General features: G+C 61.8%; 823 protein-coding genes, 4 tRNA genes, 6 pseudogenes, 1 CRISPR repeat array and 2 riboswitches (2 of these 836 cut by a window edge). Of the genes and pseudogenes, 393 read left to right on the forward strand and 440 right to left on the reverse strand.

The features are described from left to right. The 3 genes from ACX0MV_RS00495 to ACX0MV_RS00505 form a co-directional block, all read left to right on the forward strand. Window positions 1-632: the 3' portion of a substrate-binding periplasmic protein gene (locus ACX0MV_RS00495; protein ID WP_458980528.1), read on the forward strand. Its footprint begins 124 nt before the window's first position; the window shows 632 of its 756 coding nt (coding positions 125-756); its start codon lies beyond the left edge, outside the window; it ends in the stop codon at window positions 630-632. Window positions 633-762: 130 nt separating this feature from the next. Beyond that, entirely contained in the window at window positions 763-1,767 is a 1,005-nt protein-coding gene (locus ACX0MV_RS00500; protein WP_458980529.1) for an asparaginase, read from the forward strand. A 129-nt stretch (window positions 1,768-1,896) separates the two neighbouring features. Continuing rightward, window positions 1,897-2,352: a GNAT family N-acetyltransferase gene (locus ACX0MV_RS00505; protein WP_458980530.1), complete on the forward strand. Its 456-nt coding sequence runs from the start codon at window positions 1,897-1,899 to the stop codon at window positions 2,350-2,352. 141 nt (window positions 2,353-2,493) lie between these two features. Here ACX0MV_RS00505 and ACX0MV_RS00510 read toward each other — a convergent pair whose 3' ends face one another. The 7 genes from ACX0MV_RS00510 to zur form a co-directional block, all read right to left on the reverse strand. Next, entirely contained in the window at window positions 2,494-3,264 is a 771-nt protein-coding gene (locus ACX0MV_RS00510; protein WP_458980531.1) for a MetQ/NlpA family ABC transporter substrate-binding protein, read from the reverse strand. An 83-nt stretch (window positions 3,265-3,347) separates the two neighbouring features. Beyond that, entirely contained in the window at window positions 3,348-4,013 is a 666-nt protein-coding gene (locus tag ACX0MV_RS00515; RefSeq protein WP_458980532.1) for a methionine ABC transporter permease, read from the reverse strand. Continuing rightward, on the reverse strand, window positions 4,013-5,020 hold the full coding sequence (locus tag ACX0MV_RS00520) for a methionine ABC transporter ATP-binding protein (protein ID WP_458980533.1): 1,008 nt from the start codon (window positions 5,018-5,020) through the stop codon (window positions 4,013-4,015). The genes ACX0MV_RS00515 and ACX0MV_RS00520 overlap by 1 nt, the downstream gene beginning before the upstream one ends. Window positions 5,021-5,171: 151 nt before the next feature. Beyond that, on the reverse strand, window positions 5,172-5,600 hold the full coding sequence (locus ACX0MV_RS00525; RefSeq protein ID WP_458980534.1) for a hypothetical protein: 429 nt from the start codon (window positions 5,598-5,600) through the stop codon (window positions 5,172-5,174). A 99-nt stretch (window positions 5,601-5,699) separates the two neighbouring features. Then, window positions 5,700-6,488, reverse strand: coding sequence for a zinc ABC transporter permease subunit ZnuB (znuB, locus tag ACX0MV_RS00530; RefSeq protein ID WP_458980535.1), 789 nt, complete (start codon window positions 6,486-6,488; stop codon window positions 5,700-5,702). Continuing rightward, the gene (gene znuC / locus ACX0MV_RS00535; RefSeq protein ID WP_458980536.1) at window positions 6,481-7,284 is read right to left on the reverse strand and encodes a zinc ABC transporter ATP-binding protein ZnuC; all 804 of its coding nucleotides are present in this window, start codon (window positions 7,282-7,284) and stop codon (window positions 6,481-6,483) included. The genes znuB and znuC overlap by 8 nt, the downstream gene beginning before the upstream one ends. Then, window positions 7,281-7,766, reverse strand: coding sequence for a zinc uptake transcriptional repressor Zur (gene zur, locus ACX0MV_RS00540; RefSeq protein ID WP_458980537.1), 486 nt, complete (start codon window positions 7,764-7,766; stop codon window positions 7,281-7,283). The genes znuC and zur overlap by 4 nt, the downstream gene beginning before the upstream one ends. 66 nt (window positions 7,767-7,832) lie before the next feature. On the opposite strand from zur, the gene znuA reads away from it, so the two are divergent. Continuing rightward, the gene (gene znuA, locus ACX0MV_RS00545; protein ID WP_458980538.1) at window positions 7,833-8,798 is read left to right on the forward strand and encodes a zinc ABC transporter substrate-binding protein ZnuA; all 966 of its coding nucleotides are present in this window, start codon (window positions 7,833-7,835) and stop codon (window positions 8,796-8,798) included. An 86-nt stretch (window positions 8,799-8,884) separates the two neighbouring features. Continuing rightward, a complete protein-coding gene (locus ACX0MV_RS00550; protein ID WP_458980539.1) occupies window positions 8,885-9,613 on the forward strand; it encodes a class I SAM-dependent methyltransferase in 729 nt (242 codons plus the stop codon). Here the strand turns inward: ACX0MV_RS00550 and ACX0MV_RS00555 are convergent. Together ACX0MV_RS00555 and ACX0MV_RS00560 are read right to left on the reverse strand one after the other, a co-directional pair. After that, complete coding sequence (locus ACX0MV_RS00555; protein ID WP_458980540.1) at window positions 9,610-10,560, reverse strand: homoserine kinase; 951 nt, start codon at window positions 10,558-10,560, stop codon at window positions 9,610-9,612. The genes ACX0MV_RS00550 and ACX0MV_RS00555 overlap by 4 nt on opposite strands. Window positions 10,561-10,639: 79 nt before the next feature. Beyond that, entirely contained in the window at window positions 10,640-10,924 is a 285-nt protein-coding gene (locus ACX0MV_RS00560; RefSeq protein WP_458980541.1) for a DUF2782 domain-containing protein, read from the reverse strand. Window positions 10,925-10,997: 73 nt separating this feature from the next. On the opposite strand from ACX0MV_RS00560, the gene polA reads away from it, so the two are divergent. Beyond that, entirely contained in the window at window positions 10,998-13,814 is a 2,817-nt protein-coding gene (polA, locus tag ACX0MV_RS00565; protein ID WP_458980542.1) for a DNA polymerase I, read from the forward strand. A 287-nt stretch (window positions 13,815-14,101) separates the two neighbouring features. Here the strand turns inward: polA and ACX0MV_RS00570 are convergent, their stop codons facing one another. The 5 genes from ACX0MV_RS00570 to ACX0MV_RS00590 are packed head-to-tail and all read right to left on the reverse strand — an operon-like array spanning window position 14,102 to window position 18,019. Beyond that, the gene (locus tag ACX0MV_RS00570; RefSeq protein WP_458980543.1) at window positions 14,102-14,734 is read right to left on the reverse strand and encodes an SCO family protein; all 633 of its coding nucleotides are present in this window, start codon (window positions 14,732-14,734) and stop codon (window positions 14,102-14,104) included. Window positions 14,735-14,745: 11 nt separating this feature from the next. Then, window positions 14,746-15,645 (reverse strand): heme o synthase, encoded by a 900-nt coding sequence (cyoE, locus tag ACX0MV_RS00575; protein WP_458980544.1) that lies wholly within the window; start codon window positions 15,643-15,645, stop codon window positions 14,746-14,748. Window positions 15,646-15,669: 24 nt separating this feature from the next. Next, entirely contained in the window at window positions 15,670-16,710 is a 1,041-nt protein-coding gene (locus ACX0MV_RS00580; protein ID WP_458980545.1) for a COX15/CtaA family protein, read from the reverse strand. A 21-nt stretch (window positions 16,711-16,731) separates the two neighbouring features. Next, window positions 16,732-17,316: a hypothetical protein gene (locus ACX0MV_RS00585; protein WP_458980546.1), complete on the reverse strand. Its 585-nt coding sequence runs from the start codon at window positions 17,314-17,316 to the stop codon at window positions 16,732-16,734. Beyond that, window positions 17,291-18,019: an SURF1 family protein gene (locus tag ACX0MV_RS00590; protein ID WP_458980547.1), complete on the reverse strand. Its 729-nt coding sequence runs from the start codon at window positions 18,017-18,019 to the stop codon at window positions 17,291-17,293. The genes ACX0MV_RS00585 and ACX0MV_RS00590 overlap by 26 nt, the downstream gene beginning before the upstream one ends. 75 nt (window positions 18,020-18,094) lie before the next feature. On the opposite strand from ACX0MV_RS00590, the gene ACX0MV_RS00595 reads away from it, so the two are divergent. Continuing rightward, on the forward strand, window positions 18,095-18,298 hold the full coding sequence (locus tag ACX0MV_RS00595; RefSeq protein ID WP_458980548.1) for a twin transmembrane helix small protein: 204 nt from the start codon (window positions 18,095-18,097) through the stop codon (window positions 18,296-18,298). 38 nt (window positions 18,299-18,336) lie between these two features. Here the strand turns inward: ACX0MV_RS00595 and ACX0MV_RS00600 are convergent, their stop codons facing one another. From ACX0MV_RS00600 to coxB, 4 genes are read right to left on the reverse strand one after another with little or no spacing between them, the layout of a single operon-like run. Continuing rightward, a complete protein-coding gene (locus ACX0MV_RS00600; RefSeq protein WP_458980549.1) occupies window positions 18,337-19,224 on the reverse strand; it encodes a cytochrome c oxidase subunit 3 in 888 nt (295 codons plus the stop codon). Between the two features lie 12 nt (window positions 19,225-19,236). Then, on the reverse strand, window positions 19,237-19,803 hold the full coding sequence (locus ACX0MV_RS00605) for a cytochrome c oxidase assembly protein (RefSeq protein WP_458980550.1): 567 nt from the start codon (window positions 19,801-19,803) through the stop codon (window positions 19,237-19,239). Next, window positions 19,796-21,424: a cytochrome c oxidase subunit I gene (gene ctaD, locus ACX0MV_RS00610; RefSeq protein WP_458980551.1), complete on the reverse strand. Its 1,629-nt coding sequence runs from the start codon at window positions 21,422-21,424 to the stop codon at window positions 19,796-19,798. Before ctaD ends, ACX0MV_RS00605 begins: the two co-directional genes overlap by 8 nt. Window positions 21,425-21,429: 5 nt before the next feature. Next, window positions 21,430-22,554, reverse strand: coding sequence for a cytochrome c oxidase subunit II (coxB, locus tag ACX0MV_RS00615; RefSeq protein ID WP_458980552.1), 1,125 nt, complete (start codon window positions 22,552-22,554; stop codon window positions 21,430-21,432). A gap of 397 nt (window positions 22,555-22,951) precedes the next feature. On the opposite strand from coxB, the gene ACX0MV_RS00620 reads away from it, so the two are divergent. Beyond that, window positions 22,952-23,608: a hypothetical protein gene (locus ACX0MV_RS00620; RefSeq protein ID WP_458980553.1), complete on the forward strand. Its 657-nt coding sequence runs from the start codon at window positions 22,952-22,954 to the stop codon at window positions 23,606-23,608. Window positions 23,609-23,644: 36 nt separating this feature from the next. Here ACX0MV_RS00620 and ACX0MV_RS00625 read toward each other — a convergent pair whose 3' ends face one another. From ACX0MV_RS00625 to prlC, 12 genes are all read right to left on the reverse strand, one after another. Continuing rightward, window positions 23,645-23,851, reverse strand: a complete 207-nt coding sequence (locus ACX0MV_RS00625; RefSeq protein WP_458981733.1) for a hypothetical protein — start codon at window positions 23,849-23,851, stop codon at window positions 23,645-23,647. 257 nt (window positions 23,852-24,108) lie between these two features. Next, the gene (locus ACX0MV_RS00630) at window positions 24,109-25,050 is read right to left on the reverse strand and encodes a carbohydrate kinase family protein (RefSeq protein WP_458980554.1); all 942 of its coding nucleotides are present in this window, start codon (window positions 25,048-25,050) and stop codon (window positions 24,109-24,111) included. A gap of 56 nt (window positions 25,051-25,106) precedes the next feature. Next, window positions 25,107-26,591 carry a xylulokinase gene (gene xylB / locus ACX0MV_RS00635; RefSeq protein WP_458980555.1) on the reverse strand — a complete coding sequence of 495 codons (1,485 nt, stop codon included), beginning with the start codon at window positions 26,589-26,591 and terminating at the stop codon, window positions 25,107-25,109. 3 nt (window positions 26,592-26,594) lie between these two features. Then, window positions 26,595-28,079, reverse strand: a complete 1,485-nt coding sequence (locus ACX0MV_RS00640; RefSeq protein ID WP_458980556.1) for a mannitol dehydrogenase family protein — start codon at window positions 28,077-28,079, stop codon at window positions 26,595-26,597. A 40-nt stretch (window positions 28,080-28,119) separates the two neighbouring features. Beyond that, window positions 28,120-29,223 (reverse strand): ABC transporter ATP-binding protein, encoded by a 1,104-nt coding sequence (locus tag ACX0MV_RS00645; RefSeq protein WP_458980557.1) that lies wholly within the window; start codon window positions 29,221-29,223, stop codon window positions 28,120-28,122. Window positions 29,224-29,238: 15 nt separating this feature from the next. After that, complete coding sequence (locus tag ACX0MV_RS00650; protein WP_458980558.1) at window positions 29,239-30,072, reverse strand: carbohydrate ABC transporter permease; 834 nt, start codon at window positions 30,070-30,072, stop codon at window positions 29,239-29,241. 4 nt (window positions 30,073-30,076) lie between these two features. After that, window positions 30,077-31,006 carry a carbohydrate ABC transporter permease gene (locus ACX0MV_RS00655; RefSeq protein WP_458980559.1) on the reverse strand — a complete coding sequence of 310 codons (930 nt, stop codon included), beginning with the start codon at window positions 31,004-31,006 and terminating at the stop codon, window positions 30,077-30,079. A gap of 49 nt (window positions 31,007-31,055) precedes the next feature. Then, window positions 31,056-32,366, reverse strand: a complete 1,311-nt coding sequence (locus tag ACX0MV_RS00660; RefSeq protein WP_458980560.1) for an ABC transporter substrate-binding protein — start codon at window positions 32,364-32,366, stop codon at window positions 31,056-31,058. 227 nt (window positions 32,367-32,593) lie between these two features. Continuing rightward, window positions 32,594-33,499, reverse strand: a complete 906-nt coding sequence (locus ACX0MV_RS00665; protein WP_458980561.1) for a helix-turn-helix domain-containing protein — start codon at window positions 33,497-33,499, stop codon at window positions 32,594-32,596. Between the two features lie 140 nt (window positions 33,500-33,639). Then, the gene (locus ACX0MV_RS00670) at window positions 33,640-34,698 is read right to left on the reverse strand and encodes a PA0069 family radical SAM protein (RefSeq protein WP_458980562.1); all 1,059 of its coding nucleotides are present in this window, start codon (window positions 34,696-34,698) and stop codon (window positions 33,640-33,642) included. 181 nt (window positions 34,699-34,879) lie between these two features. Then, window positions 34,880-35,167, reverse strand: a complete 288-nt coding sequence (locus ACX0MV_RS00675) for a YheV family putative zinc ribbon protein (RefSeq protein WP_458980563.1) — start codon at window positions 35,165-35,167, stop codon at window positions 34,880-34,882. After that, the gene (gene prlC / locus ACX0MV_RS00680; protein ID WP_458980564.1) at window positions 35,164-37,251 is read right to left on the reverse strand and encodes an oligopeptidase A; all 2,088 of its coding nucleotides are present in this window, start codon (window positions 37,249-37,251) and stop codon (window positions 35,164-35,166) included. Before prlC ends, ACX0MV_RS00675 begins: the two co-directional genes overlap by 4 nt. Before the next feature lie 129 nt (window positions 37,252-37,380). On the opposite strand from prlC, the gene ACX0MV_RS00685 reads away from it, so the two are divergent. Both ACX0MV_RS00685 and ACX0MV_RS00690 read left to right on the forward strand, forming a co-directional pair. Continuing rightward, a complete protein-coding gene (locus tag ACX0MV_RS00685; protein WP_458980565.1) occupies window positions 37,381-37,923 on the forward strand; it encodes a gamma carbonic anhydrase family protein in 543 nt (180 codons plus the stop codon). After that, window positions 37,923-38,351 (forward strand): hypothetical protein, encoded by a 429-nt coding sequence (locus ACX0MV_RS00690; protein ID WP_458980566.1) that lies wholly within the window; start codon window positions 37,923-37,925, stop codon window positions 38,349-38,351. Before ACX0MV_RS00685 ends, ACX0MV_RS00690 begins: the two co-directional genes overlap by 1 nt. Before the next feature lie 69 nt (window positions 38,352-38,420). After that, window positions 38,421-39,348: a CRISPR direct-repeat array (repeat unit 28 nt; unit sequence TTTCTGAGCTGCCTATTCGGCAGTGAAG). Between the two features lie 129 nt (window positions 39,349-39,477). On the opposite strand, the gene cas6f is transcribed toward ACX0MV_RS00690, so the two are convergent. From cas6f to csy1, 4 genes are read right to left on the reverse strand one after another with little or no spacing between them, the layout of a single operon-like run. Beyond that, window positions 39,478-40,041, reverse strand: a complete 564-nt coding sequence (cas6f, locus tag ACX0MV_RS00695) for a type I-F CRISPR-associated endoribonuclease Cas6/Csy4 (RefSeq protein ID WP_458980567.1) — start codon at window positions 40,039-40,041, stop codon at window positions 39,478-39,480. Between the two features lie 2 nt (window positions 40,042-40,043). Continuing rightward, on the reverse strand, window positions 40,044-41,063 hold the full coding sequence (gene csy3, locus ACX0MV_RS00700) for a type I-F CRISPR-associated protein Csy3 (protein ID WP_458980568.1): 1,020 nt from the start codon (window positions 41,061-41,063) through the stop codon (window positions 40,044-40,046). 5 nt (window positions 41,064-41,068) lie between these two features. Then, a complete protein-coding gene (csy2, locus tag ACX0MV_RS00705) occupies window positions 41,069-42,073 on the reverse strand; it encodes a type I-F CRISPR-associated protein Csy2 (RefSeq protein WP_458980569.1) in 1,005 nt (334 codons plus the stop codon). Continuing rightward, entirely contained in the window at window positions 42,066-43,427 is a 1,362-nt protein-coding gene (csy1, locus tag ACX0MV_RS00710) for a type I-F CRISPR-associated protein Csy1 (RefSeq protein ID WP_458980570.1), read from the reverse strand. Before csy1 ends, csy2 begins: the two co-directional genes overlap by 8 nt. A gap of 276 nt (window positions 43,428-43,703) precedes the next feature. Between csy1 and ACX0MV_RS00715 the strand changes: the two genes are divergently transcribed. After that, window positions 43,704-44,042, forward strand: coding sequence for a helix-turn-helix transcriptional regulator (locus tag ACX0MV_RS00715; RefSeq protein ID WP_458980571.1), 339 nt, complete (start codon window positions 43,704-43,706; stop codon window positions 44,040-44,042). Beyond that, a complete protein-coding gene (locus ACX0MV_RS00720; RefSeq protein WP_458980572.1) occupies window positions 44,042-45,307 on the forward strand; it encodes a type II toxin-antitoxin system HipA family toxin in 1,266 nt (421 codons plus the stop codon). Before ACX0MV_RS00715 ends, ACX0MV_RS00720 begins: the two co-directional genes overlap by 1 nt. A 220-nt stretch (window positions 45,308-45,527) precedes the next feature. On the opposite strand, the gene cas3f is transcribed toward ACX0MV_RS00720, so the two are convergent. Beyond that, entirely contained in the window at window positions 45,528-48,878 is a 3,351-nt protein-coding gene (gene cas3f, locus ACX0MV_RS00725; protein WP_458980573.1) for a type I-F CRISPR-associated helicase Cas3f, read from the reverse strand. Beyond that, window positions 48,875-49,840, reverse strand: coding sequence for a type I-F CRISPR-associated endonuclease Cas1f (gene cas1f, locus ACX0MV_RS00730; RefSeq protein ID WP_458980574.1), 966 nt, complete (start codon window positions 49,838-49,840; stop codon window positions 48,875-48,877). The genes cas3f and cas1f overlap by 4 nt, the downstream gene beginning before the upstream one ends. A gap of 225 nt (window positions 49,841-50,065) precedes the next feature. Between cas1f and ACX0MV_RS00735 the strand changes: the two genes are divergently transcribed. Continuing rightward, a complete protein-coding gene (locus ACX0MV_RS00735; RefSeq protein ID WP_458980575.1) occupies window positions 50,066-50,713 on the forward strand; it encodes an HAD family hydrolase in 648 nt (215 codons plus the stop codon). Window positions 50,714-50,761: 48 nt separating this feature from the next. On the opposite strand, the gene ACX0MV_RS00740 is transcribed toward ACX0MV_RS00735, so the two are convergent. Further along, on the reverse strand, window positions 50,762-50,992 hold the full coding sequence (locus ACX0MV_RS00740; RefSeq protein ID WP_458980576.1) for a DUF1161 domain-containing protein: 231 nt from the start codon (window positions 50,990-50,992) through the stop codon (window positions 50,762-50,764). A gap of 67 nt (window positions 50,993-51,059) precedes the next feature. Next, complete coding sequence (locus tag ACX0MV_RS00745; protein ID WP_458980577.1) at window positions 51,060-52,133, reverse strand: aminopeptidase; 1,074 nt, start codon at window positions 52,131-52,133, stop codon at window positions 51,060-51,062. A 266-nt stretch (window positions 52,134-52,399) separates the two neighbouring features. Here ACX0MV_RS00745 and ACX0MV_RS00750 point away from each other — a divergent pair, with 266 nt between their 5' ends. Further along, window positions 52,400-52,816: a PA0061/PA0062 family lipoprotein gene (locus ACX0MV_RS00750; protein WP_458980578.1), complete on the forward strand. Its 417-nt coding sequence runs from the start codon at window positions 52,400-52,402 to the stop codon at window positions 52,814-52,816. 178 nt (window positions 52,817-52,994) lie between these two features. On the opposite strand, the gene ACX0MV_RS00755 is transcribed toward ACX0MV_RS00750, so the two are convergent. The 5 genes from ACX0MV_RS00755 to ACX0MV_RS00775 all read right to left on the reverse strand — a co-directional run bounded on the left by ACX0MV_RS00755 (window position 52,995) and on the right by ACX0MV_RS00775 (window position 56,544). Then, window positions 52,995-53,420, reverse strand: coding sequence for an OsmC family protein (locus tag ACX0MV_RS00755; RefSeq protein ID WP_458980579.1), 426 nt, complete (start codon window positions 53,418-53,420; stop codon window positions 52,995-52,997). A gap of 71 nt (window positions 53,421-53,491) precedes the next feature. Further along, window positions 53,492-54,487: an LLM class flavin-dependent oxidoreductase gene (locus ACX0MV_RS00760; protein ID WP_458980580.1), complete on the reverse strand. Its 996-nt coding sequence runs from the start codon at window positions 54,485-54,487 to the stop codon at window positions 53,492-53,494. A 193-nt stretch (window positions 54,488-54,680) separates the two neighbouring features. Then, window positions 54,681-54,893: a dodecin gene (locus ACX0MV_RS00765; RefSeq protein ID WP_458980581.1), complete on the reverse strand. Its 213-nt coding sequence runs from the start codon at window positions 54,891-54,893 to the stop codon at window positions 54,681-54,683. A 182-nt stretch (window positions 54,894-55,075) separates the two neighbouring features. Further along, the gene (locus tag ACX0MV_RS00770; protein ID WP_458980582.1) at window positions 55,076-55,972 is read right to left on the reverse strand and encodes a LysR family transcriptional regulator; all 897 of its coding nucleotides are present in this window, start codon (window positions 55,970-55,972) and stop codon (window positions 55,076-55,078) included. A gap of 71 nt (window positions 55,973-56,043) precedes the next feature. Beyond that, window positions 56,044-56,544: a DUF3060 domain-containing protein gene (locus ACX0MV_RS00775; RefSeq protein WP_458980583.1), complete on the reverse strand. Its 501-nt coding sequence runs from the start codon at window positions 56,542-56,544 to the stop codon at window positions 56,044-56,046. A gap of 222 nt (window positions 56,545-56,766) precedes the next feature. Here ACX0MV_RS00775 and trpB point away from each other — a divergent pair, with 222 nt between their 5' ends. Further along, window positions 56,767-57,978, forward strand: coding sequence for a tryptophan synthase subunit beta (gene trpB / locus ACX0MV_RS00780; protein ID WP_458980584.1), 1,212 nt, complete (start codon window positions 56,767-56,769; stop codon window positions 57,976-57,978). Further along, entirely contained in the window at window positions 57,975-58,784 is an 810-nt protein-coding gene (gene trpA / locus ACX0MV_RS00785; protein WP_458980585.1) for a tryptophan synthase subunit alpha, read from the forward strand. Before trpB ends, trpA begins: the two co-directional genes overlap by 4 nt. Window positions 58,785-59,004: 220 nt before the next feature. Here the strand turns inward: trpA and pbpG are convergent, their stop codons facing one another. Next, the gene (gene pbpG / locus ACX0MV_RS00790) at window positions 59,005-59,943 is read right to left on the reverse strand and encodes a D-alanyl-D-alanine endopeptidase (RefSeq protein ID WP_458980586.1); all 939 of its coding nucleotides are present in this window, start codon (window positions 59,941-59,943) and stop codon (window positions 59,005-59,007) included. Window positions 59,944-60,022: 79 nt separating this feature from the next. On the opposite strand from pbpG, the gene ACX0MV_RS00795 reads away from it, so the two are divergent. Genes ACX0MV_RS00795 through ACX0MV_RS00805 form a run of 3 tightly spaced genes read left to right on the forward strand, consistent with a single transcriptional unit; the run spans window position 60,023 to window position 62,255 of the window. Next, window positions 60,023-60,490, forward strand: a complete 468-nt coding sequence (locus ACX0MV_RS00795; protein ID WP_458980587.1) for an ElaB/YgaM/YqjD family protein — start codon at window positions 60,023-60,025, stop codon at window positions 60,488-60,490. A gap of 20 nt (window positions 60,491-60,510) precedes the next feature. Further along, a complete protein-coding gene (locus ACX0MV_RS00800) occupies window positions 60,511-61,659 on the forward strand; it encodes a lactonase family protein (protein WP_458980588.1) in 1,149 nt (382 codons plus the stop codon). Further along, a complete protein-coding gene (locus ACX0MV_RS00805; protein WP_458980589.1) occupies window positions 61,656-62,255 on the forward strand; it encodes an NAD(P)H-binding protein in 600 nt (199 codons plus the stop codon). The genes ACX0MV_RS00800 and ACX0MV_RS00805 overlap by 4 nt, the downstream gene beginning before the upstream one ends. Here ACX0MV_RS00805 and ACX0MV_RS00810 read toward each other — a convergent pair. Then, on the reverse strand, window positions 62,239-63,156 hold the full coding sequence (locus ACX0MV_RS00810; protein WP_458980590.1) for a choline sulfate utilization transcriptional regulator: 918 nt from the start codon (window positions 63,154-63,156) through the stop codon (window positions 62,239-62,241). The two genes, ACX0MV_RS00805 and ACX0MV_RS00810, sit on opposite strands and share 17 nt — an antisense overlap. Window positions 63,157-63,268: 112 nt before the next feature. Here ACX0MV_RS00810 and betC point away from each other — a divergent pair, with 112 nt between their 5' ends. The 3 genes from betC to ACX0MV_RS00825 all read left to right on the forward strand — a co-directional run bounded on the left by betC (window position 63,269) and on the right by ACX0MV_RS00825 (window position 67,442). After that, a complete protein-coding gene (gene betC, locus ACX0MV_RS00815; RefSeq protein ID WP_458980591.1) occupies window positions 63,269-64,777 on the forward strand; it encodes a choline-sulfatase in 1,509 nt (502 codons plus the stop codon). Between the two features lie 53 nt (window positions 64,778-64,830). Beyond that, the gene (gene choX, locus ACX0MV_RS00820; RefSeq protein ID WP_458980592.1) at window positions 64,831-65,754 is read left to right on the forward strand and encodes a choline ABC transporter substrate-binding protein; all 924 of its coding nucleotides are present in this window, start codon (window positions 64,831-64,833) and stop codon (window positions 65,752-65,754) included. 119 nt (window positions 65,755-65,873) lie between these two features. Then, on the forward strand, window positions 65,874-67,442 hold the full coding sequence (locus tag ACX0MV_RS00825) for a SulP family inorganic anion transporter (protein ID WP_458980593.1): 1,569 nt from the start codon (window positions 65,874-65,876) through the stop codon (window positions 67,440-67,442). Between the two features lie 46 nt (window positions 67,443-67,488). Here the strand turns inward: ACX0MV_RS00825 and aroE are convergent, their stop codons facing one another. Together aroE and hemF are read right to left on the reverse strand one after the other, a co-directional pair. Beyond that, complete coding sequence (gene aroE / locus ACX0MV_RS00830) at window positions 67,489-68,346, reverse strand: shikimate dehydrogenase (protein WP_458980594.1); 858 nt, start codon at window positions 68,344-68,346, stop codon at window positions 67,489-67,491. Window positions 68,347-68,462: 116 nt separating this feature from the next. Continuing rightward, window positions 68,463-69,380: an oxygen-dependent coproporphyrinogen oxidase gene (gene hemF / locus ACX0MV_RS00835; RefSeq protein ID WP_458980595.1), complete on the reverse strand. Its 918-nt coding sequence runs from the start codon at window positions 69,378-69,380 to the stop codon at window positions 68,463-68,465. Between the two features lie 186 nt (window positions 69,381-69,566). Here hemF and ACX0MV_RS00840 point away from each other — a divergent pair, with 186 nt between their 5' ends. Continuing rightward, window positions 69,567-70,544 (forward strand): NADPH:quinone reductase, encoded by a 978-nt coding sequence (locus ACX0MV_RS00840; RefSeq protein WP_458980596.1) that lies wholly within the window; start codon window positions 69,567-69,569, stop codon window positions 70,542-70,544. A 71-nt stretch (window positions 70,545-70,615) separates the two neighbouring features. On the opposite strand, the gene tsaC is transcribed toward ACX0MV_RS00840, so the two are convergent. The 3 genes from tsaC to ACX0MV_RS00855 all read right to left on the reverse strand — a co-directional run bounded on the left by tsaC (window position 70,616) and on the right by ACX0MV_RS00855 (window position 73,475). After that, window positions 70,616-71,173 (reverse strand): L-threonylcarbamoyladenylate synthase type 1 TsaC, encoded by a 558-nt coding sequence (gene tsaC / locus ACX0MV_RS00845; RefSeq protein WP_458980597.1) that lies wholly within the window; start codon window positions 71,171-71,173, stop codon window positions 70,616-70,618. A 67-nt stretch (window positions 71,174-71,240) separates the two neighbouring features. After that, window positions 71,241-72,347 (reverse strand): DNA-processing protein DprA, encoded by a 1,107-nt coding sequence (gene dprA, locus ACX0MV_RS00850; protein ID WP_458980598.1) that lies wholly within the window; start codon window positions 72,345-72,347, stop codon window positions 71,241-71,243. Between the two features lie 87 nt (window positions 72,348-72,434). Then, the gene (locus ACX0MV_RS00855) at window positions 72,435-73,475 is read right to left on the reverse strand and encodes a LysM peptidoglycan-binding domain-containing protein (protein WP_458980599.1); all 1,041 of its coding nucleotides are present in this window, start codon (window positions 73,473-73,475) and stop codon (window positions 72,435-72,437) included. 151 nt (window positions 73,476-73,626) lie between these two features. Here ACX0MV_RS00855 and def point away from each other — a divergent pair, with 151 nt between their 5' ends. The 5 genes from def to ACX0MV_RS00880 all read left to right on the forward strand — a co-directional run bounded on the left by def (window position 73,627) and on the right by ACX0MV_RS00880 (window position 78,263). Beyond that, window positions 73,627-74,133 (forward strand): peptide deformylase, encoded by a 507-nt coding sequence (gene def / locus ACX0MV_RS00860; RefSeq protein WP_458980600.1) that lies wholly within the window; start codon window positions 73,627-73,629, stop codon window positions 74,131-74,133. Between the two features lie 92 nt (window positions 74,134-74,225). Beyond that, complete coding sequence (gene fmt / locus ACX0MV_RS00865) at window positions 74,226-75,179, forward strand: methionyl-tRNA formyltransferase (protein ID WP_458980601.1); 954 nt, start codon at window positions 74,226-74,228, stop codon at window positions 75,177-75,179. 10 nt (window positions 75,180-75,189) lie between these two features. Next, entirely contained in the window at window positions 75,190-76,494 is a 1,305-nt protein-coding gene (rsmB, locus tag ACX0MV_RS00870; protein ID WP_458980602.1) for a 16S rRNA (cytosine(967)-C(5))-methyltransferase RsmB, read from the forward strand. A gap of 72 nt (window positions 76,495-76,566) precedes the next feature. After that, window positions 76,567-77,940 carry a Trk system potassium transporter TrkA gene (gene trkA, locus ACX0MV_RS00875; RefSeq protein WP_458980603.1) on the forward strand — a complete coding sequence of 458 codons (1,374 nt, stop codon included), beginning with the start codon at window positions 76,567-76,569 and terminating at the stop codon, window positions 77,938-77,940. After that, window positions 77,940-78,263 carry a tetratricopeptide repeat protein gene (locus tag ACX0MV_RS00880; protein WP_458980604.1) on the forward strand — a complete coding sequence of 108 codons (324 nt, stop codon included), beginning with the start codon at window positions 77,940-77,942 and terminating at the stop codon, window positions 78,261-78,263. The genes trkA and ACX0MV_RS00880 overlap by 1 nt, the downstream gene beginning before the upstream one ends. Before the next feature lie 12 nt (window positions 78,264-78,275). On the opposite strand, the gene ACX0MV_RS00885 is transcribed toward ACX0MV_RS00880, so the two are convergent. The 3 genes from ACX0MV_RS00885 to ACX0MV_RS00895 form a co-directional block, all read right to left on the reverse strand. After that, entirely contained in the window at window positions 78,276-78,542 is a 267-nt protein-coding gene (locus ACX0MV_RS00885; protein WP_458980605.1) for a PilZ domain-containing protein, read from the reverse strand. A gap of 85 nt (window positions 78,543-78,627) precedes the next feature. Continuing rightward, window positions 78,628-79,515: a lysophospholipid acyltransferase gene (locus ACX0MV_RS00890; RefSeq protein ID WP_458980606.1), complete on the reverse strand. Its 888-nt coding sequence runs from the start codon at window positions 79,513-79,515 to the stop codon at window positions 78,628-78,630. 77 nt (window positions 79,516-79,592) lie between these two features. Further along, window positions 79,593-80,144 (reverse strand): DNA-3-methyladenine glycosylase I, encoded by a 552-nt coding sequence (locus ACX0MV_RS00895; RefSeq protein ID WP_458980607.1) that lies wholly within the window; start codon window positions 80,142-80,144, stop codon window positions 79,593-79,595. 81 nt (window positions 80,145-80,225) lie between these two features. Between ACX0MV_RS00895 and glyQ the strand changes: the two genes are divergently transcribed. The 10 genes from glyQ to ACX0MV_RS00945 all read left to right on the forward strand — a co-directional run bounded on the left by glyQ (window position 80,226) and on the right by ACX0MV_RS00945 (window position 90,626). Further along, on the forward strand, window positions 80,226-81,173 hold the full coding sequence (glyQ, locus tag ACX0MV_RS00900) for a glycine--tRNA ligase subunit alpha (RefSeq protein WP_458980608.1): 948 nt from the start codon (window positions 80,226-80,228) through the stop codon (window positions 81,171-81,173). Next, entirely contained in the window at window positions 81,170-83,224 is a 2,055-nt protein-coding gene (gene glyS, locus ACX0MV_RS00905) for a glycine--tRNA ligase subunit beta (protein ID WP_458980609.1), read from the forward strand. Before glyQ ends, glyS begins: the two co-directional genes overlap by 4 nt. Window positions 83,225-83,360: 136 nt before the next feature. After that, window positions 83,361-83,891, forward strand: coding sequence for a D-glycero-beta-D-manno-heptose 1,7-bisphosphate 7-phosphatase (gene gmhB / locus ACX0MV_RS00910; protein WP_458980610.1), 531 nt, complete (start codon window positions 83,361-83,363; stop codon window positions 83,889-83,891). Window positions 83,892-83,926: 35 nt separating this feature from the next. After that, window positions 83,927-84,700 carry a lysophospholipid acyltransferase family protein gene (locus ACX0MV_RS00915; RefSeq protein ID WP_458980611.1) on the forward strand — a complete coding sequence of 258 codons (774 nt, stop codon included), beginning with the start codon at window positions 83,927-83,929 and terminating at the stop codon, window positions 84,698-84,700. Window positions 84,701-84,866: 166 nt separating this feature from the next. Further along, a complete protein-coding gene (locus ACX0MV_RS00920) occupies window positions 84,867-85,490 on the forward strand; it encodes a CDP-alcohol phosphatidyltransferase family protein (protein ID WP_458980612.1) in 624 nt (207 codons plus the stop codon). A 10-nt stretch (window positions 85,491-85,500) separates the two neighbouring features. Further along, window positions 85,501-87,258: a bifunctional alpha/beta hydrolase/class I SAM-dependent methyltransferase gene (locus ACX0MV_RS00925; RefSeq protein WP_458980613.1), complete on the forward strand. Its 1,758-nt coding sequence runs from the start codon at window positions 85,501-85,503 to the stop codon at window positions 87,256-87,258. Next, on the forward strand, window positions 87,258-88,604 hold the full coding sequence (locus ACX0MV_RS00930; RefSeq protein WP_458980614.1) for a phosphatase PAP2/dual specificity phosphatase family protein: 1,347 nt from the start codon (window positions 87,258-87,260) through the stop codon (window positions 88,602-88,604). The genes ACX0MV_RS00925 and ACX0MV_RS00930 overlap by 1 nt, the downstream gene beginning before the upstream one ends. Next, on the forward strand, window positions 88,597-89,049 hold the full coding sequence (locus ACX0MV_RS00935; RefSeq protein ID WP_458980615.1) for a hypothetical protein: 453 nt from the start codon (window positions 88,597-88,599) through the stop codon (window positions 89,047-89,049). The genes ACX0MV_RS00930 and ACX0MV_RS00935 overlap by 8 nt, the downstream gene beginning before the upstream one ends. Before the next feature lie 10 nt (window positions 89,050-89,059). Beyond that, window positions 89,060-89,680 carry a lysophospholipid acyltransferase family protein gene (locus ACX0MV_RS00940; protein ID WP_458980616.1) on the forward strand — a complete coding sequence of 207 codons (621 nt, stop codon included), beginning with the start codon at window positions 89,060-89,062 and terminating at the stop codon, window positions 89,678-89,680. 1 nt (window position 89,681) lies between these two features. Continuing rightward, a complete protein-coding gene (locus tag ACX0MV_RS00945) occupies window positions 89,682-90,626 on the forward strand; it encodes a phosphatidate cytidylyltransferase (protein WP_458980617.1) in 945 nt (314 codons plus the stop codon). A gap of 69 nt (window positions 90,627-90,695) precedes the next feature. On the opposite strand, the gene gyrB is transcribed toward ACX0MV_RS00945, so the two are convergent. The 4 genes from gyrB to dnaA are packed head-to-tail and all read right to left on the reverse strand — an operon-like array spanning window position 90,696 to window position 96,827. Beyond that, on the reverse strand, window positions 90,696-93,113 hold the full coding sequence (gyrB, locus tag ACX0MV_RS00950) for a DNA topoisomerase (ATP-hydrolyzing) subunit B (RefSeq protein ID WP_458980618.1): 2,418 nt from the start codon (window positions 93,111-93,113) through the stop codon (window positions 90,696-90,698). Window positions 93,114-93,117: 4 nt separating this feature from the next. After that, complete coding sequence (gene recF, locus ACX0MV_RS00955) at window positions 93,118-94,221, reverse strand: DNA replication/repair protein RecF (protein ID WP_458980619.1); 1,104 nt, start codon at window positions 94,219-94,221, stop codon at window positions 93,118-93,120. Window positions 94,222-94,224: 3 nt separating this feature from the next. Continuing rightward, entirely contained in the window at window positions 94,225-95,328 is a 1,104-nt protein-coding gene (dnaN, locus tag ACX0MV_RS00960) for a DNA polymerase III subunit beta (RefSeq protein WP_458980620.1), read from the reverse strand. Window positions 95,329-95,360: 32 nt separating this feature from the next. Continuing rightward, a complete protein-coding gene (gene dnaA, locus ACX0MV_RS00965) occupies window positions 95,361-96,827 on the reverse strand; it encodes a chromosomal replication initiator protein DnaA (protein ID WP_458980621.1) in 1,467 nt (488 codons plus the stop codon). A gap of 522 nt (window positions 96,828-97,349) precedes the next feature. Between dnaA and rpmH the strand changes: the two genes are divergently transcribed. From rpmH to glmS, 23 genes are all read left to right on the forward strand, one after another. Next, entirely contained in the window at window positions 97,350-97,484 is a 135-nt protein-coding gene (rpmH, locus tag ACX0MV_RS00970; protein ID WP_002551315.1) for a 50S ribosomal protein L34, read from the forward strand. 14 nt (window positions 97,485-97,498) lie between these two features. Then, window positions 97,499-97,900 (forward strand): ribonuclease P protein component, encoded by a 402-nt coding sequence (gene rnpA, locus ACX0MV_RS00975; protein ID WP_458980622.1) that lies wholly within the window; start codon window positions 97,499-97,501, stop codon window positions 97,898-97,900. Next, entirely contained in the window at window positions 97,893-98,138 is a 246-nt protein-coding gene (gene yidD, locus ACX0MV_RS00980) for a membrane protein insertion efficiency factor YidD (protein WP_458980623.1), read from the forward strand. Before rnpA ends, yidD begins: the two co-directional genes overlap by 8 nt. A gap of 2 nt (window positions 98,139-98,140) precedes the next feature. Then, the gene (gene yidC / locus ACX0MV_RS00985; protein ID WP_458980624.1) at window positions 98,141-99,889 is read left to right on the forward strand and encodes a membrane protein insertase YidC; all 1,749 of its coding nucleotides are present in this window, start codon (window positions 98,141-98,143) and stop codon (window positions 99,887-99,889) included. Between the two features lie 72 nt (window positions 99,890-99,961). Continuing rightward, window positions 99,962-101,329, forward strand: coding sequence for a tRNA uridine-5-carboxymethylaminomethyl(34) synthesis GTPase MnmE (gene mnmE / locus ACX0MV_RS00990; protein ID WP_458980625.1), 1,368 nt, complete (start codon window positions 99,962-99,964; stop codon window positions 101,327-101,329). A gap of 17 nt (window positions 101,330-101,346) precedes the next feature. Further along, window positions 101,347-101,529 carry a lysozyme inhibitor LprI family protein gene (locus ACX0MV_RS00995; RefSeq protein WP_458980626.1) on the forward strand — a complete coding sequence of 61 codons (183 nt, stop codon included), beginning with the start codon at window positions 101,347-101,349 and terminating at the stop codon, window positions 101,527-101,529. A gap of 56 nt (window positions 101,530-101,585) precedes the next feature. Then, complete coding sequence (locus ACX0MV_RS01000; protein ID WP_458980627.1) at window positions 101,586-102,734, forward strand: lysozyme inhibitor LprI family protein; 1,149 nt, start codon at window positions 101,586-101,588, stop codon at window positions 102,732-102,734. Window positions 102,735-103,308: 574 nt separating this feature from the next. Next, complete coding sequence (mnmG, locus tag ACX0MV_RS01005) at window positions 103,309-105,201, forward strand: tRNA uridine-5-carboxymethylaminomethyl(34) synthesis enzyme MnmG (protein WP_458980628.1); 1,893 nt, start codon at window positions 103,309-103,311, stop codon at window positions 105,199-105,201. After that, a complete protein-coding gene (gene rsmG, locus ACX0MV_RS01010) occupies window positions 105,201-105,845 on the forward strand; it encodes a 16S rRNA (guanine(527)-N(7))-methyltransferase RsmG (RefSeq protein WP_458980629.1) in 645 nt (214 codons plus the stop codon). The genes mnmG and rsmG overlap by 1 nt, the downstream gene beginning before the upstream one ends. A gap of 13 nt (window positions 105,846-105,858) precedes the next feature. Next, the gene (locus ACX0MV_RS01015) at window positions 105,859-106,647 is read left to right on the forward strand and encodes a ParA family protein (RefSeq protein ID WP_458980630.1); all 789 of its coding nucleotides are present in this window, start codon (window positions 105,859-105,861) and stop codon (window positions 106,645-106,647) included. 10 nt (window positions 106,648-106,657) lie between these two features. Further along, complete coding sequence (locus ACX0MV_RS01020; RefSeq protein WP_458980631.1) at window positions 106,658-107,530, forward strand: ParB/RepB/Spo0J family partition protein; 873 nt, start codon at window positions 106,658-106,660, stop codon at window positions 107,528-107,530. 159 nt (window positions 107,531-107,689) lie between these two features. After that, a complete protein-coding gene (locus ACX0MV_RS01025; protein ID WP_458980632.1) occupies window positions 107,690-108,097 on the forward strand; it encodes a F0F1 ATP synthase subunit I in 408 nt (135 codons plus the stop codon). 14 nt (window positions 108,098-108,111) lie between these two features. After that, a complete protein-coding gene (atpB, locus tag ACX0MV_RS01030; RefSeq protein ID WP_458980633.1) occupies window positions 108,112-108,981 on the forward strand; it encodes a F0F1 ATP synthase subunit A in 870 nt (289 codons plus the stop codon). A 112-nt stretch (window positions 108,982-109,093) separates the two neighbouring features. Next, complete coding sequence (gene atpE / locus ACX0MV_RS01035) at window positions 109,094-109,351, forward strand: F0F1 ATP synthase subunit C (RefSeq protein WP_003097235.1); 258 nt, start codon at window positions 109,094-109,096, stop codon at window positions 109,349-109,351. Window positions 109,352-109,408: 57 nt separating this feature from the next. Beyond that, window positions 109,409-109,879, forward strand: coding sequence for a F0F1 ATP synthase subunit B (locus tag ACX0MV_RS01040; RefSeq protein WP_458980634.1), 471 nt, complete (start codon window positions 109,409-109,411; stop codon window positions 109,877-109,879). A 15-nt stretch (window positions 109,880-109,894) separates the two neighbouring features. After that, window positions 109,895-110,431, forward strand: a complete 537-nt coding sequence (locus ACX0MV_RS01045; protein ID WP_458980635.1) for a F0F1 ATP synthase subunit delta — start codon at window positions 109,895-109,897, stop codon at window positions 110,429-110,431. Window positions 110,432-110,452: 21 nt separating this feature from the next. Then, complete coding sequence (atpA, locus tag ACX0MV_RS01050; protein ID WP_458980636.1) at window positions 110,453-111,997, forward strand: F0F1 ATP synthase subunit alpha; 1,545 nt, start codon at window positions 110,453-110,455, stop codon at window positions 111,995-111,997. A gap of 50 nt (window positions 111,998-112,047) precedes the next feature. Continuing rightward, the gene (atpG, locus tag ACX0MV_RS01055; protein ID WP_458980637.1) at window positions 112,048-112,908 is read left to right on the forward strand and encodes a F0F1 ATP synthase subunit gamma; all 861 of its coding nucleotides are present in this window, start codon (window positions 112,048-112,050) and stop codon (window positions 112,906-112,908) included. A gap of 30 nt (window positions 112,909-112,938) precedes the next feature. After that, on the forward strand, window positions 112,939-114,315 hold the full coding sequence (atpD, locus tag ACX0MV_RS01060) for a F0F1 ATP synthase subunit beta (RefSeq protein ID WP_458980638.1): 1,377 nt from the start codon (window positions 112,939-112,941) through the stop codon (window positions 114,313-114,315). Between the two features lie 82 nt (window positions 114,316-114,397). After that, window positions 114,398-114,823 (forward strand): F0F1 ATP synthase subunit epsilon, encoded by a 426-nt coding sequence (locus ACX0MV_RS01065; protein WP_458980639.1) that lies wholly within the window; start codon window positions 114,398-114,400, stop codon window positions 114,821-114,823. A 130-nt stretch (window positions 114,824-114,953) separates the two neighbouring features. Next, window positions 114,954-116,312 (forward strand): bifunctional UDP-N-acetylglucosamine diphosphorylase/glucosamine-1-phosphate N-acetyltransferase GlmU, encoded by a 1,359-nt coding sequence (gene glmU, locus ACX0MV_RS01070; RefSeq protein ID WP_458980640.1) that lies wholly within the window; start codon window positions 114,954-114,956, stop codon window positions 116,310-116,312. Between the two features lie 155 nt (window positions 116,313-116,467). Beyond that, window positions 116,468-117,235 (forward strand): DeoR/GlpR family DNA-binding transcription regulator, encoded by a 768-nt coding sequence (locus ACX0MV_RS01075; protein ID WP_458980641.1) that lies wholly within the window; start codon window positions 116,468-116,470, stop codon window positions 117,233-117,235. A 10-nt stretch (window positions 117,236-117,245) separates the two neighbouring features. Next, complete coding sequence (gene glmS, locus ACX0MV_RS01080) at window positions 117,246-119,096, forward strand: glutamine--fructose-6-phosphate transaminase (isomerizing) (protein WP_458980642.1); 1,851 nt, start codon at window positions 117,246-117,248, stop codon at window positions 119,094-119,096. 178 nt (window positions 119,097-119,274) lie between these two features. On the opposite strand, the gene ACX0MV_RS01085 is transcribed toward glmS, so the two are convergent. The 4 genes from ACX0MV_RS01085 to ACX0MV_RS01100 form a co-directional block, all read right to left on the reverse strand. Beyond that, window positions 119,275-121,659, reverse strand: coding sequence for an arylsulfatase (locus ACX0MV_RS01085; protein WP_458980643.1), 2,385 nt, complete (start codon window positions 121,657-121,659; stop codon window positions 119,275-119,277). A gap of 11 nt (window positions 121,660-121,670) precedes the next feature. After that, complete coding sequence (locus ACX0MV_RS01090; RefSeq protein WP_458980644.1) at window positions 121,671-122,633, reverse strand: formylglycine-generating enzyme family protein; 963 nt, start codon at window positions 122,631-122,633, stop codon at window positions 121,671-121,673. 210 nt (window positions 122,634-122,843) lie between these two features. Then, a complete protein-coding gene (locus tag ACX0MV_RS01095; RefSeq protein WP_458980645.1) occupies window positions 122,844-123,503 on the reverse strand; it encodes a DUF3313 domain-containing protein in 660 nt (219 codons plus the stop codon). Between the two features lie 101 nt (window positions 123,504-123,604). Next, window positions 123,605-124,891 (reverse strand): OmpP1/FadL family transporter, encoded by a 1,287-nt coding sequence (locus ACX0MV_RS01100; protein ID WP_458980646.1) that lies wholly within the window; start codon window positions 124,889-124,891, stop codon window positions 123,605-123,607. A 421-nt stretch (window positions 124,892-125,312) separates the two neighbouring features. On the opposite strand from ACX0MV_RS01100, the gene ACX0MV_RS01105 reads away from it, so the two are divergent. The 8 genes from ACX0MV_RS01105 (at window position 125,313) to ACX0MV_RS01140 (ending at window position 136,870) form a co-directional block, all read left to right on the forward strand. Then, window positions 125,313-127,067 carry a sensor histidine kinase gene (locus ACX0MV_RS01105; RefSeq protein ID WP_458980647.1) on the forward strand — a complete coding sequence of 585 codons (1,755 nt, stop codon included), beginning with the start codon at window positions 125,313-125,315 and terminating at the stop codon, window positions 127,065-127,067. A gap of 138 nt (window positions 127,068-127,205) precedes the next feature. Continuing rightward, window positions 127,206-128,558: a sigma-54-dependent transcriptional regulator gene (locus tag ACX0MV_RS01110; protein WP_458980648.1), complete on the forward strand. Its 1,353-nt coding sequence runs from the start codon at window positions 127,206-127,208 to the stop codon at window positions 128,556-128,558. Window positions 128,559-128,946: 388 nt separating this feature from the next. After that, complete coding sequence (locus tag ACX0MV_RS01115) at window positions 128,947-129,900, forward strand: TAXI family TRAP transporter solute-binding subunit (protein WP_458980649.1); 954 nt, start codon at window positions 128,947-128,949, stop codon at window positions 129,898-129,900. 138 nt (window positions 129,901-130,038) lie between these two features. Further along, window positions 130,039-132,066 (forward strand): TRAP transporter permease, encoded by a 2,028-nt coding sequence (locus tag ACX0MV_RS01120; protein ID WP_458980650.1) that lies wholly within the window; start codon window positions 130,039-130,041, stop codon window positions 132,064-132,066. After that, window positions 132,063-132,485, forward strand: a complete 423-nt coding sequence (locus ACX0MV_RS01125) for a DUF1850 domain-containing protein (protein ID WP_458980651.1) — start codon at window positions 132,063-132,065, stop codon at window positions 132,483-132,485. Before ACX0MV_RS01120 ends, ACX0MV_RS01125 begins: the two co-directional genes overlap by 4 nt. 277 nt (window positions 132,486-132,762) lie before the next feature. Further along, entirely contained in the window at window positions 132,763-133,260 is a 498-nt protein-coding gene (locus ACX0MV_RS01130; RefSeq protein ID WP_458980652.1) for a GNAT family N-acetyltransferase, read from the forward strand. Window positions 133,261-133,471: 211 nt separating this feature from the next. Further along, on the forward strand, window positions 133,472-135,589 hold the full coding sequence (locus tag ACX0MV_RS01135; protein ID WP_458980653.1) for a TonB-dependent siderophore receptor: 2,118 nt from the start codon (window positions 133,472-133,474) through the stop codon (window positions 135,587-135,589). A 66-nt stretch (window positions 135,590-135,655) separates the two neighbouring features. Continuing rightward, the gene (locus ACX0MV_RS01140; RefSeq protein WP_458980654.1) at window positions 135,656-136,870 is read left to right on the forward strand and encodes a PepSY-associated TM helix domain-containing protein; all 1,215 of its coding nucleotides are present in this window, start codon (window positions 135,656-135,658) and stop codon (window positions 136,868-136,870) included. On the opposite strand, the gene ACX0MV_RS01145 is transcribed toward ACX0MV_RS01140, so the two are convergent. Then, window positions 136,867-137,598, reverse strand: coding sequence for a substrate-binding periplasmic protein (locus tag ACX0MV_RS01145; RefSeq protein ID WP_458980655.1), 732 nt, complete (start codon window positions 137,596-137,598; stop codon window positions 136,867-136,869). The genes ACX0MV_RS01140 and ACX0MV_RS01145 overlap by 4 nt on opposite strands. A gap of 221 nt (window positions 137,599-137,819) precedes the next feature. Here ACX0MV_RS01145 and ACX0MV_RS01150 point away from each other — a divergent pair, with 221 nt between their 5' ends. Both ACX0MV_RS01150 and ACX0MV_RS01155 read left to right on the forward strand, forming a co-directional pair. Then, window positions 137,820-138,392 carry a LemA family protein gene (locus tag ACX0MV_RS01150; RefSeq protein WP_458980656.1) on the forward strand — a complete coding sequence of 191 codons (573 nt, stop codon included), beginning with the start codon at window positions 137,820-137,822 and terminating at the stop codon, window positions 138,390-138,392. 1 nt (window position 138,393) lies between these two features. Further along, window positions 138,394-140,340, forward strand: a complete 1,947-nt coding sequence (locus ACX0MV_RS01155; RefSeq protein WP_458980657.1) for a DUF2207 domain-containing protein — start codon at window positions 138,394-138,396, stop codon at window positions 140,338-140,340. Window positions 140,341-140,387: 47 nt separating this feature from the next. On the opposite strand, the gene ACX0MV_RS01160 is transcribed toward ACX0MV_RS01155, so the two are convergent. Next, complete coding sequence (locus ACX0MV_RS01160; protein ID WP_458980658.1) at window positions 140,388-140,870, reverse strand: GNAT family N-acetyltransferase; 483 nt, start codon at window positions 140,868-140,870, stop codon at window positions 140,388-140,390. A gap of 418 nt (window positions 140,871-141,288) precedes the next feature. Here ACX0MV_RS01160 and zigA point away from each other — a divergent pair, with 418 nt between their 5' ends. Then, entirely contained in the window at window positions 141,289-142,497 is a 1,209-nt protein-coding gene (gene zigA / locus ACX0MV_RS01165; protein WP_458980659.1) for a zinc metallochaperone GTPase ZigA, read from the forward strand. Further along, window positions 142,497-143,141, forward strand: a complete 645-nt coding sequence (locus ACX0MV_RS01170; RefSeq protein WP_458980660.1) for a DUF1826 domain-containing protein — start codon at window positions 142,497-142,499, stop codon at window positions 143,139-143,141. Before zigA ends, ACX0MV_RS01170 begins: the two co-directional genes overlap by 1 nt. Window positions 143,142-143,165: 24 nt before the next feature. Here ACX0MV_RS01170 and ACX0MV_RS01175 read toward each other — a convergent pair whose 3' ends face one another. Next, the gene (locus ACX0MV_RS01175; RefSeq protein ID WP_458980661.1) at window positions 143,166-143,519 is read right to left on the reverse strand and encodes an NADH:ubiquinone oxidoreductase; all 354 of its coding nucleotides are present in this window, start codon (window positions 143,517-143,519) and stop codon (window positions 143,166-143,168) included. 156 nt (window positions 143,520-143,675) lie between these two features. Between ACX0MV_RS01175 and ACX0MV_RS01180 the strand changes: the two genes are divergently transcribed. Continuing rightward, on the forward strand, window positions 143,676-144,659 hold the full coding sequence (locus tag ACX0MV_RS01180) for a CobW family GTP-binding protein (protein WP_458980662.1): 984 nt from the start codon (window positions 143,676-143,678) through the stop codon (window positions 144,657-144,659). Here ACX0MV_RS01180 and ACX0MV_RS01185 read toward each other — a convergent pair. Continuing rightward, window positions 144,654-145,013 (reverse strand): hypothetical protein, encoded by a 360-nt coding sequence (locus ACX0MV_RS01185; RefSeq protein WP_458980663.1) that lies wholly within the window; start codon window positions 145,011-145,013, stop codon window positions 144,654-144,656. The genes ACX0MV_RS01180 and ACX0MV_RS01185 overlap by 6 nt on opposite strands. A gap of 272 nt (window positions 145,014-145,285) precedes the next feature. Between ACX0MV_RS01185 and ACX0MV_RS01190 the strand changes: the two genes are divergently transcribed. Next, window positions 145,286-146,164: an alpha/beta fold hydrolase gene (locus ACX0MV_RS01190; RefSeq protein WP_458980664.1), complete on the forward strand. Its 879-nt coding sequence runs from the start codon at window positions 145,286-145,288 to the stop codon at window positions 146,162-146,164. A gap of 3 nt (window positions 146,165-146,167) precedes the next feature. Beyond that, complete coding sequence (locus tag ACX0MV_RS01195) at window positions 146,168-146,542, forward strand: DUF7079 family protein (RefSeq protein WP_458980665.1); 375 nt, start codon at window positions 146,168-146,170, stop codon at window positions 146,540-146,542. On the opposite strand, the gene ACX0MV_RS01200 is transcribed toward ACX0MV_RS01195, so the two are convergent. Beyond that, window positions 146,539-146,934, reverse strand: a complete 396-nt coding sequence (locus tag ACX0MV_RS01200) for a DUF3301 domain-containing protein (RefSeq protein WP_458980666.1) — start codon at window positions 146,932-146,934, stop codon at window positions 146,539-146,541. The two genes, ACX0MV_RS01195 and ACX0MV_RS01200, sit on opposite strands and share 4 nt — an antisense overlap. Before the next feature lie 54 nt (window positions 146,935-146,988). After that, window positions 146,989-147,474, reverse strand: coding sequence for an acyl-CoA thioesterase (locus ACX0MV_RS01205; protein ID WP_458980667.1), 486 nt, complete (start codon window positions 147,472-147,474; stop codon window positions 146,989-146,991). Window positions 147,475-147,619: 145 nt separating this feature from the next. On the opposite strand from ACX0MV_RS01205, the gene ACX0MV_RS01210 reads away from it, so the two are divergent. Then, window positions 147,620-148,333, forward strand: coding sequence for a tetratricopeptide repeat protein (locus ACX0MV_RS01210; protein ID WP_458980668.1), 714 nt, complete (start codon window positions 147,620-147,622; stop codon window positions 148,331-148,333). 21 nt (window positions 148,334-148,354) lie between these two features. On the opposite strand, the gene ACX0MV_RS01215 is transcribed toward ACX0MV_RS01210, so the two are convergent. Beyond that, window positions 148,355-149,722, reverse strand: coding sequence for a glutamine synthetase family protein (locus tag ACX0MV_RS01215; protein WP_458980669.1), 1,368 nt, complete (start codon window positions 149,720-149,722; stop codon window positions 148,355-148,357). 157 nt (window positions 149,723-149,879) lie between these two features. Next, window positions 149,880-151,271, reverse strand: coding sequence for an aspartate aminotransferase family protein (locus ACX0MV_RS01220; protein WP_458980670.1), 1,392 nt, complete (start codon window positions 151,269-151,271; stop codon window positions 149,880-149,882). A gap of 225 nt (window positions 151,272-151,496) precedes the next feature. On the opposite strand from ACX0MV_RS01220, the gene ACX0MV_RS01225 reads away from it, so the two are divergent. After that, complete coding sequence (locus tag ACX0MV_RS01225; RefSeq protein WP_458980671.1) at window positions 151,497-152,153, forward strand: GntR family transcriptional regulator; 657 nt, start codon at window positions 151,497-151,499, stop codon at window positions 152,151-152,153. A 16-nt stretch (window positions 152,154-152,169) separates the two neighbouring features. Here the strand turns inward: ACX0MV_RS01225 and ACX0MV_RS01230 are convergent, their stop codons facing one another. Further along, a complete protein-coding gene (locus ACX0MV_RS01230) occupies window positions 152,170-152,580 on the reverse strand; it encodes an SMI1/KNR4 family protein (RefSeq protein ID WP_458980672.1) in 411 nt (136 codons plus the stop codon). 163 nt (window positions 152,581-152,743) lie between these two features. Then, window positions 152,744-153,574 (reverse strand): Tim44 domain-containing protein, encoded by an 831-nt coding sequence (locus ACX0MV_RS01235; protein WP_458980673.1) that lies wholly within the window; start codon window positions 153,572-153,574, stop codon window positions 152,744-152,746. A 163-nt stretch (window positions 153,575-153,737) separates the two neighbouring features. Between ACX0MV_RS01235 and ACX0MV_RS01240 the strand changes: the two genes are divergently transcribed. Further along, window positions 153,738-154,373, forward strand: a complete 636-nt coding sequence (locus ACX0MV_RS01240; protein WP_458980674.1) for an FMN-binding negative transcriptional regulator — start codon at window positions 153,738-153,740, stop codon at window positions 154,371-154,373. Between the two features lie 104 nt (window positions 154,374-154,477). Here the strand turns inward: ACX0MV_RS01240 and ACX0MV_RS01245 are convergent, their stop codons facing one another. Then, a complete protein-coding gene (locus ACX0MV_RS01245) occupies window positions 154,478-155,566 on the reverse strand; it encodes a TRAP transporter substrate-binding protein (protein WP_458980675.1) in 1,089 nt (362 codons plus the stop codon). Between the two features lie 227 nt (window positions 155,567-155,793). Continuing rightward, entirely contained in the window at window positions 155,794-157,989 is a 2,196-nt protein-coding gene (uvrD, locus tag ACX0MV_RS01250) for a DNA helicase II (RefSeq protein ID WP_458980676.1), read from the reverse strand. 217 nt (window positions 157,990-158,206) lie between these two features. Here uvrD and ACX0MV_RS01255 point away from each other — a divergent pair, with 217 nt between their 5' ends. The 4 genes from ACX0MV_RS01255 to ACX0MV_RS01270 all read left to right on the forward strand — a co-directional run bounded on the left by ACX0MV_RS01255 (window position 158,207) and on the right by ACX0MV_RS01270 (window position 164,010). Then, entirely contained in the window at window positions 158,207-161,092 is a 2,886-nt protein-coding gene (locus ACX0MV_RS01255) for an EAL domain-containing protein (protein ID WP_458980677.1), read from the forward strand. A 156-nt stretch (window positions 161,093-161,248) separates the two neighbouring features. Beyond that, on the forward strand, window positions 161,249-162,535 hold the full coding sequence (locus ACX0MV_RS01260) for an MFS transporter (protein WP_458980678.1): 1,287 nt from the start codon (window positions 161,249-161,251) through the stop codon (window positions 162,533-162,535). Between the two features lie 243 nt (window positions 162,536-162,778). Beyond that, window positions 162,779-163,645, forward strand: coding sequence for a transcriptional regulator HexR (hexR, locus tag ACX0MV_RS01265; RefSeq protein WP_458980679.1), 867 nt, complete (start codon window positions 162,779-162,781; stop codon window positions 163,643-163,645). A 137-nt stretch (window positions 163,646-163,782) separates the two neighbouring features. Further along, on the forward strand, window positions 163,783-164,010 hold the full coding sequence (locus tag ACX0MV_RS01270) for a PA3496 family putative envelope integrity protein (RefSeq protein WP_458980680.1): 228 nt from the start codon (window positions 163,783-163,785) through the stop codon (window positions 164,008-164,010). Window positions 164,011-164,063: 53 nt separating this feature from the next. Here ACX0MV_RS01270 and ACX0MV_RS01275 read toward each other — a convergent pair whose 3' ends face one another. Continuing rightward, a complete protein-coding gene (locus ACX0MV_RS01275; RefSeq protein WP_458980681.1) occupies window positions 164,064-166,154 on the reverse strand; it encodes a M14 family zinc carboxypeptidase in 2,091 nt (696 codons plus the stop codon). A gap of 418 nt (window positions 166,155-166,572) precedes the next feature. On the opposite strand from ACX0MV_RS01275, the gene ACX0MV_RS01280 reads away from it, so the two are divergent. After that, window positions 166,573-167,043 carry a hypothetical protein gene (locus ACX0MV_RS01280; RefSeq protein WP_458980682.1) on the forward strand — a complete coding sequence of 157 codons (471 nt, stop codon included), beginning with the start codon at window positions 166,573-166,575 and terminating at the stop codon, window positions 167,041-167,043. Here ACX0MV_RS01280 and ACX0MV_RS01285 read toward each other — a convergent pair. Continuing rightward, a complete protein-coding gene (locus ACX0MV_RS01285; RefSeq protein ID WP_458980683.1) occupies window positions 167,009-167,989 on the reverse strand; it encodes a LysR family transcriptional regulator in 981 nt (326 codons plus the stop codon). The two genes, ACX0MV_RS01280 and ACX0MV_RS01285, sit on opposite strands and share 35 nt — an antisense overlap. A 189-nt stretch (window positions 167,990-168,178) precedes the next feature. Between ACX0MV_RS01285 and ACX0MV_RS01290 the strand changes: the two genes are divergently transcribed. The 6 genes from ACX0MV_RS01290 (at window position 168,179) to ACX0MV_RS01315 (ending at window position 175,092) form a co-directional block, all read left to right on the forward strand. After that, window positions 168,179-169,594, forward strand: coding sequence for an acetyl-CoA carboxylase biotin carboxylase subunit (locus ACX0MV_RS01290; protein ID WP_458980684.1), 1,416 nt, complete (start codon window positions 168,179-168,181; stop codon window positions 169,592-169,594). Window positions 169,595-169,605: 11 nt separating this feature from the next. Further along, window positions 169,606-171,429 carry a sodium-extruding oxaloacetate decarboxylase subunit alpha gene (gene oadA, locus ACX0MV_RS01295; RefSeq protein ID WP_458980685.1) on the forward strand — a complete coding sequence of 608 codons (1,824 nt, stop codon included), beginning with the start codon at window positions 169,606-169,608 and terminating at the stop codon, window positions 171,427-171,429. A 148-nt stretch (window positions 171,430-171,577) separates the two neighbouring features. Next, window positions 171,578-172,519, forward strand: a complete 942-nt coding sequence (locus tag ACX0MV_RS01300; RefSeq protein WP_458980686.1) for a sodium-dependent bicarbonate transport family permease — start codon at window positions 171,578-171,580, stop codon at window positions 172,517-172,519. A gap of 1 nt (window position 172,520) precedes the next feature. Next, entirely contained in the window at window positions 172,521-172,823 is a 303-nt protein-coding gene (locus ACX0MV_RS01305; protein ID WP_458980687.1) for a DUF3240 family protein, read from the forward strand. Window positions 172,824-173,023: 200 nt separating this feature from the next. Next, the gene (gene glsB / locus ACX0MV_RS01310; RefSeq protein ID WP_458980688.1) at window positions 173,024-173,932 is read left to right on the forward strand and encodes a glutaminase B; all 909 of its coding nucleotides are present in this window, start codon (window positions 173,024-173,026) and stop codon (window positions 173,930-173,932) included. 146 nt (window positions 173,933-174,078) lie between these two features. Further along, window positions 174,079-175,092 carry a DUF5924 family protein gene (locus tag ACX0MV_RS01315; protein ID WP_458980689.1) on the forward strand — a complete coding sequence of 338 codons (1,014 nt, stop codon included), beginning with the start codon at window positions 174,079-174,081 and terminating at the stop codon, window positions 175,090-175,092. Window positions 175,093-175,199: 107 nt separating this feature from the next. Here ACX0MV_RS01315 and ACX0MV_RS01320 read toward each other — a convergent pair whose 3' ends face one another. The 4 genes from ACX0MV_RS01320 to ACX0MV_RS01335 form a co-directional block, all read right to left on the reverse strand. Next, window positions 175,200-176,429: a nucleoside recognition domain-containing protein gene (locus ACX0MV_RS01320; protein WP_458980690.1), complete on the reverse strand. Its 1,230-nt coding sequence runs from the start codon at window positions 176,427-176,429 to the stop codon at window positions 175,200-175,202. Window positions 176,430-176,543: 114 nt separating this feature from the next. Further along, window positions 176,544-177,005 (reverse strand): inhibitor of vertebrate lysozyme family protein, encoded by a 462-nt coding sequence (locus ACX0MV_RS01325; RefSeq protein ID WP_458980691.1) that lies wholly within the window; start codon window positions 177,003-177,005, stop codon window positions 176,544-176,546. Window positions 177,006-177,014: 9 nt separating this feature from the next. Beyond that, window positions 177,015-177,179 (reverse strand): DUF1328 domain-containing protein, encoded by a 165-nt coding sequence (locus ACX0MV_RS01330; RefSeq protein WP_458980692.1) that lies wholly within the window; start codon window positions 177,177-177,179, stop codon window positions 177,015-177,017. Between the two features lie 151 nt (window positions 177,180-177,330). Beyond that, window positions 177,331-177,765, reverse strand: coding sequence for a ferritin-like domain-containing protein (locus ACX0MV_RS01335; protein ID WP_458980693.1), 435 nt, complete (start codon window positions 177,763-177,765; stop codon window positions 177,331-177,333). Window positions 177,766-178,028: 263 nt separating this feature from the next. Here ACX0MV_RS01335 and algB point away from each other — a divergent pair, with 263 nt between their 5' ends. Next, window positions 178,029-179,375 (forward strand): sigma-54-dependent response regulator transcription factor AlgB, encoded by a 1,347-nt coding sequence (gene algB / locus ACX0MV_RS01340; protein WP_458980694.1) that lies wholly within the window; start codon window positions 178,029-178,031, stop codon window positions 179,373-179,375. Further along, window positions 179,372-181,156, forward strand: a complete 1,785-nt coding sequence (locus ACX0MV_RS01345) for a KinB sensor domain-containing domain (protein ID WP_458980695.1) — start codon at window positions 179,372-179,374, stop codon at window positions 181,154-181,156. Before algB ends, ACX0MV_RS01345 begins: the two co-directional genes overlap by 4 nt. A gap of 76 nt (window positions 181,157-181,232) precedes the next feature. Here the strand turns inward: ACX0MV_RS01345 and ACX0MV_RS01350 are convergent, their stop codons facing one another. From ACX0MV_RS01350 to ACX0MV_RS01380, 7 genes are all read right to left on the reverse strand, one after another. After that, a complete protein-coding gene (locus tag ACX0MV_RS01350) occupies window positions 181,233-181,418 on the reverse strand; it encodes a PA3371 family protein (RefSeq protein ID WP_458980696.1) in 186 nt (61 codons plus the stop codon). Window positions 181,419-181,512: 94 nt separating this feature from the next. Beyond that, window positions 181,513-181,767: a hypothetical protein gene (locus tag ACX0MV_RS01355; protein ID WP_458980697.1), complete on the reverse strand. Its 255-nt coding sequence runs from the start codon at window positions 181,765-181,767 to the stop codon at window positions 181,513-181,515. Between the two features lie 182 nt (window positions 181,768-181,949). Beyond that, window positions 181,950-182,333 carry a response regulator gene (locus ACX0MV_RS01360; RefSeq protein WP_458980698.1) on the reverse strand — a complete coding sequence of 128 codons (384 nt, stop codon included), beginning with the start codon at window positions 182,331-182,333 and terminating at the stop codon, window positions 181,950-181,952. A gap of 90 nt (window positions 182,334-182,423) precedes the next feature. Beyond that, window positions 182,424-183,623 (reverse strand): hybrid sensor histidine kinase/response regulator, encoded by a 1,200-nt coding sequence (locus ACX0MV_RS01365; protein ID WP_458980699.1) that lies wholly within the window; start codon window positions 183,621-183,623, stop codon window positions 182,424-182,426. Then, on the reverse strand, window positions 183,617-184,231 hold the full coding sequence (locus ACX0MV_RS01370) for a chemotaxis protein CheB (protein ID WP_458980700.1): 615 nt from the start codon (window positions 184,229-184,231) through the stop codon (window positions 183,617-183,619). The genes ACX0MV_RS01365 and ACX0MV_RS01370 overlap by 7 nt, the downstream gene beginning before the upstream one ends. Beyond that, on the reverse strand, window positions 184,228-185,049 hold the full coding sequence (locus tag ACX0MV_RS01375; RefSeq protein WP_458980701.1) for a CheR family methyltransferase: 822 nt from the start codon (window positions 185,047-185,049) through the stop codon (window positions 184,228-184,230). The genes ACX0MV_RS01370 and ACX0MV_RS01375 overlap by 4 nt, the downstream gene beginning before the upstream one ends. Next, a complete protein-coding gene (locus ACX0MV_RS01380) occupies window positions 185,049-188,540 on the reverse strand; it encodes a response regulator (RefSeq protein WP_458980702.1) in 3,492 nt (1,163 codons plus the stop codon). The genes ACX0MV_RS01375 and ACX0MV_RS01380 overlap by 1 nt, the downstream gene beginning before the upstream one ends. Window positions 188,541-188,821: 281 nt before the next feature. Here ACX0MV_RS01380 and ACX0MV_RS01385 point away from each other — a divergent pair, with 281 nt between their 5' ends. After that, a complete protein-coding gene (locus ACX0MV_RS01385) occupies window positions 188,822-189,226 on the forward strand; it encodes a response regulator (RefSeq protein WP_458980703.1) in 405 nt (134 codons plus the stop codon). A gap of 111 nt (window positions 189,227-189,337) precedes the next feature. Next, entirely contained in the window at window positions 189,338-189,742 is a 405-nt protein-coding gene (locus ACX0MV_RS01390; RefSeq protein ID WP_458980704.1) for a DUF1330 domain-containing protein, read from the forward strand. Here the strand turns inward: ACX0MV_RS01390 and ACX0MV_RS01395 are convergent. Continuing rightward, complete coding sequence (locus tag ACX0MV_RS01395) at window positions 189,729-190,517, reverse strand: N-acetylmuramoyl-L-alanine amidase (protein ID WP_458980705.1); 789 nt, start codon at window positions 190,515-190,517, stop codon at window positions 189,729-189,731. The genes ACX0MV_RS01390 and ACX0MV_RS01395 overlap by 14 nt on opposite strands. Beyond that, the gene (locus ACX0MV_RS01400) at window positions 190,514-191,107 is read right to left on the reverse strand and encodes a MarC family protein (protein ID WP_458980706.1); all 594 of its coding nucleotides are present in this window, start codon (window positions 191,105-191,107) and stop codon (window positions 190,514-190,516) included. Before ACX0MV_RS01400 ends, ACX0MV_RS01395 begins: the two co-directional genes overlap by 4 nt. A gap of 131 nt (window positions 191,108-191,238) precedes the next feature. Between ACX0MV_RS01400 and ACX0MV_RS01405 the strand changes: the two genes are divergently transcribed. Then, the gene (locus tag ACX0MV_RS01405) at window positions 191,239-192,660 is read left to right on the forward strand and encodes a DASH family cryptochrome (protein ID WP_458980707.1); all 1,422 of its coding nucleotides are present in this window, start codon (window positions 191,239-191,241) and stop codon (window positions 192,658-192,660) included. 10 nt (window positions 192,661-192,670) lie between these two features. On the opposite strand, the gene ACX0MV_RS01410 is transcribed toward ACX0MV_RS01405, so the two are convergent. From ACX0MV_RS01410 to ACX0MV_RS01430, 5 genes are all read right to left on the reverse strand, one after another. Further along, entirely contained in the window at window positions 192,671-194,575 is a 1,905-nt protein-coding gene (locus ACX0MV_RS01410; RefSeq protein WP_458980708.1) for a diguanylate cyclase, read from the reverse strand. Then, on the reverse strand, window positions 194,576-195,454 hold the full coding sequence (locus ACX0MV_RS01415; RefSeq protein ID WP_458980709.1) for an endonuclease/exonuclease/phosphatase family protein: 879 nt from the start codon (window positions 195,452-195,454) through the stop codon (window positions 194,576-194,578). 19 nt (window positions 195,455-195,473) lie between these two features. Next, window positions 195,474-196,103: a thiol:disulfide interchange protein DsbA/DsbL gene (locus ACX0MV_RS01420; RefSeq protein WP_458980710.1), complete on the reverse strand. Its 630-nt coding sequence runs from the start codon at window positions 196,101-196,103 to the stop codon at window positions 195,474-195,476. A 153-nt stretch (window positions 196,104-196,256) separates the two neighbouring features. Further along, entirely contained in the window at window positions 196,257-196,889 is a 633-nt protein-coding gene (locus tag ACX0MV_RS01425) for a c-type cytochrome (protein WP_458980711.1), read from the reverse strand. A gap of 45 nt (window positions 196,890-196,934) precedes the next feature. Beyond that, a complete protein-coding gene (locus ACX0MV_RS01430; protein WP_458980712.1) occupies window positions 196,935-197,225 on the reverse strand; it encodes a c-type cytochrome in 291 nt (96 codons plus the stop codon). Window positions 197,226-197,471: 246 nt separating this feature from the next. Between ACX0MV_RS01430 and yihA the strand changes: the two genes are divergently transcribed. From yihA to ACX0MV_RS01455, 5 genes are all read left to right on the forward strand, one after another. Further along, on the forward strand, window positions 197,472-198,110 hold the full coding sequence (gene yihA, locus ACX0MV_RS01435; RefSeq protein WP_458980713.1) for a ribosome biogenesis GTP-binding protein YihA/YsxC: 639 nt from the start codon (window positions 197,472-197,474) through the stop codon (window positions 198,108-198,110). A 280-nt stretch (window positions 198,111-198,390) separates the two neighbouring features. After that, entirely contained in the window at window positions 198,391-198,879 is a 489-nt protein-coding gene (purE, locus tag ACX0MV_RS01440; protein ID WP_458980714.1) for a 5-(carboxyamino)imidazole ribonucleotide mutase, read from the forward strand. Window positions 198,880-198,945: 66 nt separating this feature from the next. Next, a complete protein-coding gene (locus tag ACX0MV_RS01445) occupies window positions 198,946-200,031 on the forward strand; it encodes a 5-(carboxyamino)imidazole ribonucleotide synthase (RefSeq protein WP_458980715.1) in 1,086 nt (361 codons plus the stop codon). A 122-nt stretch (window positions 200,032-200,153) separates the two neighbouring features. Continuing rightward, window positions 200,154-200,402, forward strand: coding sequence for a GlsB/YeaQ/YmgE family stress response membrane protein (locus tag ACX0MV_RS01450; protein ID WP_458980716.1), 249 nt, complete (start codon window positions 200,154-200,156; stop codon window positions 200,400-200,402). Window positions 200,403-200,474: 72 nt separating this feature from the next. Next, window positions 200,475-201,008 (forward strand): DUF3299 domain-containing protein, encoded by a 534-nt coding sequence (locus ACX0MV_RS01455; RefSeq protein ID WP_458981734.1) that lies wholly within the window; start codon window positions 200,475-200,477, stop codon window positions 201,006-201,008. A gap of 287 nt (window positions 201,009-201,295) precedes the next feature. On the opposite strand, the gene ACX0MV_RS01460 is transcribed toward ACX0MV_RS01455, so the two are convergent. The 32 genes from ACX0MV_RS01460 to ACX0MV_RS01615 all read right to left on the reverse strand — a co-directional run bounded on the left by ACX0MV_RS01460 (window position 201,296) and on the right by ACX0MV_RS01615 (window position 239,281). Further along, on the reverse strand, window positions 201,296-202,336 hold the full coding sequence (locus tag ACX0MV_RS01460) for a tetratricopeptide repeat protein (RefSeq protein WP_458980717.1): 1,041 nt from the start codon (window positions 202,334-202,336) through the stop codon (window positions 201,296-201,298). Next, entirely contained in the window at window positions 202,326-205,346 is a 3,021-nt protein-coding gene (locus ACX0MV_RS01465) for a hypothetical protein (protein ID WP_458980718.1), read from the reverse strand. Before ACX0MV_RS01465 ends, ACX0MV_RS01460 begins: the two co-directional genes overlap by 11 nt. 38 nt (window positions 205,347-205,384) lie before the next feature. After that, entirely contained in the window at window positions 205,385-205,855 is a 471-nt protein-coding gene (locus ACX0MV_RS01470) for a hypothetical protein (RefSeq protein ID WP_458981735.1), read from the reverse strand. A gap of 17 nt (window positions 205,856-205,872) precedes the next feature. After that, a complete protein-coding gene (locus tag ACX0MV_RS01475; protein ID WP_458980719.1) occupies window positions 205,873-207,921 on the reverse strand; it encodes a type VI secretion system Vgr family protein in 2,049 nt (682 codons plus the stop codon). A gap of 44 nt (window positions 207,922-207,965) precedes the next feature. Then, on the reverse strand, window positions 207,966-208,958 hold the full coding sequence (locus tag ACX0MV_RS01480; protein ID WP_458980720.1) for a serine/threonine-protein kinase: 993 nt from the start codon (window positions 208,956-208,958) through the stop codon (window positions 207,966-207,968). A 10-nt stretch (window positions 208,959-208,968) separates the two neighbouring features. Beyond that, window positions 208,969-209,697 carry a PP2C family protein-serine/threonine phosphatase gene (locus tag ACX0MV_RS01485; protein WP_458980721.1) on the reverse strand — a complete coding sequence of 243 codons (729 nt, stop codon included), beginning with the start codon at window positions 209,695-209,697 and terminating at the stop codon, window positions 208,969-208,971. After that, on the reverse strand, window positions 209,697-213,236 hold the full coding sequence (gene tssM, locus ACX0MV_RS01490) for a type VI secretion system membrane subunit TssM (protein WP_458980722.1): 3,540 nt from the start codon (window positions 213,234-213,236) through the stop codon (window positions 209,697-209,699). Before tssM ends, ACX0MV_RS01485 begins: the two co-directional genes overlap by 1 nt. Then, the gene (gene icmH / locus ACX0MV_RS01495; protein ID WP_458980723.1) at window positions 213,233-214,114 is read right to left on the reverse strand and encodes a type IVB secretion system protein IcmH/DotU; all 882 of its coding nucleotides are present in this window, start codon (window positions 214,112-214,114) and stop codon (window positions 213,233-213,235) included. Before icmH ends, tssM begins: the two co-directional genes overlap by 4 nt. Before the next feature lie 2 nt (window positions 214,115-214,116). Beyond that, window positions 214,117-215,448 carry a type VI secretion system baseplate subunit TssK gene (tssK, locus tag ACX0MV_RS01500; protein ID WP_458980724.1) on the reverse strand — a complete coding sequence of 444 codons (1,332 nt, stop codon included), beginning with the start codon at window positions 215,446-215,448 and terminating at the stop codon, window positions 214,117-214,119. Between the two features lie 3 nt (window positions 215,449-215,451). Then, window positions 215,452-215,931, reverse strand: a complete 480-nt coding sequence (gene tssJ / locus ACX0MV_RS01505; protein ID WP_458980725.1) for a type VI secretion system lipoprotein TssJ — start codon at window positions 215,929-215,931, stop codon at window positions 215,452-215,454. A gap of 5 nt (window positions 215,932-215,936) precedes the next feature. Next, complete coding sequence (gene tagH, locus ACX0MV_RS01510; RefSeq protein WP_458980726.1) at window positions 215,937-217,133, reverse strand: type VI secretion system-associated FHA domain protein TagH; 1,197 nt, start codon at window positions 217,131-217,133, stop codon at window positions 215,937-215,939. A gap of 19 nt (window positions 217,134-217,152) precedes the next feature. Further along, window positions 217,153-217,287, reverse strand: a complete 135-nt coding sequence (locus ACX0MV_RS01515; RefSeq protein WP_458980727.1) for a type VI secretion protein — start codon at window positions 217,285-217,287, stop codon at window positions 217,153-217,155. A 49-nt stretch (window positions 217,288-217,336) separates the two neighbouring features. Further along, window positions 217,337-218,080, reverse strand: a complete 744-nt coding sequence (locus ACX0MV_RS01520) for a hypothetical protein (RefSeq protein ID WP_458980728.1) — start codon at window positions 218,078-218,080, stop codon at window positions 217,337-217,339. A 140-nt stretch (window positions 218,081-218,220) separates the two neighbouring features. Beyond that, window positions 218,221-218,922, reverse strand: coding sequence for a hypothetical protein (locus ACX0MV_RS01525; protein WP_458980729.1), 702 nt, complete (start codon window positions 218,920-218,922; stop codon window positions 218,221-218,223). After that, window positions 218,919-219,578: a Tox-REase-5 domain-containing protein gene (locus ACX0MV_RS01530; protein ID WP_458980730.1), complete on the reverse strand. Its 660-nt coding sequence runs from the start codon at window positions 219,576-219,578 to the stop codon at window positions 218,919-218,921. Before ACX0MV_RS01530 ends, ACX0MV_RS01525 begins: the two co-directional genes overlap by 4 nt. Continuing rightward, complete coding sequence (locus ACX0MV_RS01535) at window positions 219,579-219,917, reverse strand: hypothetical protein (RefSeq protein ID WP_458980731.1); 339 nt, start codon at window positions 219,915-219,917, stop codon at window positions 219,579-219,581. It abuts the gene before it with no gap. After that, window positions 219,910-220,404 (reverse strand): DUF4123 domain-containing protein, encoded by a 495-nt coding sequence (locus ACX0MV_RS01540; protein ID WP_458980732.1) that lies wholly within the window; start codon window positions 220,402-220,404, stop codon window positions 219,910-219,912. The genes ACX0MV_RS01535 and ACX0MV_RS01540 overlap by 8 nt, the downstream gene beginning before the upstream one ends. 5 nt (window positions 220,405-220,409) lie before the next feature. Further along, window positions 220,410-222,479 (reverse strand): type VI secretion system Vgr family protein, encoded by a 2,070-nt coding sequence (locus ACX0MV_RS01545; RefSeq protein ID WP_458980733.1) that lies wholly within the window; start codon window positions 222,477-222,479, stop codon window positions 220,410-220,412. A 17-nt stretch (window positions 222,480-222,496) separates the two neighbouring features. Then, window positions 222,497-224,017, reverse strand: coding sequence for a sigma-54-dependent Fis family transcriptional regulator (locus ACX0MV_RS01550; RefSeq protein WP_458981736.1), 1,521 nt, complete (start codon window positions 224,015-224,017; stop codon window positions 222,497-222,499). A gap of 1 nt (window position 224,018) precedes the next feature. Beyond that, window positions 224,019-226,622, reverse strand: coding sequence for a type VI secretion system ATPase TssH (gene tssH, locus ACX0MV_RS01555; RefSeq protein WP_458980734.1), 2,604 nt, complete (start codon window positions 226,620-226,622; stop codon window positions 224,019-224,021). A 6-nt stretch (window positions 226,623-226,628) separates the two neighbouring features. Then, window positions 226,629-227,636, reverse strand: coding sequence for a type VI secretion system baseplate subunit TssG (gene tssG, locus ACX0MV_RS01560; RefSeq protein WP_458980735.1), 1,008 nt, complete (start codon window positions 227,634-227,636; stop codon window positions 226,629-226,631). Continuing rightward, window positions 227,600-229,390, reverse strand: a complete 1,791-nt coding sequence (gene tssF, locus ACX0MV_RS01565) for a type VI secretion system baseplate subunit TssF (protein ID WP_458980736.1) — start codon at window positions 229,388-229,390, stop codon at window positions 227,600-227,602. Before tssF ends, tssG begins: the two co-directional genes overlap by 37 nt. A gap of 14 nt (window positions 229,391-229,404) precedes the next feature. Continuing rightward, entirely contained in the window at window positions 229,405-230,433 is a 1,029-nt protein-coding gene (locus ACX0MV_RS01570; protein WP_458980737.1) for a hypothetical protein, read from the reverse strand. Then, window positions 230,430-231,341 carry a hypothetical protein gene (locus tag ACX0MV_RS01575; RefSeq protein ID WP_458980738.1) on the reverse strand — a complete coding sequence of 304 codons (912 nt, stop codon included), beginning with the start codon at window positions 231,339-231,341 and terminating at the stop codon, window positions 230,430-230,432. Before ACX0MV_RS01575 ends, ACX0MV_RS01570 begins: the two co-directional genes overlap by 4 nt. Further along, window positions 231,334-231,852 (reverse strand): PAAR domain-containing protein, encoded by a 519-nt coding sequence (locus tag ACX0MV_RS01580; RefSeq protein WP_458980739.1) that lies wholly within the window; start codon window positions 231,850-231,852, stop codon window positions 231,334-231,336. Before ACX0MV_RS01580 ends, ACX0MV_RS01575 begins: the two co-directional genes overlap by 8 nt. 9 nt (window positions 231,853-231,861) lie before the next feature. Then, window positions 231,862-232,269, reverse strand: a complete 408-nt coding sequence (tssE, locus tag ACX0MV_RS01585; protein WP_458980740.1) for a type VI secretion system baseplate subunit TssE — start codon at window positions 232,267-232,269, stop codon at window positions 231,862-231,864. Window positions 232,270-232,277: 8 nt separating this feature from the next. Then, a complete protein-coding gene (gene tssC / locus ACX0MV_RS01590; protein ID WP_458980741.1) occupies window positions 232,278-233,753 on the reverse strand; it encodes a type VI secretion system contractile sheath large subunit in 1,476 nt (491 codons plus the stop codon). Window positions 233,754-233,777: 24 nt separating this feature from the next. Next, on the reverse strand, window positions 233,778-234,284 hold the full coding sequence (tssB, locus tag ACX0MV_RS01595; RefSeq protein WP_458980742.1) for a type VI secretion system contractile sheath small subunit: 507 nt from the start codon (window positions 234,282-234,284) through the stop codon (window positions 233,778-233,780). A gap of 33 nt (window positions 234,285-234,317) precedes the next feature. After that, window positions 234,318-235,880 (reverse strand): type VI secretion system protein TssA, encoded by a 1,563-nt coding sequence (tssA, locus tag ACX0MV_RS01600; RefSeq protein ID WP_458980743.1) that lies wholly within the window; start codon window positions 235,878-235,880, stop codon window positions 234,318-234,320. Window positions 235,881-236,350: 470 nt separating this feature from the next. Further along, on the reverse strand, window positions 236,351-237,250 hold the full coding sequence (locus ACX0MV_RS01605) for a D-hexose-6-phosphate mutarotase (protein ID WP_458980744.1): 900 nt from the start codon (window positions 237,248-237,250) through the stop codon (window positions 236,351-236,353). A gap of 116 nt (window positions 237,251-237,366) precedes the next feature. After that, a complete protein-coding gene (locus ACX0MV_RS01610) occupies window positions 237,367-238,743 on the reverse strand; it encodes a TRAP transporter large permease (RefSeq protein ID WP_458980745.1) in 1,377 nt (458 codons plus the stop codon). Then, complete coding sequence (locus ACX0MV_RS01615) at window positions 238,736-239,281, reverse strand: TRAP transporter small permease subunit (RefSeq protein ID WP_458980746.1); 546 nt, start codon at window positions 239,279-239,281, stop codon at window positions 238,736-238,738. Before ACX0MV_RS01615 ends, ACX0MV_RS01610 begins: the two co-directional genes overlap by 8 nt. A gap of 212 nt (window positions 239,282-239,493) precedes the next feature. Between ACX0MV_RS01615 and ACX0MV_RS01620 the strand changes: the two genes are divergently transcribed. Then, window positions 239,494-240,594 carry a TRAP transporter substrate-binding protein gene (locus ACX0MV_RS01620; protein ID WP_458980747.1) on the forward strand — a complete coding sequence of 367 codons (1,101 nt, stop codon included), beginning with the start codon at window positions 239,494-239,496 and terminating at the stop codon, window positions 240,592-240,594. A 56-nt stretch (window positions 240,595-240,650) separates the two neighbouring features. Here ACX0MV_RS01620 and ACX0MV_RS01625 read toward each other — a convergent pair whose 3' ends face one another. Continuing rightward, the gene (locus tag ACX0MV_RS01625; RefSeq protein WP_458980748.1) at window positions 240,651-241,052 is read right to left on the reverse strand and encodes an acyl-CoA thioesterase; all 402 of its coding nucleotides are present in this window, start codon (window positions 241,050-241,052) and stop codon (window positions 240,651-240,653) included. A 238-nt stretch (window positions 241,053-241,290) separates the two neighbouring features. On the opposite strand from ACX0MV_RS01625, the gene ACX0MV_RS01630 reads away from it, so the two are divergent. The 10 genes from ACX0MV_RS01630 (at window position 241,291) to ACX0MV_RS01675 (ending at window position 255,395) form a co-directional block, all read left to right on the forward strand. Next, entirely contained in the window at window positions 241,291-242,259 is a 969-nt protein-coding gene (locus ACX0MV_RS01630) for a PstS family phosphate ABC transporter substrate-binding protein (RefSeq protein ID WP_458980749.1), read from the forward strand. Window positions 242,260-242,436: 177 nt separating this feature from the next. Continuing rightward, a complete protein-coding gene (locus tag ACX0MV_RS01635) occupies window positions 242,437-244,722 on the forward strand; it encodes an ABC transporter permease subunit (protein WP_458980750.1) in 2,286 nt (761 codons plus the stop codon). Window positions 244,723-244,738: 16 nt separating this feature from the next. Then, the gene (gene pstA, locus ACX0MV_RS01640; RefSeq protein WP_458980751.1) at window positions 244,739-246,415 is read left to right on the forward strand and encodes a phosphate ABC transporter permease PstA; all 1,677 of its coding nucleotides are present in this window, start codon (window positions 244,739-244,741) and stop codon (window positions 246,413-246,415) included. A 67-nt stretch (window positions 246,416-246,482) separates the two neighbouring features. Further along, a complete protein-coding gene (gene pstB, locus ACX0MV_RS01645) occupies window positions 246,483-247,316 on the forward strand; it encodes a phosphate ABC transporter ATP-binding protein PstB (RefSeq protein WP_458980752.1) in 834 nt (277 codons plus the stop codon). 156 nt (window positions 247,317-247,472) lie between these two features. Beyond that, the gene (phoU, locus tag ACX0MV_RS01650) at window positions 247,473-248,210 is read left to right on the forward strand and encodes a phosphate signaling complex protein PhoU (protein ID WP_458980753.1); all 738 of its coding nucleotides are present in this window, start codon (window positions 247,473-247,475) and stop codon (window positions 248,208-248,210) included. 125 nt (window positions 248,211-248,335) lie between these two features. Further along, window positions 248,336-249,241, forward strand: a complete 906-nt coding sequence (locus ACX0MV_RS01655) for a response regulator (protein WP_458980754.1) — start codon at window positions 248,336-248,338, stop codon at window positions 249,239-249,241. 112 nt (window positions 249,242-249,353) lie between these two features. Then, window positions 249,354-250,250, forward strand: a complete 897-nt coding sequence (locus ACX0MV_RS01660) for a peptidoglycan DD-metalloendopeptidase family protein (protein WP_458980755.1) — start codon at window positions 249,354-249,356, stop codon at window positions 250,248-250,250. Between the two features lie 437 nt (window positions 250,251-250,687). Beyond that, window positions 250,688-252,082 (forward strand): methyl-accepting chemotaxis protein, encoded by a 1,395-nt coding sequence (locus ACX0MV_RS01665; RefSeq protein WP_458981737.1) that lies wholly within the window; start codon window positions 250,688-250,690, stop codon window positions 252,080-252,082. Window positions 252,083-252,537: 455 nt separating this feature from the next. Next, on the forward strand, window positions 252,538-253,902 hold the full coding sequence (locus tag ACX0MV_RS01670) for a glutamine synthetase family protein (protein ID WP_458980756.1): 1,365 nt from the start codon (window positions 252,538-252,540) through the stop codon (window positions 253,900-253,902). Between the two features lie 179 nt (window positions 253,903-254,081). Next, a complete protein-coding gene (locus ACX0MV_RS01675; RefSeq protein ID WP_458980757.1) occupies window positions 254,082-255,395 on the forward strand; it encodes an NAD(P)/FAD-dependent oxidoreductase in 1,314 nt (437 codons plus the stop codon). A 20-nt stretch (window positions 255,396-255,415) separates the two neighbouring features. On the opposite strand, the gene ACX0MV_RS01680 is transcribed toward ACX0MV_RS01675, so the two are convergent. Then, entirely contained in the window at window positions 255,416-257,458 is a 2,043-nt protein-coding gene (locus ACX0MV_RS01680) for a metallophosphoesterase family protein (RefSeq protein WP_458980758.1), read from the reverse strand. 142 nt (window positions 257,459-257,600) lie between these two features. Further along, complete coding sequence (locus tag ACX0MV_RS01685) at window positions 257,601-258,284, reverse strand: Crp/Fnr family transcriptional regulator (protein WP_458980759.1); 684 nt, start codon at window positions 258,282-258,284, stop codon at window positions 257,601-257,603. 89 nt (window positions 258,285-258,373) lie between these two features. Between ACX0MV_RS01685 and ACX0MV_RS01690 the strand changes: the two genes are divergently transcribed. Next, on the forward strand, window positions 258,374-258,898 hold the full coding sequence (locus tag ACX0MV_RS01690; RefSeq protein ID WP_458980760.1) for an Mpo1 family 2-hydroxy fatty acid dioxygenase: 525 nt from the start codon (window positions 258,374-258,376) through the stop codon (window positions 258,896-258,898). 34 nt (window positions 258,899-258,932) lie between these two features. Here the strand turns inward: ACX0MV_RS01690 and ACX0MV_RS01695 are convergent, their stop codons facing one another. Both ACX0MV_RS01695 and ACX0MV_RS01700 read right to left on the reverse strand, forming a co-directional pair. Next, entirely contained in the window at window positions 258,933-259,667 is a 735-nt protein-coding gene (locus ACX0MV_RS01695; protein ID WP_458980761.1) for a hypothetical protein, read from the reverse strand. Between the two features lie 124 nt (window positions 259,668-259,791). Beyond that, window positions 259,792-260,580 (reverse strand): MmyB family transcriptional regulator, encoded by a 789-nt coding sequence (locus ACX0MV_RS01700; protein ID WP_458980762.1) that lies wholly within the window; start codon window positions 260,578-260,580, stop codon window positions 259,792-259,794. A gap of 165 nt (window positions 260,581-260,745) precedes the next feature. Here ACX0MV_RS01700 and ACX0MV_RS01705 point away from each other — a divergent pair, with 165 nt between their 5' ends. Beyond that, entirely contained in the window at window positions 260,746-261,153 is a 408-nt protein-coding gene (locus ACX0MV_RS01705; protein WP_458980763.1) for a hypothetical protein, read from the forward strand. Between the two features lie 35 nt (window positions 261,154-261,188). Here ACX0MV_RS01705 and ACX0MV_RS01710 read toward each other — a convergent pair whose 3' ends face one another. The 5 genes from ACX0MV_RS01710 to oscA all read right to left on the reverse strand — a co-directional run bounded on the left by ACX0MV_RS01710 (window position 261,189) and on the right by oscA (window position 265,380). Then, on the reverse strand, window positions 261,189-262,178 hold the full coding sequence (locus ACX0MV_RS01710; protein ID WP_458980764.1) for a sulfate/molybdate ABC transporter ATP-binding protein: 990 nt from the start codon (window positions 262,176-262,178) through the stop codon (window positions 261,189-261,191). A 3-nt stretch (window positions 262,179-262,181) separates the two neighbouring features. After that, the gene (gene cysW, locus ACX0MV_RS01715; RefSeq protein WP_458980765.1) at window positions 262,182-263,054 is read right to left on the reverse strand and encodes a sulfate ABC transporter permease subunit CysW; all 873 of its coding nucleotides are present in this window, start codon (window positions 263,052-263,054) and stop codon (window positions 262,182-262,184) included. Between the two features lie 10 nt (window positions 263,055-263,064). Next, on the reverse strand, window positions 263,065-263,883 hold the full coding sequence (gene cysT, locus ACX0MV_RS01720; RefSeq protein WP_458980766.1) for a sulfate ABC transporter permease subunit CysT: 819 nt from the start codon (window positions 263,881-263,883) through the stop codon (window positions 263,065-263,067). 147 nt (window positions 263,884-264,030) lie between these two features. Further along, window positions 264,031-265,038: a sulfate ABC transporter substrate-binding protein gene (locus ACX0MV_RS01725; RefSeq protein ID WP_458980767.1), complete on the reverse strand. Its 1,008-nt coding sequence runs from the start codon at window positions 265,036-265,038 to the stop codon at window positions 264,031-264,033. Between the two features lie 162 nt (window positions 265,039-265,200). After that, a complete protein-coding gene (gene oscA, locus ACX0MV_RS01730) occupies window positions 265,201-265,380 on the reverse strand; it encodes a sulfur starvation response protein OscA (protein ID WP_458980768.1) in 180 nt (59 codons plus the stop codon). 230 nt (window positions 265,381-265,610) lie between these two features. Here oscA and ACX0MV_RS01735 point away from each other — a divergent pair, with 230 nt between their 5' ends. Next, complete coding sequence (locus ACX0MV_RS01735; protein ID WP_458980769.1) at window positions 265,611-266,192, forward strand: alpha/beta hydrolase; 582 nt, start codon at window positions 265,611-265,613, stop codon at window positions 266,190-266,192. A 6-nt stretch (window positions 266,193-266,198) separates the two neighbouring features. Here ACX0MV_RS01735 and ACX0MV_RS01740 read toward each other — a convergent pair whose 3' ends face one another. Continuing rightward, window positions 266,199-266,825 carry a class I SAM-dependent methyltransferase gene (locus ACX0MV_RS01740; RefSeq protein WP_458980770.1) on the reverse strand — a complete coding sequence of 209 codons (627 nt, stop codon included), beginning with the start codon at window positions 266,823-266,825 and terminating at the stop codon, window positions 266,199-266,201. A 124-nt stretch (window positions 266,826-266,949) separates the two neighbouring features. Here ACX0MV_RS01740 and chrA point away from each other — a divergent pair, with 124 nt between their 5' ends. Continuing rightward, on the forward strand, window positions 266,950-268,299 hold the full coding sequence (gene chrA / locus ACX0MV_RS01745; RefSeq protein ID WP_458980771.1) for a chromate efflux transporter: 1,350 nt from the start codon (window positions 266,950-266,952) through the stop codon (window positions 268,297-268,299). A gap of 122 nt (window positions 268,300-268,421) precedes the next feature. On the opposite strand, the gene ACX0MV_RS01750 is transcribed toward chrA, so the two are convergent. The 4 genes from ACX0MV_RS01750 to ACX0MV_RS01765 form a co-directional block, all read right to left on the reverse strand. After that, window positions 268,422-269,774 carry a glutamine synthetase family protein gene (locus tag ACX0MV_RS01750; RefSeq protein ID WP_458980772.1) on the reverse strand — a complete coding sequence of 451 codons (1,353 nt, stop codon included), beginning with the start codon at window positions 269,772-269,774 and terminating at the stop codon, window positions 268,422-268,424. A gap of 22 nt (window positions 269,775-269,796) precedes the next feature. Further along, window positions 269,797-270,354, reverse strand: coding sequence for a helix-turn-helix domain-containing protein (locus ACX0MV_RS01755; protein ID WP_458980773.1), 558 nt, complete (start codon window positions 270,352-270,354; stop codon window positions 269,797-269,799). Window positions 270,355-270,485: 131 nt separating this feature from the next. Then, window positions 270,486-271,775 (reverse strand): NAD(P)/FAD-dependent oxidoreductase, encoded by a 1,290-nt coding sequence (locus ACX0MV_RS01760; protein ID WP_458980774.1) that lies wholly within the window; start codon window positions 271,773-271,775, stop codon window positions 270,486-270,488. Window positions 271,776-271,908: 133 nt separating this feature from the next. After that, complete coding sequence (locus ACX0MV_RS01765) at window positions 271,909-272,421, reverse strand: fasciclin domain-containing protein (RefSeq protein WP_458980775.1); 513 nt, start codon at window positions 272,419-272,421, stop codon at window positions 271,909-271,911. Between the two features lie 334 nt (window positions 272,422-272,755). On the opposite strand from ACX0MV_RS01765, the gene desA reads away from it, so the two are divergent. After that, a complete protein-coding gene (gene desA, locus ACX0MV_RS01770; protein WP_458980776.1) occupies window positions 272,756-273,943 on the forward strand; it encodes a delta-9 fatty acid desaturase DesA in 1,188 nt (395 codons plus the stop codon). Between the two features lie 77 nt (window positions 273,944-274,020). Here desA and ACX0MV_RS01775 read toward each other — a convergent pair whose 3' ends face one another. Continuing rightward, the gene (locus ACX0MV_RS01775; RefSeq protein ID WP_458980777.1) at window positions 274,021-274,800 is read right to left on the reverse strand and encodes a catabolite repression control protein Crc; all 780 of its coding nucleotides are present in this window, start codon (window positions 274,798-274,800) and stop codon (window positions 274,021-274,023) included. A gap of 91 nt (window positions 274,801-274,891) precedes the next feature. Between ACX0MV_RS01775 and pyrE the strand changes: the two genes are divergently transcribed. Together pyrE and ACX0MV_RS01785 are read left to right on the forward strand one after the other, a co-directional pair. Further along, window positions 274,892-275,533: an orotate phosphoribosyltransferase gene (pyrE, locus tag ACX0MV_RS01780; protein WP_458980778.1), complete on the forward strand. Its 642-nt coding sequence runs from the start codon at window positions 274,892-274,894 to the stop codon at window positions 275,531-275,533. A gap of 24 nt (window positions 275,534-275,557) precedes the next feature. Then, the gene (locus ACX0MV_RS01785; RefSeq protein ID WP_458980779.1) at window positions 275,558-276,151 is read left to right on the forward strand and encodes a DUF4124 domain-containing protein; all 594 of its coding nucleotides are present in this window, start codon (window positions 275,558-275,560) and stop codon (window positions 276,149-276,151) included. Window positions 276,152-276,224: 73 nt separating this feature from the next. Here ACX0MV_RS01785 and argB read toward each other — a convergent pair whose 3' ends face one another. Genes argB through coaBC form a run of 4 tightly spaced genes read right to left on the reverse strand, consistent with a single transcriptional unit; the run spans window position 276,225 to window position 281,467 of the window. Beyond that, window positions 276,225-277,130, reverse strand: a complete 906-nt coding sequence (gene argB / locus ACX0MV_RS01790) for an acetylglutamate kinase (RefSeq protein ID WP_458980780.1) — start codon at window positions 277,128-277,130, stop codon at window positions 276,225-276,227. Window positions 277,131-277,153: 23 nt separating this feature from the next. After that, on the reverse strand, window positions 277,154-279,733 hold the full coding sequence (locus ACX0MV_RS01795) for a phosphomannomutase/phosphoglucomutase (RefSeq protein WP_458980781.1): 2,580 nt from the start codon (window positions 279,731-279,733) through the stop codon (window positions 277,154-277,156). A 39-nt stretch (window positions 279,734-279,772) separates the two neighbouring features. Then, window positions 279,773-280,228: a dUTP diphosphatase gene (gene dut / locus ACX0MV_RS01800; protein ID WP_458980782.1), complete on the reverse strand. Its 456-nt coding sequence runs from the start codon at window positions 280,226-280,228 to the stop codon at window positions 279,773-279,775. Window positions 280,229-280,258: 30 nt separating this feature from the next. Beyond that, window positions 280,259-281,467, reverse strand: a complete 1,209-nt coding sequence (gene coaBC / locus ACX0MV_RS01805; protein ID WP_458980783.1) for a bifunctional phosphopantothenoylcysteine decarboxylase/phosphopantothenate--cysteine ligase CoaBC — start codon at window positions 281,465-281,467, stop codon at window positions 280,259-280,261. A 222-nt stretch (window positions 281,468-281,689) separates the two neighbouring features. On the opposite strand from coaBC, the gene radC reads away from it, so the two are divergent. Continuing rightward, window positions 281,690-282,364: a RadC family protein gene (gene radC, locus ACX0MV_RS01810; RefSeq protein WP_458980784.1), complete on the forward strand. Its 675-nt coding sequence runs from the start codon at window positions 281,690-281,692 to the stop codon at window positions 282,362-282,364. Between the two features lie 19 nt (window positions 282,365-282,383). Here radC and ACX0MV_RS01815 read toward each other — a convergent pair whose 3' ends face one another. After that, window positions 282,384-283,973, reverse strand: a complete 1,590-nt coding sequence (locus tag ACX0MV_RS01815; RefSeq protein WP_458980785.1) for an ABC transporter substrate-binding protein — start codon at window positions 283,971-283,973, stop codon at window positions 282,384-282,386. A gap of 348 nt (window positions 283,974-284,321) precedes the next feature. Between ACX0MV_RS01815 and rpmB the strand changes: the two genes are divergently transcribed. Both rpmB and rpmG read left to right on the forward strand, forming a co-directional pair. Next, window positions 284,322-284,558 carry a 50S ribosomal protein L28 gene (rpmB, locus tag ACX0MV_RS01820; RefSeq protein ID WP_458980786.1) on the forward strand — a complete coding sequence of 79 codons (237 nt, stop codon included), beginning with the start codon at window positions 284,322-284,324 and terminating at the stop codon, window positions 284,556-284,558. 10 nt (window positions 284,559-284,568) lie between these two features. Then, complete coding sequence (gene rpmG, locus ACX0MV_RS01825; RefSeq protein ID WP_022960960.1) at window positions 284,569-284,724, forward strand: 50S ribosomal protein L33; 156 nt, start codon at window positions 284,569-284,571, stop codon at window positions 284,722-284,724. A 215-nt stretch (window positions 284,725-284,939) separates the two neighbouring features. Here the strand turns inward: rpmG and ACX0MV_RS01830 are convergent, their stop codons facing one another. Next, window positions 284,940-285,305 carry a cupin domain-containing protein gene (locus ACX0MV_RS01830; RefSeq protein WP_458980787.1) on the reverse strand — a complete coding sequence of 122 codons (366 nt, stop codon included), beginning with the start codon at window positions 285,303-285,305 and terminating at the stop codon, window positions 284,940-284,942. 294 nt (window positions 285,306-285,599) lie between these two features. On the opposite strand from ACX0MV_RS01830, the gene ACX0MV_RS01835 reads away from it, so the two are divergent. Together ACX0MV_RS01835 and ACX0MV_RS01840 are read left to right on the forward strand one after the other, a co-directional pair. Further along, a complete protein-coding gene (locus tag ACX0MV_RS01835; protein ID WP_458980788.1) occupies window positions 285,600-287,093 on the forward strand; it encodes an aldehyde dehydrogenase in 1,494 nt (497 codons plus the stop codon). Between the two features lie 156 nt (window positions 287,094-287,249). After that, window positions 287,250-288,398, forward strand: a complete 1,149-nt coding sequence (locus ACX0MV_RS01840) for an MFS transporter (protein ID WP_458980789.1) — start codon at window positions 287,250-287,252, stop codon at window positions 288,396-288,398. Between the two features lie 28 nt (window positions 288,399-288,426). On the opposite strand, the gene ACX0MV_RS01845 is transcribed toward ACX0MV_RS01840, so the two are convergent. Together ACX0MV_RS01845 and ACX0MV_RS01850 are read right to left on the reverse strand one after the other, a co-directional pair. Then, window positions 288,427-289,977: a phospholipase D family protein gene (locus ACX0MV_RS01845; protein ID WP_458980790.1), complete on the reverse strand. Its 1,551-nt coding sequence runs from the start codon at window positions 289,975-289,977 to the stop codon at window positions 288,427-288,429. Window positions 289,978-290,067: 90 nt separating this feature from the next. Continuing rightward, complete coding sequence (locus ACX0MV_RS01850; protein ID WP_458980791.1) at window positions 290,068-291,492, reverse strand: aminotransferase-like domain-containing protein; 1,425 nt, start codon at window positions 291,490-291,492, stop codon at window positions 290,068-290,070. Between the two features lie 181 nt (window positions 291,493-291,673). On the opposite strand from ACX0MV_RS01850, the gene ACX0MV_RS01855 reads away from it, so the two are divergent. Beyond that, window positions 291,674-291,907 (forward strand): DUF1127 domain-containing protein, encoded by a 234-nt coding sequence (locus ACX0MV_RS01855; RefSeq protein ID WP_458980792.1) that lies wholly within the window; start codon window positions 291,674-291,676, stop codon window positions 291,905-291,907. Between the two features lie 29 nt (window positions 291,908-291,936). Here the strand turns inward: ACX0MV_RS01855 and ACX0MV_RS01860 are convergent, their stop codons facing one another. After that, window positions 291,937-293,250, reverse strand: coding sequence for an NAD(P)/FAD-dependent oxidoreductase (locus ACX0MV_RS01860; RefSeq protein ID WP_458980793.1), 1,314 nt, complete (start codon window positions 293,248-293,250; stop codon window positions 291,937-291,939). A gap of 172 nt (window positions 293,251-293,422) precedes the next feature. Between ACX0MV_RS01860 and ACX0MV_RS01865 the strand changes: the two genes are divergently transcribed. From ACX0MV_RS01865 to ACX0MV_RS01875, 3 genes are all read left to right on the forward strand, one after another. After that, window positions 293,423-293,776, forward strand: a complete 354-nt coding sequence (locus ACX0MV_RS01865) for a YkgJ family cysteine cluster protein (RefSeq protein ID WP_458980794.1) — start codon at window positions 293,423-293,425, stop codon at window positions 293,774-293,776. Between the two features lie 136 nt (window positions 293,777-293,912). Beyond that, window positions 293,913-295,427: a threonine ammonia-lyase, biosynthetic gene (gene ilvA / locus ACX0MV_RS01870; protein ID WP_458980795.1), complete on the forward strand. Its 1,515-nt coding sequence runs from the start codon at window positions 293,913-293,915 to the stop codon at window positions 295,425-295,427. A 28-nt stretch (window positions 295,428-295,455) separates the two neighbouring features. Continuing rightward, the gene (locus ACX0MV_RS01875) at window positions 295,456-295,896 is read left to right on the forward strand and encodes a DUF2269 family protein (RefSeq protein ID WP_458980796.1); all 441 of its coding nucleotides are present in this window, start codon (window positions 295,456-295,458) and stop codon (window positions 295,894-295,896) included. A gap of 177 nt (window positions 295,897-296,073) precedes the next feature. On the opposite strand, the gene ACX0MV_RS01880 is transcribed toward ACX0MV_RS01875, so the two are convergent. Beyond that, entirely contained in the window at window positions 296,074-296,727 is a 654-nt protein-coding gene (locus ACX0MV_RS01880; protein WP_458980797.1) for a histidinol-phosphatase, read from the reverse strand. Window positions 296,728-296,885: 158 nt separating this feature from the next. On the opposite strand from ACX0MV_RS01880, the gene ACX0MV_RS01885 reads away from it, so the two are divergent. The 3 genes from ACX0MV_RS01885 to ACX0MV_RS01895 are packed head-to-tail and all read left to right on the forward strand — an operon-like array spanning window position 296,886 to window position 300,542. Next, on the forward strand, window positions 296,886-297,365 hold the full coding sequence (locus ACX0MV_RS01885; RefSeq protein WP_458980798.1) for an RNA pyrophosphohydrolase: 480 nt from the start codon (window positions 296,886-296,888) through the stop codon (window positions 297,363-297,365). A gap of 19 nt (window positions 297,366-297,384) precedes the next feature. Further along, window positions 297,385-299,664 (forward strand): phosphoenolpyruvate--protein phosphotransferase, encoded by a 2,280-nt coding sequence (gene ptsP / locus ACX0MV_RS01890; RefSeq protein WP_458980799.1) that lies wholly within the window; start codon window positions 297,385-297,387, stop codon window positions 299,662-299,664. A gap of 11 nt (window positions 299,665-299,675) precedes the next feature. After that, complete coding sequence (locus ACX0MV_RS01895; protein ID WP_458980800.1) at window positions 299,676-300,542, forward strand: DUF6929 family protein; 867 nt, start codon at window positions 299,676-299,678, stop codon at window positions 300,540-300,542. A gap of 41 nt (window positions 300,543-300,583) precedes the next feature. Here ACX0MV_RS01895 and ACX0MV_RS01900 read toward each other — a convergent pair whose 3' ends face one another. Beyond that, window positions 300,584-301,330, reverse strand: a complete 747-nt coding sequence (locus ACX0MV_RS01900) for an NRDE family protein (protein ID WP_458980801.1) — start codon at window positions 301,328-301,330, stop codon at window positions 300,584-300,586. A gap of 140 nt (window positions 301,331-301,470) precedes the next feature. Between ACX0MV_RS01900 and ACX0MV_RS01905 the strand changes: the two genes are divergently transcribed. The 3 genes from ACX0MV_RS01905 to ACX0MV_RS01915 are packed head-to-tail and all read left to right on the forward strand — an operon-like array spanning window position 301,471 to window position 303,857. Continuing rightward, a complete protein-coding gene (locus ACX0MV_RS01905) occupies window positions 301,471-302,253 on the forward strand; it encodes a sulfite exporter TauE/SafE family protein (protein WP_458980802.1) in 783 nt (260 codons plus the stop codon). A gap of 9 nt (window positions 302,254-302,262) precedes the next feature. Then, window positions 302,263-303,066 carry a prolipoprotein diacylglyceryl transferase gene (gene lgt, locus ACX0MV_RS01910; RefSeq protein WP_458980803.1) on the forward strand — a complete coding sequence of 268 codons (804 nt, stop codon included), beginning with the start codon at window positions 302,263-302,265 and terminating at the stop codon, window positions 303,064-303,066. Continuing rightward, entirely contained in the window at window positions 303,063-303,857 is a 795-nt protein-coding gene (locus tag ACX0MV_RS01915) for a thymidylate synthase (protein WP_458980804.1), read from the forward strand. Before lgt ends, ACX0MV_RS01915 begins: the two co-directional genes overlap by 4 nt. 194 nt (window positions 303,858-304,051) lie before the next feature. On the opposite strand, the gene ACX0MV_RS01920 is transcribed toward ACX0MV_RS01915, so the two are convergent. The 4 genes from ACX0MV_RS01920 to ACX0MV_RS01935 all read right to left on the reverse strand — a co-directional run bounded on the left by ACX0MV_RS01920 (window position 304,052) and on the right by ACX0MV_RS01935 (window position 309,386). Next, on the reverse strand, window positions 304,052-305,020 hold the full coding sequence (locus tag ACX0MV_RS01920) for a transporter substrate-binding domain-containing protein (protein WP_458980805.1): 969 nt from the start codon (window positions 305,018-305,020) through the stop codon (window positions 304,052-304,054). A 174-nt stretch (window positions 305,021-305,194) separates the two neighbouring features. Further along, the gene (locus tag ACX0MV_RS01925; RefSeq protein WP_458980806.1) at window positions 305,195-306,568 is read right to left on the reverse strand and encodes a GTPase/DUF3482 domain-containing protein; all 1,374 of its coding nucleotides are present in this window, start codon (window positions 306,566-306,568) and stop codon (window positions 305,195-305,197) included. Between the two features lie 108 nt (window positions 306,569-306,676). Beyond that, window positions 306,677-308,068 (reverse strand): DUF2868 domain-containing protein, encoded by a 1,392-nt coding sequence (locus ACX0MV_RS01930; protein WP_458980807.1) that lies wholly within the window; start codon window positions 308,066-308,068, stop codon window positions 306,677-306,679. A 163-nt stretch (window positions 308,069-308,231) separates the two neighbouring features. Continuing rightward, window positions 308,232-309,386, reverse strand: coding sequence for a glycerophosphodiester phosphodiesterase (locus tag ACX0MV_RS01935; RefSeq protein ID WP_458980808.1), 1,155 nt, complete (start codon window positions 309,384-309,386; stop codon window positions 308,232-308,234). 154 nt (window positions 309,387-309,540) lie between these two features. Between ACX0MV_RS01935 and ACX0MV_RS01940 the strand changes: the two genes are divergently transcribed. Beyond that, a complete protein-coding gene (locus ACX0MV_RS01940; RefSeq protein WP_458980809.1) occupies window positions 309,541-310,065 on the forward strand; it encodes a dihydrofolate reductase in 525 nt (174 codons plus the stop codon). An 8-nt stretch (window positions 310,066-310,073) separates the two neighbouring features. On the opposite strand, the gene ACX0MV_RS01945 is transcribed toward ACX0MV_RS01940, so the two are convergent. Together ACX0MV_RS01945 and ilvD are read right to left on the reverse strand one after the other, a co-directional pair. Next, on the reverse strand, window positions 310,074-310,532 hold the full coding sequence (locus ACX0MV_RS01945) for a metallophosphoesterase family protein (protein ID WP_458980810.1): 459 nt from the start codon (window positions 310,530-310,532) through the stop codon (window positions 310,074-310,076). Window positions 310,533-310,760: 228 nt separating this feature from the next. After that, on the reverse strand, window positions 310,761-312,608 hold the full coding sequence (ilvD, locus tag ACX0MV_RS01950) for a dihydroxy-acid dehydratase (protein WP_458980811.1): 1,848 nt from the start codon (window positions 312,606-312,608) through the stop codon (window positions 310,761-310,763). A 509-nt stretch (window positions 312,609-313,117) separates the two neighbouring features. On the opposite strand from ilvD, the gene ACX0MV_RS01955 reads away from it, so the two are divergent. Continuing rightward, window positions 313,118-313,963 (forward strand): poly(ethylene terephthalate) hydrolase family protein, encoded by an 846-nt coding sequence (locus ACX0MV_RS01955; protein WP_458980812.1) that lies wholly within the window; start codon window positions 313,118-313,120, stop codon window positions 313,961-313,963. Window positions 313,964-313,996: 33 nt separating this feature from the next. Here the strand turns inward: ACX0MV_RS01955 and ACX0MV_RS01960 are convergent, their stop codons facing one another. From ACX0MV_RS01960 to ACX0MV_RS01985, 6 genes are all read right to left on the reverse strand, one after another. Next, window positions 313,997-314,854 carry an ABC transporter permease gene (locus tag ACX0MV_RS01960; protein WP_458980813.1) on the reverse strand — a complete coding sequence of 286 codons (858 nt, stop codon included), beginning with the start codon at window positions 314,852-314,854 and terminating at the stop codon, window positions 313,997-313,999. Between the two features lie 2 nt (window positions 314,855-314,856). Continuing rightward, a complete protein-coding gene (locus tag ACX0MV_RS01965) occupies window positions 314,857-316,089 on the reverse strand; it encodes an ABC transporter permease (protein WP_458980814.1) in 1,233 nt (410 codons plus the stop codon). A 54-nt stretch (window positions 316,090-316,143) separates the two neighbouring features. After that, complete coding sequence (locus tag ACX0MV_RS01970; protein ID WP_458980815.1) at window positions 316,144-317,217, reverse strand: ABC transporter substrate-binding protein; 1,074 nt, start codon at window positions 317,215-317,217, stop codon at window positions 316,144-316,146. 73 nt (window positions 317,218-317,290) lie between these two features. After that, complete coding sequence (locus ACX0MV_RS01975) at window positions 317,291-318,406, reverse strand: ABC transporter ATP-binding protein (RefSeq protein WP_458980816.1); 1,116 nt, start codon at window positions 318,404-318,406, stop codon at window positions 317,291-317,293. A 273-nt stretch (window positions 318,407-318,679) separates the two neighbouring features. Beyond that, entirely contained in the window at window positions 318,680-319,876 is a 1,197-nt protein-coding gene (locus ACX0MV_RS01980; RefSeq protein WP_458980817.1) for a class I SAM-dependent rRNA methyltransferase, read from the reverse strand. A 97-nt stretch (window positions 319,877-319,973) separates the two neighbouring features. Then, window positions 319,974-320,513 (reverse strand): type 1 glutamine amidotransferase domain-containing protein, encoded by a 540-nt coding sequence (locus ACX0MV_RS01985; RefSeq protein ID WP_458980818.1) that lies wholly within the window; start codon window positions 320,511-320,513, stop codon window positions 319,974-319,976. Between the two features lie 145 nt (window positions 320,514-320,658). Between ACX0MV_RS01985 and ACX0MV_RS01990 the strand changes: the two genes are divergently transcribed. From ACX0MV_RS01990 to ACX0MV_RS02005, 4 genes are all read left to right on the forward strand, one after another. After that, window positions 320,659-321,525, forward strand: a complete 867-nt coding sequence (locus tag ACX0MV_RS01990; RefSeq protein ID WP_458980819.1) for an HDOD domain-containing protein — start codon at window positions 320,659-320,661, stop codon at window positions 321,523-321,525. Between the two features lie 84 nt (window positions 321,526-321,609). Then, window positions 321,610-322,422 carry a bifunctional DNA-formamidopyrimidine glycosylase/DNA-(apurinic or apyrimidinic site) lyase gene (gene mutM / locus ACX0MV_RS01995; RefSeq protein WP_458980820.1) on the forward strand — a complete coding sequence of 271 codons (813 nt, stop codon included), beginning with the start codon at window positions 321,610-321,612 and terminating at the stop codon, window positions 322,420-322,422. Window positions 322,423-322,456: 34 nt separating this feature from the next. Continuing rightward, window positions 322,457-323,035: a lysophospholipid acyltransferase family protein gene (locus tag ACX0MV_RS02000; RefSeq protein ID WP_458980821.1), complete on the forward strand. Its 579-nt coding sequence runs from the start codon at window positions 322,457-322,459 to the stop codon at window positions 323,033-323,035. Window positions 323,036-323,113: 78 nt separating this feature from the next. Beyond that, complete coding sequence (locus ACX0MV_RS02005) at window positions 323,114-323,452, forward strand: multidrug transporter (protein ID WP_458980822.1); 339 nt, start codon at window positions 323,114-323,116, stop codon at window positions 323,450-323,452. 58 nt (window positions 323,453-323,510) lie between these two features. On the opposite strand, the gene ggt is transcribed toward ACX0MV_RS02005, so the two are convergent. From ggt to ACX0MV_RS02040, 7 genes are all read right to left on the reverse strand, one after another. Beyond that, entirely contained in the window at window positions 323,511-325,238 is a 1,728-nt protein-coding gene (ggt, locus tag ACX0MV_RS02010) for a gamma-glutamyltransferase (protein WP_458980823.1), read from the reverse strand. A 3-nt stretch (window positions 325,239-325,241) separates the two neighbouring features. Beyond that, the gene (locus tag ACX0MV_RS02015; protein ID WP_458980824.1) at window positions 325,242-325,493 is read right to left on the reverse strand and encodes a YfhL family 4Fe-4S dicluster ferredoxin; all 252 of its coding nucleotides are present in this window, start codon (window positions 325,491-325,493) and stop codon (window positions 325,242-325,244) included. A 117-nt stretch (window positions 325,494-325,610) separates the two neighbouring features. Next, window positions 325,611-326,090, reverse strand: a complete 480-nt coding sequence (gene coaD / locus ACX0MV_RS02020; protein ID WP_458980825.1) for a pantetheine-phosphate adenylyltransferase — start codon at window positions 326,088-326,090, stop codon at window positions 325,611-325,613. Between the two features lie 75 nt (window positions 326,091-326,165). Further along, complete coding sequence (locus ACX0MV_RS02025; RefSeq protein ID WP_458980826.1) at window positions 326,166-326,546, reverse strand: phosphopantetheine adenylyltransferase; 381 nt, start codon at window positions 326,544-326,546, stop codon at window positions 326,166-326,168. A 21-nt stretch (window positions 326,547-326,567) separates the two neighbouring features. Further along, window positions 326,568-328,160: a GMC family oxidoreductase gene (locus tag ACX0MV_RS02030; protein ID WP_458980827.1), complete on the reverse strand. Its 1,593-nt coding sequence runs from the start codon at window positions 328,158-328,160 to the stop codon at window positions 326,568-326,570. 86 nt (window positions 328,161-328,246) lie between these two features. Next, window positions 328,247-328,792, reverse strand: coding sequence for a twin-arginine translocation pathway signal protein (locus ACX0MV_RS02035; protein WP_458980828.1), 546 nt, complete (start codon window positions 328,790-328,792; stop codon window positions 328,247-328,249). A gap of 78 nt (window positions 328,793-328,870) precedes the next feature. Next, window positions 328,871-330,313, reverse strand: coding sequence for a coniferyl aldehyde dehydrogenase (locus tag ACX0MV_RS02040; protein WP_458980829.1), 1,443 nt, complete (start codon window positions 330,311-330,313; stop codon window positions 328,871-328,873). Window positions 330,314-330,545: 232 nt separating this feature from the next. Here ACX0MV_RS02040 and ACX0MV_RS02045 point away from each other — a divergent pair, with 232 nt between their 5' ends. Next, a complete protein-coding gene (locus ACX0MV_RS02045) occupies window positions 330,546-331,202 on the forward strand; it encodes a TetR/AcrR family transcriptional regulator (RefSeq protein WP_458980830.1) in 657 nt (218 codons plus the stop codon). Window positions 331,203-331,309: 107 nt separating this feature from the next. Here the strand turns inward: ACX0MV_RS02045 and ACX0MV_RS02050 are convergent, their stop codons facing one another. The 4 genes from ACX0MV_RS02050 to ACX0MV_RS02065 all read right to left on the reverse strand — a co-directional run bounded on the left by ACX0MV_RS02050 (window position 331,310) and on the right by ACX0MV_RS02065 (window position 336,104). Continuing rightward, window positions 331,310-332,305: a hydrolase gene (locus ACX0MV_RS02050; protein ID WP_458980831.1), complete on the reverse strand. Its 996-nt coding sequence runs from the start codon at window positions 332,303-332,305 to the stop codon at window positions 331,310-331,312. A gap of 373 nt (window positions 332,306-332,678) precedes the next feature. Continuing rightward, window positions 332,679-333,272 carry a 16S rRNA (guanine(966)-N(2))-methyltransferase RsmD gene (gene rsmD / locus ACX0MV_RS02055; protein WP_458980832.1) on the reverse strand — a complete coding sequence of 198 codons (594 nt, stop codon included), beginning with the start codon at window positions 333,270-333,272 and terminating at the stop codon, window positions 332,679-332,681. Next, on the reverse strand, window positions 333,272-334,756 hold the full coding sequence (locus ACX0MV_RS02060) for a M16 family metallopeptidase (protein ID WP_458980833.1): 1,485 nt from the start codon (window positions 334,754-334,756) through the stop codon (window positions 333,272-333,274). Before ACX0MV_RS02060 ends, rsmD begins: the two co-directional genes overlap by 1 nt. After that, window positions 334,749-336,104: a M16 family metallopeptidase gene (locus ACX0MV_RS02065; protein WP_458980834.1), complete on the reverse strand. Its 1,356-nt coding sequence runs from the start codon at window positions 336,102-336,104 to the stop codon at window positions 334,749-334,751. Before ACX0MV_RS02065 ends, ACX0MV_RS02060 begins: the two co-directional genes overlap by 8 nt. 204 nt (window positions 336,105-336,308) lie before the next feature. Here ACX0MV_RS02065 and ftsY point away from each other — a divergent pair, with 204 nt between their 5' ends. From ftsY to ACX0MV_RS02090, 5 genes are all read left to right on the forward strand, one after another. Beyond that, entirely contained in the window at window positions 336,309-337,658 is a 1,350-nt protein-coding gene (ftsY, locus tag ACX0MV_RS02070; protein WP_458980835.1) for a signal recognition particle-docking protein FtsY, read from the forward strand. Further along, window positions 337,655-338,323: a cell division ATP-binding protein FtsE gene (ftsE, locus tag ACX0MV_RS02075; RefSeq protein ID WP_458980836.1), complete on the forward strand. Its 669-nt coding sequence runs from the start codon at window positions 337,655-337,657 to the stop codon at window positions 338,321-338,323. The genes ftsY and ftsE overlap by 4 nt, the downstream gene beginning before the upstream one ends. Then, window positions 338,323-339,339 (forward strand): permease-like cell division protein FtsX, encoded by a 1,017-nt coding sequence (gene ftsX / locus ACX0MV_RS02080; protein ID WP_458980837.1) that lies wholly within the window; start codon window positions 338,323-338,325, stop codon window positions 339,337-339,339. The genes ftsE and ftsX overlap by 1 nt, the downstream gene beginning before the upstream one ends. A gap of 111 nt (window positions 339,340-339,450) precedes the next feature. Next, window positions 339,451-340,305, forward strand: a complete 855-nt coding sequence (gene rpoH, locus ACX0MV_RS02085; RefSeq protein WP_458980838.1) for an RNA polymerase sigma factor RpoH — start codon at window positions 339,451-339,453, stop codon at window positions 340,303-340,305. Window positions 340,306-340,365: 60 nt separating this feature from the next. After that, the gene (locus tag ACX0MV_RS02090) at window positions 340,366-340,968 is read left to right on the forward strand and encodes a hypothetical protein (RefSeq protein ID WP_458980839.1); all 603 of its coding nucleotides are present in this window, start codon (window positions 340,366-340,368) and stop codon (window positions 340,966-340,968) included. A gap of 20 nt (window positions 340,969-340,988) precedes the next feature. Here ACX0MV_RS02090 and mtgA read toward each other — a convergent pair whose 3' ends face one another. Next, window positions 340,989-341,717 (reverse strand): monofunctional biosynthetic peptidoglycan transglycosylase, encoded by a 729-nt coding sequence (gene mtgA / locus ACX0MV_RS02095; protein WP_458980840.1) that lies wholly within the window; start codon window positions 341,715-341,717, stop codon window positions 340,989-340,991. A 66-nt stretch (window positions 341,718-341,783) separates the two neighbouring features. Here mtgA and ACX0MV_RS02100 point away from each other — a divergent pair, with 66 nt between their 5' ends. The 5 genes from ACX0MV_RS02100 (at window position 341,784) to ACX0MV_RS02120 (ending at window position 345,577) form a co-directional block, all read left to right on the forward strand. Further along, window positions 341,784-342,155, forward strand: a complete 372-nt coding sequence (locus ACX0MV_RS02100) for a DUF423 domain-containing protein (RefSeq protein ID WP_458980841.1) — start codon at window positions 341,784-341,786, stop codon at window positions 342,153-342,155. 99 nt (window positions 342,156-342,254) lie between these two features. Beyond that, on the forward strand, window positions 342,255-342,455 hold the full coding sequence (thiS, locus tag ACX0MV_RS02105) for a sulfur carrier protein ThiS (RefSeq protein WP_458980842.1): 201 nt from the start codon (window positions 342,255-342,257) through the stop codon (window positions 342,453-342,455). 44 nt (window positions 342,456-342,499) lie between these two features. Next, on the forward strand, window positions 342,500-343,294 hold the full coding sequence (locus tag ACX0MV_RS02110; protein ID WP_458980843.1) for a thiazole synthase: 795 nt from the start codon (window positions 342,500-342,502) through the stop codon (window positions 343,292-343,294). A 33-nt stretch (window positions 343,295-343,327) separates the two neighbouring features. Further along, window positions 343,328-344,047: a tRNA (guanosine(46)-N7)-methyltransferase TrmB gene (trmB, locus tag ACX0MV_RS02115; RefSeq protein WP_458980844.1), complete on the forward strand. Its 720-nt coding sequence runs from the start codon at window positions 343,328-343,330 to the stop codon at window positions 344,045-344,047. Between the two features lie 228 nt (window positions 344,048-344,275). Further along, window positions 344,276-345,577: a DUF1329 domain-containing protein gene (locus tag ACX0MV_RS02120; protein ID WP_458981738.1), complete on the forward strand. Its 1,302-nt coding sequence runs from the start codon at window positions 344,276-344,278 to the stop codon at window positions 345,575-345,577. Between the two features lie 291 nt (window positions 345,578-345,868). Here ACX0MV_RS02120 and ACX0MV_RS02125 read toward each other — a convergent pair whose 3' ends face one another. Continuing rightward, on the reverse strand, window positions 345,869-346,480 hold the full coding sequence (locus tag ACX0MV_RS02125; protein WP_458980845.1) for a HutD/Ves family protein: 612 nt from the start codon (window positions 346,478-346,480) through the stop codon (window positions 345,869-345,871). Window positions 346,481-346,738: 258 nt separating this feature from the next. Between ACX0MV_RS02125 and hutI the strand changes: the two genes are divergently transcribed. The 6 genes from hutI to hutC all read left to right on the forward strand — a co-directional run bounded on the left by hutI (window position 346,739) and on the right by hutC (window position 354,491). Further along, complete coding sequence (gene hutI, locus ACX0MV_RS02130) at window positions 346,739-347,974, forward strand: imidazolonepropionase (protein ID WP_458980846.1); 1,236 nt, start codon at window positions 346,739-346,741, stop codon at window positions 347,972-347,974. Beyond that, window positions 347,964-348,920 (forward strand): formimidoylglutamase, encoded by a 957-nt coding sequence (hutG, locus tag ACX0MV_RS02135; RefSeq protein ID WP_458980847.1) that lies wholly within the window; start codon window positions 347,964-347,966, stop codon window positions 348,918-348,920. Before hutI ends, hutG begins: the two co-directional genes overlap by 11 nt. Before the next feature lie 120 nt (window positions 348,921-349,040). Next, window positions 349,041-350,366 (forward strand): YjiH family protein, encoded by a 1,326-nt coding sequence (locus tag ACX0MV_RS02140; protein WP_458980848.1) that lies wholly within the window; start codon window positions 349,041-349,043, stop codon window positions 350,364-350,366. A 39-nt stretch (window positions 350,367-350,405) separates the two neighbouring features. Then, on the forward strand, window positions 350,406-352,088 hold the full coding sequence (gene hutU, locus ACX0MV_RS02145; RefSeq protein ID WP_458980849.1) for a urocanate hydratase: 1,683 nt from the start codon (window positions 350,406-350,408) through the stop codon (window positions 352,086-352,088). Beyond that, window positions 352,085-353,620 carry a histidine ammonia-lyase gene (gene hutH / locus ACX0MV_RS02150; protein WP_458980850.1) on the forward strand — a complete coding sequence of 512 codons (1,536 nt, stop codon included), beginning with the start codon at window positions 352,085-352,087 and terminating at the stop codon, window positions 353,618-353,620. The genes hutU and hutH overlap by 4 nt, the downstream gene beginning before the upstream one ends. 160 nt (window positions 353,621-353,780) lie before the next feature. Then, window positions 353,781-354,491: a histidine utilization transcriptional repressor HutC gene (hutC, locus tag ACX0MV_RS02155; RefSeq protein ID WP_458980851.1), complete on the forward strand. Its 711-nt coding sequence runs from the start codon at window positions 353,781-353,783 to the stop codon at window positions 354,489-354,491. An 87-nt stretch (window positions 354,492-354,578) separates the two neighbouring features. On the opposite strand, the gene ACX0MV_RS02160 is transcribed toward hutC, so the two are convergent. The 13 genes from ACX0MV_RS02160 to ACX0MV_RS02220 all read right to left on the reverse strand — a co-directional run bounded on the left by ACX0MV_RS02160 (window position 354,579) and on the right by ACX0MV_RS02220 (window position 365,435). Continuing rightward, a complete protein-coding gene (locus tag ACX0MV_RS02160; RefSeq protein WP_458980852.1) occupies window positions 354,579-354,932 on the reverse strand; it encodes a hypothetical protein in 354 nt (117 codons plus the stop codon). Window positions 354,933-355,117: 185 nt separating this feature from the next. Continuing rightward, entirely contained in the window at window positions 355,118-355,990 is an 873-nt protein-coding gene (sigJ, locus tag ACX0MV_RS02165) for an RNA polymerase sigma factor SigJ (protein WP_458980853.1), read from the reverse strand. A gap of 1 nt (window position 355,991) precedes the next feature. After that, window positions 355,992-356,423 carry a carboxymuconolactone decarboxylase family protein gene (locus ACX0MV_RS02170; RefSeq protein ID WP_458980854.1) on the reverse strand — a complete coding sequence of 144 codons (432 nt, stop codon included), beginning with the start codon at window positions 356,421-356,423 and terminating at the stop codon, window positions 355,992-355,994. An 89-nt stretch (window positions 356,424-356,512) separates the two neighbouring features. Next, entirely contained in the window at window positions 356,513-356,836 is a 324-nt protein-coding gene (locus ACX0MV_RS02175; RefSeq protein ID WP_458980855.1) for a DUF3392 domain-containing protein, read from the reverse strand. Between the two features lie 35 nt (window positions 356,837-356,871). After that, window positions 356,872-358,032, reverse strand: a complete 1,161-nt coding sequence (gene hemW / locus ACX0MV_RS02180) for a radical SAM family heme chaperone HemW (protein ID WP_458980856.1) — start codon at window positions 358,030-358,032, stop codon at window positions 356,872-356,874. After that, window positions 358,029-358,625 (reverse strand): RdgB/HAM1 family non-canonical purine NTP pyrophosphatase, encoded by a 597-nt coding sequence (gene rdgB / locus ACX0MV_RS02185; protein ID WP_458980857.1) that lies wholly within the window; start codon window positions 358,623-358,625, stop codon window positions 358,029-358,031. Before rdgB ends, hemW begins: the two co-directional genes overlap by 4 nt. Next, entirely contained in the window at window positions 358,622-359,041 is a 420-nt protein-coding gene (locus ACX0MV_RS02190) for a DUF4426 domain-containing protein (RefSeq protein WP_458980858.1), read from the reverse strand. The genes rdgB and ACX0MV_RS02190 overlap by 4 nt, the downstream gene beginning before the upstream one ends. A 30-nt stretch (window positions 359,042-359,071) precedes the next feature. Continuing rightward, window positions 359,072-359,683, reverse strand: coding sequence for a methionine biosynthesis protein MetW (gene metW, locus ACX0MV_RS02195; protein ID WP_458980859.1), 612 nt, complete (start codon window positions 359,681-359,683; stop codon window positions 359,072-359,074). A gap of 3 nt (window positions 359,684-359,686) precedes the next feature. Then, window positions 359,687-360,826, reverse strand: coding sequence for a homoserine O-succinyltransferase MetX (gene metX, locus ACX0MV_RS02200; RefSeq protein WP_458980860.1), 1,140 nt, complete (start codon window positions 360,824-360,826; stop codon window positions 359,687-359,689). 130 nt (window positions 360,827-360,956) lie between these two features. Further along, window positions 360,957-362,939: a dynamin family protein gene (locus ACX0MV_RS02205; RefSeq protein WP_458980861.1), complete on the reverse strand. Its 1,983-nt coding sequence runs from the start codon at window positions 362,937-362,939 to the stop codon at window positions 360,957-360,959. Between the two features lie 311 nt (window positions 362,940-363,250). Beyond that, entirely contained in the window at window positions 363,251-363,838 is a 588-nt protein-coding gene (locus tag ACX0MV_RS02210) for a YggT family protein (RefSeq protein WP_458980862.1), read from the reverse strand. A 22-nt stretch (window positions 363,839-363,860) separates the two neighbouring features. Continuing rightward, window positions 363,861-364,709 carry a pyrroline-5-carboxylate reductase gene (gene proC, locus ACX0MV_RS02215; RefSeq protein WP_458980863.1) on the reverse strand — a complete coding sequence of 283 codons (849 nt, stop codon included), beginning with the start codon at window positions 364,707-364,709 and terminating at the stop codon, window positions 363,861-363,863. Window positions 364,710-364,748: 39 nt separating this feature from the next. Beyond that, window positions 364,749-365,435: a YggS family pyridoxal phosphate-dependent enzyme gene (locus tag ACX0MV_RS02220; protein WP_458980864.1), complete on the reverse strand. Its 687-nt coding sequence runs from the start codon at window positions 365,433-365,435 to the stop codon at window positions 364,749-364,751. A gap of 71 nt (window positions 365,436-365,506) precedes the next feature. On the opposite strand from ACX0MV_RS02220, the gene pilT reads away from it, so the two are divergent. Beyond that, window positions 365,507-366,541, forward strand: a complete 1,035-nt coding sequence (gene pilT / locus ACX0MV_RS02225; protein WP_458980865.1) for a type IV pilus twitching motility protein PilT — start codon at window positions 365,507-365,509, stop codon at window positions 366,539-366,541. Between the two features lie 110 nt (window positions 366,542-366,651). Continuing rightward, entirely contained in the window at window positions 366,652-367,797 is a 1,146-nt protein-coding gene (locus tag ACX0MV_RS02230; protein WP_458980866.1) for a PilT/PilU family type 4a pilus ATPase, read from the forward strand. Here the strand turns inward: ACX0MV_RS02230 and ACX0MV_RS02235 are convergent. Together ACX0MV_RS02235 and ACX0MV_RS02240 are read right to left on the reverse strand one after the other, a co-directional pair. After that, window positions 367,763-368,653: a TIGR03915 family putative DNA repair protein gene (locus ACX0MV_RS02235; protein WP_458981739.1), complete on the reverse strand. Its 891-nt coding sequence runs from the start codon at window positions 368,651-368,653 to the stop codon at window positions 367,763-367,765. The genes ACX0MV_RS02230 and ACX0MV_RS02235 overlap by 35 nt on opposite strands. After that, entirely contained in the window at window positions 368,653-369,864 is a 1,212-nt protein-coding gene (locus tag ACX0MV_RS02240) for a putative DNA modification/repair radical SAM protein (protein WP_458980867.1), read from the reverse strand. The genes ACX0MV_RS02235 and ACX0MV_RS02240 overlap by 1 nt, the downstream gene beginning before the upstream one ends. Window positions 369,865-370,020: 156 nt before the next feature. On the opposite strand from ACX0MV_RS02240, the gene ACX0MV_RS02245 reads away from it, so the two are divergent. Continuing rightward, complete coding sequence (locus ACX0MV_RS02245; protein ID WP_458980868.1) at window positions 370,021-370,419, forward strand: NINE protein; 399 nt, start codon at window positions 370,021-370,023, stop codon at window positions 370,417-370,419. Window positions 370,420-370,490: 71 nt separating this feature from the next. Here ACX0MV_RS02245 and ACX0MV_RS02250 read toward each other — a convergent pair whose 3' ends face one another. From ACX0MV_RS02250 to gshB, 7 genes are all read right to left on the reverse strand, one after another. Beyond that, the gene (locus tag ACX0MV_RS02250) at window positions 370,491-371,762 is read right to left on the reverse strand and encodes a dihydroorotase (protein ID WP_458980869.1); all 1,272 of its coding nucleotides are present in this window, start codon (window positions 371,760-371,762) and stop codon (window positions 370,491-370,493) included. Next, window positions 371,762-372,766 (reverse strand): aspartate carbamoyltransferase catalytic subunit, encoded by a 1,005-nt coding sequence (locus ACX0MV_RS02255; protein WP_458980870.1) that lies wholly within the window; start codon window positions 372,764-372,766, stop codon window positions 371,762-371,764. The genes ACX0MV_RS02250 and ACX0MV_RS02255 overlap by 1 nt, the downstream gene beginning before the upstream one ends. 122 nt (window positions 372,767-372,888) lie before the next feature. After that, the gene (gene pyrR, locus ACX0MV_RS02260) at window positions 372,889-373,395 is read right to left on the reverse strand and encodes a bifunctional pyr operon transcriptional regulator/uracil phosphoribosyltransferase PyrR (RefSeq protein ID WP_458980871.1); all 507 of its coding nucleotides are present in this window, start codon (window positions 373,393-373,395) and stop codon (window positions 372,889-372,891) included. A gap of 43 nt (window positions 373,396-373,438) precedes the next feature. Further along, window positions 373,439-373,873, reverse strand: coding sequence for a Holliday junction resolvase RuvX (ruvX, locus tag ACX0MV_RS02265; RefSeq protein ID WP_458980872.1), 435 nt, complete (start codon window positions 373,871-373,873; stop codon window positions 373,439-373,441). Next, the gene (locus ACX0MV_RS02270; RefSeq protein ID WP_458980873.1) at window positions 373,873-374,442 is read right to left on the reverse strand and encodes a YqgE/AlgH family protein; all 570 of its coding nucleotides are present in this window, start codon (window positions 374,440-374,442) and stop codon (window positions 373,873-373,875) included. The genes ruvX and ACX0MV_RS02270 overlap by 1 nt, the downstream gene beginning before the upstream one ends. A 74-nt stretch (window positions 374,443-374,516) precedes the next feature. Beyond that, window positions 374,517-375,416 carry an energy transducer TonB gene (locus ACX0MV_RS02275; RefSeq protein ID WP_458980874.1) on the reverse strand — a complete coding sequence of 300 codons (900 nt, stop codon included), beginning with the start codon at window positions 375,414-375,416 and terminating at the stop codon, window positions 374,517-374,519. A gap of 55 nt (window positions 375,417-375,471) precedes the next feature. Continuing rightward, window positions 375,472-376,434 (reverse strand): glutathione synthase, encoded by a 963-nt coding sequence (gshB, locus tag ACX0MV_RS02280; RefSeq protein WP_458980875.1) that lies wholly within the window; start codon window positions 376,432-376,434, stop codon window positions 375,472-375,474. Window positions 376,435-376,673: 239 nt separating this feature from the next. On the opposite strand from gshB, the gene pilG reads away from it, so the two are divergent. From pilG to ACX0MV_RS02320, 8 genes are all read left to right on the forward strand, one after another. Further along, window positions 376,674-377,081 (forward strand): twitching motility response regulator PilG, encoded by a 408-nt coding sequence (pilG, locus tag ACX0MV_RS02285; RefSeq protein ID WP_108094981.1) that lies wholly within the window; start codon window positions 376,674-376,676, stop codon window positions 377,079-377,081. A 47-nt stretch (window positions 377,082-377,128) separates the two neighbouring features. Beyond that, complete coding sequence (gene pilH / locus ACX0MV_RS02290; RefSeq protein ID WP_428591784.1) at window positions 377,129-377,494, forward strand: twitching motility response regulator PilH; 366 nt, start codon at window positions 377,129-377,131, stop codon at window positions 377,492-377,494. A gap of 50 nt (window positions 377,495-377,544) precedes the next feature. Continuing rightward, entirely contained in the window at window positions 377,545-378,081 is a 537-nt protein-coding gene (locus ACX0MV_RS02295) for a chemotaxis protein CheW (RefSeq protein ID WP_458980876.1), read from the forward strand. 84 nt (window positions 378,082-378,165) lie between these two features. Next, a complete protein-coding gene (locus ACX0MV_RS02300) occupies window positions 378,166-380,214 on the forward strand; it encodes a methyl-accepting chemotaxis protein (RefSeq protein WP_458980877.1) in 2,049 nt (682 codons plus the stop codon). A 68-nt stretch (window positions 380,215-380,282) separates the two neighbouring features. Beyond that, the gene (locus ACX0MV_RS02305; RefSeq protein WP_458981740.1) at window positions 380,283-381,140 is read left to right on the forward strand and encodes a protein-glutamate O-methyltransferase; all 858 of its coding nucleotides are present in this window, start codon (window positions 380,283-380,285) and stop codon (window positions 381,138-381,140) included. Between the two features lie 33 nt (window positions 381,141-381,173). Then, window positions 381,174-388,457, forward strand: coding sequence for a hybrid sensor histidine kinase/response regulator (locus tag ACX0MV_RS02310; protein WP_458981741.1), 7,284 nt, complete (start codon window positions 381,174-381,176; stop codon window positions 388,455-388,457). Next, on the forward strand, window positions 388,454-389,473 hold the full coding sequence (locus ACX0MV_RS02315; protein ID WP_458980878.1) for a chemotaxis protein CheB: 1,020 nt from the start codon (window positions 388,454-388,456) through the stop codon (window positions 389,471-389,473). The genes ACX0MV_RS02310 and ACX0MV_RS02315 overlap by 4 nt, the downstream gene beginning before the upstream one ends. 31 nt (window positions 389,474-389,504) lie before the next feature. Continuing rightward, on the forward strand, window positions 389,505-389,978 hold the full coding sequence (locus tag ACX0MV_RS02320; protein WP_458980879.1) for a chemotaxis protein CheW: 474 nt from the start codon (window positions 389,505-389,507) through the stop codon (window positions 389,976-389,978). 71 nt (window positions 389,979-390,049) lie between these two features. On the opposite strand, the gene ACX0MV_RS02325 is transcribed toward ACX0MV_RS02320, so the two are convergent. Both ACX0MV_RS02325 and ACX0MV_RS02330 read right to left on the reverse strand, forming a co-directional pair. Further along, window positions 390,050-390,769, reverse strand: coding sequence for a 16S rRNA (uracil(1498)-N(3))-methyltransferase (locus ACX0MV_RS02325; RefSeq protein ID WP_458980880.1), 720 nt, complete (start codon window positions 390,767-390,769; stop codon window positions 390,050-390,052). Window positions 390,770-390,923: 154 nt separating this feature from the next. Continuing rightward, window positions 390,924-392,330, reverse strand: a complete 1,407-nt coding sequence (locus tag ACX0MV_RS02330) for an adenosylmethionine--8-amino-7-oxononanoate transaminase (RefSeq protein WP_458980881.1) — start codon at window positions 392,328-392,330, stop codon at window positions 390,924-390,926. 272 nt (window positions 392,331-392,602) lie between these two features. Here ACX0MV_RS02330 and ACX0MV_RS02335 point away from each other — a divergent pair, with 272 nt between their 5' ends. Continuing rightward, window positions 392,603-393,148: a cytochrome b gene (locus ACX0MV_RS02335; RefSeq protein ID WP_458980882.1), complete on the forward strand. Its 546-nt coding sequence runs from the start codon at window positions 392,603-392,605 to the stop codon at window positions 393,146-393,148. Window positions 393,149-393,204: 56 nt separating this feature from the next. Further along, on the forward strand, window positions 393,205-393,783 hold the full coding sequence (locus tag ACX0MV_RS02340; protein ID WP_458980883.1) for a YceI family protein: 579 nt from the start codon (window positions 393,205-393,207) through the stop codon (window positions 393,781-393,783). A 111-nt stretch (window positions 393,784-393,894) separates the two neighbouring features. Here the strand turns inward: ACX0MV_RS02340 and rhlE2 are convergent, their stop codons facing one another. The 4 genes from rhlE2 to ahcY all read right to left on the reverse strand — a co-directional run bounded on the left by rhlE2 (window position 393,895) and on the right by ahcY (window position 399,890). Continuing rightward, on the reverse strand, window positions 393,895-395,745 hold the full coding sequence (gene rhlE2 / locus ACX0MV_RS02345; protein ID WP_458980884.1) for an RNA helicase RhlE2: 1,851 nt from the start codon (window positions 395,743-395,745) through the stop codon (window positions 393,895-393,897). Between the two features lie 238 nt (window positions 395,746-395,983). Continuing rightward, on the reverse strand, window positions 395,984-397,357 hold the full coding sequence (gene ppnN / locus ACX0MV_RS02350) for a nucleotide 5'-monophosphate nucleosidase PpnN (RefSeq protein WP_458980885.1): 1,374 nt from the start codon (window positions 397,355-397,357) through the stop codon (window positions 395,984-395,986). 178 nt (window positions 397,358-397,535) lie between these two features. Further along, complete coding sequence (gene metF, locus ACX0MV_RS02355; protein ID WP_458980886.1) at window positions 397,536-398,381, reverse strand: methylenetetrahydrofolate reductase [NAD(P)H]; 846 nt, start codon at window positions 398,379-398,381, stop codon at window positions 397,536-397,538. Between the two features lie 99 nt (window positions 398,382-398,480). Continuing rightward, entirely contained in the window at window positions 398,481-399,890 is a 1,410-nt protein-coding gene (ahcY, locus tag ACX0MV_RS02360) for an adenosylhomocysteinase (RefSeq protein WP_458980887.1), read from the reverse strand. A gap of 23 nt (window positions 399,891-399,913) precedes the next feature. Beyond that, window positions 399,914-400,005: riboswitch (S-adenosyl-L-homocysteine riboswitch) on the reverse strand. A 149-nt stretch (window positions 400,006-400,154) separates the two neighbouring features. Between ahcY and ACX0MV_RS02365 the strand changes: the two genes are divergently transcribed. Both ACX0MV_RS02365 and ACX0MV_RS02370 read left to right on the forward strand, forming a co-directional pair. Continuing rightward, window positions 400,155-400,541 (forward strand): MAPEG family protein, encoded by a 387-nt coding sequence (locus tag ACX0MV_RS02365; RefSeq protein WP_458980888.1) that lies wholly within the window; start codon window positions 400,155-400,157, stop codon window positions 400,539-400,541. A gap of 76 nt (window positions 400,542-400,617) precedes the next feature. Continuing rightward, the gene (locus ACX0MV_RS02370) at window positions 400,618-401,070 is read left to right on the forward strand and encodes a c-type cytochrome (protein ID WP_458980889.1); all 453 of its coding nucleotides are present in this window, start codon (window positions 400,618-400,620) and stop codon (window positions 401,068-401,070) included. Window positions 401,071-401,074: 4 nt separating this feature from the next. Here ACX0MV_RS02370 and ligB read toward each other — a convergent pair whose 3' ends face one another. The 3 genes from ligB to ACX0MV_RS02385 form a co-directional block, all read right to left on the reverse strand. Then, window positions 401,075-402,757, reverse strand: a complete 1,683-nt coding sequence (gene ligB, locus ACX0MV_RS02375; RefSeq protein WP_458980890.1) for an NAD-dependent DNA ligase LigB — start codon at window positions 402,755-402,757, stop codon at window positions 401,075-401,077. A gap of 348 nt (window positions 402,758-403,105) precedes the next feature. Next, on the reverse strand, window positions 403,106-404,296 hold the full coding sequence (metK, locus tag ACX0MV_RS02380) for a methionine adenosyltransferase (protein ID WP_458980891.1): 1,191 nt from the start codon (window positions 404,294-404,296) through the stop codon (window positions 403,106-403,108). After that, window positions 404,293-405,339: an ArsR/SmtB family transcription factor gene (locus ACX0MV_RS02385; RefSeq protein ID WP_458980892.1), complete on the reverse strand. Its 1,047-nt coding sequence runs from the start codon at window positions 405,337-405,339 to the stop codon at window positions 404,293-404,295. The genes metK and ACX0MV_RS02385 overlap by 4 nt, the downstream gene beginning before the upstream one ends. A 209-nt stretch (window positions 405,340-405,548) precedes the next feature. On the opposite strand from ACX0MV_RS02385, the gene tkt reads away from it, so the two are divergent. From tkt to fba, 5 genes are all read left to right on the forward strand, one after another. Further along, complete coding sequence (gene tkt / locus ACX0MV_RS02390; protein ID WP_458980893.1) at window positions 405,549-407,546, forward strand: transketolase; 1,998 nt, start codon at window positions 405,549-405,551, stop codon at window positions 407,544-407,546. 116 nt (window positions 407,547-407,662) lie between these two features. Beyond that, window positions 407,663-408,730, forward strand: a complete 1,068-nt coding sequence (epd, locus tag ACX0MV_RS02395; RefSeq protein WP_458980894.1) for an erythrose-4-phosphate dehydrogenase — start codon at window positions 407,663-407,665, stop codon at window positions 408,728-408,730. Between the two features lie 4 nt (window positions 408,731-408,734). Then, window positions 408,735-409,895, forward strand: a complete 1,161-nt coding sequence (locus tag ACX0MV_RS02400) for a phosphoglycerate kinase (RefSeq protein WP_458980895.1) — start codon at window positions 408,735-408,737, stop codon at window positions 409,893-409,895. Window positions 409,896-410,190: 295 nt separating this feature from the next. Then, window positions 410,191-410,523, forward strand: coding sequence for an MliC family protein (locus ACX0MV_RS02405; RefSeq protein WP_458980896.1), 333 nt, complete (start codon window positions 410,191-410,193; stop codon window positions 410,521-410,523). A gap of 183 nt (window positions 410,524-410,706) precedes the next feature. Next, on the forward strand, window positions 410,707-411,771 hold the full coding sequence (fba, locus tag ACX0MV_RS02410; RefSeq protein WP_458980897.1) for a class II fructose-bisphosphate aldolase: 1,065 nt from the start codon (window positions 410,707-410,709) through the stop codon (window positions 411,769-411,771). Between the two features lie 97 nt (window positions 411,772-411,868). Here the strand turns inward: fba and ACX0MV_RS02415 are convergent, their stop codons facing one another. Further along, window positions 411,869-412,543 carry a polysaccharide lyase family 7 protein gene (locus tag ACX0MV_RS02415; protein ID WP_458980898.1) on the reverse strand — a complete coding sequence of 225 codons (675 nt, stop codon included), beginning with the start codon at window positions 412,541-412,543 and terminating at the stop codon, window positions 411,869-411,871. Window positions 412,544-413,207: 664 nt separating this feature from the next. On the opposite strand from ACX0MV_RS02415, the gene ACX0MV_RS02420 reads away from it, so the two are divergent. Genes ACX0MV_RS02420 through ACX0MV_RS02430 form a run of 3 tightly spaced genes read left to right on the forward strand, consistent with a single transcriptional unit; the run spans window position 413,208 to window position 415,358 of the window. Further along, window positions 413,208-413,663, forward strand: coding sequence for a hypothetical protein (locus tag ACX0MV_RS02420; protein WP_458980899.1), 456 nt, complete (start codon window positions 413,208-413,210; stop codon window positions 413,661-413,663). A gap of 36 nt (window positions 413,664-413,699) precedes the next feature. Beyond that, the gene (locus tag ACX0MV_RS02425) at window positions 413,700-414,803 is read left to right on the forward strand and encodes a PQQ-dependent sugar dehydrogenase (protein ID WP_458980900.1); all 1,104 of its coding nucleotides are present in this window, start codon (window positions 413,700-413,702) and stop codon (window positions 414,801-414,803) included. 48 nt (window positions 414,804-414,851) lie between these two features. Beyond that, window positions 414,852-415,358, forward strand: a complete 507-nt coding sequence (locus ACX0MV_RS02430; RefSeq protein ID WP_458980901.1) for a YgjP-like metallopeptidase domain-containing protein — start codon at window positions 414,852-414,854, stop codon at window positions 415,356-415,358. A 10-nt stretch (window positions 415,359-415,368) separates the two neighbouring features. Here ACX0MV_RS02430 and ACX0MV_RS02435 read toward each other — a convergent pair whose 3' ends face one another. Next, window positions 415,369-415,851: a GreA/GreB family elongation factor gene (locus ACX0MV_RS02435; RefSeq protein ID WP_458980902.1), complete on the reverse strand. Its 483-nt coding sequence runs from the start codon at window positions 415,849-415,851 to the stop codon at window positions 415,369-415,371. 125 nt (window positions 415,852-415,976) lie between these two features. Here ACX0MV_RS02435 and ACX0MV_RS02440 point away from each other — a divergent pair, with 125 nt between their 5' ends. Further along, complete coding sequence (locus tag ACX0MV_RS02440; RefSeq protein ID WP_458980903.1) at window positions 415,977-416,204, forward strand: hypothetical protein; 228 nt, start codon at window positions 415,977-415,979, stop codon at window positions 416,202-416,204. Here the strand turns inward: ACX0MV_RS02440 and ACX0MV_RS02445 are convergent. Then, window positions 416,201-416,380: a hypothetical protein gene (locus ACX0MV_RS02445; RefSeq protein WP_458980904.1), complete on the reverse strand. Its 180-nt coding sequence runs from the start codon at window positions 416,378-416,380 to the stop codon at window positions 416,201-416,203. The genes ACX0MV_RS02440 and ACX0MV_RS02445 overlap by 4 nt on opposite strands. Before the next feature lie 79 nt (window positions 416,381-416,459). Between ACX0MV_RS02445 and ACX0MV_RS02450 the strand changes: the two genes are divergently transcribed. The 3 genes from ACX0MV_RS02450 to secB are packed head-to-tail and all read left to right on the forward strand — an operon-like array spanning window position 416,460 to window position 417,653. Next, window positions 416,460-416,873 carry a rhodanese-like domain-containing protein gene (locus tag ACX0MV_RS02450; protein ID WP_458980905.1) on the forward strand — a complete coding sequence of 138 codons (414 nt, stop codon included), beginning with the start codon at window positions 416,460-416,462 and terminating at the stop codon, window positions 416,871-416,873. A 1-nt stretch (window position 416,874) separates the two neighbouring features. Beyond that, window positions 416,875-417,129 carry a glutaredoxin 3 gene (gene grxC, locus ACX0MV_RS02455; RefSeq protein ID WP_458980906.1) on the forward strand — a complete coding sequence of 85 codons (255 nt, stop codon included), beginning with the start codon at window positions 416,875-416,877 and terminating at the stop codon, window positions 417,127-417,129. Between the two features lie 38 nt (window positions 417,130-417,167). Continuing rightward, window positions 417,168-417,653: a protein-export chaperone SecB gene (gene secB / locus ACX0MV_RS02460; protein WP_458980907.1), complete on the forward strand. Its 486-nt coding sequence runs from the start codon at window positions 417,168-417,170 to the stop codon at window positions 417,651-417,653. Between the two features lie 71 nt (window positions 417,654-417,724). On the opposite strand, the gene trmL is transcribed toward secB, so the two are convergent. After that, window positions 417,725-418,186, reverse strand: coding sequence for a tRNA (uridine(34)/cytosine(34)/5-carboxymethylaminomethyluridine(34)-2'-O)-methyltransferase TrmL (trmL, locus tag ACX0MV_RS02465; RefSeq protein ID WP_458980908.1), 462 nt, complete (start codon window positions 418,184-418,186; stop codon window positions 417,725-417,727). 106 nt (window positions 418,187-418,292) lie between these two features. On the opposite strand from trmL, the gene ACX0MV_RS02470 reads away from it, so the two are divergent. The 17 genes from ACX0MV_RS02470 (at window position 418,293) to ACX0MV_RS02550 (ending at window position 435,111) form a co-directional block, all read left to right on the forward strand. After that, window positions 418,293-419,207: an MSHA biogenesis protein MshI gene (locus ACX0MV_RS02470; protein ID WP_458980909.1), complete on the forward strand. Its 915-nt coding sequence runs from the start codon at window positions 418,293-418,295 to the stop codon at window positions 419,205-419,207. Beyond that, on the forward strand, window positions 419,207-419,815 hold the full coding sequence (locus tag ACX0MV_RS02475; protein WP_458980910.1) for a PilN domain-containing protein: 609 nt from the start codon (window positions 419,207-419,209) through the stop codon (window positions 419,813-419,815). Before ACX0MV_RS02470 ends, ACX0MV_RS02475 begins: the two co-directional genes overlap by 1 nt. A gap of 39 nt (window positions 419,816-419,854) precedes the next feature. Then, window positions 419,855-420,481 carry a type II secretion system protein GspM gene (locus ACX0MV_RS02480; protein ID WP_458980911.1) on the forward strand — a complete coding sequence of 209 codons (627 nt, stop codon included), beginning with the start codon at window positions 419,855-419,857 and terminating at the stop codon, window positions 420,479-420,481. Continuing rightward, window positions 420,474-420,791 carry a Type II secretory pathway component gene (locus ACX0MV_RS02485; RefSeq protein ID WP_458980912.1) on the forward strand — a complete coding sequence of 106 codons (318 nt, stop codon included), beginning with the start codon at window positions 420,474-420,476 and terminating at the stop codon, window positions 420,789-420,791. Before ACX0MV_RS02480 ends, ACX0MV_RS02485 begins: the two co-directional genes overlap by 8 nt. Window positions 420,792-420,799: 8 nt before the next feature. Then, window positions 420,800-422,395, forward strand: coding sequence for a secretin N-terminal domain-containing protein (locus ACX0MV_RS02490; RefSeq protein ID WP_458980913.1), 1,596 nt, complete (start codon window positions 420,800-420,802; stop codon window positions 422,393-422,395). 3 nt (window positions 422,396-422,398) lie between these two features. After that, entirely contained in the window at window positions 422,399-423,331 is a 933-nt protein-coding gene (locus tag ACX0MV_RS02495; RefSeq protein WP_458980914.1) for an ExeA family protein, read from the forward strand. Beyond that, complete coding sequence (locus tag ACX0MV_RS02500; RefSeq protein WP_458980915.1) at window positions 423,328-424,689, forward strand: tetratricopeptide repeat protein; 1,362 nt, start codon at window positions 423,328-423,330, stop codon at window positions 424,687-424,689. Before ACX0MV_RS02495 ends, ACX0MV_RS02500 begins: the two co-directional genes overlap by 4 nt. Then, window positions 424,689-426,413: a GspE/PulE family protein gene (locus ACX0MV_RS02505; protein ID WP_458980916.1), complete on the forward strand. Its 1,725-nt coding sequence runs from the start codon at window positions 424,689-424,691 to the stop codon at window positions 426,411-426,413. The genes ACX0MV_RS02500 and ACX0MV_RS02505 overlap by 1 nt, the downstream gene beginning before the upstream one ends. Before the next feature lie 141 nt (window positions 426,414-426,554). After that, window positions 426,555-427,790: a type II secretion system F family protein gene (locus ACX0MV_RS02510; RefSeq protein ID WP_458980917.1), complete on the forward strand. Its 1,236-nt coding sequence runs from the start codon at window positions 426,555-426,557 to the stop codon at window positions 427,788-427,790. 68 nt (window positions 427,791-427,858) lie between these two features. After that, window positions 427,859-428,314: a hypothetical protein gene (locus ACX0MV_RS02515; protein ID WP_458980918.1), complete on the forward strand. Its 456-nt coding sequence runs from the start codon at window positions 427,859-427,861 to the stop codon at window positions 428,312-428,314. 9 nt (window positions 428,315-428,323) lie between these two features. Continuing rightward, complete coding sequence (locus ACX0MV_RS02520) at window positions 428,324-428,812, forward strand: prepilin-type N-terminal cleavage/methylation domain-containing protein (protein WP_458980919.1); 489 nt, start codon at window positions 428,324-428,326, stop codon at window positions 428,810-428,812. Window positions 428,813-428,832: 20 nt separating this feature from the next. Beyond that, the gene (locus ACX0MV_RS02525; RefSeq protein WP_458980920.1) at window positions 428,833-429,297 is read left to right on the forward strand and encodes a prepilin-type N-terminal cleavage/methylation domain-containing protein; all 465 of its coding nucleotides are present in this window, start codon (window positions 428,833-428,835) and stop codon (window positions 429,295-429,297) included. Beyond that, window positions 429,257-429,748 (forward strand): prepilin-type N-terminal cleavage/methylation domain-containing protein, encoded by a 492-nt coding sequence (locus ACX0MV_RS02530; protein ID WP_458980921.1) that lies wholly within the window; start codon window positions 429,257-429,259, stop codon window positions 429,746-429,748. Before ACX0MV_RS02525 ends, ACX0MV_RS02530 begins: the two co-directional genes overlap by 41 nt. Continuing rightward, window positions 429,745-430,245, forward strand: a complete 501-nt coding sequence (locus tag ACX0MV_RS02535; protein ID WP_458980922.1) for a type IV pilus modification PilV family protein — start codon at window positions 429,745-429,747, stop codon at window positions 430,243-430,245. The genes ACX0MV_RS02530 and ACX0MV_RS02535 overlap by 4 nt, the downstream gene beginning before the upstream one ends. Next, window positions 430,236-431,126, forward strand: coding sequence for a PulJ/GspJ family protein (locus ACX0MV_RS02540; protein ID WP_458980923.1), 891 nt, complete (start codon window positions 430,236-430,238; stop codon window positions 431,124-431,126). Before ACX0MV_RS02535 ends, ACX0MV_RS02540 begins: the two co-directional genes overlap by 10 nt. After that, complete coding sequence (locus ACX0MV_RS02545; RefSeq protein ID WP_458980924.1) at window positions 431,116-431,544, forward strand: hypothetical protein; 429 nt, start codon at window positions 431,116-431,118, stop codon at window positions 431,542-431,544. The genes ACX0MV_RS02540 and ACX0MV_RS02545 overlap by 11 nt, the downstream gene beginning before the upstream one ends. Before the next feature lie 90 nt (window positions 431,545-431,634). After that, complete coding sequence (locus ACX0MV_RS02550) at window positions 431,635-435,111, forward strand: DUF6701 domain-containing protein (protein ID WP_458980925.1); 3,477 nt, start codon at window positions 431,635-431,637, stop codon at window positions 435,109-435,111. A 496-nt stretch (window positions 435,112-435,607) separates the two neighbouring features. Here the strand turns inward: ACX0MV_RS02550 and ACX0MV_RS02555 are convergent, their stop codons facing one another. The 4 genes from ACX0MV_RS02555 to ACX0MV_RS02570 form a co-directional block, all read right to left on the reverse strand. Then, window positions 435,608-436,048: an acyl-CoA thioesterase gene (locus ACX0MV_RS02555; RefSeq protein ID WP_458980926.1), complete on the reverse strand. Its 441-nt coding sequence runs from the start codon at window positions 436,046-436,048 to the stop codon at window positions 435,608-435,610. Between the two features lie 191 nt (window positions 436,049-436,239). After that, a complete protein-coding gene (locus ACX0MV_RS02560; RefSeq protein WP_458980927.1) occupies window positions 436,240-437,403 on the reverse strand; it encodes an iron-containing alcohol dehydrogenase in 1,164 nt (387 codons plus the stop codon). A gap of 149 nt (window positions 437,404-437,552) precedes the next feature. Then, window positions 437,553-439,343 (reverse strand): acyl-CoA dehydrogenase C-terminal domain-containing protein, encoded by a 1,791-nt coding sequence (locus tag ACX0MV_RS02565; protein ID WP_458980928.1) that lies wholly within the window; start codon window positions 439,341-439,343, stop codon window positions 437,553-437,555. Continuing rightward, on the reverse strand, window positions 439,340-440,581 hold the full coding sequence (locus ACX0MV_RS02570) for a 3-hydroxyacyl-CoA dehydrogenase (RefSeq protein ID WP_458980929.1): 1,242 nt from the start codon (window positions 440,579-440,581) through the stop codon (window positions 439,340-439,342). Before ACX0MV_RS02570 ends, ACX0MV_RS02565 begins: the two co-directional genes overlap by 4 nt. Before the next feature lie 168 nt (window positions 440,582-440,749). Between ACX0MV_RS02570 and ACX0MV_RS02575 the strand changes: the two genes are divergently transcribed. After that, a complete protein-coding gene (locus ACX0MV_RS02575; RefSeq protein WP_458980930.1) occupies window positions 440,750-441,661 on the forward strand; it encodes a LysR family transcriptional regulator in 912 nt (303 codons plus the stop codon). Window positions 441,662-441,692: 31 nt separating this feature from the next. Here the strand turns inward: ACX0MV_RS02575 and ACX0MV_RS02580 are convergent, their stop codons facing one another. Beyond that, window positions 441,693-441,905 carry a hypothetical protein gene (locus ACX0MV_RS02580; RefSeq protein ID WP_458980931.1) on the reverse strand — a complete coding sequence of 71 codons (213 nt, stop codon included), beginning with the start codon at window positions 441,903-441,905 and terminating at the stop codon, window positions 441,693-441,695. Window positions 441,906-442,068: 163 nt separating this feature from the next. After that, a complete protein-coding gene (locus ACX0MV_RS02585; RefSeq protein ID WP_458980932.1) occupies window positions 442,069-443,568 on the reverse strand; it encodes a flavin-containing monooxygenase in 1,500 nt (499 codons plus the stop codon). Between the two features lie 161 nt (window positions 443,569-443,729). On the opposite strand from ACX0MV_RS02585, the gene ACX0MV_RS02590 reads away from it, so the two are divergent. The 7 genes from ACX0MV_RS02590 (at window position 443,730) to ACX0MV_RS02620 (ending at window position 449,232) form a co-directional block, all read left to right on the forward strand. After that, window positions 443,730-444,668 (forward strand): class I SAM-dependent methyltransferase, encoded by a 939-nt coding sequence (locus ACX0MV_RS02590; protein ID WP_458980933.1) that lies wholly within the window; start codon window positions 443,730-443,732, stop codon window positions 444,666-444,668. Window positions 444,669-444,785: 117 nt separating this feature from the next. After that, entirely contained in the window at window positions 444,786-445,313 is a 528-nt protein-coding gene (locus tag ACX0MV_RS02595) for a PAAR domain-containing protein (protein ID WP_458980934.1), read from the forward strand. 11 nt (window positions 445,314-445,324) lie between these two features. Next, on the forward strand, window positions 445,325-446,353 hold the full coding sequence (locus ACX0MV_RS02600; RefSeq protein WP_458980935.1) for a hypothetical protein: 1,029 nt from the start codon (window positions 445,325-445,327) through the stop codon (window positions 446,351-446,353). Beyond that, window positions 446,350-446,952, forward strand: coding sequence for a hypothetical protein (locus ACX0MV_RS02605; protein ID WP_458980936.1), 603 nt, complete (start codon window positions 446,350-446,352; stop codon window positions 446,950-446,952). Before ACX0MV_RS02600 ends, ACX0MV_RS02605 begins: the two co-directional genes overlap by 4 nt. 74 nt (window positions 446,953-447,026) lie before the next feature. Then, window positions 447,027-447,671 (forward strand): CHAP domain-containing protein, encoded by a 645-nt coding sequence (locus ACX0MV_RS02610; protein ID WP_458980937.1) that lies wholly within the window; start codon window positions 447,027-447,029, stop codon window positions 447,669-447,671. A 304-nt stretch (window positions 447,672-447,975) separates the two neighbouring features. Further along, window positions 447,976-448,446, forward strand: a complete 471-nt coding sequence (locus tag ACX0MV_RS02615) for a hypothetical protein (protein WP_458980938.1) — start codon at window positions 447,976-447,978, stop codon at window positions 448,444-448,446. Between the two features lie 129 nt (window positions 448,447-448,575). Continuing rightward, window positions 448,576-449,232: a DUF3313 domain-containing protein gene (locus ACX0MV_RS02620; protein WP_458980939.1), complete on the forward strand. Its 657-nt coding sequence runs from the start codon at window positions 448,576-448,578 to the stop codon at window positions 449,230-449,232. Window positions 449,233-449,287: 55 nt separating this feature from the next. Here ACX0MV_RS02620 and ACX0MV_RS02625 read toward each other — a convergent pair whose 3' ends face one another. Further along, window positions 449,288-449,629, reverse strand: coding sequence for a cupin domain-containing protein (locus ACX0MV_RS02625; protein WP_458980940.1), 342 nt, complete (start codon window positions 449,627-449,629; stop codon window positions 449,288-449,290). Between the two features lie 187 nt (window positions 449,630-449,816). On the opposite strand from ACX0MV_RS02625, the gene rloA3 reads away from it, so the two are divergent. After that, the gene (rloA3, locus tag ACX0MV_RS02630; RefSeq protein ID WP_458980941.1) at window positions 449,817-450,341 is read left to right on the forward strand and encodes a retropepsin-like aspartic peptidase RloA3; all 525 of its coding nucleotides are present in this window, start codon (window positions 449,817-449,819) and stop codon (window positions 450,339-450,341) included. A 10-nt stretch (window positions 450,342-450,351) separates the two neighbouring features. On the opposite strand, the gene ACX0MV_RS02635 is transcribed toward rloA3, so the two are convergent. From ACX0MV_RS02635 to ACX0MV_RS02650, 4 genes are all read right to left on the reverse strand, one after another. After that, window positions 450,352-451,611, reverse strand: coding sequence for a hypothetical protein (locus ACX0MV_RS02635; protein WP_458980942.1), 1,260 nt, complete (start codon window positions 451,609-451,611; stop codon window positions 450,352-450,354). A gap of 164 nt (window positions 451,612-451,775) precedes the next feature. Beyond that, window positions 451,776-452,195: an HPF/RaiA family ribosome-associated protein gene (locus tag ACX0MV_RS02640; RefSeq protein WP_458980943.1), complete on the reverse strand. Its 420-nt coding sequence runs from the start codon at window positions 452,193-452,195 to the stop codon at window positions 451,776-451,778. Window positions 452,196-452,413: 218 nt separating this feature from the next. Beyond that, on the reverse strand, window positions 452,414-454,336 hold the full coding sequence (locus ACX0MV_RS02645; protein WP_458980944.1) for a sodium:solute symporter family protein: 1,923 nt from the start codon (window positions 454,334-454,336) through the stop codon (window positions 452,414-452,416). Between the two features lie 191 nt (window positions 454,337-454,527). Further along, complete coding sequence (locus tag ACX0MV_RS02650) at window positions 454,528-456,459, reverse strand: RecQ family ATP-dependent DNA helicase (protein WP_458980945.1); 1,932 nt, start codon at window positions 456,457-456,459, stop codon at window positions 454,528-454,530. A gap of 250 nt (window positions 456,460-456,709) precedes the next feature. Between ACX0MV_RS02650 and ACX0MV_RS02655 the strand changes: the two genes are divergently transcribed. Then, the gene (locus tag ACX0MV_RS02655; RefSeq protein WP_458980946.1) at window positions 456,710-457,417 is read left to right on the forward strand and encodes a glutathione S-transferase N-terminal domain-containing protein; all 708 of its coding nucleotides are present in this window, start codon (window positions 456,710-456,712) and stop codon (window positions 457,415-457,417) included. Window positions 457,418-457,531: 114 nt separating this feature from the next. On the opposite strand, the gene ACX0MV_RS02660 is transcribed toward ACX0MV_RS02655, so the two are convergent. The 4 genes from ACX0MV_RS02660 to ACX0MV_RS02675 all read right to left on the reverse strand — a co-directional run bounded on the left by ACX0MV_RS02660 (window position 457,532) and on the right by ACX0MV_RS02675 (window position 462,135). Then, window positions 457,532-459,073 carry a phosphoenolpyruvate carboxykinase gene (locus tag ACX0MV_RS02660; RefSeq protein WP_458980947.1) on the reverse strand — a complete coding sequence of 514 codons (1,542 nt, stop codon included), beginning with the start codon at window positions 459,071-459,073 and terminating at the stop codon, window positions 457,532-457,534. A 158-nt stretch (window positions 459,074-459,231) separates the two neighbouring features. Continuing rightward, a complete protein-coding gene (hslO, locus tag ACX0MV_RS02665; RefSeq protein WP_458980948.1) occupies window positions 459,232-460,119 on the reverse strand; it encodes an Hsp33 family molecular chaperone HslO in 888 nt (295 codons plus the stop codon). Between the two features lie 176 nt (window positions 460,120-460,295). Further along, the gene (locus tag ACX0MV_RS02670) at window positions 460,296-460,736 is read right to left on the reverse strand and encodes a glycine zipper domain-containing protein (RefSeq protein ID WP_458980949.1); all 441 of its coding nucleotides are present in this window, start codon (window positions 460,734-460,736) and stop codon (window positions 460,296-460,298) included. 310 nt (window positions 460,737-461,046) lie between these two features. Continuing rightward, on the reverse strand, window positions 461,047-462,135 hold the full coding sequence (locus tag ACX0MV_RS02675) for a substrate-binding domain-containing protein (protein WP_458980950.1): 1,089 nt from the start codon (window positions 462,133-462,135) through the stop codon (window positions 461,047-461,049). 180 nt (window positions 462,136-462,315) lie between these two features. On the opposite strand from ACX0MV_RS02675, the gene ACX0MV_RS02680 reads away from it, so the two are divergent. From ACX0MV_RS02680 to fdhD, 5 genes are all read left to right on the forward strand, one after another. Next, a complete protein-coding gene (locus tag ACX0MV_RS02680) occupies window positions 462,316-462,810 on the forward strand; it encodes a formate dehydrogenase subunit gamma (protein ID WP_458980951.1) in 495 nt (164 codons plus the stop codon). Next, a complete protein-coding gene (locus tag ACX0MV_RS02685; protein WP_458980952.1) occupies window positions 462,807-464,378 on the forward strand; it encodes a formate dehydrogenase beta subunit in 1,572 nt (523 codons plus the stop codon). Before ACX0MV_RS02680 ends, ACX0MV_RS02685 begins: the two co-directional genes overlap by 4 nt. Window positions 464,379-464,393: 15 nt before the next feature. Continuing rightward, window positions 464,394-467,237 carry a formate dehydrogenase subunit alpha gene (gene fdhF, locus ACX0MV_RS02690; RefSeq protein ID WP_458980953.1) on the forward strand — a complete coding sequence of 948 codons (2,844 nt, stop codon included), beginning with the start codon at window positions 464,394-464,396 and terminating at the stop codon, window positions 467,235-467,237. A gap of 138 nt (window positions 467,238-467,375) precedes the next feature. Then, entirely contained in the window at window positions 467,376-467,627 is a 252-nt protein-coding gene (locus ACX0MV_RS02695) for a formate dehydrogenase subunit delta (protein ID WP_458980954.1), read from the forward strand. A gap of 157 nt (window positions 467,628-467,784) precedes the next feature. Then, window positions 467,785-468,606: a formate dehydrogenase accessory sulfurtransferase FdhD gene (fdhD, locus tag ACX0MV_RS02700; protein ID WP_458981742.1), complete on the forward strand. Its 822-nt coding sequence runs from the start codon at window positions 467,785-467,787 to the stop codon at window positions 468,604-468,606. A gap of 143 nt (window positions 468,607-468,749) precedes the next feature. On the opposite strand, the gene yrfG is transcribed toward fdhD, so the two are convergent. Then, window positions 468,750-469,412, reverse strand: coding sequence for a GMP/IMP nucleotidase (yrfG, locus tag ACX0MV_RS02705; RefSeq protein ID WP_458980955.1), 663 nt, complete (start codon window positions 469,410-469,412; stop codon window positions 468,750-468,752). Window positions 469,413-469,608: 196 nt separating this feature from the next. Between yrfG and nudE the strand changes: the two genes are divergently transcribed. Both nudE and cysQ read left to right on the forward strand, forming a co-directional pair. Further along, window positions 469,609-470,175 carry an ADP compounds hydrolase NudE gene (gene nudE / locus ACX0MV_RS02710; RefSeq protein WP_458980956.1) on the forward strand — a complete coding sequence of 189 codons (567 nt, stop codon included), beginning with the start codon at window positions 469,609-469,611 and terminating at the stop codon, window positions 470,173-470,175. Next, window positions 470,172-471,008 carry a 3'(2'),5'-bisphosphate nucleotidase CysQ gene (cysQ, locus tag ACX0MV_RS02715; RefSeq protein WP_458980957.1) on the forward strand — a complete coding sequence of 279 codons (837 nt, stop codon included), beginning with the start codon at window positions 470,172-470,174 and terminating at the stop codon, window positions 471,006-471,008. The genes nudE and cysQ overlap by 4 nt, the downstream gene beginning before the upstream one ends. 84 nt (window positions 471,009-471,092) lie before the next feature. Here cysQ and ntrC read toward each other — a convergent pair whose 3' ends face one another. From ntrC to glnA, 5 genes are all read right to left on the reverse strand, one after another. Beyond that, window positions 471,093-472,529: a nitrogen regulation protein NR(I) gene (gene ntrC, locus ACX0MV_RS02720; RefSeq protein ID WP_458980958.1), complete on the reverse strand. Its 1,437-nt coding sequence runs from the start codon at window positions 472,527-472,529 to the stop codon at window positions 471,093-471,095. Further along, window positions 472,526-473,611, reverse strand: coding sequence for a nitrogen regulation protein NR(II) (glnL, locus tag ACX0MV_RS02725; protein WP_458980959.1), 1,086 nt, complete (start codon window positions 473,609-473,611; stop codon window positions 472,526-472,528). Before glnL ends, ntrC begins: the two co-directional genes overlap by 4 nt. 206 nt (window positions 473,612-473,817) lie before the next feature. Further along, window positions 473,818-474,432: a DUF4124 domain-containing protein gene (locus ACX0MV_RS02730; protein WP_458980960.1), complete on the reverse strand. Its 615-nt coding sequence runs from the start codon at window positions 474,430-474,432 to the stop codon at window positions 473,818-473,820. A gap of 3 nt (window positions 474,433-474,435) precedes the next feature. Further along, window positions 474,436-474,996: a DUF4124 domain-containing protein gene (locus ACX0MV_RS02735; protein ID WP_458980961.1), complete on the reverse strand. Its 561-nt coding sequence runs from the start codon at window positions 474,994-474,996 to the stop codon at window positions 474,436-474,438. A gap of 370 nt (window positions 474,997-475,366) precedes the next feature. Further along, entirely contained in the window at window positions 475,367-476,773 is a 1,407-nt protein-coding gene (gene glnA / locus ACX0MV_RS02740; RefSeq protein WP_458980962.1) for a glutamate--ammonia ligase, read from the reverse strand. Between the two features lie 328 nt (window positions 476,774-477,101). On the opposite strand from glnA, the gene thiI reads away from it, so the two are divergent. The 4 genes from thiI to ACX0MV_RS02760 all read left to right on the forward strand — a co-directional run bounded on the left by thiI (window position 477,102) and on the right by ACX0MV_RS02760 (window position 485,772). Continuing rightward, window positions 477,102-478,556: a tRNA uracil 4-sulfurtransferase ThiI gene (gene thiI / locus ACX0MV_RS02745; protein ID WP_458980963.1), complete on the forward strand. Its 1,455-nt coding sequence runs from the start codon at window positions 477,102-477,104 to the stop codon at window positions 478,554-478,556. A 161-nt stretch (window positions 478,557-478,717) separates the two neighbouring features. After that, window positions 478,718-480,538 carry a translational GTPase TypA gene (gene typA, locus ACX0MV_RS02750; protein ID WP_458980964.1) on the forward strand — a complete coding sequence of 607 codons (1,821 nt, stop codon included), beginning with the start codon at window positions 478,718-478,720 and terminating at the stop codon, window positions 480,536-480,538. 279 nt (window positions 480,539-480,817) lie between these two features. Continuing rightward, window positions 480,818-484,405: a DUF2339 domain-containing protein gene (locus ACX0MV_RS02755; protein ID WP_458980965.1), complete on the forward strand. Its 3,588-nt coding sequence runs from the start codon at window positions 480,818-480,820 to the stop codon at window positions 484,403-484,405. Next, complete coding sequence (locus ACX0MV_RS02760) at window positions 484,402-485,772, forward strand: DUF3999 domain-containing protein (RefSeq protein WP_458980966.1); 1,371 nt, start codon at window positions 484,402-484,404, stop codon at window positions 485,770-485,772. The genes ACX0MV_RS02755 and ACX0MV_RS02760 overlap by 4 nt, the downstream gene beginning before the upstream one ends. A gap of 48 nt (window positions 485,773-485,820) precedes the next feature. Here ACX0MV_RS02760 and ACX0MV_RS02765 read toward each other — a convergent pair whose 3' ends face one another. Next, window positions 485,821-486,219 carry a YkgJ family cysteine cluster protein gene (locus ACX0MV_RS02765; RefSeq protein ID WP_458981743.1) on the reverse strand — a complete coding sequence of 133 codons (399 nt, stop codon included), beginning with the start codon at window positions 486,217-486,219 and terminating at the stop codon, window positions 485,821-485,823. Between the two features lie 241 nt (window positions 486,220-486,460). Between ACX0MV_RS02765 and ACX0MV_RS02770 the strand changes: the two genes are divergently transcribed. The 5 genes from ACX0MV_RS02770 to ACX0MV_RS02790 all read left to right on the forward strand — a co-directional run bounded on the left by ACX0MV_RS02770 (window position 486,461) and on the right by ACX0MV_RS02790 (window position 490,903). Further along, window positions 486,461-488,323 carry an autotransporter domain-containing protein gene (locus ACX0MV_RS02770; RefSeq protein WP_458980967.1) on the forward strand — a complete coding sequence of 621 codons (1,863 nt, stop codon included), beginning with the start codon at window positions 486,461-486,463 and terminating at the stop codon, window positions 488,321-488,323. A gap of 81 nt (window positions 488,324-488,404) precedes the next feature. Next, complete coding sequence (locus tag ACX0MV_RS02775; RefSeq protein WP_458980968.1) at window positions 488,405-489,412, forward strand: class 1 fructose-bisphosphatase; 1,008 nt, start codon at window positions 488,405-488,407, stop codon at window positions 489,410-489,412. A 5-nt stretch (window positions 489,413-489,417) separates the two neighbouring features. After that, window positions 489,418-490,014 carry a DUF924 family protein gene (locus ACX0MV_RS02780; RefSeq protein WP_458980969.1) on the forward strand — a complete coding sequence of 199 codons (597 nt, stop codon included), beginning with the start codon at window positions 489,418-489,420 and terminating at the stop codon, window positions 490,012-490,014. Window positions 490,015-490,076: 62 nt separating this feature from the next. Continuing rightward, the gene (locus tag ACX0MV_RS02785) at window positions 490,077-490,331 is read left to right on the forward strand and encodes a hypothetical protein (protein ID WP_458980970.1); all 255 of its coding nucleotides are present in this window, start codon (window positions 490,077-490,079) and stop codon (window positions 490,329-490,331) included. After that, entirely contained in the window at window positions 490,328-490,903 is a 576-nt protein-coding gene (locus ACX0MV_RS02790; protein ID WP_458980971.1) for a lipocalin family protein, read from the forward strand. The genes ACX0MV_RS02785 and ACX0MV_RS02790 overlap by 4 nt, the downstream gene beginning before the upstream one ends. On the opposite strand, the gene ACX0MV_RS02795 is transcribed toward ACX0MV_RS02790, so the two are convergent. After that, entirely contained in the window at window positions 490,900-491,343 is a 444-nt protein-coding gene (locus ACX0MV_RS02795; protein WP_458980972.1) for a DUF2141 domain-containing protein, read from the reverse strand. The two genes, ACX0MV_RS02790 and ACX0MV_RS02795, sit on opposite strands and share 4 nt — an antisense overlap. Window positions 491,344-491,377: 34 nt before the next feature. Between ACX0MV_RS02795 and ACX0MV_RS02800 the strand changes: the two genes are divergently transcribed. Genes ACX0MV_RS02800 through darH form a run of 4 tightly spaced genes read left to right on the forward strand, consistent with a single transcriptional unit; the run spans window position 491,378 to window position 494,867 of the window. Further along, the gene (locus ACX0MV_RS02800) at window positions 491,378-492,295 is read left to right on the forward strand and encodes a dialkylrecorsinol condensing enzyme (RefSeq protein ID WP_458980973.1); all 918 of its coding nucleotides are present in this window, start codon (window positions 491,378-491,380) and stop codon (window positions 492,293-492,295) included. Between the two features lie 19 nt (window positions 492,296-492,314). Then, window positions 492,315-493,472, forward strand: a complete 1,158-nt coding sequence (locus ACX0MV_RS02805; RefSeq protein ID WP_458980974.1) for a beta-ketoacyl-ACP synthase III — start codon at window positions 492,315-492,317, stop codon at window positions 493,470-493,472. Next, window positions 493,462-493,869, forward strand: a complete 408-nt coding sequence (locus tag ACX0MV_RS02810; RefSeq protein ID WP_458980975.1) for a DarG family dialkylresorcinol biosynthesis protein — start codon at window positions 493,462-493,464, stop codon at window positions 493,867-493,869. The genes ACX0MV_RS02805 and ACX0MV_RS02810 overlap by 11 nt, the downstream gene beginning before the upstream one ends. Further along, window positions 493,866-494,867, forward strand: coding sequence for a BtrH-related acyltransferase DarH (gene darH / locus ACX0MV_RS02815; RefSeq protein WP_458980976.1), 1,002 nt, complete (start codon window positions 493,866-493,868; stop codon window positions 494,865-494,867). Before ACX0MV_RS02810 ends, darH begins: the two co-directional genes overlap by 4 nt. 92 nt (window positions 494,868-494,959) lie before the next feature. On the opposite strand, the gene ACX0MV_RS02820 is transcribed toward darH, so the two are convergent. From ACX0MV_RS02820 to ACX0MV_RS02845, 6 genes are read right to left on the reverse strand one after another with little or no spacing between them, the layout of a single operon-like run. After that, a complete protein-coding gene (locus tag ACX0MV_RS02820) occupies window positions 494,960-495,517 on the reverse strand; it encodes a hypothetical protein (protein WP_458980977.1) in 558 nt (185 codons plus the stop codon). After that, window positions 495,514-496,629, reverse strand: coding sequence for a beta-ketoacyl synthase N-terminal-like domain-containing protein (locus tag ACX0MV_RS02825; RefSeq protein ID WP_458980978.1), 1,116 nt, complete (start codon window positions 496,627-496,629; stop codon window positions 495,514-495,516). The genes ACX0MV_RS02820 and ACX0MV_RS02825 overlap by 4 nt, the downstream gene beginning before the upstream one ends. Beyond that, on the reverse strand, window positions 496,626-496,892 hold the full coding sequence (locus ACX0MV_RS02830) for an acyl carrier protein (RefSeq protein ID WP_458980979.1): 267 nt from the start codon (window positions 496,890-496,892) through the stop codon (window positions 496,626-496,628). The genes ACX0MV_RS02825 and ACX0MV_RS02830 overlap by 4 nt, the downstream gene beginning before the upstream one ends. After that, window positions 496,874-498,061, reverse strand: a complete 1,188-nt coding sequence (locus ACX0MV_RS02835) for an ABC transporter permease (protein WP_458980980.1) — start codon at window positions 498,059-498,061, stop codon at window positions 496,874-496,876. Before ACX0MV_RS02835 ends, ACX0MV_RS02830 begins: the two co-directional genes overlap by 19 nt. Next, on the reverse strand, window positions 498,058-498,942 hold the full coding sequence (locus ACX0MV_RS02840; RefSeq protein WP_458980981.1) for an ABC transporter ATP-binding protein: 885 nt from the start codon (window positions 498,940-498,942) through the stop codon (window positions 498,058-498,060). The genes ACX0MV_RS02835 and ACX0MV_RS02840 overlap by 4 nt, the downstream gene beginning before the upstream one ends. After that, entirely contained in the window at window positions 498,935-499,342 is a 408-nt protein-coding gene (locus tag ACX0MV_RS02845; protein ID WP_458980982.1) for an ApeP family dehydratase, read from the reverse strand. Before ACX0MV_RS02845 ends, ACX0MV_RS02840 begins: the two co-directional genes overlap by 8 nt. Before the next feature lie 99 nt (window positions 499,343-499,441). On the opposite strand from ACX0MV_RS02845, the gene ACX0MV_RS02850 reads away from it, so the two are divergent. Beyond that, window positions 499,442-499,996: a methyltransferase family protein gene (locus ACX0MV_RS02850; RefSeq protein WP_458980983.1), complete on the forward strand. Its 555-nt coding sequence runs from the start codon at window positions 499,442-499,444 to the stop codon at window positions 499,994-499,996. A gap of 13 nt (window positions 499,997-500,009) precedes the next feature. Here ACX0MV_RS02850 and ACX0MV_RS02855 read toward each other — a convergent pair whose 3' ends face one another. After that, on the reverse strand, window positions 500,010-500,444 hold the full coding sequence (locus ACX0MV_RS02855; protein WP_458980984.1) for an outer membrane protein assembly factor BamD: 435 nt from the start codon (window positions 500,442-500,444) through the stop codon (window positions 500,010-500,012). Window positions 500,445-500,581: 137 nt separating this feature from the next. Here ACX0MV_RS02855 and pip point away from each other — a divergent pair, with 137 nt between their 5' ends. Together pip and dtd are read left to right on the forward strand one after the other, a co-directional pair. Then, a complete protein-coding gene (pip, locus tag ACX0MV_RS02860) occupies window positions 500,582-501,553 on the forward strand; it encodes a prolyl aminopeptidase (protein WP_458980985.1) in 972 nt (323 codons plus the stop codon). Beyond that, complete coding sequence (gene dtd, locus ACX0MV_RS02865) at window positions 501,550-501,987, forward strand: D-aminoacyl-tRNA deacylase (protein WP_458980986.1); 438 nt, start codon at window positions 501,550-501,552, stop codon at window positions 501,985-501,987. The genes pip and dtd overlap by 4 nt, the downstream gene beginning before the upstream one ends. Before the next feature lie 8 nt (window positions 501,988-501,995). Here the strand turns inward: dtd and ACX0MV_RS02870 are convergent, their stop codons facing one another. The 3 genes from ACX0MV_RS02870 to ACX0MV_RS02880 form a co-directional block, all read right to left on the reverse strand. Beyond that, window positions 501,996-502,418, reverse strand: coding sequence for a UPF0158 family protein (locus ACX0MV_RS02870; RefSeq protein WP_458980987.1), 423 nt, complete (start codon window positions 502,416-502,418; stop codon window positions 501,996-501,998). A 70-nt stretch (window positions 502,419-502,488) separates the two neighbouring features. After that, the gene (locus ACX0MV_RS02875; RefSeq protein ID WP_458980988.1) at window positions 502,489-503,082 is read right to left on the reverse strand and encodes a 2-hydroxychromene-2-carboxylate isomerase; all 594 of its coding nucleotides are present in this window, start codon (window positions 503,080-503,082) and stop codon (window positions 502,489-502,491) included. Between the two features lie 42 nt (window positions 503,083-503,124). Continuing rightward, the gene (locus ACX0MV_RS02880; protein WP_458980989.1) at window positions 503,125-503,853 is read right to left on the reverse strand and encodes an SDR family oxidoreductase; all 729 of its coding nucleotides are present in this window, start codon (window positions 503,851-503,853) and stop codon (window positions 503,125-503,127) included. Window positions 503,854-503,953: 100 nt separating this feature from the next. On the opposite strand from ACX0MV_RS02880, the gene ACX0MV_RS02885 reads away from it, so the two are divergent. Continuing rightward, window positions 503,954-504,448 carry a winged helix-turn-helix transcriptional regulator gene (locus ACX0MV_RS02885; RefSeq protein WP_458980990.1) on the forward strand — a complete coding sequence of 165 codons (495 nt, stop codon included), beginning with the start codon at window positions 503,954-503,956 and terminating at the stop codon, window positions 504,446-504,448. Between the two features lie 85 nt (window positions 504,449-504,533). Here the strand turns inward: ACX0MV_RS02885 and ACX0MV_RS02890 are convergent, their stop codons facing one another. From ACX0MV_RS02890 to ubiE, 9 genes are all read right to left on the reverse strand, one after another. Beyond that, window positions 504,534-505,241, reverse strand: coding sequence for a 16S rRNA (uracil(1498)-N(3))-methyltransferase (locus ACX0MV_RS02890; RefSeq protein WP_458980991.1), 708 nt, complete (start codon window positions 505,239-505,241; stop codon window positions 504,534-504,536). Further along, window positions 505,238-506,041 carry a twin-arginine translocase subunit TatC gene (gene tatC / locus ACX0MV_RS02895; RefSeq protein WP_458980992.1) on the reverse strand — a complete coding sequence of 268 codons (804 nt, stop codon included), beginning with the start codon at window positions 506,039-506,041 and terminating at the stop codon, window positions 505,238-505,240. Before tatC ends, ACX0MV_RS02890 begins: the two co-directional genes overlap by 4 nt. Beyond that, window positions 506,038-506,394 (reverse strand): Sec-independent protein translocase protein TatB, encoded by a 357-nt coding sequence (gene tatB / locus ACX0MV_RS02900; RefSeq protein WP_458980993.1) that lies wholly within the window; start codon window positions 506,392-506,394, stop codon window positions 506,038-506,040. Before tatB ends, tatC begins: the two co-directional genes overlap by 4 nt. Window positions 506,395-506,397: 3 nt before the next feature. Further along, entirely contained in the window at window positions 506,398-506,637 is a 240-nt protein-coding gene (gene tatA, locus ACX0MV_RS02905; RefSeq protein ID WP_458980994.1) for a twin-arginine translocase TatA/TatE family subunit, read from the reverse strand. Window positions 506,638-506,667: 30 nt separating this feature from the next. After that, window positions 506,668-507,000 (reverse strand): phosphoribosyl-ATP diphosphatase, encoded by a 333-nt coding sequence (locus tag ACX0MV_RS02910; protein WP_274087686.1) that lies wholly within the window; start codon window positions 506,998-507,000, stop codon window positions 506,668-506,670. Window positions 507,001-507,022: 22 nt separating this feature from the next. After that, window positions 507,023-507,424 (reverse strand): phosphoribosyl-AMP cyclohydrolase, encoded by a 402-nt coding sequence (hisI, locus tag ACX0MV_RS02915; protein WP_458980995.1) that lies wholly within the window; start codon window positions 507,422-507,424, stop codon window positions 507,023-507,025. Window positions 507,425-507,504: 80 nt separating this feature from the next. Further along, window positions 507,505-509,112 (reverse strand): ubiquinone biosynthesis regulatory protein kinase UbiB, encoded by a 1,608-nt coding sequence (gene ubiB, locus ACX0MV_RS02920; protein ID WP_458980996.1) that lies wholly within the window; start codon window positions 509,110-509,112, stop codon window positions 507,505-507,507. Continuing rightward, window positions 509,109-509,726, reverse strand: a complete 618-nt coding sequence (locus tag ACX0MV_RS02925; protein WP_458980997.1) for a ubiquinone biosynthesis accessory factor UbiJ — start codon at window positions 509,724-509,726, stop codon at window positions 509,109-509,111. Before ACX0MV_RS02925 ends, ubiB begins: the two co-directional genes overlap by 4 nt. Next, window positions 509,726-510,496 carry a bifunctional demethylmenaquinone methyltransferase/2-methoxy-6-polyprenyl-1,4-benzoquinol methylase UbiE gene (gene ubiE / locus ACX0MV_RS02930; protein WP_458980998.1) on the reverse strand — a complete coding sequence of 257 codons (771 nt, stop codon included), beginning with the start codon at window positions 510,494-510,496 and terminating at the stop codon, window positions 509,726-509,728. Before ubiE ends, ACX0MV_RS02925 begins: the two co-directional genes overlap by 1 nt. A 197-nt stretch (window positions 510,497-510,693) precedes the next feature. On the opposite strand from ubiE, the gene ACX0MV_RS02935 reads away from it, so the two are divergent. From ACX0MV_RS02935 to ACX0MV_RS02945, 3 genes and pseudogenes are all read left to right on the forward strand, one after another. Then, window positions 510,694-510,972, forward strand: a complete 279-nt coding sequence (locus ACX0MV_RS02935) for a polyhydroxyalkanoic acid system family protein (protein WP_458980999.1) — start codon at window positions 510,694-510,696, stop codon at window positions 510,970-510,972. A 142-nt stretch (window positions 510,973-511,114) separates the two neighbouring features. Continuing rightward, entirely contained in the window at window positions 511,115-511,555 is a 441-nt protein-coding gene (locus tag ACX0MV_RS02940; RefSeq protein ID WP_458981000.1) for a phasin family protein, read from the forward strand. A gap of 10 nt (window positions 511,556-511,565) precedes the next feature. Next, window positions 511,566-512,392 (forward strand): annotated as a pseudogene (locus ACX0MV_RS02945) (phasin family protein). 6 nt (window positions 512,393-512,398) lie between these two features. On the opposite strand, the gene ACX0MV_RS02950 reads toward ACX0MV_RS02945, so the two are convergent. The 10 genes from ACX0MV_RS02950 to ACX0MV_RS02995 all read right to left on the reverse strand — a co-directional run bounded on the left by ACX0MV_RS02950 (window position 512,399) and on the right by ACX0MV_RS02995 (window position 525,376). After that, window positions 512,399-513,013 (reverse strand): TetR/AcrR family transcriptional regulator, encoded by a 615-nt coding sequence (locus ACX0MV_RS02950; RefSeq protein WP_458981001.1) that lies wholly within the window; start codon window positions 513,011-513,013, stop codon window positions 512,399-512,401. Window positions 513,014-513,084: 71 nt separating this feature from the next. After that, a complete protein-coding gene (gene phaC, locus ACX0MV_RS02955; protein WP_458981002.1) occupies window positions 513,085-514,767 on the reverse strand; it encodes a class II poly(R)-hydroxyalkanoic acid synthase in 1,683 nt (560 codons plus the stop codon). A 185-nt stretch (window positions 514,768-514,952) separates the two neighbouring features. Further along, window positions 514,953-515,810 carry a poly(3-hydroxyalkanoate) depolymerase gene (gene phaZ, locus ACX0MV_RS02960; RefSeq protein ID WP_458981003.1) on the reverse strand — a complete coding sequence of 286 codons (858 nt, stop codon included), beginning with the start codon at window positions 515,808-515,810 and terminating at the stop codon, window positions 514,953-514,955. Between the two features lie 153 nt (window positions 515,811-515,963). Beyond that, window positions 515,964-517,643, reverse strand: coding sequence for a class II poly(R)-hydroxyalkanoic acid synthase (gene phaC / locus ACX0MV_RS02965; RefSeq protein ID WP_458981004.1), 1,680 nt, complete (start codon window positions 517,641-517,643; stop codon window positions 515,964-515,966). A 331-nt stretch (window positions 517,644-517,974) separates the two neighbouring features. Further along, complete coding sequence (locus tag ACX0MV_RS02970) at window positions 517,975-518,349, reverse strand: gamma-butyrobetaine hydroxylase family protein (protein ID WP_458981005.1); 375 nt, start codon at window positions 518,347-518,349, stop codon at window positions 517,975-517,977. Between the two features lie 71 nt (window positions 518,350-518,420). After that, window positions 518,421-519,761, reverse strand: a complete 1,341-nt coding sequence (gene hslU / locus ACX0MV_RS02975; RefSeq protein WP_458981006.1) for an ATP-dependent protease ATPase subunit HslU — start codon at window positions 519,759-519,761, stop codon at window positions 518,421-518,423. 154 nt (window positions 519,762-519,915) lie between these two features. Beyond that, window positions 519,916-520,455 carry an ATP-dependent protease subunit HslV gene (hslV, locus tag ACX0MV_RS02980; RefSeq protein ID WP_458981007.1) on the reverse strand — a complete coding sequence of 180 codons (540 nt, stop codon included), beginning with the start codon at window positions 520,453-520,455 and terminating at the stop codon, window positions 519,916-519,918. A 139-nt stretch (window positions 520,456-520,594) separates the two neighbouring features. Next, on the reverse strand, window positions 520,595-521,269 hold the full coding sequence (locus tag ACX0MV_RS02985; RefSeq protein ID WP_458981008.1) for an SPOR domain-containing protein: 675 nt from the start codon (window positions 521,267-521,269) through the stop codon (window positions 520,595-520,597). Next, complete coding sequence (argS, locus tag ACX0MV_RS02990; protein ID WP_458981009.1) at window positions 521,269-523,008, reverse strand: arginine--tRNA ligase; 1,740 nt, start codon at window positions 523,006-523,008, stop codon at window positions 521,269-521,271. The genes ACX0MV_RS02985 and argS overlap by 1 nt, the downstream gene beginning before the upstream one ends. Window positions 523,009-523,156: 148 nt before the next feature. Then, window positions 523,157-525,376, reverse strand: coding sequence for a primosomal protein N' (locus ACX0MV_RS02995; protein ID WP_458981010.1), 2,220 nt, complete (start codon window positions 525,374-525,376; stop codon window positions 523,157-523,159). Window positions 525,377-525,553: 177 nt separating this feature from the next. Between ACX0MV_RS02995 and rpmE the strand changes: the two genes are divergently transcribed. The 4 genes from rpmE (at window position 525,554) to ACX0MV_RS03015 (ending at window position 529,401) form a co-directional block, all read left to right on the forward strand. After that, window positions 525,554-525,769, forward strand: a complete 216-nt coding sequence (gene rpmE / locus ACX0MV_RS03000; RefSeq protein ID WP_458981011.1) for a 50S ribosomal protein L31 — start codon at window positions 525,554-525,556, stop codon at window positions 525,767-525,769. 26 nt (window positions 525,770-525,795) lie between these two features. Continuing rightward, window positions 525,796-526,596, forward strand: a complete 801-nt coding sequence (locus tag ACX0MV_RS03005; protein WP_458981744.1) for a thermonuclease family protein — start codon at window positions 525,796-525,798, stop codon at window positions 526,594-526,596. Beyond that, window positions 526,593-528,032: a M48 family metalloprotease gene (locus ACX0MV_RS03010; RefSeq protein ID WP_458981012.1), complete on the forward strand. Its 1,440-nt coding sequence runs from the start codon at window positions 526,593-526,595 to the stop codon at window positions 528,030-528,032. Before ACX0MV_RS03005 ends, ACX0MV_RS03010 begins: the two co-directional genes overlap by 4 nt. Window positions 528,033-528,132: 100 nt before the next feature. Continuing rightward, window positions 528,133-529,401, forward strand: a complete 1,269-nt coding sequence (locus ACX0MV_RS03015) for a malic enzyme-like NAD(P)-binding protein (protein WP_458981013.1) — start codon at window positions 528,133-528,135, stop codon at window positions 529,399-529,401. A gap of 55 nt (window positions 529,402-529,456) precedes the next feature. Here the strand turns inward: ACX0MV_RS03015 and ACX0MV_RS03020 are convergent, their stop codons facing one another. Beyond that, window positions 529,457-531,892 carry a penicillin-binding protein 1A gene (locus ACX0MV_RS03020; RefSeq protein ID WP_458981014.1) on the reverse strand — a complete coding sequence of 812 codons (2,436 nt, stop codon included), beginning with the start codon at window positions 531,890-531,892 and terminating at the stop codon, window positions 529,457-529,459. Between the two features lie 184 nt (window positions 531,893-532,076). On the opposite strand from ACX0MV_RS03020, the gene ACX0MV_RS03025 reads away from it, so the two are divergent. From ACX0MV_RS03025 to hemE, 11 genes are all read left to right on the forward strand, one after another. Next, entirely contained in the window at window positions 532,077-533,138 is a 1,062-nt protein-coding gene (locus ACX0MV_RS03025; protein WP_458981015.1) for a pilus assembly protein PilM, read from the forward strand. Beyond that, window positions 533,138-533,710, forward strand: coding sequence for a PilN domain-containing protein (locus ACX0MV_RS03030; protein ID WP_458981016.1), 573 nt, complete (start codon window positions 533,138-533,140; stop codon window positions 533,708-533,710). Before ACX0MV_RS03025 ends, ACX0MV_RS03030 begins: the two co-directional genes overlap by 1 nt. Then, window positions 533,707-534,327, forward strand: coding sequence for a type 4a pilus biogenesis protein PilO (gene pilO, locus ACX0MV_RS03035; RefSeq protein WP_458981017.1), 621 nt, complete (start codon window positions 533,707-533,709; stop codon window positions 534,325-534,327). The genes ACX0MV_RS03030 and pilO overlap by 4 nt, the downstream gene beginning before the upstream one ends. After that, window positions 534,327-534,851, forward strand: coding sequence for a type 4a pilus biogenesis lipoprotein PilP (gene pilP, locus ACX0MV_RS03040; protein ID WP_458981745.1), 525 nt, complete (start codon window positions 534,327-534,329; stop codon window positions 534,849-534,851). Before pilO ends, pilP begins: the two co-directional genes overlap by 1 nt. A 53-nt stretch (window positions 534,852-534,904) precedes the next feature. Then, window positions 534,905-537,007 carry a type IV pilus secretin PilQ gene (locus tag ACX0MV_RS03045; protein ID WP_458981746.1) on the forward strand — a complete coding sequence of 701 codons (2,103 nt, stop codon included), beginning with the start codon at window positions 534,905-534,907 and terminating at the stop codon, window positions 537,005-537,007. Between the two features lie 4 nt (window positions 537,008-537,011). Beyond that, window positions 537,012-537,530: a shikimate kinase AroK gene (gene aroK, locus ACX0MV_RS03050; RefSeq protein WP_458981018.1), complete on the forward strand. Its 519-nt coding sequence runs from the start codon at window positions 537,012-537,014 to the stop codon at window positions 537,528-537,530. A gap of 51 nt (window positions 537,531-537,581) precedes the next feature. Then, window positions 537,582-538,679, forward strand: coding sequence for a 3-dehydroquinate synthase (aroB, locus tag ACX0MV_RS03055; protein ID WP_458981019.1), 1,098 nt, complete (start codon window positions 537,582-537,584; stop codon window positions 538,677-538,679). A 16-nt stretch (window positions 538,680-538,695) separates the two neighbouring features. Continuing rightward, window positions 538,696-540,288 carry an AAA family ATPase gene (locus ACX0MV_RS03060; RefSeq protein WP_458981020.1) on the forward strand — a complete coding sequence of 531 codons (1,593 nt, stop codon included), beginning with the start codon at window positions 538,696-538,698 and terminating at the stop codon, window positions 540,286-540,288. Between the two features lie 244 nt (window positions 540,289-540,532). Beyond that, on the forward strand, window positions 540,533-544,981 hold the full coding sequence (gene gltB / locus ACX0MV_RS03065; RefSeq protein WP_458981021.1) for a glutamate synthase large subunit: 4,449 nt from the start codon (window positions 540,533-540,535) through the stop codon (window positions 544,979-544,981). 115 nt (window positions 544,982-545,096) lie between these two features. Further along, on the forward strand, window positions 545,097-546,515 hold the full coding sequence (locus ACX0MV_RS03070; protein WP_458981022.1) for an FAD-dependent oxidoreductase: 1,419 nt from the start codon (window positions 545,097-545,099) through the stop codon (window positions 546,513-546,515). Window positions 546,516-546,684: 169 nt separating this feature from the next. After that, window positions 546,685-547,755 carry a uroporphyrinogen decarboxylase gene (gene hemE / locus ACX0MV_RS03075; protein ID WP_458981023.1) on the forward strand — a complete coding sequence of 357 codons (1,071 nt, stop codon included), beginning with the start codon at window positions 546,685-546,687 and terminating at the stop codon, window positions 547,753-547,755. Window positions 547,756-547,777: 22 nt separating this feature from the next. On the opposite strand, the gene ACX0MV_RS03080 is transcribed toward hemE, so the two are convergent. From ACX0MV_RS03080 to ACX0MV_RS03185, 22 genes are all read right to left on the reverse strand, one after another. Beyond that, the gene (locus ACX0MV_RS03080; protein ID WP_458981024.1) at window positions 547,778-548,017 is read right to left on the reverse strand and encodes a hypothetical protein; all 240 of its coding nucleotides are present in this window, start codon (window positions 548,015-548,017) and stop codon (window positions 547,778-547,780) included. Window positions 548,018-548,161: 144 nt separating this feature from the next. Further along, window positions 548,162-548,605 (reverse strand): excinuclease, encoded by a 444-nt coding sequence (locus ACX0MV_RS03085; protein ID WP_458981025.1) that lies wholly within the window; start codon window positions 548,603-548,605, stop codon window positions 548,162-548,164. A gap of 89 nt (window positions 548,606-548,694) precedes the next feature. After that, window positions 548,695-549,933, reverse strand: coding sequence for a beta-ketoacyl-ACP synthase (locus ACX0MV_RS03090; protein ID WP_458981026.1), 1,239 nt, complete (start codon window positions 549,931-549,933; stop codon window positions 548,695-548,697). Further along, a complete protein-coding gene (gene fabG, locus ACX0MV_RS03095) occupies window positions 549,933-550,661 on the reverse strand; it encodes a 3-oxoacyl-ACP reductase FabG (protein WP_458981027.1) in 729 nt (242 codons plus the stop codon). The genes ACX0MV_RS03090 and fabG overlap by 1 nt, the downstream gene beginning before the upstream one ends. Then, window positions 550,654-551,121: a hotdog family protein gene (locus tag ACX0MV_RS03100; RefSeq protein ID WP_458981028.1), complete on the reverse strand. Its 468-nt coding sequence runs from the start codon at window positions 551,119-551,121 to the stop codon at window positions 550,654-550,656. Before ACX0MV_RS03100 ends, fabG begins: the two co-directional genes overlap by 8 nt. Continuing rightward, complete coding sequence (locus ACX0MV_RS03105) at window positions 551,118-552,317, reverse strand: beta-ketoacyl-[acyl-carrier-protein] synthase family protein (RefSeq protein ID WP_458981029.1); 1,200 nt, start codon at window positions 552,315-552,317, stop codon at window positions 551,118-551,120. The genes ACX0MV_RS03100 and ACX0MV_RS03105 overlap by 4 nt, the downstream gene beginning before the upstream one ends. Next, window positions 552,317-552,817 carry a DUF3261 domain-containing protein gene (locus ACX0MV_RS03110; protein WP_458981030.1) on the reverse strand — a complete coding sequence of 167 codons (501 nt, stop codon included), beginning with the start codon at window positions 552,815-552,817 and terminating at the stop codon, window positions 552,317-552,319. Before ACX0MV_RS03110 ends, ACX0MV_RS03105 begins: the two co-directional genes overlap by 1 nt. After that, a complete protein-coding gene (locus ACX0MV_RS03115) occupies window positions 552,814-553,554 on the reverse strand; it encodes a class I SAM-dependent methyltransferase (protein WP_458981031.1) in 741 nt (246 codons plus the stop codon). Before ACX0MV_RS03115 ends, ACX0MV_RS03110 begins: the two co-directional genes overlap by 4 nt. 8 nt (window positions 553,555-553,562) lie before the next feature. Next, window positions 553,563-554,810, reverse strand: coding sequence for an NAD(P)/FAD-dependent oxidoreductase (locus ACX0MV_RS03120; RefSeq protein WP_458981032.1), 1,248 nt, complete (start codon window positions 554,808-554,810; stop codon window positions 553,563-553,565). Beyond that, complete coding sequence (locus tag ACX0MV_RS03125) at window positions 554,797-555,954, reverse strand: sodium:proton antiporter (protein WP_458981033.1); 1,158 nt, start codon at window positions 555,952-555,954, stop codon at window positions 554,797-554,799. The genes ACX0MV_RS03120 and ACX0MV_RS03125 overlap by 14 nt, the downstream gene beginning before the upstream one ends. Then, window positions 555,951-558,293, reverse strand: a complete 2,343-nt coding sequence (locus ACX0MV_RS03130; protein WP_458981034.1) for an MMPL family transporter — start codon at window positions 558,291-558,293, stop codon at window positions 555,951-555,953. The genes ACX0MV_RS03125 and ACX0MV_RS03130 overlap by 4 nt, the downstream gene beginning before the upstream one ends. Then, a complete protein-coding gene (locus ACX0MV_RS03135; RefSeq protein ID WP_458981035.1) occupies window positions 558,283-558,966 on the reverse strand; it encodes an outer membrane lipoprotein carrier protein LolA in 684 nt (227 codons plus the stop codon). Before ACX0MV_RS03135 ends, ACX0MV_RS03130 begins: the two co-directional genes overlap by 11 nt. A 215-nt stretch (window positions 558,967-559,181) precedes the next feature. After that, window positions 559,182-559,607, reverse strand: coding sequence for an acyl-CoA thioesterase (locus ACX0MV_RS03140; RefSeq protein ID WP_458981036.1), 426 nt, complete (start codon window positions 559,605-559,607; stop codon window positions 559,182-559,184). A gap of 137 nt (window positions 559,608-559,744) precedes the next feature. Next, window positions 559,745-561,286 carry an HAL/PAL/TAL family ammonia-lyase gene (locus ACX0MV_RS03145; RefSeq protein WP_458981037.1) on the reverse strand — a complete coding sequence of 514 codons (1,542 nt, stop codon included), beginning with the start codon at window positions 561,284-561,286 and terminating at the stop codon, window positions 559,745-559,747. Continuing rightward, the gene (locus tag ACX0MV_RS03150) at window positions 561,267-562,205 is read right to left on the reverse strand and encodes a lysophospholipid acyltransferase family protein (RefSeq protein WP_458981038.1); all 939 of its coding nucleotides are present in this window, start codon (window positions 562,203-562,205) and stop codon (window positions 561,267-561,269) included. The genes ACX0MV_RS03145 and ACX0MV_RS03150 overlap by 20 nt, the downstream gene beginning before the upstream one ends. After that, window positions 562,202-562,936, reverse strand: a complete 735-nt coding sequence (locus ACX0MV_RS03155; RefSeq protein WP_458981039.1) for a glycosyltransferase family 2 protein — start codon at window positions 562,934-562,936, stop codon at window positions 562,202-562,204. The genes ACX0MV_RS03150 and ACX0MV_RS03155 overlap by 4 nt, the downstream gene beginning before the upstream one ends. A 93-nt stretch (window positions 562,937-563,029) precedes the next feature. After that, entirely contained in the window at window positions 563,030-564,727 is a 1,698-nt protein-coding gene (locus ACX0MV_RS03160) for an ApeI family dehydratase (RefSeq protein WP_458981040.1), read from the reverse strand. Then, on the reverse strand, window positions 564,714-565,277 hold the full coding sequence (locus ACX0MV_RS03165; protein ID WP_458981041.1) for a COG4648 family protein: 564 nt from the start codon (window positions 565,275-565,277) through the stop codon (window positions 564,714-564,716). Before ACX0MV_RS03165 ends, ACX0MV_RS03160 begins: the two co-directional genes overlap by 14 nt. A 10-nt stretch (window positions 565,278-565,287) precedes the next feature. Further along, window positions 565,288-565,545 carry an acyl carrier protein gene (locus ACX0MV_RS03170; protein ID WP_458981042.1) on the reverse strand — a complete coding sequence of 86 codons (258 nt, stop codon included), beginning with the start codon at window positions 565,543-565,545 and terminating at the stop codon, window positions 565,288-565,290. Between the two features lie 12 nt (window positions 565,546-565,557). Further along, window positions 565,558-565,818: a phosphopantetheine-binding protein gene (locus ACX0MV_RS03175; protein ID WP_458981043.1), complete on the reverse strand. Its 261-nt coding sequence runs from the start codon at window positions 565,816-565,818 to the stop codon at window positions 565,558-565,560. Further along, entirely contained in the window at window positions 565,793-566,605 is an 813-nt protein-coding gene (locus tag ACX0MV_RS03180) for a lysophospholipid acyltransferase family protein (protein ID WP_458981044.1), read from the reverse strand. The genes ACX0MV_RS03175 and ACX0MV_RS03180 overlap by 26 nt, the downstream gene beginning before the upstream one ends. Beyond that, a complete protein-coding gene (locus ACX0MV_RS03185; protein WP_458981045.1) occupies window positions 566,581-567,294 on the reverse strand; it encodes a beta-ketoacyl synthase chain length factor in 714 nt (237 codons plus the stop codon). Before ACX0MV_RS03185 ends, ACX0MV_RS03180 begins: the two co-directional genes overlap by 25 nt. A 237-nt stretch (window positions 567,295-567,531) precedes the next feature. Between ACX0MV_RS03185 and ACX0MV_RS03190 the strand changes: the two genes are divergently transcribed. After that, window positions 567,532-568,305, forward strand: coding sequence for a ParA family protein (locus ACX0MV_RS03190; RefSeq protein WP_458981046.1), 774 nt, complete (start codon window positions 567,532-567,534; stop codon window positions 568,303-568,305). A gap of 13 nt (window positions 568,306-568,318) precedes the next feature. Here ACX0MV_RS03190 and ACX0MV_RS03195 read toward each other — a convergent pair whose 3' ends face one another. The 5 genes from ACX0MV_RS03195 to ACX0MV_RS03215 all read right to left on the reverse strand — a co-directional run bounded on the left by ACX0MV_RS03195 (window position 568,319) and on the right by ACX0MV_RS03215 (window position 572,926). Next, a complete protein-coding gene (locus tag ACX0MV_RS03195; RefSeq protein ID WP_458981047.1) occupies window positions 568,319-569,101 on the reverse strand; it encodes a substrate-binding periplasmic protein in 783 nt (260 codons plus the stop codon). A gap of 93 nt (window positions 569,102-569,194) precedes the next feature. Next, window positions 569,195-569,995 (reverse strand): universal stress protein, encoded by an 801-nt coding sequence (locus tag ACX0MV_RS03200; RefSeq protein WP_458981048.1) that lies wholly within the window; start codon window positions 569,993-569,995, stop codon window positions 569,195-569,197. Window positions 569,996-570,033: 38 nt separating this feature from the next. Continuing rightward, complete coding sequence (locus ACX0MV_RS03205; protein ID WP_458981049.1) at window positions 570,034-570,525, reverse strand: YiiD C-terminal domain-containing protein; 492 nt, start codon at window positions 570,523-570,525, stop codon at window positions 570,034-570,036. Between the two features lie 96 nt (window positions 570,526-570,621). After that, window positions 570,622-571,056 carry a thioredoxin TrxC gene (trxC, locus tag ACX0MV_RS03210; protein WP_458981050.1) on the reverse strand — a complete coding sequence of 145 codons (435 nt, stop codon included), beginning with the start codon at window positions 571,054-571,056 and terminating at the stop codon, window positions 570,622-570,624. Window positions 571,057-571,129: 73 nt separating this feature from the next. After that, window positions 571,130-572,926: an SLC13 family permease gene (locus ACX0MV_RS03215; RefSeq protein WP_458981051.1), complete on the reverse strand. Its 1,797-nt coding sequence runs from the start codon at window positions 572,924-572,926 to the stop codon at window positions 571,130-571,132. Between the two features lie 231 nt (window positions 572,927-573,157). Between ACX0MV_RS03215 and ACX0MV_RS03220 the strand changes: the two genes are divergently transcribed. Beyond that, a complete protein-coding gene (locus ACX0MV_RS03220; protein WP_458981052.1) occupies window positions 573,158-573,856 on the forward strand; it encodes an aspartate/glutamate racemase family protein in 699 nt (232 codons plus the stop codon). Window positions 573,857-574,026: 170 nt separating this feature from the next. Here ACX0MV_RS03220 and selO read toward each other — a convergent pair whose 3' ends face one another. From selO to ACX0MV_RS03250, 6 genes are all read right to left on the reverse strand, one after another. Continuing rightward, on the reverse strand, window positions 574,027-575,487 hold the full coding sequence (gene selO / locus ACX0MV_RS03225; protein WP_458981053.1) for a protein adenylyltransferase SelO: 1,461 nt from the start codon (window positions 575,485-575,487) through the stop codon (window positions 574,027-574,029). Window positions 575,488-575,582: 95 nt separating this feature from the next. After that, entirely contained in the window at window positions 575,583-578,939 is a 3,357-nt protein-coding gene (mscK, locus tag ACX0MV_RS03230) for a mechanosensitive channel MscK (RefSeq protein ID WP_458981054.1), read from the reverse strand. Window positions 578,940-579,018: 79 nt separating this feature from the next. Then, a complete protein-coding gene (locus tag ACX0MV_RS03235; RefSeq protein ID WP_458981055.1) occupies window positions 579,019-580,764 on the reverse strand; it encodes a potassium/proton antiporter in 1,746 nt (581 codons plus the stop codon). Window positions 580,765-580,901: 137 nt separating this feature from the next. Then, window positions 580,902-582,719 carry an acyl-CoA dehydrogenase gene (locus ACX0MV_RS03240; protein ID WP_458981056.1) on the reverse strand — a complete coding sequence of 606 codons (1,818 nt, stop codon included), beginning with the start codon at window positions 582,717-582,719 and terminating at the stop codon, window positions 580,902-580,904. Window positions 582,720-583,009: 290 nt separating this feature from the next. After that, a complete protein-coding gene (locus ACX0MV_RS03245) occupies window positions 583,010-583,219 on the reverse strand; it encodes a 2-hydroxymuconate tautomerase family protein (RefSeq protein ID WP_172143456.1) in 210 nt (69 codons plus the stop codon). Window positions 583,220-583,223: 4 nt separating this feature from the next. Further along, window positions 583,224-584,411 carry a YbfB/YjiJ family MFS transporter gene (locus ACX0MV_RS03250; RefSeq protein WP_458981057.1) on the reverse strand — a complete coding sequence of 396 codons (1,188 nt, stop codon included), beginning with the start codon at window positions 584,409-584,411 and terminating at the stop codon, window positions 583,224-583,226. 105 nt (window positions 584,412-584,516) lie between these two features. On the opposite strand from ACX0MV_RS03250, the gene ACX0MV_RS03255 reads away from it, so the two are divergent. The 5 genes from ACX0MV_RS03255 to ACX0MV_RS03275 all read left to right on the forward strand — a co-directional run bounded on the left by ACX0MV_RS03255 (window position 584,517) and on the right by ACX0MV_RS03275 (window position 592,051). After that, window positions 584,517-585,365 carry a 23S rRNA (adenine(2030)-N(6))-methyltransferase RlmJ gene (locus ACX0MV_RS03255; protein WP_458981058.1) on the forward strand — a complete coding sequence of 283 codons (849 nt, stop codon included), beginning with the start codon at window positions 584,517-584,519 and terminating at the stop codon, window positions 585,363-585,365. 145 nt (window positions 585,366-585,510) lie between these two features. Beyond that, window positions 585,511-587,157, forward strand: coding sequence for a DUF6531 domain-containing protein (locus ACX0MV_RS03260; protein WP_458981059.1), 1,647 nt, complete (start codon window positions 585,511-585,513; stop codon window positions 587,155-587,157). Between the two features lie 18 nt (window positions 587,158-587,175). Next, a complete protein-coding gene (locus tag ACX0MV_RS03265) occupies window positions 587,176-588,774 on the forward strand; it encodes a DUF6531 domain-containing protein (protein ID WP_458981060.1) in 1,599 nt (532 codons plus the stop codon). Between the two features lie 12 nt (window positions 588,775-588,786). After that, window positions 588,787-591,651, forward strand: coding sequence for an HNH/endonuclease VII fold putative polymorphic toxin (locus ACX0MV_RS03270; protein WP_458981061.1), 2,865 nt, complete (start codon window positions 588,787-588,789; stop codon window positions 591,649-591,651). A 7-nt stretch (window positions 591,652-591,658) separates the two neighbouring features. After that, window positions 591,659-592,051, forward strand: a complete 393-nt coding sequence (locus ACX0MV_RS03275) for an Imm50 family immunity protein (RefSeq protein ID WP_458981062.1) — start codon at window positions 591,659-591,661, stop codon at window positions 592,049-592,051. Window positions 592,052-592,664: 613 nt separating this feature from the next. On the opposite strand, the gene ACX0MV_RS03280 is transcribed toward ACX0MV_RS03275, so the two are convergent. Next, window positions 592,665-594,095 (reverse strand): UvrD-helicase domain-containing protein, encoded by a 1,431-nt coding sequence (locus ACX0MV_RS03280; protein WP_458981063.1) that lies wholly within the window; start codon window positions 594,093-594,095, stop codon window positions 592,665-592,667. Further along, window positions 594,088-595,791, reverse strand: coding sequence for an ATP-dependent nuclease (locus ACX0MV_RS03285; protein WP_458981064.1), 1,704 nt, complete (start codon window positions 595,789-595,791; stop codon window positions 594,088-594,090). Before ACX0MV_RS03285 ends, ACX0MV_RS03280 begins: the two co-directional genes overlap by 8 nt. A 704-nt stretch (window positions 595,792-596,495) precedes the next feature. Here ACX0MV_RS03285 and ACX0MV_RS03290 point away from each other — a divergent pair. Next, on the forward strand, window positions 596,496-597,734 hold the full coding sequence (locus ACX0MV_RS03290) for a hypothetical protein (protein ID WP_458981065.1): 1,239 nt from the start codon (window positions 596,496-596,498) through the stop codon (window positions 597,732-597,734). Window positions 597,735-597,926: 192 nt separating this feature from the next. Here ACX0MV_RS03290 and ACX0MV_RS03295 read toward each other — a convergent pair whose 3' ends face one another. Beyond that, window positions 597,927-598,751, reverse strand: a complete 825-nt coding sequence (locus ACX0MV_RS03295) for a DUF6216 family protein (RefSeq protein WP_458981066.1) — start codon at window positions 598,749-598,751, stop codon at window positions 597,927-597,929. A gap of 272 nt (window positions 598,752-599,023) precedes the next feature. Between ACX0MV_RS03295 and ACX0MV_RS03300 the strand changes: the two genes are divergently transcribed. After that, entirely contained in the window at window positions 599,024-599,680 is a 657-nt protein-coding gene (locus tag ACX0MV_RS03300) for a hypothetical protein (RefSeq protein WP_458981067.1), read from the forward strand. Between the two features lie 120 nt (window positions 599,681-599,800). Further along, window positions 599,801-600,292: a hypothetical protein gene (locus ACX0MV_RS03305; protein ID WP_458981068.1), complete on the forward strand. Its 492-nt coding sequence runs from the start codon at window positions 599,801-599,803 to the stop codon at window positions 600,290-600,292. Window positions 600,293-600,370: 78 nt separating this feature from the next. On the opposite strand, the gene hxsA is transcribed toward ACX0MV_RS03305, so the two are convergent. The 4 genes from hxsA to hxsD are packed head-to-tail and all read right to left on the reverse strand — an operon-like array spanning window position 600,371 to window position 604,019. Beyond that, window positions 600,371-601,006 carry a His-Xaa-Ser repeat protein HxsA gene (gene hxsA, locus ACX0MV_RS03310; RefSeq protein ID WP_458981069.1) on the reverse strand — a complete coding sequence of 212 codons (636 nt, stop codon included), beginning with the start codon at window positions 601,004-601,006 and terminating at the stop codon, window positions 600,371-600,373. Continuing rightward, complete coding sequence (gene hxsC, locus ACX0MV_RS03315) at window positions 601,003-602,229, reverse strand: His-Xaa-Ser system radical SAM maturase HxsC (protein WP_458981070.1); 1,227 nt, start codon at window positions 602,227-602,229, stop codon at window positions 601,003-601,005. The genes hxsA and hxsC overlap by 4 nt, the downstream gene beginning before the upstream one ends. 3 nt (window positions 602,230-602,232) lie before the next feature. Further along, complete coding sequence (hxsB, locus tag ACX0MV_RS03320) at window positions 602,233-603,723, reverse strand: His-Xaa-Ser system radical SAM maturase HxsB (protein WP_458981071.1); 1,491 nt, start codon at window positions 603,721-603,723, stop codon at window positions 602,233-602,235. A 2-nt stretch (window positions 603,724-603,725) separates the two neighbouring features. Further along, window positions 603,726-604,019, reverse strand: coding sequence for a His-Xaa-Ser system protein HxsD (gene hxsD, locus ACX0MV_RS03325; protein WP_458981072.1), 294 nt, complete (start codon window positions 604,017-604,019; stop codon window positions 603,726-603,728). Between the two features lie 456 nt (window positions 604,020-604,475). Here hxsD and parS point away from each other — a divergent pair, with 456 nt between their 5' ends. Both parS and ACX0MV_RS03335 read left to right on the forward strand, forming a co-directional pair. Beyond that, on the forward strand, window positions 604,476-605,117 hold the full coding sequence (gene parS, locus ACX0MV_RS03330; protein ID WP_458981073.1) for a type II RES/Xre toxin-antitoxin system antitoxin: 642 nt from the start codon (window positions 604,476-604,478) through the stop codon (window positions 605,115-605,117). Then, complete coding sequence (locus ACX0MV_RS03335) at window positions 605,114-605,635, forward strand: RES family NAD+ phosphorylase (protein ID WP_458981074.1); 522 nt, start codon at window positions 605,114-605,116, stop codon at window positions 605,633-605,635. The genes parS and ACX0MV_RS03335 overlap by 4 nt, the downstream gene beginning before the upstream one ends. Window positions 605,636-605,866: 231 nt before the next feature. Here the strand turns inward: ACX0MV_RS03335 and ACX0MV_RS03340 are convergent, their stop codons facing one another. Beyond that, window positions 605,867-606,682 (reverse strand): hypothetical protein, encoded by an 816-nt coding sequence (locus ACX0MV_RS03340; protein ID WP_458981075.1) that lies wholly within the window; start codon window positions 606,680-606,682, stop codon window positions 605,867-605,869. 211 nt (window positions 606,683-606,893) lie between these two features. Between ACX0MV_RS03340 and ACX0MV_RS03345 the strand changes: the two genes are divergently transcribed. The 8 genes and pseudogenes from ACX0MV_RS03345 to ACX0MV_RS03380 all read left to right on the forward strand — a co-directional run bounded on the left by ACX0MV_RS03345 (window position 606,894) and on the right by ACX0MV_RS03380 (window position 614,396). Further along, complete coding sequence (locus ACX0MV_RS03345; RefSeq protein ID WP_458981076.1) at window positions 606,894-607,199, forward strand: hypothetical protein; 306 nt, start codon at window positions 606,894-606,896, stop codon at window positions 607,197-607,199. Between the two features lie 265 nt (window positions 607,200-607,464). Next, entirely contained in the window at window positions 607,465-609,009 is a 1,545-nt protein-coding gene (gene istA / locus ACX0MV_RS03350; protein WP_458981077.1) for an IS21 family transposase, read from the forward strand. Continuing rightward, window positions 609,002-609,751: an IS21-like element helper ATPase IstB gene (gene istB, locus ACX0MV_RS03355; protein WP_458981078.1), complete on the forward strand. Its 750-nt coding sequence runs from the start codon at window positions 609,002-609,004 to the stop codon at window positions 609,749-609,751. The genes istA and istB overlap by 8 nt, the downstream gene beginning before the upstream one ends. A gap of 2 nt (window positions 609,752-609,753) precedes the next feature. Further along, window positions 609,754-610,608, forward strand: a complete 855-nt coding sequence (locus ACX0MV_RS03360; RefSeq protein WP_458981079.1) for a hypothetical protein — start codon at window positions 609,754-609,756, stop codon at window positions 610,606-610,608. Further along, on the forward strand, window positions 610,598-611,554 hold the full coding sequence (locus ACX0MV_RS03365) for a tyrosine-type recombinase/integrase (RefSeq protein WP_458981080.1): 957 nt from the start codon (window positions 610,598-610,600) through the stop codon (window positions 611,552-611,554). The genes ACX0MV_RS03360 and ACX0MV_RS03365 overlap by 11 nt, the downstream gene beginning before the upstream one ends. A 202-nt stretch (window positions 611,555-611,756) precedes the next feature. After that, the gene (locus tag ACX0MV_RS03370; RefSeq protein WP_458981081.1) at window positions 611,757-613,289 is read left to right on the forward strand and encodes a Fic family protein; all 1,533 of its coding nucleotides are present in this window, start codon (window positions 611,757-611,759) and stop codon (window positions 613,287-613,289) included. A 59-nt stretch (window positions 613,290-613,348) separates the two neighbouring features. Further along, window positions 613,349-613,495 (forward strand): annotated as a pseudogene (locus ACX0MV_RS03375) (RHS repeat-associated core domain-containing protein); the annotation flags it as partial. Between the two features lie 439 nt (window positions 613,496-613,934). Then, window positions 613,935-614,396 (forward strand): hypothetical protein, encoded by a 462-nt coding sequence (locus tag ACX0MV_RS03380; protein ID WP_458981082.1) that lies wholly within the window; start codon window positions 613,935-613,937, stop codon window positions 614,394-614,396. A gap of 473 nt (window positions 614,397-614,869) precedes the next feature. Here ACX0MV_RS03380 and msrA read toward each other — a convergent pair whose 3' ends face one another. Further along, on the reverse strand, window positions 614,870-615,517 hold the full coding sequence (gene msrA, locus ACX0MV_RS03385; RefSeq protein ID WP_458981083.1) for a peptide-methionine (S)-S-oxide reductase MsrA: 648 nt from the start codon (window positions 615,515-615,517) through the stop codon (window positions 614,870-614,872). Window positions 615,518-615,570: 53 nt separating this feature from the next. Then, on the reverse strand, window positions 615,571-618,216 hold the full coding sequence (locus tag ACX0MV_RS03390) for a putative bifunctional diguanylate cyclase/phosphodiesterase (RefSeq protein ID WP_458981084.1): 2,646 nt from the start codon (window positions 618,214-618,216) through the stop codon (window positions 615,571-615,573). Between the two features lie 78 nt (window positions 618,217-618,294). Here ACX0MV_RS03390 and ACX0MV_RS03395 point away from each other — a divergent pair, with 78 nt between their 5' ends. After that, entirely contained in the window at window positions 618,295-618,825 is a 531-nt protein-coding gene (locus ACX0MV_RS03395) for a hypothetical protein (protein ID WP_458981085.1), read from the forward strand. Window positions 618,826-618,982: 157 nt separating this feature from the next. Here the strand turns inward: ACX0MV_RS03395 and aceF are convergent, their stop codons facing one another. Together aceF and aceE are read right to left on the reverse strand one after the other, a co-directional pair. After that, on the reverse strand, window positions 618,983-620,614 hold the full coding sequence (aceF, locus tag ACX0MV_RS03400) for a dihydrolipoyllysine-residue acetyltransferase (protein WP_458981086.1): 1,632 nt from the start codon (window positions 620,612-620,614) through the stop codon (window positions 618,983-618,985). A gap of 11 nt (window positions 620,615-620,625) precedes the next feature. After that, window positions 620,626-623,271 (reverse strand): pyruvate dehydrogenase (acetyl-transferring), homodimeric type, encoded by a 2,646-nt coding sequence (aceE, locus tag ACX0MV_RS03405; RefSeq protein ID WP_458981087.1) that lies wholly within the window; start codon window positions 623,269-623,271, stop codon window positions 620,626-620,628. Between the two features lie 267 nt (window positions 623,272-623,538). On the opposite strand from aceE, the gene glnE reads away from it, so the two are divergent. The 16 genes from glnE to ACX0MV_RS03485 all read left to right on the forward strand — a co-directional run bounded on the left by glnE (window position 623,539) and on the right by ACX0MV_RS03485 (window position 642,744). After that, complete coding sequence (gene glnE, locus ACX0MV_RS03410) at window positions 623,539-626,484, forward strand: bifunctional [glutamate--ammonia ligase]-adenylyl-L-tyrosine phosphorylase/[glutamate--ammonia-ligase] adenylyltransferase (RefSeq protein ID WP_458981088.1); 2,946 nt, start codon at window positions 623,539-623,541, stop codon at window positions 626,482-626,484. 71 nt (window positions 626,485-626,555) lie between these two features. Beyond that, on the forward strand, window positions 626,556-627,479 hold the full coding sequence (locus ACX0MV_RS03415) for a branched-chain amino acid transaminase (RefSeq protein ID WP_458981089.1): 924 nt from the start codon (window positions 626,556-626,558) through the stop codon (window positions 627,477-627,479). Between the two features lie 113 nt (window positions 627,480-627,592). Beyond that, the gene (waaF, locus tag ACX0MV_RS03420) at window positions 627,593-628,636 is read left to right on the forward strand and encodes a lipopolysaccharide heptosyltransferase II (protein ID WP_458981090.1); all 1,044 of its coding nucleotides are present in this window, start codon (window positions 627,593-627,595) and stop codon (window positions 628,634-628,636) included. After that, window positions 628,636-629,637 (forward strand): lipopolysaccharide heptosyltransferase I, encoded by a 1,002-nt coding sequence (gene waaC, locus ACX0MV_RS03425; protein ID WP_458981091.1) that lies wholly within the window; start codon window positions 628,636-628,638, stop codon window positions 629,635-629,637. The genes waaF and waaC overlap by 1 nt, the downstream gene beginning before the upstream one ends. A gap of 61 nt (window positions 629,638-629,698) precedes the next feature. Then, a complete protein-coding gene (locus ACX0MV_RS03430; protein ID WP_458981092.1) occupies window positions 629,699-630,823 on the forward strand; it encodes a glycosyltransferase family 4 protein in 1,125 nt (374 codons plus the stop codon). Window positions 630,824-630,893: 70 nt separating this feature from the next. Beyond that, window positions 630,894-631,700: a lipopolysaccharide core heptose(I) kinase RfaP gene (rfaP, locus tag ACX0MV_RS03435; RefSeq protein ID WP_458981093.1), complete on the forward strand. Its 807-nt coding sequence runs from the start codon at window positions 630,894-630,896 to the stop codon at window positions 631,698-631,700. 52 nt (window positions 631,701-631,752) lie between these two features. Next, a complete protein-coding gene (locus tag ACX0MV_RS03440) occupies window positions 631,753-632,709 on the forward strand; it encodes a glycosyltransferase family 9 protein (protein WP_458981094.1) in 957 nt (318 codons plus the stop codon). A 103-nt stretch (window positions 632,710-632,812) separates the two neighbouring features. Further along, window positions 632,813-633,547: a lipopolysaccharide kinase InaA family protein gene (locus ACX0MV_RS03445; protein ID WP_458981095.1), complete on the forward strand. Its 735-nt coding sequence runs from the start codon at window positions 632,813-632,815 to the stop codon at window positions 633,545-633,547. Continuing rightward, window positions 633,544-634,299: a lipopolysaccharide kinase InaA family protein gene (locus tag ACX0MV_RS03450; protein ID WP_458981096.1), complete on the forward strand. Its 756-nt coding sequence runs from the start codon at window positions 633,544-633,546 to the stop codon at window positions 634,297-634,299. The genes ACX0MV_RS03445 and ACX0MV_RS03450 overlap by 4 nt, the downstream gene beginning before the upstream one ends. Continuing rightward, complete coding sequence (locus ACX0MV_RS03455; RefSeq protein WP_458981097.1) at window positions 634,286-635,743, forward strand: lipopolysaccharide kinase InaA family protein; 1,458 nt, start codon at window positions 634,286-634,288, stop codon at window positions 635,741-635,743. Before ACX0MV_RS03450 ends, ACX0MV_RS03455 begins: the two co-directional genes overlap by 14 nt. 11 nt (window positions 635,744-635,754) lie before the next feature. Then, window positions 635,755-637,509 carry a carbamoyltransferase family protein gene (locus tag ACX0MV_RS03460; RefSeq protein WP_458981098.1) on the forward strand — a complete coding sequence of 585 codons (1,755 nt, stop codon included), beginning with the start codon at window positions 635,755-635,757 and terminating at the stop codon, window positions 637,507-637,509. Beyond that, a complete protein-coding gene (locus tag ACX0MV_RS03465; protein WP_458981099.1) occupies window positions 637,496-638,653 on the forward strand; it encodes a glycosyltransferase in 1,158 nt (385 codons plus the stop codon). Before ACX0MV_RS03460 ends, ACX0MV_RS03465 begins: the two co-directional genes overlap by 14 nt. Then, window positions 638,640-639,962 carry a capsule biosynthesis protein gene (locus ACX0MV_RS03470; RefSeq protein WP_458981100.1) on the forward strand — a complete coding sequence of 441 codons (1,323 nt, stop codon included), beginning with the start codon at window positions 638,640-638,642 and terminating at the stop codon, window positions 639,960-639,962. Before ACX0MV_RS03465 ends, ACX0MV_RS03470 begins: the two co-directional genes overlap by 14 nt. After that, window positions 639,959-640,705: a glycosyltransferase family 25 protein gene (locus ACX0MV_RS03475; protein WP_458981101.1), complete on the forward strand. Its 747-nt coding sequence runs from the start codon at window positions 639,959-639,961 to the stop codon at window positions 640,703-640,705. The genes ACX0MV_RS03470 and ACX0MV_RS03475 overlap by 4 nt, the downstream gene beginning before the upstream one ends. Continuing rightward, window positions 640,706-641,899 carry an O-antigen ligase family protein gene (locus ACX0MV_RS03480; RefSeq protein WP_458981102.1) on the forward strand — a complete coding sequence of 398 codons (1,194 nt, stop codon included), beginning with the start codon at window positions 640,706-640,708 and terminating at the stop codon, window positions 641,897-641,899. It abuts the gene before it with no gap. Then, entirely contained in the window at window positions 641,896-642,744 is an 849-nt protein-coding gene (locus ACX0MV_RS03485) for a lipopolysaccharide core biosynthesis protein (RefSeq protein ID WP_458981103.1), read from the forward strand. Before ACX0MV_RS03480 ends, ACX0MV_RS03485 begins: the two co-directional genes overlap by 4 nt. On the opposite strand, the gene ACX0MV_RS03490 is transcribed toward ACX0MV_RS03485, so the two are convergent. Further along, window positions 642,714-643,328, reverse strand: a complete 615-nt coding sequence (locus ACX0MV_RS03490; protein WP_458981104.1) for a BUD32 family EKC/KEOPS complex subunit — start codon at window positions 643,326-643,328, stop codon at window positions 642,714-642,716. The genes ACX0MV_RS03485 and ACX0MV_RS03490 overlap by 31 nt on opposite strands. A gap of 36 nt (window positions 643,329-643,364) precedes the next feature. Between ACX0MV_RS03490 and msbA the strand changes: the two genes are divergently transcribed. The 3 genes from msbA (at window position 643,365) to ACX0MV_RS03505 (ending at window position 648,940) form a co-directional block, all read left to right on the forward strand. Then, window positions 643,365-645,188, forward strand: a complete 1,824-nt coding sequence (msbA, locus tag ACX0MV_RS03495; protein ID WP_458981105.1) for a lipid A export permease/ATP-binding protein MsbA — start codon at window positions 643,365-643,367, stop codon at window positions 645,186-645,188. A gap of 93 nt (window positions 645,189-645,281) precedes the next feature. Beyond that, on the forward strand, window positions 645,282-646,712 hold the full coding sequence (hldE, locus tag ACX0MV_RS03500; RefSeq protein WP_458981106.1) for a bifunctional D-glycero-beta-D-manno-heptose-7-phosphate kinase/D-glycero-beta-D-manno-heptose 1-phosphate adenylyltransferase HldE: 1,431 nt from the start codon (window positions 645,282-645,284) through the stop codon (window positions 646,710-646,712). A 266-nt stretch (window positions 646,713-646,978) separates the two neighbouring features. Then, entirely contained in the window at window positions 646,979-648,940 is a 1,962-nt protein-coding gene (locus ACX0MV_RS03505; RefSeq protein ID WP_458981107.1) for an acyltransferase family protein, read from the forward strand. A 14-nt stretch (window positions 648,941-648,954) separates the two neighbouring features. On the opposite strand, the gene ACX0MV_RS03510 is transcribed toward ACX0MV_RS03505, so the two are convergent. The 4 genes from ACX0MV_RS03510 to ACX0MV_RS03525 all read right to left on the reverse strand — a co-directional run bounded on the left by ACX0MV_RS03510 (window position 648,955) and on the right by ACX0MV_RS03525 (window position 652,305). After that, window positions 648,955-649,854 carry a metal ABC transporter ATPase gene (locus ACX0MV_RS03510; RefSeq protein WP_458981108.1) on the reverse strand — a complete coding sequence of 300 codons (900 nt, stop codon included), beginning with the start codon at window positions 649,852-649,854 and terminating at the stop codon, window positions 648,955-648,957. A gap of 71 nt (window positions 649,855-649,925) precedes the next feature. Next, a complete protein-coding gene (locus ACX0MV_RS03515; protein WP_458981109.1) occupies window positions 649,926-650,735 on the reverse strand; it encodes an aldo/keto reductase in 810 nt (269 codons plus the stop codon). Then, entirely contained in the window at window positions 650,735-651,907 is a 1,173-nt protein-coding gene (locus ACX0MV_RS03520; RefSeq protein ID WP_458981110.1) for an NAD(P)/FAD-dependent oxidoreductase, read from the reverse strand. The genes ACX0MV_RS03515 and ACX0MV_RS03520 overlap by 1 nt, the downstream gene beginning before the upstream one ends. A 65-nt stretch (window positions 651,908-651,972) precedes the next feature. After that, window positions 651,973-652,305 (reverse strand): DMT family transporter, encoded by a 333-nt coding sequence (locus ACX0MV_RS03525; protein WP_458981111.1) that lies wholly within the window; start codon window positions 652,303-652,305, stop codon window positions 651,973-651,975. 86 nt (window positions 652,306-652,391) lie between these two features. On the opposite strand from ACX0MV_RS03525, the gene ACX0MV_RS03530 reads away from it, so the two are divergent. Beyond that, window positions 652,392-653,267: a LysR family transcriptional regulator gene (locus ACX0MV_RS03530; protein WP_458981112.1), complete on the forward strand. Its 876-nt coding sequence runs from the start codon at window positions 652,392-652,394 to the stop codon at window positions 653,265-653,267. 33 nt (window positions 653,268-653,300) lie between these two features. After that, on the forward strand, window positions 653,301-654,614 hold the full coding sequence (gene waaA, locus ACX0MV_RS03535) for a lipid IV(A) 3-deoxy-D-manno-octulosonic acid transferase (protein ID WP_458981113.1): 1,314 nt from the start codon (window positions 653,301-653,303) through the stop codon (window positions 654,612-654,614). Window positions 654,615-654,860: 246 nt separating this feature from the next. Here the strand turns inward: waaA and ACX0MV_RS03540 are convergent, their stop codons facing one another. After that, entirely contained in the window at window positions 654,861-656,303 is a 1,443-nt protein-coding gene (locus ACX0MV_RS03540) for a TolC family outer membrane protein (RefSeq protein WP_458981114.1), read from the reverse strand. 229 nt (window positions 656,304-656,532) lie between these two features. Next, a riboswitch (TPP riboswitch) is annotated at window positions 656,533-656,639 on the forward strand. Between the two features lie 94 nt (window positions 656,640-656,733). Between ACX0MV_RS03540 and thiC the strand changes: the two genes are divergently transcribed. The 10 genes from thiC to ACX0MV_RS03590 all read left to right on the forward strand — a co-directional run bounded on the left by thiC (window position 656,734) and on the right by ACX0MV_RS03590 (window position 668,186). Continuing rightward, the gene (gene thiC, locus ACX0MV_RS03545; RefSeq protein WP_458981115.1) at window positions 656,734-658,626 is read left to right on the forward strand and encodes a phosphomethylpyrimidine synthase ThiC; all 1,893 of its coding nucleotides are present in this window, start codon (window positions 656,734-656,736) and stop codon (window positions 658,624-658,626) included. 89 nt (window positions 658,627-658,715) lie between these two features. Next, window positions 658,716-659,315 carry an NUDIX domain-containing protein gene (locus ACX0MV_RS03550; RefSeq protein WP_458981116.1) on the forward strand — a complete coding sequence of 200 codons (600 nt, stop codon included), beginning with the start codon at window positions 658,716-658,718 and terminating at the stop codon, window positions 659,313-659,315. Continuing rightward, window positions 659,306-659,770, forward strand: a complete 465-nt coding sequence (locus tag ACX0MV_RS03555) for a DUF1249 domain-containing protein (protein ID WP_458981117.1) — start codon at window positions 659,306-659,308, stop codon at window positions 659,768-659,770. Before ACX0MV_RS03550 ends, ACX0MV_RS03555 begins: the two co-directional genes overlap by 10 nt. A gap of 132 nt (window positions 659,771-659,902) precedes the next feature. Continuing rightward, window positions 659,903-660,718 (forward strand): 3',5'-cyclic-AMP phosphodiesterase, encoded by an 816-nt coding sequence (gene cpdA, locus ACX0MV_RS03560; RefSeq protein ID WP_458981118.1) that lies wholly within the window; start codon window positions 659,903-659,905, stop codon window positions 660,716-660,718. A gap of 84 nt (window positions 660,719-660,802) precedes the next feature. After that, on the forward strand, window positions 660,803-661,411 hold the full coding sequence (locus tag ACX0MV_RS03565) for a YqiA/YcfP family alpha/beta fold hydrolase (RefSeq protein ID WP_458981119.1): 609 nt from the start codon (window positions 660,803-660,805) through the stop codon (window positions 661,409-661,411). A gap of 74 nt (window positions 661,412-661,485) precedes the next feature. After that, window positions 661,486-663,384: a DNA topoisomerase IV subunit B gene (gene parE / locus ACX0MV_RS03570; RefSeq protein ID WP_458981120.1), complete on the forward strand. Its 1,899-nt coding sequence runs from the start codon at window positions 661,486-661,488 to the stop codon at window positions 663,382-663,384. Next, complete coding sequence (locus tag ACX0MV_RS03575) at window positions 663,384-664,367, forward strand: esterase-like activity of phytase family protein (protein ID WP_458981121.1); 984 nt, start codon at window positions 663,384-663,386, stop codon at window positions 664,365-664,367. Before parE ends, ACX0MV_RS03575 begins: the two co-directional genes overlap by 1 nt. Next, complete coding sequence (locus ACX0MV_RS03580; protein ID WP_458981122.1) at window positions 664,364-664,888, forward strand: retropepsin-like aspartic protease family protein; 525 nt, start codon at window positions 664,364-664,366, stop codon at window positions 664,886-664,888. The genes ACX0MV_RS03575 and ACX0MV_RS03580 overlap by 4 nt, the downstream gene beginning before the upstream one ends. A 7-nt stretch (window positions 664,889-664,895) precedes the next feature. Continuing rightward, window positions 664,896-667,145: a DNA topoisomerase IV subunit A gene (gene parC / locus ACX0MV_RS03585; protein ID WP_458981123.1), complete on the forward strand. Its 2,250-nt coding sequence runs from the start codon at window positions 664,896-664,898 to the stop codon at window positions 667,143-667,145. Window positions 667,146-667,490: 345 nt separating this feature from the next. After that, window positions 667,491-668,186, forward strand: coding sequence for a PqiC family protein (locus ACX0MV_RS03590; protein ID WP_458981124.1), 696 nt, complete (start codon window positions 667,491-667,493; stop codon window positions 668,184-668,186). Between the two features lie 14 nt (window positions 668,187-668,200). On the opposite strand, the gene ACX0MV_RS03595 is transcribed toward ACX0MV_RS03590, so the two are convergent. Further along, on the reverse strand, window positions 668,201-669,757 hold the full coding sequence (locus ACX0MV_RS03595) for a histidine kinase (RefSeq protein WP_458981125.1): 1,557 nt from the start codon (window positions 669,755-669,757) through the stop codon (window positions 668,201-668,203). A 174-nt stretch (window positions 669,758-669,931) separates the two neighbouring features. Here ACX0MV_RS03595 and serB point away from each other — a divergent pair, with 174 nt between their 5' ends. After that, window positions 669,932-671,146: a phosphoserine phosphatase SerB gene (serB, locus tag ACX0MV_RS03600; RefSeq protein ID WP_458981126.1), complete on the forward strand. Its 1,215-nt coding sequence runs from the start codon at window positions 669,932-669,934 to the stop codon at window positions 671,144-671,146. Between the two features lie 59 nt (window positions 671,147-671,205). Here serB and ACX0MV_RS03605 read toward each other — a convergent pair whose 3' ends face one another. The 5 genes from ACX0MV_RS03605 to ACX0MV_RS03625 all read right to left on the reverse strand — a co-directional run bounded on the left by ACX0MV_RS03605 (window position 671,206) and on the right by ACX0MV_RS03625 (window position 678,652). Then, a complete protein-coding gene (locus ACX0MV_RS03605) occupies window positions 671,206-673,275 on the reverse strand; it encodes an EAL domain-containing protein (RefSeq protein WP_458981127.1) in 2,070 nt (689 codons plus the stop codon). 63 nt (window positions 673,276-673,338) lie between these two features. Beyond that, window positions 673,339-675,153 (reverse strand): molecular chaperone, encoded by a 1,815-nt coding sequence (locus ACX0MV_RS03610; RefSeq protein ID WP_458981128.1) that lies wholly within the window; start codon window positions 675,151-675,153, stop codon window positions 673,339-673,341. 216 nt (window positions 675,154-675,369) lie between these two features. After that, window positions 675,370-676,233, reverse strand: a complete 864-nt coding sequence (gene asd, locus ACX0MV_RS03615; RefSeq protein ID WP_458981129.1) for an archaetidylserine decarboxylase — start codon at window positions 676,231-676,233, stop codon at window positions 675,370-675,372. Between the two features lie 44 nt (window positions 676,234-676,277). After that, the gene (locus tag ACX0MV_RS03620; RefSeq protein WP_458981130.1) at window positions 676,278-677,093 is read right to left on the reverse strand and encodes a rhodanese-like domain-containing protein; all 816 of its coding nucleotides are present in this window, start codon (window positions 677,091-677,093) and stop codon (window positions 676,278-676,280) included. Window positions 677,094-677,140: 47 nt separating this feature from the next. Further along, window positions 677,141-678,652, reverse strand: a complete 1,512-nt coding sequence (locus tag ACX0MV_RS03625; protein WP_458981131.1) for an HDOD domain-containing protein — start codon at window positions 678,650-678,652, stop codon at window positions 677,141-677,143. A gap of 119 nt (window positions 678,653-678,771) precedes the next feature. On the opposite strand from ACX0MV_RS03625, the gene motA reads away from it, so the two are divergent. Beyond that, window positions 678,772-679,623: a flagellar motor stator protein MotA gene (motA, locus tag ACX0MV_RS03630; RefSeq protein WP_458981132.1), complete on the forward strand. Its 852-nt coding sequence runs from the start codon at window positions 678,772-678,774 to the stop codon at window positions 679,621-679,623. Between the two features lie 10 nt (window positions 679,624-679,633). Beyond that, on the forward strand, window positions 679,634-680,686 hold the full coding sequence (motB, locus tag ACX0MV_RS03635; protein ID WP_458981133.1) for a flagellar motor protein MotB: 1,053 nt from the start codon (window positions 679,634-679,636) through the stop codon (window positions 680,684-680,686). 76 nt (window positions 680,687-680,762) lie between these two features. Here the strand turns inward: motB and rsgA are convergent, their stop codons facing one another. Next, window positions 680,763-681,794 carry a small ribosomal subunit biogenesis GTPase RsgA gene (rsgA, locus tag ACX0MV_RS03640; protein WP_458981134.1) on the reverse strand — a complete coding sequence of 344 codons (1,032 nt, stop codon included), beginning with the start codon at window positions 681,792-681,794 and terminating at the stop codon, window positions 680,763-680,765. Between the two features lie 129 nt (window positions 681,795-681,923). Here rsgA and ACX0MV_RS03645 point away from each other — a divergent pair, with 129 nt between their 5' ends. Both ACX0MV_RS03645 and orn read left to right on the forward strand, forming a co-directional pair. After that, window positions 681,924-682,718 (forward strand): class I SAM-dependent methyltransferase, encoded by a 795-nt coding sequence (locus ACX0MV_RS03645; protein WP_458981135.1) that lies wholly within the window; start codon window positions 681,924-681,926, stop codon window positions 682,716-682,718. 44 nt (window positions 682,719-682,762) lie between these two features. Further along, window positions 682,763-683,305, forward strand: a complete 543-nt coding sequence (gene orn, locus ACX0MV_RS03650) for an oligoribonuclease (protein WP_458981136.1) — start codon at window positions 682,763-682,765, stop codon at window positions 683,303-683,305. Between the two features lie 153 nt (window positions 683,306-683,458). On the opposite strand, the gene queG is transcribed toward orn, so the two are convergent. After that, window positions 683,459-684,532 carry a tRNA epoxyqueuosine(34) reductase QueG gene (queG, locus tag ACX0MV_RS03655; protein WP_458981137.1) on the reverse strand — a complete coding sequence of 358 codons (1,074 nt, stop codon included), beginning with the start codon at window positions 684,530-684,532 and terminating at the stop codon, window positions 683,459-683,461. 59 nt (window positions 684,533-684,591) lie between these two features. Between queG and ACX0MV_RS03660 the strand changes: the two genes are divergently transcribed. The 13 genes and pseudogenes from ACX0MV_RS03660 (at window position 684,592) to ACX0MV_RS03720 (ending at window position 699,633) form a co-directional block, all read left to right on the forward strand. Beyond that, window positions 684,592-686,091: an NAD(P)H-hydrate dehydratase gene (locus ACX0MV_RS03660; protein ID WP_458981138.1), complete on the forward strand. Its 1,500-nt coding sequence runs from the start codon at window positions 684,592-684,594 to the stop codon at window positions 686,089-686,091. Then, complete coding sequence (gene tsaE, locus ACX0MV_RS03665; protein WP_458981139.1) at window positions 686,079-686,546, forward strand: tRNA (adenosine(37)-N6)-threonylcarbamoyltransferase complex ATPase subunit type 1 TsaE; 468 nt, start codon at window positions 686,079-686,081, stop codon at window positions 686,544-686,546. Before ACX0MV_RS03660 ends, tsaE begins: the two co-directional genes overlap by 13 nt. Window positions 686,547-686,566: 20 nt before the next feature. Then, complete coding sequence (locus tag ACX0MV_RS03670) at window positions 686,567-687,985, forward strand: N-acetylmuramoyl-L-alanine amidase (RefSeq protein WP_458981140.1); 1,419 nt, start codon at window positions 686,567-686,569, stop codon at window positions 687,983-687,985. After that, window positions 687,982-689,853 carry a DNA mismatch repair endonuclease MutL gene (gene mutL / locus ACX0MV_RS03675; protein WP_458981141.1) on the forward strand — a complete coding sequence of 624 codons (1,872 nt, stop codon included), beginning with the start codon at window positions 687,982-687,984 and terminating at the stop codon, window positions 689,851-689,853. The genes ACX0MV_RS03670 and mutL overlap by 4 nt, the downstream gene beginning before the upstream one ends. A 63-nt stretch (window positions 689,854-689,916) precedes the next feature. Next, entirely contained in the window at window positions 689,917-690,891 is a 975-nt protein-coding gene (gene miaA / locus ACX0MV_RS03680; protein WP_458981142.1) for a tRNA (adenosine(37)-N6)-dimethylallyltransferase MiaA, read from the forward strand. Window positions 690,892-690,991: 100 nt separating this feature from the next. Next, entirely contained in the window at window positions 690,992-691,252 is a 261-nt protein-coding gene (hfq, locus tag ACX0MV_RS03685; protein WP_137818587.1) for an RNA chaperone Hfq, read from the forward strand. A 13-nt stretch (window positions 691,253-691,265) separates the two neighbouring features. Continuing rightward, the gene (gene hflX / locus ACX0MV_RS03690) at window positions 691,266-692,567 is read left to right on the forward strand and encodes a ribosome rescue GTPase HflX (RefSeq protein WP_458981143.1); all 1,302 of its coding nucleotides are present in this window, start codon (window positions 691,266-691,268) and stop codon (window positions 692,565-692,567) included. A 97-nt stretch (window positions 692,568-692,664) separates the two neighbouring features. Then, window positions 692,665-693,825 carry an FtsH protease activity modulator HflK gene (gene hflK, locus ACX0MV_RS03695; RefSeq protein WP_458981144.1) on the forward strand — a complete coding sequence of 387 codons (1,161 nt, stop codon included), beginning with the start codon at window positions 692,665-692,667 and terminating at the stop codon, window positions 693,823-693,825. After that, window positions 693,825-694,694 carry a protease modulator HflC gene (gene hflC, locus ACX0MV_RS03700; RefSeq protein WP_458981145.1) on the forward strand — a complete coding sequence of 290 codons (870 nt, stop codon included), beginning with the start codon at window positions 693,825-693,827 and terminating at the stop codon, window positions 694,692-694,694. The genes hflK and hflC overlap by 1 nt, the downstream gene beginning before the upstream one ends. Before the next feature lie 312 nt (window positions 694,695-695,006). Continuing rightward, on the forward strand, window positions 695,007-696,194 hold the full coding sequence (locus ACX0MV_RS03705) for an ATP phosphoribosyltransferase regulatory subunit (protein WP_458981146.1): 1,188 nt from the start codon (window positions 695,007-695,009) through the stop codon (window positions 696,192-696,194). 64 nt (window positions 696,195-696,258) lie between these two features. Beyond that, window positions 696,259-697,554, forward strand: a complete 1,296-nt coding sequence (locus ACX0MV_RS03710) for an adenylosuccinate synthase (RefSeq protein ID WP_458981147.1) — start codon at window positions 696,259-696,261, stop codon at window positions 697,552-697,554. 960 nt (window positions 697,555-698,514) lie between these two features. Continuing rightward, a pseudogene (locus tag ACX0MV_RS03715) lies at window positions 698,515-698,775 on the forward strand (HAMP domain-containing protein); the annotation flags it as partial. Continuing rightward, a complete protein-coding gene (locus ACX0MV_RS03720; RefSeq protein WP_458981747.1) occupies window positions 698,749-699,633 on the forward strand; it encodes a methyl-accepting chemotaxis protein in 885 nt (294 codons plus the stop codon). The pseudogene ACX0MV_RS03715 and the gene ACX0MV_RS03720, both read left to right, overlap by 27 nt. A gap of 98 nt (window positions 699,634-699,731) precedes the next feature. Here ACX0MV_RS03720 and ACX0MV_RS03725 read toward each other — a convergent pair. After that, window positions 699,732-699,818, reverse strand: a tRNA-Leu gene (locus ACX0MV_RS03725). A 205-nt stretch (window positions 699,819-700,023) separates the two neighbouring features. Here ACX0MV_RS03725 and rnr point away from each other — a divergent pair. The 7 genes from rnr to dnaB all read left to right on the forward strand — a co-directional run bounded on the left by rnr (window position 700,024) and on the right by dnaB (window position 707,161). Continuing rightward, window positions 700,024-702,567 carry a ribonuclease R gene (rnr, locus tag ACX0MV_RS03730; RefSeq protein ID WP_458981148.1) on the forward strand — a complete coding sequence of 848 codons (2,544 nt, stop codon included), beginning with the start codon at window positions 700,024-700,026 and terminating at the stop codon, window positions 702,565-702,567. Continuing rightward, the gene (gene rlmB, locus ACX0MV_RS03735) at window positions 702,564-703,316 is read left to right on the forward strand and encodes a 23S rRNA (guanosine(2251)-2'-O)-methyltransferase RlmB (RefSeq protein WP_458981149.1); all 753 of its coding nucleotides are present in this window, start codon (window positions 702,564-702,566) and stop codon (window positions 703,314-703,316) included. The genes rnr and rlmB overlap by 4 nt, the downstream gene beginning before the upstream one ends. A 252-nt stretch (window positions 703,317-703,568) precedes the next feature. Next, complete coding sequence (gene rpsF / locus ACX0MV_RS03740; protein ID WP_458981150.1) at window positions 703,569-703,991, forward strand: 30S ribosomal protein S6; 423 nt, start codon at window positions 703,569-703,571, stop codon at window positions 703,989-703,991. Window positions 703,992-704,019: 28 nt separating this feature from the next. Next, a complete protein-coding gene (rpsR, locus tag ACX0MV_RS03745; RefSeq protein WP_003246847.1) occupies window positions 704,020-704,250 on the forward strand; it encodes a 30S ribosomal protein S18 in 231 nt (76 codons plus the stop codon). A gap of 36 nt (window positions 704,251-704,286) precedes the next feature. Beyond that, window positions 704,287-705,180, forward strand: a complete 894-nt coding sequence (locus tag ACX0MV_RS03750; RefSeq protein ID WP_458981151.1) for a YybS family protein — start codon at window positions 704,287-704,289, stop codon at window positions 705,178-705,180. 21 nt (window positions 705,181-705,201) lie between these two features. Further along, on the forward strand, window positions 705,202-705,648 hold the full coding sequence (gene rplI, locus ACX0MV_RS03755) for a 50S ribosomal protein L9 (RefSeq protein ID WP_458981152.1): 447 nt from the start codon (window positions 705,202-705,204) through the stop codon (window positions 705,646-705,648). 118 nt (window positions 705,649-705,766) lie between these two features. Continuing rightward, window positions 705,767-707,161, forward strand: coding sequence for a replicative DNA helicase (dnaB, locus tag ACX0MV_RS03760; RefSeq protein ID WP_458981153.1), 1,395 nt, complete (start codon window positions 705,767-705,769; stop codon window positions 707,159-707,161). A gap of 9 nt (window positions 707,162-707,170) precedes the next feature. Here the strand turns inward: dnaB and ACX0MV_RS03765 are convergent, their stop codons facing one another. Together ACX0MV_RS03765 and ACX0MV_RS03770 are read right to left on the reverse strand one after the other, a co-directional pair. Then, window positions 707,171-707,869 carry a helix-turn-helix transcriptional regulator gene (locus tag ACX0MV_RS03765; RefSeq protein ID WP_458981154.1) on the reverse strand — a complete coding sequence of 233 codons (699 nt, stop codon included), beginning with the start codon at window positions 707,867-707,869 and terminating at the stop codon, window positions 707,171-707,173. A gap of 113 nt (window positions 707,870-707,982) precedes the next feature. Beyond that, entirely contained in the window at window positions 707,983-708,348 is a 366-nt protein-coding gene (locus ACX0MV_RS03770) for a VOC family protein (RefSeq protein WP_458981155.1), read from the reverse strand. A 232-nt stretch (window positions 708,349-708,580) separates the two neighbouring features. Here ACX0MV_RS03770 and alr point away from each other — a divergent pair, with 232 nt between their 5' ends. After that, window positions 708,581-709,660: an alanine racemase gene (alr, locus tag ACX0MV_RS03775; RefSeq protein ID WP_458981156.1), complete on the forward strand. Its 1,080-nt coding sequence runs from the start codon at window positions 708,581-708,583 to the stop codon at window positions 709,658-709,660. Between the two features lie 3 nt (window positions 709,661-709,663). Here the strand turns inward: alr and ACX0MV_RS03780 are convergent, their stop codons facing one another. Further along, window positions 709,664-711,508 (reverse strand): diguanylate cyclase, encoded by a 1,845-nt coding sequence (locus ACX0MV_RS03780; protein ID WP_458981748.1) that lies wholly within the window; start codon window positions 711,506-711,508, stop codon window positions 709,664-709,666. 245 nt (window positions 711,509-711,753) lie between these two features. On the opposite strand from ACX0MV_RS03780, the gene ACX0MV_RS03785 reads away from it, so the two are divergent. Continuing rightward, complete coding sequence (locus ACX0MV_RS03785) at window positions 711,754-714,066, forward strand: YgiQ family radical SAM protein (protein WP_458981749.1); 2,313 nt, start codon at window positions 711,754-711,756, stop codon at window positions 714,064-714,066. Window positions 714,067-714,217: 151 nt separating this feature from the next. Here ACX0MV_RS03785 and ACX0MV_RS03790 read toward each other — a convergent pair whose 3' ends face one another. The 4 genes from ACX0MV_RS03790 to ACX0MV_RS03805 all read right to left on the reverse strand — a co-directional run bounded on the left by ACX0MV_RS03790 (window position 714,218) and on the right by ACX0MV_RS03805 (window position 718,009). Next, entirely contained in the window at window positions 714,218-715,483 is a 1,266-nt protein-coding gene (locus ACX0MV_RS03790) for an Hsp70 family protein (protein WP_458981157.1), read from the reverse strand. Between the two features lie 69 nt (window positions 715,484-715,552). Further along, a complete protein-coding gene (locus ACX0MV_RS03795; protein ID WP_458981158.1) occupies window positions 715,553-716,506 on the reverse strand; it encodes a lysylphosphatidylglycerol synthase transmembrane domain-containing protein in 954 nt (317 codons plus the stop codon). A gap of 275 nt (window positions 716,507-716,781) precedes the next feature. Beyond that, window positions 716,782-717,219: a YqaA family protein gene (locus ACX0MV_RS03800; protein ID WP_458981159.1), complete on the reverse strand. Its 438-nt coding sequence runs from the start codon at window positions 717,217-717,219 to the stop codon at window positions 716,782-716,784. Window positions 717,220-717,280: 61 nt separating this feature from the next. Further along, window positions 717,281-718,009: a VC0807 family protein gene (locus ACX0MV_RS03805; RefSeq protein WP_458981160.1), complete on the reverse strand. Its 729-nt coding sequence runs from the start codon at window positions 718,007-718,009 to the stop codon at window positions 717,281-717,283. 258 nt (window positions 718,010-718,267) lie between these two features. Between ACX0MV_RS03805 and ACX0MV_RS03810 the strand changes: the two genes are divergently transcribed. Both ACX0MV_RS03810 and ACX0MV_RS03815 read left to right on the forward strand, forming a co-directional pair. Continuing rightward, entirely contained in the window at window positions 718,268-719,266 is a 999-nt protein-coding gene (locus ACX0MV_RS03810) for a type II secretion system F family protein (protein WP_458981161.1), read from the forward strand. A 141-nt stretch (window positions 719,267-719,407) separates the two neighbouring features. Next, on the forward strand, window positions 719,408-720,271 hold the full coding sequence (locus tag ACX0MV_RS03815) for an isocitrate lyase/PEP mutase family protein (protein ID WP_458981750.1): 864 nt from the start codon (window positions 719,408-719,410) through the stop codon (window positions 720,269-720,271). 24 nt (window positions 720,272-720,295) lie between these two features. Here ACX0MV_RS03815 and ACX0MV_RS03820 read toward each other — a convergent pair whose 3' ends face one another. Next, the gene (locus ACX0MV_RS03820; RefSeq protein WP_458981162.1) at window positions 720,296-721,426 is read right to left on the reverse strand and encodes an ATP-binding protein; all 1,131 of its coding nucleotides are present in this window, start codon (window positions 721,424-721,426) and stop codon (window positions 720,296-720,298) included. Between the two features lie 312 nt (window positions 721,427-721,738). Between ACX0MV_RS03820 and ACX0MV_RS03825 the strand changes: the two genes are divergently transcribed. Next, the gene (locus tag ACX0MV_RS03825) at window positions 721,739-722,005 is read left to right on the forward strand and encodes a DksA/TraR family C4-type zinc finger protein (RefSeq protein WP_458981163.1); all 267 of its coding nucleotides are present in this window, start codon (window positions 721,739-721,741) and stop codon (window positions 722,003-722,005) included. An 80-nt stretch (window positions 722,006-722,085) separates the two neighbouring features. Next, complete coding sequence (locus tag ACX0MV_RS03830) at window positions 722,086-722,538, forward strand: hemerythrin domain-containing protein (protein ID WP_458981164.1); 453 nt, start codon at window positions 722,086-722,088, stop codon at window positions 722,536-722,538. 31 nt (window positions 722,539-722,569) lie between these two features. On the opposite strand, the gene ureC is transcribed toward ACX0MV_RS03830, so the two are convergent. The 26 genes and pseudogenes from ureC to ACX0MV_RS03960 form a co-directional block, all read right to left on the reverse strand. After that, complete coding sequence (gene ureC, locus ACX0MV_RS03835; RefSeq protein ID WP_458981165.1) at window positions 722,570-724,270, reverse strand: urease subunit alpha; 1,701 nt, start codon at window positions 724,268-724,270, stop codon at window positions 722,570-722,572. Window positions 724,271-724,359: 89 nt separating this feature from the next. Further along, the gene (locus tag ACX0MV_RS03840; protein WP_458981166.1) at window positions 724,360-724,665 is read right to left on the reverse strand and encodes an urease subunit beta; all 306 of its coding nucleotides are present in this window, start codon (window positions 724,663-724,665) and stop codon (window positions 724,360-724,362) included. Continuing rightward, window positions 724,662-725,192, reverse strand: coding sequence for a GNAT family N-acetyltransferase (locus ACX0MV_RS03845; protein WP_458981167.1), 531 nt, complete (start codon window positions 725,190-725,192; stop codon window positions 724,662-724,664). Before ACX0MV_RS03845 ends, ACX0MV_RS03840 begins: the two co-directional genes overlap by 4 nt. Further along, complete coding sequence (locus ACX0MV_RS03850; protein WP_458981168.1) at window positions 725,192-725,704, reverse strand: GNAT family N-acetyltransferase; 513 nt, start codon at window positions 725,702-725,704, stop codon at window positions 725,192-725,194. The genes ACX0MV_RS03845 and ACX0MV_RS03850 overlap by 1 nt, the downstream gene beginning before the upstream one ends. A gap of 212 nt (window positions 725,705-725,916) precedes the next feature. Continuing rightward, window positions 725,917-726,219, reverse strand: coding sequence for an urease subunit gamma (gene ureA / locus ACX0MV_RS03855; RefSeq protein ID WP_269379893.1), 303 nt, complete (start codon window positions 726,217-726,219; stop codon window positions 725,917-725,919). A gap of 151 nt (window positions 726,220-726,370) precedes the next feature. Then, a complete protein-coding gene (locus tag ACX0MV_RS03860) occupies window positions 726,371-727,204 on the reverse strand; it encodes an urease accessory protein UreD (RefSeq protein WP_458981169.1) in 834 nt (277 codons plus the stop codon). After that, window positions 727,201-727,617 carry a hypothetical protein gene (locus ACX0MV_RS03865; protein ID WP_458981170.1) on the reverse strand — a complete coding sequence of 139 codons (417 nt, stop codon included), beginning with the start codon at window positions 727,615-727,617 and terminating at the stop codon, window positions 727,201-727,203. The genes ACX0MV_RS03860 and ACX0MV_RS03865 overlap by 4 nt, the downstream gene beginning before the upstream one ends. 63 nt (window positions 727,618-727,680) lie before the next feature. Beyond that, entirely contained in the window at window positions 727,681-728,379 is a 699-nt protein-coding gene (gene urtE / locus ACX0MV_RS03870; protein WP_430698926.1) for an urea ABC transporter ATP-binding subunit UrtE, read from the reverse strand. 118 nt (window positions 728,380-728,497) lie between these two features. Beyond that, window positions 728,498-729,349 (reverse strand): urea ABC transporter ATP-binding protein UrtD, encoded by an 852-nt coding sequence (gene urtD, locus ACX0MV_RS03875; protein ID WP_458981171.1) that lies wholly within the window; start codon window positions 729,347-729,349, stop codon window positions 728,498-728,500. After that, on the reverse strand, window positions 729,349-730,440 hold the full coding sequence (gene urtC / locus ACX0MV_RS03880) for an urea ABC transporter permease subunit UrtC (RefSeq protein ID WP_458981172.1): 1,092 nt from the start codon (window positions 730,438-730,440) through the stop codon (window positions 729,349-729,351). Before urtC ends, urtD begins: the two co-directional genes overlap by 1 nt. A 264-nt stretch (window positions 730,441-730,704) precedes the next feature. Continuing rightward, a complete protein-coding gene (gene urtB / locus ACX0MV_RS03885) occupies window positions 730,705-732,276 on the reverse strand; it encodes an urea ABC transporter permease subunit UrtB (RefSeq protein WP_458981173.1) in 1,572 nt (523 codons plus the stop codon). A gap of 167 nt (window positions 732,277-732,443) precedes the next feature. Beyond that, on the reverse strand, window positions 732,444-733,712 hold the full coding sequence (gene urtA / locus ACX0MV_RS03890; protein ID WP_458981174.1) for an urea ABC transporter substrate-binding protein: 1,269 nt from the start codon (window positions 733,710-733,712) through the stop codon (window positions 732,444-732,446). Between the two features lie 208 nt (window positions 733,713-733,920). Further along, a complete protein-coding gene (locus ACX0MV_RS03895; protein ID WP_458981175.1) occupies window positions 733,921-734,517 on the reverse strand; it encodes a MarC family protein in 597 nt (198 codons plus the stop codon). A 78-nt stretch (window positions 734,518-734,595) separates the two neighbouring features. After that, window positions 734,596-737,391, reverse strand: coding sequence for a hybrid sensor histidine kinase/response regulator (locus ACX0MV_RS03900; protein WP_458981176.1), 2,796 nt, complete (start codon window positions 737,389-737,391; stop codon window positions 734,596-734,598). 113 nt (window positions 737,392-737,504) lie between these two features. After that, entirely contained in the window at window positions 737,505-738,797 is a 1,293-nt protein-coding gene (gene purD / locus ACX0MV_RS03905; protein WP_458981177.1) for a phosphoribosylamine--glycine ligase, read from the reverse strand. Window positions 738,798-738,911: 114 nt separating this feature from the next. Beyond that, window positions 738,912-740,531 (reverse strand): bifunctional phosphoribosylaminoimidazolecarboxamide formyltransferase/IMP cyclohydrolase, encoded by a 1,620-nt coding sequence (gene purH / locus ACX0MV_RS03910; RefSeq protein WP_458981178.1) that lies wholly within the window; start codon window positions 740,529-740,531, stop codon window positions 738,912-738,914. 74 nt (window positions 740,532-740,605) lie between these two features. Continuing rightward, window positions 740,606-740,926 (reverse strand): DNA-binding transcriptional regulator Fis, encoded by a 321-nt coding sequence (gene fis / locus ACX0MV_RS03915; protein WP_458981179.1) that lies wholly within the window; start codon window positions 740,924-740,926, stop codon window positions 740,606-740,608. After that, the gene (gene dusB / locus ACX0MV_RS03920; protein WP_458981180.1) at window positions 740,923-741,921 is read right to left on the reverse strand and encodes a tRNA dihydrouridine synthase DusB; all 999 of its coding nucleotides are present in this window, start codon (window positions 741,919-741,921) and stop codon (window positions 740,923-740,925) included. The genes fis and dusB overlap by 4 nt, the downstream gene beginning before the upstream one ends. Before the next feature lie 176 nt (window positions 741,922-742,097). Then, window positions 742,098-743,438, reverse strand: coding sequence for a DUF3426 domain-containing protein (locus ACX0MV_RS03925; RefSeq protein WP_458981181.1), 1,341 nt, complete (start codon window positions 743,436-743,438; stop codon window positions 742,098-742,100). Between the two features lie 73 nt (window positions 743,439-743,511). Next, complete coding sequence (prmA, locus tag ACX0MV_RS03930) at window positions 743,512-744,393, reverse strand: 50S ribosomal protein L11 methyltransferase (protein WP_458981182.1); 882 nt, start codon at window positions 744,391-744,393, stop codon at window positions 743,512-743,514. A gap of 331 nt (window positions 744,394-744,724) precedes the next feature. Beyond that, a complete protein-coding gene (accC, locus tag ACX0MV_RS03935) occupies window positions 744,725-746,074 on the reverse strand; it encodes an acetyl-CoA carboxylase biotin carboxylase subunit (RefSeq protein ID WP_458981183.1) in 1,350 nt (449 codons plus the stop codon). A gap of 17 nt (window positions 746,075-746,091) precedes the next feature. Next, entirely contained in the window at window positions 746,092-746,541 is a 450-nt protein-coding gene (gene accB / locus ACX0MV_RS03940) for an acetyl-CoA carboxylase biotin carboxyl carrier protein (RefSeq protein WP_458981184.1), read from the reverse strand. A gap of 22 nt (window positions 746,542-746,563) precedes the next feature. After that, window positions 746,564-747,007 carry a type II 3-dehydroquinate dehydratase gene (gene aroQ, locus ACX0MV_RS03945; protein WP_458981185.1) on the reverse strand — a complete coding sequence of 148 codons (444 nt, stop codon included), beginning with the start codon at window positions 747,005-747,007 and terminating at the stop codon, window positions 746,564-746,566. A gap of 121 nt (window positions 747,008-747,128) precedes the next feature. Next, complete coding sequence (locus ACX0MV_RS03950; RefSeq protein ID WP_458981186.1) at window positions 747,129-748,892, reverse strand: protein-disulfide reductase DsbD; 1,764 nt, start codon at window positions 748,890-748,892, stop codon at window positions 747,129-747,131. Between the two features lie 132 nt (window positions 748,893-749,024). Then, window positions 749,025-749,534 (reverse strand): annotated as a pseudogene (locus ACX0MV_RS03955) (methyl-accepting chemotaxis protein); the annotation flags it as partial. 1,583 nt (window positions 749,535-751,117) lie between these two features. Continuing rightward, window positions 751,118-752,737 (reverse strand): diguanylate cyclase, encoded by a 1,620-nt coding sequence (locus ACX0MV_RS03960; RefSeq protein WP_458981187.1) that lies wholly within the window; start codon window positions 752,735-752,737, stop codon window positions 751,118-751,120. 268 nt (window positions 752,738-753,005) lie between these two features. Between ACX0MV_RS03960 and ACX0MV_RS03965 the strand changes: the two genes are divergently transcribed. Continuing rightward, on the forward strand, window positions 753,006-754,064 hold the full coding sequence (locus tag ACX0MV_RS03965) for a DUF2333 family protein (RefSeq protein WP_458981188.1): 1,059 nt from the start codon (window positions 753,006-753,008) through the stop codon (window positions 754,062-754,064). Between the two features lie 3 nt (window positions 754,065-754,067). Beyond that, complete coding sequence (locus ACX0MV_RS03970) at window positions 754,068-754,604, forward strand: NUDIX hydrolase (RefSeq protein WP_458981189.1); 537 nt, start codon at window positions 754,068-754,070, stop codon at window positions 754,602-754,604. A gap of 53 nt (window positions 754,605-754,657) precedes the next feature. On the opposite strand, the gene ACX0MV_RS03975 is transcribed toward ACX0MV_RS03970, so the two are convergent. The 7 genes from ACX0MV_RS03975 to ACX0MV_RS04005 all read right to left on the reverse strand — a co-directional run bounded on the left by ACX0MV_RS03975 (window position 754,658) and on the right by ACX0MV_RS04005 (window position 763,133). After that, complete coding sequence (locus ACX0MV_RS03975; RefSeq protein WP_458981190.1) at window positions 754,658-757,942, reverse strand: acetyl-CoA carboxylase family protein; 3,285 nt, start codon at window positions 757,940-757,942, stop codon at window positions 754,658-754,660. Between the two features lie 157 nt (window positions 757,943-758,099). Continuing rightward, window positions 758,100-758,987, reverse strand: a complete 888-nt coding sequence (gene ispA / locus ACX0MV_RS03980; protein ID WP_458981191.1) for a (2E,6E)-farnesyl diphosphate synthase — start codon at window positions 758,985-758,987, stop codon at window positions 758,100-758,102. Beyond that, window positions 758,984-759,226 carry an exodeoxyribonuclease VII small subunit gene (locus ACX0MV_RS03985; protein WP_458981192.1) on the reverse strand — a complete coding sequence of 81 codons (243 nt, stop codon included), beginning with the start codon at window positions 759,224-759,226 and terminating at the stop codon, window positions 758,984-758,986. The genes ispA and ACX0MV_RS03985 overlap by 4 nt, the downstream gene beginning before the upstream one ends. Before the next feature lie 154 nt (window positions 759,227-759,380). Continuing rightward, the gene (locus tag ACX0MV_RS03990) at window positions 759,381-760,154 is read right to left on the reverse strand and encodes a sulfite exporter TauE/SafE family protein (RefSeq protein ID WP_458981193.1); all 774 of its coding nucleotides are present in this window, start codon (window positions 760,152-760,154) and stop codon (window positions 759,381-759,383) included. Between the two features lie 91 nt (window positions 760,155-760,245). Then, window positions 760,246-760,701 carry a DUF2214 family protein gene (locus ACX0MV_RS03995; RefSeq protein WP_458981194.1) on the reverse strand — a complete coding sequence of 152 codons (456 nt, stop codon included), beginning with the start codon at window positions 760,699-760,701 and terminating at the stop codon, window positions 760,246-760,248. A 46-nt stretch (window positions 760,702-760,747) separates the two neighbouring features. Next, window positions 760,748-761,776: a sensor domain-containing diguanylate cyclase gene (locus ACX0MV_RS04000; RefSeq protein WP_458981195.1), complete on the reverse strand. Its 1,029-nt coding sequence runs from the start codon at window positions 761,774-761,776 to the stop codon at window positions 760,748-760,750. After that, entirely contained in the window at window positions 761,769-763,133 is a 1,365-nt protein-coding gene (locus tag ACX0MV_RS04005) for an MATE family efflux transporter (protein ID WP_458981196.1), read from the reverse strand. The genes ACX0MV_RS04000 and ACX0MV_RS04005 overlap by 8 nt, the downstream gene beginning before the upstream one ends. Before the next feature lie 260 nt (window positions 763,134-763,393). On the opposite strand from ACX0MV_RS04005, the gene ACX0MV_RS04010 reads away from it, so the two are divergent. Continuing rightward, the gene (locus ACX0MV_RS04010) at window positions 763,394-768,295 is read left to right on the forward strand and encodes an alpha-2-macroglobulin family protein (RefSeq protein WP_458981197.1); all 4,902 of its coding nucleotides are present in this window, start codon (window positions 763,394-763,396) and stop codon (window positions 768,293-768,295) included. 196 nt (window positions 768,296-768,491) lie between these two features. Here the strand turns inward: ACX0MV_RS04010 and ACX0MV_RS04015 are convergent, their stop codons facing one another. Then, complete coding sequence (locus ACX0MV_RS04015) at window positions 768,492-768,785, reverse strand: hypothetical protein (protein ID WP_458981198.1); 294 nt, start codon at window positions 768,783-768,785, stop codon at window positions 768,492-768,494. A 198-nt stretch (window positions 768,786-768,983) separates the two neighbouring features. Here ACX0MV_RS04015 and pbpC point away from each other — a divergent pair, with 198 nt between their 5' ends. Then, on the forward strand, window positions 768,984-771,311 hold the full coding sequence (gene pbpC / locus ACX0MV_RS04020; RefSeq protein ID WP_458981751.1) for a peptidoglycan glycosyltransferase PbpC: 2,328 nt from the start codon (window positions 768,984-768,986) through the stop codon (window positions 771,309-771,311). 55 nt (window positions 771,312-771,366) lie between these two features. Here pbpC and ACX0MV_RS04025 read toward each other — a convergent pair whose 3' ends face one another. Then, entirely contained in the window at window positions 771,367-772,716 is a 1,350-nt protein-coding gene (locus ACX0MV_RS04025; protein ID WP_458981199.1) for a choice-of-anchor Q domain-containing protein, read from the reverse strand. 140 nt (window positions 772,717-772,856) lie between these two features. After that, entirely contained in the window at window positions 772,857-774,356 is a 1,500-nt protein-coding gene (locus ACX0MV_RS04030) for a M4 family metallopeptidase (RefSeq protein ID WP_458981200.1), read from the reverse strand. 376 nt (window positions 774,357-774,732) lie between these two features. Here ACX0MV_RS04030 and ACX0MV_RS04035 point away from each other — a divergent pair, with 376 nt between their 5' ends. From ACX0MV_RS04035 to ACX0MV_RS04050, 4 genes and pseudogenes are all read left to right on the forward strand, one after another. Then, entirely contained in the window at window positions 774,733-775,755 is a 1,023-nt protein-coding gene (locus tag ACX0MV_RS04035) for a substrate-binding domain-containing protein (protein WP_458981201.1), read from the forward strand. Window positions 775,756-775,891: 136 nt separating this feature from the next. Further along, on the forward strand, window positions 775,892-776,080 hold the full coding sequence (locus ACX0MV_RS04040; RefSeq protein ID WP_458981202.1) for a hypothetical protein: 189 nt from the start codon (window positions 775,892-775,894) through the stop codon (window positions 776,078-776,080). 110 nt (window positions 776,081-776,190) lie between these two features. Next, window positions 776,191-777,210: pseudogene (locus ACX0MV_RS04045) on the forward strand (HAMP domain-containing protein); the annotation flags it as partial. A gap of 138 nt (window positions 777,211-777,348) precedes the next feature. Continuing rightward, on the forward strand, window positions 777,349-778,077 hold the full coding sequence (locus ACX0MV_RS04050; protein WP_458981752.1) for a methyl-accepting chemotaxis protein: 729 nt from the start codon (window positions 777,349-777,351) through the stop codon (window positions 778,075-778,077). A 25-nt stretch (window positions 778,078-778,102) separates the two neighbouring features. Here ACX0MV_RS04050 and ACX0MV_RS04055 read toward each other — a convergent pair whose 3' ends face one another. The 3 genes from ACX0MV_RS04055 to ACX0MV_RS04065 form a co-directional block, all read right to left on the reverse strand. After that, the gene (locus tag ACX0MV_RS04055) at window positions 778,103-779,260 is read right to left on the reverse strand and encodes a GGDEF domain-containing protein (protein ID WP_458981203.1); all 1,158 of its coding nucleotides are present in this window, start codon (window positions 779,258-779,260) and stop codon (window positions 778,103-778,105) included. Window positions 779,261-779,372: 112 nt separating this feature from the next. Next, the gene (locus ACX0MV_RS04060) at window positions 779,373-780,224 is read right to left on the reverse strand and encodes a universal stress protein (RefSeq protein WP_458981204.1); all 852 of its coding nucleotides are present in this window, start codon (window positions 780,222-780,224) and stop codon (window positions 779,373-779,375) included. A gap of 13 nt (window positions 780,225-780,237) precedes the next feature. Continuing rightward, complete coding sequence (locus ACX0MV_RS04065) at window positions 780,238-781,725, reverse strand: SulP family inorganic anion transporter (RefSeq protein ID WP_458981205.1); 1,488 nt, start codon at window positions 781,723-781,725, stop codon at window positions 780,238-780,240. Window positions 781,726-782,146: 421 nt separating this feature from the next. Between ACX0MV_RS04065 and ACX0MV_RS04070 the strand changes: the two genes are divergently transcribed. Beyond that, entirely contained in the window at window positions 782,147-783,085 is a 939-nt protein-coding gene (locus ACX0MV_RS04070) for an SdiA-regulated domain-containing protein (RefSeq protein ID WP_458981206.1), read from the forward strand. A gap of 147 nt (window positions 783,086-783,232) precedes the next feature. Here ACX0MV_RS04070 and ACX0MV_RS04075 read toward each other — a convergent pair whose 3' ends face one another. The 8 genes from ACX0MV_RS04075 to ACX0MV_RS04110 form a co-directional block, all read right to left on the reverse strand. Continuing rightward, window positions 783,233-783,682 carry a DMT family transporter gene (locus tag ACX0MV_RS04075; protein WP_458981207.1) on the reverse strand — a complete coding sequence of 150 codons (450 nt, stop codon included), beginning with the start codon at window positions 783,680-783,682 and terminating at the stop codon, window positions 783,233-783,235. Window positions 783,683-783,878: 196 nt separating this feature from the next. After that, on the reverse strand, window positions 783,879-784,379 hold the full coding sequence (locus ACX0MV_RS04080; protein ID WP_458981208.1) for a GNAT family N-acetyltransferase: 501 nt from the start codon (window positions 784,377-784,379) through the stop codon (window positions 783,879-783,881). Between the two features lie 10 nt (window positions 784,380-784,389). Next, complete coding sequence (locus ACX0MV_RS04085) at window positions 784,390-784,950, reverse strand: DUF4136 domain-containing protein (protein ID WP_458981209.1); 561 nt, start codon at window positions 784,948-784,950, stop codon at window positions 784,390-784,392. 22 nt (window positions 784,951-784,972) lie between these two features. Beyond that, window positions 784,973-785,566 (reverse strand): DUF4136 domain-containing protein, encoded by a 594-nt coding sequence (locus ACX0MV_RS04090; RefSeq protein ID WP_458981210.1) that lies wholly within the window; start codon window positions 785,564-785,566, stop codon window positions 784,973-784,975. Between the two features lie 158 nt (window positions 785,567-785,724). Next, the gene (locus tag ACX0MV_RS04095) at window positions 785,725-786,474 is read right to left on the reverse strand and encodes a methyltransferase domain-containing protein (protein WP_458981211.1); all 750 of its coding nucleotides are present in this window, start codon (window positions 786,472-786,474) and stop codon (window positions 785,725-785,727) included. Beyond that, on the reverse strand, window positions 786,467-786,775 hold the full coding sequence (locus tag ACX0MV_RS04100; protein WP_458981212.1) for a nucleotide pyrophosphohydrolase: 309 nt from the start codon (window positions 786,773-786,775) through the stop codon (window positions 786,467-786,469). The genes ACX0MV_RS04095 and ACX0MV_RS04100 overlap by 8 nt, the downstream gene beginning before the upstream one ends. Window positions 786,776-786,883: 108 nt before the next feature. After that, window positions 786,884-787,936 carry a bifunctional DNA-binding transcriptional regulator/O6-methylguanine-DNA methyltransferase Ada gene (gene ada, locus ACX0MV_RS04105; protein ID WP_458981213.1) on the reverse strand — a complete coding sequence of 351 codons (1,053 nt, stop codon included), beginning with the start codon at window positions 787,934-787,936 and terminating at the stop codon, window positions 786,884-786,886. A 118-nt stretch (window positions 787,937-788,054) separates the two neighbouring features. Beyond that, window positions 788,055-788,528: a DUF2218 domain-containing protein gene (locus tag ACX0MV_RS04110; RefSeq protein ID WP_458981214.1), complete on the reverse strand. Its 474-nt coding sequence runs from the start codon at window positions 788,526-788,528 to the stop codon at window positions 788,055-788,057. 290 nt (window positions 788,529-788,818) lie between these two features. Between ACX0MV_RS04110 and ACX0MV_RS04115 the strand changes: the two genes are divergently transcribed. Beyond that, entirely contained in the window at window positions 788,819-789,706 is an 888-nt protein-coding gene (locus tag ACX0MV_RS04115) for a PA4780 family RIO1-like protein kinase (protein WP_458981215.1), read from the forward strand. A 208-nt stretch (window positions 789,707-789,914) separates the two neighbouring features. On the opposite strand, the gene ypfJ is transcribed toward ACX0MV_RS04115, so the two are convergent. Both ypfJ and ACX0MV_RS04125 read right to left on the reverse strand, forming a co-directional pair. Then, window positions 789,915-790,781 carry a KPN_02809 family neutral zinc metallopeptidase gene (gene ypfJ, locus ACX0MV_RS04120; RefSeq protein ID WP_458981216.1) on the reverse strand — a complete coding sequence of 289 codons (867 nt, stop codon included), beginning with the start codon at window positions 790,779-790,781 and terminating at the stop codon, window positions 789,915-789,917. 88 nt (window positions 790,782-790,869) lie between these two features. Beyond that, window positions 790,870-791,304: a DUF411 domain-containing protein gene (locus ACX0MV_RS04125; RefSeq protein WP_458981217.1), complete on the reverse strand. Its 435-nt coding sequence runs from the start codon at window positions 791,302-791,304 to the stop codon at window positions 790,870-790,872. 151 nt (window positions 791,305-791,455) lie between these two features. Here ACX0MV_RS04125 and ACX0MV_RS04130 point away from each other — a divergent pair, with 151 nt between their 5' ends. Next, entirely contained in the window at window positions 791,456-791,842 is a 387-nt protein-coding gene (locus ACX0MV_RS04130; RefSeq protein WP_458981218.1) for a DUF4345 domain-containing protein, read from the forward strand. On the opposite strand, the gene trmA is transcribed toward ACX0MV_RS04130, so the two are convergent. Next, the gene (trmA, locus tag ACX0MV_RS04135; RefSeq protein WP_458981219.1) at window positions 791,839-792,927 is read right to left on the reverse strand and encodes a tRNA (uridine(54)-C5)-methyltransferase TrmA; all 1,089 of its coding nucleotides are present in this window, start codon (window positions 792,925-792,927) and stop codon (window positions 791,839-791,841) included. The genes ACX0MV_RS04130 and trmA overlap by 4 nt on opposite strands. A gap of 81 nt (window positions 792,928-793,008) precedes the next feature. Then, entirely contained in the window at window positions 793,009-794,301 is a 1,293-nt protein-coding gene (locus ACX0MV_RS04140; protein WP_458981220.1) for an NCS2 family permease, read from the reverse strand. 203 nt (window positions 794,302-794,504) lie between these two features. On the opposite strand from ACX0MV_RS04140, the gene ACX0MV_RS04145 reads away from it, so the two are divergent. The 7 genes from ACX0MV_RS04145 to ACX0MV_RS04175 all read left to right on the forward strand — a co-directional run bounded on the left by ACX0MV_RS04145 (window position 794,505) and on the right by ACX0MV_RS04175 (window position 802,063). Then, window positions 794,505-795,056, forward strand: coding sequence for a DJ-1 family glyoxalase III (locus tag ACX0MV_RS04145; RefSeq protein ID WP_458981221.1), 552 nt, complete (start codon window positions 794,505-794,507; stop codon window positions 795,054-795,056). A 108-nt stretch (window positions 795,057-795,164) separates the two neighbouring features. Then, window positions 795,165-796,154 (forward strand): XdhC family protein, encoded by a 990-nt coding sequence (locus ACX0MV_RS04150; protein WP_458981222.1) that lies wholly within the window; start codon window positions 795,165-795,167, stop codon window positions 796,152-796,154. Then, a complete protein-coding gene (locus ACX0MV_RS04155; protein ID WP_458981223.1) occupies window positions 796,151-796,762 on the forward strand; it encodes a nucleotidyltransferase family protein in 612 nt (203 codons plus the stop codon). Before ACX0MV_RS04150 ends, ACX0MV_RS04155 begins: the two co-directional genes overlap by 4 nt. 98 nt (window positions 796,763-796,860) lie before the next feature. Then, a complete protein-coding gene (locus ACX0MV_RS04160) occupies window positions 796,861-797,373 on the forward strand; it encodes a (2Fe-2S)-binding protein (RefSeq protein WP_458981224.1) in 513 nt (170 codons plus the stop codon). After that, window positions 797,370-798,353: an FAD binding domain-containing protein gene (locus tag ACX0MV_RS04165; protein WP_458981225.1), complete on the forward strand. Its 984-nt coding sequence runs from the start codon at window positions 797,370-797,372 to the stop codon at window positions 798,351-798,353. Before ACX0MV_RS04160 ends, ACX0MV_RS04165 begins: the two co-directional genes overlap by 4 nt. After that, window positions 798,350-800,560: a xanthine dehydrogenase family protein molybdopterin-binding subunit gene (locus ACX0MV_RS04170; protein WP_458981226.1), complete on the forward strand. Its 2,211-nt coding sequence runs from the start codon at window positions 798,350-798,352 to the stop codon at window positions 800,558-800,560. Before ACX0MV_RS04165 ends, ACX0MV_RS04170 begins: the two co-directional genes overlap by 4 nt. Before the next feature lie 159 nt (window positions 800,561-800,719). Beyond that, window positions 800,720-802,063: a choice-of-anchor Q domain-containing protein gene (locus ACX0MV_RS04175; protein ID WP_458981227.1), complete on the forward strand. Its 1,344-nt coding sequence runs from the start codon at window positions 800,720-800,722 to the stop codon at window positions 802,061-802,063. Between the two features lie 50 nt (window positions 802,064-802,113). Here ACX0MV_RS04175 and ACX0MV_RS04180 read toward each other — a convergent pair whose 3' ends face one another. Beyond that, complete coding sequence (locus ACX0MV_RS04180) at window positions 802,114-803,349, reverse strand: MFS transporter (protein ID WP_458981228.1); 1,236 nt, start codon at window positions 803,347-803,349, stop codon at window positions 802,114-802,116. A 313-nt stretch (window positions 803,350-803,662) separates the two neighbouring features. Here ACX0MV_RS04180 and ACX0MV_RS04185 point away from each other — a divergent pair, with 313 nt between their 5' ends. The 3 genes from ACX0MV_RS04185 to ACX0MV_RS04195 all read left to right on the forward strand — a co-directional run bounded on the left by ACX0MV_RS04185 (window position 803,663) and on the right by ACX0MV_RS04195 (window position 806,520). Continuing rightward, window positions 803,663-805,102 (forward strand): cytochrome ubiquinol oxidase subunit I, encoded by a 1,440-nt coding sequence (locus ACX0MV_RS04185; protein ID WP_458981229.1) that lies wholly within the window; start codon window positions 803,663-803,665, stop codon window positions 805,100-805,102. Between the two features lie 2 nt (window positions 805,103-805,104). Continuing rightward, window positions 805,105-806,112: a cytochrome d ubiquinol oxidase subunit II gene (cydB, locus tag ACX0MV_RS04190; RefSeq protein WP_458981230.1), complete on the forward strand. Its 1,008-nt coding sequence runs from the start codon at window positions 805,105-805,107 to the stop codon at window positions 806,110-806,112. A 264-nt stretch (window positions 806,113-806,376) separates the two neighbouring features. After that, window positions 806,377-806,520: a DUF2474 domain-containing protein gene (locus ACX0MV_RS04195; RefSeq protein ID WP_458981231.1), complete on the forward strand. Its 144-nt coding sequence runs from the start codon at window positions 806,377-806,379 to the stop codon at window positions 806,518-806,520. A gap of 98 nt (window positions 806,521-806,618) precedes the next feature. Here the strand turns inward: ACX0MV_RS04195 and ACX0MV_RS04200 are convergent, their stop codons facing one another. Next, window positions 806,619-807,743 (reverse strand): methyltransferase, encoded by a 1,125-nt coding sequence (locus ACX0MV_RS04200; RefSeq protein WP_458981232.1) that lies wholly within the window; start codon window positions 807,741-807,743, stop codon window positions 806,619-806,621. Between the two features lie 29 nt (window positions 807,744-807,772). On the opposite strand from ACX0MV_RS04200, the gene ACX0MV_RS04205 reads away from it, so the two are divergent. The 4 genes from ACX0MV_RS04205 (at window position 807,773) to ACX0MV_RS04220 (ending at window position 811,823) form a co-directional block, all read left to right on the forward strand. After that, window positions 807,773-807,940, forward strand: a complete 168-nt coding sequence (locus ACX0MV_RS04205; RefSeq protein WP_458981233.1) for a hypothetical protein — start codon at window positions 807,773-807,775, stop codon at window positions 807,938-807,940. Window positions 807,941-808,100: 160 nt separating this feature from the next. Beyond that, on the forward strand, window positions 808,101-809,096 hold the full coding sequence (locus ACX0MV_RS04210) for a DctP family TRAP transporter solute-binding subunit (RefSeq protein WP_458981234.1): 996 nt from the start codon (window positions 808,101-808,103) through the stop codon (window positions 809,094-809,096). Window positions 809,097-809,179: 83 nt separating this feature from the next. After that, window positions 809,180-809,953 (forward strand): ferredoxin--NADP reductase, encoded by a 774-nt coding sequence (locus tag ACX0MV_RS04215; protein ID WP_458981235.1) that lies wholly within the window; start codon window positions 809,180-809,182, stop codon window positions 809,951-809,953. A 304-nt stretch (window positions 809,954-810,257) separates the two neighbouring features. After that, the gene (locus ACX0MV_RS04220) at window positions 810,258-811,823 is read left to right on the forward strand and encodes a TerC family protein (RefSeq protein ID WP_458981236.1); all 1,566 of its coding nucleotides are present in this window, start codon (window positions 810,258-810,260) and stop codon (window positions 811,821-811,823) included. A gap of 46 nt (window positions 811,824-811,869) precedes the next feature. Here ACX0MV_RS04220 and mscL read toward each other — a convergent pair whose 3' ends face one another. Both mscL and ACX0MV_RS04230 read right to left on the reverse strand, forming a co-directional pair. Further along, window positions 811,870-812,307: a large-conductance mechanosensitive channel protein MscL gene (gene mscL, locus ACX0MV_RS04225; protein ID WP_458981237.1), complete on the reverse strand. Its 438-nt coding sequence runs from the start codon at window positions 812,305-812,307 to the stop codon at window positions 811,870-811,872. 60 nt (window positions 812,308-812,367) lie between these two features. Further along, window positions 812,368-813,120: an EAL domain-containing protein gene (locus ACX0MV_RS04230; RefSeq protein ID WP_458981238.1), complete on the reverse strand. Its 753-nt coding sequence runs from the start codon at window positions 813,118-813,120 to the stop codon at window positions 812,368-812,370. A 188-nt stretch (window positions 813,121-813,308) separates the two neighbouring features. On the opposite strand from ACX0MV_RS04230, the gene radA reads away from it, so the two are divergent. Next, window positions 813,309-814,673 (forward strand): DNA repair protein RadA, encoded by a 1,365-nt coding sequence (gene radA, locus ACX0MV_RS04235; protein WP_458981239.1) that lies wholly within the window; start codon window positions 813,309-813,311, stop codon window positions 814,671-814,673. A 110-nt stretch (window positions 814,674-814,783) separates the two neighbouring features. Here the strand turns inward: radA and ACX0MV_RS04240 are convergent, their stop codons facing one another. The 5 genes from ACX0MV_RS04240 to ACX0MV_RS04260 all read right to left on the reverse strand — a co-directional run bounded on the left by ACX0MV_RS04240 (window position 814,784) and on the right by ACX0MV_RS04260 (window position 823,312). Next, window positions 814,784-815,152, reverse strand: coding sequence for a PilZ domain-containing protein (locus tag ACX0MV_RS04240; protein WP_458981240.1), 369 nt, complete (start codon window positions 815,150-815,152; stop codon window positions 814,784-814,786). A 130-nt stretch (window positions 815,153-815,282) separates the two neighbouring features. After that, window positions 815,283-815,915: a response regulator gene (locus ACX0MV_RS04245; RefSeq protein ID WP_458981241.1), complete on the reverse strand. Its 633-nt coding sequence runs from the start codon at window positions 815,913-815,915 to the stop codon at window positions 815,283-815,285. 36 nt (window positions 815,916-815,951) lie between these two features. Further along, the gene (locus ACX0MV_RS04250; RefSeq protein ID WP_458981242.1) at window positions 815,952-817,310 is read right to left on the reverse strand and encodes a cache domain-containing protein; all 1,359 of its coding nucleotides are present in this window, start codon (window positions 817,308-817,310) and stop codon (window positions 815,952-815,954) included. Between the two features lie 209 nt (window positions 817,311-817,519). Further along, entirely contained in the window at window positions 817,520-818,776 is a 1,257-nt protein-coding gene (gene glyA, locus ACX0MV_RS04255) for a serine hydroxymethyltransferase (protein WP_458981243.1), read from the reverse strand. A gap of 309 nt (window positions 818,777-819,085) precedes the next feature. Continuing rightward, on the reverse strand, window positions 819,086-823,312 hold the full coding sequence (locus ACX0MV_RS04260) for a sensor domain-containing protein (protein WP_458981753.1): 4,227 nt from the start codon (window positions 823,310-823,312) through the stop codon (window positions 819,086-819,088). A gap of 727 nt (window positions 823,313-824,039) precedes the next feature. Between ACX0MV_RS04260 and ACX0MV_RS04265 the strand changes: the two genes are divergently transcribed. The 3 genes from ACX0MV_RS04265 to ACX0MV_RS04275 are packed head-to-tail and all read left to right on the forward strand — an operon-like array spanning window position 824,040 to window position 830,617. Continuing rightward, entirely contained in the window at window positions 824,040-826,016 is a 1,977-nt protein-coding gene (locus ACX0MV_RS04265) for a type I restriction-modification system subunit M (protein ID WP_458981244.1), read from the forward strand. Beyond that, on the forward strand, window positions 826,013-827,419 hold the full coding sequence (locus ACX0MV_RS04270; protein ID WP_458981245.1) for a restriction endonuclease subunit S: 1,407 nt from the start codon (window positions 826,013-826,015) through the stop codon (window positions 827,417-827,419). The genes ACX0MV_RS04265 and ACX0MV_RS04270 overlap by 4 nt, the downstream gene beginning before the upstream one ends. Beyond that, window positions 827,420-830,617, forward strand: a complete 3,198-nt coding sequence (locus ACX0MV_RS04275; protein WP_458981246.1) for a type I restriction endonuclease subunit R — start codon at window positions 827,420-827,422, stop codon at window positions 830,615-830,617. Here ACX0MV_RS04275 and ACX0MV_RS04280 read toward each other — a convergent pair. Next, window positions 830,614-830,862, reverse strand: coding sequence for a helix-turn-helix domain-containing protein (locus ACX0MV_RS04280; protein WP_458981247.1), 249 nt, complete (start codon window positions 830,860-830,862; stop codon window positions 830,614-830,616). The two genes, ACX0MV_RS04275 and ACX0MV_RS04280, sit on opposite strands and share 4 nt — an antisense overlap. 103 nt (window positions 830,863-830,965) lie before the next feature. Here ACX0MV_RS04280 and ACX0MV_RS04285 point away from each other — a divergent pair, with 103 nt between their 5' ends. From ACX0MV_RS04285 to ACX0MV_RS04300, 4 genes are all read left to right on the forward strand, one after another. Beyond that, the gene (locus ACX0MV_RS04285) at window positions 830,966-831,556 is read left to right on the forward strand and encodes a hypothetical protein (RefSeq protein ID WP_458981248.1); all 591 of its coding nucleotides are present in this window, start codon (window positions 830,966-830,968) and stop codon (window positions 831,554-831,556) included. Continuing rightward, entirely contained in the window at window positions 831,553-832,953 is a 1,401-nt protein-coding gene (locus tag ACX0MV_RS04290) for a DEAD/DEAH box helicase (protein WP_458981249.1), read from the forward strand. The genes ACX0MV_RS04285 and ACX0MV_RS04290 overlap by 4 nt, the downstream gene beginning before the upstream one ends. Window positions 832,954-833,030: 77 nt before the next feature. Then, the gene (locus ACX0MV_RS04295) at window positions 833,031-833,333 is read left to right on the forward strand and encodes a hypothetical protein (protein WP_458981250.1); all 303 of its coding nucleotides are present in this window, start codon (window positions 833,031-833,033) and stop codon (window positions 833,331-833,333) included. Next, complete coding sequence (locus ACX0MV_RS04300) at window positions 833,333-833,572, forward strand: antitoxin Xre/MbcA/ParS toxin-binding domain-containing protein (protein WP_458981251.1); 240 nt, start codon at window positions 833,333-833,335, stop codon at window positions 833,570-833,572. Before ACX0MV_RS04295 ends, ACX0MV_RS04300 begins: the two co-directional genes overlap by 1 nt. 102 nt (window positions 833,573-833,674) lie before the next feature. Here the strand turns inward: ACX0MV_RS04300 and ACX0MV_RS04305 are convergent, their stop codons facing one another. Together ACX0MV_RS04305 and ACX0MV_RS04310 are read right to left on the reverse strand one after the other, a co-directional pair. Further along, the gene (locus ACX0MV_RS04305; protein ID WP_458981252.1) at window positions 833,675-834,535 is read right to left on the reverse strand and encodes an HNH endonuclease; all 861 of its coding nucleotides are present in this window, start codon (window positions 834,533-834,535) and stop codon (window positions 833,675-833,677) included. After that, complete coding sequence (locus ACX0MV_RS04310; RefSeq protein ID WP_458981253.1) at window positions 834,532-835,992, reverse strand: AAA family ATPase; 1,461 nt, start codon at window positions 835,990-835,992, stop codon at window positions 834,532-834,534. Before ACX0MV_RS04310 ends, ACX0MV_RS04305 begins: the two co-directional genes overlap by 4 nt. Window positions 835,993-836,387: 395 nt before the next feature. On the opposite strand from ACX0MV_RS04310, the pseudogene ACX0MV_RS04315 reads away from it, so the two are divergent. Next, a pseudogene (locus tag ACX0MV_RS04315) lies at window positions 836,388-836,687 on the forward strand (hypothetical protein); the annotation flags it as partial. A gap of 194 nt (window positions 836,688-836,881) precedes the next feature. Here ACX0MV_RS04315 and ACX0MV_RS04320 read toward each other — a convergent pair. From ACX0MV_RS04320 to ACX0MV_RS04370, 11 genes are all read right to left on the reverse strand, one after another. Then, window positions 836,882-837,736, reverse strand: a complete 855-nt coding sequence (locus tag ACX0MV_RS04320; RefSeq protein WP_458981254.1) for a collagen-like triple helix repeat-containing protein — start codon at window positions 837,734-837,736, stop codon at window positions 836,882-836,884. A gap of 59 nt (window positions 837,737-837,795) precedes the next feature. After that, window positions 837,796-838,761: an MvdC/MvdD family ATP grasp protein gene (locus ACX0MV_RS04325; RefSeq protein ID WP_458981255.1), complete on the reverse strand. Its 966-nt coding sequence runs from the start codon at window positions 838,759-838,761 to the stop codon at window positions 837,796-837,798. 572 nt (window positions 838,762-839,333) lie between these two features. Next, window positions 839,334-839,939: a hypothetical protein gene (locus ACX0MV_RS04330; RefSeq protein ID WP_458981256.1), complete on the reverse strand. Its 606-nt coding sequence runs from the start codon at window positions 839,937-839,939 to the stop codon at window positions 839,334-839,336. Window positions 839,940-840,217: 278 nt separating this feature from the next. After that, complete coding sequence (locus ACX0MV_RS04335; RefSeq protein WP_458981257.1) at window positions 840,218-841,147, reverse strand: NADP-dependent oxidoreductase; 930 nt, start codon at window positions 841,145-841,147, stop codon at window positions 840,218-840,220. Window positions 841,148-841,209: 62 nt separating this feature from the next. Next, the gene (locus tag ACX0MV_RS04340) at window positions 841,210-842,403 is read right to left on the reverse strand and encodes an alpha/beta hydrolase (RefSeq protein ID WP_458981754.1); all 1,194 of its coding nucleotides are present in this window, start codon (window positions 842,401-842,403) and stop codon (window positions 841,210-841,212) included. Window positions 842,404-842,492: 89 nt separating this feature from the next. Then, window positions 842,493-843,410 (reverse strand): SDR family NAD(P)-dependent oxidoreductase, encoded by a 918-nt coding sequence (locus tag ACX0MV_RS04345; RefSeq protein WP_458981258.1) that lies wholly within the window; start codon window positions 843,408-843,410, stop codon window positions 842,493-842,495. A 38-nt stretch (window positions 843,411-843,448) separates the two neighbouring features. Beyond that, window positions 843,449-844,258 (reverse strand): MipA/OmpV family protein, encoded by an 810-nt coding sequence (locus ACX0MV_RS04350; protein WP_458981259.1) that lies wholly within the window; start codon window positions 844,256-844,258, stop codon window positions 843,449-843,451. Window positions 844,259-844,262: 4 nt separating this feature from the next. Further along, complete coding sequence (locus tag ACX0MV_RS04355) at window positions 844,263-847,337, reverse strand: efflux RND transporter permease subunit (RefSeq protein ID WP_458981260.1); 3,075 nt, start codon at window positions 847,335-847,337, stop codon at window positions 844,263-844,265. Further along, window positions 847,334-848,449, reverse strand: coding sequence for an efflux RND transporter periplasmic adaptor subunit (locus ACX0MV_RS04360; protein ID WP_458981261.1), 1,116 nt, complete (start codon window positions 848,447-848,449; stop codon window positions 847,334-847,336). Before ACX0MV_RS04360 ends, ACX0MV_RS04355 begins: the two co-directional genes overlap by 4 nt. Beyond that, window positions 848,446-849,987 (reverse strand): efflux transporter outer membrane subunit, encoded by a 1,542-nt coding sequence (locus tag ACX0MV_RS04365; RefSeq protein ID WP_458981262.1) that lies wholly within the window; start codon window positions 849,985-849,987, stop codon window positions 848,446-848,448. The genes ACX0MV_RS04360 and ACX0MV_RS04365 overlap by 4 nt, the downstream gene beginning before the upstream one ends. A gap of 22 nt (window positions 849,988-850,009) precedes the next feature. Next, window positions 850,010-850,600: a TetR family transcriptional regulator gene (locus ACX0MV_RS04370; protein WP_458981263.1), complete on the reverse strand. Its 591-nt coding sequence runs from the start codon at window positions 850,598-850,600 to the stop codon at window positions 850,010-850,012. Between the two features lie 127 nt (window positions 850,601-850,727). On the opposite strand from ACX0MV_RS04370, the gene ACX0MV_RS04375 reads away from it, so the two are divergent. The 3 genes from ACX0MV_RS04375 to ACX0MV_RS04385 all read left to right on the forward strand — a co-directional run bounded on the left by ACX0MV_RS04375 (window position 850,728) and on the right by ACX0MV_RS04385 (window position 852,477). Next, on the forward strand, window positions 850,728-851,057 hold the full coding sequence (locus ACX0MV_RS04375; protein WP_458981264.1) for an ATP-binding protein: 330 nt from the start codon (window positions 850,728-850,730) through the stop codon (window positions 851,055-851,057). 134 nt (window positions 851,058-851,191) lie between these two features. Further along, window positions 851,192-852,166: an MBL fold metallo-hydrolase gene (locus ACX0MV_RS04380; RefSeq protein WP_458981265.1), complete on the forward strand. Its 975-nt coding sequence runs from the start codon at window positions 851,192-851,194 to the stop codon at window positions 852,164-852,166. Between the two features lie 74 nt (window positions 852,167-852,240). Continuing rightward, window positions 852,241-852,477: a hypothetical protein gene (locus tag ACX0MV_RS04385; protein ID WP_458981266.1), complete on the forward strand. Its 237-nt coding sequence runs from the start codon at window positions 852,241-852,243 to the stop codon at window positions 852,475-852,477. Window positions 852,478-852,651: 174 nt separating this feature from the next. On the opposite strand, the gene ACX0MV_RS04390 is transcribed toward ACX0MV_RS04385, so the two are convergent. The 7 genes from ACX0MV_RS04390 to ACX0MV_RS04420 form a co-directional block, all read right to left on the reverse strand. Then, window positions 852,652-853,089: a hypothetical protein gene (locus ACX0MV_RS04390; protein WP_458981267.1), complete on the reverse strand. Its 438-nt coding sequence runs from the start codon at window positions 853,087-853,089 to the stop codon at window positions 852,652-852,654. Window positions 853,090-853,099: 10 nt separating this feature from the next. Next, window positions 853,100-853,933 (reverse strand): enoyl-CoA hydratase-related protein, encoded by an 834-nt coding sequence (locus tag ACX0MV_RS04395; protein WP_458981268.1) that lies wholly within the window; start codon window positions 853,931-853,933, stop codon window positions 853,100-853,102. Between the two features lie 36 nt (window positions 853,934-853,969). Continuing rightward, window positions 853,970-854,704, reverse strand: a complete 735-nt coding sequence (locus tag ACX0MV_RS04400; RefSeq protein ID WP_458981269.1) for a nitroreductase family protein — start codon at window positions 854,702-854,704, stop codon at window positions 853,970-853,972. Further along, complete coding sequence (locus tag ACX0MV_RS04405; RefSeq protein WP_458981270.1) at window positions 854,701-855,615, reverse strand: alpha/beta hydrolase family protein; 915 nt, start codon at window positions 855,613-855,615, stop codon at window positions 854,701-854,703. The genes ACX0MV_RS04400 and ACX0MV_RS04405 overlap by 4 nt, the downstream gene beginning before the upstream one ends. Further along, entirely contained in the window at window positions 855,615-855,836 is a 222-nt protein-coding gene (locus ACX0MV_RS04410) for an AMP-binding enzyme (protein ID WP_458981271.1), read from the reverse strand. Before ACX0MV_RS04410 ends, ACX0MV_RS04405 begins: the two co-directional genes overlap by 1 nt. Next, window positions 855,788-857,296 carry an AMP-binding protein gene (locus ACX0MV_RS04415; protein WP_458981272.1) on the reverse strand — a complete coding sequence of 503 codons (1,509 nt, stop codon included), beginning with the start codon at window positions 857,294-857,296 and terminating at the stop codon, window positions 855,788-855,790. The genes ACX0MV_RS04410 and ACX0MV_RS04415 overlap by 49 nt, the downstream gene beginning before the upstream one ends. A gap of 90 nt (window positions 857,297-857,386) precedes the next feature. Further along, entirely contained in the window at window positions 857,387-858,184 is a 798-nt protein-coding gene (locus ACX0MV_RS04420; protein ID WP_458981273.1) for a crotonase/enoyl-CoA hydratase family protein, read from the reverse strand. Window positions 858,185-858,352: 168 nt separating this feature from the next. Here ACX0MV_RS04420 and ACX0MV_RS04425 point away from each other — a divergent pair, with 168 nt between their 5' ends. Then, a complete protein-coding gene (locus ACX0MV_RS04425; RefSeq protein WP_458981755.1) occupies window positions 858,353-858,916 on the forward strand; it encodes a TetR/AcrR family transcriptional regulator in 564 nt (187 codons plus the stop codon). On the opposite strand, the gene ACX0MV_RS04430 is transcribed toward ACX0MV_RS04425, so the two are convergent. Further along, on the reverse strand, window positions 858,913-859,524 hold the full coding sequence (locus ACX0MV_RS04430) for a TetR/AcrR family transcriptional regulator (protein WP_458981274.1): 612 nt from the start codon (window positions 859,522-859,524) through the stop codon (window positions 858,913-858,915). The genes ACX0MV_RS04425 and ACX0MV_RS04430 overlap by 4 nt on opposite strands. 227 nt (window positions 859,525-859,751) lie before the next feature. On the opposite strand from ACX0MV_RS04430, the gene ACX0MV_RS04435 reads away from it, so the two are divergent. The 3 genes from ACX0MV_RS04435 (at window position 859,752) to ACX0MV_RS04445 (ending at window position 861,338) form a co-directional block, all read left to right on the forward strand. Then, window positions 859,752-860,021: a cupin domain-containing protein gene (locus ACX0MV_RS04435; RefSeq protein WP_458981275.1), complete on the forward strand. Its 270-nt coding sequence runs from the start codon at window positions 859,752-859,754 to the stop codon at window positions 860,019-860,021. A gap of 61 nt (window positions 860,022-860,082) precedes the next feature. Continuing rightward, window positions 860,083-860,382: a TetR/AcrR family transcriptional regulator gene (locus ACX0MV_RS04440; protein WP_458981276.1), complete on the forward strand. Its 300-nt coding sequence runs from the start codon at window positions 860,083-860,085 to the stop codon at window positions 860,380-860,382. A 758-nt stretch (window positions 860,383-861,140) separates the two neighbouring features. Continuing rightward, window positions 861,141-861,338 carry an antitoxin Xre/MbcA/ParS toxin-binding domain-containing protein gene (locus ACX0MV_RS04445; RefSeq protein WP_458981756.1) on the forward strand — a complete coding sequence of 66 codons (198 nt, stop codon included), beginning with the start codon at window positions 861,141-861,143 and terminating at the stop codon, window positions 861,336-861,338. A gap of 179 nt (window positions 861,339-861,517) precedes the next feature. On the opposite strand, the gene umuC is transcribed toward ACX0MV_RS04445, so the two are convergent. Both umuC and ACX0MV_RS04455 read right to left on the reverse strand, forming a co-directional pair. Further along, entirely contained in the window at window positions 861,518-862,792 is a 1,275-nt protein-coding gene (umuC, locus tag ACX0MV_RS04450; RefSeq protein WP_458981757.1) for a translesion error-prone DNA polymerase V subunit UmuC, read from the reverse strand. Next, window positions 862,785-863,222 (reverse strand): LexA family protein, encoded by a 438-nt coding sequence (locus ACX0MV_RS04455; RefSeq protein WP_458981277.1) that lies wholly within the window; start codon window positions 863,220-863,222, stop codon window positions 862,785-862,787. Before ACX0MV_RS04455 ends, umuC begins: the two co-directional genes overlap by 8 nt. Before the next feature lie 85 nt (window positions 863,223-863,307). Between ACX0MV_RS04455 and ACX0MV_RS04460 the strand changes: the two genes are divergently transcribed. Continuing rightward, window positions 863,308-863,985 (forward strand): SOS response-associated peptidase, encoded by a 678-nt coding sequence (locus tag ACX0MV_RS04460; protein ID WP_458981278.1) that lies wholly within the window; start codon window positions 863,308-863,310, stop codon window positions 863,983-863,985. Between the two features lie 191 nt (window positions 863,986-864,176). Here the strand turns inward: ACX0MV_RS04460 and ACX0MV_RS04465 are convergent, their stop codons facing one another. From ACX0MV_RS04465 to ACX0MV_RS04480, 4 genes are read right to left on the reverse strand one after another with little or no spacing between them, the layout of a single operon-like run. Beyond that, complete coding sequence (locus ACX0MV_RS04465; protein ID WP_458981279.1) at window positions 864,177-864,575, reverse strand: hypothetical protein; 399 nt, start codon at window positions 864,573-864,575, stop codon at window positions 864,177-864,179. Between the two features lie 2 nt (window positions 864,576-864,577). Beyond that, a complete protein-coding gene (locus ACX0MV_RS04470; RefSeq protein WP_458981280.1) occupies window positions 864,578-866,803 on the reverse strand; it encodes a hypothetical protein in 2,226 nt (741 codons plus the stop codon). Continuing rightward, window positions 866,800-868,380 (reverse strand): site-specific integrase, encoded by a 1,581-nt coding sequence (locus ACX0MV_RS04475; protein WP_458981281.1) that lies wholly within the window; start codon window positions 868,378-868,380, stop codon window positions 866,800-866,802. Before ACX0MV_RS04475 ends, ACX0MV_RS04470 begins: the two co-directional genes overlap by 4 nt. Beyond that, complete coding sequence (locus ACX0MV_RS04480) at window positions 868,377-869,642, reverse strand: site-specific integrase (protein ID WP_458981282.1); 1,266 nt, start codon at window positions 869,640-869,642, stop codon at window positions 868,377-868,379. The genes ACX0MV_RS04475 and ACX0MV_RS04480 overlap by 4 nt, the downstream gene beginning before the upstream one ends. A gap of 147 nt (window positions 869,643-869,789) precedes the next feature. On the opposite strand from ACX0MV_RS04480, the gene ettA reads away from it, so the two are divergent. Beyond that, the gene (gene ettA, locus ACX0MV_RS04485; protein ID WP_458981283.1) at window positions 869,790-871,481 is read left to right on the forward strand and encodes an energy-dependent translational throttle protein EttA; all 1,692 of its coding nucleotides are present in this window, start codon (window positions 869,790-869,792) and stop codon (window positions 871,479-871,481) included. Window positions 871,482-871,542: 61 nt separating this feature from the next. Here the strand turns inward: ettA and cueR are convergent, their stop codons facing one another. Beyond that, complete coding sequence (gene cueR, locus ACX0MV_RS04490) at window positions 871,543-871,941, reverse strand: Cu(I)-responsive transcriptional regulator (protein WP_458981284.1); 399 nt, start codon at window positions 871,939-871,941, stop codon at window positions 871,543-871,545. A 216-nt stretch (window positions 871,942-872,157) separates the two neighbouring features. Further along, window positions 872,158-874,542, reverse strand: coding sequence for a heavy metal translocating P-type ATPase (locus ACX0MV_RS04495; RefSeq protein ID WP_458981285.1), 2,385 nt, complete (start codon window positions 874,540-874,542; stop codon window positions 872,158-872,160). 177 nt (window positions 874,543-874,719) lie between these two features. Between ACX0MV_RS04495 and ACX0MV_RS04500 the strand changes: the two genes are divergently transcribed. After that, a complete protein-coding gene (locus tag ACX0MV_RS04500) occupies window positions 874,720-874,932 on the forward strand; it encodes a heavy-metal-associated domain-containing protein (protein ID WP_458981286.1) in 213 nt (70 codons plus the stop codon). Here ACX0MV_RS04500 and ACX0MV_RS04505 read toward each other — a convergent pair. Continuing rightward, window positions 874,919-875,563, reverse strand: coding sequence for a TetR family transcriptional regulator (locus ACX0MV_RS04505; protein WP_458981287.1), 645 nt, complete (start codon window positions 875,561-875,563; stop codon window positions 874,919-874,921). The genes ACX0MV_RS04500 and ACX0MV_RS04505 overlap by 14 nt on opposite strands. Window positions 875,564-875,701: 138 nt before the next feature. Between ACX0MV_RS04505 and ACX0MV_RS04510 the strand changes: the two genes are divergently transcribed. The 3 genes from ACX0MV_RS04510 to ACX0MV_RS04520 all read left to right on the forward strand — a co-directional run bounded on the left by ACX0MV_RS04510 (window position 875,702) and on the right by ACX0MV_RS04520 (window position 881,309). After that, window positions 875,702-876,841, forward strand: a complete 1,140-nt coding sequence (locus ACX0MV_RS04510) for an efflux RND transporter periplasmic adaptor subunit (protein WP_458981288.1) — start codon at window positions 875,702-875,704, stop codon at window positions 876,839-876,841. 11 nt (window positions 876,842-876,852) lie between these two features. Further along, entirely contained in the window at window positions 876,853-879,981 is a 3,129-nt protein-coding gene (locus tag ACX0MV_RS04515; RefSeq protein ID WP_458981289.1) for an efflux RND transporter permease subunit, read from the forward strand. A 140-nt stretch (window positions 879,982-880,121) separates the two neighbouring features. After that, complete coding sequence (locus ACX0MV_RS04520) at window positions 880,122-881,309, forward strand: Bcr/CflA family multidrug efflux MFS transporter (RefSeq protein WP_458981290.1); 1,188 nt, start codon at window positions 880,122-880,124, stop codon at window positions 881,307-881,309. A 3-nt stretch (window positions 881,310-881,312) separates the two neighbouring features. Here the strand turns inward: ACX0MV_RS04520 and ACX0MV_RS04525 are convergent, their stop codons facing one another. The 3 genes from ACX0MV_RS04525 to ACX0MV_RS04535 all read right to left on the reverse strand — a co-directional run bounded on the left by ACX0MV_RS04525 (window position 881,313) and on the right by ACX0MV_RS04535 (window position 882,985). Next, window positions 881,313-881,492, reverse strand: coding sequence for a hypothetical protein (locus tag ACX0MV_RS04525; RefSeq protein ID WP_458981291.1), 180 nt, complete (start codon window positions 881,490-881,492; stop codon window positions 881,313-881,315). A 171-nt stretch (window positions 881,493-881,663) separates the two neighbouring features. Then, entirely contained in the window at window positions 881,664-882,680 is a 1,017-nt protein-coding gene (locus ACX0MV_RS04530) for a zinc-binding alcohol dehydrogenase family protein (RefSeq protein WP_458981292.1), read from the reverse strand. Between the two features lie 11 nt (window positions 882,681-882,691). Next, window positions 882,692-882,985: a putative quinol monooxygenase gene (locus ACX0MV_RS04535; RefSeq protein ID WP_458981293.1), complete on the reverse strand. Its 294-nt coding sequence runs from the start codon at window positions 882,983-882,985 to the stop codon at window positions 882,692-882,694. Between the two features lie 105 nt (window positions 882,986-883,090). Here ACX0MV_RS04535 and ACX0MV_RS04540 point away from each other — a divergent pair, with 105 nt between their 5' ends. The 4 genes from ACX0MV_RS04540 to ACX0MV_RS04555 all read left to right on the forward strand — a co-directional run bounded on the left by ACX0MV_RS04540 (window position 883,091) and on the right by ACX0MV_RS04555 (window position 886,585). Continuing rightward, complete coding sequence (locus ACX0MV_RS04540; protein ID WP_458981294.1) at window positions 883,091-884,008, forward strand: LysR family transcriptional regulator; 918 nt, start codon at window positions 883,091-883,093, stop codon at window positions 884,006-884,008. A gap of 82 nt (window positions 884,009-884,090) precedes the next feature. Continuing rightward, the gene (locus ACX0MV_RS04545; RefSeq protein WP_458981295.1) at window positions 884,091-884,477 is read left to right on the forward strand and encodes a DUF2946 domain-containing protein; all 387 of its coding nucleotides are present in this window, start codon (window positions 884,091-884,093) and stop codon (window positions 884,475-884,477) included. Window positions 884,478-884,691: 214 nt separating this feature from the next. Continuing rightward, the gene (locus ACX0MV_RS04550; protein ID WP_458981296.1) at window positions 884,692-886,074 is read left to right on the forward strand and encodes a PepSY-associated TM helix domain-containing protein; all 1,383 of its coding nucleotides are present in this window, start codon (window positions 884,692-884,694) and stop codon (window positions 886,072-886,074) included. Window positions 886,075-886,120: 46 nt separating this feature from the next. Then, window positions 886,121-886,585, forward strand: coding sequence for a copper chaperone PCu(A)C (locus tag ACX0MV_RS04555; RefSeq protein WP_458981297.1), 465 nt, complete (start codon window positions 886,121-886,123; stop codon window positions 886,583-886,585). Between the two features lie 72 nt (window positions 886,586-886,657). Here ACX0MV_RS04555 and ACX0MV_RS04560 read toward each other — a convergent pair whose 3' ends face one another. The 4 genes from ACX0MV_RS04560 to ACX0MV_RS04575 form a co-directional block, all read right to left on the reverse strand. Continuing rightward, complete coding sequence (locus ACX0MV_RS04560) at window positions 886,658-887,995, reverse strand: sigma-54-dependent transcriptional regulator (RefSeq protein ID WP_458981298.1); 1,338 nt, start codon at window positions 887,993-887,995, stop codon at window positions 886,658-886,660. A 2-nt stretch (window positions 887,996-887,997) separates the two neighbouring features. Next, on the reverse strand, window positions 887,998-889,590 hold the full coding sequence (locus tag ACX0MV_RS04565) for a sensor histidine kinase (protein ID WP_458981299.1): 1,593 nt from the start codon (window positions 889,588-889,590) through the stop codon (window positions 887,998-888,000). Then, complete coding sequence (locus ACX0MV_RS04570) at window positions 889,587-889,817, reverse strand: PP0621 family protein (protein ID WP_458981300.1); 231 nt, start codon at window positions 889,815-889,817, stop codon at window positions 889,587-889,589. The genes ACX0MV_RS04565 and ACX0MV_RS04570 overlap by 4 nt, the downstream gene beginning before the upstream one ends. Window positions 889,818-890,000: 183 nt before the next feature. After that, window positions 890,001-891,017: an outer membrane protein assembly factor BamD gene (locus ACX0MV_RS04575; protein ID WP_458981301.1), complete on the reverse strand. Its 1,017-nt coding sequence runs from the start codon at window positions 891,015-891,017 to the stop codon at window positions 890,001-890,003. Window positions 891,018-891,166: 149 nt separating this feature from the next. Here ACX0MV_RS04575 and rluD point away from each other — a divergent pair, with 149 nt between their 5' ends. The 3 genes from rluD (at window position 891,167) to clpB (ending at window position 895,692) form a co-directional block, all read left to right on the forward strand. Then, window positions 891,167-892,141: a 23S rRNA pseudouridine(1911/1915/1917) synthase RluD gene (rluD, locus tag ACX0MV_RS04580; RefSeq protein ID WP_458981302.1), complete on the forward strand. Its 975-nt coding sequence runs from the start codon at window positions 891,167-891,169 to the stop codon at window positions 892,139-892,141. Beyond that, on the forward strand, window positions 892,138-892,872 hold the full coding sequence (gene pgeF, locus ACX0MV_RS04585; RefSeq protein ID WP_458981303.1) for a peptidoglycan editing factor PgeF: 735 nt from the start codon (window positions 892,138-892,140) through the stop codon (window positions 892,870-892,872). Before rluD ends, pgeF begins: the two co-directional genes overlap by 4 nt. A gap of 255 nt (window positions 892,873-893,127) precedes the next feature. After that, window positions 893,128-895,692 (forward strand): ATP-dependent chaperone ClpB, encoded by a 2,565-nt coding sequence (clpB, locus tag ACX0MV_RS04590; protein WP_458981304.1) that lies wholly within the window; start codon window positions 893,128-893,130, stop codon window positions 895,690-895,692. Between the two features lie 64 nt (window positions 895,693-895,756). Here the strand turns inward: clpB and ACX0MV_RS04595 are convergent, their stop codons facing one another. Together ACX0MV_RS04595 and ACX0MV_RS04600 are read right to left on the reverse strand one after the other, a co-directional pair. After that, window positions 895,757-896,089, reverse strand: a complete 333-nt coding sequence (locus ACX0MV_RS04595; RefSeq protein WP_458981305.1) for a PilZ domain-containing protein — start codon at window positions 896,087-896,089, stop codon at window positions 895,757-895,759. Between the two features lie 9 nt (window positions 896,090-896,098). Further along, on the reverse strand, window positions 896,099-898,474 hold the full coding sequence (locus ACX0MV_RS04600) for a DUF1631 domain-containing protein (protein WP_458981306.1): 2,376 nt from the start codon (window positions 898,472-898,474) through the stop codon (window positions 896,099-896,101). A 213-nt stretch (window positions 898,475-898,687) separates the two neighbouring features. Here ACX0MV_RS04600 and ACX0MV_RS04605 point away from each other — a divergent pair. The 3 genes from ACX0MV_RS04605 to ACX0MV_RS04615 all read left to right on the forward strand — a co-directional run bounded on the left by ACX0MV_RS04605 (window position 898,688) and on the right by ACX0MV_RS04615 (window position 898,932). Beyond that, window positions 898,688-898,763: transfer RNA gene (locus ACX0MV_RS04605), tRNA-Asn, on the forward strand. Between the two features lie 10 nt (window positions 898,764-898,773). Continuing rightward, a tRNA-Pro gene (locus tag ACX0MV_RS04610) sits at window positions 898,774-898,850 on the forward strand. A gap of 6 nt (window positions 898,851-898,856) precedes the next feature. Beyond that, window positions 898,857-898,932, forward strand: a tRNA-Lys gene (locus ACX0MV_RS04615). Window positions 898,933-899,082: 150 nt separating this feature from the next. On the opposite strand, the gene ACX0MV_RS04620 is transcribed toward ACX0MV_RS04615, so the two are convergent. The 4 genes from ACX0MV_RS04620 to ACX0MV_RS04635 form a co-directional block, all read right to left on the reverse strand. Continuing rightward, entirely contained in the window at window positions 899,083-900,378 is a 1,296-nt protein-coding gene (locus ACX0MV_RS04620) for an NAD(P)/FAD-dependent oxidoreductase (protein ID WP_458981307.1), read from the reverse strand. Between the two features lie 63 nt (window positions 900,379-900,441). Continuing rightward, window positions 900,442-900,615 (reverse strand): DUF3094 family protein, encoded by a 174-nt coding sequence (locus ACX0MV_RS04625; RefSeq protein ID WP_458981308.1) that lies wholly within the window; start codon window positions 900,613-900,615, stop codon window positions 900,442-900,444. 78 nt (window positions 900,616-900,693) lie between these two features. Further along, complete coding sequence (locus ACX0MV_RS04630; RefSeq protein ID WP_458981758.1) at window positions 900,694-901,188, reverse strand: MOSC domain-containing protein; 495 nt, start codon at window positions 901,186-901,188, stop codon at window positions 900,694-900,696. Between the two features lie 38 nt (window positions 901,189-901,226). Next, entirely contained in the window at window positions 901,227-901,856 is a 630-nt protein-coding gene (locus ACX0MV_RS04635; protein ID WP_458981309.1) for a DUF1780 domain-containing protein, read from the reverse strand. Between the two features lie 161 nt (window positions 901,857-902,017). Here ACX0MV_RS04635 and ACX0MV_RS04640 point away from each other — a divergent pair, with 161 nt between their 5' ends. Beyond that, the gene (locus tag ACX0MV_RS04640) at window positions 902,018-902,707 is read left to right on the forward strand and encodes an energy-coupling factor ABC transporter permease (protein WP_458981310.1); all 690 of its coding nucleotides are present in this window, start codon (window positions 902,018-902,020) and stop codon (window positions 902,705-902,707) included. Window positions 902,708-902,730: 23 nt separating this feature from the next. Here the strand turns inward: ACX0MV_RS04640 and yacG are convergent, their stop codons facing one another. The 3 genes from yacG to ACX0MV_RS04655 form a co-directional block, all read right to left on the reverse strand. Then, complete coding sequence (gene yacG, locus ACX0MV_RS04645; RefSeq protein ID WP_458981311.1) at window positions 902,731-902,931, reverse strand: DNA gyrase inhibitor YacG; 201 nt, start codon at window positions 902,929-902,931, stop codon at window positions 902,731-902,733. Further along, a complete protein-coding gene (coaE, locus tag ACX0MV_RS04650; RefSeq protein WP_458981312.1) occupies window positions 902,928-903,539 on the reverse strand; it encodes a dephospho-CoA kinase in 612 nt (203 codons plus the stop codon). The genes yacG and coaE overlap by 4 nt, the downstream gene beginning before the upstream one ends. Window positions 903,540-903,693: 154 nt before the next feature. Then, window positions 903,694-904,031 carry the 3' portion of a prepilin peptidase gene (locus ACX0MV_RS04655; protein ID WP_458981313.1) on the reverse strand. Its footprint extends 532 nt past the window's final position, so only the last 338 of its 870 coding nucleotides appear in the window; its start codon lies off the right edge, out of view; it ends in the stop codon at window positions 903,694-903,696.

A 904,031-nucleotide genomic window follows, 5' to 3' on the forward strand; every position in this document is an offset into this window, starting at 1 on the left:
CGGAGAACAACAAGAACTTCGCCCGCGATGAAAACATCAAGGGCTTGAGCGCCGACATCGTGCGCGAGATGTTCAAACGCGCCGACATCGCCTACAGCATGACCCTCAAATTTCCCTGGGACCGCATCTACAAGCAGACCATGGAATCGCCGAACCACGGGCTGTTCTCCACGTCTTTGAGCGATGCGCGCAAGCCGCTGTTCAAATGGGTCGGCCCGATCAACCAGTATGAAAGCGTGCTGGTGACCGCCAGCACCGACGGGCCGCGCGTCGACAGCCTCGAACAGGCCAAGCAATACCGCATCGGCTCGTACCAGAGCAGCGCCGTCAGCCAGTACCTCGAACGTGCGGGCATCAAGCCGGTCAACGCGCTGCGCGACCAGGAAAACATCCGCAAACTGCAACGCGGCCAGATCGACTTCTGGGCCACCTCTGACCCGGTCTGGCGCTTCTATGCCAAGGAAGCGGGCGCGACCGGGCTCAGCAACGCCCTGAGCTTCCATACCTCCAAGCTGTACCTGGCATTGAACAAGGACACCCCGGACGAAGTGGTCGAGCGCCTGCAAAATGCCCTCGATTCGATGCGCAGCGAAGGCTACGGCACCTGCGAGAAAAATCCGGAGCTGTGCTGAGTCCAGCCTCGCCGCAACAGCGGGAACGCCGCCACAGCACACCGCCTGACGGCCGTCAGGCGGTTGCGGACTTCCGCCACCCTCAATCACTGCAGCCGCCCTGCGGCGGCTCCCGGTTCGAGAACAGCCGATGAACACCCCTGCTCAACGCCTGCTGGTGCTGTACACCGGCGGCACCATTGGCATGCAGGCGGCTGCCAACGGCCTGGCGCCCGCCTCCGGCTTCGAGGCGCGCCTGCGCAGCCAGCAAGCCCTGCAGACCGATCTGCACCTGCCTGAATGGATTTTCCGCGAACTGCTGCCGCCGATCGACAGCGCCAACATGAGCCAGGCCAACTGGCTGGCGATGGTCGCCGCGATTCGCCAAGGCGTCGAACAGGACGGCTGCGATGCGGTTCTCGTCCTGCATGGCACCGATACCCTCGCCTACAGCGCCGCCGCACTGAGCTTCCTGCTGCTCGGGCTGCCTGCCCCGGTGGTGCTGACCGGCTCAATGTTGCCCGCCGGCACCCCGAACAGCGACGCCTGGGACAACCTGTTCGGCGCCATGCAGGCGCTGCAGAAGGGCGTCGCGCCGGGCGTGCGGCTGTTCTTCAACGGTGCCTTGATGCATGGCGCGCGGGTCAGCAAGCTCGACAGCGCCAACTTCGACGCCTTCCGCGTACTGCCGCGGCAACGCCAGGGCGAGCGTGCACCAACCATTGCGCCTCACATCGATTACCGTCAGCCGCGGCAGCCGGTCAACCTGGCGATACTGCCGCTCTTCCCTGGTATTCAGGCTGCCCATGTACAGGCGCTGCTGGCGACCGGCGTGCAGGGGCTGCTGCTCGAGTGTTATGGCAGCGGCACCGGCCCGGCGGACGATGCCGCGCTGCTCGCCACGCTGAAAGCGGCGCATGCGCGCGGCGTGGTGATCGCGGCCATCAGCCAGTGCGTCCACGGTCATGTCGAGTTCGGCGTGTACAGCGCCGGCAGCCAGCTGGCCAGCACCGGCCTGCTATCGGCCGGCGGCATGACCCGCGAAGCGGCACTGGGCAAGCTGTTCGCCCTGCTCGGCGCGGGGCTCGATCAGGCCGAGGTCGAGCACTGGTTCACCCTCGACCTGTGCGGCGAGCGGGTCGACCAGGGCGCGTAGGGCGCAGCCATCGCTTCGCCTTGCAGGTGCCGGCGCATGCACCCGCAGGCGGTGGTCAGTTGGCCACCTCTTGCGGCGCGCCGCCAACCGTTTCAGGATGCACCCTTGCGCCTACAGGAGACTGCGCCAATGCCCGTCCGTATTGCCGTCGATATTCGCCCCGTCAGCGCCGCCGACCACGCGGCCTGGCTGCCCCTGTGGCAGGGCTATCAGCGCTTTTACATGACTGAGATCCCCATGGAAACCAGCGAAGTGGCCTGGCAGCGTTTTCTCGACCCGGCCGAACCGATGCACGCCGCGCTCGCCTGGGATGGCGACCAGGCCATCGGGCTGGTTCACTGGATCTACCACCGCTCGACCTGGACGGTAGGCGATTACTGCTATCTGCAGGATCTGTTCATCAACAAGGACGTGCGCAGCAGCGGCGTCGGCCGCCAGTTGATCGAATACGTCTACGCCCAGGCGCAACAGGCCAAGTGTTCGCGCACCTACTGGCTGACCCACGAGAGCAACAGCAAGGCCATGCTGCTGTACGAGCGAGTCGCCGAACGCTCGGGCTTCTTGCAGTATCGCAAGCTGTTCTGACGGCAGCATTCGCCGCCGCCCGGACACAAAAAAGCCCGCTGTCGCCAGCGGGCTTTTTTATGGTGCAGGAGAGCAAACCTGTTTGCGTTCTCGCGAGCTAGCCCAGACACCAGGCCTAGGCGGCCAGATGCAGGCAGGCGCTTAAAACGCCGGGACGACCGCGCCCTGATACTTCTCTTCGATGAATGCCTTTACTTCAGCGCTGTTCAGCGCTTTGGCGAGTTTCTGCATGGCATCGCTATCCTTGTTGTCCGGGCGCGCGACCAGAATGTTGACGTAAGGCGAGTCGCTGCCTTCGATGGCCAGTGCATCCTTGGTGGGGTTGAGCTTGGCTTCCAGGGCATAGTTGGTGTTGATCAGGGCCATGTCGACCTGGGTCAGCACGCGCGGCAGGGTGGCCGCTTCCAGCTCACGCAGCTTGATGTCTTTGTGGTTTTCGGCGATGTCCTTCGGCGTGGCGAGGATGTTGCTGGAATCCTTCAGGGTGATCAGGCCGGCCTTTTGCAGCAACAACAGCGCACGGCCGCCGTTGGTGGCGTCGTTGGGGATCACCACGTTAGCGCCCTGGGGCAAGTCGGCGATGGTTTTCACGGTGCTCGAATAAGCGCCAAGCGGCTCGACGTGTACGCCGGCAACGCTGATCAGTTCGGTGCCGCGGCTCTTGTTGAACTCATCGAGGTACGGCTGGTGCTGGAAGAAGTTGGCGTCCAGGCGCTTCTCCGCCACCTGTACGTTCGGCTGCACGTAATCGGTGAAGACCTTTACGTCCAGTTCCACGCCCTGCTTGGCCAGCGCCGGCTTCACGAACTCGAGGATCTCGGCGTGGGGCACAGCGGTGGCGGCGACGGTCAGGGTTTGCGCCTGGGCGGAAAACGCCGCCAGAGTAGCGAGTGCAGCAATCAGTTTTTTCATCGTATAGCTCCTTGTATAGCGAAATGGATACGGGTCGGTGCGAGCCATGTTCGGCGGATGCCAGAGCCAGGCTCGCGCAGTCGTTATTTGCGGGAAAAATGCACCACCAGCTTGTCGCCGACGGTTTGCAGAATCTGCACCAGCACCAGCAGCAGGATCACCGTGACCACCATGACGTCCGGCTGGTAACGCTGGTAGCCGTAGCGCACGGCCAGGTCACCGAGCCCGCCGCCGCCAATCAGGCCGGACATCGCGGTGTAGGACACCAGGGTAATGGCCGTGACGGTAATGGCCGCGACTATCCCTGGCAACGCCTCGGGCAACAACGCATTGACCACAATCTGCCGGGTGGTCGCACCCATCGCCTGGGTCGCCTCGATGATGCCGCGGTCGACCTCGCGCAGCGCGGTTTCCACCAACCGGGCGAAGAACGGCGTCGCACCGACCACCAGCGGCGGAATGGCACCCGCAACACCGAGCGAGGTGCCCGTGACGACGACCGTAAGGGGGATCATCACGATCAGCAGGATCACGAACGGCACCGAGCGCAGGATGTTCACCAGCAGCGATAGCACGCCATACAGGGCCTTCTGCTCGAACATCTGCCGCGGGCTGGTAAGGAACAGCAGCACGCCAAGCGGCAGACCGAGAATCACGGTGAACAGCAGCGAGCCGCCCAGCATGCTCAGGGTATCGAGGCTGGCCTGCCAGATTTCTGGCCAGTCCACATTCGGTAACAAGGCATCCATCAGCGCAGTACCTCCAGATGCACGTCGGCAGCCTCGAAGCGCGCCATGGCCGCCTCCAGGTCACCACCCGTCAGCGCCAGGGTCAACTGGCCGTAAGGCGTGTCCTTGATCCGGTCGATGCGTCCGGCCAGGATGCTGTAATCCACGCCGGTTTCCCGGGCGACCGTGCCCAGCAGCGGCGAGTAGGTCGCCTCGCCCTGGAAGGTCAGCCGCAGAATGCGCCCCTGAACATGGGCGAAGTCGTCGTGTTGCTCGTTCTCGTCGACGTGCTCGGCCTCCTGCACGAAGCGCTTGGTGGTGGCGTGCTGCGGGTGCAGAAACACCTCGGCCACCCGTCCCAGCTCCACGATCACCCCGGCATCCATGACGGCGACGCGGTCGCACACCCGGCGGATCACATCCATTTCATGGGTGATCAGCACGATGGTCAGGTTCAGTTCGCGGTTGATCTCGGCCAGCAGCTGCAGCACCGAAGCCGTGGTCTGCGGGTCGAGGGCGCTGGTGGCTTCATCGCAGAGCAGGATCTTCGGCTCGGTGGCCAGAGCACGGGCAATGCCGACGCGCTGCTTCTGGCCGCCGGAGAGCTGCGCCGGGTATTTATTGGCGTGATCGCTGAGGCCGACTCGCGCCAGCAACTCGGCGACCCGTGTGTCGATCGCGCTGCGCGACAGTTCGCCGGCGAGCTTCAATGGCAGGGCAACGTTGTCGGCGACGGTTTTCGACGACAGCAGGTTGAAGTGCTGGAAAATCATCCCGACCTGCTGACGAAAGCGGCGCAGGCCAGTGGCATCGAGGGCGGTGACATCCTCGCCGTCGATCTGGATGCGCCCGCCCGTAGGCTGTTCCAGGCGGTTGATCAGGCGCAGCAGGGTGCTTTTGCCGGCGCCGGAATGGCCGATGATGCCGAAGACTTCGCCTCGGGCGATCTGCAGATCGCTGGGCTGCAGCGCAGGAATATCCTGGCCACCGACGCGATACGCCTTGTGCACCTGATGAAAATTGATCACGCGTTTAAACCTTTTGGGTTTGTCGAGCCGCCGGGTAGGCGAAAAGCCCGCTAGTTTACCCGCCAGGCTTTAGGCCGCAAAAACCTTTGTAGTCCTATGCTTATAGCTGAAAGGCATGAAAAATCCGTCAGCGATCAGCGCATCTGGCCAGCTAGGGGTTGGAGCCGCCAGCGGCTTTGACCGGCGTTTCTGCTGCCTCGGCGTCGCGGGCGCGCTCGACGGCGCCATCCAGCCCGGTGGTCAGCGCGGGCGCCTGCGGCATCAGGCTGCGTGCATGGCTGAGGGATTTGGCGGCGCCATCGAGATCGCCGGCCTGCAGCGCCTTCTGCCCTTTCAGCAGGTACGCCTCGGCCAGTTGCCGCTGGTAGTTTTCCAGGCGAATGTCGCCGGCCGCACGGTGCTGCAAATCCCTCAATTGTGCTTCGGCCTCGTTCAGGTGACCCTCTTCGATGCTGACCTCGAGTTGGTGCAAAGCGGTGTTGATCGCCTCGGCGGCGGTCTGCTCCGGGGTGCTTTGGCAGGCGGTTAAAAGCAGCGAAATCGCGATTATCGACAGCCAACGTGGGACGAATGACTTCATTTCGGCGGATCTCGTGATAGGCAAACAGCCCGCGAGTCTACACCTGCGGCAGTGGCGCGACCAAGCGGCAGCCACGCATATAGGGGGCCGGCTCGCGGTTTAGCCGGTGCGCCGCGGCAGGCCGAAGCTGAGCAGGAACAGGCTGGCCGCAGTTACCACAATCGACGGCCCTGCCGGCGTGTCCTGGAACCAGGACAGACTCAGCCCGCCGCATACCGCGACGACGCCAAGCAGGCTTGCGCCCAGGGCCATCTGTTCGGGCGTGCGCGCATGGCGTTGCGCAGCGGCGGCGGGGATGATCAACAAGGAGGTGATCAACAGCACGCCGACGATCTTCATCGCCACCGCAATCACCACGGCGATCAGCAACATCAGGCTCAGGCGGATCGCCGCCACCGGCAGCCCTTCGACGCGCGCCAGCTCCTCGTGCACGGTAATCGCCAGCAACGGCCGCCAGAGCAGCGCCAGCAGCACCAGCACCAGCGCGCTGCCGCCGACGATCCAGGCCAGGTCGGTCGGGCCGACGGCGAGCAGGTCGCCGAACAGGTAACCCATCAGGTCGATGCGCACATCCTGCATAAAGCTCAGCACCACCAGGCCCAGGGACAGGGTGCTGTGGGCGAGGATCCCGAGCAGGGTATCCGAAGCCAGCGGCTGGCGGCTTTGCAGGGTTACCAGCAGCACCGCCAGCAGCACGCAGCCGACCGTCACCGCCAGGGTCGGACTGACGTCCAGCATCAGTCCCAGGGCAACCCCGAGCAGCGCCGCGTGAGAGAGGGTGTCGCCGAAATAGGCCATCCGCCGCCAGACCACGAAGGAACCCAGTGGCCCCGCGACCAACGCCAGGGCCAGGCCAGCAAGCAGCGCGTTGAAAAGAAAATCAGCCATGGTTGCAGCCATCTCCATGGACATGTGGGCGAACCGCGCCCTTTATACTCAGGCCGCCAGCCTCGTCGACCACTTCGCCATGCAGGTCATGCGCATGGTCGTGCCGGTGGTGGTAGATCGCCAGGCTACGGGCATCCTGGCCAAACAGTTCGACGAACGCCGGATCGCCACTGACCTGTTCCGGATGGCCGGAGCAGCAGACGTGCCGGTTCAGGCAGACCACCTGGTCGGTGGTGCTCATCACCAGGTGCAGGTCATGGGACACCATCAGCACGCCGCAGCCATGGCGGTCGCGCAACTGGGTGATCAGCCGATACAGCTCGGCCTGGCCGCTGACATCGACACCCTGGACCGGCTCATCCAGCACCAGCAACTCCGGCGCGCGCAGCAGCGCACGGGCCAGCAGCACACGCTGCAATTCGCCGCCGGAAATGCTTTGCAGGGGGCTGTCGATCACCTGTTCGGCACCGACCTCGGCCAGCGCCGTCATGACCTGGGTGCGCTGGACACCCGGCACCAGACGCAGGAAGCGCAGCACGCTCAGTGGCAGCGTGGCGTCCACATGCAGTTTTTGCGGCATGTAGCCGATACGCAGCCTGGGCTTGCGCCAGACGCTGCCGTTGTCCGGCTTGAGCAGGCCGAGCACGGTACGCACCAGGGTGGTCTTGCCGGCACCATTAGGGCCGATCAGGGTAACGATCTCGCCCGGTTTGACGCTCAGCTGCACGTCGTGCAGGACATTCTGCCCGGCGAAGGCCACGCCGACGCCGGCCAGACGGATCAGCGCATCGCTCATTCGCCCCCCCGGCAGCCCGAACACTGGCCGACCACTTCGACGGTCTGGCTTTCCACCACAAAACCGACGCCCGCTGCGCCGGCGACGATGGCGTCGCTGATTGCCGCTTGCTCCAGCTCGATGGCCGCGTGGCAGGTGCGGCAGATCAGAAACTGGCCCTGATGGGCGTGCTCGGGATGGCTGCAGCCGACGAACGCGTTAAGCGACGCGATCCGGTGCACCAGACCATTTTCCAGCAGGAAATCCAGCGCGCGGTACACCGTCGGCGGCGCGGCGCGGCGGCCGTCCTCTTCGCTCAGCACGGCGAGTATGTCGTAGGCACCCAAGGGCTTATGGCTGTGCCAGACCAGCTCCAGCACCCGCTTGCGCAAGGCGGTCAGGCGCAAACCGAGGCGCGCGCAGATGCTTTCGGCTTCCGCCAGTGCGTGGCTGACGCAGCGGGAATGGTCGTGTGGGCGTGAAGCCAGAGGTGGTTGAGTCATGGGCGACGACGCAGGCTGTGGGAGACGTTATTATATTACCGTTCCTTTTCCGTTTGAGTGCTGCCCGTGTCGCGACTTTTTTCTGCTGTTCGCCTGTTTATCCTTCTGCTGGCCTTCAACGCCGCCGCTCAGGCCGAGGTGCGCGTGCTGACCAGCATCAAACCGCTACAACTGATCGCCGCCGCAGTGCAGGACGGCGTGGGCCGTCCCGAGGTGCTGCTGCCGCCCGGCGCCTCGCCGCATCACTATGCCTTGCGCCCCTCCGATGTACGCAGCGTGCGCGATGCCGACCTGCTGTACTGGATCGGGCCTGATCTGGAGAGCTTCCTGCCGCGGGTGCTTGCCGGCCGCGACAAACCTAGCGTCGCGACCCAGACCCTGGCCGGGATGACCCTGCGCCACTTCGGCGACAGCCACGACGAAGCGCATCAGGAGCACGATGAGCACAACGCCGAGCATGAGCATCAGCCCGCAACAACTGCTGATGAGCATGACCACGCCCATCGCCCCGGCACGCTCGATGCCCACCTGTGGTTGCTGCCGGCCAACGCGCAGGTGATCGCCGAGAAGATGGCGGCCGACCTGGCCACCGCCGACCCGGCCAATGCGGCGCGGTACCAGGCCAATGTCGAGGCGTTCAACGCCCGTCTGCAGGCGCTCGACCAGCGCTTGCACAGTCGCCTGGGCAAACTCAAGAACGCGCCCTATTTCGTTTTCCACGAAGCCTACGACTATTTCGAAACCGCTTATGGTCTCAAGCACGCCGGGGTTTTCAGCGTCGCCAGCGAAGTGCAGCCCGGCGCACGGCACGTCGCTGCCATGCGTACGCGCCTGCAACAGGCCGGGCCGAGCTGCGTATTCAGCGAACCGCCGCTGCGCCCGCGCCTGGCGGAAACCCTCAGCACCGGCCTACCGGTGACGCTGGCCGAACTGGATGCCATGGGCGGCCAGCTGGCGGTGGACGCCAAGGGTTACGAAACCCTGTTGAGCACGCTGGCCGACAATCTGGCCGGCTGCCTGGAAGCGCTTTAAGGCCCCGCAGCCGCCTGTTTATCCGGCGGCCGGGCTGGCATATAGTCCTGACGATTCAACCCGCCGGTTCACCAGGGATAGGCCGCATGCTGACCATCGAACGGATTTACCCCAAGCAACTCGACCCTGACGACAGCGACGATCAGAACACCCTGCGCATCCATATGGAGCGCTATCGCTTTGCGGCGGCCTGTTTGAGCGGTGAGCGTGTGCTCGACATGGCGTGTGGCTGTGGTTATGGCACCGCACTGCTGGCGGAGCTGCACCCGGACAAGACGGTGATCGGGGTCGATATCGACCCGGCGGCCATTGCCTACGCCCAGGAGCATTACCGGCTGCCAAACCTCAGTTATCACTGCGCCGACGCCGAAAGCTTTGCCGCCGAACAGCGCTTCGACAACATCGTCAGCCTGGAAACCATCGAGCACCTGCCCAACCCGCAACAACTGATCGCCAACTATGCGAAGTTGCTGGCCGAGCATGGTCAGGTGATCGCCTCGGTGCCGATCACGCCGACCCTGGACGGCAATCCCCACCACCTGCACGACTTCAGCCAGGCCTCGTTCTTCGCCTTGTTCCGCGCCCACGGCCTGGGGCCGCAGCAGCGTTTCGAGCAGATTCAGTGGTGGCAGTTCAAGGGACTGTTTTCCAAGCGCCCGGTCAAGCAGCACCGCTCTGAAGGCGTCGGTAACGCGGTGTTGCAGTACTACCGCAAACGCCCGTTCTACCTGCTGCTACGGCTGCGATCGATGCTGCGGTACGGCTTCAGCAACCGCTACCTGACCTGTAACTTCCGCCCGCAGACTCCGGCCTAGAAGGCAAACGGCAGCGCCAGCCCGACCTGCTGGCGTTGGGCCAGACGCCGCTGGAACTCACCGGGATCGTGAATCAGCACCTCTTGACCGGCGAAGGACTGCGCGGCGATCAGGCGCGATAACCAGAACCGCACACAAGCGATCCGCAACATCGCCGGCCAGAGCTCGGCTTCGGCCGCGGTAAACGGCCGCAGACCGGCATAGGCTCCCAGCAATGCCTGGGCGCGCCTGTCATCCAGGCTGCCATCCTCCCGCGAGCACCAGTCGTTCAGGGCAATCGCCAGGTCATAGAGCATCGGTCCCGAGCAGGCGTTGTAAAAGTCGATCACCCCCGCCAGGTGGTTGCCATCGAACAGCACGTTGTCGCGGAACAGGTCGGCATGCAGGTTGGCCTGGGGCAGCGCCAGAATGCGCGGCTTGAGCGCCTCGATCTCGACTAGCGCGGCACCCAGCAGCTCTAGTTCTACAGCAGGTAGTTGCCGCGCAAGACTCGGGCCCTCACTGAGCATCCAGTCCAGGCCACGATCGCTTTTACGCGGCAGCGGCCGCTCGCGAGTTGCCAGGTGAATCCGTGCCAGCAACGCCCCGACCTCCTGACAATGATGCGGGTTGGCCTGGGCAACGTGCTTGCCAGCCAATCGCGGCTGCAGCAGCGCGGGCTTCTGCGCCAGGCTGCGCAGCGCGTCGCCGCTGTCGGTGCGCAGGGCATAGGGCACCGGCAGGCCGGCGTCGTGCAGCACATCGAGCAGCTCGATGAAAAATGGCAGATCGGCGCTCGGGCCGCGCTCGATCAGGGTCAGGACGAATTCGCCCCGCTCCAGGCTGACGAAGAAATTGCTGTTCTCGCTGCCCGCAGCGATGCCCTGGAAATCACGCAAACGCCCCAGACCGTAGGGCGCAAGAAAAGCCTCGAGCTGAGGACGCTCGAGGGGGGTAAACACCGACATAATTAGAGCCTGCTCATACTAGTGGCGAACTGCATTGCCGCGCCTGATGGCGCTAAAACAGGTCGGCAGGCCCGATGCCTTACCAACTGAAGATCTCCCAGGACGGGATCAACATGTCCGGCTCGTCCGAGCGCACGAAGTTGCCCTCCGAGCCATCGGCACGCACCAGGAAATAGGGTTTGCCGCTTTTCGGGACGACCTTGATCGCATAAAGGAACCCGTTGACCCGGTATTCCTGGATCGTACGGTCGCCATCCTGACGGATAGTGACGTCGGGCTCGGCGGACGGCGCATCATCGGCGTGCGCGACGAGCGAAGCGGTCGCCAACAGGCTGGCCAGCAACAAGCGATTGAGTGTGCGCATGATAACCTTGCCCCTTTATTGTCAATGGTCGGCCCAGTTTAACCCGGCCCCCAGGAAAAGGTTGATCCTGCGCATGTCAAACGCTCCTCTCGTTCTGGTCGACGGATCCTCATATCTGTACCGCGCCTTCCACGCCCTGCCGCCCCTGACCACCTCCAAGGGCTTGCCCACGGGCGCCGTGAAGGGCGTGTTGAACATGCTGAAAAGCCTGCGCAAGCAGTACCCGGACAGCCCCTTCGCGGTGGTATTCGACGCCAAGGGCGGTACTTTCCGCGATGCGCTCTACGCCGAATACAAGGCCAACCGCCCATCCATGCCCGACGAACTGCGCGTGCAGGTCGAACCGCTGCACGCCAGCGTCAAGGCGCTGGGTTTCCCGCTGTTGTGCGTCGACAACGTGGAAGCCGACGATGTGATCGGCACCCTCGCCCGGCAATGCGCGGCGCTCGGCCGTGACGTGGTGATTTCCACGGGCGACAAGGACATGGCTCAGCTGGTGTGCAAGCACGTTACCCTGGTCAACACCATGACCGGTAGCGTCTACGACATCGACGGCGTGAAAGCGAAATTCGGCGTCGGTCCCGAGCTGATCATCGACTACCTGGCACTGATGGGCGACAAGGTCGACAACATTCCCGGGGTACCGGGTGTGGGCGAAAAGACCGCGCAGGGCTTGCTGGTTGGCATCGGCGGCGGCCTCGACGTGCTCTACGCCAACCTGGACAAGGTGGCCGAATTGCCGATTCGTGGCGCCAAGAGCCTGCCGGCTAAGCTCGAAGAGCACCGGGCAATGGCGTATCTGTCTTATGAGCTGGCGACCATCAAGCTCGACGTGCCGCTGAATATCGAGATCGACTCGCTGCACCCCGGTGCGGTCGACGTACCGGCGCTGGCCGAACTGTATGGCGAACTGGAATTCAGAAGCTGGCTGGACGAACTGCAGCGCCAGCACAAAACCCTGCCAAGCAAGGCGCCCGCCCCGACGCCGGTACCGACAGATGATCTGTTCGCTCTAATGCCTAGCGCCAGCGCGGATGCCGCAACCGAAGCGCCAGCGAGCCCGCGCGAGCAGTTGGGCAACTACCAGACGGTGCTAGAGCAGGGCGATTTCGACACCTGGCTGGAGAAGCTGAAAAGCGCTGAGCTGATCGCCTTCGATACCGAAACCACTGGTCTCGATGCGCAGCGCGCGCAGTTGGTTGGCCTGTCGTTCTCGGTCAAGGCCGGTGAGGCCGCCTATATCCCGCTCGCCCACGCTTATATGGGTGTGCCGACCCAGCTTGATCGCGATCAGGTCCTGGCCGCGCTCAAGCCCATCCTCGAGGACCCGGGCAAGGCCAAGGTCGGCCAGCATGCCAAGTACGACATCAACATCCTCGCCAATGCCTCGACGCCCATCAGCGTCAAAGGCGTGGCCTTCGATACGATGCTCGAATCCTACGTGCTGGATGCCACCGCCACCCGCCACGACATGGACAGCCTGTCACTGAAATACCTCAGCCACAGCACCATCCGCTTCGAAGACATCGCCGGCAAAGGCGCCAAGCAGCTGACGTTCGATCAGATTCCGCTGGAGCAGGCCGCGCCCTACGCAGCGGAAGATGCCGACGTGACCTTGCGCCTGCATCAGACGCTGTGGGCCAAGCTGGAAGCCGAGCCGAGCCTGGCTTCGGTACTGCGCGACATCGAGATTCCGCTGGTTTCGGTGCTGGCCCGCATCGAGCGCCAGGGCGCGCTGGTCGATGCCAAGTTGCTTGGCGAACACAGCATTGAACTGGGCGACAAGTTGGTGGAGCTTGAGCGTCAGGCTTTCGACATCGCTGGCGAAGAATTCAACCTGGGTTCGCCCAAGCAACTCGGCGTGATCCTTTATGAAAAACTCGGGCTGCCGGTAATCAGCAAAACGGCCAAGGGCCAGGCTTCCACCGCCGAGGCGGTACTCGCCGAACTGGCCGAGCAGGATTTCGCGCTGCCGAAGGTGCTGATGCAGTACCGCTCCCTGAGCAAGCTCAAAAGTACCTACACCGACCGCCTGCCGGAACAGATCAACCCGCGCACCGGGCGCATCCATACCAGTTACCACCAGGCGGTCACCGCTACCGGGCGCCTCTCCTCAAGCGACCCAAACCTGCAGAACATTCCAATCCGCACGGCGGAAGGCCGGCGCATTCGCCAGGCGTTCGTCGCCCCCAAAGGCTACAAGCTGCTGGCAGCGGACTACTCGCAGATCGAACTGCGCATCATGGCCCACCTGGCCCAGGACGAAGGCTTGCTGGATGCTTTCCGTCACAACCGCGATGTGCACCGCGCCACCGCCGCCGAAGTCTTCGGCGTCACGCTCGATGAAGTCAGCAGCGACCAGCGTCGTAGCGCCAAGGCGATCAACTTCGGCTTGATCTACGGCATGAGCGCGTTCGGCCTGGCCAAACAGATCGGCGTCGACCGCAAACAGTCGCAGGCCTATATCGACCGCTACTTCGCGCGCTATCCAGGCGTGCTGGCCTACATGGAGCGCACCCGCGAGCAGGCCGCACAGCAGGGCTACGTCGAGACCCTGTTCGGTCGGCGCTTGTACTTGCCGGAAATCAACGCGCAGAACCAGGCCATGCGCAAGGGCGCCGAGCGCACGGCGATCAACGCGCCGATGCAGGGCACGGCCGCAGACATCATCAAGCGCGCCATGATCGCGGTCGACGCCTGGCTGAACGAGTCCGGTTTGGATGCCAAGGTGATTCTGCAGGTGCACGACGAACTGGTCCTTGAGGTACGCGAGGACCTGGTTGAACGGGTGCGCGAGCAGATCAAGGTACTGATGAGCAATGCAGCGAAGCTGGACGTGCCGCTGCTGGTGGAAGTAGGCGTAGGCGACAACTGGGACGAAGCTCATTGACCAGGTTGGCTTAGTCATTATCGGTATGAAAACGCGAATACTTATCGCTAAAGTATTCTAAGCCATCGCTGAACTTTGCTTTTGTCAGGGCAGTCAGAGACTGTGAATGGCCCAAAAGCCTTCAATGCTCCTTTGTTGTGTTAAGTGTTGGCAGATCATCTGAGCCCCGCCCTAGCGGTTCAGACCTTAAACCCCGAACTTCTCCCTCCCCATATGAAGTTCGGGGTTTTTTTTGCCTGTAGAAAAGTATTTTTTTGGCTAGAAAAACTGAGGGCGGCGCTTTATAGCTATTTTCCTTGAACCAGCCCCGGCAGTTGCGCGGCGAGCTTGCTGTTGTTCAGCGGGGCCCGAATGAAGCCGCGTTGGGTGCCGTCCGGGCCGATCAGCACCAGGTTGCCGCTGTGGTCGACGGTGTAATTCTCTTTGCTAGTGTCAGCTGGGATGTACGGGATGCTTACCGCGTTGGCGAGTTTCTGCAGGGCTGCCTCCTCACCGGTTAGCCCGATAAAACCCGCATCGAAGTAATCGAGGTATTTCTTCAGCTGCTCCGGCGTATCACGGTTGGGGTCTACGCTGACCAGCACGACACGCAGGCTGTCACGGGTTTCCGCTGGCAGCTGTCCCTGGAGTTGGCGCAGCTGCGCCAGGGTCGCCGGGCAGATATCGGGGCAAAAGGTGTAACCGAAGAACAACAGGCTCCACTTGCCCGTCAGCTCATTCACCGCAACTGCCTGGCCGTCCTGATTGGTCAAGCTCAAGGCGGGTAGGGTGCGACTCTGCGGCAGCAGGACGATACCGGCGTCCAACAGCACGGTAGGATCGCCCTGACCCTTGCTGTCGAGCACCTTATTGACGGTAAGGCCAAGCACTAACGCAACAACGGCAACTAGAACAAAAACGGTGGTATGGGTTCGGGTCATGGCACCAACGATTACAGGTTGAGCAGCAGGTAGTGGTCGACCAGCAGGGCGATAAACAACAGGAACAGGTACCAGATACTGTACTTGAAGGTGTTGATCGCGGCGTGCGGTTTGCTGTCACGGTACAGCACCCAGGCCCAATGCAAGAAGCGCGCGCCGAGACCGACAGCGCACACCAGATAGAGCAGGCCGCTCATATGGATGGCATAGGGCAGCAGCGTGACCGCGAACATCACCAGGGTGTAGAGCAGGATATGCACCTTGGTGTAATGCTCACCGTGGGTCACTGGCAGCATCGGAATATCGGCTTTGGCGTATTCCTCTTTGCGGTGAATGGCCAGCGCCCAGAAGTGCGGCGGCGTCCAGGCAAAGATGATCAGCACCAGCAACAGCGGCTCGGCACTGACGTGCCCGGTAACCGCCACCCAGCCCAGCAGCGGTGGCGCGGCGCCGGCCAGGCCGCCGATCACGATGTTCTGCGGCGTGGCGCGCTTGAGAAAGCCGGTGTAAAGCACGGCATAGCCGAGCAGCGAGGCGAGGGTCAGCCAGGCGGCCAGCTCGTTGGTGAAGGTCAGCAGCAATGTCATGCCGGTCACCGCCAGCAACAGGGCGAAACCCAGTGCGGCAGTGGGCGAAACCCGCCCCGAGGTGACCGGGCGCTTGAGGGTACGCGCCATGATCGAATCAATACGACGATCCACCACATGATTGACCGCCGCCGCCGCACCCGCGCACAGGCCGATTCCGAGATTGCCGAAAATCAGCACCTGCCAGGCCACCCCCGCGCGAGTCGCGAGAAACATGCCGACCAGCGAGGTGATCAGCATCAGCACCACCACTCGCGGCTTGGTTAGCTCCAGGTAGTCGCGCCAGCTGGCGTGGGCATTCTGTTCGCGCAATAGAGTAGCCATGAGGTCTCTCCGTGGTCGTTGTTGTTATTTGCTCGGCATCGCCGAAAGGCCGGCTTGCCTGTCGAACGCGTGTGCTGCCGAAACAGCGACGCGTCGCACCTGATAATTGACCAGCACCATTGCCAGCAGAAGCGCGGCGCCGCCCAGGTTATGCGCGACTGCCACCTGCAGCGGCAGATGAAAGATCACGTTGCTGACCCCCAGGCTGACCTGGGTCGCCAAAGCTAAGACCAGCAAGCCGGCCAAACGTGGCAGGCCATTGCGCTTCAGCCGCCAGGCCAGCAGCGCCAGTACCAGAGTGACCAGTACCGCACCGAGGCGATGGGTCATATGTATGGCGGTACGCGCATCGCTATCGAGCTGGCCGCCTAGGTAGTTAGGGCCGATGTGCTGGGTCAGATGGAAACCGTTGGCGAAGTCCATGGCGGGCCACCATTCGCCATGGCAGGTCGGCAGATCCACACAGGCAACTGCTGCGTAGTTGCTGCTGACCCAGCCACCGAGCGCGATCTGGCCGATTACCAGCAACAGGCCCGCTGCAGCCAGGCTGCGCAGCCCCGCGGATAGCCGAGGCATCACCGGCACGGCAGCGGACAGCCTGAGAACCAACAGAAACAGCAAGCTGAGTGTGGCGAAGCCGCCCAGCAGGTGAGCCGTGACGACCTGCGGCCAGAGCTTCAACGTCACGGTCCACATGCCAAAGGCTGCTTGCAGGGTGACCAGACCGAGCAGCAGCAAAGGCAGCTTCAGTGGCTGACCGGCGTCACCGCGCCGACGTAGCGCCTGCACCGCCAGACCGAGAATCACCAAGCCCAATGCGCCAGCAAAATAGCGATGAACCATCTCATACCAACCCTTGGCCACCTCCACCGGAGCCTCGGGAAAACGTGCTTCGGCCAGCGCCTGCTTGTGCTCGCTCATCGGCACGCCGATGAACCCGTAACAGCCCGGCCAGTCCGGGCAGCCCAGGCCGGCGTGCGTGAGCCGCGTATAGGCCCCGAGCATGACGACCACCACGGCGAGCAGGGTGGCGAACACCGCAAATCGATAACCGGGTTTGCTCATTTATGATCCTTAGCCGCGGCCTTAACCAATTTGCGAAATTTTCAGCAAATGCCGGAGGTCGTTGAGAATCGCCTTGCCCTTGCTGGTGGCGTCATAACGCAGCACCAGGTTGCCGCGCGGATCGACAATCCAAAACTGCGCGCCCTCGACGCTGCCGGCGGTTTTGCCATAGGCGGCCGGATCCAGCTGATAGCGCTCCAGCTGCGGGTATTCGCGACGCAGCTGGGCGTCATAGTCGGCCGAAAGCGGTTGGGTGATGGCCAACGCATGGGAAGCACGAGCGGTGTCGCGATTCAGACCGATATGAATCTGCCGCGCGAGAAACACCAATTCCTTGCAGGCCGAGTCGCACGCCTGTGGCGCCGTTACCAGCAGTTGCCAGCGCGGTTCGTCAGCGCCGACGACGCCGAGATCGGCGCGGGTTTGACCGGTGCCGATCAGCTCGCCATGGTAATTGCGGGTTTCCGGCACCCAGAAACGCCATTGGTACATGGCACTGGCGAGCACCATCGGGCCGATCACCACGGCAAGGATCAATAACAGTTGCAGTCGCCCGCGACGGCGTTGGCCGGGCGTTACTTCAGGCAGGGCGATGGCTGGGTTCATGGTGCGTCTCCCGCGCGTTGTGCAAACCAAGATAGATGAACAGACCAAGCAGGGCCGCCGCCAGGGCGAACCACTGCACGGCGTATCCGAGGTGTTTGTCCGGACTCATGGCGACCACCGGCCATTCGGCCTGGAAGGACGCGGGGCCGGGCTCCAGACGAACTTCATAACTCAAACCACCACGCCCCAATTGCTGCCAGAGCACATCGGGCTTCACCACGGTGAGCATGCGCGGCCAGCCTGTCGCGGGCTGACCCTGCAGCTGAAACGGCTCGCCCAACGGCACATAGACCGAGGCCTGCAGGTTCAATGAGGTGTCGGGGGTGGCGAACGTAGGCATTACACGGCGATCCGGCCAGGGTAGCCAGCCGCGATTGACCAGCAGCCAGAGCCCACTGCGCTGATCATAGAAAGGCTGCAATACCTCCACGCCGACCTTGCCGTCACGGGTGCGGTTATCCAGCAGGAAGCTGTGGTCCGCATCAAAGTAACCGTGCAGCTGCACACGCACATAAGCGGGGTCCGCATGCCGCTCCAACTCGGTCAGGCTGATCGGTGCTGCAGCTTGACGGGCCTGATGGGTCGCAAGCAGCTCGCGCTTTTCGTCCGCTCTTGCCAGTTGCCAAAACCCCAGCGCAACCAGGCCCGGAAGCAGCAGCAACACCAGCAGACTCGGCAACATTCCAGGCTTGAAGGCGCTCACTGCGCGCCCTCCGAAGCCCTGATAAAGCTGGCTATACTGCGATTGAAGCCCATTAACCTTCCCCCGGAGTCACGCATGCTGAAGGCCGCGATCGTCCTGTTACTACTGGCTACTCTGATCAGCCTGTTCAGCGGCTTGTTCTTCTTGGTCAAGGACGAAGGCCACACCTCACGCGTGGTCAACTCCCTGACCGTGCGGGTCGTGTTGACGGCCATGACCGTCGCCCTGATCGCCTGGGGCTTTTACAGCGGCCAACTGGTGTCGCACGTTACCTGGTAGTGGATCGTTGAACCGTCCCCACGGTTCAACGATTACCGTTAAAGCACGTAGACGAAAACGAACAAGCCTATCCACACCACGTCAACGAAGTGCCAATACCAGGCGGCGGCCTCAAAACCAAAGTGCTGATCGGCGGTGAAATGCCCGCGCATGATGCGCACCAGCATGACGGTTAGCATGATCGCGCCGAAGGTCACGTGCGCGCCGTGAAACCCAGTCAGCATAAAGAAGGTCGCGCCGTAGATACCGGAGCCCAGCGTCAGGCCCAGTTCGGTGTAGGCGTGGATGTACTCTTCGATTTGCAGCACCAGAAACGCCAGTCCGAGCAGCACCGTCAGCGCCAGCCAAATAGTTAATGGCTTGCGATGGTTCTTGCGCAGCGCATGGTGGGCAAATGTCAGGGTGAAGCTGGAGGTCACCAGCAGAATGGTATTGATCAGCGGCAGGCCCCACGGGCTGATGATGCCTTCAGGCGCCGGATAGAGTTTCGGATCTGGGGTGTTGAGCATCGGCCAGGTGTATTCGAAACCTGGCCAGAGCATGTTGCTGATGCCCTTGTCGCCTTCACCGCCCAGCCAGGGGCCGGACCAGTAGCGGATGTAAAACAGCACGCCGAAGAAGGCAGCGAAAAACATCACCTCGGAGAAAATGAACCAGCTCATGCCCCAGCGGAATGAGCGATCCATCTGCGGGCTGTACATGCCGGAACGGCTTTCCTTGATCACGTTGCCGAACCAGCCGAAGAACATGTAGACCAGAAACAAGGCGCCGACGACGAATATCAGCGGACCATTGGAGTCAGCCCGATCGGCTTTTATATCGTTGAACCAGGTGCCGACCCCGAAAACCGAGATCAGCATGCCGAGGGTGGCGATGATCGGCCACTTGCTTTGCGCTGGAACGTAATACTGCTCGTGACTCGACATTTATTATTCTCCTTATGGAGCGGCCCGGGTAAGGGTCGCCTGAGCAACAGGCGGTTTACTCGCAGTGATATCGAACAGGGTGTAGGCCAACGTCAGGTGGCGAACATCTGCCGGTAAGTCTCTATCAACAATAAAGCGCACCGGCATCTTGATTCGCTCGCCGGGCTGCAGCACTTGTTGGGTGAAGCAGAAACACTCGGTCTTGTGGAAGTAAGCAGCTGCCCGTGACGGCGATACGCTCGGCACGGCTTGGGCGGTCATTGGCTGATCGGTTGGGTTGTAGGCAACAAACACCATCTCGTTGCTTGCACCAGGGTGCACCTCCAGCTCGTCCGCCTGTGCGCGAAACTCCCAGACCATATCTGCCGCGTTGGTGGCGAGAAACTGCACGCGAACCTCGCGCTTCTCGTTCACCGTTTGCGAGCCCTCATACGCACTCGCCGTTTTACCGTTGATGCCGAACGCCTGGCACATCGCGTCGTAAAACGGCGGCAGTACGAATACACCGAAGCAGAACATCGCCACCGCCAGCGCCAGCAGGCGAACAACCAGGCGGCGGGTCAGACGCTCTTCAGTCATGGGCCGGACCTTTGCGGTGCGCGTGTTCGTCGCTCATGTCCGGCGGCGTACTGAAGGTGTGGTATGGCGCCGGCGAAGGCACCGTCCACTCCAACCCTTCGGCGCCGTCCCAAGGCTTAGCCGCGGCCGGCTTGCCGCCACGGATGCACTTGATGACGATGAACAGGAACAGCAACTGGGTCGCGCCGAACATGAACGCACCGACCGACGACACCATGTTGAAGTTGGCGAACATCATGTTGTAGTCGGGAATCCGCCGCGGCATGCCGGCGAGGCCGACGAAGTGCATCGGGAAGAACGCCAGGTTCATACCGATGAAGCTCATCCAGAAATGCAGCTTGCCGAGGGTTTCGTCGTACATGTGACCGGTCCACTTCGGCAGCCAGTAATAAGCCGAAGCGAAGATGCCGAAGATCGCACCGGGCACTAACACGTAGTGGAAGTGCGCCACCACGAAGTAGGTGTCGTGGTACTGGAAATCCGCCGGGGCGATGGCCAGCATCAGTCCGGAGAACCCGCCGATGGTGAACAGGATGACGAAGGCCACCGAGAACAGCATCGGCGTCTCGAAGGTCATCGAACCGCGCCACATGGTGCTGGCCCAATTAAACACCTTCACCCCGGTCGGCACGGCGATCAGCATGGTGGCGTACATGAAGAACAGCTCACCCGTGAGCGGTATTCCCACAGTGAACATGTGGTGCGCCCAGACGATGAACGACAGAAACGCGATCGCCGCCGTGGCGTAGACCATCGACGTGTAGCCGAACAGCGGCTTGCGCGCGAACGCCGGAATGATCGCGCTGACCGCGCCGAACGCGGGCAGAATCATGATGTACACCTCGGGGTGGCCGAAGAACCAGAACACGTGCTGGAACAGCACCGGGTCGCCACCGCCGGCGGCACTGAAGAAGCTGGTGCCGAAGTGGATGTCCATCAGCATCATGGTCACGCAACCCGCCAGCACCGGCATTACCGCGATCAAAAGGAACGCGGTAATCAGCCAGGTCCAGACGAACAGCGGCATCTTCATCAGGGTCATGCCGGGAGCGCGCAGGTTGAGAATGGTCGCGACCACGTTGATCGCCCCCATGATCGAACTGATGCCCATCAGGTGGATGGCGAAAATGAAGAAGGTCACGCTTTCCGGCGCGTAGGTCGTCGACAACGGCGCATAGAAGGTCCAGCCAAAATTCGGCCCACCGCCTTCCATGAACAGGGTACTGACCAACATGCCGAAGGCGGCCGGCAACAGCCAGAAGCTGAAGTTGTTCATCCGCGGCAGCGCCATGTCCGGCGCGCCGATCATCAGCGGGATCATCCAGTTGGCCAGGCCGACGAACGCCGGCATCACCGCGCCGAACACCATGATCAGGCCGTGCATGGTGGTCATCTGGTTGAAGAACTCCGGCTGCACAATCTGCAGGCCCGGCTGGAACAGCTCGGCGCGGATTACCATGGCCATGCTGCCGCCGAGCAAAAAGGCGGCGAAGCTGAACCACAGGTACATGGTGCCGATGTCTTTATGGTTGGTCGTCAGCACCCAACGCATCAGGCCTTTGGCCGGGCCGTGGTGATGGTCGTGTCCGGCATGACCATGCGTGTCGATCACTGCACTCATGTCCGTTACTCCTGAGCCTGTTTGAACGCGAGAACATCTTTCGGGGTGACCATGTCACCGAGATTGTTGCCCCATGCGTTGCGTTCATAGGTGACGATCGCGGCGATGTCGACTTCCGACAGTTGCTTGCCGAAAGCAGGCATGGAAGTGCCGGGTTTGCCGTTGACCACGATGTCGATATGACCCTGGGCCGGACCGGTGGCAACGTCGGAGCCTTTGAGTGCAGGGAACATCGGCGGCAGGCCTTCACCGGTCGGCTGATGGCAGGAAGCGCAGGCCGTGTTGTAGGCCTTTTCACCACGTGCCATCAGCTCTTCCATGGTCCACTCCTTGCTCGTCAGCTCCTTCTCGGCAGCCGCAGCCTGCTTGCGCTCGCCCAGCCAGGCGGCGTAATCCTCTTTGGATTTGGCTTCGACCACCACGGGCATGAAGCCGTGGTCCTTGCCGCACAGTTCAGTGCACTGGCCACGGTAGATGCCGGGCTCGTCGATGCGCGTCCAGGATTCGTTGACGAAACCTGGGATGGCGTCTTTCTTCACCGCCAGCGCGGGCACCCACCAGGAATGGATCACGTCCGCGGAGGTGATCAGGAAGCGCACCTTGGTGCCGACCGGCACAACCAGAGGCTCATCGACCTCGAGCAGGTAGTTTTCGCCTTTCTTGGCCTTGTTATTGATCTGATCTTTTGGCGTCGTCAGGTTGCTGAAGAACTCGACATCCTGACCCAGATATTTGTAATGCCACTTCCACTGATAGCCGGTCACCTGGATATCCAGTTCGGATTCCGAGCTGTCATAGATTTCGATCAGGGTCTTGGTGGCCGGGACCGCCATGCCCACCAGGATCACCAGCGGCACGACCGTCCAGAGAATCTCGACCGTGGTGCTTTCGTGGAAGTGGGCGGGCTCTTGCCCGGTAGAACGGCGGTGGACGAGCATCGACCAGAACATGGCGCCAAACACGACCACGCCTATCGCAACGCAGATCCAGAAGATCGTCATATGCAGGTCAAAAACTGAGCGGCTGACCTCGGTTACACCAGGCGCCATGTTGACCGTCCAGCTCGCGTGCGCCGAGCTGAATACCAACCACAGCAGGATGCCCATCCAAACTCGTGGATGTCGCGTCATTGCGGGTTCCCCTTATGATTCTTGTTATCCCGCCGGACATGCCTGCGGCTTAGGGATCGACTACCTAGACAGGTCATTGAAAAATCTACGTTTTCCATAGCCTGTAACAGCTGGCAACCGTCGAAACCTGTGCGTGCCGAAGCGCGTCCGGTGTTATCAGGTACTGCCTTTCGAGTTCGAGTATAGACCGGGAGTTTCACCTCGCAACGCGAAAGCCAAAATCAGTAATCCGGCGCAAGCCTCGCGCTAAAGCCCACGAAGGCCGGGAGCTGGAACACCTTCGAAGGCCCTTGATATAGCGCGTTCGCATAACTAAGTTTTCGCTATGACAATCAGGTCTTAACTCGGCGCCGTGGGCAGCTAAGGTTCTCGCCCATGTCCCTTATCTGGAGCAATCATGAACATCTCCGCCTTACGCGACCTTATTCAGCGCGCACAGGAGCACGAAGCCCACGGCGGCGAACTGGCTCGCCTGCTGGACGGCCAACTGAACCACCTTCACCCGTCGATTCACCTGTCGACCAGCAACGGCAGCGATGTGCTGAAACGCTTTGTGGTCGCTTACATCGAGCAGGTGCCGGAAGTGTTGGAAGCGGCCAATCAGGTGGCGCGCGAGGCGGGGATCGAGGCGCAGATCAAACCCGTGCTGAAGGTCGCCGAGCAGTTCTTCCTGCAGCCTCCGTCCCTGGTCGCCGGGCATGAGGGGCTCGACGGGTTGCTCGACGAGGCTTACCTGGCCCATCGCTTGGTCGAAGAGGTGAATGATCGCTACATCGCGCATCTTGGCCAGCCGCTGATTCCGCTGGACACCACGGTGGCCAACCTGATTGCCCATCAGCTGATTGGCGAACCCTTTGCTAACCAGCTGGATGAGGCGGTTCACCATGCGGTGGAGGGCATGCTCAGCGATGCCAGTTTCGATCAGAGCTCTGTTGTGGCCTATCGGGAACGCCTGAGCGATCCGCAGACCGAAAGCGCCTGGAAGCGTTGGCCCTGTCTGTCGCGCCGCCTGGGCGTGGAGTTGCAACTGGCTGAATCACGCGCCGCCAGCTAGGCGTGAAACCGGCCATCGTTATAAGCCTGACGATGGCTAGGCTTGCTCGGGATCATTCTTCTTCACACCACGGATATTCAACCCCGCCAGGCAGACCTGCAGCACGATCAGCGCCCAGGCTTCAGTGTGCCAACCCCAGATCGTCCACAGCAGGTTGCTCAGCAGAAAACACCAGAAACCGATGGTGCGCCGCCGTAAATTCAAGGACCCAATCAGCCAGGCGGCGACCACGGTCGCGAGCATCGCAGGCCATTGCAACAAATCGATAAAATCCACTGCAGACTCCAAAATACCTCGAGCACTGTTGGGTGGGCGCGATCGCGAATTAGTTCAGAGTGTTCGGCGCGCTTCGGGGAGCTGACCCTTCGCCAGCGCCACTGGGTCGCGGGCGAAACAGTGAAACATCCGCTGGCGCGCACGGCGCACCCTACGGTGTCCACCGCTCCGAAGGATGCCGAAGAGTGCGAAATAACGGCTCCTGAGAGTAGGGGACGGGGCGCTTAGACCGCGTCGAGTTCATGCCAGTGCGGCAGGTCGGGACCCACCCGCGAACAGGTCAGGGCGGCGGCCCGTACTGCCAGATCGAGCATGGCGTCGAGCTGTGCGCGACTGATCCCGGCCAGGCCCTGCGGGCTGTCCATGCCGTGGCGGGCGAGGTAGCTGAGCAGCGCGGCCTGAAAGGTGTCGCCAGCGCCGACGGTATCGCGGGTCTGCACAGCCTCGGCCGGCACCTGCCAATGGCCATGGGTGCGGCTGTGGACGCTGGCGCCCTGGCTGCCGTGGGTGAGGCATACCAGCTGGCAATGCTGACCCAGCCAGCGCTGGGCCACTGCCTGCGGGTCCTGGTCGGGGTAGAGCAGCGCCAGGTCTTCTTCGCTGACCTTGATCAGGTGCGCATGGGCGGCGAACGCCTCGACGCGCTGACGCCAGCGCGCAATATCCGGCTCAGGGTTGAGCCGGATATTGGGATCGAGGCTGATCAGTCGCCGTGCGCCTTCGCGGCGCAGCAGGTCCAGCAGGGTGTCGGCAATCGGCGTGACCACCAGGGAGTAGGAGCCGACATGAATGCCGCGCACCCGCTCGCTCAGTTGCGGCAGATGTTCGAGGCGTACCTGACGGTCGGCGCAGCCTTCACCGCGAAACGAATACTGCGGCGATCCCTGGGCATCGACACTGACCATGGCCAGCGTGGTCGGCGCATCGCTGGCGACCAGGTAATCGCCGCACACCCCTTCCTCGTTCAACACCTGCCGCAAGCGCGCGCCAAGCGGGTCGATGGATATACCGCCGAACAGGGCCGCCGCGCAGCCCAGGCGACACACGCCAATGGCCACGTTGAATGGCGAACCGCCGGCAATCGCCTTGAACGTTAATTCGCTCGTTCGCGCGTCGGACGCCAGGCTGAAGACATCGAACAGTGCTTCGCCGCATACCAGGTACATAGGTATCTCCATTTCCAGAGGCGCGCGTGCGCCAAGTTCGTCTGGCTTGCCGGGGTTTACTGCAACCGCATCACCTGCTCGCGGTAGCGCCGATAAACACTCTGGTATTCGGCGCTGCGCGGGTGGTCAGGCAAGGTTTCACTGCTGCTGTCGAGGCTGACGCAGCGCTGGCAGAGCTCTTCCAGGCTGGTTGCCTGGCCTTGTTGCCGCGCCAGGCACCAGGCCGCCTGAATTGCCGCGCCCAGTGCCGCCGCCTCGGTATGGGTCGGACAGATCAGCGGCGTGTCCATGATGTCGGCGACCATCTGCCGCCACAGCGGGCTCTGCGCCGCACCGCCGATCAAGCGAAGGTGCTGGCTGGCGTTGCCGCTGGCGCGCAGCAGATCGAGGCCATAACGCAAGCCGAACAGGCTGCCTTCTATTACCGCGCGGCACAGATTGGCGCGGGTCAGGTTGCCCGCAGTCATGCCCAGCAGGCTGGCCGTGGCGGTGGGCAGTGCCGGCACCCGCTCACCGTTGAAGAATGGCAGCAGCAACAGACCCTCGGCACCGACCGGGGCCTGGACGGCCAGTTCGGTGAACTGACGAATATCCAGCGCGAGCAACTGCCCAACGAGACCGCTGGCGTTGGTCAGGTTCATCGTGCAGATCAGCGACAGCCAGCCGCCCGACGAGGAACAGAAGGTCGCCACCTGCGGGTGCGGGCTGACCTGGGGTTGATCGCCGTAGGCATACAGGGTGCCGGAAGTGCCAAGGCTCATGGTCAGCGCGCCCGGCCGGACGTTGCCGGTACCGATGGCGCCGAGCATGTTGTCGCCACCTCCGCTGGCAATTAGCGCAGTCGGGCTGAGGCCCAGCCGTTCGGCCAGCGCCGGGCGAATGCGCCCGACACAGTCGTCGGCTGCGATCAGCTCGGGCAACGCCGCGACCAGCCGCCCCGAGGGATCGATGTGGTTCAGCAGCTCGCAGTCCCAGACGCGTCGGCGCACGTCGAAATAACCGGTACCTGATGCGTCGCCATATTCGCTGCAGCAACGGCCGCTGAGCCAGTAATTGAGGTAGTCGTGGGGCAACAGGATATGGGCGATTCGGGCGAACACATCAGGGTGCCGTTCGCGGGTCCAGAGCAGCTTGGAAACCGTATAGCCCGGTGCGATGGCTACGCCGAGACGCGCCAGCGAACCGGTCTCGCCACCGAGGTGATCGAGCAGGCGCTGGTTCTGCGGCGTCGATTCGGTGTCGCACCAGAGTTTGGCCGGACGCAGCACCTCGCCGTGCTCGTCGAGCAGCACCAGCCCATGTTGCTGGCCGGAAACGCCGATGCCGAGAATCTGCTGGCCGCTGATTCCAGCCGCGCTCAGGGCCTGCCGGATGGCCTGCTCGCAAGCGCTCAGCCAGTCGCTGGGCAGCTGTTCGCGGCAGCCGTTGGCGCCTTCGAGCAGCTCATGGCGGGCGCTGCCCTGGCCGAGTACCCGTCCGCTGTCAGCGTCGAGGATCAGCGCCTTGCTGCCCTGAGTGCCACAATCGATCCCGAGGTACATGGTTCAGTCACCCAAGAGGGTCTGCAGGGTGCGCGTCACGCCCAGCTTGCGCAGGCTGTCGTAGCACAGCTCGAAGGCAGAGACGAAGGCCGCCGACTGCGGGATGGCATTGCCGAAGATCACCTCGACGCCCAGCACCCGCTCACGCACCTTGTCGTCGTCAACCACCAGGGCCTGACAGAACTCGGCGCGCGGATCGGGAATCCGGTAGGTGCTGCCGGTCTCGTCGACGCCCTTCAGGTACAGCGCCCAGGCCGCGACCACCAGGGCCGCGCGTTCCAGCGGTCGGCCATCATCGATCAGCCGGTTTAGGGTCGGCACGATGAACTTGGGAAATTTCGACGAGCCATCCGAGCAAACGCGCTCGAGCTGGTCGGCGATGGCCTGATTGGAGAAGCGCTCGATCAGGGTGTCCTTGTAGCCTTCCAGATCGATGCCCGGCACCGCCGCCAGCTGCGGGGTCACGTCCAGGTCCATGAAGGCGCGCACGTAACGGCGCAGCAGCGGGTCGTTCAGGGTCTCGTGAACGTAACGATAGCCCTTGAGAAAGCCCAGGTAGGTCAACGCCAGATGGCTGCCGTTGAGCAGCTTGATCTTCATCTCCTCGTAGGGCGCGACGTCGTCGGTGAACTGCACGCCGACCTTTTCCCAGGCCGGTCGCCCGGCGACGAATCGGTCTTCCAGCACCCATTGCACGAACGGCTCACAGACCACCGGCCAGGCGTCGTCGATGCCATGTTCGGCGGCCAGCTGCTGGCGATGCGCGGCGCTGGTCATCGGCGTGATGCGATCAACCATGGCGTTGGGGAAACTGACGTGGCGATCGATCCACTCGGCCAGCCCCGCGTCGGCCAACCGAGCGAAGGCGAGCAGCGCCTTGCGCGTCACCGCGCCGTTGTGCGGCAGGTTATCGCAGGACATCAAGGTGAACGCCGGCGTACCGGCGGCGCGACGCCGGGCCAGCGCCGCACAGAGCAGGCCGAACACACTGCGCGGCGCCTCGGGATGGGCCAGGTCGTGCTGGATCTGCGGCAGATCGGCGCGAAACTCGCCCGTGCCGTCGTCAATGCAATAACCGCCTTCAGTGATGGTCAGCGAGACGATACGAATCGCCGGATCGGCCAGCTTGGCGATCACAGCCTCGGGCGAATCCTCGGCCAGCAACATGCCGCTGATCGCACCGACCACCCGCACCGGCAGGCCCGGCAGGCCCGGCCGGTCGCCCAGTTCAACCAGGGTGTAGAGGTAATCCTGGGCGGCCAGGGCGTCGCGCATGGCGCGGTCGCCCTCACGCAGACCGATCCCGCAGATGCTCCAGTCGAGCGCTTCGCCCTGGTTCATCAGGGCCTCGGTGTAGACCGCCTGATGGGCGCGGTGGAAGCCGCCGACGCCGATGTGGGCGATGCCCTGGCGGGTTGCCTCGGGGGAATAAGCAGGCAGCGCGATAGCGCCGCCCAGCAGCGGAAGGTGCTGGCGATTGAGTTTCATCGGGTAATCCTGGGTGATCGGTTAGCGCCTTGGCAGGCTGTCAGGCGGCCTGTTGCAAGGCTTTGCCCACGGCCAGGCCGTCGGCGTCAAACAGGTGGCAATGGTCGGGTTCGAAGGCCAGGTCGAGGCTGTCGCCATAACCCGGGGCAAAGTCGCCGCGCACTCGCACAGTGAGCATTTCCCCGGAAGCGCTGCGCACATGGCAGAAGGTGTCGCTGCCCAGACGTTCGCTGACATCGGCGCTGACCTGCATGCGGCCCTGGCCGGCCGGCACCACATTGAGGTGCTCGGGCCGCACGCCAAGGGTCACCGCGCTGCCGACCTGCAGATGCCCGGCGGTCTGCGCCAACGTCACCCGCGCACCGCTTTCCAGCTGTACCTCGCAGCCCGTCGCGTCACAGCGGCTGACCGCGCCGCGCAGGAAGCCCATCTTCGGCGTGCCGAGAAAGCCTGCAACAAACAGGTTGGCCGGGTGGTGATACAGCTCCAGCGGCGAGCCGACCTGCTCGACCCGCCCGCCGTTGAGTACCACCACCTTGTCGGCCAGGGTCATGGCTTCTACCTGATCGTGGGTGACGTAGATCATGGTTGCCTGCAGGTCCTTGTGCAGCCGCGCCAATTCCAGCCGGGTCTGCACGCGCAGTGCGGCGTCGAGGTTGGACAATGGCTCATCGAACAGGAAGATCTTCGGGTTGCGCACGATCGCCCGGCCGATCGCCACCCGCTGGCGCTGACCACCGGAGAGCTGCTTGGGCTTGCGCTCAAGCAGCGGCGCCAGCTCGAGAATGCGCGCGGCGTTCTGGACTTTTTCCTGCACTTCCTGCTTGCCGACGCCGGCCAGATCGAGGGCGAAGGACAGGTTCTTGCGCACGGTCATGTGCGGGTAGAGCGCGTAGGTCTGGAACACCATCGCCAGGTCGCGCTTGGCCGGCGCGGTGTCGGTGATGTTCTTGCCGTCCAGTTCGATGGTGCCGCTGCTGACTTCCTCGAGCCCGGCGATCAGCCGCAGCAGGGTCGACTTGCCGCAGCCGGACGGGCCGACGAACACGACGAATTCACGGTCGCGAATGTCCAGGTCGACACCCTTGATGATCGCGGTACCGTCGAAGCCTTTTTGCAGATTGCGGATCTTCAGATCAGCCATGAACCTATCCTCTTGTTATTTGACGGCGCCGAACGACAGGCCACGCACCAGCTGCTTCTGGCTGATCCAGCCGAAGATCAGGATGGGCGCGCAGGCAAGGGTGGAAACCGCGGAAAGCTTGGCCCAGAACAACCCTTCCGGGCTGGAGTAGGAGGCAACCAGGGCGGTCAGCGGGGCGGCGGCCGAGCTGGTCAGGTTGAGCGACCAGAACGCCTCGTTCCAGCACAGGATCAGCGACAGCAGCATGGTCGAGGCCAGCCCGCCGCGGGCGATCGGCAGCAGCACGCGGACGATTTCCTGCCAGGTGGTGGCGCCGTCCAGGCGCGCGGCTTCGAGGATGTCGACGGGGATGTCCTTGAAGTAGGTGTACACCATCCACACCACGATCGGCAGGTTGATCAGGGTGTAGATGACGATCAGGGTGATGCGCGAGTCGAGCAGGCCCATGCTCTTGGCGATCAAGTAGATCGGCATCAGCACGCCCACCGGCGGCAGCATCTTGGTCGAGAGCATCCACAGCAGCGTGCGCTTGGTGTGGCGGCTTTCGAAGAACGCCATGGAGTACGCCGCCGGCACCGCGATCAACATGCACAGCAAGGTCGCGGTAAAGGAGATCAGCACCGAATTCCAGGCGAAGCTGAAGTAATCGCTGCGCTCGTTGATGTGCAGGTAGTTCTCCAGCGTTGGCATGAAGATGAACTGCGGCGGCGTAGCAAAGGCGTCTATCTCGGTCTTCAGGCTGGTGAGGATCATCCACAGGATCGGGAAGAAGATCAGCGCGGCGATGGTCCAGGCCAGCACACCGACCACCAGGCTCTGCACGCGGCGGGATTGCTTGAGCGTCAGCATGGTCTCAGCCCTTGTCCGTGAGGTTCTTGCCGATCATGCGGATCAGCACGATGGCGGCGAGGTTGGCGATGACCACCGCGATCAGCCCGCCGGCCGACGCCATGCCGACGTCGAACTGCAGCAGCGCCTGGTTGTAGATCAGGTACGCCAGGTTGGTCGACTCGTAGCCAGGGCCACCGCTGGTGGTGGTGAAGATCTCGGCAAACACTGACAGCAGGAAGATCGTCTCGATCATCACCACCACCGCAATCGGCCGCGCCAGGTGCGGCAGGGTCAGGTGCCAGAAGATCGCCAGCGGGCCGGCGCCATCGAGGCGAGCCGCTTCCTTCTGCTCCTGGTCGAGCGACTGCATGGCGGTCATCAGAATCAGGATGGCGAATGGCAGCCACTGCCAGGACACGATCAGGATGATCGAGAACAACGGATGCTGTGCCAGCCAGTCCACCGGCTGGGCGCCGAAGAACTTCCACACTGCGGCGAGAATGCCGGAGACCGGGTGGAAGATCAGGTTCTTCCACAGCAGCGCGCTGACCGTCGGCATGATGAAGAACGGCGAGATCAGCAGCACCCGGACAATGCCACGACCCCAGAACTCGCAGGCTTCCAGCAGCGCGGAAATCAGCACGCCGAGCACCACACTGATCAGCAACACGCTGCCGACCAGCAGCAAGGTATTGGTCGCGCCGGGCATGAAGCCCGCGTCGCTGATGAAATACTCGAAATTCTCCAGGCCGACAAACTGGTTCTCGCCGGGGTACAGCAGGTTGTAGCGGATCAGCGAGAAGTAGATGGTCATGCCCAACGGCACGATCATCCACAGCAACAGCAGGCCAACCGAGGGGCTGACCAGAAACCAGCCCGGCTTGAACGAACGCCGCTTGGCGGGCAGCGCCTGGTCGAGCTCGGGTGACGTGGCGAGGGCCGAGGTGTTCATGGCGACTCCGTGTGATTCAGGGGCGGCACAGGCATGCCGGAGGCTGGCGCTACTTCGGATAGCCCGCGCGCTTCATTTCACGCGCAGTCGACTGCTGCGCCGCCGCCAAGGCCTGGTCGACCGTCATATGGCCGGTCAATGCGGCGGTGAACTGTTTGCCGACCTGGGTGCCAATCGCCTGGAACTCGGGAATGGTCACCAGCTGGATGCCGACATAGGGCACCGGCTTGGCCGACGGGCTGGCCGGATCAGCTGCCTTGAGCGACTCCAGGGTGACCTTGGCGAACGGTGCGGCGGCCATGTAGGCATCGCTGTAGGTCGAGGCGCGGGTGCCGGGCGGCACGTTGGCCACACCATCCTGCTCGGCAACCAGTGCGCCGTATTGCGCGGACGTGGCCCAGGCGCTGAAGCGCTTGGCGGCATCTTTGGCCTTGGAGCTGGTGGGAATCGCCAGCGCCCAGGAGTACAGCCAGGACGAACCCTTGTCAGTCACCTGGGTCGGCGCGAAAGTGAAGCCCACCGAGTCGGCGATCTTGCTCTGCGTGGTGTCGGTGACGAACGAACCGGCGACGCTGGCATCGACCCAGATCGCACACTTGCCACTGTTGAACAGCGCCAGGTTCTCGTTGAAGCCGTTGCTCGAGGCGCCGGGCGGGCCGTACTGCTTCATGGTATCGACGTAGAAGTTCAGCGCGTCGCGCCACTCCTTGCCATCGAATTCCGGCTGCCATTGTTCGTCGAACCAGCGCGCACCGTGGGCATTGGCGACCGTGGTGATCAGCGCCATGTTCTCGCCCCAGCCGGCCTTGCCGCGCAGGCAGATACCGTACTGCTCCTGCTCGGGCTTGTGCAGCTTGCCGGCGAACTCGCGAATCTGTGTCCAGGTCGGCCGCTCGGGCATGTCCAGGCCGGCCTGCTCGAACAGGTCGGTGCGGTAATAGGTAATCGACGCTTCGGCGTAGAACGGCAGGGCGTAGAGCGTGCCGTTGGCCGACAGGCCCTCGCGCACCGATGGGAAGACGTCATCGAGTGCATAGTCGGCGGGCAGTTCGGTCATCGGCTCCAGCCAGCCTTTGTCGCCCCACAGCGCGGCTTCATACATGCCGATGGTGAGTACGTCGAACTGGCCACCCTGGGTCGCGATGTCGGTGGTCAGGCGCTGGCGCAGGACATTCTCTTCGAGCACCACCCACTTCAACTGGATGTCCGGGTGCTGTGCCTCGAAGGTTTTCGACAGTCGCTGCATGCGGATCATGTCGCTGTTGTTGACCGTGGCGATGGTCAGGGTCTCGGCCGCCAGGGCAACGGGTGTGAGGGCGAGGCAGGAGGCGGCCAGCAAGACTTTTACGGAATTGTTCATGGTTTTCTGAACTCCTCTTCCGCGCCATGGCTGACGGAAGGTGATTATTGTTTTTGTAGTACTCGGGCCGGATTACACCCCCGTACGCCAGCACGAACAAATCCTCGGCTGCACAGCAACCGATACTTTTTTGCACTAAGGATTACACCTCGAAGTACCAGAGAATTGTCTGAAACCCCTTGAAAGTGGGCCTCAGGTCACAATGCGATAAGTAGAGGTAGGCAGATTCAGTACAGGTTCTGCTCGGTCAGGCGCTGCGCCACCAGCTTGCGATAGTCCGAGGGCGTCATGCCCTTGAACTGCTGAAAGCGCCGATTGAAGTTGGAAATGTTGCTGAAACCCGACTCGAAACAGACCTCGGTGACCGGTCTGCCGCTCTTGCTCAGCAGCTCGCAGGCCTTGCTCAAGCGCAGCCGATTGACGAACTCGACGAAGCCACGGCCGGTGGCCTGTTTGAAGAACCGCGAGAAATAGGTGGGCGTCATTCCGACATGTTCGGCCACCTCCTCCTGGCTCAGTTCGCCGGCGTAATGCTGGAAGATAAAATCCACCGCGCGGTTGATCCGCTCGACATGGTGCTCGTCGGCCAGCTCCGAGGAGGTCAGGCCGGAAAGCAGCTGGTAGTCCTCGGTCGCCGCCAGCAGCTCCAGCAGGATAAGAAAATGGCCGAGGCGGGTGACGCCCTGACTGGTGGCGATGCGCTGCATCAGCTCCTCGCTCTGGCGAATCACCTGGGGGTCGCGAAACTCGATGCCGAATGGTGCCCGTGCCAGCAGCGGCGCCAGGCCTTTCAGCTCGGTGAATACCGCGCTGGCGTTTTCCAGCATCTCGTCGGTGAAATTGACCAGCATGTCGCGGGTTTCCACCACCTCGCCTTCGTCGACCTGGCTGATCCAGTTGTGCGGCAGGCCGGGGCCGGTGAGGAACAGCGTACCGGGGGAGAAGTTGCCGATGTAATCACCGATAAACACCTTGCCCGAACTGGCGACGATCAGGTGCAGCTCGTATTCCTTGTGGAAATGCCAGCGCACCAGCGGGCTGGGAAAGCCATGCTGACGGTAGATCAGCGAATGGCCTTCGTGATCGTCCATCAGCTCATAGGAAGGATCGGGTACGCGGGCAGTACGAGGCATGGCGGTATCGTCGCTGACGGGTGGCGATGTTTTAACACATCGCCCCAGGCCACAGGCACCACCTCAGCGCCATGGGCAGCTGCGCAGTGTCGCCGAGGCAAACACGCCACGCAGGGCCAGCATTCTAACCCTCACCTTGCTCAGAGCAGGCTCAGCTGCGCTCCTGGCGGCGCGAACCGCGAGCAATCCAGGCCTTGCAGAGTGCGACCCTCAAGGCCGAGCTTGCGCCTGGCCAGGCGAAAGCGCTGCGCCAGCAGATCGGCGAACTGGCCTTCGCCGCGCATGCGGCTGCCAAAGCGGCTGTCGTAGTTCTTGCCGCCCCGAGACTGCCGAATCAGGCTCATCACGTGGGCGGCGCGTTCGGGGAAATGCGCCTGCAGCCACCCCTCGAACAACTCGGCGATTTCCAGCGGCAGGCGCAGCAGCACATAGCCGGCAGACCGCGCACCGGCATCGCGGGCGGCTTCCAGCATGTGTTCCAGTTCCATGTCGTTGATCATCGGAATTACCGGCGCGCACATCACGCTGACCGGCACACCCGCCTCGTGCAGCGTGCGCATCACTCGCAGGCGCGCGCTGGGCGAAGCTGCGCGGGGCTCCATGATGCGCTTCAGCTCGTCGTCCAGGGTGGTGAGGCTGATCGCCACGCTGACCAGTCGCTGCTCGGCCAGCTCGCCGAGCAGATCGAGGTCGCGCAGGATCAGCGAGCCCTTGGTGATGATGTGCACGGGGTGCTTGTAACGCAGCAGAATTTCCAGCGCCTGCCGGGTCAGCCGCTGCTCGCGTTCGATCGGTTGATAGGCATCGGTGTTGACGCCGAGCGCGATCGGCTGGGGCAGGTAACCGGGTTTCTGCAGCTCTTCTTCCAGGCGACTGGCGAGGTTGGTTTTGGCGATCAGCTTGGTTTCGAAGTCGATGCCCGGCGACAGGTCCCAGTACGCGTGGCTGGGACGGGCGAAGCAATAGATGCAGCCATGTTCGCAGCCGCGATAAGGATTTACCGAACGGTCGAAACCGACATCCGGCGACTGGTTGCGGGTGATCACCGTCTTAGCGGTTTCGCGGCGCACTTCGGTGGCGCGGGTCTGCGGCGTTTCATCCTGATACCAGCCGTCGTCCTCAGCCACCGCGCGGGTCGGCGCGAAGCGGTTGTGCGGATTGCTGGCGGTGCCGCGGCCGCGTGGAGGCAGGGTGGACATGGGAAACTCCGGGCTGAGCAGCCCCGACGAAAGACTGTATAAAAATACAGTTATCTCGTTTCATTACCAAGTGCCTGTCGTCGTCCTGGACAGTTCTGATCCAGCGGCACCTATTCGCTCGCCGGCTCAAGCCGGATCACGGCTCAGAACCGCTGCCACGTTGCGCCCTGCATTGGCAGGGTCAGTCGGTTGGCTTCTTCAGCTTGGGATTGGGGAAGAACTGCACTGCCTGCACGTTCGGATCGGCAACCTTGGGCTTCAGGGCGCTGACGTTGACCCGGGTTGGCAGCTCCCTGGGCACCGAGTTGCCGCGCTCGTCCAGGGTGTCGGCGTAGCCGCAGGCCACGCACTCGCGGTGCGGTACGCCGTCGACATTCCACATCTGGATCTTGTCCATCTCGCTGCACGCCGGGCACACGGCGCCGGCGATAAAGCGCTTGGGGCTGACACTCACAGGGGCATCGCTCATGCGGCCTCCTGGCTCAGGCCGAGGTGACGCAGCAGCGCGTCGATGCTCGGCTCGCGGCCGCGGAAGTCGACGAACAACACCATCGGCGCTTGGGAGCCGCCACGGGCGAGGATCGCTTCGCGGAAAGCACGGCCAGTTTCGCTGTTGAACACGCCTTCTTCCTCGAAGCGGGAGAAGGCGTCGGCAGACAGCACCTCGGCCCACTTGTAGCTGTAGTAACCGGCTGCATAACCGCCGGAGAAAATGTGCGCGAAGCTGTTGGGAAAGCGGTTGTAGGCGGGTGGACGCAGTACCGACACCTCGGCGCGGATGCCTTCCAGCACCTCAGCCACGCTGCGGCCGTCGCCGTGGGTGGCGTGCAATTCGAAATCGAACAGGGAAAATTCGATCTGGCGAACCATCATCAAGCCGGACTGGAAGTTCTTCGCTGCGAGCATTTTCTCCAGCAGGTGCTGGGGCAATGGCTCACCGGTTTCAAAGTGACCGGAGATCAGCGCCAGGCCTTCGGGCTCCCAGCACCAGTTCTCCATGAACTGGCTCGGCAGCTCGACCGCATCCCAGGCCACGCCGTTGATGCCGGAGGCGCCGGCGTGCTCGACGCGGGTCAACAGATGATGCAGGCCATGGCCGAATTCGTGGAACAGCGTGGTCACTTCATCGTGGGTGAGCAGCGCGGGCTTGCCGCCCACTGGCGGCGTGAAGTTGCACACCAGGTTGGCCACCGGGCTGATCAGTCGGCCATCGGCGGCGCGACGCTTGTCGCGGGCGCCATCCATCCAGGCGCCGCCACGCTTGTTGGCGCGGGCGTAGAGGTCGAAGAAGAAGCGGCCGACATGCTGGCCGTTTTCGCTGATCTCGAACAGCCTGACATCCGGGTGCCAGCTGTCGAAGCCGGACAGTTCCTTGATCTGGATGCCGTAGAGCTTCTCGACGATGGCGAACAGGCCACCGAGCACCTTGTCGATGGGGAAGTAGGCGCGGAGGATTTCCTGGGAAATGCTGTAGCGCTGCTCGCGCAGTTTTTCGCTGTAGTAGCCAACATCCCAGCTTTGCAGGTCACTGCAGCCTTGTTCGGCGGCAAAGGCTTGCAGCTCTTGCAGGTCCTGAGCGGCGAACGGCTTGCTGCGCTGGGCCAGGTCGCGGAGGAAATTCAGCACCTGATCGGTCGACTCGGCCATCTTGCTCGCCAGGCTCAGCTCGGCGTAATTACCGAAGCCCAGCAGCTGGGCCAACTCCTGGCGCAGGGCGAGGATTTCCCGCATCACCGGGCCGTTGTCGTGCTGGCCGGCATTCGGGCCTTGATCGGAGGCGCGGGTGCAATAGGCCGCGTACAGCTCCTCGCGCAGGGCGCGGTCGTCGGCGTAGGTCATCACCGCGAAGTAGCTGGGGAACTCCAGGGGGATCAGCCAGCCGTCCAGGCCTTTGGCCGCGGCGGCTTGTTGCATCTGCGCCTTGGCCGAATCGGTCAGGCCGGCGAGCGCCGCTTCGTCCGTGATGTGCTTGCTCCAGGCCTGGGTCGCATCGAGCAACTGGTTGGAGAAGGTGCTGGCCAGCTCCGAGAGTTTCATCTGCACCGCGCCGTAACGCTGCTGCTGGGCCGGCGGCAGATCAATGCCGGACAGGCGGAAATCGCGCAGGGCATGTTCGAGAATGGTCTTCTGCGCCACATCGAAGCCTGCCGCTTGCGGGCTGCTGGCGAGCGCCTCGTAGGCCTGGAACAGCGCCCGGTTCTGTCCCAATTCGGTGGAATACTCGGACAGTTTCGGCAGGCAGGCCTCGTAGGCCGCGCGCAACTCGGCGTTGTTGCACACCGCATTGAGGTGGCTGACCGGGCTCCAAGCGCGGCCGAGGCGGTCGTTCAGTTCGTCGAGCGCCAGCACCAGCCCTTGCCAATCGCGCGCCCCCGGCTGCTCGAGCAGCGCGGCGATGGCGGCGCGGTTGTCGGCCAGAATCGCATCCACCGCCGGCTCCACATGCTCCGGGCGAATGGCGGAATAGGGCGGAAGGTCGAAGGCTTGCAGCAGAGGATTGTTGGCAGTCACGGCGAGATACCTTAACGAATGGGTTTGCAGCTGTGACCCCATCGCCAGCGAAAGGCTCCCGGGGTCAGGCTTGAGTGGACACAGGCCGTTGGCAAAACAGCGCGCATGCCCTGAACATGGGTGCGATCTTAATTACAATCAAGGCCGGGCGCAGCTTAAGAGGTTTCTATCGTGGCGATTCGTACTTACCAACAGTTCACCCCGCTGCTCGGCGAGCGGGCATTCGTCGACCCCTCCGCCGTGGTGCTCGGCGATGTCGAGATCGGCGCGGACAGTTCGATCTGGCCGCTGGTGGTAATCCGCGGCGACATGCACAGCATTCGCATCGGCGCGCGCACCAGCGTGCAGGACGGCTGCGTACTGCACATCACCCACGCCGGCCCGTTCAACCCTGGCGGCTACCCGCTGAATATCGGCGACGATGTCACGGTCGCGCACAAGGTCACCCTGCACGGCTGCACCATCGGCAACCGGGTGCTGATTGGCATGGGCAGCATCGTCATGGACGGCGTGGTGATCGAGGATGACGTGGTGCTCGGTGCCGGCAGTCTGGTGCCGCCAGGCAAGCATCTGGCAAGCGGCTACCTGTATGTCGGCAGCCCGGCCAAACAGGTGCGTCCACTGACGGACAAGGAACTCAGTTACTTTCGCTACAGCGCCGACAACTACGTGCGCCTGAAGGACCAACACCTGATGGAAGGCTACGTCAGCTGATGCGGTGGATGACGACGGGGCTTGGCCTGGCGCTGCTGGCCGCTAGCGCCAGCGCACTGGCCGATCAGACCCGCTGCTTCGTCTCGGTAGGCGAAGCCAAGCCGATCCGCCTGAGCTTCACCGTATTTGATCAGGAGCAGGGCGAGTACGAAGCCGGCCGCGTGCGCTACGCCGGCCAGCCCCACAGCATCCCCATCGTGTTCAAACACAGCGAAGCTCCCGCCGCCGAGGAAAATCGCCCAGACGAGCTGATCAGCACCTGGCTGGAAATCCTCCCCGCCGAAGAGCGCATCAGCGGGCGCTATCAGATCTACCACCGGGGTTCGCAGATCACCGGCTTCAGCTACACCCACTACCGCAGCGTCAAACGGTTCGAATTCCAAGAGCACCCCGAAGCGCAGGATGAAAAAGGCGCATGTCGCTGGTGAGCGGTTGGCGCTGGCGTCCCTTTGTGATTTTAAACCGCCAAGCGGTAGCGCCGCCGATGTAGCTGGGACTTTCGGAGCTGCCTATTCGGCAGTGAAGCACGGCTTCAGTTCTTCGTATTGATTGGCCACTTTCTGAGCTGCCTATTCGGCAGTGAAGATCCTCTGCCGACTCCCAGGACATGACGTAAATTTCTGAGCTGCCTATTCGGCAGTGAAGGGTAATCACTGGGCTGAGCCCTGAGCCGATCGTTTCTGAGCTGCCTATTCGGCAGTGAAGCCAGCCCGCGCGCCCTTGATCGCTGAGAGTTCTTTCTGAGCTGCCTATTCGGCAGTGAAGGATATCTATCGCGTCGATGAATCGTTTGGTAATTTCTGAGCTGCCTATTCGGCAGTGAAGATGGTGTTGCCGCTGTCGCGTTTTCCGGACTCTTTCTGAGCTGCCTATTCGGCAGTGAAGCATTGCGCACCGCCTTCGGGCTTGCGGTAGCCTTTCTGAGCTGCCTATTCGGCAGTGAAGCAGGCCGCGCTTCTGGCCAACCATGTCTTCAATTTCTGAGCTGCCTATTCGGCAGTGAAGAGGGAAGGTGTGAACGGTGCCGGTCGCTTTCTTTTCTGAGCTGCCTATTCGGCAGTGAAGGTTCGAGGCGGAAGGTACCGCTTTTTTCGACTTTTCTGAGCTGCCTATTCGGCAGTGAAGGTGACTGGTACGGTCCACCAGCGCACGTTGCCTTTCTGAGCTGCCTATTCGGCAGTGAAGAAGATGATCAAGGCGAGCGGCCTGCGCGCACTTTTCTGAGCTGCCTATTCGGCAGTGAAGCGAGAACACCGCAACCAGCAACTTCTGGACTCTTTCTGAGCTGCCTATTCGGCAGTGAAGAACGCGCACAACTCAACGTCGTTCATGTTCACTTTCTGAGCTGCCTATTCGGCAGTGAAGTTGCCGTCGCGCTTGATCTTGGCAAACCAGATTTTCTGAGCTGCCTATTCGGCAGTGAAGTAGAGCAATAAAGCCGTAACGCCTACTCCCGCAAGCGTTACGGCCTTTTTACATGGATTTACCATGTTTTTTTGCTATTCGCTAACTCCTTGTTTTTAAAGCGCTTGGTCTGGCCCGTAAAAACAAGGGTCAAAACCAGGGCACGCTTGCTTCGCGGCTTAGGCCATAGGCATTGAAAGTTCCGGTTTGGGCGTTGTCCTGGATCGGGCCTTGGGCGATAAACAGGCGGAAGCGTTGGCCGCTGCTTTGGCTACGCAGGTCGATAAAGGGCAGGTCCGTGGTTTTGCCGGCGTGGTCGGGGATGCGTTGGCGGGCCTGTTCCTCGGTCAGGCCGTGGCGTTTGATGGCGCGGCGGCGCAGGCGTTCGGGGTTGCTGTCCACCTGTATGCGGCGCAGGCAGCGGTGTTGGGCGTTGGCCGGCACGGCGGCCAGCTCACCGAGTTGCACATGGTCGCGCATGCCACTTAACCAGTTGCGCGCCAGCAGTCGGTCCAGCGCTGCGGCGTTGCCGTGCAAGCGCAGGCGCTGGCCAAAGCCATGACCGGGGCGCGCGGTATCGGGAAAGCTGACGCCGATATCGTCGCAGCCCAGTTCGACCAAGCCGCGATGAAGTTTGGCAAACAGCGCGTTCATCAACTGCGTGGCCGGAAACTCTGGGTCGGGCAGCAGTTTCAGGTCGAGGTAGTGGTCCATGGCTAGCCCGCCTCACCAAACACGCCACCGCGAATCAGGGTGGCCATGACGAAGTGCTGGTCGCCTTCACTTGGCGCCCTGTCCTTGAGCAGCCAGTTATCCAGCAGGTTGTAGAAGTCCGCCTTGGCTTTGGGCTGGCGGTAGGCGCGGCCTTCGGTGGTGACCGAGCCGTAGGGTTCCACTGCGATGGGGCCGAGGTCGCCGGCGTCGGGGTACCAGGTGTCGACGGTGCGCAGGGCGTTGCCGAGTTTTTGCGAGTGGATGCCGGCGATGCCGTTGACGCTGTACAGGGTTTTGCTCTTGTCGCCCTTGCCACGGTCGAGGATCAGCTCCTGGGACGGGAACACTTCCTGGCCGGTGCCGATACGCACGTAAGCGGTAACGCCGAGCAGCACATGCCGATCACCGTCCAGGCCTTCGCTAATCAGCGCTGCCAGTTCGCCCAGGGCCGTGGCAGCCGGGCCAGTGACGTCGAAGTGGCGCAGGGACAGGCCCAGGGCGTCGAAGGTCCAGTGCTTGGCGGGCTTGCCGTCGACCAGATGGGCGATCTGCACTTCTACCTGTTCGGCACCGATGCGGTTGCGCCACAGGAAGCGCCCGTTGGCCAGGTTGTGTGCGTAGCGCCGCGCCAGTTCGCCGAAGCCGTGAGCGCCGACATAACCATGCACGGTGTCCAGCAGCTTCTGCCGGTAGGCGGCATCGTTGCAGGCCGAGGGCGTGCCGGCACCGCCGAGTACGCGCAGGGTGAAGCTGACGCGCAGGGTATCGGCGTCGTGCGGCAGGGCGGCGACGTCGACGGTCTGCAGGTTGGGGTTTTCGATGGCAGCGTCGAGCTTGGCCGGGTCTTGGTCTTTGGTTTTGAGGCGGTTGGAGATGGTGCCGCGCACGGATTTCTCCCGCACAGCCAGCGGCTGCCAGTTATCCCGCGTCTGCCAGTCACCCGAATGGAACAGCGCGTCGGAGGGATCGAGCTTGCGCTCGAAGGCCAGTACGGAAGCGGTTTTCAGCGGTGTGGTGGTCATGATGGTCACTCCTTGTCATCAACAGAAAGGCTACGGGCATAGTGGTTGTGGCAGCGGTACAGGCCGGCTTCGGGTTCGGCGCTGGCGCACCAGAGCAGGTCATCGACATCGCCCAACCGGTGCGGGTTGAGCCATTGGCCGATGGAGTAGAGGCTTTCAACGAAGCGCAGTGGGGTTTGCCCATCCCGCGCATTGGCAACGCTGCCGGCCGCCTGCAGTGGGCTTAGCGCGCCGTAACCCACCGGAATCGGCACCAGCCAGCCATTGGGCAGCACACGCTGGGCGCGCCACTCGACCTTGGCCGCCTGGGTGTCGCTGGCCGCGCGGGTTTCTGTGGCGCGGATATTCAGCCGGGAGAGGTCGAGCCAGGCGTCGAGCAGGTCGGCGTTGGGGTTCTCGGCACGCAGGTTATCCAGGTGCGTGCCGAGCAGGTCGTCACGGCTGACCAGGGCGAAGCCCGGCAACCAGCGGCGGCGCAAACGGCGGAATTGCTCGCTGCGCTCGTGGCCATTTGGCGACAGGCGTTCCAGCGCGGGCTGGCGCTGCGGGTCGAGGAACACGCTACCACCGGCGATGCGCATACCGCCCAGCAACTCGGCGACGTCGCGGGCGATCTGCTGACGCTGTTGCCTGTCGCCCTGCACCGGGTCGGGTTGCTCACCGTCGGCGTAACCGCAGACGGCGAAGACCAGGGTCAGCTCCAGATGGATGCGCCCTTCTTCGACAATGGCGGCGGTTTCGCCGCGCTCATTCACCGGGTTGCGGGTCAGGTGGAAGGCGCGCTGGTAACCGTCGGTGACTTGCGCCTCATGGCTGTGGCAGATCACCCCGACGCTGTCGAACTGCAGCGGGTAGCGGCCCGCCAGCTTGCGCTCGACGGCGTGCATCAGGCCGATAAACGCGCTGATGGCGGGGAAGCCCCAGGTCAGCGAGCTGGAGATGGCGTTGGCGTTCTGCACCCGCACATGGGGGACGATCAGCAGGCCGTTGGAGGCTGGCAGTTCACTCATGCTCGTCTCCCAGGTCGCGTTGCTCGCGCTCGAATTGTTTAAGCCAGGCCTGGTTCAGCCAGTTGAGATCGAGCCACAGGGCATTGCTGCCGAACTGCTGGGCCCAGTAGCTGTTTTCCACATCGCCGACCGAAAGCTTGCTGACCAGGCGGGTGTTGAGCCAGTTGGCGAACCGCTCGCGCAGTTCATCGACCCAGGCCATGCGCCGCCACTCGCTGGCGAACACCTCATCCTGCGCGGCGCGGCGAAAGTCCAGCCACAGTTGCTCGGCGCGGTTGAGGTTGCACTCAGGCTTGGCCGACCAGCCGGGCTCGAAAGCCCAGAGTTCGGCGGCGTACAGCAGCAGCTCGTTGATCAACTCGGTCAGCAGTTCATCGCGGCTGTTGCGGGTATGCACGTTCAGTGGCGGGCCGCTGAGGAGGAAGTCACGCAGCGTGCGCACCAGCTCGGCCACAGCCGGGCGTTGGCCAAAGGCCGGGAAGATCGAGCCGTCCTGGGTGCGGATCGGCAGGCGCACATCACGCTGCTGCCAGCTTGGCGGCAGGGAGGCGAGCAGGTAGTTGTCGCCACGCCGTTCGCTGTTGAGTTGGGAGATATTCTGCGGCTTGGTACCACCGAGCTTCTGCACCGCCAACTGCGGGTACTCACGGATGATGCCGGGGTGAAACTGCTTGTCGCGGCGCGCCTGCCGCGCTTCCTTGGCCGGCTCGCCGAAGCGATCCGCCTGGATGCCCTGGTAAACCCGGTGTGCCAACGAGCTGGCATACAGCGGCGCGAGCAGATGAAAGTGCGCGTCGTTGCGTGGATCGTCGCCAGCCAGCCAATAGAGCTGCTTGCCATGGGTATGAGACGCCAGGTCATCCCGCACGCGGGTGAGGCCGGTAAAGGCGGCTGTCAGGCTGCGGGCCTGCTCGGCATCATCGTGCAACGCCGCCAGGGCGTCGCCATCCTCGGCCAGTAGCAGGCTGAGCAATGGCTGGCCTTCATGCTCCAGCTTGAGCAACTTATACACATCCAGCGCGGCGGCATTACCCACCACATCGTCGGCAAAGTCGTCGCCCAGGCAATGGCTGCCGACCAACTGATACTGGGGCAGCGCGCTCGGCAAACAATAGAGATTGGTGCCCTTGGCATCCGGGTGAATCGCCTTGAGCGTATGGGTCACCGCCTGGATCTGCCCGGCACGCCGGGCGGCATCTTCCAGCCATACCGCCGGGGTGTATTGGGCCTGCAGGGTGGCGCGTTTGGGGTCATCGGCGGGCAAGCCTTCGAGCTTGGTGGCCAGGCGTTCGGCGATAAAACCTTGGATAAGACTGCGGATTTCGCTTTGTCGGTGTGGGGAGGGGTCGTTCATAGCAGCGTGTCCTTGTGCTGGGAGGCAACACGAAAAGTAGCATTGTTTTGCCACTAGTCTTGAGTGTCCGTCTAACTCAGACCGTTTGAACCTTTTATGCTGCATTAGCTTTTAAAGGCAGCATTTATACTGCACATAAATGCTTGTGAAGCTTATAAACTTCATTTACTAATGAAGCACATAAGTTTCGAGTAGATTTATTTGCAGCATGTAAGACTCTTTTTATCCGATAGAGCCTTATATGCTGCACATTAGATAGAGCGAGTGAGATAGCCCATGCGCAGCACAGTGCTGACCCAGATCAAACGCCGACGCCTGCTACTCGGCCTAAAAGGCACGGATATGCCGTTGCGGGTGGGGCTCAATCGCCAGCAGTACGGCAAGATCGAAAAAGACGGCAACCCGAGCCTGGCCACCCTGGATAAGATCGCCGAAGGCCTGGACGCAACGCTGATGCTGATCCCCAAGGAGCTGGCGCGTCAGGTCGAGCAACTGCTGGAGGCCGGCCCCGCCAAGGCGCAACAGAACCACATTATGGACCGCTCGCCGTCTATGCCTGGCGCGGGCGTCAAGGAAACCATCGAAGACCCTTGGCAAGACCTGGGTGACGACTGATGGCCGGCGAGCAGGTTTCGGCACTCAGGCTGACGCTGCATGGGCAGTTGGTGGGTTATGTGGCCGGCTATGCGCATAACCGCACGGTGTTGTCGCTGGCGCCGTCGTTTGTTGAGGATGCCAACCGCCCCGCGCTGACCCTGTCACTGGCCAACCCAGCCACCTTCGCGGCTCGTGCTGGCAAGATTTTCCCGGTGGCGACCAACATGCAGTTGCACCCACTGCTGAGCAACCTGCTGCCCGAAGGCGCCTTGCGCCAACTGCTGGCCCAGCGCTTGAAGGTCCATGAGCACAACGAGTTTCCGCTGTTGGTACACCTGGGCGGCGACCTGCCCGGTGCGCTAATCGCCGAACCGGTTGCTGCCGAGGCCATCCCGGATGCGGCCTTTGGTGACCGCGGACGGCTCGACCGGGTGGCGGTGGATGCCGTGGACCGGGTGGCGCATTTTTCCCTGGCCGGGGTGCAAATGAAGTTTTCCATGCACCAGCGCGATGGCCGTTACCAATTGGGGGATGCGGCGGCGCCCGGTGACTGGATTATCAAGACGCCGTCCACGGTGCATGCCCATGTACCGCTGAACGAGTACACCAGCATGCACCTGGCAGCGCTGGCCGGCGTGGATATCCCGGAGATCCGCCTGGTGGAGCTGGACAAGCTCGAACGCCTGCCAGAGATCAAGCTGCCTGACGAAGGCTATGCCTACGGCATCCGCCGTTTCGACCGGGCCGAAGGGCGGCGCGTGCATGCCGAGGACTTCGCCCAGGTGTTGTTCAGCTATGCCGCCGAGAAATACCAGAAGGCCAGTTACGAACAGATCGCCCGGCTGATCTACCAGAACACTTACAACGGCCAGCGCGATGTGGTGCAGATGGCCGTGCGCCTGTTGGTCAATATCCTGCTGGGCAACGGCGACGCGCATTTGAAGAACTGGAGCATTCTCTACCCCGATGGCGTAAACCCCGTGCTGGCGCCGGCCTATGACATCCTCTTCACCAAAGCCTATATCCCCGCTGAGCAGCACTACGCGCTGAATATGGCGCAGACCAAGCAGTGGTATGCGGTGTCGCTCGAACACTTCCGCCGCTGGGCCAACCGCGCGGATCTGCCGGAGTCGCCGATCCTCTACAACCTCAAGGCTGCCATCGGCAAAGCCCGCGAGCTATGGCCGGCCGCCTTGCGCGACAGCCCGATGCACGACGTGCACAAGGCCGCCCTGCGCGAGCATTGGCAGGCGCTGCATAAGGACTTTCGCATCGAGAGTTAGGCGGACGGGCTCCTGAAAGCCCTGTCCCATATTGTGTGTTGATGCTTTTCGTAGCTGCTGCATCTGCATCGGTAGCCTGGGTCGAGCGTAGCGACACCCGGGGTATTCTCTCCTGGGTATCGCTGCGCTCAACCCAGGCTACTTGCCCGCTACGTCATTGGATGTGCGTCGCCTAACCGCAACGCGTTCAACTGCGCCTCACCCCTATCTACTCGCTTGGCTATCTACGTTTGGCGAACCCCAGCGCGGGGTGAAAGCGCCAGCCGCGGTCGTTATCCGGCAGGCTAATGGTGCCGAAGCGTTTGGCGCAGGCCTCCAGGGGCATGTCCAGTTCCTGGGCCAGTTCATCGAGCGCGGTGAGGTAGTCGGTTGTGCCCCAGGGGCTGATGCGCGGGCCGGCTAGTTCGCTGTCGGCGATGCGCTGGTTTTTGCTTTTATCTATCTCCACATACACCACCTCGTAGCGGCGCTTGCCGGGGTCGATGCGGGTCAGTTGGTAGTCCTCGCCGTCTTCATCGGGTAGTAGCACCAACTCGACACGCGGCAGGGGATCCCAGCGGAACGGCTGTTGTTGCTGGGCGATGGCGGTGAGGTGCAGCAGCGGTTGGTGCCAGCCGTCATGGGCGTTGAGTTCGCGGTTCTGGCTGCTTTGTCGCCGCCGCTCGCGCTCTGACAGCATGGCCGGGTCTGGCTCGGCTTTATGCAGCATCCAGTCCTGCAGGCGCGCGTGTTCCAGGTCGACCAGGTTGCCGTTGTGGTTAAGCGGTGCCGGCCGTTCGAGGATGCGCGGACGGGCGTCGATGCGTTGGTACTGCTCGGCCTCCAGCAGCTTATCCAAACGATAGGAATTCAATAGCCAGGGGCGTTCGTTCTCGAAACCCGGTTTGCAGAACGCCGGTTGGTCGCGGTGTTCAGCGTGGCGCAGGTTGCTGTCGAAGACCTGCACATTGACCAATGCGCAGGGCTCGGGACGATGCCGCCGTACGCGGCCAGCGAGCTGGATCAGCGAACGCATGGACGAGGGCTCGACCACCGCCCAGTCGTAATCATGGTCGCGGCCGACTTCAGTGACCGGCGAGCCAAGCACGATAAACAGCTGCTCCGGCTCGTCGAAATCGGTCAGCCGTTGGCGAATATCCGGCAGCGCGAACACCGCATCGGGCTGCTCACGTTTGAGGGTGGCATCCAGCCGGCTCTCGATGGCCGAGCGCAGCAGCAGGGGAAATTGCGAGTGGTAGACGCACAGGTGAATCCGCATGCCTTCGGCCGCACCCAGGCGAAACAGCGCCAGGGCCACGTCGAACAGCGGTTCGATATTGGCCATGCGCACCAGGCCGAAGCTGACCCGCTTGCCGCTGTGCGGATCGAGCGTGGCGTGCTCACCATGCAGTTTTTGCGCGGCAGCGAGCACCTGCTCGGCGAAGGCCTGACGAATTTCCTCCGGGCGCTGGCTGGCAAAACGCAGCGGCAGCAATTGGCAGTGGCGCCGTGCCGCCTGTTCGCCGAGCCAGGCGTGGCGGCGCTGGGCAAAGTCGTGATGGGCCGCACTGAATGCCGCGCTATCGCTACAGTCCAGCCGCGTTTGCCGTTGTTCGTCGACCCAGGCGCAGGCGATATCCGGCAGCTCGCCAGGACGCTCGCCACGGTGCTGCTGGTATTCGATCCGCCCCGCGCGGTAGGCCTCGAACAGGCCATAGATCAGCGCCGGCGGCAGGGTGGCCGAAGACAGCAAGACGCGACTGCCAAGCAGCCCGGCCCAGTGCACCAGGCGCGCCAGGGCCGGCAGGTCGGCGATGTCGAAATCGTCCGGTTCGTCGAGCACCAGGTCGCTGCTCATCAGGCGCAGCATGGGGGCGATCTGCCGGCCGCCGCGCTGGCTTTCGGTGGCGGGGGTTAGGTGGTCGATGGTGCAGACCAGCAGCGGCGCGACTAGCAAGGCGCGCACCTGGGGTTCGTGGATCACCTTGTTGGGCAGCGGGTGGGCGTCTTCGTTGCCGTCGAAACGCACATGGCCGTCGTCGTCGAACAGCGCCTGGCTCGACGCCGAGCCGCTGCGCTCGGCTACGTCCGCTTGGTGCTCGAACAGCTCGCGGCTGGCGGTGCCACCCACGCGGATCGCCAGGTCGTCTTCGCCCAGGCGCAGGCGCTCGCGAAAGGCCTGCCCGGTTTGCAGGGTCAGGCTGCGCAAGCCAAGGGCGAAGGCGCAGCGCATGCCGCGCTCGGGGTCGTTCAGGGCATACATGATGCGCGCGTTAGCCAAGGTCTTGCCGCAGCCGGTGGAGGCCATATTGACGATAAAAGCACCGTGCCGAGCAGCCTGCTCGCGCATGCCGGCGGCCAGGTCGAAGGCTTTGTCCTGCCAGCGGAAACGCTCATCGCGGCTGCGCTTCTTCAAGCCTTTATGCCGCGCCAAACGCGGCAGGCTGCGCTCGAAATCCGCCAGGCGGTGGCAGATCAGCGCGGCATTGGCCTCAACGCCAAGCAAGTGCTCATCGAGGCCCTGGTTGGGCTTGCCGCTCTTGCGTTCGGTATTGGCCCACAGCGGATAGTCGGTTTCGCCCTGCACCCGGCCCGCGCCGGTGAGGCTGGAGTAGTAGTGGTCGGCGAGCATCAGGCTCAGGCGCGACAGGTGCATCAAGTAGGGGCTGCGCAACCAGTCGTGCGGGCCACGGCGCGGCAACAGGGCCAGCAGCCGCTCGGCCTGTTTGCTGGCGCGCTTGCACCAGCGTTCGGTAGTCACCGGCAGGCCGTGGGGGAACTGCCAGTAGGGCTCTATCAGCGCCTTGTCCTGGGTGCGGCAGTGCTCGTTCCAGGCGGCGTCGATATCGCCCGGTACGCTCTTGAGCATGCCGAACTGGAAGCTGCGGATTTTGCCGCCCAGGCTGCCGTCCTCACCGGGCATTTGCGGCAAACGGTGATGGGTGAGCACCAACCAGGACAGCGCGGCGGCCAATGGCGGCAGGCTTTTGAAGGGTTTGTCGCAGCCAGGGTCGAGGCCGTCGCGTTGCAGACGGCTAAGCCAACTGGCGTGGTCTTCGGCCGAGGGATTGGCCAGGCGCGCCAGCCAGGTCGGGTCCTCATCATTGCCGACAAAGGCCTGGAACAGCCGCAGCGAGGTCCACTCGTGGCGGTACAGGTTGCGCTCCATGGGCGCGCCGGGCTTTAGGCGGTTCTGAAACGCTAGGCTGGCCTTGCCCAGGTCGTGCAGCAGCGCCGCCAGGGTGCTGAGCAGGCAGATGTCCTCGGCGCTGTGCCAGTCGTTCTCGTCGCTCTTGCGCAGCACGTCGCGCTGGGTGCTGTTGGTCGGCACCGCGCCTTGCACGTTGAAGCGGCTGGCGTCGCCAACTATCCACAGCAGCTCGCTGTGGTCGCGCCCGCGAATCCAGTGGCAGGCCACGGCGGTGTTGCGCCGGGCGCTTTTCTTCAGCAGCTTGCGCAGGGTATCCAGGCCGGCCTGGGTGATCGGCGTTTGCCAGGTGCGCTCGCCGCGACGCTCGGCAAACTGGTCAAGGATGCGCCGGCTTTCCACCAGGGCGCGCTTGTCACACTGGGCGATCAACAGGATATTCATCGGCCGGTCTGCTCGGCCACGGCCTTGAGCGTGTCGATCATAAAGTCCAGCGACTCGCTGCGGATCAGGTTCTCGATGCAGGCCTGGCGGAACTCCTGTTCCTCATCGCCGCGCACAGCGCTGACAAAAGCCTGCGGCAGGATGGTGGCGTCCTTGACCAGGTCGGCGACATCGAACACCAGGCCGCCGCGCCGGGTCTTGCCGTGCAGCACCGCCAGGCCATGGGGAATGCCCAGCACCCAGGTGGCAGTGGCGCCCAAGCCGTAGGCCAGGTAGTTGCCGTGGTCAAGAAAGCGGTTGGCCGGATCACCGCCACTGCCGCCCTTGGCACGGGTGAAATCACCATAGCCCGAGGCGCGTGCGGCCAGGGCGAACAGGCGCTTGCTCAGCCGCGCTTCCTCGGTCAGCAGAAAGGTATTGTCCTGCGCCGCTTCAATGGCGAGCAGCGAGGCATCAAGGGCGCCCTCCAGCTCGGCGGTGTCGATATTAAAACCGGCATCGCGCAGTACGCGGCTCTGCCAGCCCTGGCGGATACGCTGCAACCGTGCGCACTGGAAGGCCTTGGCCGCCGCCAGGCGCAAGCTGTCGTCGAACCAGAAGCGCACCCATTGCTGCAGGTATTCGGTGGGCCGGTACTCGCTTTGCGGCGAGAACCAGGCGACCTCGATATCCACCTCGTTGGCGGAAAATAACGGCGTACCACCGCCCCCGCAGAATCCGACCAACACGCCGGCCTTGGCCAACTCGCGCATCGCCGCCTGGGTCACCGAGGTGCCGGTGCCAAGCAGTATCGTGGTGGTATTGGCGATGGGGATATTCCAGTACAGCGACTGCTTGCCAGCATCGGTCACGTACTCGACCCGCCCACCATTGACCAGCACGCGGCAGTGCTGCAGGTAATAAATATTGGCGCGCTTGGAATGCAGGATCGTCTTAAGATCGCTGGCGCTGAAATCGTCCATGAGGCCTCCCGCCGATAAGGTGCTGGCATTCTGGCGCATATCTGAAGATTTGAAACGCAGCCGCGCTCAGACGCTTCGATCCACAGTCCTGAATAGAAACCTTCTAAATATCCACTGCCTAAATAATCGCCATATCGTTATCGGCGAGCGGCCGCATCGCCTACTGCATGCAAACACCCAAGGCGTTATTCTGACGTCTCGATTTACCGCCAGGGCCGACCGCTCATGCACTACCAAAACATCCTGTTCGACCTCGACGGCACGCTGACCGACCCGCGTGAGGGCATCACGCGGTCGGTGCAGCATGCGCTGGCGCAACTGGATATCCATGAGCCTGATCTGGCCACGCTGGAGCATTTTATCGGGCCGCCGCTGCTGCAGTGCTTTATGCAGGCCTACCAGTTCGACGAGGCCACGGCCTGGCAGGCGGTGAATCACTACCGCGAGCGTTTTCGTGAGGTCGGGCTGTACGAGAATCAGGTGTTCGACGGGGTAGGCGAGCTTCTTGAGCTGCTGCTGCAGCAGAACCGCACGCTGTATATCGCCACCAGCAAGCCGACGGTGTTCGCCGCGGAAATTGCCCGACATTTCGATTTTGCCCGGCACTTTAAGGTGATCTACGGCAGTGAGCTGGACGGCACGCGCACCGACAAGGTCGAGTTGATTGGCCATCTGGTGCAGCAGGAGCAACTATCGCCCGAAGACACGCTGATGATCGGTGATCGCAAGCACGACGTGATCGGGGCGAAGCGTAACGGGCTGGATGCGGCAGCGGTGGGCTATGGCTTCGGCAGTCTGGCGGAGCTGCAGGCCGAGGCGCCAACCTATCACTTCAATAGCCTGGCCGACCTGCATCGGGCATTTGCTGGCTAAGCCGCAGGAGCGCCCAGGCTTGGAGCCTGAACGCCCCGCGGTGGTGGCCTAGTCATTGCGCTGGTAGATGATCTTCTTGGTGCCGCCATCGCAGCTGCCCACCACCATGTTGGGGTCCTGGGCTTCTTCATTGGGCACGATTTCCAGGGTGTAGCTGGCGACGCCGGCAGCCTGGATTTTCACTTCGATTTCCTGCTTCAACTCTTCGCACGGCTTGGGCGCCGCCAGGGCGGTGCTGCCGAGCAGGCCAAGCAATACGGCCAGGGTCCATTTGTTCATCGTGACGCTCCTGTTGTCGGGGGATTGCCAGCGTTGGACTGGTGTCGAGGCGGGCAAGTTCTGGACGTCACTCGCTATTCAACCGTTGCAAGGTTTGCTCCCGCTCGGCGGCAGGCAAGGCGCCCAGTGCTTCGACCTGGGCATAGAAGCGCGCCCAGTCCGCTCCGGCCTGACGAAACAGCACGGCGAAGGCCGGGACCCAGCGATCGTAGAGGCCGAACGGCAGCAGTTTGGCGTTGTTCAGAGGCGCTTCGATCCAGCCGTCATAACGCCCGACGCCACCCCATTCGCGGTCGCGCAACTGGCGGTATTCGGTACGCAATCGGTCGAACTCCGCCTGCTTGGCGACGCGCATCGACGCCGCGTCGCGCTCGCTGGCATACAGCTGCTGCAGCCGCGTGCGGCTCGCCAGCACCAGCGCGGTGAACTGCTGGCGCTGGCGGTCGCCCTCGGGATCGGCGGCAGGCTTGCCGTGGTGCAGCTGCCACTGGCGCAGGCCTTCGCGCTCGACGAAGGTCGCGAAGGATTCGTTGAAGGCGCTGTCGTCTTTCACATACAGCTGTTGGTGCGCCAGTTCGTGGAAGATCAGCGCGACCAGGCGCTCGTCGCTCCAGCGCAGCATGGTGTTGAGGATCGGATCGTCAAACCAGCCGAGGGTCGAATAGGCCTCGACGCCGCCCAGGTAGGTGTCCAGCCCCTGCTGTTTGAGCAGTGCCGCCGCGCCGCGCGCGCGAGTCTGGCTGTAGAAGCCGCGGTAGGCCACGCAGCCAGCGACGGGAAAGCAATGCAGCTCGGGCGTTACTGCAAACTCGGGCGTGGCGAACAGGTTCCACACCACGTAAGGCCGCTGGATATCGGCGTACAGGCGGTAACTGCCGTTGTCCGGCAGGCCCAGCTCGCCGCTGGCAAAGCTGCGCGCCCGCCGCGCCAGGGCCAGGCGCTCGCGCAAACGGACGTCGACGCTGGGGTCATCAAGCAGGCCGGCAATCGGCTGGCGAGCCTGCAACAGCTGCACATGACCCACAGCCAGATGCCCGTAGTAGTCCAGGGTGCCGCAGCCGCCAAGCAGCAACGCGGCGCACAGCGCAACCGCGCGGCGGCGCCAGCGGTCGACTGCGAGAGAGAACGAAGAAAAGGTCATGTCGCCACCTAGGGTCTGTTGCCGTTTCAGCACGACCGCGCCGGAGCCGCCTAGGTTGCGCGCAAAATCTCGCCAAGCGGTGTTGTGGGACTTGGCAAGGGAAAACGCGGACGGCTAGTCCATTGCCTGCGTCCCACACCTAGCTGGCGAGATTTTTCGCGGCAACGCGGCTTGTGCTGAAACGGCAACAGACCCTACCGCATTGCTGCTGCTTGCTCTAGCGGAACGGCGTAGGCTGAACACATCACGTTTACCTGGAGATCACCATGCGTTACTTCGCGTTGTTCATTGCCGGCCTGCTGCTTGCGGGCTGCGCTTCGCCTTTGCCGCCGCGCGACCCTGCGCTCGCCTGGGTCAACCTTCACAGCAGTGCGGGTGAGTTACTGATGGCCGAGCGGCTGGACGACAAACGTCTCGATGACGGCCGCTACTTCCAGCTGACGCCGGGTGCCCATGAACTGCTGGTGCGCTTTCAATTCGAGGTGGCAGGTGGTGGCGGTGACCTGATGGGCGAGCCCGTGCAGCGCACCTGCGAAATCCGTATCCGCCATGACGCGTTCCAGGCGGGGCGGGTGTATCGGCTGGAAGCCCGGTCGATGGTGATGAGCGCCCAGGCCTGGCTCTATGACGATCAGCGCAGGCTGCTGGCCCGAGGCAAGGTCATGCGCTGCGGCACGTTCTGACCAGTGCCGCCGCAGTGGTAGGGGCGCCGCGGTAATGGCGAAGCCACCGTCAACCTTATCGAGAGTAGCCTCAGCCTTGGCGTCGATGCATTTAGCAGTCACGTAGGGTGCGCCACGCGCACCGCAGCGCGGGTAGGGGGTGCGCACGGCGCACCCTACGAGGGAAGTCACTGCCGGTTCAGGCGTCGAGGGTCGCTTCCAGGGTGATTTCCGCGTTCAGTACCTTGGACACCGGGCAGCCATTCTTGGCGGTTTCCACCGCCTGCTCGAAGGCTGCGCGGTCCGCCCCCGGAATGCGCGCCTTGAGGGTCAGGTGCACTGCGGTAATGGCGAAGCCACCGTCGACCTTGTCGAGGGTGACCTCGGCCTTGGTTTCGATGCTTTCAGCGGTCATGCCGGCTTCGCCCAGCTCTTTCGACAATGCCATGGAAAAACAGCCGGCATGGGCCGCGCCGATCAGCTCTTCCGGGTTGGTGCCGGGCTGATCCTCGAAACGCGTATTGAAGCCATAGGGGTTGTTCGACAGGGCGCCGCTCTGGGTGGAGATGGTGCCTTTGCCGTCCTTGATGCCACCTTGCCAGTGGGCCGATGCGGTCTTTTTCATCTGTGTTCTTCCGTTCGTGAGGGGTACAGAGTTCAGAGGGACGCAGGCGGTACAAGTTCGGCAAATCGCTGCTAGCGCAGCTCAGCGAGAATCTCGAAGGCGTGCAGACGGTCGGCGAAGTCGTACATGTCACAGGTGAAGATCAGCTCGTCAGCGCCGGTCTGCTCCAACAGCACCTCGAGGCGCGCGCGGATTTTCTCTGGGCCACCGACCATCGCCATGCCGAAGAAGCCACCCACCGCCTCTTTCTCGTGGGGCAGCCACAGGCCTTGCATCGTCTCAACCGGCGGTTTCTGCACCAGGCTCTGGCCGCGGATCAACGCCAGAATGCGCTGATAAGCAGAAGTCGCCAGGTACTCGGCCTGCTCGTCGGTATCCGCCGCCAGCAGCGGCACACCGAGCATCACGTAAGGCCGGTCGAGCACCGCAGAAGGCTTGAAGTGATTGCGGTACACGCGGATGGCTTCGTGCATGTAGCGCGGCGCAAAATGTGACGCGAAGGCATATGGCAGTCCCTTTTCGCCGGCCAGCTGGGCGCTGAACAGACTGGAGCCGAGCAGCCAGATCGGCACTTCGGTGCCGCTGCCGGGCATGGCGATCACGCGCTGATCCGGGGTACGCGGGCCCAGGTAGCGCTGCAGCTCCTCGACATCGCGAGGGAAATCGTCGGCACTGCCGGACCGCTCGCGGCGCAGCGCGTGGGCGGTGAACTGGTCGGCGCCCGGTGCGCGGCCCAGGCCCAGGTCGATACGGCCGGGATACAGGGTGGCAAGCGTGCCGAACTGTTCGGCAATCACCAGCGGCGCATGATTGGGCAGCATCACCCCGCCGGAGCCGACGCGGATACGCGAAGTGCCCGCCGCCAGGTAGCCGAGCAGCACCGCCGTGGCGGAGCTGGCGATGCCATCCATGTTGTGGTGTTCCGCAACCCAGAAGCGGGTGAAGTCGAGCGCCTCGACATGCCGGGCCAGGGCCAGAGAATTGTGCAGCGCCTGTTCCGGGCCGCCATCATCACGGATCGGCGCCAGGTCCAGGGTGGAAATACGGATATCGTTCAACGCGCTCATAAGCCTGCCTACAGCGGATGACCCGAACTGCAACGCCATTGGCGTTCCGTTCGCGTCTTACCTGAGTGAAATAGTAGGGCTTACTCTAAGGGCTCGAAGCGCCCCCGGCCAGAGGGCACTTTCGAGTGGATAAGCCACCTTTCGGTAAGCATTGGCGCCGATCAGCCCACTGGCATAGAGCGCCGCCACGCCATCAGCTGTGGTCGATGCGGAAACCGACCTTGAGGATGACCTGATAGTGGCCGACCTTGCCGTCTTCGATATGGCCGCGGGTCTCGACGACCTCGAACCACTCCATCAGCTTGACGCTTTTCGAGGCCTCGGCCAGGGCATTGCTGATGGCGTCCTCGATGCTGGTGGGCGAGGAACCGACCAGATCGATCAATTTGTAGGTGTGATGCGACATAGCGTTCTCCACTTCGCGATAAGCCTCCGTGCGACAGGTGCGTCCCTGCCTAGTTGAGGCCGGACCAACGGCCTAAAAGTTCAGCCGCGATATACCCGCCCACGCGCAGGCGCCAGCAGTTACGGGTTCTGCAGCTTTTCGCTGGATTGGCGCTGATAAGTGAAGGGTGGGGTGCTGACGAGCTAGGCCGTCGGCGGCGCCAACGCCTGGCGCAACCACTGCGCGAGTTGCTCGGCGCGGCGGTCGGCGCGGCGTAAGGGCACCAGCAGAACCAGCCGCGCCGGTGTTTCAACAAAGCCCCAGGGCGCCAACAGCCGACCGCCGGCCAAATCGTCAGCGACCAGCTGCTGCGGTGCGATGGCGACGCCCAGGCCCGCCGCGGCAGCTTCCAGTAGGTAATAAAGGTGCTCGAAACCCTGGCCATACCCGAGGCGTTCCGGCGCCAGCTGGCGGGCCCTGGCCCAGCTTGGCCAGGCCTGTGGCCGCGAAGTGGTGTGCAGCAGCGGCTCGTCGAGCAAGGCCGCCTCAGGCGCCTGGCGCAGTGCGTCGAAGCCAGCGTAGCGAGGGCTCAGCACCGGGCCGATACACTCGTTGGCCAACTCATACACCTGCATGTCGCTCGGCCAGGGCGGCTGTGCGAACAGCAAGGTGGCATCCACTCCTGGCCGTCGCGGATCGAGTTCACCCTCACTGGCCGAAAGCTGTAGACGCAGCTCAGGCAACTCTCGGTTAAGGCGATCCAAACGCGGGATGAACCAGCGCGCCAACAAGCTGCCCGGGCAACCAAGTACGAATGGGGCGTCCGCCGTCTGCCGCTTGAGATCCGCGCAGGTATCGCTCAGACGCTCGAAGACCTCGGAGGCCGTGTCACGCAGGCGCATACCTGCATTGGTGAGCTTGACGCCACGGCCATCCTTGTCGAACAGACTGATACCCAGCTGTTCTTCCAGCACGCGAATCTGCCGGCTAATGGCGCCATGGGTCACGTGCAGCTCCTCGCCAGCACGACTGATACTTTGCCAGCGGGCCGCAGCCTCAAACGCACGCAAGGCATTCAGCGGAGGTAGATTTTGGCTCATGCGTATGGGAGTTTTCCTGACAGATCAGGCCACTCTAGCTGCTTTCCCGCTGGGCGGCCATTGCGAAGACACTACCGTCGTTCGATCTGGTGGTCGCTACCGCTCGTGGTGATCTGCGGCTCATCGCCGTGCCATTCCAGTTGATGGCCGCTACCGCTGATATCCACGTTCGCCGGGCCGTCGAAACCCAGCGTAAGGATGTTGTCTGCCCCATACACGGCTACCGGTGCAGCCCGCTCAGGCTCACCACGGAGGCTCGCTTCGACACGATGCCCGCCGCCACTTACATCCAGCTGATCAATCCGCTCTGCCTGCACCTGATTGGCGATCCCGGTGATCTCCACCCCTTTGGCATCGACCAGTACGATGACCTGCTCCGACCCGTGAACTTCGACCTGCCCGCATTCGCCACTCAAGCGGAACTGGTTGCCATTTCCGGTAATGCTCACGTCTTCACCCTTGCACGGGATATCGCGCGATACGCTGATCCCATCCAGCTCAAGCGCTTGCGCCTGAGACACGCCTGCCAGCAACGCCAGCGTTACTGCCGAGACCCTGATTCTGTGCTTCATGACCCGCTCTCCCTTGTCGGCCCAGCGCCGAGACAATTCGGACCCTCCAGGCTGAAACGAAGTTCTGCGCTGGACAACCGCGGCTGCCTGTAAAGCAACCTTTTACTGTGAGTTTTTCTAACAGTTCGTCGCGCGTTAATCGCTGGTTTCCAGAGCGGCCGGAGATACAATGACGCCATCGCTTACCACTCCCTCTGCTGAGGGAAACGCAGGAGCCATGCCATGACCTCTTTACGCACCGGACCCGACGCCAGTGGCCTGTTCGGCCATTTCGGCGGCCAATATGTCGCCGAAACCCTGATGCCGCTGATTCACGACCTGGCCGACGAATACGAAAAGGCCAAGGACGATCCCGAGTTCCAGAAGGAACTGGCGTACTTCCAGCGTGACTTCGTCGGCCGGCCGAGCCCGCTGTATTTCGCCGAACGCCTGACCGAGCACTGCGGCGGCGCGAAGATCTACTTCAAGCGCGAGGAGCTCAATCACACCGGCGCGCACAAGATCAACAACTGCATCGGCCAGGTGCTGCTGGCGCGGCGCATGGGCAAAAAACGCATCATCGCCGAGACCGGCGCCGGTATGCATGGCGTGGCCACCGCCACCGTGGCCGCGCGCTTCGGCATGGAATGCGTGATTTTCATGGGCACCACCGACATTGATCGGCAGCAGGCCAACGTGTTCCGCATGAAGCTGCTGGGCGCCAAGGTGATTCCGGTGATCGCCGGCACCGGCACGCTCAAGGACGCGATGAACGAAGCGCTGCGCGACTGGGTGACCAACGTGCATAACACTTTCTACATGATCGGCACTGTTGCTGGCCCGCACCCGTACCCGGCGATGGTCCGCGACTTCCAGGCGGTGATCGGCAAGGAAACCCGCGACCAGTTGCTCGCCCAGGAAGGCCGTCTGCCCGACAGCCTGGTGGCGTGCATCGGCGGCGGCTCCAACGCGATCGGCCTGTTCCACCCGTTCCTCGACGACCAGAGCGTGAAAATCGTCGGCGTCGAAGCAGCCGGCCATGGCATCGAATCCGGCAAGCACGCCGCCAGCCTGAACGGCGGCGTACCGGGCGTGCTGCACGGCAACCGCACCTTCCTGCTGCAGGACGACGATGGCCAGATTATCGACGCCCACTCGATTTCCGCCGGCCTCGACTACCCCGGCATCGGCCCGGAACACGCCTGGCTGCACGAGATCGGCCGGGTCGAATACACCTCGGTAACCGATGACGAAGCCCTCGCCGCGTTCCATAAGTGCTGTCGCCTGGAGGGCATCATTCCGGCCCTGGAGAGCGCCCATGCGCTGGCCGAAGTGTTCAAGCGTGCACCGACGCTGCCCAAGGACCACCTGATGGTCATCAACCTGTCCGGCCGCGGCGACAAGGACATGCAGACCGTTATGCACCACTACGACGAACAGGAAGAACACATATGAGCCGCCTGCAAACGCGTTTCGCCGCACTCAAGGAGCAGAACCGCGCCGCACTGGTGACCTTTGTCACCGCGGGCGACCCGAACTACGACGCCTCGCTGGCGATTCTCAAGGGCCTGCCTGCCGCCGGTGCCGACGTGATCGAGCTGGGCATGCCGTTCACCGACCCGATGGCCGACGGCCCGGCCATCCAGCTGGCGAACATCCGCGCGCTGGAAGGCGGCCAGGACCTGGCGAAAACCCTGCAGATGGTGCGCGAGTTCCGCGAGGGCGAGCAGGAAACCCCGCTGGTGCTGATGGGCTATTTCAACCCCATCCACAAATACGGCGTCGAACGCTTTATCGCCGAAGCCAATGCATCCGGCGTCGACGGCCTGATCGTCGTCGACCTGCCGCCGGAACATAACGTCGACCTGTGCGACCCGGCGCAGATCGCCGGCCTGGACTTCATCCGCCTGACCACTCCGACCACCGACGACAAGCGCCTGCCTAAGGTGCTCAACGGCAGCTCCGGCTTCGTTTACTACGTGTCGGTGGCGGGCGTGACCGGAGCGGGCTCGGCGACGCTGGAGCACGTCGAAGAAGCGGTCGCGCGCCTGCGTCGGCATACCGACCTGCCGCTGTGCATCGGCTTCGGCATCCGCACGCCGGATCAGGCGGCAGCCATCGCCCGCCTCGCTGATGGCGTGGTCGTGGGTTCGGCACTGATCGACCACATTGCCAACGCAGCCAATAGCGAGCAGGCCGTGGAGGACGTGCTCAGCCTATGCGCCGCCCTGGCCAAAGGCGTACGCAACGCCCGCAGCTGACTGCAACTGCCGCAACGAAACACTCACGACTGGGCGTTTTGCTGCAACGTAGCCTGGGTCGAGCGAAGCGACACCCAGGACACCTCTTCCTGGGTATCGCGATGCTCAACCCGGGCTACCGACTGGCCGAAGGCGCCCAGGGCTGCGCAGATACCCGACCACACGCACGTGGATATCGCCGCTTATCCCTTCCTACGAAGGTTGATCTGCCTTGCCGTGATTATTCGACGCCGCCCGCCACGGTGCCGTACTGCTGCGCGCGCTGCGCCATTTTCTGCTTGCGGTAGCTGATGGCCGCAGCCGGCACCGGGGTGATGGTGCCGGTTTCCAGCCAGCGCTTGAGGCGATTGGCGTCGGCCATGTGGGTGTATTTGCCGAAGGCGTCCAACACCACGAACGCCACCGGCTTGTTGGCCATATGCGTACGCATCACCAGGCAGTGGCCAGCGGCATTGGTGAAGCCGGTCTTGCTCACCTGAATCGCCCAGTTCGGCTTGCGCACCAGCGCGTTGGTGTTGCGAAACCCCAGGCTGTAGCTGGGCTTGCGGAAGGTCACGGTCTGTTCCGAGGTGGTACTCAGCTGGGTCAGCAGCGGGTATTGCTGAGTCGCCTTGAGCAGCAGCACCAGGTCGCGCGCCGTGGAAACGTTGTTCAGCGACAACCCGGTCGGCTCGACGAAGCGCGTGTTGCTCATCCCCAGGGTCCGGGCCTTGGCATTCATGGCCGCGATAAAGGCCGGGTAACCGCCAGGGTAATGATGCGCCAGGCTCGATGCCGCGCGGTTTTCCGAGGACATCAGGGCCAGCAACAGCATGTTGTAGCGGCTGATTTCACTGCCGATGCGTACGCGGGAATGAACCCCGCGCATTTCCCAGTTATCGCGGATGGTGATCGCCAGCATTTGCTCCAAAGGCAGTTTGGCGTCGAGAGTCACTAGGCCGGTCATCAGCTTGGTAACCGAAGCAATCGGCACCACCACATCGGGGTTGCTGGAATACAGCACCTGGTTGGTTTGCAGATCCACCAGCATGGCGCTGCCGGCGGCAAGCTCCTGCTGCAACGCCAATGGGGCGGCGGAGGCATTGGCGGCAACGAGGTTCGATGCAACTACAAGGCTGCCGCAGAGCAACAGGCTTACTATCGAATTGAGGACTTTCACGGCACGCTTCGCAGTAGGTGAACGGTAGGGAGGTTCGGGGCGCGGGAGTATACGGACTTGCTCGCTGCAGTTGCAGTCTATGCGCTTTACCAGGCATCGCGCGCTTGTCCGCCGGGCGGCGCAGCTGGAAACCGGTCATAGCCTGAGCGCGGTGGCAGACGCGCTCGGAAAAATCACCGGCACCTCTGGGGGCGCACCCGGTCAACTGCCTTACATTCCCAGTGAAGCCTTTGCCATGACCCGATTCCTTTCCAGCACCCCCAGCGCCGAAGACATCCAGCGCGAAATCCGCAGCATGGTCAGCACCTTCGAGCAGTTGCGCCGCGGCGCCTCCCGAGACTCCCGCGCCCAGCTCGATGTCCTGCGCCTGCGCGCCGAACGGCTGCTGCACCGCTCGCGCTGGGACGACACCTACAGCGCCGTGCTGCGCAAGAGCCGCGACAGTGGCCACAGCACTGGCGACTACGTGCGCGAACGGCCGGTGTCGACAGTCGCCCTGGGCATTGCCGGCGCGGCCTTGCTCGGCTGGCTGGTCAGCCGTCGCTGATGTTCAGGACGGCACTGACGATGGCTGGAATCGTACTGCTCGCACCGCTGTCTGCCGCCGCTGGCGGAGACGCAGTGGCAAGCCAGGCGTACCACGTGCTGGTGGGCAGCTATGGCGAGGGCATCTACTCGTTTCGCTTTGACGCGCAGAGCGGTCGTATCGAAGGTCCGTTGGCCGTCGAACAGGCGGCCAACCCGTCCTGGCTGACCCTGAGCGCCGACCGGCGCCACCTGTACGCGGTGAATGAACAAGGCCGCGATGAGCCCGCAGGCGTTGGCCAGGTCAGCGCCTATGCGCTTGAGCCGGCGAGCGCGGCGTTAAGCCGGCTCAATCAGGTCGCCAGTCTGGGCGATCACCCGACTCACTCCAGCCTCAGCGCGGATGGCCGCTTCCTTTTTGTCGCCAATTACTCGGTCGCCCCGCAGGGTTCGCTGGCGGTATTACCGGTGCTGGCGGACGGCACGCTCGGGCCGGTGGCACAGATCGAATTCAACGCCGTTGCCGCGCGCGACGGCGCCAACCCCAAGCGTCAGGCATCGAGCCATGTGCATTCGGCAGTGCCGAGCCCGGACGGGCGCTTTCTGTTCGCTGCTGACCTCGGTCACGACCGCGTGTATGCCTACCGCTACCAGCCGGAGCGAGCGCAGCGGCCGTTGCAGGCCGTGCAGCCGGCCTATGCCGAATTGCCGACGGGCAGTGGGCCGCGGCATCTGCTGTTTCGCCGCGATGGCCGCTTCGCTTACCTCACCCTGGAGCTGACCGGCCAGGTTGCGCTGCTGCGCCATCGCGACGGGGTGCTGGACGTGCAGCAGACCCTCGACCTGGCACCAGCCGGCTTCAAGGGCGAGCAGGGTGCGGGGGCGCTGCACCTGTCAGCGGACGAGCGTTTTCTCTATGTGCTCAACCGCGGCGACGACAACCACCTGAGCGTGTTCGCTGTCACCGCGGACGACGGCCACCTGCGTCAGATCCAGCGGGTGCCGAGCCAGGGTACCCAGTCACGCGAATTCGCCATTGCCCCCGACGGGCGCTTTCTGTTGATCGCCAACCAGGGCAGCGACGCGCTCGTCGTACTGCCGCGCGATCCGGCCAGCGGCCTTCTCGGCAAGCCTATCCAACAGGTGAACGTCGGCGCCCCGTCCGACCTGGTATTTGTCCCGAACCCATGAAGAATTTCGAAACCCCAGTGTTCAAGCTTGGTCTGTTCGGCGCCCGCAGCAGCCTGGGCAGCGCCTTGTTGTGCGAGCTGCTGAGCCGTCAGCATGAAGTGGTCGCACTGCTCGGCGAGCTGAATGCCCTGCAGTCGCGTCCGGGTCTGCGTACCAAGCTGTGCGACCTGTTCGATGCAGTCAGCGTCAGCGAAGCGGTGGCCGGCACCGATGCGGTGATCTGCCTGTATGACCACAGCCTGTTGCCAATAGGCGGTGAAGATCGCCCGGCGCAACAGGGCGGCAGCCTGGCCGATGCGGTGACCGCCTTGTGCCTGGGCATGCCGCGGGCCGGCGTACGGCGGCTGTTGCTGGTGGCCGATTTCGACCAGGCCGACCCGGACCAGTTGGCGCGCCAGCACCTGCTCGACAGCGAACTGGTCTGGACCCTGGTCGCCGCGCCGCAAGGCCTGCACGGCGACTGGCGGTTGGATGACTTTCTCGATCCGGATCACCAGGACGAGGAACGTCGACGCCTGCGCAGCATCGCCTCCGGGATTGCCGACGAAGCGCAGCTGGACAATCACCTGCGCGAAGAAATCAGGTTCCGTTGCTGAGCCGCAGTTCTGCCTGCAACCAGCTGACAAAGGTCTCCGTCAGCCGCTGCCGACGTTTGCGTTCGGGCAGCACCAGGTAATAGCCGTACTCGGATTGCGCAACTTCATCGCCGAGCCGGCACAACAGCTTCTGCGCGAGCAGCTCATCGACCAGATGGCGCCAGCCGATGGCCACGCCCTGGCCGGCAATCGCTGCCTGGATCAGCAGGGTGTAATTGTCGAAGCGCATGCTGCCGGGGCTGGGCGTCTCGGCGATGGCAAAGGCGTGAAACAGCCCGGCCCAATCGAACCAGCGATTGCGGTTCTCGGGGCGCAAGTGCAGCAGCGGCAATTCCACCAGCGCGTCCACTGTCACCGGCTGTGGGTGATTGGCGAGCAGCTGCGGGCTGCACACCGGAAACACTTCTTCGCGAAACAGCAGCTGCGCCTCGGCGTGCTTGAAGCGGCCATCGCCGAAGTTGATCGCCACGTCGATCTCCGCAGGCAGGGCGCCGTGGTCGCGCTCGCTGGTGATCAGGCTGACATCGACCTCCGGGTGCAGCTGGTGAAACCGCTGCAGGCGCGGCATCAGCCAGTACGCGGCAAAGGCGAAGTCGGTCGCCACCTGCAGCACCTCGTGCTGTTGCTGCGCGGCAACCGCAGCCAGGCCCGCATCCAGGCTTTGCAGACCATCCTGCACGTAGCGCAGCAGCAGGGTGCCGGCCTCGGTCAGTGCGATGCCGCGGTAGACGCGGTCGAACAGCCGTGTGGTCAGTTGCTGCTCGAGCCGTTTGATCTGCTGGCTGATTGCCGGTTGGGTGCTCCCCAGCTCGGCGGCCGCAGCGGTAAAACTCAGCTGCCGTGCTGCGGATTCGAACACCCGCAAGCTGTCCAGCGACAGCCCTTCGATGCTTCTAAACATAAGCTGTGCTTATCCAAGCTATGTAATGAGGCCGGGTTTACCCTAATTTCGTTTGACCGGATGATCATTGCCGCACTGTCGCATAAATCTTTTATATGGAATACCGCGACCCATGAAGCGCCCGAACATCCTTTTCATCATGGCCGACCAGATGGCCGCGCCCGTTCTGCCGATCCACGATGCGGCCTCGCCGATCAAGATGCCCCACCTCGCGCGCCTGGCCGAAGAGGCTGTGGTGTTCGACGCGGCCTACTGCAACAGCCCGCTGTGCGCGCCGTCGCGCTTCGTGCTGGTCAGCGGCCAGTTGCCGAGCAAGATCGGCGCTTATGACAACGCCGCCGACCTCGCGGCGGACGTGCCGACCTACGCCCACTACCTGCGCCGGCTCGGCTACCGCACCGCGCTGTCCGGCAAGATGCACTTCTGCGGCCCGGACCAGCTGCACGGCTACGAGGAGCGCCTGACCAGCGATATCTATCCGGCCGACTATGGCTGGGCGGTGAACTGGGATGCGCCGGACGTGCGCCTGAGCTGGTACCACAACATGTCTTCGGTGCTGCAGGCCGGGCCATGCGTGCGCAGCAACCAGCTGGATTTCGACGAGGAGGTGGTGTTCAAGGCCCAGCAATACCTCTTCGATCACGTGCGCAGCGGCAGCGATCAGCCGTTCTGCCTGACCGTGTCGATGACTCACCCGCACGATCCCTACACAATTCCCGAAGAGTTCTGGAACCTGTACCGCGACGAAGAAATCCCGCTGCCGAGCCTGGTGATCGACCAGGCTGAGCAGGACCCTCACTCGCAACGCATACTCAAAGTCATCGACCTGTGGGACAAGCCGCTGCCCGAGCAGAAAATCAAGGATGCGCGCCGCGCCTATTTCGGCGCCTGCAGCTATATCGACGCGAACATCGGCAAACTGCTGAAAACCCTGAAGGACTGCAACCTGGCCGACGACACCATCATCGTCTTCTCCGGCGACCACGGCGACATGCTCGGCGAACGCGGCCTCTGGTACAAAATGCACTGGTTCGAGATGTCCGCACGGGTGCCGCTGCTGGTGCACGCGCCCAGCCGGTTCGCCGCACGCCGGGTCAGCCAGTGCGTGTCGACCCTCGACCTGTTGCCGACGCTGGTCGAGCTGGTGGGCGGCGCGGTCGATGCCGACCTGGCGCTGGACGGCCGCTCGCTCGTGCCGCACCTCGAGGGTCGCCAGGGCCACGATGAAGTGCTCGGCGAATACATGGCCGAAGGCAGCAATAGCCCGCTGATGATGATTCGCCGCGGCGACTGGAAATTCATCTATTCGGAACAGGACCCGCTGATGCTGTTCAACCTGCGCGAGGACCCGCAGGAACGCGACAACCTCGCCGAGTCGAGCGCCCACAGCGCGGTGCTCGCTGATTTCCTCAACCAGGCGCAGGCACGCTGGGACATGCCGGCGATTCATCAGGCGACCCTGTCCAGCCAACGCCGCCGGCGCCTGGTGGCCGAGGCGCTAACCCACGGCAAATTGAAGAGCTGGGATCACCAACCCATGGTCGACGCCAGCCAGCAATACATGCGCAACCACATCGACCTCGACGATCTGGAACGCCGCGCCCGCTATCCACAGGTTTGATGCAGGCACGGCCTGCGACTTGCAGCACTCATCAGCGAAGGGGAGAAAAAGGCATGAAGACACTTGGCAGCGTAATCGCCGGCGGCCTGTTACTGGCCGCCACGTTCCACAGCCAGGCCGAGGACGCCAGTTGCGCGACGGTCAAGCTCGGCGACCCGGGCTGGAGTGATATCGCCGTGACCAATGGCATCGCCAGCCTGCTACTTGATAGCCTCGGCTACAAGGCGCAAACCCAGACCTTGGCCGTACCGATCATCTTCGCCGGGCTGCAAAAAGGCCAGGTGGATGTGTTCCTCGGCAACTGGATGCCTGCGCAGCAGAGCAACTACGACAAGTTCGTCGCCACTGGCGCAGTCGACAAGGTGGTGGAGAACCTTAGCGGCACCGAATACACCCTGGCCGTGCCGACCTACGCCTTCGACGCCGGAGTGAAAACCTTCGCCGACCTGGATCAGCATGCCGATGCGTTCGACCGGAAGATCTACGGCATCGCCTCCGGGGCGCCGGCCAACGAGTTCATCAAGCAGATGATTGCAGCCGACGAGTTCGGCCTGAAGGACTGGACGCTGGTCGAATCCAGCGAACAGGCGATGCTGGTACAGGTCGGTCGCGCGGTGAAACGCGAGCGCTTCGTTGCCTTTCTCGGCTGGACGCCGCACCCGATGAACGTGCAGTACGACATGCGCTACCTCAAAGGCGGCGAGAAGTACTTTGGCGAAAGTGGCAGCGTCAACACGCTCTTGCGCAAGGGCTACAGCACGCAGTGCCCGAACGTCGGCAAGCTGCTCAGCAACCTGACGTTCACCCAGGATATGGAGAACGCGATCATGGATCAGGTGCTGAGCAAGCAAGCCAGCAACGCCGATGCGATCAAGGCCTGGCTGAAAGCCAACCCGGAAGCCGTGGATGCATGGCTGGAGGGCGTCACCACCCGCGAGGGCGGCGACGGCCTGGCCGCGGTGAAGGCGCAGCTTTGAAATAAGCGCCGCGATTGCGTAGGGTGGCCGGGACAGTCGCAGTCCCGGCCGCCGCAGCGAACCGGTCCCGCCGTGGCCTGTCTGTGTTAGGTACAGCCTCTTCCAAAACGAGCGACACCATGCCGCTACCCAGCCGCCAGGCCCTCTTTCCCTTCCTCCGCTGGCTGCCCAACACCAGCCGCAAAAGCCTGGCGAATGACCTGCTGGTGGGGTTGAGCGGCGCCATCCTGGCCCTGCCACAATCCATCGCCTACGCCCTGATCGCCGGCCTGCCAGCCGAATACGGCCTGTTTGCGGCAATAGTGCCGGTGATCGTCGCCTGCCTGTGGGGCTCATCGTGGCACCTGATCTGCGGGCCGACGGCAGCGATCTCGATCGTGCTGTTCACCAGCGTCAGCGCCGTCGCCACGCCTGGCAGCGAGCAATTCATCGCCCTGGCGCTGCTGCTGACCTTTCTCGCCGGGTTGTTTCAATGGCTGCTGGGCTTGCTGCGATTCGGCGCCCTGGTGAACTTCGTCTCCCATTCGGTGGTGCTCGGCTTCACCCTTGGCGCCGCCGTGGTGATCGCCCTCGGCCAGTTGCCCAACCTGCTGGGCATCAGCGTTAGCAGCCAGCCCACGGCCCTGGCGACCATGGTCGGGATTGGCGCGCACCTGCTGGAAACCGATTGGCGCGCCCTGGCGCTGGCGATGTTCACCCTTGCCGTCAGCCTGCTGAGCAAACGCCTGTGGCCACGCTCGCCGGCGTTGCTGCTGGGCATCGTCGCCGGCAGCCTGGCGGTGATGGCGTTGCCGGAGCAGCTGTCCGGCATTGCGCTGGTCAGTGCATTCACCGGTCAGTTGCCGCCGTTCGAAATGCTGCACTTCGAGCTGTCGAGCGTGCTGCAGCTGCTGCCCGCGGCCGTCGCCTGCGGCATGCTCGGGCTGGTCACCAGCCTGTCGATTGCCCGCGCCCTGGCGAGCAAGTCCCAGCAGTTTCTCGATGCCAACCAGGAAGTGTGTGCTCAAGGCCTGTCGAACATCATCGGTCCCTGGTTCTCCGGCTCGCTGTCGGCGGGCTCCTTCACCCGGTCCGCGCTCAACCTGCAGGCAGGCGCCCATTCACCGTTGGCAGGGGTGGCATCGGCCCTGCTGGTGGCGCTGTTCGCCCTGCTCGGTGCCGGCCTGATTGCGCATATTCCGCTGCCGAGCATGGCGGCGAGCATCCTGCTGATCTGCTGGGGGCTGGTGGACCTGGCCGGCGCCCGCGCGCTGTTCCGGGTCAGCCGCTCGGAGTTTCTGGTGATGCTGCTGACCCTGCTCGCCACCCTGGTGCTGGAGCTGCAGACGGCGATCTACGCCGGGGTGCTGGCTTCACTGTTTTTCTACCTCAAGCGCACCTCGCAGCCGCGAGTGAAGTTCTGGCAGGAGGGCGAGGAGGAACTGCTGCGGGTCGAGGGCTCGATCTTTTTCGGCGCCTGCCATTATCTGCAACAGCTTATCCAGCGCAGCAGCGGCGCGCGGGTGATCATCGACGCCCACCACGTCAACTTCATCGATTACGCCGGGGTGGCAATGCTCCACCAGGAGGCGCGGCGCCTGGGCGCGCAGCAGCGCAGCCTGATCCTGCGCCGCGCCCGGCCCCAGGTGATCGAGGAAATCCAGAAGCTCGAAGGCGCCGAGCACTGCCCGGTGCAGTTCGAGGATTGAATCCGCCTAGGGTGCGCCAAGCGCACCAATGCGGTTTGCCATGGAATCAGTCGTTGGTGCGCGCGGCGCACCCTACCGGCTCACCTTGCTCGAGTTGCCGACGCAGTTCGGCCAGCACCGGTGCGCTGTCCGGACGCACGCCGCGCCAGACGAAGAACGCCTCGGCCGCCTGCTCGACCAGCATGCCGAGGCCATCCAGGGTGCGCGCCGCGCCTTGCGCCGCCGCCCAGCTATTGAAGGCGGTCGGCTCTTTGCCGTACATCATGTCGTAGCACAGCGTGTGGCCCGGCGCGATCAGCCCCGGTGCGATCGGCGGCAGTTCGCCGGCCAGGCTCGCCGAGGTGCCATTGACGATCAGGTCCACCGGCGCGTCCAGCCCGTCGAAACCGCGGCCGATTACCGGGCCCAGGTCAGCAAACTCGGCGGCCAGCATCTCGGCCTTGGCGGCGGTGCGGTTGGCGATTACCAGCGCCGCCGGCTGCTGCGCCAGCAACGGCTCGAGAACCCCGCGCACGGCGCCCCCGGCACCCAGCAGCAGAATGCGTTTGCCGCGCAATTCGCAGCCGGCGTTGAGCGTCAGGTCGCGCACCAACCCGGCGCCATCGGTGTTGTCGCCAAGCAGACTGCCATCGTCGAGTTTCTTCAGGGTGTTCACCGCGCCGGCGCGTTGCGCGCGTGCGGTGAGGCTGTCGGCCAGCTGAAAGGCCCGCTCCTTGAATGGCACGGTAACGTTGCCACCCTTGCCGTCGCGGAAAAACGCGCGGGCGAAGCCGAGGAAATCGTCCAGCGGCGCCAGCAGCGTTTCATAGCTCAACGCCTGGCCGGTCTGCGTGGCGAAAAGGCGATGAATAAGCGGCGATTTGCTGTGGCCGATGGGGTTACCGAAAACGCCGTAGCGGTCCATGGGATGTCCTTTCTGGTTACAGAGCCACCGCGCAGGCCGTCATTGGCAACTGTAGGGGGAGAAGCCTTCGGCAAGTCCGCCCTACGAGGCTATCGGCGTCGCGTCATGGCAAGAAACTAGGGTGCTGCAGGCAGCCAGTCGCGGTCGGTGAGGAAATACTCGGTCAGTCGCGCCTCTTCGCTACCTGGCTCGGGCTTCCAGTCGTAACCCCAGCGCACCTGCGGCGGCAGCGACATGAGGATCGACTCGGTACGCCCGCCCGACTGCAGGCCGAACAGCGTGCCGCGGTCGAACACCAGGTTGAACTCGACATAGCGGCCACGGCGGAACGCCTGGAACTCACGCTCGCGCTCGCCATACGGGGTCAGCTTGCGCCGCTGCACGATGGGCAGGTAGGCCTCCAGGTAAGCGTCGCCGATTGCGCGAATGAACGCGAAACTGGTGTCGAAATCCCACTGATTCAGGTCATCGAAAAACAGCCCGCCGATCCCCCGCGGCTCGTTGCGATGCTTGAGGTGAAAATAGCGATCACACCATTCCTTGTAGCGCGCGTAGACATCGGCCCCGAAGGGCGCGCAGGCATCACGGGCGACACGGTGCCAGTGCACGCAGTCTTCCTCGTTGCCGTAGTAGGGCGTCAGGTCGAAGCCGCCACCGAACCACCAGACCGGCTCCTCGCCTTCTTTCTCGGCACTGAAGAAACGCACGTTGGCGTGGGAGGTCGGTACATAGGGGTTTTCCGGGTGGATCACCAGGGACACGCCCAGCGCTTCGAAACCGCGACCCGCCAGTTCCGGCCGATGAGCACTGGCCGATGGCGGCAGGTTGTCGCCGAACACGTGGGAAAAATTCACCCCGCCTTTTTCGATCAGCGCGCCATTCTCGATCACCCGCGTACGACCACCGCCGCCTGCAGGGCGCTGCCAGGCGTCTTCGAAAAATTCAGCGCCAGCGTCCTCGGCTTGCAGGGCGGCGCAAATGCGGTCCTGCAGGTCGAGCAAATAATTTCTTACAACCTCGGTACGTTCACTCACGACGCCACCTTTATCAGCTGGAGAGCCACGCGGCCTAGGGCCAGCGGGCGAATCGCCGGCAAGCTTACCACCCGGACCTGCCATTTCGGCGGGGCATCCGGACGAAGAACGGTGCGACAGATGCGCGCGCGTGGATTAAAACGCATGATGACCAGCCTGATCGAATCTTCCTGAGAGGAGCCTGATATGGCCAAGCGCATTCAGTTCAGCCGCCACGGCGGGCCAGACGTTCTCGAGTTTCTCGACTATCAACCCGCGGCGCCTGGCGCCAAGGAAGTGCGGGTGCAGAACCAGGCGATCGGCCTGAACTTCATCGACACTTACTACCGCAGCGGCCTCTATCCGCCACCGGTGCTGCCGTCCGGGCTGGGCACCGAAGGCGCGGGCATCGTCGAGTCGGTCGGTTCGGCGGTCAGTGGCTTCCAGGTCGGCGACCGCGTTGCCTATGCCACCGGGCCGCTCGGTGCGTATGGAGAGCTGCACGTGTTGCCCGCCGAAAAGCTGGTCAAGCTGCCCGATGCCATCAGCTTCGAGCAGGCCGCCGCCGTCATGCTCAAGGGCCTGACCGTGCATTATCTGCTGCGCCAGACATTCCCCCTGCAGGGAGGTGAAACCATTCTGTTCCATGCTGCCGCCGGCGGTGTCGGCTCCTTCGCCTGTCAGTGGGCCAAGGCCCTCGGAGTGAAACTGATCGGCACGGTCAGCTCGGCAGAAAAGGCCGCCCGCGCCAGTGAGCTGGGCGCCTGGGCAACCATCGATTCGAGCCATGAAGACGTCGCCCAGCGGGTACTGGAGCTGACCGAGGGACGCAAGTGTCCGGTGGTGTATGACGGTGTCGGCAAGGACACCTGGGAAACTTCGCTGAACTGCGTGGCGCCGCGCGGCCTGCTGGTCAGCTTCGGCAACGCCTCGGGCGCGGTGAGCGGCGTCAACCTGGGCATCCTTGCGCAGAAGGGTTCGCTGTTTGTTACCCGACCGACGCTGGCCAGCTATGCCGACACCCCAGAACGCCTGCAAATGATGGCCGACGAGCTGTTCGACATGATCGAGAGCGGCAAGCTCACCGTGGAAATCAGCAACCGTTATGCGCTGAAGGATGCAGCCGCTGCGCAAACCGCGCTGAGCGCCCGGCAAACCACCGGCTCGACGATTCTGCTGCCGTAAACCCGTAGGGTGCGCCATGCGCACCTGCGTTTCATGCAGGGCGTTGCGGTGCGCGCGGCGCACCCTAACCTTCAAGATGGGCGAATCACGTCGCCGGTGACCAGGTCGCGAATCAGGCTGGGGTTCTTGCGCCCGCCCAGCGCGCCACCCAGGACCTTGTCCAGCTGCCGTGGAAAATACTGCTCAACCCGCAAGCGTGATCGGGCTGCCGGCCGGCCGGCCGGGTTGGCGGAGGTGGACACCAGCGGGCCGGTGAGGGCGCTGAGGGCGCACACCAGCGGATGATCGCTGACCCGCAAGGCGACGCTGTTGTGCGAGCCGGTGATCCAGTCGGGCAGCCGCTGCTGATGGGGCACCAGCCAGGTATTCGGTCCCGGCCAGCTGCCAGCCAGGCGCTCCTGCCAGACCTCGGGCAAATCTTCGAGCAGGAAATCGAATTGCTCGATGGCGCCTGCCACCAGAATCAGGCCTTTGTGGACGGGGCGGTTCTTCAGGGCCAACAGACGCTCCACCGCCAGTTCATCCCAGGGGTCGCAGCCCAAGCCCCATACAGCTTCGGTTGGATAGGCGATCACCCCACCGGCACGCACCACCTGCGCCGCCTGCCGTACCTGCCAACTGCTGACCATCTGCCTGCCCTCCCCAATCAAGACCGACGCGCAGTGTATCCAAGCGCGGGCTTGCTTGCAGCGCGGCTTAGTCCGCTCGCGCCAGCCAGCGTCCGGCTTCGCAGACAACCCGCCCTTCCAGCTCCAGGTCGGTCAGCGCCGCCAGCACCTGGGGCAAAGGCCAGCCGCTCGCCGCCGCCAGGGCTTCACTGTTGTGCGGCGCCGCGTGCAGCAGATCGAGCAAGGGATGGGCCGCATGCTGGGGCCCGACCGGCGCCTCAGGGGCTTGGGCTTGCCAGCCGCGCAGCCCTTCCAGAATGTGCTCGATGCTTTCGACCAGAATCGCGCCATCGCGGATCAACTGGTGGCAGCCCCGTGCACCCGGATGATGGATCGATCCGGGAATCGCATAAACCTCGCGACCCTGCTCGGCGGCCAGGCGCGCGGTGATCAGCGAGCCGCTGGACGGGCTGGCTTCGACCACCAGTACGCCCAGCGACAGGCCGCTGATGATCCGATTGCGCCGCGGAAAGTTGCTGGCCTGGGGCGGGCTGTCCAGCGGCAGCTCGGATACCAGCGCCCCGCCCTGGGCGACGATATCCGCCGCCAGCTGCTTGTGACGCGCCGGATACAGGCACTGCAGGCCGGTACCCAGTACCGCGATGGTCTTGCCCGCCACGTCCAGCGCGCCTTGGTGGGCGGCGCCGTCGATACCGAGCGCCAGGCCGCTGGTAATCACGAACCCGCCAGCGGCCAGGCTGCGGGCGAAGCTGTGGGCAGTATCCAGCCCTGGGCGCGACGCGCGACGACTGCCCACCATGGCCAACTGCGGCTGCTCCAGCAGACCCGGATCGCCTGCCACGAACAACAGCGGTGGCGCATCCGCCAGTTCGGCCAGCAGGGCCGGGTAGGTCGGGTCGTCCCACATCAACAGGTGATGGCGCGGCTCCCCCAGCCAGGCCAGTGCGGCACTCGCTCGTTCGCGGATTTCGGCGCTGCGACGCGGCTCGGCACATACCGCCGGCAGCCCAAGTGCACGCCAGGCGCTGGCCGGTGCGCTGAGCGCAGCCGAGGCCGTATCGAACGCGCTGAGCAGCTTGCGCAAACGCCGCGGGCCAAGCTCCGGCAAGCAGTGCAGGCGCAGGCGGGCTTCGATTTCAGCGGGGGAGACGGAATAGCTGGAAAGCTGCGACATGCTGATCATCCTTGATCGGTCGCGCCACGGGGACGCTATGTCGGAACGGCAGAAAAACAAAGCCCCGCGATTGCGGGGCTGTTTCTGTCAGGGGTTGCGTACCTTGTCCATCACCGCGAGCTGGCGGGTGGCGTTGAGGATCAGGCCATAGCTGAGCTTTTCATAGGTGCGGAACACCATCAGCAGACCGGCACGCTCGTCCGGGATCTTCACCGACTCGCCAGTGACGCGGTCACGTACGGTTTCGCCGGTCTTGTAGACCGCCAGCACGTTACCTTCAACCAGGCCGTCGCGGGCGCCCTTGTTAAGCGTGACCACGTCGAACTGACCGATCTGGGTGACCCCACGCGGAACGTCGAGGATCAGGCCGCGAATTTCTTCGGCTGGCTCGCTGGGCATAAAGGTCGAATTGATCGCGCGTTCTTCGGTGGGGAACAGGCGATCGCCAAGGCGAACTTCCTGGGTAGAGCGGCTCAGCATCATGGTGCCGATATCGCCTTCCTCGGCAATGATTTCACCGCCACCGATGTCATCGGCGTTGATGCCAAGGAACTCCTGGGTATCGGGATCGGTATAGGTCTTGCCCTGACGGAAGATTCCGTAAACCGGCGCGGCTTCATCGAAGGTGCCGCGGGCATAAATCCGATCGCCCGAACCGCTGATCACACGCTCAGCGTTGCCGGCGACGATATAAGGCGCGGCTTCGAACTGTTCAGGGGTGTCGACGATGCGGTTGCTCAGCAGAAAGCTGTTGATCGCCTCGAGCGGAATTGCCGGAATCGCTTCGGCCATCGGCGTGCTGCGTATGGTCGGCGACAGCTTGATGGTGCCGCGCGATGCGCCGCGGTTGAGCATCAGGCGTGGCTGACCATCAACGTAGACCAGGCTCAGCTGGTCGCCTGGGTAGATAAGATGCGGGTTTTCAACCTGGGGATTGGCGTGCCAGATTTCTGGCCACTTCCACGGCTCGCTGAGGAACTTGCCGGAGATATCCCACAGCGTGTCGCCTTTAACCACGGTATAACGGTCAGGGTGACCGTCCTTGAGCTGCACTTCTGCCTGGGCCATCCCGGTCTGGGCCAAGCCGCTTGCGGCAAGCAGCAGCAAGGCGAGTAGTGATTTCCTCATGCGGTGAATCCCTTTATTATGTGTCTTCGCGTGGAGCGCCCTAGCGCTGTGACAAACCCTGTAGTGCCGCGGCGTGAAGCCGTTTTTCAATGCTGCTCATCATCTTAGCAGCGGATTTTGACTTTATTCCACAAGTGCATCACAAACGCATATGGCGATCTTAAACATCCTTGAATTTCCCGACCCACGACTGCGCACCATCGCAAAGCCGGTGGATGTGGTCGATGACGCCTTGCGCCAGTTGATCGACGATATGTTCGAAACCATGTACGACGCGCCGGGGATAGGCCTGGCCGCCACCCAGGTCAACGTGCACAAGCGCCTGGTAGTGATGGATCTGTCGGAAGACCGCAGCGAGCCGCGGGTTTTCATCAATCCGGAATTCGAGTCGCTGACTGACGAAGTCGATCAGTATCAAGAGGGCTGTCTGTCGGTACCCGGCTTCTACGAGAACGTCGACCGCCCACAGAAGGTCCGCATCAAGGCACTTGATCGCGATGGCCAACCGTATGAGCTGATCGCCGAAGGCCTGCTTGCCGTTTGCATCCAGCACGAATGCGATCACCTCAACGGCAAGCTGTTCGTCGACTACCTGTCCACCCTCAAGCGCGACCGCATCAAGAAGAAGCTGGAAAAGCAACATCGCCAGCAGGCTTGAGCGCCTCATGTGCAAAGGCTTGCAGCCGGATACGTGAGAGCGCAGTGGTTCTCCGCTAGCCTGGCAGCAAGCCTTTTCTTTAGCGAGCCCCCATGACCGAAGCATTGCGTATCGTCTTTGCCGGCACCCCGGAATTTGCCGCCGAACATCTCAAAGCCCTGCTGGCTACGCCACACCGGATCGTTGCGGTGTACACCCAGCCGGATCGCCCGGCCGGACGTGGGCAGAAGCTTTCGCCGAGCCCGGTCAAGCAGCTCGCCGCCCAGCATGGCATCGCGGTCTACCAACCGCAGACGTTGCGTGACCCCGCCGCGCAGGCCGAACTGGCTGCGCTCGATGCTGACCTGATGGTCGTGGTGGCGTACGGCCTGATTCTGCCGCAAGTGGTGCTCGACATCCCACGCCTGGGCTGCATCAACAGCCATGCATCGCTGCTGCCGCGCTGGCGCGGTGCGGCGCCGATCCAGCGTGCCATCGAGGCAGGCGATACGGAATCCGGCGTTACCGTGATGCAAATGGAAGCCGGCCTCGACACCGGGCCCATGTTGCTCAAGGCGCGCACGCCGATCACACCCGACGACACAGGCGGCAGTCTGCACGACCGCCTCGCCAGGCTCGGGCCGCAGGCGGTGATCGACGCAATCGACGGCCTGGCTGCGGCCACGCTGATGGGCGAGGCCCAGGATGACAGCCTGGCGACTTATGCGCACAAGCTGAATAAAGAAGAAGCACGCATCGACTGGACCCGTCCCGCGGTTGAACTGGAGCGGTTGATTCGGGCGTTCAATCCCTGGCCGATCTGCCACAGCAGCTTAAACGAGGCGCCGCTGAAGGTACTGGCAGCGCTGCACGTCGACGGCCACGAAAACGGACCTGGCCAGGCGGGAGAAATCCTTGCGGCAAGCAAGGACGGACTTATCGTCGCCTGTGGCGAAGGCGCGCTGTGCTTGACGCGCCTGCAGCTGCCGGGCGGCAAGCCGCTGAATTTCGCCGATCTGTACAACAGCCGGCGCGAGCAGTTTGCCGTCGGCATGGTGCTGCTATGACGGTATCCGTATGAACCCGCGTCTCGCCGCGGCTCGCGCGCTGGCCGTCGTGCTCAACGGCAAGGCATCTCTGGGCAGCAGCTTGCCGCCGTTGCTTGACCGGGTCGAGCAACGCGACCGTGGCCTGGCCCAGGACCTGGCGTTTGGTACCGCACGCTGGCAACCGCGCCTGGCCCTGATTGCTGAAAAGCTGCTGCAAAAGCCCTTCAAGACCGCCGACCGCGACGTCGAAGCGCTGCTGCTGATTGGCCTTTATCAACTGTTCTACACGCGCATCCCGGCCCACGCGGCGATCGGTGAGACCGTCGCCTGTATCGACAAGTTGAAAAAACCGTCGCTCAAAGGCCTGCTCAATGCCGTGCTGCGCAATGCCCAGCGCGAGAGCGAGACCATCATCGCCAGCCTGGACCGCGATCCGGTGCTGCACAGCGCCCATCCTCGCTGGCTGCAAAAGGCGCTGAAAGCCCATTGGCCGGAACACTGGCAAGCCATCTGCGCCGCCAACAACGCCCATCCACCGCTGATTCTGCGCGTCAATCGGCTGCGCGGCAGCCGTGACGATTACCTGGCGGAATTGCGTCGAGTCGGCTTCGAGGCCGAGCCCTGCGCATACAGTGTGGACGGCATCCGCCTGCTCGAGGCCTGCGATGTCACCGGCTTGCCGGGATTTGCCGAAGGTCGCGTCAGCGTGCAGGACGAGGCCGCGCAACTGGCTGCCGGTATTCTCGACCTGGCGCCCGCTCAGCGGGTGCTCGACGCCTGCTGCGCCCCGGGCGGCAAGACCTGCCACCTGCTTGAGCGCGAACCTGGGCTGGCAGGTGTGATAGCCGTCGATCTGGAGGAAAAACGTCTGGTGCGCGTGCGCGAAAACCTCAAGCGCCTGGGGCTGTCAGCGGAACTGATCGCCGCCGATGCCCGCGACCTGACCGCGTGGTGGGACGGCGTGCCTTTCCAGCGCATCCTGCTCGACGCGCCCTGCTCGGCGACCGGGGTGATTCGTCGTCACCCGGACATCAAGCTGACCCGCCAGGCTGACGATATCGCTCCATTGGCTGCCTTGCAGGGCGAGCTGCTGGACGCACTCTGGCGCACCCTCGAAGTGGGCGGCATCCTGCTGTACGCGACCTGTTCGGTGTTGCCGGCAGAGAACAGCGACACCATCGCCGCGTTTCTTACCCGCACGACAGGCGCTCGGGAGCTCGATATTGCCGGCGAGTTCGGCCTCAAGCCCGCCCATGGCCGTCAACTGTTGCCGCAGATCGACGGCCACGATGGTTTCTACTATGCCAAGCTGATCAAGATCGCAGCGTGCTGATGCCGTAACTTCAGTACATTCCCACGGTCTACGGCGCTGAACGCGCAAGCTGTCCCCATTAGGAGCGAACACGTGAAGATCATCATTCTCGGCGCCGGTCAGGTTGGTGGCACCCTCGCCGAGCACCTGGCCAGCGAGGCCAACGACATCACCGTGGTGGACACCGATGCCGATCGCCTGCGCGACCTCGGTGACCGCCTGGATATCCGCACCGTGCAGGGCCGTGGCTCGTTCCCCACGGTGCTGCGCCAGGCCGGCGCCGACGATGCGGACATGCTGATTGCGGTGACCAACAGCGACGAAACCAACATGGTCGCCTGCCAGGTCGCCTACACGCTGTTCCATACCCCGACCAAGATCGCCCGGGTTCGCGAGCCGGCCTACCTGACCCGCGCCGGCCTGTTCGACAACGAGGCCATTCCGGTCGACGTGCTTATCAGCCCGGAGCAGGTGGTGACCAACTACATCAAGCGCCTGATCGAATACCCGGGCGCGCTGCAGGTCATCGACTTCGCCGAGGGCAAGGCCCAGCTGGTGGCGGTGCGCGCGTATTACGGCGGCCCTCTGGTGGGCCAGCAACTGCGCCAGCTACGCGAGCACATGCCTAATATCGACACCCGGGTAGCGGCGATCTTCCGCCGCAATCGACCGATCATTCCGCAGGGCGATACCGTGATCGAGGCGGATGACGAGGTGTTCTTCATCGCCGCCAAGGGCCATATCCGCGCGGTGATGAGCGAAATGCGCCGCCTGGAAGACAGCTACAAGCGCGTGGTGATCGCCGGCGGCGGGCATATCGGCGAGCGACTGGCTGAGGCGATCGAAAGCCGTTACCAGGTAAAGATCATCGAGATGAGCCCGGCGCGCTGCCGCTACCTCTCGGAAACCCTCGACAGCACCATCGTGCTGCACGGCAGCGCCTCGGACCGCGACCTGCTGGTGGAGGAGAACATCAGCGATGCGGATATATTCCTGGCGCTGACCAACGACGACGAAGCCAACATTATGTCCTCGCTGCTGGCCAAGCGTCTCGGCGCGCGCAAGGTGATGACCATCATCAACAACCCGGCCTATGTCGACCTGGTACAAGGCGGCGAGATCGATATCGCCATCAGCCCGCAGATGGCGACCATCGGCACCTTGCTGACCCACGTACGCCGCGGCGATATCGTCAGCGTGCACTCCCTGCGTCGCGGCGCCGCCGAAGCCATCGAAGCCATTGCCCACGGCGATGCCAAATCGAGCAAGGTGGTCGGCCGGGCGATCAAGGACATCGCCTTGCCGCCGGGCACCACCATCGGCGCGATCATCCGTGACGAAGAAGTGCTGATGGCACACGATGCCACGGTGATCGAATCCGGCGATCACGTGATTCTATTTCTGGTCGACAAGAAGCACATCCGCGACGCCGAGCGCCTGTTCCAAGTCGGCCTGACGTTCTTCTGATGAGCATCGACTCCCTGGAAAAAATGCTGGCCAAGGGTGTGGATAACGCCCTGCTGCGCTTCGGCCTCGGTAAGGGTTATCTCGATGCAGGCGAATTCGCCATGGCGGCGCAGCACTTGCAGCGCTGCGTGGCGTTCGACCCACGGTATTCGGCGGCCTGGAAGCTTCTTGGCCAGGCGCTATTCAAACAGGCGCTGACCGATGATGCGCGTCAGGCCTGGGTTACCGGCCTGCAGGCGGCGCAGGAAAAAGGCGACAAGCAAGCTGAGAAGGAAATCGGCGTTTTTCTGAAGCGTCTGGATAAGGCTGGGCAACAGCCGTAGCGCGACCTGCTGTCAGCTCTGCACAAAACGCAGGCCAACCCCCATCGGTTCGACCCGCACCACTTCCAGTTGCAGGATCGGCGCTTCCATCGGCAGGCCCTGCACCTGGCCGGCCAAGCGTTCACCCATGGTCAGCAGGTCCTGCCCCTGATCCATCAGCACGTACACGCCGCAATCGGAAATATCACGGGTGGTCACCATCAGCTCGCCATGCAGGGGATGTTCGAGACGCAGGCGAACCTTGAGGGGCGTTCGGGTGTTTTTTCGCTGGTTGCTCATGCTGCGTCCATCGAAGGGGATTGTTGCAGACTAGCCGACAGCAGCCGGGGCTCGCAACCAGACGGCAGTTGCCGCCCGCTGCGGCTCAATACCACTTGGCTTCGCCGGCGGGGCGCTTCTTGAAGCGCTTCATGCTCCACATGTATTGGCTCGGGTAGGCGCGCACATATTTTTCGATCACTGCGCTCATTGCCGCCACCGAGGTTTCCACCTCCTCGCTGTACATGGCCGCTGGCGCTGCTTCGAGGATCACCTTGAAGCCGGAGCCATCTTCCAGGCGCAGCGCATGCAGGAACACCCCACGCGCCTTGCCGCCCGCGAGCATGCCGGCGACGAATTTGCTGGTGAGCGCCTGGGTGCCGAGAAACGGCACGAACACCCCAGCGGAAAGACTCGGCTCCGGGTCCGCCGGGATGCCGACGGCCCCGCCTTTTCGCACTTCCTTGATGACGCTGAGAATGCCTTCGCGAGTGGAGGGCGCAACACGGTTACCGAGCTGCACCCGCTGCTTGCGCAACAGATCGTCCACCGCCTTCAACTTGGGTGGACGGAAAAAGATGATCGGTTTGCACTGCGCGCAGTAGAAGTGATTGAGCACTTCCCAGTTGCCCAGGTGGCTGGTGATGCCGACCACGCCTTTGCCGCTGGCCAGGGCCTCGTGCAATACCTCCAGGCCCTCGACCTCGCGCACCAGGTCAATGGATTTCTGCGCCGGCCAGATCCAGGCGCAGGCACTTTCGGTCAGGGTTTTGCCGATGCCCTGCAAGGATCGACCGAGCAGACGGTCGTGGGCCGCGGCATCGAGTTCGGGAAAGCACTTGCTCAGGTTAATGCTGGCAACGTCACGGGAGCGATTCGGCAGCTTCCACATCGACCAGCCGATGGCCGCGCCAACCGCCTGGACGGCGCGCCAGGGCAGCAGCGCGAACAATCGCAGAAAGCCAACCACCAAGGCACCCTTGAGCTTTTCCACAGGCAACTCCTGAAATGAACGGGCGGCCATTGTAGCCGCGCCAGCACCATCGAGGGCGCTGTTGCCGTGAAGTGCTGCTAACCGGCCAGCGCCGCGTAGCGATCACAGTCGGTGCTGTGGTCCATCACCATGCCGCTCGCCTGCATGAAGGCGTAGCAGATGGTCGGACCGACAAAGGTGAAACCGGCCTTCTTCAATGCCTTGCTCATGGCTTCGGCGGCAGCGGTCACCGAGACCATCTGGCTGCGTTCGCTGAAGTGGTTGACCAACTGCTTGCCGCCGACGAACGACCACAGCAGGCCCACCGGATCGTCGAGCTTGAGCCAGGCCTGGGCGTTCTGCCGGGCGGCCTTGAGCTTGAGGCGGTTGCGGATGATGCCGGGGTCCTGCATGCGCTGCTCGATTTCCTCGTCGCTCATCTGCGCCAGCCGTTCGGGATCAAAGCCAAACAGTACTTCGCGATAACGTTCGCGTTTTTTCAGCACGGTGATCCAGGACAGACCGGCCTGAAAACCTTCGAGCAACAAGAGTTCGAACAGGGCGCGCGGGTCACGCAACGGCACCCCCCATTCCTGATCGTGATACGCCTGATAGAGCGGGTCGTCGGTACACCAGAAGCAGCGCGGCATAGGGCTTTCCAGGGCGGTGGAGGCCGCGCGGATTGGGGTATACTCCCGCCCTTTCTGTCGCAGCCAACAGGTGAATTTTTCGTGAGCCAGACTACGCCTGCCGTGCGCACCTTCCAAGACTTGATCCTCGCCCTTCAGCAATACTGGGCCGAGCAAGGTTGTGTGGTGCTGCAGCCTTACGATATGGAAGTGGGTGCCGGCACCTTCCACACAGCCACCTTTCTGCGCGCCATCGGCCCGGAAACCTGGAACGCCGCCTACGTGCAGCCTTCGCGCCGTCCCGCCGATGGCCGTTACGGCGAGAACCCCAATCGCCTGCAGCACTACTACCAGTTCCAGGTGGTCTTGAAGCCGAACCCGGAGAACTTCCAGGAGCTGTACCTGGGCTCACTGAAAGCCATCGGCATCGACCCGCTGGTGCACGACATTCGCTTCGTCGAAGACAACTGGGAATCGCCTACCCTCGGCGCCTGGGGTCTGGGTTGGGAAATCTGGCTGAACGGCATGGAAGTCACCCAGTTCACCTATTTCCAGCAGGTCGGCGGCATCGAGTGCTACCCGGTTACCGGCGAGATCACCTACGGTCTCGAGCGCCTGGCCATGTACCTGCAGGGCGTCGATTCGGTGTACGACCTGGTGTGGACCGACGGCCAGTTCGGCACGGTCACCTATGGCGATGTGTTCCACCAGAACGAAGTGGAGCAGTCGACCTACAACTTCGAGCACGCCAACGTCGACAAGCTGTTCGAGCTGTTCGATTTCTACGAGAGCGAAGCCAACCGCCTGATCGAGCTGGAGCTGCCGCTGCCGACCTACGAGATGGTGCTCAAGGCCTCGCACACCTTCAACCTGCTGGATGCGCGCCGGGCCATCTCGGTGACCGCGCGCCAGCAATACATCCTGCGCGTGCGCGCCCTGGCCCGCGCCGTGGCGCAGAGCTACCTGCAAGCGCGGCGCAAACTCGGCTTCCCGCTCGCCGCCCCGGATCTGCGTGATGAAGTACTGGCCAAGCTGGAGGCAGCAGAATGAGTACCCGTGATTTTCTGGTAGAACTGGGCACCGAAGAGCTGCCGCCGAAATCCCTGAACACTCTCGGCGAGGCCTTTCTCGCCGGTATCGAAAAAGGCCTGAAAAGCGCCGGCCTGACCTATGGCCAGGTGCGTTACTACGCCGCGCCGCGCCGCCTCGCCGTGCTGGTCGAGCAGTTGCAGACGCAACAGGCCGATCGCACCCAGAACCTCGACGGCCCGCCCGTCCAGGCGGCGTTCGACAAGGACGGCAACCCGACTCAGGCAGCGCTGGGCTTCGCCAAGAAATGTGGCGTCGAGCTGAGCCAGATCGACCAGAGCGGCCCCAAGCTGAAATTCAGCCAGAGCATTCCCGGCCAGGCTGCCGCCGGCCTGTTGCCCGCCATCGTCGAGACCTCGCTGAACGAATTGCCGATTCCCAAGCGTATGCGCTGGGGCGCGCGCAAAACCGAATTCGTCCGCCCGAGCCAGTGGCTGGTGATGCTGTTCGGTGACGAGGTGATCGACTGCGAGATCCTCGCCCAGCAAGCCGGCCGGGTATCCCGCGGCCATCGCTTCCATGCCAACCATGAAGTGCGTATCAGCAGCCCGGCTGCCTATGCTGCAGACCTGCGCCGCGCCTATGTGATTGCCGACTTCGCCGAGCGCCGCCAACAGATCGCCGAGCGTATCGAACAGCTGGCCGCCGAGCAGCAGGGCACCGCCATCGTGCCACCCGCGTTGCTCGATGAAGTCAGCGCCCTGGTCGAGTGGCCGGTGCCGCTGGTCTGCTCGTTCGAAGAGCGCTTCCTCGAAGTGCCGCAGGAAGCGCTGATCACCACCATGCAGGACAACCAGAAGTACTTCTGCCTGCTGGATGGCAACGGCAAGCTGCTGCCGCGCTTTATCACCGTGGCCAACATCGAATCGAAAGACCCTGCGCAGATCATTTCCGGTAACGAGAAAGTCGTGCGTCCGCGCCTGACCGACGCCGAATTCTTCTTCAAGCAGGACAAAAAGCAGAAGCTGGAAAGCTTCAACCAGCGTCTGGCCAACGTGGTGTTCCAGGCCCAGCTCGGTTCGGTCTACGACAAGGCTCAGCGGGTTTCCGCCCTGGCCGCTTTTATCGCTGAACGCATCGGCGGCGACGCCACTCGCGCGGCGCGCGCCGGCCTGCTGTGCAAATGCGATCTGGCCAGCGAGATGGTCGGCGAATTCCCGGAAATGCAGGGCATTGCCGGCTATTACTACGCCAAGCATAACGGTGAAGCCGAAGACGTGGCCTTGGCGCTGAATGAGCAATACATGCCGCGCGGCGCTGGCGCTGAACTACCGAGCACTCTGACCGGAGCCGCTGTAGCCCTGGCCGATAAGCTGGATACCCTGGTTGGTATCTTCGGCATCGGCATGCTGCCCACTGGTTCCAAGGACCCTTATGCGTTGCGCCGCGCTGCCCTTGGCGTGCTACGCATCCTGATCGAGAAGCAGCTGGATCTGGATCTGGCCGATGCCATCGCCTTTGCCATCCAGCAGTTCGATAGCAAGGTCAAGGCCGAAGGTCTGGCTCCTCAGGTTCAGGACTTTATCTTCGACCGCTTGCGCGCCCGCTACGAAGACGAGGGCGTCGATATCGCCGTGTACCAGGCGGTGCGCGCGGTAAGCCCGACCTCGCCGCTGGATTTCGACCAGCGCGTGCAGGCCGTGCAGGCCTTCCGCAGCCTGCCCGAAGCCGCCGCGCTGGCGGCCGCCAACAAGCGCGTGTCGAACCTGCTGGGCAAGGCGGAAGGCCAGGTTGCAGCCAGCATCGAGGCCCATCACTTCGACAGTCCCAGCGAGTTCGCCCTCAACGCAGCGATCCAGCAGGCTGACCATGCGGTGCAACCGTTGGCCCAGGCGCGGCAGTACAACCTGGCGCTGGCACAGCTGGCGAGCCTGCGCGAGCCGGTGGACGCGTTCTTTGAAGCGGTGATGGTGAATGCCGAGGACCCGACCGTACGGGCCAACCGTTACGCGCTGCTGGCCAAGCTGCGCGGGCTGTTTCTCGGCGTGGCCGACATCTCGCTGCTGGGGTAAACCGGTGGACAAGCCTTCGGCATGTCCATCCTACGTCCCAAATCGATCATAGGATGGGTGGATACCCATCACCCTGTATACGATGGGTTACGCCGCCTTGCGGCTAACCCATCCTACGGAGCTTCAAGTCGCCTCTATGAAACTGCTGATTCTCGACCGCGACGGGGTGATCAATTACGACTCCGACGCCTACATCAAGAGCCTCGCCGAATGGATTCCGCTACCCGGTGCCATCGAGGCCATCGCCCACCTGTCCAAGGCCGGCTGGACCGTCGCCGTCGCCACCAACCAGTCCGGCCTGGCCCGCGGCTATTACGACTTGGCGGTGCTTGAGTCGATGCATGCACGGCTGCGCGAACTGGTCACGGAGCAGGGCGGCGAACTGGGCCTGATCGTCCATTGCCCCCACGGCCCGGACGACGGCTGCAACTGCCGCAAGCCCAAGACCGGCATGCTCGAGCAGATTGCCACTCATTACCGGGTGGCGTTGAAAGGCGTATGGTTCGTCGGCGACAGCAGCGGTGACCTGACGGCGGCGTGCGCCGTCGACTGTCAGCCGGTGTTGGTAAAGACCGGTAAGGGCGAGCTCACGCTGGCTAAAGGATTGCCAGCGGGCACCCTGGTATTCGATGATCTGGCGGCGGTTGCCGTACAGCTTCTCCACTGATAGAGCAGGCCCTGCCTGCGACGGTAAATGTTTCTATGTCGACAGTGCAGGCCCTCAGAATCGCTCTCTTCTATCTGCTGTTGGCGTCCACCGCTTTTATCTGGTGCACCCTCAGCGTCTTCGTCGCCCCCTTCCTGCCGTTCCGCGCGCGCTACCGTTTCGTCGTGCAGAACTGGTGCCGCTGCGCCACCTGGCTGGCCAAGGTGGTGGTTGGTATTCGCTACGAGATCAAGGGCCTGGAGAATATCCCCGAGCAACCGTGCGTGATTCTGGCCAAGCACCAGAGCACCTGGGAGACGTTCTTCCTCTGCGGCTACTTCGAACCGCTCAGCCAGGTGGTCAAGCGCGAGCTGCTGTATGTGCCGTTCTTCGGCTGGGCGATGGCCATGCTCAAACCCATCGCGATCGACCGCAGCAACCCCAAGGCAGCGCTCAAGCAGCTCGCCAAGCTGGGCCACGAACGCCTGGAGCAGGGCGCCTGGGTGCTGGTGTTCCCGGAGGGCACACGCATCCCGACCGGCCAGATCGGCAAGTTTTCCCGCGGCGGCGCTTCGCTGGCGGTGAATGCCAACCTGCCGGTGCTGCCCATCGCCCATGACGCCGGCAAGTTCTGGCCCAAGGAAGGCTGGGGCAAGACCCCAGGGGTGATTCAGGTGGTGATAGGCCCGGTCATGCATGCCGAGGGAACCGGGCCGCGTGCCATCGCCGAGCTGAATGACCGGGCATTCGCCTGGGTCAGCCAGACGCAGCGGGAAATCGGCGCGCTTGATCCGGTGGCGGCGCCGCTGGGAGTCAGCGAAGCGGTGTAGCCTCGCTCAACCGGCTATCGGCTGAACCATGGCACCTGGCTTCAAGGAACGACGACCGCCATGTCGATGCCTGAATGTGGCGGTTGCGCACAGTCTTCACGGCCTCTGAGCCGAGCAAAGGGGCTAAGCTGAGCGCACTCAACCGCAATGAAAGGGAATTCTGCCCATGCTGTCGATTTACCAGCTCAAGCCAGCGTTTCAGAACCTGTTGCGCCCTGGCGTGCAACGCCTTTACGAGAAAGGCGTAACGGCCAATCAGGTGACGCTGGTCGCGGCCGTTGTCTCGGTCGTGCTGGGTATCCTGCTGGCGGCATTTCATCCATACACCTGGCTGTTCGCGCTGATTCCGCTGTGGATGCTCCTGCGTATGGCGCTCAACGCCGTGGACGGCATGCTCGCCCGCGAATTCGGCCAGCAGTCCAAGCTTGGCGCCTACCTCAACGAATTGTCCGATCTGATTGCCGACAGCGCGCTCTACCTGCCATTCGCCCTGCTGGCGGGCGTCTCGCCATTGCTGGTGGTGCTGGTGGTGGTGTTCGCCCTGATCAGCGAGTACGCCGGCGCACTGGGACCGATGGTCGGTGCTTCACGCCGCTATGACGGGCCGATGGGCAAAAGCGACCGCGCCTTCGTCTTCGGCGTGCTCGGCGCCGGTGTAGCCTGCGACCTGCTACCCGCCGTATGGATTGACGGCGTGCTTGCGCTGGTGTTCGCGCTACTCCTCTACACCCTCTATAACCGCGTGCGCCACGGCCTGGCCGAAGCCGCACACTCTTCTGATTCGAAATAAGGACATCTCGATGCGCGAAGCCAACTCCCTCAGTTTCACCACCCATGACGGCGTCGAGCTGTTCTACCGCCACTGGCCTGCGCTATCGACGTCGCCCGCCACGCCACGCCGCGCCGTTGTGATGTTCCACCGCGGCCATGAGCACGGTGGACGCATGGCGCATCTGGTCGATGAACTCGACCTGGCGGATTTCGACTTCTTCGCCTGGGATGCGCGCGGTCACGGCCAGTCGCCCGGCGCCCGTGGCGACAGCCCGAGCTTTGCCACCAGCGTGCGTGATGTGCAGACCTTCATCGATCACATTGGCGTCGCCCACGGCTTGCCGGCCGAAGACCTCGCCGTGCTGGCGCAGAGCGTCGGAGCCGTGGTGGTCTCGGCCTGGGCGCATGACTACGCACCGAACATTCGCGTGCTGGTACTCGCCTCGCCCGCGTTCAAGGTCAAACTCTACGTACCTTTTGCTCGACCTGGGTTGAAGCTGATGCGCGCGCTGCGCGGCAATTTCTTCGTCAACAGCTACGTGAAGGCCAAGTACCTCAGCCACGATGCGCAACGTATCGCGTCTTTCGACAGCGACCCGCTGATCGCTCGGGCGATCTCGGTGAACATGCTGCTCGGTCTGTATGACGCCGCCGAGCGCGTGGTCGCTGATGCCCAGGCGATCCAGATCCCCACCCAGCTGCTGATCTCCGGTGCCGACTTTGTCGTGCATCGCAAACCCCAGGAGCAGTTCTTCGAGCGCCTCGGCAGCTTGCGCAAGGAGAAGCACATCCTGCCCGGTTTCTTCCATGACACCCTTGGCGAGCGCGACCGCGGCCATGCCCTCAGCCGGGCGAAACGCTTCATTCTGCGCTGCTTCGAGGAGCCGGTGCAGCGCCCATCGCTGCTTGATGCCGATCGCCTGGGAGTGACCTGCGCCGAGTCCGAGGAGCTGGCCGCGCCGCTGCCGCACAACTCGTTGCGCGACCTGTACTGGCGCATGACCCGCGCCAGCCTGGCGCTCGGCAGCGGGCTATCGGCGGGAGTCAAACTGGGCTTCGAGACCGGCTTCGACTCCGGCAGCACCCTCGATTACGTCTACCGCAACCAGCCCACCGGCAAAGGCGCGCTGGGCAAACTGATCGACCAAAACTACCTCAACTCCATCGGCTGGCGCGGCATCCGGCAGCGCAAGCTGCATGCCGAAGAACTGCTGCGCCTGGCCATGGGCAAGCTGCGCGAACAGGGCCGGGACGTGCGCATCGTCGATATCGCCGCCGGTCATGGTCGCTATATCCTCGAATCCCTCGAAGGCATGCAGCAGCAGCCCGATTCGATCCTGCTGCGCGACTACAGCGATATCAACGTGCGCGACGGCAGTGCGCTGATCGAGCAGAAAGGTCTGGGGGCGATTGCCCGCTTCGTCAAAGGCGATGCATTCGACCGTCTCGATCTGGCCGCCATCGACCCGAAGCCGACGCTGGCCGTCGTCTCGGGGTTGTATGAATTGTTCGGCAGCAACCAGATGGTCGGCGACTCCCTGGCCGGGCTCGCGGCTGCCGTGGAAGAGGGCGGTTACCTGATCTACACCGGGCAACCCTGGCACCCGCAGCTGGAACTGATCGCCCGCGCCCTGACCAGCCATCGCGACGGGCAGCCATGGGTCATGCGCCGTCGCAGCCAGGCGGAGATGGACCAACTGGTGGCTGCTGCGGGCTTTCGCAAGCTGACCCAGCGCATCGACGAGTGGGGTATTTTCAGCGTATCGCTGGCGCAGCGGGTGTCGTGATGAACGAAGTGCGCGAGCCGGGTTTATGGAAGCGCGGCGTGCTCTGGCTGCTGCTTCTGGCACCACTGTTTTTTGCCAGCTACAGCTTTGCCAACTGGCTGACCAGCCAGCGCGATGATGTCGGCAGCTTGGTGTTCGCCTGGGAAAGCCAGATGCCGCTGTGGCCCTGGACGATCGTGCCTTACTGGTCGATCGACCTGCTGTACGGCCTGTCGTTCCTGTTGCCGGCAACGCGCCGGGAAATGGACCGTCACGGCCTGCGGCTGCTCAGTGTGCAAGTGCTGTGCATCGCCTGCTTTCTGCTCTGGCCGCTGCGTTTCACCTTCGAGCGGCCGGAACTGGATGGCTTATTCGGCAGCATGTTCGACGTGCTGATGGGTTTCGACAAACCCTTCAATCAGGCGCCATCGCTGCACATCGCGCTGCTGGTGGTGCTGTGGACCTGCTTTGCCAGTCACGCCAGCGGGGTATGGCGCTGGCTGACCCATGGCTGGTTTTCGTTGATCGGGCTGTCGGTGCTGACGACCTGGCAGCACCATTTCATCGACGTGCCGACGGGCGTTCTAGCAGGCTGGCTGTGCGTCTGGCTGTGGCCGCACCAGGGCCGCAGCCCACTGCTGCACTGGCGCCTGGCGCGTGAGCCGAAGCGCTGGCGGCTGGCGTTTCGCTATGGCGCAGGGGCCTTGCTGCTGATGACGCTGGCAACCAACCTGGGCGGGACCTGGTTGTGGCTGGCCTGGCCGGCCTTGTCGTTATTGCTGGTGGCGTTGAACTATGCCCTGTTCGGTGCCGAAGGCTTTCAGAAACGCGCCGATGGCCGCCTCAGCAGTGCCGCCTGTTGGCTACTGGCACCTTACCTGGCAGGAGCCTGGATCAATTCCCGCCTGTGGACGCGCCGGCATCCGCACGCGGCCGAGATAGGCGAGGGCGTCTGGCTCGGACGCATCCCCAGCGCCACCCAGGCTGAGCAATTCAACGCCGTACTCGATCTCAGCGCCGAACTGCCACTGCGCACACAGCGCAAGGTGTACCGCGTGCTGCCGGTACTCGATCTCACCGTACCCGGCGCGGATACCCTCCTGGAAGCAGCGCGGGCCATCGAGCAACTGCGCCTGCAGGGCCCATTGCTGGTGTGTTGCGCCCTGGGTTACTCGCGAAGTGCCACCGCCGTAGCCGCATGGTTGCTGCACAGCGGTCGCTGCCAGGACGTTGTCTCCGCCATCGCCCGCATTCGTCTGGTGCGCCCGCAACTGGTAATGAGTGAGGCTCACCAGTACGCGCTCGAAGAAATGCTGCGGCTCAACCGTCACCGCGGCGACGGCGCATGGGTAGCCGCCCATGGCTGAGATGAAACTGCAGCTGGTGGCCAGTATGCTGCGTCGGGGCCGTTCGCTGGATTGGCTGTCCAGTGGGCTGACCCTGATTGCCATGCTGATCGGGCTCGCGCCATTGACTGGTCTGCCAGCGCATCCATTCAGCGCGGCATGCTGTGCATTACTTGTTGCCACGGGCGTCCTGGGAAAGTACTGGGCGCTGCGCGTTGCCCTGGATGCCGAGCTGTTTCAACACCTCGCCGACGCACCAGAGCAACTGCAAGACCGCGCTGCTGCGCTCGATCAGGCCCTGGTCCAGCTCGGCCTGCAACCTGCAGGGCAGCAAGGGCGGGCCTGGGATGAACGCTGCCGCGGCGCCTTGCGGCTGTTGCGTGCTCAGGCGCTCACCCTGACGTTTCAGCTGCTGGGCACGCTCGCGACCATCATCAGCCTACCTTGTCTCCCAATCACCGGATAAGGAACCGTCCATGCTCGCTTCCCTGACCGCTTTCGCCATCACCTCGGCTGCACGCCTGCTTACCGGGGCGCGTGCGCTTTGGCTCGGTTGCACTGCGCGGCCGGTACAGCGCCTCTACTACGCAAACCACAGCAGCCATGGCGACTTCGTCCTGCTCTGGGCTTCGTTGCCTGAAGAGCTGCGGCGGCGGACCCGCCCCGTGGCAGGCGCCGACTACTGGCAGCGCGACACACTGCGGCGCTACCTGATCAACGAAGTATTCAATGGCGTACTGGTTGACCGCGACCGCAGCATCCCGGACGCCAACCCGCTGCAACCGATGCTCGACGCCCTGGGCAATGGCGATTCGCTGATCCTGTTTCCCGAGGGCACGCGCAATCTGGAAGAAGGTCTGTTGCCATTCAAGAGTGGGCTGTTCCACCTCAGCAACGCGCGTCCCGACATCGAGCTGATTCCCGTATGGATCGCCAACCTCAATCGGGTGATGCCAAAGGGCAGGGCGCTACCGCTGCCATTGCTGTGCACCTTGAGTTTCGGTGCGCCTCTGGAAAAAATCGAAGGCGAAAGCAAGGACGCGTTCCTCGAACGTGCCCGCAATGCCCTGCTGGCCATTGCACCCGAGGAGGTTTGATATGGATAACAACACCTTATTGCTGTTTGCCGGTATCGGCGCGCTGCTGTTGCTCGCCTCGGCCATCGGCTATTTCCTCAAGCGCCGCAGTGGCGAAACCGCCAACCCGGTTATCGACAACCTGAACGCTCGCATCAACGCCTGGTGGGTGATGGTGCTGGTGATCGGTGCGGCCTTTCTGTTCGGCAATACCGGCGTCATCCTGCTGTTTTACTTCGTCTCGTTTTACGCCCTGCGCGAATTTATGACGCTGACACCCACACGACGCAGCGACTATCCGGCGCTGGTCGCCGCCTTCTATTTCGCCCTGCCGATGCAGTACTTGCTGATCGCCTTCGACTGGTACGGCCTGTTCGCCATCTTTATCCCCGTGTACCTGTTTCTCCTGCTGCCGATACTGGCGTCCCTGGGCGGCGACACCACACGCTTTCTCGAGCGCACGTCAAAGGTGCAGTGGGGCCTGATGATCGCGGTGTACTGCATCTCGGCGGTACCCGCGTTGTTGACCCTGGATATTCCCGGTTACGAGGGCCGCAATCTGCTGCTGATCGCCTGGCTGATTATCGTTGTGCAGCTGTCCGACGTACTGCAGTACGTCTGCGGCAAGCTGTTCGGCAAACACAAGATCGCCCCACGCCTGTCGCCGTCGAAGACCGTAGAAGGTTTTGTCGGTGGCGTGGCCTTGGCCTGCTTGGTGGGCGCCTCGCTGTGCTGGATCACACCGTTCAGCTTCTGGCAGGCCGCGCTGATGGCCCTGACGGTAAACCTGCTGGGTTTCGCCGGCGGCCTGGTGATGTCGGCGATCAAGCGCGACCGCGGCGTGAAAGACTGGGGGCACATGATCGAAGGCCACGGCGGCATGCTCGACCGGCTGGACTCGGTATGCTTCGCCGCACCGATCTTCTTCCACTTCGTGCGTTACTGGTGGGTGCCGCCCGTGGTTTAAGCCAATCCCTTAATAAAAAAGCCCCGGTAAACCGGGGCTTTTTTGTAGCTCTTTGAAATGTAAGGAAAATCAGAAGTCCAAGTTGGATACCGCCAATGCGTTGGCTTCGATGAAGTCGCGGCGTGGCTCCACTGCGTCGCCCATCAGAGTGTTGAAGATCTGGTCTGCGCCAATGGCATCTTCGATCGTCACCTTAAGCATGCGCCGTACTTCCGGATCCATGGTGGTTTCCCACAGCTGGTCAGGGTTCATTTCGCCAAGACCCTTGTAGCGCTGGATGCTGTGACGCTTGGTGCTCTCGGTCATCAGCCAGTTCAGCGCATCCTTGAACGTGGTAACGGGCTTCTTGCGCTCGCCACGCTGCACATAGGCGCCTTCCTCCAACAGACTGTTCAACTGGTCACCCAGGGTGGTAACCGTCTTGTAGTCGTTGCTGGCGAAGAAGTCGCGGTTGAAGATGATGTAGCTGGAAACCCCATGGGAAACCAGCTCGACCTGCGGCAACCAGAGATGACGTTCTGGGTCTTCGTGCAGACTGGTCTTGTACACCAGGCCAGACTTCTCCATTCCCTTGAGACGCCCATCAAGCAGGCCCAACCACTGCTGCATGGCGTCTTTATTCGCCAGCTGCTCTGCTTCGACACGCGGGATATAGACAAAATGCTCGGTCAGCTCGATCGGGTACAAACGCGACAACCGGTTCAGGGTCTTCATCACCAGGCGGTAGTCGTTGACCAAACGTTCCAGCGACTCACCGGACAACCCAGGTGCGCTTTCATTGACGTGCAGGCTGGCATCCTCCAGAGCCGACTGAGTCATGTACTCCTCCATGGCCTCATCGTCCTTGATGTACTGCTCCTGCTTGCCTTTCTTGACCTTGTACAGCGGCGGTTGAGCGATGTAGATGTAGCCGCGCTCGACCAGCTCCGGCAACTGGCGGAAGAAGAACGTCAGCAGCAGGGTGCGAATGTGCGAACCGTCGACGTCGGCGTCGGTCATGATGATGATGTTGTGGTAGCGCAGCTTGTCGATGTTGTACTCATCTCGGCCAATACCACAGCCCAGGGCGGTGATCAGGGTGCCGACCTCCTGGGAGGAAATCATTTTGTCGAAGCGGGCTTTCTCGACGTTGAGAATCTTGCCCTTGAGCGGCAGGATCGCCTGGGTCTTGCGGTTACGGCCCTGCTTGGCAGAACCGCCCGCGGAGTCCCCTTCCACTATGTAGAGTTCAGAAAGGGCAGGGTCTTTTTCCTGGCAGTCGGCCAGTTTGCCCGGTAACCCGGCGATATCCAGAGCGCCTTTACGGCGCGTCATTTCGCGGGCTTTACGCGCGGCTTCACGAGCACGCGCGGCGTCGATCATCTTGCCGACCACGGCCTTGGCTTCGCCTGGATTTTCCAGCAGGAAGTCGGAGAAGTGCTTGCCCATTTCCTGCTCGACCGCGGTCTTCACTTCGGAAGAAACCAGCTTGTCCTTGGTCTGCGAACTGAACTTCGGATCGGGCACTTTTACCGAGATGATCGCGGTCAGTCCTTCGCGGGCATCGTCACCGGTGGTGGCGATCTTGTGCTTCTTGGCCAGACCTTCCTGCTCGATGTAGGCGTTCAGGTTGCGCGTCAGGGCCGAGCGAAAGCCGGCAAGGTGGGTACCACCGTCGCGCTGAGGAATGTTGTTGGTGAAACACAGCAGGTTTTCGTTGAAGCTGTCGTTCCACTGCAGCGCGACTTCCACGCCGATACCGTCTTCACGTTGCACAGTGAAGTGAAACACCTGGTTAACTGCAGTCTTGTTGACGTTGAGGTATTCAACAAACGCGCGCAGCCCGCCCTCGTATTTGAACAACTCCTCTTTACCGCTGCGCTCGTCTTTGAGGACGATACCGACACCAGAGTTGAGGAATGACAACTCGCGCAATCGCTTGGCCAGAATGTCCCAGCTGAAGTGGATGTTGGCGAAGGTTTCCGCAGAGGGTTTGAAGTGGATCTGGGTGCCCGTGGTGTCGGAGTCGCCGACGATGCGCATTGGCTCCTGAGGTACGCCATGCACATAGGTCTGTTCCCAGATGTGACCACTGCGGCGGACCGTCAGCAACAGATGCTCGGAGAGGGCGTTAACTACCGATACACCTACGCCGTGCAGACCACCGGAAACCTTGTAGGAGTTATCGTCGAACTTACCGCCAGCATGCAGCACCGTCATGATGACTTCAGCAGCCGATACGCCTTCTTCCTTGTGGATGTCCACCGGGATACCACGACCGTTGTCGCGTACGCTGATCGACTCATCCGGGTGAATCGTGATGGTGATGTCGCTGCAATGACCGGCCAGAGCCTCGTCAATCGAGTTATCGACCACCTCGAATACCATGTGGTGCAGGCCACTGCCGTCATCGGTATCGCCGATGTACATGCCAGGCCGCTTGCGTACGGCATCCAGGCCTTTGAGGACCTTGATGTTGTTGGAGTCGTACGTTTGGTTGTCGCTCATGCATTCACTCCCGGTGGTCGTGGGTCTGGGTGATACAGCCATGTTCCACGTGGAACATGGCGACTGGCGTATCCGTGCGCCAGCCTTCCCTCAACAATTCATGGTCTACGCAGGTGATAAATACCTGGCACTGCAAATCTTCTAACAGTCGGCATAACGCTTTGCGGTGGGTTTCATCCAGTTCTGACGGCAAGTCATCCACCAGATAAATACACTGCCCGCGCTTAGCCTGATTCACCAAATGGCCCTGGGCAATTCGCAGGGCACATACCACCAGCTTCTGCTGGCCTCTGGATAAGATCTCAGCGGCATTGTGCGCGGCAAAACGCAATCGCAGATCTGCCCGCTGAGGACCGGACTGGGTATGGCCCATCTGCTGATCACGCGGCAACGAGGTGGCCAGCACATCCTGCAAATTTCGATCTTTATCCCAGCCGCGGTAGTAACTCAACGTCAGGCCTTCAAGCTCTAGCAACTCCGCCAGCGTTCGTTCGAATACTGGCTTTAGGGCCTGAATATAAGCGCGTCGGTAACTGTCTATCTCATCGCTTGCAAGGCACAGCTCACGGTCCCATGCCGCCTGCGAAGCGGCGTCAAGTGTACCATGCCGCAGCCACGAGTTTCGCTGACGCAGGGCCTTCTGCAGGCGCTGCCAGGCCGGCAGAAACCGAGGTTCCACGTGGAACACTCCCCAATCCAGAAACTGCCTGCGGATCTTTGGCGCACCTTCCAGTAGCCGGAAGCTGTCCGGGTTAATCAGCTGCAGCGGTAGGGTTTCGGCAAGCTGCGCAGCACTGCGAGCATTCTCGCCGTCGATGCGAATCTGAAATTCGCCTTGGCGATCTCGGGTTATGCCCAAGCTGCTGTGTCTCCCGTCAGCTAATTGGACCTGACCAAAAACCGTGCAAGCCAGTTGATCATGCTGAATGACCGGAACCAGACGGATGCTGCGAAACGAACGAGCCAACCCTAGTAAATGAATAGCTTCCAGCAGGCTGGTCTTGCCGCTGCCATTGTCGCCAGAAAGGATATTGATACGCGGAGAGGGGGAGAGGGTCACCGGGTGCAGGTTGCGCACCGCGGTGACTGTAACGCGGGTAAGGGACATTAGTTACAGACGCATCGGCATCACTACATAGGCGGAGTCGTCGTTGCCGGCCTCTTGTACCAGGGCACTGCTATTGGCATCCGATAGAATCAGACGAACCTGCTCGGTGGTCATCACACCCAGAACATCCAGCAGATAGCTCACGTTGAAGCCAATCTCCAACGAACTGCCGCTGTACTCGACAGCAATTTCTTCTTCAGCCTCTTCCTGCTCCGGGTTGTTCGCCTGAATCTTCAACAGCCCGGATTCAAGCTGCAGACGGATGCCGCGGTACTTCTCGTTGGAAAGAATCGCAGTGCGACTGAAGGCTTCACGCAGGCCCTGCCGATCAGCCATGACCAACTTGTCACCGCCGCGTGGCAACACACGTTCGTAGTCAGGGAACTTGCCGTCGACCAGCTTCGAGGTAAAGGTGAATTCGCCGGTGGTGGCGCGGATGTGATGCTGGCCAAGCACGATGCTGACACTGCCATCCTGTTCGGTGAGCAGGCGAGCCAGTTCAAGAATACCTTTACGGGGAACGATTACCTGGTGACGCTCAGTCTGTTCGACGGCTGCATCCATCGAGCACATCGCCAGGCGATGACCATCGGTAGCGACTGCACGCAGCAGGCCCGTCTGCACTTCAAGCAACATGCCGTTGAGGTAATAACGAACGTCCTGCTGTGCCATCGCGAAGCTGGTACGTTCGATCAGGCGACGCAGCTTGCTCTGCACCAGGCTGAAGGTAAGCGAACCCGGACCTTCTTCGACAGTCGGGAAATCATTGGCGGGCAGGGTGGAGAGGGTGAAGCGGCTGCGACCGGCTTTGACCACCAGCTTCTGCTCGTCGATACGAATATCGATCAGGGCATCGCCTGGCAGGCTCTTGCAAATATCCATCAGCTTGCGCGCCGGCACGGTGATCTCGCCTGGCTCAGCGGGCTCCTCCAGCATCACCCGACCAACCAGTTCGACTTCAAGATCGGTACCGGTTAGCGACAGCTGCTGGCCTTCAACAACCAACAATACGTTGGACAGCACCGGCAAGGTCTGGCGGCGTTCCACGACGCCGGCAACCAGTTGCAGGGGTTTCAACAGGGCTTCGCGTTGAATAGTGAAATGCATGGTCTAGTCCCTTGCCTAGTGGAATTGCGTAGTTAAGTGGTCAGCGTACGCAGAAGATTCTTGTAGTCCTCGCGAATGTCCGCGTCAGATTCCTTGAGTTCAGCGATCTTACGGCATGCATGCAATACCGTGGTGTGATCGCGGCCGCCGAAGGCATCACCAATCTCCGGAAGGCTGTGATTGGTCAGCTCTTTCGATAAGGCCATGGCTACTTGCCGTGGCCGCGCCACCGAACGCGAGCGACGCTTGGAAAGCAGATCGGAAATCTTGATCTTGTAGTACTCGGCGACGGTGCGCTGGATGTTGTCGATACTGACCAATTTATCCTGCAGCGCCAATAAGTCCTTCAGCGACTCGCGGATGAGTTCGATGGTGATGTCGCGGCCCATAAAATGCGAATGGGCAATCACCCTTTTCAGCGCACCTTCGAGCTCGCGGACGTTCGAGCGAATACGCTGAGCGATGAAGAAGGCAGCGTCATGTGGCAGATCGACTTTGGCCTGGTCTGCCTTCTTCATCAGGATCGCCACCCGCGTCTCCAGCTCCGGTGGCTCGACCGCGACCGTCAAACCCCAGCCGAAACGCGATTTCAGGCGCTCTTCAAGGCCTTCGATTTCTTTGGGATAGCGATCGCTGGTGAGGATCACTTGCTGACCGCCCTCAAGCAGGGCGTTGAAGGTGTGAAAGAATTCTTCCTGAGAGCGTTCTTTCTTGGCAAAGAACTGGATGTCATCAATCAACAGCGCATCCACCGAGCGATAGAACCGCTTGAACTCATTGATCGCATTCAACTGCAACGCCTTGACCATGTCAGCAACGAAGCGCTCCGAGTGCAGATAAACCACCTTGGCGTTTGGGTTCTTCTGCAACAGGTGATTGCCGACGGCATGCATCAGGTGCGTCTTACCCAAACCCACGCCACCATAAAGGAACAGAGGGTTATAACCATGCTTGGGGTTGTCGGCCACCTGCCAGGCAGCGGCACGGGCCAACTGGTTGGACTTACCTTCTACGAAATTATCGAAGGTAAAGGTGCGGTTTAGATAGCTGGTGTGCTTCAAGCCGCCTTCTACCTGAACCGAGCGCTCGGTACGGGCAGGAGCCTGCTGGCTAGCAGCGCCGGCCATGGGATCGAAGCTGGAGCGAGAGGGTTCGCTCTGGACCGTAGCCGTCTGCGGCTGGGGCATTGACGTTTCTGCCGCAATGCTTGGCAATGTCGCCGCAACGCTGGGAGCCGCACGTGGGGCAGCGCTGCGTTTGCTTCCTATTAATAAGCAGAGCGCCGGCACCAGGCCATTGGCGCGGTCGCTTAACAACTCCAGCAGGCGACTGAGGTACTTTTCATTCACCCAATCGAGCACAAACCGATTGGGTGCGTAGACACGAAGCTCGTCACCTTCGGCTTCAACCTGTAGAGGGCGAATCCAGGTATTGAATTGCTGGGTAGGCAGTTCGTCGCGCAAAAGCTCCACGCACTGCTGCCAAAGTTCCACGGACACAAATATCCCCTAAACAGGAAGTCGACGAGGCAAAAAATCAGCCGGTATTGTAGTCCTCCCCGACAGAGTTATCCACATGAAAACAGACCGCTTAGGCTGGAAAATCAAGTCTTTAGCCTGAATGTGCGCTCTCATAAACAGCTGTCATAAGCACTGTGGATAACCTACCCCAGGGGGTATGGATAAGCCGGTTGATAAACGCTGCTTAAGCTGACCTGTGAATAAGTGGACGTTCCATCCCCAGCTTATTCGCAACCAAGTCACACGCGCCGCACTTCTTTATAACAACCTTACGCACGCTTGAACCACTGATGACCAGTGGATCACAGTGGTTTATGCACAGGCCGTTATGGCGCTAAGAGTTACTAAAACCATAAAGTTCTTTAATACTTCTTTCTTTATATTCTTTATTCAGCAAACCCGTTGGTTGGAAATTGACCTCGCCCTCGGCTTTCTCTACAATCGCCGGTCTCTTAAAACGGGGGCCATTCCGGCCCGTAGTCGACCACCAGGTACCGCACCATGAAACGTACTTTCCAACCCAGCACTATCAAACGCGCTCGCACCCACGGTTTCCGTGCTCGTATGGCCACCAAGAACGGCCGTGCTGTCCTGTCGCGTCGCCGCGCCAAGGGCCGTAAGCGTCTCGCCGTTTAAAATTCGGCCTTGTGGTGAGTCGAGACTTCAGTCGGGAAAAGCGTCTGCTAACTCCCCGGCAATTCAAGGCAGTCTTCGACTCCCCCAGCGGCAAAGCTCCGGGCAAAAACGTCCTGCTGCTTGCGCGTGACAACGAGCTTGATCATCCCCGCTTGGGCTTGGTGATCGGTAAGAAGAGCGTAAAGCTTTCCGTTGAACGCAACCGCCTGAAACGCCAGATCCGCGAATCCTTCCGCCTCAACCAGGACAACCTGGTGGGGTGGGATATCGTGGTGGTCGCGCGTAAGGGCCTGGGCGATCTGGAAAATTCCGAACTGGCTCAACTGTTCGGCAAGCTCTGGAAACGTCTGGCTCGCAGCAAGCCGAGCCCGCAGCCGAACTCCCAGACTGGGATAAGCGACAGTCCCAATGCGTAAACTGGCCTTAGCCCCAATCCAGTTTTACCGTTACGCGATCAGCCCGCTGATGGCCAGCCATTGTCGTTTCTACCCCAGTTGTTCTTGCTACGCGCTTGAAGCCATCGAGCATCATGGCGTCATGCGTGGTGGTTGGCTGACTCTACGTCGGCTTGGCCGCTGTCATCCGTGGAATCCCGGTGGCTACGACCCGGTTCCCCCCGCGAAAACCTCCTGTTCCTCTTCGATGGCCGAATAATCATGGATATCCAACGCTCGATCCTGATCGTCGCCCTGGCAATCGTGTCCTATATGATGGTTCTTCAGTGGAACCAGGACTACGGCCAAGCTCCCCTGCCGGCTCAAACCGCTGCGGTCAGCAGCACTGTTCCGGGTTTGCCTGACACCACTGGTGCAGCCAACAACTCCAGCAGTGACGACATTCCGACTGCTTCGACCACCGTTGAAGCGAATGCGGTGCCGACCCCAGCAGCGGCAGTCAGCGATGAGCTGATCCGGGTCAAGACCGATGTGCTCGAATTGGCCATCGACCCGCGTGGTGGCGATGTGGTGCAACTCCACTTGCCGCAATATCCACGTCGCCAGGATCGCCCGGACGTTCCCTTCCAGCTGTTCGATAACGGCGGGGAGCGCACCTACCTGGCGCAGAGCGGTTTGATCGGCACGAACGCGCCCGATAAATCGAGCGGTCGTGCGCTGTGGAGCAGCGAGAAGCAGAGTTACCAACTGGCTGAAGGCCAGGACAGCCTGCAGGTCGATCTGACGTTGAGCGAAAACGGCGTCAATTACATCAAGCGCTTCAGCTTTACCCGCGGCTTGAATCCTGAATGTTCGGCTAAACAGCAGCAGCTGAAAAAGCCGGGGTGTGTCGACCCTGCCTCGTATCAGGTGGTCGTTTCCTACTTGATCGACAACCAGAGCCAGGCGGCCTGGAGCGGCAATATGTTCGCGCAGCTTAAGCGCGATGGCAGCGACGATCCGTCCTCCACCACGGCTACCGGCACTGCGACCTACCTCGGTGGCGCGCTCTGGACTGCCGAAGAGCCGTACAAGAAAGTGTCGATGAAAGACATCGACAAGCAGCCGTTCAAAGAAACCGTGGAAGGCGGTTGGGTTGCCTGGCTGCAGCATTACTTCGTTACCGCCTGGATTCCTGAAAAGGACACCGCCAACCAGATGCAGACCCGCAAGGACAGCCAGGGTAACTACATCGTCGGTTACACCGGCCCCGCGCTTCAGGTGCCTGCCGGCGAACAAGGCCAGACGAGCGCCACCCTTTATGCAGGCCCGAAGCTGCAAGGCCACCTCAAGACGCTCTCCCCTGGCCTCGAGCTGACTGTCGACTACGGCATTCTCTGGTTCCTCGCCCAACCGATTTTCTGGTTGCTGGAACATATCCACAGCCTGTTAGGTAACTGGGGTTGGTCGATCATCGTCTTGACCGTCATCATCAAACTGATCTTCTTTCCGCTGTCAGCCGCCAGTTACAAATCCATGGCACGGATGCGCGCGGTGGCACCGAAGCTGGCGCAGCTGAAGGAACAGTTCGGCGATGATCGCCAGAAGATGTCCCAGGCGATGATGGAGCTGTACAAGAAGGAAAAGATCAACCCGCTGGGTGGTTGCTTGCCGATTCTGGTGCAGATGCCGGTATTCCTCGCGCTCTACTGGGTGCTGCTGGAGTCGGTTGAAATGCGCCAGGCGCCGTGGTTGCTGTGGATTACCGACCTGTCGATCAAGGATCCGTTCTTCATCCTGCCGATCATCATGGGCGCCACCATGTTCATTCAGCAGCAGCTGAACCCGACACCGCCGGACCCGATGCAGGCCAAGGTGCTGAAAATGATGCCGATCATCTTCACCTTCTTCTTCCTCTGGTTCCCGGCCGGTCTGGTGCTGTACTGGGTGGTCAACAACGTCTTGTCGATCGCGCAGCAGTGGTACATTACCCGCAAGATCGAAGCAGCAACCAAGGCAGCTGAAGCCTAAGCTGCATCGCTTCCAGCCACACAAAACGCCCCTCTCATGGGGCGTTTTGCTATGCCTTATTCGGAGAGGTCCATGCCAACGACTCGTGAAACCATTGCCGCCGTCGCCACCGCTCCGGGTCGTGGTGGCGTCGGCATCGTGCGTGTTTCCGGTCCGCTGGCGGAAAAGCTCGCGCACGCCATCTGCCAGCGCGAACTCAAACCGCGCTACGCGCATTACGGTCCCTTCTTCGCCGACGCCGAGCAGGTGCTGGACGAAGGTCTGGCCCTGTACTTCCCTGGCCCCAATTCGTTTACCGGTGAAGATGTACTGGAGCTGCAAGGCCACGGCGGGCCTGTAGTGCTGGATCTGCTGCTGCGCCGTTGCCTGCAATTAGGCGCGCGCCTCGCTCATCCAGGGGAGTTCAGCGAGCGCGCTTTTCTCAACGACAAACTCGACCTGGCCCAAGCCGAGGCAATTGCCGACTTGATTGAAGCCAGCTCCGAGCAGGCGGCACGCAACGCCGTGCGCTCCCTGCAAGGTGAGTTTTCTCGGCGAGTCCACAGCCTGACCGAGAGTCTGATCAACCTGCGCATCTACGTTGAAGCGGCCATCGATTTTCCCGAAGAGGAAATCGACTTCCTCGCCGATGGCCACGTATTGAACCTGCTTGATGCCGTTCGTACGAATCTGGCCGAGGTGCTACGCGAGGCTGGTCAGGGGGCACTGCTGCGCGATGGCATGACGGTGGTGATCGCCGGCCGCCCCAACGCTGGCAAGTCCAGTCTACTGAATGCCCTTGCCGGACGCGAAGCCGCTATCGTCACCGAAATCGCCGGTACTACCCGCGACGTGCTGCGCGAACACATCCTGATCGATGGTATGCCGCTGCATGTGGTAGATACCGCCGGTTTGCGCGATACCGAAGACCAGGTCGAACGCATCGGCGTCGAACGTGCCCTGAAAGCAATCAACGAGGCAGACCGCATTCTGCTGGTGGTGGATGCAACGGCGGCTGAGGCCGACGACCCCTTCTCGCTTTGGCCGGAGTTTCTTGACCAGCGTCCCGACCCGGCCAGGGTTACCTTGATCCGTAACAAGGCCGATCTTTCCGGCGAAGCCACGCTGCTCGAAGTCAGCGACGATGGCCATGTCACCATCAGTCTCTCGGCCAAATCCACGGACGGTCTGGATCTGCTGCGCGAACATCTGAAAGCCTGCATGGGTTACGAGCAGACTTCCGAAAGCAGCTTCAGCGCCCGCAGACGCCACCTGGAAGCCTTACGGCAGGCTTCTACCCACCTGGACCATGGTCACGCTCAACTGACCCTGGCTGGAGCCGGCGAGCTACTGGCCGAAGACCTGCGTCAGGCGCAGCAAGCGCTTGGCGAGATCACCGGGGCATTCAGTTCCGATGACCTGCTGGGGCGGATATTTTCCAGCTTTTGTATTGGTAAGTAGCCACGGAGTGGCCTCTCATGAAATTCCAGTTGTTATTGTCCGGTAGCGCGCTACTGCTTCTGCACGGCACGCTGTTCGCCGCGGGCATGGATTGTAAGCGCGCCTCCACAACGAGCGAGCAAGCTATCTGCGCCAACCCTGACCTATACCGGCTCGACCAGCGCCTGGGAGAGCTCTATAGCAGTCTGGCGAAAGGTTAGCGCTTCCAGCATTACAACAGGCACAAAGAGCCTGGCTGAAACAGCGCGACCAATGCTTGGCTGCAGAGAAATGCCTGACACAAGAGTACGGCCAGCGCTTGGCCGCTTTGCAGGTGCAGTTGCGTGACCACCTTGCCTACCAGCCGGATGAGATTGATCGGCTGGCTCTGGAAGATCTGCGCCTGGCCGTCGAACAGGCAAGCCAGAGCAACACCGAGTTTCCTCTCGAGTCGGTATTGGAAAATCTGCTGATCAAGTCCGGGAGAATGCGCTTTCGCAACGTTGTCGACGATCAGCAACCCTCGCTCGAACCAGCTCGCTTCCCCAGGCAGCGTCCGGATGGTGTCAGCGCGGATGAATGGCAGGCCCTGCTTGCATCAGAGGTCGAAACTATCGGTGAGGACGGCAACAGCAGCTATACCCTGATCGACCTGAATAACGATGGTCTGCGCGACTTAATAGTCGACACCTACTACGGTGGCACCGGGTTGTTCTCTTATATCAATACGCTGCAACGCAATGGCGAGCGTTTCGTCAGTAGCCAGTCAGTTGGTCACAACCGTTCTGAGGATGACCCGCCCGGTTATCTCTATTCACTGAATGGACGTGGCGCCAATCAGGCAGATTACTGGGTAGAACTGCGCGGACGGCGCTATGCCGCTTACCGTGTGGGCTACTACGGTGTGGACCACCTCTATCTGTTGCCCCCACTGGCTCCGATTGGCCAGGTGCCCACCCTGACCCTGAATTATCGCTACCAATTGTCCATCCCCAGGATTCAGACAGATGATGCTGCAGCCACTCAAACCGAATTGAGCGAGGCGCATCGCGCGGCGCTGAATCAGGCTCTGAGCCTTGTTGATGCCGAACAGGCAAAGTATCCGGGCGACCTGAACGGCCCGCTCTGTCCGATCCCTGCGGGCACACAGGAAGATCGGCGTGACGACTATTACGGCTTTGGGCCTGGGCACTACACCTACGAAGTCGTCACCGATATGGCCGTCATCCTTGATGGTCACTGCCATGTAGCCAGGTTGGCGAACTGGTTTGGTAGCTATTCTGCCAAACAGGGATTGCACGCGCAGCTGTGGTTAAAGCGGCCTGGTTCGGATAACGAAGGTCAGGTTTACCAGGTGCACGGTCGGCGCCAGATCAAAAGCGCTGCTACCTCGGTAGGCCAAGTCGAGGGTGACAACGGCTTCTAACCCCCCGTTATCCCTGATGGACTACGGCGCATCGAACCTCGCGCCGCATTCACTGTTCCCTCCCTGCGCCTAACCCATCCTACGTCCTGAAACTCCTACTTATGTCGTCCAGGCAGGCATTCGCCTGGGAAATATGGGTGGCCAGGCACTTAATTATCCACCTAAGCCCTGTGGAAAACCCGACCTAAGCCCTGCCCATAACCCGGTGATAAAATGGAGGATAACCGCCCCTGTGGATAACCATCACTTTCATCCACAGCTTGCGTACGGCAACTGAACAGGCAGGCTTCAGGATCAACACACTCTTTTGAAACGCTACAGCCCTTACTATTATTGAGCTGTAGCCATCTATCCACAGAAAAGCGCTGCATAAGTAATAAACATAAAAACAAAGCCTCATATAAATTCATTCTTTTTATTCTTTATTTACCACCTGCCTTTTTCAGCTCCGGGCCGGTTGGCTATTTTTTGTGCAAAAGGCTTCTTTCACCCTGGCTAAATCCCTATACTTGCCGCCTTTCCAGCTTTTCAAAGCCAAAAGCCCTCCAAATTCTCAACAGGCACGAGGTGCGTGGTGGATTTCCCTTCCCGTTTTCAGGTGATCGTTATCGGCGGCGGCCATGCCGGCACCGAAGCCGCTTTGGCGGCTGCACGTATGGGCGTCAAAACCCTGCTGCTGACCCATAACGTGGAAACGCTCGGGCAGATGAGCTGCAATCCGGCCATCGGCGGGATCGGCAAGAGCCATCTGGTCAAGGAAATCGATGCCCTGGGCGGCGCCATGGCTGAAGCCACTGACCGTGGCGGCATCCAGTTCCGCGTGCTAAACAGCCGCAAAGGCCCTGCCGTACGCGCCACTCGCGCTCAGGCCGACCGGGTGCTGTACAAAGCAGCGATTCGCGAAACCCTGGAAAACCAGGCCAACCTGTGGATATTTCAACAAGCAGCCGATGATCTGATCGTCGAAAACGACGAAGTCAAAGGCGTTGTCACCCAGATGGGCCTGCGTTTCGTAGCGGATTCCGTGGTGTTGACCACGGGCACCTTCCTCGGTGGACTTATCCACATTGGTCTGCAGAACTATTCCGGCGGCCGTGCCGGCGATCCACCCTCGATTGCCCTGGCCCAGCGTCTACGCGAATTGCCATTGCGCGTCGGCCGTTTGAAAACCGGCACCCCGCCGCGTATCGATGGCCGCTCGGTGGATTTCTCGGTAATGACTGAGCAGCCAGGCGATACGCCGACGCCGCTCATGTCCTTCCTCGGTCGTGCCGAGCAGCAACCGCGGCAGATCAGTTGCTGGATCACCCACACCAATGCCCGTACCCACGAAATCATCGCCGCCAACCTCGACCGTTCGCCAATGTATTCCGGCGTTATCGAAGGTGTCGGACCGCGTTATTGCCCGTCGATCGAAGACAAGATTCACCGCTTCGCCGACAAGGACAGCCATCAGGTGTTTATCGAGCCCGAAGGGCTGAACACCCACGAGCTGTACCCCAATGGCATTTCCACCTCGCTGCCCTTCGATGTGCAGTTGCAACTGGTGCGCAGCATCCGCGGTATGGAAAACGCCCATATCGTGCGGCCCGGCTATGCCATCGAATACGACTACTTCGATCCACGCGATCTGAAATACAGCCTGGAAACCAAGGTGGTCGCCGGCCTGTTCTTTGCCGGGCAGATCAACGGCACCACCGGCTACGAAGAAGCCGGCGCCCAAGGTTTGCTCGCCGGCTGCAACGCCGCGCTGCGCGCTCAGGGCAAGAACAGTTGGTGCCCTCGCCGCGACGAGGCGTATATCGGCGTGCTGGTCGACGATCTGATCACCCTCGGCACCCAAGAGCCCTACCGCATGTTCACTTCGCGGGCCGAGTACCGCTTGATCCTGCGTGAAGACAACGCCGACCTGCGCCTGACTGAGAAAGGCCGCGAGCTGGGTCTGGTCGATGATGTGCGCTGGGCGGCGTTCGAAACCAAGCGCGAAGCCATCGCCCTGGAAGAACAGCGTCTGAAAAGCACCTGGGTGCGTCCCGGCACTACCCAAGGCGAGGCGATTGCCGAGCGTTTCGGCACACCGCTGACCCACGAATACAACCTGCTCAACCTGCTCTCGCGGCCTGAAATCGACTACGCCGGCCTAGTCGCCATCACCGGTGGCGGCGCCGAAGACCTGCAAGTCGCCGAGCAGGTCGAGATCAAGACCAAGTACGCCGGCTACATCGACCGTCAGCAGGACGAGATCGCCCGTCTGCGTGCCAGCGAGAACACCAAGCTGCCGATGGATATCGATTACGCGGCGATTTCCGGTCTGTCCAAGGAGATCCAGCACAAGCTCGGCAACAGCCGTCCGGAAACCCTGGGCCAGGCCTCGCGGATCCCCGGCGTGACCCCGGCAGCGATTTCTTTGCTGCTGATCCACCTGAAAAAACGCACTGCCGGCCAGCAGTTGGAGCACAGCGCCTGATGTCCGTTACCGCTCGGCATGCCGAAGAGTTGGCGCAAGGCGCCCTGGAGCTGGGCGTCGAGGTGTCGTCGCAACAGCAGGAGCAGTTACTCGCCTACCTCGCGTTGCTGATCAAGTGGAACAAGGCTTACAACCTCACGGCGGTGCGTGACCCGGACGAAATGGTCTCCCGTCACCTGCTCGATAGCCTGAGCGTGGTGCCGCATGTTCACGACGCCGGGGATAACTGGCTGGACGTTGGCAGCGGCGGCGGCATGCCGGGAATTCCCCTGGCCATTCTCTTTCCCGAGCGGCAATTCACCCTGCTTGATTCCAACGGCAAAAAAACCCGCTTCCTGACCCAGGTGAAGCTTGAGCTGAAACTGGCCAACCTGCAGGTTATCCACAATCGGGTCGAAGCGTTCATTCCCGAGCAGCCGTTCAGCGGCATCGTGTCCCGCGCCTTCAGTTCTCTGGAAGATTTCAGCAACTGGACGCGCCCCTTGGGTAGCGAACAGACGCAGTGGCTGGCGATGAAAGGCGTTCATCCTGATGACGAATTGCAGGCCCTGCCCGCGGACTTCCGTCTCACTGCCACCCATGTGCTCAAGGTTCCCGGTTGCCAAGGTCAGCGCCATCTGCTGATACTGCGCCGCTCGGTTTAGGGGGAACGGCAGCATGGCCAAGGTATTCGCAATCGCTAACCAGAAAGGCGGCGTGGGTAAGACCACCACCTGCATCAATCTGGCCGCCTCCCTGGTCGCGACCAAGCGGCGCGTGCTGTTGATCGACCTCGACCCGCAAGGCAATGCCACCATGGGCAGCGGCGTCGACAAGCACGGCCTCGAGCACTCTATCTACGACGTGCTGATTGGTGAGTGCAACCTGGTCGAAGCCATGCAGTTCTCCGAGCACGGCGGCTACCAGCTGCTGCCCGCCAACCGCGACCTGACCGCCGCGGAAGTCGCCCTGCTGGAAATGAAGATGAAGGAGAGTCGCCTGCGTTATGCATTGGCGCCAATCCGCGAGAATTACGACTACATCCTTATCGACTGTCCGCCAGCACTGTCCATGCTAACGGTCAACGCTCTGGTGGCCGCCGATGGCGTGATCATTCCGATGCAGTGCGAGTATTACGCCTTGGAGGGTTTGAGCGACCTGGTCAACAGCATCCAGCGGATCGCCCAGATGCTCAATCCGAGCCTGAAAATCGAAGGGTTGCTGCGCACCATGTACGACCCGCGCATCAGCCTGACCAACGACGTATCGGCGCAGCTCAAGCAGCACTTCCCCGATACGCTGTATCAGACTGTGATTCCGCGCAATGTGCGCTTGGCCGAAGCGCCTAGTTTTGGCATGCCGGCACTGGTCTATGACAAGCAATCACGTGGTGCCATTGCCTACCTGGCCTTGGCTGGCGAACTGGTGCGTCGTCAACGCGCCAGCGCCCACACCGTAACCGCATAAGGAATTTCGCATGGCCGCCAAGAAACGAGGGCTAGGACGAGGCTTGGATGCTCTGCTGGGAGGCATCACGGTCACCGCCTTGCAGCAGGAAGCTGCCGAGGCCGATAGCCGCGAACTGCAATACGTGCCGCTCGACCTGATTCAGCGGGGCAAATACCAACCGCGGCGGGACATGGATCCCACCGCTCTGGAAGAACTGGCGCAATCGATCAAGAACCATGGCGTGATGCAGCCCATCGTGGTGCGCCCGATCGCCGAAGGCCGTTTCGAAATCGTTGCGGGTGAGCGTCGTTGGCGTGCCAGTCAGCAGGCTGGTCTGGACAAGATTCCAGCGATGGTCCGCGAGTTGCCGGACGAAGCGGCCATCGCCATGGCGCTGATCGAAAATATCCAGCGCGAAGACCTCAATCCCATCGAAGAAGCGATGGCGTTGCAACGCTTGCAGCAGGAATTTCAGCTGACTCAGCAGCAGGTCGCCGACGCCGTGGGCAAGTCGCGGGTGACTATCAGCAATCTGCTGCGCCTGATTGCCCTGCCCGAGGAGATCAAAACGCTGCTGTCCCATGGCGACCTGGAGATGGGTCATGCCCGCGCTTTGCTCGGCTTGCAGCCCGAGCAGCAGGTTGAAGGGGCGCGACATGTTGTCGCACGCGGCCTGACTGTCCGGCAGACCGAAGCACTGGTTCGGCAGTGGCTGAATGGCAAACCCAAGGTCGAAGCCCCAGCCAAGGCCGATCCGGATATCAGTCGCCTGGAGCAGCGCCTCGCAGAGCGCCTGGGCTCGCCGGTGCAAATCAAGCATGGACAAAAAGGCAAGGGACAGCTGGTGATCCGCTACAACTCGCTTGATGAATTACAGGGCGTCCTGGCCCACATTCGCTGAAACAATTGCACATGTAGCGCGCAGTCGGAAATAACTACCTGGCAGTTGAATGGGGTGGGAACCGCCCCTATACTCTGCGCGCATTTCGTCGGCACAAAGTATGCCAAGTTATTGATTCAACAGGCGCCGACGCCAGTAGTTTGATACCAGGAAATGAAGATGGATGTTCGCACGCCAAACCGCCTGCCCTTCCATCGCTTACCGGTTTTCCCGGTGCTGGCAGTTCAGTTGGTCGTTGTTCTGCTGTTAGCCGGTGTTTTATGGCAATGGCGTGGTGACGTTGCTGGTTACTCTGGACTTTGCGGTGGCCTGATCGCCTGGCTACCGAATGTGTATTTTGCTCACAAAGCGTTCCGTTTCAGTGGAGCGCGAGCGGCTCAAGCCATAGTCCGGTCGTTCTATGCCGGTGAAGCGGGCAAACTGATTTTGACGGCAGTGCTGTTTGCGCTGACGTTCGCAGGTGTGAAGCCTTTGGATGCGTTGGCGGTATTCGGCGTGTTTTTCCTGACCCAACTGGTCAACTGGTTTTCTCCCCTGCTTATGAAAATAAGATTTTTAAGACCTTAGCGCTCGAGGGATATATGGCAGCTGCAGAAACCGCTTCGGGTTATATCCAGCATCACCTGACCAACCTGACTTACGGTCAGCACCCGGTCAACGGCTGGAGTTTTGCCCACAACGCCCAGGAAGCTCAGGAAATGGGTTTTTGGGCATTCCACGTCGACACCCTGGCTGTATCGGTGGTGCTTGGTCTGATCTTCATCCTGTTGTTCCGCGCTGCCGCCGCCAAGGCCACATCCGGGCAGCCGGGCAAGCTGCAGAACTTCGTTGAAGTCCTGGTCGAGTTCGTCGACGGCAGCGTGAAAGATACATTCCACGGTCGCAACGCGCTGATCGCCCCGCTGGGCCTGACGATTTTCGTCTGGGTGTTCCTGATGAACTTCATGGACTTGATCCCGGTTGACTGGCTGCCGATGCTGGCCGCGAAAATCTCCGGCGACCCGCACCTGTACTTCCGTGTCGTACCGACCACCGATCCAAATGCCACCCTGGGCCTAGCCCTGTCGGTGTTCGCTCTGATCCTCTACTACAGCATCAAGGTCAAAGGCATCGGCGGTTTCCTCGGCGAGCTGACCCTGCACCCGTTCGGCAGCAAGAACATCCTGGTTCAGGCACTGCTGATTCCGGTCAACTTCCTGCTCGAGTTCGTCACCCTGATCGCCAAGCCAATCTCCCTGGCGCTGCGTCTGTTCGGCAACCTGTATGCTGGCGAGCTGATCTTCATCCTCATCGCGATCATGTTCGGCGGCGGTTTGCTGCTCGGCGCGCTGGGTGTTGCCTTGCAGTGGGCGTGGGCGGTGTTCCACATCCTGATCATCGTGCTGCAAGCGTTCATCTTCATGATGTTGACCATCGTTTATCTGTCGATGGCCCACGAAGACACCCACTAAGGGCGCGTAGCGCTCGAGGTGGACGCCCGCAAGGGCAATCGAAGCAACGATTTTGCTTTACCGCTTTACCTTAGAAACCTTAACCAATACGACGTAAAAGTCGGGAGGAAAGATGGAAACTGTAGTTGGTCTGACCGCGATCGCTGTAGCACTGCTGATTGGCCTGGGTGCCCTGGGTACCGCCATTGGTTTCGGCCTGCTGGGCGGCAAGTTCCTGGAAGGCGCTGCGCGTCAACCGGAAATGGTTCCAATGCTGCAAGTTAAAATGTTCATCGTCGCCGGTCTGCTCGACGCCGTGACCATGATCGGTGTTGGTATCGCACTGTTCTTCACCTTCGCGAACCCCTTCGTTGGTCAAATTGCAGGCTAATCACTCGACTTATCGAGTGTATTGGTTTGACGGACAACGAACGAGCGAGGTGTTGGCGTGAACATTAATGCAACCCTGATTGGCCAATCCGTTGCCTTCTTCATCTTTGTGCTGTTCTGCATGAAGTACGTATGGCCTCCGGTCATTACGGCTTTGCAGGAACGTCAGAAGAAGATCGCAGATGGTTTGGACGCTGCCAGCCGTGCGGCTCGTGACCTGGAGTTGGCCCACGAGAAAGTGGGTCAGCAACTGCGCGACGCCAAAGGCCAAGCAGCTGAAATCATCGAGCAAGCCAAGAAGCGCGCGACCCAGATCGTCGACGAAGCCCGTGATCAGGCCCGTGTCGAAGCTGACCGTGTGAAGGCTCAGGCTCAGGCCGAGATCGCACAGGAACTGAATGGCATCAAAGACGCCCTGCGCGCCCAATTGGGTAGCCTGGCGGTCAGCGGTGCCGAGAAGATTCTGGGCGCTTCAATCGACCAAAACGCGCATGCGGAGCTGGTTTCCAAACTGGCAGCCGAAATTTAAGCGAGGGGCGCGATCATGGCAGAACTGACCACGCTGGCCCGACCTTACGCTAAGGCTGCCTTCGAGTACGCCCAGGCCCACCAGCAACTGGCCTCTTGGTCAGCCATGCTCGGCCTGGCCGCTGCGGTGTCGCAGGACGACACCATCCAGCGCGTGCTCAAGGCTCCGCGTTTGACGAGTACAGATAAGGCCACCACCTTTGTCGAGGTGTGTGGTGACAAGTTCGACGCCCAGGTACGCAATTTCATCCACATCATCGCGGAAAACGATCGCCTGGCCCTGTTGCCAGAGATCGTCGAGCTGTTCGAGCTGTACAAAGCCGAGCAGGAAAAATCCGTCGATGTGGATGTCACCAGTGCCTTCGCATTGAGCGATGAACAGCAAGACAAACTCGCCAAGGTTCTCAGTGCACGGCTCGGCCGAGAAGTGCGTCTGCACGCCGCGGAGGATGCCAGCCTTATAGGTGGTGTTCTGATCCGCGCCGGCGACCTGGTTATCGATGGCTCAGTTCGCGGCAAAATCGCGAAGCTGGCCGAAGCATTGAAATCTTGAGTTTGAAGGGGCAGCAGAGCTATGCAGCAACTCAATCCTTCCGAAATAAGTGAAATCATCAAGGGTCGCATCGACAAGCTCGATGTAGCCTCCCAAGCCCGTAACGAAGGCACGGTCGTCAGCGTTTCCGACGGTATTGTGCGTATTCACGGTCTCGCCGATGTGATGTACGGCGAAATGATCGAGTTCCCGGGCGCGGTCTACGGCATGGCGATGAACCTGGAGCGCGACTCCGTCGGCGCCGTGGTTCTCGGTGCCTATCAGTCTCTGGCTGAAGGCATGAGCGCCAAGTGCACCGGCCGCATTCTCGAAGTTCCGGTTGGCCCGGAACTGCTGGGTCGCGTAGTCGATGCACTGGGTAATCCGGTTGATGGCAAAGGCCCGCTGAACAACGTCGCCACCGACGCTGTTGAGAAGGTTGCGCCGGGCGTTATCTGGCGTAAGTCGGTAGACCAGCCTGTACAGACTGGCTACAAGGCCGTCGACGCCATGATCCCGGTTGGTCGTGGTCAGCGCGAGCTGATCATCGGTGACCGTCAGATCGGTAAAACCGCTCTGGCCATCGACGCCATCATCAACCAGAAGAACAGCGGCATTAAGTGCGTTTACGTAGCTATCGGTCAGAAGCAGTCGACCATCGCCAACGTGGTGCGCAAGCTGGAAGAAAACGGTGCCCTGGCTAACACCATCATTGTTGCCGCCAGTGCTTCTGAATCCGCTGCGCTGCAGTTCATTGCACCGTATGCCGGTTGCACCATGGGCGAATACTTCCGCGACCGCGGCGAAGACGCACTGATCGTTTATGACGATCTGTCCAAGCAAGCAGTGGCTTACCGCCAGATCTCCCTGCTGCTGCGCCGTCCGCCAGGCCGTGAAGCCTACCCAGGCGACGTGTTCTATCTCCACAGCCGTCTGCTGGAGCGCGCATCCCGCGTATCCGAAGAGTATGTCGAGAAGTTCACCAACGGCGCGGTGACTGGCAAAACCGGTTCCTTGACCGCTCTGCCGATCATCGAAACCCAGGCCGGTGACGTTTCCGCGTTCGTTCCGACCAACGTGATTTCGATTACTGACGGTCAGATCTTCCTGGAATCGGCCATGTTCAACTCCGGTATCCGTCCGGCAGTGAACGCCGGTGTGTCGGTATCCCGCGTAGGTGGCGCCGCTCAGACCAAGATCATCAAGAAGCTTTCCGGTGGTATCCGTACCGCTCTGGCTCAGTACCGTGAACTGGCGGCTTTCGCCCAGTTCGCTTCTGACCTGGACGAGGCGACCCGCAAGCAGCTTGAACACGGTCAGCGCGTTACCGAGCTGATGAAGCAGAAGCAATACGCGCCGATGTCCATCGCCGACATGTCGCTGTCCCTGTACTCGGCCGAACGTGGCTTCCTGCAGGACATCGCAATCGACAAAATCGGCAGCTTCGAACAAGCTCTGATTGCTTACTTCAACCGCGATCACGCCGATTTGATGGCGAAGATCAACGTGAAGGGTGACTTCAATGACGAAATCGACGCGGCCCTGAAAGCCGGTATCGAGAAGTTCAAGGCCACCCAAACCTGGTAAGCCGCAGCGGAGGCCTTGCGGCCTCCGCCTGCTAACCCGATAGGTGTCAAATGGCAGGCGCAAAAGAGATTCGCAGCAAGATTGCGAGCATCAAAAGCACGCAAAAGATCACCAGCGCCATGGAAAAGGTGGCTGTCAGCAAGATGCGCAAGGCTCAAATGCGCATGTCTGCTAGTCGTCCTTACGCGGATCGCATCCGCCAGGTAATTGGTCATCTGGCCAATGCCAACCCGGAATATCGTCACCCGTTCATGATCGAACGCGAAATCAAACGCGTTGGTTATGTAGTGGTAAGCAGTGACCGTGGTCTGTGTGGTGGATTGAACACCAACCTGTTCAAGGCGTTGATCAGGGACATGGCGCAAAATCGCGAGCAAGGCGTGGAGATCGATCTCTGCGTTGTTGGCAGCAAGGGTGCGGCGTTCTTCCGCAACTTTGGTGGCAACATCGTTGCTGCGATCAGCCACCTGGGCGAAGAGCCGTCGATCAATGATCTGATCGGTAGCGTCAAGGTCATGCTCGATGCATACCTCGAAGGTCGCATCGACCGTTTGTCCGTGGTCTCGAACAAGTTCATCAATACCATGACGCAACAGCCGACAGTGGAGCAGTTGATTCCGCTGGTGGCTGATCCGGATCAGGAGCTCAAGCACCACTGGGACTACCTCTACGAACCCGATGCCAAGGAGCTGCTGGACGGCTTGATGGTGCGTTACGTGGAGTCGCAGGTGTACCAGGCGGTGGTCGAGAACAACGCTGCCGAGCAAGCGGCGCGGATGATCGCGATGAAGAATGCTACCGATAACGCCGGTGATCTGATCAGTGATTTGCAACTGATCTATAACAAGGCGCGCCAGGCAGCGATCACTCAAGAGATTTCGGAAATCGTTGGCGGCGCTGCCGCGGTTTAAGAACGGTTCAAATATTCAGAGGAACCAAAGATGAGTAGCGGACGTATCGTTCAAATCATCGGCGCCGTGATCGACGTGGAATTCCCACGGGATCAGGTTCCGAGCATCTACGACGCTTTGAAAGTTCAAGGCGCCGAAACCACCCTGGAAGTTCAGCAGCAGCTGGGCGACGGCGTGGTGCGTACCATTGCGATGGGTTCGACCGAAGGCTTGAAGCGCGGTCTGGACGTCAACAACACTGGCGCAGCCATCTCCGTACCTGTCGGTAAAGCGACCCTGGGCCGGATCATGGACGTACTCGGTAACCCGATCGACGAAGCTGGTCCGATCGGCGAAGAAGAGCGTTGGGGCATTCACCGTCCTGCACCTTCCTTCGCTGAGCAAGCGGGCGGCAACGACCTGCTGGAAACCGGCATCAAGGTTATCGACCTGATCTGCCCGTTCGCCAAGGGCGGTAAAGTCGGTCTGTTCGGTGGTGCCGGTGTCGGCAAGACCGTAAACATGATGGAACTGATCCGTAACATCGCCATCGAGCACAGCGGTTACTCCGTGTTCGCCGGTGTGGGTGAGCGTACTCGTGAGGGTAACGACTTCTACCACGAGATGAAGGACTCCAACGTTCTCGACAAGGTAGCCCTGGTTTACGGTCAGATGAACGAGCCGCCAGGCAACCGTCTGCGCGTAGCACTGACCGGCCTGACCATGGCCGAGAAGTTCCGCGACGAAGGTAACGACGTTCTGCTGTTCGTCGACAACATCTACCGCTACACCCTGGCCGGTACCGAAGTATCCGCACTGCTGGGCCGTATGCCTTCCGCAGTGGGTTACCAGCCGACCCTGGCCGAAGAGATGGGCATCCTGCAGGAGCGCATCACGTCGACCAAGAACGGTTCGATCACCTCGATCCAGGCGGTATACGTACCTGCGGACGACTTGACCGACCCGAGCCCGGCGACCACCTTCGCCCACTTGGACGCTACCGTCGTACTGTCCCGTGACATCGCCTCCCTGGGTATCTACCCAGCGGTCGATCCACTCGACTCCACGTCGCGCCAGCTCGATCCTAACGTGATCGGCCAGGAGCACTACGACACCGCCCGTGGCGTTCAGTACGTGCTGCAGCGCTACAAAGAGCTGAAGGACATCATCGCGATTCTGGGTATGGATGAGCTGTCGGAAACCGACAAGCAGCTGGTATCCCGTGCTCGTAAGATTCAGCGCTTCCTGTCGCAGCCATTCTTCGTGGCCGAAGTCTTCACCGGTTCGCCGGGCAAGTACGTCTCCCTGAAGGACACCATCGCTGGTTTCAGCGGCATTCTGAAAGGTGAGTACGATCACCTGCCAGAGCAGGCGTTCTACATGGTCGGCGGCATCGAAGAAGCCATCGATAAAGCGAAGAAACTGTAACCACCGTGCGCCCGGCAACGGGCGCTTCCGGCCTGTTTAACCGCAACTGCGCGGTCGAGCGGGGCGATACATGAGGTTAGACATGGCTATGACAGTCCATTGCGACATCGTCAGCGCAGAAGGCGAGATCTTCTCCGGTCTGGTCGAGATGGTCATCGCGCACGGCAACCTGGGCGATATCGGTATCGCTCCAGGCCACGCGCCCTTGATCACCGACCTCAAGCCGGGCCCGATTCGTCTGGTCAAGCAGGGTGGCGAGGCCGAGGTGTTTTACATCTCCGGCGGCTTCCTTGAAGTTCAGCCGAATGTGGTGAAAGTGTTGGCCGATACCGTGCAGCGTGCTGCCGATATCGACGAAGCTGCTGCTCAGGAAGCCCTCCGGGCTGCCGAGAAGGCCCTGAATGAGAAAGGCGCGGAATTCGATTACGGCTCCGCAGCTGCTCATCTGGCCGAGGTCGCAGCCCAGCTGCGTACCGTTCAGCAAATGCGTAAGAAGTTCGGCGGTTAATTCCGACGCTTCATCGCAAACGAGTAAAAGGGTAGCCTTGGCTGCCCTTTTTCTTTGCCTGCTGTTTTTACCTTTTCAGTTGGCCGGGCTAGGGATTTAGCCCGCCTTCGTCTGCCTGGAATCCGCTCCCATGTCGCTCGATATCGTTATCCTCGCCGCTGGCCAAGGCACCCGCATGCGTTCCGCCTTGCCGAAAGTCCTGCACCCAGTTGCCGGAAAATCCATGCTTGGCCATGTGATCGATACCGCCCGCCTGCTGAAACCGCAAGGCATTCATGTGGTGATCGGCCATGGCGCGGAACGGGTTCGAGAGCAACTGGCGGCGGATGACCTGAATTTCGTGCTGCAGAGCGAACAACTAGGCACCGGCCATGCCGTGGCTCAAGCGCTGCCGGCGTTGAGCGCTGAGCGTGTGCTGATTCTTTACGGCGATGTGCCGTTGGTCGAAGTGGAAACCCTGCAGCGCCTGCTACAGCAGGTCAGCGAACAGCAAATCGGCTTGCTCACGGTCAATCTAAACGACCCAACTGGCTACGGCCGCATCGTGCGCGATGAGCAGGGTGTGGTGAAGGCCATCGTCGAGCACAAGGACGCCAGCGCCGAGCAGCGCCTGATCCGTGAAGGCAACACCGGCATTCTCGCCGTCCCAGGGAAAAAACTGGGCGACTGGCTCGGTCGTCTGTCCAACAGCAACGCCCAGGGTGAGTACTATCTGACTGACGTAATCGCCATGGCCGTAACCGATGGCCTGGTCGTCGCCACCGAACAGGCGGCTGACGAGATGGAAGTGCTGGGTGCCAACGATCGCATCCAGCTTTCGCAACTGGAGCGCCACTATCAGTACCGCGCCGCGCGTCGGTTGATGGTGCAGGGCGTGACCCTGATCGACCCGGCGCGTTTCGACCTGCGCGGCGAAGTCACGGTAGGCCGTGACGTGTTGATCGATATCAACGTGATCCTTGAAGGCCAGGTGGTGATCGAAGATGGCGTGCAGATTGGCCCCAATTGCGTGATCAAGAACAGCACCCTGCGCAAAGGTGCCATCGTTAAAGCCAACAGCCATCTGGAAGGCGTTGAAATGGGTGAGGGTGCCGATTGCGGTCCGTTCGCTCGTCTGCGTCCGGGTTCAGTGCTGGGTGCCCGCGCCCATGTAGGTAACTTCGTCGAGCTGAAGAACGCCAAGCTGGGCGAGGGCGCCAAGGCCGGGCACCTCTCTTACCTTGGCGATGCTGAAATCGGTGCGCGAACCAATATCGGCGCCGGCACCATCACCTGCAATTACGATGGCGCCAACAAGTTCAAGACCGTATTGGGTGAGGATGTATTTATCGGCTCCAACAGCGCTCTGGTCGCGCCAGTCACCTTGGGCGATGGTGCCACCACGGGCGCCGGTTCGGTGGTGACTACCGACGTACCGGCCAGGACGCTGGCTGTCGGCCGTGCCAAGCAACGCAATATCGAAGGCTGGAAGCGCCCGACCAAGAAATGATTCCGAGTAGGGCGGACATGGTGCAGCCTTGTCCGCCATCGCCGCGCGCTTGGTGGGCAAGCCGTCGGCATGTCCACCCTACGTCGATTGCCGCTTGACGAAAAAGCTTCGTTAGGTTTTGATTCGCGCCATTATCTTTCGAATCGAAACTTAGCATGTCGAAACGCAACACTCCGCAACGTCGCCACACCATTCTTGCCCTGCTCGCTGAGCAAGGCGAGGTGAGTGTGGACGAGTTGTCGAAGGCGTTCGCCACCTCCGAAGTGACCATTCGCAAAGACCTCGCCGCCCTGGAAAAAAGTGGCCTGCTGCTGCGCCGTTACGGCGGCGCGGTGCCCATGCCGCAAGAGCTGATCAGTGATATCCAGCCGATCTCCCAGTACAAGCAGGCCATCGCCCGTGCCGGTGTGGCGCGTATTCGTGAACACACGCGGATCATTATCGACAGCGGTACCACCACCGCAGCGATGATCCCGCAGCTCGGCCACAAGCCCGGCCTGGTGGTGATGACCAACTCACTTAACGTCGCCCGCGCCATCAGTGAGCTGGAGCACGAGCCGGTGTTGCTGATGACCGGCGGCACCTGGGACCCGCATTCGGAATCCTTCCAGGGTCAGGTCGCCGAACAGGTGCTGCGTTCCTACGATTTCGACCAGCTGTTTATTGGCGCCGATGGCATCGACCTGAGCCGTGGCACCACCACCTTCAATGAATTGCTCGGCCTGAGCCGGGTGATGGCTGATGTGGCCCGCGAAGTGGTGGTGATGGTCGAGAGCGATAAGGTCGGCCGCAAGATTCCCAACCTGGAGCTGCCCTGGAGCGGCATCCATACCCTGATAACCGACGAACGCCTCAGTCCAGAGGCGCGTGAACAATTGACCGTGCGTGGGATCAAGCTGATCTGCGCGGCTGTTGAAGCTTAAGGAGAAGACTATGTGTGGAATCGTTGGCGCAGTTGCCGAACGCAATATCACCGCCGTGCTGGTTGAAGGCCTCAAGCGCCTGGAATACCGCGGTTACGACAGCGCGGGTGTGGCCTTGCTGACAGATAAAGGCAACCTCGACCGTCGCCGCCGCGTCGGCAAGGTCAGCGAGCTGGAAAGCGCGCTAAGTGCCGAACCGCTGGCCGGCCGCCTGGGTATCGCTCACACCCGCTGGGCCACCCACGGCGCACCTAGCGAGCGCAATGCCCACCCGCATTTCTCCGGCAGTGAGCTGGCGGTGGTGCACAACGGCATTATCGAGAACCACGAAGAACTGCGCGCCCAGCTCAAGGGTCTGGGTTACGTATTCAGCTCCGACACCGACACCGAAGTGATCGTGCACCTGCTCGACCACAAGCTGAAGACTCAGCGGGACCTGACCGCAGCACTGAAAGAAGCAGTCAAGGAACTGCACGGTGCCTACGGCCTGGCGGTAATCAGCGCCAAGCAGCCGGATCGCCTGCTCGCCGCCCGCAGCGGCAGCCCGCTGGTGATCGGTCTGGGCCTGGGCGAGAACTTCCTCGCCTCCGACCAACTGGCGCTGCGTCAGGTCACCGACCGCTTTATGTACCTAGAAGAAGGCGATATCGCCGAGATCCAGCGCGAAAGCGTGCAGATCTGGAGCGTTGACGGCCAGCCAGTGACGCGCGAGAGCGTGCAGTATCACGAAGGTGCGGAGGCCGCGGACAAGGGCGAGTACCGCCACTTCATGCTCAAGGAAATCCATGAGCAGCCCAAGGTCGTGCAGCGCACTCTGGAAGGCCGTCTTGGCACTGACCACGTGCTGGTCCAGGCTTTCGGCCCGCAGGCTGCTGAGTTGTTCGCCAAGGTGCGCAATGTGCAGATCGTCGCCTGCGGCACTAGCTACCACGCCGGGATGGTTGCCCGTTACTGGCTGGAAGGCCTGGCCGGGATTCCTTGCCAGATCGAAGTGGCCAGCGAGTTTCGCTACCGCAAGGTGGTGGTGCAGCCGGATACCCTGTTTGTCAGCATCTCCCAGTCCGGCGAAACCGCCGATACCCTGGCCGCGCTGCGCAACGCCAAGGAACATGCGCCTGGCCAGGGCGGCTATCTGGCCAGCCTGGCCATCTGCAACGTTGGCATCAGCTCCCTGGTGCGCGAATCTGACTTGACCCTGCTGACCCAGGCCGGCCCGGAAATCGGCGTGGCGTCGACCAAGGCCTTCACCACGCAGCTGGTCGCACTGATGCTGTTGACCCTGTCCCTTGGCCAGGTGCGTGGCACCCTGGACAAAGGTCTGGAAGCCGAGCTGGTCGACGAGCTGCGCCGCCTGCCAACCCGTCTGGGTGAAGCCCTGGCCATGGACAGCGTGGTGGAGAAGGTCTCCGAACTGTTCGCCGAGAAGCACCACAGCCTGTTCCTCGGCCGTGGCGCGCAGTACCCGGTGGCGATGGAAGGCGCGCTCAAGCTCAAGGAAATTTCTTATATTCACGCCGAAGCCTACCCAGCAGGTGAGCTTAAGCACGGCCCGCTGGCGTTGGTGGACAGCGACATGCCGGTGGTCACCGTGGCGCCGAACAACGAGCTGCTGGAAAAGCTCAAGTCCAACCTGCAGGAAGTGCGCGCCCGTGGCGGCGAGCTGGTGGTGTTTGCCGACGAGCAGGCCGGCATGCGCAATGGCGAAGGCACCCACGTGGTGAATATGCCGCATATCCACGATGCCCTGGCGCCGATCCTCTACACCATCCCGTTGCAGCTGCTGTCCTACTACGTCGCCGTGCTCAAGGGCACCGACGTTGACCAGCCGCGCAACCTGGCCAAAAGCGTGACGGTGGAATAACCGCCGTAAAAAGGTGAACGGGGGGATGGCCCCTAAGCAATAGAGGCTGTTCGTAAGAATAAAGTCTGTTCGAACCAGTGGCCCGGACAGCCACAGAATGAATTCCGAAAGTGGTACGGCATTTTTATGGCCGCCGTACCATTTCGGGCTACTCGAATGGAGTCCGAGCCGCTCGACTTCACTTCATGTACGCGACTTTTAAGCTAGCGATCTCGCCGTTGAACTTGAAGGGTTTGCGATCGAAGTAGGCAAGTGACACCGGGGAATAGCTGTCCCGACCTACATCGAAGGCATCGTTGGCGGTAAAGGTCAGCGGTGCCGAACGCGGAACCTGCCCTTTGATGACTTCCTTGCCGTTTATGCGGACGGCGACGGAAAGCGGCCCCGCGCGTTTGTCGTCGAGCTTATGGGTTTCTACTTCAATCTTGACCTTGCCGGTGGGCAGGGGACTAGCAGATTCCAGCAGCGTCCTTTCGACCTCGAACAGGTTGTACTCGTAGGACAGCTTGCCCTGATCGACCCATAACGCGAGCCCGCCGGAGAAGGCACCCAAGGCATAAAGCACGCCCTGGGAGTCGGCGGTCAGTTCGGTCTCGATGGTGACCAGATTGCTCCGCGCCCCTACTTTGGGAGCGGTGAATTCCGGGACGCCGAACACTTCCTGCGCATAGTGGAATTCAGTCGCGGGATTGCGTGGCGCGTCCTCCGGATGGAACACCACGGACCATAGACCGCCGCCAACGGGGTACACCTTGTTGGCTTCGGCGTCGGCGGAAAAGGCCTTCTGCAGTTCCTCCACCTTCTGCGGATGGTCTTTTGCCACGTCCTTGGCCTGCGAGAAGTCCTTGCGCAGGTCGTGGAGCTCCCAGGTGTCCTGGTCCGGCGTCCATTTCAGGATGGCCGGGTCAACGCCCGGAACCCAGGGGGCACGAGGTCCGAACACCGAGGCAATCCAGTCGTCCTGGTAATAGCTACGGCTGCCCATCACCTCGAAGTACTGGCCTTTCTTCTGCCCCTTGGCATCGGGCGCGTTGAAAGAGTAAGCCATGCTGACGCCGTCGATCGGGTCCTGGCTGATGCCATCGACCAGCTTGGGCGGCTGGATATCCAGCACGTCATAGATGGTCGGGACGATATCGTTGACGTGATGAAACTGCGAGCGTGGCGTCTGGTCAGGTTTGATCTGCTTAGGCCAGGACACCACGAGCGGTGTGCGGGTACCGCCGAAGTGCGCAGCGACGAGTTTGGTGGAGCGATGGGGGGTGGAACCGGCCCAGGCCCAGCCGGCGTGGTACATGTTGTCGGCCTTGGGCGAGCCGAGTACGTCCATGCCACCAAGCTCGTTCATGGTGCGGATATGATCCTTGATCTCGGTCGCGATGCCGTTCTGTGCCAGCAGCTCGCTGATCGTGCCATTCTGGCCCTCGGCACTGGAGCCGTTGTCGCCCCACACATAGAAAATCAGCGTGTTGTCACGGATACCCAGTTCGTCGAGGGTTTCCAGCAAACGACCGGCCTGGACATCTGCGTGCTCGGTGTAGCCGGCAAACACTTCCATCAGGCGGCGCTGGAACGGTTTCTCGTCTTCCGGGATGTCTTTCCAGGCTGCCAGCGAGTCGGGGCGGGGTGTCAGCTCGGTATCCTGTGGGATCCAGCCGCGCTGTTTCTGCCGCGCATAGATTTCCTCGCGCATGGCATCCCAGCCCCCGTCGAAGCGGCCTTTGTACTTGTCGGCCCACTCCTTGAAGATGTGGTGGGGGCCATGGGAGGCACCGGGTGCCCAATAGACGAAGAACGGCCGATCCGGCGTCAGCGCACGTACCTGCTTGATCCAGGACACGGCCTTGTCGGTCATGTCCTCGGTGAAGTGGTAGCCCTCCTTGCCGTGGGAAGGGTCGACGCGCACCGTGTTCTCGACAACCGCGGGCTCCCATTGCGACGACTCGCCCGCGAGGAAGCCATAGAAGTAATCGAAGCCAACCCCCTCGCCAGCCGGCCAGTCGGTGTACGGGCCTACCGCGGTGGTCTCGTTGGCCGGGGTGTTGTGCCACTTGCCGAAGGCCGCTGTCGCGTAGCCGTAGTAGCCCAGCACCTTGGCCGCCGTGGCTGATGTGCGCGGAATACGCCCGGTATAGCCGTCCCAGTCATTGGCCAGTTCGGCGATCTGGCCATAACCCACGCGGTGATGATTGCGCCCGGTGAGCAGGGCCGCCCGGGTGGGCGAGCACATGGCCGCGTTATGGAAGCGGTTGTAGGAAACGCCTTCTTTGGCGAGACGATCCAGCGTGGGCGTTTGAATCACGCCGCCAAAGGTGTGGGGCAGGGCCGGGCCCACGTCGTCGAGCATGACGACGACGATGTTGGGCGCGTTCGCCGGTAGGTGCGCTTGCTTGGGCAGCGGACTGTAGGTCGAGGTGGCGATGGTCGGGCCAGCCTTGCTCCCCGAAGGGGTCGGGGGAAAGGGCAGCGATTCCTGGGCGTAGACAGGGGTGCCCAGTGCCACCGCGGTACTCACCGCCAAAGCCAACAGGCTGCGTTTATGGGAACGAACGGATTTTCTCATGACAGATCTCCTTACCTGCTGACACATCTGAAGCCGACATGACACGTAGAGGTGTCTATGGCTTCCGCATGCCGCGCTGCTGGGCGATAGCGACGGCAATAGTTAGGGGCACAAAGGTGCGAACCCCCCTTCAAAACCTTGCGGGGAATCCTGATTTCGGGCTGACAGGGATCGTAGCTTTCGCTTTCCTTGCCGCCGCGTGGATTCTTGGGAATACAGCAGGCCTTTAGCGCGTCGGCTTCGTGCTTGGGTGCATACCAATCCGACGTCCATTCCCACACATTGCCGATCATGTCGAAGAGGCCGTGGCCGTTGGCCGGGAAGGCCCGAACCGGCGAAGTGCGCAGATAGCCGTCATGCAGTTCGTTTACGGTAGGGAAGTTGCCCTGCCAGGTATTGGCCATATGCCGCCCTTGCTGGGTGAACTCGTGTCCCCAGGCGTATTCGGCCTGATCCAGACCGCCTCTGGCGGCCAGTTCCCACTCGGCTTCGGTGGGCAGATCCTTGCCCAGCCAGTGTGCGTAAGCCAGTGCATCGCGGTAGGCAACATGCACCACAGGGTGGTCCTCCAGCCCCTCTACACTGCTGCCGACGCCATAGGGTTGGTACCAGCAGGCTCCTTCCTGAAAGCTCCACCATTGCGTCCAGTCGCGTAGGTCGATCAATCCTGGGCGGGGCTGGAATACCAGGGATCCCGCATAGAGCATGTCTGGCTGGATGCCCGGATAATCTGCTGGGTCAGGGGGCAACTCGGCAAATGTCCGGTAGCCCGTCGCAGCGACGAACTTGGCAAACTCCGCGTTGGTCACCGGGGCCTCGTCGATCAAAAAGTCGTCGACGGCAACGCGATGTGCCGGTGCCTCCTCGGGGTAGTGATCGTTGGAGCCCATCCAGAAGCTTTGTCCGCGAACGAAAATCATGCCCTCGCGCGAGTGCGCGGGGTTGTCCATTTGTTGTGTGGTTTCTAGAACCATATTGTGTCCCTGACTTGCGGGGCGGAATGGCGCAGTGCCAGTTCTTGGTTGTCGCTAATGGAAATCGACTATGGAGCATTCCCCTGAGCGCCCAACCACGGCTGGCTGCCCATCTGGAGCACTGCGCCGGACAGCCTGTGGCCTCGAGGCGCTCCTTCAGCGGTTGGCGCCTCTTGCCCATCCAGGCCGCGTCACATGCCCCGCCTGGGGTTAATGGAAGTTCGCGACGTCGGTGGTGAGCTCATCGATGACCGATTGGAGGTCGGCAAAGGTTACGGCCTGCTTGTCGTTGCCCAGCGTCTTGCCGAATCCCTTGCGTACGACGCGCATCACCGGTTTGCCAGTGCCGGTGTCAATCAACTCGCCTTCCAGATACAGCTCGGAATTCTGATCGCGTTCGCCCGCGGCGGTCATGGCACCGGCTAGCACCAGCGCGACGGGAATGATCTCGTAAGGCTTGACCCCCTCGGTACTGGCGCTGACGCCGGTAATGGCCCCACGAAACTCGAGAGTTCTGGGACCGGAAGAAAACCCAACCAGCTGGAACCGATTGGAAAATGCCTGGCTCAGGCGCGTATTGGCGTACTTCAGGAGTTCATCGTAGGTCTGCTGGCTGATGCGGTCGGTGGTCTGCGGAGTGGGGTGAAAGCGGATCGGCTGGTAGATCAGCTTGTCGTAATTGGCGACGTTGAACCCGGGGGCTACCCAACGCAGGGCTTTCTGACCGCTTGCCGTTTCAACGGCGGTCAATCCCTCGTAGCTGGGCAGAAATCCCGAGTACTGCGCTTGGTTCACCGTCTTGCTGGTGCAGCCGGCCACTAGCAGCGCGGCGGCTACTGCACCGACGAGAGTCACAGTTTTCAACTTCATAGATCAATCTCCTTGCTGAGTACTATCAAGCGATGGCTGTAGGTACCACGGTGTTATCGAGGTTTTGCGTCAGCTGAAGTTGGGCGATCCATTCGAAAGCTTCAGAAGCGCCAGCTTGCACTGGCGCTGAGCGCCTGGATCCAGGCGTTGTCGAATTCTCCGGAAACCCGTTTGGGCGCGTTCGCGGGGAGCGGCTTCTCCTGATCGATCTGCATGTCTCCGAGCCAGACCAGTTCGTAGCTCAGGTTCAGGTCGACCTGGCTACCCAGGGCATAGGTCAAGCCCGTACCGAAGCGCCAGGTTTCCCCCATTGGTACAGTGAGGGTGCGGTCGTCGTCATTTACGGGCGAGCTGTCGTAGCCGACACCGAAGCTCCACATCCACCGTGGATCGAATCTGTACTGAGTGCCGATGGACAGGTGCCAGGTATCGCGGTAGTTCGATTGCAGGGTGGCGGAACGGGGGCTATTGCTGTCCAGATCGACCCCCACTTCACCAAACCTGGACCAGTCCTGCCAGTTGGCGCTGGCCAGCAACGCCCAGCTGTCGTCGAGCTGCTGATAGAGGCTGAGGGTCAGGGTTTGTGGCATGTGCATCTTGATGCTCGTGTCGGCGTCGAGCACGCCGCGCTCGCGTAGACGGTCGGTGACGAAGGGGCCAAGGCCTTCGATATCCAGGCGGTCTTCGAACGTGACGTCGATTTCGCTGGTATAGCTCAGGCCGAGGCGTGTTCCAGGGCGCGGGGCATAGATGACACCCAGATTGGCCCCGTAGCCCCAATCCTGATCTCGATACTTCACCTGGCCGTCCGGGCGGTCGAGCACCCCCAGCGGGTTGTTGTCCACCGCGATCTGGCTATCAAGCATCCCGTAGAACGCCCGCACACCGACACCGACGGCCCACTGCTCGTTGACGCGATAGGCCAGTGTCGGCAGCAGCGACATGCCGAGGATTTCCCCGTTCTGCATGAAGTAGCGGCCGCTCCAGTCGTTCTCATAGTTGAGGCTGAGGCCGAAGTCGCCGTAGCTGGCAAAACCGACCGACCAGCCATCACCCAACTCGTGGCTGACAAAGAAACTGCCGCCCGGCGACCACTCCATGGCATTGCCACTGTCGCCACCGGCGATAGTGGTGCCGTCGGTGGTTTTGAAATCCAGGTTACTGTGCAGCACCTGAAGGCCTGCGGTGACCTGAGTGCCGGGCAGCCAGGCGATACCGGCCACGTTACTGGCGAGGGTTGCGGGTCCTTGGGCGCGGGCTGCTGCTCCGGCATTTGCCAGGCCTACGTTGTCCGTGGCGATTTCGTAGAGCATCAGCCCGCCTGCCAGCGCTTCACCGGGCAGCGCCAGAAAGGCAGCTGAAAGAGCCGTATAAAAACGTGGATTCATCTCGCTATCCTTGGCCAGATTGGGGCTTTTGAACGCTAACCCGCCAGCCGCGGCAACCAACAGGAAGCCATGTCTCAGGCAAGCGCAAGACTGACTGGCGAGCAGCTACAGCGGGTTCCAGCCTACTGTAGCTGCCAAATATTCAGTTTGCATTTTTGGACAGGTGAGGTGCGTCACACGGGTTCGTAGGATTTCGCGCTTGCCGCATTGGCGGAGGGTGGCGTCCTCTTAAAATGCACTGATTGGCAGGGCTAAGTGCAGGGGCAAAGCCTCCGAACAGACTTCTATTGAGCATCACGGGAGGGTGCCGCAGGTGCCAGCGCGGGTCGGCCAGGTACATACAGCGTATCGGTGACGGGATAGGGTTGCGCCCCGGCGGGCTTTGCTACCATGTTCGGCATTGCCTTGAGCCGAGCCGTACATGCCTGCAGGTCTCCAGCGTTACCGCGTCGTTCTGATCGTGTTGCCGATTCTGCTTGGCCTGCTTGCGAGCATCTGGCTGGCCGGGCGCTATGCCGAGCGGCGCGCCTGGGAGGAACGCAGCGGCGAGGCGCGCGGACAGCTGCAGCTGTACGCCCAATCCATCCATACGCTGGTCGAACGCTTCCGCTCGGTGCCTGAGGTATTGGCGCTGGACAGCGACATCAAGGCGTTGCTGCGGGCGCCTGCCGATCGCCTGCTGCGCGAGAAGCTCAACCACCGGCTCGAACAGCTCAACGCGGCGGCGGGTTCGACCGTGCTCTATCTGCTCGACGATCAGGGCGACACCCTGGTGGCGAGCAACTGGCGGGACTGGAGCAGTTTCGTCGGCAACAATTATGCGTTCCGCCCCTATTTTCAGGATGCCGTGCGTCAGTCGTCCGGGCGTTATTTCGCTGTGGGCGTGACCACTGGCATCCCCGGTTATTTCCTTTCCCATGCGGTGCGCGACGAGGAGGGGCGGGTACTCGGCGTGCTGGTGGTCAAGCTCGAGCTGGAAGAGCTGCAACGGGAGTGGACTGATCAGGCCGGGGTGCTGCTGGTGGCCGACAGCTACTCGGTGGTGATCCTCAGCAATCGACCCGCCTGGCGTTTTCGCGCCCTTGACGACCTCGACGAGCAGGCCCGCTCCGAATTGGTGGAAGTGCGAAAATATGCGGAGCAGGCGCTGCAGCCGTTGCCGAGCACGCTGCTCCGACAGATCGACGAACGCACCCAGTGGCGTCGTGTAGACGGCCCGGATGGCAGCCGCGATTACCTCTGGCAACGGCTGGCACTGGGCAATGAAGGCTGGACCCTGCACCTGTTGCTCGAGCCGAAAACCCTGGTCAACAGTGTGCGCAGTTATCGCCTGGCCGCCGCCGGGGTATGGATGACCCTGGCCTTCCTGTTGCTGTTTCTTGCACAGCGGCGCAAGACCCAGCGCTTGCAGGCCGGTATTCGTGAACGCCTTGAGCGCGAGGTGGCGCTGCGCACCGCCGAGCTGCGCGAAGCCCAGGAGGGTCTGGTGCACGCGGCGAAAATGGCGGCCCTGGGGCAGATGTCGGCGGCCATGGCCCATGAGATCAATCAACCGCTCACGGCCATGCAGATGCAGTTGGGCAGCCTGCGTCTGTTGCTCGATAGCGGTCGCCAGGAAGATGTGCGCGAAGGCCTGCAACGTATCGATGGCCTGCTGCAGCGCATGGCGGGCCTCACCGGCCACCTGAAAACCTTTGCGCGCAAGAGCCCGGCGGGCCTCAGCGAGCGCCTGCGCCTGAGCGATGTGCTGGAGCAGGCACTGCAGTTGCTCGGCCCGCGGATTCGCAGCGAAGAGGTGGAGCTGCGCCGGCAAATCGACGCCGACGCGATGGTGCTCGGCGATGCCATCCGCCTCGAACAGGTGCTGCTGAATCTGTTGCACAACGCCCTGGATGCCATGGCTGACGCGCCGCCCCGGCGGTTACAGATTCGCATCCTCAGCGAGAACGGGCAGTGCATGCTGAGCGTCGCCGACAGTGGCGGCGGCATTGCCGAATCGGACCTTGGGCACGTCTTCGAGCCTTTTTTTACCACCAAACCGGTTGGCGCAGGGCTTGGCCTTGGCTTGGCGGTGTCCTACGGTATCGTCCGCGAACTGGGCGGTACCCTTGAAGCAGCCAATGGCGAGCAGGGCGCGGTGTTCACGCTGCGCCTGCCGGCAGCGCCGAATGCATAGCCATGTAGGGTGGATAACGCTGTTTTTATCCACCATCGGGTCAGCGTAGTTGGATGGATAAAGCGCCAGCTCCGCGCCCCGATCCACCCTACAAAAATGCCAAGGCATTACACTGCGGCTGATCGAGCAGGAGGTGATATGACGGGTCAAGTGATAGTGGTCGACGATGAGCAGGCGATCCGCGAGGCGGTCCAGCAATGGCTGGAATTGTCTGGCCTGCGGGTGCGCAGCTGTGCCAGTGCGGGCGAGGCGCTCGCGCTGATCGACCGTGATTTCAGCGGCGTGGTGATCAGCGATGTGCGCATGCCGGGCACCGATGGCCTGCAGTTGCTCGACAGCCTGCTGGAGCTGGACCGCGATCTTCCGGTGATTCTGGTCACCGGCCATGGCGACGTGCCGATGGCGGTGCAGGCGCTCAGCCGTGGCGCCTATGACTTCATCGAAAAACCCTTCACGCCGGAACGCCTGCTCGACAGCGTGCGACGCGGTTTGGACAAACGTCGGCTGGTCTGCGAGAACCGCCAGCTGCGGCAACAGTTCGCCCAGAAGGACCATATCGAGGCGCAGCTGCTGGGCGTCTCGCGGACGATGGAAAACCTGCGCCGGCAGATTCTCGAACTTGCCGGCACCTCGGTGAACATCCTGATACGCGGCGACACCGGCAGCGGCAAGGAACGCGTGGCCCGTTGTCTGCACGATTTCAGCAGCCGCGCCGGCAAGGCCTTCGTCGCGCTCAACTGCGCAGCCATTCCGGAAAACCTGTTCGAAAGCGAGCTGTTCGGTCATGAAAGTGGCGCCTTCACCGGGGCCCAGGGCAAGCGCATCGGGCGAATCGAACACGCCGACGGCGGCACCCTGTTTCTCGACGAGGTGGAAAGCCTGCCGCTGGCGCAGCAGGTCAAGCTGCTGCGCGTATTGCAGGAAAAGACCTTGGAGCGACTAGGCTCGAACCGCAGCATTCAGGTCGACCTGCGGGTGATCAGTGCGGTCAAACCGGACCTGCTCGATGAAGTGCGTGCGGGGCGCTTCCGCGAAGATCTTTACTACCGGCTGAACGTGGCGACCCTGCGCATTCCGCCGCTGCGCGAACGCCGCGAGGACATTCCACTGCTGTTCGAGCACTTTGCCAATCAGGCGGCGCAGCGTCACCAGCGTGAAACGCCTCCGCTGTTGCCGGCCGAGCTGGCGCGTCTGATAGGCCATGACTGGCCCGGCAATGTGCGCGAGCTGATCAACGCCGCCGAGCGCCATGCATTGGGCTTGAGCGGCCAGACCGAGAGCGCCGCGACGCTGAGCGAACAATCGCTCAGCGAGCAGATGGAAGCGTTCGAGGCCCAGTGCCTGCATCGCGCGTTGTTGCAATGCCAAGGCAATATCGCCGAGGTCATGGCACTGCTGCAGATACCGCGACGCACCTTGAACGAAAAGATGCAGCGCCACGGCTTGCAGCGCAGCAGTTACCGGCCTGCAGGCAGCAGCGACGACGACTGAAGCCGGGCAACCGGCGGATTTTCGCCTACGCCGATTTTTCGGCGGGCGGAATTCCGCTGCTTATCACCTGCATGGTGTCCCCCAACCTCTCTAGCGCGGCGTTTGGCTTCACTGGCACGGCATCTGCTATAGCTCTTTTCAGCCACGCGATATTTCTCGCGGGCCTCATAAGAAAGACAAGAGGTACGCCATGAACTGCCCCGCATCCATCGCGACTGCCAGTCGTCCAGCTGTCCATGCCACCTCTTGCGCGCCGGGCCTTGGCCAGACGCGGGCACCCGCCGCTTTCCGTACGCGCTGAACCCGACCCGCTGCCGCTTTAGTCGGCGCAGCGCGGCGACCGTGAAAACCTCTGCAATAAAGCCATAACAACGACGGAGATTTATCCATGCGAATGACTAAACGACTCAGCCTACTTGCCGCCGCTGCGGCCTTTACTGCCAGCACCGCGGCTATCGCCGCCCCGACCTTCATCAACATCCTCACCGGCGGCACCAGCGGCGTGTACTACCCAATTGGCGTCGCCCTGTCGCAGGCATACGGCAACGGCATCGAGGGCTCGAAGACGTCGGTGCAGGCAACCAAGGCCTCGGTGGAAAACCTCAACCTGCTGCAGGCTGGCCGTGGCGAACTGGCGTTCGCCCTTGGCGATTCGGTCGACGATGCGTGGAAGGGCGTAGAGGACGCAGGCTTCAAGGCGCCGCTGAGCAAGCTGCGCGCCATCGCCGCGACCTACCCCAACTACATCCAGATCGTCGCCAGCAAGGAGTCGGGGATCAAGACCCTGGCCGACCTCAAGGGCAAGCGCATCTCCGTTGGCGCACCGAAGTCTGGCACCGAGCTCAACGCTCGCGCCATCTTCAAGGCTGCCGGTCTGACCTACGAGGATATGGGCCGTGTCGAGTTCATGCCCTATGCGGAATCGGTCGAGCTGATCAAGAACCGTCAGCTGGATGCCACCCTGCAATCCTCCGGCCTGGGCATGGCGGCAATTCGCGACCTGGCATCGATGGTGCCAATCACCTTCGTGGCGATTCCCGCAGATGTGGTGGCCAAGATCGGCAGCAGCGCCTACCAGGCCAAGGTCATTCCGGCCGGCACCTATGACGGTCAGGACAGCGACGTTCCGACTGCCGCCATCACCAACATCCTGGTAAGCCATCAGGGCGTGTCTGACGAGGTGGCCTACCAGATGACCAAGCTGATGTTCGACAACCTGGCGCGCCTGGGCAATGCTCACTCCGCAGCCAAGGACATCACCCTGAAAACCGCCGCGGAAGGCCTGCCAATCCCGCTGCATCCAGGTGCGGAACGCTTCTACAAGGAAGCCGGCGTACTCTGAATAAACGGCGGGTTGGGCTTGGCTCAACCCGCTGCAAGGGATAGCAGAGGCGCTAGTAAAACCAGCGTGCAGTCGGTCTCGGCACGGCAGGTTTTGTTAGCGGTTCTCATCGCTCTACACGATTGAGGTATGATTTCCATGAGTGAACATCAAGGGCTGTCTGCCAGCCCCAGCGAATGGCCGCGGGCGTTGTTCTATGTCGCCCTGCTGTTTTCCGTGTACCAGATCGTCACTGCCGCATTCCACCCGGTTTCCAGCCAGGTGCTGCGCGCCGGACACGTCGGCTTCCTGCTGTTGATGGTATTTCTCTGCTACCCGGCCAAAGGTAATGGTCGTCCCTGGCAGCCGCTGGCGTGGTTGCTCGGTCTGGCCGGGATGGCCACCGCGTTCTATCAGTGGTATTTCGAGGCCGATCTGGTGCAGCGCTCAGGCGATCTGACCACCAGCGATCTGTTCATCGGCATCACCCTGACGCTGCTGATCTTCGAAGCGGCGCGGCGGGTAATGGGCATCGCCCTGCCATTTATCTGCGCGATCTTTCTCGCCTACGGCCTGTTCGGTCAGTACCTGCCGGGCGATCTCGCCCATCGCGGCTACGGCTTCGACCAGATCGTCAACCAGCTGTCATTCGGCACCGAAGGCTTCTACGGCACGCCGACCTATGTCTCGGCGACCTACATCTTCCTGTTCATCCTGTTCGGCGCGTTTCTCGAACAGGCCGGCATGATCAAACTCTTCACCGACTTCGCCATGGGCCTGTTCGGCCACAAGCTCGGTGGCCCGGCCAAGGTGTCGGTGGTGTCATCGGCTCTGATGGGCACGATCACCGGTTCGGGTGTAGCCAACGTGGTCACCACCGGACAGTTCACCATCCCGCTGATGAAGCGCTTCGGCTATCGCCCGGCGTTCGCCGGTGCGGTGGAAGCCACCGCCAGCATGGGCAGCCAGATCATGCCGCCGGTGATGGGTGCGGTCGCCTTCATCATGGCCGAGACCATCAATGTGCCCTACATCGAGGTGGCGAAGGCCGCGCTGATTCCGGCGCTGCTGTATTTCGGTTCGGTGTTCTGGATGGTTCATCTGGAGGCCAAGCGCCTCAATCTGCGCGGCTTGCCGAAGGAACAGTGCCCTAGCGCCTGGCAAGCGGTAAAGGAGCGCTGGTACCTGCTGATTCCGCTGCTGGTGCTGGTCTACCTGCTGTTCTCCGGGCGTACGCCGATGTTCTCCGGCACCGTCGGGTTGGCCCTGACGGCCATCGTCATCCTCGGCTCGGCGATCATCCTGCGGGTGTCGTCGACCAAGATGCGCATGGCGTTCTGGGTCGCCCTGGGGATTCTTTGCGCTGGCTTCTTCCAGCTCGGCATCGGCGTGGTCTTCGGCGTGATCGCTGCGCTGGTGGCGGCCTGCTGGTTCATCAAGGGCGGCCATGAAACCCTGCAAGCGTGCCTGCATGCGCTGGTCGAAGGGGCACGTCATGCCATTCCGGTGGGCATCGCCTGCGCCCTGGTCGGGGTGATCATTGGCGTGGTGTCGCTGACCGGGATCGCCACCACCTTTGCCGGATACATCCTCGCCATTGGGCAGAACAACCTGTTCCTGTCGCTGGTGCTGACGATGATCACCTGCCTGATTCTGGGCATGGGCATCCCGACCATTCCCAACTACATCATCACCAGCGCCATTGCAGCACCGGCACTGCTCGATCTCGGTGTGCCGCTGATTGTGTCGCACATGTTCGTTTTCTACTTCGGACTGATGGCTGACCTGACGCCGCCGGTGGCGCTGGCCTGCTTCGCGGCTGCGCCAATCGCCAAGGAAAACGGCTTCAAGATCAGCCTCTGGGCAGTGCGTATTGCCGCGGCAGGGTTTGTCGTGCCATTCATGGCCGTGTATGACCCCGCGCTGATGATGCAGGGCGATAGCTGGATGGCGACGCTCTACATGTTTGTTAAGGCCAGCCTGGCCATCGGCCTGTGGGGCGTCGCGGTGGTGGGCCACCTCAGCCTGCCGTTGGCCTGGTGGGAGCGCCTGCTTGCCTTTGGCGCTGGCGTGTCGCTGATTCTGGCACTGCCCATCAGTGACGAAATCGGCTTCGCCGTCGGCCTGTTGCTGATCGGTCAGCACATCTGGCGCGCCCGTCGCCGTCCGGCAGCGGCTGCCGCGTGATCGGCCTGTGCCTGGGTTTGGCTGGCGCGGTATGGGCAGAAGTGCCCACGCCCAGCTTCACCCTGGCCTGGACGCACACCATCGAGAAGATTCGCTGGGAGGAGGATTACCGCGTTACGCCTGAGGGATTGCTCCTCGGCGAGGCGCGGGTCAAGGGTTCCGGGGCCGGTATGGAGATTCCAGACGGCGCCGAACTGCGTGAGGGCAGCTGGCACTACCAGCGTCAGCTACCACCCTTGCAACCGCTGCGTGTGGGGCGAACCCCCGAAGCAGGGGATTACCAACTGTGTTTCAACCAGCGTTGCCACTTCATGAGTGAATGGCTCGGCCCGCCACAAGCGACCCAGCCGGCGTTGGAACTCTGGAGCTGTGAGCAAAGCTCCCCGGCCGCCTCGGCGGCAGGCCAGGACGACGGCTAAGGCTGCGTTCGCTCCCGGGCCACAAGCCTTGGTTGTTGTAGAGGAGAACCCCCATTTGGCCCAGCCGGTGGGGGTTTTGTTTTTTCTGGCTCTGCTCAGGTTCCCGCCCCGTAGGGTGCGCCGTGCGCACCAAGGCAGGCTGCGAAATCCTGTCCGCGCAGCGCACCCTACGGGGCACTTTGCGCTGGTGCAGAATCTTGCTTATGGCCCGGGGTTGGTTATCTTGGCTGGCCTGATAGGCCCGCCCCGATTTTCGTGATTACCGAGCAGGACGCCAATGAGTTACACCACCTATTACCTGGAAATGCAGCACCCCGAACAGATCCGCGCCAAGCCGTTGCCGGTGGATTTGAGCGTTGTCGGATGTGCGTACAAGCAGTTTCAACTCAATCGTTTTCTCTACCAGTTGGTTGGCGAGCCCTGGCAGTGGACCGACAAACTCAGCTGGACGGATGCGCAATGGCGCGAATTGATCGAGCAATCCAACCACCGCACCTGGGTGGCCTATCACCAGGGCGCCATCGCCGGGTATTACGAGCTGCTGCGGGATGCTGACGGTGCGGTGGAGATTCTTTATTTCGGCCTGGCCGAGGCTTTTTTCGGTCAGGGTTTCGGCGGTCCGCTGCTGACCCACGCGCTGCAGTCGGCCTGGAGCTGGCCTGGCACCACGCGGGTCTGGGTACACACCTGCAGCCTCGATCACCCCAGCGCACTGGCCAATTACCAGGCCCGCGGCCTGCGCATTTACCGTGAGGACGTGACGCCCGCAAGTTAGGCAAGGGTGCGTGAAAACGCAGTCTCGCGATTTAGATAAGAATTCTTATCATTTAGTTGACGCTCAGGGCGCTCTGCTGCGAAAATCTTGTCGATAATTATTAGCATTACGATCTGGCGATTAAACGCCGGACGTTGACGTGCTGGTGACCACTTCCTGCAACCAAGGACGACCCTGCAGGCATTCGATATTTCGCATTGGGGAGAGTCCTGTGTTTTCCAGAAAGACCCGTCTTGCCGTGGCCGTCGCCGCCGCCTGCAGTTTCAACCATGCCCTGGCAGCTGAAGACGCGGCGGTGCAGCTTGATGCCCAGACCGTGGTCGGCAGCGCCAATGCCGAGCAGCCCGACAGCTACAAGGCTGTACCAAGCAGCGCTGCCACCAAGCTGGAACTGACGCCACGACAGACGCCGCAGTCGATCTCCACCATTACCCGTGCTCAGATCGAAGACTTTCAGCTCAACAGCGTCAACGATGTGCTGAAATTTACCCCCGGTGTGACGGTTGAGGAGATTGAGACCGACCGTACGTACTTCACCTCGCGTGGCTTCGACATCACCAACTTCCAGTTCGATGGTGTTGGTATTCCGTTCTCTTCCGGCAACCAGGATGGCTCCATTGATCTTGCTCCGTTCGAGCGTATTGAAGTGCTACGAGGCGCCAACGGCCTTATGAGCGGCAGCGGCAACCCGTCTGCTACCGTCAACTTCGTGCGCAAGCGCCCGACTGTCGCGCCGCAGGCGCGCGTGGATTTGACCGCTGGCTCATGGGACGAGCGTCGCATCCAGACCGATGTCTCCGGCGCGCTAACTGACGAAGGAAACGTCCGCGGCCGGGCGGTCTACGCCAACGAAAACAAGAACTCCTACCTCGATCGCTACTCACGCGAGGTCAACGTGTTCTACGGTGTGCTCGAAGCCGATTTGAGCCCTGATACCCTGTTTTCGATCGGCTATAGCCTGGACAAAAACCACGCCGACAGCCCTTTGTGGGGCGCGCTGCCGCTGTTCGACTCCGCTGGCAACCCAACTCGCTTGTCGCGCTCGACCAGTACGGCTGCCGACTGGTCATGGTGGAACAATCAGGAGGAGCGCACGTTCGGCGAGCTGACTCACAGCTTCGCCAATGGCTGGCAAGCCAAAGGCAACGTCACCTACGTGAAGAAGAAGAGCAACTCGGAGCTGTTCTACGTTTTCGGTACTCCGGATGAGTCGACCGGGGAGGGGCTATCTGGCTATCCATCGGAATACTCGGCCGATATCCATCAATGGGTGGCTGATGTGTCGGTCGGTGGCCCTTTCAGCCTGGCAGGACGAGAGCACGAGCTGGTACTTGGTGCCAACTGGTACAAGTCCGAAGTGGAAGAGCTGTCGCGCTACATCCCCGGGTTCTCCGTCGCCGTACCCTCGGATGACATCTACAACGGGAATTTCCCCAAGCCGACCGGCTGGGGAAGTTTGGATGGCGGCGAGTATGAGGACAAGCAGAAGAGCTTCTACTCGGCCGCGCGTTTCAGCCTGACCGAGGAACTGTCCTTCATAGCGGGTGCCCGCTCGATTGAGCTGAAGAGCGACGGCTTCTCCTATGGTCAGGATCGCACGCGCAAGGACGAGTCCATCCTGCCCTACGCCGGCTTGGTCTATGACCTGACTGACCAATACTCGCTCTACGCCAGCTACACCGAGATATTCAATCCGCAGAAGGAAGAAGGGGCTGACCTCACGCGCCTCGACCCGATAGAGGGCGAAAACTACGAGGTGGGCGTGAAGGGAGAGCTGCTGGACGGCAAGCTGAACGTCTCGGCTGCGGTATTCAAGACCAAGCAGTCCAATGTCGCCGAGTCCCTCCGCTTCGATCCGGTCAGTGGCAAGCAACTCTACGAGGGTGCCGATTATCTGAGCGAAGGCTATGAACTGGAGGTGTCCGGTGAGGTACTGCCGGGTCTGCAAGTCATGGGCGGCTATACCTACGTCGACATTCAAAATTCGGATCACAGCCATGGCCGTACCTATGCGCCGAAGCATATGCTGCGTGCCTCCAGCAGCTACCGGATCCCGCAGCTTCCGCAGCTGAAGGTCGGCGCCAACCTCAGTTGGCAGGATGACGTCTATCGCGACGTGGCGTTACCCGATGGCAGTGCCGGACGGATCAAGCAGGATGCCTATGCCCTGGTCGGGCTGATGGCGGCTTATGACATCGATCCGAGTTGGACCGTTTCGGCCAACCTCAACAACCTGACCGATGAGAAGTACCTTTCCAGCCTGTATTGGGAGCAGGGCTTCTATGCCGCGCCGCGCAACGCCAGCATGACTGTCAGCTGGAAATACTAAAAAAGCTACCGTGCCGGCACCGAACAGGTCGCCGGCATGTTGCCAATTATTGTGACGAGAAAGCCCATGCGTTCCGCCTTTGTTGTGCTGCACCGCTGGTTTGGCCTGTTTATCGCGGTGTTCCTGTTCGTTTCCGGCCTAACAGGCGCCGTGATTTCCTGGGATCACGAGATCGACGAATGGCTTAACCCGCAGTTGTTCGAAGCGCGCAGCGAAGGGCCGGCACAAACGCCGCAGGCCTTGGCTGCGCAATTAGAAGCGCGTGACCCGCGCTTGCAGGTCGGCTTTATGCCGCTCTACACCGAGCCGGGCCATGCCTTTGGCGTCAGCGTCAATCCACGTGTCGATCCGGCCACCGGCAAGGCCTATGAACTGGACTTTAACCAGGTGGCCCTCGACCCTGTAACAGGCGAGGAGCAGGGCCGGCGGATGTGGGGCGAGGTGTCGCTGAGCCGCGAGAACCTGATGCCGTTCCTCTACAAGCTGCACTACAGCCTGCACATTCCCGACGGGTTTGGCATGCAGCTGGGCATTCTGCTGTTCGGCATCGTCGCGATTGTCTGGACCCTGGATGCTTTCATCGCGCTGTGGCTGTCGTTTCCCAGCTGGCGGGTCTGGCGTAAATCCTTTGCCTTTCGCTGGAAGCAGGGCGGCTACAAGCTGAACTTCGACCTGCATCGTTCCGGCGGCGTGTGGATCTGGGGCCTGCTGCTGATTCTGGCGGTCACGTCGGTGTCGATGAACCTCAACGTGCAGGTGACGCGGCCACTGGTTGAGCTGTTCTCGCCGCTAACCCCCAGCCCGTTCGCCAGCCGCACCCCGGTCAGCCTCGACGAGCAGAAGCAACCGGGCATCAGTCGCACTGAAGCACTCCAGCTGGCGCAGACCGAGGCTCGACGTCTGGGCCTGGAGAAGCCGGCCGGTGGCCTGTTCTACTCACCGGAGTTCGATGTGTACGGGGTGGGTTTCTACACCGCGGAGAACGATCACGGCGACGGTGGCCTGGGCAATCCGTGGCTGTATCTGGACGGCCAGAGCGGTGCCATTGCGGGCACGCAGATTCCAGGCAGTGGCAGTGCCGGGGATATCTTCATGCAGGCGCAGTTTCCCCTGCATTCAGGGCGAATTCTCGGTTTGCCCGGGCGTATTCTGGTGTCGTTACTCGGCCTGGCGGTGGCGATGCTGTCGCTGACGGGCGTGGTCATTTGGGCCAAGAAGCGTCGTTCGCGGGTACTGGCCACGCAACGTTCGCGCACCTTGGACGTGCAGGCGCTCGCCTAGTCCAGGGCGTACTTATCCTTGAGGCGGCGTACCAGCGTCGGGTTATCGCGTAAGAAGGCGTCGAACTCGGCGATTACCTCCGGGTGCTGCAGGCTGGAAAGGGCGTAATGGCCGTCAGCGTGCGGCAGGCTCGGGTCGAAGACCAGGGCGTCAGCGGGCAATTGCTCGGCCTGGAGCACGCTGCGCGCCACCAGTGGGTTGACGTAGATGGCATCCACCCGGCCGTTGATCGCCATCCGTAGCAACGGTGACACCTGATTGCTCAGGTTCACCGTCATCTGCCCACTTTCGATCTGCGGGATGTAAGGCCAGGGCGTGAAACCCCGCTGGGTACCGAGCACTCGGATTCGTTCTACCCCCTTGCCGAGATGTTCGGGACGCACCAATACGCCATCGATATAGGTGGCGGCTGCCTGGCTGTAGTAAATCCGGTAACCCCGTTTCTGGTCGCCATTCCATTGCGGGTCGTCGGGGAATTTGAAATCCACCTTGGCAGCGAGGAAATCCTTGAGCAGGCGCCGCACGGGCAACGGCACGTAGATGAACTGATGGCCTTCGTGGGCGGCGAACGCGTCCAGCAAGTCGCGACCATAACCCTGATATTCACCAGCCTCGATCATCGATATTGGCTTATACGGCTGCAATTCGACGCCGACCTTATAGGTCTGCGCGACTGCCGGGCCACTCAATAGGCCACAGATGATAATCAGCGAAAGCGCACCGTTCATTGCGAAGCCTCGGAAAGCGGGGCTGTAGAAGTTGGGTTTACCTTAGCGTGCGTACCTTTCCTCTCCAAGCCGACGAACGCGGCAATAGCCGAACGGTAGAGACCTCGCTGCAGCCGTAGCTCGCTAGCACTGTGCACCAACCGCTGGAAGCCTGGGTGCCGCTGCGCTAGGGTTAGCCACTTTTTTGCGCTGGCCGTCGGGCCTTTCAGGGAGCGTTGCGCATGGCTGGAGTCGAGGCGTGGATGTGGTGGGCGGGGGCGTTGGCGGTAGCCGTCGGCATTGCCGGCGTGTATTGCTATAACCGGCTGGTATTCAACCGCCACCGCGTCGCCGAAGCCTGGAGCGGCATCGACGTCCAGCTCAAGCGGCGCTCCAGTCTGGTTCCCAGCCTGGTCACGTGCGTAAAGCTGTATATGGCTCATGAGCGCGACACCCTGGAGTCGCTGGTGCAGCAGCGCGCCAATGTTGGCCACCATGAATCCGATCCGGTGAACGTGCGTGGCTTAGCTGAAGGCCAGCTGTCGAATGCGCTGCTGCGGGTTTTCGCCCTGGCGGAGAGCTACCCACAACTGAAGGCCGATGCCAATTTCCTGGCCCTGCAGAAAAGCCTCAGCGAACTCGAAGAACAGATCCAGATGGCGCGTCGTTACTATAACGGCGCGGTGCGCGAGCTCAACATCCAGGTTGAGTCGGTACCCAGCAACCTGGTGGCCCGTGCGTTCGGCTTTGCGCCCGCCGCCTACTTCGCCCTGGGCGACGCCCGTGAAGGGCAGTCACCGGCACTGGAGCTCTGAGATGGCCGGTTATCTGAAACGCGCGGCACTGCTGCTTGGATTGATGCTGGGCCCGGCGCTGCCGACGCTGGCGGATCAGCGCGAACGTATAGAGAGCTTTGCCGTCGAGCTGCAGGTCGAGGCCAACGGCGATCTGCTGGTGACCGAACGTATCGGTGTATGGGCCACGGGCGAGGCGATCCAGCGCGGGATTTTTCGCGACTTTCCGGTGCGCTCGATCAACGCGCTGCTGCTCAACCAGAAGGTTGGTTTCGAGCTGCTCGACGTTCGTCGCGACGGGCTGCCCGAAGCCCATTTCAGCGAACGGGTGAACGCCGTGCAGCGGATTTATGTTGGCGACTCGAACGTGCTGTTAGAGCCCGGTCGCTACCTGTACGAGCTGCGCTATCGCACGACCCGCCAGTTGCTACAGCGCGATGGCGAAGACGAGCTGTACTGGAATGTCACCGGCAATAACTGGCAGTTCCCAATTGAGCAGGCCAGCATTCGCGTCACCTTGCCCAAGGGCGCGGTCGCCCATGCGGTCGAAGGCTATACCGGTTGGCGCGGCGAGCAGGGCAAGGATTATCGGCTGGTTGAACAGCAGGGCGCGCAGCTGCAGCTGGCCACCACCCGTGAGTTGCAACCCGGCGAAGGCTTTACCGTCGCCATCGCCTGGCCGGCGGGCCTGGTGCCACAACCGGATCGACTGACCCGATTCAGCTGGTTGCTCGGTGACAACCCGGGCACAGCAATCGGCCTGGTCGTGTTGATCGGCGTTCTGCTGTTCTATCTATGGCATTGGCGGCGGGTCGGCCGCGACCCCCGCAAGGGCGTGATCATTCCGTTGTTCGAAGCGCCTTCGGGGCTGTCGCCGGCGGCGCTTGGCTATGTCTGGAATCGGGGTTGGCGCAACGGTTACGACGAGGTTCGCGCCCTGACAGTGGCCCTGACCAGCCTGGCGATAAAAGGCGCGATCCTGATGCAGGACGCGAAAAGCGGCAGTGGTTTCATCCTGCGTCTGGGAGCGGGCGGGCAGCCATTGTCCAGAGGCGAGCAGCTCGCGTTGCAGACGCTATTCAAGAATGGCAAAAAGCCGGAGTTGAGCGTAGGCGGGAGCTACCAGCCACGCCTGGCGACAGCGGTGTCGGCCTTGCGCGCGACGCTGGAGAAGGAGCAGCGTGACGCCTGTTTCAAATTCAACCGGGGCATCTGGTGGTGGGGCGTTGCAGTGATTGTCCTCGGCATCGTGGTAACCCAGATCGCCGGACTCGAAGGCAGCGATGAAATCGGCTTCGTCATATTCACGCTGGTGTTTACGTTCGCTTTTGGCGTTCCCGGGCTTATCACCCTGATCTTGGCAGTGCGCGGCCTGTTCTCGCGTGACGCTGCGAGCGATACCCGTTTTTATGCCATCTTCGGGGTGATTTTTGGCAGCGTGGGCCTTGCGTCGCTGGCGGCCATGCACACTGTTGTCGCCCCCTTCAACCTGGGCCTGGTGCTGGCCATGGTGGCGGTTTGCGTGGCGTTCCGCAGTTGGCTGGAGGCGCCGACGCTGCGCGGCCGCGCGTTGCTGGACCATATCGAAGGCTATCGCGACTACCTGGCCCTGGCCGAAAGCGACACCCTGGCGCGGGCAGGCAAGGCGCCCGCCATGAGCATCGCGTTGTATGAACAGCATCTGCCCTATGCCATGGCGCTGGGTGTCGAACAGCAGTGGAGCGAGCGGCTCGATCATGCTTTGGCGAGTGGCCTGATCGATACCCGACAGGCGTATCGACCGGACTGGTACAGCAATGCGCGGACCTTCAGCAGCCCGCAGGGCCTTTCCGAGCGCCTGACCAGCGGTTTGAGTACCGCAACGGCGAGCTCCGCATCGGCGCCCGCCAGCGCCTCGTCGTCCGGCGGCTCATCCGGGGGTGGCTCATCCGGCGGGGGAGGCGGTGGCGGCGGCGGTGGGGGTTGGTAGCATTTATTGCCGATGCGAGCCGTCTCGCATCGATTAAGTGCACAGCGTTATTGCAGCGTCTTGCTCATGGCAAATCGCTGCAAGGCCACCGCGCCGCGTAGCACCGTCTGCGCTTCCGTTACGGCGAACCCCTGCTGCGCAAAGAATGGCCGCGCCACCAGGCTGGCTTCGGTAAATATCGTGGCGTTGCCCGCGGTGGCTAGCTGCTGCTCGGCATCTTGATAGAGCGCCCTGGCGACGCCCCGGCGAGCATAGGCCGGTGAAGTGAACAGCAGGTCGATATGACCGTCCAGGCTGAAGCCGATAAACCCCGCGAGCTTGCCGTCGTCGTCGGCAAGCCGAACCTGCAGCGTTGCCAGACGCATTTGCCAGCCTTCCCGGTCGACCTCCTCTGGCGCCCAGGCCGCGCGCTGAGCAGCGTCGTAATGCGTCGCGGCCAGCATGTCGACCGCCTCGGTGAACAACTCGATGATCGCAGCGAGATCATTGGGCTGATAGTCGCGCAGAAAGAATTCAGCAGATGACGGCATAAGCGATCCTCGGGAAAAGCGTCGGCCATTTTCAGCGCTGACGCTTGGCGCCTCAAGCATAGGACTGCCGTTGCTGGAGATAGCACAAATACCTATGCGGTCACTGTAGGCTGCAATTGTCGAAACGGCAGTTCCACGTGAAACCCCTATAAATGCTGGCTTGCAGTGCATAACGAACTGAAGGCGAGCGCGCTGGTAGCCGAATGCTCAGATTTCGATGCAGTCGCTTTGCTCGTACCAGCGCCAAGTAAACGCATTTAATGTTATGTTATAACCTATTATTCGGCGGCAGACCCGTGAAACCGACAGTGTCTTGGCCAAGCGGAAGCACCTTCACCTGACCACCACCGAACAAAAAGTGCCAGGAACAACGCGAAAAACACCTGCGTCACGCCGAACCCTGATGGAGCCTGAAACCATGAACAATCGCCTTCCCGTAACCGTGCTCTCCGGCTTTCTCGGCGCCGGTAAAAGCACCTTGCTCAACCATGTACTGAAGAACCGCGACGGCCTGAAGGTCGCGGTGATCGTCAACGACATGAGCGAGATCAATATCGACGGCAGCGAGGTGCAGCGCGATGTCAGCCTCAATCGCGCCGAAGAGAAGCTGGTGGAGATGAGCAACGGCTGCATCTGCTGCACCCTGCGCGAAGACTTGTTGGAAGAAGTGGGCCGCCTGGCCCGCGATGGCCGCTTTGATTACCTGCTGATCGAGTCCACCGGTATCTCCGAGCCCTTGCCGGTGGCCGAATCCTTCACCTTCCGCGATGAGCAGGGCCAGAGCCTGGCCGACTTGGCGCGCCTCGATACCCTGGTAACGGTGGTCGATGGGGTCAACTTCCTGCGCGATTTCCACGAGGCCGACAGCCTGGCCAGCCGCGGCGAAACCCTCGGCGAAGAGGACGAGCGTTCGATCACCGATCTGCTGATCGAGCAGGTCGAGTTCGCCGACGTGATCCTGGTCAGCAAGATCGATTTGATCAGCAGCCATGAGCGCGAAGAACTGATTGCCATCCTGCGCGGGCTCAACACCCACGCCGAGATTCTGCCCATGGCCATGGGCGCAGTGCCGCTGAGCAAGATCCTCAACACCGGGCGTTTCGACTTCGAACGTGCCGCCCAGGCGCCCGGCTGGCTCAAGGAGCTGCGCGGAGAGCACCTGCCGGAAACCGAGGAGTACGGCATCGCCTCCACCGCTTACCGCGCCCGGCGGCCGTTCCATCCCGAGCGCTTTTTCACCTTCATCAACCGCGAATGGACCAATGGCCGCCTGCTGCGCTCCAAGGGTTTTTTCTGGCTGGCCAGCAAGTACCAGGAAGCGGGGAGCTGGTCCCAGGCTGGCGGTCTGATGCGCCACGGGTTTGCCGGACGCTGGTGGCGTTTCGTGCCGAAAAGCCAATGGCCGACGGACGACGAAGGCCTGCAGGCGATCATGAAAAACTGGGAAACGCAGACCGGCGACTGCCGCCAGGAGCTGGTGTTTATCGGCCAGAACATCGACTTCGCCCAGCTCTGCGCCGAATTGGACGCCTGTCTGCTCGACGATGCGGAAATGGCTCAGGGCGCCGACGCCTGGCTGACGCTGCCCGATCCATTCGGCCCCTGGGTCGAGGAGGAGGCCGCCTGATGCTCGCGCCGCGACTCAAGCAACCGCTGACCCAGGTGGCCAGCGATCAAGTGGATGTGTTCTGCGAGGTGCTCCAAGATCACATCAATCTGTCGCTCTGGCAACGCCAACTGCCGGCGCAAATCGCCGACTTCGCCACGTTGTTATTGGCCATGGGCCAACCCTTGGCAGAGACCCTGACCCTGGAATTGCCAAGCGCCGATCCCGAGCCCGAACTCGGCGAGCTGCTCGGCCATTACCGCGACCTGCCCGGCCACGGGGCTTTTATCGCCGATGTCGCCTGGCTGGTCGGCGCCTTTGCCTGCCTGGTCGACGCCCGGTGCATTGGCCTGCGCTTGCGCACATTGGACAAGGCGATGTGCCCGCGTTTTCATGTCGATCATGTGCCGCTGCGACTGATCACCACCTATGCCGGGGTCGGTAGCCAGTGGCTGGACGAGGGCGTTATGGCGCGTCAGCGCCTCGGCGACCCAACTGCGGAACCGCAGGATGCGGCGCTGATACAGTGCGCCGCGGTCGGCGATGTGCTGCTGGCCAAAGGCGAGAAATGGATAGGCAACGAGGGTGGTGGGTTGATTCACCGGTCGCCGCAGCCGCCGGAAGGGGAGCGGCGGTTGTTGTTGACGCTGGATTGGCTGGCCTGACGTGGGAGTCAGGGGTATTGGCGCTTAACGCGCCATCCACACCCCTTTGCTCTGCTGCTCGCAGAAGGGCTTGAGATAAGCGGCATCGGTGGCCACGCCGTAATAGTGCACGTCCTGCTTGTAGGGCGTGCCGCCGACGGTAGAGTTGCGGCATACGCCGAAGGCGCCGATCGGGCACTGCTCGACGAACTCGACGGCGACCTTCTGGCCCTTGAGTTGCGGCTGGCAAAAGCCGGTGCGAAACAGAGTGGGCGGGATGCTGCGGTTCTGCTGGCACACCTTGACGTCCAGACGCTCGGCCTGGCTGCGCACGATGCAGGCCTCGCCCCATGCCAGGCTGGACAGAATGGACAGGCCCAGCAGTACACATACGCGCATTGAATTGCCCCTGAATGACTGTGCGGCGACTCTACCACGGCGCTTTTAGCTCGTCTGCGCATCGGCGGTCGCCCGTTGCAGGCCATATAGCCTTCTTGCCCTCTGCAACGGCCGTATGCCTTTCCCTATCGCGTCCGGAACTGCACCATAAGGCCCATGCTGAAAAACATCCCGACCCATGTGATCGCCGGCCCGTTGGGTGCCGGCAAGACCAGCCTGATCCGCGCGTTGCTTGGCCAGCGTCCGGCCGACGAACGCTGGGCGCTGCTGATCAACGAATTCGGCCTGATCGGCCTGGATGCGGCGCTGCTTGGCAGCTCTGACGAAGGCGTCGTCATGAGCGAGGTGGCCGGCGGCTGTGTCTGCTGCGTCAACGGCGTGCCCTTTCAGGTTGGCTTGAGCCGGCTGCTGCGCAATGCCAAACCGGATCGCCTGCTGATCGAACCTTCCGGCCTCGGCCACCCGCTGCAGTTGTTGGAGCAGCTACGTGCCGCGCCCTGGGCCGGCGTGCTGGCCGTGCAGGCACCGGTGCTGGTGCTGGATGCCGCAGCCCTGGCCCATGGAGAACCCTTGCCCAGCAGCCAGCAGGCGACACTGAGCAGTGCCGGTTTGCTGGTGCTGAATAAGGCCGAAGGGCTCGATACCGCGGCGAAGGCGCGTGTCCAGACGCAATTGCCCGAGCGACCGCTGTTCTGGACCCGGCAGGGCGAGTTGCCGCTGACGCAGTTGCCAGGCTTCGCCGCCAAGGCCGATTTCAGCCCAGGCCCGCTCGAACTGCCCGCTACCGCGGCGCCGCTGGCGCAGATCTGGCGTAATCCGGCCGAGCCGATCTGCCAGTTCCAGGACCGCCCGGAAGGCTGGAGCATCGGCTGGCGCTGGCACCCCAGCCAGCGTTTCGAGCTGATGCGGGTGCAGCAGTGGTTGCACACGCTGCCCTGGCTGCGCGCCAAGCTGGTGCTGTACAGCAACGCCGGATGGCTGTCGGCGAACGCCGTTGCAGGTCCGTCCGCCGTCCTGCACTGGCAGAACAGCGAATGGCGCAAGGACTCGCGGCTGGAACTGATATTTCGCGAAGCGCAGGACGTCGCCGATCTGAGCCGCCGCTTCAGCGACTGCCGGCTGACTGATCCGGTGCTATAACGCCATGGCTTCGACCGCCAGGCCCGCCAGCAGGATTGCCACGCAAAGCATGCTGATGCGCAGCGCCCAGGGCGAGGTCAGGCAGTCCATCAGCTGATGGTGTGGCTGTGCGCGCAGCTCGCTGAAGGCATCGTCGAAGCGCGGGTCGATGCTATTTGCGAAGTGACGGCTGCGGTACAGCAGGCGCCGTGCGTCGACCATCTGGCTGTACAACGGCAACTGGATGGCGAACTGAACCTCGCCATCGACCCTCGGCCCGATCTCGCTGACCAGGCACTGGATGCCGTGGCCTTGCAGGCGTTCTTGCAGGTGGTGAAGAAATGCGGAATGGGGGGATTCGGTCAGAACGAACATCGCCAGTCATCCTTGAGGCGCGGTGTGGGAGTCGATATTGTGGCGCGCCCGGGGCTGACTGGCGAGTTTCGCCGCCGGCACGCCTAGCAGGCCGTTGAAAAACTACCTACGTTGGCAATACTGCGTTAAAAAACAGGCCGGGACTCGGCGTCTCGGAATGCTCATTTACAGCACGTAAACTCCGCTTCCTCGCCTGTTTTTGCCTTGTCTTGCCTGCCTCGCCTACGTTTTCAACAGCCTGCTAGCCAATCCTCCATCGCGCGTGTATTCCCATGCAGTTAAACCAATGGTGCCACTCCACTTCCGCCGGTTTTACCCTTCGCGGCTGGCATTCGCCGCCGTCGGGCAAACCGCTGTTGCATTTTCTGCACGGCAACGGTTATTGCGGCCGCGTCTACACCCCGATGCTGAAGCTGCTAGCCGAGGATTTCGACCTGTGGTTGTGCGATGCGCAGGGCCATGGCGACAGCGATCACGGCGGCCGCTTCCATGGCTGGAACCGCAGTGCGGAGCTGGCCCTGGAGGCCTTTGCTGCGGGTCGCGAGGCCTTTGCCGAAGCGCCGGTCTACGCCCTTGGCCATAGCTTCGGCGGAGTGCTGACCAGCCTGATGCTGGCACAGCAGCCGCACCTGTTTCGCCGCGCCGTGCTGCTCGACCCGGTGCTGTTCTCGCCGGCGATGATTGGCGTCATGGCGTTGTCCGATGTGGTCGGTCTGAGCAGTCGCAACAGCATGGCGAGCAAGGCTCGTAAACGCCGCCAGCACTGGCCGGATCGGGCGGCTGCCCACGCGGCGCTGCACGGGCGCGGAATGTTTCGCGGCTGGCAGGAGGATGCCTTCGACGCCTACATCACCCATGCCCTGAAGGACACCGAGGCAGGCGTCGAGCTCAAGTGCCGGCCGACCCGCGAGGCGGAGGTTTTCAGCTCTTTTCCCAAACGCCTGTGGCCCTCGCTGGCCAAGGTGACAACGCCGACCCAGGTGCTCTACGGCGAACGCAGTTATCCATTTGTAGCCAAGTCGGTAGCGCGCTGGTGCGCGAGCAATGCGCACGTCCAGGGCCAGGTAGTGCCCGGTGGGCACTGCTTTATGCAGGAACGCCCGGCGGACAGCGCGGCGCGGGTGACCGACTTCCTTCTGCAGCGCGGTTGAACGATGCCGACGACGCGCGAGGATATCTGGCTGGCGTTGTCCGAGCTGTGGCTCGACACCGAGCCGGACGCGGCAGGTCTGCGCCGGATCGCCGCGGTCCTCCGTGACAGCAGGCTCAGCGACGCTGAGCTAGAGGCGATCTTTTTCTACGAAGTGGCGCCAGTGGTCTGGCTCAATCACTGGGCGACGGCGGGCGTGTGGGCCGGCTTCGAGCCGCGCTGGCTGGTGGCCGGTTGCCGGCGCAATCAGCAGCGGGGGCGCGGGCATCGGTGGCTGTGCAGGTTGCTGCGGCGGCCGATGACTTACGCCTGCGCGGCGCAGTGGCGACAGATTGGTACCGAGCTTGAGCGCGCCGCCAGCTCGCGGGCGCCAGGCTAGTCGCCCGGAGGCTGACCTTCCGGCCGGCTGCGCCAACGCTCCAGTTCGATGATCTGCGCGCTTTCCTGAGCCGGCTCGCGGAACGGATGGGGCGCCAGTTCGATGCGGCCCGGATGGCGGCCGAACATGACGATGCTGCCGGTGTGACGCTGTTCGCCGGTCACGGTGAATTCGAAACTGTAGACCCGCGCCAGACGCTTGTTGCCGCGTGCGTCCGCCAGCAGGCCGATCTTGCGCAATGCGACGTTGCCATCGAGCAACTCGACGTCGAGTTTGGCGCAATGCTGTTTCACCACCAGCAAGGCGCGTTCGCGAATGCCGTGGCCGTGCCACAGCCACATCGCGGCGCAAGCGAACAGCATCACCAGCAGCACATCAAACAGGTCGATCATCGCAACTCCTGAATCGATTCAACGCCTGGCGTTGCCAGCGAGGCTGCCATGGGCCTACTCGCCAGCCTGACTCAGGGCTTCATAGCGCTGCTGCAGTTCGCGGCGAATCTCCCGGCGTTGCAGCGCTTGGCGCTGGCGCCGCTGCTCGTCCGGAGTGCTGGGTTGCAGGGCCGGAACAGGCGCTGGCTGGCCCTTTTCGTCGACCGCCACCATGGTGAAGAAGCAGCTGTTGGTATGCCGCACCGAGCGCTCGCGGATGTTCTCGGTCACCACTTTGATGCCGATTTCCATGGACGTGCGGCCGCAATAGTTGACGGAGGCGAGGAAGGTCACCAGCTCGCCGACGTAGATGGGCTTGAGAAACACCACCTGGTCCACCGACAGGGTCACCACGTAACTTCCGGCATAGCGGCTGGCGCAGGCATAGGCGACCTCGTCGAGGTACTTGAGCAGCGTGCCGCCGTGCACGTTGCCGGAGAAATTGGCCATGTCCGGGGTCATCAGGACGGTCATCGACAGTTGGGCGTTTCCGGGGACCATAGTGCACTCGAGGAGGTGGGTGAGTTGGCGTGGCCGAAGCCAGCAGGTCGGCGGCCCCATGATAGACGAAACCTCGATGCGATCCTGTTGCAGCATCACGGCGCGTGGTTAAGCTAACGCTCTTTCTCTTCGCCAGGTGCTCGCCATGTCCTTTCGTTTTGCCCTTCTCGCCTGTCTGCTGCTGGCTCCCGGCGCCTCGGTTCTTAGCGCCGATCAGCAGTGCGAGAGCGCCACCAGCTGCAATCAGGCGGGTACCGCAGCTTATAAGGCGGGACGCTACCCGCAGGCCATCGAGCTGTTCGAACGCCAGCTACGGCGCGCGGATGGTGCGGGTCTGGAGCTTGCCCTGAACAATCTGATACTGGCCAATCTCAAGGCAGGTGACAGCGGCATGGCCAGGGCATGGCTGAGCCTGGCGCTGAGTGAGTATATGAACGGAGCCGCGACGCGGCACCATCTGGCTAAGGTCGCCGAGGCAGTCGATTATCAGGCGCTCGGTGGCTCGCTCGAGGGTCGCTACCTGCGCTATGGCGGCCAGGCGGTGTGGAGCATGCTAGAGATTCGCAAGGCGGCCGATGGGGGTTTGCAGGCACAGTTTTCGCCACTGCGCGCTGGCGCTCAGATCGAGACGTACGGCCCGGCGGCGATCGGCGAGCTTGAAGGCCGCCTGCAAGGGCAGGGTGCGCACCGGGTGCTGCAGGATGCAGGCCTCGCCCCGCACTGCGCGGTCGAGCTGTTGCACGAAGGCCTCGATATCAGCGTCCTGGAAGTTATCGAGGCGGAATGCCAGGAGTACGGTGGGGCAGGTATCAGCGTCGCCGGGCGTTATTACAAAGTCAGCACCAGCGTTGAGCCCTGATGCAGACGATCGCGGCAGCAGTCAGGCGTGGGTCAGGTACCAGCGCCAGTCCTGCTCGCCGACTTCGCCCATGAACTGGCGGAACTCGTTCCATTTGATCGCCAGGAACACCTTGAGGAACTCCTCGCCCAGCGCCTCTTTGGCCCAGCTGGAGCTTTCCAGCGCGCGCAGGGCGGTCAGCCAATCGGTGGGCAAGGTTTCACGGGCTTGCTCGTAGCCGTTGCCGATGATTTCTTCGCCCGGATCGATCTGATTTTTGATCCCGTGATGGATGCCGGAGAGGATCGCCGCCGCCGCCAGGTACGGGTTGGCGTCAGCGCCGCAGATGCGGTGCTCGACATGCCGGCTGTTGGCCGGGCCGCCCGGTACGCGGAACGACACGGTGCGGTTGTTCACTCCCCAGCTCTTGGCCAGCGGCGCGTAGCTGTTGGCCTGGAAGCGGCGGAACGAGTTGGCGTTGGGGCAGAAGATTGCCAGGGCGTCGTTGAGTGTGGCCATCATCCCGCCGATGGCATGCTTGAGCAGCGGCGTGCCATAAGGGTCTTCGCTGGCCATCAGGTTGTTGCCGTCTTTATCCGCCAAACTTACGTGCATATGCAGGCCGCTGCCGGCCTGGTCGCCAAACGGCTTGGCCATAAAGCAGGCCTGCAGCCCGTGCTTGTTCGCCACGCCCTTGACCAGGCGCTTGTAGCGCACGCCTTCGTCGATGGCCTGCAGCGCGTCGAAGCGGTGCTCGAGGGTCAACTCGACCTGGCCCGGGGCGTACTCGGAAATCGCCGTGCGCACGGGTAGGCCCTGCACGTCGCAGGCGGCGTAGAGGTCGTCGAGGAACGGCTGCAGCTGCTCCAGCTCATACACGCCATACACCTGCGGCGCTTGCGGGCGCACGCCGTTCATCTGCAGCGCCGGTTGCGGGCGGCCATTGGCGTCGCGCTGTTTATCCAGCAGGTAGAACTCCAGCTCCACCGCCATCACCGGGTGGTAGCTGTCGGCCTTGAGCCGGTCGATGGCACGTACCAGTACATGCCGCGGATCGGCCGGCGCGGCCGGCATGCCCTGGATTGGGTGCATGCTTACCTGCAACTGGCCGGTCGGCGTGGAGCGCCAGGGTTGCAGGGTCAGGCTGCCGGGCAGCGGGTAGGTCCAGCAGTCGGCATCGGCCACTTCCCAGACCAGGCCGCTTTCTTCGACGTCTTCGCCCTGGATGGTCAGCGCCAGGATTGAGCTGGGCAGCGGCCGGCCGTTCTCGTAGATGGCCAGCAGCTCGTCGCGGTGCAGCAGCTTGCCGCGCGGGATGCCGTTGGCGTCGATCAGTATCAGCTCGATGCTGCGCACCTCCGGGTGGGCGGCGAGGAAGTCACGGGCTTCCTGGGGATTGGCGAATTTCATGGTGGTCTCTCACCTGATGGGCACGGTGTGCACCGGGGCGTAGGGTGGATGGCGCTTTATCCATCCACCGGGGATTGGTCTGTTGCCGGCGTGGCCTATTGGTGAATGAGAGGAGCGTCGGCTACGCGCCCCGATCCACCCTACGAAATAGCAGGCCTTATTCGCGGGCGCCGGGGATGGCCAGTAGCTCGGTGAGGGCCTGGTCGAGCATGCTGATCAGCTTGTCCACATCGTCCGCCGTGGTGCTCGGGCAGCACAGGGTCATGTTGTGGAACGGGGTAATCAGGATGCCGCGGTTGATCAGGTACAGGTGCAGGGCCATCTGCAGCTCGTCGTGGAACGCCGCCTCGGCCTCGGCGCCGGTTTTCGGCGAGACCGGGCAGAACTGGAATTCGCTGCGTGCGCCCAGCTCGGTCACCGACCATTTGAGATCGTGCTTGCCGATCAGGCTGCGGAAGCCATCAGCCAGGCGCTTGGCCAGCGGCAGCATGTGTGCGTAGGCGGCTTCGGTCATCACCTGTTCCAGGTTGGCCCGCATGCAGTGCATAGCCAGGGCGTTGGCCGACAGGGTGGTGCCCATGCCGCTGTGACCGTGGCCATGGCTGCCCTCACTGGCCTTCTTGCGTGAGGCGGTCATGGCCTCGGCCATCGCCGCGCTGCAACCGAAGATGCCGCACGGCACGCCGCCGGCAATCGGCTTGCCGACCACGAAGAAGTCCGGCTCGAGGTTCCACAACTGGGTGCAGCCACCCATATCGGTGGAGATGGTGTGGGTTTCGTCAATGATCAGCAGCGCGCCGTATTTGCGGGTCAGCTCGCGGCATTTCTGCATAAAGCCAGGCTCGGGCAGGACCATGCCGATATTGGTCATCGCCGGCTCGCACAGCAGGGCGCAAACGTCGCCCTGGGCCAGCGCAGCTTCCAGCGCGGCGACATCGTTGAACGGGATCGAGCGGCTGTACTGGGTCAGGTCGTAGGCCTGGCCGACCAGGCCGGAACGCGGCACGGTTTCGCCGTCGATGCAGCGCACCATCACGTCGTCGACGGTGCCGTGGTAGCAGCCGTCGAACACCAGCAGGGTCTTGCGTTCGGTAATCGCGCGGGCCCAGCGCAGCACATAGCGGTTCGAGTCCGTGGCGGTGGCGGTAACCTGCCAGAACGGCAGGCCGAAGCGCGCGGCCAGCAGCTCGCCGCAGACCACTGCGTCTTCGCCTGGCAGCATGGTGGTCAGGCCGTTGTTGCCCTGTTCGGCGATGGCCTTGGCGATCGGGTCCGGCGAGTGGCCGAACATGGTGCCGGTGTCGCCCAGGCAGAAGTCGATGTATTCGTGGCCGTCGACGTCATAGAAGCGCGCGCCCTTGGCCCGCTCGACGAACAGCGGCACCGGCGTCGACCAGTCGGCCATCCAGTGCATCGGCACGCCGCCGTACAGCGAATTGCGTGCACGTTCGGCCAGGGCGACGGACTTCGGGTTGCGCGCAATGAAGCGTTGCCGCTCCTGGGCGGTGAAAACAGCAATGGCCGAATTGGCAATACCGCTGGCAGTCATGAGTGCACACCTGATGATTTTGCCAAATCATGGTTTTGTGATCACAGATAAGTCAATAGCTATGCGTTAAAGCCAATAATCGGCATATCCCACAAAATTTGTGATCACGATTAATGCGACCATCCGATGCTTGCGGCGCAGCCTCAGTCTCTGCAGACTGCACCGCAGCACAGGTTCGTTCAGCGTGGCGTACCGACGACGTCGGCGAGGTAGGGTCAGGATCAGATGGCGGATAACCTGCAGGAACTGCTGTACCAGCGCCTTCGTGGCGACCTGCTTGCCGGTCGTTACCGGCCGGGCGAACGCCTGAAAATCCGTGACCTGGCAGCTGCCTGGGGCACCAGTTCGATGCCGGTACGGGGCGCCTTGCAACGCCTGGTTACCGAGGGCGCGCTGGAAGGTGAGCAGCAACGTTCGGTGCGAGTGCCGGCGATGACTCGCGAGCGTTTCCAGCATATTTTTCAGGTGCGCCTGAGTCTCGAGGGCCTGGCCGTCGAGCTGGCCGCGACCCGCATCAGCAGCGCTGAAATCGACCAGTTGCAAAGCTGTATCGAGCGCATGGAGCAGGCCCTGGAGTTACGCGACGTACAGGCGTACCTGATCGATAACAGCCTGTTCCACCTGACCCTTTATCGCGCATGCGCCAACCCTATTCTGCTGCGCATGATCGAGTCGCTCTGGTTGCAGGTGGGGCCGTTCTTCAATCGGCTGTTTACCGAAGCCGATTTGTCGCTGCGCTTGAACGACTTTCACGAAGACGCTTTCAAGGCGCTGCGTGCGGGCGACGGCAAGGCGGCGCGGGCGGCCATGGAGCAGGACCTGAGCTTCTTCGGCCAGTTCCTGCTCAACCTGCTGGACCTGGAGCAGGCGGCGTCGCGTTAGGCGCGATGCCCGGCGATCAGCTTTCCAGCCAGACGTCGCGGGCCCAATGCCACACCGAATCCCAGCTTTCGTCTTCGCTGAGTTCACAGGTGTCGCCGTCCCACAGCACCACTGTGCCGTCGAGCTCGACGCAGTAGTAATTGCCGTGGTCTTCGCAGATCGGCACCAGCTCGCGCGACACGCCGAGCGACCAGGCCACCGACGCGACTTCCGGCAGGTAGGTATGGGATTGCGGGTCGGTGACGGTGACCGGCTCCAGGCGCCCGTACACCACATCGCTGACCTTGAGCAGGAACTCGCGCAATTCGAACGGCAGGTTGATCAGAATCTGTTCCTCGATCTCTACCAGCAGCTCTTCTTCCGGCAGCTCCAGCGGCACCGGCACCGGCTCGTTCAGTTCACGCAGTTGTTCGATGACTTCTTCCACGGTGCGGCCTCCACGATCAATTCGGTACGACGGCCCTGCGCATATCCAGCAGAGCGTCGCCATGGGCTGCCTTTTACCCTTCTCGTGAAAGGCTCACAAGAGCAGCCGCGATAAAACAAAAAACCCGGACCAGGTCCGGGTTTTCGTTGAAGCCTTGCTGCTATCAGCCGTTCTGGCGGATACCGGCGACCAGCCAGGGCTGGTTGTCGCCGCTTGCACGCTCGAGGCGCCAGCTTTCGCTGAAGGATTCGCCCTGATCGAAGCGCGAGGTCTTGGCCAGGCCGGTGAAGGTTAGCGTCGCGACGGTCTTGTCGCTGAGGTCGTCGACGCCATCCAGCTGCACGTCCAGGTTATCGATGTAAGTGGACTGGAAGCCGTCGCCCAGATCAGCCCGCTCACGCTTGAGGAACTCGAGCAGTTGCGGGGTGACGAATTCGGCGATCTTGTCCATCTCGTCGGCGTCCCAGTGCTGCTGCAGGCTGAGGAAGTGTTCGCGGCCGGCGGCGACGAAGCTCTTCTCGTTGAACCAGGCCGGAGCGTTGATCACCGGCTTGATCGCGGCAGCGCTGCCGCCGAAGATGCCAGCACCCGCTGCGGGCATTTCACGCTGCATCGGCGCACCGTTGGCCGTTACCGGGCCAGCCTGCTTGCGGCGTGCGGCCAGGAAGCGGAACAGCAGGAACGCGATCAGACCGAAGATCAGCATGTCCATGATCTGCAAGCCTTCGAAGCCGTCACCCATGAACATCGAGGCAAGCAGGCCACCTGCGGCCAGGCCGGCTAACGGGCCCAACCAACGCGATGCACCACTGGCGGCGGCGGGCTGACGACCGGCGGCCGGGGTGGCCTGCTGCGACTGCGGCTGGGCCTGGCGCGACTGGTGGCTCGGTGCCGAGCCAAAGGATTTGCCACCACCGAAACGCTTGGCTTCGGCATCGAAACTGAAGGTCATGGCCAGGCACATGGCCATGGCGATACTGAGAAAACGCTGCATTGTCGGCTGTCTCTTAGTGGGTGGAACGACGCGTAGTGAATAGAACTATGCGCGGCATCTTGCCCGCCGTCGCGTATGAAGGCCAGCGACAGAGTGTTTCGGGCTTTTGCTTTTGCCGGCTCCTGTGCAGCATGCTGCATGCATCATCTGACCGGGGTGGGGCATGTACATTCCAAAAACTTTCGCCGAAGACGATCTCGGCGTATTGCACGGGCTGATCGAGCAGGTTGGTCTGGCGACAGTCGTCAGCCACGGCGAGCAGGGCTTGCAGGCGAGCCACCTGCCATTGCTGCTGGTGCGCGAAGAGGGCGAGTTCGGCACGCTTTACGGGCATTTCGCCCGCGCCAACCCGCAGTGGCGCGCGCTGGCGGCGGGCAATGAGGCGTTGTCGATTTTTCAGGGCGCCGACGGTTACGTCAGCCCAGGCTTCTACCCGAGCAAGGCGACGCATGGCAAGGTGGTGCCGACCTGGAATTATCAGTCGGTACACGTCTATGGCCAGGCCGAGGTGTTTGACGAGCCGCAGCGCCTGCTGGCATTGGTCAGCCGGCTGAGCGAGCAGCACGAGCGTGGTCGCGCCCAGCCCTGGGCGGTCGGCGATGCGCCTGCCGAGTACATCGACAGCATGCTGCGCGCGATCGTCGGGTTCGCCATTCCGATCAGCCGGATCGAGGGCAAACTCAAGCTCAGCCAGAACAAGGACGCCGCCGATTTCTCTGGCGTGCAGCAGGGGCTGGCGCAGTCCGAGCGCGCGGAGGAACGGCGGCTGGCCGAGGTGATGGCGAAGATTCGCCCTTGAATCGCTACGGGGCATATCGCAACCCGTGCAGCGGATAAAGCAACGGAACCCGTAGGTTCCGTTGCTTGGCGCAGTCGCTCACGTTTACGCACGTCAGCCAGCGCCTAGCGCCAGTTGTACAGCTCCTTTTCGGAAATCTGGTGCATCAGGCTGACTTGGGCCTGAAACGCCTGCATCGACGCCCAGATGCGCCCGTTCAGTTCGTTCTGCGCTGCCAGCTCGCCGAGCACCACCGAGGTTTCCCGCTGCATGGCGTCAAGCACTTCGTCGGGGAAGCGCTTGAGCAGCGTGCCCTGTTGCTTGAGTTGGTCCAGCGCCATGGCGTTGTGGTAGACGTAGTCGTCCATCATGTCCTGGCTGGCGGCGCGCGCCGCTTCGCTGAGGATCGCCTGCAGGTCGGCCGGCAGGCTGTCGAGGGCTTTCTGGTTGATCAGCAGTTCCAGCACCGCCTGAGGTTCCTGCCAGCCCGGGTAGTAGTAGAACTTGGCGGCCTTGTGCAGGCCGAAGGCCAGGTCGTTGTATGGGCTGACCCAGTCGGTGGCGTCGATGGCGTTGCTCTGCAGCGCGGTGAATACTTCGCCGCCGGGCAGGTTGACGGTGGTCGCGCCGAGGCGGCTGAGCGCTTCGCCGCCCAGGCCCGGCATGCGGATCTTCAGGCCTTTGAGGTCATCCAGCGAGTTGATTTCCTTGTTGTACCAGCCGCCCATCTGCATGCCGGTATTGCCGACCACCATCGGCTTCACGCCATGGGGCGCGTAGGCTTCGTCCCACAGGGCCTGACCGCCGCCCTTGCTCAGCCAGGCGTTCATTTCCGAGGTCGACAGGCCGAACGGCACGGCGGTGAAGAACTGCGCAGCGGGTACCTTGCCCTTCCAGTAATAAGCGGCGCCATGGCCCACTTCGGCGGTGCCGCGCGAGACCGCGTCGAAGACTTCCAGTGGCGGTACCAGTTCGCCGCCGGCATACACCTTGATGGTCAGGCGACCGTTGCTCATGGTCTTGACCCGCTCGGCCAGGCGTTCGGCGGCAGTGCCCAGGCCCGGATAATTCTTGGGCCAGGCAGTAACCATTTTCCAGTGGAAGCTCTGCGCAGGTGCAGCGGCTTGCTCGGTACTGGCTTTTTCATCCTTGCAGCCGGCCAGCCCAAGGGTGGCAAACAGGGCGGTAGCGAGCAGCATCTGGCGGCGAATCATGGAGGCTCCTTAATTATTCGAATATGAAGCGTAACGGCGTAGGGCGGGTGCAAGCCGCTACTCGGGAAAAGCGCCACAGCTTGCAGAGGCCGTACTAGGTAGGGTGCGCCGCGCGCACCAGCGGTAGCGCGGGTTCCTGGTGCGCACGGCGCACCCTACGAGTGTGACGTAAGCCCTCGCCGGTGCCTGAATGCAACACCTAACAAGAACATAGCGTTTAAGTAACGTTAAAGCGCTTCCAGCTTGGCATAGCCGAGCATCAGCCACTTGCTGCCTTCGTCCTCGAAATTCACTTGCACCCGCGCCTGGGCGCCGGAGCCCTCGAAATTGAGGATGGTGCCTTCGCCGAACAACGAGTGGCGGACGCGCTGGCCGAGGTTGAAGCCGGTGTCTGGCACGGCGCTGCCGGCGAACAGACTGCTGCCGCTCATCGAGCTGCTGGTGAACGGCCGGCTGACGCTGTTCGACAGGCGCACTTCCTGGAGTAGATGGGGTGGCACCTCGCGCACGAAACGCGACACCTTGTTGTAGGTCTCGTTGCCATACAGGCGGCGCGTTTCCGCGTAGCTGATCACCAGGTTATGCATGGCCCGGGTGATGCCGACGTAAGCCAGGCGGCGTTCCTCTTCCAGGCGGCCGGGTTCTTCCAGGCTCATCTTGTGGGGAAACAGGCCTTCTTCCATGCCCACTAGGAACACCCTCGGGAATTCCAGGCCCTTGGCGCTGTGCAGGGTCATCAGCTGGATGCTGTCTTCATTCTCGGCAGCCTGGGTGTCGCCGGCTTCCAGCGAAGCGTGGCCGAGGAACGCGGCCAGTGGCGTCTGCTCTTCGTCACCGTCCGCGCCTTCATAGGAGTCGAACGCGCGTGCGGCGGACACCAATTCCTCAAGGTTTTCCACCCGTGCCTGGGCTTTCTCGCCCTTCTCGTCACGGTGATAGGCGAGCAGGCCGGATTGTTCGATGACCAGCTGCGCCATGTTGTGCAGCTGCATGCCTTCGACCTTCAGGGCCAGCGTGTCGACCAGCTCGACGAAGGCATTCAGCGCACTGGCGGCACGCCCGCTGACGACCTTGGTGCCGACCGCTTCGTGCAGCGCCGCCCACATCGACAGATCGTTGGCCCGGGCGAACTGGCGCAGGGTTTCCACCGTCTTCTCGCCGATGCCGCGCGCCGGCACGTTGATCACCCGCTCCAGCGCCGCGTCGTTGCCGCGCTGGTGGATCAGGCGCAGGTAAGCCATGGCGTTCTTGATCTCGGCGCGCTCGAAGAAGCGCTGGCCGCCGTAAATCCGATAGGGAATCTTCTCGCGCAGCAGCGCTTCTTCCAGCACCCGTGACTGGGCGTTGGAGCGGTACAGAATGGCGATTTCGCTGCGCTTGAGGCCGTCCTTGCGCAGCGCGTCCTCGATGGTTTCCACCACGTAGCGGGCTTCGTCGTGCTCGTTGAAGGCGGCGTACAGGCTGATCAGCTCGCCATCGCCGACATCGGTGCGCAGTTCTTTGCCCAGGCGCCCCTGGTTGTTGGCGATCAGCGCGTTGGCGGCATTGAGGATGTTCGCGGTGGAGCGATAGTTCTGCTCCAGGCGGATGATCTCGGCATCGGCGAAATCGCTGTCGAACTGCTGGATGTTCTCGATCTTCGCGCCACGCCAGCCGTAGATCGACTGGTCGTCATCGCCCACCACCATGAGGCTTTCGCCGCCCTTGGCGAGGAAGCGCAGCCAGGCGTACTGCACGGCGTTGGTGTCCTGGAATTCGTCGACCAGGATATGCCGGAAGCGGCGCTGGTAGTGCTCCAGCAGGCCGGCATTGTTGCGCCACAGGTCAAGGGCGCGCAGCAGCAGCTCGGCGAAATCGATGACCCCGGCACGCGCACAGGCGGCCTCGTAGGCTTCGTAGATGCTGCGCATGGTCGCCAGGAACAGATCGCCGCTGGCCTGGATGCCGGCCGGGCGCACGCCTTCGTCCTTCTGACCATTGATGAACCACTGCGCCTGCTTGGCCGGCCAGCGCTGCTCATCCAGGCCCAGCTCGCGAATCACCCGCTTGACCAGGCGCTGCTGGTCGTCGGAGTCGAGAATCTGGAAGTTCTCGGCCAGGTTGGCCTCGCGCCAGTGCGCCCGCAGCAGGCGGTGGGCCAGCCCATGGAAGGTGCCCACCCACATGCCGGCCGGGCTTTGCCCGAGCACGTCTTCGATGCGGTGGCGCATCTCGGCGGCGGCCTTGTTGGTGAAGGTCACCGACAGGATGCTGTGGGGCGAGACGTCCAGGCGCTGGATCAGAAAGGCGATGCGGTGCACCAGCACGCGGGTCTTGCCGGAGCCGGCACCGGCCAGCACCAGTTGATGACCGGGCGGCGTGGTAACCGCGTGGTGCTGGGCTGGATTGAGAGAGGCGAGTCGCTGATCGAGGTCATTTTGCATCGCGGCATTCTAGGGGGAGGGGCCAGCGAGGGCAAACCATGGGCTCTGCGTCGGGCTTGCCGGACGACCGGCGGATCATGGCCCTGGGGGTAGCGTACAAGCCGCTGGGCGTTGTCATTCGTTCCGTGAATCCGCCTATAACTGGCTATGGCGGTACGTCTAGCTCGGGTATGCTCAGGTCACGCCTAGGCAAACCATTACAAGAAAACAAGCGCCTATGACCCTGACCCGTACCCTCGCTGCGCGCGCCACTCGTTCAGGCGACGCCCGACAGACCGCCCAGCAGTTCGCCGCCGACATTGCCGCCGAGCGCACGCGCCTGCTGTATCAAGGCTCGCGTCTTCCCACCTTGTTCATGCTGCTCAATGGCCTCGCCTGTGCGTACCTGCTGTGGCAGCCGCAGAGCAGCGTGTTGCTGTCCGGCTGGTTGCTGTGCCTGGTGGCGTTGGCGGTGTTGCGTTTGGTCCAGGTCGCCGCTTTCAACCGCGCCGGGCCGAGCCGGCAGGCTGACCGCCACTGGCGCCTGAGCTTTCTGGTTGGCGCCGCCGCATCCGGCCTGACTCTCGCATTCGCTGCCATCGCCCTGGTGCCGGAGGATGTGTTCTATCAGCAGGCGCTGGTCTATGGGCTGATTGCCGCGGCCATTCTCTCCGCCAGCGTGGCCTATGCGGTCAGTCTGACCGCCTTTCTGACCTTCGCCCTGCCGTGCCTGCTGCCGTCGGCGATCTATTTGCTGCTCAGCCATCACAGCCTGCAGCGCGGCTGGGGCTTGATCAGCGCGATCCTGCTGGTGGCGCTGATGGTGGTGGCCTGGCAGGTCAACCGGCTGGTGCAGCGCGGGCTGCTGCAGCGTTTCCAGAACCAGTCGCTGATCAGCAACCTGGAGCACGCCAAGCAGCACGCCGAAGCGCTCAATAGCGAGCTGGCCCATGAGGTCGAGCACCGGCGGCGCGCCGAGCGGGAATTGCGCGCCGCCCATGACGAGCTGGAAATGCGTGTGGCCGAACGCACCCTGGAGCTCGACGAGGCCACCCACGCGCTGAGCAAGAGTCAGACGCGCCTGAGCCTGGCCATCGAAGCCAGCGAGCTGGGCCTGTGGGACTGGAACCTGCAAAGCGACGAGGTGCACCACTCCCAGCTCAAGGAGATTTTCGGGGTGGAGCCGGAAGCCGTGCAGGCGATGCTGCGCGACCTCAAGCCGCGTCTGCACCCTGACGACCTGTCGGTGTTGCGCCGGGCGCTGATCGAACACATGAAGGGTCGCAGCGACGGCTATCAGGTCGAGTACCGGATCAAGCACGCCAGCGGCCACTGGGTATGGATCGAAGACCGCGGCCGGGCCGTGGAACGCGATGCCCAGGGGCGGGTAGTGCGCATGCTCGGCACCCGGCGCAACATCAGCGCGCGCAAGCAGCAGGAACAGCAGCAGCAACTGGCAGCCACGGTGTTCGAGGCCGCCAGCGAAGGCATTGTCATCCTTGACCCGGACTACCGGCTGCTGTCCGTCAATCAGGCGTTCAGCCAGGTCACCGGTTACCGCCAGGAGGAGGTGTTGGGCAAGAGCGTCCTCAGCCTGATTGGCAGCCGCGACACGCGCCGCCAGTACCACCTGATTCGCATGGAGCTGGAAAGCACAGGCAGCTGGCGCGGCGAGCTGATCGAAACGCGCAAGAACGGCGAGTTGTACCCGCAGTGGCTGCAACTCAACGTGGTGCGCGATTCGCGGGGCAATGTCAGCCATATCGTCGGCTTCTTCGCCGATCTGTCATCGCGGCGCGAAGCCGAAGAGCGCCTGCGCTATTTGTCGCACTACGACGAATTGACCGGGCTGGCCAACCGCACGCTGTTCAAGGAGCGGCTGCACGAGGCGAGCCAGCGCGCCCGGCAGAGTGGCCGCAGCATCGCCCTGCTGCACATCGACCTGGATCGCTTCAAGCTGCTCAACGACAGCCTGGGTCACGAGGTCGCCGACCAGCTGCTGCGGCAGATGAGCCGGCGCCTGACCCAGACGATATCCGAGGCCGACACCATCGCGCGGCTTTCCGGCGATGAGTTCGCCATCCTGCTCGACTCCTACGGCAGCCTCTCCAGCCTGGCGCGCATGGCCAGCCGTCTGCTGACCAAGCTGCGCATGCCGATGACCGTCGGCGGCCAGGAGCTGGTGGTCAGCGCCTCCCTGGGCATCAGCCTGCTGCCAGACAACGCGCGCGAAGTGTCTGCCCTGGTCAGCCAGGCCAACATGGCCATGCAGCATGCCAAGCACCTGGGCGGTAATACCTTCCAGTTCTTCACCGACAACCTGCAGGCCTGCACCCTGGAGCGGCTGCAGCTGGAAACCCAACTGCGCAAGGCCATCGAGAGCAATCAACTGGAAGTGTTCTATCAGCCAAAACTCAGCCTGGCCGACGACAGCCTGAACGGCGCCGAGGCGCTGGTGCGCTGGCGCCACCCCGAACTGGGCCTGGTGCCGCCGAACGACTTCATCGGCCTGGCCGAAGAAACCGGGCTGATCGCCGCGATTGGCGAAATCGTGCTGCGTCAGGCCTGCCAGCAGGCCTACGAATGGCAGCAGCAGGGCCTGGCGCACATCCGCGTGTCGGTGAACCTGTCGGTGCATCAGCTGCGTCAGGGCAATCTGGTCAGCCTGGTTCGTCAGGTGCTGCTGGAAACCCAGCTGGCGCCGCAATTCCTTGAGCTGGAGCTGACCGAAAGCCAGCTGCTGGACAACGTCGAGAACGTCATCAGCACCTTCCAGCAACTGCGCGACCTGGGCGTGCAGCTGGCGATCGACGACTTCGGCACCGGCTATTCCTCGCTCAGCTACCTCAAGCGTTTCCCGGTCGACTACGTGAAAATCGACCAGAGCTTTATCCGCGACCTGTCGATCAAGGGCGAGGATGCGGCGATCACCCGGGCGATCATCGCCATGGCCCATAGCCTGGAACTGAAAGTAGTGGCCGAAGGCGTGGAAACCCAGGAGCAGCTGGATTTTCTCAAGGCCCAGCATTGCGATGAAGTGCAGGGTTACCTGATCAGCCCGCCGGTGCCGGCGGCGGCGTTTGCCGTGCTGCTGCACGATCAGGCTGCGGCGGCGGGGCGCTAAGCCCAGCAACGCACAAGCTCCGCAAGAGGATAGTGCCGGCTTGCAGCGGCAGGTGCTGACGGCTCGGTCAGGGCCGGCGCGATCTTGTGGCAGATCCGATGCTTCCGTTATCGTCGCGCCGTCTTCCCTTGCCCCATCAATCGACAAGAGCCTCCCGTGCAGACTCCGCCTCTCGCATCCGTCCCTCGTCCGGCGCCGGCCACGCTGGTGCTGCTGGCATCGTTGTATTGCGCGCAGGGCCTGCCCTCGGGGCTGATCGCCCATTCGCTGCCGGTGCTGCTGCGCCAGCACGGGGTCGACCTGGCAATGATCGGTTTGCTGAAGCTGCTGGCATTGCCCTGGCTGCTCAAGGTGCTGTGGGCGCCCTGGGTGGACCGCCTGGCATCCCGGCGCATGGGCCACCATCGCGGCTGGATCGTGCCGCTGCAGGCCGGCATCACTGTGCTGGTCGCCGGGCTTGCGCTACTGGCGCCGGCAACCTTGTTCGGCAGCCAGTTGCCGGTGCTGCTGGGCATGCTTCTGTTGATCAACCTCGCGGCCGCGACCCAGGACGTCGCCACCGATGGGCTCACCGTGCGCCTGCTGCCGGAGCGCTGGCGCGGCCTGGGCAACAGCCTGCAGGTGGGCGGCTACAAGGTCGGCATGCTGGTCAGCGGCAGCGGGCTATTGCTGGTTATCGGCGCGGTCGGCTGGAGCCTTTCCATCGGCCTGCTGGTGCTGTTGTTGCTGCTGACGCTGATTCCGATCCTGCGTTTTCCCGAAGCGCAGCGTCTGCCTTATCAGCCGGCGCAGGGCGAGCCCGCTGGCCCCGGTTTGCTGCTGCGCCATTACCGTGGCCTGCTGACGCAACCCGGCATGCTGCTGTGGCTGGCGGTGGTGCTGAGCTTCAAGCTCGGCGATGCGCTGGGCTCGCCGATGATCAAGCCGATGCTGGTCGACCAGGGCTGGAGCCCGGCTGATCTGGGCCTGCTGACGTTGATCAGCACCTTCGCCGGGATTGCCGGAGCCTTGCTGGGCGGGCTGCTTTACGCGCGGCTTGGGGTGCTGCGTGCGTTACTGCTGTTCGGCGCGTTGCAGGCGCTGGGCATTGCCGCCATGGCATTGCTGGTCAATGCCGGCGCCAACCGCGAACTGGTTTACCTGCTCGCACTGTTCGAACAATTCGCCGATGGCATGTCCACGGTCGCGCTGTTCGCCGCGATGATGCGCCAGTGCCGGGCGGAGCATGAAGGCGCCGATTTCACCCTGCAGGCATCTGCTCAGCTGCTATTGGGCGGGCTGGTCGGCGCGCTGAGCGGCGTGCTGGCCAAAGCACTCGGCTATGCCGGGCTGTTTCTCGTCGCCGGCCTGCTCGGTGTGCTGGTGCTGGCCGTGGTAGTGCTGTACTTCCGCCACATGCCGGCCGGGCGCGTCACTCAAACCACGCCCGACCCTGCTGGTTGAGCAGACTTTGCGCCTGTTTCGGGCCATTGCTGCCGGCTGGGTAGGTGGGCGGCTTGCGTAATAATCCCGTCAGCCCTGGCGAACCGGAGAGCCGAACAATCGACTCCGACTCGGTTTAACCGTGCGGGAGCGGGGGGCATGTAGTATAACTACAAGGCCACTACACCCGGTGCGTACCGATCAAACCGAGTCTCAACCCGGATGCGGCGCCCGAATGAACCGCCACTGAAGCCGAGCCAGCCCGTGAACCTGTTGCAGCACATTGCCCAATCGCGTCATTTGTTACGCAAGTCGGAACTCAAGGTGGCCGAGCACGTGCTGCTCGATCCCGCGTCGGTGATGCACAGCTCCATGGCCGAGCTGGCGCACAACGTGGGTATCAGCGAACCGACCATCGTGCGTTTCTGCCGCGCCATTGGCTGCACCGGTTTCCAGGATTTGAAGCTCAAGCTGGCACAGAGCCTGGCCGCTGGCGCCAGCTTCGGCCAGTTCGCGATCCACGAGAACGACTCGGTCGCTGATTTCAGCCTGAAGATCTTCGACACCACCCTGCACACGCTGATTGAGGTCCGCGAACACCTCGACCCCCAGGCGTTGCAGCAGGCGATTGCCGCCTGTGCCCAGGCGCAGCGGGTGGAGTTCTATGGTTTCGGTGCATCTGGCGCGGTGGCGGCGGACGCCCAGCACAAGTTCTTCCGCTTGCTGCTGACAGCCGCGGCCTATTCCGACCCGCACATGCAGGCGATGTCGGCGGTCACCCTGAAACCCACCGATGTGGCGATCTGCATTTCCCAGTCCGGCCGCTCCAAGGATTTGCTGATCACTGCCAACCTGGTGCGCGAGACCGGTGCCACGCTGATCACCCTGTGCCCGAGCCAGACGCCGCTGGCGGACCTGGCCACCGTCAACCTGGCGATCGACGTGCAGGAAGACACCGAAATTTACACCCCGCTGACCTCGCGCATCGCCCACCTGGTGGTGATCGACGTGCTCGCCATGGGTGTGGCAATGGCGCGCGGGCCAAGCCTGGTCAACCACCTGAAAAGCGTCAAACGCAGCTTGCGTAGCCTGCGGCTGTCGCCCAAGTCGGTACGCGCCACGGAAGACTGACGCCGCCGCGCCGCAGCTATGGCGTTTTCGCCCAAGGCGACCGCTGCTGTCAGCATCTGTTCATCCCTTCGCCTTCAAAGCGTCATGCGCCTGGCCGACTCTGTGACTCCCGTTATTCAGCTTGGGAGTTACAGCCTATGTCTGGTTACTTGGATAAAGCGCCGTCCGCCGATCACAGCGACGCCAAAACCCGCCGCAAACTGCTTGATCAGCGCCGCATGGAATACCGCCGCGCCATCGAAAGCTACGCCGAGCAGCGGCAGCTGCAGCATGAACTGGTGGATTTTCCGGAGTTGATCGCGGCGAGCTATCTGCACGGTCTTCAGGCATTGCCAAGAAAAGGCTCCGCAGCCGCGGCACGCTGAATGCTGGGGTGGTAGGGGCCTGGAGCCGTTACCCGGCTCCAGGCCGCCGGGCCTTACTCGATATTGACGGTGTAATCCTCCACTTCACCGTAGTTGAAGGTGCCGCACGGCACGGGCGCGGTGTTGTAGCGCATGGCCACCCGCAGGCGGGTTTTCCCGCTAGCGGCCCCTGCAGGGATTACCAGGCTGCCAGTCACCACCGAGCTGAGCGCCCGCCCGGAGGTGAACAGCTCTTCACCCGCGTCCGTGAAGTCGCCGTCCTTGTTCAGGTCGACCCATACCTTCCAGTACTCGTTGTACGCGGAGCTGGCGAACTGCGGTGCAAGGCGCAGGCTGTTGCTGCCCCGCTGCAGATTGACCGCCTGGCCGATGCGCGCTTCAGTGAAGTCGCTGTAGGTGCTGGCACCTGAACTGCGGGTGAAGCTGCCGAAGCTGACCTGGCTGATCCACTCATCGTTGGCATTGCCGCTGGCCGCGCTGCAGTAGTTCGGCTGCGGTGTACCGGTGCCGATGACCAGAAACGAAGCCGACAGCGCGCCCCAGGTGCCAGACCCATCCCGCGCGCGGACATAGACGATATGTTTGCCAGGCTGCAGCCCACTGGTGGCAATGCTGCCGGTCAGACCTTCGGTCTTGCCGTTGAAGCCGCCGTCCAGTGGCTGCAAGGGAGTGCCCTGGGCCCCCGACTCCCAGGGGGCCTTGTCGATGTAGTACTCCGCGGCGGTGACGTTTTGCGTCGGCTCGGTGCCATTGCGGGTGCTGAAACGCAGGTCGCTCGCGGTGGCGCTCAGGGTCACCAGGGTGCCGGCCGGCACACCACTGGACGCATTGCCGCTCAGCGCAAGGTTGCTGATATCGGGGCCGCCGGGAGTGACGTAAGGCGTGCGGACAACCTTGGCGGCATAGATCAGAGCGGGCAGGTTCTTCGGTTTGATGGTGTTCTGGTAGACCGTACAGCTCTGGAAGAACTGCGTGCCCAGCTCGAAGGTGTAGGCGGCGACGCCCAGCTCGCCATAACTGACTCCGTCACTGGTGCCGTCGGTCGGGTAGAGGCCGATGGACTGCTGCGGCGAATAGCCATTGAACAGGGCGAACTTGCGCCCCAGCGTCTGCAGCGCGGTGCCATTGGGTGCCGGCTGGCTGGTATCGCCCCACGGCCACAGCACCAGTTCGCTGTAGCTGTGGATATCCATATGGATGCCGCTGGTGTCGCTCGGCGCTGCGTCATTCTTGCCCGGGCCGCGACGATCCGGCCAGAGGCTACGCACATAACTCTCCAGGGTCTGGATTTCCGGCTCGGACCCCGCACTGGGGCCGCGATAGGTGTCATTGCAGGCGCTGCCGCTGGAGCCCTGGCCGTTGGTGCTGTTCCAGCCGAAGGTGAAATTGCGGTTAAGGTCGGCACCGCGGTTGTTGCTATTGGCGCCGCAGTAGTTCTGGTTGGCATTCTTGCGCCAGGACAGGCCGGTCTCGGCTTTCTTGCGGCCGTCTGGGTTGGTCTGCAGCATCAGGTGGACCTCATGATGATCGAGAATCCAGGTGGCGTCGGCATCGCTGCCGTAGCCGTTGACCAGCCAGCGGGCAAAATCCAGCACCAGCGGCGCCGTGGTGTACTCGCGGGCATGGATGGCGCTGTTGATAAACAGCTTGGGCTTGTTGCCGGTGATCGCTTTGTTGGTCAACTTGAGCACGCCGATATCGTGCCCGCCCAGGCCATTAAGCTTTTCCCAGCTCTCGCCCACCAGCAGCCATTCGGCGATCCCGGGAAACTGAGTCGCCATGCCGCTGGCCACGCTGTAGGTGCTTTCCAGGGTTTCATAGCAGGCATAGCCGGGGATGCTGGCCAGGCTTGCATCATTCATCGCCGTGGCATTGTTAAGACTGCGTTGCTGCAGGCGGCTCTGGATCTTCGTGAGCACTTCATTGCGCTTGGCGATGAACTCATTGGCGGTTTCGAAGGTGAAGCCGAAAACCGCGAGTTTTTCCTGCTCTTCCTCGGTCAGCTCCATGATCAGGTAGCCCTGTTCATAGTGCGATTCAAGCAACTGACCGTGGAAACTGATAGCCGCCTTGCGAGCGATGTCTTCGTTGGGGAAAAACGCCTTGTACACCTGGTTGGCGGCTTTTTCCTGCTCCAGAAGCATAAAGTCTTCTTGAGCGTGCGCGTGTACCTGGACAGTGTGAAGCATGCAAAGCGCGGTGATGCTGGCACTGATGGCGAGGGTTAACTTCCGCTTTCTCATCTTGAGATTCCTATCCTTCACTGATTGTTTTATCCGCTCCCGGTAAGGAACGGAGCGTTTTTCACCCCCTTGTGGAGGGCGAGGGATGTTTGGCAGTGGAAGCTCTTGATGCCGAATGCGTAGGCGCTACTGCATGCCCGGTACCGCTTGGGCAGGCCGATCTGGTACAAGAGTACAAAGCAACGTAGAAGGCGATTTAAGGCCTGTCAATTTCCTCGTAGATGGCTATCTTTTTTCGTATTTTCACGACAATAGCCTGCGCGTTGGCCACTTAAGTGATGGCTACTGGCTACCTGTCAGATTGCTTGTGGAGGACGTTATGCGAGGAATGAACGGGTTGCGGATCGGCGCGTTGCTGCTGACGGTCGGCTTGGTAGCGGGCTGTGCGTCAGGTGCGGCCGAACCGCACAAAGATGCCGATGAGGCACGCGCGATGGCGAGCGAGTGGGCGCAGCTGCGGCAGGCCAAGGGGCATTTTACCGGCGGTGAGTGGCAGCAGGAGCTGGATGCCTGGCAGGGTCGCAAGCATCAGCTGATGCAGGGGCTAGGCAAAGAGCTGCTCGCTGCACACAGCGATACACCAGCGGTGCTGGCGCTGCTGGGCGAGCCTGATGGCAAGGTGACGGTCGATCAGGCCGACTACGCCGACTGGCAGCGCCGCACTGAATGGCAGGGCAGCCTAGGGCCACTGCTGTGGAGCTACCACTGGCGCGGCCAGCACGATCAGCTGCTGGTGGCGTTTACCGAGGGTCGGGTCAGTGCGGTGGGCTGGTTGTACGCCTGGGAGTAGCGTCGCCAACGGGTTCGGCAAAACGCTCGGCGAGGGTGTTGATCAGGCTGCGCTGATCGCGCACGAACGCAAAAAACGCCTGCGCCACCGGCGACAGGTATTTGCCCCGCGGATGCACCAGGCACCAGCTGCGCTGCAGCGGCAGCTCGGCCACCGGCAGTTCGCGCAGCGCGCCGCACGCCAGCTCGCGGCGCACCGCGTGGCGCGGCAACAGGGCCAGGCCAAGCCCGGCAATCACCCCTTCGCATTGGCCCTCCATCGAGCCGACTTCCAGGGTGTGGGCGAAATGCGCGCGCTTCTGGTGACAATATTCTTCGCAGGCCAGGCGGGTGCCCGATCCGCTTTCGCGCGTCAGCAGCGGCCATGGCGTCAGGTCTTGCAGGCTCAGGCTCGTCTGGCTGCACAGCGGGTGCTCGGGCGGCGCGACAGCGATGATCGGGTTGTTGAGAAACGGCAGAAATTCCAGATTCAGGTCCGCCGGCACCCGCGACATGATCAACAGGTCATCGCGGTTGGCGCTCAGGCGCTTGAGTGCCTGGGCGTGGTTTGTGACCACCAGCTGCAAGTTGACTTCCGGGTAATCGCGGCGAAACGCAGCGAATAGGTGGGGAACGAAGTACTTTGCGCTGGATTCCACGGCCAGGCTCAGCTGTCCCTGCAGGGACCCTTGAAGATCGGCCAGCTGCATGTCCAGGCTTTCCAGGCGGCCGAAGATGTCGGCGCTGGCGCGCTGCAAGGCCTCGGCGGCCTCGGTCAGGTAGAGCTTCTTGGCGACGTAATCGAACAACGGTTGACCCAGCAGCTCTTCCAGTTGGCGAATCTGCAGGCTGACCGCAGGCTGGGTCAGCGACATTTCCTCGGCGGCACGGCTGTAGGAGCGGTGATCGCACACCGAACGAAATACCTGGAGTTGACGAAACGTCATGCGCAACAATGATTTACGCACTGTGAGCACCTGTCGAATGGAGTAGCTGAAAAGCGACTATAAGTCTTTTCTAATAGCTAACCCAATAAATATTGATTTTGGTTAATCGCCAGGCAGGGTTAGCTTTGAATCCTGACCGCAACGCGATAGGCGGTCACTCGTCGACCGACTCTCCCGGTCGCCTGTTCACGTGATCGAGGACGCTGGCTCGTGATCAAGAAAATCCTGATAGCCAACCGCGGTGAAATTGCCGTTCGCATCGTGCGCGCTTGCGCCGAGATGGGCATTCGCTCGGTGGCCATCTATTCCGATGCCGACCGGCATGCGCTGCACGTCAAACGTGCCGACGAGGCCCATGGCATTGGCGCCGACCCGCTGGCCGGCTACCTGAACCCGCGCAAGCTGGTCAATCTTGCAGTGGAAACCGGCTGCGACGCCCTCCATCCCGGTTATGGCTTTCTTTCGGAAAACGCCGAGCTGGCAGAGATCTGTGCCGAGCGCGGGATCAAATTCATCGGCCCATCAGCTGAAGTGATTCGCCGCATGGGCGACAAGACCGAAGCGCGCCGCAGCATGATCAAGGCTGGCGTGCCGGTCACTCCAGGCACCGAAGGCAACGTGGCGGATATCGCCGAGGCCCTGACCGAAGGCGACCGCATCGGTTACCCGGTGATGCTCAAGGCCACCTCTGGCGGCGGCGGCCGCGGCATACGCCGCTGCAACAGCCGCGAGGAGCTCGAACAGGCGTTCCCCCGGGTGATCTCGGAAGCGACCAAGGCGTTCGGTTCGGCCGAAGTGTTCCTGGAAAAATGCATCGTCAATCCCAAGCACATCGAGGCGCAGATTCTCGGTGACAGCTTCGGTAACGTGGTGCACCTGTTCGAGCGCGACTGCTCGATCCAGCGGCGCAACCAGAAGCTCATTGAAATAGCCCCCAGCCCGCAGCTGACCCCCGAACAGCGTGCCTATATCGGCGACCTGGCGGTGCGCGCGGCCAAAGCGGTGGGCTACGAGAACGCCGGTACCGTGGAGTTTCTGCTCGCCGAGGGCGAGGTGTACTTCATGGAGATGAACACCCGGGTGCAGGTGGAACACACCATCACCGAAGAAATCACCGGCATCGACATCGTTCGCGAACAGATCCGCATCGCCTCGGGGTTGCCGCTGTCGATCCAGCAGACCGATATCCAGTACCGCGGCTTTGCCCTGCAGTTCCGCATCAACGCCGAGGACCCGAAGAACAACTTCCTGCCATCGTTCGGCAAGATCACTCGCTATTACGCCCCCGGCGGTCCCGGCGTGCGTACCGACACGGCGATCTACACCGGTTACACCATTCCGCCGTATTACGATTCCATGTGCCTGAAGCTGATCGTCTGGGCGCTGACCTGGGAAGAGGCGATGGACCGCGGTCTGCGTGCCCTCGACGACATGCGCGTGCAGGGGGTCAAGACCACCGCCGCCTATTACCAGGAAATCCTGCGCGACCCGGAGTTTCGCAGCGGCCAGTTCAACACCAGCTTCGTTGAAAGCCACCCTGAACTGACCCAGTACTCGATCAAGCGCAACCCATCGCACCTGGCGCTGGCCATCGCCACCGCAATCGCCGCCCACGCCGGCCTGTGAGGATTCGAACCATGTCCATGCCGCAAAAACCGAAAAAGATCACCGTCACCGACACCATCCTGCGCGACGCCCATCAGTCGCTGCTGGCCACGCGGATGCGCCTCGACGACATGCTGCCGATCTGCGACAAGCTCGACAAGGTGGGCTACTGGTCGCTGGAGGTCTGGGGTGGCGCGACGTTCGACGCCTGCGTGCGTTTCCTCAAGGAAGACCCCTGGACGCGCCTGCGCGAACTGCGCAAGGCGCTGCCGAATACCCGCCTGCAGATGCTTCTGCGCGGGCAGAACCTGCTCGGTTACCGGCATTACAGCGACGACGTGGTGCGCGCCTTCGTCGCCAAGGCGGCGGGCAACGGCATCGACGTGTTCCGCATCTTCGATGCGATGAACGACGTGCGTAACCTGCGGGTGGCCATCGAGGCGGTAAAAGCCTCCGGTAAACATGCCCAGGGCACCATCGCCTACACCACCAGCCCGGTGCATACGGTGGCGGCGTTCGTCACCCAGGCCAAGGCCATGCAGGCCATGGGCATCGACTCCATCGCGATCAAGGACATGGCCGGGCTGCTCACGCCCTACGCCACCTTCGAGCTGGTCAAGGCGCTGAAGAGCGAAATCGACCTGCCGGTGTTTATCCACAGCCACGACACCGCCGGCATGGGCTCGATGTGCCAGCTCAAGGCCATCGAAGCCGGCGCCGACCATATCGACACCGCCATCTCCAGCTTCGCCTGGGGCACCAGCCACCCAGGCACCGAGTCGATGGTCGCGGCACTCAAGGGCAGCGATTTCGACACCGGCCTCGACCTGGCGCTGCTCCAGGAGGTCGGCATGTACTTCCACGCGGTACGCAAGAAGTACCACCAGTTCGAGAGCGAATACACCGCGGTGGATACCCGCGTGCAGGTCAACCAGGTGCCGGGCGGGATGATGTCCAACCTGGCCAACCAGCTGAAGGAACAGGGCGCGCTGAACCGCATCAACGAGGTGTTTGCGGAGATTCCGCGGGTGCGTGAAGACCTCGGCTTCCCGCCGCTGGTGACGCCGACCTCGCAGATCGTCGGCACCCAGGCAGTGTTCAACGTACTTGCAGGCGAGCGCTACAAGACCATCACCAATGAAGTGAAGCTTTACCTGCAGGGCCGCTACGGCCTGGCCCCAGGCGCGATCAACGAACAGCTGCGCAAACAGGCGATCGGCAGCGAAGAAGTGATCGACGTGCGCCCGGCGGACCTGCTCAAGCCGGAGATGGCCAAGCTGCGCGAGGAAATCGGCGCCCTGGCCACGTCCGAAGAAGACGTGCTGACCTACGCCATGTTCCCGGACATCGGCCGCAAGTTCCTCGAGGAGCGCAAGGCCGGCACCCTGACCCCGGAAGTGCTGTTGCCGATTCCCGAAGCCGGTGGCGTGGCGCCGGTGGGCGGCGAGGGCGTGCCGACCGAGTTCGTCGTCGACGTGCATGGCGAAAGTTACCGTGTCGACATCACCGGTGTCGGCGTCAAAGGCGACGGCAAGCGGCATTTCTACCTGTCCATCGACGGCATGCCGGAAGAAGTGGTGTTCGAGGCGCTGAATGACTACGTCGGCGGTGGCAGCGGCAGCAAGCGCAAGTCGGCCAGCGCACCGGGCGATGTCAGCACCAGCATGCCGGGCAACATCGTCGATGTGCTGGTGAAGGAAGGCGATGTGGTGAAAGCCGGTCAGGCCGTGCTGATCACCGAAGCGATGAAGATGGAAACCGAAGTGCAGGCGCCGATTGCCGGCACCGTGAAGACGGTGCATGTGGCCAAGGGCGACCGGGTCAATCCGGGCGAAGTGCTGATCGAGATCGAGTAAAAGGCTGTCGCGGTTCAGCCGGTCAGGGCTGAGCCGCACCTGTTTCCCTCGGGGGGCCGCAAGGCCTCCTTTTTTTAGGCGGTGAAAATGCATCACCGCGCGCGGGTAGGCCGCGCAAAAATGCAGTAGAGCATGTGTGGGAGGCCCGATGGCGATTGATCCGGTAGTGCTGTTCTTTATCTTTGGCCTCTGTGCGGGCTTGCTGAAAAGCGAGCTCAAGCTGCCGCCGGCGCTTTATGAAACTCTGTCCATCGTGCTGCTGCTGGCCATTGGTCTGCACGGCGGCGTGGAGTTGGCCGAGCAGGCCAGTGCGCAATTGCTCGGCCAAGCGGGCCTGGTGCTGGCCCTGGGTGCCTTTCTGCCGCTGGTGGCTTTCGCCCTGCTGCGCGGCCTGCGCTTTGATCGGGTCAACGCGGCGGCGGTGGCGGCGCACTATGGGTCGGTAAGCGCCGGTACCTTCGCGGTGGTGGTCGCCTACATGCTGGCCAAGGACATCCCGTTCGAAAGTTACATGCCGCTGTTCGTCGCCATCCTTGAAATCCCGGCGATCCTGGTCGGCATCCTGCTGGCTAAGGGCGTTGCTCGGGGCACCGACTGGCGCGAGTTGGGCCGCGAGATATTCCTCGGCAAGAGCATCATGCTGCTGCTTGGCGGGCTGATCATCGGCGCGATTGCCGGCAAGGAAGGCATCAAGCCGCTGGAACCGCTGTACACCAGCATGTTCAAGCCAGTACTGGCGTTCTTTCTGCTGGAGATGGGCCTGATCGCATCCGGCCAGTTGGCTGCACTCAAGCAGTTCGGCTTGCGCCTGCTTGGTTTTGCCCTGGTGATGCCGCTGCTGGGCGCGTTGATCGGCGCGTTACTGGGGCGGCTGATGGGGCTGTCGCTGGGTGGCACGGCGATGCTGGCAACACTGGCAGCGAGCGCGTCCTACATCGCGGTACCCGCGGCGCTGCGCCTGGCGCTGCCGGAAGCCAATCCGTCGCTGTCGCTGACCGCCTCCTTGGGCATAACCTTCCCGTTCAATATCCTGGTCGGTATTCCGCTGTACCTGGCGCTGAGCGAACAACTGATTGCCTGGGGGCTTTGACATGAACGCACACACCCGCACGCTGTTGACCGTGATCTGCGAAGCTGCCCTGGAGAAGAAGCTGGTCGCTGACCTGCAGCAGCTCGGCGCGCCGGGATGGACCATTTCCGACGCCCGCGGCAGTGGCAGCCGGGGCGTACGCAGCGCCGGTTGGGACACCGAAGGCAATATCCGTGTGGAGATCATCTGCGCCCGCGATGTCGCCGAGCGCATCGCCGCGCACCTGCAGGCCAGGTACTACGCCAACTTCGCCATGGTCTGCTACCTGGCGCAGGTGGAAGTGCTGCGCGCGGAGAAGTTCTAACAGGCGTGTTGCTTAACGCCAGGGTTGTGTAGGGTGGATGACGTTTTATCCATCCACCATCGCGCTTGGTGGATGGATAAAACGTCATCCACCCTACTGGGCGCCAACAGAGATCAGGGCGGCGGTGTGATCCGCCGCGCCGCCTGGGCGTCTACCTGCCATTGCCCGGGGTGGCCCCGGGCCCTGCTGCGAGCCCGAGCATGCAAGCGCTGTTGAATGAAATTCTTGATGAAGTCCGCCCGCTGATCGGTCAGGGCAAGGTGGCCGATTACATTCCGGCGCTGGCCGGCGTGGCCCCCGAGCAACTGGGCATTGCCGTGTATGGCAACGATGGCGAGCTGGTATGCGCCGGTGACGCCCACACGGCGTTTTCCGTGCAGAGCATTTCCAAGGTGTTCAGCCTTGTGCAGGCGATCAACCATTCCGGCGAAGATATCTGGCAACGCCTCGGTCATGAGCCTTCCGGGCAGCCGTTCAATTCGCTGGTGCAGCTCGAGTTCGAGCGTGGGCGGCCGCGTAATCCATTTATCAATGCGGGTGCGCTGGTGATCTGCGATATCAACCAGTCGCGTTTCGCCGCGCCGGTGGTGTCGATGCGCGATTTCGTCCGGCGCCTGGCGGGCAACCCTGAGGTGCTGGTGGATAACCGGGTGTCCGACTCCGAATACCAGCACCGCGCGCGCAACGCGGCGGCGGCATACCTGATGCAGTCGTTCGGCAATTTTCATAACGATGTGGAAACGGTGCTGCGCAGCTACTTCAGCTATTGCGCGCTGCGCATGAGCTGCGTCGACCTGGCGCGGGCGTTCTGCTTTCTCGCCAACGACGGATTCTGCATGCACAGCGGCGAGCAGATTCTCAGCCCGCGTCAGACCAAGCAGATCAACGCGATCATGGCCACCAGCGGTCTTTATGACGAAGCCGGCAATTTCGCTTACCGGGTCGGGTTGCCGGGCAAATCCGGCGTCGGCGGCGGCATCGTTGCCGTGGTGCCCGGGCGGTTCAGCGTCTGCGTGTGGTCGCCGGAACTGAATGCCGCCGGCAATTCCCTGGCCGGCATGAAGGCTCTGGAGCTGCTCAGCCAGCGGATCGGCTGGTCGGTGTTCTGAGCTCGGCGTCTGCTCCAACTGATGTACCGCCGGCATCTGCGCCAGGACGCTCGCTGCTGAACGGGTTTTGCCCTGTCCACCCGACATAGCGCGCCAATAGTCCGTATGCTGCCGCACTTGCCCGCTCCTTTGCGTTCCAATACGCCATGATTGCCTGGAAACAACACCTGCATCGCCTGATCGCCCTGGGACAAGCCCATCCTGGGATCGTGGCTATTTTCGGCTTCGTTTCGGGGGTTGCCAGTTTTTTGCTGGTTGATCGGCAAGCCGAGCTGGCGCGCGTGCTGGGCCTGGTGATGCTGGTCAGCTGGTTGTGGCTGATCCTCGAGAACGTGCTGCGCGAGCAGATCGCGCGCTGGTTCGGCGTGCAATTGCCACCACCGCTCCTGCGGTACGCCACCCAGATGATTCACCAGGAAAGCCTGTTCTTCATCCTGCCGTTCTTTTTCATCACCACCACCTGGAACAGCGGGCAGCTGCTGTTCAGTGGTCTGCTGGCCGCAGCCGCACTGGTGTCGATCATCGACCCGCTCTACTACAAGTGGCTGGCGCCACGGCGCTGGCTGTTTCTCGCCTATCACACCCTGGCCTTGTTCGCGGTGCTGCTGACTGCGCTGCCGATCATCTTCAAGCTGACCACCCCGCAGAGCTATCAACTGGCACTGGCGGCCGCCGTGCTGCTGTCGTTCCCCAGCCTGATGAGCACCATCACCGTGCAGCGCTGGTGGCGCGGCTTGTTACTGGTCGGCCTTAGTGTGGTCATCGGCGCTGGCGGCTGGCTGGCGCGGGTCTGGGTGCCGCCGGCGACCTTGTGGCTGACCGAGGTCGCGGTCACCACCGAATTCGACGACTCTAACCGCGCTCCGGGGGAAAGCCTCAAGCAGTTGAGCCTTACGCAATTGCGCAACCAGGGGCTATATGCCTACACCGCGATCAATGCGCCGCGTGGCCTCAACGAGCGGATTTATCACGTCTGGCGGCATAACGGCGAAGAGGTCGAGCGAATTGCCCTGGATATCCATGGCGGGCGCAAGAAAGGCTACCGCGCCTGGACGCACAAGCAGAATTTCCCCGAGCAAGCGAGCGGTCGCTGGCAGATTCAGGTATTGACCGAAGCGGGGCAGATGATTGGCGTGCTGCGTTTCCAGGTGACCGAGTAGCCAGGGCCACGAGCGCGCTTGTAGGGTGGACATGGCGAAGCCTTGTCCACCGCTGGCGACATCAATGGCGGACAAGCCTTCGGGCGGCCTTGCGCAAGTACCGCTGTTTAGCCGAAGAACCAGTAGCACACCATGATCGCGGCGATCACGCCCGCCAGGTCGGCGAACAGCGCACAACCCACTGCATGGCGTGCGCGCTGGATGCCTACCGCGCCGAAGTACACCGCCAGCACATAGAAGGTGGTTTCCGTACTGCCCTGCACGGTCGCCGCGACCAGCGCGGGGAAGCTGTCCACACCAAACGTCTGCATGGTTTCGATCAGCATCGCCCGCGCCGCGCTGCCGGAGAACGGCTTGACCATGGCGGTGGGCAAAGCATCGATAAAGCGCGTATCCCACTCCAGCCAGGTCACCAGCGCCCGGATGCCGTCCAGGCCGAAGTCCAGTGCGCCCGATGCGCGCAGCACGCCAACCGCGCAGAGCATCGCGACCAGGTACGGCAGCAGGCTTTTGGCGACATCAAAACCTTCCCGTGCACCTTCGATGAAGTTCTCATAGACCGGCACCCGCCGCAGCGCACCTACCAGCAGAAACAGCAGGATCAAACCGAACAGCGTGAGGTTGCCGAGCAGTGAGGAAAGCGCGGCCAGCGCCGTGGACGACAGGCCGGCCAGCAGCGCCATGAATGCGCCCAGCAGCAACGCGCCAGGCAGCAGGTAGGCGAGCACCACCGGGTCCCACAGACGCAGGCGTTGCATCAGCGCCACCGAGAGCAGACCGGCCAGCGTCGATGCGCTGGTCGCCAGCAGAATGGGCAGGAATACCAGCGTCGGATCTTCCGCCCCCTGCTGCAGGCGATACATGAAGATCGACACCGGCAGCAGGGTTAGCGACGAGGCATTGAGGACCAGAAACAGGATCTGCGCATTGCTGGCCACCGTTGCGCTGGGGTTGAGTTCCTGCAGCGAGCGCATGGCCTTGAGGCCGATCGGCGTGGCCGCGTTGTCCAGGCCCAGGCCGTTGGCAGCGAAGTTGAGGGTGATGAAGCCGAGTGCGGGGTGGCCGCGCGGTACTTCTGGCATCAATCGCGCGAACAGCGGGCCGAGTGCACGCCCCAGCAGGTCGACCAGGCCCGCCTTTTCGGCGATGCGCAGAAAACCGAGCCACAACGTCAGGGTGCCGAATAGCACCACCATGACTTCAACCGACAGCTTGGCCATGGCAAACAGGCTTTCAACCATGGCGGCAAACACCGCCGGATCATCGCCAACCAGCCAGCGGGACAGGCCCGCAATTGCCGCGACAACGAAAAAGCTCAGCCATAAGCCGTTCAGCATCGGTCATCCCCCGGAAACGATGGCGGGATGATAACGCGCTCTAAACGGACTGTATTGAGGGTGCTGCGGTTGGGTGGCAGAAGATGCGGCATCGGCGCCGTGAGCGCCGAGCACCTAGTACCAGTTTGGATCGCGTTTCAACTGCTCTTCGAGCAAGCGTTTCTGCGCTGCATCCGGTTCGCCTAGCCAGCGGAACGTCGCATGCTTGCTGGGCGCCTTGTCCGTCGGCAACGCGTCCGGCACCTGCACGTAAAGCGCATAGGCCTTGGCTTTGTCCCAGGTAAAGGCGGCATACAGGCGTTGGTTGAAACAGTTCTCCGGCAGGCAAAGGGTGCCGACCAGGTAATTGTCTCCATCGTCTTCCAGCGCTTGCATTGGTTCGGCGTAGCCGCTGAGGTTGAGGATCCAGTCGGGTAAGCGGCTCTCATCTTCGATCAATGCCTGCCAGCTTTCACGGTATTCCTCGTGGCTACTGAGCAGCTCGTTGAGGCGCATCTGCGCATCGGTGTCTGCGGCTAAAGCCGCTTCGCCGCTACCCAGCAACAGGACAGCAGCGAGCGTGATGGCGTATTTCATCAGGACGGCCTACAGACGCGGACGGCGACCCATGATGAAGGACACGATAAACAGCACCAGGAAGACCACAAAGAGGATCTTGGCGATACCGGTAGCCGTACCAGCAATACCACCGAAACCCAGCACTGCGGCGATGACGGCGATGATCAGGAATGTAATAGCCCAACTTAACATGGCGTTTCTCCTTGCTTGGTTTGATGCGCATCAAGTTGCGCGGTCTTAAGGTCAGAGCAGCACGTTTGCAAAAAGGTTCGTAGCTTTTTGTCGCACTTCTCTAACGGTCCATCATTGAAACTGGCGCGCGACTTCCGTATCGCGCAAAAACCTACTGCATTGACTGCTTGAGACTACGCATGCGGTCATGGCAGCTGCGTACCTTGGGCATTTCCACCGCCAGCAAGGCGCGCACGTCTGGCTCGGCGTTCTCCAGCGCGTCCTCAAACGCATGCAAAATGCGATCTTCCGTGTCTTCCAGTTGCGCCACATAGGTGGCGCCTTCATCACTCGACAGGCTCGCGCGCGTATCGGCGTAGACCTGGCGCAGCTTGCCGATGAAGGTTCCGCCAGGGGCTGGCTGTTCCTGGTTGGCCGCCACTTTCATTGCCAGGGCGTGGATCATCTCCGTCTTGGCCTGGGACATTTCGCGGAATAGGGTCTTCAGCCGGACGTCCTTGACCTCGTCATGCGCATGTTCATAAAAGCGCTGACCATCACGGGTGATTTCGATCAGTTCGTTGAGCTGCGCGGTTTTGCTGGTCATAGTGATTCCTTTGACATCAGGTGCTGCTCGGGCAATCGAGAGACGGGCTCTCAAGGCTTCGACCGAAACCAGCCCTGGATGAGGGTGTTACTGCAGCTCCTGTGCCAGCTAATAAATTAATTTTTATTCATTTAAATCAAATGGTTAACTCTGTTTGTAAGAACTTATCCATGCAGGCTGCATGATCGTCGCGAACGAGTCATGCAACTTGCACGAGGTTTGCCGGACTAACCCGCATGCAATCAGTAATAGGAGCAATGGCCATGGAAGCATCAGCCTCGAAAAGCGGACGAATTCTGCTGGTCGACGACGAAGCGGCAATTCTGCGCACCTTCCGTTACTGCCTGGAAGATGAGGGGTACCAGGTCAGTACCGCTAACAATGCGAGCCAGGCCGAAGCGCTGCTGCAGCGCCAGGTATTTGATCTGTGTTTTCTCGACCTGCGCCTGGGCGAGGACAGCGGCCTCGATGTGCTGGCCCAGATGCGCCTGCAGGCACCCTGGATGCGCGTCGTCATCGTGACTGCACATTCCGCGGTGGATACCGCAGTGGACGCCATTCAACTCGGCGCGGCGGATTACCTGGTTAAGCCCTGTAGCCCCGACCAGCTGCGCCTGGCCGCTGCCAAGCAGCTGGAAGTCAGGCAACTGGCCGCGCGCCTGGAAGCGCTGGAAGGCGAGGTGCGCAACGTCAAGGATGCCCTCGACTCACACAGCCCGGCGATGATGGCGGTGCTGGAAACTGCCCGTCAGGTGGCGGTTACCGATGCCAACATCCTCATTCTCGGCGAGTCTGGCACCGGCAAGGGCGAGCTGGCGCGGGCGATTCACGGCTGGAGCCGGCGCGCAAAGAAATCCTGCGTCACCATCAACTGCCCGTCGCTGACCGCCGAGCTGATGGAAAGCGAACTGTTCGGGCATACCCGCGGCGCCTTCACCGGCGCCAGCGAAAGTACCCTCGGCCGGGTCAATCAGGCCGATGGCGGCACCCTGTTTCTCGACGAGATCGGCGACTTCCCGCTGGCCTTGCAGCCAAAGTTGCTGCGCTTCATCCAGGACAAGGAATACGAACGGGTCGGCGACCCGGTGACCCGGCATGCTGACGTGCGCATCCTGGCCGCGACCAACCTCAACCTCGACGACATGGTGCGCGAGGGCCGCTTCCGCGAGGACCTGCTCTATCGCCTGAACGTGATCACCCTCAACCTGCCGCCATTGCGCGAACGCCAGGACGACGTGATGGTGCTGGCGGAGGGCTTTCTCGCGCGCTTCGTCAAGGAATATGCGCGGCCAGCACGCGGCTTCACCGACGAGGCGCGCGCCGCGCTGCAGGACTATCGCTGGCCCGGCAATATCCGCGAGCTGCGCAACGTGATCGAGCGCGCCAGCATCATCTGCGCCCAGGAGAACGTCGACGTCAGCCACCTCGGTCTGGGCAATCAGCCGGTCAGCAGCGTGCCACGCGTCGGCGCCGATCTTAGCCTCGAAGCCCTGGAGAAAGCGCACATCAGCGCGGTGCTGGCCACCACCGATACGCTGGACCAGGCGGCGAAAACCCTGGGGATCGATGCTTCAACCCTCTACCGCAAACGCAAGCAGTACAACCTGTGAGGTTTGCGATGACGCTTCGCACGCGGCTGTTTCTCAGCTTCTCGGCGTTGATCACGGTCTCGCTGCTCGGCCTGCTGTTGGGGGTCATCAGCGTGATGCACATGGCCAGAAGCCAGGAGACCTTGATCCAGCGCAGTTTCACCACCATCGAAATCAGCCAGAAGCTGCGGCAGAACCTCGGCGATCAGCTGCTCATTCTGATCAGCGAGAAGCCCGATATCCGGGTGCTGGAAACCTCTAACAAGTTGTTCAAGATGCTGCTTGACCAGGGTTTGCAGATGCCGGACCGCGCGAGTCGGGAAGGCTTCGAGGGGATCGAACGCGCTTACCTGACGTTCCAGCGAACCATCGCCGAGCCGCCGGGCAAGCGCTGGGTGGTCGTCAGTGACAGTGATTTCACCAAGGACTTCGATGGCGTGCGCATGCAGCTAATCGCGGTGCAGCAGCAGGCGATTGATCGGGTCAGCCGCGCCGAACGGCAGATCCGCGAACGCGCTAAGCTGATCGCCGGCCTGCTGGGGCTGTTGTGCATCGCGGTGCTGGTGGTCGGCGGGCTGACCGCACAAAGCATTGCCCGGCGATTTGGCGCGCCCATGGAGGCGCTGGCAAAAGCCGCTGACAACATCGGCCAGGGCAACTTCGACGTCACCCTGCCGGTTTCTCCGGTTACCGAAATGACCTTGCTCAGCCGGCGCTTTGGCTTGATGGCCGAAGCCTTGCGCCATCACAAGGCGAGCAACATCGAGGAGCTGCTGGCCAGCGAAAGCCGCCTCCAGGCCGTACTCGACAGCATCGACGACGGCCTCGTCATCATCGATGCCAACGGCCGGATCGAGCACGCCAACCCGGTTGCGATCCGCCAGCTGTTCTGGCTCAGCGATCCCCATGGCAAAAGTCTTGGCGAGCTGCTCGCCCGGCCGGAACTGGACGATGCCACTCAGCGCGTCTTGAGCGGCCAATTGCTGGAACATGCGCCCCAAGACCTGCCGATCGAAACCTCGGGAGAGAAACGCCTGTTGGCCTGGGCGCTTACCCCCGTATGCCATACCAATGGCCATAGCGTTGGCGCGGTGATGGTATTGCGCGATGTCACCGAGCAGCGCGCGTTCGAGCGGGTACGCAGCGAGTTTGTATTGCGCGCCTCCCACGAATTGCGCACCCCGGTAACGGGGATGCACATGGCTTTCAGCCTGTTGCAGGAGCGGCTTAAATTCCCCGAAGGCACTCGCGAGGCAGACCTGATCGAAACGGTCAATGAGGAGATGCAGCGGCTGGTGCAACTGATCGCCGATCTGTTGAATTTCTCCCGTTATCAGAACGGCTTGCAGCGCCTCGAACTGGCGCCCTGCGACCTCAATGAGCTGATCGGCAAGACCCGCGATCGCTTCAGCGAACAGGCGGCGGTGAAAAGCATCAGCATTGATACCCAGGTGCAGGACAGCCTGCCAATGGTCCCGCTGGATCGCATGCAGATTGATCGGGTTCTGGATAATCTGCTGGCCAACGCGCTGCGCCACTGCGGGGAGGGTGGCGAGATACAGCTACAGGCCCGCCGACACGGCGAGAGGCTGATCATCAGCGTGCAGGATAACGGCGAGGGGATCGACTTCAGCCAGCAGGCACGGATCTTCGAACCCTTTGTGCAGATCGGCAAGAAAACCGGTGGCGCTGGCCTTGGTCTCGCGTTGTGCAAGGAGATCGTGCAACTGCACGGTGGTCGCCTGAACCTCTATTCGCGCCCTGGGCAGGGCTCGCAGTTCTATATGGCGCTGCCTATCTGATAGGTGATGGCTGGAGCAATACGTATGGCGTGTTGCGAGGAGTCTTGCACGCTGATTCATGGCGCGTGCTGACGACTCAACGCAAAACCGGATCGAACTTGAAGCGCCGCCCGAGCACCATGGCACCGATGAACAGGGTCAGAAATATCCCGAACGCCAGCTTGGCAATCGCCACCAAAGAAGCTTCGGGTAGCGGGGCGAACAGCACCACGGCGCCTGCAACGGCGGTCAGTATCAATAGACAGAACGCGCTCTTAGACATGATGATTTCCTGTTTCCTGCGCGCCGTTTCGACGCTGTCAAATTTGGGCCCGATCCCTGAGCCACACAATCATGAACCGTATTTCGATACCGATTTAGAACACCCAGCGCTGGGTCTGCACGGTGACATGCATGTTCTGTTGGGGCTCATTGCTGATGGTCACCCAATGGGCGGTCGGCTTGGCGGTCTGGGCGCGCATCACACGGTCAATTTCGCGGCGTTCGTCGATCTGCTGTTGCACCGCAATCGAATGGCGCTCTGACGACACATGGAATGCCGGGGAAGTGGTGGCATAGGTTCCGCTTGCGACGATCGCAGCGACACTTAGCAACTTCGATAGGGTTTTCATGTGGCGTCTCCATCGCAAATCAGAAAAATCTGAGTAAGCAATAGCAGACACCGTGCCAGCTTTTTTAAGCTGAAAAATCCTTAATTATCAATTAGTTATAAAAGCTTCACATAAGAATAAAATGCAAAATGCATGAGTGCATAACTGGCGCATTGCAAAATGCACGAAGTGGCACATGGCCTTTAGTGGCTAGGTAGCAGTGCGTCAATTCGCGCGCGCAGAACTGCCAAAGAGAAGGGTTTCGCCAGAATAGGCGCAACCAGGAGGGTGGAAGTTGCCGAATCAATGATCTCGGCTGGGTGACCACTCATGTAGATGATGCTCAGGTCCGGCCGCAGCTTCAGTGCCGGTTCGGCAATCATCACACCCGTCACCCCACCAGGCAGGCGATAGTCGGTGATCAACAGATCAAGCTTGGGCTGCCCCGCCAGAATGTTGAATGCCTCGGCAGCTGACTCGGCCTGCAGTACCTGAAAGCCTTCACCCTCAAGGTAATCCGCAAGGGTGGCTAGGAACGCCGTGTTGTCTTCTACGATCAATACGATTCTGCTGGGTTCGGCATTCATGGTGACATTCCGCAAAAACAGGGCTGAGAACAGCCCAGATCGCGCGATACAGATCGCGCTAGCATTTTCGACCGCGGCAACTGAGTAAGTTCAGCTGTTTTTTTCCATCGTTTGCGGCAAGCGAACATGGAAGCAAGAGCCCTCGCCCGGCACGCTGGAGACGCCGATCTGCCCCTGGTGAGCGTCGACGATCTGCTTGGTGATGAACAGGCCCAGGCCCAGGCCCTGTACCGAGTGCCCGCAATTGACCCGTTCGAACTGCTGGAAGATGCGCTGCTGATCGTCCGCTGAAATACCGATGCCTTGATCGCGCACCTCCAGCCGGGCGACGCCCTGATCGGCGTGCACGCGGATTTCTATCGGTTTTTTTGCGCCGTAGCGCAGGGCGTTGGTCAGCAGATTGGCGACCACCTGTTCGATTCGATACTCGTCCCAGACCCCCGGAACCGGCTGCGGCGCGATCAGCTCGACCTGGCTGCCGGCGGCGGCGATCTGTGCGCCGAGGTTCTCCAGTACCCGCGCCGCCAGGGCGGCCAGGTCGCATGGGACAGGCCGTATCGACAGTTTGCCGGTGCGAATGCGCGAGACGTCGAGCATGTCCTCAATCAGGCGAATCAGGCTATTGAGCTGGCGTTCGTCGCGATCGGTCATGGCGCGCAGCTTGTCCAGGGTAAACGCGTCGGCATTGCCCTTTGCCAGGTGCAGCTTGCGCAGCTGGGTCTCCAGAATCAGGCCGTTGAGCGGGGTACGCAACTCATGGGAGACGATCGACATGAAGTCATCGCGCATGCGCACGGCAAGGCGCAGCTCGTCCTGGGTGGTGCGCAGCTCGCCGAGCAGGGTTTCCTGTTCCTGGCGGCTTTTCTCCAACGCCTGGACCTGGTGCTTGATGGCCTGGCGTTGTTGGTACAGGTCGACAAACACCGTGACCTTGCTTTTCACCGCCTGGATATCGAGCGGCTTGTGCATGAAGTCTACGGCGCCACTTTCATAGCCCTTGAACGCGTAGTTCATTTCGCGCCCGGCAGCGCTGACGAAGACGATGGGGATGTGCTTGGTCTTTTCCGTGCCGCGCATCAGCTCGGCGAGTTCGAAGCCGTTCATGCCGGGCATCTGCACATCGAGAATGGCCAGGGCGAAATCGTGCTGCAACAGCAGGACCAGCGCCTCATCGGCGCTGGTCGCCTTGTAGATCAGACGATTTTCACCACGGATCAGGACGTCCAGAGCCAGGAGGTTTTCCGGCAGGTCGTCAACGATCAGCAGTTTCGCTTCAAGTGTGCTTAGCATGGGCGTCTGTTCAGCTCCGTGAGCAACGTTCGGATGGCAGGTAGTGCCAGCACCAGGTCTGGCTCGAATAACGCTAGCGCCGCTTCGGGCATGGTCGGCACCTGGGCGTCCGCGGGGTTCTGCACCACGGTCAGGCCACCACTGCGCTTGATACTGGCCAACCCGGCGGCGCCGTCATGGCTGGCGCCGGTCAGCAGCACGCCCACCAGCCCGGCGCCGAATACATCGGCGGCGGACTCGAACAGGATGTCGATCGAGGGCCGCGAGTAGTGCAACGGCTCTTCGCGGCTAAAAGAAAAACTGCGATCCCGCTCGACCGACAGGTGGTAGCCCGGCGCGGCGAAGTACAGGGTGCCGGCCTGCAGGAACTCGCGGTTGTCCGCCTCTTTGACGCGTAATGCGGTGCGCAGGCGGAACACCTCAGCCAGCTCGCTGTTGCGGTCTTCGGGTACGTGCAGCACCACCACGATCGGCAGGCCGTAGTTGGCCGGCAGCTCTGCCAGCAGCATGAGCAACGCATGCACGCCACCGGCGGACGCGCCTATCACCACAGCCTGGGCGGGCGCGCGGTGCAGGGTTGCGGGCAGTCGCGGGTCAGATCGGCTCATGTCTTGCGGAAGATCCGCTCCTGTTTGCTGAGCGCCTCGAAAGCGCTGCCGTAGTTGGAAAACTCCAGGCTTTCCTTGCTGCCCAGGCCGAGAAAGCCGCGGTGGCACAGCGATTCGTGGAACAGGCCGAGCGCGCGGTTCTGCAGGGCGTTATCGAAATAGATCAACACGTTGCGACAGGAGATCAGCTGGGTCTCGGAAAACACGCTGTCGGTGGCCAGGCTGTGGTCGGCAAAGGTCACATGGTCGCGCAGCGATTTATCGAACAGCGCACTGTCGTAGGCGGCGGTGTAGTAGTCGGATAACGCCGCCAGGCCGCCGGCGTTCTGGTAGTTGGCGGCGTAACCCTGCACCGTTTCCAGGTTGAAGATGCCGCGCTGGGCCTTTTCCAGGGAGCGCGGGTTGATGTCGGTCGCGTAGATGATTGAGCGATCCAGCAGGCCTTCTTCCTTCAGCAGAATGGCCAGTGAGTAGACTTCTTCGCCGGTACTGCAGCCGGCCACCCAGATCTTCACCGAGGGGTAGGTTTTCAGCAGCGGTACTACCTGCTGGCGCAGCGCCAGGAAGTACGGGGGGTCGCGAAACATCTCGCTGACCGGGATGGTCAGGTACTGCAGCAACTCCATGAACATGTCCGGGTCATGCAGGATTTTTTCCTGCAATGCGGAGATGGTCTTGCAGTTCAACTGGGTCAGCGCGTGGCGCACGCGGCGCTTGATAGATGCGCCGGAGTAGTTGCGAAAGTCGTAGTTGTACTTGAGGTAGATTGCCTCGATCAGCAAACGCAGTTCGATATCGATGTTGCGTTCGGGCGCCATCAGATCCGCTCCAGCTTGGGCATCCATACGCGTATCAGGGCAAACAGCCGGTCCAGGTCGATGGGCTTGGCCAGGTAATCATTGGCGCCTGCCTGCAGGCAGCGATCCTGGTCGTCCTTCATCGCCTTGGCGGTTACCGCGATGATCGGCAGCTTGCGCCACTGCGGATTCTTGCGGATCTGCTGAGTCGCTTCGTAGCCGTCCATCTCGGGCATCATCACATCCATCAGCACCAGGTCGATGTCACTGACCTGCTGCAGTTTGGCCAGCGCCTCGTGACCGTTGCGGGCGATCTCGATCACCGCACCCTTGAGCTCCAGCGCGCTGGTCAGGGCGAACAGGTTGCGCACGTCATCGTCCACCAGCAGGATGCGCCGGCCCTCGAACACCTTGTCGCGGTTGCGCGCGGTCTTGAGCATCCGCTGGCGGTCGCTGGAGAGCTGCGATTCAACCTTGTGCAGGAACAGCGTGACTTCGTCGAGCAGACGTTCCGGCGAACGCGCGCCCTTGATGATGATCGAGCGCGAGTACTTCATCAGCTCGGCTTCTTCGTCGCGCGACAGGTTGCGCCCGGTGTAGACGATCACCGGCGGGAACGCGCGGATGTTAGCGCCGGCCATGCGCTTGAGCAGCTCGTTGCCCTGCATATCGGGCAGCTTGAGGTCGATGATCATGCAGTCGAACACGGTGTCGCGCAGCAGCGCCAACGCCTGCTCGCCCAGCGCCACGGCGGTGATTTCGATATCGTCGTCGCCGATCAGGCGGGCGATGCTCTCGCGTTGCAGGTCGTCGTCCTCGACCAGCAGGATGTGCTTGACCCGCTGCGCCAGCTTGGCCTCGAGTTTGGCGAACACCTCCTTGAGCTGCTCGCGGCTGGCCGGTTTGACCGCATAGCCGATCGCGCCGAGTTGCAGCGCGGCCTCCATGCGGTCTTCGACGGAGATCACGTGCACCGGAATGTGCCGGGTTTTCGGATCGTCCTTCAGCCGTTGCAGGACCGTCAGGCCCGAGGCATCCGGTAAGCGCATGTCCAGCAACACCGCATCCGGCAGCAGCTCGGCAGCCAGTTGCAGGCCTTCGTCGGCACCATGGGCGACCAGGCAGTTGTAGCCAAGCTCATGGGCCAGGTCGTAGAGAATCTGTGCGAACTGAGGCTCATCCTCGACCACCAGGATGCGGCGGCCGGCGCCATCGGCCCGGTCGCGGTCGTCGGCAAATCGGGGAGTCGGCACCTGCGGCGGGGCTACCGCGGGTGCGGGCATTTGCGCCGCTGGCGGAATGAGCAGAGGCTGGTGCAGCGGCATCGTTGCGAGGGTGGGTAAATCGACCTGCGTTTCTTCATAGGTTTCCGGCAGCAGCAGGGTAAAGGTGCTGCCCTGGCCCGGTGCGCTGCTGACCGTGATGGCGCCGCCGAGCAGTGTAGCCAGGTCGCGCGAGATTGACAGGCCCAGGCCGGTGCCGCCATAGCGGCGGTTGGTGGTGCCGTCGGCCTGGCGGAACGCCTCGAAGATGGCGAGCTGCTGGTCCTCGCGAATGCCGATGCCGGTGTCCTTGACCGCGAAGGCGATGCCGGCGCCCGGCTGGCGCGAGACAGTCAACGTCACCGCGCCCTGTTCGGTGAACTTGAACGCGTTCGACAGCAGGTTCTTGAGGATCTGCTCGACGCGCTGCTGGTCGCTGAACAGCATGTCCGGCACGCCGGCCAGGGTTTCGATGGTCAGCGTCAGCTGCTTGTCCTGCGCCACCGGCTCGAATAGGTCACGCAGGCCATTAAGCACGCGCTCGACCGGCATCTGATGCGGGCGCACGTCGAGCTTGCCGGCTTCGACCTTGGAAATGTCGAGGATGTCGTTGATCAGATGGAGTAGATCGTTGCCTGCGGAGTAAATGGATTCGGCGAACTTCACCTGCTCTTCGCTGAGGTTGCCGTCGCTGTTGTCGGCCAGCAGTTTGGCCAGAATCAGCGAGCTGTTCAGCGGTGTGCGCAGCTCATGAGACATGTTGGCGAGGAACTCGGATTTGTACAGGCTGGCGCGTTGCAGCTCCTGGGCACGCTCTTCGAGCTGCGTCTGGACGCGGTTCAAGGCATTGTTCTTTTCGTCCAGCGCGTCGCGCTGCTCGGACAGCATCTGGGTCTGATCGGCAAGCTGTTCGTTGGTCTGCTCCAGCTCGGCCTGCTGGGTTTCCAGGTGCGCCTGGGATTCCCGGAGAATGTGCGACTGCTCTTCCAGCTCTTCGTTGGCGGTGCGCAGCTCTTCCTGTTGCACTTGCAGTTCTTCGTTGAGCTGCTGGGTTTCCGTGAGCACTTCCTGCAGGCGCTGGCGGTAGAACGCACCTTCCAGAGCAGTGCCGATGGTGTCGGCGATCAGCTCGAGAAACTCGCTATCACGCGCCTGCAGGGGCCGCAGGAACCCCAGCTCAAGCACGCCGTTAACCCGGTTGTAGACCCGTGTTGGCACCAGCAGGATATTCAGCTGGTCAGTGCTGCCGAGCCCCGAGCCAACCTTGAGGTAGTCGTGGGGCAGGTCATCCAGGCGGATCACCCGACCCTCGCTGGCGGCCTGGCCGACCAGGGAGTCATCGTCGGCGAACGGCTGCTCGGTCGCTTCATGGCTGAAGCCGTAGGCGGCGATGCGTGTCATGCCGCCCTGTTCGTCACGGGCATAGAGCGCACCCACGGTGACATTCAGGTACTGGGCAAGGTGGCGCAGTGCGTTGCGCCCGAGTACGCCCAGGGTCAGCTGGCCGAGTACCTGTTCGGCGAGCAGGCTCTGCCCGGTGCGTAGCCAGGCTTTCTGGGCGAGCAGCTCGGCGGCCTCTTCCTGGCGTTTCAATGCGTCCGCGTAGCCTTCGGCCAGGCGCATCAACTCGCGCCGGCCAATAAATGCGAGCAGGGCGCTAAGCAACAGGCTGAACAACAGGAAACCTGCCACGGTAAAGATCACCGTACGGTTGGCGTATTCGTTACGGGTCTGCCGCAGCTGCTGCTCCGAGCGGGTGAGGTCGTTGTATTCCTTGCGAATTTCATCGGACAAGCGTTTGCCCTGACCGCTGCGCACGGCACGCTGATAGTCGAGATTGCGCTGCCGCAGGTCGATCATGTTGGCGGCAAAGACATTCCATTGCCGTTGCAGGGCTTCGACCCGGCCCAGGCGCTCAAGCTGCTGCGGATTGTCGGCAACCAGTTCGCGCAGCCCGGCCAGCGCCGCTTCGATGCGTGGTTTGGCCAGCTCGTAGGGTGCAAGGAATTCGTCATCGCCAGTGATCAGAAAACCGCGCAGGCCGGTTTCCTGATCGACGCTCAGCCTGAGCGCCTCATTGGCGTTGCTGATGACCCGGTCGGTATGTTCGACCCACTTCAGTACGCTCAACAGATAAAAGATCAAACCGATGAAAAAAATCGCGCTGATCAAGCCGATCGCTAATGGCAACGCAACGTTGCGCCTGAGAATTCGACGAAAGCCGAGCTCGTCGATCAAGGAGCGGGTCATGGCAAATCCTGCATAAAAGTGGTTTCGGCAGCATGGGGCAATCCGGCACGTCGCGGTTGGCCTTTATCATCGGCCTGGGTTGGTGGACGTACAGAGAGGCGGCGAGCGCTGCCCGAACGGTTGTATGAACCCATACGAGTGAAAAAGTGTCCCATTTATATTGCCTGGAGAATGTGAGACCTTGGGCGCTTTTCTGGCGGCGACAGAGCCCTGTCTTTCGCATCGAGCGCGGCTCGCCACAGTCCTTCAATGTGGTTCAACCCCTTTCATGAGGTTACTGGATGCACGATCGGACTCAAGGTGCCAATCCTGGCGCTGTTCCTGGTAATGGCGGCAAAACCATCTTACTGGTCGAAGATGATGAAGTGGTGCGCATGCTGACCCTCGAAGTGTTGTCGGAACTCGATTATCAGGTTCTCGAAGCGGAGGATGCGCCGCAAGCCCTGGCCATTCTACGCAGCGACCAGCCACTGGATCTGCTGATGACCGATATCGGCCTGCCAAGCATGAGCGGCCGCGAGTTGATGGACATCGCGCGGCAGCTGCGTCCTCATCTGCTTGGCCTGTTCGCCAGTGGTTACGGCGAGGCTGCCGGCGGTTCGGGCATGGGTATCGCCACCATCACCAAGCCCTATTCCCTGGAACTGCTGAAAAATACCCTGCAGTCGCTGCTCGCCCAACGCTAAACCACTCATGCTATTCAGCTGCTTTATAAGGATTGGCCTGTTCCTCGCGGGTTCGTAGTCTGTAGCGCTCATCACCGTGCAGCCCGCCAGTGATAGCCGTCGAGGAACAGCATGACCCATCTCAATCCCACTGCCGAGCAGCTGTCCGCGTTCGCTGCGACGGTGCCCGACGATACCCCGATTCTGATGCTCAACCTGCTGCGTTTTCAGGCGCAAGCGGCGTACCCAGCGGGCAGCGATCAACCCGCCTGCAGCGGCCGAGAAGCCTATGCGCGGTACAGTCGCGTTGCCCTGGGCAAGGTACGTGGTGTGGGCGGCGAAGTGCAGGTCATGGCCACCGCGCATGTCGCGCTGATCGCACCATCGGAAGAGCGCTGGGACGACATGCTGCTGGTGCGTTACCCGAGCAAGGCGGCGTTTCTGGCCATGCTCGCCGACCCCGAATACCGCGCGGCGACTGTGCACCGGACTGCCGCATTGGCTGACTCGCGACTGATCGCCACTACTGCGCGTTAGCGGCCGGGTTGTTCAGTACCCAGAGCAGGGCCGCGGTTTCGGCATCCGGTTCGCCATCGTAGCGGGCCGGGCGGTACTTCATCTGAAACGCCGCCAGGACGTTGCGGGTCGCCAGGTCCAGCTCGCCATGCTCGGCCACCGAATAGCCCTGGCGCTGCAACTGATGCTGAAACCAGGCAACGGTTGGCGGGCTGGCGGCGAACACGGCCTGCTGCCTGGCCACCGCCTGCTTTTCCGGCCAGGGCACCAGCCCCTCATCCGCCAGACGCTGCCACGGGAACAGCGGCCCCGGGTCGACCTTGCGCTGGGGCGCGATGTCGCTGTGGCCAATGATGCTGCCCGGCCCCAGGCCATGACGCTGCATGATGTCCTTGAGCAGCGGAATCAGCGCGTCGATCTGTTCCGGCGAATAGGGCTGCCAGTAACGCCCGTTCGGACCATCGTAGAAGCCCTGGTTGACCAGTTCGATGCCGATGGAAGCGCTATTCAGCCAGGTGCGTCCTTGCCATTGGCTATCGCCCGCGTGCCAGGCGCGGCGATCCTCGTCGACCAGGCGGTAAATGGTCGCTGGTGCTTCGCCGATCAGGTAGTGGCTGCTGACTTCGCCCTGGGTCAACAGCGCCAGCGAGTGCGCCAGGTCGGTCGAGGTGTAGTGCAGGATGATGTATTGCACGCGACTGTCCTGCCCCACCGCGGTGTGGCGGCTGTCGATGCGTGGGCCGCTGGAACAGGCTGCTAGCACGGCTGTTAGCAGGATTAGAAGCAGGCGGTTCATGGGTTGATGTGCAGCACGCTTTGCAGGTTGTCCAGCAGCATGTCCACGCTCAGCATGATCAATAACATACCCATCAATCGCTCCACTGCAGTCAGCCCGCGCGGGCCGAGGAAACGCTGCAGGAATGAAGCCTGCAGCAGGATGAATGCGGTTGCCGCCCACGCCAGCAGGACCGCCAAATACAGCTCCCAAAGCGGGCCTTCATGGGTATTGCGCAGGGTCATCAGCACTGCCAGTGCGGAAGGCCCGGCCACGGCGGGCGTGGCCAGCGGTACCAGCATCGGTTCGCCGTCCGGCACATCGCCGAGCACGCCTTGCGGGCTGGGGAAGATCAGGCGCATGGCAATCACGAACAGGATGATACCGCCGGCTATCGCCGTTGCCTCGCGCGAAAGGCCAAGGGCGGCGAGCACCTTGTCACCAAAGGTTAGGAACAGCATCAGCAGGGCCAGCGCGAACAACAGCTCACGGCCGGCGACCCAGAGTCGGCGATTGGGCGCGACGTTTTTTAGCGCGGCAATAAATATCGCAATATTTCCGAACGGATCGGTCACCAGAAAGATCAAAGCGGCAATGCCAAAGATTTCCATGCAGCACTCCTGAGCAGATCCACAGTTTAGTGCCTGCGCCGGACTCGCGTCGTTCAGCCTGGGGCCGCGATACGCAATAGCCAGGCGGCAAGGGACTTGGTGGTGGCCATTGTTACATTCTGGAGGTTTAGATGCGCTCGCTTCTCTGGTTCAAGCAGGATCTGCGCCTGGACGATCACCCGGCGTTGTATGCGGGACTTTCCAGCCAACGCCTGTTACCGGTATTCGTGCTTGATCCCTCATTGCTGCAGCAGGGCGAGTTCGGCAGCCGTCGACTCGGCGTGCACCGCGCGCGCTTTCTGCTGGAAAGCCTCACGTCGCTGGACGCCGCGCTGCGTCAACGCGGCTCGCACCTGCTGGTGGTGCGAGGCGTCGCGGAGGAGGTGATTCCTCGGCTGGTCGCGCAGTTCGATCTGCAGCAGGTGCTGACCCTCGAAGAAATCGCGCCTGACGAGCGCGCGCAGGTCGCCCGCGTGCAGCGCCAGCTCAAGGGTGTGCCGCTGCAGCAGGCCGCGGGAAACAGCCTGTTGCGGGTGGGCGAGCTGCCCTGCGCGATCGAGGAGCTGCCGCTGGTGTACAGCCACTTCCGCACGATGGTCGAGGCGCGCATGCCGGTCTTTCAGCCGCGCCCAGCGCCCGAACAGCTGCCACCGCTGCCGGATGGTGCGCGGGCTTTGCTGCAGGCTATTCCGACGCTGTCCCAGCTAGGTCTGGGCGAGCCGCTCAGTGTGCCGGCCAGCGCCTTTCCTTTTTCCGGGGGTGAGGTGGCGGCGCAGTCGCGTTTGCGCGATTACCTGTGGAATACCCAGGGCGTGCGCAGCTACAAGGACACGCGCAATGGCCTGATCGGCAGCGAGTATTCGTCGAAATTTTCGCCCTGGCTGGCCAATGGCAGCCTGTCGCCTCGTCGGGTGGTTGCCGAATTGCGGCGTCATGAGTCGCGTTATGGCGCGAACGAGTCGACCAACTGGCTGTGGGTCGAAATGCTGTGGCGCGATTTCTTCCGTTGGAACCTGGTGCGCCATGGCAGTGCCATGTTCCGCTCCGGCGGGCTGAAAGGCGCCGAATCCGCTTCGACCCAGGTCGACCAGCGTTTCAGCGACTGGTGCGTGGGCTATACCGGCATGCCAATGGTGGACGCGAACATGCGCGAGCTGGCGGCTACCGGGTACATGTCGAACCGCGGGCGGCAGGTGGTCGCCAGTTACCTGATTCATGATCTGCAGCAGGACTGGCGGCGCGGCGCCGCATGGTTCGAAGAGCATCTGCTCGATTACGACCCCGCGAGCAACTGGGGTAACTGGGCGTACCTGGCGGGTGTGGGCAACGATCCACGGCGCAATCGCGTGTTCAACGCGCTGAGGCAAGCCCGTGCATACGACCCGCAGGCGGTTTACGTCAGCCTGTGGCTTCCGGAGCTGAATGCGATCGCGCCACACCTGCGCCATACGCCGTTTCTGCTGCCCGGCAGTGACCTGAGCCGCATGGGCTACCCGCAGCTGAACGCGGTTCCGGAAAGCTGGAAGCCCTACTTGCCGCAGGAAGCGGCATGAGCGGACGCCGCTAGCCGCATTCGATGCGGTTGCGGCCGGCGTGCTTGGCGCGGTACAGCGCCTTGTCGGCGCGCTCGAAGACCTGGTCGCTGCGCTCACCGGTTGCGAAGAGGCTGATACCGGCGGACAGGGTGATGGTCACGCGCTCGCCCTTGAAGTGAAACGGACAGGCTTCGATGCCACTGCGCAGGGTTTCCAGCAACTGCACGCCACCCTCGAGCGGCGTGCTGGGAATCAACAGAACGAACTCCTCGCCACCGAAGCGCGCCATGAAATCGGTTTTGCGCAGGCGTTTCTGCAATTCTTGAGCGATGATTTTCAACACCTTGTCGCCCGCCAGATGGCCATAGCCATCGTTGATCCGCTTGAAATGATCGATGTCCACCACCGCCAGCATCAGCTCGCCGCCGTAGCGCTGCCAGCGCGCCATCTCCAGCTCCAAGCGCTCGTTCCAGCCTGCCCGGTTGGGGAGCCCGGTCAGCGGGTCAAGCAACGACTTTTGCCGCTGCTCCTCCAGGTGGTCGCGAAAGCCCTTGGCTTCCTGTTCCATGCTTTCGACGCGGTCGACCAGCGTTTGCAGCCGCTCGGCCACCACGTGGTCACGCCCGTCGCGCTGTTGCTGGTACTGCGCCATGGTGCTCAACAACCCGTTCAGGCGGTTTTCTACCAGGCCTTTCAGACTGTTCAGGTCGGTGGCCTGTTGCACGCTGCTGCTCAGGCCATCGACCTGCTGGCGCAGCTCACTGTCGAGATCACGCGCTGCACTGACCGAATCGGTATAGCCCTCATGGGCGTCCTTCAAGTGTTCTTGAAAGGACGAAAGGCGCTGGTTGAGTTGCTGCAGGTAGCCCTCGAACTCGCGCTGGCCGACGTCGGCGATGGCCAGCAGCAAGACAGACAGATCATCCAGCACGGGCACCAGCTCATACAGGTTCAGTCCGCCCTGAATGCGCTCGCGCAGCTGCTCAGCCTGAGGCTGGTGGCGTTCGGGCACTGGCAGCTCGTCAAGCAAACCGAGCAGGCTCGCTTCAACATGATTGGCTATCGCGCTGTAGCCAGGCTCTGGCGCGGCAGGCAGGGCGTATTCGGGATCACCCAAGGTTTCTGCCAACGGCTGCACGGCAGGCGCTGGTTGTGCAGCCGCTGGCTGTGATTGCGTCGCGGCGGCCGGCGATGGCTCCAGGGGTGTGAGTTGTTCGCGGTCCGGCGCGATGTCGTGTACAGGCGGCGCCTGCTCAGATGGCGGCTGCTCAGGCGAAGCGACTGCAGGCATGGCGCTTTCGCTGGCTCGTGCAGCCGGCGCCTGGTTCTCGGCCGATTCAGAGGTAGCAACGGCTGGTTCATTGAAAGGCGCCGCTGGTTCTGCTGCTGGCGCGGCTACGCTGGCAGCCGTGTCGCCTTTGGCGAACAGGCGTTGCAACAGCCCCGGGCGAGCCACATGGTCCTGATCCAGCGCGGCTAGCGCCTGATTCTGCAGGTGGCTCAGCTCGGCCAGCAACGCCGGCAATTCGCTTAGCTGACCCGCGCGCGCGGACAGCTGTTTGGCATAGTGTTTGAGGGGCTTACGCACCTCGCTTGGCAATTCCAGTTTAAGCAGTGCGGCGGCGAGGGCTGCCAGGGAGGTAGACGCCTGCTCGACCCGTTGCTGGCGATGCAGCTCCGAGTCCAGCACGGATTTTTCCAGACGCGGGATCAGTGCCGAAAGCCCGGCATCGATGTCGTCGCGGCGAAGGATTTCCCGCAGGTCCTGCATGCAGCGGTCGACGGCCTTGTCCGCGCCTTCCGCAGCCAGGCTGCTGCGTACCAATCCTCGGCGGAGCAGGTCGAGACGGGCGTCCCAGCGTCGTTCAAGCTTTTCCTGCTGTTCCAAGTTGGCGAGATATTTATCTTTCCAACGCTGTACGTCGTCGTTCATCTAGCGCTTCCGCGGAGAGGGCGTATTCAGCATAGGCGGTTGCGGGCTGGTTGAGGCCTGGGGCAGGCGAATTTCCATCGCCACCGGCAGGTGATCGGAAATGGGGTGGGCCAGCACCGAGACCTTCTCCAGCTCAAGGCTGGGGCTCAGCAGGATGTGGTCGAGGCAGCGCTGTGGACGCCAGCTGGGAAAGGTTGCTTCGATCTGCGGCGCGAGCAGCCCAAGGTCTCGCAGCGGCGAATTGAGCAGCAGGTCGTTGGCATGGGTATTCATGTCACCCATCAGAATCTGATGCCGGTAACTGCCGATCAGCTCGCGAATATAGGCGAGTTGGCGGGTTCGGGTCCGGGCCCCCAGCGAAAGATGCATCATCACCACCACGATGGCGTCTACGCCTTCGCCGAGGCGCAATAGAATTGCCCCACGGCCCGGCGGGCCCGGCAACGGATGGTCCTCCAGCAGGGTGGGGCGGTAGCGGCTGAGCACGCCATTGCTGTGCTGCGCCAGGCGTCCAAGGTTGCGATTAAGTTGCTGGTACCAGAACGGGAAATCGCCGAGGCGGGCAAGGTGCTCGACCTGGTTGACGTAGCCGGAGCGCATGCTGCCGCCGTCCACTTCCTGCAGCGCGACCAAGTCGTAGTCGCCCAGCATGTCGCCGATACGCTGCAGATTGTTGGCGCGCCCGGCGTGGGGCAGCAAATGCTGCCAGCTACGGGTCAGGTAATGGTGATAACGCTGGGTGGTGATGCCGACTTGAATGTTGAAGCTGAGCAAGCGCAGGCGCTGGGCCTCTGGCCAATCCGTGGCGGTCGAACACCCGGCGTTGACCTGTGGATCGCACAGGCCGATACCTCGGGTGCTCCGCCAGCGACGTAACACGTCGTGCGCCCGCTGCGGCCTACTGCGCCGCGCGCTCTTTGGCGATCAGGTGGTCAGCCACTTGCAGCGTTTGCTGCGGGCCGCCGGAGCTACCGACGTCAAAGCGGTACTTGCCGTTGACGATCATCACCGGCACGCCACTGATCTGGTAGGCCATTGCCAGTTTCTTGGCTTTCTCGAGCTGGCTCTTCACACCGAAGGAGTTGTAAGTCTTGAGAAACGCCTCTTTATCGATACCTTCACCGGCAAGGAAATCGGCCATTTCTTCTGGCGTAGCCAGTTTCTTGTTCTGCTTGTGGATAGCATCGAAGATCGCGGCGTGCACCTTGTGCTCGGCCTTCATCGCTTCCAGCGTGATGAACATCTGACCATGAACATTCCACATGCCGCCAAACAGTGCGGGGATACGCACGAAATTGACATCATCGGGAAGCTGTTCAACCCATGGGTTGATGGTGGATTCGAACTGATAGCAGTGCCCACAGCCGTACCAGAACAACTCGACCACTTCGATCTTGCCGGGCTTGGCCACCGGAACCGGGTTGCTCAGTTCAACGTACTGTTTGCCGGCTTCGATCGATTCAGCCTGAACTGCGCCGCCAAACAGGCTGGTGGCGACAAGAGCGGCACTGAGAATCAGGTTACGCATGCTTTACTCCTAAGCGATTGGCGGTGCTTGTGGTGCACCGCATTCGACCTGCATGGGCAGGCCCGGTTCCTGGGCATTGTAGCGGGGCGGTAAATGGAAAAGGGTGGCCTTGGCCACCCTTTTTCGATCACATCGTTTCGCGCTGTTACGCGATCAATGCAGGCCTTGCACGTAGCTGGAAACTGCTTCGATGTCCTTGTTGCTCAGTTTGGCAGCGATGGCGCGCATGATCATGCTGTCGCCGTCATTGGTCCGGTTGCCTTCACGGAAGTCTGTGAGCTGCTTGGCGACGTAAGTCGCATGCTGGCCGCCCAGTTGGGGGAAGCCTGCGGCATCGAGACCGGCACCGTTCGGCGAATGGCAACCGGTGCAGGCAGGCATGCCTTCAGTCAGCTTGCCGCCGCGGAACAAGGCTTCGCCGCGCTCGACCAGTTTCGGGTCAGCAGCACCGACGCTCATTTCCTTACTGGCGAAGAACGCAGCCATGTCCGCCAGGTCCTGATCGCTCTGGTTATCCAGCAAACCCATCATTTCTATAACTTTGCGCCCGACGCCAGGAGGGGTGGCGGGGTTGTTGCCGAGTTTGATGTCCTGCAACTGCTTGAGCAGGTAACGCTCACCCTGGCCCGCCAGTTTGGGGAAGTTAGGTGCAGCGCTGTTGCCGTCGGCACCATGACAAGCGCCACAAACGGCAACCTTGCCTTCACCAGCGGCAGCATCGCCCGCGGCATGCGCCAGGCCGGAGAGGCCCAAGGTCAACAGCAGACTCACGAGTACTTTGTTCATCAGCTAATCCAACTACGGCTAAGAAAGAAATAGTGTGTGGCGGGCTTACTTGGTCATCAACTCAATGACGGCCTGATAGTCCTCGGCCGTGCAATCCATGCACAAGCCGCGCGGCGGCATTGCACCCAGACCATTGGTGACGCTCTGCACCAGCACATCCATGCCCTTGGCCAGACGTGGCTCCCAGGCGGCCTTGTCACCTTTTTGCGGTGCCATCGGCAATTGACCATTGTGGCAAGCAGCACATGCGCGCGCATAGACCGCTTCTGCATCTTGAGCAGCCTGGGCGTTGAAAGACAACATCAATACACCGGCAGCCAGTAACATTTTTCTCATCAGATCAGCCTCATCATGGAGGGGAACGTACTGCTTTCTAATGGGCAGAAGATCTAATCGTTCCCGTGAACACCTATCCAGCGAGTGGGACAAAGCGCACACAAAATCTGCGGCATTATATACTGGCGTCACTGAAACTGAAACGACGCCGCCAGCCACGCTGTTTCGACTCTGTCAGGCTGGCGCTTGTGTCGCAAGGGCAGCGCCGCTGCACTTCCTTTACGCCCGCCCTCACCGGATACCCCGATGCAAGTTAAGAAGCCCATTATCGGCCTGTGCCAACAAGCCACTTTCCTGATCAGTGCCGCCAAGGTTGATCAATGCCCGGACGACCAGGGCCACGAAGTAGCCTTCGCCGGACGTTCTAATGCCGGCAAGTCCAGCGCCCTGAATACCCTGACCCATGCCAGCCTGGCGCGTACTTCTAAGACGCCAGGACGCACCCAACTGCTCAACTTCTTTCGCCTGGACGACGAGCGTCGCCTGGTCGACCTGCCAGGTTACGGCTACGCCAAGGTACCGATTCCGCTGAAACTGCACTGGCAGAAGCACCTCGAGGCTTATCTAGGTAGCCGGGAAAGTTTGCGCGGGCTGATGCTGATGATGGATATCCGCCACCCGCTGACCGAATTCGACATCCTGATGCTGGATTGGTCCACCGCCAGCGAAATGCCGATGCATATCCTTTTGACCAAGTCCGACAAGCTGGCTTTTGGTGCTGCCAAAACCGCCCTGCTGAAGGTCGAGCAGGACATCCGCAATCGCTGGGGCGATCGGGTCAGCATCCAGCTGTTCTCCGCACCCAAGCGCCAAGGCATCGAGGAAGCGCAAGCGGTGCTGGCCGAATGGCTTGAGCTGAATGAGCCCTCCGAGGAAGAAGCCTAAATAGGCGTCCTCATAACTTTTTGAGAGCGGAGCTCAATTACCGTTGCGGCAATAGGTAGTAGCCGGCGTTTGGTCGCAGTTGATAGCTGTTGCCGCAGTCGGCCAGCTACCCTCGACAAACGGTTATGCCAGGTGCTCGCCAGCCGGGGCTTTGCGGTATACTGCGCGGCCTTTTGGCCGGCGACACCCGGCTGGACATCGCACACAAGCCACGCCGGTTCTCCCGCGTGGCTTGTTGGTTTTTGACGCGCCAGCAGGCGCACAAATGAGAGGCACGACGATGAGCGCACTGGTTGGCGTGATCATGGGCTCCAAGTCCGATTGGTCCACCCTTAGCCACACCGCCGAGATGCTGGGCAAGCTGGGCATTCCGTACGAAGTGAAGGTGGTTTCCGCCCACCGCACCCCGGACCTGCTGTTCCAGTACGCCGAACAGGCGGACGCGCGCGGTATCCAGGTGATCATCGCCGGCGCCGGCGGCGCGGCGCACCTGCCAGGCATGTGCGCGGCCAAGACCCACCTGCCGGTCCTTGGCGTGCCAGTGCAATCGGCAGTGCTGTCTGGTGTCGATTCGCTGCTGTCCATTGTGCAGATGCCTGCTGGCATTCCGGTCGCCACCCTCGCCATCGGCAAAGCCGGTGCGATCAACGCAGCCCTATTGGCGGCGAGCATTCTTGGCCATCAGCACCCGGACTATCACGTGGCGCTCAAGCAGTTTCGGCAAGAGCAGACCGATACGGTGCTGGATAACCCGGACCCGCGCGCCTGAGTTGATCGCCGCGAGCGGCTCACGCCGCTAACCCGAGCCCCTAGCGTTTCTGGAGCAGATACGAGCATGAAAATCGGTGTGATCGGTGGCGGCCAGCTGGGCCGCATGTTGGCCTTGGCGGGTACGCCGCTGGGAATGAATTTCGCTTTTCTCGACCCTGCGCCCGATGCCTGCGCGCAAGCGCTGGGCGAGCATATCCGTGCCGACTACGGCGACCAGGACCATCTGCGGCAGTTGGCCGATGAAGTCGATCTGGTGACCTTTGAATTCGAAAGCGTGCCGGCTGAAACCGTGGCCTTTCTCTCGCAGTTCGTGCCGGTATATCCCAGTGCCGACGCCTTGCGCATCGCTCGCGACCGCTGGTTCGAGAAGTCGATGTTCAAGGAACTGGGCATTCCTACTCCCGAATTTGCCGATATCCAGTCTCAGGCTGATCTGGATGCTGCCGCAGCATCGATTGGCCTGCCGGCCGTAATGAAAACCCGCACCTTGGGCTATGACGGCAAGGGCCAAAAAGTGCTGCGCAAGCCGGAGGATGTCATCGGTGCCTACGCCGAGCTGGGCAGCGTGCCCTGCATTCTCGAAGGATTCGTGCCTTTTACCGGTGAAGTCTCGCTGATCGCGGTACGCGCCCGTGACGGAGAAACACGCTTCTATCCGTTGGTCCACAACCGCCATGACAGCGGCATTCTCAGCTTGTCGATCGCCAGCAGCGAGCATCCGTTGCAGGGATTGGCCGAAGACTATGTCAACCGTGTCCTGCAGAAGCTCGACTATGTCGGCGTGCTCGCGTTCGAGTTCTTCGAAGTGGATGGTGGCCTCAAGGCCAATGAGATCGCACCGCGTGTACACAACTCCGGACATTGGACCATCGAAGGCGCCGAGTGCAGCCAGTTCGAAAATCATCTGCGCGCCGTTGCCGGTCTGCCCCTGGGCTCGACCGCCAAAGTGGGCGAGAGCGCGATGCTCAACTTCGTTGGCGAAGTACCGCCGGTGGACAAGGTCATCTCAATCGATGACTGCCACCTGCATCACTACGGCAAGGCCTTCAAGGTCGGTCGTAAAGTCGGCCACGCCACCCTGCGCTGTGACAGCCGCGCCACTCTGGACCGACAAATTGCGGCAGTCCAGGCCCTGATTGATCATGCCTAGCTAGGCCGCTGAACCAGCGCCGAGGCGATAAAAAGCGGAACCTCTGATCGCTAGCACCCGTCTGACTCCATAACGCCATGGCCCTCTGGGTCGTGGCGCATCCATGTATAGGGAGACAGACTATGGGCATTATCGGCACTATTTTTATTGGCCTGATCGTCGGGTTGATTGCGCGTTTCCTCAAGCCAGGCAACGACAGCATGGGATGGATCATGACCATCCTGCTCGGCATCGGCGGTGCACTCGCCGCTACTTATGGCGGGCAAGCGCTGGGTATTTACGATGCAGGTGAGGCAGCGGGCTTTATCGGGGCGGTTATTGGCGCGATCATCCTGCTGGTACTCTACGGCCTGGTCACCAAACGCAGCTGATCATGCGAACCTCCGGCGCTACAGCGCCTCTATGAGCCATCAGCTGCCCTTCATGTCTTGATCATGAGTCAGCTGATGCGCTACCTGTTTTTAATCCTATTGTTGATTGGCGGCATCGCCCGCGCCGAACTCCCTGAAACCGATTGGCTCGATCTGATGCCTGCCGAGGACCGCCAGGCTCTCGAAGCTATGCCCGAGATCAGCCATGACACGCCTGAAAAAGACAGCAGCTTTTACACCGATGGTTTGAAGCCGCAGTCTGCTGACTTGCCGGCAGTGATGTATTCCGCCAAAACCGTTGCTGAGTTTGACGGCAAGCTGATTCGCCTTGGCGGCTACCCCGTACCACTCGAAACGGACAGCGCTGGGCGAAGCACCCTGTTCTTTCTGGTCCCCTACCCAGGCGCCTGCATCCACGTCCCGCCACCACCACCCAACCAGCTGGTACTGGTGCGCTACCCCAAAGGTATTGAACTGGAAGACATCTACGCCCCGCTCTGGGTCAGCGGAACGTTGCGGGTGGAGCAGGTTAGCAATGAGCTGGCGGATGCAGCCTATGCGATGGATGCAGGGCAAGTGAGGGTAGTGGAGGAAAGCGATTTATAAAGGCCTGGCATCGATTGAATGTCAGTGTTTCTATCTGTGCGGGCAGAGGTAGCTTACGTCAGAGATAGCAGAGGGGTAAGGTTTGTTTTATGGAGTGAAGGTTTCCTTGGCCGAGAGGTTTCTTTGGCCCCATCTTTGTGCTGCACCCCACAATAGAGGATTGATGATCGGATTTAATAATAAAAAAGCCCTTTCTTATAAGAATTGGCAACGTTGGCTTAGGGCAAGTAAAAGAGAGTCATGTTTCACAGCGCATTACAGATGATGCTCATACAGACTTTGCTACGTTATTTTCTCGCTTGGACACGCTCCGGGATTCTCATTTCCTTTCCGGCTTTGATCATTTCTTCGTGGTACTGGCTGTAGGCTTTTTTAGCTGGTTCTTTCTTTCCCAGTCCCCAATATGCATCCGCTAGATTCAAATAGGCGACTACTCTGTCCGGGTGCTTCAGCGTAATGTGCTTCAGTAGCTCTGCGGCTTCTTGGTAATACCCCGCCTGCTCGAACAGGAAGCCAAGGTCGTTGGACCACCTGACTTTTGTTGGGAAATAGTATTTTTCAACGATGTATTTCCCAGGGTCGCATGCGTCATCGCCCTCTGCTGTCATGAAATAACTGGCAAGCGTCTTCAACTCTTCACGGTTGCCGGCTTTGTACGCCTGCAGTGCAGCGTTGAAATTGTCGGACTCGGTCTCCGGCATTAATTTCTCTAACGCGGCTCCTGAGGTTTGATGTTCAAAGCGCAGATCCTTCAGCTTGCCGAATGCACGGGTGCCGTCGAAGTCTGCTATCGAAGTGAAGGCAAGACCCTGCTTGTCGATTACGTACGTGCTGAGAAGCGACCGCTCGCACTCGGTGTTGTTTTCATTCAACAGCACCTGTGTCAGGTCGAAGGACTTTGCGGCGCTGTTGTATCTGAATTTCAGGTTGAAATTGTAAACGCCATTTCCGTCCTCTCTGGTGATGAGAACCAGATAGTCCCCCGCCTGGGTCGAGGGCGAGAGCAGGGTGTAGCGTTCACCTTGAAGATCGGTAACCGATGCTTTGCCCTGATGTTCGGCGATTAGTTCCGCCATGTAGCCGTCGTAACTATTGGGCGAATACACATTTTCGATGCGGGGTAGGGCGTTGTCCGTATCAACAACTTTAGTGCCTGCACGGTCGGTAATGAGTAGGCGCTGGGAGTGCGAGTCGTTACTGTCTACAAGGCGCAGTTCTTGTAGTGAGGACAGGTCCTCAGGTTGTACCGTCTCGGCGGTCGCAATAACGCTGGTCAGCATCAAGGTCGAGATGAGTAAAAAATGCAGAATGCTGAATTTATTGTGCATTTTTCAGTATTCCGTATATGAATTCAAAGTTCTCTTTCCGCTTATCGTAACTTTTGGTATGAAGATTCACGATCTTGGTTATTTGATCGGTATTAGTCGTGCTAGGGCCAGATTTCGCGTTCAATTTTTGCCACTCCCAGAATCCTAGGGCGGTCAGCAGGCCATATTTGGTTTCCAGTACTTGATCTGGATTGGCGACGATATTGATATTTTCGTTTGGTACCTTAGCTTTCAACAGAGTTTCGACCGCTTTGTAGTTTTCTTTCCACGTGAGCTGAATGAAGCCTTTACCTTTGTAGGACAGCCCTTCCGCACATCCCCCAGCGGTCAGTTGGAAGTTCTGCCCGGGTACGCTACAGCAGTAAATACGCTTGGCGATTTCGTCTTCCTGCGGCAGTTGGGAATAGGCATAGTCGTTTTTAACCGTATAAGCACTTTTTGAGCTGGCAGGAAGGCTGTTGTACTGCTGCTTCGATATTCGTTTATACCCCAACTCTTCAGCTTCCTGAGGGTAATGGCTGAAATACCTTGCGAATGTGCTGCGAAGCGCTGTCGTCGAGTACCACAGACTTTCTTCTTTACCCACCAGCGCGTCGCCTACTTCTGCTTTCACTTGCGCAAAGAACTGAGAAATTCGTTCCGGCGTATTGATTTCAAATGAACCCGCATATTTATTGAACAGTGTCCTGACTTCTTCTCGTGCGGCTTCTTGTGATGACGGGAATATCTTCTTCATGTTTTCCGCGCTGATCAGCTCGGAAGCCGGTGCAGCCGAAAGATTCTGCATGATTACCAGATTTATCGGCTGGAAGTGCCAAGCCTTGCCCGTCGCATCAAGCTTCAGACTGCCTGCCACATCGTTCCACCAACTCAACGCCTTGATACGACTCTTCTCTTCAACCCAATCCTGGTTGGGATCGTCGGGGCTGTGGCCCATCAGATCATCGAGTTCGTCCCAGCGCGAGGAATCCCAGAACCACTCACTGTCATGCTGTGTGACAAGCTGCGAGATGGGCTGAGCGTGCCATGGTTTTTCCAACGCGGCTTGGATCTCTTTTGAGGTCATCTTTCCGTCGCGGTTGCTGTCGATGATGTCGTAGAGCCGGGTGCGTACAGGACCTTTGTCGGACTGGTCTATCGCGCCCTGATAACTAGCCTTTTCATCGTCGGATAAGCGGCGGGTTGTGTTGAGGTAATAGGCCAACCCCGAGCGGGGCGTATCAGTATCTTCGACAAAATCGAAGCCTTCCCATTCCCATGGGCTGTGGCGGGTTGTAATAAGGTCCTGTTCTGCCAGCCAGCCGCTGATGGGCTGACCATCCATGCCGGCCAGAAGGTTGTCGAGTCGCCACCAATTGGTTTTGGGGGTGCAGCCGGTTGCCGTGTTGCTGGCTGCTACTTTGATCTTTGCCTCAGCTGGTAATGCATCTAGCAGGCTCTGAGGAAGGATCAGATCGACACCGATTTCAGCGCCTGCATCGCTCAGCTTCGGCGGATTGTCTCTCTTGATGTCTTCGCGGTGAGAAATCAGTTTGCTGGCCCCTGCATGGACCTTGAGTAGGGTCTTTTCTTCTTCTGACAGGTTCTGCGCCCACGTCCGGCTTTGGCCGATGAACGCAGGCACGTCATCACAACTGAAGACTTCAAAGTGCAGCAGTTCCTGAGGCGAACCGTCGCTCTGATTCTGGTACTTGCCCGCATGCCCAATCAGATCGCCTGCCTTGATTGGCAGTGGCGGGTCCAGCAGCACGATAGAGCCCATTGCTTTGGGTTGTGCCTTGGGCGTCAGGAAGGATGAAGAGACATAGCCTGGCAGCGTTCCATCCTCATTTGGCGTCAAGGCTGGCTCGGTGTTGCCGCTGATGACTTCCTCAAGCTTGAGGAATGCACCTTCACCCGAGGCGCGAATCTGGGCACCCTTGGTGAGTTTACCCACGATGGGTGCGTTGCTCCTGGCCGCGCCCCGAACGTTGAGTTCGTTGCTGCGGGTATTGACGGTGTACAGGCCGGAACCCCAGAACGCTGGGCGTTCCAGCTTTTCATTCTGGAGATAGTCTTTCCAGCACTTGAGGTGCATGTACAGGCTGTAGATCGTCAACGCCGGTGGTTGGGGTTTAGATGCGTCTTCGGTGGCGGGTGCCTTGGCCTGGAGCCTATGTCTAACCAGGACGAAGGCGGTGGAAAACGGTGCGCGTATCTGAAACGGCGGTGTGCCGTTGTAAGTGCTGACGGGGTATTCCTCGTCTACACGGTAAGCGACTACCTCGCCATGGGTCATGCAGTTGATACGGCTCTGGTCGAATGCATCGGATGTACCTTTGTCCAGATGAATGCCGCCATGCCACAAGCCATTTCCACCAATCGGGTAAAAACCGCCCCTGGCTTTGCTCAATGCGGTCAGGTGTTGCAGCGCATGGCCCGCCGTCGGTGAATAGGGGTAACACCAATCACCCTTGGCACTGCCTTTACTGCCCTCGGCAATGGCTGGCTTTGCCTCGTCCGGGTTCAGTGTGCCGTTTACCATATCCGCGATATAGCGTTTGAAGTCACCTTCCTCGAGTTCGGCGTGAACGTGGATGGCATAGCTCTGCGCACCTGCTCTGTCCGTTCCCGCCTGAAGGCCAATGTGCTGGCCGTAGGTGATGGCGTCCCCGTCGTTGACCTTGAAGGTGGGATGAAGGTGCAGAATCTGCCCGATCAGTTGGCCATTAGTTGGGGCGTCATAGATTTTCAGCGTGCCGTAGGAGCGGCTGGTCTTGGCATAGCCAGCAAGAGGACTTGGAACCGGGATGGATCGGTTGCTACCCTCGACGAGCAGCACGAAGTCCTTCTTGATAAGCGTGCGACCACCGATATGACGCACTTCTTCGAGCTGGTCATTGATGGTTTCGTAGTCCCGGTTCGGCTCACGACCCGAGGAGGGGTGGTGCTTGGCGAGATCCTCGTAACGGTTCACGTCCTCAAGACGGCTACCCACACTTTCAACGATTTTGAAGCGACGCCCTGTCATAACTTGTCCTATAAAAAAGTTGTAATCGTCTTTAACGGTCAGAGGCCGCAGGCCGCTCCGAAGGTCTTGTAGGTGGCCGTCTGATCGGCAGATTCGAAGGTAAGGTCAACGTGCCGGTCATCCGACTCGTTGTATTCGGACTGATTGAGCTGGCTGACGGTGGTAAGAGCGGCGCTCATATCCTCGAAGGCATAGGCGGTGAGTGTTTCATCGATCTCGCGCTGCTGCAGCTCATGGACAAATCCATCGATTTTGACGAACAGTACTTCATCGATCTCGACGGCGATTGGTTGAGCATCATCCAGGGCCTGGTACTGCTCATCGGCCGGAACCAGCGCGCAGCGGTAATTCTCGATACCGCCCCCCTCCTGGTATTGGGTGACGGCTTCCTGGTAGGTAATGGGTTCAAGTTCAAGGGCCGTACAACCAGCTAGGTAGCCACAGGACAGGATGAATACGATCATTTGGCCGGCGATATACCGGCGCCCAGGCGTTTTTGTTTTGGTCATGTCGTTCACTGTCTACCTCAGCCTGAAAAATTCATGGTTCTTTTTACTTTCTTTTGGGGGTTGAGCAGGCCGCCTACCAGCGCCTCATCCAACAAACTCCCCGCCTTATCGCTATCCGCCGCACCCGGCAATACTGGTGGCTTGATGCCGATTCCCGAGCCCTTACCCGGCGAGCCGCCAGCGTTGATATTGGCCAACGGGCCGAGAAGGGTGATGCCGCCGGGGTCGAGTTTGATAAAGCTGCCGCCGGCGCTGAGGGTCAATTCGACGCCGGCTTCGATGACCATCTTTTGCCCGGCTTTAAGGTGGATCTCGCGGCCGGCTTTAGTCAGCTGCGCAGTGCCGAGTTTGATGTGTTGGTTCTGCCCGACGGTGAGGTGGTCGTCGGGTTTGACTTCGACCTTGCGCTCGGTTTTGACCGTCAGGTTTTCTTCGGCTTTGAGCTCGGTAAAGTTGTTGGCCTCGACGGTGTCGTGGCGTTCATTGCCGACGCGGATCTTCTGGTCGTGCTCGATGTTTTCGTCCCAGTCGCGCTGGGCGTGCAGGTAGATCTGTTCGACGCCTTTCTTGTCTTCGATGCGCAGCTCGTTATAGCCGCCACCGCCCGGCGTGCTGAGGGTTTTGAATACGCTGCGGGTCTTGTTGGCGGGCAGGTCGTAAGGCACCACGTGTTCGGCGTGATACAGGCAGCCGGTGACCAGCGGTTGGTCGGGGTCGCCTTCGAGAAAGGTCACCAGCACTTCCATGCCGATGCGCGGAATGGCGATGCCACCGTAGTTGTCGCCGGCCCAGCTGTTGGACACGCGCAGCCAGCAACTGGTCTTGTCGTCGGCCTGGCCGTGACGATCCCAGAAGAACTGCACCTTGATCCGGCCGTATTCGTCGCAGTGAATTTCTTCACCGGCGGGGCCGGTGACCACGGCGGTCTGGCTGCCTAGAACACGAGGTTTCGAGTGCTTGAGCGCGGGGCGAAAGGGCACATCCCAGGGCGTAGCGGTAAAGTGGTTGCGGTAGCCCTGAGTGAAGCCATCGTTGGCCTCGGTGTGGCTAGTCACCGACTCTTCCAGCACTTGCGGCTGCTTACCTTCGTGAATCACCTCCAGCAGCAACCAGAGGTCGTTCCAATCCTGGCGCGGGTGGTCGGACAGCTCGAGAAAGTGGCCGCTGAGCAGCTTGGGTTGGTCGCCCATGCCTTCGGCCAGACGGTAGTCGGCACGGTGGCGTTCCAGGTTGCGCTGGCTCAGGTGCTTGCCGCGGCCGCGGTCTACGAATCGACCGGGGTAGTCGTAGTTTTCCAGGTCCGGCAACGGCTTGGCCTCGGCGTCGCGCTCAGCGTTGGCACCGGCTTCCAGCAGCAGGCGCGGCTGTTCGAAATCGTAATCGCGACGCGTGGTGCGGCTGGTGCGGGTTTCCAGGCGTACGGCAAAGCGTTTGATCACCGGCTCATCGGCGGTCATGCCGTTGTCCTGTAGGTACGCGGTCGGCTGGCCGAGCTTGCCGAAGGCGGTCTGGTCGTCGCCGAAGATCAGCACATGGCCCTGCTCGCTGTGCTGGAAGTGGTAGTGAATGCCTTCTTCCTCGCACAGGCGCTGGACGAAGTGCAGATCGCTCTCGTCGTACTGCACGCAGTAGTCGCGTTCGGGATAGACCGTCGGGCCGAGCTGGAACTGATAGGCGTTGCCCTGGATGCCGTGCTCTTCCAGCACCTGGGCGACGATCTGCGGCACCGTCAGGTGCTGGAAGATACGCTGATTGGTGCGGTGGGTGAGGTAGCTGAGCTGCGGCACCAGGCTCAGCGTATAGCGGGTCAGACGCTTGCCGGATTCGCCCTGGGCGACCTGATAGATGATCCCGTGAATACCCAGGCCGTCGGGGCTGAGGGCGAGAAAGGCCGGCTGGTGCAGCAGGCTTTGCAGGTCCAGATCCGGGCGCTCGCTGACCAGTTCGATCTCGAAGCGATAGGGCTGACTGATCGCCTCGCGGCCGCTGAACTCAAGCACCTGCAGGTCGTGCTCGAGGCCTTCGATGGTCAGGCTGAAGTGGGTTTCATTGGCCGGATTGAACATGTGCATTTCCTTGTAAAAAGATCATCCATTGATGCCGCTCATGCCTAGCGCCCTAGCCAGCGCTGCCAGCGGCTGGGTGGTGGCTGGCGTACTACCGCGAGCAATTCGGCAGCACTGATAGTGCGCTGCGCCTCATCGAATGCCAGGGCAGTGCGCAGTGCCGGCCAGCAATGCAGCGGCAACTGCTCGGGGCGTTGCAGCTGCTGGTCCAACTCCATGGCCTTGGCCTGTTTGGCGCTGAGCCGGCGAAACGGGTGACGCCCGCTGGCCAACTCGTAAAGCACACAGGCCACGGCGTAGATATCGGCTGCGGCCGTCAGCGGCGCACCGTCGAGCAGTTCCAGCGCAGCGTAACGCGGCGTCCAGGCGGTAAAGCGGTTGCGACACAGCCGCGGCAGGCCAGGCAGCAAACCCTCCACCGGCTGGCCAAGACCATAATCGAACAGGCGCAAACCGTCTTCGGCGAGCATCACATTGCTGGGTTTCAGGTCGCCGTGCAGCACGCCGAGGCTGTGCGAATAACTCAGTGCATCGAGCAGCGCGATAGCGATTTCCTGCAGCTCGCTCCAGGGCACGCCTTCAGGCCGCTCGCTGAGCAACTGATCGAGGGTCAGGCCCTTGAGCAGCTCCAGGGTGAGGAACGCGCGCTGGCTGGGCAGATCGACTTCGAAGCCGAACAGGCGCACCACGTGAGGATGGTTGAGTCGTGCGGTGAGGGCGAATTCGCTGTAGAGCAGCGCGTTGGCGTCCGGGTATTCGGCGAAGTCGTCGCTCAGGGTTTTCAGTGCCACATAGGGTTCGGGGTCGCCGAACTGTTCGCGCAGCAGGTCGCGCGCACGGTACACCGCCCCCATGCCGCCGACGCCCAGCAGCCGCTCGATCCGGTAGCGCCCGCCGAGCACTTCCGGCAGCTCGCTGACGACTGGCCGCGATGCCTTCTCCGGCGGTTTGGCGGCCGTGGCGGCCAGGGCGAAGTAGGTCAGGTTGCTGGCCTCTTCGGGTATCGGGACGGGCTCGTCGAGCAGTCGTTCGTTCATCCGTGGCTCCTCATCGGCGAATCACCACTGCGCTCAGGTTGTCTCTAGCCGGGCCGTCGAGGGCCTGCTGAAACAGCCGATCAAGCGCGAGCTGGGACGACGGCAGATTGAGTGCCGCGCCCAGGTCGTCGGCAGACAGACCCTGATAGAGGCCGTCGCTGCACAGCATGAAGACATCGCCGGGCAGAACGTCCAGTTCGAGAATTTCCAGCCGCAGTTCATCGCTCGCGCCAATGGCGCGGGTTAGCGCATTAGCCGCCGGATGACGCGCGGCTTCGGCCGGGCTGAGCTGCTGTTCGTCGATCAGTTGCTGCAGCAGCGAGTGATCGCGGCTGAGTTGATACAGACGGTTGCCGCGCCACAGGTAGCAACGGCTATCGCCTGCCCAGACGCAGGCCGCGCGGTCACCCTCGATCAGCAGAGCGACCACGGTGCTGCCGATCACCGGGTCCGGAAGCGCGGCGGTGACGGTCAGCTCCTGGCCAAGACGACGGTTGAGCCCATGCAGGCGCTTGCGCAGCTCATTCAGACGCTGCTGCATGTCGCCTTCGCAAGGCTCGGCCAGGTGTTCGACGATCAAGCGGCTGGCCAGCGCACCGTTCTGGTGGCCGCCCATGCCGTCGGCGACCACCCACAGGCCCTGCTCTGGCAAGGCCAGGAAAGCGTCCTCGTTGCGCGCCCGCACCTTGCCGGTGTCGGTGCGCGCGGCGCTACGCCACAGGCTGACGGCTTGCTGCATCAGAGCGTCGCCGGCAGTTTGAAGCTGCGCAGCAGGTCGACGTCGAACGGGTTCGGCGAGCGCTGGCTGTGCAGCAGGTAGTTGGCGCGCAGGCCACCCAGATCCGCCTTGAGCATCAGCACGTCGCGTCCGCTGTGGTAGTCGACGCTCATCAGGTCGAGCAGGCGAAACAGCGACCAGGGGCCGGTGTTCTTCTCGATGCCGACCTTACGCCCGCCCAGCTCTTCGACGACCAGGCTGGTACGCCCTTCGTTGTCCTCAGCCGGCCAGCTGAACGCAGTCTGCACGATCGGCCCATGGCGGTATTCCATCTGCTGCGCACCGAAGCGGAAGTCCGCCCGGCTGAGACTGGAGTCCAGCGAGTAGGGCTCGAGCTTGAACAGCACTTTCGGCTCGTTGGGGTTCTCGGCAAAGAAGCTGCGGCGGATGGTTTGCGCGTGGCTCATCTGCAACAGGAACTCGCGCGACAACGGCAGACCGCGGCCGTCGATACGGCGCAGTTGGTACTGGCCGGCGGTGCCGCTGACGAAGGGCTTGAGGTAGCCATCGAAGAACCGATCGGCAGTCCCCTGAGCCTTGAAGAACTCGCGGAAGTCGGCAATCGCCACGTCGCTTTCGCTGTGCGCGCTGAACGGATAACGCTGTTTCAAAGAGCCGTTGTAAGCGGCATACAGCTCGCTCTTATAGCGCTGGTTGAGGTAGTGATAGGCATCGTTGAGTACCAGCGTCCAGCTGTCTTCTGCGAGCAGGCCGAGCCAGTTGCCGACTGGTTGCGGCAGGCGCGCGGCGCTGCTGCGCACCTGGTTGATCGCGTCACGCTGACCGCCCATGCGCGCCTTGGCCAGTTCGAACGCGGCCTGCTCCGGCGCACTGGCGTTGGCCAGGCCTGCCAGTTGCAGTTGCAGGGCGTCCAGCGCCTGCAGCGTTACCGCCAGCTCCGGGCCGGCGCCGCCGTTTTCGTCGAGCAGGCGATGCAGCGACTCGAAGCGACGCTCCAGGGTTTTGCGCGCGGTGTCCGGCAGGTTCTTCACCAGTGCGGCCTGTGCCTGCTCGGCGGCCGCCGCGGCAAGTTTGGCGGCTTTGCCGACCTTGCCCTTGGCATCCTGCAGGCCTTCCGCTGCAGCGCCCGCGTCACCCGCAGCGTCGGCCATGCCGGCAAAGCGGGTGTTGTCGCGCACTTCCACCAGTAGTTGCAGCAGCGGCGAGTTGGCGGCAGTCAGGCCAGCCAGTTGCAGAGCACCCTGATTGGCATTGCCGATCGGTTCCAGCGACAGCTGGCCAACCGCCTCGCCCCAATAGTTGGCGTAATCGCGAAAGTACAGCTGCTCCATTTCCACCAGCAGGCGGCTGAGGTCGTTGCTGCTCAGCGTGTCACTGTCGCCGAGCACCCAGTTGTCGCGCAGGATGTCGCGCACCAGATCGGCACCCTGGGCGACGAACATTTTCTGGTAACCGACCTGGGTGTAGAAGCCCGGAATGGCGTAGTCGCTGCCGGCGAACAAGCCGGCTTGCGGTCCGAGTTTCTGGCTCAGACGGTACTCCGGCAGGCTCCGGGCCTGATCGCGCAGCATGCGGTACACCACGTTGGCCAGCGACTCGCTGCGCAGCACCTGGCGCGCCTGGGCGACCAGCGGGGCATTGAGCGAGTAAGGTGCAAACGACTCGGACAGCAGCCGTTCGAAGTGCGCGTTGAGGCCACGTTGACCGGCACTGTTGCCGGCGTAGCGCAGCGACCAGTCTGCCGCCAGCCACTCTTGCAGGAAGGCGTTGTCGCGGCGCTCTTCCAGGTTGAGCATCAGGTAGGCGCGCAGGCTGTTGAGCAGGCGCTCGCGGTCATTCAGGTTGGCGCGCACTTGCGCTTCCAGCTGACGGCCAACGCGCGACAGCAGCAGGTTTTCCAGCTCGCCACGGTAGGCGCGATGCAGAGTCGGGTCGACTTGCTCGCCCTGATACAGCCCGCCGCGTTGCAGGTAGGACACATCGTCCACCGGCGGGAATACCTGGGTTGCCGCGTAGCTGCTGTCCAGCGCCTTGAGCGCCTGCAGGGCATCGTCCTGGCTGCTGAGGCGGCCATGTTGCTGGGTAAGTTGCTGAGCGATCTCGCGCAGCTGTTCCAGACGTTCGTGGTTTCCAGAGAAGCCGTTGGCCCAGAGCACGCCGAACAGTGCGAGGCAGGCGAAAGCAGCGGCGTACATGGCGCGCTGGCCCCAGTCGATGCGGCGCACTTCCTTCTGGTCGAGTCCGGCGAGGTCCGCTTCCGGGAAGATCACTCGGCTCAGCAGGTGATTGATAAAGCGGGCGCGGCCGCTGCGGAAGGTGGGCAGGGCGCTACTCGCCAGACCGAGATTACGGCCGATGCTGCTGGTGCTCGGGTCGAGCTGGTCATTCAACTGTGGCGCGCTGGTCAGGTAGAAGCCGCGCAGCTGGCTGGCGCGCTGGTAGCGGTTGCCGCTGAACGCCAGTTCACTGAACAGGCACAGGCGCTCGCCGATCAGGCCAAGCTGATGCGGGAAGTCGAGAATCCGCCCGCGACGCTGGGTGTCACGCTCCTGGTGCATGCGCAGGATCACCTGGCTGTTGAGGCGACGCAGCAGCTCTTCGAACTCCTGACGTACCACCTGCACGTCGGTGGCGTCCTGGTCCTTGCGGAAGCTGGCGCCCAGCACCTGGTCGCTTTCCTCACGCGACAGCTGATCGAAGAATTCGTCGAAGCCCAACACCTTGTCGGCCTTGCTCAGCACCAGGTACACCGGCACATCGGCGCCCAGACGCTGATGAATTTCCTGCAGGCGCTGGCGGGTCTGGCGCGCCAGGTTTTCCAGCTCCAGTTCGCTGCCGCCAAGCAACTGCTCGACCGGAATATTCACCAGCACGCCGTTCAACGGACGCGCGCGGCGCTTGCGCAGCAGGCCGAGCAGGGTGTCCCAGGCGCGGCTGTCGATCTGCGGATCGGGCTGGGTCAGGTAGCGCCCGGCGGTGTCGATCAGCACCGCGTGGTCGGCGAAGTACCAATCGGCGTAGCGGGTGCCGGAAACGTCCTTGGTCAGGCGCTGCTGGTCACCGCGGTTGAGCGGGAAGTCCAGACCAGAGAAGTCCAGCAGGCTGGTCTTGCCGCTGCCCTGAGGGCCGAGCAGCAGGTACCAGGGCAGCTCGTTGCGCCATTTCTCGCTGCGGCCGCGGTACAGGCTGGACCGTTTGAGGGTGTGCAGCGCCTGCTTGAAACGCTGGCGCAGTTCCACCTGTTCTTCGGTAATCACGCCTTCGCGGCGAATCCGCTCCTGGGCGTCGGCGTCGTCTTCCTCGGCCTTCTTGCGCGCGGTTGCCTTCCAGCTGGCGAAGACCATGGCCAGGCCCCACACCAGAATGATGGCGCTGATGGTCAGCAGGCGGCTGGTGGCCGACTCCCAGAACTTGTAGTCGTTGACCGCCAACAGCGGGCCGACGAACCACACCAGCAGGGCGAGGGCCAGCACCAGGCACAGGCTCCAGACCCAGGTCTTGCAGAAAAACGCCGCTAAGGCACTGAAAAAGCTCTTCATTTCACGTCATCCATGCTGACACCCGCGGACGGGTCGAGTTGCTCATACGGCTGCAAAATGGTCTCGCGCTGTTCGCCGAGCACCCAGGCGAAGCCGCCATACATCGTGGCCAGGCAGGCCAGGGTAAACAGCGCCACCAGCCACCACGGCACGATGCGTACCAGGCGCCGGCGGGTGTCTTTCAGGCCCTGCCAGTGCGGCGAGATTTCCCGTGGCACATCGCCGCGCATCTGGCGGATCTGTCGGTACAGGCTGTCGCGGACCGCTTCCAGTTCGAGCATGCCGCGCGGCAGCACGCGGTACTTGCCCTCGAAACCGAGCGACAGGCACAGGTACATCAATTCCAGCATCGGCAGGTGCTTGACCGGGTTGCGCGACAGGCGCTCAAGCAGCTGGAAGAACTTCTCGCCACCGAAGGTTTCGTTGTGGAAGCTCGACAGTAGGCTCATCTGCGACCATTCGCTCTCGTTGCCCCAGGCCGTGGTGACCACCGCCTCATCGACCACGGTACAGAGCACATAACGTGCGGCCATCACCTGGCTGCTTTCGGCGCCTTCGTGCAGCGCGCGATGCTCGAACAGCTTGAGCGCGGCGGACAGACGCTGGTTCAGCGCGTGCATGTCTTCCGACTCGTAGCTGTGTTTCAGGCGCACCACTTCCGAGAGCAGCGACGACGCGGCGGCCACCAGCGGGTTGAGGCTGATATTGAAGGTTTCCGCCGGGCGCAGACGGGCGGCGTAGATCATCCGCTCTTCCAGTTGCTCGAATTTCGGCGGCGCGGCGAAGTCGGTCAGCGGGCTGTGCGCCGGGGCATCGCCCTTGCGGTTGAGGATGACGGTTTTGTCGTCCTGGCCGTATTCCATTTCCTTGGTCGTCATAGTCAGTTCCTGATCGCCCAGAATTTCAACTCAAGCCCGGAGAACTCGCCGGACACATGGAAGGCGAAGCCGCCGGAGCGTTCCAGCTGCGCCAGTTCCTCGGAGTTGAGCTCCAAGGCGAAGTAGGTTTTCCCTGAGTGGAAGGGGATCTGCCGCGGCGCCACGGGCAGCGGTTTGACCTTGATCCCTGGCAGGTGCAGGTTGACCAGCTGCCGGATGCGCTCCACCGGGCCGACCTTGAGGTGCGCCGGCAAGCGGTTGCGCAGCTCTTCGGAGTCGCACTGGGCACTGGCGGCGAGGACGAACGAAGAGGTGCCAAGCAGCTTGTGATCGTGCAGCGGCGACACTTGGATACCGTACTGGCGCTGTTGCAGCAGCAGCTCGATGGCGTGCTGTTCCAGCACCATCGACAGCACCTGGCGGATCGCGTCCATCAATTTGCGGAAGCTCAGGCCCTGGTCGCTGTGCAGGTAGCGGCCTTCCAGGCGCGGGCGCTTGATCTCGCTGGAGAAGGTCGCCAGTTCGCCGAGCAGGCCGAGCAGCTCGCGGTAGATCTGCTCCGGGTGCACCTGCTCGATACCCAGGTAATGACGCAGCACCGGCTCGAAGCGGTTGATCAGCTGCAGCATCATGAAGTCGCCGACTTCCGCACCGCCGACCTTGCCGGTGGCGCGAATGCGTTCGGCGAGGATGTCGCCACGGTGGGCGAGCATGCTGATCACTTCCTTGAGGCAGCTAAGCAGGTAGCCGGAGGCCTGGAAGTTGACGTAGGTCGGAATGAATTCCGGGTCGATGCTGATTACCCCGTCCGGGGTGGTATCGAGCACGTCGCACAGCTGCAATTTGACGTAGGCCTGATCACTCTGTTGCTCGCCAAGCAGCAGGCGGAAATCCGGTCGGCCGCAGCTGACCTGACTCGATGCGCTGTCACCCGCGTTGGAGTCGGCGACTTCTTCATCGAAGGCGGTGAAGCGTGCGAGCACGTCCTGCTGTTCCGGGCGGCGGCTTTCGATATGGTTGCCGGTGACCAGTGGCAGGGCCAGGTACACCGGGGTATTGCCGGTATTCGGCGGCACATCGAGGGCCAGCGGTTCGCGCTCGGCGCCGATGTCGAACAGGGTGCCGTCGGGCAGGATGCCACTGGCCTTGCTTACTACCAGCTTGCCCATGTTGAGAAACTGGCGGTCGATCTCCAGCTCGAAAAAGCCCCAGGCGTAGCTCTCGAGTTTCTGCGTGCGGGTTTTCAGCTGGTAGTCGTAGTAACGGTCGTTCTGCTGGAAGTGCTGCGGGCGCAGCAACATGCCTTCCTGCCAGACCACTTTATGCATGGCCATGGCTTATTCCTCTTCCTTGGTGTCGTCGACGGCTTTGATGCCCTGGGCATCCAGGCTCAAGGCGACTTCGTTATGTTCCAGCGCCTGCAACGGGATGACGAAGCGCCAGTTGCTTTCCGGCAGGTCGCGGTAGGCGGCGAGCACGCCGACGTAGCGGCTGCCGTCCTGCACCGACAGCTTCATCTCGCGGGTTTCGCCCGGCCGCAGCTCAAGCTCTTCAAGGGTGACCATGTCCGGCGACAGCGCTTCCTTCGGACGCTGATAGAGCGAGAAGAAGTCGGCGGTTTCGAACGCCACCGGGTGCTTCAGCTCGATCAGGCGCAGCACGATCGGCGAAGGCCGGCCGTTGAGGTCCGGGTTGAGCTGCTCGCTGCCGGTCAGGGTCAGGTCGAGCTTGGTCAGGTCGGAGTAGGGCGACAGCGCCGAGCAGCCGCCGAGGGCGAGCACGCTGAGCAAAGTGGCCATCAGGGTAAAACGGGACATGGCAATCATCCTTGAACGTCGGTATTGAGGGTGGCGATCAGGCGGACCTGCTCTTCATAGGTGTTGGCGAAGTCGCGGGCGAACAGGCGGTCGCTCCAGTCATCGTTCTGTTCCAGTGCGGCGTGCATGCGGCGATACGCGCGCCAGCGGCTGCCAGCAGTGGCAATCAGCGGCTTACGGCCTTCGCGCTCGAAGCGCAGGCTCAGTTGCTCGGGCGAGAGTTGCTCGAACATGCCCTTGACCGCTGCGCGGCTGGCGGCAAGCAGCGCCACCTGGTGCGCTTGCAGGTCGCGGAAGCTGCGGCTGATGGTCTGTTCGGCGCTCAACTGGCCGGGCTTGCCGCCGCGCAGCAGAACGGTCAGCGCCTCGCTGCTGTCGGCGGTGTGCTTGAGCGGGTTGTTGCCAGCGCTCTGCACCGTGGTCAGTGCCAGGCGCAGCTCGTTTTTCAGCTCGCTGCGGGTCCGCAGGGCCTGCTGCAGGCTGCCGACACTCTGCTTGAGCAGCTTGGCGGCATTCAGCGCCAGGGCTTCGCGGGCCTCGTCGTCGAGGTCATCAAGCTTGATGCCGAGGGCATCGCCGAATTTTTCCCAGAAGGTCGGCGGCAACCGCACCGGCTCCGGCGCGCGCTTGGGCTGCGGTTCCGGCGTCGGGGCAACCAGCGCAGGCACCAGCAGGTTTTCTTCGTCGATCTGCGCGTAATCACGCTGCTGCGCCTGCACAGTGTGCGGACGGATGATCGCCGTCAGGTCGTCGACTTCCGCGTACACGCGCTCCTGCTGATCAATCGCGTTGAGCGGGTCGAGGTCGAGAAACGCATCGTCCGGAATGATGCTGCCAGCCGGTTGCGAGCGGCCGATATCGCCCTCGAAAACCGCCGGGTCCTGAATCAGTCGCGCGCGAATCTCGAAGTCGCCCAGGCAGTACACGCTGCCATGCTCGATACGCTGCGCCTGGTGCTTGCGCAGGCTGGCGCCGCTGTCTTTGAGCTGAATGCCGTTGCTGCTGGTGTCGGTCAGGTAGAACGAGCCATCGCGATAGCTCACCTCGGCATGCCGGCTGGACAGCACGCGCTTGCGATCCGGAATCACCCAGTCGCATTCCTCCGCCCGACCAATAACGCCGCCGGCTTGCTTGAAGGTTTTGGTGGTCAATAGACCTGGCACGAACTGCTGTGCACTGACCACATCGAAGACCAGTTCCATGGTTGTTAACTCCTTGCGGTCAGTTGCCGCGTTGCACTGCTTGCGGTTCGCCCAGGGGGCGGTATTCGTCATCGTTGAACTTGTAGTTGCCGCTGCAGGCGGTGAGGCACAAAGCCAGGGCGAGCAGGGTGGTTGGCCAGAGGCGTTTCAGCATTGGATGCTCCTTGTATTTGTGAGGCAGAAAATGAGCAGTGGTTGGGTAATCAATTCAGAGCGCCGTATGCAGGCGGCAGCAGGTCGCGGTCTGCAAGGCTGACTTCGATGGCGTTGGCCGCCTGAATATGCGTGGGGTTGCGGACGTCGAAGGCCGCGTCGCACACGCTGACTATCAGCGTTCCGAGCTGTATCTCTGCGTGAGTCACCGGAAAGAGGCCGGCGTTAGCGGGGAGTGCGTCTTCTGCAATGATTTGCGGTAAGTACAGAATCCAGCCGGCCCCTAGGCGATCCTTGAAGACCTGATGCATGGCGAAATAGCGGGCAGGCCCAATGGAGGCCATGCTCACAGGCCAGGGCCATGTGCTGATCAGTTCACGCAGCAGTTCAATCAGCGGCTCAAGCCGGTCAAGGCTCGCTAGTGATTTGGTCTGCAAAGTCAGGGTGCAAGGTGAGCCGGGTAAGGTCGACAGGGTCAGGTCGAATGCAGCAGCGCCCTCTTTCTCCAATCCGTTCCAGACGCCCAGGCTGCGCCAGTTGCCTACCAGGGCATCGGGCGAGTCTTTTTCGGCCTGTAAAGCAGCATCTACAAGCGCTTGCGAGGCGCCGCTTGGCTCGAACGCTTGCAGGGCTATTGAGGCCTGCGGCGTATCCGCTGGTGGATGCCATTGATGTTCTGGCAATCCATAACGTTTCAGCAGTTGCGCCACCTGCCAAAGGGCATCTGCATGCACTTGGGCACTGGGCAATGGGGTGGTCAGGCGAAAGGCCAGCGATAAATTGATACTGCTCATGGCTGCAGGAAGGTCCGAATGATGAGGGCGGTAATCTGGACGCGACCCTTCATATAAAAAGGACAGCGGCAATAGTGGATTTGCTAGTGCGGTCATCTGTATCAATTTGCTGTCCTCCTTGATGTTTGCTTATTTCGAATTCAAAGTTCGGAATATCGCGGCAGTAGATCTTCATCAACTAGACGAATTTCAATGGATTTTGCCAGCTTGAGATGCTGCTCGTCGGTGTCATCAAAGTGTTTTGAGTGACTTATAAGAAGAGCGCCTGTAATCTCATCGTCCACGCTGATCGGAATAATTTCTGCAGCCTCGGGAATAAACTCTTCCTCGATATTCTTCGCCAGATAGAGCAACCAGCCCATAGGTAATCGATCAGTAAAGGTTTGCTGATCGCCGTAGGCGTCTGTACTTAAAGAAATAGCGGTTGGTTGCCATATCTCTACTGCATTCTGTATCAACTGTTTTGCTTCATGTTCTTTGTTAAGTTCACGAGTTGGTGGTAATTCAAGTGTGATAATGCAGCCACCATTGGTTTCCCTGTATAGATAACGCAGAGATGCGCCATGGTCTTCAGTAAGACCATTCCAAAACCCCAGCACACGCATAGATGACGCTGCATCTGGAGCATTCTGCAATTTAGAAAGTGCCTTAGGGTTGATGCCTTGTTCAAATAGCGGATAGAACAAAGCATCTGCAACGGTTGCACCTTTCAAGAACCACTGCCCAAGGTCGCTGGAGTATTGGTTTAAGGCAGGTAGAAACCGATGAAGCTCATCAAGCTGCTCTTCTAATACCAGCGCGCGGTTGGGCCGAAAATATATATTTAAAACGGGCAGCATCATGGGTGGAATACCGTTTGAATGGTCGGAAAAGCTTGTTGAAATATTTTTGAGAAATAACGGTAAGACTTTGGTTCCATAAAGAACCAACTCAGGCGTACTTGGGGGGTAGGGCTGGTTGCACTATATTGAGCCGCAGCCTGGCCAATCATGGCTTCAGCGCCACCCCAAAACGGTTTAGCTCGACCATAGTTATCAAAGAACTGGTCATATTTCGCCTTTGCTTCTTTGAGATGACACTGGCTTGAATCGAATCCATCGAATGTTACTTGGTACATCCACTCAGTTATCACACCTAGTCCAACTGGTAGGCCGCCAATACGATGCTGATATTCAATTGATATGTCTGACCATCCATTGGTAGAACGCTGTTGTGGCGAGCCGCAATCCGGAGGGCACTCTTTGCACGCCTGGCGGGTTGAGGTCTGGCTGGTCGTGGTAGCTACCGGTGTGCTTCGCGACTGTGCGGCCGCATCGCTGCGGCGTTTTACTTCTTCATTAACCACCACTCCGCCGCCAGCAGCGGCACCTGCGGTGGCAGCTCCCTGAGCGGTTTTGTTGGCAGCGGTGCGGGCAGCTGCACGCGTAGCGCCTTGAACGAGAACGCGTGCTGCGGCACCCAGCAACGGCGGCGCGAGTAGTACAAGTGGGCCAGGCATTTAGTGTGCTCCTGAGGCAAGTTGCGCCTGCATGGTGGCTAACAGATCGTTCAATCGTTGCTCTACGGGTTGTCCGGGCTTGCGCAGCCAGGCGTCAACCTGAGGGTCCAGATAGAAGTCCGGTGCTATGGCTTCGGTATAGAGAAACTGGGTCAGTGCGGCCTGATCGCTGAGCCCCAGTTCGCCCGCATGGTCGTTTGCGGCCTGTAAACGGGGCAGCAACGGCTCGTCTTTGAGCGAGGGAATGTCCTGAACAATGGCGTCGCGTACCTGAACCAGAAAGTCATTACCTTCCAGCTGTTCCAGGTGCCGTAATTGCTCTTCACGCAGCTTAAGCATGTTCACCTCCATGGCGCTTAAGTTGCCCATCTTCCAACCAGAACCAGACGTGGGCGGCATTGAAGAAACTATGACGCTGCTCCTCGTCCAGCACCTCTTGCAGCTTGCTGAGTACGCGAGGGTCGTAGAATCGCAGAAGGGCGCGCTGGCCGTCGGGTAGCTCGGTGTCGAGGCGCGCCTGCAGCAGTTGGGCAAGGATGTTTAATGGCTTTTCAGTGAGCAGCCAGACGACGGCCGGCCGTTGCTGACTCAGGTCTTCGAAAACACCAAGCCAGCCACGATCCTGCTCCAGATCAAACAGCCAGGGACCTGCATCTGCCAGCGCCTCTCCATCGGTATCACGTAACAGCGGCATATTCAGGCCACGCTGGCTATGCAACGGAAAGCCACGGTGTTGCTGGTATTGCAGGCCATCGACCAGCGCGTAAAGACGCAATTCTGGATGTGCGGTTTTGAGCTCATCGCAATGGCTCATAAGAGGAAACATCTTGCTCATCCTCGAATCACCAGTGAAGCGCCTGACTTGGCGGCCTTGACCAGGCAACTGAGGCAGATTCCCGATTCAAACGGCGGGTTGACCAACGCTTGCTGTAGCGTGGCACCCGCCTTATCCGCATCCGCCGCGCCCGGAATAGTGGGCGGCAGGATAGCGATGCCCGAGCCTTTACCCGGCGCACCACCCGAGTTGATCTTGATCGTCGCGCCGCTGAGGGTGATGCCGCCTGGGTCGAGTTTGAGGAAGCTGCCGCCGCCTACTGCGGTGAGTTCCATACCGGCGTCGATCACCACTTTGCTGCCGGCGTAGTAGTGAATTTCTTCGCCGGCTTCGACGAATTGGCCGACGCCGACTTTCACATGCTGTTTCTGGCCGACGGTGAGGTGGTCGTTGCTGCGGGTTTCCACTTTGCGGTCGGCGTGGGTGGTGCGGTGTTCTTCGGCGAGAAACTGGCTGTAGCTGTTGGCCTCGACGGTATCGTGGCGTTCGTTGCCGATGCGGATTTTCTGGTCGTGTTCGACGTTTTCGTCCCAGTCACGCTGGGCGTGCAGGTAGATCTGCTCTTCGCCTTTCTTGTCTTCGATGCGCAGTTCGTTATAACCGCCACCGCCTGGGCTGCTCAGCGTCTTGAACACTGAGCGGGTCTTGTTCGCCGGCAATTCGTAAGGCACCAGGTGTTCGGCGTGGTACAGGCAACTGGTAATCAGCGGCTGGTCGGGATCACCCTCAAGGAAGGTCACCAGCACTTCCATGCCGACGCGTGGAATGGCAATCGCGCCGTAACCGTCGCCGGCCCAGCTGGAGGCGACTCGCAGCCAGCAGCTGGTGGTGTCGTCGGCCTGGCCTTCACGGTCCCAGTGGAACTGCACCTTGACCCGGCCGTACTGGTCGCAATGGATTTCGTCACCCTGGGGGCCGGTGACCACGGCTGTCTGGCTGCCGAGTACCTTGGGTTTCGGGTGGTTCAGCGGTGGGCGATGCAGCACATCCCAGGGCGTGGCGTTGAAGCGGTTGCGGTAGCCTTGCAGTAGGCTGCCCCGCTGGAAGCCGTCGCTGATCAGGGTGTGACTGGTAACGGACTCTTCCAGCACTTGTGGCTGTTTACCTTCATGGCTGATTTCCGTCAGCAGCCAGAGCTGGTTCCAGTCTTCGCGCGGGTGCTCGCTGAGGTTGAGGAAATGGCCGCTGACCAGCAACGGCTGATCACTCTCGCCGCTGGCCAGTTCATAGTCGCTGCGGTGGCGTTCCAGGTTGCGTTTGGCCAGGTGCTTGCCGCGCTCACGCTCGACGAAGCTGCCGGGGTAGTCGTAGTCCTCGAGGTCGGGCTGGAACTCGCTGTTAAAGGCGGCTTCCATCAGCAGCTTGGGCTTTTCGAAGTTGTAGTCGCGGCGGGTGACGCGGTTGCTGCGGGTTTCCAGGCGCAGGGCGAAGCGCTTGATCACCGGGTCGTCGGCGACCAGGCCGCTGTCCTGCTGATAGGCGGTGGACGCCAGTTTCGGGAACACCGTCTGGTCATCGCCAAAGACCAGCACATGGCCTTGTTCGCTGTGCTGGAAGTGGTAGTGAATCCCTTCTTCCTCACACAGCCGCTGAATGAAATGCAGATCGGATTCGTCGTACTGCACGCAGTATTCGCGGTCCGGGTAGACACTCGGGCCGAACTGGAAGGCGTAGGCATTGCCCTGGATACCGTGCTCTTCGAGCACCTGGCGGATGATTTTTTCCACGCTCAGGTGCTGGAAGATCCGCTGATTGATGCGGTGTGCCAGATAGGCCAACTGCGGGCGCAGGGTCACGTGGTAGCGGGTCAGGCGCTGGCCTGATTCGCCCTGGGCGACGCGATAGATCAAGCCATGAATACCGCCACCGCCTGGCGCGAACGCCAGGAACGCCGGCTGATGCAGCAGGCTTTCCAAGTCGAGATCGGGGCGCTCGCTGACCAGCTCGACTTCGAATACGAAGGGCTGGTTGATCGCCTCGTGCCCGGTGAATTCGAGCACCTGCAGGTCGTGGCTGACGCCTTCGATGCTCAGGCTGAAGTGGGTCTGGTTGGCTGAGTTGAACATGCTCTTCTCCTTAAGCCTTACACGTCAGCCGGGCTGATATTCAGCCGCTGCATGCGGTACAGCAGGGTGCGACGCGGTAAGCCGAGTTCGCAGGCGGCGCTGGTCTGGTTGCCACGGTTCTTGCGCAGGCAGTCGAGCAGCAGGCTGCGTTCGACACGCTCCATGCGTTGGCGCAGGTTCATGCCGTTGTCGTCGGTGCTGGTGTCCTGACGCAGGGTGAAATGCTCGGGCAGCAACTCGCCGCCTTCGCACAGCAGCACCGCGCGTTCGACCACGCCCTTGAGTTCGCGCACGTTGCCGGGAAAGCTGTAGCCGGCCAGGTGGTCGAGGGTGCTGTCGGCCCAGCGGCAAGGGTCGCGTTGCAGAAAGGCGCTGGCCTTGTCGGCGAAGTGGCGGGCCAGGGTCAGGATGTCCTGATCGCGTTCGCGCAGGGCCGGCAGTTCGATGGGGAACTGCGCTAGACGGTAGAACAAGTCTTCGCGGAAACGGCCTTCTTCCACCAGGCTGCGCAGGTTGTGGTGCGTGGCGGCGATAATGCGCACGTCGACCTTGTGCGTTTCGGTATTGCCCAGCGGCCGCACTTCGCCTTCCTGCAGCACGCGCAGCAGTTTGGCTTGCAGGGTCAGCGGCATATCGCCGATTTCGTCGAGGAACAGCGTGCCGCCGTGGGCGGCATCGAACAGGCCCTGATGGTCGCGATCGGCACCGGTAAAGGCGCCTTTACGGTAGCCGAACAGTTCGCTTTCCAGCAGGTTCTCCGGCAGCGACGCGCAGTTTTGCACGACGAAGGCCTTGCTGCGCCGAGCACCGCAATCGTGAATCGCGCGGGCCACCAGTTCTTTGCCGGTACCGGTTTCGCCAGCCAGCAATACGCTGACCGGGTTATGCAGCACCTTGCCGATCAGTTGGTAGACGCTGCGCATTGGCGCGCTGTCGCCAATCAGGCCGTAGCCGCTGGCACAGGGGGTGATTGTGCTGATGGTTGGCGGGTCGATCCGTGGCGAGCGCAGCCGTTGCAGCAGGTGCAGCTGGGCGATGACGAAGCTGCCGAGATGGCCGAACGAGGCTGCGAAACCCTGTAGCTCGCGACGGGTTTGGCTGGCGATCAGCAGCAGGCCGTTGACGCGTTTGTGTTCGTCGAGCAGCGGCAGACACAGCAGGCTGCGCCACGCCCGACTGGTGTCTGGCAGAAAGCCGATCTGATGCAGGCTGCTGTCCAGCTCTTCGAGGCTGAGCACCTGGTTCTGGCACAGGCAGTACTGCAGCAGCTGCTCGCCGTCGTAATCACTAGGCAGGCTGGCGACCACACGCGGTTGCAACAGTCCGTCCTGCCATTCGGCATTGAGGGTCAGGCGCGTGTGGGAATCGTCGAGCAGGTAGAGCTGGCTCAACTCGCTGCCGGACAGCTGCGCGGCCGCTTCGACCAGGCCACCGAGCAGGGCGTCAGCATTGACCGCTCTGGCCAGTGTGGCGAAGCGTTGCAGCAGCGCCTCGGCATAGCGCAGCGGTTGTGGCACCTGGCTGAATAGCAGCGGCATGTTAAGCGAACTCACAGACCACCGCCCCTTCGCTGTCGAGCGTGGCGTGCACGCGCTGCAGGCTGTCGCCGCTGGCCATGGCATCGAGCAAGCGGTCGACCACCAGCGGTTGCAGGTGCTGGTCGATCAGGTGGTCGATCAGGCGTGCGCCGCTGTCGCTGTGGCTGCAACGCTCGGCGAGATTTTCCAGCAGCGCCGAGCAATGGCTGAACTGCAATTGGCGGCGTCGCAGGCGTTCGCCGAAGCGCGCGAGCTTGAGGCCGACCAGCTCGTTGAGCACCTCGCCATTGATCGGGTAGTACGGCACCACGCGCATGCGGCCGAGCAACGCCGGCTTGAAGTGCTGCGACAGGGTCGGGCGAATCGCCTGCTCCAGGGTTTCCGCATCCGGCCGTTGACCGCCCTGGCAAAGGCTGGCGATGCGCTCGCTGGCGAGGTTGCTGGTCATCAGGATCAAGCAGTTGCGGAAGTTGATCTCGCGGCCTTCGCCGTCGTTGGCCACGCCCTTGTCGAAGATCTGATAGAAGACGTTCATCACGTCCGGATCGGCTTTTTCCACTTCATCAAGCAGCACCACCGAATAGGGCTTCTGCCGCACGGCTTCGGTGAGCATGCCGCCTTCGCCATAGCCGACGTAGCCGGGCGGCGCGCCGATCAGCCGGGAAACGGTGTGCTTTTCCTGGAACTCGGACATGTTGATGGTGGTGAGGAAACGCTCGCCGCCGTACAGCAGGTCGGCCAGGGCCAGGGCGGTTTCGGTCTTGCCGACCCCGCTGGGGCCGACCAGCAGGAACACGCCGACCGGCGCATCGGCGCGGTTGAGGCCGGCGGCGGTGGCGCGCATCGAGCGGTCCAGCGCGGCAATGGCTTGTTCCTGGCCGCGAACGCGCTGGCGCAGGTCGCTGGCGAAGGTCAGCACCTTGCTGTTGTGTTCGCGGGCCAGCTGGCTCAGCGGCACGCCGGTCCAGTGGCTGATCACTTCAGCCACCAGGCGCGGGCAGACTTCGAAACTGACCAGGCGCTCAGTAGCCTGGGCGCTGGCCAGCTCGACCTGCAACTGGCGCAGTTGGTCTTCCAGTTGCGGCAGTTCGGCTTTTGCCTCGGCCGCATCATCGCCCTCGGCGCTACGTGCGCTGGCGCATTGTTTGCGCAGTTCGAGCAGACGGGTGGCCAGGTCGCGCTGCATGGCCCAGCGGGTTTCGATCTGCTCCAGCTCGGCGCGCGCTTCGCTCAGGCGCGCTTCGAGCGTCTGCAGCGCGTCGTTGTCGATAGTCAGCCCTGCTTCCAGGTCGCGATTCATGGCTTCGCCCTGACGCTCGCCTTCGGCGATTTCACCGCGCAAGCGCTCCAGCGCTTCAGGCGCGGCAGCCAGGCTGATGCGCACCCGGGCACAAGCGGTATCGAGTACATCGACGGCCTTGTCGGGCAATTGGCGGCCGGCTAGATAGCGCGCGGACAGCTCGGCGGCGGCGACCACAGCGTCGTCACGCAGGTAGATGCCGTGGCTTTTTTCATACACTGGTGCCAGGCCACGAAGGATGGTTACCGCTTCACCGACCGTGGGTTCGAGCAGTTGCACCGGTTGGAAGCGCCGGGCCAAGGCCGGGTCCTTCTCGAAGTACTTCTTGTATTCGCTCCAGGTGGTGGCGGCGATGGTGCGCAGTTCGCCACGCGCCAGGGCCGGCTTGAGCAGGTTGGCCGCGTCGCCGCTACCGGCCTGGCCACCAGCACCGATCAGGGTGTGCGCTTCATCGATAAACAGGATGATCGGCTTGGGCGAGCCCTTCACTTCATCGATCACGCCCTGCAAGCGCCGCTCGAATTCGCCTTTGACGCTCGCGCCGGCCTGCAGCAGGCCGAGATCCAGGCACAGCAATTCGACGCCCTTGAGCGCGTCCGGCACTTCGCCGGCGGCGATGCGCAGGGCCAGGCCTTCGACGATGGCAGTCTTGCCGACACCGGCTTCGCCAACCACGATCGGGTTGCTTTTACGCCGACGGGCGAGGATGTCGATCATCTGGCGAATCGCCGCGTCGCGGCACAGCACCGGGTCGAGCTTGCCGTCGCGCGCTTGCTGGGTAAAGTTGTGGGTAAAGCGCTTGAGGTTCGACTCAGCGCCCGCTGCGGCTTTGCCGGTGGCTTCCTGCGGCTGCTGGGCCATGGCGAATTCACGCAGGCGCTCGGCATTCAGCTTGGCCAACAATGGCTGATAGTGGCTGCCGGCATAGCGCATCGGATTACGCAGCAGGGCGAGGATCAGCGCAGCCTGGTCGACCTGGCTCTGGCCAAGTTCCAGATTGGCGACCAGTAGGGCGTCCTGTAGCCATTGCACCAGCTCGGTGGAGAACACCGGATTGCGCGATTCGTTATGCTCACCGCGCGGCTGCAGGGCTTGGGCCAGCTCGCCGGCGTCGACTTCGGCATCCTGCAGGGCGCGGCCGAGCAACCCTTCCGGGCGCTCGAGCAGACCGAGCAGCAGGTCTTCGACCAAAATCTTGCTGCCGCCACGGACCACGCAGCGCTCGGCTGCGTTTTCCAGATCGTTCTTAGTGGCGGCGTCGAGGGCCTGTACCAGTTGTTGCAGATCGACGTTGATCATGTTCATCAGTCCTTAATGAGTTTTGCTGCCGAGGGTGACCACGCCGTCGGCGTTGTCACGCCCCAGCCAGGTGGTCCAGCCCAGCAGGCATGGATTGTCGGCGCCGAGGCGCAGCTCGCGAATTTCGTCCTGGCGCAGTTCCAGGCGGATGTCGTAGTCCAGCGGGTCGCGCAGGGTGAAACGCACCAGCGCACAGAGCGGCTGGTAGCCACTGCCGATTGGCAGGAATTCATGGAAGCGATCCCAGTTCAGCTGCCGCACATGGATGCGGAACTTGCCGCCGCGGTCGCGCACGAACTCGCCGAGCACCAGGCTCTCGCCCAATTGGCTATTGGCCAGGCCCAGGCGGTTGCGTTGCTCGCCGAGGATTTCCACCTGACGTTCCAGGCATTGCTCGATAAACAGCTCGGCGTGCTTGAAGTAGTAGCGCAGCACCGACTCGATCAGCGCTGCCGAATGGGCGCGCAAACTGAGCAGGCCGAGGTACGGCAGCAGGCGTTTCCAGTTCAGTTCCTGGGCCTGGCGAATGGTTGCACCGCCCAGGCCGATCAGGGCGAACAACTGCTCGGAGAACGGGTCGGCTGCGCCGCTCTGGAAGCGCGCGTGGTAGCGGTACTTCTGCCAGGTCGGCAGCAACAGGCGTTGCAGGCGGTTGTTGAACAGGTCGAGAAAATCCCGGGTCGGGTTGCCGTCTTCGCTATCGCCCAACGCCTGCTCACCATAGAACGCCGGCAACGGTGAGCCGGCGCCGAACAGGCTGACCAGGTTGATGCGCAGGCGCGCGCGCATCTCGCCGTGCTCCTCGAAGAACTGCACGCGATCAATATCGCTGCCAGGAAAACCCATGCTTGGGTTGGCCTGCAGTTCCAGACGTTGATACAGCGTCTCCTCATCCAGTTCGGGATGGGCGTTCTGCAAGCGTTCCAACACCAGCTGCACACCCTGGAACAGGCTGTACTCGCGGATGCCCCGGCTCAGCCGGGTTAGAGCAGGGGCTGTTGCCCCATGCGCGGCGTCCATTGGTACACCTCTCCCTGTGTGCTCTGTACGCGCAGCTCGTGGTACGAGTTCAAGCTGGCATACAGGGCAAAAAATTCATTGAGTACCGAGGCGAAGAGGAACAGGTCGCCCTCGCCTACATAGCCCTCGGGGTTCATCGTCAACTGGGTACGCACCCCGCGCACGGGCAGGCCGCGATGCAGGCGGTCGACGTGCTGGTGGCTGATGCTTTTCAGGCCATCGAGCAGACGTTTGCTGACCTTCTCCGCGTGCTGGTCGTAGTAACGCGGCAGGTCGTAGGTTTCGAGGATCACCTTGAGCGCGTCGACGTTGGCCAGCGACAGGTAGTTCAGCGACATGTTGCTGATCAGCTTCCACAGAAAGTCGCGGTGCAGCGGCGGCGCATAGCTCGGCGTCACCGCGCTGATATTGCGGAAGGTAAGGAACTCGGGGGTGTCCTCGCTGGGCATGCAGATGTCGCCAAGGCCGAGCTGGCGCGGCAGGTTCTGGTTGGTGCAGGTCAGTTCGATGGACAGCGTCTCGTGCTGATCAAGGTTGCGCAGGCCGAAACTCAGGTAGGTCTCCAGGCCATCGCCGAGCAGCGAGGGTTGTTGGCGTACGCTGTAATGCGGTCGCGCCAGCGGCACGTCGAAGCTGGGGTCGTGCTCGAAGGATTCGAACGGTACGTACTCTTCGTAGCCCTTGCCGCCTGGCTTCCAGCCGGTGACCCGGTCCACCGAGAATACCCCGCAATGCTGCGAATCGAACTCGGCTGGCAGCAGCAGGTACTGGTCCTGCTTGCCGTCCAGGCGGATCGGGATCGCATCGTGTTCGAACAGATTGACCACCGGCGTGCAGTACAGGCGCACGTTGTCCAGCGTCGGGCGGATGCGCTGCACGCCGGCCTTCTGAATATCGAAGCGCAACTCGATGCCGCGAGCCTGTTTGAGCAGGTCCTGCGGCAGGCGCTTGAGTGCGTCCAGACCGGTAATGTCGACGAACAGGAATTTGTCCTGGAAGGCGAAGTATTCCTGCAGGTAGCGGTAGCCGCGGAAGGTATTCAGCGGGTAAGGAATTAACGCCTCGTCTTCGGCAAAACCCACCGGCTGAACGCTGCTTGCAGGCAGCTGCAATGTGGCGATGGGTTGGCCGTGGGTGTCGAGCAGCGGCTTGCCGGCCGCATCAAGCAATACCAGTTGAATGCCGCCGAGGTGGCGCAGCAGGCTCAGGTACATCAGCTGACTGATATAACGTTCGCCAGCCAAGTGCAGGCGCAGCTGCTTGAGGTCGAGGTCACCAAGATGACCATCGGCGCTCATTGCCAGGCGCAGGCTGAGCAGTGCGCCATCGCCTTTGACCGAGTAGTCCAGCGCATTCAATGCCAGCGGCATCACTTCGGTGGCGAACGCGGTGCGGAAGCGGCAGGTGACGCCCTGAATCGGTTTGGATTCCACCGGCGTATTGCGCGGCACCGGCAAGGCCGGGCCCGGTCGCTTGAGCGGGTCGAACTGCAACATGCTGAACGCTGGCAGCGGACGCATATAGTTCGGCCACAGCAGGTGCATCAGCGAATGGGTCAGCTCCGGCAGCTCGTCATCGAGCTTCTGCCGCAAGCGCCCAGTGAGAAAGGCGAAACCTTCCAGCAGCCGCTCGACATCCGGGTCGCGCCCGCTCTGCCCAAGAAACGGCGCCAACGCCGGGCTGCGCTCGGCAAAGCGCTTGCCGAGCTGGCGCAGGGCGGTGAGTTCGCTCTGGTAGTAGTGGTTAAAAGACATCTATCAATCCCTGATCAGTCGGTGCCAGTGGCTTGTCCAGCCAAACACTCTGCCCATTCATGGCTGGCCTTGTGGTCTCTTAGGTAAGCCGCCCTGATTTCAATTGGGGCGTAATCCCAAAAAGGGCTCCAGATAAACTCCCACCAATATTGGAGACTGCCTTGCTTAGCCATTGCAGCCTCAATAGGCTCCATCATTGGAAAGGCAAACCAAGGCGGTGGTGGCGCGTTGAAGAACGTATCCAATTCTTCAAGCAACGTCCTCGAGTTGGTGATCAATTCGATGATTAAACCGTTGAACTCTTGGCGTACAGAAAGTTGTAGGGTGCTGCCATCACCGCTTGAGTAGTTTGCCTCGATACCCTGCTTTATCGTTGCCTGAGCGAACATCTTTCTAACTAGTTCACAAAAGTCTTCAAACTCGCTGTCGGTAATCATCAAGGTTGCGTGGTAAGCAAATAGGCCTTGCTGGCCGAGGAAAATCTTTCGGGGATAGGAAGAGAAATTTTCTACGCCTTTGACTGAGTCCTTATGGCCCAATCTATTGGAGAACAACTTGGCATCCCTTGTCAGATGCACGATGGATTTTGGTGTTTCCGGCATAGGTTCATGCTCGGAATTAATTGTTCTGAAGAACATCTCGTAGATAACGAACGACACCGCTGCAAACACATAGCCACCTACAAATATGTAGGGTAAGAACGCGATCCATGACAAGGTCATAGCAATGCCAGACATATCGCCCATCACAACGTGAGCTAATCCATAGATCACCCATGGCACACCGTAGAATGGAATAAAAATAATGGGTGCCCACCAAATAAGACGCGCGATAGCCGTCTCTGATTTTTTTTTGATATACCTAGTTGCCCATATTGCAAAGGCTGGATAAGCGATGATGCCGAATGAAAGTCCATAAGTTAGGAGAATGTCATCAAGGCCTTGTGGGCCACGGAGCATAAACTCCAGTAATGGTAGCGACACAAGCAGGGCGGCAGGCGTCCAAATGGCAATCTGGAAAAACCTGTAAACAGTTAGGCTCATTGATTTGCTCTCGACTTATCAGGCATAGGCTCTTGCCATGGCCACATCCATCGCTCGGTACTAGGGTCGAGAGTTAGAAAAAATTCGTTCCACATAGTGATTGGATGGAATTCGAGCTTTTCTTTGTTTTGTTGTCTGCGCTTCAGTTCGTTTGCAATAAGACCGTTAAAGTTACCATTGTCGTCGAGGCCGACTCGTATGGCAGAAGCTATCATCGGATACTTTTTATCTCCCCATAGGGAGAATAAAGCCGCACCTTTGCGTACATGTATACCCAGAAAAATCGCAGTGCCTGCTGGGTCGACAATAAAAGCTTCACAATTCGGGAAGCCGTCACCACTCACGTAGGTGACAATATCCATATGTTTGGATACGCGATCAATAGTGATAACGAACTTGTAACTAACGTCTAGACTGGGGACAAATGTCACGCCTAGATTTTCCTTCAATTCAGCAGACGGAAAAAATGCATGGTTCTCACCTGCATATCCTCCGTCGATATGCAGTGTCGTAACTGGGCCGTCTTCCTTTCTTAAAACTGGCCAAGCACCGCCCTTGGGCTTTAGAACTCCATCATATCGAGTGTGATTGCCGCTAATTTTTCCGGAATCATTCGATTCGGTTCCTACGTCAAGTGCTTTACCGGAGAGAGCATCCACCTTGAAACGATGCCAGATTCGTGACGTGACCTCTGCCCCAACTTCTCCAGAGACACCACTTGCTCTCAGAGAAAAACCACGGGCATCACCTTCAAAATTTAAACCGCTCCAGCCAAAAGTCTTGCCTGGATGAAATGAACGAATGTTTAGCTCGTAACGAGCAAGCTTTGCCAGCTTCAGGTTGACGACTTGTCCAGTACGTTGGGTTGACGGTGTGGAGTTGGCACGTTTCAGGGCTGCATCAGGCATGAGCGACACCGTTTGGATGCAGCAATGTAATGATCAGCTCCTGACTCTGTTTGCCGGTATTGATGACAGTGGTTTTGCCTTCACTGTTCGTGATGCCTTCATGTACTTCGCCAGAAGCGGTCACTATGCGGTAGCCATAGTTGGCTATGGGGTTCCCGCTATCGTCCTGAATGACAAAGAACTCGTCGAAGAAGCCTGGAAGACCAAGAGGCTCAATAAATGGAGCAGGCGAGTGAGCGGTCCCAATCAACACCGTCCCTGACCCCGCGATCACCGGATTGCCATGACTACCCACGGTGCCGAGCACGGTCGCGGGCTTGCCGTTGATGAGCACGGTGGGAATCACCGCGCTTGCCAATGCACTGCCGCAGGCGGTTGGATCGCCCATGCGGGCGGCGGGCAGGTTGTCGAACAGCACGTCGGGCGAGCCTGCGGTGATCGGGTTGCTGCCGTGGCCGGGAATCGGGCAGGCGGTGGGGTCGCTGAGACGGGCGGCGGGTTTACCGGACATGGGCTCTCCTTAATTGACCTTGACCTGTCCGCTGCCGTCCAGGCGCGCGGAGAAACTGACTTGGCGTTTGAAACCTTCGACTTCCAGCAGGCCTTCGATGGCGAAGGACAGGCTAAGCGGGTCGTGGTGGCGAGGTAGGGAAATCACTCGCACCGCGCTTAAACGCGGTTCGTACGCTTCGATAAAGCGTTCGATAGCGATACGTGCCTGCTGCAGCGAATCGTGCAGCGACAGGCGCATATCGTTGAGATCGGGCAACCCGTAGTCGGGCAGCGTTTGCACGCTGCCCGCCCGGGTGCTGAGCATTTTGGCCAGGTGGGTCGCCACCGATGCCATCGCGGCGACCTCGCGGCTCCAGCCAGCGCGCTGGTTGGCTTCACCACTGAGGCGTTCGAATAGGCTTCCGTACCCGGCCATAAGGATGCTTACTCCTTGTCCAGCTTGCCGACGAGCGACAGGGTGAAATCGGCGCCCATGTACTTGAAGTGCGGGCGCACGTTGAGGCTGACGCGGTACCAGCCAGGCTCGCCTTCTACATCGCTGACGATGACTTGGGCGGCGCGCAACGGACGACGGCTACGGACTTCGGAGCTCGGGTTTTCCTGGTCGGCGACGAACTGACGGATCCACTTGTTGAGTTCCTGTTCGAGGTCGGTGCGCTCTTTCCACGCGCCGATCTGCTCGCGCTGCAGCACTTTCAGGTAGTGGGCCAGGCGGTTGACGATGAACAGGTACGGCAGCTGGGTGCCGAGCTTGTAGTTCAGTTCAGCCGTTTTGCCTTCTTCGCTGATGCCGAAGAACTTCGGCTTCTGCGCCGAGTTGGCGGAGAAGAACGCGGCGTTGTCGCTGCCTTTGCGCATGGTCAGGGCGATAAAGCCTTCTTCGGCCAGTTCGTATTCACGACGGTCGGAGACCAGCACTTCGGTCGGGATCTTGGTTTCGATCTCGCCCATGCTTTCGAAGTGGTGCAGCGGCAGGTCTTCCACCGCGCCGCCGCTCTGCGGGCCGATGATGTTCGGGCACCAGCGGAACTTGGCGAAGCTGTCGGTCAGCTTGGAGGCAAAGGTGTAGGCGGTGTTGCCCCACAGGTAATGCTCGTGGCTGTTGGCGACGTTCTCTTTGTAGACGAAGGTCTTGACCGGGTTGTCTTCCGGATCGTAGGGATTGCGCAGGAGGAAGCGCGGTACGGTCAGGCCGACATAACGGGCGTCTTCCTGCTCACGGAAGCTCTGCCATTTGGCGAACTGCGGGCCTTCGAAGTGATCCTTCAAATCCTTCAGATCCGGCAACCCGGTGAAGCTTTCCAGGCCGAAGAATTTCGGGCCGGCGGCAGCGATGAAAGGCGCGTGGGACATGGTGGCGACGCTGGCAACGTATTGCAGGGTCTTGATGTCCGGGGCGCTTGGGTCGAAGAAGTAGTTGGCGATCAGGGCGCCGACCGGCTGGCCACCGAACTGGCCGTATTCTGCGGTGTAGATGTGCTTGTACAGGCCGGACTGGGTGATTTCCGGGCTGTCTTCGAAGTCGTCGAGCAGATCCTGCTTGGAGGCGTTGATGATCTCTAGCTTGATGTTCTCGCGGAAGTTGGTGCGATCCACCAGCAACTTGAGGCCGCGCCAGGAGGATTCCAGGGCCTGGAATTCCGGGTTGTGGAGGATTTCGTCCATCTGCCGGCTGAGCTTGGCGTCGATCTCCGCGATCATGCGGTCGACCATGGCCTTTTTCACCGGCTCGTTTTCGTTCTGCGGCTTCAGCAACTCTTCGATGAAAGCCGATACGCCACGCTTGGCGATGTCATAGGCTTCGTCATCCGGAGTCAGTTTGGTCTCGGCAATGATGCGGTCGAGAATGCCGAGCTCGGCGGCGCTGCGACCGCTTTCTACTGCTGCACTAGTGCTCATGAATTAGCTTCCTTGTTAATTGAATCAGGAGTCCAGCTTGCCTTGGGCAGCCAGGCCGAGTTCGCCAAGTACGCGGTCGCGCGAGTCATCGTCGGCGAGTACGCTTTCGATCGCCTTGCGAAACGCCGGGGCGTTGCCAAGCGGGCCTTTCAGAGCAACCAGGGCGTCACGCAGCTCCATCAGTTTCTTCAATTCGGGCACTTGCTCGACCAGGTTGGCCGGGTTGAAGTCCTTCATCGAATTGATGCGCAGTTGTACGGCCAGGTCATCGTCGGTTGGCTCATCCTGCAGGCGGTTGGGTACGCCGAAGGTCAGGTTGAGTTCCTGCTTGGCCAGCACTTCGTCGAAGCTGTTTTTGTCGATGCTGATCGGCTTGCGGTCTTCGATCTTGCGATCGTCGGCGCGCTGGGTGAAGTCACCCAGAACCATCAGTTTCAGTGGCAGTTCGATCTCTTCCTGAGCACCGCCGGTGGCGGGTTTGAAAGTGACATTGATGCGTTCCTTGGGGGCTACCGAGCCTTCTTTGGCCATGGTCATTCTCCGTTACGGTTATGGCCCGAGGGCCTAGTCCAGTACCACTTCAAGATCGAGGTGGCACAACCTGCGGTAGATCTCTTCCTTGCTTTCACGTATTGCGTGGTTCTGCGGCAACAGCTCACAACAGCTGTGCAGCATGCGCAGTACGTCCAGGGCGAGATCGGGTTCCCAGTCGCCGAGGCCGGTGGCCTGTAGCGTCTGGTCGAGCGATTCGAGTTGGGTCTTGGCCAGTTCGTATTTCTTGGCGCTGAAGCACAGGCGCGCCAGGGTCAGCTGCCAGAAGAAGCGTTCGCGGCCGCCGCGGGCCTGGGCCAGGCCCAGTTTGAGGTGCTGCACGGCCGCCTTGAGCCCTTCCTTGCGCAGCCTCGGCAGGGTTTCCTGCAGCGCGACTTCCCAGGCAGGCTGGCTGCCTGCTTCAAGGGTGGCCGGGGCGCTTTCGCTGGCTGGCGCCTGCAGGTGCGGCATGACGTGGGAGCTGAGCCAGGCGCGGGTGTGTGCGTCGGCGAAGCCGCTGCCATCGTGAAAGCGCAACTCTTCGAGACCATTCATCCGTTGCAGGAACAGCGCCAGCTGGATTTCCACCTCGCGCATCGCCTGTTCGGCATCCAGCCCTTGCAGGCATTGCCAGACCAAGTGTTGGCCGTCGAGCCAGAACGGCGCGCGGGCGATGCTCGATTCGAGGTCGACCAGCAGGTCGGCGTACTGGCCCTGCTGGTAACGCTCCTGATAGCTGGCCAGCTTGTCGGCCGGCAGGCCACGCAGGGCGGTGATCTGCTCGGCGTTGCGTTCCGGCAGGCTGTCGATGGGTAGCCAGAGCAGGGTGCGGGCCAGGCGCAGGGCGCGCAGGTCGCTGGCCTTCTGCTTGAGCCAATAGGCACACAAAGGGCGGGCGTGATCCTGCAGGCTGCGCAGGCTTTTATGGGCGTCTTTCTCGTTTTCTACTGCCGCGCCGGGCGACAGCATCTGGCTGGCGACCTGTTTGACCTGGGCCAGGGCTGCGCCGACGCTGCCCGGCTCTGGCTGGCCCTGGCTGGAGCGACTGACCAGCTCATCCAGGCGGCGGCACAGTGGCAGCAACAGCGGTGCGTCTTCGCCCAGATGGGCAGACAGGCAGGCTTCCAATGCGCGCAGTTGCTCGGCCAGGGTGCGGAACAATGCTAGCTGTTCGCCGATCGGCACATGCTCGGCCAGGGCCTGTTCCAGACGCGGGATCAACCAGCTGATGGCTGCCGCGCGGGTGCGTGCTTTGCGCGGGTGCAGTTCGTTCCAGTGATTGAGGCAGAGGTAGTGCAGCAGGCTGAGGCCCGCTTGCAGGCCGGCGAAGGACTCGCGCTGGTAAAGACCCCAGATCAGCCAGGAGGCGACCCGCAGGTCCTTGGAATGGGCGCTGAGCAGCGTTTCGCTGCATTCGCGGACTTTCTGCCAGTCGATACCGCCGGTTTCGTGCAGGGCGGTGGCTTTGCTCAGTTCGGTTTCAAGCACCTCATATTCAGAGGAGTAGCGAACATCGCTGCCGGCAAAATTCCCTTCATTGATAGGAACTTTGGCCAACTCTAAATAGTGAGCAGTGAGTTTGTTTGAGTAGGTCATTCCATGACTCAATTTATGTATGCGTACAACTTCGCAGAAGTCAGCCTGCAGATCAGGCCTGGTACTTAAATCGATCAATGTGCGCAACTTGTTGCACACATCGATGTGCAACAAGTTGCGCAAAGTCCTTATGTGGTGGGCATCCTAGACCCATGAGTCAGGGTGGGCAACCTCGTAAAGTGTGAAATAGGTAACAGAGAAGAACATTAGGCGATTAATAATTGGCACGATAGTTCCCATTGGATATGCGAACTTCTGCACAAGTAACCGCTATTGCTTTGTTCGTAAGTAATAGGAATTCATATATGTAAGCCATGGCTTACTGGCAAATTAGTGGCAGGTCACACAAGTTGAATTATGGCGTCTTCTATGTGTGCGCCATGACCGGTTTTTCGCGGGTGAGATATGCAACGCGAGGCGCGGTTTATGGGCGGTGGCCCATAAACCAGCAATCAACGTGAAGAGATGCTCTAGACGGTCTGGGTGCCGATGCTGATGGCGAGGTCGTACTGTTCACTCGGCGCGAGGGTGACGATGTCGTCCATGACCGTCGCGTGCTCGATACAGAGCATGTCTTGCCAGGCGTCGTCAGCGAACTGCGACAGGCGCTGGGCCTTGTCGATCCAAGGATTCCATACGATGGCCGAATGCGAGCCGCTGCTACGCAGCACGATACGCCGTTGCCAGGCAGGGTCGAGAATGCTTACCTGGGCAGGTACGTCGAGGTAGATGCGGTCGGTTTCGCCGGCGAAGCCCAGGGCGTCTGGCTGCTGGCGCGGTTGCCAGTCTTCCAGAGTGTCGATGTAACGGCAGCCCTGCAGCTCCTCGACCACCACCTGACGAATATCGCTTACAGCGAAGTAGCTGTGCAGCGCCTGGCTGAACACCAGTGGGGTATCGTCGACGTTGCGAGTGCTGAGCGTGAGATGCAGCTGATCGTCCAGGCGTACGCTGAGCGTGAGCTCGGCCGCGTGGGGCCAACTGATGATCGGCCGCTCGCTGCTGTTGTAGGCGAAGCGGAGTTCGACGTATTCGCTCTGGTTGTCGATCCCAAGCAACTGCCAGTCCACACTCCGCACCGAACCATGGAACGGTGCATTGGCCGGCTGTTGATGCATCGATTGCACGGCAAGGGGATTGCGTTGCAGCTCACCAAACCAGGGCCAGCACACCGGAATGCCGCCCCTTACGCTTTGCCCATGTTGATAGGCGGCCTGTTCGCTCAGCCAGATCAGCGGCGGCTGTTCACCGCAGCGGTAACTGAGCACTTGGGCGCCTTGCTCGGTGATCAGCAGTTCTGCGTCACCTCGGCGGATATGCCAGCAGGTCAGGTCATCGCGCTGGATACGGTCAACAGTGGATACGGCCATCTGAATGCTCTCGCCAGAATTGAATAGGCTATTGGAGTGCGGCAGGGCGAACAGTTCCCTGGGCTGAATGCAAAACGCCCGTCAAAGTGACGGGCGTTTTGGCCAGGCGTTGAAGCCTACTTGCCGTACACCTGTTCCGGCAACCACGTGATGATGCCGGGGAACTGGTAGGCGATTACCAGCATAAGCAGCTGAATCAGAATAAACGGCACCACGCCCTTATAGATGGTGCTGGTGGGCACCGACTTGGGCGTGACCCCGCGTAGATAGAACAGCGCAAAGCCAAATGGCGGTGTCAGGAACGAGGTCTGCAGGTTCAGCGCGATCATCACCCCCAGCCATACCGGATCGAGACCCATGGCCAACAGCACGGGACCGACGATAGGCACTACAACGAAGGTGATCTCGATGAAGTCGAGGATAAACCCGAGCAGGAAGATCACCAGCATCACGACGAAGAAGGCGCCGAGCACGCCGCCGGGCAGCTGAGCGAAGACGTCTTCGATCATCGCTTCGCCGCCGAAGCCGCGGAACACCAGGGAAAACAGCGAGGCGCCGATCAGGATCAGGAATACCATCGCGCTGATTTCGGTGGTGCCGTAGGCCACTTCACGCAGTTGGCCGAAGTTCAGCTTGCCTTTGTAGGCGGCCAGCAGCATGGCCCCCAGCGCGCCGAGGGCCGCGGCTTCGGTTGGCGTGGCATAGCCGGCGAGAATGGAACCCAGTACCGCACCGATCAGCAGCAGTGGCGGAACCAGGGCATAGATCAGCTTGCCCCATTCGATTGGGCCGAGTTCTTCTTGCGGCAGCGCTGGCAATTTTTTCGGCTGCAATACCGCGACGGCGATGATGTAGAGGATATACAGGCCGACCAGCATCAACCCCGGAATCAGCGCACCGACGAACAGGTCGCCAACCGATACGGTCTTTGGCGAGAAGATGCCCATCTTCAATTGCGCCTGCTGATAGGCGCTGGACATCACGTCACCGAGAAGCACCAGCACGATCGAAGGCGGGATGATCTGGCCCAGCGTGCCGGTCGCCGCCAGGGTGCCGGTGGAGATCGCCGGATCGTAACCGCGGCGCAGCATGGTCGGCAGCGCCAGCAAGCCCATGGTGACCACAGTGGCGCCGACGATGCCGGTGCTGGCGGCGAGCAGTGCACCGACCACGCACACCGAGATGGCCAGGCCACCGCGCAGGGTGCCGAACAGCCGCGACATCGATTCGAGCAAGTCCTCGGCCACTCGCGACTTTTCCAGCATCACGCCCATAAAGACAAACAGCGGCACCGCGAGCATGGTCTGGTTGTTCATGATGCCGAACAGCCGGTTCGGCAGAGCGCTGAGGTAGCCGCCATCGAAGGTGCCGGTGAGGATGCCAATACCGGCAAACACCAGCGATACGCCGCCCAGGGTAAAGGCGACCGGGTAGCCGGCCATCAGGGCCGCGCAGATGCTGATAAACAGCAGAATCGCCATTAACTCAGCCATGCTTCACCTCCTGCTCGGGCAGGCGGCCGGCCAGTGAGTACGCCGCCTTGATCAGGTCGGAAATGCCTTGCATCACCAGGGTAATCACCAGCACCAGAATGATGCTTTTCTGCAGATAGACGAACTTCAAACCGCCCGACTCGCTTGAACCCTCCAGCGTGCTCCAGGAGTTGGCCACGTAGTCCCAGCTCGCCCAGCCCAGGTACAGGCATACCGGCAGGAGAAACAGCAGGCTGCCTAAGGCGTCAACCAGGGTCTGCCGGCGTGGGCTGAACTTCTGATAGAAGATGTCGACGCGGACGTGACCATTGCGCTGCAGGACCCAGGCGGCGGCGCCCATGAATACCAGCGCGTGGGCATAGAGAACGGCTTCCTGGAGGGCGGTGGCGCCAATGCCGAAGCCGTAGCGCAAGACCACCACGATGGCTGTGCCGAACACCAGAAACAGTGTAAGCCACGCACATAGCTGGCCGAAGCGCGCATTGAATGCGTCAATCAGCCGGGCGATGCCGAGCAGGGGAGGAGCGTGAGCGGTCATGGGCAAGGTCCTTATTATTATGAGCGAGACAGCGGCGGATTCTAGGCGGCGGCTTGAAAGGGTCGCAACCGGCAGTACTACGTAGACTACTTAAGTCTTAGGCACTGCGTAGTCGCTTCGCTTGAGGGATGGCGACGCCTATGTTAATCAGAGCTACCTGAATGCTGGCGATCCCGGCATCACGCTGTAACAACAACAATAAGGAGTCAACTATGAAACGTCGCCAAATCCTGGCTGCCGCGGGTGTCGGTCTGGCCGCAACCGCGCTGGCCGGTTGTAACAAGGAGTCGGCACCCGCTGCCAAGTCCGAAGAAGGCGCGAGCGAGCAGACGTTCAACTGGAAGATGGTCACCTCGTGGCCGAAGAACTTTCCAGGCGTCGGTGTAGGGGCCGAGCGCTTTGCCAAGCTGGTCGATGAGATGAGCAATGGCCGTCTGAAAATCAAGATCTATGCAGCTGGGGAGCTGGTACCGGCACTCGAGGTGTTCGACGCGGTCTCGCGCGGCACGGCTGAAATGGGCCATGGCGCGCCCTACTACTGGAAAGGCAAAGTGCCGGCCGCGCAGTTCTTCTGCGCGCTGCCATTCGGCCCGAATGCCCAGGAAATGAACGCCTGGTTGCACCGTGGCGGTGGCATGCAGCTGTGGGAAGAAGTCTACAAACCCTTCGGCGTACTGCCGATGGCCTGTGGTGCCACAGGCGTGCAGACGGCCGGCTGGTTCAACAAGGAAATCAACGGCGTCGCCGACTTCCAGGGTCTGAAGATGCGGACTCCAGGCCTGGGCGGCGAAGTGCTGACCAAGATGGGCGGCACCGTGGTCAACATGCCTGCTGGCGAGATATTCACCGCGTTGCAAACCGGTGCGATTGACGCCACCGAGTGGATCGGCCCGTACAACGATCAGGCCCTGGGTCTGCATAAAGCTGCCAAGTACTACTACACCCCTGGCTGGCAGGAGCCGAACGTCACCTTCGAACTGGACGTCAACATCAAGGCCTGGGAAACCCTGCCGGCCGACCTGCAGGCGATTGTTCGCGCCGCTGCCCGCGATGTGAACGGCGACATGCTCGACGACTACAACGCGCGCAACATGGAAGCCCTGGAACAACTGAAGGCAGAAGGTGTGGAAGTGCGCCGCCTGCCCGACGACGTACTGGCGAAGCTCAAAGAAGTGGCCGCCGAAGTGGTCGACGCCAGCGCGGCTGCCGATCCGGTGGCGAGCAAGGTATGGGAGCAGCAGAAAGCGTATCTGCAGCGCCTGTACGAATATGCCGAGCTGAACGAGAAGGATATCTACAACATCCGCGGCTGATAACCGCACACAAAAACGCCGGCTCATGGGCCGGCGTTTTGCTGTGTGTCTTTTGCCTAGCGGCGTGCAGGTACCGGCCGCGTGCGACCGCTGCCATCGATGGCGACGAACACGAAGACCGCCTCGGTGACCTTGCGCCATTCGCTGGACAGCGGATCGTCGCTCCACACTTCCACCAGCATCTGGATCGAGCTGCGACCCACTTCCAGTGCCTGGGTATAGAACGAAAGCTGGGCGCCGACCGATACCGGAACCAGGAACGCCATGCGGTCGATTGCCACCGTCGCCACCCGGCCACCGGCCACCTTGCTCGCCATGGCCGTGCCGGCCAGATCCATCTGTGACACCAGCCAGCCGCCATAGATATCGCCGAAACCATTGGTTTCGCGGGGAAGCGCGGTGATCTGCAAAGCCAGATCGCCTTGCGGGATGGGGTCGTCCTGTTCGAAGTCGTTCATTGGCTACAGCTCGCGGTGCGGTTGTTGTTGTAGGCGCGAAGCCCACAGGGCTGCGGGCGCTGCGAGTATAGCGACTGAACGGTCGCCGGGCGACCGTGGCGCGTTGCCACATCGGCAAAAAGGCAAGCGCATCGATCTTGTCGGCGGTCATCTTACTGTCACATTGTTTTCATACATTTCCTGCGCGGCCTGAACACTTGGCCCGTTCTATCCAACACTATTCTGCTAGGAGCAAGGCATGAAACTTAAGCGTTTGATGGCGGCCATGACTTTTGTCGCCGCTGGCGTCGCCACCGCCACTGCGGTTGCCGCTATCGACCCGGCTCTGCCGACCTATGAAAAGACCTCGGGCGTATCGGGCAACCTGTCCAGCGTCGGTTCCGATTCCCTGGCCAACTTGATGACCCTGTGGGCGGAAGAATTCAAGAAGAGCTACCCGAACGTCAACATCCAGATTCAGGCCGCTGGTTCCTCCACCGCGCCACCCGCGATGACTGAAGGCACTGCCAACATGGGCCCGATGAGCCGCGCCATGAAGGACAGCGAAATCCAGGAATTCGAACAGAAGTACGGCTACAAGCCGACTGCCGTTCCTGTCGCGATCGACGCCCTCGCGGTATTCGTGCACAAGGACAACCCGATCAAGAGCCTGTCGATCGAGCAGGTAGACGCTATCTTCTCCAGCACCCGTCTGTGCGGCGGCGCCACTGATATCAAAACCTGGGGCGACGTCGGCCTGACTGGCGAGTGGGCTGCCAAGCCGATTCAGCTGTTCGGTCGCAACTCGGTATCCGGCACCTACGGTTACTTCAAGGAAGAAGCGCTGTGCAAAGGCGACTTCAAGGCGAACGTAAACGAGCAGCCAGGTTCGGCATCGGTCGTACAGTCGATCTCCAGCACCCTGAACGCCATCGGTTATTCGGGCATCGGTTACAAGACTTCCAGCGTGAAGGCAGTACCGTTGTCGAAGAAAGGCGGCGAAGCCTTTGAAGCCAACGAAGAAAATGCCCTGGCTGGCAAGTTCCCGCTGGCTCGCTTCTTCTACGTCTACGTCAACAAGGCGCCGAACAAGCCGCTGAGCCCGCTGGATGCCGAGTTCATCAAGCTGGTGCTGTCCAAGCAGGGTCAGGAAGTCGTGGTCAAAGACGGCTACATCCCGCTGCCGAGCAAAGTGGTTGAAAAAACCATGAAGGAACTGGGTCTGTAAGACCGGTTTCACCGGCAGGGACGCCAAGTACTTCTGAGCCCGCCTCTTGATCGAGAGGCGGGCTTAATTTCGTCATAACGCTGTAACTTTTCTGTCACACAAGCTGATTACAGTACCCAGCCTGTGCCACGAACCAGAATACGGCGCGCTCATGGCCGCGCAGAGATGCTCCTACCTATGAACGACTTGGCTAGTGAATCCATGACCGCCTCCCCCAAATCCCTAGGGCTGGACTTCAACACCCCAGCTCTGCAACGCAAGCGGCGCACGCGCGCATTCAAAGACCGTCTGGCACGCTGGTGCGTGTCCATTGGCGGCATGGCCGTGCTGGGCGCCATCACCCTGATTTTCTTCTATCTGGCGTACATCGTGTTCCCGATGTTCCAGGGCGCTGACCTCGACGCCCGGGAGCCGGTGCAAACGGCCTGGCTGACGGACGCGGGCAAGCCCCTGCTGCTCGCGGTGGAAGAACAGAACCAGGTGGCGATGCGTCTCGACGCGCGTGGCCAGGTGCAGTTCTTCAATGCCGAAAGCATGGAAGCCATCAGCTCCGTAGCGCTGCCATTGCCTGCAGGTGCCCAGGTGGTATCGGTCGGGCAGGACCAGCCTGGCAGCAATCGCGTTGCCCTTGGCCTGTCCAACGGCCAGGTGCTGGTGTTCGAGCATGCCTACAAGGTCAGTTACCCGAACGATGTGAAGACCATCGTTCCGCGCGTCGACTACCCCTTTGGCGAAGCGCCGATCAACCTGGATGAGCAAGGTCGCCCGGTTGACCATGTTGGCGTCAGCCTGAACAGCGGAACCCTGATGCTGACCGCCTCCACCGGCACCGATCTGCATGTGCTGAGCCTGGGCCGCGACGAAAACATGATGACCGGCGAAGTCACCCTCAGCGAAGAGCGTATCGCGTTGCCGCAGATCGCCGAGCCGATCAAGGCCCTGATCATCGATCCGCGTCAGCAGTGGCTGTACGTGATCAACGGGCGCGCCACGGCGGATGTCTTCAGCCTGCGTACCAAAGAATTGAATGGTCGCTACAAACTGCTGAGCGATGGCGCGTTGGAAGTGACCAACGCCACCTCGTTGCTTGGTGGTATCTCGCTAATGATCGGCGACAGCAAAGGCGGCATCGCGCAGTGGTTCATGGTGCGCGACGAGGACGGCAAGCAGTACTTGAAGTCCATTCGCAGCTTCCAGATGGGTGACAGCGCCATCGTCCAGATCCTCCCGGAAGAGCGCCGCAAGGGCTTCATGGCGCTGGATGCCAGCGGCAGCCTGGGGGTTTTCCACAGCACCGCTCACCGTACCCTGCTGATCGAGCCTCTGGCCGAGGGTGCCGCGCTGGCCGGTTTGTCGCCGCGCGCCGACCGTATTCTGGTCGAGGCGCCGGGGCAGCTGCAGAGCATTGCAGTCGACAACCCGCACCCGGAAGTGTCTTGGAGTTCGCTGTGGGGCAAGGTCTGGTACGAGAACTACGACCAGCCCGACTACGTCTGGCAGTCGACCTCTGCCAGCACTGACAACGAACCCAAGCTGAGCCTCGCGCCGCTGGCATTCGGCACCCTCAAGGCAGCGTTCTACGCGATGCTGCTGGCTGCGCCGCTGGCTATCGCGGCCGCGATCTACACCGCCTACTTCATGGCCCCGGCCATGCGCGGCAAGATCAAGCCGGTGATCGAGCTGATGGAAGCGCTGCCGACGGTGATCCTCGGTTTCTTCGCCGGGCTGTTCCTCGCGCCCTATGTCGAGGGGCATCTACCGGGGATATTCAGCCTGCTGATATTTACCCCGATCGGGATTCTGCTCGCTGGCTTCGCCTGGAGCCGTCTGCCAGAGTCGATCCGCCTGATGGTGCCGGATGGCTGGGAAGCGGCGCTGCTGATCCCGGTGATCCTGCTGGTCGGCTTCATCTCCCTGAGCATGAGCGGGCACCTGGAAGTCTGGCTGTTTGACGGCAACATGCGTGCCTGGCTGAGCAACGACCTGGGCATCCCGTTCGACCAGCGCAACGCCCTGGTGGTTGGCCTGGCCATGGGCTTCGCGGTGATCCCGAACATCTACTCGATCGCCGAAGACGCTGTGTTCAGCGTGCCGAAAAGCCTCACTTTCGGCTCGCTCGCCCTGGGTGCGACGCCCTGGCAGACCCTGACTCGCGTCGTCATCCTCACCGCCAGCCCCGGCATCTTCTCGGCGGTGATGATCGGCATGGGCCGGGCAGTCGGCGAAACCATGATCGTGCTGATGGCCACCGGCAACACCGCGATCATGGACATGAACATCTTCGAAGGCCTGCGCACCCTGGCCGCCAACGTGGCGGTGGAAATGCCGGAGTCGGCGGTGGGCGGTACCCACTATCGGGTGCTGTTCCTGTCGGCCCTGGTGCTGCTGTCCTTCACCTTTGTCATGAACACGCTCGCGGAACTGGTGCGCCAGCGTCTGCGCGTCAAGTACGCGTCGCTCTAAGGACTGTGGAAGGTATATGTCCGTGAAGAAGAATTCCGTAAAAGCCTGGTTCAAAAGCGGGTCGCCGTGGATCTGGATGAATGCCGGCGCCGTGTCGATCGCCGTGATCATGACCCTCGGCCTGCTGGCCGTAATCGCCACCCGTGGCCTCGGTCACTTCTGGCCAGCCGACATCATTGAAGTCGATTACCAGGTGCCCGGTCAGGACGCTCGGGTGATCGCGGGTGAAATCACCCAGATCGAAGAAATTCCCCGCGCTCGTCTCGCGGCTTCCGGCTTGCCGGTGGCTGCCGAGGGCAGCGAGTTCATGACCCGTGAACTGATCAAGGTGGGCAACCGCGACCTGTATGGCGCGGACTTCACCTGGGTGGTCGGCGAGTGGCTGAGCAACCCGCGCACGCCGGAGACGCTCAGCGCGTTCGAGCGCCGCGAGTGGGGCAACCTCTATGGCTACCTGATCAACGTCAAGGAAAACGGCAAGCTGATCGCCGAAGGCGATGCCGCTTGGGATGCCCTGCAAGAGCGCCTGGCTCGGGTCGATGACTTGCATGCCCAGGTCGTACGCCTGGAGAAAAAAGACATCGGGCGGATCAACGCCGGCCTTGAGCGCATCCGTCTGCAAACCCGCAAGCTGGAGCTGGAAGGCAAGCTGGACGCGGAGGCGCAAGCCGACCTGCAAGCCGACCGCGCGCAGTGGGACGCCGAATACAAGGTGCTGGAAGCGCAGCTGGTCGAGCTGTACGGCGCCTTTAACCGCGACAGCGCGACGGTCAGAACCGCCGACGGCCGTGAAATCGAGCTGAGCCTCGGCAAGATCGTCCGGGCATTCCAGCCGAACGCCATGTCGACCCTGGGCAAACTGCAGTTCTACGGCGCCAAGCTGTGGGAGTTCGTCAGCGACGAGCCGCGTGAAGCCAACACCGAGGGTGGCATCTTCCCGGCGATTTTCGGCACCGTGATGATGACCCTGATCATGGCCGTGATCGTCACCCCGTTCGGCGTGGTCGCTGCGATCTACCTGCGTGAATACGCCAAGCAGGGCCCCCTGACGCGGATCATCCGCATCGCCGTGAACAACCTAGCCGGCGTTCCGGCGATCGTCTACGGCGTGTTCGGCCTGGGCTTCTTCGTCTATGTGCTGGGCGGTTCGATCGACCGGCTGTTCTTCCCCGAAGCCGCGCCGGCGCCGACCTTCGGGACGCCGGGCCTGCTGTGGGCCTCGCTGACCCTGGCCATTCTCGCCGTGCCGGTGGTGATCGTCGCCACCGAAGAAGGCCTGGCGCGTATCCCGCGGGCGCTGCGCGAAGGTTCGCTGGCCCTGGGCGCGACCAAGATCGAAACGCTCTGGCGCGTGGTGCTGCCAATGGCCAGCCCGGCCATGATGACCGGCCTGATTCTCGCCGTGGCCCGCGCCGCTGGTGAAGTGGCGCCGCTGATGCTGGTGGGCGTGGTCAAGCTGGCACCGAGCCTGCCAGTCGACGGCAACTACCCTTACCTGCACCTTGACCAGAAGATCATGCACCTGGGCTTCCACATCTACGACGTCGGCTTCCAGAGCCCCAACGTAGAAGCCGCGCGCCCGTTGGTGTACGCCACCGCATTGTTGCTGGTGCTGGTCATTGCGATTCTGAACCTCACGGCCGTGTACATGCGTAACCGGTTGCGCGAGAAGTACAAGGCGCTGGATCACTAATCCTGTACGCCGGCTGCCCTCTGGCGGCCGGCGCGATCAACGAATTGTTAGCGTAGGGGAGCATCCCATGCAGCACGAAACCCAGACTCACGGCATCGACATCTCCGCCCTCGGTCGCGACAAGCAGAGCCTCAACCTGGCCTCGGAAACCGTCGCCATCCAGGTGCCCGGCCTGAACCTGTTCTACGGCGACAAGCAGGCGCTGTACGACGTCAAACTGAACATCCCCAAGCAGCGCGTGACGGCCTTCATCGGCCCGTCCGGCTGTGGCAAGTCGACGCTGCTGCGCACCTTCAACCGGATGAACGATCTGGTCGACGGTTGCCGCGTGGAAGGCGAGATCAACCTCGACGGCCGCAACATCTACCGCAAGGGCGAAGACGTTGCCGAGCTGCGTCGGCGCGTCGGCATGGTATTCCAGAAGCCCAACCCGTTCCCAAAGAGCATCTACGAGAATGTGGTCTACGGCCTGCGCATCCAGGGCATCAACCAGAAGCGCGTGCTCGACGAGGCGGTGGAATGGGGCCTGAAAAGCGCGGCGCTGTGGGATGAGGTCAAGGACCGCCTGCACGAGTCCGCGCTCGGCCTGTCCGGTGGTCAGCAGCAGCGTCTGGTGATTGCTCGTACTGTGGCGGTGCAGCCTGAAGTACTGTTGCTCGACGAACCCTGCTCGGCCCTCGACCCGATTTCCACGCTGAAAGTCGAAGAGCTGATCTACGAACTGAAATCCAAGTACACCATCGTGATCGTCACCCACAATATGCAGCAGGCGGCGCGGGTGTCGGATTACACGGCGTTCATGTACATGGGCAAGCTGATCGAGTTCGGCGACACCGACACGCTCTTCACCAACCCAGCCATGAAGCAGACCGAAGACTACATCACCGGCCGCTATGGTTGATGGCCATGAGAGTGCGCCGGACTGCGTAACCTGCCGTACTACCTGTACTGCATGTGTTCCGCCTCCGTGGCCAGCACCTCTGCTTCATCTAACAACCAGTAGGGTGCGCCGTGCGCACCATGGCCACCCAAGCCGAGAGCTTTTGCGGAGCGAACAATGATCAACAAAGACAGCCTCACCCATCACATCTCTCAGCAGTTCAACGCCGAGCTGGAGGAAGTGCGCAGCCACCTCCTGGCGATGGGCGGCCTGGTCGAGAAACAGGTCAACGACGCGGTTATCGCGCTGATCGACGCCGACTCCGGGCTGGCCCAGCAGGTGCGCGAGATCGATGACCAGATCAACCAGATGGAGCGCAACATCGACGAGGAGTGCGTGCGCATTCTCGCCCGGCGTCAGCCGGCGGCGTCCGACCTGCGGCTGATCATCAGCATTTCCAAATCGGTGATCGACCTCGAGCGCATCGGCGACGAAGCGACCAAGATCGCCAAGCGCGCAATTCTGCTGTGCGAGGAAGGCGAGGCGCCGCGTGGTTATGTTGAAGTACGGCACATCGGCGACCAGGTGCGCCGGATGGTGCGCGATGCACTGGATGCGTTTGCCCGCTTCGATGCCGACCTGGCGCTGTCCGTCGCCCAGTACGACAAGACCGTCGACCGCGAATACAAGACCGCGCTGCGCGAGCTGGTCACCTTCATGATGGAAGACCCACGGTCCATTTCCCGCGTGCTCAACATCATCTGGGCGCTGCGTTCGCTGGAGCGCATCGGCGATCACGCGCGCAACATCGCCGAGCTGGTGATCTACCTCGTGCGCGGCACCGATGTGAAGCACATCGGCCTGACCCGCATGCGCGAGGAAGTGGAAGGTACCGGTAAGGACAGCATTGCCTGAGTCGCTGCCGGTCGCGCGGGCGACCGGTCCGATAAGTTGCGCCCGGCGGACATAAGGCAGCATTTCGGTTGGCCTTTGGCCAGCAGGCGAGACTATGCTTAAGGCCATTGAAACGGGAGTGGCCGATGAGCAAAGTCAGTGTGCTGGTAGTGGACGACGCAACCTTTATCCGTGACCTGGTGAAAAAGGGCTTGCGCGATCACTTCCCTGGCATCCAGATCGAGGAGGCCATCAACGGGCGCAAGGCGCAGCAGTTGCTTGGCCGCCAGACCATCGACCTGATTCTCTGTGACTGGGAAATGCCCGAGCTGTCCGGGCTCGAGCTGCTGAGCTGGTGCCGCGAGCAGGACGCGCTGAAAACCACGCCGTTCATCATGGTGACCAGCCGCGGCGACAAGGAGAACGTGGTACAGGCAATTCAGGCCGGCGTGTCCGACTTTATCGGCAAACCGTTTTCCAACGAGCAGCTGGTGACCAAGGTCAAGAAAGCCCTGCACCGCGCCGGCAAGCTGCAGGCCCTGATGTCCAGCGCCCCTCCGAAAATGCTCAATAGCGGCGGCTTCGCCAACGACTCGCTGTCGGCCCTGACCGGTGGCAAGGCGGAGGTCGCCAAGCCGAGCACGCCCGCTGCTGCCACCGCCGCCGCTGCGTTTGCGACCAAGCCGGCAGCGCCCAAAGCCGCTGCCGCGCCAAGCGGTCGCGGCCAGGGTCAATTGCGACTACCCAGCGGCAGCATGTCCTGCGTGATCAAGGCGATCAGCCTCAAGGAAGCCTTGCTGGTGGTGAAACGCGGCGAGCAGTTGCCTCAGGTGCTGGAAAGCGCGGTGCTTGATCTCGAGCAGGGCGAGGCGGCAGAAACCGCGCGACTGAATGGCTACCTGCATGCCGTAGCGGCGTTCGAGCCGAAGCCGGACAGCGAGTGGCTGCAATTGACGTTCAGGTTCGTCGACCGCGACCCGCAGAAACTCGACTACATCTCGCGCCTGATCGCTCGCGGCACCGCGCAAAAGCATTTCAGTCCGGGCGCCTGATCTGACCAGCGGCGCGAGCGAAGTCACACCTCGAGCGTGCGCGTCTCGCAGGTTGCCGACGACGCTGCTAGTCTTACCAACCCGGATCCAATAATCACTAATCCGAGTCGATATGCTAGGGCGTCTGCTGGTTCTCTGCGGTTTGCTCGCCATCACCCCTGGGGCGATGGCGCTCACCATCTACAAGTACACCGATGCCAATGGTGTGGTGACCTACACCGACCAGGCGGCACCGGGTGCACAGGTGTTCGTGTTTCGCGACCGCATGGTCGAGCGCCTGGACAATCAGGTGAAGCTTGAAACCAAGAAGCACGAAGCCGGCGAGACCCTGATGGTGCGCAATGATCTTTACGCTCCGGTGCAGATCGAGTTACGCCTGGACAAGGTCGTTAACGCCATCGGCGCGCCAGACAAACCCATTACCTGGGTTTTGCCGCCACGCAGCACCATCCGCCTGGCCACGCTCGCCCCGCGCGATGCAGGCAAGCCGCTCAGCTACACCCCCAGGCTGCGTTATGCCCTCGGCGATCCGCGCCTGGTGCCGACCCAGAACAAGTACCCCTTGCCCTGGCGTGGTGGTCCGTTCCGCCTGACCCAGGGCGCCAACGGCCAGTACAGCCACTTCACCCCCAAGGGCCGCTACGCCATGGACATTGCCATGCCGGAGGGCACGCCGATAGTCGCAGCCCGCAGCGGCGTGGTGGTGAAGACCGAGAACGGCCAGAGTGGCCGCGGCAACAACCCGTCCGGCAACTACGTGCGGATTCTCCACGACGACGGCACCATGGGCGTTTACCTGCACCTGATGAAGGGCTCGGTTACGGTCAGCGAAGGCCAGCGCGTCGACAGTGGCAACCTGATCGCCCGCTCCGGCAATACCGGCAACAGCACCGGCCCGCATCTGCACTTCGTGGTGCAGCGCAATGTCGGCCTGGCGCTTGAATCGATTCCGTTCGATTTCTCCCGCCCGGTCAACAGCCTGCCGAACTTCGCGGTGGGCGGCGAGTAGGCGAGCCTCTTAAAGCTTTACTTGCCATGGCCGACTTACTGGTTAGTCGTAGCAGTAAGACCAAGGTGCGATGGCCCTGGCTGCGCGGTGGTGGTGAAATCGCCTGGCACAGCCAAAGCAGCGGCGCTGCAGACAGGCAATAGTCCTGCGAGGGCGGCGTGCGGCGCCCATTAGATTCGGTGCGTTACACGTCAGGAGGCACCATCGCCATTTCAGCCAAAAGCGTCCATGCGGACCCAAGAATAAGAACCCTGAGGTCAGTCATGCGAGCTGCATTCGTGCGTTACCCGGTTGCCTGCCTGCTGCATGCCGCAGGGCTGGCCGCCTTGATGGTGGTTTACCAGCAGACCGAAATGCCGCTCTACCTGAGCGTCGCGTCCTTTCTGATCCTGGCGCTGTGGCCCTGGCTCGGGCCCTGGCAGCGGCGGGACGAGGATATGCCGAGCCAGGTGGATGCGCCCCACCGGTTCAACGAACTGAGCCAGAGCCTATCCGAACACACCTGCCATAACGCGCTCTCCGCCGCCCAAGTGGCCCACGCGGTCAAACAGTTGGCGGACAAGCTGCAGTCGCAGCTGGGCGCCATCGAGCAGATCAGCCAGAGCGCCGAGGCCATCACCCATACCGAGCAGGACAGCGCCCAGCGCGCACAACAGACCCTAAGCGCCGCGCAAACCGTGCGCCACAGCAGCGAGGAAGGCCAGCAGGCACTGCAGCAGGCCATCAGCCGCATGCAGCACCTGAGCGCGCAGACCGCTGCCAGCCGCGAGCTGATCGACGGGCTCGGCGCGCGCACCGAGCAGATCGAGCAGGTCACCCAGGTCATCCAGTCAATTGCCAGCCAGACCAATCTGCTCGCGCTCAATGCGGCGATCGAGGCGGCGCGCGCCGGGGAAATGGGCCGTGGCTTTGCCGTGGTCGCCGACGAAGTGCGCAACCTCGCCGGACGTACCGCCAGCGCCACTGGCGAAGTTGGCCAGATGGTCAGTGACATCCGCCAGCAGAGCATGGCGGTGGTCGCCCATATCCAGCAGCAGGCCAGCGAACTGGACCAGGCTGCGACCCAGGTCGAGCAGGCGGGCGAGTATCTTCAGAGCATTGCCCGCCTGGCCGTGGACGTCGACACCCAGGTGGAGCAGATCAGCGCCGGCACGGCGAGCAACCATGAGCGTTTGACCGGGCTGTCCCACGCGGTGGAACAACTGCGCGGCGATGTGCACGTCAGCGAAGGCCAGACCCGTCAGCTCGAACATGCTGCCGAACAACTGGTCGGGCAGGCGGAAACGGTCAGCGAGCAGCTCGCCGAAGTGGGTCTGGATGACTACCACCAGCGCGTCTACGACCTTGCCCGCGAGGGCGCTGCGGCCATCGCCGCGCAGTTCGAGGCGGATATCCAGGCCGGCCGGGTGAACGCAAGTGACCTGTTCGACCGCAACTACCAGCCCATCCCCAACAGCTTTCCGGCCAAGTACCGGACCCGTTTCGACAGCTACGCGGATCAGGTCCTGCCAGGCTTGCAGGAGCCGTTGCTGGCGCGCCACGAAGGGTTGGTCTTCGCGATCGCCAGCACCCCGGAAGGTTACGTGCCGACCCACAACAACGCCTTCAACCATCCCGCTACCGGCGACCGCGCCGTGGACACCCTGAAGAGCCGCGGCAAGCGCCTGTTCAACGACCGCACCGGAATCCGCTGCGGCAGCCATCAGAAACCCCTGCTGCTACAGACCTACATGCGCGACACCGGCGAACTGATGCACGACCTGTCGGTGCCGATCATGGTTCAGGGTCGCCACTGGGGCGGTCTGCGCCTAGGTTACAAGCCGGAGCCCTGATCCATAGCACCCATGTTTTGCCCTGGTTCGGTTTTTCCAGCCGAGTTCTCAAACGCTGCCGGGAGCGTGGGCGCATAGCCCGGCTTTCGAGTCGTGCCAGCCAATGTTTAGCGTTGCCGTAACCAAGCGTATGGAAACTCATATTTAAAGCATGTATTGCGCCGTGCGAGCCTGCTGGCATGCGCTTGCCTCTGTGGTTGTTTCCGGTCCTCGTATGTTCTCCGCGTTTGCGTGAGCAGCCTTGCCTGGGGGCTGATCGGGCCACTCTGTCGTTGCCGGAAATTCTCGCCTTCTGGGCGCTGTGGCATTGCCGCCACGCCCGCCCGCCGGATGCCTTGTTCGTTCCACACTAGGCAAACCGGCTGCCTTCTGCAGCCTACCGTTGAATGAACCCGCCGCCACGCCTGCCGTCGCGTGGCGAGGGTGTGCGCCTACTGGCGCTAACGAGAAGTCCAATGTCTTTCGCCCCCCTGCAACACGCCGAGGCCTTCCTCGCGCAACACCCCGATATCGAACTGTTCGAGCTGTTCATCCTCGACGCCAACGGCGTGCCGCGCGGCAAGCTGCTGCACCGCGACGAACTGCTCGCGGTGTACCAGAGCGGCCGGCCGCTGCCGAGCACCATTCTCGGCCTGAGCATCAATGGCGATGACGTGGAGAATTCCGGCCTGGTGTGGGAGGTCGGCGACATCGACTGTCGCGCTTATCCGCTGGTCGGCAGCCTGGTGCGCATGCCCTGGCGACAGATACCCACTGCCGCGGTGCAGGTCAGCATGCACCCCAGCGAAGGGCTGCCGGCCACCGTTGCCGACCCGCGGCAACTGCTGGTCAAGGTGATCAACGGGCTCAAGGCCGAGGGTTACCAGCCGGTCATGGCGTGCGAGCTGGAGTTCTACCTGCTCGATCAGCAGCGCGACAGCAACGGCCAGCCGCAGCCGGCGCTGGACCGCGACGGCGGCCGACCGCGCAGCACCCAGGTGTACGGTTTGCGCGAGCTGGAGCAGATTGAGCCTTTCCTCGCCGACCTCTACGCCGCGTGCAAGGAGCAGGGCGTTCCGGCGCGCACGGCGATTTCCGAATACGCGCCGGGGCAGGTGGAAATCACCCTCGAGCATGGCGACGCGCTCGCGGCCATGGACCAGGCGGTGCGCTACAAGCGCCTGGTCAAGGGTGTCGCGCACAAGCACGGGATGCAGGCCTGCTTCATGGCCAAGCCGTTCGATCACCTGGCCGGCACCGGCATGCACATGCATGTCAGCCTGGCGGATGAGCAGGGCGCCAACCTGTTCGCAAGCAGTGACCCGGCCGGCACGCCGCTGTTGCGCCAGGCCGTCGGCGGCATGCTGACGAGCCTGCTCGATTCGCTGTTGCTGTTCTGCCCCAACGCCAATTCCTACCGACGCTTCCAGGCCAACAGTTATGCACCCCTGGCACCGACCTGGGGCGTGGATAACCGCACCGTGTCGCTACGCGTGCCCGGCGGGCCAGCCCATACCCGGCATATCGAACATCGGATCTGCGGCGCCGACGCCAACCCTTACCTCGCGGCGGCGGCGATTCTGGCTGGTATCCATCGCGGCATTCGCGAGGCCATCGACCCTGGTGCGCCGATCGAGGGCAACGGCTATGCCCAGGCCACGCAGCTGCTGCCCACCGACTGGCTGACTTCGATCCAGGCCCTGGAGCGCTCCGTCTGGGCGCGCGAAGCCTTGAGTCAGGAATTTCTCAAGGTGTACCTGGCAATCAAGCGCGCCGAGTACCGCCAGTTCATGGCCGAAGTCGGCGAGCAGGACTGGCGCTGGTATTTGAGCAACGCTTGAGCACGCTTGGCGGCTCTCCACCTACACCGAACATCATCTTTATGGTGCGCGCAGCGCACCCTACGCGACCGGGCCCAATCGTAGGGTGCGCCATGCGCACCGATGGATCTGAGGTGCGCACAGCCTAGGCGGTCCCGCGCAATCTACGGCGGCGTGACCGCTGCAATGAGGATACGACCATGAACACCATTACCCAGGCCGTGCCGGCAGCCGCCGCGCGCTGCCCGTCCTACTACAGCGCCACCCTCAACGAGGAAACCGCCTACCCGACCCTGCAGGGCCGGGTCAGTGTCGATGTGGTGATCATCGGTGGCGGCTTTACCGGCGTGGCCTCCGCGGTCGAGCTGGCCGAGCGCGGCTTCAAGGTCGCCATTGTCGAGGCCAACAAGATCGGCTGGGGCGCGACCGGGCGCAACGGCGGCCAGGTCACCGGGAGCCTTTCAGGCGATGCGGCGATGACCAAGCAGATGCGCAACACCCTCGGCGAAGACGTCGATGACTTCATCTGGCACCTGCGCTGGCGCGGCCACGACATCATCAAGCGGCGGGTGGCCAAGTACGGCATCCAGTGCGACCTGAAACACGGTCACTTGCACGCCGCGATGAAGCCGGCGCATATGGATGAACTCAGCGCCGCCTACGCCGAAGCGGTGCAGCGTGGCATGGGCGACAGCGTGACCCTGCTCGACCGCGAAGGCGTGCGCAGCCACCTCGACAGCACCCTCTACCGCGGTGCGCTGAAAAACACCCGCAACATGCACCTGCACCCGCTGAATCTGTGCATTGGCGAAGCCAGGGCTGCCGCGAGCCTGGGTGCGCTGATTTTCGAGCAGTCGGCGGTGCTGGAGATCATCCACGGCGCCAACCCGGCGGTGGTGACAGCAGCAGGCCGGATCGACGCCAAGCAGGTGCTGCTGGCCGGCGACGTGTACCACACGCTTGAGCCGAAAAAGCTCAAGGGGCTGATCTTCCCGGCGATGGGCGGGATCGTCACCACGGCGCCGCTGGGTGAGCTGGCCGAACGGATCAACCCGCAGGACCTGGCGGTCTACGACTGCCGCTTTGTCCTTGACTACTACCGGCTGACCGCCGACAAGCGCTTGCTGTTCGGTGGCGGCTGCAACTATTCGGGACGCGACTCGCGCGACATCGCCGCCGAGCTGCGTCCTGCCATCGAACGCACCTTCCCGCAGCTCAAGGGCGTGGCGATCGATTTCCAGTGGAGCTGCGCAATGGGCATCGTGATCAACCGCATTCCCCAGCTCGGCAAGCTCTCGGACAACGTCTGGTATTGCCAGGGTTATTCCGGCCACGGCATCGCCACCAGCCATATCATGGGCGAGATCATGGCCAATGCGCTGAGCGGGACGCTGGAGCAGTTCGACACGTTCGCCGCCTGCAGGCATATCAAGGTGCCGCTGGGCGACGTGTTCGGCAACCCGATGCTGGCGGCGGGCATGTGGTACTACCAACTGCTGGAAAAGCTGCGCTGAGGCGTTTCGGCGCAGCGAGCTTATTTGGAGGCAGGCGTGCTGACCTCGCTGCGCTCGTCCTTCGTCACGCGGTGCGCATTGCGGTTCTCGCGGCGTGAACGTGCGGCCTCGTCGCGGTCGTCGACGAATGTGACGGGCGGCGAGCCGTCGGCATTGTGCTGGATGATTTCGCTGGGCTGGCCGCGCTCGTTGAAGAACACCTGGCCGACGCCGGCGCCGTTCCACATGCGCTCGCCGGCCTTGCTGCGATCCGGTATCAGCGGCACCACCTGCATGCGGCGGCGCTTGGTCAGCCAGTTGAGCGGCGACCAGGGTGCGTACAGCCAGCGGTTGAGGCGGTCGAACCAGTCGAGCAGGCGTTGCGGGAATTCGTTTTTCAGGCCGCTGCTGGTGATCTGCCAGATCTTCGGCCCGCTCTTGCGCTGGCGGATCAGCACCTCGTAGACAAACGAGTAATGCACGTCGCCAGAGAGGATCACGTAGTTACCCGGCGTGCGTGAATGGCGAAAGATGTTGAGGATCACCTGGGCGGCGCCGCGGTGGGCCATCCAGTTTTCCGCATCGACCATCAGCGGATGGCCTGCCCAGCTGAATATCTTCTGCACCGCTTCGATCAGTTTGACGCCGAAAATCGGCGCCGCCGAGACGATGATCGCCGACTTGTGATCGAGCAGGTGCTGCTGCAGCTCGCAGAGCGCTTCCCAGTCCATCAGGCCTGACGGGCGAATGCGCAAGCGCTCGTTGCGCCAGCGCCGCGTGCGGGTGTCGAGCACCACGAGAGCGGGGCTGGTCGGCAGCACGTAATCCCACGCATCGAAGCGTCGCAGCTCGTCGATCAGCCTGTCCTGGGCCGGGCTGTCCAGGTAATTGCACGCATCCCGTGCGGCGATCATCGCCTGCAGGCGGTCCAGCGAGGCGCCGAAGGCGTCGGGATTGTTGCCCCAGCCCTGACATACCAGGTAGGCGAGCACCGCATTGCCGATGATGCGCCTGGAGAACGGGTGGCCATAGGCGACATGCTCCCACTTGGCCGAGAGGTTCCAGTCATCGGTGACGTCGTGATCGTCGAAGATCATCAGGGTTTGCAGGTGCGCGAGTGCCCGGGCGACTTCGCCAAGCCCGGCGCGGAAATCCTCGATGCAGCGCCGCTCGCGCTGGTAGCGTTCGGCCTGCTCCGCGCCGAGCGCAGGCGTGCGGGCGTCAAGCAGGGTCCAGGGCGTCGGCGACCAGACCAGCAGGTACATCGCCATCACTTCGGCAAAGGTGACCAGGTGATTGTCGGCATTGCTGCTGGTGAAGATCGGCTTCTCGACGCCACCGAAAAACTTCTCGCGCAGGGTTTCGTTGCTGGCCAGGGCGGGCAGCAGCTCGGCGCGCCGGTAGTAGCTGGCAGGGTGGCTGTAGAGTTCGTCGCTGTTGGCGACGACCGCGCCTTCGAGGTGCTCGCCGAACAGGCCAAGCCGCGCGATCAACTGATGAATCGCACACAGCATCGGCCCGCTGACGTCATCGGCATAGACCTGATCACCGCTCATCAACAGCAGCGCCGGGCGTTCGCTCGGCTGCGGCGCGGCGGCGAGCAGGCGGTCGACGGCGCGCAGGCCGTCGGGCGCGGCATGGTGCGGTTTGCGGCAGGAGCCATGGAGGAGCTGGTCGATGCGTGTGCGCAGGACGAAATTCGGCTGCTGCGCGTCGCCGTACAGCAGGTGCGGCGCCCAGCTGGCGATGCCCTGCGCGGGTGACGCGCCGTTATCGATCAGCAGGTCGTAGTCGATCTGCTCGTCGCAGGGCAGCGGCGTGCTCAGCGGCAGGTCGATCAGGTGCAGGAAGGCATGTTCGCCGACCTGAAGGACCCGGCAGTGCGTTTCGTCCAGCGCATGGGCCTGGCTGAGCGCGGGTTGATCGGCGCGGGCATGACTCAGCTGCAGCGTCAGCGAGAGCGGCCGCGAACCGACCAGCCAGAGCACCAACCGATCCGGTTGCAGGCGCCGCAGCAGCGGGCCAGCCAGGACATCAGGCAGGGAACTGGGGGGATTGGAAACTGCGGGTTGGGCGGGCGGCATCAGCGCGTCGGGCTCTGGCTAGCGTGCGGTAAATATGGCGGCGGTTACTGGAAAGCAGACCCTGCTCCAGCGGCGTAGTTCGCCAGAATTGCACGGGCCTCGGGTGCAATGCCAAGGCGAGTTTGCAACAGATCTATTCAGCTCAGCGCGCGGCCAGGCGCAGGCGCGGCATGTCGAGAATTTCGATCACGCCGTAGGTCAGGCGCAGGATGCCTTGGGCCTGCAGGTCCTTGAGGATCTGGTTGGTGGTCTGCCGGGAAATCGCCAGCATCAGCGCCAGTTGTTCCTGCGCCAGGTGGATGACCTCGCGCGGCTCGCCTTCGCCGTAGTTTTCCGCGATCAGCAACAGGCGCCGGGCCAGGCGTGGCGGCGCGGGCAGCAGGCTGATCTCTTCCAGGGCGACGAACGCCAGGCGCAGTTTGTGGCTCATCAGCAGGGCGAAATCTCGCCAGTACTGGGGCTGGCGCTCGAGCAACGCGGCCAGGCGCGGTTGCCCGACCAGCAGCAGCGTCGTGTCGCCCTCGGCAAAGGCATCGTGGGTGCGCGGCTGACCATCGAACAGCGATATCTCGCCAAACCAGTACGGTGGTTCGACCAGGGTCAGCAGGGCTTCCTTGCCGTTCTCGCCGACCGCACCGACACGCATCGCGCCTTCCACCACAGCGTACAGCCCGCTGGGTTTGTCGCCGCGGCGAAACAGCCGCTGCCCGGCCTGCAGCCGTTGCACCTGGGCCGCCTCGAGCAACGCCTGTTGCAGTTCGCCGGGCAGGGCGGCGAACCACTGGCCTTCCAGCAGGCGCGCACGGTAGCGCTGGGTCTCGTTCATGCCGTTCTCCTGGTTTGTCGGCTAACTGACAGAGCGGGATCGGGTGCCCGGCGCATTATCCGGTCACAAGCCCGTTCGAGGACACGCCCATGAAAACCCTGGTCGATCACCTGGCGCAATACGCTGCCTACCACCGTGATCCGCGCAATATTCTCAGCCACTTCATCGGCATTCCGCTGATCGTCCTGGCGGTCGCCGTGCTGCTGTCGCGGCCCGCTATCGAGGCCTTCGGTCTGTGGCTGTCGCCTGCGACCCTGACGGCCCTGGCTGCGGGGGTGTTCTACCTGCGCCTGGACCTGCGCTTCGGCGTGCTGATGGGCCTGCTGCTGGCGCTGTGCCTGTGGGCCGGCGCGCTGCTGGCGATGCAGACCACCCTGCTGTGGCTGAGCAGCGGCGTTGCGCTGTTCGTGATCGGCTGGATCATTCAGTTTGTCGGTCACTATTACGAAGGGCGCAAGCCGGCATTCGTCGACGACCTCATGGGGTTGGTCATCGGTCCCTTGTTCGTCGCGGCGGAAGCCGCCTTTCTGCTGGGTCTGCGCAAGGACATCGAGCAGGCGGTGGTGCTGCGCGCCGGGCCGACGCGGCTGCGCCAGAACGACGCGACCGCCTGACCGTCGGCCCGCTGCGAGACGGGCCGGTGCGGTGTTACAACTTCATCCACTGCTCGGTGAACGAGCGCGTGTGCCGATGCACGGTGATTGGCGCGAATGGCCGACCCGAGGCGCTTTGCAGGGTGTTGCTCTGGCTGTTGAGATCGCTCAGTGCGGCCTTCAGGTATTCCCAGCGGGTCAGCAAGCTGCCCACTTTCGGGTTCGCCTTGCGGTCGACGGCGGCCAGCTCGCTGTCCACTGACGGAATCAGCTTGCGCTCGTCCTGGCCAAGGTAGGCATCCGGCAATTCCCGGGCGGTTTCGAAGTTGCCGAAATAAGAGCGGCTGAGGTACTGCACCGACAGGTACTCGAGCTTGGCGGCCAGTTCGCTGTCACCCTCCGGCGCCGCCTTGCGCGCCTCCTGCAACACCGCGAGCAGGGCCTTGCTCAGGTCTTCCGGGTAGCGCCAGGGCATGTCTTCTTCTTTCGGGCCAAAGGCCACCCCGCGGCGGATCTGCACCACCAGTTCAAGGTGGGCTTTGCGCAGCGCGTCGTTCTGCGGCGCGCTCTGCACGGCGGCGGCGAGCGCCTGTAGGTCGGTTTCCAGCGCATCCAGATGCTTCTTCTGGAAGCCTTCGCCCCTCAGCAGCATCAGGTCACTGGTGACCCGACTGGCATAGACTTGGATTTGCTCTTGCGGACTGACGGCGGCGAAGGCGATGGGTGAGAGGCTGGCAAGCAGCCCCATAGCCCAGATGAACAGACTACGAGTCATGGACTTGGAACGCATTCCGGGGTGCTCCTTATTGTTTTTTTGAGCAGTGCGGACAGATGTTGGCGTGACGTGACAGAGGTTACTGCAACGGCCCTGGCAAGAGATTACCCTAAAGAGTGATTTTGTAGGAAGTTCGCCGCTACGCTTTGCCCGCCAGCCGGCGCAAGTACTCAGCGGTGGCGGGGTCTGCGGGGAAGAAGGTCTCCAGCGCCAGCTCTGCCAGGGTGACGTCGTTGGGCGTGCCGAAAACCGTGGTCGTGCTGATCAGGCTGATCACCCCTTGATCGGTGTGAAACTGCAACGGCATCAGCACCGAATCGGCGGGCGGCTCAGCCACTTCTTCCGGTGCCGGATAACCCAGCAACTCCTCCAGCAAGACCTGCAACTGCGGGTCGCCACTCACTGCGATGTCGTTGCGCAGCCGCGCCAGCAGGTACGCGCGCCAGTGCGCCAGGTTGACGATGCGCGGCGCCAGGCCCTGCGGATGCAGGCTGATGCGCAGTACATTGAGCGGCGGGCCGAGTAGCTCGGGCGCGATGCCTTGCAGAAAGGGCGCGACCGCGGCGTTACCCGCAATCAGATTCCATTGCCGGTCGATGGCCAGGGCCGGGTTGGGCTCATGGGCGGTGAGCAGTTGGTCGATGGCGCTGCGCGCGGCCGCCAGGGCCGGGTCGGTCAGCGCGTGCTGGCTGAACAGCGGCGCGTAGCCCGCCGCCGTCAGCAGGCGGTTGCGGTCGCGTAGCGGGATATCCAGCTGTTCGGCCAGGCGCAGGAGCATGTCGCGGCTGGGCAGGGCGCGCCCGGTTTCCATGAAGCTCAGGTGGCGCGTCGAGATATCGGCCTCACAGGCGAGATCGAGCTGGCTGAGGCGGCGGCGCTGACGCCATTGGCGGAGCAGGGCGCCCACCGGTTGAGTCGTCGTATTCATGCTGGCGACGATAGCCCAAGGTCGGCCGCTCGACCATTACCTGGCAGGTAATCGACGCGCTGCAGGAAACCGCGAAATCTAGGGCCAGGCATCAATTCCGGTGTCGCTCGGGTTGGTCGCAACCGCTCAGCGGTTTCGCCCGGCCGGTTCTCAAGAGGATTCGCCATGAATACCCTGCACCCTTCTCTGCTTCTGCGCCGTGCACTGCTGGCTGACGGCCTGGTCGGCGTCTCCACCGGCGCGCTGCTGGTACTGGCCAGCGACTGGCTGAGCGGCCTGCTCGCGTTGCCGCGTGAGCTGCTGCTCGGCGCCGGCCTGACCCTGCTGCCGTTGGCGGCATTTCTGATCTGGCTGTCGCGCCGCGAGCCGATGCCGCGTGTTGCGGTATGGGCGGTACTGGCGATCAACGCACTCTGGGTGATCGACAGCGCGCTGCTGCTGGTCAGCGGCTGGCTGACGCCGAACCTGCTCGGCTACAGCTTCATCATCAGCCAGGCGGTGACGGTGGCGCTGTTCTTCGAGCTGGAGCTGATCGGTCTGAAGCGTTCGCAGCCAGCGCTGCTCGGCGCCTAGATGGCTGGTCCGCGACAGCCCGATCCTTTATACGGCTAGCCGTGCAGTGGCGGCTGGCCGGTCTTGGGTTTGAAGTACAGGGTTTCACCGCGCGCCAGGTTGGCCAGGCTGAAATGGTCCTTGGCCACTTCCGCTTCGATCGGCTCGCTCTGCCCGGCGACCTTGAGGGTCACGCGGGTGATCGCGCCCAGCGGGCGGATGTCGCGTACTTCACCGGCCTGGTGGTCTGCTTCGGCCTGACGCGAGAGGTGAATCTCGTGCGGGCGGAACAGCACGTGGGTGTCGTTGCCGACATACAGGCGGTTGGCATCACCGAGGAAGTGATAGACGAAATCACTGGCCGGCTTTTCATATACCTCACCCGGTGAGCCGATCTGCTCGACCACGCCTTTGTTCATCACCACGATGCGATCGGCAACTTCCATGGCCTCTTCCTGGTCGTGGGTAACGAATACCGAGGTCAGGTGCACTTCTTCGTGCAGACGCGCCAGCCAGCGACGCAGCTCCTTGCGCACCTTGGCATCCAGGGCGCCGAAGGGTTCGTCGAGCAACAGCACTTTCGGCTCAACCGCCAGGGCGCGGGCCAGGGCGATACGTTGACGCTGGCCACCGGAAAGCTGCTCGGGGTAACGATCCGCCAGCCAGTCGAGCTGCACCAGATCGAGTAGATCGTGGACCTTCTTCTTGATCACATTCTCGTTCGGCCGCTCGCCCTTAGGCTTCATGCGCAGACCGAAGGCGACGTTGTCGAACACCGTCATATGGCGGAACAGCGCGTAGTGCTGAAACACGAAGCCGACGTTACGGTCGCGCACATCGTGGTTGGAGACATCTTCGCCGTGGAACTCGATGCTGCCGCTGTCCGGGGTTTCCAGGCCGGCGATGATACGCAGCAAGGTGGTTTTGCCGCAGCCGGACGGGCCGAGCAAGGCCACCAACTCGCCGCTCTGGATATTCAGATTGATGTCGTTCAGCGCTTTGAACGCATTGAAATTCTTGCTGACGTTAGAGATTGCAATCGACATGACTTATTCCTCGCCAGCACTGGCTTTCAGGCGGTTGATACGCGACTCGCTCCACTGCTTGAGCAGCAGGATAAACACCGCCAGCAACAGCAGCAGGCTGGCGACGCTGAAGGCGGCGACGTGGTTGTATTCGTTGTAGAGAATCTCGACATGCAGCGGCAGCGTATTGGTGTAACCACGGATATGCCCGGAGACCACCGATACCGCGCCAAACTCGCCCATGGCCCGCGCAGTACACAGCACCACGCCGTAGATCAGACCCCATTTGATATTCGGCAGGGTCACGTGCCAGAACATCTGCCAGCCGTTGGCGCCGAGCAGGCGCGCGGCCTCCTCTTCCTGCGTGCCCTGCTCCTGCATCAGCGGGATCAGCTCACGGGCGACAAAGGGCACGGTGACAAACACCGTGGCCAGGACGATGCCCGGCAAGGCAAAGATGATCTGGATATCGTGCTCACGCAGCCACGGGCCGAAGAAGCCCTGGGCACCAAACAGCAGCACGTAGATCAGACCGGCGATCACCGGCGACACCGAGAATGGCAGGTCGATCAGGGTGACCAGAATGCTCTTGCCGCGAAACTCGTACTTGCTCACGCACCAGGCGGCGGCCACGCCAAACACCAGGTTGAGCGGCACCGAAATGCCTACGGCGAGCAAGGTCAGCTTTAAGGCACTGATAGCGTCGGGCTCGAAGATCGCGCCAAAAAAGGTGCCAAAGCCGTGCTTTAACGCCTCACTCAGTACGATAAACAGCGGCAACACGAGGAACAGCACAAACACCAGCCAGGCGCTGATGATCAGCAGCCTGCGACCGAGCACATTGCCGCGTCGTGCGGCGTTGGCCGAGGCTGACGCACTTAGGGTGATAGAAGACATGGCGACCTCCTCAGGACTTGGCGATCTGGCGCTGCAGCAAGTTGATCAGCAGCAGCAGAATGAAGGAGACCACCAGCATCAACACGCCAATCGCCGTGGCACCGGTGTAGTCGTACTGGTCGAGCTTGACCATGATCAGCAGCGGCAGGATCTCGGTCTTCATCGGCATATTGCCCGCGATAAAAATCACCGAACCGTACTCGCCAACGCCACGGGCAAACGCCAGGGAGAAGCCAGTCAGCCAGGCCGGCAGCAGCGCCGGCAGCAGCACATGACGAAACACCTGCAGTGGTTTGGCGCCGAGGCAAGCCGCAGCCTCTTCGACCTCACGGGGAATATCGGCCAGCACCGGCTGGATGGTGCGCACCACAAACGGCAGGGTGACAAAGGTCAGCGCCAGGGTGATGCCGATGGGCGTGTAGGCAATCTTGAAGCCCAAGTCGGTAGCAAACTTACCAACCAGGCCGCTCGGGGCATACAAGGCGGTCAGGGCGATACCGGCAACGGCGGTGGGCAAGGCAAAAGGCAGGTCGATCATCGCCTCTATCACCTTGCGGCCTGGGAAGCTGTATCGCACCAGTGCCCAAGCCAGCAATGTACCAATAATGCCGTTGATCACGGCGGCCGCGAAGGCAGTGGCAAAGCTCAGCTTAAGCGCTGCCAGCACCCGCGGTGCAGAAATGATGGCCCAGAACTCAGCCCAGGTGAGCTGAGCGGCGTGAACGAACATGGCACCCAGAGGAATCAGCACCAACAGGCTGAGGTACACCAGGGTGTAGCCCAACGTCAGCCCGAAGCCGGGTATGACCGGGGAAGTACAACGAGACATGGTTTGGCCTTGGCGGGTTATGTGGCGAACGAGTGGAGCGTTGCAAGCGAAGGTCAGGCTGTAGGGTGGAAGTCGCTTTTCACTTCCACCAGCGGTGCCTTCGCGGAAGTCGATGGTGGATCGATGAAGCGTGATCCACCCTACGACTCACTGCGCCTGATAGATCTGGTCGAACACCCCACCGTCGTTGAAGAACTTCGGCTGTGCGGTTTTCCAACCGTTGAAGTCCTTGTCGATGGTCACCAGCTTCAGTTCCGGGAACTGCTTGGCGAACTCACCGGCAATGGCCTGGTTACGCGGACGGTAGAAGTGCTTGGCGGCCAGACGCTGACCTTCATCGCTGTACAGGTAGTTGAGGTAGGCCTCAGCCACTGTGCGGGTGCCCTTCTTGTCGACATTTTCATCGACTACAGCCACCGGCGGCTCGGCCAGGATCGACAGCGACGGTGCGACGATTTTGAAGTTGTCGCCGCCCTCTTCTTTCAATGCCAGGAAGGCTTCGTTTTCCCAGGCCAGCAGCACGTCGCCGATCTGGTTGTTGACGAAGGTGATGGTTGAACCACGGGCACCGGTGTCGAGTACCGGCACGTTCTTATAGAGCTTCTCGACGAACTCTTGGGCTTTCTCTTCGCTGCCGTACTTCTGCTGGGCGTAGGCCCAGGCGGCGAGGAAGTTCCAGCGCGCACCGCCGGAGGTTTTCGGGTTCGGGGTGATCACTTCCACACCCGGCTTGACCAGATCATCCCAGTCCTTGATGCCTTCCGGATTGCCCTTGCGCACCAGAAACACGATGGTCGAGGTGTATGGCGTGCTCGATTGCGGCAGACGCTCCTGCCAGTTTTCCGGAATCAGCTTGCCGAGCTTGTACAACTCGTCGATATCACCGGCCAGGGCCAGGGTCACCACGTCGGCACGCAGACCATCGATCACCGCACGGGCCTGTTTGCCCGAGCCACCGTGGGATTGCTGGATGGTAATGGGCTCGTTGCCCTGGGCTTGCCAGTGCTTGTTAAAGGCAGCGTTGAATTCGCTGTACAGCTCACGCGTCGGGTCGTAGGACACGTTGAGCAGGGTTTCAGCGGCGGCCACCGGGCCTGCGGCCCCGGCAAGAGTCAGTGCGCTGAGGGCGGCAAAAGCAAAACGGCGAATGGACATGGTGCGGCTCCTACTGGGACAAATACGGGATTGGCGTTCAATGGGTCGACTGCTCTCGCGATCTGCCGTGGTTAAACGGCGCGGTACGCATGGGCTCGACTCTTTTCATTTCACGCCCTCCGGTGGTCCGGTCGGGCCTTGCTGCTTGTTAGGTAATTGGCTTTAGTCGGCTTTGTTGCTCTGGGTCTGCAAACGGAATTTCTCCTTGCGCTCGATCTGCACGATCTGGCCGTTGTGCACGGTGATTTCGACCGCGCCGAACTTCAGGCCATGCAACGCCGTTTGTATTTCTCGCAGGATGCTGGCGGCGTCCGGTTCCGGGTGCTGACTGGGTGTGGTCATCATTACGCTCCTTGAGTCCGATAGGTCGGCCTGGACTGGGGCCTTGCGACGAAGTGAAGCGATACTAGTTAGGCTTTTTTATTCTTAAAAATACTTTTTAATAAGATTAATATTCTTTTTGGGAATATATGAATTCTTGCTTAAAGGAATAAACAAGTAACTTTTTATTCTTTTTAATTTTATTTTGGGCCTCCCACACTGTGCACTCCTCAACCTAGCGAGGTGCTGAAATGCACAGCGAAGCGATCCGTTATCTGATCGTGCCGGGCTGGCAAGGCTCGGCCGACGAGCATTGGCAAAGCCACTGGCAACGCAGCCTGCCAAACGCAGAGCGAGTGGAGCAGGCCGATTGGCTGACGCCAAGGCGCGAAGATTGGGTCGATGAGCTGCAACGCAGCATTGCGGCCGATCTGCGACCGGTGATCCTGATCGCCCACAGCCTGGGCTGCATCACCGTGGCGCATTGGGCCACAGAGGCGCCGCTGGAGCTGGTGGCCCGGGTGCGCGGGGCATTGCTGGTAGCGCCGGCGGACGTGCAGCGAGCCAATTGCCCGGCAGCCTTGCAGAATTTCGCGCCCATCCCACGCGCTCCCTTGCCGTTTCCCAGCCAGCTGGTCGGCTCGGACAACGATGCGGCCGCCAGCGCCGCGCGTGCGCTCGAACTGGCCCGGGACTGGGGCAGCGAAGTGGCGATACTCGATGGCGTGGGGCATCTCAATGTGCAGTCAGGGCACAGCCGCTGGGAACAAGGGTTTGCCTACCTGTACCGCCTGCAAACCCGCATCGAGCAGCAACGGCAGCGGCGCGCCTGAATCCAGTTAGACCCGTCGCCACACGCTGGCCAGCCACGGCTGCTGTTCGCGCGGCAGCCCGGCTGGACGGTAGTAGTGCTCCAGTTCGCTGAAGCCTGCTGTGCTCAGCATTGTTTGCCAGTTCGCCCAGTCGTAGTAGGCACCGTAACGTTCGCCGTTCCAGCCTTCCTGGTTTTCCCCGCGCGGGTTGGAGCTGAACAGTACGCCCTGGGGTTTAAGGGCGGCATGCAACTGGCGCAGCACGCGTGGCAATTCCTGGCTGGGAATGTGGAACAGCACGGCGTTGGCGAATATCCCGTCGAAGCGCTGCTCCGGCAGGTCGAGGGCGAGAAAATCCTGGCGCCAGGCGTCGCAGCCGCTGTCGGTGCGGGCCATTTCGACGAAGCGCGGGCAGCCGTCCAGGCCGATGGGGTGATGGCCGAGCGCCTTGAAGGTGCGCAGGTCGCGGCCGGGGCCGCAGCCGAAATCGAGAATCTGATAGGGCGCATCGGCTTGGACATGGCGGAGCAAGGCGGCAATGTTCTGGCTGACGTCGTGGTCGCGGGTACCATCACGAAACTCGTCAGCGCAGCCCTGATAGTGGGCGAGTGTCAGCGCGCTGATATGGGCGAGGTCGTCGGAGCTGAGCGGCATCGAGGCTACCTTTGAATGGGCGGGCGGTACGTTGCATTTAACCCCATTGCACTGGCGCGCTGTTATCTGCAGCGTGCTGCAGGGCAGTTATAGTGGCGCGGTTTTTTATCTGGATGATTTGTTCATGGCATCGACTCCACCCGAGCAGGACACACCAAGGCCCGTCAGCCTCGCTGAAGCATTCTGGTTCTGGCTGAAGCTGGGTTTTATCAGTTTCGGTGGCCCGGCGGGGCAGATTTCGATCATGCATCAGGAGCTGGTGGAGAAGCGCCGCTGGCTATCTGAACGGCGTTTTCTGCACGCGCTGAACTACTGCATGTTGTTGCCGGGGCCGGAAGCGCAGCAGCTGGCCACCTACATCGGCTGGTTGATGCACCGCACCTGGGGCGGGGTGATCGCCGGTGCGCTGTTTGTGCTGCCGTCGCTGTTCATTCTGATCGGCCTGTCCTGGCTGTATATCGCCTTCGGCGACGTGCCGCTGGTTGCCGGGATCTTCTACGGGATCAAACCGGCCGTTGCGGCGATCGTGTTGCAGGCCGCCTACCGCATCGGCTCGCGGGCGCTGAAGAACCATTGGCTGTGGGCGATCGCGGGCGGCTCGTTCGTCGCCATCTTCGCCCTCGACGTGCCCTTTCCTTTTATCGTGCTGGGCGCGGCGTTGCTGGGGTACCTCGGCGGTCGGCTGCTGCCCGAACAGTTCAGCGTAGGTGGCGGCCACGCCGCATCTGCCACCTCCTTCGGCCCGGCATTGATCGACGATGACACGCCACCCGCCGCCCATACCCGTTTTCGTGCAACTCGCCTGGCGCTGCTGGTGCTGGTCGGTTCGCTGCTCTGGCTACTGCCGATGGGCCTGCTGACCTGGTTGTATGGCTGGGATGGCACCCTGACGCAGATGGCCTGGTTCTTTACCAAGGCGGCGCTGCTGACCTTCGGCGGCGCCTATGCGGTGCTGCCGTATGTCTACCAGGGTGCGATCGGCCATTACGGCTGGGTGACGCCGACGCAGATGATCGACGGCCTGGCCCTGGGTGAAACCACGCCGGGGCCGCTGATCATGGTGGTGGCGTTTGTGGCTTTTGTCGGGGCTTATCTGCAGCCGGTATTCGGCGGCGATTCGGGCTTTGTCAGTGGCGCGCTGGCGGCGGCATTGGTCACCTGGTTCACCTTTCTGCCGTCATTTATTTTCATCCTCGCCGGCGGGCCGCTGGTAGAGTCGACCCATGGTGAGCTGAAATTCACCGCACCGCTGACCGCCATCACGGCGGCAGTGGTAGGCGTGATTCTCAATCTGGCGCTGTTCTTCGCCTACCACGTGCTCTGGCCGCAAGGTTTTGCCGGCAGCTTCGACTGGCCGTCGGCGTTGATCGCCCTGGCGGCCACCGTAGCCTTGTTTGGCTTCAAGCGCGGGGTGATGGAAACCTTGGCCGGCTGCGCGCTGGTAGGGCTGCTGGTGCATCTGCTGCTGCGTTGAAGCATTAGGGTTCACAAAAATCAGACCCGTAGGGTGGTTAGGCGACGCACATAGAGCCGCTGCGCCTGAGTGTGCGGAGCATGGCGCCGCTAACCTACCCTACGAATTTGCACATTTACGGCTCACATAAACCAGCGATATTCCCGCGCACTGACTTCCTGCATAAACGCCAGGTGGTCCTGGCGTTTGTTCTCGCAGTAGACCATCACGAATTCGCTGCCCAGGCCCTGGTTGACCACCGGGTGGTCGCGCATGGCGCTGACCGCGCCGAGCATGTCCTGGGGGAAGTCGATGCCGCTCTGGCGGTCTTCGTTGAGCGGGGCAATCGGCTCCTGGCCGGCATCTAGGCCGTGTTCCATGCCCGTGAGGATCGCCGCCAGCACCAGATAGGGATTGGCGTCGGCGCCGGCCAGGCGGTGTTCGATGCGCAGGTTCTTGCCGTCCGATTCGGGTATGCGAATGCACGCGTCGCGGTCCTCATAACCCCAGCTGGCGCGGCTGGCAGCGTTGACCATGGCACCGTAGCGGCGGAAGGCGTTGTGGTTGGCGGCGAAGATCGGCATGCAGTGCGGCAGCAGTTCCAGGCAGCCGGCCACGGCGTGGCGCAGCGGGCGCTGCTGGTCGCCGTCGAGCAGGTTGTTACCGGCCGCGTCGTACAGGCTGACGTGCACATGCATGCCGCTACCCGGCGCGTGCAAATAAGGCTTGCTCATAAAGCTGGCGCGCTGGCCGTGCTTGAGCGCCACGCCACGGGTGCTGCGGCAGAATAAGGCGGCCCAGTCGGCGGCGCGCAGGCCGTCGTCGCAATGGCCGAAGTTGATCTCGAACTGGCCGGGGCCGAGTTCGGCGGTGATCACGTTGGCGTCCACGCCCTGCTCATTGGCGGCGTCGACGATCTCGTGCAGCACATCGGCAAAGCGCGACAGGCGTTCGATATGCATGTTTGGCTGATCGTCTTCATCGCCGCACAGCGGGTCGCGAGGGAACTGCGGCAGGCCGTCTTGCAGCTTGCGATCAAACAGATAGAACTCCAGCTCGAATGCCACCACCGGGCGGATACCGCGTGCGGCCAAGCGTTTGAGCACGCGGGCGAGCACCTCGCGCGGCTCGAACTCGATCGGTGCTTCGGTGCCGTCGGAGCTGATCAGCATCTGCCCCAGCGGCTGGCTTTCCCAGCGCACCGGCTTGAGCGTGCCGGGGATCAGCCGGCGCGGTGCGTCCGGATCGCCGTCGTTGAAGCAGTAGTCGCCAATCGGGTGCAGGCCGCCCTGCACGCCAAGCAGCACGCAGTTCTGCGGGATTTTCAGCGGGCTGCCAGCGGCGACCTTTTCCAGCATGTCGATGGGGTAGCGCTTGCCGTAGAAATGCCCGGGGATGTCCAGGCTGATCAGGTCGACATAGCGCACGTCGGGGTGAGCTGTGCGGAAGGCGCGGACTTCATCGAGCAGTTCGGGATAATTGTTGGTTGTGCTCATGGTGCGGGTCCTGCGAGCCGGGTTATCTGAATACCCAGAGCACGCGTGTGGGTTGGTCGGTCAGGTTGGCGTAACGGAACTGCGAATGCGGTGGCAGCTGGAAGCTGTCATTAGCGCCCAGGGTGACGGGCTCTGCGGCGTCATCTAGCCAGATGCTCAGCTCGCCTTCGAGGACAAAGCCGCCCTGTTCGGAGCTGTCGTTCAAGTGGCCATCGCCGCTGGTAGCACCCGGCGCCAGGTGGCTCTCCAGCATGGAAAAGCCGGCGGACATGCTCGGCGACACCAGCACATCGGTGATACCGCCCGCGTAATACAGCGTGCGCCGCTCGCCAGGGCGAGTGACCCAGGGCAGCTCGCGCGGTTTGCTCAAGCTGTAGAAATAGGTGGTCGGCACGCCAAGGGTTTCGCTGATGGCGGTGAGATCGGCCACGGTCGGCCGCGACAGGCCGCGCTCGACTTGGGAAAGAAAGCCCACCGAGCGGTCGATGCGCGTGGCCAGCTCGCCCAGGGTGAGGTTCTTGTGCTTGCGCAGGTCGCGGATCAGGATCGCCAGACCTTCGACTTCTTCCTGCATGTCCATCAGGTGTTCCTTGCGGTGGTTGGGCTCTTGTAGGGTGGATGACGCCTTTTTCATCCACCAGCTTTGGTGGTTGGCCACCCCGTGGAAAACGCTGCGCGGTTTTCCACCCTACGAGAGCATTTTGCCCCTCATCAAATCACGTCGCGCAGGCGATACCAGGCTTTGCCCACGGCTTCGATCGGCGCAGCCAGCAGGTCACCGCCGGGGAAGCGTGGGTTGCTCAGGCCCTGGTACAGCTCAAGCAGGTTGGCGTCGCCGAGGATCGCGTCGCTGACCGCGCGGGCGGCGGCCAGGGTCGGCAGGATGCCGTGGCCGGAGAAGCCCTGCAGCCAGTACTTCTGCCCGTTGCGGCCGACATCTGGGGTACGGTGCATGGTGCAGTCGATATGCCCGCCCCAGCCGTAGTCGATCTGCACGCCGCGCAGTTGCGGAAATACACGCTCCAGATAGGGCCGGGTAGCCGCCGGCACATCCTGAGGAATACCGCCGAGGTAGGTGCAGCCGCCGCCGAACAACAGACGGTTGTCCGGGGTGACGCGGAAGTAGTCGGGAACAAATTGGTTGTCGATGGCGCAGGTGCCGCGCGGGAATAGCGAGCGCGCCAGCTCCGGGTCCAGCGGCGCGGTGGCGACCTGATAGGAGCCGACCGGCAGCAGGCGTTTCGACAGTTGCAGGTCGAGCTTGTCGATATAGGCGTTGCAGGCCAGTACCAGCACGTCGCTGCGCACCTCGCCGTGCTCGGTGCGCGCTACATAACCGTCCGCTGTTTCTTGATAACTCAGCGCCTTGCTCTGCTCGAAGATTTGCCCGCCGGCTTTCTCGATGGCATCGGCCAGGCCCTGGGCCAGTTTCAGCGGGTTGAGGTGGGCGGCGCCGCTGTCATGCAGGGCGGACAGGTAGCGTGGGCTGGCGATCCACTGCGGCAGTTCGTCCTTGGGGATAAAGCTCAGCTGCGCGTAGCCGTACTTCTGCTCGGCTTCTTCCAGGCTTTCCTGCAACTGGCGCACGCGCCTCGGCAGCACGGCGGTGTAGATCGCGCCGGTGCGATAGTCGATATCGAAGTTGTGCCGCTCGGGCAGCTCGCGCATTTCCTCCGCGGCCCAGACCATGCTGTCCCACAGGCGACGGGCGCGTTCCAGGCCAAGGGCTTTCTCGAACGGCGACATATCGCAGGACCAGCCCGGCAGCGCCTGGCCACCATTACGCCCGGAGGCCGCCCAGGCCAGGCGGCTGGCCTCCAGCAGCACCACCTTCTTGCCCGTCAGCGCCAGGCGCAACGCGCTGTGCAGGCCGCTGAAACCACCGCCGATAATCAGCACATCACACTGCAGCGCCTCTTGCAGGCGGGCGCGTAGCGGGATGGTGGCGGGATAGGTAGCGGCGTAATACGTATTAATGTGCTGGGCGGATTGTTTGAACACGACGCGCCTCATGAAATTTATATTAAATAATTTCATGAAAATATACGCGCTATATTTCACAAGGCCAAGCGGCGCGAGTATCCGAAATAAAAATGCCCCGCAAGAGCGAGGCATTTTTCCGCGGTAGACGGGGTTACTTCGGCATGACGACGCTGTCGATCTCGTGGATCACGCCGTTGCTGGTTTCGATATCGGCGCTGATTACCGAGGCGCCGTCGACCGTTACGCCGCTGCTGGTCTCCAGCATTAGTTCACCACCTTGTACAGTTTTCAGGCTGGTTTTTCCGGCCAGGTCGGCGGCCATCAACTTGCCTGGCACCACGTGGTAGGTCAGCACGGAGGTGAGCTTTTCCTTGTCAGCAAGCAATGCGTCGAGGTCAGCTTTCGGCACTTTGGCGAAGGCTGCATCGTTGGGTGCGAATACCGTGAACGGGCCGTCGCCTTTCAGCGTTTCCGCCAGACCTGCAGCGGTTACCGCAGTAATCAGGGTTTCAAACTGACCTGCCGCGACGGCGGTATCGACGATGTCTTTTTTGCCGCCATGCATATCTGCGAAGGCGGGTGCTGCCACCAGGGCCAGCGTTGCGGCGAACAGGCCAGCGGTGCGACGCGTGCGATTAGAAACGGTACGGAGTTGAGCGAACATAAGATATCTCCTGATACAGGTTCGTTTGAATTGCACAATATTTGTATAGGAAATATTCGAGAAGTTCGACCTCTTACATCTCTTGTAACGCTTCATGCGGAGGCGATAGGGGGACCGTGAAGTCAGATGCTAAGTGGGTAGTGAGATCAGAGCGCGACTTCGGAAATACTCGACACCAAGCCAAGTGGTACTGCACGGCTGTCCGATGCGTCGCCGCAGATGACACAGCGGTATACAAAAGACCAACTGGTTTTCCCGCCTGGCTGGTGGATAATGCCCAGCGGTCTAAATTCGTTTGAAGGGACGCTTTCACCTACAAGAGGCACTCGATTTCATGTGGTACAACGGCTTTCTCGACCTGTCTGTCTGGCAACTGATAGCGGTCACTCTGGTCATGACGCATGTGACTATCGTCAGTGTGACCATCTACTTGCATCGCTACTCAGCCCACCGCGCACTGGAGTTGAATTCGGCGCTCAAGCATTTTTTCCGCTTCTGGTTGTGGCTGACCACCGGGCAGAACACCCGCGAGTGGACCGCCATTCACCGCAAGCACCACGCCAAGTGCGAAACCGTTGACGATCCGCACAGCCCCGTAATCAAAGGCCTTGGCACCGTGCTGCGCACAGGCGCCGAGTTGTATGCCGAAGAGGCAAAGAATCAGGACACCCTTCGTATCTACGGCAAGAACTGCCCGGACGACTGGATCGAGCGCACGGTGTATTCGCGCTTCCCCATGGGCGGTATCACGCTGATGGCGATCATCGATCTGGCGCTGTTCGGCGCAGCCGGCATTACCATCTGGGCCGTACAGATGATGTGGATTCCAGTCTGGGCTGCCGGCGTGATCAATGGCCTTGGTCATGCGGTGGGTTACCGCAATTTCGAGTGCCGTGACGCCGCCACCAATCTGGTGCCGTGGGGCATCCTGATCGGCGGTGAAGAGCTGCACAACAATCACCACACCTATCCCAACTCGGCCAAACTTTCGGTGCGCAAATGGGAGTTCGATATGGGCTGGTTCTGGATTCGGGCCTTCAGTCTGCTCGGATTGGCCAAGGTGCAGCGGGTGGCGCCGATTGCCCACCGCGTTGAAGGTAAGCGCAACCTCGACATGGACACCGCCATGGCGATTCTCAACAACCGGTTCCAGATTATGGCGCAATACCGCAAGCTGGTCATCGCGCCGCTGGTCAAGCAGGAACTAGCCAAGGCGGATGCGTCGATGCGTCATCAGTTTCACCGCGCCAAGCGCCTGCTGGCCCGTGAGCCGAGCCTGCTGGAGGACAAGCAGCAGCAGCGCATCGAGGCAATGCTGGAGCAAAGCCAGGCGCTCAAGGTGATCTACGAGAAGCGTCTCGCGCTGCAGCAGATCTGGGCGAAAACCAGTTCCAATGGCCACGACATGCTTGAAGCCATCAAGCAGTGGGTGCAAGAGGCCGAGGCCAGTGGCATTCAATCGCTGCGTGATTTCGCCGAGCAGCTGAAGACCTATTCGTTGCGCCCCGCCGTACCGGCCTGATCCCAGGCGCGAAAAAGCCGTGCTTCAGTTACCCGAATTCGGGGCTGAAACGCGGCTTTTTTATGCCCGCAAAATGGTCAGACGCTGAGAATCCAGTCGTAATCCACGATCAGCGGCGCATGCTGCGAGAAGCGTGGTTGCCGCGGCAGACGCGCACTGCGCACGCTGCGGCGCATGCCAGGCGTGAGCAATTGATAGTCGAAGCGGTACCCCAGGTTGAGCAACTCGGCCTGCTCGCTATCCGGCCACCAGCTGAACTGTTCGCCCTCGCGACTGACTTCGCGCAAGGCGTCGACATAGCCCATGGTGCCTATCACTTCATCCAGCCAGGCCCGCTCGGGCGCCAGAAAACCGGGGGACTGCTGACAGTCGCGCCAGTTCTTCACGTCCTGCTTCTGATGGGCAACGTAAAACGAGCCGCAATAGATGTATTCGCGCCGCTTGCGTCGCTGTTTGTCCAGATAGTGGGTGAAGTCGTCCATGAACTTGAATTTCTGATTCAAGCTCTCGTCACCGCTTTGCCCGGATGGCATGAGTAGCGTGGCAATACTTACCTTGTCGAAATCGGCCTGCAGATAGCGCCCATAGCGATCGGCCATTTCAAAGCCGAGTCCGCTGATTACCGCCTTGGGTTGCAGCCGCGAATAGAGCGCCACGCCACCTTGGCTTGGTACTTCAGCATCACAGGCATAGAGGAAATAGCCATCCAGTTGGAGGGCTTGGTCGTCCAGGTCAAAGGCGGAGGCGCGGGTATCTTGCAGGCAGATCACGTCGGCATTCTGTGCTTGCAGCCAGCTGAGTAAACCCCGCTCGACTGCAGCCTGAATACCATTCACGTTCACACTGATGATCCGCATAAATGGCCCCCAAAAACACGTGCGTGTATGATACCCGAGCTCGTCTACATTAGCTAAATTGCTAGCCAATCCGTGCCGTTCGGGGCTTTTCATGCAAGCGTATCAACGCGAATTCATCCGTTTTGCCATCGACCGCGGCGTGCTGCGTTTCGGTGAATTCACCCTCAAGTCCGGGCGCACCAGCCCCTATTTCTTCAATGCCGGTCTGTTCGACAGTGGCTTGGCCCTGGCCCAGCTCGGGCGCTTTTACGCGGCGGCGATCAGCGACAGCGGGATCGCCTTCGATGTGTTGTTCGGGCCTGCGTACAAAGGCATTCCACTGGCGGCCACCACTGCCGTGGCCCTCGCCGAGCATCACCAGCGTGATGTGCCCTGGTGCTTCAACCGCAAGGAAGCCAAGACCCACGGCGAGGGCGGTACCCTGGTCGGTGCTGCGCTCGCGGGCCGCGTATTGATCATCGACGACGTGATCACTGCTGGTACGGCAATTCGCGAAGTGATGCAGATCATCCAGGCCCAGGGTGCCCAGGCCGCTGGCGTGCTGATCGCGTTGAACCGCCAGGAGCGTGGCCAGGGCGAACTGTCGGCCATTCAGGAAGTTGAGCGGGATTTCGGCATGCCGGTGGTGAGCATCGTTTCGCTTGAGCAAGTGCTGGAATATCTGGCGGGTGATGCTGAACTCAAGCAGTATCTGCCAGCCGTTGAAGCCTATCGTGCTGAGTATGGAATCTAACCACCCGAGATAAGGTGTCGCTTGATGCGCAATCCGGTACTGATCCGTTGTTCGCTGTTGATCGGCCTGCTGTTGCCGGCATTTGCGGGCGCCACCGAGCTGTACCGCTATGTCGATGGCAATGGCGTCACCGTGCTCAGCCGCCAAGGCGTGCCGCCGGAGTCCATCGCCAGAGGGTACGAGGTGCTCAACGATCAGGGGCGGGTGATCCGGGTCATTCCTCCCGCGCCCAGCGCCGAGGAGGTGCAGCGCCTGCTCGCGGACAAAGCGCGCGCCCGTTCCGATGCGCAGTTGCTGCGTCTGTACACCGGGCCGGAAGATGTCGATCGCGCGCTTCAGCGCAAGATGAGCGAACTGGACGGCTTGATCGGCGTGGCGCGAGGCAATATGCAGTCGGCCCGCACCCAGCAGTCGAACCTGCAGAGCCAGGCGGCCGATCACGAGCGCGCCGGTCGTCCTGTGCCGGAGCCGCTGCTGGCGAAAATCGAAAGCCAAAAAGCCGAGCAGGTGCGTCTGCAGGCAGAGATCAATCGTTATCTGGAAGTACGCAAGCAGGCTGAGGCCAGCTATGCAGCCGATCGCGAGCGGATTGCCGAGTTGCTCGACAGGCAGCGCTAGCAACTGGTCCTATGCGTTGGTGAAATCGGGTAACGAGTGAGCCAGCCCGATTGCTCGGGCTGGTTCGCTACCGTCAGTGGCGTTTGCGGTTGCAGATCAGGGTGCCGACACCGCTGTCGGTGAAGATTTCCAGCAGCACTGCATTGGGTACGCGACCATCGATGATGTGCGCGCTGATCACGCCGCCTTGCACGGCTTCCAGGGCACAACGAATCTTCGGCAGCATGCCACCGTAGATGGTGCCATCGGCGATCAGGCCATCTACCTGCTCGGTGGTCAGGCCGGTCAACACCTCGCCCTGCTTGTCCATCAGGCCGGCGATATTGGTCAGCAGCATCAGCTTCTCGGCCTTCAAGGCCTCGGCTACCTTGCCTGCCACCAGGTCGGCGTTGATGTTGTACGACTCGCCTTCCGGACCCACGCCGATCGGTGCGATCACTGGAATGAAATCGCCCTTGACCAGCATGTTCAGCAGCTCGGTGTTGACCCCGGTGACTTCGCCAACATGGCCGATGTCGATGATCTCCGGTTGGGTCATTTCCGGCGTCTGCCGGGTAACCTTGAGCTTCCTCGCGCGAATCAGCTCGGCGTCCTTGCCGGTGAGGCCGATAGCGCTGCCGCCATGGCGGTTGATCAGGTTGACGATGTCCTTGTTGACCTGGCCGCCGAGCACCATCTCCACCACGTCCATGGTCTGCGCGTCGGTAACGCGCATGCCATCGATGAAGTGACTCTCGATTGACAGGCGCTTGAGCAGATCGCCGATCTGCGGGCCGCCGCCATGCACGACCACCGGGTTGATGCCGACCGCCTTCATCAGCACGATGTCGCGGGCAAAGCCGGTTTTCAGCTCGTCGCTTTCCATGGCGTTGCCGCCGTACTTGATCACCAGCGTCTTGCCGACAAAACGACGGATATATGGCAAGGCTTCGGACAGCACTTTAGCGACGTTGGTGGCGGCGTCACGTTCGAGGGTCATGCAAGGCTCCAGTTGTGTCTCAATCAAAAAGGCAGTTTGACGTCAGGCGCAATGCCATTCATCTGAACGCGGAAGACCTGCTTGATCCGCTCCAGTTCTTCTTCGCTTTCCGCCTCGAAACGCAGCACCAGCACAGGTGTGGTGTTGGAGGCGCGCACCAGGCCCCAGCCTTTCTGGTAATCGACGCGCACGCCGTCGAGGGTGGTGAGGTTGGCGTCGCCCCATTGGCCGTCGCGCTGCAGGCTTTCGATGATGGCGAACTTGCTCTGATCGGTAACCTGGATGTTGATTTCCGGGGTGGAGATGTCATTGGGGAAGGCGCTGAACACATGTTCGGCGTCGCGCTTGTCCTGGCTGAGGATCTCCAGCAGGCGGGCGGCGCTGTAGATGCCGTCGTCGAAACCGTACCAGCGCTCCTTGAAGAAGATGTGGCCGCTCATTTCGCCAGCGAGCAGGGCGCCGGTTTCCTTCATTTTCTTCTTGATCAGCGAGTGGCCGGTCTTCCACATCACCGGGCGACCGCCATAACCGCTGATCAGCGGGGTCAGGCGGCGGGTGCATTTGACGTCGAAGATGATATCGGCACCAGGATTGCGCGAGACCACGTCCTTGGCGAACAGCATCAGCAGGCGATCCGGGTAGACGATGGTGCCGGTGTTGGTCACCACGCCGACTCGGTCGCCGTCGCCGTCGAAGGCCAGACCCAGGTCGGCTTTTTCCTCTTTCACCTTGGCGATCAGGTCGACCAGGTTCTCGGGCTTGCCCGGATCCGGATGATGGTTGGGGAAATTGCCGTCCACGTCGCAGAACAGCGGGATCACGGTGCAGCCCAGCGCTTCAATCAGCTGTGGCGCGATCACGCCAGCTGCGCCGTTGCCGCAATCGACCACTACCTTGAGCGGCTTCGCCAGGGCGATGTCGTCGCGGATCTGCTTGAAGTAACGCTCCAGTACATCAACCTGCTCAACGTTGCCAACGCCACTGGCGAGGTCGTTGTTGTCGATGCGGGCGCGCAGGGCCTGGATCTGCTCGTTGGCCAGGGTGTCCCCGGCAATGACGATCTTGAAGCCGTTGTAGTCCGGCGGATTATGGCTGCCGGTGAGCATCACCGCAGACTTGCCGGCCAGGATATGACCTGCGTAGTACACGACCGGGGTCGGCACCATGCCGACGTCGCTGACGTTGCAGCCGCAATCAAGCAGGCCTTGAATCAATTGCTCGACCAGTTCCGGACCTGACAGCCGGCCGTCACGGCCGACCGCAATATTCGGTTCACCCTGTGCCAGGCTCTCCGAGCCAATCGCACGGCCGATCCAGTAAGCGGCTTCTGCGGTCAAGCTGCTGCCTACTACGCCGCGAATATCGTATGCGCGGAAGATATCGGCCGGTAATTTCGGCGCAATCTGCTGGGTATTCATAATGGTGGGCTGCTCCAGTCCCAGGAGATCCTGGTCTTCATCAAGAATGTCGATATCGAGAATATCGGTGTCCTGAAAAAGCGGGTCGACCAATACCGCCGGACTGCGGGGCTCGGAGGCGGCTTTGCCTGCTTTTTCACCAGGGCTTGCCGGCGGGGTCTCGGTCGCGCGGCGCGGCATGCGCGCCAGGGTTTGTCCAAGGCTATCGAGGGCTGGCAAGCTCAGGCTGAACGCTTTGACGGCTTTGCCCGCCGAGAGTTCTTTGGTCATCTGTGCCAATTGCAAAACATCGCCGCGCAGACGCCTTTGCAGGTTGCTGTGCACCAGATACATGCCGATCAGCGCGCCCATCAGGGCAATCAGCCCGGTGATGGCGAGCAGCACAGGCGAAAACACCGTATCGGTCAGCGCCGGCCCTGGGGTGAAGCTCAGTTGCCAGTTGGGGTTGCCGCTGCTCAGTGGCAGCGCTGCGCCGTCGGCCTGGCCGCGTTGCAGCAGGACCTGGGCCGCAGTGTTGCCGAACTGCTGGGTCAACTGCAGCTGGCCGACATCGGCGGGCAGCGGCGGCAGTGCGGCGACCAGCCGGTTCAGGTCGAAGGCCAGCAGCAGCGTGCCCTGCTGTGGTTGATCGTCTGCCATACGCAATGGCGCGGCGCTGTAGACCAGCCAGCGCTGGCCCACCTTGTAGGCTTCTACGGCGGCAGCTTGGCCGTCTTCGATCCGGCGCAGCATATCCAGCGCGGCAAAGTTCATCGGCGCCGTACGGCCCATGTCCTGCGCCGCTTTTCCGCGGGCGTTGAGGTGAGCGTCGACCACGCCGCCCCAGTAGCTCAGGCTGCGCTCGGCAGCGCGCACCTGGCCGAGGTCGCCGCTTTGCAGGGCGGCCAGCAGCTCAGGATTGCGCGCGGCACTTTGGGTGTCCGCAGCGAGCTGCTTCAACGCCTGTTGCAGGGCGGCTGCCTGGCTGTCGCCCCAGGCTTGAATGAGTTGCCGTTGCTGCAACTGGTGGGCGCTGTTGAGCATGCCGAACCACAGCAGCGCACCAGCCAGCAGCAGGCTGGCGACGGTTGCCAGCGCGCCGGGCACTATCGCGTCTATCGCCTGCCGCCGACTGTCCGGGGCGCTACCGTGCTTGCTGGCGAGCGTGGGCGCTGCGTCCTTGGCCGGGCGCTTGAAGAGTTTCATCGACGTCTCCTTGGCGGTTCATCCAAAAAATAGCGGTGCTCAGTGGCTACCGGAGTGGCCGAAACCGCCGCCGCCGCGTTGGGTTTCGTCGAATTGCTCGACCAGCTCGAAGTGCGCCTGGACCACCGGCACCAGCACCAATTGCGCGATGCGCTCGCCAATCGCCATGGTGAAGGCGCTCTGGCCACGGTTCCAGCACGACACCATCAGCTCGCCCTGGTAGTCCGAGTCAATCAGGCCCACCAGGTTGCCCAGCACGATACCGTGCTTATGGCCGAGCCCGGAGCGCGGCAGGATCATCGCCGCCAGGCCAGGATCACCGATGTAGATCGCCAGTCCGGTGGGAATCAGCACGGTTTGCCCGGGCTGCAGAATCAGTTCCTGCTTGAGCATGGCGCGCAGATCGAGCCCTGCGGAACCGGGGGTGGCGTAAGCCGGCAGGGGGAATTCACTACCCAGGCGCGGGTCGAGGATCTTGGCTTGTAAGGCGTGCATATCAGGCTCTGTAGTCGGTGAATAAACGCATCAGGCGTGGTGCAGGCGCTCGGCAATCAGGGCCACCAGCTGCCGTGCAATCTTGCTCTTGCTGGTCTGGGCGAAACTGCGCTGGCGCAACTCGCGGTCAAGGGTGGTGATCGCATTTTCCTCGCTGTTGAAGCCGATGTTCGGGTTGGCCACATCATTGGCGACGATCAGGTCGAGATTCTTGTCCTTGAGCTTGCGCGACGCGTACTCCAGCAGGTTCTCGGTTTCGGCGGCAAAGCCCACGCTGAACGGGCGGTCGGCGCGGCGCGCCAAGGTGGCGAGGATATCCGGGTTACGCACCATTTGCAGAAGCAAACCATCGCCACTGCTCGGGTCTTTTTTCAATTTGTGCTGGGCAACCACTTCCGGGCGGTAATCGGCGACCGCTGCGGCGGCGATGAGAATGTCGCAAGGCATCGCGGCTTCGCAAGCAACCAGCATGTCGCGGGCGCTGGTGACGTTGATTCGGCTGACCCGGTCCGGGGTTGGCAGGTTTACCGGACCACTGACCAAGGTAACCATGGCACCCGCTTCGACGGCCGCTTCAGCGAGGGCAAAGCCCATTTTCCCGGAGCTGTGATTGGTGATGTAGCGCACCGGGTCGATGTTTTCCTGGGTTGGCCCCGCGGTGATCAGCACGCGTTTGCCGGTCAGCAGCTGACGCTGGAAGCAATCGGCCGCGCATTGTGCGAGCTGTTCGGCCTCGAGCATCCGGCCCAGGCCGACATCACCGCAGGCCTGGCTGCCCGCGGCAGGGCCAAACAGGTGCAGGCCGCGTTCGCCGAGCAGCTTGGCATTCGCCTGGGTCGCAGGATCCCGCCACATTGCCTGATTCATCGCCGGGGCCAGGGCGACTGGCGCGTCTGTTGCCAGTACCAGGGTGGTCAGCAGGTCATCGGCCACGCCTTGGGCCAGGCGCGCCATCAGGTCCGCGGTCGCCGGTGCGATCAGTACCAGATCCGCCCAGCGTGCCAGCTCGATATGGCCCATCGCGGCTTCGGCGCCGGGATCGAGCAGGTCCAGATGGACCGGGTTGCCAGAGAGCGCCTGCAAGGTCAGCGGCGTGATGAACTCACGGCCACCCTTGGTCATCACCACATGGACCTCGGCGCCCTGATCGCGCAGGCGGCGGATCAGCTCGGCGCTTTTATATGCAGCAACTCCGCCGCCCACGCCCACAACAATGCGCTTTCGATACAGCCGCTGCATAAACCTGCCTTTATATGAGGTCTGGTCGAGCACTGCCTGTGCTGACCCCTGCCGATGCCAGACGAAATGGTGGTGTCACGACGGACGCGCCTCCCCAGGCCGGCCGCCGCGCAAAAGTTGGGCTACGATAGCACAGCGCCCGCAGCGTAGGAGTCGCCGCGACCCGTAGCTGTGGCGTTGTGCGTTGCACGGGCGCAACGCGAGGCAGCACAAGGAGGTGGTATGAGCATTCGTGATTGGCCTGCGGCGGAACGGCCGCGGGAAAAACTGCTGGCCCAGGGCGCCGCCGCACTGACTGATGCGGAGCTGCTGGCGATCTTTCTGCGTACGGGGGTTGCCGGGCAGAGCGCGGTGGACTTGGCTCGCCATCTGCTCGGCGATTTCGGCAGCCTGCGCGCGCTGTTGCAGGCAGATTTGCCTTCCTTCAGTCAGCGCCTGGGGCTGGGCCCGGCCAAGTTCGCCCAGTTGCAGGCGGTGCTGGAAATGGCTCGTCGTCATCTGGCCGAGCAGCTGCGTCGGGACTCCGCCCTGGAGAGTCCGCAAGCGGTCCGCGACTACCTGAAAGCGCTGCTGAGGCATGAGCCCCATGAGGTATTCGGCTGTTTATTTCTCGACGCCAAGCATCGAGTGCTGGCGTTCGAGGCGCTGTTTCACGGCTCAATCGACAGCGCCAGTGTCTACCCGCGGCAGGTGGTGAAGCGCGCCCTGGCGCACAACGCCGCCGCGCTGATTCTGACCCACAACCACCCTTCGGGCGTGGCGGAGCCGAGCCAGGCGGACCGGGTACTCACCCGGCGTCTGAAAGACGCCCTGGAGCTGGTCGACGTGCGGGTGCTCGATCACTTCATCGTTGGTGACGGCGAGCCGCTGTCGATGGCCGAGCACGGCTGGTTGTAGCGGTGCGCCAGGCTAAGCCCTAGTTCGTTACGCTCACCTTGGAAAAGTCCTGACGACCGAATGGGCTGGGCTGGTAGCCCTCCACTTCCTTGCGCATCAGGGCAAAGGCAGTCGGATGCGCCAGCGGTAGCCACAGGGCCTGCTCGTGGATGATGCGTTGCGCGTCCTGGTAGAGGCGTGTGCGTTCGGTCTGGTCGCTGGTACTTTTGCCAGCGCTGATCAGCTTATCCAGTTGCGGGTCGCAATAGCGCGCGAAGTTCAGGCCTGACTCCAGCGAGGCGCAGGCGAACTGAGGAGTCAGGAAGTTATCCGGATCGCCGTTATCGCCAGCCCAACCCATGAACAGCAGATCATGTTCGCCCGCTTTGGCGCGGCGGATCAGCTCGCCCCATTCGATTACGCGAATCTCGGCTTGGATGCCGACCTTGGCCAGGTCGGCCTGTAGCAGCTGAGCGCCGAGGCTCGGGTTGGGGTTGAGCAAACTGCCGGTCGGGCGCGTCCAGATGGTGGTCTTGAAGCCATCCGGCAAGCCAGCCTCGGTGAGCAATTCGCGCGCCTTGGCCGGATCGTACGGGTAGCCCGGCAGTTCGGCGGCGTAACTCCAGGTATTGGGCGGATAAGGGCCGGAGGCAGGCTGCGCGCTATTTTCGAAGACCGCCTGCAGGTAGCTGGCCTTGTCGAACGCCAGATTGATCGCCCGGCGAACCGCGGGGTTGTCCAGCGTCGCGTGCTGGCTGTTGATAGCCACGAAGGCGGTCATGAAGGCCGCGGTCTGTTCGCTCTTCAGCGTGCTGTCGCCACTGATCGATTGGACGTCCTGCGGCTTGGGCGACAGGGCGATATGGCACTCGCCGCGGCGCAGTTTCTGCAAGCGCACGTTGGCGTCCGGGGTAATGGCAAACACCAGCGCGTCTACTGCCGGCTTGCCTGCGAAATACTCGGGGTTGGCCGCATAGCGGATGGATGCATCTTTCTGGAATCGCTTGAAAATGAACGGGCCACTGCCGATGGGCTGGCTGTTGAGTTGCTCCGGCGTGCCCGCTGCAAGCAATTGCGTGGCGTACTCGGCGGAATAAATAGAAGCGAAGCCCATGCTCAGGGTTGCCAGAAAGGTCGCGTCGGCGCGTGTGAGGGTAAAGCGCAGCCGCTGATCGTCAATTTTTTCCACGCGCTTGATCAGTTCGGGCAACTGCATCGACTGGGCGTGGGGGTAGCCGCTGGACGCCATTTTGTGCCAGGGGTGAGCTGCGTCCAGCATGCGCTGGAAGCTGAACAATACGTCGTCCGCGTTAAGCGGTCGGCTTGGGGTGAAGTACTCCGTGCGATGAAACTGCACATTCGGCTGCAGGGTAAAGCTATAGCTCAAGCCATCCTCGGCGACCTGCCAGCTCTGGGCCAGGCTTGGCAGCAGCTTGCCGCTGGCCGCGTCGAACTCCACCAGGCGATTCATCAACACGTCGGCGGACGCGTTGGTGGTGGTCAGCGAGTTGTACTGCACCACGTCGAAGCCGTCAGGGCTGGCTTCGGTACAGACGCTGAGGGTAGTAGCCTGGACCGCGAGCGGGCTGAGCAGGCTGGCGATCAGTAACGTTCGAGTGGCTATCCGCATGGAAAACTCCTGGGTCGAGCGGGGCGCTTGCGAAGGCGCACCGATGAAAGGCATCACCCTAGACCATAAGCCCATGACAGAACAGCGCGTCGGGCGACGAGCGGTTAGCTGTCAGCGATGCCCGTGCCGGCGGTGCAGACGAGGATTGGCGGGACATGGGCGGTAAACGGCATGTACGGTTAACCTTGTTGCACTGGAGGCTTTCTGGTATAAAGCAGCGCTCTTTTGTAGGGGCCCGGTACTTGCGCCGGTAAGACCCTCGAGAAACGCGGCGTAAAGCGCCAATGACATTCAAGTTAAGCGGCCAACCCATGCCGGGTTGGGCATGTGGTTTTAGAGGGCTGAGGCATGTCGAGAGTCTGTCAAGTTACCGGTAAGGGTCCGGTAAGCGGGAACAATATTTCCCACGCGAACAACAAAACCCGTCGTCGTTTCCTGCCGAACCTGCAGCATCACCGCTTCTGGGTCGAGTCTGAGAAGCGTTTCGTGCGTCTGCGCGTTACTGCCAAAGGCATGCGTATCATCGACAAGCGTGGCATCGACGTGGTGCTGGCTGAAATCCGCAACCGCGGCGACAAGGTTTAAGGAGCAAATCATGCGCGAATTGATCCGTTTGATATCCAGTGCCGGTACTGGTCATTTCTACACTACCGACAAGAACAAGCGCACCACCCCGGACAAAATCGAAATCAAGAAATTCGATCCGGTTGTGCGTAAGCACGTGATGTACAAGGAAGGCAAGATCAAGTAATTGATCGCCCACCTTGCCGAAAAAGCCCGCCACATGGCGGGCTTTTTCTTGCCCGTCATTTAGTGGGTTGGTGGCGAGGGGCTTGCCAGCGCATTGGCAGGCTGCCTTGTTCGATGCGGCCAATCAATGAGGGCTTCGGCAGAGTGTTGCGTTCACGCCGAGTCAATCAGCCTCGGCGCATGACCCATCCAAACGAACACGGCGGCTATGAATTTTCAGGCGCTGGCCTGTTCGAACATCACATACACCTTGCGGCATGCTTCCAGCACTTCCCAGGTGCCGCTGAAACCCGCCGGGATGACAAAGCGATCACCGGCACGCAGGGTTCTGGCATTGCCTTCCTTATCGCGCAGCACCGAAACCCCCTGAAGAATCTCGCAGTACTCGTGCTCGGTGTAGTTCACCGTCCACAGGCCGGGGGCACCTTCCCAAATGCCGGCGTTGAACTGGCCACAGGGGCTACCGTAATGGTTGCGCACATTCTGCGCAGGGTCGCCTTTGAGCACCTTTTCCGGGGCCGGGCGGTAATGTTCCGGGGTGGTCGTTGCGTCAGCGAAATCCACGATCTGGTCGATGTTCATGGGTGAGTCCGGGCAAAAGAGGTGGAGGAGGGCCTGCGTGTTGTTTTTTCTGGCCGCTTCCGGTCGCTGGCGTGGCGACTCGGGAGTCGGTTAAAAACGGCGCTGACCAGGATTGGCGCAGTCTATGTTTAATAAAACGAACATGACAAGGCTGTTTAAGCGGGCTTTGTCAAAAATATTGAAAATGTGCGGGGCTCTGGTTTAGTGTTGCCGGCAGGATTTGGCCCTTCATTGGCCTTGCAGAATTATTGACAGTGCAGCCCGCTGCGCTTTTTAGCCATAGAGGATTGTTGAATGACTAGCCTGACGCGTGCCGACTGGGAACAGCGTGCGAAAACCCTGACGATCGAAACCCGCGCGTTCGTGCATGGCGAGTATTGCGCCGCGCAGTCCGGGGCGATATTCGAGTGCATCAGCCCGGTCGATGGGCGGCTGCTGGGTCGCGTGGCGTCCTGTGAAACAGTCGACGCCGAGCGCGCGGTACGCAGCGCGCGCAGCACCTTCGAATCCGGGGTCTGGTCGCGAATGGCGCCGGTCGAGCGCAAGGCCGTGATGATCCGATTCGCCGACCTGATCGAGCAGCATGGGGAAGAACTGGCGCTGCTGGAAACCCTCGACATGGGCAAGCCGATCGGTGATTCGCTGAGCGTCGACGTGCCGAGCGCAGCCCGGGCGATTCGCTGGAGCGGCGAGGCCATCGACAAGATCTATGACGAGGTGGCCGCCACCGCGCACAACGAACTGGGCCTGGTCACGCGTGAGCCAATCGGCGTGGTCGCGGCCATCGTGCCGTGGAACTTCCCGTTGCTGATGAGCTGCTGGAAGCTCGGCCCGGCCCTGTCCACTGGTAATTCGGTGATCCTCAAACCGTCCGAGAAGTCGCCGCTGACCGCCATTCGCCTGGCGCAGCTGGCCATCGATGCGGGCATTCCGGCGGGTGTGTTCAACGTGCTGCCGGGCTTCGGCCACACCGTCGGCAAGGCCCTGGCCCTGCACATGGATGTCGACACCCTGGTATTCACCGGTTCGACCAAGATTGCCAAGCAGCTGATGATCTATGCCGGTGAATCGAACATGAAACGCGTGTGGCTGGAGGCCGGCGGCAAGAGCCCGAATATCGTGTTCGCCGATGCGCCCGACCTGCAGGCTGCCGCCGAAGCCGCGGCCGGCGCCATTGCCTTCAACCAGGGCGAGGTCTGCACCGCCGGTTCGCGCCTGCTGGTGGAAAACTCGATCAAGGACACCTTCGTGCCCATGGTCGTCGAGGCGATCAAGGCCTGGAAACCAGGCAACCCGCTGGACCCGGCGACCAACGTGGGCGCGCTGGTCGATACCCAGCAGATGAACACGGTGCTGAGCTATATCCAGGCCGGTCATGACGACGGCGCCACGCTGGTGGCTGGCGGCAAGCGCATCATGGAAGAAACCGGCGGTGTCTACGTCGAACCGACCGTTTTCGACGGCGTGAGCAACGCGATGCGCATCGCCCGCGAGGAAATCTTCGGCCCGGTGCTGTCGGTGATCGGCTTCGATTCGCCGGAAGAAGCGGTGGCCATCGCCAACGACACGGTGTACGGCCTGGCGGCAGCAGTGTGGACCAGTAACCTGTCGAAGGCCCACCTGACTGCCAAGGCATTGCGTGCCGGTAGCGTGTGGGTCAACCAGTACGATGGCGGCGACATGACGGCGCCGTTTGGTGGGTTCAAGCAGTCCGGCAACGGTCGCGACAAATCCCTGCACGCGTTCGACAAGTACACCGAGCTGAAATCCACCTGGATCAAGCTGTAAGCGTTTCCAAAGGCGTGCGCCGGGCACTAGCCACGCGCGTCGAATTGTAAGGTCCGCCCTTCGGGGCCGGCTCTGACGAGCCACACCTGCGGCCGGGTTTCCCAGAAACCCGGCCGTTTTGTTTGTGGAGCGGCCACGAGAGCGAGGAGTGTGGCAATGCGCTGGGGTACCTATTTCGCGGTGTGTGCCGCGGTCATCAGCATCGGCCTGGCACTGGGTGTAACCATGCCGCTGGTGTCGCTGCGCCTCGAAGGTTGGGGATACAACGCCTTCGCCATCGGAGTGATGGCGGCAACGCCTGCGGTGGGTGTGCTGCTCGGTGCTTCCCTCGCCGGTCGGCTGGCGGGTTACCTCGGCACCACCCGGCTGATGCAGCTGTGCCTGCTGGCCGGCTCGCTGTCGGTGGCGATGCTGGCGCTGGTGCAGAACTACGGGGTGTGGCTGTTGCTGCGTCTGTTGATCGGCGTGGCCCTGACCATGGTGTTCATCCTCGGCGAGAGCTGGATCAACCAACTGGCCGTGGAGAAATGGCGGGGTCGTCTGGTGGCACTGTATGGCACCGGTTACGCGCTCAGCCAGCTGTGTGGTCCGTTGCTGCTGACCGCCCTCGGCACCACCACGGACCTGGCGTTCTGGACCGGCGTCGGCCTGCTGATCGGTGGTTCATTGTTGCTGTTGGGCCGCACGGGCGCGCCGGTGGTAAATGCTCACAACGCCTCCGGGCGCGGCTTGCTAGGATTCTGCCGCAAGCTGCCGGCCATTGCCTGGGCGGTCATGCTGTTCGCCGCGTTCGAGGCGATGATGCTGACGCTGTTGCCGATCTACGGCCTACGCCAGGGCTTCACCCAGGAGGTCGCGCTGTTCATGGTCAGCGTGGTGGTGGTGGGCGACGCGGCGTTGCAACTGCCGCTGGGCTTGCTGGCCGATCGGATGTCGCGGCGCACGCTGTTTCGCGGCTGCGGTGTAGTGCTACTGGTTTCCAGCCTGGCAATTCCGCTGACGTTGCACAGCGTGCTGATCTGGCCGGTGCTGGTGGCATTTGGCGCCAGTGCGGGCGGGCTGTTCACCTTGTCGTTGATCCTCATCGGCGAACGCTACCGTGACGATGAGTTGGTCAGCGCCAACGCCCACGTCGCCCAGCTGTGGGGCATCGGTTGCCTGGTCGGTCCGCTGGTCACTGGTGCCGGCAGCCAGTGGGTCAGCGGTCACGCACTGCCGCTGCTGATGGCCTTGGGAGCGGGCGCATTCATCTGGCTGGCCTGGCGCCGCGACGCCTTTGCCGAAATGGGCGTTGCGCCGTCCTGAGGCTGGCCCACGGTTTTGCTGCGCGGGCTCAGAGCATGCTTTCGAGGCCGATGGCACGGGCGAACCAGGCGTTGAGGTGGCGCCAGAACCCGCCAGGCTCCTGCCGCAGCCGGTACAGGTTGCCGTCGCTGTCGGCAGCCAGCCAGACCAGGGGCGCTCCGCTCTCGGGACTTTCCAGGCGCACTTCATAGCTGATCGTCGGCGCCATGCCTTCCAGCGTCAGATCACGCACCTGTTCGGCCAGCGCGCGGCTGTCGACCAGCACGCCGACCTCGGTATTCCAGAGCACCGAACGCGGGTCGAAATTCAGCGAGCCGATAAACACTTTTTGCCGATCAAGGATCGCCGTCTTGCTGTGCAGGCTGGATTCCGACGAGCCGCTGAGGTTGTACGTGCGCTCCTCATACGGCTGGCGGCGCAGTTCGTACAAGCGCACGCCGTGCTTCAGCAACGCGCGTCGGTAGGGTGCGTAGCCGCCGTGGACGGCGGGCACATCGGTGGCCTCGAGGGAGTTGGTCAGCAAGCTGATCGACACCCCGGCGTCGGCGCGACCGGTCAGGTAATCGAGACCTTCGTCGGCCGGGACGAAATAGGCGGAGACCAGCATCAGCTCGTCGTCGACCGCGGCCAGGGCTGGCGCCAATTGGGTGGTCAGGAGCAACTCGGGGTCCGGCAGGCCTTCGGCCAATACCTTGCTCGGTGCATCCCACAGTGCCTGGCTCGGCGCCCAGATCAGCTCGCCAAGCCAGCCCTGCAGACGCGGTGAGTGGGTGTAGCTCATCAGGGGCTCGAACCGCTGCGGGTCACTGCGGCGCGTGCGCTGCACATCCTCATGCAAGGCGCTGCGCCGTTGCCGCAGCTGCTCGGCGGTCGGCGTGCGCCAGGTGAATTGCTCGATCGGCTTGCTCAGCGCGCTGTTCCAGTACTGGTCGAAGCTGTGCGCCAGCTGTTCGGCGACCGGTCCGGCGCTGAGCAGGTCGATGTCGGTGAAATTCAGTTCCGGCTCGGCATCGAAATATTCGTCGCCCAGGTTGCGCCCGCCGACGATCGCCACGCTGCTATCGGCCAGCCATAGCTTGTTGTGCATGCGCCGATGCTGCTGCGAGAGGTTGAACAGCCGGCCCAGCGAGCGAGTCAGGCCAGTGCTGCGGCCCAGGTGCAACGGATTGAACACCCGCAGCTGGATCTGCGGGTGGGCGCCTAGCAGCGCCAACTGGTAATCGCGGCCGGCGCTGGTGGTGTCGTCCAGCAGGATGCGGACGCGCACGCCGCGGTCGGCCGCGCGCAGCAATTCGTCGACCAGGGCGCGGGTGGTGAACCCGTCCTGCACGATGTAGTACTGCAGGTCGAGGCTGTGCTCGGCGGCGCGGATTAACTCAGCGCGAGCGATAAAGGCTTCGTCGCTGGGAGACAGCAAGCGAAAACCCGAATGACCCGCGGGCCTGCTCTCGGCCTGGGCACGGACAGTCTGCGCGAGCGCCGAGTCACCCGGCGGCAGCGCCTGTGAGGGCGTGCGCGGGGCAACGCTGGCGCAACCCGCCAGGCAGAGTGATACCAGCAACAGTAGACAAGTGCGCACCTGGGGCTTCCATGGCAAGTGTTCTGTCTACCTTGGACGCCGCCGGTGCGGCAAAAATTCACCGCTTCGCTTGTTTCGCGGCTGCGCCGCTCAAGCCTGGTGCTCGGCCAGCAGGGCGCAGGTCGTCGCGCCCACTTTGCGCACCGCTTCTTCGATCTCGGCGCTGGGCTTGCCGGCGTAATTCATGCGCAGGCAATTGCGGTACTTGCCGGCGGCGGAAAAGATGCTGCCCGGCGCAACCTGGATCTTGTGCGGGTGCAGCAGGCGGTTCAATCGCTGGCTGTCGAAGCCGGGGTCCAGCTCGACCCAGAGCATGAAGCCGCCCTTGGGTTGGCTGACCCGTGTGCCCGGCGGGAAGTAGCGGCTGACCCAATCCACCATCTGCTCGAGGCTGCGGGCGTATTGATTGCGCATGCGCCGCAGGTGAGGCTCGTAATGCCCGGCGCCGATGAAGTCCGCCAGGGCCAGTTGCGGCAGTTGCGCGGTCATGCCGGTGCCGATGTATTTCATATGCAGCACCTGCTGCTGGTAGCGGCCCGGTGCGATCCAGCCAGTGCGCAAGCCCGGCGCCAGCGTCTTGGAAAACGAACTGCACAGCAGCACGCGGCCGTCTCCGTCGTAGGACTTGATCGAGCGCGGTCGCGGGTAGCTGTACGCCAGGTCGCCGTAGACATCGTCTTCGATAATCGCCATGTCGTAGCGCTGCGCCAGGGTCAGCAAGGCGCGCTTGTTGGCGTCCGGCATGATGTAGCCGAGCGGGTTGTTGCAACTCGGGGTGAGCTGGATGGCCTTGATCGGCCATTGTTCGAGCGCCAGCTCCAGCGCTTCGAGGCTGATGCCGGTCAGCGGGTCGGTGGGCAATTCCAGGGCTTTCATGCCGAAACCCTTGAGCGCCTGCATGACGCCGTGAAAGCTCGGCGAATCCACCGCCACGATGTCGCCCGGCTCGCAGATCGCACGAATGGCGACTGACAGGGCCTCGTGGCAACCGGTGGTGATGATGATGTCTTCGGCAGGAACCTGGCAGCCGGAATCGAGCATCAGCCTTGAGACTTGCTCGCGCAGACCCGGATCGCCCTGCAGGCTGCCGTAGCTCAGCTCCTTGACCTGCTGGCGCCGACCCATGCGCGACAGCGTTCGCAGCAGCGGCTTGAGCGTAGGGCTGCTGATGTCCGGCATGCCGCGGCCCAGCTGCATCACGTCGCCGCCGGGCGCCACGCTGATCAGCTCGAGCACTTGGTCCCACTGGGAAATCTCCACCGGCCGTTGCGCCATGCGGCTGACCATCGGCAGCGCCGGTCTTTCCCTGCCGAGCGGCACGAAGTAGCCGGACTTGGGGCGCGGCATGGCCAGGCCCTGATCCTCCAGATGACGGTAGGCCTGCTGCACCGTACTCAGGCTGACACCGTGCTCCAGGCTCAGGGTACGCACCGAAGGCAAACGGTCGCCAGGACGGTACAGGCCTTGTTCGATACGTGCGCCGAGCAGTTCGGCCAAATTTACATAGAGCGTCATGACAGTCGCCTTGGTTGAGCGCTTAGCTCAATCCGAGCAGTACAGATAGGCCAAATATCGGCAATTCAGTGGCTAGTTAATTAAATCTGTATGGATTTAATAAGATATTTTTGAATCTGTCATGCTTTTTGTCGGTCGCGCATCATGAACTCCCACACCACTTCCATCTGGGAGAGCGCACATGAACGGACTCAGCGATGTAAGGCTGACACTGTTGCAGGATGAACTGGACGAGAACGGGCAGTCGCGATTGACCCGCGCAGCCGTTCCAAGTAAAGGGCGCTGGGCGCAGTACTGGCGGCGGCTCAGCACGCGACGCGCCTTGCTCAACCTGAACGACGCGCAATTGAAGGACATCGGTTTGACCCGGGCGCAGGCACGTCGTGAAGCGCTACGGCCGTTCTGGACGCTTTGAACGGCGGCGGCTAAGGCATTGCTGCCGGACTAGACCAGTTCTTTCAGGCGATGCCAGAGCATGCCCAGGGCGAGCAGCGGCGAACGCAGCAGCCTGCCGCCCGGGAAGGTCATGTGCGGCACCTTGGCGAACAGGTCGAAAGCGCCACTGGCCTGGCCGGCAATGGCGTCGCCGAGCAGCTTGCCGGCCAGGTGGGTGGCGTTGACGCCATGGCCGGAATAGGCCTGGGCGTAGTAGACATTGGGTTGATCCTTGAGCCGGCCGATCTGCGGCAGGCGATTGGCGCCGATGCCGATCATGCCGCCCCACTGGAAGTCGATTTTCGCCTCCTGCAACTGCGGAAATACCGCGAGCATCTTTGGCCGCATGTAGGCGGCGATATCCGCCGGATCGCGGCCCGAATAATGGCAGGCGCCGCCGAACAGCAGACGCCGGTCGGCCGAGAGACGGTAGTAGTCGAGCGCCACGCGCTGATCGCAGAGCGCCATGTTCTGCGGAATCAGCGCCCTGGCCTGGGCCTCGGACAGCGGCTCGGTGGCGATCACATAACTGCCGGCGGGCAGCACCTTGCCACCCAGTGTTGGGTTCAGTTCGTTCAGGTAGGCATTGCAGCCCAGTACCAAGTGCGCCGCCCGGACCATGCCTTGGGTCGTGTGCACGCGGACCTCGCGGCCATAGTCGATGCGAACGGCTGGCGATTTTTCGAACAGCTGCACGCCCAGCATCTGCGCGGCGGCTGCTTCGCCGAGGGCAAGGTTGAGGGGGTGCAGATGGCCGGAGCCCATATCGATCAGGCCGCCGACATAGCGGTCCGAGCCGACCACCTGGTGCATCTGCTCAGGTTGCAGCAGACGCATTTCATGGCGGTAGCCGAGCTGCTTGAGTTCCGCCATGTCCTCGGCGAACCCTTCTAGATGGCCGGGCTTGTTCGCCAGGTCGCAGTAACCCCAGGTCAGGTCGCAGTCGATGCGAAAGTGCTCGACCCGCTGGCGCACGATATCCACCGCTTCCAGGCCCATCAGCTTCAGCTCGCGAACGCCCTGGGCGCCGATCACCGGCTCGAACTGTTCAACACCGTGACCAACCCCGCGAATCAGCTGTCCGCCGTTGCGTCCGCTGGCGCCCCAGCCCACCTTGCGTGCCTCCAGCAGTACGACCGAAAGGCCCTTCTGTGCCAGTTCGATGGCGGTGTTCAAACCGGAAAAACCCCCGCCAACGATGCACACGTCGGCGCGTACGTCGCCGGACAGACTGGGGAAAGCCAACTGCCGATTGATGCTGGCGGCGTAGTAGGAAGTGGCGTGTTCGGTGCTGTGAACGGGTTGGTGAACGCGGGCGTTCATGTGTGAAATCCTGATTATTGTGTTTGGAAAATTTTACGCAGAATAAGCGCGAGCCACTTCGCTCGCCAAGGGGGAAATGGCAAAAACCTTGGCATTCATCGCGGGAGCTTCCAACCGTCGCTATCGATCAGGCTCTCCGTTACCCTGCGCGACTCTTTTCGGGAGCCGTCCAATGAGCTGTAGCAGCCGTACCATCGATCATCTGCGCCGACAGATTCCGCGTTTCGACTGCGTACCGGGCTGTCACGATTGCTGCGGCCCGGTGACTGCCTCGTCAGAAGAAATGGCCCGGCTGCCGGTGAAAAGCGTTGCCGAGCATGACGCCGCACTCGCCGAATTCAATTGCGTGCACCTCGGGCCCAAGGGCTGCGAGGTGTACGACCAGCGTCCCCTGATCTGCCGCCTGTTCGGCACCACGCCGAGCTTGCCCTGCCCACGCGGCCGCGCCCCGGAACATCTGATCGAACCCCATGTGGAACACCAGGTGCACCGCTTGATCGCCAGCACCCGGCAAGTACTGGTGTAAACGGATAGGGGCGTTCAATTTGTGGTGTTCAGCGGTGCTCGATATAGCCGGGCAAATCCCCACGCCTGTTGTGGTCGTTCGGCGCGGGGCTGGGGTAGACTCGCGGACTCCCCGAAAAGCCGCCTGCGATCACGCCATGCTCGAACAGTACGTCAAGAAGATCCTCACCTCGCGCGTTTATGACGTGGCGGTGGAAACGCCGCTGCAAGCCGCCAACCAGCTTTCCGAGCGCCTGGGCAACCAGATTCTGCTCAAGCGCGAAGATTTGCAGCCGGTGTACTCGTTCAAGATTCGCGGGGCCTACAACAAGCTGGCGCAGCTTACCGCTGAAGAGCAGGCGCGCGGTGTGGTCACCGCGTCGGCCGGCAACCATGCCCAGGGCCTGGCGCTGGCGGCCAAGGTGCTGGGGGTCAAGGCCACCATCGTGATGCCCAAGACCACTCCGGAGATCAAGGTGCAGGGTGTGCGCTCGCGCGGCGGCAAGGTGGTGCTGCATGGCGACAGCTTCCCCGAGGCGCTGGCCTATTCGCTGAAGCTGGTCGACGAGAAGGGCTACATCTATATCCACCCGTACGATGACCCGCACACCATTGCCGGGCAGGGCACTGTCGCTATGGAAATCCTCCGTCAGCAGCCGGGCAAGCTTGATGCGATCTTCGTACCGGTTGGTGGCGGTGGGCTGATCGCCGGGATCGCCGCCTACGTGAAATACCTGCGTCCCGAGATCAGGGTCATCGGCGTCGAGCCCGAGGATTCCAATTGCCTGCAGGCGGCCATGGCCGCCGGTGAGCGCGTGGTGTTGAGCCAGGTCGGACTGTTTGCCGATGGCGTGGCGGTGGCGCAGATCGGCCAGCACACGTTCGAGGTGTGCAAAGATTATGTCGACGAGGTGATCACCGTCAGCACCGATGAGATCTGTGCGGCGATCAAGGACATCTACGACGACACCCGCTCGATCACTGAGCCAGCCGGCGCACTGAGCGTGGCCGGAATCAAGAAGTATGTGGAGCGCGAAGGCTGCAGCGGCCAGGTGCTGGTGGGCATCGATTCCGGTGCCAACGTCAACTTCGACCGCCTGCGCCATGTCGCCGAGCGGGCCGAGCTGGGCGAGAAGCGCGAAGCCATTATCGCCGTGACTATCCCCGAGCAGCCGGGCAGCTTCAAGGCCTTCTGCGAGGCCATCGGCAAGCGGCAGATCACCGAGTTCAATTACCGCTACCACGAAGACAAGGAAGCGCACATCTTCGTCGGCGTGCAGACCCACCCGGAAAATGACCCGCGTGCGGCGCTGGTGCAGGGCCTGCGGGAGCAGGGCTTCCCGGTGCTGGACCTGACCGACAACGAGCTGGCCAAGCTGCATATCCGCCATATGGTCGGCGGTCATGCGGCGGCGGTGCCGGATGAGTGCGTGTATCGCTTCGAATTTCCCGAGCGGCCTGGCGCGTTGTTCAACTTTCTGCAGAAGCTCGGCGGGCGCTGGAATATCTCGATGTTCCACTACCGCAACCACGGCGCCGCAGACGGGCGGGTGGTTGCAGGGCTCCAGGTGCCCCAGAACGAGCGTCATCTGATACCGGCCGCGCTGGCGGAAATCGGCTACCCCTACTGGGATGAAAGCGACAATCCCGCCTACCGACTTTTTCTTGGCTAACCCGGACCTCCGGCAGGACATACGCTGAATGGAACACTACGCGCTGTTGAAAATGGCTCACATGCTGCCCGGCATCCTCGTGCTGCTGGGGCTGTTGGCCCATATCTTCATGGTCTGGAAAGCCGCACGCGCCGGTGACAACGCCGTGTTGCAGCGCAAGCTCAGGCGCACGCGGCTGATCAGCTTGCCGGTGCTGGGACTGCTGGCGTTAAGCCTGCCGGTGAGCGGCTATTGGCTGGTCGATCTGGCGGGTTTCTCCCTGGGGCAGACGTGGTTGCTGGCAAGCAGCATCCTGTTCGGCGTGCTGATGCTGGTGGTTCTGCTGCTGGCCGGCCGTCTGGCTGCCTGGCAAGCACTCGGCAACAGCCCGGCACCCGCTCGTTTGCGGCGTTTCACCAGTGCCTACGCGGGGCTGATCCTGTTGCTGCTGCTGGTGATCATGGGCCTGATGGGTGCCAAGCCGGCTTAATTGCTTGGTGTGATGGGCCGCAGGAGTAGGGTGCGCCGTGCGCACCACGAGTTCTTGAGCGGCGCAGGTGCGCATGGCACACCCTACGGGGCATTCCCAGCGATCACTTTCAATGCTAGCGGGTATGCCAAATGAAAAACGCCGCCTGATTTGGCGGCGTTTTTCGTTGGAGCAGAATCAGCGCAGCGAGATCACTGGCCAGCCGCGTTGTTCCGCTTCGGCGCGCAGGGTCGGGTCAGGATCGACGGCGAATGGGCGGGTGACCTGTTCCAGCAGGGGCAGGTCATTGATCGAGTCGCTGTAGAAACAGCTGTTATCCAGGCTAAGGCCGGCCTCGCCCAGCCAGCGATTGAGGCGGGTGACCTTGCCTTCCTTGAAGCAGGGCACATCGGTGGTGCGCCCGGTGTAGCGGCCGTCGGCCATTTCGCATTCGGTCGCCAGCAGGGTGTCGACGCCCAGGCGCGCGGCGATCGGCGCTGTAACGAAGCGGTTGGTGGCGGTGATGATCAGCAGCGTGTCGCCAGCTTCGCGGTGTTCGGCCAGTAGCGCTTCACCCTTAGCGAGGATGATCGGCTCAATGCAGTCGCGCATGAATTCGCGGTGCCACTGGTCGAGTTGGGCCATTTCCGTGCGGCCGAGGATTTCCAAACTGAAATTCAGGTAATCGGTGATGTTCAGGCGACCCGCCAGGTAGTCCTGATAAAAGGCGTCGTTGCGCGCCTTGTAGGCAATCCCGTCGAGAATGCCACGCTTGCACAGGTAATCGCCCCAGGCGTGGTCGCTGTCGCCGCCGAGCAGGGTGTTGTCGAGATCGAATAAAGCCAAACGCACAGCACACCTCACAACCGTCGAAAGGCCAGCAGGATAGCGGCTTTTACAGGCCTTTCCTACGCGCTAGCACCGTCGACGGACCCGCGTACCGCGTGCGTTGCTGCTGCCGCGACCTTTGTGGAACAATGCCGAAACATGCGTTTACGAGGTTCTAGGCTGTGATCGACCCTGATGGTTTTCGTCCTAATGTCGGCATCATTCTGACCAACGAGGTCGGCCAAGTGCTGTGGGCGCGTCGGATCAACCAGGATGCCTGGCAATTTCCTCAAGGCGGGATCAACGACAATGAATCGCCGGAAGAGGCGCTCTACCGCGAGCTGACGGAAGAAGTGGGCCTGGAAGAGCAGGATGTGAAAATTCTCGCCTGCACCCGGGGCTGGTTGCGTTATCGTCTGCCCCAGCGGCTGGTCCGTACGCACAGCCAGCCGCTGTGCATCGGCCAGAAGCAGAAGTGGTTTCTGCTGCGGCTGACCGGCGCGGAAGACCGGGTGCGCATGGACCTGACCGGCAAACCGGAGTTCGATGGCTGGCGCTGGGTCAGTTACTGGTACCCGCTGGGCCAGGTGGTCACATTCAAGCGCGAAGTCTACCGTCGCGCCCTCAAGGAACTCGCTCCGCGCCTGTTAGCGCGGGACTGACACTGACTAGAGCCGAGCCATGCTCAATACGCTGCGCAAGATCGTCCAGGAAGTAAACGCCGCCAAGGACCTCAAGGCCGCGTTGGGCATCATCGTGCAGCGCGTTCGCGCCGCCATGGGCAGCCAGGTCTGCTCGGTTTACCTTCTCGATCCGGAAACCAATCGCTTCGTGCTAATGGCGACCGAAGGCCTCAACAAGAAGGCCATCGGCAAGGTCAGCATGGCGCCCAACGAGGGGTTGGTCGGTCTGGTCGGCACCCGTGAAGAGCCGCTCAATCTCGAGCACGCCTCCGAACACCCGCGTTACCGCTATTTCGCCGAGACTGGCGAGGAGCGCTATGCGTCCTTTCTCGGCTCGCCGATCATTCACCACCGCAAGGTGATGGGCGTGCTGGTCATTCAGCAGAAAGAGCGGCGCCAGTTCGACGAAGGCGAAGAGGCGTTCCTGGTCACCATGAGCGCACAGCTCGCCGGGGTGATCGCCCATGCCGAGGCGACCGGTTCGATCCGCGGCCTGGGCAAGCTTGGCAAAGGCATCCAGGAAGCCAAGTTCGTCGGCGTGCCCGGGTCGCCTGGTGCGGCCGTGGGCACCGCGGTGGTCGTGCTGCCACCCGCTGACCTGGAGGTCGTGCCGGACAAGGCGGTCAGCGACATCGACACCGAGTTGCAGTTGTTCAACTCCGCGCTTGAGGGCGTGCGTGCTGACATGCGTGCGCTGTCGGCGAAGATGGCCACCCAGTTGCGCCCGGAAGAACGCGCGTTGTTTGACGTCTATCTGATGATGCTGGAAGACGCCGCCCTCGGTAACGAAGTGGTCAAGGTCATCCGCACCGGGCAATGGGCTCAGGGCGCATTGCGTCAGGTGATCGGCGAGCACATCAACCGCTTCGAGCTGATGGACGATGCCTACCTGCGCGAGCGAGCATCCGACGTCAAGGACCTCGGCCGCCGTCTGCTCGCCTACCTGCAGCAGGCGCGTCAGCAGACCCTGGTCTACCCGGACAACTGCATCCTGGTCAGCGAAGAACTGTCGCCGGCGATGCTCGGCGAGGTGCCGGAAGGCAAGCTGGTCGGTCTGGTGTCGGTGCAGGGCTCGGGTAACTCCCATGTGGCGATCTTCGCGCGCGCCATGGGTATTCCGACGGTGATGGGTGCAGTCGATCTGCCGTATTCGAAGATCGACGGCATCCAGCTGATCGTTGACGGTTACCACGGCGAAGTCTTTACCAACCCCAGCGAGGTGCTGCGCAAGCAGTACGCCGATGTGGTCGAGGAAGAGCGCCAGCTCAATCAGGGCCTCGATGCACTGCGCGCGTTGCCGTGCGAAACCCTGGACGGCTACCGCATGCCGTTGTGGGTCAACACCGGTCTGCTCGCCGATGTGAAGCGCGCCCAGGAGCGCGGGGCGGAAGGTGTCGGGCTGTACCGCACCGAAGTGCCGTTCATGATCAAGGAGCGCTTCCCCAGCGAAAAGGAGCAACTGGCGATCTACCGCGAGCAGCTGATGGCGTTCCATCCGCTGCCGGTGACCATGCGCAGCCTCGACATCGGCGGCGACAAGGCGCTCAGTTACTTCCCGATCAAGGAAGAAAACCCCTTCCTCGGCTGGCGCGGCATCCGCGTCACCCTCGACCACCCGGAAATCTTCCTGGTGCAGACCCGCGCGATGCTCAAGGCCAGCGAAGGCCTGGATAACCTGCGCATCCTGCTGCCCATGATTTCGGGCATTCAGGAGCTTGAAGAGGCGCTGCACCTGATTCACCGTGCCTGGGGCGAGGTGCGTGACGAGGGCACCGATGTGCCCTTGCCGCCGGTCGGGGTGATGATCGAAATCCCTGCGGCGGTGTACCAGACCCGCGAACTGGCGCGTCAGGTTGACTTCCTCTCGGTTGGTTCCAACGACCTGACCCAGTACCTGCTGGCGGTTGACCGCAACAACCCGCGGGTTGCCGACCTTTACGACTTCTTCCACCCGGCGGTGCTGCAGGCGCTGTGCAAGGTGGTGGCGGATGCCCACGCCGAAGGCAAGCCGGTGAGCATCTGCGGCGAGATGGCTGGCGACCCTACGGCCGCCGTGCTGCTGATGGCCATGGGTTTTGACAGCCTGTCGATGAACGCCACCAACCTGCCCAAGGTGAAATGGCTGCTGCGGCAGATCAGCATGGCCAGGGCCAAGGAGCTGCTGGCCCAGGTGATGACCATCGACAACCCGCAGGTGATCCACAGCACCTTGCACTTGGCGCTGCGCAACCTCGGCCTGGGTCGAATGATCAATCCCGCCTCCGATATCCAGGCCTGAGCAGCGCCCGGGTGCTGACGTCGGCTAAGCCATTGTCGCTGGGCCTGATCGGCCATTTGCGGGTGTCGGCTGCCAGCGCCCTGGTGTGCCAGGGGCAAAGTCTCTGGCTGGTGGCAGATGATGCGTTGAGTTTGCAGCGCTACAGCCTGGATGGCGTCTGGCAGGCCGAGCTCGCACTGCTGTCTGGCGAGTTGCCGGCCGACCCGGTTGCTCGCAAGCGCCTCAAGGCAGATTTCGAAGCCTTGCTCACGTTGCCCGACGGCGCCCTGTTGGCGCTCGGCTCGGGCTCCACATCGCAACGATGCCGCGGCGGCCTGGTGCAGGCCGGGCAGGTTCGGGTGATCGACCTGAGCCCGTTGTATCGACGGCTCGCCGGACACTTTCAGGAACTCAACCTCGAGGGCGCCGTGGTAGTAGGCGCGCAGCTGCTGCTGGCGCAACGCGGCAATGGCGCTGGCGGCGAAAACGCACTGGTGTTCCTCAACCTGCCGCAGGTCCTGCTCGATCTTGAACGCGGCCAGTTGAGCGCTGCCGCGTTGCTGCGCATTCTGCCGGTGCAACTGCCTGCGCTGGATGGAATGCCGCTGGGGCTTACTGACTTGTGCCTGGACCCAAGCGGGCAGCTGTACTTCAGCGCTGCGGCGGAGGCCGGTGGCTCCAGTTACCTGGACGGCGCGTGCGCGGGCAGCGTGCTCGGGCGTTTCGAGGAGAATTTCGGGGTTGCGCGGCTGGCGAGCCTGGCGCCGCTGGTAAAAATCGAAGGCCTGGCGTTCCAGGCCGATGGTCGCCTGCTGCTGGTCGCCGATGCCGATGACCCGTTGCTTGCGTCCCCGCTGTTTGCTGTGGCCGCGCAGGACCTGGCGGCGTGCTGGGAGTAGCCCGGCGCAACAACCCGGAGCCGCTCGCGCTCAGCTGACCATCAACACTCCACGCACTCCTCGCCCAGCACCACACCATCCGGCCCATAGCTGCGCTCGGTCAACTGGCGCCGCCCGTCGCTATGGCTGATCAAGACGCTGCTGGCACGGGTGCCATAGCTGCGGGTGGCGATAAATATGCTGGACAGCAGACGCTCGGTGTTCAAGCCAACGCCGGTGTCGGGCAACGCTGCATCCTTGGCCTGCTGACCGTCGTGCAGCAGGTCCAGCAGCGCGGAGGTGTTCGGGCTGATCAGGCATTCGTGCAGCATGGCCTTGGCCTTCTCCACCTTCGGCCAGGGTGTATCGAGTTCGGCGTTCGACAGGCCGTACACCCCTTCCTGCAGTTGCAGGGGCACACGTGCATCGGAATTGAGAAACCACAGCTGATGGTGGTCGCCGATCAGCAGGTTGAATTCCGAGTAGTCTCCGGCGCGCTTAGCGGCGTCCTGCAGGAAGGCCTGCGGACCCAGCGGACCGCGCAAGAACTGCAGTGGCAACTCGCCGCGCGAGCGACCTCGCGGTGGCTGGCGCGGGTTGCGGATATTGGTGAGGGCGGCAAAACGGCCGTCGGGGCCGATGCCCAGCCAGGTGCCGCCGGCTTCCAGATCACGTCCGGCATAAACCCCAGGCGCCTCTGGCCACTCGGCCAGCGGCAGGCTGGGGCGCGCATAGAACTCATCACGGTTGGCAGCCAGCACCAGCGGCAGTGAATGGCTGGGGCGCCAGGCGAAAACGATCAGGCACATGGTGTTCCCTCGCGGGCATCAGAGCGTGAAAGTAACAGCTTGACGGGCGGCAGTCTCGTTGCGCAACTGCCAGTTACCGCTTCACGCTTCCCGCGTGCGCTTACGGCGATTACCATTGCGCTTTGTTTTCGGGGGTGTCGATGGAACTGCTGCTGTATTTAGCGCTGGGCGCCGCGGCGGGAGTACTGGCGGGGCTGTTCGGCGTGGGCGGCGGCATCATCATCGTGCCGGTGCTGGTCTTCAGTTTCGCCGCCCAGGGCTTCGATGCCGCGGTGCTGACCCACCTCGCCGTCGGCACCTCGCTGGCGACCATCATTTTCACCTCGATCAATTCGGTACTCGAACATCACCGCAAAGGCGCGGTGCGCTGGCCGATCTTCGTCTGGATGACCCTCGGCATCCTGCTCGGCGCGGCGCTGGGCGCGGCGACGGCGGCCTCGATCCAAGGGCCGATGCTGCAAAAGATCATCGGCATATTCGCCATCGTCATCGCCCTGCAGATGGCCCTGGACTTCAAGCCCAAAGCCAATGCCCAGGTGCCCGGCAAACTGGGCCTGACCGCCGCCGGTGGCGTGGTGGGGTGGGCTTCGGCGATTTTCGGGATCGGTGGCGGCTCGCTCAACGTGCCCTTCCTGACGTGGCGCAGCGTGCCCATGCAGCAGGCCGTGGCGACCTCTGCCGCCTGCGGCTTGCCGATAGCCCTGGCCGGTGCGCTGACGTTCATGTGGCTGGGTTGGCATGACCCGCTGCTGCCGGAGTGGAGTCTGGGCTTCGTTTACCTGCCAGCCATGGCCGGCATCGCCGTCACCAGTATGGTTTTCGCCCGTTTTGGCGCACGCCTGGCGCACCGGTTGTCGCCACGCCTTCTCAAGCGCCTGTTCGCCCTGCTGCTGTTCGCCGTGGGCCTGAGTTTTCTGATGTGAGGAATTGAAATGCTGCCTTATCCGCAGATAGACCCGGTGGCACTTGCTCTCGGGCCGCTGAAAATCCACTGGTACGGGCTGATGTACCTGATCGGCATCGGTGGCGCCTGGTGGCTGGCCTCGCGCCGGGTGCATCGGTTCGAGCCGAGCTGGAACAAGGAAAAGCTCTCCGACCTGGTGTTCTGGGTGGCGATGGGGGTGATTCTCGGCGGACGCCTGGGCTACGTGCTGTTTTATGACCTGTCTTCCTACCTCAACGACCCGAGTCTGGTGCTGCAGATCTGGAAAGGCGGCATGTCGTTCCACGGCGGACTGATCGGCGTGATGCTGGCAACCTGGTGGTTCGGCCAGCGCAACGGCAAGAGCTTCTTCGAGCTGATGGACTTTATCGCCCCGCTGGTGCCCATCGGCCTCGGCGCCGGGCGCATCGGTAATTTCATCAATGCCGAACTCTGGGGCAAGGCCACCGACGTACCCTGGGCAATGGTATTTCCCACCGATCCCGAGCAACTGGCGCGGCATCCCTCGCAGCTGTATCAGTTCGCCCTCGAAGGCGTGGCGCTGTTCGCCATCCTCTGGTTCTACTCGCGCAAACCGCGGCCCACCATGGCGGTCTCGGGGATGTTCGCCCTCTGCTACGGCATCTTCCGCTTTATTGTCGAATTCGTCCGTGTACCGGACGCCCAGCTCGGCTACCTGGCCGGCGGTTGGCTGACCATGGGGCAGATTCTGTGTCTGCCAATGATCTTCGGCGGGCTCGGCCTGATCGCTTACGCCTATCGCCGCCAGGCCGCCGAAGGAGCCGTACGATGAAACAGTACCTCGACCTGATGCGCCTGGTTCGTGAAACCGGCACCTTCAAGAGCGACCGCACCGGCACAGGCACCTACAGCCTGTTTGCCCATCAGATGCGCTTCGATCTGGCCGACGGTTTTCCGTTGGTAACCACCAAGAAATGCCACCTGAAATCCATCATCCACGAGCTGCTGTGGTTCCTACAGGGCGACACCAACATCAAGTACCTGAAGGACAACGGCGTCCGCATCTGGGACGAGTGGGCCGACGAAAACGGCGACCTGGGGCCGGTGTACGGTTACCAGTGGCGCAGCTGGCCGGCGCCGAATGGTGAGTCGATCGACCAGATCAGCAAGCTGATCGAGATGATCAAAAAGAACCCGGATTCGCGTCGGCTGATCGTCTCCGCCTGGAACCCGGCGCTGGTAGAGCAGATGGCCTTGCCGCCGTGCCACGCGCTGTTCCAGTTCTACGTCGCCGACGGCAAGCTGAGCTGCCAGCTGTACCAGCGTTCGGCCGACATCTTCCTCGGCGTGCCCTTCAATATCGCCAGCTATGCGCTGCTGACGTTGATGGTCGCGCAGGTCTGCGGCCTGCAGCCGGGGGAGTTCATCTGGACCGGAGGCGATTGCCACCTGTATGCCAACCACCTGGAACAGGCCGACCTGCAACTCAGCCGCGAACCGCTGCCGTTGCCGACCATGAAGCTCAACCCCGCGGTGAAGGATCTCTTCGCCTTCAGGTTCGAGGACTTCGAGCTGGTCGGCTATCAGGCCCACCCGCACATCCCGGCGCCCGTGGCGGTCTGAGGTATCGCCAGCTCCTGGGTATCGCTGCGCTCAACCCAGGCTACGGATGCGCCTCGTAGCCTGGGTTAGCTGACGGCGTAACCCAGGGCAATAGCTTGGAGGTAACGGACGCCTCGGATATCGCGGCGCTGAATCACGCCGCTCGCTACCCGTACCTCGCATACCACAGCACTTGTGCCGGTATAGCAACTGCGCTATTCCGCCGGGCCGAGGTAGCGTTCCAGCACATCGTTCCAGTCGTCGCCGCCGGTGACCTTGAGAATTGCCTGGCTGAGCGGTTCGCGGTACGGGCTGCCGCTGGCCACGGCGAATGCGTATGACTGGTTTTCGAAGGTGCCCGGAAGAATGCGCAGGCCGCCACGGTCCAGTTCGGCGTTGCGGTATTGCAGAATCGGCAAGTCATAGACCACGGCGTCCGTCTCGCCCTGTTGTACAGCACGCATGGCGTCGGTCAGGTTGGAGAAGCTGCTGATGCGAATGCGCTCGCTATCCAGGTAGCGTGCGCTGACGGTACCGTCAATGGTCGACACATGTGCACGCCTGAGGTCTTCCGGACCCTGAACATCGCTCTGGAGGGTATTCAAGGTCAGGGTGGTGGTCACTGCCGCGGTAAAGGTCGACACCATGACCAAGGCGCTGAACATCCAGACCACCGCGACGATTCGGCCGGCCAGGGTTACCGGCGCTTCATCGCCGTAGCCGACCGTGGTCATGGTCACGGCGGCCCACCAGAATCCGTTGCCCACGCCCTCTGCAGCGGACGTGCCGAACTGCTCATGGTTGTGCCGCCGCTCGAACAGCCAGAGCACGCCGCCGACCAGTAGCAGCAGTGCCGCAAGGCCCAATATCAGGCTGATGAACTGCCAGGAAAACAGCGCACGTATGGCGCCCCAGCTGTGCCTGTCGCTATCGCGTGGTACGCCAATGGCGAGCCCGGTGCGGTAGAACGGGTGAGTAAAATCGAAGGCTTCCTCGCGCTCGGCTGTCATCGTCAAGGCGCCGACCACGACGTCCAGTTCGCCGCGCTCAAGGGCGGGCAGCAGGCGCTCGAACGGCATCACCTCGAACTGAAATTGGTAGCCGACCTGCGCGGCAATCTTGTCCCACAGGTCGATGCTGATTCCCCGCCACTTGTCGCCGTCGCCGATGACGAAGGGCGGCACTTCGCTGATGCCTACACGCAGAGGGGTTCGAGGCGCTTCGTCGGCACTAGCGGAAACCCCAGAAGGCTCAGTAACAGAACAACCAAAAACCTCGACACAGATGCTCCTCCTTATTGTTGATCTTTCAGGGTAGCAAACCACGTACGCCGTTCAGGACGCAGACGCGAGTGCTTCCTAGGGGGCGGTCAGGGTAGCGCCGAGCGCTTCGAGTTGCTGCTGGCGTTCCGCCTGCTCCAGGCGGGCGCCTGGATTGAGCGACGACCATTCGGGATGGGCACGGGCCCTGTGCAACGGCGCCGGCAACTTGCCTTCGCGCCAGGTGGTGTCCTGGGGTGCCGCGAGCCTGATGGTCTCCACGGCCGCATGGCCGCGGACGTCCAGTGCTTGCAACAGCAACTGCTGACGTAACGCCAGCAGGCGCAGCACGGCGTCGTCCACGGTCAGTTCACGCTGGCCCTTCAGCTTGTCTTTCAGGCGCGAGCCGTAGCTGCGCAGCGTTTGCGCGCCGCCGCCGAGCAAGGCACCCAGCGCCGCTGCGGCGCCAAGGGTAATGCCGCCCACCAGCAGATCGACGCCAAGCCCCGTGGCGGCGCCCGCCGCCATGCCACCGCCGATATTGACGCCGAGTTGCTTGAGGGTTTCCGGGTTGAACAGGTCGTCGCCCCATCGGCCGTCGAGCAAGGGCAGGTCTTCAGTCTTGGCGTCGTCCTGGCGGAACGCATACAGGCGCAACAGGGCTTCGACGCACCGCTGTTCGCGTTGACGAATCGCCTCGCGCAGCTCGCGGATCGCCCCCTGTTCCAGCAGCGGTTGCGCTGCCACGCTGCGCCGGCAGGCCGCGCAGTCGAGCAGCAGTTCGGCGATCAAGCGTGCGCCGCTTCGGCGGCGAGCGACGCGCTGGGCTTGGTGATCGTCGATCAGCCGCTGCAATTGCGGGCGGGATTTTTCCAGCAGCAGCGCCAGGCTTTCATACAGGCGTTGCTCGCCATCAAGCGGCGGCGCCACGCTGTCGAAGCGCACCAGAGCATGCAGGCCAAGCCGCGCCAGGGCGTCGCGCCAATCGTCCTCGCGGTGGCTGGCGCTGGCGACGAAGTTCAGCACCGGCAGCAGCGGCCGGCCGCACATGCTCAGTACCGCCAGCTCGTCGCGGTACTTGGCCAGCACCGGTTCGCGGGCATCGATGACATACAGGCCGGCATCGGACGCGAGCAACTGACGCAGCACCTTGGCTTCCTGCTCGAACCGCTGACGCGCCTCGCTGCCATCGAGAAAGCGCGCCAGCCGCGCAGGGCCATCCAGACGTTCGCCGGGGCGGTCCAGACGCTCCAGGTAATCGAGCAGGGCGATGGCGTCTTCCAGGCCCGGTGTGTCGTACAGCTCAAGCAGCGCTTGGCCGTCCACCGACAGGCGTGCGCCTTCGACATGGCGAGTGGTGCTGGGACGATGGGACACCTCGCCAAAGCCGACGTCGCGGGTCAGGGTGCGCAGCAACGAGGTCTTGCCGACATTGGTATGGCCGACCACGGCGAGCTTCAGCGGATTGCTCATCCTAGGCTCCGTAGGGTGGATGACGCTTTACCCATCCACCAACAACAATGGTGGATGAAAAAGGCGTCATCCACCCTACCTAGGTCGCATAGCCCGGATTGATCGATGTCAGTCATGGCCATGCTCCAGCCAGCTAAACGGCGCACTGTCGCTATAGCTCAGCTGCAGTTGCTCCAGGGCGCGGTGCCAGTCGCCCAGACGGGCGCCGTCGAGGGCTTCGCCGGGTGGCGGTTGCAGCAGCCAGATGCGCGTAGCGCCGGCGCAACGGGTGAGTTCGCCAAGCAGCGCCAGGCTGCCGCGATCCGGCGAGCGGCGTGGGTCGCAGGCAATCACCAGGCGCGCGGGCGGAAAACGGGTCAATTGGGCGAGCAGGCGCTGGCGTTGTTCGCGGCTGTCGACAATGCCGCCATCGGCGACATCCTTTGGCAACGCGGGCGGCCAAGGACGAAGCGGGTCCAGCTCGATCGCCACCAGCAGCGCGCCCTGGCTGTGGGACGGATGACCTTCGGCTGAAGGCTGGTGCAGCTGGGCGGGCGCGGCGTCGACAATCCCCAGCCGTTCGCTGCTCGGTTGCAGGCGCTCGCGCAGTGCGGCGTACCCCGGCAGGCTGGTATCCAGTTGCAGCGCGGCGCTGCCTTGGCGCCAGCGCCACAAGCACAACAACGCCAGCGCCAGGCGCGGCAGTAGGCCGTAGACCAGCAGCACGCCGGTCAGCCAGCCGGCCCAGCTCAGGCGCGCCGCTTCGCTGGCCAGGGCACTGTCGCCACTGGCGCGTATCAGCGCCGTGTCCGGCAGGCTGAAACCAAGCATGGCGGGCAGTGCACCGAGGGCCTGGGTCAGGCCGATAAAGGTTTCGCCGCCAAGGATGGTGCTTTCCCAGACGAAGCCGTAACGGCGGGTAGTCAGCAGAATCAGCAGGGTGGTCAGCGCCGAGAACAGGGCCAGCGACCAGAGCCCGTTGACCAGCAAGCCCAGGCTCCAGCGACTCAGGCCGTGACGCTGCAACATGCTCAGTAACGCCGGTGCCAGCTGCGCCGCGTGGGCGTCGCGGGCAAGTTTTTCACTCAGCCATAGCCATAACCGGCCGAGGGCACCCGCGCTGTCGCGGCTGACCAGCAGGCTCAGCAGCCAGCCGGCCAGCAGCACAAGGTTGAGCCCGAGGAGGCTGCCCAGAGCCCAGAACACATTCACCGGACGCTGGCCGTCGCCCAGCGCCGCAGCGGCCAGACCGATCCCGCTCAGCAACGCCAGGACCAGCAGCGCCGCTAGCGCCAGCCGCGCGCCTTGCAGCCAATGTTGCAGAGCCAGGCGCTGGCCGTCGCGCTCGGCAAGCAGCAGCGCGCGGGTCTGGATGCGCCTGGCGAAGTCGCCACCGTCCGCGCAGGCACGGCGGTTGGCTTCGCTATCTTCCAGCGGGCCGGCGTGTTCTTCGCGCAGGCGAATCGCTTCGCTCAACCAGAAGTGATGGAGTTTTTTCGCGGCAGGGGAGGCGTCAGTCACGCAGCGTCTCGTTGGTTAGACCAGCAGGGAGCATACCCTTAGACGCGCTGTTGGCAAAAACGCTCATGTCTTGATGCGAGCCGACCGGTATAGAGGGGAGATACCGGTCGGTGATGAGGGTCACGCGGGCAGTGCAGTGCCTGTCCGCGTTGCTGATGGGCTGTCAGTCAGCCTGGCGCACACGTACGGCGATGTCGGGCTGGTCGATAAACAGGCCATCGATGCCGGCATCGAGAAACAGCTGGATTTCCGCTGCGCTGTTGCCGCGTGCTTGCGGGTCGGTGCCGTTGCGCAGGTTGCTTGGCAGAAAGCTGTTCTCGGCGCGGAAGGTGTACGGGTGCACCTTGAGCCCCGCGGCGTGAGCGTCGGCGACGAAGGAGGTGACGTTGGCCGCATCCAGGTTGCCGTTGCCGTCGCGCGGGATGATGTAGCTCTTTTCCGGGCCTACCCCAGCCGCGTAGCGGGAGATGGCCTTGAGGCCCGCCGGGGTGGCCATCTGCGCGTAGGTCAGGCCGCTGCCGAGCAATTGCTGGTCATACGGCTGGCCCGCGCTGAACAGTTGTACCAGGCGGATGGAGGTCAGGCGGCTGAGGGTCTTGAGGTTTTCCACCTCGAACGACTGGATGTACACCGGCGACCGGGCGCTGTGATAGCCGTTGCGCTTGAGCACCTTCACCAGCGGTTTTTCGATGGCCAGGCCGAGTTGCTGGAAGTGGCTGGGGTGCTTGGTTTCCGGGTACAGGCCGATGGTCCGTTGCTGGCTCAACTGCAGGCTTTTCACCAGGTCGATGATTTCCTGCAGGGTGGGCACTTCGAACGCGCCGTCCAGGCGTGCGTTGCCGGGGCGGGTTTGCGGGATGCGCTCGATGGCGCGCAGGGTTTTCAGCTCGGCGAGGGTGAAGTCTTCGCTGAACCAGCCGGTCAGGCTGACGCCGTCGATCATCTGGGTACGCTGGCGATTGGCAAACTCGGGACGTTGGGCGACGTCGGTGGTCAGGCCCAGTTCGTTGTCGTGGCGGGCGACCAGGTGGCCGTCCTTGCTCATCACCAGATCCGGTTCTATGTAATCGGCGCCTTGCAGAATTGCCAGGGCGTACGCCGCCAGGGTGTGCTCGGGCACATAACCGCTGGCACCGCGGTGAGCGATGATCAAGGGCTTGGCTTCGCCCCTGGGCTTGCCATGGCGCGCCTGTGGCTGCTGCTTGGCCCATTGGATGGCGGCTTGCACGTTATCGCTGCCAGGGGGGGCGGCAATGGCGGACAGCGGACACAACAGGCTGGCGCAAAGCAGCCAGATGTTCAGGCGGTGATTCGACATGGCAGCATCTCCGATTGAGGGTGGGAGGCTCTAGCCTGCACTTGCAAAGGTGACGGTTCGACGACAGCCAGGCAAGCCTTCGGCCGAACGGCTGCAGTTTTGTGAGCGTTTTCGCAGCCCGTGGCCGGGCTGCGACAGGCGGGTTGGCTCTGCTATGCTCGCCGCCATGAAAAATTCCCTGCCCCTCTGCCTGATTGCCGCCCTTGCCCAGAACCGCGTGATTGGCCGCGACAACCAATTGCCCTGGCACCTGCCGGCGGACCTCAAACACTTCAAGGCACTGACCCTGGGCAAGCCGATCATCATGGGTCGCAAGACCTGGGATTCGCTTGGTCGTCCGCTGCCGGGCCGTCTCAATCTGGTGGTCAGCCGCCAGCCCGGCTTGCAGCTGGAGGGTGCGGAAGTCTTCGCATCCCTGCAGCAGGCCTTGCTGCGCGCCGATGCATGGGCGCGCGAGCAGGGTGTCGATGAGTTGATGCTGATCGGCGGCGCGCAGTTGTACGAGCAGGGTCTCGAACAGGCCGACCGCCTGTACCTGACCCGCGTCGAGCTGAGCCCTGCGGGCGATGCCTGGTTTCCCGAGGTGAACGAGGCGCAGTGGCAGTTGGTCTCGAGCGCCCAGCAAGCGGCCACCGATAACGCGCCTGCCCATGCCTTCGAGGTATGGCACCGGCGTTGAGGCCTTCGCTAGACGGCAAGCTCGATCAGCTCGGCGCGCACCCCTTTGGCATCGATGTGCAGCCGCCCGACCGTGATCGGCAAGCTGAAGCGCCGCGGCCCGGCACTGCCGGGGTTGATCAGCAGGAGGCCGTCGCGCCGTTCAATGATGGGTTTATGCGAGTGGCCGCAGATCGCCACCTGCACACCGCGCTCTGCCAGGTCCTGGGGTAGATCGGCCCGTTCATGCACGACAAACAGACGCACGCCCTGGCAGTCGAGCTCAAGGCTGTGGGGCAGGTCTGCATACAGCTCGTCGCGGTCGTTGTTACCGCGCACTACATGCAGTGGTGCGAGCTGGCGCAGGCGCTCGAGAAGCCCTGGCTGGCCGATGTCGCCAGCGTGGATCAGCAGGTCGCAGTCCTCCAGCGCGGCCAGCGCAGCGGAACGCAACAGGTTGTGGGTGTCGGCGATCAGACCGATTTTCATGGCAGGCCCTCGGGCTGAGCGTGGCGCTGCCTGAGCGCCTGGGAAACACGGTTGCACACCGGCAATGGCGTACAACCCTCACCACCCTAGCCAACTTCTGGCCCGATGCTCAAGGCGTAGCGGTTGTGTGCCCGGCTCGCGGGTCGCTAGGGCTTCTAGCAAATAACAGCCTGATAATGAAAAAGCCCGGCGCTAGGCCGGGCTTTTGCTTGCAGCATGGGTGGCTTTTTACGGCACCAGTTTTTCTAGCAGCGCCTTGTCGCGCACCGCGCCCTTGTCGGCACTGGTGGCGAGCAGGGCGTAGGCCTTGAGCGCTGTGGTCACTTTACGTGGGCGGCTCTCGACCGGCTTCCAGCCTTTCTTGTCCTGCTCATGGCGGCGGTGAGAGATTTCCTCATCGCTGACCAGCAGGTTGATGGTGCGCTCGTGGATGTTGATCAGGATCTTGTCGCCTTCACGCACCAGGCCGATGGCGCCGCCGGCAGCAGCTTCCGGGGAGGCATGGCCGATGGACAGGCCGCTGGTGCCGCCGGAGAAGCGGCCGTCGGTGAGCAGGGCGCAGGCTTTGCCCAGCCCCTTGGACTTCAGGTACGAGGTCGGGTAGAGCATTTCCTGCATGCCCGGACCGCCTTTGGGGCCTTCGTAGCGGATGATGACGATATCGCCGGCCTGCACTTCGTCATTGAGGATGCCGCGCACGGCGCTGTCCTGGCTTTCGAAGATCTTCGCGCTGCCCTCGAATACATGGATGGATTCATCCACCCCGGCGGTTTTCACCACGCAGCCATCAAGGGCGATATTGCCGTAGAGCACGGCCAGGCCGCCCTCTTTCGAATAAGCATGCTCGACGCTGCGGATGCAGCCGTTTTCGCGGTCGTCATCCACCGTATCCCAGCGGGTGCTCTGGCTGAATGCGGTCTGGGTCGGGATGCCGGCTGGACCGGCGCGGAAGAAGGTGTGTACGGCTTCGTCATCGGTCTGGGTGATATCCCACTTGGTGATCGCATCGCCCATGGTCTTGCTGTGCACAGTCGGCAGATCGGTGTGCAGCAGACCGCCACGTGCTAAGGAGCCGAGGATGCTAATGACGCCGCCAGCGCGGTGGACATCTTCCATATGGTACTTCTGGATATTCGGTGCGACCTTGCACAGCTGCGGCACTACACGCGAAAGGCGGTCGATGTCGCGCAGGTCAAAATCGATTTCGGCTTCCTGGGCGGCGGCCAGCAGATGGAGGATGGTGTTGGTCGAACCGCCCATGGCGATGTCCAGCATCATGGCGTTTTCGAAGGCTTTGAAATTGGCGATATTGCGCGGCAGTACCGACTCGTCGCCTTCGCCGTAATAGCGTTTGCACAGCTCTACGATGGTCCGGCCGGCCTGCAGGAACAGCTGCTCGCGGTCGCTGTGGGTGGCCAGGGTCGAGCCGTTGCCTGGTAGCGAAAGGCCCAGAGCCTCGGTCAGGCAGTTCATCGAGTTGGCGGTGAACATGCCGGAGCACGAACCGCAGGTGGGGCAGGCGCTGCGCTCGTATTCGGCGACTTTTTCATCGCTGGCACTTTCGTCGGCCGCGATGACCATGGCGTCGACCAGGTCCAGGCCGTGGCTGGCCAGCTTGGTCTTGCCGGCTTCCATCGGCCCACCGGAAACGAAGATCACCGGGATGTTCAGGCGCAGGGCGGCCATCAGCATGCCGGGGGTGATCTTGTCGCAGTTGCTGATGCAGACGATGGCGTCGGCGCAGTGGGCGTTGACCATGTATTCGACGGAGTCGGCGATGATCTCGCGGCTCGGCAGCGAATAGAGCATGCCGTCGTGGCCCATGGCGATGCCGTCGTCGACGGCGATGGTGTTGAACTCCTTGGCCACGCCGCCGTGCTTCTCGATCTCGCGGGCGACCAGTTGGCCCATGTCCTTCAGGTGCACGTGACCGGGCACGAACTGGGTGAAGGAGTTGGCAACGGCGATGATCGGCTTCTTGAAGTCCTCGTCCTTCATCCCGGTAGCGCGCCACAGGGCGCGGGCACCGGCCATGTTGCGGCCGTGGGTAGAGGTTTTCGAGCGATAGTCAGGCATGGCGGTTCCTGCGGCTGATCAGGGAGCGAATAGGTCGTATGGTGAGCGGCGGCTGTGCCGGATGCGAACGGCAGATGGCCGTGCGTTCGGGAGAGGGCGGTAGGCGAGACGGGGTCACCGCTCGTTTGGCCCGTGCTCGTGGTCCTGCCAGGGGTGATTGGCTGTGCGCCCGATTCTACGCCCGCGGCCGCCGCCTAGCCAAGGTGCGCGTGATTGGCGGTGACGATCCACCTGCCGGCAACTGCTGCCTGCTAGGTGGTTCGCGAGTGTTGATGCGCGCCGTTTACGTCTGCAAGGTCATTCGTTGGTGTGATGCCGCTCATCCGCTTGCGACGTTTGGCTGACTGCAGACACGAGCACTGGGTCACGTAGGGTAATCGTTGCGGTATCGCCTCAGCAGGCGCACCGTCGTCGCCAGCGCTTGGCTTTATGCGCAGTCAGCCCCGATGCAGTGGATCGGGAAGCACTACGGCGACTCGTCCATAACGACAATAACGAGGAACCCATCGATGCTGAATTTCACACGCTCCAGTCTGGCAGCCGGTCTGCTGGCTCTTTCGGCCACTGCCCTTGCCGCGCCACTCCCGGATACGCCCGGCGCCCCGTTTCCGGTGGTCAGCAACTTTGACCGCAACGGTCCCTATGCCACCACCGACCGCAGCGAAGGCCCGAACTGCCGGGTATACCGACCCAGCACGCTTGGCCTGAATGGCGTTCGCCACCCGATCATTCTCTGGGGCAACGGCACGGGTACCGGGCCGTCGACCTATGCCGGGCTGCTGTCGCACTGGGCGAGTCACGGTTTTGTGGTCGCGGCCGCGGAAACCTCCAATGCCGGTTCCGGACGGGACATGATCGCCTGCCTCGATTACCTGGTGACGGAGAACCAAAGCACTTACGGCACCTACGCCGCCAAGCTCAATACCGGGCGCGTCGGCACCTCGGGGCACTCCCAGGGGGGTGGCGGTTCGATCATGGCCGGGCGCGACCAGCGGGTCCGGGTAACCGCTCCGATTCAGCCTTACACCATCGGCCTGGGGCACGAGGTGAGTTCGCAGCGTCAGCAGCAGGGTCCGATGTTCCTGATGTCCGGCGGTGGCGACACCATCGCGATTCCTTACCTGAATGCGCAGCCGGTGTATCAGCGGGCCAACGTGCCAGTGTTCTGGGGTGAGCGCCGCCTGGTCAGTCACTTCGAACCGGTCGGCAGTGGCGGTGAATACCGCAGCCCGACAACGGCCTGGTTCCGTTACCACTTGATGGACGACCAGAGCGCCCGCGGCACCTTCTATGGCAGCCGTTGCAGCCTGTGCACCAGCTTCCAGTGGACGACGCAGCGCAAGGGCATTCAGTAGTAAGCGACGCTCCCCGCCCAGTGGGCGGGGTTTTCAGTTGGGCAGTTCGATACCGCGCAACCGCTCGGCGCGGCGACGCAGCAGCTCGAGGGTCACCAGCAGGGCGATCGATACCAGGATCAGCAGCGTGGCGATGGCCAGGATGCTCGGGTTGATCTGCTCGCGCAGGCCCGAGAACATCTGTCGCGGAATGGTGCGTTGCTGCGGCCCCGCCATGAACAGAATCACCACCACTTCGTCGAACGAGGTGATAAAGGCGAACAGCGCGCCGGAGATCACGCCGGGGCGAATCAGCGGCATGATGATGTCGAAGAACACCCGCAGCGGCGTCGCGCCGAGGTTCAGCGCGGCGCGCGCCAGGCTGTAGTCGAAGCCGGTCAGGGTGGCGGTCACGGTGATGATCACGAACGGCGTGCCCAGCGCCGCGTGGGCGATGATCACGCCGAAGTAATTGCCGGCCAGGCCCAGGTCCGAATAGAAAAAGAACATGCCGGCGGCGGTAATGATCAGCGGCACGATCATCGGCGACAGCAGCAGTGCGGTGATCAGCCGGCGCATCGGCATGTCGTCGCGGGCCAGGCCCACGGCGGCGCAGGTGCCCAGCACCGTGGCAATCAGGGTCGCGCAAATGCCGATGAAAAAGCTGTTCTTGATCGCCAGCAGCCACTTGTCGTCGTTGAGGATGGCGCTGTACCAGCGCAGCGAATAGGCCTCTGGCTGCAGGGTGAGCATGCCTTCGGTGAAGCTGAAGAACGGCTCGACGTTGAACGACAGCGGGATGATTACCAGGATCGGCAGGATCAGAAACAGCAGCACCAGCCAGGAGCTGGTCTTCAGCAGCCAGGCGCCGAGGTGGTGCCAGAAGCCGTAGTAGGCGGGAATTTTGCTCATGGTCAGCCCAGTTTGATGTTGCTGGCGCCGACGAAGCGGTCGTACAGCCAGTACAGCACGAGAATCAGCCCGAGCAGCAGCGAGCCCAGCGCGGCGGCCAGCTCCCAGTTGTTCGAACGCTGCATGTGGAAGGCGATGATGTTGCTGATCATCTGCCCATCGGTGCCGCCGACTAGCGCCGGGGTGATGTAGTAGCCGACCGAGATGATGAACACCAGCAACGCGCCGGCGCTCAGCCCCGGCAGGGTCATCGGGAAATAGATGCGGGCGAACGCCGGTAGCGGCCGAGCGCCGAGCGACAGCGCGGCGCGCAGGTAGCTGGGATCGATGCCGCGCATGACGCTGTACAGCGGCAGAATCATGAACGGCAGGAGAATATGGGTCATCGCCACCACCGTAGCGAACGAGGTGTAGAGCATCTCGAAGGGTTGGCCGATCACGCCAATGCCGAGCAGGAAGGAGTTGATCACCCCGTTGGTCTGCAGCAGCGCGATCCAGGCGGTCGTACGTACCAGCAGCGATGTCCAAAACGGTAACAGCACCAGTACCAGCAACAGGTTCGCACGATTCGCCGGCAGGCCGGCCAGGTAGTAGGCGAGCGGGTAGCCGAGCAGGGCGCAGAACAGAGTGATGACCAGCGCCATGGTCAATGTCTTCGAGTACAGCTGCAGGTAGATCTGGGTGTCTTCGCGCACCTGAATCCCTTGTTCGGGATGCAGTTCGAGGTCCAGTGCGGTCAGGTAATAGTCGTAGGTGTACGCTTTACCCGCCCGCTGAATGGCGAACCACACTTCGGGTTTGCTCCAGTTGCGATGAGCGTCGAGCAGGGTTTGCGCGCCTCGCGCGTCGAGCTGTTGCGCATCGAGTCGGCCCACCTTGCGGGCGCTGGACTTGACCACGCTGGACATGCCGGTGAAGGCGCGGTTGAACTCTTCCGCCAGTTTGCCGGACAGGCGCTCTTTGGCCAGGCCGTTCAGTTCCCGGGCGAAGACGCTCAGGGTCTGTTGATCAGGTAGAGCCTCGCCTTCCCAGCGTTCGAGCTCGCTCAGGGTCAGCGGAATCAGTTCCGCCACCGTTGGGTGATGGACGCTGCGCCAGAGCATGCTGGCGATGGGCGCGACGAAGGTCAGCAGGATAAACAGCAGCAGTGGCACGACGAACAGAAAGGCGGTCAGGCGCTTCCTGTTGCGGGCGCTGGAGGCTTGGCTGGCTTCGGTAGACGTGAGGGAGGACAAGGCGTTACTCCGAAAATCCTGCCCCCTCTCCCGCAGGAGAAGGGGCATGGCGGGTTACTTCAACAGCCACTCGTTGAATTTCTCACCGAGGGATTCGCCGTAGTCGGCCCAGAACTCCGAGCCGGCCTGGATGCCTTTATCCAGGTGAGCGGTCGGCAGGTGGGGCGTCGCGGTCTGGTCAGCCAGAGGCATGGAGGATTTGCGGGTCGGGCCGTAGGCCACATCTGGCATGCCGGCCAGCGGCGTGGAGCCGGTGGCATAGGCAATGAATTTCAGTGCCAGGTCCTTTTTCGGCGAGCCTTTGACGATGGCCCAGGCATCCAGGTCATAAACGTGGCCGTCCCAGACGATCACGAACGGCTTGTTCTCCTGGCGGATGGCGTCATAGAAACGGCCATTGGCCGACTGCACCAGCACCGCGCCGCCGTCATTGAGCAGCTGCGGCGCCTGGGACCAAGAGTCGAACCAGACGATGTCGTCCTTGATGGTGGCCAGCTTGTCGAAGGCGCGCTGTTGGCCTTCGGGTGTCGACAGCACTTCATAGACGTCCTTCGGTGCTACGCCATCGGCCATCAGTGCCCATTCCATGTTGACCTGCGGGCGCTTGCGCATTGCACGCTTGCCGGGGATTTTGGCGGTGTCGAAAAAGTCGTTGATCGAGGCTGCCTTGGTGTCGCCGATGGTCTTCTCGTTGTAGGCGAACACCACGGACCAGACGATGTTACCGACGGCGCAATCGCTGGCCAGGGCTTCAGGAATGAAGTCTTTCTCGGCGGCAACACCGTCGATGCCAGGGGGCAGGATGTCCCTTGGGATGCTTTCCAGCAGGCCCTCGGAGCAGGCGCGCTCAAGGTCAATGACCTCGAAGTCGACCACGTCCCACTGGATATTGCCCGATTCGACCTGAGCCTTGATTTCGGCTACACCGCCGGTGTAATCCTCGAACAGCACCTTGTGGCCGGTTTCTTTCTGGAAGGGATCAATCACGTGCTTCTGCTGGGCAGCCCCGTAGGAGCCACCCCATGACACGACTGTCAGGGTTTCCTCGGCGCTGGCGGCGAAACTTGCCGTGCCTAGGGCTGCTGCGAGGACAAAGGTGGAAAAGCGGGTGGTCAGTGCTTTAGCCATTTGCTGTGCTCCATTGCTTCTGGTTATCAGGCTGTTGAAAAACTACCTAGTTGCCTCAGCGGCCTGTTTGGGGTCAGGGTGCGGTGACGGTGGGGCGATCCAGCGCCTGGCTGTCCTGCGGCAACCAGGCCAGGGCGATTTCCTGCTTGGCATTCAATTGCGGGGCGCTGCTGTCGTTCATGTTCTTCACCACCAGCTCGCTGCCATCGGCGGTTTCGAAGTGGTAACGAATGTATTCGCCGACGTAATGGCGGGTGACGAAGCGCGCCATGACCTGGTTCCCGGCACTGCCGAGACGGTTGGTGAACGTGAGCTTTTCCGGGCGTATTGACACCGTGGTCGGCAGGCCGACTTCGGTGCAATTGGCCTTGAGTGAACTGACCACCGCGCCATCGTCCAGGCGAACCTGCACGGTGTCGGCGCCAACCGATTCGATCACGCCCTTGAGCTTGTTGCTCTCGCCGATAAAGTCGGCAACGAACAGGTTCGCCGGGCGCTCGTAAAGCACATGGGGCGGTGCGCATTGCTGGACGATGCCGTTGTTGAACACGGCGATGCGGTCGCTCATGGTCAGCGCTTCGGTCTGGTCGTGGGTTACGTAGATCACGGTGAAACCGAGCTGCTCATGCAGGCGCTTGATCTCGAACTGCATCTGCTCGCGCAGCTTTTTGTCCAGGGCGCCCAGGGGTTCGTCCATCAGCACGATGTCGGGGGCAAAGATCAGCGCGCGAGCCAGGGCGACACGCTGGCGCTGGCCACCGGAAAGTTGGCCGGGGAAGCGATTGCCGAAATCCAGCAGCTCGACCAGCGACAGGTATTCGTCGACCTTGGCGCGAATCACGTCCTTGGGCTGCTTACGGATCTTCAGCGGGTAGGCCAGGTTTTCGCGCAGGGTCATGTGCGGAAACAGCGCGTATTGCTGGAACACCATGCCGATGTTGCGCTGGTAGGGCGCGATGCTGGTGACCGAACGCCCGTTGATCAGGATCTCGCCGCTGGTCACGTCCTCGAACCCGGCGAGCATCATCAAACAGGTGGTCTTGCCTGAGCCGGAGGGGCCGAGCAGGGTAATGAACTCGCCCTTGGCCACATCCAGGTTGAAATCCTTGACCACCAGGTTCTTGTGGTCATAGGTCTTCTTAACATTGGTGAATTGCAGGAACGGTTTGTCCCCAGCCTGGTCAGCCATACCCCTCCCCAACATGCTCTTTAAACAGACGCTCGGCTTGTGGCCCGGCCTGACTGCTTGAACCAGCTAACCCGATCCATGTGCGCCGGGTCGCTTATTAGAAGCTGATATCAGGCAAACCCTGTGCCAGCTAGGCGCAACGAGCTGGAGCGGGTCCAGCCCGTGGCTGCAAGCCTAGTCCAGATTGGGAGGAGCGTTGCGAGGGTGTGGGAACAGGTAACACTGGAGAAGGGAAAGGCACCTGCCGACACGCACTCGGCAGGTGCGGATTGCTCAACTGTTGGGCAGCAGGCGAACGGTCAGGCTCTTGATATAGCGGGTTTCGACAATGGCGGGATGTACCGGATGATCCGGGCCCTGGGCGCCGCGCTCGAGCAGCTGGATATTGCGGTCCAGATGGCGGGCGCTGGTCAGCAGGATGTTCTGCAGGTCATCCTCGGGGAGGTGCATCGAGCAGGAAGCGCTGACCAGAATGCCGTCCTTGCTGAGCAGGCGCATGGCTTGCTCGTTGAGACGGCGATAGGCGGCTTCGCCGTTTTTCAGGTCTTTCTTGCGCTTGATGAATGCGGGCGGATCGGCGATCACCACATCGAAGCGCTCTTCGGCGTTTTTCAGTTCTTTCAGCGCGGCAAATACGTCGCCCTCGATACAGGCAACCTGCTCGGACAAACCATTCAGCGCGGCGTTGCGCTCGACGCCGTCGAGGGCGAATGACGAGGCATCGACGCACATCACTTCGCTCGCGCCGAAGGCTGCGGCCTGTACACCCCAACCGCCGATATAGCTGAACAGATCCAGCACACGTTTGCCTTTGACGTACGGCGCCAGGCGCGCACGGTTCATGCGGTGGTCGTAGAACCAGCCGGTTTTCTGCCCCTCGATCACCGGCGCTTCGAACTTCACGCCGTTCTCTTCTAGCGCGACCCACTCGGGCACCACGCCGAACGCGGTGGTGACATAGCGCTCCAGGCCTTCGGCATCACGGGCGGCGGAGTCGTTCTTGAGCAGGATGCCACTTGGCTTGAGCACCTGGATCAACGCGGCCAGTACGTCGTCCTTGTGCCGCTCCATCGCGGCGGAGGCTAGCTGCACCACCAGCACGTCGAAGAAACGGTCCACCACCAGCCCCGGCAACAGGTCGGAGTCGCCGTACACCAGGCGATAGCAGGGCTTATCGAACAGCCGCTCGCGCAGCGACAGCGCGACGTTGAGGCGATGCACCAGCAACGACTTGTCCAGCACATGGCTGACGTCACGCGACAGCAGTCGCGCGCAGATCAGGTTGTTGGGGCTGAGCGCAACTATGCCCAGTGGCTTGCCGCCAGCCGCTTCGAGAATCGCCTGATCGCCAGCGGCGAAGCCTGCGAGAGGCGTGGCGGCGACATCGATCTCGTTGCTGTAGACCCACAGGTGGCCGGCGCGCAGGCGTCGATCGGCGTTGGCTTTAAGGCGCAGGCTGGGCAGGGACATGGGTGGGTGCTCCGAAAAAAGAGCGGGAGTATAACAAAGCCGCAACGCCCGACGGTGCGAGCACGGTGCACCGCCGCGCGTTGCGCCCGTACCTTGGCTAGGCGGCGAGCGCCTCGATCAGCTTCTTGTTGAACGCCGGGATATCGTCCGGCTTGCGGCTGCTGATCAGCTGGCCATCGACCACCACCTCCTGATCGACCCAGTTGGCGCCGGCATTCTTCAGGTCATCGGTGAGCGATGGCCAGCTGGTCATGGTCTTGCCCTTGACCAGATCGGTCGACGCGAGAATCCAGGCGCCATGGCAGATCACGGCAATGGTCTTGTTGGCGCGGGCGGCATCCTTGACCAGTTTCTGGGCCAGTTCGTCCATGCGGATGGTGTCGGAGTTGACCACTCCGCCGGGCAGCACGATGGCGTCGTAGTCCTCGATGCGGGCGCTATCGAATGTGGTGTCTACGGTGAAGGTGTCGGCAGGCGTGGTGTGGTTCCAGCCGGTCACTCCGCCGGCTTTCGCGGAGACGATATCAGCGGTGGCGCCGGCCTGTTCCAGGGCCTGTTTCGGCCCGGTCAACTCGGCCTGCTCGAAGCCGTCGGTGACCAGCAGGGCAACGCGTTTACCTTTGAGGGAGTTGCTCATGGAAAAACCTCCTTACCTGGGTAAATGAGAAATCGGTCTGTTAAAGGTCCGACCCGTCAGGCGGTGAAAGTTCAGGTAAAAGGACCAAGCGCGTTTTGCCGACAACTGGGTAAACTGAGTGCTTCAGTCTCTCGCTGCGACCACCATGGACATCGAACTTACCGCCGAACAAATCCAGAAGGTTCTGCAGGGCATCAGCGTCCCTCCGCAGCCGCAGATCATGGTGGATCTGCAGATGGAGCAGTACATGCCCAATCCCGATCTGCAGGCGATCGCCACCCTGATCAGCCAGGATCCGGGCTTGTCCGGCGCGCTGCTGAAGATCGTCAACTCGCCGTATTTCGGTTTGTCGAGCAGGGTCAGCTCGATCCAGCGGGCGGTCACGCTGCTGGGCAGTCGTTCGGTGATCAACATGGTCAACGCGCTGTCGATCAAGGGCGAGATGAGCGATGAAACCATCGTCACGCTCAACCGCTTCTGGGACACCGCCCAGGACGTTGCCATGACCTGCATGGTGCTCGCCCGGCGTATCGGTAGCGAGGCGGTGGACGAGGCCTACAGCCTAGGGTTGTTCCATAACTGCGGTATCCCGCTGATGCTCAAGCAGTTTCCCAACTACATCAGCGTGATGGAGGAGTCCTACGCCAGCGCTGGCGATGAGCGCCGCGTGGTGGACACCGAAAACCGTCTGCTCAACACCAACCATGCGGTGGTGGGCTATTTCACGGCCAAGTCGTGGAACCTGCCGCTGCACCTGTGCGAGGCCATCGCCAACCACCACAACGCATTGGCGATTTTCGCAGACGACACCGTGGGTGACGTTCAGTTGAAAACCCAGCTGGCCATTCTGAAAATGGCCGAGCACATCTGCCGCTGTTACCAGGTACTGGGCAATCAGGACGAGGATCACGAGTGGCGCAGCATCGAAACGCTGGTGCTGGAGTATGTCGGCCTGTCGGAATACGACTTCGAATATTTGAAGGAAAGCATTCGCGAACTTGGCGCTGCCTGACTAGGGGCGCGAGCCTGACTCGTTCGCCGAATGCCTTCCTGCTAAGCTGGCCGCCGCCTGCCGCCCAGCCCTGATTGAAGCCCTATGCCTGAACTCCCTGAAGTCGAAACCACCCGCCGTGGCATTGCCCCGCACCTCGAAGGTCAGCGCGTCAGTCGGGTGATAGTGCGCGAGCGCCGGCTGCGTTGGCCGATTCCGGAAGATTTGGATATCTGCCTGTCCGGGCAGCGTATCGAGTGCGTCGAGCGGCGCGCCAAGTACCTGCTGATCAAGGCCGAGACCGGCAGCCTGATCAGCCATCTGGGCATGTCCGGCAGTCTGCGGTTGGTCGAGGCGGGCCTGCCGGCCGCCAAGCACGAGCACGTCGATATCGAGCTGGAGTCGGGATTGGCGCTGCGCTATACCGACCCGCGGCGTTTCGGCGCGCTGCTGTGGAGCAGCGATCCGCTGGGCCATGTGTTGCTCAGCAAGCTCGGGCCCGAGCCCCTGACCGCCCTGTTCGATGGCGAGCGCCTTTATCAGCTGTCGCGCGGGCGAGCGATGGCGGTCAAGCCGTTCATCATGGACAACGCAGTGGTGGTCGGCGTAGGCAATATCTATGCAAGCGAAGCGCTGTTCGCGGCGGGCATCGACCCGCGCCGAGAGGCCGGTTCGCTGTCGCGGGCGCGTTATGTAAAGCTGGCGCTGGAGATCAAGCGAATCCTCGCTTACGCGATCGAACGTGGCGGCACCACGCTGCGCGACTTCGTGGGTGGCGATGGTCAGCCGGGTTACTTCCAGCAGGAATTGTTCGTTTATGGCCGCGGCGGTAAATTCTGCAAGCAGTGCGGTGCCACCCTGCGCGAACTCAAGTTGGGTCAACGCGCCAGCGTGTATTGCCCGCGCTGCCAGCGCTGAATCGCAGCGCGTCTATCCAGCTACCGAGGTTCAGATGTCCGGTAATTACCTGCCCCGTAACCGTGCGGCCGAGTGGCTGGGGCGTGCCGTGCTTGGCCTGCTTGGCTGGCGCGTGGAAGGCCAGCTCCCTGCACTCGACAAGTTTGTCGCAATTGGCGCCCACCACACCTCCAACTGGGATTTCGTGATTTTCATCGCGCTGAAGTTCGTGCTGCGGGTGAATGTCTGCTGGTTCGGCAAGCACAGCATTTTCCGCTGGCCGTTCGGTCGGCTTATGCGCCGGTGCGGCGGCATTCCGATCCGCCGCGGCCAGCAGGACAATACCGTGGAGCAAGCGGTGCAGGCGTTCGCCGAACACCGCGAGTTCATCCTGGTGCTATCGCCCGAAGGCACGCGCAAAAAGGTCGAGCGCTGGAAGATGGGCTTCTACCATATCGCGCTGGGCGCGCGCGTTCCGGTGCTGCTTGCCGCTCTGGACTACGCTAACAGGCGCGTGTTTATCGGCCCGGTGTTCTGGCCAAGCGGCGATGTGGCTGCTGATCTCGCGCGGATACTTGAGTTTTACCGGCCGTTTATCCCGAAAAAACCTGAATACGCCTTTTATGGCGATTGACGGCCGTCACGCTGACAATTGTCAGAGCGCTGTTATAGTTACCTGCACTGCTTCCTCTAATAGCTGAAGGATCGCCCCATGAAAGTGTTTCGCTCAACCGCTGTCGTCCTGGCACTGTCCACTGGCTTGCTGGCAATGCCGGCGCATGCAGAAGTGGTTCAGCAAAACTCTAGCGGCGATCCCCTGTACACCGCCGATGCGCCGAAAGCGTATTCAATGATGGGTGATCTGCTGATTGCTCGGCCGCTGCTGATTGGCGCCACGGTACTGGGCGCTGCGGCATTTGTCGTCAGCCTGCCGTTTACCGCTGCTGGCGGCAATGTCGGTGAAGCCGGCAAGGCATTGGTCGTTGAGCCGGGCAAGGCCGCCTTCGTGCGCTGCCTTGGCTGTACCACCAGCGGCTACAAGAAAGACTGATAGCTGATACGGCATGGGCGCATTCGCGTGCGCCCTTGCAGCAGTGGCTCTGACCGGGCTACCGCCATTCCTTATGGCCGTTCGGGCCAATTCGTTGCACCCCTACCTTGCTCGTACCGATACCGCGCGGATCGCTAGCAGCGCTTACCCGATCGTTGCGTTTGTCCCACCACAGCACCTGCTGATTGCCATAGCGTCGTGTCAGCGCCTTGAGCTGATGTCCCCGCGCCTCAAGTGCCGTGACCTGCTCCGGGGTAAAAGTGCCCGGTTCATGCTCGATCAGATCGGGCCGGAACTGGTGGTGATAGCGACCGACCGCGGGCCAGCGCTCGATCGGCTGGCCATCCAGGTATTCGAGAATGGCGAGCAGCACCATGCTCGGGATGCGGCTACCGCCCGGCGTGCCGAAGCTGGCGAACTCATCGGCGCTTTCGATAAAGGTTGGGCTCATGCTCGACAACGGGCGCTTGCCGGCGGCGATCGCATTTGCATGGCTGCCCGCCAGGCCATAGGCATTGGCACCCTGCACGTCGGCGGCGAAGTCATCCATTTCGTCGTTGAGCAGCACACCGGTGCCGGGCACGGTAAAAGCCGCGCCGAATGGCAGGTTGATCGAGAGGGTGGCCGCGACGGCATTGCCTTCAGCATCCAACACCGAAAAATGGGTGGTGTGGTTGCCCTCATGCCACGCGCCGGCGGCTGGCAGGCTGTCGCTGGAGGTCGCGCGTTGCAGGTCGATGCTGCTGACCAGTTGTTGCAGATAAGCCGGCGCCAGCAGCTTGCTCAGTGGATTGGCGATGAAGTCCGGATCGCCCAGCAGGCCGCGGTCGCGGTAGGCGCGGCGCAGGGTTTCCACCACCAGATGAGTGCGTTGCACGGCGTCGGCCTTTCGCCAGGGCAGTTGCTCCAGCATCAGCAGGCTTTGCCCCAGCGCCAGGCCGCCGGCCGATGGCGGCGGTGCGCTGATCAGTTGACGTCCTTCGGCAAGCGCCACACGCAGCGGCTCGCGCTCGACGATCCGGTATTCGGCCAGGTCCTGCAGCGACCAAATGCCGCCTGCGGCGCGCACGCCCTTGACCAGTTGCTCCGCCAGTTCGCCGGCGTAGAAACCCTTGTGGCCGTCGGCAGCCAGACGTTCGAGGGTGCGGGCCAGCTCAGGTTGGCGCAACAAGCCGAACTCAGCGGGAATCTCGCCTTTATCGAGGAAGATGCGCGCAGTTTCCGGGTCGTCGCGCATGGCTGCCAGGCGCCACTCGGCGCGTTCGCGGTATACCCGATCAATGCTCACGCCGCTGCGTGCCAGGCGGATCGCCGGCGCCAGCGAGTCGCGTAAAGGCAGCTTGCCGAAACGCTCGGCCAGTTGCACCAGTGCGGCCGGCAAGCCGGGGATGGCCGCCGCCAGTGCGCCGTTCAATGAAAGCTGTTTCTGTACCTCGCCATCGACCTTGTACAGGTCGGCATCCGCCGCCAGGGGCGCGCGTTCGCGGGCATCGAGAAAGCGGTAGACGGGTTGCGGACCCGCTTCACGCAACAGGAAGAAGCCGCCTCCGCCAAGCCCCGAGCCATAAGGCTCGACCACGGCCAGGGCGGCACTGATGGCTACGGCCGCATCGAATGCGTTGCCGCCCAGGGCCAGGGTTTCCTGGCCTGCGACTGTTGCGGCAGGGTGGGCGCTGGCAATGGCGGAACGATCAGGGTGTTCGCCAGCCTGCAGGCCAACGGCAAACAGCAGGCACACGCTGGCGAGCAGGTGCCTGAAGAGCGGAGCGTGACTCCAACGGCGCATTGGTCAGGCCTTGCCGGTGATGATCAGGTACTTCTGCATCAGCTCATCCTTGCTTTCGACGTTGCCTTCATCCAGCGGAATGCAGTCGACCGGGCACACCTGCTGGCATTGCGGCTCGTCGTAATGGCCAACGCATTCAGTACACAGGTTGGGGTCGATCACGTAGATCTCCTCGCCCTGCGAGATCGCGGCATTGGGGCATTCAGGCTCGCAGACGTCGCAGTTGATGCAGTCGTCGGTGATGATCAGGGACATTGAATAACCACTCCTGCTGCAGGCGCATGCCGCAGCGTTGGAAAACGCGTGAAGTCGATGCGGCAAATTGTGCCGCATCGAGGCTTGGCATGCACGCGGTTGCCCGGGCCGTTCAGCTCAGCCCTTGAAGCGCTGGTGCAGCGCGGCGGCCACGGCCGGGTGGACGAAGTTGGAGATATCGCCGTCCAGGGCCGCGATTTCACGCACCAGGGTGGACGAGATAAAGGAGTATTTTTCCGACGGGGTGAGGAACAGGCTTTCCACATCCGGCGCCAACTGACGGTTCATGTTGGCCAGCTGGAATTCGTATTCGAAGTCCGACACCGCGCGCAACCCGCGCAGCAGCACGTTGGCGCCCTGTTCTTTGGCGAAGTGCGCGAGCAGCGTGGAAAAGCCCACCACCTCGACATTGGGCAGATGCTTGGTCACTTCCCGCGCCAACGCCACGCGTTGCTCCAGGGGAAACAGCGGATTCTTCTTCGGGCTGGCGGCTACCGCGATGATCACGCTGTCGAACAGTCGCGAGGCGCGTTCGACCAGGTCGCCATGGCCCTTGGTGATGGGGTCGAAGGTGCCTGGGTATAACACTCGATTCATCGTGACATCCTGGCGGGTCCGTTTGGGAGTCGGATGGTAGCGCAGCAGTTCTCTGCGGCCAAGTCGAGCCGCCGGTCAGGCTTTGCCGCGAGCCAGGAAATACAGCAGCGCCGCGACGACCAGGCAGGCCAGCGCCACCCAGTCAGCGATCACCACGCGGCGCAGCGCCTCGTTGTAGCCGGGGCTGCTCCATGCCAGAACAAGAAAGCTGAGCACGCTGACCAGTCCGCCGAGCAATGCGATGGGTTGCAGCGCTGGGCGCAGCGCCGCGTATAGCAAAAACAGGCCAAGCAGGCCGAACAGCACGGCGCGGCTGCGCATCAGGATCAACAGGTTGGGCTCTTGGAACGCCAGCCCATAGAGGGTGGTCAGCCGTTCTGCACCGAGCACGCCGCTGAGCGGCAGCAGGTGGATGATCCCGGCGATGATCAACAGTGCTGAAATGACCTTCTGCATAACGTGCTTCCGCAACCTCGTTTAGGCGTTGAGCCGTTCCGCCAGTTGGCTGGCCAGCTTGGCGCTGAAGCTGTAGACCGACATCTGCGGATTGGCGCCGATGCTGGTGGGGAACAGCGAGCCGTCGTGGATCGACAGGTTGCTTAACTGATGGTGCCGGCCGAGGCTGTCGGTGACCGCCAGTTGCGGGTCTTCACCCATCGCGCAGCCGCCCATGACGTGCGCGCTGCCCAGGCGGGTGCGATAGATCTCCAGCGGCAGGCTGTCGATCAGGGTCTTGGCTTCGCCCAGGGTTTTCACATAGCCGGCGTCGGCATGCAGCGGCAGCACCGCCTTGGCGCCCGCGGCGAACTGGATCTCGGCCATGCTGTGGAATGCCCGGCGCACGCCGTCCCAGGTGTAGTCGGTCATCCGGTAATCGAGCACCGGGCTGCCATCGCCGCGCAGTTCCACAGTGCCTTCCGCGCTGTCCGGGTGGAAGCCGTCGCGCAGCAGGGCGAGCATGACGTTGGTATTGGGCAGTTGCTCCATGCGCATGGCGTTGTCGATGCCGAAGCGGCCGAGCAGGGTAGTGGTCAGTGCCGGCTGCAGCGGCGGCACTTCCAACTTGTAGGAGAGCTGGCCGGTGGCGCCGTCATTCCACTGGAAGTGGTCGGAGTAGACCGACTGGGGTGCGCCATAGAACGGGTTGATGACCTGCTCGAACTGCGCGGCGGAAAAATTCACCAAGTGCAGGAACGTGCGCTTGCCGGTGCGCCCGTGTGGATCAGGCGCGTCGGAGCGCAACAGCAGGCCGGGGGTGTTGATGCCGCCGCCGGACAGCACGTAATGCTTGGCCTTGACCAGGATCTTGCGACCGTTGGGCGCGACGCTGCGCTCGTCCATGCCCAGGCATTCGATGCCGCTGACGCGGTCACCGTCGAACAGCAGACGTTGGGCGCGGGCCAGATAAAGCAGCTCGCCGCCTTTTTCCAGGGTGGCGGGAATAGTCGTGACCAGCATCGATTGTTTGGCGTTGGTCGGGCAGCCCATGCCGCAATAACCCAGGTTCCAGCAGCCGGCGACATTGCGCGAAATCACGTTCCACTCGTAGCCGAGCTTGTCGCAGCCGCTGCGCAGTACATCGTTGTTGGCGTTCGGCGGAACCGCCCATGGCGCAACGCCGAGGCGCTTTTCCATGCGCTCGAACCAGGGCAGCATCTCCGCCTGACTGAAGCCTTGAATGCCGTATTCGCTGGCCCAGTGTTCGAGGGTCGGAGTCGGTGTGCGGAAGGTCGCGGTCCAGTTGATCAAGGTGGTGCCGCCAACCGCGCGGCCCTGCATGATGGTGATCGCGCCGTCCTTGCTCATCCGCCCGATGCCCTCCTGATAGAGGTTGGCGTAGGCCTGATCCTCCATCATCTTGAAGTCGCTGCTGGTTTTCAGTGGGCCTTCTTCGATCAGCAGCACCTTGAAACCCGCCGCGCTGAGAATTTCGGCCGTGGTACCGCCGCCCGCCCCGCTGCCGACGATGGCGACGTCCGCTTCGAGGGTCAGGTCGTTATCCAGGCGCGAGCCGTTGTGGGTTTTCCAGCCGCGGGCGAGGCCTTCGGCGAACAAATCGGGTACAGGCATGCTTCTTCCTCGATGGCCGCTGAATCCGTGCGTCGCTCGCTGCGGCTCAGGCGTCTCTTATTGATCTTGTTTGAAATACAAGCGGCTCAGACCGTCGGCGGGCCGGGATAGCCGCAATGCGCCCAGGACTCGCTGCGGCTGTACCAGCTCATCATCACCAGTTGCAGCAGCGAGGCGTGGCCCATGTTCAGCAGGGCGATCGAGCTGTTCTGCCAGCGCGAGAGGAAGGCGCGCACATCTTCGCTCGAGGCCTTTTCCCAACTGCCCCACACCCCGGTCAGCGGGCCACGGGTCACCGGCATGGCGAGCACGTCGAACAGTTGCACAGTGAGCTTGAGCATTTCCGGTGACAGGTGATTCAGGCTGTAATCCAGGCTTTGGATGGTGCCCGCGACGGCTTTGGGCATCGCCTGCGGAGTGACTGCACCTTCGAGCATCACCGGAATCAGCGCATTGAGAAGGGGCAGGTCGGACTCACGAAGCACCGCAAAGCCGGCCTGCGGCGTGCTCGCCGAACAGCCGCTGAGCGTGGCAGTCAGCCCGGCGGTGGCGAGAAAAGCCGTGCCCATCACGCCGATTTTCAGCAGGTTGCGCCGCGACAGGGTCGGCGCAGCAACGGTGGTGTCGGTCATTGTTGTTATCACCCGTAGTGTTGTCGCCAATGCAAAAGGTGTAAGCGCGCCGCTGCCGGCGCGCGGTGCGCCAGCGAATTAACGCACGAACAATTTATAGATCAGCTTCTGCATGGCCTTGCCGTACGGCGGGTAGATCAGCTTGGCGGCGTTGAAGCGCTGCTTGATAAACACCCCCTTGGCCTTGCTGAAGGTGAGAAAACCCTCGTGGCCGTGGTAATGGCCCATGCCGGACGGGCCGACGCCGCCGAACGGCATGTCGTCCTGGGCCACATGCAGCAGCGTGTCGTTCAGGCACACGCCGCCGGAGTGGGTTTCATGCAGCACGCGGTTCTGCTCGCGCTTGTCATAGCCGAAGTAATAGAGCGCCAGCGGGCGGGCGCGCTGGTTGATATAGGCGAAGGCGTCCTCGATGCGCTCGTACGGCACGATGGGCAGCAGGGGGCCGAAGATTTCGTCCTGCATGACGCGCATGTCGTCGTTGACGTTCAGCAGCACGCTGAAAGGCATGCGTCGGCCTTGGCCCTGGTCGAACAGCGAAATGACCGTTGCGCCTTTGCTTTCGGCATCTTTCAAATAGCCGTTCAGACGCTGTTGCTGGCGCTCGTTGATGATCGCGGTGTAATCCGGGTTGTCCTGCAATTGCGGGTAGAAGCCGCGCACCACCTGGCGATAGGCCTCGACGAAGCCCTGCACGCGTTCCTTGGGCACCAGCACGTAATCGGGCGCCACGCAGGTCTGGCCGGCGTTCATGGTCTTGCCGAAGGCAATCCGTTCGGCGGCGTCCGCCAGTGGCACGTCGGCGGAAACGATGGCCGGTGATTTACCGCCCAGCTCCAGGGTAACCGGCGTCAGGTTTTCCGCTGCGGCGCGCATCACGTGCTTGCCGATACTGGTGGCGCCGGTGAACAGGAGGTGATCGAACGGCAGTTTGGAGAAGGCCATGCCGACTTCCGCTTCGCCCAGCACCACGGTGACCAGGTCCTCCGGGAAGACCTTGGCGAGCAGGTCCTTGATCAGCTGCGAAGCGGCCGGGGTCGATTCGCTCATCTTGATCATCACCCGGTTACCGGCCGACAGCGCGCCCACCAGCGGACCGATGGCGAGAAACAGCGGGTAATTCCAGGGCACGATCACGCCGACCACCCCAAGCGGCTGGTAGATGACCTTGGCCGAGGCTGGCATGAACTGCATGCCGACGCTGCGACGCGAGGGTTTCATCCATTTCTTGATGCGCTTGGTCGCGTAGTGAATGCCATGCAGGCTGGGCATGATCTCGGCGATCAGGGTTTCATCGGCGGAGCGGTTGCTGAAGTCCTGATTGATCGCCTGGATCAAGCTGTCGCGCTCGTTGCTGAGCAGCTCGGCCAGGGCTTTCAGCCACATGATGCGCTGTTCGGCAGAAGGCATCGGGTTGGCCTGAAATGCCTGGCGCTGGCGGGCGAAGCTCGTCTCGAGCTGGCTGATCTGCTGCTGATTCTGCTGCAGGCTTTGTTCTAGATAAGCGACGTCGGCAACCATGTTTAGCTCCTTGGCGATCCAGCGGAGTCAGTGCGGCCAGGGGCGTGCAATGGCGTCCGTTACGGTGTGCTGGATTTTTAGAGCAATTGCTCTAATCTGTCAAATGGCATTCGCGGGCGGCACCGGTTGTGTGTGCTGGTCGCTATCGATCGCGTCCTTTAACGCGGTCCGGATATCAGCCGGCAGGTTTCTCCGTGTACCTTTGCGCAATTGATCAAGATACGAGTCGTGTATGGCGTCCCCTCCGAAAACCCGCGAGCGCATCATCCAAGCCAGCCTGGAGCTGTTCAACGCCCAGGGCGAACGCAGCGTCACCACCAATCACATTGCCGCGCACCTGGGGATTTCCCCCGGCAACCTGTACTACCACTTCCGTAACAAGCAGGCGATCATCGCCGAACTGTTCGCCCAGTACGAAAGCCAGGTCAACGCCTTCCTGCGCCGCCCTGCGCGCGCGCTGACGGTGGAGGACAAGACCTTTTACCTGGAGGCGCTGCTCGCCGCGATGTGGCACTACCGCTTTCTTCATCGCGACCTGGAGCACTTGCTGGACAGCGACGCCGAAATGGCGGAGCGCTACAAGGTGTTCGCCCAGCGCTGCCTGCAGCAGGCGCAAGACATCTATCAGGGGTTTGTCGACGCCGGCATCCTGCTGATGAAGCCCGCGCAGATCGAAGCGCTAACGCTCAATAGCTGGATCATCATGACGTCCTGGGTGCGCTTCCTGTGTACCACTCGCGGCAATCCGGGCGACCTCAGCGAGGAAATGCTGCGCCGTGGGATCTATCAGATACTGGCGCTCGAAGGCGGCTATATCGCACCACAAGCGCACGAGGCTGTGGAGGCACTCTATGCCAAACTGCATGTGCCGCTTGAACAGGTGATTTAACTAGTACTTGGCTTCGATGGGGCGGCGGGTTGCGCTTTTGTAGGGTGGTTGGCAGCGAATGGTCACATTTACCCTGTAAAGCGGGGTTTGCGCGCCGCGTACTCGCCCTACAGTGGCTCTGTAGCCTGGGCTGCCAGCCACTGGGGAATCCGCCGCTCCAGGTAATAACTCGGTCGCCGTAGCGAACCCTCGACAAAGCCGACATGGCCGCCGTGCGCGTGCAATTCCATTTCCGTGCAGGGCGATAGCTCGCTGGCAGCCGGCACGCTGTGACTGAATACGAAGGGGTCGTCAGCCGCGTGGATGATCAGCGTCGGCGTCTCGATCCGGCCAAGAAAGTACCGGCTGGAGGCGCGCTTGTAGTAGTCCTGGGCATCGCTATAGCCGTGCAGAGGCGCGGTAATGCGGCCGTCGAAATCCCAGAAGGTACGCATGCCATCCAGGGGGCCGAGCTTCTCTAGGATCGACAGGTGATCGGCCTGGCCTTGATCGGTAAACAGCCGCTGCTTGCTCTTCACGTAGGCGACCATTTCGCGCATGAAGTGCGCCTGGTATACCCGTGAAAAGCCCAGGCCGATGCGGTCGGCGCACTGATCCAGGCGGAACGGCACCGAGACCGCGACCGCCCCTTGCAGCAGGCTGTCGGCGCCGCTCTCACCGAGGTGCTTGAGCAACACGTTGCCACCCAGGGAATAACCCACGGCGTACAGCGGCGCCATGGGTCGTTGCGCGCGCAGGTGGCGCAGCGCTTCGGCCAGGTCTTCGCTGGCGCCGGAGTGATAACCGCGCGGCAACAGGTTGGGCTCACCCGAACAGCCGCGCCAGTTCAGCGCGACGCTGGCCCAGCCCTGGGCGGCCAACGTCTGCTGCAAGCCGAGCACATACAGCGAGTTGGACGAGCCGGTCAGGCCATGCAGCACCAGCACCAAGGGCGCCTCGGCTTCATGGGGGCCGTGCCAGTCAAGGTCGAGAAAGTCGCCGTCCTCCAGCCACAGCCGCTCGCGCTGCCGCTCAAGTTTCGCTGGTCGGCGGCACATCGGGTTCCACAGCGTCTGCAGGTGCGGGCCGGGCAGCCACCAGGCGGGTTTGAAAGGCGCGGTCATGGCGGAGTGTCTATCAAGAAAGTGGTCAGGCTAGGGCCAGCAGCGACGAAACGGAAGGGGAATGAGCCAGGCGAATAGTAGAACCTGGCCCAGGCCAGGCTTGGTGTTCGATCAGCGTTTTGCGCACCTAAGCATTCTGAATATTGCGTAGCTCAATCCGATAAAACCGACCATGCGTTGCTCCGCTATCCCGATTCGTATGCCGTCATTGCCTCCATAGAGGATTCTGCTCGTCAGTCCGAACCCTATCTCGTTGTCGGTGAGTATTAGTGCCAGCGCCAGCGCCCCCAAGAGCAGGAAGGGCAAATTGCCGTAGATAAAACTTTTCAATGGCTACCTCAACCTCGTCCTGCCTGCGTTTGGCGGGGTTGAGCTAAGCCGAACGCTGCCACAGCGCGTAATACACCTGGCCGGCTTTCTGCTCGCGGTGCAGGCGCCAGTTGCCTGGCAGGCCGAGGCTCGAGGGCGGGTTTTCGCTTTCGGTGTACACCCAGGCGCTCTCGGCCAGCCAGCCGTTGCGTTCCAGCGCCTGGCAAGCGGGCAGCAACAGCTCCTGATTGAATGGCGGGTCGAGAAACACCAGATCGAACGCCGAAACCGGCGACCCTTGCAGATAAACCAGGGCATCGGTTTGCAACAGCTCGCCGTTTTCGCACTTCAGGGTCTGCAGGTGGCTGCGCAGGCTGGCGACGGCCGCGGGATTCAGGTCCAGCGCCAGCCCGCTTGAGGCGCCGCGCGAGAGCGCCTCGAGAAACAGCGCGCCGCTGCCGGCGAACAGGTCCAGCACCTTGGCGCCTTCGACATAGGGCGCCAGCCAGTTGAACAGGGTTTCGCGCACCCGGTTTGGCGTCGGGCGCAGGCCGGCCGCCATCGGGAAGTTGAACTGACGCGAGCGCCATTGCCCGGCGATGATCCGCAATTGACCGTCGCCGCCATGAGCCGGCACTGCTTTGCCTGGTTTGCGCATCAGTGCTCCGGTACGCCAGAAGGTTGCTCGGCAGGCGCGTCGGTCGGCGGCGGCAGTTCTTTCTGTGCCACCGTCGGCCCGGCGGTGACGATCACCAGCGCATCGGGGTCGAGGTGTTTGGCCATCGCCGCTTTCACCTGTTCGGCGCTCAGCGCCTGCACCTGGTCCATAAACACTTCCAGATAATCCAGTGGCAGGTCGTAGAAGCCGATCGAGCCCAGTTGGCCGACGATGGCGGCGTTGCTCGCGGTGGACAGCGGGAAACTGCCCGCCAGTTCGCGCTTGGCGTTATTCAGCTCTTCTTCGCTCGGGCCGCTGGCGAGGTAGTCCGCCAGCAACCCCTTGACCAGTTGCAGCGTGCCTTCGCTCAATTCGGCGCGGGTCTGCAGGCTGATCATGAAGGGGCCGCGGGCCTGCATGGCGCTGAAGCCGGAGTAGACGCCGTAGGTCAGGCCGCGCTTCTCGCGTACTTCTGTCATCAGCCGGGTGCCGAAACCGCCGCCACCAAACACCTGGTTGCCCAGGTAGAGCGCTGCGTAATCGGGATCGCGGCGGTCGATGCCTAGCTGAGCAATCAGCAGGTGAGTCTGGTTGGACGGAAATTCGATATGGCTCTTGCCCGCCTCCGGCTGTTGTGGGACGGGTGGCGGGGGCAGCGCCGGACCTTTTGGCAGCGCCGCGGACACCTCGGCGACCAGCGCCTCGGCTTCTGCGCGGCTGAGGTCACCCACCAGCGCGATCACCGCGTTGGCCGGGGTATAGGCGCGGCTATGGAAGGCCTGCAACTGCTCGCGGCTGATCTGCGGGATCGACTCGGCGTTGCCTTCGCTGGAATGGGCGTAGGGGTGTTCGCCGTACAGCTGCTCGAACAGCTTCAGACTCGCCAGTTTGCCGGGGTTCTGCTTCTGGTATTCGAAGCCGGCCAGCAGCTGGTTCTTGATCCGCGCCAGGGCGTCCTCGGGGAAGGTCGGCTGGCCGATCACCTGATTGAACAGCGCCAGCGCGGGCTCGCGCTTGTCCACCGCGCTTAGGCTGCGCAGGCTGGCCACGGCCATGTCGCGGTAGGCACCGTTGCCGAATTCTGCGCCTAGCCCCTCGAAACCGGCGGCGATAGCACCGACATCCTTGCCCGGCACGCCTTCGTTGAGCATCGCATTGGTCAGCATGGCCAGGCCGGGTACGCCTTGGTCCTGGCTGCTGCCGGCGGCGAACGTCAGGCGCAGGTCGAACATCGGCAGTTCAGGCGCGGCAACGAACAGCACTTTGGCGCCCTCGGCGGTTTGCCAGGTCTGGATGTTCAGGTCGCGCCGGCTTGGCGCCTTGCCATCGAGTTCGGCGAGGGACTGAATGCTGGTCGTTGACGCCGGTGCTGGCGCCGCCCGGATGGCTGCCTCGGGGCGGCTGACAACCCAGGCAAGCACCGCCAGCAACACCAGTAAAGCCAGGCCGAGCAGGCCATAGCGCAGGCCGTTGCGCTCACTCATCGCGCTTCTCCTCGGGTAGAACATGGGCGACGCTCAAGCGGTCGCGGGTGAAAAAGGTCGTTGCGGCGTTCTGGATGTCTTGCGGGGTGACCGCTTCCAGCGCGGCCAGCTCCTGATCCATCAACTGCCAGGACAGCCCCACAGTTTCCAGCTGACCGATGGTGGTGGCCTGGCTGGTGATCGAATCACGCTCGTACACCAGGCTGGCGATGACCTGCGCCCGCACCCGCGCGAGTTCCTCGGCGGAGGGCGGATTGCGCTGCAGATCCTGCAGCTCGCGCCACAGGCCCGCTTCGGTCTGTTCAAGGGTTTTGCCGGTTTGCACATTCGGCGTGGCGGACAGCACGAACAGGCTGTCGCCGCGCGGGAACGCGTCGTACCAGGCCGACGCGCCGGACACCAGCTCTTCGCCGCGTTCCAGGCGTGTCGCCAGGCGGGCGCTGTAGCCGCCATCCAGCAGGGCGGCGATCAGGCGCAGGGCGTGCACCTGGCTCGGAGAATCGGCGGTTGCCAAGCCGGGCACGTTGAAGCCCATCATCAGGCTCGGTAGCTGAGTTTTCAGGTACAGGGTGATGCGCCGTTCACCGGGTGCGTCGAGTTCCAGCGGGATTTTTGCCGGCGGCACGGCGCGCTTGGGGATGTCGGCGAAGTAACGCTCGGCCAGGACTTTCACTTCGCTGGCGCTGACATCGCCGACCACCACCAGGGTGGCGTTGTTCGGCGCGTACCAGGCTTCGTACCAGGCGCGCAGCTCCTCGACGGTCATGCGCTCAAGGTCGGCCATCCAGCCGATGGTCGGGGTGTGATAACCGCTGGCCGGGTAGGCCATGGCCTTGAAGCGCTCGTAGGCCAGGCTCGACGGCTTGTCGTCGGTGCGCAGGCGGCGCTCTTCCTTGATCACTTCGATTTCGCGTTTGAACTCGTCGGCCGGCAGCTTGAGGCTGGCCAGCCGGTCGGCTTCCAGCTCCAGGGCGATGGCCAGGCGATCACGCGCCAGGACCTGGTAGTACGCGGTGTAGTCGTCGCTGGTGAAGGCGTTCTCCTCGGCCCCGAGCTCGCGCAGGATGCGTGACGCCTCGCCTGCACCGAGTTTGCGGCTGCCCTTGAACATCATGTGTTCAAGGGCGTGGGACAGGCCGGTCTGGCCTGGCGTCTCGTAGCTGGAACCGACCTTGTACCAGAGCTGGGAGACCACCACTGGCGCGCGGTGATCTTCGCGGACGATGACCTTGAGGCCGTTGTCCAGGGTGAATTCATGGGTGGGTTGTGGAGCAGCGGCAAATGTCAGGAGCGGGGTACAGAGCATGCCGAAGAACAGGGCGGCAGTGCGTCGGGCAATCATATTCATCACGTGTTGACCTGTCGGACGGGCCCGCTTGGTCTTAGCGTCGGCGGGCGCGGAGGTGCTAGGATACGCATCCGTTTTACTGGCGGCCACGTCTGGTAAGTCGTCTAAATATTACCGAGCAGTTTCTTCAGCTTGATTTGCGCTGCACGGTTAACGCTTTAGACCAGGCTGCTGGCGCGTCGCCCCTTTGAGATAGCCGTCTCCATGCTTGGTTCAAACGACGACAAGAAAACCCCCGCACCGAGCGCAGCGCCCGCTGCCGAGAAAGCCGCCGAGAAAAAAGACCTGTTCGGCTGGCTGCGTAAAAAGCCTCAACCAGCCGCCCCGGCTGCGCCAGCCGATGCGCCGATTGCGGTCGAGCCTGCCGCCGAGCCAGTCACGGTTGTGCCGGAGGTCCCGAGCGAAACGCCGCCGTCAGCACCGGTCGACAGCGTTCCCGCGCCACTCGCCAATGCCGCGCCGGCTGTTGCCGAAGCGCCCGCATCGCCTCGGCCGTCTCGTTTTCGCATCAATGCCGGCAGTGAAGTGCTGCATGAGCACATCGAAGAGCCCGTGTTCGTTGCCCCGCTGGAGGCACCCGCAGCGCCTCCGGTAGCCGCGGAAAAAAGCGTGGAAGAGGGCAAGGCCGGGTTTCTCGATCGGCTGAAACAGGGCCTGTCGAAAACCAGCGCCAGCCTCGGCGAGGGCATGGCCAGCCTGTTCCTCGGCAAGAAAGTCATCGATGACGACTTGCTCGACGAGATCGAAACTCGCCTGCTGACTGCCGACGTTGGCGTCGAAGCCACCACTGCGATCATTCAGAGCCTCACCCAGAAAGTCGCGCGCAAGCAGCTGACCGACAGCGGTGCGCTTTACAAGGCGTTGCAGCAAGAGCTGGCGGCGCTGCTCAAGCCGGTCGAGCAGCCCCTGCAGATCGACAGCGGCAAGCAGCCCTACGTGATCCTGGTGGTCGGCGTGAACGGCGCCGGCAAGACCACCACCATCGGCAAGTTGGCCAAGAAGCTGCAGCAGGACGGCAAGAAGGTCATGCTGGCCGCTGGCGACACCTTCCGCGCCGCCGCGGTCGAGCAGTTGCAGGTGTGGGGCGAGCGCAACCAGATCGCGGTGATCGCCCAGCACACCGGCGCCGACTCGGCCTCGGTGATCTTCGACGCCGTGCAGGCGGCCAAAGCCCGTGGTATGGACGTGCTGATCGCCGATACCGCCGGCCGTCTGCACACCAAGGACAACCTGATGGAGGAGCTGAAAAAGGTCCGTCGGGTGATCGGCAAGCTCGATGACACGGCGCCGCATGAGGTGCTGCTGGTACTGGATGCCGGCACCGGGCAGAACGCGATCAGCCAGGCCAAACAGTTCCATCAGACGGTCAACCTGACCGGGCTGGCGCTGACCAAGCTCGATGGCACCGCCAAGGGCGGCGTCATCTTCGCCCTGGCCAAGCAGTTCGGATTGCCGATTCGTTATATCGGCGTCGGCGAAGGCATCGACGATTTGCGCACCTTCGAAGCCGATGCTTTCGTTCAGGCGCTGTTCGCCCAGAGAGAGCGTGCATGATTCGATTCGAGCAGGTCGGTAAACGCTACCCCAATGGGCACGTCGGGCTGCACGAACTGAGTTTTCGCGTGCGGCGCGGCGAATTCCTGTTTGTCACCGGCCACTCCGGCGCTGGCAAGAGCACGCTATTACGCCTGCTGTTGGCCATGGAGCGCCCCACCAGCGGCAAGCTGCTGCTGGCCGGCCAGGACCTGTCGCAGATCACCAACGCGCAGATCCCGTTTTTGCGTCGGCAGATCGGCGTTGTATTTCAAAATCACCAGTTGCTGTTCGACCGCAGCGTGTTCGACAACGTCGCCCTGCCGCTGCAGATTCTCGGTCTGTCCAAGGCGGAAATCGGCAAGCGCGTCGGCGCGGCGCTGGAGCGCGTATCGCTGTCGGACAAGGCCGAGCAGTTCCCCAGTGAACTGTCCACTGGTCAGCAGCAGCGTGTCGGCATCGCCCGCGCGGTGGTCCACCGTCCCGCGCTGCTGCTCGCGGACGAGCCGACCGGTAACCTCGACCCGCGCCTGGCCGCCGAGATCATGGGGGTGTTCGAGGACATCAATCGCCTCGGCACCAGCGTGCTGATCGCCAGCCATGACCTGGCGCTGATCGCGCGCATGCGCCATCGCATGCTGACGCTGCAGCGCGGCCGCTTGATCGGTGACGGGGAGGCTGTCTGATGAGTGCGACTCGTATGCCGCCACCACAGCCGGCGCAACGCGTGGGTGCGGCGCCGAAGAAATCCGATCCGCACGGTCCTGACGATGGTCCGGATTTTCGCAGTCAGCTCAACGCCTGGCTGGAAAGCCACAGGGCCAGCTTGGTCGACAGCCTGCGCCGGTTGGCCAAGCAGCCGGTTGGCAGTTTTTTTACTTGCCTGGTGATGGCCGTTGCGCTGAGCCTGCCGATGGGCTTGGCGCTGCTGCTGGACAACGTCGAGCGGCTCGGCGGCTCCTGGCAGCGTGCGGCGCAGATTTCCCTGTTCCTTCAGCTTGATGCCAGCGAGGCGGAAGGCCAGGCGCTGCGTGAGCAGATCGCCGCCATGGACGATGTCGCGGACGCCGAGTGGATCAGCCGTGAACGGGCACTGGAGGAATTCCAGCAGCAGTCCGGCCTCGGCGAGGCACTCAAGGAGTTGCCGGAAAACCCGCTGCCTGGCGTGGTCCTGGTAACGCCCCGGGAAATCGACAAGGTCACGCTTGAAGCCCTGCGGCTGCGCTTGGCCGAACTGCCCAAGGTGCAGCAGGCGCAGCTCGACCTGCTGTGGGTCGAGCGCTTGACCGCGATACTCAACCTGGGCGATCGGTTCGTGTTCGGCCTCACGCTGCTGCTGGTGATGGCGCTGCTGCTGGTCATCGGCAACACCATCCGCCTGCATATCGAGAATCGCCGCACTGAAATCGAAGTGATCAAGCTGGTGGGCGGTACCGACAGTTACGTGCGCCGTCCGTTTCTCTATATGGGTGCGCTCTACGGGCTCGGCGCAGGGTTGTTGGCGTGGCTGGTGCTGGCCTACGGCCTGGGCTGGCTGGACAACGCCGTGGTGCGTCTGGCTGGCTTGTATGGCAGCGACTTCGCCCTGGGTGGCGTGCCGGTTGCGGATGGTTTTTCGCTGGTCCTGGGCGCGGTTCTGCTTGGCTACATCGGCGCCTGGCTGGCGGTTGCGCGGCATTTGAGCGAATTGGCGCCACGCTAGTAAGTTATTGTTTTTGTTGATATTGATTATGTGTAAGGGAACTTGTATAGGCGTGTTCAGTCGTATTGCTCAGTGCTACACTGCGCACGATTCGTGAGTTGGAGGATTCAAATGTCCACTTCTTTGCAACCTGTTCATGCCCTAGTCCCAGGCGCCAACCTGGAGGCTTACGTGCATGCGGTCAACAGCATTCCGCTGCTGACGCCTGAGCAGGAGCGCGAACTGGCCGGTAGTCTTTTCTACAAGCAGGACCTCGAGGCTGCTCGGCAAATGGTGCTCGCGCACCTGCGCTTTGTCGTGCATATCGCGCGCAGTTATTCCGGTTATGGCCTGGCCCAGGCTGACCTGATTCAGGAAGGCAACGTCGGCCTGATGAAGGCGGTCAAGCGCTTCAACCCGGAAATGGGTGTGCGCCTGGTGTCGTTCGCCGTGCACTGGATTCGCGCGGAGATTCACGAGTTCATCCTGCGCAACTGGCGCATCGTCAAGGTCGCGACCACCAAGGCCCAACGCAAGCTGTTCTTTAACCTGCGCAGCCAGAAAAAGCGTCTGGCCTGGTTGAACAACGACGAAGTGCACGCCGTGGCGGAAAGCCTGGGTGTCGAGCCGCGCGAAGTTCGCGAAATGGAAAGCCGCCTCACCGGCCATGACATGGCATTCGACCCGGCCGCCGATGCTGATGACGAGAGCGCATTCCACTCGCCCGCGCAGTATCTGGAAGACAACCGCTACGACCCGGCGCGTCAGCTGGAGGATTCGGACTGGAGCGACAGCTCCACCGCCAATCTGCACGAAGCGCTGGAAGGTCTCGACGAGCGCAGCCGGGATATCCTCTATCAGCGTTGGCTGGCCGAGGAAAAGGCCACGTTGCATGAGCTGGCCGCCAAGTACAACGTCTCCGCCGAGCGCATACGCCAGTTGGAGAAGAACGCCATGAACAAGCTCAAAGGCTCGATTGCGGCGTAAGCGCAACATCTCAAGAAGCCGCACCCAGGTGCGGCTTTTTTCTGCCTGGAGAAAACCTGCATGAAGCTGCGCGTCGAGCATTGGTTGTTTCTGGCATTGGTTGCCGTGCTGTTTTTCTCGATGGGTGCCTGGTTGCAGCGCTCTGCCGGTCCGGCCGCGCCATTGCCCTGGTGGCCACAGTGGCAGAGCGAAGTGCTGACGCCATTGGCGGAGGATCGGCTGAGTCTTGTCCGGTTGAGCGATGTGCTGGACGGTGAGCTGTGGCTGCAACCGCGGCTGGAGGGTCCGCGCCTGCTGTATCGCGGCGAATGGCAAGCCGACGAGGGCAATTGGGCGCTGGAAGCCGAGCTGGTAATGAGCCAGGCCGAGCGCGAGAGTCTGATGCAGGCGCTCGGCCTCGTGTCCACGGACGGTGAACAGCCGCTTGGCGAGGAGCTGCTGGCGCAGATAGGCCGGTATGGCGTGGCGAGCGTGATGATTCGGCCGTTGTCGGAGGACATCGAGGCGCAGCGGCTGGCGAGCAGCATTGGCCCGCCGCGTCTGCGTCTGGAATTGCCCGAGGGGCAGGCCTGGGTCTATCCCGAGCGTGGGCTTACCGCGCATCTGGAGGGTGATTTTCTGCGCCTGCTGCACCTGGTGCCGCGCGAAGCGCTCAAGCGCTAACCCGTGGCTCTCGATTCACCCTAGAGCCCGCTTGGCCACCAGTCCGGTCGGCTCGGTTGCAGGCGGTCAAGGTAGTGGCTGCCGCCCAGTTGCCACATCTGCTGGCGTATCCAGCCCGCGCGCCGGGTGACATGGGGGCCGGGCCGGCTGGCGCTCCAGTCGCGCGGGTTGGGTAGCACGGCGGCCAGCAAACTGGCCTGCTGACGGGACAGATAGGCCGCACCGATGTCGAAGTGATGCCGCGCAGCCGCCTCGGCGCCAAACACCCCCTCGCCCCATTCGACGCTGTTGAGGTAGACCTCGAGGATCCGCTGTTTCGGCCAGAGCAGTTCGACCAGCGCGGTAAACCAGACCTCGACACCCTTGCGCAACCAGCTGCGCCCCGACCAGAGAAACAGATTCTTCGCCACTTGCTGACTCAGGGTGCTGGCGCCGCGCAGAGAACCGCCTTGCTGGTTGTGCTCCAGCGCAGCCTGAATTGCTGCGACATCGAAGCCCCAATGCTCGGCGAATTTCTGGTCTTCGGCGGCGATCACCGCAATCTTCAGGTTATCCGGCAACTTTGCCCAGGGCTGCCAGCTCCGTTGCAGGTCAATCGGCCGGTCCTCCAGCCATGACTCGATCTTGCGCTCGGCCATCAACGCGGTGCCCGGTGGCGGCACCCAGCGAAACAGCAGCACCAGCAGGAACGAGCCGATCAGCAGCACGAGCAGCCATTTGAACAAGCGGCGGAAGATGGATCGAAGCATGCGAACTTGGCCCGTGCGGATTTGCGCGCCATTATAGCCAGCGCTTTCCCTATGTCTGGAGTGATGATGGCTCGTCTGTGGTTGTTGCTGTCGGCCGTTGCCGGTTTCACCGGGGTCGCCCTTGGCGCGTTTGCTGCCCATGGCCTCAAAGGCAGGCTGTCAGCCGAATACCTCGCTGTGTTCCAGACCGGCACGCATTATCAGTTGATCCACGCGCTGGCCCTGTTCGGGGTCGGCCTGCTGGCCTTGCGCGCGCCAGGCCGGCTGATCAGCGTTGCGGGTGGCGCGTTCGCCCTCGGCATCCTGCTGTTTTCCGGCAGCCTGTATCTGTTGACGCTAACAGGCACGAGCGCGCTGGGCATTGTCACGCCGTTTGGCGGGCTGGCCTTTCTGGTCGGCTGGTTCTGCCTGGGCGCGGCCGCCTGGAAGCTGGCATGACCACTATGAGGGGCAGGACGAACGGTGTCCTTTAGCCTTGGTCATCGACCATGATCGGGCTAGAATGCCGGCCCTTTTCCACGTTGTGACCGCGCCGTCATGCACATTCAGTTAAACGGTGAAGCATTCGAGCTGCCCGATGGGGAAACCGTAGCGGACCTTATCAATCGCCTGGATTTAGCTGGACGCCGGGTGGCCGTCGAGCTCAATCTCGACATAGTGCCGCGCAGCCAGCACTCGACCACGGCGCTTCGCGACGGGGATCAGGTCGAAGTGGTGCATGCCATCGGTGGCGGTTGAAGCCGCCTGCAAGCCGCCCGCCACCCAGCCTTGAGGATGTTTCGATGAGCCAATTACGCAGCAACAAGCCGTTCACCCTGGCTGGTCGCACCTATCAATCGCGCCTGCTGGTAGGCACCGGTAAATACAAAGACCTCGATGAAACTCGCGCGGCGATCGAAGCCTCCGGCGCAGAAATCGTCACCGTGGCGGTGCGCCGGACCAACATCGGCCAGAATCCCGGCGAGCCGAATCTGCTCGACGTGATCAGCCCCGAGCGTTATACCATCCTGCCGAATACCGCCGGCTGCTATGACGCCGTCGAGGCTGTGCGTACCTGCCGCCTGGCCCGTGAACTGCTGGATGGCCACAAGCTGGTCAAGCTGGAAGTGCTGGCCGATCAGAAGACCCTGTTCCCCAACGTGATCGAAACCCTCAAGGCGGCCGAGACCCTGGTCAACGATGGTTTCGACGTCATGGTGTACACCAGCGACGATCCGATCATCGCCCGCCAGCTCGCGCAAATGGGCTGTATCGCGGTAATGCCACTGGCGGGCCTGATCGGCACGGGCCTGGGCATCTGCAACCCGTACAACCTGCGCATCATTCTCGAAGAGGCGACGGTGCCCGTACTAGTCGATGCCGGTGTCGGTACTGCGTCCGACGCGACCATCGCCATGGAGCTGGGCTGCGAGGCAGTGCTGATGAACAGCGCCATCGCCCACGCGCAGAACCCGGTGATGATGGCCGAGGCGATGAAATACGCCATCGAGGCCGGCCGCCTCGCCTACCTGGCCGGGCGCATGCCGAAAAAGCTGTACGCCAGCGCATCGTCCCCGCTGGACGGTCTGATCGGCTGAACGCCCCGTACAATCGAATTTAAGAGTTAGTTGATGATCGAATCTCACCAGTCATCGGCCGCGCCCGAAGAAAAGCGCCTGCACCGCACCATCAAGAGCTTCGTGATGCGCGCCGGGAGAATGACCGAAGGCCAGCAGCGTGGCCTGGATCAGGGCTGGCCAAAGTTCGGTCTGGAGCTGGCGGCGGGTGCGCCGGATTTCGATCAGCTGTTCGGCCGCACCGCGCCGCGCACCCTCGAAATCGGCTTCGGCATGGGCCATTCGCTGCTGGAAATGGCTGCTGCCGCGCCGGAGCTGGACTTTATCGGGGTCGAAGTTCATCGCCCCGGCGTCGGCGCGTTGCTCAACGGCCTGATAACGCAGAGCCTCGGCAACGTGCGGGTCTACAGCTGCGATGCCCTCGAGGTGCTGCGCAATTGCGTCGCCGATGCCAGCCTGGATCGCGTGCTGCTGTTCTTCCCCGATCCGTGGCACAAGGCGCGGCATCACAAGCGGCGCATTGTCCAGCCGGCGTTTGCCGAGCTGGTCCGGCAGAAGCTCAAGATCGGCGGCGTGCTGCACATGGCCACCGACTGGGAGGCGTATGCCGAGTACATGCTGGAAGTGATGAACGTGGCGCCGGGGTATCGAAACCTCGCTGCCGACGGGCGCTGTGTCGAGCGTCCCGCTGAGCGCCCGACGACCAAGTTCGAGCGCCGCGGAGAGCGCCTTGGCCACGGTGTGTGGGACCTGAAGTTTCAGCGCGACGCGTAATCAGTTTTTCGAGTGCCGCGTCGTTCGGCACTACACTCAATTGGCAGCCAGGACGGCTGCTGAAGATCGGGACAACCCGACGCCAGGATGGCTCCTCACCGCCTGCAGCATTCATGAAGCTCGACCTGTCGGTCGCGAGCACAATAAATAGCGGCGCAAGCCTCGTGCGCCGTGAGGAGAACACACGTGTTAAAAGCACTTCCATTCTTGCTACTGGTCAGTCTGGCCATGCAAGCGCAGGCCAAGGTCGACGGTGCGCAAGCCGCACGTCTGGGTCAGGACCTAACGCCCCTGGGCGGTGAGCTCGCTGGCAATGCCGCCGGCACCATTCCACGCTGGGAAGGCGGCCTGGCGCAGCCTCCGGCCAACTACCAGCCGGGCATGCACCATCCCGATCCGTATGCAGGCGATGCGCCGCTGTACAAGGTCAACAGCCAGAACCTCAGCCAATACCAGGCGCAGCTGACACCAGGTTTCAAGGCGCTGCTGGAAAAGAACCCAGAGTATTACCTTCAGGTCTTCCCGACCCGCCGTAGCGCCGCAGCGCCGCAGCGGATCTACGATGCCACGCGCTTCAACGCGCAGAACGCCGAGCTGATCTCTGGCGGCAATGGCGTCGATGGAACGGCGGCAGGGATACCGTTCCCGATGCCGCAAACTGGCCAGGAAGCAATCTGGAACCACATCATGCGTTACCGCGGCGAGCAGTTCAGCAGCGTCACGAATGTGGCTGCGGTGCTTGCCAGTGGCGACTACAACCTGATCAAGCAGGAGCGTGAGGTCTACTTCCTTTACGGCCGTGATGGGGTAACACCGAAGGACCTCGACAACACCTTGTTCTATTACAAGTATCGGGTCGTCGCGCCGTCCAAGTTGGCTGGCAACGCGCTGGTCGTGCAGGAAACCATCGACCAGGTGCTCGCCATCCGCAAGGCCTGGCGTTTCAGCCGCGGTGAGCGTCGCGTGCGTCGTCTGCCGATGCTGGCCTACGATAGCCTGCAGCCGGATACCAATGGCTTGGCTACCGCCGACGTTGTCGACTCCTACAATGGCGCGCCGGATCGTTACGAGTGGAAGCTGATCGGCAAGCAGGAAATGCTGGTGCCGTACAACAGCTACGCCGTGCACCAGAAGGGCATCCCCTACGAGAACATTCTCAAGCGCGATTCGGTCAACCCGGAGCTGCTGCGTTACGAGCTGCACCGGGTCTGGGTCGTCGAAGCGGACCTGCGCAAGGGTCACAGCCATCCGTATCACAAGCGTCGCTTCTACCTCGACGAGGACAGCTGGCAGATCCTCGCAGTTGACCTGTACGACAAGAGCGGTGAGCTGAGCGGCCTGCAGGAAAGTCATCCGATCAGCTACTACGAAGTGCCGATGTTCGGCAGCACCCTGGAGACCATCTATGACCTCAAGGGTGGTCGCTACTTCGTCGATGGCCTCGACAACAACGAGCCCATGTACAACTTCAACGCCGACCTGCATCCGCGCGATTTCACTGCCCAGGCGCTGCGCCGCGAAGGCAACTGATTCGTCGTAGTCCGCAAAAAAGCCGCCTGTATAAGGCGGCTTTTTTCGTTATGCGCATGCCAACCGCGGGCGCATGGCGAAGGTGTAAATCCTGGCTGGCCCGTGAGTCAGCGAGGCGCTTTCGGCCACATTTGGAGCAACCCCTAGAGGCGGAAGCTGCCCATCTGTGCGGCCAGGTCATCTGACAGTCTGCGCAAGGGTCTGCAGTCCTCTTGGCAGCGCTTGGCGCCTCGGTCGCGGAGTGGGCAATGACGCGTCTGGGGCCGTGAAAATCGGATACCCCAGCAGCGCTCATAACCCCACAGGTGCCAGCCGCTCCAACCTGGCCAGGAAAAGCCTGGCAGAGCCGTTGCAGGCTATGCGCAGGTAATCCTCGCGCAAGTAATCCTGATAACCCTCCAACAGTACGCCTTGACCGGCATGTAGCCGCAACTGCTCGCCACTGAGCAACGTGCAGTCGAGCTCGCTGCCAGCCTGACAATAGACAAACAGCACCTCGCTGCCAGTGAGCCACTGCTGGCCTTGCAGCTCCAGATAGTGCAGGCGGTGCCGCCAGCGTTCGCGGCGGCTCATCAGATTGAAGTCCTGTACCGGGCCGGCGAGAAGCTCGGCCCGCACATCCAGCTCGCCGGCAAAGCTCAGCACAGGATTGCTTGGGTCGAGAATGATCGGCTCGGGCAGGCTCAGGCGCAGACCCGCGCCGCTGAGCAGAGCAAGGCTGCGGTCGATACCAGGGAACTGGGAAAAGGGGCCGGCGCTATTCACCCAGGCGCTGCTGATGCGCCACTCGAAGTCGTCCAGGCTTGCGCCGGACGGGGAGATGGCCAGCTCCAGAGTGACGCCCTTGCCGTTTTTCCACGGCAGTCGGCGGGCGGTATGGCTGTCGACGAGGCGGATGCTCACGGGATCTCTCATAGGGTTTTCTTTCATGTATATACATTAAAAAGATGATGCTCCTCAATCCTGGGTGTCAGTGTTGCTGATCGCCTGTGGCAGCTGCATGCCTCTGTGCTGATATAACCGCGCATATCGGCCGGCTCCGCTTTATTAGATGCTGCTCGCTGATTGAGCGTGGTGCGGTGACATCTTTACCGATGGCTGGGGTTGACGACCGCACGGTCAGATTTTATTGTATATACAAATTCGATCAAGGAGCGCCTTATGCCTTCTCCCGTCCCAAGCCTGCTCTGGCGTGATCTCTGTCTGTTCGACGGCCTGACGACGCTGGCTGAGCCGATCAATCTGCTGGTGGCGGATGGCAAAGTCGCGGGGCTGTGGCCTACCAGCGCGTTTCCTGAAGCTATGGCTGATGGCGCGGTCGAAGCCGGGCGTGGCGGGGTGATGACCCCGGGCCTGGTGGATTGCCACACGCATCTGGTGTACGCCGGCAATCGCGCCGCTGAATTCGAACAGCGTCTTGAGGGCGTCAGCTACGCCGAGATCGCCAAGGCCGGCGGCGGCATTCTCAGCACCGTGCGCGCCACCCGTGCCGCCAGCGAGGACGAGCTGCTGGCGCAGAGCCTGCCGCGTTTGCAGGCGCTGCTGGACGACGGCGTGACCACCCTGGAAATCAAGTCCGGCTATGGCCTGACTATCGACGATGAATTGAAGATGCTGCGCGTCACTCGCCGTCTTGGCGAGTTGCGGCCGCTACGCATCATTACCACCTTGCTCGGTGCTCATGCCTTGCCGCCGGAATTCGCCGACGATAGCGACGGCTATATCGCCCTGGTGTGCAACGAGATGATCCCGGCGGCCGTTGCCGAAGGCCTGGCCGATGCGGTGGACGTGTTCTGCGAAAACATCGGCTTCACGCCGGCGCAGTGCGAATTGGTGTTCCAGGCGGCGAAGCGCCATGGCCTACCCATCAAGATGCACGCTGAGCAATTGTCCAATCAGGGCGGCAGTGCCTTGACCGCACGTTATCGGGGCCTCTCGGCTGACCATATCGAGTTTCTCGACGAGGCCGGGGTGCAGGCCATGGCCGCCGCGGGCACCGTGGCCACCCTGTTGCCGGGGGCCTTTTATACCCTGCGCGAAACCCAGTTGCCGCCCATCGCGCTGCTGCGTCAGCACAACGTGCCGATGGCCCTGGCCAGCGATGCCAACCCCGGTACCTCGCCGATCTGCTTTCCGACCCTGACCCTTAACCAGGCCTGCACCCTGTTCCGTTTGACCCCGTGCGAAGCCCTGGCCGGTATGACCGCCTATGCCGCCCGCGCCCTCGGCCGCCCTGACCTGGGGCGGATCGAGGTTGGGGCCCCCGCCGACCTGTGCCTGTGGGATGTGCAGCAACCTGCCGAACTGGCCTATGCGGTCCAACCGGGCCGGCTGCGTCAGCGCATCTTTAACGGCGCCATTAGTTACAGCAAAGAAGCCAACACCTATGCACGCTGATCGCAACTCCATGGACCTCTGGCAGGGCCGCGTCGATCCGGAAGCCGACAGCTCGCGCTGGCATCAGCGCATTCAGGAACTGAGTGCGGACAGCCAGCCTGGTGTGGCCCTGCTCGGTTTCGCCAGCGACGAAGGCGTGCGGCGCAACCATGGCCGTGTTGGCGCGGTGAATGGTCCGCTGGCGATGCGCAAGGCGTTGGCCAATCTGGCCTGGCACCGTCAGGGCGCCGCCTATGACGCCGGTGATGTGCTGTGCGCTGATGGCGATCTGGAAAGCGCCCAAGCGCGCCTCGGCCATAACGTTTGTGCGCTGCTGGATGCCGGGCATTTGCCGGTCGTTCTCGGTGGCGGCCATGAGGTGGCTTTTGGCAGCTGGCAGGGTATTGCCGAGCATATGGCCGGTGCTGCTGCACCTCGGATGGCCGCCCCGCGCATAGGCATTATCAATTTCGACGCGCACTTTGACCTGCGCGACCCGGCTCATGCCCGTTCCTCCGGCACGCCGTTCGCGCAGATTGCCGAGCAGTGCGCCGCCCGCGGCTGGCCATTCGCCTACGCCTGCCTCGGTGTAAGCCGCGCCAGCAATACCCGCGCCTTGTTCCAGCGCGCCGCCGAGCTGAATGTGCTGGTGCGCGAAGACCGCGAGATTCGCGAAGGCAGTCTGACAGCGCTTAGTGCCGAGTTGCAGGCGTTTATCGCCGGTTGCGACGCGATCTACCTGACCATCGATATCGACGTGCTGCCGGCCTGCGAAGCCCCAGGCGTCAGCGCCCCGGCAGCGCGTGGCGTGCCGCTGGCGCTGCTTGAGCCGCTGCTGGAAACCGTGCGCGACAGCGGCAAGTTGCGCCTGATGGACCTGGCTGAACTCAACCCCGAACACGATATCGACAGCCGCACCGCCAAGGTAGCGGCGCGCCTGATTCACCTGTTGACCCTGACCGGCTAAGCGCTACTTGGCCACTTCCCTGACAACAATAAATACAGAGGAATGCACAGATGACACCCTTCACCCAGCACCGCCACGGCGGCAGCCCGGCACCCCGCTCGTTGCGCGCGGAGAGCCGTCATGTCTGAACAACTTACGGCGCTCGCCAGCGTGTCCAAGGGTCGCGCCCTGGCCCGGTTGCTCGGCTACAGCCTGATTGGCCTGCTGATCTTCTTTGTGCCGTTCGAGATCGGCGGGCGTTCGACCATTCTGCTCGACCATAGCGCCAGCGCCCTGCAAACCCATGCGCGGCCGCTGGTGATCAGCATTGCCATGCTGTTTATGCTCTACGGCGCGCTGCAGCCCTGGTTCAGCGGCAGCTGGCGCGGCGACCTGACACGCACCGTGTTCAGCGTGCTTAAGGTGTTCGGTCTGTTGATCGGCGTGGCCTATCTGTTCCGTGTCGGGCCTGAAGCGCTGTACCAGCCTGGCATGCTGCCGTTTCTGTTCGACAAGCTGGTGCTCAGCCTGGCGCTGATCGTGCCGCTGGGTGCACTGGCCCTGGTGTTTCTGATCGGCTTCGGCTTGCTCGAGCTGGTCGGCGTGCTGATGCAGCCGGTGATGCGGCCGATCTGGCGTACGCCGGGCAAGTCGGCAATCGATGCCGTGGCCTCGTTCGTCGGTAGCTACTCGGTGGGCCTGCTGATCACCGACCGTATGTACCAGCAGGGCCATTACAGCGTGCGTGAGGCGGCGATTATCGCCACCGGCTTTTCCACGGTGTCGGCGCCTTTTATGGTGATCATCGCCAAGACCCTTGGCCTGATGGAAATCTGGAACCTGTATTTCTGGAGCGCGATGCTGGTGACCTTTGCGGTTACCGCTGTCAGCGCGCGCATCTACCCACTGTCACGTTTACCTACTGAAAGCCGTCCCGAGCCGCAGCTGCAAGCGGGCGAAAGCCGCATCGGCAGCGCCTGGCGTGCCGGGCTGAGCCAGGCTGCCAGTGCGCCTTCGCTGCTTAGCGCGTTGCGCGAGACCTTTGTCGATGGCCTGCGCATGACCGCCGCGATTCTGCCGAGCATTCTCGCCGTCGGCCTGCTCGGCTTGCTCGCCGCCAAATACACTCCGCTGTTCGATGCCCTGGGCGTGCTGTTCTACCCGGTTACCTGGCTGTTTGGTCTGAACGAGCCGATGCAGGTGGCCCGGGCCATTTCCTCGGGCCTGGCGGAGATGTTCCTGCCGGCGATGTTGCTGAAAGACGCCGACGTGCTGGTCAAGTTCGTCACCGCCATCGTCTCGGTGAGCAGCGTGCTGTTTCTCTCCGCCTCGATTCCCTGCGTGCTGGCCACGCGAATTCCCCTGCGTCTGCGCGACCTGTTGCTGGTCTGGCTGCAGCGCACGTTCTTAAGCCTGTTGTTCAGCATTCCGCTGGGCTACCTGGCGCACTACATGGGCTGGCTGTAAGCCGCCCGCACCTAACGATCTGTTGATAAGGAGCTTGCTATGAGCCTTTTCCGTGACACCGAAATCCGCGCCGCCCGTGGCACCACGCTGACCGCCAAGAGCTGGCTGACCGAAGCGCCGCTGCGCATGCTGATGAACAACCTCGACCCGGAAGTGGCCGAGAACCCCAAGGAACTGGTGGTGTATGGCGGCATCGGCCGCGCCGCGCGCAACTGGGAGTGTTTTGATGCGATCGTCGAAGTGCTGACCCGCCTGGAAGACAACCAGACCCTGCTGATTCAATCCGGCAAGCCGGTCGGCGTGTTCGAGACGCACAAGGACGCGCCGCGGGTGCTGCTGGCCAACTCCAACCTGGTGCCGCACTGGGCCACCTGGGAGCACTTCAACGAACTGGATGCCAAGGGCCTGGCCATGTACGGCCAGATGACCGCCGGCAGCTGGATCTATATCGGCAGCCAGGGCATCGTTCAGGGCACCTATGAAACCTTTGTCGAGGCCGGCCGCCAGCATTACGGCGGCAACCTCAAGGGCCGCTGGGTACTCACTGCGGGTCTTGGCGGCATGGGCGGCGCGCAGCCACTGGCGGCGACCCTGGCCGGTGCCTGCTCGCTGAATATCGAGTGTCAGCAGAGCCGTATCGATTTTCGCCTGAAAACCCGTTATGTCGACGAGCAGGCCAGCGATCTGGACGACGCCCTGGCGCGTATCGACAAGTACTGCGGCGAAGGCAAGGCGGTGTCCATTGCCCTCTGTGGCAACGCCGCCGAGATTCTGCCGGAGCTGGTCAAGCGCGGCGTGCGTCCGGATATGGTCACTGACCAGACCAGCGCCCATGACCCGCGCCACGGCTACCTGCCGGCCGGCTGGAGCTGGGACGAATACGTGGCCCGCGGCAAGACCGAGGAGGCCGTGGTGGTCAAGGCCGCCAAGCAGTCAATGGCCGTGCATGTACGCGCCATGCTGGCCTTCCAGCAGATGGGCGTGCCGACCTTCGACTACGGCAACAATATCCGTCAGATGGCCCTGCAGGAGGGCGTCGACAACGCCTTCGACTTCCCTGGCTTCGTCCCGGCTTACATCCGTCCGCTGTTCTGTCAGGGCATTGGCCCGTTCCGCTGGGTGGCACTGTCCGGCGACCCGGAAGACATCTACAAGACCGATGCCAAGGTCAAGGAACTGATCCCTGACGACGCCCATCTGCACAACTGGCTGGACATGGCCCGCGAGCGCATCAGCTTCCAGGGCCTGCCGGCGCGTATCTGCTGGGTCGGCCTGAAGGACCGCGCGCGCCTGGCCCAGGCCTTCAATGACATGGTCGCCAGCGGCGAGCTGAAAGCGCCAATCGTCATCGGCCGCGACCATCTCGACTCCGGCTCGGTGGCCAGCCCCAACCGTGAAACCGAGGCCATGCAGGACGGCTCCGATGCCGTATCCGACTGGCCGCTGCTCAACGCTCTGTTGAATACCGCAGGCGGCGCGACCTGGGTGTCGCTGCACCACGGTGGCGGCGTCGGCATGGGCTACTCGCAGCACTCCGGCGTGGTGATCGTCGCAGATGGCACCCCCGAAGCCCGCGCCCGTCTCGGCCGCGTGCTGCGCAACGATCCAGGCACCGGGGTGATGCGCCACGCTGATGCCGGTTATCAAATCGCCGCCGATTGTGCCCGCGAGCAGGGCCTGGACCTGCCTATGATTGGCGCAACCCAAGGAGCCCATGCATGAGCCTGTTCACCCTGCACCCCGGCCAGTTGACCCTGGCCCAACTGCGCGCCGCCTACCAGGCACCCCTGCGCGTGAGCCTGGCTGCGTCGGCCTATCCGGCCATCGAAGCCAGTGTCGCCTGCGTCAACGGCATCATTGCCGAAGGCCGTACCGCTTACGGCATCAACACCGGTTTCGGTCTGCTGGCCTCGACCCGCATCGCCAATGATGATCTGGAAAAACTGCAGCGCTCGCTGGTGCTGTCGCATGCCGCCGGCGTTGGTGCGCCGCTGGACGACGCCATGGTGCGGCTGATCATGCTGCTCAAGGTCAACAGCCTGGCGCGCGGCTTCTCTGGCATTCGCCGCCAGGTGATCGAGGCGCTGATCGCCCTGATCAATGCCGAGGTCTATCCGCATATTCCGCTCAAGGGTTCAGTCGGTGCCTCCGGTGACCTCGCGCCGCTGGCGCATATGTCGCTGGTGCTGCTCGGTGAAAGCCAGGCGCGTTATCGCGGCGAATGGCTGCCGGCAACTGAAGCATTAGCCATCGCCGGCCTGCAGCCGATGACCCTAGCGGCCAAGGAAGGTCTGGCGCTGCTCAATGGCACTCAGGTGTCGACTGCCTACGCCTTGCGCGGCTTGTTCGAGGCCGAGGATCTGTTCGCTGCGGCCACCGTCTGCGGCGGCCTGACCGTCGAGGCTGCGCTGGGCTCGCGTGCGCCCTTTGATGCGCGCATTCATGCCGCCCGTGGTCAACGTGGGCAGATCGACGCGGCTGCGGTTTATCGCCATCTGCTCGGCGACAGCAGCGAAGTCGACCGTTCCCACGAAGCCTGCGACAAGGTGCAGGACCCGTACTCGCTGCGCTGTCAGCCGCAGGTTATGGGCGCTTGCCTGACTCAGCTGCGGCAGGCCGCCGAGGTGCTGGCGGTGGAAGCCAACGCGGTGTCGGATAACCCGCTGGTATTCGCTGCCGAAGGCGAGGTGATTTCCGGCGGTAACTTCCACGCCGAGCCGGTGGCCATGGCCGCCGACAACATCGCCCTGGCCATCGCCGAAATCGGCGCGCTGAGCGAGCGCCGCACCTCGCTGATGATGGACAAGCACATGTCGCAGCTGCCGCCGTTTCTGGTGGCCAATGGCGGGGTCAACTCCGGCTTTATGATCGCCCAGGTCACCGCTGCCGCACTGGCCAGCGAGAACAAGGCGCTGGCGCACCCACACAGCGTTGACAGCCTGCCGACTTCGGCCAATCAGGAAGACCATGTGTCCATGGCCCCGGCTGCGGGCAAGCGTCTGTGGGAAATGGCCGCCAACACCCGTGGCGTGCTGGCCATCGAATGGCTGGGTGCCTGCCAGGGCCTGGATTTCCGCGAAGGGCTGAAAAGCTCGCCGTTGCTCGAACAGGCGCGTCAGGCCCTGCGCGCGCGGGTGCCGTATTACGTGGAAGACCGCTTTTTCGCACCGGATATCGAGGCTGCCGATCAACTGCTGGCCAGCCGTGTGCTAAGCCCATTGCTGCCGGCTGGGATGCTGCCGTCCGTAGGCTGAGTTCGGGCGCGTATAGCCCCTCTCCCAGCATTTGGTAGGGTGGACTACGCGAAGCTTGTCCACCGGCTTAGCCTGTTGCCCACCCTACGTGCGCTGCCTATCGGCGGCGCCGCGCTGCATCGGTATGATGCGCGACAGCATCGACAACCAAGGAAACGCCGTGGCCAGCCAAACGCCGCTCTATCGGCAAATCGAGGCGCATCTGCTCGAGCGGATCAGCAGTGGCGCCTACCCGGCGCACCACCAGATCCCGCCGGAAGAGCAACTGGCGCGGGATTTCGGCGTCAGCCGGATGACCGCGCACAAAGCGATTCGCGATCTGGTGCAAAAGGGTTACCTGATCCGTCAGGCCGGCCTCGGCACCTTCGTCACCGACCGCAAGGCCGAGTCCTCATTGCACGAGGTGCTGAATATCGCCGCGGAGGTGAAAAGCCGCGGCAACAGCTACAGCAACGATGTGCTGCGTTGCGAGGCAATTGACGCAGACGACGAAGTCGCCCTGCGCCTCGGCGTGCGCGTCGGTACACCGACCTTCCACAGCCTGCTGGTGCACCGCGAAAACGGTTTGCCGATCCAATTGGAGGATCGTTACGTCAACCCGCGCTGGGTGCCGAATTACCTGCAGACCGATTTCGCTCTGCATACGCCGAACGAAGTGCTGGTCGCCGCCTGCCCGATTTCTGATGTCGAACATGTGGTCGAGGCCGTGCTGGCCGACAGGCAAACTGCCGAATGGCTGGCCATGGATCCGGCTACGCCTTGCCTGAGCATGATCCGCCGCACCTGGTCGGGCGAGCACCTGGTCAGCTACGCGCGGCTGATCCATCCCGGCGATCGCTACAAGTTGCGCTCAGCACTTCAGCCGCGCTGAGTTCGCCCTACTGCTTGGTTGAGCAGGCCCACGTCGAACAGGCACAAAAAAGCCCGCTGCTGCGGGCTTTTCAGCAAGACGGTAGGGTCAAGCTGCAGTGCGATCATGATTGAGGTCGATCTTGCGCCGGGCGAACAGCGTCTTGGCGGCGGTTTGATGAATAGGCGCGCCGGTAAAAGTTGGCAGGTCGCTGCTGACCCACTGGTTACCTTCGCCATTCCAGCAGACTTCGCCGGAAGCCAGCTTCATGTCACGCAGCAGGTCGCGAATCAGCCCGCGTACGTGCCGCTCGCACAGCACCACTTCGCGATCAATCACCTTGCTCATCGCGGGTTGCTCGTCCTTGCACAGCGTCAGCAGCAATCTGCCGTCCGGGCGTGGGGTGATGGAGACGTCATGGCTGGGAAAGGCTTTAAACAGTTCTTGAATGGCAATCAACATTGCGAGGTCCTTCCAATTGGTTTCACTGCCAAGAGAAAAGCACGCTGCGTGCCAAGCAAAATTGAAAACAAAATATGTTATAAATCAATATCTTATATAAAACAGCTATCAGAGTGATACTTGCAGAATGCATGAGCGGGCCGATTGCGCAGTGCAAGCTGCATAGTCAACCGAGGCGGTAACCCCTAGCTCAGATGCGCGAGTTTGTCCGGGTTGCGCATGATGTAGATATTGCTGGCGCGCCCGGCTGCGTCATAGGCGAAGGTCATCAGCGCAACCAGTTCGTCGCCCGCGCGAATCATCACGCCGCGGCCGCCATTAAAATCGCTGACCTGCCAGCCGTAGTGCTGCCAGTAGCGGCTCAGCGAATGCTCGATAAACGCCAGAACATCGGCCTTGCCGCGCAAGGTGTCGCGCAGAGCGGAGACCTTGCCGCCACCATCTGCGCAGAGTTCCACCTCATCGGCCAGCAGCGTCGCCAACTGGCCGGTGGTGCCACTGGCGATGGCGCGATGAAAGGCTTCCAGCAATAGCTCCTGGCGCTCCCGCGGCGCGCTGTAACGTACCTTGGCGTCGGCGATGCGGGCCCGCGCGCGCGACACCAGCTTGCGGCAGCTGAGTTCCTGTACCCCCAGCGTCGCGGCGACATCGCCATAGTCGTTGTCGAAAATATCGTGCAGCAGGTAGGCGGCGCGCTCTTTCGGGGTCAGCCGTTCGAGCAGCAGCAGAAAGGCGGTGGACAGCGAGGTGGCGACATCCAGCGCCCGTTCGGACTCGCCGTCCGCCTGCCCATGAATCGGTTCCGGCAGCCAGGTGCCGATGTAGTCGACCCGGCTTTTGCGGGCAGAGCGGAGGACATTAATGCAGTGGCGGGTGCACAAGGTGGTCAGCCAGGCGCGTGGGCTGAGGATGTCGTCGCGCGCTGCGGTGTGCCACTTGCAGAAGGTTTCCTGCACCGCGTCCTCGGCTTCGGCGTGGGAGCCGAGGATGCGGTACGCCAGGCCCATCAGAAACGGCCGCGCATCTTCGAATACCGCCACATGATCGACTCCCGTCATCTCAATGCCTCGATACCTGAATACGGTTCCACAGGTTGATCATCGCCACCGAAGCGGTCAGTGCGCCGATCTCGGTCTCGTTGAACTGCTCGCGCAGCTGCACGCGCAATGTGGCGAAATCGGTGGTGGCGTCGAGCACGGTCAGGGCCTCGACCCAGGCCAGCGCCGCACGCTCGCGCGGGCTGAAGTCCGAGGTATGCCGCCATACCATCAGGCGGTCGAGGCGCTCATTGCTTTCGCCGTCTTCGCGGGCTTCGCGCAGGTGCATCTTGATGCAGAACGCGCACTGGTTGAGCTGCGAGGCGCGCAGCTGCACCAGGTGATAGAGACTGCGCTCAAGGCCCAGGGCATCCATCGCCAGGTGAACCTCGCCGAGCGCCTGGATCACGCTCGGGATGACGGTGTTGTAGTTCAAAGGGCTCGCTGCGTTCATCGGTGTTTCTCCAAAAAGGGAATGACACCTACATGACGAGTGCGCACCAGGCCTTGTGACGCGGCAGCGAAAATTTTTTGTGTGGCGCGCTAATTGCGATCCGCCAGTACGCCGATCAGGAAGAACACCAGCAACAGCACGGGCGCCAGGGTGTAGTTGTTGAAGTGGCCGAGGCCTTGGGCCAGCCATGGGGTGATGAACACCATCGCCAGGCCATAACCGACGGCGCAGACCAGGACGAAGATCAGGGTGCGGAAGAAGAAGTTCAGGCCGCTGATGGAGCGCTGCACCCAGGCGTTGATGCCGGGGCCGAACAGCACGAACAGGGTGGCCATAATGGCCAGGGAAATGTCGTAGAGGTGGCTGCGGCTCCAGCGTGACAGGGTGGCGATCAGGTCGAGTAGCAGGTCCATGAGGTGTCCTTAGCGCAATGTGCGCACGCTGCCCATCAGGGCAAGAAGTGTTGCAACAGGTCGTTGAGAAACAGCTGGCCTTCGCGGGTGGCGGTGAGGCGCGCCGGATCGGTCAGCATCAAGCCGCGCTGCTGCGCTTCTGCCCGTGCTGAGCTGAGCAGGCTGGACGGCAGGCCTGTGCGCTGAGTGAACAAGCTGCTGGCGACACCGTCCGTGAGGCGCAGCACATTCATCAGAAACTCGAACGGCAGTTCGTCCGCGCTCAGGCTGCGCTCGCCGGCGCTGAAGCGTTTGGCGGGGTCCAGATAATCCTTGGGCAGGCGGGTTTTCCAGCTGCGCGTGATCACACCGGCCGGGTCGCTGAGCTTGGCATGGGCGCCCGCACCGATGCCGAGAAAGTCGCCGAAGGTCCAATAATTGAGGTTGTGCCGCGCTGCCTTGCCAGCCTGGGCGTAGGCGGACACTTCGTACTGGGCGTAGCCGTGTTCGGCCAGCAGCGCCTGACCGGCTTCCTGAATATCCCAGAGGACGTCGTCTTCCGGCATCAGCGGCGGCTGGTTCCAGAACACCGTGTTCGGCTCCACGGTGAGCTGGTACCAGGACAAATGCGTCGGCTGCTGGGCAATGGCGATGCGCAGATCGCTCAAGGCGTCCTCGATCGACTGATCCGGCAGGCCGTGCATCAGGTCCAGGTTGAAATTATCGAAGCCGGCGGCACGCGCCATGTCGGCCGCGTGAACCGCCTCGTCGCCGTCGTGGATGCGCCCCAGGGCGATCAGCTTGGGCGCCTGGAAGCTCTGCACGCCAATCGACAGGCGATTGATGCCGAGGCTGCGGTAGTCACGAAACTTGGCTTGCTCGAAGGTGCCGGGGTTGGCTTCCAGGGTGATTTCGATATCGCTGGCAAACGGCACCCGCCGCTGCACGCCTTCGAGCAGGCGCCCCAGCGCGCGTGCCGAAAACAGGCTGGGTGTGCCACCGCCGAAAAAGATCGAGGTCAGCGGCCGCCCGTAGACCTGCGGCAGGGCTGCATCGAGGTCAGCCAGCAGCGCATCGACGTACTCGTCTTCCGGCAGCGTCGGCCCGGCGGCGTGGGAGTTGAAGTCGCAATACGGGCACTTTTTCACGCACCAGGGGATGTGTACATAAAGCGCGAGTGGCGGCAGCTCGAAGTGGCCGCCGGGGGCCGTGCTCATGCCAGGCCCAGACGCTGTTTCAGCAGCGCCATGGCGCGGGCGCGGTGGCTGAGCTGGTTTTTCTCGGCAGGCAAAAGCTCTGCGCTGGAGCAGTTGCGCTCGGGCACCCAGAACAGCGGGTCGTAGCCAAAACCCTGGGCGCCCTGCGCTGCATGCAGGATGCGCCCATGCCAGAGGCCTTCGCAGATGATCGGCAGGGGGTCATCGGCGTGCCGCACCAGCGCCAGGCAGCAGACGAACTGCGCGCCGCGTTCGGCATCGGCCACGCCGTTCAATGCGTCGAGCAGTTTTGCATTGTTTGCTGCATCGCCCTGGCCATCGGCGTAGCGCGCAGAGTAGATACCCGGGGCGCCGCCAAGATGGTCCACCGCCAGGCCGGAGTCGTCCGCCAGCGCGGGCAAACCGGACACTCGTGCGGCATTGCGCGCTTTGAGGATGGCGTTTTCGATAAACGACAGGCCGGTTTCGTCCGGTTCGATATCACTGAACTCGCCGATCGAACGCACCCGCACGGCGTCGCCGAGCATGGCCTGGAGTTCCTTGAGTTTGCCGGCGTTGTGGCTGGCCAGCACCAGTTCCGTGAAAGGCATCATTCGTCTGGGAAAAATTCCTGGTTGAAGCTGAAGCTGCGGGCAACATCGTCACCGGCGCGGAGGTTGATGGTGAAACGCAGCACTTCGCGCTGGTTGAACGGGAACTGGGCCAGGTAGTAGATGGCCTCGCCCTCGACCACTTGCTTGAAGGTCAGCGCGTGGCTGCGTCCGACCAGGTCTTTCACCTCGCCCGAGACCTGGGCGTTGACCGCTTTTCCTGCCTTGAGCACGGAAATGTTCACCACACCCTGGGTCTTGCTGCGCACCAGGCCACTGGCTGCGGCAATGTCCGGCTGCAGGAAGCTGGAGTTGAAGGCGATGTAGTGCACATCCAGATCGCCAAAGGTTTGCTTGCGCTCGGCCAGCGCCGGCAGGCTCAGGCACAGGGCCAGGACGAATAGGGCTAGGCGATGCATGGCGACTCTCCTGTTGGGGGCGGGCGAAGGTTACCGGGCGGCTTCGGCGGCGTGGCCACTGATTCGGTAGATACCGATCTCACCCAGTAGATTAGGCCAGATACGGCTGGCCCAGCCGTGGCGGTGATCGCGGTCCACGGCGAGGCGGTTGATCACCCGGGCATGCTGGGCATGGCACAGGCGCTCGAAGTCCTCGAAGGTGCAGAAGTGGATGTTCGGCGTGTTGTACCAGGTGTAGGGCAGGAAGTCCGACACCGGCATCCGCCCCTTGCTCGCCAGGTACCAGCGGCAGCGCCAGTGGGCGAAGTTGGGGAAGGTGATGATGCAGGTCTTGCCGACCCGGAGCATTTCCGCCAGCACCTTGTCGGGGTAGTGCAGCGCTTGCAGCGACTGGGTCATGACCACCACGTCGAAGCTGTCGCTGGCAAAGTTGCCCAGGCCCTGGTCAAGGTTCTGCTCGATCACGTTGACGCCCTTGCTCACGCACTGAGCGATGTTGTCCGGATCGATTTCCAGCCCGTAACCGCTGACCTGCTTGTGTTCGCGCAGCCAGGTGAGCAGCTCGCCATTGCCGCAGCCCAGGTCGAGCACCCGGCTGCCGGCGGGAATCCATTCCTGGATGATTTCTAGGTCCGCTCGCATGGCTTACACCTGAATCCGTTTCATATAACTGTCGAATGCCTGCAGGTAGCGCGGGATCGGCATCAGGAAGGCATCGTGGCCCTGGGGGGCGTCGATTTCCAGGTAACAGACGTTCTTGCGTGCGGCGGTCAGCGCATCGACGATTTCCCGCGAGCGCGCCGGCGAGAAGCGCCAGTCGGTGGTGAAGGACATCACGCAGAAGTCGGCGCTGACGTGCGCCAGGGTCTTGGCCAGGTCGCCGTCATGGTTGGCCGCGGGGTCGAAGTAGTCGAGCGCCTTGGTCATCAGCAGGTAGGTATTGGCGTCGAAGCGCCCGGAAAATTCTTCGCCCTGATAGCGCAGGTAGCTTTCGACCTGGAACTCGACGCTGTGGAAGTCGTAGTTGAGCTTCTCGCTTTTCAGACCACGGCCGAATTTCTCGCCCATGGAATCATCCGACAGGTACGTGATGTGCCCGACCATGCGCGCGAGCATCAGGCCGCGCTTGGGAATCACCCCTTGTTCCTGAAAGTGCCCGCCATGGAATTGCGGATCAGTGAGGATCGCCTGGCGCGCCACCTCGTTGAAGGCGATGTTCTGCGCCGACAGCTTGGGCGCCGAGGCGATTGCCAGGCAGTGGCGCACCCGTTCCGGGTAGCTGATCGTCCACTGCAGCGCCTGCATGCCGCCCAGGCTGCCGCCCACCACCGCCGCCCATTGCTCGATCCCCAGGGCATCGGCCAGGCGCGCCTGGCTGTGCACCCAGTCTTCCACGGTCATGACCGGGAAGTCCGCGCCGAACGGTTTGCCAGTGGCCGGGTTGATGCTGCTCGGGCCGGTCGAGCCGTGGCAGCCGCCGAGGTTATTCAGGCTGACGATGAAGAATTTGTTGGTGTCGAGCGGCTTGCCCGGGCCGATGCAGCTGTCCCACCAACCCGGCTTGCGTTCGTCCGGGTCGTTGTAGCCCGCGGCATGGTGGTTGCCGGACAGGGCATGGCAGATCAGCAGCGCATTGCTGCGCGCAGCGTTCAGTTCGCCGTAGGTTTCATAGACCAGTTGATAGTCGGCCAGGCTGCGCCCGCAGGCCAGCGCAAGCGGTTCGGCGAAGCCAAGCACCTGGGGCGTTACCAGGCCAACGGAGTCTGGAGGAAAGACAGTCGGCATCGACCCTGCTCTTGATAAGGATGGGGTGAAGAAAGTGCAGCAGTCTAAAGAGCGCCGCCCCAGGCGGCAAGCGCATGGGGCGGCGGGGTGGGAGTGAGCCAGCCGGGCGGGCTACGACGCGCGCGAAACCTTACTCGCCGCCACTCTGGACCCGTGCGGCACCGGGCAGATTGACCACCTTGCCCTGACGCTGGATGGGCGCCGGCCGGCGCATGGCGCGGAGCATTTCGTTGGCCTGGGCCAGTTGCTGCTCCAGCTCGGCGCAGTAGCGCGCCAGTTGCTGGCTGCGCTGGCGGGTCTGCTGAGTTTCCTGAGCCAGGGCCCTCAGCCGGAGCATGTGGGTTTCCAGCATCTGCTTGTGTTCCAGGCTGTGCTGCATCAGCGGCAGCAAGGTGCTGTTGGCCCAGTGTTCGGCCTCGAGGCGCAAGCGCTGGTGCAGCCCGACAACCTCCTGCACCAGCGTCGCAAAGAAGCGCCGGGTCAATGCGCGCTGTTCGGTGAACAGGGTCTTCACATGCAGGCGGAACTGATCGGCCTTGCCCTGCAACTGATGCAGTTCACGCAAATAGCGGTCGACGTTGAACTCGGGGGCGTCTATGCCTTGCAGCGGGTTCTCTTCATTGTGTCGACGGTAGATTGCCGCGACCATCTTGTTGGCCATCTCGGCTTCGTGACCGAGGTGGTGCAGGTCATCCTCGACAGAGTTGAAGAAATGCAGAATCGCCTGGTTGATGCCAATGGTCGTCCAGCTGTCGACCAGGTTCTTGCGCACCTCTTTGAGATGGGCCTCGAGGCGCTCGGGACGAGTCCGTGCGCGCAGCGGCTCTGACTGACGGGCCAGCAGGCGCTGGCTGCTTTTCAGACCGAGCAGACGACGGTGATGCTGGCTGTGGTCTTCCTTGGTCTTGGCGGTCAGGTCGAACAGCAGCTGACCCTTGTCATGCTGATGGTTGTTCAGCAGCGCCTGCTGCTGGTTGACCTTCTCCAGGCGCAGGTTCAGCACATGCTGGCTGTTGTGCAGCAAGGACAGCACCTGGCTGACCACGCTGTCTTCGATCAACCGTTCCTTCTGGGTGACGATGCGCTCGCAGAGCAGGTCTTCGAGGTTGCTCATCTGGCTGCGGATCAGCAATTCCGGGTCTTTGCGCACCTTGGCCAGCAACGCTTGTTTGGCCGACAGCGGCAGTACGTCTTCGGGCTTGATACCCAGCTGGCGCGCGGTGGCCTTCTGCATTTTCTGGATCGCGTTCTGCACGAAGGTTTCGCCGGCCAGGTCATCCCAGAGCACGTCGATCTTGTTCAGCACGGCGAACAGGCTGGTCTGGTTGTCTTCTTCGAGCTGGCGAATATGCTGCTGCCAGACTGCCATGTCGCTGGCGGTAACGCCGGTATCGGCAGACAACAGGAAAATGATGGCCTGGGCATTCGGCAGCATCGACAGGGTCAGCTCGGGCTCGCTGCCCAGGGCATTCAGGCCGGGCGTGTCGAGAATGCGCAGGCCCTGACGCAGCAGCGGGTGGTCGAAGTTGACCATGGCGTGACGCCACGCCGGTACCAGTACCAGGCCCGGTTTGCCGGCGCTTTCCAGCATGTCCGGATGAAAGCCCAGCTGAATCGCTTGCTCGACCGGCATCGACTTAGTTTTCGCCACCTGGGAAAACGCCTCGGCCATATTGGCCGGGTCGCTGAGATCCAGCGGGATGTTCACCCAGTGGCCGGGAATGCGCTTGAACTGGGCCACGCTGGCTTCCGCCACGCGGGTTTCGATCGGCAGCAGGCGGATGTAGGAGCGTTCCGAGCGCGGGTCGAAGAACACCTCAGTCGGGCACATGGTGGTACGCCCGGCTTGGGAGGGCAGCATGCGCTGGCCGTATTCAGAGAAGAACAGGCTGTTGATCAGTTCGGTCTTGCCGCGGGAGAACTCGCCGACAAAGGCCAGGGTGATGTGGTCGGTGCGCAACAGCTTGAGCGCGCGTTCGAGCTTGGCCTCCACGGCGTCCGAGGTCAGGCGGTTGGTCACCAGCCAGCTGCGGTAGCGGGTAATCTGGCGCATCAACTCGCGCTTCCAGGCGACGTAGATATCAACCTGTTGACTGAGGCGTTGCATGCTCATCCTGGTCTCCCTTGCGTGGGGCAGCGTCCATGCATAAACCTGACTGTCAGGTTTTCGCAGGTTCGGCAGTTAGCAGCGCTGTATGGGGTCAAGGCCAGAGAATTCGGGCGCTGCGATGCCGGCATTATGCGGGCAAAGGCATTCCCGTCAATTGGACGACTTCACAGTCCCGCCTTAAGGTCGCCCAGAGCGGCTGAGCGGTCAGGAGGCTCCCTTGACATTGCCTACTAACGGCAGCGATGTGTCGATGGTCATGCCGGCCAGCGACTCGCGTGCTGGCCTTGCAAGGCGGTAGTCAAATCGCCAGCCTGTCAGAGCGCCAGGCTGAGGCCTTTGTACATGCCGGTCATCACCGCCAGGTTGCGGATCACCAGCATGTCGATCAGGTTGAGAATCAGGAACGCCACAATGGGCGAAAGATCCAGCCCACCCAGGCTTGGCAGGATCCGGCGGATCGGCGTCAGCACGGGCTCGCAGATCTGGTTGATCAGTTCCGCAGCCGGGTTGCTGGTGCCGGGCGCGACCCAGGAGAGGATTACGCTGATGATCAGGGCGAAGAAGAACACCTTGAGGAACAGCGCGGTCACGCCGATGATCGACCACACCAGCAGCTGCAGCGGGTCGACGCCGTAGCCCATCAGCAGCAAGGTCAGCGCCATCAGCACCAGTTGCACCAGGATTGCCAGTACCAGCGACGCCAGGTCGAGCCCGGCGAAGCTGGGAATGATCCGGCGCAGCGGCCGCAGCAACGGCTGGGTGGCGCGGACGATGAACTGACACAGCGGGTTGTAGAAGTTGGCCCGTACCAGTTGCAGGATAAAGCGCAACAGCACGATCAGCAGGTAAAGGCTGCCGATGGTTTGCAGGATATATACGGCGGCGGTGTTCAGTCCGATCATCTTTGACTCCTTCGGTGATCTGTTAGTGGCCCAGCTGTTTGGCGAGTTCGACCGAGCGGCTGGCCGCGGCATTCAGCGCTTTTTCCACAATGGCTTCGAAACCATCAGCCTGGAAGCTTTTGATCGCGGCCTCGGTGGTGCCCGCTGGCGACGTGACCCGACGGCGCAATTCGCTGGCGTCGACCTCGCTGGAAGTAACCATGCGCGCAGCGCCAAGGGCAGTGTGCGCGGTCAGTTGCGCGGCTATCTCGCGCGACAGGCCAAGCTTCTCGCCCGCAGCGGTCATGGCTTCGATCAGCAGAAAGAAATACGCCGGGCCGCTGCCGGACACGGCGGTTACCGCGTCTATCAAGGTCTCATGCTCAAGCCATAGCGCCAGGCCGACGGCACTGAGCAACTGTTCGGCCTGCTGGCGCTGCGCCGGGGAAACCTGGGCATTGGCGTAAAGCCCGCTTACGCCTTGGCGCAGCAGAGCCGGGGTGTTGGGCATGCAGCGCACGATTGCCGGACGCGTGGGCTGGGCGCCGTCTGCGTCTGGCTGCGCCAGCCAGGTTTCCAGGCTGGCGCAGTCGATGCCTGCGGCGACGGAAACCACCAACTGGCTGGTGCGAAGGTGCGCGGCGAGGTCCAGGCACACCTCCTTCATGACCTGTGGCTTGACCGAGAGCACGATCAGATCGGCGTTCTCGATTGCTTCGGCGTTGCTGGCGAAGGTCTGGATGCCATGCTCGGCGCTGATCTTCGCGCGTTGCTCGGCGCCACGGTCGCTGGCCCGAATCGCGCTGGCGTCAAAGCCCTGGGCGCGTAGACCGCCGATCAGGCTGGCTGCCATGTTGCCGGCGCCGATAAAGGCAATGCGAGGGATGCTCATAATGGGGCTTCCTTATTACGGGTACCGGCGCATCAGTCGCTATGCCTTGGCATAGTCGCGTGCGCCAAACAGGGCGGTGCCGATTCGCACCCAGGTTGCGCCTTCTGTAATGGCAGCTTCCAGGTCGTGGCTCATGCCCATGGACAGGGTGTCGAGATCGAGATTCAAGCCGGCTTGCAGGTCTCGCAGCCGGGCGAAGGCTGCGCGTTGCTCCAGTGGGTCGTCGGTTGGCTCGGGAATTGTCATCAATCCGCGCAGTTTCAGGTTAGGCAGTTGTGTTACGGCTTGTGCCAGTGCCAGCAGTTCGTCAGGGTGGCAGCCGGATTTGCTGGCCTCGCCGCTGACGTTTACCTGCAGGCATACGTTCAACGCAGGCAGGCCCGCGGGGCGTTGCGCACTGAGGCGTTCGGCCACCTTCAAGCGGTCCACCGAGTGGACCCAGTCGAAGTGCTCGGCAATCGGCTTGGTCTTGTTCGATTGAATGGGGCCGATGAAGTGCCAGATCAATGACAGATCGCTCAGCTCGCCCTGCTTGTCCAGGGCTTCCTGCAGGTAGTTTTCACCAAAATCGAACACCCCTGCGGCATGCGCTTCGCGAATGGCTTCGGCGGGTTTGGTTTTGCTCACCGCGAGCATGCCAATTGCCGCACAATCTCGCTGCGAGGCTTGCGCCGCCTCACGGATACGCGCACCGACCTTTGCAATATTCTCTGCTATCGTGGACATTACCTACGCTCTATAGCCCGGCCGTTCTGCGTTCGCGGCATTCTACCTGCTTCTCGCCATTAGGGAGTTCCATGGATATCACTGAGCTGCTTGCCTTCAGTGCCAAGCAAGGCGCGTCGGACCTGCACCTCTCTGCTGGTCTGCCGCCGATGATTCGGGTTGACGGCGATGTGCGCCGCATCAACTTGCCGGCCCTGGATCACAAGCAGGTGCATGCGCTGATCTACGACATCATGAACGACAAGCAGCGCAAGGATTTCGAAGAGTTTCTCGAAACCGACTTCTCGTTCGAGGTGCCGGGTGTGGCGCGCTTCCGGGTCAACGCGTTCAACCAGAACCGTGGCGCGGGTGCGGTATTCCGGACCATTCCCTCGAAAGTGCTGACCATGGAAGACCTCGGCATGGGTGAGGTGTTCCGCAAGATCACCGACGTGCCACGCGGTCTGGTGCTGGTCACCGGGCCGACCGGTTCGGGCAAGTCGACCACGCTCGCGGCGATGCTCGACTACCTCAATAGCACCAAATATCACCACATTCTGACCATCGAAGACCCGATCGAATTCGTTCACGAGTCGAAGAAGTGCCTGGTCAACCAGCGTGAAGTGCACCGCGATACCCTGGGCTTCTCCGAAGCGCTGCGTTCGGCCCTGCGGGAGGACCCGGACATCATCCTGGTCGGCGAGATGCGCGACCTGGAAACCATTCGCCTGGCACTCACTGCGGCGGAAACCGGTCACCTGGTGTTCGGTACGCTGCACACCACCTCGGCAGCCAAGACCATCGACCGGGTGGTCGACGTGTTCCCGGCCGAGGAGAAGTCCATGGTGCGCTCGATGCTTTCCGAATCCCTGCAGTCGGTTATCTCGCAGACCCTGCTGAAGAAGGTCGGCGGCGGTCGGGTCGCGGCTCACGAGATCATGATCGGTACGCCGGCCATTCGAAACCTGATCCGCGAAGACAAGGTCGCGCAGATGTATTCGGCGATTCAAACCGGTGGCTCGCTAGGGATGCAGACCCTCGACTCATGTTTGAAAACCTTGGTTTCCCGAGGCGTGGTGACCCGCGAAAACGCGCGGGAAAAATCCAAGAATCCGGAAAACTTCTAATTCGTCTCAGGCCTGCGGCAACGCCGGCCAAGACCCAGATCGCTGGCGAGACACGCGCCCCAGCAGCTGGTCCCAGGCTAAGCGCGTGATGGTGATGGGCGAGACAACGCATGGAATTTGAAAAACTGCTGCGCCTGATGGTCGAGAAGGGCGGCTCTGACCTGTTTATTACCGCCGGCGTGCCGCCGTCGATGAAGGTCAACGGCAAGATCATGCCGATCACCAAAAACCCCATGTCGCCCGAACAGACCCGGGAAACCGTGCACTCGGTGATGAACGAGCAGCAGCGCCGCGATTTCGCTGAAAACCACGAATGCAACTTCGCCATCAGCGCCCGTGGGGTCGGCCGTTTCCGCGTCAGTGCCTTCTACCAGCGCAACCTGGCGGGCATGGTGTTGCGCCGTATCGAAACCAACATTCCTACCCTGGACGACCTCAAGCTGCCGGAAGTGCTGAAGAAACTGGCCATGACCAAGCGCGGGCTGGTGCTGTTCGTCGGCGCGACCGGTACGGGTAAATCCACTTCGCTGGCGGCGATGATTGGCTATCGCAATAAGAACAGCAGCGGCCACATCATTTCCATCGAAGACCCGATCGAATATATCCACCAGCACCAAAGCTGCATCGTTACCCAGCGCGAAGTCGGTATCGACACCGAGTCGTTCGAGGTGGCGTTGAAGAACACGCTGCGTCAGGCGCCCGATGTGATCCTGATTGGCGAGGTGCGCACCCGCGAGACTATGGACCACGCCGTGGCCTTCGCCGAAACGGGCCACCTGTGCCTGGCCACACTGCACGCCAACAACGCCAACCAGGCGCTCGACCGGATTATCAACTTCTTCCCATCTGATCGTCAGAATCAGGTGTGGATGGACCTGTCGCTCAACCTCAAGGCCATCGTCGCGCAGCAGCTGATTCCCACTCCGGACGGTAAGGGTCGGCGAGCGGTCATCGAGGTGTTGATCAACACCCCATTGGCCGCTGACCTGATCCGCAAGGGCGAGGTGCACGAGCTCAAGGCACTGATGAAACGCTCCACCGAACTGGGCATGCAGACCTTCGATCAGGCGCTGTACAACCTCTACAGCCAGGGCGAAATCACCTATGAAGACGCGCTGTTGTATGCCGACTCGGCGAACGATTTGCGCCTGCTGATCAAGCTGGGTTCGGAAACCGACGGCGATCACCTGACTAGCATGGCGCAGGGACTGTCGCTGGAAATCAGCGAGGAAGATCCGGGTCGGCGTTTTCGCTGACTTTGTCGCCCGCCGTTCGCGCGGGCGCCTGATACTTGATGCTTTTACCCGTTTGCCGCGCGACGGCCTCCGCCTGGCCGTCGCGTTGCGCACCCGCTCTGGCCTGGCTCATCAGGCGTGGAATCAACGGCCCTTCGGGCAGGTTTTTCCAGAAACGCACGGGGAGGTTGGTTTCCATCACTGAACGATTGAGTCGCGCCGGATTGAATGTGCTGCCGTAATAGGCCAGCCACAGCGCTTCCCCCTGATCGTCGTCCTGCGCGCGCGCTAGCTGTTGCCAGTGGGGCGGGCAGGGTTGTTGGTACTGCATGCGCTGCCCATCCCAGTACATCCCATCGTCCGGCGTCGCGATCAGCCAGGAATGACGGCCCATGCGTTCGGCGAAGTGTTCCGAAGCGCTTTGGAGGATGTCGTGTGCGGGCTCGTGCCAGGCGACAAATTGAGGCGCGCCGAGCGCGAGATCACGCGGTTGGAAACGTAGAAACGCGTGCATATGGTGCGCTTCTCGACGCACTGCCTTGAGTCGCGTATGCAGCTCGCTGCCATCGATATCGCCCGGCAGCATGGCGGCGTGGTCGCCCTGAGCGACGCGCCAGAGGATCCGATAGAGCAGACTCCAGCGATCATGAACGCGAAAGCGCGCGGCGCTTTCCAGGAACTCGAGGAGTTGCCTGGGGACACGAGCTACGCTGCCGGGCTGGATTTGCGGCGCTTGGGCTTCGGCCTGATCGAACAGGCCGCCGGCATCGCCAGTGCCCAGCCAACTGATCTGATGGGGCGGCATCTTGCATTGCAGCATTTCCCGCGCCGCCTTTCGCCAGCCCGAGAAGCTGTTGTCGAAGTGCACGCAATGCATCACCACAACGGCATCTGCGCCGGTGTCTCGCTCAGTTGCTGGCGCAACAGCAGCGATTCCCGAGTGGCCTGCACGGGGCGGTAGTCCTGGGTGACGATAAAGGGTTTGGCTTTTTCCAGGGCGCAGCGCAGTCGACTGAGGTCATCGAAGCGAATGCGCTTCTGCCGGCGCAAATCCACCAGACGTTTTGCGCTGAGCACACCGATGCCAGGCACCCGGGCAATCAGGCTCGGTTCGGCGCGATTGAGGTCGACCGGAAAATGATCGCGATTATTCAGCGCCCAGGCCAGTTTGGGGTCGATATCCAGCGCCAGGTTGCCGGGGCCGCTGAGCAACTCGCTGGCATTGAAGCCGTAGCCGCGCATCAGGAAATCCGCCTGGTACAGGCGGTGTTCGCGCAATAAGGGCGGTGCCTCGAACGGCACGCTGGTCGGGCTGTGCGGGATGGGACTGAATGCGGAGTAATACACCCGACGGAGTCGGTAATTACCATACAGTGATTCGGCGGTGTGCAGGATGGTGCTGTCATCGGTGGCATCGGCGCCAACAATCATCTGGGTGCTTTGTCCGGCGGGAGCGAAGCGTGGTGAGCCCACCTCCTCGCGGGCTTCGCTTTCGCCTTGGTGGATCGAATGCATGGCCTGCTTGATGGTCACCACGGTCTTTTCCGGTGCCAGGCGGATCAGGCTGCTTTCGGTCGGCAGTTCGATGTTCACGCTGAGCCGATCGGCATAGCGGCCCGCTTCGGCAATCAGCAGCGGGTCGGCATCGGGAATGGTTTTCAAATGAATGTAGCCGCGAAATTCGTGCTCCTCGCGCAGCAGTTTCGCCACCCTTATCAACTGCTCCATGGTGTAGTCGGACGAGCGAATGATGCCGGAGCTGAGAAAGAGGCCACTGATGCAGTTGCGCTGATAGAAGTCGAGGGTCAGGGTTACCACTTCCTCTGGCGTAAAGCGGGCACGGGGCACGTCGCTGGAGCGGCGGTTGACGCAGTATTGGCAGTCGTACAGACAGAAATTGGTCAGCAAGACCTTGAGCAATGCCACGCAGCGTCCATCAGGGGTGAAGCTATGGCAAATGCCCATGCCATTGGTGGCGCCCAGGCCGGATTTTCCCCTGGAGCTGCGTTTGGGCGCGCCGCTGCTGGCGCAGGACACGTCGTACTTGGCCGCGTCAGCCAGGACGGTGAGCTTTTCAATCAGTTGCATGGTTGCGACCGCTATACTGTTTATGCATACAGTAAACGGTAATTGCGGCCGACCATCAAGGCTTTATTCGCGAGTGGTTGAAGGCTGCCGTTTCCCGTTCGGACATCCTCGCGTAGATTGCCCCCAGATGAATTCATGCCGCGGGAGGCAAGCGCTATGCAACAACGGGACACTCACAGCAAAGTTATTGGTTATCTCTTGTGGATTTTCGGTTTTCTCGGCGCGCACCGGTTCTACTACGGCAAACCTGTGACCGGTACTATCTGGTTTTTCACTCTCGGGCTGTTGTTTGTAGGCTGGATCATCGACCTGTTTTTGATTCCCGGTATGGACCGCGAGGCGGATCTGCGTTTCACCGCGGGCGAAACCGATTACAACGTCGCCTGGATCCTGCTGACGTTCCTTGGCATCTTTGGCGTGCACCGCATGTACCAGGGCAAATGGATCACCGGCATTCTCTATCTGTTCACTGGTGGCCTGTTTCTGGTGGGCGTGCTCTACGACTTCTGGACGTTGAATACCCAGGTATCAATCAAGAATGCCGAGCGCGCCTGAGGCGTCAGCATAAAAAAGCCCGCCAATTGGCGGGCTTTTTTATGCGAGGCCGACAGTCAACCTGAGAGGCCTCAAGCCTGGTAGCTGACGCGTCCGTCCACCAGTGTGTAGCGCACCGCGCCAGGCAGGCAGTGCCCGATAAACGGGCAGTTGGCGCCTTTGGAGTACCAGGTTTCACCGGCCAGGGTCGCTGCCTGAGGATCAAACAGCAGGATATCGGCGGGCGCGCCGACCTTCAGCCGGCCGGCTGGCAGGCGTAGCGCATCGGCGGGCCCGTTGCTTAAACGGGCCAGCAAGGTCGGCAGGTCAAGCAGGCCGTCCTGGACTAGGCTCATGGCCAACGGCAGAAGCAACTGCACGCTGCTGATGCCTGGCTCGGTTGCACCGAAGGGCGCCAGTTTGGCGTCGCGCTCATGGGGCTGGTGATGGCTGGATATGGCGCTGATCACGCCGCGCCTCACCGCTTCACGCAAGCCGTCGCGGTCGGCGCGGGTGCGCAATGGCGGCTGCACGTGATAAAGGCTGGAGAAGTCGATCAAGGCCTCGTCAGTGAGGATCAATTGATACAGCGCCACATCAGCTGTTACTGCCAGGCCCCGGGCCTGGGCCTCGGCAATCAGCTGAGCGCCGCGTGCGCTGGTCAGTTGGCTGAAGTGAGCGCGCACGCCGGTCTGTCCCACCAGCAGTAGATCACGGGCCAGTGCCACGGTTTCGGCGGTTTCCGGGATGCCCGGCAGACCGAGGAAGCTCGCGGTAGCACCTTCATGGGCCAGGCCGCCTTCGGCGAGGTCGTGATCCTGGGAGTGGAGGATCACCGTCAGATCGAAGGTGGCGGCGTATTCCATCGCGCGGCGCAGGGTGCGGTTGTTGCGGAACGTATGCAGGCCGTTGGCAAATGCCACGCAACCAGCGTCGCGCAAGGCAACCAGCTCGGCGAGTTGCTCGCCTTCGAGGCCTTTGCTCAGCGCCCCGATGGGAAAGACCTTGGTGTGCCCCGCCTCGCGCGCGCGATCCAGAATCAGCTCGGCGACGGCCGAGGTGTCCAGTACCGGCTTGGTAAAGGGCGGGCAGCACAGGCTGGTAACGCCCCCCGCCGCTGCGGCGAGGGTTTCGCTGGCGATGCTGCCCTTGCGGCTATAGCCCGGCTCGCGCAATGCGACGCTGAGGTCGACCAGCCCTGGAGCAGCCACCAGACCTTGCGCCGCAAGCGTCTGTTCTGCGCTGAAACCAGCAGGCGGCTGACCAATGGCTGCGACCTTGCCGTTTTCGATAAACAGGTCGGCAGCCTGATCGAATCCGCTGGCGGGGTCGATTACGCGGGCGCCGAGGATCGCGGTTCGCATCAGTTCTGCTCCTCGGAATTGAGTTGACGCTGGGCATTCTGCCCGCTCATCGCCATGGACAGCACGGCCATGCGCACGGCGATGCCGTAGGTAACCTGGTTGAGGATCACCGATTGCGGACCGTCCGCCACCGCGGATTCGATTTCCACCCCGCGATTGATCGGCCCTGGATGCATGACCAGCGCATCGGGTTTGGCCAGTTTCAGCCGCTGCTCGGTAAGGCCGAACAGGCGATAGAACTCGCCTTCGCTGGGTAGCAGCCCCCCCTGCATGCGCTCTTTCTGCAGGCGCAGCATGATGATCACGTCGACGTCCTTGAGCCCGGTTGCCAGGTCGCTGTAGACGCTGACGCCATATTGCTCGACCCCGGCCGGCAGCAGGGTTTTCGGCGCGATCAGGCGGATATCCGGGCAGCCCAGGGTCTTGAGTGCGAGCATGTTCGAGCGCGCGACCCGCGAGTGAAGGATGTCACCCACGATGGCCACCGAAAGGTTTTCGAAACTGCCCTTGTGCCGGCGGATGGTCAGCATATCGAGCATGCCCTGGGTCGGGTGGGCATGGCGACCATCGCCGCCATTGATGATCGCCAGGTTCGGGCACACGTGTTCGGCAATAAAGTGCGCGGCCCCGGAATCCGCATGGCGAACCACGAAGATATCGGCGGCCATGGCTTCAAGATTGCGCAAGGTATCGAACAGTGTCTCGCCCTTGCTGGTCGAGGAGGTGGATACGTTGAGGGTGATCACGTCCGCCGACAGCCGCTGGGCTGCCAGCTCGAAGGTGGTGCGGGTGCGAGTGGAGTTCTCGAAGAACACGTTGCACACCGTCCTGCCGCGCAGCAGCGGCACCTTCTTCACCGCACGGGCGCCGACTTCGAGAAAAGAGTCGGCGGTATCGAGGATTTCCGTCAGCAGCTCGCGCGGCAAACCATCGAGCGACAGGAAGTGGCGCAGCTGACCTTGGTCATTGAGTTGCAGCGGGCGCTTGGCATCCGACGGGGTCATGGCGATCATCTCAGCAGGTTTTCAAGAGGGCTGCACACGGTGATATTGCGTTGCAAGTGCCGACTAATTGCAGGGTCTCGCATCAGGCATTCACGCATTGCCTGGTTCATTCAACGCGGTCGTTACTCGCCCAGCGTCTGGATCTCGAGGGTCAGCGGTTCGGGGCCCGACAATTTTACCCGCTCATTGGCGGCCAGCGACAGGGTCGCTCCGACCACGTCCGGCCTGACCGGCAGTTCGCGGGCATTCAGGTCGAGTAGGCTGACCAGGGTCACGCTGGCGGGGCGGCCGTAGTCGAACAGCTCGTTGAGGGCCGCGCGAATGGTGCGTCCGCTCATCAGCACGTCATCGATCAGCACCAGGTGTTGGCCTTCGATCTCAAACGGCAGTTCGGACGGCTGCACTTGTGGGTGCAGGCCATTCTGGGTAAAGTCATCACGATAGAAGGACACATCGAGAATGCCCAGCGCATCGTCGCGGCCCAGGGCGTCCAGCAGCGCCTGCGCCACCCAGATGCCGCCGGTGCGAATACCGATGAAGCGCGGCTCGTCAATTTGCCGTTGATTGAGGTGACTGGTCAGCGCTGCAGCCATTTGCGGCAGCAGTTCCGTAGGATTGGGTAGGGTCATGACAAAACTCCGTAAATAGGCAAAACAGCACCCAAGCGCGCGGTCAGCAAGCGCTGTTTTCGCTTAACCAGCCTTCTAATAGCAGAGCCGCCGCCAGCGCATCGACCGGGCGTTCGCGGTAGCCGCTATTCTGCCCCTGCTGCAGGCGCTGGCCCTTCGCTTCGTAGGTAGTCAGGCGTTCGTCGTGGGTGTGTACCGGCAGGTTGAAGCGGCCATTCAAGCGGCGAGCGAATTTTTCCGCTCGCTCGCTCATTTCGCTCGCCGTACCATCCATGTTCAGCGGCAATCCCACCACGATCGCATCCGGTTGCCACTCGCGCACCAGCGCTTCGACTTTTTGCCAGTCGGGGACGCCATTCTGCGCTTTGAGGATGCACAGCTCGCGGGCCTGACCGGTAATCACCTGGCCGACGGCCACACCGATCTGCTTGCTGCCGTAGTCGAAGCCGAGCAATAGCCGTAAGGGTTTGGTCTCCATCAGGCGTGGCCGACTTGCGAGGTCAGCAGGCTGAGGTTAACGCCCAGCCGTGCGGCTGCTGCATTCAGGCGCTGGTCAAATGGCAGGTCGAACAGGATGTCGGGTGCGGCCGGGCAGGTCAGCCAGGTGTTCTCGCTCAGTTCGCTTTCCAGCTGGCCGGCTTCCCATCCCGCATAACCCAGGGTGATCAGGTATTTCTCCGGGCCGCTGCCGTCCGCGATGGCGAACAGCACATCTTGTGAGGTCGATAGCGCGAGGTCGCCCAGTGCCAGAGTCGCCTGAAATTGCGGGCCTGCAGGGTGAAGCACGAAACCCCGGTCGGTCTGCACCGGGCCGCCGGAGAAGATCGGCAAGCCCTGGCAGATAACCGGCGGGTCTTCATCAGGGCGCAGTTGCTCAAGCACATCGGCGAGATTGAGACCGTTGGGCCTATTGATGATCAGGCCCATGGCGCCTTGCGCGTTGTGCTCGACCAGGTAGGTCACGGTGTGCGCAAAGTTCGGATCGGCCATATGCGGCATGGCAATCAGAAAATGCTGGGAGAGATAGCTGGGGCTGTTGGCTTTCATGGGCGTTAGTTTCAGCCTTCGGGCTAGCAGCTTCAAGCGTCACGCGCTCCGCTGCGGGAAATAGCGCCGGAGCGTCAGTTGCTCGACAGTCGATCGCCGCGCTCGAAGCGCCAGGTGCGGATGATTTCCAGGCGGTCGACATCAGCCAGGTCGCCGGTGAATGGGGCGAACGGGGCCGCCAGTCGAACGATACGCAGCGCCGCCTGGTCCAGCAGGCGGTGGCCGGACGACTCCAGCACCTGCACTTCGTAGAGCGTGCCATCACGGTTGATCGATACCAACAGGCGCAGGCTGCCGTAGATCTGCTGGCGGCGCGCGTCGTCGGGATAATTGAGGTTACCGATCCGCTCGACTTTCTTGCGCCACTCATCCTTATACCAGGCGCCCTTGTCGCGCATCGTCGAGGCGGCATTGAGGCGATGGATTTTCGGGCGTTTGGCGTATTGCTGGATGTCTCGTGCCAACTCGGCTTCCAGGCTGGCGATCTCCGAAGACAGCTGCGCGCTATCGAATACCGGCGCGGGTGGCGTTTCCGGGACGGGCTTGCTGTCTTCACGCTTGATCGGCGTTTTCTGCGGCTGCGGCTTGCGCGTCGCGACTGCGGCCTTTGGTGCTTCCTCGCGGGCTACCGGCTGCTGCGGGGAGGCGGGCGGAATTACCTGATTGACTTGCGTGTCCTGGAACGTCGCCTGTTCGTTAGTGGTCGGGGCCGCCTTGTGTTCAAGGGTGCCGCTGCCCTGTTGGTTGTCCTGGGCCAGGAAGTCCGCCTCTTTGGGTTTTTCCTCGCTCTTGAACGTCGACAGGGTGATTTCCAGGGTCTTGCTGATCTGGCTTGGCTCGGCCAGGGTAAAGCCGAGGCCAAGGATGACCGCGGCATGCAGCACGGCGGCGATGAACAGGGTAAAGCCCAGCCTATCCTCCGGTCGAACGGTGGCGGAGGGGGTAGCGGCGGGCGGGTTTGCGGCTGCGTTCATCGCGTTTCGGTCGGCTCAGGTTGCCGCGCAGTCTGCCGAGGGCGCATGTAAAAGTCTATGAAGCACTGCGCGCATTGAGCTTCTCGGCGATTTTGTCCATCAGTCGTTCGCCGATCCGGGTATCGAACGCGGCGTCGATCTCGCGAATGCAGGTCGGGCTCGTGACGTTGATCTCGGTCAGGTGCTCACCAATAACATCGAGGCCAACGAACAGGAGGCCTTTTTCACGCAGCACCGGGCCTACCGCAGCGGCAATTTCCCGGTCGCGTTCGGTCAGCGGTCGCGCTTCGCCACGCCCGCCAGCCGCCAGGTTGCCACGGGTCTCGCCTGCGGCGGGGATGCGCGCTAGGCAATAGGGAATGGGTTCGCCATCTATCATCAGAATGCGCTTGTCGCCGTCGACGATTGCCGGCAGATAGCCCTGCGCCATGATTTGCTGGCTGCCGAAGGCAGTAAGCGTCTCGAGAATCACGGACAGATTGGGATCGCCTTCGCGGTGGCGAAATATCGACGAACCGCCCATGCCATCCAGGGGTTTGAGAATGATGTCACGCTGTTGTTTGGCAAACTCGCGCAGAATGTCCGGCCGGCGACTCACCAGGGTTGGTGGGGTGTATTGAGGAAACTGGGTCGCGAAGAATTTTTCATTGCAGTCGCGTAGGCTTTGTGGGCGATTGACCACCAGAACGCCAGCCTGCTCGGCTTGTTCCAGCAGATAAGTTGAGTAAACGAATTCATTGTCGAAGGGCGGATCCTTGCGCATCAGGATCACGTCGAGGTGTGTGAGTGCGACGTCCTGCTCCCTGCCCAGCTCGAACCAGTTCTGTGAGTCATTGAAAACGGTTAACGGACTCATGCGGGCGCGGGCTTCACCCTTCGCCTGGTACAGGTCCTTCTGTTCCATGTAGAACAGTGACCAACCGTGTGACTGCGCAGCCAGTAACATGGCCAGCGAGCTGTCCTTTTTAAAGGCGATCTGGGCGATGGGGTCCATGACAATGCCAAGACGGACGCTCATTGATGATTCTCCATGACGGGTAACGGCTAAGATGACGATTCTAGCCTCTGGCGCCAGGGTGGCGCTGGAGGGCGGGACGGTCAAGAAAAACCCCGTACTTCGGGGGCTTATAGATTGCATCTAGAGAGTGTGCTAAAAAGGCCCGACGATTGGGTTGCAGCCCGTCGGTGGCAGGGCCTCAGGCGCACTGATTAAGACGCAGAAAAATAACGACTCACCGAGGCGATGGTAGGGCAAACATGGAACAGCATTCCGAGGGTTTGAGGGTGATGGTGATTGACGATTCGAAAACGATTCGTCGCACCGCAGAAACCCTACTGAAGAAGGTGGGCTGCGAGGTAATTACCGCAGTAGATGGCTTCGATGCTTTGGCAAAGATCGCCGATACCCATCCAAATATCATTTTTGTCGACATCATGATGCCGAGGCTCGATGGCTATCAGACCTGTGCCCTGATCAAGAATAACAGTGCTTTCAAATCCACCCCGGTGATCATGCTGTCCTCCAAGGACGGTTTGTTCGATAAGGCCAAAGGCCGAATCGTAGGCTCTGACCAGTACCTGACCAAGCCCTTCAGCAAGGAAGAGCTGCTCGGTGCTATCAAGGCTCATGTGCCAGACTTCACTCCGGTGGAACAAGCATCCTGACGTCCGGCTGACAGCCTTAGACGCCGCTTTTTGTATTGGGAAACACCATGGCTCGAATTCTGATTGTTGATGACTCTCCGACTGAAATGTACAAGCTGACCGCCATGCTGGAAAAGCATGGGCATCAGGTACTTAAAGCCGAAAATGGCGCCGATGGCGTAGCCCTCGCCCGTCAGGAAAAGCCTGATGCGGTCCTGATGGACATCGTCATGCCCGGTCTCAACGGGTTTCAGGCGACTCGTCAACTGACCAAGGACGCCGATACCAGCCACATCCCGGTGATTATCGTGACCACCAAGGATCAAGAGACCGACAAGGTATGGGGCAAGCGCCAAGGTGCGAAGGATTACCTGACCAAGCCGGTTGACGAAGACACGCTGCTGAAAACCCTGAATGCAGTGTTGGCCGGTTGATAGCCGCGCCAGCATGCAAATGAAACTATAAAAAGAAGGCTGCGGTTGGCATGTCGGAAGCCCGTACACCTTTTCAAACTCTTCTCGAAATCGACCGGCTATGTCGGTCGCTTGCGGCTGGCCTGCCTTCGCAAAAAGCGATGGTGCAGACCTGGAGCGGCATTGGTTTCCGTATGGGTGAGCGTTTTTTCGTGGCACCGATGGGTGAGGTCGGTGAGGTGTTGCACGAGCCCCGCCATACCCTTTTGCCTGGCGTAAAGAGCTGGGTCAAGGGCGTAGCGAACGTTCGCGGACGTTTACTCCCGGTAATGGATTTGTGTGGTTTTTTTGGCAATGACTTATCGCCGCTACGCAAACAAAGGCGAGTGCTGGTGGTTGATCACCAGGAAGTGTTCGCCGGACTGACGGTAGATGAAGTATTCGGGATGCAGCATTTTCCGGTGGATACATTCTCGGAACAGCTGCCACCCTTGGAGGCATCTATTCAGCCTTTTATCCACGGCGTTTTTCAGCGCGAGCAGCCCTGGTTGGTGTTCAGCCCACACGAGTTGGCTAAGCATCAGGGGTTTCTCGATGTGGCGATTTAACAATTTTTCGGTGGGGTCGGCATTGCCGGCCTTTTGACGTTACATGGAAACCGTAGTGCGGTCGGTCCAGGCGGGGGCCAGATAATGAAAAAACTAAATGCAAGTAACCTACTCGCGGGAACGCGCAGTAGTACGTTGATCGCCGGGCTGTTTATCGTCCTGATCGTTTCCATCGTGCTGCTGTTCGCGAACTTCGCCTATATCAACACGCAGTCCAACTACGACACTGAATACATCAGTCACTCCGGTGAGCTGCGTGTTCTGTCTCAGCGTATCGCCAAGAACGCCACCGAAGCGGCTGCAGGTACATCCGAGGCGTTTGGTTTGCTGCGTGACGCGCGCAACGACTTCCAAACCCGCTGGGGCTACCTGACCGAAGGTCACGAAGAAAGCGGCGTTCCGCCTGCACCGGAGTCTGTGCAAGCGCAGATGGCCGCCGTGCAGCAAGACTGGGATAGCTTGCGGCAGAACACGGACGCGATTCTGGCTAGTGAACAGACCATTCTGTCCCTGCACCAAGTAGCGGCGACGTTGGCGGAAACCATTCCGCAGCTGCAGGTCGAGTACGAAGAAGTGGTCGACATTCTTCTGGAAAGCGGCGCGCCGGCTGCCCAGGTATCGGTTGCTCAGCGCCAGTCGCTGCTGGCAGAACGTATTCTCGGCTCGGTAAACAAGGTGTTGGCCGGTGACGATGATTCGGTGCAGGCGGCCGACATGTTCGGTCGCGATGCCAGCCTGTTCGGCCGCGTACTCAGTGCGATGCTGGAAGGCAACGCCGCGATGGAAATTTCCCAGGTGACGGATGAAGAGGCGCTTGAGCGTCTCGCGGAAATTTCCGAGCTGTTTGAATTCGTTTCCGGTTCGGTGGACGAAATTCTCGAAACCTCGCCTGAGTTGTTCCAGGTACGTGAATCGGCGAACGGCATTTTCACCGTATCGCAGACCCTGTTGGACAAAGCGTCCGATCTCGCCGCGGGCTTCGAAGACCTGGCTGACGGCCGTGCGATCAACACCCTCGCAGGCTACGTCCTGGGTATTTTGGCTCTCGCCTCGATCATCCTGATCGGTATCGTGATGGTGCGGGAAACCAACCGTCGTCTGGCTGAGACCGCCGAGAAGAACGAACGTAACCAGGCCGCGATTCTGCGATTGCTCGACGAAATCGCCGACCTCGCGGACGGTGACCTGACGGTAGCGGCGACGGTAACCGAGGACTTCACCGGTGCCATTGCGGACTCCATCAACTACTCCATCGACCAGCTGCGTGATCTGGTAGCCACGATCAACCTGACCGCCGTTCAGGTAGCCGGTGCTGCCCAGGAAACCCAGGCCACGGCGATGCACCTGGCTGAAGCTTCCGAGCACCAGGCCCAGGAAATTGCCGGTGCTTCGGCGGCAATCAACGAAATGGCCGTGTCGATTGACCAGGTATCGGCGAACGCCTCGGAGTCCTCCGCGGTAGCGGAACGTTCCGTAGCCATCGCCAACAAGGGTAACGAAGTCGTACACAACACCATCACCGGCATGGATAACATCCGTGAGCAGATCCAGGACACCTCGAAGCGGATCAAGCGCCTCGGTGAATCGTCGCAGGAGATCGGTGACATCGTTAGCCTGATTAACGACATTGCTGACCAGACCAACATCCTCGCACTGAACGCAGCGATCCAGGCCTCCATGGCCGGTGACGCGGGCCGAGGCTTCGCCGTGGTAGCGGATGAGGTACAGCGCCTCGCAGAGCGTTCCTCGGCAGCAACCAAGCAGATCGAGGCGCTGGTTAAAACGATTCAGACCGACACCAACGAAGCGGTTATCTCCATGGAGCAGACCACTTCCGAAGTAGTGCGCGGTGCACGCCTGGCGCAGGACGCCGGTGTGGCACTGGAGGAGATTGAGAAGGTATCCAAGACCCTCGCGGCCTTGATCCAGAACATTTCCAACGCAGCGCGTCAGCAGGCTTCTTCCGCTGGCCACATCTCCAACACCATGAACGTGATTCAGGAGATCACCTCGCAGACCTCGTCCGGTACCACGGCCACCGCCAAGAGCATTGGTAACCTGGCCAAGATGGCCAGTGAGATGCGTAAGTCGGTTTCCGACTTTACCTTGCCGGACGCCGGGGACCAGGCCTGAGCAGGCGCGGCGCAGTGACCTGAAAGGGCCACTGCATGCACCTTATGGCCATGAGCGAGAGTCACGACATGCAGTCAGGCGTCTGGGCCTTGCAACCTGTGGCGGACATGTCCGCCGCGGAGTTTCGCAACTGGCAGACGTTGCTCGAAGAGCGTACCGGCGTTGTGGTTAGCGAGCAGCGTCGGGCCTTTTTGCAGACCAATCTGACTGCGCGGATGCGCGAATTGGGTGTGGTCGATTACGCCAGCTATTACAAACAGGTCACCGACGGTCCTCGTGGTGCCGTCGAGTGGTCGACATTGCTGGATCGCCTGACCGTACAGGAAACGCGTTTTTTTCGGCACCGGCCCTCATTCGAAGTGCTTGAGCGCTACTTGCATGAGCGGTTAGCGCAGGGCATGGATCGACCCTGGGAGTTCTGGAGTGTGGGTTGCTCCAGCGGTGAAGAACCCTACTCGCTGGCGATCTGTGCGGCGGAGGTGTTGCGCGACACTGAGCAGCCCGCGAATTTTGGTGTGACCGGTACCGACATCAGTCTCAACGCGTTGAGCAAGGCGCGGGATGGGCAGTATGCGTCGCGCAAGCTGGATCAGATGGATGCCGACTTGTGCCAGCGTTACTTTCTGGCGCAATCCGATGGTCGTTTAAAAGTCATTCCGAGCCTGGCGGCCCGTGTGTGCTGCGCCAAGCTCAACGTACTGGAACTGGCCAAGGCGCCGATGTCTGGTATGGACGTTATTTTTTGTCAGAACTTGCTGATTTATTTTCGTCGCTGGCGCCGCCGCGAGATCCTCAACCGCCTGGCCGAGCGCCTGGCACCGGGTGGTCTGTTGGTGGTCGGGGTTGGTGAGGTAATCGGTTGGCAGCATCCGGAGCTGGTTCCGGTGGCCGACGAGCGAGTGCTGGCGTTTACCCGCAAGGGATAAGGCAGAAGAGCCAAGTTTATGAGTGGAGTGGCTATGGGTGATCGGCACGACTATGTCGCCCTGGAGTGGGTCAAAGGCGAAATCGCGGAAACGCTGAAACAGGCGCGCCAAGCCCTGGAGGCGTTCGTCGAGAATCCGCAGGATTCGACGCGCATGCGTTTCTGCCTGACCTATGTGCATCAGGTGCAAGGCACTCTGCAGATGGTCGAATTCTTTGGTGCAGCGCTGCTTGCCGAAGAAATGGAGCATCTGGTCCAGGCGCTTATGGATGGTCGTGTTACCAACCAGGGCGAAGCGCTGGAAGTGTTGATGCAGGCCATCCTGCAGTTGCCGGTCTACCTCGACCGTATTCAGACCGCACGGCGTGACCTGCCGATGGTGGTACTGCCACTGCTCAACGACCTGCGCGCAGCGCGCGGCGAAAAGCTGCTGTCGGAAACCAGTCTGTTTGCCCCGGATATGTCGCTGCGGGCGCCGCAGCTGTCCAGCGAGTCCCTGGCAGCACTGCGTACCAACGACCTGCCCGTTCTATTGCGCAAACTGCGCCAGATGCTGCAGATGGCCCTGGTCGGAGTGATCCGTGGCCAGGACATGGCGACCAACCTTGGGTATATGGCGCGGGTGTTTGCGCGTCTGGAGAACCTGTGCAAGGACGCGCCGCTTGGCGCCTTGTGGCAGATCGCTTCGGGAATCGTCGAAGGGCTGGCCAACGGCAGTGTGGTCAACGGAACGACGGTCAGGACGTTGTTGCGTCAGGTCGATAAAGAACTCAAGCGTCTGGTGGAACAAGGTGCGGATGGCATCAACCAGTCCGCTCCCGATGAGTTGAGCAAGAACCTGCTGTTCTACATAGCCAAGGCGCCCGCCCAGTCGCCGCGACTGCGCTCCCTCAAGGAGCAATACCGCCTTGACGAAGCATTGCCTGACAGTGACGTTATCGACGAAGAGCGCGCGCGTCTGGCCGGCCCGGACCGTGATGCCATGCGTTCAGTTGTTGGTGCCCTTTGCGAAGAATTGGTGCGGGTCAAGGACAGCCTCGACCTGTTCGTACGCAGCGACCGCAAGCAGGTTAGCGACCTCGACGCGCTGATGGCGCCGTTGAAGCAGATTGCCGATACCCTGGCGGTGCTTGGTTTTGGGCAGCCGCGCAAAGTGATCGCTGATCAGTTGGACGTCGTCCACGGCCTGTCGCTTGGTAAGCAGGAACCCAGCGACGCCGTATTGATGGATGTTGCCGGTGCGTTGCTGTATGTCGAAGCGACCCTCGCCGGCATGGTTGGCCCGGCCGACGATTCGGCACGGGAAGAAAGCCATCTGCCCACTACCGATGTTGCGCAGATTCATCAACTGGTCATCAAGGAAGCGCGCAACGGTCTGGAGCAATCCAAAGACGCGATCATCGAGTTCATCGCTTCGCAATGGAACCACGAGCATCTGGCGCGGGTGCCTGAGCTGCTGACCCAGGTCCGTGGCGGCCTGGCAATGATCCCGCTGACACGCGCGGCTGATCTGTTGAATGCCTGCAATCGCTACATTCAGGAGCAGTTGCTGGCGCGCAAGGCGGTGCCCAACTGGCAGAACCTCGACACCCTCGCCGACGCGATCACCAGCGTCGAGTACTACCTCGAACGTCTGGCCGAAGACCACGCGACTCAGGGTGACCTGATCCTCGATGTGGCCGAGGAAAGCCTCGAAAGCCTCGGCTATCCACTGAAGGAGAAACCGTCGATTCTTGACCGTGTCGAGCCACAGGATCTGTCGTTCTCGCCACTGTCCGACCCGCTGCATGACATCGAAGTACTGGCTGACGAACCGCTCCAGGCCTTTGCAGCCGATTTGCCATCGGAGCAGGACGAGCTCCCAGTGCCAGATATCGAAGTGTTGCCAGGTGATGAGCTGAGCGTCGAGTTTGCTGAACTGGCGGACGACTCTAGCCGCCCTATGGAACCGCTCGAAGCCAACTGGAGCGAGTTGCCGGCTGAAAGCGAGCTGGAACTGGTCGACTTCAGCGCCGACCTCGCTGGCGAGACAGAGCCGGCTGCGAAGTTCGAACTCGAGCCCGTAGAGGCGGCGGAGAGTGGCGAACTGACAGTGGAAGAATTCAACTTGGACGAGCTGGACAGCCCAGCCACCTGGGATGAAGCCGAATTCGCAGCGCTGGAACTGCCTGAGGTCGAGCTGCCCAGCGCACCGCTGGTGACCGAAGAGCTGCCGCAGACCCTCGATAAACCGCTGTCCATGGCCGATGTCATGGCCGCACCGGTGCAGGCGATCAACCCGCCGGCGCATGATGTCCCGCCGAGTTTGCTACCGCCCCCGGCCGATGAAGAGCCGATTGATGAAGAGTTGCTGGAAGTCTTTATCGAGGAAGTCGGCGAGGTGCTGGAAACCATTGCCGAGTATTTCCCGCAGTGGTGTGCCAATAGCGAAAACAAGGATGCCTTGACCGAAATCCGCCGTGCTTTCCACACCCTCAAGGGCAGTGGCCGCATGGTCCGGGCGCTGATCATCGGCGAGCTCGGCTGGTCGATTGAAAATCTGCTTAACCGCGTGCTGGATCGCAGCATTCAGCCTGGGCCTGAGGTCCAGCAGGTAATCGCCGACGTTGTCGCATTGATGCCTGCTCTGGTTGATGAGTTCGCCGCCAAGGCCCAGCGTCAGCGTGACGATGTGGACCACCTGGCTGCTACTGCCCATGCCTTGGCAAAGGGCCAAGCACTCCCAAAAACTAACGCCCCGGTAGAACAGGTAGCCGCGCCAGTGGGTGAAGGAGCGGCTGTCACCGCGACATATGAGGAAGAGCTGGACCCCCAACTGCTGGAGATTTTTCGTAACGAAGCTGAAACCCACCTTGATACGCTGGTCGCGTTTCTAGCCGACTGCGCGCAGGAGCTTCCGCAAGCCATCACCGACGACCTGCAGCGCGCGCTGCACACGTTGAAGGGCAGCGCCTATATGGCCGGGATAGTGCCGGTAGCCGAAATCGCCGCGCCGATGGAGAAACTGGTTAAGGAATTCAAGGCCAACTTGGTGCCGATGGACCTGGCAGAGGCCGAGCTGCTGAGTGGCGCGGAAAAGCTGATTCGCGTGAGCCTGTCCCAGTTGGAGACGCAACCCCTGGCACCATTGCCGGGTGCGAGCGAGTTTCTTGAGCGCGTGCAGAAGCTGCATCACGAACGCCTGGACGCTGCTCAGGTCAGCCGCGAAGGCGAGCTGGGCGAAACCCGCGACCCACAGCTGATCAGCATTTTCCTGGCCGAGGGCATGGATATCCTGCTCGACGCCGAGGACCTGTTGAAGCGCTGGCGCGAGCACCCATCGGAGCGTCAGGAACTGAGCGCGCTGCTGGAAGAACTCACCACCTTGAGCCGCGGCGCGGAAATGGCGGAGCTGCCGCAAATCGATGAGCTTTGCGAGGGCTTGCTGGACCTTTACGGTGCGGTTGAAGAAGGCAGTCTGGCTGTCAGCGAACGCTTCTTCAGCGAAGCCGAGCAGGCCCATGAAGCCTTGGTCAGCATGATGGACCAGGTCGCCGCGGGTCTTCAGGTCAGCGCGCGTCCGGAGCGGGTCGCTGCGCTGCGTAGCCTGCTCAGCGAGGCGCTCGACCCCGGCAAGCTGGCGCTGCTGTCGATCGACGGCGAAGCCGGTATGCAGATTGTCGAACTGGACGACGCCACTGCTTCGCTGCAGGAGGCCGACTGGTCGATCAATATGATCGATGCTGACGCGGCCGAGACGATCGAACTGGCGCCCGCCGAGGTCCCTGCCCAGGTCGAAGTGACTGCACTGGATGAAGTCGTACCGGCTCCAGCCCATGAAGTGCTGGATGCCGAGATGGTCGAAATCTTCTTGGAAGAGGCCGTCGACATTCTGGAAAGCGCCGGCCAGGCGCTCGAGCGCTGGCTCGCCGAACCGGACAATAAGGCTGCGTTGTCATCATTGCAGCGCGACCTGCATACGCTCAAAGGCGGCGCACGCATGGCCGAGATTCGACCGATTGGCGATCTCGCCCACGAACTCGAGTCGTTGTATGAAGGCCTGGTTGATCGCCGTTACAGCTATTCACCGTTGCTGGCTGGGCTGTTGCAACAAAGCCATGATCGCCTGGCGGTGCTGTTGGAACAGCTGCAGAACCGCGCGCTGCTGGAACAGCCAGTCGAACTGATCGAGGCAATTCGCAGCTTCCGCCAGGGTGGCGAGCCGACCTTGCCGGTTGCGAGCGATCTTGCCGATTCTGATTTCGAAGCCGAAGCCGAAGCCGAAGCCGAAGCCGAAGCCGAAGCCGAAGCCGAAGCCGACGAGTACGAGCCCGAAGCACACCTACTCGATCTGCCACCGCTCGCGCTGGTTGATGACGAGGTTGAAGAAGCGCCACTGCCGATCGAAAGCACGGCTGATGAGCTGCCAGAGCTGCCCGAACTAGGCGAGACCACGGCCGAAGGCGAAACCGAGACATTGCCGGTGGAGCCGGCACCCGCTGTCGTGCCGGTCGCACAAACGGCAGACGACGACCGAGATCCTGAGTTGGTCGAGATTTTTCTCGAGGAAGGTTTCGATATCGTCGACAGCTCGGGCGCGGCGTTGCAGCGCTGGATGGAGGACGTCGACAACAGCCTGGAGCTGGAAGCGTTGCAACGCGATCTGCATACCCTCAAGGGGGGTGCGCGGATGGCGGAAATTCGCGAGATCGGCGATCTGGCGCACGAACTGGAGTTTCTTTATGAAGGCCTTGGCCAGGGCCGCTTGCGTGCCAGCCAGGATCTGTTCGGTCTGCTCCAGGCCTGCCATGACCGCTTGGCCGAAATGCTTGAAGCTGTGCGTAGCAAGACCCCGATACCGAGCGGCGATGCGCTGATCGACACCATCAAGCGGTTTCGCGCCAACCCGGACGAGCAACTGAGCATGCCTTCATCGGTACAGCTCAAAGCCGTCAGCGAAAGCCAGCAGGATGATGATGCCGAGTCAGAAATTCTCGATATTTTCATGGAAGAGGCAGACGAACTGCTGGAAGCCATGGAGCACGCCATTGGTCGCTGGGAAAGCAGTCGCGACGACTCAAGCGCGATCGACGACATGTTGCGGGTGCTTCATACCCTCAAGGGTGGCGCGCGCCTGGCTGGGCAGAAGCGCCTAGGCGACCTGACCCATGATTTCGAACAGCACCTGACCGAAGCCCTGAATCAGGGCGCACCTTGGCCAGAAAGCGTGTTCGTGGATGTGCAATCGGCGTTTGAGGGCCTGCAAAAGGAACTCGATCAGTTGCGCGAGCGTTTGCACACCAGCTTGGCAGCCGACGTTGCAGCAATCCCTGAAGTAACTCCAGGTCCCGCTCAACCTAGCCTGACCACACCAATCGTTGCCGCCAGCACTGCGCCAGCGGCCGAGCTGGTGACGAAGGTGCTGCCGTTCGTTCGCCGTGCTCAGGAAGCCGCCCAGGAAGCTGCAGCGCGCCGCGCTCCGCAAGAGCTGGTCAAGGTCCCGGCGGAACTGCTGGAAGGCCTGGTCAACCTGGCGGGCGAGACCTCGATCTTCCGCGGTCGTGTCGAGCAGCAGGTCAGCGACTTCGGTTTCACCCTCAGCGAAATGGACGCCACCATTGACCGCGTGCGCGATCAGCTGAGGCGTCTGGATACTGAAACCCAGGCGCAGATCATCAGCCGCTACCAGGCCGAAGCCGAGCGCGTCGGTTATGAGGATTTCGATCCGCTGGAGATGGACCGCCATTCGCAGTTGCAGCAGTTGTCGCGCGCGCTGTTCGAATCCGCTTCTGACTTGCTCGACCTGAAAGAAACCCTGGCCGCACGTAACCGCGACGCAGAAACTCTGCTGCTGCAACAGGCGCGGGTCAACACCGAGCTGCAGGAAGGTCTGATGCGGACCCGCATGGTGCCATTCGACCGTCTGGTACCCCGGTTGCGCCGGATCGTGCGGCAGATTGCCGGCGAGCTGGGCAAGCAGGTCGATTTCGTGGTTGGCAACGCCGAAGGCGAAATGGACCGCACCGTTCTGGAGCGAATAGTCGCGCCCCTTGAGCACATGTTGCGCAACGCGGTCGACCATGGCATCGAGCCTGCTGCACTACGACGTGCAGCGGGCAAGCCGGACCAAGGCACCATCCGTTTAAACCTGGGCCGCGAAGGTGGCGATATCGTCCTCACGCTGTCCGATGACGGTGGCGGCATTCGTCTTGAAGCGGTGAAGCGCAAGGCAATCGAGCGCGGCCTGATGGACGAGGACTCGGACCTTACCGATCACGAAATCCTTCAGTTCATTCTCGAGGCGGGCTTCTCCACGGCGGAAAAAGTCACCCAGATATCCGGCCGCGGCGTGGGCATGGACGTGGTGCACTCCGAGGTCAAGCAGCTCGGCGGCTCCATGAGCATCGACTCGAATCCGGGTACTGGCACCACGTTCCGCATTCGCCTGCCGTTTACCGTATCGATCAACCGCGCGTTGATGGTGCTGTCCGGCGAGGACCTGTACGCCATTCCGCTGAACACCATCGAAGGTATCGTGCGCGTCTCGCCTTACGAGCTGGAAGCCTATTACGCACCGGACGCGCCGCGCTTCGAATACGCCGGTCAGGCGTACGAATTGCGCTACCTGGGTGACCTGCTGAACAACGGCCAGCAGCCCAAGCTGGTGGGCCAGAGCCTGCCACTGCCGGTGATCCTGGTTCGCTCCAGCGAACACGCGGTGGCGGTGCAGGTCGATTCCCTGGCGGGCTCCCGCGAAATCGTGGTGAAGAGCCTCGGCCCGCAGTTCGCCGGGGTGCACGGGATTTCCGGTGCGACCATCCTCGGGGACGGTCGCGTGGTGGTGATTCTCGATCTGCTGGCGACTATCCGTGTGCTGCACGCGCATCTGCTGACGCAACTGCAACCTCGTCTGGTGGCCAAAACCGCAACGGCCGAGGAAATCGAGGCGGATCGTCCGACCCTGGTCATGGTGGTGGACGACTCCGTCACCGTGCGCAAGGTGACCAGCCGCCTGCTCGAGCGCAACGGCATGAATGTGCTGACCGCCAAGGACGGCGTCGATGCCATCACCCAACTGCAGGAGCACAAGCCCGACATCATGCTGCTGGACATCGAGATGCCACGCATGGACGGCTTCGAAGTGGCCACTCTGGTGCGCCACGACGAGCGTCTGAAGGACTTGCCGATCATCATGATCACCTCGCGTACTGGTGAAAAACACCGCGAGCGGGCAATGACCATTGGTGTCAATGAGTACCTCGGCAAGCCGTATCAAGAGTCGCTGTTGCTCGAAACCATCACCCAACTGGTGGGTCGCCACCTGGTCAAGCGCACATGACGGATAAATCAGCAGCACGTATTGCCGTCATTGCCGACACCTCGCTGCAGCGCCACGTGCTGCAGCAAGCGTTGACCGGTAGCGGTTACCAGGTGGTTCTCAATAGCGACCCGGCGCGTCTCGACGAAGAAATGCTGAGCGCCTGCGAGACCGACCTCTGGCTGGTCGATCTGGCGCTCTCGGAAGACTCGCCGCTGGTCGACAGCTGGCTGGAGCGCGTCAGTGCACCGGTCCTGTTTGGCGAAGGCCATGCCCCGGAGCGTCATTCGGAGAACTACCCTCGCTGGGAGCGACGTCTGTTCGGCAAGCTGAAAAAGCTAGTCGGTGACCCATCCCTGGCGGTAGGGCCGAGCCTGCAGGCGCTGCTCGATGAAGCGCAGCGGCCAACCCGTCTGGACTTACCTCAGTCGTTGGCGGAAACACCCCTGGTTGCCGGCGAACCGGCGCGTCAGGTGTGGTTGCTGGCCGCTTCTCTGGGTGGTCCGGCAGCGGTCAAGAACTTCCTTGATGCGCTGCCCGGCGGCCTGCCGGTAGGTTTCGTCTATGCCCAGCACATCGACGCCAGTTTCGAGACGGCATTGCCGCAGGCGGTCGGTCGACACAGCCAGTGGCACGTCAATGCCGCTCGTCATGGCGAGCCAATCCGCTGCGGCGAAGTGGTTGTCGCGCCTATCAGCCGGGAGCTGGGCTTCGCCGACGACGGCGTGATGCAGATTTCCGAGCGCCCCTGGCCCGAGCCGTACAGCCCATCGATCGATCAGATGATGCTCAACCTCGCCCAGCACTTCGGCGGACTATGCGGCGTTATCGCTTTCAGCGGCATGGGCAGCGATGGCAGCGCCGCCGCGGCGTACGTTCGCCGGCAAGGTGGCTTGATCTGGACTCAGCGCGGCGACACCTGTGCCTGCCCAAGCATGCCGGACAGCCTGCGTGAAGGCGGTTACAGCAGCTACAGCGCAGACCCGCGCGAGCTCGCCGCGGCGTTCGTCAATCATCTGGCCGAGCAGTGCAGTTAACCTGAGGCAGCGCCTCGCATAGGACGTTTCAATGAGCCAAGCCGTAGCCACCACCAGCAGCGTCAACAGCCTGACCGGCCTTATGGTGCCGCTGTCCGACCGGATGCTGTTGCTGCCCAACGTGGCGGTCGCCGAATTGATTGCGTATCGGGCACCGCAGGTCAGTGCGGGCATGCCTGACTGGTTTCTCGGGCAGATTGCCTGGCGTGATCTGCATCTGCCGCTGCTCTCGTTCGAGGCGGCCTCGGGCGGCCAGGCGACGCTCGCGGCGGGTGCGCGGGTGGCGGTGATCAACGCCCTCGGCGGGCGGCCCACCGTCAAGTTCATCGCGCTGCTGGTACAGGGGATTCCGCGCTCGACCAAGGTCGGCAGCGACCTGTTGCGCGCCGATGTCGCACTTGCTCCGCTGGAGCTTGAGGCCGTCAGTATTGGCGAAGAAATCTTGCGGATTCCCGATCTGATTGCCCTCGAGCAGAAGCTGGCGGATGCCGGTCTGATCGAATAAGCGTCACGACGAAAAAGCCCGCAGATGCGGGCTTTTTTCTGGGCGTGCAATCTCTCCGTTGCGCCCGCGGGCTAGAAATCTCCCCATAGCTGCTGGGCCACGCTCAGCGCAACGACCGGCGCAGTCTCGGTCCGCAATACCCGCGGCCCCAACTTTGCAGAATGAAACCCGACACTTTGTGCCTGCGCGACTTCCTGGTCGCCGAGTCCGCCCTCCGGACCGATCAGCATCGCCAAGGACTCTGGTCGGGCGTGGCTGGTCCAGGGTTGCGCCTGTGGATGCAGCACCAGTTTCAGTGCTGCCTCGGTCTGCTGCAGCCAGTCGTCAAGCAGGATCGGGGCATGAATCAGCGGAATCACCGAGCGCCCGGACTGCTCGCACGCGCTGATCGCGATTTGCCGCCAATGGGCCATACGCTTGTCGGCGCGCTCGTCCTTGAGGCGAACCTCACAGCGCGCGCTGATGATCGGGCTGATCGCCTGTACGCCCAGCTCGGTGGCTTTCTGGATCGCCCAATCCATCCGCTCGCCGCGTGACAGCCCCTGGCCGAGATGGATGGCGAGGGGCGATTCAGGTAAGCCGCCAAAGGTTTCGCGCAGCTCGACCCTTACATTCTTCTTGCCGACTTCAACCAGTTCGCCGAGAAACTCCTGGCCACTGCCGTCGAACAGCTGCACGGCGTCGCCGACCGCATGCCGCAGCACGCGGCCGATATAGTGGGCCTGGGCTTCCGGCAGCTCGTGCTGGCCGAGGGACAGGGGGGCGTCGACGAAGAAGCGGGATAGGCGCATAGGAGGCGAACCTGGAGCAAAGGCGCAAATTCTAGCCGTAGGGTGCGCCGTGCGCACCGATATATGTAGGGTGGATGACGCTCTTTTCATCCACCAGGCTACCGCCGCGGTGGATGGGTAAAGCGTCATCCACCCTACCTATGTACTGCTGTACTTAGCCCGGATCGCGAAAGCCCGGGTACAGGGCATTGCCTTGCGCCACGCTGACCGAGGTGCGGGTGGCGATGTCGATACCTTCACTGGCAACTTCAGCGAGAAAATCGATCTGTTCGGGGGTAATCACGTAGGGCGGGAGAAAATACGCCACGTTGCCGAGCGGGCGCAGCAAGGCGCCACGTTCGAGCGCGTGCTGATAAACCTTGAGTCCACGGCGCTCCTGCCAGGGGTAGGCGGTCTTGCTGGCCTTGTCCTGCACCATCTCGATGGCCAGGGCCATGCCGGTCTGGCGCACCTCGGCGACATGCGGATGGTCGGCCAGGTGCGCGCTGGCGCTGGCCATTCGCGCGGCTAACGCCTTGTTGGCTTCGATCACATTGTCCTGCTCGAAGATATCCAGGGTCGCCAGGGCCGCCGCGCAGGCCAATGGGTTGCCGGTGTAGCTGTGCGAGTGGAGGAAGGCGCGCAGGGTCGAGTAGTCGTCGTAGAAGGCCTGATACACCTCGTTAGTGGTCAGGCAGGCCGCCAGCGGCAGGTAGCCGCCGGTGAGGGCCTTCGACAGGCAGAGGAAGTCTGGACGGATACCCGCTTGTTCACAGGCGAACATCGTACCGGTGCGGCCGAAGCCGACGGCGATCTCGTCGTGGATCAGGTGCACGCCATGGCGATCGCAGGCTTCACGCAGCAGCTTGAGGTAGATCGGGTGGTACATGCGCATGCCGCCCGCGCCCTGGATCAAAGGCTCGACGATCACCGCCGCCACTTCATGGGCATGCTCGGCCAGGGTCTGTTCCATATGGGCGAACATGGCCCGTGAATGCGCTTCCCAGCTCATGCCTTCGGGGCGCAGATAACAGTCCGGGCTCGGTACCTTGAGGGTGTCCAGCAGCAGTGCCTTGTAGGTATCGGTGAACAAGGCGACATCGCCGATCGACATGGCTGCGATGGTTTCGCCGTGATAGCTGTTGCTCAGGGTGACGAAGCGCTTCTTCGCCGGTTTGCCCATGTTGAGCCAGTAATGAAAGCTCATCTTCAGCGCGACTTCGATGCAGGACGAACCGTTGTCGGCGTAGAACACTCGATCCAGGCCCGCCGGCGTCAGCTTGACCAGGCGCTCGGACAGTTCGATCACCGGCTGATGGCTGAAGCCGGCGAGAATCACATGCTCCAGCTGGTCGACCTGATCCTTGATGCGCTGATTGATGCGCGGGTTGGCGTGGCCGAACACGTTGACCCACCAGGAACTGACGGCGTCGAGGTAGCGTTTGCCGTCGAAGTCCTCCAGCCACACGCCTTCGCCGCGCTTGATCGGCACCAGTGGCAGGTGCTCGTGATCCTTCATCTGCGTGCAGGGGTGCCACAGCACGTTCAGGTCGCGGCGCATCCAGTGGTCATTCAGGCTCATCGAAACGCTCTCCAATCATCTGCGGCAAGCCTATCAGATGCTCCCGCCGCGATGTGCGGCACCGCTGAGGTCGCAACCGCTCGTTGCTCACGAAACGCGCAGGCTCTAGACAGGCGCTTTTCGCGTTTTAAAGCGCAGTGAAGGTGTTCATCCGAGCAGCGAAAGGCGACTTGCAACAATCGTATTTCCTGATGATTCAAAGCGAAATTTTCCGCTTTAAGTCGATAGGTTTGTTGCTAACCTTGCCGGATTGTTTTCCATGGACGTTCACCATGCAGTGGCGCAATTCTTCTGCTCGTTACGGCGTGATCAGTGTGATTCTGCACTGGCTGGTCGCGGTCGCCGTGTTCGGGCTGTTCGGCCTGGGTTACTGGATGGTGGGGCTGGACTACTACAGCACCTGGTACCAAACCGCGCCGGACCTGCATAAGGGCATCGGTATTCTGCTGTTCGGCGTGATGCTCGGCCGGCTGGTCTGGCGCTGGTTCAGCCCGCCACCGGCGAGCCTGCCTAGCCACGGCAGGTTGACCCGCCTGGGCGCCAAGTGGGGCCATGCATTTCTGTATATCGGCCTGTTCGTGCTGATGCTTTCCGGCTACCTGATTTCCACCGCCGATGGCCGTGGCATCAGCGTGTTCGGGTTGTTCGAAGTGCCCGCGACTATCACCTCGATTGCCGATCAGGAGGATGTCGCCGGCCTGGTGCATGAATACCTGGGCTGGGCGCTGGTAATTTTTGCGGGTATCCACGGCCTTGCCGCGCTCAAACACCATTTCATCGACCGTGATCGCACGCTGGTGCGCATCTTCGGCCGCTAGCGGTATCGGGCGCGGCGTGTCGCCTGCGTCAATCTCAACTCACAAGGAGAACGTTCATGTTGAAGAAAACCCTCGTTGCACTCGCACTCGGTTCCGCGCTGCTCGGCGCCGGCCAGGCTTCGGCCGCCGATTACGCCATCGACAAGCAAGGCCAGCACGCCTTCGTCAATTTCAAGATCAGCCACCTGGGCTACAGCTGGCTGTATGGCACGTTCAAGGACTTTGACGGCAGCTTCAGCTTCGACGCCGCCAAACCGCAGGACAGCAAGGTCAACGTGACGCTGAACACCTCCAGCGTTGACACCAACCATGCCGAACGCGACAAGCACATCCGCAGCGATGATTTCCTCAACGTCATCGAGCACCCAACCGCGACCTTCGCGTCCACGTCGGTCAAATCCACTGGCGAAGGCACTGCCGACATCACTGGCGACCTGACCCTCAATGGCGTGACCAAGCCGGTGGTGATTGCCGCCAAGTTCATCGGTGAAGGCAAGGACCCATGGGGCGGCTACCGTGCCGGCTTCGAGGGCAGCACCACGCTGAAACTGAAAGACTTCGACATCAGCAAAGACCTGGGCCCAGCCTCGGAAAGCGTCGAGCTGATCATCTCGGTTGAAGGTGTACGCCAGTAACCCTGGCTCGATGGGTTAACCGCGCCGCGGCTTGACCCATCACGGTTGCAGACGTCTAGTGCTGCACAAACAAAAACGCCGCCCATCAGGCGGCGTTTTCATGTGCGCGAATCAGTCTTCGCGGCTGCGCGTCAGCAGGGCGGGTTTCTCGCCCCGTGGCCGCGAGTTGGTGAGCTCGTCGAGCTGCTCGGGCGTCGGGAAGCGATCGAGTCGCGAACCCTTGTGCACGATCACCGGCTGCTTGTCGCTCGGGGTCTTTTTCGGGCCTTCCTGACGCGGCAACTCGTCGCGGTTCAGCGACGTGGTGCGCGTGTCGCGAGGCGGACGGGCACGGCCGGAACCGTTGCGCGCCGGGCCACCGGTTGATGAGCCCTGACGCCGGCCTTTGCCGCTCGCAGCACCATCGCCGCCGCCGCGTGGTTTGGCCGGACGTGCCGCCTGACCGACACCGTTGCTGGCGCTTGGGCCTGTAGCAGGCGCACCGGGCCGACGGCCACGGTTCTGCTGCTTGCCCTGGTTCGGGCTCACATAGTCGGCACGGTTGCCGAAATTATCGATTTCATCGTCGCGAAACTCATCCGGCGCGCGGTCCGGAGGGAGTGCGGGCACGGCCGGCGCGGCGGCACGTCCCGAGGACGAGCTGCGCGGCTGTTGGCTGCGACCGCCTTGTGGCTTGCTGCGATTGTTGTCGCGGCCGCTGTCCTTGCCCTTGTCCTTGCGGCCACCGCCGTGGCGTTCGCCTTCCGGCTTGGCCCCGCGCGGTTGGCGCGGCTTCTGCGGCTCGCGCACTTCCGGGCGCTCGGCCTCGACCTTGCTGACATCGAAGCCCAGCATGTCGCCATCGCTGATGTTCTGCTTGGTCATCCGCTCGATGCCGCGCAGCAGCTTCTCTTCGTCCGGTGCGACCAGCGAAATCGCCTCGCCGCTACGGCCAGCTCGGCCCGTACGGCCAATGCGGTGAACGTAGTCTTCCTCGATGTTCGGCAGTTCGAAGTTGACCACGTGGGGCAGCTGATCGATATCCAGGCCGCGCGCGGCGATATCGGTAGCCACCAGGATGCGGACCTTGTTTGCCTTGAAGTCGGCCAACGCTTTGGTGCGGGCGTTCTGGCTCTTGTTGCCGTGGATCGCCACGGCCGGCAGGTTGTGCTTGTCGAGGTATTCGGCCAGGCGGTTGGCGCCGTGCTTGGTACGGGTGAACACCAGCACCTGTTCCCAGGCCCCGGCAGTGATCAGGTGAGCCAGCAGGGCGCGCTTGTGGCTGGCCTGCACGCGGAACACGCGCTGTTCGATGCGCTCGACCGTGGTGTTCGGCGGCGTGACTTCGATGCGCTCGGGGTTGTGCAGCAGCTTGCTGGCGAGATCGGTGATGTCCTTGGAGAAGGTCGCCGAGAACAGCAGGTTCTGGCGCTTGGTCGGCAGCTTGGCGAGGACCTTCTTCACGTCATGGATAAAGCCCATGTCGAGCATGCGGTCGGCCTCGTCGAGCACGAGGATTTCCACGTGCGAGAGGTCGATGGCCTTCTGGTTGGCCAGGTCGAGCAGGCGGCCAGGGCAGGCGACCAGTACGTCGACACCCTTGGCCAGGGCTTGGACCTGCGGGTTCATGCCAACGCCGCCGAAGATGCAGGCGCTGACGAATTTCAAATCGCGGGCATACAGCTTGAAGCTGTCATGCACCTGGGCGGCCAGTTCGCGGGTGGGGGTCAGTACCAGCACGCGCGGTTGTTTTGGGCCATGGCGCTGTTCGCGATCCGGGTGACCGTTGGGGAACAGTCGCTCGAGGATCGGCAGGGCAAAACCGCCTGTCTTACCTGTACCCGTCTGGGCTGCCACCATCAGGTCGCGACCTTGCAACGCGGCGGGGATGGCCCGCTGTTGCACCGGAGTGGGTTGGGTGTAGCCGGCGGATTCGACCGCACGGACTAAAGCCTCGGAGAGACCGAGGGAGGCAAAGGACATGTGTAATCCTGTCTAGTGAGGGCTTGGCCCTATGGGGTGTATTGCCTGGCTTGAATCGCGTTTGGGGGACGCAATCCCGTCCGGTACTGCTGGCCTCTGGGGGCTAGCATCCGGGCGCAAGCCTGGCGGGAAGGCCCGAGTATAACAGAGCGGCCGGTCTGTGCGAGCGTCAGGCTGCCCGGCGGTTTGGGGCCGCCACGGGTAGCTCAAGACTGCGCTCGCAGCTTGCGGATGGCGGTCAGGTGACCAGTCGGTAGCAAGGTACGTAAGCGCTGTTGCCAGGCAGTTTCATCCGGTGCTGGTCGACGAACGACTGCAGCAGACGATCCAGCGGCTGCATGATTTCCCGATCTCCGGCGATCTCGTACGGACCGTGCTGTTCGATCAGGCGGATGCCCTTGTCCTTGACGTTGCCGGCGACGATCCCGGAAAACGCCCGGCGCAGGTGCGCGGCCAGCAGGTGCACCGGCTGGTCGCGACTCAGGCGCAGGCTGGCCATGTTCGCGTGAGTCGGTTCGAAGGGATGCTGAAAACTCTCGTCGATCTTCAGCAGCCAGTTGAAATGGAATGCGTCGTTGTGGGTGCGGCGGAACTGGGTGACTTCGGCAATGCCCTGGGCCATCTCCCGCGCGACCTGGCTGGGGTCGTCAACGATGATGGTGCAGCGCTGCTGTGCTTGAGGGCCGAGGGTGGCGCCGACGAAGTCATACAGTTGCTGGATGTAGGCGGTGGCGCTCTTCGGCCCGGTGATAATCAGCGGAAAGGGAACGGCTTCGTTGTCCGGGTGGGTCAGAATGCCCAGCAGGTAGAGCAGTTCCTCGGCAGTGCCGGCGCCGCCTGGGAAGATGATGATGCCATGGCCCACGCGGACGAATGCCTCGAGGCGCTTTTCGATATCCGGCAGGATCACCAGCTCGTTGACGATCGGATTGGGCGCCTCGGCGGCGATGATGCCCGGCTCGGTCAGGCCCAGGTAGCGGCCATGCACGTTGCGTTGTTTGGCGTGGGAAATGGTCGCGCCCTTCATTGGCCCCTTCATCACGCCCGGTCCGCAGCCGGTGCAGATGTCCAGACCGCGCAGACCCAGCTCGTGGCCCACGGTCTTGGTGTACTTGTATTCCTCGGTGCTGATCGAGTGACCGCCCCAGCACACCACCATCTTTGGCTCGACGCCTGCCCGCAGCGTGCGGGCATTGCGCAGCAGGTGGAAGACGTAATCGGTAATGCCCTGGGAGCTGCTGAAGTCGACCCGCTGATTCTCCAGTTCGCTCTGTGTGTAGACGATATCGCGCAGGGCGCTGAACAGCATTTCCCGCGTGCTGGCGATCATTTCGCCGTCGACGAAGGCATCGGCAGGGGCGTTGATCAGCTCCAGACGGATGCCGCGGTCCTGCTGGTGAATGCGGATTTCGAAGTCCGGGTAGGCTTCCAGGATGGTCTTGGCGTTGTCGCTGTGCGACCCGGTATTGAGGATCGCCAGGGCGCATTGGCGGAACAGCGAATAGATGCTGCCCGAGCCAGTCTCGCGAAGCTGCTGCACTTCGCGCTGCGACAAGGTTTCCAGGCTGCCTTTGGGGGTTACCGTGGCGTTGGTGGTTTTACGTGTGGCCATTGCGGCGCTCCATGTGTGTTACCGCTTAAGCCATACGTGGCTATCGCTCGGTCAGTTGTGGCCTGAGTGCGGCTGCGCGGGTCGGGTCGGCCTCGACGGGTGCCCTCTGCCGGGCCTTGTGACCCGTGCAGCAGAAGAAAAGTGCCGCACTCCGCAACGCGGATGCGGCATGAACGGGTCAGCGTGGCAGCTTGAGGTTGTTCCAGATCGCCAGGCTCGGCTCGGCCTGGTTCAGGGTGTAGAAGTGCAGCCCAGGCGCACCGCCCTGCAATAGGCGTTCGCACATCTCACTGATGACCTGTTCGCCGTAGGCCTGGATGCTGTCGATATCGTCGCCGTAGGCTTCCAGCTGCTTGCGAATCCAGCGTGGAATTTCCGCGCCGCAGGCATCGGAGAAGCGCGCGAGCTTGCTGTAGTTGGTGATCGGCATGATGCCCGGCACCACCGGAATATCCACACCCAGCTTGTGCACGCGGTCGACGAAGTAGAAGTAGCTGTCGGCGTTGAAGAAGTACTGGGTAATCGCGCTGTCCGCACCGGCGCGGGCCTTGCGCACGAAGTTGGCGATGTCGTCTTCGAAGTTGCGCGCCTGCGGATGCATTTCCGGGTAGGCGGCGATTTCGATATGGAAATGATCGGCGGTTTCTTCGCGAATAAAGCTGACCAGCTCATTGGCGTAACGCAGCTCGCCGCTGGCCATGCCCATGCCGGACGGCAGGTCGCCGCGCAACGCGACTATGCGTTTGATTCCCGCATTGCGGTACTGGGTCAGCAACTCGCGCAGCTCGGCTTTGCTGTCGCCAACACAGGACAGGTGCGGCGCGGCCGGTACCTTGATCTCGCCATCGAGCTGCAAAATCGTGTTCAGCGTGCGATCGCGGGTGGAGCCCCCGGCACCGTAGGTGCAGGAGAAGAAATCGGGGTTGTAGCCCGCCAGTTGGCGCGCCACGTTCATCAGTTTTTCATGCCCGGCTTCGGTCTTGGTGGGGAAGAACTCGAAGCTGTAACGGCGTTCTTGGCTCATGGGGTTTCTAGCCTTGGAGACGTAGGGTGGATGGCGTTTTTCCATCCACCGTGCGGGAAGTCGGCGGTGGATAAGCCATGGGCTTACCCACCCTACGCATTAGTAGCGGTAGGCGTCCGGCTTGAACGGACCTTCGACGGTCACGCCGATGTAGTCGGCCTGCTGCTTGGTCAACTGGGTGACCACGCCGCCGAAGCCCTTGACCATTTCCAACGCCACTTCTTCGTCGAGTTTCTTCGGCAGCACTTCCACGGTCAGCCGCTCGGCTTTTTTGTCAGCCGGCAGGTCGGCAAACTTCTGGCCGTAGAGGAAGATCTGCGCCAGCACCTGGTTGGCGAACGAGCCGTCCATGATCCGGCTTGGGTGGCCCGTGGCGTTGCCCAGGTTAACCAGACGGCCTTCGGCCAGCAGGATCAGGTAGTCATCGTTGTGCGGATCGAAGCTGCCAGCGCCGGTACGGTGGATCTTGTGCACCTGTGGCTTCACCTCTTCCCACGCCCAGTTCTTGCGCATGAAGGCGGTGTCGATTTCGTTGTCGAAGTGACCGATGTTGCAGACGACGGCGCGCTTCTTCAGGGCCTTGAGCATGTTGGCGTCGCAGACGTTGACGTTACCGGTGGTGGTGACGATCAGGTCGATCTTGCCCAGCAGCTGTGCGTCGATGCTGGCGGCGGTACCGTCGTTGATGCCGTCGATGAACGGCGAAACCACTTCATAGCCGTCCATGCAGGCCTGCATGGCGCAGATCGGGTCAACTTCGGTGACCTTGACGATCATGCCTTCCTGACGCAGCGATTGTGCCGAGCCCTTGCCCACGTCGCCGTAGCCGATGACCAGCGCCTGCTTGCCGGACAACAGGTGGTCGGTGCCGCGCTTGATCGCGTCGCTCAGGCTGTGGCGGCAGCCGTACTTGTTGTCGTTCTTGCTCTTGGTTACCGAGTCGTTGACGTTGATCGCCGGGATCTTCAGCTCGCCCTTGGCCAGCATGTCCAGCAGGCGGTGTACGCCGGTGGTGGTTTCTTCGGTGACACCGTGCATGCGCTCAAGCATCTGCGGGTATTTCTTGTGCAGGATTTCGGTCAGGTCGCCGCCGTCGTCGAGAATCATGTTGGCGTCCCATGGCTTACCGTCCTTGAGGATGGTCTGCTCGATGCACCACTCGTACTCTTCTTCGGTCTCGCCCTTCCAGGCGAATACCGGGATGCCAGCGGCGGCAATGGCAGCAGCGGCCTGGTCCTGAGTCGAGAAGATGTTGCACGACGACCAGCGCACTTCGGCGCCCAGTGCGACCAGGGTTTCGATCAGCACGGCAGTCTGGATGGTCATGTGGATGCAGCCGATGATCTTCGCGCCCTTGAGTGGCTGCTCGCCGGCGTATTTGCGGCGCAGGCCCATCAGGGCAGGCATTTCGGATTCGGCGATGATGGTTTCGCGACGGCCCCAGGCGGCCAGGGAAATGTCGGCGACCTTGAAATCATTGAAACCGGCAGGCGTCAGTACAGCACTCATAAATGAGTTCTCCATTCGTTGTCTTCGAATGGGCGCCGTTGATGCGTATGGTTAACGCCCTGTTCGAGCCTGACAAATCCCGTCTTGCGGGTTTGCTGCAGCGCCCCTCGAACAGGTGGCGGGCGCGAGCGGAGCTGGCCGCGCGCGTGAAGCCTGCGAAGTATAGCCAGGCTGGCGGATAAGCCCAAGGCTTTCTATCGGCGGTGGCAATTGCCGGGTGTCTGGTGCAGGCTTCGAGGGTTCCCCTCATTGCCCGGAGTTGCCATGACGCTTGCTTACTGGTGTGTGCTGGTCGCGCTGTTTCTGCCGTATTTGTCCACCGTCACCGCCAAGGCGGTCAGCGGCGGCTTCAATCCTAAACACAATTACGATCCGCGGGCCTTGCTCGACAATCTCAGTGGCCTCGGTCGGCGCGCCAATAATGCCCAGCTCAACAGTTTCGAGGTCACCCCGGCGTTTGCCGCGGCGGTGATCATCGCCCATCTGGCCGGTGGCGCCGAGCAGGCTCTGCTCGATCAGCTCGCCATCGCTTTTGTCGTCAGCCGTGTGCTCTATCTGATCTGCTACCTAGGCAATTGGGCGGCTGCGCGCTCCCTGGTCTGGTTCGTGGGGATGGGGCTGATCGTCAGCCTGTTTGTGGTGTCGGCCTAAGTCGACTTGGCGTACGGCCAAGGGGTGGCGATACTGGCGGCCCCCTGCCTGGTCCGTTGCCGTAGATGAAGGTGATATGAAGTTAAAGACCCTGATCCCCCTGATGTTCGCCATTGTGCTGCTGAGCGCTTGCGGTGGAGTCGACCCCAACTCACCTCAGGGCCAGCGGCAGGCGATCTTCAAGCAAATGCTGAAAGTCAGCGAAGAGCTCGGCGGCATGCTGCGTGGGCGTATCGCATTTAAGGAGCAGCGGTTTATTGAGGGTGCTGCCCAGCTTGATCAACTGAGCCGTACGCCTTGGCAGCACTTCCCCCAGGTGAAGGAAGAGGGCGGTGAAACCCGCGCCAAGGATGAGGTCTGGCAACGCCAGGCACGGTTTCAGCAGCTGGCGCGCGAGATGGAGGTCAGCACGGCGGCACTGGTGGCGGCGACCACGATCAGCCCACTACACCGTGCCGACCTGGTCGCGCCAATGCAGCGGGTCGAAGACGGCTGCAAGGCCTGTCATGAAGAGTTTCGCGCGTTCTAGCGGCTCAAAAGCCGCGGATTCCCGCCTGCTGCAATTGAGCCCGTAACGCCAGAACCTCTGGATGGCGGAAAAATGCCTGCAGCTGGGTTGCCCGACTTGGGCCCACGCCTGGCTGTTGCTGCCAGTCCCCATGGCTGCGGCGCGCCAGTTCATCCCAGCTTTCCGGTAGCGCCGCGTCGCCGCTTGGCGGCAGGCCCAGCGCGCGCAGCCAGGCGCTCAACGGGCGTTGCCGGGCCAGGGCGAAGCTGGCATTGAGGGTGCTGGCGCTGCGTGGCCCAAGGCCGGGCGTCGCCCGCAGCTGCGCTTCGCTCAGGTGCAGCCAATCGAGCAGGCCGTCCAGGTGCTGTGCGCGCAACAGCTTTTCCCAGGTTCCAGGGCCTACGCCAGGCAAGGCCAGACCCTGTTTGCCGCTGAGCCAGGCGAGGCGTGCGCGAAACTGGCTGGCACAGGCCGGTGTGGCGCGCCAACAGCTCAGTGGGTGGTAGTCGGCAGCGTCGGGGACGGCCAGCTCGACCCGCGCCTGGGTGCGCCAGAGCACGTCATCGAGTTTGGGGATAGTCAGGCCGGCGAGGCGAATGGACACCTGATCGCCAGGGCGAATATCCAGCGTTTCCCAGCGTTGCAGCGAGCCGGCGCTGACAAACTCGATACGGCGGTCATCCAGCTTGATCGGTTGCAGGCGCAGCACCGGCGTGATGCGGCCGCTGCGGCCTATTCTGAAATCCACCGCCCTGACCACCGCCAGCGCCTGGCTGAGCGGGTATTTCCAGGCCGCGGCCCAGTGCGGCGGTTGCGCCTGCCAGCGCGCCGCCGCGGGCCGGCTGCCCTGGCGCAGGACGATACCGTCGCTGGCGAAGGGCAGCGGGCTTTCGTACCAGCGCTTGCGCCATTGCTGGGCGGCCTTGGCATCGGCCACCGGCTGGCTGAAACCCAGGGTATCGCTGAAGCCGAGCTCGCTCAGCCGTTGCAGGCGCTGGCCCATCTGCGCCGGGCCATCGGGCCAGTCCCAGATGAACAGGCCAATGCCGGCCGCGCTCTGCTGATCAAGCTGCTGGCGCGCCATCAGTCCCGCTACCGTGCCGCGTGCGCCCAACCCGCCAGAGCGAGCCTGTACATGGTCGTGCAGGCGCCAGTACAGCTCGCCTTGCAGTACCGCATCCAGGCGTTCGGGCAACTGCGCCGGGATGGCCGCTATCAGCCGTGCATTGGCGGTCCAGTCCTGGCCGTTACGGCCGTCGCCACGGCTGATGGCTTGCTGCAGCTGGCCATCGCGGTAGACCAGAGTGACCGCGACGCCATCGACCTTGGGCTGCACCCAGAGATCCGTCCTGGAGGTCATCCAGGCATCCACCTCAGTGCGGTCGGCGAGTTTATGCAGGCCGGTGTGGGCCACCGGGTGCGCCACCCGACCCGCGCTGCTGGCCAGCGGCGACGCAGCGGGTACCTGCAGTGTGGGGAAGCAGCCCTGCCAATGCTGCAACTGCGCGCGGGCCTGGTCGTAGAGTTCATCGGCGACCAGTGCGACTCCCTGGCGGTGATAAGCGTCATCCCACTGAGACAGTTGTGCGGCAAGGGCGGAGAGTTCTGCCTGGGCCTGCGCTGCGGGCCAGTCGGGGCAGGGCGCGGCATAGCCGAGCGGGGCGAGAAAAGGCAGGAATACCAGGGGCCAGGCTTTCATCATGAGCATCCTTGCTCGAGGGGTACGCTGACAGCCTAGCCGGTTTTCCACGGCCGGCTCGGCTGTTGTGGTTTTCAGTTGGATGCTTGGCCATCTGCTGCGATTTGCCAGCCGATGGTCCAATAAAATGGCTCTGTCCCCGTAGTCTGTTGTGCTCAGGCATGGGCGCCTAGGTTTTCCAGGTGTAGGGGCCTGACTTCGTAGGGTGTGTCGCGCGCACCAATGCCAATGCCTGGTGCGCACGGCGCACCCTACCTACGCAATGTCACGCTTACCCAGGTGTGCCATGCAACACGCAATTGGGACGAGCCAATAAAAAAGCCCCGCACGGGGCGGGGCTCGGGTGACGCGGCGGGATTACAAGCCGGCAGCGGCGCGCAGGTCGGCGGCCTTGTCGGTTTTTTCCCAGGTGAACGCGGTGAAGGTGTCGGCACCGTAGCTCATTTCCACCGGGTTGCGACCGAAGTGACCATAGGCCGCAGTGGGCAGGTACATCGGGTGCAGCAGGTCGAGCATCTTGGTGATCGCGTACGGGCGCAGGTCGAAGTGCTCGCGCACCAGCTGAACGATCTTGCTGTCGCTGATCTTGCCGCTGCCGAAGGTGTTGATCGAAATGGAGGTCGGCTGGGCCACGCCGATGGCGTAGGACACCTGAATTTCGCAACGCTCGGCCAAACCGGCGGCGACGATGTTTTTGGCCACGTAACGGCCCGCGTAGGCAGCCGAGCGGTCGACCTTGGATGGATCCTTGCCGGAGAACGCGCCGCCGCCGTGGCGCGCCATGCCGCCGTAGGAGTCAACGATGATCTTGCGTCCGGTCAGGCCGCAGTCGCCCACTGGGCCGCCGATCACGAAGTTGCCGGTCGGGTTGATGTGGAACTGGGTGTCCTTGTGCAGCAGTTCGGCCGGGATCACGTGCTTGACGATCAGCTCCATGACGCCTTCGCGCAGGTCTTCGTATTTGACTTCCGGGTTGTGCTGGGTGGACAGCACAACGGCGTCGATGCCGACCACCTTGCCATTCTCGTAGCGGCAGGTGACCTGGGATTTCGCATCCGGGCGCAACCACGGCAGCAGGCCGGACTTGCGCGCCTCAGCCTGGCGCTCGACCAGCGCGTGGGAGAAGCGGATCGGCGCCGGCATCAGCACGTCGGTTTCGTTGCTGGCGTAGCCGAACATCAGGCCCTGGTCGCCGGCGCCTTGATCTTCAGGGCGCGAACGGTCGACACCCTGGTTGATGTCCGGGGATTGCTTGCCGATGATGTTGATGATGCCGCAGGTGGCGCCGTCGAAACCGACTTCCGAGCTGTTGTAGCCGATGTCGATGATGACCTTGCGCACCAGTTCTTCCAGGTCGACCCAGGCAGATGTGGTGACTTCGCCAGCGATCACTGCCACGCCGGTCTTCACCAGGGTTTCACAGGCTACGCGGGCGTGCTTGTCCTGGGCGATGATGGCGTCCAGCACCGCATCGGAAATCTGGTCGGCAATCTTGTCGGGATGGCCTTCGGACACGGACTCGGAAGTGAAGAGGGAGTATTCGCTCATCGATCGGTTTTCCTATTGTTACCGGTGGGTGAGTGGGCCTTGCGAGTAGTCTCGTGGGCCGCTGTGTTATCGGGTTTGGCGAAGTGCCGCACCTGTATCTGGAAACCATTGCGCAGACCGACGTACAGGCTTTCGCTGGGTGTCAGCCCGGCGGCGACGGCCCAGCGGGCCAGGTCTTCCTGTTCGAAGCCTAGCCAGAAATCGCCGCAGGCTTGTCGGGCCCAGCTCTGGTTGTGGCTGCACAGTTCGGTGATCAGCAGGCTGCCACCGTTGTTGATCCGCTGCGCGAGCTGTTTGATCGCATCGGCTGGTGCGGCGAAATGGTGCAGCACCATGTTCAGCACGATGCAATCGGCAGCCGGGTACTCGTCATTCAAGGCATCGGCCAGTTGCAGCGCAACGTTAGTCAGACCGTCCTGTTCGCAGCGTGCGCGCGCCAGTTCGAGCATGGCCGGGCTGTTGTCCAGCGCGACGACCTGGGCAAAACGACGGGCAAGCTCGGGCAGAAAGCCGCCATCGCCTGGGCCGATTTCCAAGGCCGTTGCCTGGCTGGAAAAGCCCAGCGAGTCGAGCACCGCCAGCACGCTGTCGCGGTACTGCGGTAGGCCGGCGATCAGGTCCTGCTGGGCCTGGAAGCTGGCCGCGGTGCGGGCGAAGAAATCCTGGCTGGCCGCGGCGCGTTGCGCATGCACCTCGGCGATGCGGCCGTGGACGTCCGCCGGCAGCTGCAGACGATCCACTTCATCCAGCAACGCACCATGCAGAGTGCCGCCCAGTTGCTCGCTCTGCGCCAGGGCACGGCGGTAGAAGATCGCATTGCCTTCGCGGCGGGTCGCCACCAGACCGGCCTGGGCCAGCACCTTCAGATGGTGGCTCATGCCTGATTGACCGGTGGCGAAAATCTGCGCCAGTTCCAGTACGCCGAACGAGTCGTTGCTCAAGGCGCGCAACACGTTGAGACGCAGCGGATCGCCGCCGGCCTTGCACAGGGCGGCGAGCTCGTCAGCAGGCTCGAAACGGAGGTGGGGTACGCGCATGTTCATAAGGCGCGCAGTCTAGTCGGTCATTTTTCATACAGCAATACCAATATCAAAAAGTTTTGATATTGCCTTTCGCCACGCTGCGCGCGGCAAATTCCCGGAAAATAGGGCTCTTGCGACTATCTGTCATTGCCCCAGCGGCCATCGGTGGGCGAAAATGGCCGTCTTTTTTCGACCCGCTGCTGCCAAGTAGCCCCGCAGGAGATTCAGTGATGCCCAGCCGTCGTGAGCGCGCCAATGCTATTCGTGCCCTGAGCATGGATGCCGTGCAGAAAGCCAACAGCGGCCATCCCGGTGCCCCGATGGGCATGGCGGATATTGCTGAAGTGCTGTGGCGTGACTACCTCAAGCACAGCCCGAGCAACCCGAATTTCGCTGACCGCGACCGCTTCGTGTTGTCCAACGGCCACGGTTCGATGCTGATCTATTCGCTGCTGCACCTGACCGGTTACGACCTGGGCATCGACGACCTGCAGAATTTCCGCCAGCTGCACAGCAAGACCCCGGGTCACCCCGAGTATGGCTACGCCCCCGGCGTGGAAACCACCACCGGCCCGCTCGGCCAGGGCATCGCCAATGCGGTGGGTTTCGCCCTCGCCGAAAAGATCATGGCGGCGCAGTTCAACCGCGACGGCCACAGCATCGTTGACCATTTCACCTATGTGTTCATGGGTGATGGCTGCATGATGGAAGGCATTTCCCACGAAGTCTGCTCGCTGGCCGGAACCCTCGGCCTGGGCAAGCTGATCGCCTTCTACGACGACAACGGCATCTCCATCGACGGCGAAGTGCATGGCTGGTTCACCGACGACACGCCGAAGCGCTTCGAGTCCTATGGCTGGCAGGTGATTCGCAATGTCGATGGGCATGACGCCGAAGAGATCAAGATCGCCATCGAGACCGCACGCAAGAGCGCTCAACCGACCCTGATCTGCTGCAAGACCATCATCGGCTTCGGCTCGCCGAACAAGCAGGGCAAGGAAGAAAGCCATGGCGCGGCGTTGGGTCATGACGAGATCGCCCTGACCCGCGCGGCGCTCGGCTGGAACCACGCGCCTTTCGTCATTCCCGCCGACATCTATGCCGAGTGGGATGCCAAAGAGGCCGGGGTTGCCGTTGAAGCCGACTGGAACCAGCGTTTCGCCGCCTACAGTGCAGCCTATCCTGAGCTGGCCAACGAATTCGTGCGCCGCATGGCGGGCGAGCTGCCGGCGGACTTCGCCGAGAAAGCCTCGGCGTTTATCCGTGACGTCGCGGAAAAAGGCGAAACCATCGCCAGCCGCAAGGCCAGTCAGAATTGCCTGAATGCCTTCGGCCCGCTGCTGCCGGAACTGCTCGGCGGCTCGGCCGACCTGGCGGGCTCCAACCTGACCCTGTGGAAAGGTTGCAAGGCGGTGGTGCAGGAAGATGCCTCCGGTAACTACATGTATTACGGCGTCCGCGAGTTCGGCATGAGCGCGATCATGAACGGCGTGGCCCTGCACGGCGGTCTGGTGCCGTATGGCGCGACCTTCCTAATGTTCATGGAGTACGCGCGCAACGCCGTTCGCATGTCGGCGCTGATGAAACTGCGCGTGCTCTACGTGTTCACCCACGATTCCATCGGCCTCGGCGAAGACGGCCCGACCCATCAGCCGGTCGAGCAACTGGCCAGCCTGCGCATGACGCCGAACCTGGACACCTGGCGCCCGGCCGATGCCGTGGAAGCCGCGGTGGCCTGGAAATACGCCATCGAGCGCAAGGATGGCCCGAGCGCACTGATCTTCTCGCGGCAGAACCTGCCGCATAACCTGCGCGATCACGAGAAAGAAAGCGCCATCGCCCGTGGCGGTTACGTGCTCAAGGGCTGCGAGGGCGAGCCGGAGCTGATCCTGATCTCCACCGGCTCGGAAGTCGGCCTGGCGATCCAGGCCTATGACCGCCTGGCCGAACAGGGCCGCAAGGTGCGCGTGGTGTCGATGCCTTGCACCAGCGTGTTCGATGCCCAGGACGCGGCATACAAGCAGTCGGTGCTGCCGGTGGAGGTGGGGGCGCGTATCGCCATCGAGGCGGCCCATGCCGACTATTGGTACAAGTACGTCGGCCTCGACGGTCGGATCATCGGCATGACCAGCTTCGGCGAGTCGGCGCCGGCGCCGGCGCTGTTCGAGCATTTCGGCTTCACCGTCGAAAACGTTCTGGAAACCGCTGCAGAACTGCTCGACACCTGAGTGAGAACGACGCCGTAAGGTGGATCGGGGCGCGTAGCCGACGCTCTTTCATCCACCGTTACACAGCCGGTGGATCAATCAAGCGCGATCCACCCTACGTTCATCCGAGATATCCGATGTCCAAGCGCCCCTATCGAATTGCCCTCAACGGTTACGGTCGCATCGGTCGGTGCGTATTGCGCGCGCTGCACGAGCGCGGCGCCGGAGCGCGGCTGGAGATCGTCGCGTTGAACGATTTGGCCGATCAGGCCAGCATCGAATACCTGACGCGCTTCGATTCCACCCATGGGCGTTTTCCTGGTGAGGTGCGCGTCGACGGCGACAGCCTGCATATCAATGGCGACTGCGTGAAGGTGCTGCGCGAGGCGACGCCGGAAGGTATCGACTGGGCGGCGCTGACCATCGACCTGTTGCTCGAATGTTCCGGCCAGTACACCAGTCGTGCGGATGCCGAGCGCTTTCTCGCCGCCGGTGCGCCGCGTGTGCTGTTTTCGCAGCCGATGGCCAGCGAGGCGGACATCGACGCCACCATCGTCTACGGGGTCAACCAGCATGCGCTGTCCGGCACCGAACTGCTGGTCTCGAACGCCTCCTGCACGACCAATTGCGGGGTGCCGCTGCTCAAGCTGCTCAACGAAGCGATTGGTCTTGAGTATGTGTCCATCACCACCATTCACTCGGCGATGAACGATCAGCCGGTGATCGACGCCTACCACCACGAAGACTTACGCCGCACGCGCTCGGCCTTTCAGTCGGTCATTCCCGTGTCCACCGGCCTGGCGCGCGGAATAGAGCGCCTGCTTCCGGAACTCTCGGGACGAATCCAGGCCAAAGCGATACGCGTGCCGACGGTCAACGTCTCGTGCCTCGACATCACCCTGCAAACTTCCCGTGATACCAGTGCGGAAGAAATCAATCGGGTGCTGCGCCAGGCCGCCGAAACCGGGCCGTTAAAAGGATTGCTTGCCTACACGGAGTTGCCCCATGCCAGTTGCGATTTCAACCACGACCCGCACTCGGCCATCGTCGATGGCAGCCAGACCCGTGTGTCCGGCCCGCGTCTGGTCAATCTGCTGGCCTGGTTCGACAACGAATGGGGCTTTGCCAATCGCATGCTTGATGTCGCCGAACACTTTCTCGCTGTATCCCCCTTATCCACTTCAACCAGCCCCTTGAAGGACTGATTTCATGACCGTTCTGAAGATGACCGACCTCGATCTCACAGGTAAGCGCGTATTGATCCGCGAGGACCTCAACGTGCCGGTAAAAGACGGCGTGGTGAAGAGCGACGCGCGCATCCTCGCCTCCCTGCCGACCATCAAGCTGGCACTGGAGAAGGGTGCTGCGGTGATGGTCTGCTCGCACCTGGGCCGCCCGACCGAGGGCGAGTTCAGCGAAGAAAACAGCCTCAAACCCGTAGCCGACTACCTGAGCAAGGCGCTGGGCCGCGACGTCCCGCTGGTGGCGGATTACCTGAACGGTATCGAGCTCAAGGCCGGCGAGATCGTGCTGTTCGAGAACGTGCGCTTCAACAAGGGCGAGAAAAAGAACGCTGACGAACTGGCCCAGCAATACGCCGCGCTGTGCGACGTGTTCGTGATGGACGCGTTCGGCACCGCGCACCGCGCCGAAGGTTCGACCCATGGCGTGGCCAAGTTCGCCAAGGTTGCCTGCGCCGGCCCGTTGCTGGCCGCCGAACTGGACGCCCTGGGCAAGGCGCTGGGTAACCCAGCTCAGCCGATGGCGGCCATCGTCGCCGGTTCCAAGGTGTCGACCAAGCTCGACGTGCTGAACAGCCTGAGCCAGGTGTGCAATCAGCTGATCGTCGGTGGCGGCATTGCCAACACCTTCCTCGCCGCTGCCGGTTTCCCGGTGGGCAAGTCGCTGTACGAGGCGGATCTGGTCGACACCGCCAAAGCCATTGCGGCCAAGGTCAGCGTGCCGTTGCCGGTGGATGTGGTGGTGGCCAAGGCCTTCGCCGAAGACGCCGAAGCCACCGTCAAGCTGGTGGCCGATGTGGCTGAAGACGACATGATTCTGGATATCGGCCCGCAAACCGCGGCGCAGTTCGCCGAGCTGCTGAAGTCGTCGAAAACCATCCTGTGGAACGGCCCGGTCGGCGTGTTCGAGTTCGACCAGTTTGGTAACGGCACCAAGGTCCTGGCCGAAGCCATTGCTGACAGCTCGGCATTTTCGATTGCCGGCGGTGGCGACACCCTGGCCGCCATCGACAAGTACGGCGTGGCCGACCGGATCAGCTACATCTCCACCGGCGGTGGCGCGTTCCTTGAGTTCGTCGAAGGCAAGGTGCTGCCCGCCGTCGAGGTACTGGAACAGCGCGCCAAATAACCTGGCGGTGTGACGCGGGTTGCCGTTTTCGCCTGGAGATAAAACCTTGTCGTTGATGGACGGTCTTTAACTCAACTCACAAGGGAGTAACTGTCATGCGAAATAGCGCCATTGTATGGATGTTATGCGTTGGTCTGGCTGGTTGTGCCGGAGGTTCTGCGAGCAACCCGGCCTGTGAGGTGTTCAGCCCGGCCGAGATCGATCTGCCCACCACGCAGAACGACCAGCGGGTTGAAGACCAGAGCACAGGCGATGCGACTGCTACCTCGGGGGCGCAAGATTGTTGAATGCAGCCATGGGTAAAGTGATCAAGGTCGCCAAGTCGCTGATGATGTGCGCGCTGCCGGTCTTGCTGGCCGGTTGCGCGAGCCAGCCGCCTGCGCAGTGGACGCGCTGGGTGTGCGACAGCGGTGCCCAGGTGTTCTGGCGCTTTACCGACAGCGAGATGGAGCGGGTGGATGTACGCCTGGGCGAAAAAGGCGCCGTCCACCACCTCAAGCAGGAACCCTCGGGGTCTGGCGAGCTGTACGGCGATGGGCGCCTGTCCTTCCACACCAAGGGCGAGCAAGGCTTGGTGTACTGGACCGCCACCGATGATCTGATCGGTCGCGGCTGCACAGCGCAATGATTCGACGGTCCGGGCCCTGCCCGGCCTGTCACGCAATGTCCCGGCTGGTCCGGGTAAATGATTGAGCCCCGCGAAGTCCTTGGGGGTGGGCAGGCCAGCCGGCTTTCCCGCAATACTTGAATAGCGCCTGCCCGTGCGGCAGGCTTGCACGATTAACGACCTCCAACCGGGAGAAAGGAAACCATGGCACTTATCAGCATGCGCCAGATGCTCGACCACGCCGCCGAATTCGGCTACGGCGTGCCGGCCTTCAACGTCAACAACCTCGAGCAAATGCGCGCCATCATGGAAGCGGCGGATAAAACCGACTCCCCGGTGATCGTTCAGGCTTCCGCCGGTGCCCGCAAATATGCCGGTGCACCGTTCCTGCGCCACCTGATCCTGGCGGCCATCGAAGAATTCCCGCACATTCCGGTGTGCATGCACCAGGACCACGGCACCAGCCCTGACGTCTGCCAGCGTTCGATCCAGTTGGGCTTCAGCTCGGTGATGATGGACGGCTCGCTGAAAGAAGACGGCAAGACCCCGGCCGACTACGACTACAACGTCCGCGTGACCCAGCAGACCGTGGCCTTCGCCCACGCCTGCGGTGTGTCGGTGGAAGGTGAGCTGGGTTGCCTGGGCAGCCTGGAAACCGGCATGGCCGGCGAAGAAGACGGCGTTGGCGCGGAAGGCGTGCTGGATCACAGCCAGATGCTCACCGATCCGGAAGAAGCCGCCGACTTCGTCAAGAAGACCCAGGTGGATGCCCTGGCCATCGCCATCGGCACCAGCCACGGCGCTTACAAGTTCACCAAGCCGCCGACCGGCGACATCCTCGCCATCGACCGTATCAAGGAAATCCACAAGCGCATCCCCAACACCCATTTGGTGATGCACGGCTCGTCCTCGGTGCCGCAGGATTGGCTGGCGATCATCAACGAGTACGGTGGCGACATTAAGGAAACCTACGGCGTGCCGGTCGAAGAGATCGTCGAAGGCATCAAGTACGGCGTGCGCAAGGTCAACATCGACACCGACCTGCGTCTGGCCTCGACCGGTGCGATCCGCCGCTTCATGGCGCAGAACCCGAGCGAGTTCGACCCGCGCAAGGTATTCGCCCAGACCGTCACGGCCATGCGCGATATCTGCATCGCCCGTTACGAGGCCTTCGGCACTGCTGGCAATGCGTCGAAGATCAAGCCGATCTCGCTGGAAGGCATGTTCCAGCGGTACGCGAAAGGCGAACTGGCTGCCAAGGTCAACTAGGCCTTGAGCGCGACATAAAAAAACACCCTGCGAGCCTGGCTTCGCAGGGTGTGAAAGTCCCGCCCCGAGCCCGCCGACAAGGCGGGCTTTTTGCTTCTTACTGAACGGCCAGTGCGCGGTGCTCGGCTTCGAGCTTGTAGAAGGTGGCGCTGCCAGCTTCGGTTTCGTAGCCACTGTTGTCCTGTGGGTAGACACCGGCCTTGAAATACAGGTCTTTCGGTGCCCAGGTGGAGTCCAGGCGAGTCGACCATTTGATTCCGTTCACATTCACCCCCAGGGTGCCCTTTGGCGTCAGGTGAATGTTGTAGGTGAAGCGCTCGTTCAGATCGATACCGGTCGCGACGGTGTAGACCTGGGTTGCCCCGGCAGGGGTCAGGCGTACTTTGGCGACGATGTTGCCGGTGCCGGTGGACTTCAGCTGATACTCAAGCTTGAGCATCGGCTGGGTGCTTTTATGGGCATGGATCTGGCCGATGACGATCTTGCCGGTCGATGGCACCTGGGTTACCCGCAGCGCTGCGCGCAGGAAGTTATCGGCGCTGGCGTATTTCCAGTTGCGCAGCTTGCCGTCTGCGAACGTCTCGCGCAGCTCGCTGCGTGGGTAGCTGGCGCTTGGGGTGGTGGTGCCGTTGACCGGTGCCCAGAAGATCACGTTGCCAGACGCGGTCTTGAAGTAATGATCCTGATAGCCGCCTACCAGCATCGGGGTTTCAATGGTGGCAGCAGGAATGCCGACAGGGATGGAGAGGTTCCAGGTAGCGAGGTCGATCATGACTAAAGTTCTCTACGAGAGCTTCCAGTCGGGGGCATATCTCATCCACGAGTCAGTAGTTGTTACTTCGGCATTCCGGCCTGTGCACACGAGCTAAAAGTAGGTTTCAGTTTTGGCGTTATGCCGTAGTTGCGGGGGCTTAATGCTGTCCCGTTGGTGTGCTTTATACGTCCCGGCTGGAGGGTTGTTAATACCCAAAAGTCGTTTTGTTGGCGTCAAAAAAATGATGTTTTTTGATTTTGAGATCACGGCGCCAGTAGCGTGGGCTGAACTGAAAATTGTCGGACAAAAGCGATGGCTTGATGGATAAGGAATTTTTTCCTGAGCGGGGCGTCAGTTTTTTGAAAAAAGTCGTCGAAATGCCTCTAGCTAGCGGGTTTGGCATCCGACGAGTGGTAGCAAAAAAATCCGTTTTTTTGAGCTGATTTTATCGATTTAGCGGTTTTTGCAAGAATGCTCAGGTGACTTCTGAGCATTTTTTGTCTGCTCTAACCCTCGATTAGCAGATGGCCCGCTCGGCAAGGGTCAACAAACCCGTCGCAGTGAGCTATTCACGCTTATTTAGCCTTTGGCAAAACCTGGTAAAACACCTGCACCGATCAGCATAAGCGCCTGAGCCATACTGGCGCCCACCGTTTAGCCCTTGTCAGTCAGGAGGTGTCTGATGCCGAGCAAGATGCACACCCTGCGGTCGTTCGTGCTGGCCGTGTTGCTGGCAACCGTACTGGGTACCGTTTTGCAGACCCAGTTCAACCTGGCAATGCTGGAGGCGCTGGGCGCGCCTATCCCGTTAGCCGTGCGTCTGCATACCAGCGGCCTGGATCTGCTGGGCTTCAGCCCGACCTTCGGGCTGCTGGTGCTGCTGGGGTTCAGCCTGGCGTTGCCGGTGGCGGCACTGGCGAGCCGCGCGCTGCCCAGGACGCGTGGGGTCATGTTTGCGCTGGCTGGGGCGGTGGCGATTCTGCTGGCGCTGATGCTGGCCAACGCCCTGGCGCCCATGCCTACCCTGATCGGCGCCAATCGCAGTGTTGCCGGCACCCTTGCGTTGATGGCCAGTGGCAGTGCCGGCGCGCTGCTGTTTGCGGTACTGGGCCGTCGCGCCAGCCTGGCGCAGTCATAAGCTGATCATTCAATCCCTGGTTATAAGGCAGGCGTCATGTTGAAGCCCTCCCGCGTTGTGCTCGCCGCCGGCCTGCTGTGCAGCAGCCTGGTTCAGGCACTGGACTACCGTATCGAAACCGTAACCGAGGGGCTTGAGCATCCCTGGTCACTGGCGTTTCTCCCGGGCGGGAAGATGTTGGTCACCGAGCGAGTGGGTCGTCTGCGCCTGATCGAACGGGACGGCAGTCTGGCTCCCGCCCCTGTTGATGGGGTCCCCGAGGGCTTTATCGCGGCGCAGGCCGGTTTGATGGAAGTTGCGGTCGATCCGGAATTCGCCAGCAACCAGTTCATCTACCTGAGCTACGCCTATGGCAGCGCCGACGCCAACAACACCCGGCTGGCTCGCGGACGGCTGGTCGATGGTCAACTGCGCGACGTGCAGGTGCTGTTCAGCGCGCAGCCCGCCAAAGCAGGCGCTGCGCATTACGGCGGGCGTATCGCGTTTCTGCCGGACAACACCCTGGTGCTGACCCTCGGCGACGGGTTCGACCTGCGCGAACAGGCCCAGGACCTCGGCAATCACATCGGCAAGACCGTACGCCTCAACCGTGATGGCAGCGTACCGGCGGACAATCCGCTGGTGGGTCAGGCCGGTGCCGCGGCGGAAATCTACAGCCTCGGCCACCGCAACGTGCAGGGGATCGTCCACGACGCCCAGTCGGGACGGCTCTATAGCCACGAACATGGCCCCCGCGGCGGCGACGAGCTGAACCTGATCGAGCCCGGCAAGAACTACGGCTGGCCGCTGATCACCTTCGGCATCGACTACACTGGCGCGCGTATTTCGCCCTACACCGGGCTGCCTGGGCTCGAACAACCGCTGCTGCACTGGTCGCCTTCGGTAGCGCCTTCGAGTCTGACACTGTATCGCGGCGCGCTGTTTCCGGAGTGGCAGGGCGATCTGTTTGCCAGCACCCTGGCGGAACGTAGCGTTCGCCGAATCCGTCTGAAGGACGGCATGCTGGCAGGCGAAGAGGTGCTGTTCGAAGAGCTGGAGGAGCGCATTCGCGATGTCCGCGCTGGTCCCGAGGGCGCGCTCTATCTGCTCACCGACAGCCCTGAAGGTCGCTTGCTGCGGGTTCTGCCTGCGGGCTCGTGACGTCTGCGGCATACTGGCGCGATCTTCAGCTGCGCTAACCGCGATGCCATGACGCCGCTTAAATACCTGCAGGGCTACCCTGTATCGTTGCAAGAGCAGATTCACCGGTTGATCGCCCAGGACCGCCTCGGCGATTACCTGGCGCAACGCTATGCCGGCAAACACGACGTGCAGAGCGATAAGGCGCTGTATGCCTACACCCTGGCGCTCAAGCAGGAGCACCTGAGGAATGCGGCGAATATCGATAAGGTCCTGTTCGACAACCGCCTCGACCTGAACCATCGGGCACTCGGGCTGCACACGGCAATCTCTCGGGTACAGGGTGGCAAGCTGAAAGCCAAGAAGGAGATCCGCGTTGCGGCCCTGTTCAAGGATGCCGCGCCGGAGTTTCTGCAGATGATCGTGGTGCACGAATTGGCGCACCTGAAAGAGTCCGATCACAACAAGGCGTTCTACAAGCTCTGCGAGTACATGCTGCCTGGTTATCACCAGATCGAGTTCGACCTGCGCGTTTACCTGACCTGGCGCGAGCTGCAGGGGCGCTCCGCGACCTAGCCAGCGAGGCTCAACAGACCCGCAGCACCTCGTATGACTGCTGGCTGCTGCCGATTTGAACCTGCACCTCATCGCCGGCATTGCAGCCCAGCAAACGCTGGCCCAGCGGCGCGCGCGGGCTGATCACCATGATGTCCTGATCGTCCTGCTGCAGTTTGAGGCCGGCGCCGTCCGGGCCGAGAAACAGGCACTGTTCGCCGCCGCGCGCGTCGGCGAGCCAGACCAGCGAGGTGAGCTGAATGCCGCGCTGCTCATCGAAGGGCCGCAGCACCAACTGCTGCCAAGCCGCGAGCGCCTGCTGGATTTCCTCAACCCGCCGCGCCTGCCCGGCAGCGAGGTAGGAAGCCTCCAGGCCAAGGGTGTCGTATTTGTTCTCCGCTATATTCTCTTCGTGGGTCGCCGCCTCGTAGGCAGTCAGCGCGGCACGCTCCGCTTGGGCGAGGTCGGCGTGCAGTTTTTCCAGCACCAGTTGCTGAAGACGGGATTTGTTCACGGGAAAGGGCCGAGGTTCGGGAATGCGGATTGTCGGTGATAGCCTGCACCTTTGCACCAATGTCTAGTGTCGCCAGGGCGATTTGACTGGGCATGCTGCCGGACGGCCAATCAGAGGAGTTGAAGATGGATTTACTGCGTTCGATAGGGTTTTTGTTCTTGTTCGTAGTGGTGCCGCTAGGCGCCATGCTGGCCAACTTCCCCGGCCCGATTGCGCATTGGTTGAGCGAGCTGTTCGGCTTTACCGTCACCCGTGGCAACCTCGGCGCGGCTTTTCTGTTGGTGACGGTCATTTGCCTGAAGGTCGACCTGACCCGGCGCCGCCGCGCCCAGGCGCGCTCCGCAACCATCTAGGTGCTGCAGGCGCGCCGCTGCGCTTGAGGCGAGCCATACAAACCTGCCCCATCCGGGCCGATAGTGGTAAAGTCGCGCGCAACTTTTCGTGCGTTGTCGGTCAGGTTGATCGGCATCAGCAGGCTTGAGCCCGAGTGGTTGAAGTCGCGCACGGTTTTCAGGAAGGTCGCGTGCAAGGTGAGCGAAAGCTGCTTGCACCATCGCGCTCCATCGCGCGACCGCACCTAGTCGACTTATCAGTCCCGGAATCACGTAATGCTTGCCAATCTGATCGAATTCGCCACTACCCATTTTGTTTTGAGCGGGATATTCGTCCTGCTGCTCGCGCTGCTCGCATTCACTGAATTGCGCAAAGGCGGTCAGAGCCTGAGCAGCCGCGAGCTGACCGCGCTGATCAACAGCGACCAGGGCGTAGTGCTGGACATCCGCGGGCAGAAGGATTTCTCCGCCGGCCATATCGTTGGCGCCCTGCACATCCCCTACGAAAAAATCACCGCGCGCATGGCAGAGCTGGACAAGCACAAAGGCAAGACCATCATCGTGGTCGACGCCATGGGCCAGCACGCTGGTGCCGTCAGCCGCGATCTGAAAAAGGCCGGCTATAACGCCGCCAAGCTGTCCGGCGGAATCGCCAGCTGGCGTGGCGATAATCTGCCTGTGGTGAAATAGCATGCAGAGCGTCGTCATCTACTCCAGCGACTGGTGCCCTTACTGCATTCGCGCCAAGCAGTTGCTGGCCAACAAGGGCGTGGCGTTCGAAGAAATCAACGTCGACGGCAAGCCCGCGGTACGTGCCGAGATGACCCGCAAAGCACAGCGCACCTCGGTGCCGCAAATCTGGATCGGCGACACCCACGTCGGTGGTTGCGACGACCTTTATGCCCTGGAGCGCGCCGGCAAGCTTGACGCGCTGCTGAAGGCTTAATCCATACCCTCTGTGTCATTAAATAAGAAGGCTTTGCCATGACTGAACAAGCTAGCAACGGCGCCGCTCAGGGCGAACAGAACCCACAGTTTTCCCTGCAGCGCATCTACGTGCGTGACCTGTCTTTCGAAGCGCCGAAGAGCCCTGAGATCTTCCGTCAGGAGTGGGCGCCTAGCGTGGCGATGGACCTCAACACTCGGCAGAAAAGCCTGGATGGCGACTTTCATGAAGTGGTGCTGACTCTCTCGGTTACCGTCAAGACCGGTGAAGAAACTGCCTTTATCGCCGAAGTTCAGCAGGCCGGTATCTTCCTGATCAAGGGTCTGGATGCCGCGTCGATGAGCCACACCCTGGGCGCGTTCTGCCCGAACATCCTCTTCCCCTATGCCCGCGAAACGCTGGACAGCCTGGTCGTCCGTGGCTCGTTCCCGGCATTGATGCTGGCGCCGGTAAACTTCGATGCGCTGTATGCGCAGGAGCTGCAGCGCATTCAGCAATCCGCCGAAGCGACGCCCGTTCAGTAAGGGTGGCCGCTGCATGAAAAAGCGCGCTGCGGGGCGCTTTTTTTATGGTTGGTGGCACAGCCGTAAAGGGTTTATTCCATGGCAAAAGCGTGTTGGCGCCACGCTTCGAATACCACCACCGCAACGGCGTTCGACAGGTTCAGGCTGCGGCTCTCCGGCCGCATGGGCATGCGCAGGCGCTGTTCGTCCGGAATTTGTGCAAGCAGATCGGCCGGCAGGCCACGACTTTCGGGCCCGAACAGCAACAGGTCGCCACGGCGGTACGTCGTTTGCGCATAGCTATTACTGGCTTTTGTAGTAAATGCCAATATCCTGTCAGTAGCGGTGTCCGTGATACAGTCCGCTAAACTTTGATGGCGTTTTAATGTCGCGTATTCGTGGTAATCCAGCCCGGCACGGCGCAAGCGTTTATCGTCCAGCTCGAAACCCAACGGCTCGATCAGGTGTAACTGGCAGCCGGTGTTGGCACAAAGGCGGATGATATTGCCGGTATTCGGGGGAATCTCGGGCTGAAACAAAACGACATGGAACATTGATCATGCTCATGGAGAGGGCCAGGCTAGAGTTTACAGTGTGATGCCGTTGTCGTTCGCCCTAAGGCGACAAGGGTGATGCGGTGAAGACGGGGAGCACGACTTGGTGTGGTTCACTCGAAAAAAAATAAGAAACGAAGGTCAGTTAGGTATCGAGATCGGGCCGGAAGGCATTGCCCTGGCACGCGTGATCCGGACGCCTGGTGAGGCTGCGCAATTGCTCGATTGTGAGTTCCGCGCGGCCGCTCCCGACCAGCAGGCCGCTGCTCTGAAAGCTCTGGTTGCAGACTTGGGACTCGCAGGCCTGCCGGTCAATCTGGTATTGCACCCGGCCACCTATCAAATGCTGTTGCTCGACAGCCCCGATATTCCCGCCGAAGAGCTGCGCGACGCGATGCGTTGGCGCATCAAGGAACTGATCAGCGAGCCGCTGGATCAAGTCGTCGTCGATGCGTTCGCCCTGCCCACCGATGCCTATCGCGGCCGTTCGCGCATGGCGTACTGCGCGGTGCTCGGCAAAGCCAATATGCTGCGCTGGGACGAACTGATGCGTCAGGCAGGGCTCGTGCTGTCCAGCATCGACGTCACCGAAATGGCCTTTCGCAACCTCGGTCTGCTGGCCGGCGCCGAGGGCATGAACGTGGCGGTGCTGCGGCTGCGTTCCAGCGAGGGGCTGATCTGCGTGCAGCACGGCGCGGACCTTTACATGGCGCGTCGCATTGAGCATGGCCTGGAGCAGGCCGGTCAGGAGTTCTCCACCGTCACCCTGGAAATTCAGCGCTCCCTCGATTACTTCGAAAGCCAGTTGGGCAAGGGCTATATCAATCGATTGCTGTTGCTGCCGATGAAGCGCGATGGCGCCACTGCGTTGCAGGCGCTGGGCAGCGGATTGGCCGTCAAGCTGCAGGCGCTGGATCTGCGCGAGCTCTTTGTCGATCAGCCCGCCGCCGACCTGGACGAGCCCCAGCAGGCCTACTGCATCGCCGCCGTTGGTGCTGCGCTGCGCGAGGAGTCGCGCTGATGCAGAACCTCAACCTCTATCAACTCGAACGCACCCGTAGCAGCGGCCCGCAGCGCTCGCACATGCTCCTGGGGCTGGTGGCGCTGCTGCTGGTCTGCGCGCTGCATGCCGGCTGGCAGGCATGGCAGTTGCGCCAAGGCGCTGCGCTGCTGGCGCAGACGGAAGCCAATGCGCAGCAACAGGAAGCGCTGCTGCAGGCGGCCAAGGCCAGTTTCGTCGAGCCGCAGCTGGATACCGATCTGCCTGCTGAGTTGTCCGCCCGCGAAGCCGAGAACCAGCAGCTGCAACGCATGATGGGCTACCTGCAACTGCTCGCCAGTCAGCGCAACGTCGGTTTCGTCGCGCCGCTGCAGGCATTGGCCGACCATCACCCGCCGAGCGGGCTCTGGTTGACGGCGATCACCCTCGGCGCCGGCGGCACCGAGATGCGCTTGCAGGGCCGCAGCCAGAACCAGGAATTGCTCCCGCAATACCTGCAACTCCTTAGCGGGAGTCCGGTATTCCAGGGGCGCGAGTTCGCCCGTTTCGATGTTGAACGGGGCGACGATCAGTTGCTGCGGTTCGACCTGTCCTCCCGCGTCAAGGACGAGGAAAGCGCCGATGAATAAGTGGCTGTTGCGCTGGCAGGGCATGGCGCCCCGTGAGCAATGGATGGGTTATGTGATCGCCCTGGTGTTGCTGGGGTGCTTTATCTGCTGCTCGTCGGTGATCCGCTGGCCGCTCGGCTGGCCAAGCAGCAAGCCAGTTTCCAGCTTGCCGAGGCGCGGCGGCTTGAGGCTGAAAGCGCCATCGCCGCCTTGCAGGCCCAGCTCGCGGCCGACCCGAATCAGCAATACCGCAGTGCCCTGCTGGCCGCTGCGACCAATCGCGAAGAACTGATTCGGCAGATCGACGAGAACACCGCGGCACTGGTAACCCCCGAAAAAATGCGCGCCGTGCTGGAAGACCTGTTGCGCGCGCAGCCGAGCCTGCGGCTGATCGGCTTGAACAGCTACAGCGAGCCCGTTGAATTACGCGGTGTGCCCAGTGCGTCTACCGCCGCGGACGAAACGCCAGCGGTCGCGCCGGTGACCCTGTATCGCCACGGCGTGCGTCTGCAGCTCGAAGGCGGCTATTTCGATCTGCTGACCTACCTGCAGGCCATTCAGGGCACCGAGTGGACGCTGAATTGGGACAGCCTCGATTACCAGGTCGGCGAAGCCGGGCCTGCGCGGGCGAAGATCAGCCTGCAGCTGTATACCTTGAGTCGTCAGGCGGGGTGGGTCGGTGTTTAAAGTGCTTTTGTTCAGCCTGTTGTTTTGCGGCTTGGCTCACGCCCAGGGCGTCGACCCGACGCTGCCGCCGGCAAATCTGTTGCCAGCCCCTGATGCCAGTGGCGAGAGCGAGGCGCCGTTGGTCCTGCAAGCGATCCTGCGCAGTGCCAGCGGCAACCGCGCGACCATTGGCGGCGAGCGCCTGAGTGTCGGCGATGTGCATGCCGGCGCTCGCATAGTGGCGATCTACCCCCATGCCGTATTGATTGAGCGCCAGGGCCAGCGTGAGCTGTTGCGCCTGGCTGAACCCGTTATGCAACCGAGCCGATGATGCCCATGATGCCGAACCTTCTACCGCGCCTCGGCCTGCTGGGGCTGGTCAGCCTACTGAGTGCCTGCCAGACCTTCACCGATGGTGACAAGCAACTGTACGAGCAGAGCGGCAAGCTGCTCGATGAGAGCCTGCAGCAGGCGCAAACCAAGGTGTTGCCGCCGCTATCGGTGCAGGCCGCGCTGATCCCGCCCATGAGCACGATGACCCCGAGCGGCGGCCCGCGCTTCGATGTGGCGGCGATCGACATGCCGGCTCAGGAATTCTTCCTCAGCCTGATGGACGGCGCCGGACAGAACCTGGTGGTGCATCCCGAGGTCGACGGCACTATCACGTTCAGCCTGCGCCGGGTCACCCTGGATGAGGTGCTGGCCGCGGTGCGCGACAGCTACGGCTATGACTACCGCCGCACCACCTACGGTTATCAGATTCTGCCCAACCGGGCGATCACCCGCAGCTACGACCTCAATTACCTGAACCTGCAGCGCCTTGGTCAGACCGACACCCGGGTCAGCTCGGGGCAGGTCGAAAGCAATTCCGACAGCGACAGCGGCAGTAACAACGGCGATAACGGCAGCTCGGGCAACGACAGCTCGGTCAGTACCGTCAATGCCAGTCAGGTGATTACCACCAGCGACGTCGACTTCTGGCGTGAAGTGCAGCAGGTGGTGACCATGATCGTCGGCAGCGAGGAGGGCAACAGCGTTGTGGTCAACCCGCAGGCGAGCATGCTGGTGGTGCGCGCCAACAGTGCCGATCAGGAAAACGTGTCGCGCTTTCTCCAGCAGGCCCAGCGCAACCTGCAGCGCCAGGTGATCCTGGAAACCAAGATTCTCGAAGTGGAACTGTCCGACGGCTTCCAGGCGGGCATCAGCTGGGATCAGATCGGTGGCGATGTCAGCACTGGTTTGGACGGTGATGCACTCAGTGGGCCGACGGGTATCGGTGGGGTGTTCAGCGGCGTGCTCACCCTGGGCGATTTCACCGGGTTGATCCAGTTGCTGGAAACCCAGGGCGAGGTGCGGGTGCTGTCCAGCCCGAGAATATCCACGCTGAATAACCAAAAGGCGGTAATCAAGGTCGGCACGGACGAGTTCTTCGTCACCGAAGTGTCGTCGAGCAACTCCACTACCACGGCCGCTGGCATTACCGAGCCGACCCAGGACATTACCCTGACGCCGTTTTTCTCCGGCATCTCGCTGGACGTGACGCCGCAGATCGACCAGAGCGACAACGTCACCCTGCATATCCGCCCAACCGTCAGCCGGGTGCGCGACCAGAACAAGGTGATCACCCTCGGTGAAGACAACGTCTTCAACCTGCCGCTGGCGCTGTCCACCACCCGGCAGTCCGACTCCATCGTGCGCGCCCGCAGCGGCCAGGTCGTGGTGATCGGCGGCCTGCTGCAGAACAGCAACGAAAACACCGACGCGGAAATTCCCTGGGCGGGCAGCCTGCCGCTGGTGGGCAACCTGTTCAAACAGCAGCGCAAGGCCCTGCGCAAAAGCGAACTGGTGATTCTGGTGCGCCCTCAGGTGGTCAGCGATGAAGTCTGGCTGGACGAACTGCGCAAGAGCGCCGAAACCTTTTCGGAGCTGAGATAAGCGATGTATGAAGCCTTCTTCGGGCTCAGTGAAAAGCCCTTCGCGTTGACGCCGAACACTGGTTTTCTGGTGCAGTTGGCTCCCTACCAGGCGTGTCTGAACATGCTGCGCGTGGCCCTGGGCGAAGGCGAAGGGTTCATCAAGATCACCGGCGAAGTAGGCACCGGCAAGACGCTGCTGTGCCGCACCCTGTTGCATGAGCTGGAAGGGGAGCGTTACCAGGTCGCCTATTTGCCCAATCCTGGTCTGAACCCGGCTGGCTTGCGCCAGGCGCTGGCGCGTGAGCTGCACGTCAAGGACCTGGATGCAGCCAACGTGCTGGAAGCGCTGCACCGACGCCTGATCGAGCTGGCCGGCGCAGGCAAGAGCACAGTGGTGCTGATCGACGAGGCCCAGGCCCTGCCGCACGAAACCCTGGAAGCGCTGCGCCTGCTGACCAACCTGGAAACCCAGCAGGCCAAATTGCTGCAGGTCGTGTTGTTCGGCCAGCCGGAACTGGACCAGACCCTGGCACGCAACGAGTTTCGCCAGTTGCGCCAGCGCATCACCTTTTCCTACCGCCTGCGCCCACTGGATTTCAAAGACACCACGCGCTACGTGCAAGAGCGTCTGGCGGTGGCCGGCTATCGAGGCGAGCCGCTATTCGCCGCCTCGGCGGTGCGCCGGCTGGTACGCGGCAGTGGCGGCATACCGCGGCTGCTCAACGTGCTCGCACACAAGGCGCTGATGGCGGCATACGGCGAAGGGCGCCGGCAGGTTACGGCCAGCCATGTGCGCCGTGCGCAACTGGACACCGAAGGTGCCGAGCCGTTTCTGCAGCGCAGCTCGCCATTGTGGCGACGGCTGGGCTGGGGCCTGCTGGCGGGCAGCGTGTCGCTGCTTCTGCTGCTCGGTGTCTGGCCCTGGCTGCTGGAATGGCGGGAGATGCTGCCATGAGCCTGGTCAACGACATGCTGCGTGACCTCGAGCAGCGCCGCGCCGCGCCGACCGAGCGCCTGCAACTGGACGGCTTGTACGCCGTCGATGAAGCCGCGGCGGCGCGTCGTGAACGCATCGAGCGGATTCGCCGTGGCTCGATCTGGTTCATGGCCGTGATTCTGATCGCAGTGCTGATTGGGGTGATGATTGGCCGCGTGGTGCAGATGATGTCGCCCGAGCCAGCCGCCGCTGTCGATCAACCCGTGCAGCTGCCGGTTATGCAAGCGCCGGCGCAGCTGCTCGACGTGTTACCGCAACACGATGACCGCGGCCTGATCCTGCAGCTGCTGCTCGACCGCTCGGTGGCCTATCAGCGCACCGAAGAAAGCGGCGCGGTGAGTTTGCGTCTGACCGGCGTACAGATGGCCGGCGAAGCGCAGCGCGGCCATGTGCGGCGCGAAGGCAGCAGTTTCTCCTGGCGAGTCGAGGGGCGTGGCGATGACGTTCAGGTATTACTGGTCGGCCTCGGCGACAGCCTCGAGGTGCGCGACCGGCTTGAGCCTGCGGGTGATCGCTGGCTGCTCTGGATCGAAGTGCCGATAAGCCCGACTGCGACGGAGCTTGACCAGCCCCTGCCGTTGGAGCAATTGCCGGCGGCCAGCGTGGACAGCGAAGCCAGCATGCCGGCTTGGGTCAGCGCCCCGGTGGCGCCGGCAGAACCCGCAGCAGCGCCGGCTTCTCCTGAGCCGCCTGCGCCTGCTAAAGCTCCCGCGCGTGTGCCGGGACCGGCCCAGGTGAAGATCGCGCCCTACCAACCCGATGCCATGACTCTGGCGCGTCAGGCCATGCAGGAGGGCGATTACCCGAGCGCGATTCGCCAGCTGGAAGCATTGCAGACCACCCGCGCGCAGGACCCGGAAGTCCTGCGCTGGCTGGCGCGTGCCTACCTAGCCAGCGGCGATCAGGCGCGCCTGCTCGCCTGGTTGCCGGCGCAACTCGAGCGCGTGCCCCATGACAGCGAGCTGCGTTTGCTGCTGGCCCGCGCGCAATTGCTCGCCGGGGATACCCGCACCGCTGTCGCGACCCTGGAACGCAACGCGCCACCGGTGACCCGGGAGCCGACCTACCACGCGCTGCTGGCGGCCAGCTATCAGCAGACCGAACAGTGGCGTGAAAGCGCAGCGCTTTACCAGCGCCTGATCGAGTTGCGCCCGGCGCAGTCGACCTGGCAACTGGGCCTGGCGATCGCCCTGGAGCAACTGGATCAGCCGGCCGCCGCTGGTCGTCATTACCGCCTGGCCCTGCAAGGGTCGGGGCTGGACGACAGCGCCAGGCGCTTCGCCAGCGAACGCGCAACTGCGCTGGGAGAACGTTGATGGCCGAAGGTGACGTACGGCAGAACAAACTGCGCCTGGGCGACCTGCTGATCCAGGCGGGGCTGCTCAGTGACCTGCAACTGCAGCAGGCGTTGCAGGAACAGAAACGCAGCGGCTCCAAGCTTGGCCGCACGGTGGTCGACCTGGGCTTCGTCGATGAGGTGCGGCTGCTCACGGCGCTGTCCGAACAGCTGAAAATCCCCTTTATCGACCTCAAGCATTTCAAGTTCGACAACGCCCTCGTGCAAACCCTGCCTGAGGCGGTGGCGCGGCGCTTCCGGGTGATCGTGCTGTCACGCGAAGACGGCGGCCTGCGGGTCGGCATGTCCGATCCGCTTGACCTGTTCGCCCTCGATGAGATGGAGCGCATCCTCAAGGCCCGCGTGCACCCGGCGGTGGTCCGCGAAGCGGAATTGCTGGCGACGCTGGACACCGTATACCGGCGCACCAGCCAGATCGCCTCGATTGCCGGCGAGCTTGAAGGCGAGCTCAAGGACAGTGACTTCGACCTGTCCAAGCTGGGTGCCGACAACAATACCGAAGCACCGGTGGTGCGCCTGCTGCAGACATTGTTCGAAGATGCGGTGCAGATGAAGGCCTCGGACATCCATATCGAGCCCGACGAAGGCGTGGTGCGCATCCGTCAGCGCATCGACGGCGTGCTCAACGAACAGGTGATGAAGGAGGCGCGGGTCGCCTCGGCCCTGGTGATGCGCCTGAAGATCATGTCCGGCCTGGATATTTCCGAAAAACGCCTGCCCCAGGACGGGCGCTTCAATATCCGGGTCAAGGGGCGTGCCATTGATGTCCGGGTCTCGACCATGCCGGTGCAGTTCGGCGAGTCGGTGGTGATGCGTCTGCTCGACCAGACTGGCGGTGTTTCCAGCCTCGACGGCAGCGGCATGCCGCCGGACATGCTGGTGCGCTTCCGTCGCCTGCTGCAGCGCCCGTTCGGCCTGGTGCTGGTGACCGGCCCGACCGGCTCGGGTAAGACCACCACGCTGTATGCCGGGCTGTCTGAACTGAACAGCCCGGAGAAAAAGATCATCACCGTGGAAGACCCGGTGGAATATCGCCTGTCGCGGGTCAACCAGGTGCAGGTCAACGCCAAGATCGACCTGAGTTTTGCCCGCGTGCTGCGCGCCGCCCTGCGTCAGGACCCGGACATCGTGCTGATCGGCGAGATGCGCGATCAGGAAACCGCGGAAATCGGCCTGCGTGCGGCGCTGACCGGTCACCTGGTGCTGTCCACCCTGCACACCAACGATGCGTTGACATCCGCCATGCGCCTGGTCGACATGGGGGCAGAACCGTTTCTGGTGGCCACCGCCTTGAACGCGGTATTGGCCCAGCGCCTGGTGCGCCGGGTCTGCGAAAACTGCATGGAAGACCACGCCGCCGATCCGCGCCAACTGGCGTGGCTGGAGGCGCTGCATGGCAAGCCACTGATCGAGCGCACCTTCAAGCGCGGGCGCGGCTGCCATCGCTGCCACAACACGGGATATGCCGGGCGCGTGGGGGTGTACGAACTGCTGGAAATGGACGAGAACATGGTCGCTGCGCTGCGCCGCAACGATCCCCAGGCATTTGCCGAGGCGGCGCAGGTCAGTGCCCACTACCGGCCGCTGGCCGCCTGCGCGCTGGACTATGCCCTGGCCGGCGTCACCAGCGTCGAGGAAGTGCTGAAGGTCTGCGCGACGCTCACCGACGAGGTGGTTGCCTGATGTATCCGGGCTACAGGAGCTGTGTAGGGTGGATGACGCTTTTTTCATCCACCAGGGCAGTCGGTGGATGGATGAGGTGTCAGCTACGCGCCCCGATCCACCCTACAAGATCGCCGGCCTTGCTGTGAGGGCGTTATTGCCATGAGCCAGTTCCGCTACACCGCGCGCGATGCCCAGGGCGGCAAGATCACCGGTAGCCGCGAAAGCGCCTCGGCTGACAACCTGGCCAGCGAGTTGCTGGCGGAAAAGATCACCCCGATCCAGATCGAGGAGCTGGCCCAGCAAAGCAGCGAGGATGTGCTCGCCAGCTTCAAGGAAATGCTGCGCAAGAAGAAGGTGGAGCTCGACGAGCTGATCATCTTCTGCCGGCAGATGTACAGCCTGAGCAAGGCCGGCGTGCCGATCATCCGCGCTATCGGCGGCCTGGCCGAATCCCATCGCAATCAGTTTTTCCGCGAAGTGCTGCAAGAGGTGCGCTCGGACCTCGAAGGCGGCATGAGCATGGCGGTCTCGCTCAACGCCCACCCCAAGGTGTTCAACACCTTGTTTATCAGCATGATCAGCGTCGGCGAAAACACCGGCCAGCTCGACCAGGCATTCAAGCAGTTGTCCGGCTACCTGGAGATGGAGCGCGAGACGCGCAAGCGGATCAAACAGGCGACTCGCTATCCGCTGTTCGTGATGTCGGCCATGGCGGTGGCGTTGGTGGTGATCAACATGTTCGTGATCCCGGCGTTCGCCAAGGTGTTCGAGCAGTTTCGTGCCGAGTTGCCATTGCCCACGCGCATCCTGATCGGCACCTCGGAGTTTTTTCAGAATTACTGGTGGCTGATGCTGATCCTTCTGGTCGGCTCGATTTACGGCTTTCTACGCTGGAAGCAGACCGAAGCGGGCGAGCTCAAGTGGGACCAGATCAAACTGCGCCTGCCGATCGTGGGCGGGGTATTCGAGCGCATCGCGCTGGCCCGTTTCACCCGCACCTTCGCGATGATGTACCGCGCCGGCGTACCGCTGCTGCAAACCCTTTCGATCAACAGCGCCACCGTTGGCAATCGCTACATCGGCCGCGCGATTCTCGGCATGCGCGAAGGCGTGGAGCGCGGTGAAGCGCTGACCAGCACCGCGTCGGCCAGCGGCCTGTTCACCCCGCTGGTGCTGCAGATGGTGGCGGTGGGTGAGGAGACCGGCGCGCTCGACGACCTGTTTATCGAGGTGGCGGATTTCTACGAACAGGAAGTGGATTACGACCTCAAGCAATTGGCCGATGCGATAGAGCCGATCCTGATCGTCGCCATGGGCGTTCTGGTGCTGATTCTGGCTCTCGGCGTGTTTCTACCGATGTGGGAGCTGTCCTCGGCGGCGAAAGGTGGGGGATGAGCCCAGACTATGGCGTCGATGATCAGGTTCGCCTAACGCGACGCTGGGGCTGGGCCCTGAGTAGTGTGATGGCGTTGCTGATCGTGCTGGCAATGGCCTGGAAAATTGCCCAGGTCAGCGAGGCCCGCGCAATGCAGGCGACGCGTGAATACCTGGCGACCAGCCTGAATAGCCTGGTCGCTGAAAGTGTGGCGAAGAACCAGGCGCTGGATAGCGACTGGGCGAAAACCAATCCGTTCGTCCTACTGCGTTGGCAGCAGGACAACTACTGCGGCGAACTGGCCGCAGGCAACGAACCGCAGCGGGGCTGCTGGCACTGGCTACCTGCAAAAGCGTGGGTGGTCTACAGGACGCAATTTGCCGACGGATGGCTGATGGGGCAGGGTGAAACGCAGGCGTATCGGCTGGTGGCGATTAGCGACAAATTGCCAACTGGTTCACACTTGCTGCAGGCCGTCTCTGCACTCGAACTGGAAGCGGTACCTGACGTGGAACTGGCCGCGCAGGGTTGGTTAGGCAATTGAGGAAACAGCATGAAGAACAGCAAAGGTTTTACCCTGATTGAACTGGTGGTGGTGATCGTTGTGCTCGGCATCCTCGCCGCCGTGGCGCTGCCGCGGTTTATCAATGTAAGCAAAGATGCCCATGAGTCGGCAGTAAACGGGGCGGGTGGCGCTCTGGCTTCGGCGGTACTGCTGGTACGTGCGCAATGGGAGGTAAACAAGGGGCGTGGAGTGGCAACCCCTAATACCAACGTGGTTGGTTTTGGCGCCGGGCAGGTCGACGTCAATGCTGCTGGGTGGCCACTAGGGATAAACGGCGCGTTGGATTGCCTGGAGCTCTGGGACGCCGTACTGCAAGGCTCCGCTCCGTCCGTTGCAGCAGCTGCGGCGGACGGTATCGATTATGTAGCCACTTCGGCCGGTACGAGCTGCACTTATACGTACCAGAAAGATGATGGCAACGACTTCATTGTCTATAACTCAGCAGATGGCGACGTAGCGACAACCTTCGTTCGCTAATATCAATAAGGGGTACGAATATGAGCAGACAACAACGTGGTTTCACCCTGATCGAGCTGATTATGGTGATCGTGATTCTGGGAATTTTGGCGGCGTTCGCGTTGCCAAGGTTTGCGGATTTGGGCGGTGAAGCTCGTCGGGCGTCTATCGATGGCGCGTTGGGGGCAACCCGTAGTGCTGTAGGTATAGTGCGCTCTGCAGCTTTGGCAAGGAATATTCAGGGAACTGCTGCGACACCAGCTAACGTCGCTATGGACGGCGTAAACATCAGCGTCGTTTTTGGCTCTCCAGAAGCTAGCGCTACTGGCATTCAGGCTGCCGCGCAGCTTTCAGCGAATGACTATACGATTGCTTTCCCGACCGCCACCACCATGACCGTTACATTGGGGACCTGCTCGTTCACCTATACCGAGGCAACTGGCGCAGCGGCGCCTGCCACGGTTGGTGCAATCGTTGATACGGACGCAGGAACTGCGGGCTGCTGAGTTGAAGCTTAGGCGGCAAGGCTTCACTCTGGTCGAGCTTATTATGGTGATGGTCATCATAGGCACCCTCGCCGCTGTGATAGGGCCGCGTTTTTTCGACAGGCAAGTCTTCGACGAACGCATGTTCTATGAAGAAAGCCTGGCGGCCGTGCGTTATGGGCAGAAGCTGGCGGTTGCCAGCGGTTGCCTGACCCAGGTCAGTCTTGGCGCAGGGGGTTACCACCTGCGCCAGGCGGCAAACTGCAATAGCGGCGCCTATAACCGAGAAGTCGTCGGGCCGGACGGCACTAGCCCGTATGCCAACCTTCAAGTACCTAATGGCGTAGCGGTTACGGCTACCAATTTCCCCGTGGTATTCGATTCCCAGGGCCGTCCGTTGGACGGCGCTGCGAGTGCCACCATTGGTACGTTCAACATAAGCGTGACGGCTGAAACCGGAATGGTGCAATGAGGGTTCTCGCCGGAAGACAGTCGGGCATGACCCTGGTCGAGCTGGTGATCACCATTGTCGTTCTCGGCATCGCTTCGGCTGCGCTCTATAGCGCCATGGCGAGTATTACCGGGCGCTCGGCCGACCCGCTTCTGCGTCAGCAGAGCCTGTCAATTGCCGAAGCCTACCTTGAAGAGATCCTGCTGCAACCCTACCTGGACCCCGCAACCCTGGCGGCATGCCAGGCCGTGCCCGGCAACCGCGCCCAGTTCAACGATGTCTGTGACTATCGCGGGCTCAATGATGCAGGGGCACGCAACTCCAGCGGCGCAGGTGTACCTGAGTTGACCAATTACCGCGTGCAGGTTGCTGTTCAGCAGTTGGCCAACTGGAACGGCGTGCCGGCCATGCGGGTGGATATAACCGTGACCGATCCCGGCAACCAGCAGTTGCTGCTCACCGGTTTTCGCACCTGTTACGGCGAGTCGAACAGCGCCGGGGTGAATCAATGCCCGTGACAGCACGCGGCTTTACCCTGGTCGAACTGGTCATGGTCATCGCCTTGGCTGGCGTGGTGGCGGTGATGATCAGCAGTGCCTTGTCGCGACCGCTGGATGGCTTTGTCGATCAGAGTCGCCGCGCCGTGCTGGTCGATCAGGCCGCCGGCGCGCTGAACCGCATGACCCGCGATGTCCGCTTAGCGATACCCAATTCATTGCGCGTGTCGGCCGATGGCCAGGCGCTGGAATTGTTGTTGATTCACAGCGCTGCTCGTTATCGGCCCAACCGTGTCGGCATCGATGGCCTGCGCTTTTCCAGCGACGCTGCCGGCAGCTGCGCCAGCACGACGGTCGGTGGCCGCTGCGATAGCGTGCAGGTGCTGGATGGTGGCTTCAACCCGGCCGGCGCTCGCTGGATGGTGCTCTACAACGTGGGCGCGGAGTCGGGCGGCAATCCGGCTCCGGGCAGCAATGTCTGGGGTTTCGCCAACCCGGGGGTCGTGACGCCTACGGGAACCACGTTCAGCCTCATCGCGGGCGCGCCCGCTGGCGAAAGCCTTATTGGTTTGGGCAACCTGCCGGCGGGCGGCTTTCGCTTCGCCTTCGCCTCGCCACAACGCCGCCTTTACCTGGCCGAAACCGTGGTGGGCTACCGCTGCCAGGGTGGGCAGCTGGTGCGCTACAGCTATAACGCTCTGCTGAACGCTATTCCCGGCTCGCCCCCCGCTGGCTCCAACCCTCAGCCCGTGGCGACCAGCGTGGCCTGCGGGCAGACCCGTTTTCTCTATCAGGCGGGCACTACCCAGCGCGCGGGATTATTGACCTTAAGCCTGAGCATTACTCAAGCGGGTGAAAACCTTCAACTTCTCCGCCAGGTGCACGTCGACAATGCGCCCTGATAAACACTTGCCTGCCCACGCTCGTGGCTTCGGGCTGGTCGCGGCGATGTTCGTGATGATCGTGATCAGCCTGGTGATCATCGCCATGACGCGCCTGTCCACTGCCCAACATGGCAGCAACAGCCTGGCCATCCAGCAGGCCCGCGCCTATCAGGCGTCGCAGGCTGGGCTGGAGTGGGGGGTTGTTCAGGCTATAAGAAATAACAGCTGTGTTGCCGCGCAGTCACCCAGCCTCGCCGGCAGCGCACTCAGTGAGTTCAGCGTAACGGTCAGCTGTGGCAGTACCAGCTATGTTGATAACAACGGTAGCCCGGTGGCGATCCTGCGTATTACGGCCGAGGCGCAAAACGGTACGCCAGGCTCTCGTCCGGATTATGCTTTCCGGCGGTTGTCCGCCGTGGTGGAACGCTTACCCTAGTCGGAGCGTCGAGTATCCGCCCGGTATTAATGTTGAGGCAGCACCTGTGATAAGTCCGCGGTTTTTCGTATTGGGATGGGGGTGGTGAGAATGGGCCTCAACGGTGGCAGACGATATCGCAGGTTTATCAACTGCGCCCGCACGATGATGTTGCTATTGGTTTGCCTGCTCATAGCGCCGAGTGTCTTTGCGGCTACTTATGCATTTCAGTCCACCAGCTACGCCTGGGAATCGGCCAATACCGATGTGGTCTGGGACCAGACGCAGACTGCGTATCCGCGTGACGACGACAAGCAGCTCATCAATATCGGGTTTACTTTCAATTTCGCCGGGGCGAACTACACCCAGGTTCGAATACATGCCAACGGTGCCCTCCAGTTTGGCGCCGATACCCAGTTCCATCGCCAGTTCACCAATACGGATTTACCGGTAGATACGGCGCCGCCCAGCTGTACGGGCTGCACATCCGGGTCTGCTGCGGACCGGCTGATGCTTGTGTATTGGGATGATATCAACCCGCGTCTAGGCGGCACGGTGCGCTATCAAACCAAGGGCACGGCTCCGAATCGTCGGTTGGTGGTCTCTTGGGAAGCCGTACCGCATTACAATTTTGGCGGCTCGTACAGCTTCCAGGTGATCCTCTACGAGCAGGGGGAGTTTGTTTATCAATACGGTACGGGCAACGCCAGCGGCGTCAGCGCAACCATTGGTACCGAGGTCAATGACAGCGATTACACGCAGTATTCCTTCGACACCAGTTACAGCTACGCTGGCACCGCTATTCGTTGGTTCAGACCATCTGGCGAACCTAACCGGTTGGCCGAGTACCGATTTGAGGAGCGCGTGCTCAACGGTACCGTTAACGAGGTGATCGACTGGTCTGGCAACGATTACTACGGCCAGGCTGTGGGCAGTGCGGCATCCGAGGCTGACGGCTACACCTGTCGTGGGGTGCGTATTCCGCGCAACACCAGCAACAGCATCAGTGCAATTAATACCAATCTGGACGTAGATGCCACTATCGGTAACAGCGGCGCTATCAGCTTCTGGTACCGCGCCGATAATGCTTGGAACACCCGGGATCATCAGTTGCTGGACGCCAGCACCCAGAACAATCGCTGGTTTTTCCTAGTCAAGCGACAGACTCGCGCCCTGCGTTTTGTAATGAGTGACAGCGCAGGCGCCAATGCCATTGCCGAAACCGCAGCGCAGAATGTCAGCGCCAATACGTGGAAGCACATCGCTGTGACGTGGCGCTTCGCAGCAGGTACCAACCAGACCGTACTTCGCATCTATGTCGACGGCACGCTCTCGGTCGTTACCCAAACAACGACGAATGGCAGCCTCGCAAGCAGCCTGGGCACGCTGTTCATCGGCGACAACCGCAGTAATGTCTCAGGCCAGAGCGGCACCTTGAACTCCGCAGAGGGAACGTTCGACAGCGTGCGGGTTTATAACTATGAAATCAGCAATGCGGATGTAGGGTTGGATATGCAGGCAACCCATCCGTGTCAGGTCTTCAACCATATCCGCATCCTGCATGACGGCGAAGGCCTGACCTGCAGTCCTGAAAGCGTTTCGCTGCAGGCCTGCGCAGATAGCTTATGCACCAATGTGTACACGGGGAGCGTCAGCACCACCCTGCAGGTCGGCGGCGTCGCAGTGGGTACGACATCGTTCACTGGCGGTACGGGATCCCTGGCATTCAATAGACGTACCGCTGGTGCGGTGGCGCTGAGCGTGGCCAATACAAGTCCGCAGACCGTCGGCGCTTTTCGCTGTCGGACCGGCGAGGGCTCGACCAGTTGCGACATCAATTTTGTCGACAGCGGTTTTGTCTTTGATGTACCCAATACGCTGGCAGCCAAACCGGTGGCAGCAACGTTGCGCGCGGTTAAAAAAGATGACAGCACCCAGGCCTGCGTGCCGGGTTTTGTTGGCGATCGTAACGTTGGGTTTACCACCAGCTATATCAGCCCAACCCTGGCCGCCAGCGCCGCGGCTGGGGTTACCGTTAATCAGCCCGTGGTGGTCAATGGAATTCCTGTCAGCCATAGCGCGACGGCCAGCCTCACTCTGACCTTTGATGAAAATGGGTCTGCTCCTCTGACGGTGCGCTACGACGATGCCGGGTCGGTGAGGCTTAATGCCAGCTATGCAGGCACCGCAGTTAATAATGATATCGGCCTGGGCATGACCGGGTCGGGGGAATTCAAGAGCCGTCCATACGGGCTCTGCCTACAGACTGGGTCGACCTGTACCCAGGCGGGTGTCAATGGCAACTGCAGTATTTTCGCAAGGGCCGGTGATAATTTCCCTCTGCGCATCAGCGCTGTGGGCTGGCAGCGCGATGGCGAGCCGCTAACTGCCGCTGAGCTATGCGCCGTTAATATTGTTACGCCAAAATTTGAGATGGCCGGTATCGGTCTGGCTTCGGCTTTGATTGAGCCGCAGGATGGCGTTCCCGGCGCGGCGAGCCCCTTAAGCTACAACCATGTGCTCGGCGCGCAGACCACAGTGAACCTGTCGTTGTCGGAAGTGGGCGTATTCCGTCTTACTGCCACACCGCCAACGACCGCGCTGGGTCGCTATCTGGGCACGGAGATTGTCGACGGCGGTAACAGTGCTTTTATCGGGCGCATCGCTCCTGCTTATCTTGGCGCAGCTGGTAGCGGGAGTTTAACGCCGAGTTGCGGCAGCGCTTTCAGCTACCAGGGGCAACCGATGAGCTTCGCGACGCCACATCAGCCGACGCTAACCGTCACAGGTTTTAACCGCCAAGGAGCGGTTACGCGGAACTACGATCGAGGTGATTTCTGGCGATTAGACACTCCTACCGTCGGTGTTTACTCGTCGATTACTGGCACGGCGGTGGACACGCGTCTAACCACATCGGGCACAGCGAGCGTTGCATCTCTGGGGGAGAACAATGGTGACGGCGCCCGCACGTATCGCTGGAGCGGGCAGCAGTTGGTATACGGTGTCCCCACAAATGCTGCTTCGGCAGCAGACTTACCGTTTATGGCGAAGGTACGGCACACGTTCTCTTCCACTGCTCTTACAGACAAGGATGGTACGTGCCAGGGCACGGCTTGCAGCGACTTCAGCTATGACTTTATCGATAGCCCCGGTAGCGAGGTGCGTCTGGGTCGTTTACGTATTGGCAATGCTCATGGCTCAGAGCTACAGGCCTTGAGCCTCCCGCTGACTATCGAGAGTTGGCAAGCGTCCGGAGTGAGCAACGGTTTTGCGCGGGAAGGTCTGGACAATTGCACCGCGACCTTCTTGGCTGCGCCATCACTAACGGGCTTCAGTGGCAATCTCGCGTCCGGCGAAACCACGGCGAACCTTAATGGCCCAACTGCGGGTGTTGGCTTTATTGGGCTGACCGCGCCGGGCACAGGCAACGATGGATCGGTACGGGCCAGCTTTTCACCTGTGCTGCCGCCTACCTGGCTTTACTACGACTGGAACGGCACTGGCCGCGAGATGGCCAGCGGCCTCGCCACTTTCGGCATTTACCGCGGCGCCACGCCGCTAATCTTCCGCCGCGAGCTGTATCGCTGAAATATGGATCGGTATGGGGCACAGCGCACCAGAAACGCCCGAGGCCGAACCGACAGTGACAGCGCGCTTCAGGCGCATGGCGCTCCGCTTGAAAAAACGGCTTGCAGCCTGCAGGCCCCGGTAATACTGCGCTGAAAACGAAAAAGGCCACCTGCGAAGGTGGCCTTTTTCGTTGGGTGTAAAAGAGGGGAATCCCCGGCCTGCCTGTACCAAGGTCCCCAAAACTGGAGTTACCTGATACTAAGCATCAGATGTGCCAGTTTTATGACCCAACGCCGTTTCCTTTATTTTGGATTTCGCAATTGCATCTGAATAAAGATGACGTTGCGTAACGGTGCCGCAAAGGTAGGTGCGCGCGGCGCGTCTGGGCCGTGCGCGCAGGCAGCGGTATGAGCGTTGGTATTGGTATGGGTTTTGGTGCGCACGGCGCACCCTACGCTGATGGCAAAAGACATTGGGCGGAGTCTTTTTATGTCGCTAAGGCTGCGGGTGTCGCTTATTGAGGGCTTACCCGTAACGTTGTAAGCGCGCTGCGCAGGGATTCCGGAATCGGGACGGGGCGGTTGCTTTGCCGGTCGACGAAAACGTGCACGAAACGTCCTGCCGCGCAGGCTTCGTTCTCGCCGGCCTTGAACACCGCGAGCTCGTATTGCACCGAACTGTTGCCCAGCTTGCCGACGCGCAGACCGATCTCGATGCGCTCGGGGAAGGCGATGGAGGCGAAGTAGTCGCAGCTCGAACTGACGACAAAACCCACCACACTGCCATTGTGGATATCCAGCCCGCCGCTCTCGATCAGGTAGGTATTCACCGCGCTGTCGAAATAGCTGTAGTAGGTGACGTTATTGACGTGGCCGTACAGGTCGTTGTCATGCCAGCGCGTGGTGATCGACTGGAAGTGCGGGTAATCGCCGCGCAGGTGCTGAGGTGGGTTCATCGGCTGTCCTTGTGTTCTGCTTTTCCGGCACTAGGCCATACAGAGTGTCGGTGATTTTGAAATGGCTTCGCGGCCAATGCTGCTTTGTAGGGCAGACATGCCGCAGGCTCGTCCGCCATCTGGGTCCTTCGTCGATTGCGCGGAAGACAAGGCTTCGCCATCTCCATCCTGCAAGGCTCGACGAGCGAGGCTCAATACGCCGCCTGATAAATCGCCAGCACCTGGGCTTCGTTCAGCTCGCGCGGGTTATTCACCAGCAGTCGCTGTTGCAGCATGGCGTCGCGGGCCAGTTGCGGCAGCATGGTTTCGGGTACTCCCGCCTCGCGCAAGCGTGTCGGCAAGCCATTGCGAGCGCTGAAGTCGGCCAGCGCGCCGATCAACTGCTCGGTCTGCGTCATCGCATCGCCGGGTTGCAGCTGCGCGCCCAGTACCAGCGGCGCCAACTCGGCATACAGCGGCGCCGCCACTTCTGCGTTGAAACCCAGCACGTGGGGTAGCACCAGGGCGTTGGACAGCCCGTGGGGAATATGAAAATGGCCACCCAACGGATAGGCCAGCGCATGCACTGCGGCCACCGGGGCGTTGGCGAACGCCTGACCCGCCAGGCACGCGCCAAGCAGCATGGCCTGGCGCGCTTCGCGGTTGCTGCCGTTGCGCACCGCCTCGTCGAGGTTGCCCGCCAGTAGCCGCAGCGCTTCGCGCGCGAGCAGATCGGACATCGGGTTCTTCTTCAGTGCGCTGGTGTAGGCCTCAATGGCGTGCACCATGGCATCGATGCCCGTCGCGGCGGTCACCGCAGGCGGCAGGCCAAGGGTCAGGTCCGCATCGAGCAAGGCCAGGTCCGGCAACAGCAGCGGCGAAACCACGCCCATCTTGGTGGTTTCGCCGGTGGTGATGATGGCGATCTGGGTCACTTCGGAACCGGTTCCCGCCGTGGTCGGCACCTGGATCAGCGGCAGGCGCTGGCCCTTGGCATTGCCGACGCCGTAGACATCCTGCAGCGTTTGCCGACAGCTCGGGTGTGCCAGCAGGGCGACCAGTTTGGCGACGTCCATCGAACTGCCGCCGCCAAAGCCGATGATCAGCTGCACCTCGAGTGCTCGCGCCTGGTTCACGGCGTTGAGCACGATGGCTTCGGGCGGGTCGGCAACCACTTGGTCGAACACCTGCACGGCTACGCCGGCAGTGGCAAAACCCGGCAATACCTCGGCCAGCAGATCAAGCTTGGTGATCCCGGGATCGGTGACGATCAACACCGATTGCGCCCCGCGCTCGGCGCACAGGGCGGCCAGCCGACGCGCCGAACCGGCTTCGCAGATGATCTGCGCGGTGGTGGCAAAGCTGAATGGGTGCATGCTTTGATCCTCTTGTTATGCGTAACCCGGAGGCAAACCGGGGAATATGCGCGAACCCGTCGCGGATCACCGCCGCCCTGGGCAGCTAGCCACGCCAGTCATTGGCTATCGCTGCGCCCACCATCAACCTGGCAAAGCGATGCGCCGCCTCAGAACGCAAAGCTCTGCTCGGGCATCGCCATCAAGCAATCCGCTCCACCCAGCAGCGCCTCGCGATGTCCGCTGGCCCGCGGCAGCACACGGCGCAGATAGAACTGCGCGCTGTGCAGCTTGGCCTGATAGAACGCCGCCTCGCCGCTGCCGGCTTCCAGTGCATCCTGCGCCCGTGCGGCGGCTTGTAGCCAGAAACCCGCCAGCAATACATAAGCCGAATACTGCAGAAAGTCGACCGAAGTGGCGCCAATCTCCTGCGGGTCGCGTTGGCTGGCGGCAAGCACCTCGGCGCTTAGCTCGCGCCATTCGCCAAGGCGCGCCTGCACGGTACTGGCGAGCTCGGCCAGCGCCGGGCGAGCTGCCTGCTGGTCGCACAGCTGGCTGAACTCAGCCTGCAGTGCAGCGAGTTCGGCGCCGCCGTCGCCCAGTACCTTGCGGCGGATGTAGTCCAGCGCCTGAATGCCATTAGTGCCCTCGTAAAGCTGGGTAATCCGGCTGTCGCGCATCAGTTGCTCGATGCCCCATTCGCGGATGTACCCGTGGCCGCCATACACCTGCACCGCGTGGCTGGCGACTTCCTGACCCATGTCGGTGAAGAACGCCTTGACGATCGGGATTAGCAGCGCGGCGCGCTTACCTGCCGCTTTGCGTGCGGCGGCATCCGGATGAGCGTGCTCCAAGTCGAGCTGGCGCGCGCAGTAGGCGGCGAGCATGCGGCTGCCTTCGACCAGGGTTTTCTGGGTCAGCAGCATGCGGCGCACATCGGGGTGGACGATGATCGGGTCGGCGGCTTTCTGCGGCTCGGCCGCGCCGGTCAGCGCGCGTGACTGCAAACGCTCGCGGGCATAGCGCAGGGCGCCCTGAAACGCCGCTTCGGCAATCCCGAGACCTTGCAGACCGACCTGGAAGCGCGCGTCGTTCATCATGGTGAACATGCACGCCAGGCCCTGATTCGCCTCGCCGACCAGCCAGCCGGTGGCGCCGTCGAAGTTCATCACGCAGGTGGCCGCGCCTTTGATGCCCATCTTGTGTTCGATGGCGCCGCAGCTCAGCGCGTTGCGCGTACCTGGCTCGCCGTCGGCGGTGGCGATGAATTTCGGCACCAGCAGCAGGCTGATGCCTTTGACCCCCGCGGGGGCGTCGGGCAGGCGCGCCAGCACCAGGTGAACGATGTTCTCGCTCATGTCCTGTTCGCCGCCGCTGATGAAAATCTTGCTGCCGCTGACCCGGTAGCTGCCGTCCGCCTGGGGTTCGGCGCGGGTGCGCAGGAGCGCCAGGTCGGTGCCGGCCTGGGGTTCGGTCAGGCACATGGTGCCAGCCCATTGGCCGCTTACCAGCTTCGCCAGGTATGCATCCTTGAGCGCCTCGCTGCCATGCTTGTAGAGCGCCAGAACGGCGCCTTCGGTCAGCCCGGAATACACGCGAAACGACAGGCTGGCGCCCATCAGCATCTCGTGGAAATTGCATGCCAGCAGCTGCGGCAGGCCCTGGCCGCCATACTCGCTTGGACCGGTCATGCTCGCCCAGCCGTTGTCGACATATTGCCGATAGGCCTCGGCAAAGCCGTCGGGGGTGGTCACCTGACCGTCGCGCAGGGTCACGCCCTGTTCGTCGCTGTTGCGGTTGAGCGGGGCGACCACGCCAGCGGCGTAGCGGGCACCTTCTTCAAGCACGCCATCGATCAGTTCGCGGTCCAGGCCGTGGCCCAGCAGCTCGCAGTGGGCGCTCACGTCGAACAGTTCGTGCAGGACGAAGCGCATGTCGCGCAGTGGGGCTTGATAACTCATACGGCTTGCTCCTGAACGTCGGCGAAGCGCTTGCCTTCGGCGGCGAGTTTCTCGATCAGTTTTGCGGGCTGCCAATGGGAGCCGAACAGCCCTTGCAGAGTATTCAGGCGTTGCTGGATTGCCGCCACGCCCTGACTGTCCGCCCAGCTCATGGGCCCACCCTGGGCCGCCGGGAAGCCGTAGCCGTTGAGGTAGACCAGGTCGATGTCGTGGCTGTTGGCGGCGATGCCTTCTTCGAGGATTTTCGCGCCCTCGTTGACCAGCGCCAGCAGGCAGCGCTCGAGGATTTCCTCGTTGCCGATTTCGCGGCGGCTGAATCCCAGCCCATGGGAAACCTCCTGCACCAGGGCATCCACTTCAGGGTCATGTTCGGCCTGGCGGCTGCCTTCAGCGTAGCGGTAATATCCCATGCGCGATTTCTGACCGAAACGACCAAGCTCGCACAGGCGGTTGTCGACCTGCACCGTTGGCTCGTCCTGGCCCTTGCCGGCCAGCTCGCGGGCGCGCCATTCCAGGTCGATGCCGACCACGTCGTACATGCGGAACGGGCCCATGGCGAAACCGAATGCCTGCAACGCGGCGTCGACCTGGTGCGGGTAAGCGCCTTCGAGCAGCAGCATGCGTGCTTCGCGTACGTAAGTGGCGAGCATGCGGTTGCCGATAAAGCCATCGCAGTTGCCTGCCACCACACTGACCTTGCCGATGCGCTGGCCGAGGGCGACGGCGGCATCCAGTACGGCGGCCGAGGTCTTGGCGCCGCGAACGATTTCCAGCAGCTTCATGATGTGCGCCGGGCTGAAGAAATGCAGGCCCAGTACCTGTTGTGGGCGGCTGGTGACGGCGGCGATGGCGTCGATATCCAGCGCCGACGTGTTGCTAGCGAGAATCGCGGCGGGCTTCAGAATGCTGTCCAGGGTGCGGAAGATCTGCTGCTTGAGCTCCAGGTTCTCGTACACCGCCTCGATCACCAGGTCGGCGTCGGCCAGGGCCGGGTAATCCGCCACCGGAGTGATACAGGCCAAGCGCGCTGCTGCCTGTTCTTCGCTGATGCGGCCGAGCTTGACGTTATGCGCGTTGGTATCGGCAACCACCGTGATCGCCTGCTCGAGCATGCTCGGGTTGTTGTCCAGCCACAGCACGCGAATGCCAGCGTTGGCCAGGCTCATGACGATGCCGCGACCCATGGTGCCGGCGCCGATCACGGCAGCGAGTTGAAGGTTGAAAGCAGCGTGGCTCATGGTGGTGCCTCATATGCCAAAAGAAATTTCGCCCACCACCATAAGCAAGACGCTACTATTTTTGAAATTTAGTCTTGTGATACTTCGTATTTAGCTCGTGAATATAGATCGGCGTTCGGCACTCGATATGGGGTGCCTGATCGGCTCACGGGCGCCAAGGAGCAAGCGATGGGCGTGCACCCCAACTTCGACCTGAACCTGCTGCGGGTATTCGATGCATTGATGCGTGAGCAGAATGTCTCGCGCGCCGCCGAACGGCTGGCGCTCAGCCAGCCGGCGGTGAGCAATGCGCTGAGCCGGCTGCGCGAGTTGCTTGGCGATCCATTGCTGGTGCGTGTGGGTCGCAGCATGCAGCCGACGCCGCGGGCGCTGGGGCTGGAAGCGCCGATCCGCGCGGCATTGCAGCAGATCGAGCAGAGCTTGAATGCGGGCGAGGTCTTCGAGCCGGCGACCAGCCGCCAGCGCTTCAGCATTGCGGTCACCGATTACGTCGAGCTGATCTGCATGCCGCGACTGATCGATCACCTCAGCCGCGAAGCGCCGGGCATCCGCCTCGACATCCGTCACCTCAGCCCGAGTTTGCCGGCGGATGCCTTGGACAAGGGCGAGCTGGACCTGGTGCTGGGGCGCTTCGAGGCCATCCCCGCGCGTTTTTCTCGTCGCCACTGGATGAGCGAGACGCTGCAACTGGCGCTGCGGCGCGAACACCCACTGGTGCGCGGCGATGTCGATCTGGATACGTTTCTGCGCCTGCGTCACCTGTGGGTGCACGGCGGACAGACGCGCGGCATGGTCGATCAGTGGCTTGGCGAGCAGGGCTTGTGTCGGGACATCCTCTACACCACGCCCAATTACCTGCAAGCGGCGCATATCGTCGCCGGCAGCGAATTGGTGGCGGTGTTGCCGCGCGAGCTGGCGCGCCACTTCGCCGCGCTGCTGCCGCTGCAGCTGGTCGACCTGCCATTTGAACTGGGGCCGTTTCATCTGGAGATCGTCAGCCTGGCGCAGCGTCAGCGCGATGCGGCGCTGCAATGGCTGATCGAGCAGATCGCTGCACTCGGTGGGACTGACGCGGTTTGATTAAGCGGGCCGCCACCCCGGTCGGGTTTGCCTAGATCGCGGCGTAATCGGCCGTCTGGCTGGTCGGTGCCGATGCACCCTGGCCCCATAACAGCCCATCGCTGATCAGCATGCCGTGCATGACCAGGTAGCGCTTGCGGCCGTTTTGCAGGGTGAGGGGCGTGCGGTCGACGATTGCCCAGCCTTTGCTGAGTAACGAGTCGATATGCGAACGCAGAGCGGGCAGATAACGTTGTTCTTGCACGGTCGAGTCCTTTCTTTCTTATTGGCTTTTTATCGGCATAGCGCCTGCGCAGGGGGACGACGCGGTCATCCGTGATGCGTGTCACATACGATAGTGGCGTTATGCCTTGTTGGAAAGCCGCAACCTTGTAGCCGATGATCGTCAGAACACTATGGCGTTTGGCTTACAGCGCCTGCTCGGGATTCGCCGCCTGGCTGTTCGCGCTCGGTTGCGGCGAGCTGAACTCCAGGTAGCCGTCCTCGACCTTGCCGTAGCGCAGCAGCGCCAGGTCGAACAGGTAGTTCTGATACAGCTTCCAGGGCGCGCGGTCGCCTTGCTTGGGCATCTTGTCGGCGGCACGCAGGATGTAGCCGGACGCTAGGTCGAGAAACGGCGCGTCTTTCACCTGCCGGCTGTGGTCGCGGGGCGTGCACTGGCGCATGCCGATGGCGTCCATGTGGTTGATCAGGCGGCAGACGTATTCACTGGAAAGGTCGGCCTTGAGCGTCCAGCTGGCGTTGGTGTAGCCCAGCACCGCGGCGGCGTTGGGAAGATCGCGCAGCATGATGCCGCGGTAACCCATGCTGCTGGAGGCATCGAATGGCTGGCCATCCACCGCGACCTCGATGCCGCCGAACAGCTGCAGCTCCAGGCCGGTGGCGCTGATGATCACGTCCGCCGTGAGCACCTCGCCCGACTGCAGGCGGATGCCGGTTTCGGTGAAGCTGTCTATCGCCTCGGTCACCACCGCCGCCTTACCCTCGCGCAGCACGCGAAACAGATCGCCATCCGGCACCACGCACACCCGCTCGTCCCAGGGTTTGTAGTGCGGGCTGAAGTGGCGCATGTCGATGCCTTCGCCAAGCTGACGGCGAGCCTGACCGAGCAGCAGCTTGCGCACCAGCGTCGGCCTTGCCCTGGCGAGTTTGTAGAAAGCCATCTGCAAGGTCACGTTGCGCGTGCGTGCAAGTCGGTACACCAGCTTGGCGGGTAGAAAGCGGCGGAGGAAATTGCTCAGCTTGTCGCGCTGCGGCAGGCTCACCACGTAACTGGGCGAGCGTTGCAGCATGGTCACGTGACTGGCCTTGCCCGCGAGCGCCGGCACCAGGGTGACCGCCGTGGCACCGCTGCCGATCACCACCACGCGCTTGCCGCTGCAGTCGAGGTCGTCGGGCCAGTGCTGAGGGTGAACGAAGTCGCCCTGGAAGCGCTCGCGGCCAGGAAATTCCGGGGTGTAGCCGGCTTCGTAGCGGTAGTAGCCGGTGCACATCAGCAGGAAGTCGCAGCTTAGCGTCAGCGGCGCGGGGTCGTCGCCGCGCTGCACCTGCAGGGTCCAGCGCGCCGTTGCGCTGCACCAGTCGGCGGCGAGCACGCGGTGGCGAAAACGGATCTTGCGGTCGATGCCGTACTCGCGTGCGGTGTCTTCGATATAGCGGCGAATCGACGGGCCGTCGGCAATCGCCTGGGGGTCGGTCCAGGGCTTGAAGTTGTAGCCAAGGGTGAACATGTCCGAGTCGGAACGGATACCCGGGTAGCGAAACAGGTCCCAGGTGCCGCCCATCGCCGCCCGACCTTCGAGCACGGCGAAGTCTTTCTGCGGGCATTGCTTGCTCAGGTGGCAGGCCGCGCCGATGCCGGAAAGACCGGCGCCGATGATCACTACATGCAGATGTTCCGCAGCCATGCCGACTCCTGTTTTCTTCTTCTTGTTGTAGTTGTTGGGCGCATTGCCGACGGCGTCGGTCGGCGCGCCTGTCAGAGTCGCCGCAAACGCGGCCGTTGTCATCCATTCGTGCTGCGGCGCTGGTTTAAACTGCGCGCCCGCCGACCTCGCCTGAAGGGACCATGAACGCCGCAGCCATTGCCACCTTGCACCGCCATTTGCTGGATGCCCTGAGTGTCGCCCCCGATGAGGCGCGTCGCCTGTTTCATGGCCGTGGCCAGTGCTGGGCGGGGCTTGAGCAGGTCACCGTCGACTGGCTGCAGGGCGTGTTGCTGGTGGCGCTGTTCCGCGAGCCGGAGGTGGTGGAACTGGAACAGCTCACGCGCATGCTGACGGACCTTGCGGCATCCCCGCTATGGCAGCAGCGTCAAGCTCAAGGTCTATTGCTGCATCACCGTTACCGGGCGGACAGCACCAGCGAGTGGTTGGCCGGCGGGCCCGTGGAGCAGTGGCTGGTCGACGAGCATGGCCTGCGCTTCAAGCTCGACCTGGGCAGCAAACAGAACAGCGGTCTGTTTCTCGACATGCGCCACGGCCGCCAGTGGGTGCAGGCCAATGCCGAGTGCAAGCGGGTGCTCAACCTGTTCGCCTATACCTGCGGCTTTTCAGTTGCAGCCATCGCCGGTGGCGCACGGCAAGTGGTCAACCTCGACATGGCCAAGGCCGCGCTGAGTCGCGGCCGCGACAACCATCGCCTCAACGGGCACGATCTGAGTCGAGTGAGTTTTCTCGGCCACGAGCTGTTCAAGTCCTGGGGTAAAGTCAGGAAGTACGGCCCGTATGATCTGATCATCATCGACCCGCCGTCCTTCCAGAAGGGCAGCTTCGTCCTCACCCAGGATTACCAGAAGGTGCTGCGCCGCCTGCCCGAATTACTGAGTGAGCAGGGTCAGGTGCTGGCCTGCTTCAACGACCCGCTGATCGGCCCGGACTTTCTTCTCGACGGGGTTGCCCGCGAGGCGCCAGGCCTGCGTTTCGTCGAGCGGCTGAGCAATCCGCCGGAGTTCGCCGATGTCGACCCGAACGGCGGACTCAAGGCACTGCTGTTTCGCCTCGGGTAGCCAGTTCGGCGAGACGGCGCTGCATGGGGTGTTTCTGCAGCCAAAGGTGAACTTAGCCACAGCGGGAAAATCCGATGCTGCGTAGGATTCACCACCCCGTGCACAAGGATGTCCGCCATGGCCAAACCCGCCGCCCGCCTCAGCGACAAGAACGCCTGCCCGCTTCCCGGTCATGGCACCAACCCGACCACCAGCGGGTCCCCCAACGTCCTGATCAATAACCTGCCCACCCTGAGGGTCGGCGATAGCAGCGCCTGTGGCGATGCAGTCACCGAGGGCATCGGCAGTATCTTGATCAATGGCCAGCCCATCGCATTTCTCGGCAGTGCGACCGCCCATGGCGGGATCATCGTCACTGGCTCGGGCGACGTTCTGGTCGGTACCCAGGCCGGCAGCGCGCCCTTCGTCGCACCGCAAATTCTACCCAGACACAGTGAGCAGTATCAGCTCGTCGACGAGAGCAGCGGCCAGCCAGCCGAAGATATTCTCTATTGCGTGGAATGCGGCGATGGCCAGCGTTTCATCGGCTACACCAACAGCTATGGCAACACCGAGCGGGTGTTTACCAGCGATCCGCAGTCGGTGGTGGTGCGCTGGGGCCGTGAGGCCGCCAGCTACCTCAAGCAGAAGGGCATCAGCTTCTAAGGACGGACGCAATGACAACGCCACACCAGGGCAAGACCAGCGCAGAGCACGCGATCAAGCAGATTCCGGTTTCCCTGCAACGCGATTTCATCACCGTGGTCGGTGCGTCGCACATGACCATGATGGAAACCCTGCGTGGGCAGAAGGGCAACAAGATGCGCTTTATCAATCAGGGCATCCGGCAGATCCGCGCCTACCCACCGGCCACGGCCAATGACTCCACGCAGCGGATTTTTCTGATCTTCATCGAGGATTACGAGCGCAAGCTGCTCGACGCGGTGAAAGGCGTGGTCGAGGGCTACGGCGCCACGTACCGCGAGCTGGATTCGATTTCGCAGCTGCTCGACTTCATCAACCAGCGGGTGAGCAAGAAGCGCGAGATAAAACAGCTCGACGTGTTTGCCCATGGTCTGGTTGGCACGATCGAGTTCGGCTACGAACTGGATAAGGTGGACAGCTACCGCCTGCGCGATGCCCAAGCGCGGATGCTCAAGCCCGAGGCGTTCGATCTCGCCGGCAAGATCTATTCATACGCCTGCCGCACCGGTCTCGGCATTCACGCCGACGTGCACGTCAATGAAGGTGAAGACCCGCAGTACGAGAAAAGCCTAGCGCAACTGATCGCCAATACCACCGAGACTCCGGTCTGGGCATTTCCCCGGCGCAGCAATTACGACCAGACCTATGGCAATTCCGATGACCGGGGAGCGCTGTCCGGCGCGCGGGAACGAATCACAGCCGATGCCGATGCCATGCGGCGTTATCGGCGGCAGGCAACCGAGTATCAGAAGCGCCTGGCCGCCCACCGGCTGGCAACCAAGGACAAGGGCGCGCAATTGCCCAACGAATCCGCTCCGCGACAACCGCGCAAGACCGCCAGCGCGCACGACGAAACCATTGCGCGGCATGCCAAGAGTCGCGATGAATACGAGCAAACCATCGGTTATCCGCTCGATGGCGAAGGCGCTTTACGCCCGGTGCGGGCCGGCGACTCGCCAACGGGCGTTCCTGCGACGCTGCGCGAGTACAAGCCACTATGAGTGGCCTGAGGCTGGATAAATCATTGTTATGGACGCTTGCCCTGCTCGCGGCCACCGCCATCGCCGGGCTTAACCTGAATGCCAAGGAGGGCGAGATGCCCAAGAAAATCATGATGTATTACGGTGGTTTCGAAATCGAAGAGATGTTCGACGCCACCCAGTGGTTCGCCAGCGGCATGTATAGGCCGCGCACTATCGAAGCAGACGGAAGCGCGAGCAAGGTCACCCTGCTGCGCAGCAAACCCGCGCCCTTTAAACCGGAACACCTGAACGAACTGCCTTATGTGGCAGCGGGAGCGCTGGACGAAAAGCTTGAAGAAGCCGATCTAGACGAGTTTTTAATGAACCCGCCGGCCTTGAACAAGCGCATACGCTATGCGTATAGCGCGTTTGCCGAACCCAACAAGCCAGAGGATTACTACCACCTCTTTCTGGAGTTAGGCGGAAAACGTTATGCGGTTACATTCTCCCGTGATGCGCAGACGGGCGACATTCTCCCGGTGAGTTCGGCCAAAGAAGTCATCGACGGTAGCCCCGCCCATGCCGAATTCCTCAAGGTATTTGCCGAGATCGAAGCAGCCGAACGCGAGGCGCCCTAAGCGCATGCATCGTCTTCTCCGGCGCCTGCGATCAGGCGCTACCCACTGGTCACTGCGAACTCAACGACCGCACTATGAATAAACGTCGACTGGCCATTCTGGCCGTCTGCACGCTGGTGCCATTGATGGCGTTCGCGCTGCACGCCTTCGCCACCCGTATCAACCTGAACGATCACTATGCAGTCGGCGAGCCGCTCGACGAACTGCATGGCGTCGCCATCTACTACAACGGCGGCGTCAATACGGTGCAGGGCCGCAACCTGACCCCGGATGGCTACAACCTCGGTTTGCGTTATCAGTGCGTGGAGTTCATCAAGCGCTATTATTTCGAGCGCTACGGGCATCGGATGCCGGACAGCTACGGGCATGCCAAGGATTTCTTCGACCCGACCCTCGGCGATGGCGCCATGAATGCCAAGCGCGCGATGTGGCAATTCGTCAACGGTGGCGCTAGCCAACCGCAGGCCGATGACCTGCTGGTGTTCGGCCCTTCGCTGTTCAATCGCTACGGCCATGTCGCGATCGTCGCCCAGGTCGGTGGCGCGGCCATTGAAATTGCCCAGCAGAACCCAGGTCCTTTCGGTCAGTCCCGGGAGCGGCTGGGATTGAGCCAGCGCGACGGACATTGGCATGTCGATAACAGCAAGGTGCTCGGCTGGCTGCGATTGCCGTCTGCAGCTGCCCTGGAAAAGGCTGCGCCATTACCTGCTGCCGAATAGCGTTCTGGTAGCGTCGCGGGTGCCACTGGTCAGCTGGGATCGAACCCGCGGTTGCGGCGTCCTTCGCAGCCGAGGCGAGCTGCTCACCGCTCCCCATGGCTTTTCAATAGCTGCCTGGAGCAACGCGCCGCTCTAGGGCGAGCTTTCGGTGGATACCTGGCGCTTCGCTTGCGGCTGAAGGGGACCGCGCTCTTCTGGAAAAGTGCTAGTCCATTCCCGTCTTGAGGCTATGACTCAACCGTCTAAAGGCGCGTGCTAGAGCGGCCTTACACTTGATTCACCAGCCGAAAAACGAGGGATGCCCATGCCCTTGGTCATCGACCATGGCGACTCAAGCAACAACAAGCGCTCGCGGCATGACGACGTTTTGCCAGCGGACAGCCAGCGCACCCCGGGCGCGGCAAGGCAGGCCGAGACACCGTCGCCGTTCAGCCGTGAAGCCTTTCTCGCCAGGGAGCAACGCGCCGAACAGCTGCGCCAAGAGGGAGCGCGCGAGGCGCGTGATGCCGCACTGCGACAGAAACGAGCCCGCGATGCGTTCGAAGAGCGTAGCCGTGAGGCCTGGCACGAATCCTCCGGCAAGCCGGGGCAAGAACGCGCTGTCGAGGGTTCCTTTTCTGCTGAATACCTGGCGCGGCAGCGGTTGTATATCGACCCGCAACGCTCGGGCGATGCCGGCCCCTGGGTGCCCTCATGGCGGGCCGCGCAGGCGCTTGCGCTTTACCGCACCACCGAGCGTGGGCCGGTAACGCATAGGCTGTCGCTGGTTGCGTAATTCAGGCCGTGCAGATCACAGCACCGAACACCTTTGCATCACGTATTTCTGTTAGAAGCAAAAAGCTGACCGCTGATTGGCGCGCCTAATCTCGACTACAGTTAGCTCTCATTTCTCAGGAGTACCGCTATGACGTTTAATGCCTTCACCGTGCTTGGCTTGTCTTCCGTGCTCCTGCTGTCGGCATGCGCCAGCAAAACCACGCAGCCGGACCAGTACTCGGGCTTCCTCGCTGACTATTCGCAGTTGCAGCCGACCGTTTCTGCCAGCGGTTCGCCGGTGATGCGCTGGGTTGCGCCTGACCTGGATTTGAACCGTTACAGCTCGGTGATGGTGGTGAGGCCAGTGCTCTACCCGGCGCCAGTACCGACCGCCCAGGTCAGCCAGAAAACCCTAGATGAAATCACCGGTTACCTGCAGCAGGCGATGCAGCGCGAGCTGTCGGGGCGCATGCGCGTTGTTGCGCAGGCGGATCAGGACACCCTGGTGCTGCGTTCGGCAATCAGCGCGGTCAGCCTGTCGCCAGAAGGGCTCAAGGTGTACGAGGTCGTGCCCATCGCACTGCTTGCGGCGGCAGCCAGCACGGCCGCGGGAACCCGCGACCTGGACACGGAAATCTTCGTCGAGCTTGAGGCCATCGATGGCCGCACCAGCAAGCCGGTGGCGCGCGTGGTCCGCAAAGGTCATGGCTTGAACCTGGAGAACGACAGCACTCAGCTGAAGCTGGCGGACCTCAAGCCTGCGCTGGACCAGTGGGCCAAGGATGCCCGCGCCTTCAAACCCTGACCGCGGCAGCCGCCATCACGGTTATGCATGCATGACCGTGGTGGCACACGCGCTATCAGGCAAACACGAAGTATTTGCGCACCGTCTCCAGCACCTCCCAGGTGCCTTTCATCCCCGGTTCGACGATGAAGATATCCCCGGCGCGTAAGTGAATCGGCGCCATGCCTTCCGGGGTGATCACGCAATAACCCTCCTGGAAATGACAGTACTCCCACTTTTCATACGCCACCTGCCATTTGCCGGGTGTGCAGATCCACGTGCCCATGATCTTGCTGCCGTCTGCCGAGGTGTAGGCGTTGAGGTTGACGGTATGCGGGTCGCCCGCCAGCTTGGTCCATTTGCAAGCGTCCAGTAGCGGCAGCGGTGAGGTGTCGCGAAGTACGGTGATGGGTTGCATAGGGGCTCCAAGTAGTCGGCTGAACAGCTCAACTACGCTAAGGCGCCGGCTGCCGGTGAAGTGTCCTGTGTTCGACCTCTGGATACCTGCCAGCGCGCCCGTGCAGGCGCCGGGTAACGGCGAGACTGAACATATACCGGCCTGACGACTCTACCTGTTCACGCAAAGTCTTGAGTCGAGGTGGTAGATGTTCGCTAGAAAAACCCAAGAAGGGCGGTCGATCCGCTTGCTGCTGGCGGCGTCGCTGCTGGCGCCGCTGTACGCCGCGCCGGTCTCGGCGGCGACCGAGCGGGTGTTCGGCTGGGTCGAGGAAGGCTTGATCATGCCGGAGAAAACCGCGGTCAAGTTCAAGCTCGACACCGGCGCGCTGACCTCGTCGATGCATGCCGAAAACGTCGAACGCTTCGAAAAGGGCGAAGAGGACTGGGTGCGCTTCGACATCGAGCTGGAGGACATCGACACCGACAAGAAGGTCGAAACCACCTTCGAGCGCAAGGTCGAGCGCACTATCAAGGTCCGTGGCGCCGGCGGCGCGGAACGCCGTCCGGTGGTACTGATGAAGGTCTGTCTCGGCGACCGCGTTTACGAAGAGCAGTTTTCCCTGAACGACCGCGACAAGATGAACTACCCAGTACTGATCGGCCGGCGCACCCTTGAGCGGATCGGCCTGGTCGACTCGAACAAGACCTTTACCCTGGAGCCCACCTGCTAAGGCTGCCCGCTTATTCAGGCGCAGGGGCGGGCGGGAAGCGTTCGAGCAGCACCTTGGCAAAGGCCTGTTGCGCGGCAAATTCCTGCAGGTCCGGCGTGTAGTCCATTCGCGCCGGCCATGCTTCTGCGGCCAGCCTGTGCCAATAGTTGACGTTGTCTTCGCCGGCGACCGAGTCGGGGTCCTGCCGGCTGATGTATTCCATCGCCTGGCCATCGACGTAACGCCAGGTGCGTTGCAGATTGTCCGGTTCCTCCGTGTGCAGCTGCACGAGTTGGCCGTTGGCGAACTCGACGAAATAGCGCACGCGCGTGACGTAGCCCTCGGGGTGAGGGTGATTGTTCTCGAGCCAGATCGCGCAGACTTCGCCATTGTTTTTGCTGAATACCCGAACTTCGGCGTCTGGCCCATAAGGCCAACCCTGTTCGGCGCTTAGCTGGCCTTGATAATCGGTGTTTGCATAGCCACCGTCGCCAGCCGGGCAGAAGTCGGAGAAGCTGCCCAGGTTGGCGGTCGGGTTCCAGATCCAGCGGTTGTCCTGGGTCGGAAAGGCGGTGAAGGTGTCGAGCAGGTCGTTGCTGATTCCCCCTTCGGCTTCTCCGAAATGGCCGCGGATGCGCGCCATGATCGCATCACGCCCGGCCCAGCCATACCAGTCGCCCTTCTTCAGGCCGCACGCGGTTGCGTCTGCATGAACCTGCGAACCGTTGCTGTAGCTCAGGCGCAGGCTCTGGCTGATGATTTCATCGGTTCGCTCGCCTGCGTAGCAGCTCAGGTCGAGGGTCAGGCTCAGTTCCTCGCAGTCACCCTCGCATGGCTTGAGCTGCAGGTGCAGCGCATCGACCCGATACTGCGCGCCACCGTCCTCGATGACCGGCTGAACATCCAGGTTGATCGTCTGCGCGTCGGCCCAGCTGATCTGGCGTGCCGGCAGGTCGAGGTCCACGGTGCGGTCGAAGGTGCGCGTGCATTTGCCGAACGACGGCAGCGGAACAAACACCACCCCGGTGCTGCGCGGGCAGTTGTCGCGGCTGGTGGTGGTCACCGTGGTGCCTTCAGCGCCTTGCTCGAGCGGGCGGTAGCTGGCGACCACCGATGCCTGCCATTGCTCGGCGGGTGCACCACCCGGCTTAAGCATCTGCACGCTAATCCGGCTGGCGTCGCCAGATTGGGTGGCGCTGGGCTGGATGGCACTGGTCGTTTCAATGGGGTCGCACGCCGTTAACGGCAGCAGAACTGCGCCGAGCAGCAAGGCACTGAGGATAGGGTTCACGGGGTATCTAGCTTCGGCGGGGAGCGGAAGCGAATGGTACAACTGCCGATCATGCTAGGGCGAGGAGGAGTGGGGAGGAGGCGGCGGAATTCACTTCGGCCTGGAGCGGCCTTGGTGGGGCTCCGTGCACGGAACCCCGGATACGGATCGGAGTTTAAGCGCCATCAATCCTTGTCGAGGGCTTCCTGTTTGGCCAGGAATTCTTCCTGGAGCAGCGCGTCGACGGGCTCGTCATCCTGCAGGGAATCGTTGAGGTGGCCAGTCGAGATGACAGCCTTGCTGTCGAGTTTGCCGATCAGGTGATCTAGCGCGTGGCGCATCTTTTCGGTCGCGCCTTCTACGGCGAGGTCGAGTGACGATGCCTTGTGGGTAACGGACAGGGATTGGTGACCTTTGGGTTTGGCCTCGATCTGGCAGCGCTTGTCGTCGGCGCCGGACTTGTCGCCGTTCTCGTCGCTGAGATGAACTTCGACGCGGGTGAGGTAATCCTCAAAGCGATCGAGCCGCTCAGTCACTTCCGCGCTGACCCATTCCTGAAGCCGGGCACTGCCTTCAATATGGTTGCTGTTCACTTGAACTTGCATGGTATTCCTCGCTTTTGACGGGTCTGTACTATTCGAGGCAGCCACGCTGCCGAGGTTCCTGATAATTGCCGATTTCACCGCGGCGTACCCAGGCGCTTCATTGCAGCATGTAAACAGACAGCGCCGTGCTGGCCACTGCCTTGCCTCAGTCTAGGCGCGATCAGCCTCTCGCGGCGAGCGCCGCGCGCGCTCATGCCGCAACTGGCTCGACCCGCGCTTCAGCCAGGCTGGCTATGCGGTTCTTTTATGGCGCGCTCGGTGGCGAGGTCTTTGGCGGTAGCTATGCGCAGCCACAGCGGGATCAGCAGCAGGCCGACCGCGACGTACAGCCAGTTCAGCAACGCGCCTTCATCACCCGGTGGCGGAAACAGCAAGCGGCCACAGCCGATCAGCAGGCTGAACAGCGAAATTGCCGTCAGGCTGGCTGCGCCCAGACGCTTGCCCAGAGCCAGGCGCGAGGCTCCGCGACGGTCGCCGCAGCGCTGCGCGGTGGTGCCCCAGAAGCCGAACGGGCGCACGCGCTGGTAGAACGTATCGAGGGTGTCCTCATCGGTGCGCGGGGTGACGAAGGTCACCAGAATCGCCGCCGTGGTAGTCACCGTCGCCATGATGCTCAGGCGGATCCACTCGTCTTCGGGGTTGGTGCCCAGGTAATACAGCAGCAAGGGCGCGGTAATCAGCGAGACGGCCATCGCCGTCAGTTCGGAGTAGAGGTTGATGCGCTCCCACAGCCAGCGCAGCACCAGCACCGAGCCCATGCCCGCACCGAACAGCAGCGAGATGAACCAGGCAGTCTGGATCGAGCCCAGGTTGGTCATGATGATCATTGCGATGATCAGGATCAGCACATTCGACAGGCGCGCCACCAGCACCAGCTCGCGGTTCTTTGGTGTGCGCTTGAGGAAGTGCCGACACAGCACGCCGTCATACACATCGTTGCTCCAGTACGAGGCGCCCCAGTTGAGGTGGGTGTCGACGGTGGATGCCAGCGCGGCAAGCAGGCCAACCAGCATCAGCCCGCGGAAGCCGGGTGGCAGCAGGTCGTCGATGCCCTGCACGAAGAGGATTTCCCGGGCGGCGGCAAAGCCTTCGCTGTTCATCTCCTCGGGCGTAAACGGGTAGAGCACCAGCAGGCCGAGCGCGATGGCGAGCCAGAACAGGCTGCGAAAGAAGATCTGCAACCAGGTGAACAGCACCCCGGCGAAGCGCGCATCGCGATCGCTGCGGCAGGCCATGGAACGTTGCGCCAGGTAGCCGGTGCCATCCGAGTTCATCTGGAACAGCCACTGCAATCCGATGATCACCAGAAATGGCATCAGCGCCTCGCCTGCGCTGTCCGGCGGGCCGAACGAGAGCATCTTGCCCGCCTGCTCAGCGCCATAGAGTTCGACGATGCGGTCGGTCAACCCGCCAAGCCCGCCGGCCGCATCGACGACAAACCAGGCGTAGGCGATGGTGCCAATCATCGCCAGGGCGAATTGCACCACGTCGGTCTTGATCACCGCGCGCAGGCCGCCGGTGATCGAGTACATCGCCGTGAACGCCAGAATCAGCAGGATCGAAATCATGTTGTTGGCGCTCATCATCGCCGGGCTCAGGCCCGTCACGCTTTCGCCCAGGTTGATCCCGCTGCTCTGGATAAACCCGACGATAGGCTGATAGAGGCCAGCGGGCAGCCAGTCGTGCCACGGCAGGAACACCTCGGCGATGCGAATGGCCGCCACCAGCACCATCGCCAGCACCACGCAGTTGATCACGGTGCCGTAATAGATCGCCTTGAGCAGACGCAACAGCATCACGCCACGACCGCTGTAACGCACCTTGGTCAGCTCGGCATCGGTCAACACCCCCGCGCGGCGCCAGCCGGCGGCGAAAATGAAGGCGAGGATGAGAAACGCCAGGCCGTAGATCCACAAACGCCACAGTGCGAACACTCCGGCGGTAGCGACCAGGCCAGTCACCAGCAAAGGTGTATCGGCGGCGAACTGAGTGGCGGCCATCGAGGTGCCGGCCTGCCAACCCTTGATCGTCTTGCCGGCGAGAAAATACTGCTGAAGGTTCTGCGAGGCTTTGCTGCGCGCCCGCAATCCTGCAGCCAGACCATAGAAGACAAACGCGGCGACTATCAGTAGATCCAACATATTGTTTTTCCCATGCCGTTGGAGGTCCTGAACGTGTGAGGTCGGCATGCAGGAAAAGTGCAGATAAAAGGAAATACCCTGTTGCGTTCAGGCCGGCACTCAAGTGCCGGAGGGCTGACTACGTAGGGTGCGCCGCGCGCACCAACACCCGCGCTGGTGCGCACGGCAGCTTTTCCGGAGGTTTGCGCCGGTTACGACCGCGCCGTCACCCAGGTGCGCACGTCGGCGTAGGGGTGGTTTTCCAGGGCAGCAAACCCGGCGATCTGGCGCGCCTTGAGCTTGGTCAACAGCGGCACGCTGATGCCGCAGAGAAACCGCGTCAGGCACTCGGCGCTGGGTTCGTTACCTTTAGCCTGCCGATGGCGTTGGCTGAAACTGCCCGCCAGTGCTTCGAGCGACTGTTCGCTTAGCGGCGCCAGAGGGGGCGGCGCCGGCAGGCGAGCGATCTGGCCGTGGCAGACCGAGCAGTGACCGCAGCGCTCGGGCGCTTTGTCATCGCCAAAATAGCCGGCCAGGCGCTGGCTCAGGCACTGCTCGCTGGCGAACAGCGCGAGCATGGCGTGAATACGGGCGATTTCGCTGCGCTCCTGCTGCACGAAGTAGCCGTGCAACTCGCGGCTCAGCGCCTCGGCATCGAACTGCACATCAAGCAGTTCGTAGACCTCAGTCATCAGCTTGCTTTCCAGTTCGATCCAGCCTTGTTCCTGAAAGTAGTCGAGCGCCTTGACCACTCGCCCGCGCTCGGCCTGGTGCTGTTGGTACAGCGCGTCGAAATCCAGGGTGCACCAGGTGCGGGCGCGCTGGGCGCTGGCAACGATTGCCGCGACGAACTGCCGGCGCTCGCCCGCGAATTTGCCCAGCAGTGCCTCGGGCTCCAGCAGGTACTTGAAGCGGTATTCGGCGAAATAGGCGTAACGCGGCGCGATGATGCCGCGCAGCTCCAGCTGCACCAGCAGGGTTTTCAGCGGCAGCTGGCGGATATTGCTCTGCTCGCTCAAGGCGTTGAGCATCAGTTCCCATTGGCCGCCCTGGCTGCCCGCGAGCAGCTCGTCGAGCACGCAGCGAATACCTTCCAGCTCCGGTGTATCGCCGTAGACGAAGTTTTCCAGCACGTTGAGGCTGTCGCGGTTGGCCAGTACCAGGCAGTCGGAAGGTTGGCCATCACGGCCGGCGCGGCCGATTTCCTGGCTGTAGTTCTCGATCGATTTCGGCAGATCGAAGTGCACCACGTTGCGAATGTCGGCCTTGTCGATGCCCATGCCGAAGGCGATGGTGGCGACGATGCAATTCAAATGGCCGCTCATAAAGCGGCGCTGGATCGCCTCGCGCGCATCAAAGGCCATGCCGGCGTGGTAGGCACTGGCGGCTATGCCGCGCTGGCTCAGACGCTCGGCCACCTGCTCGGCGGTTTTCTGCTGGGTAACGTAGACGATGCTCGGCTGATCGGCCTTGGCGCCCAGCCATTCGGTGAGGCGGCGCTGCTTGTCGGCGCCGCCGGCCGGCTCGACCAGCAGATTGAGGTTCGGCCGGTAGAAACCGGTGGTGACCACATCGGCCGGGGCGATGGCGAACTTGGCCTGCATGTCGGCGATCACCGGCGGTGTGGCCGTGGCAGTGAGCAGCAGCACCTGAGGGATGCCGAACTGGCGCTGATAATCCGGCAGCTTGAGGTAATCCGGGCGGAAGTTATGGCCCCATTCGGAGATGCAGTGGGCCTCGTCGATCACCAGCAGGGAAATCGGCACCTGGGCGATGAAGTTGCGAAAGCGCTCGTTCTTCAGGCGCTCCACCGAGATCATCAGGATTTTCAGCTCACCAGCCTTGGCCCGCGCCATGACCGCGCTGGCATCGTCGCGGCTCTGCGCCGAATCGATGCTCGCCGCGCTGATGCCGCGCTGGTGGAGGAAGGCCAGTTGATCCTGCATCAGCGCCAGCAGCGGCGAGATCACCAGCGTCAGGTGCGGCAACAGCAGCGCCGGCAGTTGGTAGCACAACGACTTGCCCGAGCCGGTGGGAAAGATCGCCGCCGCCGAGCGCCCGGCCAGCACGGCGTTGATCACCGCTTCCTGGCCCGTGCGCAGGTGGGTAAAGCCGAAGGTCTGGGCGAGGGTTTGCTGGAGCATTGGGCGGTCCGTTGGATCAAGAGCGGGCCGCCATTGTAGGCATCGAGTCCCGACGCTGTATCGCTTGCCGCGCTCGCTGGTCAGGTTGCGCAGCTCGTCGTCGCGCTGTGTCGGCGGTTGATCGAATGCGGTGGCTAGAGGTGCGCCCCGGCAGCCGGCACCAACGTCGCCTCTGGCAGTCTGGATAACAACTGCGCTAGCGTCGCCAGAAGTCGCAATGCCTTCACAACCCAAACGCGAGGATATTTCCATGCACGATCTTTCCGCTTATCCAATCACCGAAAAATGGCCGGCCAGCCATCCGGAACGCCTGCAGCTGTATTCGCTGCCGACCCCCAACGGCGTCAAGGTGTCGATCATGCTCGAGGAAATCGGCCTGCCGTATGAGCCGCACCTGGTGAGCTTCGAGACCGATGATCAACTCTCGCCGGCCTTCCTCTCGCTCAACCCGAACAACAAGATTCCGGCGATTCTCGACCCCGACGGGCCGGGTGGTCGGCCGCTGGCGTTGTTCGAGTCCGGCGCGATTCTGCTCTACCTGGCGGAAAAAACCGGGCAGCTATTGCCCGCGGATGCTGCCGGGCGCTACCAGACCCTGCAATGGCTGATGTTCCAGATGGGCGGGATCGGGCCGATGTTCGGCCAACTGGGCTTCTTCCACACCTTTGTCGGCAAGGAATATGAGGACAAGCGCCCGCGCGACCGCTATGTCGCCGAGTGCAAACGGCTATTGGGCGTGCTGAACGGGCAACTGGCGCAGCGCACCTGGATTACCGGCGACGATTACGGCATCGCCGATATCGCCACATTCCCCTGGGTCCGCAACCTGATCGGCTTCTACCAGGCCGGCGACCTGGTCGGCATCGATGATTTTCCCCACGTGCTCCGCGCGCTGGATGCGTTTGTCGCGCGGCCTGCGGTGATCAGAGGGCTGACGATTCCCAAGCGCGGTGCCTAGGTCGCTCTACCACGTCGGCGCTCGGGCTGTCTGGTGTGGCTGGCCCCATCGCTGCGGCAAATGCCAGGCAAAAAAAACCGCCCGAAGGCGGTTTTTTTATCCGTGCGCTGCGGCTTAGAGCTGCGGGCCGGCGTTCTTGATGGCGTCGGAGACGTCGAACTTCTGGAAGTTGTCGACAAACAGCTTGGCCAGGCCTTTCGCGGCTTCGTCGTAGGCGTTCTTGTCTTCCCAGGTGTTGCGCGGGTTGAGCAGGTTGGTCTCGACGCCTGGTACCGATTTCGGCACGTTCAGGTTGATGATCGGCAATTGCTCGGTTTCGCTGCCGATCAGCGCGCCGCTCTGGATCGCCGCAATCACGCCTCTAGTAGTCGGGATGTTGAAACGCTTGCCGACGCCGTAGCCGCCGCCGGTCCAACCAGTATTGACCAGGTAGACCTTGGAGCCAAAGCCACGGATGCGCTTGATCAGCAGCTCGGCGTATTCGCCAGCCGGACGCGGGAAGAACGGCGCGCCGAAGCAGGTGGAGAAGGTCGACTTGATGCCGCTGCCTGAACCCATTTCGGTGGAGCCGACCAGTGCGGTGTAACCCGACAGGAAGTGGTAGGCCGCTTGCTCTTCGTTGAGGATCGACACCGGCGGCAGTACGCCGGTCAGGTCGCAGGTCAGGAAGATCACCGCGTTCGGCTCGCCGCCGAGGTTTTTCTCGCTGCGCTTCTCGACGTGGGTCAGCGGGTACGCGGCGCGGCTGTTCTGGGTCAGGCTGTCGTCGGCGTAATCGGGCAGGCGGTTCTCGTCGAGCACCACGTTTTCCAGCACGGCGCCGAACTGGATGGCTTTCCAGATCACCGGCTCGTTCTTCTCGGACAGGTCGATGCACTTGGCATAGCAACCGCCTTCGATGTTGAACACTACGCCAACACCCCAGCCGTGTTCGTCGTCGCCGATCAGGTAACGGCTTTCGTCAGCCGACAGGGTGGTCTTGCCGGTGCCGGATAGACCGAAGAACAGGGTCACGTCGCCTTCTTCGCCGATGTTGGCGGCGCAGTGCATCGGCAGCACGTCGGCGTCCGGCAGGAGGAAGTTCTGCACGCTGAACATGGCTTTCTTCATTTCACCTGCGTAACGCATGCCGGCGATCAGGACTTTCTTGGCGGCGAAGTTGAGGATCACGCAGCCGTCGGAGTTGGTGCCGTCACGCTCGGGCACGCACTCGAAGTTGGCGACGTTGAGCACTTGCCACTCGTCCTTGCCCGCCGGGTTGTACTGCTCCGGGTTGATGAACAGGCAACGGCCGAACAGGTTCTGCCAGGCAGTGGCGGTGGTCATCTTGATCGGCAGGTAGTGAGCGTCGGCCGAACCTACATGAACGTAGGACACGAAGCTGTCCTGGGCGTCGGAGAATGCCTGCACGCGGTCCCACAGGGCATCGAACTTGTCGGCCGGGAACGGGCGGTTGATCGCGCCCCAGGCGATTTTCGCCTCGGTGCTCGACTCTTGCACGATATAGCGGTCAGCTGGCGAGCGACCGGTGCGGTGGCCGGTGCGAACGACCAGAGAGCCGTTGGCAGCCAATTCGCCTTCACCGCGACGGAGGGCTTCTTCGACCAGTTGAGCGGCGCTGATGTCGGTGTACACGGCGTTGTTGGCTTGCGTCATGTGAGTCCCCGTCGGCCAAGTGGCCGGTTTTCCGAACAGTGTGTAGTGGAACGTGGGTTCTACTACAGCGAGAAAAAAGTCGCGGGAGTATGCCAGAAAGCATATCCCTTGGCAGCCTTTGAACCGTCTAGCGACTCAATAGGCTGTGGCTATCGTTATCAATGCCGCGTGCCAGACGGCGCCTGGCTGCCACCGCCGGCAAACAGCTGGGCGATGTCGGCGGCATCGAAGGCGTAGCGTTGATTGCAGAACTGGCAGTCGATGGTCACGCTGCCGGCGTTTTCGCTCAGCAGTTGCTGCGCATCGGCCAGCCCTAAGCTGACCAACGCATTGGCCGAACGTTCCCTGGAGCAACTGCAGCGAAATTCCAGTATGCGCGGGTCGAACAGACGCAGCGCTTCCTCGTGATAGAGGCGGTGCAGCAGGGTCGAGTTGTCCAGCCCCAGCAATTCCTCGGTTTTCAAGGTGTCGGCCAGGGTCACTGCGTGCTGCCAGCTCGCCTCGCGGGCCTCATCGTCACGCAGGCGGTCGGCCGGCAACTGCTGCAGCAGCAGGCCACGGGCGCACTGACCGTCGGCACACAGCCAGAAGCGGGTGGGCAGCTGTTCGGACGTGGCGAAGTAGTTGGTCAGGCAATCGGCCAGGGTCGTACCGTCCAGATCGACCAGGCTCTGATAGCGCTGGCCGCTCTTGGGGTCGATGGTGATGGCCAGCACGCCCTCGGGCATCAGGTCGATCAGGCCGGCATCAGCCTCGATCTGCTCGGCATGGTAGCGAGCGATGCCGCGCAGTTCGCCTTCGCTCGAGCATTCGACCATCAGCAGGGGGACGGCACCGGATGAGCGCGCCTGGAGAATCATCAGACCCTCGAACTTCAGGGTGCCGACCAGCAGCGAAGCGGCGGCCAGTAGTTCGCCGAGCAGTTGCGCAACCGGTTGCGGATAGGGGTGCTTGGCCAGTACGTGGGCGTAGGTGTCGGTCAGGCCAACCAGTTCGCCGCGCACATCGGTGTCGTCGAACAGGAAGCGTTGGGTGAAATCGGGCATGTCGGCTCGCCTGCGAAAGCAGAAGGGCAGGCGATTTTATGCACAAAAGCCTGGCGAACCAAGGGTTGTGTGCTGAATGGCCGCAGTGGAAAAGGGCGCCACTGACAGCGAGAAGCCCGCATCGGAGGTGCGGGCTTCAGGTTGTCGAGCGCGCCGCCTCTGGCGGGCGAGCTGGATCAGTGGTGCTTGTGCTTATGTTTGTGCTTTTTGTGTTTCTTGCCATGGCCATGGTAGTGGCCACGGTCGCGATCACGATCGCTGCCGCCGGCCACTTCGTTGGCGAGGGCGCCGCCTGCCGCGCCGCCCAGGCCTGCGCCGATGGTGGAGCCGGTACTGCCACCGACGGAGCCGCCCAGCACCGAGCCGCCCGCCGCGCCCAGGCCACCGCCCAGCGCCGCTTCGGTTTTATTGCCGTCACGCGCGGTGATCACGCCACCTGCAGCGCCGCCCAGGCCTGCTCCGATGGCGGCGCCCGTGCTGCCACCCACTTGTTGGCCGATGACGTTGCCCAGGGCACCGCCGACACCGCTGCCGATGGCGACCTTGCCGGTATCGCCAGCGAAGGCGGCGGGAACGATCAAAACGCTCAGGGCTAGTGCGGAAACAATTTTGCGCATACTGCAGACCTCAAGATTTAGCTGCGGGTTGGCGATCGAGCGCATGCTGCTCGAACTCGCGACCTTTTAGAACCGGGCCAATGAAATAGTTCCGGATCCACCAGCTCGCGCCATAAGGAACTCGCTGATATTGCTGGCGAATGCTCAAAAAACGCTCCCGCCTCCGGAATGCGTGCAGCCAGCGTGATACCTGATGCTGCTGGCAAAAGACCAATGGCTGGCGGATACGCCGCTCGCTTGAGCAAGGTGCTCAAAACTTCGGTGGGAAGCCTTGGCAGGCGTTTCCAGCATTGCTGGCGTAAACGGCCTGTTACAGCAGGCTTTCCTGGCTCCATAGATCCAGCGCCTGGCTCAGCGGCAACACCGCGCCAGGGCGGCTCAAGGCGTAGCCTGGAAGTTGGCCGATGCGCGCCTGAAACTCCGGGTGCTGCAGCACGTCGAGGAGAGCGACCATTGCAGGCAGGGCCAGGCTGTCCTGGTGGCAAAGCAGGCAGTAGTGCTCCCTGGCAATGGGAATGAAGGCCAGACCGAACATCCGCGCCGCCGCCTCCACACCAAAACCGACATCGGCCATGCCGCTGGCGACGTAGGCCGCCACCGCAGCATGGGTGTATTCCTCGTTATGAAAACCATTGATCCCGGCGCTGTCGATCTGCGCCTGCTGCAACAGGCTTTCCAGCAGCATGCGCGTGCCTGAACCCTGCTCGCGGTTGACCAGGCGCAGGCCGTTACGTTGCAGATCGGCCAGCCCGGCGATGCCCAGCGGGTTGCCGGGAGCGAGCATCAGGCCCTGGGTGCGCACGACGAAGGTAATCACCCGGTGTTCGGCGCGCAGCCAGGGCTGGATGCGCGCCATGCTCAGACTGCCCAACGGCCCGGCCGGCACGTGCAGCCCGGCCAGATCGCAGTCGCGGCGATGCAGGGAAAGCATCGCCTCGACGCCGCTGCGAAACTGCAGTTTCCACTGCCAGCGGCCATCCTGTTCCAGCCATTCGCGCAGCGCCGCGACCGCGAAACCATGGCTGGCATGGATGCGCAGGCCAGGACGGGTTTCCTGCAGTGCGCGGTTGAGCTCGACCTCCAATTCGCCGGCGAGGTTGTCCAGTTGCGGGGTCAGGCGTGCGCGGATGCGCTGGTCGGCGCGCAGCAGTTTTTCCCCGAGGCTGGTGAGGTGCGCGCCCTTGCCGCGCTCCAGAGCGATCAGTGGGCTGCCGAAGAAGGCTTCCCACTTGCCCAGCAGGTTCCAGGCATGCCGATAGGAATAGCCGCTGCGGGCGGCAGCCTCGGTCAACTTGCCGCAGTCGTGAACGTTTTGCAGCAGGCTCATGCCCTGGGGATCGAGGCTGCTGCCATCGGCTTGGTGGAAGCGCCAACGCGGTTGGATCTCGATGCGGATCATATGCTCTCTGCTTCATATTTGTTGCGTCATGAGCACATGTTAGCTTGGCTTGGCGTGATTTTCATGATCATCAAATAAGAACTCTATTTCATATGTTTTGTGTTGGCAGCTCGCTCTATCACCCGCCGGATAATCGGCGCAGTTGAGCGTCAGCCAGCACAACGGCCGGAGCCTCGAAACATGGCCACGCTTGCCTCGCAGACTGATTTTCTCCGGTATCAGACCGTCACCCGCGAGGTGCTGGCGGCGCACCGCGACGAACCGGGTGCGCTGCTGCCCATTCTTCACGACCTTCAGGATCGTCTTGGCGCGGTGCCGCCCGAGGTGTTGCCACTGATCGCCGAAGATCTGTGCCTGTCGCGCGCCGAGGTGCACGGCGTGGTCAGCTTCTACCATGACTTCCGCGCCAGCCCGCCCGGGCGTAAGCACCTGAAGCTGTGCCAGGCCGAGGCTTGCCAGTCGATGGGCGCCAAGGCGCTGACCCATGAGTTGCAGGCAAAACTCGGCCTGCAGCTGGGCGAGACCCGCGCCGACGGCAGCCTGACCCTGGAGGCGGTGTACTGCCTGGGCAACTGCGCCTGTGCGCCGAACGCCATGCTCAATGGCGAGCTGCACGGCCGGGTCGACGTCGAGGACCTGCTGCACCTGGTGGAAGAACAGGAGGCGCGGCTATGAGTTCGCCCGTCACCGTTTACGTGCCGCGAGACGCCAGCGCCTTGAGTCTGGGGGCCGACAAGGTGGCCCAGGCCATAGTTGCCGAGGCCGCCGCGCGCAATATTGACGTACGCCTGGTGCGCAACGGTTCGCGCGGGCTGTTCTGGCTGGAGCCGCTGGTCGAGGTCGCCACCCCGGCCGGGCGCGTGGCCTATGGCCCGGTCAAGGCCCGCGAGGTTGCCGGCTTGTTCGACTCCGGGTTCCTCGAAGGCCATGGGCACGCGCTCGGGCTTGGTCTGACCGAAGAGATCGACTACCTCAAGCGCCAGGAGCGCCTGACCTTCGCCCGCGCGGGGATCACCGATCCGTTGTCGCTGGCCGACTATATCGAGCATGACGGCTACCGCGGTCTCAGGCGCGCGCTGGAGATTGGCTCAGAGGCGATCATCGCCGAGGTGCTCGATTCCGGCCTGCGCGGGCGCGGCGGCGCGGCCTTTCCCACCGGCATCAAGTGGCGCACCGTGGCCGGCTGCCAGGCTGCGCAGAAGTACATCGTCTGCAACGCCGACGAAGGCGACTCGGGCACCTTCTCCGACCGCATGGTGATGGAAGACGACCCCTTCGTGCTGATCGAGGGCATGACCATCGCCGCCCTGGCCGTCGGCGCTACCGAAGGCTATATCTACCTGCGCTCGGAATACCCGCACGCCGAGGCGGCGCTTAAGGCAGCCATCGCCACGGCCTATGCCGAGGGCTACCTGGGCGACGACATTCTCGGCAGCGGCCAGCGCTTTCACCTGCATCTGCGCCGCGGTGCCGGCGCCTATGTCTGCGGTGAGGAAACCTCGCTGCTGGAAAGCCTCGAAGGCAAGCGCGGCGAAGTGCGGCCCAAGCCGCCGCTGCCGGCGATCGAGGGCCTGTTCGGCCAGCCGACGGTGATCAACAACGTGATCTCGCTGGCCTCGGTGCCGATCATTCTCGACAAGGGCGGCGCCTATTACCGCGACTTCGGCATGGGCCGGTCGCTCGGCACCCTGCCGATCCAGCTGACCGGCAACATCGCCCGTGGCGGCCTGATCGAGAAAGCCTTTGGCGTCACCCTGCGCGAACTGCTCTATGAATATGGCGGCGGCTCGGCCAGCGGCCGGCCGATCCGCGCGGTGCAGGTCGGCGGCCCGCTCGGTGCCTACCTGCCAGAATCGCAGTTCGATACGCCGCTGGATTACGAGGCCTTCGCCGCCCTTGGCGCGGTGCTCGGCCACGGCGGCATCGTGGTGTTCGACGACAGCGTCGACATGGCCGACATGGCGCGCTACGCCATGGAGTTTTGCGCCATCGAATCCTGCGGCAAGTGCACGCCCTGCCGGATCGGCTCGACCCGCGGCGAAGAGCTGCTCGAGCAGATCATCGTCGCCCGCTCCGAAGGCCCGCAGCCGGGACGCATCGAACTGCTGAAAAGCTTGTGCGACACCATGCTCGGTGCCTCGCTGTGCGCCCTTGGCGGGATGACGCCCTATCCGGTGCTGAGCGCCCTCAATCATTTTCCCGAAGACTTCGGCGTGTCGAAAGACAGCGCCGAAGCTCGCTGATCCGGAGACGCCCCCATGGCCCTGTTTCGTGAACTCGACTACGGAACCCCCGCCCGCACCGGCGCCCCGGTAACGGTGGAAATCGATGGTACGTCCATCACAGTACCGGCCGGCACTTCAGTGATGCGCGCCGCCCAGGAGGCCGGCATTTCCGTGCCCAAACTGTGCGCCAGCGACAGCCTCGAGCCGTTTGGCTCGTGCCGCCTGTGCACGGTGGAGATCGAAGGACGACGCGGCTTTCCGGCCTCCTGCACCACCCCGGTAGAGCCGGGTATGAAGGTGCGCACGCAAAGCCCAAAACTCGCCGAACTGCGCCGCGGCACCATGGAGCTGTATATCTCCGACCACCCGCTGGACTGCCTGACCTGTTCGGCCAACGGCAACTGCGAGCTGCAGGACATGGCCGGCGTGGTCGGCCTGCGCGAGGTGCGTTACGACCCGGTGAAGACCCACCTGGCCGAGACCAAGGACGAATCCAACCCCTATTTCACCTTCGACCCGGCCAAGTGCATCGTCTGCAACCGCTGCGTGCGCGCCTGTGAGGAAGTGCAGGGCACCTTCGCCCTGACCATCAGTGGCCGAGGCTTCGATTCGCAGGTCAGCGCCGGGCAGAACGAAACCTTCCTCGACTCCGAGTGCGTGTCCTGCGGCGCCTGCGTGCAGGCCTGCCCGACCGCGACGCTGATGGAAAAGTCGGTGATCGAGATGGGCCAGGCCGAACGCAGCGTGACCACCACCTGCGCCTATTGCGGCGTCGGTTGCTCGTTCAAGGCCGAGATCAAGGGCAATACCGTAGTGCGCATGCTGCCGAACAAGGATGGCCACGCCAACCATGGCCACTCCTGCGTCAAGGGCCGTTTCGCCTGGGGCTACGCCACCCACCCTGATCGCATCACCGCACCGATGATTCGCGAGAGCATCCATGACGCCTGGCGCACGGTGAGCTGGGACGAGGCGATCAGCTATACCGCCCAGCGCTTCAAGGACATCCAGGCGCAGTACGGCCGCGGCTCGCTCGGCGGCCTGACCTCGTCGCGCTGTACCAACGAAGAGGCCTACCTGGTACAGAAACTGGTGCGCGCCGCCTTCGGCAACAACAACGTCGACACCTGCGCGCGGGTCTGCCATTCGCCGACCGGCTACGGCCTCAAGGTCACCCTCGGCGAATCCGCCGGCACTCAGGATTTCGACTCGGTGCTGGCTGCCGATGTGGTGCTGGTGATCGGTGCCAACCCCACCGACGGCCACCCGGTGTTCGGCTCGCAGCTCAAGCGTCGTCTGCGCGAGGGGGCCAAGCTGATCGTCGCCGACCCGCGCGGCATCGACCTGGTGCGCGGCCCGCACGTCAAGGCCGACCACCACTTGCAACTGCGTCCGGGTAGCAACGTCGCCCTGCTCAACAGCCTGGCTCACGTCGTCGTCACTGAGAATCTGGTCGACGAAGCCTTCGTCGCCGAGCGCTGCGAGATTGAGGCCTTCGAGCAATGGCGCGCCTTCGTCGCCGACCCACGGCACAGTCCCGAGGCCATGCAGGAATTGACCGGCGTGCCGGCCGCCACGGTACGCGCCGCCGCACGGCTTTACGCCACCGGCGGTAACGCCGCGATCTACTACGGCCTGGGCGTGACCGAACACAGCCAGGGCTCCTCGACCGTGATGGCGATCGCCAATCTGGCCATGGTCACCGGCAACATCGGCCGCGCCGGCGTCGGCGTTAACCCGCTGCGCGGGCAGAACAATGTGCAGGGCTCCTGCGATATGGGTTCCTTCCCCCATGAGCTGCCCGGCTACCGCCACGTTTCCGACCCGCTGGCGCGGGCGCAGTTCGAACAGTCCTGGGGCGTCAGCCTGCTCGACGAGCCGGGCCTGCGTATCCCCAACATGCTCGCCGCCGCCCATGCCGGCACCTTCAAGGGCATCTACATTCAGGGCGAAGATCCGGCGCAGTCCGATCCCGACACCCAGCACGTCACCGATGCGCTCAAGGCCATGGAGTGCGTGGTGGTGCAGGACCTGTTCCTCAACGAAACCGCCAAGTTCGCCCATGTGTTTCTGCCCGGCGCTTCCTTTCTGGAGAAAAACGGCACCTTCACCAACGCCGAGCGGCGCATCTCGCCGGTGCGCAAGGTGATGCCGGCGCTGGCTGGCAAGGAAGACTGGGAAGTGACGGTGGCGCTGTCCAACGCCCTCGGCTACCCGATGAACTACACGCACCCCTCGCAGATCATGGACGAGATCGCCAGCCTGACCCCGACCTTCACCGGCGTCAGCTACGCCAAGCTCGACCGCATGGGCAGCATTCAGTGGCCATGCAACGACGCCGCCCCTGAAGGCACGCCGATCATGCACGAGGACGCCTTCGTGCGCGGCAAGGGCCGTTTCATGATCACCGAGTACATCGCCACCGAGGAGCGCACTTCGCGCAAGCGCCCGCTGATCCTCACCACCGGGCGTATCCTTTCGCAGTACAACGTCGGCGCGCAGACCCGGCGCACCGCCAACGGCGCCTGGCATGCCGAGGATCGCCTGGAAATCCACCCGTTGGATGCCGAGGACCGCGGCATCAACGACGGCGACTGGGTATCGATCAACAGCCGCGCCGGCGAGACGGCGATGCGCGCGACCATTACCGAACGGGTGCAGCCGGGGGTGGTCTACACCACTTTCCATCACCCGGAATCCGGCGCCAACGTGATCACCACCGACAACTCGGACTGGGCCACCAACTGCCCGGAATACAAGGTCACCGCCGTACAGATCAGCAAGGTCGAAGCGCCTTCGCGATGGCAGAACGAGTTCCAGGCCTTCACCCACGAGCAGCTCGATTTGCTGCCGCCGATCAAGGTGGTGCAGCTATGACCGGGTGGCGAATAGCCCGTAGGGTGCGCCGTGCGCACCAGGCCCCGGTTGTCAGTGCTGCGCACTGCCTAGGCGGCTCCGCGACACCCGATACAAACCAGCCTGCGGAGTATTCAGGTCAACCAGCGGAGCACGTCCATGGGCATGAACGCCACGCAACTGATCAAGATGGCCAACCAGATCGGCGATTTCTTCACCTCCCAGCCCGATCCGCAGCAGGCGCGGGATGATTTTGCCCTGCACCTCAAGCGTCAGTGGGACCCGCAGATGCGCACCGCGCTATACGCCCACCTGGATGCCAGCGGTGGGGTGGGGCTGAGTGCCTTCGTCGTGGATGCCATGCGTGCGCGACGCGACCAGGTCGAGCCGCTGGCGGCGCGAGCAGTCTAGAGGCTATATGCGTCAGCCATCGTTAATGTTCAACAATCATCTAATTTCGGTTCGCTGTAGGGTGGATGATGCTCTTTCATCCACCATCGCGGCACCATGGTGGATCGATGAAGCGTGATCCACCCTACGGACTGAGCGCCCTTTGGAGCCTTCGATGATGCCACGTCGCACCCCCGTCCCAGTCACTGGCGAGATCGCCAGCCCGGTCCAGGATGGGTACGCCTACGTTGAGCTGAACGACGCGGCTGCCGAGGGCAACGCCACGCTGGCCGAAGAGTGCGCCCTGGCGATTGTCTACAACGGCATCAGTTATGCGGTGATGATGGTCTCGCCCTCGGCCGTCGAGGACTTTGTGATCGGCTTCAGCCTCAGCAGTGCAGTTGTCGACAGCGTCGAGGAGATCTATGACATCCGCGTTCAGCGTAATGGCGACGCCCTCAGCGCCGACGTGCAGATCAGCAATCGAGCCTTCTGGGCACTCAAGCAGCATCGCCGGCAACTCAGCGGAACCAGCGGTTGCGGCCTGTGTGGCGTGGCGGCGCTGGAGCAGGCGCTGCCGCAGTTAGCATCGTTGCCGCCCAGCCCTCTGCCGCCGGCGGAACACCTGAACGATCTGCGCACGCGCATTGCCAGCGTACAAAGCCTGGCGCGCCACAGCGGTGCGCTGCATGCCGCGCTGTTCGTCGACCAGGCGGGCGACATCAGCCTGTGCCGCGAGGATATCGGTCGGCACAACGCATTGGACAAGCTGATCGGCGGGTTGCGTAGGCAAGGTCGCGACGCACGGCAAGGCTTCGTAGTGGTCACCAGCCGCTGCAGCCTCGAGCTGATTCACAAGGCGGTGCGCAGTGAGTTCGCCACCCTGGTCAGCCTCTCGGCACCGACCAGTCTCACGGTGCGCTGGGCGCGCGAGCATCGGCTCAATCTGATCCACCTGCCGCATCACAGCGCGCCCCGGGTCTACAGCCCGACGTGCTAAGGATGCTCTCTCAGCGTTCTTGATGAGCCCGGCTCGTAGGGTGCGCCGCGCGCACCGATGCCCGGTTGTTGGTGGTGCGCACAGCGTACCCCACGGACTCGGTAGCCTCTCGGTCTCGCAAGGCTGGCTCGGCTGCGAAGCCGTCACAGCCCCTCGATCAGCGCCCGGTAATCCTCGACCGCAGCGAACTCTTCGGTGTCCTTGACGGCGGCCTGGCTGTCCGGCTGACGCACCGCGAGCAGGTGAGCGACGCCGTACTGCCGCGCGCTGCGCAGGATCGGCAGGCTGTCGTCGATAAACAGGCTGCGTGCCGGCTCGAAGGCAAAATCCTGCTGCAGGGCGAACCAGAATTGCTGGTTCTCCTTGGGGAAGCCGTAGTCGTGGGAGCTGATCAATCGGTCGAAGTAAGGCGCAAGCTCAATGCGTTCGAGCTTCAGCGACAGCGAATCGCGGTGTGCGTTGGTTATAAGCACGACTCGCTTGCCGGCCTTGCGCAAGGCGGCAAGAAAGGTATCGGCGTCGGGGCGCAGGGCGATCAGGTCGGCAACCTCGCGCTTGAGGTCGCGGATCGACAGCTTCAGTTCGCGGCTCCAGAAATCGGTGCAATACCAGTTGAGCTGGCCGGCGTGTTGCTGGAACAACGGCATCAGCTCCGCCTCAGCCAGCGCGCGGCTGACGCCATGGTGCTCGGCATAACGCTGCGGCAAGTGCTGCAGCCAGAAATGATTGTCGAAATGCAGATCGAGCAGGGTGCCGTCCATATCCAGCAGTACGGTATCGATCTCGGTCCAGGGCATCGGCGGCATGGCGGCTTCTTCGGTGAAAGGGCAGGCTGTCGCTATTCGCGCCCCTGCTGTCGCCGGCGCGCAATCTGCGACGGGGATAATCGCGAAAGCCGCGGTATGATAACCCGCTAAGCCACGCCACGAGGGTGCGCACAGTCGACGGCCAGTTGCCCATGCGCGTCGTCGCCCTCGTCAGCGCCTTCCAAGGAGCCGCCCGATGCGTCAAAAGCCCACCGTACTCGCTCGCGAAATCGTCGCCAGCAGCCGCCTGTTCCGCATCGAGGAGCTGCAGCTGCGCTTCAGCAATGGCGTCGAGCGAACCTACGAGCGCCTGGTTGGCAAAGGTGTTGGCTATGGCGCGGTAATGATCGTCGCCATGGCCGACGAGCAGCATGCCTTGTTGGTCGAGGAATATTGCGGCGGCACCGATGACTATCAGCTGTCGTTGCCCAAAGGGCTGATCGAGCCCGGCGAAGACGTACTCGAAGCCGCCAACCGCGAGCTCAAGGAGGAAGCCGGTTTCGGCGCGCGGCAACTGGAACACCTGGCCGAGCTGAGCCTGTCGCCGGGTTACATGAGCCAGAAGATTCAAGTGGTGCTGGCCCGTGACTTGTACCCGGAAAGCCTGCCGGGTGATGAACCCGAGCCGATGCGGGTGGACAAGGTCAACCTGAATGAGCTGTCGAGCCTGGTGCAGCATCCGCAGTTCAGTGAAGGACGGGCCCTGGCGGCGCTTTACCTGGCGCGTGATCTGCTCGGTCAGCGCAAAGAGCGGAGCCTATGAGCCCGGTAATCGTGAACCATCCGCTGATTCCTGCCGTGATCGAACTGGTTCGCCGGGCGGGCGCAGCGACACTGCCGCACTGGCGAGCCGATGTGGCTGTCAGCGAGAAAGCCGATGCGTCGCCCGTTACTGCCGCGGATATGGCGGCACACCACATCCTCAACGATGGCCTGGTCGCGCTCGATGCGAGCATCCCGGTGCTGTCCGAGGAGGCTGCGGATATTCCCCTGAGCGAACGCGCCCAATGGACACGCTGGTGGCTGGTCGATCCGCTCGATGGCACCAAGGAGTTCATCGCCGGTAGCGAGGAGTTCACCGTCAACGTCGCGCTGATCGAACATGGCCGAGTGGTGTTCGGCGTGGTTGGCATCCCGGCGAACGGCCGTTGCTACTACGGCGGCGCCGGGCTGGGTGCCTGGCGCGCCGAAGCCGCGGGAAATAGCGCGCCAATCAATGTGCGCCTGGCGCCTGAGCAGGCGTTTACCCTGGTCGCCAGCCGGCGTCATACGAGCCCGGCGCAGGAGCGCTTGCTGGAAGGCTTGCAGGAGCGTTTCGGCGACTTGCAACTGGTCAGCGTTGGCAGCTCGTTGAAGTTCTGTCAGCTCGCCGAAGGCAGCGCCGATTGTTATCCGCGCCTGGCGCCTACTTCGCAATGGGACACCGCCGCGGCCCAGGGTGTGCTGGAAGGGGCTGGCGGTGAAGTGCTGACACTCAAGGGCGAAGCGCTGGGGTACGAAGCGCGCGAATCCATGCTCAACCCGTCCTTTCTGGCCTTGCCAGCCGCCGCCGAATGGCGCGCCGAGTTGATCCGCCTGGCCCGCGCGCTGGATTGATCAAGGTGTCGCATGTGCCCTAGGGGGCGGCATGTGTACCGGCACCGACATAGTGCGCGCGGCGCACCCTACGGTATGAAGCCGTCAACTGTCCTCGCTGTCGTCCTCGTCGCCGCCGTCGATCTTCATGTCCAGTTCCTTGATCTTGCGGGTCAGGGTATTGCGGCCCCAGCCCAGCAGTAACGCCGCATCGCGTCGGCGCCCGGCGGTGTGCTTGAGGGCGGTCTCGATCATGATCCGTTCGAAGGCCGGAACCGCCGTATCGAGCAGGCTCGACTGACCGCGGGCCAGCGCCTGATCCGCCCATTGGCGCAAGGCTTGTTCCCAGTTGCTGACCGGCGCGTTGTCCTGGGGGCGGCTCAGCAGTTCCGGCGGCAGGTCGTCGACGTGCACTTCGCGGCCGGACGCCATTACGGTGATCCAGCGGCAGGTATTTTCCAGCTGGCGCACGTTGCCAGGCCACGGCAGGTTGCGCAGGTAGTCTTCGGTTTCACTTTTCAGCAGCTTGGGTTCGACGGCCAGCTCCAGCGCCGCGCGGCTGAGAAAATGGCGGGCGAGGGTCGGGATGTCTTCGCGCCGATCCGACAACCTGGGGATATGGATGCGGATCACGTTGAGGCGGTGGAACAGGTCCTCACGAAACTTGCCGGCCTGCACCAGGCTTTCCAGATTCTGGTGAGTCGCGGCGATGATGCGCACATCGACCTTCACTGGCGTGTGTCCGCCAACCCGGTAGAACTCGCCGTCGGCCAGTACGCGCAGCAGGCGTGTTTGCGTATCGGCGGGCATGTCGCCGATCTCATCGAGGAACAGCGTGCCGCCATCGGCCTGCTCGAAGCGGCCGCGACGCTGGTTGGCGGCGCCGGTAAAAGCACCTTTCTCATGGCCGAATAGCTCAGATTCCATCAAGTCTTTCGGAATCGCCGCCATGTTCAGCGCGATGAATGGCGAGGCGGCGCGCGGACTGTGGCGGTGCAGGGCGTGGGCGACCAGCTCCTTTCCGGTACCTGACTCGCCATTGATCAGTACGGTGATATTGGAATGCGAAAGGCGGCCGATGGCGCGAAACACCTCCTGCATGGCCGGGGCTTCGCCAATGATTTCGGGCGTATTGGCGAGCACTGTCGGCACAATCAGGCCTTGCTGCTCCTGGGCGTGCTGGTTGGCGCGCTTGACCAGGGACACAGCCTCATCCACATCGAACGGCTTGGGCAGGTATTCGAAGGCACCGCCCTGGTAGGACGCCACCGCACTGTCCAGGTCGGAGTGGGCGGTCATGATGATCACCGGCAGACGCGGGTGCAGCTCGCGAATCCGTGCGAGCAGCTCCAGACCACTGGAACCAGGCATGCGGATATCGGAAATGATCACGTCGGGTTGCTGGCGCACCAGTCGGCTGAGTACGCCGTCGGCGCTGTCGAAGCTCTGGGTGGTCATGCCCTCCTGTTGCAGGGCTTTTTCCAGCACCCAGCGGATGGAGCGGTCATCGTCGACGATCCAAACGGTTTCACTGCGACTCATGACGAGGTTACTCCTTGTTCCAGCGGCAGGAAGATCGAAAACACGGTGTGGCCTGGGTGGCTCTCGCATTCGATCAGGCCCTGGTGCTGACTGATGATGTTCTGGGTGATGGCCAGGCCGAGGCCTGTGCCGTCGGCACGCCCGCTGACCATGGGATAGAAGATGGTTTCCTGCAGCTCCGGCGGGATGCCGGGACCGTTGTCGAGAATTTCGATTCGGGTCACCAGACGATGGCGGCAATGGCCGATGGTGAACTGGCGTAGGGTGCGAGTGCGCAGGGTAATGCGGCCCAGGCGCAGTTCGTTCTGCCCGCCGATGGCCTGCATCGCATTGCGCACGATATTGAGCACCGCCTGGATCATTTGCTCGCGGTCGATCATCAGGTCCGGGATGCTCGGGTCGTAGTCACGCACCAGGGTGATGCTGCCCTGGCTTTCAGCCTCGACCAGACTGCCGACCCGCTCCAGTACCTCATGCACGTTGGTCAGGGCCAGCGACGGCAGCTTGTTCGAACCGAGCATGCGGTCGACCAGGTTACGCAGGCGATCCGCCTCTTCAATGATGACGTTGGTGTAGTCCTTGAGGCTTTCTTCCGGCAGCTCGCGGGCCAGCAACTGCGCCGCGCCGCGGATACCGCCCAGGGGATTCTTGATTTCGTGGGCCAGGCCGCGCACCAGCATCTTGGTGGTTTCCTGCTTGGACAGCTGCGCTTCTTCCTTGGTGATGCGCAGCAGCCGGTCGCGTGGATGGACTTCCAGCAGCAGCAGGGTTTCGCCGCGGCTGAGGATCGGCGTGACCGCGTAATCCACGGTCAGGGTCTGGCCGGTCACTGCGGTGAGCACCGCTTCGCGCTTGTTGAACGGGTGCGCCTCTTCGACCGCCTGGCGCAAGGCGCTCAGGGCTTCGGCCGATTCGGTGAACAACTCGCTGATAAATTGGCCATGGCTGCGCTGACCGCTGACGGCCAGCAGCATTTCTGCCGCCGGATTCATGTACTCGAGACGCAAGCCATCATTGAGCAGCAGGGTGGCTGTGGTCAGGTTGTCCAGGAGCAGGCGATGCAGTGCGTCGTTGATGATCATAGAGATGTCAGCAGACCCTTGGGCTCCAGCAGTGCAGCTGGAAAATGCAAGAAGCAAACCAAAGCCCCGAAAAGAAGCGTGTTTAGCTGAGGAATGCCGAGCGTTGGCTGCTTTACTGCGCAGCTGGGCGATGTAGCGCGACCCAAAACAGGGAGAGTATAGAAATGCCGGGCAAGAAGCGCACCGCTTTGGTGCGCTGCGCTGGATTAGATGAAGGGGACGAAGGGAATGTCTTTCTTTTCCGGTGGCTTGTCTTTCAGCGGGCATTCCGGACGCACGCCGTAGTCAGCTTTTTTGCAGGGCTTGACCATGCGCTTCTGCGCCAGGGAGATGCGAAGCATATGAAACGGCTGGCTGGGCGTGCGTTCCACGGTGCGGCCCTGGGCATCGACGATTTCCACTGCCAACTGATGGGTACCACGGTCGATGTTCTCCAGGGTGAAAACCGGGCTGCGGCCGGCTTCGCCGACTGCGGCGCCATCGAGCAGCAGACGGTAGCCATGCCCTGGATGCAGGGTAGGTTCGCTGTTGGCGGTAACAATCAGATTGCCGGCATTGTCGCGGATGGTCGCATCAGGGTTGGGTATCAGAATGCGCAGCATCTGGTAGGCAAGCGCCGGCGCAGCGGTGGGTGGCTCGACGTAGGCGGGCACACTGGCAGGCGCACCCATACCATTGGCGGGCGCCAGCTGCACCGTTTCGGCATCGCCCTGCTGTGGCTTGTCGGTGAAGACCCGATTACCCTCGGCATCTATATAGGTATACACCTGGGCAGCCGCAGGCAGGCTCAGGATCAGCAGGCAGAAAAGCAGAGTGCGCATGATTTAGGGCGCCGGTTTTGGTTTGGGTTTGGGGGGTGGCGGACGCAGCGCCGGGCTGCCGGTGTGCACCCGCTGCACGGTGAAGGTCTCGGTGGCGCTTTGCTGGATCGAGCGCTCGCCGCTCAACACCTCGACCGCCAGGCTGTGTTCGCCACGGTCGAGATTGACCAGTTGCAGCTGGGTGACATTGCTCGGTTGGCCATAGGGCTTGCCGTCGAGCAATAGGCGCAGACGATGGGCGCTGGCCAGGCGCGGCTGGATTTCGACGCCGACGGTAAAGGTACCGTTGTTCGCGCGTAGCGCCTCGTCGTCGGGAATGTTGGTCAGTCGCAGTACCTGGTAAGGCGGGGTCGTCTCGTCCGGCGCCTCGCTGCTTGTCGGCGCCGGGCTGGGTACCTGCATTTCGACAGTATTGGTTTGCGGCAGCTCGACGCTTTGCGCATCGGTGCCTTCCGGTGGCTGGTTGGTGAAGACGGTGTTGCCGTTGGCATCGGTGTATTTATAGATCTGCGCCGCCGCAGGGATCGCGAGGCTCAGCAGCAGGCAGGTGAGTAACAGGCGCATGGCCAATCTCCCGAGAATTGTGCCGTTAAGACTTGCACCGGCGGGCCTTTCTGGCAAGGGTGCTGATGTTGCTGCGTGGATTGGTGCACCAAACCGGGGTGACAGCGTCAGGTGGTTAGCCTCGGGCAAGCATGACACTGCTTGCAGCGGGCGCAATCGGTAGGGTGCGCTGTGCGCACCAGGCGTCTGTGGCGGCACCGGTGTTGGTGTTGATGTGGTGTTCATGTCGATGCGCACGGCCTGGGAGGCGCCCTGCGTACTCTGCGAATTAGTCCTGCAGCTGGGCGCCAATGCCTGAGCGCAACAGGGTGCGGCGACATAGCCAATATAAAAGGCCACCCGAAGGTGGCCTTTTATGCTGCTTACTGGCTTAGACGCTGTAGTACAGCTCGTATTCCAGTGGGTGTACGAAGGTACGGACCTTGATTTCTTCTTCGCTCTTCAGCTCGATGTAAGCATCGATGAAGTCGTCGGAGAACACGCCGCCCTTGGTCAGGAACGCGCGGCCCTTGTCCAGCTCTTCCAGGGCTTCTTTCAGGCTGCCGCACACTTGCGGGATCAGCTTGCCTTCTTCTGGCGGCAGGTCGTACAGGTTCTTGTCGGCAGCATCGCCGGGGTGGATCTTGTTCTGGATGCCGTCAATGCCGGCCATCAACAGCGCTGCGAAGGCCAGGTACGGGTTGGCAGCCGGATCCGGGAAGCGTGCTTCGATACGGCGGGCTTTCGGGCTGGAAACGTACGGAATACGGATCGAAGCCGAACGGTTGCGTGCCGAGTAGGCCAGCATCACTGGCGCTTCGAAACCTGGGACCAGACGCTTGTAGGAGTTGGTCGACGGGTTGGTGAAGCCGTTCAGTGCCTTGCCGTGCTTGATGATGCCGCCGATGAAGTACAGGGCGGTATCCGACAGGCCGGCATAGCCTTCGCCAGCGAAGGTGTTCTTGCCATCTTTGGAGATGGACATGTGCACGTGCATGCCCGAACCGTTGTCGCCGTACAGCGGCTTCGGCATAAAGGTCGCGGTTTTGCCGTAGGCATCGGCCACGTTGTGCACGCAATACTTCAGGGTCTGAACTTCGTCAGCCTTGGCAACCAGGGTGTTGAACTTCACACCGATTTCGTTCTGGCCAGCAGTCGCCACTTCGTGGTGATGCACTTCGATAACCAGGCCCATGTCTTCCATGGCGTTACACATGGCAGTACGGATTTCATGATCATGGTCGAATGGCGGAACCGGGAAGTAGCCACCTTTGACGCCCGGACGATGGCCCTTGTTGCCGCCCTCGACGTCCTGATCAGACATCCAGGAGCCTTGCTCGGAGTAGATCTTGAACATCGAACCAGAGATGTCGGATTTGAACTTCACTTCGTCGAAGATGAAGAACTCAGGCTCCGGGCCCACGAATACGGTGTCGCCAATGCCGGTCGACTTGAGGAATTCCTCAGCGCGGGCCGCGATGGAGCGCGGGTCGCGGTCGTAGCCCTGCATGGTGCTTGGCTCGATGATGTTGCAGACCAGAATCAGGGTCGGCTCTTCGGTGAACGGGTCCAGCACGGCGGTATCGTCAACCGGCATCAGGATCATGTCGGAGGCTTCGATGCCTTTCCAGCCATGAATGGAGGAGCCGTCGAACATCTTGCCGTGTTCGAAGAAGTCTTCGTCCAGAGCGTCACGGGCCGGCATGGTCACGTGATGCTGTTTGCCCTTGGTATCAGTGAAGCGCAGGTCAACCCACTTCACGTCGTGTTCTTTGATCAATTGAATCGACTTCGACATGCTGTCCTCCAGGTGGATGAGGCTCGAATGGTGAGCCCTCAATAATGCGGTGCAGCCCGGCGGCATAGTCCTCCAGGGCAACCTGCCTCACAAGAGAGCAAATTGCATGCCAGTGCCCCGCAATGGGGAAGCTGGCTGCAGCGCAGGGCTGGCGCGGGCCTGCTATGGGTCAGCAATAAATATTTGCACCATATTGGGTCGAGATATTTTCCTTGCGCACCAAAATGGGTCTCTCGTTCTGTGGTTGAGTATTTTTGATCAAAGCTTGAGCAATTTCCGCTATAATCCGCGCCCCTGTTTTTTGGCTGTCCTGGCGCCCCCTGTTTTCATGAAACTGATCGTTAAAGTCTTCCCGGAAATCACCATCAAAAGTCGGCCGGTGCGTAAGCACTTTATCCGGCAGCTGGCGAAGAACGTTCGTTCGGTTTTGCGTGAGTTCGATCCGCAGCTGCAGGTCAGCGGCGTGTGGGACAACCTTGAGGTCGAAACCCAGGTCAGCGAAGCGAAAACCCTCCAGGCGATGATCGAGCGCCTCAGCTGCACGCCAGGCATCACCCATTTCCTTCAGGTCGATGAATACCCGCTGGGCGATTTCGATGACGTGCTGGAGAAGTGCAAGCTGCATTTCGCCGATCAATTGCCCGGCAAGATCTTCGCCGTACGCTGCAAGCGTGCCGGCAAACACAGCTTCAGTTCCATGGATATCGAACGCTATGTCGGCAGCCAGCTGCGCCAGCAGTGCGGCGCGGCCGGCATCTCGCTGAAAGACCCGGACGTTGTGGTGCGCATGGAAATCCGCGACCAGCGCCTGTTCGTCATTCATCATCAGCACGAAGGCCTGGGCGGTTATCCACTCGGCTCGCTAGAGCAGACCCTGGTGTTGATGTCCGGCGGCTTCGATTCCACGGTTGCCGCCTATCAGATGATGCGCCGCGGCCTGGTCACCCACTTCTGCTTCTTTAATCTAGGCGGCCGCGCCCATGAGCTGGGGGTGATGGAAGTGGCGCATTACCTCTGGCAGAAGTTCGGCAGTTCCCAGCGCGTATTGTTTATCAGTGTGCCGTTCGAGGAAGTGCTCGGCGAGATTCTCGGCAAGGTCGACAACAGCCAGATGGGCGTGATCCTCAAGCGCATGATGCTGCGCGCCTCGACGCGTATGGCCGAGCAATTGCAGATCAATGCCCTGGTGACCGGCGAGGCGATTTCCCAGGTGTCGAGCCAGACCTTGCCGAACCTGTCGGTGATCGACTCGGCCACCGATATGCTGGTGCTACGCCCGCTGATCGCCAGCCACAAGCAGGACATCATCAATACGGCCACCCAGATCGGCACTGCGGAATTCGCCAAGCACATGCCGGAATACTGCGGGGTGATTTCGGTCAACCCGACCACCAAGGCCAAGAAGGACCGAATTGAGCATGAGGAGCGCCAGTTCGACATGGCCATCCTTGAGCGCGCGTTGGAGCGGGCGACCTTGCTGCCAATCGACAAGGTGATCGACGAACTGGGCAAGGACGTCAAGGTCGAAGAGCTCAGCGAGGCGCTCGCCAGCCATGTGGTGATCGATATCCGTCACCCCGACAGCGCCGAGGAGGAGCCCCTGCAGCTGCCCGGCGTCGAGGTGCAAGCGTTGCCGTTCTATGCCCTGAACAGCCGCTTCAAAGAGTTGGATGCCACCCGCCAATACCTGCTGTATTGCGACAAAGGCGTCATGAGTCGTCTGCATGCCCACCATTTGCTCAGCGAGGGGTATGCCAATGTGCGCGTTTATCGTCCGACATAAGACGCCCGGGTTGAATGGCGGCAGTATCCGCCATCGCCCTCCCGACCCACAGGCGGCGTAAGAGCCACCGCGCTGGTGCGCCGCCTGGCCGAATTCGCATTTAGTTAATATCCGCCGCCTAGACTAAGCGGCACACCGAATCCTCTGATCGAGATACACACGTGATCGAAAATCTACGCAACATCGCCATCATTGCCCACGTTGACCATGGTAAGACCACCCTGGTAGACAAACTCCTGCGCCAGTCCGGCACCCTTGAGCGCAACGAGCTCAACGATGAGCGCGTGATGGACAGCAACGACCAGGAAAAAGAGCGCGGCATTACCATTCTCGCGAAGAACACCGCGATCAACTGGAACGGCTACCACATCAACATCGTCGACACCCCCGGCCACGCCGACTTCGGCGGTGAAGTTGAGCGCGTGATGTCGATGGTTGACTCCGTACTGCTGCTGGTCGACGCCCAAGACGGCCCGATGCCGCAAACCCGCTTCGTGACCAAGAAGGCCTTCGAAGCCGGCCTGCGTCCGATCGTGGTGATCAACAAGGTCGACCGTCCGGGCGCGCGTCCAGACTGGGTTCTGGACCAGATCTTCGACCTGTTCGACAACCTCGGTGCTACCGAAGAACAGCTGGACTTCAAAGTCGTCTACGCCTCGGCCCTGAACGGCATTGCCGGTCTTGACCACACCGAGATGGCCGAAGACATGACCCCGCTGTACCAGTCCATCGTGGACAACGTGCCGTCCCCTAAGGTTGATATCGACGGTCCGTTCCAGATGCAAATTTCCGCACTGGACTACAACAGCTTCCTCGGCATCATCGGCGTTGGCCGTATCGCCCGTGGTCGCGTCAAGCCGAACACCCCGGTGGTCGCCATCGACGCCGAAGGCAAGAAGCGCAATGGTCGGATCCTCAAGCTGATGGGTCACCACGGCCTGCACCGCATCGACGTTGAAGAAGCCACCGCCGGTGACATCGTCTGCGTCAGTGGCATGGACCAGCTGTTCATCTCCGACACCCTGTGCGACATCAACCATGTCGAAGCGATGAAGCCGCTGACCGTCGACGAGCCGACCGTATCCATGACCTTCCAGGTCAACGATTCGCCGTTCTGTGGTAAGGAAGGCAAGTTCGTCACCAGCCGCAACATCAAGGAGCGTCTGGACAAGGAGCTGCTGTACAACGTGGCCCTGCGTGTCGAAGAAGGCGACAGCGCCGACAAGTTCAAGGTCTCAGGCCGCGGCGAGCTGCACCTCTCGGTACTGATCGAAACCATGCGTCGCGAAGGCTTCGAAATGGGCGTTGGCCGCCCGGAAGTGATCATCCGCGAAGTCAACGGCGTCAAGCAGGAGCCGTTCGAGAACGTCACCATCGACATTCCTGAGGACGCTCAAGGCAAGGTCATGGAAGAGATGGGCCTGCGTAAGGGCGACCTGAGCAACATGGTGCCGGATGGCAAGGGCCGTGTACGCCTTGAGTACAACATCCCGGCTCGCGGTCTGATCGGTTTCCGTAACCAGTTCCTGACCCTGACCAACGGTGCCGGCATCCTGACCTCGATCTTTGACCGTTACGACACCATGAAGTCCGGCACCATGTCCGGTCGTCAGAACGGCGTACTGGTGTCGGTCGAGACCGGCAAAGCCCTGACCTATTCCCTGGAAACCCTGCAGGCGCGCGGCAAGCTGTTCGTCGAGCACGGCCAGGAAATCTACAACGGTCAGATCGTCGGTCTAAACAGCCGCGACAACGACATGGGTGTGAACCCAACCAAAGGCAAGAAACTCGACAACATGCGTGCTTCCGGCAAGGACGAAACCATCGCCCTGGTTCCTCCGGTGAAGTTCACCCTGGAGCAGGCGCTGGAATTCATCCAGGACGATGAATTGTGCGAAGTCACGCCGAAGTCGATCCGTCTGCGCAAGAAGATCCTCGACGAAGGCGAACGTACCCGCGCCGCGAAGAAAGCCAAGAACTGATCTAGCTCTGGCTGACTAGAGGCCCCCGCCAACGCGAGTTGGCGGGGGCTTTTTATTGGCTGCTGATTATCCACCTCCGCCCGTGTCGGGGGCGTAAACCATCAGGCGTCATCGCTCGCGTTTGTCGCAGCGAATGAATTTGGTGTGCCTGTGAAGCGCCCGGCATTCGTCTGTATAAGTGCGCCCGATCCGCCCGATATACTGGCGCCTTGCCGCCTGCGCGAGGTCGCGGTGGCCGGGGCATAGCGCTTCTGCACAACGGTTATAGGGAATTACTGCATGCAATGGATTTTCATGCTGGTTGGCCTGGTCATCGGCGCCCTCGTGGGCGAGTCGGTAACCGGCGCCTTGTTGGGTGGCTTGCTCGGCCTGGCGTTCGCTCAGGCACTGAAGATCGCCGGGCTGGAAAAGCAGAACGCCGAACTGCTCGCGGAGTTGAAGGGCTTTGCCCAGCGCTTCGAGCAAGGCACTTCGGCGATCCATGAGCGCCTGCTCAAGGTCGAGCAGGGCGATTCAGCCCCCGAACCGGTCAGCCAGCCTGGGCCGCCCATAGTCGCGCAACGTCCAGCTGGCAACGACTCGGCTCCCGTCGACGAGCCGACCCTGAACTGGGAGTTGCCTGCCGAGCTGATCACCCCGGAACCTGCGTTCGCCATCGCCGCCGAACAGGCTCGTGCGCGCGAGTGGACGGCCGAGCCGGTCAGCGCCGAGAGCAGGCCCGCCACCCCCCGCAAACCTGCCAGGCCTTCGCTTATCGGGCGGGTGCTGCGCGCCGCCCAGAACTGGTTGTTTGGCGGCAATACCGTGTTGCGCATCGGTGTGGTGTTGCTGTTCCTCGGTCTGGCTTTTCTGCTGCGCTACGCCACCGAGGGCATGGTGGTGCCTGTGCAGTTGCGCTACGCCGGCGTCGCGGCCAGTGCGATTGCCTTGCTCGGCCTGGGGTGGTGGCTGCGGCGGCGCAACCCGAGCTATGGCTTGATGCTGCAAGGCGCCGGGATCGCCGTGATGTACCTGACGGTTTTCGCCGCGATGCGTTTGCACCCGCTGCTCGACCCGAAGATGGCGTTGGCGCTGCTGGTCGTGGTGACGGTCTGTTCGGCGATTCTCGCGGTGATGCAGAACGCTCTGGGTTTGGCGGCGGCCGCGGTACTGGGCGGATTCGCTGCGCCCATTTTGACCTCCACCGGCAGCGGCGACCATGTGGCGCTGTTTTCCTATTTCATCCTGCTCAACAGCGGCGTCTTCGCCATCGCCTGGTTCAAGGCCTGGCGCCTGCTCAACCTGATCGGCTTCATCTGCACGTTTGGCATTAGCTTCGCGTGGGGCATGCGCTCCTACACCCCGGAGCTGCTCTGGAGCAGTGAGCCGTTCCTGGTGCTGTTTTTCCTTATGTACGTGGCCATCGGCTTGCTCTTTGCCCGTCGCAAGCTACGCGAAGCGGCAGATGCGCCGAGCGAACGGGACGCCCTGCTGCGCTGGTCGGCGCGTCAGGGTGACTACGTTGACGGGACCATTCTGTTCGGCCCGCCCTTGGTGGGGTTTGGTCTGCAATACGCGCTGGTGCAGCACATCGAGTTCGCCGCCGCGTTCAGCGCATTGGCGCTGGGGTTGTTTTACATGGGCCTGGCAGTGGTGCTGGCCAAGCGCACCGGCGGCCGTGCGCTGCTGTTGGTGGAGACCTGCCTGGCATTGGGCGTGGTGTTCGGCACCCTGGCGATTCCGCTGGGGCTCGACGCGCGCTGGACCTCTGCCGCCTGGGCGGTGGAAGGCGCAGGCATCTTCTGGCTTGGGCTGCGTCAGCGACGTCCGCTCGCCCGGGGCTTCGCCTTGCTGTTGCAGGCTGGTGCGGCGCTGGCGTTCATTGGTGAAGTGCGCGATGGCGTCGACAGCCTTCTCGCAGGTCCGCCGCTTGGCGCACTGATGTTGGGCGCTGCGCTGTTGTTCAGCTTCTGGAACTTGCGACAAGCTGAGGCAGCTCACTGCTCGGCCTGGGAGCGTCGCGGCATGCCATTGCTGGCCTGCACGGGGCTGGGATTTCTGTACTTGATCGCGCCACTGTGTTTCAACGCCGAAGCCACGGCCATCAGCTGGGCGCTGGCGGGCCTGGCGACGTTGCTGGTGGGGCTGCGCCTGCAATCGCGCACCTTTCTGTTCACCTCCTTCGCGGTGCAACTGCTTGGCGGCGCCGTATTCCTGCTGCAGCTGGACGGCGCCTCCGGTCTCGGTAGCGGAGCCTTTGGCGCCGGCTGGCGTGGCTTGCTGAGTGCCTCGGTGATCGGCCTGGCGCTGATCGGCGGCATGTTGCTGGCGGCGCGGAACGAGCAGGTCAGCAGAGACCGCCGCTTGCTGCGTGCACTCTCGCTGGTGCTGTTGGTGGGGCTGCTGTTTATCAACTTCGCCGTGCTGTTTGTCCTGCCTTGGCAGAGCGCCAGTGCGGTCTGGGGCGGCAGTGGCTTGTTGATCATCTGGCTGAGCCTGCATGTGCGGCAGCGCGCCAGCTTTGTCTTCGGCCTGTTGCTGCAGGTATTCGGCGGGGCGTCGTTTCTGTTGGCGAGCCCCTTGCTGCTCGCGCAACTGGGCGGCGAGGGCCTGCGTCCGCTCGCCCACGCAGGGTTCTGGACGCCTGCCGTACTGGCTCTCGCTGCTCTGATCGGCGCCTGGCGCGTGCGGCAGGTCGCCCGCCGCGAACCGGACGGCGCGCTCCCGGCGCTCAGCCTGCAGCGCTTGTCGCAGTTGCTGGTGGTGTGGGGCGCGGCCTGGTGGGTGCTGGCTCTGGCCGGCGAAGTCCTGCGTTTCGTCATACCGGAGTTGCGTACTTCGGCGCTGTTGCTGGGCGCCGCGCTGAGCGTCGCGCTGTGGGGATTGCTCGCGGTGCGCCTGCAATGGTCGGCGATGGCGATGCTGTGCACGCTACTGGTACCCGCTGCGGTGGTGACGCTGCTGCACGCCTGGCAACCGACCTATCACCCGGCGGCGGATTTCGGCTGGCTCGCCTGGGGCATTCTGTTTGCCGTGCACCTGCTGTCGCTGCGGCGTCTCGAAGGGCTGCTGCCGGTGGGCGTGATCAGCGCCGTTCACGTATCGGGTTGCTGGTTGATCGTGGGCGTGCTGGCCCTCGAGTTGCGCTACCTGCTGTTCATGCTGTCCGAGCAATACAACGCCTGGCGCTGGCTGGGTTGGGCACTGTTGCCAAGCGTTTATCTGTTGCTGATGGCCGCACCGCGGCAATGGCCGTGGCCGGTGGCGGTGTATCCGCGCGAATACCGCGTGCTGGCCGCGGCGCCACTGGCGCTGTTGATGCTGGGCTGGTTCTGGCTGGCCAACATTGCCAGCGACGGTGCAGCCGAGCCGTTGCCTTATCTGCCACTGATAAATCCCCTGGAACTGGGCCTGTTGCTGGCGCTGCTCGCGGTCTACCAATGGTTGCGCAGTGGCTTGCCGCAGCTGGGCCTGGCGAATTGGGGCGGCGGCCAGGCGGCGCAGCTGGTGGCCGGAATTTCGCTGTTCGCATTGTTGACCGCGGCAGTGTTCCGCACCGCTCACCACTGGGGCGGCGTGCCCTATTACCTGGATCTGTTGCTGGCATCGATGCTGGTGCAGGCCGGTCTTTCCATCGTCTGGACCCTGATTGCCCTGCCGCTGATGATCGTCGGCCATCTTCGCGCGCGACGAGGTCTGTGGCTGGTGGGCGCCGCCTTGATCGGCGTGGTGGTGGCCAAGCTGTTTTTCGTCGAACTGGGCAACCAGGGCGGGCTGGAGCGCATCGTCTCGTTTATCGGGGTGGGCGTGTTGCTGTTGATCGTCGGTTATTTCGCGCCGTTGCCGCCGAAGCGGTCGGTCGCCGATACGGAGCAGGTACAGGTATGAATGCGGTACTACGGAAAGTGTCCCTGGCCATGCTGGTGTGGGTTGCCGGCACGACCATAGCCACAGCTGGCGCGCAGGAGCAGGCGAGCGACTATGCGGTTCGTGCACCGCTTACCCTCAGTGGTGAAGGGCCCTGGTACCGCCTGGCGTTGCCGATGGACGTGCACCTGGCGGCGCGCTACGCCGATCTGCGTGATCTGCGGGTGTTCAACGGCGAAGGCCAGGCGCAGGCCTATGCCCTGGTCCACGGCAGTGCCCGGCCACGCGAGACGCCTACCGAAACGGCGGTGAAGTGGTTCCCGCTGCAGGGGCCGCGCGATGCCGAGCAGGCACTTGGCATACGGGTACAGCGCAGCACCGCTGGCACGCTGATCGAAGTGGTGCCTGAGAGCACGCCAGTTGGCGCTCAACAAGAACTGCGGGGTTGGCTGCTGGATACCAGCGCCGTCACCGCACCCTTGCACGCGCTGATTCTTGACTGGAGCAGCGAGCGCGAGGGCTTCCAGCGGTTTTCCATCGAGGCCAGCGACGATCTGCAGCAATGGCGCACCTGGGGTGAGGGGCAGATCGCCCGCTTGTCGTTTGCCGATGAGCGGATTGATCAGCGCAAGATCGACTTGCCGCGGCAGACCGCCCGTTACCTGCGTTTGCTGTGGCTGGGAGATCAACAGGCGCCACAGCTGGTCTCTGCGCATGTGCTCAGCGCCAGCGGCGACCTGCTGCCCGAGCCTCTGACCTGGTCGGCGGAGCTGACGCCCAGCAGCGTCAAAGCCGCCGAATACACCTGGGTTCTGCCATCCGCGCTGCCGTTGCAGCGCATCCAAGTCGGCTTGACCGAGGCTAACAGCCTGGCGCCCGTCAGCGTTGTCGGGCGGCGTGACGGCGAGGTGCAATGGCAACCACTGGCGCGCGGCCTGCTTTATCGTTTGCCGCAGAATGGCAAGGACGTCCTGCATAACGAGCTGGAGCTGTACGGTGCACCCGTGCGCCAGTTGCGACTGTTGGTGGATGAACGCGGCGGTGGTCTGGGGGCGTCGCCGACCATCCGCATCGGCATTCGCTCGACCGAGCTGGTGTTCCTGGCCAGGGGCACACCGCCCTATACCCTGGCGATCGGCAATGCCGCAGGCAAAGCGGCCGATCTGCCGCTGAGCACGCTGATTCCTGGATACGATGAGCCGCGCCTGGCCACGTTAGGCTTGGCGACCGCAGCGTCTGCGCCAACCGGCGAAGTAGCTGCGGCTGTCGAGCAGCAGGGCGCATTCGACTGGAAGCGTTTGGGACTCTGGGGCGTGCTGCTCGCCGGGGTCGGCCTGTTGGCGCTGATGGCGATCAGTCTGCTGCGGGCCAAGCCCGAAGACCGCTAAGCCGGCGCTCATACGCCGTTGGGCCGAGGCGCTCGGCCCAGGTGGCATTCAGGTTTTTGGCTTGTAGGCGCAGTAGCCGGGGCGCGGGCCGATCTTCGGATGGTTGCGACAGGTGTCGGGGCGCTTGTCGTAAATGGTGCACAGGCGCGTCTTGCGATCCAGATAGAGGCAGTCGTTATTACTCATGCGGATGAGGGTGAAGATCCCCGATTTCTGGTTGAAGCGTTCGACGATGCCGTCCTTCTGCAGGCGCTTGGCAATGTTCTTGGGCGGCTCGTCGCGCTCGAACTCGTCCACCACGCCAATCCTGATCAGGTCTTTGAGGCGCACTTCCACCGGCAGCGTGCAGCAACTGGATATACAGCTGTGGCACATATCAGCGGTGTATTTCGCCCAGGTGTCCAGGCGGTCGATTTCTGCGGCGGCGATCAGGTTGTTTTTCATCAGGTTCGGCATGGATGGTTAAGCGGCGGAGGATGATAGCGGCGCTGGTGAATTTGTGAACAAACTTCTGCTGGCTGGTCGGCTTTTCATAGGCGTGCGCTACAACCGTAAGACTGACCAGCGAAGAATTGCGCCGTTTGATTCACCCAAACGGGTGACTCTGCGCAGCGGGTGGTGCATTGGTTCACAAATCTAATTACATTCAGCGTTAGTACAGTCCAATAAAAATAATCAGGGGTATCCCGTGAAACGTCTTCTAACTCCACTAGCGGCGGCGTGCCTGCTTGCATCAGTTTCTTCAATAACCCTGGCGGCGCCTTACTCTGGTCTGGTTGTCTTCGGCGACAGCCTCAGCGATGCCGGTCAATTTGCTGATCCGGATGGTCCACCTGGTGCAACGCGTCGTTTCACCAACCGAGTTGGGCCGACTTATCAGCCAGGCAGCGGCGAAATTTTCGGGTCTACTTCACCGATGCTGTTGGGTGAGCAACTGGGTTTGGGGCCGCAAACGCCTTCAGATTCCGAAGTTGCTGGTGTTGATGAGGGTTCCAACTGGGCTGTTGGTGGTTTTCGGACCGACCAGATTCTCGACTCGATCACTGCGCCGGGCGGTTTCTTGGCCGATCTGAGCAGCCGTGGGCAGACGCTCGATTCCAACACGCTGTTCTACGTGAACGGTGGCGGTAACGATTTCTTGCAAGGCACCATTTTTACCGACGGTGCAGCCGTTTCCGCAGGACGTCTGGCTGATGGTGTAGCGGCTCTGCAAGGTGCAGGCGCGCGCTATATCGTTGTGTCACTACTTCCTGACGTAGGTCGCACTCCGGCAATTTCCGGTACCGGCTTGGCCCCGGCCATTTCTCAGATTGGCAGTGAATTCAATGTCGAACTGATTCGTAGACTAGAGGGGATCGACGCCCAGATCATTCCCCTTAATGTGCCAGCGCTTTTCAGTGAAGTGCTTGAAAATGCAGAATTTTTAGGTTTTGACGCGACCCAGGATTTGATCGGAACCTGTTTCGACGGGTGCGCCAACGAAAACGCTACGTGGGGTATCAACAGTGCGACGCCCGACCCAACCAAGCTGTTGTTTAACGATAGCGTCCATCCGACAACTGCCGTGCAGCAAATCTTTGCTGATTACACCTACTCGCTACTGGCCGCTCCCTGGGAGCTGAGTTTGCTGCCGGAAATGGCGCACGGCACCCTGCGTTCGCATCAAGACCAACTGCGTGCGCAGCTTCTGGGAGATTGGGAAGCCTGGCAACCAGTTGGCCAGTGGCGGTCGATGGTGTCCGCTTCCGGACAGCGTCTCGACTTCGACTCGCAAGACGCCTCCGCAGATGCCGATGGCGACGGTTACAGCCTTAACGTCGGTAGCAGTTATCGGATCGACGAGGCCTGGCGCGTAGGTGTATCGCTCGGCCTATACGAGCAGGAGCTGGAAGCTGGCAATGCCGATTCGGATTACGACATGCGCAGCTACCTGGGCACCGCATTTGCCCAATATCAGCAGAATCGCTGGTGGGCGGACCTTTCAGCCAGTGCCGGCTACCTCGACTATCGGGATCTGCAGCGTAATTTCAGCCTCGGTATTGTCGATGTGGGTCAGGAAGGGGACAGCGAAGGTCAACTTTGGGCATTGAGCGGCCGGGTCGGTTACGACATCGCCCAGCCAGGTAGTGAATGGCATCTGAGCCCGTTTATCAGTGCTGACTACGCGCGAGTCGAAGTCGATGGTTATTCGGAATCGAGCTCAAGTGCTACGGCGCTTACCTTCGGTGATCAGGAACGTACCTCCAAGCGCCTTGGCATTGGTTTGCAGGGGCGCTGGGCGGTTACGGCGAATACCCAGCTCTTTGCGGAAATCGCTCGCGAAAAAGAGTTCGAGGATGACAGCAGTGAGGTTGATATGGCCCTCAACAGCTTGCCGAGCCTCGACTTCACGTTGCAGGGTTATCAACCCGATGATCGTCTGGATCGAGCCAGCCTTGGCGTCCGCCAGCAGCTGACAAGCGACCTGGCCCTCAGTGGTGCCTACAGCTTGCGCCGAGGTGAAGATGATCAGCAGCAGGGCATCAGCTTGTCCTTGAGCCTGGACTGGTAATACCGATGGGCGGCGGCAAGAGGCGCCGCCGCCCATAAAGGTTTAGACTGCGCGCGATTTCTTTCCTTCCCGGAGCCTTCTATGTCGCGCGTTACCCTGAGTCGCTACCTCATTGAGCAGACCCGCAGTCATAACACCCCCGCCGATTTGCGTTTTCTTATCGAAGTAGTAGCGCGGGCCTGCAAGGCCATTAGTCATCAGGTATCCAAAGGTGCGCTGGGCGGCGTGCTGGGCAGTATGGAAACCGAGAACGTGCAGGGTGAAGTGCAGAAGAAACTGGATGTGTTGTCCAACGAGATTCTTCTTGAAGCCAACGAATGGGGCGGCCACCTGGCGGGCATGGCGTCCGAGGAAATGGACAAGGCCTATCAGATTCCAGGTCGCTACCCGAAAGGCGCCTATCTGCTGGTATTTGACCCGCTGGACGGCTCCTCCAATATCGATGTGAACGTTTCGGTCGGCACCATCTTTTCGGTGCTGCGTTGCCCGGACCGCAATGGCGATTGCGGCGACCTCGGCGAGGAAGCGTTCCTGCAGCCGGGCACTGAGCAGGTGTGTGCCGGTTACGCGATCTACGGCCCGCAAACCATGCTGCTGCTGACGCTGGGCAATGGCGTCAAGGGTTTTACCCTGGACCGCGAGCTGGGTAGCTTCGTGATGACTCACGACAACATCAAAGTGCCGGAAACCACCCAGGAATTCGCCATCAACATGTCCAATCAGCGTCACTGGGAAGCCCCTGTGAAGCGCTATGTGGATGAGCTGCTGGCCGGTAAAAGCGGGCCGCTGGAAAAGAACTACAACATGCGCTGGGTTGCGGCGATGGTGGCCGATGTACACCGTATCCTGACTCGTGGCGGCCTGTTCATGTACCCGCGTGACAGCCGCGAGCCTGAGAAGCCAGGCAAGCTGCGTCTGATGTATGAGGCCAACCCGATGGCGTTCATCGTCGAGCAGGCGGGCGGTGCAGCCACCAACGGCCAGCAGCGCATCCTCGATATCCAGCCGACCTCGTTGCACCAGCGTGTCGCCGTGTTCCTCGGTTCTAAAGAGGAAGTCGAGCGCGTCACCGCGTATCACCAGGAGTAGTCGCAATGGCGTGGCAGGCGTTGCTCGATTGGTGGTTCGGCCCCATCACAACGGCTGCCGAAGTCGCTGCGGCGCGCAGTTCGCTGTGGTTCGGCAAGCAGGATGCGCAGGATGCCGACGCGCGTACGCGCTTTGCCGAATCGGTCGAGCAGGCCCTGGCGGGTGAGCTCAAGCACTGGCGCGAGCAGCCCGACGGCTGGCTCGCTGAAGTGTTGCTGCTCGACCAATTGCCGCGGATGATTTTCCGCGACACGCCTCGCGCGTTTTCGGGTGATGGTCGGGCACTCGAAGTGGTGGTCGAGGGCATGAACAGGGGACTGGACACCCAGCTGGAGCCGATCCAGCGGGTGTTCATCTACCTTGTCCTCGAACATGCCGAAGACCTCGCCAGGCAACGCCAGGCTGTCGAATGTTTTACCCGGTTGCGTGACTGTGTGCCGGCGTCCGAGCGGCAGTTATTCAACGACTACCTGGATTTTGCCAACCGCCATTTGCAGGTGATTGCCCGGTTCGGGCGCTTTCCTCACCGCAATGCCATCTTGGGGAGGCCGTCGAGTCAGGCCGAGGCGTTGTTTCTGACACAGCCTGGCTCGCACTTCTGATCGCCGAACATGCTGCGCCTGTGCCAAGCTCAGCCAACAAGACCTTCAATCCGGAGTACTTCATGTCGCTGCGTAATCTTGTATTACTGAGTGCCTGTCTGCTGCTTGCTGCGTGCAGCAAGGTCAATCAGGAAAACTATTCGAAGATCAAAGCCGGCATGCCCAAGGCTGAAGTCGAGAGCCTGCTGGGCAAGCCCCGCGAGTGTGCGGGGGCGATAGGCCTGACCAGTTGCACCTGGGGCGACGAGACGGCTTTTATCAGCGTGCAGTTCGCAGGTGACAACGTCATGATGTTTTCCGGCCAGGGCTTGAAATGACGCGTCTACGCAACGGCGTCAGCTTGCTCGCGCTGACGTTGGCACTGGTGGCGTGCACAGGCTCGTCGAACCAGGGTGAACCACCGAGCACGGCCGGTGATGTGGATCTGCAGCGCTATCAGGGCACCTGGTACGAGTTGGCGCGCTTGCCGATGTTTTTCCAGCGCAAGTGCAAACAGTCCGAAGCTCATTACCAGTTGCAAGCCGATGGCACCATGGCTGTTACCAATCGCTGCCGCACTGCGGACGGCGAGACCATCGAGGCGCGTGGCCAGGCCAGCGCTCAGGTCGAAGGGCGCACCGACAAGCTCTGGGTTCGCTTCGACAACTGGTTCAGCAAGTTGCTGCCCGACGTTGCCAGGGGCGAGTATTGGGTGCTTTACCTCGATTCTGATTATCGGACCGCACTGGTAGGGCACCCCAATCGCGAGTACCTGTGGCTGCTCTCGCGTCAGGCGCAGGTGCCCGAAGTGACCCAGGCGCTAATGCTTGAGCAAGCCAGGCTGCGGGGTTACGACACCGCCGAGTTGATCTGGCGCGCCGCGGACGACGAAATGCCCGCGAAGCCTTAGGGCTTTCGGTTGCTCTGCAGTTTGATATGGATCAGCGTGTCGTTTTTGGCGTGTTCGAACCGGCAGCTCGCCGGTGTTGGTTTGCCCCTGGCCAGCACCGGATTGCCTGAAAAGCCGACCGGCTCCTGGGGGATGCCTCGCCGGCTGAGGTCCAGCCGGCCATTGCCATTGCGGTCCTGATAGACCTGGATGGCATAGCCGCCCGGCGCTACATCGGACAGCCGCGCAACGCCGTCCGTGAGCGTGGCTTGGCGAAGCGGAGTTGTTGGCCAATCCTGCGAGTCGCCTTGCATCAACGCCACATACACGGTGCCACTGGCCTGATCGGCATCGATATTGACCAAAATGTCGCCCGCATGTGTCGAGGAGCAGACCAACAGCAGCATAAACAGTGGGCTGTAGCCGATCCTTGTTACGGTTTGGCGAAGACGCTGTGGCATAATTCGGTCATTTTTTGGCGGGTAGTTGCTAGGAATGCGACAGGTACTGGTGGTCCATTATTCACAAACCGGCCAGCTCGATCGGCTGATGCAGTCGGTGTGCGCGCCATTATTGCAGCAGACGGCGATTCAGGTGGATTTCCTTAACCTCCAGCCTGCACAACCTTATCCGTTTCCCTGGCCGTTTCTCGGTTTTTTCCGGATATTCCCCGAGACCGTGTTGATGCGCCCGCAGCCCTTGCGGCCGATGGCGGTCGATGCGGACAAGCGCTACGACCTTGTGATTCTGGCGTATCAGGTTTGGTTCCTCGCGCCGTCGCAACCGATGACCAGTTTCCTCGCCTCGCCCCAAGCCGCCAGGTTGCTCAAAGGTACGCCCGTGGTGACCTTGATCGGCTGTCGCAATATGTGGCTGATGGCCCAGGAGAAGGTCAAGCAACGCCTGACCGAACTCGGCGCCCGACTGGTGGACAACATCGCCCTGACCGACGCCTGTGGCACCGCCGCGAGCTTTCTGGCGACGCCCCTGTGGATGTTCACCGGGCGGCAGAAACCTTACGGCTGGGTACCGCGCGCCGGCATCGACGAGGCGGAGATTGCCGCCGCCCGCCGTTTCGGCGACGCCATGGCGCTGCGCCTGACTGCCGACGAATCACCGATTGAACAGCCCATGCTCAAGGGCCTGGGCGCTGTGCGTATCGATGAGGCGTTGATTGGCAGCGAGACGGTCGGCAATCGCAGCTTCCAGCTGTGGAGTCGTTTGCTCGCGGCGCTGGGCCCACAGCAGAGCCGTCGTCGCGCTGCCGGGCTGGTGCTCTATATCGTTTTTCTGTTGTGCCTGATCGTCACCGTCGTGCCGCTCAGCAGCCTGTTGAAAAAGTTGCTGGCGCCGCTGTTCAAAGCGCGCATGCAACAGAAGAAGGCCTACTTTGCCGGCCCGTCCGGCGAGTGAAGTGACCCGAGGAACTCCCGTGGTACTACCTGTATTCATCAATCGCATCAGCGCGTTCCTGCCCCACGAACCGGTCAGCAACGAGCAGATGGAAGCCCGCCTTGGTCTGGTCGGCGGCAAGCCTTCGCGGGCGCGCAGCCTGGTATTGCGGCGCAACGGCATCCAGCAGCGCCACTACGCGATCGATCCACAGACGGGTGCACCGAGCATGAGCAATGCCCAGCTCAGTGCCGCGGCGGTGCGCGGCCTTTTAGGTCCCGGCTTCGACATGCACAACCTCGATTGCCTGGTCGCCAGTACCTCCTCGCCGGATCAGGTCATGCCCAACCACGCCGTGATGGTGCAGGGGGAGTTGGGCAACCCGCCATGCGAGGTGGTATCCACTGCGGGCATCTGCCTGTGCGGGATGACCGCCTTGAAATACGCCTGGATGAGCATTGCCAGCGGCGAGAGTCAAAATGCCGTGGCGTGCGGTTCCGAACTTGCGTCCAGCCTGATGCTCGCGCACAACTTCAACGATGAGTACGAGAGCCGGGTCGAGCAGTTGCACAGCCAGCCGGAAATCGCCTTCGAGAAGGATTTTCTGCGCTGGATGCTCTCCGATGGCGCGGGCGCCGTCTGGCTGCAGGCTGAGCCGAATACGCACGGCCTGAGCCTGCGCATCGACTGGATCGACATCCTCTCGTTTGCCGATCAGATGCCGCCTTGCATGTATGCCGGCGCCGACATGCAGAACGGGCGTCTGACCGGCTGGAGCCGCTTCGATGGCGAGGCGCGCAACAGCCGCTCGGTGATGGCAATCAAGCAGGACGTTAAACTGCTCAACGACAATATCGTCAAATACACCGTGGAGCAGACGCTGCAGCGGATCATGGCGCGGCGCCCGTTGCACGTCGACGCCATCGATCACTTCCTGCCGCACTATTCCTCCGAATACTTCCGTGAGCGCCTGGCGGCCGGTCTGGCCAATGTCGGTTTGTCGATTCCACAGGAGCGCTGGTTCACCAACCTGACCAGCAAGGGCAACACCGGCGCCGCCTCGATTTTCATCATGCTTGAGGAATTGTTCAGCAGCGGCCGCCTGCGCGCTGGCGAGCGGATGCTTTGTTACGTTCCTGAAAGCGGGCGCTTTTCCAGCGCCTTTATGCACCTGACGGTGGTTGGCAATGAAGCTTGATGACGTGCCTCAGGATCACAGTTCAACCTACGGTGGCCACTGCAAGCTGGTGTATGCCGTCGACGCCAGCGGCCACTATCAGGGCGCGCAGAGCGACGGCTGGGCGCCTGAGGCGTATGCCACGCAACTGGCGGTAGCCGAGTTGCAGGCGCAGGAGGCGGAGGCGCTCGCCGCCTGGCAGCGTGGCGAGCAGTCGCCGCTGAAGTGCCTGATGTACCGCTATCGGCTCGACGAACCGGCACTCGCGCAAATCACCGGGTTATGGCAATGGCGCATCCGCCGGCATTTCCGGCCCGCCATCTATCGACGCCTGTCGGCCGCGATCCTGGCGCGCTACGCGGAGGCGTTTGGCCTGCCGGTCGAGCAACTGCTTACTTATCAGAAGGACATGGCATGAGCCGTTTCGAGCACCGCCAGAGCGCCCACTGCGAGAGCGGGGTGATGGCCAGCCTGCTGACACACGCCGGCCTGCCGATGAGCGAGCCGATGGCGTTCGGCCTAGCCTCGGGCCTGGCGTTTGCCTATCTGCCGATCGTCAAGCTCAGCGGCATGCCGCTGATTGCCTATCGCATGCCGCCCAGGCATCTGATCAAGACCCTCAGCAAACGCCTCGGCGCACGCCTGCACACGCGTACCTTCGGCGATCCTGAACAGGGCCGTCGCGAGCTAGATGCGGCGCTGGACGCAGGGCGGCTGGCCGGCTTGCAGAGCTCGGTGTTCTGGTTGCCGTATTTCCCGCCGGAGATGCGCTTTCACTTCAATGCGCACAACCTGCTGGCTTACGGCCGTGAAGGCAATGAATACCTGATCAGCGACCCGGTGTTCGAAGAGCCCGTGCGCTGCGCCGCCGAAGACCTGCAGAAAGCCCGTTTCGCCAAGGGTGCGCTGGCCGCCAAGGGGCTGATGTACTGGCTCGACGATGTACCACTGGAGCAGGACTGGGCCAAGTTGATTCGCCAGAGCGTGCTGTCCACCACGCGTATTCTCGACGGTATGCCGCTGCCATGGATCGGCATCCGCGGTATCCAGCACCTGGCCAGGCAGATTGAAAAACTCGATCCGGCGCAGGCCAAGTACAACGCCTTGTACCTGACCCACATCGTGCGCATGCAGGAAGAAATCGGCACCGGCGGCGCGGGCTTTCGCTTTATGTATGCGAGCTTTTTGCAGGAAGCCGGGCAGAAGCTTGGCGAGTCCGCGCTGCAACAAGCGTCAGTGCAGTTGACCGCTATCGGCGACAACTGGCGGCAATTTGCCTCGGCGTGTGTGCGCGCCAGCCGCAACAAGGGCGAGGCGCCGGACTTCCGCCCGATCGCCGAAATGCTGCGCGGCATTGCCGGGCAGGAGCGGGTATTGATGAAAGAGCTGGGCGCCTGGGCCAAGCACAGGGGCTGAGGTAGGTCACCGGAGTCGTAGGGTGCGCCATGCGCACCTCAAGCTCCGTGCGGTGCGATCAGGTGCGCACGGCCTGGGCGGCGCCGCGCACCCTACAGGTCGAGGCGCTGCACCTCGATGCCGGTCGTCAGCGCGGCGAAGCCCGCGGCTGGCGCGCCAGGCTCATCGCCTTCCAGCAGCACGGCCTGTACGCAGAAATCCACGCGCTCATCGCACAGCAGCAGTAGAGCCTGGCCGATCAGCGCGTCCTGCAGGTCCAGCGCAGCAAGGCTCAGCAGCTGCGGCCAGACGTTGGCACCAGCGCCGATAAACAGGTTCGGCCCTTCGAGGCCGAGTTGCTGGGCCACATGAAAGCCCGCCGCGTTGCTGACGCTGTTGACGAACTCGAACGGCTTGGGTTGTTTGTGCTGCACGCACACATCGTCCAGCAGCGCGCCCATGGTCGGCCGCGCCGGGTGGCGCGCGGCGAGGTACAGGCCGCAGTCGCTGCGCACCTGACTCTTCAGCACGGCGGCGGCGAGCAGCGCTTGCAGGATCAAGCGGTCGACTCGCCGCGGCGGGCAGTCGAGCCACTGACCCAGGGCCGTCTTCAACTGCTTGTCGCTGGTGGTGGCCAGCCCGCGAATTTCACTGGCGGCAATGACCTTCATGGGTACGTCTCCGGCGAGCAGGCTTGCAGCACCAGGCTGGCATTGTTGCCGCCAAAGCCGAAATAGTTGGCCAGCAGCACGTCGTCGGGGTCGCCAAAGGGTTCGGCGGTCAGCGGCAGCATGGCTTCGTCGGCGTAGTCGCAGCCCGGCAGCTGGCCATGACGCAGGGCTTCGACCAGCAGCAAGGTTTCGCTTAGCCCGCAGGCGCCCAGGGTGTGGCCGAGCCAGGGCTTGAGTACGCACAGCGCCGGCAGGGCGTTGCCGTAGAGGCGGCGCATGCCATTGCTTTCGGCGTGGTCATTGGCGCTGGTCGCGGTGCCGTGCAGCTTGACCAGCCTGACCTCAGCGGGCGACCGGTTGGCGCTGCGCAACGCGCGCTGCATCACCCAGTCGATATGGCTGCCGTCCTCGCGGGTGGTCGTCAGGCTGTTGGTATCACAGGCACTGAAGCCGCCGAGCAGCCGCGCCAGAGGCGCATGACCGGGTTCTAGGCCGAGCAGGGCGCAGGCATACACTTCGCCCAGGATCAGGCCGTCGCGCGCCGGATGGAACGGCCGGTACTGCCCGCTGCGGCTGGTCAGGTCGAGGGCGCCGAAGCCTTGCATGGCCAGCGCGCTGGGTGTTTCGAAGGCGAGCACCAGCGCGCGTTTGCGTTGCCCGGCGGCGATCAGGCGCGCGCCATACAGCAAGCCGTTGGCGGCGCTGGTGCAGGCGGTATTGAGGGTAAAGGCGTCGGCGAAGCCCCAGCGCTGGCGCAATTGATCGGCTAGCAGGTCGAGAGGGGTGGAGTGCTCATGGCGAAAACCCTGTTCAGCGCTGACCTGGGCCTCCAATGCCTGGATGTCCAGGCCGGTGCTGGCAATGATCAGCAGGCAGTCGTCCCGCGCTAGCGCAGCATCGCCCAGGGTATCGCGCAGCAGCTGGTCGAGACGTTGATCGAGAGACTCGGCGCTGGCGGCGACGCTCAGATAGGGGCGCGGCTGCTGCACTTCATGCAACAGAAATTGCCCAGCCTGGGGACGCTCACCACGACCCAGTGCCTGGACGGCGCTGCTCAGGTCGGCGCCGAGGGCGCTGCGCATTTCGCCGCGTTGCAGGTAAACCGGGGTCACGAGTGCTGCCGGATGTAGGCGGCAATACTGGCGATGGTGTTCAGGATGCGGCGGCCGTCTTTCGCGCCTTCGATGCGCACCCCGTAGGTCTGCTGCAGGGCCAGCGAGACCTGCAGTGCATCCAGGCTATCCATCTGGATACGGCTCTGGCGGCCGAACAGCGGTTCATCGTCGGTGATGCTTTGCCAATCGATATCGTCTTCTTTGTCGCACTCGCGGATCAGCAATTGCTTGAGTTGTTGTTCTAGTAGTGAGTGGTCCATTGCGTTTGCTGTACTCGTCGTTTGAACAGAAGCAGCCCGCCGGTGCCCAGCAATGCGGCGAACAGCAGCAAGCGGGCGCAATAGGGCGCGATATCAGCCAGCGAGCCTTGGCCCACCAGCAGGGTGAGAAAGGCGTCCAGCGCCCAGCTCATGGGTGACAGCTCGGCGAGCTGGCGCATCGCTTCGGGCATCACGCTCTTCGGCACCATGATGCCGCCGATGGCCGCAAGGATGATATTGATCCCGCCACCAAGCAACAACGCCTGCTCGCTGCTGCGCGCCACGGCTGCCAGTAACAGGCCCAGGCAGCAGGTGGCGAGGCTCAGGCTGAGCGCCAGCAGTGCATAGGCGAATGGGCTGCCGGGCAGGCTCAGTGCGGGCAAGCCAAGGGCCGGCAGGCCGAAGACGCCGAGGGCCAGCAGCAGGGCGAATTGCAGCAGATTGATCGCCAGGTACGGCAGCAACTTGCTGATCACCAGGCTGCTCAGGCTCAGGCCCATGGCGCGGAACCGCAACAGCGTGCCGCTCTGCTGCTCAAGCTGAAACCCTGCGGCCATCGGCAGCATGACGAAGAACATGCCGAAAATCAGCCAGGCCGGCACGCTCAACTGGCTGGCGTTGGCCTTGCCGCTCAGATCGCCGCTGGCGAGCAGTTCGTGTTCATCGCTTTGACTCTGGGTGCGCTGTTGCGCCAGTTGCAGGCGCTCTTCGAGCGGCGTCAGTGGATCGACCACGCCGCTGTCCTCCAGATAAGCGAGTAAGCGGGTCTGCGCCAGGGCGATGGTGACGGCGCTGCGCAGGCGCTGGCGGGTCAAGTTGTCGGTCTGCGCCGGAAAGCTCAGACGAGGTCCCCGGTGCGGGTTGTCGAGCAAGGTGGCGGCGAAGTCATCCGCCAGGCCGATGCGTGGCAATGCCCGATCACTGTCATCCAGCAATGTGCTGCCGATCAGCTGGGCCTGCAGCGCGTCGCGAAACACCGCGCTGGAGTCGCTGGGCTGCGGCACCTCGAGTACCAGCTGCAGCGGCGGCGGCTGGTCCTGCAGGTAGCTGGACATGGCGCCGGCCATCAGCAGCAGGAACAGTGCCGGCATCAGAAACAGCACCGCCAGGGCATGGTAGTCGCGCACCAGCAGCAGGCATTCCTTGCGCATCAACGCTTGCAGCCTCATAGCTGGCCCCCGTTGAGGCGCAGGTAAAGCTGCTCCAGTGACGGACGGCCAAAGCGCAGCAGGCATGGCAGCCTGTCCTGGGCCTGGATGAAGGCCACGACTTCCAGCAATTGTGCGCCGTTCAGCTCGGCGACACGCAGGCCGCGGGGCAAGGTCTCGGCTTGCAGCTGCAGGCGCACCAGCAACTCATCGAGTCCGGCGGGCGGCTGGTGTGGCCATTCCAGCAGCAGGCCATGGCTGTTGCCGAGCAGCTGGCGCTTGTCCAGGTCGAGGCGTATGCGGCCTTCATGCAGCAGCAGGATGCGTTGCGCGACTCGCTCGACTTCATCGAGGTAATGGCTGGTGTAGATCACGCTTCTGCCATCGGCAACGAGCTGCTCGACCGCACTCAGCAGTAGCTGCCGGCTGTTGGCATCGACGCCCACGGTGGCTTCGTCGAACAGATACAGCTGCGCCGGTTGCAGCACGCCGATGGCGAAGTTCAGGCGGCGCTGTTCGCCACCGGAAAGTTGCTCGCCGCGCCGCTGCAGCTTGTCGCCAAGGTCAGTGCAGCCAATGCTCAGCTCCATGCGCGCCCGCCGTTCGGCACCGCGCAAGCGATGAAGGTCGGCAAACAGCTCTAGGTTCTCCCGCACCTTCAAGCCGCCGTAGAACGCCAGTTGCTGCGGGACAAGGCCAAGGCTGCGCTCGCCGTGCCAGCGGATACCACCCTGTTGGGGCTGCATTACACCGCTCAGCAGCGACAGCAGCGTAGTCTTGCCTGCGCCATTGCTGCCAAGCAGGCCGAGACACTCGCCGGCCCGCACCTGCAGGTTGATATTCTGCAGCGCCGGCTGCGCGGCGTCGGGGTAGCTATAGCCGAGGTTGTTCAGCTCAAGCATGAACCAGTACCAGCAGGAGTTTGCCGTCGAGCAGCAAGCGCTCATCGGTATGAATACTGAAGGCATAGAGCGCGCCGGCGGGGCTCAAGGCTTGCTGGTTCGCCGCTATGTGCAGAACGCCCTGGCGCTGTGCGGGTTCATGATGCACCTGCAGCTGCGAGAGCTTGCCGATCAAGGCCATTTCAATGGCACTGTCTTCGCCGTATAGGGCACCATGCGCCGCGCACAACTGCGCGGCGGCTTCGAACAACAGGCAAGCCGGGGCGTCGGGTCCGAACGCATCAAGGTGGTGCCAGGCGCTGAGACCCTGAATGTTCAGGGTGTCGTGATCGAGCAGGGCATCCAGCCAAAGCGCGGGACCCTGATGGGGTAGCAGTGTCTGCAGGTACGGGCGATCCATTGCGTACGGTCGGTGCGGGTGGGTCGGCAGTGTAACAGAGGGCCTGCAAGACACGCAGCGCCTGGGTTTGAGCGAATGTAGGCAAGATGAGGAGCAGGCATGCTGGCGTTGCAAGGGTTAGGCTTGTTGCTGGGAACAGTGGTGCTGGCGGGTATTTCCTGGCGATCGCTGCGCCAGCCGAATTCCCATGGCTTTTATCGATTCTTTGCCTGGGAGGCGATCCTCGCCTTGCTGGTGCTCAACACCCCGGTGTGGTTTGTCGACCGATTTGCCCCCCACCAGCTGTGTTCCTGGGCTCTGCTGTTCAGCTCGCTGGCGGTGCTGTTCCTGGGCGTGCACCAACTGCGCCGCGCCGGTCGCCCTGACGGCCAGCGCGAAGGCGCCGAGCTGTTCGCCTTCGAACGCACCTCGCAATTGGTCAGCAGCGGAATCTTTCGCTACATCCGCCATCCACTGTACTGCTCGTTGCTACTGCTGGCCTGGGGTATCTGCTGCAAGCAGGTCAGCGCCCTGACAGTGGGGCTGGCATTGTTCGCCAGCCTGATGCTCTACCTCACCGCCAAGCGCGACGAGGCCGAATGCCTGGCCTACTTCGGCGATGCGTACGCAGCGTATAGGCAGCGCAGTTGGATGTTCATCCCCTGGCTGTTTTGAGCGATTGAGTCGCTCACTCCCACCCAAGGCGCGCGAGTTTCCACTCGCCGTCTTCCAGCCACCACTCCAGCTTCACCCCATAATGACGGGCGCTGTCGGGGATCAGACCCTCGGCGCCGGTCATCGCCACCTGGGCGTCGGTATGGCCCTTTTCGCTGTAGGTGGAGTCGATCTGGCTGGTTTTGCTCAGGGCGATGACCTTGACGTTCTTGTGCCGTAGAAACAGCAGGGTCATGGTGCGCTTGGCCCAGTCGCGGTCGAACTGCTGTTGTGCCGAGAACTCGGGATGCAGTTGCTCAAGCACCGCGCTGGTTTTCTTCGCTTCGAGGTTGTCCTGCAGCTGCTGGACGGCCGCTTCGAGCGCTGCCTGTGGATCATCGTTGCCGCCACAGCCGGCGAGCAGGGCGAAAAACACCAGCAAAGGTAGGGCAAATTTCCATGCTGACATGCTGAATTCCTTTTACATGGTTATGATGCGGGATAAGCGGTAAACGGTTGCGACCATTCGCCACGCAGATTCTGACCAGACAAACAGCCTTGAGTGGTAACTGGTTCGCACCGTACGCATAAAAACAGGAGCGGACCATGCAGACTTTGTATCCGGAAATCAAACCCTACGCCCGCCACGAGCTGGCCGTAGAGGCGCCGCACGTGCTCTATGTGGACGAGAGCGGCACTCCGGATGGATTGCCTGTGGTGTTTATCCATGGTGGCCCCGGTGCCGGTTGCGATGCCCTGAGTCGGCGCTTTTTCGATCCCAATCTTTACCGCATCATCACGTTCGATCAGCGTGGCTGCGGGCGCTCCACGCCGCATGCAAGCCTGGAAAACAACACGACCTGGGACCTGGTCGCCGACCTTGAGTTGATCCGCCAGCACCTGGGTGTCGATAAGTGGGTACTGTTTGGCGGGTCCTGGGGGTCGACGCTGTCGCTGGCCTACGCACAAAGCCACCCTGAGCACGTCCACGCGCTGATTCTGCGCGGCATTTTCCTGTGCCGTCCGCAGGAATTTAAGTGGTTCTATCAGGAGGGTGCGAGCCGGATCTTCCCCGATTACTGGCAGGATTACCTCGCGCCGATTCCCGTTGAAGAACGTGATGACCTGATGCAGGCGTTTTACCGGCGCCTGACTGGGCCTGATCAAATTGCCCAGATGCATGCGGCCAAAGCTTGGTCGACCTGGGAAGGCCGCACGGCGACCCTGCGGCCCAACCCGCAGGTAGTCGATCGTTTTAGCGATACCCATCGGGCGCTGTCGATCGCCCGCATCGAATGCCATTACTTCGTCAACAATGCTTTTCTCGAGCCGGATCAGTTGCTGCGCGACATGCCGAAGATTGCCCATTTGCCGGGAATAATTGTGCATGGTCGTTACGACATGATCTGCCCATTGGAAAATGCCTGGGAACTGCACCAGGCGTGGCCCAACAGCGAGCTGCAGATTATTCGCGATGCGGGCCATACCGCGTCGGAAAGCGGTATTGCCGATGCATTGGTGCGCGCCGCCAGCCAGATCGCCCGGCGTCTGCTTGACCTGCCTCCCGAAGAAGCATGAGGGGTTTGATCCAGCGTGCGGCCGGCGCGCGGGTGGAGGTTGCGGGTGAGGTCGTAGGGGCGATCGAGCAGGGCCTGTTGGTGCTGCTCGCGGTCGAGCCGCAGGACACGCCGGCCCACGTCGCTAAAATGCTGCACAAGCTGCTCAACTATCGGGTATTCAGCGATACGGCAGGCAAGATGAACCTGTCGCTCAGCGACACCGGCGGCGGCCTGCTGCTGGTATCCCAGTTCACCCTGGCGGCCGATACCCGCAGCGGCATGCGCCCGAGCTTTTCCTCCGCCGCACCGCCGGCCTTAGCGGCCGAGCTATTCCAGTTGCTGGTGGAACAGGCCCGGGCAAAGCATCCGCACGTGGCGACCGGGCGCTTTGGCGCCGACATGCAGGTACACCTGGTCAACGACGGACCTGTGACATTTCTGCTGGATGTCTGAGGCGCCAGTCAACGCGCCGGCAACATGTCCAAGCCATTGATCTGCAACCATTCCAGCACATGTTCGCGCATGCGCTGGGCTTGGTAGACCTGCCACTCCCGCTGCGCCTGAGGCAGGTTTTCCAGCAGAAAGTCGAAGGTGCGGAGCGGCTTGCGCCCGTCCAGGGCTTGGCTCAGGGCGACATGGGCGTTGAGGTCGTGGACGCTGGCGAGAAAAGTCGCACGCATGGCCAACTGATCTTCCGGCGTCAGGGGTTCGATGGTCAGGTAGCGGTCGGGCTGCACGTCGTACTTTTCATCGGCGCCGGGGCGCGCCTTGTCACGCACGCGCAGGACGCCGCCGGTTTCCAGATCGAGGAAGTACTCGGCGTCATCCTGGCGCAGCATGGCCTGTTCAATGGGCGTGAGTTCGAGTTTCAGAGAACGCATCATGGTCTGACTCCAGGCTTCATCTGCGTCGACCATAACCCTAGGCGTCGCCCAGATGAAGCCGCCCAGCGCCTCAGCTACTCTTTGCCAGCGCCTCGGCGACGAAATCCAGGCGATCCTGGCCGAAGTGCATCTCGTCGCCGACAAAGAAGGCCGGGGCGCCGAATACGCCGCGTTTGACCGCCTCCTCGGTGTTGTCTTTCAGCCGTTGTTTGACCGTTTCGTCGTTGATCAGGCGCTCGAACTCTGCAACATCCAAGCCTGCCGCGCCCACTATTTCGGCAACGACCTGGGGTTTGCCAAGGTTCTGCTGGCGCACCCAGATTGCCTCGAACACTGCCTGCAGGTAAGGCTGCAACTGGTCGCTGTCGAGATAGCCGGCGGCGCCGCGCATCAGCGTCAGGGTGTTGATCGGGAAGTGCGGGTTGAACGCCAAAGGCACGGCGTATCGTTTGGCGAAGCGGGCGAGATCCTGAAGCATGTAGCGGCCCTTGCTCGGGATCGTCACCGGTGACTGGTTGCCGGTGGCCTTGAACACGCCGCCAAGCAACATCGGTCGCCAGATGATCTGCGCCCCAGCCTGTTCGGCTATCCGTGGCAGTTGGGTCCAGGCCAGGTACGTGGTCGGGCTGCCGACATCGAAAAAGAACTCTACGGTTTTGCTCATTGCATGCTCCTCTGGGAGGTCTTGTTATTGGGCGAGCGCGCTTTAGAAGGTTTCCGTCCAAGGACGCAGGTCCAGCTCATGCACCCAGCAATCCCGTGGCTGGCAATGGATCTGCCAGTAGGTGTCGGCGATATGCTCGGGGTTGAGGATGCCGTCCTGCTCCTTGCGCTGATACAGCTCGGGAAAGTTGTCGCGGATAAACGCGGTGTCGATGGCGCCATCGATGATCGGGTGAGCGACGTGAATGCCCTGGGGACCAAGTTCACGGGCCATGCTCTGGGCCAGGGCGCGCAGGGCGAACTTGGCACTGGCGAAGGCGGAGAAATTCGCCCGGCCGCGCAAGGAGGCGGTGGCGCCGGTAAAGATAATCGTGCCCTGGCCCCGTGGCAGCATGACTTTGGCGGCTTCACGGCCGGTGAGAAAACCGGCCAGCGCAGCCATTTCCCAGACCTTGCGATAAACCCGCTCGGTGGTTTCGGTGATCGAGAACTGCACGTTGGCGCCGATGTTGAAGATCACTGCATGCAGCGGGCCGACCTCGCGTTCGATGGTGGCAAACAGTTCAACTACCTGCTCCTCGACTCGCGCATCGCAGCCAAAGGCCCGTGCGCTGCCACCGGCCGCCTCGATATCCGCGACCAGCGGGCCGAGTTTCTCGGCATTGCGCCGCGCTACGCAGGCGACATAGCCCTCGCGGGCGAAGCGTTTGGCGATGGCGCCGCCGGTGGCATCACCAGCACCCACCACCAGAATTGCTTTGCGTTCGGTCATTGCGTTCTCCGTCAGTTCTGTTTTGGAACCTGGATTGATAGTCGGTTCCATTTTGGAACCTGTCAAGCTATGGTGAGCCATCGCAGTTGGAGACTGGCTTATGCGTTGGGAAGAACTGGCGCAGCAACCCTGCTCCCTGGCCCGCACCCTGTCGGTGGTGGGTGACCGCTGGACCCTGTTGGTGCTACGCGAGAGTTTTCTCGGCATTCGCCGTTTCGATGACTTCGAGAAGCGCCTAGGGATTACCCGCCACGTGCTGGCCGAGCGGCTGAAAAAGCTGGTGGAGGCCGGTGTGCTGGACAAGGTGGCCTATCAGCAGCGGCCGTTGCGTGAGGAATACTGCCTGAGCGCCAAGGGTCGCGATCTGTATCCGGCCATCATGGCCCTGGTGAACTGGGGCGACCGGCATATGAGCGGCGCGGAGGGCGCGCCGATTCGGCATATTCACCGCGCCTGCGGCCAGCCGATGCATGGCGTGCTGGTGTGTTCGGATTGCGGCGAGCCGCTGGAACCGCGCGATGTTCAACTGGAGGAAGCGCCCGCGCTCAAGGGTCAGTTATTGCCGGCGCATTGGCACGAAAAGCAGGCATTGTAGGGTGGATCGGGGCGCGTAGCGGGTGTTTTTCCCATCGACCAGCGCGACTTGGTGGATGGATACGGCACCAGGTCAGGATGCCTGGTTAAAACAAGCGTGCCAGCAAGGCAGTAACCGCAGTTTCCACCCGCAAAATCCGCGCGCCCAGTTGCACCGGTTGCAGGCCGGCATCGGCAAGCTTTTCCACCTCGTAGGGAATCCAGCCGCCTTCCGGGCCGATAGCAAGCGTCACGGCCTGTTTGACTGCCCGTGGGCAGGCCGGGAAGTCGCCGGGGTGGCCGACCAGGCCCAGGGTGCCGGCCGCGATATTTGGCAGTTGGTCTTCGACAAAAGGCTTGAAGCGCTTCTCGATCATGACCTCGGGCAGGACGGTATCGCGGGCCTGCTCCAGGCCGAGGATCAACTGTTCGCGGATTGCTGCAGGTTCGAGGAACGGCGTCTGCCAGAAGCTTTTTTCCACCCGGTAGCTGTTCAGCAGAATCAGCCGGTGCACGCCCATGCTGCTGACGGTTTGCAGCACACGGCGCAGCATCTTCGGACGGGGCAGGGCCAGCAGCAGGGTCAGCGGCAGTTTCGCGGGTGGCGGCTGGTCGAGTTGCACGGCAAGCTCGGCCTGCTCGGCATCCAGACGCACCAGTTGCCCGCTGCCCATCAGGCCATTCAGGCGGCCGACGCGCAGGCTGTCGCCGGCTTCGGCGCGGTGCACTTCATGCAGGTGCTTGAGGCGCCGTCCACTGAGCAGCACACGGTCGGCGGCAATGAAGTCGCCGTCTTCCAGCAGCAGCAGGTTCACGGCTGTGCGGCGGGCGGCTGGTCGTTTGTGGGGCTGTCGGCTTCGGTTTCATCTGCAATGTCTTCTTCGGCGCGGGCCTTGACCAGGCTGCCACACAGCAGGCCGACCTCGAAGAGCATCCACATCGGCACGGCTAGCAGTGTCTGCGAGAACACGTCAGGCGGGGTCAGCAGCATGCCGACGACAAAGCAGCCGACGATCACATAGGGCCGACTTTTGCGCAGGGTGTCGACCTCGACGATACCGACCCAGATCAGCAGGAAGGTGGCGATCGGGATCTCGAATGCCACGCCGAAGGCGAAGAACAGGGTGAGCACGAAGTCCAGGTACTGACCGATATCCGTCATCATCGCCACGCCTTCCGGGGTCACGCTGGCGAAAAAGCCGAACATGATCGGAAACACCACGAAATAGGCGAACGCCATACCGGCATAGAACAGCACGATGCTGGAAATCAGCAGCGGGATGGCGATGCGCTTCTCGTGCTTGTACAGCCCCGGCGCGATAAAGCCCCAGACCTGATGCAGGATGATCGGCATCGAGAGAAACAGCGCGACCATCATGGTCAGCTTGAACGGTGTAAGGAACGGCGAGGCCACCCCGGTGGCGATCATCGTTGCGCCTTCCGGCAAATACGCCCGCAGCGGTGCGGCGACCAGTGCGTAGATGTCCTGGGAAAAGTAGAACAGCCCGGCAAACAGCAGCAGGATGGCCGCAACAATGCGCAATAGGCGCGTACGCAGTTCGGTCAGGTGCGAGATCAGGGGCATTTCCTGGTCGCTGTCCGGTCGTTGGCTCATGGCTGTGGGCTTTTATCCTGGCGGGTGCTGATATCGGTGGCGACTGCCGGCTCTGCCGTCGGTGCAGTGGCAGGGCTCGACGAGGTAGACGAACCGAGCGGCGCGCTGATGCTTTGCTTCATCGCGTTCATTTCCCGCTCCAGGTCGAGAATCTGCTCGTTGTGCAGTTGACGGCGAATTTCGTCCGCACCGATCTCACGCTCCACCTCAGCCTTGATCGCACTGAAGCTGCGCTTGATCCGACCGATCCACAGACCGGCTGTGCGCACTGCGCCCGGCAGGCGATCAGGCCCCAGCACCACGAGGGCGACGACGCCAACCAGCAGCAGCTCGGTAAAGCCGATATCGAACATGGCTTAGTCTTTTTTCGCCGGTTCTTCGACCTTGCGTGCCTGGGCGTCGATAGTATGGCCCTTAGGCTCTTCCACTGCAGGAGCCGGCTTGTCGGCGTCGCCGTTGTCCATCGACTTGCGGAAGCCCTTGATCGCATCGCCCAGGTCAGAGCCCAGGCCTTTGAGGCGCTTGGTGCCGAACAGCATGACCACGATCAGCAGGACGATCAGAAGTTGCCAGATGCTAATGCCACCGAATCCCATGACGCGTACTCCGTAAGTGAAAGAGGTTGATCAGTTTTGCGGGCGCGCAGCTTTTTCCGCGTGCCCGGACAAGCCAAAACGCCGGTCCAGTTCGTCCAGTACCGCCTGGGGGTGCTGGCCAAGGGCGGCGAGCATCACCAGGCTGTGGAACCACAGGTCGGCGGTTTCATAAATCACGTCGCTGCAGTCGCCGCTGACGGCAGCATCCTTGGCGGCAAGAATGGTTTCCACCGACTCCTCGCCGACCTTTTCCAGAATCTTGTTCAGCCCCTTGTGGTACAGGCTGGCGACGTAAGAGCTGTCGGCAGCTGCGCCTTTGCGCGACTCCAGCACTTCGGCCAGGCGACTCAGGGTATCAGTCATGCCTGTGTCACTCATGCCGGTATCACTCATGTTTGTGTCCTGCGGAGTAGATGGCGTGTGGATCCTTGAGCACCGCATCGACGGTTTTCCAGGCGCCATTTTCAAAGACCCGATAGAAGCAGCTTTCGCGTCCGGTGTGGCAGGCGATGCCGCCCAGTTGCTCGACTCCGAGGATGACCACGTCGGCGTCGCAATCGAGGCGCAGCTCATGCAGCTTCTGGACATGGCCGGACTCTTCGCCCTTGCGCCACAGTTTGCCACGCGAACGTGACCAATAGATGGCACGTTGTTCGGCAGCGGTCAGCGCCAGGGCTTCGCGGTTCATCCAAGCCATCATCAGCACGCGGCCGCTTTGATGGTCCTGGGCAATCGCCGGTACCAGGCCGTCGCTGTTCCAATTGATTTCGTCGAGCCAGTCGTTCATTGCAATTCCGTGGTTCACATCGCGCATGCAGCCTGCGCTTATCGGCATTCGCCCAGTGTGCCAGCCGCGGCAGCGACTGGCTATCGGCGCACTATCAGATAGAGGCCACTGGCGCCCATCAACCAGGCCGGCCACGCAGCCAGCGCACTCAAACTGACCGCACTGAACGCGAGCATTACCCCACCGCCCAGGAGCGCTGCGCCGAGCAGACGCAGTGGCCGGTCGCCGCGCGAGTCGCGCCAGGGTGGCGGTGGGTCGTAGGCGTGGGGCTGCGCCATGCGTTCGAGCAGGCTGCGGGTCATGTTGGCCAGGTGCGGAACCTGCTCGACCTGGCTGTGCAGATTGTGCAGCAGGTTTTTCGGGCTGACTCGCTCGCGCATCCAGCGCTCGAGAAACGGTTGCGCGGTATTCCACAGATCCAGGTCCGGGTACAGCTGGCGGCCCAGGCCTTCGATGTTCAGCAGGGTCTTCTGCAACAGCACCAGTTGCGGCTGCACCTCCATGTTGAAGCGTCGCGCGGTCTGGAACAGGCGCAGCAGCAGCTGGCCGAAGGAGATGTCCTTCAAGGGCTTCTCGAAGATCGGCTCGCAGACGGTACGGATCGCCGCTTCGAAGTCGTTGACCTTGGTCTCGGCCGGCACCCAGCCCGAGTCGATATGCAGCTGCGCCACGCGCCGGTAGTCGCGCTTGAAGAAGGCGATCAGGTTGCGCGCGAGGTAGTCCTGATCCTCCGGCGTGAGGCTGCCGATGATTCCGCAATCCACCGCGATGTACTGCGGGTTCCATGGCTGGCGGGTACTGACGAAGATGTTGCCGGGGTGCATGTCTGCGTGGAAAAAGCTGTCGCGAAACACCTGGGTGAAGAAGATTTCCACGCCGCGCTCGGCGAGCAGCTTCATGTCGGTACGCTGGTCTGCCAGGGTCGCGAGGTCGGTGACCTGGATGCCGTAGATGCGCTCCATGACCAGCACTTTTGGCCGGCACAGGTCCCAGTACACCTGCGGTACGTACAGCAGCGGCGAGCCTTCGAAGTTGCGGCGCAGCTGGCTGGCGTTGGCTGCTTCGCGCAGCAGATCGAGTTCGTCGTAGATGGTTTTCTCGTAGTCGCTGACCACTTCAACCGGGCGCAGGCGACGCGCGTCCGCTGACGATTTTTCCGCCACCTTGGCGAGCAGGAACAGCCATGCCAGGTCCTGCTGGATGATCGGTTTGAGCCCCGGCCGAATGACCTTGACCACGACTTCCTCGCCGCTCTTCAGCTGCGCGCCGTGCACCTGTGCCACTGATGCCGAGGCCAGCGGCTGGGTATCGAACCGGGCGAACACCTCCGTGACCTTGGCGCCAAGTTGCGCCTCGATCAACGCCAGGGATTGCGCAGGGTCGAAGGGTGGGACCTGATCCTGCAACCTGGCCAGCTCATCGGCGATATCCGGCGGCAGCAGGTCACGGCGAGTGGAAAGCAACTGGCCGAACTTGATGAAGATTGGGCCCAGTTCTTCCAGCGCCAGACGCAGGCGAGCGCCACGCGACAACGCCAGCGTGCGGCGTGGCAGCCAGCGCCATGGCAAGCCAAAGCGCAGCAGGCGCAACCACAGCGGCAGCGGCAGGGCGAACAGCAGGTCGTCGAGTCGGTAGCGGATGACGACGCGTTGAATACGCAGCAGACGGCGGACGGCGAGCAGTTTCATGCGGTTGGCTTATGGCGGTGAGCGAGGCGCTCGATGCGGGCATCGAGACGGTCGAGGGCCAGTTTCAACTGGTCCAGTTCAGCGAAACGCGCCTCGGCCTCGCGACGACCGACAAGGGCGCGCGATTCTTCGCTGAGGTAATCAGCAAGGTTCAGGCGCAGGCTGTCGAGGGTCTGGCTGGTCCAGTTGGCCTGGTTGCGTAAATGGCCGCTGAGCAGCTGACTGCCAACCGGCCCGAGCCAGCGCGACAGTTCATATTCCCAGTCCAGCTCGAGGTCCTGAAGAATGCCGGTCAGTTCGAGCAACACCGCGCTGTCACCCTCCAGGCTGACATCCGCGCTGTGCAGGATGGCGGTTTTATCTTTGCTGACCGCCAGTCGCAGCAGACTGGCAGCGGGCGCACGCAGGCGGCAGTCCGCTTCACCGGCCCATTGCGCGGCCAGTTGCAAACCTTCGGCGCTGGGCAGCAGGTACAGCTGCAGCGCGGGGGCCGTGCACTCGATCGCAATGACCCGGCCGCCGAGGCGAGCCAGGCGCGGCAGCGCGGTGCTGTCCATCGCCAGCACACGATTGAGACCGAGTTCGACCCCGGCGAACAGCCCGGTCAGCAGCATCAGGGTTTTATACCCCGGTGCAGGGCGACGATGCCGCCGGTCATGTTGTGGTAGGTCACGCGCTCGAATCCGGCTTCGGCCATCATCGCCTTGAGCGTGTCCTGGTCCGGGTGCATGCGAATCGACTCGGCGAGGTAGCGATAGCTCTCGGCGTCGTTGGTGATCAGCTTGCCCATCATCGGCATGAAGTTGAACGAGTAGGTGTCGTAGATCTTTGACAGCAAGGGGCTGGCGGGTTTGGAGAACTCCAGCACCAGCAAACGCCCACCTGGCTTGAGTACGCGCAGCATCGAGCGGATCGCATCCTCTTTATGGGTGACGTTGCGCAGGCCGAAGGCGATGGTTACGCAGTCGAAGTGATTGTCTGGGAACGGCAGCTTCTCGGCGTCGGCCTGGACGAAGGTGACATTGCCAGCGACGCCGCGATCGAGCAGACGATCACGGCCCACCTTGAGCATCGATTCATTGATGTCGGCCAGCACCACTTCGCCGGTCGGGCCGACTAGGGTGGAGAATTTGCGGGTCAGGTCGCCAGTGCCGCCAGCAATGTCGAGTACCCGATTGCCGGTGCGCACGCCGGACAGCTCGATGGTGAAGCGCTTCCACAAGCGGTGCATGCCGCCCGAGAGCAGGTCGTTCATCAGGTCGTATTTGGCGGCGACGGAATGGAACACTTCGGCGACTTTTTCAGCTTTCTGGCTTTCCGGCACGCTCTGAAAACCAAAATGCGTGGTGGGTTCGCTGTCGTTGCTGTTACGCGGATCGTTCATGGCGCCTTACCTGAGCTAAAGAGGGCGAAGCAAAGTGGCGGCCATTCTAAACCGAAATGCCCGCTGCGACCGCAAGTACGCTGTCGCAGCTGCGACCATCGGCATCGCCGCGGCCTCAATGCAGTGGCGACGCGTGAGTCCGCTGCTAGTTGCTATAGTCGCAACGACTTGAATCCATCATTACGAGGAGACGCGCCATGGCGAAAATAACAGTCGAACGTTCCCACTCCCTTGGCCGTGAGGCTGCCCGCGAAAAGGCCGAGCAACTGGCCGAACGCTTGGCGCGCGAGTACAGCGTGCGCTACCAGTGGAACGGCGACACGCTCGAGTTCAAACGCAGTGGCGCGGATGGCCAGATCGAGGTGGGTGAGGATCATGTGCGCGTGCAGCTGAGCTTGGGGCTGTTGCTGTCGGCAATGAGCGGCAGCATTAAACGTGAAATCGAAGACGTGCTGGACAAGAGCCTGACGGCCTGAGTTCGAGCGGGCGAATGGTTGGCACAAATTTTCGGACTTGGAATTTTTGGACTTAGTATGCGGTTTCTAATTTTCATCGATACCTTGCACCTAAGCCTACGTCCCGTGGGCGTTTCCTCGAAACATTAGAGTGAGGTGCACCATGTCGAAAGTTGCCGTTAAGAAGAAAGTACAAGTCGAAGCGAAAGCCACCGTGCTGGCCGACGTAAAAGTCTACGCCCGTAAAATCTGGCTGGCTGGCCTGGGTGCCTACGTCAAGGCTGGTCAGGAAGGCGCCGATTATTTCAAAGAGCTGGTCAAGAACGGCGAAGGCGTCGAGCAGCAAGGCAAAAAACTGGTTATCGAACAAGTCGAAGCGGCGAATAGTCAGATCGACAGTGTCAAAAACAACGTCACCCACAACGTGACCAGCGTCAAAGGCAAAGTCGAGCTGCAACTCGATAAGATCGAGAAGGCATTCGACACCCGCGTTGCCGGCGCGCTCAACCGTATCGGCATTCCGTCGAAGCAGGACGTTGAAGTTCTGTCTGCTAAGCTGGATGAGCTGAGCGCGTTGCTCGAGCACGTCGCGCGTACCAAATAAGGAGAGCAGGATGGCTGTCAAAAAGAAAACCGAAAAGCAGGCTTCTTCCTGGATCGGCGAAGTTGAAAAATACTCCCGTCAGATCTGGTTGGCAGGCCTGGGCGCTTACTCCAAGGTCAGCAAGGACGGCACCAAGCTGTTCGACACGCTGGTCAAGGACGGCGAGAAAGCCGAGAAAGTTGCCAAGACCGAAGTCGACAAGCAAGTTGGCGCCGTGAAGACCAATGTCAACTCCAAGGTCGACACCGCCAAGTCCCGCGTCGACGACGTTCGGGATCGTGCTATCGGCAAATGGGGCGAGCTGGAAGAAGCCTTCGACAAACGCTTGAACAATGCCATTTCGCGCCTCGGTGTACCGAGCCGCAACGAAGTGAAAGCGCTCAATGCCAAAGTTGAAAGCCTGACCAAGCAGATCGAAAAACTGACCGGCGTATCGGTCAAGTCGGTCAAGCCCGCTGCTAAGCCTGCCGTCAAGGCAGCCGCCAAACCGGCAGTTAAAGCAGCCGTAAAGCCTGCCGCCAAACCAGCCGCGAAGGCCACCGCCAAACCGGCAGCCAAGCCAACCGCCAAGCCAGCAGCTAAGCCCGCCGCCAAGGCCCCGGCCAAACCTGCTGCGAAAGCAGCCGCCAAGCCTGCAGCCAAACCGGCCACCAAGCCCGCAGCTAAGGCAGCGGCTAAACCTGCTGCCAAGCCTGCAGTCAAGGCTGCTGCGCCGGCCGCCACTGCACCTGCGGCCGCTCCGGCAGCTGCAACAGCACCTGCGGCACCTGCCAGCCAGTCGTAAGGCCAGCAGCGCTACCCGTCAACGCCCGGCCCAGTGCCGGGCGTTTTCGTTAGTGGTTGTCAGCTTTCCAGATAGCGCCGCGCCAGGTGTTCGGCGGCGAAGCGCGACTCTTCGTTCAGGTGAGGCGCAACCAGCATCATCACCTGATAGACCACCAGCCGGCTTTCGCCCTCATTGCCGAGGATGCGCTGATAGTCGAGGGAGAACAGCAGGGTCAAGGTGATGTGTTCGACCAGTTGGCCGAGGGACTGGGTGTCACTGACCAGATGGTCGTCCGCCTTGAGACGCGCGAGCAGCGATGCCAGGGTGCGTTTCAGTGCGTTCAGCCAGGTGCGAATGCCGCGCGCCAGCTTCGGCAGGCGGCCCGCCAGGTTGGAAAGGTCCTGGAACAGAAAGCGATAGTGCGCCAGGCGCTCGACGATCAGGTGAAGAAACAGCCAGTAATCCTCGACGTCCAGACTGACGTTGTCCGGCGGGTCCAGTAGCGGCGCCAGCTCGGCTTGGAAGCGCTCGAATAGGCCGAGAATCAGTGGCTCCTTGCCGTGGTAGTGGTAGTACAGGTTGCCCGGGCTGATGCCGAGTTCGTTGGCGATGTCCAAGGTTGAAACGTTGGTTTCGCCCTGCTGATTGAACAGCACTCTGGCGCATTCGAGGATACGCTCGCTGGTTTTCATTCGATTGTTCTTATTCTGCGGCGGGAGTGGAACGATAACCGGCCACATACGCGGCCGGCCAGTTTTACCGGTTAGCGCATGTGAACGTAGGTGCCGGGCGCGTCGCCCATGACGGGAAACTCCGCACTACCCAGGGTGGGCAGCGTCTCGCGCTGCTCGCCGGAGCGTTGCCCGATCCATTCCAGCCACTGCGGCCACCAGCTGCCCTCGGTTTTCTGCGCATCGTATAGCCAGGCGCGCGGGTCGCTGCTGAGATTTTCACCCTCGAAGTAGGTTGCCTTGGGGTTGCCGGGCGGGTTGAGAATGCTCTGGATATGCCCGCTGTTGGACAGGATGAAGCGCTTCTTGCCGCCGATCAGCAGTGCCGAGCGATACACCGCATCCCAGGGCGTGATGTGGTCGTTGACCCCGGCGACGCTGAAGCTGTCGACCGTGACTTTGCGCAAATCGATCGGTGTGCCGCACACCTCCAGGCCACCCGGGCGGGTCAGCGGGTTGTGCTTGAAGAAGTCGATCAGATCGCCGTGAAATGCTGCTGGCAGGCGAGTGTTGTCGTTGTTCCAGTAGAGGATGTCGAACGCCGGTGGCTGTTTGCCGAGCAGGTAGTTGTTGACCCAGTAACTCCAGATCAGATCGTTGGGGCGCATCCAGGCGAACACCTTGGCCATGTCGCGGCCGTCGAGCACGCCTTGCTGATACGAGCGGCGCTTGGCCATTTCCAGGGTCTGCTCATCGGCGAACAGCATCGCCGGGCTGTCGATCTGGCTGTCGAGCAGGCTGACCATGTAGGTGGCGCTGGAAACCTTACGCAGCTGGCGCTTGGCTTGCAAATGCCCCTGCAGCGCAGCGATGGTCAGCCCGCCGGCGCAGGCGCCAAGCAGATTGACCTCTTTGCTGCCGGTGATGGCGCGGCACGCATCCACCGCGTCTTCCACCGCCTGGACATAACTCGACAGACCCCATTCGCGGTGCTGCGCATTAGGGTTGCGCCAGCTGATGACGAAGGTTTGCAAGCCATTCTTCAGCGCGTACTGGACGAAGCTCTTGTTGCTGGAAAGGTCGAAGATATAGAACTTGTTGATTTGCGGCGGCACGATCAGCAGCGGCCGCAGAAACTGCTTCTCGCTCATCGGCTTGTATTGGATGAGCTCCAGCAGTTCGTTGCGAAACACTACGGCCCCTGGGGTAGCCGCGAGGTTGTGGCCGACTTCGAATGCCTGCTTGTCGACCTGACGAGGCATGCCGTCGTTATGCAGCACATCGTCAAGCAGGTGGTTGAGGCCTTTGAATACGCTGGCGCCGCCGGTGTTGAACAGCTCCTTGATGGCCAGCGGATTGAGCAGGGTATTGGACGGCGCCAGTGCATCGCCAAGGAGCGTGGCCACGAAGTGCGCGCGGGCGCGATCGTCGGGCTCCAGGTTGCTCTCGTCAATCCAGCAGCCGAGCTGCTTTTGCCAGGCCAGATAACCCTGCAGGGTGCGCCGGTAGAGCGGGTTGAGGCGCCAGGTCGGGTCGGCGAAGCGCGGATCGTGTGGATTGACCTGGTAAGGCGTATCGCCGAGCAGGACGCGGCTGAGTTTGCCGCCGAGGGCCAGCGCGTGGCGCGCGCTGTGCAGCGGATGCTTGAGGCCGTGCAGGGCCATGCTGCGGACCGTGGATAGCAAGTCGCGACCGCGTAAACCGACCACCGCATTTTGCGCAGTCATGTACCGTACCGAGGTCGATGCCGAGTCGTCGCGTGACTTGTCTCGCATAGGGCAACACTCCGTCGTCAAACCGTTGAGAGTTCAAGGTTTACTACTTAGCAGCAAAGCTTATACCAAGGGACGCGGGCGCATGCTTGAGCTGTGCGGGTGTCCTTTCGGACAGGTTGCGGCCTTGGATTGGCGCCAGTATGGGCGTCGTGCACTACATTTGTGCGAACGCCACCCGGGGCTCGTCAGTGGCCGCGGGCGACCGTTGGCTGGGGATGCATTACTGCGCGCTGCCGCTCTTCCGCCAGGAAATTCATGATGATCGGTGCCACTGCTTCGGCACGGGTGACCAGGAAAAGATGGCCGTCATCGATCACGTGCAGCTCCGAGTTCGGTATGCGCCAGGCCAGCAGACGCATGTTCACCAGGGGAATCAGCGGGTCATCGTCGCCGGCCAGCACTAACGTCGGCTGGCGAATCTTGTGCAGCCAATGGATGCTGGTCCAGCCCAGCCCTGCGAACAGCTGCCAGTAATAGCCCATCTTGCCGCCCGAACGCACTTTGCTGGCATGCGCCATGGCAAGGCTGGGGTCACGCCTGAAAGCACCGCCATAAATATCCGGCGCGATCTGTACGCCATAGGAAGGCTGCACGTAACGCCGCGGGCTGGCCATGCGCCAGAGCACCTTGGGCCTGCCCGGTACCATCACTGCCCCCGCCGATGTAGCCGCAAGCACCAGTTTCTTGCAGCGCTCCGGGTAGTCGTGAGCGAACTGTTGCGCCAAGGCACCACCCCAGGACACGCCGATCACGTTGACCTGTCCATAGTCGAGGTAATCGAGCATGCGCGCCGCCAGCTTGGCCAGGCCGGGAAAGCGAAAGGGGGTGGCTGGCGTCGACGAGCCGCCAACGCCAGGTACGTCGAAGGCGATCACTTCGAGATCTGGATCGAGCGCCTTGACGAACGGCATGACCAACTCGAGGTTGGCACCGATGCCATTGAAAATCAGCAACGGCGCCATCTGCCGTTTGCCCGGGCGAACCGCGGTGCGGAGCGTTTGACCATCGAGTTCGATGGTGCGAAATACAAAAGGTGACGACATGCGCAAAGCCCCAAGAATTAAAACGCTGGGTCAGGCCTTCCCGACCGTTGCCAGAACAACCAGGGCAAACCTGGTTCGCCAGCCCGGCAACATGTGCAGGGCTGGCGAGCGGCACGTCCAGGCGCCGCGGGCGGTGTTGCGCAAGGCGCAGTATTAACGTTCGTGAACGTAGGTTCCCGGTGCCGCTTCGCCGGCTGGGTGGTTTTTGTTGCCCAGGCTGGTCGGCGCCTTCTTGGTTTTTCCAGAGCGTTCGGCCAGCCAGAGTTGCCAGTGCAGCCACCAGGAATCGGCGTGTTTGGTCGCACTTTCCTGCCAGGCCTTCGGGCTGTACGGCATTTGGGTGTTGGTCATGTAACGCGCTTTCGGGTTACCCGGCGGGTTGAGAATGCTCTGGATATGCCCACTGTTGGACAGCACGAACTCGCATTTGCCGCCAAATAAATTTGCCGACTTGTAGCAGGAGTCCCACGGCGTGATGTGGTCGGTGGTGCCGGCAACGCAGTACAGGTCGCAGGTGACCTTTTTCAGGTCTACCGGGGTGCCGCACACTTCCAGCGCGTCGCTGCGGATCAGCGGGTTGGATTTGAACATTTCGATGAACTCGCCATGCAACGCAGCCGGCAGGCGGGTGGTGTCGTTGTTCCAGTGAAGGATGTCGAAAACCGGCGGTTCGTTGCCGAGCAGATAATTGTTGACCCAGTAGTTCCAGATCAGATCGTTCGGCCGCATCCAGGCGAACACCTTGGCCATGTCACGGCCTTCCAGCACGCCGGCCTGGTAGGAGCGGCGCTTGGCGGTCTCCAGGCTCTTCTCGTCGGCGAACAACGCGACATCGGTCTCCAGGCGGTTGTCCAGCACGCTGACCAGCAGCGTCAGCGCATGCACCTTTTGCTCGCCCAGTGCGGCGTAGTGGCCAAGCAACGAGGCGGTGGTCATGCCGCCAGAGCAGGCGCCCAGCATGTTGATGTCTTTGCTGCCGGTAACCGAGCAGACCACATCAATGGCTTCCTTGAGCGCAGCGATGTAGGTCGACAGACCCCACTCGCGCTGGGCCTTGGTCGGGTTGCGCCAGCTGACGACGAAGGTCTGCACGCCGTTGCGCAGAAGGAAACGCGCCACGCTCTTCTCCGGCGACAGATCGAATACATAGAACTTGTTGATCTGCGGCGGCACCACCAGCAAGGGGCGCTCGTGGACCTGCTCGGTGGTGGGGCGGTACTGGATCAGCTCCAGGACCTCGTTACGGAAAATCACCGAGCCTTCGGTCGTGGCCAGGGTCTTGCCGACTTCGAATACCGCCATGTTGACCTGGCTCGGCATGCCCCCGTTGTTGACGATGTCCTTGGCCAGGTGAGAAAGGCCGTCCAGCAGGCTTTTGCCGCCGGTCTCGAAGAAGCGCTTGACCGCCGCGGGGTTGGCCAGCGTGTTGCTCGGCGCCATGGCATCGGTCATCAGGTTGATCACGAAGTGACCGCGGCTGGCGTCCTGCTCGGATAGGTTGCTGTGCTCGACCCAGTCATGCAGCTCCTTGCGCCACGACAGGTAGGTCTGCAGGTAACGCTTGTAGAGCGGGTTCTGGCTCCAGGCTGGATCGGCGAAGCGACGATCGCCCGGCTCCGGCTGCATTTCGGATTGGCCAAGCAGCACGTTTTTCAGTTCGATGCCGAAGTGGGCCGCGTGCTTGGCGCTATGGAGGGGTTGCTTGATCGCCTGGCGAAGCACCATTCGCGCTGCACTCAGGATGTCCTTGCCGCGAATTCCGATGACCGGATTGAGGCCGAGAGTGTTTTCGGAAGCTTGGGACTTCAGATCATCATTATTCTTATCAGTCATCTACAACGCTCCATTGTCCTGAGACGAATACCGGCGTACGGCTGTGCGCGGCGACAAGAGCCAGGGGCCTGGTACTGCTCGGGTTTTTACCGGTGCGGAACAATATCCGCCGCTTTCTGCGCGCCAGGAAAGCCCCGGCGCCGGAATTTTATTTATAGCTCCCTGGTTACCCGAGTTTATTCATTTGTGCAAGCAGGCCATGAGCAGGCCAAAGAGCGGCGAAGTATGCCGATATGGATTAGAAAAAGCGTTCTAACTGCAGCGAAACTGCTCTGGGACGAGCAGCGCGGCGGTGCCGGAGGGCTGGTTGTGCAGGGTGGGTACTGGCGGATCAGAGCATCAGTTTGACGGCGGACTCATCGGGATCACGCGACTTGCCGGCGGCAGCCAGGGTGGCCAGGTAGTCATCCCAGAGCTGTTGCTGATCGCTCGCCAGGCGGTACAGGTAGTCCCAGCTGAACAGGCCGCTGTCGTGGCCATCGTCGAAACACAGCTTTAGCGCGTAATTGCCGGCGGGCTCGATGCGCTGCAGACCGACGTGCAGCTTGCCGCTCTGCAGCACGGGTTTGCCGTGGCCCTGTACCTCGGCGGAGGGCGAGTGCACCCGCAGAAATTCGGCGGACAGGCTGTAACGCTCGCTGGGTCCGTAGTGCAGCTCCAGGGTTTTTGAGGCCTTGTGCAGCTTGATCGAGGTAGGGATGCGCATCGCGGGTGCCCGTTTTTGTTGCAGGAGCCCTGGGGCTCCTGACGCAGTGGCTGTTTAGAGGCAGTGACTGTTTAGAGAATGTAGCGCGACAGATCTTCGTCCTGCGCCAGCTCGCCGAGGTGACTGTTGACGTAGGCAGCATCGATCAAGATGGGCGTGCCGTTCTGCTGGCCTGCCAGATCCCCGGCACTGAACGACACCTCTTCGAGCAGACGTTCGAGCAGGGTGTGCAGGCGGCGCGCACCGATGTTCTCGGTCTTCTCGTTGACCTGATAGGCGATCTCGGCGATGCGCTTGATGCCCTCGGGAACGAACTGGATGCCCAGCCCCTCAGTATTCAGCAAGGCGGTGTACTGCTCGGTCAGCGAGGCATGGGGTTCGCTGAGAATGCGCTCGAAGTCCTGTGGCGACAGCGCCTTGAGCTCGACGCGAATCGGCAGGCGGCCCTGCAGTTCCGGCACCAGATCGCTCGGCTTGCTCAGGTGGAAGGCGCCCGAAGCGATAAACAGGATATGGTCGGTCTTGACCATGCCCAGCTTGGTATTGACCGTGCAGCCCTCGATCAGTGGCAGCAGGTCGCGCTGCACGCCTTCGCGGGACACGTCGGCGCCACCGGTGTTGCCGCGCTTGGCGACCTTGTCGATCTCGTCGATGAAGACGATGCCGTTCTGCTCCACCGCCTCGAGCGCGCGGGCCTTCAGCTCTTCTTCATTGACCAGGCGCGCGGCTTCTTCGTCGCGTACCAGCTTCAGCGCTTCCTTGACCTTGAGCTTGCGGTTCTTCTTTTTACCTTTGCCCATGTTGGAAAACAGACTCTGCAGCTGACTGGTCATTTCCTCCATGCCAGGCGGGGTCATGATTTCGATGCCGGCCGGGCTGTCGGCCACTTCGATGTCGATTTCCTTGTCGTCCAGCTGGCCCTCGCGCAGGCGCTTGCGAAACAGCTGACGGGTGTTGGAATCGCCGCTTTGCGCCGGCTCTTCGTTGAACCCAGTGCGGGCCGGCGGCAGCAACGCATCAAGGATGCGCTCTTCGGCGGCATCTTCGGCGCGGTGGCGGACCTTGATCATCTCCTGTTCGCGCAGCATCTTCACTGCAGCGTCGGCGAGGTCGCGAATGATCGATTCGACATCGCGGCCGACATAGCCGACCTCGGTGAACTTGGTTGCCTCGACCTTGATGAAGGGAGCGCCGGCCAGCTTGGCCAGGCGTCGGGCTATTTCGGTCTTGCCGACCCCGGTCGGGCCGATCATCAGAATGTTCTTCGGCGTGACTTCGGCACGCAGGTCCAGCGGCAGCTGCATGCGCCGCCAGCGGTTGCGCAGTGCGATGGCGACTGCGCGCTTGGCGTCGTCCTGGCCGATTATATGGCGGTTGAGTTCGTGGACGATCTCGCGGGGCGTCATGGACATGCAGATTTACTCCAGAAAAGACCGCTAATCAGGGTGTTTAAAGCGTCGCGAGCGAAGGTCAGGCAAGGCGAAAGTAGGCGAGGAAGCGGAGTTTACGTCTGTAAATGAGCATTCCGAGCCTGCTTTCAACGCAGCATGGCCGAGCGCAGCAGCTTTAAACGGCCGGATCGGCGCAGTCTTCTTCTTCGATAGTTAGATTCTGGTTAGTGAAGACACAGATGGAGCCGGCAATGTTCAACGCCGCTTCAGTGATTTCACGGGCACTCAGGTCGGTCTTCTGCAGCAGCGCCATGGCCGCGGCCTGGGCAAAACCGCCGCCTGAGCCCATGGCGATCAGGCCCTGTTCAGGTTCCACCACATCGCCATTGCCGGTGATGATCAGCGAGGCGTCCTTATTGGCGACCGCGAGCATGGCTTCCAGGCGGCTGAGCGAGCGGTCGGTGCGCCAGTCCTTGGCCAGCTCGACGGCGGCGCGCACCAGATGGCCCTGATGTTTCTCAAGCTGACCTTCGAAGCGCTCGAACAGGGTGAAGGCGTCGGCGGTGGCGCCAGCAAAGCCGGCGAGCACCTGACCGTGATAGAGGCGGCGGACTTTTTTCGCGTTGCCTTTCATCACGGTGTTGCCGAGCGACACCTGGCCGTCGCCGCCCATGACGACTTTGCCATTGCGGCGTACTGAAACGATGGTGGTCAAGGGGAGAGTCTCCACGCAGCGGGGCGAAAGTGCCCAATGCAGACTCAGATGGGGGCTGTTGCGCCGGGCTTCAAGTCTCAAGCCGCGCACAGGCGCGCAATACCTGGGCGGCTTGTAACCAGATGCGAACGCGCCGCCGTCAGCGTCCTTGCCGCTGTTGCAGCAGCAGGTTGCTGAAGCCGTTGCCGGCCAGGGTTTTCTGCGCCTGACCAAGTTGTTCGCGGCTGGCGAACGGACCCACCAGCACGCGGTGCCAGGTTTCTTCACGCACCGTACCGGACTCGACCTGCACGCTCTGGCCGAGCAGGATGATCTGCGCACGCAGCGTATCGGCGTCTTCCCGGCGACGGAACGAGCCCGCCTGCAGGAAGAACTGCGACGTAACCGGGCCTTGGGCGACCACCGGTGGCGGCGGTGGCGTTTCACCATTGAGGGCGGCCTGGGCCCGCGCCGCATCGATCTTCGCGGCTTCTTCCGGGGTCACCGGCTTCTGCTCAGGGACGGCCGCTGGCTGCTCGACGGCTTGCGGCGGCAGTATCACTTCCGACTCGGGCAGCAGGGTGTAGAAGTCGTATTTGGGTTTGTCCGACTCGGCTGCGCTCGGCTTGGGTTTGGCGCGCTCCTGGACGCGGGCCTGCTCGCCCTTGTCGCGTTTGATCTCGTCGCGGCCGGGTTCGAGGCTGAACAGGAACATCATGAAGCCGCCGATCACCAGGCCGCTGGCCAGCCAGATCCAGCCTGGTGCCGATTTCTTGGTTTGTGCCTGGTAGCGGCTGGCGCCACGCTTGGGCGCGGCTTTCTTGCGCGCGGCCATTACATGCGCTCCAGGGTTTCCAGGCCCAGCAGTTCAAGGCCCTGCTTGAGCGTGCGAGCGGTCAGCGCAGCCAGGCGCAGGCGGCTGTTGCGTACCCCTTCGTCTTCGGCGGAGAGGATCGGGCAGTTCTCGTAAAAACTGGAGAACAAACCGGCCAGGTCGTACAGGTAGGCGCAGAGCAGGTGCGGTTCGCCCTTTTCGGCGACGCTGGCGAGTACCTCATTGAATTGTGCGAGCTTGCCGCCCAGTTCGATTTCGTGGGCGGCCTGCAGGTCGAGGGTGCCCTCGATCTGCTCGAAGCCCTTGCCCAGTTTGCGGAATACGCTGGCCACACGGGTGTAGGCATACAGCAGGTAGGGCGCGGTGTTGCCCTCGAAGCTGAGCATCAGTTCGAAGTTGAAGCGATAGTCGCTGGTGCGGTGCTTGGACAGGTCGGCGTATTTCACTGCGCCGATGCCCACGGCGCGGGCGATCTGCCGCAGTTCGGCTTCGTCCAGCTCCGGGTTTTTGCCTTTGACCAGGGCGTAGGCGCGCTCTTCTGCTTCATCGAGCAGGTCGACCAGTTTCACCGTTCCGCCGTCGCGGGTCTTGAACGGACGGCCATCGGCGCCGTTCATGGTGCCGAAGCCCATATGTTCCAGCTGCATGTTGGCAGGGACGAAACCGGCCAGGCGCGCGGCGGTGAAGACCATCTGGAAGTGCAGGGCCTGGCGCTGATCGACGAAGTACAGCGCGCGGTCAGCTTTCAATACATTGGCGCGGTAGCGGGTAGCAGCCAGGTCGGTGGTGGCGTACAGGTAACCGCCACCCGCTTTCTGCACGATCAGCGGCAGCGGGTTGCCTTCGGCGTTCTTGAACTCGTCCATAAACACGCACCGGGCGCCGTCGCTTTCGCTGAGCAGGCCCTTGGCCTTGAGGTCGGCGACCACGTTGGCCAGGTCGTCGTTGTAGGCGCTCTCACCCTTGACGTCGGCCATGCTCAGCTTCACCCCGAGGCGGTCATACAGCGCCTGGCAGTGGCTGAGGGAAATATCATTGAAGCGGTGCCACAGGCGCAGGCATTCGGCATCGCCAGCTTGCAGTTGTACCACCAGCTCGCGGGCACGCTCGGCGAACTCAGGGGATTCGTCGAAGCGCTTCTTCGCGGCGCGGTAGAAACCTTCCAGGTCAGCCAGCTCGCTTTCGGCAGCCACTGGGTTTTCCTGCATATAAGCCAACAGCATGCCGAACTGGGTGCCCCAGTCGCCCACGTGGTTTTGCCGGATCACGTCGTCGCCAAGGAACTCCAGTACCCGCGCCACGCCATCACCGATGATGGTCGAGCGCAGGTGGCCGACATGCATCTCTTTGGCCAGGTTGGGTGCCGACAGGTCGACCACTACGCGCTGCGCCGGACCGGCTTTGCGCACGCCAAGCTTGGCGTCGGCCAGCAGGGCATCCAGGCGCGCGGCCAGGGCCTGGGTGTTCTGGTAGAAATTGAGGAAGCCCGGGCCGGCGATCTCGACCTTGCTGATGGCGGCGTCGACCGGCAGCGCGGCAATCAGCTTCTCGGCCAGGTCGCGCGGCTTCATACCGGCCGGTTTGGCCAGCATCATGGCGATATTGCTGGCGAAGTCGCCGTGGCTCTTGTCCTTGGTGTTCTCCACTTGAATGGCCGGGCTCAGGCCCTCGGGCAGCACGCCTTCGGTGGTGAGGCGGGTCAAGGCTTGCTGGATCAGGTGGCGAATGCTGTCTTTCATGGTCTGCTCGGTCGGCCGTTGTCAGCGGCGGCGCGCAAAGGCGCTGGTTGAAAATTGCGCATTATCGACGTGCTTCGGTCGCAGCTTCAAGCTGCGCGTCGTAAGCCTCGGCTAAAGCGGGTGTTTTTGCGGGCGCTGACGGCGGCGCTCAGAAAAGGTCGATGGGGTCGACATCTAGTGACCAACGCACCGCACGGCCGCTGGGCATCTGTTCGAGCGCCAGGGTCCAACGGTTTAACAGGCGGTGCAGCGGCGCGCGGGCGCTAGCCTGCACCAGCAACTGCGCGCGGTAACGGCCGGCGCGGCGCTCCATCGGCGCAGGCACAGGGCCGAGCAGTTCGATGCCGGCGAGTTCGAGTTCGTTCAGCAGTAGCTCGGCTTCGGCGCAGGCGTGATCGAGAAAACCTTCGGCCTGCCCTGGTTTATGGGCTTCGGCGCGCAGTAGGGCGAGGTGGCAGAACGGCGGAAGGCCGGCGCTGCGACGCTCGCTGAGGGCCTGTTCGGCAAAGGCGAAATAGCCCTGCTCGGTCAGCTGCACCAATAACGGATGGTCGGCCAGGTGGCTCTGGATAATCACTTTGCCCGGTTCCTCGGCACGCCCGGCACGACCAGCGACCTGCACAATCAGCTGAGCCATGCGCTCGCTGGCGCGAAAATCGGCGGAAAATAGCCCGCCATCGGCATCCAGAATCGCCACCAGGGTCACCCGGGGAAAGTGGTGGCCCTTGGCGAGCATCTGGGTGCCGACCAGGATGCACGGCTCGCCGCGTTGCACGGTGTTGAACAGGGTGGTCATGGCCTCCTTGCGCGAGGTGCTGTCGCGGTCGACGCGCAATACCGGCACGTCGGGGAAGAGAATCTCCAGGCGCTCTTCGGCACGCTCGGTGCCGGCGCCGACCGAGCGCAGGTCGACGTTGTTGCATTTTGGGCAGTTGCTCGGCTGGAGCTGGACGTGGCCGCAGTGGTGGCAGCGCAACTCGCGCGAGCGCTGGTGCACGGTCATCCGCGCATCGCAGCGTGGGCATTCCGACAGCCAGCCGCAGTCGTGACACAACAGCGTCGGGGCAAAGCCACGGCGGTTGAGGAACACCAGAACCTGCTGGCCGGCCTGCAGGGTCTGGGCAATGGCCTGCTGCATGGGCCCAGAAATGCCGGAATCCAGCGGTCGGCTTTTTACATCCAGGCGTAGAAAGCGCGGCTGCTTGGCGCCACCGGCACGTTCGCGCAGGTGCAGCAGGGCGTAGCGGCCGTTGTGGGCGTTGTGCAGGCTTTCCAGCGAGGGGGTAGCCGAGCCGAGGACAATCGGAATGTTGTCCTGCCGCGCGCGCACCACGGCCAGATCGCGGGCGTGATAGCGCAGGCCTTCCTGCTGCTTATAGGAGGCATCGTGTTCTTCGTCGATGATGATCAGCCCCGGCCGCTGCATCGGGGTGAACAGCGCCGAGCGGGTGCCGATGATGATGTCGGCCTCGCCATCGCGCGCCGCCAGCCAGGCGTCCAGGCGCTCTCGGTCATTTACTGCGGAGTGGAGCAGGGCGATGCGCGCATTGAAGCGTTGCTCGAAACGCGCCAGGGTCTGCGGGCCGAGGTTGATCTCCGGGATCAGCACCAGCGCCTGCTTGCCGGCCTCCAGGGTTTCGCGGATCAGTTGCAAGTACACCTCGGTCTTGCCGCTGCCGGTGACGCCAGCGAGCAGAAACGCATTGAAGCTGCCGAAGCCGGAGCGAATCGCATCGACGGCGCGGCGCTGCTCTTCATTCAGCGGCAGTTCCGGCTGCGCCAGCCAGTTGGCGTGGCGCTCGCTGGCGGCGTGACGGCGAACTTCGACGGTGAGCAGGCCTTTTTCGCGCAGCAGCTCCAGGCTGTCCTTGCTCAGCAGCAGTTTGCTGAGCAACTGATGAGCGACCCCGCGAGGGTGCTGCGCGATGGTTTTCAGCGCTTCGCGTTGACGCGGTGCGCGGCTTAGCCGTGGATCGTCCAGCTGCGCACCATCGGCCAGGCACCAGAACCTTTCCTGGCGCGCCTCGGCCGGTTCGCCCTGGCGCAGCAGCACCGGCAGCGCCCAGCTCAGGGTGTCGCCGAGGCTGTGCTGGTAATACTGCGCCGTCCACAGGCATAGCTTGAACAGCGCGGGTGGCAGTGACGACTGGGCGTCTAGCAATTGCAGAGCGGGCTTGAGCTTGTTCGCCGGTACGTCGCTATGATCGGTGACCTCGATCAGAATGCCGATCAGCTCGCGTCGACCAAAGGGCACGCGCAACCGTGCGCCGGGCTGCAATGCGCTGCTCGGTACGCCGGGCGGGGCACGGTAGTCAAACAGGCGGCGCAGTGGCGAGGGCAGGGCGAGGCGCAGGATGGCGTCGGACACGCGGGGAGCTCCCAGGCTCTGGTGACGTAAGCGAGGCGCGATCTTAGCACGGGCCCGGACGACCGGCGGTTGTGGCGGCTTGCGCCGTTGCCGGGCTCCGGTATAATCCGCGGCCTAATTGCGTGCGGTACTCGACAATTGTGTTGGGTGGCGGCACGTCAGCCCCGAGGAAACATCATGAAAGCCGATATCCATCCTACCTACGAAGCCATCACCGCTACCTGCAGCTGCGGCAACGTGATCGAAACTCGCTCCACCCTGGGCAAGCCGTTGAGCCTGGACGTTTGCAACGAGTGCCATCCGTTCTACACCGGCAAGCAGAAAATGCTGGATACCGGTGGTCGTGTTGATCGCTTCAAGCAGCGTTTCGGCATGTTCGGCGCCAAGCAGTAAGCTTGCGCGCAGCGACGGGCGGCCTGATGGGTTGCACCGCGCCACAGAAAAAGGCGTCCCTTGTGGGCGCCTTTTTCGTTTCTGTGTTTTATCTCACGTCAGCCCAGGCGTTTTGCCCCGCCCCGGCTGAACTGCCGACCTTCAAGGTGCAGCGCGTGGTTGACGGCGATACGTTGCGCCTGGTCGACGGGCGCAGCGTGCGACTGATCGGCGTGAATGCTCCCGAACTGGGCCGCAAAGGCCGCCCTGCGGAGCCTTATGCCGAAGCCGCGCGCCAGCGGCTGCAGACGCTGGTAGCGGCCAGCGACGGCCACGTCGGTCTGCAGGTCGGCCTTGAGGCAAGGGATCGTTACGGCCGTGTCCTCGCCCATGCCTACGATAGCCAGGGCGGCAATCTCGAGGCGCAGTTGCTGGCCGAGGGTTTGGGCTATCTGGTCGCCGTGGCCCCCAATGTCGCCCTGGTGACTTGTCAGCGCAGCGCCGAACGCAGCGCTCGGCAAACGGGCTCGGGGTTGTGGCGGCAGCCGCCGCTGCGCACGCCGGAGCAACTGAAGTCCGGCGGCTTTGCGCTGATTCGCGCGAAGGTCGAGCGCGTCGACCGCAATCGTGGCGGATTATGGCTGGAGCTTGGCGGTTCGCTGGTAGCGCATGTGGATGCGCAGGCGTTACCCGATTTCGATGTGCGCAAGCTGCAAGGTTTGTCGGGACGAACTGTCGAAGTGAGAGGTTGGGTGGTTGACCGAGCACGGCGCGGCAGCCTACAACCGGGGCGTTCCCGTTGGCTGTTGCCGTTGACCCATAACGCCATGCTGGAGGTGATTCGATGAGCATACGAGTGTTTGCGCTGGCACTGGTGTTGTGGCAACTGGCCGGCTGCGCGGTCAACCCGGCAACCGGCAAGACCAATTTCGTGATGATGAGCGAGCAGCAGGAGCTCGACCTGGGGCGTCGCTACAACCAGGAAATCCTCAAGCAGACGCCGCGTTACGCCGATGAAAAGCTGCAGGCCTACGTGCAGCAGGTTGGCGAGCGAGTGGCCAGGAACAGCCATCGCAACCAGCTCGATTATCAATTCACCGTAGTCGACAGCCCGGATATCAACGCCTTCGCCTTGCCCGGCGGCTACATCTATATCAATCGTGGTTTGCTGGCCTACCTCAATTCCGAGGCGGAGCTGGCCGCCGTGCTGGGGCATGAGGTCGGCCATGTGACCGCTCGCCACAGCGTGCAGCAGCAAAGCCAATCCAGTGCGTGGGGCATTCTGGGCCAGGCGGTGGCGATTGGGACCGGCGTCGGCGCTGCTGCGGACCTGACCAATGTACTGGGCAGTGCGGTGGTGAGTGGCTACGGGCGCGACATGGAGCTCGAGGCCGATGGCCTGGGTGCGCAGTACCTTGCGCGCGCGGGTTACGACCCGCAGGCGATGATCGAAGTGGTCAAGGTGCTGAAGAACCAGGAGGTTTTTGCTCGTGACCAGGCGGCCAAACGCGGCGAGGCGCAACAGGCTGGCAGTTACCATGGCGTTTTCGACACTCACCCTGACAATGACCGTCGCCTGCAGGAAGTGTTGGGTCCGGCCCGTGCGCTGGCTACCGGTCGTCAGGAAGTCAACCGCGAAACCTTCCTCCAGCACCTGCAAGGCCTGCCCTTTGGTGACTCCGCGGAAACGGGCGTGCGTCGCGACCAGCAATTTTTTCATGCCGAGCTGGATTTCACCCTGACTTTTCCCAAGGGCTGGAGCATCGTCAATCGCCCCGATGTGCTGGTAGGACATACGGCCGATCAGCAGGCTTTTATCGCGATGATGCTGGAGGCCAATCCGCAGCATCTGACACCGGCGCAGCTGTTGCGCCAGCGCGTGGGCGGGCAGCGGCTGGTTGCCGAGAGCGAACTGCGGCAGGCGGGTCTGACCGGCTACAGTGCCGTCATCCCGGGCAATGCGGCCAAGCGTGTGGCGGTGTTGCAGCATGGCGCCCGTGCTTATCTGTTTGTCGGCGCGGTGCGCGGCCGGGCGTCGCTGGAAAGTCAGGATGAGCACTTCCTCAGTGTGATAAGGAGCTTCCGCCCACTCACCACGGCTGACCGAAAGCTGGCCGAACCCTTGCGTATCTATCGCGTGCAGGCCAAATCGGGGCAAACCATGGCGGCGTTGGCCAAGCAAAGCAAATTGCCCGGTGATGCCTTGGGCACGCTGCGCCTGCTCAATAACCTTTATCCGGCAGGTGAGCCGCAAGCGGGTGAATGGCTCAAAGTCGTGCGATAGCACTGTGCCTTTTCGGTGACTGAACAGTCTTGTGCAGCCGCGTACAACTTGCGTATCCTCGGCCGCCTGCTAGTTCAACAGCCCAAAGCGGAACGCCATAATGTCAGATCTGAAAACTGCCGCTCTCGAATATCACGCCAATCCCCGTCCAGGAAAGCTGAGCGTCGAGCTAACCAAACCCACCGCGACCGCCCGCGACCTGTCGCTGGCCTATAGCCCGGGTGTTGCCGAACCAGTCCGTGAAATCGCGCGCGATCCTGAACTGGCGTATCGCTACACCGGCAAGGGCAATCTGGTTGCGGTCATTTCCGACGGTACAGCGATTCTCGGGCTGGGCAACCTGGGCCCCCTGGCGTCCAAGCCGGTCATGGAAGGCAAGGGCGTGCTGTTCAAGCGTTTCGCCGGCATCGACGTATTCGACATCGAAGTCGATTCGGAAAGCCCTCAGGCCTTTATCGATACGGTCAAGCGCATCTCCATCACGTTCGGCGGCATCAACCTCGAAGACATCAAGGCACCGGAATGTTTCGAGATCGAGCGCGCATTGATCGAGCAATGCGACATCCCGGTTTTTCACGATGACCAGCACGGCACCGCCATCGTCACCGCCGCCGGCATGCTCAATGCTCTGGAAATCGCCGGCAAAACACTTCCAGAAGCCAAGATCGTTTGCCTGGGCGCCGGTGCTGCCGCCGTGTCCTGCATGAAGCTGCTGATCAGCATGGGTGCCAAGGTCGAAAATATCTTCATGATCGACCGCAAGGGCGTGATTCATTCAGGCCGCGATGATCTGAACCAGTATAAAGCCGTATTCGCTCATGAAACCGCCAAGCGCACGCTGTCCGATGCCCTGGACGGCGCTGACGTGTTCGTCGGCCTGTCGGGCGCCGATCTGCTCAGCCAGGACGACCTGATGCGCATGGCGCCAAACCCGATCGTATTCGCCTGCTCCAACCCCGATCCGGAAATCAAGCCAGAACTGGCCCATGCCGTGCGCAGCGACGTGATCATGGCCACCGGTCGCTCGGATTATCCGAATCAGGTCAACAACGTGCTGGGCTTCCCGTTCATTTTCCGTGGCGCTCTCGATGTGCGGGCAACCCGCATCAATGAAGAAATGAAGATTGCTGCTGCGCTGGCATTGCGTGATCTGGCCAAGCTGCCGGTGTCCCAGGAAGTGTGCGATGCCTACGGTGGCATCTCCCTGTCGTTCGGTCGTGAATACATCATCCCCAAGCCGATGGACCCGCGCCTGATCACCGTGGTGTGCGACGCGGTCGCCAAGGCGGCGATCGAAAGCGGTGTTGCCACACTGCCCTACCCGAAAAACTACCCGTTGCAGTCCGTGAACGACGTGTTCAACGGTTAATCGGTAGCCAATAAAAAACCCGCTGCGGCGGGTTTTTTATTGGCTGGATTATCTTCTAGAACAGGTCGAGCGGCGCAGACTCGTCTGCCGGCAGCGGGCTGCCAGGAATACCCAGGCTCGGATCAAGCTCGCTCATTGGGGGCGGCGTGTCTTCGCTTTTGAACAGCTCGAAATAGGCGTCCGGCGCCCCTGGCAGCGCAGCGCGGCCGCTATAGGGGTCTATGCGCAGCGTCAGCATGCCTTCGGGCTCAGGCGGTAGATTGCTGGGCTTGTCTTTCAGCGCCGCGCTCATGTAATTCATCCAGATTGGCAGCGCAACGGTACCGCCATACTCGTTGCGGCCCAGGCTCTCCGGCTGATCGAAACCTGCCCAGACTGTCGTGACGTAGTCGCCGTTGTACCCGGAAAACCAGCTGTCCTTGGATTCATTGGTGGTGCCAGTCTTTCCCGCCAGGTCATCGCGGCCCATGGCCATGGCACGTCTGCCCGTGCCACGCTTGATCACGTCCTGAAGCATGCTGGTCATGATATAGGCGGTGCGTTCGTCAATGATCCGTTCGGCTGCTACTGGGTCGCCAGCGTCGACCGATTGCGCCGAGTCATTCAGGGCGACTTGAACAGCACCTGGCTGCGCATCGGTGCTTTCGGGTTGAGCCTTCAGCGCCGTGGGCGTGCTGACAGGGTTGGCAGTGAACAGCGTGGTGCCGTCGCGATCATCGATACGGGCGATCAGGTAAGGCTGGATTTTGTAGCCGCCGTTGGCGAAAACCGTCCAGCCCGTAGCGATCTCCATTGGCGTCAGGTTGGCGGTACCCAGTGCGAGGGAAAGATTGCGCGGAAGCTCCTGCCTGTTGAAGCCGAAATGGCTGACGTAATCAAGCGCGTAGTCGATGCCGATCGCTTGCAGCAGGCGAATGGACACCAGGTTGCGTGACTTATACAGCGCCTCGCGCAGGCGGATCGGACCGAGGAAGGTGTTGTTATCGTTCTTCGGCCGCCAGGCTTCGCTCATCCCCGCTTCCTGAAAGACGATAGGCGCATCGTTGACCAGGCTCGCAGCGGTGTAGCCGGCGTCCAGTGCGGCGCTATAGACGAAGGGTTTGAAGCTGGAACCTGGTTGGCGCTTGGCCTGAACTGCGCGGTTGTAATTGCTCTGTTCAAAAGAGAATCCGCCAACCAGCGCACGGATCGCGCCCGTGTGCGGTTCGAGCGAAACCAAAGCGCTTTGTGCCGATGGCAGTTGCACGAAATGCAAACTGCCATCGTCCTGGCGCTGTACGCGAATCAGATCGCCTATCTGCGCGACATCCGCCGGTTTCTGCGGACGCGGTCCGAGGCTATTGGTATTAAGGAACGGTCGTGCCCATTTCATACTGTCCCAGGCAACCGCTTCTTCCGCGCCACTGCGCAGGAGGACCAGAATTCCGCTTTTTTCTACCTGGGTGACAATCGCCGGCTCAAGGCCGCCGAGCGAGGTCCGCTTGCTTAATTCGGCTAGCCAGGTTTCCTGGGTCATACCCGGTAGGCGGCTTTCGGGGCCGCGATAACCATGGCGTTGATCGTAAGCGATCAAGCCTTCGCGCAGCGCAAAGTTAGCAGCAGTTTGCAGATCGCTTGGCACCGTGGTGAATACGTTAAAACCTTCTGTGTAGGCTTCGCTGCCGTAACGGCCAACCATTTCCGCGCGGGCCATTTCTGCAATGTAGGGTGCCGCCAGTTCGGGTGTCGGCGCGTGATAGCTGGCGCTGTTAGGTTCAGCCAAGGCGCTTTCATAACGCGCTTTCTCGATGCGTCCCAGGGCGTACATGCGGCCCAGAATCCAGTCGCGGCGCTCTTTGGCGCGGCTCGGATTGGTTAGTGGGTTGAAGCGCGATGGCGCCTTTGGCAAACCGGCAATCATCGCGAGCTGCGCAAGGCTGAGCTCTTTGATGGATTTGCCATAATAGATCTGGGCTGCTGCCTCGATTCCGTATGCGCGGTGGCCAAGGTAGATTTTGTTGACGTACAGCTCAAGGATTTCGTCCTTGGTCAGCTCGCGCTCAATCTGCAGTGCGAGGAGAATCTCGGTGATCTTGCGCGAAAAACTCCTCTCGCTGGTGAGGAAGAAATTCTTTGCCACCTGCATCGTGATGGTGCTGCCACCCGTTTGAATTTGCCCGCTTTTTAATATTTGCGTGGCAGCGCGCATCAGGCTGGTAAGGTCGACGCCATAATGATTTGCGAAATTGTCATCCTCGGCCGATAACAAAGCACCGATGAAGTCTGGAGGGATGTCTGCGAAGGCGATCGGCGAGCGGCGCATCTCGCCAAACTCCGCGATCAGCTTGGCGTCGCTGCTGTAAACCCGAAGTGGGATCTGCAACTGGATGCTGCGCAAGGATTCGACGGATGGGAGGCTGGGGCTAAGATAAAGAAAGGCCCCGCTCAAACTGAGCAGCAGCCCACAAAATATTGCGACACCCGACCAGCAAAATAGCTTAAGCAAACGCATCAAGATCTTCGGATTTCCAAGTAAAAGAACGGGTTAAGTGCAGTAGAAGGTTAAAAGACAAAAACTGTTCACATTATAAGCGGTTTTTTTACTAGGTAGCCATTTGCGCTTCTGTCAAGACTGATATTTAATGTGAAAAAACATAAACAGTCCGTAAGTCGCGGATGCTAATAGGAAATCGGTCGTGCTAGGGCTCTTCAATAAGAAAGCGAATACGCTACTGGGGATCGATATCAGCTCGACCTCCGTCAAGCTCCTCGAATTGAGCCGCTCCGGAAGCCGCTACAAGGTAGAGGCTTATGCGGTTGAGCCGCTCCCGCCAAACGCGGTTGTCGAGAAAAATATCGCCGAGCTTGAAGGGGTGGGGCAGGCGCTAACTCGCGTTCTCGCGAAAGCCAAGTCTGGAGTACGTACCGTTGCCGTTGCGGTGGCCGGCTCTGCGGTGATCACCAAAACCATCGAGATGGAGTCGGGTTTGTCCGACGACGAGCTTGAAAATCAGCTGAAAATCGAAGCCGATCAATACATTCCTTATCCGCTGGAAGAAGTCGCAATCGACTTTGAAGTCCAGGGGGCCTCGCCTCGCAATCCTGACCGGGTCGAAGTATTGCTGGCAGCATGCCGTAAGGAAAACGTGGAGGTGCGTGAGGCTGCACTCGCCTTGGCCGGCCTCACTGCAAAAGTGGTCGATGTTGAGGCGTACGCGCTAGAGCGAGCCTATGGCCTGCTCTCCCAGCAGCTTGGTGGTGGCGATGAGCTGACTGTTGCGGTTGTCGACATCGGCGCGACGATGACGACCCTAAGCGTTCTGCACAACGGGCGAACGATCTATACGCGTGAGCAGTTGTTTGGTGGCAAGCAGCTTACCGAAGAAGTCCAGCGCCGCTATGGTCTCTCCGTCGAAGAGGCTGGCCTGGCAAAAAAACAGGGAGGGCTTCCAGATGACTACGACAGCGAAGTGTTGCAGCCGTTCAAAGAGGCGGTAGTGCAACAAGTTTCTCGCTCATTACAGTTTTTCTTCGCCGCTGGCCAGTTTCACGATGTTGATTATATTTTGCTGGCCGGTGGTACCGCATCGATTCCGGACCTCGATCGCTTGATCCAACAAAAGATTGGCACTCAAACATTGGTAGCCAATCCATTTGCGGACATGGCGTTAAGCAGCAAAGTTAATGCGGGCGCCTTAGCGAGTGATGCGCCTGCATTGATGATTGCTTGTGGCCTGGCGATGAGGAGTTTCGACTAATGGCGCGGATTAACCTTCTTCCTTGGCGTGAGCAGCTCCGCGAAGAGCGCAAACAGCGATTCTTGGTCACGCTGGGTGGTGTTCTAATTATTGCGGCTGGCGCCGTATTCCTGGGTGATCAGTACCTCAACAACGCGATTGAGCGGCAAGATGCGCGCAACGAATTCGTGCAGAAAGAAATTGCTGTGTTGGATGCTCGCATTAAGGAAATTAGTGAGTTAAAGACACGCCGTCAGCAATTGATAGAGCGTATGAAGATTATTCAGGATCTGCAGGGTAACCGGCCAATAATTGGACGAGTATTCGATCAGCTTGTAAGAACATTGCCTGATGGTGTCTATTTTACTGCGCTAAAAATGGAAGATAAGACAATATCTATTGTTGGTGCAGCTGAGTCGAATAATAGAGTATCTAATTTAATGCGGAATCTTGATGCGTCGGAGTGGTTAGCTTCGCCCAATCTAACTGAAGTCAAGTCTGTAACCGCTGGCGCGGTTGATCAAGCGAACGTGTTTCAGTTAACAGTTCAGCAAACTCAACCTGAGCTAGAACCAGAGGAGGCAGCTAAATGAGCATGAGTGAAGCTTTAGATGGCCTTCGTAAAGTGGATCTAAGCGAATTAGATCTGAACAATGTTGGTTCTTGGCCTTCGGCGATTAAGTTTATTGCTGGGCTTCTACTTTTAGTTGTGGTAGTCGGCCTTGGCTATAATTTTCATCTTAAGGAATTGCAAGAGCGTCTTGCTCAGAGCGAAGCTCAGGAGGTTGTATTAAAGGAACAGTTTTCAAGCAAAGCATTTCAAGCTGCAAATTTGGAAGCTTATAAAGATCAAATGAAAGAGATGGAGGTTTCTTTTGGTGCTTTATTGAGGCAGCTACCAAGCGATACCGAGGTTCCCGGCCTGCTTGAAGATATTACCCGAACTGGTCTAGGTAGTGGGTTAGAGTTTGAGGAAATTAAGTTGCTTCCGGAAACGGCCCAGCAGTTTTATATAGAATTGCCCATTGAGATTAAAGTGGTGGGTTCTTATCATGATCTTGCAACCTTTGTAACTGGAGTCGCAAGCTTGCCACGAATAGTTACTCTCCATGACTTTGAATTAGTACCAGCGAGAAATGATACTGCGTCTAAGTTGCGTATGAGTATTTTGGCTAAGACCTATCGCTATAACGATCAGGAGGCTAAATGATGAATTTTGTTCGGCCCCTCATTGTTTTTTCATTTTTATCTTTAGTCGGTTGCGGTTCGGCAAGAGATTTTAGTGATTTACAAACGTATATGGACGAGGTGCGAGCTCGTCCGCAAGGTGCTATCGAACCAGCTCCGATTTTTCAGCCTTACGAGAGCTTCGCGTATAGCGCTGCCTCTATGCGTAGCCCATTTCAGCCGCCCGTCAAAATAGAGGTCGTAAATCGACAAAAAGGCACTCAGGAAATAAAGCCTGATGAGTTAAGGGTTAAACAGTTTCTTGAAGGTTTCAATATAGAGATTTTTGAAATGGTTGGTACGCTCTCTAACGATGAAGGTGTATATGCGTTAGTCAGTGGTGCGGGCGGTGTGCATCGAATTAAATTAGGTGATTATCTCGGTAGAAACTATGGCAAAGTAGTTGCTATAGAAGATTCAAAAATTGATGTGATAGAAATTGTTCCAGATGGTGAGGGTGGCTGGCTGGAGCGACCGCGGAGTCTCTCCCTTAAGGAGCGCTCATAATGAGCGGAGTAGATATGATAAAAAATAATCGGTCTGCCAATCGGAAATTTATAATGAATAACTCTCTTTTACGTGTTGGCTTTTCGCTTTTTGTGGTAGCACTGTCCCCAGTTCTTTTAGCGGCCGATTTGCAAACTTTAAATGTAGCTGCTCTGCCTGGTGATAGGGTTGAGTTAAAGCTTTCATTTGATGAGCCTATACTTGCTCCCAAAGGCTATACCATTGAACAGCCGGCGCGTATCGCTCTAGATCTACCTGGAGTATCGAATAAGCTGGGAACAAAAAGTCGTGAGTTAGGTGTAGGTAATGCGCGCAGCGTAACCGTAGTAGAGGCTAAGGATAGAACTCGTTTAATTATTAATTTAACAAACTTAGCTCCTTATGCTACTCGAGTAAGCGGAAACGATCTTTATGTTGTAGTTGGCGGTGAAGCTAGTCGTAATGCCGCGGTGCCGAAGTCAGATGCGGTAGTGGTAGGTGGCCCGGCGCAAGAAAAAATATATGCACCTAAAGGCCGAGCTATAAATAATATTGATTTTCAACGCGGCGAGGATGGAGAAGGTAATGTCGTCATTACCCTGTCTAGCGCTGCAGTTAGTCCAAATATACAGGATCAAGGTGGGAAGATTCGTTTGGATTTTGCTAGAACCGAGCTTCCAGAAGCATTGAGAGTGAAATTGGATGTGAAGGATTTTGCTACTCCAGTTCAATTTGTTAGCGCAACTGGCGGTGCGGATAAGGCTAGTATAATTATTGAGCCAGCAGGTGTTTATGACTACTTGGCTTATCAGACGGACAATAAGCTTACATTGAGTATAAAAGCCTTAACTCCAGATGATGTTGAGAAGCGTAAAAGTGAGCGGTTTACTTACACAGGGGAGAAGTTATCGCTTAATTTTCAAGATATTGATGTTCGCTCAGTTCTACAGTTGATAGCTGATTTCACGGATTTGAACTTAGTTGCTAGCGACACTGTTCAAGGAAATATTACTCTGCGTTTGCAAAATGTACCTTGGGATCAAGCTCTGGATTTGGTCCTTAAAACTAAAGGCCTAGATAAACGTAAAGTAGGTAATGTTCTTCTTGTTGCCCCTGCTGACGAGATTGCTGCTCGTGAACGGCAAGAGCTTGAGTCTCAAAAGCAGATAGCAGAGCTTGCCCCTTTGCGTCGTGAGCTAATTCAAGTTAACTATGCGAAGGCTGCCGATATGGCTAAGCTTTTTCAGTCGGTTACCAGCGCCGAGGGGAGCGCCGATGATCGAGGTTCAATAACCGTCGATGATCGTACAAACAGTATTATTGCTTATCAGACGCAAGACCGCTTGGATGAGCTACGTCGAATTGTTGCTCAATTAGATATTCCTGTGCGACAAGTTATGATTGAGGCTCGTATTGTTGAAGCTAATGTTGATTATGATAAATCGCTTGGTGTTAATTGGCGCGGCGCTCGTGTAGGGGATAATAACTTCGTAGTTGGCGGGCGAGGAGGTAACCGTCCTGGGGCGCCAGGATATGGGCAGAACGCAGGCGTACAAGCGCCAACCCCTTCATTAGGTACTTTTGTAGACATGGGCGCGAGTGGGGCTACATCAGGTATAGGTATAGGTTTCTTAACAGATAACACTATCCTTGATCTCGAATTGTCGGCCATGGAAAAAACCGGGAACGGTGAGGTGGTTTCTCAGCCGAAAGTAGTAACTTCGGATAAAGAAACAGCAAAAATTCTTAAGGGCTCTGAGGTTCCTTACCAAGAGGCAAGCTCCAGCGGGGCCACTAGCACTTCCTTTAAAGAGGCGGCTCTGTCGCTTGAAGTTACGCCGCAAATCACACCTGATAATCGGATTATTGTAGAGGTAAAGGTCACAAAAGACGCTCCAGACTTTTCTCAAGCAGCCTCTACAGGTGGCGTGCCGTCAATAAGTAAGAATGAAGTTAATGCAAAAGTTCTGGTTGCTGATGGCGAGACAATAGTAATTGGTGGTGTGTTTACGAATACACAATCTAAATCTGTCGACAAGGTCCCGTTTTTAGGCGATTTGCCATATGTTGGCCGCCTATTTAAGCGCGACTTGGTTCAGGATAAGAAATCAGAGCTTCTTATTTTTCTGACCCCACGAATCTTAAATAATTCATCAGTAGCAGCTGCTAATCGTTAATAGAGTGAAAAATCTGATCCTTGTTGGCCCGATGGGTGCTGGTAAAAGTACCATCGGGCGTCTGCTTGCCAAAGAGCTGCGGGTGCCTTTTAAAGATTCCGACAAGGAAATCGAGCAGCGTACCGGTGCCGATATTCCCTGGATTTTTGATGTGGAGGGTGAGCAGGGCTTTCGCGAGCGTGAGCAGGCGGTGATTGTCGAACTATGCGAGCTGGATGGCATGGTTCTAGCCACTGGCGGCGGTGCCGTCATGCGCTCTGGCAATCGAGACGCACTGCGGCGTGGCGGTCGGGTTGTATATCTGCATGCTTCAGTCGAGCAGCAGATCGATCGAACATCACGTGACCGGAATCGGCCGCTATTGCGTAACGGTAATCCAGGTAAGGTTCTTGCGGACCTGCTTGCTGTTCGCGATCCGCTTTACCGCGAAATTGCAGACGTGATCGTTGAAACCGACGAGCGCCCGCCTCGCTTAGTTGTGCAAGAAATTCTAGAACGTTTAGAAGCGCTACCTCCCCGTTAAAGCGCAGCTCGAACTGCGCTATCCTAGAGCCCTTTTGAAAGTGAGGGCCACATGCAAACTCTCCACGTCGATCTCGCCGAGCGCAGCTATCCGATCTTTATCGGCACGGGGCTGACGGCCCGGGCTGATTTATTGGCCGCTCACATCGCCGGACGTCAGGTCGCCATCGTCACCAATGAAACAGTAGCGCCGCTATATTTGTCGCGTCTTGAGACTACGCTCTCAGCTTTCAGTACTACGTCGATCGTCCTACCTGACGGCGAAGCCTTCAAGAACTGGGAAACACTTCAGCTGATCTTCGATGAGCTGCTGAAGGCGCGCCATGATCGAGGCACCACCGTTATTGCGTTGGGTGGCGGGGTCATCGGCGATATGGCGGGATTTGCTGCCGCCTGTTATCAGCGCGGAGTCAACTTCATTCAGATTCCTACGACGTTGCTGTCTCAGGTCGACTCATCGGTTGGCGGCAAGACGGGCATCAATCATCCGCTTGGCAAGAATATGGTCGGCGCTTTTTACCAGCCGCAAGCGGTATTGATTGATATCGAGAGCTTGAACACCCTCCCTGCCCGTGAGCTGTCCGCCGGGCTCGCCGAGGTGATCAAGTACGGCCTTATTTGCGATGAGCCTTTTCTAGGCTGGCTCGAGGACAATATGTCGGCACTGCGGGGGCTTGATCCAGCGGCGCTGAGCATTGCGATCGAGCGTTCATGCGCTGCCAAGGCGCGCGTGGTTGGGGCCGACGAGCGGGAGTCTGGCGTCCGCGCCACGCTCAATTTAGGTCATACCTTCGGCCACGCGATCGAAACGCATCAGGGCTACGGGGTTTGGTTGCATGGTGAAGCGGTGGCTGCCGGGACGGTCATGGCGCTCGACATGTCGTGTCGGCTGGGCTGGATCGGTGCCAACGAGCGCGACCGAGCCGTACGCTTGTTCTTGGCGGCTGGCCTGCCTGTTGTGCCACCGCTGGATATGACGCCAGAGCACTTTTTAGAGCATATGGCGGTCGATAAGAAGGTCTTGGATGGCCGCTTGCGCCTGGTGTTGTTACGCGCCATTGGCGAGGCTGTTGTGACGAGTGATTTTCCTCGCGAGATTTTGAATGCAACGCTTAGTGCAGATTACGCTGCACGGCTGAATCAGCTTTAGACATTAAGAGTGCCCCATGACCAGTTTGCATGCTGACGAGGCTTTTCTCGATCACTACCAGTTCAGCCATGACCCCTTTGCCGCGCGGGTCCCAGGCTTCAAGTTTTTCCCCGCCCAGCGCAAGCCAGTGCTGGGCCAATTGCACCACCTTGCTCGCTACAGCCAGTTGCTGCTAGTAGTGACCGGCCCGAAAGGCAGCGGCAAGACTTTATTGCGACAGGCCTTGGTGGCCAGCACCAATAAACAGACGGTGCAAAGCGTGATCGTGTCCGCCCAGGGTGCGGCGGATCCCGGCAGCCTATTGCGGCAGGTCGCTCAGGGGCTGCAGTTGAAACAAGCAGAGCCGGCTGCAATATTGGCGCAGGTTGGGCAGCTTGCGCTCACAGGGCAAGAAGTTTATCTGCTGGTCGATGACGCTGAAGAGCTGAGCGATGCGGCAGTGGCAAGTCTGTTGACGCTGGCGGCAGGAAATAGCGAGGGCAAGCCCCACGTTTTCCTGTTTTCCGAGCCGGAATTGACCGCCCGACTAGAGCGATTGGCTGACGGCGAGGAGTGCTTTCACATCATTGATCTGCAGCCCTACGCCGAGGAGGAGACGCGGGAATACCTGGCTCAGCGCCTGGAAGGCGCGGGCCAGAGTATTAATGTGTTTTCCGATGAGCAGGTCGCCTCGATTCATGAGGCTGCTGATGGGTGGCCGGGCCTGATCAATCAGGTTGCACACGAAACCCTGATTGAAAATATGCTGGCGCAAAAAGGCGCCGCCAAGCGTGCGGGGTTTGCCATGAAGCTGCCTAGGAAGCATTTGTTGGCGCTCGCCGTGGTCGGTGTCGGCGTCCTTGCCGCATGGTTTATGCAGGGGCAGCAGGTAGACTCGCCGCCCGCGCCGATCTCCGCACAGTTACCGCTGGAGGGAGAGCCGCCTACGCAGGCGGTTGTGGACCAGCCCGCTGTCGCGCCTGGCGAGTCGCCCTCAATCGAATTCGAGGGTGCCAATCAGCCGCTGCCCCTGCCATTGGTGGGTGAGGCTCAACCCGTTATCCGAGAGCCTTTGGCTCAGGCCGCTGGTTTAAGCGGAGCCGAGGAGGCTGATGTTCAAGGTGGCGCCACAATCGAGGCCGAAGAGGCTGCAGAGATACCGGTATCACCCCCTGTTGCGCCACCCGCTGAACTGGGTGCAGCAGTGAAGCCGCCTGTCGCTACCGAGCCCGCCGCTCCTGTAGCTGCTGCCCCTGCGCCGATCAAGTCTGAGCCAAAGCCTGCCGTAGCCGCAGCGTCCAGCCCCGCCCCAAAGGCTGCTGAGTCCGCGCGCGCAGCGCCAGCGAGCGATTGGTATGCGGCGCAGACAGCCAGCCATTACACCTTGCAGATCCTGGGTGCGCGCGCGCAGAGCAGCGCGGAAGCGTTCGTGAAGGAGCAGGGTGGGCAGTATCGCTATTTCAAAAAGCAGCACCAAGGAAAGCCACTCTATGTGGTGACGTATGGCAGTTTCGCAACTCGTCAGGCTGCTCAGGCTGCACTGAAAAATTTGCCGGCCAAGGTGCAGGCGGGCAAGCCGTGGCCGCGTACGTTCGCCAGCATTCGCCAGGAAATTTCTTCGGCGCCCTAGTCTGCCCAGGCTCTCTCGACAAGTGACTGACTGGTCGTTAGCACGACCTTTCAGTCTCTTCCTTCGTTTTCGCGACATAACCGTTCAGCAGGTCGTCACGAAGATTTGTGACGGCTTGGGTGGATATGTACAATGACCTCCCTTTTGCCTGCGCACAGCTGGAGCCTGTTCCTGCCTGCGAGTTAAGTGGTTGAATTAAAAAGCAATTTGCCTGTTGTTAGAGGCAGTCTGGTGAGAGTTCCCTATGAAAGCAGGTCTATACCATCCTGATGAGTTCAAGGATAACTGCGGCTTCGGCTTGATCGCCCATATGCAAGGTGAGGCGAGTCATCACCTGCTGCAAACCGCCATCGAAGCGCTTACCTGCATGACCCACCGCGGCGGTATCAACGCCGACGGTAAAACGGGCGATGGTTGTGGACTGCTCATTCAAAAGCCGGACCAGTTTCTGCGCGCCATCGCCCAGCAAGAATTCGCTGTCGATCTGCCTAAGCAGTACGCCGTCGGCATGGTGTTCCTCAATCAGGACCCGGCCAAAGCGGAAGCGGCTCGCGCGAACATGGACCGCGAAATCACCAGCGCCGGCCTTCACCTGATCGGTTGGCGCAAGGTACCGGTCGACGCCAGCGTGCTCGGCCGTCTTGCGCTTGAGCGTTTGCCGCAGATCGAGCAGGTGTTCATCGGTGGCGAAGGCCTGTCCGATCAGGAGTTTGCGATCAAACTGTTCAGCGCGCGTCGTCGCTCTTCGGTCGCCAATGCCGACGACAGCGACCACTACATTTGCAGCTTCTCGGCAAAGACCATCATCTACAAAGGCCTGATGATGCCGGCCGACCTGCAGCAGTTCTACCCGGACCTGGGTGATGAGCGTCTGCAGACCGCGATCTGCGTGTTCCACCAGCGCTTTTCCACCAACACCCTGCCGAAGTGGCCGCTGGCCCAGCCGTTCCGTTTCCTCGCCCACAACGGCGAGATCAACACCATTACCGGTAACCGCAACTGGGCCCAGGCGCGTCGCACCAAGTTCGCCAACGAGATGATTCCGGATCTTGAGGAGCTCGGACCACTGGTCAACCGAGTCGGTTCGGACTCGTCGAGCATGGACAACATGCTCGAGCTGATGGTCACCGGCGGCATCGATCTGTTCCGCGGCGTGCGCATGATCATCCCGCCAGCGTGGCAGAACGTCGAAACCATGGACGCCGATCTGCGCGCGTTCTATGAATTCAATTCCATGCACATGGAACCCTGGGATGGCCCAGCCGGCGTGGTGCTCACCGACGGCCGCTACGCTGCCTGCCTGCTTGATCGCAATGGCTTGCGTCCGGCGCGCTGGGTCACCACCACCAATGGCTATATCACCCTCGCCTCGGAAATCGGCGTGTGGAATTACCGGCCCGAGGATGTCATTGCCAAAGGCCGTGTCGGCCCAGGCCAGATCCTCGCGGTGGATACCGAAACCGGCCAGGTGCTCAATACCGATGACATCGACAACCGGCTGAAGTCCCGTCATCCGTACAAGCAGTGGCTGCGCAAGAGCGCGCTGCGCATCCAGGCGACCATGGAAGACAACGACCATGGCTCGGCGTTTTACGACGTCGATCAGCTCAAGCAGTACATGAAGATGTACCAGGTCACCTTCGAAGAGCGTGATCAGGTGCTGCGTCCTCTGGCCGAGCAGGGTCAGGAAGCGGTTGGTTCGATGGGCGACGACACGCCGATGGCCGTGCTGTCGCAGCGCGTGCGTTCGCCTTACGACTACTTCCGCCAGCAGTTCGCCCAGGTGACCAACCCACCGATCGACCCACTGCGCGAAGCCATCGTCATGTCGCTGGAGATCTGCCTCGGCGCCGAGCGCAACATCTTCGAAGAGTCGCCGGAGCATGCGACCCGCGTGATTCTGAGCAGCCCGGTGATTTCTCCAGCCAAATGGCGTGCGCTAATGACGCTGGAGCGCGCGGGTTTCGAGCGCCAGATCATCGACATGAACTACGACGAGTCGATGGGACTGGAAGCAGCCGTGCGCAATATGGCTGACCAGGCTGAAGAGGCCGTGCGCGCCGGCAAGGCCTTGCTGGTTCTCAGCGATCGGCATATCGCCCCTGGCAAGCTGCCGGCCCATGCCGCGCTGGTAACAGGCGCGGTGCACCACCGCCTGACCGAGAAAGGCCTGCGTTGCGATTGCAACATCCTGGTCGAGACCGCCACGGCCCGCGATCCGCATCACTATGCGGTGCTGCTCGGTTTTGGTGCCTCCGCGGTTTACCCCTTCCTCGCGTATGAGGTGTTGGGTGACCTGATCCGCACCGGCGAAGTGCTGGGCGATCTGTATGAAGTGTTCAAGTACTACCGCAAGGGCATCTCCAAGGGACTCTTGAAGATCCTCTCGAAGATGGGCATTTCCACGGTCGCGTCCTATCGCGGCGCGCAGCTGTTCGAGGCGGTCGGCCTGGCCGACGACGTTACCGAGCTGTGCTTCCGTGGTGTCGCCAGTCGGATCAAGGGCGCTCGTTTCGTCGATATCGAAGCCGAGCAGAAGCTCCTGGCCGCCGAAGCCTGGAACAGCCGCAAGCCGATCCAGCAGGGCGGTCTGCTCAAGTTCGTCTATGGCGGCGAATACCACGCCTACAATCCCGATGTGGTTAACACGCTGCAGGCTGCAGTGCAGCAGGGCAACTACGAGAAGTACAAGGAATACAGCGCGCTGGTCGATACCCGGCCGGTGTCGATGATCCGCGACCTGCTCACCTTGAAGCTGGCCGACCAGCCGCTGGCGCTCGATCAGGTCGAGCCGCTGGACGCGATCCTCAAGCGCTTCGACTCCGCGGGGATCTCCCTCGGCGCGTTGTCGCCGGAAGCCCACGAGGCCATCGCCGAGGCGATGAACCGTCTGGGCGCGCGTTCCAACTCCGGCGAGGGCGGCGAAGACCCGGCCCGTTACGGCACCGTGCGCAGCTCGAAGATCAAGCAGGTGGCCACCGGCCGCTTTGGGGTGACTCCTGAATACCTGGTCAACGCCGAAGTGCTGCAGATCAAGGTGGCGCAGGGCGCGAAGCCCGGTGAGGGCGGCCAGCTGCCCGGCGGCAAGGTCAACGGGCTGATCGCCAAGCTGCGGTATGCAGTGCCGGGCGTGACCCTGATTTCGCCACCGCCGCACCATGACATCTACTCGATCGAAGACCTGGCGCAGCTGATCTATGACCTCAAGCAGGTCAACCCGGCTGCCCTGGTGTCAGTCAAGCTGGTGGCGGAAGCCGGTGTCGGCACCATTGCCGCTGGCGTGGCCAAGGCCTATGCCGACCTGATCACCATCTCCGGCTACGACGGTGGTACCGGCGCTTCGCCGCTGACGTCGATCAAATACGCCGGCGCACCCTGGGAACTCGGCCTGGCCGAAACCCACCAGACCCTGCGCGGCAATGACCTGCGCGGCAAGGTACGGGTACAGACCGACGGTGGCCTGAAAACCGGCCTGGATGTGGTCAAGGCCGCCATCCTCGGCGCCGAAAGCTTCGGCTTCGGTACCGCGCCGATGATCGCCCTGGGCTGCAAGTACCTGCGTATCTGCCACTTGAACAACTGCGCCACCGGCGTGGCCACGCAGAACGACAAGCTGCGTAAGGACCACTTCATCGGCACCGTCGAAATGGTGATGAATTTCTTCACCTACGTCGCCGAAGAAACCCGCGAGTGGCTGGCCAAGCTCGGTGTGCGCAGCCTAGAAGAGCTGATCGGGCGTACCGATCTGCTCGATATCCTGCCGGGTGAAACTGCCAAGCAGAACCATCTGGACCTGAGCCCGCTGCTCGGCAGCGATCATATTCCGGCCGACAAGCCGCAGTTCTGCCAGGTCGAGCGCAACCCGCCGTTCGACCAGGGCCTGCTCGCCGAGAAGATGGTAGAGCTGGCCAAGTTGGCGATCGATGCCGCCAGCGGCGGCGAGTTCGAGCTGGACATCTGCAACTGCGACCGCTCCATCGGTGCCCGCGTCTCCGGCGAAATTGCTCGGGTTCACGGCAACCAGGGCATGGCTAAGGCGCCGATTACCTTCCGCTTCAAGGGTACTGCCGGGCAGAGCTTCGGCGTGTGGAACGCCGGCGGCCTGAACCTGTATCTGGAAGGCGATGCCAACGATTACGTCGGCAAGGGCATGACTGGCGGCAAGCTGGTGATCGTTCCGCCCAAGGGCAGCCCATTCAAGACCCAGGACAGCGCCATCATCGGCAACACCTGCCTGTATGGCGCCACGGGTGGCAAGCTGTTCGCCGCTGGCACCGCGGGCGAGCGTTTCGCCGTGCGCAACTCGGGCGCCCATACCGTGGTAGAAGGTACTGGCGACCATTGCTGCGAATACATGACCGGCGGTTTCGTCTGCGTGCTGGGCAAGACCGGCTACAACTTCGGTTCCGGCATGACCGGGGGCTTCGCCTACGTGCTTGACCTGGACAATAGCTTCTACGACCGGGTCAATCATGAACTGGTGGAAATCCAGCGCATCAACAACGAGGCCATGGAGGCCTACCGCAGTCATCTGCAGCGCGTGTTGAGCGAATATGTGCAGGAGACCGCCAGCGAGTGGGGCGCTCATCTGCTGGAAAACCTGGATGACTACCTGCGTAAGTTCTGGCTGGTCAAACCCAAGGCCGCCAGCTTGAAGTCGCTGCTGTCCAGCACCCGCGCCAACCCGCAATAAATGTCGTTTCAAGCTGCCAGCCGAGTGCCTGATCAGGTGCTCGGCTTGCAGACTTACCGTGATGTGTCATGCAGCTAGCCCGCTCCGGCCCGCAGCTGCTGTAAAGAGGTTTGCTATGACTGAACGTCTGAATAACGACTTCCAGTTCATCGAAGTCGGGCGTAAAGACCCGAAGAAGAAGCTGTTGCGTCAGCGCAAGAAAGAATTCGTCGAGATCTACGACAACTTCAAGCCGGCCCAGGCCTGCGATCAGGCGCATCGCTGCCTGGGTTGCGGCAACCCCTATTGCGAGTGGAAGTGCCCGGTGCACAACTACATCCCCAACTGGCTGAAGCTGGTGTCCGAGGGCAACATCCTCGCCGCCGCCGAACTGTCGCACCAGACCAACACCCTGCCGGAAGTCTGCGGCCGCGTCTGCCCGCAGGACCGCCTGTGCGAAGGTGCCTGCACCCTCAACGACGGCTTTGGCGCGGTGACCATCGGCTCGGTGGAGAAGTACATCACCGACACCGCTTTCGCCATGGGCTGGCGCCCGGACATGTCCAAGGTCAAACCGACCGGCAAGCGTGTCGCTGTGATTGGCGCAGGCCCGGCCGGCCTGGGTTGCGCCGACGTGCTGGTGCGCAACGGCGTGACGCCGGTGGTGTTCGACAAGAACCCGGAAATCGGCGGCCTGCTGACGTTCGGCATTCCCGAGTTCAAGCTAGAAAAGACCGTGCTGAGCAATCGCCGCGACGTCTTCACCGGCATGGGCATCGAGTTCCGCCTGAACACCGAAATCGGCAAGGACGTGACCATGGAAGCGCTGCTCGCCGAGTACGACGCGGTCTTCATGGGCATGGGCACCTACACCTACATGAAAGGCGGTTTCCCCGGCGAGGACCTGCCAGGCGTCTACGATGCCCTGGATTTCCTGATCGCCAACGTCAACCGCAACCTCGGTTTCGAGAAAAGCGCGGAAGACTTTATCGACATGAAGGGCAAGCGCATCGTCGTGCTCGGCGGTGGCGACACCGCGATGGATTGCAACCGCACCTCGATTCGCCAGGGCGCCAAGAGCGTGACCTGCGCCTATCGTCGCGATGAAGAAAACATGCCGGGCTCGCGCAAGGAAGTGAAGAACGCCAAGGAAGAGGGCGTGAAATTCCTGTTCAACCGCCAGCCCATTGCCATTGTCGGCGAGGACAAGGTTGAAGGCGTGAAGGTGGTCGAGACCCGTCTTGGCGAGCCGGATGCCCGCGGCCGTCGCAGCCCCGAGCCGATTCCCGGTTCCGAAGAAATCATCCCGGCAGAAGCCGTGCTGATCGCATTCGGTTTCCGCCCGAGCCCGGCGCCTTGGTTCGAGCAGTTCAGCATCGAGACCGACAGCCAGGGCCGCGTTGTCGCGCCGGAGCAGAGCCAGTTCAAGCACCAGACCAGCAACCCGAAGATCTTCGCTGGTGGCGATATGGTGCGCGGCTCGGACCTGGTGGTGACAGCGATCTTCGAGGGGCGCAACGCCGCTGAAGGCATCCTGGATTATCTGGGCGTCTGATCGGTAGGCCGCTCACCACCTTGTCGGCCCGGTGCGCGCGGCGCACCCTACGACGGGCGAGGCAAATCGTCGCGATAGACAAAAGGCACGGCACTCGCCGTGCCTTTTGTTTGGTGGTCTGCGAAAATGCCCGCACTTTTTTTGCCGCCGCCTCTTGCTCGGGATTGCCATGACTGCCCTGAAAAACGACCGTTTCCTGCGTGCCCTGCTCAAGCAGCCTGTGGATGTCACCCCGGTGTGGATGATGCGCCAGGCCGGTCGTTATCTCCCGGAATACCGCGCCAGCCGGGCCAAGGCCGGTGATTTCATGAAGCTGATGATGAACCCCGAGTTCGCCTGCGAAGTCACCTTGCAGCCGCTGGACCGTTATCCGCAGCTGGATGCGGCCATTCTGTTCTCGGACATCCTGACCATTCCCCATGCCATGGGCCAGGGCCTGTATTTCGAGACGGGCGAAGGCCCGCGCTTCAGGAACGTCATCAGCAGCGGCGCCGATATCGACGCGCTGCCGATCCCCGATCCAGAGAAAGACCTCGGTTACGTGATGGACGCGGTGCGCACCATCCGCAGCGCGCTGAACGGCCGCGTGCCGCTGATCGGCTTCTCCGGCAGCCCCTGGACCCTGGCGACCTACATGGTCGAAGGCGGCTCGTCGAAGGATTTCCGCAAGTCCAAGGCCATGCTCTACGACAACCCGCAGGCCATGCATGCCCTGCTCGACAAGCTGGCGCAATCGGTCACGTCCTACCTCAACGGCCAGATCAAGGCCGGTGCCCAGGCCGTGCAGATCTTCGATACCTGGGGCGGCAATCTGTCTTCCGCGGCCTATCAGGAGTTCTCCCTGGCCTATATGCAGAAGATCGTCGACGGCCTGATCCGCGAGCATGACGGCCGCAAGGTGCCGGTCATCCTGTTCACCAAGAATGGTGGGCTATGGCTGGAATCCATGGCCGCGACCGGCGCGGATGCCCTCGGTCTGGACTGGACCTGCGATATCGGCCAGGCGCGCATGCGGGTCGGTGGTCAGGTGGCGCTGCAGGGCAACATGGACCCGACCACCCTGTACGCCAAGCCGGCGGCCATACGCGCCGAGGTGGCGCGCATCCTGGCCAGCTACGGCAGCGGCTCGGGTCATGTGTTCAATCTGGGCCACGGCATCACCCCGGAAGTCGACCCCGCTCACGCTGGGGCATTTCTCGAAGCCGTGCACGAGCTGTCCGCGGCCTATCACACCGCCTGAAACGCAGTCGCGTCGAGCGCGCTCAGGGCCTGTTCACCCGGATGTCGGTGATGCCGAGCGTTTCAGCCTGCGAAAGAATTTCCGCAGGTGTGGCGTCGGGCGCCGGCATTGCCAGGCTGTTCTCGGCGTCGGCGAAGTGCAGTTCGATCAGGTGCAAGGCCGCTTCGTGCACAGGCAGCGCATCATTCTGCATATCGAACGGATGGCGGCGCGGTTCGCTGTTGAAGCGGTAGGTAATTTCGAACGGACGGGACGAAGGCATTGGTAATCCTCGGAGTCGGTTGCGATGCGGCGGTGTGCGCATCGTTTTAATTGACTCGAGGGTCAGCTTGTTTGTTCAGTTCCGATTGAGTGGGCCGTTCGCTGCAATCTGCCGCCGCACTCGCGGCAGGTTGCAGCAGCAGGTTTACTTGACGTTGGCCAGGTCTGCCTTGAGTGCAACGCCGGCCATGATGGCGCCTGCGTGGCATTCATACTTCTGCGGGTCCTTGTATTCGACGTTCTTGTAGTTGCTGGCAATGTTCACCACGGCATTGGCACCGGCGGCCTTGGCAGCGCTCTGCATGCGGATCAGCGCCGATTGCAGCACCCAGCTGCAGGCCTCTTCATCGCTCTTGTTGAAAGCATTGGTTTTCTGGCTGGTGGTGACACCGGCCTTCACCACGTTGACGTTGCCGGCGGGCTTGTTGCCTGCCAGGTAGAACTTCACGCTGCCATCGAGGCGGCCAGCGTTGATGGCTTCCTGCACCACGGCATCGAACGGCAGGAAGTGCGCCGTATCGCGGGCCTGGCTCACGCCGGGCAGGGCACTCAGGCAAAACGCAGCGATGATCCAATTCTTCATTTTCATTACGGTCTCCTTGTGGGTAATAACTGCGGGTACAGCAGGTTGCGCAAAGCGGAACGGCAATCAGTGTAATCGGTGCGCCCGAGCGGAGCCTACTGGCTCCAGCGCCGGAAGATCAGCGAAGTGTTGACTCCGCCAAAGGCGAAATTGTTGTTCATCACGTACTCGTGGCTCATCTCGCGGAACTCGCCACGCAGGTAATCCAGCTCGCCGCAGGCGGGATCGACTTGTTCCAGGTTCAAGGTCGGCACGTAACGGTTGCGGTTCATCATCTCGATGCTGAACCAGGATTCCAGCGCGCCGCACGCGCCAAGCGTATGGCCGAAGTAGCTTTTCTGCGAGCTGATCGGCATCTGCGCGCCGAACAGGCTGCTGGTGGCAAGGGTTTCCGCGACATCGCCCTGTTCGGTGGCGGTGCCGTGGCCGTTGACGTAGCCGATGGCCGACGGTTCCAGGCCGGCATCGTCGAGGGCCAGCTGCATGGCGCCGCGCATGGTCACCAGCTCGGGTTTGGTGGCGTGCTGGCCGTCTGAGTTGCAGCCGAAGCCGACGATCTCGGCATGGATGCGCGCGCCGCGGGCCAAGGCGTGTTCCAGCTCTTCCAGCACCAGAATGCCGGCCCCTTCGCCGATCACCAGGCCGTCGCGGCCACTGTCGTACGGGCGCGGCGACGTCTGTGGCGCATCGTTCTTCAGGCTGGTGGCATAGAGTGCGTCGAACACCATGGCCTCGGTCGGGCAGAGTTCTTCGGCGCCACCGGCGACCATCATCTTCAAGCGGCCGAACTTGATCGCCTCAAAGGCGTAACCGATGCCCTGGCTGCCGCTGGTGCAGGCGCTGGAGGTCGGAATCAGACGGCCTTTGAGGCCAAAGAAGATACTAATGTTGGCCGCGGTGGTGTGCGGCATCATGCGGATGTAGGAGTTGGCGTTGAGGCCATCGGCGACCGAATTCAGCAGCATGTTGCCAAACGCCTTGACCTCCTCGGTGCTGCCGGTGGACGAGCCGCAGGCCACGCCCATGCGACCGTCCTGGATGCAGGGGTCGCCGAGCAGCCCGGCGTCGTCCAGGGCCTTTTCAGCTGCGTAAACGGCAAGCTTGGAAACGCGACCCATGCTGCGGGTCTGCTTGCGGTTCCAGTGTTTGGGTTGCACGAAATCATCCACCGGACCGCCAAGCCGGGTATTCAGCTCGCTGAACCTGTCCCACTCGTGCATGTAGCGAATGCCGCTACGGCCCGCCTTGAACGCCGCCTCGATGCTCGCCCAGTCGTCGCCCAGCGACGTCACACCGGCCATGCCGGTGACCACAACCCGTTTGCATCCGTTCATCAACACAACCCGCCGTTCACTGCGAGGACCTGGCGGGTGATGTACGCCGCTTCCTCGGACATCAGAAAATTCACCGCGCCGGCCACTTCTTCCGGCGTGCCCATGCGCTGCGCAGGGACCATCTTGAGAATCTCTTCGACCGGCACCTGATCGTCGAGAATCTCGGTGTCGATCAGCCCCGGCGCCACGCAGTTGACCGTGATCTTGCGCTTGCCCAGCTCGATCGCCAGGGCCTTGGCCGCGCCGATCACGCCGGCCTTGGAGGCGCTGTAGTTGACCTGGCCGCGGTTGCCGATCAGGCCGGATACCGAGGTGATGCAGACGATGCGGCCGGGTTTGCGGCGGCGGATCATCGGCATGCTCAAGGGGTGCAGCACATTGTAGAAACCGTCGAGGTTGGTGCGCAGCACCTGATCCCAGTCATCCTCGCTGAGCGCCGGAAAGGCACCGTCGCGGGTCAACCCTGCATTACACACGACCCCATAATACGCGCCGTGCGCTTCGATATCGGCCCCCAGCACCTGGCGGCAGGCGGCACGGTCGGAAACGTCGAATTGCAGGATGCGCGCCGAACGGCCGAGTGCCTGGATCTGCGCCTGCACCGCCTCGGCTTCGTCGCGGCGCGAGCGGCAATGCAGAACGATATCGAAACCGGCCTGGGCCAGGCGCACGGCAATCGCGCGGCCGATGCCACGGCTAGAGCCGGTTACCAGAATCGGATCATTCATGGGCGGGGTCCTTGGGTGGTTCGTGAAGGTAGCTGGCCACCTGGGGTGGACAGAATACGTTGAGGCGGGCGCTGGCCTGGATGCCGGGGCCCTCGAGGTGGCACTCGAACACGCCCATGCCGTTGTCGTCCTGCAACGAGCGCAGCGCCTTGATCCGCAGCTCGGCACCCAGCGCGAAGCGGTCGACATTGCACTGGTAGTTGCGCGTGCCGAGAAGAAAGCCCAACTGCACCGGTTGCCCGGCCTGACGCGCCTGGCAACCGGCGTACGCAGCGACGCTCTGCGCCATCAGTTCGATGCCGACCCAGGCCGGCAGGCTGCCGTCGGCCTGGTTGAACAGGCCGCCGGCGCGCACGCACAGGCGGGTTTCCACATCGTCTTCGCCAAACCGCTGCACCGCTTCGATGAGGATCATGTCGCCGGCATGGGGCAGCAATTCGGCAATCGGCCACTGGATCATGGGGCGTCACCCTGTGTTTCACCGAGAATCAGGCTGACGTTGCTGCCACCGAAGGCGAACGAATTGCTCATCAGCCGGCGGCCATGGGCGCGGCGCATGACGGCACTGTGCGGGACCAGCTGCAAGGCCGGCAATCCCGGCTCGGCCACACCATCCCAGAGGTGTGGCGGCAGCGCGTTGGCGGGGTTGTACTCGCTCAGGCTCAGCCAGCAGAACGCCGCTTCCAGCGCCCCGGCCGCGCCGAGGGTGTGGCCGGTCAGCGGCTTGGTCGAGGAGCAGGGCACGCCTTCCGGGAACACTGCATGGACGGCCAGGCTCTCCATGGCGTCGTTGTGCGTAGTGGAGGTGCCGTGCAGATTCAGGTAGTCGATCTCGCTGGCGTGCAGGCCGGCGGTTTGCAGCGCCTTGTGCATCGCCTCGCGGGCGCCAAGGCCCTCCGGCTGAGGCGCGGAAATATGATGGGCATCGGAACTGGCGCCACCGCCGAGCAGCGCTATCGGCCCCGCTTCGCGGGTCATCAGGAACAGCGCCGCGCCCTCGCCGATATTGATGCCGCGGCGGTTGGCGGAAAACGGGTTGCAGCGCTCGCTGGCAATGGCTTCCAGGGCGGCAAAACCGTTCAGGGTCAGGCGGCACAGGCTGTCGACACCACCGCAGATCAGCGCATCGCATACCCCCTGCCTGAGCAGACGGTGCGCGCTGAGCAGGGCGCGGGCGCTGGAGGTGCAGGCGGTCGACTGGCAGTACACCGGGCCGCTCAGGCCCAGCCAGTCGGCGAGGAAGCGCGCTGGCGCGACCATTTCCTGTTGTGCGTACTGGTAGCCCGGCGGCAGCGCGCCGTCACGCAGAAAGCGGCCGATGCTGTCGCTCGCCTCGTCGATGCCTGAGGTGCTGGTGCCCAGTACCAGGCCAACCCGGTCCGCGCCGTAACGGGCGATGGCGTCGCGCAGCGGGGCCTCGATCTGCAGCGCAGCGGCCAGCAGCAGCTGGTTGTTACGGCTTTGCGCCTGTTCCAGGCCGGCGGGCATGGCGGGCAATTCGCCGCGCACCGCACCGACGGTCAGGCTGCGCTGGTCGACCCAGCCCTCCTGCAGCTGCATGCCCGAGGCATCGCCAGCGAACAGGGCGTTGGCCACCGCACGCTTGCCGTGACCGAGGGCGCACACCAAGCCCAGGGCGTTGAGGTAAGCGGGCATCAGGGTATCTCTTTGTCGAGGAGCTCGGAGACCTGATAAGTCGGGCCTTCGGCGTGAATCAGGGTGAAATCCAGGGGCGCACGGTAACTGATTCGCCAGTGCGGGTTAAGCCGCCGCTGACCGTCGGCAAGCACCTGCCAGCCGCCGGCCGGATAATGCTGCGCCAACTCAGCCGGCGGCGTCAGGGCGAACAGCAGGGCGGCAAACAGTTCGCGCGCTTCGCCATTGGGCGGCAGCAAACCTTCGTTCTGCCACCTGCCGTCACGCAGCAGCTGGCGGGCCAGCGGCACGCCAAGCGGGTCGAACAGCGACCAGCGCAAGGTCTGCCCTTCGCCCTGCACCACCAGCCACCAGGCCTGCGTAGTGCTGGCCTGTTGCCGCTCGATCTGCAGCGCCACCGGCAACTGTGCGACGAAGGGCGGCGGCACAGCGGGCAATGGCGTATGGGTGCTGCAGGCCGCCAGCAGCAGACACAGCCCGAGCAGAAGGCTGCGCGTCATGACTGGCCCACGCCGAGCGGCTTGCGCGCCACCGCATTGACCAGGGTCTCGTCACGCTGGCCAGGCGGTTTCGCCCGGCGCAGCCCCCAGCGTTCGAGCAGGCCGAAATCCGTCGAACGGCTCCACCACAGATAGGGGTAGGACACATTGCCTTCGCCAAACGTGAAGCCCTGGGCGCGCAGCATGGCGAGGTACTCGTCGGCGCTTTTCTGCACGTGCATCGGGTGGCGAAACAGCCAGCGGATCACCCAGGTGTCGATGTAGTACTTGGTCGATTCGGCGAACAGCAGCAGGCCGCCGGGCTTGAGCACACGCCAGAATTCGGCCAGCGCCTGCTCCTGCTCGACCAGGTGATGGAAAGTCTGGTGGCAGAACAGCAGGTCGACGCTGGCATCCGGTAGGTCAATGGCCGCGCAGTCGCTGGCGATCAATTGCACCTCGAGCCCCTGGCGTTCAGCTTCGGCGCGCGAGCAGTCGAGGCTGTGTGGGTCGGCGTCCAGGCCGATCATCCGTGCCGGCTTGAAGGTCTCGGCCAGCAGGCCGAACGATTTGCCCTGGCCGCAGCCGGCATCCAGCAACACCGGCGAATCCGGCCACTCATCGCGCAGGCGCTTGAGGTCATTGATCGCCACGCGCAGCACATGGTGCTGCCAGACGTGACTCTGCAGAAACCAGAAGCCGAAACGGGTTTCCTCGACGTAGGTCGGGGAACTGGGGCTGGGCGCGGCGTTGTGCATGACTGTCCTTATCCGTTCGAGGCGCAGAATTCGCTGAGCACCCGCAGGCGGCGCTTGGGCTCGGCGACATAGGGGTTGCGTTCGTCCCAGGCATAGCCGGCGAGGATCGAGCTGATCATCCGGCGAATTTCAGGCGTGGCGTTCCGGTAGTAGATGACGTCCTGGAAGCTGCCATCGTACCAACCCTCGACATAGGCGCGGAACGTGTCCACGCCGCGCTTGAGCGGGATAGCGAACTCAGCTTCCCAGTCCACCGTCTCGCCGCCGAGCTGGCGGTGCAGCAAGCCGGCGGCAATGCTCGCCGAACGCATAGCGATGGTCACGCCGGAGGAAAATACTGGGTCTAAGAATTCCGCCGCGTTGCCCAGCAGGGCGAAGCCCGGCCCGTGCAGGCGCTTGACGTTGGCCGAGTAGCCGCCGAGGGCGCGTGCCGGGGTGTCCCAGACGGCGTTCTGCAGCGGGCGGCTGAGGCTGGGTGTTTCGTCGACGAACTGCCGCAGACAGACGTCCATATCCTCTGGGCGCCCGGCGTAGCGCTTGGCATCGGCCACCACGCCCAGGGAGCAGCGGCCATTGCTGAACGGAATGGTCCAGAACCACACATCGCGCATTTGCGGATGGGTGGTGATCAGAATCTTTTCGCGGTCGAAACCCGGATCGCTGATGCGGTCTTCGACATGGGTGAACACCGCCTGGCGCACCGGAAAGGCCGACGGCAGGTCAAGGTCGAGCAAGCGCGGCAACACCCGGCCGTAGCCGCTACCGTCGAGGACGAAGGCGCATTCGACCTGGTATTCCCCATCATCGGCCAGGCGCCTGACCGACAGCTGCGGGCGGACGCCGCTGAAATCGGCCGCGACTATCTCTTCCTCATAGCGGATTTCCACGCCCTGCAGCTCGGCCTGGTCGGCCAACAGCTTGTCGAAGTCAGCGCGCAATACCTGGTAGGTCGAGCCCTTGCCTTCGGTGAATTTGTCGCGAAAGTCGAACTCGGTGTAGCGCTCGCCCCAGGCAAACGCCGCGCCGTGCTTGGTCTGGAAGCCTGCCGCCTGGACCGCGTCGAGCATGCCGGCTTCCTCGACGAAGTCCAGGCAGTGCGACAGCAGGCTTTCGCCGATCGAGAAACGCGGGAAGCGCTGGCGCTCGAGCACCAGCACATCGTGCCCCTGTCGCTTGAGCAGCGCGGCCGCGATGGCGCCCGAAGGGCCCGCGCCGATAACGACGACCTGACGGTGTTCGACTTCAAGAGACTTCATAGCGGTGGCTTGCCTCATTATCAGTAGCTACAGGGGGAGTAGGTGCGCCAGCCAGGGCTGGCAGCAGAGTGGCGATCAGGCCCATCAGCATCAGGGCGAAATACAGCGCGGCGCTGATCACCTGTTGCTGGAACAGCAGGTTGAGAAAGACGATTTCGGTCAGCCCGCGGGTGTTCAACAGCAGGCTTTCGCGCCATTTACCAGGCCGCGCACCCAACTGGCGTTCGGCCCAGGACAGGCCCAGCCAATTGCCGGCCAGTTTGCTCAGGATCGGCAGCAGCAGCAGCGCGCCGAACTGCAGCCAGGAATAGGCGGCCCAGGCTGTTTGCCAATCGACCTGAAGCAGGCCGTAGCTGAGGATCAGCGGAACCGTCAGCCAGGTTTGCAGCGCGCCGAACCAGGCCGCGGGCAGTGGCAGGCGCAACGGTAGGCGCAGCGCGGCGAGCACCAGCAGGTAGACGATGCCGAACACCAGGGCATTCAGCTTGAGCTGCTGCATCACCAGCAGCAGCCCCAAAAAGCACAGGCCGTTGAACCCCGGCGACGTCACCCGCAGCACTTTCAGCAGCAACGGCAGGCAGGCGCCGAGCAGCGGCCACAGCAGAGTGGCCGGCGCGCTGCTGCCCTGGGCCACGGCGAAAATCCCCCAGCACATCAGGTCCATCAGGATTGCCGCTTGCAGCAGCTGGCGAATTTTTCCCGGCGGGTAGGCGAAATGCTGAAGGTAGAGAAACAGCACCGGGATCGCCGTCAGGGCGAACAGCAGGCCCACCGCGATGCTCGCCAGCGTGTCCTGCGCCGGAAGCAGCCAGAGCGCGCAGGCCAGGCCGCAGAAGAACGGCAGGAAGAAACTTGGCAAGGCGACCTTGATGCTGCTGGCATCCAGGTCGAGGTCGATTACGTCGCTGAGGATATGCCCGAGCAGCAGGGTAAAGGCCAGGCCATACAGCATCGTCAGCCAGTCCTGCGCAAGCAGCTCGCGGGCGCCGAAGCCCTGGGGTTCGCTCCACAGCAGCACCAGCGGCAAGCCGAGGGTCGCCAGCAGCAACTGACTGACGATCGGCATCAGGCGCAGGCGTTTGCCCAACCAGGTGGCGGCAGCGAACAAGGCCATCAGGCCCAGCCAGAACAGGGCGATGCTCATCGCGCGTGCCCCTCGGCCGGCTCGGCCTTGCTGGCCCAGGGCGACAGCAGGAAGCAGAAGAAGAGCCCCAGGCTGATGGCCAGGCCGAAGTTGGCGATGGCCGGCGTCTGGCTGATCAGCAGCAGGCCGAACGACAGCCAGCTTGTTAGCGCGGAGAGCAGGGTGCCGATCAGGCTGACCGCTGCGCCGCTGATGCCTTCGCGCATCAGGATCGCGTAATCGACGCCAATGGCGGTGATCAACAGCAGGCCGAACAGGCTGAACAGCGTCAGCGGCTGGCCCAGCCAGCCGAGGCAGGCCAGCGCCGCCAGTGCCGCCAGCAGCGGCAGGCAGACCACCCGCAGCGCGCCGGAAAGGCCGAACGGCAGGCACAACAGCAGCAGAATCGCCACGCAGGACGCCAGCTTGAGTTGCGCTGCGCTCAGTTGGGTAGCGCTGAACAGGCCGTTCAGTTCGCTCAGCCGGTCAACCAACTGCACGCCCTGCAAGCCCTTGATCGCGGCCTGCAGCGGCGCGCCATTGGCCTGGCCTTGCAGGCTGACCAGCGCAGCCACCTGGCCAGCGCCGTCGTCGCCCAGCCACAGCGGCCGCCAGGCCTCACCGAGCGGTCCGGCCAGCGCCTCGCCCAGGCTCGGCTGTGGCGCCTGCAGCAGGTGCGCCAGTTCTGCCTGCAGCGCCGTGGCAGGAATGCCGGCGTCGAGCAATGGCTGCCAATGTGCTGGCAGGCGCGCCAGGTCCTCACGCAGCGCTTGCAGCTGTTGCGCCGGCGCCACCAGTTGGCTGAGGGCGCGGTAGCCGAGCAGCTCGCCATTCGCCACCAGCGGGTCCAGCCGGGCAGCGAGTGCGGCCTGGCGTTGCAGCAACTGCTGCTCGTCACGGGCGCGTACCAGGAAGAACTGGCTGGTGGGTTGCTGGCCGGTCAGCTCGGCGATCCGCTGGGCCTCGCTCAGCAGTTGCGGCTGCTGGCCCAGCCAGTGGCGCAGGTCGTTTTGGGTGTGCACCTGCCACAGGCCGCCGGCGCAGAATAGCAACAGCAGGCCAAGCAGCGGCGCACTGCCGACGCGCCCGAGCAACCGCGCCCGCAGCGCCAGCAGGTTTTTGCTGAGCCTGAGCAGCACCGGTGCGGGGCTCAGGCGCGCACCGCTGAGCAAGGCCGGCAACAGGCAGATCGAGCAGAGGTAGGCGGCGATCAGCCCGGCTGCGGAAAACAGGGCGATCTGGGTCAGCGCGGGGAAGGGCGTGAATGCCAGGGCGAGGTAGCCGATCAGGTTGGTGCCCAGGCTCAGGCTCAGGCCCGGCAAGGTAGCGCGCAGCGCGCTCCAGCTGTGCCAGTCGCGCTGGCCCCAGCTTTTACTCAAGTAATGTTGCGGGTAATCCGCGGCGACGCCGATCAGGCTGGCGCCGAGCACCAGGGTGATCGCGTTGATCTGGCCGAATACCAGCACGCAGGCGCTAATGCCGGCCAGCAGCGCGACGCCCACTGGCAGCAGGCTGACCAGGGCGCGTGGGCTGCGGAATGCCAGCAGGAGCAGCAGCAACACGCCGAGCACGGAGCCGCCGCCGATCCAGCTGATTTCCCGGCTGGCCTGGGCCTGACCGGCGGCGGCGTACAGCAGCCCACTGGCAGCCAACAACTGGCCGCCCGCAGCCGTGACCTGCTGGCGCACGTCGGCGACTGCTGCGGCAATGGCGGGCGGTGCCTGCAGGTCGAACGAATCGCCTTGCACACGGGCACGCAACAGCGCCCAGGTCATGCCATTGTCGTCGACCAGCAGGGCGCCGCTGGCGAGATCGGCCTGCACCCGGCTGTGCGGGGTCAGCGTGTGTTGCGCGCGGGCGCCCAGCCCCAGCCAGTCCTGCTGCAGTGGCAGCAGGCTAAAGGCGGCAAAGGGGTCGAACAGCTGCGCACTGCGTTGCTGGATATAGGCATCTGGCTGCTCGCCGAGCAGCTGTCGGTCAGCCGCCGGTAACAGCGCCAGGCGGCTGGCTAGCAGGTGCTCGCGCAGGGCCGGCAGGTCAGCGTCCAGGCGCCATTGCACACGCTCGAAACGTTCGCCGCTGGCCCACTGCTCGCCGATCTGCTGGACCAGGGCGATGGCCTGCTCCCGCTGCGGATGGCCGACCAGCAACAGCAGCTCCTGGTTCAGCGGCTCCTGCATGCGCCGTTCGGCCTGCTGCACCAGCGCATCGCCGCCACCGTCGGGCAGCAGATCGAGCATGCTCGCCGCCACGGGCGGACCGTTGCGCCATTGCCAGGCGGCCAGTGCCAGCAGTGCCAGCAACAGTACGCCGAACAGGCGCGGCAGGCTGCGCTCCAGCGTGCGACGTTCAATCGGCAAAATCGCGGCGCTCCTGTTCGCTCAGGGCATCGCCTGGCTGGCTATCGGGCAGGCGCAGCACGGTCTTGTCGCCCTGGGTTTCCCGCAGTTCGATACGCTTGACCAGCGCGCCGCCCTCGATCTGAATGCGCTCGAAAATCTGCTTGAGCAGCAGCGAATGCGGGGTGAGGCTCAGTTGCCAGGCGTCGCTGCTGCCGCTCAGTTGCAGCTCGAAATCACGCGCCAAGCCGCTGTGGTCACCCTTGAGCACGGCGAGAAACAGCCGGCTCTGCTGCGCTGCGACATCCTGGCCGGGTTGCTGCTGCCAGCCGTCGGGCGTGCGCTTGGCGATGCCCTGGCTGTCGATGCGGTAGTCCTGCTCGAGCGGGCTTTGCAGTTGCCAGAGCAGGCCGAGATCCCGGCTAAGGACGAACTGACCGCGACTGGTCAGGGGCATGGGCAGGGCGCGCAGGTGTTTTTCCTGGATCAGCGAACCGCGCACTACGGCGGGCTTGGCCAGTTGGGCGCTGAGCTGGTCGAGGTCGAAGGCGTGGGCGTGGCTTGTTAAGAGCAGCAGGCCTAGCGTTACGCCTATTGTCGCGGTGAGCTTGCGTTTGGGTTGCGCTCCCTCGCGCGCGTCACTTTTTCTTGCTTGCCCAAGAAAAAGTAACCAAAAAGAAGGACACCCCGGCATCCGGGTCTCGCTGCGCGAAACTCCCCTCGCCCCATCACCACTCCAAGGGCCCGCCGCCAAGGGCCATCCTTGGCCCATCACGGCTCTCGCAGCATCCATGCCGCTCAACCCTTTTTGTGATGATTGCACTCGGCCTTCTGGCGGAGACTTTTCCCGCTCCAATATCGCCGTTAGACAGGAGCCCAGTATGCGTCTCAGTCCGGCCAAAAGACTGTTCACGCCAGCACCTTTGCAACGGCGTCGATCAGCACCTTGGGCGAGGCAAACTGCATCTCCCGCGTAGCGATTTCCACCGCCACTTGCACGCTGCTGCCGCGGGTCATGCGTTCGCCGGTGGCGGCATCAGTGATCAGGTAGTTGATCTTCAGACGGTTTTCCCACTCCACTAGGTCGGCGCGGACGATGATCGTCTGACCGAACTGGGCGCCACGGATATAGCGCAGCTGCAGGTCGATGATTGGCCAGGCGTAGCCGGCTTCGCGCATCTGCACGTAGTTGTGGCCGAGTTTGTCGAGCAGGGCGCAGCGCGCTTCTTCGAAGTATTTGACGTAGTGGCCGTGCCAGACGACTTCCATCATGTCGACGTCGAAGAACGGCACGCGCATTTCAATCTCGGCCTGGAGCACGCCTTTGTTACGCATGGTTGCCCCCTTGGTGGGTGGTGCGCGCGGCGCACCCTACGCGATGTACGGTGCTGGCCGTAGGGTGCGCCGTGCGCACCAACGTTACGCGGTATGCGGTGCCGTTCGTAGCGTGCGCCGTGCGCACCAGGGCGGACTCAGGCATACAGGCTCCAGTGCTGCTCGCGGATACGTACCAGGCACAGACGCAGCTCGGCTTCCAGGGCGCGGTCTTCGATCACCGGGTGGAAGTCCACGGCCAGTTGTTCGCGCATCGCCGCTACCGGCGCAGGAATGTCGTTCTTGCCGTCGCGCAGGCGCAACCACACGCCCTGGTTGGCGGCCAGCAGGGTGGCGGCGGCGACCTGCTCGGTCAGTTCCAGGCTGCGCAGGGCGTCGCGGGCGGCGATGGTGCCCATGCTCACCTTGTCCTGGTTGTGGCATTCGGTGGAGCGCGAGAACACGCTGGCCGGCATGGTGTTTTTCAGCGCTTCGGCGGTCCAGGCGCTGGTGCCGATCTGCACGGCCTTGAAGCCGTGGTTGATCATCGCGCTGACGCTCGGCGCGCCGGACAGGTTGCTTGGCAGGCCGTGGTTGTAGCGGGTATCCACCAGCAGAGCGAGCTGCCGGTCGAGCAGGTCGGCGACGTTGCCCACCAGGTTTTTCAGGCTGTCCATGGCGAAGGCAATATGCCCGCCGTAGAAGTGCCCGCCGTGCAGCACGCGCTCGGCTTCGGCGTCGATCAGCGGGTTGTCGTTGGCGCTGTTCAGCTCGATCTCGATGAACTGGCGCAGCAGACCCAGACTGTCGGCCAGTACGCCGAGCACGTGCGGGGCGCAGCGCAGCGAGTAGCGATCCTGCAGGCGGTGCAGCGGCGCGGTCGGCGCGTCGATGGCCAGGTCCTGACGCAGCCAGGCGGCGACCTGCATCTGCCCCGGGTGCGGCTTGGCGGCGAACAGGCGCTCGTCGAAGTGTTCCGGGTTGCCTTCCAGCGCCACCACGTTAAGCGCGGTGATGCGCGTGGCCAGCTTGAGCAGGTAATCGGCACGGGAGAATGCCTGGCAGGCCAGGGCGGTCATCACCGCGGTGCCGTTCATCAGCGCCAGCGCCTCTTTCGGGCGTAGGGTCAGCGGCGTCCAGTCAAGTTCCTTGTGCACATCGGCGGCGCTGCGGCGCTCACCCTTGAACATCACCTCGCGCTCACCGCTGAGGGTGGCGGCGACATAGGACAGCGGCGTGAGATCCCCGCTGGCGCCCACCGAGCCTTCTTCCGGGATCAACGGCAGCACATCGAATTCGAGAAACGCCTGCAGGCGCTCCAGCAGCTCAACCCTTACCCCGGAAACGCCCTGACACAGCGACTGCAAGCGCGCGGCCAGTACCGCGCGGGTGCTGGCTTCATCGAGCAGCTTGCCCAGACCGCAGCCGTGGAAGGTATACAGATGGCGCGGCAGGGCCTCGACCTGGTGCAGCGGCACGGCCACCACGCAGGAGTCGCCGTAACCGGTGGTGACGCCGTAGATCACACCTTCCTTGTCCAGCAGGCTGTCGAGGAAGCGCGCGCCCTTGGCGATTTTCTCGCGGTAGGCGGCATCGCTTTGCAGCTGCGCCGTGGCGCTGCGGCTGGCCAGGGCGACAACCTGTTCGATGCGGAGGGGCTGTTCGCCAAACACGATGGGATCAGGCTGATTTGTCGTCATCTTCATTCCAGAACGGGTAGAAATTGAACCATTGCAGGGGCGCATCCAGGCAGCGTGCGCCCAGGCGGTCGGCGTAACGTTGTACCAGGCCAAGGATCACCTGCTCGCGCTCGCTGCGCTTCCACTGCACGCTCGCGGCGAAGGGCTCGATGGTGACCTGGTAGCGGCCGTCGATTTTCAGGCAACTCAGCAGGTTGGTCGGGCACTGCAGCAGCCCGGCCAGTAGCCAGGGGCCCTGGGGAAAGGCGGCGGGTTTACCGAGGAAATCCACCGTGGCCTTGCGCCCGCCCTTGAGCGGCACGCGGTCACCGGCAATCGCCAGCCATTCGCCACGCTCCAGCCGCTCGGACAACTGCAGCATGATCGCCGGGTCCAGCTCGCTGACCTGGATCAGCCGCAGGTGAGTGGCACCGGCTTCGCCCAGCAGGCGGTTGAACTGTTCGGCATGCTTGGTGTGCACCAGCACGTTCATCTGCACCTGCTCGCCGAACTCGGCCAGGGCGCGGCAGACCTCCAGGTTGCCCAGGTGCGCGGCAACCAGAATCTGCCCGCGTGCCTGGCCCTTGAGCAGGCGGCGCATGTCGTCCGGGTCGATGAGGGTGACCTGGTCGAGGCCGAGTTTGCCGTTCCAGATGTCGAGTTTGTCCAGCAGGGTTTCGGCGAACAACATGAACTGGCGGAACACCGAGCGCAGGCTCGGGCGCAGATCGGCGCGCCCGCTCCAATCGGCCAGGTTGCGCTGGTACTGCCAGATGCTCCGGCGCGCCTGGCGCCCGAACAGGAAGAAATACAGCACGATTAGGTGAATCAGCGGACTGACCAGGCGCCGGCCCAGCACGCGGCTGCTGACTGCAGTGAATTTCATCAGCCAGTAGCTGCCGCGTTCCTTCTGCCCGGCCCAGTGCGGCGAGTTGCTCATCCGCGCCACCTGCGCCAGAGCAATGCCGGCGCCCGTGGCAACATGCCGAAGAACAGCTTGGCGTGCATGGAGGAAATCAACGCGTTGTCGTGCCACAGGCGAAAGTGCGACAGGCCGTCCAGCGGGTAGTGCACCCGGGTCGGCAGCCAGTGCATCGGCTGCGCGCGCCAGAACAGGCGCACCAGAATCTCGGTGTCGAAATCCATGCGCTTGCCGATATTCACCGAGTTGATCAGCGCCAGGGTCGGCGCAAGCGGGTAGATGCGAAAGCCGCACATGGAATCGCGGATGCTCAGCGACAGGGTGTTGATCCAGACCCAGACGTGGGTCAGGTAGCGCGCATACAGGCGACCCTTGGGCACGCTTTCATCGTACTGCGGATAGCCGCAGATCAACGCCTGGGGCTCGGCCGCGGACGCCGCGAGGAAGTTGCCGACGTCGCTCAGGTCATGCTGGCCGTCGGCGTCCACCTGCAGCGCATGGCTGAAACCCAGACGCGCGGCCTCGCGCAGGCCGGTCATCACTGCGCCGCCCTTGCCCTGGTTGGTCGCCAGGCGCACCAGATGGATGTCCGCCGCTTCGGCAAGCGCGTCCATCACCGCGGCGCAGGCGGCGTTCGAGGCATCGTCGACCAGCACGCAGGGCAGTCCGGCGGCGCGCAAGGCGGCGACCACCGTGGGGAGCGCGTGTTCGTGGTTGTAAACCGGTATGACTGCGCAGGGCTTATGCATGGGGTACCGCGCCGTAGGATGGTTTGAGCGCAGCGATATCCATCGAGCCGTTGTTGGGTATCGCTGCGCTCAACGCCCACCTAGATGAACATCTCATTGCACTGGCCCCAGCAAAATACGCCCGGAGGAGCAGGCCGCTTCGCCATTGCGAAAGGCGAAATACAGCTTGCCGCGTGTTGCATCGAAGCGCAGCGACAGTTGCAGGCGATCCCCGGGGCGTACCAGTTGCTGGAATTTCAGCACTTCCATGCCGCTAAAGCGTGGCGGCAGATCGGTGATCAGGCGCCGGGCCAGTTGCTGGGCCCAGTCGATCTGCACCACGCCCGGCAGCACCGGGGTCTGCGGGAAATGGCCGGTGAAGTGAGCCAGGTCCAGCGGCACATCCAGCTCCAGCTGCCATTCGCCGTTCTGCTCGATCGCGCTCAGCGGCTCGACCTGGGTTGGCCGGGGCGCGCAGATCAGCGCTTCGACCGCCGCCTGGGCCAGCTTGCCCTGGCTGCTGTACGGCAACTGATCGACCAGGCGCCAGCGCCGCGGCAAGGCGATCGGTTCGCAGTGGCCCGCCAGGTGGCGGCGCAGGCTGTCGGTGACGGCGCGCCGGCCCTGGTTGCGCAGCGCGTGGATGCCGCTCGGGTTGAGTGCCACCAGAGCGCCGAGAAATGCCCGGCCTTCCTGGACCACGCCCAGCCGCGCGTCGGCGATCCAGGGGTGTTCGGCCAAGGCCAGTTCCAGCATGGGCAGGGAAATGCGTTTTTCTTCCAGCTTGACGATGCGGTCCAGCCGACCGCGCAGGATAAAGCGCCCGTCGGCCAGCAACTGCGCCGCATCAGCGGTCTGTTCGCGGTGCCCTTCCGGCAGGTACGGCGAGCTGAGGTTGAGCGCGCCTTCCTCGTTCAGCTGCAGTTCGATTCCCGCGAATGCTTGCCAATGCTCGCTGCCCTGGCGCCAGCCAATACCGCCGGTTTCCGAGCTGCCGTAGATTTCCGTCGGCCATTGCCCGAGCTTTTGCTCCAGCAGTTGCGCGGCCTCGGCTGGCAGGGCACCGCCGGACGAAAACACTTTGCGCACGCCGCGCAGCGCCGGCCAGTCGAGGTTGTCGCCCATGCGTTTGAGCAGGGCCGGGCTGGCGACCCAGGCGAAGCCCGCCGAACTGTCGGCGACCGCATCTCGGGTAATTGCCAGGCTTTTGCGCTGCAGGTCTTCCGGGAAGGGCTGCGCACGCCGCAGGAAAGGGCGGCCGGCACACAGCGGCCAGAGCACGCGAAACAGCAGGCCATAGATATGTTGAGTGGCGACGCTGCCGAGGATGGTCGCGCCCTGCAGCTCGGCGCCCCACAGCTGTTCCAGTGCGGTTACTTCGTTGGCCAGCTGGCGCAGGCTCTTGTCGATCAGTTTGGCCTCGCCGCTGGAGCCGGAAGTGCACAGCACCAGTTGACAGGCGTCGAGATCGAGTGGCGCGGCCGCCAACGGCTCGCCGGTCAGGCCTTCGAGCGCAGCGACGTTCAGGCTATCGAGCCAGAGCTCGGTTTGCCCGGCCAGGCGCTTGCGGGTTTGCGCCTGGGCATCGGCGGGCAGTAGCACCTTCACCCCGGCACGCCAGGCGCCGAGCAGGGCGACGGCCAGCTCGCCGGCGTCTTCCAGGTGCAGGGCGATGCGCTGGACACCACGTTGTTGCAGCGCTGCGGCCAGGCTCAGCGCCCGCTGCTGCAGCGTGGCGTGGTCCATGTCCGGGGTGACCAGACGGCCGGGGTGCGGCGCGCTCAGCAGCTGTTCCGGGCTAATCCATTTCATGCAGTGCTCCTTGGCGCCGGACGCGCTGACGCAGCAGCCACTCGCCGGCAAACAACAGGCCGATCAGTGCGTAGGAAATCAGGCCGGTGTACAGCGTCCACCAGCTCAACGGCGCCCACAGGGTCAGCGCCATCGCCACCAGACCGTTGATCAGAAAGAAACCAGCCCAGACCTTGGTCACCGCACGCGTATAACGCACCGCCACGTCCGGCAGCTGCGGTTCGCTCAATCGCGCCAAGCGCTCCACCACCGGTGGGCCGAACTTCAGGCTGAGGGCGAACAGCGCCAGCAGCAGCCCGTTCAGCAGCACCGGGTACCAGCGCAGCAGCTGCGGCGCATCGGTCAGGCCGAGCAGCAGGCAGAACGCCAGCGCGGCACCGGCCATCCACAAGCTGCCGGGCTGCCTTGGCTGGCTCAGCGCGCGGGCCAGCCAGAGGGTACCTAGCAGCAAGGCGAACAGGCGCGGCGACAGGTATTCGATGCCGAAATACACCGCAAAGGGGTACAGCAAACCAGCCACTACCAGCAGCAGGCCAAGCAAGCGCGCCATAGGTTCGGTCTTAGGTCGGTGCGGTGTTGACGACGTTGAGCACTGCCTCAACCACATCATTGACGGTGCGCACGGCCTTGAACTCTTCTGCTGCGAGCTTCTTGCCGGTTTGACGCTTGATGTGGTCGATCAGGTCGACGGCGTCGATGCTGTCGATTTCCAGGTCCTGGTAGAGGTTGGCGTCTAGGGTCACCCGCTCGGCGTCCAGCTCGAACAGTTCGACCAGGGCGGCGCGCAGGGTGGCGAATACTTCTTCACGGGTTTGCATCTGCGGACGCCCTCAAGCAGCCTGTTGCGCGGAAACGAACGCCGCCAAGCTTGCGACGTTGGCAAAATGCTTGCGCGTGTCTTTGGCTTCGGCGTCGATCTTGATGCCGAAGCGTTTCTGGATCGCCAGGCCCAGCTCCAGTGCATCCACGGAGTCCAGACCGAGACCTTCGCCGAACAGGGTCAGATCGGCAGCGATATCTTCGGCAGCCATGTCTTCAAGGCCTAGGGCGTCGATGATCAGGTTTTTAATCTCCAGCTGTAATTCGCTCATCTTTAGCGAGCTCCTTCATAAAGTGTTGGTGCAGATGGTCGTTGAGTTTACGCGAGGCGACTGGTGGCGGCCCTAGATCATTGAACTCCTGTGGGTCGATATCATCGCCAACCCGCAGATGAAAGTGAAAACGGCGCGACGGAATGCTGTACCAGGGTTCCGCCTTGGTCAGGGTGGTGGGGCTGACGCTGATCACCACCGGGGTGACGATGCGCGCGCCGCGCACCGCGATGGCCGCCGCGCCGCGATGAAACTGTGGCGCCTGCCCCGGCGTGGTGCGCGTGCCTTCGGGGAAAATCACCAGGGTCTGACCGCTTTGCAGCGCCTCAGCCGCCTCGTCGAGCATGTCCATGCTGCCGCTGTTGCTGATGTAGCCCGCGGCGCGCAGCGGGCCGCTCATACTCGGGTTATTCCACAGGCTTTGCTTGACCACGCAGTTGGCGTCGCGGATGAAGCCGATCAAGACCACCACGTCGATCAGCGACGGGTGGTTGGCAATCACCATCTGCCCGGGTCGGCCAAGGCGTTCGGCGCCCTCCACCGAATAGGTCAGCACACCGCTGTGGTACATGAAGTTGACGAACAGGCGGAACGTCCGGCTGACGGTCAGGCGTGCGCGGGTGCGGCGGGCAAGCGCATCGCCGGGCAGCAAGGACAGCAGCGGAAAGATCAGCACGCGCAGCAATACGCCGCCAATGCCGAACAGGGTGAAGCTCAGGGCCGTCGCGACCAGGCGCCACCAGTAAGGTGCGCTGTAGCGGCTCAGGCCTTGCGTGACCAGGTCCATTGACGGCTCTTCCAGTGATGCTGCAGTAAGGGTTGCTGGTTACACAGCGCGCGCACCAGATTCAGCGCGTGGGGCCACTCGGCGGCAGGGCCGGCGGCGGCCTGCAACTGCAGGTGCCAGTCATCGCCGGGCGTCAGCAGCAGCGCCACGGCATAGGAAAAGGGCACGTCGTTGATGTAAGGCGTATAGAACGCCGGTGGCAGCTCCTCGGTCACCACCAGCAACACCGCCGGCGCGCCCTCGCCCAGCAGCGTGCAGGCTTCCAGCACGCCATGCTCCAGGCCGTCGCCCTCGCCGGCGAGGGCGGTCATTTCGCTGGTGTCGCCACGCATGATCGACCACAACCCGATAACGGCGTTATGCACGGACAGGCTGAACTGGGTCGGTGAAAGTGCTTCGTCATGGGCCAGGTCACTGATGATCGACAGCGTGCGCGAGGTTTCGCCATGACGGGATACGAACACCATCGGCAGTTGCCCGTAGCTATCGGCCAGCGGCCAGGCAACTTGAAAGGCCATGCGCGCCAGCGGGCTCAGGCGTCGGCGTTGCATCGCCGGCAGGAAGCTGACATCGGCCTGTTCGCGGCTATCGCTCAGAATCACCGGTGCCTTGCTCCATAGGCACCAGTCTTCCGCGCTTTCCAGGCCAGGGGCCCAGGCACGCCATTGCTCGATCCTGAAGTGCATCACTCGGATTGTCCGGCCCGGAAGGGCTCCATGTTTGAAGTTGGCAGCCAGGGACGACAGGGGTTTTGTCGTGGCTGCCATGGCGAATGGCCGGCATTATCCAGACCGTTCAGTCGCTGTGCAAACGTTGTGCATGGGGTTCTGACGGGAGGCTTGCGGTCACGTGGTGACCGAATGCCTCGCCCTTGTCATGCGCTTTGCATAGAATCCACAGTATTTGCGGCTATCGAGAGGTGTGACATGCGGCGCGTGATATTCAATCAGAAGGGCGGCGTGGGCAAATCCAGCATCGCCTGCAACCTGGCGGCGGTCAGCGCGTCCCAGGGGTACCGCACGCTGTTGGTTGACCTGGATGCGCAGGGCAACTCCACCCACTACCTGACCGGCCTGACCGGCGACGACATCCCCATGGGCATCGCCGACTTCTTCAAGCAGACCCTGGCCGGCGGGCCGTTCGCCAAGAAAGGCACGGTGGATATCTACGAAACGCCATTCGACAACCTGCACGTGGTCACCGCCACCGCCGAGCTGGCCGACCTGCAGCCCAAGCTCGAGGCCAAACACAAGATCAACAAGCTGCGCAAACTGCTTGATGAACTGGCCGAGGATTACGACCGCATCTACCTCGACACTCCTCCGGCATTGAACTTCTACACCGTCTCGGCGCTGATTGCCGCTGATCGGGTGTTGATCCCCTTCGACTGCGACAGCTTCTCGCGTCAGGCGCTATACGGCCTGTTGCGCGAAATCGAGGAGCTTAAGGAAGACCACAACGAAAACCTGCAGGTCGAAGGCATCGTGGTTAACCAGTTCCAGCCGCGCGCCTCCCTGCCGCAGCAACTGCTCGACGAGTTGGTTGCCGAGGGCCTGCCAGTGTTGCCGGTGAACCTGATGAGTTCGGTGAAGATGCGTGAGTCGCACCAGGCCTGCATGCCGCTGATCTACCTGGAGCGCAGCCACAAACTGACCCAGCAGTTCGTCGAGCTGCATGACCTGCTGGAAGCGGCCGAATAAGGCTGTCGAGAGGTTATGGCTGCGACGGCCCGCTCGACGGTGGGCGGGCAAAGCCTGGGCGCAGGTAAGTGGCGCGAGCATGGCGGAGCACGATCTGCTCATAGACATGCTGTTCGCGCAACTGCTCCACTGCCTGCTTGAGCCGATTCAAGGTGGCTTCGTCGGCGGTTTTGCGCGAATGAAACAGCCAGAAGTACTGCTCGCCCAATACCAGCGGGTGGGAGAACTGCGCCTGGCTCAGGCCCATGTTCTCGGCGACGGTGTAGATCCCCAGGTCAGAGCCGATCAGGCCGTCCAGGCGACCGCTGGCGACCATTGATAAACCCTGCTCGTAGTTGCTGATCGGGTATTTGCCAATGGCGGTGTCTGCGGCGAAGGCGTCGTCGAAGTGGCCCCCGCGCATCACGCCAATGGTCAGGCCGTGCAAATCCTCCAGGGTGCGCAGCTGGCGGCCGGCTGCGCAGAGCACGATCACCTGCAGCGGGAAGATCGGCGCCAGTTTGATCGCCGCGCTGCCCAGGGCGTCGTTGTCAAAGCGCAGGACAAAATCGGCGCGGCCATGTTTGAGCTCTACCACGGTACGGGCATACGGCAGCAGCACATTGCGCGAGGCAAAGCCGGCCTGCGCGGCGATGCGGTTGCCGATCTCGTACATGATGCCGTGCAACTGGCCGTCAGCCTGGCGCATGCCGAACGGCGGTATGTCGATGGTGACGATGTTCAGGTGCTTCGTACCATGCTCGGCCGCTGCGTTCATGCAAAACAGAACGCCGAGCAGGATCAGTGCTCGGCTCATAGCAGTTGCAAAAGCTGGGCGCGGCGCAGTCACGCTAAACGTCCTGGCCGTCAAGCAACATGGCCGCGAATGAGCGAAAGGGCTGTGCGCACCTCAGCGCACCACGAACACGTCGCAGGGCGCGCGGTGCAGAAAGTGCTGCGCCAGGCTGCCTAGCAGGGCTTGCGACAAGGCGCTGCGGCCATGGCTGCCAAGCACCAGTACGTCGACTTCACGGCTGCGGATGTTCTCCTGCAGGCAGCGCAGGATTCCGCCCTGTTGCACCGAATGGCTCAGCGTCGGGCCCTCGGCCGGCAGCTTTTGCGCCTCATCCTTCATCAGTTGATCAATCAGCCCGCGCTGGGTCTGCAGCTGCTCCTCGATCTGCTTAGGCGAGCCCTTGCCCGGCTCGAACACATGCACGGCGTGCAGTTCAGCGGTTGCCGGCAGCGCCTGATACGCCTGGGCCAGGGCACTGCAGGCGCACAGCGAAAAATCGATGGCCGAGAGCGCGCGCTGGTAAGGCTGGCTGTCGCCACGGGCGACCAGCAGCAGGGCAACCGGACAGCGACGGGCGATCCGGTCCAGGCTGGTGCCGGAGAAGAAATCGTGGCGTTGATGGTGGGCGCCCAGCACCAGCAGGTCGCAGCCCAGCTCGTTCAGTTGCTGCAGCACCACTTCCGAGGGTTTGACGCCGCTGCGCACGCGCAGCTCGCTGCCCAGCGGGGCGTATTGGCTCAGGCTGCGGTCGAGCGCCTGGCGTGCCTTCTCCTGATCCTGCTCGCTCTGGTTGGGGTCAAGTACGTGCAGCATGGTCAGCTTGGCGTTGTGCTGCTGCGCCAGTTGGGCGGCGCGGCGCAGCGCCAGGTCGGCGGTATCACGCAGGTCATGGGCAATCAGAATGTGTTTGAACATGGGGCGGCTCCTGCCAATTCATGCTGGCAAAGTCATTGTTATCCATCGCTTGGCGGCCGTTCGACCTGCGGCGCGCGTGCGGGCGGTTGCTGGGAGCGTAGTTGATAAAGGCCAATACTTTGTGCGACGACCTCGCCACTTTCGCTGGTGAGCTCCAGGGTCAGCGGATAGTCGGCCTTGCCGTGCCGTGCGGCCTCGTCCTGCAAGCGCTCGATGGTCTCTGCACTGAGTGTCGCATCGACCCGAATGTTCCCGGTCGCCGGCCGCCGAAAGCGCAGGTTCATTTCCTTGATCACCGGGTAAAAGCGCTGGGTGTCGAAGCTGGTGACAAACAGCGCCCCGCCGGGTATTTCCGCCAGGGTGAACAGTGCGCCGGCATACATGCTGCCGATATGGTTCTGATTGCCGGCCAGCGGCATACACAGGCGCACATGACCCGGTTCGAGGATTTCGGCCTTGAGGCCGCAGCGTTTGACGAACGCGATCTGTTCTTCGGTGAGCTGACGAGCGATCTCAAAGGGCAGCGGCATGGCGGTTCCTGGACTGGGGCTGGAGGTTCTTCCAGCGTAGTGCCTGACTCGCGCGCTGCAATTGATCCGAAATGCCGGCGTCACTGACCGATCCGCTTAGCGGTCGTGCGTGCCGAGCCACGCCAGCAGTTGCGGCAGCGGCATGGCGCCGCTTTGCCGGGCGACTTCAGCACCGCCTTTGAACAGAATCAGGCTGGGGATCGAGCGAATGCCCAGCTGCGCGGACAGCTGCGGGTTGGCTTCGCTGTCCAGCTTGCCCAGCCGATAGCGGCCCTTGAGCTGCGCGGCGGCCTGGCTGAATACCGGCGCAAAAGCCTGGCAGGGTCCGCACCAGGCGGCCCATACATCCACCAGCAAGGGCAGGTCCCCCTTGAGCTGGCTGGCGAAGTTGGCCTGGTTCAGCTCGATCGGCTGGCCGCTCAGCACGGCGGTCTTGCAGCGCCCGCAACGCGGAGCGTCAGCGATACGCTCGGCGGGAATGCGGTTGAGCCCGTTGCAATGCGGGCAGGCGATCAGCAGGGGTTGATTCACGGCGCAGCCTCCTTGTGGCGGCGCGCCCATAGCGAAGAGACCAGCGCGCCTTGGCGTTGAGCATCGGGCTCGATCAGGCGGGCGTCAACGGCCAGATCCAGGGGATGACCAGCATGGCGACGATCACCATCAGAATGTTCAGCGGAATGCCGATGCGCATGAAGTCGCTGAACCGATAGCCGCCGGCGTTATAGACGAAAGTGTTGGTCTGGTAGCCAATCGGCGTGGCGAAGCTGACGCTGGCGGCGAACATCACCGCCACCACAAAGGGGCGCGGATCGAGCCCAAGGCTCTGGGCGATGCCAATGGCGATTGGCGTGACCAGCACCGCCACCGCGTTGTTGGAGAGGATTTCGGTGAGAATTGTGGTCAGCAGGTAGACGAAACCAAGTACCAACAGCGGGCTGGCATTGGGCACGGCGGCCATGCCCTGCTCGACGATCAGGTCGATCAGGCCGACTTTGCTCATGGCGATGCTGATCGCCAGCATGCCGAAAATCAGGCTGAGGATTTTCCAGTCGACCGCCTTGTAGGCGTCTTCGATTTCCAGGCAGCGAGTGGCCACCACGGTAACGGCGGCGATCAGTGCCAGGCCTTCGATCGGCATGACTTCCAGTGCAGCCAGGAGCATCACCGCCAAGGTCGCAATGATCGCGATGGGTGCCTTGTCGCGACGGTAGGCGCGTTCCTGCACGGTGTTGAGACTGATCAGTTCGCCATTTTCGGCAAAGCGCTTGATCTGCGCAGGCGTGCCCTCGACCAGCATCACGTCGCCGAACTGCAGGTGCAGATCGTCGAGATTGCCCTGGATGTTTTCGTCTTGTCGGTGCACCGCGAGCACGGCGATGCCATAGCGCGCGGTCAGGTCGAGGTCGCGCATCGGCCGGTGGCTGTAGCGCGAGCCGCGGCCGACGATCGCTTCAGCGAGGATCACGTCGTGGCTGCTGATGGTTTCGAAGGATTCGCCGCGGTTGAATGTCAGGCGGCCACTCTCACGCACGTCCACTACATCCTTGACCTGCCCATGCAGAACCAGTTGATCGCCGGCCGCCAGCACCGTATCGGCGGCCGGCTCGGTCAGCTCCTGGTCTTCGCGGAAAATCTTCAGCACCTGCAGGCCGCTGGCGCCGTTGAGGCTTGCCTCGCTAAGGGTCTTGCCGATGACCGGCGAATCCTGGGGCACCAGCAGTTCGGTCATGAAGGTACGCCCGAGGTCAGGGCGAACCTGTTTGGACAGGGTATCGCGGTCCGGCAGCAGGCGGTTGCTGAACAGCATCAGGTAAACGAAGCCGACCCCGGCGAACATCAGCGCCGCAGGGGTGATTTCGAACATGCCGAAGGGTTCGAGACCGGCCTTGCGCGCCACGCCGTCGACCAGAATATTGGTCGAGGTACCGATCATGGTCAGCATGCCGCCCAGCACGGTGGCGTAGGACAGCGGGATCAGCAGTTTCGAGGGCGAGCTATGGGCCCGCTTGGCCAGGGCGATGGCCACCGGGGTGAGGATGGCCACCACCGGGGTATTGTTGAGGAATGCGGAAATCACCAGGGCGGTTATCATCAGCCCTGCGAGTACCCGGACGGGGCTGTCGCCGACCAGGTTACCCAGCCAGTTGCCAAGCGCGTCGATGCAGCCGGTGCGCTCCAGCGCGGCCGACAGCACGAACATGCAGGCGATGGTGACGGGCGCCGAATTGCTGAGCACGCCGAGCACTTCGGCGGGGGTGAGAATCTGGGTCAACAGCAGCGCGGCCACGGCAATCGCAGCGACCACATCGGGGCTCCACTTTTCCCGCACGAAGGTGACGAGCACCCAGATCAGCAGGGCGCCGACAAACAGCAGCGGCAGGGGCAGTGAATCCCAGAACATGACAATCCTTAGCGGCGAATCTCGGGTGAGGTATCGGGCGCGCGCTGGGCGGCCATACGAGGCGCAGAAGATAAGGGCTTCGCGTTAGAGAGTCTAAGAATGTTTGAAAAGGTTTATATGCCTTTTCGGTTTAACAGATAAGCCTGTACCGCCCGCTGTGCAGCGGACTGTGCCTGTGCGCGAGGTGCCAACGCGGATAGGCTCCAAGCAAACCCCATGAAGGAAAACACAATGCGCCAGCTAGGCATTCTCGGCGGGATGAGTTGGGAGTCCACCGCAAGTTATTACCGCTTGCTCAACCAGGGTGTGCGGGAGCGAAAGGGCGGGCTGCATTCCGCGTCCCTGCTTCTGCATTCAGTGGATTTTGCCGAAATTGCCGAGCTGCAGCGTCGCGGCGACTGGCAGGCCGCCGGTGTGCTGCTGGCAGAGGCGGCGCGGCGGCTGGAGCAGGCCGGTGCCACCGCAGTATTGCTGGCCACCAACACCATGCATAAGGTGGCTCCGGCGCTGGAGGCCGCGCTGCATGAGGCGCCGCTGCTGCACATCGGCGATGCCGTCGGCCGCGCCTTGAGCGAGCAGGGCGTCAAGCGGGCGGCGCTGCTCGGAACCCGCTTCACCATGCAGGAAGACTTCTATCGGCAACGCCTGGCCGAGCGTTTCGCGATCGAGGTGATCATTCCCACGCCAGCGCAGATGACGGAAATCGACCGGGTGATTTTTGCCGAGCTGTGCCAGGGCCAGTTCCGCGACGAGGCCCGTGCGTTCTATCTGCAGTGCCTGGAAACGCTGCGTGACCAGGGCGCGGAAGTGGCGATTCTCGGCTGTACCGAGATCGGTTTGCTGCTGGAGGGTGTAGCGCCGGCCCTGCCATTGCTCGACAGCTGCGCCGTGCACGTGGACATGGGCCTGGAGTGGATGCTGGCAGACTAGGTGCAGCCGGTATTGGTGCCGGACGGCGCCGCGGCGTGAGGCGTCGCTACGCTCCACGCCATCGAGTCATCGCCGCGCATCGGCGGCTCGGTTCGTAGGGTGGATGGCGCTCTATCCATCCACCGGGGCAGTGGTGGATGAAAAAGGCGTCATCCACCCTACGTCTCTGTTCAAGACGAGCAACTGATCTCCAGGTGTTTGCCCCAGTCCGGCGGCCGCTGGGCGTAGCGTTCCTGACCGGACTGCTCGTCGAAGGGCCGGCTGAGTACCGCGTGCAGCTCGCGCACCGGGGCGTAGTCGCCCTGTTCAGCCGCCTCGATGGCCTGCTGCGCCAGGTAGTTGCGCAGGATGTACTTGGGGTTGGCTGCATGCATACGCGTGCGGCGTTGCGGCTGGTCGCCGCCATCCTGAGCGCTGCGCGCCAGGTAGTCAGCGGCCCAGGCGTCGAACCCGGCGAGGTCGGTAAAGTCGTCTCGCAGGCGCGCCACTGCTTGCGCCGCCGGGCTGTCGCCGAGTTCGCGGAAGAACAGCGTGTAATCCACCGCGCTGCTCTGCATCAGTTGCAGCAGGCGCTGCACCAGGGCTTCGTCGCCTTCATCGGCGGTGAGCAGGCCCAGGCGTTTGCGCATCAGGTCGAGGTAATGCGCCTGGTACAGCGGCAGAAACAGGTTAAGAGTTTCTCGCAGCGCTTCGACATCGACCAGCGGCACCAGGGCCTGGCCAAGGGCGGCGAGGTTCCACTGGGCGATCGGCACCTGATTGCTGAACGAGTAACGGCCGGTGTCATCGGAGTGGTTACAGATATGTTTGGCGTCGAAATCATCGAGGAAGGCATAGGGGCCGTAATCGAAGGTGATGCCGAGGATCGACATGTTGTCGGTGTTCATCACCCCATGGCAAAAGCCGTAGGCCTGCCAGTAGGCGATCATCGCGGCGTTGCGTTCGATGACTTCGCGGAACATTGCGAGGTATGGCTGCTCCTGCTGTAGGCACTCGGGGAAGTGACAGCTCAGCACATGCTCGCCGAGCTGTTTGAGCAGGTCGTGGCGCTGGGTGTAGTAGAAATATTCGAAATGGCCGAAGCGCACATGGCTCGGCGCCAGGCGCAGTACCATGGCGGCGGTTTCTTTCTTTTCCCGCCAGACCGGTGTGCTGGACCCGGTCACGCAGAGCGCGCGCGAGCTCGGGATGCCCAGCGCATGCAAGTGTTCGCTGGCTAGAAACTCGCGGATCGAACTGCGCAGTACGGCGCGGCCGTCGCCCATGCGCGAGTAGGGCGTTCGTCCGGCGCCCTTGAGGTGCAGGTCCCAGTAGTCGCCCGCATCGTTGCGCACCTCGCCCAGCAGCAGGCCGCGGCCGTCGCCCAGGCGCGGGTTGTAGCCACCGAACTGATGCCCTGAATAGACCATCGCCCGCGGGTCTGCCTCGCTCCAGAGCTTGTGCCCGCTGAACAGCTGGGCGAACACCTCCGTCTGCGCTTCGGCCGGATCGAGATCGAGCAGCGCCAGCGCCGCTTCGCTGACGACCACTAGGCGCGGGTCGTCGATCGGCTCGGGCAGAACGTGGGTGGAAAACCCGTCGCCCAGTCGGGCGAAACGATTGTCAAAGGTCAGCTCGTTCAGCGGCTTCAATGCGGCACTCCAGCAAAGCGAAGGCGACCGAACAGGCCCGGTCGCCAGGTGGGCGGCGTGTGTCTGCGCTGTAGACCCACCGCCGAGCCAGATGGTTAGCCCGGATCGACGGCCGGTGTGGTCGGCGTGATCGGGTCCTGCTCCAGCGCGGGTTGCGGGGTCAACATGGCCTCGCCGCTGCTCATGTTGAGTTCCTGCCCCTGAAGGTTGCGCAAGGTGACTTCGACCTGGTTGAAGGCCATCTCGACCTTGTGTTCGCGGAAGCTCATGGCGATGCGGGTGAGGATCTCGTCGGTCGAGGCGTTGCGATCACCCAGCTCGCGTACGTGGAAGCGCAGCTCATAATCGAAGGTGCTCGGGCTGATGGTGAGGAAGAACAGCAGCGGCTCGGGGTCGCGTAATACCCGCGGGTTCTCGATACAGGCCTGCAGCATCAGCTTGCGCGCCAGGGGCAGATCGGTGTCGTAGGCTACGCCGATCTTGATGATCACCCGGGTGACGGTGTCGTTCAGCGACCAGTTGATCAATTGATCGGTGACGAAGGTCTTGTTCGGGACGATGATTTCCTTGCGGTCGAAGTCGGTGATGGTGGTGGCGCGAATGCGAATCCGGCTGACCGTGCCCGACAGGTTGCCGATGGTTACCACGTCGCCGATGCGCACCGGCCGCTCGAACAGGATGATCAGGCCGGAGATGAAGTTGGCGAATATTTCCTGCAGACCGAAGCCCAGGCCCACCGACAGCGCGGCCACCAGCCATTGCAGTTTGTCCCAGCTGACGCCGAGAGTGGACAAGGTGACGACAAAGCCGATGGCAACAATCGCGTAGGACAGCAGGGTGGTGGTGGCATAGGCGCTGCCCTGGGCGAGTTTCAGGCGCGACAGCACCAGCACTTCGAGCAAGCCGGGCAGGTTGCGTCCGAGCGCCACCGTGATGCCGATGATCAACAGCGCGCCCAGCACATCGCGCAGGCTGATCGGCACCAGGGTCGCGGTTTCACCGGTGCCGCTGGTGTATTCGTAGAGGTTGATGTTGTCGAGGTAGGCCAGCACCGAAATCAGGTCGGCCCACACCCAGTAGAGCGCGGCCAGGAAACCGCCGAGCAAGGCCAGGCGAACCAGGCGCAGGGATTGCTGGTTGACCTGCTCGATGTCCAGCGTCGGTTGTTCGGTGACCACTTCAGGCCCTTCGGCCGTTTCCTTGGCCTGCGCCAGGCGCTTGGCCGTCGCCCGCTGGTACGCCAGCCGCCGCGCTGCCACGCCGAGCCCGCGGATAAACGCGGCCTCGATGATCAGCCAGACCATCAGCACGTAGAGGGTGTCGATCAGTCGATCGCTGAGCTTGAGCGCGGTGTAGTAGTAGCCGAACCCGACCGCCACGATCAGGGCCAGCGGCAGCAGGCTGAACACCATGCCGATCAACATGCGGAACGCCGAGGCGTGTTCGCGCGCCGGGCCGGTCAGCAGCAGCTTATGCAGCAGCCAGGTCATCAGCGCGTAACAGCTGAGCACCACGCCAATGCCGATAACGTCTTCCGCCAGGCTGGCTGGCTGATGCTCGGCGATGCTTACCACCGCAACCAGTGCCAGTACCACCAGGCCGAGGTAGCGAATGTGTCGGTGGAGGAAGTTGACGCTGGCACGCGGCCAGCGGAAATGCATCTCCGCCAGGCCGCCCGGCGAGAGAATGCGGTAGATGGTGTAGAACACGAACCAGGCCTGGGCCATTTCGAAGAAGGCAGAGCCGAGGTTGTAATTCTGCCCACGCGCATCCATCTGCAAGGCGAAACCGCACAGGCCGAGAAACAGAGTGCCGGGCAGGGCGAGCAGCATGTTGAGGAGAATCGCCAGCGGCGTATGCAACTGGCTGTCACGCTTGAAGTGGCCAATGTCGCCGTGCAGCCCGGCCAGCTTGCGGTAGAGGAAGCCACGCTTCCACAGCAGCACGCCGATCAACAGCAGCAGCGGCAGGAACAACAGCGGCCGCTCGCTCAGGCCAGCGCCCAGCTGGCGCAGGTTCGAGCCCCATGGCAGTTCGGCAATCTGCTGCTGCAGCATGCGCGGCACCGACCTGAACCAGTCCGGCCCCAGCGGTTTGTTGCTGGGGATCCAGAACATTTGCTCATCGAGCGTGTTGCTCAGGGCGTCCGCCCGGCTTTGCAGCTGTTTTTGGCTGAGCTGCAGGGTGATCGACTCGTTCAGCAACGCGTTCAGCTCGCGGTTGAGGCGGTCGAGCAACTGGCGGCGGGTTTCGATCAGCTCCAGCAGGTTGGCGCGCACCTCCGGGGTCACCTCGGCCGCCGGCTGTTTGGCGAGCAGCGCATCGACGTATGCGCTCGGATTACTGATCTTTTCGCGTAGTTGGTTCAGCTCGAACTGATAGATGCGGATGTCGGCGATTTCATCGGCCAGGTTGCTGTCGAGGTCCAGAGTCGGTAGCGAGAGCTTCTGCTGATAAAGAATCTTCGCCAGCAACAGGCTGCCTTGCAGCACGCTGATCTGCTCTTCCAGCGCCTGGTCGCTCTGGTCCAGGGTGTCCAGGTTCTGTTTGGTCTGCAGGTTCTGCTGGGTCAGCTGGTTGAGGCGATCGGTGGCGCGCAACAGGTAGTCGGAGAGGCGCAGGTTGTGTGCGCTTTCGCTGGCCAGCAACGAGCCGGAGCCGGCTTTCTTGGCTTCGAGCGACTGCTCGGCAACGGTTTTTTCGGAAAGCTCGCGGCGCTTTTCGTTTATCAGGGTCTGCAAGTCGAGCAGTTCGCGCTCGATGCGGGTGATGCGCTCTTCGAGCAGGTCGCGCTGGCTGCTGCCGAGGTCCTGCAACAGGCTGTTGCCCGCCAGCTCCTGGCGCCGCAGCAGAGTCAGTGCGTTGAGTTGCGCCAGTTCGGCCTTGAGCAGGTTGCGTCGCTCGGGCGTCAGGGCTTTGCCGGCGTCCTTGTCGCTTTTCAGCGCGTCGTTGATTTCCTGGGTGCGCACCTGGTTGCTGCTGATTTCCGCCTGTGCCCGCTCGGGGCGGGTCTGAGCGGTGACGATCAGGCTATTGGCCTCGATCATCTGCTTCTGCCATTCGCTCAGTTGGGTGTTGCGCTCGCTGAGTTGGCGCTCCAGCTGCGGCACGGCGCTGTTGCCATATTGCTGGGCGACATCGGTGGGCTTGCTGGCCTTCAGTCGAGCCAGCTCGCGCTGCGCCGTGGCGATCAGCCGAGGCGCCTGTTCCAGCTGCTTCTTCAGGTCGGCCATGCGCTTCTTGCTGTCGGCTTCGCCGCTCAGCAGGCTCAGGGTTTTTTCCAGGGTTTGCTTCAGCGCCAGTTGCTCGGCTTCGGGCAATTTGCGCTCGGCGAGGTTTTCCAGGGCGCTCTGCACCTCGGCGCTGGTGGGCGTTTCGGCGGCATGCAGCAGTGGTGCGCTCAGACAAAATCCGAGAAATAGCGCGGCGATACGGATACGTATGGAAGGCATGATGATGATCGTAGGGCTCGAAAAGATGCAGAGTCTACAGCCTGCCACGGGGCGCCGCTAAGCGGGCTTTATTGGCCTTTCAAAGAAAAAGACCGGGGCCGGGGCGATCGCCTTCGGAGAACTTCACCCCGACCTTGCGGACTTTGTGGCCTTCCATTGCCGCGACCGTCCAGGTCAGCCCTTGCCAGTTCACCTGGTCACCGACAACTGGCTCGCCGCCGATCTCGTGGGAGATAAAGCGGCCCAGCGCTTGCTGGCCGTCGACGCCATCCAGTTTCAAGCCGTACAGCGCTGCGATGGCGGCAAGTTCGGCATCGCCTTCCAGAACGAAATCACCGAAGAAGCGCAGGTCCTGGCCGCGTTTAGGCGCCTGGCTGAACAGCTTGCCAAGGGCCGGCAGGTCGTGTTCGTGGCCGATCACGCAAAGAATATCGCTGGCTTCAAGGGTGGTACTGCCTGAAGGGTGAAGAAGCTGCTCACCGCGGAACAACGCCGCGATACGCGTACCGTCGGGCATCTTCAGCGCACGCAAAGGCGCGCCAATGCACCATTTCTCGGCGCCTAGACGATAAACAAACAATTCCCACTGGCTGGTTGGATGAATCTCCAGGCCCGCGCGCGAGATCGGCGACGGAACGGGTGGTACTTCGACTTTGGCTTTCCTCGCGGCCCAACCCAGTGTGGTCCCTTGCAGCAATAGGGAAACCAAAACGATAAAAAACGCCACATTGAAAAATAGCTGGGCATTCGGTAGGCCAGCCATCAGCGGGAATACCGCAAGAATCACGGGGACAGCGCCACGCAAACCGATCCATGAGATGAAGGTGCGTTCGCGTAGGTTGAATCCCTTGAACGGCAGCAACCCAATGAATACTGACAAGGGTCGCGCGAGCAGGATCATCCACAGCGATAACAGTAGCGCTGGTACTGCGATAGGTAACAGGTCGCTCGGTGTAAGCAGCAGGCCGAGGACCAAGAACATGCCGATCTGGCTGAGCCAGGCGAGGCCGTCGAACATGTGCAAAATGCCATGACGGTTCCTGATAGGGCTATTGCCCAGAAGCAAACCGCACACATAAACGGCCAGGATTCCGCTGCCACCAATAGCGCTTGAAAGCGCGTAGATCATGATGCCGCCACTGACTGCCAGCAGCGGATACAAGCCGTCAGCCACAACAAGACGATTGATCAGTTGCAAGAGCAGCCAGCCACCTGCGAGGCCGAGGACGATGCCAATGCCGAATTGTTGCACCAGGCTCACGAGAATTTCCCAGCCAAAACTGGTTTCTCCGGCAGCGAGCATGGCAATCAGGGATACGGTAAGAAACATCGCCATCGGATCGTTGCTGCCCGATTCGATTTCCAGCGTGGAGCCAACGCGTTCGTTGAGCCCTTTGCCGTTGAGCAGATTGAACACCACCGCAGCATCGGTAGAGCCGACGATGGCGCCGATCAACAAGCCCTCTAGCAAACTCAGGTTAAACAGCCAGGCCGCGGCAACGCCCGTCAAGCCCGCAGTGATGACGACCCCGCAAGTCGCCAGTGACAATGCAGGCCACAGCGCCACGCGGAAGGTGGCTGTACGTGTGCGCATGCCGCCATCGAGAAGGATTACCGCGAGTGCCAGGTTGCTGACCAGATATGCTAAAGAATAATCGTCGAAAACGATGCCGCCGATGCCGTCGACGCCTGCCAGCATGCCCACGCCGAGAAAAATTACTAGGATGGGAATGCCTATGCGGGTGGACAAAGAGCTGACCATGATGCTTGCCGCAACCAGCAGTGCGCCGATAAGAAAAAGGCTGTTGATACTGCTGGCATCCACGTCGGCGCACTCCTGGCAATCGAAAAAAACGCGCTTATGCATGGCGCGTGCCAGGGGATTCTAACCCGTGCTCTCGGCTCGCTGTCAAAAAAAACGCCCGGGATGGCCGGGCGCATTCTTGACGGGCGTGGTGAGGCCTAGAACCAGTTTTCCTGCATTGCCAGGCAGGTGTCATCCCGCGCTTCGAGGATCGCCAGATCGTGGTGGCAGCCTGGCACTTCCCAGGTCAGGAAGTAACGTGCGGCCTGCAGCTTGCCCTGGTAGAAGTCGGCATCGGCCCTGTTGCCCTGGCCGTTATTGAGTCGCGCCAGGCCTTCTTCAGCGCGGATCGCCTGTTCCAGCCAGCGCCAGCCGATCACCATATGGCCGAACACCTTCAGGTACAGCGCCGAGTTGGCCAGGCCCTGGTTGACCTTGCCGCTCATCAAATCGCCCAGCAGTGCCAGGGTCACCGTTTGCAGGCGCGCCAGCAGTTGCTCCAGCGGCTGGCGTAGGGCGGTCAGCGAGGCATGGGCTTCGGCGCGCTGGCAGGTGCCGTGGATCAGCTTGAGCAGCTGCTTGAGCGCCGCACCGCCATTCATCGAAACCTTACGGCCGAGCAGGTCGAGGGACTGGATGCCGTGGGTACCTTCGTGGATCGGGTTGAGGCGGTTGTCGCGGTAGTACTGCTCCACCGGGTAATCGCGGGTGTAGCCATGGCCGCCGAGAATCTGGATCGCCAGCTCGTTGGCCTTGAGGCAGAACTCCGACGGCCAGGATTTGACGATCGGCGTGAGCAGATCGAGCAGCTCCAGAGCGATGCGGCGCTCTTCCTCGGTCTCCAGGGTCTGGGTGTCGTCGAACAGCCGCGCCGCATACAGGCCGAGATCGAACGAGCCTTCGACATAAGCCTTCTGGGTCAACAGCATGCGCCGCACGTCGGCGTGCTCGATGATCGCCACCTGGCTGGAGGTCGGATCCTTACCATCCGGCAGGCGACCTTGCGGGCGTTGGCGGGCATAGTCCAGCGAGTAGAGGTAGCCGGCGTAACCGAGCATCACCGCGCCCATGCCGACGCCGATACGCGCCTCGTTCATCATCTGGAACATATAGGCCAGACCATGGTGCGGCTTGCCGACCAGATAGCCAACGCAGTCGCTGTTATCGCCAAAATTCAATGCAGTGGATGTGGTGCCGCGCCAGCCCATCTTGTGGAACAGGCCCGCCAGCACCACGTCGTTGCGCTTGCCCAGGCTGCCGTCATCGTTAACCAGAAACTTCGGCACGATAAACAGGCTGATGCCTTTCACCCCGGCGGGGGCATCCGGCAGCTTGGCCAGGACCATGTGCACGATGTTTTCCGACAGCGGATGGTCGCCGCCGGAGATAAAGATCTTGTTGCCCTTGAGTCGGTAAGTGCCGTCGCCTGCTGGTTCAGCGCGGGTACGGATGTCCGACAGCGAGGAGCCGGCATGCGGCTCGGTCAAGGCCATGGTGCCGAAGAAACGGCCGTCGATCATCGGCTGCAGAAAGCGCTGTTTTTGCTCGTCGCTGCCGAAGGTTTCGATCAGGTTGGCCGCGCCCATGGTCAGAAACGGGTAGGAGGTGGTCGCCGCGTTGGCCGACTGGAAGTGCGCGAAGCAGGCCTGCGACAGCAGGTTGGGCAGCTGCATACCACCGACGTCGAACTCACGGGTGGCATTGAGGAAGCCGGCTTCGAGGAAGGCTTCCACCGCCGGTTTGACCTCGGGAATCAGCACCGCTGCGCCGTCGACATACTCCGGCTCGTGCTCATCGTTCTTGCGGTTGTGCGGGGCGAACAGGTTTTCCGCGATGCTGCGGGCGGTGCCGATGGCCGCGTCAAAGGTTTCGCGGCTGTGCTCGGCGAAGCGCTCGCGCTGGGTCAGGCCTTCGGCGTCCAGCACTTCGTAGAGCTCGAAGGCCAGGTTGCGGGAACTGAGCAGGGTCTCGGACATGGATGCACCTCCAATGGAATGGCAGCAGTCTAGGGGCGGTTAACACCCCGGCCAAGTACCATCCATTGGCGTGATAAAGCGGCAAAACCCGCTCAGCGCAGAGTGCCCTAGCCTCCTCGGTATTGTAGGAGCCAGCTGGCGATGCTCTGCTCAAGCCCCGCAATCTGTAGGGGGCGCCGTACGCACCAGGCACAGTTGCTCCCGGCAGCGGCACTGGGTTTTGGTATTGGTGCGCGCGGCGCACCCTACGAAGCCAGGCCCCTACACCGACGACAGCTAGACGCTGATGCCTAGCCTTTGCCCTCGCTGCGCCGCCGCTCGGTTACCGGAATACCGCCGATGCCCCAGTTGTCGGTGTCCACTTCATCGATCACCACCACCGTGGTTGCCGGATTCTTGCCCAGCACATCGACCAGCAATTGGGTGGCGCCTTCGATCAGTTGACGCTTTTGCTCGGCAGTCGCGCCTTCGCGGGTGATCTTGATATTGACGTAGGGCATTTCATTACCTCCTTGCTGATGAGTGAGCAGGAACTGCGAACGACCAGGCCAGCGCCCAGAGCAGGGCCGCAGCGCCAAGAACGAAACTTTGCCCCAGGCTGCCGCCCTGTGCCAGCCAGCGTTCGGCGAGCCAGGGGCCGACCAGCTGACTACCGCCATAGAGCGCGATCAGCGCCGCTGACAGGCGCGGGCCCTGGTGCGGATGCAGGCTGCGCGCGAGGCGCTGGGTGAGAAATACGCTGCCGATAAAGGTGCCGCCGACGAGCACGGCGCACAGCCATACGCCCGCCGCGCCCGGCCAGATCAGCGGCGCGCTGACGCCCATGGCCTGTGCCGCGTAATTGCCAAGCAGGGCGCGCCGGTCGCCGAGGCGCGCGCCCAGGTAATTCCACAGCGGAATCGACAGCACGCTGGCCGCGGCCGTCCACCACCAGGCGCCTGCGAGCAGCGCGTGGCTGGCCGGAAGCTGTTCGCGGGCGAGCGCCGGGAGAAACGTCATCGGCAGGATGTACCCAAGGCCTGCACCGGTATAGGCGAGAAACAGCGGCGTGCTGGCCTTATCGAAAAGTGCGCTGGTCGGGCGTTGTGCCTTGCTGGTCGCGGGGCTATGCGACGATACCTGCAAGCGCCGCAGCAGCAGCGCGCTGAGCACGGCCAGCGGTAGAGCCAGTGCGGCGGCTGGCCACCAGCGGTGCGCCCCGCTGAACCAGGCCGCCGGCCAGTCGGCAACCGCGCTCGACAGTAGCAGGCCACCGCCCAGGCCGAAGTAGATCAAACCGCTCAGGCGCGTGCGTTGCTGCAGCGCCAGCCATTCCAGCACCAGCGCGGGTGCCTGGACGAACACCACGCCATTGCTGATGCCGTTGGCCAGGCGCAGCCACAACAGGCTTTCATAGGATTCGCTGAAGCCTTGAGCCAGGGTGATTCCCGCGTTCACCAGCAACGCCAGTGGCAGGGCGATGCGCATCTTTGCCGGGCTCGACAACGCCAGTGCGAGCAGGGCGCCGAGCAGGTAGCCGATATAGTTCCAGGTGGCCAGGCGCGCGCCCTGTTCCAGGTTGAGCAGGCCGTCGGCGATCAGGTGTGGCAGCAACGGGGTGAAGGCAAAGCGGCCAAGGCCATGCACCACCACCAGCGCGCTGGCGCCGGCCAGCAATGCGAGAGTCACGTGACGGGTTGCGATCTGGGTCATGGATTAGTCACCGAGAACGGGCCTGGCACCTTAACAGATCGACGCATTCATCTGCCCGGAGCCGCGGCAACGGTTAAACTCCGCCCATCCAGGAGCCCGCCCACCATGAACTATCGTCACGCCTTCCACGCCGGTAACCATGCCGATGTATTGAAACACCTGATACTGAGCCGTCTGATCACCTTGCTGTCGCGCAAGGAGGCGCCGTTCGCCTACCTCGACAGCCATGCGGGTGTCGGCCTCTATGACCTACAAGGCGACCAGGCCAGCCGCACCGGCGAATGGCTGCAAGGCATCGACCGCCTCTGGCAAGCGGAGGATGTGCCTGACCAGGCTGTGGATTATCTGGAAATCATCCGTGCGATGAATCCGGATGGCGTGCTCCGCCACTACCCGGGCTCACCTGAACTGGCGCGCATGTTGACCCGCGAACAGGATCGCCTGCACCTCAACGAGAAACACCCGGAAGATGGCCGCCTGCTCAAGGAAAACATGCACGGCGACCGCCGCGTCGCCGTCCACTTGGGTGAAGGTTGGCACGTACCGCGCGCGTTACTGCCGACCCGGGAAAAACGCATGCTGCTGTTGATCGACCCGCCCTTCGAACAGGCCGATGAACTGGAGCGTTGCGTGCAGTCGCTAAACGACGCCATTGGCCGGATGCGCCAGGCGATCGTCGCCATCTGGTACCCGATCAAGGATGTGAGCCAGCTCAAGCGCTTCTACCGCGACCTGGAAAAAAGCACCGCTCCCAAGCTGTTGCGTATCGAACTCTATGTACAGGCTGCCGATGACGCCCAGCGCCTGAACGGCTCGGGCCTGGCAATCAGCAACCCGCCGTGGGGGCTGGAGGAAGAACTCAAACACCTGCTGCCGTGGCTCACCAGCTTGCTGCGGCAAGGCCAGGCGGGGTGGCGGATGGATTGGTTGATTGAGGAAAAACCTACGAACTAGACCGCTGGAATGTGGGTATGCCGTTAAAGTTCGAATGCGTTTTTTATTGATTCGATTTGAGCACCGGCGCTCAGTTATATAGTGGCAATGCCCGCTACGTAGCTCTAGGCTTGCGTCTCCCTTCAGTTATTTCAGAGCTCAGAACATGGATCGTTCCTTCAGAAGGCTGTTTATTGGCCTCGTTTTTTCAGCCGGCACCTTCGCTCATCAGTCTGCAGCCGTAGCCGCTAATTGCACTACGGGTGGTGTCAGTTATTTTGGCACAGAGGTTTACGCTGCCCCGCAACAACCTAATGGCTACGGTGAGTATCTATACAAAATTGCAGGCTTGCAGTGCTCTGGAGGTAAGGTAATCAAGTGGACAGAAAGCAGTGCTTGGTATACCCCAGACCAAATGCTGACGGTGGTCAAACAGTCCAACATCAATATGCGTCGGGCCTTCCCTAATGCATGCAAAACACATGTAGTGTTGTTTCACGATAATTTCACGGGTTCAGTTGATGGCGTTGCAGCCACTAATTACACAGGCCCTAATCAAACACACTTCAATGTTTTTGCAGGGCCTGTTTTCTATGACAAGCCCGCAGAATTGCTTTGTCCAGAGGTTCCGGGAATAGGCAATCCTGATTTACCAGGGGTGTGTCCTATCCAAACAGCTGATCCAGTTCTTGCGGGCTCCGGTGGGCCTAGTTTAGCGCTCGGCGATCCGGTTAATGTATCAAACGGCAACAGCTATCAGGTTGAGGTGGATTACAGAGGGTTGCCAGGAACCCGTCTTCATTTCTCTCGTTACTATAATAGTAAGACTGCTAACTGGACTCATACGTATTCAGCCAAGCTAAATATTTCGTTAACAAAGGTTTTGTTAATTTCTACAGATGGCCGTGAAAGCCTCTTTAATATTTCCAGCGCTGTCGTCACCGCTTCTCCTAAAGAGCTCGGGTCGTTGGAAAAGATTACCGATGGTTGGCGTTATGACAGCGCCCAGAACGAAAGCCTACACTTCAACGAGTTGGGTCAATTGACACGTATCGACCGTGCGGATGGAACTTACGAGACGCTAAGCCATAGTGCCAATCAGGTTGTGGTAACCGATTCTCTCAATCGGACTATGACATTGACCTTCAACACCGCCAAGCGTCTTGCTGGGCTCTCTGCTGGCCCGTTGCAAGTGACTTACACCTATAACACCTCAGGCCGTATGGTCAGGGCAGCCCGTACGCAGGGTGGTGAAGTTTTTTCACGTACTTACCACTATGAAGACGCACGTGAAGGCGGATGGCTCACCGGTATAACTGATGAGCGTAATGTGCGTTATGTTACTTGGGCTTATGACGCTCAAGGCCGGGCTATTAAGAGTGAACTGAATAATGCTGCCGACAAGTACCAGTTCACCTACAACAGTAACGGCTCCACTACCGTTACTAATCCCTTAAACAAGCAGTCCATCTACACTTTTCAGACTATTCATGGCGCAAAACGCGTCACTGCCATCAAAGGCGAAGCTTCAGCCAACTGCCCGAACAGCAACTCGACATTCACCTATGATGCCCGCGGGTTGCTTAAGACCAAGACCGACAATAGAGGCAACCTGACCACCTACGATTACAACGAACGTGGTTTGGAAATCAGCCGCACCGAGGCCTCGGGCACACCGCAGGCGCGTACGATCATCACCGATTGGCATCCTGAGTTCTTCTTGCCCGTTACGGTTACCGAGCCGGATCGCATCACCACTTATTCTTATGACACCCAGGGACGGCAGCGCAGCCAGTCCATGGCCGAACGCTAATAGCAAAAGGGATTAAAGTTGAACAAGGCTTTGTATGGCTCCATCTTGTTTTCATCATTAAATAGATTATTTGGAGCACTGCGGATCGCTAATCGTAGTCTGTCGCCGGCTGTTCTGATTTTTGTATTTCTATTGGAGTTTAGCGAATCAGCTCAAGCTATTGACTATTATTGGAATGCCGCCATGCCATCAAATGGCCAGCAAACACACGCTGAAGCACCTAAGCGCGCCTGTCAAAGATATTTTGATGTTCGCGTTAATATCAATCCTGGGAGTACGCCCCGCGACTATCACGCAACCGATATTGAAATAAACGTAGATGGCGATTATGTTGGGGCCGTATGTGAGTACAAATATTATTGGTATCACCCTTACAAAAATGAATGGTTTTTATCCGCTGCAAATTTGATGAGTATCAACCGCTATGGCAATTCTTGCCCTACTCATACCACGTTCAACTTTACAACTGGAGAGTGCCAAGCAGACGAACAGAAAGGGCAGCCCAGCGCCTGTTCCAGCACCGGCAATTTTATTAACTTCGCTATTGGCAACAAGTTTCAAACCGAAACCGATTACCAAACCAGAGACAATTCAGCCCTGAGCTTCGCTCGCAGCTACAACAGCCTCGACGGACTCTGGCGCCATAGTTTTTCGACTTACCTGCGCTTTGCCGGCACTCAATATGTGTCAGTAGTTTGGGCTCATGGCCGTGAGTCTTTCTTCACTGTCAGCGGAACAACAGTCACATCCACTTCCGCTGACCTAGGTGTGCTAAGCAAGACAGCCATCGGTTGGAATTTCGTTTCGACCGAGAATGAGCGATTCACCTTTGACACCGCCGGTAAGCTTACCCACTGGTCGAATGCCCACGGCGCAGTGCATCAGCTGAGTTATGTGGATAGCCAAGTCACTGTTACCGATAATCTCGGCAACAGTCTGTCCTTTACCGAAGATGCTGACCATCAACCATTGAGCCTGACTGCTTCCGGCGTACAGATCACCTATGGCTATAACACCAACAAGCGCCTTACCTCGGTGGTCCGTGTTGTCGGCGGGCAGACCACTCAGCGTCAGTTCCACTACGAAGATCCGCGTAACAACTCTTGGCTTACCGGCATCACCGATGAGCGCGGCGTGCGCTATGCGACATGGACCTATGACGACCAAGGGCGAGCTACTTCCAGCGAACACGCCAATGGCGCAGATCGGGTGAGCGTGGCCTATAACAGCGACGGCACCGTATCGGTGACTAATGAACTGGGCAAGGTGGCCAAGTACAGCTTCCAGTACATCAAGGGTGTAAAGCGCATCACTACTATCGAGGGCGAAGCATCAGCCAACTGCCCGAACAGCAACTCGACATTCACCTACGACTCGCGCGGTCTGCTCAAGACCAAGACCGACAACAAAGGCAACCTCACCACCTACGACTACAACGAACGCGGTTTGGAAATCAGCCGCACCGAGGCCTCAGGCACACCGCAGGCGCGTACGATCGTCACCGACTGGCATCCTGAGTTTTTCTTGCCCGTGACGGTCACCGAGCCGGATCGCATCACCACTTATTCTTACGACACCCAGGGACGGCAGCGCAGCCAGTCCGTGACCGAACGCTGATAGCAAAGGGACTTGAAGATGAGCACATATTATCGCGGCAGCCTGCTGTCGCTTGCGCTGGTCAGCGCACTGGGCATCGGCGCAGCTGATGCCGCCACGCGGTCCTGGACGTATACCTACAACAGCCTGGGCCTTATCGAAACCGCTGACGGTCCCCGCACTGATGTAACGGATGTCACCACCTACGGCTATGACGCCCAGGGTCACCTATCGCAGGTCACCAATGCCCTAGGGCATATCACCCAATTGTCCAACTTCGACAACTATGGCAACCCGCAAACCATGGTCGATGCCAACGGCGTCGTCACCAGCCTGGGCTACACAGCGCAAGGCTGGCTGGCCTCGGTTAGCACGGCGGGCAGCATCACCAGCTTTGATCACGATGCGATTGGCCAGATCACCAAGGTGACCCGCGGCGACGGCAGCTGGCTGGAGTACACCTATGACGGTGCGCGGCGCCTGGTGCGTATCACCAACAACCTTGGTGAGGTCATCGAGTACGACGTCGACCCGATGGGCAACCGTAAGGCTCAGCGCATTACCGATGCCAGTGGCTCGCTTAAACAGCAGCAACAGTGGGTATATGACGAATTGGGTCGCCTGCTGCGTTCGATCGGTGCGGCTGGTCAAACGAGCCAGTACCGCTATGACCTCAACGACAACCCGGCAGGCAACACCAACCCTCGGCAGTTCAGCAGCAGCCAGGGCTTTGACGCGCTGGATCGACTGGTCAGCCATACCGATGCCGCCAGCGGCATTACCACACTGGATTACGACGCCCAGGACAACCTGACGCAGGTTGTAGACCCGCGCGGCGTGACCACGACCTATTTCTACAACGGCCTTGGCGACCTGATCAAACAGACCAGCGCCGACACCAATACCAGCGCGTTTGCCTATGACGCTGCCGGCAACTTGATCAAGAAAACCGATGCCCGCAAGGTCGTCACCCTCTACAGCTACGATGCACTTAATCGCCTGACCACCCGCACCTATCCCGCCAACCCGGCACTCAATGTCCAGTACCACTACGACATGACGGCCGATGGCAACAAGGGCATCGGCCGCTTGACCGCAGTGCAGGATGCCAGCGGTATCCTCGGCTACCACTATGACGCTCGTGGCAACCTGATCGAACAACTGCGCTCAGTGGACGTGCTGGGTGTCGATCAATACGACCGGCTCGCCTATCAATACGATGGGGCCAACCAGCTGCGGCGCATCAGCTACCCGTCCGGCATCGCCGTCAGCTACCAGCGCAATGGTGCGGGCCAAGTCGAGCAGATCGACCTGCAAATCGGCAACAATCCGGTCACGCCCCTGGCCACCCAAATCAGCTACCTGCCGTTTGGTCCCCTCAAGACCCTGACCTGGGGTAACGGAATCGTCCTCAATCGCCAATACGACCAGGATTACCGGATGGCGGAACAAGCCATCGGCCCTTGGACCAGCACCTATGGTTTTGATCCTAACGGCAATATCGACAGCCTGAACCACAGCCTCTGGGGCCCACTGCAATATGACTACGACGCCCTTGATCGACTGACCCTGGAACAAAGTGAAGAGACGAAAAAGACCTATGCCTACGACGCCGCCGGCAATCGCCTTAACCGTCTGACCTACAGCCTCGATAATGGCGTGGAAACCCAGACCGCCAAGCAATCGCTTACCTATAACAGCAACCGCAACCGGCTCAGCAAACGCAGCTCAAGCTATGCAGTTGAGGTCGACGCGGCCGGCAACTTCACCCGGTACAGCCATAACCGTCGCTACACCTACGACGAGCAAGGGCGTCTGAACCAAGTGCTCAACATAGATGGCCAACTCCTGGCCAGCTACCGCTACAACGCCCTCGGCCAGCGCACCCTCAAGCAAGTGCACCAAACCACCGGCACGGCCATCTATCCCTACACCTACCTCTATGGTCTGGACGGGCAACGCCTGGGGCAGGTGCAGTACTTCAGCAACGGCAAAGCGAAACAGGCGCAGTACTGGGTGTGGCTCGACAGCATGCCCGTGGCGCAGATTGCAGTGACGTTTGCCAGCAACGGAACAGTCGCGAGCAGCCAAGTGCAGTACCTGCACGCCGACCACCTCAACACCCCGCGTTTGGCCACCAACCAGAGCCAGCAACTGATCTGGAGCTGGGAAAGCGATGCGTTTGGCGTGGGTGCTGCGAACCAGGACGTAGATGGAGACGGCATCCAAACCGACGTCCCGCTGCGCTTCCCCGGCCAGCTGTACGACGCCCACAGCACGCTGCACTACAACTACTTCCGCGATTACGACCCCGAGACGGGGCGGTACGTCGAAAGCGACCCGATTGGGCTCAATGGCGGGCTTAACACTTACGGGTACGTAGAAGGGAATCCCGTTAACTTTATCGACCCACTGGGGCTGGCCAAACTTGGCGGCACGATGGCACCACCGTGTGTCCCAGGCTTTGAGACAATGATTTGCAGTCCTGGTGGGACTGGTGGCTTCGGCCCTATGGGCGGACTTAGGGGCGGTCTTACCCCACAGGGGGAGCTTGCGTATTGCCCTATTCCAGCCGGGTTAGGTCGGAGTGGTGCTCTTGGGTCGGCAAAAAGAGATCTTGGGATTCCTAGAGCACAACACCCCGATTCAGTTACAAAGGTGCCTATGACTAATCGTGGCGGGACATCGGTGCTCGGCTTAGATGGCAAGCCAGTAATGACTCGGGAATATACCTATACACGGCCAGACGGAACAAAAGTGGTGATACAAGAGCACTCAGCAGGCCATCAATTTGGGCAGAAAGGTGTCGGCGATCAGGGGCCTCACTTTAATGTTCGCCCCCCAGAAAACACACGTACTGGCTCTGTCCCAGGGACTCAAAGTCACTACTCTTGGTGAGGTAAAAATGGAAATTTGGACTAAAAATCTTGTCGATGCGACAGCGCTTAAGGCTATTTATGGGCAGGACATGCCCTCACTTGAAGGTATCAACCTGCATGGCCTAGATATCCAGCGTGATGGCCCAAGAGTTCTTCTAAGGTTTGACCTCGGTGAGTTTCCCAAGCAGCCCCCCAAGAAGTGGGAGAACTCTGGGTTTAATCGCGTTCAATTACGGTTGCTAGCCGTAGGTGTGAATGAATTGCAAATTAATGGTTTGCAGTCAAACTGCATACTTGATCTAAGTGTCACTGAAGAAAAAGGTGTTGTTCGCCTAAGAGCAGATAATGGTGCTGTGAAAATAGATATTGCTGCTGAGCATCTGATAATCGACGGTGTAAGTGCATACTGTGATGAGTAGCCATCACTAACATTAATTAAATTGAGTTGGTGGTATGATCTAGCTGAAAAGTCAGCTAAGTGAGTCTGTCACGGATTTTTATACCGTAGCTGAATTGTTATAACGCCGGCCTCGTGCCGGTGTTTTTATTAGTACGCTTAAAATATTTTTCTTGGCTATATAATTCATGGAACAGTTCCGTACTTAAACTTCCACAGTGACTCTCCACTCCTGGCCCTGGCTTAGCCGCCCCAATATTTAACAACCTTGGTACTACGTAGGGTGAATGAGTCTGAGCGTCGATCCATACCGGGTGTATCAATTTCACCAGCAGGGTGTTCAGACTTTTTCGGTTCAAGGTGTCAGGTTAGGTCAGCAGGGTGTTCACGTTGGGCCAGCCCCTACAATTGTGGGGGCCGGGAGATTTAATACGGCCTGCTGGTCAGGTTTGATACACCGTGCCGGAAAAATACGAACACTCTGCTGGTAGGACTCATGGCACTAGATCGACCGCCGCATGCATCTCACCGCATATGTCCTCACAGCAAGCTGCTTTCGGCTATAGCAGACGGAGATAACTGGCTACTAATCCATACGGACGTTCAGCGATGTTCATAAATGGGTCGACTCGGAGTCAGGTAGGAATGACACTCTTTAGACTCACAATAGTGATGCTCTTGGCCCCGCGAGTTAGCGCGACATAGAGTTCCTTCGGTGTCATCGCATCAGCTTCCAGAATGATTGCATGGGGATACTCCAGTCCCTTGACCAGCAAAGTCGTTCCTATAAGTTTGTTGTGGCGTATTGGTCGTCCGGCATGGCGAAAGTCTCGCTGGAAACGCTGTGCACTTTCCATGAGGCTTAAATCTGTATTCTCTTCATGAATACGCAAAACCTTCATCCACCTGTTCAACAGGTCGCGACGATATGCTGAAGTTTCCGGATTGAGCTGGATAGTCGTAATCAAGTGCGATAATTTCTTACTCGTCGGTTCAGTAAGGAAGTCATTTGCTGCTGCCAAGACGTCTGGGTATTTGGTCGCCTTAGTCAGCTTCGCGCGCTCCCCTCGCTTAGTCGTAGCCGTTAGAATTCCATCAATCGAGTTGAAGCACTTTTTTAAAAAATCGATGACTAGGAGCAATTTCTTTGCCGGCGTCAGTGCACCTTCAAATTTCTTGATGAAGATGAATAGATCTTTTCCCTCGACTTCCTCGATGCTAGAGAACTTCCCGCGCAGTAGTAGCGCAAGCTTGTGCGTCTTGTTTTTGGACCTTTGGTCTCCCGCATGAATGGCAATCACCGCTTCTTCATAGTCTAGAAACTTGTAGAAGAGATTGAGACGTTTTGGGTTGGTAAAGTCCTCTAAATCTACTTCAACTCTCTCGACACCTTTGGGTAATGGCGCATTGAGCGATATCTTTTCACCGGCCCGAAGACGCCTGCTAGCGTCGTCGAGCCAGTCACCAAGGTCATCAGCGCCGGCCAAACGCCAACGCCATGGTGTCCTTAGCTCACCTAGTTTCTGATAGTCAGGGTAGACATGCTGCTCCCAATCCACAGGTTGATCCGCAAAGTCGAAGATTGCCTGCATGGGGTCGCCTAGCAAACGGCAAGGCAACAGACTCGCAAAAGCCTCGACCAGCAGGTGTTGTTGAGTCGAGCAGTCCTGATACTCATCGACATATACACCTGAATACGAGCTACAGACTATTCGCTGGAAAAATGGCCTATCGAGCAAAGACGTGCAAGCAATGTAGAGCTTTTTCCATTCATTTCCATTTGGGTATTCCTGCGTCCAATTGGACGTTTTTGGATAGCTCAGACACATCCGCAGCGCCCAGCTTGCAATAGTATCAATCTGGTAGCGCGACGAGGGTACTGCCAACGCCTGCATTTTTTTCTGAATCGCGTTAATGCCCGCATACGTGTGAGTCAGAATCAATTGCCGTTGCTTGGACGCCTTGACGGACATAGCAATCAAATGCGTCTTGCCGTATCCCGCCGGGGCAATCACGTAGCCTTTGCCGTTAAACTCCGCCAGTACTACGGGTAAGTTGTCATCCATGATCCACCCACATGCGGAGTTGGCTCAACTTCGTGCCAAGGTCGCATTTCTTGAATTCTGCACTCTCGAAAGCCGCAGCTATTACTTCAACCCAGCGTTCTCCACCAGAGATGGACTTGAACCAATTGGAACTCTTCGCTGCGTTGCCGATAGCCTTCCGCAAGTTGCTAGACTCAGCCCATTTCATGACATCTTGGTCGAGTACAACGGCTAGTTTCGAACGCACATTGTCATGTACGGGGAATCCCGAGTCCTGCGCAAGTTTCACGCTTGCGAGAACGCTAGCCCAAGGCAGATCTAGCATTGCTCTCTGTTCAAGGGCTAATTGTTCTGACCACATAAGCACTTCAATGGTCTGCGCCTCTAAATCTTTTGCATCCTCAGGTGAGAATTGTACAGGTGCGTCGCCATCTACAACAGCGCATACATCGTAGTGCAGCGCTTTGAAGCCAGTAGCTAGGCTTTTTAGCTTGCTTGCCCCGTTCGCATCCAGAAGTACGACACCTAGGTATGAGAACGGATTAAAACCAGCTCTCAACCAATAGTTATCTAAGCCGCGCAGGAATCCTACTTCCGTTGCACCTTCGCAAACAATTACTTTCATGGACAAGAACGCTTCTGCGCTGGATCTAAGTTGACCTTGAATGTTCAAGCCATTAAGTTTCTTATCTGCCGTAGCGACCACGTTTACTTCACCGGCAATTTTGTGAACTACGTGAAGTTGATCAGCAGTAAGTTCGCGCAGGACGGACGGCGAATGGGTAGTAACAAAATACTGTCCAGTTTCGTCAGCTTTGATGTGCTTGATCAGACGTGCAATGCGATGAGGCTCTAAGCCAAGCTCCAGCTCGTCGAAGAGAGTGATGTGCCTCTCCTCTAGGTTTTCCTTTTGTATGCCACAAAGAAGCATTCTCCGAGAGCCCAACCCAAGCTGGCGTAGCGGTATCTCACCGTCATGCAAAGTCAGTCCACCGACACGGATGCTAATGGACCCAACGTCCAAGTGAGCCTTGTATGAGTCTGCGACTGGAACACCAAGCGTCTTTGCTACACCCTCTGACTTGGCTGCTGCCGCATCAAAACTCTTCAATGCTACTTCGCGCTGTCCGTCGAGCGAACTTCGTGCGGCACGTGTTGCGTCCACGAGAGATTCACTTAGATTGTCAGATTCTGTGATCCTGGCCAGCGCCGTTCCAGCCGCCCAGGTCAGTTGTTTCTCGCTATACGAACCGATCAGCCCGACATTTACCTTCGCTCTGTCCGCAGCCTTGAAGTCAACACCCTCGGGGTTTCTATCCGTGACGATCTTCCATTTTGGCTCCAGATCCCTTGCAACTGTAAGCCGTGCGCTAAGTACCAGCTCGTCATCGTCCTCCGGCTCGTCATGAAGGTTAAACGTGGCTATATCCCAACCTCGAAGATGGGCGCCATATTTTTGCGCCGAACAGAACTCGTCTGGCAGGTCGCCAAACAGAATTTCAATCGTTATCGGATCGTCCGTCTTACAAAGATAAAAATCCGAATCATTGAAAGCTAGATTCCACTGGGGATGAAAGGTACAGCGAATTGCTTCGAGAATAGTCGTTTTGGCTGAGTCTCCTTTGCCAATCAGGCAAAAGATGTGTTGATCTGGCAGATCCCATACGAGTTTTTTGATCCCTCTGAAATTCAGGGTATCGATTCTTCTTATTTTCACTTCGCCTCCATTGCGAATAAACCGAGGGCTTAGTCTAGCCTTTTCGCAGCATCTACTTCATCTTTGCCGGTCTGTACTTTCTGATGTACGGGTACCTCTGACATCTAATCGCAGCGCCAGCCCAGCCAGGCATCACGCGATAATTGTAGTACTGGCTGCGTGCCAGACTGTACAAACGACAGTGGCAACCGTATCCGCTTCTATCCAAAAAGCGACCGCACAGGTCCGTTTTTGATCCGCTTCCTTGCCTATTGCCCTTCATCCCGTCTATTTTAGATGCATCTCCTAAGGGCTTTATGCCTGCAAACGCCACAACTCATGGAGCGAGCTGTGCCATACACTCCCAATATTCAGCACCGCCACGCGGGCTACGCGGCAATAAAGTCGCAGTGGTCTATTTCTCACGACGATGAATACCAGTGCTTTGATACTGCTTGGCGTTCTGAGTGGCAGCACCGAAGCTGTTATTGGGGACTCCACCTTAGCGCTCAAGGTCTTGGTGTCTTAGGCATTGCACCGCCACCAGCGTCATGCGGGCTTCACATTGCTAAATTTGTAGGTGATGCAAACGGTAATTGGCATGGTTATCCAGTCGCCCATTGGTTATCCCCTTACGATAAACCAGGCGAAACTATTCTTTGCGCATGGCTTGCGCTTGGCCTAATCAGCAAACCCAAAATGGCTAAAATTCACAGGGGTAAACAATGCGCTCTGTAAAGTTAACCATTGCCGGGAGCTATTGGGATTCTCAAATATACTCAGGTGAACTGTTACTTTTTGATAATGAGGGCGGCCTCCATAGAATAAACTGGTCAAACTTTGTAGATCAGGTAGCAATTCAAAATGAAACAATTCAAACAGCAGTTAGGGTTGCTTTTTCTGATAGTGATCTTTTTTACAATCCGAAAGTCGTAAAAGTATTGAGAGATCCAGACTTGGAAAGGCCGATTAAAGCCCAGCTAGCCAAGTTATCCAATCTCGAAATACACGAAAGCAGAGAGTCATGGTCAAGTATATGGGTAACAGAAAGCACTCCATTTGACTTTCTTCCAACCGATACTGAAATCTATTACAACAATATTTTTGCTGGTGGTAACGAGGGATTATATTCCGCTCCACGACAAGGGCGGCCCAGCGGAAAATTCTCCTCCAGTTACAAACCTGCACGTCATCATGACGCCACCGTTCTCCAAGTAAAAGCGTCTGATAGTTATACAGCTTTAGCAACTGCTTCAGGTGCCGATGGTCTTTTTGACTTCTCCTTGCTAAAGGGTGCAGGTGAAAGACTGAGTGGTGCTAGGCAGATTGCAGATCGGCCATGCAATGCATGCGACTGGGCATTTCAGAGTGTCTTGGGCTGGAGTGCCGACTCGGCATTCATGGCTTCCTTTCGAGAGGAGAAGCAGCCTAACTCAAAGAAGACTATTCGAGTTCCTGATAGGATAATTGATCAAAGTGAAATATTTAATAGCTCTCCAGGAAAAAAAGGGTTTACTTGGGGTAGCCGTGAGAAACTATATAAATTGACTGGCGACAGTATTGAGGTTCAGCACTACCGAGCAAATGAGAAAAAGTCGAAGAAGCACTATAGTCAAAAATTCAATATTATTGGTGTCATGAATTTTGTAGATTTTAGTCCGATAGTAATATCATCTGGAACCGCATCCTTTGGAACGGTTCTTGAACTTAGCGACAGAATTATTGTGCTCCGAAGCGACGGTCAAACTGATCACTTTCTAGAAGAGCCGGTGCATTGGCGAATATTTCCTAGGTCAGAGCACTACAGTAATCAGCTTCATATAATCTATGAAGACAGGATCGAAATAATTTCTTTCGTTCATGACTACTTCGTTGATCAATCATCTAAACTTTTCGGGTTTTTCAAGGGCAAAAATGAATATGCGGAGTCCGATATGGATATGCCTCCATACGAATCCTTCTAATCGCTTCGTGTAATCCTTTTGCCTTACTTATGACCAACTACTGATCAGTAGCGTATCTTGTAGTAAACTTCAGTAACCGGAAAAATTTTACAGGTCTATTTGATCTTACATAAATGCCTTGTATTGGTCGGCGGCGTTCACTAAAAACTGGAGGTAAATCGTTTATCTTCGATCTTTTGGCAGGTATGACGGCTAGGACAAATTTAGGTCTAGTTGGATAGGTTGGGAGTATGTGGTTTTTTCATACACCCGCTGAGCTGCGCGTGCTTGATTCAACGATCGAAGAATGAATACCACGATCAGCATCAAGAAAACTGCTGATAGAGCACCGACATATTTTTGAGAGCTAAGTGATTTTTCAATGAAAGCTTTCGTGTCCGTTGTTATCAGCTCACAAATAACTTTTTTGTCATGCTCATTCTGAATTGGAGCATTACCATCTTTACAACTTTTTGCATCCGCCTTCCATGACCTGAAATCCCAAGATTTCGCGGTTTCGCCGTCAGTCCAGACTGCGGTGTCAGTTTTTTTGACCGTTAGCAAGGCATAGCTTGATAGGCTAAATGCAATAAAGACCGTCATAATTAGGAGCAACACTCCTGTAGAAAGCCAACTAGCTATACATTTTGCTTTCAGCTGTGGGTCCCTAACTAGTATTTCGCTGGGATCGAAATAGCGTGCACCTTTGAGAAGGTCATCGAGAGGGACATCATGGGCATCTAGCCATGCAAAAGTTTCTGCGGCCTTCTTTCTGCATTGAAAGTGTATGCCGGTTTTGTACCTAGCTGCTTCTAGATCACGGACTTTCATCCATTGCTCATTTAGATAGGGGTCGTGAAACTCTTTGCTGCCGCCGAAGAGCGCCCAGACCCTTTCCCGCAAAAAGTGTGCGGAGCCAGCTCTGACCCAGCTAAATAGTAGTAGTCCCCCGGTTCCGACTATGGCCAGAAACGACGCTATTTCTTTCACCCCTTTAAAGGTGATCGTTGCGATTGAAAGGGCTTCTTCCGGTGCCATGTTTGGTCCTTACAGGCGGAGTTGATGACCGCAGTCATCGTAAATTTTAAGAAACTCTATTCCATGGAGCTTTCGAATGACAGGTGAGAGACTAACTTCGGTCAAATTCAGGCCTTGGATACGCTACTGAAATTCCTATGATGCGCATAGCTATCCCATTTTTCGGCGTGATACTTCAGCCAGTCTTGAGATACGACATAGAATATGAATTATCAGAAGCCTGTGGGATATTACGCAATAATATATATGCATAGCTAGAGGTGGTCGCGAATATGCTGAATTGGCTTCATGAAACATTTTCTTTTCCTGCCATACTTGCCTGCTTCGGTGCTTTTCTTAGTGCCGGAGGGGCAATCTGGGCGTCTTACGAGCAGAACAAAGCGCAGAGAAGCTCTGAGAGTCAGACTGTCGAAATTAAGCAACTAAACACTAGGATTCTCACTCTTTCTGAAGAGAATAAAACTCTTGCGAAAGAGGGGATAGCCTCAGTAACCGGCGGTGATGGATTTGTTTACGTCGATATTCTTAAAAATTTGTTTCCAAATGCACTTTCTCCGGTTGTTGTATCGGAAAGCACGTACCCACAATACGACCTTTCAATTCGTTTTTTTGACGAGCACAAAAATCATGAAGACCAGATTGCTCGCCCTCTGAAACTCAATATCGCAACACTTCCACCCGGTCAAAGTGTGTACGAAAGAATTCCTGCATTCGACTTGGAAGGAAAATCAGACTACGCGAAATTCAATTTATTTATTAGTGCCCGAAATGGCTCTTTCATAGAGGAACTTCGCTTGAGAAAGGTTAGCGGCGAATGGTATTCCGCTTTTCGGGTTTTCAAAAACAATCTAGATGGAAGCCGGTCACTTCTAATAGAGCGATCAATGGCTGAATATCCGAAGCTGCCTGACGGAACCTTGGTGTGGTGATGGGAGCTGCAGTCTGTAAATCTTACTATCGTGAAACTGTGCGAGCCATAGGCTACAGTCATTACCGTATCCCTGCTTACATATGGCTAGGACAGCCAGACCCTCGAAAGGAACTCGACAATGCCTATTTTTCGCTACCTCACTGTTTCACTTGCCTCTGCTCTGGTGGCTGCTTATGCGGCTCTTTGGTACGCGTCTCCCGCACCAATTGAACAGTCCCATGCCATAACAGTGCCGCCACTGGCTGTGCAGGAGCATCAAGGGAGTTTGCTAATTTGGGGGAGTTGGAAAACGGTCGCAGGGTATGAACAGCCCGGCAAGAACGCCATCGAGATTCGCTGCAATGCAGCCAAAACCGCTTGCAGTGAGGCATATGCCAACCTGCTGCACCACGATGAAGGCGAGGACATCGAGGCCCAAGTGTTTAGCTACCAGGTCGTGGAGTGGACTGATTCGTTACTACACGCCGTAGCCAAAGGCGCGATGGAGGAGTGCATCGACCGCAACCTCTATGTAAGCCTGAACGACAAAACGGCAAGCCTGGAATGGATGCCTCAAGAAGGCTGTGAGGGGGACATAGGTGCTGCGGTTTTGGTGGGTGACCCACTTTAATTCGCTCTGTTGCAGCGTTATGGCTGACTACCTATATGTATTAGTGGCCGCAATGCCTAAACAGCAATGCGGACCTCCCTAAGGAATCGCAATGCCTAGGGCATTCAAAGTTGGCGTATCCGCCCGACCGTTAATCTCAAGTCCCGAATCGGCCTGGAATGCCATGATTGCACCACGAGTTTGTTTGCCCATCATCCCGTCCAGCGGGCCGGTGTAATACTGTTTGACCATAAGTGCCATCTGCACACGTGCAAGAAGCTCGGCAAGATCGTTGCTAGCGGGTTTAACCCGCTGGGGTGTTGTAGTGGGTTGGGTAATGGAGTTCAGGGATCTGGTAGTCGAGCCGTTCAAGTTGGAGCCATTACCGTAACTGGTCCCAGAGCCAGAACTGTCGTAGATAGTACTTGGCCGAGGTGTTGTCGCCGGTGTCGAGTAAACGGTCCGAGGTGCACTGTAGCCACCTGAACCGCTGTAGTGAGAGCGGTGTGAGCTATGGGATCTGTGAGAACTATGTGAACGATGCGCGGCATAGATGTTTACCGCGTCCTCCGCATTAAGGGTGTTCTTGAATACGGGCGGTTCATCATTGGAATTCTTGCTCCAATCGAACCCTTCAAGTGCCATCTGGCTCCCATGGGCAAGCGGTGTGCTCACTATGGGAATTAGTGCCATAGTTTGGCCGATCAGTAGCTTCCAGCGAGTAAGCAACCTCATGATGCTCTCCTTGCGTATTCAGCGAATTCGTCTGCAGTGAGTGAATGAATTCCTCGGCTCTGCCAGCGGGCAGAGTGTGACTTGAAGAATCCTGCGCACCGAGTAATACCCGCGCAACTTTGGCAGGTGTCGATGAAGAGGTTTTTCCAGTCCGAAATGCTCTGTCGATAGAGGGGCATGAGTGACGGCCTCAGAGTACAGAGCGGTAGGTTATACACCGACACTGCCACGCCTCGTGCGTCCAAAAAGTGCGCTGCCTGACTGAGCTCTTCCTGATAGTCGACCGGATCGATCCAGAGCTCTTCGTAATGCTTCTTGGCAAGCCCCATGTTCTCGATCCCCATAAGGGCCACATGCTCAACGAAGGGCATGTTTCGGAAGATGAAATGTGCAAGTTCGGGCAAGCGGGGTGTGGTCAGTCGACTCAGTACCACCCGAATCTCTATTCGCTGGTTTGCCCTGGCGAGGTTGTAGATGCCCTGCATCGTCTCACTGAATGCGCCAGGGGCTTGAACCACATGGTCGTGGTCTCTGGCATTGTCTGCATAAAGCGGGATACCCCAGGTCAGCTGGGGGTGATTGATCTGTCGTAAATCTGAAATCCAGGATTTGTCGTGTAGTAGGCGGCCATTACTGAGGAGGTGCAGCGACTTTTCTGGGAGCACCGCCTTGGCTTTCGAGAGGATCTGCAGCAGCCCTTCGCGATATAGCGTCGGCTCGCCACCGCTGATGCCAAGCTGCTCCTTACCCGGATCGAGCAGATCTATTAGCCGAAGGTTTTCTTCCACATGCCAGGCGTCATCAATGTCCTTGGGCGGTTGGGAACACATCAGGCACAGACTGTTACAGCGGTCGGTCATGAACAGCAGGTTGCTGTTAGAGCCACGGCGATATAGCACTCGCACCACCGGTGACCCAGGAGACACGACTATCACATCACCTGGTTGTACCACCTGAGAATCATGGGGGTTGCAGAGCTGAGGGCCAGGGAATGCATCCGATGGCGCGGTCTTTGTTGGGAAAAGTAAGCCTCCAACCGGTAACGACAGCAGTTGTTGGTTGGTTGCGTTCGGGGCTTCTATCCACAACATCAGGTCATCAAAGCCCGTCGGCCCAGTACTGGCGGCGGTCCCTTTCTCGATTAGCTCGGAAGGGGTGATCACCTTGAACAGCCTCGTACTGGAAAGGTTGTGAATTTCGAACTGCGTATCAAGCCTGAGCACATCTCACCCCTTGTATCCAGCTGATGGAAGGTCAGCAAGTGAGCGACGCGAGACCCAGGACAGTAGAACGCGCCTGGTTGGCTCATCTCCATCGCGCAGCAATCGGAATATATGCGTCAGTAGCTCCATATTTCGTTGGCAGAATGCACTGAATGCTCGGTGACCGATCGGGTCTCCTTGGCGAGCATAGTGCTCAACAGGGTCGGCTCCGCAGTAAGGAACCAGAGCGCAGTCGGAGCAGCCTGGAAGTGCCTCTGCCACACCCGCGGAAAGGAGAAGCTCGATCACGGGGGACGTGAGTAGTTCTTTCAAGGGCTGGCTAACGGCACCGAGCCGAAGCCCATCCTCGCCCATTTCCAGCAGCATCCGCGCTTCGTCCGAGGGATAGACACTGCCGTCGTAGTTGTATACCAGGGCTCCTACGCCGGCACCCGCCGGCGAGCGAAGGTCTACGTAGCCTGTAGAAAATGGGGTCAGGATGTTAGTCAACAACAAGGAGGCATAGCCTTCGGACAGGTAAGCTCCTTGGGTGTTAACGGCGATCAGGTGTGTCAGCGCCTTCTTGTAGAAGTCTGTGTACTGGCTTACCGAGTAGTCCAGTCGTGACTCCGACTTTTTGGCAAAGCCATAGGGACTCAGCGGCCGTAATGAGATGCTGTTAAAGCCTTGCTCGACATACTCATCGATAATCGCCTGTGGGTGCTCCAGACTCCTCGCGGTCAACGTGGTCAGTGCGGAAACTCTGTCACGGCCAAGCCTTTCCCGCACCCTGTGAATGCCATCAAGGGTACGCTCATAAGAGTTCTTCGTCGGTGTCGGACGATTGGCGTTGTGTAGGAACGCTGGGCCATCCAGGGACGTCGAAAAATGCACACCGTGTTCATTTGCGAAGTCGAGGATCTCCTCGCTCAAATGATGAAGGGTGCTGCTGATGACGAACTGGATGCTGCGCTGCTCAACCTCATTTCGCCTCTGAACAGACTCAATTACTTGCCGGATGCGATCAAATGCTAGAAGGGGCTCACCACCTTGGAACTCAACTGTTAGCACGGGGGACGGGGATTCGAACAAACGATCTACTGCATGAGCCGCATGTTCGGTGGACATGTCGTGGCCAGAACCACCAACCGGAGCACGTGAGACCTGACAGTACTGGCAAGTGTGGTTACAACGCAGCGTGACGACGAAGAGATGAAGCGCTGGGCCTCCGAACATGAAGCTTTTGCGGCTACGGTACTGGGCAGCCATTTCCGGCAAGGGGTCATGCACACCAGGCTCGTAAATGAAGTGGCGTGCAAGCAGGTCTCGGTACAGGTTCGTATGACGATCAATCTGCTTGTGTACGAGTTGGTTCAGTTGGGTATCTGAGAGGAACAGGTACTCGCCCGTCTCTGCCGTCACCAACACACCATCCTGCCGCCCATCATCCATACGCAGGAAGCGAAATGGCAAAAGACGATAGTTGGTCTCTTTGGCAATCAACTGGGCCTGCATGCTCAAACACCGGCCTCTTTGAGGGCTGTGCGGGCCAGCAATTCACGGATGCCTGAAGTCTCTTTAAGCACCTTCTCGCGCAGGGCAAAATCATTCAGTGTGCGGATGATTAGTATCCGAGCGGCGGATTCTGTAAGGACTGCGGAGGGGGCTGCGGGGCTAACGAGAAGATCAAAGCCTTCTGAGGATTGCTGAATCAGAATCGAGAGCGAGTCGGCCAAGGCGTAGGCTGCCTTTTGGGCCACCTGCACAGGGTAGATTCGCGCGTCGATTGTTATTGTTACTGACCACAGCATTCGGGTGCCATCCTAGATCCCTGTTAGTTAGTATGGATACTGCTCTTAGTGAAAGCATTTTGCCATCCTTAGCTGGGTATGGAGTGGTCGCATGCAGCTGTTGGTCGTTAGCGGCAATTCAGGAATCTGATACTGCTTGCGCCGAGAATTTGTTGGCATCCGCGCCTCCCCTTGGATACACCCGAAAGCCCGCCCGTCAAAAGCGGGCTTTTCTATTTGTGTGGTCGCTTTCGGCACCGATAGCCCAGGTATCTGTCTGTAGCCCAGCAGCTATTCACCGGGCTTGCGCCACCCTCTGTTTATACAAATGCCCCGATGCTTCCCGCAGCGGCGTCGCTTGCCTGGAGCTGAACGAACCACCTTTGGACGGCCCCTCCGGAAAGCACGAGCGGTCCCGATTGCCGGTGAGACTCGACTGACTTTAAGGGAGCATATCGTATTCCGAACGGTACTGGCATGACTTACAAATCAAGCGCACACTTTCGGCATCTGGCGCAATATTCAGCGTCACGTGACGAAAAAAGGGAGGTGCTTATGGAAGCGGCAGCCCCCGGCAGAGCCGGAAAAGCCAAATCAGCCGTCGTAAAAAGTAAGGGCGTGCTATTTAAAACGCGTTACGCAGCCAAGCGCTACAAAGCCACGCTCGAAGGGAAGAGTACAGATCTCTCTAAGAGTGCGCTGGTGGCTAGCCTTCTCACTAGCGGAGCTTCGCCTGATGATCTGGGAGCGGTGTATCGCGTGACCAAAGAAGGGATCACGATTGCCGCCCTCACTGAATTCACGAAGTCGCTCCAGATGTTCAATAGCGACTATCTGCTGATGGCTCTGACAGGCCTTTCTGAACGAACCATTCAGCGACGTCAGCAGAAACCAGCAGAGCCATTGAACTCAGAGCAGAGTGCCCGAGCATTCTTGGGCGCTCAGATCCTAGAACAGGCAATCAGAGTGATCGGTACCCCCGAGCTTGCAGAGGCATGGATGTCAAAGCCTGCCATCGGCCTTGATGGCAGGAGACCCATCGATCTACTGGATAACTCGATCGGCACGCAACTGGTGAGTGAGTTCCTGACCCGTCTGGAGTACGGGGTCTACCAATGATCATGAGGCCAGGGAGCGGCGACCTGTTCATTTGGAGATTGGACCCTGAAGAGTTTGGTGCAACATGGGATAGCGGGATTGGTGCCGAGAAGGTCGGTGGCCGGTGGAACTCGAAAGGTGTTCGAGTGGTTTACGGCAGCCTAGACTCGTCAACCGCCATCCTAGAAGTTGCTGTTCATAAAGGCTTCGAGTCCTTAGATACTGTGCGGATGATGCTGACCTGTGCGCGGATTACAGATTTATCGTCTGTTTTCACTATCGACGATCAGTCTGTTCCGAACCCAAACTGGCTTTTCCCTGGAACTCCCAGTGGTGGCCAGCAGCAATTTGGCGATGCCTTGCTTACCCAACATCCTTTCCTTCTGGTGCCTTCTTCTGTGAACCCACACAGCTGGAATCTACTCATGAACCCCGAGTTGGCTGCCGGCAAGTATGAGCTTGTATTACAAGAGCGCTTACGCCTAGATACGCGGTTGAATCCACCGCGCTCGCTAACAAGCAGCACTCGTCACGGCTAATCGCTTCTCATCGGGGGTGTTTAACCAGCTGTGTACTTACATCGACAGTCCGAGAGTAACTGGAATCCCTGGCATAACTGCTTCTCTAATGGGCTTTTGATACATCGAGCGTATTGGAGCGCTTTTTCACTGGCGCACCGTGGTCGGTCCAATTAACGCTCCTAATGTAACTCGGTGAAAAAGTACTAGCCGCCTGTTATAGGTTAAATATTTTCAGTGGCCAGAGGTGACTTAGGCAGCCCGATTACATCTCAATATTTCACTGTATTTACCATCATGACTTGCCCGGCCAACTGAGACTTTTCTAATAACTTTAAGCATCCACTCAGAATCCTCTAGAGCCAGTATCTGAGCACACATAAGGAACAGCTCTCCATCACATCTTTCGCCACATATAACATCGCTAATTCTTCTGTGTACCTCTTCATATAGTTTTTCGATTATTTCATCGAATTCAGCCATCAAGCTGAGTTCCACAAAGAAGCTTTTTGTTAATTCTCTTAGAAGTCGAGAAACATTATATTCGCCTCGCATCTCATGAGATTCAATTGCGATCACCAAAGCGGCGAGTTCATCTAGGCTGCGCAGATCAATCGTACGTAAAAAATGCGATCCAGACCTGAACCACCCACGGTATTTTGAGAGACTTCTGAGATCTATAGCGTGAGTATCTTCATCATATTTAAGAAGGAACTGGTGAAGGTTCGGCTGCAGCTTTTGAGCCAGGTCTATTAGTACTTCCTTTTCGGCATCGCGAATCGAGAGCAACGACCAGATTGGGTGGCTAAAGACTCGGGCAGTACCTGGTAAAAGTCTGTCGACCGCCTTTACAAGGTTTTCGTTCTTTATATTTCCACCGTTCATGTATCGGTAAAAATCGGCGCGGTATTTCGAATATATGGTGGCGCTTTCAGGGCCTGCCATCTCAATTAGCGCGGGCGTAATTTTCGAAACCCTCCTAACGCCTAGCCTCCGGAGCAGTACGCTCACATAGTACTTGCCGCGAATAGCTATTACAGGATTGGATAATATGAAAAAACGGTTCAAGGGGGAGTACCTTGTGAAACTGATACACGCGAGACATGTATCCACGCCTGCAACTTGGAGCAGCCTTAATCCATATGACTACAGTTAGAAAATTTAGTCTCAGTTTTTGAATGTATTGCGACTTTTACGGGGAAAACGACGAAGTGCGGCCATGAGCGGCCTGTCATAGACTTTCTGAAGTCACGCTTTTCAACGATCAGGATGTGCTGCGATGGACGATGCCGAGAAGGCCATGGTGATTGATGAGTTGGCCAAAAGCCTGGAGAGCGAGTTGCTTGGCCGCTATGGCCCGGTGATGGGCGGAGATGAGTTACTGCGTGCTTTAGGCTATCCCTCGAAGGAGGCCTTTCGGCAGTCGCGGATACGAAACACCGTAGCTGTCCCCCTATTTAACTTGGAACACCGTCGCGGGAAGTTCGCGTTGGTGAGAGACGTTGCCCGCCATCTGGCCGAGCAGCGATTCAGCGCCAAGATCGGAGTTTCACTCAATCGAGAGCAAGGAGGTGATCCCAGATGAGCTAACTACCACGCGCGTAACAAACACAGTGAGGCGCGGATAAGAAAAAGCCCCCGAGGCGGTCACCCCGGAGGCCTTTTGCGACAGTCGATTTGAACACCCGACTGCTTCCAGTCTTATCCCCGAAGTCCAGTCTGTCAAGCGAGAGCCTGTCTGCAAACAGTGGCTTTGGGGCCTCTCTGTACCCCTATTTTGATTGCGTCTAGCGATGCCGAGCCCACGCGCCCGTTGAGTGGCCGTGGCAGGCCTCGTGGAGGGTACGGTCATGCAGGCACAAACATATCGTAAGGTGTTGCAGCTACGCTGCTGCGCTGGAATGAGCCAACGGGAAATCGCCAGACAGACTGGCATCTCCGTCGGTACTGCAGGGAAGGTTCTGTCCGTCGCTGAGGCCAATCAGTGGAGCTGGGCAGTTGTCCAAGAAATGGACGATCACCAGCTGAAAACCTTCTTCCAAAGCAGCCGGCAGCAAGAGAATGGCAAAATTATGCCTGACTGGGTTGCCGTCCATAAATTGATGCAGGCCAAACATCAAACTTTGATCCAGCTCTGGGAGGAGTATCGCGACCAGCTTAAGGCGGCTGCATATTCCTATTCGCAGTTCACTTTTTATTACCGCGAGTTCCTGAGCAAGCTCGACATTACGATGAGGCAGGTCCATTACGCAGGCGACTGTATCTTTGTGGACTACGCAGGTCAGACCATCCCGTGGTTTGACTCGGTTCAAGGCAAGCAGCGGGAGGCACAGGTCTTCGTCGGTGTGCTGGGTTGCTCCAGCTATACCTTCGCCTGGGCCAGCGCCAGCCAAAAGCTGTGCGACTGGATTGATGCCCATAATCGGATGCTTCAGTTCTTCGGCGGCGTGCCGGCGACGATCATCCCAGACAATCTTAAGTCGGCGGTGACTACTCCAGGCAGTGAACCGGTCATCAATAAGACGTATCAAGAGCAGTCCGAGCATTACGGCTTTGTCGTGGTGCCTGCCCGTGTGCGAAGACCCCAAGACAAGTCCAAGGCAGAGCTCGGTGTAAAGCTGGTTACACAATGGATCACGGCGCGGTTACGCCGCCGACAGTTTTTCAGCGTTGAGGAGGTAAATGCTGCCCTGGCTGAGTTGCTAGAGCAATTGAATCGGCGCTCTTTCAAGCGGTTGCCCGGTAATCGTTTCGAACGATTCCAGGAGCTGGATAAACCCGCTCTGAAGCCTCTGCCACTTGAGCCGTACGAGTACGGCGAGTGGTTATCCGCGCAGAAAATCGGCCCTGACTACCATATATATGTGCAGAACCACGCGTATTCAGTGCCTTGGCGCTTAGTGGGCGAGCGAGTAGAAGTTCGAGTCACTCCATCAAGCATCTCGTTCTTTCATCTGAGCAAACGGATAGCAATTCACCCACGCAGTGACACGCCCGGAGCCGCGACAACGAACCCAAATCACCGTCCAGAGGCTCACCAGGCCTATGCCTCGCAAACCGCTCATCATTACTTGGAATGGGCCTATGGACTGGGCGCTGCAACTGTTCGGGTCGTGCAGGCTCAGTTCCAGGGCAAAAACGATTTTTCCATCGCCGGCAGCAAAGCTTCTCAGCAGTTACAGCACTTGGCTAAACAGTACGGCAACGCAAGGTTGGAAGCTGCTTGCGCACGAGCGTTGGCTATTCAGTCACCGACGGTCAAAAGTATTCGTTCAATTCTGCAGCACAGGTTGGATGAACTGAAAAGCTCCACGCATCCCACCGCCACTCTGATCCCGCCCCACGCCAATGTACGCGGCCCCGATTATTACGCTGGGGAGAACCGTCATGAGTGAAGCGCATACGATCCAGCAGCTCAGGGAACTGAAGCTCAATGGAATGGCACAAGCGTTGGAGATCCAGTTGGAAAGCCCTGGCTCTCAAAGCCTGCCTTTCAGTGATCGTCTGGCATTGCTCGTAGAAGCCGAATGCCACAACCGTGACAATCGCCGGCAGCAACGCCTTATGGCGCAGGCAAAGCTGAAGGTTCGCAATGCCTGCCTTGAGGATGTCGATTACAGGCCACGGCGAGGTTTGGACAAAGCGCAGCTGTTGTCGTTGGGACAATGCAGCTGGATCGAACGTCACCAGCACCTGTTGATTACCGGCCCCACCGGCGTGGGTAAAACATGGCTCAGCTGTGCTTTTGGCATGCAGGCTATTCGCCGCGGCTGGTCTGTCGCTTATTACCGCGTCAGTCGTCTGTTGGAAGAGATTGAAATTGCACGCGCCGATGGTTCCCTTTCCAGCCTCCGTAGCAAGCTTGCCAAGTGCCATCTGCTGATTCTTGATGACTTTGGAATGTCCCCTCTGACTGATGTCGGCCGGCAGGATTTGCTGGAGATTGTTGACGACCGTACGGGTACCGGTGCCATCCTGATTGCTGCTCAGCTCCCCGTGAACAAATGGTACGACTACGTTAACGAACCCACCTTGGCGGACGCCATCCTGGACCGCATTGTTCATCGTGCGCACAAGGTTGAGCTGCGCGGCGAGTCCATGCGCAAGAAGCGTGGTCTTGATGATGGGGAGGGCTAGTCATGCACGAACCCCATCAAACTCAGAACCAAGATGTAGTGATCCACCAGCCTATCGTTCGCTGTACCTACAACGATGGTATGGCTGATGGTCTGATGATTGGCCAGGTGGTCGACTACTACACCGAGACCTTACGCCGCCATGCCAAGGCTAAGACCTTTTTGCAGGACAGAGGTCTTTTTCATGCCGATCTGCTGACCCATTTCCGACTGGGTTTTGCGGATCGCACATTGGGGTTGCAGCTACACAAGCTGGATTACCTTCAGGAGGAAACAGTCAGAGGTGCGCTGCAACGTGTCGGCCTACTGAAGGTGTCAGGGCATGAGCTGTTTCGTGGCGCGCTAGTGTTTCCAATGTTCGATCAGGACGGGCAGATACTGGGTGGATATGGCCGTCGGATCACACCCAAGCTGACAGCGCACTCGGCCTACCACGTCCACTGGCACCTTGAGCAAGCCGGTTTCTTCAACCAGAAGGCGCTGTTCGAATTCCCTGAGCTGATTCTCTGTAAAAGCCCGATAGAAGCACTGACCTGGTGGTGCCATGGATATCGCAACGTGGTTGCCATTCTGGGGTTCGCTGGATTTGACGATGAGCACCTGAGCATCCTGCAGAGCAGCCTGGTCAGCCTGGTGTATCTCGCCTTTGGTTCATCGCGGCCAGAGCTGGATGAGGCTAGGCGAATTGCCTACCTGCTTACTGACAACGACATCGATGTGCGCTTCGTTCTGTTTCCGCAGGGCGTAGATAGCAACGCTTTTGCCCTTACGGTTAGCGACCCCGCCAAAGAGCTCTCACTCCTGCTGAAGGAGTCATTGGTGTTTCCTAAGAGAACGGGAGGTGATTATGACCAATGAGACTTATCCAACCGGCCTGTCCGCGTGTGTAACCTTTTACGTGGATGACTGCCTGGCTCGTGGTCAAAGCGATGCGACGGCGTATGCCAAGACGACAGTGCTGCAAATGTTTGTGCTCTGGTGCGAGCCGCAGGGTATCAGTGATGTTTCGCAGGTCGATCTGGACCTGTTGGAGCGCTATCGCAAACACCTGTATCGCTATCGCAAGGCGCACGACCACGAACCCCTGGAGCTTGCAACGCAGCGTATGCGGTTAATGGCGGTGACAGGCCTGCTCAAGCGATTGCACTACTTCGGCATTGTGCAGTCGGATTTCTACTCCAGATTTCCGTTGCCCAGGGCTCCTCGCCAGATACCCAAGCAGATCCCCGACGAAGATGAGATTGCTCCGATTCTGCATCAGACGACCACGAAGGGTCGGATGGGATTAAGGGATCGGGCCATCATGGAGGTTTACTACGCCACAGGAATACGCCGAGCAGAATTGGCCGGATTGGATATCCGAGATGTGGACTTCAAAAACAACATCGTTACCGTGCGCAAAGGTAAAGGCGGCCTGGATCGGCGTGTTCCCATTGCACAGCAGTCACTCGACCGGGTTGAGCAGTACCTGAACGAGGTTCGAAGCAGCCTGGCGACAATGGCCAGCGGTGAAGCGCTCTTTCTGGGCATAACTGGCAAGCGCATCCAGAAAAGTAAGCTAACGACGCTTGTTGGGGGGTACATCCGGCGTTCCGGGATCGGTAAAAGTGGTTCCTGCCACGCGCTTCGTCACGCAACAGCGACACACATGCTGCGCAATGGGGCGGACATTCGTTATGTGCAGGAAATGCTGGGGCACAAGTGCATCGAAAGCACCCAGATATACACACACGTGACCATCACGGACCTTCAAGGCGTGTATAGCAAAACGCATCCGTCAGCCCTGGGCCCACAGTCGAGCTGATCTTGATTCGGCACTGAGTGGCGGAGCTCAGGGTAGAAGGCCCGCCACTCAATCTGTAATGCGCTGTCGACGAAATTAGGGAGAAACTTTTTCGACTTTGCCGTCGTGACGCATCACAATGGCACGGGCAATCGCGCTATAACTTTTTCACAGAAATCCGTGTAAATTATAGTTTTCTCGCGCTTCCTATAGGAAATTCGCCATGCGGCAACCCATTGAGCGAGCCGGATACAGCTGGCTGATCAACGCCCTCGATCTTCGCTGTGTGCCGCTTGATCATGAGTGTGTCATAGGCTCGCGCCAAGCGCTCTCTCAGTCCGCTGGTGGAGTGAAAGTAGAGGTCTTCACCAAGGGATACGCCAGAGAGCACCGCCCCATCGACCAGATGCTGTTTGCGCTCTCGTACGAAGGGGTAAATCTGGGTGTCCTGGGGCGCGCCTTCCAGATTCCCGCTGTCCGAGATGACCTGGCTGCGGCAATCGTTGAGAAACCAGCCAGCGGCTATCTGCGCCGCCTCTGGTACATCTGCGAGAATATTGCTGGCCATCAGTTGCCTCTGCCCGACACAGCCCAGAACATTCCCTATGAGCACCTGCTCCCAGCGGAGAAATATTTCACCGGCCCAGAGGAGATGTCGCGTAGGCATCGCGTTCGGATGAATCTCCTGGGGACGCCACAGCTGTCAGCTCTGATTACCCGCCAGGGCTGGACAGACAACAGTCTTTTGAATGCGCAAATAGTCGAGCGCATGCATGACCAGATGGTTGATTTCTCAGTCACCGAGATTGCTAGAGCGGCGCAGTACCTGCTGACGACCGAGACTCGCAGCTCATACGAAATCGAGCACGAGCGCCCAGCTCCTGATCGAATCTTGCGTTTTGTACGAGTACTGGAACAGGCGGGTCAGCGCCCACTGGACGAAGAGTTTTTGTTCGAGATTCATCGGATAGCTCTCGGTACGGGGCGTCCCGATCCGTCCATTGGTGCATACAGGCACCTGCAGAACTGGCTCGGCCGCGGGGATCTCATTCACCTGATCCCGCCGACGCCGGAAACAGTGCCTGGGATGATGGAGGAGTGGTTCGTCATGCGTGAGCGTGTCATGCGCAGTGACGCCCCTGCGCTAGTGAAGCTAAACGCAATCGCACACAGCTTCATCTACATCCATCCTTTCATGGACGGCAACGGCCGGTTGTCCCGCTTCATCATGCAGGACATCCTGGCCAATGAAGGCCTCAAGCTGCAGGGCATCATCATGCCCATCTCCGCCGGCCTTCTGGTCAATCTGGACAGTTACATCGGCACGCTCGACGCACTGTCACGGCGGCTACTTAGCGCTACGCAGTACCACCGGAGAGACTTGGCCAGCGACCCTGAACTGGATGAGGCGCATGCCCATCTATTCGCCCACCTGGACTTCACTGATCTGCAAGGCGAGGTCAATAAAAGCGCTGCACGAGTTCTGGATGGGCTCATGCGTGATGAGGTCAACCATCTCGTCCGCCGCGATAGATTCAAAGAGCAAATGAATCGCGAACTGGATCTGTCGAACCGGGATCTTGAGCTGCTTATTGCGGTGATTTACGAAAACAGCGGACGTGTCTCTAAGCGTAAGCGGACGAGCTTGTTCCAGCACCTGACGGATGAAGATATTGTGCTAGCAGAGAACATCTACGCCGATCTGCATGCGCCGGAAGAACCGGAATCGGAGGTGACGTTGGGTCGCTCGCAGTAGGCTTCTCTTGGGATTGAATGGTCGGTAGGTAGCCAGAGGGCCAGGGGTGGTACCGGAGATTAGTTTACAACTACTTCCGCGATTACGACCCCGAGACCGGGCGCTACGTCGAAAGCGATCCGATTGGGTTGGCGGGGGGCATGAATACCTATGGATACGTGGAGGCAAATCCACTTGCGAGCGCTGACCCGCTGGGGCTGGCCCCAACTATTAGCCAAATTAAGAATGCGCTAAATAAAGTACATCAACACTTGGGTGGTAAATTACCAAAAGGGGAGCCAGGGAAGTTTGGCAGTCCCCAGGCCGGAGATAGTAAAAAGGGATATAGACTTGATCCTCCACATGACAATCGCCCAGATGGGCATCCAGAGCGCGACCCTCATATAAATTGGTGGGATTACACAAACGGGAAAAAGGGCCGGGGTGGTAAGTCAGGAGTTGAGCCAATCTTAGAAATTATTCCTCCATTAATCTTGCCGCCGGGGTTTGAAGAGGCATGCCAAGAAAATCCAACCATGTTTGGCTGCCCCAAACCAGAGCCAGAGATAGTGTGGTGTGAGTAACCGCACACTATAAGTGCTACAAGTCACGCGCCATGGGCAGGTGGTCAACGCTTGTCCCGCAGAAATTTATGGGATTGTAGAGATGGATCAACATAAAATTGATAACTTTGCCCAAGATCACCCTGGCACACCATTTCCGTCAATAAGAAAACTAGCAGCAGAAGAACTTTCCCTTGTGCTAGATAAAATATTCAAGTCGGTCAGGGAAAATCTGAATATAAAGCTTCCGGAAGAAATAAGCAGGCTTGAGCTGCTTGAGCAAGACTTCTTCCCCATAAATGCAGAGTCACCTGACTTCAAGTTAGAAGAGGTCATGGCCCAGTTCAAAATATCTCCAGACAGCATCGTATATATAAACTGGTATAGATTTGATGTCGTTGACAAAATTGAACTCAAAGACCTATGCAGATATTTTGACTATATTTGGTATCCTGGAAGTGACGATATAGAAATCTTCGATAATAGCGCCTGTTGGATGATCTCCATTTCTCATGGCGGGCACACATCAGTAAAGTTCAATATGTCAGCCCCCCGATCTCTTTGACCTCTAAGGGGGCCGGTCTTACATATGACCTCGAAAAAACGGGGCAGACCGCTGTTTTCTTCTACGGAAACAGAACTTCTCCGACACCGGCCCTGTGCCGGTGTTTTTTGCTCGCTCGGTTACAACATGTCCAGCTAATTTTCCAGGCCGTAACGCTCTATCAGTACTCCTGTTCTTGAACGTTTTGATTATGTCCCCATTGTTTTTGCCGACTCTGGCATGCATGCCAGGACTCCATGCAGGTGAAGCCAGCAGTCCACAGAGCGATGGCCGCGTGCTCAGCGTCCTGTCATTAATCAATTCCGAGAGTCTATGTGCCCCCAGCTGTATCAATTTCCCCAGCAGGGTGTTCAAGCTTTTTCGGTTTTAAGTATCAACCTTGACCAGCAGGGTGTTCACATTGGGCCAGCGCCTACAGATGTAGATAAGTTCGCTATCGCTTATATCGCTCACTGCTTAACGTCGCCGTCCACTCAGTCCGGCAAGCACACCCCGGTACCGCCCAGCCCGCAATAGCCACCCGGATTCTTGGCCAGGTATTGCTGGTGATAGGCCTCGGCGTAGTAAAAAGGCGGCGCTTCGCGGATTTCGGTGGTGATGGGGCCGAAACCGGCTTTGGCCAATTCGGCTTCGAATTGCACCTGGCTGGCCTGGGCGGCGGCCAGTTGTTCAGGGCCGTAACAGTAGATCGCCGAACGGTATTGGCTGCCGAAATCGTTGCCCTGGCGCATGCCTTGGGTTGGGTTGTGGGCTTCCCAGAACACCTTGAGCAAGGCGCCGTAGCTGATCTGCTGGGGGTCAAATACCACCAGTACCACTTCGGTGTGGCCGGTCAGGCCGGAGCAGGTTTCTTCATATGTGGGGTTGGGCGTGTGGCCGCCAGCGTAGCCGGCGGCGGTGGTCCAGACGCCGGGCTGCTGCCAGAAACGTCGCTCGGCACCCCAGAAACAGCCCATGGCGAACACCGCCTGCTGCAGGCCGGCAGGGAACGGGGCACGAAGTGGATTGCCATTGACGAAATGGGCGTCAGGTACCGATAGCGGTGTTTCGCGGCCCGGCAATGCCTGTTCGGCGCTGGGCAGCTCGAGTTTGTGGGCAAGAATTTGCGAACGCAGAACCATGAGCCATTTCCTCAGATTGAACATATGCAGTGGACAGCGTTGGCGCGGGCTTGTTACGGCCGGCAAGGGTAGCGCTTGAGGCTGGCGGCCAGCAGGCTGCCGGCAATTGGTTGGTCGAACAGGTAGCCCTGGCCGATATCGCAGCGATGTCGCCGCAGAAACGCCAATTGGGCGGCGGTTTCGATACCTTCGGCGACGACTTTGAGTTTCAGGTTGTGAGCCATGGCGATTACCGCGGATGTGATCTCCATGTCGTCCTGGTCTTGCGGGATGTCCTTGATGAAGCTGCGATCGATCTTGATCACGTCGATGGGGAATTTCTTCAGGTAGCTCAACGACGAATAGCCGGTGCCAAAGTCGTCCATGGCCAGGGTCAGGCCGAGGCTTTTCAGGCGGCTGAGCTGATGGCGGGTGTCGTCGGTGGCTTCCAGCAGCAGGCCTTCAGTGAGTTCTAGCTCAAGCAGGCCGGGGTCGAGTTGTTCCTCGTGGAGGATCGCGGCGATGGAGCCGACCAGGTCGGAGTCGGAAAACTGTTTGGGTGACAGGTTGATCGCTACCTGCAGCGCGCCAAGGCCGGTCTTGCTCAGGCGCTTGCTCATGCGGCAGGCCTGGCGCACCACCCATTTACCGATGGGGATGATCAGGCCGGTTTCTTCGGCCACGCTGATGAACTGGTCCGGGCGGATCATGCCCTTTTCCGGATGATTCCAGCGCAGTAGCGCCTCAAGGCCGAGCAGCTGTCCGGTCTTCAGGCACAGCTTGGGCTGGTAGAACACCTCCAGCTCGTTCTGCTCCAGCGCGCCGCGCAGGTTGTTTTCTAGAAACAGCTTGTAGTTGGCTTCGGCGTTGAGCGCTTCATTGAAGACCTGCAGTTGATTCTTGCCATTGGCCTTGGCCTTGTGCAGCGCGAGCCCTGCATGCTTCATCAAGGTCTGCGGGTCATGGCCATGTTCCGGGGCGCAGGCCAGGCCGAGCGAGCCGGTGATGCTGATCAGGTGGCTGTCGACGAACATCGGTTGGTCCAGGCTGTGCTGCACCTGATGCGCCAGTTGCTGGGCCGCTTCGAAGCCGGCGACCGGCATCAGCAGCGCGAATTCGTTACTGGCAAAGCGGGCGAGGGTGCCCGGACTCTTGAGGTGGTGGCGCAGCCGCTCGGCCAGGGTGACCAGCAGCTTGTCGCCAATCTGGTGACCAAGGCTGTCGTTGATTCGTTTGAAATTGTCGATGTCGACCAGCAGCAGACTGACGGGGGAGGTAGTGCGTTCGGCGAAGTGCGCATCCAGGCTGCGGATAAAGGCGAAGCGATTGCCCAGGCCGGTCAGGCTGTCGTTATAGGCGAGGCGCTCGATGCGCTGCTGCGCCTGCTTGTTCTTGCTGATGTCTTCATAGATGCCGATGTAATGGGTCAGCGTGCCGTCATCGGCATGCACCTTGGATATCGACAGCTGGGCCCAGTACGGGTGGCCATCCTTGCGGCTGCTCTTGAATTCGCCCTGCCAGCTGTTGTGCTCGGCAAGGCTGTTGCGGGCGGTCTCCAATAGTTCGTCGAGGTTTTCCAGGGCCGGCAGCTCCGCCAGGTGCTTGCCCTTGATGTCGTCCGCGCTGTACTGGGTGATGGCGGTGAAGCTTGAGTTCACATACTCCACCCGACCGTCACGATCCACCAGGATAAAGGCGCTGACGCTTTGCTCCACCGCGCGTTGGAACAGGTGCAGGGCGCTCGCAGTGGTACGTCGCTGTTGATTGCTGAGGACCTGGGCGTATTGGTCGGCCAGCTCGCCGGCGAAGGCCACTTCATCCGGCAGCCAGACCCGCGGTGCGCCGACGTGCTCCATGCACAGCACGCCAACCACCTCGCCATCGACACGAATGCTGGCGTCGAGCATTGCGCCGATGTTCAAAGGCAGCAGGTAGTCGTCATTCAGCTCGCGGGTGCGTGGGTCCGTCTGAGCGTCATGTGCGTCGATCGCCCGTCCACCTTGAAGTGCCTCGAGATAGGCCGGGTAACGGCTGATATCGATCGGCCCAGGATGCTCATGGCGCTGGGTATCGGCGCGGTACATCACGATGGGCTCGAACTGCCGGCCATGCAGATCCCAGATGCTTGCGCATGCCACGCCGTAGGTTTCGCAGGCCGCCTGGGTGATGTGCTGGGCCGCCTCGTGCAGCGGGTTGGCCGCGTTGTAGCGCTGGCGCGCGAGGCGCACGATCAGGTTCTGCTGGGCACGGGTGCGCGCCTGCTGCAATTCGCTTTGCTGATGGGTCGCCAGCTGCGGTGGGTTGGCGTGCGGCGTGGGGTTCGGCGAGGCGCCGGTGATCAGCAGGTAGCCGCGCAACAGATAGCGGCCGCGTTGCTTATAGGGCTCGCCGACCTCCATCAGGCTGAAGGCGCCTTTGGGGGTGTGCAGCGTGTAATGCACCAGGTACTGCGGTTTTTGCGCCAGTTGCAGCTGAATATCTTCGTGCAGTTGATGGCGCGCCTGAGGTTCCATCAGGCTGGCGTAGGGCGACTCGAGCAGCGTGCAGAGCTCGGTGGCCGCCACGCCCAACTGGCGTTCGCAGGCTGGATCGAGGAACAGCAGGGTCCAGCTGGCTTCGTTGAGCCGCTCGAAACGCAGCATGCCGAGCCGCGATGGGACTGGCAACTGTGTCACAACCTCGGCCGCTAAAGCATTGGCGGCATCGGGATGGCTTTTCATCAGGTGGCTGGCTTCCAGTATGCTGACCAAGGCAAGGGTTTCAGCTCACTTCACTATAGCGATGAGTAAGGGTGCATCATGCAATTGCGACTGACAAGAAAACTAATAAACACAGCGCTCCTGGCCGTCTGCCTTGGTGCTAATCCGCTTCTGGCCGCCGAGCCAGCCGCAGGCTTGAGCAGTTCCGAGCAAGCCCGCTATCTGTCCGAATTGAAACGTCTGTACCTGACCCAAGACGAGCGTCAGGCCTTGCTTGCACACAGTAACGACCTGCTGAAAACCTATGCACTGCGAGCTGCTTATCAAGTCGGGCAGACCGAGCGCAACGACCTGCTCTATCAACTGCGTTTAGGCGCCTCCGGCGAGCTGATCCTGCGGGAAGAGCGCCGCGATCCCGACAGTGCCGGCGTATCGGTGCGCAACCGGCGGATCATGCTGTTCGGCGCCGACCCCTACATCAAATACGACTGCCCAGCGCAGGGCATCAGTTGCGAGTTCGCCAACCCTGCCGACGGCGGCTCGTTGTTAACTATAGTGCGCGATCATGACGGCGCTGCGGAATTAGCCAAAGCGCTAAGTTTCCTGATTCGCAACGTGCAGAAAGGCTGACGCCATTAGCGGATTGATAGCTGAGGATGCATAACCGCGTACCGCCCTGAAACCCGCCGCATCCGTACTGCAAACCTGATGAACAGGCAAAAAAAACCCCGCTTATTGGGCGGGGTCGAGGTACGAGCGTGGCGTGCTCGAAAGTAATGCGGGGGCGTTACAGCAGCATCGTGCGGATATCTGTCAACACGTCGCCGAGGCGCTTGGTGAAGCGTGCGGCGGCGGCGCCGTTGATCACCCGGTGGTCGTAGGACAGCGACAGCGGCAGCATCAGCTTGGGCTGGAACGCCTTGCCATCCCACACCGGCTGGATGGTCGCCTTGCTGACGCCGAGGATCGCCACTTCCGGCGCGTTGACGATCGGCGTGAAGCCGGTGCCGCCAATATGGCCGAGGCTGGAGATGGTGAAGCAGGCGCCCTGCATATCGTCGGCCGCGAGTTTCTTGGTGCGGGCTTTCTCCGCCAGTGCGGCGGCTTCGGCGGCGAGTTGCAGCAGGCTCTTCTGGTCGACGTTCTTGATCACCGGTACCAGCAGGCCCTCCGGAGTATCCACGGCAAAACCGATGTGCACGTATTTCTTGCGGATGATCGCCTTGCCGCTCGGTGCTAGGGAGCTGTTGAAGTCTGGCAGCTCCTTGAGCAGGTAGGCGCAGGCTTTCAATAGCAACGGCAGTACGGTGAGCTTGACCCCGGCCTTTTCCGCCACGGCTTTCTGCGCGACACGGAAGGCTTCCAGCTCGGTGATGTCAGCCGAGTCGAACTGAGTCACGTGGGGCACGTTGAGCCAGCTGCGGTGCAGGTTGGCGGCGCCGACCTGCATCAGGCGGGTCATCGCCACTTCTTCGACTTCACCGAACTTGCTGAAGTCGACCGTCGGAATCGGCGGAATGCCAGCGCCGCCAGTTGCGCCAGCCGGCGCCTCTTTGGCTTTCTGCATCATCGCCTTGACGTGCAGCTGCACGTCTTCCTTGAGAATCCGCCCCTTCGGGCCGCTGCCAGCAACGGCGGTCAGCTCGACACCGAAATCTCGCGCCAGCTGGCGTACCGCCGGGCCGGCGTGGACCTTGGCACCGCTCGGTGCCGACGCAGCAGCTGGTGCCGCTGCTGCGGGCGCCGGTTGCGCCGCCTTGGTGGGCGCAACTGCTTGCGTCTCTGCCGCTGGAGCCTGCGCTGCGGGCTGTGCGGGTGCGGCGGCTGACGCAGCTCCCGTCACTTTCAGCTTGAGGATCAGGTCGCCAGTGCCGACCTCGGCATCCAGCTTGACCTCGACACTTTCCACCACGCCGGCAACCGGCGAAGGGATTTCCATGCTGGCCTTGTCCGATTCCAGGGTGATCAGCGACTGGTCGGCTTCGACCGTATCGCCGGCCTTGACCAGCACTTCGATAACCTTCGCCTTGCCCGCCGAGCCGATATCCGGCACGTGGATATCCTGCACCGAGGCAGCGGCGGGTGCCGCTGCCGCTGCAGGCGCTGCGGCCTCGGCCGCTTCGACAGGTTTGGCTGGTTCAGCGGCGGCTGCTTTGCTTTCGTTGGCGGGTGCCGCATCGGCTGCGCCTTCGACGTCCAGTTCGAGCAGCTCGTCGCCTTCTTTCAGGCGGTCGCCGAGCTTGACCTTCAGGCTCTTGATCACCCCGGCTTTCGGCGCCGGGATTTCCATACTGGCTTTGTCCGATTCGAGGGTCAGCAGGCTCTGATCGGCTTCGATGCGATCGCCGACCTTGACCATCAGCTCGATGACCTCGCCCTCGCCACTGCCAATGTCGGGTACGCGAATCAATTCACTCATTTCTTCGCTCCTTAGCAGTCCAGTGGGTTGAGTTTTTCCGGGTCGATCCCGAACTTGGTGATGGCATCAGCCAGCACCTTGGCTTCGATTTCGCCACGGTCGACCAGGGCTTCAAGGGCGGCGAGAACCACCCAGTTGCGGTCCACTTCGAAGAAGTGACGCAGTTTCTTGCGGCTGTCGCTGCGGCCGAAGCCATCGGTGCCCAGCACCTTGTACTCCTTGCTCGGCACCCACTGGCGAATCTGTTCAGCGAACAGCTTCATGTAGTCGGTGCTGGCAACCACCGGGCCTTTACGCCCGCTCAGGCACTGTTCGATGTGCGTCTGCTTGGGCTTCTGGCCCGGATGCAGGCGATTGCGGCGCTCAACGGCCAGGCCTTCGCGGCGCAGTTCGTTGAAGCTGGTGACGCTCCATACATCGGCGCCGACGTTGAATTGCTCGCGGAGGATTTTCGCCGCCTCGCGCACTTCGCGCAGGATGGTGCCGGAGCCGAGCAACTGGACGTGATGCGCGGCTTCCTTCTTGTCTTCTTCGAGCAGGTACATGCCCTTGATGATGCCTTCTTCCACGCCTGCCGGCATGACCGGCTGCTGGTAGGCCTCGTTCATCACGGTGATGTAGTAGAAGATGTTCTGCTGCTCTTCCATCATCTGCCGCGTGCCTTCGCGGATGATCACCGCCAGCTCGTAGCCGTAAGTCGGGTCGTAGGTGCGGCAGTTGGGGATGGTCGCGGCCATGATGTGGCTGTGGCCGTCCTCATGCTGCAGGCCTTCGCCGTTGAGCGTGGTGCGCCCAGCGGTGCCGCCGATCAGGAAGCCACGGGTGCGGCTGTCGCCGGCGGCCCAGGCGAGGTCGCCAATGCGCTGGAAGCCGAACATCGAGTAGAAGATGTAGAACGGCAGCATCGGCTGGTTGTGGTTGCTGTAGCTGGTGCCCGCGGCGATGAACGAACTCATGGCGCCGGCTTCGTTGATGCCTTCCTCAAGGATCTGGCCCTTCTTGTCCTCGCGGTAGAACATCACCTGATCCTTGTCGACCGGCTCGTACAGCTGGCCGACCGAGGAGTAGATGCCCAACTGACGGAACATGCCTTCCATGCCGAACGTGCGCGCCTCGTCCGGAATGATCGGCACGATGCGCTGGCCCAGTTCCTTGTCCTTGATCAGCTGCGAGAGAATGCGCACGAAGGCCATGGTGGTGGAGATTTCACGATCGCCCGAGCCGTCAAGGATGGCCTTGAGCGTATCCAGCGGTGGGGTCGGAATGCTGAAGCTGTTGGCGCGACGCTGCGGCACGAAGCCACCCAGGGCGGCGCGACGGCCATGCAGGTACTTGTATTCGGCACTGCCTTCTTCAGGTTTGACGAAGGGCAGGGTTTCCAGCTCGTCGTCCTTGACCGGAATGTCGAAGCGGTCGCGGAATTTCTTCAGGCTGTCGACATCGACCTTCTTGGTGTTGTGCGCGGTGTTCTTCGCTTCGCCCGCACCGGTGCCGTAACCCTTGATGGTTTTGGCCAGGATGACGGTCGGCTGCTCTTTATGATTAACCGCTTCGTGGTAGGCGGCATACACCTTGTACGGGTCGTGGCCGCCGCGGTTGAGCTTCCATATTTCATCGTCGGAAAGGTCGGCCACCATGGCCTTGAGTTCCGGCGAGTTGAAAAAGTGCTCACGCACGAAGGCGCCGTCTTTGGCCTTGTAGTTCTGGTACTCGCCGTCGATGACTTCGTCCATCCGGCGTTGCAGGATGCCGTCGGTATCCTTGGCCAGCAGGGGGTCCCAGAAACGGCCCCAGACCACCTTGTTGACGTTCCACTGAGCGCCGCGGAACACGCCTTCGAGTTCCTGGATGATCTTGCCGTTACCGCGCACCGGACCGTCGAGACGCTGCAGATTGCAGTTGATGACGAAGATCAGGTTGTCGAGTTTCTCGCGGCCGGCCAGGGAGATCGCGCCAAGCGATTCCGGCTCGTCGCACTCGCCGTCGCCCATGAAGCACCAGACCTTCTGCTTGCCGGCCGGGATGTAGCCGCGGTCTTCCAGGTACTTCATGAAGCGCGCCTGGTAGATCGCCTGAATCGGCCCCAGACCCATGGAAACGGTCGGGAACTGCCAGAAGTCGGGCATCAGCCAGGGGTGCGGATAGGACGACAGGCCCTTGCCGTCGACTTCCTGACGGAAGTTGTTCATCTGTTCTTCGCTGATGCGACCTTCCATGTAGGCACGGGCATAAACACCCGGTGAGGCGTGGCCCTGGAAGTAGATCAGATCGCCACCGTGCTCCTCGGTTGGCGCCTGGAAAAAGTAGTTGAAGCCGATGTCATAGAGCGTGGCCGACGAGGCGAAGCTGGAGATGTGGCCGCCTAGATCGGGGTCTTGCAGGTTGGTGCGCATCACCATTGCCAGCGCGTTCCAGCGCACCAGGGAGCGAATGCGGCGTTCCATGAACAGGTCGCCAGGCATGCGTGCTTCGTGGGTGACGGGGATGGTGTTGCGGTATGGCGTGGTGATGGCGTACGGCAGTTGGGTGCCGCTACGGGTAGCCAATTCGCCCAGGCGGGTCATCAAATAGTGGGCGCGGTCCTCACCTTCGCGGTCGAGGACGGATTCCAGGGCGTCCAGCCATTCCTGGGTTTCGACGGGATCAAGGTCTTGCATAGCTTGCTCCAGGGCGGAAAGGCTTCCAGAATCGGAGGCCAGGATCGTGTCCTGCTTTGTGAGCGGGCACGAAAATTCTTAGGTTTTACCAGGTGTCGGCCCGGCTCTGTGTAGTTTTACTACATTTCGACGGCCGTTTCAGCTCCCTGGTTACATTCTTTAGTAGCAAAACTACAAATATTTGCTGCCAGCGGTTCGCGGACTGTCTGGGTCGTGACTTTCGACCGGCGCTCCTCGAACACGCGCAGCCCGCCAAAAGGATAGACCATGAGCCTTCCCGCGCTCGCTTCCCTGCCCGCCACCCTAGACCCACTCGCGTGCCGTGCTGAGCAGTCGCTACGGGCGGCGCTGATCGAGTTGCAGGACGACTTGGCGGCCGTCTTTGCCGCCTGGCCAGCCGAGCGTCACGAGGTTTTCCGGCGGGTATGCGCTGCCAGCGATTTTGTCAGCGAACAGGCCGTGCGTGATCCGCACCTGTTGCTGAATCTTGCAAGCGAGGGATCGTTGGAGCGCTCGCTGCGCCCAGGTGAACTGCGTGAGCAGCTCACTGGGGAACTGGCTGAGTGCGCCGACGAGGACGGGCTGGGGCGACAGCTGCGGCGTTTTCGCAACCGTCATCAGGTGCGCATCATCTGGCGCGACCTCAGCCGGCAGGCGGATCTGGTGGAAACCTGCCGCGATCTTTCCGACCTGGCCGATGCCTGTATCGACCTGGCATACCAGTGGCTCTATCCCCAGTGCTGCTCGCAGTTCGGCACGCCGCTCGGTCGGCGCAGCGGCGAAGCGCAGCACATGGTGATTCTCGGCATGGGCAAGCTGGGCGCCCACGAGCTGAACCTGTCCTCGGACATCGACCTGATCTTCGGTTACCCCGAGGGCGGTGAAACCGATGGCGTGAAGCGGCCTCTGGATAATCAGGAATTTTTCATCCGCCTCGGGCAGAAGCTGATCAAGGCGCTGGATGCGATCACCGTTGATGGCTTCGTCTTCCGCACCGACATGCGTTTGCGCCCCTACGGTTCCTCGGGCTCGCTGGTGTTCAGCTTCAACGCGCTGGAGCAGTACTACCAGGACCAGGGTCGCGATTGGGAACGCTACGCGATGATCAAAGCGCGTGTGGTCGGCGGCGACCAGGTCGCGGGCGCCCATCTGCTGGAAATGCTGCGGCCGTTCGTCTACCGGCGCTACCTGGATTTTTCTGCCATCGAAGCGCTGCGCACCATGAAGCAGCTGATCCAGCAGGAGGTTCGGCGCAAAGGCATGGCCGAAAACATCAAGCTCGGTGCCGGTGGCATTCGTGAGGTGGAATTCATCGCCCAGGCCTTCCAGTTGATCCACGGCGGACGCGACCTCAGCCTGCAGCAGCGGCCGTTGTTGAACGTGCTGAAAACCCTCGAAGGACAGGGCTATTTACCGGCCGCGGTGGTCGACGAGTTGCGCGAGGGGTATCAGTTTTTGCGCTACACCGAGCACGCGCTGCAGGCGATCGGTGACCGGCAAACGCAGATGCTGCCGGACAACGACCAGGATCGTACGCGGGTCGCCTTTATCATGGGCTTCGACAGTTGGCACGCGTTTCACGAGCGGTTGATGCACTGGCGCGGTCGTGTTGACTGGCACTTCCGCCAGGTGATCGCCGATCCCGACGAAGACCTCGACACGGCCGCCGATGAGGTGGTGGGCGGCGAGTGGTTGCCGTTGTGGGCAGACGTGCAGGACGAGGCGGCCGCGTGCCGGCAATTGGCCGACGCCGGTTTTGCCGAGCCCCAGGCCGCCTGGCAGCGCCTTGCCGGGTTGCGCAATGGCAACCAGGTGCGCGCCATGCAGCGCCTCGGCCGTGAGCGGCTCGATGCATTCATGCCGCGGCTGCTGGCGCAGGCGGTGGAGCATGATGACCCGGATCTGGTACTGGAGCGCGTATTGCCGCTGATCGAAGCGGTGGCGCGGCGTTCGGCCTACCTGGTACTGCTGACCGAGAACCCCGGTGCCCTGCAGCGGTTGTTGACCCTGTGCGCGGCCAGCCCGTGGATCGCCGAGCAAATTGCCCGCTTCCCCCTGTTGCTTGACGAACTGCTCAACGAGGGGCGGCTGTTCAAGCCGCCGCTGGCGCCGGAGCTGGCCGCCGAGCTGCGCGAGCGCCTGATGCGCATTCCCGAGGAGGATCTGGAACAGCAGATGGAGGCGCTGCGGCATTTCAAGCTGGCGCACCGCTTGCGGGTGGCAGCCTCGGAAATCGCCGGCAGTCTGCCGTTGATGAACGTCAGCGATTACCTGACCTGGCTGGCCGAGGCGATTCTCGATCAGGTGCTGGCGCTGGCCTGGCGGCAGACCGTGGCCAAGCATGGCGCGCCGCGGCGGGCCGATGGCAGCCCCTGCGATCCGGATTTCGTCATCGTCGGGTATGGCAAGGTCGGCGGTATCGAGCTGGGCCATGGCTCGGATCTGGATCTGGTGTTTATCCATGATGGCGACCCCCAGGGCGAAACCGACGGCACCAAGCCCATCGACGGCGCGCAATTCTTCAACCGCCTGGGTCAGCGCATCATCCACCTGCTCACGGCGCAGACCAACTCCGGCCAGCTTTACGAAGTGGACATGCGCCTGCGTCCGTCCGGCGCGGCAGGGCTGCTGGTCAGCTCGCTCGGCGCGTTTCAGCGCTATCAGGAAAACGAAGCCTGGACCTGGGAGCACCAGGCCCTGGTGCGCGCTCGTGTGCTGGTCGGCTGCGAGCGGGTGGGCAAGGCGTTCGAAATGGTGCGCGCAACCGTGCTCGGGCGCGAGCGCGATCTGGCCACGCTGCGCGGCGAAGTCAGCGAGATGCGCGCGAAGATGCGCGACAACCTGGGCAGCAAGACAACCGCTGCCGGCACCGCGGCCAATGCCTTCGAAGCCACTGCGCCCTTCGATCTGAAGCAGGACGCCGGTGGTATCGTCGATATTGAATTTATGGTGCAATACGCGGCCCTGGCCTGGTCGCGACAGTATCCGCAGCTGCTGGAATTCACCGATAACATCCGCATTCTGCAGGGGCTCGAACAGGCCGGTCTGTTGCCCGGCGAGGACGCCCGTCTGTTGCAGGAGGTCTACAAGGCTTACCGCTCGGCGGCCCACCGCCAGGCGCTGCAAAAACAACCCGGTGTGGTGCGCGGCGACCAGTTCCATGCCGAGCGGCGTAGCGTGTTGCGCATCTGGCACGAATTGGGGTTGAACTGAATTTTGCCAGTCGGATGCTCGAGGTCCGGCTGTACCATGCATTACCAATCGAATTTGAGGAGCAGGCAACTATGTCGATGGCCGATCGTGATGGCGTGATTTGGTATGACGGCGAGCTGGTGCCGTGGCGCAACGCGACCACCCATGTGCTGACTCACACCCTGCATTACGGCATGGGCGTATTCGAGGGCGTGCGCGCCTACAACACCCCGCAAGGCACGGCAATTTTCCGCCTGCAAGCGCACACCGACCGCCTGTTCGATTCGGCCCACATCATGGGCATGAAGATTCCCTTCTCCAAAGACGAAATCAACGAAGCCACCCGCGCCGCCGTGCGGGAGAACAACCTGGAAAGTGCCTATATCCGGCCGATGGTGTTCTACGGGTCCGAAGCCATGGGGCTGCGCGCCAGCGGTCTGAAGACCCAGGTGATAGTCGCGGCCTGGAACTGGGGCGCCTATATGGGCGACGAAGCGCTGCAGGTCGGCATCAAGGTGCGCACCAGCTCCTTCACCCGCCACCACGTCAACATTTCGATGACCCGCGCCAAGGCCAACGGCAACTACATCAACTCGATGCTGGCACTGCAGGAAGCCATCTCCGGCGGCGCCGATGAGGCCATGCTGCTGGATACCGAAGGCTACGTGGCCGAAGGCTCGGGCGAGAACATCTTCCTGGTGCGCAACGGCGTGGTCTACACCCCGGAAGTGACCTCATGCCTCAACGGCATCACCCGCAACACCATTCTCACTCTGGCTGCCGAACAGGGCCTTCAGGTGGTCGAGAAGCGCATCACCCGCGACGAGGTGTACATCGCCGACGAGGCCTTCTTCACTGGCACCGCCGCCGAAGTCACACCGATTCGCGAAGTCGATGGCCGGCAGATCGGCGCAGGCCGACGCGGCCCTGTCACCGAGAAACTGCAAACTGCCTATTTCGATCTGGTGACCGGTAAAACCGCTGCCCACGCCGAGTGGCGCACCCTGGTTAAATAAGCCCCCTCGCGTGTGCTGGGTGGGGTTCCATCCGGTGGTGCAGGCTAGGCTGATAGTCGAGCGTTGAGTCTGTCCGGGAGGCGAAAGCCTCCTTGGTCGTTTCTGGAATAGGCATGAAAATACTGATCGTAGGCCCCAGCTGGGTCGGTGACATGGTGATGGCGCAGACGCTGTTTCAATGTCTCAAGCAGCGCCATCCCGGTTGCGAGATCGATGTGCTGGCGCCCGAATGGAGCCGGCCGATTCTCGAGCGCATGCCCGAAGTCCGTCAGGCCCTGAGCTTTCCGCTCGGCCATGGCATGCTGGGGCTGGCCACTCGCCGCAGGATCGGCAAATCCCTGGCCGGTCAGTACGATCAAGCCATCCTGCTGCCCAATTCGTTGAAGTCCGCGCTGGTGCCGTTTTTCGCCGGCATCCGCAAGCGCACGGGCTGGAAGGGCGAAATGCGCTACGGCCTGCTCAACGACCTCCGCATTCTCGATAAACTGCGTTACCCGCTGATGATCGAGCGCTTTATGGCGCTGGCCTTCGAGCCGGGCAGCGCGCTGCCGCAGCCCTACCCGCGTCCGTCCTTGCAGATCGACCCGCAAAGCCGCGATGCCGCGCTGGCCAGGTTCGGCCTGAGCCTGGACCGGCCGGTGCTGGCGCTCTGTCCCGGCGCCGAGTTCGGCGAATCCAAGCGCTGGCCGAGCGAGCACTACGCCAAGGTTGCCGAATTGAAGATTCGCGCGGGCTGGCAGGTCTGGCTGTTCGGCTCGAAGAACGACCATGGCGTCGCCGAGGACATCCGCACCCGCCTGATTCCCGGCTTGCGTGAGGAAGCGGTGAACCTGTGCGGCACCACCAGTCTGGCCGAAGCGATCGATCTGCTGTCCTGTGCAGGCGCCGTGGTCTCCAACGACTCGGGGCTGATGCACGTAGCGGCGGCCCTTAACCGTCCGCTGGTGGCCGTCTATGGTTCCACCTCGCCGCAGTTCACCCCGCCGCTGGCGGAGCAGGTGGAGGTGGTGCGCCTGGGTATCGAGTGCAGCCCGTGCTTCGACCGGACCTGCCGCTTCGGGCACTACAACTGCCTGCGCGAGCTGAAGCCGCGGCCAGTGGTTGAAGCGCTGGATCGCCTGATTGCCGATCCGCTTGAGCTGGTCGAGGCCGATTGATGCGGGTGTTGCTGATCAAGACCTCGTCGCTTGGCGATGTGATTCACACCTTGCCGGCGCTTACCGATGCGGCGCGGGCAATCCCCGGCATCCAGTTCGACTGGGTGGTGGAAGAGGGTTTCGCCGAGATACCTGCCTGGCACCCGGCCGTGGCTCAGGTGATTCCAGTGGCGATCCGGCGCTGGCGCAAACAGCTGTGGCACACCCTGAAAAGTGGCGAATGGGCGCGCTTCAAACAGCGCCTGCAAGGCACCCGCTACGATCTGGTAATCGACGCCCAGGGCCTGCTGAAAAGCGCCTGGCTGACCCGATATGCGCAAGCTCCGGTCGCCGGGCTGGATCGCAACTCGGCACGCGAATCCATGGCCTGTCGCTTTTACGACCGACGTTACACGGTGGCGCGCGATCAGCATGCGCTGGAGCGGGTGCGTCAGTTGTTTGCCCAGGCACTGAATTACCCGCTGCCAACGGGTATCGGCGACTATGGTCTGAATCGGGCACAGCTCGCCGATGCCGCCGCCCAGCCCTATCTGCTGTTTCTGCATGGCACCACCTGGCCGAGCAAGCACTGGCCGCAGGCCCACTGGCGCGAGCTGGCGGAACAGATGAGCGCGCTCGGCTGGGCGATTCGCCTGCCGTGGGGCAATGAGGTGGAAAAGGCCCGCGCGGAGCAGATCGCCGCCGGCCTGGAGAATGCCGCAGTGTTGCCCAGGTTGAATCTGGCTGGCCTGGCCAAGGTCATCGCGGGCGCCAGTGCCTGCGTGGCAGTGGATACCGGTCTCGGTCACCTGGCCGCGGCGCTGGATGTGCCGACCATTTCCCTTTACGGGCCTACGCTGCCGGGTCGCGTCGGCGCCTACGGCCGCTCGCAGATTCACCTCTGCGCCAGCGGGCCGAATGCCGGCCTCGGCGACCGCCACAAGCCGTGCTTCGACTCGCTGCCGCCGCAACGCGTGATGACCGAACTGCACGCCTTGCTGCTGGCCGAGGACAACGCGTGATATCGATACAGGGGTTTTTCCCGGACGTGCAGCCGGGCTACATGACGGAAGGACGCGCCTGATGCAGCTGGCTTTTATCCTCTACAAATATTTTCCATTCGGTGGCCTGCAGCGCGACTTCCTGCGTATCGCCCTTGAGTGCCAGGCGCGCGGCCATGCCATTCGTGTCTACACACCGATCTGGGAAGGCGAAGTGCCGACCGGTTTCGAGGTGGTAGTGGTGCCGGTCAAGGCGCTGTTCAACCACAAGCGCAACGAGAAACTCACCGTCTGGGTCGAGGCTGACCTGGCCAAGCGTCCCGTGGACCGGGTGATTGGCTTCAACAAGATGCCCGGGCTGGACTTCTATTACGCCGCCGACGGCTGTTTCGAAGACAAGGCGCAGACGTTGCGCAACCCGATCTACCGCAAGTGGGGTCGCTACAAGCATTTTGCCGGTTACGAGCGGGCGGTGTTCGGGCCGCAGGCCAAGACCGAGATCCTGATGATTTCCGAAGTGCAGCAGCCGCTGTTCATCAAGCATTACCACACCCCGCTGCAGCGTTTTCACCTGCTGCCGCCGGGCATTGCCGCCGATCGCCGAGCACCGGCCAATGCCGCCGAGATTCGCGCCGAGTTCCGCCGCGAGTTCGCCCTCGCAGATGATGATCTGCTGCTGGTACAGATTGGTTCGGGCTTCAAGACCAAGGGCCTGGATCGCAGCCTCAAGGCCCTTGCCGCCTTGCCGCGCGAGCTGAAGCAACGCTCTCGGCTGATCGTCATCGGTCAGGACGACCCGCGTGCGTTCCAGTTGCAGGCCAAGGCGCTGGGCATCGCCGATCAGGTGCAGATTCTCAAGGGGCGCAGCGACATTCCGCGCTTTCTGCTGGGCGCCGATCTGCTGATTCATCCCGCCTACAACGAGAACACCGGCACCGTATTGCTTGAGGCGCTGGTTTCCGGTTTGCCGGTGTTGGTCACCGATGTGTGCGGTTATGCCCATTACATCGCCGAAGCCGATGCCGGGCGCGTATTGCCCAGCCCTTTCGAGCAGGAACGCCTCAACCGCGTTCTCGCCGACATGCTCGCCGATGACCAGCGTCGCGCTTTCTGGGGGCGCAACGGCCTGGCCTATGCCGATTCGGCTGATCTATACAGCATGCCGCAGCGCGCGGCCGATGTGATTCTGGCGGAGAAGCGCCCGTGAGCGGAGCAGTCAAGGCAGGTGTTGTGACGGCTTATAGGGCGGCAACTGGTCACGAGAAAAGGGCAACGCGATGACGCTACTGTTGAGCGAGCCATTCAAAACGCTGTGGGCAGGCAAAGACGCTTTCGCGCAAGTCGAGGCCTTGCAGGGACAGGTGTACCGCGAACTGGAAGGCCGGCGCACCCTGCGCACCGAGGTCGCGGGGCGTGGTTACTTCGTCAAGATCCACCGCGGTATTGGCTGGCGCGAGATATTCAAGAATCTGCTCACAGCGAAGCTGCCGGTGCTCGGTGCGCGCCAGGAGTGGCTGGCGATCCAGCGCTTGCAGGCGGTGGCTGTGCCGACCATGACGGCGGTTGCCTACGGCGAACGTGGGCGCAATCCTGCGGCGCAGCATTCTTTCATCGTCACCGAGGAGCTGGCGCCAACCATCAGCCTGGAAGACTTCAGCCGCGACTGGGCCGACACACCACCGCCGGTGGCGCTGAAGCATGCGCTGATCCGCGAGGTGGCCGGCATGACTGGGCGCATGCACCGCGCCGGAGTGAATCACCGTGACTGCTACATCTGTCATTTTTTGCTGCACACCGATAAACCGGTAACGGCCGATGAGTTTCGCCTGTCGGTCATCGACCTGCACCGCGCGCAGATTCATGCGGTGCTGCCGCCACGCTGGCGTAACAAGGACCTGGCGGCGCTGTATTTCTCAGCCATGGATATCGGCCTGACCGAACGGGACAAGCTGCGCTTTCTGAAGCGTTATTTTCAGCAGCCTTTGCGCCGCGTGCTTGGCGAGCATGCCGAGTTGCTGAAGGCACTAACGCGTAAGTCGGAGAAGCTCTACGCGCGCAAAGTCAGGTACGGCGGCGCCTTGTGAATTCACTCGAGATAGATGCAGCTGCGTCCCTAGCTGCAGTGGAAAACGCACCATGAACAAGACTTTCGAAGGGCTCAGCGTTGCGGTGATTTCAGCCACGCCGCTGGGCGATGTGACGATCTATCTGCGGCTGGCCCTGTGGTTTCATCAAGCGGGTGCGCGGGTCTCGTTTTTCAGTAATACCCTCTACCCGGCGCGGCATCATTTCAGCTGGCTGAATGTCGAGCGTGAGGACGAGTCGCTGCCCCAGGTTGCGGCACGCTTCGATCTGGTGTTCGCCTTCTTCAGCAAGTTTTACAGCAACGGCGAAACGGCCGAGACACACGCTGCGCTCACCAATGTGGCATTCGTCACGTCGAAGCGGATACCGCTCAAGTCGGGCGTGCGCGGCCGTGAGGTGGTGGTGCGAGGCCAGGTCTATGCGCAGGCGAGCATGCCGTTCTGCACCGACACCCGTTCCGGTCTGAGCATGATCGACTGCATCGACGCCTACGCGCGCAAGGTATTTGGCTTGACGGAAACCCCAGGTGCGATGCCGATGGAGGTGCGTGCGGTGTCGGGCGAGCGGTCCGTGGTGATTTTTCCGACCACGCCCCATGCCAGCAAGAACTACTGGCTGACCGGTTTTCTTTGGTTGGCGCGGTGGATTCGGGCACTGGGCTGGAGGGTGGAATTTGTCTGCATGCCGCATGAGCATGAGTACATCACCCGCATCATGCCGGGCTTCAAGGTTTACGCCTTTGCCGATATCGCGGGCCTGATCGATTACCTTGCTTCCGCGTCTCTGGTCATCAGCAACGACTCGGGTGGCGGCCACCTGGCCTCGATGATGGATATCGCCACCTATACCGTCACCCGCCGCCGCGAAGCGTTCGTCTGGCGGCCGGGGTTCAATCAGAAGAATACCGTTCTGCGCCCGCTGATTCGATTCAAGTGGCTGGGCGATTACGTCTGGCGGCCATTCGTGCCCGTATGGCGAATCCCCAAAGCACTGGGGCGTCGAAATTGATTACCGGCGCGGGAAGACGGGCCGGGAACGTTCAGATTGAGAGTGCAATCAGCGCGCATGGGTGGCTTGTGCCATCCGGACAATGCTGTGGCGGGCCGGCGCGATGAGCGGCTGGACGGTTGCCGCTGCATACCCCCATCTGCAACAGGCGTTTGGTTCGCTGGATGCCGTGTTCGCGCTGGTCGGCAAGCGATTGACCCGTGATCCGCTTTCGGAAGTGATCCGCGTCGAAATCGACGGCATAGGCTATTACGTCAAGCGCTATGTCGGTGCAGGCAAAGGGCTGCGGCGATACGTTGGCCGGCCGCGGGTAAAAGCTGAGTGGCAGAACCTTCGCCACTTCGCGCGCTGGGGGGTGGCGACCGCGCCCATCGTTGCCTGGGGCCTGGAACGTCACGCCGGGGCCTTTCGCCGAGGCGCCCTGATCACCCAGGAAATTGTCGGCTCGAAAGACCTGGCGCATCTGGCCGCGACGGCAGATCCGCGTTTTGGCGATGCCGCCTGGGTGAGGAGCATCAGTCAGCAACTGGCCCAGGCCACCCGTGCGTTGCACGATCACCGGTTCGCCCACAATGACCTCAAGTGGCGCAACTTGCTGGTGGATGAGGCGGGCGTTCTGTATTTCATCGACTGCCCGAGCGGGGCGTTCTGGAGCGGGCCGCTCCTGCGTCGACGCATCATCAAGGACCTGGCCTGCCTCGACAAGGTCGCCAAGTCCACGTTATCCCGCAGCCAGCGTTTGCGCTTCTATCTGCAATACTGTGGGCGCAGCAGTTTGCTGGAAGCCGATAAACAACAGGTCCGCAGGATCGTCGGATTTTTCGAGGGAAGGGAATGAGCGATTTCATCGCAGAGCAGGATCGCGTCCTGCTCGAGCGCCATGGATTGGCCAGCTACGAGGCGTTGTGGGCGTTGACGCTGGAAGCGGTGGACGAGCCCAACACCGAGCGCGGCGGCTGGAGCAGCGTCTATCGCCTGGATCTTGGCGAGCAGGCGTTCTACCTCAAGCGGCAAAGTAATCACCTGACCCGCAATGTGCTGCGCCCCTTCGGCGAGCCCACATTTGCCCGCGAGTTTCGCAATATTCAGCGCTTCAAACGGTTGGGTATCCCTTCGCTCGAGGCCGCGTTTTTTGCCAAAAGGCGCATTAATACTGAACGTCAGGCGGTTTTAGTGACCCGAGCGCTGGATGGCTGGAGTGACCTACAAGGTTTACTCGAGAGCTGGCCACGCTTGCCTGGAGTGGAGCGCGGCGAGATTGTAACGGCGTGCGGGAAGCTGATGCGCAATCTGCATGCTGCCGGGCAGTTGCACGGTTGTTTCTACCCCAAGCACGTATTTCTCCAGCGCAGCTCTGGCGGTTACGCCGCCAGGTTGATCGACCTGGAGAAGACCCGCCCGCTGCTGCTGGGTGAGCGCGATCGGCTCAAGGACCTGGATCCGTTTTTACGGCGTACCTGCGCCTGGAGTGACGATGAGGTGCGTCATTTTCTGACAGCCTACTTGCCCATTGGCACTGATATCGAGCGTTGGCGCCTGCGCCTTGACGCGCGCCGCCGCAGCAAGGAGTTCGCCGTTGGAGCTTGCTGAATTGAAGCAGGCAGGTCGTCAGCCTGACCTGCCACTGAACCTGAATCTTGAGGATGCTGCCGGCCCCGCCACGCTGGTGCTCACCCAGTTATTGCGGGTGTTGCCCGGCCAGCGTTATGTGGGCGTAGCCGAGTGGCGCGGCCGCAAGGTGCTCGCCAAGGTGCTGGTAGGCGACAAGACCGCCCGCCACTTTGAGCGGGAGCTTCAGGGCGCTGGCTGGCTGGCTGAACAGGGCCTGCCAACACCGCCGCTGTTGGCCCACGGGGTGCGAGACGGCGAGGGCGGGTGGTTGCTGTTCGATTATCTGGAAAGCGCCAGTAGCCTGTGGGACGGTTGGCGCGCTGTCGAACAGCAACCGCTGCTGTCCGAGGCGCAGCAGACCGTGCTGGCGCAGGCGCTGACCTTGATCGGCCAGTTGCATGGCAAAGGCCTGTGGCAGGCGGATCTGCACCTGGACAACCTGATGCAGCATGGCGGCCAGCTGTTCATCATTGACGGCGGTGGGGTGCAGGCCGAAGTGCCGGGGCAGCCCCTGTCGAAAAGCCGGGTGTTGGCGAATCTCGGGGTCTTCTTTGCGCAGCTGCCGGCCGAGCTCGAGCCTTTTCTGGAGGAGCTGTTGGTGCATTACCTGCTGGCCAACGGCGCGCATGCGTTGCCGCTAGAGGCCCTGCTCAAGGAAATCGCCAGGACCCGTCAATGGCGCTTGCGTGATTACCTGCGCAAGGTCGCGCGCGATTGCAGCTTGTTCAGTGCGGTAAGTGGCCCGTTTGGTTTGCAGGTGATACTCCGGCGGGAGCAGCACGCGCTGGCACCGGTGTTGGTGGATATCGACCGGGTTATCGAGCAAGGCCAGCGCTTCAAGGATGGCGGCTCCGCGACCGTGGCGCGAATTGCGCTGGACGACAGGTCGCTCGTCGGCAAGCGTTACAATATCAAGCATTTCGCCCATTGGCTGCGACGATTCTGGCGGCCGAGCCGAGCCTGGCACAGCTGGATCGAGGGGCATCGTTTGCAGGTGCTCGGTATCACCACACCGCAGCCGTTAGCCGTTTTGGAGCGGCGTTGGTGCTGGCTGCGCGGGCGCGCCTACCTGATTACCGAATATTGCGGTGGGCAGGATATAATCGCGCGCTTTCAAGGCCACCTGCATGGATCGCCCCCTGAAGCTGAGCTGCTGGCGCTGGATCGCCTGTTCGCCGCCTTGCTGCGCGAGCGCATCAGCCACGGTGACTTCAAGGGGCACAACTTGCTCTGGGATGAGGCGCGAGCGTGCTGGTCGTTGATCGATCTTGACGCCATGCAGCAGCACCATAGCGCTCGCAGTTTCGCCCTGGCCTATGCCCGCGACCGCGCGCGATTCTTGCGCAACTGGCCGGCCGAATCGGCTCTGTATCAGTTGCTTAACCAACGTCTACCGCGGGTGCCCGACACCCGCCAGCAATAGAGGCAAAACTTGTGGCACTGACCATTCTCGGCCTGTCCGGCGCTCTCAGTCACGATCCTTCCGCCGCCCTGTACATCGACGGCAAGTTGATCGCGGCGGCCGAAGAAGAGCGCTTTGTGCGCGACAAGCACGCGAAGAATCGCATGCCTTATGAGTCCGCCAAGTTCTGCCTGGAGCAAGCTGGAATCAAGCCGGGCGACGTCGATGTGGTGGCGATTCCCTTCGCCCCGATCAGCATCTTCGAGAAGGCCCGCTGGCAGTATGCCAAGCGCTACTGGTACGCACCCGACCGCGCGCTGGACGCGATCCTGATGGGGAATCGGCGCTACAAGCGCTATTACAAGCACATCCAGTGGTGCCTGCAGCAGCTTGGCTTCGACCTGAAGAAGATCAAGATCGAGCCGGTCGAGCACCACCTGGCTCACGCCTCCAGCGCCTATCACTGTTCGGGCTTCACCGAGAAAACCGCGATCCTCGGCATCGACGGTAAGGGCGAGTACGCCACCACTTTCTTCGGCTACGGCGAGAACGGCAAGATTCACAAGATCAAGGAATTCTACGATCCGGATTCCCTGGGTGGCCTGTACGGTGCGATCACCGAGTTCCTCGGTTTCGAGATGCTCGACGGCGAGTTCAAGGTCATGGGCATGGCGCCTTACGGCGATGCCAGCAAGTACGATTTCTCGCGATTGGCCAAGTTCGAAAACGGTGAGCTGATCATCAATACCGACTACGCCAACGTGATCGGCCTGCGCCGCTATAAAGAGAACGGCAAAGGCTTTTATTTCTCCAAGAAGCTGATCGAGTGGTTGGGGCCGAAGCGTCAGGGCGACATCGCCGATGACCCGTATATTCACTATGCGGCCAGTATGCAGGCGCTGTTCGAGAAGCTGGCGCTACAGATGATGGAGCACTACCTAGGCGACATCATCCGCGAAACCGGCAAGATCGCCTTCGCTGGCGGCTGTGCGCTGAACGTCAAACTGAACCAGAAGATCATCGCTCGCGATGACGTTCAGGAGCTGTTCGTCCAGCCGGCTTCCGGCGACGCCGGTACCGCTGTGGGCGCTGCTGCCTATGTCTCGCACCAGCGCGGCGTGCCGGTGGAGAAGATGGAACACGTCTACCTCGGCCCGTCCTACTCCAACGAAGACGTGATCGCCGCCTGCGCCCGCCACCCGAGCAAGCCGGTATTCAAGCAGATCGATAACATGCCGCAGCGCATCGCCAAGATCATGGTTGAGGGCAACCCGGTGGCCTGGTTCCAAGGCCGCATGGAGTTCGGCCCACGCGCCCTTGGTGGCCGTTCGATCATCGGTTGCCCGAGCATTCCTGGCGTCGCCGACCGAATCAACGAGCAGATCAAGTTCCGCGAGCGCTGGCGCCCCTTTTGCCCGTCGATGCTGGATACCGTCGGCCCGCAGATGCTCAAGGTCGATCACCCGAGCCCGTTCATGACCTTCACCTTCGAAGTCAATGAAGAGTGGAAGACCCGCGTCAGCGAAGTGGTGCACGAAGACGGCACCTCGCGCGCCCAGGTGCTCAAGCGCGAGTACAACCCGCGCTATTACGACATGATGCTCGAGCTGGAGAAACTCACCGGTAACGGCGTGTCGCTCAATACTTCGCTCAACCGGCGTGGCGAGCCGATGATCTGCTCGCCCACCGACGCGCTGAACATGTTCTACGGCTCCGACCTGCAGTACCTGATCATGGAAGAAATCCTGGTGGTCAAGGACGGCAAGGATTGGTATGAGCAGCTCTGAGGCGACCGCGGCCGAGCAGCCATGGGTGCTGCAGTTTTGCCATGGTTATGACGGGCCTTTTCTGGATTGTGCCCGTCAGTACGCCAGCCTGTTCGCCGGAACCCGCTACAAGGTGCTCACGGTTTTTCTGACCGGCGCGCCTGCCCCTGAAGTCGTCTCCGGCTGCGCCTCCGACGAGGTGCTATTTCTCGATTATCGCTCCAAGGATATTCGCGGCCTGAAGCTGCGAGCGATCCGCGATCTGCGCGCCATCGCCCGCTCCCGGCCGTTCGTCTTGTGCCTGGCACACCGGTTCAAACCGCTCTATATCGCGGCGCTGGCTACCGCCTTGCCGATTATTGGGGTGAGCCACGCTTTTGCTGTCTACCAGCGCTGGCCGCGGCGTTTGTTCGCCCAGGCGTTTCGTCGTCGCCTGAGTTTGTTGGGGGTGTCCGAGGCGGTGCGCGACGATATCCGCCGCTGTCTGCCGAGTTGGCCAGCCGAACGCATCGAAGCGCTGCATAACCGGATTGATGTAGAGCAAGTGCGCGCCCTGCAAGTGGATCGCCATGCCGCCCGCGAGGCGCTGCGGTTGCCACCACAGGCCTGGATTGTAGGCAACGTGGGTCGGCTGCATGCAGACAAGGACCAGGCGACCCTGATTCGTGGATTCGCCGCTGCACTGCCGGACCTGCCAGCAAATAGCGTGCTGGCTATACTGGGCAGCGGCCGGCTCGAAGGCACGCTAAAGGCGCTTGCGAGGGAATTGGATGTCGCCTCGCAGGTGCTATTTCTCGGCCAGGTGCCGGAGGCGAGGCGTTATTTCAAGGCGTTCGATGTATTTGCCTTGAGTTCCGATCACGAGCCGTTCGGCATGGTGCTGCTGGAGGCCATGGCCGCTGGCGTGCCACTGATCGCAACCGCCTGTGGCGGCGCGCGCGAAGTCGTCGAGGGTGTCGGTGTGCTGTTCCCGCTTGCGGATGACGCGGCGCTTGCACAGGCTCTGCGCCACTTGGCTCTGGTTGACGAGCAACAGCGTCAAGCCTGCGCAGCGGCTATGCAGACAGCACTGAAAGAGCGCTTTTCCGATACAGCGGTCAGTCGGCGATTCTGGGCTTTACCGATGCTCGCCTCCGTTGTGGAGGGTGGACATGAAGGTCGCTGAGCCCAAGTTGCCTGCTCCAGGCGCCTGGGCGCGAAAAGCGCGGGCGTTGGATCAGTACCGATGGCTATTGCTGCGCGAGCACCATGGATTCCTTGGATCGGTCATTCGCTTTGGGCGTGATGCCCTCGTGGACCTGGTCTTCGGCATCCGCGCTCGGCTGGCCATGGCAAATCACCGTGTCATCGCTGAACCCTGCGATTTTCTATTGCTGCAGGGCTCCCCGAAAGTCATTCCGTTGCAGCGCAAGAAGCGTTTGATCGAGACGCTCAGAGCGCGGGGTTATCACCTCGTGGAAACTGGCCAGGAGGAGCCACGCCAGGTTATCGCGAAGCGTTTGGTCGCGCGGCCTGTGCAGCCCGTTCCGCTGCGCTATCTTGGCTATGCGGCGTATGCCGAGTGGCTGGTGCAGCGGCACGACCCTCGCGTGCTGATCAACGACCGTAACGGCAGCCTGTGCAGCCCCTTCTTGCGTCTTTCGCTGAATCAGCGGCAGCGTCTGTTCGTGCATCTGGCCCACGCTACGACTGTCGAAGGCTCGCGTCGTCTGGGCATGAATGACTACGATTTCTACTTTCTGTTCGGCCAGAGTTCTCTCGATGCACTGCGCGCGCGGAGCCTGCGTTTTGGTCAATCAACGGCGGTGCTCGTGGGTTCTCACATGATCGATATGAGTTACCAGATGCCTGCCCCCGATGTGACCAAGAAGACCCTGCTGATTCTTGGAGTAGGGCCTGACAAGGAAAAGGAAGGCGAGTATCAGCAGACCTATGAATTGCTGGCTAGCTGGGTGCAAAAGCACCCCGAGTATCAGGTTCTTATCAAGCCTCATCCGCGCAGCAAAGTCAGGTTCTGGCAGGAGGTGGCCGGCCGTAGCGCGAATGTCAGCGTGTTGGATTGTGATTGTTCTTTGGCGGATGCGCTTGCTCGAGCGTCGCTCGTCATCAATATCGTTTCCAATGCCGTGATTGAGGCCGCACTGGCGGGTCGCCCTGTCCTGTGTGTAAACCTTGGGGGGCAAAGCGACGTGTTGCAGCAAGAAGTTTTCTTCGGTGAGCGGATCCAGACCCTGACGGATCTTGAGCAGCGCGTATTGGACATCGAACGCAAGTCGCCAGAGGCTTTGGCGCAGGCTAATGCGTTTGCCGACTTTCATCTAACCAATGGTATCCATGGCCTTGAAAGTACAATTGAGGCGCTCGAGTCGCTACTGCGTACCGCGCAGCTGCCCGACGGCTTGATGAGGTCTGTACTGGCGCCTGTATTGTCGGTTCGTTCTGAACCCATAAAGCGATGGGAGCATCGTGTGTGAGCGATGACGCAGCGATGTGGCCTTTTTTCGAGCATGTGTGCGTGATCAATCTGGATCATCGGCCCGATCGCTGGGAGGCCATGCAAAAACAGTTCGCTCATTTTGGTATCCAGGGGGCACAGCGCTTTCCGGCAATTAGCCCGCCTGTCGAGATTGTCGAGCAAGCGGCACTGCAACCGCTTCGGGACTTTCTGGTGCGCGTCGATGGGGACAGTGAGCGCTTGGCTGGGAAGCTGCGTGCCACCTGGGGCTGCATGCAGAGCCATTTGGGTGTCATTCGACTAGCTAAAAGCCAAGGCTGGCCTTATGTCCTGATTCTTGAGGACGACTGTGAGCTTGAACCATATGCGTTGCCGGTATTGCGCCGCGTTGCTTCGCAGCTGGTCGGCCAGACATGGGACATGCTTTACCTGGGCGGCACCTTCAAGAAGGGCGGCAGGAAAAGTTGTTTCTCGGCAAATGTGGATAAGGCCGACCGTATCCGACTTGGCCACGCTTACCTGATAAGTGCGCGTATCTATGACCGTATTTTAAGCGAGTGCGAAGGCTCCGGCTTACCCATCGACTGGTATTACTCGGAGGTGTTGCAGCGCGACGTCACCTGCCTGCTGGTACGACCGCTCCTGGCGTATCAGCGTTTACAGGACATGAGTGATATCGAGCTGGTCGAGCGCGCGCATGAATTCAAGACGCGAAAGGCAATGCGTCGGCTATGGAGCCAAATTCGTTATGGTGCGTCCTGAATGGAGATCGCTTTGACTGGTTCAATCGGCATGCGAGGGATGCTGGAGAAATGGCTGGCCTTGGGGTTGGCGTGGTGGCTGGTCGGCATGCTGCTGGTTACCGATAGCAAGCAGTATCACCAGTTGCTGATACTGCTGTTCTGGCTCCCAGGCCTGCTGGCCTTGGTTTTCACCCCATTGGTACGGCGGGGCTGGCTTCAGCCCATGGCTTTGGTGTTGCTCGCCTTTGCGCTCTGGTCTGGAATCTCCGCGCTATGGATGCCCGCGCAATTCGATGCCCGCGAGTTGAAGATATTTCTCTACATCTTCCTGGCGGCCAATGCCGTGATAATGCTGGCTTGCCTCAATCTGCCGCTGATGCGAAGGACCCTGGCTTTAAGCGGGTGGCTAGTAGGCATGCTCGCCTGGGTAAGTATCATCTGGTTCTATGGTTGGGAAGATAAAGCCTGGGACCGGCGCCTGACCGGTACCGGAGTTGCCGACCACACGATTCTGGCGGCGCAGCTGTTCGGCGCCATGGGCGTGATCCTCCTGTACATGCGTCGAAGCCTGCCTATGGTTATGCAAGGTTTTTGCTGGCTGTTCGCCTGCGCTGGCGTACTTGGCTTTCTGCTGCTCAGCCAGTCCAAGGGGCCCTGGGTAGCTGCGGTATTCACGTTATTAGTTGCATCGTTATGGCAGCGCAGTCCTCAGCTGTTAATCGCCCTCGGGATATCCGTACTTGGGGGTGTCACGGCACTCGTGATGTGGCCAGAGCTGATCTTGCAGCGAGGATTTTCCTATCGGCCTGAGCTCTTCACTCAGGCGCTGAGGTTAGTAGCTGAACAACCCTTGCGCGGTCTGGGCTTTACGTCCGAATACAGCTTGCTGGTGCCATCGTCGAACAAGTATTACGAGCATGCCCACAACATCTATCTGCATATCGCTGTGACCTTAGGCCTGGTTGGTCTAGGGGCGTGGCTGATATTGCAAGGGCAGACTCTCTTGAATGCTTGGCAAGCGCGTGCGAGCACCGAGGGGCGAATGCTGTGTGCGTTGATATGTTTTGCCGGTATCGCCTTGTTTACGGACGGGGTCGGTCCCTGGGTCAAACCGCGCGAAGAGTGGTTCTGCCTTTGGCTGCCGGTTTTTTTAAGCATGGGTATGGTCGCGCAACGCCTTGTCTGGCGTGACCAGGCGGGGCGCGAACAATGAATGCAAACGATTCAACTGGCGCGATAGAGCAGCAGCTAGAGGCCTATTGGGATGGGGGACGACCGTTCGAGAGCTGTCGCGGCAAATATTCGGGCGCGGTTTTCATCATTGCGTCCGGTCCCTCGGCAGGTGCCTTTCCTGTAGAGCGCTATGGTCACATCCCGATGATCGCAATGAACGGGTCGATCATGCGGTTCGCCGACTCGTCGATTCGTCCGCTGTTCTATCTATGTGATGATCGAGGTTTCGTTCGCCTGCGCCTGCCGCTGGTACGTCAGGGCATACAGCGCTCACAGCATGCGGCGTTGGGCTATGGAGCACTTGAGGTTCTACTCCAGAACGATTCTGAGGCGGTCGATGATCACTCCATTTTTCTTATGCAGCGGACCAATCGGCCCATCAACGGCCGCGTGCTGTCAGATCGACGCTATGCCTGGCGGGCACAGAAAGATCCTGATATCGAGTGTGATTTTTCCTTGTTGCGACAAAAGCCCAATCGTATCGGCTTCAGTCGGAATATGAGCAAGGGCTACTTCATTGGCAGAACCATACCCTTTGCGGCGCTGCAGCTTGCTTATCATCTGGGGTTTACCAAGGTATTTCTGGTCGGAGTTGATTTGAACGCTCAGCCGGGGCGCTTCTATGAGCAAGGCGAAGCTGCTCTACCCACTCGTCTGGATGACGACTTTGACGATTACATCTTGCCTAGCTTCGAGCTCTTGGCTAAGCGGGTGGTGGGCGAACACTTCAAAGTCTTCAACATGTCCAGCGCAAGCCGGCTGCCCAGAGAGCTGTTTCCTTATGTCGCCCCGGATCAACTGGACGACTTGCTGACCTCTTCGTAGCACCGCATCAACTCACTCCATGGGAAGTTCTGAACTTTTCTGCGTTGCAGATAGTTCTGCAGGTGTTGAAAGTTTCGCCGGATCAACATGCGTCCCAGGGGGCGCTTCTTGAAACGAATGTCGAGAAAGTCGATGAGGCCGAACCCCCCATCAGGCGTCTGCACGATATTGCCCAGGTGCAGGGAGCGGAAATAGATGCCTTTCTGATGCAGCTGATGAATATAGCCGGCCAGATGCGGAAGTAGGGCTTGGAAGTCGGCATTGGAGGCATGAAACAGCTTGTCCAGTGGGTTGCCTTGCAAGGGATGATACAAACACGCGCTGATTGACTGGCCGCGCTCTATCCAGCAGAGCTCATCAATGACCGGCGTTTTGATGCCAAGTTGCTGCAGGCGCTCGGCACGTTCTGCAAAGCGACGTGCGTCGGGGCGCAAACGAGCAATCAAGGACAGGCGGCGGCTGCGGAAAATCTTAACGATCCTGGAGTCCGGCAAGCGAATCACCTTGGGACCGTTGCTGTCTTTTTCCAATAGCTCGCCTTGGCTGAGCCATCCTTGTAATTCGTTCGCTGTTACAATCCGCATCTTTGTCTCTCTAGCCAGTCGTATGAGGCTTGCCGAATGGCCAATTCTACCCAGCAATCCAGTTTCAAAGTGTATTTGCGGTTGCTGCGCTATGTCGTGCCGTACTGGGGGCTGTTTGCTGTCAGCATTTTGGGTTTCCTCATTTTTGCGTCCACTCAGCCGATGCTCGGCTACATGCTCAAGTTCTTTGTCGACGGCTTGAACAACCCCGATGCCAGCTTTTTTGCCAGCGTCCCCTATCTGAAAGACGTTTCGTGGCTTGGGCAATTGAAGTTGCTGCAGGCGGTTCCGATGCTTATCGTGCTGATCGCCTTGCTCCAAGGCATTGGCTCGTTTCTCGGAAATTACTTTCTCGCCAAGGTATCGCTCGGGCTGGTGCATGATATCCGGGTGACCCTGTTCAACAACCTGTTGACGTTGCCCAATCGCTACTTCGACAACCACAACTCCGGCCATTTAATTTCACGAATCGCCTACAACGTGACCATGGTAACCGGTGCCGCCACGGATGCGATCAAGGTGGTTGTGCGCGAAGGCATGACGGTCATTTTCCTATTCGCCACGCTGTTGTGGATGAACTGGAAATTGACCCTGGTCATGGTCGCTATATTGCCCATCATTGGCTTGATGGTGACGAGTGCCAGCAAAAAATTTCGTAAGCAGAGCAAGAAAATCCAGCTTGCGATGGGCGATGTCACGCATGTGGCTTCTGAAACCATTCATGGTTACAGGGTGGTTCGCAGCTTCGGTGGTGAGGGTTATGAACAGCAGCGCTTCGGCAATGCAAGCACAGAGAACCGCCAGAAGCAGTTGAAAATGGTGAAGACCAGCGCCGTTTATACGCCAAGTTTGCAGCTTGTCATCTACAGCGCTATGGCCGTGTTGATGTTCTTGGTTCTGTTGCTGCGTGGCGATGCTTCAGCAGGTGATCTGGTCGCCTACATCACCCTTGCGGGCCTTCTGCCCAAGCCCATTCGGCAACTTTCCGAGGTCAGCTCAACCATCCAGAAGGGCCTGGCCGGTGCTGAAAGCATCTTCGAGCAGCTTGATGAGGCGCCGGAAACCGATACCGGTACTGTCGAGTGTGAGCGCGTCCAGGGACGTCTCGAAGTGGTCAATCTCAGCTTCCAATATGAAGGCAGCGAGAAGCCCGTGCTGGACGACATCAGCTTCGTTGCTGAGCCGGGACAGATGGTGGCTCTTGTGGGTCGCTCCGGCTCCGGCAAGTCCACCCTGGCCAATTTGATTCCGCGTTTTTACCAGCATGACCAGGGGCAGATCCTGCTTGATGGCGTGGATGTGCAAGCCTACAAATTACGCAACTTGCGCAGGCACATCGCACTGGTCACTCAGCACGTCACGCTATTCAACGACACGGTGGCGAACAACATCGCCTATGGCGATCTTGCTGGCGCACCGATTGAAGATATACGCGGCGCGTCCGAGTCTGCCTACGCCGCCGAATTTATCGAGCAGATGCCCCAGGGCTACGAGACCTTGGTTGGCGAAAATGGCGTGCTGCTTTCCGGCGGGCAGAGGCAGCGGCTGGCGATCGCCAGGGCGTTGCTCAAGAATGCCCCGTTGCTGATTCTCGATGAGGCCACTTCAGCGCTGGACACCGAGTCCGAACGGCATATTCAAGCGGCACTGGACGAGGTGATGAAAGGTCGCACCACTTTGGTGATCGCTCATCGTCTGAGCACAATTGAGAAATCGGATCTGATCCTGGTGATGGATAAGGGACGAATAGTTGAGCGCGGAACCCATGCGCAACTGCTGGCGCTGAATGGCTATTACGCGCGTCTGCATGAGAGAGACTTCGTCGAGGCTGGCCAGTCTTCTCAGGCACTCGAAGATTGACGGGCCACGCCTGAACATTCGCTCGACCATTGAGCCTCTCATTTTCGGCGTTACGTTTATGAATTGCGGCGAACTTGCCGCAGCGGAGTACTTATGAAGTTGACCATGCCCCATTTCAACCAGGCCGCCGTTCTCGTTGTGGGCGACGTGATGCTTGATCGCTATTGGCATGGCGGCACTTCTAGAATTTCCCCGGAAGCGCCCGTGCCCGTGGTCAAGGTCGAGCAGATCGAGGACCGTCCCGGCGGCGCAGCGAACGTGGCGCTGAACATTGCCGCGCTTGGCGCACCAGTCGTGCTGGTTGGCGTTACGGGCGTGGATGAGGCTGCCGATAGCCTGGGTAATAGCCTGCAGGCGGCCGGCGTCCGCACCCATTTCCAGCGCATTGAAAACCAGCCGACCATCGTCAAGTTGCGGGTGATGAGTCGTCACCAGCAACTTCTGCGCATGGATTTCGAAGAGCCCTTCAATACCGACGCAAATGCCCTGGCTACCAGCGTCGAAGCCCAGCTTGTCGGCATCAAGGTGTTGGTCCTGTCCGACTACGGCAAGGGCGCGCTGAAAAATCACCAGGCGCTGGTGCAGTTGGCGTGCAGCAAGGGCATTGCCGTGTTGGCGGACCCCAAAGGCAAGGATTTTTCAATTTACCGTGGCGCTAGCCTGATAACGCCCAACCTGCATGAGTTCGAGACCATTGTCGGGCCTTGCCATGACGAGGCCGAACTGGTTGCCAAGGGCGCCGCGCTGATGAGCGAGTTGGACCTGGGCGCATTGCTGGTGACCCGCGGCGAACACGGAATGACCCTGTTGCGTCCGCAATGCCCACCGCTGCACCTGCCGGCTCGAGCGCGCGAGGTGTTCGATGTCACCGGCGCGGGCGACACGGTGATTTCTACCCTGGCGGCGAGCCTAGCGGCCGGCGAGGAACTGCCTCAGGCGGTGGCACTGGCCAACCTCGCTGCGGGTATCGTGGTCGGCAAACTGGGTACTGCAGCCATCAGCGCGCCCGAGTTGCGGCGCGCCATCCAGCGTGAGGCGGGCTCCGAGCGGGGCGTGCTGAGTCTTGACCAGTTGCTGGTCGCGATTGACGATGCCCGCGCCCACGGCGAGAAAATCGTGTTCACCAATGGTTGTTTCGACATCCTCCATGCCGGCCATGTGACATACCTGGAGCAGGCCCGTGCTCAGGGGGATCGGCTGGTGCTTGCGGTCAACGACGATGCATCGGTCAGTCGCCTGAAGGGCCCAGGCCGGCCGATCAATTCAGTTGATCGGCGGATGGCGGTGCTGGCCGGCCTCGGTGCGGTGGACTGGGTGGTCAGCTTCAGTGAAGACACCCCGGAAAATCTGTTGCGTGAAGTGAAGCCGGACGTGCTGGTCAAGGGCGGCGACTATGGCATCGACCAGGTCGTCGGTGCTGACATCGTCACGGCCTACGGCGGCGAGGTCCGCGTGCTGGGCCTGGTGGAGAACAGCTCCACAACGGCGATAGTCGAGAAAATCCGCAACCGCTCCGACGCTTAAACCATGGCGCGCAGGCTGGAGACTGGTAGTTATCGCTGCTCTGCCCCTGACCGACTTCCAGTCGGGGCTCAAGCAATTTTTCAATTTCTTGTGACGGCTGCTGCCCCGGCCTCGGCCAGAGTCGCCATGCCTGCGGCTGAGTTCCTGTCGGTCCCGGTGGCAAGAAACCGGAACGCTTACGTTCTTGGGTTCGACCCTGCGCGATTCATGCCACGCGGGGCTGGCATTTCCCAACGCTGTAGGTTTGCCCTCGGCGAGGCCGCAGCGTGAATAAGGGCTTTCGCAAAGACATCAACGGTCTGAGGGCCTGGGCCGTACTCGCGGTTGTGCTCTACCACTTTGCTATCCCCGGCATCAGCGGAGGCTTCGCCGGAGTCGACGTGTTCTTCGTGATCTCTGGCTACCTGATGACCGCAATCGTCATCCTGGGTCTTGAGGGGGAGCGCTTCTCCCTGGGCGGGTTCTATCTCGCGAGAGCTCGCAGGATTTTCCCCGCGCTGATTGCCGTTTGCGTGGCCGTTCTGATCGCCGGGTGGTTCTTGCTGATGCTCGACGAGTACCAGCAACTCGGCCGGCATGTGCGCGACAGTCTGCTGTTTATTTCCAATGTGCGTTACTTCAAGGAGTCGGGTTACTTCGACTCGGCGTCTCACGAAAAATGGCTGCTGCACACCTGGTCGCTTTCTGTGGAGTGGCAGTTTTACATGCTTCTACCGGTGCTGTTGCTGCTGGTGTGGAAGTTCTTCCCGGGTAGGCGTAAAGCGCTTCTCGCGTTGGCCGCGGTTTTTGTCGCGTCACTCGTGGTGTGCATCGTCTGGACGCTCGACAACCGGGACATGGCGTTCTATCAGCTCCAGGCCCGTGCATGGGAGATGGCTGCAGGTGGTCTGATCTTTTTGCTCAGCCAGCGCGTTCGGTTGTCCGCGCTTGCTGCACGGTACTGCGAGTGGCTTGGCTTCATCCTGATCGTCGCCACGTTTCTATGGGTCGATGCGCAGAGCCTTTGGCCGGGCTGGCTCGCGCTCATGCCGATAAGCGGCACCTGCCTGGTTCTGCTGGCGGCGCGCGAGCATAGCCACTGGACAGGAACGGCAGCAGCCCAGTGGCTGGGCAGTCGATCCTATTCCATCTATCTGTGGCATTGGCCGCTGGTCGTTGGTCTGGCCAATCTGGAGTTGCTGTCACAGGTCCAATGGGTAGTCGCGGGTATCGCGCTTAGCGTTGTGCTGGGGCACTTTTCGTATGTGCTGATCGAAACGCCGTTACGCAAGCAGTCGCGGGCTTGGCGACCCAGGCGCGAAGCGTTGGCGCTCGTTGCATGTTTGCTGTTGGTTGCAATCGCGGCGCAGCTGATTCGCAAGACGGGCATCCCGGATCGTCTGCCAGCGGAGGTTGCCACGTTTGAAGCGCAACGAGAGAACAGAAATCCGCGACAAGCCGAGTGCCTTGATTCGGGGGAGCCTTGCATCTACGGCGGTGAGGATGTGCAGGTCGTGGTTCTGGGCGACAGTCATGCCGATACCGTCGTGACGGCCCTTGAGGCCAGTCTTCCATCGGAACAGGCGGGTGTCTATTTCCGGGGAATGCCCGGCTGCCTCATGGTGTTCGGTGCGAAGAAAGTCGATGAGGAGCGCACCGGCTGCCTGCAACTGGTTGATTGGCTGGAGGCGGACCATCAAACCCTGTATCCGGGCATGCCCATGGTCCTCATTGATCGCACGTCATTTCATCTATGGGGTGGTCATGATCCTGAAGAGGGCGTGCCGCTTGGAACGCCAGGGGTCTACTTCTCGAAAAAATATGCTGAGACAACACCGGAATTTCTTCAGGAATTCCGTGCGCAATACTTGAAAACAGCCTGCAGCTTGGCGGCGGAGAGGCCGCTTTACCTGATGCGGCCAATACCCGAGATGGGCATAAACGTACCCCTGGCCATGGGGCGCTCGCTGCTTCGTGGGTCGCCGCGTGAGGTATTCATTACCCGCGAGGCGTACCACGCGCGCCACGCGTTTGTCTGGAGCGTGCAGGATGAGGCCCGTGAAAAGTGCGGTGCGCGCATTCTCGATCCGCTGCCCTACCTGTGCGATGACGAGCGCTGTTATGGCAGCAAAGACGGTACTGCGCTGTATTACGACGACGATCATCTGAACGAAGTCGGCAACAGGCTTCTAGTGCCAATGCTGAAAACCATCTTTGCGCCAGCGGTTATCGATAGCGCTGCGCAGTGAGACTGGAGGCTGGTCTAGCTGGCACTCGTTAGCGGCTGCACCAGGTTCTGCTGCCCCAGCCATGTCTTCCAGCTTATTCGCTCGTCGCGTACCAGCCAGCCGTCTTGTGGTGCGAAGCTTTCCGCCAGCCAAAGGCCGCGGGTGTTGGCGCGGATCAACTGGCCTTTGTTCAGGCTCAGCAGCTCCGCGGTTGGCTTGCCGTGCTCCAGGGGGATCAGGTACAGGTCTGGGCGGGTGCGGTTGAGGCGGGCGATCAGCTGGCCTTCTTTCAGGCACTCATCAACATGCAGCAGGCTGAGCTGCTTGATGTCTTTCGGCAGCTGCAGCTGCAAGTCGTAGATCAGTTGCAGCGATGCCGTGGGCGTGTGCACGTAAGCGCGTGGGCGTTCCAGCAATGTCAGGTTGCCGCACTGCACCGGTCGCGCGGCACCGGAGAGCGGGCTCAGGCGAAAGTGCGCCGTTTCCCGATAGCGCAGGCTGTGCTGGTATGGCGTTGGCAGCCAGGTGTCGCCAAAACGACCGCTCAGCCAGCCTTCGGGGGTTTCGAGCAGGCATTCTTCCGCGACTTCCTGAATCGCGGTGAGCAGCGGCAGATTGAGCTCGTGGGCAGGCACATAGCCCGAAATCAGTTTGAGCACGACATCACCACGGTCGGCTCGGCGTTGCCGAACCAGCACCCAGTAGTCACGGCCCTGCCAGTTGAGTGTCAGGCGTACCGATACGCCCAGATTGGCCAGGTCGACGCTAAAGCGCTCGCTATCGGCAATGCTCACGGGCTTACGCCGGTCGAGCATCTGGGCAAAGTTGAGTGGCATACCCAGGCTCTGATAACTGAGCCCGTCGACGCCCGCAGTAACAGACAGCTGCAGCGTTTTGAAGCTGTTTGGGTCTTTGCGGCTCAAGGTACGCGGCATCTCGCCTCCTATCGTGTTGAGCGCCTGGCGGCGGAACAGGAGCTTGGCACACTCAAACGCTTGGCGAATGGTCAGGCAATATCCTGAATTACAGCCGCCGCGGTGGCGACGTTGTGGGCCAGATGGTCCGGGTTGATGGTGCCGATGATCGCGCTGCCGACGGCGGGGTGGGCAAAAATCAGCTCGAAGCTGGCACGTACGGGGTCTTCACCGGCGCTCAGGCAGGCATGGCCGCTGGCGAGGGCCTTCTTGATCAGAATGCCTTTGCCGTGCTGCTCGGCGTAGTCCAGCACCGGTATTTCGCCTTGTTCGTTAAGGTTGTAGGTGACCATCGCGCAGTCGCCCTGCTCGAGCGCCAGCAGTCCGCCTTCAACGGTCTTGCCGGAAAGCCCGAAGCCGCGGATTTTGCCTTCACGCTTAAGCTCGGCCAGGGTTTCGTAGACACCGCAATCGCGCAGGATGGCGACATCGTTGCCGTCCGAATGCACCAGCAGCAGGTCGATGTAGTCGGTCTCCAGGCGCTTGAGGCTGCGCTCGACGGAAAAACGCGTGTGCGCGGCCGAGTAGTCGAAGTGCGAGTGGCCGTTGTCGAACTCTTCACCGACCTTGCTGACGATCACCCACTGCGGGCGTTGGCCGCGTAGCAAGGAGCCGAGCCGGGTTTCGCTGGTGCCATAGGCCGGCGCGGTGTCAATCAGGTTGATGCCCAGGTCATGGGCCTGGGAAAGCAGCCGGCGCACGGTCGCGTCATCGGGAATGCTGAAGCCGTTGGGGTATTTCACCCCTTGATCGCGGCCGATCTTGACGGTACCCAGGCCCAGCGGAGAAACCAGCAGGTCGGTACTGCCGAGCGGGCGATAAAGGTTGTGCAGGCTGTGCATCAGCGCATGTCCTCCCAGGCTGCAGTGGCCAGAGGCGGCTGCGGTAGCGGTGGTAATGGCGGATAGCTGCGCGGTTGAATGCCATCGCGATCCAGCGCGGCGAGCACGCGGTCGGCGAAATCCGGTGCCAACGCCAGCTTGGTCGGCCAGCCAACCAGCAAGCTGCCCTGGTCGACGAGAAAGGCGTTGTCAGGGCGCACCAGGCCGGATTGTGCCGGCTCGGCCCGTTCCACGCGCAAGGTGGACCAGTGTGCGGCGGTCAGATCCACCCAGGGCAGCAGGTCGGCCATTTCCTTCTGGGCGGCCTTGATTTGCGCCGCCTCGTCACGCGCAACGCCGTCGGCTTCGGCCAGGTCGCCGCCCAGGTACCATACCCACTCACCGTCGCCCGCTGGATGGGTGGTGACTGTCACTCGCGGCTTGGGGCCGGCGCCCAGGCAGTGGGCATACAGCGGCTTAAGCATAGGGCCCTTGACCAGCACCATGTGCAGCGGCCGCTGCTGCTGCGCCGGTTGCTGCAGACCCAGGGTCGCGAGCAGTTGCGCATTGCCCTGGCCGGCGCTCAAGACGATGCGCTGCGCGCGAATCTCCCGGCCATCGACGACCAGGCCGACCAGCTCATCATGCTCGCGCAGGGGTTCGATGCTGCTGGCTGCGAGCAACCCATCGGCACTCAATTCGGCCAGTCGCTTGATCAGGCTAGGCACATCGAGCACCAGCTCGGCGAGGCGGTAGACCTTGCCCCTGAACTGCGGGTGTTGCAGCGCGGACGGCAATTGCTCGCCTTTTACCTGGTCGACCCGGCCGCGCACCGCCTTGCTGGCGAAGAAGCTGGTGATGTTGCCGGCCAGGCTCCCTGGTGACCACAGATAATGCGCATCGGAAAGCAGGCGCACGCCAGCCAGATCCACTTCGCCGTTGCCTGCTAGCGCCTCGCGCCAGCGTCGCGGCATATCGGCGATGGCTTCCGAGGCGCCGGTCAGCGCGCCGTGCAGCGCATATTTAGCGCCGCCATGGATGATACCCTGGGACTTCACGCTCTGCCCGCCACCCAGGCTGGCCCTTTCCAGCAGCAGCGTGGCGAAGCCCTGGCGGCGCAGGCGCGCATTTAGCCAAAGGCCGGCAACACCGCCGCCGACGATCAGAACATCAGTGCTCAGAGCCTGGGACATGTACGCGCCTCGTTGCGAAAACTGGCGCGCAGTATAACCCGCTGTGCCGAGCGCGCCTTGTCGGCTCAGTGCCCGGTGCTGTGCGAGAACAGTTGGATCACCGCCACGCCGCTGACGATCAGGCCCATACCGAGTATGGCCGGCAGGTCCAGGCGCTGCTGATAGAGGAACACCGCAGCGATGCTCACCAGCACGATGCCAAGCCCCGCCCAGACCGCATAGGCAATCCCGACAGGGATGGTCTTGACCACCAGGCTGAGCATCCAGAAGGAAATTCCGTAGCCGACCACCACCAGCAGCAACGGGATCGGCTTGCTCAGACCATCCAGGGCTTTCATCGAAGTGGTCGCGATGACTTCGGCGGTGATGGCGATGGCGAGATAGATATAGCCGGTCATGGTGATTCTCCTGGCGTGGTAAGCAGCTAGTCTAGGCATTAACGTGATGGGATAAAGTTGTTACCTATCTGAAGGGGAGATGGGCTGTGCAGTGGAACCTTGAACAAATCCGGCTGTTTGTCGGGGTCGCGGAGGGACAGTCCTTTTCTGCGGTAGCGCGGCGGATGAACCGTGTGCAATCCGCTGTCAGCACCGCGATTGCGTTGCTGGAGGCGGACCTTGGCGTGCTGCTGTTCGAGCGCAGCAGCGGTCGTCAGCCGCGTCTGACCGAAGCGGGTGCCTCGCTGCTGGAAGAGGCGCGGGAAGTTTTGCGTCAGTGCGAGCGGCTGGAGGGCCGCGCGCTGGGATTGGTTCGGGGTGAGGAGGTGCGCCTGCGGCTGGCGCAGGATGAAGCCATGCCCTATCAACCGGTACTGGACAGCCTTGAAGCACTGGCGCAGGCCTTCCCATTGTTGGAGGTGCAGCTGGCCAGCGGCGCCCAGGGCGATGTTGCGCGCAAGCTGCTGGAGCGCCGTGCCGACCTCGGCCTGTTGTTTCACCACGAGCAGATGCCCGAGGCGCTGGAACGCCAGCGCTTGGGCAGCGTCGAGATGGTCACGGTCTGCGGCGCCGGGCATGCCCTGGCGCAGGCGGCCCATGTCGACCGCCGTGAACTGGCGCGTCATCGGCAATTGCTGATGACCCCGCAATACCCGGGCGGCGAGCAGATCAGCCCGTCGGTCTGGCGCACCGACAGCTTTTACGCGATGGCCGAACTGCTGATGCGCAACCTGGGCTGGGCTTGGCTGCCGCGTCACGTTGTGCAGTACCCGACCTATCAGAGCCAGCTGGTCGAACTGCGCAGCGACTGGACGCCGCCACCGCTGGTAGTCGAGCTGGTCTGCCGGCGTGACGAGGCGCTCGGTCCGGCGGCGCTGTGGCTGGCCGAGTGCTTTGCCGATCATCTGCAGGCCATCGGCTGATCGCGACGACCCTCTCTGCTAAGCTGCGCGCCCATGAATAGAGCCCTCTACACGCTGTTGTTCCACCTCGGCCTGCCACTGATTGCCGGGCGTCTGGCCTGGCGTGCCTGGCGAGCGCCAGCCTACGCGAAACGCATCGGCGAGCGCTTTGCCCTTGGCCTGCCAGCGCTGCAGCCGGGCGGTATCTGGATACACGCCGTTTCAGTGGGTGAAAGCATTGCCGCCGCGCCCCTGGTTCGCGAGCTGCTGCGGCGCTACCCGGCGTTGCCGATTACCCTTACCTGCATGACGCCGACCGGCTCGGAGCGGATTCAGGCGATTTTTGCGGGCGCCGAATACCGTGGCCGGGTGCAGCACTGCTACCTGCCCTACGATTTGCCCTGGGCGGCGGCGCGCTTCCTCAAGCAGGCCCAGCCAGTGCTTGCGGTCATCATGGAAACCGAACTCTGGCCCAACCACATCCATCAATGTACCCGGCGTGGCATTCCGATTGCCCTGGCCAATGCTCGGCTGTCCGAGCGCTCGGCCCGCGGTTATGGGCGCTTCGGCGGGCTGACCGCGCCAATGCTCGCCGAGTTGGACCTGATCGCCGTACAGACGCCGGCTGAGGCCGAGCGCTTTCGTCACCTGGGCGCGCGTAGCGGCTGCGTCGAGGTCACGGGATCGATCAAGTTCGACCTGATCATCGAGCCGTCTCTGATAAGCCGCGCTGAGGCGTTGCGCGGGCAGTGGGGGGCAACGCAGCGCCCGACTTGGATTGCCGCCAGTACCCATGCTGGCGAAGACGAAGTCGTGCTGGCGGCCCACCGTGAGCTGCTCAAGCAATGGCCCGACGCGCTGCTGATTCTGGTGCCGCGTCACCCCGAACGTTTCGCCGCGGTGTTCGAGCTTTGCCAGGCGGACTTCACCACGCGTCGGCGCTCCAAGGGCGAGCCGCTGCTCGCCAGCGATCAGGTGCTGCTCGGCGATACCATGGGCGAGCTGATGCTGCTCTACGCCCTGGCGGACTGCGCATTTGTCGGCGGCAGCCTGATAGCGAGCGGCGGCCACAACCTGCTGGAGCCGGCGGCCCTCGGTAAGCCGGTGCTGAGCGGTCCGCACCTGTTCAATTTTCTTGATATCGCCGCGCAGCTGCGTGAGGCCGGTGCTTTGCTGGAAGTCGCCGATGCCCTGAGCCTGGCGCAATGCGTCGATCGGCTCTGGCGTGAACCGGCGACAGTAGAACGCATGCGTGCGGCCGGTTTGGCGGTGATGCAGGCCAATCAGGGCGCTCTTGCGCGCCTGCTGGCGGGGCTAGAGCGATTGTTGACGGGCGGTCAATCGGAGAGGGCCGGTCATTCCCTTTGAAACTGCAATCGCGCGCAGATCGATGGCAATGGCTCAGAGAGAATCCGCCCGATTGGCCCCAGTGATCCCTGCTTGATGCATCTCCGTAGCGTTGGGTATCGCGTCAGCCCTCACGCATTTTCCTGGGTATCGCTGCGCTCAACTCAGGCTACGAGCTTTTGTCGCCCAAACGTAGCTCGGGTTGAGCGCAGCGATACCCGGGAGTGGGACGAGGCTCCCGGCTTCGTCCTCTCCCAGGCTGATGGCTCAGTATTCGGGATTGCCCCGCAACTGCGCCTCGGCGGCCTTAGCCAGATCCGGCGGCAGAAAGTCCTTGTCCGGGTCGTAGTCCGGCTTGAGGAAGTTGCCCAGTGCCTCAAGGTCGGCGGGGCTGAGGGTGCCGGCCGCCTGCTTCAGGCGCAGGTTGTTGAGGATGTAGTCGTAACGGGCGTTGTTGTAGTTGCGCACCGAGCTGTACAGCTGGCGCTGCGCGTCCAGCACGTCGACGATGTTGCGAGTACCGACCTGGTAGCCGATTTCCGTTGCTTCCAGCGCGCTTTGGTTGGAGATGATCGACTGCTTGCGCGCCTGTACGGTTTCCACGTCGGTGTTCACTGCGCGGTGCAGGTTGCGAGTGTTCTGCACCACCTGACGGCGCAGGCTTTCGCGCAGCTGCTCGTTCTGGCTCAGGCGCTGATACGCCTCGCGTACCTGAGAGCTGGTCAGTCCGCCGCTGTACAGCGGGATATTCAACTGCAGGCCGATGGTGCGCTGTTCGGCGTCGCCGCTGTAACGCGGGCTGCCGGCGACGCCGGAGTTGGTGAAGCCGAGGCTGTCGTTGTCACCCTTTTGATAGCTGGCGACCGCATCGAGGGTCGGCGCGTGGCCGGCCTTGCGCTGACGCAGGGTTTCTTCGGCGGCTTCGACCGCGTAGTTGCTGGCCTGCAGATTGAGGTTCTGTGCGGCAGCGGTATCGACCCAGGCTTTCGCATCGTTCGGCGTCGGCGCGAGGATCGGCAGTGTGTGCTGGATGCCTTCGATCGAGTTGTAGTCGCGGTTGGTCAGGGTGATGAGCGCCTGAAACGCATCCTCGACCTCGCGCTCCGCGATGATCCGGTTGGCGCGGGCGGTGTCGAAACCAGCCTGAGCTTCAAGCACGTCGGTCTTGTCCGACAGGCCGACATCGAAGCGCTCGTTGGCCTGATCGAGCTGGCGCTTGAACGCCGCCTCCTCAGCCTTGGTTGAGGCCATGTTGTCCTGCGCGCGCAGCACCGAAAAGTAGGCATCGGCACTTTGCAGAATCAAATCCTGCTCGGTCGCCGACAGCTCCAGCGCAGCCTGCTCGCTCACCGCTTCGGCGGCTTGCAGCTGGAACCAGCGGTCCGCACGGAACAGCGGCTGGCTGAGGTTGGCCTGGTACACCGTGCCGCTGCGCGAGGTGCTGAATGCTGGCGAGTCGATCTCGGTGCGCGTGTCGTTCAGGCTGGCACCGGCCGACAGGTTGGGCAGCAGGCCCGAACGAGCCTGCGGCACCACTTCGCGACGCGCCTGGTAATCAGCGCGGGCTGCGGCCAGATCGGCATTGTTGTTGGCCGCTTCCTGGTACACGGTCACAAGGTCCGTCTTGGTCGGTGGTGGGGCTTGTTCGGCCCAGGCCAGTCCGGCGCAGGCGTAAGCCACGGCAAGGGTCAGCGGGATTTTGCGCAGCATGTCGGGCAGTCCTGAGTTTGGCGGTAATCGGCAAGGCTAAGGTTCGCCGCCGAGAGGGTCAAGCAGCGCCCGGTGTCGCCTTGAAATATTTGCAACAGGCCATGTGAGCGCGCGCTCAATTTACGCTCGCGCGCAGCGGGCGTCACTAGATGCGTCATTATCCGACGTGTGGGTCAGTGTTTTTTGACTCGCCGGTTGGTTTTATCGCTGCCGGTTGATTAGACTGGCCGCGTTCTTGTCGGGGTGCCCCAATTGCGGGGCTGAGATTGGCAGCTGCCGGATCCCGTTGAACCTGATCAGGTTAAGGCCTGCGTAGGGAACAAGATGTGCTCGCCCTTCCTCCGGCGAGCCTCTGGCACCGCCCCTGGTGCGCCTCACGCCGCTCATCCATCCCAGGTTCGCTCCGACATTCAGCCCTGGAGAGCCGCCGATGAGCACACAACAACAAAATCTGAACCCGATCCTGAGTGAGTCCGCCCAGGTCGACCAGCAGTCGATCCAACCTTTCCCGCGTTCGCAGAAAGTCTATGTACAGGGCTCGCGCCCGGACATTCTGGTGCCGATGCGGGAAATCAGCCTGGACGTCACGCCTACTGACTTTGGCGGCGAGATCAACGCGCCGGTGGTGGTCTACGACACGTCCGGGCCTTACACCGATCCGAATGTGACCATCGACGTGCGCAAGGGCCTGGCCGATGTGCGCTCGCCGTGGATCGAAGCGCGTGGCGACACCGAGCGCCTGCCTGGCCTGAGTTCCAACTTCGGCCAACAGCGCCTCGCCGATGCCGAGCTGACCAAGCTGCGCTTCGCTCACGTCAACAACCCGCGCCGCGCCAAGGCGGGGGCCAACGTCAGCCAGATGCACTACGCGCGCAAAGGCATCATCACCGCCGAGATGGAATACGTCGCCCTCCGCGAGAACATGAAGCTGGAAGTGGCGCGCTCCGCCGGCTTGCTCGACCAGCAGCATGCCGGCCACAGCTTCGGCGCCAGCGTGCCGAAGATCATCACCCCCGAATTCGTTCGTGAAGAGATTGCTCGCGGCCGCGCGATCATCCCGGCCAATATCAACCACACCGAGCTGGAACCGATGATCATCGGCCGTAACTTCCTGGTGAAGATCAACGGCAATATCGGCAACTCGGCGCTGGGTTCTTCGATTGAAGAAGAAGTAGCCAAGCTCACCTGGGGTATTCGCTGGGGTTCGGACACGGTCATGGACCTGTCGACCGGCAAGCACATTCACGAAACCCGCGAGTGGATCATCCGCAATTCGCCCGTGCCGATCGGCACCGTGCCGATTTACCAGGCTCTGGAAAAAGTCGGCGGCGCAGCCGAAGAACTGACCTGGGAGCTGTTCCGCGACACCCTGATCGAGCAGGCCGAGCAAGGCGTGGACTACTTCACCATCCACGCCGGCGTATTGCTGCGCTATGTGCCGATGACCGCCAAGCGGGTTACCGGCATCGTTTCGCGCGGTGGTTCGATCATGGCCAAGTGGTGCCTGGCGCACCATAAAGAGAACTTCCTCTACACCCATTTCGAAGACATCTGCGAGATCATGAAGGCCTACGACGTCAGCTTCTCGCTGGGCGATGGCCTGCGTCCGGGCTCGATTGCCGACGCCAACGACGAAGCGCAGTTCGGCGAGCTGGAAACCCTCGGCGAGCTGACCAAGATCGCCTGGAAGCACGACGTGCAAACCATGATCGAAGGCCCAGGCCATGTGCCGATGCAGCTGATCAAGGAGAACATGGATAAGCAGCTGGAATGCTGCGACGAGGCGCCGTTCTACACCCTCGGCCCACTGACCACCGACATCGCCCCAGGCTACGATCACATCACCAGCGGCATCGGCGCGGCGATGATCGGCTGGTTCGGTTGCGCCATGCTCTGTTACGTTACGCCCAAGGAGCACCTGGGCCTGCCGAACAAGGATGATGTGAAGACCGGCATCATCACCTACAAGATCGCCGCCCATGCGGCCGACCTTGCCAAAGGGCATCCAGGCGCGCAGATTCGCGACAACGCACTGTCCAAGGCGCGCTTCGAGTTTCGCTGGGAAGACCAGTTCAACCTCGGCCTCGATCCGGATACCGCACGCAGCTATCACGACGAAACGCTGCCCAAGGATTCGGCAAAAGTGGCGCACTTTTGCTCGATGTGCGGGCCTAAGTTCTGCTCGATGAAGATTACCCAGGAAGTTCGGGTCTATGCTGAAGAGCAACGGATCGCCGCCCTCGATCTGGATGTCGAAGAGGGCATGCAAGCCAAGGCCGAAGAGTTCAAGGCCCAGGGTGCGCAGCTCTACCACAAGGTGTGATGGCGTCTTTGCCACGTCATGCAGTGTGGCGATAATGCGGTAAATCAGGACGGGCCTTCGGGCCCGTTCATGTTGAAAAGGGGATCGTTATGCAGCGGGACGATGTTGAAATACTCGAGCGGGAAGTCTGTTTCAGCGGCTTCTACAAGCTCGATCGCCTGCATTTGCGTCACCGGCAGTTTGCGGGGGGAATGGGGCCGGTGCTCAGCCGGGAGCTGTTCGTGCGCCACGATGCGGTGTGCGTACTGCCCTATGATCCGCAGCGCGATACGGTGGTGCTGATCGAGCAGTTTCGGGTGGGCGCCATGGTCAAGAGTGAAAATCCATGGCTGATCGAGCTGGTAGCTGGCTTGATCGATAAGGACGAGCAGCCGGAAGAAGTCGCGCTGCGCGAGGCGATCGAAGAGGCCAATCTCACGCTGACCTCGTTGTGGCCGATCACCCAGTACTACCCATCGCCAGGTGGCTCCGACGAGCGCGTGCACCTGTATGTGGGACGGTGCGACAGCGAAGGCGCTGGCGGTGTGCACGGCCTCGCGGAGGAGGGCGAGGACATCCGCGTGCACGTCTGGCCGCTGGAGGATGCACTGAGCGCGGTCAAGGACGGCCGCATCGAAAACGCGGCCAGCATCATCGCCCTGCAATGGCTGGCGTTGAACCGCACTGAAGTGCGGGGACTGTGGTCGTGACCTTGCTGCGCGAGCGCTACCGGGTTGACCTGGTCGAGCTGCAAGCCGCTTGTGAGGCCAACTACGCGCGCTTGATGCAACTGCTGCCGGCGATGCGCGAGCAGCCGCCGGCACATGTGCAGTCGCGGCGCGTCGCTATGAGCCAGGGCGAGCAGTTGCTGGGCGTGCTGGCGCTGGAAGTGCTGGAAACCTGTCCCTACACCTCGACGCTGCAGGTGCGCCAGGAACACAGCCTGCCCTGGTTGCCGGTGCCGCAGCTGGAAGTGCGGGTGTATCACGACGCGCGCATGGCAGAAGTGATTGGTGCGCAAAGCGCCCGGCGATTCCGTGGGATCTATCCGTATCCGAACGCCGACATGCATCAGCCGGATGAAAAGACCCAACTTAATCTGTTTCTCGGCGAATGGCTCAGCCATTGTCTAGCCTGTGGCCATGAGATGGAGTTGGTGCGCTGAACTGCCCGGACGCAATAAACTAGCCCGCTGCAGCGTTATGCCTGGTTTTCTGTGACCCAGGCCCGCTTCGCGGGTTTACCCTGAGCTGTGCCAGCCACCATAATTCACCCCATTACACTCAAGGAGACGGCCTTGCCGAGCTCGCCCACGCCCACTGCTGATTCCTCGGTACTGCTTGTGCAGTTGTCCGACAGCCATCTGTTTGCCGAAGCGGCGGGCAGACTGCTGGGCATGGATACCCAGGACAGCCTGCAGCGGGTGATCGAACGTGTACTGGAGGAGCAGCCCCAGGTCGACCTGATGCTCGCCAGTGGCGATCTCTCCCAGGATGGCAGCGAAGCCTCCTACCAGCGTTTTCGCCAGATGACCGCGGCAATCCCGGCTCCTGCGCGCTGGTTTCCCGGCAACCACGACGAAGTCCCGGCGATGCAGGCGGCGTGCGCGGGCAGTGATCTGCTCGAGCCGGTCATTGACCTCGGCAACTGGCGCATCATTCTGCTCGACTCGTCGATCTCCGGGGCCGTGCCCGGTTTTCTCGCCGATAGCCAGTTAGCACTGCTCGAACGTGCGCTCAGCGAAGCGCCCGAGCGGCATCATCTGGTCTGCCTGCATCACCATCCGATTTCCATCGGCTGCCGCTGGATGGAGCCTATCGGCCTGCGCAACCCTGATGCGCTGTTCGCCGTGCTGGAGCGCTTCAGCCAGGTGAAGGCGGTCCTGTGGGGGCACGTTCACCAGGAGCTCGACCAGCAGCGCAACGGCGTGCGCCTGCTCGCGTCGCCCTCGACCTGTGTGCAGTTCGCCCCCGGTAGCGAGGAATTCCAGGTCGACAGCAGCGCGCCCGGGTATCGCTGGTTGCGCCTGTTTGCCGACGGGCGTCTGGACACTGGCGTTTCGCGGGTTACCGGCATCACCTTCGAAGTCGATTACAGCGTCAAAGGCTATTGACGCGGGCCGTGCCAGCGCGACTCCCTGCATCACCACCGCGTGTCGCTTGCGGCGTGCCGCTCTGTCCTAGTAGCCTCCCGCCCCATGACTGCATCTATCCTCTATATCCACGGCCTCAATAGCTCGCCCGCATCGCTGAAAGCCAGCCAGCTGACGCGTGCCGCCGAGCGCATCGGGCTGGCCGAACGGTTGCGCGTGCCCGCGCTGCATCACCACCCGCGCCAGGCCATCGCTCAGCTGGAAAGCCTGATCGTCGAGCTGGGAAGGCCTGTGCTGGTCGGCAGTTCCCTGGGCGGCTACTATGCGACCTACCTGGCCGAGCGGCATGGTCTGGCTGCGCTGCTGATCAATCCCGCAGTGCGTCCGCACCTGCTGTTCGATGGCTTTCTCGGTCCGCAGCAGAACTACTACAACAACGAAACCTGGGAGCTGACCGCCGATCATGTGGCGGCTCTGGCCGAGCTGGACGTGCCGCCGCCGCAGGACCCTGCGCGTTATCAGGTGTGGCTGCAAACCGCTGACGAAACCCTCGATTACCGCCATGCCCAGGCGTATTACCGCGGTTGCGCGCTGCGTATCCAGGCCGGTGGCGACCATGGTTTTCAGGGGTTCGCCGAGCGCTTGCCGATGCTGTTCGCGTTTGCCGGCATACCGGCCCATGTGTGGCGCGACAGCGACTTTACCGACTGCTAGTTTGCCGATGGTTGTGGCGATACTCGCCGCGACGCTCCGCAGCCTTTGTTTAACTGAAGAAGATCAAGAGACCCATGGCCCAGCAGAACGCCTACAACGCAGACGCCATCGAAGTCCTTTCCGGCCTGGACCCGGTGCGCAAGCGCCCGGGCATGTACACCGACACCAGCCGGCCCAACCACCTGGCCCAGGAAGTCATCGACAACAGCGTCGACGAAGCCCTGGCCGGCCATGCCAAGTCGATCCAGGTGATCCTGCATGAGGACAACTCTTTAGAGGTCCTCGACGACGGTCGCGGCATGCCGGTGGACATTCACCCGGAAGAGGGCGTGCCCGGGGTCGAGCTGATCCTCACCAAGCTGCACGCCGGTGGCAAGTTCAGCAACAAGAACTACCAGTTCTCCGGCGGCCTGCATGGCGTGGGCATCTCGGTGGTCAACGCGCTGTCGAACCGCGTGATCGTCACCGTCAAGCGCGATGGCAACGAGTACCAGATGAGCTTCGCCGATGGCTACAAGGCCAGCGACCTGGCGGTGGTCGGCACGGTGGGCAAGCGCAACACCGGTACCAGTGTGCATTTCTGGCCGGACGCCAAGTATTTCGACTCCTTCAAGTTCTCCGTCAGCCGTCTCAAGCATGTGCTCAAGGCCAAGGCCGTGCTGTGCCCAGGTCTTGCGGTCAGTTTCGAGGACAAGGCCAGCGGCGAGAGAGTCGAGTGGCTGTATGAAGACGGCCTGCGTTCCTACCTGGTGGATGCGGTCAGCGAATTCGAACGGCTACCCACTGAGCCCTTCTGCGGCAGTCTGGCCGGCAACAAGGAAGCGGTCGATTGGGCGCTGCTGTGGCTGCCTGAAGGCGGCGACGCGGTGCAGGAAAGCTACGTCAACCTTATTCCCACGGCCCAGGGCGGCACCCACGTCAACGGCCTGCGCCAGGGCTTGCTCGACGCCATGCGCGAGTTCTGTGAGTTCCGCAGCCTGCTGCCGCGCGGGGTGAAGCTGGCCCCGGAAGATATCTGGGAGCGCATCGCCTTCGTCCTGTCGATGAAGATGCAGGACGCGCAGTTCTCCGGGCAGACCAAGGAACGCCTGTCGTCACGCGAGGCCTCGGCATTCGTCTCTGGCGTGGTCAAGGATGCGTTCAGCCTGTGGCTCAATGCCCATCCCGAACTCGGTCAGCAACTCGCCGAACTGGCGATCAGCAATGCCAACCGCCGCCTCAAGGCTGGCAAGAAGGTCGAGCGCAAACGCATCACCCAGGGTCCGGCGCTGCCCGGCAAACTGGCCGATTGCGCCGGCCAGGACCCCATGCGCTCCGAGCTGTTCCTGGTCGAGGGTGACTCCGCCGGCGGTTCGGCCAAGCAGGCGCGCGACAAGGAATTCCAGGCGATCATGCCGTTGCGCGGCAAGATTCTGAACACCTGGGAAGTGGACGTCGGCGAAGTGCTGGCCTCCCAAGAAGTCCACGACATCGCCGTGGCCATCGGCATCGATCCGGGCTCCAACGACCTGGCGCAGCTGCGTTACGGCAAGATCTGCATCCTTGCCGACGCCGACTCCGATGGCCTGCACATCGCCACCTTGCTTTGCGCATTGTTCGTCCGGCATTTCCGCCCGCTGGTGGATGCCGGCCACGTGTATGTGGCCATGCCGCCGCTTTACCGCATCGACCTCGGCAAGGATATTTTCTACGCCCTGGACGAAGCCGAGCGCGATGGCATCCTCGACCGCCTGGTAGCCGAGAAGCGCCGCGGCAAGCCTCAGGTCACTCGCTTCAAGGGCCTCGGCGAGATGAACCCGCCGCAGCTGCGCGAAACCACCATGGATCCCAATACCCGCCGGCTGGTGCAGCTGACGCTCGAGGACTTCACCGGCACCCAGGAAATGATGGATATGCTGCTGAACAAGAAGCGCGCTGGCGACCGCAAGTCCTGGCTGGAGTCCAAGGGCAACCTGGCCGAGGTACTGCTCTGATGCGGGCGCTGCTCGCCGCAGTGTGTCTGGCGGCGGTCCCCGCCCTGGCCGATACCAGCCCACTGGTTGAGCTAGAAATGCTCAGCGAGCACCCGGTCGAGGGCATGCATGGCGGCAACCTGTCGGGTCTGGCCTGGTGCGGCGATGCGCTCTGGGCGGTGTCTGACCGCGACGATGACCGGATCTACCGCTTGGATGCCCATGCATCCGTCTGGCAGGCCGAAGCCGAGACCTTCGTCGCGCCGGTGTCGCCACCGACCCTGCTGCCCTGGGGGCTGCGCATGCGCAACTGGGTCGTCGGCGCGGTGCGTGGCGGCGAAATCGATTTCGAAGGCCTGGCGTGCGACGCCCTGGGCAATCGCTACCTGGTCAGCGAGGCTTATGCGGCGGTTCTGCTGGTGCCTGTCGCCGGCGACCCGCAATGGTTGGCGTTGCCCGACGGCCTGCTGCGGCAGGGGCGCGCCAGCGGCATGCTGCTGCATTTCAACGCACTGATCGAAGGTGTTGCCATCGACCCCGCCGGGCAGCGCCTGTGGCTGGCGGCGGAGGCACAACGGCGCGGCTTGCTGGTGCTGCACAAGCAGCGTTCGTCCCTGCGTTGCACCGGTGGCTGCGTATTGCTCAACGAGGGCGGCAGCGAGGCATCGCCGAGCCAGCTCGGTGGACATCTGGCGCCCGTGGATTTTTCCGGCCTGGCGTTTCACAACGACAAGCTGTTTACCCTTGAACGCCAGGCATACCGCATCTGCCGGCGCACGCCAAGCACCGGCGCGGTCGAGCGCTGCTGGTCGTTCGCTGCGGAAGGCTTGACCCAGGAGCGGAGTTACCCGGCTGACTACGGCACGGCCGAAGCCTTGTCGATCGATCAGGACGGCGCATGGATCGGCGTCGACAATGGCGGCATGCGCCGCGCCGATGGCGAGCAGCGCCCGGTGGTCTGGCGCTTCGCCGCGCCTAAGGGCGGCTGGGAGAGCGCACGGTGAGTACCCAGACTGCCGGGCAGCGTGCCGGGCGGGTCATGCTGGTGCTGGCCTGGGGGGCAGGCTTGCTGCTGGCTACCCACTTCTTTGGCGAGTGGGAAGAAGGCCAGCGCAATCCCAATCGCGATCCGCAGTCGGTCCATGGCAGCGATTATGTCGAGGTGCACCTGCTGAGCAGTCGCCAGGGCCACTACATGGCGGACGGGCAGATCAACGGCGAACCGGTGACCTTTCTTCTCGACACGGGTGCCACCCAGGTGGCGGTACCGACCGAAGTCGCCGAACGCCTGGGGCTGCAGGCGGGAGCGCCAGTTGTCATCAGTACCGCCAACGGTCGCGCCACGGCGCACCGCACTCGGCTTGAGAACCTGCGGCTGGGCGACATTCTGCTGACCGACGTCGCAGCGCTGATCGCACCCGGCATGGGCGGCGACGAGGTTCTGCTGGGCATGAGCGCCTTGAAACAACTCGAATTTACCCAGCGCGGCGGCACCCTGATGCTGCGCCAATCAACCCTGCAATGAGGCACGCATGAGCGAACCCCTCGATTTGAGCCTGGACGGCGTCGAACGCCGATCCCTTGCCGATTTTACCGAGCAGGCTTATCTCAATTACTCGATGTACGTGATCATGGACCGCGCCCTGCCGCATATCGGCGACGGCTTGAAACCGGTGCAGCGGCGCATCATCTATGCCATGAGCGAACTGGGCCTGGATGCCGATTCCAAGCACAAGAAGTCCGCGCGCACCGTGGGCGACGTGCTCGGCAAGTTTCACCCCCATGGCGATAGCGCGTGCTACGAAGCCATGGTGCTGATGGCGCAACCGTTCAGCTACCGCTACACCCTGGTCGATGGCCAGGGCAACTGGGGTGCGCCGGACGACCCGAAATCCTTCGCCGCGATGCGCTACACCGAGGCGCGGCTGTCGCGTTACTCCGAAGTGCTGCTCTCCGAGCTCGGCCAGGGCACGGTGAACTGGGTGCCGAACTTTGACGGCACCCTCAACGAGCCGGCGACCCTGCCGGCGCGCCTGCCCAACCTGCTGCTGAATGGCACGACCGGCATCGCCGTGGGCATGGCCACCGATGTGCCGCCGCATAACCTGCGCGAGGTGGCTGCCGCCTGCATCCGCCTACTCGATCAGCCCGATGCGACGGTCGAGCAGCTGTGCGAGCACGTGCTGGGCCCGGATTATCCGACCGAGGCGGAAATCGTCACGCCGCGTGCCGACCTGTTGAAAATCTACGAAACCGGCCGCGGCTCGCTGCGCATGCGTGCGGTGTATCGCATCGAAGATGGCGACATCGTCGTCACCGCGCTGCCGCACCAGGTGTCCGGCGCCAAGGTCCTGGAGCAGATCGCCGGGCAGATGCAGGCCAAGAAGCTGCCGATGGTCGCCGACCTGCGCGACGAATCCGACCATGAGCACCCATGCCGCATCGTGATCATCCCGCGCTCCAATCGGGTCGATGCCGATGAACTGATGCAGCACCTGTTTGCCACCACCGAGCTGGAGTCGAGTTACCGGGTCAACACCAACGTCATCGGCCTCGACGGCAAACCCCAGGTGAAGAACCTGCGTCAGCTGCTGCGCGAGTGGCTGGAATATCGCATCGGCACCGTGCGCAAGCGTCTGCAGTTCCGCCTGGACAAGGTCGAACATCGCCTGCACTTGCTGGAAGGCCGTTTGATCGCCTTCCTTAACCTGGATGAAGTGATCCATATCATCCGCACCGAAGACCAGCCCAAGCCGGTGCTGATGGCACGCTTCGGACTGACCGATATCCAGGCCGAGTACATTCTGGAAACCCGTCTGCGTCAGCTGGCGCGGCTGGAAGAAATGCAGATTCGCGGCGAGCAGGACGAACTGGCCAAGGAGCGGGCCAAGTTGCAGGCGCTGCTCGGCAGCGAAGCCAAGCTGAAAAAGCTGGTGCGCGACGAAATTCTCAAGGACGCGCAAACCTACGGCGACGACCGTCGCTCGCCCATCGTCGCCCGCTCCGAAGCGCGCGCGCTGTCGGAAACCGAGCTGCTGCCGACCGAGCCTGTGACCGTGGTGATTTCCGAGAAAGGCTGGGTGCGCTGCGGCAAGGGCCACGACATCGACGCGACCGGGCTCTCCTACAAAGCCGGCGACGGCTTCAAGGCCGCAGCGCCTGGGCGCTCGAACCAGTACGCGGTATTTATCGATTCGACCGGACGCAGCTATTCGCTGGCGGCCCATTCGCTGCCGTCCGCGCGCGGCCAGGGCGAACCGCTGACCGGCCGTTTGCAGCCGCCGCCGGGGGCGACATTCGAGTGCGTACTACTGCCGGACGACAACGCACTTTATGTGATCGCCTCGGACGCCGGGTATGGTTTCGTGGTCAAGGGCGAGGACCTGCAGGCCAAGAACAAGGCCGGCAAGACGTTGCTCAGCCTCCCTGCCGGTGCGCAGGTGGTGGCGCCCAAGCCGCTGGCCAATCGCGAAGAAGACTGGCTGGCGGCAGTCACCACCGAGGGCCGGCTGTTGCTGTTCCCTGTGCGCGATCTGCCGCAGCTGGGCAAGGGCAAGGGCAACAAGATCATCGGCATTCCCGGCGAGCGGGTTGCCAGTCGCGAAGAATACCTGACCGATCTGGCGGTATTGCCGGTGGGCGCGACGCTGGTGCTGCAGGCTGGCAAGCGTACCCTGTCGCTCAAGGCGGACGACCTCGAGCACTACAAGGGTGAACGTGGGCGGCGCGGCAACAAACTACCGCGCGGCTTCCAGCGCGTTGATGCCTTGCTGGTGGAGTGACGGAACAGGCCACTACGCGCTACGGCGCGTAACCGGCGGAACAGCATGGCCAGCATGCCGCACGAACAGGCTGGCGCCTGGGCGCCAAAGGATCTAATTTGGCGCCGCCTGGCGCAGACCGGAACAATAATGGCGTCGATCATGGATAATGCCGCGCAAACCTGATCCTGAACGTGTCGCCCGTGCTGGCGGCTTTAAGCTGCTCCCGTTCTGGAACGCGTGTCGGTACAAGAATTTTCAAGTGCGGTGCCGGTGCTGAGCCAGACGGGCGATGTCCTGCAGCGCAGCAAAAGGGGCTAGTTCAGCAGCCCAGGTTGTCTTCTTTGCTATCAAGGTGATTTTTTGATGAATGTGTTGCGTTTCTCGCCGCGGTTTTTAGGGCTGTGCGCGGTGCTGGCCTTGCAGGGTTGCGTGCTGCAACCGCCAGCGCAGTTCTATCAGCTCGACCAGGGATCACCCGAGCTTCCGGCCCAGGATAAGGGCATGACGGTATTGCTCGGCCCTGTGCAGCTGGCGGATTACCTGCAGCGCGAAAACCTGATGCAACGCGGGGCGGATGACAGCCTCACCATCAGCGCCCAGGCCCGCTGGGCGGGGAACCTGCAGGAAGATGTCGGTCAACTGCTGCTGCGCCAGTTGGCCGGGCAGCTGGATACCAGTCGCATTGCCCTTTATCCGGATCGCGCGGGTTTCCAGGCCCAGGTGCAGGTGCTGCTGACCATTAGCCGCCTTGATTCAGGCGTTCAGCAGCCTGCCGTGCTGGAGGCGCAGTGGCGCTTGCTGGACGAGACGGGTGTGATGCGCGGCAGTCAGTTGATCCGCTTGCAGGAAGAGCACGTCGGTACGCCGGCGGCGCAGGTGCGTGCGCAAAGCGTGCTGTTGCGCCGCTTGGCCGAGCAGCTGAGCAGCGCCATCACCAGCATGCCGAAGGCTGAGCCCGTGGCTGCGCAAAAGCCGAAACCGGCCCCCGCGAAAAGACCGCCCAGCCCGTCGATCCCGATGATCGAACCGGCCAAGCAAGTGGAAGTGTTTCGCTTCTAAACGACCGTCCGCACTCAGTGCGGACGGTCATGCATGCGCGCCAGTTGACGCTCGAGCAGCGCGGGATACGGTTCGAGCAGGCGCTCCACGCAGTAGGTGCCCTCTGGGCTGGCAATGGCACGAATGCGGGCATGCTGGCGTACCAGGGGGTCATCGCCGACGGCGCGGTCGAGCAGCAGCAGGTTACGGCTGTGCTGGGACAGCGCCAGGGCGTCCTGGGCGGTTTCGCTAAGCAGCAGATCGCCCTGGCTCAGATCGAGCAACTCCTCGCCCAGGGTCAGCCCCAGCTGTAATTGCAGGGTGATGCCGCTGTCCGCCACCTCGATTTGCAACGCGTGCCCAAGCGCGCGCATCAGTTCGCCGCAACAGATCGCGTGGGTCAGGTAGTCCTCGCCACTGTCCTGGCGGTGAAACAGCATCAGGCTGCTGCCGTCGCTCAGGGTGTGCAATTCGCCCTGATAGAGCGCCGCTGCCTGGTTCAGGCAATCGCGATAGCGCTGCAACAGGTCGAGCAGGCGCGCGCGCGGCAGCCGGCGCAACTGTTCTTGTGCGCCCAGCTGAATCGCCAGCACGGCGCTGGGTTGTGGCTGCGCGGTGGTCTGCTCGGGTTCCTCAAGCGGCTCCGGGAGGATGGTCGGGATGTCGGCGGCCAGCTCTTCGCGCAATTCTTCACGCAGCTCGGAGAACGGGTCGTTGTGTTCGGTGTAATCGCGCGCCTTTACCGGTGCATCGATGTCGTTGCCGGATTCATCAAAGCGCTCATCGCGTAGATCGCGCACTTCGAATGCAGGCTCGTCGTCGGCCTCGTCGAAGAGCGCCTCCTCGTCGGTCACCAGGTCGGCGTCGTCAAAGCTGTCTTCCGGTTTGGCCTGCGGTTTTTCCGGAACCAGACGCGCTTGCAGCTGCCGCGCCAGATCGCCGATTTCGTCCTGGCGCCCGGCACCCGGCGCGGGATCGTCGGGGTCGCGCAACCAGACCCGCAATTGCAGCAGAGGGGTCGAAATGTGCCGGCCCAGGCGCATGCTCAGCGACAATGCCAGCGCCAGCAGGATCAGGCTGAGAATGCCCATGCTCTGCAGGCTGATGGTCATCGGTTGCTGGAACTGACGCATGTCCAGGCTGATGCGCAACTGACCGGCAATCACCTCCTGAAAGGTGATGGGCGTCGAGTAGAGCCCGTCGGTCTCGCCGAGCATGCTCTGGCTTGGCCGTGCACCGGCCTCGGCCAGAATGCGGTTGTCCACGCTGTAGATGGCCGCATGGGCGACCAGCGGGTTCTTGACCAGATTGCCGAGCAGCACGTTGAGGCTGAGGATGTCGTTGGACACCAGCAGTTCGGTCGACGACGCGGCCGTCTGGATGATCAGGCTGGTGCCCAGTGCATCGGCCTGCTGCTGCATGGCCTGTTTGAACTGCATGCCGATTACCCAGGCGTAGATCACCAAGGCAAGCGCGACGAGCAACAGGCTGTGACTGGCGATACGCAACGCCAGCGGCACGCGCCGCTGACGCAGTGCCTGAAACAGCAGAAGGAAGAAATTATCGGGCTTAACGGGGGCAGGCCGGTTCACAGAGCTCGGCTCTTGTCGACTGTAATTGCCGCGCAGTATAACGGCCGCCCTGCCCAGGGCAAAGCGGCGTGCGTGCCCGTATGGCGGTGAAAGTGGTTAGAATGTGCGGCTTTTACCCGGCCTGTTAGCGATTGTGCGGGTCTTCCTTCATTTCTCAGCCCTGGAGGGTGCGCCTTGCGCGAAATCGTCCTGATCAATATCACTGGCGAAGACCGGCCCGGTTTGACTGCAGCGGTCACCGGCGTGCTGGCCCAAGGTGGGGTGAATATTCTCGATATCGGCCAGGCGGTGATCCACGACACCCTGTCGTTCGGCATCCTGGTGGAAATCCCCGATACCGAACGAGCGTCCTCGGTATTGAAAGACGTGCTGTTCACCGCCTACAAGCTCGACCAGCAAGTGCGTTTCACGCCAGTCGCCGAAGCCGATTACCAACAGTGGGTCAGCGGGCAGGGCAAGGCGCGACACATCGTTACGCTGTTGACCCGCAAGGTGACCGCCGAGCAGTTGCAGCGCGTCAGCGCGATCACTGCCAAGTACGCGCTGAACATCGACCACATCGATCGCTTGTCAGGGCGTATGCCGCTGGATACGCCGGTGGATCAGGGCAAGGGCTGCATCGAGTTTTCGGTGCGTGGTGAGCCGGCCGATCCGAACGCGTTGCGCGCCGAGTTTCTCAGCGTCGCCCAGGAGCTGAATGTCGATATCGCCTTCCAGCGTGATTCACTGTTTCGGCGCAACCGGCGCCTGGCGGTCTTCGACATGGATTCGACCCTGATCGAAGCGGAAGTGATTGATGAGCTGGCAAAGGCCGCCGGCGTCGGCGAAAAGGTCTCCGAAATCACCGAGCGCGCGATGCGTGGCGAGCTCGACTTTGCCGCGAGTTTCAGAGAGCGTCTGGCGTTGCTCAAAGGCCTTCCGGAAAGCGTGTTGGCCGATATCGGCGCCTCGCTACGCCTGACCGAAGGCGCAGAAACCCTGTTCAGTGAGCTGCGTCGACTGGGTTACAAGACGGCGATTCTGTCCGGCGGCTTCACCTACTTCGCCAAGCAGCTGCAGGCCAAGTTGGGCATCGACTATGTATTCGCCAACGAGCTGCAGATTGTCGATGGCTTGGTCACGGGCGTGGCCGTAGAGCCCATCGTCGATGCCCAGTGCAAAGCCGACCTGCTGCGCCAACTGGCGGAAAAAGAAGGGCTACGGCTGGAACAGACCATCGCCGTCGGCGACGGTGCCAACGACCTGCCGATGCTGGCGATCGCGGGGCTGGGCGTCGCGTTCCGGGCCAAACCGCTGGTTAAACAGTCGGCCAAGCAGGCCATCTCGACCCTGGGGCTGGACGGGATTCTCTATCTGCTCGGGTTTCGCGACCGCGACGGCCTCGAATAGCCGCATCAGCGCTGCGCATGAAAAAGCCGCCCAAGGGCGGCTTTTTCTTGGTCAGGAGGTTACTCGTCACCGGCCGAGAAGTCGTAGTCCATCGACTGACTGGGCCCCTGCAGGTAGTAACCCTGGATGTAGTTGACCCCGGCTTGCCAGAGCGTCGCCAGCACCGTGGCGCTTTCGACGAAAGGCACGATGGTCAGTTTTGCCTGGGCATGCAAACTGGCCAGCAGGGTTTTCAGCGCTTCTTGATTTTCTGGCTTGCTCAGGTCCTGGGAGAAGGAACCATCCACTTTCACAAAGTCGATATTCAGGTGCTTGAGGGTATTGAAGGGGTTGATCGCACAGCCGAACTGGCTGATGCCGACCTTGCAGTGCAGTTCGTTCAGGCCCTGGGTGAGCGCCTTGGCTTGCTTGAGGTAAGCAATCGCATCCGGTTCGTTGAACTGGAATACCAGGGAGTCGGACGGCAGGCGCGCGGCTTTTAGCGCGACGCTGAGCCAGGGTAGCAGCGTCTGATCCTGCAGGCTGGCGCTGGACAGGTGGACGAACAAGCGCGTGCTGTGACCTTTGCTGCGGTGGTCGGCGAGCAACTTGATCGAGTTGAGAATGACCCAGCGATCAATCTTCTCCCCCAGGCCGGCGTCCTTGGCAGCAGTCATGAACTCCTGCGGCGGCACCTCTTCACCCTTGGCGTTGAGCAGGCGCAGCAGGACTTCGTAATGCTCGTGGGTATCGCCGCGCAGGCTGATGATTGGCTGGAACAGCAGGCGGAAGCTGTTGCGTTCCAACGCCTGCTGGACCATGGCAACTACGTTGCCGCGGTTAGCAGCCGCAGCTAGCTCATCAGCCGGGTTGAATACTTTCAGTGCATTGCCGCCGCTGAGTTCGTCGGCGCAGCGGTGCGCGCGATCGACCACTTCCTGGGCCTTGGGCGTCTTCTCGTTGAGGCCGGCAATACCAATCGACAGCGTGGTCTGCACGGTGCGCCCGCTGACGTCGAACAGGTGCCCTTCGACTTTCTTCAGCAGCGCGGCCAGGCTTGGCTCCGACTGCTCGGGCGTGACGCCGGGTTGCAGGACCGCGAATACATCATCGCCAAAGCGTGCCAGCTGTGATTCGCCCGGGAAGTGAGCACGCAGCAGGGTAGTCAGGTCGGTGAGCAGCAGGTCGATACCCGCCAGGCCCACCTCCGCCAGCAAGCCGGAGTACTGATCCAGGCGTATGTACGCCAGGCTGGCTGGCTGCCCGGCATTCACCGCGCGCTCGGCAGCGTTGTCCATCAATTCAAGGAAGTAGGTGCGGTTGAACAGGCCGGTTACCAGATCCTGGCTGCTGATCTCGCGCAGTTTCTCTTCCAGCTCGGCGTTGCCCGCTTCCGCGCGGATAACCACCTGGATGCAGGGTTCGCTGTCGTAGGTGGCGGGCGAAAAATGCATGCGCGCCGGAAAGGTCTGACCGTCGACCTTGACCCCGGTGCACGCCAGCTCGGCGTCGCCTTCGGCACTTTGGTAGTTTTTCAGGAAGTCCTTGAAGTTGGCCTGATCGGCGCTGGCGATCAGGTCGATCATCGGCATGCCTTCGAGCTCATCGGCGTCTTCATACGCGAAGAGTTCGAGATAAGCGCGGTTGGCGTAGATGTGCATGCCGTCGTGCACGTAGGTGATCGCATCGACCGAGCTGTCGAGCAGCAGCTGGCAGCGTTTTTCCGCCTCGCGCAATGCGACTTCGGCAACGCGACGAGCGCGGCGTTCTTCGAGGTTGCTCAGCTCACGCTTGGCCACCAGCACAAGGCGCTCGTCCTCGCCTTGCGGCAATGCGTCCTGGGCGCCCAGGGTGAGGGCTTCGGTAACGCTGTCGGAGTCGTTGTCGGCAAGCAGCTGAATGACCGGAATGTCTTTGGCGAGACGACGAATCGCACTGATCGCTTCATTCGGGTCGAGGTGTTCGCTGGTGGGCGCCGCAATTAGCAGGTCCCAACTCTGTTGCAACGCTTCTGCCAGGTCCTCGCTCGACGTCAGTCGATGCACGCGGGTTGCACGACCCGCATTGCGAAACAGGCTGACAAGCCGCTCCGCCTCATTTTGCGAGTCTTCGAGAATCAGGAGCCGTATAGTTTTTTTTTCGATGGCCATGGCGGGAATCAAGTCTGCGCCGAACGGGCGCGAAAAGGCGACAAAAGGTGACGAGTCGGCAATCTACAGCGACTTCCAGAGCGAGTCAAAGTCTTCCTCCCCGCCTGGGACGCGGCTTTTCGGTGCTGTGACAGGCTTCCCGTGATCCTCGGGCGCCAGCTCAAGGTTGCGGTATTCAAACTGACTGAAGCTGCCTGTGCTGGTTTGCCGGCGACTCAGAAGCGCGCGCCTTTCGGTGCCGTTGAGGTTGATCAGAACCTTGTTGCCTTCCTGAAACGGCATGCGCGGCGTGATCAGCGTGGCCGGCCGGGAAATCGCACTGATGCCAGGCAATAGAAGTGCGCGCAGGTATTGACTGCTCTGGTCCGCCTTGCGCAGCAGTTGCAGCCCGCAGGGTTCGGCATGCGGGGCGATGAGCTCGATGCCCATCTGCGTGCCGCCTCCGCGTACCTGGCGAATCCAGCGAACCACGGCCACGCTCCAGCCTTGCTCCGGTGAATCCTGAATGCCGATGATCTCGCCAGCCTGAAGCTGCGCAGGCACTTCCTTGGGCCAGGACATGCAATAGCCGCCCGGGCTGTGATTGACGATCGGCAATACAAAGGTCGGATAGCTGTCGCCGCTGTCGGCGGGACTGGCACTGGCCGCTGCCTGGGGCGCCTTCGCAGCCTGGTATTCGATGCCCTCGAATGGCAAGCCGTGTTCCCACTCGTTGGTCTTCTGCACGTCGAAGGCATTCGACCAGACGTCTGGCGCGCCGGTATTGGCTTTGAAAGTGGCGGTTCGGCTGTCGCTCGGCTGTTTCAGCACTTCATTGAATGGCCGATGGCTAGCGAGGAAAAAGTGCAGGGCGCTCATGCCGATGCACAGGGTCAACGTGCCTTCGCCGCGGGTGCGCTGGAACGTGCGCTCGGAGATATCGCCCCAGGCTGCGCTGAGGTGCTGCAGGGAATCCTGGCTGAAGCCTTCGGGCACATGCAAGCGCGCCTTGGCAAGCTGGTCTGCGGGCAGTTGCAGGTATTCCTTGATCGCATCCACCAAAGGTTGCGTATCGATACCCAGCGCGTTCGGCAATTCGCTGCGCTGCAGCAGCGAGGTGTAGCGAGGCGGTCCATCGACGGCCTGCGCCACCGCGAAAAGGCTGCTGGGATGGTTGCCCGCTTGCAGTGCGACCAACGCACTCCAGGGTTCGAGTGCTTCCGCCAGTCGGGCAATGCCGGTCTGGCGCATCTGGTTGCAACGGGCGCAGCCGAGCAGCAGCGCCACCAAGTAAGTCTGTTGCGTGCTCAGCCCTTCGGTGTAACGCGCCAGCGGATCGCGGATCACCGACGTGTGAAGCTCGTGCTCTTCAGCGATCTGGTAAAGCTGATGCAACTCCAGCCAGAGACCTTCCGGTACCGGGCAGTACAACTGGCTGGCGCGAATCAGCGGTCCGCACAGGCTATGGGTCGCGCGCTGCAAGGCAATTGCCAGGAGTGGCTGGCGTTCGCGGGTCTGCTGCGCCGCGACGCGGGCGATGATGAGCTTGTAACCGACCGCCAGGTGGTTTTGCAGGGCCTGGCACAGGTTGGCAACCTTGCGTGGACGTTCGTCCAGAACGATCGACTGGTTGAGGAAATGGCGCTCCAGTTGCTTGCACACGAAGTGCACCTCGGGGCGCAGCAGCTCCAGCATCTGCAGTCGACTTTCGGTGGGAAGCAGCAGTTGATTGAGTTCGATAAGCGCTTGGTACAGCTGGCGAGCGGTCTCGCCCAGGTTTGCTTTTGGCAGGGCGTCCAGCCAGCGCTTCAGATCACGCGGGCTGGCATCACAGAAAGACAGGCTCTGCTTGTTAGGCGTAGGGACGCGGAGCTGCAGGTAGTGCCTCTGTTTTTCCATCTAGCCGGGTTGCTCCGAACGCTGGTCGATATCGTTGCCCATCGATGCTGAAACTCTAGCAGCATCTCCTCGGGTCCGTCCGAGCGCTGCTGCTGTGACGGTCAAGGATGCGAAACGCCTGCCATGTGGACTGGCACATTGCCCAAGGGTTCAAGGCGCTGTGCCATCATGGGTGTCGTCGCGGCTCGGGCGTGCCCGGCCAACCTGTTGTGGCTATCAGGCGTTCAGGCTTTTGCCCAGCAGTTGGCCCATCTGGACCACGCTGCAGGGACCCAGCTCTTCGGCCCATTGCACCTGCTGCGGACCAAATAACACGATTGCGGTCGAGCCCAGCTTGAAACGCCCCAGCTCCGCGCCCTTTTCCAGCACGATCGGGGCGCGGGCGGCCTCGTCGTAGCGGACGCTTTTCAAGGCACGCTTGGGTGGTGTGATCAGCCCGGCCCAGACCGTCTCGATCGAGGCGACGATCATCGCGCCCACCAGCACCACGGCCATCGGCCCGCGTTCGGTATCGAACAGGCACACGACGCGCTCGTTGCGGGCGAACAGCTCGGGCACGTTTTCTGCGGTGGTCTGATTGACCGAGAACAGGCGGCCCGGCACGTAGATCATCTCCTTCAGCGTACCGGTTAGCGGCATGTGCACGCGGTGATAATCCTTGGGCGACAGGTACACGGTCGCGAATGCGCCGCCCATGAATGGCGCCGCGCGGAGGGTGTCGCCTCCGAGCAGTTCGGCCGCACTGAAGCTGTGGCCCTTGGCTTGAAAGATGCGACCGTGCTCGATAGTACCGAGCTGGCTGATCGCGCCATCGGCCGGGCAGAGCACCGCGCCGGGGCTCTGATCCAGCGGCCGGGCGCCTTCCTTCAGGGCGCGGGTGAAGAATGCGTTGAAGTTCTCGAACGCGTTCAGGTTCTCGACCTGCGCTTCGCTCATGTCGACCTGATACTGCTTGGCGAACCAGCCGATCAGGCGGTCCTTGAACCAGGCGGCGCGGCAATCGGCGGCGAAACCGATCAGGCGCGAGAGCAGATGATGCGGAAGCAGATATTGGCTGAAAATGAACAAGCGCTGTTTCATCGGAAATCCTTAAAACCTGAAGGCATGCAGGGTGGGTCGGACGCTTAGCGTTCGACGGGGGTATCGGGATGGTTGCCCCACTCGGCCCACGAACCGGCATAGGCTTTGACGCGCGGGTAGCCGAGCGCTTTCGCCACCAGGTAGGTAAAGCCGGAGCGGTGGTGGGTCTGGCAATGGGTGATGATTTCTTTGTCCGGCGTGATGCCAAGTTCGTTCAGCACGCTGGCGATGTCCTGGCGGATGCGCAAGGCCCGGGCAGGATCCATGCCTGCGGTCCACTCGAAATTGACCGCCCCCGGGATATGCCCGGCCTTGGCGGCCAGCGCCTTTTCGCCACGGTATTCGGCGGGTGTGCGGGCATCCCAGATGGACAGATCGGCGGCGCCCAGGCGGCTCTGCAGGTAGTCGCGGCTCGCGGTGGGCGCATCGTCCAGGGTCAGTTCGAGGGTGCCCTGATGGGCAGGCGGCTGCTCGGTACTCAGCTCACGGTCCTCCGCCAGCCAGGCGTGCAGTCCGCCATTGAGGTAGTGGTAGCGGTGGTGGCCGATTACATCAAGCAGCCAGATGAACCGCCCGGCCCAGCCGCCGCCCTCGTCGTCATACAGCACATAGACCGCATCCGGCTTGTGCCCGAGTTCGGCAAACAGCTGTTCCAGCTGGTTTTGCGTGGGCAGCAGGCCCGGTACTGGCGGCTGGCCAAGCTGAGTGCGCTTGGGGTCGACGAAATATGCGCCGGGAATGTGCCCGGCGGCATAGCGCGCGCTGCTGGTCAGATCGACCAGGATCAGTTCGTCGGCCTCTAGACGACTGGCTAGATCGGCCGGTTCGATGACCATCGGCAATGCAGCGAAAGCACTCATGCGGGGGCTCTTGAATAGGGAAGACGCAGCGGATTGTAGCGGAAAGGTCAGCGACCGCGACCGGCAAAGCTGACGAGGGCGCGCTCAATACATTGCGCGGTTTTACCGAAGGCCTGCAGGCTGGGCTCACTGATTGGTGTACCCCCCTGGTCGGCGAAGATCAGCAGGACCACGCGGCCGTTGCTGGCCAGCGAGCGGATCAGCAGATGTTCGCTGGGGAACAAGGCTTTCAGCGAGCCAGGCAGCAGTGCGGAGAATTGCGCCATATTGGCCGGACTCAGGCGCAGCTGCGCCGGCTCCTTGAGCAGGTGCCGCAGCACCTGGCTCTGCTGCGGGTCGAGGCTCAAGGCGTTCGCCGACTTGTCGAGCCCCGCCTGTTGCTGGACCAGCAGCCGGCTGTGGGTGCGGTCCGCGATTAGCACCAGTACCCGCTGCATGCCACAGGCCTGCAGCGCATCGCGGGCACACGCGGTGAGTTGGAGCACATTGCTGAACGCGCTGGGTTGCGCCAGCAGCGAGGTGCATTGCTGCTTCCATGTGCTTATCTGCGGAGGCTTCGACTCCTGCTTCGCGCGCAGATGGCGAGTATCCCAAGGCCATAGCAGCGCTTCAGCAGGGTGCCAGAGATCGCGGTGCGGTTGTTGGCGAGCATGCTGCGCGGCGTTCTGGTGCACCTGCTGCTGTACCTCGTCCAGCGACAACTGCAGGTAAAGCCCGGCGAGGCGTTGCCAGCGCAAGCTGTGCGCATCGTTCCAGGCGAAATGCGAACTGAGCGCCAGGCCGTTGGCCAGCAGGATGCAATTGGCAGGCTGGGTCAGCCAGCGTCGCAGCGTCGGATCTGCGTCGAGCAGTTGTTGCTGGTGCAGCGGGTGCTGGTTGTCACGGGCGATGTGCAGCGCCTTGACCAATAAACGTCGATCGTTCACCAGCAGCCGGTAGCCAAGAATGATCCATTCGGGCATGCGCCACTGCTCCGCCAGCTTTAGGCAGAGTTGTAGGAGCGGAACGCCAAGCAGTTCGCGTTCGATTTTGGCGGCGGGCTCTCCGGCAACCAGCACCCGCTGCTCCCAGGTATCGAACAGCTGCGGGTAGGTGCCGAGCAAGGTCCAGATGGGGGCGAGGAACAGCAGGCTGCCCCAGTGGATTTCCTGCCAAAGTCGCGCCAGGCGTCCGGCGAACAGGCCGTTGGCTTGTTGCGCCGCGTGGTGGCTGATCAGCTGCAGCTGGCGCAGGCCCAATGGGATTTGCTCGACAGTCTGCGTGGGTTGGTCCTTGAGCATGTCTGCGGTGCGTTGCAGGCCCAGTCGACTCAGGGCGCTTTCCAGGCTTTGCGCAGGCTCGCCGGAGCCCTTGCTTGGGCGATTGGCTTCAAGCATCACGCGCAGGGCGATGGCAGGGCTGTGGTGCATCAGCTCAGCAATATCGCGCAGCGACTTGCGGCTGTCGGCCAGTGCCTGCAGCACGCTCAGATGGCTTTCTGCGGGCACGGGCAGGCGCGGCTCTTCCAGCTGTTTCAGCCAGGCCACTAGGGTGCGCGGTAGCGGTGTAGGTGTGGGCATGCGGGTTGAGCCAAGCTGGCTTTTAGCCTTAACTGGCTATAGTCTCGCGCATAACTTCCGATAAATAGAAGGGTTGTTTTGCGTAACCCTTTTTTCCTCAGCTTTGGCACGTTTTCCTTATGGCAAAAATAATCGGCATTATCGTTGTGCTCGCCAGTGTGCTGGGCGGTTTCATGCTTTCCGGTGGCCAGTTCATGGCGTTGGTCCACCCCTTCGAAGTTCTGATCATCGGCGGTGCGGCGCTGGGGGCTTTCCTTCAGGCCAACCCTGGCAGCATGTTCATGCATGTCTTCAAGAAGTCGTTGAGCATGTTCAGTTCGCGCTTTACCCACGCGTATTACCTGGACGTGCTGAAGTTGATCTACGAGATTCTCAACAAGAGTCGCCGCGAGGGCATGATGGCCATCGAGGCCGATGTCGAAGACCCGGCTGCCAGCCCGATTTTTAGCAAGTACCCGGCAATTCTCAAAGACGAACGCATGACCGCCTTCATCTGCGATTACCTGCGCATCATGTCATCCGGCAACATGGCGCCCCATGAGCTGGAAGCGCTGTTCGACATGGAAATTACCAGCCTGAAGGAAGATCTCGATCACCCCGCCCACGCGGTCGCCAAGGTTGCCGACGGCATGCCGGCCATGGGTATCGTCGCCGCCGTACTGGGCATCGTGATCACCATGTCGATTCTGGCCGAGGCGGACAACGCGGAAATCGGCCAGAAAGTCGGTACGGCGCTGGTGGGTACCTTTCTCGGTATCCTGGCGTCCTACGGCTTCTTCGGCCCCTTGGCCGGCGCGCTCGAGCACGATGCCAAGGAAGAACTGAATGTTTACGAAGCCATCAAGGCCGGTCTGGTTGCCTCGGCGTCCGGCATGCCGCCCTCGCTGGCTGTGGAGTTTTCCCGCAAGGTGCTTTATCCGGCGCACCGCCCAAGCTTTACCGAGCTTGAGCAGGCGATGCGCGGGGGCTGACGGCTGACTCATGGAAAACAATCAGCCCATCATCGTCAAACGCGTCAAGAAGGTTGCCGGCGGCCACCACGGCGGCGCGTGGAAAATTGCCTTCGCCGACTTCGCGACGGCGATGATGGCCTTCTTTCTGGTGATGTGGCTGATGTCGGTGGCCACGCCGGAGCAGAAGAAGCTGATTTCCGGCTACTTTAAAGACCCCATCGGCTTTTCCGAAAGCGCCAGCCCCTACGTCATCGACCTGGGCGGCTCGCCAACTCCTGCGCCTGACCGCACGTTGAATCCTGAACCGCAAGACCAGCAGGAGCAGAGCCAGCAGGACAGCGAACAGGCCGAGGTCGATCTTGAACAGGCCGAAACCCTGGCAGAAGAAATGGAGCGCGAGCGGCTGGAGCTGCTGCTGCAGGAGTTGCAGAACAAGGTCGAGGAAAACCCGCAGCTGCAGCGCTTCAAGGATCAGATCCTGTTTGAAATCACCCAGGACGGCTTGCGTATCCAGATTACCGATGCGGAAAACCGGCCGATGTTCGACCTTGGCAGCGCGCGCCTGCAGCCCTATTTCGAAGACATCCTGCTGGCCATGGCGGACACCATCAAGGCGGTGCCAAACAAGATCAGCGTCAGCGGCCATACCGATGCCAAGCCTTTTGTTGGTCGCGGCGATTTTGGCAACTGGGAGCTGTCGGCCGATCGAGCCAACTCGGCGCGACGTGCGCTGATCGCCGGCGGCTACGACGAAGATCAGGTCGCGCGGGTGGTGGGCTATGCCTCGTCGGCATTGTTCGACCGGGACGATCCGCTGAACCCAACCAACCGGCGTATCGATATCGTGGTGCTGACGAAGAAGGCTCAACGCTCCATCGAGGGCGAGCAGGAGACGGGCGAGGATCCGCGTGAGACCGATGTCGACTCGGCCCCCGCCGATCAACCGCCGGGTGATGGCGCGGGCGGCGCGGCAACCGGCTCTGCTCCGGCCGCGGATGCGCCAGCGCAGGCTGATGAGCTGCGCGAGCGGCTGAATATCTTCGAAGACGGCGTATTGCAGCTCGATCAGCCGAGCGAGTGATGGCCGGACAAAACTATTCTGCTGAAACGACAAGGCCGCGATTATCGCGGCCTTGTCGTTTCAGCGGGGTGCGGCGTCAGTACTCGGTTTCCGGCAGGCTGGCCAGGATGTGCCGATAGCTGGCCATGCGTTGCGCGTGAACGCGCCCGTCGGCCAGTGCCTGCAGGAGTGCGCAACCAGGCTCGCGATCGTGTTTGCAGTCGCGGAAGCGACAGCGCCCGAGCAGCTCGTTGAACTCGATGAAGCCCGCCTCGACATCGTCACGGCTGACATGAACCAGGCCGAATTCGCGAATTCCCGGTGAGTCGATCAGCTCGCCGCCGCCGGGGAAGTGGAACAGCCGCGCCGTGGTGGTGGTGTGGGTGCCCTTGCCGGTCAGCTCTGAAAGCGGCCCGACCCGGGTGTCGACTTCTGGCAGCAGGCTGTTGACCAGCGACGACTTGCCGACACCGGACTGGCCGACAAACACGCTGACGTGTCCGTCCAACTGCTGTTGCAACTGTTCCATGCCGTCACCCTGGTGGGCGGAAACCTCAAGCAGCGGGTAACCCAGCTCGCGATAGACGCCCAGCATGGCGTTCAGCGCCACGGCATTCTGTTCGTCGATCAGGTCGGCCTTGTTCAGCAGCAGCAGGGGGCGGATGCCCGCATGCTCGGCGGCAACCAGGTAGCGGTCGATCAGATTGGCGTGGGGTTCGGGCAGCGGGGCGAACACGATGACGATCAGGTCGACGTTGGCCGCCACGGGTTTCAACTGACCGCGGGTATCCGGCCGGCAGAGCTCGGTGGAGCGTGGCAACTGCGCGACTATCACGCCGATACCCTGGTTGCCGGCGCGCCATACCACTTGATCGCCAGTAACCATGGCCGGCAGGTTGGCCCGTAAGTGGCAGCGGAACACCTGGCCCGCCAGCTCGCCATCCAGCGCTTCGACTTCGACCTGGACGCCGAAGTGGGCGATCACCAGGCCCAGCTGTTCGGGCCCCAGGTCACCACCTTCCAGGGTTTGCACGGCCTGGGATTCGCGCTTGGCGGCACGGGCGGCGCGCTCGCCCTGGATTTTTTCGATGCGCCAGTTTTGCCGGCGATTGAGTTGGCGTTTGGCCATGAAGGTTCCGAGAGTTGAATTGCGATGAAAACGGCCGCGAGTCTAGCACGCATGTCGCGGCGCCCAATGCGGGAGCGACGGGTGCGAAGCGGTTAGACTGCCGTTCTCCGGAGGGTGCAGAGAATGTACATGGGCGAAAAGATCCGCGGCATACGTCGATTGGCCAACCAGCGCCCGGCGCTACTGGCGTTGCTGGCGCAGTTGGCAGCGATTGCGCTGATTGCGGCGGCGGTCTATCTGCTCACGCAACTATCGCCGTGGCGTCCGAGCGCATTGGCCGCCGGCCTGGTGCAGGGCTTGCTGGCCGCGAGCTTCGGCCACTGGCTGGGTTTGCCACGATGGTGGTGGTGGCTGAATCTGGGCTTCGTACCGGGGCTGCTGCTGTTCAGCGGCGCGCAGTTGCCGTCCTGGGTGTTTCTGCTCGGGTTTGCCGTGCTGCTGGTGCTCAACTGGAACAGTCTTGGGGAGCGGGTGCCGCTCTATCTGACCGGGTCGCGCAGCCGGCGGCAGCTGGCCGCGCTGCTCGCCCGACAGCCGCATGGGTTTAGTTTCGTTGATCTGGGATGTGGCCCGGCCGGCACATTGCGCGGGCTGGCGCGACAGTTTCCGGCGGCGCGTTTCGTGGGCGTGGAAACCGCGCCCCTGCCATTCGCCCTGGCCTGGTTGCGCTGTCGGAGGCAGCCCAACTGCGAAATTCGTTATCAAAGCCTCTGGCGCTGCGATCTGGCTGCGTTCGATGTGGCGTACTGCTTCCTGTCGCCCGCGCCCATGGCCGCGCTGTGGGCCAAGGCCTGCGCGGAGATGCCCGCTGGCGCGACGCTGATCAGCAACACCTTCGAAGTGCCGGACGTGCCGGCGGACGAACAGGTCGAGCTCGACGACTGGCGCCAGTCGCGCCTGCTGATCTGGCGCCTGCCAGGCTGATTTATTCGCTAAACTTGCCGCTCACGCCGAGGAGCACGCGCACCATGCAGAACCCATTGAATCTGATCTGGATCGACCTGGAAATGACCGGGCTGGAGCCGGAAACGGACGTCATCATCGAGATGGCCACCATCGTGACCGATAGCGAGCTGAATATCCTCGCCGAGGGGCCGGTGATCGCCGTGCACCAGAGCGATGAGCTGCTTGCCGGCATGGATGAATGGAACACCCGCACCCACGGCCAGAGCGGCCTGACTCAGCGGGTACGCGAGAGCACGATCAGCCAGGCCGAAGCCGAGGCGCAGACCATCGCCTTTCTCGAGCAGTGGGTACCGAAGGGCAAGTCACCGATCTGCGGTAACAGTATCGGCCAGGATCGGCGTTTTCTGTACCGCTACATGCCTACCTTGGAAGCCTATTTCCACTACCGCTACCTGGACGTCTCCACCCTGAAAATTCTTGCCGAGCGCTGGGCGCCGCAGGTCAAGGACGGCTTCGTCAAACAGGGCAGCCACCAGGCGCTGGACGATATCCGCGAGTCCATTGCCGAACTCAAGTACTACCGCCAGCACCTGCTTAAGGTCTGAGGTTCGCTAAAAAAATCGTAACCTATCGTTATGGGTTGGCCCTAGGGGCTCGTAGGGTGGACATGCCGAAGGCTTGTCCACCATCTGCACGTCAGCGATGGAAAAGGCTTCGCTATGTCCACCTTACAACAGCGCACGTAGTTTGGCTGCGGACTAACCAGGTTTGCGGCTCTGGTGTTGCGCCAGTGCCCACGCCACATGCTCGCGCACCAGTTCCGACGGATGCTCGCGGCGCGACTCCAGCGCTTCGAGTACGGGGATGCTCGAAGGGGCGTTGCCCAGGCCGACCGCCAAGTTGCGCAGCCAGCGTTCATAGCCGGCGCGGCGCAACGGCGAACCTTCGGTGCGACTCAGAAACTCCTCTTCGTTCCAGCGAAACAGCTGCGCCAGCTCGGCATTGTCGAGTTGGTGGCGCGGCTGGAAGTCGTTTTGCTCGGTCGGGCGGGCGAAACGGTTCCAGGGGCAGACCATCTGGCAGTCATCGCAACCGAACACGCGGTTGCCGATTGGGGCGCGCAGCTCTTCGGGAATCGCGCCCTTGAGCTCGATGGTCAGGTAGGAAATGCAGCGCCGTGCGTCCAGCACATAGGGGCCGACGAAGGCCGCGGTTGGGCAGATGTCCATGCAGGCCGTGCAGCGCCCGCAATGCTCGCTCGCGTGCGGGTCGTCCACCGGCAGCGGCAGGTCGACAAACAGCTCGCCGAGAAAGAAATAACTGCCGGCCTTGCGGTTGAGCACCAAGGTGTTCTTGCCGATCCAGCCCAGGCCCGCCTGTTCGGCGATGGCCTTTTCCAGCACCGGTGCGCTGTCGACGAAGGCGCGGTAGCCGAACGGACCGATCTGCTGCTGGATGCGCTCGGCGAGCTGCTGCAGGCGCTTGCGGATCAGCTTGTGGTAGTCGCGGCCTAAGGCGTAGCGCGATACGTAGGCCTTTTCCGGCTCGCCCAGGCGCCTGGCCATCTGGGTATCGCCAGGCAGGTAGTCCATGCGTAGCGAGACCACCCGCAGCGTACCGGGCACCAACTGTTCAGGGTGCGAGCGTTTGCTGCCATGGGCGGCCATGTAGTCCATCTCGCCCTGATAGCCGGCTTCCAGCCAGCGTTGCAGGTGCGCTTCATGCTCGCCCAGCTCCAGCCCGGTGATGCCGACCTGCTGAAAGCCCAGCTCGCGACCCCATTCCTTGATCGATTGGGCGAGGGCAGTGAGGTCAAGGGAGTCGGTGCGCATACAGGGCAGGTAACCGGAGCAGAGGTGGGTATAATTCTGCCAGACATCGGAGCCCGCGCATGCCTCATTCACCCGCCAATCTTCCCCTCGCGCTATACAGCGCTGCCCAGGTTCGCGAGCTCGATGCACGGCTGATCGCCGCCGGCACTCCGGGTTTCGAACTGATGAATCGCGCGGCCCATGCGCTCTGGCGAGCGTTGCGGCGGCGCTGGCCGGATGCCGGTGCGCTCACCGTGCTGGCCGGGCGTGGCAACAACGGTGGCGATGGTTACCTGCTGGCAGCGCTGGCGCAGCGCGCCGGTTGGCGGGTGCAGGTACTGGCAGCGGCTGACCCGCAGCAGCTGCAGGGCGATGCAGCCCTGGCGCGAAATGCGGCTCAAGAGGCCGGGATAAAGCTGCAGCGCTGGAACGAGACCGCCACGCTCGATGGTGTAGTGGTCGATGCGCTGCTGGGTACCGGCCTGACCGGCGCAGTACGTGAGCCGTATGCCGCCGCGATTGAGGCGATCAACGCCAGCGGCTTGCCGGTGATGGCGGTGGATATTCCTTCAGGGCTGTCCGCTGACACCGGTCAGGTGCTGGGCACAGCGGTGCGCGCGCGACTGACCGTGACGCTGATCGGTCTGAAGTTAGGCCTGTTCACAGGCGTCGCGGCGGACTGGGTGGGCGAGCTGGTGTTCGACGATCTGCAGGCCGATGCCGAACTCGTTGCCGCGCAAGGTTTCAGCGCGTTACGCCTGGCCGGGGCGAACATTCGCCCGTTGTCGCCACGGCCGCGCAACGTGCACAAGGGCCAATTGGGTCATGTGCTGGTGGTGGGTGGCGACCGCAGTTTTGCTGGTGCGGCGTTGCTTTCGGCGCAAAGTGCCTTGCGCGCAGGCGCCGGCCTGGTGTCGCTGGCCACCCGTGCAGAGCATCTGCCGGCTGCGCAGGCGCGTGTGCCTGAGGTGATGGGCGCCGCCGTGGCGTCGGCCAATCAATTGCTTGCGCTCGGCGCGAACGCTGATGTGTGGGTGGTGGGGCCGGGGTTGGCTCAAGCGGCATGGGGCCGCAGCCTGCTTTCGGCGGCAGCTGTCAGCGTTGCGCCGCAGGTCTGGGATGCTGATGCGCTGAATCTGTTGGCCGAAGGCGTGGTCAAGATGCCGGCTGGTGGCGTGATCACGCCGCATCCGGGCGAGGCCGCGCGGCTGTTGGGGATCGCCACAGCGGAAGTGCAGGCCGACCGCCCCGCTGCGGCGCTCGCGCTGGCCAGGCGCTACCAGACGATTTGTGTGTTAAAAGGCGCAGGCACGCTGGTTGCCGATGCGTCCGGCCGATTGATGCTGTGTGATCATGGGCACCCGGCCATGGCGGGTGCGGGGCTTGGCGATGTGTTGGCCGGGTTGATTGGCGCGTTACTCGGACAGGGGTTGCCGGCTTTCGATGCGGCCAGTCTCGGCGTATGGCTGCATGCCCGGGCGGGGGAGCGCCTGGCCGAGCAGGGGTGTGGGTTGGCTGCAGGCGATCTGTGTGCAGCCATTCGTCAGTTGTTGCAGGAGCAATCGGCTTGTCTGAATTAGAGCTGTACGCCGCCGACGAGGACGCGATGGTCGCGCTGGGTGCGCGCCTCGCTGAAGTCACCGCCGGGGTAGGCGTGATTTATCTGCAGGGTGACCTGGGGGCCGGCAAGACCACCCTGTCGCGGGGCATCATCCGTGGCCTGGGCCATGTGGGTGCAGTCAAGAGCCCGACCTTTACCCTGGTCGAGCCTTACGAACTCGGTGAGGTTCGCGCGTTCCACTTTGACCTTTACCGGCTGCTGGACCCTGAGGAGCTGGAGTTTCTTGGTATCCGCGATTACTTCGCGGGCGATGCGCTATGCCTGGTCGAGTGGCCCGAGCGAGGTGTTGGCATTTTGCCAAAGGCAGACCTGACCATTACCATTGCAGCCAAAGCGGCCGGCCGCAGCCTGCGTCTGCAGGCGCAAGGCCCGCGCGGCGAAGCCTGGTGTGCTGCATTGGCCATCGGGGCATGATTCTAATAAAGAGGTTGGCTATGCGCATAAGCGCAGTTTTCATCGTGGTTGCAGTCATGTTGGCGACGTTCGCCGCAGAAGTGCTGGCTGCATCGGATGTGCGTAGCGTGCGTTTGTGGCGAGCCCCGGATAACACGCGCCTGGTGTTCGATCTGTCCGGGCCGGTCAAGCACAGCGTGTTCACCCTGTCCGCACCGAACCGCATCGTCATCGACGTCGGTGGCGCCAAGCTCGCTACCCAGCTCGATAAACTGGCCCTGAGCAACACCCCGATTACCGGCATGCGCTCGGCGCAACGCACCCCTGAGGATTTGCGGGTGGTGATTGACCTGTCGGCTGCGGTAACGCCGAAAAGCTTTACCCTGGCGCCCAACCAGCAATATGGCCATCGCCTGGTGGTCGACCTGTTCGACAGCCCGGCGGATGCCGCGCCCGACCTGCCTGGCGCCACCATCGCGAGTGCGCCGCAGGTTCCGGTCACGCCTACTCAGGCGCCTCCCAAGCTGACGCCCGTACCCAATGGCAAGCGCGATGTCGTGATCGCCATCGACGCCGGCCACGGCGGCGAAGATCCCGGCGCCCTGTCGCCAGTAAAGGGGCAGTTCGAAAAACACGTAACGCTGGCCATCGCCAAGGAATTGCAGCGTCAGATCAATGCCGAAAAGGGCTTTCGCGGCGAGTTGGTGCGCACGGGCGACTACTTCATTCCGCTGCGCAAGCGCACCGAGATCGCCCGCAAGAAAGGCGCTGATCTGTTCGTTTCCATCCATGCCGATGCGGCGCCGAGGGCTGCCGCTTTCGGTGCGTCGGTGTATGCGCTGTCGGACCGTGGCGCGACCTCCGAGACCGCGCGCTGGTTGGCAGACTCGGAAAACCAGTCGGACCTGATCGGTGGCGCTGGCAACGTCAGCCTGGATGACAAGGACAGAATGCTCGCCGGCGTATTGCTCGACCTATCGATGACCGCGTCGCTGTCGTCGAGCCTGAACGTTGGCAACAAGGTGCTGAGCAACATGGGACGCATCACTCCGTTGCACAAGCGGCGGGTGGAGCAGGCCGGGTTCATGGTGCTGAAATCGCCGGATATCCCTTCGATTCTGGTGGAGACCGGTTTCATTTCTAACCCCAACGAAGCCCGCAAGCTCGCCAGCAAGGCCCATCAGCAGGCCCTTGCGCGCTCCATCGTTACTGGCGTGCGCCAGTTCTTCCATGAAAATCCACCGCCCGGCAGCCATGTGGCGTGGATGCGCGACAACGGCAAGATTACCCTCGGCCCGCGCGAGCACGTGGTCAATCCCGGCGAAAGCCTGGCGCTGATCGCCCAGCGCTACCAGGTCAGCCTCGGCGTGCTGCGTAGTGCCAACTCGCTGCGCTCCGATGTGATCAAGGTCGGCCAGAAACTGCAGATTCCAGCCACTGCACTGGCATCCCAACCATGAGTGAGCAGGTGCGCATCCAGCTGCTGAGTCCGCGGCTGGCCAACCAGATTGCTGCCGGCGAAGTGGTCGAGCGGCCCGCTTCGGTGATCAAGGAACTGCTGGAAAACAGCCTGGACTCCGGCGCCAAACGCATTGAGGTGGATGTCGAACAAGGCGGCGTCAAGCTGTTGCGGGTGCGCGACGACGGTACGGGCATCGCGGCCGATGACTTGCCGCTGGCGCTGGCGCGACATGCCACCAGCAAGATCCGCGAGCTGGAAGACCTCGAACAGGTCATGAGCCTGGGCTTTCGTGGCGAGGCGCTGGCGTCGATCAGCTCGGTTGCCCGGCTGACGCTGACATCGCGCACTGCCGATGCCGAACAGGCCTGGCAGGTGGAAACCGAAGGCCGCGACATGCAACCGCGGGTGCAACCCGCTGCCCATCCGGTCGGTACGTCGGTGGAAGTGCGCGACTTGTTCTTCAATACCCCGGCTCGGCGCAAATTCCTCAAGGCGGAAAAGACCGAATTCGATCATCTGCAGGAGGTGATCAAGCGCCTGGCGCTCGCGCGTTTCGATGTCGGTTTCCATTTGCGTCACAACGGCAAAACCGTGTTGGCGCTGCATGAGGCGGGCGACGATGTCAGCCGGGCGCGGCGGGTGGCGTCGGTCTGCGGGCCGGCCTTCCTCGAGCAAGCGCTGCCTATCGAGATCGAGCGTAACGGCCTGCATCTATGGGGTTGGGTCGGGTTGCCGACGTTCTCGCGTAGCCAGGCCGACCTGCAGTATTTCTACGTCAACGGTCGCATGGTGCGCGACAAGCTGGTTGCCCATGCCGTGCGCCAGGCTTACCGCGATGTGCTGTTCAACGGCCGCCATCCAACATTTGTGCTGTTTCTGGAAATCGATCCCTCGGTGGTCGATGTGAATGTGCACCCGACCAAGCACGAGGTGCGTTTTCGCGACGGCCGCATGGTTCACGACTTTCTCTACGGCACTCTGCACCGCGCGCTGGGAGAAGTGCGCCCCGAGGATCAATTGGCCGCGCCGGCTACCGTTGGCGGCATGCTGGCGCCGACGGGGCAGGCCGCGGGCGAGTTTGGCCCTCAGGGTGAAATCGGCTTGGCAACCAGCTTGCTTGAGCCTCAGCCGGCCGAGTCGATCTGGCGGTCGCCAGGCGCGGGCTACCAGGGTCAGCGCCCGGAAGCCGCTCTGCCGGCAGCCGAGGCGCAAGGCGCTTATCGGCAGTTCTTCGCGCCTATGGCCGGCAGGCCAGCCAGTCTGCCGGACGCGCAGGGCGATGTGCCGCCGCTGGGGTATGCCATCGCGCAGCTGAAAGGTATCTATATCCTCGCCGAGAACGTGCAGGGTTTGGTCGTGGTGGACATGCACGCCGCCCATGAGCGCATTACCTATGAGCGTTTGAAGGTCGCCATGGCCAGCGAGGGTTTGCGCGGTCAGCCGTTGCTGGTGCCCGAGTCGATTGCGGTCAGCCAGCGCGAGGCGGATTGCGCCGAAGAGCATGGACAGTGGTTCCAACGCCTCGGCTTCGAGCTGCAGCGGCTCGGCCCGGAAAGCCTGGCGATCCGTCAGATTCCTGCACTGCTCAAACAGGCCGAGGCCACGCGACTGGCACAGGACGTGTTGGCCGATCTGCTGGAATACGGCACCACCGACCGCATCCAGGCTCATCTCAACGAATTGCTTGGCACCATGGCCTGTCACGGCGCGGTGCGTGCCAACCGGCGGTTGACCCTGCCGGAAATGAACGCGTTGCTGCGCGACATGGAGCACACGGAGCGCAGTGGTCAGTGCAACCATGGGCGTCCGACCTGGACGCAATTGGGCATGGGCGATCTCGACAAGCTGTTCCTGCGTGGGCGCTAGCCTTCATTCACAGCGCGTGGGCCGCTGCTCGGCCGCGCCATCGGCTCGTCGGAAGCCTTGAGCATGTCGCTACGCCTACCGCCCGCGATATTCCTGATGGGGCCGACCGCCGCCGGCAAGACCGACCTGGCGCTCGAGTTGGCGCGCGCGCTGCCATGCGAACTGATCAGCGTCGACTCGGCGTTGATCTATCGCGGCATGGACATCGGCACGGCTAAGCCGGAGAAGTCCGTTCTCGCCGAATTCCCCCATCGTTTGATCGATATCCGCGATCCGGCCGAAAGTTATTCGGCTGCGGAGTTTCGCCAGGACGCCTTGGCCGCCATGGCCGAGATCACCGCGCGGGGGCGGATACCGCTGCTGGTAGGCGGCACCATGCTGTATTACAAGGCATTGCTAGAGGGGCTGGCCGACATGCCGGGCGCGGACCCGAGCGTTCGGGCCGAGCTGGAAGCGCGTGCTCAGGTCGAAGGATGGGATGCCCTGCACCGTGAGCTGGCTGCTGTAGACCCTGAGTCTGCTGCGCGTATTCACCCCAACGATCCACAGCGACTTACCCGTGCGCTCGAGGTTTACAGGGTCAGCGGGATGACGATGACCGCACACCGTCAGCGCCAGTCCGCGCAAAATCATGCGGGTGGCGCGCCTGGCAGTGGGCAATTCCCCTATACTGTCGCGCAGTTTGCGATAGCCCCGGCCGAGCGTCAGCTGTTGCACGAGCGTATTGCACGTCGATTTGAACTGATGGTGGAACAGGGGTTTGTTAGCGAGGTCGAACGCCTGCGTCAACGAAGTGACTTGCATCCAGGCTTACCGTCTATACGAGCTGTTGGTTATCGCCAGGCATGGGAATACCTGGACGGAAATCTCAGCGAAGCGCAGATGCGCGAGCGCGGCATCATCGCCACACGTCAATTGGCCAAGCGCCAGTTCACCTGGCTGCGCAGTTGGACCGATATCGAGTGGTTGGACAGCCTGGCGTGCGACAATCTGCCGCGCGCCTTGAAATACCTGGCAGCGGTCTCCATATTGACCTGAGACCTTGCCGTTAGCCGTCTATCCTTGGGGATATTCGGCCTGAAGCCATTCTTGGTTTACCGAAATTATTGATTATTGACCCCTAAAAGGAGTGCGGCACATGTCAAAAGGGCATTCGCTACAAGACCCTTACCTCAATACCCTGCGTAAGGAACGCGTCCCGGTTTCCATCTATCTGGTCAACGGCATCAAGCTGCAGGGTCAGATCGAGTCTTTCGACCAGTTCGTGATTTTGCTGAAAAATACTGTCAGCCAGATGGTCTACAAACACGCCATTTCGACTGTTGTACCTAGCCGCCCAGTGCGTCTGCCTAGTGCCACCGAAGGCGAGCAGGCTGAAGCTGAACCCGGTAACGCCTGATTAGGAGGCTGTATTGTTCTTCGAGCGCCATCAAGGGGGTGAACGGGCCATCCTGGTTCATCTGGACGGTCAGGACTCCGAGTCGCGCGAAGATCCGCAGGAGTTTCAGGAGTTGGCGCTTTCTGCTGGCGCCGACACCGTAGCCTTTCTAAGCGTGCCGAGTAATCGGCTGACCGCCAAGTACCTGATCGGCCGCGGGAAGGTTGAAGAGCTACGTGACCAGGTCAAGGCCGCCGAGGCCGACTTGGTCATTTTCAATCATGTCCTCACCCCGAGCCAGGAACGCAACCTTGAGCGTGCGTTCGAGTGTCGGGTGCTGGATCGCACCGGCCTGATTCTGGATATCTTCGCCCAGCGCGCGCGCACCCACGAAGGCAAGTTGCAGGTTGAGCTTGCCCAGCTGGATCACATGAGCACGCGGCTGGTGCGTGGCTGGACTCACCTTGAACGGCAGAAGGGCGGTATCGGCCTGCGTGGTCCCGGTGAAACTCAGCTGGAAACCGACCGCCGTCTGTTGCGGGTGCGCATTCGTCAAATCAAACAGAAACTCGAAAAGGTGCGCAGCCAGCGCGAGCAGGCGAGACGTGGCCGTCAGCGTGCCGATATTCCCTCGGTTTCGCTGGTCGGCTATACCAACGCTGGCAAGTCGACCTTGTTCAATGCGCTGACCGAGTCCGATGTTTACGCTGCCGATCAGTTGTTCGCCACCCTGGACCCGACGCTGCGCCGACTAGAGTTGGATGACCTGGGACCGATCGTGCTTGCCGATACGGTGGGCTTCATTCGCCATCTGCCGCACAAGCTCGTCGAGGCCTTTCGCGCGACGCTTGAAGAGTCGAGTAACTCCGACCTGCTGCTGCACGTGATCGACTCCCATGAGTCGGAGCGGGATCTGCAGATTGAGCAGGTGCTGGCGGTGCTGAGCGAGATCGGTGCCCATGAGTTGCCGATCCTCGAGGTCTACAACAAGCTGGATCTGCTGGAAGGGGTTGAACCGCAGATTCAGCGCGGTGCCGATGGCAAGCCGCAGCGGGTATGGTTGTCGGCGCGCGACGGGCGAGGCTTGCCGTTGCTCAAGCAGGCCATCGCCGAATTGCTCGGCAATGATTTGTTTGTCGGTACGCTGCGCTTGCCGCAGGATCTGGCGCGGCTGCGTGCGCAGTTCTTTGCCCAGGGGGCGGTCCAGCGCGAAGAACACAGTGATGATGGCAGCAGCCTCTTGGCGGTACGGCTACCACGCATCGAGCTGAACAGGCTGGTCAGTCGAGCGGGCTTGCAGCCGGTCGAGTTTTTGAAGCAACACACTTTGCAATAAAGCCTGCGTCAGTGGTTTTGCCGCTGGCCGCCGGCATTCGGTAGCATTGGTCGACGCGCCGTGGGCGCGTCTTTGCTTTATTAGTATGGAGAGCGCTATGGCTTGGAATGAGCCGGGTGGCAACTCGAACAATCAGGATCCTTGGGGTGGCCGCAAAGGCGGCGACCGCAAAGGGCCGCCGGATCTCGATGAAGCCTTCCGCAAGCTGCAGGAAAGCCTGAACGGGCTGTTCGGCGGCGGTAAGAAACGTGGCGGTGACGACGGCTCAAGTAAGGGCGGTGGTTTTGGCTTGCTATTGATCGGCCTGGCCTTGCTGGCAGCCATCTGGCTGTACAGCGCCATTTATGTGGTCGACGAGCAGGAGCAGGCCGTGGTGCTGCGCTTCGGCAAGTACTACGAAACTGTCGGTCCGGGTCTGAACATCTATTTCCCGCCGATAGACCGGAAGTTCCAGGAAAACGTCACCCGTGAGCGTGCGTACAGCAAGCAGGGGCAGATGTTGACCGAAGACGAAAACATCATCGAAGTGCCGCTGACCGTGCAATACAAGATCAGCAACCTGAAGGACTTTGTGCTCAACGTCGATCAGCCTGAGATCAGCCTGCAACATGCCACCGATAGTGCCGTGCGCCATGTGGTTGGCTCGACCGAGATGGATCAGGTGCTGACCGAAGGCCGTGAACTGATGGCCAGCGAAGTGAAGGATCGCCTGCAGCGCTTCCTCGACAACTACGGCACCGGCATCAGCGTGACGCAGGTCAACCTGCAAAGTGCTGCCGCACCACGTGAAGTGCAGGAAGCGTTCGACGACGTAATCCGTGCGCGTGAAGACGAGCAGCGTGAGAAGAACCAAGCGGAAACCTACGCAAATGGCGTGATCCCCGAGGCGCGTGGCCAGGCTCAGCGTCTGATCGAAGAGGCTACGGGTTATCGCGAAGCTGTCGTGTCGAGAGCGCAGGGTGAGGCTGATCGTTTCACCGCGCTGGTCAGCGAGTACCGCAAGGCTCCAGAAGTCACGCGCGAGCGTCTCTATCTGGACACCATGCAGGAGTTGATGACCAACACCAGCAAGGTATTGGTCACTGGCGAGAAGGGGCAGAACAATCTGCTGTATCTGCCGCTGGATAAAATGATCGACAGTCGCAGCAGTTCGACCCCTAGCGCCATTTCCGGTAGCGGTGCTGCTAGCAGCGACCTGGATACGCAGATGGGTAACGAGCTACGCCAGCCAGAGCTGCGTACAAGGGAGAGCCGTTGATGAGCAATAAATCGCTGATCGCCCTTATTGTTGGCGTGGTAATCGCCATCGTTGCGTGGAACAGCTTCTATATCGTTGCGCAGACCGAGCGTGCGGTGCTCTTGCAGTTCGGTCGCATCGTCAACACTGATGTGCAGCCCGGTTTGCATGTGAAGATTCCGTACGTGAATCAGGTGCGTAAATTCGATGCTCGCCTGCTGACGCTGGATTCGACCAGTTCGCGTTTCCTCACTCTGGAAAAGAAGGCATTGATGGTCGATGCCTATGCCAAGTGGCGGGTGCTCGACGCCGAGCGCTATTACACCGCTACCTCAGGTCTCAAGCAGATTGCCGATGAGCGTCTGGCTCGTCGTCTGGAAGCATCTCTGCGCGACCAGTTCGGCAAGCGCACCCTGCATGAGTCTGTGTCGGGTGAGCGTGATGCGTTGATGGCCGATGTGACCGCCTCGTTGAACCGCGCCGCACAGCGTGAGCTGGGCATCGAAGTGGTCGACGTCCGGGTCAAATCCATCGATCTGCCGAAAGAAGTCAATCGCAGCGTGTTCGATCGGATGAGTTCCGAACGTGAGCGTGAGGCGCGTGAGCACCGCGCGAAAGGCAAGGAACTGGCGGAAGGCATCCGCGCCGACGCTGATCGTCAGCGGCGCGTGTTGCTGGCTGATGCCTATCGCCAGGCTGAAGAGCTGCGCGGTGACGGTGACGCCCAAGCTGCCGCGATCTATTCGCAGGCTTACGGTCAGGACCAGGAGTTCTACTCCTTCTACCGCAGCCTGAGAGCCTATCGCGAGAGCTTCGCGGACAAGCGTGACGTACTGGTACTGGACCCGAATAGCGATTTCTTCCGCTACTTGGAAAAGTCCAAACCGTGACTTATCACCCTGGCGGCTAGCCGCCGGGGTGATCGTTATGGAAAACGTGGTATCATGCGGTAGCCGGGGAAATCCCGGCTTTTTTGCGTCTACGGGAATGATGTGGTGGTAGCCAGGCAGTGCTTAGGTCTCTTGCCTGTGCCGAAAATCGCCCATCCGCCCTCATCCGCACCTCGGGTGCGAGGTGCTCGCGTAGTTGATACAGCGTCGAACTGCGTCTTATGGGGTTGACTGGCATGTTGCTGGGAACAACCTTCCTAATATGGCTTCACTGAAGGCTTGTGCCGCCCGGATCAAGAGGGGAATGGCGAAATGGCAACGGTAGACCGCTGGCTTCTGCCAGATGGCATCGAAGAAGTACTGCCCCCGGAGGCCGCGCGTATCGAAGTCGCGCGCCGTCAGGTGCTGGATCTGTTCCAGCGTTGGGGCTATGAATTCGTGGTGACCCCGCATATCGAGTACCTGGATTCATTGCTCACTGGTGCCGGGCAGGATCTGGACCTGCGTACCTTCAAAGTGGTCGACCCCCTGTCCGGCCGGCAAATGGGTTTTCGCGCTGACATCACCCCGCAAGTGGCAAGAATTGACGCTCACACCCTGCGTCGCGAAGGGCCGAGCCGCTTGTGTTACGCCGGAAGCGTACTGCATGCCCAGCCGCGCGCGCTGACCACCTCGCGCAGCCCTATTCAGGTGGGCGCCGAGCTTTATGGCGACGCCAGCCCCGCCAGCGATGTGGAGGTGATCAGTCTGCTGGTCGACACTCTGGAGCTTGCCCAGGTGCCTGATGTGCACATGGACCTTGGTCATGTGGGAATCTACCGCGGCCTGGCCCGTGCTGCGGGCTTGTCTGGCGAGGTCGAGCAACAGTTGTTCGATGCCCTGCAGCGCAAGGCCATGGATGAGATCGGCGCATTGACCGAGTCCTTGCCGCCTGCACTCGGCAAGATGTTGCAGGCCCTGGCCGAGTTGTGCGGTGGTCGCGATGTTCTTGACCTTGCCCGGGCTTGTCTGGTCGAGGCGCCTGATGACGTGCACGCTGCGCTCGACGAGCTGCTGGCGATTGCCGACACGCTGAGCCTGCGATATCCCGAATTACCGCTGTATTTCGACCTTGGCGAGTTGCGCGGCTATCACTACCACACGGGCGTGGTGTTCGCCGCTTTCGTGCCTGGAATGGGCCAGTCGATCGCCCAAGGCGGTCGTTACGATGATATCGGTGCCGATTTTGGTCGTGCGCGCCCAGCTACCGGCTTTTCAACCGATCTCAAGACGCTGGTTACCCTGGGCCAGATGCAGCTGGGCGATCTGCCTGCCGGCATTTGGGCGCCGGATAGTCATGATGTCTATCTATGGCAGGCGGTAAAGCGCTTGCGCGGCGACGGCGAACGGGTCGTCCAGGCCCTGCCTGAGCAGGCCTTGAGTGACGCCCAGCTGGCTGGCTGCGATCGCCAGCTGGTATTGCGTGACGGCCGTTGGCAGGTTGTGCCGCTGGCGTCTTGACGGATTATCTGGATTGTTTCCGCCGGCCGAGGCCGGCATCAAGTTTGTGAAGAGGGTTAGTGTTATGGGTAAGAATGTCGTAGTTCTGGGCACCCAGTGGGGCGATGAAGGCAAAGGCAAGATCGTCGACCTGCTGACCGAACAGGCTGCAGCAGTGGTGCGCTATCAAGGCGGCCACAACGCCGGTCATACCCTGGTGATCGACGGTGAGAAAACCGTCCTGCATCTCATTCCCTCCGGCATCCTGCGCGAAAACGTGCAGTGCCTGATTGGCAACGGTGTCGTGGTTGCCCCCGACGCACTGATGCGCGAAATCATCAAGCTGGAAGCTAAAGGGGTGCCAGTTCGCGAGCGTTTGCGCATCAGCCCTTCCTGCCCATTGATCCTGCCTTACCACGTCGCACTGGATCAGGCGCGGGAAAAGGCGCGGGGCGATGCCAAGATCGGCACCACCGGCCGCGGCATCGGCCCGGCCTATGAAGACAAGGTCGCCCGTCGCGGTCTGCGCATTGGCGATCTGTTCCACCGCGAACGTTTTGCCGCGAAGCTGGGCGAGCTGCTCGATTACCACAACTTCGTCCTGGTCAATTACTACAAAGAGCCCGCAATCGACTTCCAGAAAACACTCGACGAGTGCATGGAATACGCCGAGCTGCTCAAGCCGATGATGGCCGACGTGACCGCTGTGCTGCATGAGATGCGTCGCGAATCCAAGGACATCATGTTCGAGGGCGCGCAAGGCTCGCTGCTGGACATCGACCACGGGACTTATCCCTATGTCACCAGCTCCAACACCACCGCAGGGGGTATTGCCACCGGGTCGGGCTTCGGGCCGATGTACCTGGATTACATCCTGGGTATCACCAAGGCTTACACCACACGGGTCGGCTCGGGCCCGTTCCCGACGGAGCTGTTCGACGACGTCGGCGCGTTCCTCGCCAAGCGCGGTCATGAGTTCGGCGCCACCACTGGCCGTGCGCGCCGTTGTGGCTGGTTCGATGCAGTCATCCTGCGTCGCGCCATCGAAATCAACAGCATCTCCGGGCTGTGTCTGACCAAGCTCGACGTGCTGGATGGTCTGGAAGTCATCCGCATCTGCACCGGTTACAAGGATCAGAACGGTGAGGTACTGGTCGATGCGCCGACCGATGCCGACAGTTACCTTGGGCTGCAGCCGGTTTATGAAGAAATGCCGGGCTGGAGCGAGTCGACCCTCGGCGCCAAGACGCTGGAAGAGTTGCCTGCGAACGCCCGTGCCTACATCAAGCGTGTGGAAGCACTGGTTGGTGCGCCGATCGATATCGTTTCCACTGGCCCGGATCGCAACGAAACAATTGTTCTGCGCCATCCGTTTGCCTGATTAACGCCGTTCGACCAGAAAGGGCCGCTCGATGCGGCCCTTTTTGTTTTTACGGCCAGGCCATTTCACGTTACAGCTTTGCCTATTTCGGCCGACTATCTTTGCAAATGCCCAGTTTGCTGACGTTTCGTAAGGAGTAGGACTTTGGCAGTCATGATCTCGCTGTTGCACAGCCGCCTGCTGCGCCCGGTCTTCATCGCGCTTGGTGTAGCCATTTTGTTGCAGGTCAGCTTCTCCGTCTGGATGACGCGCACCACGGTCGATGAACTGGTGACCGATCTGACGGCGCGCCTGCAGGGCGACAGCCGGCGGCTCAGCGACGAGCTCGCGGTGGCGGAGCGCGAAGTCGTCCAGAGTTTGGCTGCGCTTTCCAGCAATACCCGGAAAAGCCTCGGGACAGCGCTTTCCGCGCGTTTGCAAGCGGAGCGCGAACAGTTACGCGGGGTGCTGGAGCAGAATCTCAAGCAGTCCGGTGGGGCCATGGCGCAAATGTTAGCCGGCGTGGCACCCAAGGCAATCTGGGATAACGACGTGCCGGCGTTGACGGCGTTCGTGCGGATTGCGCAGCGCGATCCGGCGGTGCTGTTCGCGGTCTATTACGATGCTCAGGGCCAGCGTCTGACCCGCAGCTTCAATCGCAGCGACTCGCGGGTGCGTGAGTTGGTCAAGGTGGGGCAGGGCGACAGCCCGCTGGACAAGCTGATCGACGCGGCCTCGCGTGATCCCCAGGTGTATGTGGTCGAGACCGAGATCAACCCGATGGGCGCGGCGATCGGCAAGATCCAGCTGGGTTTGTCGATGGCTGCGGTGGCCAAGGAGTTGGAGGCCCTTGATCAACGCTTCGTGGCGCTGACTGGCAGCGCCGGCGAGCTGGTGGATGCCAGCCTTGCCGGGGCCTCGCGTGAAAGTACGGCGGCCTTGCAGCGGCGCCTGGCTGAGGCGCAGATCGCTGCCGAAGGCATGGCGAAGAACAGCGTAGGTTCAGTAAAGGCTGCGGCCGATAGTTTGCGCTGGCGGATTGCCGTAGGCCTGCTGGTGGTCGGCGTGCTTGCCCTGCTTGTGGTGGCGCTGGTACTCGGCTGGCGCGTGCTCAGTCGTTTGCGTCTGCTGATTGCCGCGGTCAATGACCTGGCAGCCGGCGAAGGCGATCTGACGCGGCGAGTCGAGCTGAATAGTCGCGACGAAGTAGGCGAAATGGCAGCAGCAGTGAACCGCTTCGTCGCAAAACTACAGCCCATCGTGCGTGAGGCCGGTGAAGTGGCGGTTCGCACCGGTCAGGAAATTCAAAGCCTAGCGTTGCGCAGCGCCGCATCCGAGTCGGCGGCCGAGCGGCAGCGCGATGAGGTCTCCGGCAGCTTGCAGGCACTTGCCCAGATGGCGAACGAGGCCAAGGCGGAGAGTCAGGCGATGCAAGAAGCGTTGCGCCGAGTTGCAGCCATCCGCCAGTCAACTGAAGACAATGCGGCGATCGCTCAGCGGGTGGGCGGCTCGATCGAAGAATTGGTGCGCAGCGTGGAAACCGGTGCTGCGGTAATCGAACGTCTGGCTGAGCAGAGTCAGCAGATCGAGGTGGTTCTGACGGTAATCCATGGCATTGCCGAGCAGACCAACCTGCTCGCCCTGAATGCCGCGATTGAGGCGGCGAGGGCAGGCGAAAGTGGTCGCGGCTTCGCTGTAGTGGCGGATGAGGTGCGTGCTTTGGCGAGCAAAACTCAGCAGTCGACCGGTGATATCCAGGCGCATATCGGAGCCCTCCAGCGCGGTGCGCGTGAGGCGGTGGGCGCCATTGGTCAGGCTGGCAAGCAGGCCGGTCAAGGGCTGGCGGCCTTGCGTGAAAGTGCCGATGTGCAGCAGGCCGTGCAGGTTGCGGTAGAAGAAGTGCACGGCGCGATCAACGCTGCGACCTTGGCCGCTGCTCACCAGGCAGAAGGGGTGGACGCGGTTCGCGGGCGGGTCGAGGTAATTCATGCCGAGGCACAGCGTGCCGCTGAAGCGGTAGTGGCCACTGCGCAAAGCGGACGGGTGCTGGATGACCTGGCGGCGCAACTCAAGGCGAGCCTTGGGCAATTTCGCGTTTAACAAGGGCGGCTGCTCAGGGCGGCCGCCGATCATGCTTGCGCATTTGGTTAAAACAAACAGGCAATAAAAAACCGAGCACTTGGCTCGGTTTTTTGAATTGGTGCCCAGGAGAAGACTCGAACTTCCACGACCGTAAGGTCACCAGCACCTGAAGCTGGCGTGTCTACCAATTTCACCACCTGGGCGTCGATTGCAAAGATTGCTTATTTACGATCAACTACAACAACGTTTGCCGTCGTTGTGGCGCGCATAATACGGACCGACTTTTTGCTTGTAAACCCCTGTTGCGGAAAATTTTATTGCCTGCGACGGGCTGACCCGAACAGGGGTTTCGCGCTTCAATAGGCGCATGGCAAAACGAATTTTTATAGAAAAGGTGAATTCTCTCTAATGGCCGATTGGCAATCCCTCGATCCCGAGGCCGCACGTGAAGCGGAAAAATACGAAAACCCCATTCCAAGTCGCGAACTGATTCTCCAGCATCTGGCTGATCGAGGTTCGCCCGCCAATCGCGAACAGTTGCTCGAAGAGTTTGGTCTGACCACCGAAGAGCAAATCGAAGCGCTGCGCCGCCGTCTTCGCGCCATGGAGCGCGATGGTCAACTGATATACACCCGCCGCGGTACCTATGCACCTGTCGACAAGCTGGATTTGATCCTGGGGCGCGTCAGCGGCCATCGCGACGGCTTCGGCTTTCTGGTTCCCGACGACGGCAGCGACGACCTGTTTCTCAGCCCGGCGCAAATGCGCCTGGTCTTCGACGGTGACCGCGCTCTGGCGCGGGTTTCCGGTCTCGACCGCCGTGGTCGGCGCGAAGGCGCGATTGTCGAAGTGATTTCCCGCGCCCACGAAAGCATCGTCGGTCGCTATTACGAAGAAAGCGGCATCGGATTTGTCGTTGCCGACAACCCCAAGATCCAGCAGGAAGTGCTTGTGACTCCCGGGCGTAATGCCGGCGCCAAGCAGGGTCAGTTCGTCGAGGTAAAAATCACCCATTGGCCGACCCCGCGTTTCCAGCCGCAAGGCGATGTGGTCGAGGTGGTCGGTAACTACATGGCCCCGGGCATGGAGATCGACGTGGCGCTGCGCAGCTATGACATTCCCCACGTCTGGCCGGAAGCCGTGCTCAAAGAGGCACACAAGCTCAAGCCTGAAGTCGAGGAAAAGGACAAGGAGAAGCGCATCGATCTGCGCCATCTGCCGTTTGTCACCATTGACGGTGAGGATGCACGCGACTTCGATGACGCCGTGTATTGCGAGAAGAACGGCAGCAACTGGCGGCTGTTTTCGGGCGGCTGGAAGCTGTACGTCGCCATCGCCGACGTGTCGCACTACGTGAAAATCGACTCGGCGCTGGATGCCGAGGCGCAGGTGCGTGGCAACTCGGTGTATTTCCCTGAGCGTGTCATCCCAATGTTGCCGGAAGAGCTGTCAAACGGCCTCTGTTCGTTGAACCCGCACGTTGATCGCTTGGCCATGGTCTGTGAAGTCAGTATCTCGAAGACCGGCAAGATGACCGACTACCAGTTCTACGAGGCGGTAATCCACTCTCATGCGCGGCTGACCTACAACAAGGTCAGCGCGATGCTCGAGCAGCCGAAAACCAGCGAGGGCAAAGCCCTGCGCAGCGAGTACAAGGAGGTGCTGCCGCATCTCAATCAACTCTATTCGCTGTATCAGGTATTGCTGGCGGCGCGTCACGAGCGCGGTGCGATCGATTTCGAAACCCAGGAAACCCGCATCATCTTCGGCTCCGGGCGCAAGATTTCGGAGATTCGCCCAACCCAGCGCAACGATGCGCACAAGCTGATCGAAGAATGCATGCTGGCTGCCAACGTAGCCACCGCAGCCTTTATGCAGAAGCACGAGATTCCGGCGCTATACCGCGTGCATGACGGTCCGCCGCCGGAGCGGGTGGAGAAGCTCAAGGCCTTCCTCACCGAACTCGGCCTGTCGCTGCACCGCGGCAAATCCAAGGATGGCCCGACGCCCAAGGATTATCAGGCTCTGCTGGAAGGCATCCGCGAGCGGCCTGACTATCACCTGATCCAGACCGTGATGCTGCGCTCCCTGAGTCAGGCGGTTTACAGCGCCGACAATCAGGGCCACTTCGGTCTGAACTACGATGCCTACGCGCATTTCACGTCGCCGATTCGCCGCTATCCGGATCTGCTGATCCATCGGGCCATTCGTAGCGTGATCCGCTCCAAGCTGGACACGCCGCACGTCAAGCGCGCGGGCGCGACCATCATGCCGAAGGCGCGCATCTATCCCTATGATGAAGCCATCCTTGAACAGCTCGGCGAGCAGTGTTCGATGTCCGAGCGGCGTGCCGATGAGGCGACGCGCGATGTGGTGAACTGGCTCAAGTGCGAGTTCATGAAGGACCGGGTTGGCGAAACCTTCCCAGGCGTCATTACCGCGGTAACCGGCTTCGGGCTGTTCGTCGAGCTGACCGATATTTACGTCGAAGGCCTGGTGCATGTCACTGCGCTGCCGGGCGACTATTACCACTTCGATCCGGTTCACCATCGCCTGGCCGGCGAGCGCAGCGGGCGTAATTTCCGTTTGGGCGACAGTGTCGAAGTCAAGGTCATGCGGGTCGATCTGGACGAGCGCAAGATTGATTTCGAAATCGCCCAGAGCGCGCTCGACGCTCCTGCCGGCCGCAAGCGAGAAGCGCCAGGCAGAACCGGACGAGGTGCGCGGGGTGCGACGGCGGATAAGTCGAGTGCCAGTGGCTCCGACGTGCAGAAAAGCCGTGAGCTGAAGCAGGCCCTGATCAACGAGTCGAAGAGCAAGGCGGGCAAGGGCCGCGGCAAGTCAGAGGCAGCGAAACCGGCTGCCGATGGCAAATCCGGCAAGTCGCGCAGTGGCTCGAGCAAAAGCGCCGCGCCTTCGACTGGCGCGCGCAAGCGCAAGGCGAAGCCATGACCCAGTTGGAAAAAATCTACGGCGTTCATGCCGTGGAGGCGCTGCTTCGTCATCATCCAAAGCGGGTCAAACAGGTTTGGCTGGCCGAAGGGCGCAATGACCCGCGGGTGCAGACGTTGTTGGGGCTGGCCAGTGAGGCGCGGGTCGCTGTTGGCCAGTGCGAGCGGCGCGAGATGGACGCCTGGGTCGAGGGTGTTCATCAGGGCGTAGTGGCGGATGTCAGCCCCAGTCAGGTATGGGGCGAGGCGATGCTCGAAGAGCTGCTCGATCGCGCTGAAGGCCCGCCATTGCTGCTGGTGCTGGATGGCGTGACTGATCCTCACAACCTTGGTGCCTGCCTGCGTACGGCGGATGCCGCCGGTGCGCTGGCGGTGATAGTACCCAAGGACAAATCTGCCACGCTCAACGCCACGGTGCGCAAAGTGGCTTGCGGAGCGGCCGAGGTGATTCCGCTGGTGGCGGTGACCAACCTGGCCCGCAGCCTGGAAAAGCTTCAGCAGCGTGGCTTGTGGGTGGTCGGTACCGCGGGCGAGGCTGAGCAGGAGTTGTATGAGCATGACCTGACCGGGCCTACCGTGCTGATCATGGGCGCCGAAGGCAAGGGCATGCGCCGCCTGACTCGCGAGCATTGCGATTACTTGGTCAAGCTGCCGATGGCGGGCAGCGTCAGCAGTCTCAATGTGTCGGTAGCTACTGGTGTGTGCCTGTTCGAGGCACTGCGCCAGCGCAAGGCTGTCGGCAAGAAGTAGCTGCGTAGCGGGCGCCTGGCTGGTGCCCGTTGATGCTGTCTTTGGCAGCGTCTTTTCTTTCCGCGCATTCGCTGCGGATTGTTCAAATAATCACCAGTTCACCTTGCTTGTGCCGGGGCGCTTCTCTAGAATGGCGCCCCTTGCCGCGACGGCAGGCGCTTTTGCGCCCTCCCGATTGAGCAAGACACAAGTGTTATTCACTCCTTGCCTGACCGCATTTTGGCGGCAGGCTACAACCCGTAAGGAGCATTTATGCGTCATTACGAAATCATCTTTCTGGTTCACCCGGACCAGAGCGAGCAAGTCGGCGGCATGGTTGAGCGTTACACCAAGCTGATCGAAGAAGACGGCGGCAAGATTCACCGCCTGGAAGACTGGGGTCGTCGTCAGCTGGCTTACGCCATCAACAACGTCCACAAAGCTCACTACGTGATGCTCAACGTAGAGTGCACCGGCAAAGCCCTGGCTGAGCTGGAAGACAACTTCCGTTATAACGATGCCGTGATCCGTAACCTGGTCATCCGTCGCGACGAGGCCGTTACTGACCAGTCCGAGATGCTCAAGGCCGAAGAAAATCGCAGCGAGCGCCGCGAGCGTCGTGACCGTCCTGAACACGCCGATTCTGCTGATGGCGATGACGGTGACAACAACGACAGCGACAACGCTGACGAGTAATCCACGGATCTATTGAGGAGCCACTCTCATGGCACGTTTCTTCCGTCGTCGTAAATTCTGCCGTTTCACCGCTGAAGACGTGAAAGAGATCGATTTCAAAGATCTCAACACCCTGAAAGCCTACATCTCGGAAACCGGCAAGATCGTTCCAAGCCGTATCACCGGTACCAAGGCTCGTTATCAGCGTCAGCTGGCTACCGCTATCAAGCGCGCCCGCTTCCTGGCCCTGCTGCCCTACACCGACAGCCACGGCCGCTGAGACCGGATGATCGACAAGAAGTAAGGGATAAATCGCATGCGCGCCTTGGCTGAATTCATTATGCGCGGCCGCATGCAGGCCACTCTGGTAGTGGTCGTTTCTGCGGCATTGCCGCTGCTGTTCTGGTTAAGTGCTGCCGCAGGATGCCTGGTGCTCTTGCGGCGCGGCCTGAGTGATGCTCTTGGCATCCTTGTCTGGGCCATGCTGCCGGCCATTGGTTGGTGGTATTTCGGCGAACCGCGCACCCTTCTGGTGTTGCTCGGTGCGCTGGGGCTGGCGTTGTTGTTACGCGCCAACCTGTCCTGGAGCCGTGTGCTGCTCTGCAGCGTGGCGTTGGGCCTGGTGTATGGGCTGATCTTGGGTGCGGTGTTCCGCGAACCCATCGAGGCAATGGCGGGTGAGCTGCAAAAGCTTATGCCGCAAATGCTTGATGGGGTTCACCAGCAGTTGTCGGTGGACGAGCGAGCGCGCCTGGATAGCCTGATTACACCGGTACTGACCGGTTTGATAGCGGCGCTGCTGCAGATAGTCAGCCTGTTGAGCCTGATGCTTGGGCGCTACTGGCAAGGGCTGTTGTATAACCCGGGAGGTTTCGGGCGCGAGTTTCACGCGCTGAAGCTGCCCGCTCCGCTGGCGATGTTGCTGCTGGTTGGCATGCTGTTGGGGCCCAACCTGGGGCCGCAGATGGCCATGTTGACGCCGCTGTGCAGCGTGCCGCTGGCGTTTGCCGGCATCGCCCTGTGGCATGGGCTGGTGGGGCAGGGGCGACTGGCGAAGTTCTGGCTGGTTGGGTTGTACATCACGCTGTTGCTGTTTATGCAGCTGATTTATCCGTTACTGGTGGTTTTGGCCATCGTCGACAGTCTGTTTGATTTTCGTGGTCGCTTCGAGCGCAAGACCGGCTCGAATTCCACGAACGGTGAAGGTTAAAAGTTAAGAGGTTATTACCAAATGGAACTGATCCTGCTGGAAAAAATCGCCAACCTGGGCAACCTGGGCGATAAAGTGAATGTTAAGGCCGGTTACGGTCGTAACTTCCTGCTGCCGCAAGGCAAAGCCACCGCCGCTACTGCTGCAAACGTTGCTGCGTTTGAAGCCCGTCGCGCCGAACTGGAAAAACTGGCTGCCGAGAAGAAAGCGTACGCTGAATCCCGCGCCGCCCAGTTGGCTGAACTGGAAGTCACCATCACCGCTACCGCGGGCGATGAAGGCAAACTGTTCGGCTCCATCGGTACTCACGACATCGCTGAAGCCCTGACTGCCTCTGGCGTCGAAGTGGCCAAAGCTGAAGTGCGTCTGCCGAACGGCACCATTCGCCAAGTTGGCGAATACGACGTGGCCGTGCACCTGCACAGCGACGTTGAAGCGACCGTTAAGGTTGTAGTAGTAGCTGCCTAAGGTAGCCTGCTAAGCGGCCCTTGCACTTAGGTGCAGGCTCGCTAACATCGGGCACGGCATTGCGAAAGCGATGCCGTGCCTTTTGTTTTTTCTACCCCGGATTTTTGCCCAGAGCCTTATGAACGACATCAGCATTGCCGAACAGTATGACCTGCAGACCTCCGCGCTGAAGGTGCCGCCGCACTCGATCGAGGCCGAGCAGGCGGTGCTGGGCGGCTTGATGCTGGACAACAATGCCTGGGAGCGCGTACTTGATCAGGTTTCCGATGGCGACTTCTACCGGCACGACCATCGCCTGATTTTTCGCGCCATCTTCAAACTGGCCGAGCGTAACCACCCGTTCGACGTGGTGACCGTCTCCGAGCAACTGGACAAGGAAGGGCAGCTGTCGCAAGTCGGCGGTCTGGCCTACCTTGGCGAGCTGGCGAAGAACACCCCCTCGGTCGCCAACATCAAAGCCTATGCGCAGATCATCCGCGAGCGCGCCACCCTGCGCCAGTTGATCGGCATCAGCGGCGAGATTGCCGACAGTGCCTATTCCCCCCAGGGCCGTACGGGCGAAGAAATCCTCGACGAGGCCGAGCGGATGATCTTCCAGATCGCCGAGGCGCGGCCGAAGAGCGGTGGCCCGGTGGGGATCAACGACATTCTGGTCAAGGCCATCGACCGCATTGACACCTTGTTCAACAGCGGCGACGCGATCACCGGCTTGTCCACCGGCTTTACCGACCTGGACGGCCAGACCAGCGGCCTGCAGCCAGCCGACCTGGTGATCGTCGCCGGCCGTCCATCGATGGGTAAGACCACGTTCGCCATGAACCTGGTGGAGAACGCCGTGTTGCGCAGCGACAAGGCGATCATCGTGTACTCCCTGGAGATGCCCGCCGATTCCCTGGTCATGCGGATGCTCGCCTCGCTGGGGCGGATCGATCAGACCAAGGTCCGCGCCGGGCGCCTGGATGACGATGATTGGCCGCGGCTGACCAGCGCCGTCAACCTGCTCAACGATCGCAAGCTGTTTATCGATGACACCGCGGGTATTTCGCCCTCGGAGATGCGCGCGCGCACTCGCCGGCTGGCGCGGGAGCATGGCGAGATCGGCATGATCATGGTCGACTACCTGCAGCTGATGCAGATTCCCGGCTCCAGCAGCGAGAGCCGGGTTAACGAGATTTCTGAAATCTCCCGCTCGCTGAAAGCCCTGGCCAAGGAATTCAACTGCCCGGTGGTGGCGTTGTCGCAGCTCAACCGCTCCCTCGAGCAGCGGCCGAACAAACGCCCGGTGAACTCCGACTTGCGTGAATCAGGTGCGATCGAGCAGGACGCCGACATCATCATGTTCGTCTACCGCGACGAGGTGTATCACCCGGAAACCGAGTACAAGGGCGTCGCTGAAATCATCATCGGCAAGCAGCGTAATGGTCCTATCGGAACAACGCGTCTGGCCTTTCTCGGCAAGTATTCGCGGTTTGAAAACCTCGCACCGGGCAGCTATCAGTTCGACGAGGACTGAGCCGGTCTCCTAACGTTTGAACGCGGGCGTCATGTCGTCTTCGCAGAGGTAGGCCGCGAGGTAATCCTCCAGGCGTTGCCCGGGCCCCGTTTGGTAGGTCTCCGCCAGATCCTCAAGGCTGTCCACCCGGTCGATGCGAAAATTACGGAAGTCGTTGCGCAGTTCGCACCAGCTGCACAGCGTCCAGGTCTGCCCCCAGAAGAACAGACCCAGGGGCCAGATGCGTCGCAGGCTGGCTTGCCCGCTTTCGTCGCGATAGCTCAATTGCAGTTTGTGCTGCCAGCGGATCGCCTGACGCAATTGCCCTAGCCAATGCACCGGATAGCTCACCTCTGGGGCGAACAGGCGGTTGCCGTTGAGTTCGTCGCGCAGAGCGGTGGGCAGTACGCTGTGGATTTTTGCCAGTGCCGATTCGGCGGCCCGTTGCAGGTCTGGGTCGGCCCAGGCATTGACCATGCGTGCACCGACCACCAGGGCTTCGATCTCTTCGCGCTCGAACATCAGCGGCGGCAGGTCCATGGGCTGGCGTAGCACGTAGCCGACCCCGGCTTCGCCCTCCAGGGGTACACCGGAGAGTGAAAGATCCTGGATGTCGCGGTAGATGGTGCGCACCGAAACCTGCAGGCGCTCAGCCAGCCACTGCGCGGTGGTCAGGCGACGACTGCGCAGGAACTGGACGATCTGGAACAGGCGGTCGGCGCGTCTCATGCTCTCTCCCTGGCTTGGCTGTTTATAACCTATTCCGGTTCATGGCTGAAAAATGATCGGCCGCGAGGCGCAAACTGCCGGACGAGTGCATGGCTGCCCGGCGTCGGTGCCCATCAGGTCATGCTGTGCAGGCCCACCAGGTTACCCTCGCTGTCTTTTATCACCGCGATGAAGCCATGCTCGCCGATGGCCGTGCGGTTCTGGATGATCTGCCCGCCGGACGCCCGTACTCGATTCAATATGGCATCCAGCTGGCCTTCGGCATTCAGGTAAACCCGCGTGCCGCCTGCGCCGGGTTGCTGCTCCGGCGAGTCGCTCAGGCAACCGCCGACGCCACTGTCCGGGCTGTAGGGGAACAGGGCCATACGTCCGCCCATGCCTTCCATTATTTCCAGCGAGGTCGCCAGTGCCTGCTCATAGAAACGACGGGCGCGCTCGAAGTCGCTGACGAACAGTTCGAACCAGTTGATCACATTCATTGCTCTCTCCTTGGAATGGGTGATGTCAGCAGGCCGGCGCTGCCGGTGGCGCGCTTTAGCCTGCGGAAACCACCCTAAACCAGCGCTACTGACAGCCTGGTGTCAGCAGTGTCAGTACTGCCCTAAATGAGCGCGGCAACCTTCGGCAAGGTGCCGCGTGAATTGAGCGGATGCTTGCAGCCTGAAGGGCGAAGTTTAAGATGTGCGCCCTTCCTCGCCGCGGAGCTGGTTCATGCGCCCCCTTGTCGCCACCATCGATCTGTCCGTCATTCGGCATAACTATGCGGTCGCCAAACGCTGCGCGCCTGGTCGCCAGGCTTTCGCGGTGGTCAAGGCCAATGCTTACGGCCATGGCGTGGGTGAAGTAGTCGGCGCCCTGGCCGATGTGGCCGACGGATTTGCCGTGGCCTGCCTGGAGGAAGCCGTCGAGGTGCGCGGGGTGCACGGCGAAGCCCGTGTGTTGTTGCTCGAAGGCTGTTTCGACGCGGCGGAATACCCGCTCGCTGCGCGTCTTGGCCTGGACGTGGTGGTCCACAGCGAGCGGCAGGCGGAGCAGTTGCTCGCGGCGAAACTGGAGCGGCCGCTGAACTGCTGGCTCAAGGTCGACACGCTGATGCACCGCCTTGGTCTCAGCTCGCCGGCTGTACGGGCCTGGCATCAGCGTTTGCACGGCGCCGCGCAGATCGCCGAACTGAACCTGCTCAGCCATTTTGCCTGTGCCGATGAGCGAGGCAGCGAGGCAAGTGAGCAGCAACTGGAGCAGTTTCTCGACCTGCTTGACCTCAACTTCGACCAGCGCTCGCTCGCCAACTCGGCGGCAATCCTGACCATTCCAGCAGCCCATATGGACTGGCTGCGCCCCGGCATCATGCTCTACGGTGCCACGCCATTCGCCGACCTCAGCGCCGCCGAACTGGGCCTCAAGCCGGCCATGGATCTGACGGCCCGGCTGATCGCCTGCCGCGACGTAGCCATCGGCGAAAGCGTTGGTTATGGGCAGAGCTGGCGTGCCGCACGACCGTCGCGCATCGGCACCGTAAGCTGCGGCTATGCAGATGGTTATCCGCGCCATGCTCCGAGTGGTACGCCGGTGCTGGTGAGTGGTCAGCGGGTGCCGTTGGTGGGGCGGGTATCGATGGACATGCTGACGGTCGACCTGACCGATGTACCTGCGGCCCAGGTGGGCGACGAGGTGCAGCTCTGGGGCAGCGGCTTGCCGGTGGATGACGTGGCGCGGGCGGCGGGCACCATCGGCTATGAGCTGCTGAGCAAGGTCACCTCGCGCGTGCCCAGGCATTACCGCAACGCCTAAGTGTTAGAGCCCGCTGGTGACCTTGATCACGTCCAGGTGCAGGCGGGCGCTGCTGCTCAGCTCGCCGTCCTCGCCACACACCGCCGAGCCGGAGCGACCGCGCTCTTTCACCTTGTAGAGCATCTCGTCGGCGGCCTTGTACAAGCCGGTAAAATTAGCGGCGTGGCGAGGATAGATCGCCACGCCGATGCTGATGGTCACGGTCAGCCGCTCGGCGCCGTACATCACCGGCAAGGCCAGCTCGGCCAGCAGGCGGCTGGCGATTTCCCGGGCGTGGGTCTCCGCGTCGGCACCACTGATCAGCACGGCAAATTCATCACCGCCCAGCCGCGCCACACTGTCGCCTGCGCGAACGTGCTCGCGTAGGCGCACGGCGATGGCCTGCAGCATCAGGTCGCCGGCGTCGTGGCCATACCTGTCGTTGATCGGCTTGAAGTGATCGAGGTCGATCAGCAGCAGCGCCACGGCCTCGGCATGCCGCGCGGCATTGGCCAGTGCGGCTTCGCAGCGTTCCACCAGGTAACGGCGGTTGGGCAGCTCGGTCAGCGGATCGTGGAAGGCCGCGTGCTGCAAGTCGCGCTCGCGCTGCAGCAGGCGTTCATTGGCCGCGGCCAGCTCTGCCGTCCGTTGCGCAACCGAACGCTGCAGTTCTTCGGCGTTGGCCTGAATCAATGCCAGGCGCGCGCTTTTTTCCTGATCGGCCTGCAGCATGGCAGCTGACTTTTCCTGTTTGAGGATCTGGATGCGGTAGGCCAGTGCGAAGGAAAACAGGATCGCCTCCGCAGCTACGGCCAATGGAAACAGATAGGCAGTGGATTCGCCTGGCTGCACCACCCCGGCGGCGCGCAGCACCAGAATCACGAAGCTCAGCAGTACGCTGCCGTAGCCCAGCAGGTAGAACAGCGCCGGAATAAACCCCTGCCGCCAGCGTGCGATTGCGCAATACAGGAGCGTGGGCACCGTGACGATCGGGATAAAACCGATCAACAGGCTGACCGGGTCGCGGTAACCGGCCAGGTTGGCGGCCAGCGAAACTAGGTAGATCAGCAGGCAGCCGTTCAGCACCTGATGGGCGCGACGCAGGCTGGCGCGGGTATAGAGCAGCTCCTGGGCGAAACGCAGGATGCCGATGCTGACCAGGATCGGCAGGGTGACGCGATCCAGCCACACGGGAACCGGTCCCTCCGGCCACAGATACTGGGCGCCGTGCCCGCTCATGCTGGCGATGAACACCAGCGAGGCCGCCATGGTCAGCACGTACCAGAAGTAGGCCCGGTCGCGCAGGGCCAGCAGGATGAACAGGTTGTACAGCAGGAGCGCGAGAATCATCCCGTAGATCAGGCCGAAGCCGAGGTTCTCGCGGTCCGCACGCTGCTCCAGGTCCGCGAGTTGCCAGGCGCGTAGCGGGAAAGAATTACCGGCCGGGTCGAAGGTGCGCAGATACAGGGTCAGCGGCTGTTCGCCGAGCGGGGGCAGTTGGAACACCGCACGCCGGTAGTTGTGGTCGCGCCCGGCGGCAAAGCCCACGCGCTCGCCGGCTTGGCGGGTCTGCCAGCCGCCTTGTTGGTCGGGCAGAAACACCTGCAGGTCGAGCAAGGTGACCGCGCCGACCTCCAGCCACCAGCGATCCGGCGCCGCGGGTGCGCGCTGGATGTTGAGCTTGATCCACCAAGGGTTGCGGCTCTGGCCGACGCTGGTTCGCCCGGCCGCAGGCTGAAAGCGCTGTTGCACAGCGGGGTCGGCCATGTCGGCGATAGTCAGCTGGGCGCCTACGTCTTCCAGCAGTTCAATCTGGCCATTGAGCAGCGTGCCGCTACTGGCTGCGTCAAGCAGCGACGGTGCTGCCATGGCCTGTGCCGCGAGGCAGGCAAGGAGCAAGGTAAACAGGCTGACGAGGCGCACCGCACACTCCTCGAATGAGAAAGGTTAGCGCGAGTATAAGCACAACCCGGCCTGTGATCACAAAACAACTGGCACATTGACATCCAGCAGGTCAGGGTCAAGCTTTCTGACCGGGCTGGTTAAATTTTGTGCTATATTTCGCGCCCGCGATTTTCCATCCTGTTCGCCTACGCCGGTCACTTTCCATGTCCATGCAAGCCGCCAAGCCGTTGTTCGATTATCCAAAGTACTGGGCCGAGTGTTTCGGGCCTGCACCTTTCCTGCCGATGAGCCGGGAAGAGATGGATCAGCTTGGCTGGGACAGCTGCGACATCATCATCGTTACCGGTGATGCCTATGTGGATCATCCCTCGTTCGGCATGGCGATCATCGGCCGGCTGCTGGAGTCGCAAGGCTTTCGCGTCGGCATCATCGCCCAACCGAACTGGCAGTCGAAAGACGACTTCATGAAGCTCGGCGAGCCGAACCTGTTCTTCGGCGTCGCGGCCGGCAACATGGACTCGATGATCAACCGCTACACCGCCGACAAGAAAATCCGCTCGGACGACGCCTACACCCCAGGCGGCATGGCCGGCAAGCGTCCGGATCGCGCCAGCTTGGTGTACAGCCAGCGCTGCAAGGAAGCCTACAAGCACGTGCCGATCGTGCTTGGTGGTATCGAAGCCTCTCTGCGCCGCATTGCCCACTACGACTACTGGCAGGACCGCGTGCGCAACTCGATCCTGATCGACGCCAGCGCCGATATCCTGCTGTACGGCAACGCCGAGCGCGCCATCGTCGAAGTGGCCCAGCGCCTGTCGTACGGCCACAAGATCGAAGACATCACCGACGTGCGCGGCACTGCGTTTATCCGCCGTGATACGCCGCAGGGCTGGTACGAGGTGGACTCCACCCGTATCGACCGGCCGGGTAAGGTCGACAAGATCATCAACCCGTACGTGAATACCCAGGATACCGAAGCCTGCGCCATCGAGCAGAGCAAGGCGCCGCTGGAAGACCCGAACGAGCCCAAGGTCGTGCAGCTTCTCGCCAGCCCGCGGATGACCCGCGACAAGACGGTGATCCGCCTGCCGTCCATGGAGAAGGTGCGCAACGACCCGGTGCTGTACGCCCACGCCAACCGCGTGCTGCACCTGGAAACCAACCCCGGCAACGCCCGCGCGCTGGTGCAGAAGCATGGTGAAGTGGATGTGTGGTTCAATCCGCCGCCCATTCCCATGACCACCGAAGAGATGGATTACGTGTTCGGCATGCCCTATCAGCGCATTCCGCACCCGGCGTACGGCAAGGAGAAGATCCCGGCCTACGAGATGATCCGTTTCTCGGTCAACATCATGCGTGGCTGTTTCGGCGGCTGTACCTTCTGCTCGATCACCGAGCACGAAGGGCGGATCATCCAGAACCGCTCGGAAGAGTCGATCATTCGCGAGATCGAAGAGATCCGCGACAAGGTGCCGGGTTTTACCGGGGTGATTTCCGACCTCGGCGGCCCGACCGCGAACATGTACCGCATCGCCTGCAAGAGCCCGGAAATCGAATCCGCGTGCCGCAAGCCGTCCTGCGTGTTCCCTGGCATCTGCCCGAACCTGAACACCGACCACTCGGCCTTGATTCAGCTCTATCGCAGCGCCCGTGCGCTGCCGGGTGTGAAGAAGATTCTGATTGCCTCGGGGCTGCGTTACGACCTGGCCGTGGAGTCGCCGGAGTATGTGAAGGAGCTGGTCACCCACCATGTGGGTGGCTACCTGAAGATCGCCCCGGAGCACACCGAAGAAGGCCCGCTGAATCAGATGATGAAGCCGGGCATTGGCAGCTATGACAAGTTCAAGCGCATGTTCGAGAAGTACTCGAAAGAGGCGGGCAAAGAGCAGTACCTGATCCCGTACTTTATCGCCGCGCACCCAGGCACCACCGACGAAGACATGATGAACCTGGCCCTGTGGCTCAAGGGCAACGGCTTTCGCGCCGACCAGGTGCAGGCCTTCTACCCGTCGCCGATGGCCACGGCCACGGCCATGTACCACTCGGGCAAGAACCCGCTGCGCAAGGTCACCTACAAAAGCGACGGCGTGACCATCGTCAAGAGTGAGGAGCAGCGCCGCCTGCACAAGGCCTTCCTGCGTTATCACGACCCGAAAGGCTGGCCGATGCTGCGTGAAGCGCTGCAGCGCATGGGCCGTGCCGACCTGATCGGTCCGGGCAAGCACCAGCTGATTCCAGCGTTTCAGCCCAAGGTCGACGAATATCACAGCGCCCGCCGGAAGAACTCGACGCCGGCGGACAGCAAGAAAGTCGCCGGTGCCAACAAGGGCAAGCCGATGCTGACCCAGCACACCGGCTTGCCGCCGCGTGACACCGGTGCAGCAGGCGGTAACCCCTGGGACAAGCGCGAGCAGGCCAAGGCCGCCGCGCAGCTGCGTAACCAGCAGGCGGCCAAGGAGCGCGCCGATGCGGCGAAAGGGAAGGGAAAGAAGCCCACCAAGAAACCAGCCGTACCGCGCTGATTCTCAGGGAATAAAAAACGCCAGCTTCGCGCTGGCGTTTTTTATGGGGCAAGTAGGGGCCGCTGATTAGCTGTGTAGGGTGGATGACGCCTTTCTCATCCACCACAGTGCCGCTAGTGGTGGATGGATAAAGCGCCATCCACCCTACGGCCTAGCCGTAACGTTTTTTCGCTTCGATGGCCAAACCGCTGCCGATGCTGCCGAAGGTGTTGCCCTCCACGTGCTGGGCGTTGGGCAGCATCGCCGCGACGCTCTGGCGCAACGCCGGAATGCCGCTGGAGCCACCGGTAAAGAACACCGTATCGACCTGTGCAACACTGATGCCGGCATCGCTGAGCAGCCGGGTGACGCTGGCGCGCACACGCTCCAGCAGCGGCTCGATCGCGTTTTCAAACAGCTCGCGGGTCAGCTCGGCGACCAGGCCGTCTTCCAGGCGGCTAAGGTCGATGGGGCGTGCATCCTGTTCGGTCAAGGCGATCTTGCTTTCTTCCACCTGCATGGCCAACCAGTGGCCGTCGCGGCGTTCGATCAGCTGGAACAGCCGGTCGATCCCGGTCGGGTCGACGATGTCGTAGCGCATGCTCTGCAGCTGGCGCTGCGACTGCGCCGAGTAGACCGCGTTAATGGTGTGCCAGGTGGCCAGGTTAAGGTGGGTGCTGGTGGGCATCGGCGCATCGCTCTTCATCCGGCTGCCGTAACCGAACAGCGGCATCACGCCGGCCAGGGAGAGCTGCTTGTCGAAGTCGGTGCCGCCGATATGCACGCCGCCGGTGGCGAGAATATCGTCATGCCGGTCGGCCACTGTGCGGCGTTCGGGGGCCAGGCGCACCAGGGAAAAGTCCGACGTACCGCCGCCGATATCGACGATCAGCACCAGCTCCTCGCGCTCAATGCCGGACTCGTAGTCGAAGGCCGCGGCAATCGGCTCGTACTGGAAGGACACGTCTTTGAAGCCGAGCTTGTGCGCCACGGCCACTAAGGTGTTCTGCGCTTCCAGGTCGGCCACCGGGTCTTCGTCGACGAAAAACACCGGGCGGCCCAGCACCACCTCCTCGAACGGCCGTCCGGCGGTGTTTTCTGCGCGGGTTTTCAGTTCGCCGATAAAGAAACCGAGCAGGTCTTTGAACGGCAATGCGCTGCCCAGCACGGTGGTTTCGCTTTTCAGCAGCTTGGAGCCCAGCAGACTTTTCAGCGAGCGCATCAGGCGGCCTTCGTAGCCTTCCAGGTATTCCTGCAGGGCCAGGCGGCCATACACTGGGCGGCGTTCCTCGAGGTTGAAGAACACCACGGACGGCAGGGTGATCTTGCCGTCTTCCAGTGGAATCAGGGTTTCAGCGCCGGGGCGCAGCCAGCCGACGGTGGAGTTGGAAGTGCCGAAGTCGATGCCGCAGGCGCGGGCGGGAGTGGAAAAAGTCATGCGGCGCACTGTCCTGAAAAAACGGCCGCGCAGTATAGGGCCGCGCGTCCCGGATTACCGCGCCGATTATCAGCTACGCGGGGGCAGGCTTGAGTCCGGCTTGCGCCGCCACTGTCCCCACTCGAAGCCCAATACCACCAGCAGCGACAGGGCGAACGGCAGTAGCAGGTAGAAGCAGCGGAACACGATCAGTGCGGCCAGCACATCGGGTGCGGAGACTTCGGGCAGTGCGGCGAGAAAGGTGACTTCGAGCACGCCAAGACCGCCCGGCGCGTGGGACAGCAGCGCCAGCGAGAAGGAGGCGAGAAACACCCCCAAAACGATAAGGAAGCCCGGGTTGGTATCGGCCGGCAGGGCGAAGTAGATGATTGCCGCTGCGCAGATCAGCTCCAGCGGGCCGGCGAGCAGCTGCCTGCCGACGATCTCTAGGCGAGGGTACTGGATATGCAGTTTGCCCATCCGCCATGGCCGCAGGTGGCGCCAGGAGCCGAACACATAGAGTGCGACCAGCAGTAGCAGCAGCGCGCCAATCGCGACGGACAGCAGCGGCGTCACTTCCGCCACCCGGTAGATCAGCGTGGGCTGCATGATCAGCACGCAGCCACTGGTCAGCAGGGTACCCAGCACGAAGGTAAACGAGCAGAAGACGATCAGGATGCCGATTTCATGGCCCGAGAGGCCCTTGCTGCGGTATGCCCGATAGCGCACCACGGCGCCGGAGAACACCGACGCGCCGATGTTGTGCGCCAGTGCATAGGTGGTGAATGAGCAGAGCGCGATAAAGCGCCAGGGGATGCGTTTGCCGAGGTGGGCAATGGCGATGCGGTCGTACCAGGCAAGTGCCGTGTAGGCGCCAAGCGTTGCGCCAGCGGCCAGTATCCAGCTCGCCGTATTGATGGCGTCCAGGCTGTCGGCAATCTCATCGAGGGAGATGTTGCGCAGTTCGCGGTAAAGCAAGAAGCACGACAGCACCACGGCAGCAAGACCAATCAGCGTCCAGATCAAGTCGCTTCGTTTCAGCATTGGTTTGGCTGGTTCAACGGACAACTGCGATCCCTCTTTGTGGACACGATAAAGCGTTGGAGTGAGCCAGCGTGCATCCGTTCAGCTGTCTTGCCCGTTGGTGTAATGGGGTGCCGGCGAGTGGTGATCGACATCGCCGCGAATCGTCTGGCGATGCGCACGCGATGGCCGATCACCGGTCGTTGCATCGGCTCGGCAGTATCCCGGAGGCGGGCGTTATCCTCAATCGTCGCGTCGCTAAATGGCGTTACCGGATTTGTCCGCCGGCTGAAGGCTCAGCTCCAGCCGAGGGTCAGTGCGGCGAGGGCAAGGTAGCGGGCGGTTTTGGCGATGCCCACGATCAGCAGAAAGCGCCACCAGGGCTCGCGCATGATGCCCGCCACCAGTGTCAGCGGGTCGCCGACGATTGGCAGCCAGCTCAGCAGCAGCGACCAGCAGCCATAACGGCCATACCAGCCTTGTGCCTGCAGCAGGCGACGTTCGCTGACGGGGAACCAGGGTTTGTCGCGGAAGCGTTCGAGGGACCGCCCCAGCAGCCAGTTGAGCAGGGAGCCCAGGACGTTGCCAACGCTCGCCACTGCAAGCAGCGCTGCAATGGGGTAGGCCTCGCTGAGCAGCAGGGCCACCAGCACCGTTTCCGACTGCAGCGGCAGCAGGGTAGCGGCGCCCAGGGCTGAGAAGAACAGCCCGAGGTAGGCGGAGAGTGTCAGCACCCTGGGCGGCGCCGGCTCGCCAGCTGAGCGCGCGCGTCAGGCGCGCGTAGAACGGCTGGCGTCAGGGCTGGCGATCCTGCTCGGCATTGGCCATCACGTCTTCCAGCTTGAGGCCGGTCAGACCGTGGATGGTGCGCCACAGATAGTAGAAGATGCCCATCAGCATGATCATCGACGGGATCGCGATCATCGGGTAGCTGAGCAGGTTCATCCGGCCGAGTTCGGCATTGAAGGCTTCGCTGCCGGCAGGGCTGACCACGATCCACTTGGCCAGCACGTAATTCATCACCGCGGAGAAAAAGAAGGTGCCGCTCAGCCAGTAGGTGGCCTTGAGCAGGCGCGCCTCGAAGCGCTCGGTATTGCCGCTCTGCTCCAGACGGGCGTGGATCTTGTCGACATTGAGCACGGTTTTGTTGAACAGCATGGTGCGGATCAACGGGTAGCGCGTGCGTGTCGACACCAGCACCGCCACGCCGATCACGCATGGAATCAGTGCCTCCTTGATCGCCAGCCACTGGTTATCCAGTTTCAGCAGGCCGATGCCGCCGGTAAGCAGTACGCTGACCAGGCCGAGCAGGGCGATGAAATTGAATTTGCGGTACTTGGCCAGTTCGAACAAACCCCAGCCCAGCGGGAAGGCCAGCGCCAGCAGCAGGGCGCCGTCGGCCCCCAGCCTCGATTCGCCGCTCAGCTTCATCAGAATCAGCGAGGGAATCAGGATGCTGATCAGCAGATCGATCAATGGACGAGGTTTGTGGGTCGGGGGTGTCGCGTGCGTGGTGTCGGTCATGTCATTCATAGCGCTGAAAAGAGTCGCGATCATCGCCTGCCCTGGCGGCCAGGGCTAGCCCAACCGTCGGCGCGACTGTGAAAAAAAGTGTGAGCGTGACCCTCTCTGGCTCGACAGTCTGGCGGAAAGTCGCCAGGCTGGGCGGCGATGTGGCGCGATCCCGCCGCCTTTGGATTATCGATGCGCTGCGATTCCGATACGCTGCATGCCTGCCCTCTGCCTGAAAAGGCGAGTGATTGCCTCCGTCAAGGGTTCACCATGTCACCCAGTCAACCGTTGCTCTTGAGCCTCGCCGAACGGGCTCAGCTGTTTGCCCACCTTGCCGCCATGGAGCAGGCCGGGGTGCCGGCGCAGCGTGCGCTCGCCAGCCTGAGCCTGCCAACGCGCGCGCAAGCGGCGCTGCAACGCATGCGTGCGCAGCTGGAGAAAGGTCGCGACATTGCCAGCGCAGGCCAGCTCAGTGGCCTGCTGGGGCCGCTGGACAGCAACCTGCTGCGCGCCGCGCAAGCCAGCGGCTGCCTGGCGGCCATCTATAGGCGGCTTGCCGAGCGCTACGCCCACAAGGCCAGCCAGGCGGCGCGATTGAGGTCGCGCTTGCTGATGCCCGCCATGGTCTTTCTGCTTGCGCTGTTTATCCAGCCATTGCCGGCGCTAGTCGGCGGGCAACTGAGTGGCGCCGCGTACCTCTGGGTATGCCTGCGCCCCCTAATGCTGATCGGCGTGCTGTATGCGCTGGGACGCCAACTGCTGCTGCGCCGCCAGCACAAGACCACGGCGCGCGCGGGGCTGCTCGACGCACTGCTGAACCGAATCCCCGTGCTCGGCGCGGCCTATGCGCGGAGCAACGTGCGCAACTTCTTCGACAGCCTCGGCTTGATGCTCGAAGCCGGGCTGCCCATGCTCGAGGCCCTGCCGAACGCCTGTGCGACCATGACCGATGCGGCGCTGCGGACGCGGTTCGCGCGGGTGCAGGCCAGCATTCGCGGTGGCCAGTCACTGACCGAGGCGCTCGGCGCCATCGACTTTCCCGGCAAGGCCATGGCGCTTGGCGTGGTGCGCACCGGCGAAGCCAGCGGCACCTTGCCTGCCAGCCTGCTGAGTTTTGCCGCGAGCGAGAGCCGGCAGCTCGACAGCCTGCGCGAGCAACTGGCGGTCTGGCTGCCGCGCATGCTGTACGCCGGGCTGTGCCTGTGGATGGCGGCCGGGCTGCTCGGCGGCGACGGCTTCACCCCACGGTTGCCAGCGGACCTGCGCTAGCCCGGCACCGCCGATAGTCGAGTTGGCGGGCAAATTGCACTGCGGCGGACATACTTGGTAGTGCGTTCGCCAGCGCTTATCAGCACCACTGGCCCAAGACTCACAGGGCTTCAGTCGTTCAGGAAAACCCCTATGCCCATCATGCAACGAGCCTCACATCACGACCTGCGCAGTGCGTTTCGCGCCTTGCTCGACTCCAGCGCCTGCTATCACACCGCTTCGGTATTCGACCCGATGTCTGCGCGCATCGCCGCCGACCTGGGTTTTGAAGTCGGCATTCTGGGCGGCTCGGTGGCGTCGCTGCAGGTCATCGCCGCGCCCGATTTCGCCTTGATCACCCTCAGCGAGTTCGTCGAACAGGCGACCCGCATCGGCCGCGTCAGCCGGCTGCCAGTCATCGCCGATGCCGACCATGGCTATGGCAACGCGCTCAACGTCATGCGCACCGTGGTCGAGCTGGAGCGCGCGGGCATCGCCGCGCTGACCATCGAAGACACGCTGTTGCCGGCGCAGTTCGGGCGCAAGTCCACTGACCTGATCAGCATCGAAGAAGGCGTCGGCAAGATCCGCGCGGCGCTGGAGGCGCGGGTCGACCCGCAACTGGCGATCATCGCCCGCACCCATGCCGGCGTGCTCGAGGTCGACGAGGTGATCCGCCGCACCCTGGCCTATCAGGCGGCGGGCGCGGATGGCATCTGCATCGTTGGCGTCGAGGATTTTGCCCATCTGGAGCAGATCGCCGCGCCGCTGAACATTCCGCTGATGCTGGTCACCTATGGCAATCCGAAGCTGCGCGACAACGCGCGTTTGGCGTCACTGGGCGTACGCATCGTGGTCAACGGCCACGCCGCTTACTTCGCGGCGATCAAAGCCACCTACGATTGCCTGCGCGAGCAGCGCGGGGTCGATGCCAGCGACCTGAGCGCCTCGGAGTTGGCGCACAAATACACACTGCCCGAGGAGTATCTGGTATGGGCAGCTGAGTTTATGGATGTGAAGGAGTAACGACGCCGCTACCGCTACGGCCAGTCAATCGCGGATCAGCGGCAGGCTGACGGTAAAGGTTGTGCCCTGACCGGCCTTGGAGTCGACGGTGATAGCGCCGCCATGGGCGACGACGATCTCATGGGCGATAAACAGACCAAGGCCCAACCCGGCATTCGGGCCGTACTCACTGGGTGCCTGCTGAGCCAGGCGACTCAGGGGGCTGAACAGGTACGGCAGGACATCCGGGGCGATCGGTTCGCCCTGATTGTGCAACGTGAATATAGCCTTACCTTTTGTGGCACGCAGGTCGACGGTGATCGGCGCCTGGTCGCTGCCATGCTGCACCGCGTTGCCGATCAGGTTGGAGAACACCTGCTCAATGCGCGCCACGTCGAACTGGCCGAGCAGATCGCCACTGGTTTCCAGCGCGATACTGGCCTCGGGGTGATAGGTGCGCACCTCGTCCACCATGTTTTCACAGATAGCGCCTAGGTTGGCTTCTGCCAGTTGAATCGGAATACCGCTGCTCAACTGCGAGCGAGTGAAGTCGAGTAGGTCGCCGACGATCTTGCTGGCGCGTTTGACGCTGGTGTAGATGCGCGAGGCAATCATGGCGTGCCGACTGCTCAGTTCCTCGGTGCTCAGCAACACCTCTGTGCCGAGCTGTATCGCCCCCAGCGGTGTGCGCAAGTCATGCCCCATGATGCCGAGAAACAAATCACGCGAGGCATCGACCGCCTGCGAATAGCTGGCGACCGACTCTGCCAGGGCCTGGTCAATCGCCTCGTTGAAACGCGTCATGTCGGATACTTCGAAGGCGCCACCGCTTTTGATCTGCTGCAGCCAGAGGCGCAACACGCTTGAACGTAGCGCGCGGTATTCCGAGACCATCTGGTCAATGCTGAAGCCGGCCAGCAGGCGTGTCATCGCGTGGATCTCGGCGGCGGTGTCATCGTCGGCATTGGGCGCAGCACCCTGGGATTTTTCAATTGCTTCGCGGGTGGTTTGCGGGGTGCGCAGATCAACGGCTATGGCGCGCAGCATCTGTTCGGCATGATCGCGCAACTCGACTCGGCTCATGATTCGCGAGGGTGGAAGAATGGATTTAGCGAAATCTTCCCAGGCCTGCAGGATGGGTTCGAGGTTTTCAAGGATGAAGTCGGCTAGGCGCATGAACGGAGCTCCACGGATATACACAGATGACAAATTCGGCCGATTCGCATCGGGTAGGTAGGCTCGGCTTCCAGAACTGCCGCGTTGGAATGGCTGGCGGTGGGCAGGGGTAGAGATCGTGGGCGGCCACTCGTTCCGCAACGCGCGGGGTAGCGAGAAGCCTGCATAGTACGCCCAGCCGCTGACGGTTGACTGCACGGGCAAGTCATTAGTTGCGATTAACGCCCTTGCGCTGAGATCTTTAGGGGAAACTGCGGCCGGTGGCTGCAGGTCCAACTGATAAATCCCGGGGCACCCGGTCAGGAGGCTGTGATGGCAAGCGGTTGGGCAAACGATGGCGCGGTGCAAGAGCAGATCGACAGCACCATTGACGATGCGGTGCAGCGGGCGCGCAGTCGCCTGGCAACAGGTGAAAGCCTCAGCCACTGCGAAGAGTGTGGTGCGGTGATTCCGCCGGCGCGACGCGAAGCGGTCAAGGGCGTGCGACTGTGCATCGCCTGTCAGACCGAGCAGGACAAAGCGCTGTCTGCGCAGAGCGGTTACAACCGTCGCGGCAGCAAGGACAGCCAGCTACGTTGAGGCTGGCTTCAGCGAAGCGGCACTTGAGCGGTAAGTTGCAGTCTCAAGGCTGACGATATTTCGCCAGGACGAAACGCCATATGACGATCTTCGAAGCATTACGCCTCAGTCACGACATTCAGCGTGAACTGTCTGAACAGTTGGTCGCCACCAGCGGCGACAGCCTCGAGCGCAAGGAGCTGTTTGCTCAGCTCAAGCACGAACTGGCAGTTCACTCGGTCGCCGAGGAGCGGCATTTCTATATCCCCTTGATGCAGGAAGACCTTGGCGTTGACCTGTCGCGCCACGCGATTGCCGAGCACCATGAGATGGATGAGATGGTCGAGGCGCTTGAGGAAACCGACCCCAGCAGCCCGAGCTGGCTGGTCCAGGCAAAAAAGCTGTCCCACAAGGTGCACCACCACCTGAAGGAGGAAGAGCACAAATTCTTCCAGATGGCCGGCAAGCTGCTCACCGACAAGCAGAAAGAAGCCCTGGCGAAGGATTACCTGGACGCCTACGCGGCGATGAAAACCGCCGAAGCCGAGGCCTAGCTTCGGCGACAGGATTCAGAACAGGCAGGATTCAGAATAGAAAGTAACGCTGCGCCATCGGCAGCACCTCGGCCGGTTCGCACCAGAGCAACTGGCCGTCGGCCTTGACCTGATAGTTCTGCGCGTCCACTTCGATATTCGGTAGGTAGTCGTTGTGGATCAGGTCGGTCTTTTTCACCTCGCGACAGCCTTTGACCACGCCAATCTTCTTCTTCAGTCCGAGCTGCTCAGGTACGCCGGCATCAAACGCCGCCTGGCTGATAAAGGTGATGCTGGTAGCGTGGCGGCTGCCGCCATAGCTGGCGAACATCGGTCGGTAATGTACCGGCTGCGGTGTGGGGATCGAGGCATTGGCGTCGCCCATCAGGCTGGCGGCAATCGCCCCGCCTTTGAGAATCAGCGTAGGTTTGACGCCGAAAAACGCCGGGCGCCAGAGCACCAGATCGGCCCACTTGCCCACTTCGATAGAGCCCACTTCATGGCTGACGCCGTGGGTGATCGCCGGGTTGATGGTGTACTTGGCGATATAGCGTTTTACCCGGAAGTTGCTGTTGCCAGGGCCGTCGCCTTCCAACGGGCCGCGCTGTTTGTGCATCTTGTCGGCGGTCTGCCAGGTGCGGGTGATCACCTCGCCAACGCGGCCCATGGCCTGGCTGTCGGAGCTGATCATGGAGAACGCACCGAGGTCATGCAGGATATCTTCGGCCGCGATGGTTTCGCGGCGGATGCGGCTTTCGGCGAAGGCGACGTCCTCGGCGATGCTCGGGTCGAGGTGGTGGCAGACCATCAACATGTCCAGATGCTCGTCGATGGTGTTGCGGGTAAACGGCCGGGTCGGGTTGGTCGAACTCGGCAGCACATTGGGGAAACCGCAGGCCTTGATGATGTCCGGCGCATGACCGCCGCCAGCACCTTCGGTGTGGTAGGTGTGGATGGTGCGACCCTTGAAGGCGGCCAGGGTGGTTTCGACAAAGCCGGACTCGTTGAGCGTGTCGGTGTGGATCGCCACCTGCACATCAAACTGGTCGGCCACGCTCAGGCAGTTGTCGATGGCCGCCGGGGTTGTGCCCCAATCTTCGTGCAGCTTAAGGCCGATGGCGCCGGCTTTGACCTGCTCGATCAACGGCTCCGGCAAGGAGGCGTTGCCCTTGCCGGTAAAACCCAGGTTCATCGGGAAGGCGTCGGCGGCCTGCAGCATGCGCGCCATATGCCAGGGGCCGGAGGTGCAGGTGGTGGCATTGGTGCCGGTGGCCGGCCCGGTGCCGCCACCAATCATGGTGGTGACACCGCTCATCAGCGCCTCTTCGATCTGCTGCGGGCAGATAAAGTGGATATGTGTATCTATCCCACCCGCCGTGAGGATCATCCCCTCGCCGGCGATCACCTCGGTGCCGGCGCCGATGGCGATGGTCACGTTGGGCTGGATATCCGGGTTTCCGGCCTTGCCGATGGCGGCGATACGCCCATCCTTGAGGCCCACGTCGGCCTTGACGATGCCCCAGTGATCGATGATCAGCGCGTTGGTGATCAGGGTATCAACTACATCTTTGGCGCAGAGCTGGCCCTGGCCCATGCCATCGCGGATGACCTTGCCGCCACCGAACTTCACTTCCTCGCCGTAGGTGGTGAAGTCTTGCTCCACTTCGATCCACAGCTCGGTGTCGGCCAGGCGCACCTTGTCGCCGACGGTGGGGCCGAACATATCGGCATAGGCTTGTCTGCTGATCTTCATTGGTCATCTTCCCGTAGGGTGCGCCGTGCGCACCACTGCTATCTGTGTCGTGTCTGGTGCGCGCAGCGCACCCTACGACAATCGGTGTCTCAAAGTTCGCCCATTACCCGCCCGGCAAAGCCGTACACGCGGCGAAGGCCAGCCAGGTCGACCAGTTCGACCTCGCGGCTCTGCCCCGGCTCGAAGCGCACGGCGGTGCCGGCCGGAATATTCAGGCGCATACCGCGCGCGGCTGCACGGTCGAAGCTCAGGGCATCGTTGGTTTCGAAGAAGTGATAGTGCGAGCCGACCTGGATCGGCCGGTCGCCGCTATTGGCCACGGTCACGCGCAGGGTACGGCGGCCGGCGTTGAGTTCGATCTCGCCGTCCTGGATCTGGTATTCGCCGGGAATCATGGCTGTGGCCTCGACAAGGTTTTGTAGTAGATGGCGTTTGCTCGGTACTGCCCGTCAGGGCCGCAGGCGTAGTCAGGCAGTCCACCGATGCAGATGTAGCCCTGAGCCTGGTAAAAGGCTTCGGCATCGCTGCCGGCTTCGGTGTCCAGGTACAGCAAGCCGCGTTGCAGCTCGGCTGCTTCGCCTTCCAGGCGCTGCATCAGGCTGTTGGCGATGCCACGGCGGCGGGCGTTGCTGTGTACCAGAAGCTTCTGCACTTCGGCGCGGTTGAGGCCGTTAGGTTTCTGGCAGAGCACCAGTTGCACGCTGCCCAGCACCTGGCCCTGCTCACAGGCCAGCCAAAGCAGGTGAGTGCCGTCGCGTATGCCTGCCAGGACCTGGTCGAAATAGAGGTTGGCCGCGTCAGCATCGAGATCAGCGAGAAAGCCTACCGAGGCGCCATGCGCCACGGAGTCGGGCAGTAGGTTCAGCAGGCCTTGGCGATAAGACTCAAAGTCAGCCGCGTCGAGGCGCTCGATGCTCAGCATCAGGGCGCACTCCTTTCGGGGCTCAGCATCAGCTGCATAAAGGTGAGGTCCAGCCAGCGGCCGAACTTGCGGCCGACCTGGGGCATTTGCCCGGTGATGCTGAAACCGAAGCGCTGGTGCAGGCCGATGGAGGCGAGGTTGCCGCTCTCGATGGCGGCAACCATCACGTGTTTACCGCCGGCCTTGCCGCGTTCGATCAGTGCGCCGAGCAGCAGCACGCCGAGGCCACGTCCGCGTTGGTCGGCGCGCACGTACAGGGAGTTTTCCACGGTGTTGCAAAACCCGTCGAAGGGCCGCCAGTCGCCATAGGCGGCGTAGCCGAGCACGCTGTCGTCGGCGTCCACCGCCACCAGTACTGGGTAGCCTTGCTGGCGGCGCGCGGCCAACCAGGCCTGGCGGTTGGCCAGGTCAACGATGTCGTCCATCCAGATCGCTGTGGTGTTGAGCACGGCGTCATTGAAGATGGCGCGGATGGCTTCCAGATCGTCGTCGCGGGCATCGCGAATAATCATTCTTCGTGTCTCCAGGAAGTCGTCCAAGGCCGTAGCGAGCGCCGCTCAGGCAAGGCGCAAGTCGGCGAGGATGCGGAGTTGACGTCTGTCAATGAGCAAGTTTCGCTCCGCTCACCCATGCGGGCCGCCCTCTGGGCGTTCAGTGGCAAGCCACTGCCCGAGACGGCTTTCAACGCCGCATGGGCAAGCGCAGTAGGCATTGGGCGATTTCCTCAGGCAATCGGCTGATGGACGGTCACCAGCTTGGTGCCGTCGGGGAAGGTGGCTTCCACCTGAATCTCCGGGATCATTTCCGGGATGCCTTCCATCACCTGATCACGGCTCAGCAGGGTGGTGCCGAAGTGCATCAGCTCGGCCACGGTCTGGCCGTCGCGGGCGCCTTCGAGCAGTGCGGCGGAGATATAGGCCATGGCTTCCGGGTAGTTGAGTTTTACCCCGCGGGCCAGGCGACGCTCGGCGACCAGGCCGGCGGTGAAGATCAGCAGTTTGTCTTTTTCTCTCGGGGTAAGGTCCATAGTGATTCCGTTTTTTGGTCGGCGGGCTACGAAGTGCGCTTCTGTAGGGTGGACATGGCGGAGCCTTGTCCACCGCTGGCGTCCAGATGGCGGACAAGCCTTTGGCATGTCCACCCTACGAAATCGTAGGTCTTGCACATAAACATAAGATTTACGTGCTCCAGATACGTGGGGGCACGGCCGTGCGGCCGAGCAGGGCCGGGCGCAGCAGGTGCCAGAGTTCGATCAGCCAGGCGCGGGCGTGCAGGGTCTCGCTGGCGAGGCAGCGGGCCACCAGCAGGCCTGGTAATTGGCTCAGGTCGCCGCGCACAGGTGTGTTCAGGCTGCGGCAGTGTTCAAGCAGTTCGCTGTCGATTTCACCGCTGATCAGCAGAGTGGCGAACACCGGTTTGCCGCCCAGGCCGATGGGCGAATCGAGCAGGCCATCGCCACCGACCACGCGCTGGCGTTCGTGCCAGAGCAGTTGGCCATCCCGGCGGATATTCAGCTGGGCCTGGAAGTGTCCGCTATCGAAGCGTTCGCCACTGGCTGGGCGGCCGAGGGCGACGATGTCCCAATAGAGCAGCTTGGCATCGCCGTGCAGTTCGATATCGGTGGTTAGTTCGGCCTGGGCGGCGGCGTAGACGATGGTTTCCTGTGGCAGCCATTCCAGGGTGGCGCCGGATTCGACGCGCAACTTTATGCTTTGGTAAGCCGGGCCGGCGGCGCGGTACCACTTGGCTGCGCCGGGGCTGGTCAACTGCGCCCACGCACCGCTGCCAACGCTGGCCGAGATATCCAGGCGATCACCGCCGGCAATCCCGCCGGGTGGGTGAACGATGATGTGCTGACACACCTCGGGCCCTTCGGCGTACAGGTGTTTCTGTACCCGCAGCGGGCCTTTATGGCGGCGCAAGGTCGGCCGCGTGCAATCGCCATCGCGGCCATAGCCCAGCTCCAGCTCGGCGTGCCAGCTGGGGGTAAATACCGCGGCGGGTGCGTTCACGCCGCCACCTTGCTGTTGCGGTGTCGCCAGGCCTGAACTGCGGAATAAGCGCTCAGCAGCACTAGCCCTAAGCAAACCACCAGCCACCATTGCAGGTGCATGCCGTAGTAGGGCGGCGCGTGCAGGGTGCCCTGAATCCAGAACAGCGCCAGGCCCAGGGCCAGCAGGCTGGCGCACAGGGCGCGGCCCCAGGAGCGGCAATAGGACGCCGGGCGCAGCACGGCCAGCAGTACGCTGCATTCGGCCAGGACGATGACGCAGAAAATCAGCACCGGCTTGAGCGGATAGACCGCTTCGCTGCCGACCGGCATGGCGCGCAGCATCCAGTAATCCGGCAGGCTGCCGGCCCAGATCACCAGTGCCATACCGACCAGTGCGGTAAGCGGGAGAAGAAGCGTGCGCAGGGGTGGCATTGGGGCCTCGAGTCCGTGGGCGAAAGCCTGATTATGCGCAAAGTGCAGGTGCGGCGTCGCCATTCAGATTGCGACCAGGCCACGAACACCGTCGGTTTCCATGGTCTCGCCACGGCCCTGCTGGACGATTTCGCCGCGACTCATCACCAAGTACTGGTCGGCCAGCTCGGCGGCAAAGTCATAGAACTGCTCGACCAGCAGGATGGCCATATCGCCGCGCTCGGCGAGCTTTTTGATCACCACGCCGATCTCCTTGATCACCGAGGGCTGGATGCCTTCGGTAGGCTCATCGAGGATTAGCAGGCGCGGCTTGCTCGCCAGCGCGCGGCCGATGGCCAGCTGTTGCTGCTGGCCGCCGGAGAGGTCGCCGCCGCGGCGTTGCTTCATCTCGCGCAGCACCGGGAACAGCTCGTAGATAAATTCCGGCACCACCTTGGCTTCGCTGCCGGGAAAGCGTGAAAGCCCCATCAGCAGGTTTTCTTCCACCGTCAGGCGACCGAAGATTTCTCGACCCTGGGGCACGTAGGCGATGCCGGCGTGCACACGCTGGTGCGGCTTGAAGGCGGTGATGGGCTGGCCTTCCCAGTTGACTGCGCCTTGCTTGGCCGGGATCAGGCCCATCAGGCACTTCAGCAGGGTGGTCTTGCCCACGCCGTTACGCCCGAGCAGGCAGGTGACCTCGCCGACCTTGGCCTCGAACGACAGGCCGCGAAGGATATGGCTGCCGCCGTAGTATTGATGCAGTTGCTCAACTTGCAGCATGTCGATGTCCTTGGTTGTGCGTAGGGTGGATGGCGTTTTATCCATCCACCGTGCGGTGTCATTGGTGGATGAAAACGGCGTCATCCACCCTACGTCTTACCCATCAACGGCGATCGGCTCAGCGACCGAGATAAACCTCGATCACTCGTTCATCGTTCTGCACCTGCTCCAGCGAGCCTTCGGTCAGCACGCTGCCCTGGTGCAGCACCGTGACGTGGTCGGCGATGGAGCCGACAAAGCCCATATCGTGCTCCACCACCATCAGCGAGTGCTTGCGCGCCAGGGACTTGAACAGCTCGGCGGTGAACTCGGTTTCGGCGTCGGTCATGCCCGCCACTGGCTCATCGAGCAGCAACAGTTGCGGGTCCTGCACCAGCAGCATGCCGATCTCGAGGAACTGCTTCTGCCCGTGGGACAGCAGCCCGGCCGGACGATTGCGTGAGGCGTCGAGCTTGATCGTCTGCAGCACTTCATCGATGCGGTCTTTCTGTTCGCCGCTGAGTTTGGCGCGCAGGCTGGCCCATACCGACTTATTGGTTTTCTGCGCCAGTTCGAGGTTTTCGAACACGCTGAGCGCTTCGAACACAGTCGGCTTTTGGAATTTGCGACCGATGCCGGACTGGGCGATTTCCACTTCGCTCATCTGCGTCAGGTCGAGGGTTTCACCGAAGTAGGCGACGCCGTTGTCCGGGCGGGTCTTGCCGGTGATCACGTCCATCATGGTGGTCTTGCCGGCACCGTTGGGACCGATGATGCAGCGCAGTTCACCGACGCCGATATACAGCGTCAGGTTGGTCAGGGCCTTGAAGCCATCGAAGCTAACGTTGATGTCTTCCAGGGTCAGGATGGTGCCGTGACGGACGTTCAGACCCTTGCTCGCCAGGGAGCTGGCGCCAATCGCATCGCGTCCGCTGCCGGCGGGGTCAAAGGCAGGTTCGAGCATAAGTTCGGGGACCGGAGTGGCGCGCATCATTGCTCTCCTTTTTTACGAAGAAGGCCGATTACACCTTTCGGTAAGAACAAGGTCACGACGATAAACAGAAAGCCCAGGGCAAACAGCCAGTACTCGGGGAAGGCCACGGTAAACCAGCTCTTCATGCCGTTGACCAAACCGGCACCGAGCAGCGGACCGATCAACGTGCCGCGTCCGCCGAGGGCGACCCATACGGCGGCTTCGATGGAGTTAGTCGGCGACATTTCGCTGGGGTTGATGATGCCCACCTGTGGCACATACAAGGCCCCGGCCAGGCCGCAGAGCACGGCGCTGAGCACCCAGATAAACAGCTTGTAGCCGCGCGGGTCGTAGCCGCAGAACATCAGGCGGTTTTCCGCATCGCGCAGCGCCGTCAGCACCCGGCCGAACTTGCTGCGTGCTAGGGTCCAGCCCAGGTACAGGCTGGCTACCAGCAGCGCTACGGTGGCAAAGAACAGCGTCGCGCGGGTGTGCGCCGAGGTGATATCGAAACCGAGAATGGTGCGGAAATTGGTGAAACCATTGTTGCCGCCAAAGCCGGTTTCGTTGCGAAAGAACAGCAGCATGCCGGCGAAGGTCAGGGCCTGGGTCATGATCGAGAAGTACACGCCCTTGATCCGCGAACGGAAGGCGAAGAAGCCGAACACCAGCGCGAGCAAGCCAGGTGCCAGCACCACTAGGCACAGCGCCCAGAGGAAGTTGCTGGTGCCGTACCAGTACCAGGGCAGCTCGGTCCAGGCGAGGAAGCTCATAAAGGCGGGCAGGCCATCGCCGGCGGCTTCGCGCATCAGGTACATACCCATGGCGTAACCGCCGAGAGCAAAGAACAGGCCGTGCCCAAGCGACAGCAGGCCGGCGTAACCCCAGACCAGATCGAGCGCCAAGGCGACGATGCAGTAGCAGAGGATCTTGCCGACCAGGGTCAGGCTGTAGGCCGAAACATGCAGGGCGTTGTCCGCAGGCAACAGGTGCAGCAGCGGCATGGCGATCAGCAGGGCGAGTACCAACAGGCCGATACCGATCGAGACTTGCGGGCCGAGCTTGGCGCTGGCACGCGCCAGCAGCGTTTGGTTGAGTGGCATAGTCATCGGGGCATGCTCGCGTCAAGGGACGCACCGCGGTGCAGGCTACCGGCGTGCCAGACAAGGCGCGGGGCGCAACTGATGGTCATTCCCTCGGTAAGCCCCGCAACGCCGCATGGCGCGTCGGCAGTCGCAACCCGAAGGGCCGCTGACTCGGTGGCGGCGAGGGCATCCAAATGATTTGTTCTTGGCAGCATTTTTCTATTCCTTCTGCATACCGCCGCCAGCGAGGCAGCGGCGCGGTCGTCAATTGGCGTGAGCAGGCCCCGCTTAGTCGATCACCCGTCCTTTCAAAGCAAACAGACCTTGCGGGCGTTTCTGAATAAACAGAATGATCAGCGCGAGGATAAGGATCTTGCCGAGTACGGCGCCGATCTGCGGTTCGAGAATCTTGTTGGCGATGCCCAGGCCAAAGGCCGCCATCACGCTGCCGGCAAGCTGGCCGACGCCGCCGAGTACCACCACCAGGAAGGAATCGATGATGTAGCTCTGCCCGAGATCGGGACCGACGTTGCCGATCTGGCTAAGCGCCACGCCGCCGAGGCCGGCGATGCCGGAGCCCAAACCGAACGCCAGCATGTCTACCCGACCGGTTGGCACGCCGCAGCAGGCCGCCATATTGCGGTTCTGGGTCACGGCACGGACGTTGAGGCCGAGGCGAGTCTTGTTCAGCAGCAGCCAGGTCAGCACCACCACAAACAGGGCGAAGCCGATTATCACGATGCGGTTGTAAGGCAGCACCAGATTCGGCAGCACCTGAATGCCGCCGGACAGCCAGTAGGGGTTGGCCACTTCGACGTTCTGCGCGCCGAAGATCACCCGCACCAGCTGAATCAGGATCAGGCTGATGCCCCAGGTAGCCAGCAGGGTTTCCAGCGGGCGACCGTAGAGGTGGCGAATCACCGTGCGTTCCAGCGCCATGCCGATAGCGGCGGTGACGAAGAACGCCACCGGCAGCGCTACCAGCGGGTAGAGCGCCAGGGCTTCCGGGGCGAAACGCTGGAACAGCACCTGCACCATATAGGTGGAGTAGGCACCGAGCATCAGCATCTCGCCGTGGGCCATATTGATCACGCCGAGCAAGCCGAAGGTGATGGCCAGGCCCAGCGCCGCCAGCAACAGAATCGAGCCGAGCGACAGGCCGCTAAAAGCCTGGCCGAGCAATTCGCCGACCAGCAGTTTGCGTTTGACCTGGGCCAGGCTGGTTTCGGCGGCGGTGCGCACCGTCGGGTCACTTTCCACGGCCGGGTCGAGTAGGGTTTCCAGGCGGGTGCGGGCCAGTGGGTCGCCGGTTTCACCAAGCAGGCGTACGGCAGCCAGGCGCACGGCGGGGTCGCTGTCGACCAGTTGCAGGTTGGCCAGGGCCAGGGTCAAGGCATCGCGCACCGCATCATCGGTTTCGCTGGCGACCTGGGCGTTAAGCAGTTGCAGTTGCGCCGGCTTGGCGCTCTTCTGCAATTGCTGAGCGGCGGCCAGGCGCAGCGCCGGGTCTTCAGCCAATAGCTGGTGGCTGGCCATGGAGGTGCTGATCAGGCCGCGCAGGCGGTTGTTCAGGCGCAGCTTGCGCGGGGTGCCGACGGGTTCGGCGGCGCCCTCGATGGCCTGATAGCGACCGGCGTCCTCGATAAAGGGCGTCTTGTTGTCATCGCTGACGATGCGGCCTTGCTGCAGGGCTTCGAGTAGCGCTAGGCGGGCCGGGTCAGGTGCGGCAGCCCAGTTTTCCAGGAGTTTGGCCTGTTTGGACGAGCTGGCGGTAACGAAGTCGGCGGCATCGCCGGCATGACTGGCGAGCGGCAGCAGCACGATCAGCAACAGGAAAAGGCGGTACAGGGCAGTGAGCATGAAGGGTTCTCGCGGGCGCTGCGGAGTGTAGGTTGGGCTGTGCCACCGCTGGTAGCGAGGCCCAACGCTGCATGGTCGGCGTGCGCGTCTGACGGCGGCGCGCACGGACCTACGTCCTGTGGGCCGCCGCTGAACTCAGCCAGCGTGCGGCCCAACTCAGTTCGTCCTTAGTTCGACTTGACCGCGTAATCCGGCTTCTTGTCGTTGCCTTCGATATACGGGCTCCACGGCTGGGCGCGGACCGGGCTGCTGGTTTCCCAGACCACGGAAAACTGCCCGTCGTCCTGGATCTCACCGATCATCACTGGCTTGTGCAGGTGGTGGTTGGTCTTGTCCATGGTCAGGGTGTAGCCGCTTGGTGCAGCGAAGGTCTGGCCATAAAGGGCGGTGCGTACTTTATCGACGTCGGTAGTGCCGGCTTTTTCCACAGCCTGGGCCCACATATGAATGCCGACGTAGGTGGCTTCCATCGGGTCGTTGGTCACGGCTTTGTCAGCGCCTGGCAGGTTCTTGGCTTTGGCGTAGGCCTTCCACTTGGAGACGAACTCGGTGTTGACCGGGTTTTCCACAGACTGGAAGTAGTTCCACGCGGCCAGGTGACCGACCAATGGCTTGGTGTCGATGCCGCGCAGCTCTTCTTCACCCACGGAGAAGGCCACGACCGGGACGTCGGTGGCTTCCAGACCCTGGTTGGCCAGCTCCTTGTAGAACGGCACGTTGGAGTCGCCGTTGACGGTGGAGATCACCGCAGTCTTGCCGCCGGCGGAGAACTTCTTGATGTTGGCGACGATGGTTTGATAGTCGCTGTGACCAAACGGGGTGTAGACCTCTTCGATGTCTTTTTCGGCCACGCCTTTGCTGATCAGGAAGGCGCGCAGGATCTTGTTGGTGGTGCGCGGGTAGACGTAGTCGGTGCCGAGCAGGAAGTAGCGTTTGGCGGCGCCGCCGTCTTCGCTCATCAGGTATTCGACTGCCGGGATGGCTTGCTGGTTAGGCGCCGCGCCGGTGTAGAAGACGTTCGGCGACATCTCTTCGCCTTCGTATTGCACCGGGTAGAACAGCAGGCCGTTGAGTTCTTCAAATACCGGCAGCACGGATTTGCGCGACACCGAGGTCCAGCAGCCGAAGACCACGTCGACCTTGTCCTGGGTCAGCAACTGACGGCCTTTCTCGGCGAACAGCGGCCAGTTCGACGCCGGGTCGACCACCACGGCCTCCAGCTGCTTGCCATTGACGCCGCCCTTGGCGTTGATTTCGTCGATGGTCATCAACGCCATGTCTTTCAGCGAGGTTTCCGAAATGGCCATGGTGCCGGACAGCGAGTGGAGGATGCCGACCTTGATGGTCTCGGCGGCTTGCAGGCTGAAGGGGAACAGGCCGCTCAGCAGCAGAGCGCTGGCGGCAATCGACGATTTCAGAAAGGGACGGCGTTTCATTGTTATGGCTCCGTGCGCAACTGTTGGGTGAGACCCGGGAGCAGGCTCCTGGCGTCTCCAGTGCAATGGCAGCATCCGTGCCAAACGCGGCAAAGCCTTGTGCTAGACGGTTTTGTTGGGTTTTATCGACGCTTCACGCCTGGCCGGATGCGCGCCTTTGGTGCGCGTTTATGCCCAGGCAACAGCTTTGGTGCGGTGTCGCACCGAGTTAGAGCGCGAGGTAGTTCTTCACCCCGGTAAAGATGATCTGCGCAGCCAGGGCGCAGACGAACAGGCCCATCAGGCGACTGACGATCTGCAGACCCTGATCGCCGAGCAGGCGCTCGAACTGGTTGGACATGTAGAGCACCACACCGACCGTCAGGCTGGCCAGCGCGATACCCAGCACCGCCAGCGCCTTGTCGCCCCAGTCGGGCTGACTGGCGCCCATCAGCAGCAGCGCACCGATGGTGCCGGGGCCGACGGTGAGCGGAATGGTCAGCGGCACTATGGTCACGTCCTGCTGCACGTTGTCGCTCTGTACCGCGGACTTGCCTTGCGCCATGCCCAGCGCGGAGATGAACAGCACGCTGCCTGCGCCGATGCGGAACGCGTCGATGGTGATGCCGAACAGGGTAAAGATGTGCTTGCCGAACAGGTACAGCAGCACGCTGGCGATCAGCACCCCGGTGGCGACTTTCCAGGCCAGGCGCTTGCGTTCCTTGGCCGTGTAACCCCGGCTCAGGCCGATAAAACAGGACAGCACGAAAAACGGGCTGTAGAGCACCAGCAGTTTCAAATACAGGCTGAACAGCGCGGACGCCATGGAAGGGACTCGTGATCTGAATGAAGGACGTAGTGTACAAGCTGACCGCCTGGCGGCCAGCCCGGGCTGTGCGGCGGGTCAGTCGAGCAGTGCGTCGGGCTCGCTCGGTTTTTCCCGCGCGGCAATCCAGTACTCGATCAACTCCCGCAGCTGCGACAGTTCGACCGGCTTGGCCATGTGGCCATCCATGCCGACCAGCCGCGCGCGCTCCTTATGTTCGCTGAGAATGTGCGCGGTCAGCGCCACCACCGGCGTGCGCGGGCGCTGCTCGGCGGTTTCCCAGGCGCGCAGTTGTTCGGTGGCGGAAAAACCGTCGAGGATCGGCATCTCGCAATCCATCAGCACCAGGTCGTAGCGCTGCGCCTTCATGGCGTTGAGCGCTTCCTCGCCGTTGCTGGCGGTGTCGGGTTGCAGCTTGAGCTTGCCAAGCATGCCGCGGATGACCTTGGTCGAGATGCTATTGTCTTCGGCCACCAGGATACGGAAGTCGCTGGGTACGTCCAGCGGCGCGCTGACGGCGTCGGCACCGAGCGCCGCGGCGTTGCCCTTGCCGCGCTGGGCCAGCTCGTCGGCGAGGGTGGTCTTCAGCGTGTAACCGGCCACCGGCTTGGCCAGAATCCGCTTGATCCCGGCATTGCGCGCGATGATCTTGCTCGGCGCGTTGCTGATGCCGGTGAGCATGACCAGCAGAATGTCGTGGTTGAGGCTGGGGTCTTCTTTGATCTTGGTCGCCAGCTGCATGCCGGTCATGCCGGGCATGTCCTGGTCGAGCAGCACCACGTCGAAGTACTCGCGCATGTGCGCTTTGGTCCGCAACAGCGCCAACGCCTCCTTGCCCGAGGGCACCGCACTGACGCTGAAGCCCCAGGCGCTGCACTGCTGCATCAGCACCTTGCGGCAGGTTTCGTTGTCGTCCACCACCAGCAGGCGGGCGCCCTGCAGCGGGCCTTCCAGGTCGGCAGTCGGACGCTCCAGGCGCTGGCTGTCCAGCGGCAGCGTCAGCCAGAGCGTGCTGCCCTGGCTGTTGCCGCTCTGGATGCCGAATTCGCCGTCCATCAGACGCACCAGCTGGCGGGCGATGATCAGGCCCAGGCGGCCACCCAGTTTGCTGGCCGCGAGGAAATCCTTGCTGTGCAGCTCGGCGTTGAGCAGGGCATCGCGCTCGCTGGCATCCAGCGGGCGACCGCTGTCCTGTACGGCGATGCGCAGGCGCGGCTGGCCGTCCTGGGTTTCGAGGGCGACGACGAGAAGGATCTCGCCTTCGTCGGTCTGCTTGAAGGCGTTGTCCAGCAGGCTAAGCAGGGTCTGGCGCAGGCGTGTCGGGTCACCGCTGATCACCCGTGGCACCTGGGGCTGGGTGAAGCTGATCAGCTCGACCTTCTGCTGCTCGGCCTTGGCGCGGAAGATATCCAGGCAGTCCTCGACCAGTGCGTTGAGGTCGAACTGCACATCGTCCAGTTCGATCTGCCCCGATTCGAGCTTGGAGATATCGAGGATCTCGTTGATCAGGTTGAGCAGCTCGTTGCCCGAGCTGTGAATGGTCTGCACGTAGTCGCGTTGCTTGGCGGACAGCGGCGTTCCCAGCAGCAGCTCGGTCATGCCGAGCACGCCGTTCATCGGGGTGCGGATTTCGTGGCTGATCTTGGCGAGGAATTCGGCCTTGGCCTTGAGCTCTGCGGAACTGGCGGCCAGGCTGGTGCGTTCGTTGAGGGTTTCCCGTTGGAACTGTCGCTGTCGCTCGGTCAGCGACACCGTGAGCACCAGGCCGGCGAGCGTGGCGAAGCTGAACACGCCGGTGACCAGCCAGCCGGGGTTAAGCTGGTCCAGCCCGAACAGCACGGGGATGAACACGCTGAAACCCAGGTTGAACACCAGCATGCCGGCCATGATCAGGCGGGCGGGCTGATAGCCGCGCTGCCAATGGCGCCCCGCCACCAGCATGACGGTCAGCGAGCTGAGGATGACCAGCATGTAGACCAGCGAGCTGTACCAGAGCTTGCCGGTGAACAGGATGATCAAGGCCACGCTCATCGCCAGTAGCGCAATGACCTGCAGAAGCAGGTTGAGCCGGCTTTGCTGCACCGCGGTGCCCTTGAAGAAGTTCAGGGTGAAGGCCAGCAGGCATAACGCCGACGCGAGTGCCGACAGGTCGGCGATCAACGACTGGTTAACGCCCTGGCTCGGCACCCAGACCGCCAGCATGCCGAGGTTGGCCGCCGCGCACAGGGCCAGGCTCAGGTGTACGCCGCTGAGCCAGAGGCTGCTGGTCGAAGGGTTGTAGACGAAGCGGGTGAGGTTATACAGCGTCAGCAGCAGCAAGCCGCCCAGCAGCGCGCCAAAGATATAGGCGGGCTTTTCCAGGCTGACCAGTTCGGCTTCGCCGATCACCTTGAACCACACCATCAGCGGGTGGTTGGAGGTCATCCGCACGTAGACTTCGCGCGCCTGATCGTCGTTTGGCAGCGACATCAGGTAAGCGCGCGAGGGCAGTGGTCGGGAGCTCAGCGGCATGGCCTCGCCAGTGCGGATGGTCTGTTCGACCTGACCATCGCGCAGCAGGTAGTAATCGAGGTGCTGCACGCGCGGCGCAAAAATCCACAGCCAGGAGGGCGCGCTGTGGGGCGCTATATCGACGCGCAGCCAGACCGCATGCTGACTGAGGGGGAAGGTGAAGGCTTGTTTGTCGAGCGGTACGAACTGCTCGCGCTGGGTCAGGACGTTTTCCAGGACCAACTGGGCGCTGGTGTCGATGAACATCGACCAACCCGTGCCGCGCGGCGTCGGGTTGGCTTCATCGGCAATGGCAGGCGTCACCCCGCTGGTGGCCAGAAACAGGCTGACGATGAGTCCTGTGGCAATCCTGAGCCAGCGCAAGGTGAAGTCCCTTCGAAAGTAAGTAAGCAAATTATAGCCGTGCGTTCAGCGCTGCTAATTAAGCAAAGGCGGCCATTAAGCCACCTTTGTATGAATTTGCCAGCTATTCACCTTCAACTTTCGTCGCATTCCCGAGCAATGGCGCGGTAGCCGATGTCGCTGCGGTAGAAACTGCCGTTCCAGCGGATCTTCTTGGCCAGGCGATAGGCCTGCTGTTGCGCATCGGCGACGCTTGCGCCAATGGCCGTCGCGCATAGCACGCGGCCGCCGGCGGTAACGACCTCGCCCGCAGCGTTCAGCGCCGTACCGGCGTGGAACACCTTGCCGTCCAGGGCGGCAGCGGCGTCCAGGCCTTCGATCACATCACCCTTGGCGTAGTCGGCGGGGTAGCCACCTGCGGCGAGTACCACGCCAACCGTTGGACGCGGATCCCAGCGGGCCTCGACCTTATCCAGCGCGCGCGCCAATGCGGCTTCGACCAGCAGCACCAGGCTCGACTCCAGCCGCACCATGATCGGCTGGGTTTCCGGGTCGCCGAAGCGGCAGTTGAACTCGATGACTTTCGGATTGCCGGCCTTGTCGATCATCAGCCCGGCATAGAGGAAGCCGGTGTAGACGTTGCCTTCGGCGGCCATGCCGCGCACGGTCGGGTAGATCACTTCATTCATCACCCGCTGGTGCACCTCGGCGGTGACTACCGGGGCTGGCGAGTAAGCGCCCATGCCGCCGGTGTTCGGGCCGGTATCGGCGTCGCCGACGCGTTTGTGGTCCTGGCTGGTAGCCATTGGCAGCACGTTGGCGCCGTCGACCATCACGATAAAGCTGGCTTCTTCGCCGTCGAGGAACTCCTCGATCACCACGCGCGAACCGGCTTCGCCAAAGGCATTGCCGGCGAGCATATCGCGCACGGCGTCTTCGGCCTCTTGTAGGGTCATGGCCACGATCACGCCTTTGCCGGCAGCCAGGCCGTCGGCCTTGATCACGATCGGCGCGCCGACCTTTTGCAGGTAGGCCAGGGCCGGCTCGACTTCGGTGAAGTTCTGGTAGTCGGCGGTAGGAATCGCGTGGCGGGCGAGGAAGTCCTTGGTAAAGGCCTTGGAACCTTCCAGCTGCGCAGCGGCGGCGGTAGGGCCGAAGATGTCCAGCTTGCGCGAACGGAACAGATCGACCACGCCCTTCACCAGCGGCGCTTCCGGGCCGACGATGGTCAGCTGCACGTTCTGCTCAGCGAAATCGGCCAGCTGCTCGATGGCTAGCACGTCAATGGCGACGTTCTCGCACTTGGCTTCGGTGGCAGTGCCGGCATTACCGGGGGCGACGAAGACTTTGGTCACGCGCGAGTCCTGCGCGACTTTCCAGGCCAGGGCGTGTTCACGACCGCCGCTGCCGATGATCAGTACGTTCATTGGGTTCTCCTTCAGGAGGCGGGCCTGCGGCCCGTTTGGTGGATAGGAAAAGCGCTATCCACCCTACGAAATCGGTACGAGGTAGGGTGGATGGCGAAGCCATCCACCAGGCCATCAATGGCGGAAGTGACGCATGCCGGTGAACACCATGGCAATTCCGGCCTCATCGGCCGCGGCGATGACTTCCGCATCGCGCATCGAACCACCCGGCTGGATCACTGCGGTAATGCCATTGGCGGCGGCGTTGTCCAGGCCGTCGCGGAACGGGAAGAAGGCGTCGGAGGCCATTACCGAGCCGGCGACCTGCAGGCCGGCGTGCTCGGCCTTGATCGCGGCAATACGGGCGGAGTTCACACGGCTCATCTGGCCGGCGCCGACGCCAATGGTCTGGCGGTTCTTGGCGTAGACAATGGCATTGGATTTGACGAACTTGGCCACTTTCCAGGCGAAGATCAGGTCATGGATTTCCTGCTCGCTCGGCGCGCGCTGGGTGACGATCTTCAGGTCTTCTGCCTTGATCATGCCGATGTCGCGGCTCTGCACCAACAGGCCGCCGTTGACCCGCTTGAAGTCCCAGCCCGCGCTACGCTCGGCCGGCCATTCGCCGCATTCGAGCAGACGTACGTTGGCCTTGGCGGCAACCACAGCACGCGCTTCGGCACTGATCTTCGGCGCGATGATTACCTCGACAAACTGGCGCTCGACGATGGCCTGGGCGGTGGCACCGTCCAGCTCGCGGTTGAATGCGATGATGCCGCCAAACGCCGATTCGGTGTCGGTGGCGTAGGCCAGCTCATAGGCCTGGCGGATGCCGCCTTCGCTGTCCAGGGCCACGGCCACGCCGCACGGGTTGGCGTGCTTGACGATAACGCAGGCCGGTTTGACGAAGCTCTTCACGCATTCCAGCGCGGCGTCGGTGTCGGCAACGTTGTTGAACGACAGCTCCTTGCCTTGCAGTTGCACGGCGGTGGAGATGCTGGCCTCGCTTTGACCATTCAAGGAGGCAGCTTCCACGTAGAACGCCGCGCTCTGGTGCGGGTTCTCGCCGTAGCGCATTTCTTGGGCCTTGATGAACTGGCTGTTGAAGGTACGCGGGAAGCTGCTGCGGTCTTCGGTACTCAGGGTGTCGCGGCTCTGCTCGATGGTGCCCAGGTAGTTGGCGATCATGCCGTCGTAGGCGCTGGTGTGCTCGAAGGCTTTCAAGGCCAGGTCGAAGCGTTGCGCATAGGTCAGGCCGCCGGCTTTCAGGCCGTCGAGGACGCTGGCGTAGTCACTGGCATTGACCACGATGGCCACGTCTTTGTGGTTCTTCGCGGCGGAGCGGACCATGGTCGGGCCGCCGATGTCGATGTTCTCGATGGCGTCTGCCAGGTCGCAACCCGGCTTGGCCACGGTGGCGGCAAACGGGTAGAGGTTGACCGCGACCAGGTCGATCGGCTTGATGCCGTGCTGCTCCATCACCGCGCCGTCGAGGGCGCGACGACCGAGGATGCCGCCGTGGATCTTCGGGTGCAGGGTCTTCACCCGGCCATCCATCATTTCCGGGAAGCCGGTGTAGTCGGCCACTTCTACCGCTGCGACGCCATTGTCCTTGAGCAGCTTGTAGGTGCCGCCGGTGGAGAGAATTTCCACGCCGAGGGCGGACAGCTCACGGGCGAATTCCAGGATGCCGGTCTTGTCGGAAACACTGATCAAGGCGCGGCGAACGGGGAGGCGGGTGGTCTGGTCGGTCATTTCAGAATCCATCAGAGCGGGGAGTCAGCAAAAAGGGCGACTCATGCGGGTCGCCCTTTTTTCGGAATGCGAAATTACAGCAGGTCGTATTGCTTGAGCTTCTTGCGCAGGGTGCCGCGGTTCAGGCCGAGCAGCTCGGAGGCTTTGGTCTGGTTGCCCTTGACGTAATTCATCACGGTTTCCAGCAGCGGCGCTTCCACTTCGGTCAGCACCAGGTTGTAGACGTCGGTGACGTCTGCGCCCTCGAGGTGGGCGAAGTAATTGTGCAGCGCTTTCTCGACACTGCCGCGCAGGGTTTGCCCTTCTTCGCTTGGCGTATTGAGGTGCTGCTTTAAGCTGCTGTTTTCACTCACGGGAGCCATTCCACTTCCTAAGGTCTCGGTCAACATCGTCATGCGGCCACCCCTTCTCCATTGTTATACCGTTCGCTGAAAAACTCGCGAACGTTGGTGCACTGCGCGTCCGTACTGTCCAGACGATTGAAGTGGGCGCGGAACTCCCTGGCGCCCGGCAGGGTTGCGAGGTACCAGCTGACATGCTTGCGGGCAATGCGAACGCCCATTACATCGCCGTAAAAAGCGTGCAAGCCCGCCAGATGTTCCAGCAGAATCTGTTCCACCTCGAGCAACGGCATCGCCGGGAGCTGTTCACCGGTGCGCAGGTAATGCTCGATTTCGCGAAAAATCCATGGTCGGCCCTGGGCCGCGCGGCCGATCAGCAGGCCGTCGGCGCCAGTTGCCGCGAGCACTGCCTTGGCCTTCTCCGGCGTATCGATGTCGCCATTGGCGAACACCGGGATCGACACCGCCTGCTTGATCGCGGCGATGGTGTCGTACTCGGCTTCACCGGTATAGAGGTCGGCGCGGGTGCGGCCATGCACGGCCAGCGCGACTATCCCGCTCTGTTCGGCGATCTTCGCCACCTCGATACCATTCTTGTTCTGTCTGTCCCAACCGGTGCGGATCTTTAGGGTCACCGGCACATTTACCGCGGCGACCACCGCCTCGAGGATTTCCCGCACCAGCGTTTCGTCTTTCAACAGGGCGGAGCCGGCAGCCTTGTTGCAGACCTTCTTCGCCGGGCAGCCCATATTGATGTCGATGATCTGCGCGCCCATTTCGACATTGCGCTTGGCCGCTTCGGCAAGCATCTGCGGGTCGCCGCCGGCGATCTGCACCGAGCGCGGCTCGGGATCGCCTTCATGCATCAACCGCAGGCTCGACTTGCGGGTGTTCCACAGGCGCACATCGCTGGTGACCATCTCCGATACCACCAGCCCCGCGCCCAGGCGCCGGCAAAGCTGGCGAAACGGCCTGTCAGTGACGCCGGCCATAGGCGCGAGAATCAGCTGATTGGGCAATGTATAGGGGCCGATGCGTAGCGCCGACATAGGGCTTCCCTGCTCAAGAGACGTGCTGTTGAGACCGATAGGAGAGTGCGAAAAAGGGTGGGCATGATACCCGCTCTGGATGACCGGAGAAAGGTCGTTTTGAACAAATTCTGAACAGCTATCGGCTTATCGCGAAGGGTTTGGTTGGCGACTGTTTGCTGACGATCTTGCGCCCGCTATTCCGGCGAGTGGAAGCTCAGGCTGTAGTTCACGGCGCGCTCGCCCGGGTCGAGGATGTCCAGCGACACGTGAATCGGCGTCTGCGGCGGCATCTCGTCCTGACCGGCCAGCTCGCCCGCGAGGTACTCGCTGGGTTTGAAGCGGCGGCTGGCGAGCAGCTTGCCATTGATGTCGGCGAAGCGTATTTCCAGCAGCGGGAATGGCTGGGCGAATTGCGCGCGGTTATACAGGATCGCGTCCACCACCAGCGCGCCGCTGAATTCCGGGTGGCTGCGCACCACCAGGTTGCTGCTCTTGACCTGGGCGATGTCGACCTTGGACGGCAGCGTGCAGCCGACTGTCGGGCATAGCTGTTCGAACCAGGGGCGGTAACGGTCCTGGCGCGCCAGTTCTTCGAAGTGGTAGTTGATGTACTGCCCAGCCAGCGCACCAGCAGCGATAAGGTTGAGCAAGCCCCAGGCGATCCAGCGGCCCCAGGGTTTCTTTGCCTGCTGCCAATCCAGCTGCAGGGGCTCTTCGTCCAGGTCGAACAGGTGATCGTCGCGCAGTCCGGGTTCGCTACGGGCGGCCTTCGTCCCGGCCTTGCCTGGCACTTCGTCGTCCTGCTGCTCGTCGGCATCGTCGACAGTGGCACCCAGCGCGGGTTCGACGGCCTCCACAGCGGGCTCGGCGAGCGGCTCGTCCTGCTTTTCGAGGCTGAAAGCCGGTTCACTGCGTGGCGGCAGCGGTATTGCTGGCGCGGCAGGGCGTGGCGCCGGAGTGGCTGCTGGCACAATCGGTGGCGCCGTGGCGGGGACGTCGACGGGGGCAATGCTCAGCGGTGCCGGCGCAGGGCTTTCCTGCAGCAAGGCTTCGGCCCAGCGCTCGTCATGGGCCTCGGGTTCGGTAATGGCCGGGCGATTGAAGGCTTCCGAATACTTCGGCGCCTGCTCCAGCGCCAGGAATTGCTGCGACAGCTGTTGCTCTTGTTTCTCCAGCTTGGCCAGTTCCTCGTCGAGGTCGAGGCCGTCCAGATCCAGGTCATCATGGATCCAGAAGGTGTCGCTGGGGGCTTTGCCCGGTGGCGTCTGGGTTTTCTGAACGGCCACCTGCGCGGGCACAGCCGGCTTGGCAGGCGCCGGCGCTGTGCTGCTTGCGGCTGGCCTCGGCGGTGGCGAGACAGTCGGCCGACCCTGTTCGGCAGGGATGTTCCGTTGCTCCAGCAGCTGCTGCGCCGCATTGAAGACATGCAGGCACGCACCACAGCGCACGGCGCCATGGGCAGCACCGAGCTGCGCGTGGTTCACGCGAAAGCTGGTCCGGCAATGGGGGCACTGGGTAACGAAACTTTCGGTCATGCGAGGGTCCGACGGCCGGTGGTCCGGCAAAACAAGGCGGCTAGTCTAACGCAAGTGCTTAAAAAAGCAGCAGTTACCCGCGGCGCACGCCGCTGATACGCACCCAGCCAAGTTTTTCCGCCGTTGGGTCGAGCTGGAATGCGCCTTCATAGGCGCTGCGTACCTCGTCGGCCTGCTCGGCAAGAATGCCTGATAGGGCCAGGCGTCCGCCCGGCCTGACCAGGCCGGTGATCTGCGTGGCCAAGGCCACCAGCGGTCCGGCAAGAATATTGGCAACCACCACATCGGCCTGTTGCTTGGGCAGGTCCGCGGGCAAGTAGACCGGGAAGCGGGCGGGGTCGATGCCGTTGCGCCCGGCGTTATCACGGGAAGCTTCCAGCGCCTGTGGGTCGATATCTGTGCCCATCGCCTGTGGCGCGCCGAGCAACAGCGCGGCAATCGCGAGGATGCCTGAGCCGCAACCGAAATCCAGCAAGCTGCAGCCTTCCAGCGCCTGGCCGTCGAGCCATTCCAGGCACAGCGCGGTGGTTGGGTGAGTTCCGGTGCCGAACGCCAGGCCAGGATCGAGCAGCAGGTTGACCGCGTCCGGCTCCGGTGCGGCGTGCCAGCTTGGCACTATCCATAACCGCTGGCCGAAGCGCATCGGCTCGAAGCCGTCCATCCAGCTGCGCTCCCAGTCCTGGTCGGCGATCACTTCGGCATGATGCTCCGGCAGCGCGGCACCAGTCAGCAGTTGCAGGTGGGCGAATACTGCGTTGGCCGAGGTGTCGGCCTCGAACAGGGCAAGCAGGTGGGTATGCGACCACAGCGGTGTGGTGCCCAGGTCCGGTTCGAAAATCGGCTGGTCCTCGGCATCCATAAAGGTCACCGACACGGCGCCCACTTCCAGCAGCGCGTCTTCGTAGGTTTCTGCCTGCTCCGGCGTGATGGCGAGACGGACTTGTAACCAGGGCATGGGAAACCTCGTGAAAACTGCGGCGTGATGGTGCAAATGGGCGCGCAGCTTACTTGAAACGGTCAGGCTGCTGCCACCGCTTGCGGTCGGCAGAAACGACAAGGGCTGCCGAATGGCAGCCCTTGTCTAGAGCCTATTTATGATCTGCTGCGCGTCGGCCCTGCTGCGTTAAAAACAAGCTCGGGTGCGAGCCCAGTCGGAATGCTCATTTACACCAGTAAACTCCGCTTCCTCGCCGTTTTGACCAGCCGAAGGCTGTTACTAAAGTAGCGCCTTGCATGACTCTAGCTCGCGAGATCCTAAACAGGCTCTGATCGCGCTACGCCGAAGCCTAGTGCTTATCCATACCCAGTTTCTTTTCCAGGTAGTGGATATTCACGCCGCCCTTGCAGAAGCCTTTGTCGCGGACCAGGTCGCGGTGCAGCGGCACGTTGGTCTTGATGCCGTCGACGACGATTTCGTCCAGCGCATTGCGCATGCGCGCCAGCGCTTCTTCGCGGGTCGCACCGTAGGTGATCAGCTTGCCGATCAACGAATCGTAGTGCGGCGGTACGGTGTAACCGCTGTACAGATGGGAGTCGACCCGCACGCCATTACCGCCCGGGGCGTGGAAGTGCTTGACCTTGCCGGGGCAGGGCATGAAGTTGTCCGGGTCTTCGGCGTTGATCCGGCATTCCAGCGAATGGCCGCGAATCACCACGTCATCCTGGGTGAACGACAGCTTGTTGCCTGCGGCGATGCTGAGCATCTCCTTGACGATGTCGATGCCGGTGACCATTTCCGAAACCGGGTGCTCGACCTGGACGCGGGTGTTCATCTCGATGAAGTAGAAGTTGCCGTCTTCATAGAGGAACTCGAAGGTGCCGGCACCGCGGTAGCCGATCTCGATGCAGGCGTCGACGCAGCGTTTGAGCACTTCGGCGCGGGATTTCTCGTTGATGAACGGCGCCGGCGCTTCTTCCAGAACCTTCTGGTGGCGGCGCTGCAGCGAACAGTCACGGTCGCCCAGGTGAATCGCGTTGCCCTGGCCGTCCGAGAGTACCTGGACTTCCACGTGGCGGGGGTTGCCGAGGAATTTCTCCAGATAGACCATCGGGTTGCCGAATACCGAACCGGCTTCGCTGCGGGTCAGCTTGGCCGATTTGATCAGGTCTTCTTCCTTGTACACCACGCGCATGCCGCGACCACCGCCACCGCCGGCGGCCTTGATGATCACCGGGTAACCGACTTCACGGGCGATCGCCAGCGCAGTCGCTTCATCTTCCGGCAGCGGGCCGTCGGACCCTGGGACCACGGGAACGCCGGCGCGCTTCATGGCGTCCTTGGCAGACACCTTGTCGCCCATCAGGCGAATGGTGGCTGCGGTCGGGCCGATAAAGGCAAAGCCGGAGTTTTCCACCTGCTCGGCGAAATCGGCGTTCTCTGCCAGAAAGCCATAGCCCGGATGGATTGCGGTTGCACCGGTCACTTCAGCAGCGCTGATGATCGCGGGAATGTTCAGGTAGGACAGGGCGCCAGATGCAGGGCCAATGCATACCGACTCGTCGGCCAGGCCCAGGTGCATCAATTCGCGGTCGGCGGTGGAGTGCACCGCAACTGTTTTGATTCCCAGCTCCTTGCAGGCACGCAAGACGCGCAGGGCAATCTCGCCGCGGTTGGCGATCAGGACTTTTTCCAACATCGCAGGCTCTCCGCGGTTCAAACGATTGTGAACAGTGGCTGATCGTATTCCACCGGCTGGCCGTTTTCGCCCAGGATGGATTCGATGGTGCCGCTGGTCTCTGCCTCGATGTGGTTCATCATCTTCATTGCTTCGACGATGCACAGGATGTCGCCTTTCTTCACGCTCGAACCGACTTCGACGAAGTTGCCCGAGGTGGGGGAAGCGGCGCGATAGAAGGTGCCGACCATCGGCGAGCGCACCACGGTGCCGTTCAGCTTGGCCGCAGCAGGGGCGGCGGCTTCGGCAGCGGCGACGGGTGCAGCGGCGGCCACCGGCGCGGGGGCGTAAACCGGCTGCTGGGCATAGGTCGGTTGCTTGCCGTGGCGGCTGATGCGTACCGACTCTTCGCCTTCACGAATTTCCAGTTCGTCGATACCGGACTCTTCCAGCAGCTCGATCAGTTTTTTGACTTTACGAATATCCATAGGTGTTCAACTCCCAGTGAGGTCAGGGCCGTTCAAGTTGTTCAAGTGCAGCCTCCAGGGCCAGCCGATAACTGCTGGCGCCAAGGCCGCAGATCACGCCTACAGCTACATCCGAAAAGTAGGAGTGATGGCGGAAGGCTTCGCGTTTGTGCACGTTGGACAGGTGCACTTCGATGAATGGGATGCTCACCGCCAGCAGCGCGTCACGTAATGCGACGCTGGTATGGGTAAAAGCGGCGGGATTTATCAGGATAAAGTCGACACCTTCGCCTTTCGCGGCGTGAATACGCTCGATCAGCTCGTACTCGGCGTTGCTCTGCAGGTACTGCAGATGATGCCCGGCCTCGCGCGCGCGGCGCTCGAGGTCAAGGTTGATCTGTTCCAGGGTGGTGGCGCCGTAGACGCCCGGCTCGCGCGTGCCCAACAGATTGAGGTTGGGGCCGTGCAGCACCAGCAAGGTGGCCATGTCCGCTGTTCCTTATAGTTTTTGCTGCGCGGAACTATGCCGGAGTCGGCTTGCGACTGTCCAGTTCTCGGCAATAGCCGGCACGATGTCCGTAGTTTGCGGTAATTAAATGACTATCTGCTTAAAAACGGTCGCGTGCCTGAGTCAGGCGCGTGGCGAAGGTGTCTGCATCGATTTCGCCGACCACGCGTAAGTCTGCCAATTCCTCGCCCTGGCCGTTGAACAGCAAGATCGCCGGTGGGCCGAACAGCTGATAGCGATCCAGCAGCGCGCGTTGCTCCGCGTTGCTCGCCGTCATGTCAAAACGCACCAGTCGATAGTCGGCCAGCTGGCGCTCAACCTGTGGCGCACGCAACACTTCGCGCTCGATCACCTTGCAGCTGATGCACCAGTCGGCGTACCAGTCGAGCAGCAGCGGTTGGCCGCTGTCTTGCGCGGCGCGCAAGGCCGCACTTAGCTCGGTGGGAGTGCTGACGGTTTGCCATTGGCCGGATTGCACCTGAGTTGCCTCGGTACTGCTGACCATCCGCCCAAGTGGTCGCAACGGGTCGTCCTGGCCCTGCAGCGCGCCGAACCAGGCCACCAGGGCATAAACCAGCAAGGGCAGGCCGAGCAGTTGCGCGAGCTTCTGGTGGTGGGTTTTCAGCGTCAGCTCCAACGTCCCGAGCCAGAGAGCGATGCCTGCAGCCAGGAGCCCCCATAGCGCCAAGCTGACGGGGCCGGGTACGACGCGCTCGAGCAGCCAGATCGCTACCGCCATCAGCAGTGCGCCGAACAGGTTGCGCACGGTCAGCATCCAGGGCCCGGATTTCGGCAGCAGTGCGCCACCACCGACGGCGAACAGCACCAGCGGCGCGCCCATGCCCATGCCCAGGGCTAACAGTTTGAGGCCGCCGCCGAGGGCATCGCCGCTGGCGCTGATATACAGCAGCGCGCCTGCCAGTGGCGCGGAGACGCAGGGTGAAACCAGCACACTGGACAGCACACCAAGCGCGGCTGCGCTGAAAATCGTGCCGCCGCGCAGGCGCTGGCTCAGGCGCTGCAATGGGCCGTCAACCGCGGCCGGCAGGCGCAGCTCGAGAAAGCCCAGGCTGGCAGCGCCGAACAGGGCGAAGAAAATCGCGAACGGCACCAGTACCCAGGGCGATTGCAGACGGGCTTGTAGGTTGAGTTCCGCACCGAACAGGCCCATCAGCGCGCCGAGGATGGCGAAGCTCAGGGCCATCGGCAGCACATAGGCCAGGGCCAGCACCAGGCTGCGCAGGCCGCCGGGCTGGCCGCGCAGCACCACGCCGGTGAGGATCGGCAGCATCGGCAGTACGCAAGGGGTGAAGGTCAGCGCCAGGCCGCCGAGAAAAAACAGCGCAAGGTCGGTCCAGCTCCAGGGCGTCCTGGCATCGGGTGCGGCGCTGCTGGTCGCCGCGCCGTCGCCAATTGCCAGGGTCTCGGTTTCCGGTGGGTAACAGAGGCCCTTGTCGGCGCAACCCTGATAGGTGACCAGCAGGTTGAACGGGCGGTTTTCAGGGTTGGTCAGCGGCAGCTCGACGTCCAGCACGCCGTAATACACCTCGACATTGCCGAAGTACTCGTCGAACTTCTGCTCGCCGGTCGGCAGTTGCGCGCTGCCCAGCTCAATATCAGCGGACTCGGTGCTGAACTGGAAGCGATGCTTGTATAGGTAATAGCCCTCGGCTGCGACGAAGCGCAGCTTGAGCGAGTCCGCCGAACTATCGATGAGACTGAGCTTGAAGGCTTCACGTACCGGCAGGAATTCGCTGCTGTTGTTCAGTGCGCCCAAAGGTGCGGCGGCGGGGCGGTTGTCGAACAGGCCGGCGCTGGCCGGCAGGGCGATCAGCAGCAGGAACAGGCTGAGTAAACGGCGCATGGGCGTCTCGTACTGCAAAGGTGCCGGCATGATAGCGGAGGCGTGGGGCCCGCGCACCGCCAAGGCTGTAAGCGGCTTTGTCGCGCGACCGAACGGCCGCGTTCCCCGCTCAGACCTGCGCGTTGCGCGGATTTACAGACGAAATGCCTGCACTGCCGTATGCAGGTCTCCGCCGACTTGCAGCAGATGCTCGCCTTGCTTGCGGCCCTCGCCGATGCGCAGCAGGTTGTCGCCGCCGAGCCGGTGGATGCGCTCGCTGTGGCCGCGAATGTCGCTGACCGCGCCGCTCTGCTGGGCGGTGGCGTCGGCGATACGCTCAGCCATGCGGGCGATGGTGCCAATTGCGGTCACCATTTCGTCCAGCGCCGCATCCGCCGCCTCGGCTTGCTTGGCGGTGTTTTCGGCATGTTCGACCTGCAGCCGCATGGCGTTCACGGACTGCCGGGCGGCCTGTTGCAGGCGGCCGATCAGGCCCTGGATCTCCGCAGTGGCGCCGCTGGTGCGCTGCGACAGTGAGCGCACTTCATCAGCCACCACCGCGAAACCACGGCCGGACTCGCCGGCGCGGGCCGCTTCGATGGCCGCGTTCAACGCCAGCAGATTGGTCTGCTCGGCAACGCCGCGAATCACCGTCAGCACATTGCCGATGGTTGCGGTTTCCTCCGCCAGCACCTCGATGGCGTGCGCGTTGTCCCGCACTTCGCCAACCAGCTCATGCAGGCCGCTGAGGCTGAGGCCGATGACCTGCTGGCCTTGATCCAGTGCGCTGCCGGCATCGCGGCCCGCCGCGGCTGCCTGGCTGGCGTCCTGGGCGACGCCCTGAATGGTGGTTTCCAGCGCGCCGAGGGCGTCGCGAATCTGTGCGGTGTCGCCTGCCTGGCGGGCTGCGCCGTCATGCAGGCCGCGGCTGAGATCGGCCAGCGTGTGGCTGGCCCCGGCCACCTGACTCGCATGCACATGAATGGTGCCGACCAGGTCGACCAGGTACGTGCGCAGACGATTGAGCGACGCCTCGATGTCCTTCAGCTCGCGGGTGCGCGAGCCGAGCTGGATGTTCTGGCTGAAGTCGCCTTCAGCCCATGTCGACAGCGCCGGAACCAGCCGTTCGAGTACCCGCGTCAGGCGGCGCTGAAGGGTATCGATAAGCAGGGCGATCACCAGGATGACGCCGATCATCAGCCCCAGGATCAGCTGGACCTCGCCCTGGATCCGACCGTGCTCGGCACGCACGGCGGGCTCCAGCGCGGCAAGGGCCTGTTGCACGCCGTTGATCTGCTGGCGCGTGGCGCGGGCCAGTTCGACGCGCTGGGTGATCAGGGCCTGGGTGCGTTGAAGTTCTGCCGGGTAGCGGCTGATCAGGCCTGTAAACTCGCGCTTCAGAGAAATGCCGGCGTCGTCCGATGATGCCTGTTGGTCATCGCCGGCCAAGCCGAGCAGGGCGGCGAAGTTGTCGTTGGCGGACGCAGTCGCCTCCGCCACGCCAAGCAGCGGCAAGGCATCCAGGGTCTGCGCCTGTTGCCTGAGGCCTTGCAGTTCGCGCTCAACGTCCACTGCCAGCTCGGTGCGCTCGCTGCTGACCAGCTTCGCCCGGGCATGGGCCAGGCGCGTCAGGTGCTGCGCAGCAGCGAACAAGGGCTCGCGGTAGGCCGCAGCCGCGCCATTGGCATCCGCTTTGGCATAGCCCGCCAGCTGTTCCAGTGCGCCGCCCATTTCCCGCTCCGCCTGCAGCATCAGGCCCTGCGGGTCGCCGGCCAGCTTGCCGGCTGCCAGCAGCTGGTTGGCGCTGAAGGCCCGCAGGGCCGACAGGCTCGGGCGCATCTGGTCGACGAGTTGCGGCGGCAGCTCGTCGATGGCCAGCGTCAGGTTATCTAGCGCCTGCAGCGCAGCGCTGTGTTGCAGCGCATCGCCGCTGCCGAGGTAGCCGAGGGCATTGTCCGCCACCTGCTGCTGGAATTGCTGGGACAGGCTGAGGTAGCGCTCCATCAGCCGATACGGCCGTTCAAGGGCGCGCTGCGACCACCAGAGCGTCGCCGCCAGGGCGATGCACACGGTGACCAGCAACAGGGTATTGAGGTTGGTAAACGACTTCAGGCGCATAGGGCTCGACCGACTACGGAACGGTGGCGACCGACACCCGAAGATGGCCGCTGAGCCTGAGGTTATTGCGTTTTCATGACGGACTTGTGACGGCGACTTCCGACGAGCCGGAATTGTCGCCGTTTAGCTCAGCGCAGCTGGAAAATCTCGACCCGGTTGCGCCCGCCATTTTTGGCCACGTACAGGGCTTCGTCAGCTTGCTGGGACAGCACCTTGCTGTCTGCGCCGCGGGCCATCTGAGTGATGCCGCAGCTGAAGGTGCAGGACAGGTCTTCCGGTTGCGCCGGGTAGCGAATCTCGGCGAAGCGCCGGCGAATCTCGTCGATGACCAGCAGCGCTTGTTCGGCGGTGGTGTCCGGCATCACCACGGCAAACTCTTCGCCACCGTAACGGCCGATGAAATCGCTCTTGCGCAGGCGCTGCTTGAGGAACAGTGCCAGGCTCTTGATCACCCGGTCGCCCATGGGGTGGCCGTAGTTGTCGTTGACCTTCTTGAAGAAGTCGATATCCAGCATGGCGAAGCTCAGCGGTTCGCCGTCGCGCTGCGCCCGCGAGCGCGAATCTTCCAGCAGCTGCAGGGTGTGGGTGTGGTTGAACAGGCCGGTCAGGCTGTCGCGCACCATGCGTGCCTTCAGGTTGCGCGCGCGGGCGGCGCGGTTGCGCACGGTGGCGATCAGATGGCGTGGCTTGATCGGCTTGGTGAGGAAGTCATCGCCGCCCTCGCTCATCGCGTCGAGCTGCTTGTCGAGGTCATCTTCGGCCGACAGGTAGATGATCGGCACGCTGACATACCGGTCGTTGTGGCGAATCACCTTAGCCAGTTCGGGGCCGTTGCACTCGGGCATGTACATGTCGAGGATGATCAGGTCCGGCTGGAAGTCGGCCAGCTCGGTCATCGCCTGAATCGGGTCGAGCAGGGTGCGGGTGACGATTCCGGCGCTGTTCAGTACGCGTTCGGTGTAGGTCGCCTGGGCGCGCGAATCGTCGATGATCAGCACTTTGTAGGGTTCGTTCTGGGTGACGTGGGTCAGCACTTCGATGCGTTCAAGCAGCATCGAGGCGTCCAGCGTGCCGGTGAAGAAATCCTGGCCGCCGGCCCGCACGGCCGCCAGACGGGTGGGCGTGTCGGTATCGGTCTGGCTGAAGAACAGCAGCGGAATCTTTTGCTCCAGGCCTTCCTGGACCACCTCGGCCAGACGCAGGCCGCAGCCGCGCCCGGAGAAATCCACGTCCATCACGATTGCCGCGGGATGGCGATCGAGCATGGCGTCGCGAAACGCGTTGGCGGTTTCCAGCGGCACCGCGGTGATGCCGAAAAAGTCCAGCTGGCGGGCCAGCCGTTCGGCCTGCTCGAGGTGCTGCAGGGCGAGATACACCGGTTTGCGCAACTGATGCAGGACCGTCTGGCCGATCTGGTCGCCATGCCTCAGGCCTATACGCGGCAGGCGGTGCATGAGGTTGTTCAGTTCGTTGATCAGGCTGCTGGTCAGCCGGCCGCTGTTTTTCGCCACCGCTTCCAGGCAGGTGTTGATGCTGAGCGCCAGCTGATGGTGTTCGGTCTGCTCGAAACGCTCGGCATAGCGCTGCAACAGCATGGTCGCCTCGCGCAGTTCGTGCATGCCGAGTTCATTCCATTCACTGCGTTGCAGGTGCTGCCAGATATCCAGCACCTGTCTCGCCTGGTGAATCACGCGTTGGGCGAAGTGCTGTTTCAGACGGTCGTGGCTGAGGTCTTCTTGCTCGGTCATGGCCTTTATTCGAGGAGGGTGCAGCCTGAATAGGTGCTGGCGCTATGCTACCAGTCGTGGGCAGCTTTGCCAGCGCCGTCGATCAAAGTACCCCAGCCTTCTGTCCGTAAACACAAGACATTCAAGATCGTCGACAAAGCGTTTAGTTCTCCGGCCAGGCCTGGGGTGTGACCTGGTCTTCCCTTATAGTAGGAAACCGCAGCGCAACCCTGACTCCCGGCTGCGGTCGAACAGACGAACGCCGTAACGACAAAAAAAGGACATTGCCATGTTGGATTGGAAAAATCGCACTGCAGGTGCTGACACCGCAGCCGCTGGCGGTCAGCCCCGCGGAAAAACTGGCGCGAGTGCGTTGGGCCGAGTGATCGGGGGCGTGCTGGGTCTTTATCTGTTGATCGCCGTGATCGTCGGTTGGTACTGGAGCCAGGAACCCGAGCAGTTCTCCGTGCAGCAGCACGTGCACTCCGCGGCGCAGAGCGCCAAACATCAGATGGTCAATGGCTACACCACCGTGGCGACCCTCAAGCAGGTGGCGCGAACCCTACTCGACAAGCCGGGTGGTTACCTGGCCAACGACATTGCCCCGCCCGGCCTGTGGCTGGACAACATGCCGAGTTGGGAATACGGCGTGCTGGTACAAGTCCGCGACATGTCGCGCGCACTGCGCAAGGATTTCGCCCGTTCGCAGTCGCAATCCACCGAAGACCCGGATCTGGCCAAGGCCGAACCGCGTTTCCATTTCGACAACACCAGCTGGGCGCTGCCGGCATCGGAAGCGGAGTACGGCGAAGCCATCAAGTCGCTTGACCGTTACCTCGCGCGGCTGGCCGATCCGAGTTCCAACGCGCAGTTCTATACCCGCGCCGACAACCTGAACAACTGGCTCGGTGATGCGGCGACTCGTCTCGGTTCGCTGTCGCAGCGCCTGTCGGCGAGTGTCGGTCAGGTGCGTTTGAACACCGAAGTGCGCGACCCGGCGCAGGGCGATGGTGGCGAGGTGGAAATCATTGAAGGTGGCTACGAGACGCCGTGGCTGCAGATCGACAACGTGTTCTACGAGGCACGCGGCCAGGCCTGGGCGCTGGCGCATCTGCTGCGGGCCATCGAGGTCGATTTCGCCGATGTGCTGGCGAAGAAGAACGCCACCGTCAGCCTGCGTCAGATCATCCGCGAACTGGAGGCCGCCCAGGAAACCCTGTGGAGCCCGATGATCCTCAACGGCAGCGGTTACGGCCTGCTGGCCAACCACTCGCTGGTGATGGCCAACTACATCTCGCGGGCCAACGCCGGTCTGATCGACCTGCGCACACTGCTCAGCCAGGGTTGAGGCATGCCCGTTTCGCCGCAGGAGGCGGCGCACCGTGCCGCGTCCGACGCCGAGCTGATTGCCTGGGTCGATGAGCAGGACCGCTTACTCGGCGGCCTGCCGCGTGCCCAATTGCGCGACCGCGGGCTGATCGGTCGCGGCACTTTCATTCTGCTGTTCAACAGCGCCGGCGAGCTGTGCGTGCACCGCCGCACCCTGAGCAAGGCGCTGTACCCCGGCTATTGGGACGTGGCCGCTGGCGGCATGGTGCTGAGCGACGAAAGCTATGCCGAGTCGGCGGCCCGGGAACTGGAAGAAGAGCTGGGTATCAGCGGCGTCGAGTTGCGCGAGCACCAGCGTTTCTTCTTTGATCAGGCAGATAACCGGCTATGGTGCGCCGTATTTTCCGCGGTGTCCGACGCGCCGCTGCGCCTGCAGCCTGAAGAGGTCCTGGAGGCAGCGTTCATGCCTGTCGACCAGGCCTTGCGCAACGCCATGCACCAGCCGTTCTGCCCCGACTCACTGCAGGCCCTGCGCCACTATCTAGATGTTACCGAGTAGGGTGGACATGGCGAAGCCTTGTCCACCGCTGGCTCAGGCGCCAAACCAACGTCCTACCAGGTATCGACGAACCCGCGTTTCTTGCCGTCCTTTGGCTTAGGTACGGGGGCGGCGTTCAGGCCGCGCATCAGCCAGACGCGGGTATCGGCCGGGTCGATCACCGCATCGATTTCCAGGAAACTCGCCATGTTGATGGCCTTGCCGTTCTGGTAGGCCTTGGCCACCAGTTTGTCGAACAGCCGTTGCCGTTCGGCGGGCTCTTCCAGCGCAGCCAGTTCCTTGGCAAAGCCCAGGCGCACGGCACCCTCGAGACCCATGGCGCCGAATTCGCCACTGGGCCAGGCGATGGTGAACAGCGGTGAATGGAAGCTGCCGGCGGCCATGGCCTGGGCGCCAAGCCCGTACCCCTTGCGCAGCACGACGGTGAAGAACGGCACGCTGAGCCCGGCTGCGACCACGAACATGCGCGACACGTGGCGCACCGTGGCCTGCTGCTCCGCCTGCGGGCCGACCATGAAGCCGGGCGTGTCGCACAGCGAAACCATCGGAATATCGAAGGCATCGCACAGCTGCATGAAACGCGCCGCCTTGTCGCCGGCATCGGCATCAATGGCACCACCCAGGTGGGCGGGGTTGTTGGCGATCAGGCCGAACGGCCGACCTTCGATGCGGATAAAGGCGCTGATCAAGCCCGGCGCGAACTCGCGGCGCAGTTCTAGTACCGAGCCGGTGTCGGCGAGCGCCGTGATGAGCTGGCGGATGTCGTAGACGCGCAAACGGTTTTCCGGAATCAACTGGCGCAGCTCGCGTGGGTCCGCGCATTGCCACTGCTGCAGCGGGCCCTGGAAATAGCCCAGGTACTGTTTCGCGACACGCACCGCTTCGGCTTCGTCGGCGACGCGAACATCGATCACCCCGTTGGGGCCTTGCACGCTCACCGGGCCAACCTGTTCGGGCGTGAAGCGACCCAGGCCGCCGCCTTCGATCATCGCCGGGCCGGCCATGCCGACGGTCGCGTTGTCGGTGGCGATGATCAGGTCGCAGCAGCCGAGCAAGGCGGCGTTGCCAGCAAAACAGCGGCCGGAAACGATTCCCACGGTAGGGACGAGCCCGGACAGCCTGGCCATGGCGACGAAGGTGTGGCAGTCCAGCCCGGCAACCCCGACGAAGTCGGTATCCCCCGGCCGGCCACCGCCGCCCTCGGCAAACAGCACCAATGGCAGCCGCCACTGCTCGGCGAGCCCGAGCATGCGGTCGGTCTTCTTGTGGTTCATCACGCCCTGGGTGCCGGCGAACACCGTGTAGTCGTAGGCGATGGTCATGCAGCGCGCGGCCTGGCTGCCGAAGGCCTCGGCGTTGACCGTGCCGATACCTGCCACTAGACCGTCGGCCGGGCTCTGCTCGATCAGCTCGTCGAGCGAGCGGCGTCGCCGCTGGGCGGCGAGTGCCAAGGCGCCGTATTCGATGAAGCTGTCGGCATCGAGGAGGTCCGCGAGGTTCTCGCGCACCGTGCGCTGTGCGGTTTTGCGGCGTTTGGCGACGGCCTGCGGGCGCCGCTGATCGCCAGTGATGGCGTGGCGCTCGAGCACCTCGGCAAGGTCCGCGCGGATATGCTCGAGGTCCAGGCTTTCCTCGCTGTGCGACACCGCGGCGTCGATCTTGGCGGGCTCGAGAAACAGCAGTGGCTGACCTTCCGTGACCGCATCGCCGGGCGATACGGGCAGGGTGCGGACAATGCCGCTTTGGCTGGCCTTGACCACGAATTCCATCTTCATCGCTTCCAGCACGGCAATTGCCTGGCCGGTCGCCAGCGTATCGCCGATGGCGACTTCCAGGCTGACCAGAATGCCGCTGCTTGGGGCATTCAGTGCGACGCAGCCGGGCGGCAGCTCCACGCTTGCCGGGGCCGTCGCGGCGTTTGCCTGGCTGGCCGCGAAATACAGGTGCGCGTGGGCCTGTTCGGCCGGGGCGAGCAGGCGCTGCAACTGGCTTTCGACGAATCGGGTGCTGACCTGGTTGGTCGCGACCTCCGGCAGGCACAGGAGGTTCTGCAGCAGCGGCACATTGCTCGCCACGCCTTCCAGGCGAAACTCGCAGAGCGCCCGATAGGCTCGGCGCAATGCGCTGGGGTAATCCGCTGCATGGACGATCAGCTTGGCCAGCAGCGAGTCGTAGCTGGGGCTGACCGGATAACCGGCATAACCGTAACCGTCGACGCGCAGTCCCGGCCCGCTGGGCGGCTCGTAGGCGCTGAGGGTGCCGCTGACCGGGCGGGTTTCGCCGTCAGCGCTCATGCTTTCCAGGTTGATGCGCAGCTGCAGTGCGCAACCCTGGATGGCGGGCGGCGTGAGCAGGTTCAACTGCTGCAGGGTTTGCCCAGCCGCCAGGCGCAGCTGGGTGTGCAGCAGGTCGACGCCGCTGATCTGTTCGGTGACGGTGTGTTCGACCTGAATGCGCGGGTTGGCCTCCATGAAATAGAAGCGCTCAGGTTGCTCGACATCCAGCAGAAACTCGAAGGTGCCGAGGCCCTGGTAGTTGACCTCGGCGGCCAGTTGCAGGGCTGCGGCGATCATCCGCTCGCGGGTTTCGCCAGCCAGGTCGGGGCTGGGGGCGATCTCCAGCAGCTTTTGCTGGCGGCGTTGGAGGCTGCAATCGCGTTCCCACAGGTGGCTGACCGCGCCGCTGCCGTCGCCGAGCACCTGGATTTCGATATGCCGCGCCTGGCGGACCAGCTGCTCGACATACAGCGAGTCGATGCCGAACGCCGCGCGCGCTTCCGATTGGCAGCGGGCGAAAGCGTCGTCCAGTTGCGCTTCGGCAAGCACCGCGCGCATGCCGCGTCCGCCTCCGCCGGCCAGGGCCTTGAGCATCAGCGCGCCACTGTCGCCCAGGCTGCGCAGAAAGTCGCGGGCTTCGTCCAGACTGACGGCCCTGTTGATGCCACGCACCAGGGGCACACCGCAGCGTTCGGCCAGGGCGCGGGCCTGGGCCTTGTCGCCGAATAGCGTCAGGACTTCGGCGCTGGGGCCGATAAAGCGCAGGCCTGCCGCCTCGCAGCGGCGGGCGAATTCGGCGTTTTCCGCGAGAAAGCCATAACCCGGATGGATCGCCTCGCAGCCTTCTGCCTGGGCGATCTCGATCAGTTGCTGCATGTCCAGGTAAGCCGCCACGCCACGCCCTTTAAGGGCGACGGCACTGTCGGCCCTGCGCACGTGCAGGGAGGCGCCGTCGTCTTCGGCAAAAACCGCGACCGAGCGGATACCCAGCTCGGCGGCGGCACGGGCGATGCGGACAGCGATCTCGCCACGGTTGGCGATCAATAGCGCAGAAAACGGCATGGGCTACTCCAGAATTTTTATTCTGTGGCCATCTTAGGCGCTCCCTGCGAGGGGTAAACCAAGCGTTACCGGCTGAGGGTGGGGCTATTTGTTCGGGTGATGATGGGCGGCGAGGTGCCGCTACAGAGAGGCAGGCGCTGTGGCGAGGAGCGAGCGCCTAACTGCGTCGCTCAACCACGTAGCGCGCCAACTCGCGCAGTGGCTCCGCTGCCTGGTCGAATGCACGCAGGGCATGCAGGGCCTGGTCGCGCAGTTCAACGGCATAGTCTTTGGCTGCACCGAGGCCGAGCAGGGCGGGGTAGGTGGGCTTGTCGTTGGCCTGATCCTTACCCTGGGTCTTGCCGAGCGTGGCGGTATCGCTTTCGACGTCGAGGATGTCGTCCTGCACCTGAAAGGCCAGGCCGACGGCGCGGGCGTAGGCATGCAAGCTTTTCAGCCTTTCCTGATCGGCCTGGCCGCTGGCCAGGGCGCCGAGTTGCACGCTGGCTTCTATCAGCGCGCCGGTCTTGTGCCGGTGCATGGTTTCCAGCGCCGGTTGGTCGAGTCTGAGGCCCACCGAACCGAGGTCGATCGCCTGGCCGCCGACCATGCCGGCCGGCCCGGCGGCGTGGGTCAGGCAGCGAATCATCGCCAGACGCAGCTCGGCGCCGTGGGGGTTGCGCTGTTCGTCGGCAAGCACCTCGAATGCCAGGCTCTGCAGGCCATCGCCGGCGAGAATGGCGCTGGCTTCATCGAACGCCTTGTGGGTCGTGGGCTGGCCGCGACGCAGGTCGTCGTCGTCCATTGCCGGCAAATCGTCATGCACCAGCGAGTAGGCGTGAATCAGCTCGACCGCGCAGGCTGCGGCATCGGCACGCTGCGCCGCGCCACCGAGGGCTTCGCAGGCGGCGTATACCAGCAACGGGCGAACCCGCTTGCCGCCGTTGAACACGCTGTAGCGCATGGCCTGATACAGCCGCGTCAGTTCGGCTTGCTCGGGGGTGAAAAGGCTGTCGAGGGCCGCGTCGACCCGGCGTTGGCACTGCGCCTGATAGGCCGCAATCATGCGAGCGGGTCCGCGTCGAAGGGGGCTTCCTCCAGTTCGCCGTCGCGCTCGAGCAGAATCTGCACCTTCTGCTCCGCCTGGGTCAGCGCGGCCTGGCAGTCGCGGGTCAGGCGGATGCCCTGTTCGAATGCGCTCAGGGAGTCCTCCAGGGTCAGCTCACCGTTTTCCAGGCGTTCGACCAGGTTCTGCAGGTCGGAGAGGGATTGCTCGAAGTCGAGCGTGGCTTTTTTTCGGGCCATGGCGGGCGTTCTCTGGCGGGGCGCGGGCGGCGTTGAAACCGGCGCGACACTAGCAGAGCCGTGCCGCGCGGGCAATCGACAGCGCCGCCGGGCGCCGCTGTCGACTTGCTTTTTGGCTACCGGCGACGGCGCTAAGTTCCCTGCGCGGGCAGGCTTAAGTCGCCGCGAAATAGGTGGCCCAGAAGTAGTAAGCGGTCATCGCCGTGCCGACCGTGATCACCAGCGCGCGCAGCAACCGTGGCGGCAAGCGTTGGCCGAGGGCGCCGCCCGCATAGCCGCCAGCCGTGGCACCGACCAGCAGAATTGCCAGCTCGTACCAACTGACCCGGCCCGCCAGCACGAATGTCAGGGTGGCGACGCTGTAGATCACCGCCGAGATCAGGTTCTTCAGAGCATTGGCGCGGGCCAGCGGATGGCCCTCAATGGAAAACGCGGCGAGCTGCAGGATGCCCATGCCGGCACCGAAGTAGCCGCCATAGATCGACACACCGATATGGGCGCCGAGCGACAGCGGGCTGTGCGGCGGTTGCGCGGCATCGGCGCGGCGGGCGGCCAGCGCGCGGCTGAGCCAGGGGCTGGCGGCGAACAGCGCAGTGGCCGCGAGCAGCAGCCAGGGAATCAGGCCGCGAAATACCTCGTCGCCGCCCGCCAGCAACAGCAGGCCGCCCAGCAGGCCGCCGCACAATCCGGCGCCCAGCAGCGGCAGCAGGTAGCGGCCAAGCGGACGCAATGATGCCCGCGCCGCCCAGGCACCGGCCAGGCTGGCAGGCCACAGTGCCACCGCGTTGGTGGCGTTGGCGGTTACCGGCGGCAGGCCCGCGGCGAGCAAGGCCGGAAAGGAAAAGAAGGTCCCGCCACCGGCCAGGGCATTCATCCCGCCAGCGGCGAAGCCGGCGAAAGCGAGCAGCATGATCTCGGTAAGGGGCATGGGCCGCGCTCCAGGCAAAGAGCGCCAAGGGTACGGGCTGGCTGGCCGATCAGCCAAGTGCGATCAAGCGCCAGCCCGGGGTTTTCGAGGGTTAGCCGATGACGCCGTAACCGCGCGCCATCAAGGTTGCCAGCAATGGGATGAACAGCAGCACCAGCAGCTCCAGGCGAATCGTCATCAGCACCAGCTTGGCCTGGCGTGGGCTGATGCTGGGTGCCTGGCCTGCCTTGAGCGCGTTGCGCCAGTTTAGGAATACGAAGGTCGGCAGAATTGACAGCAGGGCAACCAGCACGAACAGGCCGACCTTGGCGTGGAACAGGCTGTTGCTCAGGTAGTAGCTTGCGCCTTTGCCGAACCAGATCACCCGGACTGCCCCGGTGGCCAACACCAGACCGGCGCTGATGCCGTAAGCAATGTCGATCATCACCAGGCGACGCGCGCGAGCGACATCCAGCGGCAGCTTGAACTGTACGTGCTCGATGCTGAGCAGCGCGAACAGCAGAAAGATCGACAGGTAGTGCAGGTACGCGGCTATGGCTTCGCCCATCGGGAACTCCTTGTTGCCGGTTGGTGATGGTGGGGGAGGGTGTAGATCACGGGGCCAGCTCGACGCGATTGCGGCCGTTGCCTTTGGCCTGATAGAGCGCCTGGTCGGCCCGCGCCATGGTTTTCTCCGGTGCTTCTGCACCGGCAGCCAGCGCGGCACCGACGCTAATGGCCAGGTTGAGGCTGACGCCATCGGCGTCGATTGGCGATTGGCTGATCGCGGCGCGCACACGCTCGGCGATCTGCAGCAGCTCGTGGTGATCGTGCACCTGCAGAATCACCACGAACTCCTCGCCGCCGCTGCGGGTCACGATGTCGTGGGGGCGCACCGCCCCACTGATCCGCCGCGCTGCGTGCCATAACGCCTGGTCACCTGCGCCGTGGCCATGGTTGTCATTGACCTTCTTGAAGTAGTCGAGGTCGCAGAACAGCACGCCGAGTAACAGGCCTTGGGCCTGTGCCTGATCGTACTGGCGCTGGAGGAAGTGATTGAGGCCGGCGCGGTTCCACAGCTGGGTCAACGGGTCGAGCATTGCCTTGCGCTGCTCGCGGCTGAGAGCGGCACGCAGCTGTGCGGTTTGGGCGTTGACGTGGCGCAGCTTGAGATAGCCTTCGACCAGCACGGCCGAGTCCATCAGCAGCTTGACCTGCTTGCCGTTCAGCTGCTTGGGCGCGGGGTCGATCAGGCAAAGGGTGCCCAGCGGCTGGCGCTCTTCGGAAAGCAGCGGCTGGCCTGCATAAAAGCGGATATGCGGGTTGCTGGTCACCACCGGATTGTCGAAAAAACGCGGGTCGCTGTGGGTGTCTTCGACGATGAAAGGCTCGGTGCCTAGGATCGCATGGCCGCAGAACGAAATGGCGCGAGGGGTTTCCGCGATATCCATGCCGATGCGCGCCTTGAACCACTGGCGATCACGGTCGATCAGGCTGACCAGCACGGTTTTAACCCCGAATAACTCCCGCACGACCCGCACCAGGGTGTCCAGATAGGGGTCGGCCGGGGTGTCCAGCAGGTCCTGGTCGTCCAGAATCTGCTGACGCATCAGTTCATCGCATGGCTGTTCGGGGCTAAGCATGCGCAGTTCCTCGGAGGGTCGGGGCAAACCATTGATCGCGGCGTGTCAGGTGGTAAGCATAGACCGCCAGAATGCCGCTTCGTAAGCTCATGAAGCAAACGAACGCCAGCCACACGCCGTGGTTGCCCAAAGGGTGCAACAGCCAGGCCACGGGCAGGCTGAGAAGCACCGCGAGAAGCATGGCGTCACGCATTTCCCGGGCGCGGGTGGCGCCGATGAACAGGCCGTCGAGCAGGTAGCTCCACACCGCGATCAATGGCAGCAGCGCCAGGTAGGGTAGAAAATCCAGGGCGGCGGCGCGTACCGCAGCGATGTCGGTTTGCAGGTAGATGAACCAGTGCCCGGCGCAGAGAAATAGCAGGGCGAAGCCGAGGCTGGCCAACAACGACCAGCCTCCCGCGACGATCAGGCTACGCCGTAATGCCAAGCGATCATGGGCGCCCAGGGCATGGCCGCACAGCGCCTCCACCGCGTGGGCCAGGCCATCCAGCGCGTGGGCGGTCAGCAGAAGGCCGTTGAGCAGCAGCGCATTGGCAGCCACCGTCGCCTCGCCGAGCCGGGTGCCCTGCACGGTAATCAGGAAAAACACCAGTTGCAGCGCCAGGGTGCGGATGAAGATGTCGCGGTTGACTGCCAACAGCGGACGCCAGTTGCCCCAGCGCCGCAGCGCCGGCCAGTCGATCCGCCCGGCATAACGCCCGAGCGCATGGCGCGCCAGCCACAGGCCGAGCAGCGCGCCGCTCCATTCGGCGATCACCGAAGCCCAGGCCGCGCCGGCTACGCCCCATTCCAGGTGCAGAACGAAGAACAGGTCGAGCGCTACATTGAGCAGGTTGATGGTCAGCAGAATCGCCAGCGGCCCGCGGGCATTCTGGGTGCCGAGCAGCCAGCCGATCAGCGCATAGGTGGCCAGCACCGCGGGCAGCCCGCACAGGCGAATGGCCAGGTAGCTGCGCGCCAGCGCATCCAGCGCCGCACTGGGCTGCATCAGGCTTAGCGCCGCGCTGCTGAACGGCAATGCCAGCAGGATCAGCACCGCCGCAAGCAACCCGCTCAGCAGCAAGCCTTGCAGCAACACCTGGCGCAGCGCGCCGCCATCGTCGCGCCCTGCCGCCTGGGCGGCGAAGCCGGTGGTGCCCATGCGCAGGAAGCCAACGGCCCAGGTCAGCAAGGTATACAGGCTGCCGCCCACCGCCACCGCCGCCAACTGGTGAGCGTGGGGCAGATGGCCGATCACTGCGCTGTCCACCAGCGCCACCAGCGGCACCGAGAGGTTGGACAGGATCATCGGCGCGGCCAGTGCCCACACGCGTTGATGGGTAGGTGCATGGCGCCAGGCATCGCGTAACGAGAACATGGGTAACCGTCGGTAGGTTGGCCCAAGTCGTTCGCCTGGGCTGGGTCGGCGATTGTACGGCGCCCGCGGACGAAAATTCTGCGGTCTTTTCACCGAGGTGGAGCCGCGATATGTCGCAAAATATGCCTGCTCGCCATAGCCGGCCTGGCAGGCAAAAACCTGTGCCGCAGCCAGCAATTTTGCGGCGACGATCTCGTCGCCATCAGGGCGCTCGACTATAGTGTCAGCCCTCTGCACACACCATCCTGTTGGAGCCCGCAATGCCGAAGAAAGGACTGCTTCTGGCACTTGTCCTGAGCCTGCTCAGCGCCTGTGATTCCTCGACCCCCGAACCTGCCGAGGTCACCTCGACCGCGCCGGCCGCCAGTAGCCAGGCAGCCAAGCCGGTGATCGACCGCGAGGCACTGGCCGAGCGCTATGCCGGCCGCGAGTTGAGCGTGGTGGATGTCTCCGAAATCCAGCTCGAGGGGGCCAGCACCCTGTCGGTAAGCTTCTCGGTACCGCTCGACCCTGAACAGAAATTCGCCGAGCGCCTGCACCTGGTCGACAGCACCGAGGGCAAGGTTGACGGCGCCTGGGAGCTCAGCGACAACCTGATGGAGTTGCGCCTGCGCCACCTGGAGCCCCAGCGCAAGCTTGTGCTGACCATCGATGCCGGGTTGCGTGCGCTGACCGGCGAGGCCCTCGCCGCCGAGCATGAAACCCGACTGGAAACCCGCGACCTGCAAGCCAGCGTCGGTTTCGCCAGTCGCGGCTCGCTGTTGCCGACACGCTTGGCGGAAGGCCTGCCGGTGATCGCGCTGAACGTCGACAAGGTCAACGTCGAGTTCTTCCGCATCAAGCCGGAATCCCTGCCGGCGTTTCTCGCCCAGTGGGGAAGCAGCAGCAACCTCGACACCTGGGAGTCGCGCTCGCTGCTGCCGATGGCCGAGCTGGTCTACGGCGGTCGCTTCGATCTCAATCCGGCGCGCAACACCCGGGAAACCCTGTTGTTGCCGATCGCCGGGCTGGAGCCGTTCAAGCAGCCGGGCGTGTACCTGGCGGTGATGCGCGAGGCCGGCAACTACAGCTATTCGCAACCCGCCACGCTCTTTACCCTGAGCGATATCGGCCTGTCGGTGCACCGTTACCAGAACCGTCTGGATGTCTTCACCCAGGCGCTGGCCGGTGGCGAGGCGATGGGCGATGTCGCCCTCGAACTGCTCGATGCCCAGGGCCAGGTGCTGGCTGAAGGCGAGACCGACGGCGCCGGCCATGCCGAGTTGCCACTGCCGCCCAAGGCCGAAGTGCTGCTGGCGCACCAGGGCGAACAGACCAGCCTGCTGCGCCTGAACGGGCCGGCGCTGGACCTGGCCGAGTTCGACATTGGCGGCGCCCAGGCCCATCCGCTGCAATTTTTCGTGTTCGGCCCGCGCGACCTGTATCGCCCAGGCGAAACCGTGCTGCTCAATGGTTTGCTGCGCGATGCCGATGGCCGCGCGATCAAGGCGCAGCCCGTCAACGTCGAGGTGCGCCGTCCGGATGAACAGGTCAGCCGCAAGTTCGTCTGGCAGGCCAATGAGTCCGGCCTCTATCAATATCAGCTGCAACTGGCCGAAGAGGCCGCAACCGGTCGCTGGCAATTGCTGTTCGACCTGGGCGACGGCAAACCGCAACTGTACGAATTTTCGGTCGAGGATTTCCTGCCCGAGCGCCTGGCGCTGGAACTCAAGGGGCGCGACACGCCGTTTACTCCGGCCGAGAGCGCCAGCTTTGCCGTCACCGGGCGCTACCTCTACGGCGCGCCGGCTGCCGGCAATCGCCTGAGCGGCCAGCTGTATGTGCGGCCGCTGCGCGAAGCAGTGGAAAGCCTGCCCGGTTATCAGTTTGGTTCGGTCACCGAGGAAGAGCTGAGCGAAGACATCGAACTGGATGAAGTCAGCCTGGATGAGGAAGGCAAAACCCAGCTGAGCATCGACAGCCGCTGGAGCGAAGCCAAGTCACCGTTGCGCCTGATTCTGCAGGCCAGCCTGCAGGAATCCGGTGGCCGCGCCATTACCCGGCGCCTGATCCAGCCGGTATGGCCGGCCGAACGGCTGCCCGGCGTGCGTGCATTGTTCGAAGGCGAGGAGGTCGACGCCGACAGCCTGGCCGAGTTCGAAGTACTGGTGGCGGATGCCGCCGGCAACAAGCTGGGTGCCGACCAGCTCAACGTGCGGTTGATCCGCGAGCGCCGCGACTACTTCTGGAATTTTTCCGAGAGCGAAGGCTGGAGCCACAACTACAACGAAAAATTCCTCACCCTCAACGAAGAAAGCCTCAAGGTCACGGCGGGCGGCACTGCCAAGATCAGCTTCCCGGTGGAGTGGGGCCCGTACCGCGTCGAGGTGATCGATGCCCAGACCGGCATGCTCAGCAGCCTGCGTTTCTGGGCCGGCTACCGCTGGCAGGACAACGCTGACGGCGGCGCCGTACGGCCCGACCAGGTCAAGCTGGCACTGGACAAACCCGCCTACGCCGATGGCGAGACCGCCAAGGTCACGGTCACGCCGCCGTCCGCAGGCAATGGCTACCTGCTGGTCGAATCCAGCGAAGGCCCCTTGTGGTGGCAGGAAATCGACGTGCCGGCCGAGGGCAAGACCTTCGATATTCCGATTGCCAAGGATTGGGCGCGCCACGACTTGTACGTCAGTGCGCTGGTGATTCGCCCGGGCGAGCGGCAGAGCAATGCGACGCCCAAGCGCGCGGTTGGCCTGCTGCACCTGCCGCTGGAGCGCGCGCCGCGCAAGCTGGCGCTGACCCTCGACGCACCTGAAAAGATGCGCCCGAACCAGCCGCTGAAGGTCAAGGTGCGTGCCCGCAATGCCGATGGCAGCGTGCCGGAACAGGCCCAGGTACTGGTTGCGGCGGTGGACGTCGGCATTCTCAATATCACCGAATACCCCACGCCCGATCCCTTTGCCGCGCTGTTCGGGCGCAAGGCCTACGGCGCTGATCATCTGGATATCTACGGCCAGTTGATCGAGGCCGGTCAGGGCCGGGTCGCCAAGCTGGCGTTCGGTGGCGATGCCGCGTTGGCGGCGGGCGGCAAGCGTCCGGATACCAGTGTGCTGATCGTCGCGCTGCAAAGCGAGCCGCTGCGCCTGAACGAGCAGGGCGAAGGCGAAGTCAGCCTGAATATTCCGGATTTCAACGGTGAACTGCGCCTTATGGCGCAGGCCTGGACCGACGAGCGCTACGGCATGGGCGAAGGCAAGACCGTGGTCGCCGCACCGCTGATTGCCGAACTCTCGGCGCCGCGTTTCCTGGCGGGTGGCGATGAAACCACCCTGGCGCTGGATGTCAGCAACCTGTCCGGCAAGGCGCAGCAACTCGACGTGCAGGTCGCTGCCGAAGGCCAGCTGAGCCTGATTCAGGCCGCGGCGCCGACCTCGGTCAAGCTGGACGACGGCGCGCGCACCATCCTGCGGATTCCGGTGCGGGCCCTGGGCGGTTACGGTCAAGGTCGGATCAAGGTCAGCGTGAACGGGCTGGAACTGCCCGGCGAAGCGCTGCCGACGTTCAGCCGCGAGTGGACCCTGGGCGTGCGCCCGGCCTACCCGGCGCAGCTGCAGCATTTCCGCGCGGTGCTCAAGGATCAGGCCTGGAGCCTGCCGGAGGGCACCTTGAATGCCTTCGAGCGTGCGGGCCTGGAGGCGCGCCTGGCAATTTCCAGCCGGCCGCCGCTCAACCTCGGCGAGCAGATCCGCGCGCTCAAGGCCTACCCTTATGGCTGTCTGGAGCAAACCACCAGCGGCTTGTACCCGTCGCTGTACGCCGATCCCGCGGCGCTCAAGCGCCTGGGGGTCGAGGCCGAGCCGGACGACCAGCGCAAGCGCTCCATCGACCTGGGCATCGAGCGGCTGCTGAGCATGCAGCGCTACAACGGCAGCTTCGGCCTGTGGGGTGCGGACAGCGAAGAGGAATATTGGCTGACTGCCTACGTCACCGACTTCCTCCTGCGCGCTCGCGAGCAGGGCTTCGGCGTGCCGGACGAGGCGCTGAAGAAAGCCAATGAGCGGCTGCTGCGCTATGTGCAGGAACGCAACCTGATCGAAATCAATTACAGCGACGACGCCAATCACAGCCGTTTCGCGGTGCAGGCGTACGCCGGTTACGTGCTTGCGCGCAGCCAGCAGGCGCCGCTGGGCGCGCTGCGCAGTCTGTATGAGCGGCGCAGCGAAGCGCTCTCCGGCCTGCCGTTGGTGCAACTGGCAGTGGCCATGCAGAAGATGGGCGATCAGCCGCGCGCCGATGAGTTGCTCAGCGCGGGCCTGGCCCGCGACCGCGACGATGACGGTTGGCTTGCCGACTACGGCAGCTCGCTGCGTGATCAGGCGCTGATCCTGGCGCTGCTGGAAGAACACGACCTGGGCGGCACCCGGCGCGAAGAGCGCCTGTTCGATCTGGCGGATGCCCTGGCCGGTCAGCAATGGCTGTCCACCCAGGAGCGCAACGCGCTGTACCTGGCTGGCCGCAATATGCTGAGCAAGCCCGAGGCGAACTGGCAGGCGAACCTGCAGAGCGGCAGCTTCGCCTTCCAGCTGAGCAATGCGCAGCCCGGCCTGAAGCTGGACAGCGACGAGCTGGCAGCGCCGCTGAGCATCAGCAATCCGGGCAGCGAGCCGCTGTATCAGCAGCTGACGCTGTCCGGTTACCCGAGCAGCGCGCCGGCCGCAGGCGGCGAGAATCTCAGCATTCACCGCGAGTACCTGGGAATGGACGGCGAGCGCCTGGACCTCGATAACCTCGAAAGCGGCGAGCTGGTGCTGGTGCATATCGCCGTCGCATCCCAGCAGCGGGTGCCCGATGCACTGGTGGTCGATCTGCTGCCGGCCGGCCTCGAACTGGAAAATCAGAACCTGGCGCAAAGCGCGGCTAGCCTGGATGACGCCAGCAGCGCGGTGAAGGAGTGGCGCGAGTCGATGCAGAACGCCGGCATCAAGCACCAGGAATTCCGTGGCGACCGTTACGTCGCAGCGGTGGATGTAAACGGTTACGACACCACGCACCTGCTTTACCTGGCGCGCGCCGTTACGCCGGGCACTTACCGTGTGCCGCCGCCGCAGGTGGAGTCGATGTACCGGCCGAACTGGCAGGCGCTGGGCGAAACCCCCGCGCGGATGGTGATCAGGGAGCGCTAGCCGTTCCCAGGCTCATCGGGCTTGCAGACGTTGTTGTAGGGTGGACATGCCGAAGGCTTGTCCACCTTCAGCAATCCAGATGGCGGACCAGCCTTCGCATGTCCGCCCCTGTGGAGGCCGTTAAAGGCCTCATTGCGGGCGGGTCGGATGAGTCCGGGGAGGTCGTTCGGGCAAGGCAACCTGGCAGGCGGCAGCGCTAGCTGATCAAACCGCTGAGCAGCCATAACCCCAACACGGTCCAGATAAGCCCGGCGATGATCGAGCGCTTGATAAACGCCCGTACGGCGAGGTAGAGCAGCCACAGGCCAAGCAGCAGGACGCCGATGCTCAGCAGCGAGGGCGTTACACCCAGTGCCTTGGACATGCCATCGATAAAGCTGCCGACGGCGCTGCCCAACATGCCGAAGAAGCCACTCAGGCCTTCGACGATAAAACGTAGAACCGAGCCGAATGCCTCACCGAGCGATTCAAAAAAACCTTCAACACTCATATGTACCGTTCCTGTCAGCTGCGGCGGATTGCTGCCGCGGGCTAGTGTGCCAGTCATTGCACGCGATGGCAGCGCTATCGAGCGGTGCCCTGCGAATTGAGTGTGAGCAATGATATCCGTCGCGTATTGGCAAGCTGGGGTTGTCTCGCCCTGGCCGCCAATAGGGTTTAAGCCGTGTTGATCGGCTGGCGCGTCCAGATATGGCGCCTGCTGCGTCGGCCGTGGCTGGCAATCCCGCTGGTGCTGGTGTTGCTGCTGGCGCTGGCCGATCGTTTGTTTCCGCTGCCTCTGCCCGAGGATGACCTGGCGCGTGTGGTGCTGGCCGAGGACGGCACGCCGCTGTGGCGTTTTGCTGACCATGACGGCGTGTGGCGCTACCCGGTGAGCCCGGATGAGGTGTCGCCGTTTTACCTGGAGGCCCTGCTGACCTATGAAGACCGCTGGTTCTACGCCCACCCCGGCGTCAATCCGCTCGCCCTGGGGCGCGCGGCCTGGCAGAACCTCAGCGGCGGTCGCGTGGTGTCCGGCGGCAGCACGTTGTCGATGCAGGTCGCGCGCTTGCTCGACCCCCACGCGCGCAGCTACGGCGGCAAACTCAAGCAGCTGTGGCGCACGCTGCAGCTCGAATTCCACCTGTCCAAGACGGAAATTCTCGGCATTTACCTCAACCGCGCGCCGTTCGGCGGCACGCTGCAGGGCGTTGCGGCGGCCAGTTGGGCCTACCTGGGCAAGCCGCCCAGCCAGCTGACCCGTGCCGAAGCCGCCCTGCTTGCAGTATTGCCCCAGGCGCCGAGCCGCTTGCGCCCAGATCGTCACCCCGAACGCGCGCAGGCGGCCAGGGACAAGGTGCTCCAGCGCCTGGCCAGTTTCGCGGTGTGGCCGCAGTCGGCCATCAACGATGCGCTGGAGGAGCCGGTGCTGCTGGCGCCGCGTCAGGAACCGCGGCTGGCGCCGTTGCTGGCGCGGCGCTTGAACGGCCGCGATAGCCCACCGTTGATTCGCACCACCCTGGACGCTGCCCTGCAACGGCGTCTGGAAGACCTGTTGCTGGGTTGGCGGGCGCGGTTGCCGGAGCGCACCTCGGCGGCGATTCTGGTGGTCGAGCAACCAGGCATGGCGGTGCGCGCCTACCTTGGCTCGGTGGATATCGGCGATGCCAAGCGCTTCGGCCATGTCGACATGATCAACGCAGTGCGCTCACCCGGTTCCACACTCAAGCCGTTTCTCTATGGCATGGCCCTGGATGAAGGGCTGATCCATTCGGAATCGCTTCTGCAGGACGTACCGCGGCGCTACGGTGATTACCGGCCGGGCAACTTCGCCGCCGGTTTCAGCGGCGCGGTCTCGGCCAGCGAGGCGCTCGCCACCTCGCTCAACCTGCCCGCGGTGCAACTGCTGGAAGCCTACGGGCCGAAACGCTTTGCCGGCGAACTGCGCAGTGCCGGCGTCCCCCTGGCGCTGCCGCCGCTGGCCGAACCAAACCTGACGCTGATCCTCGGCGGCGCTGGCAGTCGGTTGGAAGAGCTGGTCAGCGGCTACAGCGCTTTTGCCCGCGCCGGCAAGGTCGCGCGTTTGCGCTTTCAGCCGCAGGACCCGCTCTACGAACGGCGTCTGCTGTCGCCCGGTGCGGCCTGGATCGTGCGGCGCATTCTCAGCGGCCAGGCACGCCCCGACCGCGACCCGCGCGCGCAGCTGGTGCAGCGCCCCAGCCTGGCCTGGAAAACCGGTACCAGCTATGGCTTTCGCGATGCCTGGGCGATTGGCGTGGCGCCGCGTTACCTGATCGGCATCTGGATCGGCCGTCCGGATGGCACGCCAGTGCCGGGCCAGTTCGGCCTGGCCTCGGCGGCGCCCTTGCTGCTGCAGGTGCATGATCTGCTGGTAAACCGCGACAGCCAGCGCGGGATCGCCTTGCCGCGCGATCCGCAACCCGCCGAAGTCGGTGTTGCGGCGATCTGCTGGCCGCTTGGCCAGCCATTGCCCAGCGACGATGCGAATTGCCGGCGGCGGCGCTTCGCCTGGACTTTGGACGGCACCACGCCACCGACCTTGCAGGCGCTGGATCAGCCGCTGGGCGTGGGGCTGCAAGAAAAGATCTGGCTCAACCGCGACGGGCTGCGCGTCGATGCTGCCTGCCCTGGCGCCACACCCCATGGCGTCGCGCTATGGCCGGCACCGCTGGAGCCCTGGTTGCCCCGGCGTGAGCGGCGTAGCGCGCGCTTGCCGGCGGTTGACCGCAGTTGCCCGCCGCGCAGCACCCCCCTGGTAGCGCCGCTGTCGATAGTCGGCGTGCGCGAAGGCGACCGCCTGCGCCGCCCTGCCGGCAGTGTCGAGCCACTGCGTTTGCGCCTGTCCGCACTGGGTGGCAGCGGTCGGCGCTGGTGGTTCGTCAATGGCGAGCCGTTTGCCGAGACGGCCGTCGATGCGCCGTTCAGCCATGCGTTCGAGCGCAGCGGGCGCTATCAGCTCAGCGTGCTCGACGAGAGCGGCCAGACCGCCCGGGTCGAGTTCGGCGTCGGCGATTAGCGGTTCACCCATCAGTCCTGGCGTGACGGTCACGTACAGCTAATCGCCGACCGGCTCAAGGTGCGGCGCGCTCGTAGGCGCCCAGGTCGCAGCCGGCGCTGCCATCGCCGTCGCCGTCCTGTGGCCGGGCGACCTTGCGCTGATCGGTCTGGGTACAGCTGCCCACGCCAGCATCGATGGCCAGGCTGCCCGCCTTGAGCGGATGAATCGGCACGGTCAGGCTGCTGTCGAGCGGCTCGAGCACCTGGGTGAAGGCGAGGTTGTCGTTGATCGGCATGTCGGCGGTGCAGCCGTATTCATGGGTGCCCAGCAGCATGCCGCGGCTTTTCAGCGTCGCACCGGCGGCGCTGCGGCAGTTGGCCGGGCGCCGGGGGCCTTCGTCGGGTATCTGATAATTGCCAGCCACGATGCTGTTGCGCACCTCGAGTACGCCCAGGTTGTACAGCGCCGCCACGCCTTCGTTGTCGGCGATGGTGACGTTGACCAGCCTTGCCGTGGTGGTGGGGTTGTTGCGGCTGCCGAACTGACCGTTGGCAAAGGTGCCGTAGCTGTAATAGCCGACGTTGCCGCTGATGGTGCTGTTGCTCAGCGTGAGGTCACCGCCCTCGGCGTTGAGGATTGCTGAGCCGTTGCCGTACTCGCCGCCCTTGTTGCCGATAAAGGCGCTGCGGGCAATGTCGGCGATGCCTTCGTTGTAGATGGCAGCGCCGCGGCCGGTGTCGAAATCGTCGTAACTGATGTTGCCGGTAAAGCGGCTGTTGCGCACCAGCAAGGTGCCGGCGCGGTTGTTGTAGATCGCGCCGCCTTCGCCGGAGCCGTCACTGGCGTGGGTCTGGTTGTCGTCGAAAAACGACGAACTGACGCTGAGGTCGCCGTAGTTGGCAATCGCACCGCCAGCCCCGATGTCGGCCAGCACGGCGCTGCCCTTTACCCACACGTGCTCCAGCTCGAGCGTGCCGCGGTTGCGCAGGGCGCCACCGAAACCGGACGTGCGCCCGTTGCTTAACGTCAGTTGTTCCAGGCGCAGTGTCGAGGCGACTGACACATCGAACAGACGGTCGAATTGCCCGCCGTCTATCAAGGTGCGGCGCATACCCGCACCGATGATGGTCAGGTCCGAAAACATCACGTCGAGGTCGCCGGCAAGGTTGGCGCTTTCTTCCGGCTGTCCGCCGCCGAGGGTCAGTGCGTAGGTGCCGGCGGCAAGCAGAATGCGGTCGGCCTCGAACGTCATGTTGGCGTGGTGCACCGCTTCGCGCAGCGAGCAGTCGGCGTTGCACACGCCGTCGTTACTGTCGTCGAATTTGCTGACGATCAGGTCCGCGGCGGTCGCGTCGGCGAGCGAACAGGCGAGCAGGGAAAACACGATCGGGTAAGTGCGGGCACGCAAGGTGAGGGTAAGCATGGTTGGCTCCAGGGCTTGGGGTGGCCACTCGGAGACAACCGGGCTTCCTTGAGCGGTGTAGCAGTGACCATGCGGCCTGAATAAAGTGCGGGCCGCCCAGGTGGGGAAAGGCGAGGGCGGCTGCCCTCGCCGATCAGGGCCTAGCGGGTCTGGCAGCTCACGCCGACCTTCTCGAAGGCGCGGGTCACGGCGGCGCTGCCGTAGTTGCGCGCTTCGGCGGCAAGGATGACGCCACAGGCGCCGCGGTCGTAGGTGCTGGTCTCGGTCCAGTAGAAGCGGTTGGCGTCGAGGAACACTTCGAAGGCCTTGCGGGTGTTCCAGCCGGACGAGCGCGCCAGCAGGTAGAACGCCCTGTTGTAGACGCCGCTGGAATTGTGCACGTCCATGCCCCGGTAATAGTCGGTGGCGTGACCGATGGACTCGCCGTCGCGCGTCGGGTCGGCCATGTAGCGCAAGGCACCGTCGCCCTTGAAGATGTCGTATCCCACCTTCCAGTCGTTGCTGCCGCGCATGTAGTACTCCGCCGCTTCGCCGGCCATGTCGGAGAACGCCTCGTTGATGCCACCCGACTGATTGCGGTATTCCAGGCCGGAGTTCTGCTCGGTGAAGCCGTGGCTGACCTCATGGGCGACCACGTCCAGTGCGACCAGCGGGTAGAAGGTGTCTTCGCCATCGCCGAAGGTCATCGAGCTGCCGTCCCAGAAGGCGTTTTCGTAGCCGTTGCCGAAGTGCACCTTCATGTACAGCTTCTGGGTGATCGGGCGCAGGCCGAACCAGTCGCGGTACAGGTTGAACACCACGTTGCCGAAATAATGAGCGTCGTTGAGCGGCGAATAGGCGCCGTTGACAGTCTTGTATTCGTTGTACGAGCAGGCGAACTGAAACGGAGTGGTCTTGCGATTGCTGTTGCTGTTGTTGAGGTCCACGGTCAGCACGTCGCCGCTGTTCATGTGGCAGTCGTTGGTCACGCGCAGCGGACCATAGTCGCTGCCGAACACGTACCTGCCCGTCTTCTGGTTGCCGCCATGGCCGGTGGCATCGCGACGGTGCGCCAGGCCATCCCACTGCTTGAGCACGCTGCCGTCATTGGCATCGATCAGGAAGAACGGGCGCGAGGGCTGCGCGCCGTCAAGGAAGTACGACACCACATAGGCCAGGCGCGCCTGGTTGGCGTCGTCCAGCTCGATGACCAGCTCAGTCTGCTCGTTCAGCGCGCGCTGGCTGACGCCCTTCAGCGACTTGGCCTGCGCCAGTGCCTGCTCCGGCGTGAGGGCGGGGCGTGTGCCGGCTACCAGGTCGGCAGCGACGTTGCTCACGTAGTGGCCGCTGCGCGACGCCACCGCCTTGCCCGCACCGCTGAGGGTGGCGCCGCCGAGCACTTCGGTGATCGCTTCACCGCGCACCCGCACGCCGTCGACGTATTGCTGATAGCGGACTACCCGCTTGCCGTTGGCCATGTTCTTTTGCCGCAGCACCTTCAACTCGTCAGGCGCGATGCCGAGGTCGGCATGCAGGCTCGGCTGGCCCGTGAGGCTGCGTTTGGCCGGCAGCTGGGACACGTCGATCAAGTCGGCCGCGAAGCCTGCCGAAGCGGTAAGGCTGCCCAGCAGCAAGGTTGAAACCAGTGAAGCGCTTTTCATTCGTCCATCTCCAGAAACAGTCGATCTCCAATAGCCGCAGCGCGCCTTGTGGGCAGGGGCTGCGATCAAACCGGGCGTAGGGTATGCCCGGTCCGGAATCTGTATAGCCAGACATCACCCATAAATAAAAATTATTTTCAGGTTCGCGACAGATGGCTGTTTTTTAGCTGGATTTGGCGACGTGTTCGCCGAAAATTATTCGAACTTACTCTCGCTGAAGCGGTCACGGCGCAGTCGCGTATGGCAAAACGGCCCGGGCGCGGCGCAATTATTCCGCGCCAGGCTGTCATACGCAGCGAGCCGGCTGGGCTATCGTCAATGCCCAGGGCTGGGCAATATGTTTGACGCAGTTAAAAAAAGAAAAGGAAGCTTTAGCGTGCGAAACCTAGCGATCACTTATCTGCTCGGCGGCCTGTGCCTGCTGCTATCCAGCGCACAGGCGAGTGAGTGGCTTGGGCCCATCGACGGCCCCGTCGTCCAGGCCGACAAGCGCATCGTTTTTCTGGCCGCGGATTTTCGCAATGGCGGCATCGTGGGGGTTTATCGCAGCTTCGAGCGCGCGGCCAAGCAGGTCGGCTGGCAGGTGCGGGCGGTCGATGGTCATGGCGAGCCGGAGGAGATGCGTCGCCTGGCCGAACGCGCCCTTGAGGATTCGCCCGATGCCCTGGTGCTTGGCGGCGTCGAGCCCCAGGTCCTGGTTGGGCTGATCGACGAGTTCAAGGTGCATGAAATTCCCGTGGTGGGCTGGCATGCCGGTGACCGTCCAGGCCCGAGCGAGCAGCTCTTCACCAATGTCACCACCGACCCGTTGGTGGTAGCCGATATGGCGGCGGACCTGGTGATCGAAGACGGCCAGGCCGGTGTGGTGATTTTCACCGACAGCCAGTTCGCCATCGCCACTGCCAAGACCCAGCGCATGGTCGAGCGGCTCAAAGGCTGCGCGCAGTGCCGGGTGCTGAGTGTCGAGGATGTGCCGATTTCCCAGGCCGGCCGTGCGATGGCCGAGCGGGTAAAGGCGCTGCATCGGCAGTTTGGCGAGACCTGGACCCACACCCTGGCGATCAACGACGTGTATTTCGATCACATCAACGCGCCGCTCAACACGGTGGGCCGCAGGAACATGCGCAACCTGTCCGCGGGGGACGGTTCGGCCAAGGCGCTTGGGCGCATCCGTTCCGGTTTGTCGCAGCAGGTTGCTACGGTTGCCGAACCCCTCGGCGCCCATGGCTGGCAACTGGTCGATGAACTCAACCGCGCATTGACCGGCTACCCACCCAGCAAATATGTGGCGTCGCCCCTGCTGATCACCACCGACGCGCTGCGCACCGTCGATAACCACAGCATCGAGCGTGATGCCGTGCATGAGGCCGGCTATCTGAGGTTATGGCGGCAGAACTGAGATGGGGTTGCGATGCGCGCTTACTCAGTGACCGTTAAGTCCGGCACGCCTGGCCTGGGCGAAGCCTCACAGCGCAATTTACAACGCACCTCAATCCTTTCAGATCGGCAGAAGTGGCTTCAGTAAGGAGGCTCATATGCCGGTCGGAAATACCGGTCTGCGCTTCATGATGGCAACTGCAGATCCGACGATGGCTGTTTCTTCCAAAGCGAAAGCCATCAAGATGAAGCGCCTAAGCAGCCCGGGCATTGGCGTATCTAGCGGGCCTGCGGCAGATCAACGGTCTCAAGCTGCGCCGGGCAGCGCCAATAAGACTGCTGGATAGATCGTCTGTTTAAATGTATACAATCATGTATCCAAGAATAATAGCAGCGAACCAAGAGGTGCCCCATGGGCTTATGGAAACGCAGTATCCAGTGGCAGCTGATCATCAGCATGGGCGCCGCTTTGCTTGCCAGTATTCTGCTGGTGGTTGGCATCTATTCGGCGGTGGTGAATCGTCTCACCGACCGCTATCTGCTGCAGGAAGCGCTGCCCGCCAGCATTCTGGCAATCCGTAATGACCTGGAGCGGGTGCTGGCTGAGCCGCTCACCGCCGCCCGTGGCATCGCCGAAAACAGCCTGGTGCTGGATTGGCTGGCACAAGGCGAGGACCCTGCCCAGCAACCGGCATTTGTCCGCTACCTGGCCAGCGTGCAGAGCCAGCAGAAAGCGCTGACCACCTTTATCGTGGTGGCGGAAAGCGGCAACTACTTCACTGGCAAGGGTCTTGATCGCACCCTGACCCGCGGGCCGTCGGAAAACGCCTGGTTCTACGGTTTTCTGGATAGCAACAAACAGCGCTCGCTGGATATCGACATCGATGCGACCACCCGCCAGCCGACGCTGTTCATCAACCAGCAGCTGTCCACGGGCGGCAAGCTGCTCGGCGTCGCCGGGCTGGGCTTCAGCCTGAGCGGCATGTCCGATCTGGTCAGTAACTTCCGCTTTGGCGAACAGGGACGGGTGTACCTGGTCAGCGGCGACGGGCGCATCAAGGTTCACCCGCAATCGGAATTCAACGACCAGCGCGAATTGCATCAGCTGGTCGGCGATCAGGCCGCCAAGGACCTGCTCCAGGATGGCTCCGGGGTGCAGCGTTTCAGCCGCGACGGGCAGGACTTCCTCGCCTTGTCGCAGCCGCTGCAGTCGCTGAACTGGAGGTTGGTCAGCGAGGTGCCCGAGGCGGAAATCTACGGCGAGGCGCGCCAGGCGTTGCTGATGACCACCCTGATCGGAATCGGCGTTGCCCTGCTGTTCCTTGGTCTGGTGGTGCTGCTGGCCCGCGGCCTGGTACGGCCGATTCGTCAGGTGACCAAGGCGCTGGTGGAGATCGGCGGTGGCGGTGGTGATCTGACCCGTCGCCTCGACGAAACCCGCAGCGATGAACTGGGCGATCTGGCCCGTGGCTTCAACGCGTTCATCGGCAGCCAGCGCAGCCTGATTTCCGATGTGCTGGCGACCAGTGAGCGTCTGCGTAGCGCGGTCGCCCAGGTCAGCCAGGTGGTGGAAAACACCGCCGGCCGCTCCGGTCAGCAGCAGGACATGACCGACATGGTCGCCACCGCCGTGCACGAGATGGGACTCACCGTGCAGGAGATCGCCCGCAATGCCAACAGCGCGGCCATGGCCTCACGCAGTGCCCGCGACGAAGCGCAGCAGGCACGCGTGGTCGTTGGCCAGTCGATCAGCCACATCGAGCGGATGTCCGCGGATATCGGCGGCGCTGCTTCGGCAGTCGGTGAACTGGCGCAGCAGGTCGCGTCGATCGACCAAGTGCTGGCGGTGATCCGCGGAATTTCCGAACAGACCAATCTGCTGGTGCTGAATGCCGCCATCGAAGCGGCGCGTGCCGGCGAAATGGGCCGTGGCTTTGCCGTGGTGGCCGACGAGGTGCGCACCTTGGCCAGCCGCACCCAGGCGTCTACCGATGAAATCCAGCAGATGATCGCGCGCTTGAAGAGTGGCGCGGAAACCGCGGTCAATTCGATGCATGCCGGTCAGGCAGCCACCGGCACCGGGGTCGAAGCCAGCCAGCGCACCGGACAGTCGCTTAGCGCTATCACTCAGCAGGTCGAGCAGATCAGCGATATGAACACCCAGGTGGCCGCTGCGACCGAGGAGCAGACATCGGTGACCGAAGAGATCAACCGCAACGTGCAGGGCATCGCCGATCTGGCCCATGCCACTGCCGACGAAGCCCGCCATTGCCGCGAGGATTGCCAGACCCTGCGCGGGTTGGCGGATGATCTGGCCAAGCAGATGGGCAACTTCCGCCTGTAGCGATCGGGCGTGGCACTGGCGGCGGTTATTCGGCCGCCAGTGCCACGCGATTGCGCCCGCTGTTCTTCGCCCGATAAAGAGCGTCGTCGACTCGCTTGAAAAAGGCTTCGGCGCTGCCATCGAGCCCCGGGCTGTAACAGCCGACGCCAAGGCTGGCGGTCAGTGCTGCAGGGCTATCCTGACCTTCAGGGGCGCGCACATCGAGAGGGCGTTGAACCAGATCGTCGAGGAATTCTTGGGCCAGCAGTCGAGCCTGCTCCAGTGGGGTGCTCGGCATCAATACGCCGAACTCTTCACCGCCCAGGCGCAGCAAGGCGTCGCTGTCACGCTGGAACACCTCGCGCATGCGCTGGGCGAAGGCGCCGAGGTAGGCGTCACCGTAGGCATGGCCGTATTGGTCATTGATGCGTTTGAAAAAGTCGATGTCCAGCAGCACCAGCGACAACGGCTCGGCCTGGCGTTGGGCGCCGGCGATCATTGCCGGAAACAGGGTGTTGAACTGATACCGGTTGCCCAGCTGGGTCAGGCTGTCGGTGCGACTGACCCGCTCCAGGCTTTCCTGCTGTTCGAGCAGCCTCAGCTCCAGGGTCAGCGTGGCCTGGTATTCGCGGTGGCTGCGGTTGAGGACCAGCACCAGGTAACTCAGGTAGAACGCCAGCGTCACCAGCATGGCGTGACGCTCGCCCCAGTCGGCTCCCATGGCCGCAAGGCCGGGCAGGTAGATCAGCAGCAGGGCGATGACCGCCCGACCCTTGCGCATGCTGAAGTTGAAGGCCACGGCAGTGCTGAAGGCGATGGTGCTAAGCGTGGCGATAAACCAGGAGTCGGCAAACACCGGGCTGACCACCACCCAGGCATGGGCGACGCCCCAGGCGCAGGCGGTGAAGAAGATCAGGCACCAGTGCCGGTTGAGCCACTGGTGCAGGGCGTCGCTGGATTGTTCGTTGGGTAGCCGATGCAGCAGGCGCAGGCCGAGCAGGCTGCCGAACAGCGCGATGCCACCCAGGCCGAGCGCCAGCTGGTCGCCCGGAGCGGCGCTGAACAGCCAGGTCAGCAGCCATGCCAGCAGGTAATAGATGCCGCCAAGGCGCGTGCGCAGTCGGGTGTCTTGGGCCTCGCGCCATACGCGAAACGCCGCAGGCTGGCGTGGCACATCGGAGCCGGTCATAGGGGGCGGCCGCATGAAGGGGGATGCGCCGATAATGCGAGCCGTACAAACGAGCTGTCAATTAGCCATCCGTATGGGGCGCCCGCGCCGGCGTCTTTACGACGGCCCTGGTCGCGGGTGTGATCGCTCAGCGCAGAATCAGCAACGCGCTGGTGCTGGTGCGCAACAGATGGCTGGTGGTGCTGCCGACCAGAAACTGGCGAATCCGCGAGTGGCCGTAGGCGCCCATCGCCAGCAGGTCGATCCCCTGTTCGATCTGGTAGGCGTGCAGGGTTTGCTCGACATCGCCAGCGCGGATGGCCAGGTGCACTTCGCTGGCCGAGCCTTGTAGCCGCTGGCCAGCCGCCTGCAACTGCGCACGGGCGGTGGCGGTATCGGCGCCCACCATCAGCAGGTGGCAGGGCAGACCCTTGAGCAGCGGACTGGCGGCGATCATCTCGATGCACTTGTCCGCCGTGGGACTGTTGTCATAGGCAAGCATATAGCTCAGCGGCGTCTTGAACGCACCGCAGCTGACCAGAATCGGCCGGTGCAGCGTGCGGATCACGTTCTCCAGGTGGCTGCCGACCAACTGGCTGACGGTGTCGCTGGTCCTGCCCTGACGCCCGATCACCAGCAGGCGAATGTCCTTTTCCAGCTCGTGCAGGCACTCGACCAGGTCGCCGTGGCGCTGGCGCAATTGCGCCGCGTCCACGCCATCGACCTGCGCTCGCTGGCGCGCCGCCTCGAGCATCAGGTGGCCCTGCTCCAGCGCCAGCTTGTGCCGGCGCTGGTCGAGGTCAGCCAGCTCTTCGAGCAGGTTTTCGCGGCTGCCCAGGCCGATGGTGCCGGACAGGTCCGCGGCCACCGGGTAGCGCACCTCGTCGAGCACATGCAGCAAGGTCAGGGGCGCGGCCAGACGCTGACAGGCCCAGGCCGCGTAGTCGCATACGGCGGGTGTGGATTGCGAGCCATCGATACAAGCCATTACGTGTGACATGGTGTTCTCCTTATCAGTGGCCCATCCGTTGGTCGACGGCGTCAGGCTTATCGTGCACGCCGAAACGGTCAACAATGGTCGCGCTGGCTTCGTTGAGGCCAAGCACTTCGACGTCGGTGCCCTCGCGGCGCAGCTTGATCACCACCTTGTCGAGTGCGGCGACGGCGGTGATGTCCCAGAAGTGCGCCCGTGACAGATCAATGATCACCTTGTCGACGGCATCCCTGAAATCGAACGCGGCGACGAATTTGTCGGCAGAGCTGAAGAATACCTGGCCAGTCACCTTGTACAGGCGCTGGGTGCCGTCGCTGTCGGTTGCGGACTCGATGTAGAGGAAGTGCCCGATCTTGTTGGCGAAGAACAGGGCGGCCAGCAACACGCCCACAAACACCCCGTAGGCCAGGTTGTGAGTAAAGACGGTGACGGCCACCGTGGCCAGCATGACGATGTTGGTCGACAGCGGAAATTTCTTCAGATTACGGATCGAGTCCCAGCTGAAGGTACCGATCGACACCATGATCATCACCGCCACCAGCGCAGCCATGGGAATCTGGCTGACCCAGTCGCTGAGGAACACCACCATCAGTAACAGCACCACGCTAGCGACCAGGCAGGACAAGCGGCCGCGGCCGCCGGATTTCACGTTGATCACCGACTGGCCGATCATCGCGCAGCCGGCCATGCCACCGAGCAGCCCCGAGGCGATATTGGCCACGCCCTGACCTTTGCACTCGCGGTTCTTGTCGCTGCTGGTGTCGGTCAGGTCGTCGACGATGGTCGCGGTCATCATCGATTCCAGCAGGCCGACCACCGCCAGGGCGGCGGCGTAGGGGAAGATGATCGTCAGGGTTTCAAGGTTCAGCGGCACGTTTGGCCAGAGGAAGATCGGCAGGGTGTCCGGCAGCTCGCCCATATCACCGACGGTGCGGATATCCAGGCCGAAATACATGGCCACCGCGGTCATCGAGAGGATGCACACCAGTGGCGAGGGAATCAGCTGGCCGAGCTTCGGCACATAGGGGAACAGGTAGATGATGCCCAGGCCCGCCGCGCACATGGCGTAGACCTGCCAGGTAACGTTGGTCAGCTCTGGCAACTGGGCCATAAAGATCAGAATCGCCAGGGCGTTGACGAAACCGGTGACCACCGAGCGTGAGACGAAGCGCATCAGCGAGCCAAGCTTGAGATAGCCAGCGCCGATCTGCAGCACGCCGCACAGCAGCGTGGCGGCGAGCAGGTATTCCAAGCCGTGATTTTTCACCAGAGTCACCATCAACAGGGCCATGGCCCCGGTGGCAGCGCTGATCATGCCAGGACGGCCGCCGACAAAGGCGATCACCACGGCGATGCAGAATGAGGCGTACAGGCCGACTTTGGGATCGACCCCGGCGATGATCGAGAAGGCGATGGCTTCCGGGATCAACGCCAGTGCAACGACCAGGCCGGCGAGCACATCGCCGCGGATGTTAAAGAACCAGGTGTTTTTCAGGCTTTGTAGCATGGTGAATTCCAAAGGCTGGGGTCCGCACATGCACGCAAGGGCAGGGCGGATTGGCTAATAAAAACGGCTGCAACGGAGGCAGCGCCGGCTCAGCGGCCAGCGCGCAGGGGCAGAGCTACGGCAACGGTTGCACCGGCCGGGCTATGCAGGGAGGGGGCGAAACGCTATGGCGGCGTAGGCAGCCAGCGGGATGGTTGGGCCAGTGTCATTACGACCTGTCTCTATCCATTCGGGCGAAAAGGGCGGCCACCTTATCACGGCAGGGTGCTGGACGGCACCCGCCGGGCGGGGTGGAACTTTGCCAACCCCGCTTACTCTCAACAACGCCTTACCGAGTTTGGGCCTGACCGCGTACGCATGCGAGATCGTCACATTCCTCGGGCACGCTGCTGCTTCCTGTCCGTATGCGAGAACGATTTCTATGATGTCCGCTGCCAAAGGGGTGCTAGGAAGGCTACCTGCGCTTAACCCATGGACCTGGGCATTGTTGTTGCTGATGTTGGTTGCCGCTTATCAGGTGCAGGTCCTGCATCTGGATAGCCGACTGTATTTCTGGATCAAGACCTCGCTGCACCAAACCGAATGGCAAGGGCGCAGCCTGTGGCTGCCGGAATATCACGTCCGTATCGACGCCAAACCAGTGGCAACGGTCAAGGACAACCTGTCCGGGTTGACCTTCGACGAACGCCGCAACCACCTGTGGGCCGTGCTCAACAACCCCGAAGAACTGCTCGCCCTGAGCACCGACGGCGAGGTGCTGGCGCGTTACCCGCTCAGCGGCTTCAGCGACGTCGAAGACATCACCTACCTGGGCGACGACCTGTTGCTGCTGGTCGAAGAACGCACCCAGGCGCTGGTGGTGGTAAAGGTGCCGAGCAAGGCTGGTCCGCTGTTTCGCGAAGACTATCGCGCCCTGACCCTGGGGCTGGCGCCGGGCGGCAACGAGGGGTTCGAGGGTGCCGGCTACGACCGGGACGGTGACCGGCTGTTTGTGGTCAAGGAGCATTCGCCGCGCAAGCTGTACGAAATCCGCGGGCTGAAATCCACCCTGCAGGGGGACTTCAATCTTGAGGTGATCGATCGCGCCGACTGGATTCAACACAAGGTCTTTGCCACCGATCTGTCCTCGGTGCACTTCGACGCCGACACCGGCCACCTCGCGCTGCTCAGCGACGAATCGAAACTGCTGATGGAACTGGATGCCGATGACGGCAGGCTGATCAGCTTCCGCTCATTGCTCGGCGGCTTCGCCGGCCTGGAAGACAGCGTGAAGCAAGGCGAGGGGGTGACCTTCGATGACCGTGGCAACCTGTATCTGGTCAGCGAGCCCAACCTGTTCTATCGCTTCGAGCGCGATTAGCGCGGCAGTGCCAGCCGCTACCAGAGCGGCTGGATAACGTCGTGGCTTCGTAGGGAGGACAGGCCGAAGGCTTGTCCGCCATTGGCGTGGTCAGCGGTGGACAAGGCTGCGCCTTGTCCACCCTACAAACTAGCCGGCATGCTGCGATCAACCGCGCCGGATCAACCAGATTCCCGCAACGATCAGCAGCAGTCCGCCGATCTTGCCGAGGCTGATCGGCGCTTCGCGAAAGCCGGCCCAGCCGAAGTGATCGAGCGTCAGTGCCATGGCCAACTGGCCGGCGATCACCAGCGCCATAAACAACAGTGCGCCAACCTTGGGCCCGGCGAACGCGGCGGTGGCGATAAACATCACCCCCAGCAGGCCGCCGCTCCAGTGCCACCACGTCAGGCCCTTGAGCGCGGCGACAGACGGAACCTCGCGCTGCGCCAGCACCAGAATCAGCAGCGCCAGGGTGCCGACCGCAAATGAAATCAGCGCCGCCGACAGCACGCTGGAGACCTGCTTGGCCAACTGGCCGTTGATCCCTGCCTGCAGCGGCAGGCAGGCGCCAGCAACGAAAGGTAAAGCGAGTAACCACCAGATGGGCGCAGGCATTGCGGCATCTCTCCGTCGGCGAAGGGCCGGCGATTATGCCGCAATGCCTGTCTGCTCGGTCAGCGCTTTGGCGCTAGCAGGCTGTTTAAACGGGCTCTTCTTGATAAAAGAAAAGGCTAGGCGCCGGTGGTGTGTGGCGCGCCCAGGCTTCGGCGCTCAAGTGGGAAGTATCTGACCTCGTAGGGGGCACGCGCGGTCACAGCGCTTTATCGAACTGCAGCAGCGCCACCCGGTTGCCCTGCGGATCGCGGCGCTCGACCAGGCCGCGGAGTGCGTAACTCAGGGCCGGGTACAGCAGCAGGCCGGCGCTGTTGGCATTGAAACAGGACGCGTGCATGCGGGTGGCCTGGTGGCGCTCTCGCGCCAGTTGTTCCATCGTCGTCACCAGGTAACGCGCCACGCCCTGACCGCGAGCCCAGGGCGCGATCATCAGATTGCCCAAGGCGCAGGCTTTGCCTTGCTGCCATTGATAGAAGTTGGCGAAACCGGCGACTCGACCCTCCAGCAGCGCCACCGTGCTGTCGCTGCGTGCTTCCATGGCGGCGGCCAGCTGCTCGACATCCAGCGGCCAGACCGCCTTTGGGTAGCAGAAAAACAGCTCGGCGACGTTCTGCGGAAAGGCGACGACCTCGGCCAAGTCATCGAACGTGGCGGGGCGATGGCTAAGCGGGCCGGTAGGCATGATGGATGTGGTCATCCGTGCCGGCTCACTGCGGCGGGTACTGGCTAAGGATGTCGATAACCGTGGCGCGAATCGCGGCCTCGCGCTCCGCCGGGGTCGGCTGTTGCTGGCGGATGACCTGCTCGGCGCTGCCGCGCCAGACCAGCTTGCCGTCCTTGCCGTCCAGCAGATCGATCTGCAGGGTACCGACCTGGTAATCCAGGGTGCGAGTTTCGACATGGCTGGGGCCGCCCCAGAATCCGCCGCCCCAAGGATCGCCCCAACCGCCACCGAAGTGGGTGCTCACCTGCTGCTGGCGGTCATCGACAATCAGCCAGACCTGCACCTTGAGGTCGCCCGCTGCGCCCGCTGTTGCCGGGCGCAGGTCGCGCTGATCGAGCTGCTCCGCCACCGCCGTGCGAATGCGCTGACCGGTGAGGTCGCTGCTGACTCGAGGATCCTCCGGTTTGTATTGCACGGCCGGCTCGTGCCAGCTCCAGCTGCGGTAAGCCGCGAAGTCGCGGTTGGGGTCGTAGTCGCGTTCCAGCCGGGCGGTCTGACATCCGCTCAGCAACAGCAGTAACGAAAGCAACAAGGCAATGCGCATGGTGGTCTCCGATGATCGCCCATCAGGCGGGCGGGTAGGCGGCGAGGGCCTGGCGGATCGCGTCGCGCAGGGCATCGGCGCGCTCGCTCTGGCTGCCGTTGGCCAGCGTCTGCGCGCTGCCGCGCCACACGGGCTGACCATCGCGGCCATCGAATAGCTCGATGTGCACCACTATGACCTCTTCTTCGTAGGTGCGCACCAGGGGCGCGCTGCCCCATAGGCCGTAATCACTGCCATAACGGCCGTGACCATAATGGCTGCCGTAGTGTTCGGCCACCTGGCGGATGCGGGTTTCCTGACGCAGCTCGGCACTCACCTTGAGGTCGGCGGTTATATCGCTGCGGGCTGGACGCAGGCCGCGTTGATCGAGCGCATTGCTCAGCGCCTGTTCGATCAGTTCGGTACTGGCCCAGGCGCTGCCAGCGGGGCGGTTCAACCAGCTCCAGTTGCGGTAGCGCCCGTAGTCGCGGGGCGCTGCCGGGTAGGCGCTGAGATCGACCTGCTGCGCGGCCTGGGCCGGGGCAGGTGGCAGCGAGTTGGACTCGGCCTTGTAGGGGTTCTGGCTTTGGCAGGCCAGCAGGGCAGGCAACAGAAGTAGCAGTGACAGTGGTTTCATGATTATTCCTGCCTGCGGACTCGATTTTGATAAAGCTTGGAAGCCTGCGGCCTCGTAGGACGAACATGCCGAAGGCTTGTCCGCCATCTGGTCGCCAATGGCGACAAGACTGCGCCATGTCCAGCCTACACAGCGCCCCATCGTCTCAATCCTGGTGTTCAGCGCGGCCGGCAGATCCAGTGCAGGTAGCGGCCCAGGCCGGCGAAGCTGGGGTGACGGCGGTAAGCCAGCTCCATTTCCAGCAGCTCCGGCACGCTGGCCTTCGCCTGAAACGGCTGCGGCATATAGTCGTGAAAGACCCGCACGCCGCTCTGGGTTTCGACCTGCCAGTGCTGCTCAAGTTGCGCCGCCAGTTGCCGCGGATCGAGCGGCATCTGCGGCGTCAGGCTCTGCTTCTCGCCAGCGAACTCGGCCATGCGCAGTTTGCGGAAATGACCTTTGAGCAGGTTGCGATAGATCAGCGCATCCTTGTTGTAGAACGCCAGCGACAGCCAGCCGCCCGCCGTGCACAGCCGATGCAGCACCGGCAGGATCGCCTGCGGCTCCGCCAGCCATTCCAGCACCGCATGGCAGATCACCAGGTCGTAGCTGCCGTCGAGTTGATCGGGCAGCTCCTGCCACGGCGCCTGAATGAAGGTGGCCTGCTGCCCGGCGGCGGCAAAGCGCGCGCGCGCGCCCGCGAGCATCGGTTCGGCAGGTTCGGCCAGGGTGACCTGGTGGCCCTGTTCGGCCAGCCACAGCGCCATATGACCCAGGCCCGCGCCGACATCGAGCACCCGTAACGAGCGTTGCGGCAATGCCTCGGTCAGGTCCGCCTGGAGCACCGCCAGGCGTATCGCGCCCTTGGCGCCGCCATAGATCTTCTCGGCGAAGCGGGTCGCCAACTCATCGAAGTGCCGATCAGCCATTGGCGAAGCGCCGTTCGTTGTCGGCCAGTTTGGCGCGGACGACCTGCTCCAGGTCGAGGCCCAGCTCGCTGCACAGCAACACCAGGTACAGGACGATGTCGCCTACCTCCTGACCCGCATGGGCCAGCTGATCGGCGGGCAACTGCCGCGACTGCTTTTCGCTCAGCCACTGGAAGATTTCCACCAGCTCGGCCATTTCCACGCTGGCGGCCATGGCCAGGTTCTTCGGGCTGTGAAATTGCCGCCAGTCGTTGCGATCACGGATCGCATGCAGGCGGGTGGTGAGTTCGCTGATATTCATCGGTCGCTCCAGGCAGGCGCCTAGCTTCCGGGTTTGCCGGCGCGGCTTCAAGCGTTCGGCGAGTTTTAGGGCGAGGTGTCGGCCTGAGACAAGCGCGTAGGCGCTGCGTCAGTCTTCCATGACCGGATGTTGCGTCTGCATGGCTTCCCGCTGCAGCAGCGCCGCCTTGCGCTGCACGCCCCATCGATAACCGCTGAGGCCGCCGTTGCTGGCGATCACGCGGTGGCACGGCACCAGCAAACCCAGCGGGTTACTGGCGCAGGCACGGGCGATGGCGCGCGGATGGCTGCCCAGTTCGCTGGCCAGGTCCGCGTAGCGGCGGGTCTGACCGAGTGGAATGCGTTGCAGGGCGTGCCATACCTGCTGCTGGAACACGCTGCCGCGCAAATCCAGCGGCAGGTGCGCGGCGCGGCGTGGTTCCTCGACATGGGCGAGCACGACCGCCAGCCACGCGCCCAGCCCGGCATCGTCGCGCAGCAACTCGGCGGCGGCAAAGCGCTGGCGCAGCTCGTCTTCCAACGCCGCGGCGCTGTCGCCAAACAGCAGCGCGCAGACGCCTCGTTCGCTGGCCGCCAGGAGCAATTGGCCGAGCGGGCAGGTGGCCAGCGTATAGCGCAGCGTTTCGCCGGCTGCACCCTTGCGCCGCTTGGCGGGCGTCAGGGCGTCCGGCTGTTCGTAAAGGGCGCGGGTGCCTGAATAGCCTGCCGCCAGTGCGGCGTCGAGAACCGTATCGGCGCTGGCCAGGCGGGCATCCAGCTGCGCGCGACGCTGGGCGCTGGCCCAGGCTTTTGGCGTCAATCCGGTACGCGCCTTGAACGCACGGGCCAGGTGGGACTCGGAAAGGCCGATGCGCCCGGCCAGTTGCGCCAGAGTCAGCGGCGGTTGAGTCGGGCCGAGCAGGCGGCACGCCGCGGCGATCAGTTCGTCGAGTTGCTGGGCCGGGCTGGCCGCCTGCGGCGAGCAACGCAGGCATGGGCGAAACCCCGCGGCTTGCGCTTCGGCTGGCGTGGCATGAAAGCTGACGTTGTGGCGCAGCGGCCGGCGGGCGGGGCAGCTCGGGCGGCAATAAATGCCGGTGCTGCGCACGGCGAACACGAAGCGGCCGTCGAAGCCGCTGTCGCGGTCGCAGAGGGCTTGCCAGCAGGTGTCAGGATTAAGCATGGCGCGGCTCCGTACAGGGATGAGCCGATTGTCGACCTTCGTGGGATGCGCGCCAATCCGAAATACGCTTTAGAACTAATGCACTCTAGAGCTGGAGCGCGCGAGCCGGCCGTGCGGCTTACTGCCAGTCAAGCTCCAGCTGCGCCTGCCAGGCGAATCGCTCGAAGTGGGTGGCGATCAGGTGCTTGAGCTTTTCCAGGTTCTCCCGGGTGTCGCTGAGGGCGCTCAGGTACAGGCCGGTGTTGTCGGTGTGCAGAAACGCGATGCCGAAGTCGAATTCGACCCGGCCCTGGCTCTCGTCGAAGTTCACCGCCAGCTTGTGGCTGAACTGGCTGCAGAAGCGGCTGATGTAGCGCGCCGGGGTCAAGGTCAATACGTAGCTGGTGGCGACATGGGGCGTTGCGATGGCTCTGCGCCCATGGGCGCGCGCGTGCAGGCCGGCTGCGGGCTGCTTGCGCACCATGGCGTCACAGGGCTGGGTAAGGGTTGGCTGGCGCAGCGCGTTGCCGACGACCGAGCGGTGAACACCGCGCGCATCGTGGCGCATCGCTGGGTGTGCGGGCCCGTTGGTGTCACGTTCGGGGCGCTTCATAGCCATTTCCACTTGCAGTACCTTTTGGCAAAAGCCTTTGCTGGGCTTGAATAGACCAGCAGCACAGGCCTGAAATCCGTTGGCCGGTGCTGCTTGCGTAGCTAACAGACAGTGGCGGCCGTGCATTGGTTGCATGGCGGCGGAGGCAAAGCCAGTCGATGCGACGGCGTGCAAGTTTTTAGAGGGCGGAAAAGCACTGCCGGCCGACAGGAGGGTGGGCGCTGCACAAAGATTGCCGTATAACGGGCGGCATACGCGAATAGGCAACACAGGACCCACGATTAAAGCTGATGAAGACGCCAAAACGTATTGAACCCCTGGTCGAAGCCGGGCTGGTCGACGAGGTAATACGCCCGCTGATGAGTGGTAAAGAAGCGGCGGTCTATGTGGTGCGCTGCGGAGACGAGCTGCGCTGCGCCAAGGTCTACAAGGAAGCCAACAAACGCAGTTTTCGCCAGGCCGCCGAGTATCAGGAAGGCCGCAAAGTGCGCAACAGCCGCGACGCGCGGGCCATGGCCAAAGGCTCGAAGTACGGCCGCAAGGGTCAGGAAGATGCCTGGCAGAACGCCGAAGTCGCCGCCCTGTTCCGCCTGGCCAGTGCTGGCGTGCGGGTGCCCAAGCCGTATGACTTCCTCGAAGGCGTGCTGTTGATGGAGCTGGTCGATGACGGCGAGGGCGACGCCGCTCCGCGCCTCAATGATGTCGACCTGCACCCGGACGATGCCCGCGAATTCCACGCCTTCATGATTCGTGAAGTGGTGAAAATGCTCTGTGCTGGTCTGGTGCATGGCGATCTGTCGGAGTTCAACGTACTGCTTGATCCAGGTGGTCCAGTGATCATCGACCTGCCCCAGGCGGTGGACGCTGCCGGCAACAACCATGCGTTCAAGATGCTCGAGCGTGATGTCGGCAACATGGCCGCCTACTTCGGCCAGTTCGCTCCGGAGCTGAAATTCACCAAGTACGCCAAGGAAATGTGGGCACTCTACGAGGCCGGCGAGCTGACCCCGGAAAGCCCGCTGACCGGTGAATTCGACGACCCGGAAGAAGAAGCCGATATCGATGCGGTGATGCGCGAGATCAAGGCCGCGCTGGCCGACGAGGCGCGGCGCCAGGCGCTGCTGAATGCCGAAGACGAACCCAAGGGCGAGGAGCCCCCGCCGCCTTGGGCGCAGTAGGCTGAGAGTGCGGTAGATAAAATGATGCCGCTGACCCGAACAGGTCAGCGGCATTTTTTATGTCTGCTATCCACGCCTGCCAACGTTCCACCTGTAGGGTGGCTCGGGGCGCGTAGCCGACGCTTTTTCATCCACCATCCGATGCGAGGGGGTGGATGGGTGGAACGACATCCACCTTACGGGAGCCGCTCATGAGCGTGGGCTAAGGCTACAGCCGCGTGGCCAGGAACGTATCGCAACGGCCGACGTCGCCTTGCGCGAAGCCGGTTTTGAACCAGCGCACGCGCTGCGCGGAGGTGCCGTGGGTAAAGGAATCCGGCACCACTTGGCCGCGCGACTGCTGCTGCAGCCGGTCGTCACCGATGGCATTGGCAGCATTCAGCGCTTCTTCCAGATCGCCGGGTTCCAGCCAGTCAAGGCGGCGCTGGGCATGGTGCGCCCATACGCCGGCCAGGCAGTCCGCCTGCAGCTCCTGGCGCACCAGCAAACCGTTGTCGCCTTCCAGCTGCTCGCCACGCTGGCGTGCCGCATTGACCCTGGCGGAGACGCCCAGCAGCGTCTGCACATGGTGGCCGACCTCATGAGCGATCACGTAGGCCTGGGCAAAGTCGCCCGCGGCGCCGAAGCGCTGTTCCAGCTCGCGAAAGAACGCCAGGTCGATGTACACCCGCTGATCGCCGGGGCAGTAGAACGGCCCGACCGCCGAGTTGGCGAAGCCGCAGGCGGAATTGACTCCATCGCTGAACAGCACCAGGGTCGGGTCGCGGTACTGCTGGTCGGCGCTCTGGAAAATCGCGCGCCAAGTGTCTTCTGTGTCGCCCAGTACCGCGCGAACGAACTCCGACTGCTGATCGTTGCCTGCCGGCGCCGTCTGCTGGCTCGGTGCGTCGCCCTGGCCCGCCTGACCGGCTAACTGCCCGAGAATCTGCATCGGGTCCTGGCCCATCATCAGCCCGACGATCACCACGATGGCGATGCCACCGAGGCTCAGGCCCTTGCCGCCGCCGAAGCGCCGACCGCCGCTGCCGCGCGCGTCCACTACGTTGTCGCTGCGTCTCGCCCGTTTCCAGCGCATCGCTTACATCCTTCTGTGATTAGCTGCCGGGCGCCGTTAACGCCGCCCTGCTGTCCAGGCCAATGGACCGATTTCGGCAGGCGGCGGTTCACTTGCTTGGGTAATCGCTGATCACCCGCTCGGCACCCTGATGGTCCAGCCCGATAACCTGGTAGGCATCGCGTGCGTCGCCGTATTCCATGCCTGGCGAGCCGGTCGGCATGCCGGGCACGGCGGCACCGAGCAGGTCCGGCTGGGCGCGCAGTTTGAGGATGTCGGCGGCGGGCACGTGGCCTTCAACGAATTTGCCGTCGATCACGCCGGTGTGGCAGGACGCCAGCCGGGGCGGTACGCCAAGCCGCTGCTTGACCGCGCTCATGTCTGTTTCGACATGGTCGTTGACGGTAAAGCCGTTGTCTTGCAGGTGGCTGATCCAGGCTTTGCAGCAGCCGCAGTTGGGATCGCGGTGCACGTCGATGGTCAGCGGCTCGGCGGCCTGGGCCGTGCTGGCGAGAAGGGCGAAGGCAATAAGCGCGCGGCGCATGGTGAACTCCACTGGGACTGGGGGGGAGAGCATAGCGCCCCAGGCCTCGGGTGCCCATGGGCCGGCTGTGAGCGAAGGTTTCCAGCGTGCCGGTAACAGGTGACCCATGCTTTTCGGCTATGCTCGCCGCCACATTCACTGGAGTTCAGCCATGTTGCTTGCACGCATCATCTTGTCGATTCAGCTGCTGGCCATGGCGGGGCTTGGCCTGGCGTATTTCATCCGCCCCCATGAAATGGCCAATCTCAGCGGGATGTTGCTGATGGCGCCAGCCGCCGCCACCGACATGCGCGCCTATTACGGCGGGTTGCAGCTGGGCCTGGCGGCGTTTGTCGGCCTGGCCATGGCCCGCGTGGACCTGACTCGCGCCGCGCTGATCCTGTTGGTGATGCTCTACAGCGCCCTGGCACTGGCTCGCATCGGCGGCCTGGTGCTGGATGGCGGCGCGCAGCAGACGTTCAACCTGTACGCGCTGGTGCTCGAGGTGGTCTCGGCTGGTCTGTGCTTCTGGGCGTTGCGCGGCCTCAGCAGAACCTAACGCCGTTCCAGCAACACCCCCGACTCCATGTGGTGGGTGTAGGGGAACTGATCGAACAGGGCGCAGCGTGTCACCCGATGGGTGTCATGGAGCTGGGCGATATTGGCGGCCAGGGTTTCCGGGTTGCAGGAAATGTACAGGATGCGCTCGAAGCGCCGGGTCAGCTCGCAGGTGTCCGGGTCCATGCCGGCGCGCGGCGGGTCAACGAACACGCTGCCGAATTCGTAGCTCTTCAGGTCGATGCCAGCCAGGCGACGGAACGGCCGCACTTCATTCAACGCCTCTGTCAGCTCCTCGGCGGACAGGCGCACCAGGCTGACGTTGTCCACACCGTTATCGGCCAGGTTCGCCAGGGCGGCGTTGACCGAGGACTTGCTGATCTCGGTGGCCAGCACCTTGCGCGCGCGGGTGGCCAGCGGCAGGGTGAAGTTACCGTTGCCGCAATACAGCTCCAGCAGGTCGTCCTGACGCTCGCCCAGTACCTCGTAGGCCCAGCCGAGCATCTTCTGGTTCACTTCGCCATTGGGCTGGGTGAAGGCGCCTTCCGGCTGGCGATAGCTGAAGCGGCGGCCGGCGACCTGCAGTTTTTCCTCGACGAAATCCCGGCCGATCACGATGCGCTTGCCCTTGGAGCGGCCGATGATGCTGACCTGCAACTCAGCCGCGAGCTTCTCGGCTTCGGCCTGCCAGGCCGCGTCCAGCGGGCGGTGATAGCACAGGGTGATCAGTCCATCGCCAGCCAGGGTAGTGAGAAACTCGACCTGGAACAGTTTGAAGCTCAGCGCCGCACTGGCTTGCCAGGCGGCTTTCAGACGCGGCATCAGCGCATTGATCTGCGTGCTGGCGATGGGGAAGTCTTCGAAGAAGATCGGGTTGAGGTTATCGCCGGCCTCGAACATCGCGTAGTGGCGGTCCTCACCCTCACGCCACAGGCGGAATTCCGCGCGCAGGCGGTAATGTTCGCGCGGCGACTCGAAGACTTCAGGCGCGGGTGCCTCGAACGGTGCCAGCAGCTCGATCAGGCGCTGCTTCTTTTCGGCGAGTTGGGCGTCGTAGCTGGCGGGGTCGAACTGGGAACGGCTCATGGAATACTCGGATATTTCGATCGTAAAAGGCGGATGAAACCGTGTTCGTCCGCCTTTAGGCAGGTGTGGGCGCGGATCTTATCAGGCGAACCAGCCCAGCTTGACCACGAACAATACCGACAGCACGACCAGCGCCGGGTTGAGTTCGCGTCCGCGGCCGGCCAGCAGCTTGATCAGGGTCCAGGCGATAAAACCGAAGGCGATGCCGTTGGCGATGGAGAAGGTCAGCGGCATGGCCAGGGCGGCGACCACTACAGGTGCGGCGACGGTGAGGTCGTCCCAGTCGATCTGCGCCAGGCTGCTCATCATCAGCACGGCGACGAACAGCAGCGCTGGGGCGGTGGCAAAGGCTGGTACCGCGCCGGCCAGCGGGGCGAAGAACAGGCTGAGAAGAAACAGCAGAGCGACCACGCAAGCGGTCAGGCCGGTGCGCCCGCCGGCGCTGATGCCAGCAGCGGATTCGATATAGCTGGTGGTGGTCGAGGTGCCCAGCGCGGCGCCGGCCATGGTCGCCGTGCTGTCAGCCAGCAGCGCGCGGCCGAGGCGCGGCATCTTGCCGTCCTGGTCCAGCAGGTTGGCTTTCTGCGCGACGCCGACCAGGGTGCCGGAGGTGTCGAACAGGTCAACGAAGAGGAAGGCGAAGATCACGCTGATCAGGCCGATATCCAGGGCGCCCATGATGTCCAGCTGCAGCAGGGTCGGCATCAGCGACGGCGGCATCGACACCACGCCGCTGAGCTGCGACAGGCCGAACAGGATCGACAGGCCCGTGACCAGCAGGATGCCGATCATCACCGCGCCGGTGACCTGACGATAGGCCAGAGCAGCGATCACGAAGAAGCCCAGGCAGGCGAGCATGGCGCCGCCCTGGCTGAGGTCGCCGAGGGTCACCAGGGTGGCCGGGTGGTCGACCACGATACCGGCGTTCTTCAGCGCGATGATCGCCAGGAACAGGCCGATGCCGGCGGCGATACCGGCGCGCAGGGCCAGGGGAATGCTGTTGATGATCCACTCGCGGATCTTGAAGATCGACAGCGCGAAGAAGATCACCCCCGAGAGAAATACCGCCCCCAGTGCCACCTGCCAGGTGTGACCCATGGTCAGCACCACGGTATAGGTGAAGAAGGCATTGAGGCCCATGCCCGGCGCCAGGGCGATCGGGTAATTGGCGAGCAGACCCATGATCGCCGAGCCGATGGCGGCGGCCAGGCAGGTGGCGACGAATACCGCACCCTTGTCCATGCCGGTTTCGGCGAGCATGTTAGGGTTGACGAAGAGGATGTAGGCCATCGTCAGAAAGGTCGTCAGCCCTGCCAGTACCTCGGTGCGTACCGTGGTGTTGTGTGCCTTGAGTTGGAACAGTTTTTCCAGCATGCGGACGCTCCGAGGCGGCTCTTGGGCCGCGTTTATTAATCAAACGCACAGACCGCAAGCAAAGCACATTCGCGTGCATGTGCAGGCTTTTGCTGGCGGTCGGGGAAAAGGCGCGCATCATATCAGCTCGCCTTTGGCGAATGAATTTATGACCAATTGGTCAACTTGCAGCACCCATTCGAATAGGCAAGAAGGAGGCCAATATGACCATGCGAGCCTTGATCACCGTCGCCGACGGAGTCGAAGACCTTGAGTGCGTCACCCTGATCGACGTGCTGCGGCGTGCCGACATCGAGGTGGTGGTCGCCAGCATCGAAGACCGTCGGATGATCACCTGTGCCCGCGGCACGCGGCTGACTGCCGATGCCATGCTGGTCGACGTGCTGGCCCAGGCGTTTGATCTGATCGTGTTGCCGGGCGGTATGCCGGGTGCCCAGCGCCTTGGCGAACACCAACCGCTGGCCGAGCGGGTGCGTGAGCAGGCCAAGGCCGGCAAGCTGTTCGCCGGCATCTGCGCGGCGCCAGTGTTCGCGCTGCAGCCGTTCGGCGTCCTCAAGCAGCGGCGCATGACCTGTTTCCCGGCGATCAGCGACCGTCTCAGCGGCTGCGTGTTCGTCGACCAGCCGGTGGTGGTCGACGGCAACTGCATCACCAGTCAGGGGCCGGGCACCGCACTGGCCTTCGCCCTGATCCTGGTCGAGCAACTGGTCGGCAAGGCCAGGCGCAACGAGATCGCCGACGCCATGCTGGTCTAGCACGCAGCAGCGCAGGCCGCGAAAAGACGAACTTGTCGCCCGTTGTTCGAGTCACTGAAGGCAGGCCGCCTTGGGCGGCAATCTGTTTTTCGGCACGAGGCAATGGCAATGGATGGGGTCGATCTGAGCGTGTTGCGACGGGCTCGGGACTGGTTGCGCGAAGGTCACCCGGTGACGCTCTACACCGTGGTGGAAACCTGGGGCAGCGCGCCGCGGCCGCTGGGTTCGCTGATGGCCCTGCGCGACGACGGCCGGGTGGAGGGTTCGGTTTCCGGTGGCTGCATCGAAGACGATCTGCTCGCGCGGCTGCCCTTGCAGCGCGATCCGGCAACAGCCTGCGAAGTGATCAGCTACGGCGTCAGCAAGGAGGAGTCGGCGCGCTTCGGCCTGCCCTGCGGCGGTACCCTGCGTCTGGTGCAGGAGCCGTTGCAGAGCGTTGCCTGGCTCGATGAGCTGCTGGCGCGCTGCGACGCCCATGAGCGGCTCACACGGCGGCTGGATCTGTCGACGGGGCGAGTCGAGCTCAGCCCAGTCAATTCCACCGGCAATTCCCCTGGCGAGCTGAGTTTCGACGGTCGCACCTTATGCGCGCCCTTCGGTCCGGCCTGGCGGCTGCTGCTGATTGGCGCCGGGCAGCTGTCGCGCTACGTTGCCGATTTCGCCCAGGCGCTGGGTTTCGAGGTGCTGGTATGCGACCCTCGTGACGCCTATCGGCACGACTGGGCGCCGGGGCAGGTGCGCTTCGTGCCTGGCATGCCGGATGACGCGGTGCTGGCGATTGAGCCCGACGCCCACACCGCAATAGTCGCCCTGACCCACGACCCGCGCCTCGACGACATGGCCCTGCTCACCGCGTTGCAGTCCGCCGCCTTCTACGTTGGTGCGCTGGGCTCACGCGGCAACAGCGAGAAGCGCAAGCAGCGGCTGCTCTCGCTTGGTCTCGCCAGCCGCGACGTGGCGCGCCTGCACGGCCCCATCGGCCTGGCCATCGGCAGCCGTACGCCTGCGGAGATCGCCCTGTCGCTGCTGGCGGAGATCGTCGCGCTGAAAAATGGCATGGCAGCCCGCCAGTGCCAGCCCGCGGTGCAGTGCGCGTGATCGCGGGCGTGTGCGCGCTGTTGCTGGCCGCAGGGCAGGGCAGTCGCTTTCGCGCGCAGGCTGGCGCCGACAAGCTGCTCGTGCCTCATCTGCTGAATGCCCCCGGCGATCCAGTGATCCTGCTCGCCCTGCGCGCGCTGGCCGGCGTCGGCGAGCGCAGCCTGGTGGTGGCGAGGGCTGATAATCGGGCGCTGATCGAGTTATTGCGCGGCCAGGCTTGCGATGTGTTGCAGGTGCGGTCTGCCGGCTTGGGCGATAGCCTGGCCCAGGCAGTGGAGCACTGCGGCGACTGCCACGGCTGGCTGGTTGCGCTCGGCGACATGCCCTACGTGGGCCGCGGGACCGTGCGGCGAATCGCGGCTGCAATCGAACCCGGCAAGTTGGTGGTCCCGACCTACCAGGGTCGTCGCGGTCATCCACGCGGTATCGGCAGTGACTACCGCAAACAGCTGCTGGCGCTACGCGGCGATCAGGGTGCGCAGGCGCTGTTCGAGCGCGCTGCAGGCATTAGCGCCAACCTTGTCGAGCTGGCGGTCGACGACCCCGGCATCCTGGTCGACGTCGACCTGCCCGGTGATCGTCTGGCCCGTTTCGCCACCGCCGGCTAGTGGCCCGGAAACCTGAACGTTTGCTAGCGCGGCGAAGTCGTAGCCCTAAGACGCAGCCCACTGCGCAGCCCGCTAGAGAACCCGACCGTGAGGCTTCCATGAGCGCTACAGATACCGGCGAGTCCCTCGCCCTGCATGCTATTTCCCTGACCCTCAACGGCCAGTCGCACCAGCTTGAGGTGCACCCCTGGACCACTCTGCTCGACCTGCTGCGCGAACAGCTGCAGCTGACCGGCACCAAGAAAGGATGCGACCACGGCCAGTGCGGCGCCTGTACGGTGCTGCTCGACGGCAAGCGCATCAACAGCTGCCTGACCCTCGCGGTGATGCACGACGGCGCCGAGCTGACCACCATTGAAGGGCTGGCCAGCGGCGACAGGCTGCACCCGTTGCAGGCGGCGTTTATCAAGCATGACGCCTTTCAGTGCGGCTATTGCACGCCTGGGCAGATCTGCTCCGCCGTCGGTCTGGCGCGTGAAGGCAAGGCCGCCAGCGCCGAGCAGATTCGCGAAATGATGAGCGGCAACCTGTGCCGCTGCGGCGCCTACAGCAACATCCTCGCGGCCATCGAAGAAGCGCTGCCGGAATGCCGCCAGGAGGTTCAGTCATGACCCCCTTCGCCTACAGCAAGCCCCATGACGTTGCTGAAGCACTGCGCCTGGCCGGTCCCGGTGCGCGCTTTATCGCCGGTGGCACCAATTTGCTCGATCTGATGAAGGAAAATGTCGCGCGTCCCGAGCGGCTGATCGACATCAACGCACTGCCCCTGCGCGATATCGCCGTCACCGGCACCGGCGGGCTGCGCATCGGTGCCCTGGTCAGCAACGCTGACCTCGCCTGGCACCCCGATGTCGAGCGGCGTTATCCGCTGCTGTCGCAGGCGCTGCTGGCCGGCGCCTCGCCGCAGCTGCGCAATATGGCCAGTACCGGCGGCAACCTGTTGCAGCGCACCCGCTGTTACTACTTCTACGACAGCGCCGTGCCCTGCAACAAACGCGAACCGGGCAGCGGTTGCCCGGCCCGTGATGGGGTCAACCGCATCCATGCGATCCTCGGCGCCAGCGAGGCCTGTGTTGCGGTGCATCCCTCCGACATGTGCGTGGCGCTGGCGGCGCTCGAGGCCGAGGTGATCGTCATCGGCCCAGGAGGCGAGCGGCGCATCGCCTTCGCCGATTTCCACCGGCTACCGGGCGATTCACCCGAGCGCGACAACAGCCTGGCCGATGACGAACTGATCCTTGCGGTCGAGTTGCCGGCGGCTGGTTTTGCCGAGCACAGCACTTACCTCAAACTGCGCGACCGAGCGTCCTATGCCTTCGCCCTCGTATCGGTGGCGGCAGCGCTGGACATGGATGGCGCCACCGTGCGACGTGCCCGCATTGCCCTGGGCGGCGTCGCGCACAAGCCGTGGCGCAAGGTCGAAGCCGAAGCCGTATTGGTCGATCAGCCGGCCACGGCAGAGTTTTTCGCCCTGGCGGCCGAGCGCCTGTTGAGCGGCGCTGAGCCGCTCGAACACAACGCCTTCAAGATCGAGCTGGCACGCCGTGCCATCGTTCGCGCCCTCACCGAAGCCGCAGGAGTCCAGCCATGAGCGCTAAACAATCGCCCATGGGCCAGCCGCTCGACCGCGTCGATGGCCCGCAGAAAGTTACCGGCAGCGCCCGCTACGCCGCCGAGTTCGACGCGCCCGACCTGCTCCATGGCTGCGTCGTGTCCAGCCGCATCGCCAGCGGCCGCATCGTCCGTATCGATGCCAATGCGGCGCTCGCGCTGCGCGGGGTGCTGCTGGTGCTGACCCACGACAATCGACCGAAGCTGGCAGGCGAGGATGAGTCCTACGAGGACGCCGACTCTGCCGACGGCTCGCCGTTCCGGCCGCTGTACAACGACCGGGTGCTCTACAGCGGCCAGCCTGTTGCCCTGGTGGTGGCGGAAACCCTCGAACTGGCCCGTTACGCCGGCTCGCTGGTGCAGGTGGAGTACGACCAGCAGCCGCACCAGACCAATCTCATGACCCAGCTTGGCAATGCCCGCCCGGCACCGGCCGAGTTGCCGAAGCCGCGTGGCGATGCCGCCAGTGCGCTGGCTGGCTCGATGCTCGGGATCAAGGCCGAGTACAGCTCGCCGGTCGAGCACCACAACCCGATGGAGCCCCACGCCTCGACGGTGATGTATGCAGCCGACGGCAGCCTGACGATCTACGACAAGACCCAGGGCACGCAAAACAGCCAGCAGTACGTCGAGGACGTGTTCGGCCTGAAAGGGCGCGTTCGCGTGCTCGCGCCCTTCGTCGGCGGCGCCTTTGGTTCCGGCCTGCGTCCGCAGTATCAGTTGCCCCTGGCGGTGATGGCGGCGTTGCAGCTGCGCCGCTCGGTCCGGGTCAGCCTGACCCGGCAGCAGATGTTTACCTTCGGCTATCGCCCACGCACCGTGCAGCGCCTGCAGCTCGGCTCGGCGGCGAACGGTGTGCTGCACGCCATCCACCATCACGCCATCGGTCAGACCTCGCGCTTCGAGGATTTCACCGAACACGTGGTCGAGTGGTCCGGCATGCTCTATCAGTGCGACAACCTGCAGCTCGGCTACGAGCTGGTGCCGCTGGACGTCTACACCCCGCTGGACATGCGCGCGCCAGGTGCGGCCCTCGGCGTTTACGGCCTGGAGTGCGCGATGGACGAGCTGGCCTATGCGGTGGCCATCGACCCATTGCAGCTGCGCTTGCTCAACTACGCCGAGAGCAACCAGAACGAGGGCAAGCCCTATTCCAGCAAAGAGCTGCGCGCCTGCTACACCCAGGGCGCAGAGCGGTTCGGCTGGCATAAACGGCCCCTGGAACCGCGCAGCCTGCGCGAGGGCAATGAACTGATCGGCTGGGGCATGGCCACCGGCGTGTGGGAAGCCATGCAGCAGAAAGCCAGCGCCCGCGCGCGGCTGGACACGGACGGCATGCTGCGGGTCAGCAGCGCCACCACCGATATTGGCACCGGCACCTACACGGTGATGACCCAGATCGCGGCCGCGACCCTAGGCCTGCCAGTCGAGCGGGTGGAGTTCCAGCTCGGCGATTCCAGCCTGCCGACCGCGCCGCTGCAAGGCGGCTCGTTCACCGTGTCATCGGTGGGCAGCGCGGTGCAGCAGGCCTGCGAGGCGCTGCAGGACAAACTCTTGGCCGCCGCCGCACAGCGTCCCGATTCCCGCTTTGTCGGCATAGCGCGTGAGCAGGTCGAGTTCGTCGACGGCCAGCTGCGTCTGCGCAGCGCCCCGAGCCTTAGCGTGCCGCTGAGCGAGCTGCTCGCCCACGGCGGCGCGCTGGAAGCCCAGGTCGATGCCGAACCGAGCAAGGCGCGCGAGCAGTACGCCACCGCGACCCATTCGGCGGTGTTCGTCGAGGTCCGCGTCGACAAGGAGCTCGGTACCGTGCGGGTCAGCCGGGTGGTCAGCGCCATTGCCGCCGGCCGCGTGGTCAACCCGAAAACCGCGCGCAGCCAGATTCTCGGCGGGGTGATCTGGGGCATCGGTCAGGCGCTGCACGAGGAGACCCTGATCGACCACAACCTCGGCCGCTACATGAATCACAACCTGGCCGAGTACCACATCCCGGTGCACGCCGACACGCCGGAGATCGAGGTGATCTTCGTCGAGGAAGAGGACAGCGTGGTCAACGCGCTCGGCTCCAAGGGCGTGGGCGAGATCGGCATCGTCGGTGTCGCCGCAGCCGTCGCCAATGCGGTGTACCACGCCACTGGCAAGCGCGTGCGCGACCTGCCGATCACCCTGGACAAGCTGATCGTCAGTTGATGGACGCGTGGCCGCCTGTGCGAAATCGGGGCGGCCGCCCGTCTGCTCGGCGAACCGCCGACAGGGTGATCGGTCCAACTCCTCGGCAGGGCCCATCGGCCCGCCTCGCTGCCGGAAGCTGAGTTGTCTCCGACATGGATTTCCCTTTGGAGATTACTCATGCCCACCCGAATCCATCCCCTTGGCATTGCCCTATGCCTGGCGCTGGCGCCTGTCAGCCAGGCAGCCGATATCCTGGTCAGCAAAACCAGCGACAGCTTCGACCCAGCCTGCGTCAACAATTGTTCGCTGCGTGAAGCCATCCATCAGGCCAATCAGGCCGCCGAACCGACGCGCATCCTGTTGGCGCCGGGCGTCTACCAACTGACCCTCAACGATCCCCCGTGGAATTACGACGAGGACCCCGATCCCGATGAAGACCTCGGCGTGCGCGGTGATCTGGACGTGGTCGCCGACATAACGCTTGTCGGTGCCGGGCAAGCCGCGACTGTCATTCAGGGCAGCGGCGACCGCTTGCTCGAAGTGGTGCCGGGTGCGTCACTGCAGCTGCGCCAGCTGACCCTGCGTGATGGTCTGGCCGATACCTACGGTGGGGCGATTCGCAACCACGGCGACACCCAGCTGCGTCAGGTGAGCTTTCTCAACAACCGCGCCGATGCCGGCATCCAGGGGCAAGGCGGTGCGATTGCCAACTTCGCCACGCTGAGCGTCAGCCACGCATTGTTCGAAGGCAATAACTCCAACGGCGACGAAGGTTTCTTCGGGCGCGGTGGCGCGATCTTCAACATGGCGTCACTGCAGGTCCGCGACAGCACTTTTCGCGGCAACAGCGCGACCGATGACGATTCCGACTACGGCCAGGGCGGTGCGCTCTACAACGAGGGCACGGCAGATGTAGCGCGCAGTACCTTTGTCGGCAACAGCGCCGGCGTGCCGCTCTACGGCGGCGGGGGCAGCGCGATCGCCAACCGCCGTAACGGCGTCATCAAGCTGACCAACAGCACCTTGAGCGGCAACCCCGGCATTGACGTCAACGGGGTCTTCGCCAATGGCATCGACAACTTCGTCGCGGACGTGGCGTCCAGGGCGCAGCTGATCAACGTAACCATTGCCGGCAATGGCGGCCTGGGGTTGAGCAATGTGGGCGAGGTGCTGATTCGCAACAGCCTGATCGCCGGCAATCAGCTGGCTGGCGTGCCGGTCAACTGCAGTAATCAGGGCGTCTATCAGGCGCGTGGTCTGCTGCTCGGCACCGACCAGGGCAACTGCCTCAGTGACGTGCCGGTGGACGATGGGCTGACCTGGACCAAGGTTCTGCATCCGCTTGCCGCCAACCAAGGCGCCACTTGGAGCCATGGCGTGCGACAGGGCAGCCCGGCGCTGGATGCCGGCGTCGGCTCCTGCACCCAGCATGATCAGCGCGGCTTCAGCCGGCCGCGTGACGGTGATGGTGACGGTGTGGCGGTCTGTGACCTCGGCGCCTTCGAACGCTCGCGGCCGTAAGCGGAAGCCCAGCGCATCGTCGGCATTGTGGGCGAGGCGCGGGTTCGCCGTCAGGGTGTCTGCGCGTCGCTGGGCTCGTGCATGCGGTCACGCGTGGCCAGGGTCGGGAACAGGCGAATCCATAATCCGGTGACAACCAGCGCGCCGACGCCGCCGATCAGCACCGCCGGTACGGTGCCGAACCAGGCGGCGCTGACACCGGCGCGGAAGTCGCCGAGCTGGTTGGATGCGCCGATAAACAGGCCGTTGACCGCGCTGACCCGCCCGCGCATGGCATCGGGCGTCTGCAGCTGCACGAAGGCGCCGCGGATGACCATGCTGATCATGTCGGCCGCGCCCAGCAAAACCAGCGTCGCCAGGCTGAACCACAGCGAGGTGGACAGGCCGAAGCCGATAGTCGCCACGCCGAAGATCGCCACCGAGGTGAACATCACCGGGCCGACCTTGCGCTCGATGGGAAAGCGCGCCAGCCAGACCGACATCAGCAGCGCGCCTACTGCCGGCGCCGAGCGAAGCAGGCCGAGGCCCCAGGGGCCGGTGAGCAGGATGTCCTTGGCGAACACCGGCATCAGCGCGTTGATGCCGCCTAGCAGCACCGCGACCATGTCCATCGACACCGCGCCGAACACTTCGGCGCGGCTGCGGATAAAGCGAAAGCCGGCCAGTAGCGACTCGACCGAGATCTTCTGCTTCAAGGGTTTCTGCTGCGCCGGCAGGCTGAGCATCAGGCTTAGCGCCAGCGCGTAGAGCACCACGCTGGAGCCATAGACCCAGCCTGCATCCACCGCGTAGAGCAGGCCGCCGATCGCGGGCGCGACTATGGTCGCGGTCTGCAGCGCCGATGCCGATGCGGCGACGGCAGCGGGAAACAGGCTCGGAGGCACGATGTTCGGCAGCAGTGCCTGGGTCGTCGGCATCTCGAAGGCACGGGCACTGCCGAGCAGAAAGGCGATGACGAAGATCATCTCGCGGCTGACGCCATCGACCCGCGTGCCGATCAACAGCGCCAGGGCCACCAGGGCCTGGGCCGCCTGGCAGAGTGCGGCGACCTTGCGCCGGTCGAAGCGGTCCGCAACATGGCCGGTGAACAGAATGAACAGGATTCTCGGCATGAACTCGACCAGCCCCACCAGGCCCAGGTCGAGCACGCTGCCGGTGAGGCTGTACATCTGCCAGCCGATCGCCACGGTGAGCATCTGAAAACCGCTGGCAGTGCCTACCCGGGCCAGCCAGAAAGCGCGAAAGGGGCGGTGGTGACGCAACTGCGAGGTGCCGTGAACTGACATGGATGTTCGCTTCTAACGGTTGAAAGGCGCTTGCCTCAGCAGCGCAGGCGCGCAGCCTAACATGACCGTTCGGTCAGAAGAGCGCTGCCATGATCGTGCCTCGCGCGACAAATAACCACAGCGGCGCTGCACCCGCGCGGCGGTATTCTGCGGTCATGCGCGATGCAGGCCGAATCCCGTTTCGGATGTGCCTGCAAGGCTGACTGCCCTGGCGCCACGTCGGTTCAGATAACAAGAACAATCTCATTGTTCTGCGCTCCAAACTGCAGCGCGCACACGGCTGTGCTCCGAATAATCTGACAGAGGAAGCCTTATGTTCGGCTTAGAGGCGTTAGATCTGGCCCGAATCCAGTTCGCCTTCACCATCTCCTTCCACATCGTCTTCCCCGCAATCACGATCGGTCTGGCCAGCTACCTAGCCGTACTGGAAGGCCTGTGGCTGCGGACGAACGAAGAGGTGTACCGCGACCTCTATCACTTCTGGTCGAAGATATTCGCGGTCAACTTCGGCATGGGCGTGGTCTCGGGCCTGGTCATGGCCTACCAGTTCGGCACCAACTGGAGCGCGTTTTCCGATTTCGCCGGTGCGGTGACGGGGCCGCTACTGACCTACGAGGTGCTCACCGCGTTCTTCCTCGAAGCGGGATTCCTCGGCGTCATGCTGTTCGGTTGGAACCGCGTCGGCCCCGGGCTGCACTTCTTTTCCACGGTGATGGTGGCCGTCGGCACGCTGATCTCGACCTTCTGGATTCTCGCGTCCAACAGCTGGATGCACACCCCACAGGGTTTCGAAATCATCGACGGGCGGGTGATTCCCACCGACTGGTTCGCGGTGGTGTTCAACCCCTCGTTCCCGTATCGCCTGGCCCATATGGCGACCGCGGCCTTTCTCGCCACGGCGTTCTTCGTCGGCTCGTCCGCGGCCTGGCACCTGCTGCGCGGGCGCGACAACCCGGCGATCCGGCGGATGCTGTCGATGGCCATGTGGATGGCGCTGATCGTCGCGCCGGTGCAGGCGGTGATCGGAGACTTCCATGGCCTCAATACCCTGGAATACCAGCCGGCGAAGATCGCCGCGATCGAAGGCCATTGGGAAAACCATGGCGACGAGCCGACCCCACTGATCCTGTTTGGCTGGCCGGACATGGACGCCGAGGAAACCCGCTTCAAGCTCGAAATTCCGGCGCTCGGCAGCCTGATCCTGACCCACAGCCTGGACAAGCAGGTGCCGGCGCTCAAGGAGTTCGCGCCCGAGGACCGGCCCAATTCGACCATCGTGTTCTGGACCTTCCGCATCATGGTCGGCCTCGGCTTGCTGATGATCGTCACCGGCCTGTGGAGCCTCTGGCTGCGCATGCGCGGAGGTCTGTATGCCAGTCGGCCGTTCCTGCACATGGTGGTGTGGATGGGCCCGTCGGGGGTAATCGCCATCCTGGCGGGCTGGTTCACCACCGAAATTGGCCGTCAGCCCTGGGTCGTCTACGGCCTGATGCGCACGGCAGATGCCTCATCGGGGCACAGCTTTGCCCACATGAGCCTGACGCTCGGGTTGTTCGTGGTGGTGTACTTCGCCCTGTTCGGTGCCGGCATCAGTTACGTGATGCGCCTGGTGCGCAAAGGCCCGGTGATCAACGAAGGCAAGGAAGAGGGCGCGGGTGGCCCTGGGCAGCAACGCACGCCGGCTCGTCCGCTCTCTGCAGCCGATGAGAGCTTCGAGGAAGGCGAAAGCGACGATCTGGGCGAGAGGAACTGAACATGGGTATCGATCTTTCATTGATCTGGGCGGTGATCATCGTCTTCAGCATCATGATGTACGTGGTGATGGACGGTTTCGATCTGGGCATCGGCATCCTCTTTCCGTTCGTCAAAAGCGAGCGCGAACGGGACGTGATGATGAACACCGTGGCGCCGGTCTGGGACGGCAACGAAACCTGGCTGGTGCTGGGCGGCGCCGGGCTGTTCGGCGCGTTTCCGCTGGCCTATTCGGTGGTGCTCAGTGCGCTCTACCTGCCGCTGATCTTCATGCTGCTGGGGCTGATTTTCCGCGGCGTGGCCTTCGAGTTTCGCTTCAAGGCCAAGGCGGAAAAGCGCCATATCTGGGACAAGGCGTTTATCGGTGGTTCCTTGACCGCGACCTTTTTCCAGGGGGTGTCGCTGGGGGCCTATATCGACGGCTTCCGCGTGGTCGATCGGGTCTACGCTGGCGGCGCGCTGGACTGGTTCACGCCGTTCTCGCTGTTCTGCGGGGTGGCCTTGATTGCCGCCTATGCGCTGCTCGGCTGTACCTGGCTGATCATGAAAACCCAGGGCCGACTGCAGGGGCAGATGCACGACATCGCCCGGCCGCTGGTGTTCGTGGTGCTCGCCGTTACCGGTGCGGTCAGCCTGTGGACGCCGCTGGCCCACGACGCCATCGCCCAGCGCTGGTTCAGCATGCCCAACCTGCTGTGGTTCATGCCGGTGCCGCTGCTGGTGCTGTTGACCACCTACTGGCTGCTGCGCGGTATCCAGAAGAACGCCAACAACACGCCGTTCCTGCTGACCCTGGTGCTGATCTTCCTCGGCTACAGCGGCCTGGGTATCAGCCTGTGGCCCAACATCATTCCGCCGTCGATTTCCATCTGGGACGCAGCCTCGCCACCGCAGAGCCAGGGCTTCATGCTGGTCGGCGCGCTGCTGATCATCCCGTTCATCCTGATGTACACCGCCTGGAGCTATTACGTGTTCCGCGGCAAGGTGACCGAAGACGATGGCTACCATTGAGTGTTGGCTCCGGTCTGCTGCGCGTCGGCCCTGCGGCGTTAAAAGCCGGCTCGGCAAGCCGCTTGCGGCTAACGCGCTTCAGCGCGCCCCGAAGGGCGAGTGAAACGAGTAATGCTCATGTACAAAAGTACACTCCGCTTGATTCGCTTCGCTCACCCTGCGGGCGAGCCGTTGGCTGTTACTCCGCTCCGCTACGTTTCTCGCCGGCTTTTGCCTTGCATGGCTCTAGCTCGCGAGACCTCGAATAGGTTCTGAGGTCGCAAGATGAACGATTTAGAAGAGAAAAAGCCGCTGTGGCAGCGCCTCGGCTGGCTGCTGCTGATCTGGTCCGCCAGCGTGCTGGCGCTGGGAGCGGTGTCCTGGCTGTTGCGCCAGTTCATGCAGGCGGCGGGGATGGGTACGCCGTAACGGCGGACGTTTCTGTCGGGTGGATGGCGTCTTTTTCATCCACCGTGCCAACGCCATGGTGAATCGGTGACGCGTGATCCCACCCTACGGTCCGGCGCTTATTTGAGCGCTTTGAGCACCACGAACTTCGGCGTGGCCGCCACCTGTTCGACGCCGCGGAACAGCCGCTTGAGCTTGGCGTGATAACCGAGGTGGCGGTTGCCGACTATCCACAGTTCGCCGCCAGTGACCAGCGCCGCGCGCGCCTGCTGAAACATGCGCCACGCGAGAAAATCGCCAACCACCTGCTGCTGGTGGAACGGAGGGTTGCACAGCACCAGGTCTAGGGAATTCTCGGCCTGTTCGGCCAGGCCGTCGCCCGCGCGAATCTCCGCCGGGCGATCGCCCAGCGCGGCGCGCCAGTTCTGTTCGGCCGACTGCACGGCCATGTAGGACTCATCCACCAGCGTCAGCTCGGCCTGCGGGCTACCCAGTGCATAGGCGATTGCCAGCACGCCGTTGCCGCAGCCGAGATCGGCTGCGCGGGTGCGGCTGAGGTGCCTGGGCAAATGCGGCAACAGCGCGCGGGTGCCGATGTCGAGGTCTTCGCGGCAGAACACGTTGGCGTGGTTGACCAGTTTCAGCGGCGGCTGCTCCAGGCGGTAGCGCGTGGGGTAGGGCGAGGTCGGCGCGGGTTTCGCGGTGGGTGTCACCCGCAGCAGGCGGGCCTTTTTCACTGCCAGCGAGGCTTGCACCGGGCCCAGGTATTTCTCCAGCAGGTCGCCCGCCGCCCGCGGCAGGTGCTTGATCATCGCGCCGGCAATCACCTGCGCGCCGGGGGCGAGTTGGCCATGCAGGCGGATCAGTTGTTCTTCCAGCAGCGCCAGCGTTTTCGGCACGCGGATCAGCACCAGGTCGAACGGCCCCTGCGCCACGGCGCTGGCCGGCACGAAGTGAACCGCGTCGGCGGCCAGCCGATTGCGCGCCAGGTTCGCACGCAGGCCTAGGTAACCCAGGTGCGAGTCGCCACTGCTGGTCACCTGGGCGCGCCCCGCCAGGTTGGCAGCCAGGGCGCCGAAGCTGTCGTTGAGCAGCAGCACCCGCGCGTCTGCCGCCAGCCCCTGTTCGTGTACCTGATTGAGCAGGTATTCGTCGGCAGCATCGAAGGCCTGCAACGGTTCGGCCTGCTGTTCGGGCTGGCGAATCAGGTCGAGTTGGGCGAACGCGGAGTTGAACACGGACATGAAACACTCAATGGCGAGGCGGTTGGGACGTGCTGTTGGTCGCTATTGTCGGTGCAAGCGCGGAAAAAGTCTCGGAAGTGCGCGCTGGTTTGCCAAACGGGCTTGTGCAAAGCGCCGCGATGCAGAAAAATGCCGCCCCCCTGCTGAGCTGGTCGGTCGTAATCGATACCGACGAGTCAGGCTCAGCACTCAAATAATAACCAGACCTCTGAATTCAGCTGCGATCTGGTAACACCCGATGATTCCGATCCCGCCGCGCTTGCGCCGGTGGTCGTCCTGCATCGTCCATCGCCCAACTCTCCCTGTGAGGCCTGCGCCGCAAGCTTCACTGCGCTCTATTTGCAAAAAGGTATGTGCATGCTCAAGCTTTTTTCGTCCCTGATCACCGCTACGCTGCTGGCCGCCGCAAGCTCCGCCATGGCCGAGGGCAAGGCGCCCATCGTCATCAAGTTTTCCCATGTGGTCGCCGAAGACACGCCCAAGGGCAAGGGCGCGCTGCTGTTCAAGAAGCTGGTAGAGGAGCGCCTGGCGGGCGAGGTGACGGTAGAGGTCTACCCGAACGCCTCGCTGTTCGGCGACGCCGACGAGCTGGAGGCACTGCGCAGCAACAAGGTGCAGCTGCTGGCGCCGTCGCTGTCGAAGTTCGAGCCCTACACCAAGCAGCTGCAGCTGTTCGACCTGCCGTTCCTGTTCGACGACCTGGAGGCGGTCAAACGCTTCCAGAAACGCGACAAGAGCCGTGAATTGCTGCGTTCGATGAGCGCGCAGAACATCTATGGCCTGGCGTTCTGGAACAACGGCATGAAGCAGCTCTCGGCGACCCGCGAGCTGCATCTGCCGGGCGACGCCAAGGATCTGGCCTTCCGCATTCAGCCCTCGACGGTGCTGCAAGCGCAGTTCGAGGCGCTTGGTGCCAAGGCGGTCGCCATGCCGTTCGGCGAAACCTTCGCGGCGCTGCAGAGCGGTGCGGTGCAGGGCGCGGAAAACCCCTGGTCGAACATTGCCAGCCAGAAACTCGACAGCCTGCAGCCGTTCGTCACCGAGACCAACCACGGCTCGCTCAACTACATGCTGGTGAGCAACTCGACGTTCTGGGGCAGCATGCCGTACAAGACCCGTTCCGAGCTGGAGGCGATCATCGAAGAGGTCACCTTCGCGGTGAACAAGGATGCCGAAATCCTCAACCAGCAGGCCCGCGAGCAGCTGCGCGTAGCTGGCAAGACCCGCCTGATCAGCCTGACCGCGCAAGAGCAGGCAGCCTGGCGCGACGCCATGCAGCCGCTGTGGAAAAGCTACGAGCAGGCCATAGACGCGGACATGCTGCGCGCCGCGCAAACGGTTAACCGCCGCTAGTCACATCCCGCCGGCCTTGGGTGTCTATCGGCTGCGGGATACGCGACACTGGGCTCAGACCCTCGCCACGAGCCCACTGCCGCATGACCGCTGACGATCCATTCACCCGGCAGACCCTGAGCGACATAAACGTCTGGTCGCCCAGCCTGTTCAGCCTGCGTTGTTCGCGGGACCCGGCGTTGCGCTTTCGCGCCGGCCAGTTCGCCCGCCTCGGTGTGCAGAAGGCCGACGGCAGCACGGTGTGGCGCGCCTATTCCATGGTGTCGGCGCCCCACGATGAGTTTCTCGAGTTCTTCTCTATCGTGGTGCCGGGGGGCGAATTCACTTCGCAGCTGAGCGGCCTGAGCGTGGGCGACGAGTTGCTGGTGGGCAAGCAGGCGTTTGGTTTTCTCACCCTTGATCGCTTCGTCGGCGGCCGCGATCTCTGGCTGCTGGCGAGCGGTACCGGACTGGCACCGTTTCTGTCGATCCTTGGCGATTTCGAGGCCTGGCAGCGCTTCGAGCGGATCGTGCTGGTCTACAGCGCCCGCACCGATGCCGAGCTGGCGTATCAGCCGCTGATTCATGGTCTGGCTGAGCAGGAGCATCTCGCCGAATACGCCAGCAAGCTGACCTACCTGCCCGTGGTGACCCGCGCCCAGGTGCCGGGTTGCTTGCACGGCCGCATCACCACCCTGCTGCGCAGCGGCGAACTGGAGCAGGCGGCCGGCCTTGCCCTCGACCCGCTGCATTCGCGGGTGATGATCTGCGGTAATCCGCAGATGATCGACGACACCCGCGGCCTGTTGAAAGAGCGCGACCTGCAGCTCAGCCTGAGCCGCCGGCCGGGGCAGGTGGCGGTGGAAAACTACTGGTAACGCGCGCCGGGCAGTGCAAGTGGAAAATCCGGTTACGTTTTGCCGCTTAGCTGCGGCCAACAAAGTCTCTACTATCACGTCCCGTTTTTTCGTTTTCAGGATTGTATGAACAGTGACAGGCGCAAGCCGCCCCCGCCCAATTGGCCGGGAGCGGCTTCCAACTCTGGCGACGCAGTCCTGCGTCCGCCCCCTCTGCAGCCCCTCGCTGCGCGATTCGCCCTAAACCGAACAGCACCGCACGTGTCTCACGTAGAGGCGCGCTGTTCCGTTGTCACCATTTTCTAGCCGAGAGAACTGTACGCACATGGAATGGATCGCTGATCCCACGGCCTGGTTGGGCCTGCTCACATTGATCGTCCTGGAAATCGTCCTGGGCATCGACAACCTGGTGTTTATCGCCATCCTCGCTGACAAGCTACCACCCGAGCAGCGCGACCGCGCCCGGCTGATCGGCTTGAGCCTGGCGATGATCATGCGCCTGGGCCTGCTGGCGAGCATGGCCTGGCTGGTCACCCTGACCGAGCCGCTGTTCGAGGCATTCGGCCAGGCCTTCTCCGGGCGTGACCTGATCATGCTGTTTGGCGGTGTGTTCCTGCTGTTCAAGGCCACTATGGAGTTGCACGAGCGGCTCGAAGGCCATGTGCACAAGGTCGCCGGCAGCAAGACCTACGCGCGTTTCTGGCCCATCGTGGCGCAGATTATCGTGCTTGATGCGGTGTTCTCTCTGGACGCGGTGATCACTGCGGTGGGCATGGTCGAACACCTGCAGGTGATGATGATCGCGGTGGTCATTTCCATGGGCCTGATGATAGTCGCGAGCAAGCCGCTGACCGCATTCGTCAACGCGCGGCCGACGGTGATCATGCTGTGCCTGGGCTTCTTGATGATGATCGGCTTCAGCCTGACCGCCGAGGGCCTGGGTTTCCATATCCCCAAGGGCTACCTGTACGCGGCCATCGGCTTCTCGATTCTGATCGAGGTGTTCAATCAGTTGGCACGCAAGCGCCGCAAGCACAGTCTGCAAGGCGAGCGCGGCATGCGCGAGCGCACCGCTCACGCGGTGATGCGCATGCTTGGCGGCAAGTTCCAGGCTGATGAAGTGGGCGAGGAAATCGCCGACATGCTCGAGGGCGGTGAAGGCGAGGCGGTGCTGTTCGACCGCCGCGAGCGGGTGATGATCAGCGGCGTGCTGAGCCTGGCCGAGCAGTCGATCCAGAGCGTCATGACCCCGCGCATGGAAGTGGACCGGGTCAGCCTCGACGACCCGCTGGAGAAAATCCACCAGGCATTGCTCGAGTCGCCGCATTCGCGCCTGCTGGTCTCGCGCGATGCCAACGCGGATGAGCCGCTGGGTTACATCCACAAGAAGGAGCTGTTCAAGGAGCTGCTGCGCGGCGAGTTGCCGGATATCGAGAGCATGGTGCGGGCGCCGCTCAACCTGCCGGACAGTTCGTCGGTGCTCAGCGCCATGGAGCAGATGCGCCAGGCCTCGACCCATGTGGCGTTCGTGGTCAACGAGTTCGGTGGCTTCGAAGGGCTGCTGACCCTGACCGACATCCTCGAAGCCATCGCCGGCGAGTTGCCCGATGCCAGCGAAATCGAAGGCCCGGATATCGAAGCGGTGGCAGGCGGTTACCGCATCAGCGGAGCGGTCAACCTTGCAGTGATCCGCGAGCGTCTGGACTTCCGTGCGCGCGCGACTGACGACTATCAGACCCTTGCCGGTTTGGTGATGAGCCTGCTTGACCGGCTGCCGCTGATCGGCGATCAGGTCGAGTACGCGGATTGGCAACTGACGGTGATCGAGGTCAAGGATCGCCGGGTGGCTCGTCTGCTGCTCAAGCCGCTCGGCGATCAGCGCAGCCCATAAAAAATGGCGCCCCCAGGGGCGCCATTTTTATGCCTGCACGACACCGTTATGGCTGATCCTGCGGGCCTTGGCCGGGTTGGCCATTTTGCGCCTTGAGCAGGTCGCGGATCTCGGTCAGCAGGGTCTGCTCCGGGCTAGGTGTCGGCGGCAGGCTCGGCGCTACGGCTTCTTCACGCTTGAGTCGATTGATCGCTTTGACGCCCATGAAGATCGCGAAGGCGACGATGACGAAGTCGAGAACGGTCTGGATGAACTTGCCATAACTGAGCATGACCGCCGGCAGGTCGCCTTCGGCGGCCTTGAGCGTGATGGCCAGATCGGTGAAGTCGACGCCGCCGATCAACAGGCCGACCGGCGGCATGATGACGTCGCCAACGAAGGACGAGACGATTTTGCCGAAGGCCGCGCCTATGATGATGCCCACGGCCATGTCGACCACATTGCCCTTGACGGCAAACGCTTTGAATTCGCTGATGATGCCCATGCGTGCTTCCTGAGAAATGGTGGTGCGCTGCAGTATAATCGAGCGCGTGCCGCTTGCCAGCTAGCGCTCCGGCGGGTAGTTGACCGTCGGCAGTGTCTGGAAACCGGGCTTGGCCAGCAGGTAGCCCTGGAACAATTCGACGCCCATGGCTTGCAGCGCGTGCAACTCGGCGGCGCTCTCGATGCCTTCGGCAATCACCCGGATGTTCAGCTTGCGGCAGATATCCAGCGTCGCTTCGACCAGCACCTGGCGGACGTGGTCCTGGTCGATGTTGCGAATCAGGCCCATGTCCAGCTTGATCAGGTCCGGCTGGAAATCCGCCAGCAGGTTGAGGCCCGCGTAACCTGCGCCGAAGTCGTCGATGGCGGTCATGAAGCCCTGTTTGCGGTAGGCGCGCAGGATGCCGGTCAGGTGATCGATATCGAGCACCTGTTCCTGCTCGGTCACCTCGAAAATAATTCTATTCAGCGGAAAGTTGTAGCGCTGCGCGGCGTCCAGAGTCGCGCGGATGCACGTCTCGGGTTGATACACCGCGTTTGGCATGAAGTTGATGGAGACCATGGCGGGTATCTGCAGTTTTGCGGCCCACTCGATGGCCTTGATCCGACAGCTCTGGTCGAAGGCGTAGAGGTTATCTGCGTTCAATTTGCTCAGCAGGCTGCCCGCGGACTCGCGAGCGGGCCCGCGCACCAGCGCTTCATAAGCGAATAACTGGCGACCGGCGACATCGACAATGGGCTGGAACGCCATGCTGATGTCGAAATCCAGCGCTTTGCCGTCGCGGCAGGAAGAACAGCTGGGGGTTTTATTCATAACGTGATCTCATCTAAGCCGCTCATGCATGCGGGTAAAAATAGCAGATTGGGCTCGCAGCCAGGCTGCGCCGGCGCGTTGAAAAAAACCAGCACTGCAACAGTGCGAGTGCACTTAGCCGGGGCCAGTTCCCGAGAAATTGGCCGGAAAGGCTATGATGGCCGCTTTCGATTGACGGAGTCCCGCTGATGGCCAAGGCCAAGCGCATGTATGGCTGCACCGAGTGCGGCGCTACCTTTCCCAAATGGGCTGGCCAGTGCGGCGAATGCGGTGCCTGGAATACCCTGGTCGAGACCGTTCTCGAAGCCAATGCGGCGACTCCCAGCGGCCGCGCCGGCTGGGCTGGCGATCAGGTGCAAATCAAAACCCTGGCCGAGGTCAGTGTCGAGGAAGTGCCGCGTTTCTCCACTGCGTCAGGCGAGCTGGATCGGGTGCTTGGCGGCGGCCTGGTGGACGGCTCGGTGGTGCTGATCGGTGGCGATCCGGGCATTGGTAAATCGACCATCCTGCTGCAGACCCTGTGCAATATCGCCACGCGCTTTCCCGCGCTCTATGTCACCGGCGAAGAATCCCAGCAGCAGGTGGCCATGCGCGCCCGTCGCCTGGGTCTGCCGGAAGACAAGCTGAAGGTGATGACCGAGACCTGCATCGAAAGCATCATCGCCACCGCCCGGGTGGAAAAGCCCAAGGTCATGGTCATCGACTCGATCCAGACCATCTTTACCGAACAGCTGCAATCGGCTCCCGGCGGGGTCGCCCAGGTACGCGAAAGTGCGGCGCTGTTGGTGCGTTTCGCCAAGCAGAGCGGCACGGCGATCTTTCTGGTTGGCCACGTGACCAAGGAAGGCGCTTTGGCCGGGCCGCGGGTGCTCGAGCATATGGTCGACACCGTGCTGTATTTCGAAGGCGAATCCGACGGTCGTCTGCGCCTGCTGCGCGCGGTGAAGAACCGCTTTGGCGCGATCAACGAGCTGGGCGTGTTTGGCATGACCGACAAGGGCCTGAAAGAGGTCACCAATCCTTCGGCGATCTTTCTCACCCGTGCTCAGGAAGAAGTCCCCGGCAGCGTGGTGATGGCCACCTGGGAAGGCACCCGGCCGATGCTGGTGGAAGTGCAGGCGCTGGTGGATACCAGCCATATGGCCAACCCGCGCCGCGTTACCTTGGGATTGGATCAGAACCGTCTGGCCATGCTGCTGGCCGTATTGCATCGGCATGGCGGCATCCCGACCTATGATCAGGACGTATTTCTCAACGTGGTGGGCGGGGTCAAGGTGCTGGAAACTGCATCCGACCTGGCGCTGATGGCCGCGGTGATTTCCAGCCTGCGCAACAAGCCATTGCCGCACGATCTGCTGGTGTTTGGCGAAGTGGGTCTGTCTGGTGAGATCCGCCCGGTGCCGAGCGGGCAGGAACGTCTGAAAGAGGCGGCAAAGCACGGCTTCAAACGCGCCATCGTACCCAAGGGCAACGCACCGAAAGATCCGCCGCCGGGCTTGCAGGTAGTCGCCGTGACCCGTCTGGAACAGGCGCTGGATGCATTGTTTGAATAGCTAAAAGGCGCCGGCATGCCCGTAGGGTGTGCCGCGCGCACCTGATCGAGCGCGCTATCGAGGGCTGTTGGTGCGCATGGCGCACCCTATGGCAACCGGTGCTTTCGTTATTACTCTTCGCCGAGCGCCGCCAGTTCGCGTTCCAGCAGGCTTTCGTCGCCGAGGTTGAGCTCCACCAGGCGGCGCAGGTGGCTGATCGAGTCGAGGTCGATATGTCGGCAGACGAAGCCGAGCAAGTCGTCCTGGGTGCGGGTCAGCACCACTTCCATTTTCACGCAGGTGTCGTCGTCGAGCGCGATGCTGGCTTCGAAGGGATGGTCGGGGTCTGCGCTCCATTGCGGCGGCCGTTTGATAAGCAGCCCCTTGAGCGACACGTCGTGCAGTTCAACGGTCCAGCGCCGGGTACCCTGGACGATTTCGGTCGGGGCGTCGAAAGCGATGCGCTGAAAGCGCCTACGCTCGTTTTCTGTTTCGCTCATGCCACACACTCCTGGGCGGTTTTAACCACTATAGCCAAGGCTCCTTCAACTGGCTTGCCTTTAGCCGAAACCATCAGGCGACGGCGGGTATGGGAGTGGTCAAGGCCGCGATAAGTTGCAGCGCCAGGCGTTACTTGTCCGGCACCCAGCCATGTTCCAGGGCCTGCTTCATCAGGTCCGCCGGTTTATCGATATCCAGCTTACGCCTGATGCTCAGGCGGTGCGTCTCGACGGTCCGTACGCTGATCTGCAACGCCCGCGCCATGGCCTTGTTGTTCAGGCCCTGGGCGAGCATCAGCAGCACCTGCCGCTCGCGCGGGGTGAGTTCGTCTTCCTGGGGATTTCGCTTGACCAGTTTGCGCGCGATGTCACCGCTGTAATAACTGCCGCCGGCGGCAATCGCCTCGATCGCCGCGACGATTTCGCGGGAGGGCGCTTCCTTCAGCACATAGCCGGAGGCGCCGACCTCCAGCGAGGTGCTGACGTATTCCTGATTGTCGTACATGCTCAGGATCAGCACCTTGATCGCCGGGTAGCGTTCGCGCAACTGGCGGGTCAGCTCCAGGCCATTGATATCGCGCAAGCCGACATCCATCAGCAGGATGTCGGCTTGCGTGCGCTGCATCAGCTCGAAGGCCTCGGCGCCGCTGCCGGCTTCGCCGACCACCTCGAAATGCGGCAGCACCGCGAGCAATGCACGAATGCCTTCGCGCACCAGGGCGTGGTCGTCGATCAGGGCGATGCGGATGCTGGCAGCAGTCATGGTGCGTGCTCTTGTTGTCGTTGTTGTTATTGTTGCTCAGCCGAGGGTAGCGGCCGGTGCCGGCAGCGTCACCATCAGCTCGGTGCGGCCGGGCTGCGAGGTGAGGGCGAAGCGGCCACCGAAATGTTCGACGCGTTCGCGGATGTTACGCAAGCCGATCCCGCCGTTGACGGTGTCGAGCTGCCGGGGGCTGAAGCCGATACCGTCGTCGCGCACCCGCAAACGCACCTGCTGCGCCCTGCCGTCAAGGCTGATGGCGACCGAGCTTGCCTGGGCGTGACGTTCGATGTTGGTCAGCGCTTCCTGGAGGATACGGAACAGTGCCACGGCCATGCCATCGCTGAGCGGCGTATCACCGAGTTCGTTCTGGTACTCGATGCGCAGGCCGCTGCGCTGCTCGAATTCGGCGACCAGCTGGCCGACCGCGGCGGGCAGGCCGAGGGTATCGAGCAGCGAAGGGTGCAGGTCGTGAGAAATTCGCCGCACTTCGCCGATGGCGCCGGCCAGCCGCTCGGTGCCCTTATGCAGCGTCTCCAGGGCCTGGCTGTTGCCTGCGCTCAACTCAAGGCCAGACAGTTCGAACTGGAACTTGATCGAAACCAGCAGTTGGCTGATGCCGTCATGCAGTTCGCGCGAGACCCGCGAGCGCTCTTCTTCCTGCAGGCTGACGATGCGCTGCGTCAGCAATTGCAGCTTGCGATCCGCCAGGCGGTGCTCGCTGACGTTCAGCGCCAGCCCGCCGGCGAATACCAGCAGCACCGCCACCAGCGCCACGCTGGCAATGGCCAACATGGTCGCGTAGATGCCGCCGGCGACTTCGTCGCGCACCTGGGCGATGGCCTGGTCGACATCTTCCAGGTAGATGCCGGTGCCGAGCATCCAGCCCCAGCGCTCGAGCATGACCACATAGGCGAGCTTGTCGGTGACCTCGCCGGTGGAGGGTTTTTGCCAGGCGTAATGCTGGAAACCGCTGCCCGTCTGCGCGCTGGCCAGCAGCGCCTGGATCACCGGCAGGCCGCGCGGGTCGGTCATGTCCCAGAGGTCCTTGCCGACCAGCTCGCCCTGTCGCGGGTGCATCATGTTGCGGCCTTGCCGGTCGTAGACGAAAAAATAGCCGTCGGCGCCAAAGTTGATGCGGGCCAGAATCGCCAGGACCCTGCGTTTGGTTTCGGCGTCGTCGCGGCCGTTGTCATACAGCGGCGTGACCAGGCTGAGCGCCATGCCCACGTAGTTCTTCAGCTCGGCCCGCTTGCTGGCGAGGATGCTGCTCTCGATCAACCGGGCCTGCTGTTCGCCCAGGCGCTGGTTCTGGAAGATCACCAGCATGCAGACGACCGCTACGGCGAACAGCAGCGGCAGGATACTGAGTGCCGCAATCTTGGATTTAAGTTGCATGGCGAGGCTCTGGATAAGGTCAGCAGGCGCGGGTGACCTGCGATGGCGCAACGTACTTCTGTAACCCGCATCTGCACGGTATGCAACCTTTGCCGAAGCGGGCCGGCTGCGGAGGTGAGTCGGCCCCGCAGTTGCGCAGCCTGGTCGAGCTCGCGGCCGCTAAAACGAAAAAGCCCGGCATAGGCCGGGCTCTTGCTGACGCGGGTCGCTTACTTGCCGTACACCGGGAACTTGGCGCAGACCGCTTTGACCTGCTCGCGGATGCGTGCTTCAACGGCGTCGTCACCCAGGTTGGCGAGGATTTCGCAAATCCAGCCAGCCAGTGCGCGGCATTCGTCTTCCTTGAAGCCGCGGGTGGTCACGGCTGGGGTGCCGATGCGCAGGCCGGAGGTGACGAACGGCGAACGTGGGTCGTTCGGCACGCTGTTCTTGTTCACGGTGATAAAGGCGCGACCCAGGGCAGCGTCGGCGTCTTTACCGGTGATGTCCTGCTTGATCAGGCTGAGCAGGAACAGGTGGTTCTCGGTACCGCCGGACACCACGTCGTAGCCGTTTTCGATAAACACGCTGGCCATGGCCTGGGCGTTCTTGATCACCTGCTGCTGGTAGGCCTTGAACTCAGGCTGCAGGGCTTCCTTGAAGCACACGGCCTTGGCGGCGATCACGTGCTCCAGCGGGCCGCCTTGGCCGCCTGGGAATACTGCGGAGTTGAATTTCTTCTCCAGCGCTTCGTTGGCGCGCGCGAGGATCAGGCCGCCGCGCGGGCCGCGCAGGGTTTTGTGAGTGGTGGTGGTAACCACGTCGGCGAACGGCACCGGGTTCGGGTACACGCCAGCCGCAACCAGACCGGCTACGTGAGCCATGTCGACAAACAGGTAGGCACCGACCTTGTCTGCGATGGCGCGGAAGCGTGGGAAGTCCAGCACCTGCGAGTAGGCGCTGAAGCCGGCGATGATCATCTTCGGCTTGTGCTCAACGGCCAGGCGCTCGACTTCGTCGTAGTCGATCAGGCCGGTGACGTTGTCGATGCCGTACTGCACAGCGTTGTACAGCTTGCCGGAGAAGCTGACGCTGGCGCCGTGGGTCAGGTGGCCGCCGTGGGCCAGGCTCATGCCCAGTACGGTGTCGCCGGCTTCCAGCAGAGCCATATACACGGCGCTGTTAGCTTGCGAACCGGAGTGCGGCTGGACGTTGGCGTAGTCGGCGCCGAACAGCTCCTTGGCGCGGTCGATGGCCAGCTGCTCAACGATGTCGACGTATTCGCAACCGCCGTAGTAACGCTTGCCTGGGTAGCCTTCGGCGTACTTGTTGGTCAGTACCGAACCCTGGGCTTCCATCACCGCCGGGCTGGTGTAGTTCTCCGAGGCGATCAGCTCGATGTGATGTTCCTGACGCTGGGCTTCCTGCTCCATCGCGGCAAACAATTCGGCGTCATAACGGGCGATAGTCAAATCACGGCTGAACATGGCATTCCCCTGAGAAAAATCAGCTGGGCGGTAGAAAGAGGGGGCGAATTCTAACCCATAGCGAACGAACAGGCATATGAAGCCTGATCATCCAGTGGATAAGCGGGGTTCATGCTGGAAGACATAAGCGTCAAGTAGGTTGGATCGCGTTGCGTAGATTAGGTTGGGTTAGCGGCAGGGGATTGATCCTGCGGCACCCCGGTTTAATGCGTCGCGTAACCCAACACAGCGTCGGCAGGCACGCCGGCATGATGGGTTATGCACATTTGAGACACGCGGCGTCGACGGCAAGCCCATCTACGACCCGGCTTAGCTGAGCATAAACAGCGCAGAGCCGGTGAACAGTGCTGTGAACTGGCTGGCGGGCATCGGTCGGCCAAGCAGGAAACCCTGCACCTCGTCGCAGTCGTGGCCGCGCAGGAAGTCGAGTTGGGCCAGGGTTTCCACACCCTCGGCGATTACCTTGAGGTTCAGGCTGTGGGCCATGGCGATGATCGCGCGGGCGATCTTGCCGTCCTGTTCGCCGTGGGGCAGGCCATCGACGAAACTGCGGTCGATCTTCAGCACGTCGATCGGGAACTGCTTCAGGTAGTTGAGCGACGAGTAACCGGTGCCGAAATCGTCGATGGCGATGAACACGCCGAGGCGTTTCAGGCTGGTCAGCGTCTGCATCGCATTGACCACGTCGTCCATCAGGATGCTTTCGGTCAGCTCCAGTTCCAGGTAGCCGGCCGGCATGCCGCTGTCTTGCAGAATGGTCGCGATCCGCCGGTCGAGGTCGCCCTCGGTGAATTGCCGGGCCGAGAGGTTGACCGAGATTTTCGGCACGCGAATACCGCACGCCTGCCATGCCTGCATTTGTCGGCAGGCCTCGCGCAATACCCAGTCGCCGACCTGTACCACCAGGCCCAGCTCTTCGAGCACCGGAATGAAGTCGTTCGGCGGCACCAGGCCGCGGCTCGGATGCTGCCAGCGCAGCAGCGCTTCGGCACCGGTCAGGCGCTTGCCGTCGCCGGAGAACTGCGGCTGGTAATGCAGCACCAGCTGATTCTGTTCCAGGGCATGGCGCAGATCGCTTTCCAACTCCAGGCGCTCGAGGGCGCTGGAGTTCATGTCGGCCTGGTAGAACTGGAAGTTGTTCTTGCCGCGTTCCTTGGCGTGGTACATCGCCGTGTCGGCGTTCTTCATCAACTGGCTGAGTTCGTTGCCATCCTGCGGGCTGAGGGCGATGCCGATACTGGCGGTGACGAAGAACTCGCGGCCTTCGAGGATAAACGGCTCGGACAGGCTGGCGAGAATCTGCTCGCCAACATGAATCGCCCGGTTCAGCGCGACGTCGCGCTGGGCGTGGGCTTGCAGCAGCAGGGTGAATTCGTCGCCGCCCATGCGCGCCACCGTGTCGTCGACGTCGACGCAGGCGGTCAGGCGAGTGGCAACCTCCTTGAGCATGCGGTCACCGGCGGCGTGGCCGAGGGAGTCGTTGATCGGCTTGAAACGATCGAGGTCGAGGAACATCAACACTACCCAGGTCTTGTGCCGCTCGCCCTGCTGCAGGGCGGTGTGCAGACGATCCTGGAACAGCGTGCGATTGGGCAGCTGGGTCAGGGCGTCGTAGTAGGCCAGGCGGTGGATGCGCTGCTCGCTGGCCTTGCGCTCGCTGATGTCGCTGAAGAAGCAGACGTAGCTGACCAGGTCGCCTTCCTCATCCTTGACCGCGGTGATGCCGACCCAGGCCGGAAAGCTTTCGTGGGTCTTGCGTTTGAGCCACACCTCGCCCTCCCAGCTACCGCGCAGGTTGAGCTGCTTGAAGATGTAGTTCAGGTGGCTGGTCTGCTGCCGATCCGCCGTCAGCATGCTGGGCAACTGGTCGAGCACTTCGGCCGAGCTGTAGCCGCTGACCCGGCAGAACGCTTCGTTGACCTGCACGATATAGCCTGCCGGGTCGGTGACCAGAATGGCTGCGGTGGAGTGCTCGAACACCGTGGCGGCCATGCGCAGGTCTTTTTCCGCGCGGCGCTGCAGGCTGATGTCGCGGCCGATTCCGAGCAGCCCCTTGAAACGCTCATGCTCGCCCCACATCGGCACCAGGCGCAGCTCCACCGGAATCTTGCGGCCGTCGGCGCGCAGCGCGTCGAACAGGAACAGCTGTGCCTGGTCCTGCTCGCGCAGCTCGCTCATCCGCTGCGGGTTGCTCAGGGCCTCGCGAATACGGTTGAGGAAGGCATAGAGGTGGCTCAGCTGACGCGGGTTGGTCGCCAGGCTGTAGAAGCCGTGGCTGAGCACCCAGTCGGAGGCGTAACCGAGCACCAGGTCGACGGACGGACTGACGTAGTTGAGCTGCAGAAGGCTGTCGGTGGTGAAGATCACGTCGCTGATGCTTTCCGCCAGCAAGCGATAGCGCTGTTCGCTCTCGCGCAGCGACTCGCTGCTGAGAATCTGCTCGTTGATGTCCTTGGCCACGCCGATCAAACGGTTGACCCGGCCTGCGGCGTCGTAGGAGAGCGCCTGCTCGCGAATATCGAACCAGTGCCAACTGCCGTCGCGGTGCCGCCAGCGTAATTGGCAGTGCAGCTGCTGGCCCTTGCCCACCACCTGTTGCAGGTTGCGCATGCGCTGGTACTGCTCCCAGTCGTCCGGGTGCAGCAGCTTTTCCCACAGCTTGTCGCCCAGGGCGCGCATCTCTTCCGCGTTATAGCCAAGGTCGGGGCCGAGCCGGTTGTTGCTGAACATAACCCGCTTGTTGGGAATATCGTGCACGTACAGGGTGTCGGGCACCGCGCGAACCACGTCGGACCAGAAGCGCTCGCGTTCGATCAGCGACAGCTCGATGCGCTTGCGGCTGGTGATGTCGTTGATGCTGAGGGTCACCGCGTGCAGGTCATGCGGATTGTCCGGCAGGCGCATCACCAGCCACAGGTGTCGCTCGTGGCCGAGCGCGGTGATGACCTTGCTTTCCATCTCCAGGTGGCGGCTACCGTCGAGCAGGGCGCAGAGCAACTGGCTGCGGAAACCGCCCGGACGCGGGGTGCTGTGGCGCAGCAGATTGCCCAGCACCTCGGCGCTGCTTTCGACATTCAGCAGGCGCAGCGCCACCTGGTTGGTTTCGGCGATGCGCACCCGGTTGATCAACTGTTCGTAGTGCGCCGGCGACTCCCGCAGCCAGTGTTCAAGCGCGGCGCTGTCCGGTAGCTGCAGTGTGTGCAGGTGACGGTGCAGGTCAGCCAGATCAAGCACGCACAGCGCGGTGCCGGTGCCTTCGAATATGTCCTGATAACGGCGCCGGGTTTCCTGCAGCACCTGGGTGGCATGCTGCTCTTCGGTGACGTCGCGTAGTACCCAGACGAAACCGCTGACACTGGACGCGTCGCCAAGGTCGCTGCGGTGGATGTCGAACAGCCGGGTACTGCCGTCCTGGTCGATTTCCACCAGGTCGACGCCCAGCTCGCTGTCGAGCGTGCCAGCTGTCAGCAAGTGCGGTTCAAGGCGCGGCAGCAACTCAAGCAGGTTCTTGCCCCGCGCCTCGTCGCTGCTGAGCCGAAACAGGGTTTCCGCCTGGGGATTGAGGTAGCTCAGTCGGCCCTGACTGTCGGTGACCAGCACGCGCTCTTCGATGGCCCCGAGCGCGTGGGCTGCTGTGCGCAGCGAACGCCGTGACGCCGCATTGAAGGCGTGCAGCTCGCGCTGTTCGCGCAGCAGGCAGTAGAGCGCGAACAGCGTCAGAAGGCTGCAGAAGACGAACAGCAGGAACTTGCCGGCCAGCTTCGGCAGCAGCATAGCGCGCACCTGCGCCGAATCGAACAGCGCGCGGACCTGCCAGTCGCTGCCCGCCAAGGGGATCCGCAGCATGCTCTGTTTGAGCTGCAACGCGTTGATCGGGGCAAAGTCGGTTGCCGGCAGCTGCGCCTGCTGAGCGATGACGCGCTGAGACAGGCGGTCCTCCAGCAACCACTGGTGGGGGCTCTGGTGATGCTCGTGCAGCCAGTTGCGCAATGCATCGGTACCCAGGCGCAGCACCCAATAGGCGCTGGGTCCCTCGTCGCGTGCCTGGCGCAGCAGCAAGTAGATGCGCCCGCCGGCGTCGGCGTTGAAACCGTAGTAATAGGGCTGGCCATGGCTATGACCGAGCAAGGTCGCCAACAGGGCTTGGTCCGTCGCTGCGGGGTCGCTGTCCTCGAGCGTTTCGCCATGCGGATCGAGCAAGGCCAGGCTGCTCAGCGTCGGGAAGAGCTCGCGCAGTCGTTGCACGTGCGCGGTGGTCACCGCGGTGCCTTCGCGTTCGGTGGTCTGCCGCAACGTGGCGAGGCCGACACGGCCTTTCAAGTCCATGCTCAAGCGCAGGTGGTTGGCCAACTGCGCACTGAACTCATGGCTGAGCTTGCGCTGGTTGTCCTCCAGCTGACGGGCCTCCAGATGCAGTTGCCAGAGCAGCAGCATTAGCATCCCCACCACCAACATCACCAGCCCGGCCTTGGCCAGGTCATGCAACGGCTGCTTGGGTGATTTGCCAGCGCTAGGCCGGGGCGGGGAGGGCAGCATTGACAAGGGCTTGAATCCTAGGAAATGGAGCCGATAATCGGCGCGCCGGCAGACCGAGCGAACGGCGTGGGCGGGGCGGCTAGCATGCCATAACCATGGCAAAGAGCCAGCCACGCCGACGAGCGTTGTTTGCCCTGCAACGCGCATTCCGGTAGCTTTGCGGCACGCGCGCGGCTGCTGTTGATTGCGTTCGACCACCGACCGCTTGCCGTAGCGGCGACCCCTTCGCCGGTCAGGCGTCGTAGGCGGAGCCTCCCGCTGCAGCGGTCAGCCGCGCAACAGCCGCCAGCCCAATCCCTTGTCTATAGAACCTAGGTTATCCATGGCTCAATGTTCTTCTCTGCCCTATTAGGTTTTAGTCACGTTTTGCTATCTGCAGTCGAGCCCTCGTCACCATTGGCTTTCCAGCCTGCCTAGCTATGCTCATCTCCTCGATCCTGTGTCATTTCAGCGCTTTTAGTTAGCTTTTGCTGATTTTGGGTCAAATTTAGGCTTCAAAACTTAACTTTTTGTGTGCGTTCCTGTGGTCGCTTCTTGTCAGCTATCGCCAGCCGATTTGCTGTTATTAAGGCAGCAAATATAGTTCTTCTTATAGAAGAGGCCCATTACTGCTCAGGGCATCTACAAGCCCTCGATGCCATTGAGAAAATTCTAGCGGTGCAGGTGAAGTGATCACTGGCGTCTAGGTTAGACTCGCTCCTTTGCATGCCTTTCTAGGAGCAGTTGCGTGAACACGGAAAACCATTCCCAGACGGCCGCGTTTCTGTGGTCCATTGCTGATCTGTTGCGCGGTGACTTCAAGCAGTCGCAGTACGGCCGCATCATCCTGCCGTTCACTCTGCTGCGTCGTATGGAGTGCGTGCTTGCGCCGACCAAGGATGAGGTGATCAAGCAGACCTTCGCCCAAGAAGGCCGGCCCGATACCGTTCGCGAAATGATTTTGCTGCGCGCGGCCGGCCAGCAATTTTTCAACGCCTCGCCGCTGACCCTCGGCACGCTGTCCGACACGCAAACCGCCGCCGACCTGATGAGCTATGTGCAGGCGTTCAGCAAGGATGCCCGCGAGATTTTCGAGCACTTTCACTTTGAAGATTTCGTCCAGCAGCTGGAGACCGCCAACCTGCTGTATCAGGTGGTGCAGCGCTTCGCCGCCACGGATCTAAGCCCCGAGTTCATCAGCAATTTCGGCATGGGCATCATCTTTGAAGAGCTGATCCGCAAGTTTGCGGAAAGCTCCAACGAAACCGCCGGGGAGCACTTCACCCCGCGCGATATCGTGCACCTCACCACCTCGCTGGTGATCACCGATCAGGACCACAAGCTCGCGCCCAACAGCATCGTCACCATCTACGACCCAACCGCCGGTACCGGCGGCTTTCTGTCCGAGGGGGATGAGTACATCCAGTCCATCAGCGAAAAGGTCAGCGTGTCGCTGCACGGCCAGGAGCTAAACCCCGAGTCCTACGCCATCTGCAAGGCGGACATGCTGATCAAGGGCCAGGACGTGGCCAGCATCAAGCTCGGCAACACCCTGTCCAACGACCAGCTTAGCGGCAAGTATTTCGACTTTATGCTCAGCAACCCGCCGTTCGGCGTGGAATGGAAGAAGGTGCAAAAACAGATCACCGACGAGCACAGCCACAAAGGCTTCGACGGCCGCTTCGGCCCTGGTCTGCCGCGGGTGTCCGACGGTTCGCTGCTGTTCCTCCTGCATCTGGTCAGCAAGATGCGTGACCCGCGCGACGGTGGCTCGCGCATCGGCATCATCCTCAACGGCTCGCCGCTGTTTACTGGCGGCGCGGGTTCGGGCGAGTCGGAGATTCGTCGCTACCTGCTGCAGAACGATCTGGTCGAAGCCATCGTCGCGTTGCCCACCGATATGTTCTACAACACCGGCATCGCCACCTATGTGTGGATTCTCTCCAACCACAAAGCCAGCGCGCGCCAGGGCAAGGTGCAGTTGATCGACGGCAGCCAGCACTACGCCAAGATGCGCAAGTCGCTGGGCAGCAAGCGCCAGTACATCACCGAAGATCAAATCAGCGAGGTGGTGCGCCTGTATGGCAACTTCGAGGCAACTTCGCAGAGCAAGATCTTCCCCATCGACGCCTTCGGCTACCGGCGTATCACCGTCGAACGCCCGCTGCGTCTGAACTTTCAAACCAGCGCCGAGCGCATCGCTAAGGTGCTGGAAGAAAAAGCACTGCAGAAACTCGACAGCGCCGCTCAGCAGCAGCTGCTGGCCGCCCTGCAAGCGATGGATGCCAACGTGCTGCACCGCAACCGCGAGCAGTTCAGCAAGCTGCTGAAAAAAGCCCTGGCCGCGCACAGCGTCAGCCTCAGCACGCCGGAACTCAAAGCCCTGATGAACGCCCTGAGCGAGCGCGACCCCGAGGCGGATATCTGCACGACCAAGGGCCAACCGGAAGCCGACGCCGGCCTGCGCGATAATGAGAACGTGCCGCTGGGCGAGTCGGTATACGACTACTTCCAGCGCGAAGTCATCCCCCATGTGCCGGATGCCTGGATCGATGAAAGCAAAACCGATGCGCTGGACGGCGAGGTCGGCATTGTCGGCTTCGAGATTTCCTTTAACCGCCACTTCTACGTGTTCCAGCCACCACGTCCGTTGGCCGAGATCGATCGCGACCTAAAGGCCTGTACCGACCGTATCAAGCAGATGATTGAAGGGCTGTCGGCATGAGTTTTCCGGCGTACCCAACGTATAAAAAATCTGATGTGGAGTGGCTAGGCGAGGTGCCGGAGCATTGGATGTTGGCGCCGTTAAAGCATCTCGCATTACTCAACCCGAGAAAGTCAGGCTACGACGGCGATACTGAACAGCTATGCAGCTTCGTTCCCATGGAGAAGCTAAAAACTGGTGTCGTGCAACTGGATGAAGAGCGCCCCATCGCAGAGGTTATTGGCGGCTACACCTACTTCGAAGATGGAGACGTACTGCAGGCCAAGGTTACGCCGTGCTTCGAGAATAAGAATATTGCGATTGCCAAAGGCCTAACCAATGGGATTGGGTTCGGCTCCAGCGAAATCAACGTTCTTAGACCCTGTCAGGGTGTTAATGCTGAGTACCTTTATTACCGCGTACAGGAAGACAGTTACATGGACTTCTGCACCTCCAGCATGATCGGTGCTGGCGGGCTGAAGCGGGTACCCACTGATGTGATCAATAACTTCAAGGTCGCGACACCTGAGGTATTTGAACAAACCCAAATCGCCCGCTTCCTCGACCACGAAACCGCCCGCATCGATGCACTGATCGAAGAGCAGCAGCGCCTGATCGAACTGCTCAAGGAAAAGCGCCAGGCCGTTATCTCGCACGCGGTCACCAAAGGCCTCGACCCCACTGCACCGATGAAAGACTCCGGCGTGGAATGGCTAGGTGAGGTGCCGGCGCATTGGGAAGTATCTAAGTTCGGCTTTCTGAAAACGGTCCTTACTGATTACACGGCTAATGGCTCATTCGCAGATTTGAAATCGAATGTCACTTACCTAGATTCACCCAATTTCGCACGCTTGGTCAGACTGACGGATTTAAGAAAGAATCTAGAAAACCTTGATGGCGTTTGGATTGATGAAAACGCATACAAGTACCTTGCTAAGTCTGCTCTTTTTGGTGGTGAGTTTTTGCTCGCAAACGTAGGTGCGTATGCAGGTCTTTTCTATCAAATGCCATATGGTGCTGGGCCGGCTTCGCTGGCGCCAAATATGTTTATGGCAAAATTTGACGAGAAGAAAATTCTACCGAGCTTCGTATCCTTTGCTGCGATCGGCAAGAGTGCCCATGATCAGCTTCGCTTACTCGCAACCGCCTCGTCCGCACAGCCGAAACTTAATAAAGATGACTTCAAGTCGGTCATAGTTGCCTTACCAACGCTGCAAGAGCAAACCCAAATAGTTGAGTTTTTGGACATCCAGCTCTCCAGTTTTGATGCTCTGATAGCCGAGGCCGAAAGTGGGGTGTCTTTACTTCAAGAACGCCGCTCCGCCCTTATCTCCGCCGCCGTCACCGGCAAAATCGACGTACGCGGCTGGCAGCCACCGGCCAGCACCCAAGCCCCTAAATTAGAAGTAGCAGAGGCCGTATAAATGGCGGACAGCAAGGAAGCGCAATTCCAGCAGGACATTATCGACGCCTTGGCCGCTCAAGGCTGGCTGGTCGGCACCGCCAGTGGCTACGACCGGCGCACGGCGTTGTATACCGAGGACTTTCTCGGCTACTTCAAGGACGCCTGGCCGGAGCGTTGGGACAAGTTTGCCAAGGCCAACCCGAACAACCCGGATGATGTGCTGGTGCAAAAGCTGGTGCGCGAGCTGGAGCAAAGCGGCACCCTGGATGTGCTGCGCCATGGCTTTAAGCTGCCGGCAGTGAAGGTGGAGCTGTGCAGCTTCCAGCCCGACCACGGCATGAACCCGGACACCCTCCAGCGCTACCAATGCAACCGCCTGCGCGTGGTGCCGGAGGTGTCTTACTCGCCCCATGCGCGCGAGGCTGGCAGTGGCGGGCAGAGCTACAACCCACGGCTGGACTTGGTGCTGTTCGTCAACGGCATCCCCACCGCCACGCTGGAGCTGAAAAGCGAGTTCAAGCAGTCGGTGGAAAACGCCAAGCGCCAGTACCGTTACGACCGCCCGGTAAAAGACCCGCTGACGCGCAAACCCGAGCCACTGCTGACCTTCAAGCGCGGCGCGCTGGTGCACTTTGCCGTGGGCCAGAATGAAGTGGCGATGACCACCAAGCTGGCGGGTAAAGACACCTTCTTCCTGCCGTTCAACCTCGGCAGCGCGGAAGGCGGCGCGGGCAACCCGCAGCCCGAGGACGACAGCCAATACGCCACCAGCTACCTGTGGCAACGCCTGATGCAGCCGGATGCCTGGCTCAAGGTGCTGGGGCGCTTTTTGCACCTGGACAAGAAAACCAGTGAAGGCTTCGACGGCACGCCTGTGACCAAGGAAGCCATGATCTTCCCGCGTTACCACCAGTGGGAAGTGGTCAACCAGCTGATCAACACCACCCGCGCCGAAGGGCCGGGCAAGCGCTATTTGATCCAGCACAGTGCCGGCTCGGGCAAGTCCAACTCCATCGCCTGGACCGCCCATCAACTGGCCTCGCTGTACGACGATGCCGGCCAACGCCTGTTCAACTCGGTGATTGTGGTCACCGACCGCACGGTGCTGGATAGCCAGCTGCAGAACACCATCTACCAGTTCGAGCACGCCCAGGGCGTGGTCAAGCCGATCAGCCGGGATGTGGGCAATCAGAGCAAATCCGAGCAGCTGGCCGAGGCGCTGGCCGAGCAGACGCGCATTATCATCGTCACCATCCAGACCTTCCCGGCGCTGTTCGATGCCCTGGACAAGTACCCCAAGCTGGCCAGCGGGCGCTATGCAGTGATCGCTGACGAGGCGCATTCCTCGCAGACCGGCTCATCGGCCAGCAAGCTGAAGCAGATTCTCGGCAGTGATGCCCTGGATGCAGAGGAAGTCAGCGCCGAAGAGTTGCTCGACGCCGCCGTGCAGGCGCGCCAACCGAATGAGCGCATCAGCTACTACGCCTTTACCGCCACGCCCAAGGCCAAGACCCTGGAGCTGTTCGGTCGCCCGGCCGACCCAACGCTGCCGGCCAGTTCCAGCAATAAGCCGGAGGCGTTTCACCTGTACTCCATGCGCCAGGCCATCGAGGAGGGTTTTATCCTCGACGTGCTGCGCAACTACACCACCTACAGCACCGCCTGGAAGATCGCCCACCCGGATGGCGAAGACGACGAGGTGGACAGCAAGAAGGCGCGCATCAAGCTGGCCCGCTGGGTGCGGCTGCACCCGTACAACATCAGCCAGAAGGTCGAGGTGATCGTCGAGCATTTCCGCGCCAATATCCGTGGTCTGCTAGGTGGTCAGGCCAAGGCCATGGTCGTCACCAGCAGCCGCCAGGAAGCGGTGCGCTACCAGTTGGCATTGAAGGCCTATGTGCAGCAGATGGGTTACAACGACGTGCACCCGCTGGTGGCGTTCTCCGGCAGCGTGTTGGCGGATGAGGTGATCCCCGAAGAAGTGACGGAAAGCAGCAGTCTGCTCAACGCCGGCCTGAATGGCCGCGACCTGGCGGACGCCTTCGATACCCAGGACTTCAACGTGATGATCGCGGCCAACAAGTACCAGACTGGCTTCGATCAGCCCAAGCTGTGCGCCATGTACGTGGACAAGAAGCTGCAAGGCGTGGACTGCGTGCAAACCCTGTCGCGGCTGAACCGCACCTTCGGTGACAGCAAGGAAACCTTTATCCTCGACTTCTTCAACGAGCCGCAGGACATTCTCGACGCTTTCTTGCCGTACTACACCAAGGCCGAGCTGACCGATGTGACCGACCCGCAGATCATCTATGACCTGCAGAAGAAGCTGGATGCCGAGGGCATCTATCACTGGCAGGAGGTCGAGGCGTTCGCCATGGCGTTCTTCGATCCCAAGGCGGCGGCCAGCAAGCTCAGCTACTACTGCACGCCAGCCAAGGAGCGCTTTGCCAAGCGCTATGCCTTCTCGCTGGAGTCGCGCCAGCATGCGCTGGATTACAAGCGCACAGCCGAAGCCAACGGTGACAGCGCCGGCCTGAAAAAAGCTGAGCACGCGCTGAAAGAGGCCGGCGAGCAGGTGGACCAGCTCGACCTGTTCCGCAAGAACCTGCAGAGCTTCGTGCGCCTATACGAGTTCCTCTCGCAGATCGTGCCTTATGAGGACCGTGAGCTGGAGCAGCTCTGTGTGTACGCCAAGCACCTGCACCCGCTGTTGCGCGTGGACCGCCTGCAACAAGACGACGTGGACGTTGGCGAACTGCAGCTGAGCCACTACCGCCTGAGCAAGCGCGCCGAGCACCAGTTACGCCTTAGCGAAGAAGAAGGCGAGTACACCCTCAAGCCGGGCATCGACGTGGGCAGCGGTAAACCGCATGACCCGGAGAAAAAGCGCCTGTCGGAAATCATCGAAGCGCTGAACGATATCTTCGGTGCCGAGGTGAGCGATGACGATCAACTGCAGTTCCTCACCGGCATCGCCCAGCGCATCAGCCGCCAAGAGGATGTGATGGCCCAGGTGAATAACCACTCGGTGGAGCAAGTGATGCACGGCCTGTTCCCCAAGCGCGTGCTGGACACCGTGCTTGATGCCATGACTGACCACGAGAAGCTGTCGCTGGAAGTGCTGGATAACGAGACGAAGAGCCGTGCGTTTGCGTTGGTGATTTTGAAGATGCTGAAGTCGGCGGCTGGCTTGGAGCAAAGCAGCAGCGCCGGTTAACTCGGGCGTTGAACGCCAGTGTCTGTCAGCTGTGCGACTTGAGGCAGTAGGTAGGACGGATCGCAGGCAAGCTCCCCTGCGATCCGGTAAAGCTTCTCGACAGTGATGTTTACTTCGCCTCGTTCGATTCGCCCCATGTAGCTGCGGTCGAGGCTACAGGCCAGCGCGAGTGCATCTTGAGAAATCCGGCAGGTCTTTCTCTGCGCCCGGATGCGTTCCCCTAACGCTTTCGCCAAATTTTCCATGACCGTCTCAATTCCACTTGAGGCGGCACTATCGTGCGTTTGCGGATGTACGGGCCACGGACTATAATCCGCATTTTTCCGCTATTACTCTTCTGGTGCCTCAATGAAATCGGCCTCGTTCATCTTAGACAGGCGTCTGTATGGGCTGCTTCAGGAGGAAGGCCGCACAAAGTTCACCACTCGTGAGTTGCGCGATGCTTATGCCAAAACCCTGGAAGGCATGAGTTTCCGTATCGCCGATGTGCGCCGCTATGTGTATGAGCAAATCCGTCGATTGCTGCGCATGGGCTGGGTTGTGCTTGATGAAGATCGCCGTGTTCGAGGGCAGGTCTACCACGTGCAGCCAATTCCGGCTCATTTGCAGTTGGAGCTGGTCGACAACGGGTTTGAGAACAGCCTCAAAACTGCCAGCGAGCCTGAAAAGGAACCTGCAGTGCTCGAAGTTGAGACCTTGCCGCTTAAATCTCCAACCAATGCGGATCAGCAGTTGGAAGTTCTTCACAAGGAGATCCGCTTGGACTTCCTGGCTTCGATGGGCGAGGCGGAGCGCTACAAGCTACTTCTGGACGAGATGCCGCATCTGCGGGACAGGATTGAAGGCGATTACCTGGAGGCCAAAGATCGTAGTTCGCGCCTACTTGGGCATCTTCGCGCCATCGAAAAGACCCTCAACACGCTTGTCGCCACACAATGAGCGGAACACTGAGAGACTGGCAAAACAGCTGCATCAATAAGGCGTTGGAACACTTTAACGTCACGCCGCATTTTTTCTGCCAGGCAACGCCGGGGGCCGGGAAGACGCGCATGGCTGCAGAACTGGCTAGCCGGCTGCTTGAGCAGGACAGAATCGACTTGGTGATGTGCTTTGCGCCCTCCTGCCAGGTCGTTGAAGGCTTCCGTTCGACCTTTGCTGAGGTGCTAGGCAGGCGTCTCGACGGCCAGATAGGTGCTGTAGGTGCGGCCTACACCTATCAGGCTATGGAATACCGTGATGAGGGATTCTGGCAGCTTCTTGATGACTACCGTGTGCTCGTGGTGTTCGATGAGATCCACCATTGCGCAGGCCACGATCCGCTGCTTAGCAATGCCTGGGGGCAGCAGATACTGCACCGGGTACAAGATCGCGCTGCCTTCACGCTGGCATTGTCTGGCACGCCCTGGCGATCGGACGACAAGGCTATCGCTTTGGCTCGTTACTCCACGCCAGAAGGGCATCTGATCTGCGATTACCGTTATGGTTTGAAAGACGCAATTACCGATGGCGTATGCCGATCCCCTCGCATCGTCCTGCTCGACAACCAGAAGGTGAAACTCACGGAAGAGCTTGGTGCGGATAGCTCCGTTAGGCTGTTTCCCAGCATCGCCAAGCTGCTGGGCGAGTCGCCTGTCACCTATGAGGAACTTCTGCGCCATGACGAGGTGATCAATCCAATCCTTGACCTTGGCTGCAGCAAGCTGAGCGAGCTACGCCAGATCAAGCCTGATGCCGCCGGGTTGGTGGTGGCCACCGATATCGAACACGCCAAGCAAGTAGCTCAGGCTCTGGAAGCAATGGGTGAAGAGTGCCGTATCGTGACCAACAAAACCCCGGATGTGCAGCAGGTGATCAATGCATTCCGCAGCAGCACCTGCCGCTGGATTGTCGCAGTCGGGATGATCAGCGAAGGCACTGACATTCCCCGCCTGCAGGTGTGCTGCTATCTCAGCCGTATCCGCACCGAACTGCATTACCGACAAGTGTTGGGGCGGGTGCTGCGGCGCACAGGTGAATCTGATCACCAAGCATGGCTATACATGCTGGCGGAGCCGACGCTGCAGCGCCTGGCGGAGCGAATTGCGGATGATCTGCCAGAAGATTTGGCGGTGCTAAAAGAGGTGCAGATGCCAATCTCCGCTCCAGGTTCAGAGGCCGGCTTGGTTGAGGCAGCCGGAAATGGCGATGGCCGGGATAACACTATTGGGAGTGGAGCCGAGCATGTTATTGGGTCAGTCACCACAAGCATCGTCTCTCTTGGAGGCTATGCAGCTGATCCAAGCTATCAATTGAGCTTTTCCCAGCATTATAGGCAGCAGCTGCTGGCTTGCTTTTGATGCTGTAACGTCCATTCGGACCGAACTAGAACTCGCTTGTGAGCGGCGTATTGCAAGGTAATTAATCGGAGGTGAGCATGGAGATCAAATCGCAGGCGTCGGTAGCCGTGGTTGTGGATGTGATCTGCGACGTTTGTTGCTCTAGCACTAGTATCCCCGGTTACGGTTTGCAATATGGCCGGCTCGAAGCGCAATGGGGCTATGGCGCTCAACATGACGGAGAGCACTACAGGGTCCATCTTTGTGAGTCTTGTTTTTTCAGAGTACTAAGCGGCTTGCGCAGGGAGCGCATGGTCAATGGTATGTTCGATGACGACCAACCTTTTTCAAATCACAGGTTCGGACTGATCACTACCGGGAACTATTGGGAGAAGGTCTGATGGAAAAACCAAGTTCCCCTTCAGAAGCACTTGGTGACTCCCCGAGCCACTTGGTCTGCAGCGAGTTAATGGCACTAGCTATTGATGTCATGGGTAATCAGGACATGGCAAAGGCTTGGTTCCATAAGCCGGCGTTGGGTTTGTCTGGGGCCAAGCCAATTGATTTGCTGACTAGTGAAGAGGGCTCATGGCAGGTGAAGGCCTTTCTTCAGCGCATGCAGCTTGGGGTTTATCAGTAGGCTGACCTGTGCTCTTCAGGGTTAGTGCTGATGATTTGCTGCTGCCGGCCAGCTTCTGCCAGTCCCAACAGGCAGAAGCCGGCCAAGAGCAGCCATTCAGATCTATCTCGCCCTTGGGCGAATCAACCGATACCCTTCAGCACAAAACCACTCTGAATTGCGCAACCCTTCATAAAGCGCGGTCTTCCATGAATTATGATCGCGTGCGTAGCGCGTTCTGAACTGCTGGTCGAGCTGCTGATAGACCCCAATCGCACCTGCTGCTGCGCCAAGCTCTTCCATGAAGAACGAAACATCAGCGAGCTCACTAGCTGCCTGAGCGGCGTACAACTCCGCCAGCCCCATAAGCCCGAAGTGATGAGTTACACGTGCGGCAAGGACGTCGTCCCATGCAGCAGGAGCTCGGACTTTGAACTCCACCGTTGGTGGTGATGAGGGAGACACCTCGGCGAACAACCAACGATCACTTCCTAGATCGTCATAGTACGGATGCAACGTTTGATCTTCTGCGCGCGCTGCCACCATGGCCAGCTTTCGCTTGTTGCAGTCCGAACAAGCTGGGATCAGGTTCACCGGGGTGAGATTAAGCGAAGGGAAATGCTTCTGGGGCAGGTAGTGATCGACTGTAGCGACGACACGCTGGCTGCATAAAGGGCAGATGCCGAACTCCGGCGCCATTTTTATCAGTTCGTACAGCTTTCTGGATGGAGAGTTGTTTCGCGCAAAATGCGACTTATAGATGACGCCCATCAGGGTCCCGTCCAAATCAGGTGTAACCTGATCGCTGCCCTGCATTTCGTAGAGCCTTCCGTGCGGAGCAAGCTCACGATACGCCGTCTCAGTATGCTGAATGACCGGTAAGGCATCTAACAGCGCCTGAGCCCTCTCCGCTATCGTGATGCCGGACGCGCACACTTGCACGGCTTCGGCCACATCGAAGGTCGGTAGCGGTAAACGGATCATGGATTGCTACGCCTGATGACTAACCCACGGGCCAGCGCTTGCGCCTCTGCTCCCAACTGTCCACCGAAGTGCCGCTCAACAGCCTCAAACGAGGTTCCCGGCTGGTTCGAGACGGCCGCTATCAGTTGATGGAATCCGGAGTTCGAGACCTCAAGCCCAAAGACCTCTCGGGTCAACACCCCTGCACTTTCACCAAAGGTCTCGAGAGAGGGGCGCTCTACAGCCGCCAGTGTTCTGGTGCGTCGCAGCATCCACACGCAGCTTCTTGGCACCTCCTGCAGTACAACCGGAGAATGAGTGGATATCAACGCAAATCCGTTCCTTGCGACCAAGAGGTCTGAGATGGTACGGATGAATGCTGATAGCAAAGGGGGGTGTAAGTGCCCCTCGGGCTCATCGAGCACGACCAGCGTCTGCTCATCGACTAACTCAACAAGGCGCGTGGTCGTCAGTAGCACAATCGCGTGCCCAGAACTAAGCAGCTTGAAAAAACGCCTGGCTCGTTCCTGCCAATCGAATTCGTGCTCGACCAAGGTTTCCACGCCTGTTTCACCGAAAAGCGGATCAGTAGAAAGCGTTTGAATAGCGCGCAGCCAGCGATCCCTTCGGGGGCCGTTGCGACATACCGCCAAGCTGTCCACAAAATCTGTAGCCAGTGCGTCAGGCGTCTTGAGCTCATCAAGCATCTTCCCATCTGATGGTCGCTGCGTTCGAAGGCCAACAAAGGTGGCTGCTGTGCGCTGCTGGCCGACTGGCGGGAGCTCGAAACTGTCGAAGGCGCTGAATGAAACGGACACCAGGCGAGAAAATGCCCACTCGTCTCTATTTTCCCCTAGACGCATCAATTGCCCGCGCGGGGCCGTGTCGCTATCTCTTTCCAGAATCGTATTGATGATGCTTTGGATGCAACGCGTCTTCCCCACACCATTGCGGCCAACCAGCACGTGCAGGTTTGTTGGCGGCTCCGAGTTAGGGGTTACATTGAAGTTCATGATCGGTGGAACGAGTGGAATCTCGTTTTCACCCAGCGGAGCCGGTGGAAACGTGAACTGAAATTCGAACTTGGTCAGTATTGGGTTGCCATGAGCGAGTCGATGCAGCCGATTGAGAACCGACGACTCATGGACAGATCGCAACAGGGAAACGGACATGACACCTTCCCCCTTGTGGCGCCGAAAAATGGCCAAATCATAGGCACAGTCACACAGTGCCTTTAGCACTTTCACACCGAACCCGTAGGAGAGACCTGTCAGTGTTTCGTAGTAGTCCTCGTCCTGGCCAAGCGAAAAGTGCACCGAGGGATCGAGCTGGCTGAAGTGGTCATTAAGCGTTGGAAAGCGTGTGCCTCTCGGGGTTTCCGGGCCGCCAGGGCCTCCAACTAACCCCACTTCCCCAATTTTTACAGAGCCCGGCCTATGGCGGACGCCAGCTCCGTCGAATACGAACAGAGTGAACATCGTTCGATACGCGAACCAATCGTCCCAATTGTCGCAGACGAGGTAGGCCTGAGAACGGCCTTGATTGGGAAGCGGTTGCCCAGGGCGAATTACTGTAAACACTGGCGTTGAACCTATTCCTTGGTTGAAGGGATCTCGCGGCTTTATCGCAACCGCGACCTCACGCGTCTCCCGAGATACTCATCTTACAGACCCTGGCAGGCTGCGTGGAGTCAGCCCCGGACGCCTCAGGATAAGAATGGCAGCGGCCCGCATAGTTAAACAATTCGGCGATACGCGAACCCACCGTATCACGAGTTGATCCTGATCCATCCCTATGCCCCTAGACGACTTTGGGGCTTGACGGTTATGCCAATGATCTAGCGCTCGAACGTGTCGAGGCTGATGCGAGGATCTACCCGCATGAGGTGGTTCCCAAAGGGAAAACGCCCTCAGCCTGGTTGCGTGAGCTGACTTACGAAGGTTCCAGATGGCGTTGGCCAACAGGCATTCCGGAGAAAGCTCAAAACCAGATCGAAGCCGAGCTGACACTAATAGAAGAGCTGAAGTACGAAAGCTATTTCCTCACCGTTCATGACATCGTCCGCTTTGCTCGCAGCCAGAACATCCTCTGCCAGGGCCGGGGATCTGCCGCGAATTCGGCGGTGTGTTTTGCGCTTGGGATCACTGAACTCGATCCATCCAGGATGAGCATCACGACTTAGTGCCTTGCGCGGGTAATTTAAAGGGGGAGAGTTTGCCGGCTGCGGTTATGTGGGCTTCATCAGGTAATCACCCGCGATGCGGAAGGGAACCAGGTAGTGCTGGGCTACCTACAGCCTTGTTTCGGTGGACTGTCCCGGCTGCGTGCTTAGGACGAAGCTACCCATACGTCCTCTTTACAGAGCCGCTATTTTACATGCGACTCAGCAGCCTCCTGGGGGGCGATCTTCGTCGGGCTGGGAGTAACCGTTTCACTCCCCATGCTAATTGAACCCGGAGGTCCTTGGACGCCTCTTTCGCCTGGTTTTCCATCTCGCCCAGGTTCGCCTTGAACACCAGGATTACCTTGTGGCCCGGCTGGCCCACGAAGCATTTCGCGAAGCTCAGTGTTTTCACGAATGCTGTCTATAAGCGAAGGCGTTTTATGCTGGGCGCCCATCATCAGCATTCCCACAGCGCTCAAAACGAGCAAACCAACAGCAAAGTTTTTTGCGGACTGATGGGCGACCTCCATAGCGGTGACCTTTATGTTCACCGTCTGGCCGTTAGCGTGAATGCGCTTTACGGCCTCCTCCACGCGTTTCCTGAGATGGTCTTCATGACTTATCCCGTGGACCGGTAGCAGTCCCTGTATTGACTGGCGCAGGTAGCTCTGGCGACGCTGGCCTTGAATAGCCCAGTAGATCGCGTTGCAGAGTTGCACAACCAAATAAAGAGCTGTAGCGCTGAGCGCCCAGCGCCATCCACCAACAGGAAGATTCAGAGTGCCTGCGGCTTGGGCCAGGATTACTCCGGTGGCAATTGTTCCGGCTATGGAGGAGAGGCCAACAATCGTTGAGAGTCGCGAATCTACGCTTCGTTGACGCTCTTCATGGCTGTCCAGAACGGATTCATAATCTGACAGCAATGACTGGAGGACCTCGCCGTCGGCGTGAGCGATTCGATTGCGAGTTTCGGTCAGGTCAGCCGTTTCGCGATCTTTTCTAAGCTGGCTGGCCGTGCTCGTTTCTGGCGGTGCCCACGGGATGAGTAAGTCGCACACACGTGAGCCTAGAAAGGGCCTGGGGAGTTTCCAGCTCCATTTGCTCGGGGGTTGCGTACTCATACGTCAGCCCGACCAGCCAGCCATGCTGCCACGGCTTCGGAGATACCGAAATTAAGTTGATCATCCAGCCAGAGCCATTGTCCGCTGGGATTGACCTCAAGAAATACATATTCGCCTTGCTCTGAAAGAACGAGGTCCACACATCCAAACTCAAGCCCCAGCCTAGCCATTAGAGATCTTATTTGGCTGGCGAGCCTCTCCGGCAGATCAATCACTGAATGCGGTAAATCCGGGTCTGATGTACGACGCCAGTCGACCTTTGCTTCGGGGTTTGTCTGCGAGTGAATTGCGGCTGAATAAAGTTTCGTACCCACAACAGTGACCCGAACATCGCATCGTTTTTGAATGTGTTCTTGATAGATAGACGGTGCCCACTTTGCGTCGTCTAACTGCTCAAGGTCGGATCTGGTGAGCATTGAGGTGAAAATTGAAAACTCTTCTCCTGCCTCAACGAAATGTCCGGAGCGGGCAGGTTTCACCACCAAAGGGCCGAACTCTTCGAATGCCTGGCGTATTGCTATTGGATCATTGGAAATAATCGTTTTAGGAATTCGGAGTCCTACCTCCTTAGCTACGCGCAGTTGGTAGGGCTTAAATTCAGCCTTCCATACGGCGCCGGGCTCGCTCATCCACCTTGCGTGCTGACTGAGCAGGCCACCAAGTAATGCAGCTCGGTTTTCACGCAAGCAAAAATCATAAATCCCAGTGTCCATCTCGGCTGGTAGCGAAGGAGACCGCATGCGTCGATACCAGATGGTGTCGTATGGGCGGGAGCCTTTTCCGAAGTCTAGGGACGGACTTAATTCATCCCGGTAATCCAGCGTGAGCGATGCCTTAAAGGGGAAGTCCTCGGTATTTATTCGGTGATGCCCGACATTCCAATCTGAAAGAATTTTTACGACGTGGTCGGTAGCAACATCGGCAACGGTGCTGACAATCAGAACGCGTGCATCATTCATCATCTGTTGTCTCTAGCTGCACCCGCGTAATGCGTGTGCTACCGCCAGCACTTACTCCGGCACACATAGCATCGCGCCATATGCCATCGACCAGCACTTGCGAGATCTGCCGATGCTCGTCATATCGAAGGGACTGAGGTTGGGCGTCGCCTAGGGGGGTTGCAAATCGGGCGATGAAGGGGCGCACCATGGTTGTCCCTGTCATGTACGTTTTCCTTGTTTTTGCACGGTTAAATCGCCAGCACGGTGGGGCAGTTGCATAACACCGAACTGGGTATCAGTTGTCGTCAGTTGTTTCGAGAGTCACGTCAGTGACGAGGGTCTGCCGAGAGATAATGTATCCGTCTCTGGACTGATCCAATACAGCGGGAAGAGTGTCTTCAGCGGTGAGTTGATCATGATGCGGGGGCTGGCTCGACTCGTGCCCCTTAGCGAGCGCAACTATAAGCGGTCTGTTGTTCATGTGAATTCACTCCGAGGCTTTCGCTGATTATGCTTACCCTAACTGCGACCAAGCATAGAGATCTACCAGTCCTCTTTCTCCAAACCTTTTCTTTTGTTCCCCTTCGGCAATTTCAAAGATCATCAATATCTTCAAAATGCCCAAGTTCTGGGATGCCGATCCAGAATTGATGCTCATTTGGTAGGGCTACAGGGCACAAGCCTTTGCGCTCAAACACTGCCCTCGGGGCAGGGTCTGTAGCGGTCCAGGCGAGCGCTGCCATTCGATGATTACCGTCAACCAATGCGGCGCGATCACCAACGTACACAATGACAGGAGGCTCAGTGAATGTCCCCGCTGCCAACAATTGATTCACCTGTCGGAAGAATCGCGGCCTACTGCTTTCCCCCATGAGAATTCCCAGTAGGTTTTTCTCGCCATGGGCGTGTGCGCCGATAAGATCGCTAAGCCCTTTTAGCGTGTGCTCGTCAAAATTCAGGGTGTCTGGGTTCAGCGAGCTAAGCCGCCAGCTTACCCTCTGCCAGAAATCGAGAGGGTATTTCAGAATTCCTTTCCAACGGCTGCTCACTGCCAGCTCGAAACTATTGGGACCTGGCGGCCAGCCTATGTCAGCCGCGAGCGGCAGTAACCAGTGATACAGCAGCTCCGGTGGGAAGTTAGGCAAGTCAGACTTCATTAGATCGAACAACGATGCCTGTTGCTCCGACTCGAACTGCATACATTACTCTCGGCGAATGGCCTACGGATTTAGGTTCACAGGTCAGCAAGCTGGCTTGGGTTTAAGTAGGCGAATTTTTTGGCCAGGGCCAGATTCGCGCGCCAAAGGAGGCACTTAATAGCAGAGATGGCGGCCAATCCATTTAGTAGCTGCGAAAGTCATCCTCTGTCGATTGCAGGCGTTAACGGTAGGCAGCTGTCGGCCAAAAGCAGCCCCCCTTCAGTAGGCCATTTCGGCTGCAGCCATTACGGGCCAGCGTTCAGATGGCGAATGGCGGGCTAAAAGATAAGCACTACCCGGCCGTGCGGAAGCTGGCCAAGTTCGGCACCCCTTTTCGCAGTTAGTGCATCGGAAAAAGGGATTTCAAGACCAATGGCAGGCCGAAGTATCCCTTCGCCAGCTGCTATTGCAATGTCCGGCAGGTATTTGAAACCAGCAGTAGCGAAAATCATCTTGTAACGCCCACTAAAGAGCCCTTTCACAATACGTGAGGGGGACGGGTTGATATCCAGAAAGCGACCACCAGTCCTCAATAGCTTCAGTCCATCAGTAACGGCAAGGGTACCCAGGGTGTCGAACACCGCATCGTAAGGCCCATGAGCTGCCAACGCAGTTATGTCTCCATAAAGGCAGGCCGCCTTGATGGCAGCATCATTGAATTGCCTGAGAGAAGGCTTGCTGGCCGCCACAACAACCTCTGCGCCATTGGCCAATGCCAGCTGCATTGCTGAACGACCAACAGCACCGCTAGCCCCGTTGATCAGAATACGAGAGTAGGGGCCTGCTTTTGCCGCGGTGACGATAGCGGCCCAGGCAGTTGCAGAAGGAATCGGCAAGCACGCAGCTTCGCTAAATGACAATGAGCTAGGTTTGCGTACGACTAGCCGGGCATCCGCATCGACCAGTTCGGCAAATGCACCTTGCCGCCGTATTTCGACGGTGCCAAATACCTCCTCACCGACATGAAAGCCCATGACCTTCGAGCCAACAACCTCGATCACTCCCGCGAAGTCGGAGCCCATGCCTTGAGGAAAGCGTCGTCCAGTCGCCAGCCGCATGACCCCGCGTCGAATCTTCCAATCCAGTGGGTTCAGTGCCGCGGCTTTCACTCTTACTCGGATCCTACCGGGCGCAAGTTTGGGCAAGGAGTAGTCACCAAATGACATCTGCTCAGGGCCGCCGTAGCGGTTGAACTGCACTCGTTTCATGATTTTTTCTCGCAAGATGAAGCAGCGGTTTGGGTACTAGACGCATACCGAATGGCAAAAACTCAGGGCTTTGAATCGTTTGTTGGGATGGAGGTGAATGCACTGTCGGATGAGCGCGATGACGTTTGTTCATCAAGTACTTCGGCCATGATCCTAGTCTGCCAATCGAAATACGGATTAAACGTGAGTCGGGCGTGGATCTTGCCGTCCTCTCGATAGCCCCAGTCCGAGTACCAGGTTTGCACGCCGTCTTCGCAGGCCTGAGTATCCTGGCTTGATAGGCTATTCAGGCAGATGCGCAGGCTTCCGTCTCCGCCGTACAGTGGGTTAGATGGAGCAAACAGCAGCCCCATGTGCGAGAACTGGCTTATGCGCTGTGCAGGAATTCTGTCCACCTTCACCAGTACTCTGTGGTCGGCGTGCGACCCTTCCGGTGGGGTTCCGTACCAGATCAAACGGCTTTGCGGGTGGGTGAAGCTGTGCTGGAAGACGTCGAGCAGGTAGTCGGTATCAATTACCGAGTCGTGCTGTGCGACCACCATGAACACTGGTTTGTTATAAGGTTGAGTCAGTAACTCCTGAGCTAGCGCGCTTGTTCGGTAGAACTGAGCGTAAGCATTGGTTGGGACATTCATGTATCGCACGGGCGTTTGGTTCTTCACTGAACCGTCAGGGCTCACCAGCCAGGGGCGAATATGAGAAAGCATTGGGGCCAGCCAACCGAACGGAAAGCTTTTGAATCCTGGTGAGACCAGGATCAAACCTGCAATTTCTGGATGGCCGTAGGCATAGTCCAGAACCAGATTTGCCCCGGTGGAGAACCCCCCCAGATAAACCGGACCATCGACATCCTGCTCCAGCGTCTGGGCTTGCTCGTACACCACTTCCTGCCACTGTTCTGCGGTTATGTCCAGCAGGTCTTCGGGGTGGGTGCCATGGCCGGGGAGCAGTATGGTGCGAACGAGGAAGCCCTGACTTGCGAGCTGTGGCGCCAGGTCATGGAAAGACCAAGGAGAGTCGCCAAGACCATGAACCAGCAAAACACCTTTACGGGGCTTTGTGCCGGGTTGTGAAGATGCGGGTTGCCATTCCTGAGGAGCATTCCACTGAAGCTCATCCGCTTCGTTGGTAAATTGTTGTCGTTCGAGCTCCAGTAGCTTCAGGCTGTCGCTTCGATAGTCGGCGAAGCTCACCGAGGATACAGATCGCGTCATGCTGCTCATCGACGTGCAGGCGCTGATCGTGAACACAAACATCAGCGCTGACACAACGAGCAGAAGCGTTCTGATATTCAGGAGCCTGCAGCTTTTAGACGGCGCATTGACTGGGGTGTAGTGACTCATGGTCATGCCTCGTAGTCGATGCCGGCCATGGCTGCACTGTCGCGCCACAATTGCTGTTGTGCGCTTTGGCTTCGTGCCAGTTCAGATGGCTCGGGATACGTTGGCTTGCCTTTAACCAAGGCCACGTAAATGTGACCTAAGGGCATGTGGACGTTGCCCAGTGCAAAGTCGGCCAGTGACGCTCCAGATCGCTCAGGCGGATTGGCGACGTATGCTGGTCGAAACAGGCCCAAGACACGAAAGACGGTTTGCATCAGTACCTGGATAAAACCGCGCAAGAGCACAGAGCTGTCGCGCCCGGCGCTGCCACTGGTCAAGCCGGGGCTGAAGGCAATCACGCTGATGCCTCGTGACAGAATCTCAGGATGCCTTGCCAGGGTCTGCGCGGTCATGAGGTTGCACAATTTGGACGACGCATAGGCCTTTACGCCGGTACCGAAACCGCTGGTTGTTGGGTGAGCCAACTGCTGTGGGTCCAAACTCCGCGGAGCCATGCCGGTCACTGCGGGGTCGTGGGTATCGCTGGTAGTGATTATCAGCCGGCCACCCTCAGCCAAATGGGGCAGCAATGATCTGGCCAGTAGGTAATGCGCGAGATGGTTGACGGCAAACGTCAGCTCGAAGCCATCTGCACTTCGCCTGTCGTTCTTGGCCAGATGGGTCCCCGCATTCAATATCAGGATGTCGATTGGGCGCTCGGCGAGTTGTTCAGTCAGTCGGATGACAAACTCTCGTACGCTGGCGAGAGAGGCGAGATCCAGCGGCAACGCCTCAATGCTCTCGGGGACTCTGCTCACGTCACGAGCGCCAACGATAACGCGAGTATTTGGCTGCTCGGCGATCAACTGCGCCGCTTTCGCCCCAAAGCCTCCTGTTGCGCCCGTCATTACGATTACACGCTGCTGCTTGGCTTGGCTCATGTCTATGTACTCCACGTGACCGTTGGCACTGGCAAGGTTCAGAAGCGGTACATCAGAAAAACGGCGTAGCTGTTCTGGTTCTTGTCTTGAACGATTGGGCTATCTGCCGCATCGCCTTGAAGGCGAGCCGCTGTGAGATTTGCTCCCAATGCCCATCGGCTGGCCAGTTGGTAGTTGGCGCCAATGGAGAAGCGCAGTAGTGAAACACCACTGCCAACGTCATATGGTGAATAGGCTGAGTGGACTGCTTGGCTCTGATCGATGCCGAAGAAGGTTTGCATGTAGTCGCTACTTCCCCAGGTGATGCCGGGGCCAGCTGATAGCTGGAGCTTTTGAGAAGGGCGATATGTCGCTTTGGCGTCCAGGCTTACAGTAGTGCCTTGTTCGTTGCCGCCGATGTCGGAAAGTACATTAGCGTTGAGCGAAAACCATCCGGCGCGATAGCTACCAAACAGCCCTGCACGGGTCGTTGCGTCGATATCACCTAACCCCTGCAAACGGTGATCATCCGACTCCTCCCTAGGGTCTCCTAAATCCCTGGTTAGTACCGCTCCTAAGGTCAAGGCTTCGCTTTCGTGCAGGTATACGCCCAGTCCGGGGCCTGGCAGGCCTGATCCCGGTGTTCCACCAAAGAAGAATCGCTGGTAGCGGATATTGACCAGTGGCAGGGGTTGGGATTCGGATTCATCGCTGCCCAAATACTCCGGCGCATGGATTGCACCGACGCCCAAACCGATCCGCCATGGACTTTCCGATTGCTCTTGCGCCAGCAATGGACTCGCTGGGATGCCGAGCAAGCACGCCAATGCGGGCAGAGCGAATGGTCGGGTCACGAGTTCTCGGGTCATGCGCTTATCTCCTTTCTAGCTGAGGTTCTGGAGGACGACGGTGGAAGAGTTTTGCTAGTCGACGTTCGAAGCCGTCCACATAGGTGAACACCACTGGAACGACGAGTAGGCTGAGCGCGGTAGAGGTGATCAGGCCTCCAATCACGGCAACTGCCATGGGTTGACGAAAACTCGAATCAGCTCCGAACCCCAGCGCGATGGGCAACATGCCTGCGACCATCGCGATGGTCGTCATCACGATGGGGCGCGCGCGTTTATGGCAGGCGTCTACCAATGCCTCGTGCAGAGAAAGTCCATCCTTCTTGCGCCCCATGACGGCGTAATCCACAAGCAGAATCGAGTTCTTGGTAACGATGCCCATGAGCATTACCAGGCCAATCATTGAGGGCACGCTGAGCAGGCTGTTTCCTATCAAAAGTGCGAGAAACGCCCCGCCTATGGACAGAGGTATTGCCGAGAGAATGGTGACGGGTTGAAGGAAATCACCGAACAGCAGCACGAGGACGCAATAGATGCACAACACGCCGACTACGAGCGCCATGGCGAAGCCCATGCCCAGCTCTGCGACAATCTCGGCATCACCTGCTTCGATGACTTTCACAGTGGATGGCAGTGCTCGAATCGAAGGCAGATTGGCGGCAGCTGCTTGAGCCGTGCCCAAGGCCGTACCGCCTAGGTCGGCAGAGATGGTGATGTTGCGCAGTCGGTCAAAACGGTCGATCTGTACGGGGCCGCTTTCCAGTGAAATAGTCGCAACACTGGCCAAGGGCACTGAGCCATTTCGGCCCGGAACCCTCATGTTTGCCAGTGTGGCGGTATCGGTACGAGCCTCGTCGGGCAGGCGCGTACGAATGTACAGCTGGCGATTGTCGAGGTTCAGTCGAGCGACCTGCTGGTCGAAATCACCGCTGGTTGCCACGCGTACCACTTCGCCGATCGCAGCACTGGTGACCCCTAGTTCAGCCGCTCGCTGCCTGTCGGGGCGGATAATGATTTCAGGGCGTTCAAGGCTAGCCGTGGAGGTGATGTTGAACAGTCCCCTGACGTCCCTGAGTTCCGATTCGACCTTTTCTGCGCTGGCCTTAAGAGCGTCGGCGTTGTCACTGGCAAGAATGATCTGGAGTTTCTCGCTTGGCGCGCCGCTACCTAGCGAAAAGCGAGCTCCTGGCACCATCTGAAGTCGTTCGCGAACCCTGTCTTCAATGGCTTGTTGAGAGTCCCGTTCGCCTCGGGGAAGAAACGTCAGTGTAATAGACGCTCGACGAACCTCTCCGGGGGCGGAAGCACCTTGGCCGGCGCTTTGCGCAGCACCCACCGACGTGAAAACGTGCTCTATCCCCGCGACATCCTGCAAGGCATGGCGTGCTTCTTCGGCCACAGCCAGGGTGTCATCCAGCGAGCTGGCGGGTGGTAGCTCTATGGTCACCATGGTGCTGCTGCCATCGGCTGGCGGTATGAAGCCGGTCTCGATGTGGGGCACTAGAGCAAGTGAGGCAATCAGGAAGGCCAGTGCGCCGCCCACCGTGGTCTTGCGGTGTGCCAGACACCAATGCACGGCTGACATGTACCACTGCATGATGCGGCCATCCTGATGCGGCGGCATCGGCTCGGACTTGAGCATGTAGGCCGCCATCATCGGCGTTAGCAGACGGGCTACCAGCAGGGATGCCAGCACCGCGATTACAGAGGTCCATCCGAACTGCTTGAACACCAAGCCACCAATGCCGCTCATCAGCGCGGTCGGCAGAAAGACCGCGACAAGACTCATGGTGGTGGCCATCACCGCTAGTGCAATCTCGTTGACGGCATCCTCCGCAGCCTCGCGGATGGACTTGCCCATGTGTCGATGTCTCTCGATGTTCTCGATCTCGACAATCGCATCGTCGACGAGAATACCCACTACCACCGCTAGGGCCAGCAGCGTGACGGTGTTGAGCGTGAAGTCGAGCCAAGCCATGGCGGCGAAGGCCGGCAGGATGGATAAGGGCAAGGCAGCGGAGGCGATCAGAGTTGCCCGCCAGTCGCGCAGAAAGATCCAGACCACCAGCATGGCCAGCAATGCGCCTTCGTACAGCATTGTCATCGAGCCTTCGTACTGCTCGACCGTCTGACTTACAGAGCCAGATATCTCACTGAACTTGAGGTCCGGCTCATTCTGCTGGAGATCCTGTAAAGCCTTTCTAACGCCTTCGGCCAAGCGAACTTCGTCAAAGCCCCTAGCCCGATAGACGTTAAACCCAACAACGTGATTGCCATCTAGCAGGGCCGCTTGAGTGGGATCTGCCGGGCCATCTTCTATCCTGGCGATCTGGTCGAGGCGAAAACTCTTTCCACTTGGCAGCGTTATACGTAGCTCTTTGAGCTCAGAGGCCTGCCGCACCGTGGCAATGGTTCGAACTGACTGCTCTTCACCGCTCCATTGTCCGCGCCCTCCGGATGACTCCAGCTGTATCTGGCGCAAGGCATTCGACACGTCGGCGGCTGTGACGCCAAGCGCTTGCATGCGCTGCGGGTCTACCTCTATTCGTACCTCGCGCTCGACCCCGCCTAGCCGCTCAAAGCGGCCGACCCCAGAAACTGCCAGAACCGCCTTGGCAACCCTGTCGTCGATGAGCCAGGACAATTGCTCTTCGTCTAGGCGAACGGACGATATGGCGTAGGTCAGCACCGGCTGACCGACACTGGTCGAGGCACTTACCGTCGGTTGCAATAGATCGGCAGGCAGTTCGGTACGGATACTGTCGACTGCATTTTTGGTTTCGATCAGCGCATCCGAAAGTTTCTTCTCCAGGACAAACTCAACCTGAATAGAGACCAGACCATCAGTGATCGAGGTGCGCAGATGGTTGAGACCGCTCAGGGTAGCGAGAGAGTCTTCAACCCGGCGTGCGACCTCTGTTTCCAGCTGCGCCGGTGCTGCGCCCGGCTGCGTCAGGGTAACGGTCACCATTGGCAGGTCGAAGTCAGGCAAATCCTGAGTTGGCAGCTGCCGGAAACCCCATAGTCCTGCCAGAGCAAGGAGGACGAACAGCAGGATCGAAGGGATAGGGTTGCGGATCGACCAGGTAGCGAAATTCATTGCTCGGCCGCTCCGCTGGGCACGACGCGCACCAGATCACGATCCTTGAGAAATCCTGCCCCCTTTACCACCACCTGCTCCTCGGAATCGAGCCCAGTGGTTACTTCAACTTCCCTACCAACTCGCCGCCCGACGACGACCTCACGGAGCGATACGGAAGTGATGCTGTCGCTGTTAGCCAGCGTGAGCGCATGGCTACGCCCGTCGCGAATGACCATGCTTTCGGCAGGTACGACCAGGGCCGGGCTATCACCAAGTTGTACGCTACCGTTCGCATACATACCTGCTCGCGCATGGCTTCCTGGTTGGATATCGGCGTAGGCGATGGCAAGACGCGTATCTTCGTCGAGTGATGGCGATGTTTGGCGAATCAGTGCGGTCGCCGAACTGCCATCAGGCAGAGTAAGCGCCACCTCCTGGCCGATCTGGATTTTCGCGAGTTGAGCTGCGGTAAGTTCGCCGCGCCACTCCAGACGCCCTTGGCGAATCATGCGAAACAGCTCCTGTCCGACCGGCACGACGGAGCCGAGCGTGGCTGAACGGGCGCTTATCACTCCATCATCTGGAGCCAGTACATCGGCATAACGCAGCTCCAACTGCTTGTAGGCAAGTTGTGCGTCAGCCGCTTTGGATTGAGTAACAAACTGCAGTACATCCTGATCGCTGATGCCTCCGCTGCTCTTCAGGCCAAGAGCACGTTGTCGGTTGGCTGCGGCCTGGTCAGCGTTCGCTTGTAACTGCGCTTTGTCCGCCAATAGCAATGCTCGGTCAAAGCGGGCAAGCACCTGCCCTTTTTTCACGGTGTCGCCGACGTTCACCCGGACCTCGACCAACTGATAACCACCGATCTGAGCGCCGATGCTAGCCTCTTCCCAGGCGGAGATTTCTCCAGATGCCTGCAGTGTTTCTGGCCATATGACTGCACGTGGGCGAGTGCTGGTGACAGTCAACGCTGCGGTGCCTTGTTGTGCTGTCTCGTCGGGCGCGTCGTGCTTAATACCCGGGGCAAAAAGCACTGTCACAGTTACGACGGCTGCCGCCACCAATACGTATATGAAGCGTTTTCGCGATCGAAGAGTGGGAGTGTTCGAGCTCGGGGTCGTGGAAGTCATTGGGCGCTGCTGCCGTTTTTATCGGTATGAGGAGTGTTCAACTGGGGAGCGGTTGTCTGCTCCACTGGTACGTTTGAGAGCGAGTTGCCCGAAGCTCGTACCAGTGCCACCCAGGCGCTGGCGCTATCTCGTTGAGCGGCGATGGCACTTTCCTGGGTGGTATTGAGCTGCCGGCGAGCCCCCTCCAGTTCAAACAGGCTGATAGCCCCCAGTCGATAACGAGCTTCATCACTGCGCATAACTTGTCGGGCGGCTGTCACTGATTGCTGAGATGTCACCAGTCGCTGCCTGGCGGATAGCTGCATTGCCAGGGCGTCTTCAACTTCCTGGGTTGCCGTTCTTAACGCGGCTTGCAGGTTGGCCAGCGCTCCCCGGTACCGAGCTTCGGCACCGCGGACATTGGCCGCACCGGCACCGGCATCAAAGATCGGCATGGAGAGCGCGGATCCTACTGACCAGGTGTCGTTGTACGTGGTTGAGCCCAGAACGTGGATCCATTGGCCGGCAAGGAGCAACGACAGGTCGACCCGGGGCAGACGTTCGGCTCGGTAAGCACCAATTTCGGCGTAGGCTGCCGCAACCTCCCGCTCAGCGCTGCGAACAGTAGGGTGCTGCGTGAGAACGATGGCAGGGAGGCGCGGTTGTACTAGGGGAGCTACAGGTATCACTGTGGCCGAGCGGTATTGGTGGGGATTTCCAGTCGTGTCGGGGTTTTCTCTGGCTGCATCCGCAGCCTTCATCAAATGTCGAATCGTTCCGGTATCACGACCGCTCAGCGCCACCAAGGCGTTTTCCATCTGTGTGCAGCTTTCTTGCTGACTCAGCCGATTTGTGTGGGCGCTGGCCAGACTGCTTATCGCATTGGCTTCATCCACTGGAGCAACGTTGCCGAGTGCCAGGCGCTGTCGCATCAAGGTGAGTTCGGTTTGCCTGGAGACTATGTCCTGGTCACGAATGGCCAGGGAGTAGTGGCACGCACGCAGATTCAGGACGCCATCCGCAATCTGAGCGGACAGTGAGAGCAGGGCATCTTCAGCGTCTGCGTTGCGAGCGTCTAAGCGGAGCCGTGATGCCTCTGCTACGGATCGGGCTCTGCCCCATAGATCTAGCTCCCAACTGAGCGATGGCCCCAACGATGCGGCGGTAATGTTTACCGGGTCACTGCTACCTGAAGCACCTCCCGCGGACTGACTCTGTGAATTACCCCGAGTAATAGAGCCATCGGCCGTGAGAAGGGGAAAACGCTGTGCGCGGCTGAGAGACAGAGCGGCCCTGGCTTCATCGACGCGGGCAGCCGCTTGAGCAAGATTGGGACTATCGAGGATCGCTGACGCGATCAGCTCATTGATGGCAGGGTCATCCAGCAGCAGCCACCAGTCTGCTACTCGGGGTGGCTGGAAGGCCTGAGAGTCGCTTGGTGTATTTGACCAGCGCGCCTGGACGTCTAGTTTCGGTGCCTGGTAGGGGGGCTGAAGTGAGCAGCCTCCCACTAAGAGCATCGATGTCAGCGCGTATCGGGTAAACCAGTGTCTGCTCATCGATCCTCTTCACTAGTAGCTCCTATGGCGCTCTAGCCATGGAAAATGCTGTTTCAACTATGGGGCGAAGATCCGCTTTGCCTTCGCTCGCATACCACTCATCGAGCGCCGCAGAAAAAGCGGTCATCACTACGCCGACGACAATTCGTGCTTTGAGCATGGGCAGCTTGTCTGCTCCTTCACGCTCGATAAGCGCATTTGCTAGCGCCTTCTCTCGTCCGGTTTGCTTCTCAAAGCTTCTGCCCTCTAGTGAGGGGTTCGTCTTCAACAGCCGGACCAAAGCAAAGGCCATGTCCGGGGACGCGTCATAGCGTTTAAGCAACGACGCTAAGGTCTCGCACACGGCACTCAGCGGCTTTTCCTTCTTTGGTCGGCCCTTCAGTTCTGCAACAAGTTCTGCGGTTTTTTCCTCGTACCAGGCGAAGACCAGGTCTTCCTTGGTGGCGAAATAACGGAAGAACGTGCGCTTAGCGATTCCTAAGGGCTCGACGATCTGTTCGATCGTTGTTTCGGCAAAACCCTGTTTCAGAAACAGTTCGAATCCGAATTGGTAGAGCTCTGCGCGCGTTGCTGCTTTCTGCTGCTCTCGCAAGCCTGCGATCTTTGCTGTCATGGTTTACGCTATCCAAATGTGGCACTTGGTGTCAAGCTGACATTTAGTGACATTTTATGTGGTGCTATCGAAAAGGCATTCATGGATTCTTCTAGGCATGCCCACGAGCGACCCAGGAGAGGGCTCTATGATAAGCGACCCCAAATTCGATGCGACATCGTGCAAGCAAGCGCCAGGTCTGTTTGCGCCTGTGATTGATCGGAATCGATGTGAGGGTAAAGGCGACTGTCTGAGGGTATGCCCAGCAGATGTTTTCTCACTGGGAACTCTGGACAAGGCAGAGCGAAGTAACCTGACCCTGGTAGGCAAAATAAAAGGCTTCGCCCACGGCTGGAAGCAGGCATTCACGCCGAATGTCCATGCTTGTGAGGCCTGCGGGCTTTGCGTCAGCGTATGTCCGGAAAAGGCGATCTCGCTCAAACGCAACGAACCAGGCCATCGAGGGGCTCAGCGATGAGAATCGGATCTCGAAAACCTACAGGCGAGCGACTCGAACGGATGCGCGCCTCGCCGCTTTGGGATGGTAAGGGTTTCCGCAATCAGCATCCGATACTGCCCGGGTTGCGCGACCCTAAGAGAATGATGCCTTCGATGAGCGAGTTTCTCAGTGGCCGTAAGCTAAGTGTTCCTGGTAAGCCTCTTCCAGCCATGAATCCGCTTGTGCATTGGACCAAGCCGGCCGTTTCAGGATTACGCGCAACCTGGCTTGGGCATTCGACTGTTCTGCTAGAGATGGATGGCATCCGTATATTGACGGATCCGGTGTGGGGGTTGAGAGCTTCACCGTCAAGTTTCATTGGACCAAAACGATTTCAGCCTGTACCCGCTGCCCTTGATGCTCTGCCCAGAGTCGATCTAGTAGTGATTTCCCATGATCACTATGACCATCTCGACTTCCCTACCATCCGCCAGCTGGCTAAGAGTGACGTCGCGTTTGTCACGCCTCTTGGCGTGGGTGCGCATCTTGAGGCTTGGGGCATTCAGCCTCAGCGCATCGTGGAGTTGGACTGGTGGCAGTCACATGCGGTCCCCAATACTGATCTGGTGGTGACTGCGACCCCCTCGCAACATTTCTCTGGACGAGGACTGACTGATCGTAATGCCACGCTTTGGTCATCCTTCGTTCTCCGTTCGCCGAGCGCCAGTGTGTTCTTCAGTGGCGACACGGGGCTCACCACCGAGTACCAATCCATTGGTGAGCTATTCGGTCCTTTCGACCTGGTAATGCTGGAAGTCGGAGCCTTTCATCCTGCGTGGGGGCATATGCACCTTGGACCGGAGAATGCACTCAAGGCTCATCAGCTTTTGGGGGGAGGAGCCTTGCTTCCCATTCATTGGGGGACCTTCAGCCTAGCGCCACATGCATGGGACCAGCCTATCGAGTTTTTGCTAAATGCGATTGTCCCGTTGAACTCCCGCCTGCTTTTACCTCGATTGGGAGAGCCGGTTGAGCCCGCACTTTGGTACTTCTCCGATGCGTGGTGGCGGGGCATTCACGATGCTGAGGCGGACTCTGTCGCCATAGAGCGTCGCTTGGGCAGGAGTGGGAGTTGGCGTCACGAATGAAATTCAAAAATTGGCCCATTGCCACTTCAAGGCAAACCCACAGAGGTCATTGCGGTGCCTGTAGGGGAGCAACCATGAAAACCTTCTATGTACTTACGCGTCATACCGCCGACGGCAGCAGAACAGTGGCAGAAATTTACTATTACGACGAAAACGGCGAAATGCAGATCGAGCTCAATGCCACAGTGGTTTGCGAAGGGCTGGCTGTTCGGGATGACGGCTGTGTGGATGCTTGGATTCAGATTGAGAAGAGAATTGCAGATCGTTTGACGAGCGCCGGCATACTTTTCGATGAGATTCAGTTTGATTAGCTACCAAGGGGCTGAGTGGTTGCGTATTGCCGGTAGCGGGCGCCGGAGATAGGCAGTAATCGGCTACTAGCCGCCACCGGGAAGTCGCAACAAGCCGTCGGACAGAACCTCAAAAAAGAGCCGCCAAAGCGGCGGCTGAATGGGCTGTTTCGGGGTTTCTTGCCGAGTTGATGGTCAGCGCAGCACCATCAAGTACGCACCGCAGGCAAGCGCTACTAACCCAGCCGGTATTGCTAACAGAGAGATACGATCAATCAGCTTCGATTGATGGATGACGTCAGCAAGATTTTCTTGCTCAGCAGAAGCTCGTCGCTTCAGAACTGGTATCAGGCAGAGCACATTCCCGATTACCGCAGCTGCTCCTGCGACAACCTTCAAGGCATAGATGCCATAGAATCGGTTTGGCTCAAAAAGCAGGATGCCGGTCACCAGCACCACAAAGAATGCAGGCATTTCAAAGAACAGATCGATCTTGCGGTGCAGTCTGGCGACCGTGAATCCCTGCCCGCGGCTAACCGCGCGACTCTGCTCAAGCAGGTACTCCACAGCGACCACGCCAAGCCAGAAAGCGACTGCAAAAAGGTGCAACTGAAGTAGGAGTTCATAGCGCATGGCTTTCCCCTCAGTCCCTTACCAGGCCAGGTGTTTTGGTCGGCTCATTAGCTTGGCGATCGGGATGATCGCGCTGCCGGAATCTACGCAGGCCTTCGCGGGTTTCTTCACGGTGGATAGAACGGTTGAAGCACTCCGCTTCGATGCGTAGCCCCTCTGCGAGGGGTTGCCCATAGCCCCGGACGGCTGCCTCTTTGTCCGAGCGCATTGCGGGTTGAGGAAGGGTGCAGAGGAACGCTGCCAACTCCAAGGCGCGCTCTAGCGACTTACCCTTAGGCACGATCTCGTTTGCCAACCCGATGCCGAGGGCCTCACTGGCAGGGATGACTTTTCCGGTGAGGATGAGCTCCATGGCCCTTCCCATGCCGACGATACGCGGCAGACGCTGGCTGCCACCATCAGCAAGGCCAATGTTCCAGCGGCGACAGGTCACGCCGAACGAGGCATGCTCTTCAACGATCCGCATGTCGGCGAAGCAGGCCCACTCCAATCCGCCGGCATAGGCGGCACCGTTGACGGCAGCAATCACCGGTTTGTAGATGTCAGTCCAGCGGCTTGGCCCCAAAATGCCAGGGCGCTCTCCTCGGTCATGAGCCGAGATTTCTTCCGCAGTAGAGGGCACCAGATCGAATCCCGCTTCGAGATCGCCCCCTGCACAGAAGGCCTTGTCGCCGGCGCCGGTGATGATGGCCACCAATGCGTCTTCATCGTCGCGAAAGCGTGACCAAGCCTCGATCAGTTCCAGGTGAGTGGTTGGGCCAATGCAGTTGCGCTTCTCGGGACGATTCAGTCGAATGACTCGAATCGGTCCACGGGCTTCGTACTCGATCTCGGTGAAGGCCATCTCGGCAATCCTTTTGTTGTTTTTGTGGATCGTTGCTTAGTGCCAGGTTACGCACTGCCCGATTGGGAAGCGCAGCCTGGGGTTGTACACCGCGCGCTCACCAGGAACCCCAACCGCCAGTAGCATGATCGGAATGGCCTCCTTGGGAATGGGCAAGACCTTCCTCAGGCGCTTCTCGTCAAAGCCCTCCATCGGACAGGTGCCATACCCATGACTCTGGAAGGCGAGCATCAAGCTCTGAGCGGCCAATGAGCTCGACTTAACAGCCCACAGCCGCATTTCTGCCAGACTGTTTGGCCCACGCATAACGGGTCGCTTGATCCCGGTCCACCCGATCAGAAGTCGCTTGAATAGACCTAACGCCCCCAGCAATCCCTGGTTGTACTGAAAGGGCGCAATGCTCATGTAGAAGCTCGCGATGCTTCTGGGCACGTCCTTTTCAGGCCAGTACTTCAGCACGTTGGTGCAGGCGGCCTTCCAGGTGTCAGGTCGTGCCAGCACTGCAATGATCAATGGAGCCTTGGCTGCGTTCTGGTTCAGGCAAACCGGTTGGAGTTGCTTCAGCAACTCTGGGGAGCGAACCACATGGAATGACCATGGCTGAAGGTTGCAGGAGCTAGGAGCCAAGACGGCCGTTTCTAGACACTCCTGAACTACCTGCTCAGGTACAGGTTCGCTGGTGAAGCGGCGTATCGCGCGGCGCGCCTCCATCAATGCCCGAAAGGCTTGCGCCGAATCAGTTGCGCGGTGCTTGGTGGCCTCCTGGCTCATATCGCCCCCGCCGTTCCAGAACGAAGCCGGGAAGCCGTATCTGGATTGACCACACGGAACCACTGCAGCATCTCATCCCATGTCGGCGTAGCTGATGCACGAAAGTAACCCATGTGGCCAATGGGATCACTCGCTGACTTGGGATGAAGATCGCGGGTCAGCAGCGCCGCATTGCGATAGCCCTTGATGAAGGCGTCGCGCGACACAGGTGGAGCCCAGGGATCATCGACTGCATTCGAGAACACACAAGGCATACGCACGTTGGCGTACAGCTGTGTTGTCGATGCCATGGATGGATCATCAAAGAAGTAGTGAGGGTGGGCGCACCAACGCTTCCAATCCTTGTAAACCCCCAGTGGAAGGTCGTCACCCATTCCCAGGAGACTCCAAGCCATGTAGCCCTTCCACGAAACGATCAAGGGAAGCAGGGACGCCCACAGCAGACGCACTTTCAGGGCCTCGAGTCGAGGCATCCACCCAGCCCAGCCGGCACCAGTGCCGTAGCAGTAAGCCGCGGTAATCTTGTGCTGGTTAGGCAGTAGGCCTAGAGCATGACCGCCAAACGAATGACCAACCCAGTAGAGAGGCAGATCATCTGCCATAAACTCAACGGCCGCGGCGAGATCCTGAAAGGCCCAGTCCAGATAGGACATCTCGAAGCCTTTCAGCGTTTTGGGCTTGGACTGCCCGACACCCCGGTAGTCGATGGTCAGAACATTGAATCCCTGCGCGCTGGCATGCTCTGCAAAGCGCTTGTAGAAGCGCTGCTGCACCCCCGTCGCACCGGCCACAATTAGGTTTCCCTTCAAGCTACCCAGACCGCTGTAGCGGGTGGCGGCCAGGCGATAGCCATCACTCGCGTAGAGAGTGATCTGCTCAACACAGCCAAGGCTCGCAGGTTTGCGACTCATCAAGTTTGCTCCTGTACTTCGCGCTCAATCAGGGCTTTGCGCAGAATTTTTCCAACGTTGCTTTTGGGTAGTTCGTCGCGAAAGACAATCCGCCTCGGACGCTTGTAGCTAACGAGATGCTTCTCGCAGTGGGACATGACATGCTGCTCGTCTAGGTAGGCTTGCCGGCGGACTACGTAGGCGATGGGGACTTCACCTGCTTTATCGTCACGAGCTGGCACGACCGCTGACTCGCTGATGCCGGGGTGCGCATTGAGGATGCGCTCGATCTCGGATGGAAAACCTTGAAGCCCGAGGAGATGATCATCTCCTTCTTCCTATCGACTATGCGCAGATAGCCATCAGCGTCGAAGAGACCGATGTCTCCAGTACGGAAGAAGCCGTCACCGGTGAAAGCCACGGCGTTCTCATCGTCACGTTGCCAGTAGCCAGCCATAATCGCCGGGCTACGAACGCATATCTCGCCATCGCCAATGGTGACTTCTGCACCGTTGTCGTCGCGCAGCGATATTTCGAGTCCTGCCACAGGCAAGCCGACCGAACCGGGCCGCGAACGCCCCACCGGATTGCAGGAAATCAGTCCGGTTTCGGTCATGCCGTACGCTTCGGTGATATGGCACCCAGTAACCTCATGCCAGCGATTAGCCGTGGCCTCGCTAACCGGCATACCAGCCCCGAGACATATGTCCAAAGACCCGAAATCCAGGCTCCTGAACGTGTCGTTCTCAAGCAGGGCGTTGTAGAGCGTGTTGACCCCTGGGAAGCTGCTGACCGAGTGGCGAGCCCATTCTTTAACGAAGGCAGCGGTGTCACGGGGATTCATGACTAATACCGCTTTGCCGCCTCTAGCCAGGGTGAAGAGGAGATTTCCCAGGCCCAGAATGTGATAGAGCGGCACGGCCAAGACCAGCACGTACTCATGCTCAGCCTTGCCGGCTAGGTGCATGCGCAACGCGGAATACTGCTGCGCCACGTTGTACAGCAGCGCGCCATGGGTGATCGGCACCCCCTTGGGCTGCCCCGTTGTGCCGCCGCTGTAGATCATGAATGCAGCGTGGTCAGTCTGAGGCTGTGGCCTCTTGAGAGGGTTGGCTTTGGTTGCAATGACCTTCTGCCAATCCACCGCATTTGAAACAGTGGTCACCTGGCCACCAAGGCGCCGCTTAGCTATCCAGTTAACCAGTGGCCGTTTCCAGCCCAACATGTCTCCGGGAGTGACGCGAACTGTAATGCTCACACCTGCCTCTTGTGCAGCCTCCTTAACGACGTGGCTCATGGGGTCAAAGAAGAAGACCGCGCGAACATCGCTGTCCCTGAAGATCTGAGCCAGTTCTTCCGCGGTGTATAGCGGGTTGACACAAACCGCTGTCAGGCCTGCTCGAATGATCCCCAGGCAGGCTACTGGGTGAGCCAGCATGTTCGGTAAAGCCACAGCGACTCGTGCGCCCGGCTGCAACCCTTGATCGATCAACCAGGTGGCAATGGCAGCACTGAAATTCTGTAGTGCCTCATAACTCACATCCACGCCCAGCGCAGATATGGCTGGAGCCCCTGGGCTCCTGGCAGCGCTGCGATGCAGCAACTCATCGATAGTCGCCACGCCGAAGTCGGGTAGCTCGTCGTTATCGTGCGTACTCACAATCCTCAGCCTTACCTTTTCTTTCTTGTTCTGGTGATTCATGGCGGGTTGCTCTGGCTAACCTGATGCGTAGATGAAGCGCGCTCAGAACGAGAGAGTCGGGATCGCCGGCTCCCTCACCTAGCAAGGCAGTCAGCGACCTTTGAAGGCAGGCTCGCGCTTCTGCATCATGGCCATCACGCCTTCACGGACGTCGTCGCTTTTGATGAGCGAGAACAGCAGCTCATTGAGCTTCGACAGAGCAGCATCGTCGCCCTCATCGCGTGCTTGGAAAGCTGATTGCAGAGTGGCTTTGATGGCCAGTGGGGCTGCCTTGGCAATGCGCTCCGCATACTCGATGGCGCGCGCCAGCTCCTGCCCCGGCTCAACCACCTCGGTCAGCAGGCGCATGTTCAGCGCCTCGGCCGCACCGAACTCCTCACCGGTCAGCATGTAGCGCATGGCATTGGTCCAGCCGGCGGCCTGGGTGAAGCGCACGGTCGAGCCGCCAGATGGCGGGATGCCGCGCAGCACTTCCAGGTGGGCAAAACGGGTGTTGCTGGCTGCGATAGCGATATCCGCGTTGAGCACGAGTTCGATACCGGCAGTCCAGCAGGTGCCTTGCACAGCAATGACAACCGGTTTGGTCCGGCGGGGCTTGGATACGCCCCAAGGGTCGATGCCATCTTCCGGGTACTTGAAGCCGCCAGAGGCCAGCTTAGGTGTCAGCTCCATCAGGTCGAGGCCGGCAGTGAAGTGCTCGCCATGAGCGAAGACCACTGCACAGCGCAGCTCTTCATTGCGCTCGAACTCACCCAGGGCCAACGCCAGGTCAGTCAGCATTGCGCTGTCGAACGCGTTACGTTTCCCGGCCCGGTCCAGGCCAACAAGGAACAGATGGCCGCGCTGCTCGCGGGTAACTCGACCTGGGCCGCTATTCGCTTCGCTCATGAATTCAATCTCCTGGCAGTGAGGGTATGCACCTGGTCAGACCGGGCACAGATAACTTACCGAATGTTCGGTTTGCAAACCGTAACCAAACAAACGGTAGGCGTCAAATTGAGCAACCACGGCTTATTGAGTATGATCAGCGTGAATTATCGAGAGCAGGATAGATCCGTGCGCCCATCAAAGATTTCCCGAGAGGAGCTGCTGCAGCGTTGCGCTAATACCTTCAAGCGCCTCGGCTATCACGGCACCACGATGGATGAGCTATCCCTGGCTTGCGGGCTTACCAAGGCCTCGTTCTATCACCACTACCCCAACAAAGACGCGCTGCTGAAAGACGTATTGGGGTGGACGCATCAGCGCCTGAAAGAAACCCTGTTTGCAGTCGCCTACAACGAAGCGATTCCGCCAGAGACTCGGCTTAGCAGCATGGGACAGAAGGCCAAGAAGCTCTTCCAGGACGATTCCATCGGCTGCCTGATGGGCGTGGTGGCGGTCGACGCGACTTATGGGCGGAAAGAGCTGATGGAGCCCATCCGGGCATTTCTGGACGACTGGATTGCCGCATTTGCCCGGCTGTTTGAAGCCTGCAACTTTGCCGACGCTGAGCAACAGGCTAAGCAGCTTGTCGCTGACTTCGAGGGGGCAATTTTGCTGGCCCGAATCTACAACGAGCCGGCCTACATCGACGCGGTGACCCAGCGAGCGATGAAGAGTCTCAGCGCAGCGAGTTAGGAAATTTCTCTCTCCAGAGACCGCTTCAATTCACTCCAGATCATATCCAGCGGATCAGCAGTGCGTGCTGCACGGCACAAGGCTACGGAACCCTCGATAGAGGCGATCACCATTAGGGCCAGACTACGGGCGCGCTCCTCAGGGACACCTGCACGCTGGAGGGACTGACTAACGATGTCTTGCCATTCGCCGAAGACATCGTGGGCCTGGTCGAGTAGCTGCTCCTGGATTCTGTTATCCAGCTCCGCATCAACAGCCCCTCTCTGCTCAGAGGAGTACTGCTCAACTGCAACCGCCAGGACTGCACAGCCTGCCTGATACTCGGTTTCCACCAGCATCTGCCGCCAGCGCCCGACAAAGCTTTCGAGCCCAATGACAGGCCCTTTGCTGTCGAGAAGCTCCCGCAGCGGTGTGCTGACCTCCAAGCCAGCATGAGTCACTGCCGCTTCGAGCAGCTCGGCCTTCCCGCCAGGGAAATGGTGAGCGATGGAGCCTCGAGGCGTTCCGGAGTGACGAACGACCTCTCGAACACTGGTCGCATGGACGCCGCGCCGACGTAGCAGATCTGCCGCTCCAAGAATCATTCGGTCACGAGTGGATTTGCTCATATTTGGATTATGCCATCTGTCATAATTCGGTGTAGCCTCAGCCTCGAACTATGCCATCTGTCATAGCGCTCTTCCACTCATCAGTCCGAGGTAATAACAAGATGAACACTCGACCCGTGCTGCCCACCCCAATCAACTCGGTCTCCCGCGCGTCGTTGGATACTCTCGAGGGTTGGCTTGCATACCCCCTGGGTGAGGATGTGATTGCAGGTCAGCCAGATACCAAGATGAAGCTACTCCGCACTGTCGGGGTGAAAACACCGCACAAGTCCGTGGCGTTCTTTACCTCGCAACCAGCGAAATTCCATTGGCGCTTCGACAACGATGAAGCCTTCGTCCTGATCGAAGGGAAAATTGCCATCACCATGGACGATGGCGTGCGCTACGAAATGGGCCCTGGTGACGCCATCTCGATCCCGGCCGGACGGACAGGGGTCTGCGAGGTATTCGAGTTCAGCCGCAAATTTACCGTGGTCACCAGCGGCACCTCGGACTGATCAGCGATATGTTGCGGATGCACAGGCAGCCAGTCTGCCTGTGCATCGCAGGAGCCTTTCAATGAGATACACGCCACAGCACAAGGCCGAGACCAGAGCGCGCCTTCTTCAGAGTGCTGCCAAGGCGGCGAAGCGATCTGGCCTAGCGGCAGCCAGTGTCGACAGCATCGCCCACGACGCGGGAATCAGCGGCGGTGGCATCTATCACCACTTTCCATCCAAACATGAACTCTTTGCTGCTGCGATTGCCCAGGATCTGGAGAGGAGTCTCTTAACTCGGTTGGCGCGCTCATCCGACCTCACGGTAGACAAAACTACTGAGGGGACTCGGCCAATACTTGACGGCAGAGCATGCAGATAACGTAGAAGGCGGATGCCCTGTACCTGCCCTGAGCGTTGACCTTGCCCGTGCCGATGCGTCCGTGAAGCAGAACTTTGAGCTCTGGATGAGCGAGCTGCATAGCGCATGGACTGTGGTGCTTGGAGATCCCTCACTTGCGTGGGGAGTTCTTTCCCAGTCTGTAGGTGCTCTGGTGATTGCCCGGATAATGGACTCTGATGGCGCTCGCCAGGATGTTCTTAGCGGTAACCTATCGAACCTGCGCGACAGGCTATGTCAGTAGAAAGGCGCCTACTAACGGCCGCCAGCGTGTGTACCTAACCTGACTAAGGATCCTTTAACGCAATGAATTTCCTTAAGTAGGTTAAACACATGTCGAGTGCCTGCTACTGGCCGCTTGTGGCCTGTCGTACAAGGAAGGTGTCGGCCAGAAGTAACTGGTCAGGGGTGACTACGAAATTAGGGGCGATTCCGTTGGTTTGGAATCCGCCTCAGCACTTCAAGGGCTATGCTGCCGGAGTTGCATGGAAACACGCGCTTCACGCCCAGCGCCAAGTCCAGCTGGTAGAGACAACTGTAGTGGTCTACTAATGCAAAAGCTCTACGATCGGCTAGGTTTGCCAAAAACTCATTACCGGATGCATCTAGCGCTGCTGGCCGGGCTTCCGGTTACGCTGGTTGCGGATTTGGCGCATGAACTGGGGCTGCGTCGCACACTTGTCGCAAGGTGGGTGGGAACATCGTTTCGACACTCCGTGATGTCTGCCCGGACAGGCGAGATGTTTTGTCGTCTAGTCGAGACCTTGGACGCCCTATTGGAACTTCATGGAGGAGATCTCGATGGCGCGCTCCGCTGGCTGACCTCACCGGTTCTGGTGCTAGCCTCCGAGCGGCCGATCGATCTACTCATTACTGAACCGGGCCGTAGGGCAGTACTGCAAGTGATTCTCGCGCTTGAGCACGGCTTGCCGGCTTAGGGGCTGACTGCTCTAGGGCGAGCTTTATAGGCGTTTATAGTCAAATATGGAGTCCTATTTTGGACGTCCGATTCGCTTCGCCCACTTTTGGCCGATTCCAGCCTTCATGTCCAGCAGCTGTCGGCCAGAAGCGGTTGTCGAGGGTCTAGAAAATCAGGGGCGATTCAGTTTGCCCTCTCCTAAACTGCTTTTACCGTCCACAGCTGATCCCACCTGGTGGTATAGCTCGGGCTCAGCATTTCGCGCTTCATCCCCCAAGCAGGCGCTAGCGGCACACCAGCCGGCCTCAGCGTGCCGCGCCCCCACTTGGCGTTGATCTCATCGAGCACGTCCATCACCTGCTCAGCCACCACGGGCTGGGTCGCGGCGAACATATCGTCAGTGAACTCACCGCGCTGGCGTAAATCCAGCAGCAGGATCTCGGCCTTGGCGTAGGCGAAGCCAGCCCGGAACAGATGATCAAGCCCGGCCACAGCCGCGCGAGTGATCAGCCGCGTATCGTCGGTCGGGTACGGCAGTTCGCAGACAATGCCCTTCGCATACTTCACCTCATCAGGGTTAAACATGCCCGTGCGGATGCTCACGCGCACCCGCTTGGCGAGGGAATGCTGAGCCCTCAGCTTTTCGCAGGCCCTGGCGGCGTAAGTGGCCACCGCCTGACGGATGGGCTCAATCTCATGCTGACGTTCACCGAATGCCCGGCTGCAGCAGATCTCCTGCTTGGCCGACGCCATGTCCTCCAGCTGCAAGCAGGGCGTGCCGCGCAGCTCGCGCACGGTCTTCTCGATCACTACGCTGAATTTTTCTCGCAGGGTCCACGGGTCTGCCTGCGATAACTCCCAGGCCGTATTAATTTTCATGCCCTGCAGGTGCGCGTCCATACGACGGCCAACACCCCACACATCCCCAACGGGCGTGATCTTCAGCAGCTTGTCGCGGCGCTCTGGGTCGCGAATATCGACCACCCCGCCAGTCTGGCGCTGCCACTTCTTCGCCGCATGGTTCGCCAGCTTGGCCAGCGTCTTGGTGCTAGCAATCCCCACCCCTGTGGGAATGCCAGTGCACAGCAGCACCTGGGCGCGGATCTCCCGGCCGAGTGCTTCCATTGAGCCTTGCATGCCAGTCAGATCGGCAAAGGCCTCATCGATGCTGTACACCTCCAGCGCCGGCACCATGCCTTCAATCACGCTCATTACGCGCTCGCTGATATCGCCATACAGCGCGTAGTTGCTGGAGAACACCGCAATGCCAAGCCGGCGAACGTCCCTCTTAATCTTGTGCCAGGGCGCGCCCATCTCTACGTGGGCCTTGGCTTCGGCTGAGCGGGCAATCACGCAGCCGTCATTGTTGCTCAGCACCACAATCGGGGTGCGCCGGAGGTCCGGCCTGAACACCCGCTCGCAGCTGGCGTAGAAGCTGTTGCAGTCGATCAGAGCAATGGTTGGCTCATGCATGGGGGGGTTGAAAGTGGACATTGGCTTTCACCACGCCCCAGGCCACCAGCTCATCCCCTTCCATGATGTAGCGCGGCGGGTACTTGGGGTTCTCTGACCGCAGCACGTACTGGTCATCCTGTTGGGTAAGCCGCTTCACGAAGGTTTCCCCGTTCAAGTCAGCGACGACGATCCGGCCTATCTTCTTCGTGATGGCCCTGCTCACTATCAAGATGTCCTCATCGAATATGCCGACGCCGGTCATGCTGTCGCCGGTCACGCGCACCAGGTACGTGTGCGGCGCATCGATATCCAGCAGCTCATCCAGGGACAGCTTCTGCTCCATGTGATCTAGCGCAGGGCTGGGGAAGCCAGCAGGAATGCGAGACGAATAAAAAGACAGCTCCGTGGTCGAGATACCAATGGGGCCGAGGATGATTGCGTTACCCATGCGATGCTGCCTAAATCAAAATACTGTATATAAATACACTATTCGCCATTTGAGCAGCGGTCAAACGAGAGCGACGGGAGGATGTATGTGCGGACGCTTTGTGCAGGCAGCGGCACCTGGTGCCTACGTGAAACCACTCAGCCTGCAGGGCGAGCTGTTCGGAGAGGTCAGCGATACGCAGATCGAGCGCTACAACGTCGCGCCGAGTACCGGCGTATGGGTGCTGACAAGTGAGGAAGGCGGCGCCAGGTCACAGACACTGCGCTGGGGATGGGAGCCGCATTGGGCAAAAGGTGGGAAGCCTCCGGCGATAAACGCCAGGGCTGAAACACTATGGACCAGTAAGTTTTGGGCGGCGGCCAGGCACCATCGGCTGATAGTCCCTGCCGACGGCTGGTATGAATGGGTGGCGGCCGAGGGCAAGCAACCCTACTTCCTCCATGCTGCCGACAAGGCACCGCTGTATTTTGCAGCTGTCGGGCTGTTCCCCACGCAGACCCGAGCGGAGCAGGATGACGACGGCTTTGCCATCGTGACAGGCGCTGCAAGCGGAGGCCTATTAGATATTCACGACCGTTGCCCACTTGCTCTGTCAACAGCTGTTGCGGCGGAGTGGCTGGACAACGCCACCCCGGCAGAACGGATTGAAGAGATCGTGGCGCTGGCCGGCCTGCCAGCAGATGCGTTCACCTGGTTCCGCGTGGGCAGGTCCGTGGGCAATGTGAAGAACCAGGGCCAAGCCCTTATTGCTGCAATTGTTTGAACGAAGCGACTGTGCTTGGCGCACTCCATTTGAACAAACGTTCTGGGTACCTATGGGATAGAACCCGTACGACGCCCCAGATCATTAACTCGTCCCCCTTCCCGAACGTAGCGCGGAGCATGGTCCGAGTGCTCGAATTTCAGCGCGTAGCTGCCATGAGTTTTTCCAGGTATAAGTTTCTTAACACCGGATCAGGTCTTCTTTTGAAGCTGTGAAACCGGCTGCTCCAACATCGATTGCGTTAGCCCGTGCATATCCGCATTGGCTTGCCAGATCAAAAAACGGCGATACATATCTCGAGCAGCAGCTGAAAGCTTCTGATTTTTCTCTGTCAGTTCCTCAATGCGCTCGTTGGCTGCCTGAATATCGCTAATCCAGCCCGGCTTCAGCTTCTGAGCCTTCAATCCCGCCTTGGCATTCTTCATTGCTAAATCCACGGCAGGTAGATTCATCAGGGACTGGCGAGCACGACTGATACCCAGTTTTTCTTTGCAGGCCTCAACGAGCAAAGGCCAGGTCAGCTTCGGCTCTGACCATTCCTCAATCAGCTTAATGATGCGTTTCTCATCCTTTGGCGTTAAATGCCCCATCGTTACCCCTCGATCTCATCTAGCAAAACCAAGACGTCATCCAACGATGGCAACGCCTCTTGCGCCTGGTTATCTTCAATGAATTTGACTTCGATCAGCCCCGACATTGCGGCGGCGTTCTTGGTCAGCGTCCAACCGTTATCGGCGTTCCACACGATGGCACCGTTTTCGAGTTCGGGGTTTTCCAGCGTATGGATGAGTGCCTCACACTTAAAGAGCTTCTCACCCAGTTTTTTGGCCGACTCCGATGCCCCAAACACGCCCAGAGACTGCGCATTCAGGGCTTTATCGAGACGACGTTTAAGGTCGTCGCATTCTTCCTTAAGGTTGCTCAGCTTTACGTCATCCCCTTTGACGCAACCGAGCCGCCCGCAGTCCAAACAGGCACCCATTTTCGGGCAGGGCTCGGAAGCAAAGTTGTGCACACAAACGCCGTAAGGGGTTAGATGGATAATGCGGTCCTGCTCACCCTCGCGCAGTTCCATCACATCAACCAGGCTTAGCGGCTGATTGGTTTTGATTTTGTCCAGACGCTGAGCAGCGGTGCTGTGCTTCGTTTGTGGGTGGTAATCCGCAACCCTTTGGGTGCGTTCCTCTACGGTTTCATGGTTGTAGACCGACCCCAACGTCGTGCGCCCGGAGAAGGCGTCAATCAGGAGCTGCGACAGGCCCGCCCGGTGCATCTGCGTGTTCAATTCGTGCCGAAACGCATGCGTGTTGACCGTGACGCCGGGGTAGCCATAGCGCTCGAACAGGTTTTTCCTTGTCGGATTTTTCGAACCGCCTAATTGCGCAGTCATTCGGCTAGGGTTCGCCGCGATCTCCACGCCAAACCCGTGTGTCACAGTAGTGCCACCGGCGTCTTCAGCCAGCGCTCCCGTGCGCACGGTGAACAACGCATCACGGTACTTCACCCGAGCTTTGCCCTCCGTATACGGCGTGGTGTATGGAAAATCCTTTGGAAGATACTTCTCCCGCAACAGTACATTGAGCTTGCGCAGCGTGATCACACACCGGTCGTCAAATTCAAAGCTCTCTATCCTGCCCTTAACATATATGCGCTTCCCTGCGCTGGAGTCCCACCCGTCTCGGATCTCGGCCAATAGGGCTCGGGCGACGGGGCTGAGCGCCATTTGCTTCTCCATGCATATCAGGACTTTTTGATTGAATCTCCTTCGCGGGCCGTCACCAACGCTGAGTTTCAGCGCGGCACAGACTTCTGCGTAGGTTAGCGGTTCATCAGGCCCCTTGGATGGCAGTCCTTCATGGGGCGGAAACTCATCGGGATGATCCTCCAGCCAGGCGGCGTAAGCCCGCGCCTCATCGGTGATCGGTTTCAGTAACGTGATGGCCCGCTCGACGACCGGCTCCATCTCAGGCGCAATGACGGGCTTCAGCGTTACCTGGTTTTTCTTTTCCGCGTACCAGCGCAAGAACATGCGCTTGTTGCCTTGGGTAGCCTCTTTAAATATTAGGCAAGCCAATTCGACATCGGCCAATTCACCCACGCGACTAGGTGCACTCAGCAACAGCGCACAGGCGGATGTCACAACGATATCGAGGGGGCGGGTCAATTCGTTATTGAAAACTTCCCCGAGGGCCTTGATCGCTTCAGGGTTGGGTAGCTTATGTTCCCGGTCCGCTTTTTGCTTCTTGAGCGTGCCACTCGGCCTCGGCGTCAGCGGAGAGGTCCACCGGAAATCCGACTTGAACAGTTTTTTGGCCCGCACCAATGTGACGACGGCCTCAAGTGCCTTACCGTATCTGTATGCGGTATCGCCTTTTGTCCAGTGACGGTTCATGTGGTCGCACGCTTTATTACAGATAGCGGCGGACACTTGCGTCACATCCCGCGTGCCGGTCAGCTCGAACAGGGCGACTTCCAGCGCCTTCAGGGCGGACAGCCAGTCATCGATGGCCTTTTTCTGCAAATACACCCTTCGGTACACCGCTATGGCCTTGGCAAACTCCGTGAAGGGTGCCTGCATCGCCTTTGGGGCAGCTATGGTCGATCCCAGCGCAGTGAAGCTACAGGATTGGACGCCATGCGAGTGCCAACTGTCGTCTTCCCAGCGAATACTCGCGTGCACTCGATTGGGAATACCTTTGGGTAGGGTCTGTTTTGCCCATTCGATAAACGCCGTGAGCTGAGCCTCCGCAGCCAGTTGGCTCCTGGGCTTAAAATCGACGATGTTGTTCGTCGGCTCAGAATCAAACGCTTCGGTCATTCTTCTGTCCTCCCAGAGCCCGATGATCGGCGCTTGGCCTCACAATCCAGAATCACCTTGCGGCAAGCCAAAATGGCCCGATCCCAGAGCACGCCGGTGGTTTTGTCCGTGGCAATGGTTTGCTCCCGACGACGTTCCAATCTCTCAAGGACCGAACTGTGGTCCGCGTCCAGAAGTGCCTGAAACTTTCCGCAGGCGTAACAGGTAAACGGCGCATCGAGATGGCAGGCGGCATCGGCACCACACACTGCCAAATCCTCGATTTGTCGATCCGCTAGTTCCCCGTTTTTCGCTGAGGTGCGATCTGTGACGATGATCCCGGTGAACGCATTCACAACCAAGGCAAGATGGTCGGTCATCTTCGCGTCGATCAACGCCAGCAACTCTGCCGACACCTGTCTGTACTTTCGCACTGTCTGAGTACCCTTGTGCATCAATGCGCGGGCCATCGCCCACTCACTCATCCCCGCATTGGACAGGTCCGTGCCGAGGGTGTGCCTGAACCGGTGACCCCGCGTCACAATCAGCGGCTGATGGGTGCGAGGCGAAGTCGGAAAGCCCTCCATCCGCCCGATGCGCTCAAGCCAAGAATTGATCGTTGTTTTTCCGGTATGAAAGATCGCCTGCGGCGCGTCTTCGAGGCTTTTTTGAAGGGGGCTATCGAGCAATACAGGGGGATTGCGCATCTCCGAATATTCTGCTTTATCCAGCTTCCGACGAAAGAGGGGCACATTCTCAATGGCTGCATTCCAGTCGGCACCGTCTGGATACGTTTGCCAGAGTTGCGCCAGAACCATTGCCTTGTATGCCTTCACCACGCTGTAGAGGTCATCATCCAGACTGAATGTTTCGAACTTTACTCGCCAACCTCCCTCGTCCCATCTTTGCTTTGCCCAGGGCATCCTGACCTCGCCCTTCGTGAAATCACCAAAAACCAGCGCTCGCGCCTGAGTGCCTCGCGGCCCATAAATCATCAACAAGCGCAGGTAAAGGTACTGCTCGGGATCTAACTGACCGTGACAAAACTGCTCATGTATCCATTGGTACAGACCGTCCTGCTCCACCTGCGTGAACGGGCCTTCCTCGGGGTCCAGGCTGAGGATCACATCGTGGCTGGATTTCTTATTCCTAGGCAGTGCCTGGTAGGCATCGATAAGGGCTTGCGACGGGCGCTGTTCGAGGGATTCGCAGTCGTGCCAAAACGCCATGAAAGAGGCAATGACACTAAACTCCGAACGGTTAAAGCGCTCCCGCAGATCGATCAGGTGATCCTCGTTGAGCGGGTCAAGCCCGGCTTGTGCAGCCCGCGACAACCCACTGGCGGCGCTAGCAACCGTGCCCGCTGCCATATCGGCCATTCGGTACGCCAGGGCGGCGTGCAACCAAGGCTGCCAATCTAGCGAGACGCAGGCAACAGCCGCTTTCCAGTTGACTGAATGATTAGCCGATTGATCCGGTTTCCACATCGGTTCGGCGGGTGTGAACACCTTCCCACATTTCGCTAGGCGAGGCGTGTTCAGCCACGCATCTAGGGTGATCTTCGTGGGTGCCTGAAGTGCTTCGACGGCAATGTTCACTCTGAACCTCCTTGTGTCGTGCCGGCCTTCTGACGGTTGGCCTTAAACCGCTCGGCCCGTTTCTGTATCGCTTTGTCTGCCTCTTCCTTCCAGAATTTCGCGCCGTAGCGGCCGGGCATGTCCGAATCGGGACTCCAGCCGAACATGTATGTCAGGGTCTTTTGAACTTGCGTGGTGCGATCCTCCGGCGTGAACGTTGCCAGTTCCTCACGCATGCTTTCCAGCATCGTGTAGACCGCGTCATGCCTCAGAATATGCGGGTGCACATGAGCCAGTTCCGGTGCTATTTCTCGGACCCTGGGCAGAACGCCATCCACAGCTTTGATGGTCAGAGGTCCGCCCTCATTTCGCTTGTGCGCCACCAGCAAAAACGGATGTCTTCTCGCTTGCGATGCGCCGCTACGGGGCTTTCTGTGGCGATATTTCGATTCGTACTCAGTGATTGCGTCATACAGGTCGTCAGTCATCACCAGCATGCGCTCGTGGGTTTTGAATTGCGGGGCCATCGTTCGTGGATCGAGGCTCTCATCCTCCAGGTTGACCACCGCTAGTTGACGACTGTGCCAGTGAATATCGCTGGTCTTGATCAGCAGCATCTCGGAGCGTCGCAGCCCCATGTCGAGACCCAACAGCAAAATGATGTAGTTACGCAGCCTGATGGCTTCATCTGAAAAGGGGTTCTCGGCGCTATCCGGATGCATTATTTCCAGCAAGCGAGTTCGCTCCTGACTCGTAAGCCCCTTCATTTCGTCCGTTCGCGTTTTTTTCCACGCAGGGCTGGCCGCTTTGATCTTGCGGTTGATGCGCTTCTTCACATCGTCAACCGCCTCATATCGTGTTGAGTGATCACCCAACTTGTCATAGAGGAAGGACAGGTAGTCGCGTACCGCCTCGATTCGCTGCCGCGCATGGACTTTGCCAACGGAGATGTAGGCAGTCGGATGCAAATGCATCCCCGCATACTTCATGGCCAGTGTTTCCTTGCTAAACCCCGCATCCGACACAAACCTAGAAAGCTCACTGTCTGTCAGGTATTGGCTGTGAGGGCGTTGTTCGAGGTGAGAAATCAAATCAATGGAGGAAAAGTCCAGAAACTGCTCAAGCACAACCAGATGCTCTAGGTACTTCTTTGTTGTTTCCAGTGCTCTGCCCGAGTGCTCCATGGTTATGTAGAGGTTGGGGTAGTAAACCGGGATGTAGTCTTGCACCAGCAGCTTTCTACGAGCACCATTCACCACCTGCTCTATGACCTGGAAACCCATATTGCTCCCTCATAAAAAATAACTTTTATAAGTATAGTCAGGAACAAGTTAAGGTCAACGCAAAACCTAACGTTTTGCTTTCCAGAATTTAAGCGCTTGTCGCTACCATAAAGCACTGAAAACACAGGATTAAAGGCGAGTACAATCATGTCCAAAAGTGACAAAGCAGGAAAAACAGGTTCTTACGTATACACCATGCACCGGCTGGGCAAAGTAGTGCCGCCGAAGCGGGAAATCCTCAAGAACATCTCCCTGTCGTTTTTCCCGGGCGCCAAGATCGGCGTTCTCGGCCTCAACGGTTCGGGCAAATCCACGCTGCTGAAGATCATGGCCGGGGTCGATACCGAGTTCAATGGCGAAGCACGGCCGATGCCGGACCTGAACATCGGCTACCTGCCGCAGGAACCGCAGCTCGACCCGGAAAAGACCGTGCGCGAAGTGGTCGAAGAGGCTGTCAGCGTGATCAAGAACGCCCAGGCGCGCCTGGACGAAGTCTATGCCGCCTATGCCGAACCAGACGCCGACTTCGACGCCCTGGCGGCCGAACAAGGCAAGCTTGAAGCCATTCTGCAGGCCTCCGATGGCCACAACCTGGAGCGCCAGCTGGAAGTCGCCGCCGACGCCCTGCGCCTGCCGGCGTGGGACGCCAAGGTTGCTGTGCTGTCCGGTGGCGAGAAGCGCCGCGTGGCGCTGTGCCGCCTGCTGCTGTCGGCCCCCGACATGCTGTTGCTGGACGAACCAACCAACCACCTGGACGCCGACTCGGTGGCCTGGCTGGAGCACTTCCTCCACGACTTCCCTGGCACCGTGGTGGCGATCACCCACGACCGTTACTTCCTGGATAACGTCGCCGGCTGGATTCTCGAACTCGACCGCGGTGCCGGCATTCCCTACGAGGGCAACTATTCCGGCTGGCTGGAAGCCAAATCCGAGCGTCTCGCCCAGGAATCCAAGCAGCAGTCGGCCCATGAAAAGGCCATGAAGGAAGAACTGGAGTGGGTGCGCAAGGGCGCCAAGGCCCGCCAGTCGAAGTCCAAGGCACGTCTGCAGCGCTTCGAGGAAATGCAGTCGCAGGAATTCCAGAAGCGCAGCGAAACCAACGAAATCTACATTCCGGTCGGCCCGCGCCTGGGCGACAAGGTCATCGAGTTCCACAACGTCAGCAAGGGGTATGGCGACCGCATGCTGATCGACAACCTGTCGTTCAGCATGCCCAAGGGCGCCATCGTCGGGGTGATCGGCGGCAACGGTGCCGGTAAGTCGACGCTGTTCCGCATGCTGATGGGCAAAGAGCAGCCGGATTCGGGCAGCATCGAGATCGGTGAAACCGTGCAGCTGGCCTGCGTCGACCAGAGCCGCGATGACCTCGACGGCAGCAAGAGCGTGTGGGAAGCCGTTTCCGGCGGTTCGGACATGATCCGCATCGGCAACTACGAGGTGCCGTCGCGCACCTATGTCGGCCGCTTCAACTTCAAGGGCGGCGACCAACAGAAGTTCGTCAAGGACCTCTCCGGTGGTGAGCGTGGCCGTCTGCATCTGGCCCTGACCCTGAAGGAAGGCGCCAACGTCTTGCTGCTCGACGAACCGTCCAACGACCTCGACGTCGAGACCCTGCGTTCGCTGGAAGAAGCGCTGCTCGATTTCCCTGGCGCCGCCATTGTGATCTCTCACGATCGCTGGTTCCTGGACCGCGTGGCGACTCACATCCTGGCGTACGAAGACGACTCGCACATCGAGTTCTTCGAGGGCAACTACACCGAGTACGAAGCCGACCGCAAGAAGCGCCTCGGCGACGCCGCCTCGCAACCGCACCGCGTGCGGCACAAGAAGCTGGCGTAAGCGTCAACGCGATACGACAACGGAGCCTCAGGGCTCCGTTTTTGTTGGTGAGCGGCTTAGGTCAGTGACAGCCGCCGGATTCCAGATCCTTGAGAATCGGGCAGTCCGGTCGCTGGTCGCCCTGACAATGCTCCATCAGTTCCTGCAGCGTGTCGCGCAGGCTGCTGAGCTCACCGATCTTGCGGTTCAGTTCTTCAATATGCCCGGCAGCCAGCGCCTTGACGTCGGCGCTGGCGCGTTGCCGGTCCTGCCAGAGCGTCAGCAGCTTGCCGACTTCATCAAGGGAAAACCCCAGGTCCCGCGCGCGCTTGATAAACGCCAGGCGATGCAGGTCCTGGGCGTTGTACTGGCGGTAGCCACTGTCCGTACGCCCGGCGGCCGGCAGCAGTTCGATGCGCTCGTAGTAGCGGATCATCTTGGCGCTAAGGCCGGTTTTCCGTGCAGCTTGGCCGATATTCATCAATACCTCCCAAAACGTCTGTCTTGTGTAGGTGGATGACGCCTTATCCATCCACCATCGCGATGGGGGTGAATAAAGCGTCAGCTACGCGCCCCGATCCTCCCTACGATCTAGGCGACGTGGATCGCCGCCAAGGCCGCTTCTGCGTCGTGACGTAGCCCGGATGCAACCCGGGGAAGCTGGCGCCTGTACAACCGCTCCCGGATTTCATCCGGGCTACAGCGCTTCCGGTTTCCAGCGTTTCAGCAGCAGGGCATTGCTCACCACGCACAGGCTCGACGCCGCCATGGCCGCGCCGGCGAGCATCGGGTTGAGCAGGCCGACGGCCGCGAGCGGAATGCCGATCAGGTTATAGATGAACGCCCAGAACAGGTTCTGGCGAATCTTGTCGTAGGTGCGCCGGCTGATATCCAGGGCAGCCGGCACCAGGCGTGGGTCGCCGCGCATCAGGGTGATGCCGGCCGCCTGCATGGCCACGTCGGTGCCGCTGCCCATGGCGATGCCGACATGCGCTGCGGCCAGGGCCGGAGCGTCGTTGATGCCGTCGCCGACCATGGCCACCACCGCGTCCTGACCCAGCTCGGCAATGATCGCGGCCTTGTCCGCCGGAAGCACTTCGGCATGCACCGAGTCGATCCGCAGAGTGCTGGCCACGGCGTTGGCGCTGCCCTTGTTGTCACCGCTGATCATGTGACTGCGAATCCCCAGTGCCTTGAGCTGGGCGACGGTTTCAGCGGCGCCAGGTTTGAGCGTATCGCCAAACGCGAACAGGCCGAGCACCTGAGGCTGGGGCGCCTGTTCGATCAGCCAGGACAGCGTGCGACCTTCGGCTTCCCAGGCCAGTGCGTCGGCGGCCAGGACGGGATTCTCCAGGCCCTGCTCATCAAGCATGCGCCTGTTGCCCAGGGCCAGCTGCCGCTCACCGACTTGCCCGGCGATGCCGCGCCCGGCCAGGGCCTGGCTGGCGCTGACGCTGGGCAGCTGCAGCTGGCGTTCAGTGCAGGCATCCAGCACTGCCTTGGCCAACGGGTGCTCGCTACCGCGTTGCAGGGCGCCGGCGAGTTGCAACAGGGTCGCCTCGTCGCCATCGACGGCGCGCAGGTGGGCGATCTGCGGGCTGCCAGACGTCAGGGTGCCGGTCTTGTCGAAGGCGACGGCCGTCACCCCATGGGCGACCTCCAGGGCTTCGGCGTTCTTGATCAGAATGCCGTGGCGCGCGGCCACTCCGGTGCCGGCCATGATCGCGGTCGGTGTGGCCAAGCCAAGGGCACAGGGGCAGGCGATGACCAGTACCGCGACCGCATTGAGCAGGGCGGTTTGCGCCGGTGCACCGAGCAGCAGCCAGCCGATCAAGGTGGCCAGGGCGATCAGTAGCACGGCCGGGACGAACACCTGGCTGACCTTGTCCACCAGTTTCTGGATCGGCGCCTTGGCGGCCTGAGCGTCCTCCACCAGGCGGATGATCTTCGCCAGCACGGTTTCGCCGCCCAGGGCGGTGGTCTCGATCAGGAGTCGACCTTCGCCGTTGATCGCGCCCGCGGTGACCGTATCGCCCGGCTGTTTGGGTTGCGGCAGGCTTTCGCCGCTGATCAGTGCTTCGTCGGCGTGGCTGCGGCCTTCCAGCACCTGGCCATCGACCGGAAAGCGTTCGCCCGGCTTGACCACCACCTGGTCGCCTAAGGCCAAAGCACTCAAGGCTACCAACTGCTCCTGGCCGTCTTTCAGACGCAGCGCCTGATCGGGGCGCAAGGCTTGCAGTGCGCGAATGGCGCTGGTGGTCTGGCGCTTGGCGCGGCTTTCCAGGTACTTGCCGAGCAGGATCAAGGCAATGATCACCGCCGAGGTTTCGAAATACAGGTGCGGCATGCTGCCGGCCGGCGCGACGGCCCATTGATAGAGGCTTAGGCCATAGCCCGCGCTGGTGCCAATGGCCACCAGCTGGTCCATGTTGCCGGCGCCCGCCCGCAGGGCGCGCCAGCCGGCGCGATAGAAGCGCGCGCCGAGCACGAATTGCACCGGCGTGGCCAGGGCGAACTGGACCCAGGGCGACAGCATCCAGTGGATGCCGACGAGGTCGAGCAACATCGGCAGCACCAGCGGTACGGCCAGCGCCAGGGCCAGCAGCAGCGCCCAGCGCTCACGGCGAAGCTGCCGTGCGGCGAAGTCCGGCGCGGCAGCGTCGGCATCCAGCAATTTCGCGTCATAGCCCGCGTGTGCAACCGCTTGCAGCAGCGTGTGCAGATCAGTACCGGGCGTAACACGCAGCTGGGCCTGCTCGTTGGCCAGGTTTACGCTGACCGCGAGCACGCCCGGCTGCTGCGCCAGGGCGCGCTCGACACGGCCGACGCAGCTGGCACACGTCATGCCGGCGATGGTCAGCTCCAGCCGCTCGCTCGGTACCTGATAGCCGGCTTTTTCGACCGCAGCGAGCACCTGCTTCAGGCTTTCTCGCGGCGCTTCGATGCGTGCCTGTTCGCTGGCCAGGTTGACGCTCACGCTGCGAACGTCTGGCACCTGACGCAGCGCACGCTCGACGCGGCCCGCGCAGCCGGCACAGGTCATGCCGCTGATCGGCAGGTCGAAGGTTGTAAGGCTGGACATGGGCGGTCCTCCGTTGAGTTCTGGAGCGGGGAGTTCCAGCACAGGATCAACCTTGCCACGCTGGCAAGGTCAAGCAGTTTAATCCCTTGACCTTGCCCTGGTAGAAAGGTTGAGACTGCGGTCATCCGCGTACCATGGTGGGTCATTCCATGGCGGCTCATTTATCAGGAGGTTGTTATGCAGGTATCTCAGGTTCACACATTTCGGGTCGACGGCATGACCTGTCAGCACTGCGTCAAGACCATCACCGCGGCGTTGATGGCGCGTGACCCGGCCGCTGAAGTAAAGGTCAAGTTTCCCGGTGGCGAGGTGCGGGTGACGAGCGTGATGTCGGCGGATGAGTTGATGGTCGCGATCGTCGAGCAGGGTTACGGCGTCAGCCTGGCATAAGTGCTGCGGCGCTTGGCCAGTCGCGAATCAACCCGCGAAAGCAGGCGTCGACCATCGGTGCGGTGTCGCTGAGCGGGTCGAACAGGTTGGGGTCGCGCGACCAGTCGTGAAACAGGCCAATCAGCAGCGCGTGCACCGACCGCGCAGCCAGGCGCGGGCTTAGCCCCGGCTGCAGGCGCGACTCGACGGTTGGCGCGCTGAACTGCTGTTCGCAGAGCGTGATGAACAGATTGATAAAGGCTTCGTGGCGCTCTTCGGCCTCGCGCAGCTCTTCGGTGAATTCGCAGCGGCGCAGCAGGATGGTGAAGATGCGTTTCTTCTGCGGGTCGCGGGCGAGGTTTTCGATGGCCTCGATGCAGAGCGCGCGCAGTGTCAGCAGCGGGTCGTGCTCAGGGCAGCCGCGCATGCGCTCGGCCAGTTGTTCGGGCGGCAGGCGTACCTGACCGAGCATGGCATTGAACAGGTGCGCCTTGTTGGCGAAGTGCCAATACACCGCGCCCCGCGTCACCCCGGCGTGGCGGGCGATGTGTTCCAGGCTGGTGTGCGCCACGCCTTTTTCCAGGAATAGCGTTTCGGCCGCCTCAAGGATGGCGTTACGGGTCTTCTCGGCGTCTTCTTTGGTTCGGCGCATGGCAGCAGGCGTATTTCTGACTAGGCTCAGGGCAAAGTGTAATGAAGTTAAGGGTAATGTTCTATTTACAAACACTCGTGTATGTAACTAGCATTGCCGGTCTCACACGCTGCGCCTTGCGTTCTCTCGGAGACACCCATGTTTTTCCCCCGTCGTCTGCCGGCCGCTGCCGGTTCTCTGCTGTTGCTCATGCTGGCTTCCCCGCTGTTCGCCGCCGACGCCCCGCCGGCGCCCGAGGTGGTCGTGGAAACCGTCAAGGCCGAGGCGTTGCCGCTGGAGCTTGAGTACTCCGCGCGTACCGCAGGTTTTCGCGAAGTGCAGGTGCGTGCCCAGGTCAGCGGTATCCTCCAGGAGCGTACCTATCTGGAAGGTAGCCAGGTCAAGAAGGGCCAGGTGATGTTCCGCATCGACCCGCGTACCTACCAGGCTGCGCTGAGCCGGGCCAAAGGCGCGCTGGCGCAGGAACAGGCGCGCTATCGGCAGACCGAACGTGACCTCAAGCGCATCCGCGAGCTGCAGAAAAAGGGCTTTGCCAGCGAGAGCGAGCTGGACAACGCCGTCTCCAACTTCGAGCAGAGCAAGGCGAACATCCAGGCCGCCGAAGCCGAGGTGCAGTCCAAGCAGATCGATCTCGACTACACCACGGTAAAAGCGCCGATCTCCGGGATCACCAGCAAGGAAACCGTTTCCGAAGGCAGCCTGATGGTGGCCGGCGATCCGAATGCCAGCCTGCTGAGCAACATCACCCAGCTCGACCCGATCTACGTCAACTTCGCCGCCCCGGATTCCGATGTGGAAAGCGTGCGCGCCGGCCTGCAGAACGGCAGCCTGGTGCTACCGGAAGACGGCAAGATGAGCGTGCAGATCAAGCTCGGCGACGGCAGCGTCTATCCGCTGGAAGGCAAGGTGGACTTCACCGACAGCCTGGTGGATCGCGGCACCGGTACTGTCAGCGCTCGCGCCGTGGTGCCCAATCCGGACGAGACGCTGTTGCCCGGCCAGTTCGTGCGGGTACAGGTCAAGGGCCTGAGCATCCCGAATGCCATGACCCTGCCTGAGCGCGCGGTATCCCAGGGGCCAGGCGGTACCTTTGTGTATGTGGTGGATGATGGCGGGGTGGCGCGTATGCGTCAGGTCACCACCGGGCACACGGCCAAAGGCCGCTGGGTGATTGTTTCCGGCATCAGCGCCGGTGATCGGGTGATCGTCGAGGGCCTGCCGAAGGTGCGCCCGGACAGCCCAGTGAAAGTTGCAGCGCCAGCCGCCAGCCAGTCCTAAGGAGGTCCCCGGTGATCTCTCGCTTCTTTATCGACCGCCCGGTATTTGCCGCGGTCATTTCGATCATCATCGTGCTGGCCGGCCTGATGGCCATGCGCACGCTGCCGATCGCCCAATACCCGCAGATCCTGCCGCCGCAGGTGTCGGTCAGCGCCAGCTACGCCGGGGCCAGCGCCCAGGTGATCGCCGAAACGGTGGCCGCGCCGCTGGAGCAGTCGATCAATGGCGTCGAGGGGATGATCTACCAGCAGTCCAACTCGGGCGGCAACGCCATGAGCCTGTCGGTGTATTTCGAGGTTGGCCGCGACCCCGATCAGGCCACCATCGACGTCAACAACCGCGTCCAGGCCGCCCTGGCCAAACTACCGGAAGAAGTCCGTCGGCAGGGCGTCAAGGTGCAGAAGAAGTCCTCGGACATTCTGCAGGTCGTGACCCTGTACTCGCCGGATGGCTCGCGCGATCCGGTGTACATCAGCAACTACGCGCTGATCAACGTGATCGACGAACTCAAGCGCCTGCCGGGCGTGGGCGATGTCAGCCAGTTCGGCTCGAAAGACTATTCCATGCGCATCTGGCTGCGCCCGGACAAGCTGGCGCAGTACAACCTGACGCCGACCGATGTGGTCAATTCGATCCGTGAGCAGAACTCGCAGTTCGCCGCCGGCAGCTTTGGCCAGCAGCCGCTCAAGCAGGAACAGGACTTCACATACACGGTGACCACCCAGGGCCGTTTCACCGACCCGAAAGAATTCGAGAACGTCATCCTGCGCACCGACGACACCGGTGCCAGCCTGTTGCTCAAGGATGTCGCGCGGATCGAGCTGGGGGCGCAGGACTACTCGCTGATGACCTCGCTCAACGGTCAGCAGAACGCCGCTTTCGGCGTGTACCTGCAGCCCGGCGCGAATGCCCTGGATACCGCCGAGGCGGTCAGCAAGACGCTGGCACGGCTGTCGAAGAATTTCCCCAGCGGCATGACCTACAAGGTGCCGTACGACACCACCAAATTCGTTCAGGTATCGATCAAGGAGGTGATCCACACCTTCTTCGAAGCCCTGATCCTGGTGGTGCTGGTGGTGTTCATCTTCCTGCAGAACTGGCGCGCCACGCTGATCCCGGTGCTGGCGATTCCGGTTTCGCTGGTCGGTACCTTCGCCGGTATGTACCTGCTCGGGTTCTCGATCAACCTGCTGACGCTGTTCGGTATGGTGCTGGCTATCGGCATCGTGGTGGACGATGCCATCGTGGTGATCGAAAACGTCGAGCGGGTGATGGCCACCGACAAGCTCGGCCCGCGCGAGGCGACCATCAAGGCCATGGAGGAAGTGACCGGGCCGATCATCGCCATCGTCCTGGTGCTCTGCGCGGTGTTCGTGCCGGTGGGCTTCCTCGGCGGCCTGGCCGGGGAGATGTATAAACAGTTCGCCATCACCATTGCCGTGTCGGTGGTGATCTCCGGCATCGTTGCCCTGACCCTCAGCCCGGCACTCTGCGCCTTGCTACTCAAGCCTGGGCATCACGAGCCGGCAGCGCCGTTCCGCGCCTTCAACCGGGTGTTCGACAAGCTGACCAGCGGCTATACCGCCGGCGTGCGCTTCTTCCTCAAGCGTTCGGCGGTGGGCCTGCTGCTGTTCGGCGCGATGATTGCGTTGATGGTGGTGCTGTTCAACCGGGTGCCCAGTTCCCTGGTGCCCAACGAGGACCAGGGCTATGTGATCAACGCCTACTTCCTGCCGCCCGCCGCGTCGTTGACCCGCACCGAGAAGCTGACCAGCGACGTGACCCAGCAACTGATGGATCACCCGGCGGTGCAGGATGTAGTGACCTTCGCCGGCTTCGACGTGCTGACTTTCGGCACCCGCAGCAATGCCGGGGTGTCCTTCGTGCCACTGAAAGACTGGAGCGAGCGCACCACGCCAGAGCTGGATGCGCGCAACCTGACCGGTGAATTCATGGGCATGGGCGCCGCGCAGAAAGACGGCGTGGTGATGAGTTTCAACCCGCCGCCGATTACCGGCATGAGCACCACCGGCGGTTTTGAAGGCTATATCCAGGATCGCAGCGGCGGCACCACCGCGCAGCTGGCCGAGAAGGTCCAGGCCTTCCTGGCGGCTGCGGCCAAGCGCCCGGAACTGGCCGGGGTGCAGAGCACCTTCAGCGCCAATGTGCCGCAGTACTTCATCGACCTGGACCGGACCAAGGCGCGCGCCCTGGGTGTGGCGGTGAATGATGTGTTCACCGCCATGCAGGCGACGTTCGGCAGCTACTACGTCAACGATTTCAGTCTGTATGGCCGTACCTTCCAGGTCAGCCTGCAGGCCGAGGCAGAGTTCCGCAGCCGGCCGGAAGACCTGTCCCAGGTCTATGTGCGGGCGGGCGGCGGCGAGCTGGTATCGCTGGCCAGCCTGGTCAAGGTCGAGCGGATTCTCGGCCCGGATACCTATGCCCGTTTCAACGTCTACCCGGCGGCGAAGATCCTCGGCGGGCCGGCGCCTGGCTACAGCTCCGGCCAGGCCCTGAGCGCGATTCAGGACGTGGCGGATGAAGTGCTGGGCAGCGACTACAGCATCGGCTGGACCGGCTCGGCCTTCCAGGAAGTGGCGTCGCAAGGCTCGGGTAGCAGTGCCTTCATCTTCGGTCTGATCATGGTGTTCCTGATCCTTGCTGCCCAGTACGAGCGCTGGACGCTGCCGCTGGCAGTGGTGACTGCGGTGCCGTTCGCGGTGTTCGGCGCGATCCTCGCGGTATGGCTGCGCGGCATCGAAAACGACCTGTACTTCCAGGTCGGCCTGGTCACCCTGATCGGCCTGGCGGCGAAGAACGCGATTCTGATCGTCGAGTTCGCCGTGCTCTGCCGACACCAGGGCATGGGCATCTTCGAGTCGGCGCTGGAGGCTTCGCGTCTGCGTTTCCGCCCAATCATCATGACCTCGCTGGCGTTCATCCTCGGCGTGGTACCGCTGGCGATCAGCTCAGGCGCAGGCTCGGCCAGCCGCCATTCGATCGGTACCGGGGTGATCGGCGGCATGCTCGCGGCGACCTTCCTGGCGATCTTCCTGATTCCGATGTTCTACCTGCTGGTGGAATCGCTGGCGGAGAAAATCGGCAAAAGCCGGAAAAAGACCGATACACCGGTTTGATCCTTGCGCCTAAGGGCAACAGGCGCAGGTTGGTTTGAGTTCGCCTCAACCAGCCTGCGACCAGTTGCCACGCGGGGTTTCGCCCTGACAGGCCTTTTGAGTTTTCCCGCTGTTCGCTGTGATTATTTTTCTGGATACCCATGCCGTTACGTCTTCTGTTGATTCTTGGCGCGTTAAGCGCGTTTGGTCCGCTGGCCATCGATTTCTATCTGCCCAGTTTCCCGACCCTGGCCCAGGTCTTCGTCACCGATATCGAACACGTGCAGCTGTCGCTGGCGGCGTATTTCGTCGGCCTGGCGATCGGCCAGCTGCTCTACGGTCCGCTGGCTGATCGTTTTGGTCGGCGCAAGCCATTGCTCGCGGGCGTAAGCCTGTTCACCCTGGCTTCGCTGGCCTGCGCGTTGGCGCCGAGCCTGGAGTGGCTGATCGCGGCGCGCTTCGTTCAGGCCCTGGGCGGGTGCGCGGGCATGGTCGTGTCGCGGGCCGTGGTGCGTGACCTGTGCGATCCGATCACCTCGGCCAAGGTGTTTTCCCAGTTGATGCTGGTGATGGGCCTGGCGCCGATTCTTGCGCCGCTGGCGGGCGGTATCCTGCTGAGCAGTTTCGGCTGGCCATCGATCTTCCTCTGCCTGACCCTGTTTAGCGCGCTGTGCCTGATCGGCGTTGCCCTGTGGCTGCCGGAAACCCTGTCGACCGCAACGCCGGTCGCGCCATTACGTGGTGCGCTCGGCGAGTACCGTCGGCTGTTCGGCGATCTGCCGTTTCTCGGGTATGCGTTGAGCGGCGGCTTTGCCATGGCGGGCATGTTCGCCTACATCGCGGGCTCGCCGTTTGTTTTCATCGAGCTTTATGGGGTGTCGCCCGAGCACTACGGCTGGCTGTTCGGCAGCAATGCGCTGGGCTTCATTCTGGTGGCCCAGCTGAATGCCTGGCTGGTGGCGCGGCACGGACCGAGCTACTGGCTGAACCGCATCGTCTGGTTCTACCTGGCCTGTGCGCTGGTTCTGTTGCTGGTTGCGGCGACCAAGCCCGTGGCGCTCTGGCCGTTGCTCATTCCGCTATTTGGTTGCATCGCCTGCCTGGGCATCCTGCTGCCGAATGCATCGGCCTGCGCCATGGCCGGTCAGGGTCGACATGCCGGCAGTGCATCGGCCTTGCTGGGCAGTTTGCAGTTCGCCATCGCCGCCAGTGCCGCCGCCGTGGTGGCCGCATTGCATGACGGCAGCGCATTGCCGATGGCGTTGGTGATTTTTTGCTGCGGCGCGCTTGCGGTGTTGTTTTCGTGCTTTACCCGCTGGGCCGAGCGGCGCCCGATAGCAACGCCATAAGCGCTAGCCGGCGATGCGTTGGGCGGGTAGGGGCAGTGGGTGCGGCGCCTTCAGGCGCGTTTCCAGGGTGCTGATGAATTGCTGGGCTTCACTCTCGCTGCGAAAGGTCACGCTGTGCTTGTCGACATGCACTTGCCAGCATTGGACGTTCGCTCGAAGCACGGGCTGAATCGAAATCCTCATGGCACTACCTCCGGGAAGAGAGATGTTGAGTGTAGTCCGCGGTTGTGAAGCTTCTCTTACACCGACCGATGGTAAGCCGCCAGGCAGTCACTGCGTTAAAACGGCCAGTGCGCACGCGTGCACGTGGCACCTAAGCGGTGCTCAGCGTACACGCCGAGCCCACCGTTAGGCTCAGAAGCCCTCAAGTACCACCTTGCCACGGGCTTTGCCGCTTTCCAGCACAGCGTGAGCGCGGCGCAGATTGGCTGCATCAATGCGGCCCAAATGCTCGCCCAGGGTTGTCTTCAACGTGCCGGCATCGACTAGCGTTGCGACTCGCTCCAGCAGGTTGTGCTGCTCAACCATGTCATCGGTTTCGAACAGCGAACGGGTAAACATCAGTTCCCAGTGCAGCGACAGGCTCTTGCGTTTGAGCTTCCTTACATCCAGCGGTTGCAGCGGGTCGTCGATCAGCGCCAGACGACCTTGCGGGGCCAGCGCTTCGATCAGCTGGTCGAAGTGCTGGTCGGTCTGCGTCAGGCTGGCGACATGAGTCACCTGAGCAATACCGATGCGTTTGAGTTCGGCGCTGAGCGGCTGGCTGTGATCGATTACATGGTGCGCACCGAGTTCACGCACCCAATCCTGAGTCTCGGGGCGCGAGGCCGTGCCGATTACGGTTAGCCCGGTGAGCTGGCGTGCCAGCTGGACGAGGATCGACCCTACGCCACCTGCCGCGCCCACGATCAGCAAACTCTGACCCTGGTCGGTACTGCCCTGACTGACCTGCAAGCGCTCGAACAGCAACTCCCAAGCCGTAATAGCGGTCAGTGGCAGCGCGGCTGCTTCGGCGTATGACAGGCTGCTGGGCATATGGCCGACGATGCGTTCGTCCACCGCATGCAACTCGCTATTGGCCCCTGAGCGGTTGATCGCGCCGGCGTAATACACCCGGTCGCCGGGTTGAAACAGGGTGACCTCGGGACCGATCGCCTTGACGATGCCGGCAGCGTCCCAGCCAAGCACCTTGGGTTCGCCGTGTTCGGGGGCGACGTTGCGGCGGATCTTGGTGTCCACTGGATTGACCGAAATGGCCTTGACCTCGACCAGCAGATCGCGCGGGCCAGGCGTTGGCGCCGGCAGTTCAACATCCTGCAGGGCGTCAGCGTGGTCGGCGGGCAGGGACTGGTAATAGGCGACAGCTTTCATGAGGACGCTCCTTAGAGAATACGGTGCATTAATTGATGATCGACCTGTTCCAGCAGGCTGCCGCAGGTTCCGCCGAAGTGCAGAAAATGTGCGGTCTGCTGATGCGCGCTCAGGGCGGCGGCGTCCTGCCATTGCTCGATCATGCTGAACACCTGTGGGTTGTCCTGATGACGGTGCAGGTTGTATTGCAGGCAACCAGCTTCCGCCTGGCTGGGCGGCACCAGTTGGCGCAGGCCGGCTTCAACCGCCTCGGCTTGGCCGGGGCGGGCGGTGATAGTGGCGATCAGGGTGAGTGGGCTCGACATGGCTGGGCTCCGGTTCAAGATGTGGCCATGCTCGGTTATTTGATTGACGAGAAAAACCGCCGGCTACTAGAGTCTCTTTCAATATTTTTTTGATAATGAATCGCCATGCTGCGTTTTGATGATTTGCAGTTGTTCGTCTCGACCGCCGATCTGGGCAACCTCTCGGCGGCGGCGCGGCGTCTGGATATTTCTCCGGCGGTGGCCAGTGCCGCGCTTAAACGCCTGGAGCAGCAACTGCAGGTGCGCCTGTTCAGCCGCTCCACCCGTAGCCTGCGGCCTACGCCGGAGGGCGAGCTGTTTCTCGGTCATGCGCGTCTGGCCCTGCAGAGCCTGGATGACGGCCGGCAGCAATTGGCCGGGAGCAAGGTCGGCATCAGCGGGCCGCTGCAGCTGTCCGCGCCATCGGACTTTGGCCGTAACACCTTGCTGCCCTGGCTGGATGAGTTTCAACAGGCGCATCCGCAATTGCAGTTGCGCCTGCTGCTCGGTGATCGCGTGGCCGATCTGTTCCGCGAACCGGTGGACATCGCCCTGCGCTATGGCGCACCGGAGGATTCCAGCCTGGTTGCCCTGCCCGTGGCTGCGCTGAATAGGCGCGTGTTATGCGCTGCGCCGCAGTACTTGCAAGCGCATGGCGTGCCGCAATCAGTGGAAGCGCTGGCGGGGCACAACTGCCTGCTCTATATGCTCGGCGGCCGTGTGCATGACCGCTGGCGCTTCAGCGATGGCAAGCGTGAGCAGGGCATCAGCGTCAAGGGCGACCGGGTCAGTGACGACGCCGATGTAGTGCGGCGCTGGGCGGTGAGTGGCGCCGGGCTGGTGTACAAATCCTGGCTGGATGTGGCCGGCGACGTGCGTGCCGGGCGGCTGCAGGTGTTGTTGCCCGAGCTGCGTGGTGAGCCGACGCCGCTCAACCTGATCTGCGCGCACCGTGCGCAACTGAGTAAGCCGGTGTTGCTGCTGCGTGAGTTCGTGCAAGCACGCTGTGCAGAGTTGTTGGCGGATGCGCGCTGGCCGAACTAAGATTCCCGCCAGCGCGCTGCGGCAATCCATCGCAGTGCTGCTGCGTCATATGCGCCCCAGAGCAATGCTAGAGTCGCGCCCCATGAAATTGACCCCTACTGATCGTCGCCTGCTGGCCTGGATGCTGTATTTCAGCGTTCTGTTCAGTGCGTTCGCCTGCAGTATTGGTCACGGCCAGATGGCCGGTCTGCAGCTCAGCGGGCTGAGCAGCCAGTACTGCTCCTTCGAAGGCAACTTCGGCGCCGGTGCCGACCTGGATGGCTCCGGCGTGGTTGCGCCCAATCCCGCTACCGGCTCCGGTTGTTCTCTGAGCTCCACGTTCAGCGCGATCATTCTCGCGGCGCTCTTTGGCCTGCTGGGCTTGCTAGCCCCTAGCCGCGCGCCACTGCTGACCGTCTTCTTCACCCCGCGACCTGTCCGCTATCTCTGGCCTTCGGCCAATCCCCGCGCGTCCCCCGTTCTGGCTTGAGTTGCCCTGCTGCGGCAGCCGTTGTTTGCCGCGCGTATTACTTGAGACCAGATAAAAAACTGCGTTTTTCGGTGTCAAAAGCCTGCATTTCGGCGGCACTCGATAAGCCGATATTGGGGAAATTCATGCGTCAGATATCCGTAGTCAAACTGCAGAGCCGCAGCGTGGTCGGCCAGCAGCACGCCGCACTGGTGATCACCGGCGGAGGTGTGCAATGAAGCCGCCGACCCCATCGTTCTACAACCTGGCCTGGCGCTGGCATTTCTATGCCGGGCTGTTTGTCATTCCGTTTCTGATCATGCTGGCGCTGACCGGCATCATCTACCTGTTCAAGCCGCAGCTGGATCAGCTGATGTATGCCGATCTGTTGCAGGTGTCGCCCGCTCACCAGCAGCTTTCCGCTGATCAGCAGTTGGCGGCGGTGACCCAGGCTTATCCGCGGGCGAGCGTCGAGCAGTACCTGCCCCCGCCGTCGCCGGAAAGCAGCGCGCAGTTCGTGGTCGCCGACGGCCAGCAGCGCCTCAATCTGTTCGTCGACCCTTATCGTGGCGAACTTCTCGGCAGTCAGGACGCAGTCAGCAATCTGCAGGCGATCGCGCGCAAGCTGCATGGCGATCTGTTGATCGGCACGCTCGGTGATCGGCTGATCGAGCTGGCCGCTGGCTGGGCCATCGTGCTGGTGATCTCCGGGCTTTATCTGTGGTGGCCGCGGGGGAGCAGTGGAGCTGGCGTGTGGTGGCCGCGCCTCGGCAGTCGCGGCCGTCAGTTCTGGCGCGACCTGCACGCGGTAACGGGGTTCTGGGGCGCACTGGTTCTGCTGCTGATGCTGCTCACCGGCATGACCTGGACCGGGTTCTGGGGCGCGCAGTTTGCCGGTGCCTGGAATCACTTCCCGGCAGCGATGTGGACCGATGTGCCGCAATCCGGGCAATTGACCCGCAGCCTCAACGACAGCAGCAAGCAGACCGTGGCCTGGGCCGCGGAGACTTTGCCGCTGCCGGCATCAGATCCGCATGCCGCACACAAGGGTCACAGCGCAGAAGGTACGGTGCAGAGCGAATTGCCGGCGCCACGGATCGGCCTGCAGCACGTCGTCGATGTGGCTGCCGCGCGCGGCGTGCATGCGGGTTACAGCATCACGTTGCCGGTTGGTGCGCAGGGCGTATACAGCATTGCCTTGTTTGCTGACGATCCGCGCAACGACGCTACCCTGCACCTCGACCAGTACAGCGGTGCGGTGCTGGCCGATGTGCGCTGGAAGGACTATGGCGCGGTCGCGAAAACCGTGGAAACCGGGGTCAAGCTGCATGAAGGCAAGTTGTTTGGCTGGGCCAATCAGCTGCTGATGCTGGTGGTCTGCCTGATGGTGCTGCTCAGCGCGATCAGCGGCTGGTTGATGTGGTGGAAGCGCCGCCCCGCCGGAAGTTTCGGCGTACCGCCGCTGCGGCATGACCTGCCGCGCTGGAAAACTGCGATCGTGATCATGCTGGGGCTCGGTGTCGCCTTTCCGCTGGTGGGCGCCTCCTTGCTGGCGATAGGCGCGCTGGAGTGGGCATTGGCGCGCCTCAAGCCCCGCGCTGTGCTGCGTGAGAGCTAATGAATATAACTTACGTCGTTATCTGTTCTTGTTCTGGAGAATCGTCATGTTGAGAAATATTTTGCTGTGTATCTTGCTGACCTTGAGCCCGTTTGCGGTTGCTCACGACCATGGCGCTGGTGATATACGAATCGAACAGCCGTGGTCCCGTGAAATGCCGCCGGTGGCGCCGACCGCGGCCGTCTATTTCGTCGTGCACAATGCCGGCAGCGAGGCGGATCGCTTGCTCCAGGTGGAAACCCCGGTCGCCGGAAAAGCCGAAATGCACGAGCACCTGCATGCCGATGGCGTGATGAAGATGCAGCAGGTGCAAGAGGTAGCGATCCCGTCAGGTGGCGAGGTCGCCTTCATGCCGATGGGCTATCACGTCATGCTGTTCGATCTGAAGCAGCAGGCGAGAAATGGTGAACGCTTCCCCCTGACCCTGACATTCGAGCGGGCGGGAGAGGTGGCGATCGAGGTGGTGGTGTTGAGTCAGCCGCCTGCCGAGAGCACCGGCCACGCGCATTGATCGGCCTGCTTATGACTGGTGCGCGTCGGCGTTGCCATCAGGCCGATGCGCGAGGTCACTGTCACGGCGGCATCAGTCAATGCCGAGTTTTTTCAGCCGATAGCGCATAGAACGGAAGGTTAGACCGAGGCGTTGTGCGGCCGCGGTGCGGTTCCAGCGAGTCTCTTCGAGCGCCTGCATGATCAGTTTGCGCTCGATGTCCTCAAGGTAGTCTTCCAGGTTGTCGATCTGCGCCAGGCTGGCGTCGCCGCCCTCGGACGGGCCGCTGGCGTCGGCCAGGCGCAGGTCGCCCGCCGTGATCTGGTCGTCCTCGCACAGGGTATAGGCGCGCTCGAGCATGTTTTCCAGCTCGCGCACGTTGCCAGGGAAACGGTAACTCTTGAGCTTTTCCAGGGCGTCGGGGTCGAGTTTGGCCGGGGTCATGCCGGGGCCGACCGCCAGGCGTTTGAGCATAACGTCGGCAAGCAGGGCGATGTCTTCGCGACGCTCGCGTAGCGAGGGGACGCGTAACTCGATGACATTCAGGCGGTAGTAGAGGTCCTGGCGGAAACGCCCGGCGGCGACTTCCGCGGCGAGGTCCTTGTGGGTGGCGCAGAGGATGCGCACATCGACGACGATCTCCTGCTGGCCGCCCACGGCGCGCACGGCTTTTTCCTGGATCGCGCGCAGCAGCTTGACCTGCATTGGCAGCGGCAGGTCCGCCACTTCATCGAGAAACAGCGTGCCACCGTTGGCGGCTTGGAACAGGCCCTGCTTGTCTTCGATGGCGCCGGTGAAGCTGCCGCGCTTGTGGCCGAAGAATTCGCTTTCCATCAACTCGGTGGGGATCGCGCCGCAGTTGACCGGCACGAACAGCTGTTCGCTGCGCGGGCCCTGATCATGAATCAGGCGGGCCACCAGTTCCTTGCCGCTGCCGGATTCGCCGCTGATGTACACCGGCGCCTGGCTGCGGGCGAGCTTGTAGATCTGCTTGCGCAGCGCGCGCATCGGCGGCGAGTCGCCCAGCAAACGGCTGTCCAGCGGCGCCTCATCGCCCTGGGCAGAGTGCAGGCGCAGCGCGGCGTTGACCAGCTCGCGCAGGCGACCGAGGTCGACTGGCTTGGTCAGAAAATCGAACGCGCCAGCCTTGAGCGCGTTGATCGCGGTGTCGAGGCTGCCGTACGCGGTGATCATCGCCACCGGCACCTGGGGGTGGCGTTGCTGAATGTACTGCACCAGGTCCATGCCGGTGCCGTCGGGCAGGCGCATGTCGGTCAGGCACAGGTCGAACGGTTCCTTGGCCAGCCATTCGCGCGCTTCCTTGACGTTGCGAGCGCTGCGGGTATCGAGCTTCATCCGGCCCAGGGTTATTTCCAGGAGTTCGCGGATATCGGGTTCGTCATCGACGATCAAGGCTCTCTGGCGGGTCATGGTCAGCTCAATTTGCGCGGATGGGCGAAGGTGATGCGAAAGCAACTGCCGCCGCCTTCGCGAGGTTTGTAGTCGAGACGGGCCTGGTTGCTCTCGCACAGCTCGCGGGAAATGTACAAGCCCAGCCCGGTTCCCTGGTTTTCCGTCGTGTAGAAGGGCTCGAAGATGTGTTGGATCTGTTCCGGCGGCACGCCCGGGCCATCGTCCTGGACTTCTAGAATCGGCAGGTCGCTGTCGGGATCACGGAACAAGGTTAGCCATACCTGGCCGCGTTTGTGCCGTTTCGCGCTGTAGCGCAGTCCGTTCTGCACCAGGTTGGTCAGCACCTGAGTCAACTGGTGGGGGTCCATGCGCGTCTGCACGGTGCCGCCCATGGTTTCCAGGTGCAGCGTCTGCTCGACGGGGGCCGAACCGCGAAACTCGCTGGCGAAACGGTGCAGCCAGTATTTCAGGTCGAGCAGTTGCGGCTCGGCCTGACGCCGCCGCGAGAGCTGCAGAACGTTCTCGATCACCAGGTTCATGCGCCGGGAATGGTCCTGGATGATCTGCGCCAGCCGCTGATCCGCGCCCTGCAGCTCCTCCGACTCCTGCAGCAATTGCGCGGCGTGACTGATGGCGCCGAGCGGGTTGCGAATCTCATGGGCGATGCCGGCGGTAAGCCGACCGAGGGAGGCAAGTTTGAGCTGCTGGGCCTGCTGGGCGATCTGCGAAATATTGTCGAGAAACACCAGGCAGTGGCGCTGGTTGCCACGTTGCAGGCTCATGAAGCTCGGTTGCAACACCGGGCCGTCCGGGTAGGCCTGCAGGTTGGCTGGGCGCATCGTTGGGTTGTGCAGCCATTGCTGCAGGCGCTTGACCAGCTCGGGGCAGTGCGGGTCAAGGATCTTGCCGGTCAACTGCTCGTGGCCAAGCAGGTAGGCGGTGCTTTCGTTGGTCAGCAATACCCGGTGCAGTTCGTCGAGAACCAGAATGCCGGTGCGCATGCGTTGCAGAATCACCGCGTTCAGCGCTTCCAGGTTGGCGACGTCGGTGGCGCGCTGCTCAGCCAGGTTCTCGCTGACCTGCAGGCGGCGCGTCAGTGCCTGAACGAATAGTGCAGCGGCAAAGCAGAGCGCGCCCAAGGCGCCGGCCTGCACATACTGTGCGGCGGCGGCAGGCCTGCTCAGGCTTAAATAGAAGGTCAGGTAAATCAGGCCGATGGCGGCAATCGCCGCAATCAGCAGGCCGATACGTCCGCGCAGGAGAAAGTTGGCAATCGCCACGGCCACGATCAGCAGGTTGCCGATACCGCTTGGCGTGCCGCCTGCCGCGTAGAACAGCGCCGAGAGCAGAATCACATCGACCAACGCCAGGCTGAACACTTGGATCAGCCGCTGTGGACGCCGTACTAGCAGCGCCACCAGGATATTCAGAATCAGGTAGAACCAGCTGCCGTAGCGAAACAGATTCTGATGCGCCAGCTCCAGCAACTGGTCGTCCAGGTCGCTGGAAATCAGCAGCGCCAGGACCACGCCAATGACCAGCCGGTACAGATGATAGAGGCGCAGGATGCGCCTGGCGTTGACCCCGTCCAGGGCTAGAACGTCGGCGGTCACGGGTGCTTGGTGTCTTGTTCGAGGTGCGCCTGGCTGCAGTACCAGCGGTCGGCCTGAGGTAGGGCGTGTTCGCGCGGCAGGTGCACGCCACACTGCTCGCAGCGAACCATCGGCAGGGTGGCCGACTCGGCGCTGTCGCGCTTCTGCGGCGCACGGGTAAAGCGCCGCCACAGCCAGAAGGCTGCCGCGATTAAGGCGATCCAGAACAGCAGACGTAGCAGGCCCATAGCGCCCTCTTGTTGACTTGTGGTGCGATGATCGAATCGCCGCAGTTTATCCAAGGAAATCAGCCCAGCACAGTAACTATGCACATGCGCGGCGCTGTAATGCGGTCGCGTCCACGGAAATCGTACGGCAATGAAAAAGGAGGCCTGGGCCTCCTTTTCGGGTTTAGCGTCGCGGGTGCGCTATTAGTCGAACAATCCGAAGGTCATGTAGCTGAACCAGGAGCGGTCGCCGTCAGCTGCCTCGGCCTCGTCCACCTGCTCGTCCGCGTCGTCCTGATTCTCCGGCTTCAGTTCGTCGGGGATCTGCTCTTCGGCGTCTTCGTACTGGCGGATCACGTCCTGACTGGCGCGGGTTTCGCCCGGTGGCAGCGGGGTGTCGGTCTCGATCAGGCCCAAGGTCGCCTTGGCCAACCAGGAACGGTTGTCGGCTTCTTCCTCGCGCGGCACGAATTCTCCGTCCACCAGAGTCGGGTGATCCGGGTAGTTGAGCTTCAGGGTTGCCAGGCTGGTGGCGGCGAGCTCGTCCAGGGTCAGACGCTGATAGGCCTCGGTCATCAGGGCCAGGCCGTCGCCGACCGCCGGGGTTCCCTGGAAGTTTTCCACCACATAACGGCCACGGTTGGCCGCCGCGACATAGGCCTGACGGGTCAGGTAGTAGTAGCCGGCATGGATTTCATAGGCGGCCAGCAGGTTGCGCAGGTAGATCATGCGCTGCTTGGCGTCGGGGGCGTAGCGGCTGTTGGGGAAGCGGCTGGTGAGCTGGGCGAACTCGTTGTAGGAATCGCGCGCCGCGCCTGGGTCACGCTTGGTCATGTCCAGCGGGACAAAGCGCGCGATCAGGCCGCGGTCCTGGTCGAAGGACGCCAGGCCCTTGAGGTAGTAGGCGTAGTCCACGTTGGCATGCTGCGGGTGCAGGCGAATGAAGCGCTCGGCGGCAGAGCGTGCGGCCTCGGGCTCGGCATTCTTGTAATAGGCATAGATCAGTTCGAGCTGCGCCTGCTCGGCATAGCGGCCGAACGGATAGCGCGATTCCAGCGCTTTCAGCTTGGTAACGGCGCTGGTGTAGCTGTTGTTGTCCAGGTCGGTTTGAGCCTGCTGGTACAACTCTGTCTCACTCAGGTTCTCGTCGAGGACTTCATTCGATGAGCAGGCAGCGGTGAGGGCGAGGATGGCGATCAGCAGCAGGTGTTTCACTTGCATGGCGGCTTGCGTCCCTGTGACGGCGGCTGTCTTGAGCTAGGCCGTCCTGTTATGATGAGCGCCCCCGGTACCCCTGGGGCAAAGACGCCGTATTTAACCACAAGCGTGTAGCCGAAACCAAAGGCTGCACCTCCCCGCCGTTGCCGAGCATGTCCTCTATTAATACGCAGACCATTGAACTGAACGCCGAGGTGCCCACTGATATGGGCGGTCAACGCCTCGACCAAGTCGCCGCACAACTGTTCGCCGAGCACTCGCGCTCGCGGCTGTCTGCCTGGATCAAGGACGGCCTGCTGACAGTCGACGGAGCCGTGTTGCGGCCTCGCGACATCGTCCATGGCGGCGCGGTGCTGGCGTTGAAGGCCGAACAGGAAGCCCAGGGCGAATGGATCGCTCAGGATATCGAGCTGAATATCGTCTACGAGGACGAACAGATTCTGGTGCTCGACAAGCCAGCCGGGCTGGTTGTCCATCCGGCCGCCGGGCATGCCGACGGCACCCTGCTGAATGCCTTGCTGCACCACGTGCCGGACATCGTCAACGTGCCCCGGGCCGGCATCGTGCACCGGCTGGACAAAGACACCACCGGCCTGATGGTGGTGGCCAAGACCATCGAAGCGCAGACCCGTCTGGTCGATCAACTGCAAAAACGTACGGTCAGCCGTATCTACGAATGCATTGTCATTGGTGTGGTCACCTCGGGCGGCAAGATCAACGCGCCGATCGGGCGTAGCTCCTCGCAACGCCAGCGTATGGCAGTCAGTGATGGCGGCAAGCCCGCGGTCAGTCATTACCGGGTGTTGGAGCGCTTTCGCTCGCACACCCATGCGCGGGTCAAGCTGGAAACCGGGCGCACTCACCAGATTCGCGTGCACATGAGTCACATCGGTTATCCGCTGGTTGGCGATCCCGTCTACGGCGGGCGTTTTCGTATTCCGCCAGCGGCCAATCCGAGCATGGTGCAAACCCTCAAAGAATTTCCGCGGCAGGCCTTGCACGCGCGCTTTCTCGAATTGGACCATCCGATTACTGGTGAGCGCATGAAATGGCAGTCGCCGCTGCCGGACGATTTCGTCTGGCTGCTGACCTTGCTGCGCCAGGATCGCGAGGCGTTCATCGGATGAGCAGCCGAGCGCATGACTGGATCGCGCCTGACTGGCCGGCTCCTGCGCGGGTCAAGACCTGTGTTACCACGCGTTCGGGAGGCATCAGTGCTGCGCCCTTCGACAGCTTCAACCTGGGCGAGCATGTCGGCGATGACCCGGTTGCGGTGGCGAAGAACCGTCAGCGCCTGGTCAGTCAGCTCGGTTGCCAGCCGGCCTGGTTGCGTCAGGTACATGGCGTCACAGTCGTCGAAGCGGACGCAAGCGAGCTGCTAGAGGCCGATGCAAGCTGGACAGCGACGGCCAATGTGGCCTGCACCGTGATGACGGCCGATTGTTTGCCCGTGCTGTTCTGTGATCGTGCGGGAACCCGCGTCGCAGCGGCGCATGCCGGTTGGCGCGGGCTGGCGGCGGGCGTGCTGGAAGCCACCCTGGACGCCTTCGACTGCGCCGCCGAAGACACGCTGGTCTGGCTCGGTCCTGCCATCGGCCCGCAGGCGTTCGAAGTGGGCGTGGAAGTCCGCGAGGCCTTTATCGCTCAGCACGCGGAAGCCGGCGCCGCCTTCGTCGCGAGCGTCAATCCCGGCCACTACATGGCCGACCTCTATCAGTTGGCGCGCATTCGCCTGGCGGCGCGTGGCGTCAGCGCGGTTTACGGTGGCGATTTCTGCACCTACAGCGACAGCCGCTTCTATTCCTACCGCCGTACGGCGCAGACCGGGCGCTTCGCCAGTCTGATCTGGCTGGGTTGATCGCTAGATACTCGATCTGCCTCGCCTTTTCCGGGTATCGCTACGCTTAACCACGGCTACATATTTATCCGTAGCCTGGCATTGAGCGAAGCGATACCCAGGGCTGTTCTGCTCGACCATTCGGCACGCCCCGACCTTTACAAAAACCACCCCGCTTGAAAATCGCACAATCGTCCTCATCTACTCTTCATCTCGCAGGCTTTCTTGACAGGCGCGCTCATCGCCCCGGCCTGCCCATAAAGGAAGGATGACGCAATGCGAATCGACCGTTTAACTAGCAAGTTGCAACTTGCCCTGTCCGATGCCCAGTCCCTGGCCGTCGGTCTTGATCACGCCGCCATCGAGCCGCTGCACCTGATGCAGGCACTGCTCGACCAGCAGGGCGGCTCGATCAAACCGCTGTTGATGCAGGTCGGCTTCGACGTGAACAGCCTGCGCAAGGCCCTGACCAAAGAACTGGACCACTTGGCGAAAATCCAGAGCCCGACCGGTGATGTGAATCTGTCGCAGGATCTGGCGCGCCTGCTCAATCAGGCCGACCGTCTGTCGCAGCAAAAGGGCGATCAGTTCATTTCCAGCGAACTGGTGCTGCTGGCGGCCATGGACGACAGCACCAAGCTCGGCAAGCTGTTGCTCGGTCAGGGTGTGAGCAAGAAGGCCCTGGAAAATGCCGTGAGCAACCTGCGCGGCGGCGACGCGGTGAATGACCCGAATGTCGAGGAGTCGCGCCAGGCCCTGGATAAATACACCGTCGACCTGACCAAGCGCGCCGAAGAAGGCAAGCTTGACCCGGTGATCGGGCGCGATGACGAAATCCGCCGCACCATCCAGGTGTTGCAGCGCCGCACCAAGAACAACCCGGTGCTGATCGGCGAGCCGGGCGTCGGCAAGACTGCGATCGCCGAAGGCCTCGCCCAGCGCATCGTCAATGGCGAAGTGCCCGACGGGCTGAAGGACAAGCGTCTGCTGTCCCTGGACATGGGCGCGCTGATTGCCGGCGCAAAGTTTCGCGGCGAGTTCGAGGAGCGTCTCAAGGCCGTGCTCAACGAGCTGTCCAAGCAGGAAGGGCGGATCATCCTGTTTATCGACGAGCTGCACACCATGGTCGGCGCCGGCAAGGCCGAGGGTGCCATGGATGCCGGCAATATGCTCAAGCCCTCACTGGCGCGCGGCGAGCTGCACTGCGTCGGTGCCACCACGCTCAACGAATACCGCCAGTTCATCGAGAAGGACGCGGCGCTGGAGCGGCGATTCCAGAAGGTGCTGGTCGACGAGCCGAGCGAAGAGGACACCATCGCCATTCTGCGTGGCCTGAAGGAACGTTACGAAGTACACCACAAGGTCGCCATCGCCGACGGTGCGATCATCGCCGCGGCCAAGCTCAGCCATCGCTATATCACCGACCGCCAACTGCCCGATAAGGCCATCGACCTGATCGACGAAGCGGCTAGCCGGATTCGCATGGAAATCGACTCCAAGCCGGAAGTCCTCGATCGCCTCGAGCGGCGACTGATTCAGCTCAAGGTTGAAGGCCAGGCACTGAAGAAGGAAGACGACGACGCGGCGATCAAGCGGCTGGCCAAACTCAACGAAGACATCGCTCGGCTCGAGCGCGAATACGCCGACCTGGAAGACATCTGGAAATCGGAAAAGGCCGAGGTTCAGGGCTCGGCGCAGATCCAGCAGCGTATCGAGCAGTCCCGTCAGGAATTGGAAGCGGCGCGGCGCAAGGGCGATCTCAACCGCATGGCCGAACTGCAGTACGGCATCATTCCCGATCTGGAGCGCAGCCTGCAGATGGTCGACCAGCACGGCAAGACCGAAAATCAGTTGCTGCGCAGCAAGGTGACCGAGGAAGAAATCGCCGAGGTCGTCTCCAAGTGGACCGGCATTCCAGTGAGCAAGATGCTTGAGGGCGAGCGCGACAAGCTGCTCAAGATGGAGAGCTTGCTGCACCAACGGGTGATCGGCCAGAACGAGGCCGTGGTCGCGGTTGCCAACGCGGTGCGGCGCTCCCGTGCCGGGCTTTCCGATCCGAACCGGCCCAGTGGCTCGTTCCTGTTTCTCGGCCCCACCGGGGTTGGCAAGACCGAGCTGTGCAAGGCGCTGGCCGAGTTCCTCTTCGATACCGAGGAAGCGTTGGTGCGCATCGATATGTCCGAGTTTATGGAGAAGCATTCCGTGGCCCGGCTGATCGGTGCACCTCCGGGTTATGTCGGTTACGAGGAGGGTGGTTATCTGACCGAGGCGGTGCGCCGCAAGCCCTATTCGGTAATCCTGCTGGATGAGGTCGAAAAGGCCCATTCAGACGTCTTCAACGTGCTGTTGCAGGTGCTGGAGGACGGTCGGCTGACGGATAGCCATGGCCGAACCGTGGACTTCAAGAACACAGTGGTGGTGATGACCTCGAACCTGGGTTCGGCGCAGATTCAGGAGCTGGTGGGCGATCAGGATGCACAGCGCGCTGCGGTGATGGATGCAGTCAGCTCGCATTTTCGTCCGGAGTTCATCAACCGGATCGACGAGGTGGTAATTTTCGAGCCCCTTGCCCGCGAGCAGATCGCCGGGATCGCGCAGATCCAGCTGGACCGCCTGCGGCAGCGCCTAGCCGAGCGCGAGTTGACGCTGGAACTGTCCGCCGAGGCGCTGGATAAGTTGATCGCCATCGGTTACGACCCGGTGTACGGCGCCCGGCCGCTGAAGCGCGCGATTCAGCGCTGGATCGAGAACCCACTGGCGCAGCTTATTCTCGCCGGCTCATTCGAGGCGGGTAGCAGCGTTACGGGCCGTGTGGAAGGCGACGAAATCGTCTTTGCCTGAGCAAAAGCAAAAACACCCCGAGCGCGCGGGCGGTCGGGGTGTTTTCGGGTGCGGCAGGGCGCTCTTAGAGGTGCTTGAGCAGCACCTGTAATGCCGCCGCCTGGTCTTCGGCCAGGTCGATGATATGAAAGCCCGCCCAGCAGTGCTGGCCGTCCGCTCCGGGGCGGCTCCACAAACAGTCTGCTCCAAGCTTGACTTCGCTGACCCCATCGACTGCCTGGGCAGCAACCAGGCGGCACTCAAGCACGACATCGGCCTTGTGCGGTGCGTCGCTGAACAGCATGAAACCATCATCGGAAAGATCTACCACGCGACCGAGACGTTCCCCGCTGTGCAGCTCGTAGACTTCAAGCTGTAGCTCGGTGTTGTGCCGGCTGTGATGACGACGATCATCCATTGGAGTTCCTCAGCTTTTCTCGGGTGCGCGCCCAGCGAAGCGCTGTAGAACGCGGTAAATGGTGGAAAGGGCGCGGTCAACCAACGGCGCATCCCGTTCCGGGGCGACGATACGCGCCAGTCCCTGTTCCATTTCGGTGGCCAGCAAGGTGATTGGTTTGATCGCCACGCGCTGGCCGCTATGGTCGACAAACATATAGTTGCGGGTGGTGGGGCTGAACCAGGACAGCTTCAGTGTGCGGCTCTGGCCGTCGGTGACGAATTCGAACCAGGTGCCGAATTCGATATGCGATAGCTCCTTGGTGAGCAACTGGGCGCGCATCGACAATCCGGAGGCGCGTGGCGCCAAGGTCGCAAGCGCCGCGTCTTCACCCAGCATGGCGCCCAGAGGGCTTTCCGGCAGGGTAGGGTTGAGCTTGGCTGCAAGCTGCGGCTGCTTGGCCTGTACCGCGTGCTGGCATGCAACCAGGTCCTGCAGCAGCCGGCGAATGCCATCTTCGTGATAACCGCCCAGTAATTGCAGGCCTTTGCGCAGGTCGTCCAGCAGGGCGATACGCAGCGCTTGCAGGCGCGCGTGGCCGGCCTCGTCAAGCGGTGTGCCGCTCCAGGCCAACTGCTCTGCGACCTCGGAGGCGCGCTGCCATTCGCCGCTTTGCTCACCGTGGCGTAACAGCACGAAAACCAGTACGTCCGCCCAGGTCAGCTCGAGAAAATTGCGGATGATGCTTGGCAGCTCGCGATTGGTCAGGCTGTTAGCGATCACATCGACGGCCAGTTGGCGCGCGCCCAGTAGCTTGTCGCGGCCTTTGGCGGCCTCTACCGCGCGCCGCTCGCGCAGCTCGACCTTGTGTTTGAGGGTGGCGGCAAACTCGTTGAATTCTGCGAGTAGGGTGTCGAACAGCTGCAGGTCACCCTTGAAGTCGTGGATGACGCTTTCGACCACCCACTGCATCTTCGCCAGCAAACCGCGTTCATCGCCTTCGCCACCATAGAGCACGCCTGCCTGCGCCATCGCGTTGAGCAGCCGGCGGGCGGGGTGGTGGTGCTGGGTGAACAGCGCTTTGTCCAGCAGCGCAACCTTTAGATAGGGCGTATGCAGGTGCGACAAGCATGTCTTGCAGCTGTCGGGCAGGTTTTCGTCGTCAAGAATGAAGTCGAACAGCATGCCCACCAGGTCGATGACGTCGGCTTCCTGATCGGACAGCTTGTGCTGTTTCGGCAGGCTGCTGTGCGCTTCCAGTTGCTGTTGCAGATCAGCCTTCAGGCCGCCGACTTGCTGGGGGTGATGCAGACGCTGCGCCAGTTCGCTTGCCGACTGCTGTTGCATGCGGTCCAGCGCCTCCAGCAGCTCGCTGGCGCTATAGGTGCGGGTCGCCCCGCGCGGGGCGAAGCTGGCGATACTGCGAGTGCCGCCCAAGAGGGGCGCATCGATGTCGCGTTGACGGTGCTCGCCCAGCAGGCTCGCCAAACCGCTGAGCAATGTCGCGGGGTCGAGGGGCGGTTCACCATTGAGGTCGACGGGCAGGTCAGGCCGCAGCAAGCCCTCGTTGCGCGACTGTGTCTCGACATACTGAGGCGCGCCGGCGCGAGTACCGCCAGCGGACTTTTCGGGGGCTTCCGCCGGCGCTGCTGTGCGAGCTGCCTGCTCGGTTGGCTTGGGTGGAGCGGGATTGGCTGAACGCTGCGCGCTGTACTTGAGGTTGGGCAGTACGCCTGCGTCGATCAGGCGCTGGTTCAGAGCGGCATACAAGCTGTCCAGGTTATGCATCACATGCTGATCGAACAGCGCGTAAAGAATGATCTTGATGCGCAGCGGGAACGGGCAGGGCGCCAGCGCCTCGCGAAACGCCAGCGCTATCATCTGTGGGCCGAAAGGATTGCTGTCCTCGCCGAGCTTTTGCCCGCTATTAAGAACGGCGAGGCGTTGCTCCAGGGCAAACAGGGGCTGCGCGCAACGCGACTTGACCCGGCTCACCATATTGGTGACCTGCAGGCTTTCTTCGTAATCCTCGTTCTGCACCAGCGTCAGGTGATCGGCGTCGAGCTCGGTGGCTTGCGCGACTGGCTTGAGCTTGCCTTCGAGGAAGTCGGAAAAATTCTGCGAGATTTTCTGGTGATAGCTGCGTTCGATCTGTGGGCGCTGCCGACGAATCTCGCGCATGTTGTCAAAGAACAAAGTTTGGACCTGATTGTTCTCGGCTTTTTCGGCGCATTCGAACAGGGTGTCGTCGACTTGGCCGAACACACCGGTAAGGTGTTCGGCCAGGCGATTCATGCCCAGCTTCCGGCAACTCTGCACCAGTTCACCAAAGCGCGGCTGAATGCCTCGGCTGGCAAGCGTGCTGAGCGGGTTGGGAATATCGTTGGGGGTGTCCTGGTTGCTCATGGACTTTCCTGGCTAAAGCCCTTCGGCTTGCGCGTGCTGCGACATCACAGTAATTGTTGGAAGATATAGTAGCCGTTGTTATATCTGCAAAGCATTGTCATAAAAGCAATTTAAGGGGTTGACAGGGCGTTCTGGAACCGTAAAATGGCGCGCCTCTGATACGGGAAACGGCGTAACGCCAAAGCCCAAATCGGAGAACTGAAAGCAACTAGTTCCGCGATAGCTCAGTCGGTAGAGCAAATGACTGTTAATCATTGGGTCCCAGGTTCGAGTCCTGGTCGCGGAGCCAATCTTTCAATCGGGGTATAGCGCAGTCCGGTAGCGCGCCTGCTTTGGGAGCAGGATGTCGGGAGTTCGAATCCCCCTACCCCGACCATTTTTTGGGTCGTTAGCTCAGTTGGTAGAGCAGTTGGCTTTTAACCAATTGGTCGTAGGTTCGAATCCCACACGACCCACCATTTTCAAGTTTGCTTGAAAAGTAAAAAACCCGCCTAGTGCGGGTTTTTTATTGCCTGCAATTCAGCTGGCATGCCTCCTTCCGCTCGCACCTGTTGACGGATCTGAAATAAACCCGCTTGGCAGCAAGCGGGTTTCAGCGCATGGGTGTGTCAGTGCAATTTCAAGCGTGGTTCGGTGCCGCGGCCGATATGTCCGCCGATCATCAGTAGTGCGGTGCGCACCAGGCCATACAGCGCTACCTGATGCATGCGGTACAGCGATACATAGAACATCCGCGCAAGCCAGCCTTCGAGCATCACGCTGCCAGTCAGGTTGCCCATCAGGTTGCCGACCGCGGAGAAGCTGGACAGCGAGATCAGCGAACCATAGTCGCGGTAGCGGTAGTCTTGAAGCGCTTGGCCAGCGATACGCGCCTTCAGCGACTTGGCCAGCAGCGAGGCTTGCTGATGAGCAGCCTGGGCGCGCGGCGGAACAGTACGGCCGTCCGGTTGAGGGCAAGCAGCGCAGTCGCCGAACGCGAAGATATTGTCGTCATGGGTGGTTTGCAGAGTCGGGCGCACCACAAGCTGATTGATCCGGTTGCTTTCCAGCCCGTCCAGTTCCTGTAGAAACGCCGGTGCACGAATGCCGGCCGCCCAGACCTTCAGGCTTGCCGGGATAACCTGGCCTTGAGCCGTATGCAGCGCATCGCGCGTGACTTCGCTGACCGCGGCGTTGGTCAGGACGGTCACGCCCAGTTTCTCCAGGGTTTTATGCACCGGATGGCCGATGCGTTCCGGCAGTGCGGGCAACACTCGCGGGCCGGCCTCTATTAGGGTAATGCGCATGTTTTCCGGACGGATTCGATCCAGGCCATAGGCCGCCAGCTCATGCGCCGCATGATGCAGCTCGGCTGCCAGCTCCACACCGGTTGCGCCGGCACCGACGATGGCAACGTTGATCAGCTCGGTGCTGTCGGTCTGGCTGGCGTGCGCGCGCAGGTAATGGTTGAGCAGTTGGAGGTGGAAGCGCTCGGCCTGTGCGCGTGTGTCGAGAAACAGGCAATGATCCGCTGCGCCTGGCGTGCCGAAGTCGTTGGTAGTGCTGCCGACGGCGAGCACCAGGCTGTCGTAGTTCAGCTCGCGCTCGGGCATCAGCAACTCGCCATGCTCGTCGTAGGCCGCGGCCAAGGTAATGGCGCGGCTGGCACGATTGAGGCCTGACATGCAGCCAAGCTGAAACTGGAAGTTATTCCACTTCGCTTGCGCTACGTAATTCAATTCGTCTTCGGCCGAATTGAGCGAGCCTGCCGCGACTTCATGTAGCAGCGGTTTCCAGATGTGCGTCAGGTTGGCATCAACCAGCGTGATGCTGGCCTGGCCGCTTTTGCCCAGAGTTCTACCCAGGCGGGTAGCAAGCTCCAGTCCGCCGGCACCGCCGCCGACGATTATGATTCGATGGGTCATGGGACATTCTCACAAGGCGTTGGAAAGCGGTTTGCGAGTCCGACCGGGCGAGCGCGAGGCAGCTCATAGCACCAGTTGACTCAGAAGGCGGCTCAGCAGGCCCAGGCCAATAACCGTGGCCAGGATGATCAGCAACAGGCTCCATACCTTGAACGGCCGGCGTTCGACCTGATGCTGGGGTGCACTTAGGTAGTCATCGACACGTTTTTGATCGTCAGGGTTCAAGCGGCTGGGCATAAAAACCTCAATTATTCAGCGTGAACCAACCCATCAGGGGATTTGGCTGCTGTGTGCGGGCTATCTTAGTCCTGTGCCTCATAGCGGCTCAACGCACAGGTCGTCGTCAATCCGAATAATGCCACTCTGCAACACTCGGGCAGTGATCCCGCCATGGCCGCGCATGGCCTGGAAGGTGCCGACGCCGAGGCGTTGTTCAAGGCGCGCACAAGGCTGACACCAGCCGGTGGTTTCGAGTACGGCCTGGCCGATACGGAAACGCCGCCCCTTGAGGCTGAACAAATTAATGCCACTGATAGCAATGTTGCGGCGCAAATCGTTCGGCGTTATCGGCTGGGCGGGGTCGCGCTCGAGCAGGGCGCTGACCACCGCCAGGTGCTCCCACTGAATCAACGTGACTTGCCGTGCATTGCGCGGACCTGGTCGGCTGTGGTCGCCCGTTAAGCCCGCTTCTCGGCGCGCCTCGACTGCGTCCAGCTCGATCATGTCAGCCCGCGCCGCGGGTCGCACGCCAATCCAGCGTACCCTGCCGCGCTGTGGTACCGCTGCGAGTAGTTCGTTTAGGGGGCTAATTTGCATGGTTATCGCTTCGGCTAAAGGTCGTTGCGCGGCTATAAGCTGATGCCGATGTCGAAAAGCACGCTACGGCCAAGGTTGTTACGTAAAAAAGCGGGCGAGTCCGGGTGGGCGAATAGCACCCGCGCGAACGTCGGGCCTACCAGGGAGAGCGAGCGCCAGCCTTGCCGCAGGTATTCCGTAGGCGGCGGGAAATGGCTGTTGAAGTCCGGTACCGCGCGTTTGAGATTTACGTATGCGAGCAGGTCCAGTTCACTGAGGTCAAGACCGCGCTCCCGGTAGTTATGCGCTTTCTTGCGCAGTGTCGGTGCAAGACGCGCCTGCAAATCCGCTGCGCCGATGCGTTTGGGTTTGGCTTCACGGCGCACCAATTGACTGAGCGAGAACGCACCGCGCCGTCGATCCAGTTCGGCGCGCCACTCATCGTTCAGGCGGCGGCCTTCATCGAGTACGAAAAAGACTTCAAAACTGGCATCGCGGAACAGAACGTCAGGCGGCTCCTGGGTCGGCGGGCTAAACTCGTCGAGCCGGTGGCTGACATTCAGCGCCTGCAACAAACGCTGGCATACCCAGCGCTCTCGCTCCCACTTGCGCGCGTTGGAAAGAAAGGCATTGGCTTGTTCGGCCTGGTGCGTAAGCAACCGCAGGTAGTCTGAGTCATCCATAACCTCAGCTTAGCCTGCGCGATTGAGTGACCGGAAGTCTGGTGTGCCGATTTCGCATTGGAAGCCTCGAAGGGCTGCGCGGTTGAGCCGCAGCGCATCGATGCGGGGACGCCTTGCGGTCGGTGTAGACTTGCCGAAATAAAATCGCACGGGATTTATCAATGATCGCGGCGCAGTTACTTTCCACAGTCAGCCAGCTTGCGGGCTGGTTGATGTACGCTCCATTGGTGCTTTGGGCGCTATGGCACGCGCCCTGGCTGGAATTGTGCAGTGACTTGCGACGTCAGCATTTGCTGTTCGGAACGGTCGTGGCGTTGTTTCTGCTGTGGCTGGTGCGCCGTGATTTCGACTCGGGGCTGTCGTACCACTTTATCGGCATGACCGCTGTGACCCTGCTACTGGACTGGCCGCTGGCAATCGTTGCTGGGTTTATCGCTCAATTGGGCATGCTGCTTTTGGGTCGTCAGGATCTGGCGGCGTTAGGCATGAACGGCGTGCTGTTGGTGCTGATCCCGGTGGTTATCACTGAAGCGTGCGCGTTGCGGGTGGAGCGAGCGCAGCCGCGAAACCTGTTCGTATACATCTTCTTCTGCGGTTTCTTTCCAGCTGCGTTGGCTACGCTTGTATGCATCCTCGTGGGATTGGGTATCCTCTGGATGGACGCAATATTTCCCATGCCGCCTTGGCTTACGGATTACTTGGGCTACCTGTGGCTGGTGATTTTCCCTGAAGCGTTTATCAACGGCATGTTGGTGAGCGCTCTGGTGGTCTTCTATCCCGACTGGCTGGAAACCTTCAACCGCAGTCGGTATCTCTCCGCGCCCTGGAACGATGAAGACTTGCCGCGTTGACGCTGCCTAACCTATGCCTCTGCTCAATGGCGGCTTGTTGGCAAATCGCTGGAAAACAGCTCATCTTCGAGTTCATTACCCGGGATTGCGTGCTCTTCGGACGCCCAGGCACCCAGGTCGATCAGCTTGCAGCGCTCGGAGCAGAATGGCCGACAAGGGCTTTGCGGGCCCCATTCCACGGGTGCGTTGCAGGTCGGGCATTTAACAAGGGTGGGCTGACTCATGGTTGGCCTCCGCGAAGCGTCAGGTAAAAAGTGTGCAGGCGTTCCACTTCGGCAGCGATATGACTTAGGTCGCTGTCGTTGAGCAATACGTCGTCGGCATGCCGCAAGCGCTCTTCACGGCTGGCCTGGGCCTGGAAAATCGCCTGGACCTGCTCGGCCGAGCTGTTGTCGCGCTGCATGGTGCGCTGCAATTGCAAGGCTTCTGGCGCATCGACCACCAGCACGCGCTGGGTCAGCTTGTACTGACCTGACTCAATCAACAAGGGTGACACCAAAATTGCGTAGGGCGATTGCGCCTGGGCGAGATAGTTGGTGATCTCCTGGCCGATTAAAGGATGCAGAAGCGTTTCAAGCCAGCGCCGTTGCTCGGGGTTGTCGAAGATTAGCGTGCGTAGAACGGTGCGATCCAGATGACCGTCCGCTTGCAACACCTGGGGGCCGAAGTGCTCGACTATCTTAGCCAATGCCGGTTTACCGGGTTCAACCACCCAGCGCGCAGCATGATCGGCATCTACCAGGTGGACGCCTCGATCGACAAAGCACTGAGCGACAGCGCTTTTACCGCTGCCGATACCGCCGGTAAGCCCAAGAATCCAGGGTTTTGCCATGAGCTCCACGCGTCCGCAATAAAAGAGCGGCGATTGTAGTGCAGCCTTCCATGGAATGGTGAATCGAGGCGCTAAGACGGGAGAGGCAGCGAGGACCGAGGCTGGCGGTTGAACATTCCTCGGCTCGCGGATTCTGAGTGCGTAGAGGGATGTGTTAGCGGAAGCCGGCGATCTGCAGATAAGTTCCGGTAATTTGCTCACCCCAAAGCAGCGCAATCCATCCGGCAATCGCCAAATAGGGCCCGAAAGGAATTGGTGTGCTCGTTTCTGCGTTACGCATGCGCAACATGATGACGCCCAGAACGGCGCCTACCAGCGACGACAGCAAGATGGTCAAAGGCAGCACCTGCCAACCACCCCAGGCGCCGAGCATGGCCAACAACTTGAAATCGCCAAAGCCCATGCCCTCTTTGCCTGTGACCAGCTTGAACAGCCAATACACCGACCAAAGGCTCAAGTAACCCGCAATCGCTCCCCACAGCGCATCTTCCA

Source organism: Pseudomonas cistanchae, assembly GCF_054483635.1.

Coding starts and splice junctions, on each gene's coding strand:
- ACX0MV_RS03710 (WP_458981147.1), top strand. CDS start 696,259: ATGGGTAAGAATGTCGTAGTTCTGGGCACCCAGTGGGGCGATGAAGGC.
- ACX0MV_RS01205 (WP_458980667.1), bottom strand. CDS start 147,474: ATGGTCCCCGGAAACGCCCAACTGTCGATGACCGTCCTGATGACCCCG.
- ACX0MV_RS01840 (WP_458980789.1), top strand. CDS start 287,250: ATGCGCTGGGGTACCTATTTCGCGGTGTGTGCCGCGGTCATCAGCATC.
- ACX0MV_RS02650 (WP_458980945.1), bottom strand. CDS start 456,459: ATGCTCCAGCAAACCCTCGCCCAGACCTTCGGCTTTACCCACCTGCGC.
- ACX0MV_RS04540 (WP_458981294.1), top strand. CDS start 883,091: ATGCTGCGTTTTGATGATTTGCAGTTGTTCGTCTCGACCGCCGATCTG.
- ACX0MV_RS04210 (WP_458981234.1), top strand. CDS start 808,101: ATGCTCAAGCTTTTTTCGTCCCTGATCACCGCTACGCTGCTGGCCGCC.
- cysT (WP_458980766.1), bottom strand. CDS start 263,883: ATGTCTCGTTGTACTTCCCCGGTCATACCCGGCTTCGGGCTGACGTTG.
- ACX0MV_RS01360 (WP_458980698.1), bottom strand. CDS start 182,333: ATGAATGCCGAACCCAGCAGAATCGTATTGATCGTAGAAGACAACACG.
- ACX0MV_RS03850 (WP_458981168.1), bottom strand. CDS start 725,704: ATGATTATTCGCGATGCCCGCGACGACGATCTGGAAGCCATCCGCGCC.
- cysQ (WP_458980957.1), top strand. CDS start 470,172: ATGAGCCCGGTAATCGTGAACCATCCGCTGATTCCTGCCGTGATCGAA.
- ACX0MV_RS01915 (WP_458980804.1), top strand. CDS start 303,063: ATGAAACAGTACCTCGACCTGATGCGCCTGGTTCGTGAAACCGGCACC.
- ACX0MV_RS02730 (WP_458980960.1), bottom strand. CDS start 474,432: ATGCGCACTCTGCTTTTCTGCCTGCTGATCCTGAGCCTGCCTGCGGCT.
- aceE (WP_458981087.1), bottom strand. CDS start 623,271: ATGCAAGACCTTGATCCCGTCGAAACCCAGGAATGGCTGGACGCCCTG.
- ACX0MV_RS01155 (WP_458980657.1), top strand. CDS start 138,394: ATGGCCGGTTATCTGAAACGCGCGGCACTGCTGCTTGGATTGATGCTG.
- ACX0MV_RS00555 (WP_458980540.1), bottom strand. CDS start 10,560: ATGTCGGTGTTTACCCCCCTCGAGCGTCCTCAGCTCGAGGCTTTTCTT.
- ACX0MV_RS04180 (WP_458981228.1), bottom strand. CDS start 803,349: ATGTCAGTTCACGGCACCTCGCAGTTGCGTCACCACCGCCCCTTTCGC.
- ACX0MV_RS00945 (WP_458980617.1), top strand. CDS start 89,682: ATGGATAACAACACCTTATTGCTGTTTGCCGGTATCGGCGCGCTGCTG.
- ACX0MV_RS01605 (WP_458980744.1), bottom strand. CDS start 237,250: ATGGCCGTATCCACTGTTGACCGTATCCAGCGCGATGACCTGACCTGC.
- urtB (WP_458981173.1), bottom strand. CDS start 732,276: ATGCTCACTGCCCTGTACCGCCTTTTCCTGTTGCTGATCGTGCTGCTG.
- ACX0MV_RS04240 (WP_458981240.1), bottom strand. CDS start 815,152: ATGAGCGAAACAGAAAACGAGCGTAGGCGCTTTCAGCGCATCGCTTTC.
- ACX0MV_RS04310 (WP_458981253.1), bottom strand. CDS start 835,992: ATGTTCACTCTGTTCGTATTCGACGGAGCTGGCGTCCGCCATAGGCCG.
- ACX0MV_RS04110 (WP_458981214.1), bottom strand. CDS start 788,528: ATGAAGCGCCCCGAACGTGACACCAACGGGCCCGCACACCCAGCGATG.
- ACX0MV_RS02495 (WP_458980914.1), top strand. CDS start 422,399: ATGTATGAAGCCTTCTTCGGGCTCAGTGAAAAGCCCTTCGCGTTGACG.
- ACX0MV_RS01320 (WP_458980690.1), bottom strand. CDS start 176,429: ATGCTGAACGGCTTATGGCTGAGCTTTTTCGTTGTCGCGGCAATTGCG.
- ftsY (WP_458980835.1), top strand. CDS start 336,309: ATGCTTGGTTCAAACGACGACAAGAAAACCCCCGCACCGAGCGCAGCG.
- ACX0MV_RS02735 (WP_458980961.1), bottom strand. CDS start 474,996: ATGCGCCTGTTACTCACCTGCCTGCTGCTGAGCCTCGCGATCCCTGCG.
- ACX0MV_RS03100 (WP_458981028.1), bottom strand. CDS start 551,121: ATGATCCAGTGGCCGATTGCCGAATTGCTGCCCCATGCCGGCGACATG.
- pilP (WP_458981745.1), top strand. CDS start 534,327: ATGAATTTTGTTCGGCCCCTCATTGTTTTTTCATTTTTATCTTTAGTC.
- glyS (WP_458980609.1), top strand. CDS start 81,170: ATGAGTACCCGTGATTTTCTGGTAGAACTGGGCACCGAAGAGCTGCCG.
- ACX0MV_RS01975 (WP_458980816.1), bottom strand. CDS start 318,406: ATGGCTGACCAGGCTGGGGACAAACCGTTCCTGCAATTCACCAATGTT.
- tssG (WP_458980735.1), bottom strand. CDS start 227,636: ATGGACGCCGCGCATGGGGCAACAGCCCCTGCTCTAACCCGGCTGAGC.
- ACX0MV_RS01150 (WP_458980656.1), top strand. CDS start 137,820: ATGGCTGGAGTCGAGGCGTGGATGTGGTGGGCGGGGGCGTTGGCGGTA.
- ACX0MV_RS04055 (WP_458981203.1), bottom strand. CDS start 779,260: ATGCGGCCGCCCCCTATGACCGGCTCCGATGTGCCACGCCAGCCTGCG.
- mscK (WP_458981054.1), bottom strand. CDS start 578,939: ATGCCTTCCATACGTATCCGTATCGCCGCGCTATTTCTCGGATTTTGT.
- ACX0MV_RS01020 (WP_458980631.1), top strand. CDS start 106,658: ATGGCCGCCAAGAAACGAGGGCTAGGACGAGGCTTGGATGCTCTGCTG.
- ACX0MV_RS03865 (WP_458981170.1), bottom strand. CDS start 727,617: ATGCCACCCCTGCGCACGCTTCTTCTCCCGCTTACCGCACTGGTCGGT.
- ACX0MV_RS02420 (WP_458980899.1), top strand. CDS start 413,208: ATGCCGAGCAAGATGCACACCCTGCGGTCGTTCGTGCTGGCCGTGTTG.
- ACX0MV_RS03215 (WP_458981051.1), bottom strand. CDS start 572,926: ATGTTCTGGGATTCACTGCCCCTGCCGCTGCTGTTTGTCGGCGCCCTG.
- ACX0MV_RS00825 (WP_458980593.1), top strand. CDS start 65,874: ATGCCGCTACCCAGCCGCCAGGCCCTCTTTCCCTTCCTCCGCTGGCTG.
- ACX0MV_RS02560 (WP_458980927.1), bottom strand. CDS start 437,403: ATGCACCCATTCAGCTTTGCCACCACCGCGCAGATCATCTGCGAAGCC.
- ACX0MV_RS00720 (WP_458980572.1), top strand. CDS start 44,042: ATGGCCGGCGAGCAGGTTTCGGCACTCAGGCTGACGCTGCATGGGCAG.
- lgt (WP_458980803.1), top strand. CDS start 302,263: ATGCTGCCTTATCCGCAGATAGACCCGGTGGCACTTGCTCTCGGGCCG.
- ACX0MV_RS04625 (WP_458981308.1), bottom strand. CDS start 900,615: ATGCCCAGCCGCTTGAACCCTGACGATCAAAAACGTGTCGATGACTAC.
- tatA (WP_458980994.1), bottom strand. CDS start 506,637: ATGGGATTCGGTGGCATTAGCATCTGGCAACTTCTGATCGTCCTGCTG.
- ACX0MV_RS02695 (WP_458980954.1), top strand. CDS start 467,376: ATGGGCATGAACGCCACGCAACTGATCAAGATGGCCAACCAGATCGGC.
- glnL (WP_458980959.1), bottom strand. CDS start 473,611: ATGATCATCAACGACGCACTGCATCGCCTGCTCCTGGACAACCTGACC.
- ACX0MV_RS00585 (WP_458980546.1), bottom strand. CDS start 17,316: ATGAACCCAGCCATCGCCCTGCCTGAAGTAACGCCCGGCCAACGCCGT.
- ubiB (WP_458980996.1), bottom strand. CDS start 509,112: ATGAAACTGCTCGCCGTCCGCCGTCTGCTGCGTATTCAACGCGTCGTC.
- icmH (WP_458980723.1), bottom strand. CDS start 214,114: ATGACGACCAAGGAAATGGAATACGGCCAGGACGACAAAACCGTCATC.
- ACX0MV_RS03060 (WP_458981020.1), top strand. CDS start 538,696: ATGACCAGTTTGCATGCTGACGAGGCTTTTCTCGATCACTACCAGTTC.
- phaZ (WP_458981003.1), bottom strand. CDS start 515,810: ATGTCGTCACCTTTTGTATTTCGCACCATCGAACTCGATGGTCAAACG.
- ACX0MV_RS04285 (WP_458981248.1), top strand. CDS start 830,966: ATGAAATCGGCCTCGTTCATCTTAGACAGGCGTCTGTATGGGCTGCTT.
- ACX0MV_RS01835 (WP_458980788.1), top strand. CDS start 285,600: ATGACTAGCCTGACGCGTGCCGACTGGGAACAGCGTGCGAAAACCCTG.
- ACX0MV_RS01530 (WP_458980730.1), bottom strand. CDS start 219,578: ATGCCTGGCCCACTTGTACTACTCGCGCCGCCGTTGCTGGGTGCCGCA.
- ACX0MV_RS01305 (WP_458980687.1), top strand. CDS start 172,521: ATGAACGCACACACCCGCACGCTGTTGACCGTGATCTGCGAAGCTGCC.
- ACX0MV_RS04200 (WP_458981232.1), bottom strand. CDS start 807,743: ATGTCCGTGTTCAACTCCGCGTTCGCCCAACTCGACCTGATTCGCCAG.
- ACX0MV_RS01330 (WP_458980692.1), bottom strand. CDS start 177,179: ATGTTAAGTTGGGCTATTACATTCCTGATCATCGCCGTCATCGCCGCA.
- ureC (WP_458981165.1), bottom strand. CDS start 724,270: ATGAAGATCAGCAGACAAGCCTATGCCGATATGTTCGGCCCCACCGTC.
- ACX0MV_RS01750 (WP_458980772.1), bottom strand. CDS start 269,774: ATGAGCACAACCAACAATTATCCCGAACTGCTCGATGAAGTCCGCGCC.
- thiI (WP_458980963.1), top strand. CDS start 477,102: ATGAAACTGATCGTTAAAGTCTTCCCGGAAATCACCATCAAAAGTCGG.
- ACX0MV_RS03440 (WP_458981094.1), top strand. CDS start 631,753: ATGAACAAGACTTTCGAAGGGCTCAGCGTTGCGGTGATTTCAGCCACG.
- trpB (WP_458980584.1), top strand. CDS start 56,767: ATGACCTCTTTACGCACCGGACCCGACGCCAGTGGCCTGTTCGGCCAT.
- hfq (WP_137818587.1), top strand. CDS start 690,992: ATGTCAAAAGGGCATTCGCTACAAGACCCTTACCTCAATACCCTGCGT.
- ACX0MV_RS01815 (WP_458980785.1), bottom strand. CDS start 283,973: ATGCGGATAGCCACTCGAACGTTACTGATCGCCAGCCTGCTCAGCCCG.
- ACX0MV_RS04290 (WP_458981249.1), top strand. CDS start 831,553: ATGAGCGGAACACTGAGAGACTGGCAAAACAGCTGCATCAATAAGGCG.
- ACX0MV_RS03975 (WP_458981190.1), bottom strand. CDS start 757,942: ATGCCGTTTTCTGCGCTATTGATCGCCAACCGTGGCGAGATCGCTGTC.
- ACX0MV_RS01680 (WP_458980758.1), bottom strand. CDS start 257,458: ATGCCGCCCGCCCAACCCGCAGTTTCCAATCCCCCCAGTTCCCTGCCT.
- ACX0MV_RS04075 (WP_458981207.1), bottom strand. CDS start 783,682: ATGCCTGCGCCCATCTGGTGGTTACTCGCTTTACCTTTCGTTGCTGGC.
- ACX0MV_RS03515 (WP_458981109.1), bottom strand. CDS start 650,735: ATGCACAGCCTGCACAACCTTTATCGCCCGCTCGGCAGTACCGACCTG.
- ACX0MV_RS00525 (WP_458980534.1), bottom strand. CDS start 5,600: ATGAAGTCATTCGTCCCACGTTGGCTGTCGATAATCGCGATTTCGCTG.
- ACX0MV_RS02090 (WP_458980839.1), top strand. CDS start 340,366: ATGAAGCTGCGCGTCGAGCATTGGTTGTTTCTGGCATTGGTTGCCGTG.
- ACX0MV_RS02615 (WP_458980938.1), top strand. CDS start 447,976: ATGCCCTTGGTCATCGACCATGGCGACTCAAGCAACAACAAGCGCTCG.
- csy3 (WP_458980568.1), bottom strand. CDS start 41,063: ATGACCACCACACCGCTGAAAACCGCTTCCGTACTGGCCTTCGAGCGC.
- ACX0MV_RS01100 (WP_458980646.1), bottom strand. CDS start 124,891: ATGAATCCACGTTTTTATACGGCTCTTTCAGCTGCCTTTCTGGCGCTG.
- ruvX (WP_458980872.1), bottom strand. CDS start 373,873: ATGGAGACCAAACCCTTACGGCTATTGCTCGGCTTCGACTACGGCAGC.
- ACX0MV_RS01725 (WP_458980767.1), bottom strand. CDS start 265,038: ATGTCCATTCGCCGTTTTGCTTTTGCCGCCCTCAGCGCACTGACTCTT.
- ACX0MV_RS03525 (WP_458981111.1), bottom strand. CDS start 652,305: ATGACCGGCTATATCTATCTCGCCATCGCCATCACCGCCGAAGTCATC.
- ACX0MV_RS03590 (WP_458981124.1), top strand. CDS start 667,491: ATGAATGTGTTGCGTTTCTCGCCGCGGTTTTTAGGGCTGTGCGCGGTG.
- ptsP (WP_458980799.1), top strand. CDS start 297,385: ATGCTCAATACGCTGCGCAAGATCGTCCAGGAAGTAAACGCCGCCAAG.
- ahcY (WP_458980887.1), bottom strand. CDS start 399,890: ATGAGTGCTGTACTGACGCCTGCCGGTTTCAATGATTTCAAGGTCGCC.
- mtgA (WP_458980840.1), bottom strand. CDS start 341,717: ATGCTTCGATCCATCTTCCGCCGCTTGTTCAAATGGCTGCTCGTGCTG.
- ACX0MV_RS00770 (WP_458980582.1), bottom strand. CDS start 55,972: ATGAGCCAAAATCTACCTCCGCTGAATGCCTTGCGTGCGTTTGAGGCT.
- glmS (WP_458980642.1), top strand. CDS start 117,246: ATGTGTGGAATCGTTGGCGCAGTTGCCGAACGCAATATCACCGCCGTG.
- ACX0MV_RS03150 (WP_458981038.1), bottom strand. CDS start 562,205: ATGAGCAACTCGCCGCACTGGGCCGGGCAGAAGGAACGCGGCAGCTAC.
- tatB (WP_458980993.1), bottom strand. CDS start 506,394: ATGTTCGATATCGGCTTTACCGAGCTGCTGCTGGTTGGCGTCGTCGCC.
- ACX0MV_RS02830 (WP_458980979.1), bottom strand. CDS start 496,892: ATGGACCACTCACTACTAGAACAACAACTCAAGCAATTGCTGATCCGC.
- ACX0MV_RS00600 (WP_458980549.1), bottom strand. CDS start 19,224: ATGTCGAGTCACGAGCAGTATTACGTTCCAGCGCAAAGCAAGTGGCCG.
- ACX0MV_RS04400 (WP_458981269.1), bottom strand. CDS start 854,704: ATGAGCCAGGAGGCCACCAAGCACCGCGCAACTGATTCGGCGCAAGCC.
- ACX0MV_RS04095 (WP_458981211.1), bottom strand. CDS start 786,474: ATGGCTGATCGGCACTTCGATGAGTTGGCGACCCGCTTCGCCGAGAAG.
- rsmG (WP_458980629.1), top strand. CDS start 105,201: ATGTCCGTTACCGCTCGGCATGCCGAAGAGTTGGCGCAAGGCGCCCTG.
- pilT (WP_458980865.1), top strand. CDS start 365,507: ATGGATATCACTGAGCTGCTTGCCTTCAGTGCCAAGCAAGGCGCGTCG.
- darH (WP_458980976.1), top strand. CDS start 493,866: ATGAGCCGTTTCGAGCACCGCCAGAGCGCCCACTGCGAGAGCGGGGTG.
- ACX0MV_RS02855 (WP_458980984.1), bottom strand. CDS start 500,444: ATGTCAGCATGGAAATTTGCCCTACCTTTGCTGGTGTTTTTCGCCCTG.
- ACX0MV_RS03625 (WP_458981131.1), bottom strand. CDS start 678,652: ATGCCCACACCTACACCGCTACCGCGCACCCTAGTGGCCTGGCTGAAA.
- ACX0MV_RS01280 (WP_458980682.1), top strand. CDS start 166,573: ATGCGAGGAATGAACGGGTTGCGGATCGGCGCGTTGCTGCTGACGGTC.
- ACX0MV_RS01480 (WP_458980720.1), bottom strand. CDS start 208,958: ATGAACGAACGACTGCTCGACGAGCCCGTCCCGATACCCGAAGAGGCC.
- gmhB (WP_458980610.1), top strand. CDS start 83,361: ATGAAACTGCTGATTCTCGACCGCGACGGGGTGATCAATTACGACTCC.
- ACX0MV_RS01430 (WP_458980712.1), bottom strand. CDS start 197,225: ATGAGAAAAATGTTACTGGCTGCCGGTGTATTGATGTTGTCTTTCAAC.
- ACX0MV_RS03705 (WP_458981146.1), top strand. CDS start 695,007: ATGGCAACGGTAGACCGCTGGCTTCTGCCAGATGGCATCGAAGAAGTA.
- ACX0MV_RS01875 (WP_458980796.1), top strand. CDS start 295,456: ATGGAACACTACGCGCTGTTGAAAATGGCTCACATGCTGCCCGGCATC.
- ACX0MV_RS01740 (WP_458980770.1), bottom strand. CDS start 266,825: ATGCCGCTCAGCTCCGACGACCTCGCCCATATCAGCGCGCTGACACTC.
- dnaN (WP_458980620.1), bottom strand. CDS start 95,328: ATGCATTTCACTATTCAACGCGAAGCCCTGTTGAAACCCCTGCAACTG.
- ACX0MV_RS04015 (WP_458981198.1), bottom strand. CDS start 768,785: ATGAGTGTTGAAGGTTTTTTTGAATCGCTCGGTGAGGCATTCGGCTCG.
- ACX0MV_RS03180 (WP_458981044.1), bottom strand. CDS start 566,605: ATGGACCTGGTCACGCAAGGCCTGAGCCGCTACAGCGCACCTTACTGG.
- ACX0MV_RS03565 (WP_458981119.1), top strand. CDS start 660,803: ATGACTGCATCTATCCTCTATATCCACGGCCTCAATAGCTCGCCCGCA.
- pstA (WP_458980751.1), top strand. CDS start 244,739: ATGTCCGTGAAGAAGAATTCCGTAAAAGCCTGGTTCAAAAGCGGGTCG.
- ACX0MV_RS02565 (WP_458980928.1), bottom strand. CDS start 439,343: ATGAGTTATCAAGCCCCACTGCGCGACATGCGCTTCGTCCTGCACGAA.
- ACX0MV_RS02610 (WP_458980937.1), top strand. CDS start 447,027: ATGAATAAACGTCGACTGGCCATTCTGGCCGTCTGCACGCTGGTGCCA.
- gshB (WP_458980875.1), bottom strand. CDS start 376,434: ATGAGCGTCCGTCTTGGCATTGTCATGGACCCCATCGCCCAGATCGCC.
- ACX0MV_RS03795 (WP_458981158.1), bottom strand. CDS start 716,506: ATGCTGAAACGAAGCGACTTGATCTGGACGCTGATTGGTCTTGCTGCC.
- coaD (WP_458980825.1), bottom strand. CDS start 326,090: ATGAATCGAGTGTTATACCCAGGCACCTTCGACCCCATCACCAAGGGC.
- ACX0MV_RS01190 (WP_458980664.1), top strand. CDS start 145,286: ATGCAGTTAAACCAATGGTGCCACTCCACTTCCGCCGGTTTTACCCTT.
- ACX0MV_RS00795 (WP_458980587.1), top strand. CDS start 60,023: ATGCGCTTTACCAGGCATCGCGCGCTTGTCCGCCGGGCGGCGCAGCTG.
- waaA (WP_458981113.1), top strand. CDS start 653,301: ATGAATAGAGCCCTCTACACGCTGTTGTTCCACCTCGGCCTGCCACTG.
- ACX0MV_RS01390 (WP_458980704.1), top strand. CDS start 189,338: ATGACCCATCTCAATCCCACTGCCGAGCAGCTGTCCGCGTTCGCTGCG.
- ACX0MV_RS00655 (WP_458980559.1), bottom strand. CDS start 31,006: ATGAACACCTCGGCCCTCGCCACGTCACCCGAGCTCGACCAGGCGCTG.
- ACX0MV_RS04195 (WP_458981231.1), top strand. CDS start 806,377: ATGAACGATTTAGAAGAGAAAAAGCCGCTGTGGCAGCGCCTCGGCTGG.
- tagH (WP_458980726.1), bottom strand. CDS start 217,133: ATGGAACTGGTCTTCGATGTGGTCAGTGCACAGCAGTTCGTGCCAGGT.
- ACX0MV_RS02250 (WP_458980869.1), bottom strand. CDS start 371,762: ATGCGAACCGCGATCCTCGGCGCCCGCGTAATCGACCCCGCCAGCGGA.
- ACX0MV_RS00775 (WP_458980583.1), bottom strand. CDS start 56,544: ATGAAGCACAGAATCAGGGTCTCGGCAGTAACGCTGGCGTTGCTGGCA.
- ACX0MV_RS03010 (WP_458981012.1), top strand. CDS start 526,593: ATGAGCATACGAGTGTTTGCGCTGGCACTGGTGTTGTGGCAACTGGCC.
- ACX0MV_RS01375 (WP_458980701.1), bottom strand. CDS start 185,049: ATGGCGCCCGAACGCAACATCGATATCGAACTGCGTTTGCTGATCGAG.
- ACX0MV_RS02320 (WP_458980879.1), top strand. CDS start 389,505: ATGAGCCAAGCCGTAGCCACCACCAGCAGCGTCAACAGCCTGACCGGC.
- ACX0MV_RS01690 (WP_458980760.1), top strand. CDS start 258,374: ATGAAAACCCTGGTCGATCACCTGGCGCAATACGCTGCCTACCACCGT.
- ACX0MV_RS01970 (WP_458980815.1), bottom strand. CDS start 317,217: ATGGCTAAAGCACTGACCACCCGCTTTTCCACCTTTGTCCTCGCAGCA.
- ACX0MV_RS04505 (WP_458981287.1), bottom strand. CDS start 875,563: ATGCGCCGAACCAAAGAAGACGCCGAGAAGACCCGTAACGCCATCCTT.
- ACX0MV_RS03965 (WP_458981188.1), top strand. CDS start 753,006: ATGTTGGATTGGAAAAATCGCACTGCAGGTGCTGACACCGCAGCCGCT.
- ACX0MV_RS04350 (WP_458981259.1), bottom strand. CDS start 844,258: ATGACCCGAGAACTCGTGACCCGACCATTCGCTCTGCCCGCATTGGCG.
- ACX0MV_RS02775 (WP_458980968.1), top strand. CDS start 488,405: ATGTCGCGCGTTACCCTGAGTCGCTACCTCATTGAGCAGACCCGCAGT.
- motA (WP_458981132.1), top strand. CDS start 678,772: ATGGCAAAAATAATCGGCATTATCGTTGTGCTCGCCAGTGTGCTGGGC.
- yidD (WP_458980623.1), top strand. CDS start 97,893: ATGCGTAAACTGGCCTTAGCCCCAATCCAGTTTTACCGTTACGCGATC.
- ACX0MV_RS03300 (WP_458981067.1), top strand. CDS start 599,024: ATGCTGAATTGGCTTCATGAAACATTTTCTTTTCCTGCCATACTTGCC.
- ACX0MV_RS02270 (WP_458980873.1), bottom strand. CDS start 374,442: ATGAAAGCCAACAGCCCCAGCTATCTCTCCCAGCATTTTCTGATTGCC.
- ACX0MV_RS03895 (WP_458981175.1), bottom strand. CDS start 734,517: ATGGCGTCCGCGCTGTTCAGCCTGTATTTGAAACTGCTGGTGCTCTAC.
- ACX0MV_RS01705 (WP_458980763.1), top strand. CDS start 260,746: ATGAATACCCTGCACCCTTCTCTGCTTCTGCGCCGTGCACTGCTGGCT.
- ACX0MV_RS02755 (WP_458980965.1), top strand. CDS start 480,818: ATGCAATGGATTTTCATGCTGGTTGGCCTGGTCATCGGCGCCCTCGTG.
- ACX0MV_RS03140 (WP_458981036.1), bottom strand. CDS start 559,607: ATGCGTAACAAAGGCGTGCTCCAGGCCGAGATTGAAATGCGCGTGCCG.
- ACX0MV_RS00640 (WP_458980556.1), bottom strand. CDS start 28,079: ATGAAACTCAATCGCCAGCACCTTCCGCTGCTGGGCGGCGCTATCGCG.
- ACX0MV_RS00690 (WP_458980566.1), top strand. CDS start 37,923: ATGCGGTGGATGACGACGGGGCTTGGCCTGGCGCTGCTGGCCGCTAGC.
- ACX0MV_RS03645 (WP_458981135.1), top strand. CDS start 681,924: ATGGGCGAAAAGATCCGCGGCATACGTCGATTGGCCAACCAGCGCCCG.
- ACX0MV_RS01110 (WP_458980648.1), top strand. CDS start 127,206: ATGACGGGTCAAGTGATAGTGGTCGACGATGAGCAGGCGATCCGCGAG.
- ACX0MV_RS04500 (WP_458981286.1), top strand. CDS start 874,720: ATGCAGGTATCTCAGGTTCACACATTTCGGGTCGACGGCATGACCTGT.
- ACX0MV_RS03985 (WP_458981192.1), bottom strand. CDS start 759,226: ATGGCCCGAAAAAAAGCCACGCTCGACTTCGAGCAATCCCTCTCCGAC.
- ACX0MV_RS04085 (WP_458981209.1), bottom strand. CDS start 784,950: ATGCGCATTGCCTTGTTGCTTTCGTTACTGCTGTTGCTGAGCGGATGT.
- uvrD (WP_458980676.1), bottom strand. CDS start 157,989: ATGCAAAATGACCTCGATCAGCGACTCGCCTCTCTCAATCCAGCCCAG.
- ACX0MV_RS03020 (WP_458981014.1), bottom strand. CDS start 531,892: ATGCGTTTGCTTAAGCTATTTTGCTGGTCGGGTGTCGCAATATTTTGT.
- ACX0MV_RS03120 (WP_458981032.1), bottom strand. CDS start 554,810: ATGAAGTCTCTTGAAGTCGAACACCGTCAGGTCGTCGTTATCGGCGCG.
- dprA (WP_458980598.1), bottom strand. CDS start 72,347: ATGTCGCAGCTTTCCAGCTATTCCGTCTCCCCCGCTGAAATCGAAGCC.
- ACX0MV_RS03520 (WP_458981110.1), bottom strand. CDS start 651,907: ATGTCCCAGGCTCTGAGCACTGATGTTCTGATCGTCGGCGGCGGTGTT.
- ACX0MV_RS01465 (WP_458980718.1), bottom strand. CDS start 205,346: ATGACAGGGCGTCGCTTCAAAATCGTTGAAAGTGTGGGTAGCCGTCTT.
- ACX0MV_RS04305 (WP_458981252.1), bottom strand. CDS start 834,535: ATGATCCGTTTACCGCTACCGACCTTCGATGTGGCCGAAGCCGTGCAA.
- ACX0MV_RS02640 (WP_458980943.1), bottom strand. CDS start 452,195: ATGCAAGTTCAAGTGAACAGCAACCATATTGAAGGCAGTGCCCGGCTT.
- tssE (WP_458980740.1), bottom strand. CDS start 232,269: ATGGCCGGGTACGGAAGCCTATTCGAACGCCTCAGTGGTGAAGCCAAC.
- ACX0MV_RS04365 (WP_458981262.1), bottom strand. CDS start 849,987: ATGAGCAGACACTGGTTTACCCGATACGCGCTGACATCGATGCTCTTA.
- hemW (WP_458980856.1), bottom strand. CDS start 358,032: ATGAGCACGGCCCCCGGCGGCCACTTCGAGCTGCCGCCACTCGCGCTT.
- ACX0MV_RS02330 (WP_458980881.1), bottom strand. CDS start 392,330: ATGAGCCTGAATGACCACTGGATGCGCCGCGACCTGAACGTGCTGTGG.
- ACX0MV_RS03145 (WP_458981037.1), bottom strand. CDS start 561,286: ATGACGACAAATCAGCCTGATCCCATCGTGTTTGGCGAACAGCCCCTC.
- ACX0MV_RS03765 (WP_458981154.1), bottom strand. CDS start 707,869: ATGAGACGCGCCGACCGCCTGTTCCAGATCGTCCAGTTCCTGCGCAGT.
- csy1 (WP_458980570.1), bottom strand. CDS start 43,427: ATGAACGACCCCTCCCCACACCGACAAAGCGAAATCCGCAGTCTTATC.
- ACX0MV_RS04465 (WP_458981279.1), bottom strand. CDS start 864,575: ATGGGGCATTTAACGCCAAAGGATGAGAAACGCATCATTAAGCTGATT.
- ACX0MV_RS02600 (WP_458980935.1), top strand. CDS start 445,325: ATGACAACGCCACACCAGGGCAAGACCAGCGCAGAGCACGCGATCAAG.
- ACX0MV_RS03085 (WP_458981025.1), bottom strand. CDS start 548,605: ATGAAAATGAAGAATTGGATCATCGCTGCGTTTTGCCTGAGTGCCCTG.
- ACX0MV_RS01380 (WP_458980702.1), bottom strand. CDS start 188,540: ATGACCCGCTCCTTGATCGACGAGCTCGGCTTTCGTCGAATTCTCAGG.
- ACX0MV_RS03360 (WP_458981079.1), top strand. CDS start 609,754: ATGCACGAACCCCATCAAACTCAGAACCAAGATGTAGTGATCCACCAG.
- ACX0MV_RS03620 (WP_458981130.1), bottom strand. CDS start 677,093: ATGAGTGCTTTCGCTGCATTGCCGATGGTCATCGAACCGGCCGATCTA.
- ACX0MV_RS01240 (WP_458980674.1), top strand. CDS start 153,738: ATGTACATTCCAAAAACTTTCGCCGAAGACGATCTCGGCGTATTGCAC.
- ACX0MV_RS01405 (WP_458980707.1), top strand. CDS start 191,239: ATGCGCTCGCTTCTCTGGTTCAAGCAGGATCTGCGCCTGGACGATCAC.
- ACX0MV_RS04100 (WP_458981212.1), bottom strand. CDS start 786,775: ATGAATATCAGCGAACTCACCACCCGCCTGCATGCGATCCGTGATCGC.
- ACX0MV_RS02620 (WP_458980939.1), top strand. CDS start 448,576: ATGACGTTTAATGCCTTCACCGTGCTTGGCTTGTCTTCCGTGCTCCTG.
- ACX0MV_RS04435 (WP_458981275.1), top strand. CDS start 859,752: ATGAAGCTACTCCGCACTGTCGGGGTGAAAACACCGCACAAGTCCGTG.
- ACX0MV_RS04325 (WP_458981255.1), bottom strand. CDS start 838,761: ATGATGAATGATGCACGCGTTCTGATTGTCAGCACCGTTGCCGATGTT.
- msbA (WP_458981105.1), top strand. CDS start 643,365: ATGGCCAATTCTACCCAGCAATCCAGTTTCAAAGTGTATTTGCGGTTG.
- ACX0MV_RS04445 (WP_458981756.1), top strand. CDS start 861,141: ATGTTTTGTCGTCTAGTCGAGACCTTGGACGCCCTATTGGAACTTCAT.
- grxC (WP_458980906.1), top strand. CDS start 416,875: ATGCAGAGCGTCGTCATCTACTCCAGCGACTGGTGCCCTTACTGCATT.
- ACX0MV_RS00840 (WP_458980596.1), top strand. CDS start 69,567: ATGGCCAAGCGCATTCAGTTCAGCCGCCACGGCGGGCCAGACGTTCTC.
- ACX0MV_RS04335 (WP_458981257.1), bottom strand. CDS start 841,147: ATGAAACGAGTGCAGTTCAACCGCTACGGCGGCCCTGAGCAGATGTCA.
- ACX0MV_RS01350 (WP_458980696.1), bottom strand. CDS start 181,418: ATGTCTAAGAGCGCGTTCTGTCTATTGATACTGACCGCCGTTGCAGGC.
- ACX0MV_RS03465 (WP_458981099.1), top strand. CDS start 637,496: ATGAGCAGCTCTGAGGCGACCGCGGCCGAGCAGCCATGGGTGCTGCAG.
- secB (WP_458980907.1), top strand. CDS start 417,168: ATGACTGAACAAGCTAGCAACGGCGCCGCTCAGGGCGAACAGAACCCA.
- atpB (WP_458980633.1), top strand. CDS start 108,112: ATGGCAGCTGCAGAAACCGCTTCGGGTTATATCCAGCATCACCTGACC.
- ACX0MV_RS04360 (WP_458981261.1), bottom strand. CDS start 848,449: ATGACTTCCACGACCCCGAGCTCGAACACTCCCACTCTTCGATCGCGA.
- hutU (WP_458980849.1), top strand. CDS start 350,406: ATGAGCCTTTTCCGTGACACCGAAATCCGCGCCGCCCGTGGCACCACG.
- ACX0MV_RS02340 (WP_458980883.1), top strand. CDS start 393,205: ATGTTGAAGAAAACCCTCGTTGCACTCGCACTCGGTTCCGCGCTGCTC.
- glmU (WP_458980640.1), top strand. CDS start 114,954: ATGTCGCTCGATATCGTTATCCTCGCCGCTGGCCAAGGCACCCGCATG.
- ACX0MV_RS00885 (WP_458980605.1), bottom strand. CDS start 78,542: ATGAGCAACCAGCGAAAAAACACCCGAACGCCCCTCAAGGTTCGCCTG.
- ACX0MV_RS03170 (WP_458981042.1), bottom strand. CDS start 565,545: ATGCAAACCCGTGAAGAAGTATTCGCCACCCTGCGCGCCGCCCTGGTC.
- ACX0MV_RS02840 (WP_458980981.1), bottom strand. CDS start 498,942: ATGCTTGAGCTGAACAACCTCGGCTATAGCTACCCCGACGCCGCGCAG.
- algB (WP_458980694.1), top strand. CDS start 178,029: ATGGAAGCATCAGCCTCGAAAAGCGGACGAATTCTGCTGGTCGACGAC.
- ACX0MV_RS04535 (WP_458981293.1), bottom strand. CDS start 882,985: ATGTCGAGCCCACTCACCCTGATCGCCACTATCACCGCCCGCCCCGGC.
- ACX0MV_RS02785 (WP_458980970.1), top strand. CDS start 490,077: ATGTCGCTGCGTAATCTTGTATTACTGAGTGCCTGTCTGCTGCTTGCT.
- ACX0MV_RS00855 (WP_458980599.1), bottom strand. CDS start 73,475: ATGAGGAAATCACTACTCGCCTTGCTGCTGCTTGCCGCAAGCGGCTTG.
- ACX0MV_RS02205 (WP_458980861.1), bottom strand. CDS start 362,939: ATGAGCATGCAACGCCTCAGTCAACAGGTTGATATCTACGTCGCCTGG.
- ACX0MV_RS01710 (WP_458980764.1), bottom strand. CDS start 262,178: ATGTCGATTGCAATCTCTAACGTCAGCAAGAATTTCAATGCGTTCAAA.
- hflC (WP_458981145.1), top strand. CDS start 693,825: ATGAGCAATAAATCGCTGATCGCCCTTATTGTTGGCGTGGTAATCGCC.
- ACX0MV_RS02190 (WP_458980858.1), bottom strand. CDS start 359,041: ATGCATCGCCTAGCCCTATTCGTCCTGGCCCTGTGCCTGAGCCTGCCG.
- ACX0MV_RS01795 (WP_458980781.1), bottom strand. CDS start 279,733: ATGAAACTCTTCAAGCGCCCGGCCAAGGACGCAGCGCCCACGCTCGCC.
- csy2 (WP_458980569.1), bottom strand. CDS start 42,073: ATGAGTGAACTGCCAGCCTCCAACGGCCTGCTGATCGTCCCCCATGTG.
- ACX0MV_RS01660 (WP_458980755.1), top strand. CDS start 249,354: ATGCTAGGGCGTCTGCTGGTTCTCTGCGGTTTGCTCGCCATCACCCCT.
- ACX0MV_RS04390 (WP_458981267.1), bottom strand. CDS start 853,089: ATGCGCTATGAACTCCTACTTCAGTTGCACCTTTTTGCAGTCGCTTTC.
- ACX0MV_RS02015 (WP_458980824.1), bottom strand. CDS start 325,493: ATGTCCCTGATCATCACCGACGACTGCATCAACTGCGACGTCTGCGAG.
- trpA (WP_458980585.1), top strand. CDS start 57,975: ATGAGCCGCCTGCAAACGCGTTTCGCCGCACTCAAGGAGCAGAACCGC.
- ACX0MV_RS02370 (WP_458980889.1), top strand. CDS start 400,618: ATGAAGTTAAAGACCCTGATCCCCCTGATGTTCGCCATTGTGCTGCTG.
- urtC (WP_458981172.1), bottom strand. CDS start 730,440: ATGACTATGCCACTCAACCAAACGCTGCTGGCGCGTGCCAGCGCCAAG.
- znuC (WP_458980536.1), bottom strand. CDS start 7,284: ATGAGCGATGCGCTGATCCGTCTGGCCGGCGTCGGCGTGGCCTTCGCC.
- pilH (WP_428591784.1), top strand. CDS start 377,129: ATGGCTCGAATTCTGATTGTTGATGACTCTCCGACTGAAATGTACAAG.
- ACX0MV_RS01775 (WP_458980777.1), bottom strand. CDS start 274,800: ATGCGGATCATCAGTGTGAACGTGAATGGTATTCAGGCTGCAGTCGAG.
- dut (WP_458980782.1), bottom strand. CDS start 280,228: ATGCACGCCTTACAAGCCAAGATCCTCGACCCGCGCCTGGGTAGTGAA.
- glnE (WP_458981088.1), top strand. CDS start 623,539: ATGAGCCTTCCCGCGCTCGCTTCCCTGCCCGCCACCCTAGACCCACTC.
- ACX0MV_RS02415 (WP_458980898.1), bottom strand. CDS start 412,543: ATGATCGACCTCGCTACCTGGAACCTCTCCATCCCTGTCGGCATTCCT.
- ACX0MV_RS01275 (WP_458980681.1), bottom strand. CDS start 166,154: ATGCTTCTGGAGCAGGAAAAAGCCGCCAACCAGGTGTACAAGGCGTTT.
- ACX0MV_RS02585 (WP_458980932.1), bottom strand. CDS start 443,568: ATGGCTGCGGAACATCTGCATGTAGTGATCATCGGCGCCGGTCTTTCC.
- ACX0MV_RS00880 (WP_458980604.1), top strand. CDS start 77,940: ATGAGCATCGACTCCCTGGAAAAAATGCTGGCCAAGGGTGTGGATAAC.
- ACX0MV_RS01215 (WP_458980669.1), bottom strand. CDS start 149,722: ATGAAATTCGCCAATCCCCAGGAAGCCCGTGACTTCCTCGCCGCCCAC.
- asd (WP_458981129.1), bottom strand. CDS start 676,233: ATGAAACAGCGCTTGTTCATTTTCAGCCAATATCTGCTTCCGCATCAT.
- ACX0MV_RS01400 (WP_458980706.1), bottom strand. CDS start 191,107: ATGGAAATCTTTGGCATTGCCGCTTTGATCTTTCTGGTGACCGATCCG.
- ACX0MV_RS01370 (WP_458980700.1), bottom strand. CDS start 184,231: ATGAGCCGATCTGACCCGCGACTGCCCGCAACCCTGCACCGCGCGCCC.
- ACX0MV_RS03370 (WP_458981081.1), top strand. CDS start 611,757: ATGCGGCAACCCATTGAGCGAGCCGGATACAGCTGGCTGATCAACGCC.
- ACX0MV_RS01485 (WP_458980721.1), bottom strand. CDS start 209,697: ATGCAGCAAGCCGTCAGCCTGTGGCGTAGCGCCGCGCGCACCGACACC.
- pyrE (WP_458980778.1), top strand. CDS start 274,892: ATGCAAGCGTATCAACGCGAATTCATCCGTTTTGCCATCGACCGCGGC.
- ACX0MV_RS02335 (WP_458980882.1), top strand. CDS start 392,603: ATGCAGTGGCGCAATTCTTCTGCTCGTTACGGCGTGATCAGTGTGATT.
- ACX0MV_RS01850 (WP_458980791.1), bottom strand. CDS start 291,492: ATGACGCTCTATGTAAATTTGGCCGAACTGCTCGGCGCACGTATCGAA.
- ACX0MV_RS04130 (WP_458981218.1), top strand. CDS start 791,456: ATGTTGCTTGCACGCATCATCTTGTCGATTCAGCTGCTGGCCATGGCG.
- ACX0MV_RS01315 (WP_458980689.1), top strand. CDS start 174,079: ATGATTGCCTGGAAACAACACCTGCATCGCCTGATCGCCCTGGGACAA.
- cydB (WP_458981230.1), top strand. CDS start 805,105: ATGGGTATCGATCTTTCATTGATCTGGGCGGTGATCATCGTCTTCAGC.
- ACX0MV_RS03720 (WP_458981747.1), top strand. CDS start 698,749: ATGGCAGCAGCAGTGAACCGCTTCGTCGCAAAACTACAGCCCATCGTG.
- ACX0MV_RS01540 (WP_458980732.1), bottom strand. CDS start 220,404: ATGTTTCCTCTTATGAGCCATTGCGATGAGCTCAAAACCGCACATCCA.
- ACX0MV_RS01075 (WP_458980641.1), top strand. CDS start 116,468: ATGTCGAAACGCAACACTCCGCAACGTCGCCACACCATTCTTGCCCTG.
- ACX0MV_RS00550 (WP_458980539.1), top strand. CDS start 8,885: ATGCTGACCATCGAACGGATTTACCCCAAGCAACTCGACCCTGACGAC.
- ACX0MV_RS04030 (WP_458981200.1), bottom strand. CDS start 774,356: ATGAAAAGCGCTTCACTGGTTTCAACCTTGCTGCTGGGCAGCCTTACC.
- ACX0MV_RS02450 (WP_458980905.1), top strand. CDS start 416,460: ATGCTTGCCAATCTGATCGAATTCGCCACTACCCATTTTGTTTTGAGC.
- ACX0MV_RS02590 (WP_458980933.1), top strand. CDS start 443,730: ATGAACGCCGCAGCCATTGCCACCTTGCACCGCCATTTGCTGGATGCC.
- ACX0MV_RS04260 (WP_458981753.1), bottom strand. CDS start 823,312: ATGCTGCCCTCCCCGCCCCGGCCTAGCGCTGGCAAATCACCCAAGCAG.
- tatC (WP_458980992.1), bottom strand. CDS start 506,041: ATGAGCCAACGACCGGACAGCGACCAGGAAATGCCCCTGATCTCGCAC.
- ACX0MV_RS02275 (WP_458980874.1), bottom strand. CDS start 375,416: ATGAACGCAGCCGCAAACCCGCCCGCCGCTACCCCCTCCGCCACCGTT.
- orn (WP_458981136.1), top strand. CDS start 682,763: ATGCAGAACCCATTGAATCTGATCTGGATCGACCTGGAAATGACCGGG.
- ACX0MV_RS01185 (WP_458980663.1), bottom strand. CDS start 145,013: ATGTTCGTTCTGACCGAATCCCCCCATTCCGCATTTCTTCACCACCTG.
- ACX0MV_RS01355 (WP_458980697.1), bottom strand. CDS start 181,767: ATGAAAACCCTATCGAAGTTGCTAAGTGTCGCTGCGATCGTCGCAAGC.
- ACX0MV_RS04090 (WP_458981210.1), bottom strand. CDS start 785,566: ATGAAACCACTGTCACTGCTACTTCTGTTGCCTGCCCTGCTGGCCTGC.
- urtA (WP_458981174.1), bottom strand. CDS start 733,712: ATGAAACGCCGTCCCTTTCTGAAATCGTCGATTGCCGCCAGCGCTCTG.
- ACX0MV_RS02365 (WP_458980888.1), top strand. CDS start 400,155: ATGACGCTTGCTTACTGGTGTGTGCTGGTCGCGCTGTTTCTGCCGTAT.
- phaC (WP_458981002.1), bottom strand. CDS start 514,767: ATGCGAGACAAGTCACGCGACGACTCGGCATCGACCTCGGTACGGTAC.
- ACX0MV_RS02510 (WP_458980917.1), top strand. CDS start 426,555: ATGAGCCAGTTCCGCTACACCGCGCGCGATGCCCAGGGCGGCAAGATC.
- betC (WP_458980591.1), top strand. CDS start 63,269: ATGAAGCGCCCGAACATCCTTTTCATCATGGCCGACCAGATGGCCGCG.
- ACX0MV_RS02570 (WP_458980929.1), bottom strand. CDS start 440,581: ATGAGCCACGCTGCTTTCAACCTTCAACTCGCTGCCGTGATCGGCGCC.
- hemE (WP_458981023.1), top strand. CDS start 546,685: ATGACTGCCCTGAAAAACGACCGTTTCCTGCGTGCCCTGCTCAAGCAG.
- ACX0MV_RS03845 (WP_458981167.1), bottom strand. CDS start 725,192: ATGCTGAGCATCGAGCGCCTCGACGCGGCTGACTTTGAGTCTTATCGC.
- ACX0MV_RS03090 (WP_458981026.1), bottom strand. CDS start 549,933: ATGAACGGATGCAAACGGGTTGTGGTCACCGGCATGGCCGGTGTGACG.
- ACX0MV_RS01425 (WP_458980711.1), bottom strand. CDS start 196,889: ATGAACAAAGTACTCGTGAGTCTGCTGTTGACCTTGGGCCTCTCCGGC.
- pgeF (WP_458981303.1), top strand. CDS start 892,138: ATGAGCAGCCGAGCGCATGACTGGATCGCGCCTGACTGGCCGGCTCCT.
- ACX0MV_RS02005 (WP_458980822.1), top strand. CDS start 323,114: ATGAAAGTGTTTCGCTCAACCGCTGTCGTCCTGGCACTGTCCACTGGC.
- ACX0MV_RS00895 (WP_458980607.1), bottom strand. CDS start 80,144: ATGCCGCGCTGCTTCTGGTGTACCGACGACCCGCTCTATCAGGCGTAT.
- ACX0MV_RS01175 (WP_458980661.1), bottom strand. CDS start 143,519: ATGCGCGTATGTGTACTGCTGGGCCTGTCCATTCTGTCCAGCCTGGCA.
- ACX0MV_RS01365 (WP_458980699.1), bottom strand. CDS start 183,623: ATGCTAAGCACACTTGAAGCGAAACTGCTGATCGTTGACGACCTGCCG.
- ACX0MV_RS03750 (WP_458981151.1), top strand. CDS start 704,287: ATGCGCGCCTTGGCTGAATTCATTATGCGCGGCCGCATGCAGGCCACT.
- ACX0MV_RS04125 (WP_458981217.1), bottom strand. CDS start 791,304: ATGCGCCGCGCGCTTATTGCCTTCGCCCTTCTCGCCAGCACGGCCCAG.
- ACX0MV_RS03445 (WP_458981095.1), top strand. CDS start 632,813: ATGAGCGGCTGGACGGTTGCCGCTGCATACCCCCATCTGCAACAGGCG.
- cueR (WP_458981284.1), bottom strand. CDS start 871,941: ATGAATATCGGCCAAGCTGCACGGAAAACCGGCCTTAGCGCCAAGATG.
- ACX0MV_RS04215 (WP_458981235.1), top strand. CDS start 809,180: ATGACCGCTGACGATCCATTCACCCGGCAGACCCTGAGCGACATAAAC.
- ACX0MV_RS04000 (WP_458981195.1), bottom strand. CDS start 761,776: ATGCTTAGCCCCGAACAGCCATGCGATGAACTGATGCGTCAGCAGATT.
- pilO (WP_458981017.1), top strand. CDS start 533,707: ATGAGCATGAGTGAAGCTTTAGATGGCCTTCGTAAAGTGGATCTAAGC.
- ACX0MV_RS03780 (WP_458981748.1), bottom strand. CDS start 711,508: ATGGCAGCACCGTCGCTGCTTGACGCAGCCAGTAGCGGCACGCTGCTC.
- ACX0MV_RS03820 (WP_458981162.1), bottom strand. CDS start 721,426: ATGCGCCTAGCCGACTTCATCCTTGAAAACCTCGAACCCATCCTGCAG.
- ACX0MV_RS04415 (WP_458981272.1), bottom strand. CDS start 857,296: ATGAATCACCAGAACAAGAAAGAAAAGGTAAGGCTGAGGATTGTGAGT.
- ACX0MV_RS02875 (WP_458980988.1), bottom strand. CDS start 503,082: ATGAGCAAAACCGTAGAGTTCTTTTTCGATGTCGGCAGCCCGACCACG.
- ACX0MV_RS03660 (WP_458981138.1), top strand. CDS start 684,592: ATGCCTCATTCACCCGCCAATCTTCCCCTCGCGCTATACAGCGCTGCC.
- ACX0MV_RS02800 (WP_458980973.1), top strand. CDS start 491,378: ATGCGACAGGTACTGGTGGTCCATTATTCACAAACCGGCCAGCTCGAT.
- ACX0MV_RS01755 (WP_458980773.1), bottom strand. CDS start 270,354: ATGGACATGCAGGAAGAAGTCGAAGGTCTGGCGATCCTGATCCGCGAC.
- ACX0MV_RS04440 (WP_458981276.1), top strand. CDS start 860,083: ATGAGATACACGCCACAGCACAAGGCCGAGACCAGAGCGCGCCTTCTT.
- tssJ (WP_458980725.1), bottom strand. CDS start 215,931: ATGTCCCGTTTTACCCTGATGGCCACTTTGCTCAGCGTGCTCGCCCTC.
- aroQ (WP_458981185.1), bottom strand. CDS start 747,007: ATGGCCACCTTGCTGGTGCTGCACGGCCCCAACCTCAATCTGTTGGGC.
- ACX0MV_RS04270 (WP_458981245.1), top strand. CDS start 826,013: ATGAGTTTTCCGGCGTACCCAACGTATAAAAAATCTGATGTGGAGTGG.
- ACX0MV_RS02490 (WP_458980913.1), top strand. CDS start 420,800: ATGCCGAACCTTCTACCGCGCCTCGGCCTGCTGGGGCTGGTCAGCCTA.
- ACX0MV_RS04525 (WP_458981291.1), bottom strand. CDS start 881,492: ATGAGGATTTCGATTCAGCCCGTGCTTCGAGCGAACGTCCAATGCTGG.
- def (WP_458980600.1), top strand. CDS start 73,627: ATGGCGATCTTAAACATCCTTGAATTTCCCGACCCACGACTGCGCACC.
- tssB (WP_458980742.1), bottom strand. CDS start 234,284: ATGGCCAAAGAAGGCTCGGTAGCCCCCAAGGAACGCATCAATGTCACT.
- tsaC (WP_458980597.1), bottom strand. CDS start 71,173: ATGGTCAGCAGTTGGCAGGTACGGCAGGCGGCGCAGGTGGTGCGTGCC.
- radA (WP_458981239.1), top strand. CDS start 813,309: ATGGCCAAGGCCAAGCGCATGTATGGCTGCACCGAGTGCGGCGCTACC.
- ACX0MV_RS01470 (WP_458981735.1), bottom strand. CDS start 205,855: ATGACCAAAACAAAAACGCCTGGGCGCCGGTATATCGCCGGCCAAATG.
- ACX0MV_RS04220 (WP_458981236.1), top strand. CDS start 810,258: ATGGAATGGATCGCTGATCCCACGGCCTGGTTGGGCCTGCTCACATTG.
- ACX0MV_RS03485 (WP_458981103.1), top strand. CDS start 641,896: ATGAATGCAAACGATTCAACTGGCGCGATAGAGCAGCAGCTAGAGGCC.
- ACX0MV_RS01575 (WP_458980738.1), bottom strand. CDS start 231,341: ATGCCTGATGCAGCCCTGAAACGTGCCAACTCCACACCGTCAACCCAA.
- ACX0MV_RS00670 (WP_458980562.1), bottom strand. CDS start 34,698: ATGTCCACCCTGCCTCCACGCGGCCGCGGCACCGCCAGCAATCCGCAC.
- ACX0MV_RS03970 (WP_458981189.1), top strand. CDS start 754,068: ATGCCCGTTTCGCCGCAGGAGGCGGCGCACCGTGCCGCGTCCGACGCC.
- rhlE2 (WP_458980884.1), bottom strand. CDS start 395,745: ATGTCCTTTGCCTCCCTCGGTCTCTCCGAGGCTTTAGTCCGTGCGGTC.
- ACX0MV_RS04385 (WP_458981266.1), top strand. CDS start 852,241: ATGAAAACCTTCTATGTACTTACGCGTCATACCGCCGACGGCAGCAGA.
- ACX0MV_RS01865 (WP_458980794.1), top strand. CDS start 293,423: ATGAGCTGTAGCAGCCGTACCATCGATCATCTGCGCCGACAGATTCCG.
- phaC (WP_458981004.1), bottom strand. CDS start 517,643: ATGACTGATAAGAATAATGATGATCTGAAGTCCCAAGCTTCCGAAAAC.
- ACX0MV_RS01620 (WP_458980747.1), top strand. CDS start 239,494: ATGAAACGTCGCCAAATCCTGGCTGCCGCGGGTGTCGGTCTGGCCGCA.
- ACX0MV_RS02310 (WP_458981741.1), top strand. CDS start 381,174: ATGGGTGATCGGCACGACTATGTCGCCCTGGAGTGGGTCAAAGGCGAA.
- thiS (WP_458980842.1), top strand. CDS start 342,255: ATGCACATTCAGTTAAACGGTGAAGCATTCGAGCTGCCCGATGGGGAA.
- ACX0MV_RS00515 (WP_458980532.1), bottom strand. CDS start 4,013: ATGGATGCCTTGTTACCGAATGTGGACTGGCCAGAAATCTGGCAGGCC.
- ACX0MV_RS03280 (WP_458981063.1), bottom strand. CDS start 594,095: ATGGATGACAACTTACCCGTAGTACTGGCGGAGTTTAACGGCAAAGGC.
- atpA (WP_458980636.1), top strand. CDS start 110,453: ATGCAGCAACTCAATCCTTCCGAAATAAGTGAAATCATCAAGGGTCGC.
- ACX0MV_RS02605 (WP_458980936.1), top strand. CDS start 446,350: ATGAGTGGCCTGAGGCTGGATAAATCATTGTTATGGACGCTTGCCCTG.
- ACX0MV_RS03990 (WP_458981193.1), bottom strand. CDS start 760,154: ATGCCCCTTACCGAGATCATGCTGCTCGCTTTCGCCGGCTTCGCCGCT.
- ACX0MV_RS02985 (WP_458981008.1), bottom strand. CDS start 521,269: ATGGCCGCGCGCAAGAAAGCCGCGCCCAAGCGTGGCGCCAGCCGCTAC.
- ACX0MV_RS03670 (WP_458981140.1), top strand. CDS start 686,567: ATGCGCATAAGCGCAGTTTTCATCGTGGTTGCAGTCATGTTGGCGACG.
- polA (WP_458980542.1), top strand. CDS start 10,998: ATGTCAAACGCTCCTCTCGTTCTGGTCGACGGATCCTCATATCTGTAC.
- rloA3 (WP_458980941.1), top strand. CDS start 449,817: ATGTTCGCTAGAAAAACCCAAGAAGGGCGGTCGATCCGCTTGCTGCTG.
- cyoE (WP_458980544.1), bottom strand. CDS start 15,645: ATGGCTACTCTATTGCGCGAACAGAATGCCCACGCCAGCTGGCGCGAC.
- ACX0MV_RS02240 (WP_458980867.1), bottom strand. CDS start 369,864: ATGCAACTGATTGAAAAGCTCACCGTCCTGGCTGACGCGGCCAAGTAC.
- ACX0MV_RS01925 (WP_458980806.1), bottom strand. CDS start 306,568: ATGAGCAATCCGCTGAAGCTCGCCGTGGTCGGCCATACCAATGTCGGC.
- ACX0MV_RS04355 (WP_458981260.1), bottom strand. CDS start 847,337: ATGAATTTCGCTACCTGGTCGATCCGCAACCCTATCCCTTCGATCCTG.
- ACX0MV_RS00620 (WP_458980553.1), top strand. CDS start 22,952: ATGAACATCTCCGCCTTACGCGACCTTATTCAGCGCGCACAGGAGCAC.
- ACX0MV_RS03165 (WP_458981041.1), bottom strand. CDS start 565,277: ATGGCGCGCTTGCTTGGCCTGCTGCTGGTAGTGGCTGGTTTGCTGTAC.
- ACX0MV_RS01450 (WP_458980716.1), top strand. CDS start 200,154: ATGGGCATTATCGGCACTATTTTTATTGGCCTGATCGTCGGGTTGATT.
- parC (WP_458981123.1), top strand. CDS start 664,896: ATGAGCGAACCCCTCGATTTGAGCCTGGACGGCGTCGAACGCCGATCC.
- ACX0MV_RS03080 (WP_458981024.1), bottom strand. CDS start 548,017: ATGCCTTCGTCCCGTCCGTTCGAAATTACCTACCGCTTCAACAGCGAA.
- ACX0MV_RS02065 (WP_458980834.1), bottom strand. CDS start 336,104: ATGAATATGATTGCCCGACGCACTGCCGCCCTGTTCTTCGGCATGCTC.
- ACX0MV_RS02475 (WP_458980910.1), top strand. CDS start 419,207: ATGCAGAACCTCAACCTCTATCAACTCGAACGCACCCGTAGCAGCGGC.
- ACX0MV_RS04370 (WP_458981263.1), bottom strand. CDS start 850,600: ATGACAGCAAAGATCGCAGGCTTGCGAGAGCAGCAGAAAGCAGCAACG.
- ACX0MV_RS01325 (WP_458980691.1), bottom strand. CDS start 177,005: ATGAAATACGCCATCACGCTCGCTGCTGTCCTGTTGCTGGGTAGCGGC.
- rsmD (WP_458980832.1), bottom strand. CDS start 333,272: ATGCGCAAACCAGGCAAAGCAGTGCCGGCTCATGGCGGCGACGGTCAA.
- ACX0MV_RS01395 (WP_458980705.1), bottom strand. CDS start 190,517: ATGAACCGCCTGCTTCTAATCCTGCTAACAGCCGTGCTAGCAGCCTGT.
- ACX0MV_RS03770 (WP_458981155.1), bottom strand. CDS start 708,348: ATGAATGTGATCAACTGGTTCGAACTGTTCGTCAGCGACTTCGAGCGC.
- ACX0MV_RS02230 (WP_458980866.1), top strand. CDS start 366,652: ATGGAATTTGAAAAACTGCTGCGCCTGATGGTCGAGAAGGGCGGCTCT.
- ACX0MV_RS00660 (WP_458980560.1), bottom strand. CDS start 32,366: ATGAACAATTCCGTAAAAGTCTTGCTGGCCGCCTCCTGCCTCGCCCTC.
- ACX0MV_RS03925 (WP_458981181.1), bottom strand. CDS start 743,438: ATGACCGAAAGTTTCGTTACCCAGTGCCCCCATTGCCGGACCAGCTTT.
- ACX0MV_RS03480 (WP_458981102.1), top strand. CDS start 640,706: ATGGAGATCGCTTTGACTGGTTCAATCGGCATGCGAGGGATGCTGGAG.
- ACX0MV_RS01220 (WP_458980670.1), bottom strand. CDS start 151,271: ATGACTGCCAGCGGTATTGCCAATTCGGCCATTGCTGTTTTCACCGCC.
- tssA (WP_458980743.1), bottom strand. CDS start 235,880: ATGACCTACTCAAACAAACTCACTGCTCACTATTTAGAGTTGGCCAAA.
- ACX0MV_RS02160 (WP_458980852.1), bottom strand. CDS start 354,932: ATGTTGATTGCCATTCAAGAACTGTTTAAAGCCTTTCCCAGCCATGAC.
- istA (WP_458981077.1), top strand. CDS start 607,465: ATGCAGGCACAAACATATCGTAAGGTGTTGCAGCTACGCTGCTGCGCT.
- accB (WP_458981184.1), bottom strand. CDS start 746,541: ATGGATATTCGTAAAGTCAAAAAACTGATCGAGCTGCTGGAAGAGTCC.
- rpsR (WP_003246847.1), top strand. CDS start 704,020: ATGGCACGTTTCTTCCGTCGTCGTAAATTCTGCCGTTTCACCGCTGAA.
- ACX0MV_RS01065 (WP_458980639.1), top strand. CDS start 114,398: ATGGCTATGACAGTCCATTGCGACATCGTCAGCGCAGAAGGCGAGATC.
- ACX0MV_RS02255 (WP_458980870.1), bottom strand. CDS start 372,766: ATGACCCCGTCGGATGCCAAGCGCCCGCTGCAACTCAATGACCAAGGT.
- thiC (WP_458981115.1), top strand. CDS start 656,734: ATGAGCACACAACAACAAAATCTGAACCCGATCCTGAGTGAGTCCGCC.
- ACX0MV_RS02300 (WP_458980877.1), top strand. CDS start 378,166: ATGAAAAAACTAAATGCAAGTAACCTACTCGCGGGAACGCGCAGTAGT.
- ACX0MV_RS03110 (WP_458981030.1), bottom strand. CDS start 552,817: ATGACGCGCAGCCTTCTGCTCGGGCTGTGTCTGCTGCTGGCGGCCTGC.
- ACX0MV_RS03785 (WP_458981749.1), top strand. CDS start 711,754: ATGCAAGCCGCCAAGCCGTTGTTCGATTATCCAAAGTACTGGGCCGAG.
- ACX0MV_RS04080 (WP_458981208.1), bottom strand. CDS start 784,379: ATGACCACATCCATCATGCCTACCGGCCCGCTTAGCCATCGCCCCGCC.
- rsgA (WP_458981134.1), bottom strand. CDS start 681,794: ATGGCCAAACGCCAACTCAATCGCCGGCAAAACTGGCGCATCGAAAAA.
- ACX0MV_RS01085 (WP_458980643.1), bottom strand. CDS start 121,659: ATGAGAAAATCCGTTCGTTCCCATAAACGCAGCCTGTTGGCTTTGGCG.
- ACX0MV_RS02910 (WP_274087686.1), bottom strand. CDS start 507,000: ATGACTGATACCCTGAGTCGCCTGGCCGAAGTGCTGGAGTCGCGCAAA.
- ACX0MV_RS04005 (WP_458981196.1), bottom strand. CDS start 763,133: ATGTTCTCGTTACGCGATGCCTGGCGCCATGCACCTACCCATCAACGC.
- ACX0MV_RS04040 (WP_458981202.1), top strand. CDS start 775,892: ATGCCGGTCGGAAATACCGGTCTGCGCTTCATGATGGCAACTGCAGAT.
- ACX0MV_RS01025 (WP_458980632.1), top strand. CDS start 107,690: ATGGATGTTCGCACGCCAAACCGCCTGCCCTTCCATCGCTTACCGGTT.
- ACX0MV_RS01955 (WP_458980812.1), top strand. CDS start 313,118: ATGCTGAATTTCACACGCTCCAGTCTGGCAGCCGGTCTGCTGGCTCTT.
- ACX0MV_RS03125 (WP_458981033.1), bottom strand. CDS start 555,954: ATGAGCATCGCCCTGTTCTGGCTGGGCCTGATGGCCTTGTTCGCTGCC.
- ACX0MV_RS04140 (WP_458981220.1), bottom strand. CDS start 794,301: ATGCTGGAAAAACTGTTCCAACTCAAGGCACACAACACCACGGTACGC.
- istB (WP_458981078.1), top strand. CDS start 609,002: ATGAGTGAAGCGCATACGATCCAGCAGCTCAGGGAACTGAAGCTCAAT.
- metK (WP_458980891.1), bottom strand. CDS start 404,296: ATGAGCGAATACTCCCTCTTCACTTCCGAGTCCGTGTCCGAAGGCCAT.
- waaF (WP_458981090.1), top strand. CDS start 627,593: ATGAAAATACTGATCGTAGGCCCCAGCTGGGTCGGTGACATGGTGATG.
- ACX0MV_RS00760 (WP_458980580.1), bottom strand. CDS start 54,487: ATGAGCGCGTTGAACGATATCCGTATTTCCACCCTGGACCTGGCGCCG.
- ACX0MV_RS04245 (WP_458981241.1), bottom strand. CDS start 815,915: ATGACTGCTGCCAGCATCCGCATCGCCCTGATCGACGACCACGCCCTG.
- ACX0MV_RS00675 (WP_458980563.1), bottom strand. CDS start 35,167: ATGAGCGATGCCCCTGTGAGTGTCAGCCCCAAGCGCTTTATCGCCGGC.
- ACX0MV_RS01535 (WP_458980731.1), bottom strand. CDS start 219,917: ATGCTTAAGCTGCGTGAAGAGCAATTACGGCACCTGGAACAGCTGGAA.
- ACX0MV_RS02025 (WP_458980826.1), bottom strand. CDS start 326,546: ATGCAGAAGGTCATTTCAGCACTGTTGATCATCGCCGGGATCATCCAC.
- ACX0MV_RS02110 (WP_458980843.1), top strand. CDS start 342,500: ATGAGCCAATTACGCAGCAACAAGCCGTTCACCCTGGCTGGTCGCACC.
- clpB (WP_458981304.1), top strand. CDS start 893,128: ATGCGAATCGACCGTTTAACTAGCAAGTTGCAACTTGCCCTGTCCGAT.
- ACX0MV_RS02505 (WP_458980916.1), top strand. CDS start 424,689: ATGGCCGAAGGTGACGTACGGCAGAACAAACTGCGCCTGGGCGACCTG.
- atpD (WP_458980638.1), top strand. CDS start 112,939: ATGAGTAGCGGACGTATCGTTCAAATCATCGGCGCCGTGATCGACGTG.
- ACX0MV_RS03430 (WP_458981092.1), top strand. CDS start 629,699: ATGCAGCTGGCTTTTATCCTCTACAAATATTTTCCATTCGGTGGCCTG.
- ACX0MV_RS01940 (WP_458980809.1), top strand. CDS start 309,541: ATGCTCGCCGCCATGAAAAATTCCCTGCCCCTCTGCCTGATTGCCGCC.
- ACX0MV_RS04060 (WP_458981204.1), bottom strand. CDS start 780,224: ATGTCACACGTAATGGCTTGTATCGATGGCTCGCAATCCACACCCGCC.
- ACX0MV_RS02430 (WP_458980901.1), top strand. CDS start 414,852: ATGACGCCGCTTAAATACCTGCAGGGCTACCCTGTATCGTTGCAAGAG.
- ACX0MV_RS03550 (WP_458981116.1), top strand. CDS start 658,716: ATGCAGCGGGACGATGTTGAAATACTCGAGCGGGAAGTCTGTTTCAGC.
- ftsX (WP_458980837.1), top strand. CDS start 338,323: ATGAGTGCGACTCGTATGCCGCCACCACAGCCGGCGCAACGCGTGGGT.
- ACX0MV_RS02525 (WP_458980920.1), top strand. CDS start 428,833: ATGAGCAGACAACAACGTGGTTTCACCCTGATCGAGCTGATTATGGTG.
- ACX0MV_RS01830 (WP_458980787.1), bottom strand. CDS start 285,305: ATGAACATCGACCAGATCGTGGATTTCGCTGACGCAACGACCACCCCG.
- alr (WP_458981156.1), top strand. CDS start 708,581: ATGCGCCCCCTTGTCGCCACCATCGATCTGTCCGTCATTCGGCATAAC.
- ACX0MV_RS02880 (WP_458980989.1), bottom strand. CDS start 503,853: ATGACCGAACGCAAAGCAATTCTGGTGGTGGGTGCTGGTGATGCCACC.
- dnaB (WP_458981153.1), top strand. CDS start 705,767: ATGAACGACATCAGCATTGCCGAACAGTATGACCTGCAGACCTCCGCG.
- hslU (WP_458981006.1), bottom strand. CDS start 519,761: ATGTCCATGACGCCCCGCGAGATCGTCCACGAACTCAACCGCCATATA.
- ACX0MV_RS04025 (WP_458981199.1), bottom strand. CDS start 772,716: ATGCTTACCCTCACCTTGCGTGCCCGCACTTACCCGATCGTGTTTTCC.
- ACX0MV_RS02835 (WP_458980980.1), bottom strand. CDS start 498,061: ATGAGGCTGCAAGCGTTGATGCGCAAGGAATGCCTGCTGCTGGTGCGC.
- ACX0MV_RS03250 (WP_458981057.1), bottom strand. CDS start 584,411: ATGACCCAGATCGCAACCCGTCACGTGACTCTCGCATTGCTGGCCGGC.
- ACX0MV_RS04375 (WP_458981264.1), top strand. CDS start 850,728: ATGATAAGCGACCCCAAATTCGATGCGACATCGTGCAAGCAAGCGCCA.
- ACX0MV_RS03815 (WP_458981750.1), top strand. CDS start 719,408: ATGCAACGAGCCTCACATCACGACCTGCGCAGTGCGTTTCGCGCCTTG.
- ureA (WP_269379893.1), bottom strand. CDS start 726,219: ATGGACCTTACCCCGAGAGAAAAAGACAAACTGCTGATCTTCACCGCC.
- ACX0MV_RS01980 (WP_458980817.1), bottom strand. CDS start 319,876: ATGTCCCTGCCCAGCCTGCGCCTTAAAGCCAACGCCGATCGACGCCTG.
- ACX0MV_RS02850 (WP_458980983.1), top strand. CDS start 499,442: ATGCTGGCGTTGCAAGGGTTAGGCTTGTTGCTGGGAACAGTGGTGCTG.
- tkt (WP_458980893.1), top strand. CDS start 405,549: ATGCCCAGCCGTCGTGAGCGCGCCAATGCTATTCGTGCCCTGAGCATG.
- ACX0MV_RS03175 (WP_458981043.1), bottom strand. CDS start 565,818: ATGAGCGAATTACAGCTGGAGATTAAAAACCTGATCATCGACGCCCTA.
- ACX0MV_RS03395 (WP_458981085.1), top strand. CDS start 618,295: ATGCAATTGCGACTGACAAGAAAACTAATAAACACAGCGCTCCTGGCC.
- mnmE (WP_458980625.1), top strand. CDS start 99,962: ATGCCAACGACTCGTGAAACCATTGCCGCCGTCGCCACCGCTCCGGGT.
- ACX0MV_RS01445 (WP_458980715.1), top strand. CDS start 198,946: ATGAAAATCGGTGTGATCGGTGGCGGCCAGCTGGGCCGCATGTTGGCC.
- ACX0MV_RS01200 (WP_458980666.1), bottom strand. CDS start 146,934: ATGATCGACCTGTTTGATGTGCTGCTGGTGATGCTGTTCGCTTGCGCC.
- nudE (WP_458980956.1), top strand. CDS start 469,609: ATGCGTCAAAAGCCCACCGTACTCGCTCGCGAAATCGTCGCCAGCAGC.
- ACX0MV_RS01900 (WP_458980801.1), bottom strand. CDS start 301,330: ATGTGCCTGATCGTTTTCGCCTGGCGCCCCAGCCATTCACTGCCGCTG.
- choX (WP_458980592.1), top strand. CDS start 64,831: ATGAAGACACTTGGCAGCGTAATCGCCGGCGGCCTGTTACTGGCCGCC.
- ACX0MV_RS01765 (WP_458980775.1), bottom strand. CDS start 272,421: ATGTTCGCTCAACTCCGTACCGTTTCTAATCGCACGCGTCGCACCGCT.
- ACX0MV_RS04280 (WP_458981247.1), bottom strand. CDS start 830,862: ATGGAAAATTTGGCGAAAGCGTTAGGGGAACGCATCCGGGCGCAGAGA.
- ACX0MV_RS00630 (WP_458980554.1), bottom strand. CDS start 25,050: ATGTACCTGGTATGCGGCGAAGCACTGTTCGATGTCTTCAGCCTGGCG.
- ACX0MV_RS04050 (WP_458981752.1), top strand. CDS start 777,349: ATGGTCGCCACCGCCGTGCACGAGATGGGACTCACCGTGCAGGAGATC.
- rpoH (WP_458980838.1), top strand. CDS start 339,451: ATGTCCACTTCTTTGCAACCTGTTCATGCCCTAGTCCCAGGCGCCAAC.
- ACX0MV_RS03575 (WP_458981121.1), top strand. CDS start 663,384: ATGCGGGCGCTGCTCGCCGCAGTGTGTCTGGCGGCGGTCCCCGCCCTG.
- ACX0MV_RS02645 (WP_458980944.1), bottom strand. CDS start 454,336: ATGTTGGATCTACTGATAGTCGCCGCGTTTGTCTTCTATGGTCTGGCT.
- ACX0MV_RS04300 (WP_458981251.1), top strand. CDS start 833,333: ATGGAAAAACCAAGTTCCCCTTCAGAAGCACTTGGTGACTCCCCGAGC.
- ACX0MV_RS03825 (WP_458981163.1), top strand. CDS start 721,739: ATGGCAAGCGGTTGGGCAAACGATGGCGCGGTGCAAGAGCAGATCGAC.
- ctaD (WP_458980551.1), bottom strand. CDS start 21,424: ATGAGTGCAGTGATCGACACGCATGGTCATGCCGGACACGACCATCAC.
- cas3f (WP_458980573.1), bottom strand. CDS start 48,878: ATGAATATCCTGTTGATCGCCCAGTGTGACAAGCGCGCCCTGGTGGAA.
- rpmE (WP_458981011.1), top strand. CDS start 525,554: ATGAAAGCCGATATCCATCCTACCTACGAAGCCATCACCGCTACCTGC.
- ACX0MV_RS03255 (WP_458981058.1), top strand. CDS start 584,517: ATGAACTATCGTCACGCCTTCCACGCCGGTAACCATGCCGATGTATTG.
- trmA (WP_458981219.1), bottom strand. CDS start 792,927: ATGAGCCGTTCCCAGTTCGACCCCGCCAGCTACGACGCCCAACTCGCC.
- ACX0MV_RS02500 (WP_458980915.1), top strand. CDS start 423,328: ATGAGCCTGGTCAACGACATGCTGCGTGACCTCGAGCAGCGCCGCGCC.
- znuB (WP_458980535.1), bottom strand. CDS start 6,488: ATGGCTGATTTTCTTTTCAACGCGCTGCTTGCTGGCCTGGCCCTGGCG.
- ACX0MV_RS01735 (WP_458980769.1), top strand. CDS start 265,611: ATGCACAGCGAAGCGATCCGTTATCTGATCGTGCCGGGCTGGCAAGGC.
- ACX0MV_RS02385 (WP_458980892.1), bottom strand. CDS start 405,339: ATGAACATGCGCGTACCCCACCTCCGTTTCGAGCCTGCTGACGAGCTC.
- hldE (WP_458981106.1), top strand. CDS start 645,282: ATGAAGTTGACCATGCCCCATTTCAACCAGGCCGCCGTTCTCGTTGTG.
- proC (WP_458980863.1), bottom strand. CDS start 364,709: ATGAGCATCCCTCGCATTGCCTTTATCGGCGCCGGCAACATGGCAGCC.
- ACX0MV_RS00595 (WP_458980548.1), top strand. CDS start 18,095: ATGCTGAAGGCCGCGATCGTCCTGTTACTACTGGCTACTCTGATCAGC.
- ACX0MV_RS01105 (WP_458980647.1), top strand. CDS start 125,313: ATGCCTGCAGGTCTCCAGCGTTACCGCGTCGTTCTGATCGTGTTGCCG.
- accC (WP_458981183.1), bottom strand. CDS start 746,074: ATGTTGGAAAAAGTCCTGATCGCCAACCGCGGCGAGATTGCCCTGCGC.
- ACX0MV_RS01120 (WP_458980650.1), top strand. CDS start 130,039: ATGAGTGAACATCAAGGGCTGTCTGCCAGCCCCAGCGAATGGCCGCGG.
- fdhD (WP_458981742.1), top strand. CDS start 467,785: ATGCCACGTCGCACCCCCGTCCCAGTCACTGGCGAGATCGCCAGCCCG.
- ACX0MV_RS00800 (WP_458980588.1), top strand. CDS start 60,511: ATGGCTGGAATCGTACTGCTCGCACCGCTGTCTGCCGCCGCTGGCGGA.
- rplI (WP_458981152.1), top strand. CDS start 705,202: ATGGAACTGATCCTGCTGGAAAAAATCGCCAACCTGGGCAACCTGGGC.
- ACX0MV_RS02305 (WP_458981740.1), top strand. CDS start 380,283: ATGCAGTCAGGCGTCTGGGCCTTGCAACCTGTGGCGGACATGTCCGCC.
- ACX0MV_RS01145 (WP_458980655.1), bottom strand. CDS start 137,598: ATGAACGGTGCGCTTTCGCTGATTATCATCTGTGGCCTATTGAGTGGC.
- ACX0MV_RS03610 (WP_458981128.1), bottom strand. CDS start 675,153: ATGGAAAAACAGAGGCACTACCTGCAGCTCCGCGTCCCTACGCCTAAC.
- trmL (WP_458980908.1), bottom strand. CDS start 418,186: ATGTTCCATGTCGTTTTGTTTCAGCCCGAGATTCCCCCGAATACCGGC.
- ACX0MV_RS01580 (WP_458980739.1), bottom strand. CDS start 231,852: ATGTCCGGTAAACCCGCCGCCCGTCTCAGCGACCCCACCGCCTGCCCG.
- ACX0MV_RS01270 (WP_458980680.1), top strand. CDS start 163,783: ATGTCTGGTTACTTGGATAAAGCGCCGTCCGCCGATCACAGCGACGCC.
- ACX0MV_RS04160 (WP_458981224.1), top strand. CDS start 796,861: ATGAGCGCTACAGATACCGGCGAGTCCCTCGCCCTGCATGCTATTTCC.
- ACX0MV_RS01695 (WP_458980761.1), bottom strand. CDS start 259,667: ATGCGTTCCAAGTCCATGACTCGTAGTCTGTTCATCTGGGCTATGGGG.
- pstB (WP_458980752.1), top strand. CDS start 246,483: ATGCAGCACGAAACCCAGACTCACGGCATCGACATCTCCGCCCTCGGT.
- rsmB (WP_458980602.1), top strand. CDS start 75,190: ATGAACCCGCGTCTCGCCGCGGCTCGCGCGCTGGCCGTCGTGCTCAAC.
- ACX0MV_RS04470 (WP_458981280.1), bottom strand. CDS start 866,803: ATGACCGAAGCGTTTGATTCTGAGCCGACGAACAACATCGTCGATTTT.
- yihA (WP_458980713.1), top strand. CDS start 197,472: ATGCAAGTTAAGAAGCCCATTATCGGCCTGTGCCAACAAGCCACTTTC.
- ACX0MV_RS03005 (WP_458981744.1), top strand. CDS start 525,796: ATGGGTTGCACCGCGCCACAGAAAAAGGCGTCCCTTGTGGGCGCCTTT.
- epd (WP_458980894.1), top strand. CDS start 407,663: ATGTCCAAGCGCCCCTATCGAATTGCCCTCAACGGTTACGGTCGCATC.
- rpsF (WP_458981150.1), top strand. CDS start 703,569: ATGCGTCATTACGAAATCATCTTTCTGGTTCACCCGGACCAGAGCGAG.
- ACX0MV_RS02845 (WP_458980982.1), bottom strand. CDS start 499,342: ATGGATCGCCCGTACCTGCAGACACTGCTACCCCATCAGGGTCCCGCG.
- ACX0MV_RS02885 (WP_458980990.1), top strand. CDS start 503,954: ATGCGTTGGGAAGAACTGGCGCAGCAACCCTGCTCCCTGGCCCGCACC.
- ACX0MV_RS02760 (WP_458980966.1), top strand. CDS start 484,402: ATGAATGCGGTACTACGGAAAGTGTCCCTGGCCATGCTGGTGTGGGTT.
- ACX0MV_RS01180 (WP_458980662.1), top strand. CDS start 143,676: ATGCTGAAAAACATCCCGACCCATGTGATCGCCGGCCCGTTGGGTGCC.
- phoU (WP_458980753.1), top strand. CDS start 247,473: ATGATCAACAAAGACAGCCTCACCCATCACATCTCTCAGCAGTTCAAC.
- atpG (WP_458980637.1), top strand. CDS start 112,048: ATGGCAGGCGCAAAAGAGATTCGCAGCAAGATTGCGAGCATCAAAAGC.
- ACX0MV_RS00650 (WP_458980558.1), bottom strand. CDS start 30,072: ATGCTGACGCTCAAGCAATCCCGCCGCGTGCAGAGCCTGGTGGTCGGT.
- ACX0MV_RS02480 (WP_458980911.1), top strand. CDS start 419,855: ATGGATGGGTTATGTGATCGCCCTGGTGTTGCTGGGGTGCTTTATCTG.
- ACX0MV_RS03070 (WP_458981022.1), top strand. CDS start 545,097: ATGACTGAACGTCTGAATAACGACTTCCAGTTCATCGAAGTCGGGCGT.
- hslO (WP_458980948.1), bottom strand. CDS start 460,119: ATGCCCGATTTCACCCAACGCTTCCTGTTCGACGACACCGATGTGCGC.
- ACX0MV_RS01095 (WP_458980645.1), bottom strand. CDS start 123,503: ATGAAGTTGAAAACTGTGACTCTCGTCGGTGCAGTAGCCGCCGCGCTG.
- tssF (WP_458980736.1), bottom strand. CDS start 229,390: ATGTCTTTTAACCACTACTACCAGAGCGAACTCACCGCCCTGCGCCAG.
- ppnN (WP_458980885.1), bottom strand. CDS start 397,357: ATGGCCACACGTAAAACCACCAACGCCACGGTAACCCCCAAAGGCAGC.
- ACX0MV_RS03390 (WP_458981084.1), bottom strand. CDS start 618,216: ATGAAAAGCCATCCCGATGCCGCCAATGCTTTAGCGGCCGAGGTTGTG.
- purE (WP_458980714.1), top strand. CDS start 198,391: ATGAGCGCACTGGTTGGCGTGATCATGGGCTCCAAGTCCGATTGGTCC.
- ACX0MV_RS02675 (WP_458980950.1), bottom strand. CDS start 462,135: ATGATCCGCATCGAGATCCAACCGCGTTGGCGCTTCCACCAAGCCGAT.
- ACX0MV_RS04070 (WP_458981206.1), top strand. CDS start 782,147: ATGATGTCCGCTGCCAAAGGGGTGCTAGGAAGGCTACCTGCGCTTAAC.
- ispA (WP_458981191.1), bottom strand. CDS start 758,987: ATGATTGCGGCCTATCAGGCGCAGTGCCAACGCCGGGTCGACGCGGCC.
- glyA (WP_458981243.1), bottom strand. CDS start 818,776: ATGTTCAGCCGTGATTTGACTATCGCCCGTTATGACGCCGAATTGTTT.
- hflK (WP_458981144.1), top strand. CDS start 692,665: ATGGCTTGGAATGAGCCGGGTGGCAACTCGAACAATCAGGATCCTTGG.
- coaBC (WP_458980783.1), bottom strand. CDS start 281,467: ATGCAGCGGCTGTATCGAAAGCGCATTGTTGTGGGCGTGGGCGGCGGA.
- ACX0MV_RS03135 (WP_458981035.1), bottom strand. CDS start 558,966: ATGCCGGGGTGTCCTTCTTTTTGGTTACTTTTTCTTGGGCAAGCAAGA.
- ACX0MV_RS02515 (WP_458980918.1), top strand. CDS start 427,859: ATGGCGTTGCTGATCGTGCTGGCAATGGCCTGGAAAATTGCCCAGGTC.
- hisI (WP_458980995.1), bottom strand. CDS start 507,424: ATGAACGACTGGCTCGACGAAATCAATTGGAACAGCGACGGCCTGGTA.
- ACX0MV_RS00745 (WP_458980577.1), bottom strand. CDS start 52,133: ATGACCTTTTCTTCGTTCTCTCTCGCAGTCGACCGCTGGCGCCGCCGC.
- ACX0MV_RS01245 (WP_458980675.1), bottom strand. CDS start 155,566: ATGATTCGCCGCCAGATGCTGCTCGCTACCGCCCTGTTTGCCACCCTT.
- hxsA (WP_458981069.1), bottom strand. CDS start 601,006: ATGAGGTTGCTTACTCGCTGGAAGCTACTGATCGGCCAAACTATGGCA.
- oscA (WP_458980768.1), bottom strand. CDS start 265,380: ATGACCACACCCAGTCAGCACCCGGAACCGGACGCCGCCAGCATCCTG.
- tssK (WP_458980724.1), bottom strand. CDS start 215,448: ATGGCCATGCATAAAGTGGTCTGGCAGGAAGGCATGTTGCTGCGCCCG.
- ACX0MV_RS00940 (WP_458980616.1), top strand. CDS start 89,060: ATGCTCGCTTCCCTGACCGCTTTCGCCATCACCTCGGCTGCACGCCTG.
- gltB (WP_458981021.1), top strand. CDS start 540,533: ATGAAAGCAGGTCTATACCATCCTGATGAGTTCAAGGATAACTGCGGC.
- argS (WP_458981009.1), bottom strand. CDS start 523,008: ATGAAAGACAGCATTCGCCACCTGATCCAGCAAGCCTTGACCCGCCTC.
- mutL (WP_458981141.1), top strand. CDS start 687,982: ATGAGTGAGCAGGTGCGCATCCAGCTGCTGAGTCCGCGGCTGGCCAAC.
- ACX0MV_RS02550 (WP_458980925.1), top strand. CDS start 431,635: ATGGGCCTCAACGGTGGCAGACGATATCGCAGGTTTATCAACTGCGCC.
- cas6f (WP_458980567.1), bottom strand. CDS start 40,041: ATGGACCACTACCTCGACCTGAAACTGCTGCCCGACCCAGAGTTTCCG.
- prlC (WP_458980564.1), bottom strand. CDS start 37,251: ATGGGGTCACAGCTGCAAACCCATTCGTTAAGGTATCTCGCCGTGACT.
- ACX0MV_RS02140 (WP_458980848.1), top strand. CDS start 349,041: ATGTCTGAACAACTTACGGCGCTCGCCAGCGTGTCCAAGGGTCGCGCC.
- ACX0MV_RS02810 (WP_458980975.1), top strand. CDS start 493,462: ATGAAGCTTGATGACGTGCCTCAGGATCACAGTTCAACCTACGGTGGC.
- glsB (WP_458980688.1), top strand. CDS start 173,024: ATGCAAGCGCTGTTGAATGAAATTCTTGATGAAGTCCGCCCGCTGATC.
- ACX0MV_RS02520 (WP_458980919.1), top strand. CDS start 428,324: ATGAAGAACAGCAAAGGTTTTACCCTGATTGAACTGGTGGTGGTGATC.
- motB (WP_458981133.1), top strand. CDS start 679,634: ATGGAAAACAATCAGCCCATCATCGTCAAACGCGTCAAGAAGGTTGCC.
- ACX0MV_RS02555 (WP_458980926.1), bottom strand. CDS start 436,048: ATGAACCCACCTCAGCACCTGCGCGGCGATTACCCGCACTTCCAGTCG.
- ACX0MV_RS02060 (WP_458980833.1), bottom strand. CDS start 334,756: ATGAGTGAGCGCAACGGCCTGCGCTATGGCCTGCTCGGCCTGGCTTTA.
- ACX0MV_RS02575 (WP_458980930.1), top strand. CDS start 440,750: ATGGGCGTGCACCCCAACTTCGACCTGAACCTGCTGCGGGTATTCGAT.
- zur (WP_458980537.1), bottom strand. CDS start 7,766: ATGACTCAACCACCTCTGGCTTCACGCCCACACGACCATTCCCGCTGC.
- ubiE (WP_458980998.1), bottom strand. CDS start 510,496: ATGAACGATCCGCGTAACAGCAACGACAGCGAACCCACCACGCATTTT.
- ACX0MV_RS02295 (WP_458980876.1), top strand. CDS start 377,545: ATGTCGGAAGCCCGTACACCTTTTCAAACTCTTCTCGAAATCGACCGG.
- ACX0MV_RS01860 (WP_458980793.1), bottom strand. CDS start 293,250: ATGAACGCCCGCGTTCACCAACCCGTTCACAGCACCGAACACGCCACT.
- ACX0MV_RS00665 (WP_458980561.1), bottom strand. CDS start 33,499: ATGCCTCGTACTGCCCGCGTACCCGATCCTTCCTATGAGCTGATGGAC.
- ACX0MV_RS04530 (WP_458981292.1), bottom strand. CDS start 882,680: ATGAAAGCTGTCGCCTATTACCAGTCCCTGCCCGCCGACCACGCTGAC.
- ACX0MV_RS03810 (WP_458981161.1), top strand. CDS start 718,268: ATGTCACCCAGTCAACCGTTGCTCTTGAGCCTCGCCGAACGGGCTCAG.
- ACX0MV_RS02940 (WP_458981000.1), top strand. CDS start 511,115: ATGTCGAAAGTTGCCGTTAAGAAGAAAGTACAAGTCGAAGCGAAAGCC.
- ACX0MV_RS00570 (WP_458980543.1), bottom strand. CDS start 14,734: ATGACCCGAACCCATACCACCGTTTTTGTTCTAGTTGCCGTTGTTGCG.
- ACX0MV_RS04570 (WP_458981300.1), bottom strand. CDS start 889,817: ATGGGCCTGCTACGTCTGCTGTTCTGGATCGCCTTAATCGCGGCAGCC.
- ACX0MV_RS02655 (WP_458980946.1), top strand. CDS start 456,710: ATGCACGATCTTTCCGCTTATCCAATCACCGAAAAATGGCCGGCCAGC.
- ACX0MV_RS04065 (WP_458981205.1), bottom strand. CDS start 781,725: ATGCTACAAAGCCTGAAAAACACCTGGTTCTTTAACATCCGCGGCGAT.
- tssH (WP_458980734.1), bottom strand. CDS start 226,622: ATGAACATGATCAACGTCGATCTGCAACAACTGGTACAGGCCCTCGAC.
- ACX0MV_RS02175 (WP_458980855.1), bottom strand. CDS start 356,836: ATGGACCTGCTACTCGACCTGATCGCCACCCTGTCACGCTGGAGCCGC.
- ACX0MV_RS03510 (WP_458981108.1), bottom strand. CDS start 649,854: ATGCCGCGTACCTTGAGCCGCAAAGACCCAAACAGCTTCAAAACGCTG.
- ACX0MV_RS03155 (WP_458981039.1), bottom strand. CDS start 562,936: ATGCATAAGCCCTGCGCAGTCATACCGGTTTACAACCACGAACACGCG.
- ACX0MV_RS02000 (WP_458980821.1), top strand. CDS start 322,457: ATGTCCGGTAATTACCTGCCCCGTAACCGTGCGGCCGAGTGGCTGGGG.
- ACX0MV_RS02595 (WP_458980934.1), top strand. CDS start 444,786: ATGGCCAAACCCGCCGCCCGCCTCAGCGACAAGAACGCCTGCCCGCTT.
- ACX0MV_RS02795 (WP_458980972.1), bottom strand. CDS start 491,343: ATGCCACAGCGTCTTCGCCAAACCGTAACAAGGATCGGCTACAGCCCA.
- hutH (WP_458980850.1), top strand. CDS start 352,085: ATGAGCCTGTTCACCCTGCACCCCGGCCAGTTGACCCTGGCCCAACTG.
- ACX0MV_RS04430 (WP_458981274.1), bottom strand. CDS start 859,524: ATGAGCAAATCCACTCGTGACCGAATGATTCTTGGAGCGGCAGATCTG.
- urtD (WP_458981171.1), bottom strand. CDS start 729,349: ATGCGCGCCACTCCGGTCCCCGAACTTATGCTCGAACCTGCCTTTGAC.
- ACX0MV_RS04150 (WP_458981222.1), top strand. CDS start 795,165: ATGGATGGGGTCGATCTGAGCGTGTTGCGACGGGCTCGGGACTGGTTG.
- ACX0MV_RS04635 (WP_458981309.1), bottom strand. CDS start 901,856: ATGGATGACTCAGACTACCTGCGGTTGCTTACGCACCAGGCCGAACAA.
- chrA (WP_458980771.1), top strand. CDS start 266,950: ATGGCATCGACTCCACCCGAGCAGGACACACCAAGGCCCGTCAGCCTC.
- metX (WP_458980860.1), bottom strand. CDS start 360,826: ATGCCGACTGTCTTTCCTCCAGACTCCGTTGGCCTGGTAACGCCCCAG.
- coaE (WP_458981312.1), bottom strand. CDS start 903,539: ATGGCAAAACCCTGGATTCTTGGGCTTACCGGCGGTATCGGCAGCGGT.
- rpmG (WP_022960960.1), top strand. CDS start 284,569: ATGCGCGAATTGATCCGTTTGATATCCAGTGCCGGTACTGGTCATTTC.
- ACX0MV_RS00935 (WP_458980615.1), top strand. CDS start 88,597: ATGGCTGAGATGAAACTGCAGCTGGTGGCCAGTATGCTGCGTCGGGGC.
- ACX0MV_RS03160 (WP_458981040.1), bottom strand. CDS start 564,727: ATGAAATGGATTAGCCCGGAACAGCTGCTGAGCGCGCCGCACCCCGGC.
- ACX0MV_RS02405 (WP_458980896.1), top strand. CDS start 410,191: ATGGGTAAAGTGATCAAGGTCGCCAAGTCGCTGATGATGTGCGCGCTG.
- ACX0MV_RS00755 (WP_458980579.1), bottom strand. CDS start 53,420: ATGAAAAAGACCGCATCGGCCCACTGGCAAGGTGGCATCAAGGACGGC.
- queG (WP_458981137.1), bottom strand. CDS start 684,532: ATGCGCACCGACTCCCTTGACCTCACTGCCCTCGCCCAATCGATCAAG.
- desA (WP_458980776.1), top strand. CDS start 272,756: ATGTGGTACAACGGCTTTCTCGACCTGTCTGTCTGGCAACTGATAGCG.
- prmA (WP_458981182.1), bottom strand. CDS start 744,393: ATGCCCTGGTTACAAGTCCGTCTCGCCATCACGCCGGAGCAGGCAGAA.
- ACX0MV_RS01635 (WP_458980750.1), top strand. CDS start 242,437: ATGAACGACTTGGCTAGTGAATCCATGACCGCCTCCCCCAAATCCCTA.
- ACX0MV_RS03275 (WP_458981062.1), top strand. CDS start 591,659: ATGGAAATTTGGACTAAAAATCTTGTCGATGCGACAGCGCTTAAGGCT.
- ACX0MV_RS00580 (WP_458980545.1), bottom strand. CDS start 16,710: ATGAGCAAACCCGGTTATCGATTTGCGGTGTTCGCCACCCTGCTCGCC.
- ACX0MV_RS03790 (WP_458981157.1), bottom strand. CDS start 715,483: ATGACTTTTTCCACTCCCGCCCGCGCCTGCGGCATCGACTTCGGCACT.
- ACX0MV_RS01045 (WP_458980635.1), top strand. CDS start 109,895: ATGGCAGAACTGACCACGCTGGCCCGACCTTACGCTAAGGCTGCCTTC.
- ACX0MV_RS03200 (WP_458981048.1), bottom strand. CDS start 569,995: ATGTTCAAACACATTCTGATTGCCCATGACCTGCGTGATACCGCCGAC.
- ACX0MV_RS03415 (WP_458981089.1), top strand. CDS start 626,556: ATGTCGATGGCCGATCGTGATGGCGTGATTTGGTATGACGGCGAGCTG.
- ACX0MV_RS00925 (WP_458980613.1), top strand. CDS start 85,501: ATGCGCGAAGCCAACTCCCTCAGTTTCACCACCCATGACGGCGTCGAG.
- ACX0MV_RS00510 (WP_458980531.1), bottom strand. CDS start 3,264: ATGAAAAAACTGATTGCTGCACTCGCTACTCTGGCGGCGTTTTCCGCC.
- ACX0MV_RS03335 (WP_458981074.1), top strand. CDS start 605,114: ATGATCATGAGGCCAGGGAGCGGCGACCTGTTCATTTGGAGATTGGAC.
- ACX0MV_RS03345 (WP_458981076.1), top strand. CDS start 606,894: ATGGACGATGCCGAGAAGGCCATGGTGATTGATGAGTTGGCCAAAAGC.
- ACX0MV_RS01300 (WP_458980686.1), top strand. CDS start 171,578: ATGGCGATTGATCCGGTAGTGCTGTTCTTTATCTTTGGCCTCTGTGCG.
- ACX0MV_RS03490 (WP_458981104.1), bottom strand. CDS start 643,328: ATGCGGATTGTAACAGCGAACGAATTACAAGGATGGCTCAGCCAAGGC.
- ACX0MV_RS03240 (WP_458981056.1), bottom strand. CDS start 582,719: ATGTCCGAGACCCTGCTCAGTTCCCGCAACCTGGCCTTCGAGCTCTAC.
- urtE (WP_430698926.1), bottom strand. CDS start 728,379: ATGCTGCAAGTTGAGCAACTGCATCAATACTACGGCGGCAGCCATATC.
- ACX0MV_RS02545 (WP_458980924.1), top strand. CDS start 431,116: ATGCGCCCTGATAAACACTTGCCTGCCCACGCTCGTGGCTTCGGGCTG.
- ACX0MV_RS02400 (WP_458980895.1), top strand. CDS start 408,735: ATGACCGTTCTGAAGATGACCGACCTCGATCTCACAGGTAAGCGCGTA.
- ACX0MV_RS01785 (WP_458980779.1), top strand. CDS start 275,558: ATGCGCAATCCGGTACTGATCCGTTGTTCGCTGTTGATCGGCCTGCTG.
- ACX0MV_RS04510 (WP_458981288.1), top strand. CDS start 875,702: ATGTTTTTCCCCCGTCGTCTGCCGGCCGCTGCCGGTTCTCTGCTGTTG.
- ACX0MV_RS01160 (WP_458980658.1), bottom strand. CDS start 140,870: ATGCCGTCATCTGCTGAATTCTTTCTGCGCGACTATCAGCCCAATGAT.
- ACX0MV_RS03220 (WP_458981052.1), top strand. CDS start 573,158: ATGCGCCAGCTAGGCATTCTCGGCGGGATGAGTTGGGAGTCCACCGCA.
- ACX0MV_RS00765 (WP_458980581.1), bottom strand. CDS start 54,893: ATGTCGCATCACACCTACAAATTGATCGATCTGGTCGGTTCCTCGCCC.
- ACX0MV_RS02685 (WP_458980952.1), top strand. CDS start 462,807: ATGAGTTCGCCCGTCACCGTTTACGTGCCGCGAGACGCCAGCGCCTTG.
- ACX0MV_RS00735 (WP_458980575.1), top strand. CDS start 50,066: ATGCACTACCAAAACATCCTGTTCGACCTCGACGGCACGCTGACCGAC.
- ACX0MV_RS03295 (WP_458981066.1), bottom strand. CDS start 598,751: ATGGCACCGGAAGAAGCCCTTTCAATCGCAACGATCACCTTTAAAGGG.
- ACX0MV_RS02035 (WP_458980828.1), bottom strand. CDS start 328,792: ATGACCGACACCACCGTTGCTGCGCCGACCCTGTCGCGGCGCAACCTG.
- ACX0MV_RS01665 (WP_458981737.1), top strand. CDS start 250,688: ATGCCGAGCCAGGTGGATGCGCCCCACCGGTTCAACGAACTGAGCCAG.
- ACX0MV_RS01570 (WP_458980737.1), bottom strand. CDS start 230,433: ATGAGCCTAACTGTTTACAGGTTTTTCCAGATTGCCATTTGGACGCCT.
- ACX0MV_RS00715 (WP_458980571.1), top strand. CDS start 43,704: ATGCGCAGCACAGTGCTGACCCAGATCAAACGCCGACGCCTGCTACTC.
- ACX0MV_RS04620 (WP_458981307.1), bottom strand. CDS start 900,378: ATGACCCATCGAATCATAATCGTCGGCGGCGGTGCCGGCGGACTGGAG.
- ntrC (WP_458980958.1), bottom strand. CDS start 472,529: ATGAGTCGCAGTGAAACCGTTTGGATCGTCGACGATGACCGCTCCATC.
- ACX0MV_RS02970 (WP_458981005.1), bottom strand. CDS start 518,349: ATGCGCATCCCTACCTCGATCAAGCTGCACAAGGCCTCAAAAACCCTG.
- ACX0MV_RS01335 (WP_458980693.1), bottom strand. CDS start 177,765: ATGACCAGCAAAACCGCGCAGCTCAACGAACTGATCGAAATCACCCGT.
- aroE (WP_458980594.1), bottom strand. CDS start 68,346: ATGGACCGCTACGGCGTTTTCGGTAACCCCATCGGCCACAGCAAATCG.
- ilvD (WP_458980811.1), bottom strand. CDS start 312,608: ATGCCTGACTATCGCTCGAAAACCTCTACCCACGGCCGCAACATGGCC.
- ACX0MV_RS01960 (WP_458980813.1), bottom strand. CDS start 314,854: ATGAGCAAAATTCCCGCCTACTACGGCTTCTGGCACCACCTCGGCGCC.
- ACX0MV_RS00930 (WP_458980614.1), top strand. CDS start 87,258: ATGAACGAAGTGCGCGAGCCGGGTTTATGGAAGCGCGGCGTGCTCTGG.
- ACX0MV_RS03805 (WP_458981160.1), bottom strand. CDS start 718,009: ATGACCGACACCACGCACGCGACACCCCCGACCCACAAACCTCGTCCA.
- ACX0MV_RS02935 (WP_458980999.1), top strand. CDS start 510,694: ATGGCGAAAATAACAGTCGAACGTTCCCACTCCCTTGGCCGTGAGGCT.
- trmB (WP_458980844.1), top strand. CDS start 343,328: ATGATCGAATCTCACCAGTCATCGGCCGCGCCCGAAGAAAAGCGCCTG.
- ACX0MV_RS04275 (WP_458981246.1), top strand. CDS start 827,420: ATGGCGGACAGCAAGGAAGCGCAATTCCAGCAGGACATTATCGACGCC.
- ACX0MV_RS01545 (WP_458980733.1), bottom strand. CDS start 222,479: ATGTTCAACTCAGCCAACCAGACCCACTTCAGCCTGAGCATCGAAGGC.
- ACX0MV_RS03305 (WP_458981068.1), top strand. CDS start 599,801: ATGCCTATTTTTCGCTACCTCACTGTTTCACTTGCCTCTGCTCTGGTG.
- ACX0MV_RS02040 (WP_458980829.1), bottom strand. CDS start 330,313: ATGGTTGCCGACGTCGCTTATCTAGAACAAAGCCTGCAGCAGAATCAG.
- ACX0MV_RS01615 (WP_458980746.1), bottom strand. CDS start 239,281: ATGACCGCTCACGCTCCTCCCCTGCTCGGCATCGCCCGGCTGATTGAC.
- ACX0MV_RS00920 (WP_458980612.1), top strand. CDS start 84,867: ATGCTGTCGATTTACCAGCTCAAGCCAGCGTTTCAGAACCTGTTGCGC.
- ACX0MV_RS04175 (WP_458981227.1), top strand. CDS start 800,720: ATGCCCACCCGAATCCATCCCCTTGGCATTGCCCTATGCCTGGCGCTG.
- ACX0MV_RS02540 (WP_458980923.1), top strand. CDS start 430,236: ATGCCCGTGACAGCACGCGGCTTTACCCTGGTCGAACTGGTCATGGTC.
- ACX0MV_RS04555 (WP_458981297.1), top strand. CDS start 886,121: ATGTTGAGAAATATTTTGCTGTGTATCTTGCTGACCTTGAGCCCGTTT.
- ACX0MV_RS01420 (WP_458980710.1), bottom strand. CDS start 196,103: ATGCGTAACCTGATTCTCAGTGCCGCTCTTGTCGCCACCAGCCTGTTT.
- msrA (WP_458981083.1), bottom strand. CDS start 615,517: ATGGTTCTGCGTTCGCAAATTCTTGCCCACAAACTCGAGCTGCCCAGC.
- ACX0MV_RS01170 (WP_458980660.1), top strand. CDS start 142,497: ATGCTCGCGCCGCGACTCAAGCAACCGCTGACCCAGGTGGCCAGCGAT.
- ACX0MV_RS00645 (WP_458980557.1), bottom strand. CDS start 29,223: ATGGCTGATCTGAAGATCCGCAATCTGCAAAAAGGCTTCGACGGTACC.
- ACX0MV_RS02440 (WP_458980903.1), top strand. CDS start 415,977: ATGGATTTACTGCGTTCGATAGGGTTTTTGTTCTTGTTCGTAGTGGTG.
- ACX0MV_RS01655 (WP_458980754.1), top strand. CDS start 248,336: ATGAGCAAAGTCAGTGTGCTGGTAGTGGACGACGCAACCTTTATCCGT.
- ACX0MV_RS02315 (WP_458980878.1), top strand. CDS start 388,454: ATGACGGATAAATCAGCAGCACGTATTGCCGTCATTGCCGACACCTCG.
- ACX0MV_RS01685 (WP_458980759.1), bottom strand. CDS start 258,284: ATGAACGAGACCCAGCGCTACCGTGCGCGCCTGCTGGAAGGCCAGTGG.
- pyrR (WP_458980871.1), bottom strand. CDS start 373,395: ATGACCCTACCCAATCCTACGGAACTGCTGCCGCAAATGGCTGCAGCG.
- rlmB (WP_458981149.1), top strand. CDS start 702,564: ATGACCCAGTTGGAAAAAATCTACGGCGTTCATGCCGTGGAGGCGCTG.
- ACX0MV_RS04480 (WP_458981282.1), bottom strand. CDS start 869,642: ATGGGTTTCCAGGTCATAGAGCAGGTGGTGAATGGTGCTCGTAGAAAG.
- ACX0MV_RS04230 (WP_458981238.1), bottom strand. CDS start 813,120: ATGAATAAAACCCCCAGCTGTTCTTCCTGCCGCGACGGCAAAGCGCTG.
- ACX0MV_RS04165 (WP_458981225.1), top strand. CDS start 797,370: ATGACCCCCTTCGCCTACAGCAAGCCCCATGACGTTGCTGAAGCACTG.
- ggt (WP_458980823.1), bottom strand. CDS start 325,238: ATGCGCCGTTGGAGTCACGCTCCGCTCTTCAGGCACCTGCTCGCCAGC.
- ettA (WP_458981283.1), top strand. CDS start 869,790: ATGTCCAAAAGTGACAAAGCAGGAAAAACAGGTTCTTACGTATACACC.
- ACX0MV_RS02030 (WP_458980827.1), bottom strand. CDS start 328,160: ATGCCTGTACCCGATTTGTTCGCCGAAGGCCTCGCCCGCGGCTGGAAA.
- ACX0MV_RS04600 (WP_458981306.1), bottom strand. CDS start 898,474: ATGAGCAACCAGGACACCCCCAACGATATTCCCAACCCGCTCAGCACG.
- ACX0MV_RS01985 (WP_458980818.1), bottom strand. CDS start 320,513: ATGAGCAACTCCCTCAAAGGTAAACGCGTTGCCCTGCTGGTCACCGAC.
- ACX0MV_RS03950 (WP_458981186.1), bottom strand. CDS start 748,892: ATGCGCCGTTTACTCAGCCTGTTCCTGCTGCTGATCGCCCTGCCGGCC.
- ACX0MV_RS00625 (WP_458981733.1), bottom strand. CDS start 23,851: ATGCTCGCGACCGTGGTCGCCGCCTGGCTGATTGGGTCCTTGAATTTA.
- fabG (WP_458981027.1), bottom strand. CDS start 550,661: ATGAATGATCCGATTCTGGTAACCGGCTCTAGCCGTGGCATCGGCCGC.
- rdgB (WP_458980857.1), bottom strand. CDS start 358,625: ATGATGCCTTTCACGGAACTGGTGCTGGCCAGCCACAACGCCGGCAAA.
- ACX0MV_RS04295 (WP_458981250.1), top strand. CDS start 833,031: ATGGAGATCAAATCGCAGGCGTCGGTAGCCGTGGTTGTGGATGTGATC.
- ilvA (WP_458980795.1), top strand. CDS start 293,913: ATGCTCGAACAGTACGTCAAGAAGATCCTCACCTCGCGCGTTTATGAC.
- ACX0MV_RS01090 (WP_458980644.1), bottom strand. CDS start 122,633: ATGGTTCTAGAAACCACACAACAAATGGACAACCCCGCGCACTCGCGC.
- ACX0MV_RS04550 (WP_458981296.1), top strand. CDS start 884,692: ATGAAGCCGCCGACCCCATCGTTCTACAACCTGGCCTGGCGCTGGCAT.
- ACX0MV_RS04640 (WP_458981310.1), top strand. CDS start 902,018: ATGATCGCGGCGCAGTTACTTTCCACAGTCAGCCAGCTTGCGGGCTGG.
- ACX0MV_RS00810 (WP_458980590.1), bottom strand. CDS start 63,156: ATGTTTAGAAGCATCGAAGGGCTGTCGCTGGACAGCTTGCGGGTGTTC.
- ACX0MV_RS00560 (WP_458980541.1), bottom strand. CDS start 10,924: ATGCGCACACTCAATCGCTTGTTGCTGGCCAGCCTGTTGGCGACCGCT.
- ACX0MV_RS02950 (WP_458981001.1), bottom strand. CDS start 513,013: ATGAAAACCAGCGAGCGTATCCTCGAATGCGCCAGAGTGCTGTTCAAT.
- ACX0MV_RS03605 (WP_458981127.1), bottom strand. CDS start 673,275: ATGGCCATCGAAAAAAAAACTATACGGCTCCTGATTCTCGAAGACTCG.
- ACX0MV_RS03260 (WP_458981059.1), top strand. CDS start 585,511: ATGGATCGTTCCTTCAGAAGGCTGTTTATTGGCCTCGTTTTTTCAGCC.
- dusB (WP_458981180.1), bottom strand. CDS start 741,921: ATGTCGGCGCTACGCATCGGCCCCTATACATTGCCCAATCAGCTGATT.
- atpE (WP_003097235.1), top strand. CDS start 109,094: ATGGAAACTGTAGTTGGTCTGACCGCGATCGCTGTAGCACTGCTGATT.
- ACX0MV_RS04330 (WP_458981256.1), bottom strand. CDS start 839,939: ATGCAGTTCGAGTCGGAGCAACAGGCATCGTTGTTCGATCTAATGAAG.
- ACX0MV_RS01015 (WP_458980630.1), top strand. CDS start 105,859: ATGGCCAAGGTATTCGCAATCGCTAACCAGAAAGGCGGCGTGGGTAAG.
- ACX0MV_RS04405 (WP_458981270.1), bottom strand. CDS start 855,615: ATGAGTCGCAAACCTGCGAGCCTTGGCTGTGTTGAGCAGATCACTCTC.
- ACX0MV_RS04495 (WP_458981285.1), bottom strand. CDS start 874,542: ATGTCCAGCCTTACAACCTTCGACCTGCCGATCAGCGGCATGACCTGT.
- ACX0MV_RS01475 (WP_458980719.1), bottom strand. CDS start 207,921: ATGTTCAATCCGGCCAATGAAACCCACTTCAGCCTGACCATCGAAGGC.
- waaC (WP_458981091.1), top strand. CDS start 628,636: ATGCGGGTGTTGCTGATCAAGACCTCGTCGCTTGGCGATGTGATTCAC.
- fba (WP_458980897.1), top strand. CDS start 410,707: ATGGCACTTATCAGCATGCGCCAGATGCTCGACCACGCCGCCGAATTC.
- ACX0MV_RS03470 (WP_458981100.1), top strand. CDS start 638,640: ATGAAGGTCGCTGAGCCCAAGTTGCCTGCTCCAGGCGCCTGGGCGCGA.
- ACX0MV_RS01140 (WP_458980654.1), top strand. CDS start 135,656: ATGCGTTCCGCCTTTGTTGTGCTGCACCGCTGGTTTGGCCTGTTTATC.
- ACX0MV_RS02660 (WP_458980947.1), bottom strand. CDS start 459,073: ATGACGCAAGCCAACAACGCCGTGTACACCGACATCAGCGCCGCTCAA.
- ACX0MV_RS03830 (WP_458981164.1), top strand. CDS start 722,086: ATGACGATCTTCGAAGCATTACGCCTCAGTCACGACATTCAGCGTGAA.
- parE (WP_458981120.1), top strand. CDS start 661,486: ATGGCCCAGCAGAACGCCTACAACGCAGACGCCATCGAAGTCCTTTCC.
- ACX0MV_RS01515 (WP_458980727.1), bottom strand. CDS start 217,287: ATGCTGAAACGCCTCTGGCCAACCACCCTGCTCGCCCTGGCTTTGTGC.
- ACX0MV_RS00805 (WP_458980589.1), top strand. CDS start 61,656: ATGAAGAATTTCGAAACCCCAGTGTTCAAGCTTGGTCTGTTCGGCGCC.
- ACX0MV_RS01700 (WP_458980762.1), bottom strand. CDS start 260,580: ATGAATACGACGACTCAACCGGTGGGCGCCCTGCTCCGCCAATGGCGT.
- ACX0MV_RS03365 (WP_458981080.1), top strand. CDS start 610,598: ATGACCAATGAGACTTATCCAACCGGCCTGTCCGCGTGTGTAACCTTT.
- ACX0MV_RS00740 (WP_458980576.1), bottom strand. CDS start 50,992: ATGAACAAATGGACCCTGGCCGTATTGCTTGGCCTGCTCGGCAGCACC.
- coxB (WP_458980552.1), bottom strand. CDS start 22,554: ATGACGCGACATCCACGAGTTTGGATGGGCATCCTGCTGTGGTTGGTA.
- hutG (WP_458980847.1), top strand. CDS start 347,964: ATGCACGCTGATCGCAACTCCATGGACCTCTGGCAGGGCCGCGTCGAT.
- ACX0MV_RS01115 (WP_458980649.1), top strand. CDS start 128,947: ATGCGAATGACTAAACGACTCAGCCTACTTGCCGCCGCTGCGGCCTTT.
- ACX0MV_RS04460 (WP_458981278.1), top strand. CDS start 863,308: ATGTGCGGACGCTTTGTGCAGGCAGCGGCACCTGGTGCCTACGTGAAA.
- dtd (WP_458980986.1), top strand. CDS start 501,550: ATGAGGGGTTTGATCCAGCGTGCGGCCGGCGCGCGGGTGGAGGTTGCG.
- ACX0MV_RS01225 (WP_458980671.1), top strand. CDS start 151,497: ATGGCGGATAACCTGCAGGAACTGCTGTACCAGCGCCTTCGTGGCGAC.
- ACX0MV_RS04010 (WP_458981197.1), top strand. CDS start 763,394: ATGCCGAAGAAAGGACTGCTTCTGGCACTTGTCCTGAGCCTGCTCAGC.
- rnr (WP_458981148.1), top strand. CDS start 700,024: ATGGCCGATTGGCAATCCCTCGATCCCGAGGCCGCACGTGAAGCGGAA.
- oadA (WP_458980685.1), top strand. CDS start 169,606: ATGTCCATGCCGCAAAAACCGAAAAAGATCACCGTCACCGACACCATC.
- ACX0MV_RS04115 (WP_458981215.1), top strand. CDS start 788,819: ATGAAGACGCCAAAACGTATTGAACCCCTGGTCGAAGCCGGGCTGGTC.
- xylB (WP_458980555.1), bottom strand. CDS start 26,591: ATGTACCTCGGGATCGATTGTGGCACTCAGGGCAGCAAGGCGCTGATC.
- ACX0MV_RS01990 (WP_458980819.1), top strand. CDS start 320,659: ATGGACATCGAACTTACCGCCGAACAAATCCAGAAGGTTCTGCAGGGC.
- fmt (WP_458980601.1), top strand. CDS start 74,226: ATGACCGAAGCATTGCGTATCGTCTTTGCCGGCACCCCGGAATTTGCC.
- ACX0MV_RS00505 (WP_458980530.1), top strand. CDS start 1,897: ATGCCCGTCCGTATTGCCGTCGATATTCGCCCCGTCAGCGCCGCCGAC.
- ACX0MV_RS04170 (WP_458981226.1), top strand. CDS start 798,350: ATGAGCGCTAAACAATCGCCCATGGGCCAGCCGCTCGACCGCGTCGAT.
- ACX0MV_RS02625 (WP_458980940.1), bottom strand. CDS start 449,629: ATGCAACCCATCACCGTACTTCGCGACACCTCACCGCTGCCGCTACTG.
- ACX0MV_RS03245 (WP_172143456.1), bottom strand. CDS start 583,219: ATGCCCTACGTCAATATCAAGATCACCCGCGAAGGCGCGACTGCCGAG.
- ACX0MV_RS01670 (WP_458980756.1), top strand. CDS start 252,538: ATGTCTTTCGCCCCCCTGCAACACGCCGAGGCCTTCCTCGCGCAACAC.
- ACX0MV_RS01235 (WP_458980673.1), bottom strand. CDS start 153,574: ATGCAGCGTTTTCTCAGTATCGCCATGGCCATGTGCCTGGCCATGACC.
- argB (WP_458980780.1), bottom strand. CDS start 277,130: ATGACCCTCGAACGTGACGCCGCCACCAACGTCGCTAAAGTGCTGTCC.
- umuC (WP_458981757.1), bottom strand. CDS start 862,792: ATGCATGAGCCAACCATTGCTCTGATCGACTGCAACAGCTTCTACGCC.
- ACX0MV_RS04560 (WP_458981298.1), bottom strand. CDS start 887,995: ATGACCCGCCAGAGAGCCTTGATCGTCGATGACGAACCCGATATCCGC.
- ACX0MV_RS01945 (WP_458980810.1), bottom strand. CDS start 310,532: ATGAAAATCGGTCTGATCGCCGACACCCACAACCTGTTGCGTTCCGCT.
- parS (WP_458981073.1), top strand. CDS start 604,476: ATGACTTACAAATCAAGCGCACACTTTCGGCATCTGGCGCAATATTCA.
- ACX0MV_RS00995 (WP_458980626.1), top strand. CDS start 101,347: ATGAAATTCCAGTTGTTATTGTCCGGTAGCGCGCTACTGCTTCTGCAC.
- gyrB (WP_458980618.1), bottom strand. CDS start 93,113: ATGAGCGACAACCAAACGTACGACTCCAACAACATCAAGGTCCTCAAA.
- ACX0MV_RS00605 (WP_458980550.1), bottom strand. CDS start 19,803: ATGACTGAAGAGCGTCTGACCCGCCGCCTGGTTGTTCGCCTGCTGGCG.
- ACX0MV_RS02100 (WP_458980841.1), top strand. CDS start 341,784: ATGGCTCGTCTGTGGTTGTTGCTGTCGGCCGTTGCCGGTTTCACCGGG.
- mutM (WP_458980820.1), top strand. CDS start 321,610: ATGCCTGAACTCCCTGAAGTCGAAACCACCCGCCGTGGCATTGCCCCG.
- ACX0MV_RS02820 (WP_458980977.1), bottom strand. CDS start 495,517: ATGAAGGTCATTGCCGCCAGTGAAATTCGCGGGCTGGCCACCACCAGC.
- ACX0MV_RS03115 (WP_458981031.1), bottom strand. CDS start 553,554: ATGCACAACGCCGCGCCCAGCCCCAGTTCCCCGACCTACGTCGAGGAA.
- ACX0MV_RS01385 (WP_458980703.1), top strand. CDS start 188,822: ATGCACGATCGGACTCAAGGTGCCAATCCTGGCGCTGTTCCTGGTAAT.
- ACX0MV_RS02670 (WP_458980949.1), bottom strand. CDS start 460,736: ATGCGCAAAATTGTTTCCGCACTAGCCCTGAGCGTTTTGATCGTTCCC.
- ACX0MV_RS03540 (WP_458981114.1), bottom strand. CDS start 656,303: ATGCTGCGCAAAATCCCGCTGACCCTTGCCGTGGCTTACGCCTGCGCC.
- hxsD (WP_458981072.1), bottom strand. CDS start 604,019: ATGCTGTGGTCAGTAACAATAACAATCGACGCGCGAATCTACCCTGTG.
- ACX0MV_RS02790 (WP_458980971.1), top strand. CDS start 490,328: ATGACGCGTCTACGCAACGGCGTCAGCTTGCTCGCGCTGACGTTGGCA.
- radC (WP_458980784.1), top strand. CDS start 281,690: ATGAGCATTCGTGATTGGCCTGCGGCGGAACGGCCGCGGGAAAAACTG.
- ACX0MV_RS02245 (WP_458980868.1), top strand. CDS start 370,021: ATGCAACAACGGGACACTCACAGCAAAGTTATTGGTTATCTCTTGTGG.
- pilG (WP_108094981.1), top strand. CDS start 376,674: ATGGAACAGCATTCCGAGGGTTTGAGGGTGATGGTGATTGACGATTCG.
- ACX0MV_RS04185 (WP_458981229.1), top strand. CDS start 803,663: ATGTTCGGCTTAGAGGCGTTAGATCTGGCCCGAATCCAGTTCGCCTTC.
- aroB (WP_458981019.1), top strand. CDS start 537,582: ATGCAAACTCTCCACGTCGATCTCGCCGAGCGCAGCTATCCGATCTTT.
- ACX0MV_RS02210 (WP_458980862.1), bottom strand. CDS start 363,838: ATGATCGGACTGAACACCGCCGCCGTATATATCCTGCAAACCATCGGC.
- ACX0MV_RS02050 (WP_458980831.1), bottom strand. CDS start 332,305: ATGACCGCGCCTTTCAAACCCGCCTGGTGGCTGCCCGGCCCGCACCTG.
- ACX0MV_RS02680 (WP_458980951.1), top strand. CDS start 462,316: ATGGCCACGCTTGCCTCGCAGACTGATTTTCTCCGGTATCAGACCGTC.
- cas1f (WP_458980574.1), bottom strand. CDS start 49,840: ATGGACGATTTCAGCGCCAGCGATCTTAAGACGATCCTGCATTCCAAG.
- ACX0MV_RS01525 (WP_458980729.1), bottom strand. CDS start 218,922: ATGATGCTGCCCGTTTTAAATATATATTTTCGGCCCAACCGCGCGCTG.
- ACX0MV_RS03205 (WP_458981049.1), bottom strand. CDS start 570,525: ATGCCGCTGCCCTTTGAGATCGCTCGTCAGCTCACCGAAGAACAGATC.
- pip (WP_458980985.1), top strand. CDS start 500,582: ATGCAGACTTTGTATCCGGAAATCAAACCCTACGCCCGCCACGAGCTG.
- ACX0MV_RS02170 (WP_458980854.1), bottom strand. CDS start 356,423: ATGAACGCAGCGAGCCCTTTGAACTACAACACCGTCATCCCGAGCGTG.
- ACX0MV_RS02325 (WP_458980880.1), bottom strand. CDS start 390,769: ATGCGCCTATCCCGCTTCTTCGTCGACGCCCCCCTGTCCCTCGGCCAG.
- ACX0MV_RS01675 (WP_458980757.1), top strand. CDS start 254,082: ATGAACACCATTACCCAGGCCGTGCCGGCAGCCGCCGCGCGCTGCCCG.
- ACX0MV_RS03105 (WP_458981029.1), bottom strand. CDS start 552,317: ATGCCCGCTTACCTCAACGCCCTGGGCTTGGTGTGCGCCCTCGGTCAC.
- mscL (WP_458981237.1), bottom strand. CDS start 812,307: ATGGGCATCATCAGCGAATTCAAAGCGTTTGCCGTCAAGGGCAATGTG.
- ACX0MV_RS04145 (WP_458981221.1), top strand. CDS start 794,505: ATGACCATGCGAGCCTTGATCACCGTCGCCGACGGAGTCGAAGACCTT.
- ACX0MV_RS02235 (WP_458981739.1), bottom strand. CDS start 368,653: ATGCATTGCGTGCACTTCGACAACAGCTTCTCGGGCTGGCGAAAGGCG.
- hxsB (WP_458981071.1), bottom strand. CDS start 603,723: ATGCAGGCCCAGTTGATTGCCAAAGAGACCAACTATCGTCTTTTGCCA.
- ACX0MV_RS03380 (WP_458981082.1), top strand. CDS start 613,935: ATGGATCAACATAAAATTGATAACTTTGCCCAAGATCACCCTGGCACA.
- ACX0MV_RS04395 (WP_458981268.1), bottom strand. CDS start 853,933: ATGGCCTTCACCGAGATCGAGTACGAAGCCCGTGGACCGATTCGAGTC.
- cysW (WP_458980765.1), bottom strand. CDS start 263,054: ATGTCTTCTATCACCCTAAGTGCGTCAGCCTCGGCCAACGCCGCACGA.
- purD (WP_458981177.1), bottom strand. CDS start 738,797: ATGAACGTACTGATCATCGGCAGCGGCGGTCGTGAACACGCCCTGGCC.
- ACX0MV_RS01520 (WP_458980728.1), bottom strand. CDS start 218,080: ATGAGCAGTATCAATTTATCGCTGGCCTTTCGCCTGACCACCCCATTG.
- ACX0MV_RS01935 (WP_458980808.1), bottom strand. CDS start 309,386: ATGTCGAATCACCGCCTGAACATCTGGCTGCTTTGCGCCAGCCTGTTG.
- yacG (WP_458981311.1), bottom strand. CDS start 902,931: ATGAGTCAGCCCACCCTTGTTAAATGCCCGACCTGCAACGCACCCGTG.
- rluD (WP_458981302.1), top strand. CDS start 891,167: ATGTCCTCTATTAATACGCAGACCATTGAACTGAACGCCGAGGTGCCC.
- sigJ (WP_458980853.1), bottom strand. CDS start 355,990: ATGACGGGAGTCGATCATGTGGCGGTATTCGAAGATGCGCGGCCGTTT.
- hutI (WP_458980846.1), top strand. CDS start 346,739: ATGCCTTCTCCCGTCCCAAGCCTGCTCTGGCGTGATCTCTGTCTGTTC.
- aceF (WP_458981086.1), bottom strand. CDS start 620,614: ATGAGTGAATTGATTCGCGTACCCGACATTGGCAGTGGCGAGGGCGAG.
- ACX0MV_RS04520 (WP_458981290.1), top strand. CDS start 880,122: ATGCCGTTACGTCTTCTGTTGATTCTTGGCGCGTTAAGCGCGTTTGGT.
- ACX0MV_RS04455 (WP_458981277.1), bottom strand. CDS start 863,222: ATGGGTAACGCAATCATCCTCGGCCCCATTGGTATCTCGACCACGGAG.
- tssM (WP_458980722.1), bottom strand. CDS start 213,236: ATGAAGAGCTTTTTCAGTGCCTTAGCGGCGTTTTTCTGCAAGACCTGG.
- ACX0MV_RS02535 (WP_458980922.1), top strand. CDS start 429,745: ATGAGGGTTCTCGCCGGAAGACAGTCGGGCATGACCCTGGTCGAGCTG.
- ACX0MV_RS01195 (WP_458980665.1), top strand. CDS start 146,168: ATGCCGACGACGCGCGAGGATATCTGGCTGGCGTTGTCCGAGCTGTGG.
- fis (WP_458981179.1), bottom strand. CDS start 740,926: ATGACGATGTTGACCGAGACCTTAGGAAGTGGAATGGCTCCCGTGAGT.
- metF (WP_458980886.1), bottom strand. CDS start 398,381: ATGAGCCAAGAACGCCGTTACAGCTTCGAGTTCTTCCCCACCAAGACC.
- ACX0MV_RS03195 (WP_458981047.1), bottom strand. CDS start 569,101: ATGAGCCGAGCACTGATCCTGCTCGGCGTTCTGTTTTGCATGAACGCA.
- ACX0MV_RS02425 (WP_458980900.1), top strand. CDS start 413,700: ATGTTGAAGCCCTCCCGCGTTGTGCTCGCCGCCGGCCTGCTGTGCAGC.
- ACX0MV_RS03045 (WP_458981746.1), top strand. CDS start 534,905: ATGAATAACTCTCTTTTACGTGTTGGCTTTTCGCTTTTTGTGGTAGCA.
- ligB (WP_458980890.1), bottom strand. CDS start 402,757: ATGCTCATGATGAAAGCCTGGCCCCTGGTATTCCTGCCTTTTCTCGCC.
- ACX0MV_RS01625 (WP_458980748.1), bottom strand. CDS start 241,052: ATGAACGACTTCGAACAGGACGACCCCATCCCGCAAGGCGATCTGGCT.
- ftsE (WP_458980836.1), top strand. CDS start 337,655: ATGATTCGATTCGAGCAGGTCGGTAAACGCTACCCCAATGGGCACGTC.
- ACX0MV_RS04345 (WP_458981258.1), bottom strand. CDS start 843,410: ATGAGCCAAGCCAAGCAGCAGCGTGTAATCGTAATGACGGGCGCAACA.
- ypfJ (WP_458981216.1), bottom strand. CDS start 790,781: ATGCGCTGGAAACGGGCGAGACGCAGCGACAACGTAGTGGACGCGCGC.
- glnA (WP_458980962.1), bottom strand. CDS start 476,773: ATGTCGAAGTCGATTCAATTGATCAAAGAACACGACGTGAAGTGGGTT.
- ACX0MV_RS01130 (WP_458980652.1), top strand. CDS start 132,763: ATGAGTTACACCACCTATTACCTGGAAATGCAGCACCCCGAACAGATC.
- ACX0MV_RS04380 (WP_458981265.1), top strand. CDS start 851,192: ATGAGCGAGTTTCTCAGTGGCCGTAAGCTAAGTGTTCCTGGTAAGCCT.
- ACX0MV_RS02870 (WP_458980987.1), bottom strand. CDS start 502,418: ATGATGCGTTCTCTGAAACTCGAACTCACGCCCATTGAACAGGCCATG.
- ACX0MV_RS03015 (WP_458981013.1), top strand. CDS start 528,133: ATGTCAGATCTGAAAACTGCCGCTCTCGAATATCACGCCAATCCCCGT.
- zigA (WP_458980659.1), top strand. CDS start 141,289: ATGAACAATCGCCTTCCCGTAACCGTGCTCTCCGGCTTTCTCGGCGCC.
- ACX0MV_RS03995 (WP_458981194.1), bottom strand. CDS start 760,701: ATGGGCGAAGCCATAGCCGCGTACCTGCACTACCTGTCGATCTTTCTG.
- ACX0MV_RS00500 (WP_458980529.1), top strand. CDS start 763: ATGAACACCCCTGCTCAACGCCTGCTGGTGCTGTACACCGGCGGCACC.
- ACX0MV_RS02780 (WP_458980969.1), top strand. CDS start 489,418: ATGGCGTGGCAGGCGTTGCTCGATTGGTGGTTCGGCCCCATCACAACG.
- ACX0MV_RS01410 (WP_458980708.1), bottom strand. CDS start 194,575: ATGAACGACGACGTACAGCGTTGGAAAGATAAATATCTCGCCAACTTG.
- yidC (WP_458980624.1), top strand. CDS start 98,141: ATGGATATCCAACGCTCGATCCTGATCGTCGCCCTGGCAATCGTGTCC.
- ACX0MV_RS03190 (WP_458981046.1), top strand. CDS start 567,532: ATGCGGCGCGTGATATTCAATCAGAAGGGCGGCGTGGGCAAATCCAGC.
- ACX0MV_RS01855 (WP_458980792.1), top strand. CDS start 291,674: ATGAACGGACTCAGCGATGTAAGGCTGACACTGTTGCAGGATGAACTG.
- ACX0MV_RS01210 (WP_458980668.1), top strand. CDS start 147,620: ATGTCCTTTCGTTTTGCCCTTCTCGCCTGTCTGCTGCTGGCTCCCGGC.
- ACX0MV_RS03450 (WP_458981096.1), top strand. CDS start 633,544: ATGAGCGATTTCATCGCAGAGCAGGATCGCGTCCTGCTCGAGCGCCAT.
- tssC (WP_458980741.1), bottom strand. CDS start 233,753: ATGAGCACTAGTGCAGCAGTAGAAAGCGGTCGCAGCGCCGCCGAGCTC.
- ACX0MV_RS04595 (WP_458981305.1), bottom strand. CDS start 896,089: ATGGATGATCGTCGTCATCACAGCCGGCACAACACCGAGCTACAGCTT.
- ACX0MV_RS01255 (WP_458980677.1), top strand. CDS start 158,207: ATGACCCTGACCCGTACCCTCGCTGCGCGCGCCACTCGTTCAGGCGAC.
- ACX0MV_RS00750 (WP_458980578.1), top strand. CDS start 52,400: ATGCGTTACTTCGCGTTGTTCATTGCCGGCCTGCTGCTTGCGGGCTGC.
- ACX0MV_RS04250 (WP_458981242.1), bottom strand. CDS start 817,310: ATGCAACTTAAATCCAAGATTGCGGCACTCAGTATCCTGCCGCTGCTG.
- ACX0MV_RS01905 (WP_458980802.1), top strand. CDS start 301,471: ATGGAACTGCTGCTGTATTTAGCGCTGGGCGCCGCGGCGGGAGTACTG.
- ACX0MV_RS03290 (WP_458981065.1), top strand. CDS start 596,496: ATGCGCTCTGTAAAGTTAACCATTGCCGGGAGCTATTGGGATTCTCAA.
- miaA (WP_458981142.1), top strand. CDS start 689,917: ATGTCGCTACGCCTACCGCCCGCGATATTCCTGATGGGGCCGACCGCC.
- rfaP (WP_458981093.1), top strand. CDS start 630,894: ATGACGCTACTGTTGAGCGAGCCATTCAAAACGCTGTGGGCAGGCAAA.
- ACX0MV_RS04545 (WP_458981295.1), top strand. CDS start 884,091: ATGAAATTGACCCCTACTGATCGTCGCCTGCTGGCCTGGATGCTGTAT.
- ACX0MV_RS01610 (WP_458980745.1), bottom strand. CDS start 238,743: ATGGCTGAGTTAATGGCGATTCTGCTGTTTATCAGCATCTGCGCGGCC.
- fdhF (WP_458980953.1), top strand. CDS start 464,394: ATGGCCCTGTTTCGTGAACTCGACTACGGAACCCCCGCCCGCACCGGC.
- recF (WP_458980619.1), bottom strand. CDS start 94,221: ATGTCCCTTACCCGCGTTACAGTCACCGCGGTGCGCAACCTGCACCCG.
- ACX0MV_RS01630 (WP_458980749.1), top strand. CDS start 241,291: ATGAAACTTAAGCGTTTGATGGCGGCCATGACTTTTGTCGCCGCTGGC.
- ACX0MV_RS01460 (WP_458980717.1), bottom strand. CDS start 202,336: ATGCACAATAAATTCAGCATTCTGCATTTTTTACTCATCTCGACCTTG.
- ACX0MV_RS01550 (WP_458981736.1), bottom strand. CDS start 224,017: ATGCCGCTGCTATTCAGCCAGGTGCCACAACCGCTGCGCTATGCCGAG.
- rpmB (WP_458980786.1), top strand. CDS start 284,322: ATGTCGAGAGTCTGTCAAGTTACCGGTAAGGGTCCGGTAAGCGGGAAC.
- ACX0MV_RS00915 (WP_458980611.1), top strand. CDS start 83,927: ATGTCGACAGTGCAGGCCCTCAGAATCGCTCTCTTCTATCTGCTGTTG.
- ACX0MV_RS04420 (WP_458981273.1), bottom strand. CDS start 858,184: ATGAGCGAAGCGAATAGCGGCCCAGGTCGAGTTACCCGCGAGCAGCGC.
- metW (WP_458980859.1), bottom strand. CDS start 359,683: ATGCGAGCGGACCTAGAAATCATCCAGGAATGGATTCCCGCCGGCAGC.
- ACX0MV_RS02925 (WP_458980997.1), bottom strand. CDS start 509,726: ATGCTGCTGACCGGGCTGTTCGCCGGGGTCGAACTCGGTCTCAATCGT.
- ada (WP_458981213.1), bottom strand. CDS start 787,936: ATGCTTAATCCTGACACCTGCTGGCAAGCCCTCTGCGACCGCGACAGC.
- rpmH (WP_002551315.1), top strand. CDS start 97,350: ATGAAACGTACTTTCCAACCCAGCACTATCAAACGCGCTCGCACCCAC.
- ACX0MV_RS02045 (WP_458980830.1), top strand. CDS start 330,546: ATGGCGTCCCCTCCGAAAACCCGCGAGCGCATCATCCAAGCCAGCCTG.
- ACX0MV_RS03960 (WP_458981187.1), bottom strand. CDS start 752,737: ATGACCGAGCAAGAAGACCTCAGCCACGACCGTCTGAAACAGCACTTC.
- ACX0MV_RS03840 (WP_458981166.1), bottom strand. CDS start 724,665: ATGATTCCCGGCGAATACCAGATCCAGGACGGCGAGATCGAACTCAAC.
- ACX0MV_RS02220 (WP_458980864.1), bottom strand. CDS start 365,435: ATGTCCACGATAGCAGAGAATATTGCAAAGGTCGGTGCGCGTATCCGT.
- yrfG (WP_458980955.1), bottom strand. CDS start 469,412: ATGCCGCCGATGCCCTGGACCGAGATCGATACCGTACTGCTGGATATG.
- purH (WP_458981178.1), bottom strand. CDS start 740,531: ATGACCGACCAGACCACCCGCCTCCCCGTTCGCCGCGCCTTGATCAGT.
- ACX0MV_RS04340 (WP_458981754.1), bottom strand. CDS start 842,403: ATGTTTGTGTTCACGATCAGCGCCTGCACGTCGATGAGCAGCATGACG.
- ACX0MV_RS02120 (WP_458981738.1), top strand. CDS start 344,276: ATGCAAGCGCAGGCCAAGGTCGACGGTGCGCAAGCCGCACGTCTGGGT.
- ACX0MV_RS03030 (WP_458981016.1), top strand. CDS start 533,138: ATGGCGCGGATTAACCTTCTTCCTTGGCGTGAGCAGCTCCGCGAAGAG.
- ACX0MV_RS04575 (WP_458981301.1), bottom strand. CDS start 891,017: ATGCAAGTGAAACACCTGCTGCTGATCGCCATCCTCGCCCTCACCGCT.